This is a genomic window from Streptomyces collinus (assembly GCF_031348265.1).
GTDB lineage: Bacteria > Actinomycetota > Actinomycetes > Streptomycetales > Streptomycetaceae > Streptomyces > Streptomyces collinus.
Genome location: NZ_CP133771.1, coordinates 3,834,809 through 4,731,343, shown reverse-complemented (window position 1 = coordinate 4,731,343; position 896,535 = coordinate 3,834,809). Strand labels below are relative to the sequence as shown.

General features: G+C 71.2%; 829 protein-coding genes, 20 tRNA genes, 3 rRNA genes, 1 other RNA gene, 11 pseudogenes and 2 riboswitches (1 of these 866 running past the window's edge). Of the genes and pseudogenes, 418 read left to right on the top strand and 446 right to left on the bottom strand.

Going from position 1 to position 896,535, the window contains the following annotated elements:
• Positions 1–87: 87 nt before the first annotated feature.
• From RFN52_RS21530 to RFN52_RS21490, 9 genes are all read right to left on the bottom strand, one after another.
• Positions 88–501 carry a DUF3151 domain-containing protein gene (locus tag RFN52_RS21530; protein WP_031142408.1) on the bottom strand — a complete coding sequence of 138 codons (414 nt, stop codon included), beginning with the start codon at positions 499–501 and terminating at the stop codon, positions 88–90.
• Positions 502–695: 194 nt separating this feature from the next.
• Positions 696–2,162: an MFS transporter gene (locus tag RFN52_RS21525; protein WP_184848202.1), complete on the bottom strand. Its 1,467-nt coding sequence runs from the start codon at positions 2,160–2,162 to the stop codon at positions 696–698.
• Between the two features lie 87 nt (positions 2,163–2,249).
• Positions 2,250–3,272 (bottom strand): class II fructose-bisphosphate aldolase, encoded by a 1,023-nt coding sequence (gene fbaA / locus RFN52_RS21520; protein WP_184848201.1) that lies wholly within the window; start codon positions 3,270–3,272, stop codon positions 2,250–2,252.
• Between the two features lie 147 nt (positions 3,273–3,419).
• Positions 3,420–3,968, bottom strand: a complete 549-nt coding sequence (gene pyrE / locus RFN52_RS21515; RefSeq protein WP_184848200.1) for an orotate phosphoribosyltransferase — start codon at positions 3,966–3,968, stop codon at positions 3,420–3,422.
• Positions 3,969–4,042: 74 nt separating this feature from the next.
• Positions 4,043–4,840 carry an aldose epimerase family protein gene (locus tag RFN52_RS21510; RefSeq protein ID WP_184848199.1) on the bottom strand — a complete coding sequence of 266 codons (798 nt, stop codon included), beginning with the start codon at positions 4,838–4,840 and terminating at the stop codon, positions 4,043–4,045.
• Positions 4,841–4,928: 88 nt separating this feature from the next.
• A complete protein-coding gene (locus RFN52_RS21505; RefSeq protein ID WP_184848198.1) occupies positions 4,929–5,765 on the bottom strand; it encodes an SRPBCC domain-containing protein in 837 nt (278 codons plus the stop codon).
• 111 nt (positions 5,766–5,876) lie between these two features.
• Positions 5,877–7,532: a polyamine aminopropyltransferase gene (locus tag RFN52_RS21500; protein WP_184848197.1), complete on the bottom strand. Its 1,656-nt coding sequence runs from the start codon at positions 7,530–7,532 to the stop codon at positions 5,877–5,879.
• A 148-nt stretch (positions 7,533–7,680) separates the two neighbouring features.
• Positions 7,681–8,208: a DUF2617 family protein gene (locus tag RFN52_RS21495; protein ID WP_184848196.1), complete on the bottom strand. Its 528-nt coding sequence runs from the start codon at positions 8,206–8,208 to the stop codon at positions 7,681–7,683.
• A gap of 564 nt (positions 8,209–8,772) precedes the next feature.
• Complete coding sequence (locus RFN52_RS21490; protein WP_184848195.1) at positions 8,773–9,048, bottom strand: hypothetical protein; 276 nt, start codon at positions 9,046–9,048, stop codon at positions 8,773–8,775.
• Positions 9,049–9,175: 127 nt separating this feature from the next.
• On the opposite strand from RFN52_RS21490, the gene RFN52_RS21485 reads away from it, so the two are divergent.
• Both RFN52_RS21485 and RFN52_RS21480 read left to right on the top strand, forming a co-directional pair.
• Positions 9,176–10,363 (top strand): pyridoxal phosphate-dependent aminotransferase, encoded by a 1,188-nt coding sequence (locus tag RFN52_RS21485; protein ID WP_184848194.1) that lies wholly within the window; start codon positions 9,176–9,178, stop codon positions 10,361–10,363.
• Between the two features lie 183 nt (positions 10,364–10,546).
• Positions 10,547–11,116, top strand: a complete 570-nt coding sequence (locus RFN52_RS21480; RefSeq protein WP_184848193.1) for a hypothetical protein — start codon at positions 10,547–10,549, stop codon at positions 11,114–11,116.
• A gap of 1,032 nt (positions 11,117–12,148) precedes the next feature.
• Here the strand turns inward: RFN52_RS21480 and RFN52_RS21470 are convergent.
• From RFN52_RS21470 to RFN52_RS21455, 4 genes are read right to left on the bottom strand one after another with little or no spacing between them, the layout of a single operon-like run.
• A complete protein-coding gene (locus tag RFN52_RS21470; RefSeq protein WP_184848192.1) occupies positions 12,149–12,994 on the bottom strand; it encodes a serine hydrolase domain-containing protein in 846 nt (281 codons plus the stop codon).
• Between the two features lie 5 nt (positions 12,995–12,999).
• The gene (locus RFN52_RS21465) at positions 13,000–14,022 is read right to left on the bottom strand and encodes an HTTM domain-containing protein (RefSeq protein ID WP_184848191.1); all 1,023 of its coding nucleotides are present in this window, start codon (positions 14,020–14,022) and stop codon (positions 13,000–13,002) included.
• Entirely contained in the window at positions 14,019–14,693 is a 675-nt protein-coding gene (locus tag RFN52_RS21460; protein ID WP_184848190.1) for a DUF5819 family protein, read from the bottom strand. Before RFN52_RS21460 ends, RFN52_RS21465 begins: the two co-directional genes overlap by 4 nt.
• Before the next feature lie 2 nt (positions 14,694–14,695).
• A complete protein-coding gene (locus RFN52_RS21455; RefSeq protein WP_184848189.1) occupies positions 14,696–15,046 on the bottom strand; it encodes a hypothetical protein in 351 nt (116 codons plus the stop codon).
• A gap of 466 nt (positions 15,047–15,512) precedes the next feature.
• On the opposite strand from RFN52_RS21455, the gene RFN52_RS21450 reads away from it, so the two are divergent.
• A complete protein-coding gene (locus tag RFN52_RS21450; protein WP_184848188.1) occupies positions 15,513–16,964 on the top strand; it encodes a phytoene desaturase family protein in 1,452 nt (483 codons plus the stop codon).
• Between the two features lie 475 nt (positions 16,965–17,439).
• Here the strand turns inward: RFN52_RS21450 and RFN52_RS21445 are convergent, their stop codons facing one another.
• The 3 genes from RFN52_RS21445 to clpB all read right to left on the bottom strand — a co-directional run bounded on the left by RFN52_RS21445 (position 17,440) and on the right by clpB (position 22,022).
• Entirely contained in the window at positions 17,440–17,970 is a 531-nt protein-coding gene (locus RFN52_RS21445; RefSeq protein ID WP_184848187.1) for a YbjN domain-containing protein, read from the bottom strand.
• A 269-nt stretch (positions 17,971–18,239) separates the two neighbouring features.
• Positions 18,240–18,767 carry a hypothetical protein gene (locus RFN52_RS21440; protein WP_184848186.1) on the bottom strand — a complete coding sequence of 176 codons (528 nt, stop codon included), beginning with the start codon at positions 18,765–18,767 and terminating at the stop codon, positions 18,240–18,242.
• A gap of 657 nt (positions 18,768–19,424) precedes the next feature.
• Positions 19,425–22,022: an ATP-dependent chaperone ClpB gene (clpB, locus tag RFN52_RS21435; RefSeq protein WP_184848185.1), complete on the bottom strand. Its 2,598-nt coding sequence runs from the start codon at positions 22,020–22,022 to the stop codon at positions 19,425–19,427.
• A 103-nt stretch (positions 22,023–22,125) separates the two neighbouring features.
• Here clpB and RFN52_RS21430 point away from each other — a divergent pair, with 103 nt between their 5' ends.
• Positions 22,126–22,542, top strand: a complete 417-nt coding sequence (locus tag RFN52_RS21430) for a pyridoxamine 5'-phosphate oxidase family protein (protein WP_184848184.1) — start codon at positions 22,126–22,128, stop codon at positions 22,540–22,542.
• A 167-nt stretch (positions 22,543–22,709) separates the two neighbouring features.
• Here the strand turns inward: RFN52_RS21430 and RFN52_RS21425 are convergent, their stop codons facing one another.
• Positions 22,710–23,045, bottom strand: coding sequence for a Rieske (2Fe-2S) protein (locus RFN52_RS21425; RefSeq protein ID WP_031142435.1), 336 nt, complete (start codon positions 23,043–23,045; stop codon positions 22,710–22,712).
• A gap of 370 nt (positions 23,046–23,415) precedes the next feature.
• Here RFN52_RS21425 and RFN52_RS21420 point away from each other — a divergent pair, with 370 nt between their 5' ends.
• Positions 23,416–24,375: a helix-turn-helix domain-containing protein gene (locus tag RFN52_RS21420; protein ID WP_229856621.1), complete on the top strand. Its 960-nt coding sequence runs from the start codon at positions 23,416–23,418 to the stop codon at positions 24,373–24,375.
• 29 nt (positions 24,376–24,404) lie between these two features.
• Here RFN52_RS21420 and RFN52_RS21415 read toward each other — a convergent pair whose 3' ends face one another.
• The 7 genes from RFN52_RS21415 to RFN52_RS21385 all read right to left on the bottom strand — a co-directional run bounded on the left by RFN52_RS21415 (position 24,405) and on the right by RFN52_RS21385 (position 32,333).
• Positions 24,405–25,448, bottom strand: a complete 1,044-nt coding sequence (locus RFN52_RS21415) for a helix-turn-helix transcriptional regulator (RefSeq protein ID WP_184848182.1) — start codon at positions 25,446–25,448, stop codon at positions 24,405–24,407.
• A 200-nt stretch (positions 25,449–25,648) separates the two neighbouring features.
• Positions 25,649–26,755: a sugar ABC transporter substrate-binding protein gene (locus RFN52_RS21410; RefSeq protein WP_184848181.1), complete on the bottom strand. Its 1,107-nt coding sequence runs from the start codon at positions 26,753–26,755 to the stop codon at positions 25,649–25,651.
• 278 nt (positions 26,756–27,033) lie between these two features.
• Positions 27,034–27,483: a heat shock protein transcriptional repressor HspR gene (locus tag RFN52_RS21405; RefSeq protein WP_107456281.1), complete on the bottom strand. Its 450-nt coding sequence runs from the start codon at positions 27,481–27,483 to the stop codon at positions 27,034–27,036.
• A gap of 5 nt (positions 27,484–27,488) precedes the next feature.
• A complete protein-coding gene (gene dnaJ, locus RFN52_RS21400) occupies positions 27,489–28,676 on the bottom strand; it encodes a molecular chaperone DnaJ (RefSeq protein ID WP_184848180.1) in 1,188 nt (395 codons plus the stop codon).
• Positions 28,677–28,709: 33 nt separating this feature from the next.
• Positions 28,710–29,366, bottom strand: coding sequence for a nucleotide exchange factor GrpE (gene grpE, locus RFN52_RS21395; protein ID WP_184848179.1), 657 nt, complete (start codon positions 29,364–29,366; stop codon positions 28,710–28,712).
• On the bottom strand, positions 29,363–31,219 hold the full coding sequence (dnaK, locus tag RFN52_RS21390) for a molecular chaperone DnaK (protein WP_184848178.1): 1,857 nt from the start codon (positions 31,217–31,219) through the stop codon (positions 29,363–29,365). Before dnaK ends, grpE begins: the two co-directional genes overlap by 4 nt.
• Before the next feature lie 94 nt (positions 31,220–31,313).
• Positions 31,314–32,333 (bottom strand): MraY family glycosyltransferase, encoded by a 1,020-nt coding sequence (locus tag RFN52_RS21385; RefSeq protein ID WP_184848177.1) that lies wholly within the window; start codon positions 32,331–32,333, stop codon positions 31,314–31,316.
• Positions 32,334–32,617: 284 nt separating this feature from the next.
• On the opposite strand from RFN52_RS21385, the gene RFN52_RS21380 reads away from it, so the two are divergent.
• Positions 32,618–34,936 (top strand): (Fe-S)-binding protein, encoded by a 2,319-nt coding sequence (locus RFN52_RS21380; protein WP_184848176.1) that lies wholly within the window; start codon positions 32,618–32,620, stop codon positions 34,934–34,936.
• Between the two features lie 181 nt (positions 34,937–35,117).
• Here RFN52_RS21380 and RFN52_RS21375 read toward each other — a convergent pair whose 3' ends face one another.
• The gene (locus tag RFN52_RS21375) at positions 35,118–35,552 is read right to left on the bottom strand and encodes a hypothetical protein (RefSeq protein WP_184848175.1); all 435 of its coding nucleotides are present in this window, start codon (positions 35,550–35,552) and stop codon (positions 35,118–35,120) included.
• A gap of 106 nt (positions 35,553–35,658) precedes the next feature.
• Positions 35,659–36,324 (bottom strand): peptidase inhibitor family I36 protein, encoded by a 666-nt coding sequence (locus RFN52_RS21370; RefSeq protein ID WP_184848174.1) that lies wholly within the window; start codon positions 36,322–36,324, stop codon positions 35,659–35,661.
• A 1,120-nt stretch (positions 36,325–37,444) separates the two neighbouring features.
• Between RFN52_RS21370 and RFN52_RS21365 the strand changes: the two genes are divergently transcribed.
• The 10 genes from RFN52_RS21365 (at position 37,445) to RFN52_RS21320 (ending at position 49,381) form a co-directional block, all read left to right on the top strand.
• Positions 37,445–38,722 (top strand): nucleotide sugar dehydrogenase, encoded by a 1,278-nt coding sequence (locus RFN52_RS21365; protein ID WP_184848173.1) that lies wholly within the window; start codon positions 37,445–37,447, stop codon positions 38,720–38,722.
• 123 nt (positions 38,723–38,845) lie between these two features.
• Positions 38,846–39,010: a hypothetical protein gene (locus RFN52_RS21360; RefSeq protein ID WP_184848172.1), complete on the top strand. Its 165-nt coding sequence runs from the start codon at positions 38,846–38,848 to the stop codon at positions 39,008–39,010.
• Position 39,011: 1 nt separating this feature from the next.
• Entirely contained in the window at positions 39,012–40,304 is a 1,293-nt protein-coding gene (locus tag RFN52_RS21355) for a glycosyltransferase family 2 protein (RefSeq protein WP_184848171.1), read from the top strand.
• A 55-nt stretch (positions 40,305–40,359) separates the two neighbouring features.
• The gene (locus tag RFN52_RS21350) at positions 40,360–40,593 is read left to right on the top strand and encodes a hypothetical protein (protein WP_184848170.1); all 234 of its coding nucleotides are present in this window, start codon (positions 40,360–40,362) and stop codon (positions 40,591–40,593) included.
• 157 nt (positions 40,594–40,750) lie between these two features.
• Positions 40,751–42,280, top strand: coding sequence for an FG-GAP and VCBS repeat-containing protein (locus RFN52_RS21345; RefSeq protein ID WP_184848169.1), 1,530 nt, complete (start codon positions 40,751–40,753; stop codon positions 42,278–42,280).
• Between the two features lie 65 nt (positions 42,281–42,345).
• Positions 42,346–43,752, top strand: a complete 1,407-nt coding sequence (locus tag RFN52_RS21340; protein ID WP_184848168.1) for an FG-GAP repeat protein — start codon at positions 42,346–42,348, stop codon at positions 43,750–43,752.
• A gap of 35 nt (positions 43,753–43,787) precedes the next feature.
• Positions 43,788–45,212, top strand: coding sequence for an FG-GAP-like repeat-containing protein (locus RFN52_RS21335; RefSeq protein WP_184848167.1), 1,425 nt, complete (start codon positions 43,788–43,790; stop codon positions 45,210–45,212).
• A 32-nt stretch (positions 45,213–45,244) separates the two neighbouring features.
• Entirely contained in the window at positions 45,245–46,690 is a 1,446-nt protein-coding gene (locus tag RFN52_RS21330; RefSeq protein WP_184848166.1) for an FG-GAP-like repeat-containing protein, read from the top strand.
• 17 nt (positions 46,691–46,707) lie between these two features.
• Positions 46,708–48,060: an FG-GAP and VCBS repeat-containing protein gene (locus tag RFN52_RS21325; protein WP_184848165.1), complete on the top strand. Its 1,353-nt coding sequence runs from the start codon at positions 46,708–46,710 to the stop codon at positions 48,058–48,060.
• Positions 48,061–48,367: 307 nt separating this feature from the next.
• Positions 48,368–49,381 carry a Yip1 family protein gene (locus RFN52_RS21320; RefSeq protein WP_184848164.1) on the top strand — a complete coding sequence of 338 codons (1,014 nt, stop codon included), beginning with the start codon at positions 48,368–48,370 and terminating at the stop codon, positions 49,379–49,381.
• 65 nt (positions 49,382–49,446) lie between these two features.
• On the opposite strand, the gene RFN52_RS21315 is transcribed toward RFN52_RS21320, so the two are convergent.
• Together RFN52_RS21315 and dcd are read right to left on the bottom strand one after the other, a co-directional pair.
• Positions 49,447–49,944: a phosphoribosyltransferase gene (locus RFN52_RS21315; RefSeq protein WP_184848163.1), complete on the bottom strand. Its 498-nt coding sequence runs from the start codon at positions 49,942–49,944 to the stop codon at positions 49,447–49,449.
• Positions 49,941–50,516, bottom strand: coding sequence for a dCTP deaminase (dcd, locus tag RFN52_RS21310; RefSeq protein WP_184560702.1), 576 nt, complete (start codon positions 50,514–50,516; stop codon positions 49,941–49,943). The genes RFN52_RS21315 and dcd overlap by 4 nt, the downstream gene beginning before the upstream one ends.
• 527 nt (positions 50,517–51,043) lie before the next feature.
• Here dcd and RFN52_RS21305 point away from each other — a divergent pair.
• The 3 genes from RFN52_RS21305 (at position 51,044) to RFN52_RS21295 (ending at position 53,682) form a co-directional block, all read left to right on the top strand.
• Positions 51,044–51,117, top strand: a tRNA-Gly gene (locus RFN52_RS21305).
• A 128-nt stretch (positions 51,118–51,245) separates the two neighbouring features.
• On the top strand, positions 51,246–52,361 hold the full coding sequence (locus tag RFN52_RS21300; RefSeq protein ID WP_184848162.1) for an ArsR/SmtB family transcription factor: 1,116 nt from the start codon (positions 51,246–51,248) through the stop codon (positions 52,359–52,361).
• A gap of 52 nt (positions 52,362–52,413) precedes the next feature.
• Entirely contained in the window at positions 52,414–53,682 is a 1,269-nt protein-coding gene (locus RFN52_RS21295; RefSeq protein ID WP_184848161.1) for an MFS transporter, read from the top strand.
• A 354-nt stretch (positions 53,683–54,036) separates the two neighbouring features.
• Here RFN52_RS21295 and RFN52_RS21290 read toward each other — a convergent pair whose 3' ends face one another.
• Entirely contained in the window at positions 54,037–55,218 is a 1,182-nt protein-coding gene (locus RFN52_RS21290) for a cytochrome P450 (RefSeq protein WP_184848160.1), read from the bottom strand.
• Positions 55,219–55,316: 98 nt separating this feature from the next.
• On the opposite strand from RFN52_RS21290, the gene RFN52_RS21285 reads away from it, so the two are divergent.
• Entirely contained in the window at positions 55,317–55,934 is a 618-nt protein-coding gene (locus tag RFN52_RS21285) for a TetR/AcrR family transcriptional regulator (RefSeq protein ID WP_229857108.1), read from the top strand.
• Positions 55,935–56,015: 81 nt separating this feature from the next.
• On the opposite strand, the gene istB (RFN52_RS21280) is transcribed toward RFN52_RS21285, so the two are convergent.
• The 4 genes from istB (RFN52_RS21280) to RFN52_RS21265 all read right to left on the bottom strand — a co-directional run bounded on the left by istB (RFN52_RS21280) (position 56,016) and on the right by RFN52_RS21265 (position 59,387).
• The gene (gene istB / locus RFN52_RS21280; protein ID WP_184848159.1) at positions 56,016–56,813 is read right to left on the bottom strand and encodes an IS21-like element helper ATPase IstB; all 798 of its coding nucleotides are present in this window, start codon (positions 56,811–56,813) and stop codon (positions 56,016–56,018) included.
• 310 nt (positions 56,814–57,123) lie between these two features.
• Complete coding sequence (locus RFN52_RS21275; RefSeq protein ID WP_311241017.1) at positions 57,124–57,465, bottom strand: Mu transposase domain-containing protein; 342 nt, start codon at positions 57,463–57,465, stop codon at positions 57,124–57,126.
• 120 nt (positions 57,466–57,585) lie between these two features.
• Complete coding sequence (locus RFN52_RS21270; RefSeq protein ID WP_184848158.1) at positions 57,586–58,722, bottom strand: sensor histidine kinase; 1,137 nt, start codon at positions 58,720–58,722, stop codon at positions 57,586–57,588.
• Positions 58,719–59,387, bottom strand: coding sequence for a response regulator (locus tag RFN52_RS21265; protein WP_184853981.1), 669 nt, complete (start codon positions 59,385–59,387; stop codon positions 58,719–58,721). Before RFN52_RS21265 ends, RFN52_RS21270 begins: the two co-directional genes overlap by 4 nt.
• 340 nt (positions 59,388–59,727) lie before the next feature.
• On the opposite strand from RFN52_RS21265, the gene RFN52_RS21260 reads away from it, so the two are divergent.
• Positions 59,728–60,255 carry a hypothetical protein gene (locus tag RFN52_RS21260; protein ID WP_184848157.1) on the top strand — a complete coding sequence of 176 codons (528 nt, stop codon included), beginning with the start codon at positions 59,728–59,730 and terminating at the stop codon, positions 60,253–60,255.
• Between the two features lie 141 nt (positions 60,256–60,396).
• Entirely contained in the window at positions 60,397–61,680 is a 1,284-nt protein-coding gene (locus RFN52_RS21255) for a DUF418 domain-containing protein (RefSeq protein WP_184848156.1), read from the top strand.
• 895 nt (positions 61,681–62,575) lie between these two features.
• Here RFN52_RS21255 and RFN52_RS21250 read toward each other — a convergent pair.
• The 9 genes from RFN52_RS21250 to RFN52_RS21210 form a co-directional block, all read right to left on the bottom strand.
• On the bottom strand, positions 62,576–64,381 hold the full coding sequence (locus tag RFN52_RS21250) for an ABC transporter ATP-binding protein (protein WP_184848155.1): 1,806 nt from the start codon (positions 64,379–64,381) through the stop codon (positions 62,576–62,578).
• A gap of 155 nt (positions 64,382–64,536) precedes the next feature.
• Positions 64,537–64,719, bottom strand: a complete 183-nt coding sequence (locus tag RFN52_RS21245) for a hypothetical protein (RefSeq protein WP_184848154.1) — start codon at positions 64,717–64,719, stop codon at positions 64,537–64,539.
• Between the two features lie 102 nt (positions 64,720–64,821).
• Positions 64,822–65,967: a mannosyltransferase YkcB-related protein gene (locus tag RFN52_RS21240; protein ID WP_311241016.1), complete on the bottom strand. Its 1,146-nt coding sequence runs from the start codon at positions 65,965–65,967 to the stop codon at positions 64,822–64,824.
• On the bottom strand, positions 65,964–66,215 hold the full coding sequence (locus RFN52_RS21235) for a hypothetical protein (protein ID WP_311241015.1): 252 nt from the start codon (positions 66,213–66,215) through the stop codon (positions 65,964–65,966). The genes RFN52_RS21240 and RFN52_RS21235 overlap by 4 nt, the downstream gene beginning before the upstream one ends.
• A 21-nt stretch (positions 66,216–66,236) precedes the next feature.
• A complete protein-coding gene (locus RFN52_RS21230; RefSeq protein ID WP_311241014.1) occupies positions 66,237–66,413 on the bottom strand; it encodes a hypothetical protein in 177 nt (58 codons plus the stop codon).
• A complete protein-coding gene (locus tag RFN52_RS21225) occupies positions 66,410–66,760 on the bottom strand; it encodes a hypothetical protein (protein ID WP_311241013.1) in 351 nt (116 codons plus the stop codon). The genes RFN52_RS21230 and RFN52_RS21225 overlap by 4 nt, the downstream gene beginning before the upstream one ends.
• A 68-nt stretch (positions 66,761–66,828) precedes the next feature.
• On the bottom strand, positions 66,829–68,019 hold the full coding sequence (locus tag RFN52_RS21220; protein WP_374050173.1) for a DUF418 domain-containing protein: 1,191 nt from the start codon (positions 68,017–68,019) through the stop codon (positions 66,829–66,831).
• Between the two features lie 1,310 nt (positions 68,020–69,329).
• Entirely contained in the window at positions 69,330–69,740 is a 411-nt protein-coding gene (locus RFN52_RS21215) for a PIN domain-containing protein (protein ID WP_184848153.1), read from the bottom strand.
• Positions 69,737–69,958, bottom strand: a complete 222-nt coding sequence (locus tag RFN52_RS21210; protein WP_184848152.1) for a type II toxin-antitoxin system VapB family antitoxin — start codon at positions 69,956–69,958, stop codon at positions 69,737–69,739. Before RFN52_RS21210 ends, RFN52_RS21215 begins: the two co-directional genes overlap by 4 nt.
• An 857-nt stretch (positions 69,959–70,815) precedes the next feature.
• On the opposite strand from RFN52_RS21210, the pseudogene RFN52_RS40235 reads away from it, so the two are divergent.
• Positions 70,816–72,711: pseudogene (locus RFN52_RS40235) on the top strand (PAS domain S-box protein); the annotation flags it as partial.
• Between the two features lie 110 nt (positions 72,712–72,821).
• Here RFN52_RS40235 and RFN52_RS21200 read toward each other — a convergent pair.
• Entirely contained in the window at positions 72,822–73,325 is a 504-nt protein-coding gene (locus tag RFN52_RS21200; protein ID WP_184848151.1) for a GNAT family N-acetyltransferase, read from the bottom strand.
• 214 nt (positions 73,326–73,539) lie between these two features.
• Between RFN52_RS21200 and RFN52_RS40095 the strand changes: the two are divergent.
• A pseudogene (locus RFN52_RS40095) lies at positions 73,540–73,700 on the top strand (restriction endonuclease); the annotation flags it as partial.
• A 13-nt stretch (positions 73,701–73,713) separates the two neighbouring features.
• On the opposite strand, the gene RFN52_RS21195 reads toward RFN52_RS40095, so the two are convergent.
• Entirely contained in the window at positions 73,714–74,349 is a 636-nt protein-coding gene (locus RFN52_RS21195) for a TetR/AcrR family transcriptional regulator (protein ID WP_184848150.1), read from the bottom strand.
• 91 nt (positions 74,350–74,440) lie between these two features.
• Between RFN52_RS21195 and RFN52_RS21190 the strand changes: the two genes are divergently transcribed.
• The gene (locus RFN52_RS21190; RefSeq protein WP_184848149.1) at positions 74,441–74,887 is read left to right on the top strand and encodes an anthrone oxygenase family protein; all 447 of its coding nucleotides are present in this window, start codon (positions 74,441–74,443) and stop codon (positions 74,885–74,887) included.
• A gap of 223 nt (positions 74,888–75,110) precedes the next feature.
• A pseudogene (locus RFN52_RS21185) lies at positions 75,111–75,644 on the top strand (lipase family protein); the annotation flags it as partial.
• Between the two features lie 77 nt (positions 75,645–75,721).
• Here RFN52_RS21185 and RFN52_RS21180 read toward each other — a convergent pair.
• Positions 75,722–75,973, bottom strand: coding sequence for a VOC family protein (locus RFN52_RS21180; protein WP_311241012.1), 252 nt, complete (start codon positions 75,971–75,973; stop codon positions 75,722–75,724).
• A 225-nt stretch (positions 75,974–76,198) separates the two neighbouring features.
• Here RFN52_RS21180 and RFN52_RS21175 point away from each other — a divergent pair, with 225 nt between their 5' ends.
• On the top strand, positions 76,199–76,768 hold the full coding sequence (locus tag RFN52_RS21175; RefSeq protein WP_184848148.1) for a DinB family protein: 570 nt from the start codon (positions 76,199–76,201) through the stop codon (positions 76,766–76,768).
• Between the two features lie 16 nt (positions 76,769–76,784).
• Positions 76,785–76,920: pseudogene (locus RFN52_RS40230) on the top strand (AraC family transcriptional regulator); the annotation flags it as partial.
• A 274-nt stretch (positions 76,921–77,194) separates the two neighbouring features.
• Here RFN52_RS40230 and RFN52_RS21170 read toward each other — a convergent pair.
• From RFN52_RS21170 to RFN52_RS21140, 7 genes are all read right to left on the bottom strand, one after another.
• The gene (locus RFN52_RS21170) at positions 77,195–77,983 is read right to left on the bottom strand and encodes a calcium-binding protein (RefSeq protein ID WP_184848147.1); all 789 of its coding nucleotides are present in this window, start codon (positions 77,981–77,983) and stop codon (positions 77,195–77,197) included.
• Positions 77,984–78,050: 67 nt separating this feature from the next.
• Positions 78,051–79,304 carry a hypothetical protein gene (locus RFN52_RS21165; protein ID WP_311241011.1) on the bottom strand — a complete coding sequence of 418 codons (1,254 nt, stop codon included), beginning with the start codon at positions 79,302–79,304 and terminating at the stop codon, positions 78,051–78,053.
• A 188-nt stretch (positions 79,305–79,492) separates the two neighbouring features.
• Positions 79,493–79,867, bottom strand: a complete 375-nt coding sequence (locus RFN52_RS21160) for a roadblock/LC7 domain-containing protein (protein WP_184848146.1) — start codon at positions 79,865–79,867, stop codon at positions 79,493–79,495.
• Positions 79,868–80,207: 340 nt separating this feature from the next.
• Entirely contained in the window at positions 80,208–81,311 is a 1,104-nt protein-coding gene (locus tag RFN52_RS21155) for an SPFH domain-containing protein (protein ID WP_184848145.1), read from the bottom strand.
• 29 nt (positions 81,312–81,340) lie between these two features.
• On the bottom strand, positions 81,341–81,778 hold the full coding sequence (locus tag RFN52_RS21150; protein ID WP_184848144.1) for an NfeD family protein: 438 nt from the start codon (positions 81,776–81,778) through the stop codon (positions 81,341–81,343).
• 177 nt (positions 81,779–81,955) lie between these two features.
• A complete protein-coding gene (locus RFN52_RS21145; protein WP_184848143.1) occupies positions 81,956–83,350 on the bottom strand; it encodes a phosphatase PAP2 family protein in 1,395 nt (464 codons plus the stop codon).
• A gap of 208 nt (positions 83,351–83,558) precedes the next feature.
• Positions 83,559–84,413, bottom strand: coding sequence for a LysR family transcriptional regulator (locus tag RFN52_RS21140; protein WP_184848142.1), 855 nt, complete (start codon positions 84,411–84,413; stop codon positions 83,559–83,561).
• 113 nt (positions 84,414–84,526) lie between these two features.
• Between RFN52_RS21140 and RFN52_RS21135 the strand changes: the two genes are divergently transcribed.
• Positions 84,527–85,252 (top strand): SDR family oxidoreductase, encoded by a 726-nt coding sequence (locus RFN52_RS21135; RefSeq protein ID WP_184848141.1) that lies wholly within the window; start codon positions 84,527–84,529, stop codon positions 85,250–85,252.
• 52 nt (positions 85,253–85,304) lie between these two features.
• Here RFN52_RS21135 and RFN52_RS21130 read toward each other — a convergent pair whose 3' ends face one another.
• The gene (locus RFN52_RS21130; protein ID WP_184848140.1) at positions 85,305–86,015 is read right to left on the bottom strand and encodes a DUF4232 domain-containing protein; all 711 of its coding nucleotides are present in this window, start codon (positions 86,013–86,015) and stop codon (positions 85,305–85,307) included.
• Positions 86,016–86,537: 522 nt separating this feature from the next.
• On the opposite strand from RFN52_RS21130, the gene RFN52_RS21125 reads away from it, so the two are divergent.
• The 7 genes from RFN52_RS21125 (at position 86,538) to RFN52_RS21095 (ending at position 92,866) form a co-directional block, all read left to right on the top strand.
• Complete coding sequence (locus RFN52_RS21125) at positions 86,538–86,741, top strand: cold-shock protein (RefSeq protein WP_184848139.1); 204 nt, start codon at positions 86,538–86,540, stop codon at positions 86,739–86,741.
• A 179-nt stretch (positions 86,742–86,920) separates the two neighbouring features.
• Complete coding sequence (locus RFN52_RS21120; RefSeq protein WP_184848138.1) at positions 86,921–88,423, top strand: DEAD/DEAH box helicase; 1,503 nt, start codon at positions 86,921–86,923, stop codon at positions 88,421–88,423.
• 47 nt (positions 88,424–88,470) lie between these two features.
• Positions 88,471–88,704 (top strand): CBS domain-containing protein, encoded by a 234-nt coding sequence (locus tag RFN52_RS21115; protein ID WP_184848137.1) that lies wholly within the window; start codon positions 88,471–88,473, stop codon positions 88,702–88,704.
• A gap of 482 nt (positions 88,705–89,186) precedes the next feature.
• The gene (locus RFN52_RS21110; protein ID WP_184848136.1) at positions 89,187–89,537 is read left to right on the top strand and encodes a MerR family transcriptional regulator; all 351 of its coding nucleotides are present in this window, start codon (positions 89,187–89,189) and stop codon (positions 89,535–89,537) included.
• A gap of 239 nt (positions 89,538–89,776) precedes the next feature.
• Positions 89,777–91,840, top strand: a complete 2,064-nt coding sequence (locus tag RFN52_RS21105; protein WP_184848135.1) for a galactose-binding domain-containing protein — start codon at positions 89,777–89,779, stop codon at positions 91,838–91,840.
• Between the two features lie 19 nt (positions 91,841–91,859).
• Positions 91,860–92,456, top strand: a complete 597-nt coding sequence (locus RFN52_RS21100; protein WP_184848134.1) for a TetR/AcrR family transcriptional regulator — start codon at positions 91,860–91,862, stop codon at positions 92,454–92,456.
• A 122-nt stretch (positions 92,457–92,578) separates the two neighbouring features.
• Positions 92,579–92,866, top strand: a complete 288-nt coding sequence (locus RFN52_RS21095; RefSeq protein WP_184848133.1) for a DUF4190 domain-containing protein — start codon at positions 92,579–92,581, stop codon at positions 92,864–92,866.
• Here RFN52_RS21095 and RFN52_RS21090 read toward each other — a convergent pair.
• Positions 92,844–93,416, bottom strand: a complete 573-nt coding sequence (locus RFN52_RS21090) for a CGNR zinc finger domain-containing protein (protein WP_184848132.1) — start codon at positions 93,414–93,416, stop codon at positions 92,844–92,846. The genes RFN52_RS21095 and RFN52_RS21090 overlap by 23 nt on opposite strands.
• 38 nt (positions 93,417–93,454) lie before the next feature.
• Positions 93,455–94,480, bottom strand: coding sequence for an alpha/beta fold hydrolase (locus RFN52_RS21085; protein WP_184848131.1), 1,026 nt, complete (start codon positions 94,478–94,480; stop codon positions 93,455–93,457).
• 184 nt (positions 94,481–94,664) lie between these two features.
• Between RFN52_RS21085 and RFN52_RS21080 the strand changes: the two genes are divergently transcribed.
• Positions 94,665–95,090 (top strand): Ohr family peroxiredoxin, encoded by a 426-nt coding sequence (locus tag RFN52_RS21080; protein ID WP_184848130.1) that lies wholly within the window; start codon positions 94,665–94,667, stop codon positions 95,088–95,090.
• 20 nt (positions 95,091–95,110) lie between these two features.
• Here RFN52_RS21080 and RFN52_RS21075 read toward each other — a convergent pair whose 3' ends face one another.
• Both RFN52_RS21075 and RFN52_RS21070 read right to left on the bottom strand, forming a co-directional pair.
• Positions 95,111–95,554 (bottom strand): hypothetical protein, encoded by a 444-nt coding sequence (locus RFN52_RS21075; RefSeq protein WP_184848129.1) that lies wholly within the window; start codon positions 95,552–95,554, stop codon positions 95,111–95,113.
• 364 nt (positions 95,555–95,918) lie between these two features.
• Complete coding sequence (locus tag RFN52_RS21070) at positions 95,919–96,704, bottom strand: AraC family transcriptional regulator (RefSeq protein ID WP_184848128.1); 786 nt, start codon at positions 96,702–96,704, stop codon at positions 95,919–95,921.
• A 70-nt stretch (positions 96,705–96,774) separates the two neighbouring features.
• Between RFN52_RS21070 and RFN52_RS21065 the strand changes: the two genes are divergently transcribed.
• Positions 96,775–97,608: a phytanoyl-CoA dioxygenase family protein gene (locus tag RFN52_RS21065; protein ID WP_184848127.1), complete on the top strand. Its 834-nt coding sequence runs from the start codon at positions 96,775–96,777 to the stop codon at positions 97,606–97,608.
• Positions 97,605–97,880: a hypothetical protein gene (locus RFN52_RS21060; RefSeq protein ID WP_184848126.1), complete on the top strand. Its 276-nt coding sequence runs from the start codon at positions 97,605–97,607 to the stop codon at positions 97,878–97,880. The genes RFN52_RS21065 and RFN52_RS21060 overlap by 4 nt, the downstream gene beginning before the upstream one ends.
• Here RFN52_RS21060 and RFN52_RS21055 read toward each other — a convergent pair.
• Complete coding sequence (locus tag RFN52_RS21055; protein WP_184848125.1) at positions 97,874–98,542, bottom strand: SRPBCC family protein; 669 nt, start codon at positions 98,540–98,542, stop codon at positions 97,874–97,876. The genes RFN52_RS21060 and RFN52_RS21055 overlap by 7 nt on opposite strands.
• Before the next feature lie 52 nt (positions 98,543–98,594).
• Positions 98,595–99,629 carry a medium chain dehydrogenase/reductase family protein gene (locus tag RFN52_RS21050; RefSeq protein ID WP_184848124.1) on the bottom strand — a complete coding sequence of 345 codons (1,035 nt, stop codon included), beginning with the start codon at positions 99,627–99,629 and terminating at the stop codon, positions 98,595–98,597.
• Positions 99,630–99,735: 106 nt separating this feature from the next.
• Here RFN52_RS21050 and RFN52_RS21045 point away from each other — a divergent pair, with 106 nt between their 5' ends.
• Complete coding sequence (locus tag RFN52_RS21045) at positions 99,736–100,395, top strand: TetR/AcrR family transcriptional regulator (protein ID WP_184848123.1); 660 nt, start codon at positions 99,736–99,738, stop codon at positions 100,393–100,395.
• Between the two features lie 37 nt (positions 100,396–100,432).
• Here RFN52_RS21045 and RFN52_RS21040 read toward each other — a convergent pair whose 3' ends face one another.
• The 9 genes from RFN52_RS21040 to RFN52_RS21000 all read right to left on the bottom strand — a co-directional run bounded on the left by RFN52_RS21040 (position 100,433) and on the right by RFN52_RS21000 (position 108,491).
• A complete protein-coding gene (locus RFN52_RS21040; RefSeq protein ID WP_181361411.1) occupies positions 100,433–100,621 on the bottom strand; it encodes a hypothetical protein in 189 nt (62 codons plus the stop codon).
• Between the two features lie 110 nt (positions 100,622–100,731).
• Complete coding sequence (locus RFN52_RS21035) at positions 100,732–101,934, bottom strand: acyl-CoA dehydrogenase family protein (protein WP_184848122.1); 1,203 nt, start codon at positions 101,932–101,934, stop codon at positions 100,732–100,734.
• A 1-nt stretch (position 101,935) separates the two neighbouring features.
• Positions 101,936–102,895: a 3-hydroxyacyl-CoA dehydrogenase NAD-binding domain-containing protein gene (locus RFN52_RS21030; protein ID WP_184848121.1), complete on the bottom strand. Its 960-nt coding sequence runs from the start codon at positions 102,893–102,895 to the stop codon at positions 101,936–101,938.
• Complete coding sequence (locus RFN52_RS21025) at positions 102,892–103,638, bottom strand: acetoacetate decarboxylase (RefSeq protein ID WP_184848120.1); 747 nt, start codon at positions 103,636–103,638, stop codon at positions 102,892–102,894. Before RFN52_RS21025 ends, RFN52_RS21030 begins: the two co-directional genes overlap by 4 nt.
• A gap of 7 nt (positions 103,639–103,645) precedes the next feature.
• Positions 103,646–104,422 carry a crotonase/enoyl-CoA hydratase family protein gene (locus RFN52_RS21020; RefSeq protein WP_184848119.1) on the bottom strand — a complete coding sequence of 259 codons (777 nt, stop codon included), beginning with the start codon at positions 104,420–104,422 and terminating at the stop codon, positions 103,646–103,648.
• Positions 104,423–104,441: 19 nt separating this feature from the next.
• Positions 104,442–105,611: a CaiB/BaiF CoA transferase family protein gene (locus tag RFN52_RS21015; protein WP_184848118.1), complete on the bottom strand. Its 1,170-nt coding sequence runs from the start codon at positions 105,609–105,611 to the stop codon at positions 104,442–104,444.
• A 176-nt stretch (positions 105,612–105,787) separates the two neighbouring features.
• Positions 105,788–106,699 (bottom strand): LysR family transcriptional regulator, encoded by a 912-nt coding sequence (locus RFN52_RS21010; protein WP_184848117.1) that lies wholly within the window; start codon positions 106,697–106,699, stop codon positions 105,788–105,790.
• 51 nt (positions 106,700–106,750) lie between these two features.
• Positions 106,751–107,002 (bottom strand): AidA/PixA family protein, encoded by a 252-nt coding sequence (locus RFN52_RS21005; protein WP_311241010.1) that lies wholly within the window; start codon positions 107,000–107,002, stop codon positions 106,751–106,753.
• Between the two features lie 7 nt (positions 107,003–107,009).
• The gene (locus RFN52_RS21000) at positions 107,010–108,491 is read right to left on the bottom strand and encodes an MFS transporter (protein WP_184848116.1); all 1,482 of its coding nucleotides are present in this window, start codon (positions 108,489–108,491) and stop codon (positions 107,010–107,012) included.
• A gap of 60 nt (positions 108,492–108,551) precedes the next feature.
• On the opposite strand from RFN52_RS21000, the gene RFN52_RS20995 reads away from it, so the two are divergent.
• The 4 genes from RFN52_RS20995 to RFN52_RS20980 all read left to right on the top strand — a co-directional run bounded on the left by RFN52_RS20995 (position 108,552) and on the right by RFN52_RS20980 (position 112,746).
• A complete protein-coding gene (locus RFN52_RS20995; RefSeq protein WP_229856615.1) occupies positions 108,552–109,643 on the top strand; it encodes a helix-turn-helix transcriptional regulator in 1,092 nt (363 codons plus the stop codon).
• Positions 109,589–110,764 carry a sensor histidine kinase gene (locus RFN52_RS20990; RefSeq protein WP_184848115.1) on the top strand — a complete coding sequence of 392 codons (1,176 nt, stop codon included), beginning with the start codon at positions 109,589–109,591 and terminating at the stop codon, positions 110,762–110,764. The genes RFN52_RS20995 and RFN52_RS20990 overlap by 55 nt, the downstream gene beginning before the upstream one ends.
• Positions 110,761–111,474 carry a response regulator gene (locus RFN52_RS20985; RefSeq protein WP_184848114.1) on the top strand — a complete coding sequence of 238 codons (714 nt, stop codon included), beginning with the start codon at positions 110,761–110,763 and terminating at the stop codon, positions 111,472–111,474. The genes RFN52_RS20990 and RFN52_RS20985 overlap by 4 nt, the downstream gene beginning before the upstream one ends.
• 96 nt (positions 111,475–111,570) lie before the next feature.
• Complete coding sequence (locus RFN52_RS20980) at positions 111,571–112,746, top strand: serine hydrolase domain-containing protein (protein ID WP_184848113.1); 1,176 nt, start codon at positions 111,571–111,573, stop codon at positions 112,744–112,746.
• Positions 112,747–112,755: 9 nt separating this feature from the next.
• On the opposite strand, the gene RFN52_RS20975 is transcribed toward RFN52_RS20980, so the two are convergent.
• From RFN52_RS20975 to RFN52_RS20965, 3 genes are all read right to left on the bottom strand, one after another.
• The gene (locus tag RFN52_RS20975; protein ID WP_184848112.1) at positions 112,756–113,433 is read right to left on the bottom strand and encodes a response regulator transcription factor; all 678 of its coding nucleotides are present in this window, start codon (positions 113,431–113,433) and stop codon (positions 112,756–112,758) included.
• Complete coding sequence (locus RFN52_RS20970; RefSeq protein ID WP_184848111.1) at positions 113,430–114,665, bottom strand: sensor histidine kinase; 1,236 nt, start codon at positions 114,663–114,665, stop codon at positions 113,430–113,432. The genes RFN52_RS20975 and RFN52_RS20970 overlap by 4 nt, the downstream gene beginning before the upstream one ends.
• A 106-nt stretch (positions 114,666–114,771) precedes the next feature.
• Positions 114,772–116,979, bottom strand: coding sequence for an MMPL family transporter (locus tag RFN52_RS20965; protein ID WP_184848110.1), 2,208 nt, complete (start codon positions 116,977–116,979; stop codon positions 114,772–114,774).
• Between the two features lie 347 nt (positions 116,980–117,326).
• Between RFN52_RS20965 and RFN52_RS20960 the strand changes: the two genes are divergently transcribed.
• Together RFN52_RS20960 and RFN52_RS20955 are read left to right on the top strand one after the other, a co-directional pair.
• Entirely contained in the window at positions 117,327–117,530 is a 204-nt protein-coding gene (locus RFN52_RS20960; protein WP_003991681.1) for a cold-shock protein, read from the top strand.
• Between the two features lie 152 nt (positions 117,531–117,682).
• Complete coding sequence (locus tag RFN52_RS20955) at positions 117,683–119,131, top strand: DEAD/DEAH box helicase (RefSeq protein WP_184848109.1); 1,449 nt, start codon at positions 117,683–117,685, stop codon at positions 119,129–119,131.
• Positions 119,132–119,145: 14 nt separating this feature from the next.
• Here the strand turns inward: RFN52_RS20955 and RFN52_RS20950 are convergent.
• From RFN52_RS20950 to RFN52_RS20940, 3 genes and pseudogenes are all read right to left on the bottom strand, one after another.
• Positions 119,146–119,550: pseudogene (locus RFN52_RS20950) on the bottom strand (SMP-30/gluconolactonase/LRE family protein); the annotation flags it as partial.
• A gap of 106 nt (positions 119,551–119,656) precedes the next feature.
• Positions 119,657–121,453 carry a flavin-containing monooxygenase gene (locus tag RFN52_RS20945; RefSeq protein ID WP_184848107.1) on the bottom strand — a complete coding sequence of 599 codons (1,797 nt, stop codon included), beginning with the start codon at positions 121,451–121,453 and terminating at the stop codon, positions 119,657–119,659.
• A 47-nt stretch (positions 121,454–121,500) separates the two neighbouring features.
• On the bottom strand, positions 121,501–122,271 hold the full coding sequence (locus RFN52_RS20940; RefSeq protein WP_184848106.1) for an SDR family NAD(P)-dependent oxidoreductase: 771 nt from the start codon (positions 122,269–122,271) through the stop codon (positions 121,501–121,503).
• Between the two features lie 155 nt (positions 122,272–122,426).
• Here RFN52_RS20940 and RFN52_RS20935 point away from each other — a divergent pair, with 155 nt between their 5' ends.
• Positions 122,427–123,056 carry a TetR/AcrR family transcriptional regulator gene (locus RFN52_RS20935; RefSeq protein WP_184848105.1) on the top strand — a complete coding sequence of 210 codons (630 nt, stop codon included), beginning with the start codon at positions 122,427–122,429 and terminating at the stop codon, positions 123,054–123,056.
• 200 nt (positions 123,057–123,256) lie between these two features.
• On the opposite strand, the gene RFN52_RS20930 is transcribed toward RFN52_RS20935, so the two are convergent.
• Positions 123,257–124,252 carry a LacI family DNA-binding transcriptional regulator gene (locus RFN52_RS20930; protein ID WP_184848104.1) on the bottom strand — a complete coding sequence of 332 codons (996 nt, stop codon included), beginning with the start codon at positions 124,250–124,252 and terminating at the stop codon, positions 123,257–123,259.
• Positions 124,253–124,529: 277 nt separating this feature from the next.
• Between RFN52_RS20930 and RFN52_RS20925 the strand changes: the two genes are divergently transcribed.
• The gene (locus RFN52_RS20925; RefSeq protein ID WP_184848103.1) at positions 124,530–126,584 is read left to right on the top strand and encodes a glycoside hydrolase; all 2,055 of its coding nucleotides are present in this window, start codon (positions 124,530–124,532) and stop codon (positions 126,582–126,584) included.
• 185 nt (positions 126,585–126,769) lie between these two features.
• Here RFN52_RS20925 and RFN52_RS20920 read toward each other — a convergent pair whose 3' ends face one another.
• Positions 126,770–127,249 carry a MarR family winged helix-turn-helix transcriptional regulator gene (locus tag RFN52_RS20920; RefSeq protein ID WP_311241009.1) on the bottom strand — a complete coding sequence of 160 codons (480 nt, stop codon included), beginning with the start codon at positions 127,247–127,249 and terminating at the stop codon, positions 126,770–126,772.
• An 81-nt stretch (positions 127,250–127,330) separates the two neighbouring features.
• Here RFN52_RS20920 and pip point away from each other — a divergent pair, with 81 nt between their 5' ends.
• Complete coding sequence (gene pip / locus RFN52_RS20915; RefSeq protein ID WP_184848102.1) at positions 127,331–128,293, top strand: prolyl aminopeptidase; 963 nt, start codon at positions 127,331–127,333, stop codon at positions 128,291–128,293.
• Positions 128,294–128,573: 280 nt separating this feature from the next.
• On the opposite strand, the gene RFN52_RS20910 is transcribed toward pip, so the two are convergent.
• On the bottom strand, positions 128,574–129,917 hold the full coding sequence (locus RFN52_RS20910) for an AfsR/SARP family transcriptional regulator (RefSeq protein ID WP_184848101.1): 1,344 nt from the start codon (positions 129,915–129,917) through the stop codon (positions 128,574–128,576).
• A gap of 120 nt (positions 129,918–130,037) precedes the next feature.
• Between RFN52_RS20910 and RFN52_RS20905 the strand changes: the two genes are divergently transcribed.
• The 6 genes from RFN52_RS20905 (at position 130,038) to RFN52_RS20880 (ending at position 137,815) form a co-directional block, all read left to right on the top strand.
• Positions 130,038–130,544 carry a hypothetical protein gene (locus RFN52_RS20905; RefSeq protein WP_184848100.1) on the top strand — a complete coding sequence of 169 codons (507 nt, stop codon included), beginning with the start codon at positions 130,038–130,040 and terminating at the stop codon, positions 130,542–130,544.
• A 120-nt stretch (positions 130,545–130,664) separates the two neighbouring features.
• On the top strand, positions 130,665–131,552 hold the full coding sequence (locus tag RFN52_RS20900; RefSeq protein ID WP_184848099.1) for an amidohydrolase family protein: 888 nt from the start codon (positions 130,665–130,667) through the stop codon (positions 131,550–131,552).
• 170 nt (positions 131,553–131,722) lie between these two features.
• The gene (locus RFN52_RS20895; RefSeq protein ID WP_311241008.1) at positions 131,723–133,666 is read left to right on the top strand and encodes a glycoside hydrolase family 97 protein; all 1,944 of its coding nucleotides are present in this window, start codon (positions 131,723–131,725) and stop codon (positions 133,664–133,666) included.
• Positions 133,667–133,779: 113 nt separating this feature from the next.
• Positions 133,780–135,984 carry an MMPL family transporter gene (locus RFN52_RS20890; RefSeq protein ID WP_184848097.1) on the top strand — a complete coding sequence of 735 codons (2,205 nt, stop codon included), beginning with the start codon at positions 133,780–133,782 and terminating at the stop codon, positions 135,982–135,984.
• Between the two features lie 5 nt (positions 135,985–135,989).
• Positions 135,990–137,180 carry a sensor histidine kinase gene (locus RFN52_RS20885; protein WP_184848096.1) on the top strand — a complete coding sequence of 397 codons (1,191 nt, stop codon included), beginning with the start codon at positions 135,990–135,992 and terminating at the stop codon, positions 137,178–137,180.
• Entirely contained in the window at positions 137,177–137,815 is a 639-nt protein-coding gene (locus RFN52_RS20880) for a response regulator (protein WP_184848095.1), read from the top strand. The genes RFN52_RS20885 and RFN52_RS20880 overlap by 4 nt, the downstream gene beginning before the upstream one ends.
• Before the next feature lie 5 nt (positions 137,816–137,820).
• Here RFN52_RS20880 and RFN52_RS20875 read toward each other — a convergent pair whose 3' ends face one another.
• The 3 genes from RFN52_RS20875 to RFN52_RS20865 all read right to left on the bottom strand — a co-directional run bounded on the left by RFN52_RS20875 (position 137,821) and on the right by RFN52_RS20865 (position 142,474).
• Entirely contained in the window at positions 137,821–139,146 is a 1,326-nt protein-coding gene (locus RFN52_RS20875; RefSeq protein ID WP_374050172.1) for a vWA domain-containing protein, read from the bottom strand.
• Positions 139,147–139,796: 650 nt separating this feature from the next.
• Entirely contained in the window at positions 139,797–141,044 is a 1,248-nt protein-coding gene (locus RFN52_RS20870; RefSeq protein WP_184848093.1) for an AAA family ATPase, read from the bottom strand.
• Between the two features lie 92 nt (positions 141,045–141,136).
• Positions 141,137–142,474, bottom strand: coding sequence for a hypothetical protein (locus tag RFN52_RS20865; protein WP_184848092.1), 1,338 nt, complete (start codon positions 142,472–142,474; stop codon positions 141,137–141,139).
• A gap of 225 nt (positions 142,475–142,699) precedes the next feature.
• Between RFN52_RS20865 and RFN52_RS20860 the strand changes: the two genes are divergently transcribed.
• From RFN52_RS20860 to RFN52_RS20845, 4 genes are read left to right on the top strand one after another with little or no spacing between them, the layout of a single operon-like run.
• Positions 142,700–143,077, top strand: a complete 378-nt coding sequence (locus RFN52_RS20860; protein WP_184848091.1) for a Tat pathway signal sequence domain protein — start codon at positions 142,700–142,702, stop codon at positions 143,075–143,077.
• Entirely contained in the window at positions 143,074–143,688 is a 615-nt protein-coding gene (locus RFN52_RS20855) for a class F sortase (protein ID WP_184848090.1), read from the top strand. Before RFN52_RS20860 ends, RFN52_RS20855 begins: the two co-directional genes overlap by 4 nt.
• A complete protein-coding gene (locus RFN52_RS20850; RefSeq protein ID WP_107456362.1) occupies positions 143,685–144,176 on the top strand; it encodes an RNA polymerase sigma factor in 492 nt (163 codons plus the stop codon). The genes RFN52_RS20855 and RFN52_RS20850 overlap by 4 nt, the downstream gene beginning before the upstream one ends.
• Positions 144,160–144,654: a hypothetical protein gene (locus RFN52_RS20845; protein WP_184848089.1), complete on the top strand. Its 495-nt coding sequence runs from the start codon at positions 144,160–144,162 to the stop codon at positions 144,652–144,654. Before RFN52_RS20850 ends, RFN52_RS20845 begins: the two co-directional genes overlap by 17 nt.
• A 10-nt stretch (positions 144,655–144,664) precedes the next feature.
• Here the strand turns inward: RFN52_RS20845 and RFN52_RS20840 are convergent, their stop codons facing one another.
• Complete coding sequence (locus RFN52_RS20840; RefSeq protein ID WP_374050171.1) at positions 144,665–145,657, bottom strand: cytochrome c oxidase assembly protein; 993 nt, start codon at positions 145,655–145,657, stop codon at positions 144,665–144,667.
• A gap of 320 nt (positions 145,658–145,977) precedes the next feature.
• Between RFN52_RS20840 and RFN52_RS20835 the strand changes: the two genes are divergently transcribed.
• A complete protein-coding gene (locus RFN52_RS20835) occupies positions 145,978–146,829 on the top strand; it encodes a putative RNA methyltransferase (protein WP_184848088.1) in 852 nt (283 codons plus the stop codon).
• On the opposite strand, the gene RFN52_RS20830 is transcribed toward RFN52_RS20835, so the two are convergent.
• From RFN52_RS20830 to RFN52_RS20805, 6 genes are all read right to left on the bottom strand, one after another.
• Positions 146,823–147,494 carry a DUF4328 domain-containing protein gene (locus tag RFN52_RS20830; RefSeq protein ID WP_373308537.1) on the bottom strand — a complete coding sequence of 224 codons (672 nt, stop codon included), beginning with the start codon at positions 147,492–147,494 and terminating at the stop codon, positions 146,823–146,825. The genes RFN52_RS20835 and RFN52_RS20830 overlap by 7 nt on opposite strands.
• Before the next feature lie 7 nt (positions 147,495–147,501).
• Complete coding sequence (locus RFN52_RS20825; RefSeq protein WP_184848086.1) at positions 147,502–147,864, bottom strand: DUF952 domain-containing protein; 363 nt, start codon at positions 147,862–147,864, stop codon at positions 147,502–147,504.
• A 318-nt stretch (positions 147,865–148,182) separates the two neighbouring features.
• Entirely contained in the window at positions 148,183–148,734 is a 552-nt protein-coding gene (locus tag RFN52_RS20820) for a tellurite resistance TerB family protein (protein WP_184848085.1), read from the bottom strand.
• Between the two features lie 154 nt (positions 148,735–148,888).
• Entirely contained in the window at positions 148,889–150,811 is a 1,923-nt protein-coding gene (locus tag RFN52_RS20815) for a glycine-rich domain-containing protein (protein WP_184848084.1), read from the bottom strand.
• 73 nt (positions 150,812–150,884) lie between these two features.
• Positions 150,885–152,141, bottom strand: a complete 1,257-nt coding sequence (locus tag RFN52_RS20810; RefSeq protein WP_184848083.1) for a serine hydrolase domain-containing protein — start codon at positions 152,139–152,141, stop codon at positions 150,885–150,887.
• A gap of 195 nt (positions 152,142–152,336) precedes the next feature.
• Complete coding sequence (locus RFN52_RS20805; RefSeq protein WP_311241007.1) at positions 152,337–154,121, bottom strand: ABC transporter ATP-binding protein; 1,785 nt, start codon at positions 154,119–154,121, stop codon at positions 152,337–152,339.
• Between the two features lie 75 nt (positions 154,122–154,196).
• Here RFN52_RS20805 and RFN52_RS20800 point away from each other — a divergent pair, with 75 nt between their 5' ends.
• Together RFN52_RS20800 and RFN52_RS20795 are read left to right on the top strand one after the other, a co-directional pair.
• Positions 154,197–154,772 carry a TetR/AcrR family transcriptional regulator gene (locus RFN52_RS20800; protein ID WP_184848082.1) on the top strand — a complete coding sequence of 192 codons (576 nt, stop codon included), beginning with the start codon at positions 154,197–154,199 and terminating at the stop codon, positions 154,770–154,772.
• Positions 154,773–154,987: 215 nt separating this feature from the next.
• Entirely contained in the window at positions 154,988–155,350 is a 363-nt protein-coding gene (locus RFN52_RS20795) for a DUF1304 domain-containing protein (RefSeq protein WP_184848081.1), read from the top strand.
• Between the two features lies 1 nt (position 155,351).
• On the opposite strand, the gene RFN52_RS20790 is transcribed toward RFN52_RS20795, so the two are convergent.
• Positions 155,352–155,765, bottom strand: a complete 414-nt coding sequence (locus RFN52_RS20790) for a DUF5994 family protein (RefSeq protein ID WP_184848080.1) — start codon at positions 155,763–155,765, stop codon at positions 155,352–155,354.
• 129 nt (positions 155,766–155,894) lie between these two features.
• Positions 155,895–156,746 carry a hypothetical protein gene (locus RFN52_RS20785; protein ID WP_184848079.1) on the bottom strand — a complete coding sequence of 284 codons (852 nt, stop codon included), beginning with the start codon at positions 156,744–156,746 and terminating at the stop codon, positions 155,895–155,897.
• Between the two features lie 126 nt (positions 156,747–156,872).
• Between RFN52_RS20785 and RFN52_RS20780 the strand changes: the two genes are divergently transcribed.
• Positions 156,873–157,247, top strand: coding sequence for a DUF6479 family protein (locus RFN52_RS20780; protein ID WP_184848078.1), 375 nt, complete (start codon positions 156,873–156,875; stop codon positions 157,245–157,247).
• 56 nt (positions 157,248–157,303) lie between these two features.
• The gene (locus RFN52_RS20775) at positions 157,304–157,792 is read left to right on the top strand and encodes a hypothetical protein (RefSeq protein ID WP_184848077.1); all 489 of its coding nucleotides are present in this window, start codon (positions 157,304–157,306) and stop codon (positions 157,790–157,792) included.
• A gap of 175 nt (positions 157,793–157,967) precedes the next feature.
• Here RFN52_RS20775 and RFN52_RS20770 read toward each other — a convergent pair whose 3' ends face one another.
• The gene (locus RFN52_RS20770; protein WP_184848076.1) at positions 157,968–159,629 is read right to left on the bottom strand and encodes a glycoside hydrolase family 13 protein; all 1,662 of its coding nucleotides are present in this window, start codon (positions 159,627–159,629) and stop codon (positions 157,968–157,970) included.
• A 314-nt stretch (positions 159,630–159,943) separates the two neighbouring features.
• Between RFN52_RS20770 and RFN52_RS20765 the strand changes: the two genes are divergently transcribed.
• Positions 159,944–160,888 carry an LAETG motif-containing sortase-dependent surface protein gene (locus tag RFN52_RS20765; protein WP_184848075.1) on the top strand — a complete coding sequence of 315 codons (945 nt, stop codon included), beginning with the start codon at positions 159,944–159,946 and terminating at the stop codon, positions 160,886–160,888.
• Between the two features lie 255 nt (positions 160,889–161,143).
• On the opposite strand, the gene RFN52_RS20760 is transcribed toward RFN52_RS20765, so the two are convergent.
• On the bottom strand, positions 161,144–162,118 hold the full coding sequence (locus RFN52_RS20760; RefSeq protein ID WP_184848074.1) for a nucleoside hydrolase: 975 nt from the start codon (positions 162,116–162,118) through the stop codon (positions 161,144–161,146).
• 222 nt (positions 162,119–162,340) lie between these two features.
• Between RFN52_RS20760 and RFN52_RS20755 the strand changes: the two genes are divergently transcribed.
• The gene (locus RFN52_RS20755; RefSeq protein ID WP_184848073.1) at positions 162,341–162,886 is read left to right on the top strand and encodes a pyridoxamine 5'-phosphate oxidase family protein; all 546 of its coding nucleotides are present in this window, start codon (positions 162,341–162,343) and stop codon (positions 162,884–162,886) included.
• Between the two features lie 27 nt (positions 162,887–162,913).
• Here RFN52_RS20755 and thrS read toward each other — a convergent pair whose 3' ends face one another.
• Positions 162,914–164,134: a threonine--tRNA ligase gene (gene thrS, locus RFN52_RS20750; RefSeq protein ID WP_184848072.1), complete on the bottom strand. Its 1,221-nt coding sequence runs from the start codon at positions 164,132–164,134 to the stop codon at positions 162,914–162,916.
• 346 nt (positions 164,135–164,480) lie between these two features.
• Here thrS and RFN52_RS20745 point away from each other — a divergent pair, with 346 nt between their 5' ends.
• Positions 164,481–165,266: a hypothetical protein gene (locus RFN52_RS20745; RefSeq protein WP_184848071.1), complete on the top strand. Its 786-nt coding sequence runs from the start codon at positions 164,481–164,483 to the stop codon at positions 165,264–165,266.
• Between the two features lie 18 nt (positions 165,267–165,284).
• Here RFN52_RS20745 and RFN52_RS20740 read toward each other — a convergent pair whose 3' ends face one another.
• From RFN52_RS20740 to RFN52_RS20725, 4 genes are all read right to left on the bottom strand, one after another.
• The gene (locus RFN52_RS20740; protein ID WP_184848070.1) at positions 165,285–166,076 is read right to left on the bottom strand and encodes a GAF and ANTAR domain-containing protein; all 792 of its coding nucleotides are present in this window, start codon (positions 166,074–166,076) and stop codon (positions 165,285–165,287) included.
• A gap of 194 nt (positions 166,077–166,270) precedes the next feature.
• Positions 166,271–167,056: a TIGR03943 family putative permease subunit gene (locus tag RFN52_RS20735; RefSeq protein ID WP_184853975.1), complete on the bottom strand. Its 786-nt coding sequence runs from the start codon at positions 167,054–167,056 to the stop codon at positions 166,271–166,273.
• Positions 167,053–168,075 carry a permease gene (locus tag RFN52_RS20730; protein WP_184848069.1) on the bottom strand — a complete coding sequence of 341 codons (1,023 nt, stop codon included), beginning with the start codon at positions 168,073–168,075 and terminating at the stop codon, positions 167,053–167,055. Before RFN52_RS20730 ends, RFN52_RS20735 begins: the two co-directional genes overlap by 4 nt.
• Positions 168,076–168,145: 70 nt before the next feature.
• On the bottom strand, positions 168,146–169,489 hold the full coding sequence (locus RFN52_RS20725; RefSeq protein ID WP_184848068.1) for a helix-turn-helix domain-containing protein: 1,344 nt from the start codon (positions 169,487–169,489) through the stop codon (positions 168,146–168,148).
• A gap of 134 nt (positions 169,490–169,623) precedes the next feature.
• Between RFN52_RS20725 and RFN52_RS20720 the strand changes: the two genes are divergently transcribed.
• Entirely contained in the window at positions 169,624–169,770 is a 147-nt protein-coding gene (locus RFN52_RS20720) for a hypothetical protein (RefSeq protein ID WP_184854230.1), read from the top strand.
• A 59-nt stretch (positions 169,771–169,829) separates the two neighbouring features.
• Here RFN52_RS20720 and RFN52_RS20715 read toward each other — a convergent pair whose 3' ends face one another.
• The 4 genes from RFN52_RS20715 to RFN52_RS20700 all read right to left on the bottom strand — a co-directional run bounded on the left by RFN52_RS20715 (position 169,830) and on the right by RFN52_RS20700 (position 175,292).
• A complete protein-coding gene (locus tag RFN52_RS20715; RefSeq protein ID WP_184848067.1) occupies positions 169,830–171,230 on the bottom strand; it encodes an extracellular solute-binding protein in 1,401 nt (466 codons plus the stop codon).
• A complete protein-coding gene (locus tag RFN52_RS20710; RefSeq protein ID WP_184848066.1) occupies positions 171,230–173,767 on the bottom strand; it encodes a substrate-binding domain-containing protein in 2,538 nt (845 codons plus the stop codon). Before RFN52_RS20710 ends, RFN52_RS20715 begins: the two co-directional genes overlap by 1 nt.
• A gap of 4 nt (positions 173,768–173,771) precedes the next feature.
• Positions 173,772–174,107 carry an effector-associated constant component EACC1 gene (locus RFN52_RS20705; RefSeq protein ID WP_229856598.1) on the bottom strand — a complete coding sequence of 112 codons (336 nt, stop codon included), beginning with the start codon at positions 174,105–174,107 and terminating at the stop codon, positions 173,772–173,774.
• Between the two features lie 123 nt (positions 174,108–174,230).
• A complete protein-coding gene (locus RFN52_RS20700) occupies positions 174,231–175,292 on the bottom strand; it encodes a serine/threonine-protein kinase (protein WP_184853974.1) in 1,062 nt (353 codons plus the stop codon).
• Positions 175,293–175,728: 436 nt separating this feature from the next.
• Between RFN52_RS20700 and RFN52_RS20690 the strand changes: the two genes are divergently transcribed.
• Both RFN52_RS20690 and RFN52_RS20685 read left to right on the top strand, forming a co-directional pair.
• Entirely contained in the window at positions 175,729–176,169 is a 441-nt protein-coding gene (locus RFN52_RS20690; RefSeq protein WP_184848064.1) for a hypothetical protein, read from the top strand.
• A gap of 149 nt (positions 176,170–176,318) precedes the next feature.
• On the top strand, positions 176,319–177,287 hold the full coding sequence (locus tag RFN52_RS20685; RefSeq protein WP_374050170.1) for a hypothetical protein: 969 nt from the start codon (positions 176,319–176,321) through the stop codon (positions 177,285–177,287).
• Here the strand turns inward: RFN52_RS20685 and RFN52_RS20680 are convergent.
• Positions 177,184–178,530 (bottom strand): aminotransferase-like domain-containing protein, encoded by a 1,347-nt coding sequence (locus RFN52_RS20680; protein ID WP_184848063.1) that lies wholly within the window; start codon positions 178,528–178,530, stop codon positions 177,184–177,186. The genes RFN52_RS20685 and RFN52_RS20680 overlap by 104 nt on opposite strands.
• A 78-nt stretch (positions 178,531–178,608) precedes the next feature.
• Between RFN52_RS20680 and RFN52_RS20675 the strand changes: the two genes are divergently transcribed.
• Together RFN52_RS20675 and RFN52_RS20670 are read left to right on the top strand one after the other, a co-directional pair.
• Positions 178,609–179,418, top strand: coding sequence for an alpha/beta fold hydrolase (locus RFN52_RS20675; protein ID WP_184848062.1), 810 nt, complete (start codon positions 178,609–178,611; stop codon positions 179,416–179,418).
• Positions 179,419–179,461: 43 nt separating this feature from the next.
• The gene (locus RFN52_RS20670; RefSeq protein WP_229856597.1) at positions 179,462–180,463 is read left to right on the top strand and encodes an endonuclease/exonuclease/phosphatase family protein; all 1,002 of its coding nucleotides are present in this window, start codon (positions 179,462–179,464) and stop codon (positions 180,461–180,463) included.
• Between the two features lie 68 nt (positions 180,464–180,531).
• Here RFN52_RS20670 and RFN52_RS20665 read toward each other — a convergent pair whose 3' ends face one another.
• Positions 180,532–182,628 carry a PhoX family protein gene (locus RFN52_RS20665; protein ID WP_184848060.1) on the bottom strand — a complete coding sequence of 699 codons (2,097 nt, stop codon included), beginning with the start codon at positions 182,626–182,628 and terminating at the stop codon, positions 180,532–180,534.
• A 278-nt stretch (positions 182,629–182,906) separates the two neighbouring features.
• Here RFN52_RS20665 and RFN52_RS20660 point away from each other — a divergent pair, with 278 nt between their 5' ends.
• The 3 genes from RFN52_RS20660 (at position 182,907) to RFN52_RS20650 (ending at position 187,457) form a co-directional block, all read left to right on the top strand.
• On the top strand, positions 182,907–185,087 hold the full coding sequence (locus tag RFN52_RS20660; protein ID WP_184848059.1) for a VWA domain-containing protein: 2,181 nt from the start codon (positions 182,907–182,909) through the stop codon (positions 185,085–185,087).
• 160 nt (positions 185,088–185,247) lie between these two features.
• Positions 185,248–186,966, top strand: a complete 1,719-nt coding sequence (gene metG / locus RFN52_RS20655; protein ID WP_184848058.1) for a methionine--tRNA ligase — start codon at positions 185,248–185,250, stop codon at positions 186,964–186,966.
• A 125-nt stretch (positions 186,967–187,091) separates the two neighbouring features.
• Positions 187,092–187,457, top strand: coding sequence for a PH domain-containing protein (locus RFN52_RS20650; RefSeq protein WP_184848057.1), 366 nt, complete (start codon positions 187,092–187,094; stop codon positions 187,455–187,457).
• Here the strand turns inward: RFN52_RS20650 and RFN52_RS20645 are convergent.
• Both RFN52_RS20645 and RFN52_RS20640 read right to left on the bottom strand, forming a co-directional pair.
• Entirely contained in the window at positions 187,439–187,648 is a 210-nt protein-coding gene (locus tag RFN52_RS20645; protein ID WP_184848056.1) for a DUF397 domain-containing protein, read from the bottom strand. The genes RFN52_RS20650 and RFN52_RS20645 overlap by 19 nt on opposite strands.
• Positions 187,645–188,520 (bottom strand): helix-turn-helix domain-containing protein, encoded by an 876-nt coding sequence (locus RFN52_RS20640; protein WP_184848055.1) that lies wholly within the window; start codon positions 188,518–188,520, stop codon positions 187,645–187,647. The genes RFN52_RS20645 and RFN52_RS20640 overlap by 4 nt, the downstream gene beginning before the upstream one ends.
• 119 nt (positions 188,521–188,639) lie before the next feature.
• On the opposite strand from RFN52_RS20640, the gene RFN52_RS20635 reads away from it, so the two are divergent.
• A complete protein-coding gene (locus RFN52_RS20635) occupies positions 188,640–189,071 on the top strand; it encodes an ATP-binding protein (RefSeq protein WP_184848054.1) in 432 nt (143 codons plus the stop codon).
• A 113-nt stretch (positions 189,072–189,184) separates the two neighbouring features.
• Here the strand turns inward: RFN52_RS20635 and RFN52_RS20630 are convergent, their stop codons facing one another.
• On the bottom strand, positions 189,185–189,604 hold the full coding sequence (locus RFN52_RS20630) for a hypothetical protein (protein ID WP_184848053.1): 420 nt from the start codon (positions 189,602–189,604) through the stop codon (positions 189,185–189,187).
• Between the two features lie 154 nt (positions 189,605–189,758).
• Here RFN52_RS20630 and RFN52_RS20625 point away from each other — a divergent pair, with 154 nt between their 5' ends.
• Positions 189,759–190,649, top strand: a complete 891-nt coding sequence (locus RFN52_RS20625) for an RpnC/YadD family protein (protein WP_184848052.1) — start codon at positions 189,759–189,761, stop codon at positions 190,647–190,649.
• Positions 190,650–190,715: 66 nt separating this feature from the next.
• Here RFN52_RS20625 and RFN52_RS20620 read toward each other — a convergent pair whose 3' ends face one another.
• The 3 genes from RFN52_RS20620 to aspS all read right to left on the bottom strand — a co-directional run bounded on the left by RFN52_RS20620 (position 190,716) and on the right by aspS (position 195,040).
• Positions 190,716–192,062 (bottom strand): MFS transporter, encoded by a 1,347-nt coding sequence (locus tag RFN52_RS20620; RefSeq protein ID WP_184848051.1) that lies wholly within the window; start codon positions 192,060–192,062, stop codon positions 190,716–190,718.
• A gap of 170 nt (positions 192,063–192,232) precedes the next feature.
• Entirely contained in the window at positions 192,233–193,159 is a 927-nt protein-coding gene (locus tag RFN52_RS20615; protein ID WP_184848050.1) for an intradiol ring-cleavage dioxygenase, read from the bottom strand.
• A 117-nt stretch (positions 193,160–193,276) separates the two neighbouring features.
• Positions 193,277–195,040 carry an aspartate--tRNA ligase gene (gene aspS / locus RFN52_RS20610; RefSeq protein ID WP_184848049.1) on the bottom strand — a complete coding sequence of 588 codons (1,764 nt, stop codon included), beginning with the start codon at positions 195,038–195,040 and terminating at the stop codon, positions 193,277–193,279.
• A 155-nt stretch (positions 195,041–195,195) separates the two neighbouring features.
• Between aspS and RFN52_RS20605 the strand changes: the two genes are divergently transcribed.
• Complete coding sequence (locus tag RFN52_RS20605; RefSeq protein WP_184848048.1) at positions 195,196–197,337, top strand: ATP-binding SpoIIE family protein phosphatase; 2,142 nt, start codon at positions 195,196–195,198, stop codon at positions 197,335–197,337.
• A gap of 133 nt (positions 197,338–197,470) precedes the next feature.
• Here RFN52_RS20605 and RFN52_RS20600 read toward each other — a convergent pair whose 3' ends face one another.
• From RFN52_RS20600 to RFN52_RS20590, 3 genes are all read right to left on the bottom strand, one after another.
• Positions 197,471–198,556 (bottom strand): AI-2E family transporter, encoded by a 1,086-nt coding sequence (locus tag RFN52_RS20600; protein WP_184848047.1) that lies wholly within the window; start codon positions 198,554–198,556, stop codon positions 197,471–197,473.
• 85 nt (positions 198,557–198,641) lie between these two features.
• Positions 198,642–199,619, bottom strand: a complete 978-nt coding sequence (locus RFN52_RS20595) for a pirin family protein (protein WP_184848046.1) — start codon at positions 199,617–199,619, stop codon at positions 198,642–198,644.
• A gap of 173 nt (positions 199,620–199,792) precedes the next feature.
• A complete protein-coding gene (locus tag RFN52_RS20590) occupies positions 199,793–201,292 on the bottom strand; it encodes an MFS transporter (RefSeq protein ID WP_184848045.1) in 1,500 nt (499 codons plus the stop codon).
• Between the two features lie 150 nt (positions 201,293–201,442).
• Here RFN52_RS20590 and RFN52_RS20585 point away from each other — a divergent pair, with 150 nt between their 5' ends.
• Positions 201,443–202,180 (top strand): TetR/AcrR family transcriptional regulator, encoded by a 738-nt coding sequence (locus RFN52_RS20585; protein ID WP_184848044.1) that lies wholly within the window; start codon positions 201,443–201,445, stop codon positions 202,178–202,180.
• Positions 202,181–202,272: 92 nt separating this feature from the next.
• Here RFN52_RS20585 and RFN52_RS20580 read toward each other — a convergent pair whose 3' ends face one another.
• Positions 202,273–202,737 carry an SseB family protein gene (locus tag RFN52_RS20580; RefSeq protein WP_030846788.1) on the bottom strand — a complete coding sequence of 155 codons (465 nt, stop codon included), beginning with the start codon at positions 202,735–202,737 and terminating at the stop codon, positions 202,273–202,275.
• Positions 202,738–202,859: 122 nt separating this feature from the next.
• Here RFN52_RS20580 and RFN52_RS20575 point away from each other — a divergent pair, with 122 nt between their 5' ends.
• From RFN52_RS20575 to RFN52_RS20560, 4 genes are all read left to right on the top strand, one after another.
• The gene (locus tag RFN52_RS20575) at positions 202,860–203,678 is read left to right on the top strand and encodes an intradiol ring-cleavage dioxygenase (protein ID WP_184848043.1); all 819 of its coding nucleotides are present in this window, start codon (positions 202,860–202,862) and stop codon (positions 203,676–203,678) included.
• 134 nt (positions 203,679–203,812) lie between these two features.
• Positions 203,813–205,639 carry an acyl-CoA dehydrogenase gene (locus tag RFN52_RS20570; protein ID WP_184848042.1) on the top strand — a complete coding sequence of 609 codons (1,827 nt, stop codon included), beginning with the start codon at positions 203,813–203,815 and terminating at the stop codon, positions 205,637–205,639.
• 75 nt (positions 205,640–205,714) lie between these two features.
• Positions 205,715–207,013 carry a M18 family aminopeptidase gene (locus RFN52_RS20565; protein WP_184848041.1) on the top strand — a complete coding sequence of 433 codons (1,299 nt, stop codon included), beginning with the start codon at positions 205,715–205,717 and terminating at the stop codon, positions 207,011–207,013.
• 88 nt (positions 207,014–207,101) lie between these two features.
• On the top strand, positions 207,102–207,356 hold the full coding sequence (locus RFN52_RS20560; protein ID WP_031118113.1) for a DUF6458 family protein: 255 nt from the start codon (positions 207,102–207,104) through the stop codon (positions 207,354–207,356).
• On the opposite strand, the gene RFN52_RS20555 is transcribed toward RFN52_RS20560, so the two are convergent.
• The gene (locus RFN52_RS20555; protein ID WP_184848040.1) at positions 207,332–207,739 is read right to left on the bottom strand and encodes a cupin domain-containing protein; all 408 of its coding nucleotides are present in this window, start codon (positions 207,737–207,739) and stop codon (positions 207,332–207,334) included. The two genes, RFN52_RS20560 and RFN52_RS20555, sit on opposite strands and share 25 nt — an antisense overlap.
• Before the next feature lie 52 nt (positions 207,740–207,791).
• Between RFN52_RS20555 and RFN52_RS20550 the strand changes: the two genes are divergently transcribed.
• Both RFN52_RS20550 and RFN52_RS20545 read left to right on the top strand, forming a co-directional pair.
• Positions 207,792–208,790, top strand: coding sequence for a GlxA family transcriptional regulator (locus tag RFN52_RS20550; RefSeq protein WP_184848039.1), 999 nt, complete (start codon positions 207,792–207,794; stop codon positions 208,788–208,790).
• Complete coding sequence (locus RFN52_RS20545; protein ID WP_184848038.1) at positions 208,787–209,278, top strand: LURP-one-related/scramblase family protein; 492 nt, start codon at positions 208,787–208,789, stop codon at positions 209,276–209,278. The genes RFN52_RS20550 and RFN52_RS20545 overlap by 4 nt, the downstream gene beginning before the upstream one ends.
• Positions 209,279–209,301: 23 nt before the next feature.
• Here RFN52_RS20545 and RFN52_RS20540 read toward each other — a convergent pair whose 3' ends face one another.
• Positions 209,302–210,099, bottom strand: a complete 798-nt coding sequence (locus RFN52_RS20540; RefSeq protein WP_184560581.1) for a carbon-nitrogen family hydrolase — start codon at positions 210,097–210,099, stop codon at positions 209,302–209,304.
• A 181-nt stretch (positions 210,100–210,280) separates the two neighbouring features.
• On the opposite strand from RFN52_RS20540, the gene RFN52_RS20535 reads away from it, so the two are divergent.
• Entirely contained in the window at positions 210,281–211,105 is an 825-nt protein-coding gene (locus tag RFN52_RS20535) for a maleylpyruvate isomerase family mycothiol-dependent enzyme (protein ID WP_184848037.1), read from the top strand.
• A 191-nt stretch (positions 211,106–211,296) separates the two neighbouring features.
• On the top strand, positions 211,297–212,031 hold the full coding sequence (locus RFN52_RS20530) for an SAM-dependent methyltransferase (RefSeq protein ID WP_184848036.1): 735 nt from the start codon (positions 211,297–211,299) through the stop codon (positions 212,029–212,031).
• Between the two features lie 6 nt (positions 212,032–212,037).
• On the opposite strand, the gene RFN52_RS20525 is transcribed toward RFN52_RS20530, so the two are convergent.
• Both RFN52_RS20525 and RFN52_RS20520 read right to left on the bottom strand, forming a co-directional pair.
• On the bottom strand, positions 212,038–213,333 hold the full coding sequence (locus tag RFN52_RS20525; protein WP_184848035.1) for an MFS transporter: 1,296 nt from the start codon (positions 213,331–213,333) through the stop codon (positions 212,038–212,040).
• The gene (locus tag RFN52_RS20520; protein ID WP_184848034.1) at positions 213,330–213,980 is read right to left on the bottom strand and encodes a GntR family transcriptional regulator; all 651 of its coding nucleotides are present in this window, start codon (positions 213,978–213,980) and stop codon (positions 213,330–213,332) included. Before RFN52_RS20520 ends, RFN52_RS20525 begins: the two co-directional genes overlap by 4 nt.
• A 208-nt stretch (positions 213,981–214,188) precedes the next feature.
• On the opposite strand from RFN52_RS20520, the gene RFN52_RS20515 reads away from it, so the two are divergent.
• Positions 214,189–215,088: a D-alanyl-D-alanine carboxypeptidase family protein gene (locus tag RFN52_RS20515; protein WP_184848033.1), complete on the top strand. Its 900-nt coding sequence runs from the start codon at positions 214,189–214,191 to the stop codon at positions 215,086–215,088.
• A 118-nt stretch (positions 215,089–215,206) separates the two neighbouring features.
• Here the strand turns inward: RFN52_RS20515 and RFN52_RS20510 are convergent, their stop codons facing one another.
• The 6 genes from RFN52_RS20510 to RFN52_RS20485 form a co-directional block, all read right to left on the bottom strand.
• A complete protein-coding gene (locus tag RFN52_RS20510; protein ID WP_184848032.1) occupies positions 215,207–216,001 on the bottom strand; it encodes a twin-arginine translocation signal domain-containing protein in 795 nt (264 codons plus the stop codon).
• A 57-nt stretch (positions 216,002–216,058) separates the two neighbouring features.
• Positions 216,059–218,293, bottom strand: coding sequence for a glycoside hydrolase domain-containing protein (locus RFN52_RS20505; RefSeq protein WP_184848031.1), 2,235 nt, complete (start codon positions 218,291–218,293; stop codon positions 216,059–216,061).
• A gap of 151 nt (positions 218,294–218,444) precedes the next feature.
• The gene (locus RFN52_RS20500; protein WP_184848030.1) at positions 218,445–219,881 is read right to left on the bottom strand and encodes a dihydrolipoamide acetyltransferase family protein; all 1,437 of its coding nucleotides are present in this window, start codon (positions 219,879–219,881) and stop codon (positions 218,445–218,447) included.
• A 10-nt stretch (positions 219,882–219,891) separates the two neighbouring features.
• Positions 219,892–220,869, bottom strand: coding sequence for an alpha-ketoacid dehydrogenase subunit beta (locus RFN52_RS20495; RefSeq protein WP_062928023.1), 978 nt, complete (start codon positions 220,867–220,869; stop codon positions 219,892–219,894).
• A 1-nt stretch (position 220,870) separates the two neighbouring features.
• Entirely contained in the window at positions 220,871–222,061 is a 1,191-nt protein-coding gene (gene pdhA / locus RFN52_RS20490) for a pyruvate dehydrogenase (acetyl-transferring) E1 component subunit alpha (protein ID WP_184848029.1), read from the bottom strand.
• Between the two features lie 392 nt (positions 222,062–222,453).
• Positions 222,454–224,052 carry a protein kinase domain-containing protein gene (locus RFN52_RS20485; protein ID WP_184848028.1) on the bottom strand — a complete coding sequence of 533 codons (1,599 nt, stop codon included), beginning with the start codon at positions 224,050–224,052 and terminating at the stop codon, positions 222,454–222,456.
• A gap of 358 nt (positions 224,053–224,410) precedes the next feature.
• On the opposite strand from RFN52_RS20485, the gene RFN52_RS20480 reads away from it, so the two are divergent.
• Positions 224,411–226,054, top strand: a complete 1,644-nt coding sequence (locus tag RFN52_RS20480; RefSeq protein WP_184848027.1) for a protein kinase domain-containing protein — start codon at positions 224,411–224,413, stop codon at positions 226,052–226,054.
• A gap of 73 nt (positions 226,055–226,127) precedes the next feature.
• Here the strand turns inward: RFN52_RS20480 and RFN52_RS20475 are convergent, their stop codons facing one another.
• A complete protein-coding gene (locus tag RFN52_RS20475; RefSeq protein WP_031137512.1) occupies positions 226,128–226,667 on the bottom strand; it encodes a bacterial proteasome activator family protein in 540 nt (179 codons plus the stop codon).
• A 320-nt stretch (positions 226,668–226,987) separates the two neighbouring features.
• On the opposite strand from RFN52_RS20475, the gene RFN52_RS20470 reads away from it, so the two are divergent.
• Complete coding sequence (locus RFN52_RS20470; RefSeq protein WP_184848026.1) at positions 226,988–227,587, top strand: hypothetical protein; 600 nt, start codon at positions 226,988–226,990, stop codon at positions 227,585–227,587.
• Positions 227,588–227,619: 32 nt separating this feature from the next.
• On the opposite strand, the gene RFN52_RS20465 is transcribed toward RFN52_RS20470, so the two are convergent.
• Positions 227,620–228,609 carry an NAD(P)H-quinone oxidoreductase gene (locus RFN52_RS20465; protein WP_184848025.1) on the bottom strand — a complete coding sequence of 330 codons (990 nt, stop codon included), beginning with the start codon at positions 228,607–228,609 and terminating at the stop codon, positions 227,620–227,622.
• A gap of 169 nt (positions 228,610–228,778) precedes the next feature.
• Between RFN52_RS20465 and RFN52_RS20460 the strand changes: the two genes are divergently transcribed.
• Both RFN52_RS20460 and RFN52_RS20455 read left to right on the top strand, forming a co-directional pair.
• Positions 228,779–229,810 (top strand): ATP-binding cassette domain-containing protein, encoded by a 1,032-nt coding sequence (locus tag RFN52_RS20460; RefSeq protein ID WP_184848024.1) that lies wholly within the window; start codon positions 228,779–228,781, stop codon positions 229,808–229,810.
• Complete coding sequence (locus RFN52_RS20455) at positions 229,807–230,655, top strand: ABC transporter permease (RefSeq protein ID WP_184848023.1); 849 nt, start codon at positions 229,807–229,809, stop codon at positions 230,653–230,655. The genes RFN52_RS20460 and RFN52_RS20455 overlap by 4 nt, the downstream gene beginning before the upstream one ends.
• A 75-nt stretch (positions 230,656–230,730) precedes the next feature.
• Here RFN52_RS20455 and RFN52_RS20450 read toward each other — a convergent pair whose 3' ends face one another.
• The 6 genes from RFN52_RS20450 to pdhA (RFN52_RS20425) all read right to left on the bottom strand — a co-directional run bounded on the left by RFN52_RS20450 (position 230,731) and on the right by pdhA (RFN52_RS20425) (position 237,892).
• Entirely contained in the window at positions 230,731–231,840 is a 1,110-nt protein-coding gene (locus RFN52_RS20450) for a potassium channel family protein (RefSeq protein ID WP_184848022.1), read from the bottom strand.
• The gene (locus tag RFN52_RS20445) at positions 231,837–233,225 is read right to left on the bottom strand and encodes a molybdopterin molybdotransferase MoeA (protein WP_184848021.1); all 1,389 of its coding nucleotides are present in this window, start codon (positions 233,223–233,225) and stop codon (positions 231,837–231,839) included. Before RFN52_RS20445 ends, RFN52_RS20450 begins: the two co-directional genes overlap by 4 nt.
• Positions 233,222–234,205, bottom strand: a complete 984-nt coding sequence (locus RFN52_RS20440; protein WP_184848020.1) for an NTP transferase domain-containing protein — start codon at positions 234,203–234,205, stop codon at positions 233,222–233,224. Before RFN52_RS20440 ends, RFN52_RS20445 begins: the two co-directional genes overlap by 4 nt.
• A gap of 86 nt (positions 234,206–234,291) precedes the next feature.
• Positions 234,292–235,740 carry a dihydrolipoamide acetyltransferase family protein gene (locus RFN52_RS20435; RefSeq protein WP_184848019.1) on the bottom strand — a complete coding sequence of 483 codons (1,449 nt, stop codon included), beginning with the start codon at positions 235,738–235,740 and terminating at the stop codon, positions 234,292–234,294.
• Positions 235,740–236,744 (bottom strand): alpha-ketoacid dehydrogenase subunit beta, encoded by a 1,005-nt coding sequence (locus tag RFN52_RS20430; protein WP_184848018.1) that lies wholly within the window; start codon positions 236,742–236,744, stop codon positions 235,740–235,742. The genes RFN52_RS20435 and RFN52_RS20430 overlap by 1 nt, the downstream gene beginning before the upstream one ends.
• Positions 236,741–237,892 (bottom strand): pyruvate dehydrogenase (acetyl-transferring) E1 component subunit alpha, encoded by a 1,152-nt coding sequence (gene pdhA, locus RFN52_RS20425; RefSeq protein ID WP_184848017.1) that lies wholly within the window; start codon positions 237,890–237,892, stop codon positions 236,741–236,743. Before pdhA (RFN52_RS20425) ends, RFN52_RS20430 begins: the two co-directional genes overlap by 4 nt.
• Before the next feature lie 190 nt (positions 237,893–238,082).
• Between pdhA (RFN52_RS20425) and RFN52_RS20420 the strand changes: the two genes are divergently transcribed.
• On the top strand, positions 238,083–238,568 hold the full coding sequence (locus RFN52_RS20420) for an Lrp/AsnC family transcriptional regulator (protein ID WP_184853972.1): 486 nt from the start codon (positions 238,083–238,085) through the stop codon (positions 238,566–238,568).
• Between the two features lie 35 nt (positions 238,569–238,603).
• Here the strand turns inward: RFN52_RS20420 and RFN52_RS20415 are convergent, their stop codons facing one another.
• Both RFN52_RS20415 and RFN52_RS20410 read right to left on the bottom strand, forming a co-directional pair.
• On the bottom strand, positions 238,604–239,194 hold the full coding sequence (locus tag RFN52_RS20415) for a TetR/AcrR family transcriptional regulator (RefSeq protein WP_184848016.1): 591 nt from the start codon (positions 239,192–239,194) through the stop codon (positions 238,604–238,606).
• A complete protein-coding gene (locus tag RFN52_RS20410) occupies positions 239,191–240,714 on the bottom strand; it encodes a 3-hydroxyacyl-CoA dehydrogenase (protein ID WP_184848015.1) in 1,524 nt (507 codons plus the stop codon). Before RFN52_RS20410 ends, RFN52_RS20415 begins: the two co-directional genes overlap by 4 nt.
• Positions 240,715–240,874: 160 nt before the next feature.
• On the opposite strand from RFN52_RS20410, the gene paaN reads away from it, so the two are divergent.
• A complete protein-coding gene (gene paaN, locus RFN52_RS20405) occupies positions 240,875–242,566 on the top strand; it encodes a phenylacetic acid degradation protein PaaN (protein WP_184848014.1) in 1,692 nt (563 codons plus the stop codon).
• A gap of 45 nt (positions 242,567–242,611) precedes the next feature.
• Here the strand turns inward: paaN and RFN52_RS20400 are convergent, their stop codons facing one another.
• From RFN52_RS20400 to RFN52_RS20390, 3 genes are read right to left on the bottom strand one after another with little or no spacing between them, the layout of a single operon-like run.
• A complete protein-coding gene (locus RFN52_RS20400) occupies positions 242,612–243,379 on the bottom strand; it encodes a TrmH family RNA methyltransferase (RefSeq protein WP_184848013.1) in 768 nt (255 codons plus the stop codon).
• On the bottom strand, positions 243,376–244,587 hold the full coding sequence (locus RFN52_RS20395) for an HTTM domain-containing protein (protein WP_184848012.1): 1,212 nt from the start codon (positions 244,585–244,587) through the stop codon (positions 243,376–243,378). Before RFN52_RS20395 ends, RFN52_RS20400 begins: the two co-directional genes overlap by 4 nt.
• Positions 244,584–245,453 (bottom strand): DUF5819 family protein, encoded by an 870-nt coding sequence (locus tag RFN52_RS20390; protein ID WP_184853971.1) that lies wholly within the window; start codon positions 245,451–245,453, stop codon positions 244,584–244,586. The genes RFN52_RS20395 and RFN52_RS20390 overlap by 4 nt, the downstream gene beginning before the upstream one ends.
• 411 nt (positions 245,454–245,864) lie before the next feature.
• Between RFN52_RS20390 and RFN52_RS20385 the strand changes: the two genes are divergently transcribed.
• Positions 245,865–246,998 carry an acyl-CoA dehydrogenase family protein gene (locus RFN52_RS20385; RefSeq protein ID WP_184848011.1) on the top strand — a complete coding sequence of 378 codons (1,134 nt, stop codon included), beginning with the start codon at positions 245,865–245,867 and terminating at the stop codon, positions 246,996–246,998.
• Positions 246,999–247,132: 134 nt separating this feature from the next.
• Here the strand turns inward: RFN52_RS20385 and RFN52_RS20380 are convergent, their stop codons facing one another.
• The 4 genes from RFN52_RS20380 to RFN52_RS20365 all read right to left on the bottom strand — a co-directional run bounded on the left by RFN52_RS20380 (position 247,133) and on the right by RFN52_RS20365 (position 250,973).
• Entirely contained in the window at positions 247,133–247,462 is a 330-nt protein-coding gene (locus tag RFN52_RS20380; protein WP_184853970.1) for a rhodanese-like domain-containing protein, read from the bottom strand.
• A gap of 65 nt (positions 247,463–247,527) precedes the next feature.
• On the bottom strand, positions 247,528–248,379 hold the full coding sequence (locus tag RFN52_RS20375) for a hypothetical protein (protein WP_184848010.1): 852 nt from the start codon (positions 248,377–248,379) through the stop codon (positions 247,528–247,530).
• Positions 248,380–248,627: 248 nt separating this feature from the next.
• Positions 248,628–250,067 (bottom strand): DUF2252 domain-containing protein, encoded by a 1,440-nt coding sequence (locus RFN52_RS20370; protein WP_184848009.1) that lies wholly within the window; start codon positions 250,065–250,067, stop codon positions 248,628–248,630.
• Positions 250,068–250,202: 135 nt separating this feature from the next.
• The gene (locus RFN52_RS20365; RefSeq protein ID WP_311241006.1) at positions 250,203–250,973 is read right to left on the bottom strand and encodes a ScbR family autoregulator-binding transcription factor; all 771 of its coding nucleotides are present in this window, start codon (positions 250,971–250,973) and stop codon (positions 250,203–250,205) included.
• Positions 250,974–251,150: 177 nt separating this feature from the next.
• Here RFN52_RS20365 and RFN52_RS20360 point away from each other — a divergent pair, with 177 nt between their 5' ends.
• Together RFN52_RS20360 and RFN52_RS20355 are read left to right on the top strand one after the other, a co-directional pair.
• Entirely contained in the window at positions 251,151–252,338 is a 1,188-nt protein-coding gene (locus RFN52_RS20360; protein ID WP_311241005.1) for a ScbA/BarX family gamma-butyrolactone biosynthesis protein, read from the top strand.
• Positions 252,335–253,258: an NAD-dependent epimerase/dehydratase family protein gene (locus tag RFN52_RS20355; protein ID WP_184848008.1), complete on the top strand. Its 924-nt coding sequence runs from the start codon at positions 252,335–252,337 to the stop codon at positions 253,256–253,258. The genes RFN52_RS20360 and RFN52_RS20355 overlap by 4 nt, the downstream gene beginning before the upstream one ends.
• A 16-nt stretch (positions 253,259–253,274) precedes the next feature.
• Here the strand turns inward: RFN52_RS20355 and RFN52_RS20350 are convergent, their stop codons facing one another.
• Positions 253,275–254,630: a cytochrome P450 family protein gene (locus tag RFN52_RS20350; protein ID WP_311241004.1), complete on the bottom strand. Its 1,356-nt coding sequence runs from the start codon at positions 254,628–254,630 to the stop codon at positions 253,275–253,277.
• Between the two features lie 119 nt (positions 254,631–254,749).
• Positions 254,750–255,550 (bottom strand): ScbR family autoregulator-binding transcription factor, encoded by an 801-nt coding sequence (locus RFN52_RS20345; protein ID WP_184848007.1) that lies wholly within the window; start codon positions 255,548–255,550, stop codon positions 254,750–254,752.
• A gap of 375 nt (positions 255,551–255,925) precedes the next feature.
• On the opposite strand from RFN52_RS20345, the gene RFN52_RS20340 reads away from it, so the two are divergent.
• A complete protein-coding gene (locus RFN52_RS20340) occupies positions 255,926–257,101 on the top strand; it encodes a spore photoproduct lyase family protein (protein WP_184848006.1) in 1,176 nt (391 codons plus the stop codon).
• Positions 257,102–257,284: 183 nt separating this feature from the next.
• Here RFN52_RS20340 and RFN52_RS20335 read toward each other — a convergent pair.
• A tRNA-Leu gene (locus tag RFN52_RS20335) sits at positions 257,285–257,371 on the bottom strand.
• Positions 257,372–257,852: 481 nt separating this feature from the next.
• Between RFN52_RS20335 and RFN52_RS20330 the strand changes: the two genes are divergently transcribed.
• The 7 genes from RFN52_RS20330 to RFN52_RS20300 all read left to right on the top strand — a co-directional run bounded on the left by RFN52_RS20330 (position 257,853) and on the right by RFN52_RS20300 (position 267,310).
• A complete protein-coding gene (locus RFN52_RS20330) occupies positions 257,853–258,722 on the top strand; it encodes an FHA domain-containing protein (protein ID WP_184848005.1) in 870 nt (289 codons plus the stop codon).
• 10 nt (positions 258,723–258,732) lie between these two features.
• Positions 258,733–259,248 (top strand): FHA domain-containing protein FhaB/FipA, encoded by a 516-nt coding sequence (locus tag RFN52_RS20325; protein ID WP_184848004.1) that lies wholly within the window; start codon positions 258,733–258,735, stop codon positions 259,246–259,248.
• Between the two features lie 140 nt (positions 259,249–259,388).
• Entirely contained in the window at positions 259,389–260,945 is a 1,557-nt protein-coding gene (locus RFN52_RS20320; protein WP_184848003.1) for a Stp1/IreP family PP2C-type Ser/Thr phosphatase, read from the top strand.
• 22 nt (positions 260,946–260,967) lie between these two features.
• Positions 260,968–262,416 carry an FtsW/RodA/SpoVE family cell cycle protein gene (locus RFN52_RS20315; RefSeq protein WP_184848002.1) on the top strand — a complete coding sequence of 483 codons (1,449 nt, stop codon included), beginning with the start codon at positions 260,968–260,970 and terminating at the stop codon, positions 262,414–262,416.
• On the top strand, positions 262,413–263,891 hold the full coding sequence (locus tag RFN52_RS20310; protein WP_184848001.1) for a peptidoglycan D,D-transpeptidase FtsI family protein: 1,479 nt from the start codon (positions 262,413–262,415) through the stop codon (positions 263,889–263,891). Before RFN52_RS20315 ends, RFN52_RS20310 begins: the two co-directional genes overlap by 4 nt.
• Positions 263,892–264,060: 169 nt before the next feature.
• Complete coding sequence (pknB, locus tag RFN52_RS20305; RefSeq protein ID WP_184848000.1) at positions 264,061–266,085, top strand: Stk1 family PASTA domain-containing Ser/Thr kinase; 2,025 nt, start codon at positions 264,061–264,063, stop codon at positions 266,083–266,085.
• A gap of 193 nt (positions 266,086–266,278) precedes the next feature.
• Entirely contained in the window at positions 266,279–267,310 is a 1,032-nt protein-coding gene (locus RFN52_RS20300; RefSeq protein WP_184847999.1) for a restriction endonuclease, read from the top strand.
• A gap of 94 nt (positions 267,311–267,404) precedes the next feature.
• Here the strand turns inward: RFN52_RS20300 and RFN52_RS20295 are convergent, their stop codons facing one another.
• The 6 genes from RFN52_RS20295 to RFN52_RS20270 are packed head-to-tail and all read right to left on the bottom strand — an operon-like array spanning position 267,405 to position 271,676.
• Positions 267,405–268,154, bottom strand: a complete 750-nt coding sequence (locus RFN52_RS20295; protein WP_184847998.1) for a class E sortase — start codon at positions 268,152–268,154, stop codon at positions 267,405–267,407.
• Between the two features lie 13 nt (positions 268,155–268,167).
• On the bottom strand, positions 268,168–269,352 hold the full coding sequence (locus tag RFN52_RS20290) for a class E sortase (protein ID WP_184847997.1): 1,185 nt from the start codon (positions 269,350–269,352) through the stop codon (positions 268,168–268,170).
• Entirely contained in the window at positions 269,349–269,987 is a 639-nt protein-coding gene (locus RFN52_RS20285; protein WP_184847996.1) for an aminodeoxychorismate/anthranilate synthase component II, read from the bottom strand. Before RFN52_RS20285 ends, RFN52_RS20290 begins: the two co-directional genes overlap by 4 nt.
• A complete protein-coding gene (locus RFN52_RS20280; protein ID WP_033309918.1) occupies positions 269,984–270,181 on the bottom strand; it encodes a hypothetical protein in 198 nt (65 codons plus the stop codon). The genes RFN52_RS20285 and RFN52_RS20280 overlap by 4 nt, the downstream gene beginning before the upstream one ends.
• Positions 270,182–270,198: 17 nt before the next feature.
• Complete coding sequence (locus tag RFN52_RS20275) at positions 270,199–270,873, bottom strand: class E sortase (protein WP_184847995.1); 675 nt, start codon at positions 270,871–270,873, stop codon at positions 270,199–270,201.
• A gap of 20 nt (positions 270,874–270,893) precedes the next feature.
• On the bottom strand, positions 270,894–271,676 hold the full coding sequence (locus RFN52_RS20270) for a DUF881 domain-containing protein (protein ID WP_184847994.1): 783 nt from the start codon (positions 271,674–271,676) through the stop codon (positions 270,894–270,896).
• Positions 271,677–271,815: 139 nt separating this feature from the next.
• On the opposite strand from RFN52_RS20270, the gene crgA reads away from it, so the two are divergent.
• Positions 271,816–272,070, top strand: a complete 255-nt coding sequence (crgA, locus tag RFN52_RS20265; RefSeq protein WP_030846986.1) for a cell division protein CrgA — start codon at positions 271,816–271,818, stop codon at positions 272,068–272,070.
• Between the two features lie 254 nt (positions 272,071–272,324).
• On the opposite strand, the gene RFN52_RS20260 is transcribed toward crgA, so the two are convergent.
• Together RFN52_RS20260 and RFN52_RS20255 are read right to left on the bottom strand one after the other, a co-directional pair.
• Positions 272,325–273,215, bottom strand: coding sequence for a rhomboid family intramembrane serine protease (locus RFN52_RS20260; protein WP_184847993.1), 891 nt, complete (start codon positions 273,213–273,215; stop codon positions 272,325–272,327).
• A gap of 88 nt (positions 273,216–273,303) precedes the next feature.
• The gene (locus tag RFN52_RS20255; protein ID WP_184847992.1) at positions 273,304–273,831 is read right to left on the bottom strand and encodes a peptidylprolyl isomerase; all 528 of its coding nucleotides are present in this window, start codon (positions 273,829–273,831) and stop codon (positions 273,304–273,306) included.
• 337 nt (positions 273,832–274,168) lie between these two features.
• Between RFN52_RS20255 and RFN52_RS20250 the strand changes: the two genes are divergently transcribed.
• Complete coding sequence (locus tag RFN52_RS20250; protein WP_184847991.1) at positions 274,169–274,870, top strand: DUF5324 family protein; 702 nt, start codon at positions 274,169–274,171, stop codon at positions 274,868–274,870.
• A 158-nt stretch (positions 274,871–275,028) separates the two neighbouring features.
• On the opposite strand, the gene RFN52_RS20245 is transcribed toward RFN52_RS20250, so the two are convergent.
• Positions 275,029–275,101 (bottom strand) — tRNA-Ala (locus RFN52_RS20245).
• A 181-nt stretch (positions 275,102–275,282) separates the two neighbouring features.
• Here RFN52_RS20245 and RFN52_RS20240 point away from each other — a divergent pair.
• Entirely contained in the window at positions 275,283–275,831 is a 549-nt protein-coding gene (locus tag RFN52_RS20240) for a helix-turn-helix domain-containing protein (RefSeq protein ID WP_184847990.1), read from the top strand.
• 258 nt (positions 275,832–276,089) lie between these two features.
• Positions 276,090–277,559 carry a serine/threonine-protein kinase gene (locus tag RFN52_RS20235; RefSeq protein ID WP_184847989.1) on the top strand — a complete coding sequence of 490 codons (1,470 nt, stop codon included), beginning with the start codon at positions 276,090–276,092 and terminating at the stop codon, positions 277,557–277,559.
• A 24-nt stretch (positions 277,560–277,583) separates the two neighbouring features.
• Here RFN52_RS20235 and RFN52_RS20230 read toward each other — a convergent pair whose 3' ends face one another.
• Positions 277,584–278,885 (bottom strand): hypothetical protein, encoded by a 1,302-nt coding sequence (locus RFN52_RS20230; RefSeq protein WP_184847988.1) that lies wholly within the window; start codon positions 278,883–278,885, stop codon positions 277,584–277,586.
• A 208-nt stretch (positions 278,886–279,093) separates the two neighbouring features.
• Positions 279,094–279,222, bottom strand: coding sequence for a DLW-39 family protein (locus tag RFN52_RS20225; RefSeq protein WP_003999697.1), 129 nt, complete (start codon positions 279,220–279,222; stop codon positions 279,094–279,096).
• A 337-nt stretch (positions 279,223–279,559) separates the two neighbouring features.
• Here RFN52_RS20225 and RFN52_RS20220 point away from each other — a divergent pair, with 337 nt between their 5' ends.
• On the top strand, positions 279,560–279,928 hold the full coding sequence (locus RFN52_RS20220) for a DUF6344 domain-containing protein (protein ID WP_184847987.1): 369 nt from the start codon (positions 279,560–279,562) through the stop codon (positions 279,926–279,928).
• Between the two features lie 65 nt (positions 279,929–279,993).
• Here RFN52_RS20220 and RFN52_RS20215 read toward each other — a convergent pair whose 3' ends face one another.
• The 10 genes from RFN52_RS20215 to dnaA all read right to left on the bottom strand — a co-directional run bounded on the left by RFN52_RS20215 (position 279,994) and on the right by dnaA (position 293,510).
• Positions 279,994–280,272 carry a hypothetical protein gene (locus RFN52_RS20215; protein ID WP_184847986.1) on the bottom strand — a complete coding sequence of 93 codons (279 nt, stop codon included), beginning with the start codon at positions 280,270–280,272 and terminating at the stop codon, positions 279,994–279,996.
• A 56-nt stretch (positions 280,273–280,328) separates the two neighbouring features.
• A tRNA-Ile gene (locus tag RFN52_RS20210) sits at positions 280,329–280,405 on the bottom strand.
• A 110-nt stretch (positions 280,406–280,515) separates the two neighbouring features.
• The gene (locus RFN52_RS20205; protein WP_184847985.1) at positions 280,516–281,316 is read right to left on the bottom strand and encodes a DUF3566 domain-containing protein; all 801 of its coding nucleotides are present in this window, start codon (positions 281,314–281,316) and stop codon (positions 280,516–280,518) included.
• A gap of 19 nt (positions 281,317–281,335) precedes the next feature.
• Entirely contained in the window at positions 281,336–283,927 is a 2,592-nt protein-coding gene (gyrA, locus tag RFN52_RS20200) for a DNA gyrase subunit A (protein WP_033309909.1), read from the bottom strand.
• A 42-nt stretch (positions 283,928–283,969) separates the two neighbouring features.
• Entirely contained in the window at positions 283,970–286,030 is a 2,061-nt protein-coding gene (gene gyrB, locus RFN52_RS20195; RefSeq protein WP_184847984.1) for a DNA topoisomerase (ATP-hydrolyzing) subunit B, read from the bottom strand.
• A gap of 432 nt (positions 286,031–286,462) precedes the next feature.
• Positions 286,463–287,008, bottom strand: a complete 546-nt coding sequence (locus RFN52_RS20190) for a DciA family protein (RefSeq protein WP_184847983.1) — start codon at positions 287,006–287,008, stop codon at positions 286,463–286,465.
• A complete protein-coding gene (recF, locus tag RFN52_RS20185) occupies positions 287,005–288,126 on the bottom strand; it encodes a DNA replication/repair protein RecF (protein WP_184847982.1) in 1,122 nt (373 codons plus the stop codon). The genes RFN52_RS20190 and recF overlap by 4 nt, the downstream gene beginning before the upstream one ends.
• Before the next feature lie 54 nt (positions 288,127–288,180).
• Positions 288,181–289,056, bottom strand: a complete 876-nt coding sequence (gnd, locus tag RFN52_RS20180) for a phosphogluconate dehydrogenase (NAD(+)-dependent, decarboxylating) (protein WP_184847981.1) — start codon at positions 289,054–289,056, stop codon at positions 288,181–288,183.
• A gap of 199 nt (positions 289,057–289,255) precedes the next feature.
• The gene (dnaN, locus tag RFN52_RS20175) at positions 289,256–290,386 is read right to left on the bottom strand and encodes a DNA polymerase III subunit beta (protein ID WP_184847980.1); all 1,131 of its coding nucleotides are present in this window, start codon (positions 290,384–290,386) and stop codon (positions 289,256–289,258) included.
• Between the two features lie 1,066 nt (positions 290,387–291,452).
• Positions 291,453–293,510 (bottom strand): chromosomal replication initiator protein DnaA, encoded by a 2,058-nt coding sequence (gene dnaA, locus RFN52_RS20170; protein WP_184847979.1) that lies wholly within the window; start codon positions 293,508–293,510, stop codon positions 291,453–291,455.
• 374 nt (positions 293,511–293,884) lie between these two features.
• On the opposite strand from dnaA, the gene rpmH reads away from it, so the two are divergent.
• The 9 genes from rpmH to RFN52_RS20125 all read left to right on the top strand — a co-directional run bounded on the left by rpmH (position 293,885) and on the right by RFN52_RS20125 (position 300,949).
• Complete coding sequence (gene rpmH / locus RFN52_RS20165) at positions 293,885–294,022, top strand: 50S ribosomal protein L34 (protein ID WP_005482975.1); 138 nt, start codon at positions 293,885–293,887, stop codon at positions 294,020–294,022.
• A 21-nt stretch (positions 294,023–294,043) separates the two neighbouring features.
• Positions 294,044–294,415, top strand: coding sequence for a ribonuclease P protein component (gene rnpA / locus RFN52_RS20160; protein ID WP_078615240.1), 372 nt, complete (start codon positions 294,044–294,046; stop codon positions 294,413–294,415).
• Complete coding sequence (yidD, locus tag RFN52_RS20155; RefSeq protein WP_184847978.1) at positions 294,412–294,786, top strand: membrane protein insertion efficiency factor YidD; 375 nt, start codon at positions 294,412–294,414, stop codon at positions 294,784–294,786. The genes rnpA and yidD overlap by 4 nt, the downstream gene beginning before the upstream one ends.
• A 3-nt stretch (positions 294,787–294,789) precedes the next feature.
• Entirely contained in the window at positions 294,790–296,079 is a 1,290-nt protein-coding gene (yidC, locus tag RFN52_RS20150; RefSeq protein WP_184847977.1) for a membrane protein insertase YidC, read from the top strand.
• Positions 296,080–296,094: 15 nt separating this feature from the next.
• Positions 296,095–296,607 (top strand): Jag family protein, encoded by a 513-nt coding sequence (locus RFN52_RS20145; RefSeq protein ID WP_184847976.1) that lies wholly within the window; start codon positions 296,095–296,097, stop codon positions 296,605–296,607.
• Positions 296,608–296,732: 125 nt separating this feature from the next.
• Entirely contained in the window at positions 296,733–297,449 is a 717-nt protein-coding gene (gene rsmG, locus RFN52_RS20140; protein WP_033309899.1) for a 16S rRNA (guanine(527)-N(7))-methyltransferase RsmG, read from the top strand.
• Between the two features lie 384 nt (positions 297,450–297,833).
• The gene (locus tag RFN52_RS20135) at positions 297,834–298,910 is read left to right on the top strand and encodes a ParA family protein (RefSeq protein ID WP_104779124.1); all 1,077 of its coding nucleotides are present in this window, start codon (positions 297,834–297,836) and stop codon (positions 298,908–298,910) included.
• Entirely contained in the window at positions 298,907–300,007 is a 1,101-nt protein-coding gene (locus RFN52_RS20130; RefSeq protein ID WP_184847975.1) for a ParB/RepB/Spo0J family partition protein, read from the top strand. Before RFN52_RS20135 ends, RFN52_RS20130 begins: the two co-directional genes overlap by 4 nt.
• Before the next feature lie 324 nt (positions 300,008–300,331).
• Positions 300,332–300,949 carry a GNAT family N-acetyltransferase gene (locus RFN52_RS20125; RefSeq protein WP_033309896.1) on the top strand — a complete coding sequence of 206 codons (618 nt, stop codon included), beginning with the start codon at positions 300,332–300,334 and terminating at the stop codon, positions 300,947–300,949.
• An 89-nt stretch (positions 300,950–301,038) separates the two neighbouring features.
• On the opposite strand, the gene trxA is transcribed toward RFN52_RS20125, so the two are convergent.
• From trxA to RFN52_RS20090, 7 genes are all read right to left on the bottom strand, one after another.
• Positions 301,039–301,371: a thioredoxin gene (gene trxA / locus RFN52_RS20120; protein WP_030847066.1), complete on the bottom strand. Its 333-nt coding sequence runs from the start codon at positions 301,369–301,371 to the stop codon at positions 301,039–301,041.
• A 45-nt stretch (positions 301,372–301,416) separates the two neighbouring features.
• Positions 301,417–302,385, bottom strand: coding sequence for a thioredoxin-disulfide reductase (trxB, locus tag RFN52_RS20115; RefSeq protein WP_184847974.1), 969 nt, complete (start codon positions 302,383–302,385; stop codon positions 301,417–301,419).
• Between the two features lie 165 nt (positions 302,386–302,550).
• The gene (locus RFN52_RS20110) at positions 302,551–303,474 is read right to left on the bottom strand and encodes an anti-sigma factor family protein (protein WP_184847973.1); all 924 of its coding nucleotides are present in this window, start codon (positions 303,472–303,474) and stop codon (positions 302,551–302,553) included.
• Positions 303,471–304,196 (bottom strand): RNA polymerase sigma factor SigM, encoded by a 726-nt coding sequence (gene sigM / locus RFN52_RS20105; protein WP_184847972.1) that lies wholly within the window; start codon positions 304,194–304,196, stop codon positions 303,471–303,473. The genes RFN52_RS20110 and sigM overlap by 4 nt, the downstream gene beginning before the upstream one ends.
• Before the next feature lie 27 nt (positions 304,197–304,223).
• Positions 304,224–305,915, bottom strand: coding sequence for a protein kinase family protein (locus tag RFN52_RS20100; RefSeq protein WP_184847971.1), 1,692 nt, complete (start codon positions 305,913–305,915; stop codon positions 304,224–304,226).
• Between the two features lie 140 nt (positions 305,916–306,055).
• Entirely contained in the window at positions 306,056–308,368 is a 2,313-nt protein-coding gene (gene murJ / locus RFN52_RS20095; protein ID WP_184847970.1) for a murein biosynthesis integral membrane protein MurJ, read from the bottom strand.
• Positions 308,369–308,411: 43 nt separating this feature from the next.
• Entirely contained in the window at positions 308,412–310,817 is a 2,406-nt protein-coding gene (locus RFN52_RS20090; RefSeq protein WP_184847969.1) for a DUF6049 family protein, read from the bottom strand.
• 267 nt (positions 310,818–311,084) lie between these two features.
• On the opposite strand from RFN52_RS20090, the gene RFN52_RS20085 reads away from it, so the two are divergent.
• Entirely contained in the window at positions 311,085–312,530 is a 1,446-nt protein-coding gene (locus RFN52_RS20085; protein ID WP_184847968.1) for a CCA tRNA nucleotidyltransferase, read from the top strand.
• A 118-nt stretch (positions 312,531–312,648) separates the two neighbouring features.
• On the opposite strand, the gene RFN52_RS20080 is transcribed toward RFN52_RS20085, so the two are convergent.
• The 4 genes from RFN52_RS20080 to RFN52_RS20065 all read right to left on the bottom strand — a co-directional run bounded on the left by RFN52_RS20080 (position 312,649) and on the right by RFN52_RS20065 (position 316,447).
• The gene (locus tag RFN52_RS20080; RefSeq protein WP_184847967.1) at positions 312,649–313,161 is read right to left on the bottom strand and encodes an LppU/SCO3897 family protein; all 513 of its coding nucleotides are present in this window, start codon (positions 313,159–313,161) and stop codon (positions 312,649–312,651) included.
• Between the two features lie 123 nt (positions 313,162–313,284).
• On the bottom strand, positions 313,285–314,547 hold the full coding sequence (locus RFN52_RS20075) for an MFS transporter (RefSeq protein ID WP_184847966.1): 1,263 nt from the start codon (positions 314,545–314,547) through the stop codon (positions 313,285–313,287).
• Between the two features lie 89 nt (positions 314,548–314,636).
• Positions 314,637–315,719, bottom strand: a complete 1,083-nt coding sequence (locus RFN52_RS20070) for an inositol-3-phosphate synthase (RefSeq protein ID WP_184847965.1) — start codon at positions 315,717–315,719, stop codon at positions 314,637–314,639.
• Between the two features lie 44 nt (positions 315,720–315,763).
• Complete coding sequence (locus RFN52_RS20065) at positions 315,764–316,447, bottom strand: PadR family transcriptional regulator (protein ID WP_184847964.1); 684 nt, start codon at positions 316,445–316,447, stop codon at positions 315,764–315,766.
• A 402-nt stretch (positions 316,448–316,849) separates the two neighbouring features.
• Here RFN52_RS20065 and RFN52_RS20060 point away from each other — a divergent pair, with 402 nt between their 5' ends.
• Entirely contained in the window at positions 316,850–319,504 is a 2,655-nt protein-coding gene (locus RFN52_RS20060; RefSeq protein WP_374050169.1) for a transglycosylase domain-containing protein, read from the top strand.
• Between the two features lie 127 nt (positions 319,505–319,631).
• Positions 319,632–321,143 (top strand): glycosyltransferase family 87 protein, encoded by a 1,512-nt coding sequence (locus RFN52_RS20055; protein ID WP_184847963.1) that lies wholly within the window; start codon positions 319,632–319,634, stop codon positions 321,141–321,143.
• 99 nt (positions 321,144–321,242) lie between these two features.
• Here RFN52_RS20055 and RFN52_RS20050 read toward each other — a convergent pair whose 3' ends face one another.
• The 3 genes from RFN52_RS20050 to RFN52_RS20040 all read right to left on the bottom strand — a co-directional run bounded on the left by RFN52_RS20050 (position 321,243) and on the right by RFN52_RS20040 (position 323,950).
• Positions 321,243–322,274: an alanine racemase gene (locus RFN52_RS20050; protein ID WP_062927883.1), complete on the bottom strand. Its 1,032-nt coding sequence runs from the start codon at positions 322,272–322,274 to the stop codon at positions 321,243–321,245.
• Between the two features lie 81 nt (positions 322,275–322,355).
• On the bottom strand, positions 322,356–323,477 hold the full coding sequence (gene femX / locus RFN52_RS20045; protein ID WP_184847962.1) for a peptidoglycan bridge formation glycyltransferase FemX: 1,122 nt from the start codon (positions 323,475–323,477) through the stop codon (positions 322,356–322,358).
• Between the two features lie 167 nt (positions 323,478–323,644).
• The gene (locus RFN52_RS20040) at positions 323,645–323,950 is read right to left on the bottom strand and encodes a hypothetical protein (protein ID WP_184847961.1); all 306 of its coding nucleotides are present in this window, start codon (positions 323,948–323,950) and stop codon (positions 323,645–323,647) included.
• 264 nt (positions 323,951–324,214) lie between these two features.
• Here RFN52_RS20040 and rpsF point away from each other — a divergent pair, with 264 nt between their 5' ends.
• The 4 genes from rpsF to rplI all read left to right on the top strand — a co-directional run bounded on the left by rpsF (position 324,215) and on the right by rplI (position 325,920).
• Positions 324,215–324,505 carry a 30S ribosomal protein S6 gene (rpsF, locus tag RFN52_RS20035; RefSeq protein ID WP_030847098.1) on the top strand — a complete coding sequence of 97 codons (291 nt, stop codon included), beginning with the start codon at positions 324,215–324,217 and terminating at the stop codon, positions 324,503–324,505.
• Between the two features lie 71 nt (positions 324,506–324,576).
• Positions 324,577–325,173: a single-stranded DNA-binding protein gene (locus tag RFN52_RS20030; protein WP_184847960.1), complete on the top strand. Its 597-nt coding sequence runs from the start codon at positions 324,577–324,579 to the stop codon at positions 325,171–325,173.
• Positions 325,174–325,218: 45 nt separating this feature from the next.
• Positions 325,219–325,455: a 30S ribosomal protein S18 gene (rpsR, locus tag RFN52_RS20025; protein ID WP_003949403.1), complete on the top strand. Its 237-nt coding sequence runs from the start codon at positions 325,219–325,221 to the stop codon at positions 325,453–325,455.
• An 18-nt stretch (positions 325,456–325,473) separates the two neighbouring features.
• Positions 325,474–325,920: a 50S ribosomal protein L9 gene (rplI, locus tag RFN52_RS20020; RefSeq protein WP_033309881.1), complete on the top strand. Its 447-nt coding sequence runs from the start codon at positions 325,474–325,476 to the stop codon at positions 325,918–325,920.
• Positions 325,921–326,116: 196 nt separating this feature from the next.
• Here rplI and RFN52_RS20015 read toward each other — a convergent pair whose 3' ends face one another.
• A complete protein-coding gene (locus RFN52_RS20015; protein ID WP_184847959.1) occupies positions 326,117–327,454 on the bottom strand; it encodes an MATE family efflux transporter in 1,338 nt (445 codons plus the stop codon).
• Between the two features lie 460 nt (positions 327,455–327,914).
• Here RFN52_RS20015 and dnaB point away from each other — a divergent pair, with 460 nt between their 5' ends.
• Positions 327,915–329,396 carry a replicative DNA helicase gene (dnaB, locus tag RFN52_RS20010; protein WP_184847958.1) on the top strand — a complete coding sequence of 494 codons (1,482 nt, stop codon included), beginning with the start codon at positions 327,915–327,917 and terminating at the stop codon, positions 329,394–329,396.
• Positions 329,397–329,777: 381 nt separating this feature from the next.
• On the top strand, positions 329,778–331,163 hold the full coding sequence (locus RFN52_RS20005; RefSeq protein ID WP_184847957.1) for a serine hydrolase domain-containing protein: 1,386 nt from the start codon (positions 329,778–329,780) through the stop codon (positions 331,161–331,163).
• 58 nt (positions 331,164–331,221) lie between these two features.
• Here the strand turns inward: RFN52_RS20005 and RFN52_RS20000 are convergent, their stop codons facing one another.
• Together RFN52_RS20000 and RFN52_RS19995 are read right to left on the bottom strand one after the other, a co-directional pair.
• Entirely contained in the window at positions 331,222–331,674 is a 453-nt protein-coding gene (locus RFN52_RS20000) for a GNAT family N-acetyltransferase (RefSeq protein WP_184847956.1), read from the bottom strand.
• 66 nt (positions 331,675–331,740) lie between these two features.
• Positions 331,741–332,205 carry a MarR family winged helix-turn-helix transcriptional regulator gene (locus RFN52_RS19995; RefSeq protein ID WP_184847955.1) on the bottom strand — a complete coding sequence of 155 codons (465 nt, stop codon included), beginning with the start codon at positions 332,203–332,205 and terminating at the stop codon, positions 331,741–331,743.
• A gap of 142 nt (positions 332,206–332,347) precedes the next feature.
• Between RFN52_RS19995 and RFN52_RS19990 the strand changes: the two genes are divergently transcribed.
• Positions 332,348–333,556 (top strand): MFS transporter, encoded by a 1,209-nt coding sequence (locus RFN52_RS19990; protein ID WP_184847954.1) that lies wholly within the window; start codon positions 332,348–332,350, stop codon positions 333,554–333,556.
• Between the two features lie 68 nt (positions 333,557–333,624).
• Complete coding sequence (locus tag RFN52_RS19985; RefSeq protein ID WP_184847953.1) at positions 333,625–334,047, top strand: GlcG/HbpS family heme-binding protein; 423 nt, start codon at positions 333,625–333,627, stop codon at positions 334,045–334,047.
• 71 nt (positions 334,048–334,118) lie between these two features.
• Here the strand turns inward: RFN52_RS19985 and RFN52_RS19980 are convergent, their stop codons facing one another.
• The gene (locus RFN52_RS19980) at positions 334,119–334,982 is read right to left on the bottom strand and encodes a GNAT family N-acetyltransferase (protein ID WP_184847952.1); all 864 of its coding nucleotides are present in this window, start codon (positions 334,980–334,982) and stop codon (positions 334,119–334,121) included.
• Positions 334,983–335,549: 567 nt separating this feature from the next.
• Between RFN52_RS19980 and RFN52_RS19975 the strand changes: the two genes are divergently transcribed.
• On the top strand, positions 335,550–337,187 hold the full coding sequence (locus RFN52_RS19975) for a globin domain-containing protein (protein ID WP_374050168.1): 1,638 nt from the start codon (positions 335,550–335,552) through the stop codon (positions 337,185–337,187).
• A gap of 9 nt (positions 337,188–337,196) precedes the next feature.
• Here the strand turns inward: RFN52_RS19975 and RFN52_RS19970 are convergent, their stop codons facing one another.
• The 5 genes from RFN52_RS19970 to RFN52_RS19950 form a co-directional block, all read right to left on the bottom strand.
• Positions 337,197–337,679 carry an NUDIX domain-containing protein gene (locus tag RFN52_RS19970; protein ID WP_102913681.1) on the bottom strand — a complete coding sequence of 161 codons (483 nt, stop codon included), beginning with the start codon at positions 337,677–337,679 and terminating at the stop codon, positions 337,197–337,199.
• Between the two features lie 202 nt (positions 337,680–337,881).
• Positions 337,882–338,787: a LysR family transcriptional regulator gene (locus RFN52_RS19965; protein WP_184847950.1), complete on the bottom strand. Its 906-nt coding sequence runs from the start codon at positions 338,785–338,787 to the stop codon at positions 337,882–337,884.
• A 195-nt stretch (positions 338,788–338,982) separates the two neighbouring features.
• Entirely contained in the window at positions 338,983–340,188 is a 1,206-nt protein-coding gene (locus tag RFN52_RS19960) for a cystathionine gamma-lyase (RefSeq protein WP_184847949.1), read from the bottom strand.
• Complete coding sequence (locus RFN52_RS19955) at positions 340,185–340,676, bottom strand: low molecular weight protein-tyrosine-phosphatase (protein WP_184847948.1); 492 nt, start codon at positions 340,674–340,676, stop codon at positions 340,185–340,187. The genes RFN52_RS19960 and RFN52_RS19955 overlap by 4 nt, the downstream gene beginning before the upstream one ends.
• Positions 340,677–340,682: 6 nt before the next feature.
• The gene (locus tag RFN52_RS19950) at positions 340,683–341,060 is read right to left on the bottom strand and encodes a phage holin family protein (RefSeq protein WP_184847947.1); all 378 of its coding nucleotides are present in this window, start codon (positions 341,058–341,060) and stop codon (positions 340,683–340,685) included.
• Positions 341,061–341,120: 60 nt separating this feature from the next.
• Here RFN52_RS19950 and RFN52_RS19945 point away from each other — a divergent pair, with 60 nt between their 5' ends.
• The 4 genes from RFN52_RS19945 (at position 341,121) to RFN52_RS19930 (ending at position 343,407) form a co-directional block, all read left to right on the top strand.
• Entirely contained in the window at positions 341,121–341,438 is a 318-nt protein-coding gene (locus RFN52_RS19945; protein WP_062927868.1) for a cupin domain-containing protein, read from the top strand.
• Positions 341,439–341,602: 164 nt separating this feature from the next.
• Positions 341,603–341,815, top strand: a complete 213-nt coding sequence (locus RFN52_RS19940) for a DUF5326 family protein (RefSeq protein ID WP_020271174.1) — start codon at positions 341,603–341,605, stop codon at positions 341,813–341,815.
• A 205-nt stretch (positions 341,816–342,020) separates the two neighbouring features.
• On the top strand, positions 342,021–342,875 hold the full coding sequence (locus RFN52_RS19935; RefSeq protein ID WP_374050167.1) for an IclR family transcriptional regulator: 855 nt from the start codon (positions 342,021–342,023) through the stop codon (positions 342,873–342,875).
• A gap of 97 nt (positions 342,876–342,972) precedes the next feature.
• Positions 342,973–343,407, top strand: coding sequence for an SsgA family sporulation/cell division regulator (locus RFN52_RS19930; protein ID WP_033309865.1), 435 nt, complete (start codon positions 342,973–342,975; stop codon positions 343,405–343,407).
• A gap of 431 nt (positions 343,408–343,838) precedes the next feature.
• On the opposite strand, the gene RFN52_RS19925 is transcribed toward RFN52_RS19930, so the two are convergent.
• Complete coding sequence (locus tag RFN52_RS19925) at positions 343,839–345,638, bottom strand: YibE/F family protein (RefSeq protein ID WP_311241003.1); 1,800 nt, start codon at positions 345,636–345,638, stop codon at positions 343,839–343,841.
• A gap of 254 nt (positions 345,639–345,892) precedes the next feature.
• On the opposite strand from RFN52_RS19925, the gene thiC reads away from it, so the two are divergent.
• Complete coding sequence (thiC, locus tag RFN52_RS19920) at positions 345,893–347,677, top strand: phosphomethylpyrimidine synthase ThiC (protein WP_311241002.1); 1,785 nt, start codon at positions 345,893–345,895, stop codon at positions 347,675–347,677.
• A 131-nt stretch (positions 347,678–347,808) separates the two neighbouring features.
• Here the strand turns inward: thiC and RFN52_RS19915 are convergent, their stop codons facing one another.
• The 3 genes from RFN52_RS19915 to RFN52_RS19905 all read right to left on the bottom strand — a co-directional run bounded on the left by RFN52_RS19915 (position 347,809) and on the right by RFN52_RS19905 (position 351,341).
• Positions 347,809–348,675 (bottom strand): hypothetical protein, encoded by an 867-nt coding sequence (locus RFN52_RS19915; RefSeq protein ID WP_184847945.1) that lies wholly within the window; start codon positions 348,673–348,675, stop codon positions 347,809–347,811.
• A 183-nt stretch (positions 348,676–348,858) separates the two neighbouring features.
• The gene (locus tag RFN52_RS19910; protein ID WP_268254253.1) at positions 348,859–349,950 is read right to left on the bottom strand and encodes a metallophosphoesterase; all 1,092 of its coding nucleotides are present in this window, start codon (positions 349,948–349,950) and stop codon (positions 348,859–348,861) included.
• A gap of 278 nt (positions 349,951–350,228) precedes the next feature.
• Positions 350,229–351,341 carry a LacI family DNA-binding transcriptional regulator gene (locus RFN52_RS19905; protein WP_161364716.1) on the bottom strand — a complete coding sequence of 371 codons (1,113 nt, stop codon included), beginning with the start codon at positions 351,339–351,341 and terminating at the stop codon, positions 350,229–350,231.
• Positions 351,342–351,772: 431 nt separating this feature from the next.
• Between RFN52_RS19905 and hisC the strand changes: the two genes are divergently transcribed.
• Complete coding sequence (hisC, locus tag RFN52_RS19900; RefSeq protein ID WP_184847943.1) at positions 351,773–352,852, top strand: histidinol-phosphate transaminase; 1,080 nt, start codon at positions 351,773–351,775, stop codon at positions 352,850–352,852.
• A gap of 22 nt (positions 352,853–352,874) precedes the next feature.
• On the opposite strand, the gene RFN52_RS19895 is transcribed toward hisC, so the two are convergent.
• Positions 352,875–353,261, bottom strand: coding sequence for a cyclophilin-like fold protein (locus RFN52_RS19895; protein ID WP_184847942.1), 387 nt, complete (start codon positions 353,259–353,261; stop codon positions 352,875–352,877).
• Between the two features lie 151 nt (positions 353,262–353,412).
• On the opposite strand from RFN52_RS19895, the gene RFN52_RS19890 reads away from it, so the two are divergent.
• The 4 genes from RFN52_RS19890 to RFN52_RS19875 all read left to right on the top strand — a co-directional run bounded on the left by RFN52_RS19890 (position 353,413) and on the right by RFN52_RS19875 (position 360,617).
• Entirely contained in the window at positions 353,413–354,921 is a 1,509-nt protein-coding gene (locus RFN52_RS19890) for a cytochrome ubiquinol oxidase subunit I (RefSeq protein WP_184847941.1), read from the top strand.
• A gap of 20 nt (positions 354,922–354,941) precedes the next feature.
• Entirely contained in the window at positions 354,942–355,946 is a 1,005-nt protein-coding gene (gene cydB, locus RFN52_RS19885) for a cytochrome d ubiquinol oxidase subunit II (RefSeq protein ID WP_184847940.1), read from the top strand.
• Between the two features lie 12 nt (positions 355,947–355,958).
• Positions 355,959–359,447, top strand: coding sequence for a thiol reductant ABC exporter subunit CydD (gene cydD / locus RFN52_RS19880; protein WP_184847939.1), 3,489 nt, complete (start codon positions 355,959–355,961; stop codon positions 359,445–359,447).
• Positions 359,448–359,549: 102 nt separating this feature from the next.
• Positions 359,550–360,617, top strand: a complete 1,068-nt coding sequence (locus RFN52_RS19875; protein ID WP_184847938.1) for a M23 family metallopeptidase — start codon at positions 359,550–359,552, stop codon at positions 360,615–360,617.
• A 19-nt stretch (positions 360,618–360,636) separates the two neighbouring features.
• Here the strand turns inward: RFN52_RS19875 and RFN52_RS19870 are convergent, their stop codons facing one another.
• The 4 genes from RFN52_RS19870 to RFN52_RS19855 form a co-directional block, all read right to left on the bottom strand.
• Positions 360,637–361,506 (bottom strand): Cof-type HAD-IIB family hydrolase, encoded by an 870-nt coding sequence (locus RFN52_RS19870; RefSeq protein WP_311241001.1) that lies wholly within the window; start codon positions 361,504–361,506, stop codon positions 360,637–360,639.
• Positions 361,507–361,617: 111 nt separating this feature from the next.
• The gene (locus tag RFN52_RS19865) at positions 361,618–362,520 is read right to left on the bottom strand and encodes an LLM class flavin-dependent oxidoreductase (RefSeq protein WP_107456521.1); all 903 of its coding nucleotides are present in this window, start codon (positions 362,518–362,520) and stop codon (positions 361,618–361,620) included.
• An 83-nt stretch (positions 362,521–362,603) separates the two neighbouring features.
• On the bottom strand, positions 362,604–363,152 hold the full coding sequence (locus tag RFN52_RS19860) for an RNA 2'-phosphotransferase (protein WP_184847937.1): 549 nt from the start codon (positions 363,150–363,152) through the stop codon (positions 362,604–362,606).
• Between the two features lie 163 nt (positions 363,153–363,315).
• A complete protein-coding gene (locus tag RFN52_RS19855; protein WP_184847936.1) occupies positions 363,316–365,073 on the bottom strand; it encodes an SDR family oxidoreductase in 1,758 nt (585 codons plus the stop codon).
• Between the two features lie 179 nt (positions 365,074–365,252).
• Between RFN52_RS19855 and RFN52_RS19850 the strand changes: the two genes are divergently transcribed.
• The 6 genes from RFN52_RS19850 (at position 365,253) to RFN52_RS19825 (ending at position 369,538) form a co-directional block, all read left to right on the top strand.
• A complete protein-coding gene (locus RFN52_RS19850) occupies positions 365,253–366,221 on the top strand; it encodes an ABC transporter ATP-binding protein (RefSeq protein ID WP_184853964.1) in 969 nt (322 codons plus the stop codon).
• Positions 366,211–367,128: an ABC transporter permease gene (locus tag RFN52_RS19845; protein WP_184847935.1), complete on the top strand. Its 918-nt coding sequence runs from the start codon at positions 366,211–366,213 to the stop codon at positions 367,126–367,128. The genes RFN52_RS19850 and RFN52_RS19845 overlap by 11 nt, the downstream gene beginning before the upstream one ends.
• Positions 367,125–368,036: an ABC transporter ATP-binding protein gene (locus tag RFN52_RS19840; RefSeq protein ID WP_184847934.1), complete on the top strand. Its 912-nt coding sequence runs from the start codon at positions 367,125–367,127 to the stop codon at positions 368,034–368,036. Before RFN52_RS19845 ends, RFN52_RS19840 begins: the two co-directional genes overlap by 4 nt.
• Positions 368,037–368,045: 9 nt before the next feature.
• A complete protein-coding gene (locus tag RFN52_RS19835; protein WP_104779072.1) occupies positions 368,046–368,765 on the top strand; it encodes an ABC transporter permease in 720 nt (239 codons plus the stop codon).
• 101 nt (positions 368,766–368,866) lie between these two features.
• Positions 368,867–369,166, top strand: a complete 300-nt coding sequence (locus RFN52_RS19830; RefSeq protein ID WP_184847933.1) for an SGM_3592 family protein — start codon at positions 368,867–368,869, stop codon at positions 369,164–369,166.
• 283 nt (positions 369,167–369,449) lie between these two features.
• Positions 369,450–369,538: transfer RNA gene (locus RFN52_RS19825), tRNA-Ser, on the top strand.
• A 58-nt stretch (positions 369,539–369,596) separates the two neighbouring features.
• Here RFN52_RS19825 and RFN52_RS19820 read toward each other — a convergent pair.
• The 9 genes from RFN52_RS19820 to RFN52_RS19780 all read right to left on the bottom strand — a co-directional run bounded on the left by RFN52_RS19820 (position 369,597) and on the right by RFN52_RS19780 (position 379,413).
• Positions 369,597–370,415 carry an HAD family hydrolase gene (locus tag RFN52_RS19820; protein ID WP_184847932.1) on the bottom strand — a complete coding sequence of 273 codons (819 nt, stop codon included), beginning with the start codon at positions 370,413–370,415 and terminating at the stop codon, positions 369,597–369,599.
• The gene (gene serS / locus RFN52_RS19815; protein ID WP_033309842.1) at positions 370,412–371,689 is read right to left on the bottom strand and encodes a serine--tRNA ligase; all 1,278 of its coding nucleotides are present in this window, start codon (positions 371,687–371,689) and stop codon (positions 370,412–370,414) included. Before serS ends, RFN52_RS19820 begins: the two co-directional genes overlap by 4 nt.
• Before the next feature lie 518 nt (positions 371,690–372,207).
• Positions 372,208–373,140: a prephenate dehydratase gene (gene pheA / locus RFN52_RS19810; RefSeq protein ID WP_184847931.1), complete on the bottom strand. Its 933-nt coding sequence runs from the start codon at positions 373,138–373,140 to the stop codon at positions 372,208–372,210.
• A gap of 62 nt (positions 373,141–373,202) precedes the next feature.
• Positions 373,203–374,492: an iron uptake transporter deferrochelatase/peroxidase subunit gene (efeB, locus tag RFN52_RS19805; RefSeq protein WP_184847930.1), complete on the bottom strand. Its 1,290-nt coding sequence runs from the start codon at positions 374,490–374,492 to the stop codon at positions 373,203–373,205.
• Between the two features lie 6 nt (positions 374,493–374,498).
• On the bottom strand, positions 374,499–376,496 hold the full coding sequence (locus tag RFN52_RS19800; protein ID WP_311241000.1) for a copper resistance CopC/CopD family protein: 1,998 nt from the start codon (positions 376,494–376,496) through the stop codon (positions 374,499–374,501).
• Positions 376,497–376,509: 13 nt separating this feature from the next.
• Positions 376,510–376,989 carry a copper chaperone PCu(A)C gene (locus RFN52_RS19795; protein WP_184847928.1) on the bottom strand — a complete coding sequence of 160 codons (480 nt, stop codon included), beginning with the start codon at positions 376,987–376,989 and terminating at the stop codon, positions 376,510–376,512.
• A complete protein-coding gene (locus RFN52_RS19790) occupies positions 376,986–377,639 on the bottom strand; it encodes an SCO family protein (protein ID WP_184847927.1) in 654 nt (217 codons plus the stop codon). Before RFN52_RS19790 ends, RFN52_RS19795 begins: the two co-directional genes overlap by 4 nt.
• A 92-nt stretch (positions 377,640–377,731) precedes the next feature.
• Positions 377,732–378,475: a YcnI family copper-binding membrane protein gene (locus RFN52_RS19785; RefSeq protein ID WP_184847926.1), complete on the bottom strand. Its 744-nt coding sequence runs from the start codon at positions 378,473–378,475 to the stop codon at positions 377,732–377,734.
• A 119-nt stretch (positions 378,476–378,594) separates the two neighbouring features.
• Positions 378,595–379,413 carry a hypothetical protein gene (locus tag RFN52_RS19780; protein ID WP_184847925.1) on the bottom strand — a complete coding sequence of 273 codons (819 nt, stop codon included), beginning with the start codon at positions 379,411–379,413 and terminating at the stop codon, positions 378,595–378,597.
• A gap of 244 nt (positions 379,414–379,657) precedes the next feature.
• On the opposite strand from RFN52_RS19780, the gene RFN52_RS19775 reads away from it, so the two are divergent.
• Positions 379,658–380,122 (top strand): ATP-binding protein, encoded by a 465-nt coding sequence (locus tag RFN52_RS19775; protein WP_184847924.1) that lies wholly within the window; start codon positions 379,658–379,660, stop codon positions 380,120–380,122.
• A 185-nt stretch (positions 380,123–380,307) separates the two neighbouring features.
• Here RFN52_RS19775 and RFN52_RS19770 read toward each other — a convergent pair whose 3' ends face one another.
• Positions 380,308–383,301: a glycine--tRNA ligase gene (locus tag RFN52_RS19770; protein WP_184847923.1), complete on the bottom strand. Its 2,994-nt coding sequence runs from the start codon at positions 383,299–383,301 to the stop codon at positions 380,308–380,310.
• A gap of 179 nt (positions 383,302–383,480) precedes the next feature.
• On the opposite strand from RFN52_RS19770, the gene RFN52_RS19765 reads away from it, so the two are divergent.
• A complete protein-coding gene (locus RFN52_RS19765) occupies positions 383,481–384,350 on the top strand; it encodes a triphosphoribosyl-dephospho-CoA synthase (protein ID WP_184847922.1) in 870 nt (289 codons plus the stop codon).
• A 48-nt stretch (positions 384,351–384,398) separates the two neighbouring features.
• Here the strand turns inward: RFN52_RS19765 and RFN52_RS19760 are convergent, their stop codons facing one another.
• Together RFN52_RS19760 and RFN52_RS19755 are read right to left on the bottom strand one after the other, a co-directional pair.
• On the bottom strand, positions 384,399–385,856 hold the full coding sequence (locus RFN52_RS19760; protein WP_184847921.1) for an aminopeptidase P family protein: 1,458 nt from the start codon (positions 385,854–385,856) through the stop codon (positions 384,399–384,401).
• An 82-nt stretch (positions 385,857–385,938) separates the two neighbouring features.
• Positions 385,939–387,453 (bottom strand): PP2C family protein-serine/threonine phosphatase, encoded by a 1,515-nt coding sequence (locus tag RFN52_RS19755; RefSeq protein WP_184853963.1) that lies wholly within the window; start codon positions 387,451–387,453, stop codon positions 385,939–385,941.
• 504 nt (positions 387,454–387,957) lie between these two features.
• On the opposite strand from RFN52_RS19755, the gene RFN52_RS19750 reads away from it, so the two are divergent.
• Together RFN52_RS19750 and RFN52_RS19745 are read left to right on the top strand one after the other, a co-directional pair.
• Positions 387,958–388,623, top strand: coding sequence for a bifunctional DNA primase/polymerase (locus RFN52_RS19750; protein WP_184847920.1), 666 nt, complete (start codon positions 387,958–387,960; stop codon positions 388,621–388,623).
• Between the two features lie 55 nt (positions 388,624–388,678).
• Complete coding sequence (locus tag RFN52_RS19745) at positions 388,679–389,329, top strand: hypothetical protein (protein ID WP_184847919.1); 651 nt, start codon at positions 388,679–388,681, stop codon at positions 389,327–389,329.
• Positions 389,330–389,580: 251 nt separating this feature from the next.
• Here the strand turns inward: RFN52_RS19745 and RFN52_RS19740 are convergent, their stop codons facing one another.
• The 3 genes from RFN52_RS19740 to RFN52_RS19730 form a co-directional block, all read right to left on the bottom strand.
• A complete protein-coding gene (locus tag RFN52_RS19740) occupies positions 389,581–390,570 on the bottom strand; it encodes a DUF5926 family protein (protein ID WP_184847918.1) in 990 nt (329 codons plus the stop codon).
• A gap of 175 nt (positions 390,571–390,745) precedes the next feature.
• Complete coding sequence (locus tag RFN52_RS19735) at positions 390,746–391,384, bottom strand: ATP-binding protein (RefSeq protein WP_184847917.1); 639 nt, start codon at positions 391,382–391,384, stop codon at positions 390,746–390,748.
• 196 nt (positions 391,385–391,580) lie between these two features.
• Positions 391,581–392,408, bottom strand: coding sequence for a glycerophosphodiester phosphodiesterase (locus RFN52_RS19730; RefSeq protein WP_184847916.1), 828 nt, complete (start codon positions 392,406–392,408; stop codon positions 391,581–391,583).
• A 288-nt stretch (positions 392,409–392,696) separates the two neighbouring features.
• Between RFN52_RS19730 and RFN52_RS19725 the strand changes: the two genes are divergently transcribed.
• The 3 genes from RFN52_RS19725 to RFN52_RS19715 all read left to right on the top strand — a co-directional run bounded on the left by RFN52_RS19725 (position 392,697) and on the right by RFN52_RS19715 (position 395,924).
• Entirely contained in the window at positions 392,697–394,124 is a 1,428-nt protein-coding gene (locus RFN52_RS19725; RefSeq protein WP_184847915.1) for a S1C family serine protease, read from the top strand.
• 63 nt (positions 394,125–394,187) lie between these two features.
• A tRNA-Ser gene (locus RFN52_RS19720) sits at positions 394,188–394,274 on the top strand.
• 420 nt (positions 394,275–394,694) lie between these two features.
• Complete coding sequence (locus RFN52_RS19715; RefSeq protein ID WP_184847914.1) at positions 394,695–395,924, top strand: PP2C family protein-serine/threonine phosphatase; 1,230 nt, start codon at positions 394,695–394,697, stop codon at positions 395,922–395,924.
• Positions 395,925–396,047: 123 nt separating this feature from the next.
• On the opposite strand, the gene RFN52_RS19710 is transcribed toward RFN52_RS19715, so the two are convergent.
• The 3 genes from RFN52_RS19710 to RFN52_RS19700 all read right to left on the bottom strand — a co-directional run bounded on the left by RFN52_RS19710 (position 396,048) and on the right by RFN52_RS19700 (position 398,179).
• A complete protein-coding gene (locus RFN52_RS19710) occupies positions 396,048–396,293 on the bottom strand; it encodes a hypothetical protein (RefSeq protein WP_184847913.1) in 246 nt (81 codons plus the stop codon).
• A gap of 87 nt (positions 396,294–396,380) precedes the next feature.
• Positions 396,381–397,418, bottom strand: coding sequence for a MerR family transcriptional regulator (locus RFN52_RS19705; protein ID WP_184847912.1), 1,038 nt, complete (start codon positions 397,416–397,418; stop codon positions 396,381–396,383).
• Positions 397,412–398,179, bottom strand: coding sequence for a HEAT repeat domain-containing protein (locus tag RFN52_RS19700; RefSeq protein ID WP_311241225.1), 768 nt, complete (start codon positions 398,177–398,179; stop codon positions 397,412–397,414). Before RFN52_RS19700 ends, RFN52_RS19705 begins: the two co-directional genes overlap by 7 nt.
• A 322-nt stretch (positions 398,180–398,501) precedes the next feature.
• On the opposite strand from RFN52_RS19700, the gene RFN52_RS19695 reads away from it, so the two are divergent.
• On the top strand, positions 398,502–398,882 hold the full coding sequence (locus tag RFN52_RS19695; protein WP_184847910.1) for a hypothetical protein: 381 nt from the start codon (positions 398,502–398,504) through the stop codon (positions 398,880–398,882).
• A 3-nt stretch (positions 398,883–398,885) separates the two neighbouring features.
• On the opposite strand, the gene RFN52_RS19690 is transcribed toward RFN52_RS19695, so the two are convergent.
• The 3 genes from RFN52_RS19690 to RFN52_RS19680 all read right to left on the bottom strand — a co-directional run bounded on the left by RFN52_RS19690 (position 398,886) and on the right by RFN52_RS19680 (position 400,443).
• Entirely contained in the window at positions 398,886–399,644 is a 759-nt protein-coding gene (locus tag RFN52_RS19690) for a PIG-L deacetylase family protein (RefSeq protein WP_184847909.1), read from the bottom strand.
• Between the two features lie 9 nt (positions 399,645–399,653).
• Complete coding sequence (locus tag RFN52_RS19685; protein ID WP_184847908.1) at positions 399,654–399,887, bottom strand: ferredoxin; 234 nt, start codon at positions 399,885–399,887, stop codon at positions 399,654–399,656.
• Positions 399,888–399,975: 88 nt separating this feature from the next.
• Complete coding sequence (locus RFN52_RS19680; RefSeq protein ID WP_229856578.1) at positions 399,976–400,443, bottom strand: hypothetical protein; 468 nt, start codon at positions 400,441–400,443, stop codon at positions 399,976–399,978.
• A 401-nt stretch (positions 400,444–400,844) separates the two neighbouring features.
• Between RFN52_RS19680 and RFN52_RS19675 the strand changes: the two genes are divergently transcribed.
• Entirely contained in the window at positions 400,845–405,089 is a 4,245-nt protein-coding gene (locus RFN52_RS19675) for an nSTAND1 domain-containing NTPase (protein ID WP_184847906.1), read from the top strand.
• A 166-nt stretch (positions 405,090–405,255) separates the two neighbouring features.
• Here the strand turns inward: RFN52_RS19675 and RFN52_RS19670 are convergent, their stop codons facing one another.
• The 4 genes from RFN52_RS19670 to RFN52_RS19655 all read right to left on the bottom strand — a co-directional run bounded on the left by RFN52_RS19670 (position 405,256) and on the right by RFN52_RS19655 (position 408,116).
• Positions 405,256–405,828, bottom strand: a complete 573-nt coding sequence (locus RFN52_RS19670; protein ID WP_184847905.1) for a GNAT family N-acetyltransferase — start codon at positions 405,826–405,828, stop codon at positions 405,256–405,258.
• A gap of 385 nt (positions 405,829–406,213) precedes the next feature.
• Complete coding sequence (locus tag RFN52_RS19665) at positions 406,214–406,738, bottom strand: DinB family protein (protein WP_184847904.1); 525 nt, start codon at positions 406,736–406,738, stop codon at positions 406,214–406,216.
• Positions 406,739–406,747: 9 nt separating this feature from the next.
• Positions 406,748–407,212 (bottom strand): hypothetical protein, encoded by a 465-nt coding sequence (locus tag RFN52_RS19660; RefSeq protein ID WP_184847903.1) that lies wholly within the window; start codon positions 407,210–407,212, stop codon positions 406,748–406,750.
• A gap of 37 nt (positions 407,213–407,249) precedes the next feature.
• Positions 407,250–408,116 (bottom strand): bifunctional DNA primase/polymerase, encoded by an 867-nt coding sequence (locus RFN52_RS19655; protein WP_184847902.1) that lies wholly within the window; start codon positions 408,114–408,116, stop codon positions 407,250–407,252.
• Between the two features lie 401 nt (positions 408,117–408,517).
• On the opposite strand from RFN52_RS19655, the pseudogene RFN52_RS19650 reads away from it, so the two are divergent.
• The 6 genes and pseudogenes from RFN52_RS19650 to RFN52_RS19625 all read left to right on the top strand — a co-directional run.
• Positions 408,518–408,724, top strand: a pseudogene (locus RFN52_RS19650) (hypothetical protein); the annotation flags it as partial.
• Positions 408,725–408,882: 158 nt separating this feature from the next.
• Positions 408,883–409,797: a bifunctional MaoC family dehydratase N-terminal/OB-fold nucleic acid binding domain-containing protein gene (locus RFN52_RS19645; RefSeq protein WP_184847901.1), complete on the top strand. Its 915-nt coding sequence runs from the start codon at positions 408,883–408,885 to the stop codon at positions 409,795–409,797.
• Positions 409,794–410,177 carry a MaoC family dehydratase gene (locus RFN52_RS19640; RefSeq protein WP_184847900.1) on the top strand — a complete coding sequence of 128 codons (384 nt, stop codon included), beginning with the start codon at positions 409,794–409,796 and terminating at the stop codon, positions 410,175–410,177. Before RFN52_RS19645 ends, RFN52_RS19640 begins: the two co-directional genes overlap by 4 nt.
• A complete protein-coding gene (locus RFN52_RS19635; protein ID WP_184847899.1) occupies positions 410,174–411,346 on the top strand; it encodes a lipid-transfer protein in 1,173 nt (390 codons plus the stop codon). The genes RFN52_RS19640 and RFN52_RS19635 overlap by 4 nt, the downstream gene beginning before the upstream one ends.
• A gap of 133 nt (positions 411,347–411,479) precedes the next feature.
• Positions 411,480–412,040, top strand: coding sequence for a SigE family RNA polymerase sigma factor (locus RFN52_RS19630; RefSeq protein WP_184847898.1), 561 nt, complete (start codon positions 411,480–411,482; stop codon positions 412,038–412,040).
• Between the two features lie 148 nt (positions 412,041–412,188).
• Positions 412,189–413,850: a long-chain fatty acid--CoA ligase gene (locus RFN52_RS19625; protein ID WP_184847897.1), complete on the top strand. Its 1,662-nt coding sequence runs from the start codon at positions 412,189–412,191 to the stop codon at positions 413,848–413,850.
• Between the two features lie 85 nt (positions 413,851–413,935).
• Here RFN52_RS19625 and RFN52_RS19620 read toward each other — a convergent pair whose 3' ends face one another.
• The gene (locus RFN52_RS19620; protein WP_184847896.1) at positions 413,936–415,138 is read right to left on the bottom strand and encodes an MFS transporter; all 1,203 of its coding nucleotides are present in this window, start codon (positions 415,136–415,138) and stop codon (positions 413,936–413,938) included.
• Positions 415,139–415,269: 131 nt separating this feature from the next.
• Between RFN52_RS19620 and RFN52_RS19615 the strand changes: the two genes are divergently transcribed.
• Positions 415,270–415,848 (top strand): TetR/AcrR family transcriptional regulator, encoded by a 579-nt coding sequence (locus tag RFN52_RS19615; RefSeq protein ID WP_184847895.1) that lies wholly within the window; start codon positions 415,270–415,272, stop codon positions 415,846–415,848.
• Between the two features lie 16 nt (positions 415,849–415,864).
• Here the strand turns inward: RFN52_RS19615 and RFN52_RS19610 are convergent, their stop codons facing one another.
• Both RFN52_RS19610 and RFN52_RS19605 read right to left on the bottom strand, forming a co-directional pair.
• Positions 415,865–420,532 carry a PAS domain-containing protein gene (locus RFN52_RS19610; RefSeq protein WP_184847894.1) on the bottom strand — a complete coding sequence of 1,556 codons (4,668 nt, stop codon included), beginning with the start codon at positions 420,530–420,532 and terminating at the stop codon, positions 415,865–415,867.
• Positions 420,533–420,868: 336 nt separating this feature from the next.
• Positions 420,869–421,354: an SSI family serine proteinase inhibitor gene (locus tag RFN52_RS19605; protein ID WP_184847893.1), complete on the bottom strand. Its 486-nt coding sequence runs from the start codon at positions 421,352–421,354 to the stop codon at positions 420,869–420,871.
• A 185-nt stretch (positions 421,355–421,539) separates the two neighbouring features.
• On the opposite strand from RFN52_RS19605, the gene RFN52_RS19600 reads away from it, so the two are divergent.
• A tRNA-Ser gene (locus tag RFN52_RS19600) sits at positions 421,540–421,630 on the top strand.
• Positions 421,631–421,839: 209 nt separating this feature from the next.
• A tRNA-Arg gene (locus tag RFN52_RS19595) sits at positions 421,840–421,912 on the top strand.
• A 278-nt stretch (positions 421,913–422,190) separates the two neighbouring features.
• Here the strand turns inward: RFN52_RS19595 and RFN52_RS40090 are convergent.
• The 3 genes from RFN52_RS40090 to RFN52_RS19585 all read right to left on the bottom strand — a co-directional run bounded on the left by RFN52_RS40090 (position 422,191) and on the right by RFN52_RS19585 (position 423,539).
• Entirely contained in the window at positions 422,191–422,379 is a 189-nt protein-coding gene (locus RFN52_RS40090) for a ricin-type beta-trefoil lectin domain protein (protein ID WP_374050166.1), read from the bottom strand.
• Positions 422,295–422,906: a hypothetical protein gene (locus RFN52_RS19590; RefSeq protein ID WP_184847892.1), complete on the bottom strand. Its 612-nt coding sequence runs from the start codon at positions 422,904–422,906 to the stop codon at positions 422,295–422,297. Before RFN52_RS19590 ends, RFN52_RS40090 begins: the two co-directional genes overlap by 85 nt.
• Before the next feature lie 309 nt (positions 422,907–423,215).
• Positions 423,216–423,539 (bottom strand): tyrosine-type recombinase/integrase, encoded by a 324-nt coding sequence (locus tag RFN52_RS19585; RefSeq protein WP_311240999.1) that lies wholly within the window; start codon positions 423,537–423,539, stop codon positions 423,216–423,218.
• On the opposite strand from RFN52_RS19585, the pseudogene RFN52_RS19580 reads away from it, so the two are divergent.
• Positions 423,493–424,371: pseudogene (locus RFN52_RS19580) on the top strand (NsdA family TPR-like regulatory protein); the annotation flags it as partial. The gene RFN52_RS19585 and the pseudogene RFN52_RS19580 sit on opposite strands and share 47 nt — an antisense overlap.
• Here the strand turns inward: RFN52_RS19580 and RFN52_RS19575 are convergent.
• From RFN52_RS19575 to RFN52_RS19540, 8 genes are all read right to left on the bottom strand, one after another.
• Positions 424,349–424,882, bottom strand: a complete 534-nt coding sequence (locus RFN52_RS19575; RefSeq protein ID WP_184847891.1) for an NUDIX hydrolase — start codon at positions 424,880–424,882, stop codon at positions 424,349–424,351. The pseudogene RFN52_RS19580 and the gene RFN52_RS19575 sit on opposite strands and share 23 nt — an antisense overlap.
• Before the next feature lie 203 nt (positions 424,883–425,085).
• Complete coding sequence (locus RFN52_RS19570) at positions 425,086–428,685, bottom strand: NB-ARC domain-containing protein (RefSeq protein WP_184847890.1); 3,600 nt, start codon at positions 428,683–428,685, stop codon at positions 425,086–425,088.
• 956 nt (positions 428,686–429,641) lie between these two features.
• Positions 429,642–430,106 carry a DUF5994 family protein gene (locus tag RFN52_RS19565; RefSeq protein ID WP_184847889.1) on the bottom strand — a complete coding sequence of 155 codons (465 nt, stop codon included), beginning with the start codon at positions 430,104–430,106 and terminating at the stop codon, positions 429,642–429,644.
• A gap of 5 nt (positions 430,107–430,111) precedes the next feature.
• Positions 430,112–430,567 carry a DUF5994 family protein gene (locus RFN52_RS19560; protein WP_311240998.1) on the bottom strand — a complete coding sequence of 152 codons (456 nt, stop codon included), beginning with the start codon at positions 430,565–430,567 and terminating at the stop codon, positions 430,112–430,114.
• 39 nt (positions 430,568–430,606) lie between these two features.
• Positions 430,607–430,783, bottom strand: a complete 177-nt coding sequence (locus RFN52_RS19555; RefSeq protein ID WP_184847888.1) for a hypothetical protein — start codon at positions 430,781–430,783, stop codon at positions 430,607–430,609.
• Between the two features lie 332 nt (positions 430,784–431,115).
• Positions 431,116–431,754, bottom strand: coding sequence for a DUF5994 family protein (locus tag RFN52_RS19550; RefSeq protein WP_311240997.1), 639 nt, complete (start codon positions 431,752–431,754; stop codon positions 431,116–431,118).
• A 59-nt stretch (positions 431,755–431,813) separates the two neighbouring features.
• Positions 431,814–432,248, bottom strand: a complete 435-nt coding sequence (locus RFN52_RS19545) for a hypothetical protein (RefSeq protein WP_311240996.1) — start codon at positions 432,246–432,248, stop codon at positions 431,814–431,816.
• Positions 432,249–432,255: 7 nt separating this feature from the next.
• The gene (locus RFN52_RS19540; RefSeq protein ID WP_184853960.1) at positions 432,256–432,558 is read right to left on the bottom strand and encodes a hypothetical protein; all 303 of its coding nucleotides are present in this window, start codon (positions 432,556–432,558) and stop codon (positions 432,256–432,258) included.
• Between the two features lie 534 nt (positions 432,559–433,092).
• Here RFN52_RS19540 and RFN52_RS19535 point away from each other — a divergent pair.
• Complete coding sequence (locus tag RFN52_RS19535) at positions 433,093–433,767, top strand: hypothetical protein (RefSeq protein ID WP_184847886.1); 675 nt, start codon at positions 433,093–433,095, stop codon at positions 433,765–433,767.
• Between the two features lie 34 nt (positions 433,768–433,801).
• Here RFN52_RS19535 and RFN52_RS19530 read toward each other — a convergent pair whose 3' ends face one another.
• From RFN52_RS19530 to RFN52_RS19520, 3 genes are all read right to left on the bottom strand, one after another.
• Positions 433,802–435,517 carry a SpoIIE family protein phosphatase gene (locus RFN52_RS19530; RefSeq protein ID WP_184847885.1) on the bottom strand — a complete coding sequence of 572 codons (1,716 nt, stop codon included), beginning with the start codon at positions 435,515–435,517 and terminating at the stop codon, positions 433,802–433,804.
• Between the two features lie 787 nt (positions 435,518–436,304).
• A complete protein-coding gene (locus tag RFN52_RS19525) occupies positions 436,305–437,936 on the bottom strand; it encodes an MFS transporter (RefSeq protein ID WP_184847884.1) in 1,632 nt (543 codons plus the stop codon).
• A 94-nt stretch (positions 437,937–438,030) separates the two neighbouring features.
• The gene (locus RFN52_RS19520; RefSeq protein WP_184853959.1) at positions 438,031–439,050 is read right to left on the bottom strand and encodes an NAD(P)/FAD-dependent oxidoreductase; all 1,020 of its coding nucleotides are present in this window, start codon (positions 439,048–439,050) and stop codon (positions 438,031–438,033) included.
• A 418-nt stretch (positions 439,051–439,468) separates the two neighbouring features.
• Between RFN52_RS19520 and RFN52_RS19515 the strand changes: the two genes are divergently transcribed.
• A complete protein-coding gene (locus tag RFN52_RS19515) occupies positions 439,469–440,092 on the top strand; it encodes a TetR/AcrR family transcriptional regulator (RefSeq protein WP_184847883.1) in 624 nt (207 codons plus the stop codon).
• Positions 440,093–440,420: 328 nt separating this feature from the next.
• A complete protein-coding gene (locus tag RFN52_RS19510) occupies positions 440,421–441,656 on the top strand; it encodes a hypothetical protein (protein WP_184847882.1) in 1,236 nt (411 codons plus the stop codon).
• Positions 441,657–441,755: 99 nt separating this feature from the next.
• Here the strand turns inward: RFN52_RS19510 and RFN52_RS19505 are convergent, their stop codons facing one another.
• The gene (locus RFN52_RS19505) at positions 441,756–442,520 is read right to left on the bottom strand and encodes an alpha/beta fold hydrolase (RefSeq protein WP_184847881.1); all 765 of its coding nucleotides are present in this window, start codon (positions 442,518–442,520) and stop codon (positions 441,756–441,758) included.
• 211 nt (positions 442,521–442,731) lie between these two features.
• A complete protein-coding gene (locus RFN52_RS19500; protein WP_184847880.1) occupies positions 442,732–443,208 on the bottom strand; it encodes a MarR family winged helix-turn-helix transcriptional regulator in 477 nt (158 codons plus the stop codon).
• A 98-nt stretch (positions 443,209–443,306) separates the two neighbouring features.
• Here RFN52_RS19500 and RFN52_RS19495 point away from each other — a divergent pair, with 98 nt between their 5' ends.
• The 8 genes from RFN52_RS19495 (at position 443,307) to RFN52_RS19460 (ending at position 453,245) form a co-directional block, all read left to right on the top strand.
• Positions 443,307–443,699 (top strand): HGxxPAAW family protein, encoded by a 393-nt coding sequence (locus RFN52_RS19495; protein ID WP_184847879.1) that lies wholly within the window; start codon positions 443,307–443,309, stop codon positions 443,697–443,699.
• A gap of 141 nt (positions 443,700–443,840) precedes the next feature.
• Positions 443,841–444,713 carry a DUF2797 domain-containing protein gene (locus RFN52_RS19490; RefSeq protein ID WP_184847878.1) on the top strand — a complete coding sequence of 291 codons (873 nt, stop codon included), beginning with the start codon at positions 443,841–443,843 and terminating at the stop codon, positions 444,711–444,713.
• Positions 444,714–444,822: 109 nt separating this feature from the next.
• Entirely contained in the window at positions 444,823–445,563 is a 741-nt protein-coding gene (locus RFN52_RS19485) for a response regulator transcription factor (RefSeq protein ID WP_033309794.1), read from the top strand.
• On the top strand, positions 445,560–447,167 hold the full coding sequence (locus RFN52_RS19480) for a sensor histidine kinase (protein ID WP_184847877.1): 1,608 nt from the start codon (positions 445,560–445,562) through the stop codon (positions 447,165–447,167). Before RFN52_RS19485 ends, RFN52_RS19480 begins: the two co-directional genes overlap by 4 nt.
• A 14-nt stretch (positions 447,168–447,181) precedes the next feature.
• The gene (locus RFN52_RS19475) at positions 447,182–448,564 is read left to right on the top strand and encodes a bifunctional glycosyltransferase family 2/GtrA family protein (protein ID WP_184847876.1); all 1,383 of its coding nucleotides are present in this window, start codon (positions 447,182–447,184) and stop codon (positions 448,562–448,564) included.
• Positions 448,561–450,717, top strand: coding sequence for an ArnT family glycosyltransferase (locus RFN52_RS19470; RefSeq protein WP_184847875.1), 2,157 nt, complete (start codon positions 448,561–448,563; stop codon positions 450,715–450,717). The genes RFN52_RS19475 and RFN52_RS19470 overlap by 4 nt, the downstream gene beginning before the upstream one ends.
• A gap of 107 nt (positions 450,718–450,824) precedes the next feature.
• Positions 450,825–452,321, top strand: coding sequence for an MFS transporter (locus tag RFN52_RS19465; protein WP_184847874.1), 1,497 nt, complete (start codon positions 450,825–450,827; stop codon positions 452,319–452,321).
• Positions 452,322–452,465: 144 nt separating this feature from the next.
• On the top strand, positions 452,466–453,245 hold the full coding sequence (locus tag RFN52_RS19460; RefSeq protein ID WP_184847873.1) for a TetR/AcrR family transcriptional regulator: 780 nt from the start codon (positions 452,466–452,468) through the stop codon (positions 453,243–453,245).
• Between the two features lies 1 nt (position 453,246).
• Here RFN52_RS19460 and RFN52_RS19455 read toward each other — a convergent pair whose 3' ends face one another.
• Positions 453,247–453,717, bottom strand: coding sequence for a PPOX class F420-dependent oxidoreductase (locus RFN52_RS19455; protein WP_184847872.1), 471 nt, complete (start codon positions 453,715–453,717; stop codon positions 453,247–453,249).
• Positions 453,718–453,727: 10 nt separating this feature from the next.
• Positions 453,728–454,090, bottom strand: coding sequence for an STAS domain-containing protein (locus tag RFN52_RS19450; protein ID WP_268254252.1), 363 nt, complete (start codon positions 454,088–454,090; stop codon positions 453,728–453,730).
• A 206-nt stretch (positions 454,091–454,296) separates the two neighbouring features.
• Here RFN52_RS19450 and RFN52_RS19445 point away from each other — a divergent pair, with 206 nt between their 5' ends.
• Positions 454,297–455,019 carry a GAF and ANTAR domain-containing protein gene (locus RFN52_RS19445; protein ID WP_184847870.1) on the top strand — a complete coding sequence of 241 codons (723 nt, stop codon included), beginning with the start codon at positions 454,297–454,299 and terminating at the stop codon, positions 455,017–455,019.
• A gap of 57 nt (positions 455,020–455,076) precedes the next feature.
• On the top strand, positions 455,077–455,778 hold the full coding sequence (locus tag RFN52_RS19440; RefSeq protein WP_184847869.1) for a GAF and ANTAR domain-containing protein: 702 nt from the start codon (positions 455,077–455,079) through the stop codon (positions 455,776–455,778).
• On the opposite strand, the gene RFN52_RS19435 is transcribed toward RFN52_RS19440, so the two are convergent.
• From RFN52_RS19435 to RFN52_RS19425, 3 genes are all read right to left on the bottom strand, one after another.
• Complete coding sequence (locus RFN52_RS19435) at positions 455,761–456,582, bottom strand: YceI family protein (RefSeq protein ID WP_184847868.1); 822 nt, start codon at positions 456,580–456,582, stop codon at positions 455,761–455,763. The genes RFN52_RS19440 and RFN52_RS19435 overlap by 18 nt on opposite strands.
• 89 nt (positions 456,583–456,671) lie before the next feature.
• Positions 456,672–459,125: an MFS transporter gene (locus tag RFN52_RS19430; protein WP_459551373.1), complete on the bottom strand. Its 2,454-nt coding sequence runs from the start codon at positions 459,123–459,125 to the stop codon at positions 456,672–456,674.
• Between the two features lie 97 nt (positions 459,126–459,222).
• The gene (locus RFN52_RS19425) at positions 459,223–459,711 is read right to left on the bottom strand and encodes a MarR family winged helix-turn-helix transcriptional regulator (protein WP_184847866.1); all 489 of its coding nucleotides are present in this window, start codon (positions 459,709–459,711) and stop codon (positions 459,223–459,225) included.
• 216 nt (positions 459,712–459,927) lie between these two features.
• Here RFN52_RS19425 and RFN52_RS19420 point away from each other — a divergent pair, with 216 nt between their 5' ends.
• A complete protein-coding gene (locus RFN52_RS19420; RefSeq protein ID WP_184847865.1) occupies positions 459,928–460,125 on the top strand; it encodes a hypothetical protein in 198 nt (65 codons plus the stop codon).
• 417 nt (positions 460,126–460,542) lie between these two features.
• Here the strand turns inward: RFN52_RS19420 and RFN52_RS19415 are convergent, their stop codons facing one another.
• The 4 genes from RFN52_RS19415 to RFN52_RS19400 all read right to left on the bottom strand — a co-directional run bounded on the left by RFN52_RS19415 (position 460,543) and on the right by RFN52_RS19400 (position 463,229).
• Complete coding sequence (locus tag RFN52_RS19415) at positions 460,543–461,445, bottom strand: RNA polymerase sigma factor SigF (protein WP_107456579.1); 903 nt, start codon at positions 461,443–461,445, stop codon at positions 460,543–460,545.
• 267 nt (positions 461,446–461,712) lie between these two features.
• Positions 461,713–462,558, bottom strand: a complete 846-nt coding sequence (locus RFN52_RS19410) for an RNA polymerase sigma factor SigF (RefSeq protein WP_184853958.1) — start codon at positions 462,556–462,558, stop codon at positions 461,713–461,715.
• A 201-nt stretch (positions 462,559–462,759) separates the two neighbouring features.
• Complete coding sequence (locus tag RFN52_RS19405; protein ID WP_184847864.1) at positions 462,760–463,053, bottom strand: Dabb family protein; 294 nt, start codon at positions 463,051–463,053, stop codon at positions 462,760–462,762.
• Positions 463,053–463,229, bottom strand: a complete 177-nt coding sequence (locus tag RFN52_RS19400) for a hypothetical protein (protein WP_184847863.1) — start codon at positions 463,227–463,229, stop codon at positions 463,053–463,055. Before RFN52_RS19400 ends, RFN52_RS19405 begins: the two co-directional genes overlap by 1 nt.
• Positions 463,230–463,443: 214 nt before the next feature.
• On the opposite strand from RFN52_RS19400, the pseudogene RFN52_RS19395 reads away from it, so the two are divergent.
• Both RFN52_RS19395 and RFN52_RS19390 read left to right on the top strand, forming a co-directional pair.
• Positions 463,444–464,171 (top strand): annotated as a pseudogene (locus tag RFN52_RS19395) (site-specific integrase); the annotation flags it as partial.
• 181 nt (positions 464,172–464,352) lie between these two features.
• A complete protein-coding gene (locus tag RFN52_RS19390; protein WP_184847862.1) occupies positions 464,353–465,078 on the top strand; it encodes a hypothetical protein in 726 nt (241 codons plus the stop codon).
• A 153-nt stretch (positions 465,079–465,231) separates the two neighbouring features.
• Here RFN52_RS19390 and RFN52_RS19385 read toward each other — a convergent pair.
• The 4 genes from RFN52_RS19385 to RFN52_RS19370 form a co-directional block, all read right to left on the bottom strand.
• Positions 465,232–465,316, bottom strand: a tRNA-Ser gene (locus RFN52_RS19385).
• A 45-nt stretch (positions 465,317–465,361) separates the two neighbouring features.
• Complete coding sequence (gene tadA / locus RFN52_RS19380) at positions 465,362–465,793, bottom strand: tRNA adenosine(34) deaminase TadA (protein ID WP_107456583.1); 432 nt, start codon at positions 465,791–465,793, stop codon at positions 465,362–465,364.
• A gap of 56 nt (positions 465,794–465,849) precedes the next feature.
• On the bottom strand, positions 465,850–466,392 hold the full coding sequence (locus RFN52_RS19375) for a tRNA adenosine deaminase-associated protein (RefSeq protein ID WP_184847861.1): 543 nt from the start codon (positions 466,390–466,392) through the stop codon (positions 465,850–465,852).
• Between the two features lie 276 nt (positions 466,393–466,668).
• The gene (locus RFN52_RS19370) at positions 466,669–466,902 is read right to left on the bottom strand and encodes a hypothetical protein (RefSeq protein WP_062931519.1); all 234 of its coding nucleotides are present in this window, start codon (positions 466,900–466,902) and stop codon (positions 466,669–466,671) included.
• A 132-nt stretch (positions 466,903–467,034) separates the two neighbouring features.
• Between RFN52_RS19370 and upp the strand changes: the two genes are divergently transcribed.
• Complete coding sequence (gene upp / locus RFN52_RS19365) at positions 467,035–467,670, top strand: uracil phosphoribosyltransferase (RefSeq protein ID WP_062927788.1); 636 nt, start codon at positions 467,035–467,037, stop codon at positions 467,668–467,670.
• 14 nt (positions 467,671–467,684) lie between these two features.
• Here the strand turns inward: upp and RFN52_RS19360 are convergent, their stop codons facing one another.
• Together RFN52_RS19360 and RFN52_RS19355 are read right to left on the bottom strand one after the other, a co-directional pair.
• Positions 467,685–468,302, bottom strand: a complete 618-nt coding sequence (locus tag RFN52_RS19360) for a LytR C-terminal domain-containing protein (RefSeq protein ID WP_184853957.1) — start codon at positions 468,300–468,302, stop codon at positions 467,685–467,687.
• 121 nt (positions 468,303–468,423) lie between these two features.
• On the bottom strand, positions 468,424–468,720 hold the full coding sequence (locus RFN52_RS19355) for a type II toxin-antitoxin system VapB family antitoxin (RefSeq protein WP_003999914.1): 297 nt from the start codon (positions 468,718–468,720) through the stop codon (positions 468,424–468,426).
• 106 nt (positions 468,721–468,826) lie between these two features.
• Between RFN52_RS19355 and RFN52_RS19350 the strand changes: the two genes are divergently transcribed.
• Positions 468,827–470,428, top strand: coding sequence for a helicase HerA-like domain-containing protein (locus RFN52_RS19350; RefSeq protein WP_184847860.1), 1,602 nt, complete (start codon positions 468,827–468,829; stop codon positions 470,426–470,428).
• 338 nt (positions 470,429–470,766) lie between these two features.
• Here RFN52_RS19350 and RFN52_RS19345 read toward each other — a convergent pair whose 3' ends face one another.
• From RFN52_RS19345 to RFN52_RS19335, 3 genes are all read right to left on the bottom strand, one after another.
• The gene (locus tag RFN52_RS19345) at positions 470,767–471,099 is read right to left on the bottom strand and encodes a hypothetical protein (protein WP_311240995.1); all 333 of its coding nucleotides are present in this window, start codon (positions 471,097–471,099) and stop codon (positions 470,767–470,769) included.
• 910 nt (positions 471,100–472,009) lie between these two features.
• Entirely contained in the window at positions 472,010–472,603 is a 594-nt protein-coding gene (locus RFN52_RS19340; protein ID WP_184847859.1) for an HhH-GPD-type base excision DNA repair protein, read from the bottom strand.
• Positions 472,604–472,639: 36 nt separating this feature from the next.
• Positions 472,640–473,362: a siderophore-interacting protein gene (locus RFN52_RS19335; RefSeq protein WP_184847858.1), complete on the bottom strand. Its 723-nt coding sequence runs from the start codon at positions 473,360–473,362 to the stop codon at positions 472,640–472,642.
• Positions 473,363–473,460: 98 nt separating this feature from the next.
• Between RFN52_RS19335 and RFN52_RS19330 the strand changes: the two genes are divergently transcribed.
• The 4 genes from RFN52_RS19330 (at position 473,461) to RFN52_RS19315 (ending at position 478,606) form a co-directional block, all read left to right on the top strand.
• A complete protein-coding gene (locus RFN52_RS19330) occupies positions 473,461–475,548 on the top strand; it encodes a penicillin acylase family protein (protein ID WP_184847857.1) in 2,088 nt (695 codons plus the stop codon).
• The gene (locus RFN52_RS19325) at positions 475,541–476,149 is read left to right on the top strand and encodes a GNAT family N-acetyltransferase (RefSeq protein ID WP_184847856.1); all 609 of its coding nucleotides are present in this window, start codon (positions 475,541–475,543) and stop codon (positions 476,147–476,149) included. The genes RFN52_RS19330 and RFN52_RS19325 overlap by 8 nt, the downstream gene beginning before the upstream one ends.
• The gene (locus RFN52_RS19320; RefSeq protein WP_184847855.1) at positions 476,146–476,625 is read left to right on the top strand and encodes a cupin domain-containing protein; all 480 of its coding nucleotides are present in this window, start codon (positions 476,146–476,148) and stop codon (positions 476,623–476,625) included. Before RFN52_RS19325 ends, RFN52_RS19320 begins: the two co-directional genes overlap by 4 nt.
• A 136-nt stretch (positions 476,626–476,761) precedes the next feature.
• A complete protein-coding gene (locus RFN52_RS19315) occupies positions 476,762–478,606 on the top strand; it encodes a copper resistance CopC/CopD family protein (RefSeq protein ID WP_184853955.1) in 1,845 nt (614 codons plus the stop codon).
• Here the strand turns inward: RFN52_RS19315 and RFN52_RS19310 are convergent.
• Positions 478,506–479,546 (bottom strand): DUF72 domain-containing protein, encoded by a 1,041-nt coding sequence (locus RFN52_RS19310; protein ID WP_184847854.1) that lies wholly within the window; start codon positions 479,544–479,546, stop codon positions 478,506–478,508. The two genes, RFN52_RS19315 and RFN52_RS19310, sit on opposite strands and share 101 nt — an antisense overlap.
• Before the next feature lie 149 nt (positions 479,547–479,695).
• Here RFN52_RS19310 and RFN52_RS19305 point away from each other — a divergent pair, with 149 nt between their 5' ends.
• Genes RFN52_RS19305 through RFN52_RS19295 form a run of 3 tightly spaced genes read left to right on the top strand, consistent with a single transcriptional unit; the run spans position 479,696 to position 483,149 of the window.
• Positions 479,696–482,176, top strand: coding sequence for a SpoIIE family protein phosphatase (locus tag RFN52_RS19305; protein ID WP_184847853.1), 2,481 nt, complete (start codon positions 479,696–479,698; stop codon positions 482,174–482,176).
• A gap of 14 nt (positions 482,177–482,190) precedes the next feature.
• Positions 482,191–482,646, top strand: a complete 456-nt coding sequence (locus tag RFN52_RS19300; protein WP_184847852.1) for a DUF4383 domain-containing protein — start codon at positions 482,191–482,193, stop codon at positions 482,644–482,646.
• A 17-nt stretch (positions 482,647–482,663) separates the two neighbouring features.
• Positions 482,664–483,149 carry an MSMEG_6728 family protein gene (locus tag RFN52_RS19295; RefSeq protein WP_184847851.1) on the top strand — a complete coding sequence of 162 codons (486 nt, stop codon included), beginning with the start codon at positions 482,664–482,666 and terminating at the stop codon, positions 483,147–483,149.
• A 292-nt stretch (positions 483,150–483,441) separates the two neighbouring features.
• Here the strand turns inward: RFN52_RS19295 and RFN52_RS19290 are convergent, their stop codons facing one another.
• A complete protein-coding gene (locus tag RFN52_RS19290) occupies positions 483,442–483,663 on the bottom strand; it encodes a hypothetical protein (RefSeq protein WP_031110278.1) in 222 nt (73 codons plus the stop codon).
• Between the two features lie 123 nt (positions 483,664–483,786).
• Here RFN52_RS19290 and RFN52_RS19285 point away from each other — a divergent pair, with 123 nt between their 5' ends.
• The 4 genes from RFN52_RS19285 to RFN52_RS19270 all read left to right on the top strand — a co-directional run bounded on the left by RFN52_RS19285 (position 483,787) and on the right by RFN52_RS19270 (position 485,084).
• Entirely contained in the window at positions 483,787–484,020 is a 234-nt protein-coding gene (locus RFN52_RS19285) for a DUF8825 domain-containing protein (RefSeq protein ID WP_184847850.1), read from the top strand.
• Between the two features lie 44 nt (positions 484,021–484,064).
• Positions 484,065–484,289, top strand: a complete 225-nt coding sequence (locus RFN52_RS19280; RefSeq protein ID WP_107456597.1) for a hypothetical protein — start codon at positions 484,065–484,067, stop codon at positions 484,287–484,289.
• Between the two features lie 71 nt (positions 484,290–484,360).
• Complete coding sequence (locus RFN52_RS19275; RefSeq protein WP_184847849.1) at positions 484,361–484,639, top strand: hypothetical protein; 279 nt, start codon at positions 484,361–484,363, stop codon at positions 484,637–484,639.
• Between the two features lie 100 nt (positions 484,640–484,739).
• Positions 484,740–485,084: an amphi-Trp domain-containing protein gene (locus RFN52_RS19270; protein ID WP_184847848.1), complete on the top strand. Its 345-nt coding sequence runs from the start codon at positions 484,740–484,742 to the stop codon at positions 485,082–485,084.
• A 50-nt stretch (positions 485,085–485,134) separates the two neighbouring features.
• Here the strand turns inward: RFN52_RS19270 and RFN52_RS19265 are convergent, their stop codons facing one another.
• The 4 genes from RFN52_RS19265 to RFN52_RS19250 all read right to left on the bottom strand — a co-directional run bounded on the left by RFN52_RS19265 (position 485,135) and on the right by RFN52_RS19250 (position 488,063).
• Complete coding sequence (locus RFN52_RS19265) at positions 485,135–486,556, bottom strand: ATP-binding protein (protein ID WP_184847847.1); 1,422 nt, start codon at positions 486,554–486,556, stop codon at positions 485,135–485,137.
• A 63-nt stretch (positions 486,557–486,619) separates the two neighbouring features.
• Positions 486,620–486,910, bottom strand: coding sequence for a hypothetical protein (locus RFN52_RS19260; RefSeq protein ID WP_311240994.1), 291 nt, complete (start codon positions 486,908–486,910; stop codon positions 486,620–486,622).
• A gap of 278 nt (positions 486,911–487,188) precedes the next feature.
• Positions 487,189–487,545, bottom strand: coding sequence for a carboxymuconolactone decarboxylase (locus tag RFN52_RS19255; protein ID WP_184847846.1), 357 nt, complete (start codon positions 487,543–487,545; stop codon positions 487,189–487,191).
• 430 nt (positions 487,546–487,975) lie between these two features.
• Positions 487,976–488,063, bottom strand: a tRNA-Ser gene (locus RFN52_RS19250).
• A 73-nt stretch (positions 488,064–488,136) separates the two neighbouring features.
• On the opposite strand from RFN52_RS19250, the gene ffs reads away from it, so the two are divergent.
• The 6 genes from ffs to RFN52_RS19220 all read left to right on the top strand — a co-directional run bounded on the left by ffs (position 488,137) and on the right by RFN52_RS19220 (position 497,060).
• Positions 488,137–488,231: signal recognition particle sRNA small type (gene ffs, locus RFN52_RS19245), an RNA gene on the top strand.
• A gap of 98 nt (positions 488,232–488,329) precedes the next feature.
• On the top strand, positions 488,330–490,816 hold the full coding sequence (locus RFN52_RS19240) for a DNA polymerase III subunit gamma and tau (RefSeq protein ID WP_184847845.1): 2,487 nt from the start codon (positions 488,330–488,332) through the stop codon (positions 490,814–490,816).
• A 92-nt stretch (positions 490,817–490,908) separates the two neighbouring features.
• The gene (gene purD, locus RFN52_RS19235; protein ID WP_184847844.1) at positions 490,909–492,159 is read left to right on the top strand and encodes a phosphoribosylamine--glycine ligase; all 1,251 of its coding nucleotides are present in this window, start codon (positions 490,909–490,911) and stop codon (positions 492,157–492,159) included.
• A 416-nt stretch (positions 492,160–492,575) separates the two neighbouring features.
• On the top strand, positions 492,576–494,387 hold the full coding sequence (locus tag RFN52_RS19230) for a hypothetical protein (RefSeq protein ID WP_184847843.1): 1,812 nt from the start codon (positions 492,576–492,578) through the stop codon (positions 494,385–494,387).
• 228 nt (positions 494,388–494,615) lie between these two features.
• Entirely contained in the window at positions 494,616–496,091 is a 1,476-nt protein-coding gene (locus tag RFN52_RS19225) for a N,N-dimethylformamidase beta subunit family domain-containing protein (RefSeq protein WP_184847842.1), read from the top strand.
• A gap of 69 nt (positions 496,092–496,160) precedes the next feature.
• Entirely contained in the window at positions 496,161–497,060 is a 900-nt protein-coding gene (locus RFN52_RS19220) for a phosphoribosylaminoimidazolesuccinocarboxamide synthase (RefSeq protein WP_184847841.1), read from the top strand.
• A 45-nt stretch (positions 497,061–497,105) separates the two neighbouring features.
• Here the strand turns inward: RFN52_RS19220 and RFN52_RS19215 are convergent.
• The 8 genes from RFN52_RS19215 to RFN52_RS19180 all read right to left on the bottom strand — a co-directional run bounded on the left by RFN52_RS19215 (position 497,106) and on the right by RFN52_RS19180 (position 501,707).
• Positions 497,106–497,181 (bottom strand) — tRNA-Gly (locus RFN52_RS19215).
• A 22-nt stretch (positions 497,182–497,203) separates the two neighbouring features.
• The gene (locus RFN52_RS19210) at positions 497,204–497,824 is read right to left on the bottom strand and encodes a response regulator transcription factor (protein WP_184567772.1); all 621 of its coding nucleotides are present in this window, start codon (positions 497,822–497,824) and stop codon (positions 497,204–497,206) included.
• A complete protein-coding gene (locus tag RFN52_RS19205) occupies positions 497,821–499,104 on the bottom strand; it encodes a sensor histidine kinase (protein WP_184847840.1) in 1,284 nt (427 codons plus the stop codon). Before RFN52_RS19205 ends, RFN52_RS19210 begins: the two co-directional genes overlap by 4 nt.
• Before the next feature lie 22 nt (positions 499,105–499,126).
• Positions 499,127–499,930, bottom strand: a complete 804-nt coding sequence (locus tag RFN52_RS19200; protein WP_184847839.1) for an ABC transporter permease — start codon at positions 499,928–499,930, stop codon at positions 499,127–499,129.
• Complete coding sequence (locus RFN52_RS19195; RefSeq protein WP_184847838.1) at positions 499,927–500,898, bottom strand: ABC transporter ATP-binding protein; 972 nt, start codon at positions 500,896–500,898, stop codon at positions 499,927–499,929. The genes RFN52_RS19200 and RFN52_RS19195 overlap by 4 nt, the downstream gene beginning before the upstream one ends.
• A gap of 131 nt (positions 500,899–501,029) precedes the next feature.
• Positions 501,030–501,102 (bottom strand) — tRNA-Gly (locus RFN52_RS19190).
• An 81-nt stretch (positions 501,103–501,183) separates the two neighbouring features.
• Positions 501,184–501,255, bottom strand: a tRNA-Gly gene (locus tag RFN52_RS19185).
• A gap of 134 nt (positions 501,256–501,389) precedes the next feature.
• Complete coding sequence (locus RFN52_RS19180) at positions 501,390–501,707, bottom strand: histone-like nucleoid-structuring protein Lsr2 (protein ID WP_062931517.1); 318 nt, start codon at positions 501,705–501,707, stop codon at positions 501,390–501,392.
• 267 nt (positions 501,708–501,974) lie between these two features.
• On the opposite strand from RFN52_RS19180, the gene purS reads away from it, so the two are divergent.
• The 9 genes from purS to purM all read left to right on the top strand — a co-directional run bounded on the left by purS (position 501,975) and on the right by purM (position 510,983).
• Positions 501,975–502,238 carry a phosphoribosylformylglycinamidine synthase subunit PurS gene (gene purS / locus RFN52_RS19175; protein ID WP_033314267.1) on the top strand — a complete coding sequence of 88 codons (264 nt, stop codon included), beginning with the start codon at positions 501,975–501,977 and terminating at the stop codon, positions 502,236–502,238.
• Positions 502,235–502,915 carry a phosphoribosylformylglycinamidine synthase subunit PurQ gene (gene purQ / locus RFN52_RS19170; RefSeq protein ID WP_184847837.1) on the top strand — a complete coding sequence of 227 codons (681 nt, stop codon included), beginning with the start codon at positions 502,235–502,237 and terminating at the stop codon, positions 502,913–502,915. The genes purS and purQ overlap by 4 nt, the downstream gene beginning before the upstream one ends.
• Positions 502,912–505,170: a phosphoribosylformylglycinamidine synthase subunit PurL gene (gene purL / locus RFN52_RS19165; protein WP_184847836.1), complete on the top strand. Its 2,259-nt coding sequence runs from the start codon at positions 502,912–502,914 to the stop codon at positions 505,168–505,170. Before purQ ends, purL begins: the two co-directional genes overlap by 4 nt.
• Positions 505,171–505,304: 134 nt before the next feature.
• Entirely contained in the window at positions 505,305–505,805 is a 501-nt protein-coding gene (locus tag RFN52_RS19160) for an ArsR/SmtB family transcription factor (RefSeq protein WP_184853954.1), read from the top strand.
• 23 nt (positions 505,806–505,828) lie between these two features.
• Positions 505,829–506,659: a M23 family metallopeptidase gene (locus tag RFN52_RS19155; protein ID WP_184847835.1), complete on the top strand. Its 831-nt coding sequence runs from the start codon at positions 505,829–505,831 to the stop codon at positions 506,657–506,659.
• Between the two features lie 10 nt (positions 506,660–506,669).
• A complete protein-coding gene (locus RFN52_RS19150; protein ID WP_184847834.1) occupies positions 506,670–507,467 on the top strand; it encodes a maleylpyruvate isomerase family mycothiol-dependent enzyme in 798 nt (265 codons plus the stop codon).
• Positions 507,468–507,504: 37 nt separating this feature from the next.
• Positions 507,505–508,278, top strand: a complete 774-nt coding sequence (locus RFN52_RS19145; protein WP_184847833.1) for an META domain-containing protein — start codon at positions 507,505–507,507, stop codon at positions 508,276–508,278.
• A gap of 63 nt (positions 508,279–508,341) precedes the next feature.
• Positions 508,342–509,871 (top strand): amidophosphoribosyltransferase, encoded by a 1,530-nt coding sequence (gene purF, locus RFN52_RS19140; RefSeq protein ID WP_033314274.1) that lies wholly within the window; start codon positions 508,342–508,344, stop codon positions 509,869–509,871.
• Between the two features lie 44 nt (positions 509,872–509,915).
• Entirely contained in the window at positions 509,916–510,983 is a 1,068-nt protein-coding gene (purM, locus tag RFN52_RS19135) for a phosphoribosylformylglycinamidine cyclo-ligase (protein ID WP_184847832.1), read from the top strand.
• 83 nt (positions 510,984–511,066) lie between these two features.
• Here purM and RFN52_RS19130 read toward each other — a convergent pair whose 3' ends face one another.
• Together RFN52_RS19130 and RFN52_RS19125 are read right to left on the bottom strand one after the other, a co-directional pair.
• The gene (locus tag RFN52_RS19130; protein ID WP_030251636.1) at positions 511,067–511,312 is read right to left on the bottom strand and encodes a DUF3073 domain-containing protein; all 246 of its coding nucleotides are present in this window, start codon (positions 511,310–511,312) and stop codon (positions 511,067–511,069) included.
• A gap of 307 nt (positions 511,313–511,619) precedes the next feature.
• Positions 511,620–512,726 carry a Leu/Phe/Val dehydrogenase gene (locus RFN52_RS19125; protein ID WP_184847831.1) on the bottom strand — a complete coding sequence of 369 codons (1,107 nt, stop codon included), beginning with the start codon at positions 512,724–512,726 and terminating at the stop codon, positions 511,620–511,622.
• Between the two features lie 223 nt (positions 512,727–512,949).
• Between RFN52_RS19125 and RFN52_RS19120 the strand changes: the two genes are divergently transcribed.
• Together RFN52_RS19120 and bldC are read left to right on the top strand one after the other, a co-directional pair.
• A complete protein-coding gene (locus RFN52_RS19120; protein ID WP_184847830.1) occupies positions 512,950–513,795 on the top strand; it encodes a DUF8083 family protein in 846 nt (281 codons plus the stop codon).
• 599 nt (positions 513,796–514,394) lie between these two features.
• Positions 514,395–514,601: a developmental transcriptional regulator BldC gene (gene bldC / locus RFN52_RS19115; protein ID WP_003949541.1), complete on the top strand. Its 207-nt coding sequence runs from the start codon at positions 514,395–514,397 to the stop codon at positions 514,599–514,601.
• Positions 514,602–515,063: 462 nt separating this feature from the next.
• Here the strand turns inward: bldC and RFN52_RS19110 are convergent, their stop codons facing one another.
• The 7 genes from RFN52_RS19110 to RFN52_RS19080 form a co-directional block, all read right to left on the bottom strand.
• Positions 515,064–515,255 carry a DUF6274 family protein gene (locus RFN52_RS19110; RefSeq protein WP_184847829.1) on the bottom strand — a complete coding sequence of 64 codons (192 nt, stop codon included), beginning with the start codon at positions 515,253–515,255 and terminating at the stop codon, positions 515,064–515,066.
• 281 nt (positions 515,256–515,536) lie between these two features.
• Positions 515,537–515,611 (bottom strand) — tRNA-Asp (locus RFN52_RS19105).
• Between the two features lie 93 nt (positions 515,612–515,704).
• Positions 515,705–519,649 carry an ATP-dependent RNA helicase HrpA gene (hrpA, locus tag RFN52_RS19100; RefSeq protein ID WP_184847828.1) on the bottom strand — a complete coding sequence of 1,315 codons (3,945 nt, stop codon included), beginning with the start codon at positions 519,647–519,649 and terminating at the stop codon, positions 515,705–515,707.
• 259 nt (positions 519,650–519,908) lie between these two features.
• Positions 519,909–519,982, bottom strand: a tRNA-Phe gene (locus RFN52_RS19095).
• 24 nt (positions 519,983–520,006) lie between these two features.
• Positions 520,007–520,081 (bottom strand) — tRNA-Asp (locus tag RFN52_RS19090).
• Between the two features lie 35 nt (positions 520,082–520,116).
• Positions 520,117–520,189: transfer RNA gene (locus RFN52_RS19085), tRNA-Glu, on the bottom strand.
• A gap of 80 nt (positions 520,190–520,269) precedes the next feature.
• Positions 520,270–521,844, bottom strand: coding sequence for a metallophosphoesterase family protein (locus tag RFN52_RS19080; RefSeq protein ID WP_184847827.1), 1,575 nt, complete (start codon positions 521,842–521,844; stop codon positions 520,270–520,272).
• Positions 521,845–521,927: 83 nt separating this feature from the next.
• Between RFN52_RS19080 and RFN52_RS19075 the strand changes: the two genes are divergently transcribed.
• From RFN52_RS19075 to RFN52_RS19040, 8 genes are all read left to right on the top strand, one after another.
• Positions 521,928–522,278: a metallopeptidase family protein gene (locus RFN52_RS19075; protein ID WP_031137833.1), complete on the top strand. Its 351-nt coding sequence runs from the start codon at positions 521,928–521,930 to the stop codon at positions 522,276–522,278.
• An 87-nt stretch (positions 522,279–522,365) separates the two neighbouring features.
• Complete coding sequence (locus RFN52_RS19070; protein ID WP_184847826.1) at positions 522,366–522,896, top strand: hypothetical protein; 531 nt, start codon at positions 522,366–522,368, stop codon at positions 522,894–522,896.
• A gap of 326 nt (positions 522,897–523,222) precedes the next feature.
• Positions 523,223–525,313 carry a DEAD/DEAH box helicase gene (locus RFN52_RS19065; protein ID WP_184847825.1) on the top strand — a complete coding sequence of 697 codons (2,091 nt, stop codon included), beginning with the start codon at positions 523,223–523,225 and terminating at the stop codon, positions 525,311–525,313.
• A 216-nt stretch (positions 525,314–525,529) separates the two neighbouring features.
• Positions 525,530–525,602, top strand: a tRNA-Lys gene (locus RFN52_RS19060).
• Between the two features lie 701 nt (positions 525,603–526,303).
• Positions 526,304–526,507, top strand: a complete 204-nt coding sequence (locus tag RFN52_RS19055; protein WP_014145516.1) for a cold-shock protein — start codon at positions 526,304–526,306, stop codon at positions 526,505–526,507.
• Between the two features lie 344 nt (positions 526,508–526,851).
• The gene (locus RFN52_RS19050; protein ID WP_184847824.1) at positions 526,852–528,348 is read left to right on the top strand and encodes a DEAD/DEAH box helicase; all 1,497 of its coding nucleotides are present in this window, start codon (positions 526,852–526,854) and stop codon (positions 528,346–528,348) included.
• Between the two features lie 47 nt (positions 528,349–528,395).
• Positions 528,396–528,800: a CBS domain-containing protein gene (locus tag RFN52_RS19045; protein ID WP_184847823.1), complete on the top strand. Its 405-nt coding sequence runs from the start codon at positions 528,396–528,398 to the stop codon at positions 528,798–528,800.
• Positions 528,801–528,849: 49 nt separating this feature from the next.
• A complete protein-coding gene (locus tag RFN52_RS19040; protein ID WP_184847822.1) occupies positions 528,850–529,158 on the top strand; it encodes an SCO5918 family protein in 309 nt (102 codons plus the stop codon).
• 113 nt (positions 529,159–529,271) lie between these two features.
• Here the strand turns inward: RFN52_RS19040 and RFN52_RS19035 are convergent, their stop codons facing one another.
• Positions 529,272–529,631 (bottom strand): hypothetical protein, encoded by a 360-nt coding sequence (locus tag RFN52_RS19035; RefSeq protein ID WP_184847821.1) that lies wholly within the window; start codon positions 529,629–529,631, stop codon positions 529,272–529,274.
• Positions 529,632–530,633: 1,002 nt separating this feature from the next.
• Here RFN52_RS19035 and RFN52_RS19030 point away from each other — a divergent pair.
• Positions 530,634–530,972: a helix-turn-helix domain-containing protein gene (locus tag RFN52_RS19030; protein ID WP_184847820.1), complete on the top strand. Its 339-nt coding sequence runs from the start codon at positions 530,634–530,636 to the stop codon at positions 530,970–530,972.
• Positions 530,973–531,215: 243 nt separating this feature from the next.
• On the opposite strand, the gene RFN52_RS19025 is transcribed toward RFN52_RS19030, so the two are convergent.
• Together RFN52_RS19025 and RFN52_RS19020 are read right to left on the bottom strand one after the other, a co-directional pair.
• Positions 531,216–532,076: an RNA polymerase sigma factor SigF gene (locus RFN52_RS19025; protein WP_184847819.1), complete on the bottom strand. Its 861-nt coding sequence runs from the start codon at positions 532,074–532,076 to the stop codon at positions 531,216–531,218.
• 331 nt (positions 532,077–532,407) lie between these two features.
• The gene (locus RFN52_RS19020) at positions 532,408–532,902 is read right to left on the bottom strand and encodes a MarR family winged helix-turn-helix transcriptional regulator (protein ID WP_184847818.1); all 495 of its coding nucleotides are present in this window, start codon (positions 532,900–532,902) and stop codon (positions 532,408–532,410) included.
• 135 nt (positions 532,903–533,037) lie between these two features.
• Between RFN52_RS19020 and RFN52_RS19015 the strand changes: the two genes are divergently transcribed.
• From RFN52_RS19015 to RFN52_RS18995, 5 genes are all read left to right on the top strand, one after another.
• Positions 533,038–534,210 carry a PP2C family protein-serine/threonine phosphatase gene (locus RFN52_RS19015; RefSeq protein ID WP_311240993.1) on the top strand — a complete coding sequence of 391 codons (1,173 nt, stop codon included), beginning with the start codon at positions 533,038–533,040 and terminating at the stop codon, positions 534,208–534,210.
• A 145-nt stretch (positions 534,211–534,355) separates the two neighbouring features.
• Positions 534,356–535,267 carry an STAS domain-containing protein gene (locus tag RFN52_RS19010; protein WP_373308522.1) on the top strand — a complete coding sequence of 304 codons (912 nt, stop codon included), beginning with the start codon at positions 534,356–534,358 and terminating at the stop codon, positions 535,265–535,267.
• The gene (locus RFN52_RS19005) at positions 535,264–535,677 is read left to right on the top strand and encodes an STAS domain-containing protein (protein WP_184847816.1); all 414 of its coding nucleotides are present in this window, start codon (positions 535,264–535,266) and stop codon (positions 535,675–535,677) included. Before RFN52_RS19010 ends, RFN52_RS19005 begins: the two co-directional genes overlap by 4 nt.
• Entirely contained in the window at positions 535,677–536,120 is a 444-nt protein-coding gene (locus tag RFN52_RS19000; protein WP_184847815.1) for an anti-sigma regulatory factor, read from the top strand. The genes RFN52_RS19005 and RFN52_RS19000 overlap by 1 nt, the downstream gene beginning before the upstream one ends.
• A complete protein-coding gene (locus RFN52_RS18995) occupies positions 536,120–537,190 on the top strand; it encodes an ATP-binding SpoIIE family protein phosphatase (protein WP_184847814.1) in 1,071 nt (356 codons plus the stop codon). The genes RFN52_RS19000 and RFN52_RS18995 overlap by 1 nt, the downstream gene beginning before the upstream one ends.
• Before the next feature lie 223 nt (positions 537,191–537,413).
• On the opposite strand, the gene RFN52_RS18990 is transcribed toward RFN52_RS18995, so the two are convergent.
• The 3 genes from RFN52_RS18990 to RFN52_RS18980 form a co-directional block, all read right to left on the bottom strand.
• A complete protein-coding gene (locus tag RFN52_RS18990; protein WP_184847813.1) occupies positions 537,414–537,926 on the bottom strand; it encodes a MarR family winged helix-turn-helix transcriptional regulator in 513 nt (170 codons plus the stop codon).
• Between the two features lie 118 nt (positions 537,927–538,044).
• A complete protein-coding gene (locus RFN52_RS18985) occupies positions 538,045–538,686 on the bottom strand; it encodes a GTP cyclohydrolase II (protein ID WP_184847812.1) in 642 nt (213 codons plus the stop codon).
• Positions 538,687–538,819: 133 nt separating this feature from the next.
• Positions 538,820–539,335: a MarR family winged helix-turn-helix transcriptional regulator gene (locus RFN52_RS18980; protein WP_184847811.1), complete on the bottom strand. Its 516-nt coding sequence runs from the start codon at positions 539,333–539,335 to the stop codon at positions 538,820–538,822.
• 77 nt (positions 539,336–539,412) lie between these two features.
• Here RFN52_RS18980 and RFN52_RS18975 point away from each other — a divergent pair, with 77 nt between their 5' ends.
• The 4 genes from RFN52_RS18975 (at position 539,413) to RFN52_RS18960 (ending at position 543,273) form a co-directional block, all read left to right on the top strand.
• Positions 539,413–540,543, top strand: a complete 1,131-nt coding sequence (locus tag RFN52_RS18975) for a dihydrofolate reductase family protein (RefSeq protein WP_184847810.1) — start codon at positions 539,413–539,415, stop codon at positions 540,541–540,543.
• 65 nt (positions 540,544–540,608) lie between these two features.
• A tRNA-Met gene (locus RFN52_RS18970) sits at positions 540,609–540,682 on the top strand.
• Positions 540,683–540,970: 288 nt separating this feature from the next.
• Positions 540,971–541,127, top strand: a riboswitch (cyclic di-AMP (ydaO/yuaA leader).
• Positions 541,128–541,138: 11 nt separating this feature from the next.
• Complete coding sequence (locus RFN52_RS18965; RefSeq protein ID WP_184847809.1) at positions 541,139–542,179, top strand: M23 family metallopeptidase; 1,041 nt, start codon at positions 541,139–541,141, stop codon at positions 542,177–542,179.
• Between the two features lie 149 nt (positions 542,180–542,328).
• On the top strand, positions 542,329–543,273 hold the full coding sequence (locus tag RFN52_RS18960) for an aldo/keto reductase (protein ID WP_184847808.1): 945 nt from the start codon (positions 542,329–542,331) through the stop codon (positions 543,271–543,273).
• A gap of 25 nt (positions 543,274–543,298) precedes the next feature.
• On the opposite strand, the gene RFN52_RS18955 is transcribed toward RFN52_RS18960, so the two are convergent.
• The 4 genes from RFN52_RS18955 to RFN52_RS18940 form a co-directional block, all read right to left on the bottom strand.
• On the bottom strand, positions 543,299–544,645 hold the full coding sequence (locus tag RFN52_RS18955; protein ID WP_184847807.1) for a PrsW family intramembrane metalloprotease: 1,347 nt from the start codon (positions 544,643–544,645) through the stop codon (positions 543,299–543,301).
• 59 nt (positions 544,646–544,704) lie between these two features.
• Entirely contained in the window at positions 544,705–545,541 is an 837-nt protein-coding gene (gene trmB, locus RFN52_RS18950) for a tRNA (guanosine(46)-N7)-methyltransferase TrmB (RefSeq protein ID WP_184847806.1), read from the bottom strand.
• A 365-nt stretch (positions 545,542–545,906) separates the two neighbouring features.
• Entirely contained in the window at positions 545,907–547,109 is a 1,203-nt protein-coding gene (gene lhgD, locus RFN52_RS18945) for an L-2-hydroxyglutarate dehydrogenase (protein WP_374050165.1), read from the bottom strand.
• A gap of 75 nt (positions 547,110–547,184) precedes the next feature.
• Entirely contained in the window at positions 547,185–548,609 is a 1,425-nt protein-coding gene (locus RFN52_RS18940; RefSeq protein ID WP_184568106.1) for an NsdA family TPR-like regulatory protein, read from the bottom strand.
• A 791-nt stretch (positions 548,610–549,400) separates the two neighbouring features.
• Here RFN52_RS18940 and RFN52_RS18935 point away from each other — a divergent pair.
• The gene (locus RFN52_RS18935) at positions 549,401–551,518 is read left to right on the top strand and encodes an asparagine synthase-related protein (protein ID WP_184568105.1); all 2,118 of its coding nucleotides are present in this window, start codon (positions 549,401–549,403) and stop codon (positions 551,516–551,518) included.
• Between the two features lie 348 nt (positions 551,519–551,866).
• Positions 551,867–555,166, top strand: a complete 3,300-nt coding sequence (locus tag RFN52_RS18930; RefSeq protein WP_184847804.1) for an ATP-binding protein — start codon at positions 551,867–551,869, stop codon at positions 555,164–555,166.
• An 18-nt stretch (positions 555,167–555,184) separates the two neighbouring features.
• Here RFN52_RS18930 and RFN52_RS18925 read toward each other — a convergent pair whose 3' ends face one another.
• Together RFN52_RS18925 and RFN52_RS18920 are read right to left on the bottom strand one after the other, a co-directional pair.
• The gene (locus RFN52_RS18925; RefSeq protein ID WP_184847803.1) at positions 555,185–557,215 is read right to left on the bottom strand and encodes a sigma-70 family RNA polymerase sigma factor; all 2,031 of its coding nucleotides are present in this window, start codon (positions 557,213–557,215) and stop codon (positions 555,185–555,187) included.
• Positions 557,216–557,428: 213 nt separating this feature from the next.
• A complete protein-coding gene (locus RFN52_RS18920) occupies positions 557,429–558,193 on the bottom strand; it encodes a TetR/AcrR family transcriptional regulator (protein ID WP_184847802.1) in 765 nt (254 codons plus the stop codon).
• Between the two features lie 375 nt (positions 558,194–558,568).
• On the opposite strand from RFN52_RS18920, the gene RFN52_RS18915 reads away from it, so the two are divergent.
• The gene (locus RFN52_RS18915) at positions 558,569–559,948 is read left to right on the top strand and encodes an NAD(P)/FAD-dependent oxidoreductase (RefSeq protein ID WP_184847801.1); all 1,380 of its coding nucleotides are present in this window, start codon (positions 558,569–558,571) and stop codon (positions 559,946–559,948) included.
• 174 nt (positions 559,949–560,122) lie between these two features.
• On the top strand, positions 560,123–561,790 hold the full coding sequence (locus tag RFN52_RS18910; protein ID WP_184847800.1) for an ATP-binding SpoIIE family protein phosphatase: 1,668 nt from the start codon (positions 560,123–560,125) through the stop codon (positions 561,788–561,790).
• Between the two features lie 10 nt (positions 561,791–561,800).
• Here RFN52_RS18910 and RFN52_RS18905 read toward each other — a convergent pair whose 3' ends face one another.
• Complete coding sequence (locus RFN52_RS18905; protein WP_184853952.1) at positions 561,801–563,066, bottom strand: MFS transporter; 1,266 nt, start codon at positions 563,064–563,066, stop codon at positions 561,801–561,803.
• 122 nt (positions 563,067–563,188) lie between these two features.
• Here RFN52_RS18905 and RFN52_RS18900 point away from each other — a divergent pair, with 122 nt between their 5' ends.
• The 4 genes from RFN52_RS18900 (at position 563,189) to rrf (ending at position 569,567) form a co-directional block, all read left to right on the top strand.
• Complete coding sequence (locus RFN52_RS18900) at positions 563,189–563,737, top strand: MarR family winged helix-turn-helix transcriptional regulator (RefSeq protein WP_184847799.1); 549 nt, start codon at positions 563,189–563,191, stop codon at positions 563,735–563,737.
• Positions 563,738–564,399: 662 nt separating this feature from the next.
• Positions 564,400–565,925, top strand: a 16S ribosomal RNA gene (locus RFN52_RS18895).
• 309 nt (positions 565,926–566,234) lie between these two features.
• Positions 566,235–569,355: ribosomal RNA gene (locus RFN52_RS18890) — 23S ribosomal RNA — on the top strand.
• A gap of 95 nt (positions 569,356–569,450) precedes the next feature.
• Positions 569,451–569,567 (top strand): 5S ribosomal RNA (gene rrf, locus RFN52_RS18885).
• The 16S, 23S and 5S rRNA genes sit together here, the layout of an rRNA operon.
• A gap of 49 nt (positions 569,568–569,616) precedes the next feature.
• Here rrf and RFN52_RS18880 read toward each other — a convergent pair.
• From RFN52_RS18880 to RFN52_RS18865, 4 genes are read right to left on the bottom strand one after another with little or no spacing between them, the layout of a single operon-like run.
• The gene (locus tag RFN52_RS18880; RefSeq protein ID WP_184847798.1) at positions 569,617–570,288 is read right to left on the bottom strand and encodes a response regulator; all 672 of its coding nucleotides are present in this window, start codon (positions 570,286–570,288) and stop codon (positions 569,617–569,619) included.
• Positions 570,285–571,529, bottom strand: coding sequence for a sensor histidine kinase (locus RFN52_RS18875; RefSeq protein ID WP_184853951.1), 1,245 nt, complete (start codon positions 571,527–571,529; stop codon positions 570,285–570,287). The genes RFN52_RS18880 and RFN52_RS18875 overlap by 4 nt, the downstream gene beginning before the upstream one ends.
• 23 nt (positions 571,530–571,552) lie before the next feature.
• A complete protein-coding gene (locus tag RFN52_RS18870; RefSeq protein WP_184847797.1) occupies positions 571,553–572,332 on the bottom strand; it encodes an ABC-2 transporter permease in 780 nt (259 codons plus the stop codon).
• Complete coding sequence (locus tag RFN52_RS18865; protein WP_184847796.1) at positions 572,329–573,249, bottom strand: ABC transporter ATP-binding protein; 921 nt, start codon at positions 573,247–573,249, stop codon at positions 572,329–572,331. The genes RFN52_RS18870 and RFN52_RS18865 overlap by 4 nt, the downstream gene beginning before the upstream one ends.
• Positions 573,250–573,341: 92 nt before the next feature.
• Here RFN52_RS18865 and RFN52_RS18860 point away from each other — a divergent pair, with 92 nt between their 5' ends.
• Positions 573,342–573,884 (top strand): GNAT family N-acetyltransferase, encoded by a 543-nt coding sequence (locus tag RFN52_RS18860; protein WP_184847795.1) that lies wholly within the window; start codon positions 573,342–573,344, stop codon positions 573,882–573,884.
• A gap of 6 nt (positions 573,885–573,890) precedes the next feature.
• Here RFN52_RS18860 and RFN52_RS18855 read toward each other — a convergent pair whose 3' ends face one another.
• The 8 genes from RFN52_RS18855 to RFN52_RS18820 all read right to left on the bottom strand — a co-directional run bounded on the left by RFN52_RS18855 (position 573,891) and on the right by RFN52_RS18820 (position 583,695).
• Positions 573,891–575,438 (bottom strand): type IV secretory system conjugative DNA transfer family protein, encoded by a 1,548-nt coding sequence (locus tag RFN52_RS18855; RefSeq protein WP_184847794.1) that lies wholly within the window; start codon positions 575,436–575,438, stop codon positions 573,891–573,893.
• 17 nt (positions 575,439–575,455) lie between these two features.
• Positions 575,456–576,865, bottom strand: coding sequence for an ATP-binding protein (locus RFN52_RS18850; protein ID WP_184847793.1), 1,410 nt, complete (start codon positions 576,863–576,865; stop codon positions 575,456–575,458).
• 6 nt (positions 576,866–576,871) lie between these two features.
• On the bottom strand, positions 576,872–578,428 hold the full coding sequence (locus RFN52_RS18845; RefSeq protein WP_184847792.1) for an SCO6880 family protein: 1,557 nt from the start codon (positions 578,426–578,428) through the stop codon (positions 576,872–576,874).
• A complete protein-coding gene (locus RFN52_RS18840; RefSeq protein ID WP_184847791.1) occupies positions 578,425–579,750 on the bottom strand; it encodes a hypothetical protein in 1,326 nt (441 codons plus the stop codon). The genes RFN52_RS18845 and RFN52_RS18840 overlap by 4 nt, the downstream gene beginning before the upstream one ends.
• A complete protein-coding gene (locus RFN52_RS18835) occupies positions 579,740–580,561 on the bottom strand; it encodes a DUF8175 domain-containg protein (RefSeq protein WP_184847790.1) in 822 nt (273 codons plus the stop codon). Before RFN52_RS18835 ends, RFN52_RS18840 begins: the two co-directional genes overlap by 11 nt.
• A 209-nt stretch (positions 580,562–580,770) precedes the next feature.
• Entirely contained in the window at positions 580,771–581,079 is a 309-nt protein-coding gene (locus RFN52_RS18830) for a DUF8827 family protein (protein WP_003991275.1), read from the bottom strand.
• 478 nt (positions 581,080–581,557) lie between these two features.
• Positions 581,558–582,850, bottom strand: coding sequence for a S53 family peptidase (locus tag RFN52_RS18825; RefSeq protein ID WP_184847789.1), 1,293 nt, complete (start codon positions 582,848–582,850; stop codon positions 581,558–581,560).
• 227 nt (positions 582,851–583,077) lie between these two features.
• Positions 583,078–583,695 (bottom strand): TetR/AcrR family transcriptional regulator, encoded by a 618-nt coding sequence (locus RFN52_RS18820; protein WP_184847788.1) that lies wholly within the window; start codon positions 583,693–583,695, stop codon positions 583,078–583,080.
• 71 nt (positions 583,696–583,766) lie between these two features.
• Here RFN52_RS18820 and RFN52_RS18815 point away from each other — a divergent pair, with 71 nt between their 5' ends.
• The 4 genes from RFN52_RS18815 to RFN52_RS18800 all read left to right on the top strand — a co-directional run bounded on the left by RFN52_RS18815 (position 583,767) and on the right by RFN52_RS18800 (position 587,562).
• Positions 583,767–584,699 carry an oxidoreductase gene (locus RFN52_RS18815; RefSeq protein WP_184847787.1) on the top strand — a complete coding sequence of 311 codons (933 nt, stop codon included), beginning with the start codon at positions 583,767–583,769 and terminating at the stop codon, positions 584,697–584,699.
• A gap of 35 nt (positions 584,700–584,734) precedes the next feature.
• Positions 584,735–585,445 (top strand): trypsin-like serine peptidase, encoded by a 711-nt coding sequence (locus tag RFN52_RS18810; RefSeq protein ID WP_374050164.1) that lies wholly within the window; start codon positions 584,735–584,737, stop codon positions 585,443–585,445.
• Between the two features lie 227 nt (positions 585,446–585,672).
• Positions 585,673–586,617 carry a bifunctional lytic transglycosylase/C40 family peptidase gene (locus tag RFN52_RS18805; RefSeq protein ID WP_373308555.1) on the top strand — a complete coding sequence of 315 codons (945 nt, stop codon included), beginning with the start codon at positions 585,673–585,675 and terminating at the stop codon, positions 586,615–586,617.
• 246 nt (positions 586,618–586,863) lie between these two features.
• Positions 586,864–587,562, top strand: a complete 699-nt coding sequence (locus RFN52_RS18800) for a phosphatase PAP2 family protein (RefSeq protein ID WP_184847785.1) — start codon at positions 586,864–586,866, stop codon at positions 587,560–587,562.
• Positions 587,563–587,632: 70 nt separating this feature from the next.
• Here the strand turns inward: RFN52_RS18800 and RFN52_RS18795 are convergent, their stop codons facing one another.
• Both RFN52_RS18795 and RFN52_RS18790 read right to left on the bottom strand, forming a co-directional pair.
• Complete coding sequence (locus RFN52_RS18795; RefSeq protein ID WP_184847784.1) at positions 587,633–589,186, bottom strand: FAD-binding oxidoreductase; 1,554 nt, start codon at positions 589,184–589,186, stop codon at positions 587,633–587,635.
• Between the two features lie 93 nt (positions 589,187–589,279).
• The gene (locus RFN52_RS18790; protein WP_184854229.1) at positions 589,280–589,450 is read right to left on the bottom strand and encodes a hypothetical protein; all 171 of its coding nucleotides are present in this window, start codon (positions 589,448–589,450) and stop codon (positions 589,280–589,282) included.
• Between the two features lie 136 nt (positions 589,451–589,586).
• Between RFN52_RS18790 and RFN52_RS18785 the strand changes: the two genes are divergently transcribed.
• On the top strand, positions 589,587–590,438 hold the full coding sequence (locus RFN52_RS18785) for an SCO4651 family lipoprotein (protein ID WP_184847783.1): 852 nt from the start codon (positions 589,587–589,589) through the stop codon (positions 590,436–590,438).
• Between the two features lie 91 nt (positions 590,439–590,529).
• Complete coding sequence (locus RFN52_RS18780; RefSeq protein ID WP_167345922.1) at positions 590,530–590,697, top strand: hypothetical protein; 168 nt, start codon at positions 590,530–590,532, stop codon at positions 590,695–590,697.
• A gap of 21 nt (positions 590,698–590,718) precedes the next feature.
• Here the strand turns inward: RFN52_RS18780 and RFN52_RS18775 are convergent, their stop codons facing one another.
• Entirely contained in the window at positions 590,719–591,096 is a 378-nt protein-coding gene (locus tag RFN52_RS18775; RefSeq protein WP_229856699.1) for a metal-sensitive transcriptional regulator, read from the bottom strand.
• A gap of 204 nt (positions 591,097–591,300) precedes the next feature.
• Between RFN52_RS18775 and RFN52_RS18770 the strand changes: the two genes are divergently transcribed.
• The gene (locus tag RFN52_RS18770; protein WP_062927701.1) at positions 591,301–591,921 is read left to right on the top strand and encodes a DUF47 domain-containing protein; all 621 of its coding nucleotides are present in this window, start codon (positions 591,301–591,303) and stop codon (positions 591,919–591,921) included.
• Between the two features lie 7 nt (positions 591,922–591,928).
• Positions 591,929–592,927 (top strand): inorganic phosphate transporter, encoded by a 999-nt coding sequence (locus RFN52_RS18765; RefSeq protein WP_184847782.1) that lies wholly within the window; start codon positions 591,929–591,931, stop codon positions 592,925–592,927.
• Positions 592,928–593,152: 225 nt separating this feature from the next.
• Here the strand turns inward: RFN52_RS18765 and pstB are convergent, their stop codons facing one another.
• From pstB to RFN52_RS18705, 12 genes and pseudogenes are all read right to left on the bottom strand, one after another.
• The gene (pstB, locus tag RFN52_RS18760) at positions 593,153–593,929 is read right to left on the bottom strand and encodes a phosphate ABC transporter ATP-binding protein PstB (RefSeq protein ID WP_031105672.1); all 777 of its coding nucleotides are present in this window, start codon (positions 593,927–593,929) and stop codon (positions 593,153–593,155) included.
• Between the two features lie 66 nt (positions 593,930–593,995).
• Complete coding sequence (pstA, locus tag RFN52_RS18755) at positions 593,996–595,051, bottom strand: phosphate ABC transporter permease PstA (RefSeq protein WP_184847781.1); 1,056 nt, start codon at positions 595,049–595,051, stop codon at positions 593,996–593,998.
• Entirely contained in the window at positions 595,048–596,049 is a 1,002-nt protein-coding gene (gene pstC / locus RFN52_RS18750) for a phosphate ABC transporter permease subunit PstC (protein ID WP_184847780.1), read from the bottom strand. Before pstC ends, pstA begins: the two co-directional genes overlap by 4 nt.
• Positions 596,050–596,152: 103 nt before the next feature.
• Positions 596,153–597,274, bottom strand: a complete 1,122-nt coding sequence (pstS, locus tag RFN52_RS18745; protein ID WP_184847779.1) for a phosphate ABC transporter substrate-binding protein PstS — start codon at positions 597,272–597,274, stop codon at positions 596,153–596,155.
• A gap of 247 nt (positions 597,275–597,521) precedes the next feature.
• A complete protein-coding gene (locus tag RFN52_RS18740) occupies positions 597,522–597,956 on the bottom strand; it encodes an NUDIX hydrolase (protein ID WP_184847778.1) in 435 nt (144 codons plus the stop codon).
• 31 nt (positions 597,957–597,987) lie between these two features.
• Entirely contained in the window at positions 597,988–599,064 is a 1,077-nt protein-coding gene (locus RFN52_RS18735) for a CHAD domain-containing protein (protein ID WP_184847777.1), read from the bottom strand.
• Positions 599,045–601,411, bottom strand: a complete 2,367-nt coding sequence (locus tag RFN52_RS18730) for an RNA degradosome polyphosphate kinase (protein ID WP_184847776.1) — start codon at positions 601,409–601,411, stop codon at positions 599,045–599,047. The genes RFN52_RS18735 and RFN52_RS18730 overlap by 20 nt, the downstream gene beginning before the upstream one ends.
• A 136-nt stretch (positions 601,412–601,547) precedes the next feature.
• Entirely contained in the window at positions 601,548–602,462 is a 915-nt protein-coding gene (locus RFN52_RS18725; protein WP_184847775.1) for an ABC-2 membrane transporter-related protein, read from the bottom strand.
• Complete coding sequence (locus RFN52_RS18720; protein WP_184847774.1) at positions 602,459–603,328, bottom strand: ABC-2 membrane transporter-related protein; 870 nt, start codon at positions 603,326–603,328, stop codon at positions 602,459–602,461. The genes RFN52_RS18725 and RFN52_RS18720 overlap by 4 nt, the downstream gene beginning before the upstream one ends.
• Positions 603,325–604,209, bottom strand: a complete 885-nt coding sequence (locus tag RFN52_RS18715) for an ABC transporter ATP-binding protein (protein WP_184847773.1) — start codon at positions 604,207–604,209, stop codon at positions 603,325–603,327. The genes RFN52_RS18720 and RFN52_RS18715 overlap by 4 nt, the downstream gene beginning before the upstream one ends.
• Positions 604,206–604,598 (bottom strand): GntR family transcriptional regulator, encoded by a 393-nt coding sequence (locus RFN52_RS18710; RefSeq protein WP_184853949.1) that lies wholly within the window; start codon positions 604,596–604,598, stop codon positions 604,206–604,208. The genes RFN52_RS18715 and RFN52_RS18710 overlap by 4 nt, the downstream gene beginning before the upstream one ends.
• A 60-nt stretch (positions 604,599–604,658) precedes the next feature.
• Positions 604,659–604,850, bottom strand: a pseudogene (locus tag RFN52_RS18705) (RNA-guided endonuclease TnpB family protein); the annotation flags it as partial.
• A gap of 237 nt (positions 604,851–605,087) precedes the next feature.
• Between RFN52_RS18705 and RFN52_RS18700 the strand changes: the two are divergent.
• The 6 genes from RFN52_RS18700 to RFN52_RS18675 all read left to right on the top strand — a co-directional run bounded on the left by RFN52_RS18700 (position 605,088) and on the right by RFN52_RS18675 (position 610,535).
• Entirely contained in the window at positions 605,088–605,639 is a 552-nt protein-coding gene (locus RFN52_RS18700; protein ID WP_184847772.1) for an RNA polymerase sigma factor, read from the top strand.
• Positions 605,636–606,472 carry a zf-HC2 domain-containing protein gene (locus RFN52_RS18695; RefSeq protein WP_184847771.1) on the top strand — a complete coding sequence of 279 codons (837 nt, stop codon included), beginning with the start codon at positions 605,636–605,638 and terminating at the stop codon, positions 606,470–606,472. Before RFN52_RS18700 ends, RFN52_RS18695 begins: the two co-directional genes overlap by 4 nt.
• On the top strand, positions 606,469–607,329 hold the full coding sequence (locus RFN52_RS18690; RefSeq protein ID WP_184847770.1) for an ABC transporter ATP-binding protein: 861 nt from the start codon (positions 606,469–606,471) through the stop codon (positions 607,327–607,329). The genes RFN52_RS18695 and RFN52_RS18690 overlap by 4 nt, the downstream gene beginning before the upstream one ends.
• Positions 607,326–608,840: an ABC transporter permease gene (locus RFN52_RS18685; RefSeq protein ID WP_184847769.1), complete on the top strand. Its 1,515-nt coding sequence runs from the start codon at positions 607,326–607,328 to the stop codon at positions 608,838–608,840. The genes RFN52_RS18690 and RFN52_RS18685 overlap by 4 nt, the downstream gene beginning before the upstream one ends.
• Entirely contained in the window at positions 608,837–609,460 is a 624-nt protein-coding gene (locus RFN52_RS18680) for an ABC transporter (RefSeq protein WP_184847768.1), read from the top strand. The genes RFN52_RS18685 and RFN52_RS18680 overlap by 4 nt, the downstream gene beginning before the upstream one ends.
• 97 nt (positions 609,461–609,557) lie before the next feature.
• Positions 609,558–610,535 carry a LysR family transcriptional regulator gene (locus RFN52_RS18675; protein ID WP_184847767.1) on the top strand — a complete coding sequence of 326 codons (978 nt, stop codon included), beginning with the start codon at positions 609,558–609,560 and terminating at the stop codon, positions 610,533–610,535.
• Here RFN52_RS18675 and RFN52_RS18670 read toward each other — a convergent pair.
• Positions 610,507–611,019, bottom strand: coding sequence for a GNAT family N-acetyltransferase (locus RFN52_RS18670; RefSeq protein WP_184853948.1), 513 nt, complete (start codon positions 611,017–611,019; stop codon positions 610,507–610,509). The genes RFN52_RS18675 and RFN52_RS18670 overlap by 29 nt on opposite strands.
• 12 nt (positions 611,020–611,031) lie before the next feature.
• Positions 611,032–611,958 (bottom strand): mycothiol synthase, encoded by a 927-nt coding sequence (gene mshD / locus RFN52_RS18665; protein ID WP_184847766.1) that lies wholly within the window; start codon positions 611,956–611,958, stop codon positions 611,032–611,034.
• 145 nt (positions 611,959–612,103) lie between these two features.
• Between mshD and RFN52_RS18660 the strand changes: the two genes are divergently transcribed.
• From RFN52_RS18660 to RFN52_RS18650, 3 genes are all read left to right on the top strand, one after another.
• On the top strand, positions 612,104–613,921 hold the full coding sequence (locus tag RFN52_RS18660; protein ID WP_184847765.1) for a bifunctional metallophosphatase/5'-nucleotidase: 1,818 nt from the start codon (positions 612,104–612,106) through the stop codon (positions 613,919–613,921).
• A 58-nt stretch (positions 613,922–613,979) separates the two neighbouring features.
• Positions 613,980–615,215, top strand: coding sequence for an LmeA family phospholipid-binding protein (locus tag RFN52_RS18655; RefSeq protein ID WP_184847764.1), 1,236 nt, complete (start codon positions 613,980–613,982; stop codon positions 615,213–615,215).
• Positions 615,216–615,367: 152 nt separating this feature from the next.
• The gene (locus tag RFN52_RS18650) at positions 615,368–616,405 is read left to right on the top strand and encodes a glycoside hydrolase family 5 protein (RefSeq protein WP_184847763.1); all 1,038 of its coding nucleotides are present in this window, start codon (positions 615,368–615,370) and stop codon (positions 616,403–616,405) included.
• A 67-nt stretch (positions 616,406–616,472) separates the two neighbouring features.
• Here RFN52_RS18650 and RFN52_RS18645 read toward each other — a convergent pair whose 3' ends face one another.
• From RFN52_RS18645 to RFN52_RS18635, 3 genes are all read right to left on the bottom strand, one after another.
• Entirely contained in the window at positions 616,473–618,536 is a 2,064-nt protein-coding gene (locus tag RFN52_RS18645; protein WP_184847762.1) for a pectinesterase family protein, read from the bottom strand.
• 78 nt (positions 618,537–618,614) lie between these two features.
• Positions 618,615–619,463, bottom strand: coding sequence for a hypothetical protein (locus RFN52_RS18640; protein WP_184847761.1), 849 nt, complete (start codon positions 619,461–619,463; stop codon positions 618,615–618,617).
• 71 nt (positions 619,464–619,534) lie between these two features.
• Positions 619,535–619,786: a hypothetical protein gene (locus tag RFN52_RS18635; RefSeq protein WP_229856703.1), complete on the bottom strand. Its 252-nt coding sequence runs from the start codon at positions 619,784–619,786 to the stop codon at positions 619,535–619,537.
• A gap of 2 nt (positions 619,787–619,788) precedes the next feature.
• Here RFN52_RS18635 and RFN52_RS18630 point away from each other — a divergent pair, with 2 nt between their 5' ends.
• Genes RFN52_RS18630 through RFN52_RS18620 form a run of 3 tightly spaced genes read left to right on the top strand, consistent with a single transcriptional unit; the run spans position 619,789 to position 620,673 of the window.
• A complete protein-coding gene (locus RFN52_RS18630; RefSeq protein ID WP_311240992.1) occupies positions 619,789–619,938 on the top strand; it encodes a DUF397 domain-containing protein in 150 nt (49 codons plus the stop codon).
• 52 nt (positions 619,939–619,990) lie between these two features.
• On the top strand, positions 619,991–620,278 hold the full coding sequence (locus tag RFN52_RS18625) for a hypothetical protein (protein ID WP_184847759.1): 288 nt from the start codon (positions 619,991–619,993) through the stop codon (positions 620,276–620,278).
• On the top strand, positions 620,275–620,673 hold the full coding sequence (locus RFN52_RS18620; protein WP_184847758.1) for a PIN domain-containing protein: 399 nt from the start codon (positions 620,275–620,277) through the stop codon (positions 620,671–620,673). Before RFN52_RS18625 ends, RFN52_RS18620 begins: the two co-directional genes overlap by 4 nt.
• Positions 620,674–620,687: 14 nt before the next feature.
• Here RFN52_RS18620 and RFN52_RS18615 read toward each other — a convergent pair whose 3' ends face one another.
• The 6 genes from RFN52_RS18615 to RFN52_RS18590 all read right to left on the bottom strand — a co-directional run bounded on the left by RFN52_RS18615 (position 620,688) and on the right by RFN52_RS18590 (position 626,308).
• Positions 620,688–622,166, bottom strand: a complete 1,479-nt coding sequence (locus RFN52_RS18615; protein WP_184847757.1) for a HAMP domain-containing sensor histidine kinase — start codon at positions 622,164–622,166, stop codon at positions 620,688–620,690.
• Positions 622,163–622,900 (bottom strand): response regulator transcription factor, encoded by a 738-nt coding sequence (locus tag RFN52_RS18610; RefSeq protein ID WP_184847756.1) that lies wholly within the window; start codon positions 622,898–622,900, stop codon positions 622,163–622,165. Before RFN52_RS18610 ends, RFN52_RS18615 begins: the two co-directional genes overlap by 4 nt.
• An 87-nt stretch (positions 622,901–622,987) precedes the next feature.
• Positions 622,988–623,164 (bottom strand): hypothetical protein, encoded by a 177-nt coding sequence (locus tag RFN52_RS18605; RefSeq protein ID WP_184847755.1) that lies wholly within the window; start codon positions 623,162–623,164, stop codon positions 622,988–622,990.
• Between the two features lie 31 nt (positions 623,165–623,195).
• On the bottom strand, positions 623,196–624,218 hold the full coding sequence (locus RFN52_RS18600) for a S1C family serine protease (RefSeq protein ID WP_184847754.1): 1,023 nt from the start codon (positions 624,216–624,218) through the stop codon (positions 623,196–623,198).
• A gap of 150 nt (positions 624,219–624,368) precedes the next feature.
• Positions 624,369–625,391, bottom strand: coding sequence for a LacI family DNA-binding transcriptional regulator (locus RFN52_RS18595; RefSeq protein WP_184847753.1), 1,023 nt, complete (start codon positions 625,389–625,391; stop codon positions 624,369–624,371).
• Positions 625,392–625,519: 128 nt separating this feature from the next.
• The gene (locus RFN52_RS18590) at positions 625,520–626,308 is read right to left on the bottom strand and encodes a response regulator transcription factor (protein ID WP_184847752.1); all 789 of its coding nucleotides are present in this window, start codon (positions 626,306–626,308) and stop codon (positions 625,520–625,522) included.
• Between the two features lie 172 nt (positions 626,309–626,480).
• Here RFN52_RS18590 and RFN52_RS18585 point away from each other — a divergent pair, with 172 nt between their 5' ends.
• From RFN52_RS18585 to RFN52_RS18550, 9 genes are all read left to right on the top strand, one after another.
• Entirely contained in the window at positions 626,481–627,332 is an 852-nt protein-coding gene (locus RFN52_RS18585; RefSeq protein ID WP_184847751.1) for an alpha/beta hydrolase, read from the top strand.
• 38 nt (positions 627,333–627,370) lie between these two features.
• Positions 627,371–627,625 carry a MoaD/ThiS family protein gene (locus RFN52_RS18580; RefSeq protein ID WP_010036212.1) on the top strand — a complete coding sequence of 85 codons (255 nt, stop codon included), beginning with the start codon at positions 627,371–627,373 and terminating at the stop codon, positions 627,623–627,625.
• Positions 627,626–627,627: 2 nt separating this feature from the next.
• On the top strand, positions 627,628–628,716 hold the full coding sequence (locus tag RFN52_RS18575; protein WP_184847750.1) for a hypothetical protein: 1,089 nt from the start codon (positions 627,628–627,630) through the stop codon (positions 628,714–628,716).
• Between the two features lie 141 nt (positions 628,717–628,857).
• On the top strand, positions 628,858–629,595 hold the full coding sequence (locus RFN52_RS18570; protein ID WP_184847749.1) for an LmeA family phospholipid-binding protein: 738 nt from the start codon (positions 628,858–628,860) through the stop codon (positions 629,593–629,595).
• A 202-nt stretch (positions 629,596–629,797) separates the two neighbouring features.
• Entirely contained in the window at positions 629,798–629,878 is an 81-nt protein-coding gene (locus RFN52_RS40085; RefSeq protein WP_350310325.1) for a putative leader peptide, read from the top strand.
• Between the two features lie 137 nt (positions 629,879–630,015).
• Positions 630,016–630,861 (top strand): sulfurtransferase, encoded by an 846-nt coding sequence (locus RFN52_RS18565; protein WP_184847748.1) that lies wholly within the window; start codon positions 630,016–630,018, stop codon positions 630,859–630,861.
• 39 nt (positions 630,862–630,900) lie between these two features.
• On the top strand, positions 630,901–631,188 hold the full coding sequence (locus RFN52_RS18560) for a DUF1416 domain-containing protein (RefSeq protein WP_003991226.1): 288 nt from the start codon (positions 630,901–630,903) through the stop codon (positions 631,186–631,188).
• Between the two features lie 84 nt (positions 631,189–631,272).
• Positions 631,273–631,533: a DUF3099 domain-containing protein gene (locus tag RFN52_RS18555; RefSeq protein WP_184847747.1), complete on the top strand. Its 261-nt coding sequence runs from the start codon at positions 631,273–631,275 to the stop codon at positions 631,531–631,533.
• Positions 631,534–631,571: 38 nt separating this feature from the next.
• A complete protein-coding gene (locus RFN52_RS18550; protein WP_184847746.1) occupies positions 631,572–631,946 on the top strand; it encodes a VOC family protein in 375 nt (124 codons plus the stop codon).
• Here the strand turns inward: RFN52_RS18550 and RFN52_RS18545 are convergent.
• The gene (locus RFN52_RS18545; protein ID WP_175433350.1) at positions 631,940–632,302 is read right to left on the bottom strand and encodes a DsrE family protein; all 363 of its coding nucleotides are present in this window, start codon (positions 632,300–632,302) and stop codon (positions 631,940–631,942) included. The genes RFN52_RS18550 and RFN52_RS18545 overlap by 7 nt on opposite strands.
• Before the next feature lie 218 nt (positions 632,303–632,520).
• On the opposite strand from RFN52_RS18545, the gene RFN52_RS18540 reads away from it, so the two are divergent.
• From RFN52_RS18540 to ygfZ, 6 genes are all read left to right on the top strand, one after another.
• Positions 632,521–633,096: a heme-binding beta-barrel domain-containing protein gene (locus tag RFN52_RS18540; RefSeq protein ID WP_184847745.1), complete on the top strand. Its 576-nt coding sequence runs from the start codon at positions 632,521–632,523 to the stop codon at positions 633,094–633,096.
• Positions 633,097–633,398: 302 nt separating this feature from the next.
• On the top strand, positions 633,399–634,067 hold the full coding sequence (locus RFN52_RS18535; protein ID WP_184847744.1) for a hypothetical protein: 669 nt from the start codon (positions 633,399–633,401) through the stop codon (positions 634,065–634,067).
• A 13-nt stretch (positions 634,068–634,080) separates the two neighbouring features.
• On the top strand, positions 634,081–635,697 hold the full coding sequence (locus tag RFN52_RS18530) for an N-6 DNA methylase (RefSeq protein ID WP_184847743.1): 1,617 nt from the start codon (positions 634,081–634,083) through the stop codon (positions 635,695–635,697).
• A complete protein-coding gene (locus RFN52_RS18525) occupies positions 635,697–636,350 on the top strand; it encodes a restriction endonuclease subunit S (protein ID WP_184847742.1) in 654 nt (217 codons plus the stop codon). Before RFN52_RS18530 ends, RFN52_RS18525 begins: the two co-directional genes overlap by 1 nt.
• Positions 636,351–636,380: 30 nt before the next feature.
• Entirely contained in the window at positions 636,381–636,818 is a 438-nt protein-coding gene (locus tag RFN52_RS18520; RefSeq protein WP_184847741.1) for a Fur family transcriptional regulator, read from the top strand.
• 10 nt (positions 636,819–636,828) lie between these two features.
• Positions 636,829–637,794 carry a CAF17-like 4Fe-4S cluster assembly/insertion protein YgfZ gene (ygfZ, locus tag RFN52_RS18515; protein ID WP_184847740.1) on the top strand — a complete coding sequence of 322 codons (966 nt, stop codon included), beginning with the start codon at positions 636,829–636,831 and terminating at the stop codon, positions 637,792–637,794.
• Positions 637,795–637,813: 19 nt separating this feature from the next.
• Here ygfZ and dtd read toward each other — a convergent pair whose 3' ends face one another.
• Positions 637,814–638,239, bottom strand: a complete 426-nt coding sequence (gene dtd / locus RFN52_RS18510; RefSeq protein ID WP_184847739.1) for a D-aminoacyl-tRNA deacylase — start codon at positions 638,237–638,239, stop codon at positions 637,814–637,816.
• Positions 638,240–638,450: 211 nt separating this feature from the next.
• Here dtd and RFN52_RS18505 point away from each other — a divergent pair, with 211 nt between their 5' ends.
• The 3 genes from RFN52_RS18505 (at position 638,451) to RFN52_RS18495 (ending at position 641,592) form a co-directional block, all read left to right on the top strand.
• Positions 638,451–639,083, top strand: coding sequence for an RsiG family protein (locus tag RFN52_RS18505; RefSeq protein WP_184847738.1), 633 nt, complete (start codon positions 638,451–638,453; stop codon positions 639,081–639,083).
• Between the two features lie 80 nt (positions 639,084–639,163).
• Positions 639,164–640,426, top strand: a complete 1,263-nt coding sequence (locus RFN52_RS18500) for a GNAT family N-acetyltransferase (RefSeq protein WP_184847737.1) — start codon at positions 639,164–639,166, stop codon at positions 640,424–640,426.
• 248 nt (positions 640,427–640,674) lie between these two features.
• Entirely contained in the window at positions 640,675–641,592 is a 918-nt protein-coding gene (locus RFN52_RS18495) for a winged helix-turn-helix domain-containing protein (protein ID WP_184847736.1), read from the top strand.
• 36 nt (positions 641,593–641,628) lie between these two features.
• On the opposite strand, the gene RFN52_RS18490 is transcribed toward RFN52_RS18495, so the two are convergent.
• Positions 641,629–641,817, bottom strand: a complete 189-nt coding sequence (locus RFN52_RS18490) for a hypothetical protein (protein ID WP_031143363.1) — start codon at positions 641,815–641,817, stop codon at positions 641,629–641,631.
• 148 nt (positions 641,818–641,965) lie between these two features.
• Between RFN52_RS18490 and RFN52_RS18485 the strand changes: the two genes are divergently transcribed.
• From RFN52_RS18485 to RFN52_RS18460, 6 genes are all read left to right on the top strand, one after another.
• Positions 641,966–642,856: a winged helix-turn-helix domain-containing protein gene (locus tag RFN52_RS18485; protein WP_184847735.1), complete on the top strand. Its 891-nt coding sequence runs from the start codon at positions 641,966–641,968 to the stop codon at positions 642,854–642,856.
• A 29-nt stretch (positions 642,857–642,885) separates the two neighbouring features.
• Positions 642,886–643,641 (top strand): HAD family hydrolase, encoded by a 756-nt coding sequence (locus tag RFN52_RS18480; RefSeq protein ID WP_229856706.1) that lies wholly within the window; start codon positions 642,886–642,888, stop codon positions 643,639–643,641.
• 209 nt (positions 643,642–643,850) lie between these two features.
• Entirely contained in the window at positions 643,851–646,040 is a 2,190-nt protein-coding gene (locus RFN52_RS18475) for an aminoglycoside phosphotransferase family protein (protein WP_184847733.1), read from the top strand.
• A 26-nt stretch (positions 646,041–646,066) separates the two neighbouring features.
• Positions 646,067–646,690 carry a TetR family transcriptional regulator gene (locus RFN52_RS18470; protein WP_184847732.1) on the top strand — a complete coding sequence of 208 codons (624 nt, stop codon included), beginning with the start codon at positions 646,067–646,069 and terminating at the stop codon, positions 646,688–646,690.
• A gap of 40 nt (positions 646,691–646,730) precedes the next feature.
• On the top strand, positions 646,731–648,749 hold the full coding sequence (locus RFN52_RS18465; protein WP_184847731.1) for a HelD family protein: 2,019 nt from the start codon (positions 646,731–646,733) through the stop codon (positions 648,747–648,749).
• 31 nt (positions 648,750–648,780) lie between these two features.
• Positions 648,781–649,404 (top strand): RraA family protein, encoded by a 624-nt coding sequence (locus RFN52_RS18460; protein ID WP_184847730.1) that lies wholly within the window; start codon positions 648,781–648,783, stop codon positions 649,402–649,404.
• 47 nt (positions 649,405–649,451) lie between these two features.
• On the opposite strand, the gene RFN52_RS18455 is transcribed toward RFN52_RS18460, so the two are convergent.
• The 3 genes from RFN52_RS18455 to RFN52_RS18445 are packed head-to-tail and all read right to left on the bottom strand — an operon-like array spanning position 649,452 to position 651,736.
• On the bottom strand, positions 649,452–650,633 hold the full coding sequence (locus RFN52_RS18455; protein WP_184847729.1) for a GDSL-type esterase/lipase family protein: 1,182 nt from the start codon (positions 650,631–650,633) through the stop codon (positions 649,452–649,454).
• 5 nt (positions 650,634–650,638) lie between these two features.
• Positions 650,639–651,226, bottom strand: coding sequence for a TetR/AcrR family transcriptional regulator (locus RFN52_RS18450; protein WP_184847728.1), 588 nt, complete (start codon positions 651,224–651,226; stop codon positions 650,639–650,641).
• A gap of 48 nt (positions 651,227–651,274) precedes the next feature.
• On the bottom strand, positions 651,275–651,736 hold the full coding sequence (locus RFN52_RS18445; RefSeq protein ID WP_311240991.1) for a DUF2269 domain-containing protein: 462 nt from the start codon (positions 651,734–651,736) through the stop codon (positions 651,275–651,277).
• Positions 651,737–651,936: 200 nt separating this feature from the next.
• On the opposite strand from RFN52_RS18445, the gene RFN52_RS18440 reads away from it, so the two are divergent.
• Positions 651,937–652,590, top strand: a complete 654-nt coding sequence (locus RFN52_RS18440; RefSeq protein WP_184847726.1) for a class I SAM-dependent methyltransferase — start codon at positions 651,937–651,939, stop codon at positions 652,588–652,590.
• Between the two features lie 14 nt (positions 652,591–652,604).
• Here RFN52_RS18440 and RFN52_RS18435 read toward each other — a convergent pair whose 3' ends face one another.
• Together RFN52_RS18435 and RFN52_RS18430 are read right to left on the bottom strand one after the other, a co-directional pair.
• Positions 652,605–653,318, bottom strand: a complete 714-nt coding sequence (locus tag RFN52_RS18435; RefSeq protein ID WP_184847725.1) for a hypothetical protein — start codon at positions 653,316–653,318, stop codon at positions 652,605–652,607.
• A complete protein-coding gene (locus tag RFN52_RS18430; RefSeq protein ID WP_184847724.1) occupies positions 653,315–654,292 on the bottom strand; it encodes a LysR family transcriptional regulator in 978 nt (325 codons plus the stop codon). Before RFN52_RS18430 ends, RFN52_RS18435 begins: the two co-directional genes overlap by 4 nt.
• 176 nt (positions 654,293–654,468) lie before the next feature.
• Between RFN52_RS18430 and RFN52_RS18425 the strand changes: the two genes are divergently transcribed.
• Positions 654,469–655,026, top strand: a complete 558-nt coding sequence (locus RFN52_RS18425) for a DUF6817 domain-containing protein (RefSeq protein ID WP_374050163.1) — start codon at positions 654,469–654,471, stop codon at positions 655,024–655,026.
• Positions 655,023–655,379 carry a VOC family protein gene (locus RFN52_RS18420; protein ID WP_184847723.1) on the top strand — a complete coding sequence of 119 codons (357 nt, stop codon included), beginning with the start codon at positions 655,023–655,025 and terminating at the stop codon, positions 655,377–655,379. Before RFN52_RS18425 ends, RFN52_RS18420 begins: the two co-directional genes overlap by 4 nt.
• A 7-nt stretch (positions 655,380–655,386) precedes the next feature.
• Here RFN52_RS18420 and RFN52_RS18415 read toward each other — a convergent pair whose 3' ends face one another.
• Complete coding sequence (locus tag RFN52_RS18415; protein WP_184847722.1) at positions 655,387–655,656, bottom strand: GntR family transcriptional regulator; 270 nt, start codon at positions 655,654–655,656, stop codon at positions 655,387–655,389.
• Between the two features lie 303 nt (positions 655,657–655,959).
• Between RFN52_RS18415 and RFN52_RS40080 the strand changes: the two genes are divergently transcribed.
• The 3 genes from RFN52_RS40080 (at position 655,960) to RFN52_RS18400 (ending at position 657,473) form a co-directional block, all read left to right on the top strand.
• Positions 655,960–656,133: a hypothetical protein gene (locus RFN52_RS40080; RefSeq protein WP_374050162.1), complete on the top strand. Its 174-nt coding sequence runs from the start codon at positions 655,960–655,962 to the stop codon at positions 656,131–656,133.
• Positions 656,133–656,522 (top strand): hypothetical protein, encoded by a 390-nt coding sequence (locus RFN52_RS18405; RefSeq protein ID WP_184847720.1) that lies wholly within the window; start codon positions 656,133–656,135, stop codon positions 656,520–656,522. The genes RFN52_RS40080 and RFN52_RS18405 overlap by 1 nt, the downstream gene beginning before the upstream one ends.
• A gap of 225 nt (positions 656,523–656,747) precedes the next feature.
• On the top strand, positions 656,748–657,473 hold the full coding sequence (locus tag RFN52_RS18400) for a class I SAM-dependent methyltransferase (protein WP_184847719.1): 726 nt from the start codon (positions 656,748–656,750) through the stop codon (positions 657,471–657,473).
• 287 nt (positions 657,474–657,760) lie between these two features.
• Here the strand turns inward: RFN52_RS18400 and RFN52_RS18395 are convergent, their stop codons facing one another.
• Positions 657,761–659,641 (bottom strand): pentapeptide repeat-containing protein, encoded by a 1,881-nt coding sequence (locus RFN52_RS18395; RefSeq protein ID WP_184847718.1) that lies wholly within the window; start codon positions 659,639–659,641, stop codon positions 657,761–657,763.
• A gap of 121 nt (positions 659,642–659,762) precedes the next feature.
• Complete coding sequence (locus RFN52_RS18390; protein ID WP_184847717.1) at positions 659,763–660,239, bottom strand: hypothetical protein; 477 nt, start codon at positions 660,237–660,239, stop codon at positions 659,763–659,765.
• 256 nt (positions 660,240–660,495) lie between these two features.
• On the opposite strand from RFN52_RS18390, the gene RFN52_RS18385 reads away from it, so the two are divergent.
• From RFN52_RS18385 to RFN52_RS18375, 3 genes are all read left to right on the top strand, one after another.
• Positions 660,496–661,095, top strand: coding sequence for a helix-turn-helix domain-containing protein (locus tag RFN52_RS18385; RefSeq protein WP_184847716.1), 600 nt, complete (start codon positions 660,496–660,498; stop codon positions 661,093–661,095).
• Between the two features lie 90 nt (positions 661,096–661,185).
• Positions 661,186–661,848, top strand: coding sequence for a hypothetical protein (locus RFN52_RS18380; protein ID WP_184847715.1), 663 nt, complete (start codon positions 661,186–661,188; stop codon positions 661,846–661,848).
• A 106-nt stretch (positions 661,849–661,954) separates the two neighbouring features.
• Positions 661,955–662,287 (top strand): DUF2516 family protein, encoded by a 333-nt coding sequence (locus RFN52_RS18375; protein ID WP_078625544.1) that lies wholly within the window; start codon positions 661,955–661,957, stop codon positions 662,285–662,287.
• A gap of 57 nt (positions 662,288–662,344) precedes the next feature.
• On the opposite strand, the gene RFN52_RS18370 is transcribed toward RFN52_RS18375, so the two are convergent.
• The 4 genes from RFN52_RS18370 to RFN52_RS18355 all read right to left on the bottom strand — a co-directional run bounded on the left by RFN52_RS18370 (position 662,345) and on the right by RFN52_RS18355 (position 666,588).
• Entirely contained in the window at positions 662,345–663,691 is a 1,347-nt protein-coding gene (locus tag RFN52_RS18370; RefSeq protein ID WP_184847714.1) for a PP2C family protein-serine/threonine phosphatase, read from the bottom strand.
• Positions 663,692–664,061: 370 nt separating this feature from the next.
• The gene (locus RFN52_RS18365) at positions 664,062–665,150 is read right to left on the bottom strand and encodes a C40 family peptidase (protein WP_184847713.1); all 1,089 of its coding nucleotides are present in this window, start codon (positions 665,148–665,150) and stop codon (positions 664,062–664,064) included.
• 412 nt (positions 665,151–665,562) lie between these two features.
• The gene (locus tag RFN52_RS18360; RefSeq protein ID WP_184847712.1) at positions 665,563–666,381 is read right to left on the bottom strand and encodes a class I SAM-dependent methyltransferase; all 819 of its coding nucleotides are present in this window, start codon (positions 666,379–666,381) and stop codon (positions 665,563–665,565) included.
• Positions 666,382–666,411: 30 nt separating this feature from the next.
• Complete coding sequence (locus tag RFN52_RS18355) at positions 666,412–666,588, bottom strand: hypothetical protein (RefSeq protein ID WP_311240990.1); 177 nt, start codon at positions 666,586–666,588, stop codon at positions 666,412–666,414.
• 187 nt (positions 666,589–666,775) lie between these two features.
• On the opposite strand from RFN52_RS18355, the gene mshA reads away from it, so the two are divergent.
• On the top strand, positions 666,776–668,113 hold the full coding sequence (gene mshA / locus RFN52_RS18350; RefSeq protein WP_184847711.1) for a D-inositol-3-phosphate glycosyltransferase: 1,338 nt from the start codon (positions 666,776–666,778) through the stop codon (positions 668,111–668,113).
• The gene (locus tag RFN52_RS18345) at positions 668,106–668,615 is read left to right on the top strand and encodes a type III secretion system chaperone family protein (RefSeq protein WP_184847710.1); all 510 of its coding nucleotides are present in this window, start codon (positions 668,106–668,108) and stop codon (positions 668,613–668,615) included. Before mshA ends, RFN52_RS18345 begins: the two co-directional genes overlap by 8 nt.
• A 48-nt stretch (positions 668,616–668,663) precedes the next feature.
• Here the strand turns inward: RFN52_RS18345 and RFN52_RS18340 are convergent, their stop codons facing one another.
• Complete coding sequence (locus RFN52_RS18340) at positions 668,664–669,467, bottom strand: helix-turn-helix transcriptional regulator (RefSeq protein WP_184847709.1); 804 nt, start codon at positions 669,465–669,467, stop codon at positions 668,664–668,666.
• A 49-nt stretch (positions 669,468–669,516) separates the two neighbouring features.
• Between RFN52_RS18340 and RFN52_RS18335 the strand changes: the two genes are divergently transcribed.
• Entirely contained in the window at positions 669,517–669,963 is a 447-nt protein-coding gene (locus RFN52_RS18335) for a DUF2000 domain-containing protein (protein ID WP_184847708.1), read from the top strand.
• 69 nt (positions 669,964–670,032) lie between these two features.
• Positions 670,033–670,755 (top strand): YqeB family protein, encoded by a 723-nt coding sequence (locus RFN52_RS18330; protein WP_184847707.1) that lies wholly within the window; start codon positions 670,033–670,035, stop codon positions 670,753–670,755.
• A 40-nt stretch (positions 670,756–670,795) separates the two neighbouring features.
• Here RFN52_RS18330 and RFN52_RS18325 read toward each other — a convergent pair whose 3' ends face one another.
• Positions 670,796–671,215 carry a nuclear transport factor 2 family protein gene (locus RFN52_RS18325; protein ID WP_184847706.1) on the bottom strand — a complete coding sequence of 140 codons (420 nt, stop codon included), beginning with the start codon at positions 671,213–671,215 and terminating at the stop codon, positions 670,796–670,798.
• A gap of 115 nt (positions 671,216–671,330) precedes the next feature.
• On the opposite strand from RFN52_RS18325, the gene RFN52_RS18320 reads away from it, so the two are divergent.
• The gene (locus RFN52_RS18320; protein WP_184847705.1) at positions 671,331–671,666 is read left to right on the top strand and encodes a DUF6233 domain-containing protein; all 336 of its coding nucleotides are present in this window, start codon (positions 671,331–671,333) and stop codon (positions 671,664–671,666) included.
• A 279-nt stretch (positions 671,667–671,945) separates the two neighbouring features.
• On the opposite strand, the gene RFN52_RS18315 is transcribed toward RFN52_RS18320, so the two are convergent.
• Both RFN52_RS18315 and RFN52_RS18310 read right to left on the bottom strand, forming a co-directional pair.
• On the bottom strand, positions 671,946–672,533 hold the full coding sequence (locus tag RFN52_RS18315) for a GNAT family N-acetyltransferase (RefSeq protein WP_184847704.1): 588 nt from the start codon (positions 672,531–672,533) through the stop codon (positions 671,946–671,948).
• Positions 672,530–673,834, bottom strand: coding sequence for an MDR family MFS transporter (locus tag RFN52_RS18310; protein WP_184847703.1), 1,305 nt, complete (start codon positions 673,832–673,834; stop codon positions 672,530–672,532). Before RFN52_RS18310 ends, RFN52_RS18315 begins: the two co-directional genes overlap by 4 nt.
• 182 nt (positions 673,835–674,016) lie before the next feature.
• Between RFN52_RS18310 and RFN52_RS18305 the strand changes: the two genes are divergently transcribed.
• Positions 674,017–674,778 (top strand): phosphoglyceromutase, encoded by a 762-nt coding sequence (locus tag RFN52_RS18305; protein WP_184847702.1) that lies wholly within the window; start codon positions 674,017–674,019, stop codon positions 674,776–674,778.
• 145 nt (positions 674,779–674,923) lie between these two features.
• On the opposite strand, the gene RFN52_RS18300 is transcribed toward RFN52_RS18305, so the two are convergent.
• On the bottom strand, positions 674,924–675,358 hold the full coding sequence (locus RFN52_RS18300; protein ID WP_184847701.1) for a hypothetical protein: 435 nt from the start codon (positions 675,356–675,358) through the stop codon (positions 674,924–674,926).
• Positions 675,359–675,747: 389 nt separating this feature from the next.
• Positions 675,748–676,329 (bottom strand): CGNR zinc finger domain-containing protein, encoded by a 582-nt coding sequence (locus tag RFN52_RS18295; RefSeq protein WP_184847700.1) that lies wholly within the window; start codon positions 676,327–676,329, stop codon positions 675,748–675,750.
• Positions 676,330–676,415: 86 nt separating this feature from the next.
• Between RFN52_RS18295 and RFN52_RS18290 the strand changes: the two genes are divergently transcribed.
• Entirely contained in the window at positions 676,416–677,306 is an 891-nt protein-coding gene (locus RFN52_RS18290; RefSeq protein WP_184847699.1) for an alpha/beta fold hydrolase, read from the top strand.
• 82 nt (positions 677,307–677,388) lie between these two features.
• Here RFN52_RS18290 and RFN52_RS18285 read toward each other — a convergent pair whose 3' ends face one another.
• Positions 677,389–677,904 carry an HAD domain-containing protein gene (locus RFN52_RS18285; protein WP_184847698.1) on the bottom strand — a complete coding sequence of 172 codons (516 nt, stop codon included), beginning with the start codon at positions 677,902–677,904 and terminating at the stop codon, positions 677,389–677,391.
• A 276-nt stretch (positions 677,905–678,180) separates the two neighbouring features.
• Here RFN52_RS18285 and RFN52_RS18280 point away from each other — a divergent pair, with 276 nt between their 5' ends.
• From RFN52_RS18280 to RFN52_RS18265, 4 genes are all read left to right on the top strand, one after another.
• Positions 678,181–678,315: a hypothetical protein gene (locus RFN52_RS18280; RefSeq protein ID WP_311240989.1), complete on the top strand. Its 135-nt coding sequence runs from the start codon at positions 678,181–678,183 to the stop codon at positions 678,313–678,315.
• 132 nt (positions 678,316–678,447) lie between these two features.
• A complete protein-coding gene (locus RFN52_RS18275; protein ID WP_374050161.1) occupies positions 678,448–679,086 on the top strand; it encodes a DinB family protein in 639 nt (212 codons plus the stop codon).
• Positions 679,087–679,201: 115 nt separating this feature from the next.
• Positions 679,202–679,609, top strand: a complete 408-nt coding sequence (locus RFN52_RS18270; protein WP_184847697.1) for a YciI family protein — start codon at positions 679,202–679,204, stop codon at positions 679,607–679,609.
• An 8-nt stretch (positions 679,610–679,617) separates the two neighbouring features.
• Positions 679,618–680,763, top strand: a complete 1,146-nt coding sequence (locus RFN52_RS18265) for an RNA polymerase sigma factor (RefSeq protein WP_184853945.1) — start codon at positions 679,618–679,620, stop codon at positions 680,761–680,763.
• Between the two features lie 18 nt (positions 680,764–680,781).
• Here RFN52_RS18265 and RFN52_RS18260 read toward each other — a convergent pair whose 3' ends face one another.
• From RFN52_RS18260 to phoU, 3 genes are all read right to left on the bottom strand, one after another.
• Entirely contained in the window at positions 680,782–681,033 is a 252-nt protein-coding gene (locus tag RFN52_RS18260; RefSeq protein WP_102909218.1) for an SCO4226 family nickel-binding protein, read from the bottom strand.
• 162 nt (positions 681,034–681,195) lie between these two features.
• Positions 681,196–681,351, bottom strand: coding sequence for a hypothetical protein (locus RFN52_RS18255; protein WP_167345925.1), 156 nt, complete (start codon positions 681,349–681,351; stop codon positions 681,196–681,198).
• Positions 681,352–681,486: 135 nt separating this feature from the next.
• A complete protein-coding gene (gene phoU / locus RFN52_RS18250; RefSeq protein ID WP_184847696.1) occupies positions 681,487–682,188 on the bottom strand; it encodes a phosphate signaling complex protein PhoU in 702 nt (233 codons plus the stop codon).
• A gap of 246 nt (positions 682,189–682,434) precedes the next feature.
• On the opposite strand from phoU, the gene phoR reads away from it, so the two are divergent.
• Both phoR and phoP read left to right on the top strand, forming a co-directional pair.
• Positions 682,435–683,727 carry a two-component system sensor histidine kinase PhoR gene (gene phoR / locus RFN52_RS18245; protein WP_184847695.1) on the top strand — a complete coding sequence of 431 codons (1,293 nt, stop codon included), beginning with the start codon at positions 682,435–682,437 and terminating at the stop codon, positions 683,725–683,727.
• A gap of 5 nt (positions 683,728–683,732) precedes the next feature.
• Positions 683,733–684,404, top strand: a complete 672-nt coding sequence (phoP, locus tag RFN52_RS18240; protein ID WP_020271862.1) for a two-component system response regulator PhoP — start codon at positions 683,733–683,735, stop codon at positions 684,402–684,404.
• Positions 684,405–684,483: 79 nt separating this feature from the next.
• Here the strand turns inward: phoP and RFN52_RS18235 are convergent, their stop codons facing one another.
• Entirely contained in the window at positions 684,484–685,167 is a 684-nt protein-coding gene (locus tag RFN52_RS18235) for a copper chaperone PCu(A)C domain-containing protein (protein WP_184847694.1), read from the bottom strand.
• 581 nt (positions 685,168–685,748) lie between these two features.
• On the opposite strand from RFN52_RS18235, the gene RFN52_RS18230 reads away from it, so the two are divergent.
• From RFN52_RS18230 to RFN52_RS18205, 6 genes are all read left to right on the top strand, one after another.
• A complete protein-coding gene (locus RFN52_RS18230; RefSeq protein ID WP_003953493.1) occupies positions 685,749–686,231 on the top strand; it encodes a CarD family transcriptional regulator in 483 nt (160 codons plus the stop codon).
• A 292-nt stretch (positions 686,232–686,523) separates the two neighbouring features.
• On the top strand, positions 686,524–687,288 hold the full coding sequence (ispD, locus tag RFN52_RS18225) for a 2-C-methyl-D-erythritol 4-phosphate cytidylyltransferase (protein ID WP_184847693.1): 765 nt from the start codon (positions 686,524–686,526) through the stop codon (positions 687,286–687,288).
• Positions 687,278–687,772, top strand: coding sequence for a 2-C-methyl-D-erythritol 2,4-cyclodiphosphate synthase (gene ispF / locus RFN52_RS18220; RefSeq protein WP_184847692.1), 495 nt, complete (start codon positions 687,278–687,280; stop codon positions 687,770–687,772). Before ispD ends, ispF begins: the two co-directional genes overlap by 11 nt.
• A 98-nt stretch (positions 687,773–687,870) precedes the next feature.
• The gene (cysS, locus tag RFN52_RS18215) at positions 687,871–689,265 is read left to right on the top strand and encodes a cysteine--tRNA ligase (protein ID WP_184847691.1); all 1,395 of its coding nucleotides are present in this window, start codon (positions 687,871–687,873) and stop codon (positions 689,263–689,265) included.
• Positions 689,266–689,384: 119 nt separating this feature from the next.
• Positions 689,385–690,326, top strand: a complete 942-nt coding sequence (gene rlmB / locus RFN52_RS18210; RefSeq protein ID WP_184847690.1) for a 23S rRNA (guanosine(2251)-2'-O)-methyltransferase RlmB — start codon at positions 689,385–689,387, stop codon at positions 690,324–690,326.
• A gap of 128 nt (positions 690,327–690,454) precedes the next feature.
• Entirely contained in the window at positions 690,455–692,167 is a 1,713-nt protein-coding gene (locus RFN52_RS18205; protein WP_184847689.1) for a DoxX family protein, read from the top strand.
• A 153-nt stretch (positions 692,168–692,320) separates the two neighbouring features.
• Here the strand turns inward: RFN52_RS18205 and RFN52_RS18200 are convergent, their stop codons facing one another.
• The 4 genes from RFN52_RS18200 to RFN52_RS18185 form a co-directional block, all read right to left on the bottom strand.
• Entirely contained in the window at positions 692,321–693,049 is a 729-nt protein-coding gene (locus RFN52_RS18200; protein WP_030849188.1) for a nucleotidyltransferase family protein, read from the bottom strand.
• Positions 693,050–693,148: 99 nt separating this feature from the next.
• On the bottom strand, positions 693,149–693,598 hold the full coding sequence (locus tag RFN52_RS18195; protein ID WP_184847688.1) for a hypothetical protein: 450 nt from the start codon (positions 693,596–693,598) through the stop codon (positions 693,149–693,151).
• A gap of 218 nt (positions 693,599–693,816) precedes the next feature.
• The gene (locus RFN52_RS18190; RefSeq protein WP_031105478.1) at positions 693,817–694,905 is read right to left on the bottom strand and encodes an ABC transporter ATP-binding protein; all 1,089 of its coding nucleotides are present in this window, start codon (positions 694,903–694,905) and stop codon (positions 693,817–693,819) included.
• A 211-nt stretch (positions 694,906–695,116) separates the two neighbouring features.
• On the bottom strand, positions 695,117–696,121 hold the full coding sequence (locus tag RFN52_RS18185; protein ID WP_184847687.1) for a helix-turn-helix transcriptional regulator: 1,005 nt from the start codon (positions 696,119–696,121) through the stop codon (positions 695,117–695,119).
• Positions 696,122–696,221: 100 nt separating this feature from the next.
• Here RFN52_RS18185 and RFN52_RS18180 point away from each other — a divergent pair, with 100 nt between their 5' ends.
• On the top strand, positions 696,222–696,650 hold the full coding sequence (locus RFN52_RS18180) for a DUF3224 domain-containing protein (protein ID WP_184847686.1): 429 nt from the start codon (positions 696,222–696,224) through the stop codon (positions 696,648–696,650).
• 90 nt (positions 696,651–696,740) lie between these two features.
• Positions 696,741–696,817 (top strand) — tRNA-Thr (locus tag RFN52_RS18175).
• Between the two features lie 202 nt (positions 696,818–697,019).
• Here the strand turns inward: RFN52_RS18175 and RFN52_RS18170 are convergent.
• The 3 genes from RFN52_RS18170 to RFN52_RS18160 are packed head-to-tail and all read right to left on the bottom strand — an operon-like array spanning position 697,020 to position 700,151.
• Positions 697,020–697,916, bottom strand: a complete 897-nt coding sequence (locus tag RFN52_RS18170) for an aminoglycoside phosphotransferase family protein (protein WP_373308541.1) — start codon at positions 697,914–697,916, stop codon at positions 697,020–697,022.
• Between the two features lie 46 nt (positions 697,917–697,962).
• Entirely contained in the window at positions 697,963–698,946 is a 984-nt protein-coding gene (locus tag RFN52_RS18165) for a zinc-binding dehydrogenase (RefSeq protein ID WP_184847684.1), read from the bottom strand.
• Between the two features lie 44 nt (positions 698,947–698,990).
• Positions 698,991–700,151, bottom strand: a complete 1,161-nt coding sequence (locus RFN52_RS18160) for an FAD-dependent oxidoreductase (RefSeq protein ID WP_184847683.1) — start codon at positions 700,149–700,151, stop codon at positions 698,991–698,993.
• A 151-nt stretch (positions 700,152–700,302) separates the two neighbouring features.
• Here RFN52_RS18160 and RFN52_RS18155 point away from each other — a divergent pair, with 151 nt between their 5' ends.
• Positions 700,303–700,980, top strand: coding sequence for a pentapeptide repeat-containing protein (locus tag RFN52_RS18155; RefSeq protein WP_184847682.1), 678 nt, complete (start codon positions 700,303–700,305; stop codon positions 700,978–700,980).
• A 26-nt stretch (positions 700,981–701,006) separates the two neighbouring features.
• On the opposite strand, the gene RFN52_RS18150 is transcribed toward RFN52_RS18155, so the two are convergent.
• Both RFN52_RS18150 and RFN52_RS18145 read right to left on the bottom strand, forming a co-directional pair.
• Positions 701,007–701,663: a hypothetical protein gene (locus tag RFN52_RS18150; RefSeq protein ID WP_184847681.1), complete on the bottom strand. Its 657-nt coding sequence runs from the start codon at positions 701,661–701,663 to the stop codon at positions 701,007–701,009.
• 65 nt (positions 701,664–701,728) lie between these two features.
• Positions 701,729–702,229: a hypothetical protein gene (locus RFN52_RS18145; RefSeq protein WP_184847680.1), complete on the bottom strand. Its 501-nt coding sequence runs from the start codon at positions 702,227–702,229 to the stop codon at positions 701,729–701,731.
• A gap of 7 nt (positions 702,230–702,236) precedes the next feature.
• Between RFN52_RS18145 and RFN52_RS18140 the strand changes: the two genes are divergently transcribed.
• Positions 702,237–703,742, top strand: a complete 1,506-nt coding sequence (locus tag RFN52_RS18140) for a M1 family metallopeptidase (RefSeq protein ID WP_184847679.1) — start codon at positions 702,237–702,239, stop codon at positions 703,740–703,742.
• A gap of 4 nt (positions 703,743–703,746) precedes the next feature.
• Here the strand turns inward: RFN52_RS18140 and RFN52_RS18135 are convergent, their stop codons facing one another.
• Together RFN52_RS18135 and RFN52_RS18130 are read right to left on the bottom strand one after the other, a co-directional pair.
• Positions 703,747–704,271 carry a GNAT family N-acetyltransferase gene (locus tag RFN52_RS18135; RefSeq protein WP_184847678.1) on the bottom strand — a complete coding sequence of 175 codons (525 nt, stop codon included), beginning with the start codon at positions 704,269–704,271 and terminating at the stop codon, positions 703,747–703,749.
• Positions 704,272–704,426: 155 nt separating this feature from the next.
• Positions 704,427–705,002 (bottom strand): TerD family protein, encoded by a 576-nt coding sequence (locus tag RFN52_RS18130; protein WP_086851133.1) that lies wholly within the window; start codon positions 705,000–705,002, stop codon positions 704,427–704,429.
• Between the two features lie 160 nt (positions 705,003–705,162).
• Between RFN52_RS18130 and arfB the strand changes: the two genes are divergently transcribed.
• The gene (gene arfB / locus RFN52_RS18125) at positions 705,163–705,600 is read left to right on the top strand and encodes an alternative ribosome rescue aminoacyl-tRNA hydrolase ArfB (RefSeq protein ID WP_184847677.1); all 438 of its coding nucleotides are present in this window, start codon (positions 705,163–705,165) and stop codon (positions 705,598–705,600) included.
• A gap of 27 nt (positions 705,601–705,627) precedes the next feature.
• On the opposite strand, the gene RFN52_RS18120 is transcribed toward arfB, so the two are convergent.
• Complete coding sequence (locus RFN52_RS18120; protein WP_184847676.1) at positions 705,628–706,095, bottom strand: GNAT family N-acetyltransferase; 468 nt, start codon at positions 706,093–706,095, stop codon at positions 705,628–705,630.
• Between the two features lie 46 nt (positions 706,096–706,141).
• Positions 706,142–706,726 (bottom strand): flavin reductase family protein, encoded by a 585-nt coding sequence (locus tag RFN52_RS18115; protein WP_184847675.1) that lies wholly within the window; start codon positions 706,724–706,726, stop codon positions 706,142–706,144.
• 336 nt (positions 706,727–707,062) lie between these two features.
• On the opposite strand from RFN52_RS18115, the gene cdgB reads away from it, so the two are divergent.
• On the top strand, positions 707,063–708,721 hold the full coding sequence (gene cdgB, locus RFN52_RS18110; RefSeq protein ID WP_184847674.1) for a diguanylate cyclase CdgB: 1,659 nt from the start codon (positions 707,063–707,065) through the stop codon (positions 708,719–708,721).
• 117 nt (positions 708,722–708,838) lie between these two features.
• A complete protein-coding gene (locus tag RFN52_RS18105) occupies positions 708,839–709,783 on the top strand; it encodes a CBM35 domain-containing protein (protein ID WP_184847673.1) in 945 nt (314 codons plus the stop codon).
• An 83-nt stretch (positions 709,784–709,866) separates the two neighbouring features.
• Here RFN52_RS18105 and RFN52_RS18100 read toward each other — a convergent pair whose 3' ends face one another.
• The 4 genes from RFN52_RS18100 to RFN52_RS18085 all read right to left on the bottom strand — a co-directional run bounded on the left by RFN52_RS18100 (position 709,867) and on the right by RFN52_RS18085 (position 713,542).
• Entirely contained in the window at positions 709,867–710,247 is a 381-nt protein-coding gene (locus RFN52_RS18100; protein ID WP_184847672.1) for a hypothetical protein, read from the bottom strand.
• 92 nt (positions 710,248–710,339) lie between these two features.
• Positions 710,340–711,269, bottom strand: a complete 930-nt coding sequence (locus tag RFN52_RS18095; RefSeq protein WP_184847671.1) for a 1-phosphofructokinase family hexose kinase — start codon at positions 711,267–711,269, stop codon at positions 710,340–710,342.
• A gap of 120 nt (positions 711,270–711,389) precedes the next feature.
• Positions 711,390–712,520, bottom strand: coding sequence for an N-acetylglucosamine-6-phosphate deacetylase (nagA, locus tag RFN52_RS18090; RefSeq protein ID WP_184847670.1), 1,131 nt, complete (start codon positions 712,518–712,520; stop codon positions 711,390–711,392).
• A gap of 80 nt (positions 712,521–712,600) precedes the next feature.
• Positions 712,601–713,542: an ROK family protein gene (locus tag RFN52_RS18085; RefSeq protein ID WP_184847669.1), complete on the bottom strand. Its 942-nt coding sequence runs from the start codon at positions 713,540–713,542 to the stop codon at positions 712,601–712,603.
• 132 nt (positions 713,543–713,674) lie between these two features.
• Between RFN52_RS18085 and RFN52_RS18080 the strand changes: the two genes are divergently transcribed.
• Both RFN52_RS18080 and RFN52_RS18075 read left to right on the top strand, forming a co-directional pair.
• Positions 713,675–714,928: an extracellular solute-binding protein gene (locus RFN52_RS18080; RefSeq protein ID WP_184847668.1), complete on the top strand. Its 1,254-nt coding sequence runs from the start codon at positions 713,675–713,677 to the stop codon at positions 714,926–714,928.
• 35 nt (positions 714,929–714,963) lie between these two features.
• The gene (locus RFN52_RS18075; RefSeq protein WP_184847667.1) at positions 714,964–715,209 is read left to right on the top strand and encodes a DUF3263 domain-containing protein; all 246 of its coding nucleotides are present in this window, start codon (positions 714,964–714,966) and stop codon (positions 715,207–715,209) included.
• Positions 715,210–715,292: 83 nt separating this feature from the next.
• Here RFN52_RS18075 and otsB read toward each other — a convergent pair whose 3' ends face one another.
• From otsB to RFN52_RS18060, 3 genes are all read right to left on the bottom strand, one after another.
• The gene (gene otsB / locus RFN52_RS18070; protein WP_184847666.1) at positions 715,293–716,114 is read right to left on the bottom strand and encodes a trehalose-phosphatase; all 822 of its coding nucleotides are present in this window, start codon (positions 716,112–716,114) and stop codon (positions 715,293–715,295) included.
• A 7-nt stretch (positions 716,115–716,121) separates the two neighbouring features.
• Complete coding sequence (locus tag RFN52_RS18065; protein ID WP_184847665.1) at positions 716,122–717,510, bottom strand: alpha,alpha-trehalose-phosphate synthase (UDP-forming); 1,389 nt, start codon at positions 717,508–717,510, stop codon at positions 716,122–716,124.
• A 73-nt stretch (positions 717,511–717,583) separates the two neighbouring features.
• Positions 717,584–718,528, bottom strand: coding sequence for a glucosyl-3-phosphoglycerate synthase (locus tag RFN52_RS18060; protein ID WP_184847664.1), 945 nt, complete (start codon positions 718,526–718,528; stop codon positions 717,584–717,586).
• A 155-nt stretch (positions 718,529–718,683) separates the two neighbouring features.
• Positions 718,684–718,840: riboswitch (SAM riboswitch) on the top strand.
• 18 nt (positions 718,841–718,858) lie between these two features.
• Between RFN52_RS18060 and thrC the strand changes: the two genes are divergently transcribed.
• From thrC to RFN52_RS18030, 6 genes are all read left to right on the top strand, one after another.
• A complete protein-coding gene (gene thrC / locus RFN52_RS18055; protein WP_184847663.1) occupies positions 718,859–720,145 on the top strand; it encodes a threonine synthase in 1,287 nt (428 codons plus the stop codon).
• Positions 720,146–720,273: 128 nt separating this feature from the next.
• On the top strand, positions 720,274–720,549 hold the full coding sequence (locus RFN52_RS18050; protein ID WP_031135858.1) for a MoaD/ThiS family protein: 276 nt from the start codon (positions 720,274–720,276) through the stop codon (positions 720,547–720,549).
• A gap of 446 nt (positions 720,550–720,995) precedes the next feature.
• Positions 720,996–721,199, top strand: a complete 204-nt coding sequence (locus tag RFN52_RS18045; protein WP_010035953.1) for a cold-shock protein — start codon at positions 720,996–720,998, stop codon at positions 721,197–721,199.
• Between the two features lie 333 nt (positions 721,200–721,532).
• Positions 721,533–723,155: a chaperonin GroEL gene (groL, locus tag RFN52_RS18040; RefSeq protein ID WP_184847662.1), complete on the top strand. Its 1,623-nt coding sequence runs from the start codon at positions 721,533–721,535 to the stop codon at positions 723,153–723,155.
• Positions 723,156–723,362: 207 nt separating this feature from the next.
• Positions 723,363–724,490, top strand: coding sequence for an NADH:flavin oxidoreductase (locus RFN52_RS18035; protein WP_184847661.1), 1,128 nt, complete (start codon positions 723,363–723,365; stop codon positions 724,488–724,490).
• Between the two features lie 89 nt (positions 724,491–724,579).
• Positions 724,580–726,136: a carboxylesterase/lipase family protein gene (locus tag RFN52_RS18030; protein WP_184847660.1), complete on the top strand. Its 1,557-nt coding sequence runs from the start codon at positions 724,580–724,582 to the stop codon at positions 726,134–726,136.
• A 4-nt stretch (positions 726,137–726,140) separates the two neighbouring features.
• Here RFN52_RS18030 and RFN52_RS18025 read toward each other — a convergent pair whose 3' ends face one another.
• From RFN52_RS18025 to RFN52_RS40075, 6 genes and pseudogenes are all read right to left on the bottom strand, one after another.
• Positions 726,141–726,710, bottom strand: coding sequence for a hypothetical protein (locus RFN52_RS18025; RefSeq protein ID WP_184847659.1), 570 nt, complete (start codon positions 726,708–726,710; stop codon positions 726,141–726,143).
• A 13-nt stretch (positions 726,711–726,723) separates the two neighbouring features.
• Positions 726,724–727,026, bottom strand: a complete 303-nt coding sequence (locus tag RFN52_RS18020) for a hypothetical protein (protein WP_311240988.1) — start codon at positions 727,024–727,026, stop codon at positions 726,724–726,726.
• 11 nt (positions 727,027–727,037) lie between these two features.
• Complete coding sequence (locus RFN52_RS18015) at positions 727,038–727,217, bottom strand: hypothetical protein (protein WP_311240987.1); 180 nt, start codon at positions 727,215–727,217, stop codon at positions 727,038–727,040.
• The gene (locus RFN52_RS18010) at positions 727,214–728,068 is read right to left on the bottom strand and encodes a hypothetical protein (protein ID WP_311240986.1); all 855 of its coding nucleotides are present in this window, start codon (positions 728,066–728,068) and stop codon (positions 727,214–727,216) included. The genes RFN52_RS18015 and RFN52_RS18010 overlap by 4 nt, the downstream gene beginning before the upstream one ends.
• Before the next feature lie 210 nt (positions 728,069–728,278).
• Positions 728,279–728,470, bottom strand: coding sequence for a DUF397 domain-containing protein (locus RFN52_RS18005; RefSeq protein ID WP_184847658.1), 192 nt, complete (start codon positions 728,468–728,470; stop codon positions 728,279–728,281).
• Positions 728,454–728,558 (bottom strand): annotated as a pseudogene (locus RFN52_RS40075) (transcriptional regulator); the annotation flags it as partial. The pseudogene RFN52_RS40075 and the gene RFN52_RS18005, both read right to left, overlap by 17 nt.
• 227 nt (positions 728,559–728,785) lie before the next feature.
• On the opposite strand from RFN52_RS40075, the gene RFN52_RS18000 reads away from it, so the two are divergent.
• The gene (locus RFN52_RS18000) at positions 728,786–730,825 is read left to right on the top strand and encodes a hypothetical protein (protein WP_184847657.1); all 2,040 of its coding nucleotides are present in this window, start codon (positions 728,786–728,788) and stop codon (positions 730,823–730,825) included.
• A gap of 3 nt (positions 730,826–730,828) precedes the next feature.
• On the opposite strand, the gene murQ is transcribed toward RFN52_RS18000, so the two are convergent.
• Both murQ and RFN52_RS17990 read right to left on the bottom strand, forming a co-directional pair.
• Complete coding sequence (murQ, locus tag RFN52_RS17995) at positions 730,829–731,761, bottom strand: N-acetylmuramic acid 6-phosphate etherase (protein WP_184847656.1); 933 nt, start codon at positions 731,759–731,761, stop codon at positions 730,829–730,831.
• 45 nt (positions 731,762–731,806) lie between these two features.
• The gene (locus tag RFN52_RS17990; RefSeq protein WP_184847655.1) at positions 731,807–732,742 is read right to left on the bottom strand and encodes a MurR/RpiR family transcriptional regulator; all 936 of its coding nucleotides are present in this window, start codon (positions 732,740–732,742) and stop codon (positions 731,807–731,809) included.
• A gap of 55 nt (positions 732,743–732,797) precedes the next feature.
• On the opposite strand from RFN52_RS17990, the gene RFN52_RS17985 reads away from it, so the two are divergent.
• Together RFN52_RS17985 and RFN52_RS17980 are read left to right on the top strand one after the other, a co-directional pair.
• Positions 732,798–733,181, top strand: coding sequence for a DUF8819 family protein (locus tag RFN52_RS17985; protein ID WP_184847654.1), 384 nt, complete (start codon positions 732,798–732,800; stop codon positions 733,179–733,181).
• Between the two features lie 7 nt (positions 733,182–733,188).
• A complete protein-coding gene (locus tag RFN52_RS17980) occupies positions 733,189–733,476 on the top strand; it encodes a DUF4031 domain-containing protein (protein WP_184847653.1) in 288 nt (95 codons plus the stop codon).
• Here the strand turns inward: RFN52_RS17980 and RFN52_RS17975 are convergent.
• Positions 733,446–734,501: a GNAT family N-acetyltransferase gene (locus RFN52_RS17975; RefSeq protein WP_184853943.1), complete on the bottom strand. Its 1,056-nt coding sequence runs from the start codon at positions 734,499–734,501 to the stop codon at positions 733,446–733,448. The two genes, RFN52_RS17980 and RFN52_RS17975, sit on opposite strands and share 31 nt — an antisense overlap.
• Before the next feature lie 34 nt (positions 734,502–734,535).
• Positions 734,536–735,198 carry an HD domain-containing protein gene (locus RFN52_RS17970; protein ID WP_184847652.1) on the bottom strand — a complete coding sequence of 221 codons (663 nt, stop codon included), beginning with the start codon at positions 735,196–735,198 and terminating at the stop codon, positions 734,536–734,538.
• Positions 735,199–735,244: 46 nt separating this feature from the next.
• Between RFN52_RS17970 and RFN52_RS17965 the strand changes: the two genes are divergently transcribed.
• The 4 genes from RFN52_RS17965 (at position 735,245) to RFN52_RS17950 (ending at position 739,286) form a co-directional block, all read left to right on the top strand.
• Complete coding sequence (locus RFN52_RS17965; protein ID WP_184847651.1) at positions 735,245–735,925, top strand: maleylpyruvate isomerase family mycothiol-dependent enzyme; 681 nt, start codon at positions 735,245–735,247, stop codon at positions 735,923–735,925.
• A gap of 104 nt (positions 735,926–736,029) precedes the next feature.
• Positions 736,030–736,722, top strand: coding sequence for a copper homeostasis protein CutC (locus RFN52_RS17960; RefSeq protein WP_184847650.1), 693 nt, complete (start codon positions 736,030–736,032; stop codon positions 736,720–736,722).
• A 199-nt stretch (positions 736,723–736,921) separates the two neighbouring features.
• Entirely contained in the window at positions 736,922–738,460 is a 1,539-nt protein-coding gene (locus RFN52_RS17955; RefSeq protein ID WP_184847649.1) for an AfsR/SARP family transcriptional regulator, read from the top strand.
• An 85-nt stretch (positions 738,461–738,545) separates the two neighbouring features.
• Complete coding sequence (locus tag RFN52_RS17950) at positions 738,546–739,286, top strand: SDR family NAD(P)-dependent oxidoreductase (protein WP_184847648.1); 741 nt, start codon at positions 738,546–738,548, stop codon at positions 739,284–739,286.
• 82 nt (positions 739,287–739,368) lie between these two features.
• Here RFN52_RS17950 and RFN52_RS17945 read toward each other — a convergent pair whose 3' ends face one another.
• Positions 739,369–741,423: a HelD family protein gene (locus RFN52_RS17945; RefSeq protein ID WP_184847647.1), complete on the bottom strand. Its 2,055-nt coding sequence runs from the start codon at positions 741,421–741,423 to the stop codon at positions 739,369–739,371.
• 317 nt (positions 741,424–741,740) lie between these two features.
• Between RFN52_RS17945 and RFN52_RS17940 the strand changes: the two genes are divergently transcribed.
• A complete protein-coding gene (locus RFN52_RS17940; RefSeq protein ID WP_033312238.1) occupies positions 741,741–741,929 on the top strand; it encodes a hypothetical protein in 189 nt (62 codons plus the stop codon).
• Between the two features lie 97 nt (positions 741,930–742,026).
• Here RFN52_RS17940 and RFN52_RS17935 read toward each other — a convergent pair whose 3' ends face one another.
• On the bottom strand, positions 742,027–743,670 hold the full coding sequence (locus RFN52_RS17935; protein ID WP_184847646.1) for a DNA repair helicase XPB: 1,644 nt from the start codon (positions 743,668–743,670) through the stop codon (positions 742,027–742,029).
• A 181-nt stretch (positions 743,671–743,851) separates the two neighbouring features.
• On the opposite strand from RFN52_RS17935, the gene istB (RFN52_RS17930) reads away from it, so the two are divergent.
• Positions 743,852–745,087 carry an IS21-like element helper ATPase IstB gene (gene istB / locus RFN52_RS17930; protein ID WP_184847645.1) on the top strand — a complete coding sequence of 412 codons (1,236 nt, stop codon included), beginning with the start codon at positions 743,852–743,854 and terminating at the stop codon, positions 745,085–745,087.
• On the opposite strand, the gene RFN52_RS17925 is transcribed toward istB (RFN52_RS17930), so the two are convergent.
• The 3 genes from RFN52_RS17925 to RFN52_RS17915 form a co-directional block, all read right to left on the bottom strand.
• Positions 745,065–745,253, bottom strand: coding sequence for a hypothetical protein (locus RFN52_RS17925; RefSeq protein ID WP_184847644.1), 189 nt, complete (start codon positions 745,251–745,253; stop codon positions 745,065–745,067). The genes istB (RFN52_RS17930) and RFN52_RS17925 overlap by 23 nt on opposite strands.
• A gap of 104 nt (positions 745,254–745,357) precedes the next feature.
• The gene (locus RFN52_RS17920) at positions 745,358–745,489 is read right to left on the bottom strand and encodes a hypothetical protein (protein ID WP_311240984.1); all 132 of its coding nucleotides are present in this window, start codon (positions 745,487–745,489) and stop codon (positions 745,358–745,360) included.
• A 167-nt stretch (positions 745,490–745,656) separates the two neighbouring features.
• Positions 745,657–748,197 (bottom strand): helicase C-terminal domain-containing protein, encoded by a 2,541-nt coding sequence (locus RFN52_RS17915; RefSeq protein ID WP_184847643.1) that lies wholly within the window; start codon positions 748,195–748,197, stop codon positions 745,657–745,659.
• 153 nt (positions 748,198–748,350) lie between these two features.
• Between RFN52_RS17915 and RFN52_RS17910 the strand changes: the two genes are divergently transcribed.
• A complete protein-coding gene (locus RFN52_RS17910) occupies positions 748,351–749,340 on the top strand; it encodes a hypothetical protein (RefSeq protein WP_184847642.1) in 990 nt (329 codons plus the stop codon).
• A gap of 44 nt (positions 749,341–749,384) precedes the next feature.
• Complete coding sequence (locus tag RFN52_RS17905; RefSeq protein ID WP_373308543.1) at positions 749,385–750,026, top strand: HAD family hydrolase; 642 nt, start codon at positions 749,385–749,387, stop codon at positions 750,024–750,026.
• Here RFN52_RS17905 and RFN52_RS17900 read toward each other — a convergent pair.
• Positions 750,005–750,253, bottom strand: coding sequence for a hypothetical protein (locus tag RFN52_RS17900; RefSeq protein WP_033312232.1), 249 nt, complete (start codon positions 750,251–750,253; stop codon positions 750,005–750,007). The genes RFN52_RS17905 and RFN52_RS17900 overlap by 22 nt on opposite strands.
• 164 nt (positions 750,254–750,417) lie before the next feature.
• Here RFN52_RS17900 and RFN52_RS17895 point away from each other — a divergent pair, with 164 nt between their 5' ends.
• The gene (locus RFN52_RS17895) at positions 750,418–750,801 is read left to right on the top strand and encodes a cold-shock protein (RefSeq protein WP_033312231.1); all 384 of its coding nucleotides are present in this window, start codon (positions 750,418–750,420) and stop codon (positions 750,799–750,801) included.
• 4 nt (positions 750,802–750,805) lie between these two features.
• Here RFN52_RS17895 and RFN52_RS17890 read toward each other — a convergent pair whose 3' ends face one another.
• The 4 genes from RFN52_RS17890 to RFN52_RS17875 all read right to left on the bottom strand — a co-directional run bounded on the left by RFN52_RS17890 (position 750,806) and on the right by RFN52_RS17875 (position 754,346).
• The gene (locus tag RFN52_RS17890) at positions 750,806–751,693 is read right to left on the bottom strand and encodes a 1,4-dihydroxy-6-naphtoate synthase (RefSeq protein ID WP_184847640.1); all 888 of its coding nucleotides are present in this window, start codon (positions 751,691–751,693) and stop codon (positions 750,806–750,808) included.
• On the bottom strand, positions 751,683–752,393 hold the full coding sequence (locus tag RFN52_RS17885; RefSeq protein ID WP_184853942.1) for a futalosine hydrolase: 711 nt from the start codon (positions 752,391–752,393) through the stop codon (positions 751,683–751,685). Before RFN52_RS17885 ends, RFN52_RS17890 begins: the two co-directional genes overlap by 11 nt.
• Entirely contained in the window at positions 752,363–752,836 is a 474-nt protein-coding gene (locus RFN52_RS17880; RefSeq protein ID WP_184847639.1) for a DUF2771 domain-containing protein, read from the bottom strand. The genes RFN52_RS17885 and RFN52_RS17880 overlap by 31 nt, the downstream gene beginning before the upstream one ends.
• A gap of 76 nt (positions 752,837–752,912) precedes the next feature.
• Positions 752,913–754,346: an MFS transporter gene (locus RFN52_RS17875; protein ID WP_184847638.1), complete on the bottom strand. Its 1,434-nt coding sequence runs from the start codon at positions 754,344–754,346 to the stop codon at positions 752,913–752,915.
• A gap of 272 nt (positions 754,347–754,618) precedes the next feature.
• Here RFN52_RS17875 and RFN52_RS17870 point away from each other — a divergent pair, with 272 nt between their 5' ends.
• The 4 genes from RFN52_RS17870 (at position 754,619) to RFN52_RS17855 (ending at position 761,421) form a co-directional block, all read left to right on the top strand.
• On the top strand, positions 754,619–755,545 hold the full coding sequence (locus tag RFN52_RS17870) for a DUF3027 domain-containing protein (protein WP_184847637.1): 927 nt from the start codon (positions 754,619–754,621) through the stop codon (positions 755,543–755,545).
• Positions 755,546–756,172: 627 nt separating this feature from the next.
• The gene (locus tag RFN52_RS17865) at positions 756,173–759,307 is read left to right on the top strand and encodes a sacsin N-terminal ATP-binding-like domain-containing protein (RefSeq protein ID WP_184847636.1); all 3,135 of its coding nucleotides are present in this window, start codon (positions 756,173–756,175) and stop codon (positions 759,305–759,307) included.
• 185 nt (positions 759,308–759,492) lie between these two features.
• The gene (locus RFN52_RS17860) at positions 759,493–760,359 is read left to right on the top strand and encodes a calcium-binding protein (protein ID WP_184847635.1); all 867 of its coding nucleotides are present in this window, start codon (positions 759,493–759,495) and stop codon (positions 760,357–760,359) included.
• 207 nt (positions 760,360–760,566) lie between these two features.
• Positions 760,567–761,421: a hypothetical protein gene (locus RFN52_RS17855; protein WP_184847634.1), complete on the top strand. Its 855-nt coding sequence runs from the start codon at positions 760,567–760,569 to the stop codon at positions 761,419–761,421.
• Positions 761,422–761,540: 119 nt separating this feature from the next.
• On the opposite strand, the gene RFN52_RS17850 is transcribed toward RFN52_RS17855, so the two are convergent.
• The 3 genes from RFN52_RS17850 to RFN52_RS17840 form a co-directional block, all read right to left on the bottom strand.
• A complete protein-coding gene (locus RFN52_RS17850) occupies positions 761,541–763,934 on the bottom strand; it encodes an HAD-IC family P-type ATPase (protein WP_184847633.1) in 2,394 nt (797 codons plus the stop codon).
• Between the two features lie 133 nt (positions 763,935–764,067).
• Positions 764,068–764,913: a class I SAM-dependent methyltransferase gene (locus RFN52_RS17845; protein WP_184847632.1), complete on the bottom strand. Its 846-nt coding sequence runs from the start codon at positions 764,911–764,913 to the stop codon at positions 764,068–764,070.
• Between the two features lie 138 nt (positions 764,914–765,051).
• The gene (locus tag RFN52_RS17840) at positions 765,052–765,330 is read right to left on the bottom strand and encodes a DUF2530 domain-containing protein (RefSeq protein ID WP_184847631.1); all 279 of its coding nucleotides are present in this window, start codon (positions 765,328–765,330) and stop codon (positions 765,052–765,054) included.
• 117 nt (positions 765,331–765,447) lie between these two features.
• Here RFN52_RS17840 and RFN52_RS17835 point away from each other — a divergent pair, with 117 nt between their 5' ends.
• The gene (locus tag RFN52_RS17835) at positions 765,448–766,899 is read left to right on the top strand and encodes an NCS2 family permease (RefSeq protein ID WP_184847630.1); all 1,452 of its coding nucleotides are present in this window, start codon (positions 765,448–765,450) and stop codon (positions 766,897–766,899) included.
• Here the strand turns inward: RFN52_RS17835 and RFN52_RS17830 are convergent.
• The gene (locus RFN52_RS17830) at positions 766,869–767,102 is read right to left on the bottom strand and encodes a BrnA antitoxin family protein (protein WP_229856716.1); all 234 of its coding nucleotides are present in this window, start codon (positions 767,100–767,102) and stop codon (positions 766,869–766,871) included. The genes RFN52_RS17835 and RFN52_RS17830 overlap by 31 nt on opposite strands.
• Before the next feature lie 155 nt (positions 767,103–767,257).
• Here RFN52_RS17830 and RFN52_RS17825 point away from each other — a divergent pair, with 155 nt between their 5' ends.
• Both RFN52_RS17825 and RFN52_RS17820 read left to right on the top strand, forming a co-directional pair.
• Entirely contained in the window at positions 767,258–767,695 is a 438-nt protein-coding gene (locus tag RFN52_RS17825; RefSeq protein WP_030849396.1) for a MarR family winged helix-turn-helix transcriptional regulator, read from the top strand.
• Positions 767,696–767,722: 27 nt separating this feature from the next.
• Positions 767,723–769,099, top strand: coding sequence for an MFS transporter (locus RFN52_RS17820; protein WP_184847628.1), 1,377 nt, complete (start codon positions 767,723–767,725; stop codon positions 769,097–769,099).
• Between the two features lie 9 nt (positions 769,100–769,108).
• Here the strand turns inward: RFN52_RS17820 and RFN52_RS17815 are convergent, their stop codons facing one another.
• Both RFN52_RS17815 and RFN52_RS17810 read right to left on the bottom strand, forming a co-directional pair.
• Positions 769,109–769,696 (bottom strand): Uma2 family endonuclease, encoded by a 588-nt coding sequence (locus RFN52_RS17815; RefSeq protein WP_184847627.1) that lies wholly within the window; start codon positions 769,694–769,696, stop codon positions 769,109–769,111.
• Between the two features lie 96 nt (positions 769,697–769,792).
• Positions 769,793–770,314 carry a GNAT family N-acetyltransferase gene (locus tag RFN52_RS17810; RefSeq protein WP_184847626.1) on the bottom strand — a complete coding sequence of 174 codons (522 nt, stop codon included), beginning with the start codon at positions 770,312–770,314 and terminating at the stop codon, positions 769,793–769,795.
• 25 nt (positions 770,315–770,339) lie between these two features.
• On the opposite strand from RFN52_RS17810, the gene thpR reads away from it, so the two are divergent.
• Positions 770,340–770,912, top strand: coding sequence for an RNA 2',3'-cyclic phosphodiesterase (gene thpR / locus RFN52_RS17805; protein ID WP_184847625.1), 573 nt, complete (start codon positions 770,340–770,342; stop codon positions 770,910–770,912).
• 268 nt (positions 770,913–771,180) lie between these two features.
• On the opposite strand, the gene RFN52_RS17800 is transcribed toward thpR, so the two are convergent.
• Together RFN52_RS17800 and RFN52_RS17795 are read right to left on the bottom strand one after the other, a co-directional pair.
• Positions 771,181–772,173, bottom strand: coding sequence for an aldo/keto reductase (locus tag RFN52_RS17800; RefSeq protein ID WP_184847624.1), 993 nt, complete (start codon positions 772,171–772,173; stop codon positions 771,181–771,183).
• Positions 772,174–772,277: 104 nt separating this feature from the next.
• Entirely contained in the window at positions 772,278–772,952 is a 675-nt protein-coding gene (locus tag RFN52_RS17795) for an SGNH/GDSL hydrolase family protein (RefSeq protein ID WP_184847623.1), read from the bottom strand.
• Positions 772,953–773,085: 133 nt separating this feature from the next.
• Here RFN52_RS17795 and RFN52_RS17790 point away from each other — a divergent pair, with 133 nt between their 5' ends.
• Together RFN52_RS17790 and RFN52_RS17785 are read left to right on the top strand one after the other, a co-directional pair.
• Positions 773,086–774,060 (top strand): WD40 repeat domain-containing protein, encoded by a 975-nt coding sequence (locus tag RFN52_RS17790; protein ID WP_184847622.1) that lies wholly within the window; start codon positions 773,086–773,088, stop codon positions 774,058–774,060.
• A gap of 253 nt (positions 774,061–774,313) precedes the next feature.
• On the top strand, positions 774,314–774,472 hold the full coding sequence (locus RFN52_RS17785) for a nuclear transport factor 2 family protein (protein ID WP_184847621.1): 159 nt from the start codon (positions 774,314–774,316) through the stop codon (positions 774,470–774,472).
• 12 nt (positions 774,473–774,484) lie between these two features.
• On the opposite strand, the gene RFN52_RS17780 is transcribed toward RFN52_RS17785, so the two are convergent.
• Positions 774,485–775,246: a TetR/AcrR family transcriptional regulator gene (locus tag RFN52_RS17780; RefSeq protein WP_184847620.1), complete on the bottom strand. Its 762-nt coding sequence runs from the start codon at positions 775,244–775,246 to the stop codon at positions 774,485–774,487.
• Positions 775,247–775,354: 108 nt separating this feature from the next.
• Here RFN52_RS17780 and RFN52_RS17775 point away from each other — a divergent pair, with 108 nt between their 5' ends.
• Together RFN52_RS17775 and RFN52_RS17770 are read left to right on the top strand one after the other, a co-directional pair.
• Positions 775,355–776,314, top strand: coding sequence for an ATP-binding cassette domain-containing protein (locus RFN52_RS17775; RefSeq protein ID WP_184847619.1), 960 nt, complete (start codon positions 775,355–775,357; stop codon positions 776,312–776,314).
• Positions 776,311–777,129: an ABC transporter permease gene (locus tag RFN52_RS17770; protein ID WP_184847618.1), complete on the top strand. Its 819-nt coding sequence runs from the start codon at positions 776,311–776,313 to the stop codon at positions 777,127–777,129. Before RFN52_RS17775 ends, RFN52_RS17770 begins: the two co-directional genes overlap by 4 nt.
• A gap of 260 nt (positions 777,130–777,389) precedes the next feature.
• Here the strand turns inward: RFN52_RS17770 and RFN52_RS17765 are convergent, their stop codons facing one another.
• From RFN52_RS17765 to RFN52_RS17750, 4 genes are all read right to left on the bottom strand, one after another.
• Positions 777,390–778,244 (bottom strand): glutaminyl-peptide cyclotransferase, encoded by an 855-nt coding sequence (locus tag RFN52_RS17765; protein ID WP_229856718.1) that lies wholly within the window; start codon positions 778,242–778,244, stop codon positions 777,390–777,392.
• An 88-nt stretch (positions 778,245–778,332) separates the two neighbouring features.
• Positions 778,333–779,841 carry a tyrosine-protein kinase domain-containing protein gene (locus RFN52_RS17760; protein WP_311240983.1) on the bottom strand — a complete coding sequence of 503 codons (1,509 nt, stop codon included), beginning with the start codon at positions 779,839–779,841 and terminating at the stop codon, positions 778,333–778,335.
• A gap of 188 nt (positions 779,842–780,029) precedes the next feature.
• Positions 780,030–781,943, bottom strand: a complete 1,914-nt coding sequence (locus RFN52_RS17755; protein WP_184847616.1) for a DUF4012 domain-containing protein — start codon at positions 781,941–781,943, stop codon at positions 780,030–780,032.
• A 109-nt stretch (positions 781,944–782,052) separates the two neighbouring features.
• On the bottom strand, positions 782,053–782,712 hold the full coding sequence (locus RFN52_RS17750) for a sugar transferase (protein ID WP_184847615.1): 660 nt from the start codon (positions 782,710–782,712) through the stop codon (positions 782,053–782,055).
• 192 nt (positions 782,713–782,904) lie between these two features.
• On the opposite strand from RFN52_RS17750, the gene RFN52_RS17745 reads away from it, so the two are divergent.
• From RFN52_RS17745 to RFN52_RS17705, 9 genes are all read left to right on the top strand, one after another.
• Positions 782,905–783,903 (top strand): UDP-glucuronic acid decarboxylase family protein, encoded by a 999-nt coding sequence (locus tag RFN52_RS17745; protein ID WP_184853940.1) that lies wholly within the window; start codon positions 782,905–782,907, stop codon positions 783,901–783,903.
• The gene (locus RFN52_RS17740) at positions 783,900–784,841 is read left to right on the top strand and encodes a WecB/TagA/CpsF family glycosyltransferase (protein WP_184847614.1); all 942 of its coding nucleotides are present in this window, start codon (positions 783,900–783,902) and stop codon (positions 784,839–784,841) included. The genes RFN52_RS17745 and RFN52_RS17740 overlap by 4 nt, the downstream gene beginning before the upstream one ends.
• An 11-nt stretch (positions 784,842–784,852) precedes the next feature.
• The gene (locus tag RFN52_RS17735) at positions 784,853–786,040 is read left to right on the top strand and encodes a glycosyltransferase family 4 protein (protein ID WP_229856721.1); all 1,188 of its coding nucleotides are present in this window, start codon (positions 784,853–784,855) and stop codon (positions 786,038–786,040) included.
• A 157-nt stretch (positions 786,041–786,197) separates the two neighbouring features.
• The gene (locus tag RFN52_RS17730; RefSeq protein WP_184847613.1) at positions 786,198–786,854 is read left to right on the top strand and encodes a hypothetical protein; all 657 of its coding nucleotides are present in this window, start codon (positions 786,198–786,200) and stop codon (positions 786,852–786,854) included.
• A gap of 47 nt (positions 786,855–786,901) precedes the next feature.
• On the top strand, positions 786,902–787,774 hold the full coding sequence (locus RFN52_RS17725; protein WP_184853938.1) for a glycosyltransferase family 2 protein: 873 nt from the start codon (positions 786,902–786,904) through the stop codon (positions 787,772–787,774).
• Positions 787,775–787,934: 160 nt separating this feature from the next.
• Complete coding sequence (locus tag RFN52_RS17720) at positions 787,935–788,708, top strand: class I SAM-dependent methyltransferase (RefSeq protein WP_184847612.1); 774 nt, start codon at positions 787,935–787,937, stop codon at positions 788,706–788,708.
• Positions 788,709–788,880: 172 nt separating this feature from the next.
• Complete coding sequence (locus RFN52_RS17715; protein ID WP_184847611.1) at positions 788,881–789,522, top strand: class I SAM-dependent methyltransferase; 642 nt, start codon at positions 788,881–788,883, stop codon at positions 789,520–789,522.
• Positions 789,523–789,608: 86 nt separating this feature from the next.
• The gene (locus tag RFN52_RS17710; protein WP_184847610.1) at positions 789,609–790,337 is read left to right on the top strand and encodes a hypothetical protein; all 729 of its coding nucleotides are present in this window, start codon (positions 789,609–789,611) and stop codon (positions 790,335–790,337) included.
• 79 nt (positions 790,338–790,416) lie between these two features.
• The gene (locus RFN52_RS17705; protein WP_184847609.1) at positions 790,417–791,886 is read left to right on the top strand and encodes an oligosaccharide flippase family protein; all 1,470 of its coding nucleotides are present in this window, start codon (positions 790,417–790,419) and stop codon (positions 791,884–791,886) included.
• On the opposite strand, the gene RFN52_RS17700 is transcribed toward RFN52_RS17705, so the two are convergent.
• The 4 genes from RFN52_RS17700 to RFN52_RS17685 all read right to left on the bottom strand — a co-directional run bounded on the left by RFN52_RS17700 (position 791,887) and on the right by RFN52_RS17685 (position 796,197).
• Positions 791,887–792,663, bottom strand: coding sequence for an FkbM family methyltransferase (locus tag RFN52_RS17700; RefSeq protein WP_184847608.1), 777 nt, complete (start codon positions 792,661–792,663; stop codon positions 791,887–791,889). It abuts the gene before it with no gap.
• Positions 792,660–794,102: an O-antigen ligase family protein gene (locus RFN52_RS17695; RefSeq protein WP_184847607.1), complete on the bottom strand. Its 1,443-nt coding sequence runs from the start codon at positions 794,100–794,102 to the stop codon at positions 792,660–792,662. Before RFN52_RS17695 ends, RFN52_RS17700 begins: the two co-directional genes overlap by 4 nt.
• Before the next feature lie 329 nt (positions 794,103–794,431).
• Complete coding sequence (gene gmd, locus RFN52_RS17690; RefSeq protein WP_184847606.1) at positions 794,432–795,475, bottom strand: GDP-mannose 4,6-dehydratase; 1,044 nt, start codon at positions 795,473–795,475, stop codon at positions 794,432–794,434.
• Positions 795,476–795,543: 68 nt separating this feature from the next.
• Positions 795,544–796,197 carry an SAM-dependent methyltransferase gene (locus tag RFN52_RS17685; RefSeq protein ID WP_184847605.1) on the bottom strand — a complete coding sequence of 218 codons (654 nt, stop codon included), beginning with the start codon at positions 796,195–796,197 and terminating at the stop codon, positions 795,544–795,546.
• Here RFN52_RS17685 and RFN52_RS17680 point away from each other — a divergent pair.
• Positions 796,196–796,420, top strand: a complete 225-nt coding sequence (locus RFN52_RS17680) for a hypothetical protein (protein WP_184847604.1) — start codon at positions 796,196–796,198, stop codon at positions 796,418–796,420. The genes RFN52_RS17685 and RFN52_RS17680 overlap by 2 nt on opposite strands.
• 72 nt (positions 796,421–796,492) lie before the next feature.
• Positions 796,493–797,533 carry a GDP-L-fucose synthase family protein gene (locus RFN52_RS17675; protein ID WP_184847603.1) on the top strand — a complete coding sequence of 347 codons (1,041 nt, stop codon included), beginning with the start codon at positions 796,493–796,495 and terminating at the stop codon, positions 797,531–797,533.
• 328 nt (positions 797,534–797,861) lie between these two features.
• On the opposite strand, the gene RFN52_RS17670 is transcribed toward RFN52_RS17675, so the two are convergent.
• The gene (locus RFN52_RS17670; RefSeq protein WP_184847602.1) at positions 797,862–798,176 is read right to left on the bottom strand and encodes an LPXTG cell wall anchor domain-containing protein; all 315 of its coding nucleotides are present in this window, start codon (positions 798,174–798,176) and stop codon (positions 797,862–797,864) included.
• A gap of 491 nt (positions 798,177–798,667) precedes the next feature.
• Between RFN52_RS17670 and RFN52_RS17665 the strand changes: the two genes are divergently transcribed.
• The 3 genes from RFN52_RS17665 to RFN52_RS17655 all read left to right on the top strand — a co-directional run bounded on the left by RFN52_RS17665 (position 798,668) and on the right by RFN52_RS17655 (position 802,813).
• Positions 798,668–799,282, top strand: a complete 615-nt coding sequence (locus RFN52_RS17665; RefSeq protein ID WP_184847601.1) for an arsenate reductase/protein-tyrosine-phosphatase family protein — start codon at positions 798,668–798,670, stop codon at positions 799,280–799,282.
• 176 nt (positions 799,283–799,458) lie between these two features.
• Positions 799,459–800,976 (top strand): cellulase family glycosylhydrolase, encoded by a 1,518-nt coding sequence (locus RFN52_RS17660; RefSeq protein WP_184847600.1) that lies wholly within the window; start codon positions 799,459–799,461, stop codon positions 800,974–800,976.
• Positions 800,977–801,202: 226 nt separating this feature from the next.
• Positions 801,203–802,813: an alpha/beta hydrolase gene (locus tag RFN52_RS17655; RefSeq protein WP_184847599.1), complete on the top strand. Its 1,611-nt coding sequence runs from the start codon at positions 801,203–801,205 to the stop codon at positions 802,811–802,813.
• Between the two features lie 160 nt (positions 802,814–802,973).
• Here RFN52_RS17655 and RFN52_RS17650 read toward each other — a convergent pair whose 3' ends face one another.
• From RFN52_RS17650 to RFN52_RS17640, 3 genes are all read right to left on the bottom strand, one after another.
• Complete coding sequence (locus RFN52_RS17650) at positions 802,974–805,169, bottom strand: hypothetical protein (RefSeq protein WP_184847598.1); 2,196 nt, start codon at positions 805,167–805,169, stop codon at positions 802,974–802,976.
• The gene (locus tag RFN52_RS17645; protein WP_229856725.1) at positions 805,157–805,840 is read right to left on the bottom strand and encodes an ABC transporter ATP-binding protein; all 684 of its coding nucleotides are present in this window, start codon (positions 805,838–805,840) and stop codon (positions 805,157–805,159) included. Before RFN52_RS17645 ends, RFN52_RS17650 begins: the two co-directional genes overlap by 13 nt.
• A gap of 83 nt (positions 805,841–805,923) precedes the next feature.
• On the bottom strand, positions 805,924–806,298 hold the full coding sequence (locus tag RFN52_RS17640) for a hypothetical protein (RefSeq protein ID WP_184847597.1): 375 nt from the start codon (positions 806,296–806,298) through the stop codon (positions 805,924–805,926).
• Positions 806,299–806,510: 212 nt separating this feature from the next.
• Between RFN52_RS17640 and RFN52_RS17635 the strand changes: the two genes are divergently transcribed.
• The gene (locus RFN52_RS17635) at positions 806,511–807,179 is read left to right on the top strand and encodes a formylglycine-generating enzyme family protein (RefSeq protein ID WP_184853936.1); all 669 of its coding nucleotides are present in this window, start codon (positions 806,511–806,513) and stop codon (positions 807,177–807,179) included.
• Here the strand turns inward: RFN52_RS17635 and RFN52_RS17630 are convergent.
• Positions 807,176–807,772, bottom strand: coding sequence for a TetR/AcrR family transcriptional regulator (locus RFN52_RS17630; protein WP_311240982.1), 597 nt, complete (start codon positions 807,770–807,772; stop codon positions 807,176–807,178). The genes RFN52_RS17635 and RFN52_RS17630 overlap by 4 nt on opposite strands.
• A 141-nt stretch (positions 807,773–807,913) precedes the next feature.
• Here RFN52_RS17630 and RFN52_RS17625 point away from each other — a divergent pair, with 141 nt between their 5' ends.
• Positions 807,914–808,789: an NAD(P)-dependent oxidoreductase gene (locus RFN52_RS17625; protein WP_374050218.1), complete on the top strand. Its 876-nt coding sequence runs from the start codon at positions 807,914–807,916 to the stop codon at positions 808,787–808,789.
• Positions 808,790–808,848: 59 nt separating this feature from the next.
• On the opposite strand, the gene serC is transcribed toward RFN52_RS17625, so the two are convergent.
• Positions 808,849–809,967: a phosphoserine transaminase gene (gene serC / locus RFN52_RS17620; RefSeq protein WP_184847596.1), complete on the bottom strand. Its 1,119-nt coding sequence runs from the start codon at positions 809,965–809,967 to the stop codon at positions 808,849–808,851.
• 72 nt (positions 809,968–810,039) lie between these two features.
• Positions 810,040–811,389 (bottom strand): glycoside hydrolase family protein, encoded by a 1,350-nt coding sequence (locus RFN52_RS17615; RefSeq protein WP_184847595.1) that lies wholly within the window; start codon positions 811,387–811,389, stop codon positions 810,040–810,042.
• 207 nt (positions 811,390–811,596) lie between these two features.
• Between RFN52_RS17615 and RFN52_RS17610 the strand changes: the two genes are divergently transcribed.
• The 8 genes from RFN52_RS17610 (at position 811,597) to RFN52_RS17575 (ending at position 822,000) form a co-directional block, all read left to right on the top strand.
• On the top strand, positions 811,597–812,616 hold the full coding sequence (locus RFN52_RS17610; RefSeq protein WP_184847594.1) for a LacI family DNA-binding transcriptional regulator: 1,020 nt from the start codon (positions 811,597–811,599) through the stop codon (positions 812,614–812,616).
• Between the two features lie 115 nt (positions 812,617–812,731).
• Positions 812,732–814,075: an ABC transporter substrate-binding protein gene (locus RFN52_RS17605; protein WP_184847593.1), complete on the top strand. Its 1,344-nt coding sequence runs from the start codon at positions 812,732–812,734 to the stop codon at positions 814,073–814,075.
• Between the two features lie 104 nt (positions 814,076–814,179).
• Positions 814,180–815,172: a carbohydrate ABC transporter permease gene (locus tag RFN52_RS17600; protein ID WP_184847592.1), complete on the top strand. Its 993-nt coding sequence runs from the start codon at positions 814,180–814,182 to the stop codon at positions 815,170–815,172.
• A gap of 6 nt (positions 815,173–815,178) precedes the next feature.
• Positions 815,179–816,021, top strand: a complete 843-nt coding sequence (locus tag RFN52_RS17595; protein ID WP_184847591.1) for a carbohydrate ABC transporter permease — start codon at positions 815,179–815,181, stop codon at positions 816,019–816,021.
• Positions 816,022–816,061: 40 nt separating this feature from the next.
• A complete protein-coding gene (locus RFN52_RS17590) occupies positions 816,062–818,947 on the top strand; it encodes an FAD-binding and (Fe-S)-binding domain-containing protein (protein ID WP_184847590.1) in 2,886 nt (961 codons plus the stop codon).
• 120 nt (positions 818,948–819,067) lie between these two features.
• Positions 819,068–820,204: a lipid II:glycine glycyltransferase FemX gene (locus RFN52_RS17585; protein ID WP_184847589.1), complete on the top strand. Its 1,137-nt coding sequence runs from the start codon at positions 819,068–819,070 to the stop codon at positions 820,202–820,204.
• 161 nt (positions 820,205–820,365) lie between these two features.
• Positions 820,366–821,325 carry an EamA family transporter gene (locus tag RFN52_RS17580; RefSeq protein WP_184847588.1) on the top strand — a complete coding sequence of 320 codons (960 nt, stop codon included), beginning with the start codon at positions 820,366–820,368 and terminating at the stop codon, positions 821,323–821,325.
• A gap of 72 nt (positions 821,326–821,397) precedes the next feature.
• Positions 821,398–822,000 carry a DinB family protein gene (locus tag RFN52_RS17575; RefSeq protein ID WP_184847587.1) on the top strand — a complete coding sequence of 201 codons (603 nt, stop codon included), beginning with the start codon at positions 821,398–821,400 and terminating at the stop codon, positions 821,998–822,000.
• A gap of 45 nt (positions 822,001–822,045) precedes the next feature.
• On the opposite strand, the gene RFN52_RS17570 is transcribed toward RFN52_RS17575, so the two are convergent.
• Positions 822,046–822,843 carry a hypothetical protein gene (locus tag RFN52_RS17570; RefSeq protein WP_311240980.1) on the bottom strand — a complete coding sequence of 266 codons (798 nt, stop codon included), beginning with the start codon at positions 822,841–822,843 and terminating at the stop codon, positions 822,046–822,048.
• A gap of 430 nt (positions 822,844–823,273) precedes the next feature.
• Here RFN52_RS17570 and RFN52_RS17565 point away from each other — a divergent pair.
• The 10 genes and pseudogenes from RFN52_RS17565 to RFN52_RS17520 all read left to right on the top strand — a co-directional run bounded on the left by RFN52_RS17565 (position 823,274) and on the right by RFN52_RS17520 (position 834,029).
• Positions 823,274–824,067: pseudogene (locus RFN52_RS17565) on the top strand (TIGR03084 family metal-binding protein).
• Entirely contained in the window at positions 824,064–825,731 is a 1,668-nt protein-coding gene (locus RFN52_RS17560) for an acyclic terpene utilization AtuA family protein (protein ID WP_184847586.1), read from the top strand. The pseudogene RFN52_RS17565 and the gene RFN52_RS17560 overlap by 4 nt, the downstream one beginning before the upstream one ends.
• Positions 825,728–827,326 (top strand): acyl-CoA carboxylase subunit beta, encoded by a 1,599-nt coding sequence (locus RFN52_RS17555; RefSeq protein WP_184847585.1) that lies wholly within the window; start codon positions 825,728–825,730, stop codon positions 827,324–827,326. The genes RFN52_RS17560 and RFN52_RS17555 overlap by 4 nt, the downstream gene beginning before the upstream one ends.
• A 10-nt stretch (positions 827,327–827,336) precedes the next feature.
• Positions 827,337–829,184, top strand: a complete 1,848-nt coding sequence (locus RFN52_RS17550) for an acetyl/propionyl/methylcrotonyl-CoA carboxylase subunit alpha (protein ID WP_184847584.1) — start codon at positions 827,337–827,339, stop codon at positions 829,182–829,184.
• Positions 829,185–829,254: 70 nt separating this feature from the next.
• Positions 829,255–830,391 carry an acyl-CoA dehydrogenase family protein gene (locus RFN52_RS17545; RefSeq protein WP_184847583.1) on the top strand — a complete coding sequence of 379 codons (1,137 nt, stop codon included), beginning with the start codon at positions 829,255–829,257 and terminating at the stop codon, positions 830,389–830,391.
• Between the two features lie 39 nt (positions 830,392–830,430).
• Positions 830,431–831,999 carry a 4-coumarate--CoA ligase family protein gene (locus RFN52_RS17540; protein ID WP_184847582.1) on the top strand — a complete coding sequence of 523 codons (1,569 nt, stop codon included), beginning with the start codon at positions 830,431–830,433 and terminating at the stop codon, positions 831,997–831,999.
• Positions 831,996–832,730 (top strand): enoyl-CoA hydratase family protein, encoded by a 735-nt coding sequence (locus RFN52_RS17535; RefSeq protein WP_184847581.1) that lies wholly within the window; start codon positions 831,996–831,998, stop codon positions 832,728–832,730. The genes RFN52_RS17540 and RFN52_RS17535 overlap by 4 nt, the downstream gene beginning before the upstream one ends.
• On the top strand, positions 832,718–833,329 hold the full coding sequence (locus tag RFN52_RS17530; protein WP_062927511.1) for a TetR/AcrR family transcriptional regulator: 612 nt from the start codon (positions 832,718–832,720) through the stop codon (positions 833,327–833,329). The genes RFN52_RS17535 and RFN52_RS17530 overlap by 13 nt, the downstream gene beginning before the upstream one ends.
• A 53-nt stretch (positions 833,330–833,382) precedes the next feature.
• Entirely contained in the window at positions 833,383–833,631 is a 249-nt protein-coding gene (locus RFN52_RS17525; RefSeq protein WP_031106279.1) for a type II toxin-antitoxin system CcdA family antitoxin, read from the top strand.
• Positions 833,628–834,029 (top strand): DNA-binding protein, encoded by a 402-nt coding sequence (locus tag RFN52_RS17520; RefSeq protein ID WP_184847580.1) that lies wholly within the window; start codon positions 833,628–833,630, stop codon positions 834,027–834,029. The genes RFN52_RS17525 and RFN52_RS17520 overlap by 4 nt, the downstream gene beginning before the upstream one ends.
• Positions 834,030–834,032: 3 nt before the next feature.
• On the opposite strand, the gene pdxH is transcribed toward RFN52_RS17520, so the two are convergent.
• The gene (gene pdxH, locus RFN52_RS17515) at positions 834,033–834,701 is read right to left on the bottom strand and encodes a pyridoxamine 5'-phosphate oxidase (protein ID WP_184847579.1); all 669 of its coding nucleotides are present in this window, start codon (positions 834,699–834,701) and stop codon (positions 834,033–834,035) included.
• A 286-nt stretch (positions 834,702–834,987) separates the two neighbouring features.
• Between pdxH and RFN52_RS17510 the strand changes: the two genes are divergently transcribed.
• Entirely contained in the window at positions 834,988–836,088 is a 1,101-nt protein-coding gene (locus RFN52_RS17510; RefSeq protein WP_184847578.1) for a citrate synthase 2, read from the top strand.
• Between the two features lie 52 nt (positions 836,089–836,140).
• On the opposite strand, the gene RFN52_RS17505 is transcribed toward RFN52_RS17510, so the two are convergent.
• Complete coding sequence (locus RFN52_RS17505) at positions 836,141–836,614, bottom strand: HIT family protein (RefSeq protein WP_184853932.1); 474 nt, start codon at positions 836,612–836,614, stop codon at positions 836,141–836,143.
• 421 nt (positions 836,615–837,035) lie between these two features.
• On the opposite strand from RFN52_RS17505, the gene RFN52_RS17500 reads away from it, so the two are divergent.
• The 5 genes from RFN52_RS17500 (at position 837,036) to RFN52_RS17480 (ending at position 842,661) form a co-directional block, all read left to right on the top strand.
• Positions 837,036–838,493, top strand: coding sequence for a PAS domain-containing protein (locus tag RFN52_RS17500; RefSeq protein ID WP_184847577.1), 1,458 nt, complete (start codon positions 837,036–837,038; stop codon positions 838,491–838,493).
• 368 nt (positions 838,494–838,861) lie between these two features.
• Positions 838,862–839,740 (top strand): adhesin, encoded by an 879-nt coding sequence (locus RFN52_RS17495; RefSeq protein ID WP_184847576.1) that lies wholly within the window; start codon positions 838,862–838,864, stop codon positions 839,738–839,740.
• A 124-nt stretch (positions 839,741–839,864) separates the two neighbouring features.
• Positions 839,865–841,088 (top strand): hypothetical protein, encoded by a 1,224-nt coding sequence (locus RFN52_RS17490; RefSeq protein ID WP_184847575.1) that lies wholly within the window; start codon positions 839,865–839,867, stop codon positions 841,086–841,088.
• Between the two features lie 53 nt (positions 841,089–841,141).
• On the top strand, positions 841,142–841,555 hold the full coding sequence (locus tag RFN52_RS17485; RefSeq protein ID WP_184847574.1) for an effector-associated constant component EACC1: 414 nt from the start codon (positions 841,142–841,144) through the stop codon (positions 841,553–841,555).
• On the top strand, positions 841,552–842,661 hold the full coding sequence (locus RFN52_RS17480; protein ID WP_184847573.1) for a caspase, EACC1-associated type: 1,110 nt from the start codon (positions 841,552–841,554) through the stop codon (positions 842,659–842,661). The genes RFN52_RS17485 and RFN52_RS17480 overlap by 4 nt, the downstream gene beginning before the upstream one ends.
• Positions 842,662–842,677: 16 nt before the next feature.
• Here RFN52_RS17480 and RFN52_RS17475 read toward each other — a convergent pair whose 3' ends face one another.
• Positions 842,678–843,433: an SIS domain-containing protein gene (locus RFN52_RS17475; protein ID WP_184847572.1), complete on the bottom strand. Its 756-nt coding sequence runs from the start codon at positions 843,431–843,433 to the stop codon at positions 842,678–842,680.
• Positions 843,434–843,703: 270 nt separating this feature from the next.
• Here RFN52_RS17475 and RFN52_RS17470 point away from each other — a divergent pair, with 270 nt between their 5' ends.
• Both RFN52_RS17470 and RFN52_RS17465 read left to right on the top strand, forming a co-directional pair.
• Positions 843,704–844,396, top strand: coding sequence for an iron-dependent transcriptional repressor DtxR (locus RFN52_RS17470; RefSeq protein ID WP_020276329.1), 693 nt, complete (start codon positions 843,704–843,706; stop codon positions 844,394–844,396).
• Between the two features lie 645 nt (positions 844,397–845,041).
• A complete protein-coding gene (locus RFN52_RS17465; RefSeq protein ID WP_184847571.1) occupies positions 845,042–845,941 on the top strand; it encodes an alpha/beta fold hydrolase in 900 nt (299 codons plus the stop codon).
• Between the two features lie 48 nt (positions 845,942–845,989).
• Here the strand turns inward: RFN52_RS17465 and RFN52_RS17460 are convergent, their stop codons facing one another.
• The 3 genes from RFN52_RS17460 to RFN52_RS17450 all read right to left on the bottom strand — a co-directional run bounded on the left by RFN52_RS17460 (position 845,990) and on the right by RFN52_RS17450 (position 849,164).
• Complete coding sequence (locus RFN52_RS17460; protein WP_184847570.1) at positions 845,990–847,582, bottom strand: transporter; 1,593 nt, start codon at positions 847,580–847,582, stop codon at positions 845,990–845,992.
• Positions 847,579–848,352, bottom strand: coding sequence for an ABC transporter ATP-binding protein (locus tag RFN52_RS17455; protein ID WP_184847569.1), 774 nt, complete (start codon positions 848,350–848,352; stop codon positions 847,579–847,581). Before RFN52_RS17455 ends, RFN52_RS17460 begins: the two co-directional genes overlap by 4 nt.
• Before the next feature lie 149 nt (positions 848,353–848,501).
• Positions 848,502–849,164: a bifunctional DNA primase/polymerase gene (locus RFN52_RS17450; RefSeq protein WP_184847568.1), complete on the bottom strand. Its 663-nt coding sequence runs from the start codon at positions 849,162–849,164 to the stop codon at positions 848,502–848,504.
• A gap of 305 nt (positions 849,165–849,469) precedes the next feature.
• Between RFN52_RS17450 and RFN52_RS17445 the strand changes: the two genes are divergently transcribed.
• Both RFN52_RS17445 and RFN52_RS17440 read left to right on the top strand, forming a co-directional pair.
• Positions 849,470–850,855: an NsdA family TPR-like regulatory protein gene (locus RFN52_RS17445; RefSeq protein WP_184847567.1), complete on the top strand. Its 1,386-nt coding sequence runs from the start codon at positions 849,470–849,472 to the stop codon at positions 850,853–850,855.
• Positions 850,856–851,056: 201 nt separating this feature from the next.
• Positions 851,057–853,105, top strand: a complete 2,049-nt coding sequence (locus RFN52_RS17440) for a hypothetical protein (protein WP_229856729.1) — start codon at positions 851,057–851,059, stop codon at positions 853,103–853,105.
• A 43-nt stretch (positions 853,106–853,148) separates the two neighbouring features.
• On the opposite strand, the gene RFN52_RS17435 is transcribed toward RFN52_RS17440, so the two are convergent.
• Complete coding sequence (locus tag RFN52_RS17435; RefSeq protein ID WP_184847565.1) at positions 853,149–854,459, bottom strand: ABC transporter substrate-binding protein; 1,311 nt, start codon at positions 854,457–854,459, stop codon at positions 853,149–853,151.
• Positions 854,460–854,576: 117 nt separating this feature from the next.
• Between RFN52_RS17435 and RFN52_RS17430 the strand changes: the two genes are divergently transcribed.
• Together RFN52_RS17430 and purU are read left to right on the top strand one after the other, a co-directional pair.
• Positions 854,577–855,077 (top strand): SCO4402 family protein, encoded by a 501-nt coding sequence (locus RFN52_RS17430; RefSeq protein ID WP_033312170.1) that lies wholly within the window; start codon positions 854,577–854,579, stop codon positions 855,075–855,077.
• A 70-nt stretch (positions 855,078–855,147) separates the two neighbouring features.
• Positions 855,148–856,029, top strand: a complete 882-nt coding sequence (gene purU, locus RFN52_RS17425; protein ID WP_184847562.1) for a formyltetrahydrofolate deformylase — start codon at positions 855,148–855,150, stop codon at positions 856,027–856,029.
• Between the two features lie 95 nt (positions 856,030–856,124).
• Here the strand turns inward: purU and RFN52_RS17420 are convergent, their stop codons facing one another.
• Both RFN52_RS17420 and RFN52_RS17415 read right to left on the bottom strand, forming a co-directional pair.
• The gene (locus RFN52_RS17420; RefSeq protein WP_184847559.1) at positions 856,125–857,561 is read right to left on the bottom strand and encodes a zf-HC2 domain-containing protein; all 1,437 of its coding nucleotides are present in this window, start codon (positions 857,559–857,561) and stop codon (positions 856,125–856,127) included.
• Positions 857,558–858,139, bottom strand: coding sequence for a sigma-70 family RNA polymerase sigma factor (locus RFN52_RS17415; protein ID WP_184847557.1), 582 nt, complete (start codon positions 858,137–858,139; stop codon positions 857,558–857,560). Before RFN52_RS17415 ends, RFN52_RS17420 begins: the two co-directional genes overlap by 4 nt.
• Positions 858,140–858,523: 384 nt before the next feature.
• On the opposite strand from RFN52_RS17415, the gene RFN52_RS17410 reads away from it, so the two are divergent.
• Both RFN52_RS17410 and RFN52_RS17405 read left to right on the top strand, forming a co-directional pair.
• Positions 858,524–858,904 carry an STAS domain-containing protein gene (locus tag RFN52_RS17410; protein ID WP_184847555.1) on the top strand — a complete coding sequence of 127 codons (381 nt, stop codon included), beginning with the start codon at positions 858,524–858,526 and terminating at the stop codon, positions 858,902–858,904.
• A gap of 168 nt (positions 858,905–859,072) precedes the next feature.
• The gene (locus RFN52_RS17405) at positions 859,073–859,585 is read left to right on the top strand and encodes an EF-hand domain-containing protein (RefSeq protein ID WP_184847553.1); all 513 of its coding nucleotides are present in this window, start codon (positions 859,073–859,075) and stop codon (positions 859,583–859,585) included.
• Positions 859,586–859,841: 256 nt separating this feature from the next.
• On the opposite strand, the gene RFN52_RS17400 is transcribed toward RFN52_RS17405, so the two are convergent.
• A complete protein-coding gene (locus RFN52_RS17400; RefSeq protein WP_184847551.1) occupies positions 859,842–861,344 on the bottom strand; it encodes a class I adenylate-forming enzyme family protein in 1,503 nt (500 codons plus the stop codon).
• 89 nt (positions 861,345–861,433) lie between these two features.
• Here RFN52_RS17400 and RFN52_RS17395 point away from each other — a divergent pair, with 89 nt between their 5' ends.
• From RFN52_RS17395 to RFN52_RS17380, 4 genes are all read left to right on the top strand, one after another.
• Positions 861,434–862,630 carry an amidohydrolase family protein gene (locus RFN52_RS17395; protein WP_184847549.1) on the top strand — a complete coding sequence of 399 codons (1,197 nt, stop codon included), beginning with the start codon at positions 861,434–861,436 and terminating at the stop codon, positions 862,628–862,630.
• Positions 862,630–863,763: an acyl-CoA dehydrogenase gene (locus tag RFN52_RS17390; RefSeq protein ID WP_184847547.1), complete on the top strand. Its 1,134-nt coding sequence runs from the start codon at positions 862,630–862,632 to the stop codon at positions 863,761–863,763. Before RFN52_RS17395 ends, RFN52_RS17390 begins: the two co-directional genes overlap by 1 nt.
• A 5-nt stretch (positions 863,764–863,768) precedes the next feature.
• Positions 863,769–864,695, top strand: a complete 927-nt coding sequence (locus RFN52_RS17385) for an acyl-CoA dehydrogenase family protein (protein WP_184853930.1) — start codon at positions 863,769–863,771, stop codon at positions 864,693–864,695.
• A gap of 443 nt (positions 864,696–865,138) precedes the next feature.
• On the top strand, positions 865,139–865,615 hold the full coding sequence (locus RFN52_RS17380; RefSeq protein WP_184853929.1) for an ATP-binding protein: 477 nt from the start codon (positions 865,139–865,141) through the stop codon (positions 865,613–865,615).
• A gap of 491 nt (positions 865,616–866,106) precedes the next feature.
• Here the strand turns inward: RFN52_RS17380 and RFN52_RS17375 are convergent, their stop codons facing one another.
• The gene (locus RFN52_RS17375; RefSeq protein ID WP_184847546.1) at positions 866,107–867,033 is read right to left on the bottom strand and encodes a cyclase family protein; all 927 of its coding nucleotides are present in this window, start codon (positions 867,031–867,033) and stop codon (positions 866,107–866,109) included.
• Positions 867,034–867,137: 104 nt separating this feature from the next.
• On the opposite strand from RFN52_RS17375, the gene RFN52_RS17370 reads away from it, so the two are divergent.
• The 3 genes from RFN52_RS17370 (at position 867,138) to RFN52_RS17360 (ending at position 870,358) form a co-directional block, all read left to right on the top strand.
• A complete protein-coding gene (locus tag RFN52_RS17370; RefSeq protein WP_184847545.1) occupies positions 867,138–868,052 on the top strand; it encodes an SDR family oxidoreductase in 915 nt (304 codons plus the stop codon).
• A gap of 108 nt (positions 868,053–868,160) precedes the next feature.
• A complete protein-coding gene (locus RFN52_RS17365) occupies positions 868,161–869,309 on the top strand; it encodes an acyl-CoA dehydrogenase family protein (protein WP_184847544.1) in 1,149 nt (382 codons plus the stop codon).
• Positions 869,309–870,358, top strand: a complete 1,050-nt coding sequence (locus RFN52_RS17360; protein WP_184847543.1) for a Zn-dependent alcohol dehydrogenase — start codon at positions 869,309–869,311, stop codon at positions 870,356–870,358. The genes RFN52_RS17365 and RFN52_RS17360 overlap by 1 nt, the downstream gene beginning before the upstream one ends.
• Here RFN52_RS17360 and RFN52_RS17355 read toward each other — a convergent pair.
• Positions 870,348–871,361, bottom strand: a complete 1,014-nt coding sequence (locus RFN52_RS17355) for a GlxA family transcriptional regulator (protein WP_184847542.1) — start codon at positions 871,359–871,361, stop codon at positions 870,348–870,350. The genes RFN52_RS17360 and RFN52_RS17355 overlap by 11 nt on opposite strands.
• 71 nt (positions 871,362–871,432) lie before the next feature.
• Between RFN52_RS17355 and RFN52_RS17350 the strand changes: the two genes are divergently transcribed.
• Entirely contained in the window at positions 871,433–872,734 is a 1,302-nt protein-coding gene (locus tag RFN52_RS17350) for an MFS transporter (RefSeq protein ID WP_184847541.1), read from the top strand.
• A 93-nt stretch (positions 872,735–872,827) separates the two neighbouring features.
• Here RFN52_RS17350 and RFN52_RS17345 read toward each other — a convergent pair whose 3' ends face one another.
• A complete protein-coding gene (locus tag RFN52_RS17345) occupies positions 872,828–873,295 on the bottom strand; it encodes a hypothetical protein (RefSeq protein ID WP_184847539.1) in 468 nt (155 codons plus the stop codon).
• Positions 873,296–873,462: 167 nt separating this feature from the next.
• On the opposite strand from RFN52_RS17345, the gene RFN52_RS17340 reads away from it, so the two are divergent.
• Entirely contained in the window at positions 873,463–874,584 is a 1,122-nt protein-coding gene (locus RFN52_RS17340; protein ID WP_184847537.1) for a methyltransferase, read from the top strand.
• Positions 874,585–874,587: 3 nt separating this feature from the next.
• On the opposite strand, the gene RFN52_RS17335 is transcribed toward RFN52_RS17340, so the two are convergent.
• The 4 genes from RFN52_RS17335 to RFN52_RS17320 all read right to left on the bottom strand — a co-directional run bounded on the left by RFN52_RS17335 (position 874,588) and on the right by RFN52_RS17320 (position 879,676).
• A complete protein-coding gene (locus RFN52_RS17335; protein ID WP_311240979.1) occupies positions 874,588–875,211 on the bottom strand; it encodes a flavin reductase family protein in 624 nt (207 codons plus the stop codon).
• 115 nt (positions 875,212–875,326) lie between these two features.
• On the bottom strand, positions 875,327–876,118 hold the full coding sequence (locus RFN52_RS17330) for an enoyl-CoA hydratase/isomerase family protein (protein ID WP_184847535.1): 792 nt from the start codon (positions 876,116–876,118) through the stop codon (positions 875,327–875,329).
• On the bottom strand, positions 876,118–878,343 hold the full coding sequence (locus tag RFN52_RS17325; protein ID WP_184847533.1) for an acetate--CoA ligase family protein: 2,226 nt from the start codon (positions 878,341–878,343) through the stop codon (positions 876,118–876,120). Before RFN52_RS17325 ends, RFN52_RS17330 begins: the two co-directional genes overlap by 1 nt.
• Before the next feature lie 127 nt (positions 878,344–878,470).
• On the bottom strand, positions 878,471–879,676 hold the full coding sequence (locus RFN52_RS17320; RefSeq protein ID WP_184847531.1) for a flavin-containing monooxygenase: 1,206 nt from the start codon (positions 879,674–879,676) through the stop codon (positions 878,471–878,473).
• Positions 879,677–879,911: 235 nt separating this feature from the next.
• Here RFN52_RS17320 and RFN52_RS17315 point away from each other — a divergent pair, with 235 nt between their 5' ends.
• The 6 genes from RFN52_RS17315 to RFN52_RS17290 all read left to right on the top strand — a co-directional run bounded on the left by RFN52_RS17315 (position 879,912) and on the right by RFN52_RS17290 (position 883,226).
• On the top strand, positions 879,912–880,361 hold the full coding sequence (locus RFN52_RS17315) for a DoxX family protein (RefSeq protein WP_184847530.1): 450 nt from the start codon (positions 879,912–879,914) through the stop codon (positions 880,359–880,361).
• Complete coding sequence (locus RFN52_RS17310) at positions 880,361–880,777, top strand: Zn-ribbon domain-containing OB-fold protein (protein WP_184847528.1); 417 nt, start codon at positions 880,361–880,363, stop codon at positions 880,775–880,777. The genes RFN52_RS17315 and RFN52_RS17310 overlap by 1 nt, the downstream gene beginning before the upstream one ends.
• Positions 880,778–880,886: 109 nt before the next feature.
• Complete coding sequence (locus tag RFN52_RS17305) at positions 880,887–881,522, top strand: GNAT family N-acetyltransferase (protein ID WP_184847526.1); 636 nt, start codon at positions 880,887–880,889, stop codon at positions 881,520–881,522.
• Between the two features lie 95 nt (positions 881,523–881,617).
• Positions 881,618–881,830 carry a DUF4287 domain-containing protein gene (locus RFN52_RS17300; protein ID WP_184847524.1) on the top strand — a complete coding sequence of 71 codons (213 nt, stop codon included), beginning with the start codon at positions 881,618–881,620 and terminating at the stop codon, positions 881,828–881,830.
• 59 nt (positions 881,831–881,889) lie between these two features.
• Positions 881,890–882,792: a GNAT family N-acetyltransferase gene (locus tag RFN52_RS17295; protein ID WP_184847523.1), complete on the top strand. Its 903-nt coding sequence runs from the start codon at positions 881,890–881,892 to the stop codon at positions 882,790–882,792.
• A complete protein-coding gene (locus RFN52_RS17290; RefSeq protein ID WP_184847521.1) occupies positions 882,789–883,226 on the top strand; it encodes a DUF5958 family protein in 438 nt (145 codons plus the stop codon). Before RFN52_RS17295 ends, RFN52_RS17290 begins: the two co-directional genes overlap by 4 nt.
• Positions 883,227–883,373: 147 nt before the next feature.
• Here the strand turns inward: RFN52_RS17290 and RFN52_RS17285 are convergent, their stop codons facing one another.
• Both RFN52_RS17285 and RFN52_RS17280 read right to left on the bottom strand, forming a co-directional pair.
• A complete protein-coding gene (locus RFN52_RS17285) occupies positions 883,374–884,051 on the bottom strand; it encodes a pyridoxine/pyridoxamine 5'-phosphate oxidase (protein WP_184847519.1) in 678 nt (225 codons plus the stop codon).
• A gap of 178 nt (positions 884,052–884,229) precedes the next feature.
• Complete coding sequence (locus RFN52_RS17280) at positions 884,230–885,399, bottom strand: thiolase C-terminal domain-containing protein (RefSeq protein ID WP_184847517.1); 1,170 nt, start codon at positions 885,397–885,399, stop codon at positions 884,230–884,232.
• A gap of 104 nt (positions 885,400–885,503) precedes the next feature.
• On the opposite strand from RFN52_RS17280, the gene RFN52_RS17275 reads away from it, so the two are divergent.
• Both RFN52_RS17275 and RFN52_RS17270 read left to right on the top strand, forming a co-directional pair.
• The gene (locus tag RFN52_RS17275) at positions 885,504–886,697 is read left to right on the top strand and encodes an acyl-CoA dehydrogenase family protein (protein WP_184847515.1); all 1,194 of its coding nucleotides are present in this window, start codon (positions 885,504–885,506) and stop codon (positions 886,695–886,697) included.
• The gene (locus tag RFN52_RS17270; protein WP_184847513.1) at positions 886,694–887,197 is read left to right on the top strand and encodes a nitroreductase/quinone reductase family protein; all 504 of its coding nucleotides are present in this window, start codon (positions 886,694–886,696) and stop codon (positions 887,195–887,197) included. The genes RFN52_RS17275 and RFN52_RS17270 overlap by 4 nt, the downstream gene beginning before the upstream one ends.
• A 51-nt stretch (positions 887,198–887,248) precedes the next feature.
• On the opposite strand, the gene RFN52_RS17265 is transcribed toward RFN52_RS17270, so the two are convergent.
• The gene (locus RFN52_RS17265; protein WP_167345935.1) at positions 887,249–887,896 is read right to left on the bottom strand and encodes a TetR family transcriptional regulator; all 648 of its coding nucleotides are present in this window, start codon (positions 887,894–887,896) and stop codon (positions 887,249–887,251) included.
• Positions 887,897–888,017: 121 nt separating this feature from the next.
• Between RFN52_RS17265 and kbpA the strand changes: the two genes are divergently transcribed.
• Positions 888,018–888,740, top strand: a complete 723-nt coding sequence (gene kbpA / locus RFN52_RS17260) for an AfsK-binding protein KbpA (RefSeq protein WP_184847511.1) — start codon at positions 888,018–888,020, stop codon at positions 888,738–888,740.
• 193 nt (positions 888,741–888,933) lie between these two features.
• The gene (gene afsK, locus RFN52_RS17255; RefSeq protein ID WP_184847509.1) at positions 888,934–891,345 is read left to right on the top strand and encodes a protein serine/threonine kinase AfsK; all 2,412 of its coding nucleotides are present in this window, start codon (positions 888,934–888,936) and stop codon (positions 891,343–891,345) included.
• A 163-nt stretch (positions 891,346–891,508) separates the two neighbouring features.
• Here the strand turns inward: afsK and RFN52_RS17250 are convergent, their stop codons facing one another.
• From RFN52_RS17250 to RFN52_RS17235, 4 genes are read right to left on the bottom strand one after another with little or no spacing between them, the layout of a single operon-like run.
• A complete protein-coding gene (locus RFN52_RS17250) occupies positions 891,509–892,459 on the bottom strand; it encodes an alpha/beta fold hydrolase (protein ID WP_184853927.1) in 951 nt (316 codons plus the stop codon).
• A 49-nt stretch (positions 892,460–892,508) separates the two neighbouring features.
• Positions 892,509–893,285 carry an enoyl-CoA hydratase/isomerase family protein gene (locus RFN52_RS17245; RefSeq protein ID WP_184847507.1) on the bottom strand — a complete coding sequence of 259 codons (777 nt, stop codon included), beginning with the start codon at positions 893,283–893,285 and terminating at the stop codon, positions 892,509–892,511.
• Positions 893,282–893,695: a Zn-ribbon domain-containing OB-fold protein gene (locus tag RFN52_RS17240; protein ID WP_184847505.1), complete on the bottom strand. Its 414-nt coding sequence runs from the start codon at positions 893,693–893,695 to the stop codon at positions 893,282–893,284. Before RFN52_RS17240 ends, RFN52_RS17245 begins: the two co-directional genes overlap by 4 nt.
• A 10-nt stretch (positions 893,696–893,705) precedes the next feature.
• Entirely contained in the window at positions 893,706–894,866 is a 1,161-nt protein-coding gene (locus tag RFN52_RS17235; RefSeq protein ID WP_184847503.1) for a lipid-transfer protein, read from the bottom strand.
• A 97-nt stretch (positions 894,867–894,963) separates the two neighbouring features.
• Here RFN52_RS17235 and RFN52_RS17230 point away from each other — a divergent pair, with 97 nt between their 5' ends.
• Positions 894,964–896,535, top strand: partial view of a FadD3 family acyl-CoA ligase gene (locus tag RFN52_RS17230; protein WP_184847501.1) — the 5' portion only. It continues 36 nt past the right edge of the window; 1,572 of the gene's 1,608 nt are visible here — the first part of the coding sequence; its start codon is at positions 894,964–894,966; its stop codon lies beyond the right edge, outside the window.

The window sequence follows — 896,535 nt, the reverse complement described above, 5'->3', positions numbered from 1 at the left end:
CGGTCCCCGAGGGCATCTTGCGCAATCGTCCCCCGAAACCGCAAGGCCCGCCTTTCGGGGACGGGCCTCGCGTGCACGGACCGTGCGTCAGCCCAGGACCTGCGCCGCCGTCGGCGAGGAGTCCTTCAGGAACTGGGAGCAGCGCTCGTACTCCTCCTGCTCGCCGATCGCCTGCGCGGCGCGGGCGAGGGCGTGCAGGGCCCGCAGGAAGCCGCGGTTCGGCTCGTGCTCCCACGGCACCGGGCCGTGGCCCTTCCAGCCGCTGCGGCGCAGCGCGTCCAGACCGCGGTGGTAGCCCGTGCGCGCGTACGCGTAGGACTCCACGGCGGCGCCCCGCTCGAACGCCTCGTCGGCGAGCTGCGCCCAGGCGAGCGAGGAGGTGGGGTGCGCACCGGCGACCTCGGCGGGCGCGGCACCCGAGGCGAGCATTTCCCGCGGCCCGGGGTCGTCGGGGAGGTGGGTCGGGGGCGGGCCCCCGAGAAGGTTCTCGTGAATGGACATGCCCCAAGTCTGCGCCATCCCAGTCGGCCGCGGGCACCGGTCCCGCCGAGGAGCGGCCCGCGCACCGGCACCCCGACTCACCCCAACCGCTTCCGCACCGGCTCCCCCTCCAGCGGCGGCGCCGTCACACCGCCGTGCCGCAGGCACTCCGGCCGCATGCAGCCCGGCGACAGCCCGCACACCGGCACCCCGGCCTACCCCAACCGCTCCCGCACCGGCTCCCCCTCCAGCGGCGGCGCCGTCACACCGCCGTGCCGCAGGCACTCCGGCCGCTTGCAGTCCGGCGGCGGTCTGCGCACCACCGCGGCCGCGATCAACGCCCCCACCACCAGCGCCCCCGCGCACCAGCCCATCGCCTTGTCGAACGCCGTGTCGAAGGCGGCCGGCTCCTGGTACGCCTCCTCCCCCATGCCGGTCAGCAGCGGCAGCGCCGCCACCGCCATCAGGCCCGCCGCCCGGGCCGCCGCGTTGTTGATGCCGCTGGCCAGTCCCGCCCGCACCACGCTCACCGAGCCCAGCACCGTGGCCGTCAGCGGCGCCACCAGCGTGACCATGCCCAGCCCGAGCACCAGCAGCGCCGGCAGCACATCGGCCGCGTACGACGCCCCCGGCCCCACCCGCAGCATCAGCAGCATCCCGGCCGCGCACAGCAGCGGTCCCACCGTCAGCGGGATCCGCGGCCCGATCCGGTCGGCCAGTTCCCCGGAGCGCGCCGACAGCAGCAGCATCAGCACGGTCGTCGGCAGCAGTGCCGTACCGGCGGCGAGAGCGGAGTAGCCCACGACGACCTGGAGCTGGAGCGCGGCGAGGAAGAAGAACCCGCCGAGGGCCGCGTACACGCACAGCGTGACGAGGTTGACGGCCGTGAACTGCCGGGACGCGAAGATGTCCGGCGGCATCATCGGATCGGGCCGGCGCCGTTCGACGACCACGAACGCGACGGCCGCGGCCAGCCCCGCCACCGCCGAGACGGCCACCACCGCACCGCCCCCGCCGGCCTCGATCAGGGCGTACGTCACCAGCGCGAGCGCCAACGCCCCCAGCACGGCCCCGAGCACGTCGAACCGCCCGTGCGCCCCTTGGTCCCCCGACTCGGGAACATGCCGCAGCGCGACCGGCACGCACACCAGGGCCACCGGCACGTTCAGCAGGAACACCCACCGCCAGCCCGGCCCGTCCACCAGCCAGCCGCCGACGAACGGCCCGACCGCCGCCCCGATTCCGCCGAAGCCGGACCACAGGCCCACCGCCCGCCCCCGGTCGTCTGGGTGGAAGGACGCCTGGATCAGCGCCAGTGATCCGGGGGTCAGGAGCGCGCCGCCGATCCCCTGAAGGGCCCGGGCGGCGATCAGCACGCCCGCGTTCGGCGCGATCCCGCACAGCAGCGACGCCACCGCGAACCACACCACGCCGACGACGAACACCTTCCGCCGCCCGAAGCGGTCCCCGAGCGCCCCGCCCAGCAGGATCAGCCCGGCCAGCGTGACCATGTAGGCGTTGACGGTCCACTGCAGGGCGGACAGGTTCGCGTCGAGGTCGCGGCCGATGCGGGGCAGGGCGACATTGACGACGGTCGAGTCCAGCATCGCCATGCTGGAGCCGAGGACGGTGGTGAGCAGGACCCACTTGCCCTGCGGTGAGGCCAACCGGACATCGGGCATGCAGGGAGCATACGGAAGAGCCCGGCACCTCAGGAGGTGCCGGGCTCCACGTGAGCGAACCGGATGGGAGCCGGTGCCTACGGAGACTTACTTGATCTTCGTACCCGTGGACCGCAGGTTGCCGCAGGCCTCGACGACGCGCGCGGACATGGAGGCCTCGGCCAGCTTGCCCCAGGTGCGCGGGTCGTAGGTCTTCTTGTTGCCGACCTCGCCGTCGACCTTCAGGACGCCGTCGTAGTTGCGGAACATGTGGTCCGCGACCGGGCGCGTGAACGCGTACTGCGTGTCGGTGTCGATGTTCATCTTCACGACGCCGTTCTCCAGCGCGGTGCGGATCTCCGCCTCCGTGGAGCCGGAGCCGCCGTGGAAGACGAAGTCGAACGGGGAGCCCTTGCCGAACTTGGCGGCGACGCCCTCGTTCAGCTCCTTCAGCAGCTCGGGACGCAGGACGACGTTGCCCGGCTTGTACACGCCGTGCACGTTGCCGAAGGACGCGGCGAGCAGGTAGCGGCCCTTCTCGCCCAGGCCGAGGGCCTCGGCGGTGCGGATCGCGTCGTCGACCGTGGTGTAGAGGGAGTCGTTGATCTCGTGGGTGACGCCGTCCTCCTCGCCACCGGTCGGCGTGATCTCCACTTCGAGGATGATCTTCGCGGCGCGGGCCTGCTCCAGCAGCTCCTGCGCGATGGAGAGGTTGTCGGCGAGGGTCTCGGCGGAGCCGTCCCACATGTGCGACTGGAACAGCGGGGCCAGACCGGCGTCGACACGCTTCTTCGACAGGGCCAGCAGCGGGCGTACGTACCCGTCGAGCTTGTCCTTGGGGCAGTGGTCGGTGTGCAGCGCGATGTTCACCGGGTACTTCTCGGCGACGATGTGCGCGAACTCGGCCAGGGCGACCGCGCCGGTGACCATGTCCTTGCTGTACTGACCGCCCAGGAACTCGGCGCCACCCGTGGAGATCTGGACGATGCCGTCGCTCTCCGCCTCAGCGAAACCGCGCAGGGCCGCGTGCAGGGTCTGGGTGGAGGTCACGTTGATGGCCGGGTAGGCGAACTTTCCTGCCTTCGCCCGGTCCAGCATCTCGTTGTAGACCTCGGGAGTTGCGATGGGCATGCGTCCGCTCCTTGTATCTGCGGGTTGACGTACTGCTGTGTCTAACGGCCCTGACCTAGACCTTGGGGTGCGACGTCATCGTCGGCCCCATCTTTCCAGACTTGGCCGGAAGGTCCAGGCCACGTCCACGCCCTGGTCGGTCCCCGGTCAGTCGAGGCCCAGCTCGTCCTTGGAGAAGGCGAAGAGGTACGGCACCCCGGCGCCCTCCTGGATCTTCTCCGCGGCGCCGGTCGCCCGGTCGACGATGGTCGCGACGGCGACGACCTCGGCACCGGCCTCGCGCACGGCCTCGACGGCGGTGAGCGGGGAGCCGCCGGTGGTGGAGGTGTCCTCGACGACGAGCACCCGGCGGCCCGCGATGTCCGGGCCCTCGACGCGCCGCTGCAGCCCGTGCGCCTTGGCGGCCTTGCGCACGACGAACGCGTCCAGGCGCTTCCCGCGCGCGGCGGCCGCGTGCAGCATGGCGGCGGCGACCGGGTCGGCACCCATGGTCAGGCCGCCGACGGCGTCGAAGTCCAGCTCGGCGGTCAGGTCCAGCAGCACCTGGCCGACCAGCGGGGCGGCCTCGCCGTCGAGCGTGATGCGCCTCAGGTCGACGTAGTAGTCGGCCTCCAGACCCGACGACAGGGTCACCTTGCCGTGCACCACGGCCTTGTCCTTGATCTGCTGCAGCAGCGCGCCGCGAGTGTCCGTCATGCCGCCCAGCTTAAGGGTCCTTCTGATGGATCTCCGCGGCGTCGCGACGCCCGGCACGCACGCTCGCCGCACGGTCAGAAGGACCCTAGGCGGCGCCAGCTCCAGGTCGTGGAGGCCTCCAGCGGCTCCAGGGGCGTGACCAGGTGCGGCAGGGTGTTGAGCCCGTTGGGCGGGCCGGTCTGCGGCTCCACGCACACGGCTTCCCGCTGCTCGTCGTAGACGACGGCCCACTCCTCGCGGCTGGTCACCTTCAGCTCCAGCTGACCGGGCCAGGTGAGCGTGGCCTCGACGCCGCCGGGCATGCCGAAGCAGTCGTCCCAGGGGCCCGGCTTCGGGTCGATCCGGTTCCCGGTGGGCAGGTGGTCGTCGCCGCGCTCCTCCTGCCAGGCGGGGTCGAAGGCGAGCTGCACGTCCTCGCCGCCGAGGTTCCGGTTGAACCAGGGGTGCCAGCCGATCTGCGCCGGGAAGGACGACTCGTACGTCTCGACGGACATGCTCAGCGTCAGCGCGTCCTCGGTGAGCGCGATGATCTGGGTGACACGGCCCGGGTGGGGCCAGGGGTCGACGAGCTCGTAGGTGAGGACCGCCTCGTCCGTGCTCGTGCGGGCCGTGCGCCACGCGTGGTCGCGGACGGTGCCGTGGATGGCGTGCGGCGGGGCGTTGAGGGGCATCTGCCGCACCTCGGCGCCGTCCAGGAACCGTCCGTCCCGGATCCGGCCGCACCACGGCACCATCGGGAAGCATCCGAAGCGCTCCCCCTGCCGGAGCAGCTCCACTCCGCCGATCCGCAGCCCTCCGACCCGGCCGCCGTTGCCCGGCTGCACGGTCACCTCCGCGTCACCCGCGGTCAGCGTGATGTCTTCGTCACTCACGGGACGACCCTACTGGGGTGATCAAGAGGGCCTCACCGGTTGCGGGGTGGTTCGGCCATGTCCGCCCGGTCCGCCCGCGGGGTGCGGCTCAGCGGCGTCGGCGCAGGGCCCGGACCGCCACGATGGCCGACGCCACCGCGAGCGCCGCCGCGGGCGCCGCCCAGCGCAGCGGGGCGGTGGGCGACACGGTCTGGGGTGCGGGCACCGGCGCGTACCGCCCGCGCGGCGGGGCGTGGTCGACCTCCTCGGCGCTGCGTCCGATCATGGTCCGCCGCGCGTGCGCCGCCTCGGCGATGCCCTCCTCGCCCCCTTCGCCCTCTTCATCCTCCTCGTGCTCTTCGTCCGCGTGTCCGAAGGAGGAGGCCGGGCGGTCGGAACCGAAGGCGGAGGGGCGCGCGGGGGGAGGGGGCTCCTCGGTGAGACCGGGGTCGGCAGGGGTCCGCTCCTCGGCTCCGGCCCCAGCACGCTCGCCGTCCGTGCCGTCCGCGTCCTTCGCGTCATGGGTGGCCGCCGTGGCCAGGTGCTCCGCGAAACGGTTCAGCAGCCGGGTGACGGCGCCCTCCACCGTCTCCGCGGGAAGGTCCTTGATCCGTCCGTCGGCGGACGCCGTGCCGTCGTACGTGACGGTGCAGCCGTCCTCCGCATCCCGCAGGGCGATCCGCAGGGTGAGTGCGACCGAGCCGCTGCCGCGCGACTCCTCCGCCTCGCCCTCGACGACGTAGGTGCCGTCGTCCCGCCGGGAGACCCGTACGGCACCGCGGTAGGTGACGGAGTGGCTGCCGACCCGGATCTTCAGCCGCCCGGCGACGGGCTCGGCGCCGGCGTCCTGCTGGAGCCCGGGAACAGCCCGGGCGACCCGCGCGGGGTCGTCCAGCACCTCTCTCAGCCGCTCCGCCGGAACCGGAACGAACACCTCGTGCTCCATGTCGACGGACTCTACCCAGCACAGCCCGAAACGCACCCCCGCCTGAGGGATTCACCCCCGATCCACCCCCGCCAGGCGTATCCTCGCGCCCCGCCCGGCGGTTCGGGCCCCTCAGTACCGCGGATGCACCAGCGTCGACGCCGACAGCCCCGCGATCCGCGTACCGCGCGCCGCCCGCTCGCCCGCGGCGAGGGACGCCTCCGTCAGGACACCGGGCCGCGGCCCGTCCGGGTCGAGCCCCAGCCGCGGGTCCGTGCGGGCGGCCAGGACGAAACGCCAGTCCCGGGGCGCCCGGGAACGGTCGGCGGGGGCGCGGTCGGGTCCGGCGTCGGAAGCGGTGCGGCGGCCGCCCGTGCCGTACGGGGCGGTGCGCAGGCCGGCCGCACGCAGGGTCGCCTCGACGGTCCAGTGGACCCGGGGGCCGGACGCGACCGGGCCGGTGTGCACCACGAGCCGGCCGCCGGGGGCGAGCACGCGCCGGGCCAGGCCGTAGAACTCCTGCGAGTACAGCTTCGTGCTCGCCGTGATGCGCGGATCCGGCAGGTCCGAGACGACCACGTCGTAGGCCGCCGGGGTCGCGCCGCGCAGCCGGCCGAAGGCGTCCTCGGTCCTCACGTGGACCCGCGGGTCGCCGAACGCGTGCTCATTGAGTGCGGACAGGGCCGGGTCGGTGCGGGCCAGCCGGACCACCTCGGCGTCGAGTTCGACGACGTCGACCCGTTCGACTCCCGGGTGGCGCAGCACCTCGCGGGCGGCGAGGCCGTCCCCGCCGCCGAGGATCAGCACGCGCGCGTGCGGCCCGTTCATCGCGGGGTGGACGAGGGCCTCGTGGTAGCGCAGCTCGTCACGCTCGCTGACGCGCAGCCGGCCGTCGAGGAACAGGGCGAGGGGCCGCCCGTGCGTGCCGCCGGTGAGGACGACCTCCTGGACCCCGGTGCGGAGCGCCACGCGGACGTCCCCGCCGTAGACCGCCTGCCGCGCGGCCCGTTCGAAGTCGTCGACGAGGACGGCGGCCGTGGCGAGGATCGTGAGGACGAGGGCGTTGCCGAGCAGCAGCAGCCACCGGGCGCGCCGGGTCAGGTCCCGGCGGAACAGGCCGAGCACCAGCGCGCCGCCGACGACCGCGTTGACCGCGCCGGTGAGCAGGGCCCCGGTCAACTGGCCGAGGAACGGCAGCAGGAGGAAGGGGAAGGCGAGGCCGCCGACGAGGGCGCCGACGTAGTCGGCGGCGGACAGGTCGGCCACCGCGCCGCCCGCGTCCTGGCGGCGGATGCGCTGGATCAGCTCCATCAGCAGCGGGACCTCGGCGCCGATGAGCAGCCCGGTGGCGAGGGAGAAGGCGACCAGCAGACAGCGCGGCCCGTTGGCCCACATCCCGCCCCAGTCGCCGGTCCAGGCGAACACCGCGTACAGGGCCATCGCGCTGCACCCGCCGACGAGCGCGAGGGCGGCCTCGACGGCGCCGAAGCCGGCCGCGGCGAGCGGGCGCAGCCGCTTCGCGCCGAGGGAGCCGATGCCCATCGCGAAGACCATGACGGACAGCACGACGGACGCCTGGGTGACGGAGTCGCCCATCAAGTACGAGGCCAGTGCGACGAGTTCGAGCTCGTACACGAGTCCGCAGGCCGCGCAGACGAACACGCCCGCGAGGACCAGGAACCGTCCGGTGCCGGGCCGGACGGGCAGTCGCGCCGGGCCGATGGAGTCACCCGGGGCGCTCCGGGGCGGCGGGCAACCGGGCGGGGCGGGCGCGTGCGGCTCGATCACGCTGCGACGTTACGTCACGCCTCGACTGCGGTTCGTCACCCACACGTGTGGTGCTGGTTTACAGAGGCCGGATATCCGTACGAGATCCGGATCGCCGTATACGGATCGCCGCACGCGGTTCGACGGGCCGGGCAGCGGTCGGCCGGGATCAGCCGACGGAGACCGCCGCCGGAACGCGCACCCCCACCTTCGTGCGGGTCGCCACCAACTGCCCGTCCTGCGGGTAGGCGTGCCAGGTGCGCCACCGCACCTGCCCCTCGTGGTGCTGGGCGAGCAGGGCCGTGAAGGCGTACGGGCTGCCGGGGAAGACGCCGACGAGGCCGTGCGGATGGTCGGAGACGAGGGCCAGCAACTCCTGGGCGCGGCCCGCGAAGGAGCCGGGCGAGAGGACCTCGACCCGGGCCGCGAACTCGTACTCCCAGTCGCCCACGCGCTTGGCGACGCCGAGCGGAAGCGGGGTGCTGCTGCCCGCGATGCACGCCACCGTCTCCGAGCAGCTGCCCCGCTCTTCCTCCAGCAGGACTTGATGGGACGCGCCGAGGAGTCGCAACTGCAGTCTGGTGTCCGCGAGTTCGAGGTCGAGCACGGCCAGTGCGGGGAGTGGCTCGCGCCCCAGGGCCCACGCGAGATCGGCCGCGCGCGTGTCGGTGTAGGAGGTGTTCAGGGTCGTGAGCATGGATCGGCTCCGCAAGCACACAAGGAGAGGGAGATGGGTCCGCTGCGCCCCGGTCGCACCGGGGGATGTCGGCCCGGGTCAAACCGGTCGGCCGGTTTCAGAAGGTCCGCAGAACGTCCGAGGGGCTGCGTCGGTGACTTAGGGAATCATGAACGGTGGCTCCATCACAGCGTTTTTACCCAAGTTCGTAGGGTTTCCACCCCTCAGAGGGCTCCACAGCTCAACTGTTCAACTGCGGCGCGCGCCGGTGCCGGGGATGGCGTGCGCCGGTGCGCCGTGCCGCACGCCCAGGAGCCGGGCCGCACGGGGAGCCCGCGATTCCGGCCGCCACTCGAAATCGCCCTTTTCCGGGAGCAGTTGCGCGGGCAACGCCCGAACCCCGGTCCACGAGAAGCAAGTTGTCCGACAGGCATGGAATGCGGCCCGGATGCGCCCGAAGCCGCCCGACGGCCGTTCGAGCAGCGGTCCGTCCGGGCACCCCGGACAACACGACGCGGGGCCCGCTCAGGTGCGGACCCCGCGTTCGGTGATACGGCTCCTCGCCGTGAGGAAGGCCGACGTCAGTCAGCTGCCTCCGCCGCCGCAGCCACCGCCCCCACCCCCGCAGGACGACCCGCCGCCGCAGGAGTGCCCCCCGCTGTCTCCGCCGCCGGAGGAGCCGGAGTCTCCCCCGCCGACCCACCAGCTGCCGCTGCTGCCGCTGTCATTGCTGCTCGAACCGCCGGTGGACGCCCATGCCCCGCGACGCGTCGTCCGCCGGGTGCCGCCCCTGCGGGCCTGGGAGACGAGCGCCCCGATCAGTACGACTCCGACCACCGCCAGGATGATGCCTACGATCATGGCGTCACCCTCCTTTCGTTCCCCCGAAGCGGCCCCCCGTGGGCGCCTCGCTCTTGCGTGAGGCGGTGATGCCCGGCCCCGGATCGGGCCAACACAAAGTTGAGGAACTCCAGAGCTTCGGCGCAGGATGACCGGCATGACCTCCAGCGCGCGCCCCCTCCTGAACCGCCGGCTCGCCGAGTTCGGGACGACGATCTTCGCCGAGATGTCCGCCCTTGCCTTGAGCACCGGCGCCATCAACCTCGGGCAGGGCTTCCCCGACACCGACGGCCCCGAGGAGATCCGGGAGGCCGCCGTACGGGCCCTGCGGGACGGCCGCGGCAACCAGTACCCGCCGGGCCCCGGCGTCCCCGAGCTGCGGACCGCGGTCACCGCCCACCAGCAGCGCCGCTACGGACTGTCCTACGACCCCGACACGGAGGTCCTGGTCACCGCGGGCGCCACGGAGGCCATCGCCGCCGCCCTGCTGGCGCTGCTGGAGCCCGGGGACGAGGTGATCGCCTTCGAGCCCTACTACGACTCCTACGCGGCGTGCATCGCGATGGCGGGCGGACGCCGGGTGCCGGTCACCCTGCGGGCGCACGAGGACGAGGGCCGGTTCCGGCTCGACCTCGACGAGCTGCGCGACGCCGTCACGGACCGCACCCGGCTGCTGCTGATCAACACCCCGCACAACCCGACCGGCACGGTCCTCACGCGCGCGGAGCTGGCCGCGATCGCCGAGCTGGCCGTGGAACGCGATCTGCTGGTGGTGACGGACGAGGTGTACGAGCACCTGGTCTTCGACGACGCCGAGCACGTACCCCTGGCGACGTTCCCCGGGATGCGCGAGCGGACGGTGACCATCTCCAGCAGCGGCAAGACGTTCTCGTTCACCGGCTGGAAGGTCGGCTGGGTGACGGGGGCCCCGGAGCTGGTCACGGCCGTGCGCTCGGCGAAGCAGTACCTGACGTACGTCTCGGCGGGCCCGTTCCAGTACGCGGTGGCCGAGGCCCTCTCGCTGCCCGAGTCGTACTTCACCGGCTTCCACGCCGACATGCTGACCAAGCGGGACCTGCTGGCGGCGGGCCTGGCGGAGGCGGGCTTCCGCGTCTACCGCCCCTCGGGCACGTACTTCATCACCACCGACATCCGCCCCCTCGGCGAGAGCGACGGCTTCGCCTTCTGCCGCGGCCTGCCGGAACGCGCCGGCGTCGTCGCCATCCCCAACGCGGTCTTCTACGACCACCGCGAGGAGGGCGCCCCCTTCGTACGGTTCGCGTTCTGCAAGCGGACAGAGGTACTTCAGGAGGCCGTGAAGCGTCTGAAGGCGTAGCTCGGGTCGGTTCCGCGCCACCGTCGCGCGGGAGTCGCCGGCTGCCGTGGTGTCCCGTCCGAAGCGCATCGGCCCGCCGCATGATCGGATGACAGGTTCTTCAAAGGTTCTTCATCACCTCCGGCCTACGGTCGGGAGGCCTGCCGCGCCCGCGGTCGGCCGCGACAGGAGGCGGGAGAACCGATGAGGACGAACCGGGTGCTGATGGCCGTGGTGACGGCGTCGGTCATGGCGATCACCCTGGCCGGCTGCGGGGGCGAGGGCGACACCCCGAAGGTCCCGACTGCGGGCGGCGACAGGGCATCCGGCAGGACGACCGCGCCGAGTGGCGGCGACGACGTGGCCGCGTACGTGAACGCCCAGCGCGAGTGGGTGACATGTCTGCGGGAGAACGGGGTCGACGCCCCCGACCCGGACGCCAAGGGGGAGGTCGACTTCGGCAACAACGCGGCGCTGAAGAAGAACACGAAGTTCCTGGACGCTTCCGAGAAGTGCGCCTCGCTCAAGGCGGCCGTCCCCGAGGGCCTTGAGAACGCCAATCAGCCCACGCTCAGCCCCGAGCAGATCAAGGTCAAGCGTGACTACGCCGACTGCATGCAGAAGAACGGCGCCCCCGACTTTCCCGATCCCGGGCCCGAGGGGACCGCGCAGGGCTCCGAATGGAACCAGACGTCGGCGGGAGCCAAGCGTGCCACGCGTGTCTGCGCTCCGATCATCGGTGACCCGGCGGACCAGCCCGCGGGCAAGGGCTGACGATGGCGGAGACGGTTGTGCAGACCGATCACGAGCACGGGGCGGCTCCCGCGCCGCCGCCGCGCGGTCGGCGCGGACGGCGTACGGTCCTGGTCGCGTCGGCTCTGGTCGTCGTGGCGGCGGTCGCCGTGGTCGGTGCGCTCGGCCTCGGCGGAGGCGGGTCGCAGGAGGGCTCCTCCGCCCCGCCCCGCTCCGGCTCCACCGTCCCGGTCACCCGGACCACGCTGACCGAACGCACCACGGTGGACGGCCAGTTGGGCTACGGCACCGAGATACCGCTGCCCGTCAAGGCGACGGGCACCGTGACCTGGCTGCCCGCGGAGGGCACGACCGTGAAGCGCCGGTTGCGGGCCTGCTGCGCGTCGAGGTCGCGGACGCTGACTCCGCCAGGCGGCTGCCCACGGCCGCGCCCTCGTCCTGTCCCAAAGGCGAGTCCGGCCGAGGGCTGGTCCTGTGGACGTCCTCGCCGAGCGCTGGGAGTCGGTGTCCCGCCGCCCGGTGGGCAAGACCGTGTGGGCGGAGCTGTGTCTCGACGCTCCAACTCCCAGCCGACTTCAGTGTCTCGCTGACGTCACCCCGTCGGTTTGGTGACAGGCCATGAAGTCACACTCTGCCAGGGGCCGCACTGATGGGTGTTCTGTATGCCCTTGCACACGGTGAGGCTGCCGGTGGTCGTGAACGAGTACGACCGCCGCACCTCGACAGGGACACTGCCCGGACCGCACAGCTCTGCCTGCTTGCGTGGAACGCCCGGCACGAGGTCGGCATTGAACTTCGTCCACAGCGAGTAGCAACCCTCGGCGGAGTTCGACAGCTTCCCTTTGATCACCAGGGTCGGAGTGGGGCCTGTCCCTTCGGTCCACCGCTCACCCGAGGCGGAAGCGGTGGCGTACGGGGCCGACCAGGGGACAGGGGCCGACGCTCTGGCGCTCTCTGCGGCGACAGCCGAGGCCGCCGTGCCGAGCAGGATGGCGCTGATGCCCGTGATGGCAGCAGCTCGGATATGTGCACGCATCGTGACCCCTTCTCGATTCACTGGGAATGCGCTGTGCGCAGGTATTCCAGGGCGGTGCGGTCCGTCGCGTCGGGCGAGCCGCTCAGGCGGTGGACCACCGTCCAGCGGCCGTCAGGCACGGCGCCGGCAAAGCAAGACGCCGTGCCTGTCGCTCCGTTGTGCCAGATCAGAGGCAGAGGCCCCGAACGCTGCCATCCGAGGCCGGGTTCCCCGAGCGAACGGTCGAGTACGAGGCCGGTCAGCACACGCGCCAGTGTGCGGGGGCTCGCCCACAGGCCGCCTGCGGGCAGGATGGCTCCCGTCATGGTCCACGGTTTCACCCTGCGGCCGAACCATCCGGTCGGCAGCGAGCTGCTGTGCTGTGGCGGTCGGGCAGTCATGGCCTCTCGCGGCAGGCCGAGCGGGGACAGCACGTGCACGGCTACGAGCTCGTCGTATTCCTGCCCCGTTGCTGCGGTCAGTGCCGCCCCGAGCACCGCGTAGCCGAAGTTGGAGTACTCCTCATGCTCCCCGGCGGGACCATCGGTGAGCCGGTCGAAACCGGCGAGCAGTTGGCGCAGCCGGTCAGTGGTGAAATTCCGGTACGGGTCGAGGCGAGAGGTGCCCGGGGGCAGGCGAGGCAGACCCGAGGTGTGCTCGGCGAGGTGGCGCAGGGTGATGCCGGTTCCTGACGGGACGTCGAGCCATCGTTCAACGGGGTCGTCAACCGTGAGGACACCTTGCTCGGCCAACTGCTGCAGGATGGTTCCGGTGATGACCTTGGTGAAGGAGCCCACCTCTGCGTACTTGTCGGGGTCGTGTTTGCCGGTGACGATCGGAGCGGTGTGGGAGCTGCCGATGATGCAGGTGGGGACGCGGCGCATGGCCCTCACCTCGCGGCTTGGGGAACGGGGACAGGGGCCGGGGCGTCACTTTCCGGTGCGTCCTGGTCGGTGACCGTCGGGATGCTCCCGGGCTGCTTCTGTGTCCAGCGTTCGCGGAGGGTCCGTGCGAGCTTGCGCGCGCGGGACAGCGCGGAGGAGAGGAAGATGAGGTCGCAGGCGATCATGGTCAGGGCGAACGCGGTGAGGCCCATGAACACGCCGATGGACACATGGAACGCGATGGAGGCCGCCGCAGTCCACGGGCGCAAGCTGGGCACCAGGATCCCCATAGGGAAGTACACCAGGAACAAAGTGGTGCTGTAGGTGCCGAGAAAGACGAGTAGGTCGTTGTTGTAGACGAGGTTGGACAAACCTGGCAGCTCGAACTCGGGAACGCGCATGATGTAGAAGAGCGCGGTGCCGTCCTGCCACACGTCTCCCTGCACCTTGTACAGACCACTCACCACGTACACGAGGCACATCTGTACGGCGATCGCCACTACGCCGAGGTTGTGCAGCGGAACACCGAGCGCTCGCACGCTCCCCGGGAGTCGCCCGACGACACGGTCGGCGACTCCGCTCGAGAACGAGAAGTTCTGGTAGCAGTTCGTCAGGAGCAGAAACGGGATCACGAGTTGGGCGAGGTTGTCTCCCCCGTCCAGGAAGGCCGACTGCCGTTCGTAGAGCGACCAGAGGAGGATCCCGTGCGCCGCGAGAACCGCTCTGCCTCCCACTCCTACGGTCACAGCCAGGGCGGCGAGCACGCCGAGGTGGAAGACCGCTTCGAACCAGACTTCGGACGTGCTCCAGGCGTAGAGGCTGAAGCTTCCCTTCTCCTGGATTTGTTCGAGGAAGAGGCGGTGCGGCAGGACCGAATCGGCTCCCGGGCCGAAGAGGTAGCTCCGATCGCCGTAGTGGCTCAGGTAGTACATGAGCCCGACGAAGCCCAGCAGTGCACGGGTTCCTGAAACTCCCAGTGCGGCGACGGGTCGACTGGCAGCTGAGTCAATCGTTTTCTTGATGCTCACTGCAGTTCAACCGCCTTTTTCCACGGCAAGTCGTAAATGTCCAGCGTGCTCTGCGCTTTTGCGTTCTTTCGCTGTGACCACGGAGGAAGTTTCTTGATATACATGCGCGCCTGGACAGCGGTCGGGTCCGTGCCATCCGGGCAGACGTTGTTTATCCGGGTCAGCGCGAAACGAGACAAGGAGCGCTCGGCGTCCATGTGCTGGCTCTTCTCGTAGGGCGTCAGAGGGATGTCACGCTTATCCTTTCCGCCCTTCGCCTCTGAGCCTTCGCTATTCTCCTCTTTCTGCTTCTGGCGGAGACGCCACAACAGGTCATCCGAATCGTTGAGCTGATTGAGCCCGTTGCTCACGAGCCGTACCGTACGAGAGGGGAAGAATCGGTCTTCCTGAGTCTCCTTGATCAAGGGGCCGGTCACATCGTAGTAATCCGTGACCGCACCGTCTGCGCACTTCGCGCGCACAACTATCCCTTGGTCGTCTTTCGTCGGATCAGGAGCGAACAAACTCCAGTTCTGCGTGAAGTACGGCTCCAGATAGCCGCTGATAACTCCATGCAGCTGAATCTTGGCTGGGCTGAGTGGCGCCTGGGAGAACGCCGCGATAGAGAAGTGGGCGCCCAGGAGGGCGGCACCAGCCAGCAGTGCCGCCCTCTGGATGCGCCGATGGCGCATTGTCACCTGTCGAAAACAGTCGCCGCAGCAGAGGCGCCGTCACCCGACACCTTGGCAGGCGGGGCAAACAGGCTGAAGTTGTTGGCAACCTGCCCCGCCTGGTTCGCGAGGGATCCCGCAGCGGCCCGCGCGTGAACGGTGGCCCGAGCGGCAGCACGGCCGGCCGCCGCGGCAGCCCGGCCGGCAGCACGGGCCTGAGGCGCCTTCGGGGCGTCCTCGGTGGTGGCCTGAGCACTCAGGGCCCCGGTCGCCTGCGGCGGCGTGGAGGCCTGAGCGGAACCCTGCATCGACACGGTCAGGAACGTGCCGGCAATGGCCACGCCGATGACGGCAGCGGCATTCTTCTTCTTCATGTTTTCCCCTCTATTGTTTACTGCCTGATCGCCTGAGGGGAGAGCAGCGGTACACCCGAGATGTTGGTCAGACATCAATAGCGGCATGCTTGAAGAAGCTGGTCAGGCATCTTCGACCGCTCGCCCCCCGTGGACGAATCAGCCCTCCGACGAAGTCGGAAGATTCCTCGCGACACGCGCTCCGTATGTCAACCTGTTTTTGCAAGGTGATTCCCGGCGCCCGTCGCGATTCCTGATGATCTTATGGAGATTGACGCAGGCATCTCAAGGAGTGGTCACGTGATGATCATCACAGCGGGCCTGGAATGAGACGTTCCGGAAGTCTCCACCAGGCGGCCGCATCGGTCTGCACCTGTTGTCGCTGTGACATGCCGTCAGGTGCCCGCATAAAGTCGCCGCGGATGACTTTTGCCGTCGGGTGGTTCCAAGTTCCGTCGGCTCTGAGTGGAAAATTTTGGGAGGACGCATGGAACCCGATGCGATTGTGGTTGGAACCGGCCCGAACGGCCTTGCCGCTGCGGTCACTCTCGGGCGGGCGGGCCTCAAGGTCGCCTTGTACGAGGCCCGCACAACCATCGGAGGCGGGCTGCGGACGGAGCCACTCTTCGATGCCGAGATAGAACACGACATCTGTTCCGCCGTTCACCCTATGGCCGTTGTGTCCCCCTTTTTTCGTCAGTTCGACCTGGCGTCCCGGGGGGTGAACATGCTGTATCCATCCATCAGCTACGCTCACCCCCTGAAAAACGGACTCGCCGGCCTTGCTCACCGGGATCTGGAAGCGACCTGCGCCCATCTCGGTCCGGACGGTGAGCGCTGGCGTCGTCTCATGCAGCCGTTGGTCAACCACTCCGAGGAACTGGTCGACTTTGTCCTGTCGGGGCAACGAGGACTCCCCAGGAGCCTTGCCGTCCCAGCGCTCCTGGGTTCCCGCTTGCTTGCCCATGGCACTGCGCTGGCGCCCCACCGCTTCAGTACCGAGGTAGCCCGCTCGCTCCTCACCGGGGTGGCGGCGCACGCGGTCGGCAAACTCCCTTCCCTTGCCTCGGGCGCAGTCGCCATGCTCCTCGGACACCTCGCGCACGCCAGCGGCTGGCCGATCCCCGAGGGAGGCAGCGCTCGCATCGCCGACGCGCTCGCCGACGACATCACCGCCCACGGCGGAACCTTCCACACGGATCACCACGTGACCAGCCTCGATGAACTCCCCCGGGCGAAACTGGTGCTTCTCGACACAAGCCCCAAGACGTTCACGGAGATAGCGGGTGACCTGCTTCCGGCCGGTTACCGGCGAGGCCTGGCACGATTCCGGTACGGGCCGGCAGCGGCCAAGGTGGACTTCCTCGTCTCTGAGCCGATTCCCTGGGCCAACCCTGACGTGGGGCAAGCCGCAACCGTTCATCTGGGGGGAACCCAGGCAGAGATGTTCGAAGCCGAGACGAAGGCTGCCGCCGGCATCCGACCTGAGGAACCGTTCGTTCTGCTGGTCGACCCCGCCTCGGCCGATCCGAGCCGCGCCAAACCGGGGCGACGTCCTGTGTGGGCCTACGCGCACGTCCCCAACGGCGACGCGTGGGACCCGACCGCGATGGTCACGGCGCGCATCGAACGCTACGCGCCCGGATTCGCCGACACGGTGATCCATCGACGCGGGATCAGCGGTGCCGAGTATGAGGCGTACAACCCGAACTATGTGGGCGGGGACATCGGAGCGGGCGCAATGACGCTCCGGCAGTCCGTTATGCGCCCTGTTCCACGTTTCGATCCCTACCGCACACCGCTGACCGGTGTCTACATGTGCTCTGCGTCAACGCCGCCCGGCCCGAGTGTTCACGGTATGTCGGGTTACCTTGCCGCGCTGTCAGCCCTCCGCCGCGAGTTCGGCATCCGCACTCCGCCGCACCTCGGGCCGCGGTGAGTATCCGCCGGGGTCGTGAGCAGGTCTCCCGCTCGCCGACGTCGGCCACCTCGTCCGGCCAGGACACACCCGTCCGGGCCCGCACCCTGGCCGGTCGGTGTGCGGGATTACCCGGCGACCTCGGTCGGCTCGTCCTTGGATTTGTCGGGGTAGATCAAGCGCACGCCACCACCGATCACCAAGAAGCAGCTCAGCAACAGGGCGAAGCGCGCGAACCTCGCACCGCCCTCCCAATCCGCTGAAGGACCCAAGACCAACCAGAACGCGAGACCCATCCCCGCAATCGAAACCGCTACGCCCAGTAACCGACGCACCCCGTGCTCCCCTCTTTACGATCTTCAGTCAGCCGTTCACTCTACTCATCGGAAACATCGGCGCAGAGCAGGGTCCGTCCGACTGCGAAAAGGCAAACGGCGCGTACAGCGCGTACCTGTGCGTACGCGCCGACGCGCCGTGAGGGGCTCGGGTCGGGAGCCTACTCGTCGTCCTCGGGCTTCTCCGCCTCGTTGATCTCCTCTTCGAGACCGAGCTGCTCGATGAGCCACTTGTCGAACTCGATCGCGGCGCGCACCCAGCTGACCGTCGAGGAGACGAAGTGCTCCAGGCTGACACCCATGCCGATCAGCATCTGGGCCTCGCCGATCAGGCGGACCGTGCCGTCGTCGTGGGTGTGGCTGTAGACCTTGGGCCACAGGGTGCGGCGGTTCCAGTCGTCGATCGACTCCAGGATCTGCGGCTTGGCCCCGATCTCGTGGGGCCGGTCGTAGAACGTCCGCACGGAGAAGACCTGCTGGTCTCCCTCTCCCCGGAACATGAAGTAGGTGCGGAACTGCTCCCACGGCGCCGCGAGGTCTCCCTCGTCGTCGACGACGTACTTGAGCTCCATCTGGTCGAGGAGCTGCTTCACGAGGTCCTGATCCGGGACGACGGGGCCGGCCGGGCCGCTGCCGGGCTGCGGCTCGGGCTGGCCCCCGAAGTTCGGAATCGAGGACGGGTCGATGGTCACCGTGAATTTCCCTTCGTACGGATTCCGCCATCCTCCCCCATGCGGGGAGGGGGGTGGCAAGCCCGGACCGGCCCCGTCAGCCCACGGCTGACAGGATCCGGCCGGTCGGCGGAAACACCGGGTACCTCGCCGCAGCCCCGGCGCACCTGTCAGGCGCGCCGGACCTGGTCGGTGTCCGTGCACGGACACCAGTGGGCGAGGCACCGGTCGGACGGCGCGGCGGCCGCGCGGGCCCCGGCGGGGGCGCGGGAGCAGCGGCGGAACGTCGGTCAGCCGTGGATCAGGGTGGTGCCCGCGAGTTCCTGGGTGATGGCGCCCTTGCCGTCTCCCTCGATGTCGTAGACGACCGTGGCGTCCGACGACCACCACAGCTCACCGTCGTAGACGGTGGGCGGGGCGACGCAGGTGTTCTCCGGGGAGTCGTAGGACCACGCGTAGCGCTCATTGATGGCCGTGGTCATGTCACACGTCTTCTTGGTGATGACCTCGTCGTCCGCGGCCTTGCCGAGGCGGGCCTCGATGCGCGTGGTGATCTTGAAGCTGGTGAACCGCTTCGAGTCGTCGATCACCTGGTCGACGCCGAGCTGCCAGTAGACGACCGACTTCCCGGTCATGTTGCCGTTCGACGTGGTGTTCGCGCCGGTGTTCTCCACGTAGTAGGTCGTCTGCGGCTTCTGGCCGGGGAAGACGACGTCGAACTGGGACGAGGCCGTCCAGGCGGCGGCCGGGCCGGCGAACAGCACGCCGAGCGCGACGGCGGACGAGGTGAGACCGGCTGCGGTCAGGAGCTTGCGCATGGGCATTCCTTCTGGCTGGAGTGAGTACACGCGAGGGCCGGGCAGGGCACCGGCCGGGGGCTGGTCACCTGTGCGGAGGAGAACGCCGGCCGGGGAGCATCGGCCGGGGAACGCGGACGCGTTCTCGCCGAGTGCAAGGGGGCGTGAGCGGCCGCCGTTGCGGGCGCGGGCCGCGAGGTGCTCCCTCCCCGTCAGCGGGCAGGCGGCGGCGTGAAGGCGCGCAGGATGACGTGCATGGCTGAATCCCCCCGTGGATGGTCAACGCACCAGGACGGACTGGTCAGGTCCACTTCACTGGCAGCCCGGCCACTTTAGACACACCGGTAACACGCCGACAGAGAGCCGAGAGGACGTGGCCGATAACCGCTTCGGGAGCGGAACCGGCAACTGGAAACGGAAAGTCGTTCGAACAAGGCGGCACGTCGCGGCGGTGCCGTGAAGCGGAAGGACCGCGGCATGCGGGCGGCGCGGCGACTTGGCCGGATACCTCACGTCCGGACGACGGCGTCACGGACGAGGTCCGGGCGAACCGGCGGGAACCATGCCCGGGTACGGGCCCGGGTGCGGACACGGGCGTGGGCGCGGCATACAGCGGAGCCGCACACGGCCCGCCCCGCAGGTGCGGAGCGGGCCGCCGTCAAGCGCGTGCGCGGCCGGTCAGAGGGTCTTGCCGGTCGCCGGGCCCACCAGCAGCCCGTCCTCGAAGCGGTCCACCCGGACCGTGTCCCCGTCCTTGATCTCGCCGGACAGGATCTCCTTGGCGAGCCGGTCGCCGATGGCGGACTGGACGAGCCGCCGCAGCGGCCGGGCGCCGTACGCCGGGTCCATGCCCTCCTCCGCGAGCCACGCCAGCGCCTCGGGCGTGATGTCCAGGGTGAGGCGCCGCTCGGCGAGCCGCTTGGCCAGCCGCTCCAGCTGGAGCTTCGCGATCCGCTCCAGCTCGGGCTTGGTCAGCGCGGCGAAGACGACCAGGTCGTCCAGGCGGTTGAGGAACTCCGGCTTGAAGGAGGTCCGCACCACCTCCAGGACCTGCTCCTTCTTCTCCTCCTCGGTGGTCACCGGGTCGACCAGGTACTGGCTGCCCAGGTTCGACGTCAGGACGAGGATCGTGTTGCGGAAGTCGACCGTACGGCCCTGGCCGTCCGTCAGGCGGCCGTCGTCCAGCACCTGGAGCAGGATGTCGAAGACCTCGGGGTGGGCCTTCTCCACCTCGTCCAGCAGGACGACGGAGTAGGGCCGCCTGCGCACGGCCTCGGTGAGCTGGCCGCCCTCCTCGTAGCCGACGTATCCGGGCGGGGCGCCGACCAGCCGGGCCACGCTGTGCTTCTCGCTGTACTCCGACATGTCGATGCGGACCATCGCCCGCTCGTCGTCGAAGAGGAAGTCGGCGAGGGCCTTGGCCAGTTCGGTCTTGCCGACACCGGTCGGGCCGAGGAAGAGGAAGGAGCCGGTGGGCCGGTCGGGGTCGGAGATCCCGGCGCGGCTGCGGCGTACGGCGTCGGACACCGCGCGCACGGCCTCGGTCTGGCCGATGAGCCGCTTGCCGATCTCGTCCTCCATGCGCAGCAGCTTCTGCGTCTCGCCCTCCAGCAGCCGCCCGGCGGGGATGCCGGTCCAGGAGGCGACGACGTCGGCGATGTCGTCGGCGCCGACCTCCTCCTTGACCATGGTGTCCTTGGCAACCTCCTCCTCCGCCTCGGAGGCGGCCTCCAACTCCTTCTCCAGGGCCGGGATCTCGCCGTAGAGCAGCTTGGAGGCGGTGTCGAAGTCACCGTCGCGCTGGGCCCGTTCGGCCTGGCCGCGGATCTCGTCGAGGCGTTCCTTCAGCTCACCGACGCGGTTGAGGGACTGCTTCTCCTTCTCCCAGCGGGCGGTGAGGCCGCGCAGCTCCTCCTCCTTGTCGGCGAGGTCGCGGCGCAGCTTCTCCAGGCGCTCGCGGGAGGCCGCGTCGGTCTCCTTGCCGATCGCGAGCTCCTCCATCTTCAGCCGGTCGACGGCGCGCTGGAGTTCGTCGATCTCGACGGGCGAGGAGTCGATCTCCATGCGCAGCCGCGAGGCCGCCTCGTCGACGAGGTCGATGGCCTTGTCGGGCAGGAACCGGGAGGTGATGTACCGGTCGGAGAGCGACGCGGCGGCGACGAGCGCGCTGTCGGCGATCTGCACCTTGTGGTGGGCCTCGTAGCGGCCCTTGAGCCCGCGCAGGATCGCGATGGAGTCCTCGACGGTGGGCTCGGCGACCAGCACCTGCTGGAAGCGCCGCTCCAGGGCGGGGTCCTTCTCGATCCGCTCGCGGTATTCGTCGAGGGTCGTGGCGCCGACCATGCGCAACTCGCCGCGGGCCAGCATGGGCTTCAGCATGTTGCCTGCGTCCATGGCGGAGTCGCCGCCCGCGCCGGCTCCGACGACGGTGTGCAGTTCGTCGATGAAGGTGATGATCTGCCCGTCGGAGTCCTTGATCTCGGCGAGGACGGTCTTCAGCCGCTCCTCGAACTCGCCCCGGTACTTCGCCCCGGCGACCATCGCGCCGAGGTCGAGCGCGACGAGCCGCTTGTCCTTCAGTGACTCGGGCACGTCGCCCTTCACGATCCGCTGGGCGAGCCCCTCGACGACGGCGGTCTTGCCGACGCCCGGCTCGCCGATGAGGACGGGGTTGTTCTTCGTACGGCGGGACAGGACCTGCACGACGCGGCGGATCTCCTGGTCCCGGCCGATGACCGGGTCGAGCCTGCCCTCCCGCGCGGCGGCGGTGAAGTCGGTCCCGAACTTCTCCAGGGCCTTGTACTGCCCCTCGGGGTCGGCCGTGGTCACCCGTCGCTGCCCTCGCGTCTTCTGGAAGGCGGCCTGGAGCTTCTTGGCGTCGGCCCCCTGCTGGGACAGCACCTCGCCGGCCGCGCCGCCCTTCGCGGCGAGGGCGATCAGGAGGTGCTCGGTGGAGAGGTACTCGTCCCCCAGGTCCTTGGCGCGGGCCTGCGCGTCGGCGACGACGGCCAGCATCTCGCGGTTGGGCTGGGGCGGCGCGACGGTCGACCCGGTCACGCTCGGCAGCCCGGCGAGCACGCGCTCGGCTCCGGCGCGCACGGCGGCCTGGTCGGCGTCGACCGCGGCGAGCAGGTCGGTGATGTTCTCGTTGTCCTGTCCCTGGAGCAGCGCGAGCAGCAGATGGGCCGGGGTGAGGTCGGGGTGCCCCTCGGTCACGGCCCGGTTGCTGGCAGCGTTGATCGCATCCCGGCTCCGGTTGGTCAGCTCGGCGTCCACGTTCGCGTTCTCCTCCTTGCACTGACCCGAACGGCTTGCACAAAGTTGAGTCTAGTGCACTCAAGGACGGTTCCGGGAGGCTCGGGGGTCTAAGTTCCGGGGCATGGCGACCAAGTACTCCGTCGACCCCGGCGCTCCGGACCCGTCGTATCTCAGCTTCTGGCGGGAGCGGCACCTGTGCACCCTGACGACTCCCCGCCCGGACGGCACTCCGCATCTGGTACCCGTCGGCGTCACATACGATCCCGAGGCCCGTCTGGCTCGGGTGATCACCAATCGGGCGAGCGCGAAGGTGCGGTACGTGCGGGCGGCCGGCGACGAGGGGGCGGCCGTCGCCGTCTGCCAGCTGGAGGGCCGCCGCTGGGCGACGCTGGAGGGCCGGGCCTTCGTCCGCGACGAGCCGGACCGGGTGGCCGAGGCGGAGCGGCGCTACGCGGAGCGCTACGGCAGGACGCCGTCACCGAACCCGGCGCGCGTGGTGATCGAGATCCACCTGACGCGGGCGATGGGGCGAGGTTGAGCGGTGTGAACATCCACACCGGTGATCGACTGGATCCGGCCACCACGGGATGGGGTCGATACCCGGAAATGTCCCCGAAAACTGCAGCGGCGTCACCGTGTTCAGGTCACGGTGACGCCGCTGCGGGGGGAAGCACCTGAGCGATCTGTTACGACGGGGGAATCGCGTCAGGCACTGCGGGGGGTGGCAGAGATGGTCCTCGGGGCAGGGGAGTCGGCCTCCACCTGCTGGTGGTCCCTTTGGTCCAGGTTCACAAAGATCATTCCGTACCGTACGGCGCACCGCACCGGCTGCGGCGCCCCCCGAGGCCGCCGCAGACACCGGTAAGCCCGTACGTCCTCGTCCTCGTCGCGCGTGACGACCACCGGCTCGCCGAACACGGTCACCATCAACGAGTCGCCGCTGTGGGGGATGGCGGTGACCAGGTCGATGAAGTGCCAGCCGGAGCGGTAGGCGGTGGCCATCTCGCGTCGGAAGGAGCGGTCGTCGGGTGGAGTGGTCACGGTCAGCTCCCGGATCCGGCTGCCCCGGAGCTCGGCCAGCTGCTGTTCTCCGCTCCGTGAGTGCTGTTCACGGCGACGGACGGCCAGCTGCTGTTCGCCCGAACCTCGTCCTTCACATCGGAGAAGCCACTCAGCGCACCAAGGGCTACAACGGCGGAGAAGGCGGCGACAAGCACCGAGCGAAGCATTCTGTTACGCATAGTCGGCTTCGTCCTCACTTGAAGGTCCCCTTTTCCCCCGTCGAGTACGACGATGGCTCATTCGGGCACGTCATGGCCACACAATCGATGCATCATGTTCCTGCATGTTCAGGACCCTGGGGGGTGGAGATTTGACATCGAATCGGACTAAGGAGACACATCCCCATGCGATGACCCAGTGGTGCGACGAGGGCGGCCGTCTGTATGCCGCCGCACTGCGCGCCGGACGCATCGCACGCGAGGACGTGGCGCCCGCTCCGTGCCTGATGGAGTTCGCCCTGCTCCACCCCGACCCGGACGACCCGAGCTGGCTGCGGCCGGTGCCCCCCGCGGTCGCCCTGTCCCGGCAGCTCAACCCGCTGGAGCAGGAGATAGCCGACCGCCGGCGCCTGGCGACCGGCCTCGCCGAGACCTTCGAGCCGTTCATGGCCCTCGGCACCCAGCTGGCCGCCACGAGTGACGCCATCACTGTGCTGGAAGGCGGCGAACGAATCAACGCCGCGCTCAACATGGCCACTCTGCAATGCCAGACGGAGATGCTCACCGTCCAGCCCACCGACCGGATGTCCGAACGCAGCCTCCTGCTCGGCCTGGAGCGCGACCGGCCGCTGATCGAACGCGGTGTGCGCATCCGCACCCTGTACCAGCACACCGCCCGCTACAACCCCGAGCAGCTGGCCTACGCCGCCCAGCTCTCCAACGGCAAGGCGGAGTACCGCACCATCGACGAACTCGTCGAGCGCCTGATCATCTGCGACGAGTCCGTCGCCTTCATCCCCGCCCGCGACGATCAGCAAGTCGCCCTGGAACTGCGCCACCCCGGTCTGGTCCGCTACCTCATCAAGCTCTTCGAGTACCTGTGGGACCGGTCGGTTCCGCTCAGCACCGGCACACCGTACGAGACCGCCCGCGACGGCATCACGGAGATCCAGTACTCCATAGCGAAGCTCCTGGTCGAGGGACACGTCGACGAGGCCATCGCCCGGCGCCTCGGCATGAACGTGCGCACCTGCCGGGCCCACATAGCCAAGCTGGCGTCCGCCCTCGGCAGCGGCAGCCGTGCCCAACTGGGGTACCTCATCGCCCAGTCCGGCATCCTGAAGCAGGACGACGAAGGAGCCGCCGGTTGATCTCAGGGGCGGGACTCAGCTCGGGTATCTCATCGGGCGGTCCGGGATCCCTGATCAGGGACGCTGAGGGTCGGGGAGGCGGCCGAGGGGGGCGGGCCGTCGAGGCCGGCCTGGGCGATGCGTACGCCGAGTTGCGTACGGCTCGCCGCCCCCAGCGTCTCCGAGAGACGCGCGATGTGTGCCCGGCACGTCCGGACGCTTATGCCCAGCCGTTCCGCGATGACGGCGTCCTGGTGCCCTTCCGCCAGCAGCGCGGCGATCGACTGCTCCCGGTGGGAGATGCCCTCGATGCCGGTGTCGGGGAGCGGGGCCTTGAGGGGGATGGCGAGACGCCAGAGCCGGTCGAAGACCGTGACGAGGTACTCGACGATCGCCGGATGCCGTAGCTCAAGGGCCATCGTGCGGTCGGTGTTGGCGGGGATGAACGCCACCGTCCGGTCGAAGAGGATCAGCCGGTCGATCACCTCGTCCAGCGTGCGCGCCTCCACCGCGTCGCCCATCAGCTCCAGATAGGTCAGCAGCCCCTGCCCGTGCCGGGCGACATGCGTGTACAGGTCCCGCATCCGCACGCCCCGGCCGCGCAGCGCCAGCGCCCGGTGCAGCCCCTCGGAGAGCTCCGCCTCGCGGCGGATGCCGCCGGGCTGGACCGTGAGCACCTCGGTGGTGCACGCCTGGGTCGCCTCGTCCATCGCGGCCTGGATCCGGGCGAGTCCGTCCAGGACCCGGATCGCGGGGCCCTCAGCCGTCGGCGCGGCCGGCCTCACCTGGCGGCCCAGTCCGGCGTACCACTCGACGGCCGCGACGGCCGAACCCACCCGCCGCTGGCTCGCGCTGACCTCGTCGTGCATCCCGCGCAGCAGCCGGGTCATGACCTCCTGCGGGGAGGTCGGCAAAAGCCAGTCCATGTCGTCGGGGTCCGGGTGCAGCAGGGCGAGTTCCAGCAGGCAGGGCACCGGATCCGCGTCCCGGCGCGGCACCCGGCCGCGCCGTACGGCCCGGGAGTACACGCGGTCCCCGGTCTCGCACAGCCGGTCGGCACCATGGGGATGCTCATCCGCCCCGTGCCCGGCCATCGCCCATCCCACCCCCGGTTTCGCCGTCTTTCCGCAGCGCAACTATGCGCGGACGGGACGTGCTCCGCAACACGGCTCCCCGCGCGGCGGCCACCGGAATCCACCGGTACGCACCGGTATCTCCGGGCCTCGGAGGGTCCTGTCGCGGCAGCCCGGCAGGGGGGTGGGTGAGCCCGGCCCGGTGCGCGCCGGGGGCGCTGCTACTTCAGGCCGATGGCCCGGCACGCCGCCTTGTACTCGGCCGTGCAGATGTCCGACAGCTTGTAGATGTCGTCCGCGACCACCGTGTCCTTGATGTTCTCCTTGGTGAGCGCGACCACGGGCACGAGCTGGGCCGGGATGGCCTTGTGCGTGGGGCTGTCGACCTTGTCGCGGGTGAGGGCGGCGAACTGGATGTCGCGGCCCTGGACCTTGGCGACCGCCATCTCCGCGGCGTTCTCCGCCTCCTGCGGGTAGGACTTGTACACGCTCATGTACTGCTCGCCGCTGATGATCCGCTGCACCGCCGGCAGCTCCGCGTCCTGCCCGGTGATCGGCGGCACCTCGGTCACGCCCGCGGCCTTGAGCGCCTTGAGAATGCCGCCCGCCATGCCGTCGTTGGCGGAGTACACCGCAGCGATGTTGCCCTTGCCGATCTGCCGGATCGCGTCGGCCATGTTGGCCTCGGCGTTCTCCGGCTTCCAGTCCTTGGTGTCGAAGGACTTGGCGATCGCCACCTTGCCGTTCAGCTCGGACATGGCCCCCGCCTTGAACTGCTTGGCGTTCGGGTCCGTCGACGAGCCGTTCATCATGACGATCTTGTCGGAGAGGCTCGCCTTCTCGCCGATGGCCTCCAGCAGGGAGCGGCCCTGGACCTCGCCGACCAGCTCGTTGTCGAAGGAGATGTACGCGTCGATCGGGCCCTCGGCCAGCCGGTCGTAGGCGATGACCGGAATACCGGCCTCCTTCGCCTTCTTCACGCCGCTCGCGATGGCTTTGGAGTCCACGGCGTCCAGCAGGATCACGTCGACCCGGTCGTCGATCATCTGCTGCATCTGGCTCGCCTGCTTGTCCGCGCTCGCCTCGGCGTTGGCGTACTCGACGCGTCCCTTGTCGTTGGTGAGCGACTCGACCTTCGTCTTGATGATCGGGTAGTCGAAGTTCTCGTAGCGCGTGTTGGCCTTCTCCGGCAGCAGCAGACCGACGGTGATGTCGTTGCCCTTCGCCGGGCTCGCGTCGTCACTGCTCCCCGTCGCATTGAGCACGCCGCAGCCGGCGAGCGTGACGGAGATCGTGGCGGCTGCCACGGATATGGCGATACGACGCATGCGGGGCTCACTTCGCGTGTGTTTCGGACGTGGGCGCAGCTTTGGTGCCCATGTGACTGAAAAGCCAACGCGGACGCGCCCTCAGCGTCAAGCGGAACCACTTAACGAGATGACAACACCACGCTCCGCAGCAGTTGTGAAGACTCTGCGGAATCACCTTCAAGTGGCGCGCACCACGCGGTCATCCACGGGAGGCCCAGCGAAACCGGGGCAAGGTGCACCAAACAGACGAAAAGGGCCGGGAGTCAACTCCCGGCCCTTCCCCGTGCGTACGCGCGTCAGTCGGACTGCTGCCGCTTGGGCCGCCACACCACCAGCGCGCTGGTCTGCTGCACCTCCTGGTACGGCACCAGGTCACGGCGGTACGACGCGTGCACCGCCGCCTCGCGCTGGCGCATGGCCGCCGCCGCGCCGTCGAGCGCGTCCTGCATCTCGGCCACCCGGGCCTGGAGCGCGGCGACCTGGTTCTCCAGTTCGATGATGCGCTTGATACCGGCCAGGTTGATGCCCTCGTCCTGCGACAACTGCTGGACGGTGCGCAGCAGTTCGATGTCACGGGCCGAGTAGCGCCGCCCCCGGCCCGCGGTGCGGTCCGGAGAGACCAGGCCCAGGCGGTCGTACTGGCGCAGGGTCTGCGGGTGCAGGCCGGACAGCTGGGCCGCCACCGAGATGACGTAGACCGGGGTCTCCTCGGTCAGTTCATACGGGTTGCGTCGACGACCGTCCATCTGACTCATGCTCCCTTCGCGGCCTGGAACAGATCCGCCCGCGGGTCCTCACCCGCGGTCGCCTCGCGATACGCCTCGAGTGCGTCACGAGCCTTCCCCGCCAGGTCCTTCGGAACACTCACCTCGACGGTGACCAGGAGGTCGCCGCGGGTGCCGTCCTTGCGGACCGCGCCCTTGCCCCGGGCGCGCATGGTGCGGCCGTTGGGCGTGCCGGGGGGCAGCTTCAGCGTGACGGGCGGGCCGCCGAGCGTCGGCACCCGCACCTCGCCGCCGAGGGCCGCCTCGGTGAACGTGACCGGGACGGTGACGGTGAGGTTGTCGTCCTTGCGGCCGAACACCGGGTGGGTGTCGACGTGCACGACGACGTACAGATCGCCCGCCGGGCCGCCGCGCTCGCCCGGCGCGCCCTTGCCGCGCAGCCGGATCCGCTGGCCGTCGCTGACGCCCGCGGGGATGCGCACCTGCATGGTCCGGGAGGACTTGGCCCGGCCGCTGCCCTTGCAGACCTCGCAGGCGTGCTCCGCGATCAGGCCGCGGCCCTTGCAGTCCGGGCAGGGGTCGGTGAGGGAGAAGCCGCCGCCGCTGCCCCGGGCGACCTGCCCGGTGCCGACGCAGGTCGGGCACACGCGGGGTGTGCCGTTCTTGTCGCCGGTGCCGGAACAGGCCTTGCAGGGGGACTGCGACGACATCCGCAGCGGGACGGTCGCGCCCTCGATCGCCTCGGTGAAGCTGAGCGTGACCTCGGACTCGATGTCCTGGCCGCGCCGGGGGTGCGTACGCGTCCCCGGCCCGCCCGCGCCACCGCGGTTGAACAGGCCCCCGAAAACGTCACCGAGTCCGCCGCCGAAGCCGCCGGCTCCCTGGCCGCCGCCCTGGGCGCCGCCTCCGAAGAGGTCGCCCAGGTCGAAGTTGAAGGAGCCGCCCGCGCCGCCCGGCCCCGGGCGGAAGCCGCCGTTGCCGAAGAGGGCGCGCGCGTCGTCGTACTCCTTGCGCTTCTTGGGGTCGCCGAGGATGTCGTTGGCCTCGGAGATCTCCTTGAAGCGCTCCTCCGCCTTGGCGTTGCCCTTGTTGGCGTCCGGATGGAACTCGCGGGCGAGCTTCCGGTAGGCCTTCTTGATCTCGGCCTCGGTGGCGTCCTTGGGGACGCCGAGGACCTTGTAGTAGTCCTTCTCGATGAAGTCCTTGGTGCTCATCCTCGACGCCCCTCCTTCCCTTCGTCTGTGACGTCAGCCCTCGTCCGGGCCACCGCTCTCCTTGTCGTCGGCGTCGGCGGACTCGTCCGCCTTGACCGTCTGCGCCCCCGGCTGGGGTTCGGCCACGGCCACCCGCGCGGGGCGGATGGTGCGCTCGCCGATCCGGTACCCGGGCTGCAGGATCGCGACGCACGTCGTCTCGGTGACGTCCGGTGCGTAGCTGTGCATCAGGGCTTCGTGGATCGTCGGGTCGAAGGGCTCGCCCTCCTTGCCGAACTGCTGCAGGCCCATCTTCGCCGCGGTGCTCTCCAGCGATTCGGCGACGGACTTGAAGCCGCCGACGAGTTCGCCGTGTTCGCGCGCGCGGCCGATGTCGTCGAGCACGGGCAGGAGCTCGGTCAGGAGGTTCGCGATGGCGATCTCCTTGACCGCGATCCGGTCGCGCTCGACCCGGCGGCGGTAGTTCTGGAACTCGGCCTGGAGGCGCTGGAGGTCCGCCGTGCGCTCACCGAGCGCCGTGCGGGCCTGGTCCAGCTGGGCCACCAGGGCCGCGTCCTGGCCCGTGTCCCCGGCCGGGGCCGCCCCCTCCTCCGCGGAGGGGGAGGCGGCCTTCGGCTCGGCGTCTTCGGAGGTGGCGCCGGAAGGGACGTCGGGCTGCTGCTCGTCGAAGCCCGGGGTCTCCTCCGTCACGCGGCACCGTCCTTCCGGTCCTCGTCGACGATCTCGGCGTCGACGACGTCGTCGTCGGCGGACTTGGCACCACCGGCCGCGCCCGCGTCATCGGCGGGACCACCGGCGGCCTGGGCCGCACCCGCGTCCGCGTACATGGCCTGGCCGAGCTTCTGCGAGACGGCCGCGACCTTCTCGGTGGCGGTGCGGATCTCGGCGGAGTCCTCGCCCTTGAGCTTCTCCTTCAGCTCGGCGACGGCTTCCTCGACCTCGGTCTTGATGTCGCCCGGGACCTTGTCCTCGTTGTCCTTGAGGAACTTCTCGGTCTGGTAGACGAGCTGCTCGCCCTGGTTGCGGGACTCGGCGGCCTCGCGGCGCTTGTGGTCCTCCTCCGCGTACTGCTCGGCCTCCTGGCGCATGCGGTCGACCTCGTCCTTCGGCAGCGAGGAGCCGCCGGTGACGGTCATCTTCTGCTCCTTGCCGGTGCCGAGGTCCTTCGCCGTGACGTGCATGATGCCGTTGGCGTCGATGTCGAAGGACACCTCGATCTGCGGGACGCCGCGGGGCGCCGGCGGCAGACCGGTCAGCTCGAACATCCCGAGCTTCTTGTTGTACGCCGCGATCTCGCGCTCGCCCTGGTAGACCTGGATCTGCACGGAGGGCTGGTTGTCCTCGGCGGTGGTGAAGATCTCGGACCGCTTGGTCGGGATCGTCGTGTTCCGCTCGATGAGCTTGGTCATGATGCCGCCCTTGGTCTCGATGCCGAGGGACAGCGGGGTGACGTCGAGGAGCAGGACGTCCTTGACCTCGCCCTTGAGGACACCGGCCTGCAGGGCGGCGCCGATGGCGACGACCTCGTCCGGGTTGACGCCCTTGTTGGCGTCCTTGCCGCCGGTCAGCTCCTTGACGAGCTCGGCGACGGCGGGCATACGGGTCGAGCCGCCGACGAGGACGACGTGGTCGATCTCGCTGATGGAGATGCCGGCGTCCTTGATGACGTTGTGGAACGGCGTCTTGCAGCGCTCCAGGAGGTCCGCGGTCAGCTGCTGGAACTGGGCGCGGGTGAGCTTCTCGTCGAGGTGCAGGGGGCCCTCGGCGGAGGCGGTGATGTAGGGCAGGTTGATCGAGGTCTCGGTGGACGAGGACAGCTCGATCTTCGCCTTCTCGGCGGCCTCGCGCAGACGCTGCAGGGCCATCTTGTCCTTGCCCAGGTCCACGCCGTGGCCGGACTGGAACTGCTGGACGAGGTAGTCGACGACGCGCTGGTCCCAGTCGTCACCACCGAGGTGGTTGTCACCGTTGGTGGCCTTCACCTCGACGACGCCGTCGCCGATCTCCAGCAGCGAGACGTCGAAGGTGCCGCCACCGAGGTCGAAGACCAGGATCGTCTGGTCGTCCTTGTCGAGGCCGTACGCCAGGGCGGCCGCGGTGGGCTCGTTGACGATGCGCAGCACGTTCAGGCCGGCGATCTCACCGGCCTCCTTCGTGGCCTGGCGCTCGGAGTCGTTGAAGTACGCCGGGACGGTGATGACCGCGTCGGTCACCTTCTCGCCCAGGTAGGACTCGGCGTCCCGCTTGAGCTTCTGGAGCACGAAGGCGCTGATCTGCTGCGGGTTGAAGGGCTTCCCGTCCAGCTCGATCTTCCAGTCGGTGCCCATGTGACGCTTCACGGAGCGGATGGTCCGGTCCACGTTCGTGACCGCCTGGCGCTTGGCCACCTCTCCGACGAGCACCTCACCGTTCTTGGCGAAGGCGACGACGGACGGCGTGGTCCTGGCGCCCTCGGCGTTGGTGATGACGGTGGGCTCGCCGCCCTCCAGAACGCTGACGACGGAGTTAGTCGTGCCCAGGTCGATGCCGACCGCACGTGCCATGGTTGATTCCTCCAGCTGACTTGAGTGGAACGGACTCAAGTGTGCACGACGGCCCCCAACCGGTCAACAGAGCTGAGTCGGGCAGGCTCAACTCTTATCCGTTCCTTACACGCAATGGGCTGCTGACCTGCGGCGATACGCTCCGTCGAGGTCCGCGCACAGGGACACGCGAGAGGGCGAACACCACCACGAGTGCCCCTCCCGCCACCCACCACAGGGCACCGGAGCCGATCCGGCCGGCATGCGCGAGTACCCCGACGAGCGCCCCGGACAACGCCCCCGTTCCCAGCAGCAGACTCGCCCCCGGCGCGGTCAGCCCGAGCCGCCGCAGCCGGTGCGCGAGATGATCGGGCCCACTGCGCAACACCCCCCGACCGCCCAGCCGCCGCGCCCCCAGCACGAGCACGGCATCGGCACCCACCAGTGCGGTCAGCGCGAACAGCACCCCCGCGCTCTCCACGACCCCGGACCCGGCCCGGGCGTACACGGCCCCCACGGCGATCACGAACCCCGCGGACAGGGACCCGCAACTGCCCAGCCCCACACGCGCGGGGTGCCAGTTGTGCAGCAGGAACCCGGTCAGGGCGGCGGCCAGCACGCTCATCGCCCCGGCCACCCCGTCCATCCCCACGACGGCCGCACAGGCCGCCACCCCGAAGGCGGCGACGACCCCGGCCGTACCCGCCAGCCCGTCGGCGTGATCGAGCCCCCGCAGCCCGAACGCCACCGCCACCACCCACACGACGGCCAGCAGCCCGGTCCCCACCCCCGTCTCCCCGTACGGCACGACACACGCGGCGGCCACGCCGGTGCCGGCGGCCAGCACCCGGCGCCGCAGCCGCCACACGTCGTCGACGAGCCCGAGCAGGGCGACGGCGCCCGCGGCGGCGAGCACCCCCGGCGTCCCGTCGGCGGGCGGCGCGAGCCCCAGCCATTCCCCGGCCCCCACGACCAGCCCGGTGACGAGCACGACGGCGACGCCCCCGGACAGCGGCACGTCCCGCTGCCGCCGTCGTTCGACCAGCCGCAGCCGCAGGGCGGGGGCCCGCAGGGCGGCCGAGAGCAGGGCGGCGAGGAGGAGGGCGGTGGCGGCGGCGGTGATCCCGTAGAGCACGGATATAAGGTAGGCGAGATTATGACAATTCGGTACGAATAACACGAGGAGATGCCGTCGGGATCGCGACGGGACGGCACCGGATTCGGTCCGGATCCGGTCCGGATCCGGTCCGTTTCTGAGGCAACCCTCAGCGATTCAGATCACTGCCCACCCGGCTACAGTGCGGCGGAGGATGAGGGTAGTCTCAGACGGACTGCATAAGTTACCGCTTAGTAATTTCGGGGAACCCTGCAAAACGACAGGTCACCCGACGAAACCCCTCGCAGGCCCGAGGAGCCCCCATGCAACTCGCCGCGATCATCGTGTCGCTGGTTCTGACCGTGGTCGGCGTCGCGCTGCTCGCACGCGCGATCGGCCAGTTCGTCCGGTACTTCAAGCTGGGCCAGCCGGTCCCCGCCGGTACCCGGACCGACAACCCCTACCAGCGCAGCGTGACCCTGGTGAAGGAGTTCCTCGGCCACACGCGCATGAACCGGTGGGGCATCGTCGGTGTCGCCCACTGGTTCGTCGCCGTCGGCTTCCTGACGCTCCCTCCGACCCTCGCCCAGGCCTTCGGCCAGCTGTTCCAGGCCGACTGGGTGCTGCCGGTCATCGGTGGGTTCCTGCCGTTCGAGCTGTACATCGAGTTCATCGGCGTGATGACGATCCTGGGCATCGCGGTGCTCATCGCGATCCGCCTGCTGAACCTGCCGAGCCGCCCGGGCCGCAAGTCCCGCTTCGCCGGCTCCAAGGCCGGCCAGGCGTACTTCGTCGAGTACGTCATCCTCACCATCGGCCTGGCGATCTACGTCCTGCGGGGCCTGGAGGGCGCGCTCCACCACGTCGACCACTACGAGGCGTCGTACTTCGCGTCGTACCCGCTGGTGCTCGCGTTCAAGGGGCTGAGCGTCTCCGCGCTGCAGAACCTCGTCTACTTCGTCGCGATGATCAAGATCGGCACCTCGTTCGTCTGGATGATCGTGGTGTCGCTCAACACCAACATGGGTGTCGCCTGGCACCGCTTCCTGGCGTTCCCGAACATCTGGTTCAAGCGCGAGGCGAGCGGCGGCACCGCCCTCGGCGCGCTCCAGCCGATGACGTCGGGCGGCAAGCCGATCGACTTCACCGACCCGGGCGACGACGACGTCTTCGGTGTCTCCCAGGTCGAGCAGTACTCCTGGAAGGGCCTGCTGGACTTCTCCACCTGCACCGAGTGCGGCCGCTGCCAGTCGCAGTGCCCCGCCTGGAACACGGGCAAGCCCCTCTCCCCCAAGCTGCTGATCATGTCCCTGCGGGACCACGCGCACGCCAAGGCGCCGTACCTGCTGGCCGGCGGCGGCAAGACGATGGAGGGCGAGGAGAAGGCGTCCGAGGAGGCCCTGAAGGACGTCCCCGCCGCGGCCCTCGCCGAGGCCGAGCGCCCGCTGGTCGGCACCGCCGAGGAGAACGGCGTCATCGACCCGGACGTCCTGTGGTCCTGCACCACCTGCGGCGCCTGCGTCGAGCAGTGCCCGGTGGACATCGAGCACGTCGACCACATCGTCGACATGCGCCGCTACCAGGTGATGATCGAGTCCTCCTTCCCGTCCGAGGCGGGCACGATGCTCAAGAACCTGGAGAAGAAGGGCAACCCCTGGGGCCTGGCGAAGAAGCAGCGCCTGGAGTGGCTCAAGGAGGTCGACTTCGAGGTCCCGGTCGTCGGCAAGGACATCGAGGACCTGTCCGAGGTCGAGTACCTGTACTGGGTCGGCTGTGCCGGCGCCCTGGAGGACCGCGCCAAGAAGACCACCAAGGCCTTCGCGGAGCTGCTGCACATCGCGGGCGTCAAGTTCGCGATCATGGGCGGCGACGAGAAGTGCACCGGTGACTCCGCCCGGCGTCTCGGCAACGAGCCCCTGTTCCAGGAGCTCGGCATGGAGAACGTCATGGCGCTGAACATGGCGTTCGGCGAGGAGATGGACGACGAGGGCAAGGTCGTCGCCGAGTCGGCGAAGCCCAAGTCCGCCAAGAAGATCGTCGCCACCTGCCCGCACTGTCTCAACACGCTCGGCAACGAGTACCCGCAGCTCGGCGGCGACTACGAGGTCATCCACCACACGCAGCTGCTCCAGCACCTCGTCGACGAGGGCAAGCTGATCCCGGTCACGCCGGTCGAGGGCATCATCACGTACCACGACCCGTGCTACCTGGGCCGCCACAACAAGATCTACACGCCGCCGCGCGAGATCATCGCGAGCGTCCCCGGCATCCGCAACGAGGAGATGCACCGCCACAAGGAGCGCGGCTTCTGCTGCGGCGCCGGTGGTGCGCGGATGTGGATGGAGGAGCGGATCGGCAAGCGCATCAACAACGAGCGCGTCGACGAGGCCCTGTCGGTCAACCCCGACATCGTCTCGACGGCCTGCCCGTTCTGCCTGGTCATGCTCACGGACTCCGTCAACGGCAAGAAGAACGACGGCAAGGCGAAGGAGTCCATCCAGGTCGTGGACGTCGCCCAGCTGCTGCTGGACTCGGTGAAGACGCCGGTCCCGGCGGAGGACGCCGACGACGACGGCGACGACGAGCCGCCGGCGGGCACGTCGGACTCGGAGAACGCGCCGGAGCCGGAGCCGGTGAAGTAGGCCGTTCTCGCGGTTCGTTCGCACATGGCGACGCCCCCTGTTCCGAGTCATCGGGCAGGGGGCGTCGGCGTTCACGGGGCGAGCTTGCGGAAGCCGGCGAGCCCCACCGTCCGAAGGCGGGCGGCGGTGCGGACCGCTTCCGTACGCTCCGGGCTCAGCCGGAGGCGGGTCGGCGCTTCGCTCAGAACTTGTGATTAGTGATCATTGCGTTGCCGAAGACGTCATAGACCGAGGCATACCCCTGGTCCGAGTCCTTCCACTCGCCGAACGCCTTCACGATCGCGGTCGCAGCCGCTTGCGGGTCCTCCACCTGGGTCTTCCCGCCCTCGATGTCGGTCGAGAGGTAGGCGTTGCCCGTCTTCTCGTTCCACTCTCCGATGATGCGCTGCACCCGCCCGACCGCTTCCTTCTCCTGCGCGGTTCCATGCGCTTCGACCCAGGAGCGGAACTCCTTGGCGTTCTCCTTCGACTTCGCCTCATTCGGATCAGCGGGAAGCTTTTCCACGACGCCGATCTTGTCGGGCTCCGCGGCACTGTCGGTGCTGCAGGCGGCAGTTCCGGCGATCAAGACAGCGCCGAGCGTGAGAACGGCAGCGGTGTGGGGGGTGCGTTTCACAGAGGTCTCCGTCGCATGCTTGGGCTGGATGCGAATGTCAGAGTACCGGCACCCCTGGAAAGGGGTGCCGGCACTGGCGAGTTGACTGAATCAGAACGTGCCTGAATCAGAACTTGATGGCGTCAGCCTTGTCGTTCCAGCTGCCACCGTAGGTGTAGTCGATGTTGGTGAAATTGGAATACAGGCTGTATCCGGCTCCCAGGAACAGGTGGGGGTCAGGAAGCCCGCTCCGGAAGTCGTACAGTTCGACTCCCCGCTGCGGTCGGTTGATGAAGGCGGACGAGGCCTTGTCCCGGAACGACGGCGAGTACTGGTCGAGGTGACGAGTCCTGGCCGTGTCGTAGGTGGGCCACTGCAGGCGCCTGCCGGAATAGTTCGAGTTCTGCCAGAGGCAGACGTAGCTGCTGGGGCAGTCCTGGTACCTCTGGATGGCCGCTTCCTTCGGGGCCACCATGGTCACGTTCTGCGTCGCCGCCGGCTTGGCCGCCAGCGCCCGCTTCGCTCCGGACCGGGCCTCCGCCGTGGGCGCGTGGGCAGCCAGGAACTTGTTGGCCTCGGTGTCGCTGTCGAAGCACTGCATCGTGCCGTCCTCCGACACCTCGGCGCAGATGTCCGCGCCGTTCCAGTCGGACGCCGGGTCGACCTTCTCGCCCTTGTAGTACATGTCGACCTTGTCGGCGGGGTCCACCGAGGCGTGAACCTTTGCCTCTTCCTCGGGCGTGAGGACGTCCGACACGATCCCGGGCCCCGCGCCCGGTTCGTCGGCAGCCATGGATGGAGCGACGGTGACGCCGGTCAGTGTCACCGACCCGATAGCCGCAATGGTCAGCATGGTGCGTATGCGCACGAAGATCCCCTAGTCTTCCGGTGCACGACAGAATTGGCTTGGGGAGGACACCACAGAGCGCCCGTCCTGGACGGTGGTCGAGCCGCGGTCAATACACGTCATTGAATGCTGCCGCGGCAGCGGAATACCCGACTCTGCGCATCAAGTGGTGAGCCGAGGATTCATCACCGAAGAACGTGAATGATCACCCGGCGGCATTGCCGAATCCAGACACACTGCTTCCCCCCGCTTCTCGATTCCGATCGACGGGGCCACTTGGTCGGAATGCCCCAGTCCGCTTCTGCTCACCTTGTCGCGATAGGGAGCGAAGCGTGAGTGATCGGAATCGAACGGAATGTAGCACAGCGATGGGCGGCACAACACGGAAAAGTTTCGGCCATGAGTGAGCTCGCATCCTCGCTTGCCGGCTCGACGTTTCACCGGCCGCGCCGAGGCCATGAGCGCGCCCCCCCGCCGGCGCGGACGCCTCGCCCCGTAGACCGCCCACGTCTCAGCCGGCGGCTGCGCCGAAGCCGCGCTCCCGACCGAACGCGCCTGCCACCGCTCGGTGTTGACGGCGCCAGGCGGGGCTTCCCTGGTCTGGGCCCACCGAGACCCGGGCGGACCGCGGGTAACCCCTGGAGGTGCGGAGCGGTGGTACAGGGGGGCGCAAACAGGGGCGCACGATATTCGCGACTGCACTCGGCCCGTCACTTCGAGGGCCGCCAACCCGCTCGCCGTTTGTGAAGATCACAAACGCCTACGAGCCCCCCAGGCTGGCAGTTGAGGCGGCGTCAGCCCCTAACCAACCCTGTCCTCGCCGCACTTCACGTATCGAAACAGTAAAGAGGGTTCCGTTCAGCGAATTTTTGTTGAACCATGAAGGTCCACAAATGAGGGGGGTTTGTGAAGATCACCGGTTGCGCTTTGCGCACGGTCGGGCAAGGGGGCCCGGCAGTCCGGTGACGCGGCGGTGGTGCCGTTCCCACGCCGCTTCTCACGCAGTACCACGCCACGGCGCCTGCTTCAGGAACAGGCGGCCGTACTTCAGGGGTGAGGAATCCACATGCACATATGTGTGCTGGGGCAGGGCTATGTCGGCCTGCCTCTGGCCGTGAGGGCCGCCGAGGTCGGGCACACCGTCACCGGCTACGAGCCCGACCGGGCGCGTTGCGAGGCGCTGGCCGCAGGTTCGTCGTACGTCGAGGACATCGGCGACGACCGGCTTCAGGCGGTGCTCGGCTCGGACACGTACTACGCGACCTCCGATCCGCAGGACCTCAAGGGGTTCGACGTCGCGGTCATCACCGTGCCCACGCCGCTCACCGACCGTGCGCCGGACCTGAGTTGCGTACGGGACGCCGGCCGTGTGCTCGCCGGGTGGATCGAGCCGGGCGCCACCGTCGTCCTCGAATCGACGACCCACCCCGGCACCACCCGTGACGTGCTCATCCCGTTGCTGGAGGAGGGCTCCGGCCTCGTCGCCGGGCGGGACTTCCACGTCGGGTTCAGCCCCGAGCGCATCGATCCCGGCAACGCCGACTGGCGGCTGGAGAACACGCCGAAGATCGTCGCCGGGCTGACCGAGGGCTGCCTGGAGCGCGTGAAGGCCTTCTACGACACCGTCACCGACGTCACCGTGCCCGCCTCGGGGCTGGAAGAGGCCGAGCTGGCCAAGGTGTTCGAGAACACCTACCGGCACGTCAACATCGCGCTGGTCAACGAGCTTTCGCGGATGGCCCACACGCTCGGGGTGGACGTCTGGCACACGCTGGAGCTGGCCGCGACCAAGCCCTTCGGGTTCACGAGGTTCCTGCCCGGGCCCGGGGTCGGCGGGCACTGCCTGCCCATCGACCCGGTCTACCTCAGCCACCACGTCAAGGCTCGGCACGGGCAGACGTTCCGGCTCATCGAGCTGGCCCAGGACATCAACGAGAGCCAGCCGGACTATGTGGTGCGGCGACTGCAGGACGCCCTCAGCCGGCGGTTCCGGCGGAGCGTGCACGGGGCGCGGATCCTCGCCCTCGGCGCGACCTACAAGCCGGGCACCTCGGACGCCCGTCAGTCACCGGCCGTCGAAGTCATCGACCGGCTGCGGCAGATGGGCGCGGACGTCACCGTCGCGGATCCCTACGTGGCCGTGGCGGACGGCAGTTGCCGCGAGATCCCCTTCGGGCCGGCGACAGCGACGACAGCGACGACAGTCACTGTCGCCGACTTCGACGCCGTCGTCCTGCTCACCCCGCACGACGAGTTCGACCTCGTCCGGCTCGCCGCCGAGGCGGCCTATGTGCTGGACACGCGCGGCGTCATGGCAGCGGCCCCGCACGTCGAACGTCTCTGAGTCATACGGCGCAGCACGCCCGGCATGACCACGAGTTTCTGTCGGGCGCCCGTACGACCGCCTTTTCACAGCACCAGTCGGGTTGCTTCGCGCTGCCCGAAATCACCGGAAGGAAAGATCGACATGGGTTACGACGACGGAGCGCTCGCCCGAACCGGCGTGGGAGCCATCACCCTGCTCGGCGTCAGCGTCTCGCTCAACTGGATTCTCGCCATAGCGGTGACACTCGTCCTGGCGGGCGCCTTCACCTACCGGGGCGTCACCCGGCACCGGCGAGGACGTGCCTGACATGTCCAACCGTCCGTCCAAGCGGGGCCGCCGCGCCCCGTGGCAGACCTGGGTCTGTGTGGCCGCCGCTCTGGCGGCCACCGCCTGGACCTTCGTCTACCACTTCTACTGGAGCACCCAGCCCTGGGGAACGGCGCTGGTCTTCTACTGCGCCATCACAGCCGTCCTCATCTACTCCCTGGCCGCGGTGGTCAAGGGCCGCAGCTTCACCCACCTCCCGGCTCACGAGGGCCGGGTGCTGGCCATCGTGCCGGCGTACAACGAACCTCCCGAGGCCCTGCACAAGACCGTCTGGGCCCTCATCAACCAGGTGCGACCGCCCGACGCGATCCACGTCGTCGACGACGGCTCCAGGGTCCCGGTGGTCCCGTTCGATCACCCGCTGGTCACATGGCACCGCCAGGACAATGCCGGCAAGCGTGAAGCGCAGGCGAACGTTCTGCGCACGGTAGATCCGTCGACGTACGACCTCATCATGACCGTGGACTCGGACTCGGTCGTCCACCGCATGGGGCTGTGGCACTGCCTGAAAGCCATGTCGGACGTGCGTGTCCAGGCCTGCACCGGCCTGACCCTGGTCTCCAACTACGCCCACAATCTGCTCACCCGGGTGATCGACGTCGAGATCGTCACCTGGTGCCTGGTCACCAGGATGGCCCGCTCCCAGGTCGGCGCGGTCGCCCCCACGTCGGGCATCCTCGCCGTCTACCGCAAGGAACTCGTACTGGACAACCTGGACGACTACGTCACCTCCGGGACGGCGGGGGACGACCGGCGCCTGACGCACTACGCGCTCCAGCGTGGCCAGGTCGTCGCCGTGAACGAGGCCTGGGTCTACAGCAGCATGCCCACCGACCTCAACGAGCTGTTCACGCAGCGCGTGCGGTGGTTCAAGTCGTACTGGCGCTACGTCGGCTGGGAACTCACCAACTTCTCCGCCGCCCCCTTGTTCTTCCGCCTCTACGGTCTGGTCGTCACCGCCACGATGCCGATTCTGTACGCGTGGGTCCTGTTCGTGCTGCCGTACCACACCGAGCACAAGCTTCTGTTCCTTCAGGGCCTCGGCTACTGGCTGATCATGACCTACGCCCAGACCGGCATGTACGCAGCCCTGCGACCCGAGCTCTCGGCGCGCCAGAAGATCGTTGCCTGGCTGTTCCTCACTCCACTCGTCACCCTGCTCAACCTGCTCATCGTCCGGCCGGCCATGTACTGGGCCCTCACTCAGGCACGCACCACCCACTGGGGCACGCGCAAGGTGAGCCTGCCGGCGCCGGTCGCGGAGCACTCTTGATCTCGACCTCCGCCTGGGGGCTCCTCCAGGCACCGAAACGGCTCGACGGCGCCCGGTGACCTTCGGCCGCCGGGTCCTGGAGCACGGACTGGTCGACGTCATCGACCTGCACACCGCCCCCGTGCTGCTCGGCGACAAAATCCGGCTGTCCGAACAACCCCGGGGCGCGCCCGTCCCGCTGGATCTGCTCACCGGGCAGGACCGCAGGGCCGGCCCCGGTCGACCTGCGGTGACCGGCCGACGACCGTCGACCGACCACCACGAAGCCCTGAGCAGCACCGGAAATTAACCGAACTCACGTACAACCCTTACGCCCCACCGCGGGTCTCTTGATCGCCGACCAGCCGTGAACGCCCGGACAACTCCAGGCGAACACGGACAGTCCGGCCCTCCATCGACTTGTGGATGTCCGCCAGGCATCCCCCGCATGCAGCAGGAGACCCCGCATGCAGCAGCACGAGCGCCCCTCCGGGCGCCGGCACGCACCCGCTCACCCGTCCCGGCGCCCCCGTGTGCGGCTCGCCCTGGCGAGCGCCGCCGCGGCCGCGCTGACGGGCACGCTGCTCTCGGCCACGGCCGGCACGGCGACGGCCGCGGACGGCACGCACGCCCCGCGGGCCGACTTCAACGGCGACGGCATCGGCGACGTGGCGTTCTCCGCCTCCGGCGCGTACGTGAGCGGCAAGAAGGACGCCGGGCAGCTCGTCGTCCTGTACGGCACGAAGACCGGCGTGTCCTCCGCGCAGCGGTCCGCCATCAGCCAGAACACCACGGGCAACCCGGGCACGGCCGAGACCGGCGACGCGTTCGGCGCCGACAGCGCCTACGCCGACTTCAACGGCGACGGCTACGACGACCTCGCCGTCTCCTCCCCGCTGGAGGACGTCGGCAGCGACAAGGACGGCGGCGGCGTCGCGGTCCTGTGGGGCTCGGCGCAGGGCATCACCGGCAAGGGCGTCACCATCGCCGACGCGGCTCCCACCCAGCACGACCGCTGGGGCAGGAACCTCGCCGCCGGCGACTTCGACGGCGACGGCAAGGCGGACCTGGCCGTCGGAAACACCTCCAACACCGTCTACGTGCTCAAGGGCGGCATCAGCGCCTCCGGCACCGCGGTCAAGGGCCGGTACGGCGTCAAGGCCCCGGTCCAGGCGTCGGGCGACGGCTCCGGGCCGCTCAACATCACCGCCGGCGACGTCAACGGCGACCGCCGCACCGACCTGGTCGTCGACGGTTTCGAGACCGCCACCGGCCAGTACTGGAACACCAACTACCTTCTCATGGGCACGAGTTCGGGCCTCTCCGCGGCCAACGCCCAGCCGCTGAAGGCCGGTGTCATCACCGGCATCGGCGACGTCAACGGCGACGGTTACGGCGACATCGTCACCGGCATGTACTGGAACAAGGCCGACAACGGAGTGACCTTCCCGGAGGCCGCCGACGGCGGCAAGGTGTGGATCACCTACGGCGCCCCGGACGGCATCGGCTCCACCACCGGCATCTCCCAGAACACCGGCAACGTGCCGGGCAGTTCGGAGAAGGACGACTTCTTCGGCTACGAGCTGGACCTGGGCGACGTCGACGGCGACGGCTACCAGGACATCGTGGTCGGCGTCGCGGGCGAGGACATCGGCTCCGTCACCGACGCCGGACAGCTCGTCGTGCTGTACGGCGCGCCCTCCGGCATCAACACCTCCTCCGGCACCCAGTCGTTCGCGCAGAGCACCGCGGGCGTCCCCGGCTCGGACGAGAAGGACGACATGCTCGGCGCCGACGTGAAGCTCGACGACGTCACCGGCGACGGCCGCGCCGACCTGCTGGCCGGCTCGTACGAGAACACCGGCAACGGCGCGGTCCTCTACCTGCCGTCCGACGGCACGAAGATCACCGCCACCGGTTCGCGCACCGTCTCCCCCAGCGCCTCGGGCGTCTCGACGACGGGCTACCCGAACTTCGGCGCCAACTTCGCCGACTGAGCCACCCCGCACATCCCGGGGCCGGGCCCTCCCGGTCCGGCCCCCTCCCGACCCGGAGCAACGCCTTGCGCAAGCGCACCCTCCTGCTGGCCGCCGCCCTCACGACCGGCCTCCTCTCCGCCACCCCTGCCACCGCCGCCCCCTCCGGCCTCGCCGGGGACTTCAACGGCGACGGATACCGCGACCTCGCGGCCGGTGCCGCCTGCGCCGACGTCGGCACGGCCTCCTGCGCCGGCGCGGTCGTCGTGCTGTACGGCTCGGCGTCCGGTGTCTCGGCCGCCCGCAAGGCCGTCATCACCCAGAACAGCACCGGGGTGCCCGGCACCGCCGAGGCGGGCGACCTCTTCGGCTCCGCCCTGGCCACCGGCGACCTGGACCGGGACGGCTATTCCGACCTCGTCGTCGGCGCCTCCAACGAGAGCGTCGGCGACCGGGACGGCGTCGGCTCCGGCACCGTCCTGTGGGGCGGCAAGTCGGGCCTGGCCGGCGGCAAGGGCCTGCCGCAGCCGTCGACGCTCTCCGAGTACGGCAACTTCTCCCGGGGCATCGCCACCGGCGACTTCGACGGCGACGGCGACACCGACGTCACGCTGACCGGCCAGAGCCACACCCGCATCTACAACGGCCCCTTCACCCGCACCGCCGGCCCGCTGAACAACCTCCGCGTCGGTGAGGTCGGCACCACGTTCGAGGTGATCGCGGGCGACCTCAGCGGCGACGGCGCGGCCGAGCGCGTCTACCCCTTCAACGTGGACGGCGACACCGGCGGCCAGATCAACTACTTCCGCTGGACCGGCACGACGCACAAGATGGCCGAGCTGCCGAACGCCGACGGCTACCCCGGTTCCATCGGCGACATCAACCGCGACGGCTACGGCGACCTCGTCCTCGGCGACAACGCGGACCCGTACGACCTCAAGCCCGGCGGCCACAAGGGCGGCCAGATCACCGTCTGGTACGGCGGCCCGAACGGCCCCGACCCGGCGCAGCAGCCGACCGTCGTCCACCAGGACACCACGGGGGTGCCCGGCGCGGGCGAGGCCGAGGACGGCTTCGGCGGCGCGGTGAGCACGGGCGACATCAACGGCGACGGGTACGCCGACGTCGTGGTCGCCGCCCCGGGCGAGGACATCGGCTCGGCGACGGACGCGGGCTCGGTGACCGTGCTGTTCGGCTCCGCCTCCGGCCTGAAGACGGGCAGCGGCGTGAAGTCGTACACCCAGGACACCGCCGGGGTGCCCGGCTCCGCCGAGAAGGGCGACCGTTTCGGTTCCGCCGTCGGCCTGACCGACGTCACCAAGGACGGCAAGGCCGACCTGGTCATCGGCGTCCACGGCGAGAACAACACCGGCGGCCTGTGGACCCTGCGCGGTTCCGCCACCGGCCTGACCACGAGCGGCGCCCAGGGCATCACGACCACCGCCGTCTCCCTCAAGGGCAGCGTCGGCCTCGGCTCGGCGGTGGCCCAGTGACGCCCCGTCGACTCCCCCGTGAGGCACCCGCAGCCATGCGCACCCGCATCACCACCGCCGTCCTCGCCGCGGCCCTGACCCCGCTCGCCCTCACCCTCTCCGCCCCGGCCGCGCACGCCGTGCCGGCCGCCGCCCCCTACGACTTCAACGGCGACGGCCGTACCGACCTCGCGATCGGCGCGCCGGGCGCCACCGTCGCCGGGCAGGCGAAGGCCGGTGCCGTGTCGGTGGTCTACGGCAGCACCAGCGGACCGAAGAGCTCAACGCGGACCCTGCTGACCCAGAACACCGCCGGCATGCCCGGTGCCGCCGAGGCCGACGACGCCTTCGGCTCCGCCCTCGCCTCCGCCGACCTGAACACCGACGGCTACGCCGACCTGCTGGTCGGCACGCCCGGCGAGGACGGCAGCGACACCAACGACGGCACGGTCACCATCGTCTGGGGCTCGGCGTCCGGCCTGTCCGGCGCCCGCACGCTGTTCAGCTTCTTCAGCACCGACTACGACCGCTACGGCCGGGCCCTGGCCGCGGGCGACTTCGACGGCGACGGGGACGCGGACGTCGCGGTCGGCTCCACCGGCCCGGTCACCCTCTCCCTCGTCAACGGCCCGATCACCAAGACGGGCCCGTCCAACGGCGGTTCGGGCTCAGGCAACGACTGGTGGTCGTCCTCGAACGGCATCACCCACCTCTCCTCCGGCGACGTCACCGGCGACGGCCACCCCCGCGTGGTCCTGCACGGCCGCGCCGCGCACAACGGCGCCGCCACCACCTCCCTCGCCGACATGAAGATCAGCAACTACACCGACTGGCTGCAGAAGCTGCCCGCCGGGTTCGTCTCCGCCGTCGGCGACATCGACGGCGACGGCCACGGCGACATCGCCGTAGGAAACGACCGGGAGGCCTCGGCCGACCCAGAGGGCGCCCTCGGCGGCAAGGTCACCGTCGTCTACGGCGGACCCGACGGCCCCGACAGCGGCCGCGCCCTGCTCGTCCTCACCCAGGACACCGCCGGTGTCCCCGGCGCCGCCGAGCAGGGCGACCGCTTCGGCAGCGGCGTCTCCCTCGGCGACGTCAACGGCGACGGGTACGCCGACCTGGCCGTCGGCACCGCGGGCGAGAACGCCTCCGCCGGTGCCGTCACCGTGCTGTACGGCTCGGCGTCCGGCCTGACCACCAAGGGCGCCACCGCGTACACCCAGAACACCGCCGGGGTGCCCGGCGCCTCCGAGCAGGGCGACCGCTTCGGCGAGCGCGTCACGCTCACCGACCACACCGGCGACCGCCGCGCCGACCTGACCGTCTCCGCGCCGGGCGAGAACGCCGGCGACGGCGCGATCTGGTCCCTGCGCGCCACGGCCACCGGCCCGACGGCCTCCGGCTCGACGAGCTTCGGCCCGGGCACCACGGGCATCTCGACGGCCGGCGCCCCGGCCTACGGCACCGCGCTCAACTCCTGATCACCACCGCTTCCGACCCGACGGGGATCCCGATGCGCAAGCGCACCATCCTCTTGGCCACGGCCCTCACCACCGGCCTGCTCACGGCCCTGCCCGCGACGGCGGCCACGGCCGCACCCGGCACCGGCCCGACCGCCGACTTCAACGGTGACGGCTACGGCGACATCGCCTTCGGCGCCCCGTACGCCAGGGTCGACGGCCAGGGCATGGCCGGCTACGTCGCCGTGGTCTACGGCGGCGCCTCCGGTCTCGACCCGGCCAAGCACACCGTGGTCAGCCAGAACAGCGCCGGTGTGCCCGGCGCCGCCGAGGCCGAGGACACATTCGGCGAGGCGATCGCCCCGGCCGACCTCAACGGCGACGGCTACACCGACCTCGCGGTCGGCTCCCCCGGCGAGGATGCCGGCGACGATGTCGACGGCGGCTCCGTCACGGTCCTGTGGGGCTCGGCGAGCGGCCTGAAGAACGGCACCACGGTGAAGGACCCCGGGGTCTCCGCGCACGACAACTGGGGCAACACGCTGACCGCCGGCGACTTCGACGGCGACGGCAAGGCGGACCTGGCCGCGAGCGCCTACGCGGACCCGTACGTCATCCGCGGCGGCTTCACGACCACCGGCACGACCGGCGCCGTGCAGCGGATCGGAACACCCGAGGCGTCGTACAGCGTCGACGCCATGGCGGCGGGCGACACCAACAACGACGGCAGGTCCGACCTGGTCCTCACCTACCGCGTCCACCTCGACTCGGACGACTCGGGCAGCTGGTCCAAGGGCGCCGCCTACCTCGGCACCGCCACCGGCCTGGACACCTCCCTCCCCCGGCCGCTGAACGGCGGCACCTCCCTCGCCCTCGGCGACATCGACGGCGACGGCCACGACGAGATCGCCATCGGCAACGTCTTCTCGAAGGAGGACGACCACAGCGGTTCGCTCGGCGGCAGGGTCGTCGTGATCCGCGGCTCCGAGGGCGGCCCGGTCAACGGCGACGCACCCATGGCCGAACTCACCCAGGACTCCGCGGGCGTCCCCGGCGCCGACGAGGCCGACGACGCGTTCGGCGGCGCGGTCTCCATCGGCGACGCCGACGCCGACGGCTACGGCGACCTCGCCATCGGCGTCACCTTCGAGGACGTCGGCACCATCGAGGACACCGGCGCCACCATCCTGATGAACGGCTCGGCCTCCGGCGTCTCGCGCACCGGCGCCCGCACCTTCACCCAGGACACCGCGGGCGTCCCGGGCTCGGCCGAGGCCACGGACTACTTCGGCTCCGACATCCTGCTGGCCGACGTCAGCAAGGACGGCCACGCCGAGTTCACCGTCAGCGCCGGTTTCGAGGACGAGGGCATCGGCGCGATCACGGCCCTGCGCGGCTCCGCCACCGGCCCCGTCACCGACGGCGCCCGCACCTTCGGCCCGGGCAGCCTCGGCCAGACCCGCTCGTACGGCGCGTTCGGCGCCAACCTCATCGGCTGACCGGCCAAGGAGACACCATGCGCAGATCCACCGCGACCGCCCTGGTCGCCGCCCTGCTGGCGACCGGCGTCACCCCCGTGCTCCTCACCGGCCCCGCCTCCGCGGCACCGGCCAAGCACTACGACGACTTCAACGGCGACGGCCGCCGCGACCTCGCCTACGGCGGCTACAACGACGTCGACCGCACGGGCGGCACGATCACCGTCGTGTACGGCACCGCCAGCGGGCTCGACACCGCCCACCCGAAGTTCCTCCACCAGGACAGCGCCGGCGTCCCCGGCTCCGGCGAGGAGGACGACCAGTTCGGCGCGTCCCTCGCGAGCGCCGACCTCGACAAGGACGGCTACGCGGACCTCGTCGTCGGCAACCCCACCGAGCACGTGGGCGGCGACGACTACCGCGGCACGGTCACCGTCCTGTGGGGCTCGAAGACCGGCCTGTCCGGCGGCACCAACATCACCCCGCTCGGCGGCGCGGCCGGCCACTTCGGCCGCGACCTGGCCACCGGCGACTTCACCGGCGACGGCTCCCCCGACCTGGCCCTGATCGGCGGCGAGGAGGCGTGGCTGTACCGCGGCCCCTTCACCAAGTCCGGCACCACCGGCAAGGTCAGCAAGATCGACAAGGGGTCCGGCGGCTGGTACTCCTCCGCCCTCGGGGCCGGGAAGGTCGACGGGGACGGCAGGACGGACCTGGTGGTCATCGGCACGGAGATCACCGGCAGCGACATCCGCGAGCGCGCCTGGTACCTGAAGGGCACCTCCTCCGGCCTCGCCTCGGGCGCGTCCAAGACCCTCAGCGACCGGCAGCAGGGCCTCTACCCGAGCCCCGTGATCGGCGACTTCGACAAGAACGGCTACGGCGACATCACCCTCGGCGTCCCCGACAAGGACGACGGCAAGGGCGCGGTCACGATCTGGCGCGGCACGTCGTCGGGCCCGGGCACGTCGGTCACCGTCACCCAGGCCACCTCCGGCGTCTCCGGCAGCCCCGAGGCCGACGACAACTTCGGCTACGCGGTCTCGGCCGCCGACACCAACGGCGACGGCTACGCGGACCTCGCGGTCGGCGTCCCGCACGAGGACGTCGACGGCAAGGAGGACCAGGGCGGCGTCCACGTCTTCCGCGGCGGCTCCGGCGGCCTGAGCGGCGCGCGTTCCTCGTGGATCCCCCAGACGGTGCTCGGCCCGGCCGACTCCCACGCCGCCTTCGGCTACACCCTCCGCCTGCGCGACCTGACCGCCGACGGCAAGGCGGACCTGGCCGTCGGCGCGGCGAGCAACGCGCTGCTCATGCCCGGCACGGGCACGGTCCCGACGAAGACCGGCGCGATCGTCCTGCCGGAGCTCGGCGGCGGACTGCCCGACTGAGCCGGGGCGCGACCCGTACGGCCGAACGTCAGACCGGGGCCTGACCCGTACGGCCGAACCGTCCGGGCCGGGGCGCGGCCCGCACAGCCGAACCGGTCAGCCCCAGGGCGCGGCCCGCACCGCCGAACCGGTCAGCCCCAGGGCGCGGCCCGCACAGCCGAACCGGTCAGCCCCAGGGCGCGGCCCGCACCGCCGAACCGGTCAGCCCCAGGGCGCGGCCCGCACCGCCGAACCGCTCGGCCCGTCCGGCCCGTACGGGCCGGACCCTGACGCCCCACCGACACCCCAAGTCCCCGCCCCTTAAGGGATGTCACAGCTCGGCCGCAAAGCCGGGCCCGGAAGCCCGGGCCCGGCACGCCACCGCCGGGGACCAGGTACGTTCGAAGACGTGGCTGGATTCAGGATCGGACGCGGCCGGAACAACGGCGCTCCTCAGACGCGACCGCACAACCCCCCGAACGGGCAGCAGACGCCGCAGGGACCGCCGTACGGCTCCCCGCCGGCGCCGCAGCCCTACCCGCGGCAGCAGCCGCCGTACGGCAACGGCGGCGGCCCCGCATGGCCGCAGCCGAACGCCGCGCACGGCGGCGGCTACGGCGGCCAGGGCGAGCCGGAGTACTTCGGCGACGGCGCGTACCCGCCCGGCCCGCAGGGCCCGCCCGACCCGTACGCGGCGAACAACCCGGGCCACACCCAGGCCTTCTCGGTCGGCGAGGACCCCTACACCCCGGGTGACACCTACCGCGCCGGCTCGGCGGCCCCGGCACCCGGCCCGGTCGGCCCGCGCCTGCACTGGAAGGACCTGCTCCGGGGGATCGTCCTCGCCCCCAACCAGACCTTCCTGCAGATGCGGGACTACGCGATGTGGGGCCCGGCCCTCATCGTCACGTTCCTCTACGGCCTGCTCGCGGTCTTCGGCTTCGACGGCGCCCGCAAGGATGCGATAAACGCCACACTGTCGAACGCGGTCCCGATCGTCCTGACGACGGCCGTCGCGATGGTGCTCAGCGCCTTCGTCCTGGGTGTGGTCACCCACACCCTGGCCCGCCAGCTCGGCGGCGACGGCGCCTGGCAGCCCACGGTCGGCCTGTCGATGCTGATCATGTCCCTCACGGACGCGCCCCGCCTGGTCTTCGCGATGTTCGCGGGCGGCGACGCGATGTTCGTGCAGCTGCTCGGCTGGGCCACCTGGATCGCGGGCGGCGCCCTGCTGACCCTCATGGTCAGCCGCTCCCACGACCTGCCCTGGCCGAAGGCGCTCGGCGCGTCGGCGATCCAGCTGATCGCACTGCTGTCGATCGTGAAGCTGGGCACGGTCTGAGACTCAGCGGGTACGAGAGAGGGGCTCCCCACGGGGAGCCCCTCTTTTCTGTCTTCTCCTGCTGCTCAGGCGTCGAGCACCTGGCCGGCCCGCCGCACCACGGGCTCTTCGACGCTCCACGGGAAGTTGATCCAGTCGTCGGTCCGCTTCCACACGTACTCGCACTTCACGAGCGACTGGGACTTCTCGTAGACGACGGCGCTGCGCACCTCGGCGACGGTGTCGAGGCAGAAGTCGCGCACCAGCTTGAGCGTCTTGCCGGTGTCGGCGACGTCGTCGGTGATCAGCACCTTCTTCCGCGAGAAGTCGATCACGTTGGGGACGGGGGCGAGCATGACGGGCATCTCGAGGGTCGTCCCCACGCCGGTGTAGAACTCCACGTTCACCAGGTGGATGTTCTTGCAGTCGAGGGCGTAGGCGAGGCCGCCGGCCACGAAGACGCCGCCGCGGGCGATGCTGAGGACTATGTCGGGCTCGTAGCCGTCGTCGGCGATGGCCTGCGCGAGCTCGCGCACGGCGACGCCGAACTTCTCGTAGGTCAGGTTCTCGCGTACGTCACTCATACCTGGGTCCGGTGGAAGTTGAGGAAGGACCGGGAGGCGGTCGGCCCGCGCTGCCCCTGGTACCGGGACCCGTACCGCTCACTGCCGTACGGGAAGTCGGCGGGCGAGCTGAGCTTGAACATGCACAGCTGCCCGATCTTCATGCCCGGCCAGAGCTTGATGGGCAGAGTGGCGAGGTTGGACAGCTCCAGGGTGACGTGCCCGCTGAAGCCGGGGTCGATGAACCCGGCGGTGGAGTGCGTCACCAGTCCCAGGCGCCCCAGAGAGCTCTTGCCCTCCAGCCGGGAGGCGAGGTCGTCGGGCAGGGTGATGACCTCGTAGGTGCTGGCGAGGACGAACTCCCCGGGGTGCAGGATGAACGGCTCGTCCCCCTCCGGCTCCACGAGCCGGGTCAGGTCGGACTGCTCGATGGCGGGGTCGATGTGGGGGTACCGGTGATTCTCGAACACCCGGAAGTAGCGGTCGAGGCGCACGTCGATGCTCGACGGCTGCACCATCGAGTCGTCATAGGGATCGATCCGTACCCGCCCGGCATCGATCTCGGCCCGGATGTCCTTGTCTGAGAGAAGCACGCCCCGAGGATACGCAAGACGCGCGGAGCGACCACAACCGGACGTCTCCGCGCGCCTTGTACCTGTTGCCTTGTGCTTTTGTCCGTTACCGCTATCGCTACCGCTTCTGATAGCTGACGGGCACCACACTCCGGAGCCGCGCACATCGCGGGCACCGAAGCAGCCGCCCGGGGCCGAGCCGCTCGGCCTGCTGCATCGGGAACGAAGCGGTGGTGAACACGTGCCCATCGGCACAACGGACGACGGTGCGCTCCATCAAGTCCAAGAGTCCCTTCCCCAAGAGCCGCGTCTGGCTGCTGCTTGCCTGACGACAAAAGCCACAGTACGGGATCAAAGGGACGGCCCTTCAGGCGGCACTCCGGTCCCGCCCGGGCCCTCTTACGCCCCACCACCGTACGCCCCAACTCCGTTCCCCCGCAGCCGCATCCCATCCCTGAAACGCGCTCAGACCTCGCGGCACCGACGCCGGAGGTCTGACATGAGGTAGAGTGAGCGAGCATTCGACACCGACTCCGTCGGCGTCTTACGCGGGTGTAGTTTAATGGTAGAACATCAGCTTCCCAAGCTGAGAGCGCGAGTTCGATTCTCGTCACCCGCTCCAGAGAGAAACCCCAGGTCAGAGGCTTGGGGTTTTGTTGTTGTCTAGTCAATGTCCTTCAGGTCGGCCCCTGCCGCTTGCGGCGCGGCGCGGCTCCCGTTGTGGACGCGGTGCGGCAAGGATGACGGGTCATGACGATCGTGTTCCGGGTCCCGGCCGGCGGTGCGGAGCGGGTGGGGTTCGCCTACTCGCCGACGATGGAAGCCGTACTGAGTCTCCATGTGCTGGTGGAGCCCAAGCACCACCCCGTCCAGCACGGCTGGGTGCGTGCGATGCGCAAGCTGTCCCCGGCGCTGAAGCGGGAGATCGAGGCGTTCGCCTACGCGGTGCGCTCGTACTTCCCCGAGTTCCTCTTTCCGCAGCCGATCGGTGGACTGACGGACTTCGAAGACGAACTGGCCGGCTTGCGCGGGGCGGATCCGGAGCTGGTCCGCCTGGAGTTCGCCGTCCCCCTGCTCACGCCCTGGCCGGACGGCGGCAAGGGCAGGGATCCGCGCGTGCTGGACGAACCGGAGGTACGCGGCCTGTTGCGGGAGCGAGTCGCACGGGAAAGCGACGAAGCGATGGCCGCGATGCTCCTCGACGATCCCCGCGCGTTGCTCGAACGGTTCCTGAGCATGCTGGAGCGCTACTGGCGGGAGGCGTTCGAGGAGGAATGGGCACGGCTCGAACCCGAACTCGCCGCCGGCGTCAGCGAGGCCGGACACCAGATCGAGCAGCGCGGCTTGTACGGGATGCTCCGTGGCCTGTGGCCGGAGGTGCGCAGCGACCGGCAGGCCGAACGCTTCTGGCTGAAGCGGCCGCACGACCACGAGGTCACCATCGGCCCGGACAACACCCTCGTACTGGCCCCCAGCGCCTATGTGTGGCCGCACGTACGCGTCAACTGCGACGGGCCCTGGCCCCTCGGGCTCGTCTTCCCCCTCTCCTCGATCGTCCGGGAAGCCCGCCCGAGAATTCCCCCCACCCAACTCGTCGGCACCTTGCGGGCGCTCGCCGACGACACCCGGCTGCGCGCCCTCCGGCTGCTCGCCGAACGCCCGCGCAGCACGCAGGAGTTGGCCCCGCTCATCGGCGTCAGCGAGGCCGCCCTGTCCAAACACCTGCGGGTGCTGACGGACGCGGGCCTGCTGGAGCGCCGCCGCGAGGGCTACTACGTCCTGTACCGGCTTGCGTCCGGACAGGTAGCAGGCCTGACCCCCAGCCTGGAAAGTTTCCTGCACGGCGATGGCGAGGCCACTGATTAGCCATCTGCCTAATAAGTGGATCAGACCCCCGACCGGATCCGAAAGTGGCCGCATGTCACTGCTGAAGGACCGCAACTTCCTGCTTCTCTTCGCCGGCCAGGGCATCTCACGCTTCGGCGACGGCCTGTACACCGCCGCGACCGCCTGGCTGGCCTGGTCACTGACGAAGGACCCCACGGCCGTCGCCATGGTCAGCGTCTCCGCCTTCGCGCCCGCGTTCGTGGCCACCTTCGTCGTCGCCTCGTACGCCGACCGCCGCGACCGCCGGAAACTGATGATCGTCACCGACCTGGCCCGGGTCGCCGTGGTGGCCGTGGCTTCGGTCCTGCTCTCCCTCAACCTGCTGAACCTGCCCCTGCTCGTGGCGACCACGGCGTTGCTGGCGCTGATCGGCGCCCCGTTCGCCCCGGCCCGCAACGCCATCGTTCCCCAGATCGTGCCGGACGACCGCCTCCAGCAGGCCAACGGACTGCTGCAAGTCGCCTTCCGAGCCGCCTTCTTCGTCGGCCCGCTCATGCTGGCGCCGCTGCTGGCCTTCGGCTCGCTGCAGTCGGTGCTGGTGGTGAACGGGCTGACCTTCCTGGGCTCGGCGGTCGCCGTGGCAGCCATCCGCGTGACCCGCCCCGCCGCGACCAGCGGGCAGACCGGGCTGTGGTCCGATCTCAGCGCCGGGCTGAGGGCAGTGCGGGCCGCTCCCGATGTACTCGTCGTCATCGTGACCTTCGTGCTCGCCCTCGCCCTGACCAACGGTTTCCTGACCGTCGGGCTGGTCGCGGTCGTGGGACAGGGCGGCCAGTACGGCCTGCTGCTGGGCGTCGCCGGGGTCGCCGAAGTGGTGGGCGCCCTGCTCCTGGCCGGCGTGCGCATCCGCAGACTCGCACTGGCCGCGGTGCTGGCGTGGGCCCTGCTCGGGATCTTCCGGGCTCCGCTGGGAACGGTCACCTCCCATGCTGTGGCGGCCGTTCTCCTGACCGCCACGGGGCTGGCCTCGGCCCTCACGGACATTCCCTTGATCGCACTGGTGCAGCAGCGCATACCGAGCCAACATCTGGCGAAGGCGCTCGGCCTGTGGGAGGCCGGGGTGGCAGGAGCTCTGGCGATCTCCCCCTTCGTGGCCTCGACCGCCATCACCCTCGCCGGAGTCGAGAACGCCTTCCTGTTCTCGGGAGCCGCCGTTGTCGTCCTGGCCGTGACCGCCACGCTCGCCCTCGCTTGCGTCGGCGCACGGCAGCCCGGTCAGGAGCCCTTCGTCACGGCCGAAGGCACGGCAAGCGTCGCGGCGCCGGAAGAGACAGCGGTGATCACGGCCAAACCAGAGTGACTGCGCGGATCATCGCTGTGCGCAGGTCAGCTCAGGACGCTGTCACCGCAGCCTGACAACGAGCATGTCGGGGCCATCATCAAGATGGGGTGGTTTCGTAGGTGGGAGCGGACAACATTTGTCGGCGGTTTCCGGCAGCACTTAGCGATCACTCGGGTCGGAAGCGTCGATGAGAAGTGACAACACCGGAGGCCGCAACTGATCCATGCCGTGTGCCTGATTGAGTTGACCTAGACCCGGACTTGAAGGGCCGGATGGCGGTGGGGAGCTGGCAGTGAAAAGGCGTTGCTCAAACTCACAGACGTCGCGCTGCAAGTCGCCGAGCACACATCGTTCTTCTCGACCTTGATCTGCCTACCAGGTGACCGGAAGTTCATGGACGCCGTAGACCGACATGGCCGACCGCAGTGGCACTTCCTCGGGCGCGACAGTGAGACGTAGTGCCGGGAAGCGGCGAAGCAGTGCGGGGAGGGCGATGCGCATTTCGGCGCGGGCCAGCCGCTGCCCGAGGCACTGGTGGAGGCCGTGACCGAACGCGAGGTGTCCGGCCGTGGAGCGGGTGAGGTCAAGCGCGTCCGGGGCGGCGAAATGGTCAGCGTCCCGGTTCGCCGCGGAAAGTGCGACGGTGACTGACTCGCCAGCCTTGATCAGGCAGCCGTGGAGCTCGATGTCCTCGAGCGCGACGCGGACCACGTGATGGATGATCGTGAGGTAACGCAGCAGCTCCTCGACCACCGCAGGGGCGTCTTCCTCCTTGTCGCGGACCTCGGCTAACTGTGCGGGGTTGGCCAGCAGAGCGAAAGCGCCCAGCGCAAGCATGTTCGTCGTTGTCTCATGCCCGGCGATCAGGAGCAGGAGCGCCAGTCCGGCTCTCTCGTCCGCAGTAAGTCCCTCGTGCGCAGCGAGCCCGCTGAGCACATCTTCCTCTGGCCGGGAACGCTTGTGGCGCAGCAGGTCCCGTAGATATGCCATGAGCTCCCTGACCGCCTCTTGCCGGTGTTCCGCTGTGAGGTCGATGTTCAGGAGCGTGGCGGCGTTCCGCTGGAACCCCTGCCTGTCGGAGTAGGGCACCCCGAGCAGTTCGCCGATCACTTGTGACGGGATCGGCAGCGCGAATGCCTTGAACAAGTCGGCCGAGCCCCCGGCGAGCTCCATCGCGTTCAACTGGTCATTGACGATCGCTTCGATCTCCGGTTCGAGGAGCTTCATCCGGCGCACCGTGAAGTCACCGGTGAGCAACCGCCGATAGTGGTCGTGCTCGGGCGGGTCCATGCGGAGGAAGAATCCCGGCGGCACGGGCGTCCTTGCTGGCTGGGCAACCGGTGAGCGCATGTGGTCCGGGCGGACGCTGAATCGGGGATCTGCCAGGATCGCCCGCGCTGCGGCGAAGCCGGTCACCAACCACCCCTGACCACCGTCGACGTAGGTCATCCGATGGATTGGGCCGAGCCCCTGCCGGCGGCGCAATTCCTCGGGCGGGTCGAAGGGGTTCTGGCGGGCCGTGGGCATGACCATTGCAGGGGATGTGCTCTCCATCGGCCGCTCCTCGGTCGGTACGGACCTCCCGATAAAACAGCACTCGATGCAAAACGTCAATGAATGCAAAATTGCATCACATGCGGTAGAGTGCTGTCGTGACCAGCGACCCAGGGCTGCGCCAGCGGAAGAAGATGCGCACGAGGCAAGCGCTCATCGAAGGCGCCCTGCGATTGTTCGCCGAGAAGGGTTACGACCAGACAACCGTGGCGGAGATCGCGGCCACCGCAGACGTCGCGACACGGACCTTCTTCAGCTACTTCGACAGCAAGGACGACATCGTCTTCTTCGACGACAGGTCGCGGCTGGAGCGCGCGGTCGAGATCATCGGAGGACGGCAGCCCGGCGAACCGGTGGCCGACCTGCTGCGGCGCGTCATCGACCAGAGTGTTTTCGCGGACACGGACTCGGAGTTGGCGCGGAAGATCGGCCCGACTCGGACCCGGCTGATTGCGTCGGTCCCGGCACTTCAGGCGCGCGAATTGCACCTGCTGTTCGACATCCAGCTGCAGCTGACCGAAGCGCTCCACCTGGCTTGCCCCGAGCTGGACCTCGTCGAGGCCGCAGCGGCGGTGGGCTCGCTGGTCGGGGCGATCAAGGTCGTCGTCGCCGCATGCCAAAAGCGGGGCAACCGGCCGGAGCAGACCTACAAAGCCGTTCAAAGGGCCACCGACATCGCGATCGACGGCCTCAACTCGCTCCCCCGCCCGGATTAGCGTGTTCAGCGCAAGCGCACTCGGTCGTGGCACGGGTAGCGGTGAACGCAGTCTCTGGCCGGTTTTTGGGGCTCGGATGGGTCAGCCTGAGACTGCGCTCTGCGCCCGGGCGGCCCGGGTGCTGGCGAGCCGGTAGGAGTCGGTGCCGGTCTCGATGATGTTCCCGCCGAAGGTGAGGCGGTCGACGATGGGCGCGCAAAGCCGCGGATCGGTGAAGGTTTTCGTCCACCCTCCAAACGACTCGTTGGAGGCGATGGCGACGCTGTTCTTCTCCTCCCGCTCCGTCAGCACCTGGAACAGCAGCTCAGCACCCCTGCGGTCCAGCTCCATGTAGCCAAGTTCGTCTATGCAGAGCAGATCGACGCGTCCGTAGCGGGCGATGGTCTTGGTCAGGACCCTCTCGTCCGCCGCCTCGACCAACTCGTTGACCAACTTGGTGGCGAGTGTGTAGCGGACCCGGAAGCCGGCCATGGCGGCCTCGGTGCCGAGCGCGATCAACAGGTGGGACTTGCCAGTGCCCGAGTCGCCGATCAGGCAGAGCGGCAGTCCCTTCTTGACCCACTCGCAGGTCGCCAGGGTGTGAATGACGGCTGCGTCGACGTTCCCGTTGGCCTCGAAGTCGAAGGCCCGCAACGACTTCTCCCGCGGGAACTGCGCCGCCTTGATCCGCCGTTCGGAGCGTCGCCGGGCCCGCTCGTCACACTCGGCCATCAGCAGCTCGGCGAGGAACCCGCGATACGACATCTGGCCACGGGCGGCGGCTTCGGCCAGTTCGGGGAACTGGACCCGGATGGTGGGCAGCAGGAGCGTGCGGCATGCCTGGTCAACGGTGGCGTCGGCGGCCTGTTCGGTCAGTCCGCGATGGCGTTTGAGCGTCACGGCATCTCTCCCTGGATAGCGGGGCGGTCGGCAGGCTGCCGTACTCGCAGCGGCTGGTCGTAGGCTGCGACCGAGGGCAGCGGCCGGGTGTCGGGCGGCAGCTGGGCCAGCCGCCGTTCGGTCGGTGAGGTCACGTTCGTCCGGTCCGGCTCCGCAGGAACAACCGGAGCCGCGACCTCGTCGGCTTCGGCCGCCTTCCGCGCTCCGCCTCCAGGGCGACCGCGTCCGCGGTCAGGCCGCCGGCCCTGAGCGCGGAGGCAAGCCCCGCGACCAGGTGTTCGTGGGAGACGTGGCGGCCCATCAGCAGGACCTAGATCAGGGCCCGGGTGCCGTCCCGCTCGCCGTGGGCAGCCTTCGCCGCCTCCCACCAGGCGTCGTGGACCAGCGTGAACTTCCCCGCGGAACGGGCCTGTTCGAGCGCGGTGGCACCGGGGAACGCGCCGGGCTTGCGGACCAGGGCTTCCAGATAGTGGTCCAGATCCAGCCGGGCCTGCCCCTTGGCGATGAGCCGTTCATGGCGGACGACCTCCTGCTGGCCGTCGTAGACCACCAGCTCGGACGCGTGCAGCATCGCCCGGACCGTCCGGCCGATCAGCCGCACCGGCACCGAGTAGCGGTTGGTGCGGACGCTGATCTGGCTGAAGCGGTCCACCCGCAGGCTGAACAGCCGTCCCGTCTTCGATTCTCGTCACCCGCTCCATACGAAACCCCAGGTCAGCGGCCTGCGGTTTGTGGTGTCCGGGCACGCCGATCCGCGTCGGGGGGGTTGTGCTCAGGCGGGCCGGGTGGAGGCCCGTAGTTCGATCTCGTATCCGCCCTGTGGGGTGGGTTCGGCGGTGAGGGTGCCGTTGAGCAGTTCGGCGCGTTCTCTCAGGCCGATCAGGCCGTGCCGGGCGCTGGGCAGGGCGACGGACGGGCGGGTGGGGGCGGTGTTGGTGACCGTGAGACCGAAGTGCTGCGCGTCATGCCACAGGCGCACCTCTGCGCGGGCGCCCGGGGCGTGCTTGCGGACGTTCGTGAGGGCTTCTTGGACCGTGCGGTAGACGGTGCGTTGGGCGGTTGTGCTGATGCCGGGCGGGAGCTCCCCGGTCAGGGTGGTCTCGATGCCGCTGTTGGCGATCAGCTGCTGGAGGTCGGCGAGGGTGGGCTGGGGGGTGAGTTCGGTTTCCTTGCCGCCGGAGGCGCGCAGCAGGGCGACCATGTGGCGGAGTTCGTCGAGGGTGTTCACGCTCAGGGTGCGGATGGTGCGGGCGGCGTCGCGGGCATCGGGGTCCTTGGCGGCGACCTGCAGGGCTCCGGCCTGTACGGCGATGAGGCTGACCTGGTGGGAGACGACGTCGTGCATCTCGCGGGCCAGTTGGGCGCGTTCGCGGGCGAGGACGGACTGGGCGTACAGGGCGCGTTCGTGTTCGCGGGCCACTTGGACCTCGACGAGTTGGCGGGCCACGTCGCGTCTGGCCTGCACGAGCTGGCCGCACAGGATCGGAGCGAAGGCCATGGCCAGCGTGTAGACGAACTCGATGAGCGTCCAGGTCCGGTCGCCGGAAAACGGGTCGCCGGAAAACGTGTCGGACAGGGGCCAGGCGAGGGTGGTCGCCGCCGCGTTCAGCAGGGCGCTGCCGGCCAGCAGCGGGCGGTTACGGGTGCGCGCGGCCAGTGTGTACAGCGCGGCGATCGGCGCGACTCCCACGTCCATGAACAGCAGCATGGGCAGTGTCAGCAGGAAGACGGCGAGCGGAAAGCGCCTGCGCAGGAGCAGTCCGGCGCTGCCGAGGGCGGCGCAGGCCCACATGAGGGGTGTCGCCTCGTCGTCGAGGTTGATCCAGGCGTCGAGCGCGGCGAGCACGACGAGGCCCGCGTCGACGACCCAAGACGGCACCCGCCGCCACAGTGCCCGACCCGCACTCATCCCGCGTTGCCCCGGGCCGTGTCGGCGCCGTCGACGCCGAGCAGTCCGGCCCGCTCCGCGAGGAGAGCCGCCTGGACGCGGCCGGCGACCCGGAGCTTGGTCAGGATCGAGCTGACGTGGTCCTTGACGGTGCCCGCGCTCAGGTGGATGCGGGTGCCGATGTCGGCGTTGGACAGGCCTTCCGCGATCAGGACGAGGACGTCACGTTCGCGGTCGGTGAGCAGGTTCACGCGCGCCACGTCCGCGTCCTGGGGCGTGTCCGCCCCCGGATGGCCGCGCAGCAGGGCCCGCGAGGCTTTCGGGGACATCACCACCCCGCCCGCGGCCAGGGTGCGTACGAGTTGGGCGAGCTGTTCGGGTTCGGTGTCCTTGAGCAGGAAGCCCGCGGCTCCCGAGCGCAGCGCGGTCAGGATGTACTCGTCGGTGTCGAAGGTGGTCAGCATGGCCACCGTCGGCGGCTCGGGCAGCGTCTGGATCTCCCTCAGGACGGTCAGGCCGTCCACGTCCGGCATGCGGATGTCGAGGAGCACGACGTCCGGATGCTCGCGCCGGATCGCGTCGGCGGCCTGCGCTCCTTCCGCCGTCGCCACGACCTGGATGCCGTCGGAGGCGTTCAGGATCAGCTCGAACCCGGACCGCACCAGCGCCTCGTCGTCCACCACCACTACCCGGATCACCGGCGTTCCGCCTCACACTCGTCTGCTCTGTCCAGCTTCTCGGCGACCAGTACCCCCCCCCCATCGGGGCGTCCACGTTCCCGTACGGTGATCGCTCGCTGTCGACAGTACGTCCGGCCAGGTGCGCGACGGTGCGGCCGCTGGAGACTCCCGCCACCCGGCAGGCTGGTTCCAGCCGTTCGGGGGGAGCGCTCCGGCCCGTCGGCGGGCGGGTGGGCGACGTCCGGCGGATGGTGTCGGCGGTTCTCGTCCGGTGGGATCGGTCCGTGGGCCCGACCGGGTCCGCCGGCCACAGTCGATTTCCGAACCGTTCGAGGATCACCCAGCCATGCCCGAGTTGTACCTTCGTCAGCCTGTCCGTGCTCTGCGCCGCTGTGCGGCGCAGCCCCATGTGCTGTTCGGGGGCGTGTACGGGGCGGTACTGGCCAGCTCCATGGTGGCCGCCCTGACGGAGCAGGGTGAGACGGCTCCCGCCGACCGGTTCAGCAGCGCCCAGTGGCTCCTGATCACGGCCGCCGCATCGGCCTTGGCGCACGGTTACGCACATCTCATCGCCCTGCGCGGCGATCGGACCCATCACGGTGTGCGCGCCGCGATGCGGCTGTTGCTGTCCGAGTGGCCGTTGGTGGTGGCGACGGTGCCGACGGTGGTCCTGCTGCTCGGCGCGGGCTGGGGGTGGTGGCCCTCGGCGGGCATCGAGTACGTGGCCTTCGCCGTGAACGTGGTGCTGCTGTTCGCCTGGGGCCTGCTCGCGGCCCGCGCTGCCGGTCGCACGTGGGGCTCCGCTTTGAAGATCGGCACCGTGGACTCGCTGCTCGGGCTCATGGTCGTGGTGGCCAACGCCCTCATAAAGTAGGGCGGTTGGCCGTCCGGGCCCGCCGGCCGACCGGGGCGGCGCTGTTCCGCCGGTCGGCGGGGTGGTCCCGGCCGGTCGGCGGGGTGGTCACCGAAGCCTGCCGGGTGGTCCGCCTCCTGACGGCACCGAAGGATTCTGTGTATGACACAGATACAGTCGCCGCAGGAGAACTCGCCTCCTCGGCCCCGAACCTCGCCCGAGTCCGCCGTGCGGGCCTCGCCCGGCCCCTCGATGGGACGCCTGATCGGGTTGGATCTCGCCTGCGCGCTGGCGGTGTTCGGCATGTACATCGTGCACATTGCCCCGATGCCGTCAGCCGCGAACAACCTCGGCAGCTGGGTGTACTCCTTGGCGGAGGGGCGCTCGTCGGCCCTGTTCGCCACCCTCGCCGGGTTCTCGCTGATGCTGATCGCCGGCCGCCTTGAGCCGAAGACCGGCCTGGCGGGCCGGCAGGCGAAGGCCCGGATCGCGATCCGCGCCGTGATCCTGCTGGCGATGGGCACCGTGCTGGCGATGGAGTACGGGGACATCATCATCCTCGCCTACTACGGCGTCTACTTCCTCCTCGCGCTGCTCGTGGTGCGACTGAGCGCCAAGACGCTGGCGATCATCGCGGCGGGGATCGCGCTCGTCATGCCGCAGCTCGCGTTCGTTTTGAAGATGTGGCTGAGCGACTCCGTCCAGCAGAGCATCAACGCCTACGACCCGCTCGAGAAGCTCAGCACCGTCGGAGTACTCGATCTGCTGCTCACGGGCCTCTACCCGACGATCACGTGGATGGCGTTCGTGATCGCCGGCATGGCGCTGGCCCGCCTCGATCTGACCGCCGCCACCGTCCAGCGGCGCCTGGCGGCGCTCGGTGCAAGCCTCACCGTAGGCGCCTACGGCCTGGCCACGCTGTTGGGTGGCACGAGCGCGGTGTTGAGCTTCGGGGGAGGCGGAGGGCCGTCCAGCGGCTCCGGAGCGGGGTCCATGGGCAGCGGGTCCGGGGCAGGGTCCATGGGCAGCGGGTCCGGGGCAGGGTCCATGGGCAGCGGGTCCGGCGGGCCCGGGCAGTCGGCCTCGGACCTGCTGGGTGCCGTGTCGCACACCGGCACCACCCTCGACACCATCGGCTGCCTGGGTGTCGCGATCCTCGTGATCGTGGGCGCGACGGTGGCCGTCGACCGTCTGCCGCGACTGCGCCGCCTGGCGAAACCGGTCATCGCAGTGGGCACCATGTCCCTGACCGCCTACGTCGGCCACTTCCTCGCACAGTCCGCGTGGCCCGCTTCCGGCGCCGGCACCACGAAGTCCTGGGTACCCGTGCTCACGTACATCCTGGGGGCGATCGTGTTCGCCGCGATCTGGTCCCGCTTCTTCCGCCGCGGCCCCTTGGAGTACCTGCTCAACGCAGCCACCAAGCCCGCCAAGTACATCCGGTGAGGTCAGGCCGGGGGCCCGCTTCCTGCCCATCCCGGCCTGGTCAGCCGTCCGAGGCCCGCAAGGGGTTCACCCTTGCGGGCCTCGGCTGTGGTCCCTGGCCCACTGATCTCAGCTCCGCTTGGCGCCAACCGGTCGTCCGTGGACGACGTCTGGACAACTCGGGACATGCGTGGGCCCGGTGTCGGTGCGGCCCGGGGGCAAGGACCGGTGCGGGTCAGGACACGGCGGCCGCCGGTGTGGCTGAGAGCTCAAAGTTCAAATGGCGCCCGGCCTCGGACGCGGTGCGGTGGATGACCAGCCGTCCAGGGGAGCTCCACAAGTGAACGCCCCAGCGAACGTGAATCGGCAGTCGGGACACCCGCCGACTCCCGTCCGTGCGCGGCCGGGGGCTGCCCTGTGGGTATCAGGCCGCGAGGGCGTCGGTTCCTGACGGAGGATCTCCAGTGCTCGGCGGTGGGTGCTCCTTGGCCTCCGCTCTGCGTGCGCGCCATCACTCGGTCCTCAGGTTGATGCGCAGCAGGGCGTCGCGGCGCAGGCGTGCGTACTCCCCGAAATCCTCGTGTGCTGCGAACCGTTGGACGGTGTGCCGGGTGTCGGCGGCGCGGTCACCGCCGCCATGATCAGCGCCGTGGGAGCCCGCGGTGGGGAGGGGCGTACCGGGGCGCGGAGTGGGCTGCCGGCCGATGCCGTGCGCATCAGGTCGAGCGGGCGGCCGTCCGGCCTGCTCAGCGGGCCTGCTCGCCCTTGGCCATGAGCACGGGCATGGGGACTCCCGGGTGAGGGACGGACTGGGCGGGCAGCGAACCGCCGCAGCCGGCTGGCTGCCGGCTGCGCGGCGGGGGCAGCCGGTGGATGACGGCCGACGGCACCGGCGAGCCCACAGGTCAGGCCCGTCTCACCCACGGGGGCGTCCCGCCGAGGTCAGGAGCTGCGTCGCCGCGAGCTGCGCGTACAGCTCGTCTTCGGCCACCAGCTCCTCGTGGGTGCCGACCGCGCGGACCTTGCCCGCGTCCAGGACGACGATGCGGTCGGCGTCCGTGACGGTCGACAGGCGATGGGCCACCACCAGCACGGTGGTCTCACGTGCGGTCTCGGCGATGACGTCCCGCAGTGCCAGCTCGTTGACGGCGTCGAGCTGCGAGGTCGCCTCGTCCAGGAGCAGCAGCCGGGGCCTGCGCAGCAGCGCGCGGGCGATCGCGATGCGCTGGCGCTCGCCGCCGGACAGTTTCGTGCCGCGGTGCCCGACCGGGGTGTCCAGGCCGTGCGGGAGACGCTCGACGAGGGCGTCGAGCCTGGTCCGGGTGAGGACCTCGCGAATCTCGTCGTCGGTCGCGCCGGGCGCGGCGAAGACCAGGTTCTCCCGCAGCGTGCCGGCCAGCACCGGCGCGTCCTGCTCGACGTATCCGATGACGGACCGCAGCTCGGACAGCGGCCACTTCGTCACGTCCTTGCCGTCGACCAGGACACGGCCGCCGGTCGCTTCGTAGAACCGCTCGACGAGCGCGAAGACCGTCGACTTGCCCGCGCCCGACGGGCCGACGAACGCCGTCATCCCGCCGCCCGGCACCTCGAAGTCCACCCGCTGGTGGATGTCCGGCAACCCGGTCCCGTAGCGGAAGGACACCTCCTCGAAGCGAACCGACGCCGGACGTGGCCGCAGCGTCTTGGTCGCCGCGGGCCGCGCCGACAGGTGCCGGTCCTGCTTCTCTGTCGCCAGGCGGTCCACCTGCGCGATCCGGGCGATCGCGGCCGCGCCCTCCTGGTACTGGGACGCTGCCTCGACCAGCTTGTACACCGGCTCCATCAGGTAGAAGAGGTACAGCAGGAACGCGATGAGCGTGGACACGGGCATGTCCCCGGACGCAACCCGCGCCCCGCCGACGGCGAGTACCGCGAGGAACGCCAGCTCGACGGCGAGGTCGTCCGCCGAACCCAGCACGGCCTCCCACTTCGCGCTGCGCACGCCGTGGCGCCACGCCCTGCGTGCCGCCGCCTCGACGCGAGCGGCCTCCCGCTCCTCGGCGCCGGACGCCTTCACCGTGCGGAACGCGCCGAAGACCCGCTCCAGGCCCGTGGACATCTCCCCGACAGCCGCCTGCGCACGCTCGGCGGCCTGCCCGATCTTCGGCATCACCAGCGCGGCGGCCACACCGACGACCGCGACGACTCCGAGCGTGACGCCCAGCAGGACGGCATCGAGGAACGCCATCACCACGACCGCCGCGACCAGCGTCACCGCCCCCGTCGCCGCGGAGACCACCGCCTGGGTGCTGACGGCCCGCAACAGCGTGGTGTCGGAGGTCACCCGGGACATCAGATCGCCCGGCTGCATCCGGTCCACCTCCGTGAGGCGCAGCCGCAGCAACCGTCCGATGAGGCTGCGGCGGGCGGCGAGCACCACCGACTCCGCCGTCCGTTCCAGCACATAGGCACCGAACGCCTCGGCCACCATGCTCAGCAGGACCAGAACGGTCATGGCCAGCAGAATGGTGCCGATCGTGCCACCGGACGAGAGCCGGTCGACCAGCGTCTTCGTGGCCAGCGGCTGCAGCAGCCCTCCGGCGGCCCCTACCAGCGCCAACAGCAGACCGAGCGCGACGGCCCACCGGTGCGGACGGACGTACCCGTACAGCGCCTTGAGCGTCTCGCGGGCGCGCAAGGACTCGGCACCCGTCGCCTCTGGGGCGGATGCGGTGTTCACAGGATTCCTTTCCTACGTGGTCGGCCGTGCACCGCGTCAGCGGTTGCGGGCATCGGCCCGCCGGAGGGCCTTGGGGTGCGGAGATCAGGCGTACGACGGTCGGAGAGAGGCCGCCCGTGCAGCAACGCCTCGCGAAGAGATCTGCGATCGCCGGCTCAGTGGACCAGTGAGGCCGCCCGCGACGCGAAGAGGTGCACCCCTGCTTCGTAGAACTCAGGATGGACGACGAACAGGACACCGGCGCCCGCCATCAGCGTCAGGCAGAGAGGTTCCAGCAACCGGCCTCTGCCAGGCTCGACGGCGGTCTCGGGCTCCTTGTCACGAACGTGCTGTGTCATGCCTTCAGCCTGGACGCCCGGCCGCTCGCCGCACATCCGGCGATTGTCGGGTCCTCCCCCGCCGAGTGGCTGGAAAGACCCGCCCGGGGTAGGAGGGGCACATCAACCCTGCATGGCGGCGACCCGTGAGTCCCGCTCGTCGGTCCCCGGGGAGCCGGGGCCGCCGGCAGCCGACGGGGGCTGGCCGGTCAGGGACCGGGCGAGCGGTATCCGTACACCAGCCGGACATAGCCGGAGCTGTCGACGGAGCGTGCGCGGTCCTTCTCGGGGCGGCGGGTGACCGCGTCGGGGAAGGTCCAGGGGACACCCAGGTAGTCGTAGAAGTCCGAGCCCGTGCGCGGACGTGGCGGGGGTGGTGGGTCGCAGGTGAGTGAGCAGCACGTAGCGGAGCTGGTGAGTGGCGATCAGGTTGGCGAGCTGCGGGGCGCTGGGGAAGGGGGTCTTCCCGGTGAATCCCCCCATGACGAGCACGGGTTGGGCCTGAGCGCGCAGCAGACGTTCCGCGGGGTAGGCGGCCTGGGTCGCGAGCAGGTACTTCTCGCCCTTGCGGTGCGCGACGAGGTAGTCCAGCAGGGCGGTGTCGCGGGCGCTGGGCCGGTCGAGCTCGGCCCGGCGGAGAGCGGGCGGGTCGTGGAGGGCCCGGTGGTGGAACTCGCCGACCGGGCCGGCCGTCGGGGACGTGGAAGCGCCCGCGAAGTGCGGGTCGAGGGAGGAGACGGCCCAGCCGGCGGGTACGAGCAGTGTGGCCGCGATTCCGGCGGCCACAGAGCCTTGGACCAGGCGCCGGGAGGCGCGTGACGCGCTGGGCCACAGGCCGAACGCCGCGCACACCGCGAAGATCACGGCGAATACCAGCAGCCGAGAGGCGAACCAGGTCGGCCGGTCGAGTACGAGCGCCCAGGCCACCGTCAGCGCGATCGCCGACGGCAGCCACAGCCGTCGTCGGCCGCCCGCCTCGTACGCGGACCAAAAGAGCGCGAGCCCGCCTCCGGCCAGCGCGGCGATCGCCGGTGCGAGCACAGCCGTGTAGTAGACGTGATTGCCGTTGGAGACGCTGAACACCACGGCATGGACGGTGAGCCAACCGCCCCAGAGGAGGAAACCCGCACGCAGCAGGTCGGTCCGCGGCTCGCGGGCGCGCCAGACCAGAGCCGTGACGACGGCGAGCACGGCGAGCGGCAGGAACCAGGCGATCTGCGGGCCGACGGTGTGGTTGACGAGCATCCCCCAGCCGGTGTTTCCGGTCATACGGCCGGCGGCCGGGACGGCGCCGAACGCGGTGTGTCGTCGCTGAAGCGGCTCAGGCCGTTGTAGCCGAAGACCAGGCTGAAGGGGTTGTTGTTCGACGTGGCGTCGACATACGGGCGGTTGGCCGCGGGTGTCACCCACGCGATCAGCACCCACGAGCAGGAGACGGCCAGCGTGACCGCACCGCTCAGCAGGAGGCGCAGAGCCCTCTGCAACGGCGGGTTGGGCGCGGTGAGTTGATACACCACGGCGAAGACCGGCAGGACGAGTCAGGCCTGCAGCATCTTCGTCTGGAAGGCGAGCCCGACCCAGACGCCACACGTGATCAACGGGAGCAGCCGCCCGGTTTGCACCGCCTTTTGCAGGGCGGCGGCGGCGGCGAACGGCCCGGCCCATGCCCGTACGATCCGGTGCAGCAGCCATACGGTGAGCACGCCCTCGATCACATGGATCTTCGGGCCGCCCACGTGTGCGGCCCGAAGATCCATACGGAGAGGGCATCCGGCCAGAAGGCGCCGGGCACCTTGTCGAGGGTGATCGAACCGCTGGTGTCGAGACCGCCGAAGAAGAAGGCCCGCCAACTGGTGGCCATCGACCGTATCGCCGCGCTGTAGTACGGGTGGATCGCGGCGTGCCCCATGCCCCAGGCGTACAGCAGTGCGGCGACGCCCAGCACCGCGGCCAGCGCCGGGCGTTCCCAGCGCGCCGGAGCTTCCGGCCGGTCGGCGCGGCGGTGCGTTTCCCGGCGGAGGCCATGGGCGCCGGTGCTCCGGGCTGTGGGGATGACGGCCATGGCGAAAGTCCTTGACATCAGGGTTGAGGCGGAACACGCTCGGACTTCTGGTGGTGCACGCCCGAGGCTCAGCGGACGCGATGTGCCAGTTTCGTGGCGTTGTTGAGCAGGTACTCCAGCGGTCCGCGGCGGAAGAAGCGGGACCAGACCGCCGCGAACACGGTGGCCCCGGCGATGAAGCAGAGCAGCAGCCCGAAAGAGGCGGACTGCGGCGGGGTGACCGCTTCGCCGGGCAGGGCCAGGATCACCAGGATGTGGCCCACGTACAGGGTCAGGGACATGGTGCCGACGGCGATGACCGGCGTTGCCAGGCGACGCAGCCACGGCAGTCGGTCCATCGCCGTCGTCGCGCACAGGATCACGGTGATCGCGATCCCGATGCAGCCGACGAGGTCGAATGTGGAAGCGCTGTGCGGCTCGGCCGCCAGCAATCCCCACGCGTCGGGGCCCCACAGCCCACCGCCGACCGGCAGGTCGAAGGACTCTTCTGCCATGCCGGGATCCTTCATGGCACCGCGGTCCTTCAGGACGTCGAAGTCCATCATGCCAGGCATCCCGGCCATCATCTTCTCCGCGCCACCGGTCAACCGGAGCGCCAGCCACGAGACACCGTATCCGAACGCGATCAGCGCGGGACCGACCACGGCCAGCCGCCGCCGCACCGCACCGGAGGCCAGGTCCAGCCGGCCGAGCGCCATACCGGTGACCACAAACGTCATCCAGGTGATCGCCGGGAAGAAGCCGGTGAGCAGGAAGTCGAGCACGCCCACGCCGGAGAGTCGCGCGAGCGGGTCGTACGAGTCGATCGTGTTCACGACCGACTCGCTGAGCAGTGCCCGCAGGGCGTACGCCAGCTGCGGCGTGACGACCGCGAGCGCGACCGCGATGATCGCGAGCGTCCTGGCCCGCAGCCGCACCAGGGGCAGGGCCAGCAGGAAGAACACCGCGTAGAAATTGATGATGACGGCGCCGCCGAAGTCGGTCATCGCCAGCGCGGTGCCCACCACGAGCAGGATCACGGCCCGGATCACGATCCTGGCCTTCGCCTGCCGGCCGGCCAGTCCGGTTTTCGGCTCCAGGCGGCCGGCGATCAGCACCAGCGAGAACCCGGCGAGGGTGGCGAACAGCGCCGAGGCCCGGCCGCTCGCCAGCCAGACGACCCATTCGCCAACGCCGCTTCCGGACGTTGGGAAGGGGTTGAAGGGGCCGGTGTGCACGGCGAACATTCCGAACACGGCCAGTGCACGGGCGAGATCCACCCCGACCAGCCGCGCCGTCGACGAAGGGCGTTCCGTCGCCGTGGGGGGGCTCGGGTGCGGGTAAGGGCTGGGCAGGCGTCTTCTTGGCGTTTTCGATCTCGGTCACCGGGACAACGCTGCCGAGGCGGTGGGCGGTCGACCATCCGCCGGGCTTCGGGAGGTGCCCCGCCGGTCGGCCGACCGACCCCCTCCGACTGGCGGGGGACGGTCTCGGCCGTACATGAACGACTGCGGCCGCCGACCTGGTTGCCGGGATGCCGCGAGTCAGCAGGCTCACCACGACAAGATCATGCCTCCCATGGGGGCGAACCAAGGAGGTCCGAGCCTTTCGGTCGGTGGCTTCACTCTCCGCCCGACAGCGGCAGCCCATCTGTGAAGCGGTGCTCCGAGGGGCCGCCGAAGCCGGCTCCCGGTGGCTGCCACGGCCGACCGACAGGGACTGACGCTTCGTCCACCACGACCGGGGCTTCCCGTGCATCGCCGCCCTGACGGTCCGGGCATCTCACTGGCACGGGAATCCTGTGCACTCGCGAAAGGTCCTCCGGCTGCTTCTCCGAACCGGCCGAGTCAGCCCCAGAGCCCGCTCGCACATGTCTCCTACCCGCCGCTACTCGAAACCGTGCCCACAGCGTGCCCATAAGAGCGGACAACCACGGTGAACAGCGGTGCGGAATCAGCCCTCGAAGCTGCTTCGCAAGCGATGTGTCCCCAGGTCAGAAGCGGTGTCAGCGTTGAAGCGCCGTCGCTTCCCAAGCTGAGAGCGCGAGTTCGATTCTCGTCACCCGCTCCACGAAAACCCCCAGGTCAGCGGCCTGGGGTTGTTTGTTGCCTGGGTCCGGTGGGCGGCTGGCGCATCACAACCGCACCGGTTCTGCGGGCGATTTCCGGCGAACTGCCGGACGGTCCAGGGGAGTTACTACTGTGGCGTAGAGCCGGTGTATGGCGTCGTCGACGCTACAGATGAGGCCGGACTCGGCGTTGCCACGGTCCAGGTCTGCCTGGCTCACGGCGGGACTGGCCGACTGGACCATGTTGCCGGGGACGCGCTCGGCGGCCGTACGGATGCGTTCCAGTACGTCGGGGAGGGCGTCGTCGAGGTCCGGCTGCCGACGTATGACGCTCTGCAGAGCCTCGCCGTCCTCGGAGGGGGAGGGACGGCGAGATCCGGCCCGCCACGCCGGAGCGTTTGCGAGGGAGGCCGGCCAGCCCCGGCTCCGCATGCCCCTGCAGATCCGTCAGCGTGCCACCGAACGAAGGCGGCGTCTTCGCACTACGCCCCCGTCCAGAACGTGTCGGGTGACAAAAGCGGCTCAGGAGACGTCGTGGATGTTGTGCTCGGCCAGGTCGGACGCGTGCCGGGCGATGGCACGGTAGTCGGCATCGTCGTGGAGGACGGCCAAGCCGTGGTGGGCCGCAGTGGCAGCGATCACGAGATCAACCGCCGAGGCACTGCGATGCTCCCCGGCCTGGGCCATACGGTGTTGCACCGCGCCGATCCAGCGCCCCGCGTTCTTCGGCACCGACACGTCGGGGTAGAGATCGGTGAACATCTCCACGATCTCGTCGTACTCGCGTCCGGTCCGGGCGCTGTGAAGAAACTCGGCGCGTTGCACATAGCAGGATGCGATGGCCCCGGCGTCGATCGCGTCGTACCAGGCCGATTGAAGTCTCGCATCGCGGAGCAACCGGACCAGGCCGGACGTGTCGAGCAAGTAGATCACCGGCTGTGCTTCTCCCCCCGGTGCAGGCGCTCGGCGTCCTCGACGGCACCCCACTCACGCGCACGCTCGAAGTGACGGCTTATGCGTGCCGCACGCTCCTGTTGCTCGGCGTAGAAGTGCAGAGCGAGATTGACCGCCTCCTTCTTCGTCCTGACCTTGGCCAGAGCCATGGCGCGTTCCAGGGCGTCATCGTCGATGTCGATCTGGGTCACAGACATGTGGCACCTCCCGCACAATGTTGGTGATGTACATAGAAGAATACGTCACCAACATCGACACGGCCATGTCAGAGTGCCGGACTGCAGTCGCAGCGGACACTCCAGGTCAGCCAGGCAGACAAGCCGACCGATCGGTGCGAAGGGCCGCGCGCGCATATGACTCGATCGCCAGTGGTGTCGTGCCCAGAGCGTGCCCGTAAGAGGGGGCAACCACGGTCAACGGGGGTGTGATCAGGCCCGCACGACGGTGTCGGCACGATGAATCCGCGCAGGTCAACGAACATCCGGCCATGCAAGCCATCGCTTCCCAAGCTGAGAGCGCGAGTTCGATTCTCGTCACCCGCGCCATGAAGAAGGCCCAGGTCAGAGACCTGGGCCCTTTTGCTGTCCGCTGTGATCACTCGCCGCGTGCCAGATGCGTGTCAGAAGGGCGCCGGATCCCCACCACAAGGGTCGCCCACCTGCATCCACAGGCTGGGGACGCAGGTGTGACGCGGACCCGCGGCCAGGTCACCGCGCAGGCACTCGCAAGATCAGATCTCATGGCTCCGCCGCGGGCACTGATGATCTTCGTTCTCATCGTGGTCGCACAGCGCGCGTACGGACCGGGCGAGGCGTCGCACCTGAGCGATCCGGGTGTCTCGGTGAACGGCTCGCACGGATGTGGGAACACCGGGTCGGACGGTGCCGACCAGGGGCAGCGCACCTTTCTCGTTCCGCCAGACAGGAACAGGGTCCGGTCGCGAGCAGGCAGGTACGGCCGTCTGCGGGACAGTAAGGGGCAGCGGGGCGCGGGCTTGGCCGGAATGCGCTGGGATGGCCGACTCACCGCAACCTGCCAGTCAGTTGGGGCCGCCATGAGCGACACGATCACATCCGGGTCGACCGGCAGAGCAGAAGCTGCCAAGGACACCGGCCGCCGGCGCGGCACCACGAGCCGTGCGAGCACCCCCGGGACGGTCGAGGACCGGTTTCAGGGGCTGTTGGAGGCGGCGCCGGACGCGATGGTGATCGTGGACGACAAGGGAACCATCAAACTCGTCAACGCACAGACCGAGGCCCTCTTCGGCTACCGGCGCGACGAACTACTCGGCGGTCCGGTCGAGTTGTTGGTGCCACAGCGGTTCCAGCCCCAGCACACCCGGCACCGGGACGGCTATGCCGGCGCCCGGCAGGTGCGCCCGATGGGGGCCGGGCTCGAACTGCACGGACTGCGCAAGGACGGCAGCGAGTTCCCCGTCGAGATCAGCCTCAGCCCCCTGGAGACCGCTGACGGGCTCCTCGTCTCCGCCGCCGTCCGTGACGTCAGCGAACGCAAGGCCGCCGAGGCGCGTATCACCGAGCTCGCCGCCCTGGTCGAGTCCTCTCAGGACGCGATCCTCGCCAAGACGCTGGACGGCCGCATCACGTACTGGAACACCGCCGCCCAGCGGCTGTACGGCTACACATCCGAGGAAGCGGTCGGGCAGCACGTGTCGTTGCTGGCCACCCCGGAGCGCAAGGACGAGATCACCCAGTTGCTGGAACGGTTGCGGCAGGGCGAGAAGATCGAGCATTTCGAAACGCTGCGGGTCACCAGCACGGGTGCCATGCTCGACGTCGATGTCACGCTGTGGCCGACCCGGGACGCCGCCGGAGCGGTCGTCGGCGCCTGCGCCATCGTCCGTGACGTCAGCGACCGCAAGCGTGCCGAGGCCGAACTCACCGAGTTGTACAGGCAGCAGAAGCACATCGCCCTCACCCTGCAGCGCAGCCTCATGGGCACCCCGCCCGCCATCCCCGGCCTGGCGGCCGCCAGCCGCTACCGGCCCGCGACCCAGGGCGCCGGCGTGGGCGGCGACTGGTTCGATCTGATCCCGCTCGGCGCCGGCCGTGTCGGCATCCTCATCGGCGACGTCATGGGCCGAGGTCTGGAAGCGGCGTCCGTCATGGGCCAGTTGCGCTCCGCCGCCCATGCCCTGGCCAAGACCGGAATGCAGCCCCGACAGCTCATGCAGGCTCTGGACGCGGTCGTCGACGACCTCGATGTCCCGGACCAGTTGGTCACCTGCTGCTACCTGGTCATAGCCCCGGACGCCGGTTCCGTCACCCTGTGCTCCGCCGGCCACTTGCCCACCCTCGTCGCCACCCCCGGCGACGGCGTCGGCCGGCTTCCCGCGCCGGTGAACGCCCCTCTCGGTGTCGGCGACATCCTCTACCAGCAGTCCAGCGCAGCCATCCCACCCGGCGCCGCCCTCGTGCTGTACACCGACGGCCTGGTCGAAACCCCCGGCAGCGACATCGAGTACCAGATCGACAAGCTCACCACCGTCCTCGACGACGCCTTCAAGCTCTCCGGCGGCCTCGAGGAGGCCGCCGACCGCGTACTCGCCGCGCTGCTGCCTGATTCCGACGGCCACGACGACGAGCTCCCCGCCGCCCCGCTGGACATCGCCCGTACAGAACTGCCGGCCACTGCCTCCGCGGTGCCCGCGGGCCGTTCCTTCGTGGTCGAGACCCTCGCCGCCTGGGACTGCGCCCACCGAGCCGACGACGTCAGGCTGCTGGTCTCCGAGGTTCTCACCAACGCCGTCCAGCACGCGGAAGGCCCCGTCGCACTCCACCTGCGCCGCACCGCCACCGAACTCGCCGTCGAGGTGAGCGACCTCAGCCCTCAGCTGCCCCAGCCACGGCTGGCGGCCCAGGACGAGGAATCCGGACGCGGCCTCGTCCTGGTCGACACCCTCGCCGACAGCTGGGGAGTGCGCTCGACACCAGCGAGCTGTTCAGAAGGCCCTTCTCGCATGCACCGAGCACCCGACGACTACCCATTCGAGGCGTCTGCTCGATCACCAAGTCCCAAGAGCATTACGGCAAAAAATGCTTACGCGTCGGGATGTTCCGGCAGGGCGAGCCAGTCCGACCAGGAGATCTCGCGGCCGAGGAAGCGCGGCTGCTCGAACGGCCAGTCGGCGGCGATCCACTGCGGCACCAGCGCGTCGAGGGCTTGCTCGACCTTGCTGCCCACCAGCTCGTCCACCACCCACCAGGAGATCTCGCCGTCGGCGCCGGCCTTCTCCGGTGGGTCGATGTAGACGCAGCCGAGCAGAGCTGTCTCCGCCGCGTCGAACAGCGCGTAGTTGAAGGACTGGTGTGCGGCGATCTCCTTCTCGTGTCGCAACAGGTCGGCCTGGTCGGCCTCGTAGGTCATGGTGGCCGCGGGCCAGCCCCAGGCCGGGCCGAAAATCGTCCACAGCCGCTCGCGCGAACCCATCACAGCCGGATAGTCGAGCGGGGTGTCCGCCTCCCGGATCGGCCGCAGGTGATGACCACCGCCCGGCAGCGGTACCAGTACGGGGTGGACGAAGCCATCGGGAAGCCAGCTCATGGCGCCCGACCGTAGCAGCGCGCGGCCGTCCCCTCCCCCGAACTCCCCGTACCGCCAAGCCCTGCTCTCATGCCGGGCGGGGCCCGCGATCAACCGATCGAGACGCCCGTTCGATCGACGGACTCTGTGATGGGTATGGCGACGGCTTCTAAGCTTTCCCGCCATCCGCACGATCTGGAGGCAGTGCCCCCAGTCGTTGAGACTGTTCGAAGCAATGGGCTTCGAGACGTGGCGTACTCAGGGCTCGCGAGATGACGGTGTGGACGCCGTCGCGGTCCAGCGGGACCCGGTCGGGATCACTGTCTTCGCCATCCAGGCGAAGAGGTCGAAAAAGCAGTGCCCGTTGAGACAGTGCGGGCATTGGCGGGGGTGATGCACGATAAGGCTGCTAGTCGCGGAGTCCTGGTGACGACCTCTTGGTGTGGCAAGGCAAGCGCTGATTGGCCAGGACGATGGCGAGCCGGTCCACCAGCAGCTCCACCCTCAGTTCGGTGTACTCCGGTGGCAGCCGTCCCGACCGGGTCAGGGTCGCCACCCCGTGCAGGGACGCCCAGAACACCTCGGTGAACAGCCCCGGGTCGACGTCGTCCCCGGCGACCTCGCCGAGGCACTCCAGCAGCGCGGCGAAGGCGTCCTTGAGAGGTTCCGGGGTGTCCTCCTGTGCGTACGCCAGACCGCCGTCGAGCTGGAAGATGGCGTCGTAGACCGCCGGGTTGCGTTCGGCGAAGTCGAGGTACGCGCGGGCGAGGGCGGCGACCCGCTCGCGCGGGCCGTCCACGGCGGCGGTCGCGGCCCGCATCACTGCGGCCATCTCTGTGGCGCCCTGGAGGGCGACGGCGCCGATGATCTCGCGCTTGCCGCGGAAGTGGCTGTAGAGCACGGGCTGGCTGTATTCGATGCGTTCGGCGAGCCGGCGGGTGGTGACCGCGTCCCAGCCCTGCTGTTCGGCGAGTTCACGGGCTGTCGCCACGATGAGGCGCTCGCGCTCTGCCCGTTCCCGCTGCTTGCGTTCCTGTACCGACATGAATCGATTCTAGCAGCGCTAGACAATCGAGCGGCAGCAGAGCTAGCGTTGACTCGACATCTAGCGGCGCTAGATCCCAGGAGGGGTCATCATGCTCAACGCACTCGAGGTCGTCACCGTCGTGGTCGTCGGGGTGATGGTGGGGGTGGAGTTCTCCGTCGCCTTCGTCATGAACCGGATCCTCGACGCCCTCCCGGAGGACAGCAGCCAACTCGGCCATGCCCATGGAGGCCGGATGCTCGGCGCCCTGATGCCGGTCTGGTACATCGGCTCACTCGTCCTCGTCGGCGTCTGGGCCGTCGCCGGATGGCATCACGACGGCACCGGTCTCGTCGTCACCGCCGGAGCGCTTCTGATCCTCAGCGTCGTCATGTCGCTCCTGCTGCTCGTCCCGATCAACAACCGGAACAAGACGTGGACCCCCGAGAACCGGCCCGAGGACTGGAAGCAGCAGCTGAACCGCTGGGGGCGCCTCCACTACGTCCGCGTCGCCGTCATCATGGCCGCCTTCGCCTGTCTGGCCGCCTCCCTCACCTGAGGCCGCGCGCCGACAGCGCGCCGATGCGGGGAAAGGTGCCTGCGCCGGCTGCTCCTGCCCCTGACCGAGTGACGTCGGGCCGGCGAGGTCCGCTGCGGATGGCCGGGATCCGGGCGGGACGAAGCAGAAAGCGGAACGGGTGGCCGCCATGTTGCGCGAGCTCGATGGCCCCGAGTGGCTGGAGCGGCCCCGGGCTACGACCGTCGTGAAGCAGGCGCGCTGTTCAGCGGCCGCTGCCCTGGGCTGGGCGATCAACGGCTTCGCCCAGGCCTACCCCGACATGCGCGGCATCAGCGAGGCGAACCTCAACGACGCCGGGCGCAAGGCCCTCGCCGACACGTCGACCATGTGCGTCGGCGAAGCCATCGTCCGCTTCGGCTTCGCGCGGAGCGCGGCGTGGACGAACAGCGGCAAGTCCGTCGCCGAGATCATCGCTGAGGAACCACGCGCCCAGGCCGTCCTCGACAAGCAGCGCATCGGGACGCTCAAACCGGCCGGTCCCGTCCGTGTCGCCACCGGCGTCCAGGACGACATCGTTCCGCACGCCCAGGCCCGCCGACTGGCCGTGGACTGGTGCCGCAAGGGTGGCAACGTCACCTACGCGGCCGTCGACCTGCCCAACCTCGGCGACAGGATCCTCACCAACCACCTCACCCCCCTCATCACCGACCAGACAGCGGCGATCTCCTGGCTCACCGACCGGCTGGAGGGCAAGCCGACCACGTCCAACTGCTGGACGATGCCCTTCCAGCGCTGAGCGAGCCCTCGCGGCCCACAGGGTCGGAGTCCTCGTCGTCCAGAACCGATGGGACTCGCAGACCCAGGGGTCGCGGTTCAGGAGCCGGTGGAGTCCGACGGTGGCCGCGGGCCTCCGAAGCCGTGCTCCGAGAGGTCGAACCAGTTGCCCTCCGGATCCATGGCGCGGTACTCGGCGAAGGGGCGGTCGGTGAAACGTTCAGCCGGCTTCGGCGTACCGGCCGCCAGCAGGGCCTCGGTGGTGGCCGTCGTGTCCTCGATGTGGAATCCGAAGTGGTTGAAGCCGACCGGGGTCTCACCGTCGAGCCGTGAGATTACTTGAGAGTTCACACGTGTCGGCCGGCTTCCGTGAACTGTCGGGAGTTCCCTACGGCTTGATAGGCACTTGCGACCGCGGGGGCGTGCTGTCACCACGCCAACCGGACTGAGCCGAGAAAGCGGAGTGGTGAGTGGGATCCGCCCGGCGGGGCAGGGCGGACCGGACCCGCGGCACACGGCCGGCGACGGCGTCCGCGAGGGTCGCAGCCAGGTCTCCGTCGTCAGTAGTGTGTGGAAATGACGAGAAGCGAGCGACTCGCGGACCAGTTGGACCGGCACTGGCACAAGAACCTGCGGCCGCGGCTGCACGGTCTTGCCGATGAGGAGTACTTCTGGGAGCCGGTGCGCGGCTGCTGGAGCATCCGCCCACGTGGCACGTCGGCCGCACCGGTGTCGGCGGGTTCGGGGCAGTGGACGATGGACTCCGCGTCGCCCGACGCGGTGCCGGCACCGGCGCCGGTGACCACGATCGCCTGGCGGCTGGCGCACATCATCGTCTCGTGCATGGGCTATCGGGTCGGATGGCACTTCGGCGGCCAGGACGTCGACTCCCGGACGTTCGCCTACGCGGGGACCGCCGACGAGGCGCTGAAACAGCTCGACGAGATGTACGGGAGATGGAACGCGGGGGTCCGCGAACTCTCGGACTCAGACCTGGAGAACCCGCCCGCGGTCGGTCCGGAACGGTTTCCCATGGAGGGCATCGTCCTGCACGTCAACAGGGAGCTGATCCATCACGGCGCCGAGATCTCCCTGCTGCGCGACCTCTACCGCTGGCAGGATGGAGCCGTACCGCGCCGAATATGACGTTTCCGGTCACATGCGCCTGGCCCCGGCGCTCCGCCTGATGCACGGCGCCCCGTCCCACCCCTGGCAGCTCACCGAACTCGCGCGCGGCGGCCATGACCGGGGCCGTCTTCGCCCTGCGCTTCAAGGAGGCGGCGGGCGTACCACCGCTGGCCCCATCGCTTTCCAAGCCAAGAGCGCGCAACAGAACCCCAGGTCAGAGACCTGGGGTTTGTCCGTTGGGGGTCGCCGCCGACCGTCGATCGTTGGTCCGCGACTCAGGCGTCCCGCTCGGTGAACAGAGCTTCCACAGGGCAAACAGTGCGGCGCCGTAGGCGGTGAAGACCAGGCCGCCCGTGAGGGGGCCTGGCGGTGTCGGGCCGCCGTCGAGGGGTGTCTCCGAGCTCACCTGCTTGTGCTCGCCGTGCGAGCGCGGCAGCGTTGGGGCTACTGCACGTCCACGAAGTCGCCGGTTGCCGGGACGGCCGGGGTGGTGGTCGTACCTGCGAAGTTCCAGCGCCAGTAGCCGTCTTCGGAGGCGAGGGCCGTGGTCGTCAGGTTGCCGGTGCTGTTGGTGTACACGGTCTTGACCGTGGTGTAGGTCGTGGCACCGGCCTTGCGGAACTGGAGCTTGACCGGCTGGTTGGTGTAGCCCCGGTAGTCGAGCGTGTCCCAGTTGGCGCGGGTGAGCTTGCCGGTGATGGTCAGCGTCTTGCCCTTGGCGATCGGCTCGGGACTCGCGTTGACGGTCAGCTTGGAGTGCCGCTGGAGGCGGGTGGTGGTGTAGGCCCACCGGTCGGTGTAGCTGCCGTCGTTGGCCGACACCTGGGCCTGGACCTTCCAGGTGCCGGCGTCGGCGTTCGTGAGCCACCAGTCCGGTTCGAAGGTGAAGGTCTTCGAGCAGGTCGACGTCGTACTGCTGGAGGCGACACAGTCCGCCGGGGTGGTGTTCTCGTTGGGATCGATGAGGCCTTCGGCGCTGTAGTAGGGGTCGGAGCCGTCCGGGCCCCGCCACAGGTTGAAGTCGGCGTCCCAGATGCCCGACGGGTCGGTGGCGGTGACCGAGACCGTGATCGTCTTGTCGGCCGTGTCGACCACGATGTTCTTGCCGCCGTTGACGACGACGCTGTCGACCTGGATGTCGCCCACGTTGTCGTCCGCGTAGGCACCAGGGACGGCGAAGCCTGCCGCTGCGGCGACGGCGGTGAGGACGGCAAGGGCAGCGCGCTTGCGCATGTGTCTCCTTCACGGAGTGCTGAGGGGAACCGCCGAGCGGGGCAGGGCGGGAGTGAGTTGAGGCCGGTCAGGGTCCGGTGACGGACCTGATCGTGTACGGGTAGGTCTCCTGTTGCCAGATCACCGTGAACAGGGAGCTCGGGCGGGCGTCGACCTGGGGGACCCGGCCGTCCGACGTGAGCGTCCTCGCCGTGCCGAACGTGCCCGAGCGGCTGATCAGGCGGGCAGTGGCCTTCGTGTAGCTGTACGGGGGCGTCGACTTGGGAACGACCGTGTGGAAGACGACCATGCCGTCGCCGTCGTCGTCGAGGGCCAGGTCGGGACGGTCGCCGGGGCCGAGGGTCGTGACGCTGCCGCGGGTGCCGCCCGCGGACAGCCGGCGGCCGAGCAACTCGGTCTTGCCGCTGGTGTAGCGGGTCCACACGATCATCGAGTCGCCGTCGAGGTCCGTCGCGAGGGCGTGGTGGAGGCCCACGTTGTCCGTGGCGGCCGAGATGCGCAGCGGGGCCGACAGGGTGCCGGTGCGGCTCCAGCGCGAGGCCCAGACCTGTGCGACGGAGCCACCGCCGGAGCGGTAGCTGATGACCGCGTCGCCGTCCCGGTCGACACCGGCACGGACCATGCCGAAGCCGCCGTACGACGCGATCGGCGAGGTGAGCACCTTCGTCGGGGAGACGGTCGTCGAGGTGATCCGCTTGGCCACGACGTCCGAGCCGCGCGCCCAGGCGACGACGAACCGGCCGCTCCGGTCGACACCGATGGCCGGCTTCTCTGCCGAGCCGGAGCCGAGGGTGATGGCCGCGCCGAGCGTGCCGTCGAGCCCCAGGCGGCGGGCGACCGCGTACCAGCTCCCGTCGCGGATCTCCGTCCACGCCGCCATCGCGGTGCCGCCCGGTGTCACGGCGACGACCGGGGTGGTCGCGGGCGCCGACGTGGAGAGCTTCTGCAGCGGTCCGACGAGGCTGCCGGAGGCCGCGACCCTCCGCCCCACGACCTGGCTGTCCTGTTGCCAGACCACTGCCGAGTCTCCGGTGTCGTCGGAGGCGGTCTCCGGCCAGGACACCGCGGCGCCGTCGGGTGACAGGGTGCGGATCGCCCCCGTGGTGCCGTTCGCGAACTTCACCCTGGTCTGGACCCGTTGGTAGGAGTACGTCGTCGACAGGTCGCCGGCCGTCCAGGCCAGCAGGGCGTCGCCCTGGCGGTCGACGGAGACCTGGGGCGAGTCGGCGGCAAACCAGCCGGACGCCGACACGTTCCATGCCGACGTCCACGCCGCCTCGGCGTTGACCGCCATCGTCGCGGTGACCGCTGTCCCCGCCACCGCAGCGAGTGAAGCCCCGGCCAGGAGACGACGCTTCAACGAACGCCGATGACGTGCTGCTTGCGGTGCCACTCTGATCCCCCGGTTCACAATGAACATGGCTTGGTCACAGCCGTCACACAAACGGCCGCAACTATCCAGCGCATCTACCGGCTCAGACGTCACCGTTGCCGGGGAGCAGCCCCCGCTCAGACTTCGAGTTGGGTCTCTATTCTCCTCAGCTGGTGGCGGGCCATCGCCAGGTTGGCGCGTCCGGAGTCCAGTACCAGGTAGAGGAAGAGGCCGTTGCCTCCCTGGGACCTGAGCAGTCGGATCAGGTGGTACTGGGTGCCCAGGGTGATGAGGATGTCCTCGATCTCGTCCTGGATGCCGAGGAGTTCCATGGTGCGCAGCTTGGCGCGGACGACGTCGGTGTTGCCGGCGGCCGCCACGTTCAGGTCGAAGCTGTTGCTGCCGCCGACGGTTCCCAGCGCCATTCCACTGGTGTAGTCGACCAGCGCGGCGCCGGTCGCGCCCTCGATCGATGAGAGGGCTTCCTTCAACGCTGTTTCGGTGTTCGCCATGACGTGCTGTTCCCTTCGGGCTGGTGCCGGCCCTGCGTGTCACGGGCCTGTGCTGAGCTGTGGTGCGGCGAGGGGCGTGCGGCTTACGTGGCCGACGCCTCCCCGGTGGCGGCGCGCGGGGCGCGGTCGCCGGTGCCGTCGGCCCGTGGTGAGGGGGCCCTCACGGGCAGTGGGCCGCCGGTGGTGGGGGGTGGTTGTCTGGGCGTGTGGTCGGGCTGCTGGACGGCGGCGCGCAGCAGTTCGCCGATGCGGTTGCCGGAGCGGCGTCCGCGTGGGCACAGGGCGCACCATCGAGGCCCGCCACCCGGGCGGAGACCCCCGGCCGCAGCCGATGGCGGATTCAGTCGTCCGACGTCCGCCCCAGGTGCGGCACCTGCGGTGACTTCGCTGCCTCAGCCTCCGCCTTGGCGTCGCTCACCGCCGCGGCGGCCTGCTTTCCGGCCTCGTCGGCGGCAGCGGCGGCGTCGAGGGAAACCGTCGAGCCCGCGTCGAGCTGCGGGATCCGCGGCTGGTGCGCCGCCTCGTCGGTGTCGGCTGCTTCCTCGGGTTGCGCGGGGCGGGGAGGGCCTGCCGTCGCCTCGTCGCCGAACGCCCGGGTGACGGTCCGGACCGCCTCGGTCAGCTCCCCCGGGATGACCCAGAAGGTGTTGTTGTCGCTCCTGGCCAGGTGCGGGAGCGTCTCCAGGTACTTGTAGGCCAGGATCTTGGGGTCGGCGTTGTTGCGGTGGACGGCCTGGAAGACGAGCTCCACCGCCTTGGCCTCGCCGTCCGCCCGCAGGATCATGGCCTGTTGCGTGCCCTGCGCCTCCAGGATGTCCTTCTGCTTGGTGCCTTCCGCGGTGAGGATCTTGGCTTGCCGCTCCCCTTCGGCGTGCAGGATGGCCGCCCGCTTGTCCCGCTCCGCCCGCATCTGCTTCTCCATCGCCTCCTTGATGGTGTGCGGTGGATCGATGGCCTTGATCTCGACGCGGTTGACGCGGATGCCCCACTTGCCGGTGGCGTCGTCGAGGACGGCGCGCAGCCGGGAGTTGATCTCCTCGCGCGAGGTGAGCGTCTCCTCCAGGTCCATGCTGCCGATGACGTTGCGCAGCGTGGTCACGGTGAGCTGGTCGATCGCCTGGAGGTAGTCGGCGACCTCGTACGCCGCCGCCCGCGGGTCCGTGATCTGGTAGTAGAGGACGGTGTCGATGTTCACCACGAGGTTGTCCTCGGTGATCACCGGCCGGGGGTCGGACGAGTAGACCTGCTCGCGCACGTCGAGTTTGGTGTTGATGCGGTCGGCCACCGGCAGGACCAGGTTCAGGCCGGGCTGGAGCGTCCGGCGGTACCGGCCGAACCGCTCGACGTTGTAGCGGCGGGCCTGCGGGACGATCCGCACGGTGGAGGCCACCAGGAAGACGATGACGAGGGCCGCCACGAGAATGGGGATGACAACTGGGTCCACCGTGCCTCCATTGCTGTGTGTTCAGCCGTTCAGGGAAGGAGCTCGCGGGGGTAGACGATGGCGGTGGCCCCTTCGATCTCCATGACGTCGACCAGCGCTCCCACCGGGATCACATGGGTCTCGTCGAGGGCGCGGGCGGACCATTCCTCGCCGGAGAGTTTGATCAGACCGCGGGTCGCGGTGACTTCCTGCATGACCTCGGCCCGCTTGCCGATCAGCGCGTCGCTGCCGTCGCGGATGAGGGGCTGCTGTGCCATGTGCCGCAGCGCGACGGGACGGACGAGGACGAGGCCGGCCGCCGTCGCCGCCGCCAGGGCCAGGAGCTGGCCGAGCAGGCCGATGCCGACACCGGCGACCACGGCGGCGACCAGCGCGGCGCCCGCCAGCAGCCCGAAGACCAGGGTCAGGGTGAAGAACTCCGCGGCACCCAGCGCCGCGGCAGCGAGCAGCCACAGGAACCACGGCATCGATTCGCCCTTCTTTTGGGGCTTTCTCCACCAAGCTACCGCCCGGACACGCAGGGCAGAACAGACACGGCAGCCGTGGTTCTCGCGCGCCGGGCGGCTCGTCCTGACCGGAGGCGTCCGGTCCCGCCGGCGGGCCGTTCTCCTTCAGTGCGAGATCAGTGCGAGATCAGTGCGAGATCAGTGCGGCTCCGGGGCGCGCGTGGGCGTGGGAGCGGTGCCTTCCTGCTCTCCGGTTGTGGTGTCCTCCGGCGCGGCGTCCTCGGCCGGGGTCCGGGGGGCCGGCAGCCGCGGGACGGGCCTCGGGGTGGTGCGTACGTAGCCGTAGATCACCGAGGTCATGGCCAGGATGAGCAGGGGGCCGGACACCTCGGGGCGTCCGGCCATCTCCGTCGGCAGATAGCGGTACGACACCAGGAGCGCGGTGAAGACCGCGGTGCCGTAGGCGACCAGCAGGATGCCCGGCCGGTCCCAGCCGCGGTCGAGCGAGCGCAGGGCCGCCTCGATGGTGAGGGCGAACACCACACCGGCGATGAGGTCCACGCCGTAGTGATAGCCGAAGCCCAGGGTCGCGGCGAGGGTGACGACCAGCCAGAACGTACCGGCGAAGCGCAGCGCCCGCGGCGCCCTGCGGGTGTGGACGAAGATCGCGACAGCCCACGCGGTGTGCAGGCTGGGCATGCAGTTGCGGGGGGTGATCCCGTCGTACGTCATCGGCTGCGGGGTGCTGACCGGCAGCGGGGTGTGCGGCCACAGGTCGGCCGCCGCCCACTCCACGCCACCGGTGCCGGAGGCGCCCGGGCCGTAGGCGAAGACCGGGCCGACCACCGGGAAGATCATGTAGAAGGCCGGTCCGAGGAGGCCGATCACCAGGAAGGTGCGCACCAGGTGGTGGCTGGGGAAGCGGCGCTCGACCGTGACGTTGCGCAGCTGGTGGAAGGCGACGACGACCGCGGCCACCGCGAGCTGGCCGTAGACCAGTTGGAGGAGATGGCTGCTGTAGGGGTCGGTGGCCTCGACGATCCGGCCGGCCAGCCAGGAGGGGTTGCCCAGCGCGTGGTCGGCGGTCGCCACGTACTGGTCGAGCACCGTCGGGCGGGTCTTCGCCGTGATGAGCAGCCAGGTGTCGCCGACCTTGCGGGCGGCGACCAGCAGCAGGCCCAGTCCGACGCCCTTCAGCAGCAGGAGGCGTTCAGGGCCGGTGCGGCGGGTGACGGCGATGACCGCGGTGCCCAGCATCACCCACAACGCGCCCGTGCCGAAGACGTGGCCGTCCGACATGTCGGCGCCCACCGCCCACCGCACCGGCAGGAGGACGGCGTCGATGCCGAGCGCGGCGCCAACCGCGATGAACCGCTGCCGCCAGGTGAGCACGACCATCATCAGCCCCAGACCGCCGTACAGCGGCCCCGGCTTGGGGGCGAGGACCAGGCCCTTCACCTGGTTGGTGAGCGGCCCCGGTTCGCCGTAGCGGCGTGCGGCGATCTCCAGCGCGATGAGGAATCCGAGCGTGACGACGCCCGCCGTGCCCCACAGCAGCACGCGCCGGCGGCACCCCGCACCCCACGAACTCATGTCGCCTATTCGCGAAAACACCCGCGATGCTCTGGCTTTCAATCTTTTGGCCGATTCTTCCGAATGGCTGGGCAGATGGAGAGCGATGGAGGGACCATCGCGAGTTCGAAAATGTTATCGGAGTGCTGTGGATCGGCTGCCGCGTCGGCCGGCACCCGTGACCTGTCGCGGGATGCCGGTCCCGACCGGCCGGGGCGGCTCCGTCCCCTCACGAACTCACCCGTGTCGCGGTCCGCACCAGGTCCGCGACCGCCCGGGACCGGCTGTGGGGCGGCCAGGCGATCACCGTGGTGACCATCGGCGCGTCCGGCACCGGCACGGCGGCCAGCCCCTCACGCAGTTGGGTCCGGCAGGACTCCGGCGCGATCCAGCAGGCGCGGCCGAGTGCGATCAGCTGGAGGAGCTGGGCGTGGTCGCGGGCCCGGGGGCCGGGGCCGGCCGGGTAGGAGCCGTCGGGGCCGGGCCAGCGGGGCATCGGCAGGTCGGGGAGGCCGGTGACGTCCGCCGTACGGAGACGGGGCCGGCCGGCGAGGGGGTGCCCGGCCGGGAGGATCGCGACCTGGCCCTCCGTGCAGAGCACTTCGGTGTCGAGGCCGGCCGTGGTGTCGAACGGCAGGTGCAGCAGCGCCACGTCGGCCCGGCCGTCGCGCAGCATCGGCCCCTGCTCGCCCATGCCGCACAGGAGCAGATCGACACCGGCCGCGTCGGGTTCGGCGGCGTGGGCGTCGAGCAGTTTCGCCAGCAGCTCGCTGGACGCGCCGGCCTTCGTGACGAGCACCACCCCGGCCTGGCCGGCCGGGGCCTGCGCCGCACGGCGGGTGCGGCGTTCGGCGGCCTCGACCGCTTCGAGCGCCGCCCGGGCCTCCCTCAGGAGCACGGCTCCGGCCTCCGTCAGGGTGACCGCGCGGCTGCTGCGTTCCAGCAGGACCGCCTGCAAACGCCGTTCGAGCCGGCCGATCGCCCGCGACAGCGGGGGCTGCGCGATCCCGAGCCGCCGGGCGGCCCTGCCGAAGTGAAGCTCCTCGGCGACGGCGACGAAGTACCGCAACTCCCTTGTCTCCACGCCGTGATGGTACTGCTGCGAGCTGCTCCGAGCTGGGCCGATACCGGTACGGTATCGCCGCCCACCCGATCGGTGTTGGCCCGCCGCGGCCGGGCGCGGACAGGATCGGCGGCATGAGCGAACAGACGATCGCGCTGGTGACCGGCGCGAACAAGGGCATCGGATACGAGATCGCGGCGGGCCTGGGTGCCCTCGGCTGGAGGGTCGGGGTCGGCGCCCGGGACCGGGAGCGGCGCGAGAGCGCCGTGGCGAAACTGCGGGCGGCCGGTGCCGACGCGTTCGGCGTACCGCTCGACGTGACCGACGACGCGAGCGTGGCCGCGGCCGCCGCACTGGTCGAGGAGAGCGCCGGGCGTCTCGACGTGCTGGTCAACAACGCCGGGATCACCGGCAGTGTGCCGCAGATGCCCACCGAGGTGGACCCCGCGACGGTGCGGACGGTCGTGGAGACCAACGTGATCGGCGTCATCCGCGTCACCAACGCGATGCTGCCGCTGCTGCGCCGCTCGTCGTCGCCGCGGATCGTGAACATGTCCAGCGGCGTGGGCTCACTGACCCGGCAGACCACTCCCGGCATCGACACGGGCCCGATCGCCGCCGCCTACACGCCGTCCAAGACCTTCCTCAACGCCGTCACCGTCCAGTACGCCAAGGAGCTGCGGGACACGGGCATCCTCATCAACGCGGCGTGCCCCGGCTACTGCGCGACCGACCTCAACGACTTCCGCGGGGTCCGCACCCCGGAGCAGGGCGCGGCGGTCGCGATCCGGCTCGCGACGCTGCCCGACGGCGGTCCGAGCGGCGGCTTCTTCGACGACGGGGGCGAGGTGCCGTGGTAGCCCCGCGGGGGCCGCGGACCGGGTTCGTCTTCGGCGGTGCGATGCCGCCGGTTCAGCCGAAGGGGACGGCGTCCGTCGCGGAGGTGTGCCAGTTGGTGACGACCGGCTTGTCGACGGTGATGGTGCCGACCTTCAGGGAGACCGGGTCGGCGTCGTCGTCACCGACGGCGACGATGATGCTGTCCAGCTCCTTGCCGCCGTCGCCGTGGCTGCTCTTGGGGTTGACCCCGGCGTAGGCGGTGGTGGTGCCGCTCAGGGTGATCTGCTCGCCCACGGCCTGCTCCGCGGGGCCCGCCTCGGTGCCGTCGGATCCGAACGCCACGGTCGGCAGCGCGGCGGGCAGGACACAGGTGATTCCCGGCTTGGCTTTCGCGGAGATCAGGATGTAGCCGCCGGCCTGGGTCTCGGACCGGGTGTTCCAGGAGATGTCGTTGGCGCCGCAGCGCTGCCCGACCGGCTCCCGCTTGCCGTTGCCGGTGTCGGCGCCCGAGCCGGCCCCCTCCTCGCTTCCCCGGCCCGTCGCGCCGGAGGCCTTGCCCGCCGCGCCGGAGCCCTTGCCGGCGCCCTGGCCGCCGCCCGCGGCCGACGCGCCGGACGGGGTGGCCGCGTCGCCGGAGGCGGTGGCGGTGGCGGTGGCGGACGAAGAACCCTGCGCGGCACCGGTGTCCGCGGCCTTGTCCGAGTCCTGGCACGCGGTCATCAGCAGTGCCCCGCTCACGAGGGCGATGGAGACGAGGAAGGCCTTGCGACGGTTGCCGGACATGAGATCCCCTTGTTCATCGGCTGGTTGAGACCGTGGTCGGTTCGGTCTCGTGTTTTCTCGATCGCTAGGAGGGCGCTGTGAGCCGGGGGGATCCCGCCGTCGCCGTTCCCGCACAGCGCTGTCACCGATCGGTGACATGTGCACGTAGCCGTGGCCCGGCAGGGCTGAACGGGTGATGTGAGCTTCGTCGCGGCAGCGGCGTTCCGGCGCCCCCGCCGCCGCGCCGCGCATCGGAGGAGGTCACAGGGCTGGTGCGCCAGGGGGCGACAGGAAGAGCCGCGCCCGCGGAGGGCAATATCTGTGCCCACAAAATGAGAAATAGAAGCGGGGCCCGCCGAATATTCCCCGATCGCGGTCCGAAACAGAATTTTCGGATCGCACGGCCTCGAACGCACCGTGCTACTGTCGATCTCAGTTGCAGGTGTGGTTGCCAGAAGGTTCATTTCCTACGGGGTAATCATCACGGCGACACGGAATTCACAGACGGTGAATTCCCGAAACCGCCTCCGAAGGAGAAACAAAATGGCTACCGGAACTGTGAAGTGGTTCAACTCGGAAAAGGGCTTCGGCTTCATCGAGCAGGACGGCGGCGGCGCCGACGTCTTCGCCCACTACTCGAACATCGCCACCCAGGGCTTCCGTGAGCTGCTGGAAGGCCAGAAGGTGTCGTTCGACATCGCGCAGGGCCAGAAGGGCCCGACGGCCGAGAACATCGTGCCCGCCTGACATCGGCGCTCGCGCATATTCGCAGCTGGGGCCCGCACCTGAAGGGGTGCGGGCCCCAGTTCGCTGTTTTTCCCGACGGCCCGGCCCGGCCGCAACGACTTCGGCTCGTCTCGAGATTCTCTGCGCCGCTCCTCTGCTGCGGATTTTCCTTGCCACGTGCCCATCGAGGAAGGTCCCGCATGAAGCGTGCCCACACATCCCGTACCCGTGACCGTTTTTCAGGAGGAGACGGCGCCGGCCGCCGCTCCGGTGGCCCGAGCCGCTCCCGGAACTACGGAAGCCGCCCGGCCCCCCAGGGCGAGTTCGCCCTGCCGAAGACGGTCACACCCCCGCTGCCCGCCGTCGAGTCGTTCGCCGATCTCGCCCTGCCCGCCCGGCTGTTGGCCACCCTCGGCCAGGAAGGCGTGACCGCGCCGTTCCCGATCCAGGCGGCCACCCTGCCGAACACCCTGGCCGGTCGTGACGTCCTGGGCCGCGGCCGCACCGGCTCGGGCAAGACCCTCGCCTTCGGCCTCGCCGTACTGGCCCGGACGGCAGGGCGGCGCGCCGAGCCGCGGCAGCCGCTCGCCCTCGTCCTCGTGCCCACCCGCGAGCTGGCCCAGCAGGTCACCGACGCGCTCACTCCGTACGCCCGGTCCGTGAGCCTGCGGCTCGCCACGGTCGTCGGCGGGATGTCCATCGGCAGGCAGGCCAGCGCGCTGCGCGGAGGGGCCGAGGTGGTCGTCGCCACGCCCGGGCGGCTCAAGGACCTCATCGACCGGGGCGACTGCCGGCTGGACGGCGTGACCGTCACGGTCCTCGACGAGGCCGACCAGATGGCCGACATGGGCTTCATGCCGCAGGTCACCGCCCTGCTCGACCAGGTGCAGCCCGGGGGCCAGCGAATGCTGTTCTCCGCCACGCTGGACCGCAACGTCGACCGGCTGGTCCGCACCTACCTGCACGACCCGGTGGTCCACTCCGTCGACCCCTCCGCGGGCGCGGTCACCACGATGGAGCACCACGTGCTCCATGTGCGCGACGCGGACAAGCACCGGACCACCACCGAGATCGCGGCGCGGGACGGCCGGGTGATCATGTTCCTCGACACCAAGCACGCGGTGGACTCGCTGACGACCCACCTGCTGAAGAGCGGTGTCCGCGCCGCGGCCCTGCACGGCGGCAAGTCACAGCCCCAGCGGACCCGGACCCTGGCCCAGTTCAAGAGCGGCCACGTGACGGTCCTGGTGGCGACCAACGTCGCCGCCCGCGGCATCCACGTCGACAACCTCGACCTCGTCGTCAACGTCGATCCGCCCAGTGACCACAAGGACTACCTGCACCGCGGCGGCCGTACCGCGCGGGCCGGCGAGTCCGGCAGCGTGGTCACGCTGGTGACCCCGGGCCAGCGTCGCGGCATGAGCCGGCTGATGACGTCGGCGGGCATTACTCCCCGGATCGCCCAGGTGGGGTCCGGAGAGGCGGAGCTGAGCCGCATCACCGGTGCCCAGGCCCCTTCCGGTGTCCCGGTCGTCGTCACCGCCCCGCGCCAGGAACGCCCCCGCGGCGCCTCCGCCCCGTCCCGGGGCCGACGGGGCCGCCGCCCCACCGGCCAGGGCCGTCCCGTCGGCCAGAGCCGTCCCACCGGCGAGGCGGCACGCCCGAGGGCGCAGCGGCGGACCGGCTCCGGCTCTGCCGCGTAGCGCGCCCCGCGCCCATCCGCCCCTCCACCTCTCGGCAGGAGACACCCATGACGCCGGTTCTGACGCAGCACCCCGCCACGGCCCACGCGCCCCACATCCGTGACGACATGACGGTCGAGGTGGCGCTGTCGCTCATGGCCGGTGCCCGGGTCGATCACCTCGTCCTCTGCGACGGGGACGACCAGAGCACGGGCGTGATCACCCTCGCCCGGCTCACCGTTCTCCGGGACGCCCCCACCTACACGGACCGGGTCCGCCTCCGGGACGTCCCGGAATGCTGACAGAGAGCTGACACACGGGCGGGTGACCGCCACCGCAGACCAGTGAGGGCCCTGCCGACGCGCGTCGGCAGGGCCCTCACCGCTGTGCCGGGGGCGTGGTCGTCCCTGATCGGAGGCAGCAGGATGACTGCGTCCGACGGAATGCAAAATCTGTCTTTGCCAGAGTAGACATTTGGCCTTCACCGCGGTTAGCCTTCTTCTCGTAGACATGGCCAGAGCAGAACCGAGGAAGGACGGAGGAGCAGACGCCATCAGGATCGCCCGGTCCGGGAAGCTCTCGGTCCGGGTACCGCAAGACCCCGGATTGGATGGTGGTCCCCGGTCACGCAGCCGCGATCCCCGCACCCCTCCCGCAAGCGGGCCGGGTAGCGGAAACAGAAGGTCGGCGCAGCATGAGGGCCGACAGATGGTGTTGAATTTCCTTCGGGGCCCTGGTGCCGTACGGCGCCAGGGCCCCTCGACGCGTTGCACTACGAGGTGACATGGCAGCTGATACTCCGCTCAGCGATCGTCTGGACGACGACGACTACCCCGCCTACACGATGGGCCGGGCCGCCGAGATGCTCGGCACCACCCCTGGCTTCCTGCGTGCCATCGGGGAGGCCCGCCTGATCACTCCGCTGCGCTCGGAGGGCGGGCACCGCCGGTACTCCCGCTACCAGCTGCGGATCGCGGCGCGTGCCCGCGAGCTCGTCGACCGGGGAACCCCGATCGAGGCGGCCTGCCGCATCGTCATCCTGGAGGACCAGCTGGAGGAAGCCCAGCGCATCAACGCGGAGTACCGCCGCGCCGCGCAGAAGTCCTCCGGCGTCCCCGATCGCGGCCCGAGCTGATCGGCTGAACGCCTGATGCGGGTCCCGTCACCCGCGCCATGAGACCCCAGGTCGGCGACCTGGGGTTTGCTGCTGCCCCGGCCCCGTTCGGGGCCCACCCGGGGCGAACCGGCCCCCCGCTCACCAGGTCAACCGTCCCGGACCCTTGACTCATCAAGCGGTAGTGGCGATTCTCGTCGCACACTTTGCGAGGTCATGACAACACGACCGAGCGACCCGACGACCGAGGGACGTGGGCTGTGACCAGTTCCGGACGCCCGTACCGCCGACGCAAGAACCTCACCGTTGTGTCGCTCCTCCTGCTCGTGCTGTCGATCGCGCTCGGCCCCACGCCGAGTGCGGCGGCCGGGACCGACTGGTGGGATCCGGCCGCACGGCCCGCGCCGGACTCCCGGATCAACGTCACGGGCGAACCCTTCACCGGCACGAACGCCCGGGGCGAGGTGCGCGGCTTCGTCGACGCGCACGACCACATCTTCTCCAACGAGGCCTTCGGCGGCCGTCTGATCTGCGGAAAGCCGTTCTCCGAGCAGGGCGTGGCCGACGCGCTCAAGGACTGCCCCGAGCACTACCCCGACGGCTCGCTCGCGATCTTCGACTTCATCACCAACGGCGGCGACGGCAAGCACGACCCGAACGGCTGGCCCACCTTCAAGGACTGGCCCGCGCACGACTCGCTGACCCACCAGCAGAACTACTACGCCTGGATCGAGCGGGCCTGGCGCGGCGGCCAGCGGGTGCTCGTCAACGACCTCGTCACCAACGGCGTGATCTGCTCCGTGTACTTCTTCAAGGACCGCTCCTGCGACGAGATGACGTCCATCCGCCTCCAGGCCAAGCTGACGTACGACATGCAGGCCTTCGTCGACAAGATGCACGGCGGGCCCGGCAAGGGCTGGTTCCGGGTCGTCACCGACAGCGCGCAGGCCCGCAAGGTCATCGAGCAGGGCAAGCTGGCCGTCGTCATGGGCGTGGAGACCTCCGAGCCGTTCGGCTGCAAACAGGTCCTGGACATCGCGCAGTGCAGCAAGGCGGACATCGACAAGGGCCTGGACGAACTGCACGCGCTGGGCGTGCGCAGCATGTTCCTGTGCCACAAGTTCGACAACGCCCTGTGCGGGGTGCGGTTCGACTCGGGCACGCTCGGGACGGCCATCAACGTCGGGCAGTTCCTGTCGACCGGCACCTACTGGAAGACCGAGGCGTGCAAGGGCCCGCAAGCCGACAACCCCATCGGCAACGCGGCGGCGCCCGCGGCCGAGAAGAAGCTCCCGGCGGGCGAGGAGGTTCCGTCGTACAGCGCCGACGCCCGGTGCAACGTGCGAGGCCTCACCGACCTCGGCGAGTACGCCGTCCGCGGCATGATGAAGCGCGGCATGATGCTGGAGATCGACCACATGAGCGTCAAGGCCACCGGCCGGGTGCTCGACATCTTCGAGGCCGAGTCCTACCCGGGCGTGCTCTCCTCGCACAGCTGGATGGACATGGACTGGACCGAGCGGGTCTACGGCCTCGGCGGCTTCATCGCCCAGTACATGCACGGCTCCGAAGGCTTCGTCGCGGAGGCGGAGCGCACCGAGGCGCTGCGCGACAAGTACGGCGTGGGCTACGGCTACGGCACCGACATGAACGGCGTCGGCGGCTGGCCGGGACCGCGCGGGGCGGACGCGCCGAACAAGGTCACCTACCCGTTCAAGAGCGTCGACGGCGGTTCGGTCATCGACCGGCAGACCACCGGCGAGCGCACCTGGGACCTGAACACCGACGGCGCCGCCCACTACGGTCTCGTCCCGGACTGGATCGAGGACATCCGGCGCGTCGGCGGGCAGGACACGGTCGACGACCTGTTCCGGGGCGCCGAGTCCTACCTCGGCACCTGGGCGGCCTCCGAGAACCACGAGGCGGGGGTCGACCTGGCGGCCGGCTCCGCCGCTTCGGCCAGTTCCTCGGAGTGGAGCCTGTTCACGAGCTACAAGCCGCACCGGGCCGTCGACGGCGACCGCGGCACCCGCTGGGCCAGCGACTGGAGCGACGACCAGTGGCTGCAGGTGGATCTCGGCTCCGCCCGGACCGTGGGGCGGGTCACCGTCGACTGGGAGCGCGCGTACGCGAAGTCGTACCGGATCGAGCTCTCCGCGGACGGCACGACCTGGCGGACCGCGTGGTCCACGACCGCCGGTGACGGCGGTCTGGACACCGCGCGCTTCGCCGGCACCCCGGCCCGGTACGTCCGCGTCCACGGCCTGGAACGCGGCACCGGCTGGGGCTACTCCCTCCACGAGGTCGGCGTCCACAGCCGCTGACACCCACGAGAGGGGCTCCATGGCACGGTTGCCGTCCGCCGAGCGGCGGCGACAGCTCACCGAAGCGGCGATCCGGGCGATGGCCCGGGACGGCGTCCCCAGGACGACGACCCGGTCCATCGCCGCGGAGGCGGGCGTCTCGCTGAGCGTCTTCCACTACTGCTTCGACTCCAAGCAGCAGCTGGTCGAGTCCGTCATCACCACCATCACCGGGCACTACGTGACGGTGGTGAAGGAGGCCATCCGGCCCCGGGCCACCCTGGAGGAGACCGTCCGGGCCGGCTTCCAGGCGTACTGGGACCACGTCCGCACCCACCCCGACGAGCACATGCTCACCTACGAGCTCACCCAGTACGCGCTGCGCAGCCCCGGTTTCGAACACCTGGCACGCCGTCAGTACGAGCTGTACGCCGAGACGTACACGGAGCTCATCGACCAGTTGCGCGAGAGCATGGGGCTGCGCCTGCGTGTGCCGGTCCCCGTGCTGGCCCGTTACCTGGCGGCCATGACCGACGGCCTGACGCTCAACTACCTCGTGCTCGGCGACGACGCGGCCTGGACGGGCATCCTCGACACGGTCACCGCGCACGTCGCGGGGCTGGTGCAGGAGAACTGACGGGGAAACCCCCCGAATCGGGTGTCATGGGAACGCCGCAGAGGGGCATTCGAACAAAACAAGTCGAAAGTGAGGAGAGTGCGGCCCGTTCGGTCCGTGCCATCGACAACTGGGAGTTTTCCATGGCGAGTTACGGCGGTTCCTCTGCCGCGTCCTCCGGTTCGCGCACCAACGGCCTGGCGATAGCGAGCCTGTGCTGCGGCATCGTCGGCCTGTTCTTCCTCAACATCGTGCTCGGTCCGCTGGCCATCGTCTTCGGTGCCGTCGCCCGCCGGCAGGCGTCGGTGAAGAACGGCGCGGGGATGGCGAAGGCCGGCATCATCCTCGGCGTCGTCGACGTGGTCCTGTGGCTGGTGCTCCTGGCCATAGCCAGCAGCAACGGCGGCTTCAGCTGGTACGTGGGCGGCTAGTTTCCGTCGCGGTCCTCTTGCGGGCGCGGTACGCGGCGGCCTTGATCTTGTTGCCGCAGGAGTCCATCCCGCACCACTGGCGCCGCATGCCCCGTGAGCGGTCGATGTAGGTGCGGGTGCACTCCGGGTTGTCGCACTCCTTGAGCAGGGGCACGTCCGGGCCGCTCAGGAGCTCGACGGCGTGCCGCGCCACCAGGGAGAGGGCCTCGTCCGGCGTCGCCTGCGTCCAGCGCCCCGACGGGGTGAGCTGGGGTACGGCGGGCGGCGTGCGGGCGGCGTTGTTCACGACGGTCAGCGCCGCCCCGTCGTACTCCTCCCCGAGCCGGCGGGCGGTGACCAGCAGATAGACGGCCTCCCGCACGGCCCTCGCCCGTTCGACGTCGGCCTCCTGGCCCGGGGAGACCGCGTCGACCAGACCGGACTCCACGTACCAGGCGTTCAGCCGGTCCGGCGTCACGAACATCTCGAAGCGCACCGTACGGCGGGCCCGGAGCGTGGCGGCGAAGTCGAGTGCCGGGTTTCCGCAGACGAAGACGTGGTCGAGATTCACGTCACCATTCTGACCGGTGACCACACCCTGGGCAAGTTTCAGAGGTGACCGGCGTCGACGACGGCCTGCACGAAGGCCTCCGGGGCCTCCTGGGGCACGTTGTGTCCGATGCCGGGCAGGGTGCGGTGCTCGTAGGGGCCGGTGAACCTGTCCCGGTACGAGGTGCCGCCGCCCGGAGCAGTGAAGGGGTCCCGCTCGGCGTCGAGCGTGATGGTCGGGACCCCGATCGTGGGGCGGGCGGCGAGCAGCTTCTCCAGTCCGTCGTAGCGGCGCTCCCCGTCGGCGAGGCTCAGCCGCCAGCGGTAGTTGTGGACGACGACGGCCGCGTAGTCGGGGTTGTCGAAGGCCGCCGCGGTGCGCTCGAACGTGGCGTCGTCGAAGTCCCAGGTCGGGGAGACCGTGTCCCAGACGAGCCGGGTCAGGTCGTGGCGCAGCTTCTTGTCCTCCATGGCGAGCCGGCCCCGCTCGGTGGCGAAGTAGTACTGGTACCACCAGGCGAGTTCGGCCTTGGGCGCCAGCGGCTTGAGATTGGCCTCCCGGTCGGTGACGAGGTAGCCGCCCACCGACACCAGCGCCGTGCAGCGTTCGGGCCGGAGCGCGGCGACGATGTCGGCGGTGCGTGAGCCCCAGTCGAAGCCGGCCAGCACGGCCCGGTGGATCTTCAGGGCGTCCATCAGCGCGATCACGTCCATGGCGATCGCCGACTGCTGGGCGTTGCGGAAGGTCCGGCCGGACAGGAAGCGCGTCGTGCCGTGACCCCGCAGGTACGGGACGATCACCCGGTACCCCCGCTCGGCCAGCAGCGGAGCGACGTCGACGTAGCTGTGGATGTCGTACGGCCAGCCGTGCAGGCAGATGACCACGGACCCGTGGGCGGGGCCGAGTTCGGCGTAGCCGACGTCCAGGACACCGGCCTTGACCTGCTGGATCCGCGGAAACGTGGTGTGCGCCCCGGCGCGTGTACCGCGGTGCGCACCGGCGGCGCTCCCCGCGCCGGCCAGCCCTACGGCCGCCGCTCCCGCGCCCACTCCGAGGGCCTTGCCGAAACTACGCCTGTTGATCACTCGGGCCTCCGTGGTGTGACGTGCACCGGCTGGTGCGAGGCCTGACTGTTCCATGCCGGCCATCACCCGTCAAACAGGTGACGCACTATGAGCCAGCACGCATCAATCCCTCTATTGACGGAAGATGAAAAGCACTGTCACCATCTCGTCACCGCTTGAACAAGTGATGAATGGGAGCACAGTCATGGCATTCAGCTACACCGCCGTCGTGAAGGTCGACGGAGAAGGCCGCAACGGCGGCAGCGTGCGGTCCGAGGACGGACTTCTGCGGACCTCGCTGGCCCTACCGAAGGAGCTGGGCGGCGCCGGTGGCGCCACCAACCCCGAGCAGTTGTTCGCGGCGGGCTGGGCGGCCTGCTTCCTGGGGGCCGTGCGCCGCGCCGCCGCCGAGCGGAGGATCAGGCTGACCGGTACCGCTGTCAGCGCCGAGATCACCCTCCACCACGGTGACGACGGTGAGTTCGGCCTGGCCGCCGCGCTGAGCCTCGAACTCGGCGGCGTCGACCAGGAGACGGCCGCGGAACTGGGCGCCGCGGCCCATCGGATCTGCCCCTACTCCAAGGCCACCCGCGGCAACATTCCCGTCACCGTCTCGGCCGTCGCCGGCTGATCGCCCTCCGCGGTGCCGCGTCAGGAGTCGTACGGTCCGTCGCCGGTCGCGGTGTCGGGCCGGGCGTGGCCGGGGGCCAGGCGGCGGTAGGCGGCCCGGGCGTGGACGAGGCGGGCCAGGGCCGTGCCGATGAGGGCGGCGGTGAGGAGGCAGGCCAGCCAGGTGGTGTCGCGGTGGCCGGCCCAGGTGAGGACGCCCGCGGGCGGGATGGCGAAGCCGTTGAGGAACAGCCAGCACAGCAGCGCCGTGCCGGGGGCGGCTGTGAAGCGGGCGCACAGCCCCAGCAGGGCGGCCAGCAAGGACAGTGCGGTCAGGGCCAGTTCGGGCCGTTCCGGCCCCACCACGGTGTTGAGGAGCGCCACCAGCACCAGTGCCCCGACGCCGGCCCCCGCCCAGACCAGCGGCGTGGCCACGGGCTGGGGGACGGGCCTGGCTCCGGCGCCCAAGGGCTTCCACTCGATCATGCTGGTGCTTCCTTCCGGTCCACCTGGACGGAATTCTCCCCCGGCGTCCCCCGCCGGTCCCCGGGGTGCTCGTCAGGGTCCCACCAAGGCCCCCCTCCGTGAAACAGCCGATCCGGACAGCCGCGAGGGGCGAACCGGGGCTTTCGGCCGCAGTCGGTGGCGTCGGGCATCACGCTCAGGCATCACGCGCCATGGGTCACGCGTCACGCGTGAGGCGTCATGCGTGAGGCGTCACGCGCCGTGCGCCGTGCGTCAGAAAGAGAGGAGACCGCTCACGCGGAGCGGTCGGTATCAGGGACGCCGTCACGGGCGGCGTTGTGGACGCGGACAGGCACCACTCGCCTCGGCGACGGGCTGCTGACGCCTACGCGCCCGCGGCCTGCCGCACGGCGCGCGGGGACGCGCCGAGTTCCTTGCGGCAGGTCTTGTTGAACGCCTGGAGGTCGGGGATGCCGACCGTCGCCGCGACGGCCGGGATCGCCAGCGTCGAGGCGACGAGCAGGTGGCGGGCGCGCTCCATGCGGCGGCGCCGGACCCAGCCGACGACCGTGTGCCCGGTGTCCTCGCGGAACAGCCGGGTCAGGTGCGTGTGCGACACCCCGGCGGCCCGGGCGATCCCGGGGACGCTCAGCGGGTCGGCCAGGTGCTCCTCGATATGGGCCATGGCCGCCCGCAGCGCCGGGTGCCGGGACCCGGAGGGCGGCTCGGCGGCCTCGGCCAGACCGGTCGTGCGCCACAGTGCCGTCCACAGTTCCGCGGAGGCCCGGGCCGGGGACTGCGCGCACGCCGCGATCGTCTGGCGCAGCAGGGCGCCCAGCACCGCCGCCTCCGCACCGGCGTCCTGCATCGCCGGGAGCCGGCGCCGCTCCCCGTCGCCCGGCAGCCGGAAGTGTGCGTACAGGTGCTCGCAGCGCGGGGCGTCGTAGTGGAAGTGCACCTCCGTGCCGGGCGGTACGAGGCTGAGGTGGCCGGGGCGGATCGGGTGCCGCGCGCCGCCGAACTCCAGGGTGCCGGAGTAGCCGTAGAGGTGGAGCTGCCACAGGTGCGGGAGGCGGAAGACCTCGTGCGGGCCGGCCGAGCCGTGCACGCCCACGCCCGCATGAACCAGGTCCGGCGGCAGGTCGAGGGGCAGTTCAACGAAGGTCGGCATGGTGGAAAATTACCAGTGGTTGCCGAATACGCCCCACGACAGCATGCCTCCGCGCTCCTACGGTTGCGTCATGCCAACCACGAAACAGCTGCTGAGCTCCGCCGAGGTGGCGCGCTTCACGGCCCACGGTTTCCTGCGCCTCGACGGCGTCGTGCCCCGGGAGATGAACGAGGAGGCGCTCGGTGTCTTCGCCGCCGGAGCGCTGCCCGCCGTGCCGTACGGAACCGCGGTGCCGGTGGCCTTCCCGGAGGGTTCCTTCGCCCGACGGCTCCTCGAACTGCCCGCTGTGGCAGGCGCGCTGGAGAGCCTGGTGGGTCCGGATCCGGCCGTCGACCACCACTTCGTCCACACCCGCCCGCCCCATGAGGGCAGCGCGCAGCCGTTGCACGCCGACGCCCTCATCGATGTGCGGGCCGACGCGTTCGACGTGCAGCTCATGTACTACCCGCAGGAGGTCACCGCCGGCATGGGCGGCACGCTCGTCGTCCCGGGCAGCCATCTGCGCCGCATCAACGAGTCCGACACCGGCCGCTACCAGAACCTGCGCGGCCAGACCCGGCTGACCTGCCCGGCCGGCACCGTGCTGCTGCTGCACCACGGCATCTGGCACGGCGGGCGGCGCAACGACAGCGACACCGTCCGCCACATGTACAAGATCCGCTTCAATCCGACCGTGCCGCAGGTGCGGCTGTGGGACACGCGGGACGTGGACTCCCCCGCCGTCCGCGAGGAGTTGCGGCGCACCTTCCCCTGGTACGAGCAGGCCACCGCCCGGCTGGAGATCCACAACCGGATCCTGCTGTGGCGCTCCCTGACCGCCGACCCCGGCTTCGACATCGACCACTGGGCGACCCGCATCTCCAACCGGCCCGCCGCGCACGCCGCATCGAGGAGCACCGTATGACCACCACCCGGCAGCAGGTCCTCGTCCTCTACCTCGACACCTCCGCCCTCGACTCCAGGGTGGTGGGATGGGCCCGCTACGACGGCACGGGCTCGACCCGCCCGACGACCGGCGACAGCGACGAACCCCCGTACGAGACGGGGGTCGGCGCCCTGGAGGACGGCTGGCGTCTCTTCCAGGCGGCGCAGCTCGTGCCGCCGTATCCGGGGGCGGAGCACGCGACGTCGTTCCTCAAGCACGAGTTCTTCTTCGAGAAGCTCGTGTCTCAGTGAGGACGGCCGCCGGAGCGCGCTTCGGCGGTGGCCTTCAGGTCGCGCAGCCACGCTTCGAGGCCCTGTCCGAGGGCCTCGGTCGCGGTTCGGACGTCCGCTTCGACCTGGTCGCCGGTCCAGGTCTCCTCGGTGTGCACCCGCACCCCGCCCCGGACCTTCCGGAAGGTCCACAGGTGGACGCCCTCGTCGATGCGCAGGCCCTCGCCTGTCGCGGGCCCCTTCCACAGGATGCAGTCCTTATCGCGCAGGCGCTGGACGGTGGAGGTGATCTCCAGGGTGGTGGCGGGGGTGGTGGGGGTGGCGGGCGCCGGGGTGGTCCAGCGGAACCGCGAGCCCTTCCGCAGCGGGCCCTGGTCGAGACGCTCCATCGTGGTGACCGGCGGCTGCCAGGAGGGCCAGCGCTCGACGTCCGTCTGCAGCTTCCAGACCGTGCGCAGCGGCGCCTTGACCAGGATGTCGGACTCGTAGCGGATGAGGGCGCCGGAGTCGACGCCGCGTCCGCCGCAGCGGGAACCGCCGGTCCCGCCGTGGGCGGCTGCCTGGGCGGTGGGGGCCGTGGCGGCGAGAACACCGGCGAGGGCGAGGGCCACCGCGGCCGCGCGCAGACGGGGACGGGGCGGGGGGCGCTGGTCGCGTGCGGCCGGTGTGCCGTTGCTGGACATGGTGGTCCCTTCCGGTGGGGTGGGTCGGTCGGCTGCTTGAGGGGCGGGCCCGCTACGGGACGAGGACGACCTTCCCGGCGACCGTGCCGGACTCGGCCAGCCGCAGGGCCTCGGCGACGCGGGCGAGCGGCAGTCGGGCGGCGATCCGGGCCGTGACCTCTCCGCGCTGGAGGGCGGCGAACACCTGGGTGAGGTCGGCGCGCAGCCGGGACCGGAAGCGGTTCTTGGCGAGGGCCTTGCCGGCCCAGACGTTGTAGAAGAAGGCGCGGCGGCGGTTGGGCAGCGCGTTCCACAGCCACACCCTCAGGAGCAGCTTGAGGACGGGCCACTGCTGGGAGCCCTCGTCGTCCCGGGTGGAGGCGCTGCCGTAGGAGACGAGGGTGCCGCCGGGGGCGAGGAGGCGCCAGGAGTCGGTGATGCCGTGGCCGCCGACGTGGTCGAAGACGGCGTCGACGCCGCCGGGGGCGAGGGCGCGGATGCGGGCGGCGACGTCCCCGGCGCGGTAGTCGACGGGGACGACCCCCTGTTCCCGCAGGGCGTCGTGGTGGCGCGCGGAGGCGGTGCCGATCACCCGTGCTCCCGCGGCCAGGGCGAGCTGGACCAGGACCGAGCCGACGCCGCCGTTCGCGCCGTGCACCACGACGGTGTGCCCGGCGCGGACACGGGCCTTGCGGTGCAGCATCTGCCAGGCGGTGACGCCGTTGACGACGAGGGTCTCCGCCTCCGCCGCGCCGACCCCGTCGGGCACCGGTACGACGTCCGCCGCGTCCACGAGCACGTGGCTGGCCCAGCCGCCGACCTTCACCAGCGCGGCCACGCGGGTGCCGGTCAGGCCCGGGTCGGCGCCCTCCCCGGCCGCCAGCACCGTGCCGACGAGGTCGTAGCCGGGGACGAAGGGGAACGGCGGCTGGTCGTAGTAGCGGCCGCGCCGCATCTGCTGCTCGGCGAAGGAGACGCCCGTCGCCTCCGTCCGGATCACGACCTGGCCGGGGCCGGGGGCGGGCACGGCCCCGCGGCGGATCCGGAGCTCCTCGGGCTCCACCCGGCCCGGCAGGACGACCTCGACGAGTTCTCCGGTGCTGTTCATGACGACCTCCGCTGACGCCCGCTCTGATTACTTGCCCTTGCGTTCGTTATAGGTTCTAACTCAGACGCAGCGCGAGTGTCAATAACTTCAGTGATAACCTCTAACCATGACCCAGGCCGACAGTGGAGCGACCCCCCGCGAGCGCTACCGCGCCCAGGTGCGCGCGGAGATCAAGGAACGGGCGTGGGAGCAGATCGCGACGGCGGGCGCGTCCGCGCTGTCGCTCAACGCGATCGCCAAGCAGATGGGGATGAGCGGCCCGGCGCTGTACCGCTACTTCCGCGGACGCGACGAGCTGATCACCGAACTCGTCCGGGACGCCTACCGCAGCCTCGCCGACACCGTCGCGGCGGCGGCGAAGGACGGCGCCGGGGTGGCGGCGCTGGCGCACGCCCTGCGGGACTGGGCCCTCGCGGACCCGCAGCGGTACTTCCTCGTCTACGGCACACCCGTGCCCGGCTACCACGCGCCCGACGACATCACCGCGATCGCGTCCGAGATCATGGCGCTCCTCCTGGACGCCTGCGCCGGGGTGACCGCGGACGCCCCGGCGACCCCGTTCGGCACGCACCTCGCAGACCACCGGGACTGGGCGGACGGCCATCCGGCCCCGCCCGCGGCCCTGCACCGGGCCCTGACCTTCTGGACCCGGCTGCACGGCGTCCTGTCACTGGAACTCGCCGGCCACTTCACGGGCATGCGCTTCGACCCGGCACAGCTCTTCGCCGCGGAGGTCGACACACTGGCGGGCCCGCCGCCCGCCTAGGGCACCCGGGCTCACGGGCTCACGGGCTCACGGAGGCTCAGCGCTTCTGCGCCCGGTAGCGCTTCATCAGCGCCGTGATCCGCGTCTGGTCCGCCCGGCCGTTGAGCTCGGTCAGCAGGTCGTCGGGGCACAACTCGTAGAGGTCGCCCCACCAGCGGCGCCCCCGGTTGTCCCAGATGCGGTAGCCACCGGGCACACCCCTGGCCACGTAGCGTCTCCTGCTCACCGCCCCGACCGTACGGGGCCCGGGGCCGGGCGGCCACACAATATGCCCACGGACAGCACGAAACCCCGGGCGGGGACCCGAGGTTGGTTCGTTCCGCCGTGTGCCGGAGATCAGACGAAGGCGCTCTCACCGGTGATCGACTTGCCGACGATCAGGGTGTTCATCTCGCGGGTGCCCTCGAAGGAGTAGATCGCCTCGGCGTCGGCGAAGAAGCGGGCGATGTCGTGCTCCAGGAGGATGCCGTTGCCGCCGAAGATCTCACGGCTCCAGGCCACGACCTCCCGCATCCGGGAGGTGACGAACGCCTTGGCCAGCGAGGAGTGTTCGTCGCGGAAGATTCCGGCGTCCTGCAGACGGGCGAGCTGCACCAGCATGCCCCAGGAGGCGGTGACGTTGCCGAGGCTCTTGACCAGCAGGTCCTGCACCAGCTGGAAGCCGCCGATCGGGCGGCCGAACTGGCGGCGCTCCCGGGCGTAGTCCAGGGCCAGTTCGTAGGCGCCGATCATCACGCCGAGCGCCTGCCAGGCCACGCCCGCGCGGGTCGCGCGCAGGATCTCGGCGACGTCGCGGAAGGAGTTGATGTTCTTCAGGCGATTGGCCTCCGGCACCCGGACGCCGGTCAGGGTGATCTCGGCGTTCTCCACGATCCGGAAGGCGATCTTGCCCTCGATCTTCACGGGGTCGAAGCCGGGCGTGCCCTTCTCGACGACGAAGCCCTTGACGTGGTTGTCGTCGACGTCCCGCGCCCACACCACGACGTAGTCGGCGAAGGTGGCGTTGCCGATCCACTTCTTGGCGCCGTTCAGGACCCAGGTGTCGCCCTCGCGCTCGGCGGTGGTGCGCATGCCGCCCGCGACGTCGGAGCCGCCGAGCGGCTCGGTCATGGCGAACGCGCCGATCTTGTCCATGGCGGCCATCTCCGGGAGCCAGCGGTCGCGCTGCTCCTGGTCGCCGCCGGACTCGATGGAGTACATCGCCAGGCCGTTGTGGACGCCGAAGAAGGTGGACACCGAGGCGTCGGTGCGGGCCATCTCCATGGCCATCGTGCCGCTGAGCAGGTTGCTGACGGCGGGACGGTGCTCGCCGTAGCCCTCGTAGGGCAGACCGGCCAGGCCGCTCTCGCGGAACAGGCCGATGAGCTCCTCCGGGAACCGGTCCTTGGCCCAGTTCTCGTTGACCAGCGGCTTGACCTCGTCGCGCAGGAAGGCGCGGGCCTTGAGGAGGAGCTTGCGCTCGTCGTCCGGCAGCAGGGCCTCGTAGGTGTAGAAGTCGGCGGTCAGCTGGTCCTGAAGCGGTTCCATGGTGGTGGTCATCTCAGTTCTCCTCCTTGTCCGCGCTGTCCAGGGCTGCCAGGACAGCGAGTTGCCTGCGGTCGCGCGTCCCGGTGAGTTCCGAGTACGTGGAGGAGCCGTAGGCCTTTTCCACGGCTTCGATGAGCTGTTCCTGTGCTTCCTCTTGTTCCTTGTCCTGCGACGGGGTGCCGAGCCCTGCCCCCGTCCGCTGCATCGACCTGCCGATGTGCTCGACCAGGTGCCGGTAGCCGCCGGGGCCGCCGCCCAGGTGCGCGCCGAGGAACGGCCCAACGGTGGCCCAGCGCAGGCCCAGCGAGTTGATCACGGCCTTGTCGAGGTCCGCGGGGGTCACCACGCCCTCCTGGACGAGGTACGCGGCCTCGCGGCTGAGGGCGTTCTGCAGACGGTTGCCGACGAAGCCGGGGATCTCCTTGCGCTCGACGACCGGGGTGCGGCCGACCGAGGTGTAGAAGTCCACCGCGTCCAGCACGGCGTCCTCGCCGGTGCGTTCGCCGGGGACGACCTCGACGAGCGGCACCAGGTGCGGCGGGTTGAAGGGGTGGCCGATCAGCACCCGGGCGGCGTCCTCGTCGGACAGCTCACCGGTGAACGCGGTCGACGGGATCGCCGAGGAGGAGCTGAGCAGCAGGGCGTGGGCGGGTGCCTCACGGGCGAGGGCGGCGAACAGGTCCTTCTTGAACCCGGCCCGCTCGGGGCCGTTCTCCTGGACGACGTCGGCGTCCCGGACGGCCTCGGTGACATCGGCGGCGAGGTGCACGCGGCCGGCGAGGCCGGTGACGTCCAGGCCGCGCTCTGCCAGATGCGGGGCGTAGGCGGCCAGGGCCTCGTCCACGGCCTCGGCGAGGTCGGGGCGCGGGTCGCTCACCCGGACGGTCAGGCCGTGCGCGGCGAACAGCGTCGCCCAGGACAGTCCGATGGTCCCGGCGCCGATCACCGCGGCGGTCCGGAAGGCGCGGGTCATGACGCGGCTCCCTTCAGGTAGTCGTGGACCGGCTCGACGCCTGCCAGCGTCAGGTCGGTGAGGATGTGGCCGGCGGAGACGACCTCCAGCACCGGCAGGTCGGCCAGCGGGGCGAGCACGTGCTGGAACAGCTGGAGCCGGGCGGGGCCGGTCCAGGCACCCTTGACGGTGACGTCGGTGATGCGGGTGCGGACGAGTTCCTGCACGCGCGGCAGCCCGTCGTAGCCGGGGATCGTCTTGAGCATGAAGGTCGGCACGGTGATCTGTGCCTCGGCCTCGGCCCGGTCCAGCTCGTGGTGCTTGTAGCCCATCGTCGCGGTGGCGACCCGCAGGCCGCCGTGGTCGAGGGTGCCGACGAGCGCGCCGGAGTCGACGTACAGCGCCGGCGAGCCGATGACCTTCGGGTAGGCGGAGACCTCGCGGCCGGAGGCCGTCGCCGGGAAGTTGTCCAGGTGCATCGTGTGCAGGTACTCGCCCTGCTCGCCCTCGAAGCCGACGGGGATCGCCTGGCCGGCCTCGGTGTAGGGGCCGTAGCCGCTGACGTCGCCCATCTTCATGACCTCGAACCGGACCAGCGGCTCGTCGATCCGCAGGGGTTCGGGGACGACGGCCCGCAGGGCGTCGGGGTCGGTGCGGTAGACGACGTTGAGGTACTCGCGGTCGGTGAACCGCGGGACCGTCGGCGCGTACGCCGGACCGGCGAGGGGGGTGGTGACGTGCTGTCGTACGTCTGCGGCCTTCACGTCCGGCTCACCGCCCGGTCCACCGCGCGGGACGGCGCTCCGCGAAGGCGGTCATGCCCTCGCGGACGTCGTCCGAGGCCATCAGGGTGTTCATCTCGCCGCTCTGGAACGCGAAGGCCTCCTCGTCGGACGCGCCTTCGGCGGCGCGGACGACGCGCTTGACGGCCGCGAGGGCCAACGGGGCGTTCGACGCGACCCGTTCGGCCAGCCGGAGCGCCTCGGCGACGGCCTGCCCCTTGCCCGTGACCCGGTTGGCCAGGCCCAGTTCGCCGGCCCGGCGGCCGTCGACGGGCTCGCCGGTCAGCAGGAACTCCATCGCGAGGTGGTGCGGGATGCGCTCGGGCAGCCGGATCACTCCGCCGCCCGCGGCGATCAGGCCGCGCTTGACCTCGGGCAGGCCGAACCGGGCGTCCTCGGCGGCGACGATCAGGTCGCAGGCCAGGGCCAGTTCGAAGCCGCCGCCCATGGCGAAGCCCTCCACGGCGGCGATGAGGGGCTTGTCCGGCCGGGATTCGGTCAGGCCGCCGAAGCCGCGGCCCTCGACGTCGGGCGACTCGCCGCGCAGGGCGGCCTTGAGGTCCATGCCGGCGCTGAACGTGCCGCCCTCGCCGGTCAGGACGCCGACCCGCAGGGCGGGGTCGGCCTCCAGCTCGTCGAGTACGGCGGCCAGCGCGGTGGCGGTCGCCGCGTTCACGGCGTTGCGGGCCTCGGGACGGTCGAGGGTGATCAGCAGGGTGGAGCCGATGCGTTCGGTGCGCACGACGGGAGGTGTGGGGGTGCTCATGACTGTCCTCCTGTGGCAATCAGCGGGTGGCGGCGTCGAGTTCGGCGAGGACGTCCTCGGTGTCCTGGCCGGCGACCGGTGCGAGCCGGCGGATCGAGCCGGGGGTGGCGGAGAAGCGCAGCGGGATGCCGATGGTGCGGACCGTGCCCTCGGTCGGGTGCTCGGCGGTGTCGAGCAGGTGGCCGTCACGGACGTAGGGGTCGTCGTGGGCGCGGTCGAGCTCCAGCACCGGGGCCATCGGGATGCTGTGCTTGGCGCACACCTCCGCCCACTCCTCGGTGGTCAGCACCGGGGCGCAGGCCGCCAGCAGCCCGGCCAGGTCCTCGTGGTCGGCGCTGTCGATGGCGTCGCCGTTCACGCGCGGGTCCTCGGCGAGGTCCGGGCGTCCGGCGGCGGTGAAGAAGTCCCGGTAGTTGTGCGGGTTGTACGGCATGACACAGGCCAGGCCGTCCTTGGTGCGCACCGCCTTGTGGCCCTTCAGCATCGACAGGGCGAAGCCGGTGGGGCCGGTCTCGGGCACGTGGGTGTGGCCCGCGAGGTGCTCGACCAGGTTGAACGCGATCAGCGTGTCGGTCATGGGGATCTCGATGAGCTGGCCCTGGCCGGTGTTGTTCCGGTGCAGCAGGGCGGCCAGCACGCTGTAGGCGATGGTCAGCGAGGAGACCTTGTCGCCGATGATGGTCGGCAGGTAGACGGGCTCGCCGAGGGCCCGGTCGGCGATGTCGACGAGACCGGAGGCGGCCTGGACGGTCTCGTCGTACGCGGCGTTCCCGGCCCGGTCCGAGTCGCTGCGGAAGCCCTGGGCGTGCGCGTAGACGAGGCCGGGGTTGCGGGCGGCGATGTCGTCGTAGGACAGGCCGAGGCGGTGCAGGGCGCCGGGGCGCATGTTGGTGATCAGTACGTCCGCGGTGTCGATCAGCCGCAGTGCGCGCTCGCGGTCGGTGTCGTCCTTGAGGTTGAGGGACACGCTGCGCTTGTTGCGGTTGACGTTGAGGTTCAGCGGGGTCATGCCCGGGGTCGTGCGGTAGTGACCGGTGCGCACGGTGTCGGACGGCGACTCGATCTTGATCACGTCGGCGCCCAGGTCTCCGAGGATCTGGGCGGCGTAGGGGCCCATCACCACGGTCGAGAGATCGATCACCCGGACGCCCTGCAGCGGGCCGGCGACGGTGTCGGTGGTGTCCGTCATCGGTTTCTTCACTCCTTCGCTCACCATGTGCGTGTATCTGGAAACTAAGTTAGCGCGGAGTTTCTCCGAATGGAAACGAATGGTGTGACCGAATAACGAAAAGCGGTATGACCGCAGTGGTCATACCGCTTTTTGTGGAGGTTTTACGGTGGTTATGGGTCTGGCTGTGAATCTGGTTACGAGTGGAGCGGCTCGGCGAAGACCTCCCGGACCGCCGCCACGACTTCTCGCAGGTCACCGCCGTTCGCTCGGTCCTTGCGCCAGATCAGCCCGGTCTCCAGACGAGGATGGAAATCGGAGAAGGGGAGGACGGCGACGTTGTCGAGACGGTAATTCTGCACCGGACTCCTGGAGTCCAGCATGGAAATGGAGAACGCCAGACCACTGGAGACTATTTCGGAAATCCCCTCGAATGTGGCGCTGCCCAGTTCGATGCGCTTCTTGATGCCGAGTTCGGCGAGCTGCTGGTCGAGGCCGCGGAAGTAGGCGTTCGTCACCGCCGTCGGGGAGCCCGCGTAGGCGAGTTCCGCCAGTTCCGCGAGGGCGACGGACTCGCGCCCGGCGAACCGGTCCCGGGGCACGACCGCGCCGAGCCGCTCCGACATCACCGGCAACTGCTCCAGCGCCGGGTCGCCACCGGCCGGGAGCCGGGCCAGGGTCAGCGCCAGCCTGCCGTCGCACACGGCGTCGACGAGCCGGTCGGTGCCGCCGGGCCAGCGTTTGATCTCGAACCGGTCGCTGGCCCGCTCGGCCAGGGCGTCCATCCGTTCCCGCAGGTCGGGATGGACGCCGGTGGGCATGCCGAGCAGCAGGGTGGTGCGCTGCGGCCGGGCCGTCTCGTCCAGCCGCCATGTGATGGAGTCGACCTGTTCCAGCACCCCGCGCGCGATCGGCAGCAGCGCGTTGCCGGCCGCGGTGAGCCGTACGTGGTGGGTGTCCCGGTCGAACAGCCGGTGCCCGACCTCGTTCTCGAGATCCTTGATCCGCCGGCTCAACGGGGAGGCCGCCATGTGCAGTTTGCGGGCGGCGGTGGAGAAGTTCAGTTCTTGGGCGACGGCGAGGAAGTAGCGCAGGTGCAGAAGCTCCACGGGATCAAGCCTAGCCGCTGCGCCCCTGCCCCCTCGCTGCCGCCGGAGACGTCAGGCCTCTTCGATCGTGATGAAGGGATCCCACTGGACATAGCCCTTCAACTGCCGGTGGCGGTCGAGGATCTGGAAGGAGAAGTGGTACACGACCTTGCCGGGCCTTTTGACGGTCGTGCGCCAGTAGTGGTCCGCGTAGCGCTGCGTCTCGAATTCCGGCCTGCCTTCCGTGCCCTCCTTCGGCAGGGGGTGGACGCCCTCGACGACCTCGATCTCCGGTGTGCGGATGAGCTGGGGATCGCTGCTCACCGCGGGATCACTGGTCGACCTGCTCGGCCGCGGTCTTCGGGAGCGCGAGCATCACGAGTGCAGCCACGACGTAGAGCGCCGTGGACGCGACGAGGACGATGCCGAGCGCGTGACTGTAGTCGGCCGGTCCCGGTGTGCCGGTCGTCGTTCCGGTGACCGTGGTGAAGAAGGCTGTGCCGAGAACGGCGATACCGATGGCGCCGCCGATCTGGTTGACGGTGGAGAGCACCCCGCCCACGGCACCGGCATTGCGGCCGGGGACGCCGGCCAGGACGACGTTGACGAGCAGGGGGGCGGCGAGACCGAGCCCGAGTCCGCCGATGAAGAGGGCGAGGGCAAGGAGCCGGTATCCGGGGTCATTGCCGTCCTCGACGATCACCCACAGGACCAACTGAGAGGCCGCGATGGTGAGCGAGCCGGTGATCAGCAGAGCCTTCCCGGCCCTGGCGGCGAGAGCTACACCGACTCCTGATGTGATCATCGAGCCGAGCGCGTAGGGCAGGATCACCAGGCCGGTCTCCCACGCGGTGCGGCCGGTGCCGTTCTGCAGGTAGACCGACAGGGTGAGGAAGAACGACCCGATGCCGCCGAAGAAGAGCACGGACGCGCCCAGGCCGATCGCGAAGGCGCGGATGCGCAGCAGAGCCGGGTCGAAGACGGGTTCCTTCCCGCGTCCGGTGAGGCGGCGCTCGTAGGCGAGGAAGACCGCCAGCAGGATGGTTCCGGCGGCGAGGAGGGCGTAACTGGCCCAGGTCCAGCTCCAGTTCTCGGTCTGGATGATCGGCAGGAGGATAAGGAGGATGCCCGAGGCGGCGAGCATCGCACCCAGGAGGTCCAGCCGCGCGGTCGAGGCGGAGCGGGACTCCGGCAGCACCTTCGCGCCGATGATCAACGCAAGGACCGAGACAGGGACGTTGATCCAGAAGATGGTGCGCCATCCCAGACCGAACAGGTCGGCGTCGACGAGGAGCCCGCCCAGCAGCGGGCCGGCGACCGACGCGAGCCCTTGGACGGCCCCATAGGCGCCGAACGCCTTGGCACGCTCCGGCGGAGCGAACGTCGCCCGAATGATCCCGAACACCTGCGGGACCATGATCCCCGCGGTCAGTCCCTGCGCGGCGCGCATGCCGATGAGCATCCCTGGACCGGCGGCCAGCGCACAGAGCGCGGAGGTGACCATGAACCCGGCCATTCCGATCAGGAACAGGCGCTTGCGGCCGTACTGGTCACCGAGTCGTCCCCCGGTGATCAGGCCCGCGCCCAGGGCGAGGACGTAGGCGGCGACTGTCCACTGGATCTGAGCGTCGCCGGCCCCGAGGTCCCCGGCCACCGCCGGGGCCGCGACGGTGACGATCGTCGCGTCGAGAAGATCCATGAAGGAACCGAAGAGCACCACCAGGAGCGCTGCGTTCGCCCCCGCGCCGGAGACCAGTGCCGGGGAGGCATGAGGTGGACGCGTGTCCTCTTGAGAACTCTGTGAAGCGGTCATGCCGGGCACCATGGCAGCGATAGTTGTCACGGAGTGACCGCTTTGATGGGAGGATGCGCCATGGCCGCCACGTCCGCGCGGACGCTCAAGCTGCTGTCGATCTTCGGGATCGGCCTGACGCTGACCGCCGGGGAACTCGCCACCAGGCTCGGGACGTCGGTGCGGACCGTGCGACGCGACATCGACACGCTCAGAGAGCTCGGGTACGAGATCGAGGCCGTGCGCGGAGCGGGCGGCGGCTACCGGCTCGGCCGCGCCACCCGGTTGCCGCCGGTCGTCTTCGACGAGGACCAGGCGGTCGCCGCGGCCGTCGCGCTCCAGACGGTCCCCACGATCTTGGACGGCGTTCGCGAGAACGCGGCCCGCGCCCTCGCCACGTTGCGGCAGGCGATGCCCGCCCGCAGCCGTGCCCACGCCGAAGCCTTCACCGTCTCCGCGGCGCGCAACTACTGGGAGTTCCCCGCGGCGCCCATCGACGCCGAGATCATCCGCGTCATCGGGGGCGCGATCCGCCGGCAGCACGTGATCCGCCTGGACTACTCGGGCGGGGACGCGCCGGCGACGCTCACGCTGGAACCGCACGACCTCGTCGTGTGGGCGGCACGGTGGTACCTCGTCGCGTTCGAACCGGAGGCGGACCGATGGCGCGCGATGCGGGTCGACCGCCTCGAACCACGCATGCCCACGGGCAGGACCTTCGACCGCCGCGACGTCCCCCACGGCGATCCGGTCGCGTTCGTCATGAGCACCCACGACCGCGGCGACATCCCTGCGGACTGGCCCTGCCGCGGCTCGGCGCTCATCGCCCTGCCCGCACCCGTCGTCGCCCGGTTCGCCCCCGGCGGATCGACGGTCGAGCACCACACCGACTCCAGCTGCCGGCTCACGCTGGGCGCGTGGTCCTGGGCAGGGGTGGCAGGACTGCTCCTGACCTTCGACGCCGATGTCACGGACATCGAACCGGCAGAACTGAGGCAGACCCTGCGTTCCCTGCGCACCCGTATCGATGACGGGCTGCGAGCCGGTGAGGACAGCGGTGGCAGCGGGGCGCCTTCCTGGCTCACGGGGCATGACGCGGCCCGTTATCGTGTGCGGGCGTGGGGGGCATCGGCAGGGACGTACGGGAGTGGTGGGAGCGCGGGCGGGCGCTGACGGCGGCCAATCCGCTCCTCGTCGACATCGGTATCGCGCTGCTCGTGCAAGGTGCGGTGACCATGCCGTTCGTCGTGCCCCGGGCGGCCGGGTCGCCTCCCGCGACCTGGGGCGCGTACGGGCTGAGCACGCTCACCGTGCTGCCCCTGGTCTGGCGGCGGCGCGTCCCCGTCGCGGTGCTGTTCGCGGTGCTGGCCACCACCGCGCTGTACGGCCTGGTCATGGACGGGCCCGGGCAGCCGCTGCCGTACACCGGACTGGTGGTCGTGTACACGATTGCCGCGCTGTCGCCCGCGTGGAAGCGGGCCGTCACCGGGGCCGTGCTGGTGGTGGCCGTGCCGGTGGGCGTATGGCTCAACACCCGGTCGGCACGTGAACTTACCTTCTCGGTCTTCGTGATCGCCGCCGCCTACGTCTTCGGGCGGCTGACCGACGCCCGGCAGCGGGCCCACCGCGTCGAGGCCGAGCAGGCCGCCGCACGCGAACGGGCCCGGATCGCACGGGAGATGCACGACATCCTCTCGCACGCCGTGAGCCTGATGATCGTCCAGGCCGAGGCCGGGCCGGTGGCGGTGCGTACCGCGCCCGAGCGGGCCGAGGCCGCCTTCGACGCCATCTCCGCGACCGGGCGGGACGCCATGGCGCAACTGCGCCACATGCTGGGGGTGCTGCGGGACGGCACCGACGAGGCCGACGGCACCGAACCGCGCGAGCCGCAGCCCGGGCTCGCCACACTGCCCGGTCTTCTCGACCGGGTGCGCGGGAGCGGACTCGACGTCGTGTACCGGACCGTGGGGGACGCCGCGCCGGTGGCCGACGGGGTCGGGGTGACCGTCCACCGGGTGGTCCAGGAGGCCCTGACCAATGTCGTCAGGCATGCGGAGGCCAAGGCCGTGACGGTACAACTGGCCTATACGCGAGATGAGTTGGAGGTCACCGTGACCGATGACGGGCGAGGGGCGCGGGCCGTGTCCCGCCGGGGCGGGCACGGACTCGTCGGGATCCGCGAGCGGGCCGCGGCCCACGGGGGCAGCGCGGTCGCCGGCCCGCGAGCGGACGGGCACGGCTTCGAGGTACGGGTGCGGATTCCCCTCTCCGTCCCGGCGAAGGCGGGGACATGACGATCCGTGTCGTCGTCGCCGACGACCAGGAACTCGTGCGCAGCGGCTTCGCGATGATCCTGGACGCGCAGCCGGACATCGAGGTCGTCGCCGAGGCGGGTGACGGCCAGGGGGCCGTCGACGCGGTACGGCGGCACGCGCCCGACGTCGCGCTGCTCGACATCCGGATGCCCCGCATGGACGGCATCGAGGCCTGCCGGGCGATCAGCGCGGCGGGCGACTGCCGGACGGTGATGCTGACGACCTTCGACTCCGACGACTACGTGTACGACGCGCTGCACGCGGGTGCCAGCGGCTTCCTGCTCAAGGACGTCCGCCGCGACGACCTCGTGCACGCGGTGCGGGTCGTCACCCGGGGCGACTCGCTGCTCGCCCCCTCCGTCGCCCGGCGGCTGGTCGAGCAGTACACCCGGCCCGCCACCGCCCGGTCCCGCCGTCCCGATCCGCGGCTCGGCGTCCTGACCGCCCGGGAGCGCGAGACGCTGCTGCTGCTCGCGCGCGGTCTGTCGAACGCCGAGATCGCCGCCGAGCTGGTGGTCAGCGACCACACCGTCAAGACGCACGTCGGCAACGTGCTCGCGAAGCTGGGCCTCCGGGACCGCATCCAGGCCGTGATCTGCGCCTACGAGACCGGTCTCGTCGCCGCCGGCGATCCCCCGCCCGGGGGATCGGCCGGGGCCGGGCCCTCCCCCGCACCGGCGAGGAAGTGACGCGGCAGGACCACCGGCGGGGGCGATCCGCCGCACGGCGCGGCTGCGGAGGATGAGGACGTCGCTCGACGTCGCCTCTTTCCAACGGAGTTCGCCATGAAGACGCGTACCAGCCTGCTGACCGCCGCCGTGCTCGTCGCGGGGCTCGCCGTGGGGCCGTCCGTGCTCCCGGCCGCCGCCTCCGCCCCCGCCGCCCCGACGGCCGCGCCGACGGCGGCGCCGTCCCCGGGCCCGGCCCTCGAAGCGGCCATCGCGGGCCTCCCCCGCGCCGACGCCACGGCCGCACTCGTGCGGCTCGGGGGCAAGGAGGGCGTGTGGCGCGGCAGTTCGGGCGTGCACGATCTGGAGACCGGCCGGCCCGCCGATCCGGCCGCCCGCTTCCGCGCCGGGTCGGTGACCAAGGTCTTCACCGCCGCCGTCGCCCTGCAACTGGCCCGGGAGGGGCGGCTGGACCTCGACCGCAGCGCCCGCTCGTACCTGCCGGAGCTGATCCCGGCGTCGTACGGACGCGTCACCGTTCGGCAGCTCCTCAACCACACGCACGGCATCCCGGCCCCCGACTTCCCCGGCACCACCGTCGAGGAGGCGTACGCGAACCGTTTCCAGGTCCACGCCCCCGAGGACATGGTCCGCTCGGCGACGTCGAAGAAGCCCGAGTTCGCGCCGGGCGAGCGCCAGCACTACCTCAACATCGGCTACACCGTCACCGGCCTGCTCATCGAGCGCGTCACCCATGACTCCTACGAGCGTCAGGTCGCCCGGCGGGTGCTCGGGCCGCTGGGGCTGCGAGACACGTACTTCCCGGGGACGAACCCGCGCATCACCGGGCCGCACAACCACGGCTACCAGACCATGCGCCTCGACGACGGCACGACCGGACTCCGGGACGTGTCCGTGTGGGGCTCGACGGACGGATGGGCGGCCGGAGACGTCATCTCGACCACCGCCGACCTGGAGCGCTTCACGGGCGCCCTGTTCAAGGGCCGGGTCGTGCGCGGGCCGCTGCTGGAGGAGATGTTCACGCTGCCGGAGGTGACCGACTTCGGGACCGGGGAGCCGGCCGCCTACTCCGTCGGTCTGTCCATGAAGGTGCTGGGCGGACGCGAGGTCTGGGGCAAGACGGGCGGACGCTGGGGCTACAACGCCGCCATCGCCTCCACCCGCGACGGCTCCCGCACCCTCGTCTACGGCGTCACCTCCACCGACGCCAAGGGCCAGGGCATGAACAGGACCGCCGAGAGCATCATGGTGGCGGCCTACGGCAGGCCGTAGAGCCCCGCGTCACGCCGGTGGCGTCGCCCGTACGAGCCCGGTCTGATACGCGATGACGACCAGCTGCGCGCGGTCCCGGGCGTGCAGCTTGGTCATGGCCCGGTGGATGTGGGTGCGGACGGTCAGCGGGCTGAGCGTGAGGTCCTCGGCGATCTCCATGTTGGACCGGCCCTCCGCGGCCAGCGCCATCACCTCCCGTTCCCGGACCGTGAGGTCGGCGAGGCGCTCGGGGGGCGCGAGGCCGGTGCCGGGGGCCGGCGCCAAGAGGAAGCGGGTGATGAGGGAGCGGGTGGCGACGGGCGAGAGGAGGGCCTCGCCGGAGGCCACCGTGCGCAGACCCGTCAGAAGGGTGTCGGCGGTGACGTCCTTGCCGAGGAAGCCGCTGGCGCCGGCGCGCAGGGCCTGGGCGACGTAGTCCTCGGTCTCGAACGTGGTCAGGATCAGGACGCGGGTGGCGGACAGCTCCGGGTCGGCGCACAGCTCGGAGGTGGCGGTGAGGCCGTCGGTGCCGGGCATGCGGATGTCCATGAGGACGATGTCGGGGCGCAGCTCCCGGGTCAGCTCGACCGCCTCGGCGCCGTCGGAGGCCTCGGCGACCACCTCCATGTCCGGGCAGGAGTCGATGAGGATGCGGAACGTGGCCCGCAGCAGCGCCTGATCGTCGGCGAGCAGCACCCTGATGCTCATGCGCTGGTTCCTTCCGCGAGGTGGACGGAGGGTTGCAGGGGCAGCGCCGTGGTGACCTCGAAGCCGCCCTGGGGGCGGGGGCCCGCGCACAGTTCGCCGCCGATGGACAGGGCGCGTTCGCGCATGCCCGTCACGCCGAAGCCGCGGCCCCGGGCGGCCTCCGGTTTGCTGGGGCCGTCGTTGCTGACCGTGATCAGCAGGCGGGAGCCGGTGTAGGTGAGCAGGACGCGGGCGGCCTCGGCCGTGGCGTGCTTGGTGACGTTGGTGAGGGCCTCCTGCACGATCCGGTACGCGGTCAGGTCGACGCCGGGCGACAGCGGCTGCGGCTCCCCTTCCGTGTCGACGGTGACCTTCAGGCCCGCCGACTCGCACGCCGAGACCAGCTCGGGCAGCCGGGACAGGCCCGGGGACGGGTCCAGCGGCCCCGAACCGGCGACCTCGCCGTCCTGGCGGAGCAGGCCGAGGGCGGCCTTCAGCTCCCGCAGCGCGGAGGACGTGGTGCCGGTCAGGTCGTTGAGGATCTTCTGAGTCTGCTCGGGGCGGGTGAGGGCGAGGTGCGCGGCCGTGCCGGCCTGGGCGTTGGCCAGGGCCATGTGGTGGGCCACGACGTCGTGCAGCTCCCGGGCGATGCGCATCCGCTCCTCGGTGACGCGCAGCCGGGCCTCCTCCTCGCGGGTGCGCTCGGCGTGCTCGGCCCGGGCCTGCACGGCCTGGAGGTAGGCGCGCCGCAGCCGCGTCATGTTGCCGGCGGCCAGGGGCAGCATCAGCCAGAAGAACGGGCCGATCGTCCTCAGCAGCAGCGAGAGGTGGTCCATGGAGTCGGTGAGCACGGCCGCGACGATCACCGCCACCATGGTGCCGACGCCGTAGACGCGGGTGGTCCTGCGGTCGGTGAGGGTGGCGAGCCAGTACAGCCCCGCCATGATCGGTGCCAGCAGCAGGGGTGTGAGCAGGTAGCCCATCACGACCGCCGTGACCGTGCAGCCCGTCGTGATCACGACGACGGTGCGCGGGTTGGCGCGGTGCCTGAGCAGGGCGAGGCAGGCCACGCCCATGAGGACGACGCCGGCCTTGTCCTGGGCCGGCGGGTCGGCACCGGGCAGGGACAGGGAGGTGCCGAAGGTCGCGCAGCCCATCAGTCCCAGGACCATCGCCAGGTCGACGAGGAAGGGGTGCTGCTCGGCGAATTCCTCCAGGCGGTCCGCGTAGCGGCGCTCCAGGGGGATGCTCATGGGGCTCTCCGGTCGGTGGGGCTGGAACCATCGTGGTCGACGGCGGGCCGCAACGCCCGGGGGCCGCCCGTGTCCTTCGCCACGGGCGGCCCTGGGCGGGGGTTCCTCAGGTGCGCGCCGGCTCCAGGTCGGGTGCGGTGTCCGGGGCCTGTTCCCGCTCCGGCCGGCTGAGGGCCTCGCCCTCCACGTCGACCCGCGGCAGCGCCCGGTCCAGCCACTTCGGCAGCCACCAGGCCTTGTCGCCGAGCAGGGCGAGGACGGCCGGCACGATCGCCATCCGCACGACGAACGCGTCGAACAGGACGGCCGAGGCGAGCCCGAAGCCGATCATCTTGATCATGGAGTCGCTCTCGCCGATGAACCCGGCGAACACCGCGATCATGATGAGGGCGGCGGCCACGACCACCCGGGCGCTGTGGTGGAAGCCGGAGGTGACCGCCTGGGAGGGCGACTCGCCGTGGACGTACGCCTCCCGCATCCGCGAGACGAGGAACACCTCGTAGTCCATCGCGAGGCCGAAGACGATGCCCACCAGGAAGATCGGCATCAGGCTCATGATCGGGCCGGTCTGCTCCACGCCGAGGAGCTCCGCGCCGTGGCCCTGCTGGAAGACCACGACGACCGCACCGAGCGAGGCCAGCACCGACAGCAGGAAGCCGAGGGCCGCCTTGAGCGGGACGAACAGCGACCGGAAGACCACCAGCAGCAGCACGATCGCCAGGCCGACCACGACGACCAGGTACGGGATCAGCGCTGCCTGGACCTTCTCGGCGATGTCGATGTTCATCGCGGTGGTACCGGTGACCTCGTAGCTCGCGCCGGTGCCGGACTCGATGCCGGGGCGCTCGTCCCGGATGGTGGTCACCAGGTTCTTGGTCTTCTGGTCGGTCGGCGCGGTGGCGGGCACGGCCGAGAAGACGGCGGTGTCGCCGGCCTCGTTGAAGCGGGCCGGGGAGACGGACACGATCCCCTTCGTGCCGCCGATCTCCTGCGCGATCGTGCCGGCGGCGGCCTTCGGGTCGGCAGCGCCCTTGGCGTCCACGACGATGGTCAGCGGCCCGTTGAAGCCCGGCCCGAAGCCCTCCGCGAGCGCGTCGTAGGCCCGCCGCTCGGTCGTGGAGACCGGCTTGGCCTCGTCCCCGGGCATGCCCAGCTGGAGGTCGGCGGCGGGCAGGGCGAGGGCGCCGAGACCCACGACGCCGAGGAGCAGGACGGGTATGGGGCGGCGCAGCACGAACCGCGCCCAGCGGGTGCCGGCGTTGGCCCCGGCGTTCTCCTCGATCCGGCCGCTCTTGCGTGCCTTGCGGGTGAGCACGGCGTTCGGCCAGAACCCGAGGAGCGCCGGGACGAGGGTGAGCGCGATCAGCACGGCGACGACGACCGCGCCCGCCGCGGCCAGCCCCATCTTGGTGAGCATCGGGATGCCGACCACGGCGAGCCCGGCCAGCGCGATCACGACGGTGAGCCCGGCGAACACCACCGCGGACCCGGCCGTACCGACGGCCGTCCCGGTCGCCTCCTGCGGCGTACGGCCTTTGGCACGCTCCTCGCGGTAGCGGGAGACGACGAACAGGGCGTAGTCGATGCCGACGGCCAGGCCCAGCATCATCGCGAGGGTGCCGGTGGTCGTGGACAGGCCCAGGGCGCCGGCCAGGGCGAGGATCGTGGCCATGCTCACGCCGACGCCGATCACGGCCGTGAGCAGGGGCAGCCCGGCGGCGGCCAGCGAACCGAAGGTGATCAGGAGCACCACCGCGGCGATCGCGACGCCGATCACCTCGGCCATGCCGCCCGGCCCGCCCTCGGCGGCCAGCGCGGTACCGCCCGCCTCGACGGTCAGCCCGGAGTCCCGGGCCTGGTCGATGGTCCGCTCCAGGTGGCTGCGGCTGGCGTCGGTGAGGTCGGCCGCGCCGACCTTGTAGGTGACCGTCGCGAAGGCCGTCGTGCCGTCCTTGCTGACGGTCTTCGCCGCGAACGGGTCGACGGCGTTCGCGACCTGCGTGCCGTCGCCGAGTCCGGCCACGGCCTTCTCGACGGCCTTCTTGTTCCCGGCGGCCGTGACCTTCTCGCCGCCCGGCGCGATGAAGACGACCCGGGCCGTCGCGCTGTCGGCCGTGGCGCCGGGGAAGCGCTGCTCCATCAGGTCGAACGCCTTCTGGGACTCGATGCCGGGCATCGAGAACTCCTCGTCGACGGCCCCCGGCGCCTTGAGGGCGCCCAGCCCCACGGCGGCCAGGACGGCCGCCCAGACCAGGGCGACGTACCAGCGTCGCCGGAAGGCCAGACGGCCCAGTCGATACAGGAAAGTAGCCACGGCAGGAGGTCTCCACATCTGGTGTCGGACGTGGGCCAAGCCTGTCCGCGGGCGGGTCGTCCCGTCGTCGTGCGCCTGCCGACAATCTCCGGTACTCGAAACGCAGTACGCACGGGCGGACCGATCCACCCCGGGTACGAGATTTCCGGGCCATCCGACCCGGCCTGTGCTACGTTGGTTCGCGTTGCAGTTTTGGTTCCCAGAGACTTCGAGTGCTCTTTCGACCTTTTGTCGACGAGCACTCTTTTTTGTGTCCGAGGATTCTCGGATCTCCTTAGGGTGATCAGATCGGCGACTACGGGTCCGCAAGGTGCGGGCCCTGAGTACTGCCCTCAAGGGAGATTCATATGGCTACCGGCACCGTGAAGTGGTTCAACTCGGAAAAGGGCTTCGGCTTCATCGAGCAGGAGGGTGGCGGCCCGGACGTCTTCGCCCACTACTCGAACATCGCCACCTCTGGCTTCCGTGAGCTCCAGGAAGGCCAGAAGGTCACCTTCGACGTCACGCAGGGCCAGAAGGGCCCGCAGGCCGAGAACATCGTTCCCGCCTGACGCGTACGCGAACGCCCTGAACCGGGGCCCGCACCCTCGCGGTGCGGGCCCCGGCTCGTTTTGCTCTTCTCCGGCTCAACTCTTGCGAATCCAGCGGCCCTCCGGCGCCGCCGCGCATTCCTCGACGCGTGCCGCATCGAGGAAGGTTCCCCATGGACCGCACCGCTCGCAAGAACAACGGCTCTCCCCATTCCCGCGGCAACGGGTACCGGCCCCGCAAGTCCGGCGGCGCGGGTAGCGCCGCCCGCCCCGCGGGCGGCGGACGCGGCGGGCGCCGCCCCGCCCCCAGCCAGGAGTTCGCACCGCCCGCCACCGTCACCCCGGCGCTGCCCGCCGTCGAGGCGTTCGACGACCTCGACCTGCCCGAGCGGCTGCAGGCCGCGCTGCGCGCCGAGGGCCTGACCGCGCCGTTCCCGATCCAGGCCGCGACCCTGCCCAACTCGCTGGCCGGCCGGGACGTCCTCGGCCGCGGCCGCACCGGCTCCGGCAAGACGCTCGCCTTCGGGCTCGCCCTGCTGGCCCGCGTCGACGGGCAGCGGGCCGAGCCCCGGCAGCCCCTGGCCCTCGTCCTGGTGCCCACCCGCGAGCTGGCCCAGCAGGTCACCGACGCCCTCACCCCCTTCGCCCGCGCGCTGCGGCTGCGGCTCACCACGGTGGTCGGCGGCCTGCCGATCGGCCGGCAGGCGAACGCGCTGCGCACCGGTGCCGAGGTCGTCGTCGCCACCCCCGGCCGGCTCAAGGACCTCATAGACCGAGGCGACTGCCGTCTGGACCACGTCAGCGTCACCGTCCTCGACGAGGCCGACCAGATGACCGACATGGGCTTCATGCCGCAGGTCACCGCCCTGCTCGACCAGGTCCGGCCCGGCGGCCAGCGAATGCTCTTCTCCGCCACCCTGGACCGCAACGTCGACCGGCTGGTCCGCACCTACCTGCACGACCCGGTGGTCCACTCCGTCGACCCCTCCGCGGGCGCGGTCACCACGATGGAGCACCACCTGCTGCACGTGGAGGACGACGACAAGCACGCCACCACGACCCGGATCGCCGCCCGCGACGGACGCGTGATCATGTTCCTGGACACCAAGCACGCCGCCGACCGGCTCGCCAAGAAGCTGCTGGCCGTGGGCGTGCGCGCCATGGCCCTGCACGGCGGCAAGTCCCAGTCGCAGCGGACCAAGACCCTGGCCCGCTTCAAGGACGGCCAGGTCACGGTCCTGGTGGCCACCAACGTCGCCGCCCGCGGCATCCACGTCGACAACCTGGACCTCGTCGTCAACGTGGACCCGCCCGGCGACCACAAGGACTACCTGCACCGCGGCGGCCGTACCGCACGGGCCGGGGAGTCCGGCACCGTCGTCACGCTGGTCCTGCCCCACCAGCGGCGCGAGATGACCCGGCTGATGGCCGACGCCGGGATCACCCCGCAGGTCACCCGGGTCCGCTCGGGCGAGGACGAACTGAGCCGCATCACCGGGGCGCAGGAGCCGTCGGGCGTGCCCGTCGTCATCACCCCGCCGCCCGCCGAGAAGCCCGCGGCGCGCACGGGTTCCGCCCCGAACGGGCGGCGGAGCAGGCCGTCCCGGGGCCGCCGCCGCTGAACCGGCCCCGGGCCCTACGGGTTCGGGGCCAGCCGCAGCACCGTGCCCTCCCCGTTCGACGACAGGAGCAGGGAGCCGTCCGGGGCCGCGGCGAGGCCGGCGAAGCGAGGGGCCAGGCCGGGGACGCCATGGGCGAAGAGCGCCGGTTCGGGACGCCGCTCGACGCCCCGGGGCAGGCCGACGGCCAGGTCCTCGGCCTCGACGCGGCACTCGCCCGTGGTCAGCGACACCGACCACAGCCTGCGGTGCTCGGCGTCCACGGTGAACAGGTCGTCGCCGTGCACGGCGAGGCCCTGCGGGGCGCCCAGACCGTCCGCCCGGACCACCGGCCCCTCGTCGTCGAGGCGGAGCACCGCGCCGAGCCGGTCGTCGCTGACGTAGCAACGCCCTCCGGTGTCGAAGGCCACGTCCACGGGGTGCTGGGGCCGAACGCGACCCCGTTGGAACCCCACAGCGGATGGGGCGGGTTGAGGCGTCGGGCCGCCCGGCGCGTACGGGGCACCCCGTACCCGCTCGCACGCTCCGTCACGATCCCAGCACCTCGTCCATGCCGCCCTGGGCACGCCAGCGCCGGATCAGCTCGTAGAACGCGATCGGGCCGTCGCCGTAGGACTCGCCGCGGGGCCTCGGCATGCCCTCGGCGTTGTAGTAGCCGGGGGTGCACTCGGCCTGGAAGGCGTACAGGTCGGCCGACTTCTCGCGGATGGTGGCAACCCACGCGTCCTCCGCCGCGGCCGACGGTTCCACGCACCGGGTCCCGCGCCGGTGCGCCTCCGCGATCACCTCGGCGACATGGCCGGCCTGTTCGTCCAGGACGTGCACGTAGTTCACGGAGGCGGCGCTCTGCACCGAGCCCAGCATGAACAGGTTGGGAAAGCCCCGGCTGTAGAAGCCGTGCAGGGTCCGCGGGCCGGTCGCCCGCCAGGCGTCGAGCAGGGCGACGCCGTCCCTGCCGTACGCGGGGAGCCGCCCGGACAGCAGCCCGGAGACGCCGACCTCGAAGCCGGTGCCGAAGACGACGCAGTCGACCTCGTACTCCACCCCGCCCACCACGACGGCGCGTTCGGTGATGCGCTCCACTCCCCCGTGGTCGGCGGTGTCCACCAGGGTGACGTTCGGCCGGTTGAAGGTCTCCAGGTACTGGTCGCTGAAGGTGGGCCGCTTGCACATGTAGCGGTACCAGGGCTTGAGCTTCTCCGCCGTCTCCGGGTCCTCGACGACCGCGTCGACCCGGGCGCGCAGCTCGTTCATCTTCTGGAAGTCGGCGATCTCCTCCAGGTGTTCGCGCTCCTCGGGCGTGAGGCCGGTGAAGTGGTTGGTCGGGATGAGCTTCTGCTGGAGACGGGCGCTGCTGGTCCAGCCGTCGGCCACCAGGTCCTCGTCGGTCCGGGCGCCCGTGACGACCGCGAGGAAGTTGTCCCTGCGGCGCCGCGCCCAGCCGGGCGTGAGCGAGCCGGCCCACTCGGGGTCCGTGGGGCGCTGGCCGCGCACGTCCACGGAGGAGGGGGTGCGCTGGAAGATGTACAAGTGCTGTGCGTCCCGGCCGAGATGGGGGACGACCTGGACGGCCGTGGCGCCGGTGCCGATCAGGGCCACGCGCTGATCGGCGAGTTTCGTCAGTGCGCCGTTCGCGTCGCCGCCGGTGTAGGCGTAGTCCCAGCGGCTGGTGTGGAACATGTGCCCCTTGAAGGTCTCGATGCCTTCGATGCCGGGCAGTTTGGGCTGGCTGAGCAGGCCGGTCGCGACGACGACGTGCCGTGCCCGCATCCGGTCGCCGCGGTCGGTCGTGACGGTCCAGGCGGACTCGCCCTCGTTCCAGCGCAGTTCGGTCACCTGCGTGCGGAAGCAGACGTCGCGGTAGAGGTCGAAGTGGAGGGCGATCGCCCGGGCGTGCTGCCGGATCTCCTCACCCGGGGCGTACTTCCACTTCGGGACGTAGCCGAGCTCTTCGAGCAGGGGCAGGTCGACGTACGACTCGATGTCGCAGTGGATGCCGGGGTAGCGGTTCCAGTACCAGGTGCCGCCGAAGTCGGCGCCCTTCTCGACGACCCGTACGTCCCGCAGGCCGGCCTCGCGCAGCCGGGCGGCGGCGAGCAGTCCGCCGAAGCCGCCGCCGACGACCAGGACGTCGACGCGGTCGGTCAGGGGCTCGCGGGTGAAGCCGGGTCCGGCGTGCGGGTCGTCGTCGAAGTGGCCGAACTCGCCGGTGGTACGGCGGTACTGGCGGTTGCCGTCGGGGCGGATGCGCCGGTCGCGCTCGGCCCGGTAGCGCTCGCGCAGGGCATGCGGGTCGACGTCCGGCGGGGTGTGGGGGGTGGACATACGGGTCCTCTTCCTCTCGTGCCGCAGGTTGGGGGGGGGTGGGGCGGTCAGACGGCCGCCCAGGCGTTGTCCACGGGCAGGACGACGCCGTTGATCCCGCTCGCCGCGTCGGACGCGAGGTAGACGATGGCGGCGGCCTGCTCCTCCGGCTCGCAGATGCGGCCCATGTTGACGAAGTGCGGGCCGATGACAGCCGGTCCGTGCGCCTCGGGGTCGATGCGGACATCGGCGGTGATGCCGGTGGCGGTGCCGCCCGGGGCTATGGCGTTGGCTCGGATGCCCTGGTCGCGGTACATCACCGCGAGGGAGCGGGTCAGTCCGAGGACGCCGTGCTTGGAGACCGTGTACGCGGTGCCCGCCGCGCTGCCGCGCAGCGACGCCTCGGACGCGGTGGTGACGATGGCGCCGCCGCCCGCCGCGATCATGTGCGGCAGGACGGCCCGGGTCAGCAGGAACGGCGCGGTGAGGTTGATCCGCAGGACCCGCTCCCACTCGGCGTCGGTCACGTCCGCCGCGGCGGACATGGTGTCCATGACGCCCGCGTTGTTGACCAGGACGTCGATGCCGCCGAAGGTGCCGACGGCGGCGGCCACGACCGCGTCGACCACGGCGGGCTCGCTCAGATCCCCGGTGACGGCGAGGGCCGTTCCCCCGGCGGACTCGACGGCCTCCACCACGCTCTTGGCCCCGTCGGCGTTCAGGTCGGCGGCCACGACCCGCGCCCCCTCCCCGGCGAACCTGAGGGCTGCCGCGCGGCCGATGCCGGAGGCGGCTCCCGTGACGATGACGCTCTTGCCTGACAGACCCGTGGCACCCATGGCGCTCCTTCGCTCGTCGCTGGCGGGGCGTCAGGCACCGTACTGCTTTTTGGCTCAGTGCGACATAAAGACGCGACGTGCCATAGAGGCGCTGTACGACTTCAAGACATGGCAGGACATAAAATAAGGTGTGCAGGGCAAGTGGAGGAGGGCGCATGGCCGGACGAGCAGGTGGTGCCACGGGGCGGCCGCCGCTGACGGAGCGGCGGCGCGCCGAGACGCGGATGGAGATCGCCGAGGAGGCGGTCCGGCTCTTCGCCGCCAAGGGCGTCGCGGCCGTCACCGCAGAGGACATCGCCCTGGCCTCCGGGGTTTCCACGCGCACGCTGTGGCGGTACTTCCGATCCAAGGAGGAGTGCGTACGCCCCCTGCTGACCACCGGACTCGATCTGCTGACGGACCGGCTGCGGGACTCCTCCGGCGACCATCGCTCCGTCGCCGAGGCGATCCTGAGCCTCCAGCAGGACGACGACGCCACCCCGCGCCTGCGGGCCCTCGGCGACCTGCTCCGGCTGTGCCGGGACGAGCCGGGGCTGCGGGCGGTGTGGCTGGAAGCGCACTACGACGCGGAGGCCGCGTTCGCCGCGATGATCGCCGCCCGCTCGGGCCGCCCCGCCGGCGACCTCGCGGTCCGGGTGGAGGCGGGCGTCCTGAACACGGCGCTGCGCATCGGCGTGGAGGACTGGGCCCTGCGGCCCGACCGGTCGGCGGGGCCGTCCTTCGCGGAGACGGTGACGCGGGCGCTCCGGATGATCGGGGGAATCGAGGGCGGCGCGGGGCGGTGACCGGCCGGCTTCGGTACCGCGCCCGGTGACGAGGTCACACGCGGGGGCGACAGCACCCCCCTCCGACACCGCCGAGAACAGATCGCCACCTCACCGCCCGGGCCGCGGCCCGCCGTACTCGCCCGCCGGCGCCCGGCGACGAAGTCACACGCGGGGGCGACAGCACCCCCCTCCGACACCGCCGAGAACAGATCGCCGCCTCACCGCCCGGGCCACGGCCCCGCCGTACTCGCCCGCCGCACCAGCCGCGTCGGCACCAGCGTCGTCGTCCCGTGCTCCACGCCGTCCTGCCGCATCTTGCTGAGCACCCCCTCCACGCACAGCCGCCCCACCTCGGCGAAGTCCTGGTGGATGGTGGTGAGCGGCGGGAGGAAGGACGCGGACTCCGGGATGTCGTCGAAGCCGACGACGCTGACCTCGTCGGGGACGCGGCGGCCGCGTTCGTGCAGGGCGCGCAGCAGGCCCAACGCCATCTGGTCGTTGGCCGCGAACACCGCCGTGCACTCCGGCTCGTCGGCGAGGAGCAGGCCCGCCCGGTAGCCGGATGCGGCCGACCAGTCGCCTCGGACCAGGGGCGGCGGGGTGCGGCCCGCCGCGGTGAGGGTGGTGCGCCAGGCGTTGGCGCGGCGCTGGGCGGCGAAGGAGCCCTCGGGACCGGCCAGGTGCCAGACCGTGTCGTGGCCGAGGTCCAGCAGGTGCCGTACGGCGTCCCGGGCGCCGCCCGCCTGGTCGGTGTCGACGACGGTGTAGCGGTCGCCCGCGTCGGAATCGGCCACCACGACCTGCACGCCGGGAGGGAGGGACACCGTCGCCGCGTCGAGCAGGTGGATCTCCATGATGACGATGACGGCGTCCACGGCGAGCTCGCCCAGCCGGGAGAAGGCGCCGTTCACCTCGTCCTGGGTGGGGACGGCCACCGGCAGCAGGGTGACGGCGTACCCGTGCTCGGCGGCGGAGGTGGCGATGGCCTCCAGGGTGCGGATGTTGCCCATGGTGGACAGGGAGAAGGTGATCACGCCGAGGGTGCGGAACTCGCCCCGGCGCAGCGCCCGGGCCGCGCTGTTGGGGCGGTAGCCCAGCTCCCGCATGGCGGCCAGGACCTGCGCGCGGGTGTCCTCGGTGACGCCCGGGAAACCGTTGGAGACGCGGGAGACGGTCTGGGAGGAGACCCCGGCGAGCCGGGCGACGTCCGCCATGGACGCGCCCTGTCGGGGCCGGGCCGCACGCCTTCTCGTACGGCTCGCGCCCGCCGGTTCTCTCTCGCCGTCCACGGCGCCCACCTGCCCCTCGTTCCCCTCGCCGCGCACCCGGCGCAATTTTCGGTCCGGAACGAGTCCTTGACCCCTGAGATTCGGACAGTGTAGACATCCCGCCAGTGGATGTTTACGTAAACATTGCCTAGTCGAAATCGTACGAGAAGGCGTCCAACCGCACCAGAAGCCCGCACCGGTCGCACGAGCTGGAGTACTCGAGATGGCACACCGCACCCGTAAGAGAAGGCTCCTCGGGGCCATCGGCGTCACCGCCGTGGCGACCGGAACCCTCCTGGCCACGACGACCCTGCCCGCCGCGCACGCCGAGCCGGCCCAGGCCGCGGCCGCCGGCGTCACCGTCCGGCCCGACCCCTCCTACGCCGGGGACAAGTTCGAGGGCTGGGGCACGAGCCTGGTCTGGTTCGCCAACGCCACCGGCGACTACCCGCCCGCGGTCCGCGAGAAGCTCTACAAGCTCCTCTTCGGCGACGACGGTCTCAACCTGAACATCGCCCGCTACAACATCGGCGGCGGCAACGCCCCCGACGTCAAGGACTACCTGCGGGCCGGCGGCGCCGTCGAGGGCTGGTGGAAGGCCCCGGCGGGCACCACCCGCGAGGACGTCGACTGGTGGGACGCGGACGACCCGGCGGACTGGAACAAGAGCGCGGACAAGACGCAGCGCTGGTGGGTCGACCGCATCAAGAAGGACATCACCCACTGGGAGACCTTCAGCAACTCCCCGCCCTGGTTCATGACCGAGAGCGGCTACGTCTCCGGCAACTTCGACGCCGGCAAGGACCAGCTGAAGCCCGAGTCGGTCGAGGACTTCGCCAAGTACCTGGTGGGCGCGACCGAACGGCTGGAGAAGGCGCACGGCATCAAGGTCGACACGCTCGACCCGTTCAACGAGCCGAACACCGACTACTGGGGCACCAAGCTCGGCCCGGACGGCGAGCCGACCGGCGGACGCCAGGAGGGCGCCCACATCGGCCCCGAACTCCAGCAGAAGGTGCTCCGCGCGCTGGCCCCGGTCCTGGAGGAGTCCCGTTCGGGCGCAGAGATATCCGCGATGGACGAGACCAACCCCGGCACCTTCGCGGCGAACTGGAACTCCTACCCCCAGGAGGTCCGCGATCTCGTCGCCCAGATGAACGTCCACACCTACGGCACCGGCCAGCGCACCACCGTCCGCGACCTGGCCAAGGCCGCCGACAAGCCGCTGTGGATGAGCGAGGTCGAGGGCGACTGGGGCGACGGCCAGAGCTTCACGGACATGCGGCCCGGCCTGGGCCTCGCCCAGCGCATGGTGGACGACCTGCGGGAACTGGAGCCGAAAGCCTGGGTGTTCTGGCAGCCCGTCGAGGACTACGACAACATGAAGCCGGGCGGCGAGTCCGCCAAGGGCGGCAACTGGGGCGAGATCCAGCTCCCGTTCAGCTGCACCTCGAAGGACACCCTGAAGTCCTGCCCGATCTACACCAACACCAAGTTCGACACGGCCCGCAACTTCACGCACTACATCAAGCCCGGCGACCGGCTGATCAAGACGAACGACACCTCCAGCACCGCGGCGGTCTCCCGCAAGGGCGACGCGGCGACCGTCGTCCACGTCAACAGCGCCACCGAGGCACGCGAGGTCACCCTCGACCTGTCGAAGTTCGGCCGGGTGTCCTCCCGCGCCACGGTCACTCCCGTGGTGACCAGCGCCGACGGCAAGCTGGAGAAGCACAAGCCCGTCCGCGTGACCGGCAAGCAGGCCACCCTCACGGTGCCCGCGCAGTCGGTGACGTCGTTCCTCGTCAAGGGCGTCTCGGGCGTCGCCAAGGACGCCGCCGAGCTGCGCAAGGGCCACACCTACCGCCTGACCGGCGTCCAGAGCGGCAAGGACCTCACCATCGCCGGCAACGGCACGGGCCTGGTCATCAAGACCCCGAACACGACCGACCCCAGCGGTCAGCAGTGGCGGGTGGAGCAGATCCGCGGCGAGGACAACCGCAAGCGCTACGTCCTCACCGAGACCGGCGCGGACAAGCGCCTGGCCATCCGTGACGGCGCCCTGGTCGCCGAACCCGACGAGGGCCGCCGCGACACCGCCGCGCAGTGGATCGCGTCCACGACCGGCGACGGTTCATGGACGCTCGTGAACGCGGCGACCGGCCAGCTCCCGGACGTCGGCGGCCAGTCCACGAACGACGGCGCCTCCGTGGGCGTCTGGCAGCCGAACTCCGGGTCCAACCAGCGCTGGAGGGTCACCGAGGTGACGGGCGGCTAGCGCTTCGCGTCCCGCCCTGCCCCGTGCCTGCGCCCCCGCCCGTCATCGGATGCCGATGGCGGGCGGGGGCGCGGTCGAGGTTCCCGCGGCACCGGCGCACTGACCAGTCCGCACAAAAGGTGGGTACTCCCGGAGGCCGGACAGTTTCTGCCCCCTGTCGGCCGACCTGGCGGGCCGGCCCCCGGTCACGCGGTCCGGCGAGCCGCCGCCACCCGTTCCCGGAACGGCCGCCGTCCCACCGCCTGCGCCACCTCGGCCAGCAACTCCCCCAGCGGCATCGACAGTTCCGCGTCCAGCTCCGCCATCGCCGCGGCCGTCGCCTCCCACTCCGCCTCGATCCGCGGCAGCAGCGACCGGGCCTCGGCCGTGAGGCCGACCAGCCGGCGGCGGGCGTCCAGCGGGTCGGGGGTGTGGGTGACCAGGCCCGCGCGGGCCATCTGGGCGGCGGTCTGGCTCGCCGCCGAGTGCGTGACGCCGATGGCCTCGGCCAGGTCGCGCACGGAGAGCGGGCCTTGCGCCACGAGGGCACGGACGACGGGGGAGAAGCGGGGCCGGTACCCGGCCATGCCCTGTTCCTCGTAGACCGCGGCCACGTCACCGTCGAGCAGCTCCAGGACGTGGCGGAGCAGTGTCCCCACGGCGGCCGGATCCGGTTGATTCCTCACGCTGATAATCTAACAGCGCTGTTATATCCAGGGTGTGTCCGAGGCAAGTCGTCCGAGGCAGGTCAGGAGAGGACATCGCGCATGGCCGAGCCCTATCCCCCCGGCATCGAGCCGTACGCGCACGGCATGCTCGATGTCGGCGACGGCAACCGCGTGTACTGGGAGGTCTGCGGGAACCCCGCGGGCAAGCCCGCCCTCGTGCTGCACGGCGGGCCCGGTTCCGGGGCGGGGCCCTTCTGGCGGCGGCTGTTCGACCCGGCGGCGTACCGCATCGTGCTCCTCGACCAGCGCGGGTGCGGGCGGAGCACGCCCGACGCGGCCGACACGGGAACCCCGCTCGCCGCCAACACCACGCACCATCTCATCGCCGACATCGAGCGGTTGCGGGAGCACCTCGGCATCGGGGAGTGGCTGGTCCTCGGCGGCTCCTGGGGCGTCACCCTCGCCCTGGCCTACGCCGAGCGGCACCCGGGGTCCGTGTCCGGGCTGGTCCTCTTCAGCGTCACCAGCACCACGCGCCGCGAGGTGGAGTGGGTCACCCGGGACATGGGGCGGATCTTCCCCGAGGAGTGGGCCCGGTTCCGCGACGCCGTGCCGGAGGCCGAGCGCGAGGGGAGCCTGGTGGAGGCCTACGCCCGGATGCTCGCCGACCCCGATCCCGCCGTACGGGAGCGGGCCGCGCGGGAGTGGTGCCGGTGGGAGGACGTGCACGTCTCCACCCTGCCCGGGCACCGGCCCGACCCGCGCTACGAGGACCCGCGCTTCCGGATGCGCTTCGCCCGGCTCGTCACGCACTACTGGCGGCACACCGCCTTCCTGGAGGACGGGGCGCTGCTGCGCGACGCCGGGAAGCTGGCCGGCATCCCGGGCGTGCTGATCCACGGCCGGATGGACATCAGCGGGCCTGCGGACATCGCGTGGCACCTGGCACAGGCGTGGCCGGACGCGGAACTCGTCCTGATCGGCGGCGAGGGGCACGGGCTGTCGGGAACCTCCATGACGGCGGCCGTGGTGGCGGCGACGGACCGGTTCCGGGAGGCGTGAGGGCTCCGCGGGGCGCCGTCCGGCGGGTGGCAAGGGGCGGGCGGCGGGCGGCGCGCGGCGGGCGGCAGGCTGCCCGGGGGGCAGGCTGCCGGGGGGCAGGCGGCGCGCGGCAGGCGGCGCGCGGCAGGCGGCGCGCGGCGGGCGGCAGGCTGCCCGGGGGGCAGGCTGCCGGGGGGGCAGGCGCCGCGCGGCAGGCAGCAGACGGCAGGCGGCGCGCGGCAGGCGGCGCGCGGCCGCGCTTCCGGCCGCCAACGCGTCACCCCCCCCCCCGGCCCCGTCCTCAGCTCACACCGCAGCCCCGTCTCGTCCCGCACGTGCGCAGGCTGCACCACCTGCGGCGGCCGCTCTCGTCGAGGAACAGCCAGCCGCAGTCGGGGGCGGGACAGGTGCGGACGGTGAAGCGGCGGGGGTCGGCGAGGAGTTCGCCCGCCGTGCGGGCCACCGCGTGCAGGGGCAGGCGCAGCCCGGCGGACGGGGACGGCTGCCAGCGGCCCAGGCCGTCCTCGCCCCGGGTGAAGACCGAGAGCCCCGCGGCCTCCTCCACCACCGCGGCGACCGCCTTGAACGCCCGGCCGTCCTGCGGGTCGGTCAGGCAGGCGTACAGGTCCGTGCGGAACCGCCGGGCCTCGTCGAGGGCGGCGGTGGCCTCGTCCGGCCGGCGCAGGGCCTGTTCCCGCAGCCGGGCGGTCTGCCGGTGTTCGGTCAGGTCCAGGTGCCCGGCCCACACGGCGAACGTGGCGTAACCGGGCAGCCACTCCGACCCGGGACGCCGGTCCCCGCCCCACCCGGCGTAGGTGTTGCAGAACTCCAGCGCGGGGTGTCCGCTCGTGCTCCAGGGGAGCCACTGGTCGTCGACCCGCACCGCGTAGACGGGCCCGGGCGGCCGGTCCAGCCGGGGGTCGCCGCTCAGCATCCGCTCGTACAGGGTGCGCAGTTCGCTGCCCGGCTCGATGCCGAGGTCGGTCGCGAGAAGGGCGCGGGTACGGCCGTAGAGGCGGAGCGCTTCGGCCCGGCGGCCCGAGCGGTGCAGGGCGGTCATCTGCGTGGCGACCAGGTGCTCGCGGGCCGGATGCTCCTGGAGCAGCGGCGTCAGGTCCGCGACGACCCGCTCGGGCAGCCCCATGCCGAGCTGGGCCTCCGCCCGTCGTTCCGCCGCCGACAGCCGCAGTTCGCCCAGTCTGCCGTCGAGCCGTGAACGCAGCCGGTCGTCGGCGACATCCGCGAGCAGGGGGCCGCGCCAGAGGGCGAGGGCACGGTCGTAGTGGCCGATCCGCTCCACCGGGTCACGGGCGTCGGCCGCGTGCCCGACGAGCTCGGTGAACTCCTGCGCGTCGATCCGGTGCGGGCCCCGCTCCACCGCGTAGCCGTCGTGCCGGGTCTCGACGGACACCTCGTACGGCCGGAGTGCGGCGCGGAGCCGGCCGACGTAGGTGTGGACGGTGGCGCGGGCCGAGGCGGGCGGGGCGTCGTCCCAGAGCAGGTCGATGAGGCGGCCGGTCGAGACGGAGTGGCCGGCGTGCAGCAGCAGGACGGCCAGCAGGCACCGCTCCTGACGGCGGCTGCCGAGCAGCACGGGCCGCCCCTCGTGACGGGCGGCGAACGGACCGAGCAGCTGGAAATCCATGGCTGCCCGGCAGCGTAACCGGGCGGCGCGGCCGGGGGCCGGGAGTGGTGAGGCTTTGGTCAGAAGCAGGGGCCAGACTTCGGCGCACCGTCCTTCCGCCCCTCTTCCCCAGGGAGAATCATGCGTCGAATCGCCCTCGCGCCACTGGCACTTGTGGCCGTGCTGCTCGGCCCGCAGCCCGCGTCCGCCGCTGACGGGCCCGGCTGGGAGCCCGCGCCCTCAGCACCGTGGGACGTCGCCGCCGGTGTGCGGTGCGACTTCCCCGTCCACGGCGAGCCCGTCGTCGACGAGGTGGTGCGGCGGGTGCTGAGCACCTACCCCGACGGCTCCGCACGGCGGGTCGCCTACAAGGGCGACCTGGTCATCCGCGTCACGAACACCGGGACCGGCGCCACCCACGACGCCGACGCGAGCGGCTCGGCCGTCGTCGAGTACCGGCGCGACGGATCACAGCGCTGGGCCGTGCACGGCCCGGTGTTCGTCGGCGTCGGGGAGGGCGGTGGCACCCTGCCGCGCGGCCTGTACATCATCGACGGCGTCTACACGATGGACATCGGCGCCACCGGGTACAAGTCCGTGCACCTCGTCCACGGGAGCACGGACGACCTGTGCGCCCGCATCGGCTGAAGCGTCGCCACGTCGCCCGGAGATGGGGACGGCGGGCCGTGGCGGGCGTGACCGATCCCTCACGGATCTCTCGCGCACGGCACTGGCCCCGCCGCCCCGTCCCACCCGATCGTGGGCACCATGAACGATCACGGTGACGAGCCCGATGACATCCGCCGCTTCTGGGGGCGGCTCGGGCTCCCCGGCCTCGTCGACGTGCACACGCACTTCATGCCCGAGCGGGTCCTGGACAAGGTCTGGGAGTACTTCGACGCGCTCGGGCCGCTCACCGGCGGGCTGGAGTGGCCCATCACCTACCGGGAAGCGGAGGCCGAACGGGCCCGGATCCTCCGGGGGTTCGGGGTCCGGGCCTTCACCTCGATGCTCTATCCGCACAAGCCCGGCATGGCCCGCTGGCTGAACGGCTGGGCGGCCGACTTCGCGCGCCGCACCCCGGACTGTCTGCACACCGCGACCCTGTTCCCCGAGCCGGGAGTCGAGGCGTACGTACGGGAAGCCGTCGCGGCGGGCGCGCGGGTCTTCAAGGCGCATGTGCAGGTGGGGGCCTACGACCCGGCCGACGACCTGCTCCGTCCGGCCTGGGGCGTGCTGGCCGAGGCCGGGGTCCCCGTGGTGATCCACTGCGGTTCCGGTCCCGCGCCCGGCAAGCACACCGGCCCCGGGCCGATCGCACGGGTGCTGGCGGAGCACCCCCGGCTCCGGCTGATCGTCGCCCACATGGGGATGCCCGAGTACGAGGAGTTCCTCGGCCTCGCCGAGCGGTACGGGGAGGTGCGGCTGGACACGACGATGGCGTTCACCGACTTCGCCGAGCGGCTCGCGCCGTTCCCGCGCCGGGCCCTGCCCCGGCTGGCGGACGCCGGCGACCGCATTCTGCTCGGCTCCGACTTCCCCAACATCCCCTACCCGTACGTGGACCAGCTCCACGCGCTGGAGCGGCTGGACCTCGGGGACGCGTGGCTGAGGGCGGTGTGCCACGACAACGCGGCGGAGCTGTTCGGCCTCTGACCGCGCCCGGCCCTCCGTGTTCGCGTATCCCAGGAGCTCCGGGGTCTTGACCCGCCTTCGCGGCGGCGCGTAGAACTGCACTCGCCGCCGACGGAAAACGGTTACTACCCTATTACTACGAGGGAAGGTCCCTGACGATGAGAGCTGCGGGAGATCGGGAAGAGCCCTCCGTGAGGCCGGCGTCCCGCCGGGTGATGCTCAAGGGCGCCGCCACCGCCGGACTGACCGCCACCGGACTGACCGCCGCCGGGACCGGCACCGCACCCGCGGCGTCCGCGGCATCCACGGCCGGCGACGACCGGCCGCGGAGCGTCACCGCCCGGATGGGCGGCACCTCCGTCACCCTCTCCGTCGCGCACGGCGTCCTCCGCTGGTCCGCCCGCCGCGGCGGGCGGACGGTGGTCGCCGCCTCGGCCCTCGGCCTCCGGCTCGACGACGGCACCGTCCTCGGCCGGGACGTCCGGGTGATCCGGGAGCGGCACCGCACCCGCCGCACCACCTGGACCCCGGCGTACGGCCGCAACGCGACGGTCACCGACCACTACCAGGAGCAGCGCTGGGACCTGACGGACCGGGCCTCCGGCATCCGGTTCGGCGTGCAGGTGCGCGCCTACAGGACCGGCGTCGCCCTGCGCTACCTCCTCCTCGACCAGGGCACCGCCACCATCGCCGACGAGCTGACGACGTTCGTCTTCCCGGACGGCACGACCGTCTACAGCGCCCGCGACGAGAACGCCTACGAGCCGGTGGCGCCGGGCTCCCTACCCGTCACCGGCACCGCCACCACGGACAACGGCCCCCTGACCGACCTGCCGCTGACCGCCACGCTGCCCGGCGGTCTCATCGCCTGCGTCTGCGAGTCGTCACGGGTCATGTACCCGCGGCTGATGCTCGGTTCGGTCCCCGGCGAGCCGAACACCCTCTCCGCGTTCCTCATGGAGCACACCGCCCGCGGCACCGGCCCGGTGGAGACGGCCACGACCGTCACCACGCCCTTCGCCACCCCGTGGCGGGCGGTGGTCATCGGCGCCACCCACGCCGAACTCGTCGACAACGCCGAGCTGGTCCTCAACCTGGCCCCGCCGAACGCCCTTTCCGACACCGCCTGGATCAAGCCGGGCAAGGTCTTCCGCTGCGAACTCACCACCGCCGCCGGACTCCAGGGCGTCGACTTCGCCGTGGCCCGGGGGCTTGAGTACATCGAGTACGACGCCGGCTGGTACGGCCCGGAGTTCAGCACGCCCGACGCCACCCGGCCCATCGCCGCCATCGACCTGACGTCGGTCGTCTCGTACGCCACGAGCCAGGGCATCGGCGTCTTCCTCTACGTCAACCGGCTCGCGCTGACCGACGCCGATTCCCTGTTCGCGCTCTACAAGAGCTGGGGCGTGCGGGGCATCAAGCTCGGGTTCATCAACGACGGCACGCGGACGATGACCGACCGGATCATCGACTGGGCGAGGACCGCCGCGCGGTACGAGCTGCTGATCGACATGCACGACGACGTCCGGCCGTTCGGGTACGAGCGGACCTACCCGAACTGGATCAGCCTGGAGGGCGTGCGCGGCAACGAGCAGTTCCCGACCGCCACGCACAACGTGACGCTGCCGTTCGCCCGCAACATCGGCGGCCCGATGGACTACACGATCTGCTACGGCCAGTCCCGCGACAAGACGACCAACGCCCACCAGATGGCCATGGCCGCGGTCTACTACCAGCCGCTCAACTTCCTCTTCTGGTACGACAAACCGTCCAAGTACAACAACCCGGCGAACTGGCCCGGCCTGCCCTGGTTCAACGCCGTGCCGGTGACCTGGGACGAGAGCCGCACGCTCGCCGGTGCGATCGGCGAGTACATCGCGGTGGCCCGGCGCAACGGCTCCACCTGGTACCTGGGCGCCATGACGAACGAAGCGTCCCGCACCCTGTCCCTCCCCCTCTCCTTCCTCGGCGGCGGCACCTGGACGGCGACGGTCTACGCCGACGGCACCCCGGGCGCGAACCCGTACCAGACCCCGGTCGTGGTCGGCACCCGGACCGTCACCGCCGACGGCACCCTCGACGTGGCGATGGCCCCGGCGGGCGGCCAAGCCGTCGTCCTGAAGCCGGGCTGACCCCCCGGCCCGGGTGGGGAAACCCCCCGGGCCCGGGTCCACCGAACGGTGGACGGCAGGTTCAACCGAGTGCCTCTGTCCGGCAACTGCCCTGTTCAGCAACGCTTTTGGGCATGAATTCACTGACTGTGCGCGTGGCGCGCTGGAGTGCGCGACATCCTTGGCGGGCGATCGTCGGCTGGCTGGTGTTCGTGGTGCTGTGCCTGGGGGCCGGCAGTGCCGTCGGCACCAACAGCGCGAAGACGGCGGACTACCGGGTCGGTGAGGCAGGCCGGGCCGAGGCCCTCGCGGCCGAGGCCCAGCTGGAACGCCGGTCCGCCGAACAGGTGCTGATCTCCTCCCGCTCGGGCGGTGCCCTGGACCAGGACGCCGCCCGGGCCGCCGCGAAGGACCTGACCGACCGGATGCGGCGGCTGCCCGAAGTGGCGGGCGTGGCCGACCCGTTGCCGTCCGGCGACCGGCGGACCCTGATGGTCGAGGTGACGCTGAAGGGCGAGGAGCGCGACGCCAAGGACAAGGTCGACGCGCTGCTGGCGCAGACGGCGGCGGTGCAGAAGGGCCACCCCGGGCTGCTGCTGGAGGAGACCGGAAGTCCCTCCGTCAGCAAGGGAGTCGACCAGCAGCGCAGTGACGACCTGGCGCTGTCCGAGGCGATCACCCTTCCCCTCACCCTGCTGACGCTGCTGGTGGTGTTCGGGTCGGTGACCATGGCCGGGGTGCCGTTGCTGCTGGCGCTGTCGTCGATCGCGGCGGCGGTCGGCCTCTCGATGGTCGTCTCGCACGTGTCGCCCGACGCCGGGGTCGGTACGAACGTCATCCTGATGATCGGCCTCGCGGTCGGCGTCGACTACACGCTCTTCTACCTCAAGCGCGAGCGGGAGGAGCGGGCCCGCTCCGGCGGCCGGCTGTCCTCCGAAGCCGTGGTGGAGCTGGCCGCGGCGACCTCGGGGCGGGCGGTCGTGGTCTCCGGGTTCGCGGTGGTCGCCTCCACGGCGACGCTGTACCTGGCCTCCGACGTGATCTTCTCGTCCCTCGCGACCGGCACCATCGTGGTCGTCCTGGTGGCGGTGGCGAGTTCGCTGACGGCCCTGCCCGCGCTGCTGGTGAAGCTGGGGCGGCGGGCGGAGCGCCGGGCGTCGCGCCGGGCGGAGCGGGGGAAGCCCGTCCGCAGGGTGCGGGGCCAAGGTGGCGGCGGCCGGATGTGGAACGCGCTGCTGCGCCCCGCGGCCCGGCACCCCCTGGCCACCCTGTGCGTATCGGTCCTGGCGCTGCTGGCCCTGGTCCTCCCGCTGGCCGGGCTGAAGATCACCGAGATGAGCCGGGACACGCACTCCCGCGAGATTCCCGCGATGCGGGTGTACGACCGGCTCAACGAGGCGTTCCCCGAGCAGCGGGTGACCCACCAGGTCGTGGTGCGGGCCGACGCCTCGCGGTCGGCGGAGGTGACCGCCGCCCTGCGGCAGGTGGCCCGGCGGGCGGAGGCCGACCCGCTGTTCACCGGGGCGTCGCGCATCCGGACCTCCGCCGACGAGCGCACCAGCACCCTCGAACTGAAGGTGCCCTACCTCGGCAACTCCGAGGAGGCGTACGACTCCCTCGACCGGCTCCGGGACGACTTCCTGCCCGCCACCGCCGGCCGGATCACCGGCGCCGAGTACGGCGTGAGCGGCGACGTCGCCCGCTACGCCGACTATCCCGCCCACCAGAACGGCAAACTGCCGCTGGTGCTGGGCGCGCTGCTGCTGGTGACGTTCGCGATGACCGTGTACGCCTTCCGCTCGGTGGTCCTCGGGCTGCTCGGCGTCGCCCTGAACCTGCTGTCCGCGGCGGCGGCGCTGGGGCTGCTCGTGCTGGTCTTCCAGGGGACCTGGGCCGAGGGCCTGCTGGGCTTCGAGTCCACCGGGTCGATCGGGTCGCGGGTACCGCTGTTCCTTTTCGTGATCCTCTTCGGACTGTCGATGGACTACCAGGTGTTCGTAGTCAGCCGGATCCGGGAGGCGGCGCTCGCCGGGGTGCCCACGCGGCAGGCGGTGCTGGACGGGATCCGGTCCTCGGCGAGTGTGGTGACCAGCGCCGCGGTGGTGATGACGACGGTGTTCGCGAGCTTCGTCTTCCTGCACATCATCGAGATGAAGCAGATCGGCTTCGTCCTGGCGGCGGCCGTGCTCATCGACGCGTTCGTGGTGCGCGTCATGGTGCTGCCGGCGACGATGCTGCTGTTGGGCGAGTCGAGCTGGTGGCCCTCGCGGGCGGTGCGCCGGGCGCTCGCCGGTCCGGAGAAAAGCCCCTCCTCCCGTCCGGCGGTCGACGTACGTTGATCGGTATGACCGCTCTCGCCGGGGCCGCCTCCGACGCCTTCTGGACCACCACGCTGCGCCGCTGGAACGCGGTGTGCTGGCTGCTGTTCGCCGTGATGGCCGTCGGCCTGGCCGCCATCGACCGGCCCGGCGGGAGCAAGTACGCGGCGCTGGCCCTGCTCGGCGCGGTAGTGGTGTCCTACGCGGTCCTGTACCGCTTCCCCGCCAACCCCGTCGTGCGGCCGGAGGTGTACCTGTCGGTGCTGGTGGTGGCGCTGGGCGGGCTGGCGTATCTGCGCGGCAACTACGCGGCCCTGTTCATGGTGACCCTGCCGCACTACTGGTTGTTCGGGCGGACACCGAGGGTCTCGATGGTGTTCCTGGGGCTCGCCACGGCCGCGACCCTGGCCGGGAGCGTGCTGCGGGACGACGGCTGGACGGTGGAGTTCTTCACCGAGGTCCTCGTGTCCACGCTTCTCGTCGTCGCCGTGGGGGCACTGATCGGGCTGTGGGCGCACTCCGTGGTCGCGCAGAGCGCCGAACGGGCCCGGCTGCTCGCGGAACTGGAGGAGACCCAGGCCGAGTTGACCGAGGCGCACCAGCGCCAGGGCGCTGCGGACGAGCGGGAGCGGATGGCCCGGGACATCCACGACACCCTCGCGCAGGGCTTCGCCTCGATCATCGTGCTCGCCGAGGCCGCCCGGGCGGGGCTCGACGCCGATCCGGCCCGCAGCGCCCAGCAGTTGCGGTCGATCGAGTCCACCGCCCGGGAGAACCTCGCCGAGGCGCGCGAGCTGGTCGGCTCGGGCCGGCGACCGGACCAGACCGCGGCGGGTTCGGTGGCGGAGACCCTCCGCCGCACCCTGGACCGTTTCGCCGAGGACACCGGCCTCACCGTCGACGCCGAACTGGAGGATCTGGAGTGCGACCAGCAGACCCGGATCGCGCTGCTGCGCTGCACCCAGGAGTCCCTGGCCAACGTCCGCAAGCACGCCCGGGCCTCCACGGTCGGCGTGGTCCTGGCCCGGCAGCCGTACGGGGTGGAGCTCGAAATCACCGACGACGGGGCGGGGTTCCTGGTGGAGGAGTCGTCGGGCTTCGGTCTGGACGGCATGCGCAAGCGACTGGCGGAACTGGGCGGGAGGCTGACGGTGACGAGTTCGGTGGGGGACGGGACCCGGGTCCTGGCGCTGATACCGCCGGGGGCCGCGTCATGACGGACCGACCGCTGCGCATCGTCGTCGTCGACGACCACACCGTCATGCGCGCCGGGGTGGTGGCCCTCCTCGCCTCCGGGACCGGCATCGAGATCGTCGGCGAGGCGGGCGACGGCCGCACCGCCCTCGACCTCGTCGCACGCCACGAACCCGATGTCGCCCTGGTCGACCTGCGCATGCCCGTACTGGACGGCGTGGCCACGACCACCGAGATCGTGGCGCGTTTCCCCCGCACCCGGGTGCTGATCCTGACCACGTACGACACGGACGCGGAGATCGAGCGCGCGGTGGAGGCCGGGGCGATCGGCTACCTCCTGAAGGACACCACCCGTGAGCAGCTGGCCGACGCGATCCACGCGGCGGCCCGCGGGGAGACCGTGCTGGCGCCCCGGGTCGCCGAACGCCTGGTCGCCCGGATGCGCCAGCCCGCCCAGATCCCCCTCACGGCCCGCGAGTCGGACGTGCTGAACGCGGTCGCGGACGGCCTCACCAACGCCGAGATCGGCCGCCGTCTCGTCATCGCCGAGGCCACCGTGAAGACGCACCTGCTCCGCCTGTTCGCCAAGCTCGACGTCAACGACCGGACGAGAGCGGTGGTGGTGGCGCTGGAACGGGGGCTGCTGCACCGGCCGTAGGGCGTTCAGGAGCCGATGTCCACCACGCGGGCCCACGCCGGGGGTGTGTCCGGGACGTACTCGGGGTCGGACTCGTCGTAGGCGTGACTCCGGTACTGGCGCGGGAACAGGCCGATCACCGTGCGGCACGGGGGCCGGGTGCCGGGCCAGCGGGTCTGGCCGTCGGTGAGGGCGACGATGACGTCGGGGGCCGGGCGGGTGCTCAGGGCGCGGGTGAAGCCGGCCCGCAGGTCCGTGCCGCCGCCGCCCGTGAGGGGGATGCCCTCGGCGCGGCACAGGCGGTGGGCGAGGCCGGCGGAGGCGTCGCAGGGCACGACGGTGACCAGGTCACGGCGGCCCCCCACGGCCCGGGAGATCGCGGCCACCTCCAGGAGGGCGCTGCCCAGTTCGGCGTCGCTGACCGACCCGGAGGTGTCGATGACCACGGACACGCGGGGCGGGCGGCGGCGCAGGCTCGGCAGGACCGTGCCGGGCAGGGCGGTGGAGCGGCGGGCGGGGCGGCCGTAGGTGTAGTCCTCGCCGGCGCCGGGGGCGGACGCCGCCGAGCGGACCGCCGCGCCCAGCAGCTGCCGCCACGGCTGGGGCGGGTGGAAGGCCTCCTCGGCCCAGCGCCGCCAGCCCTGCGGGGCGCTGCCGGGGCGTCCGGCGATGCCCTGCGCGACCCGGAAGCGGACCGCGTCCCGCTCCTGCTCGCTCAGGCCGTGCGCGCCGTCCGGGCCCAGTTCCCACTCCCGGCCCAGGCCGTCGGCGCCGCTGCCGCAGTCGAGCCAGGCCAGGTCCTGCGAGCCCGGCCCCAGGGTGAACCGCCGCAGGTACTCCTCCATCAACTCGTTCTCGGGCAGGCCGAGATGACGCGGTTCGACGACCCCCTCGGGACGGGGCAGGCCGTCGCCGTAGATGTCGTCGTTGATCTCGAAGTCCGCGGCGATGTTCATCCGCAGCCGCTCCCCCGGGCCGTTCAGGCCCCGCTCGCTGGCGACCCGGTCGCTGCGGGCGTGGTGGTCGCGCAGCAGGTGCGACACCTCGTGCACCCACACACCGGCCAGTTCCTCGACGGGCGTGCGGTCCACGTACGCCGGCGACACGTAGCACCGCCAGTAGCGGTCGACCCCCATCGTCGGCACCCGCCGCGACTCGACGACGTGCAGGGCGAAGAGGGCCGTGGCGAGGTAGGGGCGGACGCGGGCGGCGTGCAGGCGGGCCGTGAAGAGCTTGTCCCGGTCGAGGGCCCCGGGGGCGGCTCCGGACGCATCGGTCGCCGTCGGCCGAGGTGCAGCCCCGGGCACACCGGTCACCGTCGGCCCGAGGGCCGCCCCAGGCACATCCGTCACCACCGACTCAGGGGCCGCCCCAGGCATACCGGTGGCCTTCGGCCCAAGGGCCGCCTCAGGCACACCCGTCGCCGTCGACCCGAGGGCCGCCCCAGGCACATCCGTCACCATCGGCTCAGGGGCCGCCCCAGGCATACCGGTGGCCTTCGGCCCAAGGGCCGCCTCAGGCACACCCGTCGCCGTCGACCCGAGGGCCGCCCCAGGCACACCCGTCACCATCGGCTCAGGGGCCGCCCCAGGCATACCGGTGACCTTCGGCCCAAGGGCCGCCTCAGGCACACCCGTCACCATCGGCCCAAGGGCCGCCCCAGGCACACCCGTCACCACCGACTCAGGGACCGCCCCAGGCATACCGGTGACCTTCGGCCCAAGGGCCGCCTCAGGCACACCCGTCGCCGTCGACCCGAGGGCCGCCCCAGGCACACCCGTCACCACCGACTCAGGGACCGCCCCAGGCATACCGGTGACCTTCGGCCCAAGGGCCGCCTCAGGCACACCCGTCGCCGTCGACCCGAGGGCCGCCCCAGGCACACCCGTCACCATCGGCCCAAGGGCCGCCCCAGGCACACCCGTCACCATCGGCCCAAGGGCCGCCCCAGGCGCGTCGGTCGCCGTCGGCCCGCCCCGGCCGCGGTCCCGGCTGTCCGCCGTCACCGGCCCGCCTTCGCCGCGGCGGCGGCCGCGACCGCGGCCGTGGTGCGGTCCGCCCGCCGGGACAGGGACACCACCCCGGCCAGGCGCTCGATGGACGCCGGGACGTCCCAGTCGTCGCGGCGCAGGGCGGCGAGCGTGGTGGCGGGGACGACCACCACGTCCGGGGGGCCGGTCTCCAGGGCCTTCACCAGGAGCGCCCAGGCCGCGTCCCAGCGCAGCCGCTCCGGGCGGTTGCGCACCGCGGCCACGACGCCGTCCAGCGCGGCCTGCCGCAGATCGCCGCGCTCCGGCAGCACCGCACCGGCCGGGTCGGCCAGCAGCCTCTCGGGGTCCGGGAGGTCCATCCGGTCCAGGCTCGCCAGCAGTTCCAGCCCGGGCCCGTCCCCGACGGTGCCCCTCACCAGCAGGGAGATGACGTCACGGGAGGAGCCGGCGGCGGTCGCGAAGGCGATCAGGTGCAGCGTCATCTCCCAGCTGCGCGGGGACGGCCACGGCCCGCCCCGGCGCGTCTCGCCGCCGGGCAGCCGGTGCGTGAGCCCGGGGCGTGCGGCGAGCAGCCCGCACACGGCCCGGCGGGCGAAGGCCACGGCCTCCGGGAGCTTTTCGGGGTCGAGCCGGGGCAGGGTCGCCCGGGGCCAGGTGCCGCCGAGGCCGCGGACGACGACATCGGTGTCGTGCGTCCACTGCAGGTGGACGAAGCGGTTGGCGAGGGGCGGGCTCAGTTCCCAGCCGTCCGCGGCCGAGGAGCGCGGGTTGGCGGCGGCCACGATCCGCACGCCCGGCGGCAGCCGCAGCGCGCCGATCCGCCGCTCCAGCACGAGCCGGAGCAGGGCGGCCTGCACGGCGGGCGGCGCGGTGGACAGTTCGTCGAGGAACAGCAGCCCGCGCCCGGCCCGCACCAGGCGCACGGCCCAGTCCGGCGGGGCCATCGGCACGCCCTGCTCGGCGGGGTCGTCGCCGACGATCGGCAGCCCCGAGAAGTCGGACGGCTCGTGCACGCTCGCGATCACCGTGGTCAGCGGCAGGTCCAGGGCCGTGGCGAGCTGGGTCAGGGCCGCGGTCTTGCCGATGCCCGGTTCGCCCCACAGCAGCACGGGCAGGTCGGCGGCGACGGCCAGGGTGAGGGCCTCCAGCTGGGTGTCGGGGCGGGGTTCGGTGGTGGTGTCGCGCAGCAGGGCCAGCAGGTCACCGGCCACGTCGAGCTGGGCGGCGGTGTCGGACGGGAACGGGGTGTCAGAGCGCATGAGTGATCACCTGTGTGCCGGTGGTGAGCCGTCTCGGTGGGATGAAGGGCAGGGCGGGGGAAGGGCGTTCGCCCCGGCCGGGTCGGGCCGGGTCACATGTGGCGTGGGTGCGGGCCGTCGTCACGGGAGCGGCGGCGGTCCCAGGGGCGCCGGCTGCCGGGCGAGGGGCCTTCGAGGCCCGCGCGGTACAGCCCGTGGGCGATGCGCCGTCGCGCGGCCGTCTCCAGCGCGTCCCGCAGCGGGCCGTCGCGCAGCACCGCCTCGGGGCCGAGCAGGCTCTCGACCGCGGCGAGCGCACCGGCGATGTCGCCGTGGTGGAGGCGTTCGCGGACGCCGGGGAGGCAGTCGGGGCGGCGGTGCGCCTCGTCGACGGCCCGCAGACAGGGCAGCGGCGGACCGCCGAAGGCGGCGAGCAGTTCCTCCCGCCGGATCTCGTCCGGGTCGTGGTCGAGGGCGGCCAGTGCGCCGTCGACCAGGCCGATCCGGTGCCGGGCGCCCCGGCACTCCACCACCCGGGGATCACCCGCCCGTTCCGGCAGGCCGGGGGGAGCGGTCCGCTCGGCGCCCAGCGCCGCTGCGACCAGCGGATGCAGCCGCCCCGCGTCGATCGCCCCGGCCCGCAGCAGTTCCAGGTCGGGCAGCACCCAGGTCGCCGCGTCGGGCAGTACGGGGAGCGAGGCGTCAGGGGCGCGTGCGTACGACATCGCCGTCCGCGCACCGCCGTCGGACACCTCCAGGACGACCCGGTGGCGGGCCCCGAGCCGCACGGAGACCTTGCCGCCGGACCGTCGTTCGGCCCGCAGCAGGATCTCCGCCTCGGCCGCCCACCGGTCGACGGCGCACCGCAGTCCGAGCTGCGGCGGCCCGGCCGGATCCGGGTACGCACCGCCCTCGCCGGACCGCGCCCGCAGCTCACCGGCCCGGCGCGCGTCCCACAGGTGGCGGTGCAGGTCGAGCCGGAAGCGCCGGCTGGGGCGCGGGTGCGGATGATGCCGGTGGGCCTCCCGCGCGCGGGAGGCGTCCCACAGGGCGAGGCTGATCCGCTGGCCGGCGTCCGCCCAGGCCGGCGGCGTCCGCACCACGAGGTGCAGTGCTCCGGGGCCGGTGGTGCCGTAGCGGGCCAGGGTGATGGTCAGGCCCGGTCGCAGCAGCCCGTCGGGGGCGATCCTCGGCATGTGCCAGCGCAGCAGGTCGGGGGCGAGGTGCCGGAGGTCGGCGCGGAGCCGGGCGGCGAACTCCCGGCCGTGGCGCCTGGCCAGGAGACGCGGCTGGAGGTCGACGTCGAAGTTCGCGGCGGCACAGGCGCCCGCCCAGTCACCGGCACGACGGCGCGCGGTCGCGGTCTCGATCATGGAGGGCGGCACGGCGAACTCGCGCACGCGCGGCCAGAAGGAAAGCGGGAAGTCCCCGTTCGCGAGGTCGGTGAGCATCAGCACTCACCTTGCGCGGACGGGTCCCCCAATCTGTTGACAGAGTGAGTCGTCGTCATCGCGACGGATGCTAGCGGCCCCGACTCCCGCGCGCGACAGGTTATTTCGGAGCCCCAGCGGCGGCTTTGCCATCTCTTTACAACCCGCCCCGGCGCCGGCTCGTCTCTCCGCACGATCTGTCACCCCGCCCGGCCGTCGGGCGGACCGACGAAGGAGTGCGATTCCATGCGCCGAACCGTCCTCAGTGCCCTGGCCCTCGCGGGCACCGCCGTACTGATGGGCACCGGTCCCGCGTTCGCGGACGGGCCCACGACCCCGAGCCCGGTCCCGGCGTCCGCCGCGCCCACCACCCACCCGGAGCAGAGCACCGAACCGACCCGGGCGGCCGAACCGACCCCGGCGCCGGCCCGTGACGAACCGACCCGGGCGCCCGCCGAGGGGCAGGTCTCCCGCGTGCCGAGCGGCGCGCCCGACACCGGTGTGGCGGCGTCCCCGGCCTCCGGGAACGACGGCACGGCTCTCGGCGCGGGCGCCGCAGCGGTGCTCGCCCTGGGCGGCGGCACCGTCTTCGTCGTACGCCGCCGCCGGGCGACCGGGGCATGAGCTCGTTCTCCAGGCGCGCGTTCATGGCCGGGGCGCCGGCGTCCCTGCTGACGGCGTGCGCGGGCCCCGCGACCACCCCGGCGCGGCCGGAGTCCACCGCCTCGCCGGTCCCGGCCAGGAGGGCGCGGCCACCGGCCCGTTCGGTCCCGGTGCGGCTGCTGATCCCGGCGATCGGCGTCGACACCCCGGTCATCCGGCTGGGCCTGGCGGCCGACGGCACGGTGCAGGTGCCGCCGGTCACGGCCCACGACCGGGCGGGCTGGTACCGGCACTCGCCGACACCCGGCCAGACCGGCCCGTCGGTGCTCCTCGGCCATGTCACGGTCGGCCCGTACGGCGACGGCGTCTTCCGGCACCTCGACCGGCTGCGCCGGGGTGAGCGGATCACGGCGCGTCTGGAGAACGGCACGGCGGCGGAGTTCGCCGTCACGGCGGTGCGGACCGTCCCCAAAACCGACTTCCCGGCGGACGACGTCTACGGGGACGTGGACCGCCCGGAGCTGCGGCTGATCACGTGCGGCGGAGCGCGGACCGGCGACGGCTACGCGGACAACGTGATCGTGTTCGCGACGCTGAGCGGTGCGAAGTCCCCCACCCCTGGAGAGCGTTGAAACGGTCCCGCGAGAAGGCAGCGTCCGAGCTGTTCGCCGCCCTCTACCCGCGCCTCGCCGGCTGGTGCCGCCGGCTCGTCGACGACGACGGGACGGCCCACGAGATCGCCTCGGAGGCGTTCACCCGGCTCTGGGCCCGCTGGACGTCCGTGGAGGAGCCGCGCGGGTTCCTCTACGTGACCGCGGCCAACCTGGTCCGGGACCACTGGCGCAAGCTGGAGCGCGAGCGCCGGGCCCTGCACCGCGTCACCTCGGAGGCCGCCGTACGCCCCCACCCCGAACAGGCGGACCCGTCGGTGCGGCTGCTCGTGCAGTCGCTGCCGGAACGGCTCCGGGTCCCGATCCTGCTCCACTACTACGCTGACATGCCGATCCGGGAGGTGTCCGCACTGACCGGGCGCAAGGAAGGAACCGTCAAGGCCGACCTGCACGCGGCCCGGGAACTGCTCCGCGTCCACCTGAGGAGAAGCCTTGACCACACGCCTTGACGACGACGGCCCGGAGCCCGGACCCGACGACCCGCTCGCCGTGATCCTGCGCCCCTCCTCCCCCGGCTACCTGGGAGCGCCCCCCGGCCAGTTCGAGACGATCCGCCGCCGGGCGACCCGCCGCCGCCTGCTGCGCACCGCGGCCGGGGCGGGCCTGGCTTGCGTCGCGGCCGTCCTCATCAGCATCCCCCTGCGCCACACGGCACCCGAACGCCCCACGACCCCCACGATCCCGATGGCCCCGCCCGCCACGCGGACGGCGCCGCCCACCCCCTCGGCGTCACCCACCCCGGTACCGTCCCCGTCCGAGTCGTCGCGCCCGTCGTCCCCGGGCACGCCCCGCCCGGCCACCGACGCCCCCCGTGCGGCGGACCCCGGCACCCCCGGGGTGACCCCGTCGGCCACCCCCACCTCGGTACGCCCTGTCCCCTCGGCGGCCCGCCCGAGCACGGACCGGCCGGCCGCCGGCAGCCGCTGACCGGCCCGCGTCAGTCGCCCCGCCCCTGCCGCCGCACCCGCTCCGCCACCTCGCCCTCCTCGGTCTCCCACCAGGGCCGGACCAGTTCGGCGGGCCCCTGCGCGGCGGCCACGGGGGCGGCGGGAGCGAGTTCACCGTCGAGACGCCGGTCCAGTACGGCCGTCTGGGCCCGTTCGGCCCGCACCCACTGCGCGAGGACCACCAGCAGGAAGGGGAGCGCGACCAGTTCGGAGATGCCCAGCATGGCGCCGCCGCCGACCTGCTGGTCGTGGTGGACGTCGGGGGACCAGGGCGGCGCGTGGTGCAGGTACCAGGCGCCCGCGATCAGGGTGCCGTGCGTCATGACCACCAGCCCGGGGAGCGCGTCGACGATCCCGTCCAGGAAGACCAGGGCCGCCCGGACCGGGTGGGTGCACCAGGCGGGCAGGGCCTGCTCGCGGGTGAGCACCGGCAGCACGAACAGGCAGCCGGCCGCCAGCAGGTGCAGGTACATCAGCTCGTGCAGCCAGCCCACGCGCAGCGCGGTGGCGAAGTACGGCGTGACATAGACGGCCAGTTCGGTGGCCAGCACCAGGACCGTGCTGACGAGGGGGAACGTCAGCACCCGGACCAGACGGCCGGTCAGCACCCGCCGCACCCGGCCCGCGCCGCCCTCCGGCAGCGCCTGCACCGCGAGCCGCAGCGGGTCGCCCAGGGCGAGGCCCAGCGGAGCGAGCAGATCCAGCGCGACGTTCTGCACGGCGGCCGGCCAGAACAGCTCATGGTCATAGACGGCCAGGCCCGACATCGTGGCCACCACGATCGTCCCGAGCCCGAGCAGCACGAAGGCGGCGAGCCGCGCCGGCGGCCAGGACCCGCCCCGCCGGCGCACCCGGACGACGCCCCAGCCGTAGAGGCCGCCCAGCACGGCGACGAGCAGGAGGGCGGGGACGTCCGGCTGCCACGACCCCAGCAGCCGTCCGACGGTCGGTTCCGGCAGGTACACAGCCGACAGTTCGCTCACGAGCGGACGATAGCCGCCGAAGTTCAGGCGGGCGGAGGCAGGGTGGGCCGGTCGCCGGCCCCGGGCTGGCGGCTCGTCGTGGCCTGCGGAGGCGCCCGGTAGCCTGGCCGTATGGCTCTGGCATGCAACGCCCTGCCCCACTGCTTCCTCTGACGCCGCGGTGAGGACGGCGACGTGAATCGCTCACGTCGCCCTCCTCGGCGTTCCCGCCCCCGCTGCCGTTCCCGGCGGCCGTCCGGCGGGCGCCGACGCCCCACCGTCCGCCGCCGCACGCGGCGCACCCCGCTGCCCGGCGGTGCGCCGCGTTCCGAGGAGCATGCATGCCGTCCGACCGACTTCTGTCCGTGCTGACCTGCCCCCAGTGCCCCGCCGGTCTCGAACACACCCGCGGCGCCCTGCGCTGCGCCAACCGGCACACCTTCGACATCGCCCGCCACGGCTACGTCAGCCTGCTGACCGGCCACCGGCGCGCCCCGAGCGCCGACTCCCCCGACATGGTCCGCTGCCGCGCCTCGTTCCTCGGCGCCGGCCACTACGACCCGCTCGCCCGCACCCTCGCGCGGCTCGCCGGAGAGCTGGCCCCGCCCGACGCCACCGTCCTGGACGCCGGGACGGGCTCCGGCCACTACCTCGCGGCCGTCCTGGACGCCCTCCCCGCGGCCCTGGGCCTGGGGCTGGACAGCTCCGTGCCCGCCCTGCGCGCGGCGGCCCGCGCGCATGCCCGTGCGGAGGCCGCCGGCTGGGACGTGTGGCAGCCGTGGCCGGTGCGCACCGGCTGCGCCGACCTCGTGCTCAACGTCTTCGCGCCCCGCAACGGGCCCGAGTTCGCCCGCGTCCTCGGCCCGGACGGCGCGCTGCTCGTCGTCACCCCCACCGCCCGGCACCTGCGTGAACTGCACGACCCGGTCGGGCTGCTGGCGGTCGACCCGAGGAAGGAGGAGCGTCTGCGCCGGGCGCTGGACGCCTGTTTCCGGCTCGATCGCACCGAGCCGCTGGAGTACGCGATGAGGCTCACGGCCGAGGACATCACCCGCCTGGTGGGCATGAGTCCGACCGCGCATCACCTCACCGCTGCGGAACTGCGCGACCGCACCGGGCGGTTGGGGACGCCGTTGCCGGTCACGGCCTCCTTCGCCGTGTCGGTGCACCGGCCGCTGCGGCCCGGTCAGTAGCCCCGGCCGGCGATGTGCTCCTGCTGCGCCGTCGTGAGCGTGTGGACCATGAGGGCGGCGGCTCCGGCCGCGGCGACGATCACCAGGTCGGCGGTGAGCAGGGGCAGGACGCCGTCGTAGGCGCGGGCGATGACCTCGTCCGTGTCGTCCGAGTAGATGATCCCCACGCCGCCGGCCAGACCGGCCAGCCACAGGCCCCACCACCAGTTCACGACGGCGGGCAGCCGCCGCTCGGGGAAGACCGAGCGGTGGATGTCCGCGACGATGCCCCGGGGTATCCACAGGTTCACGACGGGCACGATCCAGCCCACCCAGATCCAGGGGTAGCCGTAGCGCGGGTCCGCGCCCGACAGGGCCTTGGCGTTGTCCCTCATCCGGTCCAGCCAGAGCAGGAACACGATCACGCAGACGGCCGTGACGGCGCTGCCCACGGAGGCGACCAAGTGGTAGGAGTCCTCCAGGGGGTTCAGGGGCCGGTGCACGCCGTCACCCTGGTCGGGCAGGCCGGAGGCCGGCTGTCCCGCCGTGGCGAGCCGGATGTGCCAGACGGCCCGGGCCACCCAGGCGGCCCCGGCGAGGGCGAGGGCCGCGACGGCGCAGCGGGCCGCTCCCCGGACGGGGCGCAGGGCGGGGGAGGGGTCGGGCTGTGGGGACTTCTGTTCGATCACCCGGTCATCCTGCCGTACGCAGCTCCGAGGCCCGGCCCTCCCCGTCGAACAGCACCTCCAGGACGTGGTCGACGGCGTCCCGGTCGAGGGGGCCGAACACGTGCGGGAACAGGACGTCCCCGGCGACCCCGGGCGGCGGAGCGGGGGCCGCCGCCTCCCACTCCACCCTGGCGGCGAGCCGCGCCTCGTCCAGGGCGAGCACCAGCAGGGGCCGGGGCGCGTTGCGGTAGAAGGCGTCGACGACGGCCAGCGTGGTCGCCTCGTCCGGGGAGCAGTGCACGAAGCCCTCCTCGGCGAGGGAGTCGGGCGCGTAGGACCGGCCGGCGGCGCCGGCCCAGACGGTGCTCGGTACGACGTGAAAGATCATGGCCCCGTTATAGACGGCGACGGCCTCCCCGGGAGCCGCAGGGCGGCGATGGTCCGCCGGGTGGCCCCCGGCGATCCTCGACGGCACAGGTCGCGGCGACGTCGCGGCCTGTGCCGGGGTGCGACGAGCCGCGTCGAGTGTCCCGGCCGGGGCCGTTTGGCCGTCGCCGGCATCACCGGCACGGCCCGCATCGCCGCGCTCCCGCCCGGCCGACGCGGACCTGCGGCGGCACCGGCCGCCGACGCCGTGATCGGCGCGGCGGCCCGCCTGGGCGTGGACGACCCGCGCTCCCCGAGCAGCGGGGCCCGGCTCACCCCCTCAGAGCTGGAACTCGGCCGGGGACACCCCCAGCGCCGCACAGGCCTCACGCAGGACCGTCGCCTCGGCCTGGGAGAAGTGGCCGTCGGCACCGGCGATGACCATGCCCGTCTGGATCACGGCCCTGGCCTCCGTAGGCTTCTTGGCGGCCTTGGCGATCTCCTGCATCGCCTCGGTCTTGCCGTACTGGAAGTTGGCCGTCAGCTGGTCCACATGCTTGTTGAACCGCGTGCGCAGCTGCTCCGGCGGGAAGTTCTGCAGCACGTCGTTGCTGAGGATCATCGACTCGACCTGCTGGCGCTCGGCCGGATCCACCTGCCCGTCGGCCGCCGCGACCAGGGCGCACATCGCCATGCTCGCGTCCCGGTAGGCACCGCTCTTCAGCTCGTTCTTCAGCGACCCGAGCTGCGTCTTCAGCAGGCCGACCAGCTGGGCCTTGCTGCCACCGCCGGACCTCGCCCCGCCGCTGTGCCCGCCGGTCGTCGCACCCCGGCCGCCCTGATTCTGCTGGAGAGCCTTGGCCTGGTCCTTGAGCCGGTCCCACACTGCCATTGACGTCACCTCGGTACTAGTCGGCCTCATCTGGCGCACCCGCTCACGCGCGCACACCCTTCCAACGCCCGACCCACGGGCAAAGTTTCCGCAAAACGAGACGAAGACCGCCCGACCCCGTCAGCCGGGGGCGGGCGGTCTCCGTGGCCGGACGTCAGACGTCGTCGCGCGACCGGAGCTTCAGGCGCGGCGCGAAGCGGAACGCCGCGAAGCCCACCGCGGCCAGGCCCGCGGCCGCCGCGAGGAGCAGGCCGATGCCGCCCGCGCCGGTGGAGGCGAGGCTGCCGCCGTCGAGGTTCGTCGACGTGCCGCCCGTGGTCGAGGTGCCGTCGCCGCCGGTCGTGCCGGAGGTGCCGCTCGCCGACGGGCTCGGCTCGGCGGACGGGCTCGGGTCGGCCGTGGGGCTCGGGGACGGGGAGCCGGACCCGTCACCCGGGCCGGGCTCCTCCGAGCCGTCGCCCTCGACGACCTCGACCGCGAACTGGGTCATGGCGTCACCGACCGAGGCGGCCACGGTGTACGTGCCCGTGCCCTCACCGGCGGTCAGGGCCGGGGCCGTCGCCTTGCCCGAGTCGTCGGTCTTCACGCGGACCACCCGGTCCTCGCCCTCGAAGCGGGGAGCGTCCTCGGCCGTGTCCTCGACGCGGAACTCCACCTCCGTGCCGGCCGGTGCCGTCTTGCCCGACTTGACCACCCGGGCGACGAGCGCATCGGCGAAGTCCTGCCCCTGCTCGGCCTTCTGCTTGTCGCCGTCGGAGGCGCTCACGGTGTACGGGGACTCCTTGACCCGCACGGTGAAGGCCGTCGACGCGCCCAGGGTCTTCGCCCGAACGGTGAACGAGCCCTCCTTGCGGCTGCCCAGGCCGATCCACGGGGACTGCGCACGGCCCTGCGCGTCGGTCGCCACGACCGTCTGGTCGTCGTCGGGGCCGCCGGTGAGGTAGAAGAACGGCTTCAGGCCGTCCGGGTCCTCGATGGTGTACGTCACGGAAGCGTCCGCGACCGGCTTGCCGTCCTTGCCCTGGGCCAGCACGGCCAGCGGCTTGACGTCGGTGCCCGGCTGGGTCGTCACGTCGGTGCCGGTGACCTGGGCCAGCCGGTCGACGGGCAGGCCCCGCCACTGCAGGACGATCCGGCCGGGGCCGCCGGGCGCGTTGGCGCCGCCCTCGGCCACACCGGAGTTGACCGGGTCGCCGGAGGGGGCCCAGAACGGGTCGTTCTTCTCCGGTGCCTTGTTGCCGCTGCCGACGACCAGCCGGGCGTCGTCCACCCGGGCCGGTTCCGCGTAGCTGGAGCCGCCGCCACCGCTGCCGGTGGTGGGGTCGTTGCCGGTGGACGAGCCGGTCTCGGCACCCGTGCCGCCGCCACCGCCCGCGTAACCGGCACCGCCGCCGCCACCGCCGTAACGGCCCACGCCGCCGGCCCCGCCGGCACCGCCCTTGGCCTGGTCTGCGCCCGCGGCGCCGTTGCCGGTGCCCGCACCGCCCTTGGCGCCGGTGGCACCCTTGCCGCCGCGGTCCTTCTCCGAGGCGTCCTGGCCGGACTCGCCACCGGCGGCGCCCGCCTGACCGTGCGCCATGTCGCCGCCACCGCCGCCACCGCCGCCGGCGACGACCAGCGCCGAGCCGCCGCTGGTGCGGATGGCACTGCTGTTGCCGCCGCGGTCGGCGAAGTTGCTGCCGCCCTTGCCGCCGAGGGCGTCACCGGCGTTCAGCCCCGCGACGGCGATGCTCAGCGCCTCTCCGGGGGTGACCTTCAGGGTGCCGGCGACGAATCCGCCCGCACCGCCGCTCGCCATGGAGTTGCCGCCGCCGCCCTGTCCCCAGGCCCGTACGTCCAGGCCCGTCACGCCGGACGGCACCGTGAACTCCTGCGTCCCCGTCTTCGGATCGAACAGCCGGCAGCCGGAGAAACCCTCCGTCGGGGTGCACGCCGTCCCGGCGAGCGCCGCACTGCCGGCGGCCGTCGCGGCCGGAGCGCCCGTCAGGGCGGTACCGGCGGTCAGCGCCACGAAGGTCAGGGCCGCGGCCCCGCGCCGGAGTCTGGCGCGGCGCGGCACGGCGGAACCGTGATGCATCAAGAAAACTCCCCAACTCGTCACAAGCTCCCCCCCAGGGAGCCATGAAGTGCTCGATCAGAATCGAACACGGCTAGTGAGACAGCTGATCAAACCTGAGACTCTTGGTCAACCGAGAATGGTTGATTCCGGACGCGGGGGCCTCGGGGCAGAGCGCGCGGACCACGTGCGCGGCGATGGCCTCGTCGATCGGGTGCAGCTTCGGACGGCCGTTCTCGTCCAGCTCCTGGTACTTCATCAGGTTCTGGGCGAGGGCGACCTGGCGCTTGCCGTCCCGGCTGGACAGCGCGATCGTGCCGGCGCCGAACACCGCCCCGTCGTGGCCCCAGAAGCGGCCGCAGCCGCGCAGTTCGAGGGCGTAGATGCCGAGGCCGTAGTCCATGCCGGAGACGGGGACCGTGCGCGTCATCTCGTCGAGGGATGCCTTGCCGACCAGCTTCCCGCCGAGCAGGGCGCGGTAGAAGCGGTTCAGGTCGCCGGTGGTGGAGACGACCGCGCCCGCGGTGGACGCCCAGGACATGTCGTAGACGCTGAAGTCGCGGGGCGGGTCGAGCAGGCCGAACCACGACTCGTACATCCGCGGGTGCGGCCCCTTGATGTACGGGGTGCGCGGCAGGTACGTGTGGCGCAGCCCGGCCCGGTCGATGACGTGGCGGGTGAGGTAGGTGCCCGCCTTCTGGCCGGTGACCTTCTCCAACAGCAGCCCGGCGACGACGTAGTTGGTGTTGGAGTACGAGCCGGGCACCGCACCGGGGCGTCCGGTCGCGGGGGCCGCGAGGCCCATCCTGACCAGTTCCGCGGGGCGTATGGAGCGGAAGCGTTCCTCCTCCAGGCTGGCCGGGGAGTTCCGGGTGAGGGAGGGGAAGGCGCCCGCGACGTAGTCGCCGATGCCGCTGGTGTGGTTCAGGAGCATGCGGACGGTGATCTCCCGGCCGCGCTCCCCGGGTATCAGCTCCGGGAGGTAGTCGCCGACGGGCGCGTCGAGCCGGATCCGGCCGCGCTCCACCTGCTGCATCACACCCACGGCGGTGAAGGTCTTGCTGATGCTGCCCACCCGCTGGCGCATGTCCGGTGTGACGGGCCGTCCGGTGGCCACGTCGGCCACTCCCGAGGCGCCGGTCCATTTCTCGCCGCCGTCCCGGACGGACGAGAAGACGCCGTACATGCCCGCCTCGTGGACGGCGTCCAGCGAGTCGCGCAGCGCGGGCCCGTCCAGGGACACGGCGTCCCGGGGGGCGGCGGGGCCGGCCTGCGCGGGAGAGGTCAGTACGGCGGTGGTGGTCAGCAAGGTGGTGCCCAGGACGGTTCCGAGGAGCCGTGCGATGCGCAACTGCTTGTCCCTTCCCTGGTGTTCGAGTACGTCGTTGTGCGAGTACTTCGATGTTCGACCGTGCCGGTTTTCGACTCGGTCGTGTTCGAACAGGTCGGGATCATCGTCTTGGGCGGCGGACGGTCCTTACATCCTTCCGAGGGATGATCGAAAACCGGCCGCCGGTCACTGACACGCCGTCACGCCGTCACGCCGTCACGCCGCCTGCGGGTCCGGCGTGATGCGCAGCGCCTCCACCAGCTCCCGGTACAGCGCGTCCGTCGCGAGCAGCTCCGCATGGCCGCCGCGGGCACGGACCCGGCCCGCCTCCAGTACCACGATGGTGTCCGCGTCGATCACGGTCGACAGCCGGTGGGCGATGGTGACGACCGCGCCGGTCGCCGCGCGGGCGCGCACGCAGGCCTGCACGGCGGCCTCGGTCAGCCCGTCGAGCTGGGCCGTCGCCTCGTCCAGGAGCAGCACGTCCGGGGTGCGCAGCAGGGCCCGGGCCAGGGCGATGCGCTGCCGCTCACCGCCGGAGACCGCCGCGCCGGACAGGGGCGTGTCGAGCCCTTCGTCCAGGGCGTCGACCTTCTCGGCCAGCCGCACCTCGTGCAGAACGCGGCGCAGTTCCTCGTCCGCTGCGCCGGGACGGGCCAGCAGCAGGTTGTCGCGGATCGTCCCGGGCACGACCGGGGTGTCCTGCTCGACGTACGCCAGGCGCGACCGGATCTCGTCGTGGGAGTGGTCGCGATACGGGCGGCCGTCCAGGAGCAGCTCGCCGCCGGTCGGTTCCAGGAAGCGCAGGACCAGGGAGAACAGGGTGGTCTTGCCCGCGCCCGAGGGGCCGACGATCGCCGTGTGCCCGCGGCGGGGGATCGCCAGACAGACGCCGCGCACCGCCGGGTCGGCGCCGGGGCCGTAGGCCGCGCTGACGTCCCGCAGTTCCAGTACGGGAGTGTCCTCGGCGACCGCCGCCCGCGCCGGCGCGGGTGCGCGGACCTGGTCCGCGGCCGGTCCCTCCGACTCCAGGGCGTCGGTCTCCCGGATCCGCTCCGCGGCGGCGATCCCCGACTGGAGTGCCGTGATGTTCTGGCTGAGTTCGCTGATCGGGTCCATCAGGCCGAAGGCGTAGAGCAGGAACGCGATGAGGCTGGACACCTCCAGGGCGCCCTCGGATACCCGCCAGGCGCCGACGCCCAGGACGAGGATGATCGCGAGCTGGATGCCGGCGACCGCGATCGTCCAGGCCAGGGCCTCGCGGCGGACGGCGCGGACGCCGTGCTCGGCGGAGGTGCGGGCGTCGGCCACGATGCGCTCGGCCGTGCGGCCCTCGGCCCGGCCGGCCTTCACCGTCCGGATCGCGCGCAGCGCCCCCTCCAGGTTCCCGCCGAGCCGCCCGAGGTGGTCCTGGGCGCGCTGCTGCGCGGTCGCGATCCCGGGCATGAGGACGGCGAACAGGACGCCGACCACCGCCACGGCCGCCGCGGCCGTCCCCAGCAGCATCAGGTCGAGGACGCCCATGAGGATCAGGGTCCCGAAGAGCATGACCACCGCGTTGATCAGACCGACCGGGGCGCCGGTGGCGGCCTGGTGCAGCAGGACCGTGTCGGACGTGACGCGGGTGACCAGCTCGCCGGGCGGGCGCCGGGTGACGGCGGGGACCGTGGCCCGCAGGAAGCGCCGCACCATCGACTCGCGGGCCCCGAGCACCACACGCTCCCCCAGCGCGCCCAGCAGCGTCCACTGCCAGTACATGACGGCACTGCCGACGACCAGCAGGGCGAGCAAGGCCAGGATCGGCCCGCGCAGGGACCCGGATCCGCCGAGCGCGTCGAGCACGCCCTTGGTGACCATCGGCGTGGCCAGCCCCATCCCGGAGCCCACCAGGGCGAGGCCGAGCGCCAGGACCAGCGCGCCCCGGTGAGGGCGGGCGAAGGACCAGAGGACCCGCAGCCGCGGGACGGACAGCTTGGGGGACGCGCTTTCCGGAACAGTCATGACGCCGAGTGGAACACCACTGTTCCATAAAGGTCAATCGATTTTCATCCTGGAAGGCGCGCTACCGTATGCGGCATGGGTGAGGAGCGGGCCGTGGCGGCCGAGAGCGGAACCCGGGCACGCACGCGTCGCGCCATCGTCGACGCCGCCGTCGCCCTGCTGGCCGGCGACCCGACCGCGTCCCTCGGCGACGTCGCCACGGCGGCGGGTGTGGGGCGTACGACGGTCCACCGCTACTTCCCCGAGCGGTCCGACCTGCTCGCCGCGATCAGCGCGGACGTCCTGGACAAGGTCGAGGCGGCGACCGAGCGCGCCCGGCTCGACGACGGCCCGGCCGCCACGGCGCTGGAGCGGCTCTGCCAGGAGTACTTCGAACTCGGCGACGGCCTCACGCTGATGTTCGACACCCCGCAGTTGACGAACTGGTCCGACTGGGACGAGGACACCCCCGCCGACCGGCACTTCCTGCACACGGTCCGGCGCGGTCACACCGAGGGCAGCATCGACGCCGAGCTCCACGAGGAGTGGGTCCGCAACCTGGTGTGGGCCCTGCTGTACACGGCCTGGGAGCACACCCGCACCACCGGCACCCCCAAGCACTCGGCCCTGACCCTGTGCCTGCACACCCTGCGCAAGGCCATCGCGCCGTAGGCGTGCCACCGGGGTGGGAAGACCGGGCCCGGCTCCCGAGCGGCACACGCGGGGACGCGACGGCCGGACCCGGCCTTCCTCTGGCCGCAATCTGCCACCCCCGGAACCGGCCCGCCTCCGGGGCGGGCCCGAACGGGGAGGGGCGAAGGCCTGACGGCCCGGATGGGGAGCGGATCGGCGGGGGCGGGGCCGGTGGGGTCTGTGATGATGTGCGCATGTCGATGCTTGCCACCATCGCGGTACTGGCCCTCGCCGCGCTCCACGCCTACATCCTGGTGCTGGAGATGTTCCTGTGGACCTCACCGCGGGCCCGGGCCGCCTTCGGTACCAGTGCCGAGTTCGCCGCCTCGACGAAGGCCCTGGCGGCCAACCAGGGGCTCTACAACGGGTTCCTCGCGGCCGGCCTGGCGTGGGGCGCGGTGGCGTCCGACCCGGTGGGCTTCCAGGTGTCCGTGTTCTTCCTGGTGTGCGTGGCGGTCGCCGGGCTCTACGGCGCCGCGACGGCGAGCAGGAAGATCCTCTTCGTCCAGACCGTCCCGGCGCTGGCCGCCCTGGCCCTGGTGCTGCTCGCGCGCTGAGTCAGACGCCCTGCGTGACGGCCCGTTCCATGACCCGGAGGGCCTCCGCCTCGTCCGTGGCGGGCGGCACCACCAGCAGGTCCCAGCGCCCCCGGCCGGGGGCGAGCAGGCACACGGTGTGCGGGGCGGTCGGCGAGTCCGTGCGCCCCACGTGCACCGCCTGGCCCGCGACCACCATCCGTTCCGGGCACTCCGGCCAGGTGTCCCCGTTGACCAGCACGCTGCCGATCCGGCCCCACGCACCCGGCAGCCCGCCGAGCAGCCCGGGCAGTTCGGCGGCCAGGTCGTACGAGCGGGGCCACCACGCCCCGTCGATCCGGCGGGCCGTGCGGCCCTGGCGCGCCGGGTCCGCGATCCGTAGCCGGACCCCGGACGGGGCGGGGACGGACGGCGGGGGCGAAGAGGCGGACGTCATCGGGGGACTCCTGCTGCGGAGGGGCGGCGAGGCCGGTTCGGCCACCGGTTGCGACATACCCGCGGCATATCCACCGTACGCCGCGGGGCGGCACGGAGGCCGGTGCCGCCCGCACCGCCCCGCCGACGGTCACAGACCGTAGCGGCTCTTCAGATGGCGCCAGAAGTCGCGCAGCATCCACGTGTCGAACTCGGTGATCTGCGCGGCGCTGCCCGCCTTCATCAGAAAGCAGCACTGGCCGGTCGGCGACCAGTCGTAGAAGTCGTCGAGGCCGAAGGTGTGCCCCACCTCGTGCAGGTAGATGTGGATGTTCTCCTGGTTCAGCGCGCCCGTGAAGTACTCCTGGCCCATGCGCTGCCCCCAGTCGCCGCCCGCGCCGCCCTGGAAGCCCTTGGTCAGCCACAGCGACTGGTCGTAGTGGCGGGCGGCGCCGCCCGGGCACTTGGAGTAGTTGCCGTCCTGGTGGAAGAAGCGCCCGCAGTCCGGGGCGCACTGCGGGGAACCGCCGCCGTCGAGGACGCCCGCGTAGATGTCGACGGAGTTGTCGGTCCACTGCAGGGTGGAGCGGTTCTTCACGGCCCAGCCGACGATGTTGACCGGGACGTTCGTGTACGGCCAGGCGTTGTGGCCCTTGCCGTTCACCACCATCGCGGACATCCACTTGCCGAACTGCCTCTTCAGCGCCGCGTGGATCCGGTCGCGCAGGGCGGCGCTGACCGGGGCGTCGGACTCCCAGCGCACGCAGTAGTTGACGCTGCCCCGGTTGGCCATGACCTGGTCCCAGCCGTAATTCCGGAAGCCGTACAGGTTCCCGTAGGTCGATTCGACGTGGTTCCACACCTCGTTCAGGGGCTGGGCGAGGTGCGCGGGCGGATTCCAGTCGTCGGCGGCCCGCGCCTTGCCGGACGCCAGGCCGGGCGTGGCGAACGCCGCCGCCAGCACGGCGAGCACGGTGAGCAGCCGCACCAGGTGTCTGCGCATGGTGATCTCCTCGTGGGGGAGAGGGATGTCCCCCTGAGGTCGTCACCGGCGCGGCCGGGGTTGCCCCCACAGGGCCGCAGCGGCATTCCGGGCGCTTTATCCCATTCCGTCGGCGATACTTGGGGCATGAATACGGCAACGTATGCAGAACTGGCGGCCTCGTCAGATCACGCGGTCGCCGTGACCATCGCCTTCGTCGGCGGGCTGATCGTGGCCTGCGCGCTGATCTGGGCCGTGCGGGTCGGGATGCGGGTCATGGACAACGACACCCACCACCCCACCCCGGAGGAGCAGCCGCACATGCCGGACACCGGTCCGGTCCGCGAGATGCGGGAGATGCGGGAACCCGACGACGTGCCGGTCGTGACCCGCGACGGTCAGCGGCTCATGCCGCATGAGCTCCACCGTGCGAGCACCAGGACCGGCAAGGACCAGAAACCGCGCCGCTGGTCGCCCGGCTCCAGTGGATCCTTCGGCGGCGGCGGACTCGGCCGCACGTGAGGCCGTAGGGCCGAGGGCAGGCAGGACCGGCGGACCGGCGGACCCAGGGAGGCGACATGACTGCCCGCCACCGGACACGCTGGGCGACGGGAGGGGCGGCCACGGCGCTGGCCCTGTCCGCGGTGCTCGTCGGCTGCAGCGGTGACGACAGCCCCACGGACGTCGCGAGCAGGGCGGAATCCGCGGTGGGGTCGATCGCCTCGGAGGCCGGCGAGGCGGTGGAGTCCGCCTCGGCCGAGGCCGGTCAGCGGCTCGACGACATCCAGGACGGCACCGACGTCAAGGGCGACGTGACGACCGGGACGCCCGTCACCGGCTCCGACGGCCGGGTCCGCACGGACGTCACCGTCCGCAACACCGACGACTCGTCCCGGTCCTTCGCCGTCCAGGTCGACTTCCGGGACCCCGGGGGGCAGTTGGTCGACACCGTCATCGTCACGGTGGACCACGTACAGGCCGGCCAGTCCGCCACGGCCACCGCCCGCAGCACCCACGACCTGTCCGGCGAGGTCCGGACCGAGGTGGCCCGGGCGGTCCGCTACTGAGCCCCGCCGTCCGGGGCGACGCAGATGTCGACCTGGTGCAGGCCCAGGTGCCGAAACAGCCCTCCCGCTCCCCCACGCCCCAAGGGGCGCGGGGAACTGCGCGATCAACCACAACATCGCCGCACCCACGAGACACCCCGGCCCCAGACCACCCCCCGCGCGCCCCGCGGAGCACTCAGCGGCCCAGCCACACCGTCGTGTCCGGCCCGACCCGCCCGTCCTCCAGCGGCGCGCTGCTCAGCAGAACCTCACCGGCCGGCAGCTCGACCGCGGCGCCGGACAGATTGGCGACGCAGCGCCACCCCTCACTGCGGTCGAACCGGAGCACACCGTCCGGGGCGTCCGCCGCCCACGTCAGCTCCTCGCCGTCGAGGAGTTTGCGGCGCAGCCGCAGGGCCGTGCGGTACAGCTCCAGGGTCGAGCCCTCGACGCCGTCCTGTGCCTCGACGGCGTACGCGGCGAAGCCGGGCGGCTGCGGGAGCCAGGCCCCGCCGGGCCCGAAGCCGTACGACGGCCCGGACGTCGTCCACGGCAACGGCACCCGGCAGCCGTCGCGGCCCTTGCGGACGTGACCGGTCTGCTCCCAGATCGGGTCCTGGAGCACCTCGGTGGGCAGGTCGGCGACCTCGGGCAGGCCGAGTTCCTCCCCCTGGTAGACATACGCCGAGCCGGGCAGCGCCAGCATCAGCAGCGTGGCCGCCCGGGCCCGGCGCAGCCCGGCCGCCTCGTCGACGGCCGGGGCGTGGCCGCCGGACAGCAGCCAGGCGTTGGGGTCCGTGCCGGGCGGCAGCGTCAGCCGGGAGGCGTGCCGTACGACGTCGTGGTTGGACAGCACCCAGGTGGCCGACGCGCCCGCCGCCCGGGCGGTGGCCAGCGAGTCGGTGATGACCTGCCGCAGTTCCTCCGCGTCCCAGCCGGCCTCCAGGTACTCGAAGTTGAAGGCCTGGCCCAGCTCGTCCGGGCGGGCGTACAGCGCACGCCGGGCGCCGGGCACCCACGCCTCGGCGACGGCCATGCGGGGCGGGCGGTAGGCGTCGAGGATCTTGCGCCAGTCGCGGTAGATCTCGTGCACGTCGTCACGGTCGTAGAAGGGGTGGGTGCCGGGCGGCAGCGCGGTGAGCGCCGCCTCGTGGCTCAGCTCGGGCCGGCCGAGGTCGCGCAGGGGTTCACTCAGGTCCTTGACGAGGGCGTGGGCGACGTCGATGCGGAATCCGTCCACCCCGCGGTCGGACCAGAAGCGCAGGGTGGTGCGGTAGTCGGCGCGGACCTCCTGGTTCTCCCAGTTGAGGTCGGGCTGTTCGGGGGCGAAGAGGTGCAGGTACCACTGGCCGTCGGGCACCCGCTTCCAGGCGCTGCCGCCGAAGACGGACTGCCAGTCGGTGGGCGGCAGTTCGCCGTGCTCCCCGCGGCCGTCGCGGAAGACGTAGCGGTCGCGGGCCGCCGAGCCGGGACCCGCGTAGAGGGCCTCCTGGAACCAGGCGTGCCGGTGCGAGGAGTGGTTGGGCACGATGTCGACGATGACCTTCAGGCCGAGGCGGTGGGCCTCGGCGGCCAGGGCGTCGAAGTCGTCGAGGGTGCCCAGGCGCGGGTCGACGCCCCGGGGGTCGGCGACGTCGTAGCCGCCGTCGGCGAGCTCGGAGGGGTAGAAGGGGCTCAGCCAGAGGGCGTCCACGCCCAGGGCGGCGAGGTGACCGAGGCGGCGGGTGATGCCGCGCAGATCACCGAGTCCGTCGCCGTCGGCGTCGGCGAAGCTGCGGGGATAGATCTGGTAGACGACGGCCTGGCGCCACCAGTCGGGGTCCCGGGACGACAGGTCGAGGGTCGAGCGATCGGTCACGCGGTCTCCTTCATAGGCATACGGGCGACAGCTTTGAATCTGTCCAGAATGCCGGAAAAAGGAACCATCACGTTGATCGGAGTGATCCATTCCCGCTGTGATGAAAGTGTAACGGAGGCACAACTCCCTTTGCATTACCGCAGGTTGACAGTGTGCTGCGGCACCGCCACGATGGGGCCACTGAGGCACATGTGACCAATGAGCCCAGTGTTTCTCAGACCACTCACTCCCCGGTGCGGCCCCGGCAGCCGCGTGCTTCGCGCTGCCCGCATGCCGTCACCCGGGTCCGGCACACGCCAAGAAATGGGATACGCATGTCCATAGCGAGACGTGTCACCGCGCGACGCCTGCTGGGGACGGGCGCCGCGGCCCTCGTCCTCTGCGCCGCCTCCGCCACGACCGCCTTCGCCACCGGAACGCCCGGCGGCGACGGCTGGTCGTCCGGCGGCAGCTACAAGCCCGGCACGGGCGCGGGCACGGAGACCGGGACCGACCGCTGCCAGTTCTCGCTCGACGGCACGAACTTCTACGACTCGGTCAAGGTCGACGACCAGAACCTGAAGCCGACCGAGGACGGCAAGGTCCACGTCAAGGTCCGCACCGCCGGTGGCGCGGCCACCTGCACGGCCTCCCTCGCGTCCTACCTCGCGCACGGCGCGACGTTCGCGACCTCCGGCGAGCAGGTGTTCGTCGACTTCGACACGGTGACCGTCAAGCCGGGCGCCACCGACTCGCTCGACATCGCCATCCCGGACAAGGGCTGCTTCGGGCAGATCGACCTGTACCGGGGCGCGGTGAAGTTCGACGGCGAACTCGACGCGAAGGACGGCTTCGAGCACGGCGAGCTGCCCAAGGGCCCGGACCGCCCGGTCATCAAGGACAAGCTGATCGCGGCCTGGAACGGCGGCACGAAGGACTGCACGACCCCGCCGGCGGAGGAGGAGCCGCCCGCCTCCACGCCGCCCGCGAGCCCGTCCGAGCCGGCCGAGGGGACGACGCCCCCCGCGACGCCCCCGGCGTCCCCGTCCGAGCCGGCCGAGCCCTCGACGCCGCCGTCCTCCGACACGGACACGCCCACCCCGAGCGCCTCCGAGTCGACGCCCACCGCCCCCAAGCCGAACGGCGGTGGCGGCGACCTCGCCGAGACGGGCGCCGACAGCAGCACCGGCCCGATCGCCCTCGGCGCGGCCGCCCTGCTGGCCGGCGGAGCGGCCCTCGTCGTCGTGACCCGCCGCCGCGCGGCCAAGCGCGGCGCGTAGGACGCCCGAACCTGACGGAAGACGCCCGGTGTGCTGTCGTCCGGCGGCGACAGCACACCGGGCGTTCTCGCGTCCCGCGGCCGGACCACCGCGGCGTGACGATCGCGGCGCCTCGGACGATCGCGGCGCCCCGGACGATCGCGGCGCCCCGGACGATCGCGGCGCCCCGGACGATCGCGGCGCGTTACCGGGGCACGCCCCCTCGCCGACGCACCGCCGCCACCGCCACGGCCACGGCCACGGCCACCGCCGGCATCACGCCTCGACGGTCGCCAGGTACAGCTTCACGTAGCGCTCCACATCCACGTCCAGCCCCACGTCGACCAGGGGCTGTTCGCGCGTTCCCTCGTGGATCTCCGCCTCGCCGGGGCGGGGGCGGCGGTCGACGATCGTCATGCCGCGCGTGGGCCCCGGCGCGAGGGAGACGTCCACCGGGAGGCGGTGGGTCGTCAGGCCCTCCGGGTCGACGACAGCGCAGACCGCACCCGCGTCGCCCAGGCCGCCGGACGTCTCGGACGGATCGTCGGGACGGCTGTCCGGATGGGCCGGGCGGTGGGCGAGCAACTTCCCCGCCAGCCGCGCCCCGGGCTCGCCGCTCCCGCACAGCCTGCGCACATCCGCCGCGGGGACCACGACCCGCGTGAACACGTCCAGCCCGTACATCGTGATCGGCACCCCGGCCGTGAGCAGGATCGCGGCCGCCTCCGGGTCGTGCCAGACGTTGAACTCCGCGACGGGCGTGGCGTTCCCGACGGCCGCCGCGCCGCCCATGAAGACGATCCGCTCGATGTTGCCGACCACCTCCGGGTGGGTGCGCAGCAGCAGCGCGATGTTGGTGAGCGGGGCCATGGGGACGAGGGTGACCGGGCGCGGGGAGGCGATGATCTCGCGCCGCAGCAGCGTGACCGCGTCGACGTCGGCGGGCCGGCGCGACGGCTGGGGCAGGCCCAGGTCGCCCATGCCGTCGTGCCCGTGCACGTGCCGGGCCGAGCGGGGCGCCTCGATCAGCGGCCGCTCGGCGCCCCGGGCGACGGGGATGTCGGGGGCGCCCGCCTGCTCCAGCACGGTCAGGGTGTTGCGGACGACGCCGTCCACGTCCGTGTTCCCGGCCACGCAGGTGATCGCCCGCACGTCGAGCGCCGGGTGCCGTACGGCGAACAGCAGGGCGAGGGCGTCGTCGACGCCGGTGTCGCAGTCGATGATCACCGGGATGCGCCGGCCGTCCGTCACGGCGGGACTCCTTCCAGTGGTGGTGCGGGGAGCTTCCTGGCAGCGACCCTACGGCCTGCCCGGCGGCCCGCGGGCCCCGCGCGGCGTCAGGACCGCCGTACCGCCGTGACGTCGAAGTCCAGCGCCACCTTCCGGCCGGCCATCCCGCGGGCCCCGCTGACGCGGCGATGATTCCGGCCCCGGCGGACGGTCGTTAAGGGAGAGACGACGAAGGAGTCCGCCATGCCCGCACAGACACCGACGACCGAACTCGACGCCCGCTACAGCTCGGCGCTCAACGCCCGCCCGGGAGCCTCGGAGGTGACCGCCACCGCATGGGCCGAGGCCCTGCGGCGGCTGGGGGCCGCCGAGATCTTCTGGGTGTCCACGGTGCGGCCCGGCGGCCGGCTGCACGTCACGCCCTGCATCGCCGCCTGGCACGACGGGGCGCTGTACTTCTCCACCGGCCGCGGGGAGCAGAAGGCGAAGAACCTCGCCCACGACGCGCACTGTGCCCTGACCACCGGGACGAACTCCCTCACCGGCGGGTTCGACCTCGTGGTCGAGGGCACGGCCGAGGCGGTCGCCGACCGTGCGCTGCTGGAGGAGGTGATCACGGCGTTCGAGACGAAGTACGGGCCGCACATCACCTCCCCCGAGGGCACCTTCCACGGCATCGGGGACGAGTTCCGCAGTGGCGACGCGGTGGTGTTCGCGGTGGCCCCGGACACGGCGTACGGCTTCGGCCGGGACAACGGGGTCTACAGCCATACGCGCTGGACGTTCTGAACCGCCCCGGCCCGTGGTGATCCCGTCCTACGACGGGTCCCACAGTCCGGGCCCGCGGGCCGCCACCCGGTCGCCGATCCGGCGCAGCAGCCCGGCGCCGGGCAGGGCGTCCGGCCGGCGGCCGTCGCGCAGGCGCGGTGCCACGAGTCCCGCGGCGGCCTCCCGTCCGCCGATCACCGCCTGGTACGGCACCAGCCGGGCCTCGCGGATCCGGGCGGCGAGGGTGCCCTGCTCGGGGCCGGCGGTCTCGGCGCGCAGACCGAGCTCCCGGGCGCGTCCGGCCAGGGCCTGTGCCGCCCCGGCCTGCTCCTCCCCGACGGGCAGGACCGCCAGCTGCACGGGCGCCAGCCACGGCGGGAAGGCGCCGCCGTGCTCCTCGACGAGGTGCGCGACGGCGCGCTCCACGCTGCCGATGATGCTGCGGTGCACCATGACCGGGCGGTGTTTCGCCCCGTCGGGGCCGATGTAGTGCAGGTCGAAGCGTTCGGGCTGGTGGAAGTCGATCTGCACGGTGGACAGGGTGGCCTCCCGGCCCGCCGGGTCGGTGATCTGCACATCGATCTTGGGGCCGTAGAAGGCCGCCTCGCCCTCGGCCGCCTCGTACGGGATGCCGGAGCCGTCCAGGGCCTCCCTCAGCAGCGCGGTGGCGCGCCGCCACAGCTCCGGGTCGGCCACGTACTTGCCGCCCGCCCCGGGCAGCGACAGCCGGTACCGGGACGCGCGGATGCCCAGGTCCGCGTAGGCGCGGCCGATCAGCTCCAGCGCGGCACGGGTCTCCTGGACGGCCTGCTCCAGGGTGCAGAAGATGTGCGCGTCGTTGAGGGTGATGGCCCGCACCCGGGTCAGGCCACCGAGGACGCCGGAAAGCTCCGAACGGTACATGCCGCCCAACTCGGCCATCCGCAAGGGCAGTTCGCGGTAGCTGTGGGAGCGGGAGCGGTAGATCAGCGCGTGGTGGGGGCAGAGGCTGGGGCGCAGCAGCACCTGTTCGGCGCCCACGTCCATCGGCGGAAACATGTCGTCGCCGTAGTGGTCCCAGTGGCCGGAGATCTCGTACAGCTCTCGTTTGCCGAGGACCGGTGAGTACACGTGCCGGTAGCCCGCCCGGACTTCCGCGTCGCGGATGTACTCCTCCAGGGTGTGCCGCACGATCGCGCCGTCGGGCAGCCAGTACGGCAGCCCGGCTCCCATCAGCGGATCGGTGTCGAACAGGTCGAGTTCACGGCCGAGCCGGCGGTGGTCGTGCATGGTGACTCCTCGCGATCGGGGAGGGCGAGCACCACGCGACGAAGCCCCGGGGCACTCGCCCCGGGGCTTCGGACATCAGCTGTCAGCGCGCCGGGACACTCTCCGGCGTCGTCGTGGCGGACGGGTACGACTGGGCGCGCTGCATGGGCGTGACCGTAACAAGGGGGCCGCGGGCGGGGCGAGGGGTTTTCGGACGGCTGTCGCGGGTGTCCCGGCCGCTCACCCGGACGGCCCGTATCGCTGGTGGGCGGGCGGACGCGGTGGTGCCGTAAGAGCATCCACCCGATCGTGGAGAGACCGCTCCGCCCGGAGGCGCCTCCATGAGCCCCTCGCAGGAGGCACCCCGATGACCCACCCTCCGGCCGCCCGCGCCCTCCTCGCCTCCGCGCTGTCCGTGACGGCCCTGCTGGCCACGGCCGGCTGTGCCGTCGACGACGAGCCGCGGCCCCGGTGGTTCTCCGCCTCCGCGTCCGCCGACGGCGCGTCACCCGCCGTCGAGCAGCCCGCCGGTTCCGGCGCCGCCCTCACCGAGGCGCAGGCCCAGGCCGCGCTGGTCACCGAGGCCGACCTGGGCGAGCCGTGGGGGCCGACCCGGGGCGCGCGGACCTGGCGGGACGGGCTGCTCAAGGCGACCACGGAGGACGGGGACTGCATGCGGCTGCTCGACGCCCTCTACACGGAGGAGCCCTTCGGCGCCCCGAAGGGCCCGCAGGCGACGTCCGCGCTCGACGACGGCGACACCGACGCCCAGTTGCGCTACCGGGTCGCCGCCCATCCCCCGGCGGACGTGGACCGCACGCTGGACTGGATGAGGTCGCTGCCCGGCCGCTGCGGCCAGTTCACGGCCACGACGACCCGCGGCGCCGTCCAGGGCGTGGAGGTCCGCGACCTGCCGCTGCCGCCGGTGGGGGACGCCCGGCAGGCCCTGCGGGTCACGCTGGCCGGCGAGACGGAGGAGGGGGAGCTGACGTACCTCACCATGGACCTCGCCGCCGTCCGCGTGGGCGAGGAGGCGATCACCCTCACCAACGCCGGCCTCGACGAGGTGTACGCGGAGGTCACCCAGCAGGCCGTGCAGCTCGGGGCGCAGCGTCTGGCCGAGATCAGGAAGCAGGGCAGGGCCCAGATCTGACACCCCGGGCCGCGGGGGTCAGGACCGGTCGAAGCGCGTGCGGTGGGCGATGACGTCCCGTGCCACGTCCAGGGCCGTACGCCCGTGCGCGAAGGCGTCGGCCCGCAGTCGCGCGAGGGCGTCGTCCGCGCCCACGCCGAGCTGCGCCATGATCATGCCGACGGCCCGGTAGACCTCGTCGTGGTCGGCGGCCAGGCCGCTCAGCCAGTCCTCCCCGTCCGGAGTCTCGGGCTCGTCCCCGTGCGGCAGGGCCATCAGGGCCACGGTCATCACCCCGGCCACGATCCGGGCCACGTGCAGCTGGCCGTCGGTGAGCCCGCCGGGGCGGTCGCGGTACAGGTCGAGCGTGCCGACGCAGACCGTGCCGCTGCCCAGGGGCACCGCGTACACCGCCCGCACCCCGGCCTCCGTCGCCTGCTGGGCGAAGACCGGCCAGCGTCCCGCGTCCCGGCCCGAGGTGAGATCGCAGGCGAGCACCGGCGCGCCGTCCTCCAGCGCGCTCTGGCAGGGACCGTCGCCCAGGGTCGCCTGGATCTGCGCCAGGTGGGCGGCCTGTGCGCTGCTCGCGCTCAGCTGCACGGGCATGCCCTCGCTGCGCAGGGACACGCTGGCGCCGGTCACCGGCAGCAGTTCCACCGCCACCTCGCACAGCCGCCCCGGGACCTCTCCGGGCTCGGCGCCCCGCACACCGCGGGCGATCACGTCGGCGGCCCGGGCTCCGTCCGGGTCCGGGTCGCCGCCTCCGGTGCGGCCGGGACCCGGGTCGCCGTCGGGGGCACCTCCGGGATCGTCCCTCGGCCGCACGACCACCGCCTCCTTCGCACCGCGGCTTGCGCCATCACCGTTTCCGGGGCGCCCCGCCGGCAAGACGGCCGGCCATCGTGCGTCCGGTCTCGCACCCGCCCGGACCGCAGCTCCGGGCCCTCCCGGAGGTGCCCCGACTACCCGTGGCGGAAGGGCCGAAACCCCTGGGCGGGGGCTCTGCCGCGGGGGGGGGTGCGGCCTCAGCGTTTCTCGTACGGGCTGTCCGGCTGCGGCACCTGCCGGACGGAGCGGGCGTCGACGACCGGTGGCCAGGCGGCGTCCGAGCCGAGCCCGCCCTCGGGGTGCCACGTCCCGGTGACCGTCACCCATGTGTCGACCGGCGGGGCCTGCGCGCCGCGCACCTCGGCCTTGGCGGACGTGGCGTCGGCGGCGCAGCAGGAGACGAGGAGGCGGGTGACGTACCAGGTGCCGTCGCCGCCACGGGTGACGAAGCCGGTGAGCCGGACCGTCCGGCCCTTCAGGGAGCGGCCGCTGTCGTAGACCGCCCGGGAGCCGAACTCCCCGAGGGTGAGGTCGACCGGGTTCCCGGACGGCAGGGCCGGGAAGGTGCCGACGCCCCGGGCGGCACGCTGCGCCGCCTCGCGCTCCGCGCTGTAGGAGCCGAGGGCGGGCGGCGGGAACAGCAGGAGGGCCAGGGCGGGGAGCGTGAGGAACCAGGCGACCCGGGGCCCGCCGGGGCCGTGACCGTGCCCTGCGTGGCCGTCGCCGTTCCCGTGGCCGTCCGTGTCGCCGTGGTCGTCCCCGTCGCCGTGGTCGTCCCCGTCGCCGTCGCCGTGCTCCTCGCCCGCCCTGTTCGTCACCACCGCCACCGCCGCGCCCAGCAGCACCAGCGCCGCCCCGGACACCACCAGGTACGGCCGCAGCCCCGCCTGGACGTAGCGCAGGTACAGCTCGCTGAAGAGCGACACCCTGAGGATCGCCGCGCCCACGAGCGCGAGCAGCACGGCCGGTCCGTAGCGCCTCACAGCAGCCACCACCCCACCAGGACGCTGCTCGTCACGGCGACCACCCAGGTCGCCGCCGAGAACCGCACCGCGAAGGCCCTGCCGAACGTGCCCGTCTGGAGCGCGATCAGCTTCAGGTCGACCATCGGCCCGACCACCATGAACGCCAGCCGCGCGGTCGGGGAGAAGCCGCTCAGCGACGCCGCCACGAACGCGTCGGCCTCGCTGCACACGCACAGCACGACCGCCAGCAGCGCGAGCAGCAGCACCGACAGCCAGGCGGACCCGGTGAACACCTCCAGCAGCGACCGCGGCACGACGATGTCGAAGGTCGCCGCGGCCGCCGCCCCGACGACGAGGAAGCCGCCCGCGTGCAGAAAGTCGTGCTGGAGCCCGGAGACGAAGGCCCGCGGGCCGCCGCCCGGGGACTGCCCGCCGCTCCGCTTCGGCAGCCGCAGCCACTCCTCCCGCCCGAACCGCGCCCACAGCCAGCCCATCACCACGGCTGTGCCGAGCGAGGCGAGCAGCCGGCCGAGGACCATCTCCGGCTGCCCCGGGAAGGCGATCGAGGTCGCCACCAGGACGACGGGGTTGATGGCGGGCGCGGACAGCAGGAAGGCGAGCGCGGCCGCCGGTGCGACACCCCGCCGCATCAGGCTTCCCGCCACCGGCACGGACGCGCACTCGCAGCCGGGCAGCACGACCCCGGCGGCCCCGGCGACCGGCACGGCGAGCGCCGTGCGGCGGGGCAGCAGCCGCTGGAAGACCCGCTCGGGCACGAACGCCCCGATCGCCGCCGACACGAGCGTGCCCAGCAGCAGGAACGGCACGCCCTGGACGGTGATCGCGGTGAACACCGTCCACCAGGCCGCGACCGGCGGGGTGTAGAGGTCGAGCGCCAGCAGGGGCCCGAGCACCGACGCCACCGTCCCGATGGCGAGCAGCGCGGCACCGCCGAGGACGGCGTACACCAGGGCCCGCAGGCCCAGCCGTATGCCGTCGGCCGCCGTCCGTCGGCTCTCCGTCCGTTGGTTCTCCACGCGCCCGCCCCGGTCGTTCACATCCCGGGTGGGAGGCTAACCCGCACGGCTGTGCGAGGGCCCTGCTTTCTCAGAGAGGGGGCTGTGCGGGCGCGGGCCCGAGGGTGGTGGTGCCGGGGGCCGTGCGGTGCCCGAGGCCCGTCCGGTAGGCGTCCAGGGCCGCCTCCACCCGCCCGGTCCGCCGCAGCAGATCGCCCAGCAGCCGGCACAGGTCGGCCAGGTCACCGGCGGCACCGGCCCGCTCCAGCAGGCTCAGGGCCCGGACGTAGTGCTCCTCGGCCTCCTCCGTGCGGCGGGCGTCCTCGGCGATGATGCCGAGCAGCCGGTGCGCCGCGGCGGAGTGGACGGCGCCGCGCTCGGGGGACAGGTGCCCGAGGACGTCGTGCAGCAGGGCCGCCGCCTCGTCGGACCTGCCGCGCCGGTGCAGCACGTCGGCCAGCTCCACGGCGACCTGGCTGCTGTAGAGGGCGGCGCGCTTGGCCGACAGCATGCTGAGGGCCTCCCGCAGCTCGGCCTCCGCCCGCTCCAGCTGTCCGTCCTGGGCGTAGACGTAGCCGCGCATCCAGTGGCAGTTGGCGAGTTCGGTGCGGATCTGCAGGCCCCGGTACAGCTCGGCCGCCTTGGCCAGGGAGGCGTCGGCCTCGGCGAGACGGCCCTCTGCGACCAGGGTGCGGGCGACGGACCGGTGCATGCGGGCGACCAGGGCGGGGTCGCCGGACTGCGGGGCGAGGGCCAGGGCGAACTCGGCGGCCTGGGCGGCCCGGGCGTGCGCGCCCATGTCCATGTACGGGCCGATGGCGCTGGCGTAGAGCAGCAGCAGGGCGTCCGGGTCATGCAGGCCGCCGCGGTTCAGTTCGTCGAGGGCGGTCTCCAGCAGGTAGACGGCGTAGCGGAGTTCACCGGCGAGGTAGTGCGCGACGGCCCGGCCGCGCAGGGCCGGGACACGGGCGGGCAGCGGCGCGCCGGCCAGGCACTCCTCGGCCCGCTCGAAGTACTGCCGGCCCGCCACGAGCTCGCCCGTCTCCAGCGCGCACTCGCCGAGGCCGAGCAGGGCGTCGGACCGCTCCGCGGCCAGACCGTGCGTCTCCGCCTCGGCGAGCAGCTCCGCGTACTGCCCGGCCGCCGCCTCCGTCTCACCGACGGCGAGGGTCCGCTGGGCCTCGGTCAGCCGCAGCCGCAGCTCGGTCACGAGCCGCGCGGAGTGGCCGCTGGCGAGCTCGTCGAAGGCGACGCCGAGCCGGTCCGCGAGATGCCGCAGGGCGTCGTCGGAGGGGCGTACCCGGCCCGACTCCAGGGTGGAGATGTAGGCCGGTGTGTACACGGGTTCCGCCAACTGGCGCTGGGTCAGCCCGCGTTCCACACGCAACCGCTGCACCCGGCGTCCGATGGTCCCCGGATCATCACGCTCCCCCACGCCAACTCCCCTTGCCCCTCTTGCCGTTCGCCCTGAACTGCCCCTAGGTTAAACGGAGTGTTAAGCCGGATTGTCGAACTCGCTTAACACCCTGCCGCCGTAGTCGCCGCCCCAGTTGCGAGGTCGCCGTGCTGATGCGCACACGCACCGCCGAGCGGTACGCCCGAGGCTTCACCGCCGCCCTCGTCGCGGTGGCGACCCTGCTGCTCGCGGCGAACGCGGGCCCGGCGAGAGCCGAGACCCCGGAGCCGGCCCCGCGGGCGGTCGCGGACCCGCGCTGAGCGCGCCCCGACGTCGGCCGGACGCGGCGTCCGACGGGAAGTCCAGCCAGGTAGCGGGGTCAGCCGGGCAGCACCTCGCTCAACGCCTCGTCGAGGTTCTTCGCCACCTGTGCGTCCCCCGGCGGCCGGTGCCGCCCGTACAGAGCGCCCAGTTCGGTGATGAGGGTCTGCGTGACGGCGCCGTACAGCGGTGTGCGCGGGCGCTGTACGGCCTCGCTCAGGGAGGGCAGCAGGACGTCGCGGGAGTAGCTGACGCCGTCGGCGAGCCCGTCAGGGGCCTTGACCTCGGCGCTCTCGCCGGTGGGGGACGCCGAGGCGCCTCCCGAGTACGCGGAGGCGTGCCGGCACTCGGGGGTGCCGCCGGGATTCCGGTAGGCGGAGGTACGGGTCGCGGCGAACCCGGCGCGCAGGAGGCAGCGTTCACTGTCCGGGTCGGTCAGGAACGCGATCAGCTCGGCGGCCTTGGCGGCCCGCTGCTCGGACGTGTTCGAGGTGACGGCCAGGTTCTGCCCGCCGAGCACGGCCTTGCCGGGCAGCCGGGTCACACCGAGCTCCTCCTTGTACGTCTCGTACAGGGCCGGGTAGACGTACGGCCAGTGCCGCAGGAACGTGGTGCGGCCCTCCGCGAAGGCGCTGAGCGACTCGGCCTCGCGGGACCCGGAGGACTCGTCGAGCATGTACGGCGACGCCGTGCGCTCCCGCAGTTCGGTCACTCCGGCCGTCAACTGCGCCTCGTCGGCGGTGTACCGGCCGTCCTCGTCGGTGAGCGCGAAGTCCGGCACGGCCGAGGCGAAGGCCTCGATCGCGTTGACCGTACGGCCCTCGTAGGCGGCGAGCTGCGTGGTCCACCCCTCCTGGTAGTTCTCGGGCTTCGTGGGGTCGTCGTTGACGGCGTCGATCAGTTCCCGCAGGTCGGCCCAGGTCACTCCGCGGCCCAGTTCGGCCTGGGAGGCCCCGGCCTCCCGCAGGTGGTCCTTGCGGTAGTACAGCAGGCCCACATCGCTGTTGAAGGGGACCGCGTACCGCTCGCCGTCCCAGAACGACGTCCGGTCGACGGCCTCGATGATGTCGTCGGGCGACTTCACGGCCGCGCCGGTCAGCGGGCGGATCAGGCCGGCGGCGGCGAACTCCGGGATCCAGGTCACGTCCAGGTTCACCACGTCGTACTCGGCGCCGCCCGACTGGAGCGCACCGAGCAGCTGGCTGCGCTGCTGGTCGGCGGAGCCGGGGAGCTCCACCAGGCGGGCGCGGTAGCCGTGTTCGCCCTCCCGGGCGTTCCAGGCGTCGATGAGCTGCTGGCGGATGCCGTTCTTGCCGGTGACGTCCCGGCCGCTGGCCACCACGATCCGGGGCGGGTCGGCGGCGCCCTGCGGCTGCTCCGGCGCGTCCTTGCCGGTGCAGGAGGCGAGCGCGAGCAGGGACAGCAGCGACAGTGCGGCGGCCGTCAGGCGGCGGGCCATCATTCCTCCCCCGTTCCGATGCGGGCGACCTCGTCGTGCAGGGCGGGCACGAGGTCGTCACCCGCGTCGAGGCAGCGGCCCCGGCCGGCCTCGGCGATGCGCGTCGCGGGGCGGTCCTGGTCGCAGCCCGAGCTGCTCAGGGACACCATGGTCACCGGGACGCCCGCGCCGCCGGCCCGGTCGACGACCTCCTTGAGGGCCTTCCTGGTCAGGCGGCCGTCGTCCTCGCCGTCGGTGAGGTACACGATCAGCTGGGGCCGGTCGTCACCGCTGCCGCGCTCCTTCATGAACGCCAGGGCGTCCAGCAGGGCGCCGCGCGGATCGGCCTCCGCGTCCCGCACCTCTGCGGCGTCCAGGACGTCTTCGGCCTCGCGGCGGCCGTGCGTGCCGAATTTCAGCAGCTCGGTATGCGTGCGGCGGCCGGTGCCGTGCACCGCCCACACCCCGTACTCGTCCTCCCCGCCGAGCCCGGACAGGGTCTGCTTGAGGATGCCCGGGCCGCCGCTGGGGCCGTCCCACCGGCCTGCCATGGAGCCGGAACTGTCGAGGAGGTACAGCACCCGGCCGGGTCCGTGCGCGTCGCCGTAGTACACCAGGGTGTCGTCCATCGTCGTGGGGTCGGCGGCCCTGGCCGGGCGGACGGACTCGGTGAGGCCCTCGGGTACCGATGCCGCGTCGAGCAGGCCGCGCTCTCCGGTCGGGGACCTGAAGCCGTGCTCGCCGAGCACCGTCCGGCCGCCCTCCCCGGTCAGCCAGGTGTGGAAGCGGTCCACCGCGTCGTCCCGCGCGGCGGCGTCCCGGTCGCCGTCCTCCCAGCGCACCCGTACGAACGCCGGTTCCAGGCCGGGCACGTCGTCGGGGTAGGCGGCGACGCGCCGGGCGCGGGTGAGCGGGTGGCAGCCGATGCCGCTCTTCAGCAGGAACTCGGGGACCAGCGCCGCGCCGCGGTCGTCCACGGCGTCGCCGCTGCCCGGCAGCGCGCACAGCAGCCGCACGGCCGAGGGTTCGGGCCGCTCGGTCCGGGCGAGTTCTTGCTCGGCACGGCGCGGGTCGGCGTCGTCGCCGTACAGTCCCGTCGTGGCCAGCAGCGCCGCGTCGGTGAACTCCGGGTCGGGACGGTGCACTTCGGTTCTGCTGTCGGCCCGTTCGAGGTCGGCGAGCAGCCGCGACAGCGACCGCCCGGTGGGTTCGAGGCCGGCGCGCAGTACCTCCGGTACGGCCAGCACGACCGGCGAGTACGCGATCGGCTCGGCCTCCGGTTCCAGCCGGGCGAAGATCCGGTCCTGCTTGGCCGCGGCCGAGGTGACCCGGTCGACGTCGGCGCCGGTGGCGGGGATCCACACGTCCGGCTGCGGGCCGATGTCCCGCTGCGGGTTGTCGTCCTCGCGGGGCTGCTGCCAGGCGTCGGTCCGCTCGCCCAGGGCGTTCACCACGGCCGCGGAGCCCGCGCTGTAGACGGTGATGCCGCTGCGCCGGCAGCCCTCGCCGGTGGTGTTGGCGTCCGACGTGACGTAGTCGTCCGCGGCCGCCCGCACCGCCGGCTCCAGGTCCGGGTCGGCGAGGACGCGCAGTTCCAGGGCCGGTGCGCAGGGTCCGGAGTCGCCGGTCAGGGCCAGGATTCCGTAACCGCCGGCGCCGGTGGCGAGCACGGCGAGCAGAGCCGCCAGCGCGGTACGGCCGGACCGGGCGAAAATCCTCCGGGCACGGGCGAGCAGGGGCCGCAGCCACGGGAACCAGCCGCCGGGCACGGGCTCGGGCCGCTCCACCACGATCCCCGGCCCCGCCGCGAGCAGTACGTCCGCGTCCTGCTTCCAGGGGGGAGCGAGCGCCTGCGGCCGCTGCGAATCGTCGTCCTCCGCCCGGTAGTTCGCCGCCGCCATCCGCTCCTTCACCCGGGTGTACAGCTCGGAGAGCCACACCTCGCCGCCCTCGTCGAGGACGTGCGTGAGTTCGCGGGTGAACGGTGTCGCCGTGTCGGCGTCCCCGCCCAGGATGCAGCGGTTGGGCTGCACGCTCATCAGCAGCAGGATCTTGTGCTTCTTGCGCTTCGGATCGTCGAAGCGGTGCCAGATCCCCGCCGCGTTGCCGGCGTAGCAGCAGTCGAGGATCACCACCACCTGCTCGGCGTTGCTCTCGGCCAGCTCGCCGAGCACCTCGCTGAAGCGCACCGAGCCGGGCAGTCCGTTGCCCGTGAGGACCCGCGCGGTGCGCATCTGCAAGTGCAGTTCGCTGCCGGAGGTGGAGGTGACGGCGTGCCCGGCGAAGTAGAGCAGCAGCAGCCCTCTGGCCTCCTGGCAGACGCGGTGCAACTCGCGCGTGAAGTCGTCCGGTGTCGGGGAGGCCAGGCCCCGCACCTCGCCCGCGCCGAAGACCCCGCCCCGGCGCAGCGCGTCCTCAAGGCCGGTCCGGTTGTGCCGCACGGCCGGGAGCTGACCGCTCACGCCCTGGGGTTCCTCGTCCGATGCCGGGTGGTCGTATTCGGACACACAGGCCAGCAGCGCCCGGTTCACCTTGCCGCGCGGATCGAAGCGGCTCACCGGCCTACTCCCCGTCGGGGTCCAGTGAGCGGATCTGCGGCTCCGGATCGCCGCCCTGCAGCCTGCTCCGGTTGTTCGTCCAGGTCTTCACCGCGCGGGCGGTGTACTCGGTCAGGGCCGCGACCGTGACGACATCGCCGAGGATCGTCAGCACGAGTTCCAGGTCGGGCCCGAGCCGCCCCGGAGTCCCGTCCGTGCCGGACTGTTCGTCGATGCGCAGGTGCCGCCCGGAAAGGAGTGCCTCCAGCGGCTCTTCGCGCTCCAGCCACGTCTTCAGAGCTCTGACGTCATCCGCGGTCGCGTTGCCGCCCAGCCGGACGCGCACGCCTAAGACAGCCACTTGGTCCCCCTCTGTCATACCCGACATCATGACACCGGGTCAGGCTCGACGGCAGACCTGTGACGTGACCTGCGAAAGCGGTTGCACGCCCTCTTCACGCCACGCGCACACGGCGCACGCGGCTCATGCCTGAGTCTGCAACTGCTCCAGCTGGCGCTGCACATGGTCCAGCGCGCCCTCGCGCCGCCCGGGCACCCGTCCGCGCAACGCGGCGAGCGCGGCGCCCAGTTCGCGGGCGGGGGCGGTGTCGCGGACCTGGCCCCACTGGTGGTGCGCCCGGTCCACGGCGGCCTCGACGGCGGGGGCGTCCGGGGCCTGCCCGGCGTTCAGACGGGCGGTGGCGATCATCAGCCAGGTGCGGCAGCTGCGGGCGGCGTCCCCGGCGAACATCGCCAGGTCGGCCCGCACCTCGGCCCAGTGCAGGGCCTCTTCGGACGCGGGTCCGTGCGCGGCGACGGCGATCTGCTCGTGCCGGGCGGCGAGCCCGTCGGCTTCGGCGTGCCGGCCGGACTGGACGGCGGCGGTGATGGCGGCGTGCGGATCCCCGCCCGCCGGGCCCGGTGTGCTCAGCACCAGGTCCGTGCCCGCGCTCTCCGGCCCGATCCGGGCCAGCGCCTGCTGGTGCAACTGCTCGGCCGGCGGCCGGAACCCGCTGCGCAGGATCGTCGCGACGGCCTTCATGTACGCCGGCTGCGCGACCGTGCGTCTGGACGGCGGGGGCGCGATACGACCGTGCACGGCGTTGCCGCGCCCCGAGTCCAGCGGGGTGCTCTTCAGCAGTTCCCAGGTCTCGGCGTCGGCGTGCAGGTCGAGCAGGAGGGTCGTGGCGCCGGCGGGCCTGAGCCGCAGCTCCTCCCGGAACCAGTGCCAGGGGAAGGCGGTGTAGCGGGCGGTGGAGGCGGTGGTGCGGGCCAGCGCGAGGTGGGGCAGGCGCTGCCTGCGGTCCAGCTGGAGCTGGCCGGTGACGTACACGGTGAGGGGGCCGGGGGCCGCGGCGGCGGCACGCAGCCGGGTGAGGACGGCCTGCGGCTCCAGCGGGTCGGCGAGTTCGACGACGTTCGCGGTGTCGGTGCCGGACAGCACCGCGGGCGCCACGGCGGCGAGGACGGGGAGCACGGAGGCGGCGTCCACCAGGCGCCCCTTGCCCACCGGCGAGGCCGCCAGCAGCAGCACGGTTCCGGGCATCGCCCCACCCCCTGTGTCGATCACGTACGCCAGCACCGTAACCGCTGCGGCTGCAAAGGGGGGTCTCAGGACCGCAAACGTCCGCCTTCGGGGTCTTCGCCCCCCGGTCTCCGGTGGGCCGGACTCCTGCGGACGGCGAACACGGTCGATGGTGTGGTAGTCGGCCACCGCGATGGCGACGAGCAGCAGCAGCGGCGGCACCCAGGCCACGCTGCGGCCCCGCACCCGCAGCAGTTCCTGCCGCCGCACGACGTCCCGGCCCCCGGCCCGGTCGTGCCGGACGAGCGGGCCGTGCCCCCTGCGGTGGCGGCTCACGGCCCCGGCGAAGCACGGGGCCGCACCGGCCGCATCCCGTTCCGGCTGCTCCGCCGACTTGCCACCGGCTGCCCGCCGGTGTGCCCTGGTTCCAGGGGCAGGGACAGAGAGGAGAGCTGTCATGGCTCATGCGGCACCCGCCTCACGCAGGATGATCACGCAACGCCGTAGGCCCGATGTGTTCGGCCCGCGGATCCACATCGCCGTGAAGGTCGGCCTGCCCGTGGTGCTCGGACTGGTCTACGGCTTCTGGGCCGCGGCCAACCAGCGGCACGGCGGGCCCATCACCGGCTGGAACCTGCTGTTCGGCTTCGTCACGGCGCTCGTGTTCGCCGTGCTGTTCGCCGCCGTGTGCGCGCTGGCACCGCTGCTGCCCCGCGAACTGCACGCGCTGTGCTGGTTCGTCTTCTCGGGCTGCGCGGTCGGCTTCCTCTACAGCCAGACCGGCGCTTCCGTGTTCAGCTCCAGCGGCCTCGGGCTGCTGGTGGGGGCGGGCGTGCTCGCGATGGTGTTCTACCGCTACTACACGCACGAGGACGCCTCGGGCCGGCGGATCGGCTGACGGGAATCAGGACACCCGTTCGGGTGAGCCCGCCGGAGGGCCCGTGACGGCCGCTTCTCGCAGGTGGAGTGTGCCGCGGCGCGACCGCCGCGCGACCGGACGCCGTCGCAGCGCTCGCGGGCCGGGCCCGGGGCGCCTTGCCTGGAAGGGTGTCCGAGCGCGACCGGGCGCCCGTAGCCGAGAAGGCGCCCCCACGATCGCGGAACGTCCTGGCGGCCGTTCTGCTCACCCTGGCGTGCCTGCTGATGCCGTTCGGGGCGCTGGCGTCCTGGGCGGCCCACGGGCTCACCGACACCGGCCGCTGGGTCCGGACGATGGCACCGCTCGCCGCCGACCCGGACGTGCGGGGCGCGGTCGCCCAGGCCGTCGGGGACGGCGTCCTGCGGGAGGCCGGGGCGGCGGCCGGCACCGGTCCGCCGCGCGGGGAGATCGGCCCGTTCGTGCACGACGCGGCGCGCTCCTTCACCCGCACCGAGGCGTATCGCACGGCCTGGGACGCGGCGAACCGGGCCGTGCACGACGCGGTGCTGCGCGCCCTGCGCGACGACCGCGCGCACGGAGCCCCGGTCACCGTCGACGCCGCACCCGTCATCGCCCGGGTCAAACAGCAACTCTCCGACGACCACGTGCCGTTCGCCCACCGCATCCCGGTCACGCACACGCGGATCCCGGTGCTGCCGGCCGAGGACGTGGACCGACTGCGCAAGGGGTACCACGTGCTGGACACCGCCGCCTTCTGGCTGCCGCCGGCCGCCGCCGTCCTCGCGGTCGCCGGGATCGCCGTCGCCGCGTGCCGCCGCCGCGCGGTCACCGCCCTCGCCCTGGGCACGGCCCTGGGCGGCGCGCTGCTGGCCCTCGCCGTCGCGATCGGCCGCCGCCTCACCCTCGCCGACCTGCCCGATGCCCTCCACCGCCCGGCCGCGGGCGCCGTCTACGACGCCCTCACCGCCACCCTGCGCACGGTGTCCTGGCTGCTGTGCGCGGTGGGCATGGCGGTGGCGGCCGGTGCCTGGGTCACGGGCCGGTACGGTCCCCGGCTCGCCGCGCGGCGACGTGCGCGAGGGTCCGCAGCGCCCGCCGCAGATCCGGTTCCGGCGCCGACGCGAGCCCGAGCCTGACGGCGTCGGGCGTGTGCCCGGGGGCGACGGCGAAGGCGGGGCCGGGCGTGACGGCGATGCCGTGCGCCGCGGCGGCGGCCGTGAAGGTGTCCGCACGCCACGGGGCGGGCAGCTCCCACCAGGCGAAGTAGGCCCCCGGGTCGGACCGCACGGTGAAGCCCGCGAGTTCCTCGGCGAGGATCCGCTGCCGCCGTACCGCGTCCGCCCGCTTGGCCGCCACCAGCCGCGCCACCGTCCCCTCCCCGGTCCACCGCACGGCCGCCTCCAGCGCGAACCGCCCCGCGCTCCACCCGCCCGACCGCACGGCGTCGCCCACGGCGGCGACCCGGTGCGGCGGCACGACGAGGAACCCGGCGGTGAGTCCCGGGGCGACCCGCTTGGAGAGCCCGTCGACGACGTGGGTGAGGGCCGGGGCGTGCACGGCGAGCGGATCACCGGGCTCCCGGAGGAAGGACCAGATGCGGTCCTCCACGACCGGCAGGTTCAGGTCGTGGACCAGCTGCGCGAGGTGCAGCAGCCTCGGCCCGCTCGTCGTCAGGGACGTCGGGTTGTGCAGCGTCGGCTGCACGTACAGGGCGGACAGCGGCGCCGAACGGTGCGCTGCCGCGACGGCCTCCGGGAGCAGCCCGGCCGCGTCCCCGGCCAGCGGCACCAGGCTGATGCCGAGCCGCGCGGCGATCTCCTTGACCAGCGGGTACGTCAGCTGCTCCACCCCGACCCGGCCGCCCGGCCGGACCAGGGAGGCCAGGACGGCGGCGATGGCCTGCCGGGCGTTGCCGGTGAACAGCAGCCGTTCCGGGGCCGGGCGCCAGCCCGGGGTGGTGAGCAGTGTGGCCGCGGCCTCCCGGGCGGCCTCGGTACCGGTGGCGGCGGCCGGTAACAGCGCCTCGGCCAGCACGTCGGGGCGCAGCAGCGGCGCGAGGACCGGGGCGAGCAGCTCCGGCTGGCCGGGCGCGACGGGGTAGTTGAGCTCCAGGTTCACGGGCGCGGCGGCCGGACCGGGCTCGGTGAGCGCCTGCCCCGCCGGGCCGTCCGGTGCGGCCCGTACGAAGGTGCCGCGCCCGACCTCCCCGACGACCAGCCCGCGCCGCACGAGTTCGCCATAGACCCGCCCGGCCGTCGACGGGGCGATGCCCCGCCGGCGTGCGAACGCCCGCTGCGGCGGGAGCCGTTGGCCGGGCCGCAGCCGGCCGGTGGCGATGTCGTCGGCGATGCGGTCGGCGATGCGCCGGTAGTCACTCATCAGCGGTCTCCCCCTTGGATTGCACCGAGAGCAAAGATCTTATTGCACCGAGTAGTTGAGAGGCCTAGGGTCGACGTCATGGCACCCTTCCTCGCATACGAGGACAAAGGCCCCGATACGCATCGGGTCCCCCTGGTCCTCGTCCACGGCCACCCCTTCGACCGCACGATGTGGGCCCCGCAGCTCGCGAGCTTCCCGGGTACCCGCCGCGTCATCGCCCCCGACCTGCGCGGTTACGGCGCCTCCCCCACGGCCCCGGCCGTCACGGACTTCTCGGACTTCGCCCGGGACGTCGAGGCCCTGCTGGACGAGCTGGAGGTGGAGTCGTTCGTCCTCGCGGGCCTGTCGATGGGCGGGCAGATCGTCATGGACTGCTACCGCCTGTTCCCCGAGCGCGTCCGCGGCCTGGTCCTCGCGGACACCTTCCCGTCCGCGGAGACCCCCGAGGGCGTGCGCACCCGCGACGCCATGGCCGACCGACTCCTCGCCGAGGGCCTGCGCGGCTACGCCGACGAGGTCCTGGAACGGATGGTCGCCCCGTACGCGTCCGCCGAGGTCAAGGCGCACGTGCACGGCATGATGACCGCCACCGCCCCCGAGGGCGCCGCCGCGGCCCTGCGCGCCCGCGCCCGGCGCCCCGACTACGGCCCCCTGTTGCCGCGCGTCCGCGTCCCGGCCCTGGTCGTCGTGGGAGCCGACGACACCTTCACGCCCGTCTCCGACGCCCTCGCCCTGCACGCGGCCCTCCCGGACGCGGAACTGCACATCGTCGACGGCGCGGCCCACATGCCCAACCTGGAACGCCCGGACGTGTTCGATCAGGCGCTGGAGGAATTCCTGGCCCGGGTCGATGCCCGGCAACCTTCCCCCGCTCCACCCCGTCTTTGAGGGAGGATTCGGGCATCCCACCCCGCGAACGGAAGGCCGGGCCTTGGACACCGCCGCTGCCGAGTGGACCGCCAGGGACGACGGGCGGGAGCACCGCCCGCCCGGACGGCGGTTCGGCGCCTGGTGTGCCGGCCTGCTGTTCACCGGGGTGAGCGTGGTGCTCGGCTTCCGGACCGCCGACAGCGACGGCATCACCCCCGTCCCGCAGCTCCTCGCCTTCCTCCCCTGGCTGCTCGTCCCCACCGCCGTGGCCCTGCTGCTCACGCTGCTGTCCCGCTGGTGGCCCGGAACGGTGTGGGGCGTGGTCCTGCTCGGCCTGCTGGCCTGGTTCATCGAGCCGTACGGCAAGGCCGGCGACCCCGTGGGCCGCCCGGTCGCCGACCTGCGCGTGCTGACCTCCAACGTCGAGTTCGGACAGGGCACCGCCGCCCTCGTCACCACCGTCCGCCGCGAAAAACCGGACGTGGTCTTCGTCGAGGAGTGCGACTACGCGTGCGACGCCCTGCTGAAGCGGGACCTCTCGGCGGACTACCCGCACCGCCGGGCCGTGGAGGGCGGCGGCTCCGAGGGATCCGTCATCCTCAGCCGCTTCCGGCTCCGGCCCACCGGGGGCGTACCCGGCACGATGGGCATGCCCGGCGCGGTCGCCGACGTGGACGGGCACGCCGTACGGCTCCAACTCGCCCACCCCATGCCCCCGCTGCCCGGGCAGGTGGACCTCTGGCACCGGGAGCTCGCCGCCCTGCGCGAGGCAGCCACCGCCGACCCGGGCACCCCCCTCGTCCTGGCCGGTGACTTCAACGCCTCCCAGGACCACGCGGCCTTCCGCCGCATCCTCGACACGGGCCTGCGCGACGCCTCCCGGCTGGACGGAGCCGACCGTACGGCCACCTGGCCGGCCCGGACGGCACCCACGCTCGGCGTGCAGATCGACCACGTCCTGGTCTCCGAGGACTTCGGCGCGAGCCGCACCCGCATCCTGGACCTGGCCGACACCGACCACCGGGCGGTCGTCACCGACCTGACACTGCACACGACCCGGTGACGGAGAAGGGGGGCGCCCGACGGACGCCCCCTGCTCTCCTGCTCTCCTGCTCTCCTGCGGTGGATCGATCAGACGCCGATGTCGCACCCGTCGGCACGCCACACGGCCACGACCGCCGGACGGACGTACGTCCCGGGCCCGTCGGGCCAGGTGCTGGCGGGCTTCTCCACGGACGCGCCGTCGATCTCGCCCGGGTGCTGCACGGCGACCAGGACACGCCGGTCCTGGATGATCGGGCCGCAGGTCTCGGCGCCCTTCGGCACGGTCAGGAACTGCTTGAGCTCACCACGCCGCTCACCCCGGGTCGCCACCCCGAACAGGCCGTCGTGCGAGCCGAGCTGGGCGCCGTCGGTGGAGATCCACAGGTTGCCGTAGGGGTCGAAGGCCACGTTGTCCGGGCAGGAGATCTGGCTGACCGCGTCCTTCGGGAACCCTGCGAAGTAGGTCGCCGGGTCGTCCGGGTCGCCGGCGACCAGGAACAGCGACCAGGCGAAGCGGGTGCTCTCGGGCCGGTTCCAGCGCTCGGTGAGCTCCAGCACGTGCCCGTGCTTGTTGGCGTTGCGCGGGTTGGCCTCGTCCGCCTTGGCGTTGGAGCCGACCCCCCGGTTGGAGTTGTTGGTCAGCGCGACGTAGACCTTGCCGGTCACCGGGTTGGGCTCGATGTCCTCGGGCCGGTCCATCTTGGTCGCACCCACCTTGTCACCGGCGAGCCGCGTGAAGACGAACACCTCCTCGGCGCTCATCCCGTCCACGTGCGAGACGGCGCCCTTCGCGGTGGCGGTGGCCAGCGGGATCCACTCGCCGCTCCCGTCGAACTCGCCGTCCTTCGGCAGCTTGCCGGTGCCGTCGATCTCCAGGGCGGGGGAGTCTCCGGTGAGCTTGGCGACGTACAGCGTGCCCTCGTCGAGGAGGGAGAGGTTGTGCTCGCGCACGGACCGCGACGAACCGTGCCGCATCCGCTTGCTGCCGACGAACTTGTAGAAGTAGTCGAAGCGCTCGTCGTCGCCGGAGTACACGACCGGACGGCCGTCGTGGGTGAGCCGCACGGTCGCGGCCTCGTGCTTGAACCGCCCGAGAGCGGTGTGCTTGCGCGGCGTGGAGGTGGGGTCGTACGGATCGAACTCCACGACGTACCCGAACCGGTGCACCTCGTTCGGCTCCCGGGCGACGTCGAACCGCTGGTCGAACCGTTCCCACTTCCGCTCGCTGGCCCCGGTCCCGATCCCGTACCGCTTGTCGGTCGCCCGGCTGCTGTTGGCGAAGTACTGGTTGAAGTTCTCCTCGCCGTGCAGGGTCGTGCCCCAGGGGGTGACACCGCCGGAGCAGTTGTTGAGGGTGCCGAGCACCTTGGTGCCGGTCGGGTCGGCGGAGGTCTTCACGAGCTCGGACCCGGCGACGGGCCCGGTGAGCCGGAACTCGGTGGTGGCGGTGACGCGCCGGTTCAGCTGATGCCGGGAGACGGCGGTGAGCTTGCCGCTCTTGCGGTCCCCCTCCACCACGACGGCGGACAGCCCGTGCGCCGCCCAGGCTATCTCGGCCTGCTCGCGGGTCGGGTTCGCGGCGTCGTAGCCGCGGAACATCAGGATCTCGTCGGTGTACTCGTGGTTGGCGACGAGCAGCTGCCGGTTGCGCTCCCCGGGCAACGGCAGCAGGGCGAGAAAGTCGCAGTTGTACCCGAACTGCCCGGCCTGGGCCTTCGCGGTCTGCTTCTCCGGGTCGAAGGCGGGCGCACCGCGCAGGATGGGCTCGCCCCAGCGGATGACGACGTTCTGCCGGTAGCCGTCCGGCACGGTCACCGCGTCGGCGGTGTTCGGCTCGACGGGCGCGAACCGCAGCCCGCGCGCACCCTTGTGTTTGCGCCGGGCGGCCTCCGAGGCGGCAGCGGCGGAGGGGGCGCCGGCGGCCGGGGCGGCGGCGGCCCGCGGAGCCTGCGCGACACCGGCAGCACCCGCCCCCGCGGCGGCCACGGTCACCACGGCCGCGGCCCGCATCATCGACCGGCGGCCGATCGCACCGGCGATCACGTCACCGACGTACTCGTTGGAGCTGGTGTTGGGCACCTCGTGGAAGCAGGCGTCACCACACCGGAAACGACAGGTCATGGCGGACCGGCCGCCGGGGTGCGAACCGGACGGCGTTCCGATCAACGGCAGCAGCTTGCGCACTTTGCTCTCTCCTTGGATGCCCTTGGTGTCAGCGTGACCGTAGGGGCACATATGCGCGAGAGCCGGGCGCCCTGGTGAACAACGGATGAACCCCCGGCCGCCGTACGGGGGTTGTGTCGATTCAGCCCTGCGACACCTGCACCGGCCGGATGTCTCCTTGACAGGGTGGACCTGGCACAACAGACCCTGCCCAAGATCACACAGGAGGGCCGCTAACCTTACGTGTCCGTCCTGGCCAGGGATTGACGGCTTCAACTCACGCGAAGGGTTGCGCGCACATGGGCATTCTCACTCGGTTGCGGAACGCGTTCGGTCGGTCCCGCAAGTCACGGACCGCCGAGGCGGAGGGTGCGGCGCGGACGACGACCGCCGGTGAGACCAGCGGGTCCGAGGAGCAGACCGGCGGCGAAGCGCTCGCACCTGCCGACCGGACCCCGGCAGCGACCCCCGCCACGGACCCGAAGGTCCCGTCCCCCTCCCCGGAACGGAACCCCACGCCGAAGGCCGGCGTCCCCGAGCCCCGCACGTCGTCCTCCGACTCGTCCTCCGACTCGTCCTCCGACTCCGACGAACACGACCTGGTGTCGGCGGCCTTCGACAACGTGGCGGTCCCGAGGCCGACGCGCTCGGCGGAGGGGGAGCGGGCGAGTGTTGAGGGCCGGGGGGCTGCGGAGGAGTCGGCCGAGACGGCGGAGCCGGCCGTCGCGGAGGAAGCGACGGCGGCGAAGGCGGAGGCCGAGACCGAAGCCGAGACGGACGCCGAGACTCAGGCCCGGGCCCGGGCCGAGGCGGCTTCGGCGGAGGCGACTCCGGCGGAGAAGCCCGCGCCGGTGGAGGAGACGGTGGAGGCGGAGACGTCCCCCGTGGCCGCTCCGACCACGGAGGAACCGGAGCCGACGACCCCGGAGAAGCCCGAGGTCAGCCCGGCGGACGAGGCTCAGCCGGAGCCCGCGGCGACCACGGACACGAAGGCGGCGGCCGAGGCCGGCGCACAGCCTGACGCGGACAAGACGGAAGCGGACGCGAAGGCTGCGGCCAAGGCAGACGCACCGGCGGAAGCGAAGCCGGAAGCAGAGCCCCAGCCGGAGGCAGTGGAACCGGCAGCGGCAGCGGCCCCTGCCCCGGCGACGGACTCGCAGCAGGCAGCCGAGGCGACGCCCGAATCGGAGCCGAAGCCGCAGCCCGAGGCCGAGGCCCCGCTCGCGCCCGAAACGACGGCCGAGGCCGAGCCCAAGTCCGACGCAAAGCCGCAGGCGGAGCCCAAGGCGAAGCGAAAGGCCACGCCGAAGGCCGGGGCCAAGGCGGAGACGAAGCCCGAGACGGCCCCGGAGGCCGAGGCCGCGGCGGCATCCGCCGAAGAGGCGCCCGCCGTGGCGAAGCCCAAGGCTGAGGCCGAGACCAAGACCGAGGCCGAGCCGAAGGCGGAGGCCGCCAAGGGGCCCGAGGCCGAGGCCACACAGGCGACCGAGCCGAAGGCCAAGGCCGCACCCCAGGCCGAGCCCACACAGGCGGCGGCCGAGCCGAAGGCCGAGGCCGCACAGGAGCCCGAGGCTGAGCCCAAGGCCGAGCCGAAGGCGGAGCCCAAAACCACGCGGAAGGCCACGGCCAAGCCGAAGGCTGAGGCCAAGCCGAAGGCCCAGGCCGAAGCCGCACCCGAGCCCGAGCCCGAGCCCGCACCCGCGGCCGCCGACGGCGACCCGGCCCCTCAGGGGCCACCCGCACCCGGCGACGAAAGCAGCACGGGCGGTGCGGGTGGGAACAACAAGACGGCCGAAGGCGAAGCCGAGGCCGACGGCCCCGCCCTCCCCCTCACCCGCGTGAAGACCCTCGCCCCCGGCCTCACCACCGCCTACAAGGCCGCCACGACCACCCTCGACCGGAACAACCTCACCGGCACCCGCGCCAAGGTCTACCTCGTCCTCGACCGCTCCGCCTCCATGCGCCCGTACTACAAGGACGGCTCCGCCCAGGCCCTCGCCGAGCAGACCCTCGCCCTCGCGGCCCACCTCGACCCCGAGGCAACCGTCCCGGTCGTCTTCTTCTCCACCGAACTCGACGGCACCGGCGAGATCACCCTCACCGACCACGAGAACAAGATCGACGACCTGCACGCGAGCCTCGGCCGCATGGGCCGCACCAGCTACCACGCGGCGGTGGAAGCGGTCCTCGCCCAGCACGACAAGGCGGAAGCCGCCGGCACTCCCGCCCTGGTGGTCTTCCAGACCGACGGCGCCCCGGACGCGAAGACCCCCGCCACCCAGGCCCTCACCGACGCCGCCAAGAGCCACCCCGCCGTCTTCTTCTCCTTCGTCGCCTTCGGAGACCCGGAGAACAAGGCCTTCGACTACCTCCGCAAGCTCAAGACCCCGAACACGTCCCACCTCCTCGCCGGCGAAACCCCCCGCGAGCTGACGGACAAGGAGCTCTACGAGGGCGTACTGGCGAACTGGCGCCCGTAGACCCTCCGAGGCCCCGGCCCCGGCCCCCGTACGCCGCCCGCTTCCCACCCCGTAAAAGGGGAGGCGGGCGGCGTACCCGTGTCAGCTACGATTTCAAGGTTCGTAGACGACCGAGACCACGAGATCGTCACCCCGCGTAGCGACTTGGGAGCAGCCCGCGATGGCTCGACACCTCATCACCAGCGCCCTTCCGTACATCAACGGGATCAAGCACCTGGGCAACATGGTGGGGTCCATGCTCCCGGCCGACGTCTACTCCCGGTACCTCCGCCAGCGGGGCCACGAGGTCCTCTACATCTGCGCGACGGACGAGCACGGCACCCCCGCGGAGCTCGCCGCCAAGGAGCAGGGCGTACCCGTGGACGCGTTCTGCACCGAGGCGCACCACCAGCAGAAGGCGATCTACGACGGCTTCAGCCTGGCCTTCGACTACTTCGGCCGCAGCTCCTCCCCGCAGAACCACGAGATCACGCAGGAGATCGCCCGCGAGCTGAAGGCGAACGGCTTCATCGAGGAGCGCGCGATCCGCCAGGTGTACTCGAACGCCGACGGCCGCTTCCTGCCGGACCGCTACATCATCGGCACCTGCCCGCACTGCGGCTACGACAAGGCCCGCGGCGACCAGTGCGAGAACTGCACGCGCGTCCTGGACCCGACGGACCTGATCGACGCCCGCTCCGCGATCAGCGGCAGCAGCGACCTGGAGATCCGCGAGACCAAGCACCTGTTCCTGCTCCAGTCGGTGCTGGCCGGCGAGGTGGAGGCGTGGGTCGACGAGCGCGCCGACAACTGGCCCGTCCTCGCGTCCTCCATCGCCCGCAAGTGGCTGACGGAGGGCCTGCACGACCGCGCGATCACCCGTGACCTGGACTGGGGCGTCCCGGTCCCGGCCGACACCTGGCCGGACCTCGCCGCCGAGGGCAAGGTCTTCTACGTCTGGTTCGACGCCCCGATCGAGTACATCGGCGCGACGAAGGAGTGGGCGGACCAGGACCCGGAGAACCGCGACTGGCGCTCCTGGTGGTGGGAGTCCGACGCGGACGTCCGCTACACGCAGTTCATGGGCAAGGACAACGTCCCCTTCCACAGCGTGATGTTCCCGGCGACCCTGCTGGGCACCCGCGCCCCGTGGAAGAAGGTCGACGTCATCAAGGCCTTCAACTGGCTGAACTACTACGGCGGCAAGTTCTCCACGTCCCAGCGCCGGGGCGTCTTCACGCACGACGCCCTCGACATCCTGCCGGCCGACTACTGGCGCTACTTCATGATGGCGAACGCCCCGGAGTCGGACGACTCGTCCTTCACCTGGGAGCACTTCACCGCCACGGTGAACAAGGACCTGGCCGACACCCTCGGCAACTTCGTCAACCGCGTCCTGTCGTTCTCCAGGAAGCGCTTCGGCGAAGAGGTACCGGCAGGCGCCGAGCCCGGCGAGGCGGAGGCGAAGCTGGGCGAGGAGATCGCCCGTCTGCTCGCGGAGTACGAGTCCCAGATGGAGGCCATCCAGTTCCGCAAGGCGGCGGCCGCGCTGCGCGCCCTGTGGTCGGCGGGCAACTCCTACCTGGAGGAGAAGGCCCCCTGGCTGGAGATCAAGACCAACCCGGAGGGCGCCGCGCTGACCCTCCGTACGGCGATGAACCTGATCCACCTCTACGCGGTGGTCTCCGAGCCGTTCATCCCGACGTCGGCGAAGAAGATGCGCGAGGCGTTCTCCTTGTCGGACGACTCCGCGACCTGGGTCACCCCGGAAGAGGCCCGCTCCCTGGCCTCCGTCCCCTCCGGCACCCCGTTCACCATCCCGCCGGTCCTCTTCGCCAAGCTCACGGACGAGGACCTGGAGTCGTACAAGGAGCGCTTCGGCGGCGAACCGGCCGCGTAACGGGCGTAACGCGCTCGCTACAGCACGGGGCCCGGGAGAACGAGAGCCTTCTCCCGGGCCCCGCGCTTTGCGAAGATCCCCTCAGGACGGCCACGAAGGCCGCTCCGACTCGACCAGGGGGACACATGGCACTCTTCGGCAACGCACACACCGTGAACCCGCAGTCGGCCCAGCAGGACTACGCCCGGCTCCTCGGCCACGGCGAGCAGGTCCACGCCGCGTTCCTGCTGATCCGCGACACGATCCTCTTCACCGACCGCCGCCTGATCCTGATCGACAAGCAGGGCATCACCGGCAAGAAGGTCGAGTACCACTCGGTCCCGTACCGCAGCATCACTCACTTCGCGGTGGAAACGGCCGGCACCTTCGACCTCGACGCCGAACTGAAGATCTGGATCTCCGGCACCCCGGCTCCCATCGAGAAGACCTTCACCAAGGGCGTCGACATCTACGAGGTCCAGGCGATCCTGACTCAGTTCGTGGCGAGGTAGGGCAAGAAGTCCGCCCAGGCGCCGGGCGTGATGGCGAGTCGGGGGCCCTCGACGTTCTTGGAGTCGCGAACATGCACGGTGCCGGGGGTGAGGGCAAGCTCAACGCAGGAGTTGCCGTCGTTACCGCCGCTGTAGCTGCTCTTGAACCACGCCAGCTCAGAGGTGTCCTCGACAGTGCTCTTGCGGATCATGTCTCCCCCAGCAGTTGCTCGATAAGGGCCAGCGACTCCCGCGGAGAGAGCGCCTGAGCCCGGATGGTGCCATACCGCAGCTCAAGGACGCGCAGGTGTTTGAGTTCGGAGGTCGGACGCCCACTGAACGCGCCGTCGGAGCGCCCCACGGCCGTGCCGTCGGGGAACTTCAGCAACTCGATCCGGCCGTCCAGGCCTGAGTGGGTGTCACAGTCCGTCGGCATCACCTGAAGCACGACGTTGTGCAACCGCCCCACCTCCAGCAGACGTTCAAGCTGCTGACGCCACACCATTCTGCCCCCGATGGGGCGCCGCAGGACCCCCTCTTCCAGGACGAAGCTGAGCGCCGGCGCGGGTGACCGTTCGAAGACCGACTGCCGAGCCAGCCGAGCGGCCACCATGCGTTCCACGTCGTCCGGCGAGTAGGGCGGTTGCGCTGCGCCGATCACGGATCTCGCATGCTCACGGGTCTGCAGCAGCCCAGGGACGATGTGGCACTCGTAGAGGGCGATCTCGGCCGCCCTCGCCTCCAGCTTCCCCAGTTCCCGAACCTTCTTCGGATACCGGACCTTCTTCACGTCCTCCCAAGCCGCCGCGACGAGCCCACCCGCTCCCAACACCTCGTCGGCCTTGTCCAGATACTCCTGCCGGGGAATCCGCTTCCCGCCCTCGACCTTGTAGACGAGGTCCTCCCCGTATCCGACCGCCACCGCGAACTCGGCGGCCCGCATCCCCACCGCCTCACGCCGCAGCCTCAACTGCCGCCCCACCGTGGTGATGACGGCCACTCCCCACTCATCGTCCGGATCCACCTCCCACCCCGCCTCGTCCGCTTCCCCACCGAGCCGACGCACCTCGCCGTCCACCGTCATGCCGCACCCTCCTTCGTACTGCCGACAGCCCGGACAACGGCCGACAAGCCCCGGACAGTCACCCTACGTATCAGCGCTGTCACTGTTCACGGTAGGCAGGCACCGCCACGCTCAGTGATGTGAATCAGGAAAAGTCCACCCAACTTCTCTCGCCGACCGAGCAGTTCAGCATCCTGCTCTCGTCCACGCCGCGCGGCGCCCGCCTGGCCCGGCTCCTCGCCGCGGAGTGGATGCGCACCCGGGAGATGCCTCACCGCGTCACGGAGGCCGCCGAACACCTCGTCGCCGAACTCGCCGCGAACGCCGCAACGCACGGGCGGCTCCCCGGCCGCGACTTCCGCCTCGTACTCCGGACGCGAAGCGAGACCCTCCGCATCGAGGTCACGGACACCCGCGGCGACGATCTCCCCCGCCACCACCCGGCCGCCCCCGACGCCGAGTCAGGGCGCGGCCTCCTCCTCGTCGAGGCCCTCGCCGACCGCTGGGGCGTCGAGCACGGCCCCGTCCCCCGCAAGACGGTATGGGCAGAACTCGACCTGTCACGCCCCTGACCAGTGTGAATGACACACGCACCGGAGCCCGACGGCGTGGGCTCCGGTGCCGTCGCCGCTCTTTCCCAAGAAACACGAGAGGGGTGTCGGCAGCCGGCAGCCCACGACAGGGTCTACGTGTGCAGCAACGCTGCAAGACGGGAAGCGGTCCGCTCGCCCGCCCGCTGCCTGATCAAGCCCTCTTTGGCAGCGGCACGAAGCCTGACCTGCGAGTCGGACGCCCCGCCCTTCGTCACCGTTGCGGTGACCACAACAGGGTTCATACCGCCGACGCCACCAGCGGCTACGACACGGATCATCCGTTGCTCAGCACAGGGTTCAGACCCGAGGCGGACCCTTCGCCCCGCTCGTCCGAGCACACGGGCAACGCGCTCGACGGTGTCTTCGAACGGCAAGGCGACCACCAGGTCGATCTCGTGCACGTTCTTCCTCATGAGCTTGGCCACGAAGCGAGTCAAGCCGCCCCAACCCCCGGCCACGGCAGCCAGAGCGGCAAGCTCATCGGCCAGAAGCTCATCCTCACGCTCGTCCATACGCCCCCGTTCTCGTCGGTCCCCGCGTCGGTCACCTGCTCCACCGGGACGTCGACCCTCGAACACACGAGGGGAACGTTTTTCCCACTCCCGAAAGAGTGAACGCACCTCGTTCCCCGCATGCGCCCGTCTCCGCTGGATCTAGCTTGCGCACATGGTCACATCAACCCATGAGACCTCGCACCGGATCTTCCAGGACCATCCGGAGGTTCTCACCCCCGTCTTCGAGGCGTTGGGGCTGCCGCCGCCCGCCAAGGCGACCATCGAAGTCCTGTCGCCCGACGCCACGGAGCTCAAGCCACTGGAGCGCCGAGTGGATACGGTGCTCAAGGTCGAACCGTCCGAGGGAGACGGCTTTCTCATCGCCGTCGAGGCCCAGACCGCTCCAGCCCCTGACAAGGGGTTCAGCTGGTCCTATTACGTGGCACACCTGCACGCGAAGTACGGCGTGCCCGTGCTGCTCGTCGCTGTCTGCAAGAACCGGCCGACCGCGTCCTGGGCGGCCGGACCCTTCGAGTGCCGCGTCCGAACTTGGACCACGCAGAGCACCCGCCCCTTCGTCCTGGGCCCAAACAACGTTCCGGAGATCACCGACGAGTCCGTCGTGGCCCGGCAACCGGCGCTGGCCACATTCTCGGCCATCGTCCATAGCGAAAGCGCAAACGCCGCCGCCATACTGGAACTGCTGGCCCGCGGGATGCGGTCGTTCGACAAGCCAACAGCGAAGTACTGGTGCGAATGGCTGGAAGTCGGTCTGGAGAATACTCCGGTCCGGGAGACATGGAGAGAGCTGGAGAAGATGGTCGCCACTTACTTCCCGGGCAGGGGAACCCTCTTCGAGGAGACGTACCTGGAGGGCAAAGCCGAAGGCAAAGCCGAGGGCAAAGCCGAGTCCATCCTGAGCGTGCTGGACAAGCGCGGCATCCCCGTCCCCGAGGCCACCCGCGACCGCATCACCACCTGCACCGACCTCGACACCCTCACCCTCTGGTTCGACCGCTCCCTGACGGCCACCACGGCGGAGGACCTGTTCACCGACGCGTGATCGACCGGCAAAGGCAAGGGCCCGCCCCTTCACAAGGAGCGGGCCTCATGCCTGAGTCGGCCCGGGTCAGCGCGCCTCCCCCGCAACCGGCTCCCCCGTCACCGCGACCTCCCCGCCGGACCCGGTCCGTTCACCCCGGTTGGTGTTCCGTACGAACGCCACGCCCAGCACCGCCAGGACCGACGCCGCCGACAGCGTGTACAGGCCCCCGTTCGTGCTGCCCGTCGTGTCCTTCAGGTAGCCGAAGAGCGTGGGGGAGACGAACCCGCCCAGGTTTCCGAGGGAGTTGACCAGGGCCAGACCAGGGGCCGCGATCTTCAGGTCGAGGCCCGACTGGGCCATCGGCCAGAACAGGGTGGCCGCGCACTTGCCGCCGACCGCGGCCAGGGTCAGGGCGGCCAGGCCGAACCAGGGGGAGCCGAGTGTGGCGAGGAAGGTGCCGCACGCGGAGAGGACCAAGGCGATGGCCAGGTAGGGGCGACGGTCCGGGGCCCGGTCCGTGAAGTGGCTCATCGTGTACATCGCGATCACCGCGCAGATCCAGGGGATCGCCGACAGCAGGCCGATCTGGAACGGCGACAGCCCGCCGATCTCCTCCACCAGACTCGGCAGCCAGAACGTGATCGCGTAGCCGGTGAGCGCCATCGCGAAGAAGACCGCGGTCAGGACCGCCACCTGGGGGTGGAAGATCAGCTTCATGCGGGACACCGACGGCGCCCGGTCCCGCGCCTGCTTGTCCCGCGCCACGGCCTCGCTCAGCGCGTCCTTCTCCTCCGGCGTGAGCCACTTCGCGTCCTGGATGCGGGAGACCAGGAAGAACCCGGCGATGAAACCGACCAGGATGGAGAAGGCGCCCTCCAGGGCGAACATCCAGCGCCAGCCCGCGATGCCCCCCGCACCGTGCAGCTCCAGCAGCGCGCCCGTGATCGGGCCCGTCACGATGTACGCCGTCGCCGAGCCGCCCAGGAAGATCGCGCTCGCCCGGCCCCGGCTGGAGTCCGGCAGCCACTGGGTGAAGTACAGCAGCACACCGGGGAAGAAGCCGGCCTCCGCGACACCGAGCAGGAACCGCAGCCCGTAGAACATCCACACGTTGTGGATGAAGCACATCGCCACGATCACCGCACCCCAGGTGATCATGATGCGGGTCAGCCAGACCCGGGCGCCGAACCGCTCCAGCCACATGTTGCTCGGGACTTCGAACAGCGCGTAGCCGATGAAGAACAGGCCCGCGCCGAGCCCGTAGGCCGTGGCGCCGACTCCGACGTCGGCCCGCAGTTCGTCCTGGACGAAGCCCACGTTCGTCCGGTCCATCTGGTTGACCAGCAGCATCAGGACCAGGATCGGCAGCATGCGGCGCAGGAACTTGCCCACCGCACGCTGCTCGGCCTCCGGTATCGCGGCTTCTGACATCGTCGTCTCCCTTGAAGTGCACATACGTGAACAGCAATCACGTACGCGTTCTCGAAGGGACCTTATGGAGGCTCCAGTTCCGGGTCAACGGGTTGAGCAGAAGTCCATGTATGTGAACTTGAGGCGGACGGTCGGGACCTTCCCGCACACGTCCGCCTCACAGGTCCGCGTCAGCCCGCGCTCGTGCCGTCCTGCGTCGCCTCGGGATCGACGCCCATGGTGAGCGTCGCGACGACGCCCTTCGCGATGGCGCCCTTCTTGTACTTCAGCTTCAGCAGGCCGCCCTCGGTGCCGTTGCCCGGGTAGATGGTGTCCTCGTCGAGGGTGGTACGGGTCGTGGTGTTGGTGGAGTACGGCTCGACCTCGGCCGTGGCCAGCACGGACGCCTCGTCGAAGAAGAGCTGCCCGGTGTGGCAGGTCGTACCGCCCTCGTAGCCCGCGTCGGTCCAGGTGCCGTTCACATGCACCTTGGTGTGAATGTGCACGCAGCGGCCCTGATACCAGCCGGGGAAGACCGTACGGAAGACGACCTCGCCCTTCTTGTCCGTACGCCACGTGCCGCGCAGATACCGCTCGTCGTCGGTGGGCTCCTCGTGCCCCCCGCCACCACCGCCGCCTCCGGGGGGCGCGCCCGTGGGAGAACCGGTCGGCGAGCCGGAGGCCGGCGTACCACCCCCTCCGCCACCGCCCCCGCCGCTGCCCATCGCCTCGTAACCCGAGTAGACGCCCAGCGCGTTGCAGTGCCAGATGTCGACGGCGGCGTTGGCGAGGGGCTTGCAGGTGTCGGCGTCGATCACCTTCAGGCGCAGGGTGAGCGGGATACCGTCCTGGTCCTCGGTGACGTCCCGGCGGAGCTTGTCCGCGTCGATGTAGTAGGGGCCTTCGGTCGTCTCGGAGGTCAGCTTGTAGCAGGTCTCGCCGGAGGTTGCGGCCGTCTTCGCCCCGGCGGCCGGCGTCTCCTCGCCGGCGAACGCGCCCGCCGCGAACGTACCGCCGACGCCCGCCGCCACCACCGCACCGGTGCCCGCGGCGATGACCTTGCGGCGTGTCAGATCCCGTTTGTGCTTCGGCCCTTGGGTCTTCTCGTGTCCCGTCATGGGAAGGGAAGTTAGGGAGCGCGGCTGTCAGGAGCCTGAGTGTGAGCTGAGTAAGCGCCCTGGACGCGAAAGTGGCCCGGAACCGGCGACGGTTCCGGGCCACTCACGGGAGATCGCCTACTTCGGCTGCGGCTTGCGCACCGACAGGTGCAGCTCCTTCAGCCGGGCCTCCTCCAGCTCCGTCGGCGCGCCCATCATCAGGTCCTGGGCGTTGCCGTTGAGCGGGAAGGCGATGGTCTCGCGGATGTTGGGCTCGTCGGCGAGGAGCATGACGATGCGGTCGACGCCGGGGGCGATGCCGCCGTGCGGCGGGGCGCCGAAGCGGAAGGCGCGCAGCATGCCGGCGAACTTCTCCTCGACGGTCTCGCGGTCGTACCCGGCGATCTCGAAGGCCTTGAGCATGATCTCCGGCTCGTGGTTCCGGATCGCGCCGGAGGACAGCTCGACGCCGTTGCAGACGATGTCGTACTGCCAGCCGAGGATGTCCAGCGGGTCCTGGGTCTCCAGGGCCTCCAGGCCGCCCTGCGGCATGGAGAACGGGTTGTGCGAGAAGTCGATCGCGCCGGTCTCCTCGTCCTTCTCGTACATCGGGAAGTCGACGATCCAGCAGAACCGGAAGACGCCCTCCTCGAAGTGCCCGGCACGCTTGGCGGCCTCGACCCGCACCGCGCCCATGATCTTGGAGACCTCGTCGAACTCGCCCGCGCCGAAGAAGACCGCGTGGCCGGCCGCGAGCGACAGGCGCTTGGTCAGCTCGGCGACGTTCTCCTCGGTGAGGAACTTCGCGATCGGGCCGGTCAGCGAGCCGTCCTCGGCGACGCGGACCCAGGCCAGGCCCTTGGCGCCCTGCGAGACGGCGTAGTCGCCGAGCTGGTCGAAGAACTTGCGGGGCTGGCCGGAGACGTCCGGCACCGGCAGGGCGCGGACGTGCTTGCCGGCGAACGCCTTGAACTCCGAGCCCTCGAAGATGTCGGTGATGTCGACGAGTTCGAGCTGGGCGCGCAGGTCGGGCTTGTCGGAGCCGTACTTCAGCATCGCATCGCGGAACGGGATCCGCGGGAACGGCGAGGTGACGTGGCGGCCGTTGCCGAACTCCTCGAACAGCTCGGTCATGAGCTTCTCGACAGGCTGGAAGACGTCCTCCTGCTCGACGAAGCTCATCTCGATGTCGAGCTGGTAGAACTCGCCCGGCGAGCGGTCGGCACGCGCGTCCTCGTCGCGGAAGCAGGGCGCGATCTGGAAGTACCGGTCGAAGCCGGAGATCATCAGCAGCTGCTTGAACTGCTGGGGCGCCTGGGGAAGGGCGTAGAACTTGCCCGGGTTCAGGCGGGAGGGGACGACGAAGTCGCGGGCGCCCTCGGGGGAGGTCGCGGACAGGATCGGCGTCGCCATCTCGTTGAAGCCCAGCGCCGTCATCTTGTGGCGGATCGCCGAGATGACCGACGTGCGCAGCAGGATGTTGCGGTGCATGCGCTCGCGGCGCAGGTCGAGGAAGCGGTACTCCAGGCGCCGCTCCTCGTTGACACCGTCCTCGGTGTTGATCGTGAACGGCAGCGGGGCGGCCGCGCCGAGCAGTTCGACCTCGCCCACCTCGACCTCGATCTCACCGGTCGGCAGCTCGGGGTTGATGTTCTCGGTGCCCCGGGAGACGACCTTGCCGTCGACGCGGACGGTGGATTCCTTGGAGAGCTTGTCGAGGGCCTCGTAGGCGGGAGTGCCGGGACGGGCCACGAGCTGCGTGATGCCGTAGTGATCGCGCAGATCGATGAAGAGGATGCCGCCCAGGTCGCGCCGATTGTGCAGCCAGCCACTCAGCCGGACGTCGCTGCCGACGTCAGAGGAGCGGAGCTCGCCGCAGGTGTGGGACCTGTACCGATGCATCGTCGTTCATCCAGTCTTCGCTGATCGGGGTCTGTGTTTCACGTGAAACGCCTCCCCAGCGTACCGTTCGGGCGGAGATCGCCTCCCCCGGTATGACGATCACTCCCTTCCGCTTTCGGTGGCAGTGTGCGATGACCTCTTCCTAGAGTGGGGCAATGCGCACTGGCGAGCCTCTGCCCGCCGTGGGGGAGGTTCTCGCCGCCCTCGCGACCGGCCTGTGGCACTGGGACACCGCCACCGGCCTGGTCACGGTCGATGCGGAGGCGGCACGGCTGCTCGGTCTGCCCGCCGGGCAGACCAGCCTCACCCAAGCCCAGGCCCGGGCCCGTATGCATCCGGTGGACTGGAACGAGATCACCGGCGTGGTCCAGCTCGCCGTCTCCGAGGGCACCCTCGCCGAGGTGCGGGTCCGGATCATGGACGAGCAGGGCCGGGTCGTACGGGTCGTCCGCAGCCGCTCCAAGCCGTCCTTCGACCAGGTGCGCAAGGCGTACGAGCTGATCGGCACCCTCCAGGAGGTCACGGAGCCGACGCCGGGCACCCCGGCCGGGCGCAGCGCGGTCACCGGCGACTGGCGGCGCTCCCGGGAGGCGTTCCTGTTGGACGCCGGCCGGGCGCTGGCCGAGGCGCGTTCCACGCAGGAGGTGCTGCGGGTCACGGCGAACCTGTCGATGCCGGGGTTCTCCCCGGATGGACTCGCGGTGTTCAGCGTGGAGGGCGACCGGCTGACGCTCATCGGCCACCACGGCCCGCACCAGCAGGCGGGCGAGAGCCCGTTCACGCACATGGCACTGGACACGGACTACCCGGCCGCCGAGGTCGCACGGACCGGCCGGGCCGTGTACCTGTCCTCTCCCGAGCACTACCAGTCGCGCTACCCGCTGACCTGGCCGCTCGCCCAGTCCTTCGGCCGCCACTCGTGGGCGTTCCTGCCGCTGACGGTGGCCGGCCGCACCATGGGCGCGTGGATGGCGGCCTTCGCCTACCCGGTCGCGTTCACCCCCGACGAGCGGTCGGTGCTGACCACGGTGGCGCGCATGCTGGCGCAGGCCCTGGCCCGGGCGGGAGTGGCCGAGAGCGAGCGGGCCCTGACCGACGGGCTCCAGCGCACGATGCTGCCCAGGCTCGGTGCGCAGCGCATACCGGGCATGAGCGTCGCCGCCCGCTACGTTCCCACCGGCGGTGGCCTCCAGGTCGGCGGCGACTGGTACGACGTGATCCCGCTGCCGAGTGGGCGGTTCGCACTGGTCATCGGTGACGTGCAAGGCCATGACGTGCGCGCGGCGGGGCTGATGGGCCAGCTGCGGATAGCGCTACGGGCGTACGCCTCGGAGGGGCACCGGCCGGACGCGGTACTGTCCCGCGCGTCCCGCTTCCTGCACGGCATCGGCGACGAGGACCCCGCCGACCCGCGCTTCGCGACCTGCGTCTACGTCGAGGTCGACCCGGCGAACGGGGTGCTGGACATCGCCCGCGCCGGGCATCCCGACCCGGCGATCCGCATGGCCGACGGCACGGTGCTGGCACGGCCGACGGCCGGAGGCCTGCCGCTGGGCATCAAGCCGGACGCCGACTACCCCACCACCCGGCTCGCCCTCGAAGCCGGCGAGACCATGCTGCTGTGCACCGACGGCCTGATCGAGACCGGCGGCCACGACCTGGACAGCGGCTGGCGGCGGCTGCGGGCGATCCTGGAGGAGCACAAGGGCGATCTGGAGGAGTTGGCCGATGCACTGGTACAGGCCGTGCACGGCCCGTCCTCGCACCACACCACCGGTCCGCTGGCCGACCGCCGCGAGGACGACATCGCGATGCTGCTGCTGAGCCGGCAGGAAGAGGGGTGCGGTTGCGGCGGCACCATGGCCGTACGGCTCCCGGCGCGGCGCACCGTGCTGACGGTCGCGCAGGCCGAGCCCGAGCGAATCGCGGTCGCCCGGCAGCAGCTGCGCGAGCTGCTGCACGACTGGTCCTCGCCCGACCAGGTCGACTCGGCGGTGCTGCTGCTGTCCGAGATGCTGACGAACGTCCTCGTGCACACCGACTCCGACGCGCTGCTCGTGGCCGAGATCACCGGCGGGGTGGGGGAGCGGCGGCTGCGGATCGAGGTCACCGACGCCGGTGACGACCTGCCGCACAAGCGCAGACCCGGGGAGCTGGCGTCCTCGGGCCGTGGCCTGGTGCTGATCGAACTGCTCGCGCACGCCTGGGGAGTGGACCCGCGCGGCCAGGGCAAGAGCATCTGGTTCGAGCTCTACGAGTCCGTGGACGGCTCGGGCGACGGGTCCTGGTCGCCGTAACTCCTGCGACGACGGCCCGGACGACGGCTCCCGTTCCCGCGACGATCACGACTCCCGCGACGACGGCCGGGGGCGGCGACGGCCCGTCCCACAGCCGTCACGACTCCGCGACGGCTCCCTGCCCCCACGGCCGTCACGACTCCCGCGACGGCGACCCGGACGACGACGGCTCCTGGCCCCCGTACCGGATGCGCAGCTCCTCCGCCACGCCGAAGGCCGCCGCGGTCAGCGGCACGGCGAGCAGCATGCCGAGGACGCCGGCGACGGACGCCCCGGCCGTGATCGTCACCATCACCACCGCCGGATGCATCTGCACGGTCCGGCTCTGGATCATCGGCTGGAGCACATGCCCTTCCAGCACCTGCACCGCGATGACCACGCCGAGCGCCCACAGCGCGATGACGAACCCCCGGTCGGCCAGCGCGACCAGTACGGCCAGGGCGCCGGAGATGAAGGCGCCGAGGTAGGGGATGTACGCGCCGACGAAGACCAGCGCGCCCAGCCCGGGCGCGCCGGGCACGTCGAGGACGAGCAGCCCGACGGTGATGAGCACCGCGTCGATGAGGGCGATGAGGGTCGTGCCGCGCATGAACCCCTCGACGGCCCGCAGCGCCCGCCGCGCCATGGCCTCCAGGGTGTCGGCCGAACCGCGGGGCGACAAGGATCGCAGGGCCGCGGCGGCCTTGTCGGAGTCGCGCAGGAAGAAGAAGACGAGCAGCAGCGCGAGGACGGCCATGGCGATGGACTCGCCGACCACGCTGACGCCGCTGATCACGCCGGAGGCGGCCGTGCCGCCGAACTTGCCCAGCAGTTCACGGGCGTTGGACGCGAGGTCGTCCAGCGAGGTGCCGGCCGCCCCGAAGTGCTCGGAGACGCCCCGGGCGGCCTCCTTGAGCGAGGCGACGATCTCGTCGCCGGTGTCGATGAGCGCGGCGACCACGATGTACACGGCCCCGCCGACCACGGCGACGACCGCGACACAGGTCAGCCCGGCGGCGACCGACCGGGGCACGCCGGCCTTCACGAGCCGCCGGTGCAGCGGCCCGAGCAAGGCCGTGCCCAGCAACGCGAGCAGCACGGGCACCACGGCCGTCCGGAACTCCACGACCAGCCGGATCCCGACGTAGACGACCCCGGCGGCGAGCAGGAGCAGCGCGCACCAGGCGGCGAGGCGCCGGGCGGGGCCGGGGAGGAGCGGGGCCTGCTGGGAGTCCTGCACCCCTCCACCCGATCACGCGCCCGGCGGGCCGTCCCGTCAGGGAGGCCCGCCAGGGTGACGGGGCGTCAGCCGCCCCGGTGCCGCGTCAGCCCTGCGGACCGCCCGCGGTCATTCCGTGCACCGCCGGCACCGTGCCCAGGCGGCCCTTCTGGAAGTCCTCGAAGGCCTGCATCAGCTCGTCCTTGGTGTTCATGACGAACGGGCCGTAGTGGGCCATGGGCTCGCGGATCGGCTGTCCGCCGAGCAGGACGACCTCCAGGTCGGGGGTGTTGGAGTCCTGCTTCTCGTCGGCCCGGACGGTCAGCGAGGAGCCCGCGCCGAAGACGGCCGTCTGGCCCATGTGGACCGGGCGGCGGTCGGGTCCGACGCTGCCGCGGCCGGCCAGGACGTAGGCCAGCCCGTTGAAGTCCTCACGCCACGGCAGCGTGAGTTCCGCGCCCGGGGCGACGGTCGCGTGGACCATCGTGATCGGGGTGTGCGTGATGCCGGGGCCCGCGTGCCCGTCCAGTTCACCGGCGATGACCCGCAGCAGCGCGCCGCCGTCGGGGGTGGTGAGCAGCTGGACCGAGCCGCCGCGGATGTCCTGGTAGCGCGGGGCCATCATCTTGTCCCTGGCCGGGAGGTTCACCCACAGCTGGAGGCCGTGGAAGAGCCCGCCGGAGACGACGAGGTGCTCGGGTGGGGCCTCGATGTGCAGCAGGCCCGAGCCCGCGGTCATCCACTGGGTGTCCCCGTTGGTGATGGTGCCGCCACCGCCGTTGGAGTCCTGGTGATCGAAGATACCGTCGATGATGTAGGTGACGGTTTCGAAGCCGCGGTGCGGGTGCCACGGGGTCCCTTTCGGCTCCCCAGGCTGATACTCAACCTCGCCCATCTGGTCCATCATGATGAACGGGTCGAGATGGCGGTAGTTGATCCCCGCGAACGCCCGGCGCACCGGGAAGCCCTCACCCTCGAAACCGCTCGGAGCGGTCGTGACGGCGAGCACGGGACGTGCCACGGCGTCGGCAGGCGCGGTCACTCGGGGCAGCGTCAACGGGTTCTCGACGGTCACTGCAGGCATGTCGGTTCCTCCTCGTGTACGCCCAGTTTAGTTGAGCGTTGAACTTCTTGCCACCCCGAACAGAGAAAACCGGGAGGACATTCCCACCCGGGGGACGGCGCAGCTCACCACGGGAGACCGGCATGGCGAAAGGCCGTCACCCCCTGCGGGATGACGGCCCTCGTGCGTCCGCGTCAGGCGACGAGCTCGCGCTCCTCGCCCACGGCCCCCTCGGGTTCACGCTTGCGGTCCCGCATCACCAGCGCGGCCACGACCGCCGCCGCCAGGACTCCGGCCGCGCTGATCGTGAAGGTCGTCGCCATCGAGTCGGCGAAGGCCTCCCGGGCCGCCCGCACCAGCCCCGCGTCACCGCCGGCCACGGCCAGGGCCCCGCCGATGGACTCCCGGGCCTGTTCGGGGGCGCCGGCCGGCATCTCGTCCGCGTAGCCGGAGGTGAGCAGGGAGCCGAGGATCGCGATACCGAGGGCGGTGCCCGACTGCTGGATCGTGTCGTTGAGGGCCGAGCCGACGCCCGCCTTGTCCTCCGGGATGGTGCTCATCAGCGCGGCCACCGCGGCCGGCATGGCCAGACCCGCTCCCAGTCCCAGGATCCCCAGCGCCACGGCCGGGACCGTGAACCCGCTGTCGACGCCGAGCGTGGTCAGCAGCCCGAAGGAGACGGCCATCAGCAGCATCCCGCCGAGGATGACGAACCGGTTGCCGATCCGCACGGCGAGCTGCGCCCCGGCCGCGTTGCCGGCCAGCGCGGCCACTGCCAGCGGCAGGAAGGCGAGGCCCGCCTCGACCGCGGACCAGCCGAGGACGAACTGGAGGTACTGGGTCAGCACCAGCAGCAGGCCGGCGTTGCCGATCTGGACGAGTGCCAGGGAGAGCGATCCGCCGCTGAAGTTGCGGTGCTTGAAGAGGACCAGCGGGACCATCGGCGAGGGGGTCACGTTCTGCCAGGTCACGAAGCCGGCCAGGGCGACCGCCGCGACGGCCAGGACGACGAGGGAGCGGCCTTCGAACGCGCCGTGCTGCGGAATCTCGATGATCCACCACACCAGGGCCGTCATACCCACCGCGGACAGCACCGCGCCCAGCGGGTCCGGCTTCTGCCAGGGCGCCTTCGACTCCGGCATCAGCAGGACACCGGCCAGCAGCGCGAGTCCGACGATCGGGACGTTGATCAGGAAGATGGCCTGCCATGCGAAGTGGTCGATGAGCACGCCGCCGAGCACCGGACTGCCGACCAGCCCCAGCATCGACACCGAGCCCCACGCGGCCATGGCCTTGGGCCGCTCGTCCTCGTCGAAGACGGTGATCAGGATCGACAGCGTCGAGGGCATGATCAGTGCCCCGCCGACGCCCATCGTGATCCGCAGGGCGATCAGCTCGCCCGGCGTGGAGCAGAACACCGCTCCCAGCGAGGCCGCCCCGAACAGCAGCAGCCCGATCAGCATCACCCTGCGGCGCCCGAAGCGGTCTCCCAGGCTGCCCGAGGTCAGCAGCAGCCCGGCGAAGACGAGGGTGTAGGAGTCGAGGATCCACTGCATGTCCTGGGCGCTCGCGCCGAGGTCCTCGGTCAGCGCGGGCACCGCGACCGTCAGCGCCATGTTGTCGACGACCAGGACCAGCGTGCTGAGGCACAGCACGATCAGGATCCACCAGCGCCGTGGATTGCGAGCGTCCATTTCCTCTTCCCCTCCTGCGACCATCCTGCGAACACCGTTCCTTCGGTGCGAACACTGTACGCACAGAGGAACAGCGTGCGCAACCCTTGAGTTCTGTACGCTGATTGCGCACGCTGTTCGCACGCAGAGGGTCATTCAGGAGGAGCGCCCATGAGCAGGAGCAGGACGACGGACAAGAGCCCGATCCCGTCCGTCTGGACCCGTGAACAGCGCCAGACCGACCAGCCCGCGCTCAGCAGGGACGCGATCGTGCGCGAGGCGATCGCGATGCTCGACGCCGAGGGCATCGAGGCGCTCAGCATGCGCAAGCTCGGCGCCCGGCTGAACGCCGGCGCGACCTCGCTGTACCGGCATGTCGCCACGAAGGACGAGCTGATGGAACTCGCGGTGGACGAGGTCGCCGCCGAGATCCACGTCCCGCCGGCCGACAGCCCCGACTGGCGCGCGGCGGTGACCGAGGCGGCCGGGTCCTTCCGTACGACGGCGCTGCGGCACCCCTGGCTGACCCTGGTCCTCGGCCAGGCCGGGCTCGCCTACCTGGGGCCGAACTACATGAGTTTCTCGGAGCGGCTGGCGGCCCTCTTCACGGCCGCGGGGTTCCCCGAGCCGAGCCGGGCGATCGACGCCGTCTTCTCGTACGTCATCGGCATGAGCACGACCGAGGCCGCCTGGCTCACCACGGTCGCCCGCTCGGGCGAGACGGAGTCCGAGTTCGTCGCACGTCTGCTGCCCGCCGCCCAGCAGGCCTCGGCCGGCTACGACCACCTGGCGGCCGCAGGACCCGAGACCAGCGCGCAGGCCGCCGACCCCGCACAACTGCGCGACGACAAGTTCGCCTACGGCCTGGAGGTCGTCCTGGACGGCCTGGCGCTGCGCCTGCCGAAGTGACTACGGGCCGACTCTCAGCCGCCGTCTGCGCGGCAAGGGCGTCTAGCCGTCTGCGCGGCAAGGGCGTCTAGCCGTCTGCGAAGCAATGGCGTCTAGCCATACATCCGGCGCATCGCGAACTCGACCATCTGCTCCACGGCCTTCGCGTCGAAGACCATGCGGTGCTCGCCCTCCATGTCGAGGACGAAGCCGTAGCCGGTCGGCAGCAGGTCCAGCACCTCCGCTCCGGTGATCACGAAGTACTTGGACTCCTTGCCCGCGTACCGGCGCAGCTCCTTGAGCGTGCTGAACATCGGGATCACCGGCTGCTGGGTGTTGTGCAGGGCGAGGAAGCCGGGGTTGTCGCCGCGCGGGCAGTAGACCTTCGACGTCGCGAAGACCTGCTGGAAGTCCTCGGCGGCCATCTGCCCGGTGGTGAAGGCACGCACCGCGTCCGTGAGGGAGGGCGGGGACGGCTCGGGGTACAGCGGCGGCTGCTGCCCGTACCCGCCGGACATCGGCTGCTGCGGAGGGGCGTACTGCCCTTGCGGGCCCGCTGTCTGGTCGTAGCCGTACATGAGCGCAAGCGTACCGAGAGCCGGCGGGCGTCAGGGCCGGTACGGCCCTGACGGCAAACCGACAGCGAGTTGACAGCGCCCGCTCTGTGGAACGCCACGGCCGCCGCTCGTAGCGTCGTGGCATGAACGGACGCCATGACCAGAGCCCGCCCGAGCACGACGGAGGCCTCTCCCACGACCTGCCCGTCCTCGCCCGCCGCCGGATGATCCGGCTGATGGCGGGGGCGAGCCTGGTCCCGCTGGTGGGCTGCACGTCGGAGGAGAAGCCCTCGGCGTCCCCTTCCTCCACCGCGGGTTCCTCGTCCGCGGAGTGCGCGGAGATCCCCGAGGAGACGGCCGGACCCTTCCCCGGTGACGGCTCGAACGGGGTGAACGTGCTGAAGGAGAGCGGGGTCGTCCGCAGCGACATCACCCGGAGCTTCGGCGACTCGGCGGGCGGCACGGCCGAGGGCGTGCCCCTGACGATCACGCTCACGGTGGTGGACGCGGCCTCCGGCTGCGGGACGCCGAAGAAGGGCGCCGCCGTCTACATCTGGCACTGCGACCGGGACGGCGCCTACTCCCTGTACTCCGAGGGCGTCACCGAGGAGAACTACCTGCGGGGTGTCCAGGAGACGGACGACAAGGGGCGCGTCACGTTCACGACCGTCTTCCCCGGCTGCTACCCGGGCCGCTGGCCGCACGCCCACTTCGAGGTCTACGGCTCCCTGGCCGACGCCACCGCCGCCACGTCGGTCACCAGCACCTCGCAGCTCGCCTTCCCGCAGGACGTGTGCGAGGCGGTGTACGGCACGGACGGCTACAGCGGGAGCGTCCGGAACCTGAGCAGCCTCTCCCTGGAGGACGACGGCGTCTTCGGCGACGGCCACGAGCGGCAGCTGGCGGCCATGACCGGCGGCACGCGGGACGGCTACGCCGCGGCCTTGACCGTTCCGGTGTGACCTGTCACAGATGACCGGATGGGGTTGCGCCTTATTACTGGCGGGTAGCATCATCGTAGCTACTTGTTGGTACGTGAACTAGCGCGAGGATCCAGTGCCTCGCCGATCTCTCTACGGAGCCGGGAGCCGTCGCCATGGGGCACTACAAGTCGAATCTCCGCGACATCGAGTTCAACCTCTTCGAGGTACTCGGGCGCGACAAGGTGTACGGCACCGGTCCGTTCGAGGAGATGGACGTCGAGACCGCGAAGAGCATCCTGGAGGAGATGACGCGCCTCTCGGAGAACGAGCTGGCCGAGTCCTTCATCGACGCCGACCGCAATCCGCCGGTCTTCGACCCGCAGACCAACACCGCGCCGGTCCCCGCGTCCTTCAAGAAGAGCTACCAGGCCTTCATGGACTCCGAGTACTGGCGCCTGGGCCTCCCCGAGGAGATCGGCGGCACCACCTCGCCCCGCTCCCTGATCTGGGCCTACGCCGAGCTGATCCTGGGCGCCAACCCGGCCGTGTGGATGTACTCCTCGGGCCCGGCGTTCGCCGGCATCCTCTTCGAGGAGGGCAACGAGGTCCAGAAGCACATAGCCACGTTCGCCACGGAGAAGCAGTGGGGCTCCACCATGGTGCTCACCGAGCCCGACGCGGGCTCCGACGTGGGCGCCGGCCGCACCAAGGCCGTGCAGCAGGAGGACGGCTCCTGGCACATCGAGGGCGTGAAGCGCTTCATCACGTCCGGTGAGCACGACATGTCGGAGAACATCCTCCACTACGTGCTGGCCCGCCCCGAGGGCGCCGGCCCCGGCACCAAGGGCCTGTCCCTCTTCCTCGTCCCGAAGTACCTCTTCGACTTCGAGACCGGCGAGCTGGGCGAGCGCAACGGCGTCTACGCCACGAACGTCGAGCACAAGATGGGCCTCAAGGCCTCCAACACCTGCGAGATGACCTTCGGCGACCAGCACCCCGCCAAGGGCTGGCTGATCGGCGACAAGCACGACGGCATCCGCCAGATGTTCCGCATCATCGAGTTCGCCCGCATGATGGTCGGCACGAAGGCCATCTCCACGCTCTCCACGGGCTACCTGAACGCGCTGGAGTACGCCAAGGAGCGCGTCCAGGGCCCGGACCTCGCGAACTTCATGGACAAGACGGCCCCCAAGGTCACCGTCACCCACCACCCCGACGTGCGCCGCTCGCTGATGACGCAGAAGGCGTACGCGGAGGGCATGCGCGCCCTGGTGCTCTACACGGCTTCCATCCAGGACGAGATCCAGGTCAAGGAGGCCGCGGGCGAGGACATCTCCGCCCTGGAGGCCCTGAACGACCTGCTGCTGCCCATCGTCAAGGGCTACGGCTCCGAGAAGGGCTACGAGCAGCTCGCCCAGTCGCTCCAGACCTTCGGCGGCTCCGGCTTCCTCCAGGAGTACCCGATCGAGCAGTACATCCGGGACTCCAAGATCGACACCCTCTACGAGGGCACCACGGCGATCCAGGGCCAGGACTTCTTCTTCCGGAAGATCGTCCGCAACCAGGGCGCCGCGCTGAACTCCCTCGCCGAGGACATCAAGAAGTTCCTGGCGCTCGGTGAGGGCGGCGAAGAGCTGGGCGCGGCCCGCGAGCACCTCGCCAAGGCCGCGGTCGAGCTGGAGGCCATCGTCGGCCTGATGCTCACCGACCTCGCCGCCACCGAGCAGGACGTCAAGAACATCTACAAGGTGGGCCTGAACACCACCCGCCTGCTGATGGCCTCCGGTGACGTCGTCGTCGGATACCTGCTGCTCAAGGGCGCCGCGGTCGCCGCCGAGAAGCTGGAGACCGCGTCCGTAAAGGACAAGGCCTTCTACACCGGCAAGATCGCCGCCGCGAAGTTCTTCGCCGCCAACGTCCTGCCGGGCGTCACCCTGGCCCGCAAGGTCGCCGAGGGTGTCGAGCTGGACCTGATGGAGCTGGACGAGGCCGCGTTCTAGATCATCACGTCCGCTGTTCGAGGGCCTGTTCCCCTACGCCGGGAACGGGCCCTCGTCCGTCGTTAAGGTGAACCCATGACCGAACCAGCCCGCTTCGACCGCGGCCACACCGACGACCTCATGACCTTCCTGGCGGCGAGCCCCACGCCGTACCACGCCGTGGCCACAGCCGCCGAGCGACTGGAGAAGGCCGGCTTCAAGCAGGTCGCCGAGACGGACGCGTGGGACGGGACGAGCGGCGGCAAGTACGTGCTGCGCGGCGGCGCGATCGTCGCCTGGTACGTGCCGGAGGGCGCCGCACCCCACACGCCGTTCCGGATCGTCGGTGCCCACACCGACTCCCCCAACCTGCGCGTCAAGCCGCTCCCCGACACCGGGGCGCACGGCTGGCGCCAGGTGGCCGTGGAGATCTACGGCGGACCGCTGCTCAACTCCTGGCTGGACCGCGATCTCGGCATCGCGGGCCGGCTGACCCTGCGCGACGGCTCGACGCGCCTGGTGAACGTGGACCGGCCGCTGCTGCGCGTTCCGCAGCTCGCCATCCACCTCGACCGCTCGGTGACGGCCGACGGCCTCAAGCTCGACAAGCAGCGGCACATGCAGCCGGTCTGGGGCCTCGGCCGCGACGTCCGCGACGGCGATCTGATCGCCTTCCTGGAGGAGACGGCCGGCATCCCCGCGGGCGAGGTCACCGGCTGGGACCTGATGACGCACTCCGTGGAACCGCCCGCCTACCTGGGCCGCGACCGCGAGCTGCTGGCCGGCCCGCGCATGGACAACCTGCTGTCGGTGCACGCCGGCACCGCCGCCCTCGCGGCCGTCGCCTCCTCCTCGTCGCAGCCGGCCTCCATCCCGGTCCTGGCCGCCTTCGACCACGAGGAGAACGGCTCCCAGTCGGACACCGGCGCGGACGGGCCGCTGCTCGGCAACGTGCTGGAACGCTCGGTGTTCGCCCGCGGCGGCACCTACGAGGACCGGGCCCGCGCCTTCGCCGGCACCGTCTGTCTGTCCTCCGACACGGGCCACGCCGTCCACCCCAACTACGCGGAGCGGCACGACCCGACGCACCACCCGCGCGTCAACGGCGGCCCGATCCTCAAGGTCAACGTCAACAACCGCTACGCCACGGACGGTTCGGGCCGGGCGGAGTTCACGGCGGCCTGCGAGGCGGCCGACGTGCCCTTCCAGTCGTTCGTCTCCAACAACTCCATGCCCTGTGGCACCACGATCGGCCCGATCACCGCCGCGCGGCACGGCATCAAGACCGTCGACATCGGCGTGGCCATCCTGTCGATGCACAGCGTGCGCGAACTGTGCGGCGCCGACGACCCGTTCCTCCTCGCGGGCGCGCTGACCGCGTTCCTGGAGAGGTAGAACGGGCCGTCACCGCATGGGTGTTCCCTTCAGGGGTACTCGGTGTTCCGGGACCGGAACGACCGGACCGTACAGGGAGGCGACACACATGGGCCTCGGCGGATGCATCATCCTCATCGCCGTGGGAGCCATCCTCACGTTCGCGACCGACTGGGACATGCAGGGGGTCAACCTCGACCTGGTCGGCATCATTCTGATGATCGTCGGACTGATCGGCGTCACCACGTTCAGCAGCATCGCCAGGCGCCGTCGCGTGGTGGTGCCCCCCACGACCCCGGTCGTGGACGACCCGGCTGTGCACCACCACCGCCGTGACGGCTACAGCGACGGATACGGGGTGTAGGGCCGTCCCGTCGTGGCGTCCACATGGTCCGGGACCTCGTCGTGGCGGTCGCCGACCGTCACGGTGCCCGTGGGTTCGAACATGAGGATCGCCGTGGGAACGGAGGCGGACGGCTTGTGTTCGGTGCCCCGGGGCACCGTGAAGACGCTGCCCCGGGGCAGGACCACCGTGCGCTCGCCGGCCGGTTCGCGCAGGGCGATGTGGAGTTCACCGTCGAGGACGAGGAAGAACTCGTCGGTGTGGTCGTGGACGTGCCAGACGTGTTCGCCCTCCACCTTGGCGATACGCACGTCGTAGTCGTTGACGGCGGTGACGATGCGGGGGCTCCAGCAGTCGGTGAAGGAGGCCAGGGCCTGGGCGAGGGAGACGGGTTCCTGGGTCATGAGGGGATCCTGCGGGATGCCGCGGACGCCGTGCGAGTGCTAGGAATCGCACATGTCGCAAGAATCCTCGCAGCGCCCGCACCGGGTCGCCGTGATCGTCGACGAGGGCACCAATCCCTTCGAGGTCGGGGTGGCCACCGAGCTGTTCGGGCTGCCGCGGCCCGAACTGGCGCTGCCGGGGCCGTTGTACGAGGTGACGCTGTGCGCGCCCGCGCCGGAGATCCGGATGAACCACGGCTTCTTCACGCTCACCGGAGTCCGGGACCTCGACGCCGTTGCGGAGGCGGACACGCTGGTCGTGCCGGGCCGGCCCGACAACGTCGTACCGCGCGGCCCCGACGTCCTCGACGCCATCCGGCGCGCACACGCGCGTGGCGCCCGGGTCATGAGCTTCTGCACCGGCACCTTCGCCCTCGCCGAGGCCGGGCTGCTGGACGGGCGGCGGGCCGCGACCCACTGGCGCTGGGCGGACTCCTTCCGCCGGCTGCACCCGGAGGTGCTGCTGGAGCCGGACGTGCTGTTCGTCGACGAGGGCGACCTCCTCACCGCCGCCGGCAGCGCGGCCGCGCTCGACCTCGGGCTGTACATCTGGCGGCGTGACCACGGCGCGGAGATCGCCAACCACGTCTCCCGCCGGCTGGTGTTCGCCGCGCACCGCGACGGCGGGCAGCGGCAGTTCGTGGAGCGGCCGGTCCCTCAGGTGCGGGACGAGTCGCTGGCCCCGCTGCTGGCCTGGGCGCAGGAGCGGCTGGGCGAGCCGCTGACGGTGGCGGAGCTGGCCGCACACGCGCGGGTCAGCCCCGCCACGCTGCACCGCCGCTTCCGTGCCCAGCTGGGGACGACGCCGCTGGCCTGGCTGACCTCGGAGCGCGTGACGCTGGCCTGCCGGCTCATCGAGCGGGGCGAGGAGCGGCTGGACGTGGTGGCGGCCAGGAGCGGGCTCGGCAGCGCCGCCAACCTGCGGGCGCGGCTGCGGCAGGCGACCGGGCTCAGCCCGTCGGCCTACAGGCGGCGTTTCGGAAGCGGCGGCGGGGAAGCCCTGGTGTCATGAGATTCCTCGTGTACGACCGGCTCCTCGGCTTCGGTGACGACTACTGGATCGAGGACGACCACGGCAGCAAGGTCTTCCTCGTCGACGGCAAGGCCCTGCGGCTGCGGGACACCTGGGAGCTGAAGGACACCCAGGGGCGCGTCCTCGTCGACATCCACCAGAAGATGCTCGCCCTGCGCGACACCATGGTGCTCCAGCGGAGCGGGGAGCCGCTGGCGACGATCCGCCGCAAGCGGCTGTCCCTGCTGCGCAACCACTACCGGGTGTCCCTCGCCGACGGCAACGAGCTGGACGTCAGCGGCAAGATCCTCGACCGGGAGTTCGCCGTCGAGTACGACGGTGAGCTGCTGGCGGTGATCTCCCGGCGCTGGCTGACCCTGCGGGACACCTACGGCGTGGACGTCGTCCGCGAGGACGCCGATCCGGCGCTGCTGATCGCGGTGGCCGTGTGCGTGATCCACCTGGCGGAGAAGGAGCGGGAGGACTGAGCCGTCCGGGCCGCCGCCTGTTCTCAGGGCCGGCGAGGGGGCTGGAGGCCCAGCATCCGGTCCTTCAGGGCCGGGAACTGCTCCCGGGTCGCCGCGACCTTCCCCGGGTCGAACTCCACCGTGAGGACCTCCTCGCCGGCACCGGCCTGGGCCAGCACCTCGCCCCACGGGTCGACCACGATCGAGTGACCGGCCTGGGGAACTCCGGCGTGCGTCCCGGCCGTTGCGCAGGCGAGGAGGAACGACTGGTTCTCCACGGCCCGTGCCTGGGCCAGCAGCGTCCAGTGGGACCGGCGGCGCTCCGGCCAGCCCGCCGACACCACGAGCGTCTCGGCACCGGCGTCGACGAGACCGCGGTAGAGCTCGGGGAAGCGGAGGTCGTAGCAGGTGGACAGGCCCAGGGTCGTCTCGGGCAGACGCACCGTCACCAGCTCGGAGCCCGCACCCATCAGCACGGCCTCGCCCTTGTCGAAGCCGAAGCGGTGGATCTTGCGGTAGGCGGCGGCCAGATCGCCGGAAGGGGAGAAGACGAGGGAGGTGTTGTAGAGCGGCCCGTCAGGATCCCGCTCCGGAATGGAACCCGCGTGCAGCCACACGCCCGCGTCGCTCGCGGCCTTCGCCATCGCCTCGTACGTCGGTCCTTCGAGCGGCTCGGCCTCGCGCCCGAACTCCTCGTAGGCGAAGGCGCCCGTGGTCCACAGTTCCGGCAGGACGACGAGGTCGGCCCCGGCCTGCTCCCGGACCGTCGCCGCCACGCGTCGGCGGCGCGCTTCGACCGATTCGTCCTCGTTCACGGCGATCTGGATCACAGAGGCGCGCACACTACCACCGTCCTGGCATTCGAGCCGTCCACACGGGCCTACGATCGTCACACGAAAGCACTGCCGGGGTGCCTCACAGCAGCGTAACTTAGCTCGCAAGACGCCCGCCGACAGCCGCCACCTCCCACTGGCAACGCCGCCACCACCTGCCCGTGACCGAACCGCCGAGGGGTCCCGTTCCGTGAGTCTGCATCCCACCCTCCAGCCCTACGCCGACGCCTGGACCCACTCCATCGAAGCGATATCCGAGCTGCTCCAGCCGCTCGCGGAGGCCGAATGGAACCGGCGGACGCCGTGCCCCGGGTGGTCGGTGCGGGACGTGGTCTCCCATGTCATCGGTCTGGACTGCGAGATGCTCGGCGACCCGCGCCCCATCCACAGCCTGCCGCGCGACCTCTTCCACGTCACCAACGAGCACCAGCGCTACATGGAGATGCAGGTCGACGTCCGCCGCCACCACACGGCGCCGGAGATGACCTCCGAGCTGGAGTACGTGATCATCCGCCGCAACCGGCAGCTGCGCAACGAGTCGCGTGACCCGGGCACGAAGGTGCGCGGGCCGCTCGGCAGCGAGCTCACCCTGGGGGAGTCGATGCGGCGGCACGCGTTCGACGTGTGGGTGCACGAGCAGGACCTGCGCACGGCCCTCGGCCGGCCCGGCAACCTCGACTCCCCCGGCGCGCTGGTGGCCCGTGACGTGCTGCTCGGCGAACTCCCGCGCGTGGTGGCCGAGGACGCGCAGGCACCGCGCAGCTCGGCGATCGTCTTCGACGTGCACGGGCCCGTGGAGTTCCTGCGCACGATCCGCGTCGACATCCAGGGCCGCGGCACCCTGGAGACGGCCCCGGCCCTCGGCCCGGCCGCGACCCTCACCCTCGACTGGGAGACGTACGTCCGCCTGGCCTGCGGCCGCGTGACGCCGGAGGCGGTCTCCGACCGCCTGAAGACGGAGGGCGACCCGGAGCTGACAGCGGCGATCCTGAACAACTTCAAGGTGACGCAGTAGGGACGGCCAGGCCCCGCTGCGGGCCTGCGGCCGCCCCAGCTGCGGGCATGCGTGCCGCTGGGGGCGGCACCCGTCCCAAGGAGAGCGGCACCCCGCTACGCCGGGCTGCGGACCCACCCGCCTCCAGCACCAACGCCGAGCACCGAAAAACCCCGTGCCGCAGCCCCACAACCCCCGTAGCGTCCCCCGGCATGACCCCACCCCACCGCACCCGCCTCACGTTCCACGGCCCGCTGTCCGAGGCGAGGGCGGCCGACCTCGTACAGCGCCTCACCCGCCACCGCCCCACCACGGTCCTGGACATCGGCTGCGGCGCGGGCGAACTGATGCTCCGCGTCCTGGCCACCGCGCCGGAGGCGACCGGCACCGGCATCGACCTGGACGCCGACGACCTGGCCCGGGGACGCAAGGCCGCCGCTGACCGCGGACTGGCGTCCCGGGCCCGTTTCGTGGAGGAGTCCGCCACCGGAACCAGCCGGGGCCCCGCCGACCTCGTCCTGTGCGTGGGGTCGAGCCAGGCCCTCGGCGGCAGGCTCCCCGAGGCGCTCGGGGAACTGCGCCGCCTGGTCACCGACGGCGGCCGCGTCCTGCTCGGCGAGGGCTTCTGGCAGCGCACCCCCACCCCCGACGAGCTGTCCCGCATGTGGCCCGACGCCGCCCTGACGGACCACCCCGGCCTCGCGACGCTCATCGGCATGGCGATCGACGCCGGGTTCCGGCCGGAGTGGACGGAGACCGCGAGCCTCGACGAGTGGGAGCAGTTCGAGTCGGGGTACCTCGCGGACACCGAGGTGTGGCTCGCCGAGCACCCCCGTCACCCCCTGGCGGAGGAGACGCGGCAGCGCGTCGACCGGCACCGCGCCCGGTGGCTCACCTACCGCGGCATCCTCGGCCTCGCGTACCTCACCCTCGTACCGACCGCCTGACGGACGTCACACGGGCACGTGCACCGTCTCCACCCGGCTGGCCACCAGCCGCTCCCGTTCCCGCCGTGCCGCCTGCCTGCGCAGCCGCAGGATCTGGGAGACGCCGACGGCCTGGAGGACGAACACCACCGAGAAGGCCAGGGAGTAATCGTCGCCGGTGGCGTCCAGGAGCACGCCGATCGCGAACAGCGTGGTCATGGAGGCGACGAAGCCGCCCATGTTGGTGATGCCGGAGGCGGTGCCCTGCCGTTCTGGCGGGTTGGCCGGGCGGGCGAAGTCGAAGCCGATCATCGACGCGGGTCCGCAGGCCCCGAGCACCGTGCACAGGACGATCAGCAGCCACATGGGGGCGTGGGGGCCGGGGTAGGCGAGAGTCGCCGCCCACAGGGCCGCCGTCGTGCCGACCGCGCCGAGCGCGAGCGGCAGCCGCGCCCCGTGGTGCCGGGCGACGATCTGGCCGTAGACCAGGCCGACCAGCATGTTCGACAGGACGACGAGGGTGAGCAGTTCACCGGCCACCGCCCGGGACAGCCCCTGTGCCTCGACGAGGAACGGCAGGCCCCACAGCAGCAGGAACACCATCGCCGGGAACTGGGTGGTGAAGTGCACCCAGAGGCCGAGCCGCGTCCCGGGCTCGCGCCAGGAGGCGGCGATCTGCCGCCGTACGTAGGCCGCGCCCTGGTGCGGGAGGGGCTCCGGTTCGTGGCCCTCGGGGTGGTCCTTGAGGAACAGCAGCACCAGGACGAGCACCACGGCCCCGGCGGCCGCGCTGCCCGCGAACGCCGCCATCCAGCCGATGCCGTGCAGCAGCCGGGCCAGGACGAGCGTGGAGACCAGGTTGCCCGCCATGCCGACCAGTCCCGCGAACTGGGCGACCAGCGGCCCGCGGCGGGCCGGGAACCAGCGGCTGCCCAGGCGCAGCACGCTGATGAACGTCAGCGCGTCACCGCAGCCGAGCAGCGCCCGGGAGGCGAGCGCGGTGCCGTACGTGGGGGAGAAGGCGAAGCCCAGCTGTCCGGCCGTGAACAGCACCGCGCCGAGCGCCAGCACCTTCTTGGTGCCGAGCCGGTCGACCAGCAGGCCGACGGGGATCTGCATGCCCGCGTAGACCAGCAGCTGGAGGATGGAGAAGGTGGAGAGGGCGGAGGCGTTCACGTGGAAGCGGTCGGCGGCGTCGAGGCCGGCCACGCCCAGGGACGTGCGGAAGATGACCGCGACGAAGTAGACCGAGACGCCCGTGCCCCAGACGGCCAGGGCCCGGCGGCCGCCCGGCGGGTCCCCGGGTATCGCGACGGCGCTCATCGGACCTCCCCCCGGGCCAGGTGCGAGAACCAGCCGATGTGCCGGTGGACGAGGCCGACGGCCGTCTCCGCGTCGTTGGAGCGCAGCGCTTCGAGGATCTCCTCGTGCTCGGAGAGCGTCTTGGCGATGCGGTCCGGGTGGGAGTGCATGACGGCGACGCCCATCCGCAACTGGCGGTCGCGCAGCTGGTCGTAGAGACGGGAGAGGATCTCGTTGCCGCCGCTGCGGACGATCTCGGCGTGGAAGCAGCGGTCGGTGACGGCGGCCCCGGCGAGGTCCCCGGCGGCGGCCTGCTTCTTCTGCCGGGCCAGCAGCTCCTCCAGGCGCTCGATGAGCCCGGCCGGTGCGGGCACGGCCTTGCGCGCCGCGTGCTCCTCGACGAGCAGCCGCGTCTCGACGACGTCGGCGATCTCCTGCGCGGAGACGGGCAGGACGAGGGCGCCCTTCTTCGGGTAGAGCCGGATCAGCCCCTCGACCTCCAGCCGGAGCAGCGCCTCGCGGACCGGTGTGCGGGAGACGCCCACGGCTTCGGCGAGCTCGCCCTCGGTGAGGAGGGTGCCGCCCTCGTAGCTGCGCTCCAGGACGCCCTGTTTGACATGGGCGTAGACGCGGTCGGCGGCGGGCGGTTGCTTCACGGCCAAGGTCATGCCGACAGCATAGATACAACAGGTACGCATGAAGGGATACGTCCAGTATGCGGACTTGTATGTCACACATCTGTGGCAAAGCGGGGGTCCCGCCCGGCAACAGCGCAACTTCGTGTGCTAGTTACAAGTCAGACACGTGCGGCCCCTTTCCCCTCGTCCTCAACTCGGCCGCATCGTTGGGGCATTCGATGTAATCGGGGTACTTCACTTGATAACCGGCATTCAGGGCACCCGTCTCCGCAGAGCAGCGGCTGTCGCCGTGACCACCGGCGCCATGCTCGCGACCGGTGCCCTCACCGTCGCGCCGGCGCAGGCCGCCTCGGCGCCGTCCATCGCCGCCAAGGGCGGCTACGTGATGAACAACGCGACCGGCAAGTCGCTCTACACCAAGGCGGCCGACACCCGCCGCTCGACCGGCTCGACCACCAAGATCATGACGGCACTGGTGGTGCTGAAGCAGTCGAACCTCAACATGGACAGCAAGGTCACGATCCAGAAGGCGTACAGCGAGTACATCGTCGACAACAACTACGCGTCCAACGCGAAGCTGATCGTCGGCGACAAGGTCACCGTCCGCCAGCTGCTGTACGGGTTGATGCTGCCGTCCGGCTGTGACGCCGCGTACGCGCTCGCCGACAAGTTCGGTTCGGGCTCGACGCGCGCCGCGCGCGTGAAGTCGTTCATCGGCAAGATGAACACCACCGCCAAGAACCTGGGTCTGAAGAACACCCACTTCGACTCGTTCGACGGCATCGGCCACGGCGCCAACTACTCCACGCCGCGCGACCTGACCAAGCTGGCCAGCGCCGCGATGAAGAACTCCACGTTCCGCACGGTCGTCAAGACGAAGAAGTACACGGCGAAGACGACCACCAAGACCGGCGGCACGCGGACGATGAAGCCGTGGGAGAACACCAACCCGCTGCTCAGCAGCTACAGCGGCGCGATCGGCGTGAAGACCGGCTCCGGCCCGGAGGCCAAGTACTGCCTGGTCTTCGCCGCCACCCGCAACGGCAAGACGGTCATCGGCACGGTCCTCGCCTCGACCGGCCCGGACGCTCGCAAGGCGGACGCCACGAAGCTGCTCAACTACGGCTTCACCAGGTAGGACACACGCAGGGACGACCGAGGGGGCTCCGCCGCGCACCGCGGTGAAGCCCCCTTTGTCGTGCGGCTCTCACACGGCCGTCAGGCCAGGCCGCTTGTCGTGCGACTCCACACGGCCGTCAGGCCAGGCTGCGCTGACGGCGCTCCAGTGCCCGGGCCGCCTTGCGCCGGCCGCCCGACAGCACGTTCACCGCGGAGCCCGCACCGGCGCCCGGCTCCAGCTGCCAGCCGCGGATCCGCGCCGCGACCCGGACCAGCCTCTTGTCACCGGGCCGCACGTCGACGCTGAACAGCGACTCGTCGGGCGTACGGTCGTCGCCGCCCCAGCGGACCACGCCGTCGAGCTCGGCGAGGATGTCGCGGATCACGACCTCCTGCTGCGGGAAGAAGCCGCCCCGGACGCCGCGCGGGTAGAAGCCGGGCCGGATCCGCACGGCCGTGCCGGACGCCAGATTGGACTCGGGCCTCCTCCTGGCGAGAGCGGCGGGATCGTGCCAGCCCACGACGTCGCCCCGGCGCAGCGGGTCGACCTCGTAGTGGAACCTGCGCACCAGGTGGACGAGGACGGTCTCCACATCGCCCATCCGCACGGCGACGCCCTTGAGCGGGGTGCCGGGGACGGGGCGGGTGTAGACGGTGCCGCCGTCGTCGGAGACGTTCTCCATCTCCCAGCCGTTGGGGGAGCGCGAGCCCGCCAGCACGCGCCGGGTCCGGTCCTGCGCGCTGCGCAGGGCGTCCCGTACGCGGGCCGGTATGGGGTTGTTCGCGTCGGCGTACGCCTGGGACAGGACATGGGACAAAGGCAGGGCCGCGACGCCCACGGCACCGCCGACGGCGGCGACCCGGCCGAGCAGCGCACGGCGGGACAGGACGCGGCGGTGCCCGGCGCCGGACGCCGGTGATCTGCGGGGCATGCGGGGGAGGTTGAGCTTCAACGGAGTCTCTTCCTGAAGTTCTCTGCGCACACGCGCTCAGGCGTTGCGGAGGATGCTGTTGTACTTCTCGAAGATCTGGTAGACGGCCAGGCTCTGGTGCGTCTGGGACTCCACGTCGGGGTCCCAGGCCCGGTAGCGGCGCAGGAGTTCGGTGATCTCGAACTCGGCGAGGTCGAGGCGCATGGACCGCGGGGTCGTGACGCGGTCGCCGGGGGGCAGTTGGCCGCCGGGCCTGCCCCGGGTGCCCCACAGATGGATCAGGGCCGCGGTGCGCACACTGAACGCGTTGTCCTTGTTCAGCCGCTGCCACACGGTCCACAGGTCGGCGTCCTTGGCCGGGTCGCGGTGGTCACCGGTGGCGAAGCCCCAGCCGATGCAGTGGTTCCAGGCCTGGATGGCGTCGCCCGCGCTGATCTCGCCGATGCCGGTGTGCGAGTCCCGCACGGAGCCGGAGCCCGTGAGGTGGTGGTCGGCGACCTGCTGGTCGGTGGCCTGGTCGGCGAGGCCGTAGTCGCGCAGAGCCCAGTACAGGACCGTCTGGATCAGCGCCTTGCGCATCGTGTACGTCGTCGACAGCTCGGTGATCAGCCCGTCCTGCTCCTGGATCGCCGCGACCGCCTGCGCGTTGGTGTACAGCCGCGCGTCGCTGCCGATGCCGCCCCCGTCCGGGCGCCCGATCGACCGCATGTAGCGCGAGAGGTCGGCCCGCAGCGCCGGCACCTGGCGCGCGTCGAAGGCGACGTCCGGGACGGCGGGCCGCGGCGGGTCGAACGAGCCCTGCCCGGTGTCCCGCCCCGAGGCGATGTCGGCGTCGATCTCCAGCTGCCCGTCACCGGAGCCGAGGGTGCGGATGACGAACTGGTCGTAGGCCCAGTCCGCGGGCAGCGGATGCCCGGCGTTGCCCTCGAAACCCGGAGACATGCCGGCGACGAAACTCGCGGTCGAGTATCCGGCCGCGCCGACCCGCGCGCAGACGTTGCGGGAGCCGTAGACGCCGATCTCGTACGGGTGGCCGGAGTCCGCCATCGCCTCCTTGACGCCCTTGAAGTGGGGCAGGACGCTCGCGGTGATCTCGGCGTCGATCGCATCGAAGTCGACGGCGAAGAAGATCCGGGTACCCCGGCGGAAGCCGTGGTCGCGGGCGGCGTTGACCGCCGCGTACCCGGCGGTCCGCCCGGCGACGTAATCGAAGTCCGAGGCGTCGTTGTTGACGGTCTGGTAGATCGGGAAGCAGCGCAGGCCCTGCTGGGCGATGGTGGCGAGCTCGCCCGGCTGGATGGCCTTCTCCGGCAGGGAGGTGGCGCTCGGGTTGGTGAGGTAGCGGCCGACGTACGCGATCCCGGCCGCCTTGAGCGACGCGGCCCGGGCCGGGGTGACCTTCGCGATGGTGTCGCAGGCCTTGGCGGGGCGGGACTGGTCGCCGAAGGACGCGAGCAGGGAGGCGAAGGTGGCGAAGTCGCCCTCGCCCGTGGCCGGGAGCGCGACGAAGGTCTGGAAGGCCCGGACGGCGGCGGCGAGGGAGGAGTCGAAGGTGTCGGTGAGGGCCGTGGGCCGCCGGTTGACGACCATCCCGGCGGAGAACAGCTGGACGAAGACGCCCGTGTCGCCCTGTTTCACGGGGTGCGACCTGAGACCGGACTGGGTACCCGGCCCGAAGTTGCCGTTGGCGGTGCCGTCCGCCATGCCCAGCTCGTACTGCACGGCGAAGAGCAGTGCCTTGAGCGTGCTCTTGGACGCCAGCCCGTCGCAGGCGATGACGTAGAAGTCCTGCCGCTTGAGGTAGCGGCCGTTGAGCCACTGCTGGACGGTCCTGGCCTGTCCGCTGCCGGAGGCGCCGGGGACGTAGGAGTCCATCGTCAGCAGAGCCTTGAAGACCTTGGGCGTCAAGGCGCTTCCGGGGAAGGCCTGTTCGATGCCCATGTCGGTCTTGAGCCGGGCGACGGCTGCCTGCACCCGTGTGCCGTAGGTGCCGTCGAGGTCGCCGCCGTCGTAGCCCTTGCAGGCGAGGCCGGCCTGGATGATGCGGCAGAAGTCCGGCGAGGGGACGGTGTCCGCGTCCAGCTCGGGGTACTTCGCCGTCAGGGTGCTGAGCGTGGTGGGGCCGAAGCTGTCGGAGAGGGCGGTGATGCCCAGCTCGTACTGCAGGGCACGGGTCAGGGCGTACAGGGTCGGCCAGCCGGCCTCGCCGGTCTCCTGCACCGTCGTGCCGGTACGGCTGCCGTACACGGAGTTGACGAATTTCTGGGCCCTGAGAACCATCGGGTCGCGCATGAAAGTTGATCGTATGTCCGGCTAAACCGCTTACTGTGGGGTACTTGGGCGGGTCTGACGCGCTTCTTGTGCTCTGCGGCGCACGTCCGGTCAACCTCCGGAAACGCCGGCGGCCCCCCGCCCGGGTGGGCAGGGGGCCGCCGGCTTCGGCTCACGCCCAGGTGATGAGGCGCTTCGGCTGCTCCAGGATCGCCGCCACGTCGGCCAGGACCTTCGAACCCAGCTCGCCGTCGACCAGGCGGTGGTCGAACGACAGCGCCAGGGTGGTGACCTGACGGGGCTTCACCTTGCCCTTGTGGACCCACGGCTGCGGCTTGATCGCCCCGACCGCGAGGATCGCGGACTCGCCCGGGTTCAGGATCGGCGTGCCCGTGTCGACGCCGAAGACGCCGACGTTGGTGATCGTCACCGTGCCGCCTTGCATGGCCGCCGGGGACGTCTTGCCGTCCCGGGCCGTCGACACCAGCTCGCCCAGCGACTCGGCCAGCTGCGGCAGGGTCTTGGCCTGGGCGTCCTTAATGTTCGGCACAATCAGGCCGCGCGGGGTCGCGGCCGCGATGCCCAGGTTCACGTAGTGCTTGACCACGATCTCCTGGGCGGCCTCGTCCCAGGACGCGTTGACGTCCGGGTTGCGGCGGATCGCGACGAGCAGCGCCTTCGCGATCAGCAGCAGGGGGTTCACACGCAGGCCCGTGAACTCCTTGTCCGCCTTCAGCTCCTCGACCAGCTTCATCGTGCGCGTCACGTCGACCGTCACGAACTCCGTGACGTGCGGCGCCGTGAACGCCGAGCCGACCATCGCCGCCGCCGTCGCCTTGCGGACGCCCTTGACCGGGATGCGGGTCTCGCGCGCGGTGTCGTAGGACGCCGGAGCCTGGACGGCTGCCGGGGCGGGCGCGACCTGCGGCTCGGTGACCACCGGGACGGCGGCGGCGACCGCCGCGTGCACGTCCTCGCGGGTGATGATGCCGTCCGGGCCGGTCGGGACGACCGTCGTCAGGTCGACGCCCAGGTCCTTGGCCAGCTTGCGGACGGGAGGCTTGGCCAGCGGGCGTTCCGTGCCGGCCGGCGCCGCCGTGGCGGCGGCTTCGGGCGCTGCCGGGGCCACGGGCGCGTGGCCGTTCAGCTCCGTCTGGATCGCCGTCGAGGCCTGCTGGACCGGGACCTCCGGGCCCTTGCGGGGGCGGCGGCGGGTGGACGAGGTCGCCACCCCGTAGCCCACCAGCACCGGCTGGCGTCCCGAGCCCGCCGCCTTCGGCTCCTCGGCGGGCGCGGCCGCCGCGGGCCGCACGGCGGCGGGCTGCTCCGCGGCCGGTGCGGCACTGCCGCCGCCCACGTCCACCGAGATGATCGCCGTGCCCACGTCGACCGTGGTGCCCTCGGGGAAGTGCAGGTCCCGGACCACGCCGTCGTACGGGATGGGCAGCTCGACGGCCGCCTTCGCCGTCTCGACCTCGCAGACCACCTGGCCGTCGGTGACCGTGTCACCGGGCTGGACGTACCACTTGAGGATCTCGGCCTCGGTGAGTCCCTCGCCCACGTCGGGCATCTTGAACTCGCGCACGGACGCTTCCGTCATCGTCGTCACGACCCTCTCCTCAGTACGCCAGCGAGCGGTCGACGGCGTCCAGTACCCGGTCCAGGTTCGGCAGGTACTCCTCCTCCAGGCGGGCCGGCGGGTACGGGGCGTGGTAGCCGCCGACCCGGAGCACCGGGGCCTCCAGGTGGTAGAAGCAGCGTTCCGTGATCCGGGCGGCGATCTCCGCACCCGACCCGAAGAACACCGGGGCCTCGTGGACGACGACCAGACGGCGCGTCTTCTCCACCGAGGCCTGGATCGAGTCGAAGTCGAGCGGGGAGACCGAGCGCAGGTCCAGGACCTCCAGGTTCTTGCCCTCCTCGGCGGCCGCGTCCGCGACCTCCTGGCAGAGCTTCACCATCGGGCCGTAGGCGGCCAGGGTGAGGTCGGTGCCCTCGCGGACCACCTGGGCCTTGTGCAGCGGGCCCGGGATCGCCTCCGCGTTGACCTCGCCCTTGTCCCAGTAGCGGCGCTTGGGCTCGAAGAAGATCACCGGGTCGTCGCTCTGGATGGCCTGCTGCATCATCCAGTAGGCGTCCGACGCGTTCGACGGGCTGACGATCTTCAGGCCCGCCACGTGCGCGAAGAGCGCCTCGGGGGACTCGGAGTGGTGTTCCACCGCGCCGATGCCGCCGCCGTACGGGATGCGCACGACGACCGGGAGCTTGACCTTGCCCAGCGAGCGGGCGTGCATCTTCGCGAGCTGCGTGACGATCTGGTCGTACGCCGGGAAGACGAAGCCGTCGAACTGGATCTCCACCACCGGGCGGTAGCCGCGCAGGGCCAGGCCGATCGCCGTGCCGACGATGCCCGACTCGGCGAGCGGGGTGTCGATGACGCGGCTCTCGCCGAAGTCCTTCTGCAGGCCGTCCGTCACACGGAAGACGCCGCCGAGCTTGCCGACGTCCTCACCCATGATCAGGACCTTGGGGTCGGACTCCAGAGCGCGGCGCAGCGACTCGTTGATCGCCTTGGCCAGTGCCATCTTGTCGGCCATCTCAGTTACCCCCCTCGTCGGCGAACGACGCCTGGTACGCGGCGAACTGGGCGCGCTCCTCGTCGACGAGCGCGTGTCCGTCCGCGTAGGCGTTCTCGAAGATCGCGAAGTGGTCCGGGTCCGGCATGGCACGGACCGCCTCGCGCACTCGTTTGCCCAACGCCTCGGACTCGGCCTCCAGTTCCTCGAAGAATCCCTCGTCCGCGTGGTTTGAGGCCTCCAGGTACCGGCGAAGCCGCAGGATCGGGTCCTTGGCCTCCCAGGCCTGGCGCTCCTCGTCGCCCCGGTAGCGGGTCGGGTCGTCGGAGGTGGTGTGGGCGCCCATGCGGTAGGTGAACGCCTCGACGAGGGTCGGGCCCTCGCCGCTGCGGGCCCGCTCCAGGGCCCACCGGGTGACCGCGAGGACGCCGAGCACGTCGTTGCCGTCCACCCGGACGCCCGGGAAGCCGAAGCCCTGGGCGCGCTGGTAGATCGGCACGCGGGACTGCTTCTCGGTCGGCTCGGAGATGGCCCACTGGTTGTTCTGGCAGAAGAACACGACCGGGGCGTTGTAGACCGCGGAGAAGGTGAACGATTCGGCCACGTCGCCCTGGCTGGAGGCTCCGTCACCGAAGTAGGCGATCACCGCGCTGTCGGCGCCGTCCTTGGCGACGCCCATCGCGTAGCCGGTGGCGTGCAGCGTCTGGGAGCCGATGACGATCGTGTACAGCTGGAAGTTGTTGCTGTTGGGATCCCAGCCGCCGTTGTTCACACCGCGGAACATCCCGAGCAGGTTGGCCGGGTCGACGCCGCGGCACCAGGCCACGCCGTGCTCGCGGTAGGTCGGGAAGACGTAGTCGTCCTCCCGGGTGGCCCGGCCGGACCCGATCTGGGCGGCCTCCTGGCCGAGCAGCGACGCCCACAGGCCCAGCTCGCCCTGGCGCTGCAGGGAGGTGGCCTCGGCGTCGAAGCGGCGGGTGAGCACCATGTCGCGGTAGAGGCCGCGGAGCTCTTCCGGAGTGATACCGGCGACGTACTTGTCGTACTCGGCGTTCTTGACGCGCTTGCCCTCGGGCGTCAGCAGCTGCACGAGCTGGGGCTCGGTGCCGGCGTCCTTCTTGGCGGTCGTGCGGGTGCGCTTGGTGCCGGTGGTGCCGGCCTTGCTTCCGGCGCTGCGTCGCGGTGTGCGCGCGGCAGTGCTCTCCACGGTCACGTGTGCTCCTCCGTCGGTCCGGCCCCCGGGGTTGCCGGTAGGCCAGTGCGGCTCACCTGTTCTCGGCCCACGGGACACGGGGTGGGTGCCACTCGGCCGGGAACAGGCGTGACAGGTGCCCCGGCGAGCGCCCTGCAGAAAGCACGTTACCCAGTGCGCCACATTTCTGTGAAACCCCTTCTGACCTGCGATTTTGCTTGGATATCCAAGTAAATCGGGAAGGCCGTGAAGGGTCCCTGGTCACAGCCTTGCAGGAGGCCGGAGCAACCGCACGTTAACCCGGTGACCCAGGTCACGGGAAGACTCCACTTTTCGGCGCGCCCAAAACGGCAGGCGCGCGCGGGCCCCGTTCCCGGGCCCCACGCGCGCGTGGATCGTGCGTTTCTTACCTGTCAGCTGCCGCCTTCGCCGCCACCCGCGCCGCCGACGACGCCCTCCGTGGTGCCGCCGTCGACACCGCCGGTGTCGTCGGTCGGGGTGCCGGGGTCCGTCGGCTCCTCCTCCGTGGGCTCGCCGGTCGGCTCCGCGCTGGTCGGCTCGCCCGTCGGCTCGCCGGTGGGCGACTCGGGAGCGCTCTGCGACGGCGTGTAGGAGGGCGAGTACGACGGCGTCCAGTTGCCGTTGCCCGAGCCGGTACCGGTGCCGTCGTCCGTGCTCGTGTCGGTCGGCGCGCCGGTGTCGTCGTCGCTCGGGGTCTCGCTGGGCGTCTTCTTCTCGGTCGTCTGCGAGGTGGTCGGCTTCTGCTCCTTGCTCGGGTCGTCCTTGCCGCCGCCGGTGTTCTGCAGCGCCAGGGCGACACCCGCGGCGATGGCGATCACCGCGAGCACCGCGAGGATCCAGAGCTTGCCGCGGCCGCTGCCCTTGTTGCCGTGGCCCTCGAAGCCGCCGTCGTCCCCGCCGCCGTAGCCGCCGGGCAGGATCGGCGAGGGGATCTGCGTGGTGCCGGAGGCGTCCCCGGTGTGGCCCATCACGGCCGTCGCGCCGGCGAAGCCGCCGGACGGGGTGTGCCGGCCCTCGTGCATGTCGACCGGCCCGGTGTTCCAGGTGCCGGTGTGGCCGCCCTGGTCGTAGAGCATCTGGAGCGCGTACTGGACCAGCCCGCGCATCTCCTCGGCCGTCTGGAAGCGGTCGTCGGGCTCCTTGGCGAGGGAGCGCATGACCAGGCCGTCCAGCTCCGGCGGGCAGGCGTCGGACGCCTCGGACGGAGGCGTCGGGATGTCCTGGACGTGCTGGTAGACCACGGACAGCGGGGTCTCGCCGGTGAAGGGCGGGCGCAGCGAGAGGAGTTCGTAGAGCAGGCAGCCCGTCGCGTACAGGTCGGAGCGGTGGTCGACGGCCTTGCCGAGCGCCTGCTCGGGGGAGAGGTACTGCGGGGTGCCCATGACCATGCCGGTCTGCGTCATCGTCGTGGACGCGCCGTGCAGGGCCCGGGCGATGCCGAAGTCCATCACCTTCACGGCGCCGTTGTGCGTGATGATGACGTTGGCGGGCTTGATGTCGCGGTGCACGATGCCGTGCTGGTGCGAGTAGGCGAGCGCCTCCAGGACGCCCGAGACGATGATCAGCGCCTGCTCGGGGCCGGGGGCCTCCGCGTTCAGCAGCAGGTCGCGGATGGTGCGGCCCTCGACGATCTCCATGACGATGTACGGCACGGACTGGCCGCCGACGAAGTCCTCGCCGGAGTCGTACACGGCGACGATCGAGTGGTGGTTGAGACCGGCCACCGACTGGGCCTCGCGCGTGAACCGCGCCTTGGACACCGGGTCCTCGGCGAGGTCGGAGCGGAGCAGCTTGACCGCGACGGTGCGTCCGAGACGGACGTCCTCGGCTGCGAACACCTCGGCCATGCCGCCCCGGCCGAGTCTGCGGGTCAGCCGGTACCGGCCGTCCCCGACCAACCCGCCGTTACCCCAGAGCTCCGGCGCGTCCGACATGCCGCCGCCAGACGCCTCGGGGTCGGACGGGCCCTGAGCGGCCTGCTGCTGTGCCATCAGTCCTCGCCGTCGTTTCTGCCCGCGGTGCGCGCGGTGTTGTTACGGTCTCCGTCGGCCACGCTACAGCCTCCGCGCAAGCCTCCGGCCCGAGAAGGGGTGCCGGGACCGGCACCAGACGGACCGGCCATGAAACCTTCACTCCGTACTCTCGTGCAAATTCTGTGTCCCGCCCGTACGCCCCCTGTAACGCTTGCGCGACTCTTCTTTCGCGTACGGTCACGGAACGGGCACCGAGCTTGACGTGTCGGTGCCCTGGGGCAGACTTGGCCGGGAATGGCGGTTTGGATCAACGACGGTTCAACGACGGATCAGCGGCAGTCGGCGGCGTCCGCAGGGGCTACGGGGGACGGGGAACATGAGCCAGGACGGCGCACAGGGCCAGCACACGGGGCGGGCGCTCGCCAGCGGCCGCTATCAGCTGCGTGACCTCCTCGGCCAGGGCGGCATGGCCTCGGTGCACCTCGCGTACGACAGCGTGCTCGACCGGCAGGTCGCGATCAAGACACTTCACACGGATCTCGGTCGGGAACAAGCCTTCCGCGAACGGTTCCGCCGCGAGGCCCAGTCCGTGGCCAAGCTCACGCACACCAACATCGTCTCGGTCTTCGACACCGGCGAGGACACCCTCGACGGCATGACGACGCCGTACATCGTCATGGAGTACGTCGAGGGCCGCCCGCTCGGCTCGGTCCTCGACGAGGACGTGCGGCAGCAGGGCGCGATGCCCGCCGACAAGGCGCTGAAGATCACCGCGGACGTGCTGGCAGCGCTGGAGATCAGCCACGAGATGGGCCTGGTCCACCGGGACATCAAGCCGGGCAACGTGATGATGACCAAGCGCGCCGTGGTCAAGGTCATGGACTTCGGCATCGCCCGCGCCATGCAGTCCGGCGTGACGTCGATGACGCAGACCGGCATGGTCGTCGGAACCCCGCAGTACCTGTCGCCGGAACAGGCCCTCGGCCGCGGGGTGGACGCCCGCTCCGACCTGTACTCGGTCGGCATCATGCTGTTCCAGCTGGTGACCGGGCGGCTGCCGTTCGAGGCGGACTCGCCGCTGGCCATCGCGTACGCGCACGTGCAGGAGGAGCCGCCGGTTCCGTCCTCGATCAACCGCGCGCTGCCCCCGGCCGTGGACGCGCTGATCGCCCGGGCGCTGAAGAAGAATCCGAACGAGCGCTTCCCCAGCGCCGAGGCCATGCGCGACGAGTGCCTGCGGGTGGCGGCGTCCGTCCAGGCCGCGCCGCCGAGCATCGTCCCGGGCACGCAGGCCCCGAGCGGCGCGGGCGTCGGCTCGGCCGTGTTCCCGCCGGTCGACCAGGCGACCCCGGCGCCCTCGGGCCAGGTGCAGACGCCGTACCAGCCGACCCCGCCCCCGAACCCCTACGGCACGCCCGCACCGACGGGACCGTCCCCGGCGTACGGCTATCCGCAGCAGGGCGGCTACCCGACGCCGTCCCCGGCGGGCTACTCCCCGCAGCAGGCCCCCCCGACTCCGCCGCCGTACAACCTGACGCCCCAGACCGCGGTGGCCCCCTCCGGCGGCGGCAGGAACAACAAGCCGGTCATCATCGGCGCGGTGATCGTCTCCGTCCTCGCGGTCGGCGGCCTCGTCACCGCGCTGCTGCTGAACGGCGGCGGCGAGGACCCCCAGGGCGGCGGCAGCAGCGCGAGTGCGTCGGCCTCGGCGGAGAAGAAGCCCGGCTACCGCGGGCCGGACACCGCGAAGACGATCGACACCGAGGAGTGCACGGAGCCGCGGGAGTCGTACAACGACCCCGACAAGATCCGGATCCCGGACTTCCAGTTCAAGAACATCAAGTCGGTCAAGGCCTGTCTCCAGGCGGCGGGCTGGGAACTGGACGAGAAGAAGGTCGACGAGAACACCTACGGCGACGGCACGGTCATGAACCAGTTCCCGTCCGCCGACACCGATGTCGACCCGGAGGACATGCCGGAGATCGAGCTCAGCGTCTCCACGGGCAACCCGCCCTCCTGACGGGTCCGCCGACACGGAAGGGGCCCGGCAGCTTCGGCTGCCGGGCCCTGTGGTCTGTACGGCCTGCCGCCGCCTACAGGTAGGGGCCGCCGGTCCGGCCGCCCGGGTGCTGCTCGTCGAGGCCGTCCCCGACACCCGGCGGAAGCGCGCGGCGCATCTGCTCCAGCTGGGCGCGGGCCGCCATCTGCTGGGCGAACAGCGTCGTCTGGATCCCGTGGAAGAGCCCCTCCAGCCAGCCGACCAGCTGGGCCTGCGCGATGCGCAGCTCCGAGTCGCTGGGGGTCGCCTCGTCCGTGAAGGGCAGGGAGAGCCGCTCCAGCTCCTCGACCAGCTCGGGCGCCAGACCGTCCTCCAGCTCCTTCACCGAGCTGGCGTGGATGTCCTTCAGCCGGACGCGGCTGGCCTCGTCCAGGGGAGCCGCCCGCACTTCCTCCAGCAGCTGCTTGATCATGCTGCCGATCCGCATGACCTTCGCGGGCTGCTCCACCTGTTCCGTGACCGGGGTCTCGCGGGAGTCCTCGTCTGCGCTGCCGCCACCGAGCGCCATGCCGTCCTGGCCCACGACCAGGATCTGCGGGTTCTCCGGCGACCTTTCGTTCCTCGGCATCTCCATGTCGCCATTCTGTCGCACGCCTGCACCTCACCTCCGTGGTGCCCCCGCGGGAGGCTGATCCACCGTGCTTGAGGTGACGAACAGGCCGGGCTCCAGGTTGCTCCTGCGAGGGCGCCTCCTCCTCGCGGGTGAAACGGGGCGGGCGGGCCTCGGCGCCCGTTCCCCGACGGGGCGACGCAGAGGGCGACGCAGGGCTGTGATTCCGCCCGTCGGCCGAACCCGGAGTGCCGGGCGTCCTGGGCGGTGTGAGGCTGATTGCCTCGATATGACCGAACTTGCCGTTTCTGCCCTACCGGGCACGGCGGGAGGGGGTCACCCACGTGACTCCATGGCTACGCGCGCTGCGGGCGGCGGGACTGGTGCTCGCCGTGGGGGCGGGCGCGGTCGTCTCACCGTACGGATCCGTCCCGTCCTACGGATCCGTCCCGCCCCACGGGGCTGCCCCGTTCTACGAGGCTGCCCTCACGTCCGGGGAGGCCGCGGAAGCGGCGACGAGGGAGACGGCCAGGGAGGCAGGGCCCGGAACCCGGGCCGCGCCGTCGCCGGTGGCCGCCCCGTCCGCCCGGGCGGCTTCGTCGGCCCCGTCCGCCCTGGCGGCGCCGTCCGTCCTGGCGGCTCCTTCCGCCTCCGGCGAGCCCTCGCGGGCCGGGAGCCGGGCGGGAGAGGGCCGGGAGCGGCCGGGACGGCCGGAGGACGCCGGGGACGGGCCGGGCGTCGCGGACACCCCGGCCGTCCCCGAGGAGCCGCGGCAGACCGCCCCGGCACCCTCCGAGCCGGCGGAGCAGCCCGTGCGCGAGGCCGCGACCGCCGAACGCCCCGTGGGCCCGGTCCTGCGGATCCTGCCCCTGGGCAGCGGCCTGGTCCTCATCGGACTGGGGCTGGGCCTGGCGTTCGTCGCGCTGCGGCTGCGGAGGGTCTGAGGGCGCCTGACGGACCTCCGCGGCGGCCGGTGTCAGGTGCCCTGCGGGGTGATCAGCAGGACCTTGCCGACGTGGCTGCTCTCCTCCACCACCCGGTGCGCGGCGGCGGCGTCCCGCATCGGGAGCTCACGGTCGACGACCGGACGCAGGTGCCCGTCCGCGAACAGCGGCCAGACGTGTTCGCGTACGGCCGCGACGATGGCCGTCTTCTCCTCCTTGGGCCGGGCCCGCAGGGACGTCGCGCTGATCGCGGCGCGCTTGGCCAGCAGGGCACCGATGTTCAGCTCGCCCTTGACGCCGCCCTGCATGCCGATGATCGCGAGGCGGCCGTTGACGGCCAGGGCCTTGACGTTGCGCTCCAGGTACTTGGCGCCCATGTTGTCGAGGATGACATCGGCCCCGGCACCGTCCGTCGCCGTCCTGACCTCCTCGACGAAGTCCTGCTCGCGGTAGTTGACCAGGATGTCGGCGCCCAGCTCGGCGCACGCCTGGAGCTTCTCCTTCGTACCGGCCGTCACGGCCACCCGCGCACCGACGGCCTTGGCCAGCTGGATGGCCATGGTGCCGATGCCGCTGGAGCCGCCGTGCACGAGGAGCGTCTCGCCGGGCCGCAGGTGGGCGACCATGAAGACGTTCGACCAGACGGTGCAGGCCACCTCGGGCAGCGCCGCCGCCTGCGTCAGACCGACCCCCTCGGGCACGGGCAGCAGCTGCCCGGCCGGGACGGCCACCTTCTCGGCGTAGCCGCCGCCGGAGAGCAGCGCGCACACCTCGTCGCCGACGTTCCACCCGGAGACGCCGGGGCCGATCCCGGCGATCCGTCCGGAACATTCCAGGCCGGGGTAGGGGGACGCGCCGGGCGGCGGTTCGTAGAAGCCCTGCCGCTGCAGGATGTCGGCCCGGTTGACGGCGCCGGCCGCCACCTCGACCAGGACCTCGCCCTCGCCGGGCACGGGATCGGGGACCTCGTCCCATACCAGCGCCTCGGGCCCACCAGGTTCGGGAATCGTGATCGCATGCATGCAGGGGACCGTACCCGTCGGTCCCCGGACCGAGTCCGCTCCGTCCCCGGGTCCGCTGCGGCTACGCCTTTGGTCCGGTCCCGGCGAAACCCGGGTGCGGGACCGATGAGTTTGCGCGACGGTAAAGGTCTTTCCATGCGTAGCCCAAGCACGCGGAAGGACCCGAAGCATGAGCACGCAGACGTCCGGCCTGGCGATCGAGACCGCGGGCCTGGTGAAAACGTTCGGCGATACGAGGGCCGTCGACGGAGTCGACCTGGCCGTGCCCGCGGGCACGGTCTACGGCGTCCTCGGCCCGAACGGCGCCGGCAAGACCACCACCGTGAAGATGCTCGCCACACTCCTGCGGCCGGACGGCGGCGAGGCGCACGTCTTCGGCCACGACGTCGTCCGCGAGGCGGACGAGGTACGCGGCCGGGTGAGCCTCACCGGCCAGTACGCGTCGGTGGACGAAGACCTCACCGGCACCGAGAACCTGGTCCTGCTCGGCCGGCTTCTCGGGCACCACAAGAAGTCCGCCCGCGAACGCGCCGGCCGGCTCCTGGAGGCCTTCGGGCTCTCGGAGGCGGCCGCCAAGCAGGTCAAGCACTACTCGGGCGGCATGCGGCGCCGCATCGACATCGCCGCCTCCATCCTCAACACCCCCGACCTGCTCTTCCTCGACGAGCCGACGACCGGCCTGGACCCGCGCAGCCGCAACCAGGTCTGGGACATCGTGCGGGCCGTGGTCGCCCAGGGCACCACGGTGCTGCTGACCACGCAGTATCTGGACGAGGCCGACCAGCTGGCGTCCCGGATCGCCGTCATCGACCGCGGCAGGGTGATCGCCGAGGGCACCAAGGGCGAGCTGAAGTCGTCCGTCGGCGCCGGATCCGTCCATCTGCGCCTGCGAGATCCCGGGCAGCGTGATCTCGCGGCCGGCCTGCTGCGCCGGGCCCTCGACGCGCAGGTGCAGCCGGAGCCCGACCCGGTGGCCCTCACCGCCCGCCTCGCCACGGCGGCCGGCGACGACTCCGCCGCCGAGCAGGCCTCCCGCGCCCTGGGCGAGCTGGCCCGCGCCGGGATCACCGTCGACAACTTCTCGCTGGGCCAGCCCAGCCTCGACGAGGTGTTCCTCGCTCTCACCGGGCACGACACGCACGACTCCGCCGACCGCTCCACCGACCGCTCCGACGACCCGAAGGACGAGGTGGCGGCATGAGCACCGCGACGACCACCGAGAGCACAGAGCTCGCCCCGGTCAGCGCCGAGTCCCTCGCCGCGCTGCTCGTCTCCCAGGAACGGCCTCCGCGTCCCAGCGCGTGGTCGGCCTCGATGACGTTCGGCTGGCGGGCCATCCTCAAGATCAAGCACGTGCCGGAGCAGCTCTTCGACGTCACGGCGTTCCCGATCATGATGGTGCTGATGTACACGTACCTGTTCGGCGGGGCGCTGGCCGGCTCGCCGGAGGAGTACATCCAGTTCCTGCTGCCGGGCATCCTCGTGATGTCGGTCGTGATGATCACGATGTACACGGGCGTCTCCGTGAACACCGACATCGAGAAGGGCGTCTTCGACCGGTTCCGCAGCCTGCCGATCTGGCGGCCGTCGACGATGGTCGGCTATCTGCTCGGTGACGCCCTGCGGTACACGATCGCGTCGATCGTGATGCTCACCGTCGGCATGATCCTCGGCTACCGGCCGGACGGCGGGGTCGCCGGTGTGCTCGCCGGGATCGCCCTGCTGGTGGCCTTCTCGTTCGCCTTCTCCTGGATCTGGACGATGTTCGGGCTGATGCTGCGCACCGAGAAGTCGGTGATGGGCGTCAGCATGATGGTGATCTTCCCGCTCACCTTCCTGTCCAACGTGTTCGTGGACCCGAAGACGATGCCGGGCTGGCTGCAGGCGTTCGTGAACAACAGCCCCATCACCCATCTGGCGTCGGCGGTGCGCGGTCTGATGGGCGGCGACTGGCCGGCCGACGAGGTCGCCTGGTCGCTGGGCTGGGCCGGGCTGTTCGTGCTGGTCTTCGGGCCGATCACGATGCGGCTCTACAACCGGAAGTAGCCCTGGATCGCCGCGCTGGCGGCCGGCCGTCGCGCACCGTAGGGGTGCGGGGCGGCCGGCCGTTCGCTGCGCTCGTCAGGTGTTGCGGGGCATCGGGGGCATCGGCCGGATGTCGGGCGCGACCTGGGTGGCCGGGGTCTTCCGCACGATCGTGATGAGCCGGTCGGTCAGCTCCAGTCTCCCGACGGCCGGATCGTCGTAGCCGAGGACGCGGTGACCGCGTATGACGCTCACGACCAGGTCGGCGACCTCCCGCGGGGTCTTGCCCACCTCGGCCTTGACGACCGGGCGTTCGACGAGGTCCAGCCCGGTGCCCTGCTGGATGAGGTCCTCCATCACCATGCCGGCGGAGGGGCTGAGCACGGACAGACCGAGCAGCCGGCCGGCGGCGCTGGCGCTGGTGATCACCGCGTCGGCTCCGGACTGCTTGAGCAGCGGTGCGTTCTCCTCCTCGCGCACCGCCGCCACGATCTTCGCGCCGCGGTTGAGCTGCCGGGCGGTCAACGTCACCAGGACGGCCGTGTCGTCGCGCTGGGTCGCGATGATGATCTGGCGTGCCTTGTGCACCTCGGCGCGCTTGAGCACCTCGCTGCGCGTGGCGTCCCCGACGATGCCCGCGTAGCCCTCGGCGGCCGCGGCGTCGACCACCTTGGAACTGGGGTCGACCACGACGACCTGCTCCTTCTTCAGGCCCGTCGCACAGACGGTCCGGATCGCCGACCTGCCCTTCGTGCCGAAACCGATGACGACGGTGTGATCGCGCAACGTGGACCTCCAGCGGGTCAGCCGCCACTCCTCCCGGGTGCGTTCGGTGAGGGCTTCCAGGGTGGTGCCGACCAGGATGATCAGGAACAGCACGCGCAGGGGCGTGATGATGAGGATGTTGGTGAGCCGGGCAGTGTCGCTGGCCGGTGCGATGTCACCGTAACCGGTGGTGGAGAGTGTGACGGTCGCGTAGTAGAAGGCGTCGAGAAGGTCGACGCCACCGCCCGCGTTGTCGTTGTAGCCGTCGCGGTCGGCGTAGACGATCAGCGCGGTCACGACGAGCACCAGCAGTGCGATGGAGAGCCGCTTGGCGACCTGGCGGAACGGGTGCTCCACCACCTTCCTCGGGAGGGTCACCCGATGGGTCACCAAATGCTCGTCCGCCTGGCGGGCGATCGCGTCCTGGCCCGGAAGTTTCACGTGAAACACACCCCGATTCCTCCGGACGCCCAGGGCAGGTCGAGCAGTTCCGCCTCCTGCCCCGAACGTGCGCCGCCGGGTGGTACGACGGCCAGCGCGTCGGCCGCCGCGATGCCGCGCAGCATGGCGGGGCCGTTGTAGTGCAGCGGCACGGCCTCGTCGCCGCGCAGGACGACGGGGACGAGCCGGGTGTCGTGCGGGTGCCCGTGCACGGCGTCCCGGACCGGGAGCGTGTACGGCTCCGGGGCCGGGCGGGCCGCGAGGATCCGCAGCAGCGGCTCGGCGAGCGTCAGCAGGCCGGAGACGGCGGCGAGCGGATTGCCCGGCAGGCCGACGAGGTGCTGGGTCTCCGTGGTGCGGGCCAGCAGCATGGGGTGGCCGGGGCGCACTGCGACGCCGTCGACGAGGAGTTCGGCACCGATCTTGCGCAGGGTGGGGTGGACGTGGTCGACGGGGCCCGCCGCGGTGCCGCCGGTGGTGAGGATGACATCGGCGTCGCAGGTGGTGATGGCCTCGTGCAGGGCGCCTGCGTCGTCGCGGATGCGGCGGACGGCGGTGACCTCGGCGCCGAGCGCCCGCAGCCACGGCGGCAGCATGGGGCCGAGCGCGTCCCGGATCAGACCGTCGTGCGGCAGGCCCTGGGTGAGCAACTCGTCACCGAGGACGAGGACTTCGACGCGGGCCCGGGGGACGGCGGTGACGGTGTCGTATCCGGCCGCCGCCGCCAGCCCGAGGACGGCCGGGGTGACGAGGGTGCCGACGGCGAGGAGCTGGTCGCCGGTGCGGCACTCCTGGCCGCGCGGGCGGATGTCCTGGCCGGGGACGACGTCCCTGGTCGGGGACAGGCGGCCCTTGTCGTCGGTGCGGCCGTGTTCGCTGCGCAGGACGGCGGTGGTGTCCGGGGGGATGCGCGCGCCGGTGGCGATCCGCACGGCCTCGCCGTCGGTGAGGGACGCGGGTGCGGCGTGCCCGGCGAGGACACCGTCGTTGCGTACGTGCCAGGGAGCGGGGCCGCAGACCGCCCAGCCGTCCATCGCCGAGGTGTCGAAGGAGGGGAGGTCGGTGAGGGCGTCGAGCGGGGCGGCGAGGGTCAGGCCGAGGGCGGTGTCGAGGGGGACGGAGACGGGGGCCCGGCGGGCGGCCCGGGTGACGTGGCGGCCGGCGCGTTCAGCGACGACCCGGGCCTCGGGCCAGCCGGTGGCGCGGTGGCGGGTGCCGGGCCGGGCGGAGGCGTCCGGCCGGTGCGTGGCCCGGGCGCTGTCCGTCCCCCCGTGTGCTGACGGGTCGGGCAGGTGGCTGCCGTTGCTGTTCCTCACGAGGGCGAGCACCTCCTCGACGTCGAGGTCCTCGGCGTCCTCACCGGCACGGGCGCCGTGCCGGGTCATCCGGCGTCCGGGCGGGTGTCGGGGGTGGCGTCGGGGGCGACATCGCCCTGCGCGGGCTGCTGCCCGTCGCCGGAGGGCCGGTCCTCGGCGGTGCTCTCCCGCGCCCAGCGGGCGGCGAGGGCCTCGGCCTTGCGGGCGGCCTCGGCGACGGCCTCGGGGCCGCCTCCGGCCTGTGCGGCCGCGTAGCCGACGAGGAAGGTGGTCAGCGGCGCCGCGGGCCGGTCCACACCGTGGGCGGCGACGCGGGCGAGGTCGAGCAGGCCCCGGGTGTCGACAGCGAGGTCGATGCCCAGTTCGTCCTTGACGGCGGAAATCCATTCATCCAACACGTGCCCATGCTCCCTGATACGTGCCCTGGCGGTGGCGATGTCGTCCCAGGTGTCGCAGTCGAAGGACGCGACGGGGTCGGAGATGCGGGTGAGATCCAGCTCGGCGGTGAGACGCCGCAGGGGCAGACCGGCGAGGGCGCCGTGCCGGCCGGCGAGGAGCGCGAGTTCCTCACGCAGCCGCGGCGCGCGGTAGGCGGCCACGAGTGGCTGGTCACGGCCGCCCGGGTCGGTCAGCAGCACGCCGTCGCCGCCGCTCGTCCGCAGCGTGCTCAGCATGCGGTCCACGGTCGGCTCGTGGAGGAACGGCAGGTCGGCGGAGAGCACCACGACGTGTTCGGCGGTGGTGAGACGGAGCCCGGCGTCCAGTGCGGCGAGCGGTCCGCCGCCGGGCGGGTCCTCGCGGGCCCAGGTCACGGGCCGCGCGGTCGGGCGGGGCGCGGCGACCACGACGGTGGTGCGAGCGGTGGCGCAAGCCGCGAGCACCCGGTCGAGCAGGGGCCGCCCGCCCACCCGCACGCCCGGTTTGTCCGTGCCGCCCAGGCGCCGGGCGGCACCGCCGGCGAGCACGACGGCGTCGTACCGGGCGGGGCCCGCCCCGTGCGCGGGGCCGGTCGCGGCGCCTGGCTCGCCGGGGTGCTGGTACGCGGTCACACCCCGAGTATGCGTGCCCCCGCGATCACACGGAACGCGGGGGAAGCGACGCGATCACGAACACCAGCTCGGAGGAGGAACAGGAATCACAGCGTCCGCAGCAGCACCGCCGGCTGCTCCACGCAATCCGCTACGTAGCGCAGGAAACCGCCCGCCACGCCGCCGTCGCACACCCGGTGGTCGAAGGTGAGCGAGAGCTGGACGACCTGCCGCACCGCCAGCTCGCCCTCGTGCACCCACGGCTTGGGGACGATGCGGCCGACGCCGAGCATGGCGGCCTCGGGGTGGTTGATGATCGGGGTGGAGCCGTCGACGCCGAAGACGCCGTAGTTGTTCAGCGTGAACGTGCCGCCGGTGAGTTCGCCCGGGGTGAGCGTCCCCGTCCGGCCCGCCTCGGTCAGCCGGGCGAACTCGGCGGTCAGCGACTCGGCGTCGCGTGCGTGCGCGTCCCGTACGACCGGGACGACCAGGCCCCGGTCGGTCTGCGCCGCGAAGCCCAGGTGCACATGGCCGAACCGGACGATCTCCCTGGCCTCGGCGTCCACCGTGGAGTTGAGCTCGGGGAAACGGGCGAGGGCGGCGGTGCAGATCCGGGCCAGCAGGGCGAGGAGGGAGATCTTCGGCCCGCCGGCCGCGTTCATGGCCGTGCGCGCCCGCATCAGCTCCGTGGCGTCGGCGTCCACCCAGCAGGTGGCGTCCGGGATCTCGCGGCGACTGCGCGCCAGCTTGTCGGCGACGGCGCCCCGGATGCCCTTGAGCGGGGTGCGGATCTCGGCGGGGGCCGCTGCCGCCGGGGATCCCGGCACGGGGGCCGGGCTCGGTGCCTGCGGCACGGGTGGGTGCGGTTCGGCCGCCGGCGCCGCCGTGGCACCCCGGCCTGCGGCGCGCAGGGCGTACTCGACGTCCGCCCGCAGGATCAGCCCGTCCGGGCCGGAGCCGGTCAGCTCCCGCAGGTCCAGGCCGTTCTGCCGGGCCAGCCGGCGCACCAGGGGCGAGATCACGGGAACGGGTCCGTCCTCCGTGGCCAGGCCGCCCGCCTGCCCGTTCACCGTCGCCGCGGCCCCCGCGGCCTGCGCGTCCACCGGGGCAGCGGTGGCTTCGGCCCGTCCGTTCACCGCCCCGGCACCGGCCTGCCCGGCTGTCGCGGACGCGCCCGACAGGGGCCGCTCCTGCCGGACCCGGCGGCGCCGCGCGGGCGCCTCGGAGGTGCCGTACCCGACCAGGACGTTGCCCGAGCCCCCGGTGCCGGTGTCGCCGGTGCCGGCGGCGGGCTTCTCCCCCACCGCCACCGTGATCAGCGGTGCCCCGACGGGCAGTTCCGTGCCCTCCTCGCCGAAGCGGGCCGTGACCACGCCGCCGTAGGGGCACGGCACCTCGACCATCGCCTTGGCCGTCTCGACCTCGACGACCGGCTGGTCGATGGTGACGAGGTCTCCGACCTCGACAAGCCACCGTACGATTTCCGCCTCGGTGAGCCCCTCCCCGAGGTCGGGCAGCTTGAACTCCAGGCTGTGCATGCCAGAAGCGTGTGCCATCAGCTCTCGGCCTCCCACTGCAGGCGCCCCACGGCGTCCAGGATCCGGTCCACACCGGGCAGGTGGTGGCGCTCCAGCATCGGCGGCGGGTACGGGATGTCGAACCCGGCCACGCGCAGCACCGGCGCCTCCAGGTGGTGGAAGCAGCGCTCCGTGACCCGGGCCGCGATCTCCCCGCCCGGGCCCCCGAAGGAACCCGACTCGTGGACGACGACCGCACGGCCCGTCCGCCGTACCGAGGCGCACACCGTCTCGTCGTCGAACGGCACCAGGGAGCGCAGGTCGACGACTTCGAGGTCCCAGCCCTCGGCCCGGGCCGCCTCGGCCGCCTCCATGCAGACGGGTACGGACGGCCCGTACGTGATGAGCGTGACGCTCCGGCCCGGGCGCCGCACCACCGCGCGGCCTATCGGCTCAACGGGCGTCGGCTCCTCGGGGTTCCAGGAATCCTTCGACCAGTACAGCCGCTTCGGCTCCAGGACGACGACCGGGTCGTCGGAGGCGATGGCGGCACGCAGCAGCCCGTAGGCGTCGGCGACCGTGGCGGGCGTGACGACATGGAGCCCCGGAGTCGCCATGTAGTACGCCTCGGAGGAGTCGCTGTGGTGCTCGACGCCGCCGATGCCGCCGCCGTAGGGGACGCGGATGGTGATCGGCAGGGGCATCTTGCCGCGGGTGCGGTTGCGCGTGCGGGCCACGTGCGAGATGAGCTGCTCGAACGCCGGGTAGGCGAACGCGTCGAACTGCATCTCCACGACCGGCCGCAGGCCGTACATGGCCATGCCGACGGCCGTGCCGAGGATGCCCGCCTCGGCGAGCGGGGTGTCCGTGCAGCGGTCCTCGCCGAACTCCTTGGCGAGTCCGTCGGTGACGCGGAAGACGCCGCCGAGGGTGCCGACGTCCTCGCCCATGACGTGCACGGCGGGGTCGGCGGCCATGGCGTCGCGCAGCGCCCGTGTGAAGGCCTGCGCCATGGTGGCCGGCTTGACGGCGACGGTGGTCATCGGTGCGTGCCGCCTTCCGGCTCGGTGTCGGCCTCGGCCTCCAGCTCGGCCCGCAGCTGGTCCTGCTGCTCGCGCAGTTGCCGGGTGGGCTCGGCGTAGACGTGGGTGAAGAGGTCCATCGGATCCAGGGCCGGGTCCTGGTTCATGTGCTCACGCAGGGCGGCCGCCATGGTCTCGGCGTCCTGGCGGGCGGCCTCGATGCCGGCCTCGTCGAGCAGGCCGCGCCCGGTCAGCTCGCGCTCCAGCAGCCGGATCGGGTCGTGTTCGCGCCAGGTCTCGACCTCGGCGTCGCCGCGGTAGCGGGTCGCGTCGTCGGCGTTGGTGTGGGCGTCGACGCGGTAGGTGATCGCCTCGACGAGGGTGGGGCCGCCGCCCGCGCGGGCGTGGCGTACGGCGTCGGAGAGCACCTCGTGCACGGCGGCGGCGTCGTTGCCGTCGACCAGGCGGCCGGGCATGCCGTAGCCGACGGCCTTGTGGGCCAGCGACGGGGCCGCGGTCTGCTTGGCGAGCGGGACGGAGATCGCGAAGCCGTTGTTCTGCACGAAGAAGACGACCGGCGCCTGCCAGACGGCGGCGAAGTTCAGCGCCTCGTGGAAGTCGCCCTCGCTGGTGCCACCGTCGCCGACCATGGCCAGCGCGACCACGTCGTCGCCCTTGAGGCGGGCGGCGTGCGCCAGGCCCACGGCGTGCGGCAGCTGGGTGGCGAGCGGGGTGCACAGGGGCGCGACCCGGTGCTCGTAGGGGTCGTAGCCGGTGTGCCAGTCGCCGCGCAGCAGCGTGAGCGCCTCCACCGGGTCCACGCCGCGGGCGACCACGGCGAGGGTGTCGCGGTAGCTGGGGAAGAGCCAGTCCTGCTCCTTCAGCACCATCGCGGCGGCGACCTCGCAGGCCTCCTGGCCGGTGGTGGAGGGGTAGACAGCGAGACGGCCCTGCTTGGTGAGGGCGGTGGCCTGCGCGTTGTAGCGGCGGCCCTTCACCAGCTGCGCGTACAGCGTCCTCAGCAGCTCGGGGTCGGCCTTCGCGGCCGCCTCGGTGCCGAGGACGCGGTACGGCTCGGCGTCGGGCAGCAGCGGCGCGGGATCCGTCCGGGGCTGCCAGGCGGGCGGCGGGGTCGGCTTGTATGCGCCCCGCTGCTCCATGACCGTCATGACGGCACCTCCTCGTGGGAGCGGCTCGAAGAGGCGCGTCGGCTGTGACCCGCCTCACCTACCGATTGTTCGGTCGACGGCACAATTTGGCTATGGGTGGCCCCAGGCTGTGGACAAACGGTTCTCCACAACCTGAGATGGACGCAGTACGTCCATGGTAGGGAGGTCGGCGCAGGTGGCATCTGAACAAATGGCCGAGCGGCAGGACGACAGCGGCCCGCTGCCGCCGCCGCGCCCTCTGGACGCCATAGATCAGGACATCCTGCGCATGCTCCAGGCGGACGGCCGCGCCTCGATACGGTCGGTCGCCGACCGGGTCCACGTCTCGCGGGCCAACGCCTACGCCCGCATCAACCGGCTCGTCGAGGACGGCGTGATCCGCGGTTTCGGCGCCCGGGTCGACCACCAGCGGGCAGGTCAGGGCACCTCCGCCTACATCACGCTGAAGATCGTCCAGAACTCCTGGCGCACGGTGCGCGAGGAGCTCAGACAGCTGCCCGGCGCCTCCCACATCGCCCTGATGGGCGGCGACTTCGACGTACTGCTGCTGGTCCACGTCTCCGACAACCGGTCCCTGCGCGAGCTGGTGCTGACCCGGCTCCAAGCGATCCCGCAGGTGCTCAGCACGCGCACGCTGCTGGTGTTCGAGGAGGAGGACCTGGAGCCGCAGGGGTGAGGCCCGCTGCCCGGGGGTGAGGCCCGCTGCCCGCGTCAGGCGGCCTTGCGCAGGCCGGAGAAGGCCACCTGCACCACCGCGTCGGCCACCTCGCGCTCGTTCATGCCGCGGCCGTCCGGCCGGTACCACTCGACGATCGAGTTGATCATGCCGAAGACCAGCCGGGTCACCAGCCGGACCTCTATGTCGGCGCGCACGTCCCCGTCCGCGGCGGCGGCCTTGAGCAGGTCGGCGACGCGGTGGTCGAAGTCGCGGCGCCGCTCCAGGGCCCACCGCTCGGTGTCGGTGTTGCCCCGCACGCGCAGCAGCAGGGTCACATAGGGCAGTTCGGCGATGAGCACCTCGACCATGCGCCGGACGACGTGCTCCAGGCGGTCGGCGGCACGCCCCACGCGCGCGTGCTCCTCGTCGAGGATCCCGAAGAGCTCGTCCAGGGCCCGGCTCACGGCCCGGCGCAGCAGCTCCTCCTTGCCGGCCACATGGTGGTAGATCGACGACTTGGAGATGCCGGCCGCCTTGGAGAGGTGCTCCATGGAGGTGCCGTCGTACCCACGCTCGTTGAACACCTGGACGGCGACGGACAGCAGCGTGTCCGGGGTGTAGGTGTCGCGCTTGGCGGTGGTCATGAGGCTGAGCCTTCCCGCGGGTCGGGGGCGTGGGCGTGGCGGTACAGCGCCAGGGACGGCGCGTAGCGGCCCGAGGGATCGCGCCGGTGCAGGTCGTCCAGGAGCACGTAGGCCCAGGTGCGGCCGAGGCGGCGGCTCCACTCGAAGGGACCCAGGGGGTAGTTGACACCGAGGCGCATCGCGGTGTCGATGTCCTCCTCGGTGGCCACGCCCTTGGCGACCGCGTCGTGCGCCAGGTCGATGATCCGCGCGACCGTGCGGGCGACGATCATGCCGGGCATGTCGCCGATGAAGCTGACCTGCTTGCCGAGCGCCTGGAAGAGACCGATGGCCTCGGCGAGGGTCTGCGGGGAGGTGTCCTGGGAGGCGGACAGGGCGATCCGGGTGGCCCGGCGGTAGTCCAGGGCGAGGTCGAAGTAGACGAAGTCCGGGAATTCCACGGCGGTCTGCCCGTCGGCGAGGAGGAGCCGGCCGCCGCTCGGGAGCACCAGACACGCCCCCTGTTCCTCGTCGTCGCCCTCGTCGCGGACCGGGATGCCCGCCTCACGGATCAGCGCGAGCAGCTCGACGGCCGGGCCCAGGTCTCCCTCGACGACGACGTAGGCGGGCGGCTGCCGCCGCTCGGCGGTGTCCGGCTCGGGACGCTCGGCGCCGTCGCGGTGGTCGTACCAGCCGTGGCCGGTCTTGCGGCCGAGCCGGCCGGACTCGACCAGGCGGCGCTGAGCGAGGGACGGCGTGAAGCGCACGTCGTGGAAGAAGGACTGCCAGACCGACTGCGTGACGGACTCGTTGACGTCCTGGCCGATCAGGTCGGTCAGCTCGAACGCGCCCATCCGGAAGCCGCCCGACTCGCGCAGCACGGCGTCGATGGTGGCCGGGTCGGCGCACTGCGCCTCGTAGACCGCGAAGGCCTCGGCGTAGAAGGGCCGGGCGATGCGGTTGACGATGAAGCCCGGGGTGTCCGCGCAGGCGACCGGCGTCTTGCCCCAGGCCCGGGCGGTCTCGTACGCGCGCGTGGCGTGGGTGACGTCGGTGGTGAACCCGGAGACGACCTCGACCAGCGGCAGCAGCGGCGCGGGGTTGAAGAAGTGCAGGCCGACGAAGCGGCCGGGGGCGCGCAGGGCGCCGCCGATGGCGGTGACGGACAGCGACGAGGTGTTGGTGGCGAGCAGGCAGTCGTCGGAGACGATGCCCTCCAGGTCGCGGAACAGCTCCTGTTTGACGTCCAGCCGCTCCAGGACCGCCTCGACGACCAGGGCGCAGTCGGCGAGCTCGGCGAGGCTCTCGGCGGGCAGCAGCCGGGCGCGGGCGGCGTCCCGGTCGGGGCCGGTGAGCCGGTCCTTCTCGACGAGCCGGTCCAGCCGGGCGCCGATCGCCTCGGCCGCCTTCCGGGCCCGCCCGGGGACGGTGTCGTACAGCCGTACGGGATGGCCCGCGACCAGCGCGACCTGGGCGATTCCCTGGCCCATGGTGCCGGTGCCGACGACGGCCACGGGGCTGCTGAGGTCGAGTGCTGTCATGTGCGCGATCCTCCCGCACGGGGTTTTCCACAGATGCGGCGGACCCCCTTGAACCGACCGATCGTTCGGTTACTCTAGCTCTGTCCGAGTGTTCCTGCCCAGGTTTCTGCCCAGGTCATGAACTCGACGAGGAGTTCTTGAGACGAGGAGTTGGTCACCCATGACCGCCGCACTCTCGGCGCACGAGCTGATCGCCCGGCACCGGTCCACCCTCGACCAGGCGCTGGAAGCGATCCGCACGCGCGCGTACTGGTCCCCGCACCCCGAGCACCCGAAGGCCTACGGGGAGAACGGCAGCCTGGACGCGGCGGCGGGCAAGGCCGCCTTCGACGCCCTGCTCGGCTCCCGTCTCGACCTCGGCCAGCCGGGCACGGACGACTGGGTGGGCGGCGAGACGTCCCCCTACGGCGTCGACCTCGGCGTGACGTACCCGCACGCGGACCTCGACGTGCTGCTGCCCGCCATGAAGGCCGGCCAGCGCGCCTGGCGCGACGCGGGCGCGGAGCAGCGCGCGGTGGTCTGCCTGGAGATCCTCAAGCGCATCAGCGACCGGACGCACGAGTTCGCGCACGCGGTCATGCACACCTCCGGCCAGGCGTTCATGATGGCGTTCCAGGCGGGCGGCCCGCACGCCCAGGACCGCGGCATGGAAGCCGTGGCCTACGCCTACGTCGAGCAGGTGCGCACGCCCGACAACGCCGAGTGGACCAAGCCCCAGGGCAAGCGCGACCCGCTGGCCATGAACAAGCAGTTCACGCCGGTCCCGCGCGGCATCGCCCTGATGATCGGCTGCAACACCTTCCCCACGTGGAACGGCTACCCGGGCCTGTTCGCCTCCCTCGCCACCGGCAACGCCGTCCTGGTCAAGCCCCACCCGCGCGCGGTGCTGCCGCTCGCCCTCACCGTGCAGGTCGCGCGCGAGGTGCTCACCGAGGCCGGCTTCGACCCGAACCTCGTCGCCCTGGCCGCCGAACGCCCCGGCGAGGGCATCGCCAAGACGCTCGCGCTGCGCCCCGAGATCCGGATCATCGACTACACGGGCTCGACCGAGTTCGGCGACTGGCTGGAGGCCAACGCCCGCCAGGCGCAGGTCTACACGGAGAAGGCCGGCGTCAACACGGTCGTCGTCCACTCCACGTCCGACTACAAGGGCATGCTCTCCAACCTGGCGTTCTCGCTGTCCCTGTACAGCGGCCAGATGTGCACGACCCCGCAGAACCTGCTGGTCCCCCGCGAGGGCATCACCACGGACCAGGGCCCCAAGTCCTACGACGAGGTGGTCGCGGACCTCGCCAAGTCGGTGGACGGCCTGCTGGGCGACGACGCCCGGGCGAACGCGCTGCTCGGCGCGATCGTCAACCCGGACGTGAAGGCCCGGCTGGAGGCCGCGTCGGGACTGGGCGAGGTCGCCCTGGCCTCCCGCGAGATCACCAACCCCGACTTCCCGGGGGCCGTCGTCCGCACGCCGGTCATCGTCAAGCTGGACGGCGCCAAGCCGGACGACGAGGCCGCCTACATGAGCGAGTGCTTCGGGCCGGTGTCCTTCGCCGTGGCGGTCGACTCGGCGACGGACGCGGTGGAGCTGCTGCGGCGGACGGTCCGGGAGAAGGGCGCGATGACCGTCGGGGCGTACACGACCGACGCGGAGGTCGAGCGGGACGTGCAGGAAGCCTGCCTGGAGGAGGCGGCGCAGCTGTCGCTGAACCTCACGGGCGGGGTGTACGTCAACCAGACGGCCGCGTTCTCCGACTTCCACGGGTCGGGCGGCAACCCGGCGGCGAGTGCCGCGCTGTGTGACGGGGCGTTCGTCGCCAACCGGTTCCGCGTGGTCGAGGTGCGCAGGGACGCCTGAGCGCTCGGGGGTGCGGTCGCTTGCGCGGGTGCCGGTGCGTCGTGGTTACTCGCGCGGTTCCCCGCGCCCCTGAAGGGGCGCCCCGCAGCTCCAGTGGTACAGCGTCATCGCCACGCTCGTCGCCAGGTTGTAGCTGCTGACCTGGGGGCGCATCGGCAGGGACAGCAGGTGACCGGCCCGGGCGCGCAGCTCGGCCGACAGACCCGTGCGCTCGGAGCCGAACGCGAGGACGGCGTCGTCCGGGAGCTTGACGCCCCGGATGTCGTCGCCCTCCGGGTCCAGGGCGAACAGCGGGCCCGGCGGCAGCTCCTCGGCGGTCAGCCGCTCCACCGTCGTCGCGAAGTGCAGCCCCGCCCCGCCCCGCACGACCGTCGGGTGCCAGGGGTCCATCGTCCCGGTCGTCACCACACCGGTCGCCCCGAAACCGGCGGCCAGGCGGATCACCGCCCCCGCGTTGCCGAGGTTGCGCGGGTGGTCGAGGACCACGACCGGGGTCGTGCGGGGCGTGTGGGCCAGCTTCGCGAGGCTGGACTCACGGGAGGGCCGTACCGCCAGCGCGGCCACCGCCGTCGGGTGCGGGCGCGGCACGAACGACGTGTACGTCGCGTACGGCACCTCCGTCAGCAGCCCGGCCAGCGCGTCCCGGACGTCCGGGGCCAGCTCCTCGGCGAGGGCCAGTGCGGCGGCCCGGTCCGCGGTGACCGCCACCGGCACCTCGGCTCCGAAACGCAGCGCGTGCTTGAGGGCGTGGAACCCGTCGAGCAGGACGGTGTCGCCGGCGAGCCGGTGCCAGCGGGTCACGGGGTCGGTCATGCCCCGGAGCCTACGTGCTCGGCCCCGGGGTTCTCCCGGGCCCGCTGCCCGGGCAGGGACACCCGCCCGCCCCGGCGCGTGAGCCGGTCACGCGCGCGTGCCGCCCGGCCGCCCAGGCGGCGCAGGAAGCCCGTCGGCAGGAACACCGCGTCCGCCGCGATCATCGCCAGCGAGAAGAACGGCAGACCCAGGACCACGGCGATCACCGCGTGCTCGGTCATCATCACCGCCAGCAGCACGTTCTTCACCCGCCGGTTGAACAGGGTGAACGGGAAGGCGACCTGCACCAGGACCGTCCCGTAGGTCACCAGCATCACCATCGTGCCGCTGGCCGACAGCAGATCGGCGAGCGCCGGCCAGGGCGAGAAGTACTCCAGGTGGAGCGGGTAGTAGACCGCAGTGCCGTCCTGCCAGCGGGAGCCCTGGACCTTGTACCAGCCGGCCGTCGCGTAGATCAGGCACGCCTCGGCCATGATCACGAGCAGGGCGCCGTTGTGCACGACGTTGCCGATCACGTCCAGCAGGATCCGCGGCTCACCGGTCCCGGCCCGGCGTCCGACCAGCCACCACAGGGCCTGCGCCACCCACACCGTCCACAGCAGCGCCGGTATCAGCCAGTCGCCCTGCAACCGGCCGACCAGGGTGACCGCGACCAGCACGGCCCCGAGCACGCCCCACAGGGCCGGCCCGGTCCGGTCCGTGACCCGCTCACCCCGCGCGCGTGCCGCCCGCTCCCGCACAGCCCGCCGGGCGTCCAGCGACCACACCTGGGCGCACCGCGTGAAGACCAGGTAGATCGACATCAGGTGCAGCACGTTGTCGCCGCCGTCACCCATGAAGACGCTGCGGTTCTGCAGCGACAGCACGCCGACCATGAACAGCACCGACATGGTGCGGGTGCGCCAGCCCAGCATCAGCAGGCCACTGGAGAGGACCGCGAGCGCGTAGACGATCTCGAACCAGACCCGGCCGTCCGACCACATCAGCGCGGTGAAGGAGCCGTTGGACGCGATCAGCTGCTGCGCGAGATCCCAGCTCCAGGGGCCGTCGGGACCGTACAGCTCGTGGCGGTGGGGTAGCTCGCGGAGCAGGAACAGCAGCCACGTGGCACTGAAGCCGATGCGGATGACGGCCGTCTGGTACGGGCCCAGGGCGGCCTCGGTGACGCGGGCGATACCGCCCGAGACGGCCAGCGAGAAGCGGTTCACCGCACCCCTCCCGCGGCCTCGTCCTGCGGGACCTTCCACCACGGCAGCTCCCGGTAGGACGGCGTCGTGGAGACCTTCTCCCGGCTCCACCGGGGCGGCGGCACATTGCTGGTCCGGGAGCGGACCTGCACCCGCTCGATGACACCGGCACCCCCGGTCGCGGCCCGTACGGCGTCATCACGGTCGAGGCGCAGCACCATGATCCGGCGCAGATACGACTCCGAGAGCGAGCCGCGCAGGCCCACCGGGCGGTTCTCGCCGTCGTGCGTCGCGACGTAGAAGTCCCAGGCGCGGCGCAGTTCGTTCTGCTGGGTGTGGCTCGGCAGCAGGTTCTTGTCGATGGCCCGGCCGTCCTCGGCGGACAGGTCGTACCAGCCGGTGGTCGACGGGCTGCCGTCCGGCCCCCGGATCCCGGCGCGGACCTGGATCGAGATGTTCTGCTGGAGCGGGTTCGGCGCGAACAGCTTCCAGTTCTGCTCGAACTCCGGGTAGATCCAGTCGTCCACGGCCTTGCCGTGCGCCTTGGTGACCGTATTCGCCGGCGCGACGTGCAGGAACGTCATCCCCAGATGCACACACACCCCGACGGCGACGACCGCCAGCGCCAGGGCCACCGCGATCCGGTAGCGGAGGGAGAGCGCGGCGACACCGGTTCGGGGTTCGCCGAGCGGGTGGGCCCCGAGGGGCCCGGACGGCCCGACCGGACGGGCGGACTCGGCCGGCGCGCCCCGCTCCTCGTGCGGCGCGCCCCGCTCCTCGTGCGGCGCGCCCCGCTCCTCGGGCGGGACCGGCCGGTCCGGCGCGTCCGGGCCGTGCCGGGCGTCCGAGCCGTGCCGGACGTCCGAGCCCTTGTCGTACGCGTCCATTCCGCCCCGTTCCACGATCCCGGTCTCGTTCCGTCCGCCCGGCCGGCCGCGAGGGCGTCGTTCCGTCCGCCCGGCCGGCCGCGAGGGCGTCGTGCCGCCCGCGCGGCACTGCGCGGCGTCGGCACGGGCACGGTACTCAGGACGCCCACCCGGGCACAGCCCCTGGCCGCCGGTCCGGCCGTGGCCGTCGCCACACCGCGGACGCCGACCGTACGGCGAGCGCGACCGGTCGAACCCGCGGTCCCCCTGGTCCACAGGGGACCCCCGCAGGTTATCCACAGGCCGCCCCGGCCGGCCGTCCATGAGAGTGACACCCTACGGCGCCCGCCCGTACACCCATTCCCTTCTTCTAGAACCTGTTCTATCTTGACGCCCCGTCAGCTCACCGGGATCGCCGGAAGGACAGGCACCGTGGACTTCACCTTCACCGAGGAGCAGCAGGCGGCGGCCGAGGCGGCGAGGGGCGTGTTCGCCGGGGTCGCACCCGACGCCGTGCCCAGCCCGGCCCTCACCCCCGGCGCCGTCGCCGATACCTACGACCGGGCCCTGTGGGCCACACTCGCCGACGCGGACCTGCTGAGCCTGCTGCTCGACACCCGGTACGGCGGGGCCGGCCTGGACGCCATCGCCTTGTGCCTGGTCCTGCGGGAGTCGGCGCGGGTCCTGGCCAGGGTGCCCCTGCTGGAGAGCAGCGCGGCAGCGGCGGCCGTCCAGGCCTACGGCGGCGAAGAGGCGAAGGCGGACCTGCTCGCCCGGGCCGGCCGGGGCGAGATGGTGCTGACCGTCGCCGCGCACGGCCGCACCGGCCACGACCCGGCCGAGCAGGCCGTGACCGCCCGGCAGGACGGCGGCACCTGGGTGCTGGACGGTGTCCAGACGGCGGTGCCGTGGGCCCACGACGCGGACGTCACGCTCGTCCCCGCGCACACCGGGACCGGCCGGACCGTGCTGGCCCTGGTGCCGCGCGGCCACGAGGGAACCGTCCTCGCCGAGCAGTTCTCCACCAGCGGCGAGCGGCTCGGCGAGCTGCGGCTGGAATCGGCCCGGCTCGCCGCCCGGGACGTGATCGACGCCGACGGGGCGTGGGAGTGGCTGCGGGATCTGCTGGCCACCGGGACGTGCGCGCTGGCCCTCGGCCTTGGGGAGCGCGTGCTGCGGATGACCGGGGACTACACGGGCAAGCGGGAGCAGTTCGGGTTCCCCATCGCGACCTTCCAGGCCGTCGCCGTGCAGGCCGCCGACCGCTACATCGACCTGCGCGCCATGGAGGCCACACTGTGGCAGGCCGCGTGGCGGATCTCCTCCGGGGCCCCGGGCCCGCTGCCCGCCGCCGGGGACGTGGCCGTCGCGAAGATCTGGGCTGCGGAGGGCGTACGCCGGGTCGTGCAGACCGCGCAGCACCTGCACGGCGGCTTCGGCGCCGACGTCGACTACCCCCTGCACCGCTACCACGCCTGGGCCAAGTACCTGGAACTGTCACTCGGCCCGGCCTCGGCACACGAAGAGAGCCTGGGCGACCTCCTGGCGACCCACCCACTGGCCTGAGGCGAACGGGCGGGTCCCAGCGACTCAGGCGACTCAGGCGACTCAGGCGACTCAGGCGACCTAATCGGTCAGGCGGCAGGCGGTCAGTCGGCCAGCGATCGCGTCGGTCAGATGGTCGAGTCGGTCGAGTCCGTCTAGAGGACGAACCCCTGCTGACCGTCGTCCGTCACGACGGGACGGCCCACCGCCTCCCACACCTGCATGCCGCCATCGACGTTCACAGCGTCGATGCCCTGCTGGGCCAGATACATCGTGACCTGGGCGGACCGGCCTCCGGAGCGGCAGATCACATGGACCCGGCCGTCCTGCGGGGCGGCCTCGGTCAGCTCGCCGTAGCGGGCGACGAATTCGCTGATGGGGATGTGCAGCGCCCCTTCGGCGTGACCGGCCTTCCACTCGTCGTCCTCCCGGACGTCCAGCAGGAAGTCGCCGTCCTTGAGGTCCGCGACCGCGACCGTGGGCACACCAGCTCCAAAACTCATGCGTCCGACGCTACCGGAACCGGCCCGTGCCCCGGCCGGGGCACGGCTCAGACCTGGCCCTCGCCCTGGTCCTGCCCCTGGCCTTCTCCCTCGCCGAGCAGCGCGGCCAGCTCCGTCTCGCGCTCGGTGACCTGGGCGAGCAGCCCCTGCCCGATCTCGTCCAGGAGCCGGTCCGGGTCGTCCGGGGCCAGCTGGAGCATGTGGCCGATGGCGCTGTCCTCCAGTTCCCTGGCGAGCAGGCCGAGCAGCTCCTTGCGCTGGGCGAGCCATTCGAGCCGGGCGTAGAGCTCCTCGGCGCGGCTCGGGCCCCGCTTCAGCTCGGGTCCCTTGGCCCACTCCTCGGCGAGTTCACGCAGCTCGGCCTCGTCGCCCCTGGCGTAGGCGGCGTTGACCCGCGTGATGAACTCCTCGCGCCGCGCGCGTTCCTTCTCCTCCTGCGCCAGGTCCGGGTGGGCCTTGCGGGCGAGGTCGCGGTAGAGCTTGCGGGCCTCCTCGCTGGGGCGGACCCGCTGCGGGGGCCGGACCGGCTGGTCCGTGAGCATCGCGGAGGCCTCCGGGAACAGGCCGCTGCCGTCCATCCAGCCGTGCAGCAGATCCTCGACGCCGGGGATCGGGGCGAGCCGGGCCCTGGCCTCCTCCGCCCGCTGCCGGTCCGCGGGGTCGCCGCTGCGGGCGGCTCTGGCCTCCAGGATCCGGGCGTCCAGCTCCTCGAGCCGGGCGTAGATCGGGCCGAGCTTCTGTTCGTGCAGCCGGGAGAAGTTCTCGACCTCGACGCGGAAGGTCTCCACCGCGATCTCGTACTCGATCAACGCCTGCTCGGCGGCCCGCACGGCCCGCTCCAGCCGCGCCTCGGGCCGGGCGGCGTCGCCACCATCCTGCTCAGCTTCCGGGGTCGTCACCCGACCAGCCTAGGTGACGGCCCGGCCCCGCCCACGCCCCGGAGGGCAGCCCCGGCCGGACGAACCCGACGTACGGCGCCACATCCGACGCGCCCCAGCCACAGCCATCAGCCACAACCGGCGATCCACCGCCACCGCCTCAGCCCTCAGACCACAGCGCGCCTCACAGAACCGGCAACCCGCAACCCGCAGCCGCACGCACCTGCACCCCACACCTCGCACCACCCCGCACCCGAGACCCCCAGGCTCTACACCCCCACCTCCGCGGAGACCTTCCCCGCCCGCACCCCGGCCACCAGCTCCGCGTGATCTGCCTCGGTCCGGTCCGCGTAGGCCACGGCGAAGTCCGCCATCGCCTCGTCCAGCTCCTCGTTCTTCCCGCAGTACCCGGCGATGAGCCGCGGATCGGCGCTGTGCGCGTGCGCGCGGGCCAGGAGCGCACCGGTCATGCGGCCGTAGTCGTCCATCTGGTCGGCGGCCAGCGCGGCCGGGTCGACGCTGCCCTTGCGGTTGCGGAACTGGCGGACCTGGAAGGGGAGACCGTCGACCGTCGTCCAGCCCAGCAGGTTGTCGCTCACGACCTGCATCCGCTTCTGGCCCATCACGACCCGCCGCCCCTCGTGACCGGCCTCCGGCGCCTCGAAACCGGCCGTCACCAGATGCGGCACCAGTGCAGACGCCCGCGCTTCCTTCACCTGGAGCACCAGCGGCTCACCGCGGTGGTCGAGGAGCAGCACGACGTAGGACCGGGTGCCGACGCTGCCCGTGCCGACGACCCGGAAGGCCACGTCGTGCACCGCGTACCGGGCGAGGAGCGGCAGGCGGTCCTCCTGCAGGGTGCCGACGTACTCCTCCAGGGACGCCGCCACCGCCGCGGCCTCGGCGTCCGGGATCCGTCGCAGCACCGGCGGGGCGTCCACGAATCGGCGCCCGCCGTCTTCGGTGGTCTCGGTCGATTTGGCCGCGAAGCGGCCGCTGGTGTTGTGGCGGGCCTTCTCGGAGACCCGCTCCAGCGTGCCGAGCAGATCATGGGCGTCGGTGTGGGAGACGAGCTCCTCGTCAGCGATGGCGTTCCACGCGTCCAGCACCGGGAGCCGGGCCAGGAGCCGCATGGTTCTGCGGTAGGCGCCCGCCGCGTCGTACGCCGCCTTGCGGCACTGGTCCTCGTCGGCGCCCGCCACCCGGCCCGCGAGCACCAGGGAGGCCACGAGACGCTTGAGATCCCACTCCCAGGGACCGGGCACCGTTTCGTCGAAGTCGTTCAGGTCGATGACCAGGCCGCCGCGTGCGTCGCCGTACAGGCCGAAATTGGCCGCGTGGGCGTCGCCGCAGATCTGGGCCCGGATCCCGGTCATGGGCGTGCGCGCCAGGTCGTACGCCATGAGGCCCGCCGCGCCGCGCAGGAACGCGAACGGGGTGGCGGTCATGCGGCCGACCCGGAGCGGGGCCAGCTCGGGCAGCCGCCCGCGGCCTGACTCCTCCACGGCGCTCACCGCGTCGGGCCGGGACGCGTCCAGGTCGAGCGTGGCGTGCGCGCTGCGCGGGATCCGCTTGCGCAGGGCCTTGCCCTCGTCCTTGGGTGAGCCCTCGGCCGGCCATTCGGCGAAGCCACGCACCTTGGGCAGCCGGCGCGGCGCCCCGTCCCTCGCCGCGGCCCCGCTCTCGTCCTGAGCTCCAGCCCTGGTCATCCCAACCGCCTCCCCCGCACGCGCACGAACATCAACTCGTGCCGACCGTACAACCGGCGGCCGAAACGCGTCAGACCCTGTGGACAACTCCACCGCAGTGGACAACTCATGCCGGGCACGCGCGGCGGTGGCGCGCTAAGCCCCCGAAGGCACTGAAGGCACGGAAGGCCCAGAGGGCCCTGAGGGCACGGAAGGCACGGAAGGCACGGAGGGCACGGAAGTCCCTGAAGGCGCCGAAGACACCGAGGCCTCCACGGCCACGGCCGCTTCCCCCTCCCTCCACACCTGCGCCAGCAGCCGCTCGGCCCGGTCCACCGAGATGTCGAGCCGGGCCAGCACCGCGGGCACGGTGATGCTGGGCAGGAAGTGCTCGAACAGCACGACGACACGGCGCTCCAGATCCTGCCGCTGGCAGCGCAGGTGGGACAGCAGCTGCACCCCGGAGAAGCTGCCGACGAGCAGCTCCGCCGTCTCCGCCACGTCGACGTGCTGCAGCAGTTCGCCGCGCTCCTTCGCCTCGGTCAGCAACTGCGTGTTCTGGTCGATCCACATCCGGAAGGCCGGGGTGCGGTCGAGGTCCATGGCCCCCTGGTCGAGGGCGAGCCCCACACTGGCCCGCACCAGCGGTTCGGACCGCAGCCGGCGGGCCATCACCAGGCCGGAGTCGACGAGTTCCTGCAGCTTGCTGGACTGCGGCGGGAGCGCGATCGCGAGCTGCTCCTCGAACACCCCCACCGCCAGCTCCTCCTTGGAGCCGAAGTGGAAGTACAGCGCCCCCTTGGTGACGCCTGCCCGGTCCAGGATCTCGCCGATGGTCGCCGAGGTGTAGCCGCGTTCGTCGAAGACGGCCGCTGCCGCCTCCAGGATGGTCCGCCGGGTGCGGATCGCGCGCTCCTGTCGCGCCATCGGGTGCCTCCTGAGCTTGGTCGATCCCTGTGAAGTCGCTGTGTGGCGAGGGCGCGAGGGCCTGTCCCAGCGGCTTGGCTCACCCTTTGAAAAAAACCGGCTCGTCCGTATCTTAGTCAAGCGTCGATCGCGGCCAGGCAGCCGATCCTGGGGGTTCTCATGCCGCAGACAGAGCATTTGAGCGCACTCACGGAGGATCAGACCGGACGTGGGGGCCGTCCGGCAAACGGAACCGCTACGACCGTCGAGAACCCGCCACACCCCACCGTCCCCCGGCAGACGGCACCCCCGGGCACCGCCCCCGAGGAACCCGCACCCCCGGCGGCCGTCCCCAAGGAACCAGCCTCCTCAGCGACCGCCCCCGAGAAACCCGCGCCCTCGGCGACCGCCCCCGAAGACCCCGCGCCGCCCTCTCCCGTCACCGGCCGCCCCGCCCCCCACTCGCCCGTCACCACCGTCACCGCGGTCACCGCCGTCACCCCAGAGCTCGCCCACCGCACCACCGAGACGGACGTCTTCCCCGCCCGGTGGACCCGAATCTCCGACACCCGTTTCCGCTTCACCGCTCACTGGCCGGCCGCCCACCCCTTCTTCGGCCCGGTCGACGACCGGCACCAGGACCCGATGATCGTGGGCGAAACGTTGCGGCAGGCCTCGATGGTGCTGGCACACGCCGAGTTCGGCGCCCCTGCCGACACCCACTTCGTCATGTGGGACCTGACGGTCAGCGTCGACCCGGCCGCGCTGCTGCTGGCAGACGCCGCCGAACCGGTCGAGTTCGACGTCGTCTGCTCCGAGATCCGCCGCCGCGGCCGCGGACTGCGCAGCATGCGGACGACGATGGAGTTCCGCCGCGCCGGACGGTTCGTCGCCCGCGGCACCGGAAGCACCGGCTGCACCCCACCGCGCGCCTACCGCCGCCTGCGGGCGGGCCGATTGAACGCCCTGAACACACCGGTCCCCCTTCTCACGGGCATAGCGCCACGGGCCGCGGGACGGTCCCGCGCCGAGGACGTCGTCCTGGCACCCGCCGACCGCCCCGGCGTCTGGAACCTGCGCGTCGACACCGGCCACCCGGTCCTCTTCCCACGGCCCAACGACCACGTGCCCGGCATGGTCCTGTTCGAGGCGGCCCGCCAGGCCGCGACCGCCGCGTCCGGCCTGCACCCCTTCCTGCCGGTCACGCTGAAGGCCGACTTCGCCCACTACGCGGAGCTGCACAGCCCGTGCCGGATCGAGACCGAGGTCTTCGACGAGCGTCCCGGGGAGGTGACCGTACGGGTCTCGGGGCGGCAGGACGGCGCGTCCGTCTTCACCGCGAGCCTGACCTCCTCCCGGCCTGCGCGGGTACGGTCCCTGTCGTGACGGTCAAGGTTCTGATCACGGGCGCGAGCGGCTTCGTCGGCAGCCGGGTCGCCACCGCGGCACAGCGGCAACCAGACGTCCACGTACGCCTGTTGTCCCGGCACGCGCCGCACGGCCCCGAGTACGTCCACGGCGACCTCTGCGCCCCTCCCTCCCTGCGCGGGGTCTGCGCCGACACCGATGTCCTGGTGCACTGCGCCACACAGATCGGCGGCGACGCCGAGACGGTCCAGGCGGTCAACGACCACGGCACCCGTGCCCTGGTCGAGGAGGCCGTGCGCGCCGGAGTGCGCCGGATCGTGTACGTCAGTACGGCCGCCGTCCTCGGCCGGGGCCCCTTCCGCGGCGTACGCCCCGGGGAGGCGCCGATCGCGCCGGCGTCACCCACCAGCCGCACCCGGGCCGCCGCCGAACGGTACGTCCTCGACGCGGGCGGCCTGGTGCTGCGCCCGCACCTCGTGTACGGCGAGGGCGACCGCTGGGTGATCCCCGGGCTGGTGTGGCTGATGAAGGAACTGTCGGCCACCCTGACCGGCTGCGGGGCGCTCCAGTCGATGATCGACGTCGACAACCTGGGCCGTGCGGTGGTGGCCGCCGCGCTCTCCCCCGCGCCCGGCGGCGGTGTGCACCACGTCAGCCACCCCGAGCCGGTAGCGGTCACGGATTTGCTGGCCGCGGTGTCCCGGGAGCTGGGGGAGCCCGGCGGCGGTGCGGCCGTGGACGTCGCCACCGCCCTCGACCGGGCCGCCGGGTCACCGCTCGCCCTCCATCATCTCGGCATGCTCACGGTCGACCACTGGTTCGTGGACGACGCGTTCTGGAAAGGCCTCGACTGCTCGCCCGGTGAGGGTTTCGCGACCGTGTTCGGCCGCGCGGCGCCCTGGTACCGCGCGTTCCTCGACGGCCGGAAAGTCTCCTGACCGCCTCGGCCTGCGCCTAGACCTCCGCCTGCGCCTGGACCTCGGTCCCCGCCTCCGCCTGGAACTTCGGCTCCGCCCCCACATCCGCCTCCGCATCCGCATCCGTCTCCTCCGGGCGCGGGCCCGCCGGGCCCCGGCCGTGCAGCAGCACCGGCAGTTCCTCGTGGCCGGTGGAGATGATGGACCGCAGCCGCTTCGGCGGATGCGCCGGATCGGCCAGTGCCAGCCGCGGGAAGCGCGTGAACAGCGATGTCAGGGCCACGGTCGCCTCGGCCATCGCGAGGGGCCGGCCCAGGCAGTGGTGCACGCCGTGGCCGAAGGACAGGTGGTCGCGGCTGGTTGTGCGCGTGACGTCGAACCGTTCGGCGTCCGGCCCGTGCCGCTCGGGGTCGCGCCCGGCACCGGCGAAGGAGACCACGAGCGGGTCGCCCTTGGGGATGGTCAGACCCGGTTCGATCTCGATGTCCTCGACGGCGTAGCGCAGGCCCGACATGGCTCCTGGAGCCTCGAAGCGCAGCGACTCCTCCAGGGCGTCCTCCCAACTGACCTGCCCGGAGCGGACGAGGTCTAGCTGGTCGAGGTGGGCGAGCAGGCTGTGCACGGTGTTGTCGATGAGGTTGACGGTCGTCTCGAAGCCCGCGGTGAGCAGCAGGATCAGATTGTCCATCAACTCCTGTTCGCTGAGGCTCCCTTCGTCGCGCGCGGCGATGAGCGCCGTCGTCAGGTCGTCGGCCGGGTGCTCGCGCTTGTGCTGGAGGAACGCGGTCAGCGTGCCGTAGAGGTCGACGGCGTTGGCCTGGGCGTCCTCCAGGGAGATCGCCGTGTCGAAGAAGCGGCTGATGATGCGGTAGAGGGCCGCGCGGGGGCCGTCCTGGCCGGGCGGTACGCCGAAGAGCTCGCACACCACCTCGTGCGGGACGGGCGCCGCGAACGCCGCCCGCAGGTCGACGACTTCGCCCTCCGGGATCCGCTCCAGCGCGTCCAGCGCCCGGTCGACGATGTCCTGGACACGCGGCAGCAGCGCGTCGACGCGACGCTTGGTGAAGGCGGCGGCCATCGGCTTGCGCAGCCGGGTGTGGTCGGAGCCGTAGGCGGTGACCATGTTGCGCACCGAGACCCAGATGGCGAGCGGCCAGGTCCGGGAGATGTCCCCGTTGATCCAGGCCGGCCAGTGCTGGAAGGCGTCCTTGCTCGTCTCGGGTCCGGCCAGGAGCCGCTTGTTCAGCTCCAGGCCGGTGATCCACCAAGCCCGTACGCCGCCGGGGAGTTCGACTTCCACGGCCGGGCCCTGGGCACGGATGCGGGATATCTCGCCGTAGAGATCCTGGCCGGACGGGTCGACCGACAGGAAGGGGCAGGCCTGCTGTGCCATGACTCATCGCTCCTTGGTCCAGAGGCTGGGGGACCATCGTGCGATCCGGGGGCGGAAAAAACTTGGCATCCGGTTTGTTTTGGCCACAGCTTCACCCGCTGTCGGCCAAAGGCGGGTGACTACCGCAGCGCGAGCCCCGCCCTGCCCGCCTCCGCCTGCCCGTCCCGGACCACCGGCCCACGCCCCAACGGATCACTCCCCGCCGGTTGACCTTCCACCGGCTGACCCCCCACCGCCTGGCCCCCCACCGGTCCGCTCTCCGCCAGTGCGCTCCCCGCCGGTCCGCTCTCCGGTCCGCTCTCCGCCGGTCCGCTCCCCGCCGGATCCACCACCCCGGCCAGCCGAGGCGCCGCCAGGCACGGCAGCAGCAACTGCCACAGGTCGGTCAGCGAAGGCCGCGCGAGCCACTCGTGATCCTCGCGCGCCAGAACCTCGATACCGGTCGTGGCGGCGAGGACGACGGCGCTGGTGCGCTGCGGCGTCACACCGGCGGCGAGTTCCCCCCTGCGCTCCGCCTCCGCCAGCAGCCCCTGCACGCACTCCCGCCACTCCCGGCGCAGGTCCCGCACCCGACCGGCGACCCCTTCCACGTTCAGCCGCAGCCCCGCCCGCACCACGACATCGGCGCACAGCAGCCGGGCGACGTGGTGCGTGACGTCCACGAGACGCTGCAGGGCGCAGCCGTCGCCGACGTGACCACGGACCGCTGCCTCGCGCAAGGCCCGGGCGGCGGCATCCTCGACGGCCTCGGCGACGGCGGCCTTGTCGGCGAAGTGGAAGTGCAGCGCACCGGAGCTGACGCCGGCTCCCGCGCTGATCCGCGCCAGGCCGGCCCGGACGTACCCATGGGCCTCGAACTGTGCGGCCGCCGACCGGATCAGCGCGAGACGGGTCCGGACGGCCCGGTCCTGTTTGGTCACCCGTGGCTCCCCTGCAGGGCTCTGATGGCGACGCAATGAAACCAACTCGCTGGTTTTTATACAACGCGCCGACGACTCAAGAACCAGGCGGAGCGCTCGTAGACTGGAGATCAGGCCCGCCCGCCCACGGAGGCCACCGCCGCCAGGCTGAACCCGAGGCGGCCACCGAGACGATCACACCGATCGCCCCGCGATCACCACCCGACCACCCGACGCCGGCCCCCGTTGCCGCGGGCGCTTCAGCTCCCACCGGTTCCGACGGCACCACCCGTCGGAACAAGCGCACAACCCACCCAGGCCCCCTCCCGGTGCCCGGCGGCACCTCCCCCCTCGCACCTCGCACCTCGCACGCATCGCATCCGTACGGGAGCACTCATGCACCACCCGTCCGGCGCCCCGGACGACGACTCCGGCACCCTGTTCGGGCTCGACGCCCTCGCCCCCGGCCCCGCCGCTCCCGGCACGGACTCGTCCTTCCGTACCTCCGCCACAGCCCGCCGGCTGCTGCCCGTGCGGGAGATCTACGCCGAGCCCGCGGCCGCAGCGTCACCGCGCGGACGGCAGATCAGCGCCCGGTTCCCCGACGCGCAGGTGACCATGGTCGACTCCCACTGGCGCATCCCCGGGCTGCACGGCAACGAGGGCAACATCGAGCGCTGGGCGCGCATCAAGGCAGAGACGCTGGTCCTGGGGGAGAAGAAGACCCTCACCACACGCCCCAACGGCCGCTCGGCGGACTGGATCGCCCCCGGCACCTCCAACGGCTGCGCCATGGCCTGCGCCTACTGCTACGTGCCCCGGCGCAAGGGATACGCCAACCCCATCACCGTCTTCACCAACATCGACCGGATCATCGCCCACCTCGCGAGGCACATCGCACGGCAGGGACCCAAGCCCGAGCCGAACCAGTGCGACCCCGAGGCGTGGGTGTACGACATCGGCGAGAACGGCGACTGCTCGGTCGACGCCCTGATCTGCGACAACACCGCCGACCTCGTGCACGCCTTCCGGCAGTGGCCCACCGCCAAGGCGTCCTTCGCCACCAAGTTCGTCAACCCCGGCCTGCTGGCCCTCGACCCACGCGGCCGCACCCGCATCCGGTTCTCGCTGATGCCGCCGGACGACGCCCGGCTGCTCGACGTGCGCACCTCACCCGTCGCCGAGCGCATCGGCGCCGCGGCGGACTTCCTGGACGCGGGATACGAAGTGCACTTCAACCTCTCGCCCGTGGTCGTCCGCCCCGGCTGGCAGGACGCCTGGGCCGAGCTGCTCATCCACCTCGACGACGTCCTGCCCCCGCGGGTGAAACAGCAGGCCGCCGCGGAGGTGATCATGCTCACCCACAACCGGGAGCTGCACGAGGTCAACCTCGGCTGGCATCCCCGAGCCGAGGAAGCGCTGTGGCGGCCTGAGCTCCAGCAGGCCAAGCGCTCCGAGAACGGCGCCCTGAACATCCGCTACCGCAACGGGGTCAAGGCGGAGGCCGTGCACACCCTGCGCGCCCTGATCGACCACCACGCGCCCTGGCTACGCGTGCGCTACGCCTTCTGAACCCCCGGGGACAGCGCCGCCGCCGACGTCTCGCCGACGACGGCAGGCCCCGTCCGTGAGTTAGCTCACGCGTCGGGGCCGGCCGTAGGACCTGGTAGGCCTGTGTGATGTTTCACAACAGTCCCGGAAACGAGAAACGGGCCCCTGCGGTGACTTCCGTCACCTGCAGAGACCCGTGTCTCATGGTGCGCGAGGGGGGAGTTGAACCCCCACGCCCTTGCGGGCACTGGAACCTGAATCCAGCGCGTCTGCCTATTCCGCCACCCGCGCATTGGGTGTGTCCTGGGCGTCTGCCCCTTGCGGGTCGGCGCCTTCCGACACCCAGAACATTAGCACGCTGGAAGGGGTGGGTTCACATCCCTTATCCCCGCAGGCAGAGGCCTCACCGAACCTTCGATGTCCCTGCCACGTATCAAGGCGTACCGGTTCACGTATCAACCTCGTACCGGTACCGGCCGTCTCCGCAGGAGGGGGTCGGGGTCCACAGTCAGGTGCGGGACACTGGTCTTCCACCGCCTCTACGATCCTTGTCAGGCATACACGAGGCGGATACGCGCAGCAGTAGCACCGGAGGAGTTCGAAGGGGAGCTCCACAGGGAACTTCGTCATGCGTCGACACCGTCGGCGGTGCCGACAGGGGGAACCAGCCGATCGGGCGGCGCGTGGATACGATCAGTAAGCAGTACCAGCAGTACCCGGCAAGCGGCCCGCAGGGCAGTACACAGGACGGCAGCCAAGGAGGAGGTGCCCCATGGGAGTCCTGAAGAAGTTCGAGCAACGTCTCGAAGGTCTGGTCAACGGCACCTTCGCCAAGGTGTTCAAGTCCGAGGTCCAGCCCGTGGAGATCGCGGGAGCGCTCCAGCGCGAGTGCGACAACAACGCCACCATCTGGAACCGCGACCGGACGGTCGTGCCCAACGACTTCATCGTCGAGCTGAGCACTCCCGACTTCGAGCGCCTCAGCCCCTACTCCGGCCAGCTCGGCGACGAGCTGGCCGGCATGGTGCGCGACTACGCCAAGCAGCAGCGCTACACCTTCATGGGCCCGATCAAGGTCCACCTGGAGAAGGCGGACGACCTCGACACCGGCCTGTACCGGGTACGCAGCCGCACGCTCGCCTCCTCCAGCAGCCAGCAGGGCGGCCCGGGAGGCGGCGGCGCCGCACCGGCCGCTCCGCAGGGCGGACGCCCCGGTGGCTACGGCTACCCGCCGTCCGCGGCGCCCTCCGGCGCCCCGCCCATGCCCTCCGCGCCGCCACCCGGCGGCCGTCCCGGCGGCTACGGCTACCCGCCCGCCGCGAGCGGCCAGCGGTCCCCGGCCGCCCCGGCCGCCGGCGGACGCACCCGCCACTGGATCGAGATCAACGGCACCCGCCACCAGATCTCCCGCTCCACGCTGGTGATGGGCCGCAGCACCGACGCCGACGTGCGGATCGACGACCCCGGCGTCTCCCGCCGGCACTGCGAGATCCGGACCGGAACGCCCTCGACGATCCAGGATCTCGGATCCACCAACGGCATCGTGGTGGACGGGCAGCACACCACCCGCGCTACGCTCCGCGACGGCTCGCGGATCGTCGTGGGCAGCACCACCATCATTTACCGGCAAGCCGAAGGGTGAAGCGGGGGCAATGTCAGAGCTGACCCTCACGGTCATGCGGCTGGGTTTCCTGGCCGTACTGTGGCTGTTCGTGATCGTGGCCGTGCAGGTCATCCGCAGCGACCTCTTCGGTACGCGCGTCACCCAGCGCGGCTCGCGCCGCGAGGCGGGCCGCCAGCAGCAGCAGGCCGCCGCCCGCCAGGCGCCGCCGCAGCAGCGCCAGCAGCCCGCCGGCGGCCGGCGCGGCCGTAACGCACCCACCAAGCTGGTCGTGACCGAGGGCACCCTCACCGGCACCACGGTCGCGCTCCAGGGCCAGACCATCACCCTGGGCCGCGCGCACGACTCGACGATCGTGCTGGACGACGACTACGCCTCCAGCCGCCATGCCAGGATCTACCCGGACCGCGACGGCCAGTGGATCGTCGAGGACCTCGGCTCCACCAACGGCACATACCTGGACCGGTCCCGGCTGACGACTCCCACACCGATTGCACTGGGCGCGCCGATCCGCATCGGCAAGACCGTCATCGAGCTGCGGAAGTAGTGCTACATCATGGATAGGCGCGAGCGGAGCGAGCACGCAGTGGCGGGCCCCACCCCGGCCCCCCGCGCGCTCCCGACCGGAGGGTGGGCAGTGTGGCTCGACACGACCGGCTGTACCCGGAGCCGACAGGCGAGGTGCGCATGAGTCTGTCACTGCGCTTCGCGGCCGGATCGCACAAGGGCATGATCCGGGAAGGCAACGAGGACTCCGGATACGCCGGCCCCCGCCTGCTCGCCATCGCCGACGGCATGGGCGGCGCAGCGGCCGGCGAGGTCGCCTCCTCCGAGGCCATCTCCACCATCGTCGCCCTCGACGACGACGTCCCCGGCTCCGACATCCTCACCTCGCTCGGCACCGCGGTGCAGCGCGCCAACGACCAGCTGCGCTCGATGGTCGAGGACGACCCCCAGCTGGAGGGCATGGGCACCACCCTGACCGCCCTGCTCTGGACGGGCCAGCGCCTCGGCCTGGTCCACGTCGGCGACTCCCGCGCCTACCTGCTCCGCGACGGCGTCCTCACACAGATCACCCAGGACCACACCTGGGTGCAGCGCCTGGTCGACGAAGGCCGCATCACCGAGGAAGAGGCCACCACGCACCCGCAGCGCTCGCTGCTGATGCGCGCCCTCGGATCCGGCGACCACGTCGAACCGGACCTGTCCATCCGCGAGGTCCGCGCCGGCGACCGCTACCTCATCTGCTCCGACGGCCTGTCCGGCGTGGTGTCCCACCAGACCCTGGAGGACACCCTCGCCAGCTACCAGGGTCCCCAGGAGACCGTCCAGAACCTGATCGAACTGGCACTGCGCGGCGGCGGCCCGGACAACATCACCGTCATCATCGCCGACGTCCTCGATCTCGACACCGGCGACACCCTCGCGGGCCAGCTGTCCGACACCCCCGTCGTCGTCGGCGCCGTCGCCGAGAACCAGCACCAGCTGCACGACAACGGCATCATGCAGACCCCCGCCGGCCGCGCCTCCGGGCTCGGCCGCCACGGACACGGCCAGGGCGGCGGAGGCGGCGAATTCGGCCCCCCCGGCTCCGGCGACACCACCGGCTACATCCCGGCCTCCGGCTTCGACTACGGCGACGACGACTTCACCAAGCCCCGCAAGAAGGGCCGCTGGCTGAAGAGATCCTTCTACGGCGTCCTCGCCCTGGCCCTCGTCGGCGGCGGCCTCTACGGCGGATACCGCTGGACACAGACCCAGTACTACGTCGGCGCCGAGGACGAGCACGTCGCGCTGTACCGGGGCATCAGCCAGGACCTGGCCTGGGTCTCGCTCTCGAAGGTCGAGAAGGACCACCCCGAGATCGAACTCAAGTACCTGCCGCCCTACCAGCAGAAGCAGGTCGAGGCCACCATCCCCGAGGGCGGTCTGCAGAACGCCCAGGCGAAGATCCAGGAACTGTCGGTGCAGGCCTCCGCGTGCAAGAAGGAAGCGCAGCGGCGCGAAGCCGAGAGCCAGAACAACTCCAAGACCGGCGAAGGCGAGGCCGGGGGCACCACGGGAACCACTCCCGCCTCCTTCACGTCCAAGGCCACACCGACGCCGAACCCGTCCAACCCGTCGGGTTCACCGTCGGCACCGGAGAAGTCCACGCCCCCGACCACGACCGCACCCACTCCCAGCCCCGGCCCCAGCCTCTCGGAGGAAGAGCAGAAGGTCGTCTCGCTGTGCGGTAAGCAGTAGCCGTGAGAGGCCCTGTCACACGATGAGCGGTACGAATACGTCGCACTCGCCGACGCACCACACGTCCACGATCGGCGCCATCGGCGCGCCGAGCCGGCGCAACACCGAGCTCGCGCTCCTGGTGTTCGCCGTCGTCATCCCGGTGTTCGCCTACGCCAACGTCGGCCTGGCACTCCACGACTCAGTACCGCCAGGCCTGCTGAGCTACGGGCTCGGGCTCGGTCTGCTCGCGGGCGTGGGGCATCTCGTCGTCCGGAAGTTCGCGCCATACGCCGACCCCCTGATGCTGCCGCTGGCGACCCTGCTCAACGGGCTCGGCCTGGTGGTGATCTGGCGGCTGGACCAGTCGGAGAAACTGAACAACTACGCCGATGCCGCACCGCGTCAGCTGCTGTACTCAGCGATGGGTGTCGCCCTGCTGGCGGTCGTGCTGGTCTTCCTCAAGGACCACCGCGTCCTGCAGCGCTACACCTACATCTCCATGGCCGGTGCGCTGTTCCTGCTGGTCCTGCCGCTCGTGCCCGGACTCGGCGCGAACATCTACGGTGCCAAGATCTGGATCAAGATCCCCGGCCTCGGCACGCTCCAGCCCGGCGAGTTCGCGAAGATCGCCCTCGCGGTGTTCTTCGCCGGCTACCTCATGGTCAAGCGAGACGCCCTGGCCCTGGCCAGCCGCCGCTTCATGGGCCTGTACCTGCCGCGCGGCCGCGACCTCGGTCCGATCCTCGTCGTCTGGGTCATCTCGATCCTCATCCTGGTCTTCGAGACCGACCTCGGTACATCCCTGCTGTTCTTCGGGATGTTCGTCATCATGCTGTACGTCGCCACCGAGCGGACCAGCTGGATCGTCTTCGGTCTGCTGATGTCCGCGGTCGGCGCTGTCGGCGTGGCGAGCTTCGAGCCGCACATCCAGACGCGTGTGCAGGCCTGGCTCGACCCCATGCGCGAGTTCGAGCTCTCCCGCGCAGGCGTCCAGGACGGCATCGTCCACTCCGAGCAGGCCATGCAGGCCCTGTGGGCCTTCGGCTCCGGCGGCACCCTCGGCACCGGCCTCGGACAGGGCCACTCCGACCTCATCGGCTTCGCCGCCAACTCCGACTTCATCCTCGCCACCTTCGGCGAGGAGCTGGGCCTCGCAGGCGTCATGGCGATCCTGCTGCTCTACGGCCTGATCATCGAACGCGGCGTACGCACCGCGCTCGCGGCCCGCGACCCGTTCGGCAAGCTGTTGGCCATCGGCCTGTCCGGCGCCTTCGGCCTCCAGGTCTTCGTCGTGGCCGGCGGTGTCATGGGCCTCATCCCGCTGACCGGTATGACGCTGCCGTTCGTGGCCTACGGCGGTTCCTCCGTGATCGCCAACTGGGCCCTCATCGGCATCCTGCTGAGAATCAGCGACACGGCCCGCCGCCCGGCCCCCGCTCCCGCCGCCAACCCCGACGCCGAGATGACCCAGGTGGTCCGCCCGTCATGAACAAGCCCCTGCGCCGGATCGCGATCTTCTGCGGCCTGCTCGTTCTGGCACTGCTGATCCGCGACAACTGGATCCAGTACGTCCAGGCCGACGAGCTCAGGACCGACAAGAACAACCGCCGCGTCACCATCGAGCGCTACGCCTCGCCCCGCGGCAACATCATCGTCGACGGGGAGCCGATCACCGGTTCCGCCGAGTCGTCGGGCAGCGACTTCAAGTTCAAGCGCACCTACAAGGACGGCGCCATGTGGGCGCCGGTCACCGGCTACGCCTCGCAGGCCTTCGGCGCCAGCCAGATCGAGAACCTCGAGGACGGCATCCTCACCGGCAACGACGACCGGCTGTTCTTCCGCAACACGCTCGACATGCTCACGGGCAAGAAGCAGCAGGGCGGCAACGTCGTCACCACCCTGAACGCCGCCGCCCAGAAGGCCGCGTACAACGGCCTGAAGCGGCAGGGGGGCAAGGGTTCCGTCGTCGCCCTGGAGCCGTCCACGGGCAAGATCCTGGCGCTCGCCTCCTTCCCGTCCTACGACCCCTCCTCCTTCGCGGGCAACTCCACGTCGAAGGACGGCGGGGCCTGGAACAAGCTGCAGAAGAAGAACAACCCGAACGACCCGATGCTCAACCGCGCCCTGCGCGAGACCTACCCGCCCGGCTCCACCTTCAAGGTCGTCACCGCGGCCGCCGCCCTCGAGGACGGCCTCTACACCGACCCGGACGGCAAGACCGACTCGCCCGACCCGTGGATCATGAAGGGCACCACCACCAAGCTGCCCAACGAGGGCAACATCCCCTGCAAGAACGCGACACTGCGGGTGGCCCTCCAGTACTCCTGCAACACCGTCTTCGGCAAGATCGGCTCCGACCTCGGCAACGACAAAATGCTGGACATGGCCAAGAAGTTCGGCTTCGACGAGGAGCAGTTCACGCCGGTCCGCGCCAACGCCTCCGTCTTCTCCGACAACATGAACCCGTCTCAGACCGCGCTGTCCTCCATCGGCCAGTTCAACACCGCCGCGACCCCGCTGCAGATGGCCATGGTCGCCTCCGCCGTCGCCAACGACGGCAAGCTGATGAAGCCGTACATGGTCGACGAGCTCCAGTCGCCCGGCCTCGACCCGATCGAGAAGACCGACCCCGAAGAGCTGAGCCAGCCCCTGTCCGCGGAGAACGCCCAGAAGCTCCAGTCCATGATGGAGACGGTCGTCGACAAGGGCACCGGCGCGAACGCCAAGATCTCCGGCGTCACGGTGGGCGGCAAGACCGGTACCGCCCAGCACGGCGAGAACAACAGCGAGAACCCCTACGCGTGGTTCATCTCCTACGCCAAGGGCGACGACGGCAGCTCGCCGGTCGCCGTGGCGGTCGTCGTCGAGGACGACGACGCCGTCCGTGACGACATCTCCGGCGGCGGCCTCGCGGCACCGATCGCGAGGAACGTGATGGAGGCGGTCATCGACAGCAAGAAGTGACCCCGCTCACGCCTGCTTCACATCGGTGCACGTTGCGATACCGGTCCTGTATCGGCTGACGGGCTTGGCCAGGTCACACAAAGCGAGCCGGGTACGGTAGGCCCGGACGGCAGCCTCCGACCGTACAAGCATGCCGGTCGGGACCGACGGAGAGGGCTGGTAGGTAGCTATGGAAGAGCCGCGTCGCCTCGGCGGCCGGTACGAACTGGGCCAGGTGCTCGGGCGTGGTGGCATGGCGGAGGTCTACCTCGCGCATGACACCCGCCTCGGCCGCACCGTGGCGGTGAAGACGCTGCGCGCGGATCTCGCGCGTGACCCTTCCTTCCAGGCCCGGTTCCGCCGGGAGGCCCAGTCGGCCGCCTCGCTCAACCATCCCGCGATCGTCGCGGTCTACGACACGGGCGAGGACTACATCGACAACGTGTCGATCCCGTACATCGTCATGGAGTACGTGGACGGCTCGACCCTGCGTGAACTGCTGCACTCCGGCCGCAAGCTGCTGCCGGAGCGGGCCATGGAGATGACCATCGGCATCCTCCAGGCCCTGGAGTACTCCCACCGCGCCGGCATCGTCCACCGCGACATCAAGCCGGCGAACGTCATGCTGACGCGCAACGGCCAGGTCAAGGTCATGGACTTCGGCATCGCCCGCGCCATGGGCGACTCCGGCATGACGATGACGCAGACCTCCGCGGTCATCGGCACCGCCCAGTACCTCTCCCCAGAGCAGGCCAAGGGCGAACAGGTCGACGCCCGCTCCGACCTGTACTCCACCGGCTGCCTCCTCTACGAGCTGCTCACCGTCCGCCCGCCCTTCGTCGGCGACTCCCCGGTGGCCGTCGCCTACCAGCACGTCCGCGAGGAGCCGCAGTCCCCGAGCGTCTTCGACCCCGAGATCACGCCCGAGATGGACGCGATCGTACTGAAGGCGCTCGTCAAGGACCCGGACTACCGCTACCAGTCGGCCGACGAGATGCGCGCCGACATCGAAGCCTGCCTCGACGGCCAGCCGGTCGCCGCCACGGCCGCCATGGGCGCGGTCGGTTACGGCGGCTACCCCGACGACCAGCCGACGACCGCCCTGCGCGCCGACTCCGGCGCCGGCGCCACATCCATGCTGCCCCCCATGAACCCGGACGACGGCGGCTACGGCTACGACGACCGCCCCGACCGGCGCCGCGGACAGCAGCGCAAGTCCAACACCTCCACGATCCTGCTGGTGGTGGCGGGCGTCCTCGTCCTGGTCGGAGCGATCCTGATCGGCCGATACGCGTTCAGCGGCGACGGAGGCGCGAGCAACGACACCGTCGCGGCCCCCAACTTCATCGGCGAGACGAAGAAGAGCGCCGAACAGCTCGCCACCAACGCCGACCTCAAGCTGACGTTCTCCGACAAGCCGTGCGAGGCCCAGGCGAAGGGCAAGATCTGCTCCCAGGACCCCACGGCCGAGACGAAGGTCAAGAAGGGCGACACCATCTCCCTGGTGGTGTCCACGGGGGCGCCGAAGGTGACGGTGCCCAGCGTCACCGGCCTGACCCTCGACGAGGCGAAGGAAAAGCTGGAGAGCGACAAGTACAAGTTCGAGGTCGAGACGAAGACCCGCACGTCCCCCGAGGAACCGGGCACCGTCCTGGATCAGAACCCCACCACGGGTGAAGAGGCGGAGAAGGGCTCCACGATCACCCTGACCGTCGCCAAGGAAGCGGAGAAGTCCACCGTCCCGGACGTCCTCGGCCAGACCTGCGACGCGGCCAAGCAGCAGATGCAGGCCAGCAACCTGGTCGGCAACTGCACCGAGGTGGAGACCGACGACGACAACCAGGTCGGCAAGGTCATCCAGACCACGCCGCAGGCCGGCACCTCGGTCGACCCGAACTCGTCGGTCAACATCCAGATCGGCAAGAAGAAGCAGCAGCAGAAGGTCAAGGTCCCGCAGGTCGTCGGCCAGACGGTCGGCCAGGCCAAGCAGATCCTCGCGCAGGCCGGCTTCACCAACATCCAGTTCGCGGGCGGCAGCGACCAGAGCGACAACGCCCTCGTCGCCGGCCAGAACCCCGGCCCCAACCAGGAGGTCGACGACCCGGCGGCCACGACGATCACCCTCCAGACCGTCGGCGTCGGAGGCGGAAACAACGGCGGCAACGGCAACGGCGGCATCTTCGGCGGCCTCAGCGGCAGCAACGAGGACGACTGACCCCGCCCGGCACACCGTCACACCACAGAGCCCCCGGCCCCCACACAGGCCGGGGGCTCTGCCTTTCACGGTCCAGGACACCACCCGAAAAAGCGTGTGTCCGTCGATCGTGTCTTCATATGTCCCGACTCGTTCACCGGGTGGGGTGGGGCATCGGAATCCCACGCCGGCCATACGAGCCGAAGGGCAGAACGTGATCAACGAAACGGCCTTGCTGGAATCACAGACCCTGCGCGGCAGCGTGCTCGACCGCACGGACGTACTCGACAGGGTCCGGGCACTGTCACTGCTGCCTGACGGAATGCATGTGACGACCGCGATGGTGGCGTCCTACTTCTCGGTGACGGTGGAAGTCATCCGTGCTCTTGTGCACGACCACCGTGCGGAACTCGAAGCGAGCGGATACCGCGTTCTGACCGGGACGGAACTGAGTGACTTCAAGCAACTCAGTGGAATCCAGTCCCGCACCCGCTCCCTCGCGCTCTTCCCCCGACGCGCCGTCCTCAACATCGCCATGCTGCTCCGGGACAGCGACGTCGCACGTCAGGTGCGTGTGCACCTCCTCGACATGGAGTACCTGGCGCGCACACAGCCTGTGGAAAACCCTGCCCCGGCCGACACCGCCTCCCTCGACGCCCGCATCGACCAGCGCATCACCCACATCCTGGGCAGGACCGTCGTCCCCCTGTTCAACGCCCTGATCGAAACCTCGGGCGAGCACCGGCGGGAGCTCACCGCCCTCCGGACAGGCGTCCAGCGCATCGAGAAGCGGCTCCAGCAGCACCACACCCGGCTGCAGCGGCTGGAAGCCCCCCGGGAGGGCCGCCCCCTCGCCGGAGTCATGGCCGCCATGGACGCCATGAACGGGCGCGAGTTCGAAGAACACGTCGCCGAACTGCTGCGCCGCGACGGCTGCACCGACGTCGTCGTACAAGGCGGCGGAAGGGACCGGGGCATCGACATCACCGCGCTCACAGCCGACGGACGGCGCATCGTCGTCCAGTGCAAGAGGTTCGCGCCCCACCTCTCCATCACCAGCCCCGAGATCCAGAAATTCCTCGGAGCGGCCAAGGTCCTGCACGACTCCGAGGTGGCCCTGTTCGTGGCGACCTGCCCCTTCACCCGCGACGCCCTCAACATCGCAGCCGAGAGCGGCATCACCGCCGTACATCGCGGGCTGGTGGAGCAATGGAGCGCCGGAGCGGCCCTGACCGTCCTGGACTGACGGCCCGACCACGGCAAAGGCCCGAAGCCGCAAGAGAAAGTTGCGGCTTCGGGCCTCCGTCATGCTAGCGGCCGGCCCCCCACGAGGAGCGCAGTCAGCCCAGTTCCTTCGGCGGTGTCCGGTCCGCGTCCACCTTCTCCACCCGCTCCAGCTCACCCCACACCACGTACCGGTACGTGCTCGTGTACACCGGCGTGCAGGTCGTCAGCGTGATGTAGTGGCCCGGCTGCTTCCTGCCGGACTCCTTCGGGACCTGGGAGAGGACCTTGACGTTGTACTTCGAGGTCTCGGGAAGGATGCCGTAGACCTTGTAGACGTACCACTCGTCCTTCGTCTCGAAGACGATCGGGTCGCCCTTCTGGATCTTGTCGATGTTGTGGAACTTGGCGCCGTGGCCGTCCCGGTGCGCGGCGAGGGAGAAGTTACCGTCCTTGCCCGACATCGGCAGGGTCGCCTTGACGGGGTCGGTGTAGTACCCGGCGACACCGTCGTTGAGGATCTTGTCCGACGTGCCCTTCTCGACCAGGACCTCGCCGTTCCTCATCGCCGGCACGTGCAGGAAGCCGATGCCGTTCCTGGTGTCCAGCGCGCCGGGCCCGCCGCGGCCGTCAGCCCAGTCATCACGGACCTGGTCCGCCTGCTTGCCCGCCGCACGGTCGGCGACCACGTTCGTCCACCACAGCGAGTAGACGACGAACAGGCCGAGGACCAGGCCCGCGGTGATGAGGAGTTCCCCGAAGAAACTGACCGCCAGGGCGACCGGGCCGGGCCTGCGACGTGCCGCAGGCGGCCGCGACGCCGCGCCGGTGTGCTTCTCGTGATCCGTGTCGGTGGTCGCTGCCACTGGTCATCTGCCCTTAACTGACGAGCGCATCCGGCTTGCCCTTGCTGCGCGGCCGTTCCTCGACCATCTTGCCCCAGACGATCATCCGGTACTTGCTGGTGAACTCCGGCGTGCACGTGGTCAGCGTGATGTAGCGGCCGGGCTTGGTGAAACCGGACCCCGTGGGCACCGGATTCAGGACGCTCGTGTTGCTCGGCGGCGTCACCGGCAGGATCGACGCCATCTTGTAAACGAAGTACTCGTCCTGCGTCTCCACGACGATCGGATCGCCCGGAGCGAGCTTGTTGATGTACCGGAACGGTTCTCCATGGGTGTTGCGGTGACCCGCCAGCCCGAAGTTCCCCGTCTTGTCGCCGGGCATCGCCGTCTTCAGCGCACCCTCGGCGTAATGGCCGACCATGCCCCGGTCGAGCACACCCTTGCTGTTGGTGCCCTCGGCGATCGGAACCACCACGTCCAGCTTCGGGATGTGCAGGATGGCGAAGCCCTGCCCCGGCTCGAACGCCCCCGGGTTGCGCTTGCCGCTCGCCCAGTCGTCCTGCAGGCTGCTGGCCTCCTTGCCGGCCTGGGCATGCGCCCGGACGTTCGTCCACCACAACTGATAGGTGACGAACAACAGCATCAGCACACCGGTGGTGATGAACACCTCACCAATCGCCCGGCTCGCGACCACCGCCGGACCGGGCTTGCGCGCCCGCGCCTGCCGCCGCGCCTCGACCCGCGACAACGGCGCACCCGAACGGCCCCCGTCGTCGGCCTGGCCAGCCGCAGCGGTGGCCGGCGCGCCACCATGACGCCCATGACGGCGTTTGGCGGCCTTCCTGCGGGCCGCACGGCCACCCTGGGCGGATCCGTCCCGCCGCACACCTGAAGACGCCACAGAGCCCGCCACGGGGTCGCCCGGCTCCGTCGGTGGATCCGGGATCCGCAGCGCCACCGTCTCTTCGTCGACGGGCGGCAGATACGACTCCTCCGGGACGGGCTCGTACGACGCGTACTGCCCCGGATGCCGCGGCGGACCGGACTGCGGCTGCACTCCCTGTCCCGTCCCCGACCCTGGCCCCGGCGGATACGGCTCCCCCTGCGGGGACGCACCGTACCCCCCTCCGCCCGACCAGTCCTCGAACGCGCCCGACACCCCGTACGACTGCTGCCCGTACGAGGTGTCGGACTCGCGCTCGGGGCGCAGCGCGGTCACGCCGAGGCCCTGCCCACCACCGGGGCGAGCCCGGCCGACCTCTCCACCGCGCCCTGGTCGCCGCACTCCACCAGCCAGTTGGCCAGCATCCGGTGCCCGTGCTCGGTCAGCACCGACTCGGGGTGGAACTGCACACCCTCGACCGGCAGTTCACGGTGCCTCAGGCCCATCACTATGCCGTCGTGCGTACGGGCCGTGACCTCCAGCTCCGCCGGAACCGTGGCCGGCTCGGCGGCCAGCGAGTGGTAGCGCGTCGCCGTGAAGGGGGAGGGCAGGCCGGCGAAGACACCCCCGCCGCCATGCTCGACCAGCGAGGTCTTGCCGTGCAGCAGCTCCGGCGCACGGTCCACCACACCGCCGTACGCCACCTGCATCGACTGCATGCCCAGGCAGACACCGAAAACCGGAACACCCGTGTCGGCGCAGTGCCGGACCATGTCCACGCAGACACCCGCCTGCTCCGGCGTGCCGGGCCCCGGGGAGAGCAGAACCCCGTCGAAACCGTCCTGGGCACGCGCCGTCGACACCTCGTCGTTGCGCAGCACCTCACACTCGGCGCCCAGCTGATACAGGTACTGGACCAGGTTGAAGACAAAGCTGTCGTAGTTGTCGACGACGAGAATGCGCGCGCTCACTGGTTGTCCACCGTCACATCGTTGAAGGGCAGCAGCGGCTCCGCCCACGGGAAGACGTACTGGAAGAGGACGTAGACCACGGCCACGACCAGGACGAGCGAGATCACTGCCTTCACCCACGTGTTCCCCGGCAGATGCCGCCAGATCCAGCCGTACATGCCGTCCCTTCCGTCGTACCACGGCACCAGACCCACGCCGTACAGCCACCAGACTAACGGCGCAGCGCCTCTGGTTTCCCTGCCTCCACAGGCTGGGTGGAGTCCAGGTGCGCCCAGACGATCAGCCGGTGACTGTGCCCCCACTCCGGTTCGCACGTGGTCAGCGTCAGATACCGGCCCGACCGCGTGTACCCGGATGTACGTGGGACAGGGTCGATCACCTCGATGTCCGACGGCACTGTTTTGTACGGGCCTTTGTCGATCCGATACGTGAACCAGGTCGTGCCGTCGGTCAGCACCACGGCGTCGCCCCGCCTGAGCTGGGGGAAGTCCTTGAACGGGTCCCCGTAGGTACGGCGGTGGCCGGCGACCGCGAAGTTGCCCTTCTGCCCGAGCTGTGCGGTCTCGGCGTAGTGGCCCAGGCCCTTCTTCAAGGTGCCGGTGGCGGTGCCTTCGAGCACGGGCTTGTTCCACGTGAAACCAAGCCGCGGGATGTACATGATCGCGAAAGGCCTGCCCTCGGCGTAGGGCGCGGGCTTCGCAGGACTCGCGGGGCCACCGGCCGGCGGACGGGGCTTCGACCACTCCTTCCGGAGCAGGTCGATCTGGTCGTCCATGACGCCGTCGGCCTTCACGCCAGTCCAGAAGAGCACGTAGACGACGAACAGCACGATCAGGCTGCCGACGGTGATGCACAGTTCGCTGACGGTCCTGACGATCACGCGCACCGGCAGCTCCCCCGGTCCGGCTACTGCTCCACGGGCTTCGCGTAATGCAGATCCACTGTGCCCGAGTAGCCGGGCAGAGTCACCGGGCCGTTCTCCTCGACTTTCCATCCGAGCCCGTAGACATTGACGTAGACCATGTAGTTCTGGATCGCCGGCGAGGCCGCGAGCGCCTTCTGCAGCTTGCCCGGGTCCCCGACCGCCGTGATCTTGTACGGCGGCGAGTAGACCCGGCCCTGCAGGATCAGGGTGTTGCCCACGCAGCGCACCGCACTGGTGGAGATCAGCCGCTGGTCCATCACCTTGATGCCCTTGGCCCCGCCCTGCCACAGCGCGTTCACCACGGCCTGGAGGTCCTGCTGGTGGATGACCAGGTAGTCGGGCTGCGGCTCCGGATACCCGGGCAGCTTGGCCGTGGCGTCCGGCGGGGCGTCATTCAGCGTGACCGTCAGCGAGTCGCCCTTGAGCTTCTGCGTGCCTGCGCGCTTCTCCAGGGCCGAGAGCTTGTCGTCCTCCGCCTTGGTGCTGCCGTCGTCCCGCTCGGCGAGGGCCTCAATGTCCTTGCGCAGGGCCCCGTTGGTCTCATCCAGCTCGCCGTTCTCCTGGCTGCGCTCGTGGATGAGATCGGACAGCTTCAGCAAGGACGTGTCCGTGCGGATGTTGGTGCCCTTGGCGGTGTTGAAGCTGGTGAAGAAAATGAGACCCGCGAGAGCGAACACGGCCGCCGTGAGGATGCGCACGGGCCGGAAACGCCGCGTGCGCTCAGGGGTGGATCCCGTCCCGGGGGAGTCGGCAGAATTGCTCAACGTACCCTTATCTCCTTCGGCGCGGCGGAAGCACTACGCTAACGGACGCCCGGGGGAGCAATCGGAGTCCCCTTACGCTGCCCCGAGACCGACCCAGATACCTGCGCGGCCACGCAGCGCATCGACAGGAGAGACCCTCGTGCCGAAGTCACGTATCCGCAAGAAGGCCGACTACACGCCGCCGCCTGCCAAGCAGACGACCGCCATCAAGCTGAGCAACCGTGCCTGGGTCGCGCCGGTCATGCTGGCCATGTTCCTCATCGGCCTGGCCTGGATCGTCGTCTTCTACGTCACCGACGGCTCGCTGCCCATCGACTCGCTGGGCAACTGGAACATCGTGGTGGGCTTCGGCTTCATCGCAGCCGGATTCGGTGTCTCGACCCAATGGAAGTAGCGGTCACCGCACGGTGAACGCAGCTCTGCCCAGGGGTGTTCGCTGAGTTATCCACAGCAGTTTTCCACATGGGGATAATGAAGACGATCTGTGGATAACCCGCTGGGTGTTGACGCCGGTATGACGGAAGTACCGGTACTCGAAAACTTGTTCGCCCCCTGCCTGACCTGCGGAGATGCAGGTCGGTGACAGGGGGCACATGTGTTCCCGCACCGTGTGCACAAGATCCGACACCCGCTGTGGACAACGCCTGCTCAGGTGAGCTGCGCCGTCCTTAGTACGGTCATGAGCACGACCACTCCCAGGACCAGGGCGCAGGTGCCGTACTGGACCAGTGCCCGGCGTTCGCGCGGGGCGTGGACCATGGCGTATCCGACGACGACTCCGGCGACCAGGCCGCCGATGTGGGCCTGCCAGGAGATGTTGAACCCCGGGCTGAAGGTGAAGATCAGGTTGATCGCCAGCAGCGCGATGATCGGCCGCATGTCGTAGTTGAGCCGGCGCATCAGGACGGCCGTCGCACCGAAGAGGCCGAAGATCGCGCCGGAGGCGCCGAGGGTCGCCGTGTTGGGGGACGCCAGCAGGTAGGCCAGTGCGCTGCCCGCGAGTCCGGAGATGAAGTAGAGCGCGAGGTAGCGGGCGCGGCCCAGTGCCGCTTCGAGCGGGCCTCCGAGCCACCAGAGGCTGAGCATGTTGAACGCGATGTGCCAGATCTCCTGGTGGGTGAACATCGAGGTCACCATGCGGTACCACTCGCCTCCCGCCACGCCTTGTGTGGGCGTGAAGGGTGCGGGCGGCCAGGAGCCGAGGAGGACGATGTCGTTGAGGAGCGACTCGTGGACCTGGACGGCGATGAAGACGGCCAGGTTGATTCCGATGAGGATCTTGGTCAGCAGCCGGGGGTCGGCGGCGATGGAGCCGCCGGCGATCGTCCGGGGCATGGCGGCCGTGGGCTTGTGGCCTGTGCCGGAGCCGGTTCGGACGCACTCGGGGCAGTGGAAGCCGACGGAGGCGTTGACCATGCATTCGGGGCAGATGGGGCGCTCGCAGCGTGTGCAGCGGATGCCTGTCTCGCGGTCCGGGTGGCGGTAGCACATGGGGACGCTGTGGGCGTCCTGCGGGCTGCCCGCAGCCTGGTCGTCCATGGTCTCCCCTAGGTTGTGTGAGAAAAGCCCGCCCCGCTCATCCTTACGGATGGGCGGGGCGATTGGTTCCCTGCGGGAGCCTTCGCGCTCAGCGGGTCTCGATGACGACCGACTCGATGACCACGTCGTTCAGCGGGCGGTCGGTGCGCGGGTTCGTCTGGGTCGTGGCGATGGTGTCCACGATTTTCTGGCTGGCGGCGTCGGTGACCTCGCCGAAGATGGTGTGCTTGCGGTTCAGCCACGCCGTCGGGGAGACGGTGATGAAGAACTGGGAGCCGTTGGTGCCCGGGCCGGCGTTGGCCATGGCCAGCAGGTAGGGCTTGTCGAAGCGCAGGTCCGGGTGGAACTCGTCCTCGAACTGGTAGCCGGGACCGCCGGTGCCGTTGCCCAGCGGGTCACCGCCCTGGATCATGAAGCCACTGATCACCCGGTGGAAGACCGTGCCGTCGTAGAGCTTGTCCGTGGACTTCTGGCCCGTCTCGGGGTGGGTCCACTCCCGCTCGCCCTGGGCGAGCTCGACGAAGTTCTTGACCGTCTTGGGCGCGTGGTTCGGCAGGAGCCGGACTTCGATGTCGCCGTGATTGGTCTTCAGGGTGGCGTAGAGCTGCTCAGCCACGATCTGCCTTCCGTTGTCTTTCTGTGACTCCCTGATCCTCGCACGGTCGGGCCTTCGCGTCGTCCGTGCTCGGTGCGGCTGGGGGAAACCCTCGGCGGGTGTCGCGAAAATCCAGTCGAGTAGGCCCGGGGCGGGGGCGCTGGGCGGCGATCCGTGGCATTGTCGACGACAAGCTCCTGTTGCCCCTTATTCGTCCGCTATCGCACGTGATCGGCGTTGAATGCCGACTCTCGTGACCCGGATGCCCTTCCGCGCATGCCTGGTCGTGTGCCGGGAGGCATGATCCGTAAAAGGGTGGAAAGTCGAAATACCGTACGCCACCGAGGAGGAGGAACCCGTGACCCGCATCGACAGCGTGCGCGCCGCGACTGGTTCGGCGAAGGACAGCGTGCTGCACGCCGCGGAAGTGGTGGCGCCCTACGCCGACACGGCCAAGGACAGGGCCGCGCACTACGCACACGAGGCACGCGTACGGCTAGCGCCCAAGGTGACGCAGGCCGCAGGGCAGGCGCGTGTCCAGTACGGCGCCCATGTGCAGCCGTATCTGGAGCAGGCCCGCACGCATGTGCCGCCGAAGGTCGACCAGGCCGCCCAGGAAGCCGCCGAGCGCACGCGTAAGGCTGCCCGTCAGGCGGCGGAGTACTCCAGGCCGAGGATCGAGCAGGCGGTGGCTGCGGCCGTGCCTGTCACGACCGAGGCTGCGGCCCGGAGTGTGGCCGCCATGGCCGCGCTGCGCGGTCAGGTCTCGTCCAAGGAGATCCAGAAGCTGGTCCGCAAGCATGAGCGGCGGGCCAAGGCCGGTAAGGCCGTGAAGTCGCTGCTGCTTCTGGGCGCTCTTGCGGGTGGGGCTTTCGCCGCGTGGAAGTGGTGGGACAAGCAGGCCAATCCGGACTGGCTCGTGGAGCCGCCGGCCGCGACGGAGGTTCCCGAGTCGGGGCGCCTGTCGTCCGTGGACGGCACGGGTCCGTCGGTCCTGGACCCGGAGGTCGAGGCGAAGCAGGCTGAGGACGAGGCCGCTGAGCGCGACGATCGTTCCTGAGGGCGCACCGGATTCAACAGCACGGCGGGGCGGGAGACTTGTGGGTCTCCCGCCCCGCCGTGTTGTTTCACGTGAAACACTCGCCGCCGACAGGCGCCCGGCTGCGCAAAAATGCCCTCCGAGACTGCGTTTTCGCAGTTCGGAGGGCGTTTTCGGTGTGGAGCCTAGGGGAGTCGAACCCCTGACATCTGCCATGCAAAGACAGCGCTCTACCAACTGAGCTAAGGCCCCGTGAGGGGACGTCCGGCCGGAGAAACCGCGTCCCGGCGGGCGTCGGAGACCAGAGTACCGGGTCACCCCCGTGGTTCCGCAAAAAGATTGGGGGTCCCCGTCGACAACCACTCTCCGTAAGATGCTCGGCGTGGTTCGCTACCGCGAACCGCCGTACATGGGGAAGCGATGGGGAGACGCAATGGACGCCGCACAGCAGGAAGCGACCGCAAGAGCGCGGGAACTGCAGCGGAACTGGTACGGGGAGCCGCTGGGGGCGCTCTTCCGTAAGCTTATCGACGATCTTGGTCTCAACCAGGCTCGTCTCGCGGGGGTTCTGGGACTGTCCGCGCCGATGCTGTCGCAGCTGATGAGTGGTCAGCGGGCGAAGATCGGCAACCCGGCCGTGGTGCAGCGGGTGCAGCTGCTGCAGGACCTGGCGGGGCAGGTCGCGGACGGCAGTGTGAGCGCGGCCGAGGCCACCGAGCGCATGGAGGAGATCAAGAAATCACAAGGGGGGTCGGTGCTCAGCAACACCACACAGACGACGAGCAGTTCGGGGGCGCCCACGGTCAAGCGCGTGGTGCGTGAGATTCAGTCGCTGCTGCGGTCGGTGGCGGCGGCGGGCGACATCATCGATGCCGCCGACACTCTCGCCCCGACCCATCCGGAGCTGGCAGAGTTCCTCCGGGTCTACGGCGCCGGCCGCACCTCGGACGCGGTCTCGCACTACCAGTCCCACCAGAACTGATCCGGCCGCCCGGTCGCCGAAGGGGGTTCGGCAGCGGGCGGCAGGTGAGGTGACGGGGGATGCGTCACGGTACGGACGGGCACGAGGGGGCGTGTTCCGTACGGGGGACCGTTCGACGCGAGGGGGATGTATCGCTCATCGGGGGAGTGCGGGGGGCGTCGGGGGGCTCGGGGGAGCTGTTTCGTCCGTAGGGGAGTCGTAGTGCTCGCCGGGGGGAAGCAAGGGGGGAAGCCGCAGGGGGAGGAGCGACGTACAGCCATGGGTGAGGTCTTCGCCGGCCGGTACGAACTGGTCGATCCGATCGGGCGCGGAGGGGTCGGTGCCGTGTGGCGCGCCTGGGACCATCGCCGGCGTCGCTACGTGGCCGCGAAGGTTCTGCTCCAGAGCGACGCGCACTCGCTGCTGCGCTTCGTGAGGGAGCAGGCGCTGCGGATCGACCATCCTCATGTGCTCGCCCCCACCAGCTGGGCCGCCGACGACGACAAGGTCCTGTTCACCATGGACCTGGTCGCGGGCGGATCCCTGGTCCATCTCGTCGGGGATTACGGTCCCCTGCCGCCGGCCTTCGTGTGTACTCTGCTCGACCAGCTGCTGGCGGGTCTGGCCGCGGTGCACGCGGAGGATGTGGTGCACCGTGATGTGAAACCGGCCAATGTGCTGCTGGAGGCGACCGGCACGGGCCGGCCTCGGCTGCGGCTGTCCGACTTCGGCATCGCGATGCGGCTGGGTGAGCCTCGCCTGACGGAGACCAACCTCGTGGTGGGGACGCCGGGCTATCTCGCGCCCGAGCAGATGATGGGCGCCGAACCGGACTTCACCGCCGACCTGTTCGCCGTGGGGCTGGTCGCGCTGTACTTGCTGGAGGGCGCCAAGCCGGACAGCAAGGCGCTCATCCAGTATTTCGCCGAGCACGGGACGCCCGGTGCGCCCCAGGGCATTCCGGCGCCGCTGTGGCAGGTGGTGGCCACGCTGCTGCAGCCGGATCCGGAGGCGCGGTTCCGTACGGCGACGGGGGCACGCAAGGCGCTGGCGGCCGCCGCGGAGCTCCTGCCGGAGCCGGGTCCGGACGACGAACTGATCGAGATTTTCGACCAACTCGGCCCGCTGCCAAGGGGGTTCGCCGCCGAAGGGCCGCTGGAGCGGGCAAAGGGGCTGGGCCCGGGAGAGGAGCGGTCCGACTCCGCCGGGAGGGGAGCGGAGCGGTCGGGGCAGGGGGAGGGCGAGGGCGCGCTGTCGGTGTCCGGCGGGCAGTCAGCCGAGGCCTACCGGCGCCCCGCACGGGAGACACCCAGCGACCCGCGCCGTGCCGCCGATCCGTCAGGCGGCTCCGCCCAGACGCCTTCCATGTCGGACACCGGCAGCTTCCATCTGCCGCCTCCGCAGGCCACCGTGACCTCCTCCCCCGCCCTCGGGCAGCAGGCGGCGGCACCGCACCAGCAGCCGCCCGTCTCCCCCTACGACCGCACGCACCGGCTGTCGCCCGCACAGCCGCTGCCACCGGTGTACTCCGGGCCACCCCTGCCTCCCGCGGAGCACTACGGCACGGAAGCCTCGACAGCCTCGTACACCGCCCGGTCCCCGCAGTCCCCGCCGAGTGGCCAGACGCCGTCACGGCACCGGGCCCGACGGCCTTCCCGCCCCGGCCCGCCGGCCAGGGTGGCCATCCCGGTGCTGCTCCTCGCCCTGGCCTGTTACGCCGTGGGCTTCTGGGCACTGACCCAGATCTGAGGACGTTGCGGCCCCGCGCCCGCCTTACGCGGCAGTTCCGCGCCGGGCCAGCACGGTCCACACGCCGAGTCCCACCAGCAGAGCGCTCCCGGTGCCGATGCCGCCCACGGCGAGCGCCCTCATGGCGGTGTCATCGCCCGCGGCGACCCCCTCCGCGGCTGCCTCCCGGTCCTGGTCCGAGACCTCGAAGACGCCCTTCGGCTCGGACTCCCCCGCGTACTCGGGACCAGTCTGCGGCTGCCCGCTCACCCGGACGCGCAGCGTCATCGGGAACGGCCCGTCCCCGTAGGGGGCGGCGACGCCCTTCGAGAGGTGAGCGACGAGGTAGTAGGACCCGGCGAAGCGCAGCGCGCTCACCTGTGCGGTGGCGGCGTAGCGGTTGGCGTGGTCGACCGGTGGCAGGGGCGGCAGGCTTCCGGCCTTCTGGTCGCCGTCGTAGCCCACGCCGACGTCGGCGACGTCTCCGCGCGCGGGGTTGTAGAGGGTCAGGTCCAGGGCGTCCGGGGTGTAGCCGGTACTGCCGGAGTCGGTGCTGCCGAGTTCTGCGGTGACGGAGATCTGCTGCCCCCAGTCGACCGGCACCGCGTAGAAGAGTGTCTGTCCGGGGCGGATGTCGTCCTGCCAGACGCCCTGGTCGATGGGTGTGGCACCGGTGAATCCCGCGCCGCCCTTGCGGCGCTCGGTTTCTCCCTGGAGCGGCTGGGGGGTGGCGGAGTTCCATACCTCGGGCGCGCTGGTCTGCCCGGTCTTCGCCGTCCGCGGTTCCGTCGTGGCGACGAGTTCCAGATCCCAGGCGTCCGGTGAGGAGCCTTCGCCGTCGGGGTCGATACGCTCGACGGTCACGTAGTGGGCGCCGGCCTTCTGGCACAGCGCTTTGCCGGGCGAGATCTGGCGCATGCCCCACGCCGCGATGGGATGGGGGCTGCGGGCGGTTCCGAAGCTCGTGTTGTCGACGGAGCAGGTGTTGCCCTCGGCGTCCTGGACGGTCACTTTGACTCCGTCGATGACGGAGACGGTGCTGTCGGGGGAGGGGACGGCGGTGACGGAGACGTAGGCGTTCGACACGGCGTCGAGGTCGAGGCGGTAGCTGACCTTGCCGCTGCTCGGCAGGGAGCTCTTGTAGGTCCCGCCGGGCTTCAGGAGGGGGGCGTTGCCTGTGCTCCTCGCTCCCTCGACGCTCTGTGCGCCGTCGGAGAAGGCGTACGGGCTCGGCGTTGCGGAGGCCGGTCCGGCAGCAGCGGCCGCTACCGGCGCCGCGGCGGCTGTGGCGGCCGCTGTCGCTGTCGCCCCCAGGATCATGGCCAGGGCCCCCAGGCGCACGGCCACCGCCGGACGGTGGCGCCACGCCCCCGCGCGCCGTCCCCCCGCCCTACGGCACCGTCCTCTCACGCGCCACCCCTCACCGTCGCCGGACCCCAGAGCCGTGAAGCCGTGGCCCATCCTGCCGCGCCGGCCGGGTTCACGACCGGCTCTCGGCACACAAAACCCCGACCGCGAAGCGGCCGGGGTGTGCTCGGTATGGGTTTGTCGTGACTCACGAACCCGTAGGCACGGAGTCAGTCGCCTCCGTCCACAGATCCTGCTCGGCGCGATCCGCCTGGATCTGGCGGTACACGAGGAGCCCGCCGATGGCGGCCAGTGCGACCAGGAGAAGCTTCTTCACCGCGCGACCTCGTCTTTCGTTGACGTAGGGGACCTCTGGCGCCCGACTATACACACCGACCGATACCGATCGGTGACCTGAGTCGGCCCTCAACTCCCGTCCCGGGAACAGGGATAGAAGCGGAGTACACCGCTCCGATCGGAGGGTGATCACACCTCGACGGACGGTTACTTTGACCTCCCTTCGCCCCTCTCATCACCTTTTCTACGCCTTTGCACCCATCCGGGTGGTGTTCATCGGAACATCGACGCGCCACGGGCGGAGATCCACCACTTCTCGACCCCCATACACATCATGAGGAAAGTACGCAAATCGCCCGACCCGAAAGTGAGGGGCCATGGCCCGGAACAAGGTCATGAAGCTGTGGACCGCCTTCGTCACCGCCTTCATCGCGCTGTGCACGGCGCTCGGACTCGTCACCACGACCGCCGCCGCGGCCGTACCGCAGACCGAGCAGAAGAGCAACAGCAACAGCAACGGCGCGAGCATCCCGCGGCAGCGGACGGCGGCACCGGCGACGTTCCCCTGGTCCTCACCCAGGGCCCTGCCCCCCACGATGAAGCAGCGCATCCGCGCCGAGGCGCACGGCAAGACCCCCCGCTGCCGGCACCGCTCGCCCGCGGACACGACGGTCTCCCCCGCCACCGACTGCACCGACGAGGACCCCGACGCGGAAGCAGACCATCTCACGCCCCTCCAGCGCTGAACCCCCGGAACAACACCCCGGCGATCCTGCGTACAAAGCCCGGCAGCTCGGCAGAGCCGCCGGGCTTACGCATGTCCCGGCCCGTCCGCGGCCTCCTCACCGGCAGACCCGGCCTGACGTGCACGCCGGGCCCAGCGGACCCTGTACCAGACGGCACAGCCCACCAGGAGGGCCGAGAAGGCCAGGGCACCCAGCATGCCCGGGTCCCCGTCCAGGACCTTGGCCCAGGCGTCCCGCCCCAAGCAGGCCTGACCGGCGAAGAACAGCAGCCATCCCCACCTGCCCCGGCCCAGCCACCGCCGCAGCATTCCGCCGGCCGCTCGGGCGACTGCGCTCACGGCCACGCGGCGCCTCCTGAATGCCGAAAACCCCCAACCATGAATGGCTGGGGGTTTCATGCTGGTGGGGCTAACAGGATTTGAACCTGTGGCCTCATCCTTATCAGGGATGCGCTCTAACCAACTGAGCTATAGCCCCGCCGCGCTCTGCGGTGTGTCCCGCGCGCTGACTCCTGAAGATTAGCGCACGACATGGGCAGTCCCAAAATCGGTTGTCGGGGCCTCGTCAGGACAGCGGCGAGGGTGACGTCACTCGTCCTCGGCGAGGGTCAGTTCGACACCGCCCACGAAGCCCGCGGACAGGTTGTAGATGAACGCCCCGAGGGTCGCGAGGGCCGTGGCCAGGACGACGTCGATGACCGCGATGACCGACGTGAACATCAGGACGTTGGGCAGCGACAGGAAGGCCTGCAGGTCGAAGCCGTTGGACTCGTTGGAGCCCGTGGCCTCGGAGATCGTGCCGCCGACCGTCGAGAAGACACCCATCGCGTCCATGACCATCCACAACACGGCGGACGCGACGATCGTGCAGATGCCCAGGGCGATGGAGAGCAGGAAGCTGACCTTCATCACCGACCACGGGTCGGCCTTCGCCACCCGCAGCCGCGCCTTGCGTACCCGCGGCGTGGTGCTCGCCCCCGTGCGGGGACGCCGCACGGCACCCGCAGCGGCACCCGCTCCTGCCGACGCCTGCTGCGCCGGGTAGGCCTGCGGCGGGTGGTACGGACCGGCCTGCTGCTGCGCCTGCCGTTCACCGGGCAGGGGCGAGGCCGCGCCCGGCTCCTGTGCGGCCGGCTGCGGCTGCGCGCCGGAAGCGGACGGGCCCGTGCCGGCCTTGGGCTGCTTCGTTTTCGGACCTCGGGTGTCCGTCACAGTTCCCCCCTGTGATTCATGCGAGTCAGGCGAGGGCGTGTCCTTGGTCGAGGACTTGATCGCCTTCAGGTTGGTCGTGTGCGGGTCCGCCGCACGCGCGGCGGAGCCACGGCCGCCGTCGTCCGCTTCCGTACCCCTCGGGGTTCCGGCCGGTCCGGCGCCCGTGGCTCCGCTCACGCTGACTCACTCCTCGTGCCTACTCGGCCGAGGGCGCCTCACCCTCGTCCGTGCCGCTCGCGGCGCCCTCGGCGGTCTCGTCGACGACCACGTCGCCGTCGACCTCCTCCGCCTCGCGTCCCGCCTCGGCGTTGCGAGCGATGCCCACGACGGCATCGCGCTTGCCCAGATTGATCAGTTGGACGCCCATGGTGTCACGGCCGGTTTCCCTGATCTCGTTGACTCGCGTACGAATCACACCACCCGACAGCGTGATGGCGAGGATCTCGTCCGTTTCCTCGACCACCAGCGCGCCGACGAGGGATCCACGGTCCTCGACGATCTTGGCGGCCTTGATGCCGAGGCCGCCGCGACCCTGGACGCGGTACTCGTCGACGTTGGTCCGCTTCGCGTACCCGCCGTCTGTGGCAGTGAACACGAACGTACCGGGTCGAACAACATTCATCGAGAGCAGCTCGTCGCCCTCGCGGAAGCTCATGCCCTTGACACCCGAGGTGGCACGGCCCATGGGCCGCAGGGTGTCGTCCGAAGCGGTGAACCTGATCGACTGCGCCTTCTTGCTGATCAGAAGCAGATCATCGTCCGCCGAGACCAGTTCGGCTCCGATCAGTTCGTCATCCGAACCGTCCTCCATCGACCGGAGGTTGATCGCGATCACACCGCCGGAACGGGGCGAATCGTAATCCTTCAGAGGCGTCTTCTTCACAAGTCCGGCCTTGGTGGCGAGCACGAGGTAGGGAACCGCCTCGTAGTCGCGGATCGCCAGGATCTCGGCGATCGCCTCGTCCGGCTGGAAGGCGAGCAGGTTCGCGACGTGCTGACCGCGCGCGTCCCGGCCGGCGTCCGGCAGCTCGTAGCCCTTGACGCGGTAGACACGGCCCTTGTTGGTGAAGAACAGCAGCCAGTGGTGCGTGGTGGACACGAAGAAGTGGTCGACGATGTCGTCTTCCTTGAGCTTCGTGCCCCGCACGCCCTTGCCGCCGCGCTTCTGGGCGCGGTAGTCGTCGGTCTTGGTGCGCTTGATGTAGCCGCCCCGGGTGACCGTGACGACGATGTCCTCCTCGGCGATCAGGTCCTCGATGGACATGTCGCCCTCGTAGGGGACCAGCGTCGTCTTGCGGTCGTCGCCGAACTTCTCGACGATCGCGGCCAGCTCGGCGCTGACGATGCCGCGCTGGCGGACCGGGGAGGCGAGGATCTCGTTGTACTCGTTGATCTTCGCCTGGAGTTCGTCGTGCTCCTGGACGATCTTCTGGCGCTCCAGGGCGGCCAGTCGGCGCAGCTGCATCTCGAGGATGGCGTTGGCCTGGATCTCGTCGATCTCCAGCAGGCTCATCAGGCCGCCGCGGGCGATCTCCACAGTGTCGCTGCGCCGGATCAGCGCAATGACCTCGTCGATGGCGTCCAGGGCCTTCAGCAGACCGCGCAGGATGTGCGCCCGCTCCTCGGCCTTGCGCAGCCGGAAGCGCGTACGGCGGACGATGACCTCGATCTGGTGCGTCACCCAGTGCCGGATGAACGCGTCGAGCGAGAGCGTGCGCGGCACGCCGTCCACCAGCGCCAGCATGTTGGCGCCGAAGTTGGTCTGCAGGTCGGTGTGCTTGTAGAGGTTGTTCAGCACGACCTTGGCGACCGCGTCCCGCTTCAGCACGATGACCAGGCGCTGGCCGGTGCGCGAGGAGGTCTCGTCGCGGACGTCCGCGATGCCGCCGATCTTGCCGTCCTTGACGAGGTCGGCGATCTTCTGGGCGAGGTTGTCCGGGTTGACCTGGTACGGCAGCTCCGTGACCACCAGGCACTGGCGGTTCTGGATCTCCTCGACCTCGACGACCGCGCGCATCGTGATGGAGCCGCGGCCGGTGCGGTACGCCTCCTCGATGCCCCGGCGGCCGACGACGAGCGCGCCGGTCGGGAAGTCCGGGCCCTTGATGCGCTCGATGAGCGCGTCCAGCAGCTCCTCGTGGGAGGCCTCGGGGTTCTCCAGGTACCACTGGGCGCCGGCGGCGACCTCGCGCAGGTTGTGCGGCGGGATGTTGGTCGCCATGCCGACCGCGATACCGGCCGAGCCGTTGATCAGCAGGTTCGGGAAGCGGGCCGGCAGGACGGTCGGCTCCTGGGAGCGGCCGTCGTAGTTGTCCGTGAAGTCGACGGTCTCCTCGTCGATGTCCCGGACCATCTCCATCGACAGCGGCGCCATCTTGCACTCGGTGTACCGCATGGCCGCGGCCGGGTCGTTGCCCGGGGAACCGAAGTTGCCGTTGGAGTCCACGAGCGGCATGCGCATCGACCACGACTGCGCGAGACGGACCAGCGCGTCGTAGATGGAGGAGTCGCCGTGCGGGTGGTAGTTGCCCATGACGTCGCCGACGACACGGGCACACTTGTAGAAGCCGCGCTCGGGGCGGTAGCCGCCGTCGTACATGGCGTACAGCACACGGCGGTGGACGGGCTTGAGGCCGTCGCGGACGTCCGGCAGCGCACGCGAGACGATGACGGACATCGCGTAGTCGAGATACGAGCGCTGCATCTCCGTCTCGAGCCCGACGGGCTCGACGCGCATGGCCAGGGCGTCACCCTCGGGCGTCGTCACGGGAGTGTTCTCGTCGGTCATTGCTGGTGAAGATCCTTCCTGATGCGGTCAGCTGAGACCGACTCAGATGTCGAGGAAGCGGACGTCCTTGGCGTTGCGCTGGATGAACGCGCGGCGGGCCTCGACGTCCTCGCCCATGAGGACCGAGAACAGGTCGTCGGCCTGGGCGGCGTCGTCGAGGGTGACCTGGCCGAGGACGCGGTGCTCCTGGTCCATGGTCGTGATGCGCAGTTCCTCGGCGTTCATCTCACCGAGACCCTTGAAGCGCTGCACCGAGTCGTCCTTGATGCGCTTGCCCGCGTTGCGGCCCATCTCGATCAGGGCGTCGCGCTCGCGGTCGGAGTACGCGTACTCGAAGTCGTCCTTGCCCCACTTGATCTTGTAGAGCGGCGGGCGGGAGAGGTACACGTGACCGGCCTCGACCAGGGGCCGCATGAAGCGGAACAGGAAGGTCAGCAGCAGGGTGTTGATGTGCTGGCCGTCGACGTCGGCGTCGGCCATCAGGATGATCTTGTGATAGCGCAGCTTCTCGATGTCGAAGTCCTCGTGGACTCCGGTGCCGAAGGCCGAGATCAGCGCCTGGATCTCCTGGTTCTGCAGGATCTTGTCGATCCGCGCCTTCTCGACGTTCAGGATCTTGCCGCGGATCGGGAGGATGGCCTGGTACTGCGGGTTGCGGCCGGACTTGGCCGAGCCGCCGGCGGAGTCACCCTCGACGATGAAGATCTCGCACTTGGTGGGATCGTTCGACTGGCAGTCGGAGAGCTTGCCCGGCAGGGACGCGGTCTCCAGCAGGCCCTTGCGGCGGGTCAGGTCACGGGCCTTGCGGGCCGCCACGCGCGCGGTGGCCGCCTGGATGCCCTTGCGGATGATGTCCGCGGCCTCGTTCGGGTTGCGGTCCAGCCAGTCCGCGAGGTGCTCGTAGACGACCTTCTGGACGAAGGTCTTGGCCTCGGTGTTGCCCAGCTTGGTCTTCGTCTGGCCCTCGAACTGCGGCTCGCTCAGCTTGACCGAGATGATCGCCGTCAGGCCCTCGCGGATGTCGTCGCCCGTGAGGTTGTCGTCCTTCTCGCGCAGCAGCCTCTTGTCGCGCGCGTACTTGTTGATCAGCGAGGTCAGCGCGGCCCGGAAGCCCTCTTCGTGCGTACCGCCCTCGTGGGTGTGGATGATGTTCGCGAAGGAGTACACGCCCTCGGTGTAGCCGCCGTTCCACTGCATGGCGATCTCGAGGGACAGCTGCCTGTCCTTGTCCTCGGCCTCCAGGTCGATGACGGTCGGGTGGACCGCCTCGCCCTTGCGGGAGTTGAGGTACTTCACGAAGTCGACGATGCCGCCCTCGTAGTGGTACGTGACGGTCTTGACCTCGGCCTTCTCGTCCGCACCGGCCTCGTCGGCACCGGTCACGGCCTTCGCCGACTCGCGCTCGTCAGTGAGTTTGATCGTCAAACCCTTGTTGAGGAACGCCATCTCCTGGAAGCGCCGCGAGAGCGTCTCGAAGGAGTAGTCGGTGGTCTCGAAGATGTCGCCGTCGGCCCAGAAGGTGACCGAGGTGCCGGTCTCCTCCGTGGCCTCGTGCTGGGCGAGCGGGGCCGTCGGGACGCCCATCTTGTAGTCCTGCGTCCAGCGGTGGCCGTCGGTCCTCACCTCGACGGAGACCTTGCTGGACAGGGCGTTCACGACCGACACACCGACGCCGTGCAGACCACCGGAGACCGCGTAGCCGCCGCCGCCGAACTTGCCGCCCGCGTGCAGCACGGTCAGCACGACCTCGACGGCCGGCTTGCCCTCGGACGGCACGATGCCCACCGGGATGCCACGGCCGTTGTCGACGACGCGCACGCCGCCGTCGGCGAGGATCGTCACCTGGATCGTGTCCGCGTGCCCGGCCAGCGCCTCGTCGACGGAGTTGTCGACGACCTCGTACACGAGGTGGTGCAGACCGCGCTCACCGGTCGAGCCGATGTACATGCCGGGTCGCTTGCGGACCGCGTCCAGACCCTCGAGGACGGTGATGGCACTGGCGTCGTACGAGGCGGTGACCTCGCTGTTGGAGGTGATCGCCTCGCTGCTCACGCCTTCGTCGGTGGACGGGTTGTTCTCGTTGGGGTTGCCGGAATCGGCCACGAAGCGCCCTTTCTGGCACAGCACGAGCCAGGCTCGTCGGCGGGTTGCCGGAGCGGCTGCGGCATGTTGCGTTGGTAAGCCTTGATCAGCGTTGCTCAGCTTTTCCCGGACGGTCCCCAGCGAGTGGGGCGGGATTGCTTCCAGTCTACCGGTAGCACTGACACTGATGGGGGTTTGCCGGTACCTGAGTCCGCATGTGCCGCCCTCGACGGGTCTCGTCCGACTCCCGATATACGGATGGGGGCTCCAAGAGGCTCACGGAGGCACTCAGCGCTTCCGGCCGTCAACCCTTGGCTACTTCGGAGTCAGGTCGCGATTCGCAACCGTGTGCGGGCACACGCCGAGAGCACCGCCGGCCCTCCGAAAGGGCGGGCGGAAGCCCTCGATGTGAAGTCGGTCACGTGCTGTCGACGAGTGGGAGACCGGTGCCGATCAGCCGTAGGTATCGCCCGGACCGGTGCTGCCGGGGGCGCGCAGCGGCCCGTAGCGGCGCGCGGGGCCACCGGGGCCCTGCACCTTGATCAACTGCACCGTGCCGTGGCCCAGGTCCTCGTTGAGGCGCGCGACCAGCGTGGGTGCGAGCAGCCGGAGGTTCGTCGCCCAGGCCGTCGAGTCACAGCGCACGGTCAGGACCCGCTCGTCCTCGTCGTACCTCTCCGGCACACAGTGCTTGGCCACGTCCTCACCGACGATCTGCGGCCAGCGGCCCATCACACCGCCCACCGCGGCCGGCGCCTCCCAGCCCCGTTCGGTGATCAGCCGGTTGATCGCGGAACCCAGCGCCATCGGATCGCGCCCGTCGGCGCGGGCGCCGGAGCGCAGACCCCCGCGGCGCGCCTGCTTCTTCTGCTGCGCCGCGTCCCCACGCGCGCGTGCGGCGTCCTTCGCGGCGCGCAACGCCACACGCGCGAGGTCGACGCCGGAGGGCTCGGGGCTCTTGGAGGGCTCGGGGGCGTCGCCGGATGTGTTCTCAGTCATACGCGCTCCACCGCCCCCTCGGACACCGCGAACCGCGTCCCGGACAGCACATGCGGTACGTCGTCGTCGACCGCCGCCGTCACCAGGACCTGCTCGCCCGGCGCCACCAGCTCGGCGAGGCGCTCACGGCGGCGGGTGTCCAGCTCCGCGAACACGTCGTCGAGCACCAGCACCGGCTCGTTGCCCTCCGCCCGGAGCAGGTCGTACGACGCCAGGCGCAACGCCAGCGCGTAGGACCAGGACTCGCCGTGGGAGGCGTAGCCCTTGGCGGGGAGCTGGCCGAGCTTGAGCACCAGGTCGTCCCGGTGCGGGCCGATCAGGGTGACACCGCGCTCGATCTCCTGTTTGCGGGCCTCCGCGAGCGCGGCCATCAGCTGCTCGTAGAGGTCCTCGCGGGTGTGCGCCTCGCCCGGCGCGGACGGCTTGTACTCCAGCGCGATCGGGCCACCGCCGGGCGCCAGTTGCTCGTACGCCTTGTCGGCCAGCGGCTGGATCGTGGCGATCAGGTCCAGACGCTGGGCCAGCAACTCCGCGCCCGCGCGCGCGAGATGCTGGTCCCACACGTCGAGGGTGGACATGTCCATCGTGCGACCACCGTGCCGACGGGCGAGCGCGGCCGACTTCAGCAGGGTGTTGCGCTGCTTGAGGACCCGGTCGTAGTCGGAGCGGACCCCGGCCATACGCGGGGAACGCGCGGTGATCAGCTCGTCGAGGAAGCGGCGCCGCTCACCGGGGTCGCCCTTGATCAACGCGAGATCCTCGGGCGCGAACAGCACGGTCCGCACGATCCCCAGCACGTCACGCGGCCTGACCTGCGAGGACCTGTTGATCCTGGCCCGGTTGGCACGCCCCGGGTTCAGCTCCAGCTCGACCAGCTGCTGCCGCTCGCCCTGCCGGACCTGCGCCCGGATGATCGCGCGCTCGGCCCCCATGCGGACCAGGGGGGCGTCGGAGGAGACCCGGTGACTGCCGAGGGTGGCGAGATAGCCGACGGCCTCGACGAGATTGGTCTTGCCCTGCCCGTTCGGCCCGACGAAGGCCGTCACCCCGGGATCGAGCGGGACCTCGACCCGGGGGTACGAGCGGAAGTCGGCCAGCGACAGATGCGTGACGTGCATGGTCGTTTCGCCGACCTCCCCGGACGGTTGTGGACTGCCGTACAGCCCTGTGGACTACTTCTTCTCGACCGCGTGGCCGCCGAACTGGTTCCGCAGCGCCGCGATCATCTTCATCTGGGGCGAGTCCTCCTGGCGGGAGGCGAACCGCGCGAACAGCGACGCGGTGATCGCCGGCAGCGGCACCGCGTTGTCGATCGCCGCCTCCACAGTCCAGCGTCCCTCGCCGGAGTCCTGTGCATAACCCCGGAGCTCGTCCAGGTGCTCGTCCTCGTCGAGCGCGTTGACCGCGAGGTCGAGCAGCCAGGAACGGATGACCGTGCCCTCCTGCCAGGAGCGGAACACCTCCCGGACATCGGTCACGGAGTCGACCTTCTCCAAGAGCTCCCAGCCCTCGGCGTAGGCCTGCATCATCGCGTACTCGATGCCGTTGTGGACCATCTTCGCGAAGTGGCCCGCACCCACCTTGCCGGCGTGCACGGAACCCGAGTCGCCCTCCGGCTTGAGGGCGTCGAAGACCGGCTGCACCTTGGCGACCTGCTCCTTGTCGCCGCCGTACATCAGCGCGTAGCCGTTCTCCAGGCCCCAGACACCGCCGGAGACACCGCAGTCGACGAAGCCGATGCCCTTGGCCGCCAGCTCCTCGGCGTGCTTCACGTCGTCGGTCCAGCGGGAGTTGCCGCCGTCCACGACGACGTCACCGGGCTCCAGGAGTTCAGCGAGCTGATCGATCGTGGTCTGCGTGGCCTCACCGGCCGGGACCATCACCCAGATCACGCGAGGCCCGCTGAGCTTGCCCACAAGCTCTTCCAGGCTGTGGACATCGGCGAGGTCCGGGTTGCGGTCGTATCCGAGGACGGTGTGACCTGCGCGGCGGATCCGCTCGCGCATGTTGCCGCCCATCTTGCCGAGGCCGACGAGACCGAGCTCCATCAGTTGTTTTCCTTAGGTTCTGCGACGTGGCATGGCGGCACGTGCGTACCGCGCGGCACTTTCGTACCCGCGTCCGAGCCTAAACCCGGACGCTCGCGCACATCTGTGGGCATACGCGCTCAGTCGTACGCCCTCACCTGCGGCTTTGCCCTCAGCCTGTGGACAAAGCCGCCGACGGTCCCCGGCGCCTCGGACGGGCTCAGCCGCTGAGGCGCACCGGCATGATCAGGTACTTGTAGGCGTCGTCCGCCTCGGCGTCCAGCGCGGGCTTGCCACTGAGCAGAGCGGGCTTGGTGGACGTCGTGAACGACAGCTGGGCCACCGGGGAGTCGATCGCGCTCAGGCCGTCCAGCAGGAACGTGGGGTTGAAGGCGATCGAGATGTCGTCACCCTCCAGCTGCGCGTCCACCCTCTCCACAGCCTGTGCGTCGTCGCTGGAGCCCGCCTCCAGGATGAGCACGCCCTGCTCGAAGCTCAGCCGCACCGGGGTGTTGCGCTCGGCGACCAGGGCCACACGCTTGACGGCCTCGACGAAGGGGGCGGTCTCGATGACGGCGACGCTGTTGAACTCCGTCGGGAACAGCGTGCGGTACTTCGGGAGGTCGCCCTCCAGCAGGCGGGTCGTCGTACGGCGGCCGGCGCCCTCGAAACCGATCAGACCCTCGCCGGAGCCCGAGCCGGACAGCGCCAGGATCACCTGGTCGCCGCTGGTCAGGGCCTTGGCGGTGTCCAGGAGCGTCTTGGCGGGCACCAGGGCGACCGCGGAGGCCTCCGGGTTCTCCGGCTTCCACAGGAACTCGCGGACCGCGAAGCGGTAGCGGTCGGTGGACGCCAGCGTGACGGTGTCGCCCTCGATCTCGATGCGGACACCCGTGAGGACCGGCAGCGTGTCGTCACGGCCGGCCGCGATGGCGACCTGGGAGGCGGCGGAGGCGAAGACCTCGCCGGGGACCGTGCCCGTCGCGTTCGGCATCTGCGGCAGGGCCGGGTACTCCTCCACAGGCAGGGTGTGGAGTGTGAACCGGGACGAGCCGCAGACCACCGTCGCCCGTACACCGTCTGTGGAAATCTCCACCGGCCGGTTGGGGAGCGCACGGCAGATGTCCGCGAGCAGGCGGCCCGAGACCAGGACCGTGCCCTCCTCGTCGACCTCGGCGTCCACCGACACCCGCGCCGAGACCTCGTAGTCGAAGCTGGACAGGCTCAGCTGGCCTTCCTCGGCCTTCAGCAGCAGGCCGGCGAGGACAGGCGCCGGCGGACGGGCCGGGAGGCTGCGTGCCGCCCAGGCCACTGCCTCCGCGAGTACGTCGCGTTCCACCCGGATCTTCACTGTTGCCGCCTCCTGCTGTTGCCGGCGCTTCTCGCTCTGCCTGGCCCTCGTCGTCTGTCTCGGTGTCGACGGTCCCTGTGAGGGGGAGGACACCGGGGACCAGTCTGACGCACCGCACTGACAGTAGGTGCCTCTCGGGGTCAAGTCGTGACGAGGGGCAGCCGGGCACCGAAGAGCGAGTTGTGCACAGGGCCCCCTTCGAAACGGATTCCCAGCTCTCTCTAGTCGGGAGTAGTAGTAGGGGCTGTGGATACCGTGGATAACCTCGTTTGCCCAGCTCAGGGCAGGAATTTTGTCCACGGGCCCTGTGGGTGGAGGCGGTGGACAACCGGGCGCATCTGTGGAGAACAGAAAGTTCTGCACACGCCGTGCACAGGGGGAGGCGAGTTCTCCCCAGCGCCGTCCCCAGCTTTACCCACCTTTCCCACAGCCCAACCCGGCACCTTTGTGTGACGCCTTTCACTCGACCCGGTGAGGAGGCGCGTCGTGTTGCCGAACAGTGGACAGGCATGTGGAGAAGCGACTGTTTGCTGGGGACAACTCCACCCAGCCTGTGGGTGGCCGGTGGACAACTCGGTGCACAGCCTGTGGATCATCTCGTCGTCCACAGTCTGTGGAGATCCTTCGTCCACGAATCCACAAGCACCTGAGCTGGTCTGATGGTCTTTCAACAGTGGCTGCTGTGGACACGATCTGGACAACTTCCCGGTCCCCAGGATGTGGACGGCAGAAAGTGCACGAATCTGTGGAGGGAGGCCGTAACCCGGCGGCTATTCGAACAGTGGGTTGCGATCAGGTGCCCGGGGGCGAGGACCGGGGATGCGCAGCAGCGGGCTCGGAGGGACTCGGAAGGCCTCGGTGAGGGCTCGGAAAAGGGTCAGTAGGGGCTCGGAAGGGCTTGGTGGGGGGGGGGGCGGGCTCGGGAGCCATCGGGGAGGGGCGTCGCGGCGCCCGCCCGTGTCGTCGTGTCGTCCCCGGGGCCCGTGTGCACGCGTGCACGTGTGCATGAGAAAGGGCGCCCCCTGAAGCATCAGGGGGCGCCCTCAGCGGTGTACCGCCGTCGCCGTCAGCCGTTCTTGATGCGGTTGGTCAGCTCGGTGACCTGGTTGTAGATGGAGCGGCGCTCGGCCATCAGATTGCGGATCTTGCGGTCCGCGTGCATCACCGTGGTGTGGTCGCGGCCGCCGAACAGCGCGCCGATCTTCGGCAGCGACAGGTCCGTCAGCTCACGGCACAGGTACATGGCGATCTGCCGGGCGGTGACGAGGGCCCGGCCGCGCGAGGTGCCGCACAGGTCCTCGACGGTCAGCCCGAAGTAGTCCGCCGTCGCGCCCATGATGGCCGTCGAGGTGATCTCGGGCGCGGAGTCGTCGCCGCCGGGAATGAGGTCCTTGAGGACGATCTCCGTCAGGCCCAGGTCCACCGGCTGCCGGTTGAGCGACGCGAACGCCGTGACCCGGATCAGGGCGCCTTCCAGCTCGCGGATGTTGCGCGAGATCCGGGACGCGATGAACTCCAGCACCTCCGGCGGCGCGTTCAGCTGCTCCTGCACCGCCTTCTTGCGGAGGATCGCGATCCGGGTCTCCAGCTCGGGCGGCTGGACGTCCGTGATCAGGCCCCACTCGAAACGGTTCCGCAGCCGGTCCTCCAGCGTCACCAGCTGCTTCGGCGGCCGGTCGGAGGACAGCACGATCTGCTTGTTGGCGTTGTGGAGCGTGTTGAAGGTGTGGAAGAACTCCTCCTGCGTCGACTCCTTGTCCGCCAGGAACTGGATGTCGTCGACGAGCAGGATGTCCATCTCGCGGTACCGCTTGCGGAAGCTGTCGCCCTTGCCGTCGCGGATGGAGTTGATGAACTCGTTGGTGAACTCCTCCGAGCTCACGTACCGCACCCGCGTGCCCGGATAGAGGCTGCGCGCGTAGTGCCCGATCGCGTGCAGCAGGTGCGTCTTGCCGAGCCCGGACTCCCCGTAGATGAACAAGGGGTTGTACGCCTTCGCCGGTGCCTCGGCCACAGCGACCGCGGCCGCGTGGGCGAAGCGGTTGGAGGCGCCGATCACGAACGTGTCGAAGAGGTACTTCGGGTTCAGACGCGCGGTGGGCTCACCGGGGCCGGTCGCCGGCGCGGGCTGCGCGGCCAGCGGGCCGGGCGCGCCCGTCGTCGGCAGGTTCGGGCCGACCGGGCCGCCCCGGTGCACGTGCCCGGAGCCGGCGGGCGGCTCGGGCAGTTCCCGGCGCACCGGGTCGCGCTGGTCGTAGTCGGGGCGGGGCTGCTCGTAGGAGGGGCGCTCCATGGGCTGCGGGCGGTAGTCCTGCGGGGAGGAGCCGTAGGTGTCCTGCGGGGTGTACGAGTCCGGGGAGCCGTAGGAGTCCTGGGAGCCGTACGCGTCCTGTCCGGGTGACGCGTACGGGTCACGTTCGGGGAAGCCGAGGCGTTGCTGCTGCCAGCCGTACTCGTCCTGCTGCGGCGGCCGGGGCCAGGCGCCCGGCTCGGGGCGCTGGTACTCGGAGGGGTACGCGGGACGGGCCGTGGGGAGTTGATCTGCGCGCGTAGGCGGAAGCTGGTCGCCGGCCGGTCCGGGCAGCTGGTCGGCGCGGTGGCGGCCGTACCCCTCGTACCCGTCGCGGTCCTGGCGGTCCTGGCGGTCATAGGCGTCACGGTCGGGGCGGTCGTATCCGTCGCGTTCCGGCCGGTCGTACCCGTCGCGGTCCTGGCCGGCGTGGCGGTCATAGGCGTCACGCTCGGGGCGGTCGTATCCGTCGCGGTCCTGGCGTGCGGCCGGGAGTTCGGGCTCCTCGTAGCGCGGCTGGGGGCGGGGCGGGGGTGCGGGCGTGGAGGGGGGCTCGCCCGCGGAGTCGTCGACGGTGATCGCGATGCGGATCGGGCGGCCGCATTCGCGGCTCAGTGTCTCGCTGACGATCGGCGCCAGCCGGCCCTCCAGTACGCCCTTGGCGAATTCGTTCGGTACGGCGAGCAGGGCGGTGTCCGCGACCAGCGCGAGCGGCTGACAGCGCCGGATCCAGTGCTCGTCCTTCCCTTCGACTCCCTGGCCGCGGCCCTCCCCGAGGAGCTGCTCCAATACGCGTGGCCACACTGCGGCAAGATCGGCAGGTACGTCAGCCACAGGGCACGCTCTCTCACAGGTCCCACGAACGTGTGGTTCTGGGACGGCTCGGGATGTAAATCGGGTGGGGCAGGGATAAGGGAACGAATCGGAGTTCCGTCACGGTAGTCAGGGCGGCCGGTAGGGTTCAAGTTGTTGTCCCCAGCCTGTGGACAAGTGTCTCCCGACGGCTCCTGGTTTGACCGGATGGCGTAGCCGCGCGTACCGTAACCAGGTCGAGTTGTCGATGGCTGCTGCCGCCTGCCTCCGATGGGCACAGATCATTTGGGTGATCGGTCAGCGGTGCACTCGGGCGTAACTGCGAGCTACTCGTGGGCGCACGGTGACAGCCAGGACGGCACCCCGCAACTACCGATTTCTTCTGGAGCCCCCGAGTGAGCAAGCGCACCTTCCAGCCGAACAACCGTCGTCGCGCGAAGACCCACGGCTTCCGCCTGCGGATGCGTACCCGTGCCGGTCGCGCGATTCTCGCGAACCGCCGCAGCAAGGGTCGCGCCAGCCTGTCCGCCTGATCTCGATCAGGTCATGACGTCGTGCTGCCTACCGAGCATCGGCTGAGGCGGCGCGAGGACTTCGCGACCGCGGTACGCCGAGGACGCCGGGCCGGACGCCCGCTCCTCGTCGTCCACCTACGTAGCGGTTCCACGGACCCGCACGCGCCTGGGGAGAGCGCTCCCCCGACGCGTGCGGGTTTCGTCGTGAGCAAGGCAGTGGGTGGTGCGGTCGTGCGGAACAAAGTGAAGCGCAGGCTTCGCCATCTGATGCGTGAGCGAGTCGCCCAGCTGCCCCCCGGTAGCCTGGTAGTCGTACGAGCGCTGCCCGGATCGGGCGACGCCGACCATGCACAGCTGGCCCGAGACCTGGATGCCGCTCTCCAGCGGTTGCTGGGAGGGGGCGCGCGATGAAGTACCCGCTGCTGGCTCTGATCAAGCTCTACCAGTGGACGATCAGTCCGCTGCTCGGGCCGGTCTGCAAGTACTACCCGTCGTGCTCCCACTACGGCTACACGGCCATCGACCGGCATGGTGCCATCAAGGGAACGGCACTCACGGCATGGCGCATCCTGCGGTGCAATCCGTGGTCGCTGGGCGGTGTGGACCATGTCCCGCCGCGCAAGCGTCCGCGGTGGCACGAAATGCTGCGTAACGCGTGGCGTGCACGCAAGGGCGGGCCCGCCGCCGCTGGACCGGCCACCGAGGGACAGACTTCTCCCACAAGTCCGTCGAGTCCTTCGAGCCCGGCCGCAGAGACACCGTCCCATGCCCAAGGAGCATGATTAGTGGACACGATTGCCAGCCTCTTCAGCTTCATCACCACACCCGTCTCCTGGGTCATCGTCCAGTTCCACTCGGTGTACGGCGCCCTCTTCGGCCCTGACACCGGGTGGGCCTGGGGCCTGTCGATCGTGTCCCTGGTGATCCTGATCCGTATCTGCCTGATCCCGCTCTTCGTGAAGCAGATCAAGGCGACCCGGGCGATGCAGACGCTCCAGCCCGAGATGAAGAAGATCCAGGAGCGCTACAAGAACGACAAGCAGCGTCAGTCCGAAGAGATGATGAAGCTGTACAAGGAGACGGGCACCAACCCGCTCTCCTCGTGCCTTCCCATCCTGGCGCAGTCCCCGTTCTTCTTCGCCCTGTACCACGTGCTCAACAGCATCGCCTCGAACGACACCATCGGTGTGATCAACGAGCGTCTGCTGGAGAGCGCCCAGAAGGCCCACATCTTCGGTGCTCCACTCGCGGCGAAGTTCACCGACAGCGCCGAGAAGGTCGAGGCCCTCGGGTCCTCCCTCACCGACGTCCGCGTCGTGACTGCCATCATGATCGTCCTGATGTCGGCGTCGCAGTTCTTCACCCAGCGCCAGCTGATGACGAAGAACGTCGACACCACGGTGAAGACGCCGTTCATGCAGCAGCAGAAGATGCTGATGTACGTCTTCCCCGTCATGTTCGCCGTCTTCGGCATCAACTTCCCCGTCGGTGTCCTCGTCTACTGGCTGACCACCAACGTGTGGACCATGGGGCAGCAGATGTACGTCATCCGCAACAACCCGACCCCGGGTTCCAAGGCCCAGGCCGAGTACCTGGAGCGCCTGACCAAGCACGTCACGCAGCACGACAAGGTCGGCAAGCGTCGCGACCGGGCCATCGTCAAGGCCATCGTCGCCAAGGGCCGCGACCGCAACGAGTTCGAGCGGAAGTTCATCAATGGTCTGAGCAAGGCCAACCTCGCCGCCCAGGCCGACGGCACCGTGATCAAGAGCGACGCCGTGGCAGTGGCCGAGGCCGAGGACGGTACGCCGACCACCGCCACCGGTGCTCCGAAGCGCCAGCAGCCGAAGCGGCAGAGCAAGTCGCAGCGTCAGCACGGCGGAGCCGCCGGCGCCAAGGCAGCGGGTGAGAACGAGCCGAAGACGTCGCTCACGAAGTCCGACGAGCCCGAGGACGCCAAGCCCGCCGCCGCTGCCAAGAAGGGCGGCGCGAAGCCCACCGGCGGTACCCGCAGCAAGGCCCAGTCCGGACAGCGCAAGGGTCCGCAGCGGCCCAAGTCCCCGTCCAAGAAGTAAGAAGGAGTCCATCCCGTGACGGAAGGCACCACCTCCGCCGCTGCCGAGGGTGCAGACACCCTGACTCGCCTGGAGCAGGAAGGCGAGATCGCTGCGGACTACCTGGAGGGTCTGCTCGACATCGCCGACCTCGACGGCGACATCGACATGGACGTCGAGGCCGACCGCGCCTCCGTCTCGATCATCAGCGACGCGGGCGGCCGTGATCTGCAGAAGCTGGTCGGCCGTGACGGCGAGGTGCTGGAGGCGCTCCAGGAGCTCACTCGTCTGGCCGTGCACCGGGAGACCGGTGACCGCAGCCGCCTGATGCTGGACATCGCCGGCTACCGGGCGCAGAAGCGCTCGGAGCTCTCCGAGCTGGGCGCCAAGGCCGCCGCGGAGGCCAAGAGCAGCGGTGAGGCCGTCAAGCTGCAGCCGATGACGCCCTTCGAGCGCAAGGTCGTGCACGACGCGGTCAAGGCCGCGGGTCTGCGCAGCGAGTCCGAGGGCGAGGAGCCGCAGCGCTTCGTCGTCGTGCTGCCCGCCTGACCGGCCTCTACGTTCTCCGGCCCCGTCTGTTGCGCAGGCGGGGCCGAACTTTGTCAGCCTGATAGTTCTGGTGGTTCTGATGTCGGCGCCGGGTGCGCTGACGCGGTACGGAAGGACGGTCCCCCGTGACGGAGGCAGCGGAGCTTCCCCCCGCGCCCGAGCAGGCGCGTGAGGTATTCGGTGATCGCTTCGCGGATGCGGTGCGGTACGCCGAGCTGCTCGCCGAGGCGGGCGTGAAGCGCGGTCTCATCGGCCCGCGGGAGGTGCCCCGCCTATGGGAGCGGCACCTGCTGAACTGCGCGGTGCTCTCGGAGGTCGTGCCCGACGGCGTGACGGTGTGCGATGTCGGTTCCGGGGCCGGTCTTCCCGGCATCCCGCTGGCGCTGGTCCGCACCGACCTCAAGATCACGCTCCTGGAGCCGCTGCTGCGGCGCACCAACTTCCTCACCGAGGTCGTGGAGCTGCTCGGTCTCGATCATGTGACCGTCATGCGGGGCCGGGCCGAAGAGGTCATGGGGAAGATCCAACCGGTCCACGTGGTGACGGCCCGGGCTGTCGCACCGCTCGACCGGCTCGCCACCTGGGGTATCCCGCTGCTGAGGCCGTACGGGGAGATGCTCGCGCTCAAGGGTGACACTGCCGAAGAGGAGCTGAAGAGCGCGTCGACGGCGCTCAGCAAGCTGGGCGCGGTGGAGACCTCCATCCTGCATGTGGGTGAGGGCGTGGTGGATCCGATGTCCACCGTCGTGCGGGTCGAGGTCGGGGAGAGCCCCGGCGGTGTGCGCTTCGCCGCGAAGCGCGCCAAGGCGGCTCGCACGGGGCGGACGCGCCGACGGCGTTGAGTCGGTCCGGATTCGCTGGCGCCTCTTCGGTCTTCCTGAACTGATCGGGTCTTCCTCAGCGAGCCGGCTTTCCGGTACTGGTCCGACGTGAGGGCGCTGATCCGTTCTGGCGACGCTGATCCGTCCTGACGGCGAGATGTACTCCACACAAGCTGCCAAACCGATGCAAGCCGGAGTGTCGCGACAGTCCGGCCTCGGCAGCTGTGCATCGTGTTTCACGTGAAACGTCGCTCCCTGCTGCACGGCATCATCAGTCGTGGCCGCGCCGCGGCCGAACCCCGCGACCGCAAGCCTCTTGGTTCACTCGATGAGGGACCTGAGGTATCCACAGAGGTGGATTTCTCCACAGAACGACAGGCCTCACTGGTTCACGACCCCGAAGACATGGGAGGCTCTGTTCATTGCGAGCCTGAAGTCGAGGAGAGTGAATCCTTGCGGTCCGACGCCAACATCGCGGGACCGATGACCGATCCGGTCCCCGGTCCCCGTACCGAGTCGATGGGGGCGGATGTTTCACGTGAAACACCGCCTCCGATGGACGACACTCCCATCGGTCGTGCCGCCCAACTGGCGGTGGAGGCTCTGGGTCGTGCCGGCGAGGGCCTGCCACGGCCCGAGCAGACCCGAATCATCGTGGTCGCCAACCAGAAGGGTGGTGTGGGCAAGACAACGACGACCGTCAACCTTGCCGCTTCCCTGGCGCTGCACGGTGGCCGGGTCCTGGTGGTCGACCTCGACCCACAGGGCAATGCGTCCACGGCGCTGGGGATCGACCACCACGCCGAAGTCCCTTCCATCTACGACGTGTTGGTCGACAGCAGGCCGCTCTCCGAGGTGGTCCAGCCGGTTCCTGACGTCGAGGGCCTCTTCTGCGCTCCTGCCACGATCGATCTCGCCGGTGCGGAGATCGAGCTGGTGTCCCTGGTGGCACGGGAGAGCAGGCTTCAGCGTGCGATCCAGGCATACGAGCAGCCGTTGGACTACATCCTCATCGACTGCCCGCCCTCCCTCGGTCTCCTGACGGTCAATGCGCTGGTGGCGGGCCAGGAAGTTCTGATCCCCATCCAGTGCGAGTACTACGCGCTGGAAGGCCTCGGGCAGCTGCTACGCAACGTCGACCTGGTGCGGGGGCACCTCAACCCCGCCCTTCATGTGTCGACCATCCTGCTCACCATGTACGACGGCCGGACGCGGCTCGCGTCCCAGGTCGCGGAAGAGGTGCGCACCCACTTCGGTGACGAGGTGCTGCGGACGAGCATTCCCCGCTCCGTCCGCATCTCGGAGGCGCCGAGTTATGGGCAGACGGTACTGACTTACGATCCTGGATCGAGTGGTGCCCTCTCCTACCTTGAGGCGGCACGAGAGATCGCGCTGAAGGGCGTCGGCATCAGCTATGACGCGACGCACGCCCATATCGGCGTACAGCAGAACGACCCGAGCATGGTGGAGGGCATTCAGTGAGCGAGCGACGAAGGGGGCTGGGCCGTGGTCTCGGCGCACTGATCCCTGCTGCGCCGACGGAGAAGTCGGTGGCTCAGGCTGCGGCGGGGAACGCTGCTTCCTCATCCCCTGCGGCAGTTCCTGTCCTGCCGAACGATCGTGGGGTGGCCGCGGCGAAGGTAGCGACGCTGCCGACTGTTTCACGTGAAACAGAGGAGTCGGTGCAGCCGACTGCTCCCGCCGCGCCTGCGGCGCCCATCGGCGCGCACTTTGCCGAGATCCCGCTCGACTCCATCACGCCGAACCCGCGCCAGCCGCGTGAGGTATTCGACGAGGACGCGCTGCACGAGCTCATCACCTCCATCAAGGAAGTGGGGCTCCTCCAGCCGGTCGTCGTACGGCAGGTGGGTCCCGCCCGCTACGAGCTCATCATGGGTGAGCGTCGGTGGCGCGCCTGCCGTGAGGCGGGTCTGGAGGCGATCCCGGCGATCGTACGGGCAACGGAGGACGAGAAGCTCCTTCTGGACGCTCTCCTGGAGAACCTGCACCGCGCCCAGCTGAACCCCCTGGAAGAGGCAGCAGCCTATGACCAGCTGCTGAGGGACTTCAGCTGCACCCACGACCAGCTGGCCGACCGCATCGGCCGGTCCCGGCCGCAGGTCTCCAACACCCTGCGTCTGCTGAAGCTCTCGCCGGCCGTGCAGCGCCGGGTCGCCGCCGGGGTGCTCTCCGCGGGCCACGCCCGGGCACTGATCTCCGTCGAGGACTCGGAGGAGCAGGACCGGCTGGCCCACCGCATCGTGGCCGAAGGCCTCTCGGTGCGGGCCGTCGAGGAGATCGTGACCCTGATGGGGTCGCGGCCCCAGAAGGCTCAGAAGTCCAAGGGCCCGCGTGCCGGTGCCCGGGTCTCTCCCGCCCTGTCCGACCTCGCCACGCGGCTGTCCGACCGCTTCGAGACACGCGTGAAGGTCGACCTGGGGCAGAAGAAGGGCAAGATCACCGTCGAGTTCGCTTCGATGGAGGATCTTGAGCGGATCCTCGGCTCACTCGCCCCTGGCGAAGGGCCGGTCCTCCAGAAGGGTCTCCTGGAGGGCGACCCCGAGGAGAGCGAGTCCTGAGCCTCCGGCAAGGAGCATCTGCTGTGCAGGAGACAGAGCGGGCCGTGTCCGGTGTGTGCCGGAACGTGGCTCGTTCTTTCCTTTCTGGCGGTATCGATGGAATCGCATCGTCGATACGATGCGTTGGGGTACGGCGCAGCCACTTGGCAGCACCTCTGAGAGGGAGGCAGGGGCCATGCGAACCATGAGCCGCACCGGACTGGTGAGCACCGGTTTGGGGCTGGGAGCGGTCGGTGGGTTCATCGGCAGTCTCCTCAGGGAACGGAGCGCTCTGACAGCCGCCCGCGATGCGGCGGCTGGCGAAGGAAGCGAGGATCAGCCTTCATGGGCCGCCGGCTCGTACCGCTCACGCTGGACAACCTCCAGGACCTGCCCAAGCGTTGCCGCTCGTGTGTCTTCTGGGAACTCGACCCAGTCAGCGGTGAGGCCGCGGTAAAGGCGGGCACAGCGGCTTCGGAGAAGGAAGCCTGGATCTCGGCGGTTTTGTTGGACTGGGGATCCTGCGGACGGGTCGTGTATGTCGACGACGTGCCGGTGGGCTTCGTGCTCTACGCCCCGCCTGCCTATGTCCCTCGCTCCACGGCGTTTCCCACGAGTCCCGTCTCCCCTGATGCGGTACAGCTGATCACCGCGTTCATCGTGCCGGGCTACCAAGGGCAGGGGCTGGGCCGGGTGATGGTGCAGACGGTCGCCAAGGATCTGCTAAGACGCGGGTTCAAGGCGATCGAGGCCTTCGGAGATGCGCGCTGGAAGGAACCCGCCTGCGTGCTGCCCGCCGATCATCTGCTGGCGGTCGGCTTCAAGACGGTCCGCCAGCACCCCGCCCATCCCCGGCTGAGGCTGGAACTGAGGTCGACGCTCTCCTGGAAGGAAGACGTCGAGATGGCGCTGGACCGGCTCCTGGGTGCCGTGCAGAAGGAGCCGGCCCTGCGGCCGCTGTAGAGCAACCAAACGAATGGGCCAACCCTGCCGGGTTGGCCCATTCGTGTTTCACGTGAAACATGCATCGCCCGTGCGACGGTTCAGCCGATTCACTCGGCGATGAACTCCTCGAGGTCGCGAACGATCGCGGCCTTCGGCTTCGCGCCCACGATGGTCTTGGCGACCTCGCCACCCTGGTAGACGTTCAGAGTCGGGATGGACATGACGCCGTACTTGGCGGCCGTACCCGGGTTCTCGTCGATGTTCAGCTTGACGATCTCGATCTTGTCGCCGTACTCGGAGGCGATGGCCTCGAGGGACGGCGCGATCTGGCGGCAAGGACCGCACCAGGCGGCCCAGAAGTCCACCAGAACAGGCTTGTCGCTCTTCAGGACGTCCTGCTCGAAGGAGTCGTCGGTCACGTTCTTCAGGGTGCCGGCCACGGAGGGCTCCTTAACTGGTTGGTGCGTGGGGCGGGTAGAGAGAGGTCAGACAGAGGTCTTCTCGGGCTCGGGCTGCTCCTCGTCCGCCAGGGCGGCGAGGTAGCGCTCGGCGTCGAGAGCTGCGGAGCAGCCGGTCCCGGCCGCGGTGATCGCCTGACGGTAGGTGTGGTCGACCACGTCGCCGGCACCGAAGACGCCGGTCAGGTTCGTGCGCGTCGACGGCGCTTCCACCTTCAGGTAGCCCTCTTCGTCCAGCTCGAGCTGACCCTTGAAGAGCTCGGTGCGCGGGTCGTGGCCGATGGCGATGAACAGCCCGGTCACCGGCAGGTCCGAGATCTCACCGGTCTTGAGGTTGCGCAGCTTCAGACCCGAGAGCTTCGGGTCGCCCTGGATCTCGGCGACCTCGCTGTCCCACACGAAGTTGATCTTCGGGTCGGCGAAGGCGCGCTCCTGCATGGCCTTGGAGGCGCGCAGGGTGTCGCGGCGGTGGACGACGGTCACGGACTTGGCGAACCGCGAGAGGAAGGTGGCCTCCTCCATCGCGGTGTCGCCACCACCGATCACGGCGATGTCCTGGTCCTTGAAGAAGAACCCGTCACAGGTGGCGCACCACGACACGCCACGGCCGGAGAGCGCGTCCTCGTTCGGCAGACCCAGCTTGCGGTGCTGCGAGCCGGTGGTGACGATGACGGCCTTGGCCTGGTGGACGGTGCCGGCCGTGTCCGTGACGGTCTTGATCTCACCGCTCAGATCGACGGCCACGATGTCGTCCGGGACGAGCTCGGCTCCGAAGCGCTCCGCCTGGGCGCGCATGTTGTCCATGAGATCAGGGCCCATGATGCCGTCCCGGAAGCCCGGGAAGTTCTCGACGTCCGTGGTGTTCATGAGCGCGCCACCAGCGGTGACGGCACCCTCGAACACCAGCGGCTTCAGCGACGCGCGCGCGGTGTAGAGCGCCGCCGTGTAGCCGGCGGGCCCGGAGCCGATGATGATCACGTTACGGACGTCGCTCACGGCTTGTTTCCTCGTCTCTGGACTGCGTCGGTCGAGCGGTGCGAGTTCTCTATGACCTCTCACCCCACCCAACGGATCCTAAGGGGCGCGCATTCCCGCTGTGTCCGGGCACACGGAGATGCGTCGCCCTGCGGTGAGCGCGCAGGGCGAGGACGAAGCGTTGGCTCAGGCAGCCGGGTAGGTGCGCTTCAGGAGCACCTTGCCGGCGGCGGTGGGCGCCTCGTGATCCACACAGGTCGCGTCAACGATGTAGGCGGTGACCCGAGTGGCGTCGGCTGCGTCGGGAAGCAGCACGAGCATGGCCTTCTTCCCTTGATAGGTGCCGTCCTCGGTGGCCAGGGCCGCCTCGTCGCGTCCGATGCCGTCGCGGACGCAGCCGGGCACCACGACCTCCTTGAGGACCTTCGGCTGGTTGGTGCCGGGAGCCGTTGCCGCGCCGAAGGGAGTGCGGGAGCCGCCGCCCTTGGTCTTGTTCTCGGCCAGGAGACCGGTGACCTGTTCCGGCAGCTTCCCTTCGGAGAAGGTGTCCGCCGCCGTGGTCTGCCGTTCGCCTGCCGTTCCGGTGGGAGGCTTGTTGTCGCCGAGCGACGTCAGCAGGACGGATCCCAGACCCAAGGCGGCCACGGTGAAGACGGTCCCCAGGACGGCGATCCTTCGGCGGCCGTTGCGCGGGCGGCTCTTACGGCCCGGACCGGTGGTGGAGGAACGGGGACGGCCGACAGGCCGGTCGGGGGCCGTCGATGTTTCACGTGAAACATGCGCATCGCTGTCGTCCTCGGAGGTGGAACCGGGAGCGCTCACCGGCTCCGGGCTCTCTGTGGCCTCCGGTTCCGCGGCGTTCAGCAGGGCCTCGGCGGCGAGAGCGGCGTCGATGCGGCCCGCGACATCGGCGGGCATGTGAGGCGCGCCTGGCAGTGTGCCGAGCAACCCGCGGATCTCCTCCAGGGAGCTGTAGACGTCCGCACAGAGCTCGCAGTCGTCCAGGTGCCGGCGCAGGTCGGTGGTCCGGGCCGGTGGGAGGAGACCCTCGGCGAGGTCGGAGATCTCCGCGACGTCCGGGTGCCCGGCCATGTCTGTCGTCGACGTCACGCTCGTCCACCTCCGCCCTTCACTGCAGCTGAGTCGCTCGGTCCTGTGTCCGGGGGTTCCGCTCGGCGCGGTCCCGCTGCGGGTGGGACGGTCGGTCCCTGCGTCCGGTTCCGTTCTCCGCCCGGGTTCTTGCCCTCACCGCTGTCGTCCTGCCGTAGATGGGTGAGCAGCGGCAGGAGCCTGGCTCTTCCGCGCGCGCATCTGCTCTTCACTGTGCCGGTGGGCACGTCGAGGATGCGGGCCGCCTCCGCGACCGGGTAGCCCTGCATGTCCACCAGGACGAGCGCGGCACGCTGGTCGGCCGGCAGGGTCCCCAGGGCTTCGATGAGCTGCCGGTGGAGATCGTTGCGCTCGGCAGGTGCCGAGGCCGACTCGTGCGGCTCCAGCAGCTGCTCCAGGCGCTCGGTGTCGTCGACGGGGGAGGTCTTCCGCGAGGCCGCCTTGCGGGCGCGGTCCAGGCAGGCGTTCACCGTGATCCTGTGCAGCCACGTTGTGACGGCCGACTGGCCCCGGAAGGTATGGGCGGCCCGGTAGGCGGACACGAGGGCGTCCTGTACGGCATCAGCGGCCTCCTCGCGGTCGCCCAGCGTCCGCAGGGCGACGGCCCAGAGCCGGTCACGATGTCGTCGCACGATCTCGGCGAAGGTGTCGGGGTCGCCTTCGACATGCCGGGCGAGCAGATCCTGATCGCTCACTCCGTCATATCCGGTGCCGTCTGCCATCGGCCTCCTTCCTCGAGGCAGATGCCGTCAGCTGGTCACCTTGATGTCCACGACCCGCCCCCGGTAGTTGCCTTCCGCCGTCAGCGGCAGCTTGGTCAGCCACACCAGGAGGTACCGGCTCTTGAGGGACTCGCTGGGCTTGAGGGCCACGGTAGTACCCGAGCCCTGGGCGACCTTGGTGTAGCCGTCGAGCGACTGGGGCTGCGTCGCGGCGCCACTGGCGGCCCGCAGCTCCACGGAGGTGTCCCCCTTGAAGGAGACCGTCACTTTCCCGACATCCTGAACCTTGCCCAGGTCGAGAATGACGCCAACACCGGACTTCAGCCGGCCGAAGTCGGCGCTCCTATAGAAGCTGGTCTCCCAGTAGGTGCCTGGGACGTTGTCGTAGAGGCGGTCTATTTCATCCGGATTCTCGGAGCCGTCATTGCCCAGCGGGTCGAAATCCTGGGCGCCCTTGATGGCGATCGGCTTGCTGATCGGCTTCTTCGGGCTCTTGTCGTTCCCGTCGTTCGTCTGCGTCTGGCCGGGGTCCTCGGTCTTGCCGCCCTGGTCCATCAGGGCGTCCGCGAGCTGCCAGCTGCCAAGACCCAGAGCGGCGATCAGGAGTGCCGAGACGGCCCACTTCAGGGCCTTGCCCGTGCGGCTCTGGAGCGGGGGCGGCGGAGACGTGATCGGCTGGGTGACGCCGGGGTGCGGGCCCTGACGGCCGTAGGTGCCCTGCTGGTACGTCGTGCGCTGGTACTCGGGCGGGGCGGTGAACGCCGGCTCCGGCGGGCGGATGCGGGGCATCTCGCCGATCGCCTTCACCAACTCCTCAGGCGTGGTGCACGGCGACTCGTGGCGCGAGGCGGTGGCACCGTCGTTGGCGAGGGCGCGCATCGAGAGCTCGGACAGACCGCGGTGCACACCGGCCCGCACCTGGTCGGGCGCGATCAGGCCGATGTCCTTCGGCAGGCCCGACAGACCGTAGGCGTCGCTCTCGTACGGCCAGCGCTGCGTGAGCGCCGCGTACAGCAGCGCGCCGATGGCCTCGGTGTCGGTGCGCTGCGGGGTGTCGGACGCGACGCCGCGCAGGGCGGCGTTGACGGCGAGGCCGCGGATGCGCCACTGGCCGGTCGAGGCGCGCAGTACGGCGTTGGGGTTCAGCCGCAGATGGGCCAGGCCCTCACGGTGGGCCGCGGCCATGGCGGAGGAGACCTGACTGACCATCTGGTAGGCGTCATAGGGCTCCAGGGGCCCGGAGGCGAGGAGCGTGGTCAGTTCCGTGGCGTCGGGGAGCCACTCGTGGACGACGTAGACGACGTCGTTCTCCTCCACCGCGTCCAGCACCTGGACGAAGCGAGGGTCACCCAGCAGGGCGGAGGAGCGGGCGGCCGCCAGGACGGAGCGGGCTCGCGAGTGGTCGGCGGGCAGGATGTGCACGCCGACAGCACGGCGGAGCTTCTCGTCCACGGCACGCCAACTGCTGAAACCGTCCAGACGGGTGACGCACTCCTCGAGGCGGTAGCGTCTGGCCAGTTTGTGACCACTGTGCAGTTCTGGCGGCGAGGTCGATCCGGCACCGTCGGTCCGGGTGCTCTCCTGTACCTCGTCGCTGTCCGTGTCCCGCTCCCGGTTCTTGGCCACCCCGTCGGCCGTGGACTGGTCCGCCTGCGCGGTCAGCGACGTGTCGTCGCTGTTGTCTGCCACGTCGACGGCAGCCGTACTCCGTTCCGCCACCGTCGTTCCTGCCTCCCCATCCATTGCGCGCCGGCCGGCATCCAATGCGCGCCGTCCGAAGCCGAAACCAATTGTGCCCACAGTCCGCCGCTATGCACGACACACGGTGGCTGACGATGGTTGTGCGCCTACCCCCCGACTCAGCGTCCCAGGCGTCCGCGGACCATGCCGACCAGCGAGTTGAGTTCCTCGATGCGCATGCGGCGGGCGGCGACGAAGAAGATCCCGAGCAGCACGGCGCCGCCTGCGAGGACCGCGGCGAGCGAGCCTGCCGGGCCTTGGCCGAGCGAATGGCCGATGCCGTAGCAGGCCGCGCCGCTGAGCAGGGCGGCCGGGACCGACGCGATGCACAGCCGGGCGTAAGTCCGCAGGACGCGGGCGCCGTCGAGGTCCCCGCCGAGGCGCTTGCGCAGTCGGCGCCAGGCGACGCCGACGCCGATCGCGTAGGCCAGGCCGTACGAGGCGGCCATGCCGACCACGGCCCAGCGGGACGGGATGACGAAGTAGCAGATCGCCGAGGCGCCCGCGTTGACCGCGGCCACGATGACCGTGTTGTAGAAGGGAGTTCGGGTGTCCTCATAGGCGTAGAAGGCACGCAGGACCACGTACTGCACCGAGTACGGGATCAGGCCGAGCCCGAACGCCATCAGCATGAAGCCCATGTTGGTGGCCTCGCTGGTGCCGGACGAGCCGAACATCAGCGTGCACATCGGGATGCCGAGGGAGAGGAACCCGAACGCGATCGGCACGATCGCGACCGCCGTGGTGCGCAAGCCCTGGGAGATGTCGTCGCGGACGGCGCCCCCGTCGCCCTCGACCGCCGAGCGTGACAGGCGCGGCAGCAGGGCGGCCATGAGGGAGACCGTGATGATGGCCTGTGGCAGGCCCCAGATCAGCTGTGCGTTGGCGTAGGCGGCGAAACCGGTGCCGTCGACCGGCGAGGCCTTGCCCGCGGCGGTGGACAGCTGGATGACGATCATGGCGCCCGCCTGGTTGGCGAGGACGAACAGGACCGTCCACTTGGCCAGCGTGATGGCCTTGCCGAGGCCCTGGCCCTTCCAGTCGAAGCGCAGCCGCAGTCGGAAACCGGTCTCGCGCAGGTAGGGGATCATCGCCAGCGCCTGGACCACGAGGCCGAGCAGGACGCCGATGCCCAGCAGGCGCTGGCCCTCCGGTGGGATGGTCGTGGCCTTCATCCCGGAGTCGGCCGCGGTGCCGTAGACGTAGATGAACATGCCCAGCGTCACGATGATGACGATGTTGTTCAGGACCGGGGTCCACATCATCGCGCCGAACTTGCCGCGGGCGTTGAGGATCTGGCCCATCACCACATGGATGCCCATGAAGAAGATCGTGGGCAGGAAGTACTGGGCGAAGGTGACGGCGACCTGGTTCGCGGCCGGGTCGCTGGCCACCGGGTCGGACAGCACGCGGATCAGGAGCGGAGCGCCGAGGACCGAGAGAGCGGTGAGTGCGCCGAGCGCCACGATGACCAGCGTGAGCAGGCGGTTGGCGTAGGCCTCGCCACCGTCGTCGTCCTCCTTCATGGCGCGCACGAGCTGCGGCACGAAGACGGAATTGAGACCGCCGCCGACGGTGAGGATGTAGATCATCGTCGGCAGCTGGTAGGCGACCTGGAAGGTGTCGCCGAGGAGACCCACGCCGAGAGCGGACACGATCAGTGCCGAGCGGATGAAGCCGGTGAGGCGGGAGACCATCGTGCCCGCCGCCATCACGGCGCTGGACTTCATCAGGCCCGCGGCGCGGCCGCCCTTCTTCGGGGCGGACGAGGCGGCGGGCTCGGGGGCCGGCGTCTCGTCCACGAGGGGCTGTGTCGCCGCGGCCCGGCCGGGCGCCGCGTACTGGTCCTGCGCCACGTACTGGTCCTGCGCCGCGTACGGGCTCTGTGCCGTCTGCCCCGGCGCCGGGGACGGGCCGGGCACCGACGGCGTCTCGTACGACGGGTGGCCGATGCTCTGCTGCTGATCCCGGAAGAGATGCGCGAACGCGTCCGGCTCCTGGCGAGGCTCACCCGCCTGGGAGACGAGGTCGTCCACTCCCACGAACTGGGTGGTGCGGGGATCGTCGCCGTACGGGAGATGCCGCGTCGGGCCCTCCGGCTCCGGCGCGGGCGTCTGCGCCCACACCTGCGGGTCGGGCGCGTACGGCGACTGCGGCGGCTGGCCGTACAGCTGCTGCTGCGGCTGGTACGTGCCGTGAGCGGGCGGCGGCTGCGCGGCCCGGTCGTACAGTGCCTCGCCGACGGGGTCCTGGGCGGAGAGGTCCTGGGCCCGGTACGGGTCCTGGCCGTAGGCGTCCTGGAGGTACATGTCCGCGGGTGGCTGCGGCGGCACCTGGCCGTGCTCGGGCGGTGAACCCTCGGGCCCGCCCGCATCGGGGTGACCCGGGCTGCCCGCGGCACGGCCGCGGTCACCGTCGTACGGCGCGTTCATGGTTACCCCACCTCATCGTCCCGGGCCCACCGGCCACGACTTCTCAACGGTCCACTCTCTCACCCGTGCCGGACGGGTCGGCGCTTTCCGCTGCGGTGTCCGGGGCCGGGTCACTCGGCTGCTCCGGGCCGTCCGCCCGGGAGCCGGCCTCGGTCTCCTGCTCAAGACGTGCGCCGGAGGTCTCCGGGTTCTGCTGGGCGTCGGCCTGGCTCTGCGGGCCGTCGGTCTCGGCGTCCGCCTCGGCCGTGTCGTCCTCCGCGGCCTCACGGGCGGCGGCGCGCTTGCGCTGCGTGTACATCCGGAAGCCCGCGAGGACCAAGAGCAGGACGCCACCGCCGATGACCAGCATCACCGTGGGTGTGACCTCGGTGACCCTCACGTCGAAGGTGACCGGGGCTCCGTACCTCTGGCCGTCCTCCGTGTACAGCTGGGCGACGACCTCCGCCTGGCCGTTGGCGTTGGCCGACGTGGTGAACTTCACCGACTGGGCGTGGCCGCCGTTGACGGTGACGGGCTGCTCCTCGTAGGCGTCTCCGCCGATCTTGAGTCGCGTGGGGTTCTTCGACGTGAGCCGCAGCTTCAGGTGCTCGACGCCTTGGACGAGGTTGTTCTGGACGGTCACGGGGATCATGGCACTGCGGCCGGAGAGCTTGGTCTCGGACTTCTGGATCAGCTTGACGCCGTCGATGAGCCCGTTGAGGTAGGACTCGATGCCATCGCGGTATCCGACCGCCGCGACGCCCCGGCCGCGCCACGACGTGGACATCTCGCGGTTCATGGCCCGCCCGAAGGGGGTCACCACTCGGGACTGGCGGGTGAGGATGACCTTGAACTTGTCGAGCTTGCTCTGTGTCCTGGCGATCTGCTCGAAGGCCGCCCGGGGCAGCTCCTGCTTGCGCAGCGAGGAGGGGTACGCGGAGGCCGGCGGCACCTTCGTGTTGGCAGCAGGGTCCGGCTTGGCCTTGGCGGCGGCCGTGAGGTCCTGCGACTCGGACCAGTTCCCGCCCTGGAGGGCCGCCAGTGCCTCCGCCATGGCCTGCGCCTGGCTCACGGACGGCATGCGCTGCGGGGCCACGACGACGCTGCGCTGCTTGCCGGTCTGGAGGCCGAGCGTGAGGCTCTGGGCCAGGAAGCGCTGCACGGCGAGTGTGGAGGCGGAGGCCTTCGTGAGGTCGCCCTGGAACGCCGTGGACATCCGGGAGTCCGCGACGACCGCCGTGGTGCCGCCGCCGATGGGCCGGGCCGCGGAGGGCGTGTACGACAGGTTGTCCTGGAGGCTGTCGCTGCGGGTGATGACCTTGTCGGCGCCCGCGGATGTGGCGACCTTCACGATCGAGGGGTCGACGGCGCCGTCCACCGGCCAGACGAAGTCCGTGGACGGCTTCCCGTGGAGGATCGTGTCCACCGTCTCGTCGGCGGCGTCGGTGGCTTCCTTGAGGTGGTTCAGCGAGCCGGTGACGCTCGTGCCGTTATGGGCGAGAGATGCCAGGTCGGGGTCGCCGAAGGGCAGGGCGGCCACCTCTTCGCCCGTGACCGCCTGCTGAAGCTCGGCCAGCCAGTGCTTGGCGACCTCCTGGTTCTTGCCGGGGGTGGTGCTGCCGTCCGCGCTGCGGACCTGGTAGCTCCCCGTCATCGCGTCGACAGACGCCAGCAGGTCCGGGTCGACCACCCATGTGACGTCGAGGCCCTTGCCCAGCGACACCATCTGGTCGAGACGGCCGCCCGGGGCGATCTCCTCGGCGAGCTCGTCATCACGGAAGACCGGCGTCTGCTGCTCGTTCGACCCCGTCTCGGCCGCCATGTGGGCGCTGGAGATCAGCGGCCACAGGATGGTGGTCTTCGTCTTCGTGCCCGGATCCTCCGGCTGCCACGGCAGGAAGGTGCGCTGGATGCCGAGTACCTGGTCCCAGGGCTGAGCCTTGGTCTCCCCGGAGAGCGCGACGGCCAGCTGGTAGACACCGTCGCCCCCGAGCTCCAGCTTGTCGGCCGGCACGGAGATGCTGAAGGGCTCCGCGACGCCGGGGGTGAGCGCGGAGAACTTCTCGGTGTACTTGCCGCCCACCTTCTCGCCGGAGGGCCCCTGGATGTCATCGCTCTTCTTGGCGAGGGTGTCGATCGCCGAGCGGGTTTCGAGAGGGGGCCCCACCTGCAGGTCGACGTGGGCGCCGGTGACCGTCTGCTTGCCGTTGTTGGTCACCGTGCCCGACACGGTGATGGTGTCCCCCTCGGAGGGGGCGCTGGGGCTGAGTGAGTCGACCGCGACCGATACCGAGCCCGCGCTGGAGGCAGCCTGCGGGGACTCCTGCCCTGCCGCGTCCGCCGGCGTCGCGGCGGGCAACTGGAGGAGTCCGGCCAGCAGAGGCGCACCGGCGAGCAGAGCCCCGGTGCGCCGCAGCCAGCGGCGGGCAGGTGAGGCACTGGTCCCCTGGAAGTCTGCCGCCTCGGCCACGCGCTCGTCCGTCCCTCGTCGTCGTCAGTGGTCGTCGGAATGTGCGTCCACGCATGGTAACGATGCGCGCTGAGGGGAAGTGCCGCGGTCCGCTCCACAAGATCGCGGGCCGCCACCCGTGCTGTCCGGTATGCGGCGGTATGGAGAGGAGAGGTTCGTTACGGCCCTGGAGCTCGGCTTGTGAGCCTATAACGGACGTGTCCCCATGCTTGTGCATGCGGAATAGGAGGAGCCCTCGTTGGCCCGGGCCACGTACCCTCTTCTGTTGTGCCGAACGCCAACGAAGAAACGTCCAGTGCCCTGAGCCAGGTGCAGCACCGTGCCGTGAGTGAACTGCTGCGGGTCGCTCCTGTCGCCGATGACCTCGCCCGCCGCTTTCAGGAGGCCGGGTTCTCACTTGCCCTCGTCGGCGGCTCGGTACGGGACGCGCTGCTGGGCCGGCTCGGCAATGATCTCGACTTCACGACGGATGCCCGTCCCGAGGACGTCCTCAAGATCGTGCGTCCGTGGGCGGACTCCGTCTGGGAGGTCGGGATCGCGTTCGGCACGGTGGGTGCCCACAAGGGCGGCTACCAGATCGAGGTGACCACCTACCGCTCGGAGGCCTACGACCGCACTTCGCGCAAGCCTGAGGTGTCGTACGGCGACTCCATCGAGCAGGACCTCGTCCGCCGTGACTTCACGGTGAACGCCATGGCGGTGGCGCTGCCGGAGAAGGAGTTCGTCGACCCGCACGGTGGGCTCGAGGATCTCGCGGCCCGTGTGCTGCGCACGCCCGGCACCCCGGAGGAGTCGTTCTCCGACGACCCGCTGCGGATGATGAGGGCCGCGCGGTTCGCGGCTCAGCTCGACTTCGAGGTCGCCCCCGAAGTCGTCACGGCGATGACGGAGATGGCCGAGCGCATCGAGATCGTCTCGGCCGAGCGGGTTCGGGACGAGCTGAACAAGCTGATCCTCTCCCAGCGGCCGCGCAAGGGCCTGACGCTGCTCGTCGAGACGGGCCTCGCCGAACGCGTTGTGCCCGAGCTGCCGGCCCTGCGCCTGGAGCGTGACGAGCACCACCGTCACAAGGACGTCTACGACCACTCGCTGATCGTCCTGGAGCAGGCGATGGCGCTGGAGGAGGACGGCCCCGACCTCACTCTCCGCCTGGCCGCTCTCCTGCACGACATCGGCAAGCCGCGCACGCGTCGCTTCGAGACGGACGGCCGGGTCTCGTTCCACCACCACGAGGTGGTCGGGGCGAAGATGACCAAGAAGCGCATGACGGCTCTGAAGTACTCCAACGAGCTGGTGAAGGACGTCTCGCGTCTGGTCGAACTCCACCTGCGCTTCCATGGTTATGGCACGGGCGAGTGGACGGACTCGGCGGTTCGTCGTTACGTCCGTGACGCCGGCCCGCTCCTCGACCGCCTCCACAAGCTGACCCGCTCGGACTGCACCACCCGCAACAAGCGCAAGGCGGCGGCCCTGTCGCGTGCGTACGACGGGCTGGAGGAGCGGATCGCCAAGCTGGAGGAGCAGGAGGAGCTGGACTCGATCCGCCCGGACCTCGACGGCAACCAGATCATGGAGATCCTCGGTGTCGGACCCGGCCCGGTCATCGGCCGCGCCTACCAGCACATGCTGGAGCTGCGCCTGGAGAACGGGCCGATGGAGCAGGACGCTGCGGTGGCCGCACTCAAGGAGTGGTGGGCCGGGCAGGAGAGCTGAGGCCGTGAAACGGGGTCATGTTTCACGTGAAACATGACCCCGCTGGAAACAGACGGCCAGCTGGAGACAGACCGAGGGGCGGTGTTTCACGTGAAACACCGCCCCTCGGTCTGTCTGCCTACTTCTTGTAGTCCTTCAGGCAGAGCAGGAAGTCCTTGCCGTCACCGCTCTCGGTGTACGTGTACTGGAAGTCCTTGGCCTCGGCTTCGCACTTGCTGGAGGCCAGCGTCTGCGTGAGGTACGAGCCCTCGATCTTGGCCAGCACCTTGAACTGGGCCTTGGCGTTGTCGCACGCGACGACTTCGAGGTCCGGGTTGTTGTCGCTGGTGCTGCCGCGGTGCATGCAGTCGCCGACAGCGGCCGTGTTGGCGTCGTCCCGGCTGGCTATGTAGCCGCCGATGGCCACGCCCGCCACGGCGATGACGATGACGATGTTCTTGATCGTCTTGAAGCTGACCTTGCGGCCGGACGGCTGCGGGGGAACCGGAGCGTACGGACCGGCGCCCTGGGGCGGGAAGCCGGGCTGCCCGGGCTGCTGGGGGTAACCGCCCTGGGGCGGGAACGGAGCCTGGGGTGCAGCCGCGGGCTGGCCCTGCGCGAATGGATTGCCCTGGGGCGGCGGAGTAGTCACTTGGTGGTCCCCCTAGAACATGGTGTGTGACGCGAACATGTCGCGAGATAAGACCCACGTAAGGTAGCGGTCCCAACTGACAACGCAGTAGCCGAAAATGGCTCTGTGTCATTGATGTGACACTTACTGGCGGCCAAACCGGGCCATAGTCACAGCTACTGCCGCGTAGGTAACGGCGATCGTGATCACGAGGGGCACGGATCGGCCGTCCGGTGGCAGCATCAGGGCGGCCACGGCGGCCGCGCCGACGAAGGAAACGTTGAAGAGGACGTCGTAGACCGAGAAGATCCGGCCACGGAAGCCGTCCTCGACGGAGGACTGGACGATGGTGTCCGTGGCGATCTTCGCGCCCTGAGTGGTCAGCCCCAGGACGAAGGCCGCGGCCAGCAGCGGGGCTGTGGCGAAGGGCAGCCCGAGAACGGGCTCCAGCAGCGCCGCGGCCCCGGCGCACACGATGATCCAGCGGCCGGGCCCCAGCCGCCCCGCGGCCCAGGGCGTCACCACGGCCGCCGCGAAGAAGCCGGCGCCGGAGACGCCCAACGCCAGCCCGAGCAGGGCGAGTCCGTCGTCCGTGCTCGAGGTGAGGGCGTACCGGCACAACATCAGCACCATGACCAGCAGGGCGCCGTAGCAGAACCGCATCAGCGACATCGCCACGAGCGCCCAGGCAGCCTCCCGGCGCTGCGGAGCGGCCAGATGGCGTACGCCCGCCGCCAGGTCGCGGGCGGTGTCCGTGAGAGCCGTTCCGATCCGCTCGCGCGCCAGCGGCCGGTCGGGGCCGAGGAGTTCCCGCGCCATGCCCAGCGACGCCAGGGCGGCACACAGATACAGCCCCGCTCCCACGAGCACGACAGCGGCGTCCGAGTCCGCCACCACCAGGCGCACGACGAAGGCAAGGCCGCCGCCCGCGGTCGCCGCCAGTGTTCCGGCCGTCGGGGAGAGGGAGTTGGCGATGACCAGGCGGTCGGCGTCGACCACGCGCGGCAGGGCGGCGGACAGGCCCGACAGGACGAAGCGGTTGACCGCGGTGACGCACAGAGCCGAGACGTAGAAGAGCCAGTCCGGAGCCGGGCTGAGGATCAGCAGGGCGGTCGCGGAGGCCAGGAGGGCGCGCAACAGGCTGCCGAAGAGCAGGACCTGGCGGCGCCGCCAACGGTCCAGCAGGACACCGGCGAAGGGGCCGACGAGGGAGTACGGGAGCAGGAGCACCGCCATCGCGGAGGCGACCGCGGCCGCCGAGGTCTGCTTCTCCGGCGAGAAGACCACGTACGCGGCGAGCGCGACCTGGTAGACACCGTCGGCACCCTGGGAGAGCAGGCGTACGGCGAGCAGGCGCCGGAAGCCCTGGAAGCGCAGAAGGACGCGCAGGTCACGGACGACGGCCATGCGGCACAGCCTCACATACGGGGAGGGTCCCCGGGTCGTACGACCCGGGGACCCTCACAGCCCTGGCAGGAGCGACTGGTTGCGGCGCGTCAGCGCTCGACCTCACCCTTGATGAACTTCTCGACGTTCTCGCGGGCCTCGTCGTCGAAGTACTGCACGGGCGGGGACTTCATGAAGTAGCTCGACGCCGACAGGATCGGGCCGCCGATGCCGCGGTCCTTGGCGATCTTCGCGGCGCGCAGGGCGTCGATGATGACGCCGGCGGAGTTCGGGGAGTCCCAGACCTCGAGCTTGTACTCCAGGTTCAGCGGGACGTCACCGAACGCGCGGCCCTCGAGGCGGACGTAGGCCCACTTGCGGTCGTCCAGCCAGGCGACGTAGTCGGACGGGCCGATGTGGACGTTGCCCTCGCCCAGCTCGCGGTCGCGGATCTGGGAGGTGACGGCCTGCGTCTTGGAGATCTTCTTCGACTCGAGGCGGTCGCGCTCGAGCATGTTCTTGAAGTCCATGTTGCCGCCGACGTTCAGCTGCATCGTGCGGTCCAGGACGACGCCCCGGTCCTCGAACAGCTTCGCCATCACGCGGTGCGTGATGGTGGCGCCCACCTGGGACTTGATGTCGTCACCGACGATCGGGACGCCCGCCTCGGTGAACTTGTCCGCCCACTCCTTGGTGCCGGCGATGAAGACCGGAAGGGCGTTGACGAAGGCGACCTTGGCGTCGATGGCGCACTGGGCGTAGAACTTCGCCGCGTCCTCGGAGCCGACGGGCAGGTAGCAGACGAGGACGTCGACCTGCTGGTCCTTGAGGACCTGGACGACGTCGACCGGCTCCTCGGCGGCCTCCTCGATGGTCTCGCGGTAGTACTTGCCGAGGCCGTCGAGGGTGTGGCCGCGCTGGACCGTCACACCGGTGCTGGGCACGTCGCAGATCTTGATGGTGTTGTTCTCGGAGGCGCCGATGGCGTCCGCCAGGTCGAGGCCGACCTTCTTGGCGTCCACGTCGAAGGCGGCGACGAACTCGACGTCGCTGACGTGGTAGTCGCCGAACTGGACGTGCATCAGGCCCGGCACCTTGGACGCCGGGTCGGCGTCCTTGTAGTACTCGACTCCCTGTACCAGCGATGCGGCGCAGTTGCCCACACCGACGATGGCTACGCGAACCGAACCCATTCCGGTTGCTCCCTGTGTGTACGAGTGAGGCCCTGAGTGGGCTCTCACGTGGCGGTGTCGTCGGGCGAATCCGGCCTGGGGTCGCCCCCCGGCCGGGGCAGGTCGCCCGACGCTCCAGATGTGGTGTCACGCGAAGCGGGCTCCCCGGTGGCCGGACCCTTGAGGTCCCGCCCCGCCCGCTCGCTCTCGATGAGCTCGTTCAGCCAGCGCACCTCGCGCTCCACGGACTCCATCCCGTGGCGCTGGAGCTCGAGCGTGTAGTCGTCGAGGCGCTCCCGGGTGCGGGCCAGGGAAGCGCTCATCTTCTCGAGGCGTTCCTCCAGCCGGCTGCGGCGGCCCTCCAGTACGCGCATGCGGACATCGCGTGAGGTTTGCCCGAAGAAGGCGAAACGGGCTGCGAAGGTTTCGTCCTCGTACGCGTCGGGCCCGGTCTGCGACAGCAGCTGCTCGAAGTGCTCCTTACCCTCCGCCGTCAATCGGTAGACGATCTTGGCGCGGCGGCCGGTGAGGGGGGCGGCGAGGGCGTCCTCGGTGGTGTTCCCCGTTTCCTCGATCAACCAGCCGTTGGCGACCAGCGTCTTGAGGCAGGGGTAGAGCGTCCCGTAGCTGAACGCACGGAACACGCCCAGCGATGTGTTGAGCCGTTTACGCAGCTCATAGCCGTGCATCGGAGATTCGCGGAGCAGGCCGAGTACGGCGAACTCGAGGATCCCGGAACGCCGGCTCATCGTCGCCTCCTCTCGCCGCGGCACGCATGTATCAGTCCGATGTGTCGGGCCGATGTGTCGCGCTGATGTATCGGCTCGATACATCACGACGATAGAACGGCCTTCCGGATGCGACAAGAGGGGGTCGGGTGAACGGGGTCACATCACCGATTCATCGGATACGAGTTGCCCGATTTGAGGTGAACTTCGGGGCTCGGCAGGTTTTGGCGGTGCGTAGTCTGTGCGCCATGCACATCACCGGGAACCGAGTGACGCCTGAGAGCGTCGTCGTCTGCGGTGTAGTACGGGTGCATGCGGGACCGATGAATGCGGAGCCGACCGCATCCGTACTTCGGGGGGACCGGAAACCAGCCGCCGTTTCCAGGCGCGCAAGGGTGCGCCTGCCCGAGGAGTAGTCGTTCGATGAGCGAGCACCGTCGCAAACCGCCGCAGCCGCAGGGAGGCGGACGTGCCGCGGCCCGACGCGGCCAGTCCGGCTCGGCCTCCGGCCGCCGTGCGGCACCGCGAGGCGCCACCGGGTCTCCGTCCGACTCCTATGGGTCGGACTCCTACGACTCGGGGGGTGAGGAGCGTCAGTACGGCGGCCGTGCCGAGGCCCGGCGTGCGGCGCAGAGAAGTACGGGTGGCGGCCGCCGGAGAGCGGCCGAACCGACCCGAGGTGGCCGGCGTGCCGGTCCTGGCGGCCCGGACGGGCCCGGCCGAGGCAGAGGACGCGTCGCCGCCGTTCCCGACAAGAAGCGGATGATCGACTATCCGCGCGCCGGCAAGTACGGCTGGCAGCGCTGGATGCCGTCCTGGAAGCTCGTCTCCGGTCTGTGTATCGGCTTCTTCGGCAGCCTGGTGGCCGTGGCGGGCATCGGCTACGCCATGGTGGGCGTCCCCAACGAGGAGAACGCGGCGGCACTGTCGCAGAACAACGTCTACTACTGGGCCGACGGCAGCCAGATGGTCGCGGCGGGCAGCGGTCAGAACCGGCAGAACGTCACGATCGACCGGATCCCCAAGGCCATGCAGTGGGCGGTGATCTCGGCCGAGAACAAGACCTTCTACCAGGACAGGGGCGTCGACCCCATGGGTATCGCCCGGGCCGTGGCGAACATGGCGCGGGGCGGTGACACGCAGGGTGGTTCGACGATCACCCAGCAGTTCGTCAAGAACACCTACCTGAGCCAGGAACAGTCGATCTCCCGTAAGTTCAAGGAGATGTTCATCTCGATCAAGGTGGGCACCAAGCTCTCCAAGGGCGAGATCCTCCAGGGCTACCTCAACACCTCGTACTACGGCCGCGGCGCCTACGGCATCCAGGCCGCCGCGCAGACCTACTTCGGCAAGGAAGCGAAGGACCTCAAGCCGAACGAGTGTGCCTTCCTCGCCGCTCTGCTCAAGGGCCCGACCTACTACGACCCGGCGGGCAACGAAGGCATCGACACCTCGGCGACCAGGCAGGCCAACACCAAGCGTGCCAAGGCCCGTTGGAGCTGGATCCTCGAGCAGATGCACAACGACAAGAGGATCACGGACCAGCAGTATCAGGACGCGATCAAGAACTTCCCCAAGCTCCAGGGCCGCAAGGCGTCCAAGGGCATGACCGGCCAGATCGGGTACCTCGCGGACACGGCCAAGAAGTATGTCCTGAGCCACTCCAACATCTCCGAGAAGCAGTTCGACCAGGGCGGCTACCAAATCAAGACGACCTTCAAGAAGGCCAACGTCGAGGCGCTGGCGAAGGCCGTCAAGAAGGTCGAGAAGGAGAAGCTCGACCCGGAGAACCGCGAGCTGGACAAGCACGTCCAGTTCGGTGCGGCGTCGGTGAAGCCCAACGACGGCGCGATCGTCGCGCTCTACGGCGGCGCCGGGTACGAGAACGGCCACTTCAACAACAACGCGGACACGTCGGGTGTCCCCGTCGGTTCGACGTGGAAGCCGTTCGTGCTCGCGGCGGCTATGGAGCACGGCACGTACAAGAGCGACGGAGTCGGGGTCTCGCCGCTGAGCAAGTACAACGGCAACGACCATCTCAAGGTCAGGAAGAACGACGGAACCTACGTCCTGAAGAAGGACAACACGCCGTTCTTCCAGGAGAACGAGAGTGACTACCCCTGGGGCTACATCTCCTTGCGCAAGGCGATGGAGCAGTCCGTGAACACGCCGTTCGTGCAGCTCGGCATGGACGTGGGGATGAAGAACGTGGCCGACGTGGCCGAGAAGGCCGGCATCCTGGACGCCAGCTTCGCCGAGCTCAACGCGTCGTTCGCGCTCGGTACGTCGACTCCCAGTGCGATCCGTATGGCAGACGCTTACGCGACGTTCGCCGCAGCGGGCAAGCAGGCCGCCCCGTACTCGGTGACCAGCGTCAAGTTCAACGGTGAGGAAATCGAAGGCTTCAAGAAGCCGAGGGTCACGCGGGCGATGCCCGAGAACGTGGCCAACAATGTCACGAACACTCTGGAAAACGTCATCCAGAACGGTACGGGCACAAAGGCGCTCCCCCTGGGCCGTACGGCGGCCGGCAAGACCGGTACCACCGACGAGAACAAGTCGGCTTGGTTCGTCGGCTACACCCAGCAGCTGTCGACCTCGGTCGCGATGTTCCGCGAGGACCCCAAGAGCGCCAAGCTGCTCTCCATGAACGGCACGGCCGGTGAGAAGTCCATCCACGGTGGTGACGTCCCCACGCTGGTGTGGACCGAGTACATGAAGGCCGCGCTGAAGGGCAAGCCGGACCTCGGATTCCCGGAACCCGAAAAGATCGGCGAGATCCAGAACGAGGTGGGTGCCCCGTCACCGACTCCGACGCCCAGCGCGGAGCCCAGCGAGACCGTGACCGAGTCGCCGAGCCCCACGCCCACGGAGAGCACGACCCCGTCGCCGTCGCCGAGTGACACCTGCGGGTTCTTCGGTTGTGAGGACGACGGTGGCGCGCAGAACGGCGGCACAGGCAACGGAGGCACGGACGGAGGGACTTCCCCCGAGCCCACGCCAACCGATACGAACCTGGATGGCGGCAACACCAGAGGCAACGGCAACGGAGGCATCTTCGGAGGCCCCGAGGGATAGTCGCCGTCGACAGATCGCCCGGCTTGGGTGTTTCACGTGAAACGCGAGGGTGTTTCACGTGAAACAAGGGCCGCCGTCCCACTCGGGTACGGCGGCCCTCGGCGTTTTCCCAGGCACGTACGGCAGGATGTGCGGCATGCCCAGTGCAGAATCGACGCAAGCGAGCGTCCATGAGCCGGACCCGGTGCGGCCGACCAAGGAGGACGAGGTCGCCGCGGCCGGCAGTGAGCTGATCGGCGGCCCGCTTGGGCGGCGAGCCCTGCTCGGTGCGTCCTGGTGGACTCCCGTCCGGGTGATCGCGTTGGTGGCGATCGGCATGTTCGCCCTCGGACTGGTCCAGAAGGCACCCTGCTACAACGGCGCCTGGTTCTTCGGCGCCAGCTCCCAGTACACGCATGCGTGCTACTCGGACATCCCGCACCTCTACCAGGGACGCGGCTTCGCCGACGGGCTCGTGCCGTACTTCGACAGGCTCCCCGGCGACATGCAGTACCTGGAGTACCCGGTGCTCACCGGTGTCTTCATGGAGGTCGCCTCCTGGCTCACGCCCGGCAGCGGCACCATCCAGTACCAGGAGCAGTGGTACTGGATGGTCAACGCCGGAATGCTCATGGTGTGTGCGGCGGTCATCGCCGTCTGCGTGACGCGTACCCACGCCCGGCGGCCCTGGGACGGTCTGCTGGTCGCCCTGGCGCCCGCTGCCGCGCTGACGGCGACCATCAACTGGGACCTGCTCGCGGTCGCTCTGACGGCCGCGGCGATGCTCATGTGGTCACGTGGCCGCTCTCTCGCCTTCGGCGTGCTGCTGGGGCTCGCCACGGCCGCCAAGCTCTACCCGTTCCTGCTCCTCGGGCCACTGATGGTGCTGTGCTGGCGTGCGGGAAGGTGGCGTGCGTTCGGGACGGCTCTGGGCGGCGCGGCTGCTGCCTGGGTCGTCGTGAACGGGCCGGTGATGCTCTTCGCGTTCGAGGGCTGGTCGAAGTTCTACACCTTCAGCCAGGAACGGGGCGTCGACTTCGGCTCCTTCTGGCTGATCATGGCCCAGAACTCGGACGACCCGCTCAGCACCGACACGGTCAACACTCTGGCCACGCTGCTGATGCTGGCGTCCTGCGCGGCTGTCGCGGCGCTCGCACTGACCGCCCCGCGCCGCCCGCGGTTCGCCCAGCTCGCGTTCCTGATCGTCGCGGCGTTCATCCTCACCAACAAGGTCTACTCGCCGCAGTACGTCCTGTGGCTGGTGCCGCTGGCCGCCCTCGCCCGGCCGAAGTGGCGGGACTACCTGATCTGGCAGACCTGCGAGGTGGCGTACTTCCTGGGGATCTGGCTGTACCTCGCCTACACGACCAGCGGAGACGCTCACAAGGGGCTGCCCACCGACGGGTACCACTGGGCCATCGCCCTGCATCTGCTGGGGACGCTGTATCTGTGCGTGATGGTCGTGCGTGACATCTTCCTGCCGGACCGGGATCCGGTGCGCCGGGCCGGTGACGACGATCCTTCCGGCGGGGTGCTCGACGGCGCCGAGGACGTCTTCGTTCTCGGCCCAGCCGCTCGCCCCCGACGGCAGGTGACCGCCCAGTTCGACGGGCCACCGGTCGAGTGGGGAAAGCCGGGCGCCACGGGTGGTTCGCTCTGAGCGAACGGCGCCGGATGCCGTAGCCGGGACACATCGAAGGCCGTACACGAACCGTGTACGGCCTTCTTGTTGCGTTGCGCCGGTCGGTGCCGAGCCGGTTCAGCGGTCCATGAGGCGGTCGAACTGGGTGGTGGTGTGCCGCAGATGGGCCACCAGCTCGTCACCGACCTTCGGCTCGGGCGCGTCCGCCGGCACGAACAGGATCGACACCTGCATGTGCGGCGGCTCCGCGAACCAGCGCTGCTTGCCGCCCCAGACGAACGGAGAAAGGTTCCGGTTGACCGTCGCGAGGCCGGCGCGTGCGACGCCCTTGGCGCGCGGCATGACGCCGTGCAGAGCCTTGGGGGCCTCCAGACCCACTCCGTGCGACGTACCGCCCGCCACGACCACCAGGAAGCCGTCGGAGGCAGCCTTCTGCTGCCGGTAGCCGAAACGGTCGCCCTTGGCGACGCGCGTGACGTCCAGGACCGCTCCGCGGTACTCCGTGGCGTCGTGGTCCCCCAGCCAGAGCCGCGTGCCGATGCGTGCCCGGAAGCGGGTCTGCGGGAACTGCTGCTGAAGCCGGGCGAGTTCCTCGGCCTTGAGGTGGCTGACGAACATGGTGTGCAGGGGCAGCCGGGCGGCACGCAGCCGGTCCATCCAGCCGATGACCTCCTCGACGGCGTCCGAGCCGTCGGTGCGGTCCAGCGGCAGGTGGATGGCGAAGCCCTCCAGGCGGACGTTCTCGATGGCGGCGTGCAGCTGGGCCAGGTCCTGCTCGCTGATGCCGTGCCGCTTCATCGAGGACATCACCTCGATCACCACACGGGCGCCGACCAGGCCGTACACGCCGTCTATCGACGACACGGAGCGGATGACCCGGTCCGGCAGCGGCACCGGCTCCTCGCCCCGCCGGTACGGCGTCAGCACCAGCAGGTCGCCGCCGAACCAGTCCTTGATCCGGGCGGCCTCGTACGTCGTGCCGACGGCGAGGACGTCCGAGCCCAGCCGTGTGGCCTCCTCCGCCAGCCGCTCGTGCCCGAAGCCGTAGCCGTTGCCCTTGCAGACCGGCACGAGGCCCGGGAACTGCTCCTGCACGTGCTTGTGGTGCGCACGCCAGCGCGCGGTGTCGACGTAGAGCGTGAGCGCCATGGCCGGACCTGGAACCTTTCTCGCGGTGCCGTGTATCGGCGGTTGCCGTGTATCAGGGGTATAGAAGCACTGAACGGGACATCAGCGGCGCGACATGTAGATGTCGAGCGCCTTGTGCAGCAGCTTGTTCAGGGGGAAGTCCCACTCGCCGAGGTATTCGGCCGCCTGGCCGCCGGTACCCACCTTGAACTGGATCAGGCCGAAGAGGTGGTCGGTCTCGTCCAGCGAGTCGGAGATGCCGCGCAGGTCGTAGACGGTGGCGCCGAGCGCGTAGGCGTCGCGCAGCATCCGCCACTGCATCGCGTTCGAGGGCCGGACCTCTCGGCCGATGTTGTCGGAGGCGCCGTAGGAGTACCAGACGTGCCCGCCGACGATCAGCATCGTCGCGGCCGACAGGTTCACGCCGTTGTGCCGGGCGAAGTACAGCCGCATGCGGTTGGGGTCCTCGGTGTTGAGGGCCGTCCACATGCGCTGGAAGTACGACAGCGGGCGCGGCCGGAAGTGGTCGCGGATGGCCGTGATCTCGTACAGCCGCTGCCATTCCTCAAGGTCCTGGTAGCCGCCCTGGACGACCTCGACGCCGGCCTTCTCGGCCTTCTTGATGTTGCGGCGCCACAGCTGGTTGAAGTTCTTGTGGACCTCTTCCAGAGAGCGGTTCGCCAGCGGCACCTGGTACACGTAGCGGGGCTGGACGTCCCCGAAGCCGGCGCCGCCGTCCTCGCCCTGCTGCCAGCCCATGCGGCGCAGCTTGTCGGCCACCTCGAAGGCGCGCGGCTCGATGTGGTCGGCCTCGATGTCACGCAGGCGCTTGACGTCCGGGTTCTGGATGCCCTGCTTGATGGAGGGGGCTTCCCAGCGCCGGATGATCACCGGCGGGCCCATCTTCACGGAGAAGGCGCCCTGCTGCTTCAGATGCGCCAGCATCGGTTCGAGCCATTCCTGCAGATTCGGCGCGAACCAGTTGATGACCGGGCCCTCGGGCAGGTAGGCGAGGTAGCGCTTGATCTTGGGAAGCTGCCGGTAGAGGACCAGGCCGGCACCGACCATCTCGCCGGTGCGGTCGTCGAACCAGCCGAGGTTCTCGGAGCGCCACTCCGCCTTGACGTCAGCCCAGGCCGGGACCTGCATGTGGCTCGCCGACGGCAGGCTCTGGATGTAGGCCAGATGCTGCTCGCGACTGATGGTCCTCAGGGTCAGGCTCATTTCGGGGCGCTCCTCGGGCTGGTGTGTCCCCATGGGTACAGGGGCTCCGGCTCTCGCGCGAAGCCTACTGCGCCTTGGAAGCGCGCCGGTTGGGCGTACGGGACCTTCGCCCCGGCCGAGGCCGGCCGGGGCGTGATCCGGTGTTCAGATGAGGGGGTGTCCTGGCGTCAGCCGATGAGGCCGCCGTGCGCCATGCCCAGGAAGAACCCGACCCCCGATGCGCCCAGGCCCAGGATCAGGCCGAAGCGTTCCCGGGTCGTCTCCGAGATCCACTGGCCGTACGCACCCGTGAGGATGCCCACCAGGCCGGCCCAGGAGCTGAGCACATGCAGGTCTTCGTCGATGATCGCCGTGAGGAACGACAAGAGGCCCAGGACCAGGGTCACCGCGAGCAGGGTGTCCTGGAGGGGATGGGGTTTGCCGTCCGTGGCGAAGAGACCGCCGGCGGTGTTGGGTCGCAATGCCTGTGCCATAGGGCACCTCCTGCGAAAGGCGGCGCATCGTAGCGCCATACACACCCGATGTGTACAGATTGGCTGCCCCGGCGGCCGGATTTCAACCGCAAGCCGCTGTGCGGGTACTCTGTACCGTCCGCACCGGTGTCTGCCCATGTCACGGCAGGGGCTTCTCGCCAGAACCCCTGACTGTCAGTGGTGGCCGATACCGTTGCCTACGCATCACAACCCTCCTGCCACGGAACGACCGTGGCCGCTGAGTCCAAAGGAGGTGGGTTCCACATGCGTCACTACGAGGTGATGGTCATCCTCGACCCCGAGGTCGAGGAGCGCGCTGTCTCTCCGTTGATCGAGAACTTCCTCTCTGTCGTCCGTGACGGCGGCGGAAAGGTCGAGAAGGTCGACACCTGGGGCCGTCGTCGTCTCGCGTACGAGATCAAGAAGAAGCCCGAGGGCATCTACTCGGTCATCGACCTGCAGGCCGAGCCTGCGGTCGTCAAGGAGCTCGACCGCCAGATGAACCTGAACGAGTCGGTCCTCCGGACCAAGGTCCTCCGCCCCGAGACCCACTGAGCCACCCGGCTCAGCTGATCCCGGGATTCGAGTAGCAAGCAGCCAGAGCAAACCCGCCGAGAGGTTCCCCCATGGCAGGCGAGACCGTCATCACGGTCGTCGGCAATCTTGTCGATGACCCCGAGCTGCGCTTCACCCCCTCCGGTGCGGCGGTCGCGAAGTTCCGTGTCGCGTCCACCCCCCGCACCTTCGACCGTCAGACGAACGAGTGGAAGGACGGCGAGAGCCTGTTCCTGACCTGCTCGGTCTGGCGTCAGGCGGCGGAGAACGTCGCTGAGTCGCTCCAGCGAGGCATGCGCGTCATCGTGCAGGGCCGGCTGAAGCAGCGGTCCTACGAGGACCGTGAGGGTGTCAAGCGCACGGTCTACGAGCTGGACGTCGAGGAAGTCGGCGCCAGCCTGCGCAACGCCACGGCCAAGGTCACCAAGACCACCGGCCGCGGTGGCCAGGGCGGCCAGGGGGGTTACGGCGGCGGTAGCGGTGGCGCCCAGGGCGGCGGCGGCTGGGGCGGCGGCCCCGGCGGTGGCCAGCAGGGCGGCGGCGCTCCCGCTGACGACCCGTGGGCGACCGGCGCTCCCGCCGGTGGCAACCAGGGCGGTGGCGGCGGCTGGGGTGGAAACTCCGGCGGCGGCGGTGGCGGCGGCTACTCGGACGAGCCCCCCTTCTAGGGGCGGGCTCGCACTCACACTTCTTGATCACACAGGAGAAACACCATGGCTAAGCCGCCTGTGCGCAAGCCGAAGAAGAAGGTCTGCGCATTCTGCAAGGACAAGGTCACGTACGTGGACTACAAGGACACGAACATGCTGCGGAAGTTCATTTCCGACCGCGGCAAGATCCGTGCCCGCCGCGTGACCGGCAACTGCACGCAGCACCAGCGTGACGTCGCCACGGCCGTGAAGAACAGCCGTGAGATGGCGCTGCTGCCCTACACCTCCACCGCGCGATAAGGGAAGGGTGACCGACTCATGAAGATCATCCTCACCCACGAGGTCTCCGGCCTCGGTGCCGCGGGCGACGTCGTCGACGTCAAGGACGGTTACGCTCGCAACTACCTGATCCCGCGGAAGTTCGCTATCCGCTGGACCAAGGGTGGCGAGAAGGACGTCGAGCAGATCCGTCGTGCTCGCAAGATCCACGAGATCCAGACCATCGAGCAGGCCAACGCTGTGAAGGCCCAGCTCGAGGGCGTCAAGGTCCGTCTGGCCGTTCGCTCCGGCGACGCCGGTCGTCTCTTCGGTTCCGTCACCCCGGCCGACATCGCTTCCGCGATCAAGGCTTCCGGTGGCCCCGAGGTCGACAAGCGCCGCATCGAGCTCGGCTCGCCGATCAAGACGCTGGGCGCTCACGAGACGTCCGTGCGTCTGCACCCCGAGGTCGCCGCGAAGGTGAACATCGAGGTCGTCGCGGCCTGAGTGCCGCGCGTGCTGAAGCAGTAAGCGATGGGGCCGCACCCTACGGGGTGTGGCCCCATTCGTTTTGTTGGGCAGGTGCCTCCCGCTTCTTGGGCAGGTGCCTTCCGCCCCGGCGTCCGCCTGTTTCACGTGAAACACCGCGTTCTGTGGAGCACACCGTGTTCACGTGAAACAGGCAGCGTTTCACGTGAAACGGTCAGCGGGTCGCGCCCGTCACGATCCAGCGGCCCGAGCGAGTGCGAAGCCACAGGGTCAGCATTCGCACAGTCATCATCAGCGTCATCGTGGCCCAGAGAGCGGTGAGACCGCCGCCCAGTACCGGTACCAGCAGAGCGACCGGCGTGAAGACCGCCAGAGTGATCAGCATCGCCCAGGCCAGGTAAGGGCCGTCTCCGGCACCCATCAGGACCCCGTCCAGGACGAAGACGATGCCGGAGATGGGCTGGGAGAGAGCGACGATGATCAGGGCGGGCAGCGCCACATCCTGGACTGCCGGGTCGCTGGTGAACAGGGGCAAGAACGCCGGTCGGGTGATGACCACCAGAATGCCGAGAACGACCCCGACGGCGATACCCCACTCGACCATGCGGCGGCAGGCGTCCCGGGCGCCTTGGGCGTCACCGGCTCCGAGGTAGCGACCGATGATGGCCTGCCCCGCGATGGCGATGGCGTCGAGGGCGAAGGCCAGCAGGCTCCACAGGGAGAGGATGATCTGGTGGGCGGCGATGTCGGCATCACCTAGACGGGCGGCGACCGCCGTGGCGATCAGCAGGATCGCCCGCAGGGAGAGGGTGCGCACCAGCAGGGGCACACCGGCTTGGGCGGAGGCCCTGATCCCGGCGGCATCCGGGCGTAGCGAAGCGCCATGCTTGCGTGCTCCTCGCAGAACCACCACGAGATAGACCGCAGCCATGCCGCACTGGGCGATGACGGTGCCCCACGCGGAACCGGCTATCCCCAGATCGGCGCCGTAGACGAGCCCGGCGTTGAGGGCGGCGTTGGCGACGAAGCCGGCGATGGCGACGTAGAGCGGAGTCCTGGTGTCCTGCAGACCGCGCAGGACACCCGTCGCGGCGAGGACCACGAGCATGGCCGGTATGCCGAGCACGGAGATGCGCAGATAGGTGATCGCGTAGGGGGCTGCCGCGTCCGAGGCACCGAAGAGGTCCACGAGATGGGGTGCTGTCGGCAGAGCGACGGCGACGACGGCAGCGCCGAGGAGCAGTGCCAGCCAGATACCGTCCATGCCTTGGCGGATGGCGGCCTGGAGGTCTCCCGCTCCGACGCGACGGGCAACCGCGGCCGTCGTGGCGTAGGCGAGGAAGACGAAGACGCTCACGGCAGTCATCAGCAGAGCCGAGGCGACGCCGAGACCGGCGAGTTGGGCGGTGCCCAGGTGGCCCACGATGGCGGTGTCGGCGATGAGGAAGAGGGGCTCGGCGACGAGGGCGCCGAAGGCGGGCACGGCCAGCGCGACGATCTCTCGGTCGTGCTGTCTCCGGCCGGTTCGACGGCGCGCGGGGGCCTGTGTCATGTGCATCAATCTAATCGTCCACAGGTAAGAGATGCAAAGCTTTTGCGACCCTTACTTTCTGTCCTGGGGTGCGCACGGCTGTGCACTGTTCGAGGCGATCTTGGGCCTGTTGCGAAAGTTTTTCTTCTGCACAGCCGGTGGACGACAAAGGTGCAGGTCAGGGTGGTTCACCTCGTGAGGGTCGCTGCTTGTTCACAGGCCTGTCCACCGGGTCGTGCACAGGTTTCGCGGAGTTCTCCACAGCATCTGGGCCGTCGTCCACATGGCCTGTGGATAACCAGATTGGCTGACGGTGCCGACAGGCCTACGGTGGTCCGGCGCCCGCTCCGTCCGCCGGTTTTCAAAACGCCACAAAACCGGCGCGTGCCAACCGGAGTTGGGCCTCTTATTTGTCAGTGCCGTGCCGTAGAACAGAGGGGCACGGCTAGGTCTGCTTCGGCGGACGGGAGGAGGTGGCTCGGTGAGCATTTCCGAGCCCTTGGACGATCCGTGGGCCGACAGCGGTCCCAGTGATCGTCTGCCCGCCTCCCGCCGACGTGGTGACGGAGCCCGCGGCCGCGACGAACAGCACGAGCGCGGCAGGGACAACGGTGGGTGGGACGGCGGATCGGCCCCGTCGTTCGAGCGGGTACCGCCGCAGGACATCGACGCCGAGCAGTCCGTCCTCGGCGGCATGCTCCTGTCCAAGGACGCCATCGCCGACGTCGTCGAGATCCTCAAGGGCCACGACTTCTACAAGCCGGCCCACGAGACGATCTACCAGGCTGTCCTCGACGTCTATGCCAAGGGCGAGCCGGCGGACCCCATCACGATCGCGGCCGAGCTCACCAAACGCGGCGAGATCAACAAGGTCGGCGGGGCCTCGTATCTGCACACCCTCGTCCAGACGGTCCCCACGGCGGCCAACGCGGCGTACTACGCGGAGATCGTCCACGAGCGGGCCGTCCTGCGCCGACTGGTCGAGGCGGGTACCCGCATCACACAGATGGGATACGCGGCCGACGACGACGTCGACGAGATCGTCAACCGCGCCCAGGCGGAGGTCTACGCGGTCACCGAGCAGCGCACCAGCGAGGACTACCTGCCGCTCGGCGACATCATGGAGGGCGCGCTCGACGAGATCGAGGCGATCGGCTCACGCAGCGGCGAGATGACGGGCGTCCCCACGGGATTCACCGACCTCGACTCCCTGACCAACGGTCTGCACCCGGGGCAGATGATCGTCATCGCGGCCCGTCCCGCGATGGGTAAGTCGACGCTCGCTCTGGACTTCGCCCGGGCCGCGTCGATCAAGCACAACCTGCCGAGCGTCATCTTCTCCCTGGAGATGGGGCGCAACGAGATCGCGATGCGTCTGCTGTCCGCAGAGGCCCGCGTCGCCCTGCACCACATGCGGTCCGGCACCATGACGGACGACGACTGGACGCGCCTGGCGCGCCGGATGCCCGAGGTCTCGTCCGCACCGCTCTACATCGACGACTCCCCGAACCTGTCGATGATGGAGATTCGTGCGAAGTGCCGTCGGCTGAAGCAGCGCAACGACATCAAGCTCGTGATCATCGACTATCTGCAGCTGATGCAGGCCGGTGGTTCCAAGCGCTCCGAGAGCCGGCAGCAGGAAGTCTCGGACATGTCCCGGAACCTCAAGCTCCTGGCGAAGGAGCTGGAGGTTCCGGTGATCGCGCTCTCCCAGCTGAACCGTGGTCCCGAGCAGCGTACGGACAAGAAGCCGATGGTGTCCGACCTGCGTGAGTCGGGTTCCATCGAGCAGGACGCCGACATGGTGATCCTTCTGCACCGCGAGGACGCGTACGAGAAGGAGTCGCCGCGCGCGGGCGAGGCGGACATCATCGTGGGAAAGCACCGTAACGGCCCGACGGCGACGATCACGGTCGCCTTCCAGGGGCACTACTCACGGTTCGTGGACATGGCGCAGACCTGATCCGCCTCCTTCTGATGGACGAAGTGCCCAGTCGCGGTCGCTCGGCGTCGGCTCGGTTCGCCAACGGGCGCGCAGGACTCCGTCGTGGTCGGTCATGACCGCAGGGCACAGGGGCACACGCTCACCCGCAAGAGCTCTTCCAGCCCGAAACCGTCCACCGCAGGCTCGACGCCGAAGTGCGCGAGGGAGGGAACCTGCGGCTCGCGTACGGCCAGTTGCTCGAGCCGGTGTCAACACGGCCTCATCCTTCCGCAGGGGCCCGGCGGTGTCTGGTCAACGCGATGCCCTGGCCCACCGATCGCGAGACCCTGAAACCGGCCTCACAGGCTCCGGCCCCGAATGTGCTCGACGAGGGGATGCCTGGCCGGGTGGACTGGGCTCATGACGACATCTCAGGGAGAACTGCTTCCCGGAACCCGCCGCGCTCTGTTGCACCGGATCGCCGTCGCGCAGGCCGAAGGGCGGGCTCCGTCGCTCGTCGCGGCCGTCGTGCGGGACGGGACAACGGTGTGGACGGGTGCCCGGACTTCGGTGGACGGGCATGCGCCGGACGAGAACGTTCAGTACCGGATCGGCTCGATCACCAAGACCTTCACGGCCGTGCTCGTGCTGCGGCTTCGCGACGAGGGTGCCCTGGATCTCGGGGATCCGCTCGAGAAGCATCTGCCGGGCACCGGCGTGGGGGAGGCGACCGTCGCCGAACTCCTGGCGCACACAGGCGGCCTGGCGGCCGAGACGCCGGGGCCGTGGTGGGAACGGAGTCCCGGATCGCTGCGGCCCGAACTCGCCGACGTTCTGGGTGAGCGGCCCCTGCTGGCCCCGCCCGGCCGCCGGTTCCACTACTCGAACCCGGGATACGCGCTGCTCGGCGCACTCATCGAGAAGCTTCGCGGAGCCTCTTGGGAGGAGGTCCTTCGGCGTGAAGTGCTCGAACCTCTGGGCCTGCATCGCACGAGCGTGCTGCCTCAGGCGCCCCATGCGGGTGGCTGGGCCGTGCATCCCTGGGCCGATGTGATGCTTCCTGAGCCCCTCGCGGATCTGGGGCGCATGGCGCCGGCCGGTCAGCTCTGGTCGACGACAGGTGACTTGGCGCGGTTCGCGGCCTTTCTGGTCCAGGGCGACGAGCGGGTGCTGAGCGCCGCGTCCCTGAGGGAGATGAGGACACCGGCCGCACCCCATGAGGCGGCGGACGTGGCGGGCGGTTACGCCTACTGTCTGGGCATGGAGATCCGGCGTCGGAACGGCCGGTCCCTCGTCGGCCACACCGGCTCGCTGCCCGGGTTCCTCGCGTGCCTCATGATCAGCGTCGACGACGACGTGGCGGCGGTCGCCATGGCCAACTCCACTTCCGGGCCGCTGCTGTTCCCGGTCGCCGCCGACCTGGTCCGCATCGTCGCCGAGGCGGAGCCGCGCATCCCGGCACCGTGGAAGCCGCTGGCCGATCTCGACCCATCGCTGCTGGAGCTGACGGGGCAGTGGTACTGGGGGACGCACGCCTTCGCTCTGCGGCTGACGGCCGACGGACTGGTCTCACTGGGGCCGCTGTCCGGTGCCGGGCGCCGCTCACGGTTCCGGTCGAACGGCGACGGCACCTGGACGGGGCTGGAGGGTTACTACGCCAGCGAGCTCCTGAAGGCCGTACGGCGGCCGGACGGGTCCGTGAGCCATCTGGACCTGGGCTCGTTCGTGTTCACGCGTCAGCCGTACGACGAGGGGGCTCCTGTGCCGGGCGGGGTCGATCCCGGGGGATGGCGCGGTATCGGTTAGGCGGTGACATGACGGGGCGCCGTGTTTCACGTGAAACACGGCGCCCCGTCATGTCGGGTTACAGCTGGAGCTTGAAGCCTGTGTGGGAGGCCGTGAACCCGAGCCGCTCGTAGAAGCGGTGGGCGTCGGTGCGCGTCCTGTCGGAGGTCAGCTGGACCAACTGGCATCCCTGCTCCCGGGATGCGTCGATCGCCCACTCGATGAGCTGGGTTCCCAGGCCGCTGCCGCGCTCGTCCGCGTGGATGCGGACCCCTTCGATGATCGACCGGGTGGCACCGCGTCGGGAGAGCCCGGGAATGACCGTGAGCTGGAGCGTGCCGACGACCCGGCCCTGCCGTACCGCCACGATCACACGCTGGTTCGGGTCGGCGCTGAGCCGCTCCAGCGCGGCCAGGTACGGGCCGAGGTCGTCCGGTGACTCGCGCTGTGCGCCCAGCGGGTCGTCCGCGAGCATGGCGACGATCGCCGGGACGTCGTCGGAGATGGCGGCACGTATCTCAAGATCTCCCATGGACGCACCCTACGCAGAGCCGGCCGGTGGGGAGACGCCGCAGGCGGTATGTCCTGCGCGAATGTCCTAGGCGGGCACCGGGGCCTTCAGGTTCTCCACGACCCGGACCAGCGGGGCCAGTTCGGGGTTCTTCGCCGCTTCGTCGAGGGCTTCACGCAGGGCGGCGTCATTGGTCGGCCGAGCCGCTTCCAGCAGTTCGAGGCCCGCTTCGGTGACGTTCGTGTAGATGCCCCGGCGATCCGTGGGGCACAGGTAGCGCTCCAGGAGACCGCGGTCCTCCAGCCGGGTGACCAGGCGTGTGGTCGCGCTCTGGCTGAGGACGACCGCGTCGGCGACCTGCTTCATCTGCAGATGGCCGCCGTCCCCGTCGTGCTGTCGGCTGAGCACGTCCAGCAGGGAGTACTCGCGCGCACTGAGGTCGTGCCCGGCCTGCAGGGCGCGCTCGATGTGGGCCTCGATCCTCCCGTGGAGCAGGGAGAGGGCGCACCAGCTCTGGGCGAGAGCGGTGAGCGCGGGGTCCGTCGCTGTCATTGGCGTTTCCTCCGTCCCGGAGCGGCTGCCACCCAGGATAGAGCAGGTCCGCAATTGACAGCGGTTGCATATAGCCCGCGTTTGCAACTATTGTGAGCGCACGTAAAGCGCTCCTGCAATCGTCTGGGAAGGTAACCCCTCCATGCCTCTCGCGCTTCTGGCCCTCGCGATCGGGGCCTTCGGGATCGGAACGACGGAATTCGTGATCATGGGCTTGCTGCCCGAGGTCGGGGGCGACTACGGGGTCTCCATCCCCACCGCCGGCTACCTGGTGACCGGCTACGCGCTCGGCGTCATGTTCGGCGCCCCACTGATGACCGTGCTCGGCACCAAGACCTCCCGCAAGCGGATGCTGATGCTGCTCATGGGCCTGTTCATCGTCGGCAACCTGCTCTCGGCACTCGCCCCGGCCTTCTCCGTCATGCTGATCGGCCGGATCGTCGCCTCGCTGGCCCACGGCGCCTTCTTCGGCATCGGCTCGGTCGTCGCGGCCGACCTCGTCGCCCCGGACAAGAAGGCCGGAGCCATCGCGATGATGTTCACCGGTCTGACCGTCGCCAACGTGGTCGGCGTCCCGCTGGGCACGCTCGTCGGGCAGTCCGTCGGCTGGCGGGTGACCTTCGGCATCGTCGCCGCTCTCGGCGTCGTCGGCCTGGCCGGCATCGCCCGGCTCGTCCCCGACATGCCCAAGGCGGAAGGCGTGCACCTGCGCCACGAGCTGGCCGCCTTCAAGAACGTGCAGGTGCTGCTCGCGATGGCCATGACCGTCCTCGGCTTCGGCGGTGTCTTCGCGGCCATCACCTACATCGCGCCGATGATGACCCACGTCGCAGGCTTCGCCGACGGCTCCGTCACCTGGCTGCTGGTCCTCTTCGGCCTCGGCATGGTCGGCGGGAACCTCGTCGGCGGCAGGTTCGCCGACCGCGCCCTGATGCCCATGCTGTACGTCTCCCTGGGCGCCCTGGCCGTCGTCCTGGCGCTGTTCACCCTCACCGCTCACGACAAGCTGCTGTCGGCCATCACCATCGCGCTGATCGGTGCCCTGGGCTTCGCGACCGTGCCGCCGCTCCAGAAGCGGGTCCTCGACCAGGCGCACGGTGCCCCGACCCTGGCCTCCGCCGTGAACATCGGCGCCTTCAATCTCGGCAACGCGTTGTCCGCCTGGCTCGGCGGCCTCGTGATCGCGGCAGGCCTCGGCTACACCGCCCCCAACTGGGTCGGTGCCGCTCTGGCAGCCGGAGCCCTGGTCCTTGCCGTTGTCTCGGCCGCCCTGGAACGCCGTACCGGTGAGCCCGGCACCGTCGTCGCGGGCGGCGCACCGGCCGAGCAGCGGGCCGCCGTCCACCACTGAGCAGCCGGACCAACCCGACCGACCCCATGCCCCAGCACCACCAGCACGCCGTCCAGGAGAACTCCCTCATGAACACCACCACCGCTGTCGCCCCGCTCACCACCCAGGACGCCGACGCGCTCATCGCCGCGGCCCAGCGTGCCGCCGAGGCCGCAGGCGTCACCATCAGCGTCACCGTCCTGGACGCGGGCGGCCATCTGCTCGCCTTCCGGCGGGACGACCGCGCCGTGCTGATCTCCGGCGAGACCAGCACCCGCAAGGCCTTCACGGCTCTCCAGCTGAACGCGCCCACCGCCGACCTGGTCGACGCGGTGCAGCCCGGGGGCCTCTTCCACACGCTGCCGACCGCGCTCGACCGGCCGCTGCTGTTCATCGCCGGCGGCGTTCCGGTGCACCGCGACGGCCGTCTGATCGGCGCGATCGGCGTGGGCGGCGGCGCACCGGAGCAGGACCACGGTTTCGCCACGGCCGCCCTGGAGACCCTTGCCTGACCATGCCTCTGCGGCACAACGATGAGGGCTCCCCGGTTTCCGGGGAGCCCTCATGGTCGTATCGAGGCTCTTCAGCCCGCCGCGACCGTGACCGGCGCGAACCGCCGGCTCCAGTCTCCGGGCAACTCGGTGATCCCGTACGACATCACCGAGTTGAAGGCGATGGATTCCAGGCCACGCTCCTTCACCCACGCGAGGAGCTCTTCGTGCCGCACATCGATGTCCGTGCGCAGCGGACGGTCGGTGCGGGCGGCAAGAGAGGCGATGAGCGCCTGCGCCACCGACGTGTCGCGTGCGATGAGCGGCCCCACGACGTGAGTGTCCATGTTGGGCCAGGCACCCGCGTACCCGATGATCCGCCCGCCCTCCTCGGCCACGCGCAACTGGTCGGCGAAGGCGGGGAGTCGGGTGACGATATGGGTGCGGTCGGTCCCGAAAACCTGCTCGTCGAGCCGGAGGATCGCGGTGAGGTCCTCGGCGGTCGCCGGGCGCGTGGCGACTCTCGGCTCCGGCCCGCCGGGAGTGAAGTGCCCGCGGACCATCTCGGCCCGCCCGGTGACCTTGAAGCCGAGCTCCTCGTAGAGGGGGCGGCCGTACGGCGTGGCATGCAGGGTGAGGGGGGTGGCGCCCATCGCCGAGACGACGTGACGCATCAGCCGGCGTCCCACGCCCTGCCGGGCATGCCGTCCGGCGACCAGGACCATGCCGATCGCGGCGAGGGCGGGGTCCTGCGGTCCGTACTCGGTGACGACGCAGGCGCTGATCAGGCCGCCGTCAGGGTCGTCGATGCCGTAACCCTTTCCGGCCGTAAGAAGAAAACCCCACTTGTGCTCCTCCCGTGGCCACCCCCGGTCCTCGGACAAGTCGGCGCAGGCCGCTTGGTCGCGGAGCGTCAGACGTCGGATGGGCAGGGAGGCAAGAGAAGGAGTCGGCACGCAGGTCAGGCTGTCCGACGCGGGCCCCTGGCGTCCACCTCTTTCGGTGGAGACGTACGAGCTTTTGGCCAGTTGTCGCCACCCGTACACGGCGTGGGCCGGTGCTGGATGTTTCACGTGAAACGCGTAAGAACACCGCGTGTCCGATCGGTGCTGGGAACGGAGCCTCACCGCACCGTAGTTGACCGACTGGATGGTTCGCGCGGTGGCCGCATTCGTGGTGAGGGAAGGGGGGACTTGTGTGCACGGCGGTGGCCGGTAGGGTCGACTCCGGTTCGCATCCGGGACGGGACGCCCCCGTGAGGGCCGAGTGCGGGGCAATGCAGCCTAACGGGACGGAGAGATCGAAGACCCGCGTTTCCGGTTATGCGACGGAAGCGTCCAGGCGGGTGAGAAGCTCGACGAGAGTTACTGCGGCCAATGTCACACTCTCGCCTTACTTGTCCGTACGGGGCCGGAATACGGGTTGAATGTGGCCGCATTGGCCGCGACAAGGATGGGAACGCAGACCGTCCACGGGGGAAAGCAGGCACCTTCCGACTGGGAAGTGCGCAGACCGACCGAAAGATGCTCGAGGCGAGGCACACCATGGACGCTCCGACCACCACGTCGGCCGACAACGGCACTTCTGGCGGCGGGGGCGGCTGGTTCACACCCCGCAAGGACCCGACGACGGCGCCGGAAGACGACGCCAGGACGCCCGACAGGACGGCAGAAGGGCGTCGACCGGCCGCGATACGCCCGGTGGGCAGGCCGGGAACCGTCCCGGAAGGCCCGGCGGACGGCACATCCGCGGCGCCCGGCTCGACGCCCGGCAGTGTGAGCACCGGTGGGCCGGAGCAAGAGCGTGAGGCACCGGATCCGATAGCGACGCCCGCCCGTCACGCCGCGCAGCACGCGCCTTCCCCCATGGTCTCCAGCCTCGCCGGCGCCACATCGCCGGGCCCCGCACCCACTGCACTGACCCCCGCGCCCTTCGCCTCCACGCTGGCTCCGCCCCCAACTGCCGCTGCCGAGCAGCATGTCTCCGCCCAGCGGCACGCCCCGGTGTCGTCCCCGGAAGAGGCCGCCACCGCCCCGGCCGAAGAGGGCTCCCCGGACGCCCTGCTCATCCGCCGCGCCATGGCCGAGGTGGCCCCGGTCGCGGACAAGGTCACGTCGTACTTCTATGCCCTGCTCTTCGTCCGCCACCCCGACCTGCGGTCGCTGTTCCCGGCCGCGATGGACACCCAGCGGGACCGGCTGCTCAGAGCGCTGCTCACGGCCGCCGAGCACATCGACAACAAGGAAGTCCTCGTCGACTACTTGCAGAATCTCGGCCGGGGGCACCGGAAGTACGGGACGAGGGCCGAGCATTATCCGGCCGTCGGCGAGTGCCTCATCGGTGCATTGAGCAAGTACGCCGCCGGGGTGTGGAACGCGGAGATGGAGGCGGCCTGGGTCAGGGCCTACACCACGATCTCCCAGGTCATGATCGACGCGGCGGCCGCGGACGAGCTGCGCGCCCCGGCCTGGTGGTACGCCGAGATCGTCACGCACGACCTGAGAACCCCGGACGTCGCGGTCGTCACTGTCCGGCCCGACCAGCCATACCCCTTCCTCGCTGGGCAGTACACGAGCGTGGAGACGCCTTGGTGGCCCCGGATCTGGCGGCACTACTCCTTCGCCTCGGCGCCCCGATCCGACGGTCTGCTGTCATTCCACGTGAAGGCCGTTCCGGCGGGATGGGTCTCCAATGCCCTGGTGCACCGCGCCCGCCCCGGTGACATCATCCGGCTCGGCCCACCCGCCGGTTCCATGACCGTGGACCACACCACCGAGAGTGGTCTGCTCTGCCTGGGCGGCGGTACGGGCATAGCGCCCATCAAGGCCTTGGTCGAGGATGTCGCCGAGCACGGGGACCGCCGGCCGGTCGAGGTCTTCTACGGCGCCCGCACGGACCACGACCTGTACGACATCGACACCATGCTCCGCCTCCAGCAGAGCCACCCCTGGCTCTCGGTCCGGGCGATCATCGACCAGCAGGCGAACCAGCAGCTGCCGGACGCGATACGTGCCTATGGGCCGTGGAACGAGTTCGACGCCTACCTCTCGGGGCCGCCCGGGATGATCCGCAGCGGTATGAACGCCCTGAGGGACGTCGGTATCCCGTCGGATCGCATACGGCACGACTCCGTCGAGGAACTGGTCGCGGCCGGAAGCTGACCAGGTGTCTCAGCCCAGATCGGGCGCGTGCATGGCGAGTACGCCCTCGATGTTGCCGTCCAGGTAGTGGCGCAGTGACAGCGGCACGAGATGGACGGACGCGATTCCGACGCGGGTGAAGGGCACACGCACGATCTCGTACTCGCCGACCGGCTCGTCCACCTCGGGGCCATGGCGCAGGGAGGGGTCCATGGACTCCAGGCGGCAGACGAAGAAGTGCTGCACCTTCACACCGGTCGCGCCGCCGTCCTCCCCGATGTGCTCCATGGTGTCCACGAAGCAGGGCACCACATCGGTGATCTTGGCGCCGAGTTCCTCGTACACCTCGCGGTGCAGGGCGTCGATGACGGTCGAGTCGCTGGGCTCGACCCCGCCACCGGGGGTGAGCCAGTAGGGATCCACACCCGGTTTGGTGCGCTTGATCAAGATCAGGTCGGCACCGTCCAGCAGAACGGCGCGGGCGGTGCGCTTGACCACGGGTCGGACGGTCATGAGTGAAATGTGGCCCGGCTGGTTCCACGTGAAACATCGCGAAACGTCACCGGCCGAGCTCCCAGAGTGAGGCCCGGTCCCGAGCGCCCCGCTACCGACGCCGAGGTGCCCCGGGTGCCCTCACGAGGGCACCCTCGGCACTCCCCGTCAGGGCGCACTGGAAACCAACGTCACCGCAGCTCGGAGCCGGTCGAGGAGGGACTCAGCACCAGTCGGCCGAAGCCCGCTGCAACCACTCGTGGGCCCGAGCGATGTGGGGCATCGCCAGCGTCCCGGTTCGGACCACCAGAAAGTATGTCCGCAGCGGTGGCACCGTCGGCTCGTGCAGGGCGACGACCTCGCCCCGCTCCAGCGCCGGCGCACACAGATAGCGGGGCAGCACCGCCAGGCCGGCGCCGGCGGCGGCGCAGGCCAGGACCGCACGCAGGTCGGGGACGATCACGGTGCCCGGGGCGGCCGGGTGCGAGTCGAAGACGGAGGCCCAGTAGCGGGAGACGAAGGGCAGCGACTCGTGCACCTCCACCACGGGCACCTTCTCGAGGGCCGGTTCCGGTTTGCGGCCCGGTTGCCCGGTACCGATCTCCTCGGCCCAGCGCGGAGCGGCGACCAGGACGTGCTCCTCGTCGCAGAGCGCAGTCGCCGTGAGCAGGGCGCCTCGCGGCTGGGCCGTGCTGATGGCCAGATCGTGATGCCCGGCGGAAAGCCCTTCCAGGGTTTCTTCGGCCGTCCCGAAGGAAGCGCGCAAGGCGAAGCCCTGACCGTCCTCACCGGTCAGCTCCGTGAGGGCGGGCAGGGCTCGTTCGGCGGTGAACTCCGGAGGACCTGCGAGGTGCAGTGTCCGTAAGGAGGAGTCGTCGTCGAGGCCGGTCTCGGTGATCTCCACCAGGGCGTCGAGGTGGGGCGCGGCCTTGTGGGCGAGTTCGTCGCCGATGCTCGTCGGGGTCACGCCGCGGGCCTGCCGGAGGAACAGGGGGCGGCCCAGCTGCCGTTCCAGCGTGCGTATCTGCGAGGTGACGGCGGGCTGGGAAAGACCGAGCAGGGCGGCGGCGCGGGTGAAGGAGCCGGCCCGGTGCACGGTCACGAAGGTCCGCAGCAAGGCCAGATCCACCGCACACTCCCCTCTCCGGCCTCCGCTACCCGCCCACGGCCCTGCTCAACTATAAATAAGTCGATAGGTCTCTGTCGCTACCGTGATTGGACACTGACAGAGAGTCAACTAGCCTTGGTCGCGCGGTTCTTGCGCGCGGAACCGGAGGACGGTCCGAGCCACGAGGGGGGAGGCTCGGACCGTCCGTGGGGATGGTCAGTCAGCCGACGCTTCCAGCGCACGCAGCACGTCCGCCACCAGGTCCTCCGGGTCCTCGGCACCGACCGACAGGCGGATGAAGCCCTCGGGCACCGCATCCCCGCCCCAGCGCCCCCGCCGTTCGGCCGTGGACCGCACCCCGCCGAAGCTCGTCGCGTCGTCCACGAGCCGTAGCGCGTCGAGAAAGCGGTCGGCACGCGCGCGCGTGGGCAGCGTGAACGACACCACGCAGCCGAAGCTCCGCATCTGCCGCGCGGCGATCTCGTGCGAGGGATCGTCAGGGAGACCCGGGTAGCGCAGCCCCGTCACCTCGGGCCGCTCGCGCAGCGCCTCGGCGACCGCCAGGGCCGTCGCGCTCTGCCGGTCGACCCGCATCTGGAGCGTCGCGACCGAACGGTGCGCCAGCCAGGCCTCCATGGGCCCCGGAATCGCACCGACGATCTTGCGCCAGCGGCGCACGGCGGCCATCGCCTCGGCGTCCCGGCCGACGACATACCCCAGGAGGACGTCACCGTGGCCGGTGAGCTGCTTGGTGCCGCTGGCCACCGCGAAGTCGGCACCGAGCTCCAGCGGACGCTGACCGAGCGGCGTCGCGAGGGTGTTGTCCACGGCCACCAGGGCACCACGCGCGTGTGCCGCCTCGGCGAGCCGCCCGATGTCACACACGTCGAGCCCGGGGTTCGACGGCGTCTCGATCCACAGCAGACTCGCACCGTCGAGGACATCGAGCTGGGCGTCGCCGCCCGTCGGCGCGGTCCGCACCTCGATGCCGTACGCCTCCAGCTGGGCACGGACCAGCGGCAGCGCCTGGTAGCCGTCGTCGGGCAGGACGCACACATCGCCGGTGCGCAGCTGGGAGAAGAGCACCGCCGAGATCGCGGCCATGCCCGACGCGAAGACGAGCGTCTCGGCATCGTCACGGCCTGGTGCCTCCAGTTCGCCGACGGCGCGCTCCAGCAGCGTCCAGGTCGGGTTCTCGTCGCGGCCGTAGGTGTAGGGGCCGGTCGGATCGCCCGGCAGATGGAAGTGGGCGGCGAACACCGGGCCGGGCAGGGTGGGCTCGTGCTTGACCGGCTCGGGCAGCCCGGCCCGCACCGCTCGCGTGCCGTCACCGGTCCCCGCGCCTGCCCGTCCCGCGGTGCCCGTCACGTCGTCGACGGCGCCCGTCGCCCCACCCTCGTCATCCGTCGCGGAATCGCTCATGCCACCCGTCCCTCCACGTCCTTGCGCACGGCGGCGAGCAGGCCGGTGCTCGCCGCCTCCACCATCTCAAGGCACTCCTCGAAGCCGTCCGTGCCCCCGTAGTAGGGGTCCGGTACGTCGAGATCGTCGCCGGCGGCAGGATCGTAGGAGCGGAGCAGTCGTACCTTCCGGGCGTCCTGCTCCGTCTGCGCGAGGCGGCGCAGCGCCCCGAGGTGGCCGGAGTCCAGGGCGATCACCAGGTCGAGGCGGGAGAACCAGGACGGCTGGAACTGCCGGGCCGTGTGGCCGCCGGCGTAGCCGTTGTCCTCCAGGACGGCCACCGTGCGCGGGTCGGCGCCGTCGCCCTCGTGCCAGCCGCCCGTGCCGGCGCTGTCGACCTCCACCAGCTCGTCGAGACCGGCCTCCGTCACGCGAGCGCGGAAGACGATCTCGGCCATCGGGGACCGGCAGATGTTGCCCGTGCAGACGAAGCAGACGCGGTACGTCATGTCTGCTCAGTCCCCGTCGGGCAGGACGACGTGCAGCGCCCAGGAGACGACCGAGATGATCAGGCCGCCCAGAACGGCCGTCCAGAAGCCCTCCACGTGGAAGCTCAGGTCGAGCTTGTCCGCCAGCCACGAGGTGAGAAGCAGCATCAGCGCGTTGACGACCAGCGTGAACAGGCCGAGCGTCAGTATCAGAAGCGGCAGGCTGAGGAGCTTGACCAGCGGCTTGACCAGGAAGTTCACCAGGCCGAAGAGCAGCGCGACGACAATCAGGGTGCCGATCTTCTTGCCCGTGCTGTCACCGGTCAGGGTGATCTTGTCGAGCAGCCATACGGCGACGGCCAGGGCGCCCGCGTTGGCGATCGTCTTGACTACGAAATTCATCATGTGTCTGATCGTGGCAGACCTGATCGGACACGGGCACAAGAGGCAGGGGCGGACAAGGCGATGAAGGCATTCCGGCTGGATGAACTGGAGGCGGAGCGCGCCGCCAACGAGGGCGCCTACCTGCAGTTTCTGCGGGAGCAGAACATGTCGGTCGGTCTGTACGCCCTGGACGCGGGCGAGCAGGATCCACAGAAGCCGCACAATCAGGACGAGGTCTACTTCGTTGTGAGCGGCCGTGCCGCGATCACCGTCGGCCTGGAGACGACCCAGGTGGCGCGCGGCAGTGTGATCTACGTGCCGGCGGGCGTCGCGCACAAGTTCCACCACATCACCGAGGACCTGAGGGTACTGGTGGTCTTCTCTCCGCCCGAGAGGTGACGGACCGCCTCAGGGTTCCCTAGGGGATCGGTCAGGGGAGGACAAGGGGTGCGAGGCCCCCGTTCGACCCCTCCCGGACCTAGCATCGAGTGCAGGACATCAGAGATCCAGAAGGACCGACAGGGCCCGGCACTCGAACGGGTGGGAAGGTAAGGACGAGGGCGATGCGAGAGATCTTCACGGGACTGCCGTGGTGGGTGAAGTGGATCGCGGTGCCGGTCATCGCCCTGGTCGTGTTCGGAGGGCTGATCGCCAGTGTGGTCGGCTTCGTCATCGGACTGCTCTTCAAGGTGCTGGTCTTCGTTGCCCTGGTCGGTGGACTGATCTACGTCGTACGGAAGTTCACTTCGAGCTCCTCGTCGCGCAGCGACTGGTGAGACCGGAGGGAAACCGGTGGGGGTAGCGGGATACACCAGGAATCACCCGTTCCCTCGGGGGAGGGAAGTTTCCCGTCCGGACCGTCTGCGTGCGGTGGCAGACGAATAGAGTCCGGAACTCGACGCGGGGACTTCCCCGCGAGCGGCATTCACCCCACCCGTGTTCCTCCGCACGGTCTGCCCCCTCGCGCTTCGGGAGAGACCCTTGGCCCCGGCTGACACCGCACCCGTCCAGCTCCACACCGTCCCCGCGCAACCGCGCTCGGCGGCGCCGCCCGGGCCACCGCCCCCCTCCGCGTCGCCGCTTCCGCCTCCGCCGACCCTCATCGGCTCCGTGCAGCGGGCGATGCGCCTGCTGGAGACCGTCGCCGTACACGAGTACGGCGCCCCGGCCAAACAGCTGGCCCGCGAGACCGGTTTGGCGCTGCCCACGACGTACCACCTGCTGCGCACGCTCGTGCACGAGGGCTATCTGCGCCGGGACAAGGGCCTGTTCTTCCTCGGTGAGGCGGCCGAGCGGCTGAGCAGCAGCGGGGCGCGGCAGAAACGTCGCAGCACGGTCGTCGACGCGCTCGCGCACTGGCGGGACGTCCTGGGCGTGCCCGTGTACTACGCGGTGTACCGCGAGGGCGAGATCGAGGTCATGTGCGTCTCCGACACCCCGGGCAACCCGGCGGTCGAGGAGTGGGCGGACTTCCGTGAGACCGGGCACGCGCACGCCATCGGGCAGTGCCTGCTGTCCCAGCTGGACGAGGAAGCACGCCGTGACCACCTCGACCGCTACCCGGTGCAGCCCCTCACGCCGTACACGGTGCGCGACAACCACAGTCTGCTCCGGCGTCTGGAGCGGATCCGGCGGATGGAACCCGTGACCGAGCGTCAGGAGTACGCCCTGGGCGCGGTGTGCGCCGCCATCCCGCTCACCCTCGGCACCACGGCCGCGACGATGGCGATCTCCCTGCCCGCACACCAGGCCGACCGACTGCTCCCCGCAGCCCGTCAGTTGCAGACCGAGATCGGACGGATGCTCGGCTCGCTCGCGCTCTCTATCAGTATGTGAAAACTCACTCCTTGTGATCTGCTGTGTACGTTCAGCAAGATTCCACAAGTGTCAGAGGTTCGTTCCCGGCCAGTCACGGCGAATGACGGGGTTATCGATGCGCGAGTCCGTACAAGCAGAGGTCATGATGAGCTTTCTCGTGTCCGAGGAGCTCTCCTTCCGCATTCCCGTGGAGCTGCGCTATGAGTCCAGTGATCCCTATGCCGTCCGGCTGACTTTTCACTTGCCCGGTGATGCCCCGGTGACATGGGCTTTCGGCCGGGAGTTGCTGATCGACGGGGTCGGCCGGCCGTGCGGGGAGGGTGATGTGCGGGTCACGCCCGTCGAACCCGACGCGTTGGGCGAGGTGTTGATCCGGCTTCAGGTGGGCAGCGACCAGGCGTTGTTCCGGTCGTCGACGGCACCGCTCGTCGCTTTCCTGGACCGTACGGACAAGCTGGTGCCGCTGGGCCAGGAGGGCTCGCTCGCCGACTTCGACGCGCACCTCGACGAGGCCCTGGACCGCATCCTCGCCGAGCAGGGCGCTGGTTGAGGCATGGGCCGGCGGCACGGTGGAGTAACGCTTCACCGGATGCCGTCGAGCTATGCAGGAACGCTTCTTCCTGCGATCTTCGTATGACCGGGCGATCTTCACGCGGTCTGAGGCGGGAGAGACGAAGCGGTCCGAGGCGGTCGAGACGAGACGCTCGGGGCCAACGGGTCGGACGCAGGGGTGCCACGTCGAGGACTGGGCCCCGCGCATGAAGGACCAGGTTCCGAACGGAGGACCAGATTCCGCATGGAGGGCAGGGGCGCTGCGCCGAGGGCCGGGGTGTCGCCCGAGTGTCCAGGCCCCGCATCAAACGCCGGGCGTCCAAGCCCGCATCAGGCGCCGGGAGTCCAGGCGCGCGCCAGTTGCCGGGGCACCCGCTCGCGCCAGTTGCCGGGGCCCACGCCGTCGCAGGCGTCCGCAGCGCGGAGGCGTCAGCGCTTGCGGCGTCGGCCCCTCCCCCCGCGCGCCGGGACCGCGGAGGCCTCCAGGGCGGGCTCCGTGCCGGGCCGGTCGGCCGAGACCACCAGCGCCGCCAGGGCCGTGGTGACCGGCACCGAGGCGACCAGGCCGATCGAACCGACCAGCGTGCGCACGATCTCCTGCGCGACCAGCTCGCTGTTGGCGACCGTCCCCACACTGCTCTGCGCGATCGAGAACAGCAGCAGCAGTGGCAGGGCGGCACCCGCGTAGGCGAGGACGAGCGTGTTGACGACCGAGGCGATGTGGTCGCGGCCGATCCGGATGCCCGCTCGGTAGAGCCCGCGCCACCCCATCGACGGATTGGCCTCGTGCAGTTCCCAGACCGCCGAGGTCTGGGTGACCGTCACGTCGTCGAGCACGCCCAGCGAACCGATGATGATGCCGGCGAGCAGCAGACCGCTCATGTCGATCGTCGGGTAGAGACCGTGGATCAGGCCGGTGTTGTCGTCGGTGTTGCCGGTGAGCGCGGCCCAGTCGATGAACACCGAGCCGAGGATGCCGATCAGCAGCAACGAGATGAGGGTGCCCAGCACTGCCACGGATGTCCGGGCGGACAGACCATGACAGAGGTACAGGGCGATGAGCATGATGGCGCTCGCGCCCACCACCGCCACGACCAGCGGGTTCGAGCCCTGCAGGATCGCGGGCAGGATGAAGAAGTTCAGCACCATGAAGCTGATGGCCAGTGCGACCAGCGCCATGACACCCCGCAGCCGCCCGACGACCACGACGGCGACGGCGAAGATGCCGGCGAGCAGAGCCATGGGCAGCCGACGGTTGACGTCGGTGACCGAGTACTGCAGGTCCTTCGGAGCCGACGGTTCGTAGGCGACGACGACCTTCTGACCTTCGTGCAGCTGCCGGGACTGGTCGGGCTGGACGATCTCGGTGAACGTACGGCCCTTGTCGTCGCCGCTGTCGACCCGGATCGTCGCCCGCTTGCAGGTGCCCTGCTCCTGCTGCACCGCGGAGGAACCCTCAGCGGTGGAGGTGTCGCCGGTCGGCGGAACGCCCGAAGCTCCGGCCTCCTTGCAGCTCACCTCGACCACCTTGGTGACCGTGGCGTCCTGCGTCTGCCGGTCGAAGCCGACGCCGGTGCGCTCGTGAGCCGGGGCGCCGCCGGGCCACAGCACGACGAGACCGACCAGCACCGCTGCGGCGAACGGGATCAGGACCGCCGCGATGACCTTGCGCAGGTGCATGGAGACGGGCGTGGCCGGACCGTGGCTGTGCGAATGCCCGTGGCCGCCGCCCGGGGCGGGACCGTGCCCGTGCCCGTCATCCCCGCCCCGACCATTCCCGTCAGCGCCACCGTGACCGTGCCCGTCACCTCCGCCATGACCATTACCGTCACCGCGCCCGTCGCCTCCGCTACGGCCATTCCCGCCGCCGGCACCGTGCCCGTGGCCATGCCCGTCGCCGCCACCGGGGCCACCGGGGCCACCGGGGCCACCGGGGCCATGGCCGGGGCCCTGGCCGCCCGTGGGAGCACCGGGACCACCGTGACCACCGGACGAACCAGCACCCGGGCCGCCACCGAAGCCCCGTCCGTACTCACCGCCGCCCGAGGGGCCGAAACGCCCGTCGCGCCCCTCACGCCCGTATCCGGGCCCGGGACCCTGCCCCTTGGCTTGCCCCTGCCCGCCTCCGGCGGCGACATCATGGCCGTCACCACGGCCATTGCCGTTTCCGGCGCCGGACCCGCGGGGCGGCTCGGGCGGTGGGTAGGGGGGACGCTGCGTCGTGGTCACCGACCGATCATCGCAAGAACGAGGGGGGCCCTCTGTTCACCGCGCCAGAATTGCCGCTAGCGTGGAGGCACCTTTTGTACACGCGGGAGCTCGGAGCACCGGGCTGAGAGGGCGCTGACCTCCGTCCCAGCGATGTTTCACATGAAACATCGCCGGAGTCGAGTGATGTTTCACACGAAACATCGCCGGACGGAAACCGCTGCGTCGACCGCCGAACCTGTTACCGGGTAATGCCGGCGTAGGGAGTAGGTCTGATGACCAACAAGGACGCACGCACGCCTGCCTCCGTTCAGGACGAGAAGTCCGAGGAGGCCGGGAAGTCCATCGGCTGGCACAAGGCGTACATCGAGGGCACCCGCCCCGACCTGCGCGTGCCGGTCCGTCAGGTGCACCTCACCAACGGCCAGTCGGTCACGCTGTACGACACGTCGGGCCCGTACACCGATCCGCTCGTCGACACCGACGTCCGCAGGGGCCTGTCGCCGCTGCGCGAGAACTGGATCATCGCCCGCGGCGACACCGAGGAGTACGCGGGCCGCCCCGTCCGCCCCGAGGACGACGGCATCAAGCACACCTCGCCCCGTGGCGGCCTCCGCAACCTGGACGCCGTCTTCCCCGGCCGGCCGCGTCAGCCGCGCCGCGGCAGGGAGGGCCAGGCGGTTACGCAGCTTGCGTACGCCCGCCGAGGAGAGATCACGCCCGAGATGGAGTACGTCGCCATCAGGGAGAACGTGGCGCCCGAGGTCGTACGCGACGAGATCGCCGCGGGCCGGGCCGTACTGCCGGCCAACGTCAACCACCCGGAGATCGAGCCGATGATCATCGGCAAGCGGTTCCTGGTGAAGGTCAACGCCAACATCGGCAACTCGGCCGTGACGTCCTCCATCGAGGAGGAGGTCGAGAAGATGACCTGGGCGACCCGCTGGGGCGCCGACACGGTCATGGACCTGTCCACCGGCCGCAACATCCACACCACGCGCGAGTGGGTCCTGCGCAACTCCCCCGTCCCCATCGGCACCGTGCCGCTCTACCAGGCGCTGGAGAAGGTCGACGGCCGGGCCGAGGAACTGACCTGGGAGATCTACAAGGACACGGTCATCGAGCAGGCCGAGCAGGGCGTGGACTACATGACGGTCCACGCGGGCGTGCGCCTGGCGTACGTTCCGTTGACCGCGAACCGCAAGACCGGCATCGTCTCCCGCGGCGGCTCGATCATGGCCGCCTGGTGCCTCGCGCACCACAAGGAGTCGTTCCTGTACGAGAACTTCGAGGAACTCTGCGAGATCCTCACCGCGTACGACGTCACGTACTCGCTCGGGGACGGCCTCAGGCCCGGATCGATCGCTGACGCCAACGACGAGGCGCAGTTCGCGGAGCTGCGCACGCTCGGGGAACTCAACCGGATCGCGAAGCGTTTCAACGTACAGACCATGATCGAGGGCCCGGGCCACGTCCCGATGCACAAGATCAAGGAGAACATCGACCTTCAGCAGGAGATCTGCGATGAAGCTCCGTTCTATACGCTCGGCCCGCTGACCACGGACGTCGCGCCGGCGTACGACCACATCACCTCCGGCATCGGTGCCGCGATGATCGCCTGGTGGGGCACGGCGATGCTCTGCTACGTCACGCCCAAGGAACACCTGGGCCTGCCGAACCGTGACGACGTCAAGACCGGCGTCATCACCTACAAGATCGCCGCCCACGCAGCCGACCTCGCCAAGGGACACCCGGGTGCGCAGGAATGGGACGACGCGCTGTCCGACGCCCGTTTCGAGTTCCGGTGGGAGGACCAGTTCAACCTGGCCCTCGACCCGGACACGGCACGGGAGTTCCACGACGAGACCCTGCCCGCCGAGCCCGCCAAGACGGCTCACTTCTGCTCGATGTGCGGTCCCAAGTTCTGCAGCATGAAGATCTCGCAGGACATCCGCCGTGAACACGGCGGCACACGGACCGAGATCGAGGAGGGCATGGCCCTGAAGTCGAAGGAGTTCGCGGCGAGCGGGAATCGCGTATACCTGCCCATCGCGGACTGACCCGGCCCAGCACAGGCCCGGGGGCCGATGGTCCCCTGGCCTGTGGGCCCCCGCTCGGGTCCCCCCCCCGCTCAGGCCCCCGCTCAGGTCCGCCGGCTTGGGTCCGCCCGCTCGGACGGGCTCCGACGGTGTTACTCCGGCTGGTGCTCCGGCCCTCCGAAGTCCGGGCTGGTGTAGTCCGGGCTGCTGAAGCTGGGGCGCGAGCCGCGGTCGCCGTCGTCCGGGCTGGTGAACCCCGGGCGGCCGTAGCCGAGGTGCGGCATGCGGCTGACCGGCGTGGACGAGGGCGTGTGGTGCAGTGCTGCCGCCGCGCCGGGGTCGACGAGGGCCTCCCTCAGGAAGGGCACGATGCCACGTTCCAGCAGGGCCTCGTGCCAGGCCTCCTTGGCCTGGGCCACCTCGCCCTGCAGTTCGCCGTACGGTCCGCCTTCGGCCGTGGGCTTGTTCCGCAGGGCCGTGAGCAGCAGCCCCACCGCCGCGACGAGGATCGCCACCGCGGTCACGGCGCCGAACACCCAGCCCGTGGTGAGCATGGTCCGGGCGAATCCCTGCTCCGGGTCGAGCATCCGCAGGATGTAGCCGACGAGCAGGAAGATCGCCGCGGCCGTTCCGGCCAGGACGGGCGCGAGGACGGCGACGACGGCGACGGCGCCCGCGCCGGCGGTCTCGGCGACCCCGTTCATGGTGGCGGCGAGCCCCGACGCGCCCGTGCCCGGCTCGGCGGAACCGGACTCGCGCACGGCCTGCGAGCCGGCCGACGCCGGCTGTCGCAGCTCGTCGCGGACCTTGACGTAGTGCTGGTACTCGGTCGAAGCGGCCGCCGTGATGAGTGCGGTCGCGTTCAGCGCCATGGTGCGCAGTTGTTCGGGGTTGAGCCGCTGACCGACAGCGGCCAGTTCGGGACGGTGTGGTGCGGAGCGCAGCGCCTCATCGAGGATCCGCTCGTATTCCTGGCGGTCCTCGCTCAGCAGGTGCTGCGGAACGCTGTTCATGTGCATCCCCCGATGCTCCGTAGGGCTTGGGGCTCGGCATGCTGACGAGCCGTCGGGCAGAAACGGAGGGGAGCCTGCTACGGATAAGCAGATGGTAGAGCGGTGACGGTATGCGGTGACAGGGGGTTTACCGAAATTGACCCCTCACCGGCCCAGTCCTCCGAAGGGGAACGCCTGCCCGGTGAACGTTCACGTATCCAGCGGCAGTTGCTGGACCAGTAGCTTTCCGGCCATGGTCACGCCACCATCCATCGCGATGGCGAGTCCGTCGGCGTAGACGTGCGGTCCCTCGATCACGGGGTCGCGGTTGTCCTCGTCCTCCTCGGAGCCGACCTCGCCCAGCAGATACGGAATCGGGCTGTGCCCGTGAACGATGCGGGTGCCCCCGTACGTATCGAGCAGGGAGCGCACGGCGTCCGCGCCGCCCTCGTCGCGGAAGGAGAACCGCTTGGTGAACTTGCGGAACAGGTCCCAGACCTCGTCCGCGTCGTTGCGGGTGATCGTCTCGCGGACGGTGTCGTTGACCTCTTCGATGGAGCGGCCGTAGTCGAGATAGGCGGTGGTGTCGGAGTGGACGAGCAGGTGACCGTCGACCTCCTCGATGGCGTCAAGACGCGACATCCACTGCAGGTGATGGTCCTGGAGGCGGTCCATGTCGGTCTTCTGGCCGCCGTTGAGGAGCCACGCCGCCTGGAAGGTGGCGGTGCCCGCGCCGGAGTTGACGGGAGTGTCGCCGAACCGCTTGGCGCCGAGCAGCAGCAGCTCGTGGTTGCCCATGAGCGCCTTGCAGTAGCCGCCGGCCGCGGCGGCCTCGGCGGACAGCCGCATCACGAGATCGATGACGCCGATGCCGTCCGGCCCGCGGTCGGTGAAGTCGCCGAGGAACCACAGCCGGGCGGTGCCCGCGCACCAGTTCCCGGCGGCGTCGAGCAGGCCCTTCTCCTGGAGGGCCGACACCAGCTGGTCGAGGTAGCCGTGCACGTCACCCACGACGTACAGCGGGCCCTGCCCGGTGGTGGCCTGCGGGGCGGTGGCGGTCTCGGGGTCCACGGTCACCTGGACAGTGTCACCCCGGTTGATGACGGGAAGGTCGCGCTCGGTCGGCGTGTACCCCTCGGGGTAGGCCTCCTCGGGCGGCGGGGCGACGTCACCGGGGTGGACGCTGTGGACGTACGGACCGGTCTCGTGGACGTACGCGGGCACCCGGAAGTCGCGCAACGTCGCCGTCCGCTCCACCTCGGGTCCCTGACCGGCCCCCTGAGTCATCGACCCCTCCACCATCGCGCCGCGTTGCACCGCATCGGACTGCCTGGTCGTAGCGGCCCGCGGGTGTCGTGGGCCCATCATAGGAATGCGGATCGCGCCATGTGATGACCCAGGGGTGGTGAATCAGAGCAAGAGTCCAGTTCACCGCGGCTTTCGCCCCGATTGGGCCGGGCTTTGACCACCGTGGGACCGTCCTCGCTCTGCTGCTCTTCGCGAGAACGATCCCTTCTCTCCGGGGGACCGGCCCGGTTTCTCCCCAGGAGTACGACCTTCCCTTTACCCGCGAGCGGGACCTACGTCTCCTCGGGTGATCGCGGCGGGCTGACCGTCGTGCGCGGCGAGCGTCGCTGGGACGAGGTGCGCACGATCAGCTCCGTCGGTATCACCTGCTCCACCGGCCGGTCGGATTCCACTCCCTCGATGGCGTCGATGAGGAGCTGCACCACCGCCGTGCCGATGCGGCGCGGCTTCAGGGAGAGCGTGGTGATCGGCGGCTCGGTGTTGGCGTACACGGTGGACTCGCTGCAGCAGACCAGCAGCAGGTCGTCCGGGACGCGCAGGCCGTAGCGGCGGGCCGCGGCGAGCAGGTCGGTGCCGTTCGGGTCGAAGAGTCCGTACACCGCGTCGGGCCGGTCGGGCCGGGCGAGGAGCCGGTCGGCGGCCACGGCTCCCGCGCACGGATCGTGCGCCGGGTAGGCCTCGTACACCGGATCCTGGCCCACCCGCTCGCACCAGCGCAGGTAGGCGGTGGTCGACAGGTGGGTGTACGTGTCCGTCGACGTGCCGGTCAGCAAGCCGATACGGCGGGCGCCGGCGTCGGCCAGGTGGTCCAGGATGCCGAGGACGGCGGCCTCGTGGTCGTTGTCGACCCAGGCGGTGACCGGCAGCGCGCCGGCAGGGCGGCCGTCGGAGACGACCGGCAGACCCTGCCGGACGAGTTCGCTGACGACCGGGTCCTGGTCGGAGGGGTCGATGACGACGGTGCCGTCCAGGGCGACGTTCGACCACACGTCGTGGCGGGAGGTCGCGGGCAGGATGACGAGGGCGTAGCCGCGGGCGAGCGCGGCCGAGGTGGCGGCCCGGGCCATCTCCGCGAAGTACGCGAACTCCGTGAAGGTGAACGGTTCATCCCCGTACGTGGTCACGGTCAGGCCGATGAGTCCCGACTTGCCGGTACGGAGGGTCCGGGCGGCGGCCGAGGGGCGATAGCCCAGCCGGTCGGCGACCTCGCGGACATGGCGCCGGGTGGCGTCCGGGAGCCGGCCCTTGCCGTTGAGGGCGTCGGAGACGGTCGTGATGGAGACTCCGGCTGCGGCGGCCACGTCTCTGATGCCCGCCCGACCGGGCCTGCTGCCTCGCCGTGAGGTTTCCGCGCGGCTCACCTGGTGCTTCCCTGCTGCTGTCATGGCGAGCCGATAGTAGGGCTCATGCGGTGGGGTAGTGCGGACGCATATGCACGCGTTGACAGGCACGTTTCTGCATGATCATTTATTGACAATTGCTTTGGAAACCAAGGGTGTTGAGCGTTCTCATGGCAGTACGTGTCTTGTCGGCGTGTACGGGCCTGCCAAGTGGGCGATGTTGCGAAGAGGTCTCAACTCACCTTCACGAGGGATGCGCGCCACGGCGTGCACCACCGGCGCGTAGATATATGTGAGGCGCGCCCCCGGATTCGTACGCCTTGGTGCGGTGATGCCCCTGATGCCGGTGGGAAGGGGATGCCGAAGGCCCGCTGCTCGGTCGTTGCTATACGCAGCGGCGCCGAATCCTCATAAGGTGAGGAGTATTGGATGTCGGCGGCGGTCATGGGCCGCCGGTCTTCACGAGGAGGACTGCGGTGAGCGAGACGAGCCCCAAGCTGCGCGCCGAGCTGGAGGGGATCCCCACCTACAAGCCGGGCAAGCCCGCCGCGGCAGGTGGTCCGGTGGCCTACAAGCTGTCCTCCAACGAGAACCCGTATCCGCCGCTGCCGGGCGTGATGGAGAGCGTGACGGCGGCGGCCGGCAACTTCAACCGCTACCCGGACATGGCCTGCACGGGGCTGATGAACGAGCTGTCCGAGCGGTTCGGGGTGCCCCTCTCCCATCTGGCCACCGGCACCGGTTCGGTCGGCGTCGCCCAGCAGCTGATCCAGGCCACCGCAGGCCCCGGCGACGAGGTCATGTACGCCTGGCGGTCCTTCGAGGCGTACCCGATCATCACGCAGATCAGCGGCGCGACGTCGGTACAGGTGCCGCTGACGCCCGGGGATGTGCACGACCTCGACGCGATGGCCGACGCGATCACCGACCGGACGCGGCTGATCTTCGTCTGCAACCCCAACAACCCCACGGGCACGGTGGTGCGGCGGGCGGAGCTGGAGCGTTTCCTGGACCGGGTCCCGAGCGATGTGCTGGTGGTCCTCGACGAGGCCTACCGCGAGTTCATCCGCGACCCCGAGGTGCCGGACGGCTGTGAGATCTACCGCGACCGGCCCAACGTCTGCGTCCTGCGGACCTTCTCCAAGGCGTACGGCCTCGCCGGCCTGCGTGTCGGATTCGCCATCGCCCACGAACCGGTGGCCGCGGCGCTGCGCAAGACGGCGGTGCCGTTCGGCGTGAGCCAGCTCGCGCAGGAGGCGGCGATCGCCTCGATGCGGGCCGAGGACGAACTGTTCGGCCGGGTCGGCTCGCTGGTGTGCGAGCGCGCGCGCGTGGTCGACGGGCTGCGCTCGCAGGGCTGGACGGTGCCCGAGACCCAGGCCAACTTCGTGTGGCTGCGGCTGGGGGAGCGCACGGTCGCGTTCGCTCAGGCGTGTGAGCAGGCGGGTGTGGTGATCCGGCCGTTCCCGGGTGAGGGTGTGCGGGTGACGATCGGGGAGGCCGAGGCGAACGACATCTTCCTGAAGGTGTCGGAAGGGTTCCGCAAGGAGCTGTAGCCGTCGTCTCCGAGAGCCGGATTCAGGTTTCCAGCAGTTCCACGCGCACGGGTTCGCCGTCCCGCACTGTCGCGAGCAGACCGGGGTCGCCTTCGAGACGGCCGAGGACATTGCACGGGCTTGCGAGGCGGCACTCGTCGCCCTGTGAGATCGGCGTGGGTCCGTAGGGGAGAGCGAGGGCACCGCCGTCGGTCCAGAAGGCGACGGTGCCCGGCTCGACGACCTCGCGCGCGCCTGTTTCACGTGAAACCGACACTCCTGTGTCGAAGTACACCTCCTTACCCCACGTGCGCGCTGTCGAGACGAGGGGCAGCGCTTTGGCGAGGGCCTGACTCGTCGGGGTGTCATCGAGCGACGCCGTGAGATGGCCCGCGGGCCAGGAGATCCGTATCCGTAGCGGTGTCTGCATGCTGCCCGATTCAACAATATGTTGAAGTTCGGGCCAAGGGGCCGGTTGTGACCGGCGCGACAGGGGACCCCCTCCAGGGCTCGAAAGTCCGTGCTGCATAATGGCTTGTGAATGTGAACGCTTTCACAAGCGTAGTGTAAGGAGCGGCGACGTGGACCTGGCTTTGGCGCCGGAGACCCTGGCGCGATGGCAGTTCGGCATCACCACCGTCTACCACTTTCTGTTCGTCCCCCTGACGATCTCGCTGGCCGCGCTCACGGCCGGTCTGCAGACGGCGTGGGTGCGGACGGAGAAGGAGAAGTACCTCCGGGCGACGAAGTTCTGGGGCAAGCTCTTCCTGATCAACATCGCGATGGGTGTGGTCACCGGCATCGTGCAGGAGTTCCAGTTCGGCATGAACTGGTCGGACTACTCGCGCTTCGTCGGTGACGTGTTCGGTGCGCCGCTGGCCTTCGAGGCCCTGATCGCCTTCTTCTTCGAGTCGACCTTCATCGGCCTGTGGATCTTCGGCTGGGACAAGCTGCCGAAGAAGATCCACCTGGCCTGCATATGGATGGTCTCGATCGGCACGATCCTGTCGGCCTATTTCATCCTCGCGGCCAACTCCTGGATGCAGCACCCGGTCGGCTACCGGATCAACGAGGCGAAGGGCCGGGCCGAGCTCACCGACTTCTGGCTGGTGCTGACCCAGAACACCGCACTGGCCCAGGTCTTCCACACGCTCACCGCGGCCTTCCTGACCGGTGGCGCCTTCATGGTCGGCATCGCCGCCTTCCACCTGGTCCGCAAGAAGCACGTCCCCGTGATGAAGACCTCGCTGCGGCTGGGCCTGGTCACCGTCGTCATCGGCGGCCTCCTCACCGCGATCAGCGGCGACGTGCTCGGCAAGATCATGTACCAGCAGCAGCCGATGAAGATGGCCGCGGCCGAGGCGCTGTGGGACGGCGAGAAGCCGGCTCCCTTCTCGGTCTTCGCCGTCGGCGACGTCGACAAGGGCCACAACAAGGTCGCCATCGAGATACCCGGCCTGCTCTCCTTCCTCGCCAAGGACGACTTCACCTCGTACGTGCCCGGCATCAACGACGTCAACAAGGCCGAGCAGGAGAAGTACGGGCCCGGTGACTACCGGCCCAACATCCCCGTCGCCTACTGGGGCTTCCGGTGGATGATCGGCTTCGGCATGACGTCGTTCGCCATCGGTCTGGCCGGGCTGTGGCTGACCCGCAAGAAGTTCATGCTGCCGCAGCACCTGAGGGTGGGCGACGACGAGGTGCCGCATCTGGTGCTGCTGCCGAAGAAGGCGCTCGGCCCGACCCTCACCAAGTGGTACTGGCGCATCGCGATCCTCACCCTGGGCTTCCCGCTGATCGCCAGCTCCTGGGGCTGGATCTTCACCGAGATGGGCCGTCAGCCGTGGGTCGTCTACGGCCTGTTCCAGACGCGTGAGGCGGTCTCCCCCGGTGTCTCCCAGGCCGAGGTCATCACGTCGATGGTCGTCTTCACCACGCTGTACGCGATCCTCGCCGTCGTCGAGGTCAAGCTGCTGGTCAAGTACGTCAAGGCGGGCCCGCCGGAACTCACCGAGGCCGACCTCAACCCGCCCACGAAGATCGGCGGCGACCCCCGTGACGCCGACAAGCCGATGGCCTTCTCGTACTAGGCCGAGGGAGCTGCACAGTCATGGAACTGCACGACGTCTGGTTCGTCCTGATCGCCGTCCTGTGGACCGGCTACTTCTTCCTGGAGGGCTTCGACTTCGGGGTCGGCGTGCTCACGAAGCTGCTCGCCCGTAACCGGCCCGAGAAGCGGGTGCTGATCAACACCATCGGCCCCGTCTGGGACGGCAACGAGGTGTGGCTGCTCTCGGCGGGCGGCGCGACCTTCGCCGCCTTCCCCGAGTGGTACGCCACGCTCTTCTCCGGCTTCTACCTGCCCCTGCTGCTCATCCTGGTCTGTCTGATCGTCCGGGGCGTCGCCTTCGAGTACCGCGTGAAGCGGCCCGAGGAGAACTGGCAGCGCAACTGGGAGACGGCGATCTTCTGGGCCTCGCTGCTGCCCGCGTTCCTGTGGGGTGTGGCCTTCGCGAACATCGTTCGGGGCGTGAAGATCGACCAGGACTTCAACTACGCCGGCGGCGTCCTGGACCTGCTCAACCCGTACGCACTGCTCGGCGGCATGGTCACGCTGGCACTGTTCACCTTCCACGGGACGGTGTTCGTCGGCCTCAAGACGGTCGGGGACATCCGTGAGCGGGCGCGGAAGCTGGCGCTGCGCGTCGGGCTGGTGACCGCCCTGCTGGCCCTCGCCTTCCTGCTGTGGACGCAGGCCGACCGGGGTGACGGTTCGTCGCTGGTGGCGATGGTCGCGGCGGTGGCGTCGCTCCTCGTGGCCCTGGCCGCGGCCCGGGCCGGGCGTGAGGGCTGGGCGTTCGCCCTGTCGGGTCTCACCATCGTGGCTACGGTGGCGATGCTCTTCCTGACGCTCTTCCCGAACGTCATGCCGTCGACGCTGAACCCGGACTGGAGCCTGACGGTCACCAACGCCTCGTCCAGCCCGTACACACTGAAGATCATGACCTGGTGTGCCGGGATCGCCACTCCGGTCGTCCTGCTCTACCAGGGCTGGACGTACTGGGTGTTCCGCAAGCGGATCGGCACGCAGCACATCGCCGAGACCGTGCACTGAGGTGTGTTTCACGTGAAACCGATCGATCCGCGTCTGCTTCGGTACGCCCGTGCCACCCGGGTCTTCCTGGTGGCGGTCGTGGCCCTGGGGGCCGTAGGGGCGGGGCTGGTCATCGCGCAGGCGATGCTCATCGCCGAGGTGGTGGTCGGAGCGTTCCAGCACCGCATGGCGGTGTCCGAACTCGGCACTCCCCTGCTGCTGTTGGCCGCGGTCGCGGTCGGCCGGGCGCTGGTCGGATGGCTCACCGAGCTCGCCGCGCACCGGGCGAGCGCGGCCGTGAAGTCCGAGCTGCGGGGCCGGCTGCTGGAGCGTGCCGCAGACCTGGGGCCCGGCTGGCTGAGCGGGCAGCGGACCGGTTCGCTGGTCGCCCTGGCCACCCGGGGGGTGGACGCCCTCGACGACTACTTCTCCCGGTATCTGCCGCAGTTGGGTCTCGCGGTGGTCGTGCCGGTGGCGGTGCTGGCGCGGATCGTCACCGAGGACTGGGTCTCCGCGGCCATCATCGTCGGCACCCTCCCGCTCATCCCGGTCTTCATGGTGCTCATCGGCTGGGCGACCCAGTCCCGGATGGACCGTCAGTGGCAGCTGCTGTCGCGGCTGTCCGGGCACTTCCTGGACGTCGTCGCGGGGCTGCCGACGCTGAAGGTCTTCGGCCGGGCCAAGGCGCAGGCCGAGTCGATCCGGCACATCACCGGCGAGTACCGGCGGGCGACCATGCGGACGCTGCGGATCGCCTTCATCTCCTCCTTCGCCCTGGAACTGCTCGCGACGATCTCGGTGGCGCTGGTCGCCGTGACGATCGGCATGCGGCTGGTGCACGGCGAGATGGACCTGTACATCGGCCTCGTCATCCTGATCCTCGCGCCCGAGGCGTATCTGCCGTTGCGGCAGGTCGGGGCGCAGTACCACGCGGCGGCCGAGGGGCTCGCCGCCGCCGAGGAGATCTTCGAGGTCGTGGAGACGCCCGCCCCGGCGTCCGGTTCCACGGCCGTGCCGGAGGGCGCGCTGTCCTTCGAGGGCGTGACCGTCCGATACCCGGGGCGGTCGGCGGACGCCGTCTCGGACATGACCTTCAGCGTCGAGCCCGGGGAGACGGTCGCGCTGGTCGGGCCGAGCGGCGCCGGCAAGTCGACGCTGCTGAGTGTCCTGCTGGGGTTCGTGCGACCTGACGAGGGCCGGGTGCGGGCCGGGGGAGTCGATCTCGCCGGTGCCGACCTGGAGGCATGGCGTTCCCGGATCGCGTGGGTACCGCAGCGGCCGCATCTGTACGCCGGGACGATCGCCGAGAACGTACGGTTGGCCCGGCCCGACGCCGGCGACGACGCCGTACGGCAGGCGCTGCGGGACGCCGGGGCGCTGGAGTTCGTCGACGCGTTGCCCGAGGGCGTGGACACCGTGCTCGGCGAGGACGGCACCGGGCTGTCCGCCGGGCAGCGGCAGCGGCTCGCACTGGCCAGGGCGTTCCTCGCGGACCGGCCCGTGCTGCTGCTCGACGAGCCGACGGCGGCGCTGGACGGGGCCACCGAGGCCGAGGTCGTCGCGGCGGTGCGGCGCCTCGCGGGCGGCCGGACGGTGCTGCTGGTGGTGCACCGGCCGGCGCTGCTGGAGGTCGCGGACCGGGTCGTGCGGCTGGCGGAGCCCGAGAACTCCGCCGCCTTGACAGTGGCGTCCGCGGTGGCCGGGGGCGCCGTGACGCGGCCTGTCGAGGTCGAGCCCCGCACCCCGGCAGAGCCCCTCGGACAGCCGGCTTCGGGCGGCGTCCTCGCCCGCGTCCGCGCCATGTCCGGTGCCCGTCGCGGACGGCTGGGACTCGCGCTGCTGCTCGGGAGCCTCGCGCTGGGGAGTGCCGTGGGGCTCATGGCCACCTCCGGCTGGCTGATCTCGCGGGCCTCGCAGCAGCCGCCCGTGCTCTATCTGATGATGGCCGTCACCGCGACGCGGGCGTTCGGGATCGGGCGGGCCGTGTTCCGGTACGCCGAGCGGCTGGTGTCGCATGACGCCGTGCTGCGGATGCTGGCGGACACCCGGGTCGCGGTGTTCCGCAGGCTGGAGCGGCTGGCGCCGGCCGGACTGCGCCGGGTCCGCCGGGGCGATCTGCTCTCCCGGCTGGTCGCGGACGTGGACGCGCTGCAGGACTACTGGCTGCGGTGGCTGCTGCCGGCCGGGGCGGCCGTCGTCGTGTCGGCCGCGTCGGTCGGCTTCACGGCATGGCTGCTGCCCGAGGCCGGTGCCGTGCTCGCGGCCGGGCTCCTGGCGGCGGGGGTCGGCGTGCCGCTGATCACCGGCGCGGTGGCCCGGCGGGCCGAGCAGCGGCTGGCGCCCGCCCGCGGGATGCTCGCGACGCGGGTGGCCGATCTGCTCACCGGCACCGCGGAGCTGACCGTCGCAGGTGCCCTGCCCGCGCGGACCGCCCAGGCCCGCGAGGCCGACCGGGCGCTCACCCGGATCGCCTCGCGCGCCGCCACCGCCACGGCCCTCGGGGACGGTCTCACCGCGCTGGTCTCCGGACTGACCGTCACGGCCGCCGCCCTGGCCGGGGCCCAGGCGGTCGCCGCAGGACGGCTGGACGGCGTGACCATGGCCGTCGTCGTCCTGACCCCCCTCGCCGCCTTCGAGGCCGTGCTCGGGCTGCCGCTGGCCGTGCAGTACCGGCAGCGCGTGCGGCGGAGCGCGGAGCGGGTGTACGAGGTGCTGGACGCACCGGAGCCCGTGACGGAGCCGGAGCGGCCCCGCGAGGCGCCCGCCTCACCGTTCCCGGTCGTGCTCAGAGGGCTCACCGCCCGGTACGCCGGGCAGGAGCGGGACGCGCTCGCCGGGCTCGACCTGACCCTCGGCGAGGGCCGCCGGATCGCCGTGGTCGGACCCTCCGGCTCCGGCAAGACCACACTGGCGCAGGTGCTGCTGCGGTTCCTCGACGCGGAGGCCGGTTCGTACGTGCTGGCGGGCGTGGACGCCTACGCGCTGCACAGTGACGACGTACGGGGGCTCGTCGGGCTGTGTGCGCAGGACGCGCATCTCTTCGACAGCTCGCTGCGCGAGAACCTGCTGCTCGCCAGGAAGGACGCCACCGAGGACCACCTGCGCGCCGCGCTGCGCCGCGCCCGGCTGCTGGACTGGGCCGACAGTCTGCCCGACGGCCTCGACACGCTCGTGGGCGAGCACGGGGCACGTCTGTCGGGAGGCCAGCGGCAGCGTCTGGCGCTGGCCCGGGCGCTCCTGGCCGACTTCCCCGTCCTGGTGCTGGACGAGCCCGCGGAGCACCTCGATCTGCCGACCGCCGACGCGCTCACCGCTGATCTGCTGGCCGCGACCGAGGGCCGGACGACGCTGCTCATCACGCACCGGCTGGCGGGCCTCGAAGCGGTCGACGAGGTGATCGTGCTGGACCGCGGACAGGTGGTCCAGCGCGGTTCCTACGCGGAGCTGCTGGCGATGGACGGGCCGTTGCGGGAGATGGCCGGGCGGGAGGCGGCGTCGGAGTCGGTGGCGGCAGCGCGGTAGCGGGCCGGGGCCGGTGCGCACTGGGCCGTTCGGCGCAGCCGGTCCCCCAGCCGTACGACGTGAACAGGACCGGGCCCCCAGTCCTGGGTGACGATCGCTGACATGCGCTCATATCGCCGCCATCGGCTCGTGGTTCCGGTCCTGCTGTGCGCGCTGGCCGTGCTCGCGGCCCGGCCGACGGCGGCGCCCGAGGAACCCGGGAGCGAAACCGGGACCGGCACGGAGGCGGGCCCGAGCGCCGAGGTGGTGCGGCTGTACGAGGAGGCCGCGGTGGCGACACAGCAGTACGAGGCCGGCCGCGAGGAGGCCGAGAGGCAGCGGGCCGAAGCACTGCGGGCGGAGGAACTCCTGGACGCGCAGCGGCGGCACATCGCCGCCCTGCACGAGGACCTGGGCCGGATCGCCCGGGCCCAGTACCGCACCAGCGGTGGCCTGCCGGTGGCCGCGCACATGATCCTCGCCGACAGCCCCGACGGCCTGATGCGAGGTCAGCACGCCTTCTCGCAGGCGCATCTCGCCGTGAACAACGCGATCTCCAAGAACCGGCGCGCCGAGGCACGGCTGACGGCGGACGAGGCCAGGGCCGCGGACCGGTGGCAGGCGCTGGAGAAGCGCAACCTGCAACTCGCCGGGCTGAAGGCGGGCATCGAGCAGAAGCTGGAGACGGCCCGCTCGCGGCTCCAAGGGGAGGCGGACGCCGCGGTCGCGGCCGGGGCGTGCCGTGGAGCCGTCCGGCTCGACCAGCCGGAGACGGGGTTCACCGACGGCGAGTGGGTGGCCCCGGTCGAGACGTATGAACTGTCCGCGTCCTACGGCAGCGGCGGTGCACGGTGGTCCAGCCGCCACACGGGGCAGGACTTCGCGGTGCCGATCGGCACGCCGGTGCGGGCCGTGGGTGCGGGCCGGGTGGTGAAGGTGTCCTGCGGCGGAGCTTTCGGCATGGAGATCGTGCTCAAACACGCGGGCGGCTACTACACGCAGTACGCCCACCTCGCTTCCCTTGCGGTCGACCAGGGGGAGCACGTCAGCCCAGGCCAGTGGATCGGCCAGTCGGGCACCACGGGCAACTCCACCGGGCCGCACCTGCACTTCGAGGCGCGGGTCACTCCGGAGACGGGGTCGGCGGTGAACCCGGTGTCGTGGCTGGCGGAGCGCGGGGTGTCCCTCTGAGACACCCCGGTCCCGGCGGTTACGGCAGTTCCGCCAGCAACTGCTCGATCACGACCGCCACCCCGTCCTCGTTGTTCGCGACCGTCCGGCCCGAGGCGGCGGCGATCACGTCCGGGTGGGCGTTGCCCATCGCGTACGAGCGGCCCGCCCAGGTCAGCATCTCGACGTCGTTCGGCATGTCGCCGAAGGCGACGACCTGCTCGTGCGAGATGCCGCGCTCGGCGCAGCACAGGGCGAGGGTGCTGGCCTTGGACACTCCCGGGCCGCTGATCTCGAGCAGGGCGCTGGGGCTGGAGCGGGTGACATTGGCACGGTCGCCGATGGCGAGGCGGGCCAGGGTCAGGAAGGCGTCGGGGTCGATCTCGGGGTGGTAGGCGAGGATCTTCAGTACCGGCTCCGCGGCGGCCGGGTGGTCCGGGCCCAGCAGTTCCTCGGCCGGGGCGAGGCTGTCCGGTATCTCCATGTGCAGCTTCGGGTATGCCGGCTCCTGGTAGAAGCCGTACGTCTGCTCCACCGCGTACACGGTGCCCGGCGCCGCGTCGCGCAGCAGTCGTACGGCGTCCAGGGCGTTCTCCCGGGCCAGCTCCCGCACCTTCACGAACCGGTGGGTGCCCGGGCCGCCGTGCAGGTCGACCACGGCGGCGCCGTTGCCGCAGATGGCCAGGCCGTGGCCGTGCACGTGGTCGCTGACGACGTCCATCCAGCGGGCCGGGCGGCCCGTGACGAAGAAGACCTCGATGCCCGCCTGCTCGGCGGCGGCCAGCGCGGCGACCGTACGCGGGGACACCGACTTGTCGTCGCGCAGCAGGGTGCCGTCGAGGTCGGTGGCGATCAGTCGCGGCGGGAGGGTCTTGGCCGCGGTCTCGGGCTGTCGGGTCGCTGAGGTCACCCGGCCATTGTCCCGCACATGCCTGCACGGGCGTGCGGGGCTCCGCACAGGTGAGTGGATACCGCCCTGATACCGCCCCGACCAGAGGTTCCCCGGCCGGTCCGGCGACGCTCAGCGCAGCTGCGCCGGCGCCTCCATCGCGATCTGCTCGAAGACCTTCTCCTCCGCCGCGAACGGCGAGTCGGGGATCGGCCAGTGGATCACGATCTCCGTGAAACCCAGCTCCGCATGCCGTCCGGCGAAGTCCACGAACGCGTTCAGGGACTCCAGCGGGCCGTTGCGGTCCGGTGTGAAGCCGGTGAGCAGGACCCGGTCGAGGCCGGTCATGTCCCGGCCGACCTCGGCGCAGATGTCGTCGAGCCTCTCAGCCTGCCCGCGAATGGCCTGAATCGACTGTTCGGGAGTGCCGTTCTCGAAGAGTTTCGGGTCGCCGGTGGTCACCCACGCCTGGCCGAACCGGGCGGCGAGCCGCATCCCCCGCGGACCCGTCGCGGCCACCGCGAACGGCAGCCGGGGCCGCTGCACACAGCCGGGGATGTTCCGGGCCTCGTGGGCGGAGTAGAAGTCACCCTCGTAGGACACGGCGTCCTCGCTGAGCAGCCGGTCGAGCAGCGGGACGAACTCGGCGAAGCGGTCGGCGCGCTCGCGCGGTGTCCACGGCTCCTGGCCGAGCGCGGTGGCGTCGAAGCCCGAGCCGCCCGCGCCGATGCCCAGGGTGACCCGCCCTCCGGAGATGTCGTCGAGGGAGATCAGCTCCTTGGCGAGCGTCACGGGGTGCCGGAAGTTCGGGGAGGTCACCAGGGTGCCCAGCCGCAGCCGGTCGGTGACGCCCGCGGCGGCCGTGAGGGTCGGCACAGCGCCGAACCACGGGCCGTCCCGGAAGGTGCGCCAGGACAGGTGGTCGTAGGTGTAGGCGGTGTGGAAGCCGAGCTGCTCCGCGCGCGTCCAGGCCGCGCGGCCGCCTTCGTGCCAGCGGCGGTACGGGAGGATCACGGTGCTCAGGCGCAGACTCATGGGATCGAGCCTAAGGGAGCCCGGTGGGCCACCCGTGTTTCACGTGAAACCAGTCACCCTGAGTGTCTGGTCACACCACCCGGTCAGTGCGGGCCGGGAAAGCGCAGGTAGCGCGGCGGTACGACCTCGGTGAGCCACACCCCGTTGGCGCTGACGTGGAAGACGTGGCCGTCGGCGTGCATGGCGGACGCGTCCACCCCGAGCACGACCGGCTGCCCCCGGCGGGCTCCGACACGGGTCGCCGTATCCCGGTCGGACGAGAGATGGACGGCGTGCCGGTTCATCGGACGGAGGCCCTCGGCCCGGATCGCATCCAGGGTGCGGGCGACGGTGCCGTGGTAGAGGTGCGCGGGCGGGGTGGCCGATGCCAGCCCGAGGTCGACGTCCACGCTGTGGCCCTGACTGGCGCGGATCCGGGTGCCTTCGACGGCGAAGCGCCGCTTGTCGTTGGTGGCGACGACATGGTCCAGTTCGTCGCGGGTGAATAGGAAGCCGTGCGCGGTGGCTGCGGCGATCAACGTGTCGATCTCGACCCAGCCGGCCTCGTCGAGCGTGAGCCCGATGCGTTCGGGCTGGTGGCGCAGATGCTTCGACAGGTACTTCGACACCTTCACGGTGCGTCTTTCGTCCATTCCCCCAGGGTGCGGGAGAGATGCGAATCACGCGATCGAGTTTCACCTCGCAGGTTTGATCCACAGCCAAGTATGGTTATCCACAGGGGAATTGGCGATTCTGTGGACAACTTCCCTTCACCGCAGGGGCTTTGGGCCTCATTTCGCAGGGGCGGGCCTCACGTCACACCGGCGGCTTCAGTCGCGCGATGCCCCGCAGTGCTCCCGGCGCCCACCGTGACAGCCAGCGCGCACCCCGCGCCTCCGGTGTCACCGGCACCACCGCCTCGTCGCGCGTCACCGCCCGCAGGATCGCACGGGCCACCTTCTCCGGCGGGTAGTTGCGCAGTCCGTACAGACGGGCGGCGCGCTTCTGCAGCCGCTTCTCCTCCCCGGCGTCGACTCCGGCGAAGTGCGCCGTCGAGGTGATGGCCGTGTTGACGAACCCCGGACACACCGCCGTCACGCCGATCCCCTGGCCTGCCAGCTCCGCCCGCAGGCATTCACTGAGCATCAGCACGGCCGCCTTGGAGGTGCTGTAGGCGGGCAGCGCCCGGGACGGCAGATACGCCGCGGCCGACGCCACGTTGACGATGTGGCCGCCCTGCCCCCGCTCGGCCATCCGCCGGCCGAAGAGCCGGCAGCCGTGGATGACACCCCACAGGTTGACGTCCAGGACCTTCCTCCAGTCCTCCGGCGTGGTGTCGAAGAAGGAACCGGACAGTCCGATCCCGGCGTTGTTGACGAGGACGTCCACCACTCCGTACTCGGTGGTGACCTTCTCGGCGAGCTTCTCCATGGCCTGCTCGTCGGAGACGTCGACCGTCTCCGCCCAGGCTTCGGGGGCGCTCAGCAGGCGGGACTGCTCGGCGGTGCGGGCCGCCGCCTCCGCGTTCCGGTCGACGGCCACCACGCGCGCTCCGGCCTCGGCGAACGCGAGCGTCGCCGCCCGCCCGATGCCGCTGCCCGCCCCGGTGACCAGCACGAGCTGACCGCCGAACCGCTCGGCGTGCTCGCCGCTCGCCACCACCGGGGACCGGCCGCCCTCGACGGACGTCACGAACTCGTCGATCCAGGAGGCCAGCTGGTCCGGGCGGGTGCGCGGGATCCAGTGCCCCGCCTGGACCGTCCTGCGGGTCAGCTGCGGAACCCACTGCTCCAGTTCATCGTGGAGCCGCTCCGAGAGGAACCGGTCCTCCAGCGGCGTGATGACCCGCACGGGCGCGTGAGCGTGCGCGTCCGGGCGTGGCGCGCGCAGCCGGGGCCGGACGTTGTCCCGGTACAGCCAGGCCCCGCGGGCCGCGTCCGACGGCAGGGACGCGGTGGGGTAGCCGTCCCGGGGCACCTTCTCGACGCGCTCCAGCACCCGCGGCCAGCGCGTGCCGAGCGGGCCGCGCCAGGCGAGCTCGGGCAGCACGGGCGTGTGCAGCAGATACACGTACCAGGACCGGGCGCCCTGCCCGAGCAGCTGGCCGACCCGGCGCGGGGTGGGCCGCTTCACACGCCGGGCGATCCAGTGGCCGAAGTGGTCGAGGGACGGCCCGGACATCGAGGTGAACGAGGCGATGCGGCCTTTCGTGCGCTCGACGGTGGTGAACTCCCAGGCCTGCACCGAGCCCCAGTCGTGCCCCACCAGGTGCACCGGCGCGTCCGGACTCACCGCGTCCACGACGGCCAGGAAGTCGCCCGTCAGCTTCTCCAGCGTGAAACCGCCCCGCAGCGGCCGCGGCGCCGTCGACCGGCCGTGGCCGCGGACGTCGTACGCCACCACGTGGAAGCGTCCGGCGAGCCGCCCGGCGACCTCGGACCACACCTCCTTGCTGTCCGGGTAGCCGTGCACCAGGACGACCGTCGGCCGTCCCGGATCCCCCATCTCGGCCACGCACAGCTCGACTTCGCCGGTCCGCACCCAGCGCTCCCGCGCGCCCGTCAGCAACGTCATCCCGCGAATCTGGCAGTTGTTAGAGAGTTCGTCAATAGGGGCTCCCCAGGGGCTCCCCGGGTGTGGTAACTCCTGAGAACCAGCTCCCCTAGGGGCCCGTAATACTCAGGGCTGATCCCAAGACAGCTCTGCGGAGTGACGACCGCCACGCACACGGCCCCTACCTTCGAAGGGTGACTGTGATCGCGACCGAAAGCCTGAGCAAGCGGTTCCCCCGGGTGACCGCGCTTGACCGGCTCTCCGTGGACGTCGGACCCGGTGTGACCGGACTCGTCGGAGCCAACGGAGCCGGCAAGTCCACACTGATCAAGATCCTGCTGGGTCTGTCCCCCGCCACCGAGGGCCGCGCCGAAGTGCTCGGTCTCGACGTCGCCACCAAGGGCGCCGCCATCCGCGAGCGGGTCGGCTACATGCCCGAGCACGACTGCCTGCCGCCGGACGTCTCGGCCACCGAGTTCGTCGTCCACATGGCGCGCATGTCCGGCCTGCCGCCCACCGCCGCGCGCGAACGCACGGCCGACACCCTGCGCCACGTCGGGCTGTACGAGGAGCGCTACCGCCCCATCGGCGGCTACTCGACCGGCATGAAGCAGCGCGTCAAGCTCGCGCAGGCCCTCGTCCACGACCCGCAGCTGGTCTTCCTGGACGAGCCGACCAACGGCCTCGACCCGGTCGGCCGTGACGAGATGCTCGGCCTGATCCGCCGCATCCACACCGACTTCGGCATCTCGGTCCTGGTCACCTCCCACCTCCTCGGCGAACTGGAGCGCACCTGCGACCACGTCGTGGTCGTCGACGGCGGAAAGCTCCTGCGCTCCAGCTCCACCACGGACTTCACACAGACCACCACGACCCTCGCGATCGAGGTCACCGACACCGACGAGCACCCGGACGGCACCCGCGCGGTCCGCGAGGCGCTGCACGCGCGCGGAGTGACCGTCGAGGACGGCAGCGGCCTGCCGGGCGCCGGCCACGTCCTGCTGCTCACCGCGCAGGGCGAGGAGACGTACGACGTGGTCCGGGACGTGATCGCCGACCTCGGACTCGGCCTGGTGCGCATGGAGCAGCGCCGGCACCACATCTCCGAGGTCTTCACCAGCAGCGACGAGCGCGAGCAGCGGAAGGAGGCGGTCGGCCATGGCGGTTGAGCACTCCACGGGGACATCCGCCCCGGCCCCGGGCGACCAGACCCGCATCCACAACATCGGCTACCGCAGCTACGACGGCCCGCGCCTCGGCCGCGCCTACGCCCGCCGCTCCCTGTACTCGCAGTCCCTGCGCGGCTCCTACGGCCTCGGCCGCTCGGTGAAGTCCAAGGTGCTGCCGATGCTGCTCTTCGTGGTGATGTGCGTGCCCGCGGCCATCATGGTCGCCGTCGCGGTCGCCACCAAGGCCAGCGCCCTGCCCCTGGACTACACGCGCTACGCGATCGTCATGCAGGCGGTCATCAGCCTGTACGTCGCCTCGCAGGCACCCCAGTCCGTCTCGCGGGACCTGCGCTTCAAGACCGTTCCGCTGTACTTCTCGCGGCCCATCGAGACCGCCGACTACGTCCGCGCCAAGTTCGCGGCGCTGGCCTCGGCGCTGTTCGTCCTCACGGCCGCTCCCCTGCTCGTGCTCTACGTGGGCGCGCTGCTGGCCAAGCTGGACTTCGCCGACCAGACCAAGGGATTCGCACAGGGACTGGTCTCCGTGGCACTGCTCTCACTGCTCTTCGCCGGGATCGGCCTGGTCATCGCGTCCTTCACCCCGCGCCGCGGCTTCGGCATCGCGGCCGTGATCGCCGTGCTGACCATCACCTACGGCGCGGTCTCCACCCTCCAGGCCATCGCCGACGCCCAGGGCAGCGGCGACGCCGTGCCGTGGATCGGGCTGTTCTCGCCGATCACGATCGTCGACGGTGTGCAGTCCGCGTTCCTGGGCGCGACGTCCGCCTCCCCGAGCGGGGTGGGCCCGAGCACCGCCGAGGGCGTCGTCTACGTCCTCGTCGCCCTGGGCCTCATCGCGGCGAGCTACGGCCTCCTGATGCGCCGCTACAAGAAGGTGGGACTGTGACCACGCTCAACATCGACCACGTCTCCCGCTGGTTCGGCAACGTGGTCGCCGTCAACGACATCACCATGACCATCGGCCCGGGCGTCACCGGCCTGCTCGGACCCAACGGCGCCGGCAAGTCCACCCTCATCAACATGATGGGCGGCTTCCTGGCCCCTTCCACCGGCACCGTCACCCTCGACGGCCAGGCCGTGTGGCGCAACGAGCAGATCTACAAGCACATCGGCGTCGTCCCCGAGCGGGAAGCGATGTACGACTTCCTCACCGGCAAGGAGTTCGTCCTGGCCAACGCCGAGCTGAACGGCCTCGGCGCCAAGGCGGCCCAGAAGGCGCTCGCCACGGTCGAGATGGAGTACGCCCAGGACCGCAAGATCCAGACGTACTCCAAGGGCATGCGCCAGCGCGTGAAGATGGCCAGCGCCCTCGTCCACGACCCGTCGCTGCTCCTGCTGGACGAGCCGTTCAACGGCATGGACCCGCGCCAGCGCATGCAGCTGATGGACCTGCTGCGCCGCATGGGCGACGAGGGCCGCACGGTCCTGTTCTCGTCCCACATCCTCGAAGAGGTCGAGCAACTCGCCTGGCACATCGAGGTCGTCGTCGCCGGCCGGCACGCCGCCAGCGGGGACTTCCGCAAGATCCGCCGCCTGATGACCGACCGGCCGCACCGCTACCTGGTGCGCTCCAGCGACGACCGCGCCCTCGCGGCCGCGCTGATCGCCGACCCGTCGACGGCCGGCATCGAGGTCGACGTCGCCGAGGGCGCGCTGCGCATCCAGGCCGTCGACTTCGGCCGCTTCACGGCCCTTCTGCCGAAGGTCGCCAGGGACCACGGCATCCGGCTGCTCGCGGTCTCGCCGTCCGACGAGTCCCTCGAGTCCGTGTTCTCGTACCTGGTCGCGGCGTAGGAGGCCCTGATGTACGACCCCACAGTCGCCCGGCTCACCTACCGGGCCCTGCTCGGCCGGCGCCGGGCCCTCATCCTGGGCGCCCTGCCCATGCTGCTGATCGTGATCGCCGTGGCGGTGCGCGCACTGGCCGGAGCGGACGACCAGACGGCGTCCGACCTGCTGGGCGGACTCGCCCTCGCCACGATGGTGCCGATCATCGGCGTCATCGCCGGAACCGGCGCGATCGGCCCGGAGATCGACGACGGCTCGGTGGTGTACCTGCTGTCCAAGCCGATCAAGCGGCCGACCATCATCTTCACCAAGCTGATCGTCGCCATCGCGGTGACCATGGTGTTCTCCGCGGTGCCGACGCTCATCGCCGGCTTCATCCTGAACGGCAACGGCCAGCAGGTCGCCGTCGCCTACACGGTGGCCGCCCTGGTCGCCTCCATCGCCTACGCGGCCCTGTTCCTGCTGCTCGGCACGGTCTCCCGGCACGCGGTGGTGTTCGGTCTCGTCTACGCGCTGGTCTGGGAGGCCCTGTTCGGCTCCCTGGTGCCCGGTGCGCGCACGCTGAGCGTCCAGCAGTGGTCGCTGGCGGTGGCCCAGAAGGTCTCCGGCGGGGACCTGGTCTCCTCGGACGTGGGGCTGACCACGGCGACGGTACTGCTGGTGGCCGTCACGGTGCTGGCCACCTGGTTCGCCGGACAGAAGCTGCGCTCCCTGACGCTCGCCGGCGAGGAGTGACGTGCCCCGGCCTTGACGGGGGCTTCACCTCTGTCCGGGCACACTGGGCGAACGGGATGTAGGGGAAACACAACGGGAGTTGGACGGCTGGGAGGACGGGGATGGCGGGCGAGAGGGCTCAGTACGACGACGGCGGACAGTCCATCGGCGAGCAGGGGAGCGGGGCCCGGCCCGGGGCCGGGCCGGGATCCCGGGGCGAAGCCCCGGACGACCTCGACGGCGTCGTACTGGACGAGGACTTCATACGCTCCGCCGGGACCTCCGAGCCGTCCGCCCGTGCCCGGATGCTCGCCGCCAAGTGGCGGCGCGATGAACCGGAGCCGCAGCCCTGGCGCTCCGACGAGCCGCCCGCGGGCTGGTTCTTCAGCAAGTCCCGGCGGCGCAGATGGCGCAGGAAGTAGCCGGACCACCACCACGGGCCGGCCGCCGATTTAATCGGTGGCGCCCCATTCGCCCGGCGGGCAGAGTGGATGTCGTCACGGCCGGGCGAGAAGCCCGGCCCATGTTCTGGGAGAGGAGCGGGACGATGTCCATGCACGGCAGTACGTCCAGCTCCCTTCAGGGCAGCCCGCGGCGGGATCCGGAGTAGTCGCTACCCCTCCGTGGAACCCGCCCGATACGGGGAGCTGCCCGGGGCGGCCGCTTCGAGCACGCGAATCGCACCTCGCGTGAGGCCGCCCACCCGGAGGATTGGCCGAGTGGTAAGGCACCGGTTTGCTAAACCGTGGTCGGGCCCGAAAAGGCCCGCGCACGTTCGATCCGTGCATCCTCCGCAGAGCACCATCGAGTCCTGAGCATCGAGCCTCACCCCCGGCCCGGAGGGCCCGAGGCTCAGCCCAGCAACCGCTCCAGCACCACCGCGATGCCGTCCTCGTCGTGGGAGGACGTCACCTCGTCGGCCACCGCCTTCAGTTCCTCATGGGCGTCCGCCATGGCGACGCCGTAGGAGGCCCAGGCGAACATCGGTATGTCGTTGGGCATGTCGCCGAAGGCGATCGTGTCGGCCGCCTTCATCCCGAGCCGGCGGGCCGCCAGGGACAGGCCCGTCGCCTTGGACAGACCCAGAGGGAGGAGCTCGACGATGCCCGCGCCGGCCATCGTGACGGTGACGAAACCACCGGCGGTGCGCGTCGCCACCTCGCAGAGCTCGTCGTCCGTCAGCGTCGGGTGCTGGATGTACAGCTTGTTCAGCGGCGCGGTCCACAGGTCGGACGCGTCCGTGAAGGGCGTGGCGGGCAGGGTGCCCTGGACCGCGTAGCCCGGGCCCACCAGCACCTCACCGTCCAGGCCGTCGCGGCTCGCCGCCAGGTGGAGCGGGCCGACCTCCGCCTCGATCTTGGCCAGCGCCACCCCGGCGAGCTGCCGGTCCAGCGTCACCGACGTCAGCAGGCGGTGCGCGCCGGCGTCGTAGACCTGTGCGCCCTGGCCGCAGACGGCCAGCCCCTGGTAGCCGAGGTCGTCGAGGATGTGCCGGGTCCACGGGACGGCGCGGCCGGTGACGACGATGTGCGCTGCGCCCGCCGCCGTGGCGGCGGCGAGCGCGTCACGGGTGCGCTCCGACACCGTGTCGTCGGAGCGCAGCAGCGTCCCGTCGAGATCGGTGGCGACGAGCCGGTACGGGAAGGCGCCCGGGGAAGCCGTGTCGCTCACTTGGCCACCGGCTCCAGGACCTCCCGGCCGCCCAGGTACGGACGCAGCACCTCGGGCACGCGCACCGAACCGTCGGCCTGCTGGTGGTTCTCCAGGATCGCCACGATCGTGCGCGGGACGGCGCACAGCGTGCCGTTGAGCGTGGCCAGCGGGCGGACCTGCTTGCCCTCACGGACGCGGATCGACAGACGGCGGGACTGGAACTCGGTGCAGTCCGACGTCGAGGTCAGCTCGCGGTACTTGCCCTGGGTCGGGATCCACGCCTCGCAGTCGAACTTGCGGGAGGCCGAGGCACCGAGGTCGGCGCTCGCCACGTCGATCACGCGGTACGGCAGCTCCAGCGAAGTCAGCCACTGCTTCTCCCACTCCAGCAGGCGCTGGTGCTCGGCCTGCGAGTCCTCGGGAGCGACGTACGAGAACATCTCGACCTTGTCGAACTGGTGCACGCGGAAGATGCCCCGGGTGTCCTTGCCGTGCGAGCCGGCCTCGCGGCGGAAACAGGGCGAGAAGCCCGCGTAGCGCAGGGGGAGGCGGTCGGCGTCGAGGATCTCGTCCATGTGGTACGCCGCGAGCGGCACCTCGGACGTGCCGACCAGGTAGAGGTCGTCGTCGGCGAGGTGGTAGACGTCCTGCGCGGCCTGGCCGAGGAAGCCCGTGCCCGCCATGGACTGGGGACGCACCAGCGCCGGGGTCAGCATCGGGGTGAAGCCGGCCGCGGTGGCCTGCGCCATCGCCGCGTTCACCAGGGCCAGCTCCAGAAGGGCGCCCACGCCCGTCAGGAAGTAGAAGCGCGAGCCGGAGACCTTGGCCCCCCGCTCGACGTCGATCGCGCCGAGGATCTGGCCGAGCGCCAGGTGGTCCTTGGGCTCGAAACCCTCGGCGGCGAAGTCGCGGATCGTGCCGTGCGTCTCGAGCGTGACGAAGTCCTCCTCGCCGCCCACGGGCACGTCCGGGTGGACGAGGTTGCCGAGCCTCTGGAGCAGTTCCTGGGTCTCGGTCGCGGCTGCGTCGCGGTCCGCGTCGGCAGCCTTGACGTCGGCGGCGAGCTGGCCCGCCTTCTTCAGCAGCTCGGCCTTCTCGTCACCGGCCGCCTTGGGGATGAGCTTGCCGAGCGCCTTCTGCTCGGCGCGCAGCTCGTCGAAGCGGACGCCGGACGACCTGCGCCGCTCGTCGGCAGACAGGAGGGCGTCGACGAGGGCGACGTCCTCTCCACGGGCGCGCTGCGATGCGCGCACACGGTCGGGGTCCTCACGGAGCAGGCGAAGGTCAATCACGCGCCCAAGGCTACCGGTGTGGGGTGACCGCCCACTACTCACTATTCCTGGTGCGGCATACGTACCGTTATGGGTGAATTACGTGCAGTGTCAATAGAACGGACCACCGTCCCCGTTGCGAGGCATCGACAGGGCGTCGCGTTGACGTGAATTCCCTGCGGGGAGCGGGACTTGGGCCTGAGTTGTCCACAGGGGTCCACACCCCTCGCAGAGTTATCCACAGGCTGTGTGGAAGATCTGTGGACTTCGGAATTGATCACTCCGGAAGCCCCGGCCACCCCTCAGAATTCCCTTCGGAAACCCGCTTTACCCTCACTTTCGAGTGGAAATGGGTCACCCCTAAGAGTTACGCAAGGGAAAACGGTGGACGAAGGGCGACCTGCCCGCCGATGGACGCATCAGGGGCCTGTAGGGCGATTTGTCGACTGACGCATGCTTCGTTGTCGACTTGTCCCCAGGTCGAGAAGCGGACCTGTGGAAAACTTCTGTGGATAACGACAATCAGCAGGTACGACGGCCTAGAAGCGGCCGTCCTGGCACCGCGCGACCCAGTCCGCCGCCGCCGTGAACTCGTCGTCGGAGGTCCCCAGACGAGGCGGCTGCACATCCCCCGGACCCACGTCCGCGCGCGGGTAGGAGCCGAGGTAGCGCACCTGGAGGCAGATCCGCTTCAGACCCATCAGGGCGTCGGCCACCCGGCGGTCGGAGATGTGGCCCTCGGCGTCGATGCAGAAGCAGTAGTTGCCGATGCCCGCACCGGTGGGCCGGGACTGGAGCAGCATCAGGTTGATGCCGCGGGTGGCGAACTCGCCCAGCAGGTCGCGCAGGCCGCCGGGGTGGTCGTCGCGCTGCCACAGCACGATCGAGGTCTTGTCCGCGCCGGTCGGCGCCGCGGGCCGGGCGGGCCGGCCGACCAGCACGAACCGCGTCTGGGCGTTCTCCGCGTCGTGGATCCCCGTCTCCAAGGCCTCCAGGCCGTAGCGGGCCGCAGCGAACTCACCCGCGAAAGCGGCGTCGTACTGGCCCTCCTGGACCAGGCGGGCGGCGTCCGCGTTCGAGGCGGCCGACTCCCAGTGCGCGTCCGGCAGGTGCTTCTTCAGCCAGTTGCGCACCTGCGGCTGCGCGGCCGGGTGCGCGGAGACGGTCTTGATGTCCGACAGCTTCGTGCCGGGCCTGACCAGCAGCGCGAAGGTGATCGACAGCAGCACCTCGCGGTAGATCATCAGCGGTGCGCCGGCGACCAGCTCGTCCAGGGTGGTGGTGATGCCGCCCTCGACGGAGTTCTCGATCGGCACGAACGCGGCCTCGGCCTCGCCGGCGCGTACCGCGTCGAGCGCGGACTGCACGGACACGTACGGGACGAGTTCACGGGTGGCGGCCTCGGGAAGCGTGCGCAGGGCGACTTCGGTGAAGGTGCCCTCGGGACCGAGATACGCATAGCTCGCTGGCATGACCTCACCCTAATGGGCTTGCGGAAGCGCTATCCCCCACAAGCCCGTACAGCGCCCGACTCTCACCCCTCCAGCAACCTCTGCCCCACGTACTCGCCCTCCGCGGCCCCGCCCGGCACGGCGAACAGCCCGCTCGACTCGTGCCGGATGAACGTGGACAGGGCGTCGCCCCGGTCGAGCTTGCGCTGCACCGGCACGAAGCCGCGCAGCGGATCGGCCTGCCAGCAGATGAAGAGCAGGCCGGCGTCGGGCACCCCGTCGGTGTCGATGCCGTCGTGGAAGGAGAACGGCCGGCGGAGCATCGCCGCGCCGCCGTTCTGGTCGGGCCGGGTGATGCGGGCGTGGGCGTTGATCGGGACGACGAGGTTGCCCTTGGCGTCCGTCTTCTCCAGGTCCATCGCGGTCGCCTCGGTGCCCCCGGACAGCGCCGCACCGTCGGACTTGCGGCGCCCGATCACGTCCTCCTGCGCCCTGGCGGAGAGCTTCTCCCAGTCGTCGAGGAGCATGCGGATCCGGCGTACGACGGCGTAGGAGCCGTTCGCCATCCAGGCCGGTTCGCCCTTCTCGGGGACGAAGATGCGCTGGTCGAAATCGGCCTCGCCCGGCTTGGGATTGCGGGTGCCGTCGATCTGGCCCATCAGGTTGCGGGCCGTCATGGGGTGGGAGGTGGCGCCCGGTGAGCGGTTGAAGCCGTTCATCTGCCACCGCACCCTGGCGGCGCGGCCCGCGTCCTTCTGGATCGCGCGCAGGGCGTGGAAGGCGACCAAGGCGTCATTGGCGCCGATCTGCACCCAGAGATCGCCGTTGCTGCGGTTCTTGTCGAGGTGGTCCGAGGAGAACTCGGGCAGCGGGTCCAGGGCGGTGGGGCGCTGCTTCTCCAGGCCCGTCCGGGCGAAGAAGCTGTGGCCGAATCCGAAGGTGACCGTCAGGGACGAGGGCCCGGCGTCGCGGGCCACGTCGGTGTCGTCGTGGGGGCTCGGCTCACCGGCCATGAGCCGCCGGGCCGTCTCCGACCAGCGGCGGAGCAGGGCGGCGGCCTCCTTGCGTCCGGCGCCCGCCGCCAGGTCGAAGGCGAGGACGTGGCCGCGGGCCTGGAGGCCGTCGGTGATGCCGGGCTGATGTTTCCCGTGAAACATCGCCCGGTCCGTACCGAGCGAGGTGAGCGGAGCCGCGGCTTCGGAGGGAGCGGCGGCGTACCCCACGGCGGCGCCCGCAGTGCCGAGGACGAGCCCGGTGGCACCGGCGGTGCCGAGCAGCCGCCGCCGTGAGATGCCCTCGTGGGCAAGGGACGCTTCCCTCTCTCCCGGGGTGGCCTCGGGGGTACGGGCCTTCGGAAGGGACTGGTCAGGCATGGTCGTTCAGCCGATCTGCGCGTTCTTGGAGACGGTCACCTCGTCGATGTCGGAGGTCCGCACGGTCACGTCGACCTGCCAGTCGCCGGCCATGGGGATCTGCACTCCGTTCGCCGACCAGTGTCCGGTAGCGATGTGGTCGGGGACGACGGGCAGGGGCCCGATGTCCTTGGCTTTGAGGGTGAACTCGACCTTCACCTCGGGGATGTCGAAGGCCCGGCCGTTGGGCCGCTCCACGAAGACGTGCATCTCGTTGTCGCCGACGCGCGCGGGGTCGAGGTCGACCGTGACGATGCCCTTGCCGTCCTCGCCGCCGGTGTCGAACGGCATGTTCAGGGTCAGCGCTCCGGACGCGCCCGTGCCGGACGAGGCGGACGCGGACGACGAGGAGGCCGCCTTCGCCTCCTGCTCGGTGCGTCCCGGCTCGGTCTGCGTCAGCACGGTGGTGACGGCGAGCAGCACGACCGCGATGCCGGCCTCGGCCAGGACGGAGCGCCGCAGTCCGAAGCGGTTCGGGTCCGCGTCCCGCATCCGCTTCTGCCGTGCGGCGTCCCGGGCCGCCTGCTGCCGGGCGAGCTGCGCGGCACGTTCGCTGCCTGGATGCTCGTCGGTGTCGGTGTCGGTGTCGGTGTCGGTGTCGGTGTCGGTGTCCGAGTGGGCTGTGGCAGGGGCGTCTCCATCGCCGGCGTCCGTGGTGGCCACGTCACCGGCGGGCTCCGCCCCGGCGCCGACCCGCTCCTTCTCACGTACCGCCACTGCCTCCACCGGCGCCGTCTCCGCCAGCCGGCCCGTCCACCGGCGCGAGATCCACGCGACGCCGACCATGACGACGACAAGGCCGATCTTGGCCAGCAGGAGCTGGCCGTAGCGGGTGTCGGTGAAGGCCGACCAGGAGCCGAGCTGGCGCCAGGACTGGTACGTGCCGGTCGCGATCAGGGTGAGGACGCTGCCGAAGGCGATCTGGGAGAAGCGGCGGACGGCGGGCCGGTCGACGGGCGTGTCGGCGGGCGCGCGGTACAGGGCGACCAGGAGCGAGCCCAGTCCGCCGAGCCAGGCGGCGACGGCCAGCAGATGGAGCACGTCGACCGGCATGGCGATGCCCGCCTGGAGGCCGACCGAGGCGTGCTCGGACATCGCCCAGCTCGCCGCGAGCCCGGCCGCCACGACGACGCCGCCGATCGACAGCCCGAAGGTCAGGTCCCGCTTCTCCTGGGCGTCCTCCCGCTTGTCATAGGCCCCGAACAGCACCGCGATGAAGAGGGCCGCCGCGGCGAGCAGCAGCAGCCGGGACACCAGGGCCGCGCCGGTCTTGGTCTGGAGCACCTGCCCGAGCAGGGACAGGTCGAAGACGTCGGCGACCTTCCCGGAGCCGGTGAAGGAGCCGCGCAGCAGCAGCAGTGCGAGGGTCGCCGCGGTGAGCGCGACCCACCCGGAGACGACGAACCGCTGCACCGGCCGCACTCCGGAACCGCGCCGCCAGCAGGCGAGCACGAACGCGGCACCGCCGGCCATCACGATGAACCCGGCGTACGACACGTAGCGGCCGAAGCCGTACAGCCAGCCCACGACCCCGTCGTCGGCCGACTGCCCGGAGACCGATACGGACGTCTTGGAGGGGGCGCCGATGGAGAAGGTGTAGGCGCCGGCGACGGGATGGCTGTCCGCCGAGACGACCTGGTAGGCCACGGTGTAGGTGCCGTCGGGCAGTCCCGAGTGCAGCGGCACGGCGTACGTCGTGCCGCTGACGTTGGAGGGCTTGCCCGTGTCGACGCGCTTGCCCTCGGGGTCGAGCACGCGCAGCGAGTCGTCGGACATCGCGACCTGCTCGGAGAAGGTGAGCGAGATCCGGGCCGGGGCCTTGTCGACCACCGCCCCCTGGCCGGGGTCGCTGCCGGTCACCGCGGCGTGCGCTGAGGCCGTGCCGGCTGCGGCGAGGAGTGCGCAGGCCGCGGCCAGGAGCAGCAGCACCAGTGCCCGGACGCGGGGGGCGATGGTCAGCGTCACAGTGGTCCCTCCCTCAGTGTCCGGTCTCAGGGGTGTAGGTCGCCGGCTTCACCGGGATCTCGACCTTCACGGGGTCGGAGTGAGCGAAGTGCAGCTCGACGGAGACCGTCTGGCCTTCCTTCGGCTTGCGCTTGAGCTGCTCGAACATCAGGTGGTCGCCGCCGCTCTTCAGATCCAGCCGGCCGCCCGCGGGGATCTTCAGGCTCTTGACCTCCTGCATGGCTCCGTCGACGGTCTCGTGCACGGTGACCTGCCCGGCGATGTCGCTGGTGACCGAGGTCAGGTCGTCGGCGGCACCGCCCTTGTTCGTGACCGTGAGGAAGCCCGCCGCCATGTCGTCGGACACCGGCTGCGGCATGTACGCGGAGCCGACGGAGAGTTCCGCCTTCCCGGAGCCGCTGTCGCCGGAGTCGCCCGAGTCCGCGCCGCCGCAGCCCGCCAGGGCCAGTGCGCCGGCTATGACGAGGGCCGCCGGGCCCGGTCGCCGCCTCACGGGTTCTCCCCCTTGACGATCTTGGGGAGGTCCTTGGTGTAGTCGTCGACTTTGGCGTCCTCGCCGTAGAGCACATAGCCGCCGTCGGTCTTCGGGGAGAACGCGATGACCTGGGTGCCGTGCTCGGAGACGAGCTTGCCGTTCTTGTCCTTCTTGGTCGGCTCGATGGAGATGCCGAGGGTGCGGGCGCCGGCCTGGATGGTCGCGAAGTCGCCGGTGAGGCCGACGAAGCTGGGGTCGATGCCCTTGAGCCACTTGCCGAGTTCGGCCGAGGTGTCGCGCTTGGGGTCGGTGGTGACGAACACCACGCGCAGCTCGTCCTGCTCGGCCTTGGGCAGCTGCTTCTTGGCGACGGCGATGTTGCTCATCGTCAGCGGGCAGACGTCCGGGCAGTGGGTGTAGCCGAAGTAGATCAGCGTGGGCTTGCCCGCCGTCTCCTTGCGGAGGTCGTACTTCTTGCCTTGCGTGTCGGTGAGGACCAGGTCCGGCTTCTCGAACGGCTTGTCGAGGACGGTGGCGGCCTTGTCGGTACCGGCCTCCTCCGACACCACGGCGACGGGCTTGTTGCCGTCGTCGCCGCTGCCGCAGGCGGTCAGGGTCAGGGAGGCGGCGGCGAGCAGAGCAGCCGCGGCGAAGGTCTTGGTGCGCATAGAAAAATGTCCCAGATGTCGGTGACCCGGCGCGCGCCGGGGTGCTCCCGCCCGGGGGCGGGATCCGGCGCGCGCCGTCAACGGAAGCAGCCTCAGGCGGTGGTGCGCCGACGCCCGGCGAGTACGCCGTAGGCGACACCGGCCGCGCCGACCACGATGCCGACGATGCCCAGGACGCGGGCGGTGGTGTCGGTGCCGTCGGAGGAGGCGGAGTCGGAGGCGGCGGTGTGCGCGGAGGCCTTCTCGGCCGACTTGGCGTCGGAGTCCTCGTCGGCCGCCGAGCCGTGGTGCCCGTCCTCGGAGGCCGCGGACAGCTCCAGCACCGGGGCCGGGTTGTCGGGCTCCTCCTTGCCCTTCTGCGGCACCTCGATCCAGCGGACGACCTCCTTGTTGGAGTACGTCTGCAGGGCCTTGAAGACCAGCTGGTCGGTGTCCTCGGGCAGCTGGCCGACGGAGAGCGGGAACTTCTCGAAGTAGCCGGGCTCGATGCCCTTGCCGTCGGCGGTCCAGGTGACCTTGGTGACGGCCTCGGTGATCTTCTCGCCGTGCATCTCCAGCGGCTTGTCCAGCCTGGACTTGGTGACCTCGATCTTCCAGCCGGGCAGGGGCTCCGGCATGACGGAGGCCAGCGGGTGGTCGGTCGGGAAGTTGACCTCGAGCTTGGTGGTCGAGGCGTCGTCACGCTCGTTGGGGACCTTGAAGTTCACGACCGCGTAGCCGCCCTTGGCGGCCGTGCCCTCGGGCTGCACGGTGACGTGCGCGAAGGCCGGGGCGGACAGGGCGAGGACGGCGATACCGGCGGCGGCACCGGCCGCGGCGATACGGGAAGCCTTCATGGAAGGAGCACTCCGCTGTGATTCGGTCTGGATGTGGAAGGAGGGGTGCGTGCACACGCGCGTGCCGCACGACGGCGGCCCCTCCTCCGCGGGAGCGGAGTGGTGGTGGTCGCGTCGCGTCAGGCGGCGAGGGCGCATGCGGCTGCGGAAGCCGTCGTGGTCGGCGGGCCGCGCCGGATCACCGAGTGCTGGAGTGCCAGGGTGCGGGGCATCGCAGGCGCGGGCCGCGTGGCGCACGCCGGGCGCGGGCGGGCCTCCGGAGCTCCCGGGAGCCCGGCGCGCAGGGCGCGTATCAGCGCGAGAGCGGCCCGGAGGGAGCGCATGAGCGCCCCCTCGGCGACTCCCTGCGCCGACAGTTCGGTGAGCCGCAGCAGCGCCAGATCGCCGTGGCGCAGCAGCCAGCCGGCGGCGAGCGCCGCAAGCACGTGACCGAGCAGCATCGGCAGGGACGGCCACAGTGAGGCCGACTCGGACAGGGAGTCCGCGGGCAGATGCGTGTGCGCCCCCGGAGACGGCTGGACCCGGGCTTCGGTGAGGATCCTGTGGGCCTGCGCGGGGCTGATCGCCGCCGCCGTCGCGCCGCACACGAACCGCGCGGCCTGCTGGACGAGCGCTGCGTCGCCTCCGCCCGCCGGCGCCGAGGACGTGACGGCGGCCGTACCGTGCTGGCCGAGGCCGAACAGCGTGTGCAGCACCGTCTGGCCGACCGCGAGCATCCCGGTGATTCCCGCCAGTGAGCGCACGCGCCCGGCGAGCGGAGCCGCTACCGCGACCACCCCGAGGAATCCGGCGCCCAGCGTCCACAGCGGAATGCCCTCGCAGGAGGCGAGCGCGTGACCTGCCCCGGCCAGCACGACGCAGACCGCGGCGAACACCGCGGCCCGCAGGATCCGGAGCGTGTGTCCGGAGCGCGTCGCGCGCGCGTGGGGGGCAGTCATGGCGGGCTCATCATCGCACTGGGCCCGCAGGCCCCGTGCGGCAGGTCCACAAGATGCCCTACGACCGGAACGTCATGCTCTGGCCCCAGACGCTCCCAGATGCGCCGATGTCTGCCCCCACATACACCGATCAGGACCAGCGCGCATCCGCCGTATGGGCGGCGTCACGTCAACTTCACGCTTACACACAGGCGCTGAGGGCAATACGTAACGGTATGTCGAGCCGCAGCCAGGAGGCTGGAGCATGAGCATCTGGTGGTCACTCCATCTGCGGCGCGAAGCTGCGAGCGTGCCGCTCGCCCGCCGCCTGCTGATCGGCACGATGGAGACCGCGGGCGTCGACCCCGACATCTCCTACGACCTCTCCGTCGCCCTGAGCGAGGCGTGCGCGAACGCCGTGGAGCACGGCGGGGACACGGGGCGTGGCCCCGGTTCGGAGGCGTACCGGGTCACCGCGTATCTCGACGGCGAGAAGTGCCGGATCGAGGTCGCCGACGCGGGCCCGGGGTTCCCCACGGCTTCCGCCGGGCGGTCCCGTCCGCCGATCCGCCCCGCGCACTCCGACGCGGAGAACGGCAGGGGGCTGTGTCTCATCGAGGAGCTCGCCGATCACGTCCACATCGGCAACAAGCCGGGCCGGGGCGGAGCCGTGGTGAGCTTCGACAAGGTCCTGAAGTGGCGTTCCGACGCACCGCTGATGGCTGTCTGACCTTCCCGGCGGGGCGGTGTTTCACGTGAAACACCGCCTGTGACCGGCTGCTCGAAGCACCGCGTGTGACCGGTTGTTCGAAGCACGCGGGTGACCGGCTGCGAGAAGCGCCGGCTGCTACCGCCCCTGAGGATCACCGCCCGCTACCGGCCACGAGGATCATCGCCCGTGACCGGGTGAGCGTATTACAGCGCGCCCCAGTCCAGCGTCGTACGCGCCAGCCCCGCCACCTCCGTCAGCAGCGCCAGCCGCGCCGCCCGGACCGCCGGGTCGGGGTCCATCACCAGCACCTCGTCGAAGAAGGCCCCGATCGCGTCGACCAGCGGGGCGGAGACCTCGATCAGCGCTCCGAGGTCGTCCTCCCGGCCCTGCAGCGCCTGCCGTACGGCCTGTGCGCTCTCGGCGAGACGCAGTTCCGCGGGCGCGGTCAGCAGGGACGCGTCCGCCGCCTCGACACCGTCCTCGGGCAGGATGCGCACCACCCTCTGGAAGGCGGCGGCGAGCGCCTCGAACGCATCGCTGCCGATGTGCCGCTCCAGCGTGGCCAGCGTGCGATCGCCGTGGGCGGGCCGGTCGGCCCACACCAGGACGGCCTGCACGAGCCGGTGCTCGTGCCCGGCGTCGGTGAGCTGCTGCTCATAGCGCCGCGTGATGAGCTCGGCGGCCTCGGCGACCCGCTCGGCGGGCACCTCGACGCCCTGTGCGGCGTACCGTACGGCCGCCGCGCGCAGCCCTTCGCTCACCCGCACCCCGGCCACGGCGGGCAGGCTCCGCAATACGTTGAGCAGCCCGATCGCGGCCCGCCGCACCCCGTACGGGTCGGAGCTCCCGGTCGGTGCGGCGCCGATCAGGAACATGCCCGTCACCAGGTCGAACCGGTCGGCGAGGGACAGCACGGCCCCCGCGTCCCCGGCGGGCAGGGCGCCACCGGCGGACCGGGGCAGCTCCATCTCGGCCAGCGCACGGGCGACCTCCGGGGACTCGCCGGCCCGGCGGGCGTACTCCTCGGCCATGACCCCGGCCAGCCCGGAGAACTCGATCACCATCTGCGACGCCAGATCGAACTTGGCCAGCGCACCGGCCCGCCGTACGACCTCCACCGACTCCTCCGGGAGCCCGGCCCGTCCGGCCAGGTCCTGGGCGAGGGAGGCGAGCCGGACCGCGCGGTCGGCGACCGTGCCGAGGCGGTCCTCGAAGGTCAGCTTGTCCAGCCGCCGCCGGAACTCCTCCGGCGCCACCTTCAGGTCCGCCCGCCAGAAGAACGCGGCGTCCTCGTAACGGGCCCGCAGCACCGCCTCGTTACCGGCCCGCACCACGTCGTCGTCGCACAGGGCGTTGGCGAAGGTCACGAAGTGCGGCATGAGCCGCTCGCCGTCCAGCACCGGCAGATAGCGCTGGTGCTTGCGCATCACGGTGGTCAGTACGCTCGCGGGCAGTTCCAGGTAGCGCTCGTCGAACGAGCCCCGCACGGCGTACGGGAACTCCAGGATGTCGGTGATCTCGTCGATCAGCCCGGCCTGGCCCTCCACGTCGATGCGCCCGCCCACCTCGGCGGCGGCCTCCAGGGCCCCGCGCACGACCGCGCCGCGCCGGGCGTCCCGGTCGAGCAGGATGCCGTGCATGTGCAGGAAGTGGGGGTAGCCCTCGGCGGAGGTCACCCGGACCTCCGGGTAGGGGGCCTGCCGCTGCACCCGCGTCGTGTCGCCCGCGGAGAGGGAGGAGACCACCACGGGCAGGGGAGTACGGCCCAGCAGCGCGAGCAGCCAGCGCACGGGACGCGAGAACGACAGGCCGGGATCGCTCCAGCGCATGTTGCGCCCGGCCCGCAGCCCGGAGACGACCTCGGCCAGCAGGTCGCTGAGCACCTCGACGGCCGGCCGGCCCTCCTCGTGCCGGGTCAGGGCCACGTACTCGACCCCGTTGACCTCGACGATCCGCACGTCCGTCGGTTCGGCGCCCTGGCTGCGGGCGAAGCCCTGCAACGCGGCGGTGGGGGCGCCGTCCTTGAAGGCGGCGGCGACCTTGGGCCCCCGCACGGTCTTCATGGTGTCCCGCTCGCGCGGCTGCACCCCGTCGACCGTGATCACGATCCGGCGGGGCGTGGCCATCACGGTGATCGCGCCGTGCCCCAGCCGGGTCGCGGCGAGCTTCGCGGTGACCGACTCGCGCACCGCTTCCGTGGTGGCGGGGACGTCGGCGTAGGGCAGTTCCTCCACGCCGATCTCGAACAGCAGCGTCTCGGCGCCGGGCACCTTGGGGAGCATGGCCCGCTCGGCCGGAGCCGGCGCCGCCGCCCGCCCGAGCGGATGCTCCAGCGCGGCCCGCCGCCGCTCCCACAGCTTGGCCGTCTCGTGCGTCAGGCCGCGCATCAGGGAGAAGGCCTTGGCCCGCTCGGTGGTGCTGATCGCGCCGCGCGCGTCGAGCACGTTGAAGGTGTGGCTGCACTTCAGCACGTAGGTGTACGCGGGGACGGGCAGTTCCAGGTCCAGCAGGCGCCGGGCCTCGGCCGCGTACGACTCGAACAGCCGGTGGTTGGTGTCGATGTCGGCGTCGTCGAGGTAGTAGCGGCTCATCTCGTACTCGTTCTGCCCGAACACCTCGCCGTAGGTGATGCCCGGCGCGTACGCGATGTCCTTGAAGTGGGACACGCCCTGAAGGTTCATCAGGATGCGTTCGAGGCCGTACGTGATCTCCACCGACACCGGGTCCAAGGCGACGCCGCCGACCTGCTGGAAGTAGGTGAACTGGGTGATCTCCATGCCGTCCAGCCAGACCTCCCAGCCCAGACCCCAGGCGCCGAGGGCGGGCGAGGCCCAGTTGTCCTCGACGAACCGCACGTCGTGCGCGTTCAGGTCGACACCCAGGGCGCGCAGGCTGCCCAGGTAGAGCTCCTGCGGGTTGCCCGGGTCGGGCTTGAGGATCACCTGGAACTGGGTGTGGGTCTGGAGCCGGTTGGGGTTCTCGCCGTAGCGCGAGTCGTCCGGCCGCACGCTCGGCTCCACGTAGGCGACGCTCCACGGCTCGGGACCGAGCACCCGCAGCGCCGTGGCCGGGTTGGCCGTACCGGCTCCGACCTCGGTGTTCAGCGGCTGCGTGATCATGCAGCCGTTGTCGCTCCAGTACTTCTGCAGGGTGAGGATGGCGTCCTGCATGGTCAGCGCCGTCGATTCGTTCTTCATGGTGATCGCGCCCGTTCCCCGAGTCGGCCCGGCAAGGTCGGCCATGATCTCATACGTCAACTACCGCTGACCTGCTGTTTCTTGACCGACCGGTCGGACGCCCGCCGGGGCTCCTGCACAGGGGACTCACAGCCGGGCCTCATGCCCCTGACGGGTCAGGCCCCTACATTCCGGGTGCCATGACGGGAACACAGCACGGCAACGACCCCGAGGACGAGGCCCTGGCCCGGGCCGCCGTCGACGCCCTGATCGGCCAGCTGGCTTTGGCGCCCAAGCCGGGCCTGCCCGACCCGCGGGACCTGACGGCCCGGGCCACCCGCCGGGACCACAGCGCCCTGCGCTGGTCGGCCCGGGCACTGCTGCCCGGCCTCACGGCGATGGCCGCCACGGCCCGCCGCACCGGCGAACCCGGCGCCCGGCTCCGGGCGGACCTGGGCGCGATCGGCCGCTCCACGGAACACACGGTGGCGCTGACGGGCGGCGGCCATCGAGGCGCCCTGTGGACGCTCGGTCTGCTGGTGGCGGCCGCGGCACTGCGACCGGGAGCCGGACCGGCCGACACCACGGCCCTGGCCAGACAGCTGGCGTCCCACCCCGACCGCCGCGCCCCGCGCCGCCCCTCGCGCGGCTCCACGGTGTCGGCCCGCTACGGCGCGGCCGGCGCGAGGGGAGAGGCCAGGGCGGGATTCCCGCACGTCCGCCGCGCCCTGACCGCCCTCGTCGAGGCCCGCGCCCAGGGCGCCACCGAGCCCCAGGCCCGCCTGAACGCCCTGCTCACGGTGATGTCCACGCTCCAGGACACGGAACTGCTCTACACGGCGGGCCCCATGGGGCTACGCCACGTCCAGGCGGGAGCGCGCGGGGTGCTGGAAGCGGGCGGTACGGCGACGGAGCCGGGGGCAGCGGCGCTGTCAGCCCTGGACGCAGACCTTCAGGCGCGCGGCTGGGGCCCCAGGGGCAGCGCCCCTCTGCTCGCGGGCACGCTGTTCCTGGATGCCATAGGGGCGCGGGGAACTGCGCGACCGGCCCCCGTGCACCGGATGCCATAGGGGCACGGGGAACTGCGCGACCAGTCCCCGTGCACCCGCACCCGGAACTCAGCCCTTGAGCGACGCCATCCAGGCCTCGACCTCATCCGACCGGCGAGGCAGCGCCGCACTCAGATTCCGGTTCCCGTCCTCCGTCACGAGGATGTCGTCCTCGATCCGCACCCCGATACCCCGGTACTCCTCCGGCACGGTCAGGTCATCGGCCTGGAAATACAGCCCGGGCTCGACGGTGAGACACATCCCCGGCTCCAGCGTGCCGTCGACGTACGCCTCGACCCGCGCGGCAGCGCAGTCGTGCACGTCCATGCCGAGCATGTGCCCGGTCCCGTGCAGCGTCCAGCGCCGCTGCAGCCCGAGCTCCAGCACCCGCTCCACCGGCCCCTCGACGAGCCCCCACTCGACGAGCTTCTCGGCCAGCACCCGCTGGGCGGCGTCGTGGAAGTCGCGATACTTCGCGCCCGGCTTCACCGCCGCGATCCCGGCCTCCTGGGCCTCGTACACGGCGTCGTAGATCTTGCGCTGGATCTCGTCGAACCGCCCGTTGACCGGCAGCGTGCGCGTGACGTCGGCCGTGTAGTACGTGTGCGTCTCCACGCCCGCGTCGAGCAGCAGCAGCTCGCCGGAGCGCACGGCCCCGTCGTTGCGCACCCAGTGCAGCGTGCAGGCGTGCGGTCCGGCCGCGGCGATCGTGCCGTAGCCGACGTCGTTGCCCTCCACGCGCGCGCGGAGGAAGAACGTGCCCTCGATGTACCGCTCGGAGGTCGCCTCCGCCTTGTCGAGGACCTTCACCACGTCCTCGAAGCCGCGCACGGTCGAGTCGACGGCCTTCTGCAGCTCGCCGATCTCGAACTCGTCCTTGACCAGGCGCGCCTCGGAGAGGAAGACCCGCAGCTCCTCGTCCCGCTCGGCGGTGACCTTGTCGGTCAGGGCCGCCTCGATGCCGGCGTCGTAACCGCGCACGACCCGCACCGGCCCGTTGGCCTCGCGCAGGGCCCCGGCCAGCTCGCGCACGTCGGAGGCGGGGATGCCGTACAGCGTCCCGGCCTCGGTGAGGGAGTGCCGGCGGCCGACCCACAGCTCGCCCTGGCCGTCCAGCCAGAACTCGCCGTTCTCCCGGTCGGAACGCGGCAGGAGGTAGATCGTCGCCTCGTGGCCCTCGGCCGTGGGCTCCAGGACGAGGACGCCGTCCTCGGTCTGGTTACCGGTGAGGTAGGCGTACTCGACGGAGGCGCGGAAGGCGTACTCGGTGTCGTTCGAGCGGGTCTTCAGGTTGCCCGCGGGGATCACCAGACGCTCGCCCGGGAAGCGCGCTGAGAGCGCGGCCCGGCGGGCGGCGGTCTCGGCGGCCTGGGCGATGGGCTCGAGGTCGCGCAGCTCGGTGTCGGCCCAGCCGCTCTTCATGTTCTCGGCAAGCTCGTCGGACACGCCCGGGTACAGTCCGTTCTTCCGCTGCTTGATCGGCTCTTCGCTCTCGTCCGGGGTCGCCGGTGTGAGCTCCTCGGCCACGGTCATCCTCCTCGGTACGGCACTGGACCACCGTCCACTGTACGGCCGCGCGGAAGCGGCCCCGGGGCGATGACGAGGAGCGTTACTCGAACCGGACCGCCAGCAGGACCACGTCCTCCGCACCCTCCGCGGCGTCCAGCCCGTCCGGCAGCACGCTCCGCAGGACGTGGTCGGCGATCGCGCCGGGGTCACCGCGCAGGGCCCGGGGCACTGCGGCCGCGGCCGCGTGCAGCCGGGCGAAGGCGCGGTCCGTGGCCTCGCCCGTGCGGTGCAGCAGCCCGTCGGTGTAGAGCAGAACCGTCTCTCCGGGCTCGGCGAGGATCTCCACGCTGGGCGCCTCCCAGCAGGCGAGCATGCCGAGCGGGGCCGAGACGGACGTCTCCACGAACTCGGTACGGCGCTGTCCGATCAGCAGCGGCGGGCTGTGCCCGGCACCGGCCAGCGTGATCTTGCGCGCGGCCGGTTCGCAGTAGCCGAACAGGGCCGTGGCCGAGCGGGCCGGTTCGGTCAGCCGCAGCAGCAGCTCCAGGTCGGACAGGACGGCGACCGGGTCCTCCCCCTCCATCACGGCGTAGGCGCGCAGCGACGCCCGCAGCCGCCCCATCGCCGCGACCGCGCTCGGGCCCGACCCGGTGACGGATCCGACGGCGAGGCCGAGGGCCGCTTCGGGCAGCGGCAGCGCGTCGTACCAGTCGCCGCCGCCGCGCGGGCCGGTGCGGTGCCGGGCGGCGAGCTGGACGCCGGCGACCCGGGGCAGCCGGGCGGGCAGCAGCTCGTCGGACATCGTCGCCATCGATGTGCGGGTGCGTTCCAGTTCGAGGAGGCGGGCCAGGTGCTCGGCGGCGTACCGCGCGTAGAGGCCGGCGAGATGGCGCTGCCGCTCGCCCGGTTCGGCGGGCTCGTCGTAGAGCCATACGGCGACGCCGAGGCGGCCCGCGGTGTCGGTGGTGAGGGGGAGGGCGTAGCTGGCGGCGTAGCCGAGGCGGGCCGCGACCTCGCGGTGACGGGGGTCGAGCCCCTCCACGGCGAACAGGTCCGGTTCGGCGATGCCGCCCTCGCCGCCGGTCAGCCCGTCGAGGATCCGGCCGTAGGACAGGGCGCTGCGGGGCACCGTCTCGATGTGGCCGAGGTCGGCGCGTGCGAGGCCCAGGCCGGTGGTGGTGTCCGGGCCGAGTCCGTCGCCCGGTTCCAGTACGGCGAGGCCGCGCCGAGCGCCCACCAGGGCGGCGCCGGCCCGCAGCAGTTCCTGGAGTGCCTCGTCGAGCGCGGCCGTGCGGGCCAGGCGTTCGGTGAGTTCGTGCAGGGTGGTGAGGTCGGAGACCCAGCCGGCGAGGCGGTCCTGGAGCACCGCGCCGGCAGGGGTCGGGGGGTTCGCCGGAGCGGCCGGGGACGCACCCGCCGCGACGGGCGCGACAGTGTGTGCGGGCGCCGGAACCGTTGAATCGATTCCAGCCACTTTCGGAGGGTGCGGAGCGTTCATGGCGTCCGGCCTTCCAACCGGTACGTACTGCTCAAAAGCATCGCAAACCCCCATGTCATTCTGCGTCGCTAGCAGTGTCTCCACATGTACACGCACTCGTGAGGAGATGTCCAGCATTGTCCTGCCGGGATTCCTGGTGTCCATGAGGACCGAGAGAACAACTCCCCTTCCTCTTGCGGAAATGCAAAGTTGGCTTAAAACTGCCTCAGGGGACGGCTTATTGCGGTCGACTGGGCTTGCTCGACGGAGCGTCACAACGGTCGTGATGGGTACGTACTCGGTGAAGGCCAGGGGTGGTTGGGAACCACCCGGAACCTGGTGACGGAACCGGGCGTCCTATCCACCGACGACCGTGCCCCATCCTCCCGTGGCGGAGGCGGAGAGAAATACGCGCGACGGCAAACGCCATACTTCGCCACCCCTACGCCACGCCCGTGCTTTCGACAGACGCAGTATGGGCGGGACGGCCGCGGAGGCAGCCCGAAGCTCGACCCATAGGGGTTCCCCCTGCTTTCAGCAGGGGTGTGATGCGCCAACAGGTACGCACAGTGAAGTGATCGACACATGATGTGATGTGGACCACGGTGTTGCCAGGCGTGCAACGGAAAGGAACGAGCGCTCATGCGCGAGATCCTCGGAAGGCGACGCAGGCTCCTGTCCCAGGGCAGCGACGGGAGGCCTGAGCTGATCGGCGCGGCCCTGACCTACGCGACGGAATGGCAGTGGCCCGTACTCCCGGGCGTGGCGGCGGATTCGCAGGGGCACTCCCGCTGCAGCTGCCCCGACCCCGACTGCACGGTGCCCGGCGCCCACCCCTTCGACCCCGGCCTCCTCGCGGCCACCACCGACGAACGCATGGTGCGCTGGTGGTGGGGCAACCGGCCGACGGCGCCGATCGTCCTGGCCACGGGCGGCCACGCGCCCTGCGCGGTGTCGCTGCCGGCCCTGCCGGCCGCCCGGGCCCTCAAGGCGCTCGACCAGATGGGCATGCGGCTCGGCCCGGTCGTCGCTTCCTCCGCCCGCTGGGCGATCCTCGTCAAGCCGTACTCCATGGAGCAGCTCGGCGAACTGCTCTACACCAAGGACTTCGTGCCCGGCTCCCTCCGCTTCCACAGCGAGGGCGGCTACCGGGCCCTGCCCCCGTCCGAGACGGGCCAGGGCGAGATCCGCTGGGAGCGCGCGCCGCTGCCCGGCTCCGCCTCGCCGTGGGTGCCCGATGTCGAGGCCGTGGTGGACGCCGTGGTCGAGGCCCTCACTCGTACGGGTGTGAGCGCGCCCGAGTTGTAGGGCTGTCGGGCGCGCCGAGCCCGGCGCCCGCCCCGGCACGTTAAGTTCCGGAACCATGCGGCGTCATGCCCGGGGCCGCTCCCGGGATCTCCGAAAGACCAGACTGTTCGCCCTCGCGGGCGTCGTGGCGGCGTGCGCGGCCGCACTGCCACTGGCGGTGGCGTCCGCGGGGTCCGTGGGGCCCATGGGTTCCAAGGGCGCTGTGGGCTCCACGGGTTCCAAGGGCTCCGTAGGGTCCTCGGGGTTCAAGGGCACGGCGGGGCCGGTGGGTGCCGACTCCCGTGTGTCCGGTTCCGGTGCCCTGCGTCCCTCCCCGCCCGCCGACGGCAAGGCGCCAGGGGCGCCCGTACCCGGCCGTCCCGCACTCGGCCCGGGTCTGTCGCCCGCCGTGCGCTGCGGCCCCGGACTCTCCTCGCCCGACGGCATCGAGGCCCAGACCTGTGTGGTGACGCAGGGTGCCGAGACCTGGGCGCGGACCTACTACCGCAACGCGACGGGCGAGGCGCTGGACGTCGTACTGAGCCTGATGGGTCCTGGCGACCGGAGCGTGCGGATGACGTGCGCCGTGAGGGCGGAGGACGAGCCGGGGACGTGTGAGACGCCCCGGGAGCCGGCGCGCGGGAATCCGGCGGCGTACACGGCTGTCGCGGAGTTCGCCGAGCGGGGCGGGCGGGGCCCGCTGCTGCTGCGCTCGGGGAGCAACTAGCCCTAGAAAACGGGTAGTTGAGGAGCTGCTGCGTTCCGTGAACGGAAGCGGAGACGAAAAGACCCGGTTGCTGGCGACGGGGGATGCACCAGCAACCGGGCTACAGGAACGGTAACAAGAGATCGGCGGTTCGCAAATTCGAACTCGCCTTTCCGGTCACCGACTGGCTTGTCCGCGACGGGAGTTGTGGTCCTTTCGGACGCGACGACCCGGCCCGCCGGTGGACCGGCCGGCCGGGCGCCGGGGCGGGGTCAGCTGAGCGTGACCTGCCGGTTGGTGAGACCGCCGCGGGCGCGGCGCTCCTCCGCGGTGAGCGGCGCGTCCGTCGCCAGAGCGGCGGCGAGGCGCTCGGCGAACTCCGCCGCCGGCTTCTCCACATCCTCGGCCGTGACCCCGCTCGGCAGGTCCCAGACCGGCACCGTGAGCCCGTGAGCGCGGAAGGAGCCCACCAGGCGGGTGCCCTCCCCGAGGCTGGAGCGGCCCGCGGCGTGCAGCCGCGCGAGGGCGTCCAGAAGCAGCTCCTCGGCGTGCGGCATGACCCACCGCAGGTGGTTCTTCTCCGGCGTCTCGCACCAGTACGCGGCGTCCACGCCCTGGAGCTTGACGGTCGGGATGGCCGCGGCGTTGGCCCGCTCCAGGGAGGCGGTCACGTCGGGCGTGGCGTTCTCCGGGTCCGGCACCCAGAACTCGAAGCCGCTGTGCACTTCTGGCTCGAAGGCGCCCTCGGGGTCGAGCAGATCCTGCAGCCGCGGGCTGTCGGCCGGGGCGCGGCGGCCCTGGACGGGCGTGCCGGGCTGGGCTTCCAGGGCGCGCTGGAGCGTGTCGGCGAGGTCGCGGCTGATGTCGCCGGAGGAGGTGTCGTTCTGCAGGCCGATCAGGACCGAGCCGTCGTCGCGGCGCAGGGCGGGCCAGGCCATCGGCAGGACCGTGGCGAGCGTGACCGCGGGGACGCCCTCGGGCAGGCCGTCCTTGAGGGTCAGCTCGACCGTGGCCGCCGGCACCAGTTCGCGCAGGGCCACCCAGTCGCACTCGCCGGGCAGGCCCTCGAAGGGGCGGTGCACCAGCTCGGTCGCGGCGTGGGAGGCGGCCCGGCCGTGACAGGCCTTGTAGCGGCGGCCGCTGCCACAGGGGCAGGGTTCACGGGCGCCGACGACCGGAACGTCTCCATCAGCACCTGCGGTGCGGGCCCCGCCCGTGGTCTGCGGGCGCTTGGCCTTCGTCTGGGGTCGCTTCTTGGCCATCGATGGGTCTCCCGGTTACGGCTCGTCTCGTACGGTCGCGAGCCTAGCCGTTCGTGCGCCGGGTCACCGGGCCCTGTGGACAACGCCTTTCCGGCGCGGCGTACGCGCTCGGCCCCGGGCGTCGTACACGCTCAGTCCTTGCCGGCGTGCGCGTCGGTCCTTGCCGGTGTGCGCGTCAGTCCATGTCGTCGAAGGCGTCCGCGAAGTCCAGCCCGGGTATCCGGGAGACCGCGGGGGCGGCGACCCGCGTGGCGAAGTCGTCGCGGCGGTGGCCCGCGTCAGGGTCGTGGACGTCCCCGTGGACGATGACCCACACGGTGACCTCGCCGCGGATGTCGTCGCGTACGCCCCAGTCGTCGGCGAGCGCGGTGATGATGTTCAGCCCGCGGCCGCCGTGCGCCGTGACCGACGGGGTCGCGGGGGCGGGGCGGGTCGGGCCGCCGCCGTCCGTGACCTCGACGATGAGCCGGCCGGCCGGGTCCACGCGCCAGGCGGCACGGACGTCTCCGTCACCGGACAGCGCGTCGCCCAAGGGCCTGCCGTGCTTGCACGCGTTGCTCAAGAGTTCGGAAAGGATCAGTACGGCGTCGTCGATGACCGATTCCGCGACTCCACCTCCGCGCAACTGCGTACGCATCCGGTGTCTCGCTTTCCCCACGCCCGCAGGGCCATGGGGAACGGCCATGCTCGACGACGTGGGCACCTCCTGTGCCACCACCAACGCCACCCCCGAGACCTCCTTCGCCCCACGCCACGGTGTGGATGCCCCATTGGCCTGTACCGGAAACCGGCCAATCCACGTCCCATGACGCATTCACCACGACCGAATACGGATCGAACGCGCCGGAGCACTCCCTGTAATCACCTGGCTGGAAACCGTCGGTGTGGCCGAGATGGGAGGATCCCGTCCGTCGGGGCACGGGGTCAAGAGGTGTGCGTGGGTCTGGTGTGACTTGAGAGGTTCAGGCCGCGCTGCTGCCGCCGCCACCGACGCCGGTCGACGGTGTGCGTCAGCGGCCGAGCTGGTCCAGCACCGCGCGCGGGCGGTTGGTGATGATGGCGTCGACGCCCAGTCCCACGCAGTGATCCACGTCCGCGGGCTCGTTCACGGTCCACACGTGCACCTGGTGGCCGGCCGTCTTCAGGCGCTCGATGTACGTGGGGTGGTTGCGCACGATCCGGATGGAGGGGCCCGCGATCCGTACGCCCGGGGGCAGCCGTCCGTCGCGCAGCCTGGGTGAGAGGAACTGCGTCAGATAGACCGTCGGAAGGGTCGGCGAGGCGGCACGCACGCGGTGCAGCGAACGGGCCGAGAAGCTCATGACCCGCACCTGGGACTCGTCCGCGGAGGCCGGGGCGTCCAGGCCGAACCGCTTCAGCAGGACCAGCAGCCGGTCCTCGACCTGGCCCGCCCAGCGGGTGGGGTGTTTGGTCTCGATGGCCAGTTCCACGCGGCGCCCGGCATCGGCGACGAGTTCCAGCAGCCGCTCCAGGGTGAGGACGGAAGTCGCCTCGCGGTCCTCCGGGCGGTGCTCCCAGTCGGGTTCCTCGTCGCGCCCCTTCCAGGCCTCGCCCGTCTTCCAGGAGCCGAAGTCCAGGGCGGCGAGGTCGGAGAGCTCCAGAGCGGAGACCGCTCCGCGACCGTTGGACGTACGGTTGATCCGGCGGTCGTGCACGCACACCAGGTGGCCGTCGGCGGTGAGGCGCACATCGCATTCGAGGGCGTCCGCGCCGTCCTCGATCGCCTTGGTGTACGCGGCCAGGGTGTGTTCCGGGGCATCCTCGGAGGCTCCGCGGTGGGCGACGACTTGAGTCACGTGCTGTCGTGCGTGGGTCACCGCGTCATGGTGCCACCGAGTGCGGGTACGCGTCCGGTCGGACGGACTCGACGGATACGCCGGTCCGGACGGAGGCATTGGGATTGCATCCTTTTCGCCAGTAATGACCTATATAAAGAATGGCCGCGGACGCACAGGCACCGCTTATGGTGCTCTGACGGCCGGTGGGAAAAGCTGACGGCATACAAAGGGACAAGCACAGCTGCATCGCACCGGACCCGTCGACCGGTGTGAAAAAGCGTGACCGAGTGCGACCCGGACAACAGCCGTGGATCTAGGAGAGAAGCTGTGAGCACCGAGAACGAGGGCACCGCGGTACCCCCCGCCCCGTCCGCACCCCCCGTGCCGGTGGACGCTCCCGCTGCTCCGGCGCCCCAGGCACAGGCTCCCCAGGGGCCGTACGGGCAGGACGCCCAGGGGCAGGCCCCTCAGGGGCCGGGCGCATCCGGTGACGCACCTCACCCCGGCGCCTCCTCTTCCGCCCCCGACCCGTCCTGGCCCCCGCCCCCGCCGCCGACCGCTCCCTACGGCGACGGCGGTTCCGGGTCCGGCCCGGGCGGCTGGGGTTCGTCGTACCAGCAGCCGGCGCCGAAGTCCGGCCGCGGGCGCGGCGGTCTCGTCGCCGCGGTCCTGGTGGCCGCCCTGGTGGCGGGCGGCCTCGGCGGCGGGCTCGGCTACGTGCTGGCGAGGGACAACGACGAGAGCACCGGCTCGACGACGGTCTCGGCCTCCGCGAACGGCGGTGACGTCAAACGCGACCCGGGCACGACCGCGGGTGTCGCCGCCAAGGCGCTGCCGAGCACGGTCACGATCGAGGCCGAGAGCACCAGCGGCGAGGGCGGCACCGGCACGGGCTTCGTCTTCGACAAGCAGGGCCACATCGTCACCAACAATCACGTGGTGGCGGACGCGGTGGACGGCGGCAAGCTCACGGCGACCTTCCCGACCGGCAAGAAGTACGACGCCGAGGTGGTCGGTCACGCGCAGGGCTACGACGTGGCGGTCATCAAGCTCAAGGACGCTCCCTCCGACCTGAAGCCGCTCACCCTCGGCGACTCGGACAAGGTGGCCGTCGGCGACTCGACCATCGCGATCGGCGCCCCGTTCGGCCTGTCCGACACGGTGACGACGGGCATCATCAGCGCCAAGAACCGCCCCGTGGCCTCCAGCGACGGCAGCGGCAGCCAGGCGTCGTACATGAGCGCCCTGCAGACCGACGCCTCGATCAACCCGGGCAACTCCGGCGGTCCGCTGCTGGACGCGCGGGGCAACGTCATCGGCATCAACTCCGCGATCCAGTCCACCGGCAACGGCGGCTTCGGCACGGGGCAGTCGGGCTCGATCGGCCTGGGTTTCGCCATCCCGATCAACCAGGCCAAGTACGTCGCCCAGGAGCTGATCAAGAACGGTAAGCCGGTCTACGCGAAGATCGGCGCGTCCGTCTCCCTGGACGACAGCTCCGACGGCGCGCAGATCACCGACCAGGGCGCGGGCGGCGCGGCACCGGTCGAGCCGGGCGGCCCGGCCGCGAAGGCGGGCCTCAAGCCGGGCGACGTCATCATCAAGCTCGACGACCGGGTCATCGACTCCGGCCCCACCCTGATCGGCGAGATCTGGACCCACCAGCCCGGCGACAAGGTCACGATCACCTACGAGCGCGGCGGCAAGCAGCGTACGGCCGAGGTCACCCTGGGATCCCGCGTCGGCGACAACTGACCCCCACCCGCCCGCACCGACCCGTTACCCTTGTCCCCGCGCCGCCGATCACGGCCGGCGCGGGGAGGCGTGCCCGAGCGGCCGAAGGGAACGGTCTTGAAAACCGTCGTGGCAGCGATGTCACCGTGGGTTCAAATCCCACCGCCTCCGCGCAGGTCATAGATGTTGCAGGTCAGAAGGGGTGCCTCTCACTGAGGGGCACCCCTTCTGGGTGGGTCCTGTCTCACCTTGATCCGGCTCTGTCGAGTTGTGGATCACTGTGTGTGGACCGGGCGTGGACCAAGAGCACGAGAGAAGTAGCAGGTCAGGCGCCGCTCTTACAGCGGGTCGTGTCATGATCCACGGCAACTCGAAGGCGCACGTCACCTGGGCAGCGATCACCCTCACGACCAGGCGTCTTACGCGCTGCCAGCCCGCCCCACCAGCCCTCAAGAGGGCGTATCTCACGTCGGCAGCTTGATCACCTGACCCCGCGTAGGCGTCCCGGATCTGCCACTGGCGAGCCCAGACGATGGATCGCTCGTAGATTGGAAGCGCCAGCAGTCGCGCGCGGCCCCTGGAGAGCGCGTCATGACAGTGGACATCGATTTCGCCGCGTTCTTCGACGCCACACCAAGTCCGTACTTGGTATTGGACACGGACCTGGTGATTCGCTACGTCAACCAGGCATGCGTGCAGAGCACCGGCCGGACCAGGGACGAGTTGATCGGGAAGCACTTCTTCGATGCCCTGCCGGAAAACCCCACCGGTTCCCCCGACGAAGCGCAGCGCAATCTGAAGGCGTCACTGCGCCTCGTCCTGGACACCGGAAAGCCGGACACCATGGTGTTGCAGCGGTACGACATGCCCCGGCCGGGTGGCTTCGAGGAGCGATGGTGGTCCGCGATCCACACTCCGATTGCCGGGCCTGACGGCAGGGTGAAGTGGATCGTCCAATGGACCGAGGACGTCACCGCCTTCGCTGGCTCGGGCCGAGCCAGCCGACCCACCGAGGAATTCACCGAGCAGGAGCAGGGCATAGCAGCCGAGCTATACGGACGGGCCCGAGCGCTACACCGGCTGAACCAGGAACTGCGCCAGGCCCACGCCTATGAACGACAGGTCGCCGTCACGCTGCAGGAAGCCATGCTCTCCGCCCCTGACCTGGACCAGCACAGCAACATCGCCGTGCGCTACCTACCGGCGACCACAACACTGAACGTGTGCGGCGACTGGTACGACGTCGTCGACCTGCCCCCCGACCGCTACTCCGCGGCCGTCGGAGACGTCGTCGGCCACGGCCTGCATGCCGCCGCCGTCATGGGCATGCTCCGCAGTGCCCTCAGCGCAGCCATCCGCGCTATTCCCAGCCCTGCCCAAGCCCTGGAGGTCCTCGGTCTTTACGCCCGCTCCCTGGAGGGAGCAACGGCCGCAACCGCCGTCAAGGTACTCATCGACACCCGCAGCAAACTGATCGTCTACAGCTGCGCCGGACACCCACCGCCCGTTCTGCTCCACCCCGACGGGACCTGGGAGCTGCTGGATCAGGCGACCGACCCCCCGCTCGGCGCCCGCCCCCACCATGTCCCCCGCCCCCAGGCCGGCCTCGCCTACAACCTGGGGGACACCCTCGTGTTGTACACCGATGGCCTCATCGAGCGTCGTGACGAGGACATCTACGCCAGCCTGGCACGCCTGACCACAGCCCTGGCCAAGGACAGCTCCCTTTCGCCTGACCAACTGGCCGACGCGCTGTTGGCCCGCCTCGATGTCGCTGGTGGCGGCCCAGACGACATCGCCCTCGTCGTCATCCGTCTGTAATTCTGCGCGGCTTCTCGGCGCTGTCTCCGGGAGCGATCCAGAACAGGCAGAGGGCGGGATGACGAAGGCGCCACCCCTCCTACGTCGGTGGGATGGCGCCCTTGGTCGGCCGGACCGCCTGATCTACTCGGTGTCGGCATCCGCCAAGGCCCGCTCGACCTGTTGGTTCGCGCGCTGTTGGTTGCGGTGAAGCGCCTTGGCATAGAAGCGGAACATCCTTCTTTGAACCCGTGCGTCGAATTGGCGGTGCACCTCGATGACCTGGCTCTGAGCGTGGGCGCTCACTGCTGGACGCCCGAAGCCACGCTCGCCGTCGATGTCCTTGTCGCAGCCGCCCGTGACCGGCATGGTGATCAGGCCGTGCTGCACGCGCTCGCCAGGCGTGAGCGTGATGCCCTCCAGGCTTTACGCGTGCCGTGACAAGAGTGTTCGTGACACTGTCCTGGCGCCCTGCTTTCAGGAACCCTCGTCCGTTCGGTCCTCAAGGGAGTGCTCCTGGAGGACTCCGGCCAGGGCCGAGGCGACGAGGGCGACAGCGCGGTCGTCGTCGTGGGCCAGTTGGCGCAGGACCTCTCGCGCGGCGGTTCCCGCGAGCTCGACCAGCGCCTGGATGAGGCGGATCCGCGTCGCTGAGTCCGCGGTGGGCGCGGCGAGTTCGTGGACCAGCGCGGTCGTGATCCGGTCCGCCCACCCGGGGTCCTGGGACAGCGTTCCCAGAACCTCCGCCGCTTCCAGGTCGTTGCAGCCCTCGACCACCATGTCGACGAGGATGGGCACGGTCGCGGCCACGCCGTGCCTGCCCAGAGCGAGAGCAGCGTGCCTGCGCACCGTGGTGTCCTGGTCCCCGAGGGCGTCCGCAAGCACCGCGCTCGCACCCGGCGCCTCGGGCATCTCGGCGATCGTCAGCACCGCGCGCCGCCGGATGTCGACGTCCTCCGAGTGCGCGCCGGCGTGCAGCGCCGCCACGCCTTCGCCGCCCGTTCGGGCGAGCGCCCAGCGCAGGGCGCCCGCGACGTGGGGGTCGGATTCGGCCAGGACCGCCCCGGCCAGCAGCTCGGCGGAAGCCGACACGCCCTCCGACCGGGCCAGGGCGGCCTGCTGCCTGCGCGCGGCGTTGGTCGAGTTGAGGTCCCGCATGAGTTCGACGATGCGCAGGACGTCCTGCCAACCGGTGGGTGCCGACGCGTCGATCGCACGGAGTCGCCCGAGCAGCTCCTGTTCCCGCGCCAGCCGGTCCTCCGTCCACCGGATGAGATCGCTGACCAAGGCGGACGGCGTGAAGGCCGGGTCCTCCAGCGCGCGGCCGATCTGTTTGAGGGAGAGCCCGAGGGATCGCAGGCTCTCCACGTGGAAGATCCGGCGGAGGTCCTCGGTGGAGTACTCGCGGTAGCCGCCGACGGTGCGGCCCGTCGGCCGCACCAGACCGAGGGCGTCGTAGTGCCGGAGCATCCGGGGACTCACCCCGGAGTGGCCGGCCACATCGCCGATCAGCAATGTGCTGCCTCCGATCCCCTCACAGGCTCGGTCGTCTCCGCCTCGGCGGTCTCATAGGTCCTGGTGCCTGCCGACGCGGCGGCGGAAACTGCGGCCGCTCGTTCCGGACCGAGTGCGGCCACGCGCTTGGCCTCCTCGACGGCCGTGTCGAAATCGGTCTCCGGGTTCTGCCGGAGCAGTTCGGTGGCACGGGCATGCGCGGCCACCGCTGGATCGGGATGCTCCGCGGCCCTCTCCAGGGCGGGCCTGCTCACGTCGCCGAGGTCGGCGAAGGCCCGGCTCAGGCTCAGCTGCATGCCGCGGTCGCCGCGGCCCAGCTGCAGAACCAGTTCGTCGACCAGGTCCTTCTCCGCGTCCTCGTCCTCGGGCACGAGGACGACCGCGACACGCCACGCGGTTCGCGCGACCTCGTCGTCGGCGTCGCGCAGCATGTCGCGGCCGATCCAGGCCCACGTGTTCTGGTCGCCGATCTTGGAGAGCGTGTGCAGCGCCTGGCTGCGGGCCTGGTTGCGCTCGGAGTCGAGCTCTTGGCGGATCCGGGGCAGGGTGATCTCCGGCGAGAGGCGGGTCAGAGCCCAGGACAGCATGTCTCGTACGAAGAAGTCCGGCTCGACCGCGCACCGCTCGACGAGCGTCCCCAAGAACGCGGAGTCGGCGTTCGAGCCGGCCGCCAGGGCCGCCCGCAGCCGGATCGACGAGTCCTCAGCGCTCAGGGCCTTGAGTATGCGGGCGTTCTGCGGGGTCACGTCGGTCGTGTTGATCAGAACCACCTCCCGCGGCCAAGCAAAAACCTTGTCACCGTGTCAAGGTCAAGCCCCTTGAAAGGCGGCACAGTGCTTTCGGGCGGTGCCCTCCTCGCCCTGGGGTGGCGAATCCAGGGCGAGGTGCAGTTCCTGCCGAGCCGGAAACAGCCACCGCCTGCGCTGAGCGGGCCGGCGGGGCGCCTCTGCCGGGTGGGGCAACGGCAACCGGCTTCGCACCGTCTTCAGCTTTGAGACCGCACGGCTTCAGCTTTGAGGCCCCACGTCTTCAGCTTTGAGACCCCACGGCTTCAGCCTTGAGACCCCACGACGCAGGAGTGTCATGACGAACACCAAGGTGCGGACGGCCGCCCTCATCACCCCCGTCGGGCGGGAAGCCCAGGACGAGGCGAGGGCGCTGGCCGCGGACGGGCGTACGGGCAAGGCCGTGCGGCGGTTGCGCAGGGGCTCCTGGCTCAAGCGGGGCCCCGCCCGGGAGGCTGTGGAACTGCTCGCCGAGGGGCAGGCGTTGCCCACGAGCAAAGCCGAGGGGCTGGCCGCGCTGCGTCGGCTCGATGCCGAACTGGTCGCGGAGCTGACCGCTCTGCTCGACGACGGGCAGCAGATCACCGCGGTCAAGCTGCTCCGCGAGCGGACCGGTGTCGACCTGGCCGGCGGTTATCACCTCGTCCTGGAGCTGGGCGGGCGGCCGGCAGCGGACTGAGGATCACGAGCGGCCCGGCCACGGAGGCGCCGCCGGAGTCAGGTCGTGGCAGGTGTACCACTCCGTGCCGAGCAGCCGTTCCCGCTCCGGCGCGGAGAGGGCGGCGATCAGGCCGGGTGCGGCTCCCCGTGCCACTTCCGTGCGGTGGGCCAGGACCGCGGCGATCTTCCGGTCCAGCCAGGGGGTGACGTCGACGGTGACGGAGACGCGTTCGTCGGGGACCGTGCGCATCGCCTTGCCCGTGGGGGCCCAGTGTCCGCCCCACGCCCGCAGGGCCGAGTGCGGGTGGGTGGCCAGGTACAGAGCGCTCGGCTGCCAGGGTTCTCCGGCGTCCGGGAAGAGGCGTTCCAGGCCCGCGGCGTGGACCGCGAGCGTGGTCACCCGGTGGGTGTGCACGTGGTCCTCGTGGCCGGTCAGGCCGCCGTAGGCGTCATGGGTGACGACGATCTCCGGGCGGACGTCGCGGAGGTGCGCGACCAGTTCCCCCACCGCCTCGTCCAGCGGGGCGTCGCACCAGCGCGGTCTGCCCGGGGCCGAACTCGGGACGCGGGAGTCGGCGTAGCCCGGCATGCGGGGCGGGCCGGCGCCCAGGATGCGGAGCGCCTCGGCCAGTTCGGCGGCGCGCGGGGTGTCCGCCGACCAGGTCGGCGTGACGACGGCCGTGCGCGCGCCCGCGGAGGCGTGGCGGGCGAGGATGCCGCCCGCCGACAGGGCCTCGTCATCGGGGTGGGCGAAGACCGCGAGGAGGCTCGGCGCCGGCATCGGCCCTCCCTACGGCAGGTCTGGCAGGTCCGGCGGGCCCGGCGTCGGGTGCGGTGACCCGGTGATGCTGATCGCCTGGCTCGGGCACTTCTCCGCCGCCTCCAGGATCTCCGGGTCCTCGCCCGTCTGCTCGCGGCCCGGGCGGACGACCCCGAAGCCGTCGACGAACTCGAAGACGGCCGGAACCCGGTGGGCGCACTCGGCGGAGCCGTAGCAGAGATCGCGGTCGACAGAGACCTTCATGCCGCTTTGTCCCCCTCCTGACGGCATCGGGAGCCGGTGGCCGTCGGGAGACTGCCTGCCCAGCACGCCGTCGGCTGAACCGGCCCGGCTACCGCGTGCCGCCGGCGGCCGTCAGCCAGTCGGCGATCCGGCGTACGGCGGCCTCGTCGAGCCGTTCGACCAGGGTCTGGACGGTCGTGTCGTCCTCGGGGGAGAGGTCGTAGAGGCCCGCGTTGGTCAGGCCGGCCATGAGGACCTGGTGGCGGCGGCCGGTCATCCGTTCCGCCAGGGTGGCCGGTTCGCCCGGGGAGGGCTCAGGATCCGGCCGGGACACGGCGGTCTGCTGCTGCGGGGCGTCGTACCGGTGCCACGCGCCGTCCTTCGGCCCCCACAGGGCCACCGTCACCTCGTCGCCCCGGGCCCGCACGGCCCGGGTCATCTCGCCGAGGGCGTACAGCACGGGCGAGCGGTGGGGCGACTGCGCGGCCGTACGCCAGGAGTCCGCGGCCGGCCGGTAGAACATCGCGACCCAGCGCGGCGCACCCTGCGGCTGTGGGCTCTCGGGACGTGACTCCACTGCGCTCACCCCTGTACGTCGGGTACATCGCTCCGAAGCGGTACGGCAGGGCGACCATAGCTGACGGGTCGTCAGTTATCCAGGGTCCGGGAGCGCGGTCGGCCAGGGCCGGACCGGACGGTCCGCCAGGGTTGCGGGGCGGGGTCCGCTGGGGAGGATCACCACGTCGTCCGGCACCGGTCCCTCCCCTCGTGGGGACCGGTACCGAACGGTGGGGGGTGGAGTCGTCCGGCTCGGACGGCAGCTGACCGGATGAGCCCGCTGGTGCGTCCGGATCCTGCCATTTTCGGCCACCTGGGAGGAGGTTCCGGCATCCAGCGGAGGGCATTACCGCAGGTCAGCCATATAAAGTGACCTTTCCGGTCCGGACGTCCAGGCGTGGGAAGTAAGGAGCTGAGACCTTGAGTTCCGACTCGGGGGCACGCACCGCCTTCGCGGAACGCCTCGCACTGCTGTACAAGGAAGCCGGCAACCCTCCTCTCAAACGGGTGTCCGAAGCGGTCGTCCGGCTCCAGCGGGTCGACGAACGCGGGCGGCCCGTGCGGGTGTCCGCCCAGCGCATCAGCGACTGGCGGCGGGCCCGGAACGTGCCGGCCCAGTTCCCCGCTCTCGCGGCCGTGCTGTACGTGCTGATCCCCGAGGCGCGGCGCTCGCGGCCCACGCCGGTCTCCCCCGGCCTGTACGACCTCGGCCAGTGGCAGCGGCTGTGGGAAAGCGCGGTGGCCGACCCGGTCGGCGAGCGCCCCGCGGCGTCCGCGGGCGAGGAACGGTCCGCGGACGGGGCCGCGTCCGCGCCCGGCGGGGTGTGCCCGTACCGCGGGCTGGCCTCCTACCGCCGGGAGGACGCCCGGTGGTTCTTCGGACGGGAGCGGAGCACGGACGCGCTCGTCACCCAGCTCGGGGCCGCCGCGGACACGGGCGGCCTGGTCATGCTCGTGGGTGCGTCGGGGGCGGGAAAGTCCTCGCTGCTGAACGCCGGTCTGGTGCCTGCCCTGCGGGGCGGTGCGCCGGGCGGGGGCGGGAGCGACGGCGGCGACGGCAGCGGCCGGGCGCGGCACGTCGTGCAGCTCGTACCGGGGGGTGATCCGCTCACGGAGCTGTGCCGCCGCATCCCCGAGCTGGCGTCCGTCGTGTCGGCCCCGCTGGGGGGAGCCTCGCCCCGGCCGGAGGGAGCCGGATCCGGCCCGTCTCCCAGGGGAGTGCCGGGGGCCTCTCCCGGCGGAGTCGCCGCTTCCTCTCCTGGAGATGGCCCCGGACCATCCCCCGCAGAGAAACCCGCCTCTCAGGAGCCCGCCCCCCAGAAGCCCGCTCCTCCGAAACCCGCTCCTCAGGAGCCCGCGACCCGACCGGCCTCGGAGCCCGCCGCTCGGCCGGCCCCGGCACCCGAGGCCCGACCGGCCCCGGGCCCCGCCGCCGCCCGCGCCGCCGTCGCCGCCTGGGCCCGGCGCGTGGCTCCCTCCGGGGCCCGTCCGGTCGTGATCGTGGACCAGTTCGAGGAAACGTTCACGCTCTGCCCCGACGAGGCAGACCGGCGCGCCTTCATCGAGGTTCTGCACGCCGTCTGCTCGCCCGCCGGCCCCGGCGAACCGGCCCCGGCGGTCGTGGTGCTGGGCATCCGCGCCGACTTCTACTACCGCTGCCTGAGATACCCCGAGCTGGCCGACGCACTCCAGCACCGGCACATGGTGCTCGGGCCGCTGACCACCGCGGAGCTGCGCGAGGCGGTGACCGGCCCGGCCAAGGCCGTCGGCCTGGAGCTGGAACCTGGCCTCGCGGAGCTGATCGTCCGGGAGGTCAGTGCCGACGGCCTGCGCCCCGCGCACGACGCCGGCGTGCTGCCGCTCCTCTCGCACGCCCTGCTCGCCACCTGGCAGCGCAGGAAGGGGGGCCGGCTCACGCTGGCCGGCTACCGCGCGGCCGGCGGCATCCAGGGCGCGGTCGCGGCGACCGCCGAACGGGCCTGGGCCGACCTCGACCCGGCCGCGCGCACGGCCGCCCGGCTGCTCCTGCTCCGCCTGGTCCGGCTGGGTGAGGACACCCAGGCCACGCGCCGCCGCGGAACCCGGGATCAGCTGGCACAGGAGTCGGCCGACCCGTGCAAGACCGAGGAGTCCCTCGAAGCACTGGTCCGCGCCCGGCTGGTGACGCTCGACGCGGAGACCGTGGAGATCACCCACGAGGCGCTGCTGCACGCCTGGCCGCGGCTGCGCGACTGGATCGACGAGGACCGGCAGGGCAATCTGCTGCGCCAGCGCCTGGAGGAGGACGGCCGGGCCTGGGAGGAGTCGAACCGCGACACCTCGCTGCTCTACCGGGGCTCCCGGCTGGAGCAGGCCGACGGCTGGGCGAGGTCCGCCGGGGACACCTTCCTGACCCGCAGCGCGGTGGAGTTCCTGGCCGCGTCGGTCCGGCTGCGCAGGCGGATCAGCTGGATCAGCCGGGGCGCAGTGGCGGCGCTGGTCGTGCTGGCGATGGTGGCCGGCGGGTCGGCCGTCGTGGCCTGGAAGCAGCGGGACGCGGCCGTCTTCGAGCAGGTGCTCGCCCAGTCCGACCGCGTCCAGCACACCGATCCGTCGCTGTCCGCGCAGCTCGACCTCGTGGCGCACGGGCTGCGGCCCGACGACAAGGGCGCGAACAGCCGTCTGATCTCCATCGTGAACGCCCCGCTGTCCACCCCCCTCACCGGCCACACGGGCGCCGTCTACCTGACGACCTTCAGCCCGGACGGACAGCTCCTGGCCACCGCCAGCTACGACCGGACCGTACGGCTGTGGAACGTCGCCGACCCCAAGCGCCCGAAACCCCTGGGCAGGCCCCTCACCGGTCACACGAGCTGGGTGAGCAGCGCGGTCTTCAGTCCGGACGGCCGGACGCTGGCCAGCGCCTCCGACGACGGCACGATCCGGCTGTGGGACGTGACCGACCCCGAACACCCGAAGCGGCTCGGCGAGCCCCTGACCGGTCACGACGGCACGATCTACCTGATCGACTTCAGCCCGGACGGCCGCACGCTGGCCTCCGCCGGCGACGACCGCACCGTCCGGCTGTGGAACGTGGCCGACACGAGCCGGCCGCGGGCCGAGGGCGAGCCTCTGACCGGGCACACGGCAGCGGTGCGGTCGGTGGCGTTCGGCCCGGACGGCCGGACGCTGGCCGCGGGGGGCGACGACGGCACGATCCGGCTGTGGGACGTGTCCGGCCCGGGGCGCCCGGAGCCGGCCGGGGCGCCGCTGACCGGCCACACCGCCACCGTGCACTCCGTGGACTTCAGCCCCGACGGGCGCACGCTCGCCAGCGGCAGCGCGGACGGCACCGTACACCTGTGGAACATGGCCGGTCCGGGCCGCCCGGCCGCGGTCGGCGCGCCGCTCACCGGCCACACCGGGCCGGTCTGGTCCGTGGCCTTCAGCCCGGACGGGAACATGCTCGCCGCGGCCAGCGCGGACAGCACCGCGAGCCTGTGGAAGGTCGGCGATCCGGAGCACGCGTCGCAGGTCGGAGGGCCCCTCGCGGGCAGCAGCGGCGAGATGTACGCGCTCGGCTTCAGCCCCGACGGGCGCACGCTCGCCACCGGGGCGGGCGACAACAGGGTCCGCCTGTGGTCGCTGCCCACGTCGGACATGACCGGCCGGACCGGAGTGTTCCGACCCGACGGGCGGCTTCTCGCGACGGCGGCCCGGGACGGGCGGATCCGGCTGTGGGACGTGCGGACGCCCGGCAGGCCGATCCGGATAGGAGAACCGTTTCGCCCGGGCAAGGGCGACGTGCGCTCCCTGGAGTTCTCCCCGGACGGCCGCACTCTCGCGGTCGTGACGGGCGACCGGGTGGTGGAGCTGTGGAACCTCGGCGACCCCGAGCGCCCGGTCCGCCACGGCTCTCCCGCACCCCTGCGCATCCGGTACGCCGACCCGCTGGCCTTCAGCCCCGACGGGCAGATCCTGGCCACCGCCTACGACGACCGCACCATCCAGCTGTGGAACATCGGCGACCCGGCCCGGCCGCGCCCGCTCGGCACCCCCCTCACCGGCCACAAGGGCTACATCAACCACCTCGTCTTCAGCCCGGACGGCCGGACGCTCGCCAGCGGCAGCGCGGACGGCACGATCCGGCTGTGGAACGCGGCCGACCCCGGCCGGGCCACCCTGATCGGGGCACCTCTGCGCGGCCACCTCGGAGCGGTCAACGCGCTCGCCCACAGCCGCGACGGCCGCATGCTCGCCAGCGCCGGTGACGACAACTCCGTCCGCCTCTGGGACATCTCGGACCCCGCCGAGGCCTCCGAGCAGGAGCGGCTCACGGGCCACACGGAGGCGGTCGTGTCGCTGACGTTCAGCCGGGACGGCCGCACCCTGGCCAGCGGCGGCAACGACAGCACCGTCCGGCTGTGGAACGTCTCCGACCCCGCGCACGCCACCGCGATCGGCCCGTCGATGAGCCCCAACGCCAAGACCGGCACCTTCCTCGCGTTCAGCCCGAACAGCGACATGCTCGGGGTGTCGAGCGGCGCGGACACGATCCGGCTCTGGGATCTCGACGTCGACACGGCCATCGGCCGCATCTGCTCGATGACCCGGGGCGTGCTGACGCCGGACACCTGGCGGGAGTACCTGCCCCGGCTCTCCTACGATCCGCCGTGCGACGGCTGACGAGGCCGTCTCGTCCAACCGGCGGAGGTATCAAGGTAGTTCAGTGATACCAGTCACAACCGTGCCTTCCTGACGGCCAGTCGGCTCGCGGTGGGCAAGCGCTTGTTACCCTTGGCCATGGCTCGACCGCTGGTGCATCCCCCGTCGCCAGCGGTCGAGCCTTTTTTCAGCGCAGGCCGAGGCGCATCAGAACGCGGGGATGACCGGCCAGGACCGAGGTCGTGTCCGCCGCGTGGGCGAAGCCGGCGCGCTCGAAGTTCTTCCGCAGACCCGCGTACGCCATCGTCAGGTCGACCTTGGCGTCGCCGTTGTCCAAGGGGTACGCCTCGATCGCCGGTGCGCCCCGGTCGCGGGCGAACTCGACCGCGCCGGCGATGAGAGCGTGCGAGATGCCCTGCTTGCGGTGGCCGGGGCGGACCCGTACGCACCAGAGCGACCACACCGGCAGGTCGTCGACGTGCGGGATCTTGCGGTTGCGGGCGAAGGAGGTGTCCGCGCGCGGGGCGACGGCGGCCCAGCCGACCGGTTCGTCACCGTCGTAGGCGAGGACGCCCGGGGGTGGATCCGCGCGGCACAGGTCGGCGACGTACGCGCCGCGGGCCGGACCGCGCAGCTCGTTGTTGAGCCGGGAGGGGATCCGGTAGCTCAGGCACCAGCAGACGTTCGCCGTGGGCGACTTCGGCCCGAGCACGGCACGGACGTCCTCGAAGTCCGTGGCCGGGCGAACGTCGATGCTCATGCCCCCACGATGTCACGGCCCGGGCGGCCACGCCCCGGGAGCCGGGGACACTGCCTGGCTGAACGCCTCGTAGAACGGCTGGGCCATCCCGGCGTATTCGAGGCGCCCTGCGCGACTGGGTGATCGGATCGATCGCCCTCGACCGGCCGCCGCCCCCTCCGCCACCGTCACCGCCGCCGCCTCCGCCACCGTCACCGCTGCCGCCTGCGTCACCGCGCCTCCTCCGCTCCCGGTGGCCGGCGTGGACGAACCGCCCGGCGTGGCGATCGCCCGGGGGAAGACCGGCGTCACCAGGCGCCCAGCGCGCCCGTCCGTCGCGGTGCCGGCGCCGGACGCGCCGGGCGGCACGGGCCCGGCGGCGCGGCGCCCGCGGCCCGGGCACCGGCTAGACGGACGCCGCCCGCAGCAGCCGCAGCTGGCCGATCTCGCTCACGTTCTTCATCAGCTCCGCGTTCACCCAGGCCACCATGTGCTCGACGGTGTGCCCGGGATCGTTCGGCCAGGGGAACGGGGCCGTGGCGTCCAGGTCCTGGTCGGTGAGGCCGTCCAGGACCTTCAGCCACTGGGTGCGCAGGTCCCGCAGCCACTCGACCGTCGGGGCGCCCTCGCCGGGCCAGACGATGTCCGCCCGGTCGCGGGGCGGGCGGCCCTGCGCGTGGTCGAGGGTGACGCTCCACCACCATCCGATGTGCCAGGTGACCCACCCCAGGGTGGGCACGGGGACCGGGTCGGGCTCGGTGTCCGCCCAGTCCGGGACCCAGGTGCCGTCGGGGCCCCGGCGCATCGTCCAGCAGAGCCCCACGGGCTCCCAGAGGAAGTCCCCGGGCTCCAGCCGCTCCAGGTGGTACTCGAACAGCGACCAGGTGAACTCGAACTGCCAGCGCGGCAGTTCCGTACGGGAAGCACTCATCGGCCGACCCTACGGGGGCGCCGGGGCGTCCCGGGCCAGTACCGGCCAGTCGAGGTCGCGCAGCGCGGGCTCGGCGTCGCAGTCCGACGGCAGGCGGGGCGTGGACTGGAACCAGACGACGGTCAGGCGCGAGCGGCAGGCGACCGGGTCGCGGGCCGGGTCCAGGGCCGCCGAGTGGAACGTGCCGAGGCAGGCCACGGCGGGCAGCACCTCGACCGGCCCGAGACCGCCCGCGTACTGGTCGGGGTACTCGCGCCGGGGCGGGACGAGGTGCACCGGCGTCCCCGGGCGGGACCGCTCGGCGGCGTGCAGGAGGCTGCGGATGCGCAGGTCGTTCAGCGGCTTGCAGGGGTAGCCGTCGAGCAGGTCGCCGTACGTCGACGAGAACCGCAGCTCGGCGAGGTCCACCGGGCGGCCGGAGGCCAGGACGAGGCGGGCGAGCGCCAGGGCCGGCCTTTTCGCGTGGAGTTGCATCGAGGTCTTTCAGTGGTGGTCATGGGCGGGGCCGTGGTCACGGCCGGTGCCCGGTCATCCGTGCCGCCGAGGCGATCGTCGCCCGGGCCTCCCGTTCGGAGAGGCCGGTGGCCCGGGCGGCGTCGGCCAGCGGATCGACGAGCGCCGGGCCGATGCCGTCCTCGTAGGCACGGCAGGCCGCCCAGAACAGGCGGGTGTTGCGCTGGCCCTCGTGCGCGGCCAGGACGAACTGGACCAGGCCCTGGCCGTGCCCGTCGGCCGGGGCGGGCAGCGGCTGGTGGGCGCGGGGTGGCGGGAGGAGCAGCCGCAGGAGGGAGCGGGGGCAGGGGGCGGGGGCCAGGTGCGCGGTGCCCGGGGCGGCGGCGTACACACCTTGGCCCGTGCGGGAGCCGGGGCCGACGAGGTAGCCGCCCGCGCCCCGGATGTCGATGCCGGGGGCGAGCCGGCCCGCCGAGTTGGGGACGACCACCTCGGGCGGTCCGCTCAGCCACAGGTGCCGCCCGCCGGACGGCGTCACGACGACCACGGTCGGCGGGATCGTGAACAGGTGCCGCAGTGCCAGCTCGCGCAGGGCGGCCGAGGAGTCCGTGCCGGTCTTCACGTCCAGGTCGAGGCCGATCAGATGGTGCGGGGGCAGCCCGCAGGCGATGCCGTAGCCGGTCGCCCAGGGCGCGGCGGCGAACAGTTCGCGGATGCGGTCCGGGTCGCTGGAGGCGTCGTAGACCCCGTGTCCGAGGCGGCCGCACGCGCCGTGGCAGGGGGAGGGCGCGGGGTCGTCGCGATGCGGTGAGGGCAGGGCCGGGAGCTTGGAGCGGGACAGGGGGAGGACGGCCAGTCCGCGTTCGGCGGCTGACAGGGCGTGTGCGAGGGCCAGCGTCGTGGCCTGCCGGTCGGTGGTGGCCATGACTCTAGTTTCGTACGTACGTTCGAAAAAGGAAAGGGGGAGCGGGTGCGACGCGCCGGGGCCGGACGGTGGCCGGGAAAGGTGCTGGAACGCTTCGTCCCTTGCGGCACCCGGGTTCGAACGCCCCCTTTCACTCCCGTCCGGTGCGGAAGTGACACATAGGGGTTTATCGGCATGTCCTCACGCTTGCGTGCGAAGAGTGGCTTCCGATGTGGTTCGCCGGGGATTCGGTGGGCAGTTCTGGATTCGCGACGTCGAGCACCGCACCTGGGCGGTCGGCCGACTTCCCTGGTGGCAGCAGTGGTTCACGCACGAAACGGCCATGAGCCGGTGCGTCCTCGGTTCCGGAAAGCCCTGGAGGGACAAGAACATGGCAAGCATCCGTACCGCCGGCGTCCATCGCGTCCGTCACCAAGGCCGAGCAGGGCGTCCTCGGCAGCGGCGTCAGCGGCGACAACTTCGGCACCGCGGCCACCGCCCAGCAGCAGGCCGTCGGTGACGGCGCCTCGGACCACAGCAACATCGCCCAGGTCGCCGGCTCGGAGTTCACGGCCGTCAGCCAGGGCAACGCCGACACGGCCATCGGCTTCACCCCGCTGTGGTGGTGAGCTGAGCGGGCCGGCGGGGCGGCGCCGGCACGGGTGCTGGGGGGTGTACTTCGTGGGGTCACAACGTCTGAGCGGCGGTACTCCGGTACCGCCGCGCAGGCGTTTTCGCGTCTGCCGGGCCTTGACGGGGCACCAAATCTGACGGACAGTCAGAAACTGTGATCGGTGAGCCGGAGGTCCACGAGGAGTTCGAGGCGCGCCTGAAGGCCTACGAGGGCCTCCCGGCCGCCGCCACCGGGGTCGGCCGCGACCTCGTCAACGAGCCGATGATCAGGCACTGGTGCGAGGCCATGGGCGACACCAGCCCCGCGTACACGGGACCGGACGCCATCGCCCCGCCCACCATGCTCCAGGCATGGACCATGGCCGGCCTCACCCGCCGCCCGGAGCGCACCGCCGCCTACGACGAACTCCTCACGCTGCTCGACGCGTCGGGCCACCACGCGGTCGTCGCCACCGACTGCGAACAGGAGTACCTGCGCCCGCTGCGCCCGGGCGACCGGGTCACGTTCGACTCCGTGATCGAGTCGGTGTCCGGCCGCAAGACCACCAGGCTCGGCACCGGCTACTTCGTCACCACCCGCACGGACGTCCGGGCCGGCGGCGAACTCGCCGGCACCCACCGCTTCCGCATCCTCAAGTACGCCCCCGCACACCGGCCTTCGAAACCGGTGGAACGCCGCCCCCGCCCGGTCGTCAACCGCGACAACGCCGGCTTCTGGGAGGGCGTCGCCCGCCACGAACTGCTCATCCAGCGCTGCACCGCCTGCCGCACCCTGCGTTTCCCCTGGCTGCCGGGGTGCAACGCGTGCGGCTCCCCGGACTGGGACACCGTGGCGGCGAGCGGCGAGGGCACGGTCTACTCGTACGTCGTCATGCACCATCCGCCCTTCCCGGCCTTCGAACCGCCCTACGCCGTCGGCCTCGTCGAACTCGCCGAGGGTGTGCGGATCGTCAGCAACGTGGTCGGGGTGCCGTACGACGAGGTGCGGATCGGCCTGCCGGTGCGTCTGGAGTTCCGGCGGTACGACGAGGAGCTGGAGCTGCCGGTGTTCCAGGGGGTGGGCCCGTGAAGGCCGGTGACCGTCTCCCGCCCCTGGAGATCCCCGTGACCCGGACCCTGATCGTCGCCGGGGCGATCGCCTCCCGGGACTACCAGGACGTCCACCACGACCCGGAGCTCGCCCGGCGCAAGGGCTCCCCCGACATCTTCATGAACATCCTGACGACCAACGGCCTGGTCGGCCGCTACATCACCGACCACTTCGGCCCCCGTGCGGAGCTGCGCCGGGTCGCCATCCGGCTGGGCGCGCCCAACCACCCCGGCGACACGATGGTGCTCACGGGCACGGTCGATGAGGTCGACGGCGACACGGTGACCGTCCGGGTCGTCGGCGCCAACGGCATCGGCAAGCACGTCACGGGCACGGTGACGGTGAGGATCCCGGCATGAGCCCGCGAGCGCGGGACGGTCTCGGCGGGCGCGCGGCCGTCGTCGGCGTGGGGGCCACCGCCTTCACCAAGGACTCGGGCCGCAGCGAACTGCGCCTGGCCGTCGAGGCGGTGCGGGCGGCCCTGGCGGACGCCGGGCTGACCCCGGCCGACGTCGACGGGATGGTCACCTTCACCATGGACACCAGCCCCGAGATCACCGTCGCCCAGGCGGCGGGCATCGGGGAGCTGTCCTTCTTCTCCCGCGTCCACTACGGCGGCGGCGCGGCCTGCGCCACCGTCCAGCAGGCGGCCCTGGCGATCGCCGCGGGCGTGGCGGACGTGGTCGTCTGCTACCGCGCCTTCAACGAGCGCTCGGGCCGCCGCTTCGGCTCCGGGGTGCGGCACCGGGAACCCTCGGCGGAGGGCGCGGCCCTCGGCTGGTCCCTGCCGTTCGGCCTGCTCACCCCGGCCTCGTGGGTGGCGATGGCGGCCCGGCGCTACCTGCACACCTACGGGCTGACCCCGGAGGCCTTCGGGCACGTGGCGGTCGCCGGCCGGAAGTACGCGGCGACCAACCCGGCGGCCCACTTCCACGGCCGGCCCATCACCCTGGCCGACCACGCCGCCTCGCGCTGGATCGTCGAACCGCTGCGGCTGCTCGACTGCTGTCAGGAGACGGACGGCGGCCAGGCCCTCGTCGTCACCTCCGTCGAACGGGCCCGCGACCTGCCCCACCCGCCGGCCGTGATCGCCGCGGCCGCCCAGGGCGCCGGGCGGGCCCAGGAGCAGATGACGAGCTTCTACCGCGACGACCTGACCGGGCTGCCCGAGGCCGCGGTGGTCGCCCGGCAGCTGTGGCGCGCCTCGGGGCTCGCCCCGGCCGACATCGACGTGGGCATCCTCTACGACCACTTCACGCCGTTCGTGCTGACGCAGCTGGAGGAGTTCGGCTTCTGCGGCCCCGGCGAGGCGGCGGACTTCGTGGCCGGGGAGCATCTGCCCCTGAACACGCACGGCGGTCAGCTGGGCGAGGCGTACCTGCACGGCATGAACGGCATCGCGGAGGCCGTCCGGCAGATCAGGGGGACGGCGGTGAACCAGGTGCCCGGGGCGCAGCGGGTCCTGGTGACGGCGGGGACGGGCGTGCCTACGTCGGGACTCGTACTGACCGCCGCCCCCCAGGGGTGAACCCGCAGTACCCCGGTCCCACCGCTCCACCTACAGGAGGTGCAGCGGACCCTACCCCTACAACCTGAGGGGGACCCCGCTTCGGGACCTGCGGCCGATCCGCTCGGCGTGCCCTCGCTCATAGCGTTGAGCCATGACCACACTCGTCTGCACGAGCGCTTCGAAGGCGGCCGGACCAGCGGCGCAGACCCTTCCGTACCCGTCGTTCTCGTCGTACGTCAGGGCCCGCCAGCCGGTGCTGCTGCGTACCGCCCGCTCGCTCACCGGCAACCCGAGTGACGCGGAGGACCTGCTGCAGACCGCCCTCACCAAGACGTACGTCGCCTGGGAGCGCATCGAGGACCACCGCGCCCTCGACGGCTATGTGCGGCGGGCGCTGCTGAACACCCGGACCTCGCAGTGGCGCAAGCGCAAGGTCGACGAGTTCGCCTGCGACGAGCTGCCCGAGCCGGACCCGGTGCCCGGCGGTGACGACCCGGCCGAGCAGCAGGCGCTGCGCGACGCGATGTGGCGGGCGATCATGCGGCTGCCCGCCCGCCAGCGGGCGATGCTGGTCCTCAGGTACTACGAGGACCTCAGCGAGGTCCAGACGGCCGAGGTGCTCGGCGTTTCGGTGGGCACGGTGAAGTCGGCCGTCTCCCGGGCGATCGGCAAGCTCCGCGAGGACGCTGAGCTGGGACTTGTCCGTCAGTGAGGCGGTGCCCGGCCCGCTTGTGAGCTGCCCCTCCGGCATGGCGTGATCTGATCGATCACCCGGTCCTAGTGACATACCGCGTGGTATGTGCGCAGAATCAGCGCAACCTTTACCACCGCGTAGGCAAAGTCGCCCCCGGGAGGACGCCGTGCTGAGCACCATGCAGGACGTACCGCTGCTGATCTCAAGGATCCTGACCCACGGGTCGACGATCCACGGGACATCACAGGTGACCACCTGGACCGGTGAGGACGAGCCGCACCGCCGCTCCTTCGCGGAGATCGGCGCCCGCGCGGCCCAGCTGGCGCACGCACTGAAGGACGACCTGGGCGTCACCGGCGACGAGCGCGTCGCGACCCTCGCCTGGAACAACGCGGAACATGTCGAGGCCTACTTCGCGATCCCCTCCATGGGCGCGGTCCTCCACACCCTGAACCTCCGCCTCCCGCCCGAGCAGCTGGCCTGGATCGTCAACCACGCCGCCGACCGCGTGATCATCGCCAACGGTTCGCTGCTCCCCCTGCTCGCCCCGCTGCTGCCGCACCTCAAGCCGGTCGAGCACGTGGTCGTCACGGGCCCCGGAGACCGCTCCCTCCTCGACGGCGCGGACGTCCGCGTCCACGAGTACGAGGACCTGATCGCCGGCAAGCCGACCTCCTACGACTGGCCCGAGCTGGACGAACGCCAGGCCGCCGCCATGTGCTACACCTCCGGCACCACCGGCGACCCCAAGGGCGTGGTCTACAGCCACCGCTCCGTCTACCTGCACTCGATGCAGGTCAACATGGCCCAGTCGATGGGCCTGACCGACGAGGACACCTCCCTGGTCGTGGTGCCCCAGTTCCACGTGAACGCCTGGGGCTTGCCGCACGCGACCTTCATGACCGGCGTGAACATGCTGATGCCGGACCGTTTCCTCCAGCCGGCCCCGCTCGCCGCGATGATCGAGAGCGAGCGGCCGACCCACGCCGCCGCGGTCCCCACCATCTGGCAGGGCCTGCTCGCCGAGCTGACCGCGAACCCCCGTGACGTCTCCTCCCTCGGCCAGGTCACCATCGGCGGCTCGGCCTGTCCGCCGTCGCTGATGGAGGCCTTCGACAAGCTGGGCATGCGGGTCTGCCACGCCTGGGGCATGACGGAGACGTCCCCGTTGGGCACGATCGCCCGTCCGCCGGCCGGTGTGGCGGCCGGCACGGAGGAGGAGTTCGCCTACCGCCTCACCCAGGGCCGCTTCCCGGCCGGCGTCGAGGGCCGCCTGACCGGCCCCGGCGGCGAACGCCTCCCCTGGGACGGGGAGTCGGCCGGCGAGCTGGAGGTGCGCGGCCCCTGGATCGCCGGGGCCTACTACAACGGGCCCGACGGCGAATCGCTGCGCCCCGCCGACAAGTTCAGCGAGGACGGCTGGCTCAAGACGGGCGACGTCGGCACGATCTCCGCCGACGGCTACCTCACCCTCACCGACCGGGCCAAGGACGTCATCAAGTCCGGCGGCGAGTGGATCTCGTCGGTGGAGCTGGAGAACGCGCTGATGTCCCACCCGGACGTCGCCGAGGCGGCCGTGGTGGCCGTCCCCGACGACAAGTGGGGCGAGCGCCCCCTGGCCACGGTCGTCCTCAAGGAGGGCTCCACCGCCACCTTCGAGACCCTGCGCGCCTTCCTCGCCGGCGAGGGCAAGATCGCCAAGTGGCAGCTCCCCGAGCGCTGGACGATCGTCGAGGCGGTCCCGAAGACGAGCGTGGGCAAGTTCGACAAGAAGGTCCTGCGCAGGCAGTACGCGCAGGGGGAGCTGGACATCACGGCCCTCGGCTGACCGGCATGGCCTTGAGGAGCCCCTGGCTGTGGCCGGGGGCTCCTCCGTGTCCGCACGCCGGGCACGCGCGTGCCGCTGGATCGTCTCACCGGCGTACGGAGGTCAGCCCCCACCCCAGCACCAGCCACACCCCCGCGACGACGCACACCCCGCCCCACCCGAAGTGGGTGTAGGCGGTCCCCGCGAGAGCCGAAGCGGCCGCGCCGCCGGCGAAGCCGGCGACCACATAGGCGGTGTTGGCCGTGGCGGGGGTGGAGGTCGCGGTCAGGGCCAGGGTCTGGTTGGCGACGTGGGAGGCGACCAGGGCCGCGTGCACGGCGACCGCGGCGGCGAACAGCGCCCACAGCACCTGCCCGCCCAGCCAGAACAGCGGCACCGAAACGGCGGCGACCAGGTACGCGGAGCGCACGACCCGCGCCGCCCCGAACCGGTCCACGAGACCGCCCGCCAGCGGCGCCACCGCACTCGCGGTCAGCCCGAAGAGCCCGAACAGCCCGGCGGTCGCGGTGGACAGACCGTGTTCCGGCCCGGTCAGCAGCAGCGCCAGTGAGGTCCACAGCGCGCTCCACGCGCCGAACATCCCGGCCTGCCGCACGCACGCCCGCCACAGCTCCGGCGAGCCCCGCAGCACCGAAGGCAGCGCGACGAGCCCCGCGAACAGCGGGCCCTCCCGGCGCCCCCGCGACGGCAGGACCACCGCGGTCGCGAGCCCCAGGGCGAGCGTGAGCACGGCGGCGCCCGCGAACACCCACCGCCAGCCGAACGCCTGCCCGGCCAGCCCGCCCAGGACCCGGGCCGCGACGATGCCGGTGAACAGGCCCGCGATGACCGCCGCGACATGCCTGGCCCGCCGCTCGGCGGGGGCCCGCTCGGCGACCAGCGGGACGAGCAGCTGGGGGATCACGGTCGCCGCCGAGGCGACGAACATCGCGGCGGCGAGGGCGGCGGTGCCCGGGGCGGCCGCACTGGCACCCAGCGCGAGCGCGGTGACGAGCGTGAGCCCGGCGACCAGCCGGCGCCGGTTCGCACGGTCGCCGAGCGGGGCGAAGAACAGCAGCCCGACCGCGTAGCCGAGCTGGGCGACCGAGGCGATCCAGGCGATGGCCGAGGGCGCCGAGCCGAAGTCGCGGGCCATGAGCGGCAGCAGCGGCGCGGCGAGGTAGATGTTGGCGGCGGTGACCGCGCTGCACACGGCGAGCAGCGTGAGGAAGAGGCCGGGGGCGGGGGTACGGGCCTGCCGCACGGGGGCGGCAGTGCCACGGGCTGCGGTAGTGGTCGCTGACGGCATGGGAGGGGGACTCCTTGGAGTCGGCTCTAGCAACTAACTGGTTGGTTGGCTGAGGAGGGAACAGTCTGAGCCGCCCCGCCATTCCCTGTCAACCAAACGGTTGGTTACCCGGCCGCGCTACCCTCTCCCCCATGGCAGCAAGGGACCCCGAGGCCACCAAGGCCCGGATCTTCGAGGCGGCGGTCGCCGAGTTCGCCCGGCACGGCATCGCCGGCGCCCGCATCGACCGCATCGCCGGCGCGGCGAAGGCCAACAAGCAGCTCATCTACGCCTACTTCGGCAACAAGGCCGAGCTGTTCGCGATCGTCCTCGAAAAGAAGATGCTCCACCTCGCCGAGGCCGTCCCCGTCGACCCGGACGACATCGAGGGCTGGGTCGACCGCCTGATGGACTACCACGCCGCCCACCCGGAGCTGCTGCGCCTGCTCTTCTGGGAGGGCCTGGAGTACGGCAGCACCGAGCTGCCCCACGAGTCCGACCGCCAGGAGCACTACGCCCGCAAGGTCGCCGCCCTCCGGGAGGGGCAGCAGCGCGGAGCCGTCACGGACGCCATTCCGGCGGCCGACCTGCTGTTCCTGCTGACCGCCCTGGCCAACTGGACCGCCGTCGTCCCCCAGATGCGGCGCATCCTGGTCGGCGACGGCGAGTCCGAACGGGACCGCCTGCGGGCCTCGGTGAAGGAGGCCGCGCGCCGGCTGACGGCCCGGTAGGACTACGGCCCGGTGCTCAGTTGGTCCCGATCCGGCTGAGCAGCTCGACGATCCTGGTCTGCACCTCGGAGCTGGTGGACCGCTCCGCGAGGAACAGCACCGTCTCCCCGGAGGCCAGCCGCGGCAGGTCCGCCTGGTCGACGGCTGCGGTGTAGACGACGAGCGGGGTGCGGTTGAGCTGCCCGTTCGCCCGCAGCCAGTCGACGATCCCGGCGGAGCCCTCCTGCCGCCGCTGCACCTGCAGCAGGTCCATCACGACCAGGTTCGGCCGGAACTGTCCCGCCAGCGTCACCGCGTCCGCGTCACTCGCGGCCCGCGCGACCTGCATGCCGCGCCGCTCCAGCGTCGCCGTCAGCGCCAGCGCGATCTCCGCGTGCTCCTCGATCAGCAGCACCCGCGGCGGGTGCTGCTCGGTGTCGCGCGGCGCCAGCGCCTTCAGCAGCACGGCCGGATCGGCGCCGTACGCCGCGTCCCGCGAGGCCTGCCCGAGCCCGGCCGTGACGAGCACCGGCACCTCCGCGGCCACGGCGGCCTGCCGCAGCGACTGCAGTGCCGTCCGCGTGATCGGCCCGGTCAGCGGGTCGACGAACAGCGCCGCGGGGAAGGCCGCGATCTGCGCGTCGACCTCCTCGCGCGAGTTCACGATCACCGGCCGGTAGCCCCGGTCGCTCAGCGCCTGCTGGGTGCCGGCGTCCGGCGCCGGCCACACCAGCAGCCGCCGCGGGTTGTCCAGCGGCTCGGGCGGCAGCTCGTCGTCCATCGGCTGCGGCCGGGGCGGATCGGCCACCTCGACGGCCCCGCCGGGCCCGTCCAGCGGCTCCGGCCCTTCGGCGGCGTTCTCGTCCGGTGCGCCTATGGCGTACGACCGTCCGCCGCCCTCGGTCATCTGCGCCAGGCGCGACTGACCGGCGAGGGACGGCTGCGCCGGAACGGGAGCCGTGGCCGGGCCGGGGACCTGCGCGGCGACCGGCGGCGGCGTGTGCTCGGCCGTCGGATGCGGCCGCGCGGCCTGCTCCGGACGGGGTGCCTGCTGCTCCGGGCGCGGCTGCCCCTGCTCCGGCCGGGCGGCCTGGTCCGTGCGCGTCGCCGGGTCGGGCGGCGTGCCGAGCTTGCGGCGCCGTCCCGATCCGCCCGGCTGGTGCGGGGGAGGCGTCGCCGTCTGCTGCGGGTGGGCGGACAGCGGGCCGGGTACGGCCGAAGGCTGCTGGACCTGGACCGCCTGCCGGTTGAACGGCACGCCCTGGCCCAGCGTCCGCACGCTGATCGCCCGCCCCTGCGTCGAGTTCGGGTCGACGGGCGCGGCGGCCTCGGCGGGCAACGGCTGAGCCGCCCGTGGCGAGCCCTCCGGCGGAAGCGGGGTGCCCGGGGCGGGCGTGTGCTGCTGCGCGGCCCGGGGCGGCGTGCCGTTCGGGGACACGGGGTGTGCGACACCGGCCCCCGACGTGTCGTCGGCGGCGGGCCAGGGCTGGGCACCGGGCTGCCGGTCTGCCGTTGCCTGGGCGGGCGTGCCCTGGGGCGGGGTGCCCTGCCCGGGAGCGGCCTCCGCGGGGAGCGGCCCGGCGGACGGCTGCTGACCCGGTGCGGCGACGCCCTGCTGGGGCAGGGGCTGGGCCGGTGCGGGGGGCTGCACAGCCTGCCCCGGCAGGGCCGCCTGCACACTCTGCCCGAGCCCGCCCTGGGCGGGGACGGACACGCCCGGCGGCTGGACGCCGTGCGGGGCGTTCGCGTGGGGGACGTTCCCCTGCGCGGGACCCGGCACGCCCTGCGGCGGCACGGCCGTACCCGGCGCAACGGGGGAAGCGGCGAAGCCGGCCTGGACGGGAGCGCCCGGCACGGAACCGGCAGGCACCGAACCGGCGGGCACCGAACCGCCCGGCACCGAACCCGTAGGCACGGGACCTGTAGCTGTGGAACCAGCGGGCACGGGACCCGCAGGCACGGAACCCGAAGGCACCGGACCCGCCTGGTCGGCACCCGCCGGCGCCTGCGCTCCGGCCGGCTCGGCAGGCTGCGGCGCGGCGACGGCCCGTCGCCGGCGGCCGGTCGGCGCGCTGGTGGGATGCGGCTGCGGCGGAGTGTGATCGGCGGACTGGTCGTGCGGGACGGCGTCGTGCCGCCCCTCCTCGACCGCCCCGGCACCGGCGGCGGCCACACCGGGGACCACCCCGGCGCCCTGCTCCGGAACCGGCACCTGCCCCTGAGCGGGCACGACCCCCGGCGCTCCCACGGACCCGTCGGCGACCGGCTGCCCTGCTACGGCCGGAGCCTCCTGCTGGGCGGGCGCGGGGGCCGGGGCCGGAGTCTGATCGGCCTCGGCCGGCGGCAGTGCGAACACCGGACGCGGCCCCGCCGCCTCCTGGGCCGCCGCCGCCCGCTCGTTGGCCGCGGCCAGCGCACGCCGCCGGCGCCCGGTCGGCTGCTGGGCCTGCCCCTGAGCCGCGTCGGACGGACCGGCGGCCTCACCACCGGACGGCGACGCGGGCAGCGCCGGCGGCAGCGCGGCCTGCTCACCTGGCTCACTCCGGCCCCGTCGGCCGGACGGCCCGGGCACACCCTGCGGCGGCACGGTCCCGCCCAGTCCCGTGTTCGAGGCGGCGGCGCCCGCCGCATGCTCGGCGGCCGTCATCACGGCCCCCTCGGCGACACCCTCGACGGCACTGCCGACGGCACCCGCACCGGCGTCCTCCGCCGCGCGCCGCCGTCGTCCGGTGCCGCCCGACGCGCCGCCCGACGCGCCGTCCTCACCGGAGGCCTGAGCCGGAAGGGCCGCCTGCTCCCCGGCGGCCCGGCGCCTGCGCCGCCCGGTGGGCGCGGCCCCGTCGGCTCCGGGACCACCGGCCGCCTCGCCCTCACCACCAGGGACGTCTCCGTCCAGGAACGCGTCGGTGGTGGCCCGCCGTGCCCGCCGCCGCCCCCCACCGGACGTCTGCCCGGCGGGATCGACGGGAGCCGGGCCGACGAGCGCGGGGTCGACGACGGCGAGCGCGGCGGACTCGTCCACCGGCTGGACGGCGACCGCCCCGGCCCCGCCCCCGATCGGCACCTCCAGGACGTACGCGCTCCCGCTCATCCCCGGCACGTCGTGCGTCTGCAGCACACCTCCGTGGGCCCGGACGATCCCGCGCACGATCGGCTCGTGCACGGTGTCGCCACCGGCGTACGGGCCGCGCACCTCGATGCGGACGACCTCACCGCGCTGCGCCGCCGCCACCACGACGGTGTTGTCCAGGTAACCGCCCGCCGACACGGGAGTGTTGCCGGTCGCGTCGACCCCGGCCACGTCCGCGACGAGATGCGCGAGGGCGGTCGCGAGCAGCCGGGGATCGACCTCGGCCTCGATGGGCGGCGCGTGCACGGCGAACTGCACGCGCCCGGGCCCGATGAGCTCGACGGCCCCGTCGACCCCGGCGGCGACGACGGCGTCCAGCATCACCTTCGTACGGGAGATGCTCTCGCCGCCGGCGTCGAGCCGCTGGTACCCGAGGACGTTGTCGATCAGTGTCGTGATGCGCGCATAGCCCGCCGAGAGGTGATGCAGCACCTGGTTGGCCTCGGGCCACAGCTGCCCCGCGTCGTCGGCGGCCAGCGCGGCCAGCTCGCGGCGCAGCTCGTCCAGCGGGCCGCGCAGCGACCGGCCGAGGAGGGTCAGCAACTGCTCGTGCCGGGCGGCGAGCGCCTCGAAACGGTCCTTCTCCCGCTCCCCGAGGGCGGCGTACCGCTCTTCGTCGGCGGCGAGCTCCTCGGCGTGCCGCTCGGTGAGCTCCTCCACTTCGGTGACGTGCCGCTGGCGCAGCGCGGTGAGTTCGGAGGCGTGCTCCTCGGCGACCCGCTCCAGTTCCTCGGCGTGCCGCTTCTCCGCCGCCTCCTTCTCCTCGACGACGGCGTCGTAGGGCCGCCGGTCGGTGAAGGTCATCACGGCGCCGACGAGCTGGTCGCCGTCGCGCACGGGCGCGGTCGTCAGGTCGACCGGCACCTTGCCGCCGTCCTTGGCGTACAGCACCTGGCCGCGCACCCGGTGCTTGCGCCCGGAGCGCAGGGTGTCGGCGAGTGGCGACTCTTCGTACGGGAAGGGCGAGCCGTCGGCGCGTGAGTGCAGCACGAGGTCGTGCAGTTCGCGCCCGCCGAGATCACTGGCCCTGAATCCCAGTATCTGAGCGGCGGCCGGATTGACGAGCACGATCCGTCCGTCGGTGTCGGTCCCGACGACGCCCTCGGACGCGGCCCGCAGGATCATCTCGGTCTGCCGCTGCGACCGCGCGAGCTCGGCCTCGGTGTCCACGGTCCCGGTCAGGTCCCTCACGACGAGCATGAGCAGCTCGTCACCGCTGTACCCGTAACCGTCGTAGGCCTGCTGCCCGTTCTCCAGATTCGCACTGGTGACCTCGACGGGGAACTCGGTCCCGTCGGTCCGGCGCGCGATCATCCGGGTCGGCTTGGTCCGGGCGTGCGGGTCGAGGTGTTCCGGGCGCCGCATGGAGCCGGGGATGAGCTTGGAGTCGAACTGCGGCAGCAGATCGAGCAGCCCGCGCCCCACCAGAGCGGTCCCCGGAGTCTCGAAGGCCTCCAAGGCGATGGTGTTGGCGTTGACGACCGTTCCATTGGCGTTGACCAGCACCAACGCGTCGGGAAGCGCGTCCAGTATGGCTGCGAGGCGAGCAGCGCCTCGGGATGGCCTGCTGCTCACGAGACGCTTCCTCCCTGATACCGCACCTTGCCGACCGCTCGGGCCATCTTGCCAACCGTCCCGCGGCGTGTCACGCGAGGGAGTCTAAGGGTTGCGGTTGCGCTCGCGACGCCGGATGAGAGCGAGGTCGCACGAGGAAGTGACCCCGAACTGACGACCGAGTAACCGTCAAACACCCGCCCTCCTGCGACGACGGCGCGGGACCGTCGCGAGACCTTTACGAGGACGGTGTTTCTGTACCTTTTGGCCAGACTGGCGTGATGAGGGCGGGACGTGGCGCAGAAGGAGCCGCCGGGACGCCCCGCCCTGTCCGCCGAACCGGAGCCGGCGGACGGCTCAGGCCCTGGCGCCCCCGTCACCCCCCAGGCCCGGCAGCAGCGGCACGAGCCGGTCCCAGCGGGAGATCTGGCAGCCGTCACGGCGGTCGTAGGTGGCGTCGACGGGCCGCCCGGCCCAGGTGCCGGTGACGTGCGCGGTGGCCGGGCCGCCGTTCTGCATGGTGCAGAAGCCGCCTTCCGGCGCGGGCGCGAAGACCTCCTCTGTCGACCGCGTGTCCCGCTCCAGGGCGGCACAGGCGCCGCTCGGGTCGGGATGGCTGCCGCCGTGGGGGCCGCAGTACAGCTCGAACGTTCCGTCGGCCCCGCCGCCGGCGTCCCGCACGGTGACGGTCAGATGATCGCGGTCCGGACCGCCGCCGGGCTGGGCGTGGGCGGCCGGGGGCATCGCGGTCAGCGACCCGGCGGCGGCGATGGAGGCGGCGGCACCGACGAGGAGGCGCCGCAGGACAGGGCGGGCGATGGCCCGGGGAATGGCACGCAACATGCCATGACTAACGCGAAGCGGCCCCGGATGTTGCGCGCTGTCATGCAAGCGGAGGCCCGCACGGCCCTGACAAGGCCTTTGCCCTGCGCCCTTCCCGCCTAGTACCGTGGGGGTCGATTGGTGACAGCACGCTCGACTGTGTCATCATCGGCACGCACCGCTCGCGCTCGCGCGGGAGTGATGCTGGAGGCGTCGCCTAGTCCGGTCTATGGCGCCGCACTGCTAATGCGGTTTGGGCCTTAAAGCCCATCGAGGGTTCAAATCCCTCCGCCTCCGCACTCGATCACGAAGCCCCGGTCACCCGACCGGGGCTTCGCTGTCGTTGCCCTCCGGGAGAGCACCCGGAGGAGCGGCCGGAAGTGCCGTTTCCGCAGCTCACAAGGGGTGCGGCTAACGGATTTCACATGGCGGCGGCAGTCATGTAATGTTCTTCCTGTCGCCGCGAGCGAGCCGGAAGGCCCGAGAGCGGCGAAAAAACAGAACAAGCACTCGTAGCTTAACGGATAGAGCATCTGACTACGGATCAGAAGGTTGCAGGTTCGAATCCTGCCGAGTGCACAGCACGTCAGAGGCCCTGTGGAGAGATCCACAGGGCCTCTGCTCTTTGCCTTGACGGCACCAGTTGACGGCAACCGGTTCAGCGCTTGAAGGCAAGGCTGATGGTTTGGTCTCGCCCGTCCTGCCGGCCAAGTGGACGATCTGCTCCAACCTCGCTAACCCTCCCTTGGTTGCGCAGAACGCACCAAGCTGCATGATGCGGACCAGAGGTGCGACTGCCCAGAAGGTGCCGAGTCCCCTCACGCTGCGGGGTGTGGGAAGCAGCCGCAAGGCGGGAGTCAACCCGAGAGGCTCCAGTACATCTCGTTGGCGGGCTTTGTGTCTTCCTCCGTATTCCATGTCTGGATCGCCGCGCCCGGGGTCGTATAGGGGCCGCGAATTGTCAGGCATAGGGAATCGGACCAAATGCGGCCGTCGCGCTGTTCCCATTTCTGAATATCGCTTCCGTCGCATGCTTGCGTGAGCATGGTCTGTCCGCCACCGACTCCTTCCGGTGAAAGGCAGCGCGCGTCGCGGCTGACGATCTCGCTGCGGTCAGTCGTTTTTTCCAGAGCTGCTCCTTGGAGTCACGGCAATTGGCCGTAACGACTGTGTCTCCTTCGGCTTCCAGGCAGAGGCCCTTGAAGGGTGATTTTGTGGCGCGTATATGTCCCCAGGTGGTGCTCTTCTTGGGCGGCTTGGCGGAGTTGATGGAAGCGCTGCCATCAACGGTGGGGGAGGTCGGAGGTGCGACCTTCGGAGAAGGTGAGTCCTTAGCTGCATCTGACTCGCCTGGTGATGGGTTGATCGTGCTCGATTCGCTCGGGCTTGTTGGTCCACCGGCAGGGGCCGACTTCGAGGCTTTATCGGGTTCATCGAGAATGGCCGTGAAGTACGTAGCGAGCAGGCCGAGTATTGCTGCAGAGACGCCGAGGACGCTTGTCTGCGTAGTAGCGCTAGCGTGCTGTGTGCGGAGGAGGAAATAGATGGCGCCCAGTGTGACTATGGATGCCATGATGAGGATGCCTATCGTGGTCGTCCGGTCCACTCCTCGCGCCCTCCGACAATTCGACGACTTGATCATCGAATAGGACGTTGCGCGGCGGTGGTGAGGTTCCGTAGGGGGGAGCGTAGTTCTGACTACAACTGCGGGCAGTTGCAGGAGCTATGGAATGCGTACCTCCGTCGATCTTTCGGAGGCCAGAACTTGCGGATGAGTAATCGAAGGGATAGCCGTCCTGCCTGGTTCGTGGCAGGACGGCTGGACGGCAGTTCGGAGACCAACAGCTAGTTCGAGTGCGACCTCGCAGGGTTCGCATGAGTGTCAGTTGCCTGGGTCTCGAAGGGCGTTGCCAACGCGGTCGAAGGCGGACCGCTGGGAGTCGAGCCGTACGAAGGTGTAGATGTCCATGGTCACGCGGATTGAGCTGTGGCCGAGAACTTCCATGATCATGCGGGCGTCGGCGCCCTGTTCGTGGAGCAGCGAGGCGCACGTGTGGCGCAGGTCGTGAAAACGGACCCTGCGGACGCCGGCACGGACGCACAGCGCCTCGAAGGAGCGGTTCAGGTTGCGTGGCTCGATGGGCGTGCCGTTCTTCGTGTGGCGACGGGACGACCAGCACGGCGGCGAAGCACTCCGGCCCGCCATCGTTGGCCAGCTCCGGTATGTCGTCGGACTCTTGAAGGAGAGCCGACCGCCGTCCATCCAGAACGGCCTGTACGGCATCGCGGCCGAGCTGGCACGCCTGACCGGCTGGACCTACTTCGACGCCCGCCAGTACAACCAGGCCCGCGCGTACTTCACCGAGGCCCTGCAACTGGCGAAGGAGATCGACGACCGCCAGTTCATGGCTAACGTCCTCGCCTGCATGAGCTTGCAGGCGACCTACCAGGACAAGCCCGCCGACTCGTTGGCACTCGTGACCGCAGCCCAGGACCAGGCCCGGTCAGCACTCGGCAACACGCCGCGCGTTATGTCGATGTTGGCCATGCGGGAAGCATTCGCCCACGCCACCCTCGGCAACCGTGATGACACGCACCGGGCGATCGGGGAAGCGCACAGCCAATTCGAGAAGATCGGGGCGAGCGATCCGGACCCCTCATGGGTGACCTACTTCGACGAGCCGAAGCTCATCGTGGACACGGGCATTGCCCACGGCCGTCTGGGCGAAGCGGCGACCGCCGAACCTTTGATCGCAGACGCCCTGCGGCGGGAGGACCACACAAACCAGCGAGGCCGCGCGTTCCACTCGTTCTGGCTGGCCCGTACGCAACTGGACCAGGGCAAGCTTGACCAGGCGTGCCACACCGCCACCGAGGCTCTGGAGCCCGCGTCGGCGGTGGCTTCGGAGCGAGTGTCAGGGCATCTCAGGGAGTTCTACGACCAGTTGGCCCCACACAGGCAGGAGCCCGTAGCCCTTGCCTTCGAGGCACGGCTACGGGAACTCCTCCCGCCGGTCAGCGGATCGCTTCGTCCATGAGCAGGTAGAGCAGGCCGACGAGCGATCCACTACTCACGACCTCGCGGCGGTCTATCATCCCGCGCACCTCTGAGAGCGGGATCCACTCGATGCGGTCGGACTCGTTCTTCTCCGTGGGCGGACCAGCGTAGGTGGCGCCGTCGATGCGGAAGACGTGGTGCTGCGAGTCGGTGATTCCGTTGGCCGGCTCGGCGTAGATCAGGGGCTTGATGGGGCCGGGGCGCCAGCCGGTCTCTTCCAGGACTTCGCGGGCGGCAGCTTGTTCCGGCGTCTCGCCTTCCTCAACCAGGCCCATGGGCAGTTCCCAGGCCCAGGAGTCCGTGATGAAGCGGTGCCGCCACATCATCAGGACCTCTTTGCGGTCGTTGACCACGGCGGCAACGGCCAAGTGCCGGAGGCGGACGACGTGGTACTCCCACCTACGTCCGTCCGGCTGCTGGACGTCGACCAGACACAGATTCACCCAAGGGTTGGTGTAGACCTGACGCTCACCGTGAGTCTTCCACTCCATACCTGCGGCCCCTCTCGATCGGTCTCAAGGATCTCAGACCGATCGCGCGACGGGCGCGGGTGCCGCAATCTTTCGCGTCACATTGACGAGATGCGCGAAGAGGGCCCAGCCCGCCGTAGGAAGCGAACGTCAGGCGAACGGATCAGGAGCGACGGGGCGGCGCGCTTCTGCGCGATTCATGTCGGATTGTGCAGAGCGTGCAGTCAGGGTTGATCTTCCTCTGACCCTCCGTCAGCGCAGCGGAACTCGTAACCGTACGGGCCCATTTCGCCTGCAATGAAGAGAACGGGCTGGGTCGGGCTCCAAGCGATGATGTGTGGACTGGAATCTAGACGGGTCATCGCCAGTGCCACTCCGGTTGTTGGATCCCATACGCGGACTGTCTTGTCGTCACTAGTAGTCGCAAGCCAGGTGCCGCACGGACTGATAGCCACAGCAGTGACGGCACCAGAATGCCCGGTGAGCGTATGCAATTCCACCCCGGTGGTCGCGTCCCAGATGCGCGCGGTCTCGTCGTAGCTGGCAGTCGCCAGCCAGGACCCATCAGGGCTGATCGACACAGAGTAGATCGCCTTTGTATGACCGTTAAGAATTTTCCGCTCTTGTCCACTGTGGGAATCCCAGATGCGAGCTGTTTGGTCCGAGCTGGCAGTTGCAAGCCAAGTGCCGTCTGGGCTGACACTGACTTGCTGCACCAGTCGATTGTGACCAGTCAATTCGTGAATTCGCTCACCAGTGCTAGCGTCCCAAATGAGAACCTTTTCGTCCTCGCGCGCAATAACCCGCCTTCCGTGAGGGTCAATTATCACCTGTCCCAAAGAACCGGTGATTCCTGACAGAGTATGTAGTTCAGTTCCGTCGACGCAGTCCCAAATCCGCACGGTGCCATCCTCTGAGCACGTCGCGAGCCAGGTGCCGTCTGGGCTGATCGCCACAGACCAGACAGTATTCGTATGGCCGACCAAGGTTTGTAGCTCCTGGCCGGTACATGAATCCCAGATGTGCACGATACAGTCGCTGCCCACAGAAGCGAGCCACGTAGCGTCTGGGCTGACAGCTAGATACCAAACAGCATCCATCGGGCCTAGGACGTGGAGCACTTGGCCAGTCTCAGAATTCCAAATACGGACCGTTTCATCAAGACTGGCTGTGGCGAGCCATGAGCCATCTGGGCTGGCAGCAAGCGACCACAATCTGTCCGTGTGGCCGCTAACAGCTTCATTTTCCTCTAGCGCTGTCAAATCCCAAATGCGGACCGTGCTGTCGTGACTGGCTGTGGCGAGCCATGTACCGCAAGGGCCTATTGCGGCTTGCAAACATGTGTCGGTGTGTCCCCTAAGTCTGTGCAATTCCACTCCGGACGACGCATCATAGATGCGGATAGCGCCGTTATCGGAACAACTGAAGAGGCGAGTCTTGTCGGGGCTGATGATAACCGACCAAGCCGCCCCCCCGCCGTGGTCCAGGGTGTCCCTGACCTCTCCATTGACAGCGTCCCGAATGAGGATTCTCCCATCCCCTCCCGCAGTAGCGAGCCAGGTGCCGTCCGGGCTAATCGTTACTTCCAGAACCGATACGGAATGCCCTTGTAAGGCGAATCGCTCTTGCCCTGTGTCTACGTCCCAAATCCTGACCGTGGTATCACCCCCGGCTGTGGCGAGCCAGGTGCCGTCTGGGCTAATGGCCACTGAATTCACATGGTAGGTGTGTCCGGTCAGAGTATTGCGGAGCGTTCCGTCGGTGGCATCCCAGATTCGGACTGTGCGGTCGCCACTGGTTGTGGCGAGCCAGGTGCCGTCTGGGCTAATGGCCACTGAGGTCACGCTGGCCGAGTGTCCGGTCAGAGTATTGCGGAGGGTTCCGTCGGTGGCATCCCAGATTCGGGCTGTTTGGTCGCCACTGGTTGTGGCGAGCCAGGTGCCGTCTGGGCTAATGGCCACAGAGGTTACCGACTCCTCGTGGCCAGTGATAATCAACTGCTCTTCTCCGGTGGTTGCATCCCAGGTGCGCGTTGTGCCATCCGCGCTTGCTGACGCTATCCAAGTACCGTCTGAACTGATGGTCACAGAAGTAACAGGTTGGGTGTGGCCGGCCAGGGTGCGACGAAGCGCTCGATACGGCAGATCAGGAGGTGGCCACTTGTCAATTAGAACAGGTGGAGAGAGGTAAAGATTATCCACCTGAGAATTCCAGTGAGGGAGTGAGTGTAGCCGACTTCTTAGTACGGCATCCCTGGAGTGTGGGGGTTCTGTTTGAGAAAGCAAGTGTCCAGCGCGAGTCAAGTCCGCAGCAAGTACACGAGCTGTGGGTGTGTCGATAGATGCTAAATCACTGATAGGGGCGGTGGGTCCCTGTCGCTGCAAGCGGTAACTTATCCACCGCAGATCGCCGGCCAGCTCCTCAGCTTCACTTTGACGCCCTGCCGCAAGGAAGTGTGCAATTAGGTGATTCTGCAAGTAGCATCCTCTCGTCTGCCACCATTCTCGGTTCGGTATAGAGGCAGCGATTGCTTCTAGGAAGGTGGCGTTTAGCGTCGCCAATCGATCTCCGAGCTCGGCGCGCTGATATTCGCGAATGACGTCATGGAGCTCAACTCCGCCGCCATCGACGGTGGTATCAATGGAGATCAGAGAGAGGTCGCTCATTTGCTTGAGTAGGTGCCGAGTCTGGGCCTCATCCAATCCACCGGTAGCTTCCCATAATGCGACAATAAGACTCATCGGAATCTTCTCGTCTTCGGCGAATATGCCTAGCTCGGCAAATCGCTCGCTAGCTGAGGGTAACAACGTGATCGCGGCCTGAATGCTGGCTCGCACCGCCCTGTTTCGACGCTCGGGATCATTTAGGTCCAACATTTCCTCGTGGTCAGCGCCAGCGGGCCCAAAAGTTCGGAGTCGTGTATAGATTTGCTGCGCAGCTTCTCCGCAGCCAATCCCAGTCGCAGTTAGCGTTGCAACATACTGATTGACCATGCGTAAAAGCAGTGCCCAGCGGCCGGTGGCCTTTAGTAGTGCATCCAAGACGGGTCCGGGAATCGAATCGTCTAGGCCATGGCACAACACTGTCCGGGACTGTTGTGCAGACATTCGGTCTACGGTGATCAGTGCGACGTGCGAAGGGAGTGCATCTGGGTTTCGTGTCGTTACCAGACGGACGCAGCGATCCTCAGCCCCTCGCAAGAAGGGGCTGAGCTGTTCAAATTCCCAGATGTCGTCAATCACGAGCAGTGTGCGAGGGCGACGAGTCAGCAGTTGACCGAAGTGTTCACCCATTTGCGCTGGGTCTGCGTCTGGCCCGGCATTTAGTGGTTCGCCTGTTACGGCAAGCGTTACAGCAGCCACTTTGGCGGCTATGGCCGCTCGACCGCGAACATCGCGGCCCACTGTTACAAAGTAGATGTGTTCCCCGAAAGCCTTCTGTACGTCGGGGTGCGCGCAGACCTGCTTTGCAAGAGTCGTCTTCCCGAATCCACCAGCGCCCTTCAGCGCCGTCGTGAAGGCAACCGCTGAGCCGTTACCGCGGCGACATACGGCTGCGACAGCCTGCTCAAGTTCGTCTCGGTGAACGAACCAGGACTCTGGCGCAGGAGCCTTCGGTGGTAAGACTGTGGCTTCCTTTGGGCCAGTCCTTGGCATGACAAGGGAGACAACGAAGGCGGTGACGCCAACCACTCCACCAAAGACGCTTGCAATGGGGTCAGCTTGTCCCCACCCATCACTGAGTGCGACCATCAGCAGCCATGCGATGGCAGCCACACCCAAGGCGATGACGATCGCCAAGGCCCAACGCCCCCTGTTGCTCATGCAGATGATCCTGCGTCGTGCCCGGCGCGGGTGCCACCTGGTTTGACCAACTCATGGCCGGAGAGTGGGCGACAGCGTGGAGGCGCTAACCATGGTCATGGTCGCTCGGCGATGGCGCTGTATCTCGCGATCTGACGGCAATCCTGACGGCAACGACGGCACACACTCGCCTTTGACCACCAGCTTGTCCGATCGAGATCAAGGGCTCTCGACATCGCGTAAGGCGTCTTGCCCAATCCTACGGATCAGAAGGTTGCAGGTTCGAATCCTGCCGAGTGCACACAGGCAAGAGGCCCCGGAGAGATCCGGGGCCTCTCTTGCGTTTCAGGGGTGTACAGCTGCCGCCCAGGACTGGTCCGAGTGCTTCAGTCGCCGGCCACGGCTCTCGGCGATGCGGGGTGCGTCGCGCAGGGCCTCGGTCAGGCGCTCGGCAAGGTAGCGGAGATCGCCGGGTGGTTCGTCTGGGAGCAAGGCGATGGCGTGGTCAACGAGTTAAGTGCCCATGTGGAGCTGCATCAACTCCGTGGCATTGGCGAGTCGGGAGACCGGTCCGCCGTGATGGTCGGTGATCAGGTAGCTGTGCTTGCCTTCGGGCCCGGACCGGGGGAGGAGGCGGGGTTCGTCTGCTGTCATCAGGCGGCCTCAAAGTCCGTGGGCCCAGTAGGGGCCCGGAAACCGGCTGACCCGGGGTGACCGTTGCGAGTCTGCGCCGGTGCTGATGTTGCTCATGAGCGAGCAGGTACGGGCGTACCGAGCTCGTTGCCGCGCCATCCAGCGGAGTGTCGTCCTGGGCGTACGGGCTGCGGTGCGGCGGGTCGTTCGCCGCTGAGCGGCCACAGCAGGCTGGTACCGACGGGGAGTCCTAGCGTTCGCCGCAGCCCCGTGGTCTGGACGCATCCATGCAGTCGACCCCGGTCGTGGGCGGACTCCGCCTGATGTTGTGCATCTGGCTGATGTCAGAGGCTGGTGTCGATCAGGATCTGCTGGGCCTGCTTGAGGTTGCCGGATCGGACCGCTTCGGTCAGCGCGGCTCGCGCCGCCTCGGGGGGCGTGTCCGGTGGGACCACGAGCAGCGAGAAGTGGTCCTGCTCCCCTCGGGTTACGAGCGCGGTGTCGTCGCCCACGGAGAAGACGTCGATGTGCACCACACGGTCGTCGACGGTCACCCGCGTCGGTATTTCGTCCCAGGCCGCGGAGTCCAGGCCGATCCGTGTGATCGGCCCGAGGCGCTCGGTCAGTGCGCTGATCAGGCCGGGCAGTTCGGAGGCGAGACTCCTTGAACGGGGCCACCACGCGCCGTCGAGGATGCTCCGGCGTTCGTGAGTGGTGGTGAGCCGCAGAAGCGCCGTTCCGGGACGCATGGATTCGTGTGCACCGTCCGCCAGCAAACCTGCCGCAGGCGGGGAATCGGGATCGGGCATCGTGCTCACCTGCCTGTTCGGGTCCTCCTCGCGTCCACGCTACTCCTGGCGGGCCAGGCGCGGTCGCCGAGCACGGCGGTCATGATCGGTTCGGCCGCCTCCTCGGTGGTGTCGGGCGGCACGACCAGCAGGTCCCAGCGGCCTTGGCCGGGGGCGAGCAGGACGACGGTGTCCGGGGCGTGCGCTGCGACCGTCTTCTGCAGTCGTACGACCTGGTTGGCGACGAGCATCCGGCCAGGTGCCGCGGACCAGGCCGCTCCGTTCACCGTGACGCCGGCGATGTGTCCCCAGGCGCGCGGCAGTGCGGCGAGCAGCTGCGGAAGCTCCGCCAGCAGGTCGTAGGAATGTGGCCACCACACGCCGTCGAGACGACGCGGTACCGCGCTGTGGGGCGCGAGGCGCAGGCGGAGGAGAGGGCGGGTGGGCGGTGAGGGCGGTGAGGGCGGCGCTGTGGTGATCATGGCGTTTCCTTCGACGGGGTGTGGAGCGGTGGGTTCTGGTCAGACCCGGCGGGCGGCCAGGCGGTCCGACGTGGGCCGGCGCTCGGCGCCGCCGCGTGCGGGCGCCGGGCCGTCGGACGGGAAGGGCACCGTTCCGTCGTAAGCCTGAGGCGGGCCGGCGGGATCCGGCGGGGCCTTGGCCGGTGAGGGAACGGTTGCGGAAGAATCGAGCGGCATGACGGGGCTCCTCGGCCTCGGTGAAGGGGATTCCTCCCGCCGGGCCGAGACGAGAGGCCGGGGGAGGCGCGGCCGGGTGCTCGGCTGCTGTGGTGACGTGGACGGGTGGCCGTCGGGTGAGGCCGCGCTCTCCTGCGCCGCTGGGGTAGCGCGCTGTTCCGGCTGCGTGCCGGGCGCCTGCGCAAACGTGGTGCCACGACATCCGCGTCCAGGTCGGGCGGCAGAAGGCTGCCGTGATGCGGAACCTGTCCGGGCGATGAACCGCCCGGAGTCATGGTGCGCCGGGAGCGAAAGCCGGTCCGTCGCCGGTGTACGTCGTGCCCTCGGTTCCTTCAGCGTACCTGGCGGGAAGCGACAAAGGGGTCACGGACCGTAACAGTAGCGGGAGTGGAGAGGGGGCCCCGCGTGGGCCAGGGGCGTCTCGGTGCTCCGCCCTCGTCTTCCCACTGCTCCATCTGCCCCTGCTCGCGTACGGCCTCGTCGTCGGCGTGGAGGCTTCGCTCGGCCGCCAGGAGCTCGCTCGCGGTGAGGTGGAGTGCGGGGTCGGCCGCCGCGGCCATGAGCCGCGCGGCCGTGGCGGTCTCCGTCCGGGGCGGGACGACGAGCAGGTCCCAGCGTCCGACGCCGTACGAGAAGAGCCGGATCATGTTCGGGTCGAAACCGGACGCAAACCACGCGGCCCTCACCGTGTGCCCGGGCACGGGCAGGTCGCAGGGCGTCGCCGGCCAGGTGTCGCGGTGGGACGCCATGCGCGACACGCGTCCTCGCATCGCGTCGAACGCCTCGGTGAGTGAGGGCAGTTCGGCAAACAGGTCATCGGTGCGGGGCCACCAGGCGCCGCAGAGGGGGCCAGGCGGGAAGGTCGGCGGGCGCAGGGCGAGCCGGGCAGGGCGCGGTGGCGTACGTACAGGGCGGCTCGGGGCGCGGACGCCGGTCCTCGGCGGTGGGCCCGTGCCGGTGTGCGGGTTCATGGTCGCGGTTCCTGTCCTCGGGCGGCTGTCCTGCGACTGCCGGTGCTGCTGGGCCGACGTCAGCCAGGCTCGTCGGTGTGGGCGCGTCGTGCCTGGGTGTGGCTGGTGGCCAGCCAGGGCGCATGGGCAAAGGGCTCTTCGCCGACCTGCCCGGTGTCGACGGTGAGATGGAGCAGGGTGCCCTGCCCGTCGGGGCCCGCGGGGTAGCTGCGTGGCTCGTCGCAGCGGAGGTTCCGGCGCAGCAGCTGCGCCACTCGTTGGGCGATGTCGGGGCTGGCGGCGATGATGCGGACCTCCGCGAGGTCGCCGAAGGAGAGATCACCATCGGCGGTCTCGAACGCCGGCGGATCTTCGCTTGTGTCGTGGGTGCTGCGGGTGCCGGTGCCGGTGCCGGTGGCGGTGCCGGTGCCGGTGCCGGTGCCGGTGCCGGTGCCCTGGCTGCGGCTGCGGCGGAGCGGCGCGGGCATGGACGTGACCTCTCTTCTGTCGGCCATGTCGGCCTCAACGCCCCGCGGTGTTCCGCTGGTTGTGCGTCGTCCGTTCCCGGTGGCGGCGCGGCCGGAAGCGCCCCCGCCCGCCGTCGCGATGGTCGCGACGCTCGTGACCGGCGGAGGGGGTGGAGTGCGGTGCAGGCGGCGGGGTGGTGCCGGCGGCTCGGTCGGCGGCGGCTGGGGGGCCGGGAAGGAAGCGGCTGTAGGAACGCAAGGCGATCCTTTCGCTGTGTGCGGAGTTGAGCCGGTGGATCACGTACGCTCCCGCGGCGATGAGCACGAGGAGCGCGGCAATGGTGAGGGGGATGTCCATGGCGGTCACGACCTGACGGTCGGTCGAACGCGAGAAGAGCTTGGGAGAAGCGGGCCCGCCGTCCCTCGGGCGCGTGGTGGCGCATGGGTGCCGGTGGTGCCGTTCGTGCTCGTGGCGCCGGTGGTGAAGAGCTGCAGTACGGCCCTGCGTGGGTCGGGCTCCGGCCACGCTTGGGCGGCGGAGAAGGAATCGAAGGCCGGGGCCATCGTGTTGACCTGTCTCCGGAAGCTCCTGCGCTGCGCGAGGCTTCCGGCGAAGTGTCTCGCCGAGGACGAGACCAGCGCGGAAGCCGGTGTGCGACATGCCCTCGGTACCTCCACCGTACTCCCGTGCGCCCTCGACTGTCGGGAAGCGGACGAAACCGCCGTACCCGCTTCGGCGTTCTCGTCCACCGTCGGTCCCGAAGGGGGGCGCGGCCGCGGGAGTACGGTTGAAGACACCGAGGGCGTCGCGCGCCGACTCCGACACCGGTGCCGCTCTCGGCGACCGACGACGCCGGGCCGGGTCCGTCCGTGCCCGAGCAGGGCTTGCCTCATGACCGTGAACGTGCCGGCTGCGCCGACGACCACAGAACTCCTCGGGCGTCCCGTCGGTTCGCACCCGCCCGCGACGCGGAAGCCCGGCCCGAGGCCGGAACGGGGCTCCTCGCCCCGGGAAGGTCAACGCGTCCGGGCGCTGACCCGGCGTCAGATCGAGGACCATCTGCAGGAACTGGGTGATCTGTACGCGGAGACGTCCGGCGGCGGCCCCTGGGCGTGGAACCAAGCCCGCAGCGCCTTCCTGCGGCGGCTTGCGACCGACGCGCGGCGACCGGGATTCGAGCTGCTGATCGCGGAGACCACCGTGCTGACCGGTTGCGCCCACGGCTTCCCCGTACGCGGCGACGGCCCCTGGTGGGAGGGCTTCGACGGATACCTTCCGGGGCGGCTGCTTCGGCTTGCCGCCTCCGGACGCCTCTTCGTGATCTCCGGGATCCATGTTCCCTCCCGGGTGCGCCGGCAGAACCAGGACCGTGCCTGGAACCTCGCCCGGCGCCTGCAGAAACGGCTGCTCACCGACCACGGTGCCGCCGTCGCCGTCACGCTGGTGAAGCGCTCCGACCACAGGACCGTCGAGGCGCTGCGGTCCTGGGGGTGGCGGTACATGGAAGGCGACACACCTCGGACTGCCCCGCTCGGCCCGTTCCGCGTCCTGGTCCTCGACACCTGAGCCCCGGTGTCCCGCCTCACCGCGGGCACCGCCTTCAGGACGACGGCAGACGCAGGGCGAGGAGGGCCACGTCGTCGGTGCTGCCGGGCGGCATGCGGGCGGGCAGTTGGTCGCACAGCGTGTCCAGCGGTTCGTGGGCGAGAGCGAGGGCGTGGCGGCGCAGACGGGCGAGGCCGGTGTCCAGGTCGCTGCCGGGGATCTCGATCAGGCCGTCGGTGTAGAGCAGGAGAGTGGAACCCGGTGGAAGGGACTGCGCGGCGCTCGGCCGGCTGCCGCCGGTGCCCGGAGGGGCACCGAGGAGGAGTCCCTGTCCCGCTTCGAGGTACTGCGCCTGCCCGTCCCGGGTCAGCAGGAGGGGCGGTGGGTGCCCCGCGCTGGTCCACCGCAGCGTCCAGGGACCGGTGTGCGGGTCGCCTTCGAGCAGGGCGAGGACGAGGGTGGCCATGGGGACGGTGGTGATGGCGGGCATGGCGTCGTCGAGGCGGTCGACGACGGCACCGGGCGGGCCACTGTGGTCCCAGGCCAGTGAGCGCAGGATGCCGTGCAGTTGCGCCATTCCGGCCGCCGCGGTCAGGTCGTGGCCCACGACGTCGCCGATGACCAGCGCGAGTGTGCCGTCCTTCCGCTCGAACGCGTCGTACCAGTCGCCACCGACCTGGGAGCCGGCCGGGGCGGGCTGGTAGCGGGCGGCCAGCCGCAGGCGGCCGGGCTGGGGCAGTGGGGCGAGCAGGTTGCGCTGCATGGCCTCGGCGACGGCGCGCTGGCGGCCGAACCGCCGTGCGTTGTCGATGACCAGGCCGACCCGACGGCCGATGTCGCTCACCACTGTCAGGTCGTCGGCGTCGAAGGGGTGCGCCGGGTCCGTGCGCACCAGCGTCAGGGCGCCGGTGACCTGACGCCCGGAGCCCAGCGGCACCGTGACGGCGGACGCCGCGCCGACAGCCCGCAGGAAGCCGCTGTGGACGGTGGCCAGGGCAGAGGAGACCGGTGCGGCCAGGTTCGCCTCGCGCTGCAGGACGGGATCAGCGCCGTTCAGTACCTGGACCAGAGGGGAGCGGGCCTCCTCCCCGGCCTCGGGAAGGCGCTCGCGCCAGTCCTCCTGGGCGGCGTCCCGGCCCTCGGGGCCCGTCACCGCCACACGGTGGACCTGGTCGGAACCGACCCGGAGGTCCACAGCCGCCCAGTCGGCCAGGCGGGGAACCAGCAGGCGGCCCAGCCGGACGAGGGCCTCATCGGTCTCCAGAGTCTGACCGAGCACGTCGGTGATCTCCGCGACCAGCGTCAGCCGCTCGGTGAGGTCCTCCAGAGCACGCGTATAGGCCGCACGCTCCCGACGCGCGCTGCCGTCGCCGGCGGCGTCGGTCAACAGCACGGCCATGCCCATGAAGGCACCGTCGTCCCTCAGGGGAGAAGCCGACCAGGAGATCGCGATAAGGCGACCGTCCCCGCGCAGACAGATGTGACCCTCCCCGCGTGCCTCGGCCCTCTTCGCCACGGTCCGCAGCAGCGGGCACCGCTCCCGGGGGATCCGACCGCCGTGCGCATCCCGGTGCAGCAGGTCGTGTGCGTCCTCCCCGAGCATCGCCGCAGCGGAGCGGCCCAGTAGCCGCTCGGCTGCCAGGTTGGCCGCGAGGATCCGTCCGGCCGGATCCGTCACGATCAGGGCTGTGCCCAGCTGCTCGACGACCTGCTGCCAGAACCCCGGCTCGGCCGCAGACGGGCTCCCCTCGTGTCCCACACCCTCCACCATGCCGGCACCCTCCCTCAGGCAACCCTTGCCGAAGACGGCGGGCGCATCGGCGGTCCGACACACCAGTGGAGCAATATTTCCCCGACGGCACCGATCAGCTCGGCGACGTCGCATGGCCATGCCTTCCCCTGGCGCTCCTTGCTCCTGAGCGACAACCAGGGCGGGTTCGCGTTCCCGCGACGACTGGAGGTGAGCTCGACGTGGCCTGGCGGCGCGCGAGGCCACTTCCGGCACCCGGGCGAGGCTCCCTGTCTCCGACATAGGTCCCCGACGCACCGTGTCCGGCCTATTCTCCCCGAGCACGAAACGAGTGGCGACCATCCTGCTACGGCTCAGGCCCAGGCCGGAGCAATGCCTGCTCCGTGAAGTCGACTTCGGCCTCGGCCCCGAATTGCCCTCGACCGCAATGACCTCCGGGCCTCTGACCTGGACGTTTCGAATGGAGCGGTTGAGGGGAATCGGTCTCGCGCTCTCCAGCTTGGGAAGCTGCGAGCATCGGGGGCCGACTTGGGGTTGACCTGGGCGGAAGACTTCGAGACGCGTCTGCGGCGGCCGCCGCTGTCACCTCACGGCCCTCGGCCTCCGGGCCGCCCCGGAGGAGAGCCCCGGGGGCGGCCCGGAGGCCGAGGACGGTGAGGTGTTCCGGCAGAGGATCCGCGTGGCCGTGGACCGTGGATCACGCCCGCGCCCTGCGCGTCTCGCGCCGCCGAACTCCTGCCCGACGCGCCTGGCGGGCGATCCGGCGGAGGCGGTGCCCGTCGCTCCAGTGGACGCCCCGCCTTGCGATCTAGCGGGTGGACCCGGTGTGCTCCCGCACAGTCGCCGCCTCGCTCGCCGCCGTCCCGGCCCCCGGCTCGGCGCTCTTCCTCGCGAACCCGCGCCGGCCCGGCAGGACCGCGAGGACGATCAGTGTTCCGGCGGCCATGATGATCCCGCCGATGAGGCTGGTCTGGGCGACTCCGTGGGCGAAGGCCTGGTGGACGGCGTCCACGGCGGCCTGGGCCTGCTGGGGCCCGGCGGAGGGATCCTGCGCGACCCGCTCCGCGACGGCCAGGCCGGCGCCGACCGAGTCCTTGGCGGTCTCCATCGCCTCCGCCGGGAGCCGGTTGCCCACCAGGTCGGTCAGCTCGTCGCGGTAGGCCGTGCCCAGCAGCGAGCCCAGCACCGCGATGCCCAGCGCCCCGCCCAACTCCAGAGCGGTGTCGTTGACCCCGCCGCCGACGCCCAGCTCGGACTCGGGGAAGGAGCCCATGATCGTGTCGGTCGCCGGGGAGATGGCCAGTCCGAGCGCGAGGCCCAGCATCATCAGCGGCGCCAGGAAGTCCCCGTACGTCGACCCCTTGTCGATCTGGGTGAGCAGGAACATGCCCGCCGTGCCGACGGCCATGCCGGTCACGGCCATCACCCTCACCCCCAGCTTCGGGGCGAGCACCCCGGTCACCGCGGACCCGAGGAACACCGCACCGCCCAGCGGCAGCAGCCGTACACCCGTGTCCAGGGCGCCGTAGCCGAGGACGAACTGCAGGAACTGCGTCGCGTAGTAGATCACGGCGAACATGCCGAAGAAGAAGAACATCACCGCGAGCATCGAGCCGGTGAAGGGCCGCAGCGCGAACCTTCGGACGTCCAGCATCGGGTGCGGGCGCCGCAGCTCCCAGGCGACGAAGGCGACCAGACCGACACCGGCGACCACGGCGGCGGTGACGGGGCCGGCGCCCCAGCCGGCGTGCGGGCCCTCGATGGCGGCGTAGATCAGGGAGCCGACGGTGACGATCGACAGCAGACCACCGACGTAGTCGATCCGGCCCATGCCCTCCGCCTTGGACGGCGGTACCAGGGCGAGCGCGCCGAACACGGCGAGGACGGCGATCGGCACGTTGATCAGGAAGGTCGAGCCCCAGGCGTGGTCCTCGAGCAGCCAGCCGGAGACCAGCGGGCCGACGGCTACCGCCACACCGGAGGTCGCGGCCCAGGCGGTGATGGCCTTGGCCCGCTCGCTCCGGGGGAAGGTCGCGACCACCAGGGACAGCGTGGCCGGCATCACGACCGCGGCACCGACACCCATGATCGCGCGGGCCGCGATGACCAGCGAGGTCTCGTCGACCATGCTCCCCATCACCGAACCGGCGGCGAAGATCAGCAGACCCAGCACCAGCGCGCCGCGTCGGCTGTACTTGTCGCCGATCGCGCCCAGCACCAGCATCAGCGCCGCGTACGGAACGGTGTAGCTGTCGACGACCCACTGCAGATCACTGCTGCTCAGGCCTAGGTCGGTGGTCATGTCGGGGGCGGCGACGATCAGCGACGTGTTCGCCATCACCGTGATCAGCAGGCTCAGGCACAGCACGAGCAGCGCCCACCAGCGCCGCGCGTACGGCCCGGTCGTTTTCTCCACGGGGGTGTTCGCAAGGAAGGACATCAGTAGCTCCTGAGGGGGGCGGGGCGGACGAGCGGAATCACTTGATTGCCCGTGAGGGGAGCGGGCGACGGGCTGAGATCTCAGGGCTTCGAGATCATCCTGTGGCCCCTTGTGGGCTTCCCTCGGCGATCCCCTGGAGGGCTGCGTCGGTGTCCGCGGTGGCCAGCATCCTGTTGATGTCGGCGCCGGCCAGTGCGCCGGCCGCTGCGGAGGCCCCGACCTGGGCGACCAGATCGGTGGCGTTGCCGGCCACCCACACGCCCGGCACCTCGGTGGTGCCGGCCGTGCCGGAGGCGAAACCGCGGCCCATGTTCGGCAGGTCCTGCACCGGCAGGCCCAGACCTTCCAGGCCCTGGATGCGGGCCTGCATCTGCGCGGCGACCGCGAGGACGCGGCGGGCCACGACTTGGCCGTCGGCCAGGCGCACCCCGGCGAGGGCACCGTCCGTGTCGTTGACGGCCTCGGTGACCGGGGTGTCGATGACGCGGATGCCGCGGGCGGCGAAGCGGGCGCGGCTGTCCTCGTCCAGGTCGGTGCCGTGGGTGAAGTAGGTCAGGTCCTCGGTCAGCTGACGGAACAAGAACGCGTGGCCGATGGAGGCCGGGCCGGTGGCGAGGATGCCGATGGGCTCATCGCGCACCTCCCAGCCGTGGCAGTACGGGCAGTGCACCACACTGTGCCCCCAGTGCTCGGCGAGTCCGGGCACCTGTGGCAGCACATCCGTGAGGCCGGTGGCCACCAGGATGCGGCGAGCGGTGATGCTGCGGCCGTCGGCCAGGGTGACGGTGAACCGCAGGTCCCCGTCCGCCGACGGGGCGGCGGACTCGGCCGAGACCACCTCGCCGAACACGACGCGTCCGCCGTACTGGCGCACCTGCTCCCGGCCCCGTCGAAGGATCTCGGACGGCGGGGTGCCGTCCAGGGCGAGGAGGCCGTGCACGGCCTCCGCGGGCGCGTTGCGCGGGGAGCCGCTGTCGATCACGACGACCGAGCGGCGGGAGCGGGCGAGGATCAGTGCACCGTTCAGCCCCGCGGCGCCCCCGCCGATCACCACCGCGTCGACGGTCCCCTCGGCCAGTGCGTCGCTCGCGTACGGAGGAGTCGCCACAGCCATGGCCTCCTGCCTTTCCTTGTCAGTCATGGTTCGGTCAACCCTTCGAGTTCTGGGTGGTTGGTGGGGGTCAGCTGTTCAGAAAGCCGAGGATGTGGTCGGCGACCGTCTTGGGCTGTTCGAGGTGCAGGAAGTGCCCCGCGCCGAGGACAGCCCGACGTTCGTGATGTACAGATCCAGTCCGGCGACGAAACTCGCCGTCGCCAGGATCGCGAGGATCAGACCGGGCCTTGCAGGCCTGGAAGGCGTCGCAGCGCCGGGCGGGGCGGAGGAGTTCAAAAGCATGGGGTGCTCGCCATCGCGCCAGGCGTGCACGCAGCCTGTCCGGTGAGCTCAGGACCGTTGTGGACTGAACAGTCAGAAACCTAGGCAGTTCTGTACTGGGTTGTCAAATACGGTGGGTCGGCTTTACCTTCGATGTATGGCGAGACCGCGAAGCTTCGACCCCGACCACGTCCTCCACGCCGCCGAGCGGCAGTTCCGCACCTCGGGCTACAACGGCACGAGCGTCGACGACATCAGCGCCGCCACCGGCCTGGGGCGCGGCAGCCTCTACGCCGCGTTCGACGGCAAGCACGGCGTGCTGCTGCAGGCGATGGCCGGCTACTTCGCCCGGCTGGGGGAGGGTCCGCGGAAGGCGCTCGCCGGACCGGACGAGGGCGCCCTGGAACGACTGCACGCGTACTTGCTCCGCGCCGTCCACGGGGTGCCACTCGCCGCCGACGTACCCCCCGCCCCTGACCGGGCGGCAGCGGCCTGCTTCGCCGCCAAGATGGCCCTGGAGATCGGCGCCTCCGACTCCGAGGTGCAACGCCTGGCCAGCGACTGCTTCTCCGTAGTCCGCACGGCGGTGGCCGAGTGTGTGCGAGCGGCGCAGCGCAACGGCGACATCGACCCCGACGCGGATCCCGACGACCTTGCGTACCTTCTGCTGACCATCGTCCGCGGGACCGATGTGGTAGGCGCGTACGGCCACAGTCCCGCCCGCCTGACCTCGATCGCGGAGAGCGCGTTCGCCTTGCTGCCCCGCCCGCGCCACCGCTGAGCAGGGCACGGCCGGCCTCGTTGCACAGGCATCTGATGCGGACGGCCCACTTCGACGCCGTGGAGGCACGGCACACCCCTACGAACCCGCACCCGGGAACGCCGCCCCCCATCCCGGCGTCGGCCGATCCCCCGCCCGGAGGAGCGGAGCGACGACCGGTGCTTGAAGGGCGGCCCTGAGCGTCGTGTGACCGTTAACTCCGCCGCGACCCACGCCAGTTCGCATTACGATCACGTGGCCGTAGCTGAGCAGGACATCGCGAGGGGACACGGACGTGGGGAGAACACAGGGCCACGGAGGCCGCCGGCGGGGCGGGGGTGTGGCTGCGTTGGCTGTCGCCACGGTGTTGCTTCCGCTCGTCGCGGGGTGTGGCGGGGGCCGTGACGACGCCGACCCCGATGCCAAGGGCACTCAGAGGCCTGCCGGACAGCAGGGCGGGAGCAAGAGCGCAGACCAGAAGAGCGGGGACTTCCCGGACAAGGGTGTGATCGTCACCGCCTCGTGTTCCGTGCCGGCGAGCAATCCGGCACGAGTGACGGTCACGGGCTGGAATCCGACAACGTGGGAACAAACCGTCTCCCGGACCTTCACCGTCCCGGCCGAGGCTGTGGTCGCGGAGGCCGACGACGTCGCCTCCCCGCTCGTGGAGCTGTGCGCTGACAACTTCCCCGGTGTCGGCACGTCCGAGGACGGGCCACGTGCCGTCGCCGCCACCCGGCTGCGGCAACTCTTCGACGAGGACTTCTCCCGGATGGCCGTCGTCCTCATCGATCGAGAGACCGAGGCGACCGGGGTGGGCTACGTCGACACCAGCGGCAAGCTGACCAAGCTGTCCGGTGAACAGAGCGCGGACTTCGGTGACGCGCCCAGAGAGGAGAACGCCGTCTTCGCCCCGGACGGGAAGGCTGTCTGGTTCACCGAGGAGGACTCCTCGGATCGTGTGCGGATCGCCAGCCGCTCCGTCGCGGGAGACCATGCCGTGACCGAACAGGGGGGCGGTGATGCCGGTTACATGGACGGGGCCGACCTTGCGCTCGCGGGTGACCCGGTGCGCGGGCTCTTCGGCAAGGAAGTCCGGATCAGTCCCGACGGGCGTAAGGCGACGGCCTTCATCACCTGGAAGGGCTACAGCGTGGCCGACGTGCCACAGCGCAGTGCGCTGCTCAAGGCCGAGGGTGTGAAGGCAGCTCGCACCCCCTTTGACGCCGACTGCCACCCCTACGGCTGGGTCGACGACAGGACCGTGCTGTGCGGGCCCCGGCTCGGCGACACCAAGGACCCGAAGCGGAAGAACTCCTTCTGGACGCTGGACGCTTCTCGGCTCGACGGCACGGCGGATCTCCCGAAGGGTGCCATGGGTGACCCGATCATCCCGGCGACGGACCGGAAGAACACGGTGCGGGCCATTTCGCAGAACGGCAAGCAGATGATCTTCGCCTCGCTCCAGGGCACCCGGCTCGAGTTCTTCATCTCCGCCATCGCCCCCGGCGCCACCCCGAAGAAGATCACTGCAGGGGGCGCGGACAAGGCGCTGAGCGTGGGGGACGTCCTGGAGTGGCGGTAGAGGCCGTCAGCCTCTGAAGCCGGCAGACCGGCCGGGGGCGGGCGCCGGTCCGGCGCTTGTCGCTCGCGCGGGAGTGTCCGGCGCCCGCCCCCTACGCGATCAGGCCTGTGCCGTGGCCCCCCGGCCGAGGTGCCGGACGAAGAAGCGGACCGCGCTGTCGAACTCGAACCGCGGGAGTTCCTTGTGCCTGCCCGTGTTGGCGTGCAGCGTCTTCTCCTTCGACGCGAAGGCGTCGAACAGGGCCAGGCCGGAGGCGCGCGGGATGTGCTCGTCGTCCCACTGCAGCGTGAACTCCACCGGGACGGTGATCCGCTTCGCGTGTTCGGCCAGGGCGTCGGGCCAGTGGAGGCCGAAGACCGCGGCGGTGATCCGGGGGTCGGACGCGGTCAGCGGGACGCCGATCGCCGTGCCCATGTTCAGGCCGAGCCAGCCGACCGGGCCGCCGGAGCCGATCTCCGGCAGTCCCTGGAGGGCGTCGAGGGCCGCCCGGTACTCCGGTACCGCGCGTTCGGCCAGGTGGGCGTTGTAGCGGACGACGATCGGGCCGACGGGCTCGCCCTGGGTCATGGCGCGCTGCATCAGGGCGATCTCCCGCTCGTCGTGTGCCGTGCGGGGCCGGTCGCCGTGACCGGGCGCGTCGAGGACGGCGACGTGGAAGCCGCACTCGGTCACGAGGGGCCTGGCACGGCCCGCCATCGCGGGTGCCTTCTTGTGGGTGCCGCCACCGTGGCCCATCAGTACCAGGGGTGCGCGGCCGGCGCCGGAAGCGGGGGACCAGAGGACGCCGGGGACCGTGCCCACGGTGAAGTCGCGTTCGAGGACGCCGTCCGACGAGGTTTCAGTGGTGAACTGCAGAGAGTGCATGGGTGTTGCCTTTCGGGAGGCCTGGTTCTTCGAGGCGCTCCCGGCGACACCTACGTCACTCGCCCGACCGTGACGACGAGGTGGAGCACCCACAGGGATACAGCGTTCATGGGTCTCACCTCCTCGGACCGTGTCACGGTGCTTCGCAAGCTATCGCCCCGGCTGCCTGTGGCCCAACTGCTTTTCCGCGCCCGGACCGACACCGCCGTGCTCACCCCGGGCGGCAGTGCTCCTCCAGGTAGTTCGCCGCCAGCGTGCTCGCGCGGGTGAACCAGTCGTGCAGGACCGCGATCTCGTCCGGGGAGTAGTCCGCGAAGAGGTGCGTGAGGCGGGCGTAGTACGGCTCGTAGACCTCTCGGACACGGGCGACCGCGTCGGGTCTGGCCGCCACGCGGATGCGGCGGCGGTCCGTGGGGTCGGGGCGGCGGGTGATGTAGCCGGCGCGTTCCAGGCGGTTGAGGATGCCGGTGACCGCGCCGGTGGTGACGTGGACGCGGGCCGCCAGGTCACCTGCTGTGGGGAGGTTCTCGCCGGCCTCGATCACATAGGCGAAACAGGTGAGGTCGGTCACACTGAGGCCCACCTGCTGGGCGATCTCGTGCTGTCCGACCAGGTGCGTCGCGATGAGCTGGTCCATCGCCGAGAGCGCCTGCTCGGGTGTGGCGGCCGGACGCGGCTTCGCTGACATTCCCAGATCCCTTAGTTCGTGAGATGTTTGGGCTGTAAAAGTCTTAGCACATGAAGGGTTCGGCGGACAGGAGCCCTTGGGCACGAAGGGAGTGACACGTGAGTGCACATCAGTATGACCACGGGCACACGGTCGCGGGTTGGGTCGGAACCGGCATCGCCAGCGTCGGGGCCGTAGCGGCGGGGCTCGGGGTCATCACGGTCTCGGGCGTGCTGATCGCCGGAGGTCTGGCGATCGGGGTCGTGAGCCTGCTCGTCACCTGGGCCCTGCATCTCGCCGGGTGGGGGAAGGGGCCCGGTCTGCGGCCCCGGGCGGAATGGGGATGGCGGGTGCGGGACTCGGCGGCTCCGGGCGGGCACGCGGAGTGCCTGGCGTGCCGGCTGGCCGGGCGGGGGCGTGGCGTGGGTGCGGTGGTGCCGGCCATGCCTGCCCAGCGCGAGAGCGAGCCGGAGACCGTCGCCTCCGGCGGGGCCGCCGACTCCGTGCGCTGAGGCCGCTCCTCACGGGCCCGCTCCTTACCGGCGCTCCTCACGGGCGCCCCTCCCCGGCCCTCTCCCTCCCAGGCCCTCTCCCTACCCGCGCTCCCACCGGCCGTCCCGCGTTGTCAGTGGTGCCCCTTACTCTCGGCAGGGATGGCACAGGCATGGAAGTGCTCGGGACTGCGGTGGTCGGCGGACGGCCCCGTGCTGGTGTGGGACGGCGGCCGGCCCAGTGCGCTGGCCCGGGGGAAACGCGTCGCCTTCGGGGTCGCGGAGGGCGGTGTGCGCACCTGCGTGGGGGCGCGGGGGCATGCGTGCCCGGTCGGTGCGGCCGTGCCGGGGCGCAGTACGGGGGCGCGGTGCGAGGAGTGTGCGCGGCTGGACCGGGCGCACTCCGTGGCGGCGGACACCGTTGCCGACGATCCCCGGCCGTACCGCGTCTATCTGGCGTGGTTCGGACCCGGCATGGTCAAGGTGGGGATCACGGCGGAGGCGCGGGGCTCCGCACGGCTGCTGGAGCAGGGCGCCGTCTGTTTCAGCTGGCTCGGCGTCGGTCCGCTCATGGCCGCGCGGCGTACGGAGGAGCTGCTGCGGGCCGCCCTGCGGGTGCCCGACCGGATCCCGTACGCCGAGAAGCGGGCGGTCCGGGCCACGCTGCCGGAGACCGCCGCCGACCGGGCCCGTGAGGTGGCCGAGCTGTACGAGCGGGCGATCGCGCTCCCCGCGTGGCCGGATTCGCTCGTGCGGGAGCCGCTGCGGGTCGTCGATCACGTGGGGGTGTTCGGGCTCGGGGGGCTGCCCGCCGCCGTCGGGCAGGTGAGCGAGCTCGTCGCCGGGGGTGCGGTCGGCGGAGAGCTGGTCGCGGCCGCCGGGCCCGATCTGCATCTGGCCACCGGGGGCGGGGTGGTGGTGCTGGACACGCGGTTGATGACGGGGTGGGGGCTGGTGCCTGCCGCGGCGGGTGAACTGACCGTGCCGACCCGGCAGTTCAAGGAGGCGGCCGGCGTGCAGGACGGGTTGTTCTGATCCGGCCGGGAGCTTTCCCAGGCTTTGCCTGAGAACCGCCTGTGTGTTTCTCAGAGAAATCACAGGTTGCCGAAAGCGTGTTCTCAGAGCTCCCCGACATCGTGTTCACATGACCACGACCTCGCCCCAGGGGCGCACCGAACTGCTCAGGCCGGACGGGAGCCCCGTCCGCGTGCTGGTGGTCGACGACGAGATGTCGATCACCGAGCTGCTGTCCATGGCACTGCGCTATGAGGGATGGCAGATCAGGAGTGCCGGTGACGGCACGGGCGCGATCCAGGCCGCCCGCGACTTCCGGCCCGACGCCGTGGTCCTCGACATGATGCTGCCCGACATGGACGGGCTGGCCGTGCTCGGGCGGCTGCGCCGGGAGCTGCCGGACGTACCGGTGCTCTTCCTCACCGCCAAGGACGCCGTCGAGGACCGGATCGCCGGGCTGACGGCGGGCGGGGACGACTACGTCACCAAGCCGTTCAGCCTGGAGGAGGTCGTCGCACGGCTGCGCGGGCTGATACGCCGCTCCGGTGCCGCCGACCGGCGCTCGGAATCCGTGCTGGTCGTCGGCGACCTCACCCTCGACGAGGACAGCCACGAGGTGACCCGGGCCGGGGACGGCATCCACCTGACCGCGACCGAGTTCGAGCTGCTGCGGTTCCTGATGCGCAATCCGCGGCGCGTGCTCAGCAAGGCGCAGATCCTCGACCGCGTGTGGTCGTACGACTTCGGCGGCCAGGCCAATGTCGTCGAGCTCTACATCTCCTATCTGCGGCGGAAGATCGACGCCGGGCGCGAGCCGATGATTCACACGCGGCGCGGCGCCGGGTACCTGATCAAGCCCGCGGCCTCATGAGCGGCCGACGGCGGCCGCGTACGCAGCAGCGGGCGGGCAGGCGGTGGGCAGGCAAGCCGCGCACGCTGCGGACACGGCTCGTCGTCGCGTCCGTGGTGCTGATCGCGGTGGTGTGTGCGGTGATCGGGACCGTGACGACGCTCGCGCTGAAGTCCCACCTCTACGAGCAGCTGGACGGGCAGCTCGGCGCGGCCGCGTCCAGGGCCGCGCAGAGCCCGCCCAGGGAACCGGGCACGGACGGGGACGACGGGCCCGCCGGGCAGAAGAAGGAGAGCCTCACCGACTTCGTCACGCGGGGGCCCCAGCCGGGCGGCACGGTCGTCGCCGAGGTCGAGGGCGGCCGGATCACGGACTCCGCGTACGGCGTGACGGACGACAACTACCAGGTGACCCCCCGGAAGCTGAACCCCGCCCAGACCGCCGCGCTCGCCTCACTGCCGCAGTCCCCCGGAGATCCGAGCACCGTCGACATCCCGGGCCTGGGCGCGTACCGGGTCGAGTTCAAGAGCGGCGACAAGGGCAGCTACTACGTCGCCATCCCGACCGCCGACGTCGACAACACCATCAGCACCCTCATCCTGGTGGAGCTCAGCGTCACGGCTGCCGGTCTCGCCGCCGCCGGTCTCGCCGGTCACGTACTGGTCGGCGTCGCCACCCGCCCCCTGCGCCGCGTCGCCGCCACCGCCACCCGCGTCTCCGAACTGCCCCTGCACACCGGTGAGGTGAACCTCAGCGAGCGGGTCCCCGACTCCGAGACCGACCCGCACACCGAGGTCGGCCGGGTCGGCGCCGCGCTCAACCGGATGCTGGACCACGTCCACGGGGCGCTGCACGCACGGCAGCAGAGCGAGACACGTGTCCGGCAGTTCGTCGCCGACGCCAGTCACGAACTCAGAACACCCCTCGCCTCCATCCGCGGCTACGCCGAACTCACCCGACGCGGCAGGGAACAGGTCGGGCCCGACACCCGGCACGCGCTGGGCCGGATCGAGTCCGAGGCAGGCCGGATGACCCTCCTCGTGGAGGATCTGCTGCTGCTCGCCCGGCTCGACGCGGGACGGCCGCTCCAGTTCGAGCAGACCGACCTCGCCCCGCTCGTCGTGGACACCATCAGCGACGCCCGGGCGGCCGGCCAGGACCACAACTGGCGTCTCGACCTGCCCGACGAGCCCGCGCTCGTGTCGGCGGACGCGGCCCGGCTGCAACAGGTGCTGATCAACCTGCTCGGCAACGCCCGCACCCACACACCGCCCGGCACGACCGTCACCGCCCGCGTCCAGCGGCGCGGGACCTGGCTGTGCGTGGACGTCGAGGACAACGGGCAGGGCATCCCGCCCGCGCTGCTCCCGCACGTCTTCGAGCGGTTCGCGCGGGGCGATTCCGCGCGCTCCCGGGCGACCGGCTCGACCGGTCTGGGCCTCGCCATCGTGCAGGCCGTGGCGAGCGCGCACGGCGGTGCCGTGACCGTCGACAGCGTGCCCGGGCGGACCGTGTTCACGGTGCACCTGCCCGCGCTGCCGCTCCAGCCGCAGCCGGACATGAGCCGGCAGCAGCACTCACAGGCACGCCACAGCGTCACCACATCGGCGCAACAGGGCGCCTGACGAAAGTCGGTTCCATGCGAACCGACTCTTCTCCCGGCACCCTGCCGGCGCGGGAGCACCTCCCGGCCGCACCAGCCGGTACGCCTGTCCTGGACGTAGTGATCCCCGTCTACAACGAGGAGAAGGACCTCCAGCCGTGCGTCCGCAGACTGCACGAGCACCTCGACCGGACGTTCCCGTACGCGTTCCGCATCACGATCGCGGACAACGCCTCCACGGACACCACCCCGCAGGTGGCGCGGCAACTGGCGGCGCAGATCCCCGAGGTCACCACCTTCCGCCTGGAGCAGAAGGGGCGCGGCCGGGCCCTGCGGGCCGTCTGGTCCGCCTCGGACGCCCCGGTCCTCGCCTACATGGACGTGGACCTGTCCACCGACCTCAACGCCCTGCTCCCGCTGGTGGCGCCGCTGATCTCCGGCCACTCCGACCTCGCGATCGGCTCCCGGCTGACCCGCAGTTCGCGCGTGGTGCGCGGCCCCAAGCGGGAGTTCATCAGCCGGGCCTACAACCTCATCCTGCGCGGCTCGCTCCAGGCGCGGTTCTCGGACGCGCAGTGCGGCTTCAAGGCGATCCGCCGGGACGTGGCGCAGATACTGCTGCCCCTCGTCGAGGACACCGGCTGGTTCTTCGACACCGAGATGCTGGTGCTCGCCGAGCGTGCGGGGCTGCGGATCCACGAGGTGCCGGTCGACTGGGTCGACGACCCCGACTCGACCGTGCACATCGTGAAGACCGCGACCGACGACCTCAAGGGCGTGTGGCGGGTCGGCAGGGCCCTGGCCACCGGCTCGCTGTCGCTGGACCGGCTCGCCCGGCCGTTCGGCGACGACCCGCGCGACCGGGACATCGAGGACGTGCCGAAGGGACTGGCCCGCCAGCTCGTCGGGTTCTGCGTGGTCGGCGCCCTGTCCACCCTGTTCTACCTGCTGCTCTACAGCGGCTTCCGGGTGTTCACCGGCTCTCAGACCGCCAACGCCCTCGCCCTGCTGGTCTCGGCGGTCGCCAACACCGCGGCCAACCGGCGGCTCACCTTCGGGGTGCGCGGGCGGGGCGGGGCCGTACGGCACCAGGCGCAGGGCCTGGTGGTCTTCGGGATCGGACTCGCCCTGACCAGCGGCTCGCTCGCGGCACTGAACGCGGCGACCTCCGAACCCGCCCACTCCACCGAACTGGCCGTCCTCGTCGCGGCCAACCTCGCGGCCACCGTGCTGCGCTTCCTGCTCTTCCGGGCGTGGGTGTTCCCGGACCGGCGCGAGGACGACTCGGCGCGTGCCGCCTCGCCCTCGTACGACACCACCCCCTTCCGCGCCGGTGAAGTCGCGGACTCCTGGCGGGACGCCACCGTGCAGCTGCTGCCGGTACGCCCGCACGACACCGATGCGAGGGACTCGCGATGACCGTCCACTTCGACCAGCAGATCACCGGCAGAGGCGCGAGCCCCGGCACCCGGCCCCCGGCATCCGAGCCGCACGCCGGTGCCCCGGCCCGGCCCTTCCCGCAGCGGCTGTGGCGCGGCCGCCCCGAGGACCCCCGCTGGGCCCGCCCGGCCTTCCTCGCCGTGCTGCTGGCGACGGCCGTCCTCTACCTGTACAACCTGAGCGCCTCCGGCTACGCCAACTCCTTCTACTCCGCGGCCGTTCAGGCGGGCAGCCAGTCCTGGAAGGCGTTCTTCTTCGGCTCGCTGGACGCGGCGAACGCCATCACCGTCGACAAGCCCCCGGCCGCGCTGTGGCCGATGGCCCTCTCCGTGCGGCTCTTCGGTCTCAGCTCCTGGGCGATCCTCGTGCCCGAGGTCCTGATGGGCGTCGGCACGGTGGCCGTCGTGTACGCGGCCGTGCGCCGCCGGTTCAGCCCCGCGGCCGGTCTGATCGCGGGTGCCGTGCTGGCGCTCACCCCCGTCGCGGCGCTGATGTTCCGCTTCAACAACCCCGACGCGATGCTGGCGCTGCTGATGGCGGTGGCCTGCCTGCTCGTCATCCGCGCCCTGGAGGACGGCCGCACGAAGTGGCTCCTGTGGGCCGGTGCCGCGATCGGCTTCGCCTTCCTCGCGAAGACGCTCCAGGCCTTCCTGATCCTGCCGCCGCTCGCCCTCGTCTACGGCGTCTGCGCCCCCGTGCCGGTGAAGAAGCGGATCGGCCAACTCGCCGCGGGGCTCGCCGCGATCGTCGTCTCCGGCGGCTGGTGGGTCGCGATCGTCGAACTGTGGCCCGCGTCCTCCCGCCCGTACATCGGCGGCTCGCAGAACAACAGCTTCCTCGAACTGACCTTCGGCTACAACGGCCTGGGGCGCCTCAACGGCGACGAGACCGGCAGCGTCGGAGGCGGCGGGGGCGGCAACGGCGGTGGGGCCTGGGGCGAGACCGGCTGGGACCGGATGTTCGGCTCCTCCATCGGCGGCCAGATCTCCTGGCTGATCCCGGCCGCGCTGATCCTCCTCGTCGCGGGGCTGGTGGCCACGCGCCAGGCCCGCCGGACCTCGGCGACCCGCGGCGCGTTCCTGGTGTGGGGCGGCGCGCTGCTCACGACCATGCTCGTCTTCAGCTACATGCAGGGCATCTTCCACGAGTACTACACGGTCGCCCTCGCCCCCTACATCGCCCCGCTGATCGGCATGGGCGCGGCACTGCTCTGGGAGAAGCGGGACAAGGCGTGGGCGTCGCTGACCCTGGCCGCCGCGATGACGGCGACCGCGGCCTGGGGATACGTCCTGCTCAACCGTTCCTCCGACTACCTGCCCTGGCTCAAGTGGCTCGTCCTGGCCGGCGGTCTGACGGCTGCCCTCGGCCTGATCTTCGCCGGGCGGCTGGGACGCCGGCTGGCCCTGGGAGCGGCCGGGCTCGGCCTCGTCGCCGCGCTGGCCGGCCCGGCGGCGTACACCCTCACCACGGTGAACGAGGGGCACACCGGCTCGATCGTCACGGCGGGCCCGGCGGTCGCGGGCGGCCGCGGCGGACCGGGCGGTGGCGGCGGTCCCGGCGGAGGCGGCTTCCCGGGCGGCGGCCCGAACCAGCAGGGCCAGAACCAGCAGGGTCAGAACCAGAACCAGCAGAATGGCAACGGCTTCCCCGGCGGCGGCCCGAACCAGCAGGGTCAGAACCAGCAGGGCCAGAACCAGAACCAGCAGAACGGCGACGGCGGTCGTACGGGCGGCATGGGCGGAGGCGGTGGAGTCGGCGGCCTGCTCAACGGCGCCGGCGTCACCTCCGAGGCCAAGAAGCTGCTGGAGACCGACGCCGACCGGTACACGTGGGCCGCGGCGGCCATCGGTGCCCAGAACGCGGCGAGTTACCAGCTGTCCACCGGCGACCCGGTGATGGCCATCGGCGGCTTCAACGGCACGGACCCGTCCCCGACCCTGGCCCAGTTCAAGAAGTACGTGGCGGACGGAAAGATCCACTACTTCATCGCCTCGGGCGGCATGGGCGGCGGCATGGGCGGCAGCAGCGACGGCACCTCCTCCCAGATCACCTCCTGGGTCGAGGCCACCTTCAAGAAGGTCACGGTCGGTTCGGCCACGTTCTACGACCTCACCCAGAAGGCGAGCAGCTGACACGTCCCTGACCGGGCGAAGGGCGGTGGCCGAAAGCCACCGCCCTTCGCCGTCCCCGCGGAAAACGCCGTTGTACGCCGTATAGGAACTGTTCTACGGTGTACAGCATGACGACGTCCCCCCAGGAAACGGTGCCGCCGCAGACGGCCCACGGAAGCCACCCGCAACGCTGGCTGATCCTCGGTGTCATCTGCCTCGCGCAGCTCACCGTGCTGCTCGACAACACGATCCTGAACGTGGCCATCCCCTCGCTCACCCGCGAGATGGACGCGACGACCGCCGACGTCCAGTGGATGATGAACGCCTACGCACTGGTCCAGTCGGGCCTGCTGCTCACCGCGGGCAACGCCGCCGACCGCTACGGCCGCAAGCTGCTGCTGATGTCCGGCCTGGCGATCTTCGGCCTGGGCTCGCTGGCGGCCGGCCTCTCCCAGAGCCCGGGCCAGCTGATCGCGGCCCGCGCGGGCATGGGCGTCGGCGGCGCGCTGCTGATGACCACGATCCTCGCGGTCGTCGTGCAGATCTTCGACGACCAGGAGCGGGTGAAGGCCATCGCGCTGTGGTCGACGGTCAGTTCGCTCGGCTTCGCGGCCGGACCGCTGATCGGCGGCGTGATGCTGAACCACTTCTGGTGGGGCGCGATCTTCCTCATCAACATCCCGGTCGCGCTGCTCGGCCTGGTCGCGGTCGCCGCGCTGGTGCCGGAGTCGAAGCACAAGGCCGGTGACCGGCCCGACCTGCTCGGCGCGGTGCTCTCGACCATCGGCATGACGGCCGTCGTGTACGCGATCATCACCGGGCCCGAGCACGGCTGGACCTCCGCTCAGGTGCTGGTCTCGGCGCTGATCGGCGTGGTCGTGCTCGGCCTGTTCGTGCTGTGGGAGCTGCGGACCGAGCACCCGATGCTCGACATGCACTTCTTCCGCAACCAGAAGTTCGTGGGCGCGGTCGCCGGCGCGATCCTCGTGGCGTTCGGCATGACGGGGTCGCTGTTCCTGCTCACCCAGCACCTCCAGTTCGTCCTCGGCTACGAGCCGCTGGACGCCGGGCTGCGGACGGCGCCGCTGGCGCTGACCGTCGTCGCGCTCAACTTCACGGGGGTCGGGGCGAAGCTGGTGCTCAGGGCGGGCACCCCGGCGGCGATCGCGCTCGGCATGACCCTGGTCTCCGCGGGGCTGGCGGCGATCGCGCTGCTCGGTGGACACGGGTACGGGGGGATGCTGCTCGGGCTGATCGTGATGGGCGCGGGTGTGGCCCTGTCCATGCCGGCGATGGCCAACGCGATCATGGGCGCGATACCGCCGGAGAAGGCGGGTGTGGGAGCGGGGATCAACGGGACGCTCGCGGAGTTCGGCAACGGTCTGGGCGTCGCCGTTCTCGGGGCGGTGCTCAACTCCCGGTTCGCCTCGCTGGTCGCCGTGTCCGCGGCGTCGTTGCCGGCGGCGCTGGCGGCGGCCGACAGTGCCGAGGAGAAGGCGCGCATCTCCGACGCGTTCGCCTCCGGGCTGGAGACCAGTCAGCTGGTGGGGGCGGTTGCCGTGCTGGCCGGGGGACTGGTCGCGGCGGCGTTGCTTCGGCGAGCTGAGCGGGGAGAGTCCGCCTAGGAGCTCGGGGTGTGCGGTCGTCGTGTGCGTGCGGCGCCGCTGTGGTTGATCGCGCCCACGCGGCGGAGCCGCACAATGAGACAGTCCCGCGCCCCTGAGGGGCGCCTAGCATGATCGGCAGTAAGACGTCGAGGAAGGTGCGCCATGGCGAAAGCCGCCCGGCAGGATCAGTCGCGGTCCAGCGTCTGGCTGGAGGGCAAGGCGCACCGGCGGCGCGGTGGCGGGCAGCCCTCGGGGCTGGACCGGGACCGGATCATCGAGGTCACCGTGCGGCTGCTGGACGCCGAAGGACTGGCCAAGTTCTCGATGCGGCGGCTGGCCGGCGAGCTGAACGTCACCGCGATGTCCGTCTACTGGTACGTCGACACCAAGGACGACCTGCTCGAACTGGCCCTGGACGAGGTCATGGGCGGGATGCGGCTGCCCGATCCGGACGCCGGCGAGGACTGGCGGGACCAGGTGCGGGCGCTCGCCCGGGAGTACCGGACGCTGCTCGTGCGGCACCCCTGGGTGTCCGCGCTGGTCGGGGTCTTCCTCAACATCGGCCCCAACAGCCTGGCGTTCTCCCGGGTGGTCCAGCGCGTCGTCCGCAGGACCGGACTGCCCGCGAAACGCATGACGAGCACGATCTCGGCCGTCTTCCAGTTCGTCTACGGCTACGGCACCCTGGAGGGCCACCTCGCCTCCCGGGCCACGGCCGGCGGCATGAGCGTCGACGAGTACTTCCAGCAGGCCCTGAGCGCCGTGACCGCCGCCCCGCAGGCCGCCGACGTCCTGAAGGAGTCGCGGGAGATCATGGCGGCCCGCGGCGGCGACACGGTCGCCGAGATGCTGGAGCGCGACTTCGAGTTCGCGCTGGAACTGCTGATCGCGGGCATCGAGGCGATGGTCACCCGCGAGCGGGAAGCCGCCGCAGAGGGCTGACCTACTCCCCTTCGACCAGTCGCGCCGGGAACCCGCCGGTCGCCACCGGCCCCCACCGCTCCGGCGTGATCCGAATGATCGACTTGCCCTGCTTGAGCATGGCCGCGCGGTACTCGTCCCAGTCCGGGTGCTCCCCGGCGATGTTCCGGTAGTACTCGACGAGCGGTTCGACGGAGTCGGGGGAGTCGACGACCTCGGCCGTGCCGTCGATCTGCACCCAGGGGCCGTTCCAGTCGTCGCTGAGCACGAGCAGGCTCACGCGGGGGTCCCGCTTGGCGTTGCGGGTCTTGGCGCGCTCCGGGTAGGTGGAGACCACGATCCGGCCGGCGTCGTCGACGCCGCAGGTCAGCGGGGAGCCCTGGGGGCCGGCGTCGGCCCTGCGGGTCAGCAGGATCGCGTGGTGCCGGGGGCGTACGAAGTCGAGCAACTCGTCCAGGGAGACGCGGGTGTTCGTCGCGATGTTCGGTGCCATGTGCGGCAGCCTACGACGCCAGGGCTTCGGCGAGGTCGTCGTACACGGGGACGTCCCGCCGCAGGCCGGTCAGCTCCAGGATGCGGCCCGTGACCCCCTCCGGCCGGGCCACCAGACGCACCACGGCCCCGGGAGGCAGCCGGCGCCGCACGTCGTTGATGAGGCGGACGCCCTGGGAGTCCATGAAGGAGGTCGTGCTCAGGTCCAGGACGAGGACCTCCAGCCGGTCGTCCCGGGCCCCGGCCGCGGACAGGACGAGCGGCAGCAGCTCCGCCGCGTTGCAGAAGTCGATCTCGGCGGGCATCGTGATGTGGACGCGACCGGGGAGATCGCGCGGTTCTGTGGGAATCGTGAAGAAGGTCACGGCATTCACCTGGCAGACGTTCGTCCGGTTCCGGTAAGGCCGCTTCCTGACCCGTGGCGCCATTCCACCATGCGGGGGGCCGGTGGCGGAAGCGCCCCGCAGCGGCGTCGGCCGGGCGTCACTTGGAGGCAACCGAACAGTTAGAGTGCTGTCCGTCCTGTGCTCGCAGTCGGGAATGTGCTGCGGAGCTCTCCTGCGCACGGCCATGGCCGTGCATGCCGAAGAGGTTCGTGGTGGCTGCGTCCGAGTTTCCTGATTTGCCCCGTTTTCCGGCTGGCGCCGAGCTGGCCGAGGCCCTCACGGTGGCTTCTCAGCAGCTGCACGAAACCCTCACGCCGCACAGCGCCCTGCGCACGGCGGTCCGGCTGGCGGTGCATCTCATGCCGGGCGCCGAGCACGCCGGCATCTCCGTGATCGAGCGCGGCAACAAGCTCCGCGCGCTCGCCTGGACCGACGAGGTCGTGCGCTCCGCCGAGTCCCGCTACACCGGCCGCGAACAGCACGGGCTGTGGGACCAGTTGTGGAACAGCCCGGTCGCGCAGATAACGGACAGCGAGGCGGACGACGGCTGGGACGTGCTGGCGGCCCTGGGCCTGCGCTCGGCGCTGTCGCTGAGACTGCGCGCCGACCGGCGCCGGCTGACCGTCCTCACGGCCTACGCGCGCAAACCGGGCGCCTTCGACGAGGAGGCCACGCGCGTCGGCCGGCTGTTCAGCGCGCACGTCAGCATCGCCCTGGACTCGGCGACCGTACGCGAGCAGCTCACCGAGGCCATGCACACCAGGGACCTGATCGGCCAGGCGACCGGCATCCTCATGGAACGCCAGGGCATCGACGCGTCGGCGGCCTTCGAGAGCCTGGTGCGGGCCTCCCAGCGGGAGAACGTGAAACTGCGCGACCTCGCCCGCAGGATCGTCGGGGCGCACAACACCCCCTGAAGTGAGGTGGATTACGTCGGGGGCGTGTCCGGCCGGTGACGGGATACCCGTACGGTCATGAGCTCCGAAGCGTCCGACACGCTGGACCAGGCGATGGTGCGCAGCAGCGGTCTCGACACCCTGCTGCGCGATCTGACCGACCGCGCGGTGCAGGAAGTGCCCGGCGCCGAGGCGTGCAGCATCACCGTGCGCCGCGCCGGCCGGCTGCTCACCCTGGCCGGCAGCGACGGCATGCCCAGCGGCCTGGACCTGCGCCAGTACGAGAACGGCTCGGGGCCCTGCGTGGACGCGGCCGAGACCGGCGAGGAGCAGTACACCCCGGATCTCGCCGAGGAGTCCCGCTGGCCGTCGTACGCGCAGTACGCGCTCTCCACCGGCGTCCGCTGTGTGCTGGCGGTGCCGGTCGCCGTCGAGGGCGAGAGCGGCGCCGCGCTCAACTACTACGGGGTGCGGGCCGGGGCGCTGGACACGGGCCGGGACGCGGCCCGTGCCTTCGCGGCCCGGGCCGGGGACGCGATCGACGTGGCGCTGCGGATCGAACGCCGGCGCCAGTCGGCGGCCGATGTGCGCACCGCGCTGCTCTCCCGCAGCGTCATCGACCAGGCGGTAGGCATCCTGATGGCCAGGGAGCGCATCGACGCACGGATCGCGCTGGAGCGGCTGCGCCGGGTCTCGCAGGACCGGAACGTCAAGCTGCGGGACCTGTGCAGCCAGTTGGTGGCGCGGGTGTCCGCCCCGGACTCACACCGCCGGAAGTGACTCGCCCTGCACGGCCTGGATGTCCAGCTCCACCTTGAGCGTCGTGCCGATCGCGGCGATGCCCGCCTGGAGGACCTGGTTGTAGTTCATCGCGAAGTCCTCGCGGTGCAGTTCGGTCGTCGCGCGGAACGCCGCCCGGGTGCCGCCCCAGGGGTCCGGACCCGTGCCGAGGTAGGCCAGATCAAGGTCCACGGGCCGGACGACCCCGTGCATGCCCAGCTCGCCGTGGACGGTCCACCGGTCGGGCCCGGCCGCCGTCAGCCCCGTCGACCGGAAGGTGATCTCCGGGAACCGCTCGGCATCGAGGAAGTCCGGCGACTTCAGGTGCCCGTCGCGCATGCCGTTGCCCGTGTCGATGGAAGCGGCCCGGATCACCGCCTCCACACGCGACTTGGTGACGTCGTCCGGGGCGATCTCGATCGAGCCGGAGAACTCCGTGAACCGGCCGTGCACGCTGGAGATGCCCAGGTGCTGGGCCACGGCGGCCACGCTGGAGTGCACCGGGTCGACGGTCCACGGCCCGGGCGGCGGCAGCTCGGTGCCGCCCTGCCGCGCCAGCGTCACCGAGCCGACCTCGGCCCGGCCGCTCGCCGTGACGATCACGCTGGAGGCCGCGGGCGCATAGCCCACCGCCGTGACGATGACGGTGTACGCCCCTGCCTCCATCGGCGTCGCGTCCCGCACGGCGCCCTCCGCGTCGGCCTCGGCCCGCAGCACCTGCGCACCGGTCATGTCCGCCACCGTGACGACCGCGTGCGACACGGCCCATCCGTCCCGGGTGCGGATCCTCGCGGTCAGTCCCATCTCAACTGCTCCTCAGAAAGAAACCGGCCCGCGACAGGGGGCGCACCTCCGCTCAGAGCGCGCCCCCCTGCCACGGGCCGGGGTCCGTACTACTCGCCGGGGTGGGCGAGTTCGATGTCGTGGGCGTCGGTGCCGGCGCCCGTGACCGTCAGGGCGGTGGCCACCGGCGGGTAGCCCGTGGCGATGACGGTGTACTCGCCGCCGTCCAGGTCGGTGAAGGCGTACGCCCCGTCCGTCCCGGTCGTGGCCGAGCCGACGACGTTGCCCGCCTGGTCGACCAGCGTGACCCGGGCGTCGGCCAGCGGCCCGTGCGGTGCGCGGACGACACCCTGGACGCTGGCGCCCGAGTCCAGGTCGATCTCGACCCGGGTGACCCCGGTGCCGCCCACCTCGACGGGCAGGGCACGCGGCCGGTACCCGGCGGCGTTCACCGCAATGGTCACCGCCCCCGGCACCAGCTCGGCGAAGGAGAACTCGCCCTGCTCGCCCGTGGTCCCGTTGGCCAGCAGGTCGCCCCGCACATCCGTCACGATGACCATGGCGTCCTTGACCGGCTGCCCGCTCTCGGCGGCTCGCACCAGGCCGGTCAGCCCGCTGGTGCCGCTGAGCAGGATGTCGTAGGCGACCGGCTCGCCGTTCACCACGACCGTGGACGCCTGCGGCTGGAAGCCGTCGGCGGAGGCGATCAGCACGTACGAACCGGAGCCCGGGGCGTCCACGGCGTACGAGCCGTCGGCCTGCGCCACGGACCGGCCCAGCTGGCGCCCGGCCAGCGAGATCAGCGTGACGGCGGCCTGCGGCACGGGCGCGGACTCGTTGCCGCGGACGAATCCGCGGACCGGGACACCACCGGAGGCCTCCTCGGCACGCGCCGCCGTGGCGACGGCGGCGAGCCGCTGCGTCCCCTCGGGCCCGGTCCCGTCGGCGGCCCCGGTCTCGGCCACGGCCCAGCTCGGCACGGCCTTCTCCGCTTCGGCGGCCTCGACGGCGACTTCGGCCGGAGCCACGGCCGGCGTCTCCGTGTCGGCGGCCTGCGCCAGCCCGCCCTTCGTCTTCAACGGGACCTCCTTGATGAACAGCGACACCAGCAGCGCGAGCAGCGCCAGCGGGGCCGAGTAGAGGAACACGTCCGCGACACCGTGGCCGTAGGCGCTCTCCACGACGGTGCGGATCGGCGCGGGCATCGCGCTCAGGTCGGGGATGTTGCCCTCGCCCGTGCCGGCGTGGCCGAGGGCCGCGCCCTTCGGGCCGAGGTCGGCCAGGCCGTCCTTGACGTAGTCGGTGATCCGCGTGGCCAGGACCGCGCCCAGGGCGGAGACGCCCACCGCACCGCCGAGCGACCGGAAGAACGTCACCGTGGAGCTGGCCGCGCCCAGGTCGGTGGGGGCCACCTGGTTCTGCGTGCACAGCACCAGGTTCTGCATCATCATGCCGATGCCGAGACCCAGCAGCGCCATGAAGATCGCTATGTGCCAGTACTCGGTGTCGTACCGGATCGTGCCCAGCAGGCCCAGGCCCGCGGTCACCAGCACGCCGCCGCCGACCAGCCAGCCCTTCCAGCGCCCGGTCCGGGTGATGACCTGGCCGGAGACGGTGGAGGAGATGAACAGACCCGCGATCATCGGGATCGTCATGACGCCGGACATCGTCGGCGACTTGTCGCGGGCCAGCTGGAAGTACTGGCTGAAGAAGACGGTCCCCGCGAACATCGCGACACCGACGAACAGCGAGGCCAGCGAGGCCAGCGCGATGGTGCGGTTGCGGAACAGCCGCAGCGGGATGATCGGCTCGCTCGCCTTCGCCTCGACGAGGACGAACACCGCCAGCAGCGCCAGCGAACCGCCGACCATCGCGTACGTCTGCCAGGACACCCAGTCGTACTTGTCACCGGCGAAGGTGACCCAGACCAGCAGCAGGCAGACGGCCGCCGTGATGAAGAAGGCGCCGGCCCAGTCGACCTTGACCTTCCGCTTGACCACGGGCAGGTGCAGGGTCTTCTGCAGCACGATCAGGGCGATCACGGCGAAGGGCACGCCGACGTAGAAGCACCAGCGCCAGCCCAGCCAGTCGGTGTCGGTGATGACACCGCCGACCAGCGGACCGCCGACCATGGCGGTGGCGAAGGTGGCGCCGAGATAGCCGTTGTAGCGGCCGCGCTCACGCGGCGAGATCATCGCCGCCATGATGATCTGGGCCAGCGCGGACAGACCGCCCATGCCGATGCCCTGGACCGCGCGGAAGGTGATGAGCATGCCCGGGTTCTGGGACATGCCGGCCGCCGCCGAACCCAGCACGAAGATGACCAGCGCGAACTGGATCAGCAGCTTCTTGGAGAACAGGTCGGCGAGCTTGCCCCACAGCGGGGTGGACGCGGTCATCGTCAGCAGGGACGCGGTCACGACCCAGGTGTAGGCGCTCTGGCCGCCGCCGAGGTCGCTGATGATCCGGGGCAGGGCGTTGGAGACGATCGTCGACGACAGGATCGCGACGAACATGCCGAGCAGAAGGCCGGTGAGGGCCTCCATGATCTGCCGGTGCGTCATCGGAGCGCCGTCGCCGGAGGAGCCGTGGGAGCCTCCCCCGTGCTTGGCATGAGCCCGCACACCGGCTGGTGTGGTCGTTGCCATGGGCTTCCTTCTCTTACGTGCTTGCGGGTGTACGGGTGGTCTGGTCGAAAGCGGGCGGTGCGGCCCGGGGCCCGGGCCGGCAGTCGAAGCTCTCCCTCAGCCGCGCCATGAGGCTCGTGAGTCGGCCGACGTCCTCGTCGGACCAGTCGCTCAGGCGCTGGGCGAGGACCTCGGTGGTCCGCCGGGACAGCTCGTCGAGCTGTGTATGGCCCGCGGGTGTGAGGCGCAGGATGCGTGAGCGTTTGTCCGCGGGGTCGGGGGAGCGCTCGATCCAGCCCCGGTCCACGACGTGCGCGACGTGGCGGCTGGTGACCGACATGTCCACCGCCAGCAGCTCGGCGAGCTTGCTCATGCGCATGTCGCCGTGGCGTCCCAGCAGCGTCAGGACGGCCGCCGACCCGCCGGGGCACTCGGCCGGCATGATTCGGCCGAGCTCCCGCTTCACGGCGCCGAAGGCGCTGAACTGGCGGACCAGCTCTTCGTACTGCGCCTGTTCGGCCATGACACCTCCCGCTTTCGTTGCTTAGGGCAACCGTAAGAGCTGTTGGTTGCTGAAGGCAAATAAAAGAGGAGGGTGCGGAACCAAAAAGTTGGCAAAGGCAAGTATTGCGGGAGTAAACGTGCAGGTGACGTGCCCGCCGGTACGGGTCGCTCGGCCCCAATCGGAACCCCAACCCCCACTTGGGGAGCCCCGCCGTTTTCGCTAGGGTCTCGGGCCATGGCTAACAACCAGGCCCCGCAGGGCAATCACGACCCCGCCGGCAGCACCCAGATGTTCCGCGCGTTCGTCGACGAGGCCCCGCAGGGCCGACAGGCAGCGGCCTCCTCCAGCGGCGGCCCGCGCATCGGCCTCATCCTCGGCGTCATCGCCGCGGTAGCGATCGTCGCGGCCGTGGCCTGGCTGGCACTGGCGTAACGCGTACGGCTGCACGGGGCGTAGCGGCTGAGGCCGGGTGGGTCCGCAGCCCGGCGTAGCGGGGTGCCTCCCCCAAGCTCTCGGCTCCGCTCGAACAGGGGGGACCCCCATCGCCCACCCGTGCCGCCCTAGCGGCACGCATGCCCGCAGCGGGGTGCGGCAGCCACGACGCTCCCGCACCCGCCGTCGTACGCAAGGGGCCGTGTCGGGGGGTGTCCGCCCGCAGCGGTTGGCGCGTCAACGGACGGTTAGTCGGTATCCGACCTCATCGCGCCGTTCCGAGGACGGACACCCCCCGGCGCGGCCCCGACCCACCACCCGGCGAGAAGGCGAAGCGAACGCGCGCCCCCACCGCCGGAGGAGCAGGCAAAAGGCGCGGTCCCAACGACCGCGCCCCAGCCTTCCGTCAGGACTCCGTCAGTCCGAGATCAGGCCTTCCCGGAGCTGCGCCAGCGTCCGGGTCAGCAGCCGGGAGACGTGCATCTGCGAGATGCCGACCTCCTCGCCGATCTGCGACTGCGTCATGTTCGCGAAGAACCGCAGCATGATGATCCGCCGCTCACGAGGCGGCAGCTTCGCCAGCAGCGGCTTCAGGGACTCCCGGTACTCCACACCCTCCAGCGCGGTGTCCTCGTACCCCAGCCGGTCCGCCAGCGACCCCTCGCCACCGTCGTCCTCCGGGGCCGGCGAGTCCAGCGAGGACGCGGTGTACGCGTTCCCCACCGCCAGCCCGTCGACGACGTCCTCCTCGGACACCCCGAGCACGGCGGCCAGTTCGGTCACCGTCGGCGACCGGTCCAGCTTCTGCGAGAGCTCGTCACTGGCCTTGGTCAGAGCGAGCCGCAGCTCCTGCAGTCTGCGCGGCACCCGCACCGACCACGAGGTGTCGCGGAAGAACCGCTTGATCTCCCCGACCACCGTCGGCATCGCGAACGTCGGGAACTCCACGCCCCGTTCGCAGTCGAACCGGTCGATCGCCTTGATCAGCCCGATCGTGCCGACCTGGACGATGTCCTCCATCGGCTCGTTCCGGGACCGGAACCGCGCGGCGGCGTACCGCACGAGCGGGAGGTTGAGCTCGATGAGCGTGTCACGGACGTACGCACGCTCGGGGCTGTCCTCGTCGAGCGCGGCCAGCCGCAGGAACAGGGAGCGGGACAGGGTGCGGGTGTCGATGGCGCCCGCGGTCGGAAGGACCGGGACGGGCTCGGCCACGAGGGCCGGAGCCTCATCGATGGGGTCGAGTGAGTCGAGAGCATGGGGAGCTGACTCGCTCTCCGCGAGCGTGAGCACCTTCGAGCTGCCCTGTTCTGCGGACATGCCACCCCCTTTGGGTCGCGGACGGTCGCGGCGGACGCTCCCGTCTGAGGAACGCAGCCTTCACCTGAATACCGGAGCCGGAGCTCTGGCAAACGCGCTTCCCGCAGAATGTCACATGTCGGCAACACGCTGTAGTGACATGTCGACATCTGAGACGCGAATACGCCCTGCAAACAGGGGGTCTGACGGCTTTTCGGCATTCAACTGTCGGCAACCGCCCTGATGAGCGATTCGCTCCTCGCGGTGACCTCTCGCTCGCGTTTGCGGTTACGCGTCAATGCGGTTCGCAGACCGCAACCTCTGGAAGCTACGCGCGAGTAGCCGCGACACGTGCATCTGCGAGACGCCGAGCTCCGCGGAGATCTGGGACTGGGTGAGATTGCTGTAGTACCGCAGCAGCAGGATCCGCTGTTCGCGCTCGGGCAGCTGAACGAGCAGGTGCCGTACGAGATCCCGGTGCTCCACGCCGTCCAGCGCGGGGTCCTCGTAGCCGAGCCGGTCCAGCAGCCCCGGCAGCCCGTCGCCCTCCTGCGCGGCCTCCAGGGAGGTCGCGTGGTACGACCGCCCGGCCTCGATGCAGGACAGCACCTCGTCCTCGGTGATGCGCAGCCGCGCGGCGATCTCCGAGGTTGTCGGGGTGCGCCCGAAGGAGGTGGTCAGGTCCTCCGTCGCGCTGTTGACCTGCACCCACAGCTCGTGCAGCCGGCGCGGCACGTGGACCGTGCGGACGTTGTCGCGGAAGTACCGCTTGATCTCGCCGACGACCGTCGGCATCGCGAACGTCGGGAACTGCACGCCCCGGTCCGGGTCGAAGCGGTCGATGGCGTTGATGAGCCCGATGGTGCCGACCTGGACGACGTCCTCCATCGGCTCGTTGCGGGAGCGGAACCGGGCGGCCGCGTAGCGCACGAGCGGGAGATTGGCCTCGATGAGCGCCCCGCGTACGCGGTCGTGCTCCGAGGTGCCCGGCTGGAGCTCCTTGAGCTGCGCGAAGAGGACCTGGGTGAGAGCGCGGGTGTCGGCCCCGCGGCTCCGCTGGGGAGCGGGCGGGGCGGTTTCCGCGGCTTCCGGGGTTTCCGAGGTGGGTGCCTGAGGTGCGGTACTGGCCAGCACGGTCAACTCCACCTCGTCATCTTCAACTCATCGTTCAACTCTTCCATCAAAAGCGGTCATAGCATCACAAGACATGTGCACTGTGTGCAAGCACCCCATAACTACGTGTTGAGGGATGAATGGCGCATAAATGAACTCATGTCACACAGAAGCCCCCTGTCGCACTGACAGGGGGCTCGAAGCGACCGGACCGGCCGGGGATCAGAACTCGTAGTCCGCGATCACCCACGTGGCGAACTCCCGCCACAGCGCGACACCCGCCTGGTGGTCCGGGTGCTCCACGTACCGCCGCAGCGCCTCCGCGTCGTCGAAGGCGGAGTTGATGGCGAAGTCGTATGCGATGGGGCGGTCGCTGACGTTCCAGCCGAGCTCCCAGAAGCGGATCCCGGGGATCGTGCCCTCCAGCGCGCGGAAGGCCTCGACGCCCTTCACGACCCGTGTGTCGTCGCGCTCGACGCCCTCGTTGAGCCTGAAGAGCACCAGATGGCGGATCATCACTTTCCTCCCTTTGCGACCCACGTGGCGAAGTCGCCGAGCGCCCCGGCGGCGTCCGATATGCCCTGGAACCCTATGAGGACGTAGTCGGCCGCCGTTCTCGGGTCCGTGATGATCACGTACAACGCGAAGACCACAACGGCGTAGACGGCGACCTTCTTCGCGTTCACCGCCATCGCGGCCTCCCCTGTCACTGGTGTCCCATGCAGCGCACATGATCGCACGAAGGGCCGAGCACACGAAGAGGCTGATCGCACGAAGGGCCCCGTCTGTCGACGGGGCCCTTCTCAAGCGGTAGCGGAGGGATTTGAACCCTCGGTGACTTGCGCCACACTCGCTTTCGAGGTCTGTTCGTGCTGGTCAGAGGGACGTTCTAAGTCGTTCAGCCTCACGGTTGACGAGGTGCAGCGGTTGTTGCGCGCGGCGGACAGTCGGCGTAACTCCGCGCGCTGGGCCGTCGCGCTTGCCCTCGGACTACGCCAAGGCGAGGCGCTTGGCCTCAGGTGGGCGGACGTCGATCTTGACCGGGGCGTCCTGATGGTCCGGCGGAGTCGCCGCCGGCCGCGTTACGCCCACGGGTGCGGCGACACCTGCGGCAGGAAAGCCGGCTACTGCCCGCAGCGTCAGCGGACCAATCCGGAGACGGCCGACACAAAGTCTCGCGCCGGACGGCGCGCCGTGGGGCTGCCCGGGCAACTCGTGGACTTGCTGCGCACCCACCAGGCCAAGCAGCAGGCCGAACGCGCCGCGGCCGGCCCTCATTGGGCAGACGAAGGATGGCTCTTCGCTACGCCGACCAGGCGAGGCACATCACCCCGAACGGACTACGACGACTGGAAGGAATTGCTTGACGACGCGAGGGTACGAGACGGCCGCCTGCACGACGCTCGTCATTCCGCCGCCACAGTCCCCTTGATCCTTGGCGTCTCAGAGCGGGCCGTGATGGGGCTCATGGGCTGGTCGACCACACCACGGCCATGGCCGCGCGGTACCAACACATGGTGGACTCCGTCCGGAGCGACGTCGCACAACGGGTCGACGGGCTCATTTGGAAGCCGGTCGACGGTTCGAATGACGACGACAGGCAGTCTGCCAGTTCAGTCGTACTCCCCCAATGAAGCAGTGATGGCAGGCTTATCTGCCCATATGGGCACGTCCGCTTATGAGCGGGTCGCTTCGGTACTGCTGGCCTACTAGCGGTCTTCTCAGCTCAGTGCGGGTCAGTCATGCTTACTGGCACGCACCGAGCTGGGGTGCCACTGGTGCGGTGTCGAAGAATGAATCGGGGGAGAGTAAGCCGTGTCACTTGATCTTGCGATCAATCTAGCGGCCTCGCTGATAGCTTTTTTGATCGGATTGCTGGCTCGCACTGTCCTTACGTACTACCGCAACCGCCGTCCGGTCGCTCGCCTGTGCCGCATAGAGCGTCACGCGCCTGTGACTGCTGTAGTTGGCACTGCACGTGACAGAAGAACGCTCTTCGAGGCGGATGCCCTGGCAGCCATGAACATCCGCCTCAGTCTCACCCGGGATCTCAAGATCCATTCGATCGGAACTGTGAGGTCGTCTGACTTCAACATGGCTGGACATGCGGATGACAACCTAGTCGTCATCGGGGGGCCGGCGATGAACGAGGTATGGAAGACGTATGCGAGCAGATTGGATGCACCATACGCATTTCAAATCGTTGGCGACCATTACAGGATCGTGGCCCGAGATGGCAGTGCGTCCTTCGGTGAGGCGAGGGGTGCGAGTGGAGAAGTTGAGCAGGATCATGCACTAGTGATTTTTGCCTGGAACCCCTTTGAGCCCCGCAGTAGATTGATCATGATGGCAGGTTGCGCCTACCCGGCCACCATGGCTGCACCCGCTGTCCTGTCCCCGGACTTCGCCAGGCAGCTCACCCGACGTATCGACACCTCCGAACCGTTTGCACTAGTCCTCTCGGTAGAGGACGTGAACGGCTACGTACCCAGACCCAAGATCGTTGCGTGGGGACAGTTCGCCCGGCAGGCCGACGGCTGAGACGAAGCCCGTTCACACACTCGGATCGACTGAGCCTCCTGTCGCGGCCGGAGACAAGACGCCCGCCGGATGGGAGAAGCTCAATCGAGACGGGAACTGAGACGGAGACGCGCGAAGGGTCCGGCTCATCGAGCCGGACCCTTCGTCTACCTGCGGTAGCGGAGGGATTTGAACCCTCGGTGACTTGCGCCACACTCGCTTTCGAGGCGAGCTCCTTCGGCCGCTCGGACACGCTACCGAGGGAGACCTTACAGCAAGGAGCCGCATGCTTTGAAATCGGTATTCAGCGGCCCCGGAAGAACGCCGTGAGCAGCCCGGCGCACTCCTCGGCGAGCACGCCCTCGATCACCTCGGGCCGGTGGTTGAGCCGCCGGTCGCGGACCAGATCCCAGAGGGAACCGGCCGCGCCCGCCTTCTCGTCGCGGGCGCCGTAGACGAGCCGGTCGACGCGGGACTGCTGGATCGCGCCCGCGCACATCGTGCAGGGCTCCAGCGTGACCACGAGGGTGCAGCCGGCGAGCCGCCACGCGCCGAGGGCGGCCGCGGCCCGCCGCAGGGCGAGGAGCTCCGCGTGGGCCGTCGGATCGCCGCCGGCCTCGCGTTCGTTGTGCCCGGCCGCGAGCACGGTCGCGCCGTCCGGGGCCAGGACGACGGCGCCGACGGGGACGTCCCCGCCCCGGACGGCCTCGGCGGCCTCGTCCAGGGCGAGTCGCATCGCGGGCCGCCAGGGGTCACGGACCGGATCCGGCGGCCCCGCGGTGGTACGACCGGTCAGCGGACGGTCTCCAGGGTCTCCGAGGCGCCCAGGGACTCGGCGATCTCGGTGACGGCTTCCGTCGACATCAGGCGCAGTTCCTTCTCGCTCACGCCGAGGTCGTCGAGGATCAGGGCGTCGCCGACCGGGCCGTGCGGCACGGACTCGGCGGAGCCGGCGGGCCCGGCGCCGTCCTCGGCGTCATCGTCGTCCTCGTCGGATTCACCGTCCTCGGTGCCGTCGAGGTCGAGGGCGTCGAGGTCGTCCCCGTCGTCCGGATCGCGGCCCAGCAGCTCGTCGGTGAGCAGGATCTCGCCGTAGCTGCTGCGGGCAGCGGCGGCGGCGTCCGAGACGTAGATGCGAGGGTCCTCCTCGCCGTCCACGCGGACGACCCCGAACCAGGCGTCCTCCTGCTCGATGAGCACGAGCACCGTGTCCTCGTCGGGGGAGGCTTCACGGGCCAGGTCGGCCAGATCCGACAGGGTCTCCACATCGTCGAGCTCTGTGTCGCTCGCTTCCCACCCGTCTTCGGTGCGCGCGAGCAGTGCGGCGAAGTACACCGTGACTCTCCCACTGGTCTTAGGCGTGCCGGTTGGGGGTCCCCCCGGCGGAGGTTACGGGCGGGGAGTGCTCGTCCGAGCCCCACCCACTCGGAATCGTGGCAGAAACAAGGCGTTCAGGGGACGTCTTCGGCTCCCTGTGTTGAGCAGTTCCCTTCACACGCCCGTTGCCGCCACCTGCGGATCGTACGCGGCTTTGCCCCGCTCCACGCACGGTCACCCGCGACAATCGCCGCGCGGTTCGTGATCTTTGCCGGGGGATCTCCCACCCGTTTCCTACCAGCGGAAGGTGCGCATGCGCATGGCGTGCCGCAGCCGGGCCGTCTTGGCGCGGCGCGGCTGGACGCGGTCGCGCAGCTCCCGGGCCTCCGCCAGATCGCGCAGGAACCGGGCGCGACGCCGGCGGCGCTCGGCGTCGGACTCGTCGGTCCCGTTCGTCAGGTCGGGCTCCGGGCCCGTCCCCGGCCGCGTGCGCGGCGACGGATCGTCTCGGAATTTCCGGTCGGGCATCAGGTTCACCACCCCCAGTCCGTCCCTTCCGCCTTCCCCCGGACGGGCCGTTTGACGCCGGTGACCGGGTGAGGGCCGGACGGCGGGCTCGCCGTGCGGTCCGGGGTACCCCGCCCGGTTAATGTTGTGGACATGCGTCTCCACGTCGTCGACCACCCTCTGGTCGCCCACAAGCTCACCACGCTGCGCGACCAGCGCACCGACTCCGCGACCTTCCGCCGTCTCGCCGACGAGCTGGTCACCCTGCTCGCCTACGAGGCCACGCGTGACGTGCGCACCGAACAGGTCGACATCCAGACGCCGGTCGCGCGGACCACGGGCGTCAAGCTGTCCCACCCGCGCCCGCTGGTGGTGCCGATCCTGCGGGCCGGGCTCGGCATGCTGGACGGCATGGTCCGGCTGCTGCCGACCGCCGAGGTGGGCTTCCTCGGCATGATCCGCAACGAGGAGACGCTCCAGGCCTCCACGTACGCGACGCGGATGCCGGAGGACCTGTCGGGGCGTCAGGTGTACGTGCTCGACCCGATGCTCGCCACCGGCGGCACGCTGGTCGCGGCGATCCAGGAGCTGATCCGGCGCGGCGCCGACGACGTGACCGCGGTGGTGCTGCTGGCCGCCCCGGAGGGCGTCGAGATCATGGAGCGCGAGCTCGCGGGCACGCCGGTGACGGTCGTGACCGCCTCGGTCGACGAGCACCTGAACGAGCACGGCTACATCGTCCCGGGCCTCGGCGACGCGGGCGACCGCATGTACGGGGCGGCCGAGTAGGCCGGAGGGGCCTCTCAGCAGCCCTTCTTCGTCGTGGGCGCCGGCTCGGGCGTGGCGAGCTTCGTCAGTGCCCGGTCGGCGTCCGGCTTCTTCGCCAGCTCCTTGAAGCCGTCCCCGATCACGAGGTCGACGGCGGCGCCCTTGCGGGCCGCCTCGGTACGCCGTTCGGCGCCCGGGAGCTGGGTGCCGAGCACGGGCAGCGAGGTGTCGAGCGCGGCGGCGGGGCCGAGCAGCAGACCGGTGCCCTTGACCTTCTTGTCGTACTGCTCGGTCGCGTTGCCCACGTCGCCGATCTTGAAGCCGCGCTTCTTCAGCTCGTCGGCCGTCTTCTTCGCCAGACCGCCGCGGGTGGTGGCGTTGAGGACGTTGACGGTGATCGTGCGCGGCTGGGGCAGGGGCTTGGCGCTGGGCGAGGGGCTCGCCTTGGTCGTGGTGCCGCAGTCCGTCCCGTCACCGGCCGCCGAAGCCTTCTTGCCACCGCCGGTGAAAACGTCGATGAGCTGCAGCGTGCCCCAGCCGCCCACGCCGAGGACGACGACGGACGCGACGGTCAGGACGACGAGCCTGCCGCGCCGCCGGGGCCGGCGCATCCGGGGGTGCTTGTTGCCCTTGATGCGGTACTTGCCGCCCATGCCGGGGGGAGTCAGCATGCTCATGAGCGCAGCGTAGTGCGCCCGGGCGGCGATGCCTACTAGATGATCATTCGATGTCGCCCGGCGGAACCCGAAAGGGCCAACCCGCGACCGGCGGGGATCAGTCCAGTTCGAGCACGCGCGCGTGCAGCACCTGGCGCTGCTGGAGCGCCGCCCGCACCGCGCGGTGCAGCCCGTCCTCCAGGTACAGGTCGCCCTGCCACTTCACGACGTGCGCGAAGAGGTCGCCGTAGAACGTGGAGTCCTCGGCGAGCAGTGTTTCCAGATCGAGCTGACCCTTGGTCGTCACGAGCTGATCGAGGCGGACCGGGCGCGGCGCGACGTCCGCCCACTGCCGGGTGCTTTCCCGGCCGTGGTCGGGGTACGGCCGGCCGTTTCCGATGCGCTTGAAGATCACACGGAAAGCCTACCGGTCAAGACCTTCCGGGCGCAGCCATGGCGGGCGAGTGCGACGCTGAAAAAATCACCACAAGGCGGAACGAACCGGGAACAGGGGCCTGAATATGCCGGACCGCGAGACCATGCCGTCGGCCTCCGCCCCGGAGGTGTCCGCGCGCGCCGCCGCCCTTCCCCAGGAGGCCCTGCGGATCGCCTCCGGCTACGCCTTCTCCGGCCCGGCCCTCCATCTGGGCGCCCTGCTGTGGGACGGACAGTGCCTGCCGGACGCGCAGGTCCGGGTGCCGCTGGCGATGCTCAACCGCCACGGGCTGGTCGCCGGCGCCACCGGCACCGGCAAGACCAAGACGCTCCAGCTGATCGCCGAGCAGCTGTCCGCCCAGGGCGTGCCGGTCTTCCTCGCCGACATCAAGGGGGACCTGTCCGGGATCGCCGCGCCGGGCCACCCGGACACGCGGGTCGAGGGCCGGGCCGCGGACGTCCACCAGCGCTGGACGGCGACCGGGTTCCCGGCCGAGTACTACGCCCTGGGCGGCATCGGGCGCGGCATCCCCGTCCGGGCGACGGTCACCGGGTTCGGCCCGCTGCTGCTGTCCAAGGTGCTGCGGCTGAACCGGACGCAGGAGCAGTCCCTCGCGCTGGTCTTCCACTACGCCGACAGCAAGGGTCTGGAACTGATCGACCTCAAGGACCTCAGGGCGGTCGTGACCTTCCTGACCTCGGACGAGGGCAAGTCGGAGCTGAAGACCGTCGGCGGTCTGTCGGCGGCCACGGCCGGGGTGATCCTGCGGTCCCTCACCGCCTTCGAGGCGCAGGGCGCGTCCGGGTTCTTCGGGGAGCCGGAGTTCGACACGGGTGAGCTGCTGCGGACCGCGGAGGACGGGCGGGGCGTGGTCTCCGTCCTGGAGCTGAGCGCCGTACAGGAGCGGCCGCAGCTGTTCTCGACCTTTCTGATGTGGCTGCTCGCCGATCTCTTCCACGACCTGCCCGAGCTGGGCGACGTCGACAAGCCGCGCCTGGTGTTCTTCCTGGACGAGGCGCACCTGCTCTTCGACGACGCCTCCGAGGCGTTCCTGGAGTCGCTCACGCAGACCGTGCGCCTGATTCGCTCGAAAGGGGTCGGGGTCTTCTTCGTGACGCAGACCCCGAAGGACGTTCCCGCCGACGTCCTCGCCCAGCTCGGCAACCGCGTCCAGCACGCGCTGCGGGCCTTCACGCCCGACGACCAGAAGGCCCTGAACGCCACGGTGAAGACCTTCCCCAAGTCGCCCTACGACCTCGAAGAGGTGCTGACCAACCTGGGGACGGGCGAGGCGGTCGTGACGGTGCTGAGCGAGAAGGGCGCGCCGACTCCCGTCGCCGCGACCCGGCTGCGGGCGCCCGAGTCCCTGATGGGCCCGCTCGGGCAGGACGCCCTGGAGCGGGCCGTGGCCGGGTCGCCGCTGTACGAGCGGTACGCCCGCGCCGTGGACCGGGAGTCGGCGTACGAGCGGCTGGAGCGGGGTCGGGGGGCCAAGGGGCCCGACGAGATGCTGGACGCCGCCCCCGGGCGGGGTGGGCGGGCCGAGGAACAGCAGTCCATGGCGGAGCGGGTGGCCGAGAGCGGCGTCTTCAGGTCGCTGGCCCGGTCGGTGGGGACACAGATCGGCCGGGAGATCACCCGATCACTGTTCGGCACGGCACGGCGTTCGGGCCGGCGCAGGCGGTAGGCGGCCGCGCGGCGGAGGCGGTGTGCCACGGGGCGGAGTCGATGGGGGCGGCGGAGGCGTGCGCGCCTCCGCCGCGCGGGTTGCGTCAGCCGCGATCTCTTCCCTGCCCCTGCTTCTGCCCCTGTCCCTTCCCCTCCGGGGGCTGCGGCGGCTTCCGGGAGTCCGGCTGGGAGGGGGAGTGGGGGTGAGGATGGGGCTTGGGGGCGCTGCGGGCGGCTTCCGCGCGCAGGAGGGCGCGCATGACCGCGTACGGGTCCTGGAGCATGGCTGGGTTCCTCGTCGTTCCTCGTCGTTCTGGTTCCGTGCGGGACGGACGGACCGGGGCCGGGCCGGTCTGGTCAGCAGCGCAGGACCTCGGAACGCAGGGGACGGGGGTCGTACGGCGGGTCCGCCGGGACGGGCAGGGGGAGCCGTGCGGTGTGGGCGGGCCCGGGGAGCGGGGCGGGGGCCGGCGGAGCGGCGGTGCGGCGGACGCCCCGGGCCGGTGGGCGCAGGGCCGTGTCGAGGAGGTCGCACTCGACGGTGGTGCTCTCGCCGGAGACGGTCGCCGTCGGTCCCGTCATGGCCTCGGCGTGGGCGCCCGGTACGAGCAGGGCGAGCAGCAGGACGAGCACCCGCAGCCAGATGTGCCGGCGGGGGCCGCGGGGTTCCGGCTGCGGTTCGGGGGCCACGGGACGTCATTCCCCCCGCGGTCCGCGCGGCTCATCCCGCAGTCCGCGAGATCCGCTCGCTCGGCCCAAGCCGGTGAGGAGCCGGGTGGTGCCGGGACACCGGGTCCTCACGCCTCCCGCTTCCCCGCGGCGCGGGTCCGAGGGTGCGGGGCGTCGTATGTCGGAGGCGTCGTGCTCCGGGCTCCTGGGGGAGCCGTCGGGTGGCTCGCTCATGGTTCATGCTGGGTTCGCACCGCAGGCAGCTGCCACCTGAGCCGGGCCGGCCGAATGACACCGACGTGTCGGGGCCGGTGCGGGTGCCCGGGGTGCATGCTGCTGCTCGGGGGCCCTGTGGGCCAGGACTCGATGCCCTGCTTGCCGGTGGCCTGGTGACCTCGGGTCAGCGGCCCGAGGCCCGTGTCCCTTGGCCGCAGCCTGCTCGCGGGTGGCTTCGGGCGGCCAGGAGTTCGATGCCCGTATCCGGCTATGGCGGACGTTCCGGCTGCGGGCCGACGCCGCCGTCTCGCGTGCCCGCTGCTAGGCCGTGTCCGCAAAGTCCCGCCTGCCCCGCGACGCCTGGCACGCACTCTCGCCGCACCGGACGAAGCCCCAAGTACATCCAGTACGAGGGACTCCGCCCGGCGCACCGAGAGCACGCACCAGACGCCGCGGGGCCCGCCCTCCGGGCGGACGACGGGACTTTGCGGACACGACCTAGCCGGTGGCTCTGGGCGAACCTGCGGCCGGCGGCCGAGCGCTCAGCGCCGGAAGGGCGGCGTCGGTGCGGCCGCGGCTCGCCGCTTGCCCGCGCCCCCCTCGGGCGGGCCAGGCGTGCAGCCGCCCCGCATCGGCCACGCTTCACCGCCGGCGGCCACCCGCCCGGGCCGGCCGACCGGTGCTCGCGTCCTACCCGCCGCCGGAGGCGCGGCGGCTACTTTCCGCCCGCCTTGGACGCCTTGGCCGCTGCCTTCATCTCCTGCTTGTGGGCCCGGACCTTGACCAGCGATTCGGGGCCGGTGATGTCGGCGACCGAGCGGAACGAGTCCGGCTCGCCGTAGGAGCCCGCCGCCTCGCGCCAGCCCGTGGGCCGCACCCCGAGCTGCTTGCCGAGGAGGGCGAGGAAGATCTGGGCCTTCTGCTTGCCGAAGCCGGGCAGTTCCGCGAGCCGCTTCAGCAGGTCCTTGCCGGTGCCGGCGTCCTTCCAGACGGCCTCGGCGTCGCCGTCGTAGTGCTCGACGAGGTACTGGCACAGCTGCTGGATCCGCTTGGCCATGGAGCCCGGGTAGCGGTGCACCGCCGGCTTCTGGGACAGCAGCGCGGCGAAGGCCTCCGGCTCGTGCGCGGCGATCTCGTGCGCGTCCAGGTCGTCGCCGCCGAGCCGCTGGGCGATCGTCGCCGGGCCCTTGAACGCCCACTCCATCGGAACCTGCTGGTCCAGCAGCATGCCGACCAGCGCGGCGAGCGGGCTGCGGCCGAGCAGCGCGTCGGCCTCGGGATCCTGGGCGAGGTGAAGTGTGACGTCCATGCCCCGATCATCCCCCGGGGCGGGCCCGGCCGCCGCTCAGGTCGCCCGCCAGTACCCCAGCGCGTGCACCCGCTGCCTGGGCAGGCCCAGTTCCTTGCGGACGTACGCCCCGAGGGCACGGGTCGTCGCGGTGTCGCAGGCGATCCAGACGTACGGGTCGGCCGTCTCCCGGAGCAGGCCGGGCAGGTCCGCCTTCACCCGGTCGACGAGGTGCGCGCCGGAGTCCTGGCGCGGCACCTTGCGCAGCTCGTGCCGGTCCGGGTCGGTGCGGAACGGCAGGTCGTCGTCGCCGCCCTCGAACCAGACGGTGGCGGGGGCGGAGCCCAGGGCGTCCAGGAGGGAGTTGATGGCCGGGAGCGAGGCCGGGTCGCCGACGGCGAAGACGTGCGAGGGCGCGGGGCTCGGGTGCTCGAAGCCGGTGCCCTGGACGGTCGCCTCGATCGTGTCGCCCGGTTTCGCCGCCCTGGCCCAGTCGCTGGCGCACCCCTCGTGCAGGGCGAACTCCAGCTGGAAGGTGCCGGCCTCGGCGTCCGGGTCGACCAGGGTGTAGGCCCGCTGGTGCGGTTTGCCCGCGTTGTCGAACCACAGCCGTACCCACATGGTGGGGTGCACTCCGGTGGCGGCGAGCAGACCGCCGTCGGTGAAGCGCAGCCGCCGGTACTCCGGGGTGACGTCCTCGACGTCCGTCACCGTGAACTCGAAGTCCTTGCCGCGCATCAGTCTGAGGACCGCGCCCTCCCAACCCCGCCCCTGCCCCATCGCTTTTCCGCCCCTTCGCGTACGATTCCGGCCACAGCTGTGACTTAGGCAAGCCTAACCTAAAGAAATCCCGACCCGAAGGAAAGAGGAGACCCGGCGTGACCACCGAGATCTACCGTGATGCCTGGGGCATTCCGCATCTGCGCGCGGGCAGCGCGGCCGGACTCGCCCACGCCCAGGGCCTCGTCACCGCCCGCGACCGGGCCTGGCAGCTGGAGGTCGAGCGCCACCGGGCGCAGGGCACCTCGGCGTCCTTCCTCGGCGGGAGCGCCCTGGCCTGGGACCGGTTCGCGAGACGGGCGCGGCTCGACGACACCGCCCGACGCTGCTTCGCGGACCTGGAGAGACGGGACCCCGAGACGGCGCGGTGGGTGCGCGCGTACGTCGACGGGGTCAACGAAGGTCTGGCCGGCGGCACCGCCCCCGAGTTCGCCCGCACCGGTCTCACCCCCGGCCGCTGGGAGCCCTGGACCCCGCTCGGCGTCTGGCTCGCCACCCACATCCTCTTCGCCGGATTCCCGGCCAAGCTCTGGCGCGAGCAGGTCGCCGCACACCTGGGCGCGGACGCCATCGGCCTCTTCGCCGCCGACGGCCCCGGCACCTCCGGCAGCAACGGCTGGCTGGTCGGCGGCGAGCGGACCGTCACCGGGCAGGCGGTCATCGCCGGTGACCCCCACCGCTGGATCGAGGACCCGGGCGTGTACCAGCAGATCCACCTGTCCTGCCCGGAGTTCGACGTCGTGGGCCTGGCCGTCCCCGGTGTCCCCGGCATCGCCCACTTCGGGCACACCGGCACAGTCGCCTGGGCCATCACCAACGCCATGTCCGACTACCAGGACCTCTACCGCGAGCGTCTGCGGCGCACCGGCGCCGGGGTGGAGGCCCTCGACCCGGACGGCGTCTGGCGGCGGGCGGCCCGGCACACCGAGACCGTCGAGGTGGCGGGCGAGGACCCGGTCGAGGCCGAGGTGATCGAGACCGGCCGCGGCCCGGTGATCATCGGCGGGCCCGAGGGCCTGGACGGCGACCCGGCCGACCCCTCCGGCCTGCCCGTGGCGATCAGCCTGCGCTACCCGCCCCGCGTCACCGGCGACCTCGGCTTCGCCGCCCTGCTGCCGCTGCTGCGGGCCCGCCGGGTCGCCGACGTGGACCGGGCCTTCGACCGCTGGGCCGAGCCGGTCAACGTCGTCCAGGCCGCCGACACCGAGGGCGGCGTCCTGCACCGCGTCGCCGGGCGGGTGCCGCTGCGCGCGGAGGCCAACTCCCTGCGGGTGGTGCCCGCGTGGGAGCCCGGCCACGAGTGGCGGGGCTGGCAGGAGACGCCGCGCGCCGGGCTCACCGACGGCGTCGCCGTCATGGCCAACCAGCGCGGCCCGGCCGCCCCCCTCGGCGTCGAGTTCGCCCCGCCGCACCGCGCCGACCGCATCGCCGCGCTGCTCGCGGGCAAGGAGCGCTGGTCCGCCGCCGACATGCCCGCGATCCACACGGACACCCATCTGGCGTCCGCCTCCTCCCTCCTGGACCGTCTCGCCGCCCTCGACGGCCTCACCCCCGAGGCCTCGGTCCTCCGGGACCGCCTCCTCGGCTGGGACCGCCGCATGGACTCCGGCAGCGCCGACGCGGCCCTGTACGCGGCGGTGCGCGCAGCGGTCGTACGGCGGCTCGCGGCGCACCCGGCGTTCGCCGCGCTCACCACCCCACCGGTGTACCCGGAGGTGTTCCAGCCCTGGCTGGCCCTCGTCCCCCGGGTCGGCTTCGCCCTCGAACACCTGCTGCGGGCCGGGGAACTGTTCGGCGTCGACCGCCCGGCGGCCGTTCGCGCGGCGATCGAGGAAGTGGCCCTGCGCCCGCCGGCCGGTGTCTGGGGTGACACCCACCGCCTCGCCCCCTGGCGTGTGCTGGAGCCGGAGCAGCCGTACGACGAACCGGGGCTGTCCGGCGACCACGACTGCGTGCTGTGCACTTCGGGCGTGCCGGGCCTCACCGACCGCGCCGCCCGGGGCCCGGCCGCCCGGTACGTCTGGGACCTGGCCCGGCGCGAGGACAGCCGCTGGGTGGTCCCGCTCGGAGCCTCGGGCGTCCCCGGCTCGCCCCACCACCGCGACCAGCTCCCCCTGTGGCTCGCCGGAGACCTCGTCCCGGTCGTCACCGACTGGACCAAGATGAAGAAGGAACGCGATGTCTGACCCGTACTCCTCCCGCACGCCCGTCCACGAGCAGGTGGTCGACGGCTTCGGCGCCGTCCGCGTCCTGCCGCTCGACCCCGGGGCCGACGCCGCCGTGATCCACCGCTGGGTCGGCGAGGAGCGGGCCGCCTTCTGGGGCATGACCGAGCTGACCGAACAACAGGTCGCCGCCGTCTACGCCCACATGGCCGCGCTCGACACCCACCACGCCCACCTCGTCGTCCGGGACGGCGAGCCGGTCGCGCTCCTGCAGACCTACGAGCCGGAGGCCGACCGCGTCAGCGAGTGCTACGACGTCCGCCCCGGCGACATCGGAGTCCACCTGCTGCTGGCCCCCGCGGGGCCGGGCGGCGGACAACCCGGCTGGACCGCCCGGCTCGTGGCGGTCGTCGCCGCGTACGTCCTGCTCGGACTGAACCGCCGGCGGGTCGTGGTCGACCCGGACGTGCGCAACGAGAAGGCGGTCGCCCGTTTCCTCGGACTCGGCTTCGCTCCGGGCCCGGTGGTGGTCCTGCCGGAGATCGACCTGCCGGACGTGTACCTGCCGGAGAAGAAGGCCCAGCTCGCCTTCCTCGACCGGGAGCTAATGTTCCCCGGGTGACCCCCGAGGACCTCATCGCCCACTACGGCCTGGAGCCGATCCCGAGCGAGGGCGGCCTGTTCCGCCAGACCTGGGCCGGGCCCGAACGCCCCGACGGCAGGCCGGAGGGCACGGCGATCGTGGCGCTCCTGACGGCGGACGACTTCTCCGCCCTCCACCGCCTGCCGACCGACGAGATCTGGCACTTCTACCGGGGCGACCCCCTGGAGCTCCTCCTGCTCGCCCCGGACGGCACCACGCGCACGGTGGTGCTCGGACCGGACGTCCTGCGGGGCCAGCACGTCCAGTTCACGGTCCCGGCGGGCACGTGGATGGGCGGCAGGGTGGCAGCGGGCGGCTCATGGACCCTGTTCGGCTGCACGATGGCCCCGGGCTTCACCTTCGCGGGCTACGAACACGGGGACGCGGCGGAGCTGACCGCACGCTATCCGGCGGAGGCGGCCGGGATCGCGAGACTGTCCCGGCCCGCCCCTTAGCCCCCATCCCGTTGAGCGCTACACCGATCCCGTCCGTACATAACCGGAGCCGTCCAGCCCGACCCCGGAGAGCCACGTGGACCAACGGCGGAACGAGGATCGCAATGCCGGACACCCCCGGCGCTGCCAAGCCCTGGTGCTGCTGGGCACCGTGCTGGTCCTGCTCCTCGCCGGAGCAGCCCCCGCCTCCGCCCACGCCGCCCTGCGCAGCACCGACCCCGACGACGGATCCGTCGTCCAAAGGGCCCCTCGCCACGTCACCCTGACCTTCACCGAGTCCGTGGGCCTGCTCGACGACTCCTTCCGGGTGTTCGGCCCCGACCAGCGCCGGGTCCACACCGGCGAGGCCACGCACGCGGACGGCCGCTCCGACACGGCCCGGATCGGCCTGCCCGGCAAGCTCGCCGAGGGCACGTACACCGTGGCCTGGCGGGTCGTCTCCGCCGACAGCCACCCCGTCTCCGGCGCCTTCAGCTTCTCCGTGGGGAAACGGTCCGCGACCACCGGCCAGATCGACACGGGCCCGACCGAGGACCCGCTCACCCGCGGCCTCTACGACGCCGCCCGCTACCTCGCCTACCTCGCCGCCGCGCTGCTCGTCGGCACGGCGGCGTTCGCCCTGCTGTGCCGCCCCGCGCACACCTCCCCGCTGCGCCGGCCGCTCGTGGCGGCCTGGTGGACGCTGCTGGGCTCGACGGCCGTCCTGCTCCTGCTGCGCGCCCCCTACGAGGCGGGCACGGGCCCCGCCGCGGCCTTCGACGCCTCCGCCCTCGGCCGCACCCTGACCGGCCGCCCCGGCCTGGCCCTGCTCGCCCGGCTGCTCGTCCTTTTGCTGACCGCCGCCTTCCTGATCGGGCTGTCCAGGCGCCGCGACACCGTGAAACGGCCCGTCGCCCTGGCGATCGGCACGGCCCTGGCGACGGCCCTGGCCCTGACCTGGGCGGCGGCCGAGCACGCCTCCGCCGGGATCCAGGTGCCGGCGGCGATGACGTCGTCCGTGGTGCACCTGCTGGCGACCGGCGTCTGGCTGGGCGGCCTCGTGGCGCTGCTGCTGACCCTGCGCCGCTCGTCCGGCGACGACCTGGTGGAGGTCGTGCCCCGCTTCTCCCGGATCGCCTTCGCCTCGGTGACCGTCCTGGCCGTCACGGGCTTCTACCAGTCCTGGCGCGGACTCGGCTCCCTCTCCGCGCTGTCCGGCACGTCGTACGGCCGTCTGCTGCTCGCCAAACTGGCCGGGGTGGCCGTGCTGTTGCTGGTGGCCGGGTACTCGCGGCGCTGGACGGCGCGGATCGCGGCACCGGCGGTCGCGGCCCGGGCGGCCGTACCGGCGCCGGTCCCGCAGCCGGTCGGCGCGCCCGCGGGAGGCCGCGAAGCCGCCGAGGGGCCCGGGACGGGCGAACCGGGGACGTCCGAAGAGGCGGAGTCGCGCGGGGAGCCGGAGTCGCTCGATGGCCCGGCGGGGCCGGGGGCCGGATCCGTCGACCCCGGCATCCGGCGCCGCCTGCGCCGCTCCGTCCTGGTCGAAGTGGCCGTCGCCGCCGTGGTGCTGATGATCACGACCGTGCTCACGGGAACCCTTCCGAGCCGGGCCCAGGCCGAGGCGGCCCAGCAGGCCCCGGTGGGCGCGCTGCCGCCCACGACCGAGATCACCGTGCCCTTCGACACGGGCACGGATTCCGTGACCGGAAGCGGAAAGGTGCAGGTCACCCTGGACCCGGCCCGCGTCGGCGAGAACGGCGTCCAGGCCGTCGTCTACGGCTCCGACACGGGCCTGGTGGTGATCCCCGAGGTCCGCGTCACCTTCACCCTGCCCTCCCGCAAGATCGGCCCGATCGACGCCGAACTCGCCGACCGGGGCGGCTACTGGAGCACCAACTCCGTCAACCTGCCGCTCGCCGGGAACTGGACGATGAAGACGACCGTGCGGGTGTCGGACGTGGACCAGGTGTCGGTGGAACGCCGGGTGCGGGTCGAGCCCTAGGCAACCGCGCCGCCGTCGACGGTGGGGCTTCGGCCGGTGGTACGTGGTCCGCCGGTGGCGCGTCGTCCGGCGGCGGGGCGTCGCCCGTCGGCCGGGCCTCGTCGAGGAGCCGTGTCATGGTCTCGGCGGCGCTGACGGCGGCGTCGCCGCAGCAGTTGTTGAACAGGACGTGGACCTGCTCGGTCCGTTCGGCCAGCCGGAGCACCCGGGGCAGCCACTCGGCGAGTTCGTCCTCGCCGTACGCGTGGCGGAACCGGTCCTCCTTGCTGCCGGAGCCCCAGGCGGTGCTGCGGCCGTGGAAGCGGACGACGGACAGCCGGGGCGAGGTCACGGGCGTGACCGGTGGGACGGAGGAGGCGAGCCTCTGCGTCATGTCGACGGCCACCGCGGCCATGCCGAGCCGGGTGAGCAGCGCGCCCGTCGCCTCGTCCTGCCCCGGCTCCCACCAGGAGGGGTGCCGGAACTCGACGGCGAGCGGCCAGCCTTCGGTCCGCCCGGCGCATTCCCGGAGGAACGCCTCCGCCCGCTGCCCGGGCCGGAACCACGGCGGGAACTGGAACAGCACGCTCCCGAGCCGCCCGGCCTCCCGCAGCGGCTCGATCCCGGCCGCGAACCGGGCCCACACCTGATCGAGCACCGCCGGATCCCGGTGCTCCGCCCGCAGCCCGTCCGGCATCACGGCCTCCCGGGTGGGATGCCCGGTGAGCAGCGAGAACGCCTTCACGTCGAACACGAACCCGTCCGGTGTCCGCTCGGCCCACAACCGGCTGTTCCGCTCGCTCGGCAGCGCGTAGTAGGAGGCGTCGACCTCGACGACCGGGAACCGCTCGGCGTAGTGCCGTAACCGCCCCTCGGCGTCCCGCCGCCCCGGGGGATACCAGCCGCCGGCCACCAGCGCCCGGTCGGTCCAGGAACACGTGCCCACCAGGATCTGACCCATGGGGGAGCGATTACCCGGGCCGGGCGGCGGCAGGCTCTGTCTCCCGGCGGGGGCGTCACGGTGATAGCCGACGTAATCGGGGTAAACCGGGTGATATCTGTGCATGTCCGGGGTCATGGCTGATTTCCCCGAGAGTGAGATGACCGATCATGGACCAGCCCGCCACCTTCGGCCGGGCCACCCGGCCGGCCGGAGAGGAACCCGAAGCCCTCGAAGCCCTCGTCGGCGCAGCCCTCACGGCCCGTGTCACCCTCGACGAACACGGCACCGTGACCGGCTGGAACGCGGGCGCCGAACGGCTCCTCGGGTACTCGGCCGGGCAGCTGACCGGCCACCGTGCCGCGGATCTGCTGGCCGAGCCGATCCCGGTGCGGGGCGGTCTGCCCACGCTCGCCGAGCTGCCCCGCTGGAACGGCGACATCGCGCTGCGGCACCGTGACGGCCGGAAGCTGACGGTCAGGATCCTCGCCCACCACAGACCACCCGGCGCCGACGCCCCCGCCTGGCTCATCGTCTCCGCCCTGACCGACCGGCAGCCACCGGCCGGTCTCGACGACTCCCTCGTGAGCTGGAGCTTCGCCCAGTCCCCGTGCTGCGCCCAGGCGATCTACGACACCCGGCTCCGGCTGCGCCGGGCCAACGCCGACATGGAGCGCGCCACGGCGCTCACCGAGGAGGAGATGCGGGGCCTGCGCGTGTCCGAGATCGTCGACGACGGCGCCGGCCTGCGGGCGGAACGCGGCATGGCCCGGGTGCTGCGGACCGGCGAGCCGGAGTACCAGGAGAACTACCTGCGCGCCCCCGGCGAGAGCCGCGAGCACGCCTGGTCGGTCTTCATGTCGGCGCTGCGCGACCACGAGGGCACCGTCCAGGGCGTCTGCCTGTCGGCGCACGACATGACGGAGCAGTTCTGGGCGCGCAAGCGCCTCCAGCTGATCGCCGAGGCGAGCCGCCGCATCGGCAGCACGCTCGACGTGACCCGCACGGCCCAGGAACTGGCGGACGTGACCGTCCCGGCGCTGGCCGACTTCGTCAGCGTCGATCTGCTGGCCGCGCTGGACGACGCACCCGAGCCGCCCGTACCTGCGGTTCCGGCGGAGGGGCCGCTGCTGCTGCGACGGACCGCCGTGCGGTCGGTGACGCCGGACGCCCCGGAGTCGGTCGTGGCGGCCGGCGCGGTGGGCTCCTACCCGGCGGGCTCGTTGCACTTCGAGAGCCTGCGCACCGGACGCCCCGCCCTGCACGAGGTGAGCGACACGGGGTTCACCGCCTGGCTCGCCCGCGACCCGGCCCGTGCCGCCCGGGTCCGGGCGTTCGGCATCCACTCCGTGATGACCGTGCCGCTGGCCGCCCGCGGCACCACCCTCGGCGTCGCCTTCTTCGTCCGGCACCGCAACCAGGAGCCCTTCGGGCACGACGACCTGGTCCTGGCCGGAGAACTGGCCGCCCGGGCCGCGGTCAGCATCGACAACGCCCGCCGCTACACCCGCGAGCGCGCCACGGCGGTCACGCTCCAGCGCAGCCTGCTGCCGCGGAGGCTGCCCCGGCAGGCGGCCGTCGAGGTCGCCTCCCGCTACCTCCCCGCGGGCGGGCAGGCCGGTGTCGGCGGGGACTGGTTCGACGTCATCCCCCTCTCGGGCGCGCGGGTGGCGCTGGTCGTCGGAGACGTGGTCGGCCACGGGCTGGTCGCGTCGGCGACCATGGGTCGGCTGCGTACGGCGGTCCGCACGCTGGCCGACATCGATCTGCCGTGCGACGAGCTGCTGACCCACCTCGACGACCTGGTCGCCCGTCTGAGCCAGGAGGAGGAGAGCGACGGCGAGCGGGCGGCAGCGGGCTCCGCGGGGACCTCGGGCGACGTCGGGGCCACCTGCCTGTACGCCGTCTACGACCCGGTGACGCGGCACTGCTGCTTCGCCGGGGCCGGGCATCCCGTGCCGGCCGTGGTCGGCCCCCGGGGCACCGTCGACCTCGTCGGGCTCCCGGCGACGCCCCCGCTCGGCGTGGGCGGCCTGCCGTACGAGGCCACCGAGGTCGTCCTTCCCGAGGGCAGCCTGCTCGCCCTCTACACCAACGGCCTGATCGAGACCCCCGACCGGGACCTCGACACCGGCGTCGACCGGCTGCGGGCGGCCCTGGCCCGCCCGGCGGCCTCGCTGGACGCCCTGTGCGACACGGTCCTCGCCGACCTGCTGCCGCAGCGCCCGGCCGACGACGTGGCCCTGCTCATCGCCCGGACCCGCGCGCTCGACGCGCGGCAGGTCGCCACTTGGGCGGTGCCGTCCGACCCGTCCGCGGTCGCGCAGACCCGCAAGGACGTGGTGGCGCAACTGGAGCGGTGGGGGCTCTCCGACGCCGCGTTCGTCACGGAGCTGGTCGTCAGCGAGCTCGTCACCAACGCCATCCGGCACGCCCAGCCGCCGGTCCAGCTCCGCCTGATCCACGACACGACCCTGATCTGCGAGGTGTCCGACGGCGGCAGCACCGCTCCCCACCTGCGGCGGGCCCGTACCTATGACGAGGGCGGCCGAGGCCTGCTCCTCGTCGCCCATCTGACCGAGCGCTGGGGCACCCGCCAGAGCGCCACGGGCAAGACCATCTGGGCGGAACAGACCCTGTCCCCCGCGTGAAAGAGCCACCGGCCATGACCACACCCGCGTCTCACCGGGCCGCCCGCGCCCCCGTCCGGCAGGCCGCCCTGCTGCTCGGCCTCGTCTTCCTCGTGGTCGGCGTGCTGGGCTTCATCCCGGGCATCACCACCGACTACGGCTCGCTGGAGTTCGCCTCCCACGAGTCGGGCGCCGAACTGTTCGGCGTGTTCCAGGTCTCGATCCTGCACAACCTGGTGCACCTGGCGTACGGCCTCGCCGGTCTGATGCTCGCCGGCACGGCCGCGGGGGCGTACTCGTATCTGCTGGTCGGCGGCGCGGTCTACCTGGTGCTGTGGGTGTACGGCCTGTCCGTCGGCCACGACAGCGACGCCAACTTCGTCCCGCTGAACACCGCGGACGACTGGCTCCACTTCGTCCTGGGCATCGCCATGATCGGCCTGGCGCTCGCCCTCGGCCGGCGGCGCGGCGCGCGCACCGACGCACGGTAAGGAGCACCGGCGACCGCATGCAGACCTTTCTGCCCTACCCGGACTTCCGTACGACGGCCCTGTCCCTCGACCGCCGCCGGCTCGGCAAGCAGCGCGTCGAGGCCCTGCAGGTCCTGCGCGGCCTGGTGGTCCCCGGCTACGGCTGGCGCCGCCACCCGGCCGTGAAGATGTGGCACGGCTACGAGGAGGCGCTGGTCCGCTACGGCCTGGAGATCTGCCGCGTCTGGCGCGAACAGGGCCACCAGGACACGTGCGCGGCGACGCTCGTGGCCGACTTGGCGGCGGCCCGTCCCCACGCCCCGATCCGCGACCAGCCGCACCTGGCCGCCGAGGGCGAACTCCCGCCCTGGCTGGGCGACGGTCCCTTCCACGAGAGCCACCGCTCGGCGCTGGTCCGCAAGGACCCCACGACGTACGCGTCCCTCTTCCCGGGGGTCCCGGACGACTTGCCGTACGTCTGGCCGGCGTCGGACCGCGAGATCGGACCGGACCGCGAGGCCTGACCGGACCGGGCCGTAGAGGGGAGACCGCAGAGGGGAGCTAGGCGGCCCTGCGGCGCGCCGGACGCCTGGTCGCGGCGGGCTGCTCCGGCATGTCCTCGACGAGAGGGAAGCTTTCGGCCTCCCCGAAGTCGGGGGCCTGGAAGGGGTTGGTCGCCGGAGTCGGCGACGCCGCGCTGGAAAGGCTCGGCTGCCCTTCCACGGCGGAGAACAGCGAAGTCGGTTCGATGAGAGGTCTCTTTTCGGTTACTGGCCCGAGGCAGGGCCAGGCGTGCCCCGACCGGGCACGGAGGTCCTACAGCTTGGTCATCTTGGCGTAGGGGCTCAGGATCCGCATCTGCGCCGAACCGAAGTCGACGAGCGCGGCGATCCCGTCCTCGATGCCGATGACCCGGCCGAGCCCGTACATGTCGTGCGTGACCTGGTCACCCACGGCGAAGTGCTTGGGAGCGGGGGCGACCGGCGCCTTGAAGGGGCTGGTAGGCAAGTGACGCTTGGGAGCAGCAGGCTTTGTCATTGGCCTCAGTATGCGCCTACTCGGGCCCCTCGCGCTGCGGCTGTCCACGTCCGGTGCCCGAACCGAGACCTCGGAGGAGGGTCGCACTGGCTCGAAAAATCGAACACATGATTGAATTCGGCCATGCGAACGTTTCCCGACGACCTCGTCCGGGCGCAACGGGAGTGGAGTGCCACGTACCGGCAGCTCGCCGATCGGCCCGGCCGCACCGAGCTGCGCCGGCGTCTGTACCTGCTGTCGGCTCAGGCGTTCTTCCACCCCTACTGGCAGCAGCGACGGCCGAGTCCGGCGGCGTGGTGGGAGCTGCGGGAGCTGGGGCGGATGGCCGGGGACGTGAGCGAGCGGCTCCCCCGATGACGCGCCGGCCTGCGGGACCGTACGTCACGGACGATCCTGAAGGCATGTCCGGACCGATACGTGTGATCGTGCATCCGCCGTCGCCCTCGGGCGGCCGGCGCGTCCGCGTGGACGGCGAGATCCTCGGACTCGCCCACAACGTCGTCGACGTCGCGGAATTCCTCCGCCGCGCCGGACTGGAGATCGACCCGGCGGACGTGGCGGAGGTGCCGTGGATCGACTGGCGCGGAGTGGGGCCCGAGCACTGGGGTCCGGAGGCGGGTGGCTGACCGCCGACGGTTTCGCGGCGTGGCCGGCGCCCCGGGGTGCGATCGGCCCCGGGTGGCTGGACATTGGTGCCGTGGCCGTGTGGATGACGTGGGACTTCGAAGGGGTCGGGAGGGCCGCGCAGACCGTCGAGAGCGTGGACGAGGCCGCCGGGTGGCTGATCGGCTCGGCGGAGCGTTCCAGGCGCGCCTTCGCCGCCGAGTGGCAGTGGCTCAGGCTCATGGACTCGGTGCTGAGGGTGCGTGGCGCGATGCTCGACGAGGGGCGCCGGGCCGTGGAAAGCGGTACGCCGTGGACCTCGGAGGTGGAGGGTGTGAGGGTGCGGCTCTCCCTTGTGGGCCACCAGGACTGAACCCGGCTCGGCCGCGGCCGTTCCGCAGGAGGTCATCCCGGTCCGCATATCGCGCCAAAATGGTATGTATCCAGTCTTCTATGCCATACCGGAGGGCCCCATGAAGGACCTCACGTTCGAGCAGAAGCGTTCGCTGTCACGCCAGGAGGCCGCCGACCAGCTCACGGCCCTCGCGGACGCCCTGAGGGAAGGCGGGGACGCCGAGCTGGACCTCGGCCCCGGGACGCTGGGCCTCCGGATCCCCGACGACCTCCAGAGCGAGCTGGAGATCGAGATCGGCGGCGGTGAGATCGAGCTGGAGATCGAACTGAAGTGGAAGACCGCCCCTGCGCGGGCGACGCCCCCACGAACCGAGACCCGCACGGAAAAGCCCCAGCGGAAGAACACGCCCACCCCTGCGGGACGCAGCAGGAGCACACAAAGGGCCACCGCGAAAAAGGCATGAGCGTGCGGCGGATGCAACCAGAACTGCAACCACCGGGGTTCAGTTCCCGCTCATGCCCTGAGCCAAGCGCTGAGCAGTTCCTCGGGACCGTACACCGCCTGAAGGCCGGAGCAATCGACCCCGCTGCGGGAGACCGCTACGAGCGGTACCGGCTCGTCGGTGACCGCTGCCCGGTGCTTCTGCAGCGCGGCCAGGTCGTGGCTGTCGAACGCGGAGTTCTCCAGCCACTTGACCGAGCCGAGAAAGAGCAACCGCTTGGCCACCGGCTGCCGGTCGGCGCCTACCAAGTCGATTTCGACGTCGTTGCTGCGGGTCCAGTACCCGCCGATCGCCGGGGCGGCGGGCAGAAGCCCGTCGGGCAGGAGACGGGCCAGGGAGTCCCGGATCAGGGGCTCGACCGCGCGGCCCCGCCAGCTCGTCCACTGCTCCTTGATCCGGCTCAGCGTGAGATCTCCCCGCATCCGCTCGATCTCCGCCATGTGCGGGTCCAGAAACGCGAGCCAGAAGCGCAGGTAGGGGTCGGCCACCCGGTAGCGGCGTTCTTTCGACGGCCTCAGCGAGAGCGGCAGCTCGGTGGCCACGACTCTCTTCTCGGTCAGGACGTCGGTGGCCCGGGTGAGCGTGGTGTGGGCGATGCCGCCGGCGGCGCGAGCGATGTTGGTGAAGGTTCGCTCCCCGGATCCGATGGCCCGCAGGACCTCCCTGCTCATCGCCTGCGGTGGGAACTCCGCTGCCATTGAGCGTTCGGCGGAGACCAGCAGCGCCGAGATCGGGTTGTCCAGCGAGTCGCGGAGGAACTCCCAGACATCCGCTCCGGCCCGCCACTCGGCGCAGATCAGGGGGAGACCCCCCGTGATCAGAGCGGCGTCGAACGTGGCCGCTGGAGACAGGCCGAGCATCTCGCCGATGTCGGCCGGGTTCAGGGGCCCCACGATCATTTCCCCGCCCCGCTGGTGAAAGGGACGGTCGTAGCTGTTCAGCGCCTCCATCATCGACAGATCAGACCCGACCAGGAGGAGAAGCACCGGCTTGCGGCTGAGCAGCCGGTCCCATGCCCGCTGAAGCATGCCCTCGAAGGCGTCGATGCGGTCCATGAGATAGGGAACCTCGTCGAGGACGACCACGCTCGGGCTGTCGTCGGGAAGGATCTCCGCGAGCAGCCTCAACGCCGCGTTCCACTGCGTCGGGGTCTCCTCCGCGAACAGTCCCCGCTCCGGCAGGGTGGATCTTGCGACGGCGTCGAGCAGCTCCGTCAGTTCGTCCTCCGCCGTGCCGCCCGCTGCGGTGAAGAAGAGGTACGGCGTCTCAGTACGCCGGAGGAACTCCTCGACGAGGCTGGACTTGCCGACCCGCCGCCTCCCTCGAACAAGGATGCACTGCCCCGGTTTCACCGACCCGACTGCATCGTGCACCGTCTGCAAGGCGTTGCCGAGCAAGCTCAGTTCGCGGTCCCGCCCGATGAAACGACGCAAGGCAAGTCTCCCGATAGCAATAGTATCGACAGAGATAGTATCGCTATCGATACCATCTTGCCTTCATTCCGGCACGGGCTCATGACGCTCTTCGCGCCGGTGCCGCGCGGAGCCGGCACTGGAGCGGCGGCCAGCTGAGGCCGGGGCCGATGCCGTGCCGTTGGTCTCCCGGTCGGCGACGGAGACCAGGAGTGAGGCCGGCCGCGCGGACGGTGTGCCCGTGACGACGGCGGTGAGGTCGGCGCCGATCCGTGCCGTCTTGGTGGCCGAGGGCAGCAGCCGTCGGCACTCCGCGCCCAGCCCCTCCGCTGCCTCGTGGTCGACCTCCGGCGGGGTGACGGACGCCGTTCGCACGGAAGGCGCGACGGGGTCGAACGGGGCGTGCCAGCCTGGCCCGCGCCATGCACGCGCCACCTCGGCAGGCATACGGGCCGGGCCGTAGCGGTGAGGTTCCTGGATCAGGAGCCCCCGGGTCCAGTGCCCACCGGGCGCCCGGTTCGAGGCCAGGGCCGGGAGTGCCGAACACGATGAACTGTGGCTGCCCCGGCACACCCTCCGCTCGGGGCGGTTGGCGGTGGCCGGGGTGCCCGCTGTACTGCTCTGCTCTTAGCGAGCGGCAGTGTGGGGTTGTCCTAGGAGGCCGTACGGCTGTCCGCTTCCGCCTGAGCGATGGCTTCGGCTTCGCTCTCGGCCAGGGCGAGCGCGACACCGAACGCCTGGGCGATGTGGCCTGCGGCCGACATGACGCGTGCTGTACCCACGACGGGAGCGATCGCGACGAGCAGGTCTTGTAGCTGCTCGACCGTGAACTCGGCCTTGATCGCGGGGTTGATGTGGGCCAGGTAGGAGATCGCCGGTGCGTCCATGGCCACGAGTGCGGAAATGCGGGCGAGGATGAGCGTCCGCTCATCCATGTGGCAGCGCTCGATGGAATCGATCGTCATGGCGGCGATCGTGTCGAGCACCGGAGTTTCAGATGCAGTAGCCACTATTGGGACCGCCTTCTCGTGCGTAGGGGGTTGGACCGCCACCCGCTCAATGCGGGAATCCCCCCTGCGTGCCTGGCGGCTGCGACTCAAGAGTAGGCACCCTTGGGCCGTCGCGCGCGCCGAGCGGACAGTCGGAGCGAGCGTGCCGATCTGCGTTTGACGACCAGCCATGCGTCCCCTGCCTCAGTCCCGGGTCGGTGCTGCGGCGTGGTGCTCTCGTCGTGCCGCTGAGGCGCGGGAAGAGTTCCACGATCCGGGGATCGGCTCTCTGGTGGCTCGTGGGGGTGCTCGGGTGCACGATGGTCGACACGGGAGGATGCGATGTCCCGGAGTCGACGGTGGGAGCTCCCGAAAACGAACTGAGACGGACAACGTCGAAGGGCCCCACCGCGAACGGTGGGGCCCTTCGACATCGTGCCCGGTGAGGCACTGGCGGAGGATACGAGATTCGAACTCGTGAGGGGTTGCCCCCAACACGCTTTCCAAGCGTGCGCCCTAGGCCTCTAGGCGAATCCTCCGCTGGGAACATTACATGACCGAGAGGAGTGCTCGCGAACTCGTTCACCACCCCCGACATCAGGTAACCTTGGCGCAGCCCCTCACGCGGCGCTATCTGACTGAACTCCCCCAGGGCCGGAAGGCAGCAAGGGTAGGTCGGCTCTGGCGGGTGCGTGGGGGGCGCCTGCGTTGCCGGCCCAGATCCCCCGACCGGATCTTCGACGTGGATCTCCCGACCGGGTCCGGGCCGGGCCCGATGTCAGTGGGCGCCTATAACCTCGTATGCGTGTCGTCTCTCGCTCTGTACCGCCGCTACCGCCCCGAGACCTTCGCCGAGGTCATCGGGCAGGAGCATGTCACCGACCCGCTGCAGCAGGCGCTGCGGAACAACCGGGTCAACCACGCGTACCTGTTCAGCGGGCCGCGCGGCTGCGGCAAGACGACCAGCGCCCGCATCCTGGCCCGCTGCCTGAACTGCGAGCAGGGGCCCACGCCGACGCCCTGCGGTGAGTGCCAGTCCTGTCAGGACCTCGCGCGCAACGGCCCCGGCTCCATCGACGTCATCGAGATCGACGCCGCGTCCCACGGTGGCGTGGACGACGCCCGTGACCTGCGTGAGAAGGCCTTCTTCGGGCCCGCCCGCAGCCGGTACAAGATCTACATCATCGACGAGGCCCACATGGTCACGTCGGCCGGCTTCAACGCGCTGCTGAAGGTCGTCGAGGAGCCGCCGGAGCACCTCAAGTTCATCTTCGCGACCACCGAGCCCGAGAAGGTCATCGGGACGATCCGGTCCCGGACCCACCACTACCCCTTCCGGCTCGTCCCCCCCGGCACCCTCCGGGAGTACCTCGGACAGGTGTGCCAGAAGGAGACGATCCCGGTCGAGGACGGCGTGCTCCCGCTCGTCGTGCGGGCCGGCGGCGGGTCCGTGCGTGACTCGATGTCCGTCATGGACCAGCTCCTCGCGGGCGCCGCGGCGGACGGTGTGACCTACACCATGGCCACCGCCCTGCTCGGATACACCGAGGGTTCCCTCCTCGACTCCGTCGTCGAGGCCTTCGCCACCGGTGACGGAGCCGCGGCCTTCGAGGTCGTCGACCGCGTGATCGAGGGCGGGAACGACCCCCGCCGTTTCGTCGCCGACCTCCTGGAGCGGCTGCGTGACCTGGTGATCCTCGCCGCCGTCCCGGACGCGGCGGAGAAGGGGCTCATCGACGCCCCCGCCGATGTGATCGAGCGCATGCAGGCCCAGGCCGGCACCTTCGGCCCCGCGGAGCTGAGCCGCGCCGCCGACCTCGTCAACGAGGGCCTCACCGAGATGCGCGGCGCCAACTCGCCCCGTCTCCAGCTCGAACTGATCTGCGCCCGCGTCCTGCTCCCCGCCGCCTACGGCGACGAGCGCTCCGTGATGGCCCGCCTCGACCGGATCGAGCGCGGCGTGAACTACTCCGCGGGCGGCCCGTCCGGCATGCCCGCCATGGGTTACGTGCCCGGCCCGGAGGGCCATGGGGGAGCGGCTCCCGCTCCGGCCCAGGCCGGTCCGGTGCCTGCGGGTGGCGGCGGTCCGGTGGCGGCAGGCGGTGGCGGTCCGGTGCCGGCAGGCGGTGGCCCGGCGGCGGCCCGCGCGGCGGTCCGCGCGACCGGAGCACCGGCCACCAGCGGCGCGGGGCCCGCCGGCAGCGGCGCAGGGCCCGGCAGCGGCGGCGCCATGTCCGGCAGCGGTGGCGGCCCTACGGCGGCCGCGCCCGGCTCCGCCCCTCCGGCCGCGGGTCAGGGCGTGCCCCAGTCGTCGCCGGCCCAGAGCGCGCCGCCGTCGGCACCGGCCACCCCGCCTCCGGGACACGCCGACCCCGAAGCAACCGGCGCCACCGCCCCCGTCCAGGAGACCCAGCCCGCCCCGGCCCAGCCCGCTCCCGGCGCCTGGCCCACCGCCGCCTCCGCCGGCAGCGGCGGCCGTCGCCCCGGTGGCTGGCCCACGGCCGCCCCGGGCGCGCCCGCCTCGAACACCCCACCGGCGAATACCCCACCGGCGAATACCCCACCGGCGAACACCCCCGCCCCCAGCACCCCCCCGGCGGCGCAGCCTCCGGCGGCATCGGCTCCCGCCCCCGCCGCTGCCCCCGCTCCCACCGGCGGCGGCCATCTCGACCCCCGCATGCTCTGGCCGAACATCCTGGACGCGGTCAAGAACCGCCGGCGCTTCACCTGGATCCTGCTCAGTCAGAACGCCCAGGTGGCCGGCTTCGACGGCACGACCCTCCAGCTCGGCTTCGTCAACGCCGGAGCCCGGGACAACTTCCTGAGCAGTGGCAGCGAGGACGTGCTGCGGCAGGCGCTGGGCGAGCAGTTCAACGTCCAGTGGAAGATCGAGGCGATCGTCGACCCCTCGGGCGGCTCCGGGCCGCCCCCGGCGCCCGGCGGCGGCCCCTCCGGTTTCGGTGGCGGTGGCGGCTACACCAGCGGTGGCGGTGGCGGCGGCTACAACCCCGGCGGCGGTACGGCGACGGCCCAGCGCCCCGCCCCGTCCCAGCCGGCTCCCCCGGCCACCCCCGCCCAGCAGTCGGGCGGCCCCGCTCCCGCAGCCACCCCGGCCCCCGCCCCGGCCGCCTCCGTCCCCCAGCCCTCCGCCCCACTGCCGCGTCACGTCTCCGTCGAGGAGGACATCCCGGAGGACGACGACCCGGACCTCGACGAGTCGGCCCTCTCCGGCCAGGAGCTGATCGTGAGGGAGCTGGGAGCGACGGTGGTCGAGGAGTTCACGAACGAATAGCCCCCTCCTTGGAGGAACCTCCAGCTCAAGATCCCCCCTCCCCTCGGCGGCCCGCACAAAGGGAACCCGGCGCCTCCCGTTAGGCTGACCCCGTGAAGGTCCTCGTCATCGGCAGCGGCGCCCGCGAACACGCCCTGTGCCACTCCCTGTCCCACGACCCCGATGTCACCGCGCTGCACTGCGCCCCCGGCAACGCCGGCATCGCCGAGGTCGCCGAGCTGCACCAGGTCGACGCCCTGGACGGCGCCGCCGTCACCGCGCTGGCCACCCGTCTCGGCGCGGAGCTGGTGGTCGTCGGCCCGGAGGCCCCGCTGGTCGCCGGTGTCGCCGACGCCGTGCGCGAGGCGGGCATCCCCGTCTTCGGCCCGTCCGGCCGGGCCGCGCAGCTGGAAGGCTCCAAGGCCTTCGCGAAGGACGTCATGGCGGCGGCCGAGGTGCCCACGGCCCGGTCGTACGTCTGCACCACACCGGAAGAGGCCGACACGGCCCTCGACGCCTTCGGGCCCCCCTACGTCGTCAAGGACGACGGGCTCGCCGCGGGCAAGGGTGTCGTCGTCACCGACGACCTCGAAGCGGCCCGGGCCCACGCGGCGGCCTGCGAGCGCGTGGTCATCGAGGAGTACCTCGACGGCCCGGAGGTCTCCCTGTTCGCCGTCACCGACGGCGAGACGGTCGTCCCGCTCCAGCCCGCCCAGGACTTCAAGCGCGCGCTGGACGGCGACGAGGGTCCCAACACCGGCGGCATGGGCGCGTACTCCCCGCTGCCGTGGGCCGACCCGAAGCTGGTCGACGAGGTGCTGCAGACCGTGCTGCAGCCCACCGTGGACGAGATGCAGCGGCGCGGCACCCCGTTCTCCGGCCTTCTCTACGCCGGTCTCGCGATCACCTCCCGCGGTGTCCGCGTGATCGAGTTCAACGCCCGGTTCGGCGACCCCGAGACCCAGGTCGTCCTGGCCCGGCTCAAGACGCCGCTGGCCGGGCTGCTGATGGCCGCCGCCACCGGCAACCTCGCCCACCTGGAGCCGCTGCGCTGGAGCGACGACGCGGCCGTGACCGTCGTCGTCGCCTCGCACAACTACCCCGGCACCCCGCGCACCGGCGACCCCATCACCGGTCTCGACGAGGTCGCTGCCCAGGACGCCCCGCACGCGTACGTGCTGCACGCCGGGACCCGGCAGGAGGGGGACGCCGTCGTCAGCGCGGGCGGCCGCGTCCTGTCCGTGACGGCCACCGGCGAGGACCTCACCGAGGCCCGCGACCGCGCCTACACGGCCGTCGGCCGCATCCGCCTCGACGGCGCCCAGCACCGCACGGACATCGCCGCGAAGGCGGCGGGCGCGTAACCGGCCCACGCGAAGCGGGGAAACCACCCCGCCGCCGATGAACCCCGCAGGCCCCGGATCCGTCTCAGGATCCGGGGCCTGACGCATGCGAAGGGCGGGGCGGAAGTATGCGAGGAGTGGCGCCGGAAATATGTGGGGAGCGGGGCCGGAACGACGCGAGGAGCGGGGCCGGAAGTATGCGGGAGGTGGGGGCCTGATGCTCGCTTTCCGTCATCCACCTCTCCCCAAAGCCATTCCATCGAGTGACCGATGCCCTATCCGGCTGACGGGGGCCGAAGCCCCAACTAGGGTGCGGCGCAAGCGTTCCGGCACTTGGCCCACCGGCATTGCGATGTCAGTGGCGGGTGCCACAGTGGGGGAGTGAGCAAGGGCAGCATCAGGTCAACGGGGAGGGCGTGAGGTCGGTAGTGACCGGAATGGGTGTGGAAGCAGGCGCGCAGGCCGCGCGGGCACGGGCACTGGCCGTGCTGCGCATCCGCAGCCGTGCCCTGGCCGTCGCCCTGCTGCCGGCCGCCGTCGCCGTGATCCTGCTCGCGGGCGCCGCCGGCGACCGTCTGGAGGGCCCTGTCTGGGACACGGCCCGCTGGGTGCTGACGCCGTTCGCGGTCCTCGTGCTGCTCTCCGCCGCCGGGGTCGCCCTGGTCGTCGCCCGGGCCCGGCCCGCCATGAGCCCGACCGTCCCGGTCACCGAGGAGGCGGCTCCCGACCTGTACCGGATGGTGCGCGACCTCGCCGATCGTCTCGACGTCCCCGCGCCCTCGGCGATAGCGCTCACCCCGGACTGCGACAGCTGGCTGGAGGACCGCACGCACCCGGCTCACGGCCCGCCCCCGGCCGAGAAGCACCACGACATAGCGGGAGCGGGCAAGCAGGCACACCGCCGGCACCCCGTCGCGCCGGTCCTCGTCATCGGCTCCCCGTTCCTGTGGTGGATGCGGGTCGGCGAGCTGCGCGCGGTCCTCGCCCCGGTCATCGCCGGTACGGGCCCCTCGGCCCATCCGGACATAGCCGCCGCCCGGCGCTTCGTCCGGGGCCTGGACGCCGCGGTGGCTGTGGCCTCGGCGGCCCGCCGCGAGCCGGTCTCGCGGGCGGTGCTCGCCGGGGTCGGCTGGGTCGCCCGGCTGCTGCTGCGCAGTTGCCGCGTTCATGCCGCCGAGATGGAGCGGGGCGTGGCCGCCGCGGCCGCGGAGCGTGCACAGGCTGTGGATTACGGGCTGCGGATCGTCGCCCAGGAGCAGGTGGGCCTGGCGTACGCGGGCTGGGACCGGCTGCTGACCCGGGTCGCGCTGCCCGCCTGGCGGATGGGCCGCTGGCCGTCCCGGCTGGACGCCGGTGTGGTCGCGGCGCTCACGGAGCTGTCGCGGCGCGACCGCCTGGCGGAGGGTTTCGCGTCCCGGCTCGGCGAGCGGCCCGCCTGCGACCTGCTGGAGGAGCCGGGCACGGTCGACGAGGCCGCCTCCCTCCTCTTCCACGGCGGCCCGGCCGGATCGGGGCCCGACTGGTCGCCGGTGGACTGGAGCGAGTATCCGGACGAGGTCGTCGACCGCAAGTGGCGCCTCGACGCGGCCCGGCTGCACCGCGTCCTGGACACCATGGGCGTGCGCCCCGCCCCCGGCCCCGCGGCCCCCGCGACCGGCGCCCCCACCCTGTCCCGCGTCCTCGACCACCTGGCGGACCCGGGCACCGCACGGACGGCGGCTGGGACCACCCCGGCCGACAGCCCCGCAGGAGTCCCGGCCGCCTCGGGGCCGGACACCACCCCGCCCCAGGCCCCCGGCGCACCGGACCCCCTCGACGACGAGGACCTCTCCGGTACGACGGCCCCCAGCGCTACGCTCGCCGCCCGGCTCAGCGCGGAACTGGCCCGTGAGGAGGCCGCCCCCTCCCCGGCGGCCCCGTCGCCCGCCTCGCCGGCCCCTGCCTCCGACGCCGCGGCGCTCTGGGACGACCGGGCTCTGCCCCTGTTCCCCCTCCAGCCCCCGCGCACGGCCAGGGAGCTGCTCGCCGACCACCTCACCGCGATGGTCTGCTGCGCCGCGATGGACACTGCCGGCGCGACCCCCGGCCTGGACTGGCTGGACGGCCCGACCCTCCTGATCGACGGCGAGCGCACGGCCGATCTGGCACCCAAGGTCCTCACCCTCATCGAGGACGGCGACGCCACGCCCCTGCGGGTCTGGCTCTCCCAGCTCGGCATACGCCCGGAGAAGCCCGTCCGTCTCGGCTGACCACCGGAGCACTCACTTCCGGTTCTGGCCAATTCAAAACGAACAGTGACGAAGTGCGCGCGTTATGTGATGTGCTGGGACCGTTCGCGCACAGGGCAAGGGCTTGCGACATACGACAAGCACATAGGCACGAAGGCATCGCACCCACCGCAGAACACCGCACACACCACACCGGCACACAGCACACCGGCAGGCACCACCACGGGGGCAAGGGGAGGGGAAGCAACCATGGGTTCGGAGCAGATCCGCCGCTGGGAGTCGGGAGCGCTGGCGCACGCCGTGACGGATCCCTTCGGGCAGGGCCCCGTTCCGTGGCTGCGCGGCAACGTGACGTACTTCGACGACTCGGGCCAGGTCGTCCCCTGGTACGTGGACCAGGACGCCCCCCACCCGTCGAAGAAGGGCAGCCGCTCGGGCGGCCCCCGCGCGGCCGACGACGTCCACCGTCAGATCAAGGGCTTCACCTCCACCGGCGCGGTCGCGCCCGGCGAGGCCATCGACTTCCACATCACCGTCGACCCGCCCCAGCAGTTCGCCGTCGACATCTACCGCATCGGCCACTACGGCGGTGACGGCGCCGCGAAGATCACCACGAGCCCGCGCCTGTCCGGCATCGTCCAGCCCGCGCCGCTCACCGCGGACCGCACGGTCTCCTGCCACCACTGGTGGCTGTCCTGGCGGCTCCAGGTCCCGTCGTACTGGAACGTCGGCGCGTACGTCGCCGTCCTCACCACCGCCGACGGCTACCGCTCGCACGTCCCCTTCACCGTCCGCCACGACCAGCCCGCCGACCTGCTGCTCGTGCTGCCCGACGTCACCTGGCAGGCCTACAACCTCTACCCGGAGGACGGCCGCACCGGCGCCAGCCTCTACCACGCCTGGGACGAGAAGGGCCGGCTGCTCGGCGAGTCCGGGGCCGCCACGACGGTCTCCTTCGACCGCCCGTACGCGGGCGCAGGCCTGCCCCTCCACGTCGGTCACGCCTACGACTTCATCCGCTGGGCCGAGCGCTACGGCTACGACGTCGCCTACGCCGGCGCCGTAGACCTGCACGCGGGCCGCGTCGACCCGGCCCGCTACCGGGGACTGGTCTTCCCGGGCCACGACGAGTACTGGTCGGCGGACATGCGCCGCGCCGTGGAGCTGGCCCGCGACGCCGGCACCTCGCTGGTCTTCCTCTCCGCCAACTCCATGTACTGGCAGGTGGAGCTCGGCCCCTCCCCGTCCGGCGTCCCCGACCGGCTGCTGACCTGCCGCAAGCGCCGGGGCCCGGGCAAGCCGGTGCTGTGGCGGGAGATCGACCGGGCGGAGCAGCAGCTCCTGGGCATCCAGTACGGCGGGCCCGTCCCCGAGCCGCACCCGCTGATCGTGCGTAACGCCGGGCACTGGCTGTGGGAGGCGACCGGGGCGCACGAGGGCGACGAGATCGAGAACCTGGTGGCGGGCGAGGCCGACCGCTACTTCCCGCGCACCCAGCTGCCCGAGCACGAGGAGCGCATGCTGCTCGCCCACTCCCCGTATAACGACAAGGAGGGCGTCCTCCGCCACCAGGAGACGTCCCTCTACCGCGCCCCCTCCGGCGCCTGGGTCTTCGCGGCAGGAACGTTCGCCTGGTCCCCGGCCCTGGACCGCCCCGGCCACGTCGACCCGCGCATCCAGCGAGCCACCGCCAATCTCCTGGACCGCATCTGCAAACGCGACTGACCCACTGTCCGTGATCAGGCCCGGATACGGGAGAATCGAGCCACTTGGACAGAACCACGGGGAGGCACCGTGTCCGGATTCGTCGAAAAGCCCGAGCCGATCCAGGTTCCGGGCCTGGTACATCTGCACACCGGCAAGGTGCGCGAGCTGTACCGCAACGAGGCGGGCGACCTCGTGATGGTCGCCAGCGACCGCATGTCCGCCTACGACTGGGTGCTGCCGACCGAGATCCCCGACAAGGGCCGGATCCTCACCCAGCTCTCCCTGTGGTGGTTCGACCGGCTCGCCGACCTCGTCCCGAACCACGTCCTGAGCACGGAACTGCCCGCGGGCGCCCCCGCCGACTGGGCGGGTCGCACCCTGATCTGCAAGTCGCTGCAGATGGTGCCCGTGGAGTGCGTGGCCCGCGGCTACCTCACCGGCTCGGGCCTCGCCGAGTACGACGAGACCCGCACGGTCTGCGGCCTCGCCCTGCCGGAGGGCCTGACCGACGGCAGTGAACTGCCCGCCCCGATCTTCACCCCCGCCACCAAGGCCGCCGTCGGCGAGCACGACGAGAACGTCTCCTACGAGGAGGTCGCCCGCCAGGTCGGCGCGGACACCGCGGCCCGGCTGCGCCAGGCGACCCTCGCCGTCTACTCCCGGGGCCGCGACATCGCCCGCGAGCGGGGCATCATCCTCGCGGACACCAAGTTCGAGTTCGGCTTCGACGGCGACGACCTGGTCCTCGCGGACGAGGTCCTCACCGCGGACTCCTCCCGCTTCTGGCCGGCCGACCAGTGGCAGCCGGGCCGTGCGCAGCCGTCGTACGACAAGCAGTTCGTCCGGGACTGGCTGACCTCGCCGGAGTCGGGCTGGGACCGCAAGAGCGAGCAGCCCCCGCCCGCCCTGCCGCAGCAGGTCGTCGACGCCACCCGCGCCAAGTACGTCGAGGCGTACGAGCGCCTGACCGGCACGAGCTGGGCGTGAGGAAGTAGCGCACGAAGAAGCCCCCCGGCCGGAACCGGGGGGCCTTGGAGCGAACGACGAGGTTCGAACTCGCGACCTCAACCTTGGCAAGGTTGCGCTCTACCAACTGAGCTACGTTCGCATGCGCCGTGGCGCGAGAACCACTATACCCAACCTCGCTCCCGCGCGAGCCGCACGGCCGCATGCCGGTTCTCCGCACCGAGCTTCGACACCGCCGACGACAGATAGTTCCGTACGGTCCCCTGCGACAGCGCGGCCCGCTCGGCGATCTCCGCGACGGGCGCCCCGTCGGCGGCCAGTTCCAGGACCTCGGCCTCCCGCGCGGTCAGCGGCGAGTCCCCGGCGGCGATCGCGTCGGCGGCCAACTCCGGGTCGACGTACCGGTTCCCGGCGTGCACCGTACGGATGAGCTCGGCAAGCCGCTGCGCGCTCACGGTCTTGGGCACGAAGCCCCGCACCCCCGCCGCCAGCGCCCGCTTCAGGTGGCCGGGCCGCCCGTGACTGGTGACGATGAGGACCCGGCAGCCGGGCAGTTCGGCCCGCAGCGATGTGGCGACCTTCACACCGTCGGCCCCGGGCATCTGGAGGTCCAGCACGGCGACATCGGGCTTGTGTGCCCGGGCCATCGCCATCGCCTCGGGCCCGGTGGCCGCTTCGGCGACGACGACCAGGTCGTCCTCCAGCGACAGCAGCGCGGCGAGCGCCCCGCGGATGAGGTGCTCGTCATCGGCGAGCAGGAGCCGGATGGGTTCCACGGCCGTCACGAGGTGACCTCACTCACAGGGCGCGATGCGACGACGGCCGGGGCGGCGCCGGGAGGGGCGGACGGTGCCGGCAGCGGGATCTCCGCCGTCAGCCGGAACAGCCCGCGCCCCGCCGGGCCGGCCTCCAGCGTCCCCTCGATCTCCGCCAGGCGTTCCCGCAGCCCGGCGAGCCCCGAACCGGGCGGTCCGGCCCCGGGCTCCTTCCCCGCCTCGCTCACCCCGTCGTTCTCCACGGACAACACCACACGCCCCTCCAGCACCTGCAACCGCACCGCACACCGCCGTGCGTCCCCATGCCGCAGGACGTTCGTCGCGGCCTCCCGCACCACCCACCCCAGGGCGGACTGCACCGCGCCCGGCAGCCCGGCCACCGGTGCCCCGCCGACCGTGCAGTCGATGCCGGCCGCCGCCAGCACCCCTTGCGCACCGGTGAGTTCCGAGCCGAGGTCGGCTTCCCGGTAGCCGCGCACGACCTCCCGCACCTCGCGCTGCGACTCCTGCGCGAGCCGCTGCACCTCGACCATCTGTGTCACGGCCTCCGGCCGCCCCCGCTGGGCCAGCTGCACGGCCAGCTCGCTCTTGAGGGCGATCACGGCCAGGTTGCGCCCCATGACGTCGTGCAGATCCCGCCCGAACCTCAGCCGCTCCTCGGCGACGGCGAGCCGGATCCGGGTCTCTCGGGCCTCGTCGAGTTGGTAGACGGCGTTCAGCAGCCAGATCGAGAAGACCGCCGTGAAAGCGATGAACACGCCGCCGGTCAGCACGATCAGTGCCGTGAGAAGCGCCGTGAGCAGGGGGGCGCCGAGCGCGAACGCCACGGTCCAGGCGCCTGCCGCGAAGCCGCCCGCGATGGCGAACGCGCGCCGCCGGTCGCGGACGCCGAGCGCGATGATGCCGGGACCGAAGATCAGGATCACGCCGAAGACGCCACCGGCGGCGGTGTCGACGTCCTCGCCCCGGGGCCCGTGCTCGGCGATGCCGAGCGCGACGACGGCGATGGTGGCGGTGACGGAGGCCAGTGTCCACAGCAGCCCGGTGGGCTGGGGCCTGCGGCCTCGTGTCCAGTCGATCGCCCGGGAGACGGTCACGAAGCAGAGACCGGCGTGCACGGCCACCACCAGCATCACGGCACTGCCCAGCCGTGCACCGAGCGGGGCCACGGACGTGACCCCGACGGAGAAGAACTCCATCACCGCGAAGAAGTGGAACGACCACCGCGTGTACGTCTCGACCTTCTCCGGCGTGCTCTTGTGCCGCCACCACCTGCCCGGCGTGCGCATCGGCCCGTCACTCCCCCTCCGGTCAGCGCCGCGGTTCCCAGCGGAACCACCGCCGTACAGCAAACACCGCGATGAGGATCCAGGCCATCGCGGTCGCGAGAGCGCCCAGCGCCTCGTACCCGGAGAGATTCCCGGCCCAGCCGCCGCGCACCAGCGTGACGACGGGCGTCAGCGGCAGCAGCTCGCAGAAGGAGGCCACCCGGTCCGGCAGCAGCTCCAGCGGTACGAACATGCCGGAGCCGATCATCGAGACCAGCAGCAGCGGCATGGGCGTGGCCTGGGCGCTCTCGCCGGTCCGGGTGAAACTCGCGGTGGCCGCGGCGAGGGCGGAGCACATCACGAGCCCCAACAGCAGGCCGAGCACGACCAGATGGGGCGCCGACGGCGCGGTCAGGTCCAGCAGGGCGACGCAGCCCACCGTCAGCAGCAGACACTGCGCCAGACCGGTCAGGACGGCCGGCAGGGCGGAGCCGGTCAGGATCTCGGCGTCCCGCAGCTCACCGGTGCGCAGCCGCTTGAGAACCAGCTCCTCACGCCGGACGACGAACACGCCGACGAGCACCGAGTAGACGGCGAACAGCAGGGAGAAGCCGACCGCGGCGGGCAGTACCAGCGTGCCGGTGCTCAGCCCCGCCCCGGCGAGGTCCATCTCCTCCGCCGCCGACCGCACGCTGACCGGCATCACCAGCGGCACGAACAGCGCGGCGACGAGCGCGCCCCTGGTCCGCCCCAGCAGGACCAGTTCGGCGCGGGCGAGAGCGGCCATCCGGCTCAGCGGGGTCGTCGTCGCCGTGGCCGGCCGGGGCGTCGTCCGTGTGGCGCTCATGCCGCGTACTCCTTCGTCGTCATTCCCGTGGCCTGCTCCGCCGAGACGTTCTTGGCGATCCCGAGGAACGCCTCCTCCAGGGAGGCCGAGCGCACGTCCAGGCGGCGCAGCTCCACTCCGGCCTGCGCGGCCCACACCAGCAGCTCGGTGGCCGTCCGCTGCAGTTCGCGGGTGCGGAGCCGGACGATCCGGCCGTCGGTCTCGTGCCCGGCCACGCCCAGCTCGCCGAGCGGCGGGAGGTCGCCGACGAAGTAGCCGTCTGGCAGTTCGAAGGAGATCCGCGAAGGTTCCGCGGCGGTCACCTCGGCCGGTGTCCCGGTGGTGGCGATCCGGCCGTCGTGCATGATCGCGAGCCGGTCGGCGAGGTGCTCGGCCTCCTCCAGGTAGTGCGTGGTCAGCAGCACCGTCGTCCCGCCGTCGCGCAGCGCGCTCACCAACTCCCAGGTGGCCCGGCGGCCTTCGGCGTCCAGCCCGGTGGTCGGTTCGTCGAGGAAGAGCACCTCGGGATCGCCGAGCAGGGCGAGCGCCAGGTCGAGGCGGCGCCGCTGGCCGCCGGAGAGCTGCTTGACCCGGGTGCCGGCCTTCGTCTCCAGGCCGACCAGCGCCAGCACCTCCGCGGGGGGCCGTGCGCCGCTCACGCATCCCGCCCACATCCGCGCGGTCTCCGCGACGGTGAGCTCGGAGGGGAAGCCGCCTTCCTGGAGCATCACGCCGGTGCGGGGCCGTACGGCGGCCCGTTCGGTGTACGGGTCGTGCCCGAGGACCCGTACCCGTCCGCCGGCAGGTGTGGCGAGTCCCTCCAGGAGTTCGACGGTGGAGGTCTTGCCCGCGCCGTTGGTGCCGAGCAGCGCGAAGACCTCCCCGCGTCGGACGGAAAAGCTGATTCCGCGTACCGCCTCGAACCCGCCCCCGTACACACGTCGCAGGTCAGTGACCTCAATCACGTGTTCGTGTCCGTTGGTTTCCATGATTCAAGCGTCCCGGCCGTGCGGGCCCGGAAGCAGTGCGCGGTGTCATCATTCGGCATGACAAATGTCAGACGAACGCTCGGGAACACGAAGAAGACCCCGGTCCTGATGGACCGGGGTCTTCATTCCCGAGCGGACGACGAGGTTCGAACTCGCGACCTCAACCTTGGCAAGGTTGCGCTCTACCAACTGAGCTACGTCCGCATGTGCTCCCGATCAGCTTTCACTGACCGGTGCGGGCACCAGCCTACCTGATCCACGACAGTGGCCGGTACGGCGATGCAGAGCGGGTGACAGGAATCGCACACTGCGCCTTCCCCCTGGAAGGGGGATGTTCTACTACTGAACTACACCCGCATGTTTCCGTGAGCTGGGCCTTTCGGCCTCGCCCCTCGGCGTGCTCCAGACTCTAGCTGATCAGCCCCGGGGCTGCGCAAGTCGGTTGCCGCGAGGGGCGGGTGGCCGGCCGTGGGGCCGGGCTCGGCGGGCCGTCACTGCGCGGCGGTGAACGCCTCGTAGACCCTCTTGGGGATGCGCCCGCGCGCGGGGACCTCCATCTTGTTGGCCTGGGCCCAGGCGCGCACGGCCGACGGGTCGGGGGCGACCTCCGTCTGCCGGTAGGCCTTGCCCGAGCGGGACCGCTTGCGGCCGGCCTCCACGTAGGGCGCGAGCGCCTGCCGCAGTTCTCCGGCGTTGACTTCGCTCAGGTCGATCTCGTACGACTTGCCGTCCAGTCCGAAGGCGATCGTTTCCGTCGCTTCCGAGCCGTCGATGTCGTCAAAGAGAGTGACCACGACCTTCTGCGCCACGAATATCGGTCCCTTCATGCGGCACTTTGCCAATTCATTTGTACAGTGCCTGGCAATGCATTGTGAAGCCCGACTAAATCCTTCCGCGTGTCAGAAGGCAATGGGTGCCGGGTGTCGATCCGGAATCTTTCCTGAAAATTTCGTGCGTGGGCCCGTCGATGCCGGATCGTGATGGCGGTCACGTAGTTTCCTACAAGTCAACGCGCGTAGAAATTTTGTCCGGGTAGTCTGAAGGAACCTGCTCAGCACCACACACCGGGAGTGCCAGTGGCACGCGTCGTAGTCGACGTCATGCTCAAGCCGGAGATCCTCGACCCCCAGGGCCAGGCGGTGCAGCGCGCACTGCCGCGGCTGGGTTTCGACGGGATCTCGGACGTCCGCCAGGGAAAGCGTTTCGAACTGGAAGTTGACGGGCCGGTCGACGAGGCCGCCCTCGCCCGCATTCATGATCTTGCGGAGTCCTTCCTCGCGAACACCGTGATCGAGGACTTCACGATCCGCGTCGAGGAAGTCGCGGAGGCCGTGAAGTGACCGCTCGTATTGGCGTCGTCACTTTTCCCGGCAGTCTGGACGACCGTGACACCCAGCGCGCGATCCGGGTCGCGGGCGCCGAACCGGTCGCCCTGTGGCACAAGGACAAAGACCTCAAGCAGGTCGACGCCGTGGTGCTGTGCGGTGGTTTCTCCTACGGCGACTATCTGCGCGCCGGGGCCATCGCCCGTTTCTCGCCGGTGATGGAGCCCCTGCTGGAGCAGGCGAAGGCCGGTCTGCCGGTGCTCGGCATCTGCAACGGCTTCCAGATCCTCACCGAGGCCCATCTGCTGCCGGGCACGATGCTGCGCAACGACCACCTGCACTTCATCTGCCGCGACCAGAAGCTGCGCGTGGAGAACGCCGAGACCTCCTGGACCACCGACTACACGGCCGGCCAGGAGATCCACATCCCGCTGAAGAACAACGACGGGCAGTACGTCGCCGACGCGTACACGCTCGACAAGCTGGAGGCCGAGGGCCGTGTCGCCTTCCGGTACCTCGACTTCAACCCGAACGGCTCCCAGCGGGACATCGCCGGCGTCACCAACGAGGCCGGGAACGTGGTCGGTCTCATGCCGCACCCCGAGCACGCCGTCGAGCCGCTGATCGGTACGGGTCGTACCGACGGCCTCCCGTTCTTCACCTCGATCCTCAAGAAGCTGGTCAACGCATGAGCCGGACGCCTCTGGACACGGTCGAGCACGCGGCCGCGACCCCCGACGTCGAGCTGCCCTGGGCCGAACTGGGCCTGAAGAAGGACGAGTACGAGCGGGTCGTGGAGATCCTCGGCCGCCGGCCCACCGGGGCCGAGCTCGCCATGTACTCGGTGATGTGGTCGGAGCACTGCTCGTACAAGAGCAGCAAGGTGCACCTGCGCCAGTTCGGCGAGAAGGCCCCCGAGTCCGACGCGATGCTCGTGGGCATCGGCGAGAACGCCGGTGTCGTCGACGTCGGCCAGGGCTACGCGGTCACCTTCAAGGTGGAGTCGCACAACCACCCCTCCTACGTGGAGCCCTACCAGGGCGCGGCCACCGGCGTCGGCGGCATCGTCCGCGACATCATCGCCATGGGCGCCCGCCCGGTCGCGGTCGTCGACCCGCTGCGCTTCGGCGCCGCCGACCACCCCGACACCAAGCGCGTCCTGCCGGGCGTCGTCGCGGGCATCGGCGGCTACGGCAACTGCCTGGGCCTGCCCAACATCGGCGGCGAGGTCGTCTTCGACGCCTGCTACCAGGGCAACCCGCTGGTCAACGCCGGTGCCATCGGCGTCATGCGGCACGAGGACATCCACCTCGCGAAGGCCTCCGGCGCGGGCAACAAGGTCATCCTCTACGGGGCCCGGACCGGTGGCGACGGCATCGGCGGCGCCTCGATCCTGGCCTCCGAGACCTTCGACGACGCCAAGCCGAGCAAGCGCCCGGCCGTCCAGGTCGGCGACCCCTTCCAGGAGAAGCTCCTCATCGAGTGCACCCTGGAGGCCTTCGCCGAGAAGCTGGTCGTCGGCATCCAGGACCTCGGCGCGGCGGGCCTGTCCTGCGCCACCTCCGAGCTGGCCTCCAACGGCTCCGGCGGCATGCGCGTCACCCTGGACGACGTCCCGCTGCGCGACTCCACGCTCTCGCCCGAGGAGATCCTCATGAGCGAGTCGCAGGAACGCATGTGCGCGGTCGTCGAGCCGGAGAAGGTCGACCGCTTCCTGGAGATCTGCGAGAAGTGGGACGTCATCGCCACCGTCATCGGTGAGGTGACCGACGGCGACCGCCTGGAGATCTACTGGCACGGCGGCAAGATCGTCGACGTCGACCCGCGCACGGTCGCGCACGAGGGCCCGGTCTACGAGCGCCCCTACGCCCGCCCGTCCTGGCAGGACGAGCTCCAGGCCGACGACGCGAACAAGCTGCCCCGGCCGGAGACGTCCGAGGAGCTGAAGGACCAGGTCCTGAAGCTGGTCGGCTCCCCGAACCAGGCCTCCAAGTCCTGGATCACCAGCCAGTACGACCACTTCGTGCAGGGCAACACCGTCCTCGCCCAGCCCGAGGACTCCGGCATGATCCGGATCGACGAGGAGACCGGCCTCGGCGTGGCCATCGCCACGGACGGCAACGGCCGGTACGCCAAGCTCGACCCGTATCACGGCGCCCAGCTGGCCCTGGCGGAGGCGTACCGCAACGTCGCCACCACCGGCGCCAAGCCGCTCGCCGTCTCCGACTGCCTGAACTTCGGTTCGCCCGAGGACCCGGCGGTGATGTGGCAGTTCGCGGAGGCCGTGCGCGGTCTGGCGGACGGCTGCCTGCAGCTCGGCACCCCGGTGACCGGCGGCAACGTCTCGCTCTACAACCAGACGGGCGAGGCCGCCATCCACCCGACCCCGGTCGTCGCGGTCCTCGGCGTCATCGACGACGTGGCCCGCCGCACGCCGGTCGCCTTCCAGGAGGAGGGGCAGCTGCTCTACCTCCTCGGCGACACGCGTGAGGAGTTCGGCGGCTCGGCCTGGTCGCAGGTCGTGCACGACCACCTCGGCGGCCTGCCGCCCAAGGTCGACCTGGAGCGCGAGCGGCTGCTCGCCGAGATCCTGATCTCCGCGTCCCGCGACGGCATGATCGACTCCGCTCACGACCTGTCCGACGGCGGTCTGATCCAGGCGGTTGTCGAGTCGGCGCTGCTGGGGGAGAAGGGCGCCCGCCTGATCGTCCCGGACGGTCTGGACGCCTTCACCTTCCTCTTCTCCGAGTCGGCGGGCCGCGCGGTCGTGGCCGTGCCGCGCTCCGAAGAGGTCCGCTTCAACGACATGTGCGGTGCGCGGGGCCTGCCGGTCACCCGCATCGGTGTCGTCGACGGCGACACCGTGGACGTCCAGGGCGAGTTCGCGCTCACCCTGTCCGAGCTGCGCGAGACGCACGAGGGCACGATCCCGGCACTGCTGAAGTAGGCAACCGCTCCGAAGCCCCCGCCCGGTCCGCCGGGCGGGGGCTTCGCTGTGCCCGGGCGGATGCGTGCGCCCGGGCTCTTGTGTGTGATTACGTAGTTCCGTAAAATCGAAGAATGGATATGGAGGAGCGAGGAATGGGCCTGGAGCAGCGCGTCACGAACCTCGAACGCCGTCTGATGGCCCTCGAAGGCGCCCGGCTGGCCGACCCCCGCATCGACGGGGGCGACTTCTGGGCTCTGAACGGGCTGAGGGAGCAGCTGTCCGAGGCGGGGGTGGCCGACGGCGGTGTCCTCTACACCGGTTCCGTGGGCCTGCCGACGGGCGAGGAGTACTCCTGGCAGATGACCACCCTCACGGAAGACCTGCTGGAGGGCGACTGGACGACGGCCGCCGAGTCGTTCGCGGCGCTCGGCCACCCGGTCCGGATCCGCCTGCTCCGCGAGATCCTCGGCGGCCGGCGCACCGCCACCGAACTCGCCGAGCTGGACGAGGTCGGCACGACCGGCCAGATCTACCACCACCTGCGCCAGCTCACCGCCACGGGCTGGCTCCACACGACCGGCCGGGGCCGCCACGAGGTGCCACCCGGGCGGGTCGTACCGCTCCTGGTGGCACTGGCGACGGCCCGCCCGTGAAACCGACGGAACCGGGGGACGGAATGTCCGCGCGCAAGCTCGGCATGGTGACCTACCGCGCTCTGTGGCTGGTCTTCTTCGGCCTGGTGGCAGCCGACCTCTTCTTCGGACTGGTCGGCTTCCCCTGGTACTTCCTGCCGGTGGTCCTGGCCTACGCCGTCATCCTCCTGGTGAACCGGTGGGGCGGCGCCCCGGACACGGCGGACGCGGCCCGCGCACCCGTCGAGGTCGCCGCGCCCGTCACCGGCCGCTGGTCCGCGCTGAACAGCCCGGCCGACCGGACCCCGAGCCACGGCGTCCACAGCTACGGCCAGACCTTCGCCATCGACATCCTGGCCGAGCCCGAGCCGGGTGCCCGCCCGGCCTTCCGGTGGCTGTGGCCGCTCGCCCGCCACCCCCAGGACTTCCCGGCGTACGGCGCCCCCGTCCTTGCCGTCGCCGAGGCCACGGTCGTACGAGCCGAAGACCGGCAGCGCGACCACCTCAGCCGCACCTCCCTGCCGGGGCTGCTGTACCTGATGCTTCCCGAAGGAATGGTGCGAGAGGTCGCCGGCGTCCGGCGCATCCTCGGCAACCACCTCGTCCTCGACCTCGGCAACGACACCTACGCCGCCTACGCCCATCTCCGGCGCGGCTCCCTCACCGTCGGCGCGGGCGACCGGGTGCGGGCCGGGCAGGTACTCGCCCGCTGCGGCAACTCCGGCAACTCCTCCGAGCCGCACCTGCACTTTCAGCTCATGGACGGCCCGGACCCGGACGCGGCCCGGGGCGTGCCCTTCACCTGGCGGGGCATCGGCGTGCCCCGGAACGGGGAGACCTTCGAGGCGCCTCCGTCTGTCACAGCCCCCACCTAGGCTGACCCTCATGCCACCGGCCAAGAAGCGCACCCGCAGCTACGACCCCGCCAAGATCCGCACGGCGGTGCTCGCCCAGTTCGGGAACGTACGGACCGCTGCCGCCGGACTCACCCCCGAGCAGCTCGCCCTGCCCACCCGGCTGGGGGACTGGACCGTCCGGGACCTGGTGGCCCACGTCGGGATGAGCCTCGCGGCGGTGTCCCGGCTGACCGGCCTGCCGGAGCCGGCCAAGCAGGACGGCACGCTGCTCGACTGGCCCGCCGCGATCGTGGCCGACGCCCCGGACATCGCCGCCCACGCCCGCGAGCTGGCCGGGAGGCACCCCGACCCGGCCGCCCACCTCGCGGCCGTCGAGGAGCGCTTCTGCGCCGACCTCGCCGCCCACCCCGGCACCCGGCTGCTCGCCACCAGCGCCGGCGCCCTGCCCCTCGCCGACTACCTCGTCACCCGCACCGTCGAACTCGTCGTCCACACCGACGACCTCAACGCCGCCGTCCCCGGCCTGGACATCCCCTGCGACCGGCAGGCCCTGGCCGCCTGCACCCGGCTGCTGGCCGACGCGCTCGCCGCGAAGGCACCCGGCGGTTCGACGGAGGTGAGGGTGCCGCCGTACGCGGTGGTGCAGTGCGTGGAGGGGCCGCGGCACACCCGGGGCACCCCGCCGAACGTCGTCGAGACCGACCCGCTCACCTGGATCCGGCTGGCGACAGGGCGGACGCAATGGGCGCAGGCACTCCAGGACGCCAAGGTCAGCGCGAGCGGCGAGCGGGCCGACCTGTCGGTCTACCTGCCCCTGATGAAATAAGGGGAACCGATCCCCCCAGGTCGTCCGTCGAAGTGGCATGGACAGGCAGAAGCAGCGCATGACCCTGACGGCCGCCGCCATGCTCGTCCCGCTCATGGCGGCCTGTGGCAGCGAGAAGGCGGACAGCGGCAGCGGCTCGGTCGGTGCCGAGCGGCCGGTCACCGGTGTGCGGTGGAGCGTGGACAGCGTCACCGCGGACGGCAAAACCCAGAAGGCACCCACCGGCGCCCACGTGACCATCGACAAGGGCAGGGCGGAGGGCAGCTTCGGCTGCAACACATTCGGCGCCGACGCCACCGTCGACGGCGACCGCATCCGGCTCAGCAAGACCATGGCCACGGAGATGGCCTGCGAGAACCAGCCCATGGCCTTCGAGAAGACCCTCGCTCGCGCCTTCTCCGACCAGGAGCTGAAGGCGAAGGTGGACGACGACCGCCTCACCCTCACCACCGCCGGCGGCGACACCGTCCGGCTGACCAAGGCGAAGGACGCCCCGCTGGCCGGCACCAAGTGGACCGTCACGACACCGAAGGCCGACGGCCGCGCCCACCTCACCTTCGACGAGAAGAAGGGCACCGTCTCCGGCCGCCTCGGCTGCAACAAGGTGAACGCCAAGGCCACGGTCAGCGACGGCCATATCACCCTCGGCCCCCCGGCCACGACCCGAATGATGTGCGAAGACTCACTCATGGCCGACGAGAAGACCCTGCTGCGCCTTTTCGACGGGAAGCTGAAGTACGCAGTCGATCACCAAACCCTCACGCTGACCAGCGAAAACGGGACGAGTGTGCGAGCGGTCGCCGAGCGGTGATCCACCGGAAAGTCCGGTATCCCCAATTCGGACCAGTGGTCGACCTCGCCTACACTCGGTGGCGTGCCACGTGGTGACGGACGACTCAACCACGACCTGCTCCCCGGTGAGAAGGGCCCCCAGGACGCTTGTGGCGTCTTCGGTGTCTGGGCTCCGGGCGAAGAGGTCGCCAAGCTCACGTACTTCGGGCTCTACGCCCTCCAGCATCGAGGCCAGGAATCCGCGGGAATCGCGGTCAGCAACGGCTCACAGATCCTCGTCTTCAAGGACATGGGCCTGGTCTCCCAGGTATTCGACGAGACCTCCCTCGGTTCGCTCCAGGGTCACATCGCGGTCGGACACGCCCGCTACTCGACCACCGGTGCCTCCGTCTGGGAGAACGCCCAGCCGACCTTCCGCGCGACCGGACACGGATCCATCGCGCTCGGCCACAACGGCAATCTGGTCAACACTGCCCAGCTCGCCGAGATGGTCGCCGATCTGCCCAAGCAGGAAGGCGGCCGCACCCCGCGCGTCGCGGCGACCAACGACACCGACCTGCTCACCGCGCTCTTGGCGGCCCAGGTCGACGAGGACGGCAAGCCGCTGACCATCGAGGAGGCCGCCCACGCGGTCCTCCCGCAGGTCAAGGGAGCCTTCTCGCTCGTCTTCATGGACGAGCACACCCTGTACGCGGCCCGCGACCCGCAGGGCATCCGCCCGCTGGTCCTCGGCCGCCTGGAGCGCGGCTGGGTGGTCGCCTCCGAGTCCGCCGCCCTCGACATCTGCGGCGCCAGCTACGTCCGCGAGATCGAGCCGGGCGAGTTCGTCGCCATCGACGAGAACGGCCTGCGCACCTCCCGCTTCGCGGAAGCGAAGCCCAAGGGCTGTGTCTTCGAGTACGTGTACCTGGCCCGCCCGGACACCGACATCGCCGGCCGGAACGTGTACCTCTCCCGCGTGGAGATGGGCCGCAAGCTCGCCAAGGAAGCGCCCGTCGAGGCCGACCTGGTGATAGCGACCCCGGAGTCGGGCACGCCCGCGGCGATCGGCTACGCGGAAGCCTCCGGCATCCCGTTCGGCGCCGGCCTCGTCAAGAACGCCTACGTCGGCCGGACGTTCATCCAGCCCTCGCAGACCATCCGTCAGCTGGGCATCCGCCTGAAGCTGAACCCGCTGAAGGAAGTCATCAAGGGCAAGCGCCTGGTCGTCGTCGACGACTCGATCGTGCGCGGCAACACCCAGCGCGCCCTGGTCCGCATGCTCCGCGAGGCGGGCGCGGCCGAGGTCCACATCCGGATCTCCTCGCCGCCCGTTAAGTGGCCCTGCTTCTTCGGCATCGACTTCGCCACCCGCGCCGAGCTCATCGCCAACGGCATGACGATCGACGAGATCGGCACCTCCCTGGGCGCCGACTCCCTGGCCTACATCTCCATCGACGGCATGATCGAGGCGACCACCATCGCCAAGCCGAACCTGTGCCGTGCCTGCTTCGACGGCGAGTACCCGATGGAGCTCCCGGACCCCGAGCTGCTCGGCAAGCAGCTGCTGGAGACGGAGCTGGCCGCCGGCCCGGCCGCCACGGCCGCCGCCGACGCGATCCGCCGCCCGTAGACGGCCCGTAACACCTGCCGTACGACACAAAGGTTCTTATCGTCATGCCTGACACAACTGGTGCCAGCTACGCAGCCGCGGGCGTCGACATCGAAGCGGGCGACCGCGCCGTCGAACTCATGAAGGAGTGGGTGAAGAAGGCCCAGCGCCCCGAGGTCCTCGGCGGCCTCGGCGGCTTCGCCGGCCTCTTCGACGCCTCGGCCCTGAAGAACTACGAGCGCCCCCTGCTGGTCTCCGCCACGGACGGAGTCGGCACCAAGGTCGACATCGCCCGCCAGTTGGGCGTTTACGACAGCATCGGCCACGACCTGGTCGCCATGGTCATGGACGACATCGTGGTCTGCGGCGCCGAGCCGCTGTTCATGACCGACTACATCTGCGTCGGCAAGGTCCACCCCGAGCGGGTCGCCGCCATCGTCAAGGGCATCGCCGAGGGCTGTGTGCTCGCCGGCTGCGCCTTGGTCGGCGGCGAGACGGCCGAGCACCCGGGCCTGCTGGGCGAGGACGACTTCGACGTCGCCGGCGCCGGCACGGGCGTCGTGGAGGCCGACCGGCTGCTCGGCGCGGATCGCATCCGTACGGGTGACGCGGTGATCGCCATGGCGTCCTCCGGGCTTCACTCGAACGGGTACTCCCTCGTCCGCCACGTCCTGCTGAACCAGGCGGGCCTGGCGCTGGACGCGCACATCGAGGAACTCGGCCGCACCCTCGGCGAGGAGCTGCTGGAGCCGACGAAGATCTACTCGCTGGACTGCCTGGCCCTGATGCGCACCACCGAGGTGCACGCCTTCAGCCACGTCACCGGCGGCGGGCTCGCGGCCAACCTGGCGCGGGTCATCCCGGACGGCCTGCACGCGATCGTGGACCGCTCCACGTGGACGCCAGCCCCGATCTTCGACCTCGTCGGCCGGACGGGCAGCGTCGAGCGCCTGGAGCTCGAGAAGACCCTGAACATGGGCGTCGGCATGATCGCGATCGTGCCCCAGGAGTCCGTGGACGTGGCCCTGGCGACCCTCACCGACCGCGGCGTGGACGCCTGGGTGGCCGGAGAGATCACGGACCGGGGCGAGCACCCCACCGGTGCCGCCCTGATCGGTGACTACGCGAGCTGAGGCACGGAGGCCGTGACCTTGCAGGCAGCACAGAACCCGGTCGGTGACCGAAGTCACCGACCGGGTGAGTGCTCAGTGCAGGGTCAAGCGCCGCGACGATGCTGCGAGGACTGGTCGTCCTCGTCGTCGTCGTCCTCGTAGAGGTCGGCGTACCGTGCGTACAGGTCGTCGTCCTCATCGTCTTCGAACGGCTCGCCGTTAGGCGGCTGCGGATTCGAAGGCGATGCACCCAGCTCCTCGGCCAGGCGTGAGAGGTCAGTCCCACCGCTGTTGTACTTCAGCTGGCGGGCGACCTTCGTCTGCTTGGCCTTGGCCCGGCCGCGCCCCATGGCTCGACCCCCTCAACGACGGGGCTCGACGGCCCCAGAGTCTTGACACGCGTTCATGGTCCGGCACGGTCTCTCCGCGGAGAGACCGGTCCGTAGGGCTTCCACGGTACCTGAGCCCGCGCCCATACGGTACGTCGCCCGCATGACGTGCCCGCGCCCAGAACCTTCGAGGCGCCCCGTCCTCGCTGGTCAACCGCGATTTTAACCACTTATCGGCGGTCGACCCGCCGGTAGAAGTGAGAGTTCTCTCTAACTGCCCACCGGCGGGTACCGGCCAAACGTACGAGGCGCCCCGGATGGCCCGGAGTCAGCGCGCCCGGCGGGCCAGGGCCGCGTCGTGCATCCGCTGCTCGGCGATCCGGTCGGCCGCCGCGGCCGGCGGAATGCCGTCCTCCTTCGCACGTGCGAATATGGCCAGCGTGGTGTCGAAGATCTTCGACGCCTTCGCCTTGCACCGGTCGAAGTCGAAGCCGTGCAGCTCGTCGGCGACCTGGATGACCCCGCCCGCGTTCACCACGTAGTCCGGCGCGTAGAGGATCCCGCGGTCCGCGAGGTCCTTCTCCACGCCCGGGTGGGCGAGCTGGTTGTTGGCGGCGCCGCAGACCACCTTGGCGGTCAGCGCGGGCACCGTGTCGTCGTTCAGGGCACCGCCGAGGGCGCAGGGGGCGTAGATGTCGAGGCCCTCGGCGCGGATCAGGGTCGCGGTGTCGGCGACGGCCGTGACACCCGTCGGGTGTGCGGCGAGGATCCGGCCCACGGCGTCCTCGCGCACGTCCGTGATGACGACCTCGGCGCCCTCGGCCCGCAGGTGCTCCACCAGGTGGTGGCCGACCTTGCCCACGCCCGCGATGCCGACCCGCTTCCCGCGCAGCGAGGGGTCGCCCCACAGATGCTGCGCGGAAGCCCGCATGCCCTGGTAGACGCCGTAGGCGGTGAGGACGGAGGAGTCGCCGGCGCCGCCGTTCTCCGGCGAGCGGCCGGTCGTCCAGCGGCACTCGCGCGCCACGACGTCCATGTCGGCGACGTACGTGCCGACGTCGCAGGCCGTGACGTAGCGCCCGCCCAGGGAGGCGACGAACCGGCCGTAGGCGAGGAGGAGCTCCTCGGTCTTGATCTTCTCCGGGTCGCCGATGATCACGGCCTTGCCGCCGCCGTGGTCGAGACCGGCCATGGCGTTCTTGTACGACATCCCGCGGGCGAGGTTCAGCGCGTCGGCGACGGCCTCGGCCTCGTTCGCGTACGGGTAGAAGCGCGTACCGCCGAGCCCGGGGCCCAGAGCGGTGGAGTGGAGGGCGATGACGGCCTTGAGGCCGCTCGCGCGGTCCTGGCAGAGCACGACTTGCTCATGTCCGCCCTGGTCCGAGTGGAACAGGGTGTGCAGTACATCAGCAGGTGCGCCGGTTACGTCGGTCACTGTGGTGACTCCTGAGTAAGTTGCGGCGGGTGGAGACCAGCTCCCGTGTGGGTGGCGGGGACTGTTGAGCATGAGATTAGAGCCTGGTGGCCCCGCCGGCCGCACAGTGCACAGGATCACCTCCGACCGGAGTACAGCCGTGCGACGATTTGCATAGATTTCCCGCGCGATCGTGAGTGGGTTCAGCAGGTTTTCGCGGCGGTGCGCGGGGGAGGGAGCAGGCGTGCCCAAGGTGACCTCGGTGATCGTCCCCTACGCGACCTACCTGCGCGTGTACGAACCGCTGGCCGCCTTCCCCGAGCCGGAGCGCAGCCACTGGGCCCGCTACGCCCGCCGCACGGACCGCCCTTCGTACCAGGACGAACTCCGGCGCGCCCTGGCCGACTTGGCCCCCACCCCGCCGGTGGCGGTGCCGGTGCACGAGAGCGAGGACGCCTTCGTGCTGGACGTCGACGGCGTCGTCTGCGTCTGTCCCTGGCGCACCCGGCTGCGCGGCTGGCTGGCCCTGGACGAGCTCAGCGAGGAGCTGCCCCCGCCGGTCATGGACGCGGTCCTGCCGCCCGTCCTGCGGCGCCAGGCCTCCCAGGACTACGAACGCTGGCTGGCGATCAACCCGGACGCCCGGCCGTGGATCCGTACGGCCACCTGGCAGGTGCCGATCAACTGGTTCGTGCTGGTCTCCGACGAGGAGCGCGAGTACGACAAGGGCGCCTCCGTCGACAGCCCGCCCGTCCTGCGCTACCGCACGCCCATGGTCCAGGCCCGGCGGCGGGTGGCCCGGGGCCTGCGCGCCCTGAAGGAGGCCATGGACGAGGGGCCGCTGATCGACGGCCTGGTGGACGTCGGCCGCTGGCTGGAGGAGTTCCACCCGCGCTCGCTCGTGGAGCTGGACTACGGCGGCCTCGTGCACGCGGTGCCGGCCGGGGCCCTGGAGGACGATCACTCCGCGGCGGACGTGGCCGAGGGCATCGCCGCGCTGCGCAGGGGCGACGGGGCCGCCGCGGGGGAGGCGTACGCCCGGCTCGTGGAGCGGTGGCGTTCCGTACGGGATCTGCGGTCGGCCAACTGACCCCTGACCTTCATGTCCGTACAGACCGCTCGCATTCGGTCACGAACTGACGTTTGACGAACCGCCCGATTTGGGGTTTCGTCCTCGCACCGAGTTCCTGAAGCGGGCTGTGCGTCTCCTGAGGCTTCGTCAACAAGGGACGTAGGGCCCGATCCGGGCAGACCTCTCATGTAGGCCAAGCGTGACGGACTACACGTACGAGGCTCTTGCGTCCCTTGCCCCTCCTCATGCCAAAATAGGACAAGGAGTCCGGGGAGGGCTCCTTCCGTCCTATGGTCTTGCACTATGGGCGGAATCTCAGCATTGCACGCTTTGGGGGGTCTCGTGACTTCCTGATCACCCTGTGACTGATCGTCACAGCGGTGTGACTGTCCGCTATGGCATGGTCCATCGGCTTCCGTCGCTGATGAACACCTGGAGGGGCAATTCCATCGGTTTGGCCGACGCGGCTGGACAGATGGTGTAGTTGTAGTGCCGAGGACAAGCCGTTCGTCCTATAACCGACTCGACTCGCGTCCGCCATTTCGGGCAACGCGGGTCAAGGTGCAGAATTTAGAGGAAAGAACCGAGAAGGTTCGGTTCTCCCGAGGAGGCCGCTCATGACCGCTCGCACCCCTGATGCCGAGCCGCTGCTGACCCCGGCTGAGGTCGCCACCATGTTCCGTGTGGACCCGAAGACGGTCACGCGGTGGGCGAAGGCCGGCAAGCTCACGTCGATCCGCACGCTCGGCGGGCATCGGCGCTACCGCGAGGCCGAGGTCCGCGCTCTGCTCGCGGGCATCCCGCAGCAGCGCAGCGAGGCCTGAACAACTGAATAACCGGGCAAACCGGCTGGTTCCCCCAACTGGCCGCGGCGTCCGGACCACAGCTCCAAACGACGCGGGGTCCTGCCCCAACAGGCCCCACGCCCAAGCCGTTCAGGCTTTCCAGGCATACAGCAGGGTGCGTCGTCGATCGCGCTGGACTCCGCCGGGTCCAGCGCGATCTTTTTTGTGCGCCCGGGGTGGATCTGTCGCACCTGCTGTGAGCGGCCTTGTAGGAGCCTGGGGAGGGGTGTCGGATCACCTGTGTGCGGCACCCCGGACAGGGTGCAATTGCACATATTAAATTGACCCTTTGTAGGCGGGGTGTAAGTACCGCACTTTTCAAAACTCATGCGGTGACACCCGTCACATACCAAGCGGCTTGTTAGCTCCGCCGGAGGTGCTGTAGAGAAGCCACTGCCTCCAGCAGCCCGTCTCCGCACGGGTGTTGAGCCCTCTCGTGGATCATGCCGGTGCCGGGCTCTCGTCCTCCTGGGCCCGGGCCGCGCCCTGGGCCGCACGCGGCGCGGACTCCAACGCCAGCCGCAGCAGGTGATGGCAGATCGGGCAGTGCCGGGTGAGATGCCGGTACGACGACGCGGCCGACAGGTGCGCGCGCAGCAGAGCCCGCGTCTCGTGCCTCGCCGCTGCCGCCATGTGCCACCTCCAGGAGGCCGCACGGACGGCGGCCCTGGTTCTGGGGTACCGACGGATTGAAGGGCCGTCAAGACGGCGTGTGGCGGCCCGAAGGGCCGGCGAGGAGGTCAGGGCATACAAAAGAGCCCGGATCCGAAGATCGGGGCTCTTGCGAGGGCGGGCGGTCCTGACGGGATGTGCTGTATCCGATCGCGGCTCCGCCGCGGACGCGGCCTCCGCCTGCTCAGCCGGCGGCCCGTATGACAAAGAGCCCGGATCCGAAGATCCGGGCTCTTTCACTGCGGTCCTGACGGGATTTGAACCCGCGGCCTCCACCTTGACAGGGTGGCGAGCACTCCAAACTGCTCCACAGGACCAGGTTTCGCGGCGCCATTCGTGCGTTGCGCTGCGAGAAGAGACTGTACAGGAGGGTGAGCCCCGGGTCGAACTCACCTTGCGTACAGGTCCCGTCACGGTGCCGCCGCGTCGATCGCCTTCACGATCCGCTTGTCGGAGACGGGGTACGCCGTGCCCAGCGCGTGGGCGAAATAGCTGACGCGGAGCTCCTCGATCATCCAGCGGATGTCCAGGACCGACGACGGGACCGGCCGGCCCTGCGGCATCTGCTCCAGGAGCCAGGCGTACTCGTCCTGCATCTCATGGACCTTCTGCATGCGCGTGGTGTCCCGCTGGACGTTCGTCGGCATCTGCTGCAAGCGCCGGTCGGCCGCCACCAGGTAGCGCATCAGGTCCGGCATCCGCCGCAGCCCCGCCTCCGTCACGAAGCCGGGCTTCACGAGCGCGTCCAGCTGCCCCCGCACGTCCTGGAGGTTCGCCAGCAGCGCGGGGCTGCGTACGGCCTTCAGGCGGCGCTCACAGGCCTGCCAGGCGGCCAGGACCTGCTGCACCTGCCCCACCGTGCGGACGGTCGTGTCGACGATCTCGGCGCGCACCTTGTCGTACAGCTTCCGGTACGACTCCTCGTCCCACGCCGGCCCGCCGAAGTCCCCGATCAGCTTGTCCGCGGCGGCCATCGCGCAGTCGTCGAACAGACCCTGGATCGAGCCGTGCGGATTCGCGGACAGCGCCAGCTTCTGCGCGTTCGTCAGGCGATCGCTCGCGAATTTCGCCGGGTTCACCGGGATGTTGCGCAGGACCAGCCGACGCATGCCCTTCCACATCGCCTGCGCCTGCTCCGCCTCCGTGTCGAAGAGGCGCACGGAGACCGTGTCGCCGTCGTCGACCAGCGCCGGATACGCCTTGACCGGCTGACCGGCCCGGCGGGTCTCGAAGACGCGGGTGAGGGTGCCGATCGTCCAGTCGGTCAGGCCCGAACGCTCCAGGGACTCTCCGCCCGAGCGCTCGGCCGTCGCCGCGGCCGCCTGCGAGAGGGCCTTGCGGGCCTTCGGGCGCAGCGTGAGCTTCAGCGCCTCCAGGTCCTTGTCCTCGGCCAGTTTGCGGCGCCGCTCGTCGACGATCCTGAACGTGACCTTCAAGTGGTCGGGGACCTTGGACAGGTCGAAGTCGTCCGCCTCGAAGGGCACCCCGACCATGAGCCGCAGCTCGCGGGTCATCGTCGCGGTGAGGGGCTCCTGGAGGGGGACGGCCCGGTCCAGGAACGCCTTCGCGAAGTTCGGCGCGGGGACGTAGTTCCGGCGGATCGGCTTGGGCAGGGACCGGATCAGCTCCGTCACCAGCTCCTCGCGCAGACCCGGGATCTGCCAGTCGAAGCCCTCGTCCGTGACCTGGTTGAGGACCTGGAGCGGGATGTGGACGGTCACACCGTCGGCGTCCGCACCCGGCTCGAACTGGTACGTCACCCGGAACTTGAGATTCCCCTGGCGCCACGAGTCCGGGTAGTCGGCCTTGGTGACCTCGCCCGCCTTCTCGTTGATGAGCATCTCGCGCTCGAAATCGAGGAAGTCGGGCTGCTCGTGCCGCTTGTGCTTCCACCACGAGTCGAAGTGGGCGCCGGAGACGACGTGTTCGGGGATCCGCTGGTCGTAGAAGTCGTACAGCGTCTCGTCGTCCACCAGGATGTCCCGGCGCCGGGCGCGGTGCTCCAGCTCCTCGACCTCCGTGAGCAGGCGGCGGTTGTCCGAGAAGAACTTGTGGTGCGTGCGCCAGTCGCCCTCGACCAGCGCGTTCCGGATGAACAGCTCGCGGCTGATCTCCGGGTCGATCCGCCCGTAGTTGACCTTCCGCTGCGCCACGATCGGCACGCCGTACAGCGTGACCTTCTCGTACGCCATCACCGCGGCCTGGTCCTTCTCCCAGTGCGGTTCGCTGTACGTGCGCTTCACGAGGTGCGCGGCGAGCGGCTCGACCCACTCGGGTTCGATCTTCGCGTTGACGCGGGCCCACAGGCGGGACGTCTCGACGAGCTCGGCGGACATCACGAAACGCGGGGGCTTCTTGAACAGGGCCGAACCCGGGAAGACCGCGAACTTCGCGTTGCGCGCCCCCAAGTACTCGTTCTTGGCGCCTTCCTTGACGTCCTTCATGCCCACGTGCGACAGCAGGCCGGCCAGGAGCGAGACATGGACGCGGTCGGCCGGGGCGTCGTCCTCGTTGAGATGGATGCCCATCTGCTTCGCGACCGTGCGCAACTGCGTGTAGATGTCCTGCCATTCGCGGATGCGAAGGAAATTCAGGTACTCCTGCTTGCACATCCGGCGGAAGGAGGACGACCCCCGCTCCTTCTGCTGCTCACGGACGTACCGCCAGAGGTTGAGGTAGGCCAGGAAGTCGCTGGTCTCGTCCTTGAATCGGGCGTGCTGCTGGTCGGCCTGGGTCTGCTTGTCGGCGGGGCGCTCGCGCGGGTCCTGGATGGACAGCGCGGCGGCTATGACCATGACCTCGCGCACACAGCCGTTCTTGTCCGCCTCCAGGACCATCCGGGCCAGCCGGGGGTCGACGGGCAGCTGGGCCAGCTTGCGGCCGGTCTCCGTGAGCCGCTTGCGCGGGTCCTTCTGCGCCGGGTCCAGGGCGTTCAGCTCCTGGAGCAGCTGGACGCCGTCGCGGATGTTGCGGTGGTCCGGCGGGTCGATGAAGGGAAACTTCTCGATGTCCCCGAGGCCGGCCGCGGTCATCTGCAGGATGACGGAGGCGAGGTTCGTCCGGAGGATCTCCGCGTCCGTGAACTCCGGGCGGGCCGCGAAGTCGTCCTCGCTGTACAGACGGATGCAGATGCCGTCCGAGGTACGGCCGCAGCGGCCCTTGCGCTGGTTGGCGCTGGCCTGCGACACCGGTTCGATGGGCAGCCGCTGGACCTTCGTGCGATGGCTGTAGCGGGAGATCCGAGCGAAGCCCGGGTCGATGACGTACTTGATGCCCGGGACCGTCAGCGACGTCTCGGCGACGTTCGTGGCCAGAACGATCCTGCGGCCCGTATGCGGCTGGAAGACGCGGTGCTGCTCCGCGTGGGAGAGCCGGGCGTAGAGCGGCAGGATCTCCGTGAAGCGGTAGTTCTTCTTGGTGAGGGCGTCAGCCGTGTCCCTGATCTCCCGCTCGCCGGAGAGAAAGACGAGGATGTCCCCCTTGCCCTCCTTCTGGAGCTCCTCCACCGCATCGGTGATCGCGGTGATCTGGTCCCGGTCGGCGTCGTCGCCGTCCTCCTCCAGCAGCGGCCGGTAGCGGACCTCCACGGGATACGTACGGCCGCTGACCTCGATGATCGGGGCGTCACCGAAATGCCGCGAGAAGCGCTCGGGGTCGATCGTGGCCGACGTGATGACGACCTTCAGGTCCGGGCGCTTCGGCAGCAGCTGGGCGAGGTAGCCCAGCAGGAAGTCGATGTTGAGGGACCGCTCGTGGGCCTCGTCGATGATGATCGTGTCGTAGGCGCGCAGCTCGCGGTCGGTCTGGATCTCGGCCAGCAGGATGCCGTCCGTCATGAGCTTGACGAAGGTCGCGTCCTGGTTCACCTGGTCGGTGAACCGCACCTTCCAGCCGACGGCCCCGCCGAGCGGTGTGTCCAGCTCCTCGGCGACACGCTCGGCGACCGTACGGGCGGCGATCCTGCGGGGCTGGGTGTGCCCGATCATGCCGCGTACGCCGCGCCCCAGCTCCAGACAGATCTTCGGGATCTGCGTCGTCTTGCCGGAGCCCGTCTCGCCGGCGACGATCACGACCTGGTGGTCGCGGATGGCGTCGGCGATCGCGTCCTTCCTCTGGCTGACCGGCAGCTGCTCGGGGTACGAGACCTCGGGCACGAGGGCACGCCGCCCGGCCATCCGTTCCTCTGCCTTGCCGACCTCCGCCTCGATCTCGGCGAGCACGGCGTCCCGCGCCTCCGGCTTACGGATCTTGCGCGCACCTTCGAGCCTGCGCCCGAGCCGGTGCGCGTCGCGCAGGGACAGCTCGGTCAGGCGGGGGGCGAGGGCGCCGAGGGCGGGGGCAGGGTGCGTAGACATACGGGATCCAGGATCTCATCCCGCCGAATTTGATGGCTAACGCTTTTGTCGTGACGCGTACCGGCCCTGGTCAGTACCAGGACGTGCCCTCTGCCGAGGCCCGCTGAGAGCATGGCGCGCGCCATAAACGGAAACGGGGTCGAATGCCGGCACGCTTCCCGACCGTCCGAAGAGACGTGGGGTGCCCATGGGCGGAGACACTAAAGAGCCCCTCCCCGAATGCATCGGGGAGGGGCTCAAGCCCTGGTGAGGGCTGCGGTGGCTGGGGCCGGGGTCGAACCGGCGACCTTCCGCTTTTCAGGCGGACGCTCGTACCAACTGAGCTACCCAGCCACGAGGTTTCACGTGAAACCTCAGCGGTCCTGACGGGATTTGAACCCGCGGCCTCCACCTTGACAGGGTGGCGAGCACTCCAAACTGCTCCACAGGACCAAGCTTCGTACGACAGTGTCGCACAGGGTGGTGCGTGCCCCCAACGGGATTCGAACCCGTGCTACCGCCTTGAAAGGGCGGCGTCCTAGGCCGCTAGACGATGAGGGCTATCGGCCCGCCTGGGCGCTTCTCAGCGCGTCGGGGACGTGAGAAGCATATGGGATGGCGGGAGCTATCGCCAAAACGGTTTAGGGGGAGGGCGAGGAGGTGTCCTCCGAGGGGGTGCTCGGGGAGGGTGTCGCGCCGGGCTGGTTCTCCTTCGGGAGGTGGCGGCTGACCTCTGCCGTCGTGAGGCCGAGACCGCCCAGTTCGATCTCGTCCCAGGCCTGGAGGTGGCGGGTGTCCCGGTCGAAGTAGAGGATCGACGCCTCGATGGGGTCGGGGTGTTTGCCCTCGATGGCGCGCAGGCCGCTGCCGCCCGTCGAGCCCTCGATGCGGAGCCGGGTGCCGTACTTCAGGATCTCCATCTCGTCGTGGTGGAGGTGGCCGGCCAGGACGAGGGGGACCTCGCCGTCGACCCCGCGGGCGGCTGCCGGCTCGTGGGCGATGGCGACGTCCACCGGGGTGCCGGCCGCGCTCTGGTCGCGCAGGGCCGTGGCCAGGCGGGCACCGGCCAGCTCCTGGGACTGCCGGGCGCCGATCTGCCGGGAGCGGTCGGGGGTGAACTGTGGGTCGCCGATGCCCGCGAAGCGCAGGCCCTTGATCGTCTTGGCCTTGCCTTCGTCCAGGACGTGGACGTTCTTCAGGCCCTGCAGATAGCGCTGGGTGATCATCGAGTCGTGGTTGCCGCGGACCCAGACGTAGGGGGCCCCGAGGTCCTCGATGGGGTCCAGGAAGCCGTTCTCGGCGGCGGTGCCGTGGTCCATGGTGTCGCCGGAGTCGACGATCACGTCGACCTTGTACTGCTCCACGAGCGAGGCGATGATCTTCCAGCTCGCCGGGTTGAGGTGGATGTCGGAGACGTGCAGGACCCGGATCGTGGAGGGGTCGGGCGCATAGGCGGGGAGTGTCGAGGTGGCGTCGTAGAGCTTGGTCACGTTGGTGACCAGGCGGGCCAACTCCTTCTGGTAGACGTCGAATTCCGTGACGATGCTGCGGGCGTTGCCGACCAGGGAGGGGGCCGAGGTGAGCAGGCCGGAGAACTTGGGTTCCAGGACGGAGTCGGGGCGCCAGGTGGCGTACGCGGTGCCGCCCGAGGCGGCGAGGAGAGTGAGGGCCAGGCCGCCGGCGGCCATCGCGCGGCGGGGGCGGCGGTAGACCGCGAGGCCCAGGGCGGTGGCGCCGACGACGACCGCGACGCCGGAGCGCACGGCCAGGTCGAGGGTGCCGCGGCCGACGTCCTCGGTGACCTCGTCCTGGAGGCCGGAGAGGCGTTCGGGGTGGTCGACCAGGGCCTGGGAGCGCTCGGGGTCGAGTTGGTCGACGTTGACGTCCAGGCGGACGGGGGCGATGTGGCTGTTGAGTTCCAGGGCGCCCAACGGCGAGATGTTGATCTTCGTGCCGCCGGTGAAGGACGGGCGCAGGGTCATCGTGGTGTTCATGGGGCCGACCGGGACCCGGACGTTGCCCACGACCAGCAGGCCCAGCCAGGCGCCCAGGAGGACGACGGCGACGAGTCCCACCGCACGGGTCCACGGGTGCGGCTGCGCCACGAGCTCGATCGTGGTCGGGGCCTGGCGGGAGCGATAGCGGCGGGCCAGGGCGCGCGGGGCGTTGAGGATGGGTTTCAGGACACTCAGGACTGCGGCGGGGACGCGGGCCATTGATCCCGTATGCCCAAGTGCGCGGCCGGATATGCGGCGCCGGGAGGCTCTCGTACGGCGGGGGTGTGGCCGACAATGGGCCTGTGCTGGAGATGACGCGTGAGGAGTTCGAGGAGCTGGTCGCCGAGGCGCTCGACCGGATCCCGCCGGAGTTGACCCGACTGATGGACAACGTCGCGGTGTTCGTCGAGGACGAGCCGCCGGCGGACGATCCCGAGTTGCTCGGGCTGTACGAGGGGACTCCGCTGACCGACCGGGGTGAGTGGTACGCCGGTGTGCTGCCGGACCGGATCACCGTCTACCGGAATCCGACGCTGCGGATGTGCGAGTCGCGGGAGGACGTCGTCGCGGAGACGGAGATCACCGTGGTGCACGAGATCGCGCACCACTTCGGCATCGACGACGAGCGCCTTCACGCCCTGGGCTACGGCTGACCGGGCTGTGAATACGGGGCGCGTGTCCTCTTGTGGGCGGCGGGAGTTGAAGGTGTTGACTCCATCACCCTTTCCGGAGGTGGCCCCGTGCGCCCCTTGTACGTACCCGTCCGACTGGCCGCCACGGTCATGGCGGTCGCCGCTGCCGCCGGCTGCATGAGCGTCGGCGACGATGCGGGTGGGAGCGTCAAGCCGTCGCACTCCGCCGGGCAGCGGGGCGGCGAGGCGCCCGACGGCGGTCCGGCGGTGTCGGGCGGTGGGGCCGGGTTCGGCGCGGCCGGTGCCGAGGGTGACCGGAAGCGCGGCAAGGGCAAGAAGGACAAGAAGGGCAAGGGGGGCCGGGCGGGGGCGTCGGCGTCCCCCGAGGCGTCGCCGCGTGCCGACGCGAGCCCGACGGCGCCGGGGCAGGTCAAGCCGGGGAAGCCGTCACGGCCCACGGTGAAGCCGCCGGATCCGCCGACGCCCACCCGGACGGCCGAACCGGAGCCCACGCCGACGCCGCCGGAGCCGACGACCTCTCCGGAGCCGACGCCGGAGCCGTCGTCGTCGGCGCACGAGCCGCCGGGGCCGCAGCTCGCCCAGCGGGAGCCGGCGCCGGAGGCGGGGGCACCGGCGTGAGGGGGGGCGGAGGGGTCGCCGGAAGTTTTTCTCCCGGGGCGGGAACAATCCCCGCCGGGGGGTGGTTGGCGTCCTCGGGAAGCCGTCCGGTCGCCGGACGGTGGCCCGCTGCCTCCTACACAGTCCGGTTTGCCTTGAGGGGCCCGGAGTGCGTATGGTGGCAGATCGTTTGATCCCATCTTGCCCGGCGCCACTGCAGAGCGCGCCGTGTGGCGCGTACTCTCCCTTGCCGTGGTGGACCGCATTGAGGCGGTCGTATTGCGAATCGCGAATCACGGAGTTGACGGGCGCGTGCCGACTGAGACTCCGGAAGGTTTCGCATTCGCATGTCCATCGCCAGTACTGATCACGTCGTCGTGCCCGAGAACGAGGCAGCCGAGGACGCCCCCGAGGTCACCTTCGCGGACCTCGGTCTCCCCGAAGGCGTTGTGCGCAAGCTCGCGCAGAACGGCGTGACCACCCCCTTCCCGATCCAGGCCGCGACCATTCCGGACGCCCTGGCCGGCAAGGACATCCTCGGCCGTGGCCGCACCGGCTCCGGCAAGACCCTGTCGTTCGGTCTGCCGACCCTGGCGCGTCTCGCCGGCGGCCGCACCGAGAAGCACAAGCCCCGCGCGGTCATCCTCACCCCGACCCGCGAACTCGCGATGCAGGTCGCGGACGCCCTCCAGCCCTACGGCGACGTCGTCGGCCTGAAGATGAAGGTCGTCTGCGGCGGTACGTCGATGGGCAACCAGATCTACGCCCTGGAGCGCGGCGTCGACATCCTCGTCGCCACCCCGGGCCGGCTGCGCGACATCATCAACCGTGGCGCCTGCTCCCTGGAGAACGTCGAGGTCGCCGTCCTCGACGAGGCCGACCAGATGTCCGACCTGGGCTTCCTGCCCGAGGTCACCGAGCTGCTCGACCAGGTCCCGGCCGGCGGCCAGCGCATGCTGTTCTCCGCCACGATGGAGAACGAGATCTCCACCCTGGTCAAGCGTTACCTGAGCAACCCGGTCACGCACGAGGTCGACAGCGCCCAGGGCAACGTCACGACCATGTCGCACCACATCCTCATCGTGAAGCCCAAGGACAAGGCGCCGGTCACCGCCGCGATCGCCTCCCGCAAGGGCCGCACGATCATCTTCGTCCGCACCCAGCTGGGCGCCGACCGCATCGCCGAGCAGCTGTGCGACGCCGGTGTGAAGGCCGACGCGCTGCACGGCGGTATGACGCAGGGCGCGCGTACCCGCGTGCTGGAGGACTTCAAGAAGGGCTACGTCAACGCGCTCGTCGCGACCGACGTCGCCGCCCGCGGTATCCACGTCGACGGCATCGACCTGGTGCTGAACGTGGACCCGGCCGGGGACCACAAGGACTACCTGCACCGGTCCGGTCGTACCGCGCGTGCGGGCCGCTCCGGCACCGTCGTGTCGCTGTCCCTGCCGCACCAGCGGCGTCAGATCTTCCGGCTGATGGAGGACGCGGGCGTCGACGCCGGGCGTCACATCATCCAGGGGGCCGGTGCCTTCGACCCGGAGGTCGCCGAGATCACCGGTGCCCGGTCGATGACCGAGGTGCAGGCCGAGTCCGTCGGCAACGCCGCGCAGCAGGCCGAGCGTGAGGTCGCCCAGCTCACCAAGGAACTGGAGCGGGCGCAGCGGCGTGCGAACGAGCTGCGCGAGGAGGCCGACCGCCTGATCGCCCGGATCGCCCGCGAGCAGGGTGAGGACCCCGAGGCGGCGGTGGCCGAGGCCCAGGCGGCGGTGGTGGCCGCGGCGGCCGAGGTGTCCGTGCCCGAGCAGCCGGCGGCGCAGGACGTCGACCGGGCGGACCGGGACGACCGTGGTGGTCGTTCGTACGAGCGTCGTGACGACAACCGCGGTGGCGGCTTCCGCCGGGACGAGCGTCGTGATGACCGTGGCGGCCGTTCGTTCGAGCGTCGTGACGACCGTGGTGGTCGTGGCTTCGAGCGTCGTGACGACAACCGTGGCGGTGGCTTCCGCCGGGACGAGCGTCGTGATGACCGTGGTGGCCGTTCGTTCGAGCGTCGTGACGACCGTGGTGGTCGTGGCTTCGAGCGTCGTGACGACAACCGTGGCGGTGGCTTCCGCCGGGACGAGCGTCGTGATGACCGTGGCGGCCGTTCGTTCGAGCGTCGTGACGACCGTGGTGGTCGTGGCTTCGAGCGTCGTGACGACAACCGCGGTGGCGGCTTCCGCCGGGACGACCGTCCGGGCCGCTCCTTCGAGCGCCGGGACGAGCGCGGTGGGCACCGTGGGGGCGACCGCCCCTTCAACCGCGACCGTCAGGGCGACCGCCCCGGCTTCCGCTCCTCCGGTCACGACCGCCCCTCCGGCCGTCGTGACGACCACCGCGGCGGCGGTTCGTTCCAGCGCCGCGAGGACAAGCCGCGCTGGAAGCGCAACGGCTGACATCAGCGCATGAGGAGCGCCGTGCTCCGTCCCAACGGGCGGGCCACGGCGCTCCGTCGTTGCGGCGCGGGCTTCGCGGGGGCCGCGCGGACACGCCCGGACGGGCCGGTTGATGCCCCTCATCGGCCCAGTTCGTCCCTCCGGCAGGGCCGAGACCCCGATACCCGATCGGAGTCGCGGCATCGTCCGGCTATGCTCGTGGGTGCGACATCGCCTGGGCCCTTAGCTCAATTGGCAGAGCAGTGGACTTTTAATCCATTGGTTGTGGGTTCGAGTCCCACAGGGCCTACCGGTTTGCGGGGGAGGGAAACGGCCTCTGACCTGCGAAGGAGTGCCCTGACCAGCTTCGGCTGGTCAGGGCACTTCGAGGTTCCGGAGCCCGTGCGTGTGAAAGCGCGTTGGGGAGTGGTCTGTTCAGTCCCTCGGTGTGTTGCCGGTGGGCGCGGCACGATGGCCGTCACTGTGATGTCCCGGCCGGAAGTGCCGTTGGCAGGACCGCTGGTCATCGCGTGGTGCGAGAACCCATGGGCATCGGCTGTGCTTTGGCTGGAGTGATGCGGTTGTGGATGCGGAACCGCCGGGTCGTGTCGTTGGGCGCGGGACGCAGGTCGGCGGCGACCGGTTCGGCAGAAGGCGTTGGGCGCCACGACGCGCTGCCAGGCCGACGATCAGGGCGTTGCCGTCACACTGCCGTAGCAGTGTGAATCAATAGCTGTGCTCGCGAGCTGAGATTTCAGCGGAACATGCAGACAGATTCTCTGTCGCAATAAGTGGATTTGGACTCTTCCCCGCACATAGGCCGCTGCGGCGTGCTACTGTCGATCTCAGTTGCAGTTGTGGTTCCCGAAACTTCAAGTGCTCTCCGGTCGGCTTCTGTGCCGCTGGAAGCACTTTTGTATTTCCGGTCTTTTTCCGGGCGGGGTGATCATCGCGGCGACATGGTGTCCGCGCTGTGCGGATCCCGATGCACTGCCCCCAAGGAGATATGACATGGCTGCTGGTACCGTGAAGTGGTTCAATGCGGAAAAGGGCTTCGGCTTCATCGAGCAGGACGGTGGCGGCGCTGACGTGTTCGCCCACTACTCGAACATCGCCGCCCAGGGCTTCCGCGAGCTGCTGGAGGGCCAGAAGGTGACCTTCGACATCGCGCAGGGCCAGAAGGGCCCGACGGCCGAGAACATCGTTCTCGCCTGACACCGGCGCGCACTTCGTAGCTGGGGCCCGCATCCTTCGGGGTGCGGGCCCCAGCTGCTCGCATTTCCGCAGGGATTTCACCTGTGGGCGACGACCAGGAATCCGTTGGCTCAGTCCGCGGATCCTCCTTCAGGGGTGCAGACGCACCCCTTCACGAGCTACATCGCAGTGGACGCCCCGAATATCGCGTCCCGCATTGCGCCACTCATCTCAGCGCCTGTGCCGGCACGGATTTTCGTCGGCCAGATCCGCTTTCGTGTACCACCGGCCTTTTCTTGCAATTCTCCGTGCTGCTCATTGCTGCGGGAATTCCTTGATATGTGCCGCATCGAGGAAGGTTCCGCATGAACCGCACACGCACGAACGACCGCTTCGCCCGCACCCGTAACGGCAGTGCCGACTCCGGAAGGGGTGGCAGCCGATACGGCTCGTCGGCCCCGCGCCGGTCCGGCGGGCCGGGCCGCTCCGGTGACTACGGCCGCCGGCCCGCCTCGGTCCGAGGGGAGTTCGCCCTCCCCAAGACGATCACCCCCGCGCTTCCTGCCGTGGAGGGCTTCGCCGATCTCGACATGCCCCGGGAGCTGCTGGCCGCGCTCGGTTCGCAAGGCGTGACCGTGCCGTTCCCGATCCAGGCCGCGACCCTGCCGAACTCCCTCGTCGGCCGGGACGTCCTCGGCCGCGGGCGCACCGGCTCCGGCAAGACCCTCGCCTTCGGTCTGGCGCTGCTGGCCCGTACGGCCGGGCAGCGCGCCGAGGCCAGGCAGCCGCTGGGGTTGATTCTCGTACCGACGCGTGAGCTGGCGCAGCAGGTGACCGACGCGCTCGCCCCGTACGCCCGTTCCCTGAGGCTGCGGCTGGCCACGGTGGTGGGCGGGATGTCGATCGGCAGGCAGGTGAGCGCGCTGCGCGGTGGCGCCGAGGTCGTCGTCGCCACACCGGGACGTCTCAAGGACCTCATCGACCGTGGCGACTGCCGGCTCGACCAGGTCTCCATCACCGTCCTCGACGAGGCCGACCAGATGGCCGACATGGGCTTCATGCCGCAGGTCACCGCCCTGCTCGACCAGGTCCGTCCCGAGGGCCAGCGCATGCTGTTCTCCGCCACCCTCGACCGCAACGTCGACCTGCTCGTGCGCCGCTACCTCAGCGACCCCGTCGTGCACTCCGTCGACCCCTCGGCCGGCGCGGTCACGACGATGGAGCACCACGTGCTGCATGTCCACGGCGCCGACAAGCACACGGCCACCACCGAGATCGCCGCGCGCGACGGCCGGGTGATCATGTTCCTCGACACCAAGAACGCCGTCGACCGCCTCACCGAGCATCTCCTGACCAGCGGGGTACGGGCCGCCGCCCTGCACGGCGGGAAGTCACAGCCGCAACGCACCCGTACGCTGGCGCAGTTCAAAACCGGGCACGTCAACGTGCTGGTGGCGACCAATGTCGCGGCGCGCGGCATCCACGTCGACAACCTCGACCTCGTCGTCAACGTCGACCCGCCGACCGACCACAAGGACTACCTCCACCGCGGTGGCAGGACCGCCCGCGCCGGCGAGTCCGGCAGTGTCGTCACTCTGGTCACCCCGAACCAGCGCCGCGACATGACCCGCCTCATGGCAGCGGCGGGCATCGTCCCGCAGACCACCCAGGTCCGCGCCGGCGAGGAGGCCCTGCACCGCATCACCGGCGCCCAGGCCCCCTCCGGCATCCCGGTCGTCATCACGGCGCCGGCGGTCGAACGCCCCAAGAAGCGCAGCGCCACTTCACGCGGCCGGCGCGGCTCCGCTTCGGCGGCCCGTCGTGCTTCTGTACGGCAGTCCACGGCCGGGACGGCCGCATAAGCACCTTCGTGCTCAGGAAGCCGACCCAACTCCGCAGGAGGCACCCTTTGACACTGGTACACGTGCAGAGCCGCCCGGCGAGCGCCCACCCCGTGCACGGCACGGTGGCCGACGTCATGGACGCGGCCGGACCGCAGGTCTGGGAGGACATGACCGTCGAGGTCGCACTGTCCGTGATGGCCGCCGCCCGTACGGGGCATCTGGTCGTCTGCGACGAGGACGGTCTGTGCACCGGCCTGGTCACCCGGGCCAGGCTCACGGCCGTTCGTGACGGCTCCGGATACACGGACAGGATCCGCCTGCGTGACATCGCCGACGTCATCGGGCCTTTTGCCTCGCTGCTGACCACGAGGGCCGAAGCCGAGCGGGCGATGCGCTGTCGCCGGCTCGGGGCCCTGCCCGTGGTCGACGAACACGGCAGCGCTGTGGGCGTCCTCGCCCCGACCAGCTGAGCCGTTTCATGGCCGTCGGCCCCGTCTTTCCTTCCCTCTGTGAGGCATCATGCGCTGTGTCATCGCCCGCTTTCCGTTCGACCTGACCAAGAGCGGCGTGCTGGAATCGATGAAGGGCGTCAAGCCCGAACCGGTCACCGGCGAGTTTGTGATCATCGGACGACGCCACTATCCCGTCAAGCAGGTCGGCCAGGTCATCACCCGCCAGGACCGCCGCGATTTCAGCGCCGGCGAAGTCCTCCGGGCCATGTCCCGGCTCGGCTTCACCTGTCGCGCCCTCCCCGAGGTCGCACCCGCGCGCGTCGAAAGCCCGTTGCAGCGGGCTTCCGCAATGCTTGGCACCCCCCTGTCCGTCTGACCGACGGGACAGGCACGACTCCAACAGAGCAGTGATGAGGGCCCTATCGGCGCGCGCCGATAGGGCCCTCACTGCGTGCCGTGCCGCTCTCGACGCGGCGGCGGGTCAGTGGGTCAGTGGTCGGAGTAGCTGAAGTCGCCCACGGTCCAGGCGTTGACGTCCTCGATCGCGACGCGGAACATCCCGCCCGTCTCCGGGATCCCCACCGTGCCCTGCAGGATCCGGGCGACATGAAAGTGCAGATGCGTGGGCGGCCCGTCCTTCTTCGCAGGGGTGTCGAAGACAGCGGAGAACTCGCCCAGGTCGGCGGAATCCGTCAGTACCTCCGACACCCTCTGCCTCCACACGGCTTCGGGAGCCAGTCGACCGGTGATGACAGCACCACCGGTCACCACGGTCAGGGACATCCGATTGCTCTGCCCCGACTCCACAAGGGCGGCGATGTCAATGATCAGCTCGTCAGGCTTCGGCATGAGATCGGATTCTATGCACCGGCCTGTCCGGGCGGCTTGCCGGTGGCACTAGCGGGCAGGGCAGGCGCATTGGTGACGAGCTCGGACACGATCGGGACGGCGGTGTCCTCGGCTGCCCGGGCAGTGGTCGGCTGTCCCAGGTCTTCAAGGAGGGCTCGCGCGGTACGGCGAGCGTCGGCACCGGCCGCGCCCGGCCTTGCCTACCCGGTCCCTGGGCTCCGCCCGCCACCCGGCGCCGGGCCGTCGGCGGCGTCACGGGAAGCCCGGCGGGCGGCTCTGGGTCTCACCCGGGCGGCGGACCTGCGCTGCGGACCGTCCCGGGCGTTCGCAGACCGGCCCAGCGGGATACCTCATCGCCAGGCGCACTAAATCTGTTCTCGCTGGAGTAGACATTCGCTGCTCGCATGGCTACGGTTTCTTTCGTAGCCGAGATCGAGCAGGGCCCGGCAGACACGAACTGCCGGGCAGCAGTACCCGCGTGACGGTGCGGTGGTGGAGTTTCGAAGCCAGGTTGTTGTACGGCGGCGACGGAACTGACGACCGGACCGGGTGGCCCGTAGTGGTGAGGGGCCGCCATGAGCAGGACCGCAGTTGACGCGGTTGCAGTACCAGCAGTGCTGAATTGAGCGGTGCCCTCGGTGAAGGCGTCGGGCTGCGGACGCGCGTGCCGGGGAGTGGCGCTGTGTCAGGCCACCAGCAGTTCGCGGTACAAGCAGTACGCATTCCCCGTTTGTAAGTGATCAGTTGAGAGGGAAGAACGGAGGAGTCGAGCGCCATCAGGATCGCCCGGGCGGAAGACTGAGCCCGGGTACCGCAGGACATCGATAGGTAGGTGGTCTCCGGTCACGCATCCGCGATCCCCGCACCCCCGTCGTATCGGGTGGCTGTGCGGAAACAGAAGGCCGGCGCAGCACTAGGGCCGGCAGATGGTGTTGCAGTTCCTTCGGGGCCTTGGTGCCGTATGGCACCAAGGCCCCTCCACGCGTTCCACAGAGAGGTGAGATGACAGCAGACGAGTCGCTAGGCCGTCTCGACGACGACGATTACCCCGCCTACACGATGGGCCGGGCCGCCGAGCTGCTCGGCACCACTCCCGGCTTTCTCCGAGCCATCGGCGAAGCACGGCTGATCACACCACTGCGCTCCGAGGGCGGACACCGCCGCTACTCCCGCTACCAACTGCGCATCGCGGCCCGCGCGCGTGAGCACGTCGACAGGGGCACCCCGATCGAGGCCGCATGCCGGATCATCATCCTCGAAGACCAACTCGAAGAAGCCCGGCGCATCAACGCCGAATACCGCCGCGCCGGCGGATCGCCCAGCCCGTCGGCCGCGGCCTGAGGTGAGGGGGTCCGCCGGTATCGGCGGGCCGTCACAGCCGCGCACGGCCGGGCTGTGGCGCGCAGGGACGGCCCTCGTGGCCGAACGGTTCCACCGGCACGGCCTCCGGCCGAAGTCGCGGCCCCGCCACAGCGGGTCTGTTCCTTTGATCCATGGGTTGTGGGTTCGAATCCCACAGGGCCTACACAAGAGCCCCGGTCCGGATCGCTCCGGGCCGGGGCTCTCGCCGTTGCTGGGGGCGTGTCAGCTCGTGGTCAGCATTCCCGACCGCAGGCGTGCCACCGTGCGCGAGATCAGCCGGGAGACGTGCATCTGCGAGATGCCGAGCCGGGCTCCGATCTCCGCCTGGGTCAGCTCCTCCACGAAGCGCAGGTGGAGGATGAGGCGCTGGCGCTCGTCGAGTTCGGCGACGAGGGGGGCCAGGGCGTGGAAGTCCTCGACGAGTTCGAGGGCCGGGTCCTCCTCGCCGATGAACTCCGACAGTGTCGTGTCGCTCTCGTCCGGGTCGCCGGTGACGGTGGCGTCGAGGGAGGAGGACAGGTAGCCGTTGGCGGCGATCTGGGCCTCGACGACCTCCTCCTCCGACAGGTTCATCAGGGCGGCCAGTTCGGCCACCTTCGGCGCGCGGCCGAGGCGGGAGGCCAGCTCCTCGGTGGCCTTGGCGAGTTCCGTACGGGCCTCCTGAAGGCGGCGCGGCACGTGCACGGCCCAGGACGTGTCACGGAAGAACCGCTTGATCTCGCCGATGATGTACGGCACCGCGAAGCTGGTGAACTGCACCTCGCGGGAGACCTCGAAGCGGTCGATGGCCTTGATCAGCCCGATGACGCCGACCTGGACGATGTCCTCCATCGACTGCCCGCTGGTGCGGAACCGGCGGGCCGCGAAGCGCACCAGCGACATGTTCATCTCGATGAGCGTGTTGCGGGCGTACTGGTATTCGGGCGTGCCCTCCTCAAGGACGGCGAGCCGGTCGAGGAACTGGCCGGTCAGCCCGCGCGCGTCCTGCGGGGCGAGCTTCTGGGGTTCGGCGATCTGCGGCAGTTCCTCACCGGTGCAGGTGGCGGAATCCGTCGTCGTGCCGATGCGCATGGTCGCCGTCACGGGCCCTCCCTCTCAGTCCGGCCCGCTCCGATCCCCCGACAGGCCACCTTCAGCGCCGTTACCCGCGCTCGCCCCGGTCATGCCCCGCATATGCCCCGGCGAGACGTTGACCACAGTCGGCGCAGGTCGAGGCGGTGGCGGGGTACCCGGACCGGTACTGCGACGGTACGGGCAGGGAGGGTGGGCGGTGGGGTGCGCGAGAGAAGGCCATGGGGCTCACGGAGCGGACAGTTGTCGTTTGACAACTATAGGTGGAGGGCAACAGCCTAGGCGTGCCGAACGTGCGCGGGGAAGGGACCGGAAGGGCCGACTCCGTGAGACGGCGAGAAAATCAGGCAGTCCGGGTACCGGACGAGCGGGAGTCTTCGGAGTCGTCGTGTATCTGGGCCGCCGCCGCGTCGCAGAACGCCTCAAGACCCTGCAGCAGCGCGACCCGCTTCGCCGCGGGCATCTGGTCGAGCACCGCGCGCAGCGCGTCCTCCCGGCGCGTGCGCAGGTCGGCCAGGAAGGCGCGGCCCCGGCCGCTGAGGTGCAGGCGGACCTCGCGCCGGTCGGCCTGGCTCACCTCCCGCTCGACGAACCCGGCCGCCTGCAGCCGGTCGCACAGCCGGCTGGTCGAGGGCGGTGTGGAGGCGAGGGAGTCGGCGAGCGTACGCAGGTTGATGCCCTCGTGGTGTTCGAGCATGAGCAGCACCCGCAGCTGGGACGCGGAGGCCGGCGCGGTCGACGCCCGGCCCCAGAGGACCTCCAGCAACTCCGCGGCCGTGGAGGTCACACGGGCGACCTCAGTGGGCTCGGGGCGGGGTCGGAGGGAAGTCACAGTCACACTCTCGCAGGCACCGGGATGGCCGTCAGCGTACTAGGCGTGGGCTGAACCGCCCGGGACCCGTCTCCCGGCCCGTGGACAAGAACCCGTTTCGAGGACGCGTCGGCGTCCCACCGAGGATGGTGAAAGACCACCGTGACCACGATCACGAGCAGATTCGTGGCCGCCGAGCGCGCCCTGCGCACGGCGGCGCCCCATCAACTGCTGGACGCGGTCCGTCGTGTACTGACCGATCAGTACGCGGCGGACTCCGTCGAGCTTTTCCTGGCCGACTACGGACTGACGGTGCTTCAGCCGGTGTCCGTGCTGCCGCACACCCACCAGCCGGTGTCCGTGCACAACAGCCCGGCGGGCCGGGCCTTCGGGGCCCAGGAGCCGTACGTGGAGAGCCCCTCGGGCGATCGCGTACGGGCGCATCTGCCGGTCACCGTGCGGGGCGACCGGCTCGGTGTGCTGACCGTCACCCTGCCGGGCGCGGAGCACGCCGAGGGCTGCCTGGGCGAGCTGGCCGAGATCGCCGAGGTGCTCGGGCACGAGGTCTACGTGGCCGAGCGCGACACCGACCTGTATCTCCAGGCGCGCCGCCGGGACCGGCTCACGCTGGCCGCCGAGATGCAGTGGCAGCTGCTGCCGGGCCGCTCCTGCGCCCGCCCCGAGTACGAGCTGGGCGCACAGCTGGAACCGGCGTACGCGATCTTCGGCGACAACTTCGACTGGTCCGCCTCGGCCGACCGGCTCAGCCTCTACGTCACCAACGGCATGGGTGAGGGCATCGAGGCCTCCCTGCTGACGAACCTGGCGATCAACGCCCTGCGCAACGCGCGCCGGGCCGGGCTGTCCATCGACGACCAGGCGGCCCTGGCCGACCAGGCGGTGTACGCCCACTACCGGGGCCGCTGCTACCTCTCCGTGCTCATGCTCGACTTCGACCTGGCCACCGGCCGGGTCCGTGCGGTGGACGCCGGGTCGCCGCAGATGCTGCGGCTGCGCCGGGGCGCGGTGGAGCGGGTGCCGTTCGACGCCCAGTTGCCGCTCGGCATGTTCGAGGAGACCGACTACGTGATCCAGGAGTTCCGGGTCGAGCCGGGCGACCGGCTGGTCTTCGTCAGCGACGGGGTCTATGACGTCGCCTCCCCGGGCGGTGAGGCCTACGGGGACGCCGCTCTGGCCCGGGCGATCCAGTCGACCCGGCTGCTGCCGGCCGCCGAGGTGCCCCGGGCGATCCTGCGCGAACTGACGGGCCACCGCGGCAGATCCACCCCGGACGACGACGCGCTCGTGGTGTGTCTGGACTGGCGTGGCCGGTAAGGGACGGGGAAGGCGCAGGTGGGAGGCACCGGTGGGCAGTTGTTTGGTGGTGCCGAACGTCGGCACTAATGTTTGTCATACGGCAAGTAACGGCTGAGGCGCCGTCGCGCGACCTCGGTCCGGCCCGTGCAAGGGAGCGATGCAAGTGTCGGTGTCGGAAGAGAACGTGGAACAGGAGCCGGCCGCTCACCAGGTGAGCGCCTTTCTGGAACGGCGCCGGGAGCAGATCGCCCAACGCTGGGCGGACGCGGCGCTGTTCCGCACGGTCTTCACCGTCTCACGGGACGAGGCCGTGGAGGCGGGCAGGGCTGTGACCGCGGCGCTGGCGGCCGTGGCGGCCACGGGGCGGCTGGACGACCTCAGGGCGCCCGGATTCGAGGCCGTGCGCGACCAGTTGGGGCGCATGGCGGCCTCCCGCGCCCGGACGGGCATCGACTCGGACGGAGTCGCCGGCGAGGTGGCCGCGCTGCGCGAGCCGGTGACCGAGCTGCTGCGCGCCGAGTTCCCGGAGCCGTACGCCCCCGAGGCCCAGGAGGCCGTGCTGGCGCTGACGGTGCTCATGGGCACGCTGCGCCTGGTCGTGATGGAGACGACGGTCAGCGCGGGCGAGGAGCTGATCGCCCGGCAGCGCGAGCAGCTGCACGAGGTGGCCACCCCGGTGATCAAGCTGTGGGAGAGCACCGTCGCCGTACCGCTGATCGGCACGCTGGACAGTGCGCGCAGCCAGGTGGTGATGGAGAGCCTGCTGGACGCGATCGTCGCCGAGCGCGCCCGGTACGCCATCCTCGACATCACGGGCGTGCCCACCGTCGACTCCCTGGTCGCCCAGCACCTGATGAAGACCGTGGCGGCGGCGCGGCTGATGGGCGCCGAGTGCATCGTCTCCGGCATCCGGCCCGCGATCGCGCAGACCATCGTCCATCTGGGCATCGACCTCGGCACGGTGCTCACCCGCTCCAGCCTGGAGGACGCGCTCGCCTACGCGCTCAGCGAGCAGGGGGTCGAGATCGCACCGCTGCGGGCGGCCGGCGCGGCGGCGGACGCGGGCACGCGGTGACCGGGTTCGCGGGACACGGGCCCGCGGTCGGACACGGCTTCACCGTGCCGGTCCTCCAGCTGGGTGACGTTCTGCTGGTCACCCTCCAGGGGGAGCTGCATGACGGGATGGCCGAGCAGCTCCAGCAGGACATCACGGCCCGGATCTCGCACACCCGGGTGAACGGCGTCGTGATCGACATCTCCGGTGTGGAGATCGTCGACTCGTTCCTGGGCCGGGTCCTCGCCGAGATCGCCGCCGGGGCCAAGCTGCTGGCGGCCCGTACGGTCCTGGCCGGGATGCGCCCGGCGGTGGCGATCACGCTGGTCGAGCTGGGGCTCACCCTGCCCGGCCTGCGGACCGCCCTGGACGTCGAACGTGCGATGGAGATGCTGGGCGTGACCACGCGCCGGGGCGAGGGGAGTCCGTGATGCAGGCTTCCCGCCATGCCGGTCCGGCCAGCCTGCCGATCGGCTCGGACGCCGATCTGGCGTGGGTGCGGCAGCAGGTCCGGCAGGCCGCCGCCGAGCTCGGTTTCGGGCTGGTGCAGCAGACCAAGCTCGTCACCGCGGCGAGCGAGCTGGCCCGCAACACCCTCGTGCACGGCGGGGGCGGCCATGTGCGGCTCACCCCGCTGGACGCCGGGTCGTCGCACGGGCTGCGGCTGGACTTCGTCGACACCGGGCCCGGCATCCGGGATCTGGACCAGGCGCTGACCGACGGCTACACCAGCGGCGGCGGGCTCGGGCTGGGCCTGAGCGGAGCCAAGCGGCTGGTGCAGGAGTTCGAGGTGGACAGCCGGCCCGGTGAGGGGACCACCGTCACCGTCACCGCCTGGGCCACCGTCGTACCGCCCTCCCGGACGGTGCCGTGATGAGCAGGGTCTGGGACGTGCCGGTGGACGACTCCACCCGGGTGCGGGACGTGCGGGTGGCGGTGGAGGAGGCCAGCGCCTGCGCCGGCCTGCCCGCCAACCGCACCGCCACCGCCGCGCTCGTGGCGACGGAGCTGGCCACCAACCTGCTGCGGCACGCGGACGGCGGGCGCATCCTGATCAACCTCGTCGAGCGGGGGCACGACGACAGCCGCCGGGCGGCCGTGCAGCTCGTCTCGCTCGACCACGGCCCCGGCATCCCGGACGTCGCCGCGGCGATGCGCGACGGCTACACCACGACCGTCGCCGCCTCACTCGGCGCCGGACTCGGCACGTGCCGGCGCATAGCGAACGACTTCGATCTGCACAGCGCGCCGGGCCGCGGCACCGTCGTGATGGCCCGGATCGGGCACGAGCCCGCCGTCCGCAACCAGGGGCCGCCCCCGCCGGGCCCGCGCGCCGGGGGCGTCAACGTCCCCCTCGGCCGGGCCGAGCAGTCCGGGGACGCCTGGGGCCGGGTGCGCGGCGGGGACCGGCTGACCCTGCTGCTCGCCGACGGGCTGGGGCACGGTGCGAAGGCCGCCGAGGCCTCGGGCCTGGCGGTGAAGGAGCTGCGCGGCCTGGCCGAGCTGCCGCCCGCCGACATCCTGCGGAGTCTGGGCCGGGCCCTGCGCCCCACCCGGGGCGCGGCCGTCGCCGTGGCCCAACTCGATCTTCGGGAGGCGCGGTTGAGCTTCGCGGGCATCGGCAACATCGGTGCCAGGCTGCGGACCGACGGCGCGTGGAAGGCGCTGCTGTCCCACCCGGGCATCGTGGGCGCGCAGGCGCCGGCGTCCGTGCCGGTGCAGCGGGTGCCCTGGCATGCGGACAGCCTGCTGGTCCTCCACAGCGACGGCCTGCCGAGCCGCTGGACGCCGCCCGACGACGGCGTACTGCCCGGCTGCGACCCGGCGGTGGCGGCCGCGGTGGTGCTCCGCGACGCGGGGAGCGCGGCCCGGCCGACGCGGGACGACACGTGCGTGGCGGTTCTGACCGCGGGTGGCGTGAGCCGCCACGGCTCGGGAGCCTGAGGGCCCCTGTGCGCGGGGTGCGTGCCCTGCCTGCTCCACTCGGACCGGCCGCTGTGACCCCTCCGCCCGGCCCGGGCCGGCATCCTCACCCGGGCCGGCCCGTCCGTCTCACCGGGGTTGGCCGGTGGCCGTCCGTCTCACCGGTGTTGGCCGGTGGCCGGCTGTCTCACCGGGGTTGGCCGGTGCCCGTCCGTCCCAGCCCGGGCTGACCGGCGTGGCCCGTTCAGTCGCTCCGGTTCTCCGGCCCGTCGGCGTCCGGCGGCTGCGTGTTCCGGGCCGTCAGGAAGCCCCGCAACCCCCTGCTCAGCGCTGCCCGTTCGGCCGGCTGCATGGCTGCCAGCGCTGCCGTCAGGGCCTGGGCGCGGCGGGCGGCGACATCGCACAGGACGTGCTGCCCGTGTGGCGTGAGCCACAGTTGCACCTCGCGGCGGGTGTCGGGGTGCGGGGTGCGTTCCAGCAGCCCGGCCGCCCCAAGACGGTCACAGAGGCGGCTGGCCGTGGGAAGGCCGATGTCCAGGCCGTCCGCCAGGGCCGTCAGGTTCAGCCCCGGCGACGCCTGCACGGTGCGCAACGCCCGCAACTGGTGCGGGGACAGGCGCAGGGACGCCTCCTGGGCGGCGACCGACCACAGCGCCGTCAGGCTCTCCACGGCATCGACGATCTGCAAAGCGACGGCCTCCGGGCCATCGCCCGGTCTCCTCGCCCGGTGGTCGCCGGGGCCGCCGAGATCGGTCACGAAACGGTCACTTCCATAAAGCTCCGGGTACTGATGAGGTCGCCCTCTTCCAAAGGCTGTACCCGATGAACCGAGGGGCAAGCAGCCCGGTTCAGTGCCCGGCCCGACCGGAGGCGGTTCAGCCGGCGCTGAGCTCCGTCAGCGCGGCGAGCGGCAGCGTGTGCTGGGTCTGGAGGACCTTGGCGCGCAGGTAGCGGACGTTGTGTGCGGTCGTGAAGACGCCCGTGGGGATCCGGTCGCGGACGCCGACGCCCAGGGAGCGCAACTGGCCCGCCTTGTCGGGGTTGTTGGAGAGCAGGTCCAGTTCGCCGATGCCCAGGGCCCGGAGCATCTGGGCCGCGGCCGTGTAGTCGCGGGCGTCCTCCGGCAGCCCCAGCGCCGCGTTCGCCTCGTACGTGTCGAGCCCCTCGTCCTGCAGGGCGTACGCGTCGAGCTTGTTGTAGAGGCCGATCCCGCGGCCCTCCTGGCGGAGGTACAGGAGCACGCCGCCGCGCTCGGCGATGGCCTCGACCGCCTCGCGCAGCTGCGGGCCGCAGTCGCAGCGGGCGGAGCCGAACACGTCCCCGGTCAGGCACTCGGAGTGCAGCCGCACCAGCGGGACCGGGCCGGGCTCGCCGAGGACCACGGCCACGTGCTCCTGGCCGTCGGCCAGCCCGTGGAAGGTGACGAGCTCGGCGTCGGCCTCGTAGCCGTCGTGGAAGCGCAGCGGGACCCGGACGCGGGAGCGCGGGGTGGCGAGGACGGCGGGGGTGTCGGGCATGCGGGGCCTCCGGGTTCCGTTTCCTGTTCGGCTGCACAGCCGTACTGCTTCAGATTTGAAGCAGATCCACATCCGGAACCCTACTCGTGCTTTAAATTTGAAGCAATCGGAATCCGGACCGCTGTGACGCGCGTCACGAACAGGCCGGTGAAGACCTCCGCCGCCATGGCACCTCGTCCGCCGTCGGCCGCGAACCGTCTTCCTGGAGCCCCTGCGCGATCGCCGCGGAGATCTCCTCCAGCTGCCCCACCTGCTCCTCGCTGAGCCGGTCGAACAGGAAGCTCCGCACGGTGTCGACATGCCCGGGCGCCGCCCGCTCCAGCACGGCGAACCCCTCGTCCGTCAACGCGGCGATACTGCCCCGCTTGTCGTACCGGCAGGCCTCGCGCCGCAGCAGGCCGTCCTTCTCCAGCCGCGTCACCGCGTACGTCAGCCTGCTGCGCGTGATCTTCAGCCGCTCGGCGAGATCGGTCATGCGCAGCCGCCGCTCCGGGGATTCCGACAGGACGGACAGGATGGAGTAGTACAGGTGCGGCATGCCGGCGTCCTGCTGGAGCTGCCGGTCGATCGCGTCCTCCAGAAGCAGCGAGGCGGCGACGTACGCGCGCCAGGCACGTTGCTCCTCGGGGGTGAGCCAGCGAGTCGTCATGCCACCAGTGTAAGTTTGTTTCAAACTTGAACCAAGCCCTGCCCAGTCCCGCCGTCCCGACCAGCCGCGGAGCGTCGATGCCTCACCCGTACGTCCTGCTGTCCGCCGCCGTCTCCCTCGACGGCTACCTGGACGACACCGGACCCGACCGCCTGCTCCTGTCGAGTCCGGCCGACTTCGACCGGGTCGACGAGGTCCGGGCCGGTGTCGACGCCATCCTGATCGGCGCCGGCACCATCCGCGCCGACAACCCGCGGCTCCTGGTGAACTCCGAGGAACGCCGGGCCGCCCGCCGGGCCGCCGGGAAACCGGAGTACCCCCTGAAGGTCACCGTCAGCGGCTCCGGCGACCTCGACCCGGACGCCCGCTTCTGGCACACCGGCGGCGAGAAGGTCCTCTACACCACCGACCGGGGCGCCGAACGCGCCCGCGCCCTGGGCCTCGCCGCCGACGTCGTCCCGCTCGGCGCCGGCCTCGACTGGCGCCGGCTGCTCACGCACCTGCACGACGTCCGGGGCGTAGGGCGGCTCATGGTCGAGGGCGGCGGCACGATCCACACCCAGCTCCTCACCCAGGGCCTCGCCGACGAACTCCAGCTGGTCCTCGCCCCGCTCTTCGTGGGCGACCCCGGGGCACCCCGCCTCTTCGGCCCCGGCGGCTACCAGGGCGGCCGGCTCCGGCTGCTGGAGTCGCGGCGGATCGAGGACGTGGTCCTGATGCGCTACGAGCCGACCGCCCCGGGCGCCGGCGCCCTGCCCGCCGCCGCCGACCACCACTGGCTGGCCCTCGCCTGCGACCTGGCCGAGCGCTGCCCGCCGTCGGACACGGCGTTCAGTGTGGGCGCGGTCGTGGTCGCCGCCGACGGCACGGAACTGGCCCGCGGCCATTCCCGCGAGGCCGGCGACCCGGTCGTGCACGCCGAGGAGGCGGCCCTGGCGAAGCTCGACCCGGCCGACCCGCGCCTGCCCGGCGCGACGGTGTACAGCAGCCTGGAGCCCTGCGCCCGCCGCGCCTCCCGCCCCGCGCCCTGCGCCCGGCTGATCCTCGACGCGGGCGTAGGGCGGGTCGTCACGGCCTGGCGCGAGCCCGACACCTTCGTGACGGACGCCGACGGCAGCGGCCTCCTGGCGGCCGGCGGAGTGGAGGTCGTCGTCCTCCCGGAGCACGAGGAGCGGGCCAAGGCCCCGAACCGCCACCTGCCGGGCTGAGCACGGGCCGATCCGTGGGTGTGCACGAGTGGTCCCGCGGATGGCGTACACTGGAGTCACAACGACGCGGGGTGGAGCAGCTCGGTAGCTCGCTGGGCTCATAACCCAGAGGTCGCAGGTTCAAATCCTGTCCCCGCTACTGAAGGCCGAGGGCCGGAATCCGAAAGGATTCCGGCCCTCGGTGCATTTCCCCGTAGCTCATTACGCTCGGTGAGCGAACCACCCCGTTGCGCGTGGTGACTGACGCACCGTCAAAACTCGTCAGTCACTTGCGAAGCGGCCAACTCGCCCGATTTACTCCGGTCATGGCAGGTAAGTCCGCGTGAAAAAGGTTAATGATCAAGTGGAATCGCTGGAATACCCCTCGCGCCTCCATTAACGTTCGATAACGCAGCGCGGTCGTCCCAGCCGTCACAGAAGGCGGCTCCGTGCGCACGCGCCGAATCCCGAAAGGGAACCGGGGAACCACCACTTGGGGTGAATCGGGCGTATACCACCGTGCAAGCACGGCCGGTATACGCGCGTAGGAGACCTTCCTGCTCCGAACCCGTCAGCTAACCCGGTAGGCGAGAAGGAAGGAAAGGAGTACGCCCACGTGGCGTCCAACCGGCCTGCCCCCGCGGCCCCGTACGCGCCGAAGCGCGAGAACGACACCTTCGGCTTCGGCGGTCAGCGCACCGACGAGGGCCCGTTCCAGGAGTGGAACCCCACCGAGGAGTCCATCCGTCCCGTCCGTGGCCGGCATCGCGTCACCAAGCAGCGCGGCGGAGGCCTCGCCCGCAGCTCCACCGTCCTGGGCGTCGGCGTCATCGCGGCCGTGGGTGCCGGCGGCATGGCCAGTGCCCAGACCGGCAAGCCCCCGGTGTCCATCTCCGTGCCGGACCTGCCCTCGGTGGGTTCCCTCATCTCGGACGACGACACCCCCGAAGGTTCCGCCACCCCGCTCAGCAGCCTCGGCACCGCCACGGCCGCCCCCGAGCAGGGCGAGAGCGCCTCCGGCGCCGGCGCCGGCGAGGCCCTGCGCGCCCGGATCATGGCCCAGGTCGAGCACCAGCAGGACCAGATCGAGACCAAGGCCGCAGAGGACGCCGCGGCCGCCGCCGAGAAGGCAGCCGCGGAAGCGGTCGCCAAGGCGCAGGAGGAAGCCAAGGCCAAGGCCGCCGAGGCCAAGAGGAAGGCGGAGGAGGAGGCCAGGAAGAAGGCCGAGGCCGAGCGTCTCGCAGCCCTGGCCAAGCAGTTCACGCTGCCGACCTCCTCGTACACCATCACCTCCAGCTTCGGCCAGGCCGGCGCCTACTGGTCCTCCGGCTACCACACGGGCCTGGACTTCGCCGCCCCCACGGGCACGCCGATCAAGGCCGTCCACAGCGGCACCATCACCGAGGCCGGCTGGAACGGCTCGTACGGCTACAAGACCGTCCTCACCCTCGATGACGGCACCGAGATCTGGTACGCGCACCAGTCCTCCATCGGCGTCAGCGTCGGCCAGAAGGTCAGCACGGGCGAGGTCATCGGCCGTGTGGGCGCCACCGGCAACGTCACCGGGGCCCACCTTCACCTGGAGGTCCACTCCGGCGGCTCCGCGAGCGGCATCGACCCGATGGCGTGGCTGCGGGGCAAGGGACTGAACCCGTAAGCCGTTCCCACCCGTTGAAGCACCGGCGGCCCTGACGACGACCCCCCGACGTCAGGGCTGCCGGATTTTCGGCGTGCACGGCCGAGTGGGTATCGGGGTGCACGGCCGAGTGGGAATGGGCGGCTCCGGTACCGGCGTTGACGTGAAGCATGACTTCTCTGCGTAAGCTCGGCCCTTCCGACCTCCAGGTCTTCCCGCTCGCCCTCGGCGGCAACGTCTTCGGCTGGACCGCCGACGAGGACCAGTCGTTCGCCGTCCTCGACGCCTACACCGCCGCCGGCGGCAACTTCGTCGACACCGCCGACTCCTACTCGGCCTGGGTCGAGGGCAACCGGGGCGGAGAGTCCGAGACCGTGCTCGGCAAGTGGCTGAAGTCCCGCGGCAACCGGGCGGACGTCGTCGTCGCCACGAAGGTCAGCCAGCACCCCGAGTTCCGCGGCCTGTCCGCCGCCACCATCAAGGCCGCCGCCGACGCCTCCCTGCGGCGCCTCGGCACCGACTACATCGACCTGTACTACACGCACTTCGACCAGCCCGACGTGCCCGTCGAGGAGATCATCGGCGCGCTCGACACCCTCGTGAAGGCCGGGAAGGTGCGGCACATCGCCGCCTCCAACATCTCCGCCGAGCGGCTGCGGGCGTCCCTGGAGTTCTCCGACCGCGAGGGGCTCGCCCGGTACGTGGCCCTGCAGCCCCACTACAACCTGGTCTCCCGCGACACCTACGAGGGCGAGCTCCAGGATCTCGCCGAGCGGGCCGGCCTGGCCGCCGTGCCGTACTTCGCGCTCGCGTCCGGCTTCCTCACGGGCAAGTACCGGCCCGGCGCGACGGTCGACAGCGCACGGGCGGGGAGCGCGGCCAAGCACCTGGAGACCGAGCGCGGGCAGCGGGTGCTCGCCGCCCTCGACGAGATCGCCGCGGCGCACGAGGCGCCCGTCGCCACGGTGGCTCTGGCCTGGCTCGCCGCCCGGCCGACCGTGGCGGCGCCGATCGCCTCCGCGCGGACGGTGGAGCAGCTGCCCGCCCTGACCGGCGTCGGCGAGCTGACGCTCTCGGAGACCGAGGTCGCACGGCTCACCGAGGCCTCGGCCTGACTCGGTCTGATCCGGACCAGAGGTCCTAGGAGCGGTACGGGTTGTACGCGGGGTACGGCGTCGGCTGCGGGCCGTACCCGTACACCCCGTACACCGGCCAGGGCGGAGCCGTCACCGGGACCGGAGGGGCGGTGATCCGTGCCGCGTGGTCCAGCGCGGGGCGGGCCACCTCCCGGCGCCGCCACAGTTCGCCGAGCAGTTCCCCCTCCCGCACGGCGAAGTCGGGCCCGGCACGGCCCCGCCGGGCCCGGTGCCGCAGGAACGCCAGGGACGTCGCGTACGCCTCGTACCGTGCCACCTCCCGCGCCGCCGCCTTGCCCACGTGACGGCGGGCGTACTGGCGGGCGATCCGCCGGGCCCGCATCGAGCCCAGCGCGTACGGCTCGGCCGGGGTCAGCCAGCCGGCCGCGGCGTAGGCGGGCAGCTCCGCCCGTACGGTCTTCAGCTCCCGCTGCCGGGTCCAGATCACCAGCCACGTCAGCAACCCGAAGATGGGCACCATGAACGCCGCGTACACGGCGAAGAACCCGTACTCGCCGAAGGCCGAGGAGCCGTTCCACATCGCGTGCATGCCCATGGCGAGCAGCAGCCCGCCGAGCGGGAAGGCGACGCGGCGCAGGGGCCGGCGGTCCGCCGAGAGCGCGGCGATGCCGAAGCCGATGCCGGACAGGACCGTGAACAGCGGGTGCGCGAACGGCGACATGACGATGCGCACGAAGAAGGTCGCCGCCGTGACGGAGGCGATTCCGGTGCCGCCGGTGAGCTGGTCGGTGCCGAAGGCCGTGCCCAGGTAGAGGATGTTCTCAGTGAAGGCGAAGCCGGTCGCCGTCACGCCGGCTATCACGACCCCGTCGACGATGCCGGTGAAGTCCCGTCGCCGGAAGAGGAAGACCAGGAGGACGGCCGCCGCCTTGGCCGACTCCTCGACCACCGGGGCTATCACGGTCGCGCCCAGAGTGTCCGCGCTGGACGGGTCCGCCGTCGCCGTCGCTATCCATCTCGTCGCGAAGCTGTTGGCGACGATCGCTATCAGCGCCGCCGCGCAGGCGCCCCAGGCGAAGCAGAACAGCAGGTTCCGCCAGGGGCCGGGCTCCACCCGGTCCAGCCAGCGGAACGCGGCTATCAGCAGGGGCACCGGCAGGACGGCCAGCCCCAGCCCGACCAGGAACCCTTCCGTGCCGGTCTCCTCGCGGACCAGGGCGAGGATGACCAGGCCGGATATCGCGAGGAGCGTGCTCAGCGCGCCGTAGCGCACCCAGGCGCGCTGCCACCAGTGGGCGTGCCGCAGGGAGCCGGCCGTGCCCGGGCCGGCGAGGGGTGCGCCCGCGGCGGGACCGCTGGGATACGACGGATGTGGGGGGCTGGTGGCCACGGCATTGACCCTAACGACGGTTGGGCGCTGTCCGCAGGCGGAAGAGGTGCCAGGGGTGGTCAGGCGCCGGCGGGGGGCTGGTCCACGTGCTGTACGCGACGGAAGAGGAGGTCGTTCACGACATGTCCCTTGTCCAGTCCCTGGCCCTCGAAACGGGTCAGCGGCCGGAAGTCCGGACGCGGCGCGAAACCGCCGTCCGCCTGCGTGTTCTCGAAGTCGGGGTGTGCCGTGAGGACGTCGAGCATCTGCTCGGCGTACGGCTCCCAGTCGGTGGCGCAGTGGACGGTCCCGCCGGGTCTGATGCGGGTGGCGGCGAGGGTCAGGAAGTCGGGCTGGATGATCCTGCGCTTGTGGTGCCGCTTCTTGGGCCAGGGGTCGGGGAAGTAGACGCGGAGGCCGCCGAGGGAGTCGGGGGCGAGCATCTCGCGCAGGAGGATGATCGCGTCGCCGTTGCCGACGCGGATGTTGGACAGGCCGTTGCGGTCGGCGAGGTTGAGCAGGTTGCCCTGGCCGGGGGTGTGGACGTCGACCGCGAGGATGTTCGTGGCGGGGTCGGCGGCGGCCATCTGGGCGGTGGCCTCGCCCATGCCGAAGCCGATCTCCAGGACGACGGGGTTGTCGTTGCCGAACAGCTCGGGCAGGTCGAGGGTGCGGCTGCCGTCGATGTCGAGGCCCCACTTGGGCCACAGGCGTTGCAGCGCGTCCGCCTGACCTGCGGTGACCCGGCTGCGCCGGGGCTGGAAACTCCGGATCCGCCGCTCGAAGTGCGACCCGGCGGGGTCGGCCTTGGGCCCGTCGGGGAAGCGCGGCTCGCCCTTGGCCCGGGTGCGGCGGACGGAGACGCCGGGGGTGTGCGGGTGCGGGTCTTCGGGGGTGGTGTTCGCGGAGTCAGACACAGTGCCCCTGATTTTACGGCTGCGGTGCAGCGCCTTCCCGCCGGTGGTGGGTCGGGGCCGCGCCGGGGGGGGGGCCGTCCTCGGAACGGCGCGATGGGTCCACTTACCGACTGACTGGCGTCGACGCGCCGACCGCTGCGGGCGGACACCCCCGACACGTCCCCTTGCGTCGTCCGGGGCCCTCGCTGCGGGCATGCGTGCCTCCCCCAGTGCCTTAAGGGCCTGGGAAGTGCCCCCAGGGCGGCACGGGTGGGCGATGGGGGTCCCCCCTGTTCGAGCGGAGCCGAGAGCTTGGGGGAGGCACCCCGCTCCGCCGGAACGCGGACCCACCCGGCCTCAGCACCAACGCCGAGCACCCACGAACCTCACAGCGCGCTCAACGCCCTCCGTGCCACCTCCCGGCCGATCGGCAAGGACGCCGTGGCCGCAGGAGACGGTGCGTTCAGGACGTGGACCGTCCTGGCGCCCTCGCGGATCAGGAAGTCGTCGACCAGGGTTCCGTCGCGGAGAACCGCCTGTGCGCGCACGCCCGCGGCCGTCGGTACGAGGTCGTCCTCGGACACCCCGGGCAACAGCCTGCCCACCGCCTCCGTGAAGGCCCGCTTGGACAGGGAGCGCCGCAGCTCACCCGCCCCGTACCGCCAGTGCCGGCGGGCTATGTGCCAGGAGCCGGGCCAGGCCAGGGTCGAGCCCAGCTCGCGCGGGCGGACCGTGCCCCACCCGTAGCCCTCGCGGGCCAGTGCCGGCACCGCGTTGGGCCCGACATGGACGCCCCCGTCGATGCCCCGCGTGAGATGCACCCCGAGGAACGGGAACGCCGGGTCGGGCACCGGGTAGACCAGGCCGCGCACCAGCTCCGGCCGGGCCAGTTCGTAGTACTCGCCCCGGAACGGCACGATCCGCATGTCCGGGTCGTCCCCGGTGAGCCGGGCGATCTCGTCGCACTGCAGACCTGCGCAGTTCACGAGGACCCGTCCGCGTACGACGTCCCCGGCGGCCGTGAGCACGGCGACCCCCCGCTCGGGGCGCCGGTCGACGCGCACGACCCGGGTGCCGTAGCGGATCTCCGCGCCCGAGCCGTGGGCCAGCTGGCGGGCGACCGCGACGAAGTCGCAGATGCCGGTCGTACCGACGTGTATCGCGGCGAGGCCCCGCACCTCCGGCTCGTACTCCGCGATCTGGGACGCGCCCAGCTCCCGCACCGGGATCCCGTTCTCCCGGCCGCGCTGTACGAGGGCGTGCAGGCGGGGCAGCTCAGCGCGGTCGGTGGCGACGATCAGCTTGCCGGTGACGGCGTGCGGGATGCCGTACTCGGAGCAGAACTTGACCATCTCCGCCGCGCCCCGCACCGCGTAGCGCGCCTTGAGGGAGCCGGGGCGGTAGTAGATGCCGCTGTGGATGACGCCGCTGTTGCGGCCGGTCTGGTGGCGGGCCGGGCCCGGTTCCTTCTCCAGGACGGTGACACGTGTGCCCGGTGCCGCGCGGGTGATCGCGTACGCCGTCGACAGCCCGACGATTCCGCCGCCGATCACCAGCACGTCACAGTCGTATGTGATCCGCACGCGCACCACCTCCCGCCTCGATAGTGCACTGCGCCACTGACAATGCCTTCAAACGCGGTACGGGCGGCACACCTGCTCTTTCTACGCCGGAGCCATCAGCAGCGGCCGTGCACGCTCACGGAGCTCCACCACCCGGGGCTCGTCGCCGTACGGCTCCAGCCGGTGCAGGAGGTCCTTCACGTACTCGGTGGTACGGGCCGAGGAGATCCGCCCGGCGACCTCCACCGCCCGCACCCCCTGTTCGCACGCCGCGTCCAGATTGCCCGACTCCAGTTCGGCGACCGCCGAGACGACCAGGCGCAGGCCGTGCGAGCGGACGAACTCCTCCGTCGGCTTCGACAGGGCCTGCTCGGTGAAGCGGCGGACCTGCCGGGGTGCCTTGAGGTCGCGGTAGCACTCGGCCGCGTCGGCGGCGAAACGGTCGTAGGAGTAGAAGCCGAGCCAGCTCGGGTCGTTGTCGCCGGGGCGGGCGCGCTCCAGCCAGCTCTCGGCCGCCTTCAGGGCACCGCCGGCCGCCGGGGCGTCGTTCGCACGGGCGTGCGCGCGTGCCTCCACGAGGCGGAAGAAGCTCATGGTGCGGGCCGTGGCCAGGCCGCGGTTGCGTTCGAGGGCGGCCTGGGCGAGGTCCACACCCTCGTCACCGAAGCCGCGGTAGGTGGCCTGGAGGGACATGGTGGCCAGCACGTAGCCCCCGAGGGGGACGTCCGCGGCCGCCCGGGCCAGGCGCAGGGCCTGGATGTAGTAGCGCTGGGCCGCTTCCTGCTGGCCCGTGTCGAAGGCCATCCAGCCCGCGAGCCGGGTGAGTTCGGCGGAGGCGCCGAAGAGGGCCCGGCCGACCTCGTCGGTGTACGAGCCGAGCAGCAGCGGGGCGGCCTCCACCCTTAAGCACTCGGGGACCATGGACGAACGCCAGTCACCGCCGCCGTACTTGGAGTCCCAGCGCCGCGCGTCCTCGGCGGCCTCCCGCAGCTTCTGCACATCGCTGTGGCCGACTTTGAGCGGTGCGCCGGAGCCCTCGCCGGGGCCCACGTCGCGCGCGACCGAACTGTCGGCCGGGGTTATCAGCCATCGTGAGGCGGGCGTTGCGTATGCGCTCACCGCGAACGATCCGGCCAGCGACTGCCAGATGCCGCCGGAACCGGCGCGGCGGCCGGCGAGGTCGAGGCGGTACAGGTCGGTCGCGGACCGCACCGCCTGCCCGACGTCCCGCGGGAAGGCGAGGCCGACTTCGGGCGCGGGGTCCGCGTCCGCCAGGCCGATCTCGTGGAGCGGCACCGGGCGGCCGAGCTTCTGCCCTATGGCGGCGGCGATGAGGTGCGGAGCCGCACCTTGCGGCACCATGCCCTTCGACACCCAGCGCGCCACCGACGTCTTGTCATAGCGAAGTGTCAGTCCTCGCTGGGCGCCAAGGTCGTTGACGCGTCGCGCGAGGCCTGCGTTGCTGATTCCCGCGAGGGCGAGAACGGCGCCGAGTTTTTCGTTCGGCCCGCGTTGCTCCCTGGACATGCGCCACCCCTCGACACAGACGGCTGCCGCGCTGGCATAACCATGCGGCATTCGTAAACCCAGCGTAGTTCGCCGCATCCCAAGCGTTAAGGGGCATTGTTCCGGTTGGCGGGATTGTGGTCCGTACTGAAGTACGGTTCAGACACGGGCTGTTGCGACGTGCTCCCACTGTGTGGCCGTGCGCCTGTCCGTGCGCTCTTCTCCGGCCACCGCGGGAGCGGTTCCATGGTCATTGCGTGGGTCGGCCCGCTGTACTGGATCCAGTGGGCTGGGGGACACCGCCGCCTTCATCCCCGCGGGCGGCGGAACGGTCCGGGAGGCGTGCTCCGTCTCCCGGACTGCGCGACCGGGTGGCGGAGCGCGGAGCCTGTACGGAGCGTGTTCGAGGCTGCCCGCGCGATTTCGATTTGGCTGAAAAGCGACCCCGTCGGCCGTGAGGTATCAGGCCTCCTACCACGGCAGTTGAGGGCGCGCCGGGCGTGATGTGGGCGCGTTCCGGGGGCGCATTCGCGTCGCAGTCGTACCGGAGACATGTCGCCGGTACGCCTTGATTCTTGGCCGCCTCTTTGTTTTTTCGCGGTCTCGGCCGCCGTCGTCTCCGACTGCCGTTCGTGCCCGACTCGTCATGAACGTCCGGGTGTTCGGGGTCCCGGCAGGGTGCGGGCGGCTCCGCCGGGGCGCATTCGGCGGAGCGCAAGCGGCGTCGGCACCCTCTGGAACGCTTCCTTCATGGCAGCATGGTGAACCGGTTCGTACGGTGCACTGGTTGTCCACAGCCTGTGGAGGCGGCGATGCGGTGGTTGGTGGGGTGGAGCAGCACCGCCGCGGGAGCCGTCGCTGCCGGTTCGGCGGGGGCCACCGGCAGCGAGGGTGAGACGCTGCACCCGGTGGGGTCCCAACTCCTGTGGGGCGACCCCGATCCGCTGTGGGCGGTCGGCGACTGGCGCCCCGACGAGGTGCGGGTCGTCAAGGCCGACGACCGGACCAGGATCGCCGTCCTCGGCATCTGCGGCGCCACCGACGAGCAGCTGCGCGTCGCGCTGTTCGCCGCGCGCGGCGGCGCGCTCCGGCATCTGACCGCCTGGCCGGGCAGCTACACCGCGATCGTCCAGGTCGGCAGACGGATCACCGTCTGCGGCGACCTCGCGGGCGCGCGGCCGGTGTTCCACACGCCCTGGGCCGGCGGCACGGCGTACGCGACCGCCGCGCTGCCGCTGGCCGACCTCATCGAGGCCAACCTGGACTTCGGGCACCTCGCCGCGCTGCTGGCCGCCCCGGACGTACCCGCCGCGCTGCACGACTCCACGCCGTACGACGGCGTGAAGCGCATTCCGCCCGGGCATGCCCTCATCCTGCGCGCCGGGGCGCGCGAGATCGCCGGCTACGAGCCGGTCGCGTCGCTGGCCGTGGCGGCGCCTCCGGCCGATCCCGACAGCGCGGTCGACGCGGTGCGCGACGCGCTCGTGGAGGCCGTACGGACGCGGCTGTCCGCGCCGCGGCACGTCCCCGGGGCGGACATAGACCCGGGCCCGGTGCCCGGCATGGGTCCCGCCGAGCGGCGGGCCGCGCGCGGGATGCCGGTGCCGGGGATCGGCGCGGACCTGTCCGGCGGGCCGGCCTCCGGGGCCTTGGCGCTGCTGGCCGCGGGCCTGCCCGGGATGCCGGGCACGGTGCTGGGGCACGGCACGGGCGCGGGCGAGCGGCTGCTCGCCGTCACGTTCAACGACCTCGCCGTCGGCGGGCGGGAGGCCGAGCTGGAGCGGGCGGGCGCGCTGGCGGCGAACCCGCGACTGCACCACGTCGTCGTGGCGGGCGGCGAGGAGACCCTTCCGTACGCCGACCTGGACGGACCGCTGACCGACGAGCCCGGGCCGTGCCTGGTGTCCGCGGCGCGTCACCGGGCCCGGCTGGCGGCGGGCAGCGCGGATCACTTCACGGGCTACGGCGCGCGCCAGGTCCTGGACGCCCACCCCGCGCGCCTCGCCGACCTGCTGATGGACCGCCGGCGACGTCATCTCGTACGGCCGGTCGCCGCCCTGACCAAGGCCGACGGGTCGGTGCTGGTGCCCGCGCGCGTGTACGCGGCGGCGCGGCGGTTGTCCCGCACGCCGTACCGGTCGGGGGTCGAGTCCCTCGCCGAGCGTCTGCTCGACCCCCGCTCCGACGACGGCCTCGACGCGCCCGGCGGTGCGCTGGATGCCTCGCTCGCCGCGCTGACCTGGGGCAGACCCGGGCCGGCGGCGCGCTGGCTGACCGGTGAGGCGCTCGCTGAAGTATCGGTTCGCCTTCAGGCGTCGACACACCGGTCGGAGCTGGTGGGGCCGGGGCAGCGGCCGGGTGACTTCCGGGCGCGTGCGGCGCTGGCGAGGCACGCGGCGGATCTGCGGGTGCTGGAGCAGGCCGCGGAGGTCCGCTTCCAGCGGCTGCACGCGCCGTTCCTCGACAACCAGGTGGTCCGCGCGGCCCGGGCGCTGCCCGAGGCGCTGCGGGTGCGGCCGGGGGCGCGGGCGGCGATCCTGCGGACGGTGCTGGAAGGAGCCGGGGTCCGGGAGCTGCCGCCCGGCTGGGGCGCCCCGACCCAGGCGACGGAGGCGGCCGCCGAGCGTACGGGGCTGCGGGTGGCGGCGGACTCCCTGGTCGCCCTGTTCGACACTCCGCTGCTGGCGGAGGCGGGCCTGGTCGAGGCCCGTGTGGTGCGCAAGGCGCTGCGCGGCGCGGCGGCGGGTGAACCCCTGCCCCTGGACGGCCTCGCGGATCTGGTCGCCCTGGAGCTGTGGCTCCGCCGCCTGCTGTCCCGCCGCGGCACGTGCTGGACGGGGACGCCGGCTCGGCAGCGCGCGGTACCTGCGGGGATCGCGCCGCAGCGAGGGGCGTTGGGGGCAGGGGCCGGTGGGGGGCGGCGGGTGTAGGGCCTGTACTGCCCCAGCTGCGGGCATGCGTGCCGCTGAGGGCGGCACGGGTGGGCGCAGCGGCACCCCGCTCCGCCGGGTTGCGGCCCCACGCGGCCTCGGCGGCAACGCCGGTGTCCGGTTGCTCCGGGTGGTGGTCCCACTCGGCCTCGGCGGCAACGCCGGTACCCCCGCTGCTCCGGGTGGTGGTCCCACTCGACCTCGGCACCAACGCCGGCACCCCGCTCCACCGGGTCGCAGGCCCGCTCGGCCCCAGCCACAACGCCGAGCACCCCACACAGCCCCCGGGGCCACGCCCCGCACCGAAAACCCTCCGCCCCTCACCCCCACCCCGGCGACAATGACCCCGTGCGGTACAGAATCCTGGGCGTCACCACGGCAGAGGACGAGCACGGCACAGTCGTACCCCTCGGCGGCCCCCGGCTCCGCGCCCTGCTCACCGCCCTCGCCCTGCGCCCCTCCCGCGTCACCACCCCCCAGACCCTGATCGACGAGGTCTGGGCACAGGACCCTCCTCAGGACGCCCCCGCCGCGCTCCAGGCACTCGTCGGCCGGCTCCGCAAAGCCCTCGGCAGCGACGCCGTCTCCTCCCAAACCGGCGGCTACCGGCTCGCGGCCCGCGAGGACGACATCGATCTCCACGTCTTCGAACGGCTCGTCCAGCAGGGCACCGACGCCCTCGCCGGCCACGACCCCGCCCTCGCGGAACAGCACCTCGACGCCGCCCTCGCCCTCTGGCGCGGCCCCGCCCTGGCGGACCTCCCCGACCGCTCCGCCGCCACCCGCCCGGAGGCGAGGCGGCTGGAGGCGACCCGGGCCAGGGCAGAGGCCCGGATACGGCTCGGCCGCGGGCGGGACGTCGTACCGGAACTGCGGGAACTGACGGTCGTACACCCGTACGACGAGCCGATGCACGCCCTCCTCATCCGCGCCCTGCGCGACACCGGCCGGGACGCCGACGCCCTCGCCGCGTACGAGACCGCCCGCCGCGCCCTGGCCAAAGGCCTCGGCACCGACCCCGGGCCCCGACTGCGCGCCCTCCACGCCGAGCTGCTCGACTCCACGACGACGACGGCGGACCGCGAACCGCCGCCCGCTCCGCCGCGGCACGAACGCGCGCGCCCTGGGACCATCCGCCCGCGTCTGACCTCCTTCGTCGGCCGGGAACCCGAGATCGACGCCATCCGTTCCGAGATGCACAGGGCCCGACTCGTCACCCTCACCGGACCGGGCGGCTCCGGAAAGACCCGTCTCGCCGAGGAAGCCGCCGCCGGGCTCCCGCAGGCATGGCTGGCCGAGCTCGCCCCGCTCGACCGGCCGGAGGCGGTGCCGGGAGCGGTGGTCAGCGCGCTCGGTCTGCGCGAGACGATGCTGATGACCAGCGAGCTCACCGCCGTGCAGGACGACCCCGTCGCCCTGCTCGTCGAGTTCTGCGCGCCGCGCAGCCTCCTGCTGATCCTCGACAACTGCGAGCACGTCATCGGCGCCGCCGCCCACCTCGCCGAGACCCTGCTGACCCGCTGCCCGGGGCTCACGATCCTGGCCACCAGCCGTGAACCCCTGGGCGTGCCGGGCGAGTCGGTGCGCCCGGTCGAGCCCCTGCGACCGGATCACGCCCGCCGGCTGTTCGCGGAGCGCGCCGCCGCCGTCCGCCCCGACGCCGGCGCCCTGCTCCGCGACGAGCAGGCGGTGGCGGAGATCTGCCGGCGGCTGGACGGGCTGCCGCTCGCCATCGAACTGGCGGCGGCCCGGCTCCGGCTGCTCACCCCCCGGCAGATCGCCGACCGGCTCGACGACCGCTTCCGCCTCCTCACCTCCGGGAGCCGTACGGTCCTGCCCCGCCAGCAGACCCTGCGCGCCGTCGTCGACTGGTCGTGGGACCTGCTCGACGACGCCGAGCGGACGATGCTGCGCGAGGTGTCCGTGTTCGCGGGCGGCTGGGACCTCGCGGCGGCCGAGGCCGTGTGCTCCGGGCCCGCCGCCGAGCTGACCGGGGCGCTCGTCGACAAGTCCCTCGTCGTGGCGGCCGCCGGCGCGGACGGCGGCTCCTGCGGCATGCGCTACCGCATGCTGGAGACCATCCACGAGTACGCCGTCGAGCGCGCCGCGGACACCCCGCGGGTGCGCGCCACCGCCGAACTGCGGCACCGCGCGTGGGCGCGTGCGCTCGCCGAGCGGGCCGAACCGCTGCTGCGCTCCGCCGGCCAGCTGCCGTGGATCTCCCGCCTGGAGGCCGAGCTGGACAACATCCGCGCGGCCCTCGACCGGGCCCTCGCCGCCGGGGACGAGGCGGAGGCCGCCGCCCTCGCCCTGGCCATGGGCTGGTTCTGGTGGCTGCGCAACTACCGCCACGAGGGCATGGAGTGGCTCGACCGGACCTTGCGGCTGGGCGTGGCCCTGGACGTCGGGGGCGGTGTGCCGTCCGGCGGAGAGCCGGAGCCGCCCGGGCACATCGACCACTTCCTCGCCGAGCCGGACCGGGAGGCGGGGCATCCGCTGCACGCCCTGCGGATGGACGTACGTCTGCTGCATCTGTTCTTCATGACCGAAGTCGCGCCCATGGAGCCGTTCGTCGCCGAGCGGCTGCCGTACATGGAGCGGGTGTGGGCCCACTACGTGGGAGGCGGCCCGCACGCGGCCCGTATCCCGGGGCTCGTCTGCCCGATCCTCTCCTCCTTCCTGGGCGACCAGAGCGAGGTGCGGGCCGTGCTGGACGCCGCCGTCGCCAACTGCCGTGCGTACGGCGGTGACTGGGAGGTCTCCGTCGCCCTGATGTTCCGTGCGCACACGGTCGTCGACGGACCCGGTGGCCTGGAGGGAGTGGACGACGACCTGGCGGAGCTGCGGGTCCTCAGCCGCCGCGCGGGTGACCGCTGGCTGCGCGCCCAGGTGTGCAGCGCGGCCGGTGAGGCCGACATGGCCCGCAGCCGCTTCGAGGACGCGCAGGGCGAGTACGAGGAGGCCCTGCGGCTCGCCTACGAGGTGGGCGCCTACGCCGAGTCGCCGTTCCTCATCGCCCGGCTCGCCGAGATCGCCTACCGCCGGGGAGACCGGGGGGCCGCGTCGGCGTTGCTGGACGAGGCCACGGCCGCCGCCGAACGGTACGGCGTGCGGGACTCCAGGGCGTACATCCTGCTGATGCGCACCCAGATGGCGTTCGAGGAGGGCCACACCGACCGGGCACGCCTGTGGTGCGAGGAGGCCCGGGCGAACACCGGCACGGGCACTCCGCCGCCTCAGTTCATGGTGATGCTGCTCCTGCTCGACGCCGCGATCACGGCTCGGGAGTCCGGCCCGCGGTCCGCGCTGCCCAGGGCGACCGGAGCCCTGCGCGAAGCAGTGGTCAAGCGGTGCTCGGACGTGATCCGGGCCACGGTGGTGGACGGCGCGGCGGGACTGCTCGCGGACCTCGGTGACTTCGCCCGCGCGGCCCGGCTGCTCGGCACCGCCGACCACTGGCGGGCCGGCCGCCCGCGCTCCCTGCCGGAGCGCGCCCCGGTGGAGCGTGCCGAGGCCGCCGTCCGCGCCGCCCTGGGGAGTGCCCGGTGCGAGGCGGAGCGTGCTCGGGGCACGGCGCTCACCGCGGACGACGTCCTGCACGAGCTGGACGAGGCGCACAGCGCGTACGCAGCCGGCGGGGTGGTGTGAGCCGCCGTCCCCGTGGGGCTAGCCGCAGGTGAACCTGGACTCCGCCCAGTCCACCGGCATCAGGTTGTCCAGGGCGCTGCGCGGTTCCACCACCAGCCGGACCGTGCTGCGGCCGGCGAGGTTCACATGGACGGGCACGGCCGGGTCACCGCCCTCGACCAGCGGCGACCGCCACAGCCGGACACCGTCGGCGTAGACGGAGAAGTACACCTTGCCGAGCCGCAGCGTCATGTCGTCCACCCCTACGAGCGCGTCGTACGACAAGCAGGGGCGGTTGAGGTCGATGGTGACGGACGAGCGGCCGTGCACGGTGACGCCGTGCGCGTACCGCTGGGCGCCGACCGACAGGCCGGACCGCTTCCAGACCCAGCTGCTCGAACCGATCCGCATCTCGGGTTTCGTGCCGTCGCCGTTGATGTCGTACGACAGTTCGCTCCACTGGTAGACGGCCGGAGCGGGCGGGGGCGGCGGGGGAGTGGGCGTCGGTGTGGGGGCCGGAGGCGGTGTGGGCCTCGGGGACTCGGGCGGTGGAGCGGGGGTCCGGGTCGGCGTGGGGTCCGGGTCCGGTTCCGGACTCGGGCTGGTCCTTGAGCTCGGTGCCGGCGCGGGCGTCTGGGCGCGTGCGGACACGATCTCCGGCGGTCGCGGCCCCGGGCCGGGCCGTGTGGAGGACGGCGGGGGCGAGGGTGTGGGCGTGGGCTCGCCCGGGCGTGCCACCGACGACGGCGGAGGGGGTGAGGTGGTGCCCTCGGCCTCCGGCTTCGGCTTCTCGTTGCCGGCCAGTGCCATCACCACCGCCGCCACCACGCCGACGGTGACCACACCGGCCGCGACACCGGCCTTCACGGGGGCGCCGACCCCCTCGGAGGCCATCGCACCACCGCCTCCGCCGACCGAACCGCCGCCTCCAGTGGCCGCCCCACCGGCCGAGCCACTCGCCCCAGTGGCCGCCCCACTCGCCCCGGAGGCAGAGCCACCTGCCCCCGCGGCCGCACCCGCCGCACCCGCCGCACCCGCCGCCCCCGCGCCCCCGGCGATGAGCCCGGCCGCCTTCGCGTACCCGGCGGCCCCGAACCAGCCGATGACCGCGACCGGCACGACGGCCGGGATGCCGCCGGCCACTTCCTCGATCTGCAGGGCCGCCAGCCGGCACTTCGCGCACTCGTCCAGGTGCTTGCGCAGCCCCCGCTCGGCCCGGGTGCGCAGCCGGCCTCGGGCGTAGGTGCCGAGCTGGTCGGCGTAGCGGGCGCACTCCTCGTCACCGGTGAGCGTGGCGCTGACGTGGGCCTGGAGGTAGGCCTGCTTGAGGCCCTCGCGGGCCCGGCTGGCGAGCACGCGGGTGCCGTTGGCGTCCAGCCCGAACAGCGTGGCGACCTCGCTGGGCGACTCGTCCTCGATCTCGGTGTGCCACAGCACGGCCTGCCAGCGCTCCGGCAGCGACCGGAAGGCCCGCATGGCCATGGACTGCTCGGCGTGGTGCATCGCCCGTACGTCCGCGCCCAGTTCGACCGTGTCGTCGTCGGACACGTCGGGCCCGCGTGCGGACTGGGCGGCGAACACCGCGAAGTCGTCGACGAGCTGCTCGCGCCGCGCCGACCTCGTCCAGGAGGCGGCCACGCGTCGGACGGAGGTGAGCAGGTAGGCGCGCACGGCGTGCGCCGGGCCCGCACCGCCGCGCACCGCCTGGAGCATGCGGGCGAAGACCTCGGCGGTCAGGTCGTCCGCGGTGTGGGCGTCACGGCAGCAGGTCCGGGCGTACCGGCGCACGGCTTGCGCATGGCGCCGGTACAGCTCCTCGTACGCCGTGTCGTCGCCCGAGCGCATCCGGTCGATGAGGTCGGTGTCGGACGGCGGCAGTTCACGCGGTGGCGGCAGGACGCCGTCCTCGCGCCGGTCGCGCTGGGCCGGGACCGAGACCTCGACGGGGTGCCCGCCGGGCGGCACGCTCGCGCGGCCGCCCTGGCTCGGCACCTGCGGCGGGACCGCGTCGCCGGCCGAGGCGTCGCCGCTCCCACTGCCGCCCGGCTCGTCCCGACCGTCAACGCTCATCGCGGAAAGCCCCCGCCAGCCACCCAACCCGTCCAGACCACCGGGTCAGCGTGCCATATTGGCTTTTGGTCAGACCCCCGGAGTTCGGACGATCACCCATCCGTGGGGATTTGCCGCACGGCAGTACTAACCGCCACCCATCCGGGGAAGGCTTCCCCTTTCCCTCAGGCCGGGCTCTCAGTGCCCGGCCCTCAGGGCCCGGAGGGGGGCGGCTCACGCCGGTCGCGAGCGCAGCCCCTCCAGCAGGATGTCCAGCAGCCGGGCCGACGCGGCCGCCTGCTGTGCGGCGTCCGGCAGTGAGGGCGCGGCCGTGGCGATCACCAGCAGCACGTCCGACACCGACACGTCCGCCCGCAGCTCACCGGCCGCACGCGCCCGGTCCACGAGCTGGCCCACGACCTCCAGCAGCGCCGACGTCCCGGCGTCGTCCTCGCCCGCGACCGTCGGCACCGCGGCGACCGCGACCGGCTGGTCCGGCACCAGCCGCAGCTCCGTCCCGCCCGGCTGGGTCCGCTGCTGCGGCACCCGCGGGCCTGAAGCGCCGTCCTCGACCGAGACCCGCAGCACCTGCGGCGGCAGCAGCCGCCCGGCGCCGGAGGCCACCGACGTCCGCAGGAAGCGCGACAGGGCCGACCACGGCTCGTCCTCCTGCCCGAGCGCCGCACGCGCCTGGTCGGTCAGCCGGGAGGTCTCCTCCTCGGCTATCCGCCGCACCAGGACGTCCTTGCTCGGGAACCGCCGGTACACCGTGCCCACACCGACCCGCGCGCGCCGCGCCACGTCCTCCATCGGCGCGCCGTACCCCAGCTCGCCGAAGACCTCGCGCGCCGCCCGCAGCACGTGCTCCAGATTGCGCTGTGCGTCCACGCGCAGCGGCGTCGTCCGCGACACGTCGCGTCCGTTGCCCGCCGCGCTCATCGTCATGCCACCCGCCGCGACCGCGGACGCAGGCGACCAATGAGAGTCCTGAACATGCATAAGCATTCCCCCGGTAATGACGTCTCCCCCCGGAGACACTCCCCGCCATTCGATGCCGGGGTCGGGGAACGGCTCGGGTCCGCGGGCCCGCCCGTCGCGGACCCGGTGAGCACATCCCCCTACACCCCGTCGACACACGAACATAGTTGAGAGGGAGTCAATTCAGAAGGGGCACGTTCCGCACGGAGCGCCCACCGATCGGAGTACGGGTCGCATACGTCCTGAATGTGCCCCCGTGCGCCCCTCGCACCACCCCTTCTGACCTGCACTTATGCGCAGCAGGTCCGGATTCCGGCCAACTCCGCGCGCTCTCCCGCTCCGGTCACACAATTCGTCGAGGCTGTGGACAAACTCAAGCGTCGGGTGCGTCATGGGATGGTGAAGGAACGTGCGCGCATTCTCGTTGTCGGTGGTGGCTACGTCGGGATGTACACGGCCCTGCGCCTGCAGCGCAGACTGAAACGGGAACTGGACCGGGGCGAGGTGGAGATCACCGTCGTCACCCCCGACCCGTACATGACCTACCAGCCGTTCCTCCCCGAGGCCGCGGCGGGCGCCATCTCGCCCCGCCACGTCGTCGTACCGCTGCGCCGCGTCCTCGACCGGTGCCGGATCCTGATCGGCGAGGTCACCGCCGTCGACCACGCCAAACGCACCGCCACCGTCACCACCCTCGCCACCGAGGAGGAGGGCATGGGCGGACAGCGGCTCTCCTACGACCAGCTCGTCCTCGCCCCCGGCTCCGTCTCGCGCACCCTGCCGGTCCCCGGCCTCGCCGACCACGGCATCGGCTTCAAGACCGTCGAGGAGGCCATCGGCCTGCGCAACCACGTCATCGAGCAGATGGACATCGCCTCCTCCACCCGCGACCCCGCGATCCGCGACGCGGCCCTCACCTTCGTCTTCGTCGGCGGCGGCTTCGCGGGCGTGGAGGCACTCGGCGAACTGGAGGACATGGCCCGCTACGCCGCGCGCTACTACCACAACATCCAGCCCGACGACATGAAGTGGATCCTCGTCGAGGCCTCGGACCGCATCCTGCCCGAGGTCGGCGAGGAGATGGGCCGCTACACCGTCACCGAGCTGCGCCGCCGCAACATCGACGTGCGCCTGGAGACCCGCCTCGAATCCTGCGCCGACCGGGTCGCCGTCCTCAGCGACGGCGCCCGCTTCCCCACCCGTACGGTCGTCTGGACCGCCGGCGTGAAACCCCACCCGGTGCTCGCCGCCACCGACCTGCCCCGCAACGGCCGCGGACGCCTCACCTGCACGCCGGAGCTGTCGGTCGAGGGCACCACGCACGCCTGGGCCGCGGGAGATGCCGCCGCCGTCCCCGATGTCACCGCCGAGGAACCGGGCCGCGAGTGCGCCCCCAACGCCCAGCACGCCGTCCGCCAGGCCAAGGTCCTCGCCGACAACATCGTCCACTCCCTGCGCGGCGAACCCCTGGAGACGTACGAACACGCCTACGCCGGCTCGGTCGCCTCCCTGGGCCTGCACAAGGGCGTCGCCCACGTCTACGGGCGCAAGCTCAAGGGCTACCCCGCCTGGTTCATGCACCGCGCCTACCACCTCAGCCGCGTGCCCACCTTCAACCGCAAGGCGCGCGTGCTCGCCGAATGGGCCCTGTCCGGTCTGTTCAAACGGGAGATCGTCTCCCTGGGTTCACTCGAACACCCCCGGGCGGAGTTCGAACTCGCGGCCGGTGGAAAGCCTTCTCAGGACCCCCCGAACAACCCGAAGGGGTCGTCCTGACCGGACCCAGGAACTCCACCGGCCGGCCCGGCGTCTGACGGATGTCGGTCCGGTCCGCGCACTGCCAGACTGGTCCACCACCGCGGGCGTGCCACCCCACGTCCCGGTGCGGGCCCTCCGGGGCCCCGGCCGGTTCCGGTGCCGGCCGCCGACCACTACACGAGGCAAGGATTCGTGAACTTCACGCGCTGGAGCGCCCGGCTCCCCGGAACGCAGCGCCGCGCCGCAGCGCGGACCGAGCAGACGGCCTCCCCGGACCGGCGGGGGGAAGGCTCCGTACCCGCCGCCCGTGCCGAACAACTGACCGACGAGTCACCGTCCGTACCCGCCGTCGACGAACTGCGGGTGCGTGAGGTCCTCGACCGCGTCCCGTCCCTCGTCGCCCTGGTCCACGGCCCCGACCACCGCATCGCCTACGTCAACGACGCCTACACGACCGCCTTCGGCGTACGCCCCCTGGGTGAACGCGCGCGCGAGGCCCTCCCCGAGCTGGACGGCCTCGGCCTGTTCCCCCTCCTGGACCAGGTCCAGCGCAGTGGCAAGCCGCGCACGGTCAAGTCCCGCAAGGCCCCCGACGGCCGCTCCTACACCTTCACCTGCACCCCGGTCGCCCAGGGCGACGGCAAGGGCGGCAGCGACGGCCGCGGCGTCCTCGTCTTCGCCACCGACGTCACCGACCACGCCGAAGCGGCCGAACGCCTGCGTGCCAGCGAACGCCGCCAGCGCGAAACGGCGGTCACCCTGCAGCGTTCCCTGCTCCCCCAGGAGCTCGAACAGCCGGACGACCTGCGCATCGCCGCCACCTACCACCCCGGCGGCACGGAAGCCGCGGTCGGCGGCGACTGGTACGACGTCATCACCCTGGGCGGCGGCCGCACGGCCCTGGTCATCGGCGACGTCATGGGCCGGGGCGTCCGCGCCGCGGCGGTCATGGGCCAGCTCCGCACGGCGGTCCGCGCCTACGCCCGCCTCGACCTCCCCCCGCACGAGGTCCTCCAGCTCCTGGACGGCCTGGCCGCCGAGATCGACGCCAACCAGATCGCCACCTGCGCGTACGCCATCCACGACCCGAACGAGGGCAAGCTGATCTACTCCTCGGCGGGCCACCTCCCGATCCTCGTCCGCGACGAGAACGGCACGGTCCTGCGCGCCGAAGAACCCACCGGCCCCCCGCTCGGCACCGGCGGCTGGATGCACACCTCGGGCTCGATCCCCCTCGCCCCCGGCTCCACGGCCGTCCTCTACACGGACGGCCTGGTCGAGCGCCGCGACGCGGACCTGGACGAGGGCATCGCCGCCCTGGAAAGCGCCCTGGCCGGAGCCACCGGCACCCCCCAGGTCGTCTGCGACCGCCTGGTCCGCTCGGCGGGAGTGACACCCGACCACGACGACGACGTGGCCGTCCTGGTCCTCCAGCACCCCGCCCGCACGGGAGCGGACAGCGAGCTCTTCCGCAACGCCGCCCTGGAACTCCTGGGCGGCGTGGAAGCGGCCCCCCGCGCGCGTGCCTTCGCCTCCGGCGTGCTGACCAGCTGGCGCTTCCCCGCCGATCTGCACGACCTGGGCGTCCTGGCCACCAGCGAACTGGTCGCCAACTCCCTCCAGCACGGCACCCCGCCGATGAGACTGCGCCTGCGCCGCACGGACAGACGGCTGATCATCGAGGTCACCGACGGCGACGACCACCTCCCCAGACGCCGCCGCGCGGAACCGGGCGACGAATCGGGCCGGGGCATCGCCATCGTCGCCACGATCGCGTCGAACTGGGGCTGCCGCCGCACACCGGGCGGCGGCAAGGCGGTGTGGTGCGAGTTCGCCCTGCCGCGCACGCAGCCGACGTGAGCGCGCCGGGTCAGACGTCCGCGGAAACGGGCGCCCCACCCCGCGCCACGACCCGGCTCTTCCCGAGCCACGGCTGATCCTGCACATCGGTCAGCTGCCGCCCCAACCGCACGGCCAGGACGGTGATCCCCAGGGAGAACACCAGGAACGCCACGATGTACGGCGCGTGCAGTGAGGCCCCCAGCGGCCCGCCCACCGCAGGCCCGACGGCCAGCGCGAGCTGCTTCACCAGGGCGAAAGCCGAGTTGTACTGCCCCGCCATCCCCTCCGGCGCGAGATCCGCGACCAGCGGGGCCACGGTCGGCGACAGCATTGCCTCACCCAGCCCGAACAGTGCGTACGTCGAGACGAACGCGGCCGTCGCCATCTCCTGGCTCCCGTGCCCGAGCCCCGCGTACCCGGCGACGGCCCACGCCACGGCCCAGATCAGTCCGACGGCGGCGATCACCCGCGACCGCCGGCGCCGCTCCACGAACCGGAGCACGGCGAACTGCGCGACGACGATCACCAGCGTGTTGGCGGCGAGCGCGGTCCCGAGCGCGGACGTGGAGATCCCCGCGGCCTCGACCCCGTACGCACTCAGCCCCGACTCGAACTGCCCGTAGCAGGCGAAGAACAGCACAAAGCCCAGCACGCACAGCTGCACCATGGCCCGGTTACCCATCAGCTGCTTCCAGCTGCCACGGCCAGACGCCTTCGGGGCGTCCTCGATCCGCGGCGCGTGCGGCATCCGCACGGTCACCATCACCACGACCAGCAGCAGGAACATCGCCGCCTCGATCGCGAAGAGCAGAGTGAAGGAGGCGGCGCTGGTGGTGTCGACCAGATGCCCGCCGATGAGACCGCCGACGCCGAGCCCGAGGTTCTGCAGGAAGAACTGCATGGCGAAGGCACGCGACCGCGTCTCGGCCGACGAGCAGTCCACGATCATCGTCGCGAGCGCCGGCTGCATCACGGCCTGCCCCGCCCCCAACAGGGAGGCCGACACCAGCACGGCCGCCGCACTGCTGGCGATGCCCAGGCTGAGCGCGCCCAGAGCGGCGGTGACCAGGGCGGCGAGCAACACCGGCAGCGGGCCCCGCCGGACGATGGCCCGCCCGGCGAACGGCAGCACCACCAGCGCGGCCACGGCGAAGACGGCGAGTACGAGACCCGCCGTCATGGCCCCAAGCCCTCGCACCTGCGCCACATAGACGTACAGGTACGGGACCGTGAAGCCGAGCCCGAACGCGCTGAGTGCGTTACCCACGTGAATCCGGCGCATCGCTGCGCCCATCGCCCTGGTCACGTTCACCTCTCTCACAAGTTAGGAGTGAAGACTTCGAAACTAAAGTTCGAAGCTAAAGAGTACATACCCAAGGACTTCAAGGCAAAGAACGGCCGTGCGATACTGCGCACATGGGCGACACCCCCGGCCCCAGCGAGCCGACCCTCGAAGAGCAGATCGCCGCGTACCAGCGCGAGTTCCAGGACCTAGACCCCCAGGTCGAGCAGATCGTCTCGGCCCTCTCCCGCCTGAACCGCCGCATGAACGTCGCCTACGGCCGTCAGACCTCGGCCCTCGGCATCAGCAACGCGGAGTGGGAGGTCCTCAAGGCCCTCGTCCTCTCCGGAGCTCCCTACCGCCTGGGCCCCAGCGACCTCGCCAAGCGTCTCGGCCTCACTCCGGCCGCAATGACCCACCGGATCGACCGCATGGTCGCCGAATCTCTGGTGACCCGTGAGCGAGACGAGTCCAACCGCGTACGAGTCATCGTGGAGCTGACATCCGAGGGGCGAGAGAAGTGGCTGGAGGCGATGCGCCTGGCGTCGGTCTTCGAGGAGGACCTGCTCCAGGACCTGTCCCCCGACGAGCGCACGGCACTGGGCGAAGTGCTCACACGCCTGCTGCGCCGGGTCGAGCACGCGCAGCCGGACGCCGGCGGGCGTCTCACCGACCTGGACTGACACCCGGGCCGAAAAGATCTTGACAGGGTCGCTTGACAGCCCCATGCCGGATCCGTAAAGTTCTTCGGGTTGCCGCAGAGCCGTAACGGTTCTTCGACAGCACTTCCGCCGCAGCAGCGGCACCCAAACCACCAGCTCGACATCCCGATGGGGTTGTTTTCGGCGTGCCCGAATTCAATTCGAATTGGGACTCGACGATCTGATCGACTCCGAACGGCGTCGATTTGGGAATCGCCGAGAGGGCGCGCTAAGGTTAGGGACGTCGGAACGGCCCAACAGCCGCGAAGACAAACCCCGCTGACCGGGGATCAGGCCCGAAAGGATCTGATAGAGTCGGAACCGCCGGAAAGGGAAACGCGGAAGCGGGAACCTGGAAAGCACCGAGGAAATCGGATCGGAAAGATCTGATAGAGTCGGAAACGCAAGACCGAAGGGAAGCGCCCGGAGGAAAGCCCGAGAGGGTGAGTACAAAGGAAGCGACCGTTCCTTGAGAACTCAACAGCGTGCCAAAAGTCAACGCCAGATATGTTGATACCCCGTCCATCGGACAACCGATGGTCGAGGTTCCTTTGAAAAAACACAGCGAGGACGCTGTGAACGGTCGGGCCTATTCCGCCTGACTGTTCCGCTCTCGTGCGTGTCATCCCGATTACGGGAAAACATTCACGGAGAGTTTGATCCTGGCTCAGGACGAACGCTGGCGGCGTGCTTAACACATGCAAGTCGAACGATGAACCACTTCGGTGGGGATTAGTGGCGAACGGGTGAGTAACACGTGGGCAATCTGCCCTGCACTCTGGGACAAGCCCTGGAAACGGGGTCTAATACCGGATACTGATCCGTCTGGGCATCCAGATGGTTCGAAAGCTCCGGCGGTGCAGGATGAGCCCGCGGCCTATCAGCTTGTTGGTGAGGTAGTGGCTCACCAAGGCGACGACGGGTAGCCGGCCTGAGAGGGCGACCGGCCACACTGGGACTGAGACACGGCCCAGACTCCTACGGGAGGCAGCAGTGGGGAATATTGCACAATGGGCGAAAGCCTGATGCAGCGACGCCGCGTGAGGGATGACGGCCTTCGGGTTGTAAACCTCTTTCAGCAGGGAAGAAGCGAAAGTGACGGTACCTGCAGAAGAAGCGCCGGCTAACTACGTGCCAGCAGCCGCGGTAATACGTAGGGCGCGAGCGTTGTCCGGAATTATTGGGCGTAAAGAGCTCGTAGGCGGCTTGTCACGTCGGTTGTGAAAGCCCGGGGCTTAACCCCGGGTCTGCAGTCGATACGGGCAGGCTAGAGTTCGGTAGGGGAGATCGGAATTCCTGGTGTAGCGGTGAAATGCGCAGATATCAGGAGGAACACCGGTGGCGAAGGCGGATCTCTGGGCCGATACTGACGCTGAGGAGCGAAAGCGTGGGGAGCGAACAGGATTAGATACCCTGGTAGTCCACGCCGTAAACGGTGGGCACTAGGTGTGGGCAACATTCCACGTTGTCCGTGCCGCAGCTAACGCATTAAGTGCCCCGCCTGGGGAGTACGGCCGCAAGGCTAAAACTCAAAGGAATTGACGGGGGCCCGCACAAGCGGCGGAGCATGTGGCTTAATTCGACGCAACGCGAAGAACCTTACCAAGGCTTGACATACACCGGAAACGTCCAGAGATGGGCGCCCCCTTGTGGTCGGTGTACAGGTGGTGCATGGCTGTCGTCAGCTCGTGTCGTGAGATGTTGGGTTAAGTCCCGCAACGAGCGCAACCCTTGTCCCGTGTTGCCAGCAGGCCCTTGTGGTGCTGGGGACTCACGGGAGACCGCCGGGGTCAACTCGGAGGAAGGTGGGGACGACGTCAAGTCATCATGCCCCTTATGTCTTGGGCTGCACACGTGCTACAATGGCCGGTACAATGAGCTGCGATACCGCGAGGTGGAGCGAATCTCAAAAAGCCGGTCTCAGTTCGGATTGGGGTCTGCAACTCGACCCCATGAAGTCGGAGTCGCTAGTAATCGCAGATCAGCATTGCTGCGGTGAATACGTTCCCGGGCCTTGTACACACCGCCCGTCACGTCACGAAAGTCGGTAACACCCGAAGCCGGTGGCCCAACCCCTTGTGGGAGGGAGCTGTCGAAGGTGGGACTGGCGATTGGGACGAAGTCGTAACAAGGTAGCCGTACCGGAAGGTGCGGCTGGATCACCTCCTTTCTAAGGAGCACTTCTTACCGATCCCTTCGGGGTGAGGTCAGAGGCCAGTACATCAGCGAATGTCTGATGCTGGTTGCTCATGGGTGGAACGTTGACTATTCGGCCAGGACCTCGGGTCGGAGGCTGCTAGTACTGCTCGTAAGAGCGTGGAACGCATGATCTCCGGACGGGACTTGGCCGGGCACGCTGTTGGGTGTCTGAGGGAATGAACTTCCTCAGTCGCCGGCCCCAGTGAACTCGCCTGTAGAGGGCGGGGTGATGGGTGGCTGGTCGTTGTTTGAGAACTGCACAGTGGACGCGAGCATCTGTGGCCAAGTTTTTAAGGGCGCACGGTGGATGCCTTGGCACCAGGAACCGATGAAGGACGTGGGAGGCCACGATAGTCCCCGGGGAGTCGTCAACCAGGCTTTGATCCGGGGGTTTCCGAATGGGGAAACCCGGCAGTCGTCATGGGCTGTCACCCTTGTCTGAACACATAGGGCAAGTGGAGGGAACGCGGGGAAGTGAAACATCTCAGTACCCGCAGGAAGAGAAAACAACCGTGATTCCGGGAGTAGTGGCGAGCGAAACCGGATGAGGCTAAACCGTATACGTGTGAGACCCGGCAGGGGTTGCGTATGCGGGGTTGTGGGATCTCTCTTCCACGGTCTGCCGGCCGTGGGACGAGTCAGAAACCGTTGATGTAGGCGAAGGACATGCGAAAGGTCCGGCGTAGAGGGTAAGACCCCCGTAGTCGAAACATCAGCGGCTCGTTTGAGAGACACCCAAGTAGCACGGGGCCCGAGAAATCCCGTGTGAATCTGGCGGGACCACCCGCTAAGCCTAAATATTCCCTGGTGACCGATAGCGGATAGTACCGTGAGGGAATGGTGAAAAGTACCCCGGGAGGGGAGTGAAATAGTACCTGAAACCGTGTGCCTACAAGCCGTGGGAGCGTCGGATGGAAGCTTGCTTCCATCTCGTGACTGCGTGCCTTTTGAAGAATGAGCCTGCGAGTTTGCGGTGTGTTGCGAGGTTAACCCGTGTGGGGAAGCCGTAGCGAAAGCGAGTCCGAATAGGGCGTTTCAGTAGCACGCTCAAGACCCGAAGCGGAGTGATCTAGCCATGGGCAGGTTGAAGCGGAGGTAAGACTTCGTGGAGGACCGAACCCACCAGGGTTGAAAACCTGGGGGATGACCTGTGGTTAGGGGTGAAAGGCCAATCAAACTCCGTGATAGCTGGTTCTCCCCGAAATGCATTTAGGTGCAGCGTCGTGTGTTTCTTGCCGGAGGTAGAGCACTGGATAGGCGATGGGCCCTACCGGGTTACTGACCTTAGCCAAACTCCGAATGCCGGTAAGTGAGAGCGCGGCAGTGAGACTGTGGGGGATAAGCTCCATGGTCGAGAGGGAAACAGCCCAGAGCATCGACTAAGGCCCCTAAGCGTACGCTAAGTGGGAAAGGATGTGGAGTCGCAGAGACAACCAGGAGGTTGGCTTAGAAGCAGCCACCCTTGAAAGAGTGCGTAATAGCTCACTGGTCTAGTGATTCCGCGCCGACAATGTAGCGGGGCTCAAGCGTACCGCCGAAGTCGTGTCATTGCGATATGTACCCCCAACGGGGATCGTGATGGGTAGGGGAGCGTCGTGTGCCGGGTGAAGCAGCACCGGAAGGTAGTTGTGGACGGTTCACGAGTGAGAATGCAGGCATGAGTAGCGATTCACACGTGAGAAACGTGTGCGCCGATTGACTAAGGGTTCCTGGGTCAAGCTGATCTGCCCAGGGTAAGTCGGGACCTAAGGCGAGGCCGACAGGCGTAGTCGATGGATAACCGGTTGATATTCCGGTACCCGCTGTGAAGCGTCAAACATCGAGCATCGTGATGCTAAGGCCGTGAAGCCGCCCTGGAGCCTTCGGGCAAAGGGGAGTGGTGGAGCCGCTGAACCAAGCGGTTAGTAGGTGAGTGATGGGGTGACGCAGGAAGGTAGTCCATCCCGGGCGGTGGTTGTCCCGGGGTAAGGGTGTAGGCCGTGATCCAGGCAAATCCGGATCACACAAGGCTGAGACCTGATGCCGAGCCGATTGTGGTGAAGTGGATGATCCTATGCTGTCGAGAAAAGCCTCTAGCGAGTTTCATGGCGGCCCGTACCCTAAACCGACTCAGGTGGTCAGGTAGAGAATACCGAGGCGTTCGGGTGAACTATGGTTAAGGAACTCGGCAAAATGCCCCCGTAACTTCGGGAGAAGGGGGGCCACACTCGGTGATCCGATTTACTCGGTGAGCTGGGGGTGGCCGCAGAGACCAGCGAGAAGCGACTGTTTACTAAAAACACAGGTCCGTGCGAAGCCGTAAGGCGATGTATACGGACTGACGCCTGCCCGGTGCTGGAACGTTAAGGGGACCGGTTAGCTCAGATTCGTCTGGGCGAAGCTGAGAACTTAAGCGCCAGTAAACGGCGGTGGTAACTATAACCATCCTAAGGTAGCGAAATTCCTTGTCGGGTAAGTTCCGACCTGCACGAATGGCGTAACGACTTCTCGACTGTCTCAACCATAGGCCCGGTGAAATTGCACTACGAGTAAAGATGCTCGTTTCGCGCAGCAGGACGGAAAGACCCCGGGACCTTTACTACAGTTTGATATTGGTGTTCGGTTCGGCTTGTGTAGGATAGCTGGGAGACTGTGAACTCTGGACGCCAGTTCAGGGGGAGTCGTCGTTGAAATACCAGTCTGGTCGTGCTGGATGTCTAACCTGGGTCCGTGATCCGGATCAGGGACAGTGTCTGATGGGTAGTTTAACTGGGGCGGTTGCCTCCTAAAGAGTAACGGAGGCGCCCAAAGGTTCCCTCAGCCTGGTTGGCAATCAGGTGTTGAGTGTAAGTGCACAAGGGAGCTTGACTGTGAGACCGACGGGTCGAGCAGGGACGAAAGTCGGGACTAGTGATCCGGCGGTGGCTTGTGGAAGCGCCGTCGCTCAACGGATAAAAGGTACCCCGGGGATAACAGGCTGATCTTCCCCAAGAGTCCATATCGACGGGATGGTTTGGCACCTCGATGTCGGCTCGTCGCATCCTGGGGCTGGAGTCGGTCCCAAGGGTTGGGCTGTTCGCCCATTAAAGCGGTACGCGAGCTGGGTTTAGAACGTCGTGAGACAGTTCGGTCCCTATCCGCTGTGCGCGTAGGAATATTGAGAAGGGCTGTCCCTAGTACGAGAGGACCGGGACGGACGAACCTCTGGTGTGCCAGTTGTTCTGCCAAGGGCATGGCTGGTTGGCTACGTTCGGGAGGGATAACCGCTGAAAGCATCTAAGCGGGAAGCCTGCTTCGAGATGAGTATTCCCACCTCCTTGAGAGGGTAAGGCTCCCAGTAGACGACTGGGTTGATAGGCCGGATATGGAAGCACGGTAACGTGTGGAGTTGACCGGTACTAATAGGCCGAGGGCTTGTCCTCAGTTGCTCGCGTCCACTGTGTTGGTTCTGAAACCACGAACGGCCCCATGCCATGGTCACGGTATGGTGCGGCATTGTTCGACAGTTTCATAGTGTTTCGGTGGTTATAGCGTAGGGGAAACGCCCGGTTACATTCCGAACCCGGAAGCTAAGCCTTACAGCGCCGATGGTACTGCAGGGGGGACCCTGTGGGAGAGTAGGACGCCGCCGAACAATTTTTGGGAAAACCCCCGCATCTTCGGATGCGGGGGTTTTCTGCGTTTCAGGACGTCTGGACCAGCTTGGTGTCGTACGCCAGGATGACCGCCTGAATGCGGTCGCGGGAGCCGGTCTTGGCGAGAATACGGCCCACGTGGGTTTTCACCGTCGATTCGGCCAGGTGGAGACGCGTGGCTATCTCCGTGTTGGTCCAGCCCTTGCCGATGACCGTAAGGATTTCGCGTTCCCGGTCCGTCAGGGAAGCGAGACGCGGGTCGTCCTGGGACAGGGCTTCCGACGAGGGGCCGGTCGGCAGGTGGTGGACGTAGGCGTCCAGGAGGCGGCGGGTCAGGCTGGGGGCGACCACCGCGTCTCCCGTGGCCACCGCGCGGATGCCGGCGAGGAGTTCCTCGGGCTGGGCGTCCTTGACGAGGAAGCCGGAGGCGCCTGCGCGGAGCCCGGCGTAGGCGTACTCGTCCAGGTCGAAGGTGGTGACGATCAGGATGCGGGTGCGGTCGCCGGCGGCGGTGATGCGGCGGGTCGCCTCGATCCCGTCGAGGCCGGGCATGCGGATGTCCATGAGGACGACGTCGGGGTGGAGCTCGGCCGCGAGGCGGACCGCTTCGCTGCCGTTCGCCGCCTCGCCCACGACCGTCATGTCGTCCTGACTCTCCAGCAGCATGCGGGAGCCGAAGCGCTGAAGGGGCTGGTCGTCGGCGATGAGGACCGTGGTCACTGCGGGGACTCCTCCGGGAGAGACAGGCGGACACGCCAGCCCCGCTCAGGGTCGGGGCGGGGGCCGGCCTCAAGTGTGCCGCCGTACAGGGCCGTTCGCTCGCGCATTCCGGGGAGCCCGCGGCCGTCCCGGGAAGTCCTGTCGGTGCGGCTGCCGTTGCCGGTGTCGGTGATCGTGACGGAGACGGCGGACTTCTCCTCGTAGAAGAGCTCTATCTCCGCGGTGGCGTGGGGGCCGCCGTGTTTGAGGGTGTTGGTGAGGGCTTCCTGGATGACGCGGTAGACGGTGAGCTGGCGGCCCGGGGGGAGGGTGGGGTCGCCGTGGGTGGTGGTGCTGACGGGGAGGCCGGCGGAGCGTACGCCGTCGAGGAGCCGGTCGAGGTCGGTGAGGCCCGGCTGGGGGGTCAGGTCGGCCTGTTGCCGCTCTTCCTCGCGCAGGACGTCGAGGAGGCGGCGGAGTTCGGTGAGGGCCTGGCGGCTGGTGGTGGCGATGGCGTCGAGGGCCTGGGCCGCGCGATCGGGGGACTTGGCGGCCGCGTATCGGCCGCCGTCGGCGAGGCCGGTGATGACGGAGAGGTTGTGGCCGATGATGTCGTGCATCTCGCGGGCGATGCGGGCGCGTTCGGCGGCGGCGGCGAGCTGGGCCTGCTGGTCGCGTTCGGTCTCCAGGCGGCGGGCGCGGTCCTCCAGGGCCTCGGTGTAGTCGCGGCGGGTGCGGACCGTGGCACCGATGAGGGCGGCCACGGTGATGGACATCAGGTGTGAGCCGATCTGCTGGTCCCAGGTGCCCTCGCCGTGGCGGAGGGCCGACACGAGGACCGGGGCGATCACCAGGGCCGTCGCCCACCACAGGTTGCGCAGCGGACGGCGCAGGGCCAGATGGTAGACGAGGACCAGTTGGAGCAGCGCTGCCTGGAGGGCGGCGCCGGTCCAGGCGTTGACGAGGGCGAAGGGGGCCATGGCGGTCAGGACCGCACCGGGGTGGGTGCGGCGCCACAGGAGCGGGGCCGACAGGCCGAGGCTCAGGGTCAGGAGGAGCCAGCCGGGGACGCCGAGGTGATGGGCGTTGTTGCGCCAGCCGCCGCCGGCGTAGTCGATGAGGGCGGCGGTGACCCAGAAGCCGGTGAAGTGGAGGTCCCACAGCAGCGGGTGGCGTCGGTCGAAGGCGCGCACCTTGTGGGTGAGGCGCTGGGCGTACTCGGTGAGGGGCTCCGGCGCCCGGTTTTCCGTCACGGGGTCCATCGTGGGGGGTTCGGTGCCGGGCGTCATACGTCTTTGCGGCGCAGGACCGTCGCGGCCACCGTGAGGATGGTCGCCGTCCACAGAAGCATGGCCAGCAGGGAGGCGCCCGGGGAGGCGGCTCCGGGCTGGGGCTGGGCCGTGGTGAGGGCTTCCAGTGCCTTGCCGGGGAAGTAGCGGACGGCGTCGTCGACGAAGGCGTACGGGAGCATGGCCAGGATCTCCGGGAGGATCATGACCAGGCCGATGAAGGCGCCGATGGCCGTGGGGACCGAGCGGAGCAGGGCGCCGATGCCGAGGGCGAGGACGGCGAGGAGGGTGAGGCCGGCCGCGTTGCCCGCGAGAGCGCGCAGGACGCCTGGGTCGCCGAGGGAGGCGGAGAGGTCGGTGCCGTTGAGGAAGGACTGGGCCAGGGGGAACGTGAGGAGGTTCGTCGCCAGGGTGAGGGGGAGGATGACCCCGGCCAGGACGGCGGCCTTGGACCACAGGACGGGCAGGCGGCGGGGGACCGCGGTCATCGTGGCGCGGATCTGGCCCGTGGAGTACTCGCCGGCGGTGGCCAGGATGCCCAGCACGCCGAGGTTGATGGTGGCGAACTGGGTGCCGAGCAGGGCGAACATGACGGGGTCCATACCGCCTTCGCCGGAACCGTCGTAGGCGGCGCCGAGGCCCGCGCCCATCGCGGCGGTCAGGAGGCTCGTGACGGCGAGGTTGATCCAGGTGGAGCGCAGGGTCCAGAGCTTGTGCCACTCGGAGCGCAGGACGCGGGCGGGGGTCACGCGGTAGGGGAGGGTCGCCGTGGTCATGCCGCTGCTCCTTCCAGGGTCGCCGGGTACTCCAGCGCGTCGCGGGTGAGGTCCATGAAGGCCTCCTCCAAGGAGGCGGCGTTGGGGGTCAGTTCGTAGAGGGCGATGCCGTGGGCGGCTGCGGTGCGGCCGATGTGCCGGGCGTCCGTGCCGCGGATGTGGAGGGTGCCGGGGGTGTCGGTGGTGATGTCGACGCCGGGTGCGGTCAGGAGGTCTGCGAGGGCGGTGGCCTCCGGGGTGACGACCTTGGTGGTGCCCGCGCCGGAGTCGCGGACGAAGTCGGTGACCGTCGTGTCGGCGAGGAGGCGGCCGCGGCCGATGATGACGAGGTGGTCGGCGGTGAGGGCCATCTCGCTCATCAGGTGGGAGGAGACGAGGACCGTGCGGCCTTCCGCGGCGAGGGACTTGAGCAGGTTGCGGATCCACAGGACGCCCTCCGGGTCGAGGCCGTTGACCGGCTCGTCGAGGATGAGCGTGGCCGGGTCGCCGAGGAGGGCGGCGGCGATGCCGAGGCGCTGTCCCATGCCGAGGGAGAAGCCCTTGACGCGGCGGTGGGCGACGTCGGTCAGGCCGGTGAGGCCGAGGACGTGGTCGACCCGGGCGCGGGGGATGCCGTGGGTGTGGGCGAGGGCGCGCAGGTGGTGGTTCGCGGTGCGGCCGGGGTGGACCGAGCGGGCTTCCAGCAGGGCGCCGACCTCGGTGAGGGGCGCCGGGTGGGCGGCGTAGGAGCGTCCGCCCACGGTGGCGTGGCCGCGGGTGGGGGCGTCGAGGCCGAGGAGCATCCGCATGGTCGTGGACTTGCCTGCGCCGTTCGGGCCGAGGAAGCCGGTGACGGTGCCGGGGCGGACGGTGAAGGACAGGTCCGTGACGACCGTCCGGTCGCCGTAGCGCTTGGTGAGTTCGTGTGCCGTCAGCATGGTTCGATGCTCGTGCGTGCGGGGGCCGCGGGCGTCGGACCGGCGGGGTAATTGGGGTGAGGGGTGTCGTACCCGGGTACTACCGTGGCCGTATGAGCTATGTGATCCGGTCCGTCCGTGCTGATGAGTGGCCTGCGGCGAAGGAGCTGCGGCTGGCGGCGCTGCGGGACCCGGTGGCGCACCTGGCCTTCCTGGAGACCTACGAAGAGGCGGCGGCCCGGCCGGACGCCTTCTGGCAGGAGCGGACCGCGGGGGCCGCCGAGGGGGCGGACGGGGCGCAGCAGATCATCGCCGAGGGGCCGGACGGGCGGTGGGTGGCGACCCTGACCGTGCTCGTGGAGGAGCCCGGGACGACGGACTGGGCCGGGTTTCCGGTGGAGCGGAAGCAGGGGCATCTGGTCGGCGTGTTCGTACGGCCCGAGGAGCGCGGGAGCGGGCTGACCGAGGTGCTGTTCGACGCGGCCCTGGAGTGGTCGTGGGGGCGGGGTCTTGAGCGCGTGCGGCTCATCGTGCACGAGGAGAACGGGCGGGCACAGCGGTTCTACCGGCGGGTGGGGTTCCTGCCGAGCGGGGTGACGGTGTCGCTGGTGGACGCCGGGGAGCTGGAGCTGGAGTTCGTGCTTGAGCGGGAGTGACAGGCCCTAGACGGGCAGTTCGTCGTGCGGCCAGCGGGCTCGGCCCTGTTCGCGGGACCGGAGCAGGGCCAGGGTCGGCATGCCCCGGTCCGCTCCGGTGGCCAGCAGCTCCGGAAGCTGGGGAAGCGGGGCCACGGCCGCGACGTCGTCCAGGACGAGCGTCATTGGTGGGTCGAGGCGACCGGCCGATGACCGTTCGGCCATGTGCCGGCCGCGCTCGACCACGCTGGAGACGAGGGCCGTCAGGAGGGGCATCGCGCCCGGGTTCGTCCTGGGGTCCTCGATGGATTCCCCCACCACATAAAGCGTGCCCCCTTCGTGGACGAAGGAATCCAAGGCGAGGGCATCAGTTCGGTTGGGAGTGCAGGCCTCGCGGATATTGACCGTGGAGAGGGCGGCGAGGGCACGGGTCGTCAGCTGCTGGGCCATGTCACGGCGTTCGGGGTGGGCCGTGAGGGCGCCTTCGAGTTCGCCCGCGGATCCCGGGGCGGCCTTGGGGCTGGTGCGCAGGATGCGTACGGCGTCCTGGATCTGGGTGCCCTGGGACCAGCGGTGGACATGGCGGATGGTGCGGCCGTCGATCGCTGCGGCGTGCAGGTAGCTCCGCAGGAGTATCTCGGCTGTGTCGCTGAGGGCCTGGTCGAGTTTGGCGGTGGGGCGGACGGGGCTGAGGAGAGCGGTGGCCCTCGTCATTGCCGTCGCCTTGTCCTCGCAGCCGGCTGTGGGGGACCAGTGCAGCCGGGACGGGGTGTCGCAGAGGTGGGTGGGGTCGTAGAGGTGGGTGGGGCCCAGTTTGGCTCTGGCGTCCTTGGTTTCCTGCCAGAGGGTGGGGTTCGAGGTGACGACGAGGGCGGGGCCCTCCGCGTCGCGCACCGCCTGGGTCGCCGTGGTCTGGCGGGCTTCCTTCGGGGCTACGAGGACCTTTTCCCACCTGCCCGCCCGTTCTTGGGCGAACAGGGGGGCCGGGGCCGCGGTGGGGACGGTGGCGGTGGGTGGCGGAACCGGAACCGCTGCCGGCTCCGGGGCGTGCGAGCGGGGCGTCGGCACCTCGTGCTGCACCGCCGTCGACACGTGCTCCGGAGCCGGTGTTGCTGTTTGTGCCGGTGTCTGCGCAGGAGCCGGTGTCTGTGTCTCGTGCTGGGTCGGCAGCGGCGGTTCCTGTGCCGCCAGGATCCTGTCCTCCCGGCGCCTCGCGCGGACCGCCCGCCACCGGGCCAGCGTGCCCATCACGAACACGGTCAGGACGACCAGGACCATCAGCTGGCCGATGAACAGGCCCCAGAAGAGGCCGTAGCCGGAGAGCTCGCCGGGGGGTGTGTCGGGCCAGGCGCCGGGGATGTCGTGGGGCTGGGCGATGAGGCCGCGCATGGCCAGGGGCGTGCGGGCGAAGGTGACGCCGGACGGCCAGGCGCCGTGGGCGAACAGGGCGGCCAGGCCCGTGGCCGTCCACGCCAGCACGGTCATGCCGAGGAGGAACGCCAGTACGCCGACCAGCAGGCCGTCGGGGATGCCTCCCTGGCCGTCCCGCTGGGTGTGGCGGTCGTCCGGTCTCACACGTCCTCCCCTTGCGCCTACGCCACCGTCGATTCGGAGTCGCCCAGGTGGTGCTCCACGAAGGCCGCGGCCCGTTCCTCCGCCTCCAGTTCGGCGGCGTGCAGGGCGTCGTCCGTGAGGTCGGCGGAGGACTCGGTCATCGCGCGGTCGGTGAAGACGAGTGGGCGTTCGGTCTCCGTGACCAGGTGTTTGACGACCTGGACGTTGCCGTTGACGTCCCAGACGGCGATGCCGGGGGTGAGCGTCGGGATGATCTCCACCGCCCAGCGGGGCAGGCCCAGGACACGGCCCGTCGCCCTCGCCTCGTCGGCTTTCTGGGCGTAGATCGTCCTGGTCGAGGCCATCTTGAGGATCGCCGCCGCTTCCTTGGCGGCTGCCCCGTCGACGACGTCCGACAGGTGGTGGACCACCGCCACGAACGACAGGCCCAGGCGTCGGCCGAACTTCAGCAGGCGCTGGAACAGCTGGGCCACGAAGGGGCTGTTGATGATGTGCCAGGCCTCCTCGACCAGGAAGATGCGCTTCTTCCGGTCGGGGCGGATCCAGGTGTGCTCCAGCCACACGCCGACGATCGCCATGAGGATGGGCATGGCGATGGAGTTGCGGTCGATGTGGGACAGGTCGAAGACGATGAGCGGTGCGTCGAGGTCGATGCCGACCGTCGTCGGGCCGTCGAACATGCCGCGCAGGTCACCGTCGACCAGGCGGTCCAGGACCAGGGCGACGTCGAGGCCCCAGGCCCGTACGTCGTCTATGGCGACGTTCATCGCCTCGGCCGACTCGGGCTCGGGGTGGCGCAGCTGCTCGACGATGTCGGTCAGGACCGGCTGGCGGTCGACGATGGTCTCGTTGACGTAGGCGTGGGCGACCTTGAGGGCGAAGCCGGAGCGTTCGTCCAGGCCGTGGCCCATGGCGACCTCGATGATCGTCCGGAGCAGGGCCAGCTGGCCCGTCGTGGTGATCGCGGGGTCGAGCGGGTTGAGGCGGATGCCCATGTCCAGGGCCGCCGTCGGGTCCAGGCGGATGGGGGTTATGCCCAGCTCCTGCGCGATGAGGTTCCACTCGCCGACGCCGTCCTCGCCCTGGGCGTCCAGGACGACGACCTGGCGGTCGCGGAAGCGGAGCTGGCGCAGCACGTACGTCTTCTCCAGCGCCGACTTGCCGTTGCCGGACTCGCCGAGGACCAGCCAGTGGGGAGCGGGGAGCTGCTGGCCGTAGAGCTGGAAGGGGTCGTAGATGTAGCCCTTTCCGGAGTACACCTCGCGGCCGATGATGACGCCGGAGTCGCCGAGGCCGGGGGCGGCGGTCGGGAGGTAGACCGCCTGGGCCTGGCCCGTGGACGTGCGCACCGGGAGCCTGGTCGTCTCGACCTTCCCGAAGAGGAAGGAGGTGAAGGCGTCGGTGAGGACGGACAGCGGGTCCCGCATCAGGTCCTACCTCCGAATGCCGGTGGCGAAGGGAAGGGTGTTCACGAAGGCGCGGTGGTGCTCGCGGTCGCACCATTCCAGCTTGAGGTACGACTTGCCCGCGGAGGCTCTAATCGTGCGCTTGTCGCGGGCGAGTGCGTCCGGGTTGCGCGAGGAGACGGTGATGTAGCCGACGAGATTGACGCCGGCCGCGCCGCTGGCGAGGTCCTCGCCGCGCTGGTCGAGCCGGGAGTGGGCGGCGATGTCGCGCGGGTCGACCGTGCGGTTCATCTTGGCGGCGCGGGAGGCCTCGGCCTCGTCGTTGGTCTTCTCCGTCAGCATGCGCTCGATGGCGACCTCGGTGGGTTCGAGGTCCATGGTGACGGCGACCGTGCGGATCACGTCCGGGGTGTGGACGAGGAGCGGGGCGAGGAAGTTGACGCCGACGGGGGTCATCGGCCATTCCTTCACCCAGGCCGTGGCGTGGCACCAGGGGGCGCGGGTGGAGGACTCGCGGGTCTTGGCCTGGAGGTAGGTGGGCTCCATGGCGTCCAGTTCGGCCGGCCAGGCGTTGCGCTTGGTCATCGCCTGGATGTGGTCGATGGGGTGGTCCGGGTCGTACATGGAGTGGATCAGCGAGGCCAGCCGTCCCTGACCGAGCGGCTGCCGGACGCGGATGTCGGCCTCCTGGAGGCGCGAGCAGATGTCGGTGAGCTCGCGGGCCATGACGACGGCGAGTCCGGCGTCCCGGTCGACCTTGCCGCCGTGGGCGCGGGCGGCGCGGGCCATGGCGTTGGCCTCGGCGGCGAGGTCGCGCGTGTAGTGCATGCAGGCGACGAGGTAGGCGCGGTGCTGCTCGCTGCTGGTGGACACCATCGACTGGAGCTGGTCGTAGGACTCCTGGAGCCAGGGCAGGGCCTTTTCGTCGCCGCGGACGGCGACGTCCTTGGCGTGGGCGTCCGGGTCGGCCGGGAGGGTGCGGGCCAGCATCTGGATGCGGGTGACGAAGCCGTCGCCGTTGGCGACGTGCTTGAGCAGGGTGCCGAAGCGGTCGACGAGAGCTTCCTGGTCCTCGCTGTCGCGCAGGCCGACGCCGGGGCCCTCGATCTCGATGGCGGCGGTGACGGTCTTGCGGTCGGCGTGCAGGAGCACGGCGATCTCGTCGGGGCCGAAGGGGGCGGCCAGCCAGGTGATGCGGCCGATGCCCGGGGGCGGGCCGACCTCGATCTCCTTGCCGTCCAGCCGGGTGCCGGCCTCGATCGCGGTGGAGCGGTAGGTGGTGCCTTGCTTGAGGGTCCGCTTGTAGCTGCGGTTGATCTCGAACCACCTGTAGAACGTGCGGTGCTTGTACGGCACGTACACCGCGGCCAGCGCCAGCATCGGGAACCCGGCGAGCAGCACGATGCGCAGGGACAGCACCGGGACGAGGAGCCCGCACATCATGCCGAGGAACGCGCCCACGACGATCAGGGCGATCTCGCCGGTCTCGCGGTTGCGGCCGATGATCGCGTTCGGCCGGGCGCGGCCGATCAGGTATGTCCGGCGGGGCGTGACCGGATGGGACACGTGGGACTCGGTCGTCAACGCCCTTCACCTCCCGTGCGGTTGGAACTGCTGTTGCGGGTGTTGCTGGCGTGGGGAGTGTTGACGGGGCTGCTCGAACGGGGGGCGGGTGCGGCGGAGGGGACAGATCCGCCGCCGCCGTTCGAGGTGCGCGCACTGTGCGCGGCGACTCCGCCGGAGGCGGGGTTGCTGGGGCGGGGGGCGGAGGACTGGCTGCCGCCGCCGTTGTTGTCGGCGCGGGAGCTGTGGGTCTTGATGCCCTGCGCGACGAGGGTGGCCGGGGAGCTGATGACCGCGGCGGCCTTGCTCTCGGCGCCCTGCATGAGGCGGTTGTTGCGGGAGCCGGCGATCTCGTCGCCGAAGCCGGGGACGAAGCGGTAGATCATCGCGCTGGCGAAGATGGCGAGCAGGATGATGGCGAGGCCGGAGACGACGGCGGAGAAGGCGTTCGGGCCGTCGTCGGCGGAGAGTGCGCCGGCGAGGCCGAGGACGATGACGATGACCGGCTTGATGAGGATGACCGCGATCATGATGCCGGCCCAGCGGCGGACGTGGCCCCACAGGTTCTTGTCGACGAGGCCGGCGTAGACGACGGTGCCGAGGAGGGCGCCGACGTAGAGCAGGGCGGCCCTGATGACGAGCTCCAGCCAGAGGACGCCGGCGGCGAGGATGCTGACCAGGGAGACGACGATCAGCATGATCGGGCCGCCGCCGATGTCCTCGCCCTTCTTGAGGGCCTCGGAGAACGTGCCGAAGAACGCGTCGGTCTGGTCGCCGGTGGCTTTCGCGAGGACCTCGGTGATGCCGTCGGTGGCCGATACGACGGTGTAGAGGATCAGCGGGGTGAAGGCGGAGGCCAGCACCGTGAGCCACAGGAAACCGATGGCTTCGGAGAGGGCGGTGGTCAGGGGCACGCCGCGGACGGCTCGTTTGGCCACGGCCAGGAGCCAGAGCAGGAGCGTGAGGATCGTCGAGGCGGCGAAGACGACGGCGTACTGCTGGAGGAACTTGGGGTTGGTGAAGTCGACGTTGGCGGTCTCCTTCACGGCCTCGCTGAGCTTGTCGACGGTCCAGGAGGCGGCGTCGGCGCAGCCCTTGGCGAGGGAGGAGAGGGGGTCGAGGGTGGAGGTGGGGTCGAGCCGGGAGGTTCCGCTGCCGGATCCGCTGCCGGTGTCGCCTTCGCAGATGTCCCTGGCCTCGCCCCTGAGCAGGTCACAGGCGTTGTTGCTGGGTGACGGGGAGGGGGTGGGGGCGGCGAAGGCACGGGTGGCCAGCAGGACCGCGGCTGTCTGCACGGCTGCGACCGCGGCGCCGAGCTTGAGTACGTGATGCCTACCGGGCATAGGTGAACCCTCCGTACTCCTCGACGGCCTTGCTCATGTCCTCTGCGGTGGAGGCTCTTTGGTCGCGCCCGACCGGGACCGGGCCGTCCTTCTGGGTGAAGCCGGTGACCTTCCAGTCACCGTCGACCCACTTCAGCTGGTACGTCGTGGTGTACCAACTCTCGGTCACGGGGTTCTTGGAGCCCTCCCCCGACAGGCCGAAGAGGGAGGTGTACCAGAGTGCGACCGAGGCGGTGCTGTTGTTGTAGGAGGTGACCTTGGTGCCGACCGGGACGACGCGCGATACGAAGGTCTGGCCGCTCGGCGCGGCACCGTCCTTGGAGAGGCCGAGCTTCTCCAGGAAACTCTCCTTCGAGTACACCTGGTCGAACTCGGGCAGTTGAGTGGCGGCGACGTCGGGTGCGTACACGGTGTTGACGATCGTGTGCCGCTTTTCGAGGTTGTACATGTCGGCCGACCCGAGGGCGATGCCGTAGTTGGTGGCTGCGGACTGGGCGCCCTGCTCGGTGTGGGCGTAGCCGGTGGCGATGCCGCCGGTCTTCGACTTCACGGGTTGCTTGCCCGTCGGCGCCGTCGCCGAGCTCTCTGCCTTGTCGCTGCCAGAGCCACTGCTCTCGGTGTCGCCGTCCCCCCGGTTCGCGAAGGCGATCGCTGCGATCAGGAGGACCACCACGCCGACCACCGTGACCAGGCTGCGGGAGGAGCGGCGGCGGGGGTCGCCGAAGGCGTCGCCGGAGTCGGGCAGGCGGGTGCGGGTCTGGCCCGTGCCGCCGTAGCCACCGGAGGACTCGTGGTCGTCACCGAGACTCATGCCGCGTACGCCCCCTCGACGTCGTGCGGAAACACTTCGTACCGGTCGTACTTCTCATACTCCTCGTACGACGGTAGCCGTGCTGGTTCCCGCGCGGGCGCGGTGTGGTGACTCGACATCAGGAAAACGCAACCTCAGCCGGTGGGCACGACGGGCGGGTGGGATGGAGGGGGAGCCGGGCCTGCCCGGCCGGGCGGTCGGTGCCCGGGCTACACGGCCATGCCGTACACGATGGTGAACAGCGTGCCGAGTGAGCCGATGATGAAGACTCCCGTCAGACCCGCGATGATGAGGCCCTTGCCCTGCTCCGCGCTGAAGGTGTCGCGCAGGGCGGTCGCTCCGATGCGCTGCTTGGCGGCGCCCCAGATGGCGATGCCGAGGCAGAGCAGGATGGCAACCGCCATCACGACCTCGATCATCACCTTCGCCTCGTTGCCCAGGCTGCCGAAGGGGCCCCAGTCCGGAGCGATCCCGCCGATGATGGTGTTGATGTCTCCCTTGTCGGCCGCAAAGAGCATGTAAGTCACCGCCCCTGTTGGGTAGTTCCGCACCCTCTGCGGTCGTGCAGAGGTCAGGCCTCATTCTCGCCGACAATGATGCTGCCGGATGTCGACTTGGCGTCATTGATTGGCGGGTTTCGTACGAATACCTTGCCACCCTTCCGCTCCCGCCCCTAGGGGAGGTGACGGGTGGTGTGCGAAGGATCGTATGGTCACTCTGTGTATCACGGCTGGTCACGCCGGGCAATGAGGCCGGAGCGGAACCTGGTGTGTGGTTCCGTCGTTGTGTCCTCTTGCGGCCTTTCTCACCTTTGTGGGCTGTTTCTGACGGCTGGTCGGGTGAGTGGTCGCGCCGGTGTTCCCGGGGTGAAGGCTACCCGGCAAGGCGAAGGGGCCGCGGCTGGGTTGCCGCGGCCCCTTCGTCGTCGGCCGACCCCGGGCCCCCACGGCCCCGGGTGGCGTTCTCCGGTGACGGTCTGTCACCGGCTGGGAGGGGTCAGCCGGTGAAGGCGCCGAGCCCTTCCGGGGTGCCCAGACCGGTCGGACCGTCGTAGCCCGTCCGGGCGGTGCAGAAGTAGCTGGTGGTGCAGCTGCCGTTGCTGCCGCTGGTCACGTCGTTCAGGGCGGAGGTGTTCGCGTAGGGGAACTTGGCCGGGTAGGAGCCGGTGGACGGGGTGCCGGCGAGGGCGTAGACGCTCGCGATGATCGGGGCGGAGGCGCTGGTGCCGCCGTAGGTGACCCAGCCCTGGCCGTCGGCGCCGTAGGTGTCGTAGACGGAGACGCCGGTCGCCGGGTCGGCGACGGCCGAGACGTCGGCGATCATGCGCCGGGTGCAGCCGGTGTCGGTCTGCCAGGTGGGCTTGGTGTCGTAGGCGGAGCAACCGGAGCCGGTGCCCTCGGTGCTGCTGGTCCGCCAGACGCTCTCGGTCCAGCCGCGGGTGGTGGAGGAGGCGGTGAGGCTGGTGCCGCCGACGGCCGTCACGTACTTCGACGCCGCCGGGTACTCGGCGCCGTAGCCGGCGTCGCCCGCGCTGACGGTGATGGCGACGCCCGGGTGGTTGAAGTAGGCGGAGTCGTACGAGGCGTCGGAGGAGGACTCGCCGCCGCCGTAGCTGTTGGAGACGTACTTGGCGCCCAGGGCGACGGCCTCGTTGACGGCGGTGCCGAGGTTGGCCATGGATGCCGACTTCGCCTCGACGAGGGTGATGTGGCAGTTCGGGCAGATCGCGCTCGCCATGTCGAGGTCGAGGGAGATCTCGCCGGCCCAGCCGCTGTCCGCGGTGGGGAGGGCGGTGGTGGAACCGGTCTGGCTCACCTTTTTGAAGCAGCCGTCGGCGGTGGTGCAGGCGGGCAGTCCGTAGTGCGAGCGGTAGGCGGCGAGGTCGGACTCCGCGTTCGGGTCGTCGTAGGCGTCGACGATGGCGATGGTCCGGCCGGAGCCGTTGTTCGCGGCGGCGGAGGTCAGGCCGTAGGCGCTGCGGAGGTCGGTGGGGCCGTAGCCGGAGGGGGAGGTGGCTTCGGCGGTTTTCGCCGAGATGCCGTGCTGCTTCTGGAAGGCGGTGACGCCCCCCGTGACGCGCAGGGCGTTGCAGGCCATCTCGCCCTGGTGGCGTGGCAGGGCGCAGGAACGGGTCCAGGTGACCTTGGAGGTGCTCGTATCCGCGGCGGCCTGGGCCTGGGCGGCGGTGGCGAGGCCGGTGAGGAGGAGCGCGGCGGTGGCGGTGACGGCGGAGAGCGTGCGGCGCCATCTGCGGCGGGTGGAGGGGGTGTTGTGGGGTGTCGTGCGCAAGGTACAGCCTCCTGGCAGTGGTGGGCAGAGGCCTGCGGGTGGGGGAACCGCCGGTGCGTTTCCCGGCGGGGGCGGCGACCCGCGACGACGATCGCTTGTTGGGTACGTGACAACAAGACGGGTTTCGGAATTCTGACTTCCGCATTGCTGAAGGAGGCAAGGGGCTTACTGATCGCTGACGGGCCGATGGCCGGGCGATGGGGGCGGCTTGACCCTGGAGGCCGGAATCAGCGGGGCTTGAGGCCGTGCAGGAGGAGGTGGACGAACTCCTCGATGCCGTCGAGGGCCGCCTGGGGCGCGAGCATGCCGCCCGCCGCGAAGGAGGCGATGCCCTGGAGGGTGGCGCCCGTCAGCAGGGTCAGGTGCTGGGGGTCGCCCGCGACGATCTCGCCGCGTTCCTGGGCGTCGGCGATGACCCGCTCCAGGGAGCCCACCGTCCGGTCGACGGCGGCGGCCATCTGCTCGGAGGCGTCCGGCTCGTGCTTGCGGGCGTACATGAGCTCCAGCAGCTCGGCGTTGTCGATCGAGAACGCGAGGTAGGCCCGGGCGAGCACGGTGAGCCGCCGCTCCAGCGGGAGGGCGGGGTCGTCGGCGGCCGACAGGGCCTGGCCCAGCCGGTCGTAGCCGACGAGTGCCAGAGCGTCGAGCAGGGCCTGCTTGTCCTTGAAGTGGCGGCCGGGCGCGGCGTGGCTGACGCCCGCCTCCCGGGCCAGCTCGCGCAGCGACAGCGCGCCGGTCCCCTTCTCCCGCAGGGTGCGTTCCGCGCCGGCGAGCAGGGTGGAGCGCAGGTCTCCGTGGTGGTAGGGGCGGCTCTCCGCCGGGCGGCTGGCTGGCATGCGCACCATCGTATCCCGATGTTGGCGATGCCATCATTGTTGTCATTGACAGCATTGTTGGCGACGCCTACATTCGGGTCATGGCTGAGAAGACGAACATCCAGAGCGGCGGGACATGGAGCGCGGACCGCCTGCCCGACTTCGGCGGGCGGACCGTCGTCGTCACCGGCGCCAACAGCGGCATCGGCCTCACCGCGACCGACGCGCTCGCCCGGGCGGGGGCGCACGTCGTCCTTGCCGTACGGGACACCGAGCGCGGGCGGGCCGCGGCGGCGGCCGTCCACGGCAGCACCGAGGTGCGCCGGCTGGACCTGGCGGACCTGGCCTCCGTGCGGTCCTTCGCCGAGGACTGGCAGGGGCCGCTGCACCTCCTCGTCAACAACGCCGGCGTGATGATGCTCCCCAGGCAGCGCACCAAGGACGGCTTCGAGATGCAGTTCGGCACGAACCATCTCGGGCACTTCGCCCTGACGAACCTGCTGCTGCCGCACATCACCGACCGCGTCGTCACGGTCTCCTCGGGCGCCCACCGCTGGGGCGGCGCGAGGATCGACTTCGACGACCTGGACCTGGCGGCGAACTACACCCCGCAGCGCGCCTACGCCCGGTCGAAGCTCGCCAACCTGCTGTTCACCCTGGAACTCCAGCGCCGCCTCACGGAGTCGGGATCCCCGGTCCGCGCCCTGGCCGCACACCCCGGGTACGCGGCAACCAACCTCCAGAGCCACGCGGCCAGCCCGGTGCTGCGCGCCTTCATGCGCCTCGGCAACAGGTTCTTCGCGCAGGACGACCGCGCGGGCGCCCTCCCCACCCTGTACGCCGCCACCGAGGATCTTCCGGGCGCGAGCTATGTGGGCCCCGACGGCCTGGGCGAGATGCGCGGGGCCCCGACCCTGGTGGGGCGCTCCCGCGCCGCCGGTGATCCGCTGACGGCCCGGCGGCTGTGGCGGGTGTCGGAGGAACTGACGGGCACACACTTCCCGCTCGCGCAGGACGAGCAGGCAGGCGTCTGACGTTCCTCTCACCTTCGTCCGGCACAGTCGCCCCGGTGAAGCGCGTCCTGGCCGTCGTCGTCATGCTCGTCGCCCTCCTCGCCGTGTCCGTCGCCACCGCCGACGACGGGGGCGGGCCGCTCGGGGTGACCGCCACCGCGCGCGACGCCCGGGTCGGGGTGCTCGTGCCCGCCGCGGGGGGACGGCACTTCTGTACGGCGTCCGTGGTGGACGCCCCGCACCGGAATCTGATCGTCACGGCGGCGCACTGTCTGGGCGGTGACGGAGGGCTGGTCTTCGTGCCGGGCTACCGGGACGGACGGGCGCCCTACGGGGAGTGGAAGGTGCGGCGGCGGTTCCTGGCCCGCGGGTGGGCCGAGGGGCAAGACGAGGACAGCGACGTGGGATTCGCCGCGGTCGCGCCCCGGGGCGGGGAGGAGGTCCAGGACGCCGTCGGCGGGAACCGGTTCGTCACCGGCACGGCGACCGGGGCCACCGCGGTGACCGTCACCGGGTATCCCAGCGCGCGCGAGAGGGCCGTCGGCTGCACCGCCGAGCCGCACGCGTACAGCCGCACCCAGCAGCGCATCGCGTGCCCCGGGTTCAGCGGCGGGACCAGCGGCAGCCCCTGGGTGAACCGGGACGGGCAGGTCGTCGGGGTCCTCGGCGGGCACGACCAGGGCGGGACGACCCCGGGCGTCTCCTACAGCGTGGTCCTCGGCACGCAGGCGCAGCGGCTGTACGAGCAGGCGGCGGGGGATCCGTGACGGGCCGTGAACCCGTGCGCCGGGCCGGATCCGCCGTGCTCTCGCCGTGCTGCCCGTGCTGTGGCCCGTTCCTCCGTCCGCCCCGACTCTCCTCCCCGTGATCATTCCCGGGCGTGCCGGCCGCCTCTACACTGACCAACGGACTCCTGGGTGGTGAGGGGCGGTTGACGGTGCGTAAGGCATGGATCGTGGCGAGTGTCGCCATCAGCTCCGCCCTGGCCTTCGTGATGCTGCTGGTCGTCGGGGTCTACCTCGTCGCCGGGAACCTGGTCAACGGCGTGGGAGGCGGGGCGAAATCGCTGGCCAAGGGCTCGGTGCCCGCCGCGTACGCGACCCTCGTGCAGAAGTGGGGCAACCTCTGCCCCGCCATCAGCCCGGCCCTGCTCGCCGCGCAGCTCTACCAGGAGAGCGGCTTCAACCCGAGGGCCCAGAGCCACGCGGCCGCACAGGGCATAGCGCAGTTCATCCCCGGAACGTGGGCCAGCCACGGCATCGACGGCGACGGCGACGGCGACCGTGACGTGTGGGATCCGAAGGACGCGATCCCCTCCGCCGCCTCCTACGACTGCGAACTCGCGTCGTATGTGAAGAAGGTTGGCGGGAATCCGACCGAAAACATGCTGGCCGCCTACAACGCGGGGGCGTACGCGGTGATCAAGTACGGGGGCGTGCCGCCGTACAGCGAGACCCGGAACTACGTGAAGCGGATCACGACGCTCTCGGAGAGCTTCGCGGCGCCGGTCGGGCGGGTCGACCCCTCCGAGCAGGCAGCCGCCGCGATCGAGTACGCACAGAAGAAGCTCGGCACCCCCTACCTCTGGGGCGGTACCGGCACCGCTGAGCAGGGCGGACGTTTCGACTGCTCGGGACTGACCCAGGCCGCCTACGAGACCGTGGGCATCAAGCTGCCGCGCGTCGCCAACGACCAGTACAACGCCGGTCCGCACCCCTCGCGGGACGAACTGCTCCCCGGCGACCTGGTGTTCTTCTCGGACGACCTCACCAATTCCCGAGCCATCCGGCATGTCGGCATTTATGTCGGAGGCGGGTACATGATCGACGCGCCCCGGACCGGCGCCGTCATCCGGTTCGACCCGATCGACACCCCTGACTACTTCGGAGCCACCCGCGTCACCGAAGATGGCGCGAAAGCACTGCCCACGACGGTGTGAACCGTCCGTGAACCCACCCCCTGAGCTGCGAAGACGTATCTCTCTTCGATAACGTCTGCGTGATCATTCGGTGGAGTGTGGAACGTATCAACGGGGACCATGCGTTCCTGATGACGTAGCCGAGCGGACGTTCATTCGGCACGCGTCACGCACGCGTGCGGCGGAAGCGGATCTACAACCACGGGGGTGGCAGGAGCGGCGCACGCACAGGTGCGCCGGGAGAGACGACGAAGGGGCCGCAGCGCCATGGCTGGACTCGCCGATTCCGGGTCGAACCCTGACGTCGACCTGCTGTACGACATCAATGGCCTGGCCAAGGATGCGCCGGCCTGGTTCGACCGCGTCATGGAGTACGTCGGTGAGTACGGGCTGCTGCTCGCCATCGTCCTGCTCGTGGTGTGGTGCTGGTGGACCGTGCGGCGGCGGGGCGACGAGGACGCGGCCTCCACCGTGGCGGCACTGGTCTGGGCGCCGCTGGCCGCAGGGGTCGCCGTGCTGGTGAACGTGCCCATACGGGGGTTCGTGGAACGGCCCCGGCCGTTCCTGGACCACCAGGGGCTCGAAGTGCTCGTCCAGGGCAAGACCGACTACTCGTTCGTCAGCGACCACGCGACGATCGTCATGGCACTGGCGGTCGGACTGTTCGTCGCCGACCGGAAGTTCGGGCTCATCGGGCTCGTGCTGGCGTTGTTCGGCGGGTTCATCCGCGTCTACATGGGCGTGCACTACCCGACGGACGTCGTGGGCGGGTTCGCACTGGGCACGGCCGTGGCGCTGCTGCTGTCGCCGCTCGCCATGGCCCTGCTGACGCCCGTGGTGAAGGCCGTCGAGCGCTCGCCCCGGGTGGGGTGGCTGGTGCGCGGCAGAGGGCGGGCGTCCGGAGAGGACACGGTGATCCCCGAGGCACGCAGTGAGCGGGCCTCGGAGCGCGACCTCGCCGCGTAAGGCCGCAGGGGTCCTCAGGGGGCCTTTCACTATGCCCGTCCGGGTCGGACGCTCATGGTGAAAGGACCCCTTACAGCGCCTGGGGATACGTGAAGAAGCGGTCGGGGTCGTACTGCTTCTTCAGCTTCGCCAGGCGCGTTGCCGCATCCCCGTAGTACGCCTTGCGCCAGTCGGTCAGGGTCGGGTCCGTGTAGTTCTGGTACGCCGCCCCCGAGGCGTACGGGCGCATCGACCTGTGGGCGGCGGCCAGCCAGTCGCGGGCCGTCGCACCGCTCGTGCCGGCCCGCCACGCCCCGATGTACTGGGCCAGCATGCGGGAACGGCGGTGGACGAACGCCGTGGACGTGGGGGAGACGCGGTTGACCGCTCCGCCGAGGGCGGTCAGCGCGATGCTGCCCGTGCCGCCGCGCACCGACCCGATCTGCGAGAGCAGCGCGCGGATGCCGGCCGTGGACAGGGAGCGGTCGAAGAAGTCCGACGCCGCCGCGTACGTCTCGCGGCCCAGCGCGCCCTTCGGGGAACGCCCCGGGGTCGAGCCGGGCAGATGGCACTGCGCGTCCGTCGGGAACGAGGAGCAGCCCGCGTACACCTCCATCGACTCCTCGTACGAGCGGCGCTTCAGGGAGACGCTGCGGGCCGGGGCGCCGACGCGGTCGGCCAGGCGGTCGACGGCGTTCTTCAGCTCGCCGTGGGTGCCGAGGGAGAACGCCGCGACCGAGACGGTCGGGGTGCCGCCCGCGGCATTCGCCAGGTGCAGGGACGACCAGATCTCGTCGGGCTGCGACGGGCCCCACTCCTGCCAGGCCTTCACCACCGCGGCCGCCTTCGACCAGGGCCAGGACAGGTACGCCGAGACGCCCTGCGGGGCCGGGTGGGTCTTGAAGTGCAGCTCCGTGACCACGCCGAAGTTGCCGTTGCCGGCGCCGCGCAGCGCCCAGAACAGGTCCTTGTTCTCACGGGCGTCGGCGATGAGCTGCTTGCCGTCGGCGGTGATCAGGGTGGCCCGGGTGAGGCTGTCGCAGGTCAGGCCGTAGGCGCGGGAGACCACGCCGTGACCGCCGCCGAGGGTGAGGCCCGAGACACCGACCGTCGGGCACGAGCCGGCCGGGATCGTGACGCCCTTGGCGGCCAGGGCGCGGTAGACGTCGATGAGTTTGGCGCCGGCGCCGACCACCGCGGTGGTGCCGGAGGCCCGGACGCGGCTGAGTTTCGAGACGTCGATGATCAGACGGCCGTCGCCGGAGGACCAGCCGGCGTAGGAGTGGCCGCCGTTGCGGATCGCCACCCGCAGGGCGTGGGTGCGGGCGTAGGCCAGGGTCGTGCGGATGTCCTCCGGGTGGGACACGTACGCGACCGCGGCGGGCTTCAGGCCGTCGAAGCGGGTGTTGTAGAGCTGCCGGGCCGCGGGCCAGTCGGCGTCGCCCGGGCGGACCAGGGGGCCGTCGAGGTCGCGGGCCAGGGCGGACCAGTTGGCGGCGGTGGCTCTCGACGTGGTCATGGTGCGCGAGGCGTTGGAGGCCGTGGCCCCGGAGCGGTCGCCCGACTGGGTGCAGGCGGTGGTGAAGGGGGTCGCGGCCGCGGCGATCGCCGCCGTGCCGGCTGTGAGGATCGTGCGCCGTTCCATGGGGCCTCCCGGTGGTTCCGTCCTGGGAGACGGGGTGCTGGGGGTGAGGGTTCCATGGTCCGGTCCCGGGCGGAACAGCGTCCGCCACGGTTCTCAGCGCATCGCGTGCCGCTCCGCGTCCGTGCGGGCCTGGCTTCTGGCTCTTCGTGCCGGGCCGCGCCAGCCGCAGCTGCAGTGGGCCATGCAGAAGCGGCCCTTCTCCATGGTCGTCGTGCGGTGTTCCGGGAGGTTGGGGGGAGGCTCCGGCCCGTCCTGCTGCGCCACGCCGACAACGTTACCCACCCCGGGTGAGGAGTTCGTACGGCGGTCGGCACGGCCTCGCGTGACGGGGGCACATACCCGTCGTTAACCGAACAACGGGGGGCCCGTGACGGACGTACCGGCTGGGGGTAGGCAGGCGATGACTGGGCGGCAGCGCGAACGGCGGCGCGGGCGGGCGGGTGCGGCGGTCGTCGCGGCCGGGGTCCTGGCCGGGGCGGGGCTCGGGACCGCGGGGTGCTCCGGGGGCGACGCGGTCGCCGGGGACTCCCGCGGCGGGGACGCGGTCGGGGTGCTGCGACAGGCCGCCGGCCGGCTGGTGGACGCGGGGAGTTCCAAGGCCCGTACGTCGATGGAGATGGCCGCCGGCGGGACCCGGGTGACCATCCGGGGCGCCGGGGTCTACGACTACCGGAAGCGGATGGGGCAGCTGAAGGTGTTGCTGCCGCAGGATCCCGCGGGCGTCGCCGAGCGTCGGCCGATCACCGAACTGCTCGCTCCGGGTGCGCTGTTCATGAAGAACCGGGGTGCCGGTGTGCCCCCGGACAAGTGGGTGCGGGTGGACACGCGGACCCTGTCCGACGGGAACCTCGTCACCGGCGGGGCCACCGATCCGTTCACGGCGGCCGAGGTGCTGCTCGGGACGCGGACGGCGGCGTACGTAGGCAGGACGGAGGTCGCGGGCACCGAAGTGCGGCACTACCGGGGGACGGCGGATCTCGGGGACGCGGCCCGGCGTGCCTCGGACGGGAACAAGGACTCCCTGAAGGCGGCGGCCGACGGGTTCGCCACCGCCGCGGTGCCGTTCGACGCCTACCTCGACGACGAGGGACGCATCCGCAAGGTCAGGCACCGCTTCAGCTTCCTGAACGGGCAGCAGAAGAGCCCGGTGGCCGTCGCCTCGACCACGCTGCTCTACGCTTTCGGGGCTCCGGCGCGCGTACGGCTGCCCGCAGCCGACGACATCTACGCGGGCAAGATCGCCGAAGAGTGACCGGCGTGAACTAGCCCGTCCGTGCCATGCGCGGTGTGTAGGCCGCTCCCTACTCTAGGAAGCCGGTGACGGCAGAGACGAGGTGATGCACGTGGCTCCGGTCGGCGGTACGGCAGTTCAGGACCACGTGGCCCTCGCCGAGATCGAGCTGTGCGGAGAGCTGATCATCGCGGCCTCGGCCGCCCAGGAGCGGCTCAGCCTGGAAAGCATCGACGAGGTGCTGAAGGTGGCCGAGGAGCGGGACTCCTCCAGACGCTGACCCCGGGCCGCCGGACCCGGCTCACGTCCGCAGCATGCGGGCGATCGCCTGGGTCGCCTCCTTCACCTTCGCGTCGATCTCGTCGCCCCCCTTGAGGGCCGCGTCCGCCACGCAGTGCCGCAGGTGCTCCTCCAAGAGCTGGAGGGCGAAGGACTGCAGGGCCTTGGTGGAGGCGGAGACCTGCGTGAGTATGTCGATGCAGTAGACGTCCTCGTCGACCATGCGCTGCAGGCCGCGGATCTGGCCCTCGATGCGGCGCAGGCGCTTGAGGTGTTCGTCCTTCTGCTTGTGGTACCCGTGCACGCCGTGGTCGTGATCGGCCGCCAGGTCCGCCCCGGCGGGGTCGGCGGTGCCGGGGGTGACATGTGCGACATCTGTCGTGTCGGTCACGTCCGTCATCGCTTCCTCCTGGTGGACAGTGGGTGAACTGATACCCCTGGCGGGTATATGGTACCGAACTTTGCCGGGTATACGGCCCTGGTGACCGCCCCCGTGCTCGTCACTGTGCCCGATGGGCGACACTGGTGGGCGGCCCGATAGCCGTGGCCGGATGATGCGCCTAGCATCAGCCTGACCGAAACCGAAGCACCCCGAGGACCCCACGTGCGCTTTCGTCTGACCCCCAGGGAGACGAGCTTCTACGACATGTTCGCCGCCTCCGCGGACAACATCGTCACAGGCTCGAAGCTCCTGATGGAACTGCTCGGGGCGGACGCATCCGCCCGGGCCGAGATCGCAGAGCGTATGCGGGCAGCGGAACACGCAGGTGACGACGCCACGCACGCGATCTTCCACCAGCTGAACTCCTCCTTCATCACGCCCTTCGACCGCGAGGACATCTACTCCCTCGCCTCGTCGCTCGACGACATCATGGACTTCATGGAGGAGGCCGTCGACCTGGTCGTCCTCTACAACGTCGAGGAACTGCCCAAGGGCGTCGACCAGCAGATCGAGGTGCTGGCGCGTGCGGCCGAGCTGACGGCCGAGGCGATGCCGCACCTGCGGACGATGGAGAACCTCACCGAGTACTGGATCGAGGTCAACCGGCTGGAGAACCAGGCCGACCAGATCCACCGCAAGCTGCTGGCGCACCTCTTCAACGGCAAGTACGACGCCATGGACGTCCTGAAGCTCAAGCAGATCGTGGACGTGCTGGAGGAAGCGGCGGACGCGTTCGAGCACGTGGCGAACACGGTGGAGACCATCGCCGTCAAGGAGTCCTGAGCCCTTCATGGACACCTTTGCTCTGGTCGTGACCATCGCGGTCGCGCTCTTCTTCACGTACACCAACGGTTTTCACGACTCGGCGAACGCGATCGCCACGTCCGTCTCGACGCGGGCGCTGACGCCGAAGGCCGCGCTGGCCATGGCGGCGGTGATGAACCTCGCCGGTGCCTTCATGGGCTCCGGGGTCGCCAAGACCGTCAGTGAGGGGCTGATCCAGACGCCGACCGGCTCGAAGGGGATGGGCATCCTCTTCGCCGCGCTGGTGGGCGCGATCGTCTGGAACCTCATCACCTGGTACTTCGGGCTGCCGTCCTCCTCCTCGCACGCGCTGTTCGGCGGCATGGTCGGGGCGGCGCTGGCCGGCGGGACGACGGTCTACTGGAGCGGGGTGCTGGAGAAGGTCGTCATCCCGATGTTCGTGTCTCCGGTGGTCGGCATGCTGGCGGGCTACCTCGTGATGACCGCGATCCTGTGGATATTCAGGAAGGCGAACCCGCATAAGGCCAAGCGCGGGTTCCGCATAGCGCAGACCGTCTCGGCGGCCGGCATGGCGCTGGGGCACGGTCTGCAGGACGCGCAGAAGACCATGGGCATCGTGGTGATGGCGCTCGTCATCGCCGATGTCGAGGACTACGGCGATCCGATTCCGGTGTGGGTCAAGATCGCCTGTGCGGTGATGCTGTCGCTGGGGACGTACGCCGGTGGCTGGCGGATCATGCGGACGCTGGGGCGGAAGATCATCGAGCTGGATCCGCCGCAGGGGTTTGCGGCGGAGACGACGGGGGCGTCGATCATGTTCACGACGGCGTTCCTGTTCAAGGCGCCGATCTCCACGACGCATGTCATCACGTCCGCGATCATGGGCGTCGGGGCCACCAAGCGCGTGAACGCCGTGCGCTGGGGCGTCGCCAAGAACATCATCCTGGGGTGGTTCATCACGATGCCGGCTGCGGCGATTGTGGCTGCGGCGTCCTTCGGGATCGTGAATCTGGCGTTTCTGTAGGTCGTGAACCCGGCGTTTCTGTAGCTCAGCGGGTCTGTGCTGACGCCGGGTGGGTCCGCAGCCCGGCGGAGCGGGGTGCCGCTGCGCCCACCCGTGCCGCCCCTAGCGGCACGCATGCCCGCAGCTGAGACACGAAAAGGCCCGCCCCTGGGAGAGGGGCGGGCCCTTTTTCGGCCTCGCGGTGGCACCGCCATGCAGCACCGCGAGGAGTCGGCGGGGTCCGGCTCAGCCGAAGCGGCCGGAGATGTAGTCCTCCGTGGCCTGAACCGACGGGTTGGAGAAGATCCGCTCCGTGTCGTCGATCTCTATGAGCTTGCCGGGCTGGCCGACCGCCGCGAGGTTGAAGAACGCCGTGCGGTCGGAGACGCGGGCCGCCTGCTGCATGTTGTGCGTCACGATGACGATCGTGAAGCGCTCCTTGAGCTCGCCGATCAGGTCCTCGATCGCGAGCGTGGAGATCGGGTCGAGCGCCGAGCAGGGCTCGTCCATGAGCAGGACGTTCGGCTCGACCGCGATCGCCCGCGCGATGCACAGACGCTGCTGCTGGCCGCCGGAGAGGCCCGAGCCGGGCTTGTTCAGGCGGTCCTTGACCTCGTTCCAGAGGTTCGCGCCCTTGAGGGAGCGCTCGACGATGTCCGCCAGCTCGCTCTTCTTGTAGTTGCCGTTCAGGCGCAGCCCCGCCGCCACGTTGTCGAAGATCGACATCGTCGGGAACGGGTTCGGGCGCTGGAACACCATGCCGACCTCACGGCGGACCGACACCGGGTCGATGCCCGTGCCGTAGAGGTCCTCGTCGTCGAGGAGCACCTTGCCCTCGACCCGGCCGCCCGAGGTGACCTCGTGCATGCGGTTCAGCGTGCGCAGGAACGTCGACTTGCCGCAGCCGGAGGGGCCGATGAACGCCGTCACCGAGCGCGGCTCGACGGTCATCGAGATGTCCTCGATCGCCTTGTGGGAGCCGTAGTAGGCGGTGAGTCCGCTTACGTCGATTCGCTTGGCCATTACTACTTCACTTCCAAAGTCTGGGGGTCGCTGTGGCCCCGCGCGGCGGTAGCCGCAAATTGTCGCTTAGCGACCGGTCTTCGGGGCCTTCCAGCGGGCGATCCCGCGGGCCACCAGGTTCAGGATCATCACGAAGGCGATCAGCGTGAGGGACGCCGCCCATGCCCGGTCGTACGCCGTGACCTCGCCCGACCCGTACTGCTGGTAGATGTACAGCGGGAGCGACGCCTGCGCACCCTCGAAGGGGTTGGCGTTGATGAACTTGCTGCCGAACACCAGCAGCAGCACGGGCGCGGTCTCACCGGCGATACGGGCGATCGACAGCATGATGCCGGTGGTGATGCCGCCGAGCGAGGTCGGCAGGACCACCTTCAGGATGGTGCGCCACTTGGGCACGCCGAGCGCCAGAGAGGCTTCGCGCAGCTCGTTCGGGACGAGCTTGAGCATCTCCTCCGTGGAGCGGACGACGACCGGCATCATCAGGATCGCGAGGGCGAGCGAGCCGGCGAAGCCGAAGGGCTCCATCTCGAACATCAGCATGAGGCTGAGGATGAACAGGCCGGCGACGATCGACGGGATGCCGGTCATGACGTCGACGAAGAAGGTGACGGCCCGGGCGAGGTTGCCGCGCCCGTACTCCACCAGGTAGATCGCGGTGAGCACGCCGACCGGAGCGGCGATCAGCGTGGCGAGGCCGACCTGTTCCAGCGTGCCGAGAATGGCGTGGTAGATGCCGCCGCCCGTCTCCGAGTCGGCCACCACGCCCATCGAGTGGGTCAGGAAGTAGACGTCGAGGACCTTCACGCCGCGTTGGACGGTCGACCAGACCAGCGAGGCCAGCGGCACAACGGCGAGCAGGAACGCGACCCACACCAGCGAGGTGACCACACGGTCCTTCGCCTGGCGGCGGTTCTCGACCCGGGCCGCGATCACGTACGTACCGAGGACGTAGAGGATCGCGGCGATCAGGGCCCACTGGATGCTGCTGTGCAGGCCGGCGGCTGCGCTGATGCCGAGCCCGAGGGCGACGGATCCGGCGGCGATGGCCCACGGAGCCCACTTGGGCAACTGTCCGCCGCGCAGGGTGCTGGGGCGCTTCGGGGTGATGCTTGCGGTGCTCATGCGTTGGCCCCCGAGTACTCCTTGCGGCGGGCGATGATCGCGCGGGCCGCGCCGTTGACCAGCAGGGTGATGACGAACAGGACCAGGCCGGAGGCGATCAGCGCGTCACGGCCGAACTCGGTGGCCTCGCTGAACTTGCTGGCGATGTTCTGGGCGAAGGTACCGCCGCCCGGGTCGAGCAGGCTGGTGTGGATCAGGAAGTCGGGGGAGAGCACGGTGGCGACGGCCATCGTCTCGCCGAGGGCGCGGCCGAGGCCGAGCATCGAGGCGGAGATGATGCCGGAGCGGCCGAAGGGGAGGACCGCCATGCGGATCACTTCCCAGCGGGTGGCCCCGAGGGCCAGGGCGGCCTCCTCGTGCATCTGCGGGACCTGGCGGAAGACCTCGCGGCTCACGTTGGTGATGATCGGCAGGATCATGATCGCGAGCAGGATGCCCACGGTGAGCATGGAGCGTGCGGCGCCGCCCTGCCAGGAGAAGATGCCGGTCCAGCCGAGGTAGTCGTTCAGCCAGCCGAAGAGCCCGTTCATGTGCGGAACGAGGATCAGGGCTCCCCAGAGGCCGTACACGATGGACGGCACGGCGGCGAGCAGGTCGATCACATAGGCGATCGGGCCGCGCAGCCGGCGCGGGGCGTAGTGCGTCAGGAACAGCGCGATGGCGACCGAGACCGGGACCGCGATGACCATGGCGATGATCGAGGAGACGATCGTGCCGTAGGCCAGGACCGCGATGCCGAAGACCGGCGGGGTGGTACCGGTGTTCCATTCGAAGGTGGTCAGGAAGTTGCCGTCGTCCTTGCTGATGGCGAGGACTGCGCGGTAGGTGAGGAAGCCCGCGATCGCGGCCATGATCACCAGCAGCAGAATGCCCGAGCCACGGGAGAAACCGAGGAAGATCCGGTCTCCGGGCCGGGTGGCTCCACGGGCCGCGCGCTTCTGTTCGGCCGCGGGTGGCTGGATGGGGGGTGGTGCGTCAGCTATCTGTGTTGTGTCCATCGGGTTCTCCGGTCTGCGGAACCGCACGTGCTGTGCGGCTCTTGGCGGCGGTGCACCGGACGGTGCGGTCCGGTCCCGCTGGGGAGACCGGACCGCACTCAGGTCAGCTCAGGCTCTCGACGGTCGTGCGAACCTTGGCGATGATGTCGTCGGGCATGGGCGCGTAGTCGTTCTCGGCGAGGATCTTCTGGCCGTCCTCCGAGGCCGCGTAGCGCAGGAACGCCTTGACGGCGGGCAGGGTGTCGGTCTTGTTGCCCTTGTCGCAGACGATCTCGTACGTCACCAGGACCATCGGGTAGGCACCCTCGGCCTTGGTCGCGTAGTTCAGCTCCAGCGCGAGGTCCTTGCCGGTGCCGACGACCTTGGCGTCCGCGATGGCCTTGGTGGCGTTGTCGACGGTCGCCTCGACCGGCTTGCCGGCGCCGGTGTCGATGGCGACGGTCTTGATGCCGTCCTTGGCGTACGACAGCTCGAAGTAGCCGATCGCGCCGGCGGTCTGCTTGACCTGCGCGGCGACCCCGGAGGACTGCGGAGCGGACTGGCCGCCCTTGGCCTGCCAGGCCTTGCCGCCCTCGTACGGGAAGTCCTTCTTGGCGGTGGCGATCAGGTACTTGGTGAAGTTGTCCGTGGTGCCGGACTCGTCCGAGCGGTGGAAGGCCTGGATCTTGAGGTTGGGCAGCTTCGCGTCGGGGTTCAGCTTCGCGATCGCCGGGTCGTTCCAGTTGGTGATCTTGCTGTCGAAGATCTTGGCGATCGTCGCGGCGTCCAGGACGAGGTTGTCGACACCCGGGACGTTGTAGCCGACGGCGATGGGTCCGCCGACCATCGGCAGGTCGATGCCCTGGCCGCCGGAGCAGATCTTCTGGGAGGCCTTGACCTCTTCGGGCTTGAGCGCCGAGTCCGAACCGGCCCAGGGGACCTGGCCCTGCGTGAACGCGGTGACACCGGCGCCGGAACCGCCGGCCTTGTAGTTGATCTCCACCTTGCAGGCCGCGGAGAACTGCTTGACCCACGCGTCGACCGCGTTCTTCTGCGCGGAGGAGCCGTCGGCGAGGACCTGGCCAGAGGCGTCGTCACACTTGATGTTGCTCGGCGCGGCGGCGTTGGAGGAGCCTCCGTCCGGGTTGCCGGTTTCGTCGGAGCCGCACGCCGTGAGGGCCAGGGCGCCGGAGACGGCGAGAGCACCGAGAGCGAGGGCCCGCCGGTTCATGCGCTGAAGCTTCACTTGAGTTCCTTCCAGGAGCCGCCGTCCTGGTTCGGCGGCGTGCGAAGTCTGAGTGATGCGGACGCGGTCGCACTCTGCGGGCGCGGCTCGCGTCGGTAAGGCCGAAATTAGGCAGATCAGGTGAAGCCGCCGATGGCCGCAAATGAACGAGGGGTGAACCCCTGCCTAAGGCCTGGTTAGGTCACGGAATGCTCACGGGGAGAGCACGTCGGCATTCCGCTTTTGCGGACGAAAGCGGACCTTCCGGTCAGCCGGCCGTCCGGGGCAGGTGCAGAACGGCGAGCAGTTCGTCCACCAGGGGCCGGTCGTGGGCCTGGGTGAGCCGGTCCCGGGCGGCGGCGGGATCCAGCCACAAGACCCGGTCCACCTCGTCCGTCGGGGAGAACGCGCAGGCCACGGCCTCGGCAGCCCAGTAGCGGACCTTCTTGGGCCGGCCGTTGGCGCGATAGCGCTGGGTGGACAGCTCGGGGCCGGGCACGGCCCGGCAGCCCGTCTCCTCCGCCACCTCGCGCAGCGCGCCCGCGAGTGCTTCCTCGCCGCGCTTCAGTTTCCCCTTCGGCCACGACCAGTCGTCGTATTTCGGCCGGTGAATGAGGCACAGCTCCGGCTCGCCGGTGGCGCGGGAGCGGCGCCACAGGACGCAGCCCGCCGCCTGAACCGTGGTGTCCTTGGGTGTGCTCACCGGATTCACCGCCTCCTGGTGCCGGGCCCGGTCATGACGCGCCGACGGTCTCCTTCTGCCAGGCCTGCTGGAACGCGAAACGCGCCGCCTCCACCTCGTGCCGCTGGTCGGCGTGGAGCACGCCGAGGGCGTAGGCCGTGGCCGGGGCGATGCGCGGGGTGCGGGCGGCCTGGGCCGCCGACGCCGACGCCTCCGAGGCGTCGCGGTGCCGGTTCAGGGCCTGGCCGGCGGCGAGCAGCCGCAGGTCGACCACGGCGTTGCCCTGGGGGCCGCTGACGGCCTCGCGGGCGTAGCGGTGCAGGCGCAGCAGCAGGCGGACCTGGTGCCACGGGGCGTCCTGCGGGTGCGGGACGGTGTCCGGGGACAGGCCGTGGACGAGGGCCGCGGCGTTGTACGGGTGCCCCGCGACCACGAGGGGCAGCGCCGCCACGGCGTCGGCGAGACGGTCCTGGGCCGCGGTGGAGAGGGGGCGCAGGTCGGTGGCGTCGGCGGTCTTGGCGAGGGGGACCTCGCTGGCCAGCACCGCGACCCTGTCCGCGACGGCGTGGAAGCGGCTGCTGCCCAGGGCCTGCAGGGCCGTGGAGTGGGCCCGGGTGCGGGCGAGCGTCAGCTGCCGGTCGAGGAGGGCACCCGCCTTGGCCGCTCCCACCGTCAGGTTGCCGCGTTCCTGGGCGGGCGCGCCGGCCTTGGGGGACGGTGCCGCCGTCACCCGGGCACCGGTCTGGGCCGGGAACGCCGCCGAGCCCGACAGGCGGTGCAGGGCCGCCAGCAGGCGTTCCAGGCGCGCCGTGTACGCGTGCTCCATCGCCAGCGTCCCCGACACCCATGCCAGTTCGGGGCGCATCGCCTCGCACCAGTCCGAGTCGAGGAGGGGCTGGAAGGTGTGCAGGCTGGCGCTGATGCGTCGGGCCGAGCGGCGCAGGGCGCGGGCCGCCTCGGCGGACCCCTCCGAGCCGTTCGCCCCCGACCCCGTCTCCCGGTGCAGGCGCAGCGCTCGGAGGAACTCCGTGGCCTGGGCCCGCAGATAGCCCGCGAGGGCGTCACCGGTGGGGACGGGGCCGGCGTGCCTGGACCGGGGATCCGTCGGGTCAAGGTGTTGCTGTGCCACGCCGGCGCCTCCGGGCGTCTATGAGCATCTCCTGGACGTTGCGCAGGGGCTGTCCGTCCGCGTCGGTCGCATGCCGGGTCCAGTCGCCGTCCGGGCCGAGGTGCCAGGAGGCGGTGGAGTCGGACATGCCCGTCTCCAGCAGCCGGTTCAGGGCCGCCCGGTGGGCCGGGTCGGTGACCCGGACGAGGGCCTCTATCCGGCGGTCGAGGTTGCGGTGCATCATGTCGGCGCTGCCGAACCACACCTCGGGCTCGCCGCCGTTGCCGAAGGCGAACACCCGGGAGTGCTCCAGGAAACGGCCGAGGATCGAGCGGACCCGGATGTTCTCCGACAGGCCCGCCACGCCCGGGCGCACCGCGCAGATGCCGCGCACCCAGATGTCCACCGGCACGCCCGCCTGGGCGGCGCGGTAGCAGGCGTCGATGACGGCCTCGTCGACCATCGAGTTGACCTTGATGCGGACGTACGCGGGCCGCCCCGCGCGGTGGTGCTGGACTTCCTTGGTGATCCGCGAGACCAGGCCGTCGCGCAGCGACTTGGGCGCCACGAGCAGCCGGCGGTAGGTCTCCCGGCGCGAGTAGCCGGACAGGCGGTTGAAGAGGTCCGAGAGGTCCGCGCCGACCTGCGGGTCTGCCGTGAGCAGGCCGAGGTCCTCGTAGAGGCGGGCCGTCTTCGGGTGGTAGTTGCCGGTGCCGACGTGGCTGTAGCGGCGGAGCGTCTCGCCCTCCTGGCGGACCACCAGCGACAGCTTGCAGTGGGTCTTCAGGCCGACCAGGCCGTAGACCACGTGGCAGCCGGCCTCCTCCAGCTTGCGGGCCCACTTGATGTTGGCGTGCTCGTCGAAGCGGGCCTTGATCTCGACCAGGACCAGGACCTGCTTGCCGGCCTCGGCGGCCTCGATGAGCGCGTCGACTATCGGGGAGTCGCCCGACGTCCGGTACAGGGTCTGCTTGATGGCGAGGACGTCCGGGTCGCCGGCGGCCTGCTCCAGGAAGGCCTGGACGGAGGTCGAGAACGAGTCGTACGGGTGGTGCAGCAGCACGTCCCGCTCGCGCAGGGCGGCGAAGATGTCCGGCGCGGACGCCGACTCGACCTCGGCGAGGTCGCGGTGGGTGCCGGCGACGAACTTGCGGTACTTCAGCTCGGGCCGGTCCAGGGAGGCGATCCGGAACAGGCCCGTCAGGTCCAGCGGGCCCGGCAGCGGGTAGACCTCGGCCTCGCTGATCTTCAGCTCGCGCACCAGCAGGTCCAGGACCTCGCGGTCGATGGACTCCTCGACCTCCAGGCGCACCGGCGGCCCGAAGCGGCGCCGCATGAGCTCCTTCTCCAGGGCCTGGAGGAGGTTCTCGGCGTCGTCCTCCTCGACCTCCAGGTCCTCGTTGCGGGTGAGGCGGAAGGCGTGGTGCTCCAGAACCTCCATGCCCGGGAACAGTTCCTCCAGATGGGCGGCGATGACGTCCTCGATGGGGACGTAGCGGCCCGGGGAGCTCTCCAGGAAGCGGGACAGCAGCGGCGGCACCTTCACCCGGGCGAAGTGCTTGTGGCCCGTGACCGGGTTGCGCACGACGACGGCCAGGTTCAGGGACAGGCCGGAGATGTACGGGAAGGGGTGCGCCGGGTCGACCGCCAGCGGGGTCAGCACGGGGAAGATCTGGTGCCGGAACAGGGTGAACAGGCGGGCCTGCTCCTTCTCCTGCAGCTCGTTCCAGCGGACCAGGTGGATGCCCTCCTCCGCGAGCGCGGGGGCGACGTCCTCGTGGTAGCAGGCGGCGTGCCGGGCCATCAGCTCGCGGGAGCGGGCCCAGATCATCTCCAGCACCTCGCGGGGCTGGAGGCCGGAGGCGGAGCGGGTGGCCACGCCGGTGGCGATGCGGCGCTTCAGACCGGCCACCCGGACCATGAAGAACTCGTCCAGGTTGCTGGCGAAGATCGCGAGGAAGTTGGCCCGCTCCAGCAGGGGCGTGTTCGGGTCCTCGGCGAGCTCGAGCACGCGCTCGTTGAACGCGAGCCAACTGCGCTCCCGGTCGAGGAAGCGGCCCTGGGGCAGCTGGGGCCCGTCGTACGGCGACTCCTCGTACGCGTCGAGGTCGGCGTCGATGTCCGGTTCCAGATCGGAGACCGCCGCGGCCACCGTGTGAGGGCGGTGGGCTGCGATGGAGCCCACGGAGGGCTGCGCGTGCTGGACCTGTGCCTGGGTGTTCGGCTGGCTCATGGACCCATTCTTCCGCGCCGCGAGCATCACGGGCGCGTCGGACAGCGCGGGCGGGAGCGGGGGTGTCACATGAGTGCTCCCGTTTCCCTCGGGACCCTCACGGGGCGGGGAAGGCTCTGGCACGGCGGGATTCATTGGCCGAGCTTCGCAAGCCCGTCTGAATCAATGGTTACGGAGACATGACGTGCGGGACACCGGGGGGCGGCTCGCGAGGGGTCCACGAGGGCGGTCCGCGCGTCCATCCCCCCGTGGAAGGACGCGCGGACCGGGCTCAGGGGAGGCGGCGGGCCAGCAGGACGAAGGCGGCGGCCGTCGCGGTGGCGGCCACGGCCAGGAGCAGCCCGGTCTCCACGTACTGCAGGGGCCAGAAGTGGGATTCGGGGTGGAAGACCGCGCGGGTGATCGGGACGCCGTTGCGGGGGGAGTCCGACCAGGCGACCTGGAGGGCCGAGCGGGGCAGTTCGAAGCTGCCGGCCTCGGTGCGGGTGACGGACGGCCAGAGGTCCTCGCGGTGCCGTTCCAGGAGGCTGTGCAGGAGCAGGGAGGCCGCGAGGGCCACTCCCGCGGCGGGCAGGGCCCGGCGCCACACCAGTCCGGCCAGGGCCCCGAGGGCGAGACCGGCCAGGGCGTAGGCCACGGCCACCGGGCCGGTCGACACGAACACGTCCGGGTAGTACCAGTCGCCGGCCAGGTCGGGATCGCCGTCCCCACGCGCCCAGATGTTCACCAGGACCAGCCCGCCCGTGCCGGCGGTGAGCAGCGCGGCGGGAACGGCGAGCTTGGCGGCCAGCCAGCGGGCCGGGGTGACCGACTGGGTCCAGGCCAGCTCGGCGGTGCCGCTCTCCAGCTCGCGGCCGATGAGGGCGCCGCCCGCCCAGGCGGCCACCGGGAACATCACCCAGGACAGCACGGTGGCGATCGCCGCGAGGCCGCTCGCGTACGTCTCGTCGACGGTGATCGCGTCGACGGCCGCGCAGGACGGCAGCCGGTCGGTCGGGGGTGTGGCGCAGGCGCTGCTTCCCGCCCGGGCCTCGTCCCCGAGGGAGTGCAGCCAGATCAGCGCGGCCGTCGCGGTGACCAGGACCAGGACGGTCAGGGCGAGGGCCGTGCGGTGTGTCCGCGCGACCGTACGGACCAGGCCGCCCGGACGGCCCGCGGGCGCCGTCGCCGTGGTGAGGGCGGTCATACGGCCGCTCCCGTGCGACGGCGCAGCAGGGCGAACGAGACGGCGACCGCCAGGGCGGCGAGGGTCAGAACGATGCCGGTCTCCACGAGCTGGAGGGGCCAGAAGTGGGAGGCCGGGTGCCCGTGCATCAGGACGAGTGTCCCGGGGGGCATCGGCCACAGGTGCGGGCGCACTTCGTCGAGCACGTAGATCAGCGCCGTGACGGCCAGGGCCGCGGCAGCGAGGGCGGGCAGTGTCCGGCGCACCACCAGGCCGGCCAGGACGCCGAGGGCGAGGGCGGCCAGGGGGTGGGCGGTGGCGAGGATGCCGTTGGCCTCGAAGACGCTGTCGTCGTGCCACTCGCGCCAGCCCAGGACGTGCGTCACGTGGCTGTCGGACGCCCACAGCGCCCGGTGCAGCAGGGTGATGGCGAGCGTGCCCGGGACGAGCAGCAGGGCGGGGACGGCGAGCTTGGCGGCGAGCCAGCGGGCCGGGGTGACGGACTGGGTCCAGGCCAGGTCGGCGGTGCCGCTCTCCAGCTCGCGGCCGATGAGCGCGCCGCCCGCCCAGGCCCCGGTGAGCACCGGCAGGACGGCGAGGAGCCCGGCGGCGCACGCCACGACCGTCTCGTAGCGGCCGTACGCGGGCCCGGGGAGGTCACAGCCGAGGCCGGGGCTGTCCCCGCCGCAGCCCGACGCCCGGTACTCCGCCCAGGCGTTGTCCGCTCCCGGCCCGAGCCCCCACAGCAGCGCCCCGGCGGCCACCGCCACCAGTCCCAGCCAGAACAGCAGTGCCGTGCGGTGCACCCGGAGCATGGCCAGGAGCAGGCCGCGCGGCTCCGGGAAGCGCCGGGCGGCGGCGGGTGCCCCGACGGCCGCGGCGCTCATACGGCGGCCTCCCGCTCGTCGAGCAGGAGCGGCGGGGCGTCGGGGGAGCGCAGGTGGGCCAGGACGACTTCCTCCAGGGTCGGGTGCTCGCCCCGGACCCCGTCGCCGAGGGGGCCCGTGGGCCGGAGCAGGGCGGTCAGCTGGCGGCCGGTGGTGCGGGACTCGACCACGGTGTGCGGGCCGAGGGAGCCGCCCGCCCGGCCGGTGACCAGGGTGTGGGCGGCGAGCAGGTCGTCCAGCGGCCCGGCGAGACGGACGCGGCCGCCGCCGAGCAGCAGCAGGTGGTCGCAGGAGCCCTCCAGCTCCGCCACCACGTGCGAGGACATGACAACCGTGGTGCCGCGGTCGGCGGCGTCGGCCATGAGCGTGGCCATCAGCTGGTGCCGGGCGAGGGGGTCGAGGTCGGCCATCGGCTCGTCCAGGAGCAGCAGTTCGGGGCGCTTGCCGAGAGCCAGGGCGAGCGCCACGCGGGTGCGCTGGCCGCCGGAGAGGGAGCGGATCCTCGCACCCGGGTCGAGGTCGCCCTCCGCGACGATCCGCTCGGCTGCCCCGGCGTCCCAGCGGCGCGGGTTGAGGTCGCGGCCCAGGCGCAGGGTGCCGTTGACGGTGAGCTGGGGGTGCAGGGGCTTGTTCTGCGCGACGTAGGCGAGGCGTTCGCGGGACGCCGCCGGGGCCCCGCCGAGCACGGTCATCGAGCCGTCGGTGGGCCGCAGCAGCCCGGCCGCCAGGGCGAGCAGGGTGGACTTGCCGGCGCCGTTCGGACCGACGACGGCGCACACGCGGCCCGTCGGTATCCGGAAGGAGCAGCCGTCCAGGGCCGGCCTGCGGCGGCGCCCGAACCTCCTGCCCAGTGCCGCCGCCTCGATGGCGGTGTCGGTCATGCGTCCCCCTTGGAGTCTGCGAAGTGCGCGTCGAGTACGGAAGTGAAGAGGGCGGCCACGTCGTCGCGCTCCAGACCGGCCGCGCCGGCCCGGGCCGCCCAGGCGTCCAGCTCCGCGCGGAGGGGGGAGTCGGCGGGGGCGGCGCCCAGGGACCTGCGGACGAACGTGCCGAGTCCGCGGCGGGCCTCGACCAGCCCCTCGCGCTCCAGCTCCCGGTAGGCCTTGAGGACCGTGTTCGGGTTGATGGCGGTGGCCTCCACGACCTCGCGGGCCGTGGGGAGCCTGTCGCCCGGCTCCAACAGGCCCAGGCGCAGGGCCTGCTTGGTCTGCTGGACGATCTGGACGTAGGTGGCCACGCCGCTGCGCCGGTCGATGCGGTACTCGACCACTGCTTGAACCACCCTTTCACTAATTGAGTAGTGAAAGGGTGGTGGAGCGGGTCGGCAAAGTCAAGCGTGCTTTCTCGAATCCTCCCCTTCCCTCTGAAGGGAGGGGATTCCTGGCAAGACCCCCTGGAGCTGCGCTCCAGGGGGTCTTGCGCCATCGGCGCCAGCCGGGTTGAGACCAGCCCGGAGGAGCATCACGCGTGCGGAGTTCTTGTCCCTGGGGGACACGGCTCCGCATGCGATGCACGTGTAGGTCGCGGCCTGTGTCACGCCCCAGTCGACACCGAGCATCCGACCCGTTGGCGGCAGTGGGCATGCACGTTCGCACCACCATCGAACATCGGACAGCGACACGGGCGCTCCGCCCCCGAACGGGATACGGCGACGCTCCGCGTCGCAACACCCGGATGCGATCCCTCCCCGGCGGAAACGCCGGAGGATCCTCGCAAGAAACGAGTGAACCGTTCGGGCCCGGCCGTCCGATGAGGAGACGTGAGCGATACGAGAAGCGACGGGGAGCTGCTGCGGGCCATAGCCGCGGACGCCGACCGGCAGGCCTTCGAGGAGCTGTACCGGCGCTACGCGCCCTGGCTCCGGGCCCGGTTGCGGGGGCGGTGCGCCGACCTCGGGGTCGTCGACGACGTCGTGCAGGAGACGTTCCTCGCGGTGTGGCGCGGCAAGGCCCGCTACCGGGAGGAGGCCGGTGCCGCGGACGCGGCCGGGTGGCTGTGGCGCATCGGGTCGCGGCGGCTGGTGGACGCGCTGCGCGGCGACGGGGCGCGGGGGCGGCTGCGGCAGGCCCTGGCGCGGCTGCGGCACCGGGACGAGGCGTCGGCGGAGGAACGCGTGCTCGCGGGGGTGGAGCACGGGGACCTCGCCGGAGCGCTGGTCCGGCTGTCGCCGGAGCTGCGGGCGGTGCTGCAGGCGACCGTCATCGACGGGCTGACCACCCGTGAGGCGGCGGTGCTGCTCGGGATACCGCCCGGGACGGTCAAGACACGGGCGATGCGGGCCCGCAAGCAGTTGAGGGAGGCGTTGGCATGAGCTGGCACGTGCCGGAAGAGGACTTGCGGGCCTACGTCCGAGGGGAGCTGGCGGCTCCCGCGCTCTGGTCCGCCGACGCGCATCTGACCTCCTGCGCCCGCTGCCGCGGGGCACTGGCCGAGGTCAGCGACCCGGTCGCCCTCGACGCCGGGTGGGAACGGCTCGACGCCGAGCTGGACGCGCCCCGGACGGGGCTGCTGGAGAAGCTGCTCGTGCGGATCGGCGTGGCCGGGCACACCGCGCGGCTGCTGGCGGCGACGCCGGTGCTGCGGCGGTCCTGGCTGGGGGCCGTGGTCGCCGTGCTGCTCCTGAGCGTGGCGGCCGGGCACTCCGTGCGCACCGGGGAGTTCCCCACGCTGTTCCTGGCTTTGGCGCCGCTGCTGCCGCTGGCGGGGGTGGCGCTGTCGTACGGGCCCGCGCTGGACCCGACGTACGAGATGGCCGTCGTCGCGCCGATGCACGGGTTCCGGCTGCTGATGATCCGGACGGTGGCCGTGCTCGCCGTCGTGCTCGCGCTGAACGGGCTGGCGACCCTCGCCCTGCCCGCCTACGGGCTGCGGGCGCTGGCCTGGCTGCTGCCCGGGCTGGCGCTGACGGCGACCGGGCTCGCGCTGATGCCCCGGCTGGGGCCGGTGCTCGCGCCGTCCCTGGTGGGCGGGGCGTGGGCCGGGCTGCTGCTGACGGCCGACACGCTGCGGGCGGGGGCGGACGTGCCGCTCGCGCCGTTCACCGCGGCCGGGCAGGGCGTGGCGGCGGTGGTCGCCGCGCTCGCCGCCGGGCTGCTCTTCCTGCTCCGTGACCGATTCGACCTCTTCCAGGGACGTGCCGTATGACCCCGACCGTGTCCGCCTCCGGGCTGAGCCTCCGCTACGGCGGTACCCGGGCCCTCGACGACGTGTCTCTGCGGCTGACCGCCGGCGTCACCGGGCTGCTCGGGCCCAACGGCGCCGGCAAGACCACACTGCTGCGGGTGCTCGCCACGGCCCTGCCCGCCGACCGGGGCGCCTTCACCGTGCTCGGGCACGACCCGGCCACCGCCCGCGGCCGGCAGGAGGTGCGGCGCCGGCTGGGCTACCTGCCGCAGACGCCCGGCTTCCACCCGGACTTCACCGCCTTCGAGTTCGTCGACTACGTGGCGATCCTGAAGGAGATGACCGACCGGGGCGTCCGGCACCGGGAGGTGCGGCGGGTGCTCGACGAGGTCGGCCTGGCGGACGTGCGGGGCAAGCGCATCCGCAAGCTGTCCGGCGGGATGCGGCAGCGCGTCGCCCTCGGAGCCGCCCTGGTCGGGGACCCCGGATTCCTGGTCCTCGACGAGCCGACCGTGGGCCTGGACCCCGAACAGCGCATGCGCTTCCGGGAGTTGATCGCTGGAGCGGGGGAGGGGCGGACGGTGCTGCTGTCCACCCACCAGACGGAGGACGTGGCGATGCTCTGCCACCGCGTGATCGTCATGGCCGGTGGCGGGGTGCGGTTCGAGGGCACTCCGGCCGAGCTGACCGCGCAGGCCGCGGGGCGCGTGTGGAGCAGCACCGAGCGGGACCCCGGCGCGAGGGCGGGGTGGCGCACGGGCACCGGCTCCTTCCGGAACGTCGGCGATCCGCCGGCCGGGGCCGATCTCCTCGAACCCACCCTGGAGGACGGCTACCTGCTCACCCTCGACGACGCCGGAGCGGAGGTGGCGGCATGACCACGCTGGTGGAGCAGCCCCTCGCCTCCGGGACACGCGACGAGCCCGGCGGGTCCCTCAAGGCCGTACTCGCCCTGGCCCTGTTCGAGTCCCGCCGGCTGCTGACCCGGGTTCCGGTGCTCCTCGCCTTCGCCGTGTACCTCGGCTGGACCGTGTGGCGCGCCGGCAGGGCGTGGGGCGACTACCCGGCCCTCCAGGACGCCGACCGGGCCACCCAGGGCGCGCCGATGCTCGTCGGCCTCGCGGTCCTGGTGTCCGTCAACCAGGCCGCGCTGCGCTCCCGGCGGCACGGCACGGAGCGGCACTTCGCGGTGCTGCTGCTCCCGCACTGGTGCCGTACGGCCGCCCACGCCCTGTCGGTCGTGGCCGCGGCCCTGGTCACCGCCGTGTGTGTGGCCGGGCAGTTCGGCCGGGAGGCGCTGCGCCCCGGGGCGATCGGGCAGGGCTCGGTGGGCGAACTGCTCGTCGGCCCGCTGACGGTGCTGCTGTTCGGACTGGCCGGACTGCTCGTGGCGGTGCTGGTGCGGTCCGCTCTCGTGGCGCCGCTGCTGGTGGTGCTCTTCCTGTTCCTGTTCCTCTTCTTCTCGGGCCTGGACTACGGGTCGAGGTGGCTGCTGCCGGCAGTCGAGGAGCCGACCTCCAACACCCTGCCGTCGGACCTGATGGGCCGGCCGGCCGCCTGGCACGCCCTGTACCTCGCCGGACTGGCCCTGTTCCTGGGCCTGGTGGCGGTCCTGGTCGCCGGTGGCCGCAAGCCGGCCGTCCTGGCCGGTGCCGCCGGAGCGCTCGCCATGACGCTGGTCGGCGGAGTGGCCCAGTCGGGCGGCGACTCCCCCCAGCTGGTCAAGGCGCGTGAACGCGCCACCGTGCACCCCGAGCAGGTGCAGTCCTGTGTCCGCCGGGACGGCTCCACCTACTGCGCCTACCCCGAGTGGGGGCCACAGGTCGGGGACTGGGCCGCGGTGGTGGACCGGGTCCGCTCCCTGGCCGGCGGTGGCGCCCATGGGCAGGACGTCGTCGTACGGCAGCGGGTCGATGCGCGCTACGGTCTCTCCGGTGACGCCGCTCTGGACCCCCTGAAGCGCCCGCACGAGGTGACGGTGGGCACCCAGTGGGGCGGCAACCGCGTCCCCGAGTTCTCGGCCGCCGTGGCCGGTGTGCTCATCGCGGGCGACGAGGAGGCCGCCACCTCGATCTGCGACGGCCGCATCGTGCCCCTCATGTGGCTGGCCGTGGGCTGGGAGTCCGACCCGCTCGCCGCGCTGCGCCGGGTCCGCCTCAACGACACCGTCACCGGCTCCGACTCCGTGCTCCAGCCCACGAACGGGCTGTACATGACCGAGGCCCAGACCGAGGTGCTGCGCGCACTGCTCGACCTGCCCCGCGATGAGGCCGCCGCCCGGGTCAAGGACCGGTGGGACGACCTCACCGCACCGAAGATCACCGCGGCCCGGGCCGCCGGGCTGCTGGGCCTGCCCGCGCCCGAAGGGGAGGACAAGTGCCTCTCATGACCCGGCAGCTGGTGCTCCCCGTCCACCGGACGGTGCCGTGGGGCACGGTCGGCGCGGCCGGGGCGGCGGGGCTGCTGCTCGCCGCGCTGACCCGGACCGGCGAGACGGCGGAACGGCTCTCCCTGTACCTGCTGCGGGCCGCGATCCTCGCCTTCGCGGTGGGCCTGGCCTTCCTCCTGGACGACCCGGCCCGGCACACCACCGCCGCCGTGCCGACCCCGCGCCCGGTCCGGATCGCCCTGCGCGTCGCCCTGGCCGTCCCGGCAGCGGCCGCCTGGTGGACGGTGGCCCTGCTGCTCGTGCCGCCGGGCGTGCGGCCCCCGGCCGGCGACATCACGCTCGAAGCCGGGGCCGCCTGCGTCCTGGCGGTGACCGCTGCAGCGGCCGTGGTGCGCTGCAGCGAGGTCGCCCGGCCCGGACTGCCGGTCGCGAGCGGGCTGTTGGCCACGGCCGTCCTGGTGATGCTGTTCTGGCCCGGACGCTGGGCCCTTTTCGTGCCGGTGGAGGACGAACGGTGGTCCGCGGCGCACGACCGGTGGGGCGTGGTGCTGGCCGGGGCGCTGGTCCTCGGCGCGGTGTGTGCGGTGGAGCCGATGCGGCGGCGGATCATCCGGCTCTAGTACGTCGAGTGGTTGTGCCAGGGGCCGCATCAGGCTCTGAAGCCCACGCTGGACGCCCCCTCCGACAACCACTCGTTGTGCGGCTACGCTGCCCCTCGTGGACCTCAAAGCCGTACGGGCCTTCGTCGCGATCGCCGACTCCGGGCAGTTCCAGAAGGCCGCCGTGGACCTGGCCCTCACCCAGCAGGCCGTGTCCAAGCGGATCGCCGCGCTGGAGAAGAACCTCGGGGTGCGGCTGCTGGTCCGTACGCCGCGCGGGGCGGAACTCACCATCGACGGGCAGGCCCTGCTGCCGCACGCCCGGGTCCTGCTCCGGGCCGAGGAGCGGGCGACGGCCGCCGTCCGGCCCGGGGACCGGGCGCTGCGGGTGGACGTCGTGGGACGACGGGCCGCGACCGGCGGACTGGTGCAGCACTTCCACCGGGCGCACCCGGAGACCGCGCTGGACGTCGTCACGCTGTTCGACGTCGAGACGGCCGTGACGGCCCTGCGGGACGGGGCCGTCGACGCCACCTTCCGGGCCGTCACCATGCCCGGGCAGCGGCTCCCCGACGGCATCGCGGTCACGCCCGTCCTCGACGAGCCGCTGCGGCTGTGCGTCGGCCCCGGCCATCCGTTCGCCCGGGCCGACCGGGTGACCACCGCCCAGCTCGCCGGGCACCGGATCTGGATGCCCGGCAACGTGCCCGGGACCGAGTGGCACGCCTACTACGAGGAACTGGCCGCGGCCTTCGGGCCGGCCATCGACACCATCGGGCCCAACTTCGGCCTGGAGGCGCTCCTCGACACGATCGCCGGCTCCCCGACCGTGGCGACCTTCCTCAGTGAACGCACCCCGCACGTCTGGCCGGCCGCCCACGACCTGCGGCTCGTCCCGCTCGTGGACCCCGTCCCCGTCTACCCGCACTCACTGCTGTGGCGCACGGACAACCCGCATCCCGGCCTGACGGCCCTGCGCGACTACCTGGTGGCGACCCGGCCGCGACCGCCGGAGGGAGCGACCTGGCGGCCGGCCTGGGCGGAGCCGCCACCGGCCCGGGTGCCGCCTACCCGAGCTGCTTCTCCATCAGGGTGAAGGACTTGGGCGTCCCGCCGGGCTGCGGTTTGCCCGCCTTGTGTCCCACGACGCGGTAACCGGCGTCGGCGTAGTAGGCGTTGAGCTGCGTGTTGCCCGCGAGGCAGTCCAGGCGCACCCGGGTGCGTCCCGCCTCGGCCACCCGGCGCTCGGCGGCGTCCAGCAGCAGCCGGCCCGTCCCGGGCGCGGTGGTGGCCCGGTCCACCATCAGCCGGTGCACGTACCCGGCCACGGGCGGCTGCGGGCCCCAGGCGTCCTCGTCCTCCCACCACAGCTCCCAGGCGCCCGCGAGGAGCCCGTCGGCCTCGGCGAGCCAGACCTCGCCGTGCGCCATGACCCGGCGGAAGTGGTCCTCGTCCAGCTCACCCGGCCGCCACTGCCCGGTGACACCACGGGCCAGCAGCCGGCGGGCGGCGTCGTCGCGCAGGCGCACGAGGGCGGCCAGGTCGGCCTCGGCGGCGGGGCGGACGCGCAGATCACGCATCGAGAGCACGACTCAGGTCTCCGTCCGGTACATCAGGTCCACCTCGTGCGTGGTGAACCCCAGCCGCTCGTACACCGACACCGCCGCCTTGTTGTCGGCGTCGACGTACAGCATCGCCGTCGGCAGCCCCTGCCCCGCCAGATGCCGCAGCCCGATCGTGGTGAGGGACCTGCCGAGGCCGCCGCCCTGCGCGCCCGGCCCCACACCGAGGACGTACACCTCGCCCAGGCCCTCCTCGGCGTGCACCTTGGTCCAGTGGAAGCCCACGAGTTCCTCGCCGCGGAAGGCGAGGAAGAACCCCGCGGGGTCGAACCACGGCTCGGCCTTGCGGTCGTCGAGGTCGCGCTGGGTGAGGGAGCCCTGCTCGGGGTGGTGGGCGAAGGCGGCGGCGTTCACCGCGAGCCAGGCCGCGTCGTCCCGGCCGGGCTCGAAGGTCCGCACGGTGACACCCTCGGGAAGCGCCGGCTCGGGTGCGTCGAAGCCGGTCAACGGCCTCCGCATCTGGCGCAGTTCACGAAACAGCGTCAGGCCCAGGACCTGCGCGAGATGCCGGGCGGCGGAGTGCCCGCCGTGCGCCCAGACCCGCAGCCGCTTCCCCGACGCGGCCAGCAGCGCGGACCCGAGGGCCCGTCCGTGCCCGTGCCCGCGATGCCCGGGATGCACCACCAGCTCGGCGGCCGGCGGCTCCACCGGGTCCGTGTCCTCCAACTGGGCATAACCGACGAGTTCCCCGCCGGCGGTGAGCAGCAGATGGGACACGCCCTCGCGCTCGCCGCCGCGCAGCTGCAACCGGCCCTGTTCGGACACCGCCTGCTGCCCGTCGGTCCGGGCCGCCTCGTCGAGCAGTCCGAACACGGCCTCGTTCTGCTCCGCGGAGAGCGCGGCAAGGGTCTCGATCGAGCGGGGGTGGCCTGGCCGTACGGTGTCGTCGCTGGTCATGCGTACGAGGGTACGGGGCACCACCGGCAAAACGGCGGCAAAGAAGCAACCAGGTCGTAACCACGAAAGGCCTGTCGCGCTACGCGCGTTGACTCTAGGCTGCGCCGGACGACATCACTGTCCCAGCAGACCCACAGGGGGGCGTATGCCAGCCACTTCACCGGCCCATCCGGAGCGCCGGAGACGTCGTACGAACCGTTTCGCCGCTCTCGCCGCCGGTGTCGTCACCGTCGGCGCGCTGGCCGCCGCGGGGCTGCCGGGTTCGGCGACCGCCGGCGAGGACCACCGCAAGGGCGGGCACTGGCCCGGCCGCTACCAGGACGTGCAGCTGCTGTCCTTCAACGACCTGCACGGCAACCTGGAGCCGCCGGCGGGTTCGTCCGGCCGGGTCACCGAGCACCAGCACGACGGCACGACGAAGACCATCGACGCCGGTGGTGTCGAGTACCTCGCCACGCACCTGCGCGAGGCCCGCAAGGGCGAGAAGTACTCCATCACGGCCGCGGGCGGCGACATGGTCGGCGCCTCCCCGCTGATCTCCGGGCTGTTCCACGACGAGCCGACCATCGAGGCGCTGAACAAGCTCGACCTCGACGTCACCTCGGTCGGCAACCACGAGTTCGACGAGGGCGCCAAGGAGCTGGCCCGCCTGCAGAACGGCGGCTGCCACCCGAAGGACGGCTGCTACACGGACCAGAGGTTCAAGGGCGCCGACTTCCCCTACCTCGCCGCCAACGTCCTCGACGAGAAGACGAAGAAGCCGATCCTCAAGCCCTACTGGGTGTGGAAGAAGAACGGCGTCAAGGTCGGCTTCATCGGCGTGACCCTGGAGGGCACCCCGGACATCGTCTCCGCCGAGGGTGTCAAGGGCCTGTCCTTCAAGGACGAGACCGAGACGATCAACAAGTACGCCAAGGTGCTCCAGAAGCAGGGCGTGAAGTCGATCGTGGCGCTCATCCACGAGGGCGGCTTCCCGGCGTCGACGTCGTACAACTACGACTGTGACTCCCCGGGTGCGGGCGACGGCGTCTCCGGCCCGATCGTCGACATCGCCAAGAACGTCACGCCGCAGGTGGACGCGCTGGTCACCGGCCACACCCACAACGCGTACGTGTGCAGCATCGCCGACCCGGCGGGCAAGCCCCGCATGGTCACCTCGGCCGCGTCCTTCGGCCGCCTCTACACCGACACCACGCTGACCTACGACCGCAGGACCGGCGACATCGCCCGTACGGCGGTGAAGTCCGCGAACCGCGTGGTCACCCGGGACGTCCCCAAGGCGCCCGACATGACCGAGCTGATCAGCAAGTGGAACACGCTGGCCGCGCCCATCGGCAACAAGCCGATCGGCTACATCTCCGGCGACATCGGCAACACCGGCACCGAGTCCCCGCTCGGCGACCTCATCGCCGACGCCCAGCTCGCCCACGGCAAGCAGCTCGACCCGGAGACCGACCTGGCGCTGATGAACCCGGGCGGTATCCGGGCGCCCCTGACGTACGCGGCCAAGGCCGCCGAGGGCGACGGAGTCGTCACCTACGCCGAGGGCTTCACCGTCCAGCCGTTCGCGAACACCGTGAACCTCCAGGACTTCACGGGCGCGCAGCTGATCCAGGTGCTCAAGGAGCAGGTGTCCGGCCCGAACGCGGCGGCCCCGAAGGTCCTCCAGGTCTCGTCCGGCCTGACCTACACGCTGGACCTCACCAAGTCCGGTGCCGACCGGGTGGTCACGGACAGCATCAGGCTGAACGGCTCGGCCGTCGACCCGGCGGCCACCTACCGCGTCGCGACGAACAGCTTCCTCGCGGGCGGCGGCGACGGCTTCCCGACCCTCGGCCAGGGCGCGAACGACGTCGTCGGCTCCGACGACCTGACCGCGCTGGAGCAGTACCTGACGGCCAACTCCTCGGCCACGAACCCGATCGCCCCGCCGAAGGCGGACCGCATCACCATCGTGAAGTAAGTCGCATACCGGGGGTTCGAGTTGCGGGACGGGGCGGTGCGCATGGTCGGATGAGACGATGCGCACCCCCCACCGCATGGACACGCATCATCCCGACGACCGCTCCGAGCACCCCCGCAACCCCTATGAGGAACTCGGCGCACTCGACGACGGGCCTCTGGAGGCGACCCCTCTGGAGGACTTCCTCGGCGAGGACGCCGAGCAGCGGCACGTGCCGGAGCCGGAGTGGTCGCCGCCCGACCACCGCCGCGGCGGCCGACGTCGAAAGAATCGTTTCGCCGGACTGCCGCTCGCCGTGAAGGCGGTCGTCGGCCTGGTCGTCCTCGCCTCATTCGCCGCCCTCGGAGACCGCTGGGCCGTGCTGTACGCCGAGCACCGGGCCGCGGACACCCTCAAGGACCGCCTCGACCTGGCCGCCGCGCCCGAGGTGGAGATCGGCGGCTTCCCCTTCCTCACCCAGCTCGCCGACAAGCGGCTGGAGTCGGTGAAGGTGACCGTCCCGGACGTCGCCGCCGACCGGGTCTCGCTGGCGAAGGTGTCGGCCACGGCCCACGACGTGACGCTGAACGCCGACGGCCTGACCTCGGTGCGCGGCGCCGACGTTCCCCGCTTCGACGGGGATGTCATGCTGTCCTTCGAGGACCTCAACCGCGAACTCGGCGCGTCCCAGGTGACGTTCACCGGCGAGGGCCGGGACCGGGTGCGGGCGCGCGGCACCCTGCCGGTCGCCGGGCACAACCTGAAGCTGCGGGCCGAGGCCCGGATCCAGCGGCAGGGGGAGCGGGGCATCGCCACGGAGATCGGCGGCATGCGCCTGGACATCGGGAACCTGGCCACCTACCGCCCCGGCAAGCGTGCCTCGGAAGGCCTGCACCTGACGCCCCAGGCCTCCGCCGACCTGGCCCGGGAGACCCAGAAGGCCAAGGCGCTGCTCTCGGTCCCGGCCATCGTGCAGCGCATGGGCGTGCCCGCGGCGACGGTGAACGAGGCCCTGGCCGACGACGGCAAGCTCGCCGAGCTGACCGGCTCCCCGCGCTTCGCCCGGCAGGCCGAACGCCTGAACCTCATCGACCTCGCGCTGAACAACCCCGAGGTGCTCAAGCGCCTGGGTCTCGACCCCGATCTCCTCGGCGAGCTGTCGGGCCTGACCCGCCCGGTGTTGGCCGACCGGCTGGCCCTGGCGTTCGAACTGCCGAAGCCGGAGCAGGGGGACGTGAAGCTGGAGGACGTACGGGTGGAGGAGGACGGCATCCGGGTGCGGCTGTCGGGCTCGGGGCTCACGGTGGGCAGCTGATCCTCACCGCCTCCCCGGCCTCGGCCCCTCCCAGGGTGAAACTTTGTGTGCTGATGTGTTGACCTCTGTTCGAGTTTCCTTCTAGTTTCGTGCTCCACTGAGCGGTCCGTCTGTGGGCTGCTCACCTTCGCACATGCTCAGAAGGGGATGTCGTGTCTCACAAGACCCATCGCGGAACAGCGTGCGTGGGGGCGCTGCTGGCCTGCGTCACGGCATTCGGTGGAGCGCTCGCCTCCCCCGCCGCCGCCTCTCCCGCCCACCGTCCCGCCACTCCGCCGCCCGTCAGCGACTTCAAGGGCGTCAACTGGGCCGACCCGCGCGACAACTACGCCGACGACGCGGTCGTGCCCTCGGGCCTGTCCACCTCCGACAGCTACGCCACCACCTACGCCAAGTCCAAGGCGATCATCGGCGGGTTCTCCAAGCTCGGCGCCAACACCGTCCGGCTCCCGGTCAACCCGACCTCGGTGAACGGCCCGTTCTGGAAGTCGTACCGGGGCGCGATCGACGCCGCCACCGCCAAGGGCTTCAAGGTCATCCTGGGCTACTGGGAGGCCGACAACGCCAAGGACGGCAAGATCGACGACCAGGCGTCCTGGGACCGGATGTGGGCGCGGATCACCTCCGCCTACGCCGGCAACTCCAAGGTGTACTTCGAGCCGATGAACGAGCCGTTCGGCTACACGGCGCAGGAGTGGACGGACATCGCGGCGAAGTGGGTGAGCACGCACCGCTTCATACCCCGCGACCGCATCCTCATCGGCGGCTACAAGTACAGCGAGGACGTCAAGCCGGTCTGCGCCGACCCGCGCCTGAAGGGCACGCGCCTGGCCCTGCACAACTACGGCTTCTGGCACACCGACTGGACCAGCGTCGACCAGTGGAAGGCCGACTTCAAGAGCCGCATCGGCGACTGCGCCTCCCGCACGATCCTCGACGAGTTCGGCGCCTCGATGACCACCGGCCTGGACTACAACGGCCCGGTGGGCACCTCCAACGAGATCGCCTACATCCAGGCCGCGACCGACACCATCCGGGAGCTGGGCCTCGGCTCGGTCTACTGGCCCGGCCTGCGCAACGGTGACACCTACTCCCTCACCACGCTTCAGGGCCCGGGCACGAACCTCAGCCTGACGGTGAACAACCAGAGCGGCCTGGACCGGCTGCACTACGCCTGGAAGCAGCAGTAAGCATCCGGAAGGTGGTGGCCCTTCCGGGTCCGGCGCCGCTCGTCAGCCGGACCCGGAAGGGAGCCGTTCAGGACGCCGAAGGCGTCCAGCCCGCGAGCCAGTCCCCGACCTCCTGGTTCGCGGCCTGCGCGTCACTCAGGTGAGGGCGGTTGGTGCTCGCCTGGCCCGCACCGGCGCCGTAGTTGCCGTACTCGGCGAACCGGTCGTCCTTCCAGGAGAAGCCGCTCATGTCGGTCCACGGCGTGGACTTGATCGCGGAACTGAGGTTGGTGTTGCGGACGGTGGTCTGCGGATCGAGGGACGCGTCCCCGCCCGCGTGCCAGGGCCGGCCGAGGTGGAAGCTCCCGGCCGAGACGTCGCCGTTCACGGTGGAGTTGGCGATCAGGATGCCCTTGCGGTTCGCAGCGGTGCTCGGTGCGGTGACGTACCCGGCCGAGGTGCCGTTCCAGCGCTTCTTCAGCGTGATGACGGACTTGTCGACGACGGCCGTGGCCCGGCCGAAGATGAAGTCGACGTTGCCGATCACGTAGGAGTTGCTGACGTAGACCCGGCCGAGGCGGTCCTTCGACGCGGTGTCGAGCAGCAGGGTGTCCTGGTCACCGCTGACGATGATCCCGTCGAGGAACACCTTGTCGGCGGCGGTCCGCAGGGCGACGGCCTGGTGCCCGTCGAGGGACTGGTTGGCCTTCTCGTCGAAGTCGTTGGAGATGGTCAGGTTGCGCGCCTGGAAGTCGTCGGCCTCGACCGCGACGGTCGCGCTGCCGCCGGTGCCGTAGGTCCCGCCGCCGGGCTTCGGCGTGCCCGAGGCGTTGTTGTAGACGATCGTCGTGTCCTTGCGGCTGCCGCCGGTGCCCTGGATGGTGACGTGCGGCTTGTTGGAGGGCACCTTCACCAGTTCCCGGTACGTCCCCGGCTTCACCGCGATCACGACGCGCGAGGGGTTGTTCGCCGGTACGGCGTTCACGGCGGCCTGCACGGTGCGGTACTGGCCGCTGCCGTCCTGGGCGACGGTGAGGGTGGTGGCGGCCGCGGCCTTGGTGGAGGCGGCGGTCGTACCGATGGAGGCGCGGGGACCGGCACCGGCCTTGAGGATCGACGGGAGGTCGGCGGCCTTGTCCAGGCTGTACGGGTAGTACGTCTTCGGGTCGAAGGCGCTCCCGCCGCTCTCGTTGCGACCGCTGGTGCCCGAGAAGGAGTTGCCGCGCTGGACGATGGCGGCGCCGCTGTCCTTGATGACGGGGTTCTTGACGCCCTGGAAGAGGGAGTTCTCCAGGACCATCTTCGTGCCGCCGCGCGAGTAGTTGCCGTACGCCGACTTGATGGCGGTGCCCGGGGCGTCCTCCAGGAAGTTGTTGTAGAGGTGCGCGTGGGCGGCGTTGTCGGTGGACGGGTTGCGCTGCTCGGTCTCGCGGAGCCAGTTGTGGTGGATCGTGATGTCGGTCTTGACGTTCTCGGTCCAGCCGATGCCGAAGGTCTTGTTGTTGTCGCTCAGTCTGTTCCAGGAGACGGTGACGTTCGTCGAGTCCTTGCGGACGTCGATGAGCCCGTCGGCCATGTGCCGCAGATCGTTGTGGTCGATCCACACGTGATGGGCGCCGTCCATCTGGATCGCGTCGAAATCATGGTCCTTGTCGTTCCAGATCCCCTGGTACGCGTCCCGGATGGTCAGGTTCCGGATGATCACGTTGTGCACGCCCTGGCCGAGGAAGAACCCGCCGCCGACGATGTGCCCGGCGGTCCCCCGGCCCACGATGGTCTTGTCGGACTGCACCTTGATCTCTTTGCCGACCGGGTTCATGGCGATGGTCCCGGCGACGACGATGACGTACGGCTGGGTCGCGGTGGCGTACTTCTCCAGCTCGGCCTGCGTCGTCACGGTGACGACCTGACCGCCGCGCCCCCCGTACGTCCCGTTCTGCCCGAGGGAGTTGACGGAGGCGAACCCGTCGGCGGTGTCGGCCGCCCAGGCGGGGGCGGCGGCGGAGGCCTGCCGGCCACTGCCGCCCAGGAGGCCGAGGTCGGTGCCGTAGGTGAAGGTACCGGCGGCGGTCAGGGCCAGGGGGACCCCGACCGCCAGGGCGGTGCGGCTTCTGCGACGGCGGTGCTGGGCCTTGCTACGCGGCTCACTCATACGGCGATCCGTTCCGTGTGGGGGAATGACCGCTGATCAGTCGCCGCCCCACACGGAAAGGTTGCCGGTGTACGCGTCCTATCCGGTGCAGGACCCGGGGTCGAGCTTCTCCTCGATCTTGTCCTCGCGTCCGTCGGGCTGACCGCTCGGGAGAAGCTTGTCGGAGATGCCGTCGATGTAGTACCCGTGCGAGTAGATGGTCTGGTAGCCCCGGTCACGCCAGCTGTGCACGGTCCGGTCGCCGTCGCCCTTGTTCCACTCGTAGTCCTCGACGTGGAAGACCGGGTTCACGCGCACCACGCGCTGGTACGGCGTCCAGGTCACGGCGACCTGCCGGCACGGCGGAACGGTCTTCTCGCTCCGGGTCTCGAACCTGGACTCCTTCTCCCAGCCCCACTCGTAGCCGGCGCTGCCGCCCACGGTTCCGCTGAAGATGCTCTTGGCCAGGGAGAGGCTGATGCTGCCGCCGACGCTCTTCTTCGCGAACGTCTTGGTGCTGTAGCTGCTGACGAAGGTCTCCTTGTCGTCGGCGGACCCCTTGTTCCCGATCCAGCGGGACGTGCGGACGGTGTCGCCCTTGATCGACCAGGTCGAGGCCTCGGCGTATCCGCACCAGCCGCGGAACAGCTCCCACGGCCCGGCCGGCTTCCACAGCCCGAAGACGTCCCGCAGGTACTCGTCCCGGGTCTTGAACTCACCGGTGTCGACGTTCAGGGCGCCGTACACGCCCGTGAGGCTCGTCTCCTGGCCGCAGAGCCGCTCGATCATCCGGTCGGTGTCCCCGGGGTCGACACCCCGGATGTTCGTCGCCCCGGCGGGCCCGGCCGAGGCGGTCCCCGCGCCGGCCAGCAGACCGGTCACGGCGAGGGCGGTGGAGGCGGCAACTACGCCGATTTTCCTGACAGTTGACGTGCGAATGAGACGCATGTGGGGGGCTCACTCCTGCTTGTCGTTCTGTGACGGCGATGAAGATGTCAGAACAGCGGCGGGAGTTTGCGCTACTGATGGGTATGACAGGACATCGACAGGTGCGCGGGGTGTATGTCCTGCCTTATCGGGTGCCGTCGCCGCGACTGACAGCGATACTTGTCGTCGTGCAGTACGGCTCTGGCACCGGCGAGCACGGTTTCGGCGGACGCGAGCTGAGCGGCCTCGACGTCGTCGGCGAGCCGCGAGAGCAGGCTGCCGGGGTCGTCGGTGGACAGGTAACAGGCCTTGCCGTCGGTGCCGGTCCAGGGGAGCAGGCGCATACGTGGACCTCCGGGGTGCGGAGGTAGGGCCGGACGAGGGGGTCCGCGACAGCAAGCTCCCCCACGGCCCGATACTCGTGTTCGGCGCTAGCCCCTGGGTGGCCTTCCTCGCAGACGTCAAGGGTGGGAGGTCTGTCCACCCCGACCAGTGAAAACGGGCGCAGACGGCCTGCCCTGGGGTTGTGGTGGAGCTATGGTGGGGCTATGGCGGAACATACGACCATCCAAGTATCCCGGCAAACCCGCGATCATCTTGCGCAGGTCGCCAAAGAGCAGGGTGTGACTTTGGGGCAGCTCGTCGAGCAATTGGCTGCGAAGCAGCTGACCGCAGACCAGATCGCGGAACGCGTCGCTGCCGCACGAAAGGTTCTGCGTGAGCGGATGGGCTGCACATTGACCGACGAGGAGTTCGACCAAGGGCCGAACGTCCTGGCAAATGTGTACGCGATGGCCGCCGAGAAGATGCATACCCTGCGAGGCAACCCAGCGTGATCATTCTCGACACCAGTGCGGTGGTCGCACTCGCACAAGGGCGCGAAGCTCTCCACCGCCTCGTCGACAACGTCGCTCACACGCCTGGGGACTGGCTGCACATCCCTGCGCTGTGTCTGATGCAGGCGGAGTCGATGGAGAAGGGGACTGCCGGCGATGTGATCGCGCTTCCGGGAGTCATGGTCGACCCGCTCCATCAGACAGCGGCGGCAACAGTGGGTTCCATGATCCGTGAGGGCTGGGGCGGGGCTGACATCTGCCACACCCTCTACGTTGCTACACCGCACATCGAGACCGGCGGGATGTCGATCATCCTGACCGGACGAGAGGGCGACTACCCCCCTGGCATCCTGACCGTGGACATCGACTCGCCAGGCATGCTCGGATCCCTGTGAGCCCGGCCCTGACCTCAGGCTGAGGGCAGGTCCTCCGGCGGTGGCACCGCCGCCCCCGGCAGCCGTACCGTCGCCACCGTGCCGCCCCCGTCCGCCCGGGACAGCGACACCTCGCCCCCCGCCTGCTGAACCGTCCGGGCCACGATCGACAGGCCCAGGCCCGAGCCCGGCAGGGCCCGCGCACCGGGGGAGCGCCAGAAGCGGTCGAAGACGTAGGGGAGTTCGTCGGCGGGGATGCCCGGGCCGTGGTCGCGGACCGTGAGGACGCCCTCGGTCAGGCGGACCTCGATCAGGCCGCCCTCCGGGCTGAACTTCACCGCGTTGTCCAGGATGTTGACCACCGCCCGTTCCAGGGCGGAGGGTTCCGCGCGGACGAACCAGGGCTCGACGTCCGCCGTGATCGTCAGTTCCGGTCCGCGCAGCCGCGCTCGCCGCAGCGCCGACTCGACCGTGTCCTGCCAGGCCACGATCTGTGTCCGCTCCGAGTGCTGGCCGGGGTCCGGGCGGGACAGTTCCTGAAGGTCGCCGATGAGCGTGGCGAGTTCCGTCATCTGCGCCTTCACCGACGCGAGCAGTGCCTTGCGGTCCGCCTCGGGGATGGGGCGGCCCGTCTCCTCGCTGCGGGTGAGGAGTTCGATGTTGGTGCGGAGAGAGGTGAGCGGTGTGCGCAGTTCGTGGCCGGCGTCCGCGATCAGTTGCTGCTGGAGGTCACGGGAGCTGGCCAGGGCCGAGGTCATGGAGTTGAAGGAGTGGGACAGGCGGGCGATCTCGTCCTCGCTGTCGTCCTCCACGGGGATACGGACGTTCAGATCCTCCGTGCGGGCCACGTGCTCGACGGCCTCGGTCAGTTTGTCGACGGGCCGCAGCCCGGCCCGGGCAACAGCCAGGCCGGCGGCTCCTGCGCCGAGCACTCCCACGCCGGAGACCAGCAGGAGGATCAGCGCCAGTTCGTTGAGCGTGGACTGCGTTCCCTTGAGCGGCAGGGCGATGACGAGGGAGTAGTCGGCGGCGACGCCCAAGGGCAGGCGCCCGTCCTTGATGACGACCGCCGTCGTCAGGACGCGCAGCTTGTTGCCGTCGTTGTCGGTGCCGTCACGGATGTGGCCCTGGTTCGGGTCGGGGTCCTTGGCCACGGCCTTGTCGTCGCCGCTGACCTGCACCTGTGCCGTGGAACTCGGGAAGAGGCACACCTTGCCGTCGACCCGGACCAACTGCCCGTAGCTCTTGGGCCGCGATCCCATGCCCAGCTCGTCGGAAGGCGTCTGACGGCAGTCGTTCGTGAGGTCCTGGAAGTCGTCCGGACGCAGCGGCCCCACCGAGGACCTCAGGTCGTTGTCGATCTCGTCGTACAACTTCCCCTGCACGATGAACCAGCACGTCACCGACACCGCCGCCACCGCGAACGCCACCGCCGCGGCCACCAGCAGGGCCAGTCGGGAGCGGATCGGCAGGGAGCGGAAACGCCGTACGACCCGGTGCGTCCGGGAACTCACTCCGCGCCGCCCTGCCGCAGCACGTAACCGACACCCCGCACCGTGTGGACGAGGCGCGGCTCGCCGCCCCCCTCGGTCTTGCGGCGCAGGTACATCACGTACACGTCGAGGGAGTTCGACGACGGCTCGAAGTCGAAGCCCCAGACGGCCTTGAGGATCTGCTCCCGGGTGAGGACCTGGCGCGGGTGCGCCATGAACATCTCCAGGAGTGTGAACTCGGTCCGGGTCAGCTCCACCTGGCGCCCGCCCCGGGTGACCTCCCGCGTCGAGAGGTCCATGCGCAGGTCGGCGAAGGTGAGCGCGTCCTCGTCGGCCGCGGCGGTCGCGCCCACGGCCGCCGCGTAGGTGCTGCGGCGCAGCAGCGCGCGGATGCGGGCGAAGAGTTCGTCGAGTTCGAACGGCTTGACCAGGTAGTCGTCGGCGCCCGCGTCGAGGCCGGTGACCCGGTCGCCGACCGTGTCGCGGGCCGTGAGCATCAGGATCGGTGTGGTGTCGCCGGTGGCGCGGATGCGGCGCGCCGCCGTCAGACCGTCCATGCGCGGCATCTGGATGTCGAGGACGACCAGGTCGGGCCGGTAGGCCGCCGCCTTCTCCAGGGCGTCCGCGCCGTCGACGGCGACCTCGGTGCCGTACCCCTCGAACGCGAGGCTGCGCTGAAGGGCTTCGCGTACGGCCGGCTCGTCGTCGACGATCAGGATGCGCTGCGGGTCACGGTCGCCGTCTGCGGGGCTCATGGGTCGGAGGTCCTCGGGTGTGAAGGGGGACGGGGGTGCTCTGACGGTCTCAGCGTCGCACGGGGGCGGGCGGTGCCGGGAGGAGCGTCAGCCCCGTACCGCGCGGCGTCGGGCCGTCGCGGTCCGGCCGCCGCGCCGGGGTGCCTTGCCCGGCACCTCCGGTGCCCGGCCGGCGGGCGCGTGCAGGGCGTACGCCACCGCCAGGGCCAGACCCACGTCCGCGGGGTCCGCGCCCGGCTCCGTGTGCACCGTCTGCTGGATCATCGCCGTACTCCTCACTGTCAGGTGCTCGGACTCAGTCGGTCGAACCCGCCCGCAGCTTCGCCAGGTCGGCCTTGACGGTGTTGATCGGGATGGCGAAGCCCAGGCCGACGCTGCCCGCGTCGGAGGACGAGGAGGCCTGGCCGGCCGGCGAGTACATCGCGGAGTTGATCCCGATGATGTTGCCGTTCATGTCGATCAGCGCGCCGCCGGAGTTGCCCGGGTTGAGGGACGCGTCGGTCTGGAGCGCCTTGTACGTGGTCGTGTCGGACCCGGTGTCGCCGTTGAACTGGCGCCCGCCGAACTCGAACGGCCACTGGTCGCCGTCCTGCTCCTGGCCCTGCCCCCACTGCTGCTGGCCCTGGTCCTGGCCCTCCTCGGTCGGGACGGTGACGTCACGGTCGAGGGCCGAGATGATGCCGCTGGTGACGGTGCCGGACAGCCCCTCGGGGGAGCCGATCGCCACGACCTGGTCGCCGACCTGGATCCCGGCCGAGTCGCCGAGCGTGGCCGTCTTCAGGCCGGAGGCGTTCTCCAGCTTGATCAGCGCCAGGTCCTTCTTGCTGTCGGTGCCGACGACCTTCGCGGTGTACGACTTGCCGTCGCTGGTGGTCGCCTTGATCTGCGAGGCGCCGGCGACGACGTGGTTGTTGGTGACGATCTCGCCGCTGCTCGTGATGATCACGCCGGAGCCGGTGGAGGACCCGGCGTTGGAGTCGGCGCTGATCTCGACGATGCTCGGGCTGACCGCCTTCGCGACCCCGGCGACCGTGCCCTTCTGGCTGGAGGGCACCACGGTGGTGCTGGTGGAGCTGGAGGCGACGGTGTCGTTGCCGGTCAGTTCCTGGATGCCGTAGGCGGTGCCGCCGCCTATCGCCGCCGCGACGATCGCCACGGCGGCGATCAGGGCGAACGGGCCACGGCCGCGCTTCTTCGAATGCGGAGCATGTGCCGGGGCGTACGCCGGCGGGGGCGGCCACTCGGGGTTCACCGGGGCCTGCTGCTGACCCTCGTAAGGGTTCTCGTACTCGCCACTGCGGTGGAAGCTCTCGGTCATGGAACCGAGCTTGTCGCCCGACCATGAGAGCTTCCTGAGTGCTTGCTGAGAAGCCCGACAGAACCTCGTATGCCCGATATAAAGAGGCTCCCCGCCCCGTCGCCGGAGGCCATGTCCCGCCGCCGGAGGGCTACGTCCGGCCGCCGGAGGCTACGCGCAACCGCAGGAGTGCCGGGTCACCAGCCGCGACGGGAACACCTTCAGCCGCTCCCGCCGGGCCCCCGCGACCCGCAGCCCGTCGTCGAGGACGAGGTCGACGGCCGCCCGGGCCATCGCCGGACGGTCGGAGGCGACCGTCGTCAGGGGCGGGTCGGTGAGCGCCGCCTCCTTGATGTCGTCGAAGCCGGCCACCGCCAGCTCGCCCGGGACGTCGATGCGCAGCTCGCGGGCCGCCCGCAGCAGGCCGATCGCCTGGTCGTCGGTGGAGCAGAAGATCGCCGGCGGGCGCTCGGGGCCGGACAGGATCGTCAGGGCGGTCTGGTAGGCGTCGTAGCGGTTGTAGAGGGCCTCGAAGAGGCGGCCCTCGGTGGAGATCCCGGCCGCGTCCATCGCGCGGCGCCAGCCCTCGACGTGGTCGGAGACCGGGTCGCCGACAGCGGGCGTCTCGGCTATGCCGCCCATACAGGCGACGTACTCGTAGCCGTGCTCCAGCAGGTGGCGGACGGCGAGCTCGGCGCCGCCCAGGTCGTCCGTGGCGACGGCGACGTCGTCGATGGCCTCGGGGCGTTCGTGCAGCAGCACCACCCGGGCGTCCCAGGCCTCGATCTCGGCGGCGGCCAGGTCGTTGAGCGCGTGGCTGACGAGGATCAGGCCGGAGACCCGCATGCCCAGGAAGGCGCGCAGGTAGTGGACCTCGCGCTCGGCCACGTAGTCCGTGTTGCCGACGAGCACCATCTTCCCGCGCTCGGAGGCGGCCTGCTCGACCGCGTGCGCCATCTCCCCGAAGAAGGGCTGGCGGGCGTCCGGGATGATCAGGCCTATGAGGTCCGTGCGCCGGGACGCCATCGCCTGGGCCACCCGGTCGGGCCGGTACCCCAGTTCCTTGATCGCGGCGAGGACACGCTCGCGCGTGGCCGGGGCGACCGGCCGGGGTCCGTTGTTGATGACATAGCTGACCACGGCAGTGGAAGTCCCTGCCAGCCGCGCCACATCATCCCGAGTCACCTTGGCCACGCGCGGAGTCTACGCGGATATACCGGCTCCGGGCAGGGCGTAAAGGAGGTTCTGTACGATATCCCGACCGCCGTCCGGGGCGCCCCTGTGCGGGAAGTGATGCCCAGGTCGGCGCCCCGGTACGCCTCTCACGTCTTGGCGCGGGCCTCAGTGGCGCCCAGAGCGGGTGACTCGTCCACCTTGTTCGCCTTTGCCTTGTCCGCCTTGGCCTTCGCCTCCTCGGCGGCGCGCTCCATCTTCTCCGGCTTCTCCGGCGTAACAAATCGATAACCGACGTTCCGGACGGTGCCGATCAGCGACTCGTGCTCGGGGCCGAGCTTGGCGCGCAGCCGCCGTACGTGCACGTCGACCGTGCGCGTACCGCCGAAGTAGTCGTAGCCCCAGACCTCCTGAAGCAGCTGGGCGCGGGTGAAGACGCGGCCGGGGTGCTGCGCGAGGTACTTCAGGAGCTCGAACTCCTTGAAGGTGAGGTCGAGGACGCGGCCCTTGAGCTTGGCGGAGTACGTCGCCTCGTCGACCGACAGGTCGCCGTTGCGGATCTCCATCGGGGAGTCGTCGCTGACGATCTGCTGCCGTCCCATGGCCAGCCGCAGCCGCGCCTCGACCTCCGCCGGGCCGGCGGTGTCGAGCAGGACGTCGTCGATGCCCCAGTCCGCGGTCACGGCGGCGAGACCGCCCTCGGTGACGACGAGGACGAGCGGGCAGCCCGGCCCGGTGGAGCGCAGCAGCTGGCAGAGGCTGCGGACCTGCGGCAGATCACGCCGGCCGTCGACGAGGATGACGTCGGCGCCGGGGGTGTCGACGAGGGCCGGGCCCTCCGCGGGGGCCACACGCACGTTGTGCAGGAGCAGGCCGAGGGCGGGGAGCACCTCCGTCGACGGCTGGAGGGCGTTGGTCAGGAGCAGCAGAGAACTCATACGTCTGGTTCCTCCTCGGTCCCTGCGAGGACGTTTGTTGGCACAGCACCGCTCTGCGATCCCGAAGGCTCCGTACACCTGCGGTTTCCCGCGTCGTATACAACGCTTCCGAAAGCACAAAAGGACCCGGGGGCTTCGCTGCCCGAGTCCTCTGCCCAGCAGAATAGCCCACATGAGCTCTGGTCGGGCAGGTGATGTGGCGCGTTCCACCGATCGTCCGCATTCCGAGACGGAAGGGGGAAAGCCTGTGCGGATGTCGTCGCGGGCGTTTCTGCGCACGTCCGACGGTGTTGCGATCGACGCCGTGTACGAGCCGGGAGCGGCTGTGTACGACACCTCAGGGACGCCTTCCGCTCATCCCGTGTTCGTCGTCGCCCACGGGTTCACCGGCGCGGTGGACCGCCCGCACGTGCGTCGGATCGCGGCGGCGTTCGCCCGCTACGGGGGCGTGGTCACCTTCTCCTTCCGCGGGCACGGGAAGTCCGGCGGGCACTCCACGGTCGGCGACCGGGAGGTGCTCGACCTGACGGCGGCGGTGGCCTGGGCGCGGAGCCACGGGCACGCGCGGGTGGTGAGCGTGGGCTTCTCCATGGGCGGCTCGGTGGTGCTCCGGCACGCGGCGCTGCACCCGCGGCAGACCGACGCGGTGGTGTCGGTCAGCTCACCGGCCCGCTGGTACTACCGGGGCACCGCGCCGATGCGGCGGCTGCACTGGCTGGTGACCCGGCCCGAGGGGCGGGTCGTGGGCCGGTACGGATTCCGTACGCGCATCCACCGCCGGGACTGGAACCCGGTGCCCCTCTCCCCGGTGGAGGCGGTGCGGAGGATCGCCCCCACCCCCCTCCTGATCGTGCACGGCGACGCCGACGGCTACTTCCCCGTCGACCATCCGCGGATGCTGGCCGCGGCCGCCGGTGACCAGGGCGAACTGTGGCTGGAGCCGGGCATGGGGCATGCCGAGCACGCGGCGGGCGACGCGTTGCTGGCCCGGATCGGGGAGTGGGGCGCCGGCCGGGCGGGCTAGCCTGACGGGGTTGACCGCCGAATTCATTGAGGAAGCAGATGCCAAAGGTCACGGTGCGCTACTGGGCCGCCGCCAAGGCCGCGGCCGGGGTGGCCGAGGAGCCGTACGAGGCGGCCACGCTCGCCGAGGCGCTCGACGGGGTGCGTGAGCGGCACCCCGGCGAGCTGGAGCGCGTCCTGCGCCGGTGCTCGTTCCTCGTGGACGGCGACCCCGTGGGCACCCGCGGACATGAGACGGTACGGCTGGCCGACGGCGGCACGGTCGAGGTGCTCCCGCCGTTCGCAGGAGGATGACGATGAACGACCAGCCGAACCGGCCCCACCAGCCGTACGACCCCTACGGACAACAGCCGCAGGCGCCGCAGGCGTGGCCCGGGCAGGGGTACCAGGGGCATCAGGGGCATCAGGGGCATCAGGGGTACGAGGACCCGCAGGCCGCTCAGCAGTACACGCAGCAGTGGCAGGGACAGACCTGGGAGACGCAGAACCACCAGGCGGTGCCGCCCGCGCAGGCGCCGGATCCGGAGACGGCGATCCTGACCCCCCAGTCGCCGCCGCAGCGGCCCGCGGGACCGGCCGGAGCCGACGCCTCCGCTGCCGGCTACGGCCCCGCCACCGTCGGCGGGAACACCCGCGTCACCGACGCGCAGCGGGCCCGGGCGGAGGGGCGGTCCCCGGTCATCGAGCCCGGCATGCAGCCGGCCGCGCTGACGGCGCTGCTCGGGCTGCTGCTGGCCGGTGCGGCGGCGGTCGGGACGTACGCGCTGCTCGTGCCGCTGGTGGTCCTCCAGGCCGTCACCGCGGCGGGCTGGTTCCGGCTGAACGGCATGTGGCCGGCCCGGCAGGGCATCGCGCTGGGCTTCGCGGGCGCGCTGGCCGCGGACGCGGCGCTGCTGGCCTCGGGCCGCTCCCCGGCGGCCATCCTCGGCACGCTCGGGGTGTGGGTGCTGCTCGCGCTGGTCCTGCAGCTGCGGTCGCACGCCGACCCCGACGAGCGGATGTACGGCCTGATGGCGACGGTCGCGGCCTCGGCGCTGGCGATCGTGGCCGGCGGGTACCTCGCGGCCGCCGCGGACGCGGTGACGGTGGGCGCGGTGGCCGTGGCGGTCGCGGTCCCGGCCCGCGCGCTGCCGCTGCCGACCCCGGCTTCGGTGGTGGTGTCCCTCCTCGCCGCGGCGGGCGCGGGCATCGCGGCCGGGCAGGTCACGGACCTCGGCACCTCCGGTGCCCTCCTCGGTGCGGGCGCCGCCGCCTGCGCCCTGATCGGCCACCGGGTCGCGAGCTACGACTACCCGTCCCGCTTCGTCCACTTCACGGCGGGCGTGGCCCTGCCGCTGGCCGCTGCCGCCCCGGCGGTGTACGTCCTGGGAAGGGCGCTGGCGTAGCGCCTGCGCAGTGCCCCCGCCCTGTCACAGATGATCAACAATCCTCCGGTTCCTCTTCCCCGGAGGGTTACTCTCGCGCCAGGGACGGCCACCCGGTCGTCAGGGACCGCCGTCTAACCGACTGGGTGGGGGACACACCGCATGCGCGCACTGCGAATACTGCTGATCTTCGTCGTGATCCTTGGCGGGCTCTTCGTGATCGCCGACCGCGTCGCGGTCAACTTCGCCGAGGACGAGGCCGCCGACCGGCTGAAGACGACCGAGAACCTGTCGGCGACCCCCGACGTGTCGATCAAGGGCTTCCCGTTCCTCACCCAGGTCGCCGGCGGCTCCCTGGACGACATCGAGGTCGGCATCAAGGACTACGAGGCCACCGCGGGCAACGGCGGCCAGAAGATCCGCATCGACGACCTCCAGGCCGACATGAAGGGCGTCGAGTTCTCCGGCGACTACAGCTCCGCCACCGCCTCCACCGCCACCGGCACCGCGACCATCGCCTACGACGAGCTGCTGAAGACGGCGAAGTCGGAGCCCACCCAGGTCGCCCCGGGCGTCACCGCCAACGTCGTCGGCCTCTCCGACGGCGGCAACGGCAAGATCAAGGTCACCGTCGAGGCCACGGTCCTCGGCACCAAGCTCCCGGAGCCGGTCTCCGTGCTCAGCTCGGTGAAGGTGGACAACGGCACGGTCCGCGTGCACGCCGACGGCCTGCCCAAGTTCGGTGGTGTCGACATCGCCGAGGACCGCGTCCGGGCGATCACCGACTTCCAGCAGAAGATCGACGGCCTGCCCGGCGGGATCAAGCTGGACACCGTCCAGGCCGCCCCGGACGGCGTCGAGATCACGGTGAAGGGTTCCGACGTCCGGCTGGCCGGGTAGGGCGGGCGCGAGGCGCCGGACCAGCGGTGTCCGGTGGGCGAGACGATGACGTCCGCCGCTCAGATGTGACGGCCGATACATCCGGTCACGGCCCGTGCCCCGAGGTCGCCGACAGCCCTCTGATCCCACATTGCGGATTATCGCGTCTCAGTATGCGACACACCGGTGACATGCCCGCCTGACCGTCCCTACGATCGACGCTATGAAGCGACAGGCGGACCTCACGAAGCGGCGGGCAGTAGACCTGTGCCGCGTCGCCGCCATGCTCTGTCGCACCTTCTGAGCGATCGCGTCGGCAGTCGCGCCGGCGCGCGCATCCCCGCAGCCCCGCATCTCGGGCACCCGTGCGCCGCCCTGCCTCAAGGGCGCGCCCTGCAGACCTCGCACGCCCCGCCGTAACTGCCCCGGAGGAGAAGAAGCATGAGCCGCAACGACGTCCTGGTCGACGCCGACTGGCTCCAGGAGCACCTGGACGACCCGACCATCGCCATCGTCGAGGTGGACGAGGACACGTCCGCCTACGAGAAGAACCACATCCGCAACGCCATCCGGATCGACTGGACCCAGGACCTCCAGGACCCGGTCCGCCGTGACTTCGTCGACCAGGAGGGCTTCGAGAAGCTCCTGTCCGACAAGGGCATCGGCAACGACCACACCGTGGTCCTGTACGGCGGCAACAACAACTGGTTCGCCTCGTACGCCTACTGGTACTTCAAGCTGTATGGCCACGACAGCGTCAAGCTCCTCGACGGCGGCCGCAAGAAGTGGGAGCTCGACGCCCGCGAGCTGGTCCCCGGCGACGAGGTGCCCGAGCGCTCGAAGACGGACTACAAGGCCAAGGCCCAGGACACGTCCATCCGCGCCTTCCGCGACGACGTCGTGGCCGCCATCGGTTCGCAGAACCTCGTCGACGTGCGCTCGCCCGACGAGTTCTCCGGCAAGCTGCTCGCCCCGGCCCACCTGCCGCAGGAGCAGTCGCAGCGCCCGGGCCACGTCCCGTCCGCCCGCAACATCCCGTGGTCCAAGAACGCCAACGACGACGGCACCTTCAAGTCGGACGACGAGCTCAAGGAGCTCTACGCCGAGGAGCAGGTGGACCTGGCCAAGGACACCATCGCCTACTGCCGCATCGGTGAGCGCTCCGCGCTGACCTGGTTCGTCCTCCACGAGCTGCTCGGTGTCGAGAACGTCAAGAACTACGACGGCTCCTGGACCGAGTACGGCTCCCTCGTGGGCGTGCCGATCGAGCTCGGCGCCAACAAGTAACCCTCCCCGACCGACCTTTCCAGACTTCAGGAGTACGACATGTGCGGTGCGAAGGCCGGCGGCCCCGACGCCTCGACGATCAAGCCCGGTGAGACCACCATCCAGGGTCAGGTGACCAAGGACGGCGAGCCCGTGGTGGGCTACGTCCGTCTGCTGGACTCGACCGGCGAGTTCACGGCCGAGGTGCCGACCTCGGCGACCGGACAGTTCCGCTTCTACGCGGCCGAGGGCACCTGGACCGTCCGTGCCCTCGTGCCCGGCGCCACCGCCGACCGCACGGTCGTCGCCCAGCAGGGCGGCCTGGCGGAGGTCGCGATCGCCGTCTGACGACGACAGATCCTCGAAGGGCCGCACCCCCGGGTTGGACGCCTGGGTGCGGCCCTTCGGCCTGCCCGGACCTACGCTGGAGACATGTACGCACGGCGGCGTCACACGTACTTCGCGATGATGGCCCTCTGCATCGGCCTCTTCGTGCTGGCCTGGGGTGTCGTGCGGCTGTGGTCCGTTCCCGTCGCCGTCGGGATGTGCGTGGTCGCCATGGTCATCCCGCCCGTCGCGGCCATGGTCGCCAACCGGCGCGGGCCCGAGGACCGGTGGTGGGACGACCCCTCCGGGGATCCCCAGTCCGACGAGTGGTGGGACGAGCTGGACGGCAAGAAGCGGCCGCGGTGAGCGGCGTCCGCCCCGTCCGCCCGGGGTATCCGCACCCCATGAGACTGACAGCGGCGGTCCTGGACGCCCCGGACGCCCGGGAGCTTGCGCACTTCTATCTGCGGCTGCTGCCCGGCTGGGGCGTCCGGCGGGACGAGGACGGCCCCGACTGGGTCCACATCCGGCCGCCCGGCGGCGGCACGGGGCTGTCCTTCCAGACGGAACCCGACTACCGGCCGCCGGTCTGGCCGAGCGAGCCGGACCGGCCGCGGATGATGGTCCACCTCGACATCGAGGTCGACGACCTGGAGCGGGAGACCGCGCGGGCCGTCGCCGCCGGGGCGCGGCTCGCCGCCTACCAGCCCCAGGACGACGTGCGGGTGCTGCTGGACCCGGCCGGGCACCCGTTCTGCCTGTACACGGAGTCTCAGTAGACGAGCGCCTGCGTCCCGTCCGCCATCGCCTCCTGGACGAAGACCTGCGCGCCCGCGATCCGGACACCCTTGATCACGTCCTGCTCCGTGATCTCGCGGCGGGCCGCGCACTGCGTGCACAGCGTGACGCGGCCGGCCGTGAGGAGGGAATCCAGCAGGTCGGGCAGGGGTGCGGCGTGCGGCAGCTCGAACTCGGCGGCCCGGCCGGGCAGGGCGAACCAGGCGGATTCGCCGGTCAGCCACAGGGACACGTCGACGCCGCTCGCCACGGCCACCGCCGCCACCGTGAACGCCTGGGAGCACCGTTCGGGAGCGTCGGCCCCCGCCGTCACCTTGATCACCAGCTTCTTCGCCATAGCCGGAAGAGTAGTCCGGAATCGAAGTGCCGAAGGGGCCCGCGTAAGCTGGCCCCCGGCCCTGTGCACCCATTCGCACCCCCGCTCAAGGAGCACCCCGTGGAGATCTTCTTCGAAATCCTGTTGGTCCTGGTCGCCGTCGGCGTCCTGGCCTTCGCCGGACTGACCGTGAAGAAGCTGTACCAGGGCCAGCGCTGACCCACGTCTAGGAAGTTCCCATGATCGAGATCCCGTCCGACCTCCACAAGGACCTCGTCCCGCTCGCCTTCCTGCTCGGCAACTGGGCGGGCGCCGGCGTGCACGACTTCCCCGGCTCCGAGAAGTGCAACTTCGGGCAGGAGGTCTCCTTCACCCACGACGGCCGGGACTTCCTGGAGTACCGGTCCCACAGCTGGGTGCTGGACAACGACGGCAACAAGGTCCGTCCCCTGGAGTCCGAGCACGGCTTCTGGCGGATCGACGCCGCCCGCAAGGTCGAGGTGACGATGACCCGCGACGACGGCGTCATCGAGATCTGGTACGGCGAGCTGGCCGACAAGAAGCCGCAGATCGACCTCGTAACGGACGCGGTGGCCCGCACGGCCGCCTCCCAGCCGTACACCGGCGGCAAGCGCCTGTACGGCTACGTCAAGAGCGATCTGATGTGGGTCGGCGAGAAGCAGACCCCCGAGGTCGAGCTGCGCCCGTACATGTCCGCCCACCTCAAGAAGGTCGTCACCCCGGAGGAGGTCGAGCGCTGGGCCAAGGCCCTGCCCGACGACATGCCGGACGACGGGATCGCTTTCTTCAAGTAGTCCCCCGGCTCTGCAGGGCCCCGCTGAATTCTGCGGGGCCCTGTTTCACGCCTGGGGGTTAACAAATACGCAAGCATGCCAATGCGCTTGCGGTACCTGTCCGTCTGTGGCTAGGCTGCGGATGTCTTCGCGGGGAGCTGTGGATGCAGGAAACCCCGGCCGCAACATGCCTGCGGCCGGGGTCTCCGAAGCCGTGTCCCGGGCGGCATGCAGAGCAGAGGCGGACCCAGGACATACGTCCAGCAGGCTACCACAAACGCAGCCGTTGGTGCGTGCGTCTGCCATCGAGTGAGGGGGAAACGGTGGACGACCACCTGCCGGAGTGGCTGTTGAAGGCCTTTTCAAAGCCACGTATGGCTTCGTACCTGACCGCGGCGGGCGGTGACACAACGGTGGCGATGCGCCTGTACTGGTGGAACGTCGCCGTGTCGGCCACGCTGTACGGCCCACTGCACTGTCTCGAAGTCACCCTCCGTAACGCCCTGCACGACGAACTCACGCGGTTTCACCGACGACCGGACTGGTGGTCGTGCGCACCCCTGAGCCGCAACGGCCTCCGGCTCGTCGACGGGGCGCGGGAAAAGTGTGAGCGCAACGCGGTCGCTCCAGCGTCGGAGGACAGCATCGTCGCCGAACTCTCCTTCGGCTTCTGGATCTCTCTCGTCAGTGGCGCGCGGGGTTACGACCGAGGTTTCTGGGTGCCTGCCACACACAAGGCGTTCCCCCACTACAGGGGACGCCGAGCCGATCTGCATGACGCCTTGCTCTCGCTGGTCCGGTTCCGTAACCGGATCATGCACCACGAGCCGGTCTTCCACCGGCACCTCGCCGCCGACCATGCAAAGATCTACCGCGTGCTCGGCTACCTCAGCCCTGAGCTGGCCGTGGAGGCACAGGCCATGGACCGGTTCCCGGTGGTGCTCGCCGACCGGGCAGATGTCCTGCGCGGTGCCAGACCGCCGCGGTTCTGAGGAGGCAGACGCTGTGAGCGATTCCGAATTCGCCGGTGTGCTGGTCTCCCGGCCGGACATCGCGCGCCTCGCGCAGGTGAAGCGTCCGGCCGTCACCAACTGGGAGCGTCGGCACCCGGACTTCCCGTCGCCCGTGGACCCCGGCGTCGAGGCCGAGCGGTTTCGCGCCGGCGAGGTGCTGGCCTGGCTCTCCGCGCGGGCCGTTCCCGCGAACGCCCGGCGTCCGGATGAGCCGGCTGGCACGACGTACGGCGACCGGTTCCGTGCGGGGCTGACCGGAGGCACGGCCGGCGGGCTTCTCCGGGCCGTCGAGCGGCTCGCGGGACCGGAGGCGGACCGGCTGCGGGGCCCCATGTCCCTGGACCGCTATCTCCTTTGGCTGCTCTACCTCGTCCTGAACCAGATCGTGGGACCCGACGGCGGCCTGGCCAAGGCCGTGGAGGACTTCCGCGGGATGGTGCGTGACTTCGATCCACCCGAGAAGACAGTTCCGCGCCGACTGCTGGCCGAGCTCGCCGGGGTGCTCGACGGTACGAGCGCGGGTTCCGCGCAGGAGAGCCGAGCGGCGTTCGACCACGTCCTGGTGCTCTGGCGTGCCGCGCACGCGCGCGAGGGCGGTGCGTTCTTCACTCCGTCCTCGGTGAGCAGGGTCATGGCCGGGGCACTGGCCGCCGTACGGCCCGGGGCGGTGAGTGTGCACGACCCGTACAGCCGTACAGGGGAACTGCTCGTCGCCTATCTCGACGCTGTTGCCGAGCGTGGTGACAGCGCACCGCCCCAGGTCGACGGCCGGGTGCCCGAGGCTCGGGAACGGCAAGTGGCGGAGATGAACCTGCGGGTCCACCACGGTCGGGCGGTGCGGCTCGGCGAAGGACACTTCACCCCCGCGTTCGATCCTTTCGCTGACCCTCCCGGCGCCTTCGACGTCATGCTGACCAACCCGCCTTTCGGCCGGCGCCTGGAGGACATGGCACCGCCTGCGTACTGGGTCTACGGCACCGCCCGCCGGACCGAGTTCGACTGGCTGCAGTACATCGTCTCGCGGCTCTCTCCGGAGGGACGGGCCGCCGTACTGCTGCCGGCCGGGGCCTCCTTCAACGCCGGAGCTGCCGAGACGGTTCGGGCGGGGCTGGTCGAAGCGGGGGCCGTCGAGTGCGTGATCGCCCTTCCCGCCGGGCTTTTCGCGCTCACCGCCGTCAAGACGCAGGTCTGGTTCCTGCGTGCTCCCGGCACACGGCAGGCGGCGGAGCCCGAAGTCCTGTTCGTGGCAGGGGAGCACCTCGGACACCAGCTCACCCGGACCCAGCGGGCGCTGGCGGACGAAGATATCGCGCAGCTGGTGGGGGAGTACGTGTCCTGGCATACGGCGGGGGCGACCGGACGGCCCTTCTCGGGCACCCCCGGCTTGAGCCGGGCCGTGCCCGTGCGGGACATCACAGATCAGCGCCACAGCCTGTATCCCGCGCGGTACGTCCGGGCGTCCGCCCAGGCCTCGGCGGCAGCGGCAGCCGGCGCCGCCGAGATCAGGGACCGGCTTGCGAGGCTGGCGGAGGAGATCACCTCCCTGCACGCGCGGGCGGAAGCAGCCGATGCCGAAGTGGCCCGACGACTCGGGAGCTACGGACTGTGATGACGAGCGACGAACCCGCGCTGCCGACCGGCTGGTCGCGCCGTCCTCTGCGGGAGCTGTGCGGGTCCATCCAGGCCGGGCCGGCCCAGCGCGCCGAGGACAAGAGCCGTGCCAGGGTGAGCGGCGGAACCCCTCTGGTGCTCCCCCGTGACCTGCGCGGCCGGCGCATCGTCACCGAGGAGGCCGCGTCCGTCCCCGCCGTCCCTTGGGAGCGGGCGCGGTCGCTGACGAAATACGAGTTGGCCGAGGGCGACATCCTCCTCACGCGGACCGGTACCGTCGGCCGCTGCGCCCTGGTCACGGCGGAGCACACGGGCTGGCTGTTCCACCCCAACCTGGTACGGCTCAGGCTGCCCGAGGCGGGACCGGTCACGGCCGCGTACCTCGTCGCCTACCTCAGCGCGACGGCCGCGCAGGACTGGATCAGGGCCCAGGGAGTGGTGGTCGCGGTCGTCCCGTCGCTGAGCATCCGCACTCTGAGCGAGCTGCCCGTCCTCCTGCCACCGGACGCCGAGCAGGCGGCGATCGGCGCCACGCTCGCCGCCCTGGACGACAAGATCCAGGCACACACCGAGATCGCCCGCGCGACCCGCGAATACCGCAGCGAGCTCGCCGACGCCCTGATGAACGGCGTTCTCCCGGCCGAGCCGTGACCCGGCCCACTCGGGCCTAGACTGGACGCCGTGGTGAGCACCGACTGGAAGAGCGATCTGCGGCAGCGCGGCTACCGGCTGACCCCGCAGCGGCAACTCGTGCTCGAAGCCGTGGACACACTTGAGCACGCGACCCCCGACGACATCCTCGTGGAAGTGAGGAAGACGGCGTCGGGGGTCAACATTTCGACGGTGTACCGGACGCTGGAGCTCCTGGAGGAGCTCGGTCTGGTCAGTCACGCGCATCTGGGGCACGGGGCGCCGACCTACCACCTCGCGGACCGGCACCACCACATCCACCTGGTCTGCCGTGACTGCCAGAACGTGATCGAGGCGGATGTCTCCGTGGCCGCCGAGTTCACGGCCAAGCTGCGGGAGACCTTCGGCTTCGATACCGACCTGAAGCACTTCGCGATCTTCGGCCGGTGCGAGGACTGCACGCTCAAGGCTTCAAATACCGAGTCGTAGGCTTACGGATATGAAGAGCCCCCTGCTGACCCTGCCCGGCGCCGTCCCCGCCGAGGGCGTGGACGAAGGCGTCGCCGCCCACTACGGCGACCTGTTCCGTGAGCAGCGTGCCCTCGCCGACGGCACCGGATTCGTGGACCTCTCACACCGAGGGGTCGTCGCCGTCACCGGCGAGGACCGGCTCGCCTGGCTGCACCTGCTGCTCACCCAGCACGTCAGCGACCTCCCGGCGGGCCGGGCCACCGAGGCCCTGATCCTCTCCGCGAACGGCCACATCGAGCACGCGCTGTACCTCGTCGACGACGGCGGGACGGTCTGGGCCCACGTCGAGCCGGGCACCCAGGAGGCGCTGATCGCCTACCTGGAGTCGATGAAGTTCTTCTACAAGGTCGAGGTCGCCGACCGCACGGCGGACACCGCGGTCGTGCACCTCCCGGCCGGGTCCATCGCCGAGGTCCCCGACGGCGCCGTCGTACGGGAGACGCCGCACGGACGGGACCTGTTCCTGCCGCGCGCGGAGCTGGAGGCCTACGCCGCGCAGGCCGGGCCGCCCGCCGGGATCCTCGCCTACGAGGCGCTGCGCGTGGAGCAGCACAGGCCCCGGCTCGGCTTCGAGACCGACCACCGCACCATCCCGCACGAGCTGGGCTGGATCGGCTCGGCGGTGCACCTGCAGAAGGGCTGCTACCGGGGGCAGGAGACGGTCGCCCGGGTGCAGAACCTGGGCAAGCCGCCGCGCCGGCTGGTCTTCCTCCACCTCGACGGCAGCGAGGTGCACCTGCCCGTGGCCGGGACGGAGCTCCGGCTCGCGGACGACGGGCCCGACGGCCGGAAGATCGGCTTCATCACGACCTCCGCGCGCCACCACGAGCTCGGGCCGGTCGCCCTCGCCCTGGTGAAGCGCAATGTGGCGGTGGACGCCCCGCTGCTGGCCGGGGACACCGCCGCGGCCCAGGAAGTCGTCGTCGAGCCGTAGGACTTGTAGATCTTTCGGGTCAGATGTCGATCTGCACGGTGAAGGGGCCGTCGTTCGTCAGCGATACCCTCATCGCCGCCCCGAAACGGCCCGTGGCCACCGTCGCGCCCAGCGATCGCAGCCGGGCGACCACCTCGTCGACCAGCGGCTCGGCGACGTCGCCGGGGGCGGCCGCGTTCCAGGTGGGGCGGCGGCCCTTGCGGGCGTCGCCGTAGAGGGTGAACTGGCTGATCACCAGGAGCGGGGCGTCGACGTCGCTGCACGACTTCTCGTCGTGCAGCATGCGGATCGACCAGAGCTTGCGGGCCAGCTGGGCCGCCTTCTCCTTGGTGTCCTCGTGGGTGACACCGACGAGGACGCACAGCCCCTCGCCCTCGATCGCCCCCACGGTCTCGCCGTCCACGACGACGCTCGCGCCGTCCACCCTCTGCACCACAGCTCGCATACGTCCATCATGCAGGGCGGTGACATCGGTGCCGCGGGCGGTCGGCGCATGGCCCGAAAGGGTGGTTTGCGCGGACGCCAACAGCCCCTGCACGGACGTATTTTGCTGCTATACCGCCCATCTGGGGTCTATCGGGGGCACTCGTTGCCATAGCGGCCACTTGGGGTGGCACGATGCTTGCACACACCGGTCGAGGGGACGGTTGAGGCACATGAGCACATCAAGCACCGGACAGCAGCTGGCGGCTTTCCGGTCGACGTACACGGGGATCGGCGCGTCGGAGTACCACCGGCCGCCCACACAGCGCACGGACAGCCCGCGGCTGCCCTCGGACGCCTCCGAACCCGAACTGCCCGCGCTGAGCCTGCCCGACCTGCGCACGCTGCGCCGCGAGGCCCAGCGCGACGAGGCCGACCTCAGCTATCTGCGGCGGCTGCTCCAGGGGCGGATCGACATCCTGCGCGCGGAGGTCGCCCGGCGTACTCCCGCGGGCGTGGCCTCCGTGGCCGTGCCCGGCGAGGGCTCGGTGGTGGAGCGGCTGGCGGAGATCCTGCGGGACGGCCCGCCCCGGCACCGCTCCTCGGCCCGCCACCTGACCCTGGGCACCCCGCAGGGCGAGGAGTACCAGCGGCTGGCCGCGGAGATGCTCGCCGAGGTCGAGCTGTCCGACCTGGAGGCACGCACCGTCCAGGAGCTGAACACGGCGATGGGCCGGCTCGAACGCCACGAGCAGCAGGTCTCCCGCCGCCGCCGGCGGCTCCAGCACACGGCCGACGAGTGCAGCGCGGAGATCGCGCGCCGGTACCGCGAGGGGGAGGCGCAGGTCGACGACCTGCTGGTGTGAGCCGTCCCGGGGGGCCCGGGGGAGGGCCGGCGGTCGGTTATTCACGCGACACCGACCGGCCCTCCGCCTAGCGTGAGTTCATGACCTCCGCGTCCCGCGCCGACGACATCGACGTACGCCCGATCACCGCGTCCGAGTTCACCGACTGGCTGCGTGCCGTGAACACCGGCTTCCTGCGGGTGCCCACGCTCACCGAGGAGGAGATCGAGGGCCGGCGCGGGAAGTTCGTCGAGGGCCGCTACCTCGGAGCCTTCGACCACGGCAGGTGTGTGGCGACCTTCAAGTCGTTCGACCAGCAGCTCACGGCCGTGGGCGGGGCGAGCGTCCCGGCGGACGCGATCTCGGGCGTCACCGTCACCGCCACCCACCGCCGCCGCGGGCTGCTCAGCCGGATGATGGCCCGGGACCTGGCCGCCGCGAAGGAGCGCGGGGACGTCGTCGCGACGCTGATCGCCGCTGAGTACCCGATCTACGGCCGCTACGGCTTCGGGCCGGCGACCTGGATGGCGGAGTGGACGGTCGACGTGCCGCGCGCCGGCCTCGACGCCCGCCGGGCGGGCCCGGCGGACGGCGGGCGGATCGACCTGGTGGAGGGCGAGGACGTCCGCAAGCTCGGCCCCGAGCTGCACGAGCGGCTGCGCCGCGGCCGGCCCGGTGTCATCGACCGCGATGAGCTGTGGTGGAAGTGGAACACCGGCGCCGTACGGATCGACCCGTCCTGGAAGGACCCGTTCTACGCCGTGTACCGCTCGGCGTCCGGCGAGGTCGAGGGCATGGCCGCGTACGACGTGGACGACAACTGGGGTGACGCCAAGCAGCCGTTGAACACGGCGACCGTGCGGTGGCTGCTCGGCGTGACACCGGCCGCGGAACGCGCGCTGTGGGAGTACCTGTGCTCCATCGACTGGGTCGTGAAGGTGAAGAGCGGCTGGCGGGCGCCCGACGACCTGCTCCCGCACTTCCTGCCCGACCCTCGGGCGGCCCGGATCACCACGCTGGCGGACTGGCTGTGGGTCCGGATCCTGGACGTCGTGCGGGCACTGGAGGCGCGGACGTACGAAGGGCACGGGGCGCTGGTGCTGGAGATCGCCGGAGTGGACGGGCTGACCGGCGGGCGCTACCGGCTGGAGGCCTCACCCGAGGGGGCGTCCTGCACGCCGACCACCGAGAGCGCGGAACTCGAACTGGGACTGGGCGAGTTGGGAGCGCTGTGGCTCGGGGACGAGTCGGCGGTGCGGCTGGCGGCGCTGGGGCGGGTGCGCGAAGAACGAGCGGGCGCCGCCCGGAAGGCCGACGCCCTGCTGCGTACGTCCGGGCGGCCTTGGTGCCCGGACATGTTCTGAGGCGCTCCCTCCTGCCGGTGTGCTGGGACCCGCATCCGTAGCGAGCTGTTCAGTTGTGGTTGTCGTGCGGCCGAGCCGGCCGGGCGGGACTCCCGGCTCCCCTCCGGAAGGGAGTCCCTGAGCGGGTGGCCAACCCCCTGAAGGTCTGACCATGTTCCCCAAGTTGGTTACCAACTTCACTGTTCTTATCTCCGCTTGGAAGCGGCTCATAACCACCTTTCCGTGAACTGCCACAAGATGGCGGGAAGTTGTACTGTTCAGATGTGGACCCGGAACACGACTCCGTCAATGGACGGAAGAGGTCGCAGCGGCCACAGAGAACACATCACGAGGTGGCCGACGCGCTGCGCGCCCGGATCAGGTCAGGGGCGCTGCGCCCCGGTGAGCGCATGCCCACCCAGGCCCAGCTGGCCCACGAGTTCGGCGTCGAGCGCGGGGCGGTGCGGCAGGCGCTGCGCCTCCTGCAGTCCGAGCGGTTGCTCACCAACGTGTCCAAGGGCAGCCCGGCGACCGTCGCCCCCGACCCCGCGGGCGCGCTGACCGGCCCGCAGGCCCCGCCGCTGCCCACCACGGTGGCTCTCGCGTCCCGGATAGCCACGGCGTTCGCGGCGGAGCACGTCGAGATCGACGCCGTGTGCCTGACGTCCATCTCCCTCACGCTCGCGATCGGGGAGCCGTTGCGGCAGATCCACGCCGGGCGGCTGAAACCGGCCAAGGTCGACGTGCGGGTGCTGCTGCCGAGCCGGGACATCGACCTGGCCTTCCCGGTCCCGGTGGAGGGGCGCGGGGACGACTGGGTGCACGAGCGGTGGCTGGCGATGCGCAACGCCCAGGGGCAGGTCCTCCAGCACAATCTGCTGGCCCTGCGCGCCACGCACGGCATCGATGTGCAGGTCACGTTCCGGGCGCTGCCCTTCACCCCGCCGGTGAAGCTGTACCTGCTCAACGGCACGGAGGCGCTGTTCGCGTACTACACGCTGACGCGCCGGGAGGCCGAGGCCGAACACGAGCAGCCGGCGCTGTACGACGCCCAGGGCACCCAGTCCATGCTGTTCGCCTTCCGGCAGGGCGCCGGGCTGCGCGACACGACGTTCGTGGAGCAGTCGCACCTGTGGTTCAACGCACTGTGGGAGACGATCAGTTCGGAGCTGGTGCTCACGGGCTGACGTCTCCCACGGGCCGTTCCGGGGTGGCGCGGTGACTCATCGGGCGGGCCCCGTCATCAGCAGCGCGAGCACGACCGCTCCCGCGGAGCTGACGGCCGGGCTCTTGGCCTTGACGCCCACGGTGAGAAGGATCAGGCCGACGATACCGGCCGGACCGTACTTCCACTGGACGAGCTGCTCGAAGGCGACGACGAAGGCGGCGGAGAGGAGAGCGAGGGCGGGCATCGGTGTTCCCCCTTCGGAAGTCCGGAAGCAAAACTTCCGCCAACTCCGAGAAGTTGGCAACCAACTCTGATTAAGTTGTCCCCACTTGGCCCCTAGTCATAAACAACTTTCAAACAACTCCCGCCAGATGGATCAGAGTTGTAGCGTTTTGGTCGTGACCCAGGAGAGCGTGGCGGAGAACGTGGCAGTGAACGGCAGCAGAAGGTCATCGCCCCAGGAGATCGCCGACAGCCTGCGGGAACGCATCCGGGCCGGTGATCTCAAACCCGGGGACCGCCTGCCCACCCAGGCCGAACTGGCGGAGGAGTTCGGCGTTGAGCGCGGCGCGGTCCGCCAGGCCCTGCGGGTCCTCCAGGAGGACGGTCTCCTCACCAACGTCAGCAAGGGCAGCCCGCCGAAGATCGCCGCCCCGGTTCCGGCCCGGGGCGAGCCCCAGCCGACGATGGTGGGGCTGGCGCCGCGCCTGACGGAGGCGTTCTCGGCCCCGCGCGTCTGCGTCGACGTCGTCTGCCACACCGCGGAGACGCTGATGGTCGCCATCGGCGAGCCGTTGCGCCTGATCCACGAGGGCCGCATTCACCCCGAGGCCATCGACGTCCGCATCCTGGTCCCCTCCCGGGACATCGAGCTGGCCTTCCCCGTCCCGGTCGAGGCACACGGCGACGACAACCCGGTCCACCAGCGCTGGCTGGCGATGCGCAACGCCCAGGGGCAGGTCCTCCAGCACAATCTGCGGGCGCTGCGCTCGACGCACGGCATCGACGTGCACGTCACGTTCCGGGCGCTGCCGTTCACGCCGCCGGTGAAGCTGTACCTCCTCAACGAGGAGGAGGCCCTGATGGGCTACTACATGCTGACCAGGCGAGCGGAGGAGTGGGGCAGCCAGACTCTGGACATGTACGACGTCCTCGGCTCCCGGTCCCTCCTCTTCTCCTTCGTGAAGCGGGCGGGGCGGCGGGATGCGGCTTTCGTCGAGGAATCCCAGAAGTGGTTCAACGCCCTCTGGGAAACCATCACGACGGACCTGACACTCTCCTAGTGAACTCTGATGCGACGCAGACTGGTGCGGTGCCCTTCGAGACCGAGAATGATCCGAATCGACTCCCTCATCTGATCAGACGGGCCCAAGTCGTGCTGTGGGACTTCGACGGCCCCATCTGCCGCCTGTTCGCCGGGCACTCGGCGGAGCGGGTGGCGGGCGACCTGGTGTCCTGGGTTGAGGGCCGTGGCCTGCACGGCCTGCTCACCGACACCGAGCGCGAGTCCCTCGACCCGCAGGTGGTGCTGCGCGCCGTGGACCGCCGCCACCCCGGCAGCGACCTCGTCGCCGAGCTGGAGGAACGTCTCACCCAGGAGGAACTGCGGGCCGCGTCGTCGGCCTGGCCCACCGAGTACGCGGACCCGCTGATCCGCACCTGGACTGCGGTGGGCTCCCGCCTGGCGATCACGACGAACAACTCCCCGCGCGTGGTCCGCAAGTACCTCGCGAGCCGCGGCCTCCTCGACTGCTTCGCGCCCCACATCTACGGCCGGACCCAGGAGCTGCGCCTTCTGAAGCCGGATCCGCACTGCCTGAACCGTGCGCTGAGCGCGATGGGGGCGGCGCCGGAGGACGCGCTGATGATCGGCGACACGACCCCCGACCTCCGGGCGGCGGAGCGGGCCGGTGTGCCGTTCCTGGGCTACGCGCGCAATGAACACAAGGCCAAGACCCTGCGGGACGCCGGGGCCGAGACGGTCCTCGTCTCCCTTCAGCCGCTCTTGGAGCGGCTGCGCGCACAGGCGGGCCCGCCGGGCGCCGGCGGAGCTCCGGGGCGGGTGTAGCATTCCCGCACCGCGCGCACCGATTGAGTCGAACGCCCGGCCTCGTTCGTAAGGGAAGAAGCCAACCGGCCGCCATCGAACGGGCTCGCGCCGTCTCATGCAGACGGGTGGCAAACCACCCTCAACGGCTCACTCCGCATGCGCTGAGCGGGCCGCGTATCTACCGTTTGCCATACCGTTCTCCCCTTCTCGCACATCCGGAGCGGCCAGTGGGCGCATCCCCTCGTCCCCGTCCTGTTCTCGGGGAGCGCGCCTCGCACGACGCCACCTGCCGGGCCTTCGTGAAACTCGCCGCCGAACTGGGGCAGGAGACCGGCGGCCACCACAACCGGAACTACCTCCTTCCGCTGACGGAGGGCATGGCCCGGATGGTCGGCGGTGAGGCGGGCGCGTGGGTGACCGTCCGGATCCGGCGCCCGGACGCGCTGCCCGTGGTCATCCGGACCTGGCAGAACGAGGCCGACGTCCTCGAAGCCGTCCGGGGGGTCCTGCCGCACACGCCGCGATCCCTGGTCGAGCGGGACGGGTTCTCGATCCACAGCTTCGTGGACGGCGTGCCGCTCTCCAGCGTCTGCGACTACGGCAAGCCCGTCGACACCCTGTTCGTCAAGGCACTGGCCGGTCTGCTCGCCCGGATGGCCCAGGTGCGGCGCGGCGCGCTGCCCGCCCTGCCGCCGGTCTGGCCCCGCAACGACACGGACAGCCAGGGCTTCCTGCGGACCCTGGTCCACCTGGCCGACCAGCAGATCAGACGGCCCAACCGGGACGGGTTCGGCGGGTTGTTCGCGGCGCTGGGCATCCCCGAGGACGCGCTCGCCGGGCTGGCCGGGCGGGTGCCCGCCATGGCCCGGCGGCCGTACAGCCTGCTCCACGCCGACCTGCACCGCGACAACGTGATCGTCTCGCACGCGGGGGACCCGCCCCTGGTCTGCGTCGACTGGGAACTCGCGACCTACGGCGACCCGCTGCACGACCTCGCGACCCACCTCGTCCGGATGCGGTACCCGGCCCACCAGCGGGCCGAGGTGGTCGACGCCTGGGGCGAGGCCATGCAGCAGGTCCGTCCGGCCGCGGTCAACGGTCTGGCCAAGGACCTGCGGCACTATCTGGCGTTCGAGCGGGCGCAGTCAGTCTTCCCGGACGTGATGCGGGCCGCCCGGTCGCTGGAGGAATCGTTCACGCAGGCGAGCCTGGACGAGGCGACGGCCGAGGTGCGGCGGGCCCTGGAGGCGGCGGCGGAGCCGCTGCGGCTCGTCGCCGTGCCGAAGGAGGGCGAGATCCGGCGGGCCCTGTTCCGGTGGCTCGTGTCGCGGAAGAACGGGGACATCAGCGGCCGGGCGTGGGTCGCTGAGGCGTTCGAGTGGCAGCCCGACCGGCGGGTGCCCGAGCGCTCCGGCTTCCCGTCCGCGGCGGTCCGGGAGGCCCTGCTGGCGGAGGGGGCCGCGCCCGCGGGCCGGGTGTTCAAGGGCACCGCGCACCTGAACACCGTGGTGGCGGTGCCGGGCTTCGACTCCCCCGTGGTCGTACGGCGGAAGCTGCCCGACGTGTGCCGTCGGGAGCGTGGCTTCCTCAGCGAGCACGCCGTGCTGCGTGCGATCGAGGAGTCGTCCGCCCGGGTGGCCGCACCGCGGGTGCTCGCCCTGGGCGAGACCTACCAGAGCGACACCATCGCCCTGCACACGTACGTCGGGCCGCGGGACGTCGACCGGCCCCCCAACCACCCGGTCCACGGCCTGCTGCCGCACGAGGCGGACGGCCTGGTGGACCAGCTGTGCGCCCTGACGCAGGTCAGGTACGAGCAGGTCGACCCGCTCGCCGGCCAGGGCGCGTTCCACGACTGGCTGCGGGAGCAGCTGATCTCCCTGGTACGGGACCTGCCGAAGGCGTCGCAGCAGGCGGCGCGGCACCTCGGGCTGCCCGACCCGGACCGGTTGCAGCTGATCCTCTCCCGGCACGGGGTGAGCGACCGGGAGCCCGCGCTCCTGCACGGCGACCTGAACCCCTGGAACCTCGTACGCCGTGACGACGATCTGGCGCTGACCATCATCGACTGGGAGATGGCCGTCGTCGGCGACCCCCTCTACGACCTCGTCCGGCACCTGCACCTCACGCCGACCCGGCCGGAGATCAGGGAGCGGATGTTCCGCCGCTGGGAGCGCCGGCTGCCCGCCGAGTACACCCGCGACTGGCGCAAGGACTGGCGGGTGTACCGCCGGCTGGAGATCGTGCGCTCCGCCTACGTCGACCTGGACCGCATCGTGACGGGCGTGAGCCTGGACGCCCCCAACGTCCGGCGGGCGGTGGACTCCTACGCGGTGACGCTGGCCGTCGCGACGGGTTCGCTCGGCCTTCCGGTGCCCTCCACGGCCACCCCGTACCTCGCCCGCGCCCTGGCCTGACCCCACCGCTGCGTAGGCTCCCCGGTATGACCAACCCCGGCCTGCGTGAGCGCAAGAAGCAGCGGATGTACGAGACCGTGTCGGACATCGCCGTGCGGCTCTTCATGGAGAAGGGGTTCGACGCGGTGTCCGTCGCGGAGGTGGCGGCGGCTGCCGAGATCTCGAAGCCGACCCTGTTCCGGTACTTCCCGGCCAAGGAGGATCTGGTGCTGTACCGGATCGCCGATCACGAGGGGGAGGCCGCCCGGGTGGTCGCGCAGGCCGGGGGGACGGCCGTGGAGGCGCTGCGGCGGCATTTCCTGGAGGGGCTGGAGCGGGGGGACCCCGTGACCGGGCTCAGCGACCATCCCGACGTGCTCGCCTTCCACTCCCTGCTCTACGGGACGCCCTCCCTGGTGGCCCGGGCCTACACGCATCAGGAGCGGTCGGAGGCCGCGCTCGCCGAGGTGCTCGGGGGTGATCTGGACGCGCGGCTCGCGGCCGGGCAGATCATGGCCGTGCTGCGGGTGCTCGCGCTGGAGAACTGGCGGCGGATCGCGGCGGGGGAGCGGGTGGCGGACGTGCGGCCGGACGCGGTGGCGGCGGCGGAGCGGGCGTTCGGCCGGCTCGCGGCCGGGCTGCCGCCGCATCTCTCCGGTGAGACGCGGTAATTTATTTAACTCGGTCACGTTTTCGCGTACGCTCGGTGGAATGACCTCGACCGAGCCTGCCCTTCAGCACGTCCTCGACCAGGAACGCGCCCACCACGAGCGCTGCCGGACCGCCCTCGCCGCGATGGTCGAGGGCGCCGGTGAACAGGTCGTCATCGGCGAGGACGTGTCCGCGTCCGGGGCCGATGCCGAAGTCCTCGGATACCGGCTGCGCAGCCGGGCGAAGGCGCTGCGGGAACTGCCCGAGGGGCCGCTGTTCTTCGGGGCCCTGCGGGGCGGCGAGGGACAGTTGCACATCGGGCGGCTGCGGATCTCCGAGCACCCGGCCCAGCCGCCCCTCGTCGTCGACTGGCGTGCGCCCGTCTCGCGCGCCTTCTACCAGGCCTCGGCCCGGGACCCGCAGGGCGTCGCCGTGCGGCGCCGGTTCGGATGGGCGGCCGGGAGCAGGGGCGACTCCGGGGATCTCACCGGCCTGGAGGACGAACACCTGGAGCAGGGGGAGAGGCGCGACAGCGAGATCGTCGCCCGGGAGATCGAACGGCCCCGGGTCGGGCCCATGCGGGACATCGCCGCGACGATCCAGCCCGAGCAGGACGACCTCGTCCGGGGGGATCTGGCGCTGTCGGTGTGCGTGCAGGGCGCGCCGGGCACCGGCAAGACCGCCGTCGGGCTGCACCGGGCCGCGTATCTGCTCTACACGTACCCGCAGCGCATCCGGCGCGGCGGTCTGCTGATCCTCGGGCCCAACCGCACCTTCCTGTCGTACATCGCCGAGGTACTGCCCGCCCTCGGCGAGACCGGCGTGCGGCAGTCGACCCTGGGGGAGGAGATCGCGCGCGGTCCGGTCCGGGGCGTGGACGACGAGCGGGCCGCCCTCGTGAAGCACGACGCCCGGATGGCCGGGGTGCTGCGGCGGGCGCTGTACGCGAGGGTGCGCGCCGAGGGGAACGGCGCGGAGATCGTCCTGCCGGACGGGGCCTACCGGTGGCGGGTGCCGGCGGGGCGGCTCGCGCGGATCGTGGCCGGGGTACGGGAGGAGGAACCGCCGTACGAGGTCGGGCGGGAGCGGGTCCGGGCGCGGATCGTGCGCTGTCTGCGCGAGCAGGCCGAGCGGCGGGCCGGGCCGCCCCCCGACTCCTGGGTGCGGCGGGTCGAGCGGGCGCGGCCGGTGTCGGCGTACGTCGACACCGTGTGGCCGCGGGTGCGGCCCGAGGAGGTCGTGGCCGGACTGCTCGGCGACGAAGGGGCGTTGGCGGCGGCCGCCGAGGGGCTGCTCGACGCCGGTGAGCAGCGGGCCCTGCTGTGGGAACGGCCCCCCCGGTCGTGGAAGTCGGCGCGCTGGTCGGCCGCCGACCTCGTGCTGCTCGACGAGGTCGCCGGGCTGATCGCGCATCCGGAGGGGTACGGGCACGTCGTCGTCGACGAGGCGCAGGACCTGTCCCCGATGGAGTGCCGGGCCATCGCCCGCCGGGCCCGCTTCGGTTCGCTGACGGTGCTGGGCGATCTGGCGCAGGGGACGACGCCGTGGGCGGCCCGTTCCTGGCGTACGGTCCTCGCGCACCTGGGGAAACCGGACGCGGCCGAGGTCGCCCTGACCACCGGGTTCCGGGTACCGCAGGCCGTCGTCGGGCTCGCCAACCGGCTGCTGGAGCGCCTCGACGTGGAGGTGCCGGCGGCCCGTTCGCTGCGCGGGGACGGAGAGTTGCGGATGCGGGAGACGACCGTCGACGGCGTGCCCGGGGCGGTCGTGGCGGCCGTCCGGGACGCGCTGGGCCGGGAGGGCTCGGTCGGGGTCGTCGCGGCGGACGCGGACGTCCCCCGGGTGCGGGCGGCCCTGGACGCGGCCGGCATCGGGGCCGCGGGCCCGGACGAACTCGGCGCGCGGGTCGCCCTGGTGCCGGCGAGCGTGGTCAAGGGCCTGGAGTACGACCACGTCGTGGCGGTCGAGCCGGCGGCGATCGCCGAGGCGGAGGAACGGGGGCTGCACCGGCTGTACGTGGTGCTGACGCGGGCGGTGTCCCGGCTGGAGGTCGTCCGGGGGAGGGAACTGCCGTTCTAGGGAACCTTTTCGACGGCTAGGGTCCGCTGTCATGGCTGACGTCGACGCGTTCACGGACATCCCCACGACCACACTGGCCGACCTGCTGGGCCGCGGGCAGGTCATGGACATGGGGATCCGGCCGCTGTGGGGCCCGGTGCCCCGAGTGGCCGGACCCGCCTTCACCGTACGGTGCCCTCCCGGCGACAACCTGATGCTGCACGCGGCGATCCACCGGGCCGGTCCCGGCTCGGTCGTCGTCGTGGAGTCGGGCGACCTGGACTACGCCCTGGCCGGTGGCAACGTCTGCGCCGTCGCCCGGCGCCGGGGCATCACCGCGTTCGTCGCCGACGGGCTGATCCGCGACCTCGCCGAGGTCCGGGAGATGCGCTTCCCGGTCTTCGCGCGCGGCGTCATCCCCATCCCGGGCACCAAGTCGGCCGCACGGCCGCTGAACGAGCGGGTGCGCTGCGGCGGGGTGGACGTGGACGCGGGTGACGTGGTCGTCGCCGACGAGGAGGGCGTCGTGGTGGTCCCCGGGGCCCGCCGCGAGGAGGTGCTGGTCGCGGCCCGGGCCAAGCTGGCCAAGGAGGCCGAGGAGTCCCTGGACGCGTGGGAGTCGGCCCACCGCGCGCGCATCGACAAGATCCTGGCGGACCAGGGCTTCGAGGACTGACCGGCCGGCCTCAGCCGGTCGGTCGGCACGCCGCGGCGGGGTACCGCTCATCCCTCCTCGGCGAAGGGCCCTCCCTTCCTGAAGGCCAGTTCGTGGAAGCGGTCGCCGATGTGGCGGTGGGTGGCGGCGTCCGGGTGGACGTGGTCGGGCAGCGGCAGGGCGGCGGCGTCCTGCGGGCCGTAGAGGTCGAGGCCGTCGAGGTAGTGGAGGTTCGGGTCGTCGGCGGCGCGCTGTTCGACGATGCGGGACAGTTCCTCGCGGATGACGGTGAGGGTGAGTTTGCCGGTGGGCGTCTCCGCCGGGTCGCCCATGGCGGCGAAGACCAGACGGCCCTTGCCGATCTCTTCGCCGTCCGGGGCGGTGGGGCCGGGCGTGTCCTCGTGGATGGCGCAGTGGATGGGGGAGACGAGCAGCAGCGGGGTGTCCGGGTGCCCGTCGCGGATCGTGTCGAGGAAGCCGTGCACGGCGGGCCCGAACGCGCGCAGCCGCATCGCGTCCGCGTTGACGATGTTGATGCCCGTCTTGACGCTGATCAGGTCGGCCGGGGTGTCCCGCATGGCGCGCGCGGTGAACGGGTCGAGCATCGCGCTGCCCCCGAAGCCGAGGTTGACCAGTTCCACACCACCGCGCAGCGCGGTGATCGCCGGCCAGATGGCCGTGGGGCTCGCGGCGTCCGAGCCGTGGCTGATCGAGCTGCCGTGGTGCAGCCACACCCGGCGGCCCCGGTCCGGCGCGGGCACGACGGGCGCGTCCGTGCGCAGGGCGACCAGCTCGGTGGTCTCGTTGTGCGGCAGCCAGATCTCGACGTCCTTGTCCCGCGCGGGCAGACCCGTGAAGCGGACGGTGCCGACCGGGCCGGACGTGACCCCGCCCGCCCAGGTGGCCAGGTCGACGGTGAGGACGTTGCCGCCGGTCCCCGAGGCCTGGCCGGCCGGGACGCCGTCGACGAGCAGGTCGTACAGCCCGTCGGGGCGCGGCGGGAAGCCGGTGTAGTCGCGCTTGGTGCGCAGCGTGTCCAGTTCGACGGCGGTCGCGGCGGTACGGAACACCAGCCGTACGCCGGAGGGCTGGGCCTCGGCCATCGCCAGCTGCGCGTTGGTGTTCTGCGCGCGGGCCCGGGCCGGGAGCCGGTGGGGGAGCAGACCGTGCTCGGTGTGCTCCACGTCGAGGGCGCCGCGCAGCAGGTCCGCCGTGAGGGGGGTGGTGATCCAGTCGTGCTCGGAGTGCATGGGTGTCAGCCTCGGGGATCGGTAGGGGCCGCGGGCCAGTTCCGCAGCAGGGCGTCGAGGGCGTCGAGGATCCGGGCCCAGGTCTCCTCGGTGTCCGGCGCGCTGTGGCTGAAACCGCCGCCGAGCTCCAGGCTGACGTAGCCGTGGAAGACGCTGCCGAGCAGCCGGACCGCGTGGGTCTGGTCCGGTTCCGTCAGGTCGTAGCCGCGCAGCAGCGCCCGGGTCATCTGCGCGTGCCGGACACCGGCGCTCGCGGCCGCGGTCTGCGGGTCGAGCCGCAGCTGGGCCGCGGCGTAGCGGCCCGGGTGTTCCCGGGCGTAGTCGCGGTACACGTTCGCCAGGGCGGACAGGGCGTCCTTGCCCGCCCGTCCGGCCAGGGCCTCGGCGGCCCGGTCGGCGAGTTCCGCGAGGGCGAGCAGGGCGATCCTCGTCTTCAGGTCGTGGGAGTTGCGCACGTGCGAGTAGAGGCTCGCGACCTTGACGCCGAACCGCCGGGCGAGTGCCGAGACGGTGACCTGCTCGAAGCCGACCTCGTCGGCGAGCTCGGCGCCGGCCTGGGTCAGACGCTCGGGCGTCAGTCCTACGCGTGCCATGAGGGCTCTCCCTTCTGCCTGAAGAGAGTGTGCCCCTGCCTAAAGTCTTTAGGCAAATACTCGTGGCATTTCGCTTCCGCGGCGGGTCTTCCCCCAGGGCTTCAGGACGGAGATCACCGTCATGAAGACGTACGCGGACAGCGACACGACCGGCCCGAACAGCACGACACCGGCGTCCGGCAGCGGCCCGCCCGCGGCGACGGCCGTGACCGCGGAGTTCACCCCGGGGCGCAGCGCGAACACCGTGGCGGTGGTCGTGGCGAGGGTCAGCCAGAACTTCGTGTACACCCAGCGGTACCTGGCCAGGCCCCACTTCGTGCCCAGTGACAGCAGCAGGCCGCTGAGGAGCGTGAGGAACGCGAGGGGCAGCAGGAGCCAGTCGGCGAAGAGCTTCATGGCCCGGACGGAGGCCTCCACGGTCGCGGCGGATCCGTTGGCGGCGGCGGTGATCCCGAGCGCGAGCAGCCCCAGCGTGAGCCCGAGCCAGCCGGCGGAGGCGATGACGTGCACGACGAGAGCGGCCCGGCGGGCCGGGCGGCCGAGTCTTGGCGGCGGGCCCGGGCGCGGCCTGGCCGGCTTGTGTTCGGTATGCGTGTCCACGCCGGACACGCTGCCGAACCGGGGCCGCAGGGTCGTCCGACGGCGGGAGCAACCCGGCGTACTGGCGTCGGAGTACGGGTCGTGTCACCGCCGTCGCCTAGGTTCGAGGCATGACCGAGCCCTCCCACCTCACCGCGGTCCGCGAGTCCTACGACGCCGTCGCCGCCGACTACGCCCGGCGCGTCAAGGAACCGGCCGACCTGGACCCGGTGTCCCGCGCGATGCTGGCCGCGTTCGCCGACCTCGTCCGGCCCCCGCACCCCGGGCCGGTCGCCGACCTGGGCTGCGGCCCCGGCAAGGTGACGGCACATCTGGCCGCCCTCGGGGTTGAGGCGTTCGGCGTGGACGTGTCGCCGAGGATGATCGAGCTGGCCCGGGAGGCGTACCCGGAACTCCGTTTCACCGTCGGCTCGATGACCGCGCTGGACATCGCCGACGGCGAGCTCGGCGGCATCCTCGCGTACTACGCCACCCACCACACCCCGCCGCAGTGGCTGCCGACGGTGTTCTCCGAGTTCCACCGCACCCTCGCGCCCGGCGGCCGGCTGATGCTGGCCGGCCATGTCGGCGACGACGAGCGACTCCGCCCGACCCACGCCTACGGCGACCACCCGGTCTCCTACGCGTCGTACCTGCTCCCGCCGGACCGTATCGCCGAACTCCTCCACCGGGCGGGCCTGGTGGTCACGACGCGGGTGGTGCAGGAGCCGGAGGGAGGGTCGAAGAGGCAGGTGGGCACGTTCCTGGCGTACAAGCCGGAATGACGAGGGGGCGGGGCTCAGGCCGGGCGCTCGTGCACCCACACCCGGAGCGGTCCGACGGCCTCGAAGCCGTGTCGGAGGGCGGCCGTCAGGTCGTCCCCCTGCTCGTAGCCCACGACGGGCAGGGCGGGGAAGAGCCGGCCGACCGCATGCAGGACGAGGGGCCAGGCCGCGTCGGGCGGACCGAAGACGTTGGACACCCCGACCACGTGACTACTCCGGCCGGCCACCGCGCCGACGGACACCCGCCCGTCGGCGGACCGCCCGGCGAGCACGAACGTCTCCGGATCGTCGAGCAGCCCCGGCCGGAACAGGTCCGCGTTCCCGCCGCCGTCGTCCCAGGCCCGGGCCCAGTCACGCAGCGCGTCCGGATCCCTCACGGCATCCCAGACGAGATCCGGCGCCGTGACGGGAACACCCGCCGGACGATGGATCCACTCCGCCTCGAACAGCACCCGGAACCCCGCCCCGGTCAGATCGAGGTCGGCGAAACTGTCCTTCACCGAGGCCCCGGGCACGACGGTGTCGATCCGCGCCACGAGCGCCTCCGGGTCGGCGCCCGGCTCCAGCGTCACGGCGTCGGGGTAGTACACCGGCGTACGCCGGGAGGCGGCCCACGCCTCACCCCCGAACACACTCGCCACCCCGTGCGCCCGGCCCATCACCGCACACCACTCGGCGTTGTTGCGGGCGGCGGCCCGGACGAGGTGTCGCTGAGGAGGAGTCGTCATGAGGACGGATCATGGCGTGTCCGGCCGCGGTCGTCGATCGCTTTGACGGCCGTCCGGGGCGCAGGGACGCCGGAGGTCGCGGCGTCCCTCTGCCCGCAGCCACGGGCCACGGTCTCGGCGAAGTACCGGGCCAGCGGTGAGAGGGCGTCCCAACGGCGGACGGCCCAGCCGACGGAGAGCGGTGGCAAGGCGGGTACCGGGATCAGACGCAGAGGCCCGTCGCCGGGGACCGGCCGACCGGGCAGAGCGGGCACGACGGCATGGCCGAGGCCGAGTTCGGCCAGCAGCAGAGCGGTGTCCCAGTCGGCCACACCGGTGTCGGAGCGGCTCCGGATGCCCGCCTCGGCGAAGGCGGCGTCGAGCCGGGCGCCCGAGGTGGAGTTGTGGGGGAGACGGATGAGGCGCACGTCGGCGAGATCGGCCGCGTCGACGCGGGAGCGGCTCGCGAGCGGATCGTCGGCGCGGACGGCCAGCACCCAGGGCAGATCCACGACGGGACGCTGTTCGATGCCCCGGACCGGGCCGTCCATGGTGACCCAGGCGAGGTCGAGGTGTCCGTCGGCCAGGGCCTCGAAGCACCTGCGGCTGGACGTCTCCGTCTGGAACTCCAGGCTCACCTTCGGGTAGCGCTGCCGGAAGGCCGCGACGGCCTCGGCCATGAAGTGCCGGACGGTCGTCCCGCCCGTGGTGACGCGCACGGCGCCACTGTCGCCGTTGACCAGGTCGCCGACGCGGCGCAGGGCCACGTCCAAGCCGGCGATGCTGTCGGCGGCCGCATCCCACAGCACCCGCCCTGCTGCCGTCGGGACGACGCCCCGTGGCCGGCGTTCCAGGAGGCTGACGCCCGATTCCCGTTCCAGCCGCTTCACGTGCTGGCTCACCGCCGACTGGGTGCAGCCCAGTTCCCGGGCGACGGCACTGAGGCTGCCCGCCCTGCACACGCTCACGAAGACGCGCAGATCGTCCAGAGTCACGAACCCAAGTTACAGCTTGGGTAGGCGCAGTAATCCATAGGATTGACTGGGATGTTGGGCTTCGAGCATGCTCGGTGCAGGGCCCAGGCGGCAACCCGTCCGGCGCTTTCGCAGGGTCCGGACCCACAGACGAAGACACGGACGGGTGCCGACCCGAGTGCTGGAAGGACCTGCCTGTGCCCGCACCTCCCATACCCGCATCCCCTGGTGCCGTCGAACGGGCCGTCGCGCTCCTGCGCGGGCTCGGTGCGGCGGACATCGCTCACCCGGGCGGCACCCTCCTCGCCCATCTCCGGCGCGTTCAGAGGCAACTGGCCGCATGGGATGCCCGTCCGGCCCTCCAGCTCGCGGGCCTGTGCCACGCGTTCTACGGCACCGACGGCTTCCCCGAAGCCCTGCTGCCCCTGGACCGCCGTGGCGAACTCGCGGCGGCGGTCGGTGCCGAGGCCCTGGTGTACCTGTACGCCTCGTGCGATCGCGGGGCCACCTATCCGACGCTCGCGGATGCCGATGGACCCTTTCATGACCGGTTCACCGGCCTGAGTCATGTCCCGGAGCCGCAGGGGCGACGCGACTTCGCCGAGTTGTCCGCCGCCAACGAGACCGACCTCGCTCGCCTCGACCCCGCGTTCCGTGACCAGTGGGGATCCGAACTCCTCGGCCTCTTCACCCGCGTCCGTCCCCTGCTGAGCCAACCGGCCTGGTCGGACTGTCAGGAGGTGTTCGCCGGATGAAGTTGAGCGCGATAACCCTCGACTGCGCCGATCCGCTCACCCTGGCGGCGTTCTACCAGCAGGCCACCGGACTGGAACTCCACCCGAAGTCGGGTCCCGACTTCGCCGCGCTGGCCAGTGAGGGCGGACTCTCCCTCGGCTTCCAGCGGGTCGACGGCTATCGGGCTCCGAGCTGGCCCGACCAGGAGGTTCCCCAGCAACTGCACTGCTGCTTCGACGTTCCGGACCTCGACGAGGCCGAGGCACGTCTCGTGGAACTGGGTGCGGGCAGGCCGGAGCACCAGCCGAACCCCGGCAGGTGGCGGGTACTCACGGACCCGGCGGGGCATCCCTTCTGCATCGTCCGGGGGTGAGGCGGGTTCAGGTGCTCGGCTCGCCCTCCTCGGGCGCGTCGCCGGTCGGCTCCGGCAGTCCGATGACGTACGTGCCCTTCGCGGGCAGGGTGGCGACGAGTCCTCGTTTGCGGAGTTCGACTACGGCGCGACGCACGGTGCCGATGCTCACGCTGTACAGATCGGTCATGGCGCGCTCGCCCGGCAACGCGGCACCTTGAGGCAGCTTGCCGGACGCGATGTCCGCGGCGATGGCATCGGCAAGTTTCACGTACTCGTAGCGCGGAAGCTCCGTCATCCCTCCACCGTGCCGCAGCCCTACGCATACCGCAGATGTGGAACGCGTCCCACCGCAGCGGGACGCGTAAGGACGCAGAAGGGTGCAGGGGGACGCGGTTGCCGGTATGGTCGAGATGACGAGACCCCGGCGAGGTGGCTAGACCTCCCGGGGCATGGCCAACGCTGAAACAGGAGCGTCGACATGCACGACCTTATCCCCCGCGCCCTCCCATGGCTGCGCCTCTTCTTCGCCCCCGGCACCGGGAAACGGCGTCGGGGGCGTCCTCGACCGCACCTCTTGCCTCACCTGCATCTCACCCCCGTGAGCTGCCCCGCCCTCCCCGGGCCACCGCGGCTGCCCCGCCACCGCTCCCCGTACGGCATGCACGGCCCTCTCGACGGCACCGCCTCGGCCCTTGTCCGCCCCTACCTCGCCGCCGACCCCGGGATCGATCTCGACCGACACCTGATCGCCGAGCGGAAGGTGGCCGCCTGATGCAACGCCCCACCGGTCACGCGCACGGCACGTCCGCGCCCAGGCTCCTGCCCTGGCCGTCCCCCGACGGCAACCCCTGCTACCTGGTGACCGACGACAACGGCAGCTACCTTTCCCGTCTCGCCGATGACCTGGAGGCCGTCCAGCTCGCCACCGGCACCGACGTGCTCGGTCACGCCCGCAAGGTGCTGGACGACCCGGCCTCTCCGTACGCGGAGGTCCGATTCGCCGGCCTCCGTCTCGCCGAGTGCCTGACCGACGCCCTGCGCGTCGCCGAGTCCCGGGGGATGCGCGTGCCTGTACCGGACAGCGAGGAGGGCGAGTGCACCTCCGGACAGGCCACGGGGCACCGCAAGGAGCGGGCCGTGGTCGTGACCACGAAAGTCTGAATCACCCGCGAACACGAACTGCGGCCCAGCCTCTGGCCCGGCGCTTCGATGCACCGGTGGGTCAGCACGCACAGGGGCAACAGCACGGCGTAGAAAGCCGCTTCGAGCCCAGGGCTGTCCTGCCGCTGTCGGCCGATCGTGCTGTGGGTGACCGCTGGCCGGCCGCGACGCCGGCCTACGAGCGTGAGTAGGCGTTCCAGCTCACCAGCCCCTACGTTCGGCCGCATGGCTGACGAGTGTTTCGGGCATCCACGGCTCGCCGCGATCTATGACCCACTCGACCCCGATCGCAGTGACCTCGACCCGTACGTCCGGATGACGGAGGAGTTCGGGGCCCGTCGGGTGCTGGACATCGGCTGTGGCACAGGTGTGTTCGCGCTACTGCTGGCTGAACGCGAGATCGAGGTCATCGGTGTCGATCCCGCCCGAGCGTCCATCGACGTGGCCCGAGCCAAGCCGGGCAGCGAGGGGGTGCGCTGGATCTGCGGCGATGCCACGACACTCCCGACGATGCAGGTCGACCTGGCAACCATGACGGCGAACGCCGCCCAGCAGATCATCGATCCGCAGCCATGGCGCGAGACCCTGCGTGGCGCGTACGAAGCACTACGGCCTGGCGGCCGTCTGGTGTTCGAGACCCGAGATCCAGCCAGACGCGCCTGGGAGGAGTGGAATCGCGAAGCCTCATATCGCGTGACAGAGATCACCGATGTCGGCGCCGTCGAAAGCTGGGTCCAGGTGATCGAGGTGAGCGAGCCGCTGGTGACGTTCCGCTGGACTTATGTGTTCGCTGCCGATGGGCAGGTACTGACGTCTGACTCCACCTTGCGCTTCCGCGAGCGGCAGGAGGTCGAGACGGAGCTGATCGCGCAGGGCTATGAGGTGGAGGGCATACGCGACGCGCCCGACAGACCGGGCAAGGAATTCGTCTTCGTCGCGCGACGTCCCTAGGCCGACACCTGGTCTCAGCTAGGTCCGGGCATTTGGGGCCCTCTGGCCTGGAGTGCCCGGAGAACTCTGAGACGTCTGGACCTGGGACCGTCTCAGTTTGCTCCGGGTAGCTGTTCTGCCGTGGCGGCAAGGGGCATCCAGGGGTGGAGGGACTCTGTAGAGCTCAGGAGCATGTCCAGTGGTGCATGCAAGTAGGGCACATAGCCGGAACGGGTTCGCCCGAACCGTTTCCGGAACTTCCGGCTGGGATGCCCCTCGGGCCGTCTGTGCTGCCGGGGGGGGCACGGTCAGCGTTTGATGCGTCCGCGGATGGCGAGGACGCCGAGGGCAAGGAGGGTGGGTTCGAGGAGGCGGGAGGTCATCTCGATGTAGGTGCCGGCGGTGGTGAGGTTCTGTCCGCTGGAACGGAAGACGACCGAGTTGACGGCGACGCGGGTGGCTTTCTCCGCGCGGGCCCATGTCAGTCGCTGCTGCCATCCGCCGTGCAGGGCCGGGTCGGGGGTGCTGGTGCTGAGGTTGATCTTGCTGCCGTGGAGGGTGCCGGTGGTGGCGGGGTCGGGGTCATGGGTGGGCAGGCCGACGCCCATCAGGAGTAGCACGGTCAAGCTCATGGCGGCGAGGAGCCAGGTGAAGGCACGGGAGGCGCGCAGGCCGTAGCCGGACAGCAGCCAGTACCCCCACAGCAGGCGGCGTTCGCCCTTCGTGGTGCCGGTGGGGTCGTGGCGGCGCATCTCGCATTCGCCGTAGTAGAAGTCAGCGGCGCCGGGTTCGTTCTTGCCGTCCTCGAAGGTTTTGCGTAGCTGCCGGTACAGCGCGGCCACGTCTACCGCATCAGGGGAGCGGGCAGCTGCGTCGGCCGGGCGATGCCATCCAGCGTCGGGACCGAGGGTGTGGGTGCGCCAGTGGTGTTCCTCGGCGAGCGTACGCCGACGGGTGTAGCGGATGGGCCGGATGCCGCGCCAGCGCTGGCCGGTAGGCGGGCCAGCAAAGGTAGTGCGGCCTTCCAGGCGGATCTGGTCGAGGTGGAAGGCCCCGGAGAACAGGCATGTGGTCAGGTCAGTGTCGGTCAGTACCAAATGCGCGGCGTCCACGCCCTGCACCGACAGGATCCGTACCCGATCCGGCGGGCGCGGCTCCCGCGAATCCCTACTCGTCAGCGGGGTCTCGGGCACAAGGTTGGTGCGATGGGCGAAGGGGGCGGGATGAACGGTGACCGCGGTGGGGGCGGTCAGGACCGCTTGACTGAGATCCACTTCCGCGTACCGGACCCGCACAGTTGCCGTCGACTCCCATCGGGTCCGCTCACACACCAGCTTCTTCGCGGCTATCTCCAACGTCACCGGCAGTACAAACACAACCCGCGACAACTCCACCTGATTCGCACAAACTAATGGCCCCAACGCTGATGCACCCTCAAACCGCGCCCCAGCGTACAAGGCGTCGCCAGATATCAGCACCGCATCAAACCATGCGTTGCCGGAGAAATTCGCCGAGCGGAAGGAGGCATTGCCGGAGAACTTTGTCCTGTCGAACAGTGCGTCGCCGGAGAACTTCGCTTGGTCGAACAGGGCGTAGCCGAAGACCTGCATGTCACCGAACCCTGCGTTACCGGAGAACTTTACTCCGGGGAATTCGGCGTCGCCGGAGACGTGCACATCGTGGAACTGTGCGTTGCTGGAGAAGTTCGCTCTAACGAACGAGACGGTGCCGGAAAACTGCGCCATTTCGAACCAGGCGTCGCCGGAAACTTGTGTCTCCTGGAACCAGGCGTTGCCGGAGAAGTGTGTTCTCTGAAAATGGGCTTCGCCGAGGAACTGTGTTTCTTTGAACTCGGCGGTACCGGAAAAATATGTATCAGTGAACCGGGCGTCACCGGAGAACTGCGCGCCGTTGAACAGGGCGGTGCCGAGGTGGGGGTTGCTGGTGGTGGGGTCGGTGAGGGCGTGGAGGAGGATTTGCAGCAGGTCTGGGGTGAAGAAGGTGCCGCGGTGGTCTATGTCGGCGCCGGGGGTCAGACCGGTCAGGTAGGTGGTGCGGTCGGTGTCGGTGAGGTGGGCCAGGCATTTAGTGTGGCCGGGGACGTGAATGCCGAGGCAGCCGACGGGGTCGGTGGCCGGATCCGCGTCGTGCCCGCAGTAGCGCCAGGAGGGTGGTAAGGGTGTGCTCATGGTGCAGCGGCTCCGCGGGTTCGTGTCGAGCAGGCACGAACAAGCACGTGCTCTCGACCGGTTCCGGTTCCCGCAACGGCTGTGACGGGGGTGCCGTCAAAGCCTGCCACCCGTTCCGAATTCAGGCGGTCTTGGTCTCGCGCAGGATCTGCGTGACGCGGCGGACCATGGCGCCGGTCTTGTTGGCGAGGCTGGGCAGGTTGGCGGCATAGGCCGGGTGGTTTGGTGGGAGCCGTCGCGTGAACTCCTTCATGAAGTGGTCGACATCGCTTGGGAACATGCTCTCGGCGAGGAGGGATCGCCAGGCAGGTGAGGCGACCAGTGACATCATCGTGACGGCCGCTGGATAGGCCGCCGCGCAGAGCTGCGGCCCCCAGGACATGTAGAGGCTGCGGGGCTTGGCGAGTCCCTGGCTGAGGGCGTCCGGGACGAGCGTGTAGTGATGCGCCGCGAACCCGGAAAGCCGGGAACCGGCGCTCGGGCCGTACCGACTCGAACCGGACCGACCACAGACACCCAGCGGCCCGCGCTCACGGACCCCGCCCGCGCTGACGTACTCCAACTCGACGTCCTTCGCCGACACCTCACACGCATCCATCCGGGCCTCCGGAACGACGCCGAGCAGCCACGACGACCGTAGGCACAGCCGCAGTGGCGTACCCGGAGTAGACCGAGACACCCCACCAAATGCCCGGAGATGACTGAGACGTCAACACAGATGCCCGGAGATCTCCGAGACTGCCCGGACATCACAGAGACAAGGACACCTCCCAGGGTGACGTCATACCGGCCGCGTGGCGCACTTTTGCAAGCGGGTGCTTGCAATAGTTAGCGAGGTGTTGCACTGTGGAGGCATGGCATCGCTCAACGTCGGCAATCTCGGTGACTATCTGCGCGAACAGCGGCGCACTGCGCAGCTGTCGCTCCGGCAGCTCGCCGACGCCGCCGGGGTGTCCAATCCGTATCTGAGCCAGATCGAGCGCGGGCTGCGCAAGCCGAGCGCGGAGGTGCTGCAGCAGGTCGCCAAGGCCCTGCGGATCTCCGCCGAGACGCTGTACGTCCGGGCCGGCATCCTCGACGCCGAGCGGGACCGGGACGAGGTGGAGACGCGCGCCGTCATCCTCGCCGACCCGGCGCTGAACGAGCGCCAGAAGCAGGTGCTGCTGCAGATCTACGAGTCCTTCCGCAAGGAGAACGGATTCGGGAGCGGCGACGGCTCGGATGCCCCGGGTGTTCCTGACGGCTCGGGCGGTGCGGGCGTCGTCGGTGTCGTCCCCGGGGCCGCCGGTGCGGTGAGCGTGGACGGGGACGCTCCCGACGCCGGAGCCGGGATACCGACGCCCGGCCCGGCCGCGGACGCCCGGCCCGCCCGGCGCCGCAGCCGCAAGAGTGCCGACAACAGCATCAAGAAGAACGACGGCAGCGACATCGACCCGCAGCAGACGGCCGGCTGAAGCCGGACCAGGGCACCGGCCGCTCTGCCGCGGATCACACCACCCTCAGCCGAACCCTCAAGCGATACAGAATCCGGGAGGACCATCACCATGGCCATCACCGACGACCTGCGCAAGACCTTCAGCGACCCGACCCCGCTCTACTTCGCCGCAGGCACCGCCGACCTGGCCCTCCAGCAGGCCAAGAAGGTGCCGGCCCTGGTCGAGCAGCTGCGCTCCGAGGCCCCCGCGCGGATCGACGCCGTACGCAACACCGACACCAAGGCCGTCCAGGAGAAGGCTTCCGCCCGGGCCAAGGAGGCCTCCGCCCGCGTCAAGGAGACGCAGGAGACCCTGCAGACCAAGGTCACGGAGTTCATCGGCTCCATCGACGTCGACATCAAGAAGCTCGGCAGCACGATCGACTCGGACCTGAAGAAGTTCGGCGAGAGCGCCCAGGACTTCGCGCTGCGCGGCGTCGGCGTGGCCGCCGAGTACGCCGTCAAGGCCCGCGAGACCTACGAGAAGGTCGCCGAGCACGGCGAGCAGGCCGTGCGCACCTGGCGCGGCGAGGCCGCCGACAGCATCGAGGACGTCGCCGAGGGCGTCGAGGAGCTGGCCGTGGCCGTCGAGCCGAAGCCGCAGCCGGTCGAGGTCAAGGAGGAGCCGGCGAAGCCGGCGGCCGCCGCCCCGGCGAAGAAGGCCCCCGTGGCCAAGAAGGCCCCGGCGCGCAAGACCACCACCGCGAAGAAGACCACCCCGCCCGCGAAGTAGGACGGCGGAGCGGCCACACGGGCCGGGCACCCTGAGGGTGCCCGGCCCGTTGTACGGGTACGGTGACGCGTAGGACGAGCCGAGTCAGGTGGTGGACGTTGTGCTGATGCAGGGCTTCGCAGGGTTTATGTGGCTTCTGAGCATGGCCCTGATCGTTTTCAGCGGCTTCGCGTTGTTCGACGCGGCGGTGCGCCGGGAGGACGCCTACCGCGCGGCCGACAAGAAGACCAAGCCCTTCTGGCTGATCATCCTGGGGATCGCCTTCGTGGTGAACCTGCTCTTCCCGATCCTGTCGTTCCTGCCGATCATCGGCCTCATCGCGACGATCGTGTACATGGTCGACGTACGGCCCGCGATCCGGGCGCTCCCCGGCGGCGGCCGCAGCCAGCGGGGCTCCAGCAGCGACGGCCCCTACGGCCCGTGGAACGGCGGGCGGTAACAGCCCGCTCCCGGAACCGGAGCCTGGGCCTGTCCGGCCCGGGCTTTTCGGCAGAACCTACGGCACGCGGTCCAGCAGCAGGACCGCCACGTCGTCCGTCAGCTCGCCACCGTTGAGGTCGCGCACCTCGTTCACCGCCGCCCGCAGCAGCTGCTCGCCCCGCAGGCCCTCGGCGAACTGGCGGCGGATCATCTCCGTCATGCCGTCCTGGCCGAGTCGCTCCCGGCCCTGGCCGATGTGGCCCTCGATCAGACCGTCGGTGTAGAGCATCAGGCTCCACTCGGCGCCCAGCTCCACCTGCATCCGCGGCCAGCGGGCGCCGGGCAGCAGCCCGAGGGCCGGGCCGTTGTTGTCGTACGGCAGCAGGCGGGCCGGCTTGCCCGGGCGGGCCAGCAGCGGCGACGGGTGGCCCGCCAGGCACAGGCCGGCGCGGCGTCCGTCCGGCGCGATGTCCACCGTGCACAGGGTCGCGAAGATCTCGTCGTCGGCCCGCTCGTGCTCCAGCACCTGCTGGAGCGTGCCCAGCAGCTGGTCGCCGCACAGGCCCGCCAGGGTCAGCGCGCGCCAGGCGATCCGCAGCTCCACGCCGAGGGCGGCCTCGTCCGGGCCGTGGCCGCAGACGTCGCCGATCATGGCGTGCACGGTGCCGTCCGGGGTGCGCACGACGTCGTAGAAGTCGCCGCCGAGCAGCGCGCGCGAGCGGCCGGGGCGGTAGCGAGCGGCGAACCGCAGCGTGGAGCCCTCCAGCAGGGGCGTCGGCAGCAGGCCGCGCTCCAGACGCCGGTTCTCCTGTGCGCGCAGCCGGCCCTCGGCGAGCCGGCGCTCGGCCGACTCGGAACGCTTGCGCTCCACCGCGTAGCGGATCGCCCGGCTCAGCAGCCTGCCGTCCAGTTCGTCGCGGAAGAGGTAGTCCTGGGCGCCGACGCGCACCGCCTCGGCACCGCGCTCGGCGTCGCCGGACGCGGTCAGCGCCAGGACGGCGTGCCGGGGCGCGAGCTCCAGCACGTGCCGGAGCACGGCGAGCTCGTCCTCGGAGTCGCTGTGGCCGGGCGCGGGCAACGCCAGGTCCAGCAGGATGCAGTGGACGTCGTCGGTCAGCAGCCGCCCGGCCTCCGTCAGGTTGCGGGCCGTGCGGACGCGGATCGGCTTGCCCGCCTGGTCGAGCATGTCGGGCACGATCGGCGAACCGGCCGGATCGTCCTCGATCAGCAGCAGCGTCAGGTTGGTGTGAGCGGTGTTGTTCTCCACCTTGTCCGTGGTGTTCCCGGCGGTGTCCTGCGTGCGGCCCGCGGGCGAGGCGTCCTTGGTGGACTCCTCGGCCGAGCCGCCGCGCGGGGACGCGGCCTGCGCCTGACCACTCTCCACGGCCGGGATCGCTCTCTGCCGCGGTATGGGTACGGGCATCGTCTTGGGTTCCTTCCCTCCCCCCGAGGGCACGGTGGGGCGAGGGACCTCGACCCACCGACGGGGACCATAGCGGGTGTCGGCGCCGCATTGGAATGGTGTGAGCCACGCCGCTGTGCCATCGGCCAGTGTCATATGCCGCGATATGTGCAGCAGTTGGACAGCTCGGAGATGCTGCGGGAATGACGAACGTCACGTCAGCGCACGGTTTGCCCGCGGTGGGGCGTGCGGTGGGTCACGTGGGCCAGGTCACCGCGGGTGTCCGATATCCGGTGTGCCGACTTCAGGCTGCCGTGTTCCAGCCGCTGTCTTCAGGCGCTGTCTTCAGGCCGCCGCCTCCCCGCCGCCGTCTTCAGGCCGTCGTCGGCGATCAGTTGGCGCCGGTGTCCGGGTCCGGCCGGACCACCCCGAGGATGGGCATGGAACCGGCCCCCGCGATCGTCACCGTACGCCCGGGCCGCGGCGCGTGCACCATCGCCCCGTCGCCGATGTACATCGCGACATGGCTGGCGTCGCCGAAGTAGATGATGAGGTCGCCGGGACGCATGTCCTGGACGGCGATGTGCCGCAGCCGCTTCCACTGCTCCTGCGAGGTGCGGGGGATGCCGCGGCCGGCGGATATCCAGGCCTGTGACGTCAGCCCCGAGCAGTCGTAGGTCTTCGGGCCCTCGGCGCCCCATTGATACGGCTTGCCGATCTGGGCCGTGGCGTACTGCACGGCCTTCTTGCCCTGCTCGGAGGCCTTTCCGTCGATCTCGTCGAGGATGCCGGAGTCGAGCCAGGCGGTCTGTGCCTTGTTCGCCGCCTCCTTCTCCAGCTCGGCGAGGCGCTCCTGCTCCTCCTTCTGCAGCGCGGATTCGAGCTTCTCCGCCTGCGCGATCTGCTTCTCGATCTTCTTCTGCGCGGCGGCCTTGGCCTTGCGGCCCGCCTCCAGCTTCTTCCACTGTGCGGAGGCGTCCTTCGCGTACTGCTCCAAGTCCTCCTGGGTGCGGGTCAGTTCGCCGAGCAGGCCCTTCGTCGCGTGGTGGCCCTCGCGGACCCGGCCGGCGCCGTCGAGGAAGTCCTGCGGGTCGTCGCTCAGGACCAGGTGGGCCTCGGGCGGGAGCCCGCCCCCGCGGTACTGGGCGGCTGCCGCGGCGCCCGCGCGGTCCTTCAGCTTCCGGAGCTTCTCCTGGCCCTTGACGATCTTCTTGGCCAGTTCGACGACTTCGGCGGACTGTTTGTCCGCCTTCTCCTCGGCGGCGTTGTACTCGTCGGTGGCGCGGCCCGCGGCGCGGTAGAGCTTGTCGAGCTTCTGGCGGACGGCTTCGAGGTCCTTGCCGGCCGCGAGGGCCGGGCCCGTGCTCGGGGTGGGGGAGGGGGTGGGGTTCGCGAACGCCGTGCCCGGTGCGGCCAGCACCGTGACCGCGCAGACCACGGCCAGCGCCGTAGCGATCAGGCCACGCTTGCCCGTTCCCATACCTCAGCCCCCAACTGATTAACCGTCAGTAACGTGCGGTTCGCCTGGGGATGCTGCCATGTCCGTCCGGAAAGCGACAGTGGTAGTACTTCCCGCCGCCCCCTCGCCGTCATGCCCCCGGCATGCGATCTCCCCGGTGTGTGTGACGAACGACTCAAAGAGATCGTTCCATCGGGCGGTGACCTGACCGCAGCGGGGCCGACCGGGGAGAGTGACGACCCTGCCCGGAGGGCAACGGACCCCGCCCGCACCGCAACAGCCCCCGCCCGCACCGCAACAGCCCCCGCCCGGAGGGCAACAGCCCCCGCCCGGAGGGCAACGGACCCCGCCCGGAGGGCAACGGACCCCGCCCGGAGGGCAACGGACCCCGCCCGGAGGGCAACGGACCCCGCCCGCACCGCGGCAATCAGGCTCAGGCCCCCGGGGTCAACGCCCCCCACCGCACTGTCACTTCGCCCTGCCGCCACCGCACCGGCCCGTCCGTCACCGGCCAGTCCGCCGTAAGGTCGCGCACCGCCCGGATCCAGCGCTGCCGGGCGCCGTAGGAGGCGTAGGGCGCGGCGGCGGCCCAGGCGCGGTCGAAGTCGCGCAGGAAGGCGTGCACCGGTTCGCCCGGGACATTGCGGTGGATGAGTGCCTTCGGCAGCCGTTCCGCCAGGTCCGAGGGGCGCTCCAGGGAGCCCAGCCGGGTCGCGAAGGTGACCGTGCGCGGTCCCTCCGGGCCGAGCGCGACCCAGACGTGCCGGCGCCCGATCTCGTCGCAGGTACCCTCGACCAGCAGCCCGCCGCGCGACCCGGTCGCCGGGTCGGCCGGTGCGAGCCGCGCGCACAGCCGCTGCCAGACGGCCGCGACCTCGCCCTCCTCGTACTGCCGCAGCACGTTCGCCGCGCGGACGAGCAGGGGCCGCTGCGGGATCGGGATCTCGAAGCCGCCGTGCCGGAAGACGAGCCCCGGCCGCTCGTAGGGCAGCGCCGCCGCGACCCGTGCCGGTTCGATCTCGACGCCCACGACACGCGCGCGTGGCGCGACGGTGCGCAGGCGCTGGAGCAGCTCGACGGCGGTCCAGGGGGCGGCGCCGTACCCGAGGTCCACCGCCACCGGGTCGGCGGCGCGGCGCAGCTCGGCGCCGTGCGTGGCCGCGATCCAGCGGTCCATACGGCGCAGCCGATTGGGGTTGGTCGTCCCGCGCGTCACCGTGCCGAAGGGGCGGGCGGCTGCGCGGGGTGTCATGCGTACGAGGTTAAGCGGCCTCCGGTGCTGTCAGGGCGCGAGGTGCCGCCGCCGGTAGGTGGGGCGCCGGCCGGAGCGTGTCGACCGGCCCGGCCGCCGCAGGGGCTGGGCGAGGCGGGCGCTGCCGTCGATCCGGAGCTCCCGGCCGGGGCGCCGCTTCAGCTCCGCGACCTGGGGAGCCGACCGGAGTCGTCGAGCGGAGTTCACCTCCTGGTCACACCTCGTCGGCCTACGGGCACGGACATCCATACCCTCGAACGGTTGAGCGACAAGCGGTAATGATTCGGTAAAACTGCCGAATCGGGAAATGGAGCACCTGCTTCCGGTGTTGGACTCCGTCGGAGGGCAGCGTGCGCCCTGCGGAAGGCATGCCCCGAGAGAGGAGGAACGCCACGTGAGCCAGTACATCGGCAGGCTCGGCAGGCGCTCCGCGTCGTCGTCCCCGCGCCTCCGGCTGCACCGCAAGCCCCGCCGCGTCGCCATGCTCTCCGTGCACACCTCCCCGCTCCACCAGCCGGGCACCGGCGACGCCGGCGGCATGAACGTCTACATCGTGGAGCTCGCCCAGCGCCTGGCCGCGCACGGCGTCGAGGTCGAGATCTTCACGCGCGCGACCGCGGCGGCCCTCCCTCCGACCGTCGAGCTGGCCCCCGGCGTCCTCGTCCGGCACGTCGACGCCGGTCCCTACGAGGGCCTCAACAAGGAGGACCTGCCCGCCCAGCTGTGCGCCTTCACCCACGGCGTGATGCAGGCCTGGGCCCACCACCGCCCCGGCCACTACGACCTGGTCCACTCCCACTACTGGCTCTCCGGCCATGTCGGCTGGCTCGCCGCCCAGCGCTGGGGCGTCCCCTTGGTCCACGCCATGCACACCATGGCCAAGGTCAAGAACGCCAACCTGGCCGTCGGCGACACCCCCGAGCCCGCCGCCCGTGTCATCGGCGAGACACAGATCGTCGCCGCCGCCGACCGGCTCATCGCCAACACCACCGAAGAGGCCGACGAACTCGTTCGGCACTACGCGGCCGAGACCGACAAGGTCGCCGTGGTCCACCCCGGCGTGAACCTCAGCCGGTTCTCGCCCGCCGACGGCCGCGCCGCCGCCCGGGCCCGCCTCGGCCTGCCCCAGGACGCGCTGATCCCGCTCTTCGCGGGCCGCATCCAGCCCCTGAAGGCCCCGGACGTGCTGCTGCGCGCCGTCGCCGTCCTCCTCGACCGGCGGCCCGAACTGCGCTCGCGCATCCTCGTCCCCGTCGTCGGCGGCCCCTCCGGCAGCGGCCTCGCCAAGCCCGAGGGCCTGCAGAAGCTCGCCGCACGCCTGGGCATCGCCGACGTCGTACGGTTCCGCCCGCCGGTCGGCCAGGAGCAGCTGGCGGACTGGTTCCGCGCCGCCTCCGTGCTGGTCATGCCCTCCTACAGCGAGTCCTTCGGCCTGGTCGCCATAGAGGCGCAGGCGGCCGGCACCCCGGTGCTCGCGGCGTCGGTCGGCGGCCTGCCGGTCGCCGTGCGCGACGGGCACACCGGCTTCCTCGTCCAGGGGCACGACCCGGCCGAGTACGCGCGCGTGCTGTCCGACTTCGCCGACGACCCGCAGCTGGTGCCCCGGCTCGGCGGGCAGGCCGCCCGGCACGCCCAGTCCTTCGGCTGGGACACGGCGGCCGCCGCCACGGCGGACGTCTACACGGCCGCGATGCAGGCGTACCGCCGTCGCGTACGCTCGCTGCATGGGTGAAACCGATCAGGAACAGCGCGCGGCCCAGGTCGTCGAGGGAGCGCTGAAGGACGCCGACCTGGAGTGGGAGAGCCCCCGGCCCGGCACCTACGTCGCGCAGCTCCCCGGCACCCGCAAGCTCAAGACGACGCTCTCCCTGATCGTCGGCCGCCACTCCCTGTCGCTGAACGCCTTCGTCATCCGCCACCCCGACGAGAACGAACAAGGCGTCCACCGCTGGCTCCTGGAACGCAACCTCAAGCTCTACGGGGTGAGTTACGCCGTCGACCAGCACGGCGACGTCTACGTCACCGGCCGTCTCTCCCTGCCCTCCGTCACCCCCGACGAGCTCGACCGGCTGCTCGGCCAGGTCCTGGAAGCCTCCGACGGCGCCTTCAACACCCTGCTGGAGCTGGGCTTCGCCTCGGCGATCCGCAAGGAGTACGAATGGCGGGTGTCGCGGGGCGAGTCCACGCGCAACCTGGACGCCTTCGCGCACCTGACCCAGCGCCCCGAGCGCTGACCGGCCCGGCCCGTCCCGACCGCTGACCGGCCCGACCCGCTCCGAGCGCTAACCGGCCCGACCCGCCCGGTAACGCCCCGGCGGCACCCCCACCAGCCTGCGGAAGTGCCGGGTGAGGTGCGACTGGTCGTAGAACCCGGCCGCCACCGCCGTATCGCCCGGTGAGCGCCCCTCCAGGAGCAGCCGCCGGGCGCGCCCCACGCGCAGGGACGTCAGATACTGGTGCGGGGCGATGCCGTAGGCGGTGCTGAACGCCCTTACGAGGTGGGCCGGATGGGCGCCGAGCAGCCCGGCGGCCTCCCGCAGGGCGACGCCCTCGACGATCCGCTCGTCCAGCAACTCGCGCAGCCGCCGCGCGAGAACGGGATCGGCCGGCCGCGGGGAAGCGAGGTCGTCCCGCAGATGCCCGCGCAACCGCTCCCCGACGAACAACAGCCTGCTCTCGGCCTCCAGTTCCTCACCGGGGCGCCCCAGCGTGCCGTGCAACTGCCCCACGCGCCGCCGCAGCAGCGGATCGCGCAGGTCGGGCCGGTCGACGGCGGCCCCGATGAACTCGTCGCCGAGATGCGTCGCGTCGAGGTACAGCACCCGCTTGCGGAAGCCCTCCGGGGTGACGGGGGAGCCGTTGTGGGGCACGTGCGGCGGCAGCAGCGTCACGGTGTCGTGCGGGGTGCCGTGCTCGTGCCGGTCGAGGTCGTACCGCACGGCGCCGGTGTCGACGATCAGCAGCGTCCAGGCGTCGTGGACGTGCATCGGATACGCGTACTCGGTGAACCGCGCGTGGAAGACCTCGACGACACCCGGGACGGCGGGCCGCCAGGCGGAGACGATCCGGGCGGGCTGGGAGGCCATGCAAAGAACGTACAAGACCTCGACGGGGACTGCCCGGCACGCTCGGATCATGAACACGAGCACCGAACCCCCGCGCCCGGAGCCGATCCGCTTCGACACGAAGATCGCCGTGCTGCTGCGCGCCGACCTGGAAACCTGGCAGCGCCTCAACGTGACGTCGTTCCTGGTCAGCGGCCTGGGAACGCAGCTTCCCGAGGTGATCGGCGAACCGTACGAGGACGCGGACGGCGTGCCCTACCTCCCCATGTTCCGTCAGCCGGTCATGGTCTTCGAGGCCACCAAGGAAACCCTGGCCACCGCTCACACCCGGGCCCTGGCCCGCGCCCTGCCCCGCGCCGTCTTCACCGCCGACCTCTTCGCCACGGGCAACGACCGTGACAACCGCGCGGCCGTACGGGCGGTGCCGACGGCGGATCTGGACCTGGTCGGCCTAGCGGTCCACGGCCCGAGGAACGCGGTGGACAAGGTGGTCAAGGGAGCGCGGATGCATCCGTGAGACCAAAGTCGAAGCCGCGTAGACCAACGACTGATGACAGGGCGGACGGCTCCTGAAGAGACTGGCCGCATGGAGGAAGCCAGGAACGTTTCCATGGGCAAGAGCTCCCGGCCGCGGCCGGGCGAGGCGACGGAACTCGCCGAATCGGCCTGGGTCATCGTGCTCTTCTGCGTCGCCTGCGGTGCCGTGGCCGGCGCCCTGCTCCCGGTCCTCGCCCGGTGGCTGCTGACCCTGCCGTGGGCGCCGCTGGAAGGCCCGGCCGAACTGCTGACCTCGGTCCCGGAACCGGCCCTCACCCTCGGCACGATCGCGGTGGGCGTCCTCGGAGGCCTGCTGCTCGGCTTCACGGCGGTGCACGAGTCGCTGTCGGTCGGCGTCTCCGGCACCCAGGTGACCCTGGCCATCAGGGACGGCTCCCGGGCGTTCACCCGCCAGGAGATCTCCGTGCTGTTCCGGGACGGCAAGCAGCTCGTCCTGCTCGGCCCGGACGGCAGGGAACTGGCGAGGGAGCACTGCGGCCTGCCCTGGCGACGCCTCGCCGCCGCCCTCGCGGAACACGGATACGAGTGGGCGGAGGAGGACCCCTACCGCGCCGCGTTCCGCCGCTGGGTCCCCGGCACCCCCGGCCTGCCCCCGGGCGCGGACGCCCTGCTGCGGGCCCGCGCGCAGGCCCGCAAACACGAGGACGACGCCAAGGACGCGCGGGAATTGCGGGGGGAACTGCTACGGCTCGGGGTGGTCGTACGGGACGAGGAGAAGCGGCAGTACTGGCGGCTGGTGCGAGGGGACTGAGGGTCCGCGAACGCCCTGGCCCGGCGGCGGGGCGGCGCGGTCACGGGGTGCAGGCCTCGGCGATCGACAGGCTGTTCTCGTAGAGGTGGTGCCGGGTGATCCGCCCGTCCTCGACGGTGAGCCGCAGCGCGAACGGCCCCTCGAACGACTTGCCCGTCGCGCGTACGGTCCCCGAGAGGTGCCCCGTCAGCACGGCGTCGGTGCCGTCGACGAGAAAGGCGTCGACGGACGCCCGGGCGTCCTCCGGCACGGTGTACTCCATCAACTCGGCGCCCTGCGCGGCACATTCGGCGCCCGTGGACCGGGGCCGGATCCACGGCACGGCCGGATTCTCGGCGAGCACCCAGTCGACCTTCTCGGCGAAGAGAGCGGTGAGCCCCTCGGTGTCGCCGGCGAGCCGGAGCGCGAGGAACTTCTGGACGGTGAGACGGGTGGCTTCCGCGATGTCAGTGGATGTCATGGGACCAGCCTGCCGGGACGCCGGCGGAGCGTCGATGACGTCGGAGGTAATGGGTGCCGCCGCGGGTGGTGGTCCGGGGTGGGCCGGAGGCGACGGCGAACCTAGAATCGAACGCATGAACGATCCAGAGTCGCGGCTCGCGCTGCTCCGCTTCCTGGAGCGCGTGCAGGAACGCGACCTGGCACGCACCCGTCGGTGGATCGCGGACGAGGAACGCCGCCAGGCCGAACGCCGGCACGGTCTGCTGGCCCGGCCGCCCGCGCCGGACTGGCTGATCGAACGCGGTCTGTCCGGACAGGAGGCCGCGTACGTCCACGTCGGCGGCTGCTGGAACGCGGGCCGGCGCAGCAAGGGCGTCGACCGCGACCACGCCCGGCGCGCACTCGCCGAGGGCATCAAGGCCTGCCCGCAGTGCCGGCCGGACACGGAGCTCGGCTTCGTGGACGGGTAGCACGGACGCGCCCGCGTGGGGCAAGTAGGGCATTACGCCGGAGCTCCCGCCCCGTTGTCAGTGCCCGGGACTATGGTCGCTAGCGCGCGGCCGGCTTCCGGGGGTTCCAGCTCCGCAGGGAATGGTTGCTATCCCCGGCCTGTCAGGGGGCGGCCCGGAGAAGTCGTCCGGGACCCAACCGACGACCGGGCTTCGTCGATGGCCAGGAGGAGACCTGCCAGCGCCGGCCGCGCGGCACCTCGGTGCGGATGCGGGGGGGACCATGAGGTCACGCCGCCGTCATGCCGAGGAGTGGTACTCCTCCCGCGTGAGTGCCATGACCCGGACCGGCTGCCCATGGGCGGGGACGCGCGTGGTGCGGTCGTACGTCATCCCGAGCTTGGTCATGATGCGGAGCGAGGCGTGGTTGTCGACGTGGCAGATGCTGACGACGCGCTCCAGGCGGGTGTCCGCCTCTGCTTCCGACCCCGACTCCGACTCCGCCTCGCCGAAGGCGAACGCCAGGACCTCGCGTGCGGCTTCCGTGGCGTAGCCCCGGCCCCAGGACCGGCGCCGAAGCCGCCAGCCGATCTCCACGGCCGGCATGACCTCGGGCAGGAAGGCCGGAACGGCCAGCCCTACCCAGCCGACCAGCTCGCCGGTCGCGGTCTCCTCGGCGGCGAACAGGCCGTGACCCCGCTCGTCCCAGGCCGCGCGCACCCGGCCCAGCGCTGCGGCGGTGCGCTCACGGGTGCCGGTCGAGCCGTCACCGATGTACCGCATGACGTCCGGGTCCGCGTCCATCTCCGCGAGCGCGTCCAGGTCCGCCTCGCTCCACTGACGCAGCCGCAGGCGTTCGGTGCGGCGCTCGGGGTGCCGCGGGGTCACAGGGTCCCGCTCCTTCGAGTGCCCCTGCCGGGTCCGGCCGGCAGCGCCCGGAGCCCGTCCGCCGCCTCCGATCCCGCCTCCGCCTTCTCCCCGTCCTCCGTGATCCGCCGCATCAGCGCGGCGTACCCCGCCCCGGCCACCGTCCCGAGGACCGCGCAGGACCCCCACAGCCACTCCGCCCCGAACCGGTCGATGACGAACCCGGACAGCAGCGGGGCGACGAGGGCGGCCACGGACCAGGACATCGTGTACATGCCCTGGTAGCGACCGCGTCCGTGCACCGGGGACAGCCGTACGACGAGACCCGTCTGCGTGGGCGCATTGACGATCTCCGCCAGGGTCCACACGCACACGGTGAGCGCGATGACCCCCACCGACCCCGCGAACGCGGTGAGGGCGAAGCCGTACCCCGCGAGGAGGGAGGAGACGACCAGCAGCCGGCGGGGATCCCGGTGCTCGATGAAGCGGGTGACGGGGATCTGGAGGACGACGATCAGCACGCCGTTCACGGCGATCGCCATGCCGTACTCGGCCGGAGTGAAACCGGCCTCGCCCATCGCCACCGGCAGTCCCACCGACCCCTGCTGGAAGATCAGCGCGATCAGGAAGGACAGCCCGACGACGCTCATGAACCGCCCGTCGCGCAGGACGGTGCCCAGGCTCACGGAGTCCTTCGGGGCGGCGGTCCGCACCGCCGGCTCGGCGGGCTTGGACTCCGGCAGCCGCAGGAAGACGAGGATCGCGCAGGCCATCGTCATCCCCGCCTCGATCAGGAACCCGGCGCGGTAGCTGACCTCGGCGATGAACCCGGCGGCCATGGAGGACACGGCGAAGCCGAGGTTGATGGCCCAGTAATTGAGGGAGAAGGCGCGGATCCGGTCCTCGGGCCGGACGATGTCCGCCATCATCGCCTGCACGGCGGGCCGCGAGGCGTTGCTCGCCACGCCCACCAGGAAGGCGACCCCGGCGATCGCGACCGGGTCGTGCACGAACCCCAGCAGGGCCACGGACACGGCGGTCGAGGCCTGCGCGATCAGCAGCGTCGGCCGCCGGCCCAGCCGGTCCGCCATCACCCCGCCGCCCAGCGAGGAGAGCACCCCGCCGAGCCCGTGCAGGGCGGCGACCAGACCGGCGTACGTGGCGGAGTAGCCGCGGTCGAGGGTCAGGTACAGCGCCATGAAAGTGGCGACGAAGGCACCGAGCCGGTTGACCAGCGTGCTGGTCCACAGCCACCAGAACTCGCGGGGCAGACCCGAGACCGTCTCCCGGACGGCACGTCGGGCACGCAGGACGTACGGCATGGATCCCCCCGGAGGCGACGAGCGTCGGCTGTGCTGTCAGCCGCTCTTGTAAGCAGCACTGATGGCAAGCGCAAGTTACAAGCCGCTGGTTGACGGGGACCACTCAATTAACAGATCCAGTCAAACGTCCGCCTGCCGGGCAGCCACGCGAACGGGCGAAAGCGTGGATTACGCTCTTGGGCATGGCCGACGCACCGTACAAGCTGATCCTCCTCCGCCACGGCGAGAGCGAGTGGAACGCGAAGAACCTGTTCACCGGCTGGGTGGACGTCAATCTCAACGAGAAGGGCGAGAAGGAGGCAGTCCGCGGTGGCGAACTCCTGAAGGATGCCGACCTTCTCCCCGACGTGGTCCACACGTCCCTCCAGAAGCGCGCGATCCGCACGGCCCAGCTCGCGCTGGAGTCCGCGGACCGCCACTGGATCCCGGTCCACCGCTCGTGGCGCCTGAACGAGCGCCACTACGGCGCCCTGCAGGGCAAGGACAAGGCCCAGACGCTCGCCGAGTTCGGCGAGGAGCAGTTCATGCTGTGGCGCCGGTCCTACGACACCCCGCCCCCGGCGCTCGACGTCGACGCCGAGTACTCCCAGTTCTCCGACCCGCGCTACGCGACCCTCCCGCCGGAGCTGCGCCCCCGCACGGAGTGCCTGAAGGACGTCGTCGTCCGCATGCTCCCGTACTGGTTCGACGCGATCGTCCCCGACCTGCTGACCGGCCGCACGGTCCTGGTCGCGGCCCACGGCAACTCGCTCCGCGCCCTGGTCAAGCACCTGGACGGCATCTCCGACGCGGACATCGCCGGCCTCAACATCCCCACGGGCATCCCGCTCTCCTACGAGCTCGACGCCGACTTCAAGCCCCTGAACCCGGGCGGCACGTACCTGGACCCCGAGGCGGCGGCAGCGGCCATCGAGGCGGTCAAGAACCAGGGCAAGAAGAAGTAGGTTCTGTGATCATGCCCCCGACCTGCGCATACGGCGCGGGGCGGGGGCATTCTCGCGGCCTGGGCTCTCTATGGGGCCCCGCGGCCGTCACTGCACAGGCTTCCGACCCGGACACCATGATCAGCGTGCCCGGGCCGGTGTGCCTTCAGCAGATGTCGAGGCGATTGAAGTCGTACGTCGCGTGGTCCGGGAAGTTGTAGATGTTGCCGTCCGCGGGGGCGTGGTACGAGTAGGTGGGACCCCAGAAGCGGACCTGGGCTCCGCCCGTCTGGTTGTTGCGGACAGAGAGCGCGTCGATGAAGTTCGAGAGCGACCGCGTATCGCACTTGAACAGGTGGAAGATGCTGTGCTTGCCGTCGCCCTGACCAACCGCCACGCAGGCGATCCCGGATGCCCGGGAGCAGTCGATCAGCGCATCCCTCCGCTTGTCACCCGGCACATCCCGCTTGACCCACTCGCCTGAGAACAGCGGGTAGATCTCCGGTGTCCATGCGGCCGTGCCGGTCGCAACGTTCGGTGCTGCCTGTGCTGGTGCCTGCGCCGCCAGCGGAACGAGTGCCACCGCGGCGATCATCGTCACGACCATTGCCGTCGCCCGATTTCTGATGCTTCCCAATCTCATTCGGCCTCCTCCGTAGTCGCAACCGATGCAGCCGTTCCGACGGCGGAACGGCGTCACCACGGCTGCTGCCGTTACCCGACCGGAGCGCTCACTTCTCCTGCCGCTGATGCCGTAGCGGCCAAGAGCTCCCCCGCGTCAGCGCCACGGATCGTAGACCGCGCCAGGGACGCCGCGGCCCTGACGGATGTCAGGGTGTGGCACCCGGGGCCGGCCGACGTCACTGCCCGGCGAGCAGGCCCGCGACAAACCCATATCCGCAAGCACGTGTCCGGCGAGCGGGCGCACCACTACCGCATCGGCGGCTCTGCCGGGCAGCTGAGCCAGTCCCAGCCGAGGCGGCAACCGATTCAGGACGCGTCGCCCGAGCTGTGGCGTCGGTAGTAGCGGGCGACGCGGGTCCGGTTGCCGCAGCGGGTGGGGGAGCACCAGCGGCGGCGGGGGTGTGACGGCAGGAACACCATGACGCAGTCGTCGGCCTCGCACTCCTTGAGCCTGCCGATCGCCGGAGCGCTGAGCACCTCGGCCGCGGCTTCGGCCAGCAGGGCGGCGAGGCGGATGCCGAGGGGGCCGTTACGGCGGGAGACGGCCGTGACCGCGGTGCCGTCCCAGTCGAGTTCGCGTACGGGGGGTGCCGCGCGCTGGGCCTCGGTGAGTCCGCGCAGGGCGGACGCGGGAGGTTCGGCTCGGTCCAGCAGTGCCCGGACGACGGCTTCGGTGTGTGCTCGGACGGCCTGGACCGGGGCGAGGTCGGTCCAGGTCGGTGCGCTGTCACGGACCTCTCCCCGGACGCGGTCCCCCTCCAGGGCCAGCCAGTCGGACAACTGTCGCGGGGTGGCGAGCAGATCCACGTACCCGTCGGCCGCCATCGGGCGGGTGTTGACGAGGTCCAGGGCCAGGGCCTCACCGGTCAGCGGTGCACTGTCAGCCATGTCCTAATGCTACTTCGCGTGGTTGACGCGTTAGCAGCGGCGAGGCTATGACTAATGCATCTTCTTGCCAAGGAGGCATGTGATCGATGTCCGTTACGCCGCCAGGCATCGCTGTTCCGGCCCGGACCGTCCACCGGCTCGTCGAAGTCGATCAGGTGAAGGTCTTCTACCGGGAGTCCCTGCCCGAGCGTCCTGACGCCCCGGTGGTGCTGCTCCTGCACGGCTTTCCGTCCGCCTCGCACCAGTTCCGCCGCCTCATGGACACCCTTGGCCGCCACTACCGGCTCATCGCCCCCGATTACCCGGGGTTCGGGCACACCCGCGCCCCGGACGGGTTCGTCTACTCCTTCGAGCGGCTCGCAGATGTCGTGGAGCGTTTCACCGATCGCCTGGCCCTGACCCGCTTCGCGATGTACCTCTTCGACTTCGGCGCCCCCATCGGCTTCCGTCTGGCGCTCCGGCGCCCGGATCGTGTCGCGGGCCTGATCGTGCAGAACGGAAACGCGTACGCCGAGGGACTGTCGGACGGAGCCCGCGAGTTCACCGCCCTCACGCCCGACACCCCCGACGCCGAGCAAGCCGTCCTCGACCTGTTCACCCTGGACGCCACCCGGGCCCAGTACGAGCTGGGCACCGCCGACCCCGAGATGATCGCCCCCGAGGGCTGGCTGCTCGACCAGCATTTCCTCGACCTGCCCGGCCGCAAGCAGGCGCAGCGCGCGCTCGCCTACGACTACAAGAGCAACATCGCCGCCTACCCCGACTGGCAGGCATGGCTGCGCAAGCACAGGCCACCGACTCTGATCACCTGGGGCAGCCGCGACCCGTTCTTCCCCGAACCCGGTGCGCTCGCCTATCTGTCCGACCTGCCGGACGCCGAACTGCACCTGTTCGACACCGGCCACTTCGCCCTGGAGGACCACTTGCCCGAAATCGCCCCGCTGATCGCCGGGTTCCTCAACCGCAGCTGGGCCTGACCGGACCGTCGTACCGGAATGAGCACCGCAAGCCGGCCCGGCTGAGCATCTTCCGCGCGCCGCCGCGGTCCGACCCGTGCAGTCAACGGGTGCGAACCCGGAGCCAGTCGGCAAGTGCGGTGATGTCGGCGTCCACGAGGCCCCTGGCCGGGTCGACGCGATGCAGCAGTGCCGGTCCGGGATGACTCGCCTCGACCCACAGGTGATCCATCGCGCCGATCTCGTCGTCGACCCAGATGAACGGCCGGCCGCCGGCCCACTCGACGATGTGGCCGGTCTTCCAGTGCAGGCCGTGCGGGCCCTTGTCGGCGCAGGGGTCCGGCCACTCCAGGACGGGCAGCCTCGGCAGTCCGACGAGGGGAGAGACGACCTCGTTCGCCTCCTCCATCCAGGTCGTCGCCCAGACGAGCTGACAGCCCAGGGCCAGCAGGCGCGGGCCCAGCCCGGGGTCGAGCCGCTCCAGCAGGGGGTTGGCCCGATCGGGGCAGGTAGGGGAGCCGGCCGTAACACTGGGTGACTGAACGGACGGTGATCCGAACGGGATGAGCGGGCCGTCGACGTCGAGGAAGAGGAGGGGACGCTCCGCAGCGCTGGTCACGGCGGCACGATAGCCCGGTGTGGCAGACGACTTCGTCGTTTCAGCACGGCCTACTCCGCTCAGAGGCGTGCGACGTCGATCCGCGCCCGCGGTTCGACCGGCACCCGGGAATCAGCCGTGGCCGGCCCCTCGTACCGGTCGCCGTCATCCTCCACGCGGCAGGGCAGCTCGACCCACACGGGGCAGCGCCTTCCCGATGCGCAAGGACGGCGATCCCGAGCCGCTCGCGGACATCGACGACCAGATCGACGACCAATCGATGACCAGATCGACGCGATGATCGACGACGGCACCTACATCAAGCTGTACCGGAAGTACTTCCGCGATCCGATCGCCGCCGACCTGATCGTCGAACGCCCGAAGCTCGCCAAGCAGGTCATGAACACCGACCTGGCCCCCAGCAGGCGCTGACCGGCCGACCCGGCGGGGGCGTGCTCCTTCAGGGCGGCGCGCCCCCGCGGACCGGCGAGGAACCAGCACCGGAGGTCACCGGCGCCCCGATATTCGGTGGCGCCCCCACCCCGCCCGGTCCACCATGCCCGCATGGTCTCAGGCGAACACACCGGCGAACGAGCGGCATCCACCGCGTCGGCGACATCGGACACGACGCGGTGGACGAAGGCCACCGTCTACCCCGACATGTGGGTCGATCCCGACGACGACCCCCGCGAGACCGACACCCAGCCGGTCGACGAGCGCGGCATCCTCCTCGACTACCTGCGCAATTACCGCCTCACCTTCGAGATGAAGTGCGCGGGCCTGGACGCCGAGCAGATGGCCCGGCGGTCCTGCCCGCCGTCCACGATGTCGCTGCTCGGACTGGTGCGGCACCTGACGGAGGACGAGCGGCATATCCGCCGGGTGATGGCCGGCGAGGACGCGCCGAAGCTGTACCGCACGGAGGAGGACCGGGACGGCGACTTCAACGGTGCCGTCGCCGACCCGGCGGTCGTGGACGAGGCGTGGCGGCAGTGGCGTGCCGAGTCCGAGCGCACGGACCGCTGGCTGGCCGGCATCACCGACCTCTCCACCCGCAACACCGGCTTCTCCGACTACGGCCCCGAACCCGGCGGACAGGTCCAGCTCCGCGACATCCTGGTCGCGCAGATCGCGGAGTACGCACGGCACTGCGGCCACGCCGACCTCCTGCGCGAACGGGTCGACGGCCGCGTCGGGCAGTGAGCACCGGCCCAGCCCGCAAAAAAACTTCGGCGGGGATGTCGAGAAGCCGTGCCCCGCTCCGTCCCCGGGGTGAAGGCGGCCAAGATGGGTCGCACCGGCACCGAGGAGAGCCACCATGGCCAAGTACCTGCTTCTGAAGCACTACCGCGGAGCCCCGGCAGCGGTCAACGACGTGCCCATGGACCAGTGGACGCCCGAGGAGATCTCGGCGCACCTGCAGTACATGCGGGACTTCGCGGACCGGCTGGAGAAGACCGGCGAGTTCGTCGACGGTCAGGCGCTCGCCCCCGAGGGGGCATGGGTCCGGTACGACGGTGAGGGGCGCCCGCCGGTCACCGACGGCCCGTTCGCCGAGACCAAGGACCTCATCGCCGGCTGGATGATCATCGACGTCGACGGCTACGAGCGTGCCGTCGAGCTGGCCGGGGAACTGTCGGCCGCCCCCGGGGCGGGCGGCAAGCCGATCCACGAGTGGCTGGAGGTGCGCCCCTTCCTGGCCGCCCATCCCACCGTCACGGAGTGACCCCACCGATGGACGAGGCCCTCGTCAGAAGCCTCACGCCCGGCGTGCTCACGATCCTCGTCCGCCGCGGAGCCGACTTCGCGGCGGCCGAGGACGCCGTGCAGGACGCCCTGATCGAGGCGTTCCGCGTCTGGCCGGCGGCCCCTCCCCGGGACCCGAAGGGGTGGCTGGTCACCGTGGCCTGGCGGAAGTTCCTCGACCAGGCGCGGGCCGACAGCGCCCGCCGCCGGCGTGAGGACCTCACCGAGGACGAGCCGCCGCCCGGGCCCGCGCCCGGCGTGGACGACACGCTCCAGCTCTACTTCTTGTGCGCCCACCCCTCGCTGACGCCGTCGTCGGCGGTCGCGCTCACGCTGCGCGCCGTCGGCGGGCTCACCACCCGGCAGATCGCCCGGGCCTACCTCGTGCCCGAGGCGACGATGGCCCAGCGCATCAGCCGGGCCAAGCGCACCGTCTCCGGCGTGCGGTTCGACCGGCCCGGCGACGTCGCGACCGTGCTGCGCGTGCTCTACCTGGTGTTCAACGAGGGCTACTCCGGCGATGTCGACCTCGCCGCCGAGGCCATCCGGCTCACCCGGCAGCTCGCGGCCGCGATCGACCACCCCGAGGTGGCGGGGCTGCTCGCCCTGATGCTGCTCCATCACGCGCGGCGGGCGTCCCGGACCGGGCCGGACGGCAGCCTGGTGCCGCTCGCCGAGCAGGACCGCGGCCGGTGGGACACGCGGATGATCGCCGAGGGCATCGGGATCCTCCAGGCGGCCCTCGCCCGCGACCGGCTGGGCGAGTTCCAGGCGCAGGCCGCCGTCGCGGCCCTCCACGCCGACGCGCCCACCGCCGGGGAGACCGACTGGGTGCAGATCGTCGAGTGGTACGACGAACTCGTGCGCCTGACCGACAGCCCGGTCGTCCGGCTCAACCGCGCGGTGGCGATCGGCGAGGCCGACGGACCGCGCGCCGGACTCGCGGCGCTCGCGGCTCTGGACGAGGCACTGCCCCGGTACGCGGCGGTGGCCGCCTACCTCCACGAGCGCGACGGTGACCCGGAAACGGCGGCCCGCCTGTACGCCGAGGCGGCCCGCAAAGCGCCCAACCTCGCCGAACGCGACCACCTGACCCGGCAGGCGGCCCGCCTCAACGCCGGCCGGCGCCGCTGACGGACCGCGTGCGGTGGGTCACCGCACCGTCAACGGCACGGGGTGCACCTCGTCCGCCTTGTGCCCGGCACGCTCGTGAATGCGCTGGACCGCTTCGGCCGAGGGGGCCTCGGAGAGGCAGTAGACATGGCCGGACTCCGGGTCCGCCCAGGCCATCTCGAAGTGGACCTGCTCGTCCTTCTCTATCGCGAGGTCCGCGTTGTGGGCTTCACGCAGCTGTTCCTCCGTGATGCCCTTCATGCCGCTGTGGACGTCCATGAACTTGGGCATGTCTCGCGCCTCCTTCCGGCAGCGGGGCCGGCCCGCGCCGTCTTTCCTCCCTCCCATGCTCCGCCCGTACGGCCACCCGGGCGACCCCGGGGCTCCACGCCGCAGGGCCCCGGCGACACCGCCGGGGCCCTGAAGGACGTACAGAACGACTCTGCGCCGGCGTCAGCCGCACTGGCAGGGGCTGCCCGACTGGCACCCGCAGCCACAGCCCGAGCCGCAGCCGCATGCGGCGATCAGGGGCAGGCTCCTGATCTCGGCGGGCTGCTCGGTCTCGCGCTGCCGGGCGGGGTCGGGCGTCGTGCTGGGGGATTCGGCCATGGGTCCCTCCTAGAGGCTGGTGCCTGTGCCCATTGGATGCCCATGCCGCTGGGCGCATCAACGGCGCATTGAGGCGCCCGCGCGCCCGGGCCCGACCCCGAGCCCGCTCCCGGCCCCGCTCCCGGGCCCGACCCGTCAGGCGCTCTCCGCCCCCGGAACCGCCTGGATCTCCGGCTGCGCGTCCGCCTGGAGCTCGTCCGCGTGCTCGCCCGTCACCAGGTACACCACGCGCTTGGCGACCGACACCGCGTGGTCGGCGAACCGCTCGTAGTAGCGGCCGAGCAGCGTGACGTCGACGGCCGTCTCGATGCCGTGCTTCCACCGGTCGTCCATCAGGTGCTGGAAGAGCGTGCGGTGCAGCAGGTCCATCTCGTCGTCGTCCTGCTCCAGCTGGAGCGCCAGGTCGACGTCCTTGGTGATGATCACCTCGGCGGCCTTCGCCATCAGGCGCTGCGCGAGCTGGCCCATCTCCAGGATGGTGGCGTGCAGGTCGCTCGGGACCGCGCGGTCGGGGTAGCGCAGGCGGGCGAGCTTCGCCACGTGCTGGGCGAGGTCGCCCGAGCGCTCCAGGTCGGCCGACATCCGCAGCGAGGTGACGACGATCCGCAGGTCCGTCGCCACCGGCTGCTGCCGCGCCAGCAGGGCTATGGCCCGGGCCTCCAGCTCGTGCTGGAGCTCGTCGACCCGCTGGTCGGCCTCGATGACGTTCTCGGCCAGCTTCAGGTCGGAGTCGAGCATGGCGGTCGTGGCGCGCCCGATCGCCGACCCGACCAGCCGGGCCATCTCCACCAGACTGTCGCTTATCGAGTCCAGTTCCTCGTGGTACGCGTCCCGCATCAGGCTTTCCCTCTCGTGCGTCTCAGTCGGGGGTCCAAGGGCCGGGGCCCACCGGACAACCGGCGGTACGACCGTCGTATTACCAACGGTCCGAACCCCACGCTCCCACGTTCCGGCCCTTACGCGTCCGTTTCCGTCATCCCAAATGAACCAATACTGGCTCCAAGGTGAACTCTGGGCGACGAGTGTTCGAGCTCGCAGCCCGACGGCTGTGGAGGGTGCCCGAGCCATGCCTAACCTGGGTGCATGGACGTGAACGCGGCGGTCGCCGCAGTGGCAGCGATCGCCGGGGTGCTCACCGGCGTCATCGCCATGCTCGCGTTCCGCTGGAGTGAGCGCGAGCAGAAGCGCCCCACCCGTAGCTCGCTGCACACCGACGCGGTGCTCCCGCCGGGCGTGGACACGGTCCTGTCGGTCCTCCGGTCGTCCGCCGTCGTCCTCGACGAGGCGGACGCCGTGGTCAAGGCCAGCTCGGCGGCGTACGCCCTCGGCCTGGTCCGCGGCGGCAAGCTCGCCGTCGAGCCGATGCTGCAGATGGCCCGGGACACCCGGCGGGACGGCGAGATACGCCAGGTCGAACTGGACCTGCCGCGGCGCGGCACCGGACGCGGAGAGGCCCTGGCCGTCTCCGCGCGGGTCGCGCCGCTCGGCTCCCGACTGGTGCTGCTCCTCGTGGAGGACCTGACCGAGGCCCGCCGCATCGAGGCGGTCCGGCGCGACTTCGTCGCCAACGTGAGCCACGAGCTGAAGACGCCCGTCGGCGCCCTCTCGCTGCTCTCCGAGGCCGTGATGGACGCCTCCGAGGACCCCGAGGCCGTCGAGCGGTTCGCCGGGCGCATGCAGATCGAGGCCACCCGGCTCACCAGCCTGGTGCAGGAGCTGATCGACCTCTCCCGGGTGCAGAACGACGACCCGCTGGAGGACGCCGAACCGGTCCGGGTCGACGAGCTCGTCGCCGAGGCCGTCGACCGCTGCCGGCACCAGGCCGGCGCCAAACAGATCACCATGGCCGCGGGAGGCGCCGCCGACCTGCGCGTCTGGGGAAACCGCGGCCAGCTCGCCGCCGCACTCGGCAACCTCGTCGAGAACGCCGTCAACTACTCACCCGCCCGCACCCGCGTCGGCATAGCGGCCCGCAGCGTGAACGCGCCCGGCGGGGACCACATCGAGATCGCCGTCACCGACCAGGGCATCGGCATCTCCGACAAGGACAAGGAGCGCATCTTCGAGCGCTTCTACCGCGTCGACCCGGCCCGCTCCCGTGCCACCGGCGGTACTGGACTGGGACTGGCGATCGTGAAGCACGTGGCCGCCTCGCACGGCGGGGAGGTCACGGTGTGGAGCGCCGAAGGCCAGGGCTCCACCTTCACCCTGCGGCTGCCGGAGGCCGGTGCGGCCCGCGACCGCGCACATCAGCAGTCCGCCCGAGAGACACGCGCAGGAGGCGCGGGCCTCGACGTGGAGGCCGGGCGGTACACCCCTGAATCCCCCGAATCGAACGCGTACGAAACGCTTCCCGCCCCGGAGGTCCTTCCGTGACCCGTGTGCTCGTCGTCGAGGACGAGGAGTCCTTCTCCGACGCCCTGTCGTACATGCTCCGCAAGGAGGGCTTCGAGGTCGCGGTCGCGACCACCGGGCCCGACGGACTCGACGAGTTCGAGCGCAACGGCGCCGACCTCGTCCTCCTCGACCTGATGCTGCCCGGCCTGCCGGGCACCGAGGTGTGCCGCCAGCTGCGCGGCCGTTCCAACGTCCCCGTCATCATGGTGACCGCCAAGGACAGCGAGATCGACAAGGTCGTCGGGCTGGAGATAGGAGCCGACGACTACGTCACCAAGCCGTTCTCCTCGCGCGAGCTGGTCGCCCGCATCCGCGCCGTGCTGCGCCGCAGAGGCGAGCCTGAGGAGGTCACGCCGGCCGCTCTGGAGGCCGGACCGGTCCGCATGGACGTCGACCGGCACGTGGTCACCGTCGGCGGCACCAAGATCGACCTGCCGCTGAAGGAGTTCGACCTGCTGGAGATGCTGCTGCGCAACGCCGGCCGCGTGCTCACGCGCATGCAGCTGATCGACCGGGTCTGGGGCGCCGACTACGTCGGTGACACCAAGACCCTCGACGTCCACGTCAAGCGCCTGCGCGCCAAGATCGAGCCGGACCCGGGCGCCCCGCGCTACCTGGTGACGGTCCGCGGCCTCGGCTACAAGTTCGAGCCGTAGACCGGCCGCGCACGACGGCACGACGAAGGGCGGGCCCTCTCCGAGGAGAGGGCCCGCCCTTCGTTCTGCGACTGACTGCTCAGTGCCCGGCGCCCGCGCTCGCCGAGGCCGCGTCGGTCGGCGTGCCGGACGCTCCGTGACCCCCCGGCGTCTCACCGCCCGCGGGGCTCTCCGGCGCGCCCGAGCCACCCTCGGCGGGGGACCCGGACGGCGAACCGGACGGGGAGGACGAGGCGCCCGGCGCGGCCGGAACCTCCGTCGGGCCCCACTCCTTGAAGTAGTGCTCGGCGGGGACGACGAAGGCGCGCAGGCTCACGGCACCCGTCTTGCTGAAGGTGAAGGTGACCTTCTGCGCGTTGCCGTCCTGCACCGCCTCGCGGCTGCTCGGCAGCATCGCCGTGGCGTTGTTCTGGCCGCCCAGGATCAGCGAGCCGCCGGGCGGGATGCTGAGGCTGCCGCCCTTGGCGGGCTTCAGCTGGGCGGTCTTGCCGGTGCCCGGGAGGGTGATGGACTCCAGCGTCTCGGCGGTGCGGCCGGAGTTGAAGAAGGTCGCGGAGATCGCGGCCGGACCGGTCGACTCGAGGTCGGGCTGCGTGATCACGACCGCGTTCTGGATCTTGATGTCGCCGACGCTCGTGGCAGCGTTGTCCGGCTTGATCTCCAGGGTCTGGGCGTTGGAGCCGGCGCCGCACGCGGCGAGCGAGGCGATCGAGAACGCGGTGACGGCGGCGGCGAGGGCACCGCGTCGAAGGCTGCTGCTCACGGCGGCGGCAACTCCTTGACTCGAAGCGGAGCGGCCGATAAAGCCGCCCTAAGTGTCTGTCAGCGGGCCTTAGGTTACCGAGCCGCCCTCGTCCGGCCGCACCCGACCCCCCGTCACCGCCCGGTCCACCTGAGTCACACATGACTGCCGCGTCACATTGGCGTGGTGCTCGTCCGGCATTCACATTAGAGCTCCGGGCAGTGGCACGGATTTCCGTGAAGGAATGCGCGGGCACCTCGGAATTGATCACCGGTGGCCCGTCCGGGTGCCTCGTGATCAATTCCGGATTCGACCGGAACCCGGCTCGGGCCTCCGAACGGAGTAGCGGAAGTCGATCATACGGAACCGGACATATGGGGATGTTCGTCCTTCTGGAGGATGCTCCGGATGCGTGTAACGTACGCGTTTCGCTCACCCCGGAGAGCCGCTCCCACCTGCGAATACCTTCTTCCACTCCCTGTCCGAAGCACGTTCCTGTCGGAGTTGTCAAGCCCCGAGATGCGCCCTGACCTGCGAAAACGCCATTCAGAACCCGCGATTTCCGTGTTACCCTGGATAGCCACGGAAGGGGTACCTGTCACATGACGTTCAAGGTTGGCGACACCGTGGTCTATCCCCATCACGGGGCCGCGCTGATCGAGGCCATCGAAACTCGCCAGATCAAAGGCGTGGACAAGACCTACTTGGTGCTGAAGGTCGCCCAGGGCGACCTGACGGTACGTGTGCCAGCGGACAATGCGGAGTTCGTCGGCGTGCGTGATGTGGTCGGTCAGGACGGGCTGGACCGGGTCTTCGAGGTGCTGCGCGCGCCGTACGCCGAGGAGCCCACGAACTGGTCCCGTCGCTACAAGGCAAACCTGGAGAAGCTCGCCTCGGGCGATGTCATCAAGGTCGCGGAAGTGGTGCGTGACCTGTGGCGTCGTGAGCGCGAGCGTGGACTCTCCGCCGGTGAGAAGCGCATGCTCGCCAAGGCCCGCCAGATCCTGGTGAGCGAGCTGGCCCTCGCGGAGAACACCAACGAGGACAAGGCCGAAGCCCTGCTCGACGAGGTTCTCGCCTCCTGAGGCGAAGCCGGTCGTTCAGCGCTCTGCGTATCAAGCGCGCGCCTGCACATCGAAATGCCGCGGTGCCCGATGACGAATTCTCTGTCGCCGGGCGCTGCGGCATGTTCATACTCCGACGCCGATGCGCCGCCGCCCCGGGTTGTGCTATCACTCACGCCCCGGTGTATTGGCGTGCCGGGCCCGGGCAGCCGGCTCGACCAGCGTCACGGAAGGGTCCGGTCGAGCGCGTCGCGCCCGGCACTCCTCCAGGCCATACCCACGCCAGGCCAGCACACAAACCTGACAGGAACCGATGTCTGACGATTCGCGTCCCTCGCCGCCCGCCGGCCCTTCGGCGGCCCGCACGGCGGCCGTGATCCCGGCCGCCGGCCGCGGTGTGCGGCTCGGCCCGGGCGCCCCCAAGGCGCTGCGCGCGCTGAGCGGCACCCCCATGCTGATCCACGCGGTCCGCGCGATGGCCGCCTCCCGGGCCGTCTCCCTGGTCGTCGTCGTGGCCCCGCCCGAGGGCGCCGCCGAGGTCAGGTCGCTGCTCGACGCGCACGCGCTGCCCGAGCGGACGGACTTCCTCGTCGTCCCGGGCGGGCAGAGCCGCCAGGAGTCCGTGAAGCTCGGCCTCGACGCGCTGCCGCCCGGCCACGACATCGTGCTGGTCCACGACGCGGCCCGCCCGCTCGTGCCGGTGGACACGGTCGACGCGGTGATCGAGGCCGTACGCGACGGCGCACCGGCCGTGGTCCCGGCGCTGCCGCTGGCCGACACCGTCAAGCAGGTCGAGCCCGCCGGCACCCCCGGCGAGCCGGAGCCGGTCGTCGCCACGCCGGAGCGCGCCCTGCTGCGGGCGGTGCAGACCCCGCAGGGCTTCGACCGGGACACGCTGGTCCGGGCGCACGAGACGGTCACCGGCGAGGTCACCGACGACGCCGGCATGGTCGAGCAGCTCGGCCTCACGGTCGTGGCCGTCCCCGGTCACGAGGAGGCCTTCAAGGTCACCCGCCCCCTGGACCTGGTCCTCGCGGAGGCGGTCCTGGCCCGCAGGAGGCTCAACGATGGCTTCTGACCTGCCCGTTCTGCCCCAGGTCGGCATCGGCACCGACATCCACGCCTTCGAGGAGGGCCGCGAGCTGTGGTGCGCCGGCCTGAAGTGGGAGGGCGAGGGTCCGGGCCTGGCCGGCCACTCCGACGCGGACGTCGTCGCCCACGCCGCCTGCAACGCCCTCTTCTCCGCCGCCGGCCTCGGCGACCTGGGGCAGCACTTCGGCACGGGCCGCCCCGAGTGGTCGGGCGCCTCCGGCGTCACCCTCCTGACGGAGGCCGCGCGCATCGTGCGCGAGGCGGGCTTCCGGATCGGCAACATCGCCGTACAGGTGGTGGGACCCCGCCCGAAGATCGGCAAGCGCCGGGACGAGGCCCAGAAACTCCTGTCCGAGGCGGCCGGAGCCCCGGTGTCGGTGTCGGGCGCGACGACGGACGGCCTCGGCTTCCCCGGCCGGGAGGAAGGGCTGATGGCGGTGGCCACGGCGCTGGTGGTGCGCGCGGGCTGAGGCAGGCGTTCGGGGCGCACCCGTTGGCAATGTCACGAATATGTGAGCCCCGAGGGGAAGGTCCTGATGCACACCCCGGGGCCCACTACCCTGGAGTGGTGACTATTCGCCTGTACGACACCAGCGCCCGGCAGATCCGTGACTTCTCCCCGCTCCAGCCGGGTTGCGTCTCGATCTACCTGTGCGGTGCCACGGTGCAGGCCGCCCCGCACATCGGGCACATCCGTTCCGGGCTGAACTTCGACATCATGCGCCGCTGGTTCGAGTACCGCGGCTACGACGTCACGTTCGTGCGGAACGTCACCGACATCGACGACAAGATCATCGCCAAGTCGGCCGACCAGAACCGCCCTTGGTGGGCCATCGGCTACGAGAACGAGCGGGCGTTCAACGACGGCTACCGCGCCCTCGGCTGCCTGCCCCCGACCTACGAGCCCCGCGCCACCGGCCACATCACCGAGATGGTCGAGATGATGCGCGGCCTCATCGAGCGCGGGCACGCCTACGAGGCCGACGGCAGCGTCTACTTCGACGTCCGTTCCTTCCCCGCGTACCTGGCGCTGTCCAACCAGGACATCGACGACCTGCGCCAGCCCGACGAGGGCGTCTCGGGCAAGCGCGACCCGCGCGACTTCGCCATGTGGAAGGCCACCAAGCCCGGCGAGCCCGACTGGGAGACGCCCTGGGGCCGCGGCCGTCCCGGCTGGCACCTGGAGTGCTCGGCGATGGCCCACAAGTACCTCGGGACCGCCTTCGACATCCACGGCGGCGGCCTCGACCTGGTCTTCCCGCACCACGAGAACGAGATCGCGCAGGCCAAGGCCTACGGCGACGAGTTCGCCCGGTACTGGGTGCACAACGCCTGGGTCACCATGAGCGGCGAGAAGATGTCCAAGTCGCTCGGCAACTCGGTGCTGGTCAGCGAGATGGTCAAGCGCTGGCGGCCCATCGTGCTGCGCTACTACCTCGGCACCCCGCACTACCGCTCGATGATCGAGTACAGCGAGGAGGCACTGCGCGAGGCCGAGTCGGCGTTCGCGCGGATCGAGGGCTTCGTGCAGCGCGTGGTGGAGAAGGCCGGCGTCGTCGAGCCCGCCCCCGAGGTGCCGCTCGCCTTCGCCGAGGCCATGGACGACGACCTGGGCGTGCCCCAGGCGCTCGCCGTGGTGCACACCACCGTCCGGCAGGGCAACAGCGCGCTGGCCGCCGACGACAAGGAAGCCGCGGTGGCCCGGCTCGCCGAGGTCCGCGCGATGCTCGGCGTGCTCGGCCTCGACCCGCTGGATCCCCAGTGGGCCGGGGAGGGCGACCGCGGCGAGGACCTGCACGGCGTGGTCGACACGCTCGTGCGCATGGTCCTCGACCAGCGCGAGGCCGCCCGGGCCCGCAAGGACTGGCCCACCGCGGACGCCATCCGCGACCAGCTCGGCCAGTCCGGTCTGGTCATCGAGGACAGCCCGCAGGGGCCGCGATGGAGCCTCGGCCCGCGCTGAGACAAGCCCCACGGGCTGCCCGACTGTGCCGCCCGGGCCTCCGGGCGGCACACTGCACAGAGACAAGAGCCGTACACACAGACGTACGTACGCATCACTTCACGGAGACAGGTAGCTCAATGGCCGCGAACAACCGCCGCATGTCCGGCAAGAAGGGCGCGCAGGTCGGCAGTGGCGGCCAGCGGCGCCGGGGCCTGGAAGGCAAGGGCCCGACCCCGCCCGCCGAGATGCGCAAGGGGCACAAGAAGAACCGCGTCGCCAACGCCAAGGCGAAGCAGGCCGTGCGCCGGCCCACCGTGCGCGGCCGGGGCGGCAAGGGCACGTCCGAGCTGGTCGTCGGGCGCAACCCGGTCCTGGAGGCGCTGCGCGAGGGCGTCCCGGCGTCCACGCTCTACGTCCAGCAGTTCATCGACAACGACGAGCGGGTGCGCGAGGCCCTCCAGGTCGCCGCCGAGCGCGGCGGGATCAACCTCATGGAGGCCCCGCGTCCCGAGCTGGACCGGATGACCAACGGGCTCAACCACCAGGGCATGGTCCTCCAGGTCCCGCCGTACGAGTACGCCCACCCCGAGGACCTGGCGTCCGCCGCCTACGACGAGGGTGTGGACCCGCTGATCGTCGCCCTCGACGGCGTCACCGACCCGCGCAACCTCGGCGCGGTCGTCCGCTCCGTCTCCGCCTTCGGCGGTCACGGCGTGGTCGTCCCCGAGCGCCGTGCGGCCGGTATGACGGCCGGTGCCTGGAAGACGTCCGCCGGTACGGCGGCCCGCACCCCGGTCGCCCGCGCCACCAACCTCACCCGGACCCTGGAGGCGTACAAGAAGGCCGGCATCACGGTCGTCGGCCTGGCCGCCGACGGCGAGGCCGAGCTCGGCGAGCTTCCGGCGCTGGACGGCCCGGTCGTCATCGTCGTCGGCAGCGAGGGCAAGGGGCTGTCCCGGCTGGTCGGGGAGACCTGTGACGTGCGGGTGCGGATCCCGATGCCGGGCGGCGCCGAGTCGCTCAACGCCGGTGTGGCGGCGGGGATCGTGCTGTACGAGGCGGCCCGCCGACGCCACTGAACAGGCGTCCGGAACGTCACCCGTGCGGGGTAATTCCGGTGTCACCGGGGCGAAGAGGACAAGCTTGACGGGGTCCGGACAGATCCGGCGGGTCAAAGCAGTGTCCTAACGCGACGTCACTCGGTTAGATGAGTGTGGACACCAGAACACCCCGCACACCCACGGTGGACCGCTCGTCGGGACTCGACGACGCTCCCGCGCTGAGCATGGTGAAGGTGCCGAGCGACCCGGCGCAGGTCATCGTCAATCACGCGAGTTTCCGCGTGCAGTTGGGCGTCTCGACGCGTCGCGTTCAGTCCCCCCGGGTCGCACGGCACCTGACCGCCACCGAGGACACCGCCCGCATCCCCCAGGTGGGGGGCGGGGCGGACGGGGCCACCGCTCGCCGCCGGCCCGTGGTCTGGAGCGGCAGATCCGCCCCCGACGACACCGGCGCGCACCGGCTCCTGCAGGCCGCGCGGCACGAGAGCGTCCGCCACGCCGACGAGTCCGGCTCCGACACCGGGGCCACCCAGGTCATCTCCCGTGTGGGCCCGGGCTACGACGACCCCGGGTACCCGGGCGCGGGCTACGGCGGCGCCGGCTACGAGGACAACCTCGCCCAGACCGTCGAGACCCCGGTCGTCGGCCCCCAGCGCACCCACGAACCCGCCGACGGCACCCGGCTGCTGCCGCCCATGCGTACCGTCGGCAGCGCCTACGACGAACCGGCGTACGGCGAACCGGCCTACGAGGACGACGATTTCGAGGAGTCCGCCCCCGGCGCGGACGGCACCGGGCGCCGGGCCAAGCGGCACGGCGACGACCCGGCCCGGCACGCCTACTACCCGGGCCGCCGGATGAACCTCGCCGTCGTCCTGCTTCCGCTGCGCGTCTTCCTCGGCTTCATCTCCATCTACGCCGGCATGGGCAAGCTGTGCGACCCCGTCTACTTCGAAGGCGGCAAGCGTGGCTCCATGGTCAAGTGGCTCAACACGCTGCACCCGTGGGAAGTCGCCGAGCCGCTGCGCCAGTTCGCCCTGGAGCACCCGGTCGGCGCCGGACTGGTCATCGCCTTCGCCCAGGTCATCGTCGGCGTCCTGACGGTGCTGGGCTGCTGGCAGCGCGTCGCCGCCAGCCTGGGCGCCCTGCTGTCGGCCGCGCTGCTGGTCACGGTCAGCTGGAAGAGCGTCCCCGCCTACGAGACGCCCGACATCATCTACCTCGCCGCCTGGTCGCCGCTGATCATCGCCGGCGCCCCCGTGTATTCCGTCGACGGCCGTCTGGCCGACAGCGCCTGGCGCCGTCTCGGCCCCCGCGCCGACATCTGGGACCTGCGCCGCTACGTGCTGCGCCGCGGCGTCCTCGTCACCGCCATCGCCACCGGCGTCACCCTGCTCGTCGGCTCGCTGCTCGGCGGTGCCGTCCGCGACGCCGACCGGGTCGTCGTCCCGGGCCCCGGCGAGGCCCCGCGCAACGAGCTGCCCGGCTCCCCGCTCCCGGGTGAGCCCGGCAAGCGCAAGGAGAAGCGGACCCCGTCGGCCTCCACCTCGCCCACCCAGGGCGCCACGGCCGGCTCCGCGAGCCCGAGCGCGGGCACCACGACCCGGCCGGACGCCACCCGCGACACCGGCACCGTCACCGGCGGCTCGCCCAGTCAGACCCAGGGCACCGCGGGCCAGGCCCCGCCCCAGCAGTCCACCCCGGAGAACCAGGCCCCCAGCACCACGACCGGCCCCACCTCCGGAGGCACGGCGACGGGCGGCACGGCGACGGGCGGCACGGGCTCGACGGGCGGCTCGGGCAACGGCGGCTCGTCCTCCACGGGCCGCCAGGGCCTGGTAGGCGGCCTGCTGGGCTAACACCCGACCCGAGCGACAGAAGGCCCCGCACCGGGAGGTGCGGGGCCTTTCCACACGTAGGGGTCAGACGCCCCTCGGGGGCGCGGGGAACGGCGCGAGCAACCACGACGGACCCGCGGCCGAAGCACACCGCACACCGCGCACCGCAGCCGGCTAGCGCCCCGCCGCCAGTTCCTTCGCCGCCTCCGTCAGATCCTTCGCCGTGTCGATGGCCCGCCAGTACGACCCCTGGGGGATCGTGAACCCGGCCAGCCGCCGCTCACGGGCCAGATGGGGAAACGTCGTCCGCTCATGGTCACCCCGGTGCGGCAACAACCCGGCGAACTCGGGGGAGAAGACGTACACGCCGGCGTTGATCTCGAACGTCGACGGCGGCGCCTCGATGAAGTCGGTGATGCGCCCGAACCCGTCGGTCTGCACCGCCCCCCACGGCAGCCGGGGCCGCGCCAGCGCCAACGTCGCGACGGCATCGCGCTCGGCATGGAAATCGGCCATGTCCCGCAGCGAGAAGCGCGTCCAGATGTCCCCGTTGGTCGCGTACCAGGGCTGGTCGGGGTGCGGGAGATGCGCCGCGGCGTACTTGAGGCCGCCGCCGCGCCCGAGCGGCTCCGGCTCGACGACCGTCGTGACGGAGACGGGCAACTCGGCCGTCTCCAGCCACTTCTGCAGCACCTCGGCGAGATGACCGCAGGAGACCACGACGTCGGTCACACCCTCGTCGGCGAGCCAGGACAGCTGATGGCCGATGATCGGCGTCCCCGTCCCGGGGATCTCGACCATCGGCTTGGGCCGGTCGTCGGTGTACGGACGCAGCCGGGAGCCCTGGCCACCGGCCAGAACGACGGCTTGAACGGGGCGGGACGCGGCGCTCGGATCGCTCATGGACACGAACTGTACGTGGCGTCCCGCCCGGGACAGCGGCCGACGATCGATCTCACGTCAGCCGTAGTGGACTTCCCACCCGTCGGCAGGGCGATGTGCTCAGCTGTGCGCGGCGGCGACGCCGGTGGCGAAGGCGGTGTCGCACACCGGGCGCGCGTAGGACTGGGCGCGGGTCGGGCCGTAGACGCGGACGGCGGCCTGGCCGAGGGCGCGGGCGATGGACGCGCAGTGCTTCGCCAGCGACGGGCGGCCGTTGACGGCCTGTTGGAGGTGGGTGAGGGCGACGCCCGGGTCCTCCTCCTGCAGTTCGGTCAGCAGCTTGTCGCGCAGGATGTCCTGGGGGGCGCGCTTGGCCGCCCGCGGGCTGCCCACGGCGGTGTCCGCGGCGGTGAGCACCGGGTCGGTGGAGTTCCCCGACCAGTTGACTCGGGTGACCGCGAGGGTCCCGGAGAGCACCAGGACGACGGGCAGGACGAAAGCGAGGGTGCGGCCGATCCGGCGGGCGGGGCCCTGGCCGCGTCGCGTCTGTTGGTTCATGGAGTGCTTCACGCGTGTGAGGGTAGCGCCCGGTAATGGTTTGTAGACATTTAGTCACCGGTTCGGGGGATGAGAGAGTGCCACTTTCTGGGTAGGGCGTTGACGCACAGAGCTCGAAACGTCCGGTCTGCCGGGGTATTTGTCGACAACGGCAAGGGCCCCGCAGCACGCTGCGGGGCCCTCGTCGTCAACTCGGGTGATTCACCCGGGGTTGTGCGTCTGCTGGTTGATCAGTCGGACAGGCGCGCACCGGTCGACGTCGAGAAGACGTGGGTCTCGCCGGAGCGGGGCACGACGTGCAGCTGGCTGCCCTTCTCCGGGACGTCACGGCCGCTGACGCGGACGACGAGGTCCTTGGAGTCGTCGCCGACCTTGGCGGTGCCGTAGACGTACGCGTCGGCGCCGAGCTCCTCGACGACGTTCACCGTGACGGCGAGGCCCAGCTCGGCGTCCGCGCCGGCCACCTCGAAGTGCTCGGGGCGGACGCCGACGGTGACGGTCTTGTCGGTGGCGGCGGCGATCGCGTCACGCTGCACCGGCACGACCGACTTGCCGAACTTCACGCCGCCGTCGGTGATCGGCACCTCGACGAGGTTCATCGCCGGGGAGCCGATGAAGCCGGCCACGAAGAGGTTGGCGGGCTTGTCGTACATGTTGCGCGGGGTGTCGATCTGCTGGAGCAGGCCGTCCTTGAGGACCGCCACGCGGTCGCCCATCGTCATGGCCTCGACCTGGTCGTGGGTGACGTAGACGGTGGTGATGCCCAGGCGGCGCTGGAGCGAGGCGATCTGCGTACGCGTGGACACACGGAGCTTGGCGTCCAGGTTGGACAGCGGCTCGTCCATGAGGAACACCTGGGGCTCACGCACGATGGCGCGGCCCATGGCGACGCGCTGGCGCTGACCGCCGGAGAGGGCCTTCGGCTTGCGGTCCAGGTAGTCCGTGAGGTCGAGGATCTTCGCGGCCTCCTCGACCTTCTGCCGGATCTCCGCCTTGTTGACGCCGGCGATCTTGAGCGCGAAGCCCATGTTGTCGGCGACGGTCATGTGCGGGTAGAGCGCGTAGTTCTGGAACACCATGGCGATGTCCCGGTCCTTCGGCGGCAGGTGCGTGACGTCGCGGTCACCGATGCGGATGGCGCCGCCGTTGACGTCCTCCAGGCCCGCGAGCATGCGGAGCGAGGTGGACTTGCCGCAGCCGGAGGGGCCGACGAGGACGAGGAACTCGCCGTCCTCGATGTCGATCTCCAGCGCGTCGACGGCGGGCTTGGTGGAACCCGGGTAGATCCGGGTCGCCTTGTCGAACGAGACAGTGGCCATGGTGAATGAACCCCTTCTACCGGCAGGAACGTGCCGGACGATCCGAGTAGGAAGGCGGTGCCACGACGGGTGTTCCGTTGTGGTGTAGTCCACGCGTGTGAACTGGCTCAGGACGGTACCTGGCGTTCACACGTCTGTCAGTAGTTCCGGGCCTGTGAACTTCGCGGAAATTTTCGAAGAGGCACGTCACAACCGGTCGAGAAGAGTCACGTCACAACCGGTCGATAGGGGCCGACGACTCCTGGTACCGGTCCGCCAGGTACCGGTCCGCCAGCGCCGCCACCGCCCGGGCCACGGCCTGCCGGAGCCCGGGAGGGCCGAGCACCTCCGCCTCCGGGCCGAGCCGGAGCAGATCTCCCACGGCGACCGCCTCCGACTCCACGGTCAGCTCCACCTCCACCCAGCCGTCCCCGTCGGGCGGCCCCGCGCTGCCCAGGGCCCGTACGCCCGCCGCGCCGAACTGCATCGGCAGCAGCTGCCGCGCGCGGGGCGAGATCCGCAGCAGGGCGGTGTCCTGCCGCAGGGCGGCCTCCAGACGCCGCGAGGACTCGGCCCAGTAGGCGGCCAGGTCGAACCCCGCGGGCCGCTCGAAGACGTCCCCCGTCTCCTCCACGTCCAGCACGCGCGACACCCGGTAGGTCCGTACGGCCTCCTCCGCGAGGGCGACCAGGTACCAGATGCCGCCCTTCAGGACGAGCCCCAGCGGCCGCACCTCCCGGTGCACCTCGCCGCGCCAGCGCCGGTAGTGCAGCCGCAGGGTCCGCCGCTCCCACACGGCCGACGCCACGGCCTCCAGGCACGGCACCGGGTCGGCCTCCCGGAACCAGGCGGGCGCGTCCAGATGGAACCGCTCCTGGACCCGCCGCGCCTGCGCGGACAACTCGGCGGGCAGGGCCGCCTGGACCTTCAGCTGGGCGCTGGCCAGGACCGCCCCCAGCCCCAGGTCCCGTGCCGGCCCGGGCATCCCGGCGAGGAACAGCGAACCGGCCTCGGCGTCGGTCAGACCGGTCAGCCGCGTCCGGTACCCCTCGACCAGCCGGTAGCCGCCCTCGGGCCCCCGGTCGGCGCACACCGGCACACCGGCCGCCCCCAGCGCCTCGACGTCCCGGTAGACCGTCCGCACCGACACCTCCAGCTCGGCGGCGAGCTCGGGTGCGGTCATCCGCCCGCGGTTCTGGAGCAGCAGGAGCAGGGAGAGGAGCCGGTCGGCGCGCATGGGGGCCATTGTCGCGGCGTACCCCCCGTACCTGACAGGAGATGTCAGGTACGGCGTCCAGGCTGGTCTCGGACATCAGCCCGACCGAGAGGACCACTCCATGCCCGGCACCACCCGCACCGTCACCACCACCGGTCACTTCACCTTCGCCGACTGGCAGGAACGCGTGATCGCCCCCGGCGAGGACGCGAACCCCCGCCTCGCCCACGCCTCCGTCCGGAACTCCTTCTCGGGCGGTATCGAGGCGACCGGGACGAGCTGCGAGTACTCGATCGTCTACGTCACCGCGAAGACCGGCTCCTTCAGCGGCATGGAACTCCTCACCGGCCGCGTCGAGGGCCGTGAGGGGAGCTTCGCGGTGGAGGAGCGGGGGTTCTTCGGCGAGGACGGCACCGTGCACTGCACCTTCGAGGTGGTGCCGGGGTCGGGGAGCGGAGAGCTGACCGGCCTCACCGGAAAGGGCGACTTCACCGCACGGCACGGTGAGACGGCGGTGGCGTACCGCTTCGCCTACGAGCTGACGGAGTAGTCCGCCCGAACGGAACTTCGTGGCTCGGCGTAACGGGCTCTGTGTACAGTGGTGCCGCCCTCGCGCACGACAACCCGGCGCACGGCACCCGCCTCCTTAGCTCAGCTGGCCAGAGCAACGCACTTGTAATGCGTAGGTCGTCGGTTCGAATCCGACAGGGGGCTCCACTGGAACCCCAGGTCGGATCTGTTCTGACCTGGGGTTTCTGTCGCGGTCGTCAAGTGGGTGCTGCTGTCGGACGGCAACTACATCTGGGGCGGCCTGCTCAAGGGCAACGAGGTGGGCAACGTGTCCAGGCCCTGTTTCTGGCGGACCGGCACCGTGCCGCAGTACGGCGGAGGGGTACCGCGGCACATCCCGGCTCCCGCGTCACAGGCCGCGACCCCGCAGCCGCCGGGCGATCTCCAGCTGGGCGTCGTCGACGGGGCGGCCGTCCTCGATGTCCCACAGGGTGTTCTGGAGGAGGCGGGCGAGGGTCCAGGCGTGGGCTCGGGGGCGGTCCAGGGTGAGGATGTCGGTCATGGCGTCGAAGCGCCAGAGGATGTCGTCGGGGTCGTAGCGGTTGTCGAGGGCCGGCCACAGTTCGAAGCCGGGGTCGCCGGCGAGGGGCTTGGGGTCGATCGCGAGCCAGGGGGCGCGGTCGGAGGCGAGGACGTTCTCGTCGTGCAGGTCCCAGTGGAGGAGGCGGTCGCCCGGCTCGTCGACGACCTCGCGCAGCGCGGCCGCGCAGTCGGCGACCAGGCGGCGGGATTCCGGGTCGGGGATGCGGGCCAGGGCCCAGGGGGTCCGGTCGAGCATGCCGCCGGCTATGTCGCCGAGGCGGCGCATGCCGGGCGGGGCCGGGAAGGACGTGAGGTGGGCCAGGAGCCCGGCGATGGTGACCACGGCCTCGTGGGCGTCCGGCACGTGGGACAGCATGCGGGTCTCGTCGAGGCGTTCCAGCAGCATCGTGCCGGTCGGCTCGTCGTGGTCGAGGAGACGGACGGCCCCGTCGCCGTTCCAGGCGCGCAGTGCGACCGGTTCGCCCTCGCTCTCCTCGTCGAGGATCTGGAGTTTGAGGACCGCCGGGGTGCCGTCGGCGCGGGCCACGGGGAGGACCAGGGCGGAGACGCCGTGCATGGGTGGTCCGTCGGGTCTGAGGTCCCAGTGGTCGAGGAAGCGGGCCGACTGCTCCGGTAGTCCGGCGATGAAGGCGCGGCCCGCCTCTTTGTTGAACTTCACCTGTGATGCCGCCAGTTCCCGGGGAATGTCGATCACCCTCGGCACGGTAGCCGGGCGCGCCGGGCGGGGCAGGCGATTTCGCCGGGGCCGGTCATGGCTCCAGGACCACCTTTCCGGTCGTGCCCCGGGTCTCCAGCGCCCGGTGCGCCGCCGCTGCCTCGCTCAGCGGGAAGCGCTGTACGGCCGGGGTGAGCCGGCCGGATGCGGCCTCGGCGAGGGCGCGCAGTTCCAGGGTGCGGACGGGGTCGGGGCCGCCGGCCTTCCCCAGCATCACCGGGCCGAGGACCTCCTCGGAGACGCCGTCGACGAGGTAGGGACCGCCGTCCCGGATGCCCTCGCCGGACCAGCCGAAGACGATGTGCCTGCCGCCCGGGCCGAGGAGGGCGACGGCCTCGCGGGCGATGTCGCCGCCGACGCCGTCGAAGACGACGGTCGCGGTCCGGCCGCCGAGGTGGGCGCGGACCTTCGCGGGCCAGGCGGGGTCCTTGTAGTCGACGGCGAGGTCGGCGCCGCCCGCCTGCACCCTGGCGGTCTTCTCCGGCCCGCCCGCGAGGCCCACGACGGTCGCCCCGGCGTTCTTGGCGTACTGCACGAGGAGGGTGCCGAGGCCTCCGGCGGCGGCCGGGACGACGACCACGGAGTCGGGGCCGAGGTCCGCGAACTGGAGGATCCCCATCGCCGTACGGCCCGTGCCGATCATGGCGACGGCCTCGGCGAAGTCCAGGTCCCCGGGGATCTCGTGCAGACGCCCGGCCTCGGTGACGGCCAGTTCGGCGTAGCCGCCCGGGACGAAACCGAGGTGGGCGACGACCCGCTTGCCGCGCCACACCTCGGCCACGCCCTCGCCCAGGGACTCGACGACACCGGCGACCTCGCGGCCGGGGATGGTCGGCAGCGGCGTCGGCTCGGCCGCCGGGCCGCCCCGCATGCCCTCGCGCAGAGCGGCGTCCAGGAGATGGACGCCCGCCGCGCGTACGGCGATACGGACCTGCCCCGGGCCCGGCAGGGGGTCCTCGACCCGCTCGTAGCTGAGGTTCTCGGCCGGGCCGAAGGCGTGCAGGCGGATGGCGTGCATGGCGACTCCTCTGAAGGGGCGTTCGGTGCGACCAGTCTTCAACCTCAAGCTTGCTTGAGGTCAAGCTCGTGCCGGCCGAGGGCCAGGGAGACCGCCGTCAGGGCGCTGTTGAAGGACACCTCCGACAGCACACCGGGGGCCGCGACCTGGTCACCGGCGAGGTAGATCCCGTCGCCCCGGTCCACGGCCGGCCGGTCGCGCCAGCTGGTGCCGGGCGGATCGACCGCGCCCGTACGGCCGTTCGCCACCGAGTCGCGCCGCCAGGTGAGCCGTTCGCGCCAGCCCGGGAAGCCCAGGTCGAGCAGCTGCTCGGCGCGGGCTGTGCCGTCGGCCTTCGACTCGTGCGGGGCGATGGGGATCTGACCCTGGATCAACTGCTCGCCGGCCGGGGCGAGACTGCGGTCCTGGGCGGTGAACCGTTCGAGCCAGCCGGGTGCGTCCAGGTCGGAGACCGCGAAGGCGTCGCCGCGCCGGGTGCGTACGGCCAGGTCGACGAGGGCGGTACGGCCGCTCGGCCAGGTCAGGGAGTCGTCGCCGAGCAGGCGGCGGGCGGCGGGGAGGGAGGTGGCGACGATGACCGGAGTGTCGGTGGGGAGCGTGTCGACGCGGGACAGCGTCTCCATCCGGACGCCCAGGTTCCAGGCGCGGGCGGCCATCCGGTCGATGAGGCTGGCCCAGCCGCCCCGCGGGTAGTGCGCCTCGGGCGGCAGCTTGGTGGCGCGGCGCAGCCGCTCCTGCACGAACGCGGCCGACAGCGACCCGGGATCGTGGTGGAACAGGGCGACCGCCGAGTAGTGGGCGGCGGCCCGGGCCCCCTCCTCGCCCGCGATGCCCGTCGCCCAGGTCAGGAAGTCGGCGTCGACGGGTGCCTGCCGCCCCGTCCGGCGCAGCAGCTTCAGCATCGCGAAGGGCGGGGTGCGGCGCAGCACGCCCTGGTGCCGCAGCCGGAGCCGGGCCGCTTCCAGGGGCGGCAGCGGGGCGAGCGGCCCGATGAGGTCGCGCTGCCTGAGCCAGGCCCAGTGCGGGCCGCCGTTGTAGAGGGCGTGCGGGCCCTCGTTGGTGCGGTAGGGGCCCTCGGCGGTGCGGGCCCGGCCGCCGAGCGTGTGGTGGGCCTCGTGGATGGTGACCCTGGCGCCCGCCTCGGCAGCGGTGATGGCCGCGGTCAGTCCGGCGAAGCCGCCGCCGATGACGGTGATGCGGTGCATGACTGTGGATCTCCCTCGGGTCGGGGCCGCTTTCTGCACGTACGACCGATCGAGGGCGCCGGAATGTGACATCACCGGTGTCCGTGCAGGTCAGGGGCAGGCCACGAGCAGGTCAGGGGCGGTTGTCAGTGGTCGGGTGGAGCATGGGCGCATGGCGAGGAGAGCGGTGGGCGGTACGGGTGTGAAGGGCGCGCGGCGACCGGAGGTGCGGCTGCCCGTGCTGGAGCCGTACGGGGGCGGTGAGCTGGAGCCGGACGGGGACTACGACGGGCTGGACTTGAGGGAGGCCGACTTCACCGGGCAGGACGGATCGGGCGCCCGCTTCATGGACTGCGCGCTGACGGGCTGCGCGCTGGACGAGACCCGGCTGCGGCACGCCCGCGTCCTGGACTCCGTCTTCACCGGCGTCCGCGGCGTCGGCACCGACCTCGCCGAGGCGACCCTGCGCGACGTGGAGCTGACCGATGCCCGGCTCGGCGGACCGCAGCTGCACGGGGCGGTGCTGGAGCGGGTGCTGATCCGCGGCGGCAAGATCGACTATCTGAACCTGCGCACGGCCCGGCTCAGAGACGTCGTCTTCGAGGGCTGCGTCCTGGTCGAGCCGGACTTCGGCGGCGCCCGCCTGGAGCGCGTGGAGTTCGTGGACTGCGCGCTGAAGGGCGCCGACTTCCACGCGGCGACCCTCACGGACGTGGACCTGCGCGGCGCCGCTTCCCTGGAGATCAGCGGCGGGCTGGACCGCCTGTCGGGAGCGGTGATCAGCACGGCGCAGCTGCTGGACCTGGCGCCCGTGCTGGCCGCGCAGTGGGGGATCCGCGTGGAGGGCTGACGCGCCGCCGGACACCGCGGAGGGGCTCAGGTTTCGTACCAGCCCAGTGAGCCGGCCCCCTCCGCAGGGTCGTAGGACTGGTGCAGCGCTATGAGGGCGTTGACCAGGCGCGGGTCCAGATCGTGCCGCAGCATCCGGTAGTCCTCGGCCACCGCGCGGAAGACCAGGTGGGCGCTGCGGGAGGAGTCCCGCCAGATGATGCGCCGGGGCGGGCGGAAACCGTCGTCGGCCTCCGCCATCAGGACCCACAGCAGGAACAGCAGACGGACGGGCAGCCCCAGGGGCCACCACAGCGCCCACCACACGAGACGGCCCGCGTAGCCGTTGAGGACGGGCCCGGCGACGGGCTCCACGGTCCAGCGCCTGCGTCCCCAGCGGAAGGCGCGGCGCCGCCGGAAGGTGATCCGTCCGAGCGGCGCACCGTGGGGATCCAGGACGTGGTACACCGCCGGGCGCCCGCTCAGCCGTGTGCCCAGGGGCTGTTCCGTGACCACGCGGGCTACCGGTGTGCCGTCCTCGGCGCGCAGATGGAAGGCCCGGAGCGAGCGGAGCCGGTCCGGAGCCGGACTGTCGAGGTCGCGGCTGAGCCGGGCGGACGTGATCTGCCCCCCTCCGTCTTCGCCGATCAGGGCCGGTGGGTGCACCCCGTGGTTCAGGTGGTACGTCACGCGCCCCGTGGTCATGCTCCCGCTCTCCCCGTGTCAGGTACTGATCACCGGTGATGGTGTCATCGCGGTCGCCGGGCGCGTCAGGAGACCCGGGGGAAGCGGGCCTGGAGGGTCCAGATCGCCGGGTTCTCCGCGAGGTCGTCGTGCAGGTCGGTGAGGTCGGCGATCAGGTCGTGCAGGAAGTCCCGTGACTCGCGGCGCAGTTCGCTGTGGGAGACGGTGAGTGCGGGCTCCTCCGCGCGCATCCAGTCGGCCTCGATGTCCACCCAGCCGAAGCGGCGCTCGAACAGCATCCGGTCCGTCGACTCGGTGAAGTCCAGCTCCGCCCGCTGCGGCCGGGAGGCCCGTGAGCCCGCCGGGTCCTGGTCGATGCGCTCCACGATGTCGCACAGCGCCCACGCGAAGTCGAGCACCGGCACCCATCCCCAGGCTGTGGACACCTCGTGGTCCGTCTTGGTGTCCGCCAGGTAGACGTCCCCGCAGAACAGGTCGTGCCGCAGCGCCCGGACGTCCGCGCGGCGGTAGTCGGTCTGCGGCGGGTCGGGGAAGCGGTTGGAGAGGGCGTAGCCGATATCGAGCACGGAGGTGATGGTGTCACGCGCCCGTAGGATCGCGACCGTGGCCCGATCTGTACGCCTTGTCCCCACCCTGTCCCTCCCCACGCTGTCCGTCCCCATCCTGTCCGCAGCCACCCTGCCCGCCTCGGCGCTGCCCGTCTCCGCTCTGCTCGCCTCCGCTCTCGTCCTCACCGCGTGCGGCGGCGGAGTGCACGGCACCCCGGGCGGTTCCGGCGTCCGCGACCCCTACTTCCCGAAGGCCGGCAACGGCGGCTACGACGTCTCCCACTACGGACTGCGCCTCGCCTACGACCCCGGCGACCACCACCTCACCGGCACGGCCACCCTCACCGCCCGCGCGACCAAGGACCTCTCCGCCTTCAACCTCGACCTGCTCGGCATGGAGGTCGAGAAGATCACCGTCGACGGCGAGACGGCCCGCTGGAACCGCGCGGGGCAGGAGCTCACCGTCCGCCCGCGGGAGGACCTCGACCGGGACGCGACGTTCAGCGTGACGGTCCGCTACGCGGGCGCACCCGAGACCGTCACCGACCCGGACGGCTCCCAGGAGGGCTGGCTGCGCACCACGGACGGGGTGCTCGCGCTCGGCGAGCCGACGGGGTCGATGGCGTGGTTCCCCGGCAACCACCACCCCTCCGACAAGGCGGCCTACGACCTCGCGGTGACCGTGCCGAAGGGGCTGCAGGCGGTCTCCAACGGGGAGTTGCGCGGCGAGCGGACCGCGCGGGGCCGTACGACGTTCGTGTGGCACAGCGGGGAGCCGATGGCGAGCTACCTCGCCACCCTCGCGATCGGCCGCTTCGACATCAGCCGCTCCAGAGCCGGGGCCCTGCCCCTGTACACGGCCGTCGACCCGGCCGAGGCGGCGGCGAGCCGGCCCGTGCTCGGGCGGATCCCGGAGGTGCTGCGGTGGTCGGAGCGGAGGTTCGGGCCGTACCCCTTCTCCTCCACCGGCGCGATCGTCGACAGCGCGGCCTCCGTCGGCTACGCCCTGGAGACCCAGACCCGGCCGGTCTTCCCCGGCGCCCCCGACATCACCTTCCTCGTCCACGAGCTCGCCCACCAGTGGTACGGCGACTCGGTCTCGCCGGAGAGCTGGCGGGACATGTGGCTCAACGAGGGTTTCGCGACGTACGCGGAGTGGCTGTGGGAGGAGGACCACGGCGGGAAGAGCGCGCGGGAGACGTTCGACGCGCTGTACTCCGGTGAGCACTTCGACACGGCGGAGGAGGCGGAGGAGATCTGGGAGTTTCCGCCGGCCGACCCGCCGAGCGCCGATCGGATCTCCGACCCGCCGGTGTACTTCCGGGGGGCGATGGTGCTGCAGAAGGTGCGGCAGGCGGTCGGGGACGACCGGTTCTTCTCGATCCTCAGAGGGTGGGCGGCCGAGTACCGGTACGGCAACGCCGACACCGCCGACTTCACGGCCTACGCCGAGAAGCAGGCGCCCGGGGCGGACTTGGCGGGGGTCTGGGAGGACTGGCTGTACGGGGAGGGCAAGCCGGAGCGGCCCTGAGGCCTCACGGCGTGGTCAGTGCCTTGCGGAGGACGGTGCAGGGGCGCCCCATGCCCCGGTCCTCACGGTGGTCGAGGACCTCGTAGCCCAGGGCGGTCCAAAAGGCCATGGCCCTAGGGTTGTTCGCCAGGACGGCCAGGCGGGCGGCGGTGCGGCCGACCGCGCGGAAGCGGTCCTCCACGAGGGCGGCCAGGCGGCGGCCGTGGCCCTGGCCGTGCAGCCTCGCGTCGACCATCAGCAGGCCGATCCAGGGGTCCGGGTCGGCGGGGTCGGGGTGCTGGGCGAGGGTGACGGCGATGCCCGTCAGACGGCCGGAGCTGCGGGCGAGCAGGATCTCGGCGCCGGGCAGCTCCCGCTCCTCGGCCAGTGCGGCGGCGACCTGCTCGGGGCGGATGTCCTCCGGGTCGGGGAAGTCGCCGGTGAGGCGGTGGAACGCGGAGTTGGAGGCGTAGAGGGCGGTCAGCTCCGCGAGGAGGGGGCCGCTCAGCGGGGCTGTGACCAGTGGGTCGAGGATCACGTGGGAACGCATCTCGGGTGGGGAGGGTTTCGACGCGCCGTAGGGGCTTCGGCGCTCTGTCCGGTGCGGACTTGCTGTGGCTTGTCGCGCAGTCCCCGCGCCCCTGGGAAGGAGCTCCCCGGGCCGGACGACCGGCCCGGGGTCCCGCGCAAACGCTCAGGCGTCCGTCAGACGTTCACGCCGAAGTCCTGGGCGATGCCGACCAGGCCCGAGGCGTAGCCCTGGCCGACCGCGCGGAACTTCCACTCCGCGCCGTTGCGGTAGAGCTCGCCGAAGACCATGGCCGTCTCCGTGGCCGCGTCCTCCGACAGGTCGTAGCGGGCGATCTCCGCGCCGCCGGCCTGGTTGACGATGCGGATGTAGGCGTTGCGGACCTGGCCGAAGTTCTGCGAGCGGTTCTCCGCGTCGTAGATCGAGACCGGGAAGACGATCTTGTCGACGTCGGCCGGGAGGGCGGCGAGGTTGACGTTGATCGCCTCGTCGTCGCCGGCGCCCTCGCCCGTGCGGTTGTCGCCGGTGTGGACGATCGTGTTGTCCGGCGTCTGCTTGTTGTTGAAGAAGACGAAGTGGGCGTCCGAGTAGACCTTGCCCTGCGTGTTGACCGCGATCGCGGAGGCGTCGAGGTCGAAGTCCGTGCCGGTGGTGGTGCGGACGTCCCAGCCGAGGCCCACGGTGACGGCGGTCAGGCCCGGAGCCTCCTTGGTGAGCGAGACGTTGCCACCCTTGGACAGGCTTACAGCCATTGTTGGGAGTCCCTTCCCTCGTTTACGTGCGGCAAAGAAGCTGCGGCACCGAAGCTACAGCTACCCCCATGAACGTGGAGAGGGGTACGCGAGGTTCCAGCTCCTTTACTTTCTTTACCCGCGATTATTCGGGTGACGTGGACGGGACAGGAGCGGGAACATGGGGGGCATGTCTGGTCCCCACGTCATCCGCGGCTCCGTCTCCCTGCCCGAGGCCGAGCTCATGTGGCGTTTCTCGCGGTCGTCCGGACCGGGCGGGCAGCACGTCAACACCAGCGACTCCAAGGTCGAGCTGAGCTTCGACCTGGCGAAGACCGAGGCGCTGCCGGCGGTGTGGAAGCAGCGGGCCCTGGAGCGGCTGGCCGGGCGCCTGGTCGACGGGGTCGTCACCGTACGGTCCTCCGAGCACCGCTCCCAGTGGCGCAACCGCGAGGCCGCGGCCGTACGCCTCACTGCGCTCCTGGCCGAGGCCACCGCACCCCCGCCCCGGCCCCGCAAGCCCACCCGGATCCCCCGGGGCATCAACGAACGCCGGCTGCGGGAGAAGAAGCAGCGCTCGGAGACGAAGCGGGGGCGCTCCGCGCGGGACTGGGGCTAGGAGCTTCCGAGGCCACCGGCGTCGGGGTCAGGCCGGTTCGAGCACTCCCACCGTCTGGCCGCCGCTGTTCTCGCCGTCCGGGCGGAAGCCGAGGCCCAGGTAGAAGCCCTCGGGGCCGGCCGGGCCCGAGTGCCAGGTCACGTAGAACTTCTCGGTGCCGCGTCGGCGCAGTTCGGCGGCCACCGACTCGACGGCGAACCGGCCGTACCCCCTGCCCTGCTCACCGGCCGCGATGTTCAGCCGCCACAGGCCCGAACGGATCTCGCTGCCGTCCCCGTACCAGTCGATGCCGAGGCAGGCCATCAGGAAGCCGACCGGGCGGTCGCCGTCGAGGATCAGGCGGGGCCAGGCGATGCCGGGATGCACATAGGCCTCGGCGAGGGACTTCACGACCGGGGCGACCGCGTGCTCCTGGTCGGGGCGGACGCGGATGCCGAGGGCGGCGTCGAGATTCGCGGGGGTGATCTCTTCGAGGCGGGGGCCGGTCGCGGTCATGCGCGCACCCTAGGCGGGCCGTACGCGCCCGGGCCAGCGGGTTTCCTCAGCCCAACTGCCGGTACCGGCCCCGGAAGTACGTCAGCGGCCCGCCCTCCGCGCTCGGCACCCGGGCCGTCAGGACGCGGCCGATGACCAGCGTGTGGTCGCCCGCCGGCACGCGCTGCTCGGTGCGGCACTCCAGGACGGCCAGGGCGCCGCCGACCAGCGGGGCGTCGGTGTACTCGCCGCGGGTGTACGGGATGTCGGCGAACAGCAGCCGGTCGCTGACCCGGCCCTTCATCGCGAAACGGCCGGCGATGTGCCGCTGGCTCTCGGAGAGGACCGAGACCCCCCACTGCTCCTGCTCCTCCAGCAGCTCGTCCATGCGGGAGCCCTCGCGCAGGCTCACCAGCACCAGGGGCGGGTCCAGGGACACCGACATGAAGGCCGTGGCCGTCATGCCCACGTCCTCGCCGCCCGGCGCCGTGGGGTCGTCCGGGTCGAGCGGCGGCTCCTGCGCGGTCACCAGGACCACACCCGAGGCCAGCCGGGACATGGCGGCGCGGAACTCGTCGTTGCTCACCCCCTCAGCATGCCCGGAGGCGGGCGACGGAATGATCGGGGACGTGGCGGCGGGAGTGTTCGGCACGCCGGAAACGCTAATCTCCGCCCCACGCGCTGCGCATCGGACTCCCGCCCGATCACGGTCCTAGGACTCCCGACGGACCTGCCGCGGCCCGCGGAGGAGCAGGAAGGAAAAATGTGCGCAACCTGACAAAGTTTGTGTTCGGTAGCCGCACGTGAAGAACGCAGAAACTCCACTCAATTGTTCAGGTTTGCCTGTGACTTGAGTCACAAGGGGCAGGAATTGTTGACCCTGTGTACCGAGTGAGCAGCGCGCTGTGATTCAGTGGCTGGGAAGCTGCCAGGACGATACGCCGACGAGACCCTTGAATCGCTGCGAGTACTCGGGGGGAGGGCGAGCATGGAGACCGAGTCGGAGCCCTACGTCCGTCTTGCGTCCCTGCGACAACTGCACCAGGTCATGGCCGACATGAACACGGCCCGCAGCCTGGCGGACACACTGCAGACCGTCGCGGAGGGCGTCGTCGCGGCCCTCGGGTACGAGCTGGCGTGCGTGAACCTCGTACGGCCGGACGGCGACCTCGTCGTCGCCGCCTTCGCCGGGAACCCCGCCGCCGAGGCCCTCATCACCGGCCGCGTCGGCTCGCGCGAGTCCTGGGAACGCCGCCTCGGCATGGGCGAGCACTGGGGCGACCTGGTGTTCATACCGCACACCGAGGGCTGGGTCCTCGACGACGACGACGTCCCGCAGTGGTACACCGACGGCCCCGCTCCCCGCTTCGAGGACGAGTGGCACCCGGCCGACCGCCTCTTCGCCCCCATGTACGCGCCCGCTCCGAAGGGCAGCGGTACGTGCGGCGAGCTGATCGGCGTTCTGTCCGTGGACCGGCCGCGCAATGGCCGCCGCCCCGGGGCCTGGGGCCGCGAGGCGCTCCAGATGTACGCCTTCCAGGCCGCCATCGCCATCAGCAACGCCCGGCTGCGCGCCAACATGCAGCGCGCCCTGGTCCGGCTGGAGCGCGAGCAGCAGGCCCTGCGGGCGAGCGAGGAAAGCTTCAGGCAGGCCTTCGAGTACGCGCCGTCCGGCATGGCCATCGCCGAGATGGGCGGCGACCAGCACGGCCGGATCCTGCGCACCAACGACGCGCTGTGCCGGCTGCTGGGCCGCCCCGCCTCCGCGATGCGCCGCTACTCGTTCTCCGACCTGGTCCACCCCGAGGACATAGGCACCCTGCTGCGCACCTCGGCGGAGGGCGGGCGCGCCGAGCTCCGCCTCGGCCGCCGCGACGGCACGTACGTCTGGGTCAGCCTGCGCAACAGCGTGGTCGCGGACGCCGCCGACGGCCCCCGCTTCCTCCTCACCCACGTCGAGGACATCGAGGAGCGCAAGCGCCGCGAGCTCCAGCTCGCCCACCGCGCCTCGCACGACTCGCTCACCGGCCTGCCGAACTCCGCGGAGCTGCGCTCCCGCCTGTCCGCCCGGCTCTGTCAACGCGCGTCATCCCCGCACACCGCCGTGGAGTCCGTCGACGCGGCCTACGGCCACCCGGCCTTCGACGTGGTCGGGCCCGGCTTCGACTTCCGGCAGGGCGCGGAGCCGTACGACGCCTACGACCACCACGTGCACACCGTCGCCCCGGACGGGAACCACGACGACGGCACCAAGGGCCTCGCGGTGCTCTTCTGCGACCTCGACGGCTTCAAGTCGATCAACGACCGGTTCGGTCACAACGCGGGTGACGCGGTTCTCATCGAGGTCGCCCGGCGGCTGAGCAACGGCGTCCGCGACGGGGACACGGTCGCGCGGCTCGGGGGTGACGAATTCGTCATCCTGGCCGACGGGCTCGGCCGTGCCGACGCGCAGGACCTCGCGGTCCGGCTCCGCAACGAGATCATCCAGCCCATCCGTGCCGAGGGGCGGGCCGTCCGGGTGGGCGCCAGCTTCGGCATCGGATGGGCACACTGTGGAATGACGGCGGACGAAGTGTTGAAATCCGCTGACGAGCGGATGTACGTCGAGAAACGATCTCGTCCCAAACAACACAGACGCGCCGGGTGAAGCCCTGGTCAGCGAGTTGATGCGGTCTGAGTCACCCGTTTGGGTCTCTGGGAGCGGGTAGGCTCGCTTACTCACCCGTGTACCGCATGCACCGCACCTGACTGAGGAGACCAAGGGATGACGCCCGGCAACAACGGCGCGAGCACGCCCGAGGACGACGACCCGTTCGGCTATCTCTACGCCGACGGGCAGGCCAACGGGGCCCAGCCGCCGTCCGGGGGTTACGGCTACCCGAACTCGGTCAACCGGGTGCGCGCGGTCGGCACGCGCCAGTACGGCCAGCAGCCGCAGAACGCGCAGACCGCGCCGCACGGCCAGGTCCCGCAGCAGCAGGGCTCCTACAGTCAGCCGAACGCGCACTACGCGGCGCCGGAGACGCTGCCGGGCGGTGCGCAGACCGCACACCACGCCGGCTCTGGGGGCGGTGGCGGCCGGGGTGGCCGCGGCCCCAACACCAAGGGGCTGCTGATCGGAGCGATCGCGGTGGTCGCCGCGGTCGTCATCGGCATCGGCGTGGCCATGCTGGGCGGCGACAAGGACAAGGACGACGCGTCCGACAAGGTGGGCACGAGCCCGACCCAGTCCGAGGAGTCGAAGCCGAGCCCGTCGGCGAGCAAGGCCGGAGCGGCCAAGCAGGATCTCCCGAAGACCGACGCGAAGGCCCTGCGGCTCAGCCCCGGCATGACGACGGCGTCCGAGTTCAAGGGCGCGAAGGCCGAGGGCGGGGTCTATGTGACCGGCTTCAACCAGGTCGGTGCCAAGGTGACCTGGACGGTCGACGGTATCGAGAAGGCCGGCAGCTACCGGCTCAACGTGGACTACGGCGTCCCCGGCACGGACGCCGACGCGACTCTCGTGGTCAACGGCAAGGCCCAGACCCGGCCCCTGGACATGCAGAACTTCGGGAACACGCCCAAGGGTGACTGGGAGCAGGGCTGGAAGAGCACCTGGGCCCTCGTGAACCTGACCAAGGGCACCAACACCATCGAGCTCGCCTGCAACGAGGGCAACAAGTGCGATGCGGTGCTCGACCAGTTCTCCCTGGCCCCGCCCAAGGGCTGACAAGACCGGCGCTTCACCACGGCGGCCGTCCCCCGCACCGCGCGGGTGGACGGCCGCCGTCGTTCAAGCCCGACGGGCTCAGGTCACTCGACCCGGCCCCACTCCAGGCAGCGCGTCGCCGCGTACCGCTTCTTGCCGCCCCAGTTCACCTCGTGCCAGCGGTTCTCGGTGGGCGAGCTGCTGGTGCACTTGTACTTGCCGCCGTCCACCGCGCTGCACCCGGCGACCCAGCACTTCACGATCTTCCCCTTCTTAAGGGTGCCGATCTTGCGGGACGTGGCGCTGGGCTTCTCGCGGATGGTGACGTCCCTGACGTCACTCCAGCCGCCGCCCCAGTCCTGGGCGCCGGCCGGCCCGGCGACGACCGAGGTGGCTGTCGGAGCGGCCGTGGCCGCCGAGTTCATGGTGGCGACGAGACCCACGGAGGCGATGCCGGCCATGGCAAGCCTTGCGATCTTGTTCAACGGTTGTTCCCCCAACAAGAGGTCAATCTTGGTCGCTCGTGATCTTAGGCGACAGGGGGTAGCGCAACTACGCTATTTCGACCGGGTGTTCGTCACGCCGCCGACGTCTCGTTCGCCACAGTGACGAGCCCCAGCACCTCCTCGTACACCCCCCGGTCGAACTCCCCCGCCACCGGTGCCTGCACCGTCGCCGTCGACAGAGCGATGGCCCGGGCCAGGCGGGTCGGCCAGGGGAGGTGTTCCACCAAACCCGAGAGCAGGCCCGCCACCACCGCGTCGCCCGCGCCCGTCGGGTTGCCTCGGGCCGTGGTCGGTGGGGTGGCTCGCCAGCGGCCCTCTCGGGTGGCGGCGAGGAGGCCCTCGGGGCCGAGGGAGGCGACCACCGCGCCCGCGCCCCGGCGGCGGGCGTCCTGGGTGGCGCGCAGCGGCTCGTGGGAGCCGGTCAGTTCCGCCAGCTCGTCGGCGTTCGGCTTGATGATGTCGGGGCGGGCCGCGACGCCCCGGCGCAGGGGCTCGCCGCTGGTGTCCAGGAGGACCGGGAGACCGAAGGAGCGGGCCGTGCGGATCAGGCCCGCGTACGCGCCCACCGGGACACCCGGCGGCAGGCTGCCGCACAGGGCCACCACCGACGCCGTGGGCAGCAGGTCCTCGTAGGCCTCCTGGAAGGCCGACCATTCGGTGGGTGTGACCGTGGGGCCCGGTTCGTTCAGCTGCGTCGTGTCGCCGGTGTGCTCGTCGACCACGGCGACCGTGCGGCGGGTCGCCCCGGAGAGCGGGACGAGCGCGTCCATCACGCCCGGTACCGCCGCGAGCTTCTCCTGCACGACCCGGCCCGTCGCCCCGCCCGTGAACCCCGTCACCGTCACCTCGTGCCCGAGGGCCGCGAGCACCCGGGCCACGTTGACGCCCTTGCCGCCGGGGCGTTCCGTCACCTCGGAGACGCGGTGCGAGGCGTGCGGCCTGAGGGACCGTACGCGGTAGGTGATGTCGAGAGCGGTGTTCAGCGTGACCGTGAGGATCACCTGGGCCGACCTCCCCCGATGTGCTTGCCGACGTGAACGTGCAGGTAGCCCGATCATGCCAAAGAGACGGCGGTCGGCCCAGTCCTGGAGTCGGCCACCGTCTCCCGACTGGGGGATGGATCAGCCCAGTTGGGGACCGACCACCCATTCACCCCGGCGCATCACGCCCTTCACCTCGTACGCGGAGTCCAGGATCAGCAGGTCGGCGTATTTTCCGGGCTCCAGTGAGCCGATCGTGTCGGCCATGCCGAGCAGCCGGGCCGGGGTGGCGGACAGGGCCGTCACCGCGTCCTCGACGGACAGGCCGTCGACCGTGACCGCCCGCTTGAAGGCGCGGTCCAGCGTGAGGGTCGAGCCGGCGATCGTGCCGTCCTCCACCAGCCGGGCCACGCCGTCCGCGACCTCCACCTCCAGTGGGCCCAGCCAGTAGCGTCCGTCGCCGAAACCGGCCGCGTCCATCGCGTCCGTGATGAACGCGACCCGGCGGGCGCCCGCGTGGTGGAACGCCAGCTGCAGCGCGGCGGGGTGCAGGTGCGTGCCGTCGTTGATCAGCTCGACCGTGATGCGGTCGTCCTCCAGGAGCGCGGTGATCGGGCCGGGGGAGCGGTGGCCGAGCGGGGGCATCGCGTTGAAGAGGTGGGTGGCGACCGTGGCGCCCGCGTCGATGGCCTCGACCGTCTGCTCGTACGTGGCGTCCGTGTGGCCGATCGCCGCGATCACGCCGTGGTCGGCGAGGAGGCGCACGGAGTCGAGGCCGCCGGGGAGTTCGGTGGCCAGGGTGAGCATCTTCGCCCGGCCCCGGGCCGCGTCGATCAGCTTGCGGACCTCCGCGGGGTGGGGGTCGCGCAGGAGGGCCTCGGAGTGGGCTCCCTTGCGGCAGGGGGAGATGAAGGGGCCCTCGAAGTGGACGCCGGCGATCTCGCCCTGCTCGGCGAGTTCGCTCAGCAGGCCCGCGCGGTGGGTCAGGGAGTCCATGTCGCCCGTGACGGTGGAGGCGACCAGGGTGGTCGTGCCGTGCAGGCGGTGGGTGTGGATGCCCTTGAGGATGTCGTCGACCGAGCCGGAGGTGAAGGAGGCTCCGCCGCCGCCGTGGTTGTGCAGGTCGACGAAGCCGGGGATCACGTAGTGGCCGGTTGCGTCGATGACGTGGGCGTTCTCCGGGGGGACCCGGGTGATGCGGGCGCCGTCGATGGCTACCTGGCCGTTTTCGACGGTTCCGGTGGGGAGGACCACTGTCGCGCCCGTGAGCACGGCGGGGGTCCCCGATGGAGCGGAGTGCGGGTGCGTCGTGGCTGGTCGCGCAGTTCCCCGCGCCCCTTGCGGCGATGCCATCAGGGCGTTACCTCCATGCGGTCGGTCGATGCCAGAAGGTCCCAGGCCAGCAGGCCCGCCCCCAGGCAACCGGCGCTGTCCCCCAGCGCCGCCGGGACGAGTGTCGGCTGTTTCTGGAAGGTGATGCGGCGGCGGATCGCTTCCCTGAGCGGCGCGAACAGGGTTTCCCCCGCCTCCGCCAAGCCGCCGCCGATGATCAAAGTGCGGGGATCCAGCAGCGTCAGGGCCGTGACCAGGCCGTCGGCCAGGGCGTCCACGGCCTCCTGCCAGACCGCCCGGGCCTTCGGGTCGCCGGAGTCCACCGCCTTCGCGCAGTCGGCGGCGTCGGCGTCCGGGTCGCCGGAGGCGGCCGCCCAGGCCTCGCTCACGGCCGCCGCCGAGGCGAAGCGCTCCAGGCAGCCGTGCTGCCCGCACGGGCAGGGGGCCCCGCCGGGGCGTACGACGATGTGGCCGATCTCGCCCGCGAAGCCGTGCGCGCCCGCCTCGACCCGGCCGTCGACGCCGATGGCGCCCGCGATGCCGGTGCCCAGGGCCACGAACAGGAAGCGGTCCGCGCCCCGGCCCGCGCCGACCCGGCCCTCGGCGAGGCCGCCGGTGCGCACGTCGTGGCCGAGGGCGACCGGCACACCGAGCCGCTGCGCCAGCAGTTCGCGCAGCGGGACGTCGCGCCAGCCGAGGTTGGCGGCGTAGACGGCGACACCGTCCGCCTCGTCGACGATCCCGGGGACGGCCACGCCGGCGGCGGACGCGGGCGTGCCGAAGTGCTCGGCGCCGTAGGCGTGCAGCTCGGCGGCGAAGTCGAGGATGCCCGCGACGACGGCGTCCGGCCCCTGGGCGCGTCCGGTGGCCCGGCGGGCCCGGTGCAGCACCTCGCCCCCGGGCCCGGCCAGGGCGGCCTTCATTCCGGTGCCGCCCACGTCGAGGGCGATGACATGTCTCACGGAAACAGTGTGACCCGGTGACCCGCAAGAGGTCTAGTCCACTCACGTGGTGTAGACCTTATTCCGAATATCGAAAAGTTTCAGAGGCGGCGACGCCAGGGTTGGGGAAGAACAGCGGTGCAGCGGCGGCGAATGGCAGGAACGATCGCGGCGGTGTCCGCACTGGGCATGACGGCGGTGCTCGGCGGCTGCGGCATCACGGGCGGCTCGGGGGACGTGACGCTCAAGCTGGTCGCCGCCGACTACGGCGACAGCGCGGCCAACAGCTCGAAGAAGTACTGGGACAAGCTCGCCGAGGAGTACGAGGCCGACCACCCGGACGTCAGGATCGACGTCAGCGTCTACTCCTGGAACGACGTCGACCGCAAGGTCAGAGAGATGGTCGCCGCCGGTGACCCGCCGGACATGGCGCAGATCGGCGCCTACGCCGACTACGCGGCCAAGAACCAGCTCTACAAGGCCGACGACCTGCTCTCCATACCCGTGCAGGCCGACTTCGTCGGGCAGCTGGCCTCCGCGGGCCAGGTGAAGGGCGTGCAGTACGGGATGCCGTTCGCCGCCTCCACGCGCGTCCTCTTCTACAACAAGACCCTCTTCGCCAAGGCCGGCATCACCCCGCCCGAGTCCTGGGACGACCTCGCCGAGGACGCCGAGGCGCTCAAGGCCGAGGGCGTGAAGTACCCGTACGCGCTGCCGCTCGGCCCGGAGGAGGCGCAGGCCGAGACCCTTCAGTGGATGCTCAGCGGCGGTGGCGGCTACACCGACAGCGTCGACGGCTACGGCATCGACTCCCCGGAGAACATCGACACCTTCTCCTGGCTGAAGAACGACCTGGTCGGCAAGGGCCTGGTCGGGCCGGTCGCGCCGGGCGAGCTGAACCGGGCCGACGCGTTCGCCGCGTTCGCCAAGGGCCAGGTCGGCATGCTCAACGGCCACCCCTCCCTGATGAAGATCGCCGAGAGCAAGGGCGTGAAGTACGGCATGGTGCCCATGCCGGGCAAGGGGGGCCCGAGCAAGTCCACGCTCGGTGTGGCCGACTGGATGATGGCCTTCCGTGCAAACGGCCACCGCGACCAGGTGGGCGACTTCCTCGACTTCGTCTACAGCGAGAAGAACGTGCTGGCCTTCTCCCGCGAGTACGACCTGCTGCCGGTCACCTCCTCCGCGTCCGGCACCATGGCCGCCTCCGAGGAGGACCGGCATCTCAGGCCGTTCCTGGAGGAGCTGCTGACCTCCGAGCTCTACCCGGTCGGCAAGACCTCCTGGGCCGACGTCAGCGCCCAGGTCAAGCAGCAGATCGGCAAGGCCGTCGCGGCCGGCGGCAGCCCCTCGGGCGTCCTGGGCCACCTTCAGGCTGCGGCGGGCCGGGCGGAGAGTGCGGAGTAGCTCCGCTGTCGGTGGCAGGCGTTACGGTGCCGGGCATGGACGAGGACACGGGTGAGCAGGGGCTCGGGCGCAGGGAGCGGGACATCCTCGCGCTCGAACGCCGGGGTTTCCCCGGGCCCGGTGCGAAGGAACGGGCCATACGTGAGGAGCTGGGGCTCGCCCCGGTGCGCTACTACCAGCTTCTCAACGCCCTGCTGGACGACGCGCGGGCGCTGGCGCATGATCCGGTGACGGTGAATCGGCTGCGGCGTGTTCGGGAGCGGCGCCGGTCCGAGCGGTGAGTGGGGATTCCCGGCCGTCGCGGGCTGCGGGCCCGTTGTGGTTGCTCGCGCAGTTCCCCGCGCCCCTAAGGGGGACGTGTCCTTCAGCCGATCCGGTCCGCCAAGGCCCTCAGCAACTCGACGACCCCCTCCGGGCCGTCCACCACCACGTCCGCCCGCTTGCGCAGCTCGGTCACCTCGTCGCTGCCGCTGCACACCAGCAGGCCTGGGGTGCCGGTCGTGCGGAGGGTGTCGACGGCGGAGTACGCGGGCAGGTCGCCCAGGTCGTCGCCGGCGTAGAGGACGGAACCGGCGTCGGTCTCGCGGGCGAACTCGCTCAGCGCGACGCCCTTGTCCATGCCGGGCGGGCGCAGTTCGAGGACCATGCGGCCGGGCTCGACGATCAGGCCGTGCCGGGTCGCCAGCTCGGTGAGCGGCTCGCGCAGGGCGTCGAAGGCGGCCTGCGGGTCGGCGGCCCGGCGGGTGTGCACGGCCACCGCCCGGCCCTTGTCCTCGACCCAGGTCCCGCTCCCTTCGAGCAGCCCGGGCAGCTCGGCGCGTACGGCCGCGACGCCGGGGTGCGGTTCGGGCGCGGTGACCTCGCCGCTGCGGGCGTCCCACCGCTCGGCGCCGTAGTGCCCGAGGACGACGAGGTGCTCCAGACCCGGTGCGTCCGCGAAGCCGCCGTTGCGTACGGCGACCTCGGCCGGCCGACCGGTGATCACCGCGATGGCGGCGACCTTCGGGGCGAGCGCCACCAGTGCGCCCAGCGCCTCCGGGTGGGCCCGGGCCAGCTCCGGATCGGCCACGATCGGCGCGAGCGTCCCGTCGAAGTCGAGCCCGATCAGTGCCTTGCCGGGCTGCGCGAGGAGGGCGTCGAGGCCGTCCTGCCCGGCCTTCGTGGCAGGGGTGGGAAGGCTGCTCATGCGGCCCTCAGCCCCTCAGCGCGTCGAGCTGGTCGACGAACCACTGCGCCGGTGGCAGTGCCGTCGCCGCCGCTGCCAGGCGCTTGCTGCGTTCGGCGCGTTCCTCCGGGCGCATCGACAGGGCCTCGTGCAGTGCCGTCGCCGTGCCCGTGACGTCGTAGGGGTTCACCGTGATCGCGTCCTCGCCCAGCTCCTCGTGCGCCCCGGCCTCCCGCGACAGCACCAGCGCGCAGCCCGCGTCGGAGACCACCGGGACCTCCTTGGCGACGAGGTTCATGCCGTCGCGGATGGGGTTGACGAGGGCCACGTCGGCCAGCCGGTAGGCGGCCAGCGAGCGGGCGAAGTCGTCCTTGACGTGCAGCACGACCGGCGTCCAGCCCGGCGTGCCGTACTCGGCGTTGATCTCGTCGGCGACCCGCTGCACCTCGGCCGTGTAGTCCCGGTACACCGCGAGATCCTGCCGTGAGGGGTATGCGAAGGCGACGTGCACCACCCGCTCGCGCCACTCGGCGTGGGTCTCCAGCAGCCGCCGGTAGGCCAGCAGGCCGCGCACGATGTTCTTGGACAGCTCGGTGCGGTCCACCCGGACGACGGTGCGGCGGCCCTCGCCGATCTCCTGCCGCAGCGCGGCCATCCGCTCCTCGACGTCCGGCTCGTGGGACCGGGCGCGCAGGAAGTCCGCGTCGGCGCCCAGCCCGTGCACCCCGACCCGGGTGCCGCCGAGCCCGCCCGCGAACCGCTCGGCGCACGCGGTGAACGCCTCCGCCCAGCGCTCGGTGAGGAAGCCGAGCCGGTCCGCGCCGAGCATGCCGCGCAGCACCTGCCCGGCCACGTCGTCCGGCAGCATCCGGAAGTACTCGGGCGGCGCCCACGGCGTGTGCGAGAAGTGCCCGATGCGCAGGTCGGGCCGCAGCTCGCGGAGCATGCCGGGCACCAGCGTCAGGTGGTAGTCCTGCACCACCACGGCCGCACCCTGCGCCGCCTCCTCGGCCAGCGCCTCGGCGAACGCCCGGTTGTACGCCTCGTAGGACGCCCACTGCCGTCGGAACTCCGCGTCGAAGACCGGCTCCAGGGGCGTCTGGTAGAGCATGTGGTGCACGAACCACAGGACCGAGTTGGCGATGCCGTTGTACGCGTCGGCGTGCACGTCGGCCGGGATGTCCAGCATCCGCACGCCGTCCGCGCCGACCCCGCGCCGGACCGCCTCCCGGTCGCCGTCGGACAGCGCCGAGCACACCCACAGCGCGTCCGCGTCCGAGCCGATCGCGGAGAGGCCGGAGACCAGCCCGCCGCCGCCCCGTTTGGCGTCCAGCGAACCGTCCTCACCCACCGTGTAGGAGACCGGGCCCCGGTTGGAGGCCACCAGCACCCGCGCAGCACCGTACGTTGAAGCCATAAGCCTCAACCTAGCCCGGCCCGTAAACGCTCAAACGTACGGATCTTCCGTGCCCGGCCGAAAACGGCCCCGGTCAGGCCGCTTTCCGCGCCTGGTACTCGGCGATGTCCACCATCGGCGGACGCTCCTCGGTGTCCACGGAGTACGTCCGCGGCTCGAAGCCGTCCCCGCCCCGCTCGAACTGGGTCAGGGACGGCCGGATCAGATGCCCGCGGGCCAGCCGCAGCTGGGCCGTGCGGTAGATCGCCGCGGCCATCCGGCCCAGCGCCTGCCCGTCCTGGTGCCGGTGCTTGCGCACCCCGACGTCCACCTGGGCGAGGGCGTCCAGGCCCACCAGGTGCAGGGCGTCGACCAGCATCCCCAGCTCCACGCCGTAGCCGACGGGGAACGGCAGCTGCTCCAGCAGCGAGCGGCGGGCCGCGTACTCGCCGCCGAGCGGCTGCACGAAGCCGGCCAGCTGCGGCCAGTGCATGTTGAGCAGCGGGCGCGCCATCAGCTCGGTGACCCGGCCGCCCTGCCCGGCGGCACCGGACAGCGGCCGGTCGTACATGGCCTTCACCAGGTCCACGTCCGGGTCCGTGAGCAGCGGGCCCACGATCCCGGAGACGAAGTCCGACGAGAAGTCCCTGAGGTCCGCGTCGACGAAACAGACGATGTCCCCGCGGGTGACCAGCAGCGATCGCCACAGCACCTCGCCCTTGCCGGGCACGGCGGGCAGGCGCGGGAGTATCCCGTCCCGGTGCACCACCCGCGCGCCCGCGGCGGCGGCCACCTCGGACGTACGGTCGGTCGAGCCGGAGTCGACGACGACCAGCTCGTCCACGAGCGGGACCTGCCGCATCAGGTCGTGGCGGATGACGGCGACGATGTCGCCGACCGTCGCCTCCTCGTTGAGGGCGGGCAGCACGACGCTGACCGTCCGGCCCGTGCGCTGCTTGGCGGCCAGCATCCGGTGGAGCGGGCGATCGTTCGCGGACCAGGAACGGGTGCTCAGCCAGCGCTCGACTTCTTCCAGCACCGTGGCGGCTCCTCTGCGTACTCTCGGCGGGACGGGCTGTGATCCATCTCGCGGTTCGGACGACTATCTCAACTGTCCTGGTCGTCGGTTACAGTCTTGAACAAGGCGGATGACCATCGCATGTCCGGGGTCACCCGCCGCCTACAACCACATACAGCTCATCCAGAGGGGCAGAGGGAAACGGCCCGATGAAGCCCCGGCAACCCTCCAGTCGGTACTCGTAGGTCACTGTCGACCACATGCGCGAGGCTCCCGGCTCGGGAAGGTGCCAAATCCGTCTCACGGCGAGATGCGTCGTGAGGAAGATGAGGAGAAAGGGCCTCGCCTCACATGGCTGTGCAGACTGTTGCAAGCACCACTGACTCCACCGTAGACCTCGGTCCCGCCGCTGCCCTGAGCTGCCGCGAGTGCGGTCACCGCGTACCCCTCGGACCGGTCTTCGCGTGCGAGGAGTGTTTCGGCCCGCTGGAGATCGCCTACGACTTCTCGGCCTACGACACCGAGGAGCTCCGCAAGCAGATCGAAGCGGGCCCCGCGAACATCTGGCGCTACGCCCCGCTGCTGCCGGTCCCGGCCGACGTCGCGGACAAGCCGAACATCAACCCCGGCTGGACCAAGCTCGTCAAGGCCGACAACCTCGCGCGCGAGCTGGGCGTCGACGCCGGCAAGCTGTTCGTCAAGGACGACTCCGGCAACCCGACGCACTCCTTCAAGGACCGCGTCGTCGCCCAGGCCCTGGAGGCCGCCCGCGCCTTCGGCTTCACCACGCTCTCCTGCTCCTCCACCGGCAACCTCGCCGGTGCGGTGGGTGCCGCGGCGGCCCGCGCCGGCTTCCGCTCCTGCGTGTTCATCCCGCACGACCTGGAGCAGGGCAAGGTCGTCATGGCCGCGGTCTACGGCGGCGAGCTCGTCGGCATCGAGGGCAACTACGACGACGTGAACCGCTTCTGCTCCGAGCTGATCGGCGACCCGGCCGGTGAGGGCTGGGGCTTCGTCAACGTCAACCTCCGGCCGTACTACGCGGAGGGCTCCAAGACCCTCGCGTACGAGATCTGCGAGCAGCTCGGCTGGCGGCTGCCGGACCAGCTGGTCGTGCCGATCGCCTCCGGCTCGCAGCTGACGAAGATCGACAAGGGCCTTCAGGAGCTGATCAAGCTCGGGCTGGTCGAGGACAAGCCGTACAAGATCTTCGGTGCGCAGGCCGAGGGCTGCTCGCCGGTGTCGACGGCGTACAAGGCCGGGCATGACGTGGTGCGCCCGCAGAAGCCGAACACCATCGCCAAGTCGCTTGCCATCGGCAACCCGGCGGACGGGCCGTACGTGCTGGACATCGCGCGGCGGACCGGTGGTGCGGTGGAGGACGTGAACGACGAGCAGGTCGTGGACGCGATCAAGATCCTTGCCCGGACCGAGGGGATCTTTGCGGAGACCGCCGGTGGTGTGACGGTGGGCGTGACGAAGAAGCTGATCGAGAGCGGGGCCCTCGACCCCACCAAGACCATCGTCGTGCTCAACACCGGAGACGGCCTCAAGACGCTGGACGCGGTGGCCGGGACCGGGCTGACCGCGACCATCCGGCCCAACCTGGACTCGTTCCGCGAGGCCGGGCTGGTCTGATCGTTGTTCGCTGCGGGCCGGTGGGGGCTGGTCGCGCCCACGCGGCGGAGCCGCACATCAACACAGTCCCGCACCCCTAGACGCGCGGCCCCGCCGTAGCTTCAGTCGAAACCGGAGGTTTTGAAGTCATGAGCGTCACCGTTCGGATCCCCACCATCCTGCGTACCTACACCGGCGGGCAGGCCGAGGTCTCCGCCGATGGCGGGACCCTCGGCGAGGTCATCGCCGATCTGGAGAAGAACCACACCGGGATCGCCGCCCGGGTGCTGGACGACCAGGGCAAGCTGCGCCGGTTCGTCAACGTCTACGTGAACGACGACGACGTGCGGTTCGAGCAGGGGCTGGAGACGGCGACGCCGGACGGTGCGGGCGTGTCGATCATTCCCGCCGTCGCCGGTGGCTGAACCGGTCGACCGGCCCGATTGTTACCTTCGGTAACGACGATTACCGAGAGTTCATCGAATTGCCCCCTCCGTGAGAGAAGCGGAGGGGGCAATTCTGTGTGGTTGAGCGGGGTACAGTTGGGGAACGCGATACCGATCCCCTGATCGGAACCCTGAATTCCTGCCGCGAGTCCGACAAGATGTAGCCAAAGTGTGCACGTCTTTCGCGGCTTTTGTTCCTTTTGTGTAGCCCGACTTGCCCTGAATTCGGGCGAATTCTCCCCACATTCCGGACCCTGCGCGTCCAGAATTCTCGTCCGATTGACCTGTTGCAGACGGCAGTTGGACAGATACATTCAGCCGCGGTCGACGCGTTCCGGCGCACGCCCCCAACCGTGGGGGGTGAGGTCTGACCCGGATCCGCGAAGTGTGGATCTGTGCAAGGGCCAGTAATAGGGGAGTTAGGCATGGCTCAGGGCACCGTCAAGTGGTTCAACGCGGAGAAGGGGTACGGCTTCATCGCGGTCGACGGTGGTGCGGATGTTTTCGTCCACTACAGCGCGATTCAGATGGACGGCTACCGCACCCTTGAAGAGGGCCAGCGGGTCGAGTTCGAGATCTCGCAGGGCCAGAAGGGACCGCAGGCCGACATGGTTCGCGTCTCTGCCTGAACGCGCACCACGACCAACGCTCAAGCGACCGGTCTTCTCAGAAGGGCCCGTACCCCCCGGGGTGCGGGCCCTTCGGCCTGTTCGCACGCCCTGTCGGGCCGTGTTCGCGGGTGGCTGACGCCCCCGCCCGATCCCCGAGAGGCGCTTGCACTCGCAGGGGCCGAGTGCTAATCATTGCGTTAGCACTCTGAAGGTGAGAGTGACAACGTAAGGACCGGGTCGGTGAGGCCCGCAGGCCAGGTGGGGAAGGAACCACAAGGCAAGCGAGCCGTCCGTCGCGGGCGCGGGCGCGGTCCGAAGTAATCACCCCCAGTCCTGGAGGGACCACTTCACATGGCCAAGATCATCGCGTTCGACGAGGAGGCGCGGCGCGGCCTCGAGCGCGGCATGAACCAGCTCGCGGACGCCGTCAAGGTGACGCTCGGCCCCAAGGGCCGCAACGTCGTCCTCGAGAAGAAGTGGGGCGCGCCCACGATCACCAACGATGGTGTCTCCATCGCCAAGGAGATCGAGCTCGAGGACCCGTACGAGAAGATCGGCGCCGAGCTGGTCAAGGAAGTCGCCAAGAAGACGGACGACGTCGCCGGTGACGGTACGACCACCGCGACCGTTCTCGCCCAGGCCCTGGTCAAGGAGGGTCTGCGCAACGTAGCCGCCGGCGCCAACCCGATGGCCCTCAAGCGCGGTATCGAGCGTGCCGTCGAGGCCGTCTCCGCCGCCCTGCTGGAGCAGGCGAAGGACGTCGAGACCAAGGAGCAGATCGCCTCCACGGCCTCCATCTCCGCCGCCGACACCCAGATCGGCGAGCTCATCGCCGAGGCCATGGACAAGGTCGGCAAGGAAGGCGTCATCACCGTCGAGGAGTCCCAGACCTTCGGTCTGGAGCTGGAGCTCACCGAGGGTATGCGCTTCGACAAGGGCTACATCTCGGCGTACTTCGCCACCGACATGGAGCGTATGGAGGCCGTCCTCGACGACCCGTACATCCTGATCGCGAACTCCAAGATCTCGAACGTCAAGGACCTGCTCCCGCTCCTGGAGAAGGTCATGCAGTCGGGCAAGCCGCTGCTGATCATCGCCGAGGACGTCGAGGGCGAGGCCCTGTCGACCCTGGTCGTCAACAAGATCCGCGGCACCTTCAAGTCCGTCGCCGTCAAGGCCCCGGGCTTCGGCGACCGCCGCAAGGCGATGCTGCAGGACATCGGCATCCTCACCGGCGGCGAGGTGATCTCCGAGGAGGTCGGCCTCAAGCTGGAGAACGCCACGGTCGACCTGCTGGGCAAGGCCCGCAAGGTCGTCATCACCAAGGACGAGACCACCATCGTCGACGGTGCCGGCTCCGCCGACCAGGTCGCCGGCCGGGTCAACCAGATCCGGGCCGAGATCGAGAACAGCGACTCGGACTACGACCGCGAGAAGCTCCAGGAGCGCCTGGCGAAGCTCGCCGGCGGTGTCGCGGTCATCAAGGCCGGTGCCGCCACCGAGGTGGAGCTCAAGGAGCGCAAGCACCGCATCGAGGACGCCGTGCGCAACGCCAAGGCGGCCGTCGAGGAGGGCATCGTCGCCGGTGGTGGCGTGGCCCTGCTCCAGGCCTCCCAGGTCTTCGAGAAGCTGGAGCTCGACGGTGACGAGGCGACCGGCGCCAACGCCGTGAAGCTCGCGCTGGAGGCCCCGCTGAAGCAGATCGCCGTCAACGGTGGTCTCGAGGGCGGCGTCGTCGTGGAGAAGGTCCGCAACCTCCAGGTCGGCCACGGCCTGAACGCCGCGACCGGTGAGTACGTCGACATGATCGCCGAAGGCATCATCGACCCGGCGAAGGTGACCCGTTCCGCTCTGCAGAACGCCGCCTCCATCGCCGCGCTGTTCCTCACCACCGAGGCCGTCATCGCCGACAAGCCGGAGAAGAACGCCGCGCCCGCCGGCGGCGGCATGCCGGGCGGTGACATGGACTTCTGATCGACCCCAGGGTTGATCAACGTCCTTGCCGAGGGCGGCACTTCCTGTTCCGACAGGGGGTGCCGCCCTCGGGCGTGTCCGGGGTGCGTGCGGGGCGGGTGTCCGGGATCACAGCCGGGGTGGGATGGCCCGGGCGGGGCCGGATGGTTGAAGGTTACGTCCTATGCGTATGCACATACCTTCCGGTATCCGAAAGTGAGCCCCCACGTGACTGTCGCCGCCTCCGCTTCCCGCGCCGCCGAAATCCTGTCCCGGCCCGTATCGCTGGGCGGCCTTACCGTTCCCAACCGGATCGCGATGGCGCCGATGACCCGCATGTTCTCCCCGGGCGGCGTGCCCGGCGAGGACGTCGTGTCGTACTACGCGCGGCGCGCCGCCGCCGGAGTCGGCCTGATCGTCACCGAGGGCACCTACGTCGGCCACGAGTCGGCCGGGCAGAGCGACAGCGTGCCGCGGTTCCACGGCGAGGAGCAGCTCGCGGGCTGGGCGAAGGTCGCCGAGGCGGTGCACGCTGCCGGCGGCACGATCGTGCCGCAGCTGTGGCACATCGGCATGGTCCGCAACGAGGGTGAGCCCCCGTTCGCCGACGCCCCGGCCGTCGGCCCCTCCGGCCTGCGCATCGGCGCCACCGAGCCCACCGGCAAGGCCATGACGCAGGCCGACATCGACGCCGTGATCGGCGCGTTCGCCGAGGCCGCTGCCGCAGCCGAGCGCATCGGCTTCGACGGCGTCGAGCTCCACGGCGCCCACGGCTACCTGCTCGACCAGTTCCTCTGGGAGGGCACCAACCGCCGCACCGACGCCTACGGCGGCGACCGGGTCGCCCGCGCCAAGCTCTCGGAGGAGATCGTCGCGGCCGTCCGTGAGACCGTCTCCGCCGACTTCCCCGTCATCTTCCGCTACTCCCAGTGGAAGCAGGAGGCCTACCGCGCCCGTCTCGCCGAGACGCCGGAGGAGCTGGAGTCCATCCTCGCGCCGCTGGCCGCCGCCGGTGTCGACGCCTTCCACGCCTCCACCCGCCGCTACTGGGTCCCCGAGTTCGACGACTCGGACCTCAACCTGGCCGGCTGGACCAAGAAGCTCACCGGCAAGCCGACCATCACCGTCGGCTCGGTCGGCCTGGACGGCGGCGACTTCCTGAAGTCCTTCCAGGGCCACGGCGCCGAGGTCGGTGACCTCGACAACCTCCTCGACCGCTTCGAGCGCGACGAGTTCGACATGGTCGCCGTCGGCCGCGCCCTGCTCCAGGACCCCGAGTGGGCCCGGAAGGTGCTCGACGGCCGCTTCGAGGACCTGGCGCCGTACAACCCGGCGTCGCTGAAGACCCTCAGCTGACACCCGTCACCGAAGCCTCTGGATCTGCTTGCGTCAGTCAAGGACACTGACCGAGCGCCTGTTCACCGGCAATCCGCGAGGAGATCCAGATGACGACGACCGAGTCCCGCCCGTCGGCGGGCGGCCCTTCGGAAGAGCCCGCACCGGTGGTCCGCACGACCGCCGGTGCGGTGCGCGGCCGGAGGGAGGAGGGACTCGCGGTCTACCGCGGCATCCCGTTCGCCGCACCCCCGGTGGGCGAGGCCCGCTTCATGGCACCCCGCCCCGCCCACCCCTGGGACGGCATACGCGACGCCCACGCCTTCGGCCCGCCGCCCCCGCAGGATCTCGGCAACCTGGGTGGCCCGGGCCTGCTCGACGTACCCGAGGGCGACGAGTGGCTCACGGTCAACGTCTGGACGCCCGAACCCGACCCGGCGGCCCGCCGGCCGGTGATGGTGTGGATCTACGGCGGCGCCTACAAGCTCGGCCACTCCGGCAGCCCCGGCTACGACGCCCGGCACATCGCCACCGAGGGCGACGTGGTGGTCGTGTCCCTCAACTACCGCGTGGGCATGGAGGGTTTCGCGTTCATCGAGGGCGCTCCCGCCAACCGCGGACTGCTCGACCAGGTGGCCGCGCTGGAGTGGGTGCGGGACAACATCGAGTCCTTCGGCGGGGATCCCGGCCAGGTCACGGTCTTCGGGGAGTCGGCCGGTGCCGGTTCGGTCGCCTCGCTGCTCTCCATGCCGCGCACCGCCGGCCTGTTCCGGCGGGCGATCGCCCAGAGCGTGCCGGGGACCTTCTTCTCCGACGCCCTGGCCCGGGACATCGGCACCGCCCTCGCCGCCGAGCTGGGCCTGCGCCCCACCGTGGCCGACCTCTCCACGATCGCTCCGCACCGGCTGACCTCGGCGGGCGAGACACTCAGCGCCAAGATGCTCCAGCGCGTCGACCGCTGGGGCCAGGCGGCACCCACGGTCACGCCCTTCTCCCCGGTGGTCGACGGCGAGGTCCTGCCGACCACCCCGTGGCAGGCACTGGCGGCCGGTTCGGCGAAGGACGTCGACCTCCTCGTCGGCCACAACCGCGACGAGTACCGCCTGTTCATCGCCATGGCGGGCCAGCTGGGCCGGATCACCGACGAGAGGGCGGCCTCGGCCCTGCGCCTGTTCGCCCCCGGGCCCGACGGCGAACAGGCCTACCGTGCCTCCTTCCCCGACGCCTCCCCGAGCGAGCTCTACGAACGCGTCCAGACGGACTGGCTGTTCAACATGCCGTCCCTGCACCTGGCCGAGGCCCAGCGAGCGGGCGGCGGGCGCGCCCACGTCTACGAACTGACCTGGTCCGCCCCGGGCAACGGCGGCGCGCTCGGCGCCTGCCACGGTCTGGACATCCCGCTGCTGTTCGGCACGTACGGCGCTGACCTGGGGCTGCTGCTGTTCGCGGGTGCGGAGCCTTCCGCCGAGGCCCTCGCGCTGTCGTCCCGCTTCCGCGCGTCCTGGACGGCGTTCGCGAGGACGGGCGACCCGGGCTGGCCGGCCTACGACGACGAGCAGCGGCTGGTGCAGGTGCTGGACGCGGAGCCGATGGTCACGGCGTACCCGGAGGAGCGGTCGCGGCGGCTGTGGGAGGGGCACGAGTTCCTGCCCCTGCCGCTGCTGTAGGGGCCTAGAGGTTGCCCATCGGCTCGATGTCGACCCGCACGGGCGTCCCCCACACCCGCAGCACCTCGTAGTCGGTGAACTCGTGCACCAGCCGGTACGCCATGGCGGCCCGGGGCGCCTTGCGCTGGGCGTTGATGAACAGCTCCGCCTCGCGGCGGTCCCGGCGCGGGGTGCCGCACAGCTGCCACGTCTGGCCGTTCCACAGCTCCGCCAGCCAGCGCTGCTGGGGCTGGGGGCGGTCGCCGCTCACGCCGTAGCGGGACGGCGCGGGTTCGACGGGCCGGTGCTGGGGGGCGGGCCCGTTGAACTCGTTTCGGCGGGCGGTCCTGCGCCGCGTCTCGCACAGCAGGCACAGGTCGGGGGCGGCCTCGTCGACCGGGCCGTTCGGGTGCTCGGGGCAGCGGGTGGTGGGCGCGGCGTTCGAGACGCTCTCCTCCAGCAGGTCCAGCGCGCGCTTCAGATCGGCCTTGACCTCGTGCAGCTTGGCGTCCGGGGTGTCGGCGGTGAGGGCCTCCCCGTGCTCACCGAGGAGACGGAGGGCGCGGCCTAGGGCGGTCAGCTGGGCGTGGTTCATGACTCCATTGTCCTCAGTCGGCGTAATCCTTGAGCTCTTCGGTGTCCAGGGTGAACCTGAGAGGCTCCGGCAGCTCGACCGGGCTGCCCCAGGAATGAGCGGCCTTTTGCTGGTACCGGCCGTCTCGGGGCTGTGACCATTCACCGTGGCCCTTGAAGTGGCCCTTGAGCGCGACGGCGCCGTCGGTGCGGGCCCGCCCCTTTTGGTAGGCCTCGGTCCGGACGCCGGACTCCCCGTACACGCGGAGGTCAGGACGATGTTGCATGCACTGTTCCTGCAGCCAGACGAAGATCTCCCGATGGTTGCCGTCCGGCATGGCCTTGACCTCTATTTTCCGTTGATGTACTCCAGCCGCACGGTCTCCGGGGCGCGGCGCTCCAGCTCTTCGAAGTCCTCGACACTGAGCGGGTCCTTCGTGCGGGCCCGTCCGTCGATGTACTCGAGCCGTACGTGGTCCGGGGCTGCGTCGGCCAGATCCTCGAAGTCCTCGATGGGCAGAGCCGTCATGTGGATGCCTTCTCTTGTCGTCGTTGGGACATCGCGGCGCGGATCCCGGCCGCACGGTCGTGGATCGTGGGGGCGGACAGAGGTGCAGGGGGTTGCGCGGGGGCGCGTTCGCCCCGGCAGGCGCTGCAACGGCCCCCTGGCAGGGTTTCCGGACGCCCCGGGGAGCCGCAGTTCGCGCACTCCAGGACCCGTAGGGGCGGACGTGGTGCGGGTGGAGGCGGGAGTTTGCTGGTCAGGCGGTTGCGGACCAGGGCGGCGGGGTGGTGGACGGGCGTCGGCAGGCCGGCGGTGAGCGCACGCAGTACGTCGTCCTCCGAGGCGCCCCGCTCGAACCACTCCGTCACGAGGGGAGCCAGGGTTGCGCAGTCCGCCTCGGAGAGGGACAGCACGGGCGCGGTGCGGCCGAGGGCGGCGAGGAGGATGTGGGCCCGGGAGCGGGTAGGGCGCGCTGCCTGCGGCTGCGGTACGTCGCCGCGGGTGAAGGCGGTCCACCAGTCGTCATCCCGGGCGGTACGGGTGAACCACGTTCGGGTGATCCAGCGGGAGCTGCCGTCGTCGGCCGTCACGCACTCCCGGCCTCGGCGCAGATGGCCTGCCTGCTGGATGCGGTTGAGGGCGGTGCCGAGGGCGCACTGTCCGTAGGGCAGTTGCTTGGCCAGCGTCTTCACGGAGATGTCCGCGCCGTCGGGGAGTCGGTCGAGGTACGTGGCGATGGCGGCTTCGCGGGGCGGTAGGTGGGCGAAGTCGTGTTTTGTTCGGGGGAGTTGGTCGGGGGTCGTGCGTTTGCCGTAGCCGGGGTTCGCCATTGGATGCAGCGGCGGGGAGGCAGCACTAAGCTTGGACTCAGCCATGGGATCGGTCTTTCAGCCGTCGATCTCTGGTTAAGCCCCCGCAGGTGTTGGCGCACCGGGCGGGGGCTGTTGCTTTGTGCAGGGAACGTTAGAGGTACGTGACTGTCCGTGGCAAGCCGGACGCGTCGCGTCAACTCTCGGGGTGGGAGGGCGGGTTGAGGCCCTCCACCCATTCCTTGAAAAGAGGGCTCGAAGCCCGGGTCCCGAAGCTCAGGCCGTCTCGCCCTTGAGGTTCTCGACGAACGCGGACCAGGCCGTGGCCCGGAACACGAGCTTCGGGCCGTGGGGGGTCTTGGAGTCGCGGACGGGGATGACGCCAGGAAGTGCCTGGGTGACTTCCAGGCAGTTGTCGCCGGTGCCGCCGCTGTAGCTGGACTTGTACCACTCAGGCATGTTCCTCATGGTCGTAATCCTGCGCCATCGCATCGAGGAGGGCCAGAGACTTCTCAGGCGAGAGGGCTGAAGCCGTGAGGAGTTCGAAGGACGGCCGAGCAACTCACCGACGTGCTGCGGTCGTTGCCCGCGCGGGAGGCGTTGCGGGCGCGCGTGCGGCAGGTCAACCGGGAGCCGAAGTCACGGTGAAGTAATAGCCAACGGAGGATGTACAACCATTCGCCCTCCACCACCGTCGAACAGGCGTATCGCGCATACGCCGGCGTTCGCCCCACCGCACGCCACTCCGGAAATCACATCCTTTCCCCAGAGGAATCCTGTCTTATGACGTTCCGTTGGCTGTGCGGTGTCCTGCGTGTGCGTGGGAAGACCGACCTCTTTCTCGTGTTCCTGTTCGCCGCCGGATTCGCCGCACTGCCCGTTTTCGCGCTGCTCCCCTCGCTGTGGGGGTTCGCCGCCGCCTCGGCCGTGACGTACGCCGTGGACGAGGTGCTGCACACGCGCGCTCCCGCCTTCGTGCGGCGGCTGGCCGCGTTGCAGCTGACCCGCACGATGCGGTTCGCCGTGCGGACGGTGATGCTGCTCGCGCTGGCCGACCGGATGGACGCGCCGGGCGCGGTGCTGGTGGCCGCGCTGGCCGTGTTCAGCGTCCACCTCGGCCTGGTGATCCTGTACACGGCGGTGCATCACGCCATCCGGCGGCGCCGTGTGCTGCCGGTCGTGGTGCGCAACCTCGACATGAGCGGGGCGGGCATCCCGCAGTCGCCGCCCGCGCTCCTCTACCGGCGCTTCCTGCGCAAGCTGCTGCATCTCGACCTGCCGGCCCACGCCGGGCTCCTCACCGCGCTCGCGGCCGGGGCGTGGCAGCCCGCCGGCATCGGGTTCGCAGTCACCGCCGGGCTGGCGGTCGCGGCCGTGGCGGCGCTGCTCGGGCAGCTGCGCCGGGCCCGCCGGATGCCGCCGGACGACGAGGTGATCGCCGAACTCAACCGGCAACTCGCGGGGTACCGGCCGGAGGTGGCGCTGTACTTCAGTTTCGCGTCCGTGTCCCGGGACTTCATGTACCAGGTCAATATGTGGATCGAGACGCTGGAGCAGCTCGACCGGCGGCCGCTGATCATCCTGCGGGAGCGGGCCTCGTTCCGCTACCTGGGCCGTACGTCGATCCCGGTCGTGTGCGTGCCGAAGGCCGACGACGTGGCGCAGCTGGAGCTGCCCGAGCTGCGGGTCGTCCTCTACCCGGGCAACGCGGGCAAGAACGTGCACATGCTGCGCGTCGCCGAGGCCAAGCACGTGTTCATCGGGCACGGCGACAGCGACAAGCTCGCCAGCAGCAACCGGGTGAGCAAGGTGTACGACGAGATCTGGGTGGCCGGGCGGGCCGGGCGCGACCGCTACCAGCGGGTGCGGCACGCCATCAGCGACTCGGCGATCGTCGAGGTGGGCCGCCCGCAGCTGTCGTCGATCCGGCTGCACGCCGACCACGTGCCGGGGCCGGTGCCGACCGTGCTGTACGCGCCGACCTGGGAGGGCTGGAGCGACGACGACTGCCACACGTCGCTGATCCCGATGGGCGTGGCGCTGGTCGAGAGGCTGCTCGCCGAGAACGTCCGTGTCCTCTACAAGCCGCACCCCCTCACCGGCAAGCGCTCCCGGGCGGCGGCCGAGGCGGACCGGGCCGTGCGGGAGCTGCTGCGCGCCGACAACGAGCGGCGGGACGCCCGGGACGCCCAGGAGGCCGAGGCCGTGATCGCCGCCGCCCGGCCGCGGCTCGCGGAGATCCAGGCCCGGCTCGGCGAACTGTCCGGGCGGCTCACCGGCGACGACGCCCAGCAGCTGCGCGATGCGCGGGTCCCCGCCGGGGACGGGGAGGCGGAGTGGCACGAGCTGCGGGCCGAGTGGCACCGGCTCTTCTGGGAGAGCCGGGGGCCGGTCCGGCACCAGGTGATCATCAGGCAACTGCCCACGCTGTACGCGTGCTTCGACCAGGCCGACATGCTCATCAGCGATGTCTCGTCGGTCGTCGCGGACTTCGTGGCGAGCCTCAAGCCGTACGTCCTGACCAACGCGAACGACCTGCCCGACCAGGACTTCCGGGCGGCCTACACCACCGCCGGGGGTGCCTATCTCCTCGACCGGGACTGCACCCGCCTGCCGGAGATCCTCCGGTCGGTCCGCGAGCCGGCGCACGACCCGATGGCACCAGAGCGCCGCGTCCTCAAGGAGTACGTGCTGGGCCCCGACCGCCCCACGTCGATGGAGCGCTTCAACACGGCCGTCAACGCCCTGGCCGAGAAGGCGACGGCGGAACAGGCCGAGCGGCTGGCGGAGGGAGAGGAGCAGCGGGTGGTCGTGGGGGCGTGAGGGTCAGCCGGCCGCCGCCAGGGCCGCGCGCAGGTGGCCGTCGGACTCCTCCAGCAGCCTGGCCGCCGTCGGTCCGTCGACGTCGGCCAGGAGGGCGAGGATCGCGTTCTTGACCTCGCCGTCCGTGGCGGTCAGGGCCCGCTCGATGTCCTCCTCGGCGGCTCCGGTGGCCAGGGCGACGATGCGGTGGGAGCGGGCCCGGAGCTTGTCGTTCGACGCGCGGACGTCGACCATCAGGTTCCCGTAGGTCTTGCCCAGCCGGATCATCGTGATCGTCGAGAGCATGTTGAGGACGAGCTTCTGCGCCGTGCCGGACTTCAGGCGGGTGGAGCCGGTGAGCAGCTCGGGGCCCACGACGATCTCGATGCCGTGGTCGGCGGCGGCCGCGAGCGGGCTGCCGGGGTTGCAGGCGAGGCCGATGGTGAGGGAGCGGCAGGTGCGGGCGTGTTCGACCGCGCCGACGGCGTACGGGGTGCGGCCGGAGGCGGAGATGCCGACCACCGTGTCGTCGGGGGTCAGGGCGAGGGCCTTCAGGTCCGCCTCGGCCAGGTCCCGGGAGTCCTCCGCGCCCTCCACCGAGGTGACCACGGCGTCCCGGCCGCCCGCGATCAGGCCGACGACCCGGGAAGGGTCGGTGTTGAAGGTGGGCGGACACTCGGAGGCGTCCAGGACGCCCATCCGGCCCGCCGTGCCCGCGCCCGCGTAGACCAGGCGGCCGCCCCGGGCCATCCGCTCCGCGACGGCGTCGATCGCGGCGGCGATCTGCGGCAGCCGGGCCGCGACCGCCCCGGCCACGGTGGCGTCCTCGCCGTTCATCAGCCGGGCGATGTCGAGGGTGGGCAGCCGGTCGATGTCCGCGAAGTCCGGCCGGAAGGCCTCGGTGGTCAGGGACTCCAACTCGGTCCTGACATCGCGGGGGCTGGAGGTGGAGGTCATGACGGCTCTTTCCGTGTCTTTCCGGTGCTGGGCGGGGCGGCGGCCTCAGGAACGATGCCGGTGGGCCAGCGCCTCGTACGACGCCGACAGCGCCGGCGCCGCCGTCTCGTACGTCCGCTGCGCCACCCCCACGAACAGGCAGTCCACCACGAGGAGCTGACCCGTCCGGGACGACATCGCCGCCGGACGCAGCTCGCTCTCGCGTGCGGTGGACGTGGTGAGGACGTGGTCGGCGTACTGCGTGACCGGGCCGTTCGGGCGGCCGGTGATCGCCACCGTCGTCGCGCCGCGCTCGAAGGCGACCCGCAGCGGCTCGATGACGTCGCCCGTGGACCCGGAGTGCGTGACGGCGACGGCGACATCGCCCGCGCGCAGTTGCACGGCATTGGTGACGGCGAGGTGCGGGTCGCTGTGGGCATGGGCTATGAGGCCTATGCGCAGCAGCTTCTGCGTGAGGTCTTGGGCGACCAGGCCGGACGCCCCGACGCCGTACACGTCGGTGCGGCGGGCCGTGGCCAGCGCGGCGACGGCCGCGCCCAGTTGCACGGTGTCGAGGCCGGCGGCGGTGTCGGCGAGGGTCTGCTGCTCGTCGTAGGCGAGCTTGGCGACCACGTCGGCGATCGGGTCGTCCACGGCGATGTCCGTCGTGATGGCCGGGGCGCGGCCCGACTGCTGCTGCGCGGCGAGGCCGGCGAGCGCCAGGCGCAGGTCCCGGTAACCCGGATAGCCCAGCAGGCGGGCGGTGCGTACGACGGTCGCCTCGCTGGTGCCGGTGAGTTCGGCGAGGCCGGTGACCGTGAGGGCCGCGCAGCCGGCCGGGTCGCCCGCGACGGCCTCGGCGACGCGCTGCATGGAGCGCGTCATCGACGGGCCCAGCGTGCGGACCTTGGCCGCGAGGGCGGCGGGGGCGGGCGGGGCGCCGCTCGCCCCGGAGGAGCCGCTCCGCTCGCGGGCGAAAATTTCCTTCACATCACGGGTCACGATTGAAAGATATTTTCGGGGCGGCGCCGGGGTCAAGAGTGCGCACAATGGGTGCATGGAACCCATCAGCCCCCTGGAGCAGGCGCTGCACGCCGCGCGCGCCCTCGTGCTGGCCGACCTCGTCGCGGGCCGCGTCGCCGACGCGGATGTCGTGTCGCTGGTCGAGGAGTCCGTCAAGGAGCGCCGGTGGTGGGTCGAGCAGTGGCCCGAGGGCGCCCGGTACGTGGCCGGCCTGGTCGCGCAGGACGTCCAGGACGCCCTGCTGGAGCGGTACGGCCGCTGGCCGCTGTGCCCGGTGTGCGGGGCCGGTGAGCCGCACGCCCTCGATGTGGAACCGGAGTTGGGGCCCGACCCGCACTGGGTGTGCGGCGAGGCGGGCGTGAAGGTCGCCGCGGTGGGATCGCTGGGCGAGGCCATCGGCGGGCCGGCGTCCTCATGAGGCTTTCGTGACGATCTACATCGACCCGCCGGCCTGGCCCGGCCACGGCCGCATGTGGTCCCACCTCGTCAGCGACGTCTCCTACGACGAGCTCCACACCTTCGCCGCGCGCCTCGGCGTCCCCCGCCGGGCCTTCGAGCGCGACCACTACGACATCCCCGGCGAGCGGTACGCCGACGTGGTGGCCGCCGGGGCCGTGGAGGTCAGCAGCCGCGAGGTGGTGCGGCTGCTGTACGCGGCGGGGCTGCGGCGGCCCAAGGGGCGCTATCCCTCGCCGGGTTCGCGCAGCTCGTAGGCCAAGTGCCCGGGGTCCTCGGCGACCTGGGTGAAGCCGGCCCGCGCGAGCACGTTCTGCGACGGCAGGTTGCCCCGCTCGACGTTCGCGACCACGGTCCGCACCTCGTCCCGCTTCAGCGCCCAGGACGACAGCGTGCGCAGCGCCTCGGTGGCGTAGCCGTGACCGCGGGCGCCCCCGACCAGGTCGTAGCCGATCTCGACCCGTCCCGTCTCGTCCGGGACGCCGTGGAAGCCCATGGCACCGAGCGCGCGGCCGTCCTCGCGCCGGACGAGCACGTACATGCCCCACTCCGGCCGGTGGATGCCGTCCTCGTACTGCTTGTACACCAGCCCGGCGCCGACCCGCGTGCCGTCGACCGGGCCGCCCTCGATCCACTCGAAGCCGCCGTCGCCGACCGTGGACAGGTCGGCGGCCGCCGCGGGGGTGACCCCCTCCAGGGTGAGCCGCTCGGTGCCGATCACCAGGTTGTTGTTCCAGCGCCACTCGGTGACCGGGGCGCGGCCGGCCGGTTCCCCGCGCCCGGTGGCCCACAGCAGGGTCGGCCACGGGGTGGGGCCCGGCTGGACGTGCGGGAAGATCCGGGTGAGCACGAAGTCGCACAGCTCGGGCGCCGGTTCGTACGACAGGCCCAGCCCCTCGCAGATGTCGTGCGTGTGCAGCAGCACCTCGACCACGCCCATCGCGGCGAACCCGTCACGGTTCGCGCTGCGGAACGGGTACGGGTGGAAGGACCGCACGTCCCGCGGGGTGGTGCGGATCGCCGCGGCGAGCAGGGCTCCCGTGGTGCCGATCACCCGCAGCACGTCCGCGTTGCCGGTGTCCTCCTCCATCGACAGCTCGAACGGCGAGTACCCGTCCTGCTCCCGCCCCGCCAGCTGCCCCGCGTACGCGATGAGGTCCTCGGCGATGTGCACCGCCGTCCGCCGGCAGTCCCAGTCGAGCCGCCCCGCCCGTACGCCTTCCCAGTCCCGCTCGGTGACCGCCCCCAGCAGGCTCACGCACTCGGCGACGGCCTGCTCCACCTGTTCCGCTCCCGTTGACCACATGGCGGGCAGGCTACGAGGCGTCCCGGGGTGGGAGCGACAGCATTTCCAGCTCGGCCGTGAGGTTGTAGCGGGCCGTGGCCTCCCACTCGGCGGTGCCGTGCGGTGTCCTGAACAGGCGCGGCAGGTCGAGGAGTTGGCGCAGGATCGCGGCGCGGCCCTCGCGGAAGGCGTCGCTGGGGACGAAGTGGTACTCCTCGCGGACGGCCGCGGTGTAGGCGGCGTACGCCGACGGGGGCGAGGCGAGGACCGCGAGGTCGGCGTCGCACAGGACCTGGCCGTCGGGGTCGTCGTCGGCCGGGTCGTGGGTGACGGTGAGCCGGACCAGGCGGGCCACCTCGGCGGTCTTCGCGTCGGGCACGCCGGCCTCGGCGAGGGCGCGTTCGGCGAGGCGGGCCGAGCGCTCCTCGTTCTCGGAGCGGTCGGGCAGATAGACCGCGTCGTGGAACCAGGCGGCCAGCCGGACCACGTCCGGATCGTGCGCGTACCGCTCCAGTTCGTCGACGCGGTCGAGGACCGCCGCGAGGTGCCCGACCGTGTGGTAGCGGCGCTGGGGCTCCTGCCAGCGGGTGAGCAGGGCGTCGGCGTACGGCGCCGGGTCCGGGCCGCCGGCCGGGCCCCGGGCCGCTTCCAGGGTGCGGGCGAAGCGGGTGCGCAGGGAGTCGAGATCGGCCATGGGGGCATTCTCCCGCTGGGCGGGGTCGGGCACCTAGCGTGGGGGCATGACGACTCCTGCTGATGTGCCTGACGTACGGGACCCCGAGCAGCCCGGGCGGCTGCTGACGATCGAGCGTGACGCGCTGATCCCGCTGCTGCGGGGCCGGGCCGGGGAGGACTTCGCGCGGCCCGTCGCCGCGTGTCCGGGCTGGACGGTGCGGGACGTGCTGGCGCACTGCTCGGCCGCGCTGACCCGGGTGGCGGAGGGCAGGTTCGAGGAGGGCGTGTTCTCCCCCGAGTCCAACGACCGGGACATCGCGGACCGGGCCGACTGGAGCGACGCGCAGGTCGTCGACGAGCTGGAGCGCGGGATGGGCGCGGCCGGGCCCGCGATCGCCGGGGCCGGCGGCAGGCTGGACGGCCTCGCCCTGGGGGAGTGGGTGCACGCCGGGGACGTCCGCGAGGCCCTCGGCGAGTCGGGGGCGTACGGCGGGGCCGGGCTGCCGGACGCGCTCGCGCTGCTCGCCCGGATCACCCGCGAGCGGGGGCACGTGCCGCTGCACGCCGACCTCGACGACCTGGACGAGCCGCTGCGGCTGGGGGAGAGCGGCGGGGAGCGGCCCCCGGGCCGATTCATCGGGGACGGGCCGACGCTCGTACGGCTGTACACGGGGCGGCCGGTCGACGGGGTGTCGGCGTTCGAGCTGGCCGGTGTCGAGGCCAAGGAGCTGAACATCTACGGCTGAGGCAGCGCCCCGGGGGGCTTCGGATTCCGCGGGAGTGGGCAGCGTAGTCTTGATTGGACTAGACCTGTCGCCGATCGCCGACGCCCATCCGACGAAGGGGCCCCATGAGCAAGCGTGCAGTCCTGGAGGTGATCGCCCTCGGCGTCGAGGACGCGGTCGCCGCCCAGGCGGGAGGCGCGGACCGCCTTGAACTGGTCACCGACATGGCGGCCGACGGGCTCACGCCGTCGGCCGCCACCGTCGCCGGGATCCGGCGTGCGGTCGACATCCCCCTGCGGGTGATGATCCGTCTGGCGGACGGGTTCGCGGCGGGGGATGTCGAACGGCTGGTGCGGGTGGCCGGTGAGCTGCGGGAGGCCGGGGCGGAGGAGTTCGTGCTCGGGTTCCTCAACGCCGGGGGTGTGGTCGACCTGGCGGCCGTGGAGCGGGTGGTGGCCGTTCTGGACGGTTGCCCCTGGACCTTCCACCGGGCCATCGACCGGGCCGCGGACCGGGATGCCCTGCGCAAGCAGCTGGACGGGATGCCGAGGTTGGACACGTACCTGACGGCCGGGGCTTCTGGTGGGGTCGATGAGGGTCTGCCGGTGCTGCTCGCGGAGGCTGCCCGGCAGGGACAGCCGGGGTACGAGCAGCATCTCCTGGTGGGGGGCGGGCTCCGGCTCGACCATGTGCCGACGCTGCTGACGGCCGGGGTCGACGGCTTCCACATCGGCGGGGCGGCTCGGCCGGAGGGCTGGGAGGCACCGGTGTCGGCGGATGCCGTCGCACGGTGGCGGGCCGCCCTGGACGCCGTCTGATGGTGCACCCCTCCCGGTAGCACGAGGCGCCGCAGGGCCGGCAGACCGAGCAGGCTGGGGAAGTCGAGTCCACGGGAGGGGGCCGTAGCGGTGATGTCTGACAAGACCCTCACCGACGACGGCAGTTCGCCGTCCCGCGCTTCTCCAGGTCGCCTCTGTACGGGGAAGCAGGGGACGTGCCCGTGCGTTGTGCCGTTGCATGAGCCTGCGCTTCTCACTGATGGGTCCGGTACGAGCCTGGCACGACGAAGGAGAGATCGAACTGGGTCCGCGCCAGCAGCGGGCAGTGCTGGCGGCGTTGCTGCTGAACAACGGCATCCGGCTCAGCAACGACCAGTTGATCAGCATGGTCTGGGACGACCCGACGCCGAGCGCGGTGATGGCGTTGCGGACGTACGTGTACAAGATCCGCAAGATCCTTCCGGAGCTGAACCTGAAGTCCAGGGACGGGGGCTACACGGTCCGCGCGGAGATCGTCGACGATTGCCGCGGAGAGCCCTTGGAAGGCCTCCGGAGTGCCTACTTCGACGCGCAACGGGTGCGGCTCGGCGACTACCGGCTCAAGTCGCGGGAGGACTGCCTCGAACGTGAACCCGACGTGCTGGAGCTGCAGAAGCACGTCGCCGCCTTCCCGCTCAGGGAACGACCGCGCGCTCTCCTGATGCGCGCGCTCTACCAGGAGGGCAGGCAGGGCGAAGCACTGGACCATTTCCACCAGGCGCGCGCACTCCTCAACGAGGAGCTCGGCCTCGAACCAGGGCCGGAGCTGCGCGAGGTCCACGCGCGGATCCTCAAGGGCGACCTCACGCCGCCGCGCAGACCGGAGCAGCTGCTGCCGGATCTGATCGACTTCACCGGCCGTGCCGAGGAGATCGCGCAGGCTCTCCGGACGTTGCCGGGCACCGTGGGCATCACCGGTATGCGGGGCAGCGGCAAGACCGCGCTGGCCACCCGGATCGGCCACCTCGTCAGGGGCCGCTTCCCGGACGGGCAGATCTTCGTCAGGAGCGGGGACGTCGCCGACGAGCTGTTGCGCGCGATCGGCGTGGAGAACCCCGTCGGCGACAAAGCCACACTGTGGCGGGAGAAGGCGCGGGGCAAGCGTTTCCTCGTCGTGGTCGACGACGTGCAGGACGCGGCGGCCGTACGCGATCTCGCCACGCCCGGCTCGGCGATGATTCTCACGAGCGTCCGCCGGTTGAACGAGCTGCCGGGGGTGACCTGGCTGAAGACCGAGGGGCTGACCGAGCGGGAGGCACGGGATTTCTTCCGCAAGGTCCTCGGCCCGGTGCGCGCGGACGCGGAACCCGGGCAGGCCGAGGTGCTGCTGGAACGCCTCTCGCGCCTGCCCGGCCCGATCAGGGTGATGGGCGGCAAGCTCAGCTCGCGTCCGCACTGGACGATCGGGATGGTCCTGCTGCAAATGGAGCGGGAGAGCAAGCTCGACGGTGTGATCCCCTCCGACTGCGCTGCGATGTTCGCCCCGTTGATCGCGGCCGAGGAGCAACTGAGCGATCCGGAAAGGCACATGCTCATGTGCTTCGCGCGCCAGGACGTCGAGGTGATCGACAGCCACCATGCGGCGGACATGTCCGGGGCCGACCGCGGCGAGATCGAGATGGTGCTGGAGTCGCTCACGGGCGTGCACCTGATCGAGCCGCTCGTACTCGGCCGCTACCGGCTGCCGCACTTCGTGCGCCTCTACTTCAGGCTGCGCACACTGGTCCTGACCACCTGATCCATTTTCGCTGTCCGCGCGACCTGACCAGGCCGTATATCCGGAAATTATGCTCCGACGATCTGGCGCCGCCACGTTTGCAGACATGTCAACCAACGAACTGCAGGGCAAGAAGGCACTCGTCACCGGCGCCACGTCGGGTATCGGCCGCGCGATCGCGGTCAAGCTCGCGGAGGCGGGTGCCACCGTCTACGTGACGGGGCGCAGGGCCGAGCTCGGCAAGGAGACCGTCGAGCTGATCGAGCAGGCGGGCGGGACGGGCCACTTCGTCGTCGCGGACGTCGCGAACATCGACGACGTCCGCAATCTCGCCGAGGAGGTCGGCGAGGTGGACATCCTGGTGAACAACGCGGGCATCTTCCCGTTCTCGTCGACCCCTGAGCAGTCGCTCGACAGCTACGAGCAGGTGTTCGCCATCAACGTGCGTGCGTCCTACTTCCTGACGGCCGCGCTCGCGCCAGCCATGGTGGCCAAGAAGAAGGGCGCCATCGTCAACGTGTCGTCGGTCGCCGCGCAGATCGGCACCCCGGTCGGCTCGGTCTACAACGCCTCCAAGGCCGCGATGGACGCGCTGACCCGGTCGTGGGCCGTCGAGTTCGGCGCGGCGGGCGTTCGCGTCAACTCCGTGGCGCCCGGCCCGATCCGGACCGACATGGCCGTCGACACGGTCGGCGAGATGTTCGAGGCGTTCAGCCAGAGCACACCGCTCGGCCGCGCCGGCGAGCCCGAGGAGATCGCCGAAGCCGTGGTGTTCCTGGCCTCCGACAGGGCCGGCTACATCACCGGCGCGGTGCTCACCGCCGACGGCGGCCTGGTCGCGACCTGAGCGCGGGAGCGCCTGCTCGGCGCTGAGGGGCCACGCCCGCGGGCATCACCGCCAGTGATGCCCGCTGTACAGGTCCGACGCTTCAGTGAAGGGTGGCCGACGCCAACTGCGGCGGCAGCCCGGCCGCGTGCGTGACGATCAGGCCCGACACAGCTCGCGTCAGCGTCACATACAGACGTCGCAGGCCTGTGCGTTCGTCCGGTTCGCCGTCCACCACCGCCTGGGGTTCGTCCAGGACCACGTAGTCGTACTCCAGGCCCTTCGCCAGCGACGCCGGGACCAGGGTCAGGCGGGTGTCCTCGGTGGTCTCCTCGCCGGGGCCCAGGTACGGGATGCCGGCCTCCGTCAGGGCCGCGGCGAGGTCGGGCACGCGGGCGTCCGCCGCGATCAGGCCCGTCGAGCCCTCGTGGCGCAGCGACTCCCGGCAGGCGTCGACCACGTCCTTGGAGCCGGAGACCGGCCGGACCTCGAAGTGGCCCGGGTTCTCGCGGATCGACACGACCGGGGTGAGGCCCGGGGCGATGTGCGGGAGCAGCCGGGAGGCGTAGGTGATGACGTCCGTCGGGACACGGAAACCGGCCGTCAGTTCCTCCACCAGGGCGTCCTGCTTGCCGAGGTGGGTCAGCGCCTCCTGCCAGCTCCGGGTCGCCCAGGGCGTGGTGCCCTGTGCCAGGTCGCCGAGGACGGTCGCGCTGCCGGTGGAGCAGCGGCGGCCGACCGCCCGGTACTGCATGGGGGAGAGGTCCTGTGCCTCGTCGAGGACGACGTGGCCGAGGGAGTGCGTGCGCTGGATCAGATCGGTGGCCTCGTCGATCAGGACGGCGTCCGCGGGTGACCACTTGGCCGACTTCACGCTGCGCGCCGGCTTGGCCCACAGGATCGCCTTCTGCTCGTCCCCGTCGAGGATCCCGTCGGCGTGGACGGCGAGGAACTCCGCGTCCGACAGCAGCCGCAGCACCAGCTTGGCCGGGTCGACGGCCGGCCAGACCGCCTTGACCGCCGCCTTGACCGCGCTGTTGCGGGCCACCGCGTCCTGCACCCGGTCGTCCGGTGCCTCGCCCGACCGTTCCATCTGCACCAGCACGGCGTGCGCGATGCGCTGCGGCAGGGCCTCGCGGGCGGCGCCGTAGCGGATGTCCCGGTCGAGCAACTCGCGGACGAGTTCCTCCAGTTCGTACGCCGGGATCCGCCAGCGGCGGGAGCCGCGCACGACCACGACCGGCTCGGTGGGCATCGTGACGTGCGAGTACAGGGCGCTGCGCAGCACCTGCGCCAGCCGGGCGTCGCCCTTGACGACGGCGGCCGTCGCGTCGTCCGTGCCCTTGATCTCGACGTGGGCGACGAGGTCGTCGACGGTGGCCTGCTGGACGGCCAACTCACCCAGGGCGGGCAGGACTTGCTCGATGTAGTGCAGGAAGGACCGGTTCGGGCCGATGACCAGCGTGCCGGTGCGGGCGAGCCGCTCGCGGTGGGCGTAGAGGAGGTAGGCGACCCGGTGCAGGCCGACGGCGGTCTTCCCGGTGCCCGGGCCGCCCTGCACGCACACCGTGCCGGAGAGGCCGGACCGGACGATCTCGTCCTGCTCGGGCTGGATCGTCGCGACGATGTCCCGCATCGGGCCGACACGCGGCCGCTCGATCTCCTGCTGGAGCAGCTTGCTGGTCCGGGCTGCCTCCGCCGGGTCCGACAGGTGCTCGTCCTCGTACGCCGTGATGTCGCCCCGGGTGTAGCCGAAGCGGCGGCGCAGCGCGACATCCATCGGGTCCTTCTTGGACGCCCGGTAGAACGGCTGCGAGACCGGCGCGCGCCAGTCGATGACCATGGGGTCGCCGTCGTGGTCGTGCACATGCCGTCGCCCGATGTAGAAGCGCTCGCCTTCCGCGCCCTCCGCCGCTTCGGCGCCGGGGGCGTGCAGGTAGTCGAGCCGGCCGAAGAACAGCGGGGTGCCGCTGAGGTCGGCCAGTGCCTTGATGCGCTCCTCGATCTGGTGGGCCAGCGCCTCGGCGTTGACCCAGTTCGCGGTGACGTCGCTGATGTCGAGGGCCTCGACGCCCTCGCGCATGGCACGCAGGGCGGAACGGGAGGCGGAGAGGTGGGAGCGCTCACGCGCGAGCGGGTCGTCGACGGGCGTGGACAAGGGGGTGCCTCCGGAGGGACCTGCAGAAGAGTGGGCGGTGGGATGCCGGCCGGTTTCCGTCCGGTCGGCGGCACTCCGTGAGGGAGGCGGGCAAGAGCGGAGATCTTAGAGGAGCGGGGGCGCCGGCCGCGAACGGTTTTCCCACTCCCGGTTCGCCCGTCCCCCTCGTTCCCTCTCCCGCTCGTTCCCTCGTCCCCTAGGGGGCAGGGGCCTCCTCCCTGAGGGGGCCGGGTCGCCCCACGGGCGTACGCGGACCACCGCACAGTTCGGTCCAGAGACCGACGCGGGCTTTACGGACGAAAACGCACCATGGAGACATGAGCGCAGCAACCATCTCCCCCGCCCCGGCACCGGGCCGCCCGCCCGGCGCCACCGCCGTGGTCGGCAGTCACCGCCACCGCCTCGGCGATGCCCTGCGCGCCGTCAAGGTCTTCGCGGGCGCCGCCTTCGACGTGGTCGTACTCGGTCAGTACGGAGAGGAAGTCGGCGTGGTCCGCCGCAAGTGAGGACGTGTGGTCCGCCGCAAGTGAGGACGCGTGGTCTCGCCCTTGATCACGGGCGCGCCCAGATGCTCCCGCACGTCAGCGGCCCGGCCCGGCTCCGTCAGCTCTCCGCCAGCAGTTCGTCCGCGTCCATGATCCGGTAGGCGTAGCCCTGCTCCGCCAGGAAGCGCTGGCGATGGGCCGCGAAGTCCTGGTCGATGGTGTCCCGGGCGACCACCGAGTAGAAGTGCGCCTGGTGGCCGTCGGACTTGGGGCGCAGGACCCGGCCGAGGCGCTGGGCCTCCTCCTGCCGGGAGCCGAAGGTGCCCGAGACCTGGATGGCGACCGTCGCCTCCGGCAGGTCGATCGAGAAGTTCGCGACCTTGGACACCACGAGCACGCTGATCTCGCCCTCCCGGAAGGCGTCGAAGAGCTTCTCCCGCTGCGCGTTCGACGTCTCGCCCTTGATCACGGGCGCGCCCAGATGCTCCCCGAGCTCGTCGAGCTGGTCGATGTACTGCCCGATGACGAGGATCTGCTGCCCGGCGAACCGCCGCACGATCGCCTCGGTCACCTTCCGCTTCGTCGCGGTCGTCGCGCAGAAGCGGTACTTCTCCTCCGTCTCGGCCGTGGCGTACGCGAGCCGCTCGGAGTCCGTCAGATTGACCCGGACCTCGACGCAGTCGGCCGGCGCGATGTAGCCCTGCGCCTCGATCTCCTTCCACGGCGCGTCGAACCGCTTGGGACCGATCAGGGAGAACACGTCCGACTCGCGGCCGTCCTCGCGCACCAGCGTGGCGGTCAGGCCGAGCCGCCGCCGCGCCTGGAGGTCGGCGGTGAACTTGAAGACCGGCGCGGGCAGCAGGTGCACCTCGTCGTAGACGATCAGCCCCCAGTCCCGCGAGTCGAACAGCTCCAGGTGCGGGTAGACGCCCTTCCGCCGGGTCGTCAGCACCTGGTACGTGGCGATCGTGACGGGCCGGATCTCCTTCTTCGTCCCGCTGTACTCGCCGATCTCGTCCTCGGTGAGCGAGGTCCGCTTCACCAGCTCGTGCTTCCACTGCCGGGCGGACACCGTGTTCGTGACGAGGATGAGGGTGGTCGACTTCGCCTGGGCCATCGACCCGGCGCCGACCAGCGTCTTCCCGGCGCCACAGGGCAGGACGACGACGCCCGAACCGCCGTGCCAGAAGTTCTCCACGGCCTGCTTCTGGTACGGCCGGAGCGCCCAGCCGTCCTCGGCCAGCTCGATCTCGTGCGCCTCGCCGTCGACGTACCCGGCGAGGTCCTCGGCCGGCCAGCCCAGCTTCAGCAGCGTCTGCTTGATCTGTCCGCGCTCGGAGGGGTGCACGACGACCGTGTCCGGGTCGATACGGGCGCCGACCAGCGGCGTGATCCGCTTCGACCGGAGGATCTCCTCCAGCACCGGGCGGTCGGTGGTGGTGAGCACCAGCCCGTGCGCCGGGTGCTTGGACAGGGTGAGACGGCCGTAGCGGTCCATCGTCTCGGCGATGTCCACGAGCAGCGCGTGCGGCACCGGGTAGCGGCTGTACTGCACGAGCGCGTCCACGACCTGCTCGGCGTCATGCCCCGCCGCGCGGGCGTTCCACAGGCCCAGCGGGGTCACGCGGTAGGTGTGGATGTGCTCCGGCGCCCGCTCCAGTTCCGCGAACGGGGCGATGGCCCGGCGGCAGCCGTCGGCCTGCTCGTGGTCGACTTCCAGGAGCAGGGTTTTGTCGGACTGGACGATCAGCGGACCATTCACGCGAGGCACCCTTTCTGCGGCCGGAGGGCTCGGACGGCTCGACAGCGCGACGCCTCGGCCAAACGTCCAGTGTGCCTGATCGACCGCGTCGGGTGGTGTGATCTGCGCGTCCAGTCGTACTGAATGCCTATTCATTCCAACGTGTGGTGTGAATTCAGTTTTTCCATCGCGGCCCCGAAGAATGGCGCAGGTGCAGAACCCGACGACCACCACGCTCGGATACGCCCTGTTCGCCACCCGCTGGCTCCAGGCCCCGCTGTACTTCGGGCTGGTCGCCGCCCAGGGCGTCTACGTCTACAAGTTCTTCAAGGAGCTCTGGGCCTTAATCCTGACGTGCGTGAGCGGGCACGCCACCGAGACGTACGTGATGCTCGCGGTGCTCAAACTGGTCGACGTCGTCATGATCGCCAACCTGCTGATCATGGTGATCGTCGGCGGCTACGAGACGTTCGTCTCGCGCATCGGCCTCCAGGGCCACCGTGACCAGCCGGAATGGCTCTCGCACGTCAACTCCAACGTGCTGAAGGTCAAACTCGCCACGGCGATCGTGGGCATCTCCTCCGTGCACCTGCTCCAGATGTTCGTGGACGTCCACCACACCTCCCGGCACGCCCTGATGTGGGGGACGGTGATCCACATGGCGTTCATCGCCTCGGCCGCGATCCTCGCCTACATGTCGGGCCCGATGGTCGCCCACACGGACCGCGGACACGCCGACCGCGCACCGGCGGCGCCCGCGCCCGCGCAGGCCCCCGACCACGGAGGCCGGCGGCACACGGAACCGGAATCCCCGAGGCCCCCGGCCGCCACCGTCCCCCCGCAACCCGACCCCGTCGCCGAAGCCGAGGCCCGGATCCGTGCCGCCGGGTTCCCGGCGCGCAAGGTGCTGGAGGAGTTCGACCAGCAGCATCCCCGGGGCTTCGACCGGGAGGTCCTCGCGCGGCTCGGCAAGGCGGACTTCGTCGACGCCCGGCGGAACGTGGTCTTCGTCGGACCGCCCGGCACCGGCAAGACCCACCTGGCCGTCGCCCTGGGCGTGCGGGCCTGCCAGGCCGGGCACCGGGTGCTGTTCGCGACCGCCGCCGAGTGGGCCGCCCGGCTCGCGGGCGCCCGGGCCGCCGGCCGGCTCGACGCGGAGCTGGCCGCTCTCGACGATCACCCCCTCCTGATCGTCGACGAGGTCGGCTACACGCCCTGCGACGCGGCGACCGCCGGCCTGTTCTTCCAGCTCGTCGCGCACCGCTACGAGCGGGCCTCCCTGATCCTGACCAGCGACCGCCCGCTCGGCCGCTGGGACGAGGTCTTCGGCCCGTCCGCCCCGGCGCTGACCGACCGCCTCGCCCATCACGCCGAGATCGTGCGGCTGGACGGCGACAGCTACCGGACGCGGCGCGCTACTTCAGCGTGGGCAGACTGACGTTCTGGACGAGCGGGCCTTCGACGGAGACCCCCTCGGTGACCAGCGGCTCCACCGCGGTGACCGGCAGGGGCAGGGGCGGTGCGGAGGCCGCGGCGGCGGAGGGCGCGAGCACCCCCACGAGCGCGACGGCACAGACGGCGACGGCGGGCAGGTTCTCACGCATGAGGCGACCGGGCCTTTCACGGGCTGAGGGACGGGAGCGACGGGACACCGCACCGCGGGCCGGTCCGGGGCGCCCGGACCGGCCCGCGGGTGCGCGGGAGCGGATCAGACCTGCGGTGTCTCCAGGACGAGGCCGGCGACATCGATGCTCACCGCGGAGGCCGGGGTGGCGAGACCCCCGAACGTCATCAGGGCGGCGGTGGCGAGGACGGCGGCGACGCGACGGACAACACGCATACGGGACTTCCTTTCGGCGGAGCTCACAGGACACCCGGTGGCTGCCCCCGCGCACCCGGCGTGATGCGGCACGCCCGGGAAGGTCGCCCGAGTGTGGGACATCCCCGGCGTGGCGTGCATGAACGCCCGCCCGCACCCGAACGGGTGACACGGGCCGCGGGCCGCCGTCAGCCCGCGTCGTCGGCCAGCTCCGCGACCCCGGTGATCCGGTGCAGCGGATACGTACGGACCTCGTCCGCGGTGTGGTCGTACGCCGTGACGAAGCCGCCCTCGACGCGGATCGGGGCGATGACCCGCTGGCTGGCGGCGCCCTCGGCGTTGACGTAGCCGATCCACAGGGCCTCGCCGGTGAGGACGGCGGCCTGCATGGTGGCCAGGGTCTCGGCGGCACCGGTGCGGGGCAGCTCGCCGTTGGCCGCGGGGCCCGTGCCGGGCTTGCGCGGGGTGGTGGAGGCGAGGTCGCCGGCCCGGATGGCGCGCAGCGCGGCCGCCAGGAGGGTGTCGTCGGGGACCGGCGGGCCGTCCGGCACGGGCTCGGGCGCGGTGCGCGGCGGGGTGCGGTGGGCCAGGGCGCGGGTGATCAGCACATCGCCCTCGGCGGACTCGGCGGCCGGCGCGAACCCCATCGCCCGCAGACCCTCCAGGAGCCCGGCCGGGTCGGCCTGCGCGGCCAGCACGGTCGGCGCGAGCCGGCGCAGCCCGAGCCCGGCGGCCCGCTTGTCGGCGAGGATCTCGCTGAGCACCGCGTCGTCGTCGCAGCGCACGTACGCCGAGGCCGCGCCGACGCGCAGATGGCCGTGCCGGCGGGCCACGTCGTCGATCAGGTACGCCAGCGGCTGCGGCACCGGCGTGCGGGAGTGCGCGGCGAGGAAGGCGTGCAGGTCGGAGGCGGCCTGCCCGGCGTCCAGCGCCCGCCGCACCGAGCCGGGCGTGAACCGGTAGACGGTCGCCCCGCCCTTGGACTCGACGTCCGCCAGCACACCCAGCATGTCCGCGAGCGGCCGTCGCAGGGGGCCGGGCGCCACCGCCGTCAGGTCGGCCTGGAGCAGCACGTGGTCCAGCGGCTCGGGCAGCAGCGGCGCGAGCAGCCGGGCCGCGGCGGCGGAGGCCACGGCCTGTTCGGCGGGGGAGAGGGGAGCGAGCGGGGCGGGACGGTGATGGTGGTGGACGGGCAGCTTGTCCCCCGGCCCGGAGGGTTCCGCTTCCGGGCCCGGCGCGGGAGCCGCGGGCGCGCCCAGCAGGGCCCGGCCCTGAGCCGACAGCGCGCCCCGGCCCGTGACGCCCAGCTGCTCCGCCTCGGACAGCGCCCACTCGGCGAGCCGGCCGCGCAGATCGTCCTCGCGCCGGTCGCCGCGCAGGGGCCGCTCCCAGCGCAGCCGGGCCAGCACCGGCCCGGCGGCGGGCGCGGCGCCCTCCGGCAGCCCGGCCAGAAGCGCCAGCACCCGATGCCGCACCTCGGGCGCCGCAGAGCGGTCCAGACCCGGCCCGAGCGCCGACAGCGTACGGTCCTTGGCGTCCCGCCCGCCCACGAGACCGGCCGTCCGGGTCGCCGCGAGCCAGGCCGTGACCAGCCGCGACCAGCGCTCGGCGGGCGGCTGCTCCAGCCACGCGTCGTACGCCGGGGTCGCCGCGTACCGCTCGTCGGCCTCGCCGTCCGAGGCGATCAGGCCCGCCGCGTACGCCAGCTCCACCCAGAACGCGGCGGCCGGCTCGGGCACGTCGAGGGCGACCGCGGTCCGCTTCAGGTCCCGCACGCTCAGCCCACCGGCCCGCAGTACCGCGGGCCCGCCCTCGTCCCAGTCCTTCAGCAGTTCCTCGACGGTCGCGAGCGCGGTGTACGCCTGCCCGGCCGCGGCGCTGTCCACAACCTGTGGACGGTGAACGGCCGCGGTCTCGACGACCGGCGGCACGGGCTCGGGCGCCCGGTGCGCCAGGCCCCGCCGCAGGTGCAGGGCGACCTCGCGCGGCAGGACGACCGTCCCGGGAGCCGTCGGCAACAGCAGTCCGCGGTCCAGCAGCCAGCGCAGCCGCGGCGCCGGATCGGCCGTGACCTGCCCGTACGGCGGCCCCCACACCAGGCGTTCCAGCACCTCGACCGAGTCGGCCGGGGCGTCGGCGAGCAGCGCGGCCATCCGGGCCCGGTCCGTGAACAGCCCGGTCAGGGCGGTCACGGCGGAGACCGAGTCGTGCGTCGAGGCCAGCCCGGCGGCCGCGACGATCTCCTGGATCCGGCCCGGGGACATCCCGGCGGTGGCCTCCTGGACCGTCGGGCCGAGCCCCGTCGGCGAGGGGTGCTGCGGCGAGGGGGCCAGCAGCTCACGCGCCGTGCGGACCAGCCGCAGCCGGTCGTCGGCGCCCCACACCAGGGCCTGCTCGCGCAGCAGGTGCACGGCGTGCGGCAGGGCCGCCACGACGGCCGGGTCGGCGTCGTCCCCGGCCATGAGCCCGAGCAGTTCGCCGTAGGTCGCCGGGTCCGCAGCCACGGCCAGCGCCTCCGCCGTCTGCAGCGCGAACCGGTCCAGCCGCTCCAGGGCCCGCACGACCGAGGCGCGGGTGCCGGCGCGGGTCGCGAGCTGGGTGAGGTCGGTGGGGACGGGCGTGATGAGATCCGGGCGGCTGCGCAGGAGCGCGCCCAGCGCGGCGTCGCCCCGCGCGCGGAGCGCTTCCGCGAGGGAGCGGGGGGCCGGGGGCCTGTCCTCGGTGCTCATCCGGTCCACGGTAGCGGGTTGCCCACGGCGGCCGGGCCGACTGTGAGCGGCCTCGCCCCCCGAACGCGGGACGGGCTTTTGGCCGCCCCGCCGGTCCTCGCGGTACCGTCGTCCGACGGCGTCACGCAACGCACCCGCCCCGGAGGGGACTTCGTGGGGATTGAGAGCGACCAGGTCGTTTACGAGTATCTGAGCCGCGTCGGCGACGTGGCCCAGCAGCGGCAGTTGTCGTCGGCCACCCGTATGCGACTGGTCGCGGACCTGCGCAACGAGATCGACAAACGCCGTGCGAAGGCCACCGTCGACTCGCCCGCCGCCGTCCGCCGCATCCTGTCCCGGCTGGGCAGCCCCGACGACATCGTGACCGCCGCGGCGGGCGGCACGGGCGGTGAGCCGCACCGCGCCGCTCCCGCCTCCGTCCCCGTGCAGCGCGAGGCCGAACCGCAGGAGCGGGCGAAGGGCGTCATGCGGCGCGTCGTACCGCGTCCCCGCCCGGCGCGGTCCGCCGAGGAGTCGCAGCCGGCGCCCTCCGACGGCCCGGCCCCGCCGCATCTGGCCGCCGGGCACGAGCTGGGCGACAGTGCAGTCCAGCCGGACTGGTGGCGGGTGGACAGCAGCCCCTTCGGCGTGGGCGACGAGGTGCCGGGCTTCGTGGGCGGCGTGGAGCTGCCGGAACTGCTGAAGCCGCCGGCGCCGCGGAGGGCGGAGAAGGAGAAGCCGGACGCCGGGGAAGCGGAGCCGGTCGTCGAGGCGGCGGAGGTGGCCGAGAAGGAGGGACGCCGCCGTCTCCCGAGTCTTTCCGCCGGGAACTGGAGCAACCCGCTCCTCCTGATCGCCGCGGGCCTGCTCGTCGCCGGGGCCGTGCTCGGCAACTGGTTCGTCCTCCTGCTCGGCTGGCTCATCGCCTACGCGTCCCGCCGCCTGACCCAGGCCGAGACGAAGTGGGCGGTCGTGATCCTGCCGAGCCTCTCCGTGGCCGGGGGCCTGGTGTGGCTGTGGGGCCGGATGAACGGCCGCTGGGGCGACCCGATCGCCGAGGGGCACATGAACGCCGCGGTGGCGGAGACCTGGCCCTGGGTGGTCAGGGGCGCGGCGGTGGCGTCGGCCCTGTTCCTGGTGTGGCGTTCACAGCGCTCGCGCTAGGGCCGCCACAGCCGGACGCCTGTCGTTCACACCCTCTGGGCACAATGGCCCATATGGCCTTCATGACCCCGCCCGCCCTCACCGTCGGCTTCGATCTCGACATGACCCTCATCGACTCCCGGCCCGGCATCCGCGCCTGCTACCAGGCGCTGTCCGAGCGGACGGGGACGTACATCGACGCCGACCTGGCGGTCACGCGGCTCGGGCCGCCGCTGGCCGAGGAACTGGTCAACTGGTTCCCGGCCGAGGAGATCCCGGCCATGGCGGACCTGTACCGGGCGATGTACCCGGCCATCGCCATCACCGCGACCCCGGCGATGACCGGTGCCCGGGAGGCCATCGCGGCCGTACGGGAGGCCGGCGGACGCGCGATAGTCGTCACCGCCAAGTACGAGCCCAACGCCAAGCTGCACCTCGCCCACCTGCGCATCGAGCCCGACGCGGTCATCGGCGACCTGTGGGCCGAACAGAAGGCGGAGGCGCTGCGCGAGCACGAGGCGGGCGTCTACGTCGGCGACCACGTCGGGGACGTGCGCGGCGCCCGCACCGCCGGGGCGCTCTCGGTCGCGGTCGCCACCGGCCCCTGCCCCGAAGAGGAACTGCGCGCGGCGGGCGCGGACGTCGTCCTCACCGACCTGACGGAATTCCCGAGGTGGCTTTCGGACTACCGTCCCGCGCGCGCCTGACGGCGTCCCGCCGCCACGGAACGCAGCACTCCCGCGCCGGCCATCAGGAATCCGACCGCCATGAGCATGCTCAATCCGAACATGTACGTCGGAAAGGGCGACGTCCCGAGGAACAACGGGGCGACCGTGACCAGTGTGGCCAGGGCGCCGATGAAGAAGACGACGGCTCCGGCACGGACCAGGCGGTCACCGGGAGCGGCGGAATTCGTTTGGGTTTTGTCACGCACCCGACCAGGGTAGTTCCCAGCGCGAAGGAACAACCGGGTGACGTCTTGTCACCGGCTGCAAGAGCATTAGCCTGGGTACCGGCGGGTCCGTACGACCCGCCCGAGTGCTATCAAGAGCCGTTTCCAGAAGCAGTTTTCCGACGAGTACGAGGACGAGGACAGACGTGCCTACCGGCAAGGTCAAGTGGTTCAACAGCGAGAAGGGCTTCGGCTTTCTCTCCCGCGACGACGGCGGTGACGTCTTCGTCCATTCCTCCGTCCTTCCCGCCGGAGTCGACACGCTCAAGCCGGGCCAGCGCGTGGAGTTCGGCGTCGTCGCCGGACAGCGCGGCGACCAGGCACTGTCCCTGGCGATCCTGGACCCGACCCCGTCCGTCGCCGCCGCGACCCGCAAGAAGCCCGACGAGCTGGCCTCGATCGTCCAGGACCTGACGACGCTCCTGGAGAACATCACGCCCATGCTGGAGCGGGGCCGCTACCCCGAGAAGACCGCCGGCAAGAAGATCGCCGGCCTGCTGCGCGCGGTCGCCGACCAGCTGGACGTCTGAGACCTCAGGGAAAGCGCAGCGCGTCCGGGCCGAGGGGCGGTACGAGCCCTTCGGCCGCCGCGCGGGTGAGCAGCCCGCGCACGGCCGCGTAGCCGTCCTCGCCGAGGCTCGCGGTGAACTCGTTGACGTACAGCCCGATGTGCTGGTCGGCGACGGCCGGGTCCATCTCCTGGGCGTGCTCCATGACGTACGGCCGCGACACCTCGGGGTCGTCCCAGGCGGCGCGCACGGACGTGCGGATCGAGTCGGCCAGCAGTCGCAGCTTCTGCTCGCCCAGCGACCGCTTGGCGATGATCGCGCCCAGCGGGATCGGCAGCCCGGTGGTGTTCTCCCAGTGCTCGCCCATGTCGGCGAGCTTGTGCAGCCCGTAGTCCCGGTACGTGAAGCGCGCCTCGTGGATGACGAGGCCCGCGTCGACCCTGCCGTCCCGCACGGCCGGCATGATCTCGTGGAACGGCATGACGACGATCTCGCCCACCCCGTCGGCCACGGTCTCTGCGGCCCACAGCCGGAACAGCAGATACGCGGTCGACTTCTCGCTCGGCACGGCGACGGTCCGGCCGGTCAGTCCCCCAAGCTCTCGGCTTCGCTCGAGCAGGGAGGTGCCCCCAGTGTCCGCCTCCCGCGTCAGCACCAGCGGCCCGCAGCCCCGCCCCAGCGCGCCCCCGCAGGGCAGCAGGGCGTAGTCGTCGAGGACGTAGGGCAGCACCGCGTACGACACCTTCAGCACGTCGAACTCGCCGCGCTCGGCCATGCCGTTGGTGACGTCGATGTCGGCGAAGGTCACGTCGAGGGCGGGGGCACCCGGAACGCGGTCATGGGCCAGGGCGTCGAAGACGAAGGTGTCGTTCGGGCAGGGCGAGTAGGCGATCTGCAGCTGCTCAACTGTCATGCCGGTTCCAACTCTCCAGTACGGGCGTGAGCTTCCCGAACCCCTCGGTCAAGGCTGTCAGAGCCTCCGGGATGCGCCACGCGGCGCGGTCCCTCGGCCCGACGGGATTGGAGATCGCCCGGATCTCCAGCACGGGCACCCCCTGCGCGGTGGCGGCCTCGGCGACACCGAAGCCCTCCATGGCCTCGGCCAGGGCGGTGGGGTGCCGCTCCCGCAGCGCGGCGGCCCGGGCTGCCGTCCCGGTGACCGTCGACACCGTGAGCACGGCCCCGGTCCGGGCCCCGGCGGCGCCGGCGACCCGCCGTACGAGATCCACGGGCGGCTGATGCCTGACGGTCCCGAAACCGAGCTCGTTGACCGGCACGAACCCGTCCTCGGTCTCCGCCCCCAGATCGGCCGCGACGATCCCGTCGGCGACGACGAGCGACCCCACCGGCGCCTCGGGCTGGAACCCGCCCCCGATCCCGGCGGACACGACGAGACCGTAGGGCTCGCCCCGCAGGGCGGCGGCGGTGAGCGCGGAGGCGGTGGAGGCGGCCGCGAGAGCGGGCCCGACACCGGCGGCGATCACCTCGATGCCGAGGTCACCGGGGCAGGCCCTGGCCACCGCGTCCCGCTCCACGGGAACGGCCGTGGCGACCAGCACCCGGCCGAGCCAAGCGGCAGCGATCAGGCGTCCTTCTTGAGCTTGAAGTTCCAGAGGCCGGACGCGTCCTTCTCGCCCTCCTTGATGGAGACCAGCGTCGAGTTGCCCTGCGCGCCGTACTGGGCGTTGAAGAACACGCTGCCCGGGATCGTGCGGTAGGTCTTCGTGCTGGAGTCGGTCAGCGGCTGACCGTTCATCAGGATCGTCCAGCCCTTGTCGGCGATCTCCGGGTCGACACCGATGCGCACGGTCTCGTCGGGGTCGACGGAGATGCTCTTGATGCCCTTGTCCTTCAGGCACCCGGCGAGGTCGGACTGCTTCAGGGCGTCGCCCTCGCCACCGCAGGTGGCCTCGGAGTTCACCGAGTCGCTGCCCACGGTGACCGTGGCCATCGGCGTCGGCTTGTCACAGGCCGACAGGACGAGCAGTCCGGCGGATACGACGCCGGCGACGGCGACGGCGCGGCGGCGTCGCACAACGGATTGCAGCGTGTTCATGGGCGAAGGCTATCGGGCCCGCCCGTCGCACCGCCCACGCGGGGTACGGCAGCCTCGCAGATCCATCAGAAGGGCCCTACGCCACGCGCGCCCGCCCCGGGCCCCCGCGCCGGGCCGAGCCGAGCAGCCCCCGTACGGTCGTCAGCCACCCGGTGCCGACGATCGCGGCGCCCACCGCCAGCCCGGCCGTGCCGTTGAGCGGCACCACGATGCCGACCGCCCCGCCCAGCACCCAGGACATCTGCAGCAGGGTCTCGGAGCGCGCGAAGGCCGACGTCCGGACCACTTCCGGCACGTCCCGCTGGATCAGCGCGTCCAGGGAGAGCTTGGCCAGCGCCTGGGCGAACCCGGCGACGGCGGCCAGCGCGGCCACCAGGACCGCGCTGAAGAACACCGCGGCCGTGATCGCCGCGCCCGCCACATACGCCACGACCACGACGATGATGATCTCCGGGGCCCGAGAGCGCAGCCACGCCCCGACGGCCGTGCCGACAGCGTTGCCCACACCCGCCGAGACGGCCACTATCCCCAGGGACACCGCGGCGCTCTGGCCGGAGACCGGATGCTCGCGCAGCAGGAACGCCAAGAAGAAGATCAGGAACCCGGTCAGGCAGCGGATGGCGGCGTTGGCGGCCAGGGCGTGGGTGACGGCCGGCCCGACCGTGCGCAGCCCGGGGCGCTTGACCGGCTGCCGGTGCGGGCCGTGCAGGTGCTGCTCGTCCGCCGCCAGCAGGGCGCGGTCCTCGCCCTTGGCGGAGTCCACCTTCGGCGGCAGCGTGAACGACAGGATCGTCCCCGCCACGAAGAGCACGAAGGCGCCGAAAAGGGGCCAGCGCGGCCCGATCTGCTGGAGTCCGGCGCCGACGGGCGCGGCGATGCCGGTGGCGAGGAGACCACCGAGGGTGACGCGCGAGTTCGCCTTCACGAGGGAGAAGCGCGGTGGCAGCAGCCGGGGCACCACGGCGCTTCTGACCACGCCGTACGCCTTCGACGAGACGAGGACGCCGAGCGCGGCCGGGTACAGCTCCAGACCGCCGCTGACGACCGCGCCGGACAGGACGATCGCGAGGAGCGCCCGGGCCAGCATCGCGCCGGCCATCGCGGCGCGGCGGCCGTGCGGGACCCGGTCGAGGAGGGGGCCGATCACGGGCGCGAGGAGGGTGAAGGGCGCCATGGTGATGGCGAGGTACAGGGCGACGCGGCCGCGGGCCTCGTCGGTGGGCACGGAGAAGAAGACGGTGGAGGCGAGGGCGACGGTGATCATGACGTCGCCGGCGCCGTTCACCCCGTGCAGTTCGATCAGCTTGCCGAGGCCGGACTCGCCGGCGCCGTGCGCGTGGGTCGCCTTGCGGATGCCGCGGGCGGTGCCGGTCACGGGGAAGTGCAGGGCACGGCCGACCGCACGGAGGGAGCCGCCCAGACGGCCCGGTCCGTTCAGTCGGCTGCTTCCCTTGACCCCTTTCGACCCACCGGTCCCGGTGGCGCCCGGGGGTGTCTTCGCGGCTGCCACGTCGTCATAGTGCCCCGATAAGGCTGTGGGTAGTGCCATTACCGCTTGTATAGGGCCTGTGGGGTGACTGTCCGGGGCGGCGGCTCGGGGGCCGGTGGACGGCGCAACAGGACCGTCGGTGTACGCGACGTGGGGCGGAAGGGTAGCGTGCGTATCTCAGCCATCCCGCAAAATGGATGAAGGATGTCGACGCGGTCCCCCGGTCCGCTCCGTCCGCCCCCGCGCTGGGAGTGGCGCACTCGTGAGACGGCGTATGGAGAGAAGCGATACCTGTGAGCGCAGCGACAACGCGAAGCCGCACCCCTGACCGCCTGTGCGCCGAGGCCGTCGACCTCGCACGCGCCGCAGCCGAGGAGGCCGCCGCGCCGGGAATCGTCGGGGAACACGTCGGTCTGGTCTCCGAGGGGGACCGCGTGGTCACCCACTTCTTCCAGTGCCTGGAGCTCGGCTACCGGGGCTGGCGCTGGGCCGTGACGGTGGCCAGGGCGTCCCGGGCGAAGATCGTCACGGTGGACGAGGCGGCCCTGCTGCCCGGCCCGGACGCGGTGCTGGCCCCCGAGTGGGTGCCGTGGAGCGAACGGCTGCGCCCCGGCGACATGGGGCCGGGCGATCTGCTGCCCACCGACGCCGAGGATCTGCGGCTGGAGCCGGGCTACACGGGCGAGGACGAGCCTGCGCCGAACGTTCCCGTATCGCACGAGATGGCCGACCTGGTGGAGGCGGAGGACGCGGACCTCACCACCGGCCCCTCGTCCGGCTTCACGGTCGCCCCCCTGCGCGGTTCGATCCCGGCGGTCGCCGAGGAACTGGGCATGCGCCGGGCCCGCGTCCTGTCCCGCTACGGCCTGCACACCGCGGCCGACCGCTGGGAGGAGGCCTTCGGCCCCAAGACGCCCATGGCCCAGTCGGCCCCCGCCGCCTGCGTCAGCTGCGGCTTCCTCGTCCCCATCGGCGGCTCCCTCGGCCAGGCCTTCGGCGCCTGCGCCAACGAGTTCTCCCCGGCCGACGGCCGCCTGGTCTCCCTCGCCTACGGCTGCGGCGGCCACTCCGAGGCCGCCGTCATGCCCCGCCCGCCCCAGCCGCCCGCCCCGGTCATCGACGAGACCCGCGTCGACCCGTTCCCCCTGCGCCCGTCCCCCGACTCGGGCTCGGTGACACCGACGGCGGACCAGGACACGGAAGAACTCGGGCACTCGTAGCCCACCGGCGGTCGGCCCCGGCATGGGGTTTCGTACGCTGCCGGGCGCTTGGCGGTGCGCCGGGCCCGGCACGGGGTTTCGTACGCTGCCGAGTGATGGGCGGCCCGCCCGGCTCCGAGGGGCGCACGCCGCCGGGTCATCGGGGGTCACGCTCGGGCGGGCCCGCACGCCGCCGCTCCTCGGGGGGCGCTCGGGCGGGGCTGGTTGCCGCTGAGTCATCGGGCGGTCCGCGCGGGCGGCGTCCCGTACCCTGCCGGGCCCCGGCCGTCCGCTCGGCTTTGAGGCCCGCGCCCGGCCGAGCCATCGGCGGGTTGGTCCGGCATGGGGTTCCCGCACGCCCTTGAGTCGTCGGGGGTCCGCTCGGCGGCGTTCCCGTTACGCTGCCGAGCCCTTGGCCCGCCGTCCGCCCGGCTCCGGGGTCCGCGCCCGGCCGAGCCATCCGGCGGTCGGCCCGGCACAGGGCCCCGTACGCCGCCGACCCGTCGGGGGTTCGCTCAGCCGGGGGCGTGTGCCCCCGGGTCACCTGTGGACCGCCCGGGCGGGGACCGGCCGGGCCGGGCGGGCGCACGGTGGGTGCTTCCCAGGCGGTACCTTCATCCTCACGTCCACGAGGAGAAGGAACGGAACGTGAGCAGCAAGTTCGTGCGGCCCGCCGCCGAGGGGGCCGATCCGTTCGGTACCGCCCGTCTGCGGCGCGGTGTCCTCGACGCCTGGGCCACCAGCCCCGCCCGGTTCCGTGAGGACGCCAACGCCGAGGAGGACCTGGCCCTCGGCGGCTACCGGGACCGGCTCGTCGTGGAACTCGCCCAGAACGCCGCCGACGCCGCGGCCCGGGCCGGAGTGCCGGGGCGGTTGCGGCTCACCCTGCGCGACGACGTGCTCGTCGCCGCCAACACCGGCGCCCCGCTGGACGCGGCCGGGGTCGAGTCGCTGTCCACACTGCGGGCGTCCGCCAAGCGGGACCCGCGGGACACGTCCTCCGTGGGGCGGTTCGGTGTCGGCTTCGCCGCCGTGCTCTCCGTCACCGACGAGCCCGCCGTCGTCGGCCGGCACGGCGGTGTGCGGTGGTCGCTCGCCGAGGCCAGGGCACTGGCCGCCGAGACCGCCCGGCACAGTCCCGGCCTCGGGGACGAGGTCCGGCGGCGCGACGGCCACGTCCCCCTGCTGCGGCTGCCGTACGCCGCCGAGGGCACCGCCCCCGCCCCGTACGACACCGCCGTCATCCTGCCGCTGCGGGACGCGGCCGCCGCCGATCTCGCCGAGCGGCTCCTGCGGGCCGTCGACGACGCCCTGCTGCTCACCCTCCCCGGCCTCGAAGAACTCGTCGTCGAGATCAACGGGGAGAACCCGCGGGCCCTCACCCGCCGCACCGACGGCGCCTTCACCGTCGTCGACGACTCCGCCCACGGCGTCACCCACTGGCGCACCGCCGCGGCCCACGGCCCCCTCACCCCCGACCTCCTCGCCGACCGGCCCGTCGAGGAGCGGCTGCGGCCCCACTGGTCCGTCACCTGGGCCGTGCCCGTGGACAGCGACGGCAGCCCGGCCAGGCCCCGCACCAGCGCGGTCGTGCACGCCCCCACCCCGAGCGACGAACCGCTCGGCGTCCCGGCCCTGCTCATCGCCTCGTTCCCGCTGGACTCCACCCGCCGGCACGCCGCCCCCGGCCCGCTGACCGACTTCCTCGTCCAGCGCGCGGCCGACTCCTACGCCGAACTCCTGGGCGCCTGGCGGCCGGTGACCACCGGGATCATCGACCTCGTGCCCGGCCCGCTCGGCAGGGGCGAACTGGACGGCGCCCTGCGCCAGGCGATCCTGGAGCGCCTGCCGCGCACGTCCTTCCTGCCGCCCGCCGTCGAACCCGACGTGGAGGACGGCGAGGAGGTGCCCGAGACGCTGCGGCCGCGGGACGCCGAGGTCGTCGAGGGCGCGGGCGCGGACACCGTGCGGGTGCTCGCCGAGGTACTGCCCACCCTCCTGCCCGCCGGGCTGGAACGCCGCGCCGAGCTGCGGACCCTGGGCGTCGCCCGCGTCCCGCTGACCGACGCCGTCGACCGGCTGGCCGGTCTGGAGAAGGCCCCCGGCTGGTGGCGGCGGCTCTACGACAGCCTGGCCGGGATCGACCCGGACCGCCTGTCGGGGCTCCCGGTCCCGCTCGCCGACGGCCGTACGACCATCGGGCCCCGGCAGGTCCTGCTGCCCGGCGCGGAGGCCGGGCGGATCGACCCCGAGGTACTGGCCCGGCTGGGCCTGAAGGTCGCGCACCCGGACGCCGCGCACCCTCTCCTGGAGAAGCTCGGCGCCCTGCCCGCGACCCCGCGGGCCGTCCTCACCACCCCGCAGGTCCGGGCCGCCGTCGCCGCGTCCCTGGACGACGACGGCGGGGTGAACTGGGAGGAGGACTCCCTCGACGCCGACGAACTGGCCGACACCGTGCTCGCCCTGGTGCGGGACGCCGCTCTGGAGCCCGGTGACGAGCCCTGGCTCGGCGCGCTCGCCCTGCCCGACGAGGACGGCGAACCGGCCCCGGCCTGCGAACTCGTCTTCCCCGGCGGCCCGTTCGCCCAGGTCATGCGCGAGGGTGAACTCGCCTCCGTGGACGCCGAGCTGGCCGGGAAGTGGGGCGAACAGCCGCTCGCCGCCTGCGGAGTCCTGGTGAACTTCGCGGTCGTCCGCGCCACCGACGTCGTCCTCGACCCGGACGAACTGGAGCCCCGCGAGGGCGACTTCGCCGAACCGGACGACGCGGGACTGCTGGACGCCGTCGACGTGTGGTGCGAGGACATCCTCGACCGCTTCCCGGACAGCCCGGTGCCGCCGGTCGCCACCGAGATCATCGCCGTCCGGGACCTCGACCTCGTGGACGAGGACAAGTGGGCGCAGGCGCTGACGCTGCTGTCCCGGCCGCCCCTGCGGGACGCCATCGTGGAGCCCGTGCGGATCCTGCTGCCGGACGGGACGCACGAGGCCGTCCGCCCGTACACCGCGTGGTGGCTGCGCGGGAACCCCGTCCTCGACGGCCGCCGCCCGGCCGGCCTGCGGGCCTCCGGCGGCGACCCGCTGCTGCGCGGGCTCTACGAAGAGGCCGACGCGACCGGGTTCGAGGACGAACAGGTGCTGCGGGCGCTGGGGGTGCGCACCTCCGTCGCCGCGCTGCTGGACGAGCCCGGCGGTGCCGCCGAACTGCTCGACCGGCTCGCCGACCCCGAGCGGGAGGTGACGGGTGCTCAACTGCACGCCCTGTACGGGGCGCTGGCCGAGCTGGACCCGGAGCAGGTGACCCTGCCGGACGACCTGCGGGCCGTCACCGACGGCCGGGTGGAGGTCGTCGACGCGGCCGACGCCGTGGTGTGCGACTCGCCCGACCTGCTGCCGTTCACCGAGGGCGTCCCGCTGCTTCCCGTACCGCCGTCCCGCGCCGCCGAACTGGCCGAACTGTTCCAGGTGCGGCGGCTCAGCGAGTCAGTCACCGGGGAGGTCACCTCCGAGGGCACCGAGCACGACGTCCCGGAGCCGGTGCGGGTGCTGCTCGGCCGTCGGACCCCGTCCTCCTACGTGGAGCACGAGGAACTCGTCGTCGACGGCGTGGAGATCGACTGGCGCCTCACCGACGACGGCGTCCTGCACGCGGCCACCCTGGAGGGCGTCGCCGCGGGACTCGCCTGGGCGGCGGGGCAGTGGCCGCGGCGGTTCGAGGTGGCGGCACTGCTCGAAGACCCGTCCCGGACCGAGGAGTTGGCGCGGGACCGGTGGTTCGACTGAGTCCTTTTGGGTGATTCGGTGCCGACGTACGGTTGTTGGTGAAAACTTCCGCACATATTTTTCACCAGTCGTACAACCAAGCGCATCCGCCAGGTATCTGATCACGTGAGTCAACAGACTCCACGATCACTTGGGCCCCGAGAGCCGACGACGAGCGCCGGGGCCCCTCTCCACCTGGAGAACGCATGCGTATCCGAGCCACCGTGGCCGCCGTCACCGGCGCCCTGGCCCTTTCCGCCCTCGCCGTGCCGGCCGCGCAGGCGGACAACCACACGCCGGACCTGGCGTCGCTGGTCCCGTCCACCTCGAAGGCCACGCCGTTCACCGCCGCCGCTCCGGCGGACGAGTCCCTGGGCGACACCAAGATCACGGGTGTGACCGTCAACGGCGGCAAGAACATCGTGGTCGGCACGACCGTCAAGAAGTCCTTCACCGTCTCCGTGACGGCCACCGACCCGGAAGGCGTCCAGGACGCCTTCGCGATGCTGTGGCACGGCCCGGACACCGAGAGCGCCGACGGCGCGATCGTGCCGGAGACTCTGGACAACGACCAGGTCGGCAACTGCACCAACTCCAGCGCGACCACCGCCACCTGCAAGGTCACGCTGATCGCCGACCCGAACGAGAACGTCTACAGCAACATCCTCGCCGGTACCTGGAAGGTGTGGGCCGCTGCCGCCGGTAACGACGGCGACTACCAGATCCGCGAGGCCTACAAGACGGCCAAGGTCCAGCGGGCCTCCAAGCTGACGGTCAACGCCTCGCCCGAGCCGGTGAAGAAGGGCAAGACCATCACGGTCACCGGCAAGCTGTCCCGTGCCAACTGGGACGACAACAAGTACCACGGCTACACCAACCAGTCGGTCAAGCTGCAGTTCCGCAAGAAGGGCAGCGACACCTACACCACGGTCAAGACCATCAAGTCCAACTCCACGGGCGAGCTGAAGACCACCGTCACTGCCTCGGCGGACGGCTACTTCCGCTACTCCTTCGCGGGCACCACGACCACCCCGGCGGTCAACGCCGCGGGTGACTTCGTCGACGTGCAGTAATACCGTCCAAGCGACGACGACACCGCCGGTCCCGGAGCCATGCCGGGGCCGGCGGCGCCGTGTGCGGTGCGCGGATGTCACGCATGTGTCAAACGTTGTGGATGAGACGGCAAAACCCGGTCCGCGCCCTACAACCCCGCGGGGTGCTCGTGGATCTGATCGCGTGAGTCAACAGACTCCTAGATCACTTCTCCACCTGGGGAACACATGCACATCCGAGCCACCGTGGCCGCCGTCGCCGGCGCCCTGGCCCTCTCCGCCCTCGCCGTGCCGGCCGCCCAGGCCGCAGACGCCCCGTCCGGCAAGCAGGCCTTCAGCTCCGCCGCGGCCGACGCGGGCACGGCCACCACCGCGTCGACCCTCGACGTCACCTTCTCCAACGTGAAGGTCAACAGCGGCAAGAACATCGTCGTCGGCACCACCAACGTGGTGAGCGTGCCCGTCACCTACACCGTGACCCACGCCGCGGACCTCGACACCGGCTCCGACAACTTCGCCACCGGCCCGCTGATCTACCACGGCTCCTCGATAGACACCGCGGACAACCTCCTCATCAGCGACGACCCGGCCACCTGCACCGCCGCCTCGTCGACGGTCCTCAACTGCAAGGGCGTCATCAGCATCCGCCCGGCCGACGGCGACCTGTTCAACTCCGACGCCGGCACCTGGGGCGCCGGTGCCCTCGCGGTCACCAGCGACGACGCCGAGAAGATGCAGGGCGGCCTGGGCACCACCAAGGTCCAGCGCTACTCCAAGCTGACCGTCAACGCCGGTCCCGAGCCCGTCTACAAGGGCAAGACGATCACGTCCACCGGCAAGCTGTCCCGCGCCAACTGGGAGGACAACGCCTACCACGGCTACACCAACCAGCCGGTCAAGCTCCAGTTCCGCAAGGCGGGCACCAGCACGTACACCACGCTCAAGACGGTGTACTCCGACCAGTACGGCAACCTGAAGGCCACCGCCACCGCCCAGTACGACGGCTACTGGCGCTTCAGCTTCGCCGGCACGACGACCACCCCGGCGGTCAACGCCACGGGCGACTACGTCGACGTGAAGTAGAAGCGCCCCTTCAGAGGCGCGGGGCTGTATCGATGTGCGGCTCCGCCGCGTGAGCGCGAACGGCCACACACGGCTCGCGGACGAAACGCGGCAGAAATCCTCACCGTCCGAGCCGAGCGCTACGCGGGAAAGCGGCGGTCCACCCACCTCCACAGGAGTTCCAGGGCGGCCGCCGCCACCGCCGCGATGCCGACGGCGATCCACGGCATCGTCATCCCCACCAGCTTCAGCGCGAAGAAGTGCTGCAGCCACGGCACGACCAGCACCACCAGGAACGCCCCCGCCATGGAGGCGACCAGGGCGATACGCCACCAGGTGTACGGGCGGGCGATGATCGCCAGCACCCACATCGAGATGAGGAACAGCGTCAGCGTCGCCGCGCTGGTCTCCGCGTCCAGCGCCCCCGGCCCCGTGTAGTGCTCCCGGGCGAGGAGGTACGTCGCGAAGGTCGCCGCCGCCGCCACGACCCCGCCCGGGATCGCGTACCGCATGACCCGCCGGACGAAGTTCGGCTTCGCGCGCTCCTTGTTGGGCGCGAGCGCGAGGAAGAACGCCGGGATGCCGATGGTCAGCGTCGACAGCAGGGTCAGATGGCGCGGCAGGAACGGGTACTCCACCTGTGAGCAGACCACCAGGACGGCCAGCAGCACCGAGTAGACCGTCTTGACGAGGAACAGCGTCGCCACCCGCGTGATGTTGCCGATGACCCGGCGCCCCTCGGCGACCACCGACGGCAGTGTCGCGAAGCTGTTGTTCAGCAGCACGATCTGCGCCACCGCCCGGGTCGCCTCCGAGCCGGAGCCCATCGCCACGCCGATGTCGGCGTCCTTCAGGGCGAGGACGTCGTTGACCCCGTCGCCCGTCATGGCGACCGTGTGCCCGCGGGTCTGCAGCGCTCCCACCATGGTCCGCTTCTGCTGCGGGGTGACCCGTCCGAAGACCGTGCCGCCGTCGAGGGCCTCGGCCATACCGTCCTGCTCGGCGGGCAGCCGGCGCGCGTCCACGGTCGTGCCGGACAGGCCGAGCTTGGCGGCGACCGCTCCGACCGACACCGCGTTGTCGCCGGAGATGACCTTGGCCCGGACGTTCTGGTCGGCGAAGTAGCGCAGCGTGTCCGCGGCGTCCGGCCGCAGCCGCTGCTCCAGCACGACCAGCGCGGTGGGCTTCGCCCCCTGCGTCACCTCGGGGTCGTCCAGGTCCCGCGCGACCCGGGCGAGCAGCAGCACCCTCAGGCCCTGCTCGTTCAGCCGCCCGGTCTCGGCCAGGGCCGGATCGTCCTCCGCCAGCAGCACGTCGGGTGCGCCCAGCAGCCAGCGGCCGGCCTGTCCGTCGCCCTCGCTGAACGCGGCGCCGCTGTACTTGCGGGCCGAGGAGAACGGCAGCGCCTCGGTGCAGCGCCAGTCCTCGACGGCCGGGTAGGTGTCGATGATCGCCTTCAGGGAGGCGTTCGGCCGCGGGTCCGAGGCGCCCAGCGCGCCGAGTACCTTGCGTACGTACGTCTCGTCGGCGCCCTGGAGCGGCCGCAGCTCGGTGACGTCCATGCCGCCCTCGGTGAGGGTGCCGGTCTTGTCGAGGCAGACCGTGTCGACCCGGGCCAGCCCTTCGATCGCCGGCAGCTCCTGCACCAGGCATTGCTTGCGGCCCAGGCGGATCACGCCGATGGCGAAGGCGACCGAGGTGAGCAGGACGAGCCCCTCGGGGACCATCGGGACGATGCCGCCGACCGTGCGGGCGACGGAGTCGTCGAAGGCGTTCTCCTTGACGACCAGCTGGCTGATGATGAGGCCGATCGCGGTCGGGACCATCATCCACGTGACGTACTTGAGGATGGTGGAGATGCCCGACCGCAGCTCGGACTGGACGAGGGTGAAGCGCGAGGCCTCCTCGGCGAGCTGGGCGGCGTAGGCCTCGCGGCCGACCTTCGTCGCCTGGAAGGCACCGCCGCCCGCGACCACGAAGCTGCCCGACATGACGTGGTCGCCGGGGTGCTTGACGACCGGGTCGGCCTCACCGGTGAGCAGCGACTCGTCGATCTCAAGGCCGTCCGCCTCGACGCAGACACCGTCGACGACGACCTTGTCCCCGGGCCCGATCTCGATCAGGTCGTCCAGCACGATCTCGGACGTGCTGACCTGCGCGGCGGTCCCGTCGCGGCGCACGGTCGGCCTGACCTCGCCGATCAGCGCGAGCGAGTCCAGCGTCTTCTTCGCCCGCCACTCCTGGACGATCCCGATGCCGGTGTTGGCGAGGATCACGAACCCGAACAGGCTGTCCTGGATCGGGGCGACCACCAGCATGATCAGCCACAGCACGCCGATGATCGCGTTGAAGCGGGTGAAGACGTTCGCCCGGACGATGTCGACGGTGGAGCGGCTGCTGCGCACCGGCACGTCGTTGACCTGCCCGCGCTCCACCCGTTCGGCGACCTGAGCACCGGTCAGGCCGGTCTCACGGGAGGTGACCGTCGCCGGCCGTGCGGAGTCGGGCCGGGCACCCGCGTCGAGATGCGTCATGCATTCGACGGTACGTGCGGATTTGCCGCTTCACCCGCTGAATGCGGCGAAGATCCGACCTGGGAAGGACGGACTTCGTGCCGTGGTCGTACGGCAGTTGCAGGCCGTCGGACCCCGGTGCCACGCCCCGGTGTCAGCCCGCCCGGCGGGCCGTGAACAGCAGGTACTCCCACTCCAGGACGGTCCCGCCCGAGCCCGTGCTCTGGTCGCCGTCGCGGGCGAGGTCCACCAGGGCGCCGTCCAGGGCGGCGGCGCGGTCGGGCTCGCCCGCGATGTTCTTGTAGACGCTGATGGTCGGGCCGTAGCGCTCCTTGAAGTAGTCGCGGAACATCTCCGGCGTCTCGAAGCGGTCCACCCGGACCGTGCGGCGTTCGGCGCTGACGTCCGTGACCCGGTCGCCGAGGAGGGCTCGGACGTGGTCCTCGTCCCCCCACAGCGGGGGCGGCTGGGCGCCGGGCGGGGGCGGTGGCGCGTACGGCTTCATGGCGGCGAACATCCGGCCGATGAAGCCCTGGGGCGTCCAGCTGAGCAGCCCGATGGTGCCGCCCGGGCGGCAGACCCGGACGAGTTCGTCGGCGGCCTGCTGGTGGTGCGGGGCGAACATGACGCCCACGCAGGACAGCACGGTGTCGAACTCGGCGTCCCCGAAGGGCAGGGCCTCGGCGTCGGCCTCCTGCCAGGTGAGGCGGGTGCCCTGCTTCTCGGCCACCCGCCGGCCCGCCTCGAACAGCTCGGGGGTGAGGTCGGAGGCCACCACGTCCGCGCCGGTCAGGGCCGCCGGGATCGCGGCGTTTCCGGAGCCGGCGCCCACGTCCAGCACCCGCTGTCCGGAGCGCACCCCGCACGCCTCGGCCAGGATCGCTCCCAGCTCGGGGATGACCTCGGCGGCCAGGGACGGGTAGTCGCCCTGGGCCCACATCGCCCGGTGCTTGGACTTCAGGGCACGGTCGGCCTCGGCCGCGCTGTTCTGCATCGTCATCGCTGCGCTCCTCACCGGTCGGGCGGCGGTTGCGCGCCGACGGTTTCGAGCGTTTCGCCGCCTTATACGAGCGTAGGGAGGGGGCGGGGGCGTGTCTCGCCGGAGGGAGGCAGGAAGGTGCCGCGGACCCGGGGGGTCCTATTCGGCCGAGGGTGTGGCCGTCAGGTCCTCGCTCGTCTCCGCCCGCTTGATCGCGGCGTCGCGCTTGCGGACGTACCAGATGCCGATCAGTCCCAGCCCGGCGCCGGCCAGGCAGGTCCACACCCACCAGGTGTGGCCGTGGTCGTCGAACCAGCCGTAGAAGGGGAGCTGGGCGAGGAAGAGGACGAACCACAGGATTGTGCCGCCGATGATGGTGGCGACCACGGGGCCCTCCAGGGGCTCCGGCGCCTCGTGTCTGGGGGTCCACTTCGCCATGGGGACAGCTTACGAGGAGATCGGGTCTACGCGCGGAGATGGCCGATCGAGCCTTTATATGTTCATACTGAAACGGTTTATGTCTGACCACTTCTCTTCGTAGGAAACACCAAACACATGTCCTCCTCGGCTCCTGCCAAGGTCCCCGCCCCTGAAAAGCCGGGAGCCGGGCGCACGTACGGCGCACTCGACCGCTTCTTCCGGATCTCCGAACGGGGCAGCACCCTGTCCCGCGAGGTCCGGGGCGGTCTGGCCACCTTCTTCGCGATGGCCTACATCATCGTGCTGAACCCGATCATCCTCGGCAGCGCCAAGGACATGTACGGCCACCAGCTCGACAACGGGCAGCTGGTCACCGCGACGGCCCTCACCGCCGCGCTCACCACCCTCCTCATGGGCGTCATCGGCAACGTCCCGATCGCCCTGGCCGCCGGCCTCGGCGTGAACTCCGTCGTCGCCCTCCAGCTCGCCCCGCGGATGTCCTGGCCGGACGCGATGGGCATGGTGGTCCTCGCCGGGTTCGTGGTCATGCTGCTGGTGGCGACGGGGCTGCGCGAGCGGGTCATGAACGCCGTGCCCTACGGGCTGCGCAAGGCCATCTCCATCGGTATCGGCCTGTTCATCATGCTGATCGGGCTGGTCGACGCTGGTTTCGTCTCCCGGATCCCGGACGCCGCCCAGACCACCGTCCCGCTCCAGCTCGGCGGCGACGGTCACCTGAACGGCTGGCCGGTCCTCGTCTTCGTGCTCGGCGTGCTGCTGACCCTGGCGCTCATCGTGCGCAAGGTCTCCGGCGCGATCCTGATCTCGATCGTCGCCATGACGGTCCTCGCGGTCGTCATCAACGCGGTGGCGAAGGTTCCGAGCTGGGGCCTGACCACGCCGAAGTGGCCCGGCAACCCGGTCGCCAGCCCCGACTTCGGGCTGATCGGGCAGGTCAGCCTGTTCGGCGGCTTCGGCAAGGTCGGCATGCTCACCGGCGTGCTCTTCGTCTTCACCGTGCTGCTGTCGTGCTTCTTCGACGCGATGGGCACGATCATGGGCGTCTCCGACGAGGCGAAGCTGACCGACGGCGAGGGGCAGATGCCCGGCATCAACAAGGTGCTGTTCGTCGACGGCCTCGCGGTCGCCGCCGGCGGTGCCAGCTCCTCCTCCGCGACGACCGCCTTCGTCGAGTCCACGGCCGGTGTCGGCGAGGGCGCCCGGACCGGTCTGGCGAACGTCGTCACCGGCGGCCTCTTCGCCGTCGCCCTCTTCCTGACGCCGGTCGCCACGATGGTCCCCTCCCAGGCGGCCACGCCCGCGCTGGTCGCGGTCGGCTTCCTGATCCTGGCCGGGTCGGTCAAGGAGATCGACTGGGCGGACTACACGATCGCCGTTCCGGCCTTCGTGACGATGCTGATGATGCCGTTCACCTACTCGATCACCAACGGCATCGGCATGGGCTTCGTCACCTTCGTGGTGCTGCGGCTGGCGGCCGGGCGGGGCCGGGAGGTGCCGCCGGCGATGTACGCGGTGGCGGCGGTGTTCGCGTTCTACTACCTGATGCCGGCGCTGGGTCTGACCTGATCCGGATCCTCGTCGGCGGAGTCGGGTGACCCGTAGAACCTCTCCGTCTCCTCGACGGCGGCCTGGAACCGCTGGTCGAAGTCATTGCGAATGAGCGTCCGGACGACATAGTCCTGGACGCTCATTCCGCTTTTCGCGGCATGGTGCCGGAGCCGTTCGAGCAGGTGCTGGTCTATTCGCAGGCTGAGCACGCTGGTCCCCATGGGCACGAGGGTCGCGGCACCGTTCGGTGCGATGCGCGCGGTTCCGTCGCCGTATCACCCATATGAGTGATGTCGCGCTTCAGTGGCGGGCGTCACGGACCGTTCGGCGTGTTACCGCTGGTCTTTAGCGAGAGTAATGAGTTACCCTAAAGAACATGCCGGACCTCAGCCATGGCGACGATGTAGCCGCCGTGAACTCCCTCCGATCCGCAGTGATGCGGCTGTCCCGTCGGCTCAAGCACCAGCGGGTCGACGAATCGCTCAGCCCCACCGAGATGTCGGTGCTGGGCACCCTGTCCCTGTGCGGCAGGGCCACGCCGGGCGAGCTCGCCCGCAAGGAGCACGTCCAGCCGCCGTCGATGACCCGCATCGTGGCGCTGCTGGAGGCCAAGGGCCTGGTCCGGCTGGAGCCGCACCCCGAGGACCGGCGCCAGAAGGTCGTCACGCGCACCGAGCAGGCCGAGGCCATGCTCGAGGAGAGCCGCGCCAAGCGGAACGCGTTCCTGGCGACGCTGGTGGAGAACCTCGACGAGGACGAGTGGGCGAAACTGCGCGCCGCCGCCCCCGTGCTGGAGAAGCTCGCGCATCTGTAAGCAGGACGTCGCAAGGAGGCGAATTCTTTGAGTTCGGGAACCGGAGCAGCTTCCGCCCCCGCACCTGATCCCCACGACTCCCCGCCCGCCCTCGACGCACCCGCCTCCGCCCGGCCCGCCCGCAAGTCCTCGATGTTCTCCTCCCTGAAGGTGCGGAACTACCGCCTGTTCTTCATGGGTCAGGTCGTCTCGAACATCGGCACGTGGATGCAGCGCATCGCCCAGGACTGGTTGGTGCTCAGCCTCACAGGCTCCTCCGCCGCCGTCGGCATAACGACCGCGCTGCAGTTCCTGCCGATGCTGCTCTTCGGCCTCTACGGCGGTGTCCTCGTCGACCGGCTGCGCAAGCGGCCAACGCTCCTCGTGACGCAGACCTCGATGGCGCTCACCGCGATCGCCCTGGCCGTCCTCACCCTCACCGGTCAGGTCCAGGTGTGGCACGTGTACGTCGCCGCGTTCGCCGTCGGACTCGCCACCGTCGTGGACAACCCGGCCCGGCAGTCCTTCGTCTCCGAGCTGGTCGGCCCGGGGCAGCTGCAGAACGCCGTCAGCCTGAACTCGGCGAACTTCCAGTCCGCCCGGCTCGTCGGCCCCGCCGTCGCCGGTCTCCTCATCACCGGCGTCGGCACCGGCTACGCCTTCCTCTTCAACGGCCTGTCCTTCATCGCGCCGCTCACCGGACTGCTGCTGATGCGCGCCCGCGAGCTGCACGTCGTGGAGCGAGCCCCGCGCGGCAAGGGACAGCTGCGCGAAGGCGTGCGCTACGTCACCGGCCGCCCGGAGCTGATCTGGCCGATCGTCCTCGTCGGATTCGTCGGCACCTTCGCCTTCAACTTCCCCGTCTACCTGTCGGCCTTCGCGGACGACGTGTTCCACGCCGGGGCGGGCGCCTACAGCATGTTCAACACGCTGATGGCGGTCGGCTCGGTCGCGGGCGCGCTGCTCGCGGCGCGGCGGGGAACGGCCCGGCTGCGGCTGCTGATCATGGCGGCCATGGCCTTCGGCGCGCTGGAGATCCTGGCGGCGACGACCCCCACGCTGTGGATGTTCGCCCTGCTCATGGTCCCGCTGGGCCTGTTCGGCATGACCGTCAACGTCACGACGAACACCAGCATCCAGATGTCCACGGACCCGGCCATGCGCGGCCGTGTCATGGCCCTCTACATGATGGTCTTCCTCGGCGGCTCGCCGGTCGGCGCCCCGATCGTCGGCTGGATCACCGATACGTACGGCGCACGGATCGGCCTCGCGGCCGGCGGCGCGGTGGCGGTGCTCGCCGCGGCGGTGATCGGCCTGATCCTGGCCCGCGTCGGCAACCTGCGCCTGTCGGTGGGCTGGCACGGCGGGCATCCCCGGGTGCGGTTCGTGCCCCGGGAGCGGGAGCAGCTGGCCCCGGCGGCGTAGGAGGCGGCGTCAGTCCCGGGGGAACTCACCGGTCTCCAGGACGAGCCCGACCACGGTGCCGGTCAGGTCGATCTCGTCCCCGAAGTCCAGGCTCAGCTCGCCCCGGTACTCGCCGTCCTTGGGCTTGGTGTGCAGATGCCAGCGGCCCGTGTACGGATCCACGATCAGGTACACCGGCACGCCGGCGGCGGCATACGCGTCCTTCTTGGGGCCGTAGTCGTTGGCGCCGGTCTTCCTGGAGATCACCTCGGCGACGAACTCGACGTCCTGGTAGCGCCACAGGCCCTTGTCGTTCTTCGCCGAGTCCTCCGCCATCACGGTGATGTCTGAGGCGAAGCCGTTGAGATGGCCCGGGTAGTCGACACGGACATCGGATTTGACGCGCTTGCGCGGATACTTGCTGCGCAGCTGCTCGACGATGTCCAGGATGATGTCCCAGTGGGTGTCCCGCTGAGGCGCCATGAAGATGTTCCCCCCGACGATCTCGACCTTGTAGCCCTCGGGGACCGGCATCGTCTCCACCCACTCGAACATCGTGTCGAGGGTGAGTTCACCGCTGCTGTCGGCCATCTCGATCCTGTCTGCAAGGACGGTCATCGTGGCGCTCCTCCCCGGCCGTACTCGCGGATGGAGCCGGCCGCGCAGTACAACGATACGCACGGTGACCTGGATACGCCCGGGTCCGGAGGCCGCCTACACCCGCCGGGCCAGCAGCTGGCCGGGCCAGTCGTTCTCGCCGACCGTGAAGGCCTGGGTGCGGGTGAAGCCGTTGGACTCGTAGTAGCGGACGAGCTTGCCGTCGTCGCCGGCGTAGCAGTCGACGCGCAGGAGGGAGATCCCGGCGCGGCGGGTCTCCTCGGCGGCGTGCGCGAGCAGGGCGCTGCCCACGCCGTGCCCCTGGAAGCGGCGGTCGGAGGCCAGCCAGTGGATGTAGCGCTCGGGTTCGCCGGGCTGCGGGAGATGGGACAGGTAGGCGCCCGCCGAGCCGGTGAGGGTGACTGTGCCGGCCGGGACGCCGTCGACCTCGGCCATGAACACGCTGCCTTCCGTCATGTACCGGCCGACCGACTCCACCGTCTTCGGGCTCTGGGAGAGGGGCTTCGTCCCCCACTGCCCCGTGCGCCCCTGGGAGACCAGCCACTCCACACAGCCGTCGAGCATGCCGAGTATCGCGGGAATGTCGTCGGGCCCGCCGTCCCGGATGGTGATCTGCATGGCCTCATGGTGCCAGGCTGGACCCATGAGACTCTTCGCGGCCGTGCTGCCCCCTGACGAAGTGTGCCGTGAACTCGGGGGTGTCGTCGACGAGTTGCGCGCGCTGCCCGGCGCCGACGGCATGCGCTGGACCGGCCGTCCCGGCTGGCACTTCACGCTCGCGTTCTACGGTGAGGTCGACGACGGTGTCGTGCCGGAGCTGGCGGAGCGGCTGGAGCGTGCCGCGCGCCGGACCGAGCCGTTTTCACTGGGCGTGCGGGGTGGCGGGCAGTTCGGGCACGGGAGGGCGCTGTGGGCCGGGGCCGAGGGGGACCTGGCGGCCCTCCGGCTGCTGGCCGAGCGGGCCGAGGCGGCCGCGCGCAAGGCCGGGGTGCCGATGGGGGAGCACCGGCGGTACAAGGCCCATCTGACCGTGGCACGGAGCCGGGAGGCGGGGGACGTGCGGGCGTTCCTGGACACCCTCGCGGGATTCACGGGCCGGAGCTGGACCGTGCGGGAGCTCTGCCTGGTGCGGAGCAATCTGCCGACGTCGGGGGTTCCGGGGGAGCAGCCCCGGTACGAGGCGGTCGGGCGCTGGCCGCTCGGGGGAGCCGGTTAGGCTCGGTGTCGTGGACCCGAAAACCCGCAACCGGATCATGGCCGGTGTGCTCGTGCTGATGTTTCTCGTCGTCGCCTTGGCTTCCGTGCTCGGGAGGTAGGGCGGCGGGGGCTGCGGTCGGTTGCTCTTCGGCTGTGGGCCGGTGGCGGCTGCGGACGGTTGCTCTTCGGCTGCGGGCCGGTGGGGGCTGGTCGCGCAGTTGCCCGCGCCCCCTGGGGCGCAGCGGAGCCGCATGGTGCGACAGCTGCCGCGCCCCTGAAGGGGGGACCTACCAGGCGAAAGCCTCCGGGCTCGGGCCCGGGCCCGGGAAGATCTCGTCCAGGGCGGTCAGGAGTTCCTCGGACAGTTCCAGCTCGGACGCGCGGACGGCGGAGGCGAGCTGTTCGGCGGTGCGCGGGCCGACGATCGGGCCGGTCACGCCGGGGCGGGTGAGCAGCCAGGCCAGGGCGGCCTCGCCGGGCTCGATGCCGTGCTTGTCGAGCAGGTCCTCGTAGGACTGGATCTGCGCGCGGGTGCCGGCGTCGGCGAGCGCGTCGGCCGCGCGGCCGGAGGCGCGGCGGCCTCCCTCGACCTCCTTCTTGATGACGCCGCCCAGCAGACCGCCGTGCAGCGGCGACCACGGGATCACCCCGAGGCCGTACTCCTGCGCGGCCGGGACGACCTCCATCTCGGCGCGCCGCTCGGCGAGGTTGTACAGGCACTGCTCGCTGACCAGGCCGATGGTCCCGCCGCGCCGGGCGGCGATCTCGTTGGCCTGGGCGATCTTGTAGCCGGGGAAGTTCGACGAGCCGACGTAGAGGATCTTGCCCTGCTGGACCAGGACGTCGATCGCCTGCCAGATCTCCTCGAACGGAGTGTTCCGGTCGACGTGGTGGAACTGGTAGACGTCGATGTAGTCGGTCTGGAGCCGCTTGAGGCTGGCGTCCACGGCCCGCCGGATGTTGACCGCGGAAAGCTTGTCGTGGTTGGGCCAGGCCGGGCCGTCGGCGCCCATGTTGCCGTAGACCTTCGTGGCGAGGACGACCTTGTCGCGCCGTCCTTCGCCCTTCGCGAACCAGTTGCCGATGATGCTCTCGGTGCGGCCCTTGTTCTCGCCCCAGCCGTACACATTGGCGGTGTCGAAGAAGTTGATGCCCGCGTCCAGCGCCGCGTCCATGATGGCGTGGCTGTCGGCCTCGTCGGTCTGGGGGCCGAAGTTCATGGTGCCGAGGACGAGCCGGCTGACCTTGAGTCCCGTGCGTCCGAGCTGCGTGTACTTCATGGTCCCCAAGCCAACGTCTTGAAGTGCGCTCCAGGCAAGCACGAAAATCCGGGCCTCGACGTCCCGCTCTGTGCGGAGCACGTCGTCCGGGTGATCGGGGAGAGCTAGTCGTCGTAGGGGCCCGCCAGGTCCCAGCCCTGGTGCATCGCCTCCGCGAAGGCCGCCGCGATCTTGTGTTCGCCGCTCGCGTTGGGGTGGGTGCCGTCGTAGGTGTCGGTGGCGACGTCGTACGACGGCGGGGGCGAGGCCAGGAGGACGGGGGAGCCGGGCTCGTCGAGGTCGGCCGCCGTCTTGGCGAGGAGTTCGTTGAAGCGGGCGACCTCGACGGCGAACGCGGCATCCGTCTGGGCGCGCACGTTCGGGGTCACCGGCAGCCACACCATCCCCACGCGGCGGTTGGCCGCCCGCGCCTCGGACACGAAGGTCCGGACGTTGTCGGCGGTCTGCTCGGCGTTCGTGTAGAAGCCGAGGTCGATCAGGCCCAGGGAGACCAGGAGGACGTCCGCGCGGTACGAGCGCACCGCGTCACCGATCAGCGGCGCCATGTGCTGCCAGCCCTCGCCCCAGCCGGCCAGGTGCGCGCGCGGGAAGTCCGGTTCCGCGTAGGCGTACGACACCGGGGCCTCGGCGAGCTTGTCGTAGAGCGTCTCGCGCGGCCCGACGAGGGTGAAGGGGCCGCCGTAGGAACGGCACAGGTGCTGCCACAGCCGGTAGCGCCATGTGTGTTCGCCCGTGCTTCCGATCGTCATGGAGTCACCGACGGGCATGAACCTGAGCATCCGCTCATCATGAACGATCGGATCGCCCGGCGGGGTGTGAGTCGGGCCACGCGCGGTGTCCGGCCGTCCTCCTTGATCCCCCGGCCCCGGTGAACCGCCGCTGAACCGCCGGGCGGGATGGCAGGCTTGGGGCATGCGCAGACCGTTCGCCCTTCTCGCCGCGGCCCTCCTCACGGGTGCCCTCGCCGTGCCCGCCTCCGCCGCCGACGGCGACGAGAAGTTCACGATCAAGGACCCGCGCATCACCGAGTCCAGCGGCCTGGCGGCCTCGCGGCAGCACCCCGGCATCTACTGGACGCACAACGACAGCGACGACGGGGCGTATCTCTACGCCGTCGACAGCGCGACGGGCGAGACGGTCGCCACGATCACCATGTCCGGCGTGGGCAGCCCGCGCGACGTCGAGGCCATCTCCATGGGGCCGGACGGCCAGATCTACGTCGGCGACATCGGCGACAACCTCGGCGGCACCTGGCCGTACGTCTGGATCTACCGGCTGCCCGAGCCGAAGAACCTGCGCGACCAGACGATCAAGGCCACGCAGTACGTCGTGAAGTACTCCGACGGCGCGCGGGACGCCGAGTCGCTCGTCGTGCACCCGAAGACCGGCCGCGTCTACATCGTCGACAAGAACGAGAAGGGCGGGCACCTGTACGAGGGCCCGGCCCGGCTCTCCCCGTCCGGGTCGAACACGTTCCGGCCCGTCGCGGCCGTCCCCGACCTGGAGGCCACCGACGCCACACTCTCCCCGGACGGTGAACACCTCGTCGTACGCAGCTACTTCGGCGCGATCGCGTACGACTGGAACGGCGGGAAGATCAAGAAGAAGGAACGTCTCGGCGTGCCGTTCCTGGGGCAGGGGGAGTCCGTCACCTACACCGCGGACGGCAAGAAGCTGATGTACGGGGCCGAGGGGGCGGACAGCCCGGTGGAGCCGCAGGACGCCCCGGGCGGTGGCGGGTCCGACGCGCCGTCCGGGAGCGGGAGTTCGGCCACGTCCGACGGCGGGGGAGACGGGCTGAGCGGCAATCTCAAGACCGGCGCGATCGCCGCGGGTGCCGTGCTGATCGCCCTGCTCGGCCTGCGGCGGCTGATGCGCCGGGGCTAGCGACCCCGTCCCCTTCCTGTCCTCCCGGGGCCAGGTCCACCCGTTCCCCCGTCGCGCTGGCCCCGGGCCGCCCGTTCCCCCGGCTCCGGGCCGCCCGTTCCCCCCGGTCCGCCCGTCTCCCGCCCCGGGTTTTACCGCTCCCGCAGCCGTGCGGCCTGTGCGGAGCCCACCTCCCGTCGTGAGGGGCTCGGGTTCGAGGCCGAGCAGGCTCACGCATTGCGGATCCGTCGGATGCAGTCCCAGCCGGTCCGCCATGGCCCCGGTCGGCACCCCCGTCGCCTTCAGAGGCCATGACATCCCGCGGGTCTCCGGCGGCAGGTTCGGCGAGTACTGGAGGTGCACCGACGTCCTGGCCGGCCTCGCGCAGCTCGGCGCCGTCCCCGGCCCCAACGGGTCGGCCCGTTGGGCCTGATGGCCCGGGCCCCTACGCCCTGCGCTTCGCGACCAGGACCTCCAGCCCGTCCAGGATCCGCTGCAGACCGAACTCGAAGTGGTCGAAGTCCCTTCCGAAGGCGTCCTCGGAGAGCGACGCCATGACCGGGTAACGGCCCGATGCCATGGCCTTCTCCAGCATCGGCACCTGCGCCTGCCAGAACTCGGCGTCCGTCAGGCCCGTCCGGCGCTCCGCCTCCTGCTCGTACAGCTGCGAGCGCGCGGCCCCTACGACGTACCCGTCGATCATGATGATCGCGGAGACCAGTTCGGGGTCGCTCAGCCCCATCGGGCGGATCAGGGTCAGCACCTTCTCCATGCCGTCGAGGGCGCTCGGGCCGAGGATCGGGCGGGACTGGTTGACCTGGAGCAGCCAGGGGTGGCGGCGGTAGAGGGCGAGGGTCGCGCGCGCCAGTGCCTCCAGGGCCGCGCGCCAGCCGGCGCCGGGGTCGGCGGGGTTCTCGGAGGGGCGCTGCACCCGGTCCAGCATGAGGTCGAGCAGCTCGCCCTTGCCGGGGACGTACCGGTACAGCGACATGGTGCCGGTGCCGAGTTCGGCGGCGACGCGGCGCATGGAGAGCCCCTCCAGGCCCTCGGTGTCCGCGAGTCTGACGGCTGCTTCCACGATGCGGTCCAGGGTCAGTGCCGGTTTCGGGCCGCGGCTGGGGCGGCGGCCGGTGTCCCACAGCAGTTCGAGGGTGCGGGCGATGTCGCCGCTGCCGCTGGTCTCCGTACCGCCCGTGCCACTCGTCATGGAGCCCAGCTTAGGTCCCCGCGGGAAAATTGGGTACGGCGTACGCGTAATCGGGTACGCTGTACTCAGTTCGGGCCGACGGGGCGCGGGCGCAAGGGAGGGGGCGGCATGGACGGATACGCGGTGCGGGCCGAGGCGCTGGAGAAGCGGTACGGCGAGAAGCGCGCACTCGACGGCTTCGACCTGGCGGTGCGCGAGGGGACGGTGCACGGCCTGCTCGGGCCGAACGGGGCGGGCAAGACCACCGCCGTCCGCATCCTGTCCACGCTGATCCGGCTGGACGGGGGCAGGGCGACGGTCGCCGGTCTCGACGTGGCCCGGCAGTCGCGCGAGGTCCGGGCCCGGATCGGGCTCACCGGCCAGTACGCGGCGGTGGACGAGGTGCTCACCGGCCGGCAGAACCTGGAGATGTTCGGCCGCCTGTTCCACCTGGGCGGGAAGCGGGCCCGGCTGCGGGCGACCGAACTGCTGGAGCAGTTCGACCTGACCGACGCCGGCGACCGGGGCGTCGGCAAGTACAGCGGCGGCATGCGGCGCCGCCTCGACCTCGCGGCGTCCATGATCCTCGCCCCGGCCGTCCTCTTCCTCGACGAGCCGACGACCGGTCTCGACCCCCGCAGCCGGGGTGAAGTCTGGGACTCCGTGCGGGCGTTGGTGGCCGGCGGCACGACTGTGCTGCTGACCACGCAGTACCTGGAGGAGGCCGACAAGCTCGCCTCGCACATCACCGTCATCGACCAGGGGCGGGCCATCGCCGACGACACCCCGGACGGGCTGAAGAACCTGGTCGGCGGCGACCGCATCGAGGTCGTGGTCGCCGAGCGGTCCGAGATCCCGCGTGTGGTGAAGGTCGTCGCCCGGGTCGCGGACGGCGAACCCGAGGCGGACGAGACGGAGTTGCGGGTGCACGCCGCGGTCGCCGACCGGGTCACCGCCCTCACCGAAATCGCCCGGACCCTGCAGGACGAGGGCGTCCGCGTCGAGGACATCGGGCTGCGCAGGCCGAGCCTCGACGACGTGTTCCTGCGCCTGACCGGCCACCGCACCGAGAAGGAGTCCGCGGCATGAGCGCCACCGACCTGAGCACGCCCGGCATGCGGAGCGCTGCCCACTGGCTGCTCGCCGACTGCTGGAACATCGTCCGCCGCGGCCTGACCCACTACCAGCGCCAGCCGGTCAACATCGCCTGGCAGCTGGGCTTCCCGATCATGTCCGTGCTGCTCTACGGCTATGTCTTCGGCAGCGCCATGAAGGTGCCGGGCGGCGGGGACTACAACGACTTCCTGATGCCGGGCATGTTCGCGATGACCATGGCGTTCGGCTTCATCAACACCGCGACCGTCGTGGTCTACGACTCCACCAAGGGCGTCATCGACCGCTTCCGCTCGATGCCGATGGCCTCCTCTGCCGTGGTGGCCGGGCGCGGGGTCACCGACATCATCGTCGCCTGCTCCGAGTTGGCGATCATGATGCTCACCGCGCTCGCCATGGGCTGGCGGCCGGACGGCGGTTTGGGCTTCCTCGGCGCGTTCGGACTGCTGCTGTGGCTGCGCTTCTCACTGATCTGGATCGGGGTGTGGCTCGGCCTGATCGTGCCCAACCCGGAGGCGGCGGGCGGCCTCTTCGCGGTCGCCTTCCCCTTCACGATGATCTCCAGCATCTTCGTCGCACCGCAGCTCATGCCCGACTGGCTCGGCTGGGTGGCGGTCTGGAACCCGATCTCCTCCACGGCGGCGGCGACCCGCGAGCTGTTCGGCAATCCGGTCGGTGGTGACACCTGGGTCGAGCAGCACGCGCTGCTGATGGCCGGGGTGTGGCCGGTGATCCTGACGGCGGTCTTCCTGCCGCTCGCGGTCCGGCGGTTCCGGAGGCTGAGCCGGTGAGTGCCGGGGGCGGTGCGGTGCGGTGAGCGTCGCTTCCCGCCCACGGGTAAACGTTTCCCGCCCGTGGACGACTCCTGCCGCCGGTCAGTGAGACGGTCCCGCTCACCGTCCGCAGACGCGGACCTGGTGAGCGGGACGTCTCCTTGGTCGGCAGCGGGACACCGCCCCTTGTGGCTGAGGCGGCCCGCGCCCCAGCAGCCAGTACGGCCCGGGGCCCCCGGCCCCCGCCGCGCGGCCCTGCCGACCGGACGGGGACCGCATCACCTGGCGACGAAAACCACCCGGAACATCTTCGGCCACCACTTGCCGGTGAGCAGGAACTCGTCGGTGCCCGGGATGGCGGCGATGCCGTTCAGCACCTCGGCGGGCCGCCGCTTCTTCGAGGGCAGCAGCCCCGAGGCGTCGATCTGAGCGGTGACCGCGCCGGTGCCCGAGTCGACGCGCACGATCCGGTCGGAGGGCCAGACATTGGCGTACACATGGGCGCCCACGCATTCCAACTCGTTGAGCCGCGGCACCGGACGGCCTCGAAGAGTGACGCGGAGTTCACCCGTCGGGGCCAGTGTGCGCGGGTCCCGGAAGGTGAGCCGGGCGGAACCGTCACTGGTGACCAGCCGCCCGCGCCCCGGCTGGTGGCATACGCCCCAGCCCTCCGCCGGGTAGGGGAGACGACGCAGTTCGGCCAGGGTCCCGGCGTCCCGTTCGATGGCGATGCGGTCCCGGAAGGTCAACTGCCACAGCGTCCGTCCGAGGACGGTGACCCCCTCCCCGAACAGTGGCGCCGGCAGGTCGGCACGGACGGCGGGACGCCGGCCGGGCGGGCCCCGGCGGATCGACGACTCACCGGCCATGCCCGTTCCCTCGTAGAGCGTGCGCCCGGCCATCTCCAGGCCCTGCGTATAGGCCTTCGGGTCGTGGGGCAGGACGTCGAGGACCCTGACCCTCAGCTGCTCGACCGGCCCCGCGGCGGAACCTGCGCCGGCCTGCGTACGCGCCGGCGAGTCGGCCGCGCACGAGATGAGCAGTGCCGAGCCACCCAGGACCGCGGCCGTCAGGGCCGGAAGTGCGCGCATCCGCGCGCCCCGGGCCATCGGCCGGGAGCCGCGAACCGTCATGCCGGGTCTCCCGCGCCGACGGCCGCCTGGCCGACGGCGCGGCACCCGGCGGGCGGGGCCGGGGCCGGCCGTGGCGTCCTCTCCGCGGTCAGTGATGGTCGCCGCCTTCCTGGGCAGCCACCGGCGTGGTGTCCTTCACCGTCGGGGCGGACGGCGCGGGGAAGACGCCGATCGTCGCCGGCCTGCCGCGGCGGCGCAGCCGTGGCCGGAGCACGAGCCGGAGCCGCTCCCGGCGTCCCGAGGGCTTGGGACGGTACCCGTAGCCGTACTGCTCGCTGTCGCGCTTGGCGGGCACCATGTTGAGCACGCTGCCGAGCACGGTGGCGCCGACGTCTTGCAGGGCGCGCACGGCGTCGGTGACCTGGCCCCGGGAGCTCTTCGCGTACCGGGCGGCCAGCAGATAGCCGTCGACCGCCGAGGCCATCGCCGGTGTGTCCGCGACCGGGAGGACCGGGGCGGTGTCGATCACCACGTGGTCGAACCTGTCGGCGAGCGAGCGCACCACGGCACGGAACTGCTCCGAGCCCAGCATCTCCGCGGGGTTCGGCGGCAGCATCCCGCTGGCCAGCACCGAGAACGCGCCCGCCGACTGCATCACGTCCCCGGCTTTCGCCTGGCCGATCATCACGGTGGTCAGTCCGGCGTCCTGTACCAGGCCGAGCGCGGAGGCCACGCTGGGGCGCCGCAGGTCGGCGTCGACCAGGCAGACCGAGGAACCGAACTCGGCCAGCGAGGACGCCAGGTTGATCGAGATGCTCGTCTTCCCTTCGGCGGGCACCGCGCTGGTGACCGCGATGACCTTGGGCGGAGCGTCGATGTCCACGAACCGGAGGTTGGTGCGCAGCCGTCTGAAGTCCTCGGCCCGCCGGCCGAACGCGTCGTCGTCCGCCGCCACCGAGTGCCGGGAGGCACTCTGGTCGAGGACGACGCTGCCGAGTACGGCCGGACCGCCGGTGTCGGCGAGACACCGGGTGAGGTCGCTGCGGCTGCGCACCGAGGTGTCCAGCGACTCCCGCGCGACCGCCAGGCCGGTACCGAGGCCCAGGCCGGCCACGAGCCCGAGTGCGAGGTTGAGCACCAGGTTCGGGGACGTCGGCGTCCTGGGCCTGGTGGCGTGCTCGGTGATGCTCAGCCGGACGGGCGAGAGCCGGGCGCCCTCCGGTCGTTCGATCTTGGCGATGACCTCGGCGAAGCGGTGGGCCACCGCGTTGCTGATCCGGGCCGCCCGGACCGGTTTGGTGTCGGTGACGGTGATCTTGAGAAGTACCGTTTCGAGAGGCACCTCTGTGGTGATCTTCCGGGCCAGCTGGGAGGGCGTCATGTCCAGGCGCAGGTACTCGGCGACCGGTTCGGTCACGTAAGGGCTGGTGACCACTTCCGCGTAGGAGCGGACGCGCGCCTGGGCGAAGCTGTTGCCCTGATTGAGCTTGACCGTGTCGTCCCAGTCCTGGAGCGACACGAAGAGGGTCGAGGTGGCCTGGTACTGCGGTGTCGTGATGTGGGTGACGAACACGCCGACCGCTGTTCCCAGCAGGCCCAGCGCCGCGATGATGCGCCAGCGCCTGACCAGGAACCGAAGGTAGTCGGACAGATCCAAGGTATCCACCCCAGGTGTGCAAGACGGCGGCGACATTGATGTTCAGGAGCTACGTGATCGTAGCCGCGATACACGGTCAAAACGTGACATCTCCAGCCGAGTCGGCCGGAGCCGCCACCGGGGTAGGCGAGGCGTGCGTTACGGCACCGCCGGCCCGGAGCCGGATCCCGTACCGCCGGGCAGGCGGATCAGCCGGTGCACGGACCGCTCGGCAGCGCTCTGGCCCGCAGGGGGTGCACCAGAGGCTGACGCAGCACGAAGGCGGATTGGTCCGCGGGCCGCTCCAGCAAGTGGAGTACGAGGGTGCGCGCGGCGCCCGCGGGCAACTCGACGTCGAGGGTGAAGACCGGGTGGCCCCGCTCGGCGCCGTGGCTGAGCTGAGCGGAGCGTCCGTCCAGGGCGGCCCCGGTGAGGATGGCGCCGGCACTGGCGTAATAGGACACCAGGAGGCGGTTGTCACCCGGCCGGGTGTCGTAGGACGGATCGTCCAACCGCTGGACGACGTACGGCGGGAGGCCCGAGGCAGGAGCCCGGTTGGCAAGGCGCACGGTCACGGTGACCTCGCGCCGGCCGTCCACGCACCGGCCCGGTGCCCAGGTGAGCCGGCGGTCGAGGTAGTAGTCGAGCTTGGTACCCGCCGCATTGTTGACGACCAGCCCGGCCAGGGGAGCGGATCCTCCCGGCAGGGCTCCGCCGAACGACCGCGCCACGAGCTCGCGCTGCTCCGCCGTGTGCCCACTCCACACCTTGATCCGTCCTTCTCCCAACTGCCGGTGCAGTGCCGAGAAGAGTGCGGTCCGGCGTGTGGGGTCCGTCGACGCGCCGAGCAGCCGGATGGCCACCGCGCGCGCCACATCGAGGAAGTACGCCTTGCGCCGCTTGAATTCCGGGTGGAGCGCGTAGCTGGTGCGCTCGCTGAGATCCACGACGTTGTGGGCGGTGACGGCGCTCCCGTCGGGCAGCCGGGCAGGGCCGGAGGCGGCGAGGAGCCCGGAGACCGCACCGGGATCCAGGCCGAAGGCGCCGTCCACCCGCTGGCCGCTGTGCCGCTGCCACGCCGCGGCCCAGATCCGCGCCGCGTACGGGAAGTGCGGGCTCATGTTGGAGTTGACCCAGGTCCGGGTCGGGGCGGCGGAGCCGTAGAGCCCGTTGAACTCCGCTCCCAGGTCGACGTCCGCATGGGCCTCGCTCAGTTCGGTGTCGTTGCCGAAGTGCTCGAAACTCAGCCGGCCCCGCTCCGCCCTCAGCACCGCGAAGGCTCCGGGCAGCCCGCCCGTCCCACGAGCCTCGGCGGTGTTCTCGAACACCGCCAGATACCGTCGCGGTCCGTCCGCTCCGAGCATCGAGGGCATCAACCGGGCAGCAGCGGCGGCATCGTGGGCGAGCGGGGTGATGCGGTCGAGCTGCCGGGCGAGTTCGGTGCGCGCCCGGTCGGTGGCCGGCAGCCAGGTGCCGTGCGGGAGGCCGTCGACATCGGCACGCACCCTCGATGCGCTGCGCGAGGCCTGTTCGAGAAGGGGAGCCACACGGCGCAGCGCCGAGAGGTCCAGGTGCCGGCCGTCGTCCGTCCCGGTGGAATCGAGTTCCGCGACGGTGCGCGCCAGGGGAGGGAGCACGTCGCGGGTCAGCCGGTCGGAGGCCTCCGCGATACCGCGCACCGTGCGGAAGGGGCCGCCGAGAACCGGCAGATGAGCCGCCGGGAACCAGGCGGGGCCGGTCGTGAGCCGATGGGCCCGGGCGGCGTGGCCGGTGGCGTCGCGCACCGTGTCCTGCACTGTCGCGGCCGGCGCCGCAGGCGGGCCCGCAGCGGTGGCCGGGGCCGCTGCGGGCTGCGCGAGGTGCTGCCGTAGCGTCTGCAGGCTCCGCTGGGCGGCCAGCAGTTCGTTTCGGGCGAGTACTCCGGTGACCGCGATCCAGGCGGCACCGGCCAGGACCAGTCCGGCCGCGGCGTACAGCGGCATCCTGACGCGGCGGTCGCGCAGCCGGCGGACGATGACGGCGGGCAGGACCCAGTCCTTGCGCCGGCGCGGAATCCATCGGGCCCGCTCCGCGCCCAGCGGGGGTTCCTGTCCCCGGGACGCACCACGGCGAGTCTCGGACATCTGGTCTCACTCCCTGGCTGATCTCGTTGGCTGGGGCCCGTGGGCTCCCGCAACGCCCTGGGGGCGCCCGGGTGTGGAGGCGAACCCTCCGCGGCGCGCGGGAGCCGGCTCAGTAGGCGCCGTCACCGCGCAGCACGGCGGGGAGGGTCCGGCAGAGGATCGCCAGGTCCAGCTTGATCGACCAGGTGTCGACGTACTCGAGATCCAGCCGCAGGGCGTCCTCCCAGGCGAGGTCGGACCTTCCGCTCACCTGCCAGAGTCCGGTGATCCCGGGGCGGACCAGCAGGCGGCGCCGGGCCTCCCCGGTGAACGCCGAGTCCGCGACCGGGAGCGGACGGGGCCCGACCAGGGACATCTGCCCCCGCAGCACATTGACCAACTGCGGCAGCTCGTCCAGGGAGTAACGCCGCAACCAGCGCCCGGCCCTGGTCACCCGCGGGTCCTCGCGGATCTTGAAGAGGTGTCCGTCGGCCTCGTTGGACTCCTCCATGGCGACGCGCAACCGCTCCGAACCGATGTGCATCGTCCTCAACTTCAGGACGTGGAACTCCTTGCCCCGCCAGCCGGTGCGACGCTGGCGGAACAGCAGCGGGCCCGGACTGTCGAGCTTCACCGCGACGGCGGCGGCGATCAGCACCGGCGCCACGAACAGGAGCAGGACGGCGGCCCCCGCGCAGTCGATGAACCGCTTGGCGGCCCGGACTCCCCCGTGCGCCCGTCCCCAGGGAGCCGGCCGGCGAGGAGCCGTCTTCGCAGCGGATACCGGCATCGCGCATCCCTTCGTCTTCTGCGGCAGAACGGGTGAAAGGTGTCCTTGTTCGGACGCATTGTGGCCCGCAGGACATCTCAATCGGACTATTCCTGACTAAGGAATAGAAACACGACATTGATCTACGCCTCGGCAATGACACCGAGGCTCGCCCTCGCCACCGGCCTGGGCGGGGCGGCCGAGAGGACCTGCATGCGTGCGGTAGTTACGGGTGGGGCCGGGTTCCTCGGCTCCCATGTGTGTGAACGGCTACTTCAGGCGGACCACGAAGTCGTCTGCGTGGACAACTTCCTGACGTCCAGCCCCGAGAACATCGAGCACCTCACGGGTGACCGGCGCTTCCAGTTCCGCCACCGGGACATCACCGAGGGCCTGGACGAGCCGGGGCCGGTGGACGCCGTCCTTCACATGGCGTCACCGGCGTCGCCCGTGGACTATCTGAGACTGCCCCTGGAGACGCTCCGGGTGGGCTCGGCCGGCACCTGGCACGCCCTGGATCTGGCCGCCGCCAAGGGCGCCCGCTTCCTGCTGACCTCCACCTCCGAGTCGTACGGCGACCCGCTGGTCCATCCTCAGCCGGAGAGCTACTGGGGGCACGTGAACCCGGTGGGCCCGCGCTCGGTGTACGACGAGGCGAAGCGCTTCGGTGAGGCACTGACGACGGCGTACCGCAGGAGCCGCGGTGTGGACGCCAAGATCGTGCGCATCTTCAACACCTTCGGGCCGCGGATGCGCCCGGACGACGGGCGGGCGATCCCCACCTTCATCCGCCAGGCGCTGAGCGGGGAGCCGATCACGGTCACCGGCGACGGCAACCAGACCAGGTCCCTGTGTTACGTCGACGACGTGGTCGACGGCCTGCTGCGCATGCTCGCCTGCGACCACGGCGGACCCGTCAACCTGGGCAATCCCCACGAGGTCTCCATGCTGGAACTGGCCCAGTGGATCGGCAAAATCACCCGGACCCGCTCCGAGATCACGCTCATCCCGCGTCCCCAGGACGACCCCGAGCGGCGGCGTCCGGACATCACCCTGGCCCGCGAGCTGCTGAACTGGGAACCCACGACTCCCGTGGAACGCGGCCTGTGCGACACCGTCACGTACTTCCGCCGGCGTCTGTCCGCCGGGGAGCACGCCGAGAGCGTCCAGCGGCCCGCCGGAATCACGCCGAGCTCCGCCGCCGCCTCATGACCGCCCCTGCGAGCAGCCGCACGAAGCCGGTGGCCGCTCCCGTGGTCGAGTGCCTCGGCGTGCCCATCACCGCGCACACCCGCGACAGCGCGGCCCGCCATGTCGTGCACCTGGCCGGGCTGATGCGCGAGGCACGGCAGGAACCCACCGACGAACCCGGCGCCTCCGGCAGCCGGCGCGGCAGTGACGTACACCTGACCAACGCCTACACGCTCGCCCTGGCCGACCGGGACGCCGAGCTGCGCGCCATCCTCCGTTCGGCCTCCCTGAACCTGCCCGACGGGCAGCCGGTCGTATGGGCCAACCGCCTGCTCCACCCCACCGCCGCACTGCCGAGCACACGTGTGTACGGTCCCGACCTCCTCACGGACGTCTTCGCCCTGACCGAGCACACGGAAGTGAACCACTACCTTCTCGGCTCCACGCCCCAGGTGCTCGACGCACTCCACCGGGAGCTGCGGCGGCGCCATCCCGGGGCGCGGATCGTGGGTACCTGCTCCCCGCCCTTCCGGCCCCTGCACGTCCACGAACGGCGCCAGCAGCTGGAGCGGATCCGTTCCGCCGCGGCGGACATCGTCTGGGTCGGACTCGGCACGCCGAAGCAGGACCGCTGGGCCGCCGAACTGTGCGACGCCCTGCCCGTGGTGGCCGTGGCCGTGGGCGCGGCCTTCGACTTCGTCGCCGGCAACAAGCCGCAGGCACCGCACTGGATGCAGCACAACGGGCTGGAATGGCTGTTCCGGCTCGGCTGTGAACCACGCCGCCTGTGGCGCCGGTACCTGTTCGGCAACGCGCGCTTCGTCCACGGTGTGGTGCGCCAGGCGTCCCGCCCGGTGCGAACGGACAGCGGTGCGGTGGCCGGAGACCGCCTGAACACGGGCGGACTCGTCCGCCGCCGCCGGGAGGTCCCGGTCCGGATCCCTGAAGGGCGGCCATGACGATCACTCCGGTGGGACACCGAGAGACCCGGCGGCGCGTCGTCGTGGTACAGCCCTACGTCCCCGGCTATCGGACGTCGTTCTTCAATCACCTGCAGGACCGGCTGAACTCCAACGGTGTCGCCCTGGAGGTGCTGTACGGGCTCGTACCACCGCAGCAGGCTGCCCGACGCGACGCCGCTCCCTGCGATTGCGCGGTACAGGTCCCCTCGCGACGGCTCCCCGCGCCGGGCGGACGGTCCCTCCTCTGGCGTCAGGTGGCGGACCGGGCCGCTTCCGCCGACGCGGTGGTGCTGGAGCAGGCATTGCGGAACCTGGAGGCCTATCCGCTGTTGCTGCGGCAGATGACGCGGCGGCCGGCTGGGCGCTCTCCACGCGTCGCGTTCTGGGGCCACGGCCGCACCTACACCAAGAAGACGAGCCGGTTCCAGGAAGCTGCCAAGGACGCCCTCACACGGCAGGCCGCCTGGTTCTTCGCCTACACCCAGGGCGGAGCCTCACATGTGGCCTCGCGGGGATTCCCCCGGGACAGGATCACCGTCCTGCGCAACTCCGTGGACACCACGGAGCTGGCCGTCGCGCGTGAGCGTGCGGACATCCAGGGCACACCCGAACACGCCGCCGCCGCCGCGCTGCGCGAGCACCACCATCTCAGGCCGGGACGAACGGCCCTGTACGTAGGGGGACTTGATGCCCCGAAGCGGATCCCGTTCCTGCTCCAATGCGCGCGACGTCTCGCGGCCGGCCTGCCGGGCTTCAAGTTGCTGGTGGCCGGAGACGGTGTCGACCGGCCCCTGGTGGAAGCCGCGGCCCTCGCCCCGGACAGCCCGGTGCTGGCTCTCGGGCACCGCGCCGGACAGGACGTCGCGCTACTCGGAGCGGTGTCGGACGTCATGCTGATGCCGGGGCGGGTGGGACTGTGCGCGGTGGACTCGTTCGCCCTCCGGACCCCCATCGTCACCACCGACTGGCCCTGGCACGCGCCCGAGTTCGAATATCTGGAGCACGGACGAAACGCTGTGGTCAGCCGAGACGATCCGGAGGCCTATGCGAGGGCGGTGCAGCAAGTGCTGAGCGACCGCTCCCGCCTGGAATCCCTCCGTGAAGCGTGCCGCAAGGACGCTGCCGACTACACGGCGGACGGCATGGCAGAGCGCTTCTGCGACGGTTTGCTGCATATGCTCGGAACAAGGCCGTGAGCCGACTTGAGAAATTGCATCAGACCGGCGAGCCCATTCCATGAAGGGTGTCAGTTAAATGACGGTTCCTAGGACGACGGGCAGCCGGACCAATGGGCGTGCATACGATGTCCTGCCCGTTCGGCTCCGGCGCACGATCACCAAGCCCATCCGCACCATGCGGCCATGGCTCTACGGGCCATGGCCCGCCGTCCTCAACGGGCAGCGTTTCCGTCAGAACCTGTTCCGCTCCCTGGTCCGCGAACTCCAGCCTCAGGCGATCTTCGAATCCGGTACCTACTGCGGGGGATCGACGCAGTTCCTGTGGCACCTGTCCGGTGCTCCCGTGTTCACCGTCGAAAAGAATCGCGGATTCGCACGCCGCGCCGAGAGGCGTTTCCGCAGAAATCCAGACGTCCGGGTGCTCAACGAGGATTCCAGGGACGCTCTGCGGACGCTGCGCGACGACGCCCGGTTTCCCTGCTCGCGGGTCCTGTTCTACCTGGACGCCCACTGGGAAAAGGACCTCCCCCTCCGGGAGGAAGTCGACATCATCACGAAGGCGTGGACAGACTCGGTCATCGTCATCGACGACTTCAAGGTGCCCGACGACGCCGGCTACGCATTCGACACCTACGGTGACCTGCAGCTGTCGATGGACTATCTGGGGGAGACCGTCGAGCCCTACGACACGTTCTGGCCGAACTGCCCGTCCGGCATGGAGAGCGGGCGCCGCCGCGGTTGCGTGGTGCTGGCCGCCCCGGGCGTGGCACAGCAGGTGTCCCAGCTTCCCGAGGTGCGCCGCGCCGAAGCTCTCGTAGTGCCCGAGCGGTGAGCCGAGGAGCAGGAGAGAAGGCCGCCCCGGGGTGGTCGACGGCACCGATGACGCGGGTCGTGGTGCTGATGGCCTGTCACAACCGTCGCGAGAGCACAATCCGGTGCCTTCGGTCGCTGATCGGGCAGGACGGGCCCGGGGTATCCGTGCGTGTCGTGCTCACCGACGACGGCAGTACCGACGACACCGCACGCGCCGCCCGCGAGGTATGGCCCGGCATCCATGTGCTTCAGGGCAACGGCAGGCTGTTCTGGGCGAAGGCCATGGCACTCGCGGCGTCGGCCGCGGGCGAGTACGACTTCCTCCTCTGGCTCAACGACGACGTGACCTTGGACCCCGGAGCGCTGTCGGACTTGCTCCGCACCCACGGGTCGTTCTCCGGTTCGGACAAGGGCGACCTGATCGTCGTGGGCGCTCTGAGGGATCCGCACTCCGGCGAGGTGACGTACTCAGGTGTTCAACGGCGCAGTCGTCTGCGCCCCGTCCAGTTCACCACGGTCACCCCGTCGCAAAGACCGGTTCGGGCCGAGACCATGAACGGGAACCTGGTGCTGATTCCCCGTCGCGTGGTCCAACGCGTCGGGCAGATCGACGCGCGCTTCAGCCACGGGCTGGCCGACTTCGACTACGGCCTGCGCGCCGGTCGCCTCGGATGCGCCATCTGGATCGCCGCCGGAACGCTGGGTACCTGTGCGCGCAACCCCACGGCCGGGAGCTGGACCGACCCCGCACTGCCCGTCCGGCAGAGGCTGCGTCTGGCGTGCACCCCCAAGGGCCTTCCCCCGGGCAGTTGGTTGCGGTTCACGCGCCGGCACGCCGGTCCCGTGTGGCCGGTGTACTGGCTCTCGCCCTACGCGCGGCTCCTCGCCGGTGCGGCTCTCCTCCGAATGCGCGGTGGAGAGCGGGGCCTTGTGAGGTAGTTCCGGAGCGAGCCGGGGAGATCCGAGTGCCGAGGCCGGCAGCGGCGACCTCATGTCCATGCGGCGCGTGCGACGGATTCCTTGCACACAGCTGTGACGAACTGATGCGGCGTGGGTGACCACGCGTTGTGGAGGAGAAACCGTGACAAGCGGAGTTGACATGCAGCGTTCCGCGACTGCGGAGATCTGCAGCAACCGGGACGACTGGTCTTTCCACGTCACCAGCGATCCGCTGACCCGATTTCTGCGCGACCGGCGCTTGCGGACCGCTCTGAACATGCTGCGCGTGCGGGGACTTCTCCCTGCGGCAGGACAGAGCGTCCTGGTCGTGTGCGGCGGTGTGGGCGGAGAAGGTGTGTTCCTCAGCCGCTGCGGATTCACCGACGTCACCGTCAGTGATCTGTCCGAAGAGGCACTCGAAGTCTGCCGCAGCCTGGAACCCGCAATTCGGACCATGCCTCTGAACGCGGAGAACATGGCCGAGATCCCCGACGCCAGTTACGACCTGGTACTGGTCCAGGACGGTCTGCACCACTTGCCGCGGCCGGTCCTGGGTTTCACGGAGATGCTACGGGTGGCCCGGAAGGCCGTCATCGTGATCGAGCCGCACGACGGTCTGGTGGGAAGACTCATCGGCACCGAGTGGGAGCGGCAAGGAGAATTCGTCAACTACGTCTTCAGGTGGAATCGGTCGCTCGTGAACCAGGCCACCCGAAGCTATCTCCTCTGCCCGCAGGCCGTTGTGCTGCTTCGCAGGCTGTGGGACCACAACCTCGCCGTCGGCAAGGTGGCGGGCCGCTTCCCGGAGCGTTGGCGCCTGGCAGCGGCCAAGGCCGTTTACCAAGCGCTGCGTCCGGTGAACCGGCTCGGCAACATGATGGTCGCGGTGGTGGTGAAGTCGGACAGCGACACGACACGAGGGAGTGGACTGTGAACCTTGCAGTGCTCACCGGCTCGCGCCGCGACCGGGCACCGGGCGAGCGCCGGCCTCGATGAGCTGGACGAATACCGACAGGCTGCATGCGGGACGACCGGGCGGGTGATGCATGCCGTATGCCGGGTGTGGCACCTGGGCCGTCCCCCGGCAGCGTCGTAGCGTCGCTCGCGTGTCCGTTGCGAAAAGCGTTGCCAAGTCGGTCATCGGCGCCGTCAACCGCCCTGTCGCCAAGGCCCGGTTCGCGTATGCCGCCAGGTCAGGAACTCCCCTCAAGATCGAGGTGGGGAGCTTCCGGAGCCGTCGGCCCGGCTGGATCTGCACCGATGTCTGCTGGCACACGCGGTCCTATCTGGATGCCACTGGGCCGTGGCCCGTCCGCTCCGGCTCGGCGAGTCACATCTACTCCGACAACATGATCGAGCACATCCGCCTTGAGCCTGCCCGCCGCATGTTCCGTGAAGCCCGTCGCGTTCTGGCACCTGGTGGGCGCATCCGGCTGTCGACACCCGATGTCGAACACGCTGTGCGGCTGTACCTGGCACGGGACGACGAGACACGACGGGAGATGGAGGAGTGCCGGCGGAGGGGGTACCAGGCCGAGCATCCGGTTGATCTGCTGCGCATGACCTTCCAGGACTGCGGCCATCACGCCGGGTTCCTCTGGGACTTCGAGGCGGTGGAGGCGGAGCTCCGGTCAGCCGGGTTCTCCGCCGTCCGGCGTTACGCGCCCGGCCAGAGCGATGACCCTGAACTGCGGAACATGGAGTCCCGACCTCAATTCGCCCTGATCGTCGAGGCGGCTGCTGCCTGATCCCCGTCTCGCGGTGTATGGCCCGGCAACATGATGGTCGCGGTGGCGGTGAAGTCGGACAGCGACACGACACGAGGGAGTGGACTGTGAACTTCTCGCAGCGGGCCTACATCAGGGTCAGCGCCGCCTTGCCTGCCGCGATCTCCTTTCGGACGGATCTGCTGTTCCCGCGCCTCGGCATGCCTGAACTGGGGCCGTTCAACGGGCAGCTCAAGCGTCAGGAGATCATCCGCGAACTGCTGGTGGCGATCAGCTTCGATGAGATCGTCGAGACCGGTTCCTTCCGCGGCACCACGACGAAATTCCTGAGTGACATCTCCGGCCTGCCCGTCCATTCCGCCGAGATCGCAGAGAGGTTCTACCGATACGCTGCGACGAAATGCCGCGGCCTGCCGGGCATCCGCCTGTACCGCGCGGACTCACGGAAGATGCTGCACATGCTCTCGAAGCGGCCGGGAAACCCCGCGCTGTTCTTCTATCTCGATGCTCACTGGCAGGAGGACGTGCCTCGCTACCAGGAACTGGAGATCATCGAGGAGCGCTGGAGCAGAGCCGTCGTGATGATCGACGACTTCCGCGTACCGGGTGACCCGGGCTATCAGTTCACCTCGTACCACGGAACTCCGCTGGACGTGAACTACCTCCCCGGACTCCCCGGCTGGGAGGCTTTCTACCCGAGGTGCGATTCGGCGGAAGAGACCGGCGCGAAGCGGGGATGTGTCGTCCTGGCGAGCCCGGAGCTCGCACCGGCCGTGGACGCGCTCTCCAGCCTCCGCGCGGGCGAACTCACCCAGCAGAGCATCCCGAACGGCTGAACTCCCGGACATGTCAGCGGCTCACGGTGCGACCCCCTCCGTCCGGCATGAATCCGCGGAAACCGCGTCCCGGTCAGCGATGATCAGCCTGCGCTGGAACATCACCGGCTCCCTGGTGGTCGTGCTGCTCCAGCTCGGGTACACGGCCTACACCGCCCGCGCCGTGGACGCCCATGCCTACGGTGCCTACGCCGTCACGCTGACCGTGGTGCCGTTCTTCGGCTACTTCGCCAACGCCGGACTGTCGGCCTGCGTCCTCCGGTCCGCGCACCTCACGCTGCCCTTCGTGCGGGCCGCCAGGCGTCTCGGCATGGTCTCCGGCGTCGTGTGCTTCCTTCTGGTGGAAGCCGTGGCCCCGGTCTTCGGCTCCTTCTTCCACATGCCGGACCTCACCCTCATGACGCGTCTGCTGGCCTGCGTGTTCCTCGTGCAGCCGAGCGCCAACGTGACCGTCACGGCCATGCGTCGCGCGGGTGCGGCCCCGATGGCGGTGCTGACCGAGACGCTGGGCCAGACGGTGGGGGTGGCAACGGGAGCAGCTCTCCTCGTATGCGGCTGGAACCCCTTCGGGCTGGCCCTCGCGCAGCCCGTCGCGGCGGCTGTGGCCCTGGCCGTGGGCACGGCCTGGACCGCTCGCCGGACACTGCCTGACGGGCCCCGGGTCAGGGCTCGCGACCTGCTCGCCCCGTCGGGATTCATGACGAGCCACAGCCTGGGGCAGTTCGTCACCAACAACATCCCGCTGTGGGCCTCGGGCCGACTGCTCGGCGCAGGCGCCGCAGGATCGTACTCCCGGGCATTCTTCTTCACCGGAATGCTGCTGACGTTCCTGTACCAGGGGATCAACTGGGCGGTGACTCCGTTGCTCGCCGAGCGGCGCGCCGAAGGGCTCACCGGCCGGGACGTGCGGCGAACGCTGTGTGCGGCGTCGGCCGTGGCCTTCGTCGGGTTCGGTATCACGGCAGGCATCGGGCCGGTGGTCCTCCGTCTGCTGCTGGGTCCGGGCTGGGAGTCGGCCGTGGCGCTGGTGCCTGTCCTGTCGGCAGGGGCAGCCATGACCTTGCTGTGCTACTGCGGAGGGTTGATCGACCAGGTGCGGAGCGCGCCCCGGGCCCTGCTCGGCACGCTGTCGGCCACGGTCGTGGCGACCGCGGCCGGTGTTGCCGGGGCCGCGTCCGCGCGGTCCCTTCTGCTGGTCGCGGTCGCGGCCGCAGCAGGGCAACTGGTGGGTCACGTCGTGCAGTTGGCGGCCTGGCACCGCTCCGGCCTGATGCCTGCCGGCGCCGCCCTGCGCATGCACGGGGTGCACCTCGCCGTCGGGACGGCACTCGGCGGTGCTGCCGCGCTCGGCGCGGCGGACCGTTCCCCGGCAGTGGCCCTGGGACATGGACTGTTCGCCATGGTGCCGGTCGTGCTGGGGTGCGTGCTGCTGCGCCGCCGGATTCCCGCGTTCACGGTCGCTGTCGCCACAGGCCTGCTGGGGAGTCGTGGACCGCGCACGCGCCGTCTGCCGTCCTCCGCAGCCACGGATCCGTCCGACCGGTGTTGATCACGGGCGGGCAAGCGCACCGTCAGCCGTGTCGGCGTGTCGCCCTGCCCGAGCGGCTTCGCGCAGGAACACCACGTCACACTGCAGCATCTGCCCGGTCCGGTTGTCGCTGAAGCCGGGCACCAGTGCCGCCAGGGTCATCCCGTACCGGCGCTGCGCGATCCCCAGCGCCTCTTCCAGGAGCAGACCTCCCTCGTACAGCGGGACACACGAGACTTCCATCTGCAGTCCGCTGCACTGGCTGACGCGATCCCCGGCCCCTTCCAGGACGGCTCCTTCGTACCCCTGGACGTCGAGCTTCAGGAACACGCGCTCCTCGGGCCCGGCCACCTGCGGCCAGAGGGTGTCGAGGCGCCGCTGCTCGGTTTCCTGGACGTCCACGTAGCGGGACTCCGGGCAGGCCTCCGCGTGCCGGGACAACATGGGCAGCACGGAACTGCTGGCGGCTCCGTTACCGGCTACGTTGACGTCGACGGTGCGATCACTGTCCCCGAGGGCACAGGGAAACACCTTCCACAGCGGATCCGCCGCAGCCCGGCGGCGCAGCGTCCGCAGGGGCTCGTGGAGCGGCTCGAACGAGACGATCCTTCCTCGGTATCCGAACCGCCTGAGCATCGCTCCGTACTGACCACGGTTGGCCCCCACGTCGAGCACCACATCGATGCGGCTGCGGAGGATCAGCTGCACGACGTGGTAGTCGAGTGAGCACTGCGGAAATCGGTTCACATCAAGGCCGATGCGCTGTGCGGCGAGACGGGCACGACGAAGGAGAGTCATGGCCCCATTCTCGATGTTCCTCCCGCTCTTTCCAGGTATTCGTCATGTGCCGGATCTGTCTCTCTTCGGGCGGTGTCATCCTGCTGCCGGGCGACGAGCGGTTTCCTCGGCCCGGCTTCGGACCGGTCTGCCGCGTCGGCACGCAGCTGCCACAGGCACAACCCGAGCAGAACCCCTTGCTCCGGGAACGGGGAGTACGAGACGAAGAGCACGAGGTGGGAGACGACCATCAGACGCAGTGCCGGCGTGCCGTTCCCGTCGCTGCCGAGCCGCCGCCACACGAGGAGGTACGCGGCCAGCAGCGTGAACAGTCCGACCACGCCCAGGCGAAGCGCGACGTGCAGGTAGTAGTCGTGCGGGGAGACGGAGATCACCACGCCCTCGACCCACCGGTCGTAGCCGGAGCCGAACGGACTGCCCAACAGCCATTCGGCCAGGGTCTTGGGGCCGTCCATGAGTTCCTGCCAGCCGTGCATCCGCCAGGCGAAGGTGCTGTTCTCGTCCTGAGTCTCCGCGAAGGAGTCGGCGAGGACGCTGCCGACCCCGCCGAACATGCCGGTGGCGAACGTCAACGTGACCACGCACAACGACAGAAGGGCTGCCGCAGCGGAGACCAGACGTTGACCCGCTCGGGCAGGGACCAGCGCCCACCAGACGACAGCCATCACGAGGGTGGTCGCCCAGACGGTCCGGTGCTGCAACAGCACCACGAAGACGAGACAGAGCAGCGCCGGCAGGATCTTCCAGCGGCTGCCGGCCGGCCGGCCCTGCCGCCCCCGCCGGTCTCCTCCCGGGCGGTACTCCGCGGTCCTGGCGGATGCGGACGAGCTGCCACCCCATGGGCACAGCAGGAGTACCGCGCTCTGCGCGAGGACCAGAGCAGACCGGGCCGGCACCGGCCTCGGGTCGTACACCTCCCCTCCCAGGGTGCCGACGTCGACGACCGAATGCAGCCCCGTGTTCAGCCACCCGGCCAGGCTCAGTGCGGCGTATGCGGCCGCTGACACCAGCCACAGCCGCACGACGGCCCGGGCCCTGCCGGGGTGCAGGGGCGCCGTCGCGACATACAGGGCCGAGGCGAAGAACTGCCAGAAGTAGACGCGGGCGTCATTGGCGGCGGAGGCCAGGCCGAAGGTGCCGACTCCCCGCTGAAGCGACCACCCGACCAGACACATGACGGCCAGGACGAGCAGCAACTCGGCCCGCGGCGGCGCCCCCCGCCGCAGCAGCCGGGCGCCGGCCACCAGCACGGCACAGGCGGCCAGCAGATCACTCGGGAGGACGCTGAAACCGACATCGAGGAGCGGGGTCTCGCCGCCCACGGCGATCGCCCACACCTGTACGCCCAGGAGAAGACCGATGGCGGTGTTGCAGTGCTGCGTGAAGATCCACAACAGGACGGCGAAGAGCGCCAGTCCCAAGAAGAGGGTCTGAGTCATGTCCGAGGCGACGGCTGGGTGCTGCACCGTTGGTCCGTCCTGGGGAGGTGAAGAGCCGGAGGCGGAAGCACGTGGCCGCACGCCGCGGCTGTGGAGGGCGCTTCAGAGGGGCAGGTGATCCTTCGTCATCGAACGGGGCGGCGGTGGCGGGCACGCAGCCGGCCGGAGACCGTCGCGTCCGCACCCGGTGACCACCGTCCTCGCACACGGGGAGGAGAGGAGCGGCGACCAAACCCCGAAAGGGCTACGGCAGAAGTGCCACCCCCGCCCGCGGGGTTGTTCCCGCGTCAGGACGGCCACCTCCGGTGGAGCCGGGCTCTCTGCGCGCGTCACCGCCCGACCAACTCCGGCGCCGACGGAGCGGCGGGCGCGCCGACGGGGGCGGCAGGCGCCGGGGACAGGGCCGCGATCTCGGCGTCGACCATGAGCCGGGCCAATTCCGGAGCGCGCACCGTCGGGCGCCATCCCAGGATCCGCTCGGCCTTGGAGGCGTCTCCGACGAGGTCGTCCACCTCGGTCGGTCTCAGGTACCGCTCGTCGAACCGCACATGGTCGCGCCAGTCGAGGCCGACGTGGGCGAAGCACTGCTCGACGAAGTCGCGCACGCTGTGGCTGACGCCGGTGGCGACCACGTAGTCGTCCGGTTCGTCCTGTTGCAGCATCCGCCACATGGCCTCGACGTATTCCGCCGCGTATCCCCAGTCCCGTCGGGCGTCGAGGTTGCCCAGGTAGACGACGTCCTCCAGGCCGGCCTTGATGCGTGCGGCGGCCGTGGCCACCTTGCGGGTGACGAAGGTCGGGCCGCGGCGAGGGGACTCGTGGTTGAACAGGATGCCGTTGACGGCGTACATCCCGTACGCCTCCCGGTAGTTGCGCGTCGCCCAGTACGCGTACACCTTGGCGACCCCGTACGGGGAGCGGGGGTGGAAGGCGGTGCCCTCGTGCTGAGGCGGCGGGGAGGCACCGAACATCTCGGAGCTGGATGCCTGGTAGAACCGGCAGGGCAGGCCCGTCGTCCTGACGGCCTCGAGCAGCCGCGTGGTGCCCAGCCCGGTGGAGTCCCCGGTGAACTCCGGCTCGTCGAAGGACACCCGTACGTGGGACTGGGCAGCCAGATGATAGACCTCGTCGGGTCGCAGGCGCTCCAGCAGCCCCGCGATCCGGGTTCCGTCGGTCAGGTCGCCGTAGTGCAGGAAGAGGCGCGCCTCGGGGTCGTGCGGATCCCGGTAGAGGTGCTCGATGCGCTGCGTGTTGAAGGTCGAGGCGCGGCGGACGATTCCGTGCACCACGTACCCCTTCTCCAGCAGTAGTTCTGCCAGGTAGGAGCCGTCCTGGCCGGTGATGCCGGTGATGAGCGCCGTCTTGTCCGTCATGCGGACTCCTTCTGCTGGGCTGTGGGGGTGGGAAACACACCTGAGCGGGGGAGGACGGCGGGCACGGCTCACTTCCTCGCGACCAGTGATTTGGGGAGCCCCGCGAAGCGTTCGAACCAGATGCTGGAAGCGGGGAAGTAGGACCGCATCTCTGCCGCGGACAGCAGCTCGACCTCCTGGACGTCGCGGGTGGCCTGCGCACGACCCGCGCGGGGGACGTGTCCGTGCGGCCAGCGCCGGGACACGGCGACGCGAGCCCGGAACGGGAGCCACTGCAGCCCTGGGAACAGCCAGTGGGGTTCGACGGGGAAATAGCGGTAGGGGGTCTGCACCCAGTGGTGGTCCGCGTGGCTGTGCACCGTGTCGGCGAACTGCCGCCGCCGGTAGTGCCCTCCCACGTGCTCCAGGACGGAGTTCGAGTACACGAGGTCGAATCGCCGGGTGACCATGTGCGTCGGCAGCGAGAGGTCGCACGCGTCCCCGACGACCGGCGTGATGCCGGACTCGGCATGCCGGGCGGTGCGCGGGTCGAGGTTGACGGTCACCACGTGCGCCGGCCGAACGGGTGCGCCACGCCAGGCGGTCGGGGTGCCGCCGAGGTCGAGAACGTGCATCTCGGCCAGGTCGGGAAAGCATCGCAGCAGTTCGTCCCAGCGCTTGGCGCGAGCCGAATGGGCAAGGGATCCGGGCCTCGTGGGATCGGCGATCTTCGTCTTCAGCATGCTGCTTCCTCTTGGCCACATGTCGTGCGGCGATGCCCGTCTCGACGGCACGCGCCTTCTCTTCGGGCAGAACCGTCAGGACGGACAGGACGCGACCCCGGACTCGGGCGCCTCCGGCACCTCCGGCACCCCCGGCAAGAATACGGAAATCGGCGCTATCATCCGCTTCATACCGTTGTGTCGCGTTTTCAAGCGTTGTGTACCGGCGCTGCTCGGCTCATGAGTGGTCCGTTTGCCGGAGCCGCGAGAAGCGGCACCTCTTGACACACCGTCCGTGAAGGAGGGCATCGAGCCCATGAGCGCCTGTACTGATACCGGTGCCGCAGTCCCGGCCGCCTCGGCGGTCCACGCACCCGCCCCGGTGCCGGAGGGCAGGGTGCACCGCCCCCTCGACCGCTCGGCGCGTGTGTTCGTGGCCGGAGGCTCCGGGCTGGCCGGTTCGGCGGTGCGCAGGGAACTCCGCCATGAGGGGTTCACCGACGTGGTCGCGCCCGGCTCGGCGGAGCTGGACCTGAGGCAGCGGCGGGCGGTGTCCGACTGGTTCGAGGCCAGGCGCCCGGACGTGGTGGTGCTGGCCGCGGCGCGGGTGGGTGGGATCAAGGCGAACGCCACCCGGCCCGCCGAGTTCCTCTCCGACAACCTGCGCATCCAGGTGAACGTGCTGGACGCGGCTCTGGAGCACGGGGTGGAGCGGCTGCTGTTCCTGGGGTCCAGTTGCATCTACCCGAAGTTCGCCGAGCAGCCGATCCGCGAGGAGGCGCTGCTGACGGGGCCTCTGGAGCCGACCAACGACGCCTACGCCATCGCCAAGATCGCCGGCATTCTGCATGTGCAGGCGGTACGGCGGCAGTACGGGCTGCCCTGGATCTCCGCCATGCCGACCAACCTGTACGGGCCGGGCGACAACTTCCACCCCGAGCGCTCTCACGTACTGCCGTCCCTGATCCGGCGCTTCCACGAGGCGAAGAAGTCGGGTGCGCGACGGGTGGTGAACTGGGGCAGCGGCACACCCCGTCGGGAGTTCCTCCATGCGGACGATCTGGCACGGGCGTGTCTGCACCTGATCGAGCACTACGACGCGGACGGTCCGGTCAACGTCGGCACCGGCACGGACCTGACCGTCCGGGAGCTGGCGGAGCTCGTCGCGGACGTCGCAGGGTACCGGGGGAGCGTCGAGTGGGACACGGAGCAGCCGGACGGTACTCCGCGCAAGCTCCTTGACGTATCCCGGCTCACCACGCTCGGCTGGGCTCCTCGTATCGGCCTGCGGGAAGGGATCGCCCGGACGTACGCCTGGTACGTGGAGAACCTGGAGTCCGGCACGCTGCGGCGCTGACGGTCTGCGCGACGGCCGGAGCCGGGCCGGAGGCGAGTCGCCCTCCGGTGCCATGAGCGGCGCGACGCCACGGGCGCCGCTCCTCGACGCCTCCGGTCCCGCGACGGCGCACGGGTCGTCCTGGTGGGCGCGGCACGTCGACCGGCTCAGCCCACCGGGCTTCCCGTTCGACGTGCGTGAGGGGCAACTGCAGTCCGGCGTTCCCCGGGGAGCTGCCTCAGGCGGGCCGGGGGGCAGCCGACAGCGGATCCCCCGACGGATGCGTCGGGGGATCCGCTGTCCGGCGCCCGCAATGCGCAGGCCTCGCGACTGTCCGATGGGCGGGTGGTCAGTTGTGCTTCCGCCGCCGGACGGCCATCATCGTGCCGGCCCCGAGCGCCAGCAGCGCCGCGGTTCCGCCCACCATGACGAGCGAGCGGTCCTCACCGGTGTCGGCAAGGTGAGGCCTGTGCGGGCGAACGATGATCTTGGCCCCCAAGGACCGTTTCGATTCCACTCCCTTGAGACGGAAGTAGTGCTTGCCCGGATCCGTCCACTTGGGGATGGTGACGGTGCCCTTCACCGTGCCGTTCGCGTCGGCGGTGAAGCGGCCCAGCTTGACCGGCTTCGAGAACAGGAATGCGTTCACCCCCTCGGTCGGCATGAACCCGGTCCCAGTGAAGCCGAGGTCGTCTCCCGCGACGACCGTGGTGGCGGTGAGGGTCAGGGTTGGAGGACCGGGCGGATATGGCTGGGAGTGGGCAGGTTGGGCCCCGATGACGGGGACTGCGGCCAGGACAGCAGAGGCTGCCGCGGTCGCCAAGGCGGCACGACACTTCGATGACGCCGTCATCGCTTTCACGCTCCTCTAAGTGCAGTCAGGCGACGGCATGGTCCGACCCCGAGTACGGTATGTGCATAGATAACGCTGAATGAGATCTTTTAGGCACCTTTGGGAGATGTAGCGCTCTATGGCGTATATGGATCACCGGACTGGCCGTCATTTCCCCCGCTTCGAGGACCGAAGTCGCCCGATATGCGCTATGCGGTTGGCAGACCCGCGGCGACCGCCCCCGGCTCGTCCGGCGTGAACCGCGGGGACACCCGCCCGCGACGCACGTCCTGATCTGCTCTTCTTCCCCTTCTGGAGGGTGCGTGTCCCCGTTCCGCGTACTCGTGGTCTGCACCGGCAACCTCTACCGCTCCACGCTTGCCGAGTGCCTGCTCCGGCATCAGCTGATCGAGCATCGGCACGTGATCCACGTGAGCAGTGCCGGCACCCGGGCCGTCGCGGGTGTGCCCGCGGCTGCTGCTGTCACCTCATTCCTCGCCGGACGCGGCCTGCGGCCCTGCGGGGTGGGCTCCCGCCGGCTGACCGCGGACATGGTCGAGAACGCGGACCTGGTGCTGGGTGCCGCGCGGGAGCATCGTGAGGCCGCCGTGCGGCTCTCCCCGGTGCGTGCGTTGTCCCGTGCGTTCACCTTCCGGGAGTTCGCCAGGCTGGCGCGGTCCGAGGACGCCGTCGGCACGCTGGATCCGGCCGCACGGTTTGCCGCCCTCGTGCAGGGTGCGGCCGCCCGCCGTGGTGCCGTGTCGGCCCGTATGGGTGAGGTGGATGTGATGGACCCCCTTGGCGCACCCCCGCCCCAAGTGCAGCAGTGCCTGGTTCAGATCGAGGAGGCCGTGGAGCGGATCGCCGCACTCGTGCGACCCGGACGGCATCCGTCTTCGGCGGCTGCCGGCCCGGCCGAGGCCGGGACGTGGCCGTAGCGGTCCGCGGGTTTGTCGACGGTGCCACCGCACCCCGCGCAGGCCCGAGCGGCGTGACGAGTGAACGCCCACCCTCTTGACGTGCTCATGGTGCGTCCGTTTCCTGGGAAGTGCGCGGCATGGATGGGAGCGCTCCCACCCGTTCCGGGGCCGCGCCTCCCCGAGAGGAAGCAGCCATGTTCCGCACTCTGCGAAGAGCGCTGTGCGTCGCCGCGGCGCTCCTGTTGCCCCTGGCCGGTACGCAGTCGTCGGCATTCGCCGACGTCGACGCGCAGGCAGGTGCCGGCTACTGGCACACCAGTGGCCGGCAGATCCTGGACGCAGCCGGACAGCCCGTCCGTATCGCCGGCGTCAACTGGTTCGGCTTCGAGACCGCCAACCACGTCGTCCACGGACTGTGGGCCCGCGACTACAAGAGCATGATCGACCAGATGAAGTCGCTGGGCTACAACACCATCCGCATGCCCTACAGCGACGACATCCTCAAGCCCGGCACCATGCCGGACAGCATCAACACCGACGGCAAGAACACGGACCTGCGCGGGCTGACGTCCCTCCAGGTCCTGGACAGGATCGTCGCCTACGCGGGCCAGTCCGGCCTGAAGGTCGTCCTGGACCGGCACCGGCCGGACGCGGCGGGCCAGTCGGCCCTCTGGTACACGGCGTCGGTCCCCGAGTCGACGTGGATCGCCAACCTCAAGGCCCTGGCGACGCGTTACAAGGGCAACTCCACCGTGGTCGGCATCGACCTGCACAACGAGCCCCACGACCCGGCCTGCTGGGGCTGCGGCGACACCTCCCGCGACTGGCGCCTGGCCGCCCAGCGCGCGGGCAACGCGGTGCTGTCGGTCAACCCCGAGCTGCTGATCATGGTCGAGGGCGTGCAGTCGTACAACGGCACGAACGGCTGGTGGGGCGGCAACCTGATGGGCGTGGCCCAGCATCCGGTCCAGCTGGACGTCCCGAACCGGCTGGTGTACTCGGCGCACGACTACGCGACGTCGGTGGCCCAGCAGTCCTGGTTCTCCGACCCGTCCTTCCCGGCCAACATGCCCGGGATCTGGGACAAGTACTGGGGCTACATCTTCAAGCAGAACATCGCCCCGGTGTGGCTCGGCGAGTTCGGTACGACGCTCCAGCCCTCGGTGGACCAGAAGTGGCTGGCCGAGCTGGTGAAGTACCTGCGCTCGACGTCGGCGAACGGCGCCGACAGCTTCCACTGGACCTTCTGGTCCTGGAACCCCAACTCCGGTGACACGGGCGGCATCCTGAAGGACGACTGGCAGACGGTCGACACGGTGAAGGACGGATACCTCGCGTCCGTCAAGGCCCCGGGCTTCGACCCCGGTCCCGGTCCCGGCCCGGGCGGTCCCGGCGGCCCCGGGGGCGGCAACGCCACCTGCTCCGCCGCGTACACGGTCAGCAGCGACTGGGGCGGCGGCTTCAACGCCGAGGTGAAGGTGACCAACACGGGCACGCTGCCGCTGAAGTCCTGGAAGGTGACGTGGACGTGGAGCGGCTCGCAGAAGGTCACGAGCATGTGGAACGCGTCGCACACCCAGAACGGGACGACCGTCGCCGCGGTCAACGCGGCGCACAACGGGAGCGTGCCGGTGGGAGGTTCGGCGAGCTTCGGCCTGGGCGGTGCGCCCGGCGGCGGAGGTGCGACGGGGGTGAGTTGCACGGCGACGTGATCGCGGGGTGAGTGGGGCGCCCGGTGCCCGCCGGGCGTACCCACGCCGGGGCGTGTCCGGATTGCCGGAACTCCCCTTTTCTGAGGGGTGCCTGAGAGCAGGCTATGACTCGATTCGGTCAAGTCTTGGTCGAATCCGTACGTGTGCGGCGCGCTCTTCCGAAACGATGCGGCACGGCCCGTGTCACTCACGGGCCCTACCCCCCTCACCGTTGCGAGAGAACTCCATGAGAAGAAGCGCAGCCGTACTGTGCGGCGTCACGGTCGTCCTCACCGGGACGCTCGCCGCCGCCCCCGCCAACGCCGGCGCGGCACACTCCGCGGACACCGCCGCCCTGACGACCGCCGCGGCGAAGATCACATGGAAGAAGTGCGGCACGGACGACGCCCCGACGCTCCAGTGCGCGTCGTTGAAGGTGCCGCTCGACTACGCGAAGCCACGGGGGAAGCAGATCACGCTGGCGCTCTCCCGCGTGCCGCACACCGCGCCGAAGTCCCAGGGCCCGCTGCTCGTCAACCCCGGCGGCCCCGGTGGCAGCGGCCTGTCGCTGGCCCCGTTCGTCGCGTCGTCCCTCCCCAAGGAGGTCGCGGCCCAGTACGACGTGATCGGCTTCGACCCGCGCGGAGTGGGCGAGAGCCAGCCCGCCCTGGACTGCAAGCCGGGCCACTTCGACCCGGTCCGCCCCGACTCCGTACCCAGCACACCGGCCCTGGAGAAGGCCAACCTCGCGCGCGCCAAGTCCTTCGCCCAGGCCTGCGGCACGAAGTACAAGGACGTCCTGCCGTACATCGACACGGTCAGCGCCGTGAAGGACATGGACTCGATCCGCAAGGCCCTCGGCGCCCCGAAGATCAACTACTTCGGCTACTCGTACGGCACCTACCTCGGCGCGGTCTACGCCAAGCTGTTCCCCGAGCGGGTGCGGCGCCTGGTGCTGGACTCGATCGTCGACCCGACCGGCGTCTGGTACGACGACAACATCCAGCAGGACTACGCCTTCGACAAGCGTCACAAGGCGCTCATGGCGTGGATAGCCAAGTACGACTCCACGTACAAGCTCGGCACGAATCCGAAGAAGATCGAGGCCAAGTGGTACGCCATGCGGGCGGCCCTGGCCAAGAAGCCGGCCGGCGGCAAGGTGGGCGCCTCCGAGCTGGAGGACATCTTCATACCCGGCGGATACAACAACGGCTACTGGCCCACGCTCGCCCAGACGTTCGCGGCCTACGTCAACAACCACGACACCGCCGCGCTGGTCAAGGCCTACGACGACATCGCGGCGATCGACGCCTCCGGCGACAACGGCTACAGCGTCTACACCTCGGTGCAGTGCCGTGACGCCTCCTGGCCGCGCGACTGGAAGCAGTGGCGCAAGGACAACTGGGCGGTGTACGAGAAGGCCCCGTTCATGGCCTGGAACAACGCCTGGTACAACGCCCCGTGCGCGTTCTGGCCGACGAAGACGCTGAAGCCGGTGAACGTCGCCAACAGCAAGCTCCCGCCGGTGCTGCTGTTCCAGGCGACGGACGACGCGGCCACCCCCTACCAGGGCGGTGTCACCATGCACCGGCTGCTGAAGGGCTCCAGCCTGGTGGTGGAGCAGGGCGGCGGCAACCACGGCATCACGCTGAGCGGCAACGCCTGCCTCGACAAGCACCTCGCCACGTACCTGACCAACGGCAAGGTCCCGCACGGCAACGGTGTGGCCGACGCGGTGTGCAAGAAGAACCCCGACCCGAAGCCGCAGCCGGCGACGCAGCAGGCGCCGAGCGCGCTGCAGCCCGCTCTCGCGGCGGCCGGCGACAGCCTGCGGGGGATGGTGGGGTCCGGTCGGTGAGTGCGGCCGGCTGAGCATCTGCTGACGTGACGAGAGAGGCGCCCGGGGCTTCCCGGGCGCCTCTTGCGTGGGTGTGGGCCGGGGCGGCGGTCGTTTCGTGCGATGCGCGTGCCGGGGCCGGCGTCGGGCGCATCAGGCTCCATGCGGCCCGGCAGGCCGGTCAGTCGGCGCCCGGTCTCCAGCTCCTGGCCCGGGCGACCACTCCTTGGCCTCCCGCGAGGCCGACGCAGACCGCCAGCAGCGTGCTCCCCACCACCGTCACCGCGGTGAGCTCCGGAGCCCAGCGCGCCCCGCCCGTGGTCACCATCGGATATCCGAGGACGGCGGACACGACGGCGCCCGCGCAACCGGCCACGCCGATCGGCACGGACAAGTACCACAGTGCGGTGGACCGGAACACGTGTGTGTCTCCCGCCAGGACACCGACGGGAGCGAGCCGGCTTCCGAAGACCTGGAACTCCGCCAAGGCGCTGAAGGCGGCGGCGAGTGCGGCCATGAGCATGCCCCCCAGGCCGAGCAGAGTCACCCAGTTCGCGATGGTCTCGTCCAGCAGGGCGCCACCCAGCTGCGCGCCTGCAAGGACGTTGACCAGGGGCGCCGTACCCAGGTGGCGGTAGGCCGCTTCACGGACCGTGCCGGCGGCCGACGCATCGCCCGGGTCGGAGATCACTACGAGTTTGATCTCTGCGATGCCGTCGCGTGCGCCCGCCGTGGGGATGTCGCCGGTGGCGATGCGCAGGTCCGGCGTCCCGGTTTCCCAGCGTCCCAACTCGCTCAGCCGCCGGTCACCGTCGCGAAGGACGGTGGACCGAGCGGAAGGGCAGGGGAGCTGAGCAGCCTTCCAGCTGGCGCAGGGACCGGTGAGCACGGCCGGCCCCTGCCGATCCTGGAGCAGAGCGAACACAGCGCGTCCCGTGTCTTCTTGGAACGCCTTGATGTGCGAGGCCGGCTGGACGCGGCTCCTGATGATCAGGACGCTGTCTCCCAGGGCATCGAACGTCTGCCTGGCCTCGGTCGCCGCCACCGTGGTCCGGCTCACCCACAGCTGCACCTGACTGACCAGCCCCAGGCCCACCACGACGGCGACCACCAGACGCGCGATGACTCCCGGATACGCGTGCAGCCAACGGCCGGCGATGAGACCGCCCGGATACCGCTTCGCGATGGACCGCCCGGCCAGCCGTCGCCCGAGGGCCGTCATCGCCCAGGCGATCAACGTGGGCAGGGTCGCGAGCGTCAGGACTATGCCGATCGCGTACTGCACGATGCTGACGCGGTAGTCCGGAGCCAGCGGCCCGAGATCGACCGGCATGGCCAGCACGAGGCCGAGCGCGCACAGCAGCGCGTAACGCCGCTTCACCCGGCCCTTGGCCAGGGTGCGGGGGGAACGGCCGTCCCCCCTCTTCCGGTGCAGCAGCACCGAGGCGATCAGCACTCCGGCGGCCGCACCGGCCGCGCCGAAGAGGACGGCAGGCAGCCAGGCGCGAACGGCAGCCGCCGAGAGCGTGTAGTCGGTGAGCGGAACGGCGATGTCGGTGTACGCCGCCGTCAGGAGCGGCACCGTGCCGGTCAGGGCGCCTGCCCCGACCGGCCACAGTGCTTCGCCCACGCACACCAGGGCCCGGTGCCGCCACGTGCCGCCAAGCGCGTCGATCAGAGCCGTACGACGGTCACGTGCGGCAGAACCGCAGCGCAGGGCCACCACGGTCAGGACGGCGGCCGGAAGGCCCAGAAAGCCGAGCACGGCCGCCAGGAACGCATCGGCGTCAACCACGCCGAGCGAGTCCCCGAACGGTGTGGGATCGGGGTCGCCGAAGCCGGAGATCTCCATCGTCTCGTCCCACTCAGGGGATTTGGCGGCCGTCGGTCTGACGTAGACCAGGCGCTCCGAAGGAGACGTGAGACCTTCAGCGGAGATCCTCCCCGCGTCCCGTCCGTAACGGCCGGAAATCCCCTCCCGCAGCCCCGCCGCCGCAAGCGCCGGAGAGAGCACGGCCTCCCCCGGCCGTGGCCATGCGGACAGGCCGGGGGGCGGGGAGGCGCCGGGAGCCAGCGGCTCGATGAAGATGACACTGTGCTGAAGTCCGCCGACCGTGTCGCCGCTCTCCCGCCAGTGGGCGACGGCACGCTCTGCCGGGAACTTGCCGGTGAACCGGGGTGCTCGCGCCCGGGCGTGGCTCTGCTCCGCGCTGTCCGCCGCCATGGTGATGATCACCGTGCCGGCGGCGCAGCAGAGGAACGCGGTGGCCAGTGCCAGCGCGAGACTCCGCAGCCGGTGCCCCGGACCGCCCTTGGAGGCTCGTAGCCCCATGGCCATCAGCTGCCGCGTCAGGCCGCGCCCGCTCAGCCGCCCCACGTCGGAGCCCCCATGCCGATCCGCCCGTCCGTGATCCGTGCGACGCGCTCGGCGCCGACTGCCACGTCCTGGTCATGTGTGACGAGCAGCAGCCCGCAGCCCCATCGGGAGGGCAGCGAGTACAGCAGTTGACTGACGCGATCGCGGTTGTCGTCATCGAGTGCGCCGGTGGGTTCGTCGGCAAGGATCAGGGACGGCCTGTTGACCAGTGCCCGGGCGATCGCCACCCGCTGGCGCTCCCCGCCGGACAGTGATCCCGTCGTCACCGAGGTGTCGGAGATGCCGAGATCGTGAAGGAGTTCTTCGGCAGCGCTCCGTCCGCGGGAGCTTCGCACACCGCCCAGCATGGCGGCGAGCATCACGTTCTCCAGCGCCGTCAGCTCCGGGAGCAGTTCGCCGAACTGGAAGACCATGCCGATATGGCGCGACCGGTGGCGTGCCCGCGCGCCGGCCCGCAGGGACGTGACGTCCGCACCCGCCACCTCGATGGTTCCGCTGTCCGGGCTGATGAGCCCCAGGACACACGAGAGCAGCGTGCTCTTCCCGCTGCCGCTGGGCCCCATCAGCGCGACGGACTCGCCCTCCGCGACGGTGAGGTCTACGCCGCTGAGCAGCACACGGTCGGCCAGTTCGAGCCGGACGTCACGCAGATGGAGGACGGGATTGCGCACCAGGGGTCCCTTGCGAGGAAGGCAGTGGTTGAACACGAGAACGCGCCCGTCGCCACGACGGCGACGGGCGCACGGCAGTCGCTCTAGATCCGGTAGGCCCAGGAACCGCACGCGTCCGGCTTGGCGAACTGCTGCTCACAGACGCGGATCTTGTTGAGGATCGCACCCGCGCCGGTCTTCACGCAGTTGTCCGGGCCGGCGCCGTTCTTGTCCCAGAGGTGACTCGAATCGTTGTCGTAGACGCGGAAGTACTCGCCTTCCACCGCGTTCGTGTCGGCCTCCATGTCGCAGACGCGGAGACGACGGTCACCTTCGAAACCCTTGGCGTTGTCGTCACCCTGCCAGGCCTCGATGTAGGCCCACGCCGGACCGCTGCCGACGCTCAGCCCGAGGGCGAGAGTTGCGCCGGCCACCGCGACGGCGAGGCGCCCGGCCCTGCCGGTTATTCGAGTCATCATCCGTTCCGTCCCTCCCCCGGAGGATCGATTCCTCCAGGACTTCACCTGTACTGCGGCCCCGGGCCCCCGGCCCGGAGCCAAAGGATCATGACAGGCCCTCCACAGGTTGTCCATTTGATAAGTTCACAACGTCCCTACGCCACCCGTGACTTGGAGCGATCGGCGGTCACTCGGGGCACCACGACTCGCGGGGGGGCGATGTGCTGGACGACATGGTGGCCGTCCCGGCGGGGCCCGTCACGCTGTCCGACCGGCGGACCGAGCGCAGGTGGACGGTCGAGGTCGCGTCGTTCCGGATGTCGGCGGTGCCGGTCACGCAGGAGTGGTACGCCAAGGTCACCGGTGCGTATCCGAGCACGGCCCGGGGCGGCCGGCTGCCCGTCGAGGGTGTCTCCTGGTGGGACGCGATCCGGTTCTGCAACGAGCTGTCCCGGCGCGAGGGTCTGACCCCGGCGTACGAGGTGCGGTCCGACGGCGGGGCCGCCGACTGGGACACCACCGCCGACGGTTACCGGCTGCCGGCCGAGGCGGAGTGGGAGCACGCCTGCCGCGCCGGCGGCATCGGTCCCCGCTACGGCCCGCTCGACGAGATCGCCTGGTACCGCGGCAACGCGGACGACCGCATCCACCCCGTGGGCGGCAAGCAGCCCAACGCCTGGGGTCTGTACGACATGCTGGGCAACAGCTGGGACTGGTGCTGGGACCTCTACGACGCCGAGGTCTACGGCACCTACCGGGTGCTGCGCGGCGGCGGCTGGTCCGACGAGCACTGGAGCTGCCGCGCCTCGGTGCGCCGCCGGAGCCATCCGACGTTCCGGATCGACGACGTGGGGTTCCGGGTGGCGCGCTCGATGCCGGTGGCGCAGCGCCGCGCACTCTAGCGGTACGAGGCCACCAGCCGCGCCAGATGGCGCCCCGCCGCCTCCAAGGGAGCCTCGCTGCGGGCCACTTGAGAGGCCAGTTCGGCGCCTTCCAGGGTGGCGATCACCGTGTGGGACAGGTCGACGGCGTCCTCGGCGGCGAAGCCCGCCGCGACCAGGCTCTCGGCGACGACCGAACGCCAGCGGGCGAACGCCTCGGCGGCGGCCTGCCGGATGCCGGGGGCGCCGGATGCCGTGCCCACGACGGTGGAGGTGACCGGGCAGCCGTCGAGCCAGCCGGAGTCGCGCAGCCCTTGGGCGAGAGAGGCGGCGAGGGCGGGCAGCGCCTTCTCCGGTTCCGGCTCCGCGTCGAGCGTCTCGCGCAGCAACGCGGTGAACTCCTCGTCGCCGAGGCGTACGGCGGCCGCTCCGAGCTCCTGCTTTCCGCCCGGGAAGAAGTGGTAGACCGAGCCGAGCGTCGCCCCGGCCTCGCGGGAGATCTGCTTGATGCCCGTGCCCTCGTAGCCCTGGCGCTGCATCAGGCGGGAGGCCGTACGGACGATCCGTTCACGGGTGCCGGCGGTCGCGAGGTCGTGCGGGGCGTTGGTCTTCACGCCACCACTCTACCGAGCTAGAGCGATCGCTCTAGTCGCTGTGCTAGGTTCCTCTCTGGATAGAGCGTTCGTTCTAGTTGTGTTCGTTCCAGTCGTCTTCGTTCCGTCGTCCTCGGGGAGATCTCTGTGAGTCCGTCCGCTGTGAGCACGCCGCCCGTGACCGTCCTCGGCCTCGGCCCCATGGGCCGCGCGATGGCCGGCGCCTACCTGGACGCCGGCCACCGGGTCACCGTCTGGAACCGCACCGCGAGCCGCGCCGACGACCTCGTGGCCAGGGGCGCGGTGCGCGCCGCCACCGTCGAGGAGGCCCTGGCGGCGAGCGAGGTGGTCGTGCTGAGCCTCACCGACTACGCCGCGATGTACACCGTCCTGGAGCCCGCCGCCCCGGCGCTGGCGGGCCGGGTCCTGGTCAACCTCAGTTCCGACACCCCGGAACGGGCCCGTGAGGGTGCCGCCTGGGCGGCCCGGCACGGGGCACGCCACCTCACCGGCGGAGTCCAGACACCGCCGTCCGGCATCGGCTCGGCGGAGTTCGACACCTTCTACAGCGGCCCCCGGGACCTCTTCGAGCAGTACGAGGACGTCCTGAAGGTCCTCACGGGCACCGACTACCGGGGTGAGGACCCGGGCCTGGCCGCGCTGTACTACCAGCTTCAGATGGACCTGTTCTGGACCACGCTGACCGCCTGGCTGCACATGCTGGCGCTGGCCGACGCCAACGGCATCAAGCCCTCCGAGATCACGCCGTACGCGGCCGGGACGCTGGGCGGGATGGAGCAGTTCCTCGACTTCTACACGCCGCGCATCGAGGCGGGGCAGCACTCCGGTGACGTCGAGCGGATCTCGATGGCCGTGGCCAGCCTGGACCACGTCGTGCACACGGCGCGGGACTCGGGCGTGGATCCGGACCTGCCCGCCGCGGTGCTCCGGACGTTCCGGCGGGCCGCGGCCGAGAGCGGGGAAGAGGACAGCCTCACCCGCCTGTTCGAGGTGTTCGGCAGGGGCGCGGCCGCCTGAGCACGACCGAGGGGCGCCCCGCATAAGCAGGGCGCCCCTCGGTCACGTACGCGAGAAGGTCAGAGCTTCTCGATCACGTAGTCGACGCACTTGGTGAGCGCCTCGATGTCCGCCGGGTCGATCGCCGGGAACATCGCCACGCGCAGCTGGTTGCGGCCGAGCTTGCGGTAGGGCTCGGTGTCGACGATGCCGTTGGCGCGCAGCACCTTGGCGACGGCGGCCGCGTCGACCTCGTCCGTGAAGTCGATCGTGCCGATGACCTGCGAGCGCTTGGCCGGGTCGGTGACGAACGGGCTGGCGTACTTGATGTCCTCGGCCCAGCCGTACAGCGTGCGGGCGGAGGTGGCGGTGCGCCGGACCGACCAGTCCAGGCCGCCCTGGCCGTTGATCCACTCCAGCTGCTGGTTCAGCAGGAAGAGGGTGGCCAGCGCCGGGGTGTTGTACGTCTGGTTCTTGCGGGAGTTGTCGATCGCCGTCGGCAGCGAGAAGAACTCCGGGACGTGGCGGCCGGACGCGTGGATCCGCTCGGCGCGCTCGATCGCGGCCGGGGAGAAGACGCCGATCCACAGGCCGCCGTCGGAGGCGAAGGACTTCTGCGGGGCGAAGTAGTAGACGTCCGTCTCGGCGATGTCGACGGGGAGGCCGCCGGCGCCGGAGGTGGCGTCCACCAGGACCAGGGCGCCCTCGTCGGCACCGGCCACGCGCTTGATCGGCATGGCGACACCGGTCGAGGTCTCGTTGTGGGTGAACGCGTAGACGTCCACGCCCGCTCCGGCGACCGCCTCCGGGTGGGTGCCCGGGTCGGCGGCGATGACGTCCGGCTCGGCCAGCCACGGGGCGAGCTTCGCGGCCTTGGCGAACTTGGAGGAGAACTCGCCGAAGCTGAGGTGCTGCGACTTGTTCTCGATCAGGCCGTGGGTCGCGACGTCCCAGAACGCGGTGGAGCCGCCGTTGCCGAGGATCACCTCGTAGCCGTCGGGGAGCTGGAACAGCTCGCTGATGCCTTCGCGCACCTGGCCGACCAGGTTCTTGACGGGAGCCTGGCGGTGGGAGGTGCCGAGCAGGGACGTGCCGGTGGCGGCCAGGGCGTCCAGCGCCTCCACCCGCACCTTGGAGGGGCCCGCGCCGAATCGACCGTCGGCGGGCTTGATGTCAGCAGGAATCTGGATCTCAGCCACGCAGGGGAGCGTAGCCGTTTCCAGAAACCTGGGCGAAACGTCGTCCGTCGGGTGAGACGGGGTGTGGACAGGTCACTGCGGCGGCGGGCCGGGCCAGACGGCCGAGGCGTCGTCGCGGTGCGGGTCCGGCAGCCGGAGGGGGCGGACGGGGACGGGCCGGGCCCCGCCCTCGGCGGTGGCCGTCCAGGGGGCGGGGCGGCCGGAGTAGCACAGGGTGGTGAGGACGAAGACGCCGTCGGCGTAGACCTCGACGTACTCCCCGACGGTGAGGATGCGCAGCGAGGCGGCGGGTTCCGGCAGGCAGGTCTCGCCGAGGGAGGTGCCGTCGGGGCCGGTGACCCGGAGGTCCTTGCCGTCGCAGTCGACCGTGAGCGCGGGCCGGTCCGCGTCGGAGGTCTGCGTGCGCAGGACGATCTCGGTGCGGCCGGACAGGCCGACGTCGCCGACCGCGTGCAGGACGGCCTCGTACGTCTCCTCACCGAGCCAGGGCTCAAGGCCCGGCCACCACTCCAGGCGGGGCGCCGAATCCGAGGGCACGGCAAGGGACTTGGGCTGGGCGAGCATGCCGCGGCAGCGTTCGCCGGTGTCGCTGAGGCCGACGCGGCGCGGGGTGGTGTGCAGCACGACGCGGGAGCCGTCGGGGGCGGTGACGACGCGCGGGGCGTACGCGCCCGTCGGGCCGAGCGGGCCGCGGCGGGTCCACGGGCCGCGCAGGCGGGGAGCGGTCCACGCCTCGAAGCCCCGGGTGGCACCGATGGAGCCGAGCAGCAGCCAGCCGCCGTCGTCGAGGCGCTCCAGGACCGGGCACTCGAACTCGTCGACGTCGCCGGGGGAGACGAGCGGCGGGTGGACGGTCCAGTGCTCCAGGTCGTCGGAGGTCGCCCAGGCGACGCACCCGCTGACCTCGACGGGCAGGGAGGCGTCGGCGGCACAGACCACCATCACCCAGCCGTCGGACTCGTCGTCGCGCACGACGAAGGGGTCGCGCCAGCCCATGCGGTCGCCCGTGCGGTACCAGCGCCCGTCCGCCTCGACGACCGGTCCTGTGCCGTGCCGGCGCCAGCCGGTGCCGTCGGTGCGGTCGGAGTACGCCAGGCCGACCGACTGCAGGGGCCAGCCGTCCGGGGTGAGTCCGGAGACGGCGGTGTAGAGCATCGCCATGCCGGTGCCGTGCGGGAAGGCGTGCATGGTCCACACCGCCTGCTGGTCGAAGCTGCCCGGCAGGCCGTTGCCGAAGGCCGTGCCCTGCGGCTCCCAGTGGACCAGGTCGGCGGAGGTGGCCCGGCCGTAGGAGGTCTCCATGCGCAGGTGGTCGAACTCCGCCGTCCACGGGCCCTGGAGGTGCAGCGCGGTGTAGGTGCCGTCCGCGTGGCGCAGGAGGTCGAAGTCGTTCACGCAGAGGCCGGGCGGCGCGTATCGCATGGACAGGTCCTGTCTGCCGACAGCGGCACTCAAACGTGTGCGCTGTGATCTTGCTGGGGGGAGTTCCTCTGGGAGTCAGCCGAAGTAAATCTGAACGCAAACGCTTGCGCAACCAGGTGAGCGGGTTTACGGTCTCGTCACTCCCACTCCCGCCGACGTGCTCCGGACCCCCGGCCACGCGGCGTGCACCCGATCTAGGAGCGTCCCGTGACGGTCAGCATCACCGATGTCGCCGAGGCCACCGGGGTCTCGGCGTCCACCGTGTCCCGCGCCCTGCGCGGCCGTTCGGGTGTGTCGGAGCAGATGCGGGCCAGGATCGTCGCGGTCGCCGCCGACCTGGGCTACACCGCGTCGCGGTCGGCCTCCAGCCTGGCCAGCGGACGCACCTACACCATCGGCGTCGTCGTCCCGTACGTCGGCCGCTGGTTCTTCGGCACGGTGCTGGACGCCGCCGAGAAGGTCTTCAGCGCCGCCGGTTACGACGTACTGCTGTACAACCTCGGCTCACCGGAGGCGCGCAAGCGTTTCTTCACCAAGCTGCCGATCCGCAAGCGGGTCGACGCCGTGCTGTCCCTGCTGATCCCGGACCCGGAGGAGGCCGCCGCCCTGTGCTCCCTCGGCGTGCCGCTGGCGACCACGGTCGGCGGCGCCCGGCCCGGCTTCACGGTGGTCGGCATCGACGACCGGGGCGGCGCGGAGAGCGCCGTACGGCACCTGGTGAACCTCGGTCACCGGCGGATCGGCATGATCTCCGGTGCCAGCGAGCCGCTGCACTGGACCACGCCCCTCGACCGGCGGCAGGGCTACCTGGACGTGCTGGCCGACGCCGGGATCGAGCCCGACACCGCCCTGGAGGCCGACGGCGGTTACACGGTCGAGGGCGGCGAGCGGGCCATGACCGAGCTGCTGGCGCTGCGCCATCCGCCGACCGCCGTGTTCGCCCAGTCCGACGAGATGGCGATGGGCGCGCTGCGCGCCCTGCGCCGGCACCGGCTGAGGGTCCCCGAGGACGTCTCCGTGGTCGGCTTCGACGATCACGAGCTGTCCGAGGTGGTCGGGCTGACCACCGTGGCCCAGCCGGTCGCGGCCCAGGGCCGGGAGGCGGCCCGGCTGCTGCTGACGCGGCTGGACGGACCGGACGCCGGGCCGCCGCGCCCCGTCGAGATGCCCATCCGCTTCATCCTCCGCGAGACCACCGCTCCGCCGCACACCGGCCGGCAGCGGTAGCCCCGCAAACCTCCCCGGCTCCCCCTCAGCTCCCCTCCCCACCGTCCGCGCACCGGCCCCTCCGGTATCGCACCCACCGAGAACCCACCGCACACCCGCCCTCGGAGGCACCACCATGATCACCGGCCACGGAAAACACCGTCGTACGGGCCTGACGGCCCTCGCCCTGCTGCCCCTGGCCGCGCTGGCCGCCTGTGGCGGCGGGGGCGGCGGCAGCGACACCTCCGCCGAAAAGGGCAGCGGCAAGGGCACCATCAGCGTCTGGGCCCACCAGGGCCAGGCGAGCGAGGCGACCGCGCTGCAGAACGCGGTGAAGTCCTTCAACTCCTCGCAGAAGGCCGTCAAGGCCGAGTTGAAGCTCATACCGGAGAAGGACTACACGAAGACCATCACCGCCACGGACGCCTCCGAACTGCCGGACGTGCTGGAGTTCGACGGCCCGACGATGGCGAACTTCGTCTTCAACAGCAAGCTCGCCCCGGTCGACGGCCACGTCTCCGCCAAGACCCTCGGCAACGCCACCGACGCGATCAAGGCGCAGGGCGAGATCGACGGCAAGCACTACGGCCTGGGCATGTTCGACGCCGGGCTCGGCATGTACGCCAACAAGAAGCTGCTGGACGCGGCCGGCGTGAAGTACCCGACGAGCGTGGACGACGCCTGGACGGCCGAGGAGTTCGGCAAGGCCCTCAAAGCACTGAAGGGCAAGGACTCCGACGGCAAGGTCCTCGACATATCGGAGCAGTACGGCCTGGCCTCCGAATGGGGCACCTTCGGCTTCTCCCCGATCGTCTTCTCGGCCGGCGGCGGCCTGCTGAAGGACGGCAAGGCGGAGGGCGCCCTGGACAGCCCGAAGGTCGTCTCCGCGATGAAGACCTTCCAGTCCTGGAAGCCGTACGTCGACCCCAACACCGACGGCAACGCCTTCGCCAAGGGCAAGGTGGCGCTGAGCTGGGTCGGCCACTGGAACTACCCCGCCTACAGCGAGGCGCTCGGTGACGACCTCGCTGTCCTGCCGCTGCCAAACTTCGGCAACGGCCCCAAGGCCGGGCAGGGCTCGTGGGCCTGGGGCATCGGCGCCGACAGCAAGAACGGCAAGGCCGCCGGCACCTTCCTGGACTACCTGCTGAACGACACCAACGTCGGCGCGATGACGAAGGCCAACGGCGCGGTGCCCGCCACCAAGTCCGCGCTGGCCAAGAGCGAGCTGTACAAGGAGGGCGGCCCGCTCCAGCTCTTCGCCGACCAGCTGGCCAAGCCGTGCGGCGACAGCGACATCACCTCCTCCTGCGTCGCCGTCACCCGCCCGGTGACCGCCGGATACCCCACCGTCACCGCCAAGTTCAACACGGCCCTGAACTCGATCTACGGCGGCGCCGACCCCGAGGAAGCCCTGCAGAAGGCCGCCCGCGCCATCGACCGGGACTTCACCGACAACGCCGGCTACGAGATCCCGTAACCCGCAGGACGCATCGGCCCGGGCGGGCCGTTCGGTGACAAGGCCGCGCGAGGACGCGGCCCCGCACCGACCGCGCCCGCCCCGCCGGGAAGAGGACCCCTGTCGTGAAAACCGTGGAACCCGCGCACGCCGCGGCCCGAGGCCCGGCGCAGGCCGTGTCGTCCGCACCCTCCGCGAAGCCCCCGCGTCCCGCGCGCGGCAACCGTGACCGGCTGCACGGGCTGCTGATGTCCGCCCCGGCCGTCGTCGGGCTGATCGCCTTCGTCGGCATCCCGTTCGGCTACGCCGTGGTGCTCTCCTTCTACAACGTCCGCCTCGGCTCGCCGCTGGAGCCCGCCTTCTTCGGCGTGGAGCACTACCGGCGGCTGTTCACCGACCCCGACCTGTCCGGCCCGTTCCTGCGGGCGCTGCTGAACAACCTGACCTTCGCCGTCGTCGTCGTACCGCTCCAGACGGGCCTGGCGCTGGCGCTGGCGATCCTGCTCAACCGCAAGCTGAAGGCCATCGGCCTGTTCCGGTCCTTCTTCTTCATGCCGGTGGTCTTCCCGATGGCGCTGGTCGCCGTGATCTGGCGGCTGATCCTCGCCCGCAGCGAGCAGGGCATGCTCAACTCGCTGCTGGACGCGGTGAGTTTCGGCAACTGGGGTGCCTTCGACTGGCTCGGTGACGGCCTCACCGCGATGGGCTCGGTCATCGTGCTGTCGGTGTGGCAGGGCGTCGGCTTCCAGATGGTCATCCTGCTGGCCGGTCTCCAGCAGATCCCGGGCGAGCTCTACGAGGCCTCCCAGCTGGACCGGGCCTCGCGCTGGCAGCAGTTCCGGCACGTCACCCTGCCCGGCATCCGCGGCACCCTCGTGTTCGTCGCGATGCTGACCTCGGTGCTGTCCTTCCGGGTCTTCGACCAGGTGTACATCCTCATCCGCGGCGGCGGCCTGGACGAGGACGCCACCCGCACGGTGATGTACCAGGCCGTCACCACGGCCTTCGACCAGAACAACATCGGCCAGGCCTCGGCCGTCACGGTGGTGTTCTTCCTGATCGTCGTCGCCCTGACCATCGTCCAGCGCCGCGTCGTCCGGCCCGACAACGAGGACTGACCCTCCATGGCCATGACCCGTACGCCCGTACGCCGCGTCCTCGACTACACCGTCCTGAGCGTCCTGGCGTTCGTCTTCGCCCTCCCCGCGCTCTACCTCTTCCTCGGCAGCCTCAAGCCGTCCGACGAGGTCCTGAACGGCCTGTCCGGCTTCCTGCCCACCCACCTCTCGTTCGACAACTACGCGGCCGTCCTCGACAGCCTGAACTCCGACAGCACCGGCTACTTCTGGCAGTTCATGGGCGTGTCGGTGCTGCTGTCGTTCGTGGTGGTGACGGGCGGGCTGATCGTCAACTCGATGGCGGCCTACGGGCTGACGCGGCTCAAGTGGCGGGGGCAGAACGCGGTGTTCACCCTCGTCCTGCTGCTGATGCTGATCCCGTTCGAGTCGGTGGCGGTGCCGCTGTTCTACATGTTCAACGGCCAGCGCAACACCCTGTTCATCCAGGCGCTGCCGTTCGTCGCCAACGCCTTCGCGATCTACCAGTTCCACACGTTCTTCAAGAAGATCCCGACGTCCATCGAGGAGGCGGCCCGGCTGGACGGGGCGGGGCCCTGGCGCACCTTCTTCGCGATCATCGTGCCGATGTCCCGGCCGGTGTTCGCCTCGGTCGCGATCCTCACCTTCCTGATCCAGTGGGGCTCCTTCCTGTGGCCGGTGCTGATGGTGTCCGACCCGTCCGTGCGCCCGCTGCCGCTGGAGATGAGCGTCTTCCAGGGCCAGCAGCCGCCGGACTGGGGCCAGATCCTCGCCTTCGGCGTGTTGCTGGTGCTGCCCGTGCTGATCGTCTTCGCGTTCTTCCAGCGCTGGTTCGTCGAGGGTGTGGCCAGCTCCGCGGTGAAGGGCTAGCGGGCCCGTCACCGTCGGTGGCCGGATGCATCCTGGACGCATGACGGATCTCGAAGCGCAGCTGCGTGCCGTCGTCCGGGGTGAGGTCGGGTTCGACGTCACGTCCCGGGCGCTGACGACCATGGACGCGTCCAACTACCGGCGGGTCCCGGCGGGCGTGGTCGCTCCGCGTGACGCCGACGACGTCGCGGCGGTGCTCGCGGTGTGCCGGGAGCGAGGAGTGCCCGTGGTCGCCCGGGGCGGAGGAACCTCCATCGCCGGGCAGGCCACCGGCACCGGTGTCGTCCTGGACTTCACCCGGCACATGAACCGGCTGGTCGCCCTGGATCCCGAGGCGCGTACGGCCGTGGTGCAGCCGGGGCTGGTGCTGGACCGGCTCCAGGACGCCGCCGCCCCGCACGGGCTGCGGTTCGGCCCCGACCCCTCCACCCACAGCCGCTGCACGCTCGGAGGCATGATCGGCAACAACTCGTGCGGCTCGCACTCGGTGGCGTGGGGCACGACCGCGGACAGCGTGCGGGCGCTGGACGTCGTCACCGCGCGAGGCGAGCGGCTGCGGCTCGGGCCGGACTGGGCCGGGGCACCGGACGGGCTGCGGGCCCTGGCCGAGGGGGAACTGGCGCGTCTGCGCACCGGCTTCCCCGACCTGCCCCGCCGCATCTCCGGCTACGCCCTGGACGCCCTGCTGCCCGAGCGCGGCGCCGACGTGGCCCGCTCCTTCTGCGGTTCGGAGGGCACCCTCGGCGTGCTGACGGAGGCGGTCGTACGCCTCGTCGAAGCGCCCCGCGCGCGTGCGCTGGCCGTGCTGGGCTACGCCGACGAGAGCGCGGCGGCGGAGGCGGCGGCCGGACTGCTGCCGTTCGGGCCGCTGACGGTGGAGGGCATGGCGGCGGACCTGGTGCCGTCCCCGGAGGCGCTGCCGCGGGGCGGGGCCTGGCTGTTCGTGGAGACCGGCGGGGAGTCGGCCGGGGAGGCACACACGCGTGCGCAGGCGATCGTGCGGGCCGCCGACGTCGTGGACGCGCTCGTGGTCACCGACCCGGCGGGGCAGCGCGCGCTGTGGCGGATCCGGGAGGACGCGAGCGGCACGGCGACGCGCATGCCGGACGGGACCGAGGCGTGGCCGGGCTGGGAGGACTGCGCGGTGCCGCCCGCCCGGCTGGGGGTGTACCTGCGGGACTTCCGGGCGCTGATGGCGGCGCACGGGCTGCGCGGCACGCCGTACGGGCACTTCGGGGACGGCTGCATCCACGTCCGGATCGACTTCGACCTGCTCACCGAGGCGGGAGTCGCCCGTTTCCGCCGCTTCTCGGAGGAGCTCGCGGAGCTGGTGGTGGCGCACGGCGGCTCACTGTCCGGGGAGCACGGGGACGGGCAGGCGCGGGCGGAGCTGCTGCCGAAGATGTACGGGGCTGAGATGGTCGGCCTCTTCGAGCGGGTCAAGGGGGTGTGGGACCCGGACGACCTGCTCAACCCCGGGATGCTCGTCCGCCCCGCGCCGCTCGACAGCGGCCTGCGCTTCTCCGTCCTGCCCCGCGAACCGGTCGACGTGGCCTTCGGCTACCCCGCCGACGGCGGCGACTTCCCGGCGGCGGTGCGGCGCTGCGTCGGCGTCGCCAAGTGCCGTACGACGTCGGTGTCCGGCCCGGGTGTCATGTGCCCGTCCTTCCGGGCGACGGGCGCGGAGGAGCACTCAACGCGCGGGCGGGCCCGGCTGCTGCACGAGATGCTCGCCGGCGAGGTGGTGACGGACGGCTGGCGCTCGGAGGAGGTCCGGGACGCGCTGGACCTGTGCCTGTCCTGCAAGGGCTGCCGGTCGGACTGCCCGGTGGGCGTCGACATGGCCACGTACAAGGCGGAGTTCCTGCACCACCACTACGCCGGGCGGCGCCGGCCCGCCGCGCACCACGCCATGGGCCGGCTGCCCGTGTGGCTCCGGGCCGTGGCCCGCACGCACACGGCGTGGCTGGTCAACGCACTGGCAGCGGTACGGCCCGTCGCGTGGGCGGCGAAGCGGCTGGGCGGCATCGCGCCCGAGCGGGAGCTCCCGCGGGTGGCCCGGCGGACGTTCAGCCGGTGGTGGGAGCGGCGGCGGGCGCACCGCCCGGACACGCAGGGCGACTTGGTCGTCCTGTGGCCCGACACCTTCACCGAGCACCTCTCCCCGGCCGTGGGCCGGGCGGCCGTACGGGTCCTGGAGGCGGCCGGGCTGCGGGTGGCGCTGCCACCGACCGTGCACCTGGCGAGGCCGCCGGTGGGCGACGGCAGGACGGTCGCCCTCGATCCGTCGGCGCTGCTGCGGGGCCGGGGGCGGGTCTGCTGCGGGCTGACGTACGTGTCGACGGGCCAGCTGGACCGCGCCCGGGCCGTCATGCGCCGCACGCTCGACCTGATGGAAGCGGTCCTGGAGACCGACGCCCCGGTCGTCGTCCTGGAGCCCAGCTGCGCCGCCGCCCTGCGCACGGACGTCCCCGAGCTGCTGCACGACGACCCGCGCGCGGCCCGCCTCGCCGGGCGGGTGCTCACCTTCGCGGAGACGCTGGAGCGCCACGCCCCCGGCTGGAGGCCCCCGCGCGTGTCCCGCCCGGTGGCCGGGCAGACCCACTGCCACCAGCACGCGGTGCTCGGCGACGCCGCCGACCGCCGGCTGCGGGAAGCGGCCCTGCTCACCGGCGAACTGAGCGGCGGCTGCTGCGGCCTCGCGGGGAACTTCGGCTTCGAGAAGGGCCACTGGGAGGTGTCCGCCGCCTGCGCGGAGGAACAGCTCCTGCCGTCCGTCCGCGACGCCCCCGACGGCACGGTGGTCCTGGCGGACGGCTTCTCCTGCCGCACCCAGCTCCGGCAGCTGGCGGGCGTACGGGGCAGGCATCTCGCGGAGGTGCTGGCCGAGGCGCTCGACGAGGACCTCCGGCGCGACGGCACGTGAGGCGTTCGGGCCACGGGAAGGCGGACCCGAGTGTCTGAACCGGGGGAGGGCCGAAGCCGCTCCTAGGCTCGCGGAACCAGCCACTGCCCGTCGAGGGCCGCTGCTCGAAGGAGCCCGCGCATGAGCGTCCGCGTCCAGCCGATCACCCGTGACGAGCACCTCGCGTTCGTCACGGCCCGCCCCTTCGCCAGCCATACCCAGATGCCCTCGTGGGGCGCGGTCAAGCCCGACTGGCGGGCGGAGAGCCTCGGCTGGTTCGACGACGGCGGGCAGCTCGTCGGTGCGGGCCTTGTGCTGCTGCGCCCTCTGCCCGGGCCGCGACTGCCCTGGCTGCCGCGGTACCTCGCCTACCTGCCCGAGGGCCCGCTGATCGACTGGCACGAGCCCGGCCTCGACCGTCTGCTGGAGCCGATGCTCGCGCACCTGAGACGGCGGGGCGCCTTCGCGGTGCGGATGGGCCCGCCGGTCGTGGTGCGCCGCTGGAGCGCCGACGCGGTCAAGGAGGCGATCGCCGACCCGGCCGCCCGGCGGCTGCGCGACGTGAAGGCCACGTCGTACGAACCGCGCGCCGGCCAGGTCGCGGACAGCCTGCGCCGGATGGGCTGGCGGCAGTCCGAGGCGTCCGGCGAGGACGGCTTCGCCGCGGGCCAGCCCCGCTACGTCTTCCAGGTGCCGTTCGCCGGCCGGTCGCTTCAGGACATCCACAACGGCCTGAACCAGCAGTGGCGCCGCAACATCAAGAAGGCGGAGAAGGCCGGGGTGAAGGTCGTGCGCGGCGACCTGGAGGACCTGCCGGCCTTCCACGAGCTGTACTGCGAGACCGCCGAAAGGGACCGGTTCATCCCGCGCCCGCTGCCGTACTTCCAGCGCATGTGGAGCGCGCTCACCGCCGAACACCGCGACCGGATGCGGCTCTACCTCGCCTACCACGACGGCGAGGTGCTCGCCGCGGCCACGATGCTGACCGTCGGCGAGCACGTCTGGTACTCCTACGGCGCCTCCACCGCCCGCCGCCGCGAGGTCCAGCCGAGCAGCGCCGTGCAGTGGCGCATGATGACCGACGCGCACGAACTGGGCGCCGCCGTCTACGACCTGCGCGGCATCACCGACACCCTGGAGGAGTCCAGCCACCTGCTGGGCCTGCTGCGCTTCAAGGTGGGCACCGGCGGCGAGGCCGTCGAGTACCTCGGCGAATGGGACTACCCGCTCAACCAGCTGCTGTACCAGGCGCTGAACCTGTACCTCGCCCGCCGCTGACGTCTCACAGCACGAGACAGCGGCAAAAAGGGTTCACGCACCTGACGGAGTCCATTACCCTGGACTGTGCAGTGCATCGGGCTGTACGTAGCGTGCGTCCCGGTGTACGCACCGCACACGCCCAGCACCCCTGACACCGATCCCGAGCACAGGACCCGCCCGTGACCACGCCGGAGACCGCCACCTCGCCCTCGTCCGCGACCGCCGACGCCACAGCGCCGGCCACCGGCCCGGGCCGGCTCGGCTCCCTCGGACCCGTGGGCCTGGTGCTCGCGGGCGGGATCTCCGTGCAGTTCGGCGGCGCCCTGGCGGTCACGCTCATGCCCAGGGCGGGTGCCCTCGGCGTCGTGGCGCTGCGCCTGCTGGTCGCGGCCGTCGTGCTGCTCCTGGTCTGCCGCCCGCGCCTGCGCGGCCATTCGCGCACCGACTGGGGCACCGTCGTCGTCTTCGGCATCACCATGGCCGCCATGAACGGCCTCTTCTACCAGGCCGTCGCCCGCATCCCGCTGGGCCCCGCGGTCACACTGGAGGTCCTCGGCCCGCTCGCCCTCTCGGTCTTCGCCTCCCGCCGCGCGATCAACGTCGTCTGGGCGGCGCTGGCCCTCGGCGGTGTCTTCCTCCTGGGCGGGGGAGGCCTCAGCGGCCTCGACCCCACGGGAGCGGCCTTCGCCCTGGGTGCCGGCGCCATGTGGGCGGCCTACATCGTCTTCAGTGCCCGTACCGGCCGGCGCTTCCCGCAGGCGGACGGGCTGGCGCTGGCCATGGCGGTGGGGGCGGTGCTGTTCCTGCCCCTGGGCATCGCCGAGTCGGGGACGAAGCTGCTCGACCCGGTGACGCTGGGCCTGGGCGCGGCGGTGGCACTGCTGTCCTCGGTGCTGCCCTACACGCTCGAACTCCTCGCCCTGCGCCGCCTGCCCGCCTCCACCTTCGCGATCCTGATGAGCCTGGAACCGGCCATCGCCGCTACGGCCGGGTTCCTCATCCTCGACCAGGCCCTCAGCGCCGCCGAGGCCGCCGCGATCGCCCTGGTCGTCGCGGCGAGCATGGGCGCAGTGCGCACCCAGGTCGGCGGCGGGCGCAAGAAGCGGGCGGCGCTGGAGAGCACCGGCCTGGAGGGCTGAGCCGCCCCGCGAGGGGAGCGGCCGCTCGTGCGGTCCGGCCCGGCTGTCAGTGCCGGGTGCGACACTGCGCGCATGACCACACCGGACCCGAAGGCCGACCTCCTCCGCTATCTCCAGGAGGCGCGTGACGCCCTGTTGTGGAAGCTCGACGGGCTCTCCGAGTACGACATCCGCCGCCCCCTGACACCGACCGGCACCAATCTGCTCGGGCTGGTCAAGCACACCGCAGGAGTGGAGCTGGGGTACTTCGGCGACACCTTCGGCCGGCCGTTCTTCGGCGAGAAGCCACCCGCCTGGTGGTACACGCGGGACGCCGAACCCGACGCCGACATGTGGGCCACCCCGGACGAGTCGCGCGAGGACATCGCCGGGCTGTACCGCCGGGCGTGGGAGCACGCGGACGCCACGATCGCGGCGCTGCCGCTGGACGCGACCGGTCACGTCCCGTGGTGGCCCGAGGAGCGGCGCGAGACCACCCTGCACCACATCCTGGTGCGCGTGATCGCCGACACCAGCCGTCACGCCGGTCACGCCGACATTGTCCGCGAACTCATAGACGGCGCGGTCGGCCTGACGCCGGGCAAGGACAGCATGGGACCGGGGGGCCGGGACAGGTGGGAGGCCCACCGGCGCAGGCTGGAGGAGGCGGCGAGGCGAGCGGGCGCGACCGGTTGAGCCAACCGGTAGCAAGCGTGTCACCAACCTCCCGGCCGAGTACAGCTAGCGCACCAGCATCCCGCGCACCGAGATCCCGTAGTGCGCCCGCAGCCGGCGCAGCTCCCACAGTCCCACCGCGGTCACCGACAGCGGCGCCCCGAGCATGAACACCGCCCGCACCGGGACCGGCACCCCCGCGTACGCCCCGGTGAACAGGTCGATCAGCGTCATCTCCCACACCAGCGCCATGGCGAGCAGCGGCGGCATGGTCTGGTGGATGTCGGCCGTGCGGAACACGTGCAGCAGCGCCAGGCCGACGCCCCAGGCGATGAACGGCAGCACCCACACCAGGACGAGCACGACGACCACCCAAGTGATCACGGTCATCGCCGGGTTGGTGGCGAACCGGCCGTCGACGAAGCCGGTGAGCACCATCAGCGGGAACACGAACACCGCGGCGATCAGGGCCACCATCGCACCGAAGGGCTTCGCCGCCCGGCGCAGCAGATCCCGGCGGGCCGACGGGGCGGTCAGGGCCAGCAGGACGCCCACCACCACCGGGAACGTCACCGACAGCACCAGCACGCTGTGCCACGACTGGTCGAGGCGGTCGTCGGCGACGTCCCCCAGGGAGCTGCCGACCTTGTAGCTCACCGACACCCACACCACCGCGGCCAGCCCCACCAGCGTGCGGATCTTCTGCATGCGGGCGACGAAGGCGTCCTCGACGAGGTCCTGCCGGGACGGCCTGAACACCCGGCGCGCGGTGTGGACGGGGCCGATCCGCCGGCACAGCCGCGCGACCGGGCCGGGCGGCGGCGCCTGCGGCGGCCCGGGGTGAGGCATATAGGGGTGCGGCACATGGGGCGGATACCCACCCCCCCGGCGGTGCTACGGCGCCGGTGAGGGCGGATAGGGACCGGGCCGGGGCGGGTACGGCTGCGGGCCGTTCGGGTCGTACGGCGGCTGCCCGCCCGGGTTCCAGGTACTCATCCTTGTGTCTCCCCCGACGCGTGACCAATGGGACGAGCGCGCCCCGCAGTGTATTGATCCCGCCGCCGAAGAGCACACTTCCGGCCACTCGATAAATCCATGCAAGCACGCTTGATTGTTTCCTGCGCCGCTGCCATGCTCCTCAGCACGCCGCACCACCCCGCACGCCGCACCACCCCGCACGCCGCACCACCCCGCACGCCGCACCACGCCGCACGCCGCACCACCCCGCACGCCGCACCACCCCGCACACCGCCGCCGTGACCCGCACACCGCTGTGCCCCGAGGGGAGCGCCCCGTGTCCGATCCGACCTCCGTGATCGACGATCTGCGCGAGGAGAGCGAGGAACTCGACCGCCTCGTGGCCGGGTTGTCCCCGCTGCGCTGGTCGCTCGCGACCCCCGCGCCCGGCTGGACCGTGGCCCACCAGATCGCCCACCTCGCCTGGACGGACCGCTCGGCCCTGCTCGCCGTCACGGACGCCGACGGCTTCCACGCACTGGTCGAGAAGGCCCTCGCCGCGCCCGGCACTTTCGTCGACGAGGGCGCCGAAGGGGGCGCGGGAGCCCCGCCCGGCGCGCTGCTCGCCCGGTGGCGTGCCGGCCGTACGGCACTGGAGGACGCCCTGCGGGCCGCCCCGCCCGGCGCGCGTTTCCCCTGGTACGGCCCGCCCATGTCGGCCGCCTCCATGGCGACGGCCCGGCTCATGGAGACCTGGGCCCACGGGCAGGACGTGGCCGATGCCCTGGGTGTGTGCGCCCACCTACCGACCGGCTGCGGCATGTGGCCTGGCTCGGGGTGCGCACCCGGGACTTCGCCTACGGCGTGCACGGCCTCACCCCGCCCGCCGACCCCTTCCGCGTCGAACTGCGCGCCCCCTCCGGCGACCTGTGGAGGTACGGCCCCGAGGACGCCGAGCAGCGCGTCACCGGATCCGCCCTCGACTTCTGCCTCCTGGTCACCCAGCGCGCCCACCGCACCGGCCTCGCCCTGCACGCCGAGGGCCCCGACGCCGACCGCTGGCTCGGCATCGCCCAGGCCTTCGCGGGACCGCCGGGCGGCGGACGCCCGCCGAAGGAGTCCGCCTCGTGACCCTCCGCATCGGCAACGCCTCCGGCTTCTACGGCGACCGCTTCGACGCGATGCGCGAGATGCTCACCGGCGGCGAACTCGACGTCCTCACCGGTGACTACCTCGCCGAGCTGACCATGCTCATCCTCGGCCGCGACCGCCTCAAGGACCCGGCCGCCGGATACGCCCGCACCTTCCTGCGGCAGCTGGAGGACTGCCTCTCTCTCGCGCACGAGCGGGGCGTGCGGATCGTCACCAACGCGGGCGGGCTCAACCCGGCCGGACTCGCCGACGCCGTACGGCAGTTGGCCGACCGGCTGGGCATCCCCGTGCGCGTCGCCCAGGTGACGGGCGACGACCTCACCGCCGCCCACCCGGGCTCCCTCGCCGCCCACGCCTACCTCGGCGGCTTCGGCATCGCTCAGTGCCTGCGGGCGGGCGCCGACGTCGTCGTCACCGGGCGCGTGACGGACGCCGCCCTCGTCACCGGGCCGGCCGCCGCCCACTTCGGGTGGAGCGAAACGGACTACGACCGGCTCGCGGGCGCCGTCGTCGCCGGGCACGTCCTGGAGTGCGGGGCACAGGCCACCGGCGGCAACTACGCCTTCTTCCGGGACGGCGACGTCCGCCGCCCCGGCTTCCCCCTCGTCGAGATACACGAGGACGGCGGCTGCGTGATCACCAAGCACCCCGGCACCGGCGGCTTCGTCGACACCGGCACGGTCACCGCGCAGCTGCTGTACGAGACGGCCGGTGCCCGGTACGCGGGGCCGGACGTCACCGCCCGGCTGGACACCGTACGGCTGAGCCAGGACGGGCCCGACCGGGTGCGCATCGAGGGCGTGCGCGGGGAGGCACCGCCGCCCACCCTCAAGGTCGGGCTCAACCGGCTCGGCGGCTTCCGCAACGAGGTCGTCTTCGTGCTCACCGGCCTCGATGTCGAGGCCAAGGCCGCCCTGGTGCGGGACCAGATGGAACCCGCCCTCGGCAAGGTCGCCGACGTGCGCTGGGAGCTGGCCCGCACCGACCGCGCCGACGCCCCGAGCGAGGAGACCGCGAGCGCGCTGCTGCGGCTCGTCGTCCGGGACTCCGACCAGGAGGCCGTCGGACGGGCGCTGAGCGGGGCGGCCGTGGAGCTGGCGCTGGCGAGCTACCCCGGCTTCCATGTGATGGCACCACCGGGCAAGGGCTCGCCCTATGGGGTGTTCGAGGATGTGTACGTCCCCCATGGTGGCGTCGACCATGTGGCCGTCCTCCATGACGGGCGCCGGGTCCCCGTGCCGCCGGTCCAGGACACGGCCGTACTCGACGAGGTGCCGGAGCCGCCGCTCCCCGAGCCCCTCCCGCCCGGCCCGGTCACCAGGGCTCCCCTCGGCCTCGTCGCGGGCGCCCGCAGCGGGGACAAGGGCGGTAACGCCAACGTCGGGGTGTGGGCCCGCACGGACGACGCCTGGCGCTGGCTCGCGCACGAACTGACCGCCGACCGGTTCCGGGAGCTGATCCCCGAGAGCCGCGAACTGACCGTCGTACGGCACGTGCTGCCGAACCTGCGCGCCCTCAACTTCGTCGTCGAGGGAATCCTCGGCGCCGGCGTCGCCGCGCAGCACCGCTTCGACCCGCAGGCCAAGGCCCTCGGCGAATGGCTGCGCTCCCGCCACCTGGACCTGCCGGAGGTACTCCTGTGACCGTCCTGACCTCCGCCCTGGACCCCAACGACCCGGAGTACCGGGCCAACCGCGAGGCCATGCTCGCCAAGCTCGCCGAACTCGACGCCGAGCACGCCAAGGCCCTCGCGGGCGGCGGCGAGAAGTACATCGCACGGCACCGGAAGCGCGGCAAGCTCCTCGCCCGCGAGCGCATCGAGCTGCTCCTCGACCCGGACACGCCGTTCCTGGAGCTGTCGCCGCTGGCCGCCTGGGGCAGCGAGTACACCGTAGGCGCGTCCCTCGTCACCGGCATCGGTGTGGTGGAGGGCGTGGAGTGCCTGATCACCGCCAACGACCCGACCGTGCGCGGCGGAGCGAGCAATCCCTGGTCGCTGAGGAAGGCCCTGCGCGCCAACGACATCGCCCTCGCCAACCGGCTGCCCTGCATCAGCCTGGTGGAGTCGGGAGGCGCCGACCTGCCGTCGCAGAAGGAGATCTTCATCCCCGGCGGCGCCGTCTTCCGCGACCTCACCCGGCTGTCCGCCGCCGGCATCCCGACCGTCGCGGTCGTCTTCGGCAACTCCACCGCGGGCGGCGCCTACATCCCCGGCATGTCCGACCACGTGATCATGGTCAAGGAGCGGGCGAAGGTGTTCCTCGGCGGTCCGCCGCTGGTCAAGATGGCGACCGGGGAGGAGAGCGACGACGAGTCCCTGGGCGGCGCCGAGATGCACGCCCGCACCTCCGGCCTCGCCGACCACTTCGCCGTCGACGAGCAGGACGCGCTCCGGCAGGCCCGGCGCGTGGTCGCCCGCCTCAACCACCGCAAGGCGTACGGGGATCCGGGGCCCGCCGAGCCGCCCAAGTACGACGCGGCGGAGCTGCTGGGCATCGTCCCCGACGACCTCAAGAGCCCCTTCGACCCGCGCGAGGTCATCGCCCGCATCGTCGACGCCTCCGACTTCGACGAGTTCAAGCCGCTGTACGGGACGAGCCTGATCACCGGGTGGGCCACGCTCCACGGCTATCCCGTGGGTGTGCTGGCGAACGCCCGGGGCGTGCTGTTCAGCGAGGAGTCCCAGAAGGCCGCGCAGTTCATCCAGCTCGCCAACCAGCGCGACATCCCCCTGCTGTTCCTGCACAACACCACCGGCTACATGGTCGGCAGGGAGTACGAGCAGGGCGGCATCATCAAGCACGGCGCGATGATGATCAACGCGGTCAGCAACAGCCGCGTGCCCCACCTCTCGGTCCTCATGGGCGCCTCCTACGGGGCCGGGCACTACGGCATGTGCGGCCGCGCCTACGACCCGCGCTTCCTCTTCGCCTGGCCCAGCGCCAAGTCGGCCGTCATGGGCCCGCAGCAGCTCGCGGGCGTGCTGTCGATCGTCGCCTGCCAGTCCGCCGCCGCCAAGGGGCAGCCCTACGACGAGGAGGCGGACGCCGCGCTGCGCGCGATGGTCGAGCAGCAGATCGAGTCCGAGTCGCTGCCGATGTTCCTGTCCGGGCGGCTCTACGACGACGGCGTCATCGACCCGCGCGACACCCGCACCGTCCTCGGCCTGTGCCTGTCCGCGATCCACACGGCCCCCTACGAGGGCGCGCGCGGCGGCTTCGGCGTCTTCCGGATGTGAGGAACCTTCAGTGATCACTTCTGTGCTCGTCGCCAACCGGGGCGAGATCGCCTGCCGCGTCTTCCGCACCTGCCACGACCTGGGCATCCGCACCGTCGCCGTGCACTCGGACGCCGACGCGAACGCCCTCCACGCGCGCGTGGCCGACGTGAGCGTACGACTCCCGGGGGAGACGCCCGCCGACACCTACCTGCGCGGCGACCTGATCGTGAAGGCCGCCGTCGCCGCCGGAGCGGACGCCGTGCACCCCGGCTACGGCTTCCTCTCCGAGAACGCCGCCTTCGCCCGGGCCGTCCAGGACGCGGGCCTGGCCTGGATAGGACCGCCCCCGTCCGCGATCGAGGCGATGGCGTCCAAGACCCGCGCCAAGCAGCTCATGGGCATCCGGCCCCTCACCGAGGTCACCGAGGCCGACCTGCCCGTGCTGGTCAAGGCCGCGGCGGGCGGCGGCGGCCGCGGCATGCGCGTCGTACGGCACCTGGCGGACCTGGACGCCGAACTGGCCGCCGCCCGTGCCGAAGCGGCGAGTGCCTTCGGCGACGGCGAGGTCTTCGTCGAGCCGTACGTGGAGAACGGCCGCCACGTCGAGGTGCAGATCCTCGCCGACACCCACGGCACGGTCCGGCCGCTCGGCACCCGCGACTGCTCCCTCCAGCGCCGCCACCAGAAGGTGATCGAGGAGGCCCCGGCACCCGGCCTGTCCGCCGCGCTCGACGAGGAGGTCCGCGCCCTCGCCGTACGGGCCGCCCGGGCCGTCGACTACGTGGGCGCCGGAACGGTCGAGTTCCTCGTCGCCGACGGCCACGCGCACTTCCTGGAGATGAACACCCGCCTCCAGGTCGAACACCCCGTCACGGAGGCCGTCTTCGGCGTCGACCTGGTGGCGGAGCAGATCCGGATCGCCGAGGGCCACCCCCTCGAAGCCGACCCGCCGTCCGCGCGCGGCCACGCCGTGGAGGCCCGCCTGTACGCCGAGGACCCGGCCCGCGACTGGTCCCCGCAGACCGGCACCCTGCACCGCCTGTCCGTCCCCGGGCCCGTCCGCCTGGACACCGGGTACACGGACGGCGACGACATCGGCGTCCACTACGACCCCATGCTCGCCAAGGTCGTGGCCCACGCCCCGACCCGCGCGGAGGCCCTGCGCCGACTCGCCTCCGCCCTGGAACGCGCCGAGATCCACGGCCCCGTCACCAACCGCGACCTCCTGGTCCGCTCCCTGCGCCACCCCGAGGTCACCGCGGCCCGCATGGACACCGGCTTCTACGACCGCCACCTGTCCGGCCTGACCGACCCGCGCCCCGACCCGCACGCCCCCCTGGCCGCCGCCCTCGCCGACGCCCGGGCCCGCTCCCGACCCGGCTTCGGCGGCTGGCGCAACGTCCCCTCGCAACCGCAGAGCAAGCGGTACCTGATGGCGGGCGAGGAGCACGAGGCCCGTTACCGGCACACGAGGGAGGGCCTGGAGGCGGACGGGGTGCGGGTGGTGCACGCCGACGCGCGTCTCGTGATCCTCGACGTGGACGGCGTGGAGCGGAAGTACGGGATCGCCCGCTACGGCCACCAGGTCCACGTCAACACCACGGCCCTGACCGCCCTGCCCCGCTTCCCCGACCCCACCACCCAGCACGCCCCCGGCTCCCTCCTGGCCCCCATGCCGGGCACGGTCGTCCGGGTGGCGGATGGCCTCGCCGTAGGGACGGCCGTGAAGGAGGGAGAGCCCCTCCTCTGGCTGGAGGCGATGAAGATGCAGCACAAGATCACGGCCCCGGTGACGGGAACGCTGACCGACTTGTGCGCGGTACCAGGCCAACAGGTGGAGCCGGGCGTGTTGCTGGCGGTCGTGCAGCAGACCTGAAGGGGCGCGGGGCTGTATCGATGTGCGGCTACCGCCGCGCGAGCGCGCTCAGCCACGACGAAGGAGTCACATGACCGCGATCGAGACCCAAGACCACAAGGCCCTACGAGAAGCCGTCTCCGCACTCGGCAAACGCCACGGCCGAGAAACCGACCCCACCCGACTCTGGTCCGACGCGGCCAAGCTCGGCTACATCGGCGTCAACCTGCCGGAGGCATACGGCGGCGGAGGCGGCGGCATCACCGAACTCTCCCTCGTCCTCGAAGAACTCGGCACCGCGGGCTGCCCCCTGCTGATGATGATCGTCTCCCCGGCCATCTGCGGCACCGTGATAGCCCGCTTCGGCACCGACGCCCAGAAGGAAGCCTGGCTCCCGGGCCTCGCCGACGGCACCCGCCTCATGGCCTTCGGCATCACCGAACCCGACGCCGGCTCCAACAGCCACCGCATCACCACCACGGCCCGCCGCGACCAGGACACCGGCGACTGGCTCCTCACCGGCCGCAAGGTCTTCGTCTCCGGCGTGGACATCGCCGACGCGACCCTGATCGTCGGCCGTACCGAAGACGCCCGCACCGGCCGCCTCAAGCCCTGCCTCTTCATCGTCCCGCGCGACACCCCCGGCTTCACCCGCCGCCCCATCGACATGGAACTGAACGCCGCGGAGAAGCAGTTCGAACTGGTCCTGGACGACGTACGGCTGCCCGCCGACGCCCTGGTCGGCGACGAGGACGCGGGCCTGCTCCAGCTCTTCGCCGGCCTCAACCCCGAACGCATCATGACCGCCGCCTTCGCGATCGGCATGGGCCGCCACGCCCTGGCCGAGGCCATCGGGTACGCCCGCGACCGCACCGTCTGGAACACCCCCATCGGCGCCCACCAGGCCATCGCCCACCCCCTCGCCCAGGCGCACATCGAACTCGAACTGGCCCGCCTGATGATGCAGAAGGCAGCCGTCCTCTACGACGCGGGCGACGACATGGGCGCCGGAGAGGCCGCCAACATGGCGAAGTACGCCGCCGGGGAGGCCTGTGTGAAGGCCGTCGACCAGGCCGTGCACACCCTCGGCGGCAACGGCCTCACCCGCGAGTACGGCCTGGCCCGGCTGATAACGGCCGCGCGCGTGGCTCGTATTGCCCCGGTGAGCCGGGAGATGATTCTCAACTACGTCTCCCACCAGACCCTGGGCCTGCCCAAGTCGTACTGAGGACCCTGAGACGGCCCGCGCCGCGAGGAGGAACCCGCCATGTTCCGCAGCGAGTACGCAGACGTCCCGCCCGTCGACCTGCCCATCCACGACGCGGTCCTGGCCCGGGCCGCCGAGTTCGGCGACATCCCGGCGCTGATCGACGGCACGGACGGCACCACCCTCTCCTACGAGCAGGTGGACCGCTTCCACCGGCGCGTCGCCGCCGCCCTCGCCGAGGCCGGTGTCCGCAAGGGCGACGTCCTCGCCCTGCACAGCCCCAACACCATCGCCTTTCCGACCGCGTTCTACGCGGCCACGCGCGCGGGTGCCACCGTCACCACCGTGCACCCGCTCGCCACCGCCGAGGAGTTCGCCAAGCAACTGCGGGACTCGAAAGCCCGCTGGATCGTCACCGTGTCACCGCTGCTGGACGTCGCCCGCCGGGCCGCCGAACTCGCGGGCGGTGTAAGGGAGATCTTCGTGTGCGACAGCGCGAGCGGCCACCGCTCCCTGATCGACATGCTCGCCTCGGCCGCCCCCGAACCGCAGGTCGCCATCGACCCCGCCGAGGACGTCGCGGCCCTGCCGTACTCCTCCGGGACCACCGGCACCCCCAAGGGCGTGATGCTCACGCACCGGCAGATCGCCACCAACCTCGCCCAGCTCCACCCGGCGATCCCCGCCGGCCCGGGCGACCGCGTCCTGGCGGTGCTGCCCTTCTTCCACATCTACGGCCTCACCGCCCTGATGAACGCCCCCCTGCGGCAGGGCGCCACCGTCGTCGTCCTGCCCCGCTTCGACCTGGAGCAGTTCCTCGCGGCCGTCCAGAACCACCGCATCACCGCCCTGTACGTGGCCCCGCCGATCGTCCTGGCCCTCGCCAAGCACCCGGCCGTCGCCCAGTACGACCTGTCGTCCCTGCGGTACATCATCAGCGCCGCCGCACCCCTGGACGCCCGCCTCGCCGCCGCCTGCTCCCAGCGCCTCGGCCTGCCGCCCGTCGGCCAGGCCTACGGCATGACGGAACTGTCGCCCGGCACGCACGTCGTCCCCCTGGACGCCATGAGCGACGCCCCGCCCGGCACCGTCGGCAAGCTCATCGCCGGCACCGAGATGCGCATCGTCTCCCTCGACGATCCCGGCAGGGACCTCCCCGCCGGCGAATCCGGCGAGATCCTCATCCGCGGACCCCAGATCATGAAGGGCTACCTCGGCCGCCCCGACGCCACCACCGCCATGATCGACCCCGACGGCTGGCTGCACACCGGCGACGTGGGCCATGCCGACCCCGACGGCTGGCTGTTCGTCGTCGACCGCGTCAAGGAACTCATCAAGTACAAGGGCTTCCAGGTGGCCCCCGCCGAACTGGAGGCCCTGCTCCTCACCCACCCGGGCATCGCCGACGCCGCCGTCATCGGCCGGTACGACGACAACGGCAACGAGGCCCCGCACGCCTACGTCGTCCGCCAGCCGTCCGCCGCGGACCTCACCGAGGCCGAGATCATGATGTACGTCGCCGAACGCGTCGCCCCCTACAAGCGGATACGCCACGTCACCTTCATCGTCGGCGTCCCCCGCGCGGCCTCCGGCAAGATCCTCCGCCGACAGCTCAGGGAGAGCGCATGACGCTGATCGCCCGCACCCGCGCGCGTGCCGTTCAGACCCTGTCCCTCGACTCGCCCCGCAACCGCAACGCCCTGTCGGCGGCCCTGGTCGGCGAACTGGCCGACGCGCTCACCGACGCCGGCAAGGACGCCGGTGTCCGGGCGATCGTCCTCACCCACACCGGCAACACGTTCAGCGCGGGCGCCGACCTCAAGGACCCGCCCCCGCCCGAGGCGCTGGTCGCCCTGCTGCGGCAGATCATCGAACTGCCCAAGCCGGTCGTCGCCCGGGTCACCGGCCACGTCCGCGCGGGCGGCCTCGGCCTCCTGGCCGCCTGCGACATCGCCGCCGCCTCCACGGACGCCACCTTCGCCTTCACGGAGGTCCGCATCGGGGTCGCCCCCGCGGTCATCTCCCTCCCGCTCCTGCCCCGCGCCGACCCCCGCGCACTGGCCCGCTACTACCTCACCGGCGAACGCTTCGGTGCCCCGGAGGCGGTGGCAACGGGCCTGCTCACGACCTGTGACAGCGATGTCGACAAGGCCCTCGACCCCATCCTCGACGGACTGCGCAGATCCGCCCCCGACGCCCTGGCCGAGACGAAACGGCTGCTCACGGCTAGGGTGCTGGAAGCCTTCGACCGGGACGCGGACGCCCTGACCGCGCTCTCGGCCCGGCTCTTCTCCTCCCCGCAGGCCCGCGAGGGGATGACGGCCTTCCTCGAACGACGGGATCCGGCATGGGTGGTGTGAGCACGGCCGACCGTGCGGAGAGAGTCCCCAAGCAGGACCGCAGCCGGGCCACCCGGCAGCGGCTCCTCGAAGCCGCCGTGTCCTGCCTCGCCGAACACGGCTGGGCGGGCTCCACCGTCTCCGTCGTCGCCGAACGCGCCGGCGTCTCCCGCGGCGCCGCCCAGCACCACTTCCCGACCCGCGAGGACCTCTTCACGGCGGCCGTCGAATACGTCGCCGAGGAACGCTCCACGGCCCTGCGCGCCCTGTTCCCCGAGGGCGCGGCAGGCGACCGTCACGCCGTCGTCGCCGCCCTAGTCGACCTCTACACCGGGCCGCTGTTCCGCGCCGCCCTCCACCTCTGGGTCGCCGCCTCCAACGAGGAACAGCTGCGGCCCCGCGTCACCGAACTCGAATCCCGCGTCGGCCGCGAGACCCACCGCATAGCCGTCGACCTCCTCGCCGCCGACGAATCCCTCCCCGGCGTCCGCGAAACCGTCCAGGGCCTCCTCGACATGGCCCGCGGCCTGGGCCTCGCCAACCTCCTCACGGACGACGCGGCCCGCCGGGAACGGGTGGTGGCCCAGTGGGCGGGGCTGCTGGAGGAGACGCTGGGCTGAGGGGCTGGTGGCAGCACGGACGCGGAGTGTGCATACCGCGGTATGCTCGGAGCATGGCGGACACGACGCGCATCACGGTGACACTGCCGACAGACCAGGTCGCCGAACTCAGGAAGCTCACCGACAACGTCTCCGGCTATGTCGCCGAGGCGGTGGCACGCCAGCTGCGGCATCAGTTGCTTGGCGCCGACCTGATGCGTCACCAGGAGGAGCACGGGGCGTTCACCGAGGAGGAGCTGGCCGAGGCCCGCTCCAGGATCTTCGGCACTGCGGATGCCGGCGGATCGGCGAGTGCGGCGTGATGGAGCACGTCGAGACGGTTGTCCTGGACTCTCAGGGGCTCTCCGCCTGGATCGCCCAGGATCGCAAGATCCTGGCGATGCTCCAGGTTCTCCACGCCATGGGCGCCGATTTCGTCATCGGCGCCAACACCATCGTGGAAGTCAGTCATGCGCGTGTGAACATGCCCCGTCTGCAGTGGGCGCTCTCCCGCGTCAAGGTCGAGCCGGTGACCGAGGGCGCCGCGAAAGCGTCCGCGGAACTGCTGAAGGCCGCCGGGCTGCACGGCCACAAGTGCGCGATCGACGCGACCGTCGCCGAGGTGGCACTGCGGCAGCCAAGCCCAGTGGCCGTGCTGACGTCCGACGTCGACGACATGGCCCGGCTGTGCGGCGACCGAGTCCGGCTCATCGGCATCTGAACCTCACGGACTGAGCCGCTCCACCCGCCAGCTCCCGTCGGCCTGCTCCACGTACCGCAACCGGTCGTGCAGCCGGTTCTCGCGGCCCTGCCAGAACTCCACCGACTGCGGGGCCACCCGGAAACCGCCCCAGTGCGGGGGCACCGGCACCTGCTCGCCCTCCGGGTAGCGGGCGGCCAGCTCCGCGTACGCGCCGTCGATGTCCGCCCGGGTGGAGATCACCGAGGACTGGGCGCTGGCCCACGCGCCCAGCTGTGAGCCGTGCGGGCGGGTGCGGAAGTACGCCGCCGTCTCGTCGCGGCCGGTGCGCCGGGCGATCCCGCTCACGACGACCTGCCGGGCCATGGGGTGCCAGGGGAACAGCAGCGAGACGAAAGGGTTCTCCGCCAGGTCACGGGCCTTGCGGGAGTCGTAGTTCGTGTAGAAGACGAAGCCCTGCTCGTCGAAGTGCTTCAGCAGCACCGTGCGGGAACTCGTCCGCCCCTCGGCGTCGGCCGTCGAGACGATCATGGCGTTCGGCTCGAACAGCCCGCCGTCCGTCGCGGCCTGCTTGAACCAGCGCGCGAACTGCTCGACGGGCGTGGCGGCGAGCTCGGTCTCGGAGAGCCCCTCGGCCCGGTACTGCTTGCGCATCGAGGCCAGATCGAAGGGGACGTCGTCGCGGTCGGTCACCCGGTCATCTTGCCGTACGGACGGTGTCCTTCGTCACTGCCTGGCACTGAGTGCCGTGAACCCTCCCCAACGGTGGCACTCGGAGATATCGTTTCCGTGCCGTTCCGGTTGGGTGACCGTCGGCCGGACGGGGCATCACAGGGGCAGCCGGCCAGGGACCGCGAGTCGCCGTACACGACCGTGGATCCACCGGACGGCCGCCCGCTGCGCAAGCTGACTGACACATGGTTCGTACGTCCCACCCCACATCACACCATCTGTCACTTCCATCACGAGGAGCCGCCTGATGTCCGACTTCGTACCCGGGCTCGAGGGAGTCGTCGCGTTCGAGACGGAGATCGCCGAACCGGATAAGGAGGGCGGCGCACTCCGGTACCGGGGCGTCGACATCGAGGACCTCGTCGGCCACGTCTCGTTCGGCAACGTCTGGGGCCTGCTCGTCGACGGCGCCTTCAATCCCGGTCTGCCGCCCGCCGAGCCCTTCCCCATCCCCGTGCACTCCGGCGACATCCGCGTGGACGTCCAGTCCGCCCTGGCCATGCTTGCGCCCGTCTGGGGCCTCAAACCCCTCCTCGACATCGATGGCGAGCAGGCCCGCGCCGACCTGGCCCGGGCCGCCGTCATGGCCCTGTCCTACGTCGCCCAGTCCGCCCGCGGCCAGGGCCTGCCGATGGTTCCGCAGCGGGAGATCGACAAGGCCCAGTCCGTCGTCGAGCGCTTCATGATCCGCTGGCGGGGCGAGCCGGACCCCAAGCACGTGGCGGCGGTGGACGCGTACTGGACGAGCGCCGCCGAGCACGGCATGAACGCGTCCACCTTCACGGCCCGTGTGATCGCCTCGACCGGCGCCGACGTCGCGGCCGCGCTCTCCGGCGCGGTGGGCGCGATGTCCGGCCCGCTCCACGGCGGCGCCCCCTCCCGCGTCCTCGGCATGATCGAGGAGATCGAACGCACGGGCGACGCCGAGGCCTACGTGAAGAACGCGCTCGACAAGGGCGAACGTCTCATGGGCTTCGGCCACCGCGTCTACCGCGCCGAGGACCCGAGGGCGAGGGTCCTGCGCCGCACGGCCCGCGAGCTGGGGGCGCCGCGCTTCGAGGTCGCCGAGGCCCTGGAGAAGGCGGCCCTCGCGGAACTCCACGCCCGCCGCCCCGACCGCGTCCTCGCCACCAACGTCGAGTTCTGGGCGGCCATCGTCCTGGACTTCGCCGAGGTCCCGGCGCACATGTTCACGTCCATGTTCACCTGCGCCCGCACCGCCGGCTGGTCCGCCCACATCCTGGAGCAGAAGCGCACGGGCCGCCTGGTCCGCCCCTCGGCCCGCTACGTCGGCCCGGGCACCCGCGACCCCCACGACATCGAGGGCTACGGGGACATCGCCCACTGACCCACCCGCCCCACACGGCCTCACCCACCCCCGGGTGAGGCCGTCCGCATGCTCACCCCGCGAGCCGGTCCAGTTCCTCGCCGATGGCCTCCCGCAGCCGGTCGTGCCGGGGCCCGAGCGCGTACCGCTCCTCGCCCCACATCTCCCGCGGGTAGAGCCACACGGGCCGCCGCACGAGCTCCGCGGGCTCCCACTCGTACCGCGGCCACACATGCGCGTGCAGAAACCCGTCGGCGTTCCCGAGGATCTCCAGATTGACCCGCCGGAACCCCGTCTCCGCCCGCCGGCAGGCCCGCTCGACGGCTTCCCCCAGCCGGTCCATGTCGGCCAGGAACGCCAGCCGCCCGCTCCGCGGCAGCTCGGACAGCCGCTGCACCGCGGGATCATCGGCCAGCAGCACCGAGTAGCCGGGCAGGAACTGCACATCCCCGATCACCGCGAACCCGGCCTCCAGCCGCCGCATCACGGCCGGGTTCTCACCCCGCAGGGCGCTCCCGATCCGGTCGTCGCGCCACGCATCCACCACCATCGGCCCCCGGGAACGCAGGTAACACACAAACGCAGACGACCCGCGAGTCTGGTTCCTCCTGAGGAGGAGCCGGCCGGACGTACCGGCGACTCGCGGGTCGGGTGACTGCTGGAGATTGGGCCGGCTGCGCGCTTCGTTCACGCGCTGGTCCGGCACCGCACTGTGTGTGGTGACGGGCCGCTAGCCCGCAGCCACCTCACGCGTCCGGTTCTCATACATCTGCCGAACCACCTCCCTTCTCGTGTACCTGGAGCCTAAGAAACCGTTCGGCTCCGGATCAACCGCTTTTTTCCGGGGAACAGGGGTGACAGGTGCCGCGCGGGCCGTCTCCGTGGGCGTTGACGTGGGGATTGCCGCCGTACAACGATTCCTTCAATGTTGTGGGAACTCGGTGTGTGCTGGGTCACCTTCCAGTTGAATGATTGCAAGGAGCGAACCGACGTGCCGTACGTGCGGACGCAGCCTGCAGGGGGTCCAGGTGAGTGCTTCCCGGCGTAGTGGGACCACCGACGAGCTGGGGCCGGACGAGCCCGAGCGGGAGAGTTCGGATGGTTCGGATCTGCTTGCCGCTTTGCTGGACGGCATGGACGCGGCGCTGTGCGCGTTCGACGCCGACGGAGTCGTGACGCACTGGAACCGTGAGGCCGAGCGGATCCTGGGCTGGGGCGCGGACGAGGCCGTGGGGCGGCGTGGGCTGGCCGGGTGGGCCGTGCGCAGTGCGGACGCCGAGGAGGTCGAGGGGCGGCTGCTGTCGGTGATGCACGCGCCCGGGCGGCAGGTGCACGAGTTCGCCCTGCTGACGAAGGACGGCGGGCGGGTGCTCGTCCGCACGCAGTCGGCGGCGGTGCGCGGGCCCGACGGCAAGCCGGCGGGGGTGTACTGCGCGTTCAGCGAGGTGCACGCGCAGATCGATCTGGAGCGCTCGATCGCGCTGAGCGAGGCCCTGTTCGAGGACGCCAGCTGGGGTGTCGTGCTGGTGGACGTGGACCTGCGGCCGGCCGTGGTGAACGCGCACGCGGCCCGCGCGCTGGGCACGGGCCGTACGTCGGTGCTGGGGCGGCCGCTCGGGGAGCTGCTGTCGCACGGCGTGGAAGAGCTGGAGAGCGCGCTGCAGCATGTGCTGGCGGAGGGCGCGCCGCCCGCGCCCGCCGAGGTGTGGGTGAGCGTGCGCGCCAAGGAGGGCGAGCAGCGGCGGTGCTGGCGCAGCGGCTTCCTGCGGCTGGCCTCGCCGCTCGCGGAGGAGCCGGTTCCGCTGGGTGTGGGCTGGTTGTTCCAGGACGTGACGGAGGCCAAGCAGGCCGAGCAGGAGGCGTCCCTGCTGCGCTTCCGTACGCAGCAGCTGCACCGCGCATCGCGGGCCGCCGCCGAGTGCGAGGACCCGGCGGAGGCGGCGACGGTCCATCTGGACTTCGCCCTGGCCGGTTTCGCCGACCACGGACTGATCGACCGGGTCGCCGGCGGCGCGCTCACCGACGCGGAGGCCGAGGCGCCGGTCCGGCTGGTCCGGGTCGCCGCCACTCCGTCCGGAGCGCCGGGCCCGAGCAGGCTGGCCGGCCAGGCGGGGCTGCCCGTCCGTTACGCCGAGGGACATCCGGCCCTGCAGTGCGTGGAGCGCGTGGGAGCCCTGCGTGCGAGCGCGGGCGCCGCCGCGCCCGAGGCGGCCCGAGAGTGGGCCCAGGCCCGCCAGTGGCCCCCGGACGCGGTCCACGCCCTGTGCGCGGTGCTGCGCAGCCGGGGCCGGACCCTGGGCGTCGTGACGTTCCTGCGGGGCGCCGGCCGCAGTGCCTTCGAGCGGTCCGACGCGATGTACGCGGAGGACGTGGCGGTGCGGATCGCTTCGGCGCTGGACCTGGCGGGGCTGTCGGACGGGGACTGACTGCACCAAGCCCACCGGTGGGGGTGTCAAGACCGTGAAGGCACGGGGTGGGCGGATTCGTCCAGAGGGCTGCCGGCCGCCTGCCCGCCGCCGGGGATCCGGGCCGTGGCGGCCGTATCCGGTGGCGTTCCGCGCCGCACGTCCTGGGAGACCGCTCCCCGTCGCTCGGTAGGGGAGTGCCCGCTGGTGCCCGGACCGGGCCTCCTGAGCCGGGTCGCAAGTGGGAGATTGTAAGTGCTCCCGATCAAGACCGCGCGCGTTCAACGAACGTGGGCCGTCACGGTTTCGGGACCTTCGATCATGTGTAACCGGCCGCGCACGATGGGTAATTTCCGATACCTCGGATCCGGGACCACTCAGGGGGACATATGAGCGACAACGGGTACACCAGCCTGCCGGGGTGGAGAGGCGGTGACGCCAACGCCGCATATCTCGACAAGAACCTGCGGCACACGCCGGTGGAGATCCACCTCGACGACTCGGTCAGCTGGCGGCAGCTGCTCCAGCTCTTCGTCTACGCCGTCCTCGCGTCGTTCCTGGCGTTCCTGCCGCCGGTCTTCTTCGGGCTCATCCTTCTCGTCGGAGGCAGTGGCGAGGGATTCGCCGTCATGATCGTGCTGGCGTACATCGCCTCGGGCATCGCCTTCTGGGTGACCCTGCTCGGGATGCGCCTGACCGAACCGATCGCCGAATGGCGGGTCCTGGTGGCGGACCGGAGCGGATCCCTCGACTCGGCATACGTCTCCATCGCCGGTACGCTCGCGCGCCGCTCCATCCCCGTCGACCGCGCCGAACGGCTCATCGCCACCGGACTGGGCCGGGAGCAGGTGCGCAATCGCCTGGTGCTCTCGGAGGGCAAGTGCCAGGTCTACGTCTCGGTCTTCTCGTACGGTACGAGCCTCTATCTGGGATGGCAGATGTGGCGTTCGCGCCGCGGATACGCCTTGATCGGCGGATTCGTGTCGGACCTGCTCGCGTCGATCATGGGCCGCCTGAGCCCCGAGCGGATCATGATGCGCACGGAGGGCGTGAGGGCCATGCGCGAGGCGGTGCACGCGGCGTGCCGGGAGGGACTGGCCACGGCGGTGGACCAGGTCGTGGTGCCCGTCACCTATGCCTTCCCCCAGGGACTGCCGCCGGTGCAGACCGACCAGGCGAGGTCCGCGCCGACCCCGGGCATCGACTCCCCGCCCGCCTCCCCGCCCGCCTGGGGGCCGCCCGCGGGCGGGGCACCTCCTCGGCCTTGAGGGGCCCCGGCTCGCACCGCCACGTGCGGTGCGAGCCGGCGAACCGCATGCGATGTCCGGCAGGGACCGCCGGGACGACGCGACCTGGGAGCGCGGTGGACCGGGACCAAGGTGGGAGGATCAGATGGCCGAAGCCGATCCGGAGGGTGCGCCGGGCGTTCTGCTGCGCGCTGCTCCCAGTGGGGAGAGCTGGGCCTACGTCGCATTCTCGCTGAGTCCCGCCCCGTTGCCGGAGGGCCTCTACCCGGAGTTCTCCGAAGCCAGGCGCAGAGCCGACCGGATCACCGCCGAGCGGACGTGGCTCGCGGCTCTCTGGACCGATCGCACCACCGCCCGCTGGGATCTGCGGTTCATCAGTGATCCGGTGAGCGGACGGATCGAAACGGCCGTCATCGCCCAGCTGTACGGCGCCAGCCCGGCAGCCGCGGTCCGGGCCGCGCTGGACGCGCTTCCCGCGCTGGCGCGGTTCCCGGCGCACGTGACGGGGACCCGGGTCGAGGACCCGGCGGAGATCGCGCGCCTGCTCGCCCCGTTCGTTCCCCAGTGGGGCGCGATCGCCGAGATCCGCAAGCGCATCACCTGCAGGCCGCTGACCCGTGTCTGGGGAGCGGAACGGGTCGGAACCACGGTCTCCCGGTTCGACGCTCCTGACGCTTCTTGGGACCGGATCTGGACCCACCTGGCCGCGGAACCGCGGCGGACGGTGGTCAGCGTGTGCCTCGAACCGTGCTCCGCTCCGCCCGGACTCACCGAGGGGCTGACGATGAGAGCGCAGGCTTTCGGGACCCTCGCGGAGCCGGCACCGCCCGATCCCATGTACGGACTCCCCGTGCCGGGCGACCCCTTCGCCCGGGAGGCGCACGGTCTGTACGAGGCGGCCGCGCGACGTTACACCGGGCGGCTGCACCGGGCGCGCGTCTCGGTCGCAGTCGAGGGCGAGGACCCCGTGTCCGACGTCCTGACCGGTCTCATCAGCCACGCCGTGGCGCCGAGGAGCTCGGGGGCGGTCGTCGTCCGCCCGCAGGGCCCGGAGGACCACCGGGTGGCCTGCGGCAACCTGCTGGGCGTCAACCGGGACTGGCAGCGAGACGCCTACTGGCAGGAGGTTCCCGGGGCGCTGCGGACCTCGCTCGCGGGGCAACTGTGGCTGAGCGACCCGGGGACGGTGACGGTCCTCGCCGATCTCGTGGACGCCGACGAGGCGGCCACCGTCTTCCGCTTGCCCCACGAGGAGCCCGGCGGGCCCGACCTCTTCGTGCTGAAGTCGCGAGCACCACACGATCCCCACCCCGGAGCGCCTGCCGGCAGCACCGACGCCGGCTGGACCGACTTCGGCCCCGCTGTCTGACCGCCGAACCCCGGCCACACCATGATCCGACCGACGAGCAGGAGCCACCTGACATGCCCGAAGCACCCGCGCCCCAGGCGCCGGAGAAGGCGCTGACCTTCTCCTTCACGGAGTCGCCGGCTCAGGTCGACGCCCTGAACCGGGACCTGGCGGAGTGGATCAACGACACGGACCAGCTGGCCGGCAGGGCGAGCCTGCGCACCGAGCCACCCGCCCCGGGGGAACAAGGTGATGTCGCCGTCGCCGTGGACATCGTCAACGCCTCCGCGGCAGTGATCGCCGCGGCCACCAACGCGTTCTTCCTCTGGCTTCAGCAACGGCGGCCGGTCCACCGGCGGATCGAGTTCGAGGTGGTGCGGCCCGACGGCACCCGGGTGAGTGCCGCGGTCGACGACGAGGACCAACTGCCCGCCGTCATGGCCCAACTGTCCGAATTCGTCGTCGCCCCACCCGGACCGGATGAATGACCTGGCTCGCATGGCGCCCCGCCACCGCCTCCGCACTGCTCGTGGGCACCGGCCGGCACGTCCCTCCCAGCTCTCTGACCTCGATGCCCCAGGCCGTGACCACGGCCCGGACCCTCGGGGCCGCGCTCAGCGGTGCGCAGGGAGTGTTCGACGCGCGCCGGACCAAGGTGGTCCCGGAGCCCGCGGACACCCGTCAAGTGCTGGAGCCCCTGCGCCGGATGGTCCGGGAACCCGACGTCGATCTGCTGCTCTTCTTCTACTGTGGTCACGGACTGCTCGGCCGGGACGACCGTCTCTGTCTGGCGCTCACCACCTCCAGCCAGCATCGCAGCGGAGGCGATCCGAGCCCCTCCCTGCCGTTCGCCGAAGTCGCCGCGCTGATGCGGGAGTCGTCGGCGCGGCACAAGGTCGCGATTCTCGACTGCTGCTTCTCCGGCCGCGCCCTCGGCCCGGAAGGTCACGGCATCCATCTGTTCACCGCGTGCGGCCGCACCCAGAAGGCTCTCTTCCCGCCCGAGGGAACGCTGACCGGCTTCACCGGGGGACTGCTCAGGATCCTCGACGAGGGCATACCCGAGGGGCCGCCGGATCTCGGCCTGTCCACCCTCTACGACCGGCTGGCGGTGGTCCTGCCCACCACCCAGGCTCCGTCGACGGGTATTTTCCCCACCGGTTATCCCGCTCCTCACCAGCAGACCGTGGACGGGTCGGGCCACATCGCGCTCGCGGTCAACCCGGCCCACGGAACCCAGCGGACACCGGCGGGGCTGCGTGCCCGCGCAGCCTTCGCCCAGCGGCTCAAGAAGCTCACCGAGCCGTCGCCTGCCACCCCCGTGCCGGATCCGGCGATGCTGCCGCAACTGGTGCACGTCCTGGCCGACCTGGTCAGGGACGCGACCGATCTGCTGGGCCCGTTCGACGACTTCAGCATCGACGTCCGCCGCAACCACGCCGTCGTGACCGGTACCGCCGGATCCCCCGAGCGGGCCGCGGCCCTGCTGTCCGCCCTGGTCGACGCCCTGCGTGCCAAGTCGTCCGGCCACCCGGCCCTGCCGGGAGTGGAACGTGCCCTGGCTCACTGGACCCGAGAGGTCTCACGCGGCTGACCGGACGGCGGGGCCGTCAGTGCCGGTAGAAGATCCGGTCGCGGTACTGCTCCATCACCCGGGCGTTCCAGTCGTGGCCGCCGTCGACGTTCCCGGAGCGCAGCAGGGGCGGCTCGATGCCGCGGTCGGCGAGGGTGGTGGCGGCCGTCGCCATGACGGCCTGGAGGAGGGCCGAGGTGACGACCGTCGAGGCGGGGGCGAAGGGGGCGGGGATGCCGTCGTGGGTCAGTTCCGCGTCGCCGACCGCGATCTTCGAGTCGAGGACGAGGTCGCAGTGGTCCTTGAGGTACGTCCCGGAGGCGTGCCGGGACTTCGTCTCCGAGGCGTAGGCCACCGAGGTCACGCCGATGACCTTGACGCCCAGGGCACGCGCGCTCATGGCCATCTCGACGGGCAGGGCGTTGCGCCCCGAGAGGGAGATGATCAGGAGGGCGTCGCCCGCGCGGAGCGGGGAGCTGTCGAGGACGGCGCTCGCGAGGCCGTCGACGCGTTCCAGGGCGGAGCCGAGGGGTGCGGGCATGACGTCGACGCCGACGACACCCGGGACGGCGAGCAGGTTCATCAGGGCGAGGCCGCCGGCGCGGTAGACGAGGTCCTGCGCGGCGAGGGAGGAGTGTCCGGCGCCGAAGGCGAAGAGCCGGCCGCCGTCGGCGACGGTGTCGGCGAGGAGCGTCCCGGCCGCGGCGATGCTGTCGGCCTCCTCGTCGCGCAGCCGCCTCAGCAGGCCGATCGCGGCGTCGATGAACTGGCCGGCCGGCGCGCGGTCGCTCATACGGGGTCCCTTCAGGCTGGCCTCGCGGCTCGTGTCGCGCATCACGGTGCGGTCTGGACCAGTGCGGTGTCAATACGGCCGAGAGGGGCGCGCGCCGAGTGCCGGGAAGCGCCCGAAAGGGAAGTCCGTACCCTTGCGGACGGCCGGGTAATCTCCGGCTTTCCCTCCCGCGGCACGGTTGTCGGTGGTATCCGGCAGAATTGGGTGCAGGGCCAGCGCACACGCCGGTGAGCCGTCCAGCCTCCGGCAGATCTCATTCGAGGGGCACGTATGTCCGGACTGATCGACACCACGGAGATGTATCTCCGCACCATCCTCGAGCTGGAGGAAGAGGGTGTGGTCCCCATGCGCGCCCGTATCGCCGAGCGGTTGGACCAGAGCGGGCCGACCGTCAGCCAGACCGTGGCGCGCATGGAGCGTGACGGCCTGGTGTCCGTCGCGAGTGACCGGCATCTGGAGCTGACCGATGAGGGCCGCCGGCTGGCCACGCGTGTGATGCGCAAGCACCGCCTCGCGGAGTGTCTGCTCGTCGACGTGATCGGGCTGGAGTGGGAGCAGGTCCACGCCGAGGCGTGCCGCTGGGAGCACGTGATGAGCGAGGCCGTGGAGCGCCGCGTCCTGGAGCTGCTGCGGCACCCGACGGAGTCGCCGTACGGCAACCCGATCCCGGGTCTGGAGGAGCTCGGCGAGAAGGACGGCGCCGACCCCTTCCTGGACGAGGGCATGGTGTCGCTGGCCAGTCTCGCCCCGGGCGCCGAGGGCAAGACGGTCGTGGTGCGCCGGATCGGTGAGCCGATCCAGACGGACGCGCAGCTGATGTACACGCTGCGGCGGGCGGGCGTGCAGCCCGGCTCGGTGGTGAGCGTGACGGAGTCGGCGGGCGGGGTGCTGGTGGGCAGCGGCGGTGAGGCGGCCGAGCTGGAGTCGGACGTCGCGTCCCACGTGTTCGTCGCCAAGCCCTGACCTGGTCCGGCCTGATCCGGTCCGGTCGACCCGGCGTGATCCGGTCCGGGTCGCCGGCTCCTGAGCCGAGCGGCCGGCTTCGGCCAACTCCCGATGCGCAGGGAGTTCTTGTGGCGTTGGCGTGATCCGGACCGAATCCGGGATCCAGTCCGGCGAATGGCAGCGCTCGTACGCTTCCCGTGCGACGCTGTCGCGTGAGGCATATGACCTGAGGGGCTCTGGGCCGAGGCTCGACAGCGATGTCGCCCGGCCGGGGAGGGGGCGGGAGGATGTGCCGTGGAGACGTGGAGGGCCCCGGCGCCGTGTGGCGCCGGGGCCTGTCCTCCCCTGTGCTGACCCGGAGCCCCGAGCTCTCAGGGTCATTCCCCTCGGACCGGTTTCCCCGAGCGGTCCGCCTCCCGCTGAAGATCTCCCCGCGGCAGCGGAGATCAATCCCCGGGGGTGGTCACTCGAACGAGGGGTGTTGCCGGCGAGAACCCGATTCTCGAATGCGCTTTCGATAGTCTGCGGGCGGCGCACGGCACACTTGCACCGACAGGTACGGCAACCAGCACTGGCAAAAGGCACAGCGGGCAGAACACGGTTCACAGGACCGGCCGGCTCTCAGGGAGCCGCGGTCCGCGCGAAGCTTGGGGGGTGCCAGACATGGCGCGACGCATCGACGTGACCGGGACGGGCGGCGTACGCCTGGCGGCCTGGGAGTTCGGGGACCCGCCCAAGACCGATCCGGCGCAGGACGGGCAGGGGGCGCACGACGGGCACACCGCGCCGGAGGGCTCCCCGGGCGTGCTGTTACTGCACGGCCTCATGGGCCGCGCCTCACACTGGGCGTACACCGCCCGCTGGCTCTCCGCGCGCTACCGCGCGGTCGCCCTGGACCAGCGCGGCCACGGCCGCAGCGACAAACCCCCGCAGGGCTCCTTCACGCGGGACGCCTACGTCGACGACGCCGAGGCCGCTCTGGAGCAGCTCGGTCTTGCCCCGGTCGTCCTCATCGGCCACGCCATGGGCGCGCTCACCGCCTGGCAGCTCGCCGCCAGGCGCCCCGACCTGGTCCGCGGCCTGATCATCTGCGACATGCGGGCCTCCGCGCTCGGCGCCGCCTCGCAGCGCGAGTGGGGCCAGTGGTTCAAGGCCTGGCCGCTGCCGTTCGCCACGCTCGCCGACGTCCGCAAGTGGTTCGGCGAGGACGACCCCTGGGTGGAGCGGCCCAATCCGGCCCGTGGCGAGTTCTACGCCGAGGTGATGGCCGAGTCCCCGGACGGCTGGCGTCCGGTCTTCGAGCCGGAGCAGATGCTCCGCACCCGCGAGACATGGGTGTACGACGCGCACTGGGAGGAGCTGACCCAGGTCCGCTGCCCCGCCCTGGTCGTGCGCGGCTTGGACGGCGAGCTGGGCCGCGCCGAGGCCCAGGAGATGGTCCGGGTCCTGCCCCGCGGCCAGTACGCGGAGGTCGCCGACGCCGGCCACCTGGTGCACTACGACCAGCCGGAGGCCTGGCGCGCCGCGATCGAGCCCTTCCTGGACTCGCTGGGCGACAGCTGACGGCAGTCCTCGGCCGGGCGCGTCGCCCGTGGCAGCGGCGGCGGTCCGTCACCCCTTGCTGACCGCCGCCAGGATCTCCGGCAGCCGCCGGGCCGTCCGCGGAGCGGCCAGTTTCAGCCCCGCCGCCGTGAGCCCCGCCCCGTACACCGTGCCCGCCGGCAGCAGCAGCCACGTCCAGTCGTCGCCGTCGGCGCTCACGTTCAGCCAGATCGTGAGCGCGATGACGGGCGCGCACAACAGGGCGGCCGCCATCATCCCGCCGAAGATCGAGATCCAGGCGAGCCCGGTCTGCCCGGGGGCGACGTTCTTGTAGCCCTCCTGCGGGATGGAGTAGGGGAAGCGGGCGGACGTCCACGCCCCGGTCGCGAGCATCGCGCCGAGCAGCGCGAAGGACAGCCCCAGCGCCTCGGGCAGCCGCCGCCAGTCGCCGAGCATGGCCGTCGTCAGGACCGTCACGAGCGTGGCGTAGGGCAGCGTGATCAGCAGCAGGGCGTACGCCCGGGCGCGCAGTTCGACGTAGGCGTCGCGCGTCGAGGAGATCGTCATCGCGACGATCCAGAACGCCGAGGTGTCCTGTCCGAACTGGTTGTACATCTGGATGCCGAGCATCCCGGCGGCGAAGCAGGCGAAGTACACCGACCCGGTGCCCTGCCAGGCGTTGAACACCGGCACGATCAGCCCGATGGCCAGCGACGTCACCCAGGCGGCCTTGGTCTTCGGGTCGCGCCACACGTACCGCAGGCTGCGCTCCATGACCGTGCCCGTACGGCCCGGTGGCAGCAGCCGCGCGAGCCCGGTCGACGAGCGCTCTTTCGCGGCCGACTCGGCGCCCGGCAGGGTGGAGCCGTCGGGTGAGGTCATCAGCCGGGTCAGATGCCGTGACCAGAGCGCGAGCAGCGCCACCAGTGCCCCCGCGGTCAGCGTCAGTTGCGCGGCGGCCAGGCCGTAGGAGCCCTCGCTCACCGCGTGCACGGCCCCGATCGCCGACGCGGGCGGCACCCACTGCAGCACCCCGGCCGCCGGGTCGAGTTCGCCCAGCCCCGACGCCCCGATGCGCTGCGCGCCGAAGTTGACGATCTGCGCCCCGACCGCGATGACGAGCCCGCTGAGCACCGCGAGGTCCCGCCCCTTGCGGCTGGTCAGCAGCCGTACGTTCGCGGCGGCGACGGCCCGCGCGAGCGCCACGCACACCAGCAGCGCCAGCACGACGGCGACGACCCCGGCCGCGAACGCCGCCCCGCCACGGGCCACCGCCACCACGGAGCCCACCAGCAGGCACAGCGTGAACAGCGGCCCGATGCCCACCAGCGAGGCCGTGAGCAGCGCCCGCACCAGTGGCCGGGGCCGCAGCGGCAGCATCACCAGCCGGGTCGGGTCGAGGGTCTCGTCACCGCTGGGGAAGAACAGCGGCATCACCGCCCACCCGAGCCCCAGCACCGCCACCGCCAGCACGACCACCGACTCGGCGTGCGCATGGCCGCGCAGCGCGATCAGGCCGATCAGCTGGAGCGCGGCGAACAGCAGGGCGAAGACGGCCGAGGTGATGTAGGCGGCCTTCCGCCCGCCGGACTGCCGCAGCCCGTTGCGCAGCAGCGACAGCTTCAGCCGTACGAAGACGGGGGTGATCGCGTCGGTGCTCACCGGGCCCCGCCGCCCAGCCAGTCGAGATCGGACCCGGCGTCCCGGCTCTGCGCGCCGACGAGTTCGAGGAACGCCCGCTGCAGCGACGGCGCGTCCCCGCGCACCTCGGCGAGCGTGCCGGTGGCGCGGATCCGCCCGGCGGCCATGACGGCGACCCAGTCGCACAGCGACTCGACGAGCTCCATGACGTGGGAAGAGAACACGACCGTGGCGCCCGAGGCCGTGTACCGCTCCAGGACGCCCCGGATGGTCTGCGCGGAGACGGGGTCGACCCCCTCGAACGGCTCGTCCAGGAACAGCACTTCGGGATTGTGGAGGAGAGCGCTGGCGAGCCCGATCTTCTTGCGCATGCCGGTCGAGTAGTCGACGACGAGCTTGTGCTGGGCCCCGGCCAGATCGAGGACGTCGAGGAGCTGCGTGGCCCGCTTGTCGACTTCGGCACCGGGCAGCCCGCGCAACCGCCCGCTGTACGCCAGCAGTTCCCGCCCGGAGAGCCGCTCGAAGAGCCGCAGCCCCTCCGGCAGCACCCCGATCCGCGCCTTCACCTCGACGGGGTCCCGCCACACGTCGTGCCCGACCACCTCGACGGTCCCGTGATCGGGCCTGAGCAGCCCGGTCACCATCGACAAGGTGGTGGTCTTCCCGGCCCCGTTCGGTCCGACGAGCCCGATGAACTTGCCCGCGGGCAAGTCGAGATCGACCCCGGCGACAGCGACCTGCTGCCCGAACCGCTTCCACAGCCCCCGCACCCGCACCGCGCTGGATCCCACTCCGCGCCTCCCTCCGTCACCTTGCACCCTACGGTGGCCCTTGAGGGGCGCGGGACGCTGTGGGATATGCGGCTCCGCCGCGTGGGCGCGAACAACCACAACCGACGCGCGGCCGCCACACAACGGCAACCGAGCAGACGAATCAGCGCCTATCGATCCCTACCGCACGCATAGGCCAAGGGCGAGATCAACTCCTCGGCATCCGGCAGCCACCGATTGGCCGGAGTCGGCCGGCAGGCCCACTGCACAGCCCCACGGGACCCGAACCGCGTGGGCGGCGCAGCCACATACGCCCCTTCGCCCAGCACCGTCAGATCCAGCGACGACACCGCCCACCCCAGCTTCCGCACCAGATCGGGCACCTTCACCCCGGCCCCCGGCAGCACGAAGAACTCCATCCGCCGGTCCGGCGTGAGCGTCACCGGCCCGAGCGTCAGCTCCATCCGCTCCATGCGCGCGAGCGCCAGGAACCCGGCCGTCTCCGGCACGGAGATCGCGTCGAACGTCCGCCCCGTCGGCAGCAGGATCGACGCGGCTGGCTGCTTCTGCCACATCCGTCGCGCGACCGTCGCACTGCCCGTCGCCTGCGTCGCCCAGTCCGGGCGCGCCGGGTGCGACCCGGGCGCCGGACACGCCGCGTCACCGCAGGAGCAGCGCTGACTGCCGTCGGCGGCTTCCAGCCAGGTGCCGGGGAACACGTCCCAGTGGCGCTCCTCGGCGTAGCGAACAGCGGTCTCCAGCAGCGATTCCCCGCGCTGCTTCGGGATCTGGGCGGCTTCGGTGCCGGCGAGCGTCTCTTCCACGATGAACACAACTCTGGTCGTCACCAGGGGTTACGCCCACCCGTGTGCGCGGGGGAGAGCATCGCCCCTGTTGGCGGGGCGCATGGGTGCATGTGCGGGGGCGCGCAGGAGGATCCGTCGCGGAGCTGGGTAGCCACGTGTGGGGCCGGCAACAGCCGATACCCCGGCATTCCTCACATGCCTCGCATTTTCGTCTGGTCGGCGGGGCATTGATCTTCACGGCCGGATCTTCTCGCCGGGACGTGAGGGGTTCGGCCGCGGAAGACACGTCAACTCGGTGCGTGGGCAGGCACCGCAGCCTCAGGGGGTACGCCATGGCCGCAAGGCCGCTCGTCGCCCGGCAGCCGAACGAACGGCTGCAGGCGCTCATCCAGGAAGCCGGATGCTCCAACGCCGGCCTGGCCCGCCGGGTCAACATGTGCGGTGCCGAGCACGGCCTCGACCTGCGCTACGACAAGACATCGGTGGCGCGCTGGCTGCGCGGGCAGCAGCCGCGGGGCCGGGCCCCGGCGATCATCGCCGAGGCGCTGGGCCGCAAGCTCGGCCGTACGGTCACGATCGACGAGATCGGCATGGCCAACGGCAAGAACCTCGCCTCGGGCGTGGGCCTCCAGTTCTCGCCGACGGTGCTGGGGGCCATCGAGCAGGTCTGCGAGCTGTGGCGCAGTGACGTGGGGCGGCGGGACTTCCTGTCCGGCTCCTCCGTCGCCGCGTCCGCGCTGGTCGAGCCCAGCCGGGACTGGCTGATCTCCGTGCCCGACGCGCAGGTCTCGCGCTCGGCCGGGCCGCGGGTGGGGCAGTCCGACGTGCAGGCGGTCCAGGCCATGACGCAGGCGCTGGTGGATCTCGACCACCAGTACGGCAGCGGGCATGTGCGGCCGGTCGTCGTGCACTACCTCAACAGCGTGGTCTCGGGGCTGCTGGCGGGGTCGTACCGGGAGGCGGTCGGGCGGGACCTGTTCGCCGCGGTGGCCCGGCTGACGGAACTCGCCGGGTACATGGCCGTCGACACCGGCCAGCCCGGCCTGGCCCAGCGCTACTACATCCAGGCCCTGCGGCTGGCGCAGGCCGCCGGGGACCGCGGCTACGGCGGGTACGTCCTCGCGGCCTCCATGAGCCATCTCGCCGCGCAGCTCGGAAACCCGCGGGAGATCGCGCAGTTGGCACGGGCGGCGCAGGAGGGGGCGCGAGGGCGCGTGTCGCCGCGGGCGGAGTCGATGTTCCTTGCGGCGGAGGCGCGCGGGCACGCCCTCATGGGCGACGTGCGCGCCGCCCAGTCCGCGGCGGGCCGCGCGGTGAGCGCCCTGGAGGCGGCCGACCCGGCCGCCGGGGACGACCCGGTGTGGATCGCGCACTTCGACGAGGCGTATCTGGCCGACGAGTTGGCGCATTGCCACCGGGACCTCGGGCAGGCCGAGGCGGCGGCCCGCTGCGCGCAGGAGTCGCTGGCCGGGCATCCCGAGACGCGGGCGCGCCGCCGGGCCATCGGATATGTGCTCTTGGCCACGGCGCAGGTGCAGCAGCGGGAGATCGAAGAGGCGTGCAACACCGGCATGCAGGCCGTCGAACTGCTGGAGGGGCTGCGCTCCAACCGGGGCGCCGAGTATCTGGAGGACTTCCAGCAGCGGCTGGAGCCGTACCGGGACGAGGCGGTGGTAAGGGAGTTCGGGGCACGGCTCGACCTCCAGGCGGCTGCGTGAACACAGGGTCCGCGGATGCGTGAACGTGCGGGAAACGGCTGCCTGGTGCGCAGGAGGTGACCTGGGCAACGTGCCGTGACCCACTGGTGTTACCGCGCTCACAGGGCACGAGGTCGGGCCCTGTGCTGCGTGGCACGGGGCTCTGGGGACCCGGTAGCGTGACCCGACGATTCACAAGGTCCCCCATTAGTAGGAGTCCCGGTGACGCAGAGTGGACAGGGCGAGGAGCCCTCGGCGCGCCCCGCGCGCGAAGGCATCGTGCTGCCCTCCGACGGTGGCGAACCCCTGCTGCCGGGCATGACGGGCGGACCGGGTGACGCCCCGGGCCGCCGGCCCGTCCCGCCCCCCACGGGCGAGCCGCAGGCCTCGGCCCCCGCCGAGGGCCAGACCTGGGGCCAGCCATGGGGCCCCGGCCAGGAGCAGACGCCGCCCCCGCCGCCGGGCCAGACCTGGCAGTCCCCGCCCCAGCAGTGGAGCGCGCCCGAGCCGCCGGCGTGGGACGCGCAGGCCCCGGGCGCACTCCCGCCGGAGGGCGGCCGCCCCTCGAACTCCTACGCCGGCCCACCGTCCGAGTCCGGCCCGTACGGCACGGCCCAGCCGTCCGCCGGCCACACCGGCTACGACCCGTACGGCGGCGCCACCGGCGCGGGGGCCCCGCTGCCTCCGGAAGGCCCCGGCGCCATGCCGCAGGGCACCGACGCCTACGGCGCCCCTGCCGGGGGCGGGGCCCAGCCGCAGCCGGGATCCGGCGGGCAGGGGTCTCAGGGAGGCTCCGGGTACGGATATCCGCAGGGTTCTGGCCTGCCGCCTGCGACCGGAAGCTACGGCGCCTCCGCCGGGGGTGGCGCCCAGCCGCAGCCCGGGTCCGGCGGGCAGGGGTCCCAGGGGGGCTCCGGGTACGGATATCCGCAGGGTTCTGGCCTGCCATCCGCGGAGGGTGGCTATGGCGCCCCTGCCGGGGGCGGAGCCCAGCCGCAGCCCGGGGCGCACGGGGCCGGTCTGCCGTCGGCCGCTGATGCGTACGGGACCCCGGGTGGGGGAGCTCAGTCGCAGCCGGGATCCGGGGCGCACGGGGCCGGTCTGCCGCCGGTCTCCGGTGCGTACGGCGCCACCGGCGGGGGCGCCCCCCTGCCCGCGCCCGCCGATGAAGGGGCCACCCAGTACATACCGCCCGTCCCCGGGGACGCGGCGGCCGCGGCCACGCAGTACCTGCCGCCCGTCGCGCCGTCCGCCGACGAGGGGGCGACGCAGTACATACCCCCGGTGGGCCCGGGGGCGCTGCCGCCCGAGATGCCTTCCGGGGAGGACCCCGAGGCGACGCGGTTCCTCGGGACCGGGCCCCGGACCGGGGCGGGAGCCGGGCCGCTGCCGGGTGCCTCGCATCCGGCCGCCTCGCATCCGGACGCCGAGGCGACGCAGTTCATCGCGCCGGTGCCCGGCGGGGACAAGCAGCCGCCCGCCGAGTTCGACAACCTCTTCCGCAGCCAGGGCGGCGCCGAGAGCCCCGCCGGGGCCACACAGCAGATGCCCCGCGTCGAGCAGCCCCGGCCGCAGCCCCCGTACGCCGCTCCCCCCACTTCTCAGGGCCCGCCCGCCGGAGGACGCTCGCGCGGTGGCCGTACCGGCTCGCGCGTCCCCGTCATCGCCGCCGTCGGCATCGGCATCGCCGTGCTCGGCGTCGGCGCGGGCGCGCTGCTCGCCGGTGGCGGAGGCGGTGACGACGAGGGCGGCGACAACAAGACGGTGGCCGGCTCCGCACCCGCGACGGACGGCTCCGCCTCCCCGTCCGCCGACCCGGCCCGGGCCCAGGCGGTCGAACTGGACAAGCTGCTCGCCGACAGCGGCAACAGCCGCAGCACGGTGATCAACGCCGTCGCCGACGTCAAGGGCTGCGACAACCTCGCCGAGGCCGCCAAGGACCTGCGTGACGCGGCCAAGCAGCGCACCGGGCTGGTCACCCGGCTCTCCGGCATCGAGGTCGACCAGCTGCCCGGCCACGCCGCGCTGACCACCGCCCTCACCAAGGCCTGGCAGGCCTCCGCCTCGGCCGACAACCACTACGCGGCCTGGGCCGACCAGACCGCCGGCAAGAAGGGCTGCAAGAAGGGCCAGGCCCGGCCCACCGGCCAGACCCAGGCCGGCAACCGGGCCAGCGGCGTCGCCAGCACCGAGAAGGCCAAGGCGGCCGGGCTGTGGAACGGGATCGCGAAGAAGTACGGCCTGACCGAGCGGCAGCCGACGCAGCTGTGACGGGGGCGGCGCGGGCGGGACACGAACCGCCGGGCGGAGACGCTCAGTAGTTCACGTCGGCGTTCTCCAGCGTCCTCGTCGTGTCGACGAAGCCCTTGCGGGCCGAGACCAGCCGACCCTCCCGCACCACCTGGAGGGTCACGTTCGCGTTGACCAGGCGGGGGAAGCCCACGGCGGCGAGCTTGTCCTGGAACCGCCAGCGCAGCGTCGGCGTGAGGCCACCCGTGGTGACCTTCAGGCCGTCGTCCAGGGCCTCCGCCACCGTGTCGGCGCTCACCTCGCCGTCGCCGAGCGACTCGACGATCTGCCGGAACACCGTGTAGGCGATCCACGTGGTCTGCACTCCGGCGTCCGCGGGGTCGATGCGGTTGTCGCCGAAGGCCTGCTCCCGGATCACCTGCTTCATCCCGTCCCAGCGCGGATCGCTCGCCACCGGGTACCAGCCGGTGATGTACGAGCCCTCGTAGGGGCCCGACGCCCCGCCGGTGGCGTCGATCACCGTCTGGTCGACGCTGCCCAGCACGGTCGCCGTCCGCACCTCGGGGTAGTCCTCGCGGGCGCGCCGGAAGGAGTCCATGAAGGTGCCGTTGCGGTCCCCCAGGGCGGGCACCACACACCCCTGGTCCGCCCCGTCGGTGCTCGTCGTGCGCAGAGCGCGCTCGGCCTGGCCGTCGTACTCGGTGGCGTCCTCCGCCGCCCGCTGGTCGTTCGAGGCCCGGTGCCCGCCTGCCTTCAGGCCGGAGTCGAGCAGCGGGGGCAGCTGGTCGCCCGCGATGGTGTCGGGCCGGATCAGCGCGACGGGCCCGCACTCGGTGAGGGCACTGCCGAGACCGGCCAGCAGCGCGGGCTGGCCGCCGTTGACGGGGTAGGACAGGGGGCTGGTGAACTCGGCGTTGGTGGCGCCGTAGCCGCCTATGTAGGGGATCCCGGCGCCCTCCAGCGACGGGAAGAAGGAGTCCGCGTACTGGCTGTAGGATCCGACGACCGCGACCACGTTCTCCTTGGCGGCCCGCCGGGCGCACTTGGCGGCGGCCACGCTGTCGTTGTGGTCGTTGCAGGTCAGCACGTTGAGCTTGCGGCCGTTGATCCCGCCCTTGGCGTTGATCCAGCGGGCGTAGGCGTGGGCGAAGGCCGGCATGCCGGGCTTGTTGGTGGCCTTGGTGCTCTGCGGGGCCCAGGTCATGACGGTGATGGTGCCGTCCCCGGCATCCCCCGTGGTGCCGGGGACGGCACCGCATCCGGCGAGCAACGACGCGCACGCGACCGCCGTGCCCGCGGAGAGAACGCCTTTTCTGGCGTGACGGGTGAGGAGGCCGGGGAGGAATGTGCTGCGGGTGCGTCGCCTGCCGGTCATGGTCCTGCACGATTCCGCCACACGGCTAACCCGTGAGTGATCTCCGGTCAACAATTGGTGACGCACAGGTGAATTGCGGGGGCCGGTGTGAGCGATGCGGAGGGGAACGTACGATCGATGACCGTGCAAGCTTCGGAGAACTCTTCCCGTCGTGGCCGTCGCTCATCCACCATGGGCGGCATGCCTGTCAACGACATGCCGTGGTGGCGCTGGCGCAGCAACGTGCGCTCGGCCCTGCACATGCTCTCCGATCCCGGGTTCCAGCGGGACGTCTGGCTGGCCGGCGTGGACGGCTACGGCGACGTGACCGACGCGGTGTACCGGCTGGTCGAGGACACCTGGCTGGACCACTGGTCCGCCGAGAAGTACGTCGGCACGATCTTCCGCGACGCGCAGGAGGCCGCCCTCGTCGACACCGCGGTGCTGCGCGTGCTGCGGATCATGCACCAGGTCGGGCCGGACGCCCCGGTCGCCGCGTACCTGGAGCACGAGGCGTGGCCGGAGGCGGTCCGGGCGGCCCGGGAGGCGCATGTGCGGCTCGCGGCCGGTGACGGCGAGGAGCCGGACACGGCGCCGCGCAGCCTGGACGTCCTGCAGATCATGACGAGGTCGGCCTAGGCCCTGCCGCCGCGGTCCGCACAGCGGGACGATTGCCGGTGGTGTCGTCCCCTGTGGGACCCTGTCCTGCATGAACGAGCAGTCCACCAGCGCCGCGGTCCCGGCCGACCAGTACGTCCTCACCCTCTCCTGCCCGGACAGGAAGGGCATCGTGCACGCCGTGTCGAGCTATCTGTTCATGACCGGCTGCAACATCGAGGACAGCCAGCAGTTCGGCGACCACGACACGGGGCTGTTCTTCATGCGCGTCCACTTCTCGGCGGACGCGCCGGTGACCGTGGACAAGCTGCGGGCCAGCTTCGCCGCCATCGGCGACTCGTTCCAGATGGACTGGCAGATCCACCGGGGCGACCAGAAGATGCGCATCCTGCTGATGGTCAGCAAGTTCGGGCACTGCCTGAACGACCTGCTGTTCCGCGCCCGCACCGGAGCGCTGCCGGTGGAGATCGCCGGAGTGGTGTCGAACCATACGGACTTCGCCGAGCTGGTGGCGTCCTACAACATCCCCTTCCACCACATTCCGGTGACGAAGGACACGAAGGCCGAGGCCGAGGCGCAGCTGCTGGGGATCGTGCGTGACGAGGGCGTGGAGCTGGTCGTGCTCGCCCGGTACATGCAGGTGCTGTCGGACGACCTGTGCAAGGCGCTCTCGGGGCGGATCATCAACATCCACCACTCGTTCCTGCCGAGCTTCAAGGGCGCGAAGCCGTATCACCAGGCGCATGCCCGGGGTGTGAAGCTGATCGGTGCGACGGCTCACTATGTGACGGCCGATCTCGACGAGGGGCCGATCATCGAGCAGGAGGTCGAGCGGGTCGGGCACGACGTGACGCCCGAGGGGCTTGTCGCGATCGGGCGGGACGTGGAGTGCCAGGCGCTGGCGCGGGGTGTGAAGTGGCATGCCGAGCGGAGGATCCTGCTCAACGGGCGGCGGACTGTGATTTTCGCCTAGTGGGTGGGGTTGTCCCTTTTCGTGGCGAGTGCGGGTTGTCTGTGGTTTGTCGCGCAGTTCCCCGCGCCCCTGAGGGCGCGTCCCTGAGGTCGGGTCTACATCCTGCTCAGTGAAGCGGCGGCGAACAGGACGTCCCTGATCGCATCCCTGTCTCCCACCTGGCCCGCCGCCGCCTCCTGCGGGGGTACGTGGCCGGCGGCCAGGCGGCAGAACTCGACGCCGTCCAGGGCCACGTGGGCCACCTCGTGCTCGGCGGAGCCCTTCGCCGCGGGAGAGTCGAGGGGGATCAGCCACTCGCCGCCGCCCGAGCCCTCGATCTCCAGGCGGAGGCTGCGGCCCGGTTCGCCCGCCGCGACCAGATGGCGGTGGTGGGCGGGGGAGGCCAGACCGGCCCGGCGGCGGTGCGCCAGGGCCGTCGGCAGCATCCGGGCCGCCAGGTCGATCATGCGGTGCAGATGGCGGGGCGAGGGCGGGTCGTAGGGGTAGTCGACCGCGTCGGCGATGTCCTCCGCGTGCACCCAGCACTCGAAGGCGCGGTCGAGCATCGCGTCGTGCAGGGGCAGTTCGAAGTCGCCGTACGGCACCGGCATCTTCCCCGCGCCGCCGCCCGTGAAGGACACCGTGCGCACGAGGCTGTGGCTCTGCTCCCGCCAGGGCGCCCGGACGAACCGGGTGGGCGGGAAGTGCGAGGCGCGCCAGAGCGCCTCGGTGCGGGCCGCCGGGGTCGGCTTCCGGGACGGGACGTCGCCCAGCGGGTCGTCCAGGCCGAGCGCGACCGCCACCAGACCGTCGACGCTCAGCAGATGCGCGATGACCCCGGCGACGGTGGTGCGGCGGCTCGTCGCCGCGTCGGCGCGGAACCAGCGCAGCCGTACCGGCGCGTGCCACTCGGCGTCGCCGAAGTCCTGCAGCAGGGCGTCCAGACGCGCGGTCTCGGCGTCGTACGCTGCGGCCCAGTCCGGTACCGGGATGCGCGGCGGGCGCCGCTCCAGGCAGGTGTCCAGTACGCGGGTGCGCAGCCCCGGGTCCAGGTCGAGGCTCTCGGGGCGTTGCAGCAGGCCGACCGCCTCGCGCAGCCGCCGGGCCTCGTCGGCGCAGGAGCCGCAGTCGCCGAGGTGCTCCTCGACGGCCGTGGCCTCCTCGGCCGAGCAGGCGGCCAGGGCCCAGGCGCCGAGCAGGGCCTTCAGCACGGGGTGTTCGAGGACCGGCGGGGCGGGCGGCGGTGGCGTGACGCCGAGATCCGCCGGCGCGGGCAGCGGCAGCCCGCTGTCCTCGACGGAGGCACGGGGCATGGGGATCCGCGGCGGGCCCCCGGGCGCCGGAGTGTCGCCGCGCCCGGTCTCGCCGCCTCCGTCCCGGAGACCGTCTTCATCCCGGGGGTCGCCTTCGCCCTGGAGACCGTATTCCTCCCGGAGGCCGCCTTCGTCCCGGGTGTTGCCCTTCTCTTCCGGGCCGTGCTCCCCCTCGCGACCGCTTTCGCCGACGTCGCCGTCGTCGCCGTCGTGCGCCTCGAACCGCTCCGGTCCGTTCACACCGCACCCCCGTATCCGGGCGGTGCGCCCGGTGCCTCGGTGTCGTGGGCGGTGGAGAGCAGTTGCAGGCCCAGGCGCAGCCGGCGGCGGGCCTCGTCCTCGGTGATGTCGAGGTCGGCTGCGGTCTGGCGGTAGTCGCGGCGCTGGAAGTAGGCCCGCTCCAGGGCCGAGCGCAGCGGGACCGGCATGGACTGGACGATGTAGTCGGCGCGGGCGGCGACCGAGGCGCGGCGCACCTTGTGCTCCAGTTCCTCCGCGGTGCCGGCGCCTTCGCGGGCTAGGGCGGCGGTCTCGGTGGCGCGCAGCCGCTGCACCGCCAGCCGGTGGGTCAGCGTGGCGACCCAGGTGCGCAGCGGGCCCTGCTTGGGGTCGTAGGAGTCGGGATGCTCCCAGACGTGGACGAAGACCTCGCGCGTGACGCCGTCGGCGGCGCGTTCATCGCCGAGCACGCGGTGGGCGAGGCCGTGCACGAGGGAGGCGAACCGGTCGTAGAGCTCACCGAGGGCGGCGGCTTCCCCGCGGGCGAGGCGCTGCTGCATCTTGCGGTCCCAGCGAGGCGGTACGTCCTTTTTCGCCATGCGGCCCCCTCACCCCCCTGCTCGTGTCCCGCGCCCGTGCTCTGTCCAGCCTGTCCCCGGTGTTTCCTCGAATGTAGTCGGCACGTCCGGTAGCGCACGCCCCTTTGTGTCAATGTGCGCCCCCCGACCGGCCGCAGGTGGTAGGGGGGCAGGGGCTCGCACCGCATGCCTTTGGGCTCGCGCACCGCATGCCTTTGGGCTCGCGCCTACCCCGCCGCCCTCCGATCAGACCTGACTGAAGAGGATCGAACAGGATCGAAGCCGACTAAAACAAGCCTCTTCCGCGGGGGATCCGTTTTTCGGGTTGTGTTTCAGGGAACTGCCGCTGGGCAGCCGCGCTGCAAGGAAGCGTAGGGTCTGCTTCCGTTTTGGCGAGCGAGGGGCGTGGTGGTGACCTTCAATGTGACCGGCGGCGAGCAGGGCGAATGGGCCGTGCTCCAGGTGTCGGGCGAGCTGGATCTGGTGACGTCACCGGTGCTGCGTCAGCGTGTGCACGACGTGGTGGCCGAGGGACACCACTGTCTTGTCCTCGATCTGTCCGAGGTGTTCTTCTGCGACTCCAGCGGCGTCGGCGTGCTCATCGCGGCCCGCCGCCTGATCCGCTCCTGTCAGGGCCGGCTGCGCCTCGTGCTACCCGCCCGGGGCGCGGCCGACGGGTCCCACGTCAACCGGGTCCTCGGCGCGCTGGGCGTGCGCAGGCTGTTCGACGTGTACGGCGATGTGGACGCGGCCCTCGGCGACGAGGGCGAACCCCTCTCCGCGTGACGTCGCGATAACGCACGGTAGATGGAGTGTTGCCGTTCCGACACGCCGTTGTCCCGGAATTCCCCCGGTCTTGGCACAAGTGACGTTTTCCCGCGCCCGAACGGCTCCCTCCGTCGTACGCTCCGACCGAGACGCACCCCACCCGACGTAAGGCGGCCCGAAAGAGACATGGCCAGCAGCGAGTACGAGCGCAGGATCGCCGCCCGGTTCGCCACCTTCGACCAGGACGGCAACGGCTACATCGACCGCGAGGACTTCTACGGCGCGGCCAAGGCGCTGCTCACGGAGTTCGCCGTGACGGCCCGGTCCGACAAGGGGCAGGCCCTGTACGGCGGCGCCGAGGCCTTCTGGCAGGGCATGGCCGGCATCGCGGACCGCGACGGCGACCAGCGCATCACGCGCGAGGAGTTCGTCAACGGCGCGGTCAAGCGCCTGCGTGACAACCCCGACCGGTTCGCCGAGATCGCCCGCCCCTTCCTGCACGCGGCCCTGGACGTCGCCGACACCGACGGGGACGGCGCCGCGACGGTCGAGGAGGCGGGGCGCGTCCTCAAGTGCCTCGGTGTCCCCGAGGACCTCGCCGGGCCGGCCGCCGCCGCGCTCGACGCGGACGGTGACGGCAAGGTCGGCGAAGCCGAGGTCGTACCCGCCTTCGCCCGCTACTTCACCGTGCCCGAGTAGGGCCACGAGTTCGCTCCGCGGGTTTCGGCGCCCCTTTGCCGTAGGGGCTGTTCTTGGGCGGGCGGCTGCGGGTTGTCGGTGGTTGTTCGCGCAGTTCCCCGCGCCCCTGGAGGCCTGCCCGCAGCGGGTCATGTGTCCGCGCCGGGGGAGGTTGGCGCCCCTTTGCCGTAGGGGCTGTTCTTGGGCGGGCGGCTGCGGGCTGTCCGTGGTTGCTCGCGCAGTTCCCCGCGCCCCTGGGGAGGCTGCCCGCAGTGGGTCACGTGTTCGCGTAGCGTTCGCGGAGCTTGTACTTCAGTACCTTTCGCAGGGTCTCGCCCCGCGGAAGGGCGTCCACCACCTCCAGGCGCTCCGGCAGTTTGTGCACCGACAGTCCCTCGGCGCGCAGGAAGGCGGTCACGGCGGCGAGCGTCAACGCCTCGGTGCCGGGCGGCTGTTCCACCACCGCGCACACCAGTTCTCCGCGCGCCGCGTCCGGCAGGCCGATCACCGCCACGTCCCCGACCGCCGGATGCCGGTGCAGCAGGTCCTCGATCTCCTGGGCCGAGATGTTCTCGCCCTTGCGGATGATCACGTCCTTGAGCCGGCCGGTGAGGACCAGGTGACCGGTCTCCGTGAGGCGTCCGAGGTCGCCGGTGCGCAGGAACCCCTCCTCGTCGAAGGCCTCCGCCGTCTGCCCCGGGTCGAGATACCCCCGGCACACGGCCTCCCCGCGCAGCCGCACCTCCCCGTCCACGATCCGGATCTCCATCCCCTCCGGCGGCCGCCCCTCGGTCGCCGCCAGCAGCTCGGGGGTGTCGTCCGGGTCGCCCATGGTGATCATCGGTACCTCGGTCATGCCGTACCCGTGGGTGAGCTGCACGCCCATCTCGCGCACGACGGCGTGGTACAGCTCCGGCGGCTTGGGCGCACCGCCGCCCGCCAGCAGCCGCAGCGACGGCACCACCGGCTCTCCCGGCTGCTTGCGCTGCTCCGCCAGGAACATCGAGTAGAACGCCGTCGACCCGCCCGCCATGGTCACCCCGTGTGCGCGGTACGCCGTCAGCGCCTCCGGCAGCGCGAACTGCTCGAACAACACCGCCGGGAAGCCGTACAGCAGCAGCATCACTGTGTAGTCGGGTCCGCCGATGTGGGCGTACGGGAAGGCGATCGACCCCACGTCGTCCGCCGAGGGGCGCAGCGCGTGCGCCAGGCAGGAGCCGCCCGCGAGCAGCGAACGGTCCGTGTGCAGCACGCCCTTGGGGTCGGAGGTCGTGCCGGACGTCCAGTAGATCCAGCGGACGGCGGTGCCGTCACAGGGCGGGGGAGGCAGGAGGGACGGATCGCCGTCGGGCAGGTCGTCGTAGGCCTCGAAGACGCCCTTCGCGCCCAGCCGCCGGGCCATCGCGCCGTGGTCGAAGCCGCGCCGGGTACCCGGCACCGCGAAGAACTCCGCCTTGGACTCCCGCAGGGCGAAGCCGACCTCGCGGTCCCGGTAGAAGGGGATCACCGGCGTCTGCACGGCGCCGAGACGGGCCAGGGCGAAGGACAGCACGGCCGTCTCGATACGGGTGGGCAGCTGCCAGGCGACCACCGTGCCGGGGCGCACGCCCATGCCGTACAGCCCGGCCGCGACCCGCTCGGCACGCGCGCGCAGCGCCCCGAAGGTCAGCATCCGGTCGTCCTGGAGGAAGAGCGGGCGGTCGGGCGTGAGGGCCGCGCGGCGGGTGACCAGGTCCCACAGGGTGCGGGACGAACTCAGGGCGTGCGGGGTCTCGTTCACGACTGCCCCCTGCTCCTTGGCTGACGGGTCGTCAGGTGCGATGCTATCTGACGCTGCATCAGATAAGTACCGTCCGGCGGAGGGGACCCATGGCGACCGAACTGCCCCGCATCATCAGCGTCGACGACCACGTGATCGAGCCCGCCCACCTCTTCGACACCTGGCTGCCGGCCAAGTACCGCGAGAGCGGCCCGAGGCCCCTGACCGCCGGGATCGGCGAACTCGCCTACATCGGCGGCAAGTACCGGATCACCATGGACCCCGACGGCCAGCCCACCGACTGGTGGATCTACGAGGACCTGAAGTTCCCGTACAAGCGCAACATCGCCGCCGTCGGCTTCGACCGGGACGCGATGACCCTGGAGGGCATCACCCGCGAGGAGATGCGGCCCGGCTGCTGGGACCCGAAGGAACGCCTGAAGGACATGGACCTCAACCACGTCGAGGCGAGCCTCTGCTTCCCCAGCTTCCCGCGGTTCTGCGGCCAGACCTTCGCCGAGGCGCACGACAAGGAGGTCGCCCTGGCCTGCGTGCGCGCCTACAACGACTGGATGGTCGAGGAGTGGTGCGGCGACAGCGGCGGGCGGCTCATCCCGCTGTGCCTGATCCCGCTGTGGGACATCGGCCTGGCCGTCGCGGAGATCCGCCGCAACGCCGCGCGCGGGGTGCGGGCGGTGACCTTCTCGGAGATCCCCACCCACCTCGGACTGCCGTCCATCCACTCCGGCTACTGGGACCCGTTCTTCGCGGTCTGCCAGGACACCGGGACGGTCGTCAACATGCACATCGGGTCCTCGTCCCAGATGCCCGCCGCCTCCCCGGACGCCCCGCCCGCCGTCCAGGCCTCCCTCAGCTTCAACAACGCGATGGCCTCGATGATGGACTTCCTCTTCAGCGGGGTCCTGGTGAAGTTCCCGCGCCTCAAACTCGCTTACTCCGAAGGCCAGATGGGCTGGATCCCGTACGCCCTGGAGCGCGCCGACGACGTCTGGGAGGAGCACCGCGCCTGGGGCGGTGTCCGTGACACGATCCCCGAGCCGCCGTCGACGTACTACTACCGGCAGATGTTCTGCTGCTTCTTCCGCGACCGGCACGGCGTGGCCTCGATCGACGTGGTCGGCCGGGACAACGCCACCTTCGAGACCGACTACCCGCATGTCGACTCGACCTTCCCGCACACCAAGGAGGTCGCCCTCGACCATGTCAAGGGCCTCGACGACGAGACGGTGTACAAGCTGATGCGCGGCAACGCCATCCGGATGCTGGACCTGGACCTCGACCGCTGATGGACCTGTCCTGCACGCCCGAGGAGGAGGAGTTCCGGGCCCGGCTGCGGGAATGGCTCGCGCGAACGCTCCCCGCGCTCCCGCCCAGGCCGTCCCCCGACGACTGGCCGGGGCGGCGGACGTACGACCTCGGCTGGCAGCGCAGGCTGTACGAGGCCGGATACGCCGGCGTCCACTGGGACGCCACCCCGAGCGTCCGCCTGATCTTCCTGGAGGAGACGGAGAGGGCCGGAGCGCCCTATGTGGGCGCCAACTTCGTGGGCCTGCTGCACGCCGGGCCGACCATCGCCGCCGAGGGCACGGACGCCCAGCGGGCGCGCTGGCTGCCGCCGATCCTGCGCGGCGAGGAGGTCTGGTGCCAGGGCTTCAGCGAACCGGAGGCCGGATCCGACCTCGCGGCCCTGCGCACCCGCGCGTGGCGCGACGGCGACGACTACGTGGTGACCGGCTCCAAGATCTGGACCTCGCACGCCGAAGTCGCCGACTGGTGCGAACTGTTGGTCCGCACCGGCCCGGCGGCCCCGAAACACCGCGGCATCACCTGGCTCGCCCTGCCCATGGACGCGCCCGGCATCACGGTACGGCCGCTGCGCACGCTCGCCGGGCCGGCCGAGTTCGCCGAGGTGTTCCTGGACGAGGTGCGGGTGCCGGTGGTCAACCGGGTCGGGGACGAGAACGACGGCTGGCGCGTGACCATGGTGACGCTGTCCTTCGAGCGGGGCACGGCCTTCGCGGGTGAGGTCGTAGCCTGCCGCCGGGTCCTGGCCGAACTGGCCGTCGAGGCCCGCAAGAACGGCCGCTGGGACGACCCCGCCCTCAGACGCCGGCTGGGCAGGCTCAACGCGGAGTTCCGGGCGCTGTGGCGGCTCACGCAGTGGAACGTGAGCGCGGCCGAGGCCTCGGGCGGAGTACCGGGCGCGGGCGGCTCGGTCTTCAAGCTCCGCTACTCGCACGCCCGCCAGGAGCTCTACGACGCCGCCGCCGAGGTGCTGGGCCCCGACTGCCTCGACCTGGACCGGCCGTGGACCCCCGACCGGCTCTCCGCCCTGGCGTACACCATCGCGGCCGGCACCTCGCAGGTCCAGCACAGCATCATCGCCGAACGCATCCTCGGCCTGCCGAAGGGACGGTGAGCGCGGTGCGGTTCCGGCTGACGGACGACCAGCGGGCACTGCGGGACGGGGCGCGCGAGGCCCTGGCACGGCGGTTCGACGGCCGGGCGCTGCGGGCGGCGGTGGAGGAGGCCGACGGGGGCGGTGCCGACGCGGTGGGGGCGGGGCGTGCGGCCGGGCCGCCGCGGCTCGACCGGAGGCTGTGGCGGGCCCTCGGTGACCTCGGGTTCTTCGCCCTGCGGGTGCCGGAGGCGGACGGCGGGATCGGACTCGGGCTCGCGGAAGCCGTCTTGGTGTTCGAGGAGGCGGGGCGGGCGCTGCTGCCCGGGCCGCTCGTCGCCACCCACCTCGCGGCCGGTGTCGTACCGGGTGCCGCCACCGGGGAGACGGTGGTGGCGGCCGTGGACGGCGGCCTCGTGGAGTGGCTGGCGGAGGCGGACGCCGTACGCGGGGACGCCACCGGGGCCGTGCCGCTGCGCTCGCTCGACCCGCTGACGCCCCTGCACCGCGTGCCCGCCGCGCGCCCCGCCCCCGACCCCGTCGCCATCCTGCTCACCGCCGCCGAGCAACTCGGCACGGCCGGCCGCGTCTGCGAACTCGCGGCGCAACACGCCCGGGCGCGCGAACAGTTCGGACGACCCGTCGGGGCCTTCCAGGCGGTGGCGCATCTGTGCGCGGGGATCTTGGTCCGTGCGGAGACGGCCCGCGCAGCGGTGTACGCGGCCGCCGTGACCGCCGACCCGGCCGACATCGCCGCGGCCCGGATCCTCGCCGACGACGCCGCCGTGCGCGGCGCCCGCGACTGCCTCCAGGTGCACGGCGGGATGGGCTTCACCTGGGAGTCCGAGGTCCATCTGCATCTGAAACGCGCATGGGTTCGAACCCAACGTGCGGGCGGAGTCACGGAGAGTGAAGAGCTGCTCGCGGCGGCTCTGACGCCCGAGACGGCCTGACGGGCCGTCTGGCTGCGGTGTCGCCGGGACCGCTCCCGGAGATGTCGCGGATCGTGGCATACCGGAATCACGGAGCGTTGATATCGGCTTGTGTCCTCAGTGTGACTCGTTACGGCCTGGAGTCGATTGCCCGCTCCGGTACCTTGTGTCGAATGCGAGTGGCTCCGAGCGCAGTGCGACCCCGTGGCGCCGCCTGTTCGACTGCCCGCGGCGAGCGTCGCACAGTATGCCGCACGGGTACTCCTTCGCGCTGGAATATGCCCGAAGCGCTTGTTGGCGTGACTGTACGTCAACCATGCTGTCCCACAAGGGATTCACGTTGCGTGATCCTTGTCCTGGCCGTTGTTCTGGCCATGCAGAAAATGGCTACGATCGTGGCCCTCGTGAGGCGCGAGCCTAAGTGTCCGCCGGTTCGGATGGTGTGAGCGGTGCAGGTGCTTCAAGTGCAGCTGGAGATCCGGCCCGACCCCGCAGAAGTGGGGCGGGCCCGGCGGTGGGCCCGCTCCCGCCTGGCCGGGTCCGGCATACAGGCCGACGAACCCCTCGCCGAGACGCTGATCCTGCTCGTCTCCGAGCTCGTCACCAACGCCGTGGTGCACACCGGCCGCCCCGCCGTCCTGCTGCTGTCCCTGCCGCACATGGCGACGGAGGAGGCCACCGTCCGTCTGGAGGTTGCGGACCGCAGCGGCCGGGCCCCCGTCCCCCGGTGCGCCGGCGACGACGCGACCGGCGGCCGGGGCCTGGCGCTCGTCGACGGCCTCGCCGACCGCTGGGGCTGGAGCGTCGAGGCCACCGGCAAGCGCATCTGGTGCGAGGTGGACCGGTGCGCGAAGTCCCCGGACCTCGCGGCGTCGTGCGGAGGCGGCGCGGTGGCGTGCGGCGGGGCTGCTTTCGAGGGCCTGGCGTACGAGGCGGTGTAGCACCGCCGCCCGTTCCGGCCGGGCGTGGTGTACGGCGGCACATGCCTTGGGTTCGTGCGGCGGGGCCGGGGCACGGATGCACGGCGGGCCGGCGGGTTCCGTCAGGGCATGCGGCGATGCGCCCGGACGTGCTTCCGTGCGCGCCTACGGCAAAAGCCGCCTAAGGGACATTTCTTCTAACTCCTGTTGACGGGTCGTGACCGTTTGCTCACGCTGGTGGGCAGCGATTCGCCGTGAGGGGACGACGAGGGCTTCGGTGGACGGCAGCCCTCGGCGAGTGTGAGTCGTGATTCGGCGTCGGCTCCCTTCAGGGGCGGGGAGTCGGGGCGGGAGCGCCGGAGTCGGGTGGCGGCGCGCGCTGTCGTGCTCGGGGCGAGCAGCGCGGCGCCGCCATCCAGCTGCGGCGGATGGCGGCCCGGCCGGTGCGGCGGGTGGCGGCCCGGTCGCACCGGTCCGTCGGCCGTCCGGCGGGCGGGCCCCGGGCCGGCGGCCTACAGGACGGCGACGGGAGCCACCGGAGAGCCGGTCGCCCCGGTGAACGGCTCCGGGGTGGCGGTCAGCAGGAAGGCATACCGCCCGGCTTCTCCACAGGCTGTGGACAACTTTTCGAGATTCCAGTTCTGGCCCTGCGGCATGCCCATCTCCACGAGATCGAGGGCGTGCACCGGCAGCCAGAGGTCCTCCACCTCGGGCGGGAACACCTCGAAGGTCAGGGTGTCGTCGGCGACGGCCGCGACATCGTGCGCGTGGAACCACTCCGGTGTCCGGATCGACAGCCCCGGCGAGGGGTACGCGTAGCCGTGCCGGTCCCCGGCCAGGTACGCCTGGATCTGCCCGGTCCGCACGAGCACGACGTCCCCCGCCCGCACCCGCGTGCCGGCCAGCTCCTCGGCGGCGTCCAGGTCCTCGGGCGTGACCGCGTACCCGCCGTCGAGCCGGTCCGTGCCGCGGGCCCGGGCGACGTCCAGCAGCACCCCGCGCGAGACGACGTGCCGGACCGTGCCGATGCCGCTGAACCCGGCGCCGCCGTGTGCGGTGACGGTGTGGGCGGGGCGGCCGTTGTAGAGCCGGCCCGAGTGCGAGACGTGCGACAGGGCGTCCCAGTGGGTGGCCGCCTGGAGGCCCATGGTCACGGCGTCGTCGCTGCACGCGACCGTCCCCGGGCCGAAGATCTCCTGGTTGATCTGCACCATGGCGTGCAGGGGGTTGACGCGCCCGGGGATCATGCCGGTCTGCACGCCGTCCTGCTGGAGGGGCAGTGCGAGGGGGACGCGCCGGCCGGTGCGGACGGTCGCCGCGGCCCGCCTGACGACCTCGTCGGTGATCAGGTTCAGGGTGCCGATCTCGTCGTCGGATCCCCAACGGCCCCAGTTGTTCACGCGCTTGGCGATGTCGTGGAACGCGTCCGGCAGCGACATGAGTCCTCCGCGGGGCTTGTCTTCCCGTATCTGACGGGTCGTAGAATTCGGGAATCGAGAATCTAACGGTCCGTCAGAAACCGTGGGACGGGAAGGGGCCGGGCGTGGGGAACTTCTTGGCAGGCAAGGTCGTCGCCGTCACCGGAGCCGGTCGGGGCATCGGCCGCGCGGTCGCGCTCGCGGCGGCGGCCGAGGGCGCGAAGGTCGTCGTCAACGACTACGGCGTCTCGGTCGACGGCGCGTCACCGGCGAGCGAGGTCGCCCAGACCGTGGTCAAGGAGATCGAGGCCGCGGGCGGGGAGGCGGTGGCCGTCGCCGACGACATCTCCACGATGGCCGGCGGGCAGCGGGTCGTCGACGTGGCGCTGGCGTCGTACGGGCGGCTGGACGGTGTGGTCTGCGTGGCCGGGATCCTGCGCGAGCGGATGCTGTTCAACATGACCGAGGAGGAGTGGGACCCGGTCGTCGCGACCCATTTGAAGGGCACGTTCACGGTGTTCCGGGCTGCCTCGGCAGTGATGCGGAAGCAGCGGGCCGGGACGCTGATCGGGTTCACCAGCGGCAACCACCAGGGGTCGGTGTCGCAGGCCAACTACAGCGCGGCGAAGGGCGGGATCATCTCGCTGGTGCGCAGCGCCGCGCTCGGGCTGCACAAGTACGGGGTGACCGCGAACGCGGTGGCGCCGGTCGCGCGGACCCGGATGTCGGCCGGGGTACCGATGGAACTGGCCGAGATCGGGGAGCCGGAGGACGTCGCCGCGCTGGTGGTGTACCTGCTGTCCGACGCGGCCTCCCGGGAGGGGATCACCGGGCAGGTGTACACGGTGGCCGGGGCGAAGATCGCGGTGTGGGCGCAGCCGCGGGAGCTGCGTGCGGCGTATTCATCCGGCGGTTGGACCGTGGAGGGGGTCGCGGAGGTTCTGTCGGGGTCGGTGGGGGTGGATCCGATGCCGTTGCTGGAGCGCGTGCGGGAGATGGAGAGGGCGGCGCGGGAAGGGGAGCGGCCCAACGTCCTGTAGCTCGGGGGCCTTGGGCCTTTTCGGCGGGTGCGGGTGCGCTGTGGCTTGTCGCGCAGTTCCCCGCGCCCCTGGGGAATCCGCCCCTGCGGCATCGAGAGGAGCACCCTGATGGACTTCGACTTCGGGCCGGAGGACGACGCGTTCCGCAGCGAAGCTCGTGCCTGGCTCGCTGTGCATGCCGACGGCGTCTCGGACCGCCGTGCCTGGGAACGTACCCTCGGTGCCGCCGGGTGGATCGGGCTCGGTTGGGGTGAGGGCGGCTACGGGAACCGCACGGCCACCCTCACTCAGCAGGTCGTCTGGGCCGAGGAGTACGCGCGGTCGGCGGCACCCCCGCGCTCGGGGCACATCGGGGAGAACCTGCTCGCGCCCACGCTCCTCGCCCACGGCACCGACGAGCAGAAGGCGCGGTTCCTGCCGCCGATCGCCGCCGGCGAGGAACTCTGGTGCCAGGGCTACAGCGAACCCGGTGCCGGATCGGACCTGGCCGGGATCCGCACCGCGGCCGTGCGCGAGCCGGACGGCCGCACCTACCGCGTCACCGGGCAGAAGATCTGGACGTCGCTCGCGCACGAGGCGGACTGGGGTTTCGTGCTGGCCAGGACCGAACCCGGCTCGGTACGGCACCACGGGCTGACCTTCCTCCTCGTCCCCATGGACCAGCCCGGCCGGATCGAGGTCCGTCCCATCCGCCAGATGACGGGCACCAGCGACTTCAACGAGGTCTTCTTCGACGGCGCGCACGCCGGGCACGTCGTCGGCGGCGAGGGCGAGGGCTGGCGCGTCGCGATGAGCCTGCTCGGCTTCGAACGGGGTGTGTCCACGCTGGCCCAGCAGATCGGGTTCGCCGAGGAACTGGCGGGCGTGGTGCGCGCGGCCGTCGCGTCGGGCGCGGTGCACGACCCCGTCGTACGGGAACGGCTCGTAAGGCAGTGGGCCGAGTTGCGGACGATGCGCTGGAACGCCCTGCGCACGCTGGGGAGTTCCGGTGACGGGGGTGCCCCCAGCGTGGCCAAGCTGCTGTGGGCGGGCTGGCACCAGCGGCTCGGGGAGCTGGCGGTGCTGGTGCGGGGCGCGGCGGCAGGGGTCGGCCCCGCCGACTGGTCGGCCTCGGCGCCCTACGAACTGGACCCCGCACAGCACCTGTTCCTCTTCTCCCGGGCCGACACGATCTACGGCGGCTCGGACCAGATCCAGCGCACGATCATCGCCGAGCGCGTGCTCGGCCTGCCCAGGGAGCCCAAGGGGGCCGTGTGATGCGAGGCGTGATCTTCGACGGGAAGCAGGTCCGGGTCGTGACCGACCTGGAAGTGCGCGAGCCCGGGCCGGGCGAGGTGCGGGTGGCGGTCTCGGCGGCCGGGCTGTGCCACAGCGATCTGTCGGTGGTGAACGGGACCATCCCCTTCCCCGTGCCGGTGGCGCTGGGCCATGAGGGGGCCGGGGTCGTGGAGGCGGTGGGCGGGGGCGTCACCCATGTCGCGCCCGGTGACCATGTGGCGCTGTCCACCCTGGCGAACTGCGGCACGTGCGCGGAGTGCGACCGGGGCCGGCCGACCATGTGCCGGCAGGCCATCGGACGCCCGGGGCGGCCGTTCCGCCACGACGGCTCGCCGGTGCACCAGTTCGCGTCCAACTCGGCGTTCGCCGAGCGCACGGTCGTCAAGGCCGTCCAGGCGGTCCGCATCCCCGACGACATCCCGCCGGCCTCGGCGGCGCTCATCGGGTGCGGGGTGCTGACCGGGGTGGGCGCCGTACTGAACCGGGCGAGGGTGGACCACGGCGACAGCGTGCTGGTCATCGGGACGGGCGGCATCGGCCTGAACGTGCTCCAAGGGGCCCGGCTCGCGGGCGCCGGGCGGATCGTGGCCGTCGACGCCAACCCGGCGAAGGAGGAGGCGGCACGCCGGTTCGGCGCGACCGACTTCCTGACGTCCACCGAGGGCGTGCGCGAGCTGCTGCCCACGGGCGTGGACCACGCCTTCGAGTGCGTCGGCCGCGTGGAGCTGATCCGGCAGGCGATCGACGCCCTGGACCGGCACGGCCAGGCGATCCTGCTCGGGGTCCCGCCCGCCACGGCCGAGGCGTCCTTCCGGGTCTCCTCGATGTACCTCGACAAGTCCATCCTGGGCTGCCGCTACGGCTCCTCCCGACCCCAGCGGGACATCGCCCTGTACGCCGGGCTGTACCGCCAGGGGCGCCTGCTGCTCGACGAACTGGTCAGCCGGACCTACCCGGTCGAGGACTTCGAGAAGGCGGCGGCGGACGCGGAGGCGGGGCGGGTGGCGCGGGCCGTGCTCACCTTCTGAGGACGGCGGCGGCGTCGTTCTCCGCCCGGAAGGTGCGCCGGTAGGCGGTGGGTGTGACGCCGAGGGCCGCCTGGAGATGCTGGCGCATCGACTGGGCCGTGCCGAAGCCCGCCTCCCGCGCCACCTGGTCGACGGAGCGGTCGGTGGACTCCAGGAGGTGCCGGGCCCGCTCCACGCGCTGCTGGGTGAGCCACTGGCCGGGGCTGACGCCGGTCTCCTCGCGGAAGCGGCGGGTGAAGGTGCGCACCGACATGGACTCCCGGGCGGCCAGGTCGCGCAGCTGGATCGGCTCGTGGAGACGGCCCAGGGCCCAGGCGCGGGCCGAGGTCGTGGTCGCCTGCTGCGGGTCGGGCACGGGCCGGTGGATGTACTGCGCCTGACCGCCGTTGCGGTGCGGCGGTACGACCGTGCGGCGGGCCACCTCGTTCGCGACGGCCGTGCCGTGGTCGCGGCGCACCATGTGCAGGCACAGGTCGATGCCCGCGGCGACGCCGGCGGAGGTCAGGACGTCGCCGTCGTCGATGAACAGGACGTCGGGGTCGACCTCGACACGCGGGAAGAGACGCTGGAGACGGTCGGCGTCGGCCCAGTGCGTGGTGGCGGGGCGGCCGTCCAGGAGACCGGCGGCGGCGAGGACGTAGACGCCGATGCAGATCGCCGCGAGCCGGGTGCCCGGGCGGATGCGGCCGAGGGCGGCGGCCAGTTCGCCGGTGAGCACGCCCTGCTCGAAGACCGGGCCGAGTTCGTACGACGCCGGGACGATCACCGTGTCGGCGGTGGCCAGGGCCTCGGGACCGTGCTCGACCTGGATGGCGAAGTCGGCGTCGGTCCGCACCGGGCCCGGCGGGCGGATCGAGCAGGTGACGACGTCGTACAGCAGGCGTCCCCGGGCGTCCCGGGGGCGGCCGAAGATGCGGTGCGGGATGCCCAGCTCGAAGGGGAGCAGGCCGTCGAGGGCGAGGACGACGACCCGGTGCGGGCGGAACTCCGGCTCACGGCGCATGGCCCGATCCTAACGAATGCTGTCCTTCGGGCCACTCGATGGAGCGCGCCGCAGGTCGGAAGCTCTATGTCGTGACCCAGACAACCGAAGCAGCGGCCGTCCAGCAGCCGCCGAAGCCGACCCGTGTGCGGGTGCACCGCGCCTGGTTCGTCGCCGCCGTCACCTTCGTGACGATCATCGGCGCCGCCGCCTTCCGGTCCGTGCCGGGCCTGCTCATCGACCCTTTGCACGCCGAGTTCGACTGGTCACGCGGCACGATCGGCGCCGCTGTCTCGGTGAACCTCGCGCTGTACGGTCTGACGGCCCCGTTCGCGGCGGCCCTGATGGACCGCTTCGGCATCCGCCGGGTCGTCGCGGTCGCCCTGACCGTGATCGCGGCCGGTTCCTGGCTCACCGTGTGGATGACCGCGGCCTGGCAGCTGATGTTGTACTGGGGACTGCTGGTCGGACTCGGTTCCGGCTCCATGGCGCTGGCCTTCGCGGCGACCGTCACCAACCGCTGGTTCACCGAACGGCGTGGCCTGGTCAGCGGCATCCTCACCGCCGCCTCGGCCTCCGGCCAGCTGATCTTCCTGCCCCTGCTGTCCTGGATCATCGACCGGTACGACTGGCGCCCGGCCGCCGTGACGGTCGCGCTCGCCGCGCTCGCGGTCGTCCCGTTCGTCTGGCTCCTGCTGCACGACCACCCCGCGGACGTGGGCCAGAAGCCGTACGGCGCCACCGAGTTCGTGCCGAAGCCGCCGCCCGTCCCCGGTGCCGCCCGCCGGGCCGTGACCGTGCTGCTGTCCGCCGTGCGCACCGGCCCGTTCTGGCTGCTCGCCGGCACCTTCGCGATCTGCGGCGCCTCCACCAACGGACTGATCCAGACCCACTTCATCCCCGCGGCCCACGACCACCACATGCCCGTCCAGGCCGCCGCGTCCCTGCTCGCCGTCATCGGCGTCTTCGACGTCGTCGGCACGATCGCCTCCGGCTGGTTCACGGACCGCTTCGAGTCGCGCCGCCTGCTGGCGGTGTACTACGCGCTGCGGGGCGTCTCCCTGATGTTCCTCCCGCTCCTGCTGGGCCCCGCGGTCCACCCCCCGATGATCTTCTTCATCGTCTTCTACGGCCTCGACTGGGTCGCCACCGTGCCGCCCACCCTCGCCCTGTGCCGCGAGCACTACGGCGAGGACAGCGCGATCGTCTTCGGCTGGGTCCTCGCCTCCCACCAGGTCGGGGCGGCCGTCGTCGCCTTCCTGGGCGGGGTCGCGCGGGACACCTTCGGGTCGTACGACGTGGTCTGGTACGCGTCGGGGGCGCTGTGCGCGGCGGCGGCGCTGATGGCGCTGGTGATCCGGCGCAGGGCGGGGGGCGAGGTGGCGGTGGCCTGAGACGGGGCCGGTCGCCTGGCTTGAGACGGGGCCGGTCAGCTGGCTTGAGGCGGGGCCGGTCAGCTGGCTTGAGGCCGGGCCGGTCGCCGGAGTTCAGCCCGTGCCCCGCCGCCCGAGGCCCGTCCGGGCGGTGTTGCGGATCCGCTTCGTCCGGCCGCTCCCGGCGAGCACCCGGAGGGCCTCGGGGTTCGTTCCGGCCGCCGTCTTCAGCTGGAGCCAGTCGGACGACGCGAGCAGGTCGTCCCGGTGCCAGGGCAGCCGCAGCGCGACCGCCCGGAACAGGGACCACTCCTGGAGGCGCCGCATCAGGAAGGGATGGCCGGTCACCACCCGGGCCATGGCCTCGCCCCACTCCTCCCAGCCGGGTTCGCACCAGAGCCGCGCGGCACAGCGGTCGAGGTGCCGCACCACGGCGGCCCGGGCCATCACCGGGTCCGGGTCGGCGAGAACCTCGCCGACCAGCCCGCTCTCGTCCGCGTCGGCGACCTGCTCCAGCTCGACGAGGTAGGCGGCGAAGCGGGCGTGCTCGGCCGGTTCCTGGCGGCTGTCCTCGGTGTTCATGGCCCTGCCTCCCCACCCGCCGCGACGCTCCCGCTGGTCGGCCTATTCTGAATGCTGCCACCGCACTGCCTCGAAAGGTGAGTTGATGACACTCGGCATGGTCCTCGGTGACGTGGTCGTCGTGATTTCGCGCGTTCGCTCACGTTCGACCTTCCGAGGAGTCTGCCGTGTCCACGATCCACTGGGTCGAGGCTCGACCCCGTTTTGCCCGCTGGCACTCTGAGTCCGGGCTGCCCCTGCCCCGCCGGGTCGTCGTCGCCGACGACCTGATGCCGGCCGCCGTCGCCCACCGACTCGCCTGTGAGGGCACCGCGTTGCTGTGGCGCGGGGATTTCCACAACGCCCGTCAGCTGCTGCGTGCCATGGACCGCCGGGTCGGCCGCAGCGCGCCCGAAGCGCCGGGACGCCCGGCCGAGGCGTTTCGCGCACACCGCCGGTACCGCGCCCACCGTGCGCGCGTGCTCGGCAAGTTGCTCGTCCTGCTGGAGGAGGACCACACCCTGGCGCTGCGCCGCGCGCCGGATGTACGCCGGGCCTGCGACGAGGCCTACGGGCCTCCGTCCGGCGGGCCCGTCGCCGTCGCGCTCACCGAGCTGCTGGGGGTGATCGGCGCCAGGGAGTGGCGGGAGAAGGGCGTTGCCGTACCGGCGCTCGGCGCACGGATCCACCCGCACTACGGGGTGTTCGCGCCGACCAGGAGCGAGTACGTCGACCTCGTCGCACGGGCGCCCCTGCCGGGCGGCGGGACCGTGCGCACGGCGTTCGACCTGGGCACGGGCACCGGAGTGCTCGCCGCCGTGCTGGCCCGGCGCGGGGTCGGGCAGGTGGTCGCCACCGACGTCGGCGCCCGGGCACGGGAGTGCGCCCGGGCCAACGTACGGCGGCTGGGGCTCGCGGGTACGGTCCGTGTGACCGGGCCCGGGCTGTACCCCGACGGCCGTGCCGACCTCGTCGTCTGCAACCCGCCCTGGCTCCCCGCCCGGCCCGCCTCCGACCTGGACCTCGGCGTCTACGACGCGGGCGGTGCGATGCTCCAGGGCTTCCTGAGCGGGCTCGCGGACCGGCTGGAACCCGGCGGCGAGGGCTGGCTCGTCCTGTCCGACCTCGCCGAACGGCTCGGGTTGCGCGACCGGGACGCGTTGCCGGCCGCCATCGCGGCGGCGGGGCTGCGCGTCGCCGACCGGCTCGACACCCGCCCGCGCCACTCCCGCGCACGGGACACCAGCGATCCGCTCCACGCCGCGCGGGCCGCCGAGGTCACCTCGCTGTGGCGGCTGACGGCGGGGTGAGCCCTACGGGGGCGCCAGCCGGGCGAAACGCCCCCGGTGGAAGAGGAGCGGGCCCTCCGGGCCGTCGGCGTCCTCCGTGCCGAGGGCGTTCACCCGGCCCACCACGATGAGGTGGTCCCCGCCGGTGTGCACGGCGTGGATCGCGCAGTCGATCCACGCCACCGCGCCCGTCAGACGCGGCGAGCCCGACACCGGCGCCGCGTCGTACGCCACGCCCGCGAACTTGTCCGCGCCGCTCACCGCGAAGGCACGGCACAACTCGCCCTGGCCGACGCCCAGGACGTTCACGCAGAACACCCCGGCCCGGGCGATCCGCGGCCAGGTCGTCGAGGTCCGGCCGACCATGAAGGCGACCAGGGGAGGGTCGAGGGAGAGGGAGCTGAGGGACTGGCAGGCGAAGCCGGCGGGAGGTTCGCCGGCCGTGGCGGCGGGTGCCGTGACGACGGCGACGCCCGTCGCGAAGTTCCCCAGGACCCGGCGGAACTCCCCGGGGTCGAGGGGGGCGCGCTCGTTGGCGCCGACGCACCGCAGTTCGGGCCGCGGCAGCGCGTCGACGGGCTCCGGGGCGGTGGCGCGGACCGACCTGAGGTAGCGGACGGCGGCTTCCGCCATCCCTGCTTGTCCCATCACACCCAGCATTGAAACTGACGCAGCGTCAGATAGGAAGAGGTGGGAAGGGGCAGGAACAGGGTGGGAAGAGGCAGGAACAGGCACGAACAGGTAGGCAAGAGTGCGGGGCGGGTCAGTGGCCCCGGTACTCCGCGGTCCGCCGTTCCACGAAGCTCCGTATGCCCTCCCGTGCGTCCGCCGTCGTCATGTTGATCTCCTGTGCGGCGGCCTCGGCGGCGAAGGCGGCGGCGCGGTCGGTGTCTAGGGAGACGTTGACGAGCTGCTTGGTCAGGGCGAGGGCGCGGGTCGGGCCGGAGGCGAGTCGCTCGGCCCAGGCGCGGGCCGTCTTCTCCAGCTCCTCGTCCCTGACGACCCGGTTGACGAGCCCGAGGCGTTCGGCGTCCGCAGCGGTGAGCGCGTCGCCGAAGAACATCAGCTCCTTCGCGCGCTGCGGGCCGACGAGGCGCGGGAGGAGATAGGCGCCGCCGCCGTCGGGGACCAGTCCGCGGCGGACGAACACCTCGATGAAGCGGGCGGATTCGGCCGCGAGGACCAGATCGCAGGCGAACGCCAGATGTGCGCCGAGGCCGGCCGCAGTGCCGTTCACGGCCGCGATCACCGGCTTCTCGCAGTCGAGCACGGCGGCGATCAGACGCTGGGCGCCGGTGCGCAGGGTGCGGGCGACGTCGCCCGCGAGGCGTTCGCCGCCGGTGCCGCCCGCCCGGAGGTCCGCCCCGGCGCAGAAGCCGCGGCCCGTCCCCGTGATCACCACGGCCCGCACGTCCGCCTCCGCGGACGCCTCCGCGAGCAGCCCGATGATGTCCTCGCGCTGCCCGGGCGTGAGGGCGTTGAGGGTCTCGGGCCGGTTGAGGGTGACGCAGAGGACGTGGTCGCCGGTCGTGTACAGAACATCGGCCCCGGTCATCAGCGGCACACCGCCAGCGCGTCCAGCGCCACGGCGCCCTGCCCCTGCGGCAGGACCATCAGCGGGTTGATGTCCAGTTCCGCGAGCTGGTCCCCGAGTTCCAGGGCCATGCGCTGCACACGCAGGACGACCTCGACCAGCGCGTCCAGATCCGCCGCCGGCCGCCCCCGGACGCCGTCGAGCAGGGCCCGCCCGCGCAGCCCGGCGAGCATGTCCCGCGCCTGCCCCTCCCCGAAGGGCGGCACCCCGACGGCGGTGTCGCGCAGCACCTCGACGAGCACGCCGCCGAGTCCGACGGTCACGGTCGGTCCGAACAGGTCGTCGTGGGCGACACCGACGACCATCTCGACGCCCTGCTCCACCATCTGGCAGACCAGGACGCCGTCCAGGGCGACGTCCTCGTAGCGGGCGATGTCGGTCAGCTCCCGGTAGGCGTCGCGGACCTGGCTGGCCGAGGTCAGCCCGATCTTCACCAGGCCCAGTTCGGTCTTGTGGGCGATCCGGGCCCCGGAGGCCTTCATCACCACCGGGTAGCCCACGAGCCCGGCCGCGCGGACGGCCGCCGCCGCGCTGGTCACCAGCTGCTCGCGCGGTACGCGGATGCCGTACGCCCGCAGCAGCTGCTTCGCCGCGTGCTCGCTCAGCTGCCGGCCGGGCTGCATCAGGGCCTGCGCCTTGCGGTAGGACGGCGACGGGGTGCGCGGGGCCTCGTCGAAGGGGGAGCGGTAGGCGGCCGTGAAGCGGTGGTGGGCGAGGTAGGCGCGGACGGCGGTGAGGCAGTTGCCGACCGTGCGGAACGTGGCGACGCGGGAGGAGCCGAGCAGGACCTCGCGGTAGGCGGGCTCGGTGCCGACCGGCGAGCCCCACACCACGCAGACCAGCTTGTCGGTCTGCTCGGCCGCGTCCACCAGGTCCCGGACGAGCCGGTCGCTGAGCGGCGGGAACGGCCCGGTGACCGGGCAGATCAGCACGCCCACCGCGGGATCGCCGAGGATCGCGTCGATGATCTTCCGGCCGCGCTCGTCCCCCACCGGATGCCCGCCGTTGTCGACCGGGTTGGCGACGCTCAGGTACTCGGGTATCCACTGGTGCAGCTCGGCCTGCCTGGCCTCGGACAGCTCCGGCAGGCTCAGGCCCGCGGCGGTCGCCAGGTCGGCGACGTGCGCGCCCGTGCCGCCCGAGATCGAGTAGACGACGACCCCGTCCGCGCGCGGCGGCCGGGCCCGGGCCAGCAGGGCGGCCGTGTCCTGGAGTTCGTCCAGCCCGTCGACCCGGATCACGCCGTACTGGCGCAGCGCCGCGTCCACCACGGCGTCCGCGCCGGTGAGTTTGCCGGTGTGGGAGGCGGCCGTGCGGGCGCCGGTCTCGGTACGGCCCACCTTGACGGCCACGACCGGGACTCCACGCCGGGCGGCGCGGTCGGCGGCGAGCAGGAAGGAACGGCCGTCCTTCAGCCCCTCCAGGTAACAGGCGATGGCGCCGACCTCGGGCTGCTCGGCGAACCAGGCGAGGAAGTCGGCGCTGTCCAGGTCGGCCTCGTTGCCGGTGGGGGCCCAGTGGGAGAGGCGGATGCCCAGCTCCTGGAGGGCGAAGACCGGGCGGCCCTGGTGGCCGGACTGGGTGATCAGCGCGATCGCCGGCCCCTCCAGGTCGTCACGGAACCGCTCGAAGGCGTTGAGGTTGGTGTTGGGCCCCAGCAGCCGCAGCCCCGACCGCTCGACGGCGGCGGTCAGCCGTCGCTGGGCGGCCTCGCCTTCCGGCCCGGTCTCGGCGAACCCGGAGGCGAAGACGACCGCGAACCGTGTCTTGGCCTCGGCCAGTTCCTCGATCACCGGGAGGGGGTCGCCGACCAGCACCACGGCCAGATCGACCTGTTCGGGCAGGCCGGCGACGGACGGTGAGCAGGGGATGCCGAAGACGGACGGCCGGCTGGGGTGCACTGGGTGGAGCCGGGCGCCGACCCGCTCCGCCCAGTCGACGAGCTGCCGCGTGATGCCGGTGTTGGGGCGGCCCGCGGCGTCCGAGGCGCCGATCACGGCGACGGTCCGGGGGCGGAAGAAGCGGTCCAGGTCGGGTACGCCGGCGTGCAGCGGCCGTCCGCTGACGTCCAGGTCGCCCGCCTGGGCCGGCCTGCCGTGCACGGCAGGCCCGGACCGCTCGCCACAGGCGATGGCCCGAGTCCGGCGGGAGTCGGTGGTGAGGGTGCCGTGGGTCGATCCAAGCATCGTTTCCGCCCGCTCCTGTGAGACAGCCGCTAACTGACGCTCTGTCAGATTACTGAACTGATGCGACGTCAGGAACGCTGTGAGCAAGCAAAGTTGTCGAAGCCGTCGACCGGGCGACTCCCGTCTTTCAGCCCGGCAGCCGGGACGCGCTCCCCGCGCCGTTCCGTGCGACGGCCTTGGCGATCTTCACCGCGTCCAGCGCCATCTCGCGCAGGTTGCCGCTGATCGGGTTGGTGAAGCCGGTGAAGTACAGGCCGGGGGCGGTGCTCGGGGTGCGGGCGCCGTGGGTGACGGGCCTGCCGCGGTCGTCGAGCACGCCGAGGTGGCCGACCAGGCCCTCCAGGGCACGGACGTAGCCGGTGGCGGCGATCACGACGTCCGGGGAGATCCGGCTGCCGTCGGCCAGGGCGATCTTGTCGCCGTCCTCGAAACCGTCCACGGCGGCCACGATCTCCACCCGGCCCTTGCGTACCGCGTCGATCAGGCCGACGTCCTGCACCGGGATCGCCCCCTGCTTCACCCGGGTGTACAGCCCCGTGTCGGGGCGCGGCAGCCCGTGGGCCGACAGGTCGGGCAGGGCCACCCTGGCCTGCGCCCGGGAGATCCGGTCGACCAGCCCGACCGGCAGCCGGCGGACGAGGACCCCGCTGTACTGGGCGGCCCAGCCGGCGGTGGAGCGGCGCACAATGTGGGGGACCGTGCGCACGGCGAGCCGGACCCGGGAGGCGCCGCTCTCCACCAGGTCGACGGCGATCTCGGCGCCGGTGTTGCCCACCCCGACGACGAGGACGTCCCGGCCCGCGTAGGGCTTGCCGCTGCGGTACTCACCGGCGTGCAGGAACTCGCCGGTGAAGGCGGCCCGGCCCGGCCAGTCGGGCAGCCGCGGGGTGTGGTTGTAGCCGGTGGCGACGACCACCGCCGCGCCGGTCAGTTCGCGGCCGCCGGTGGCGTGCAGCAGCCAGCCCGTGCCGTCGGGGGTGCGCTCGACGCGGGACACCTCGACGCCGGTGACGATTTCGAGGCGGTGGTGCTCGGCGTACTTCTCCAGGTACCGCACCACGTCGTCCCGGGACACCCACCGCCCGAACCGGCGCGGCATCGGCAGCCCGGGCAGGGCCGAGAGCCGTCGGGTGGTGTGCAGGTGCAGCCGGTCGTAGTGGCGGCGCCACGACGCCCCGACGCGGTCGGACTTCTCCAGGACGACGGCCCGTATGCCCCGGGCGCGCAGCGCGTACGCGACGGCGAGCCCTCCGGGGCCGCCGCCGATGACGTAGACGGGGCGGTCGGGTGGGGGCTGCGCGGAGGCGTGTGTGGGGGGTGTGGAGTCGGCCATGAGCGGGAGCGTAATCACGGGACCGGTTGATGGGTCTCGGTCAAGACCGGAATTGGTTTCGGATTGATCACGGCTGTAGGGGGAGGGGGTGGGCCTCGTGGCGCAGCGGGCCCGGTTGTGACGGGGTGGTGATCGTTCCTGGCGCGGGGCGGGCGGGAGCGGCTTCGGTGATCCGCCGGAGGAAGGAGCCTTGCGGGCCTTGCGGTCCCGAAAAACTGACGTACCGTCAGATTGCATGGACACGATCTGGCTCACCGGAGCGGAATGGCTGGCCGTGCTGCGGATCGGGCTCGGGCTGTGGTGGCTGGAGAGCTGGCGGCACAAGGACCGCAAGGCCTGGTTCGAGCGGGGCACCGGCATCGCCTGGGCGGCCGGCATAGCCGCCGAGCACCGCTGGAGCGCCGTCCGTTCCGGCTTCGAGGCGGCCGTCGCGCCGCGCCCGCGCGTGATGGCGTACGTCGTCGTCTACGCGGAACTGGCCCTCGGCCTGGGTCTGATCACCGGCTTCCTCACCCCCGTCGCCCTGGCCGGCGGACTGCTCCTCAACGCCCTCTACTTCACGCTCATGATCCACGACGTCGCCGAGCAGGGGCAGAACTCGATGATGGCGCTGATGTCGGTGGTCGCGCTGTTCGGGATGTCCTGGCAGACCTGGTCGCTGGACAGCGCGCTGGGGCTCTTGTGATGGCCGGCCGCTTCGACCTGCCCGAGCCCGACGCCTTCACGCGCACGTACTGGGACGCGGCCGCCGGGGGCAGACTGCTGATCCGCCGCTGCGGGGCCTGCGGCCGGGCCCACCACTATCCGCGCGAGTTCTGCCCTCACTGCTGGAGCGAGGACGTGACGTGGGAGACGGCGAGCGGCCGCGCCACGCTCTACACCTGGTCCGTCGTCCACCGCAACGACCTGCCGCCGTTCGCCGACCGTGTGCCGTACGTCGCCGCCGTGGTCGAACTCGCCGAGGGGCCACGGATGATGACGGAGATCGTGGGGACGGCGGTCCACCCGTCCGGGCGGGCTCCGGAGCTGTCGGGCGGGGCCGAACTGGAGGTGGCGTTCCGGGAGGGGATCCCGGTGTTCCGTCCGGTGCCGACGGTCTGAAGGGCCGGCGTCCGGGGAGCCCGGCGTTCCGGAACCCGGGGCCGCAGGGGCAGCGCGTTCTTCCCGTCCCGGCATCCCGGATCGCGCCCCAGGGGCTTGAATGGGACCCATGGCCCCCATACGCGCCCACTCACCGACCGGCCCCCACCCGGATCTCCGCGGCCACGGCCTCCTCCTGCGCCCCTGGGACGCGGGGTCCGGTGCCGATGTCGACACGTGGCTGCGCGGGCTGCGGGACCCGGAGTTCCGGCGCTGGAACACCCCGCTGCGGCCGGTCACGGACCGGGCGAGTGCGCGGGAGTCGCTGCTCGCGCGGGCGCAGGCCGCCATGGAGGGGACGTCGGTGTCGTTCCGGGTCGCGGACGCGCGCAGCGACACCCCACTGGGGCACATCGGCGTCAACGAGATCAAGTACCACCTGAAGACCGCCCGGGTCGGCTACTGGGTCCTCCCCGAGGCCCGCGGCCAGGGTGTCGCCACCCGGGCCCTCCTGCTCGCCGCCCGCTGGGCCCTGACGGAACTCGGCATGCACCGGCTGGAGCTGGACCACGCGGTCGGTCACGACGCGTCGTGCCGGATCGCCGAGAGATGCGGGTTCCCGTACGAGGGGACCCTGCGCGGCGCGATCTTCCAGGAAGAGCGGCACGACGCGTTCCGGGACGCCCATCTGCACGCCCGCCTGGCCACGGATCCGGAGCCGGCGGACCCGTGGGGAGAACCGGGTGGACGGGACGCGAATATGTGACGCGCGTCACCACCGATGGGCGATCAGTCCGTCCCGCACCGCGGGTCCTACCTGTTGACCGCAGCACCACCGCAGAGCAGAAGGGACCGGCCGACATGACCGCACCTGTGAAGGGCCCCGCCAGTTACTTCCCCTCGATCGAGAAGAAGTACGGCCGGCCGGTCGCCGAGTGGCAGGAGCTCATCCGCACCTCGCCGCTGACCCGGCACATGGAGCTCGTCAACTGGCTCAAGACCGAACACGGCCTGGGGCACGGCCACGCCAACGCGCTGGTGGCGCACACGCTCGCCGGGAGCGGCGGCGCCTGAGCCGAGCGGCCAGCCGAAAATCACGAGAGCACGGGCGGCCCCGGACGGCACCATGAACCATGGACACCGACACCGGAAGCAACGCCCCTACGGACACGGGTCGTTGGCGCCTCACCCATGACCTCGACGACTTCCTGACCCGCGCGGGTGCCTTCCTCCGGTCCCGGCCGGCGCTGCACACCGTGCCGTTGACCGTCACGGAGACCCTGCGCACGCGCGGCCGGTCGGTGTACGGGGAGGGCGCACCGGAGTTCGGCGTACTGGAACGGGCCGGAGAGGTCCGGGCGGCCTTCTTCCGCACTCCGCCGCACTGGCTGAACGTCACGGCCCTCACCTCCGAGGAAGCCGACGCCCTCGCCGCGCGCCTTGCCGCCCTCGGCCGGAGCCTGCCCGGGGTGAACGCGGAGTGCGGTACCGCGGGCGCCTTCACGGAGGCCTGGCAGCGGCACACGGGCGTGACGGGGGCCCTCCGCCAGCGCCAGCGGCTCTACCGGCTCGGCACCCTGACCGCGCCCGGACCCGTGCCGCCCGGCCGCCCCCGGGTCGCCGTCGAGTCCGACCGTGAGCGCCTTGGGCGCTGGCACGACGAGTTCAGTGAAGCCGTCGGCCTGGGCACCGTCCGCGACTCCGCGGAGTGGGCGGACGCCCGTATCGACAGCGGCGGCATCACCTTCTGGGAGACCCCCGACGGCACTCCCGTCGCCATGGCCGGCACGAGCCCCCGGGTCGCCGGTCAGGTCCGGGTCACCACGGTGTACACCCCGCCCCCCTTCCGCGGGCGCGGCTACGCGGGCGCGGCGACGGCCGAGGTCAGCCGTGCCGCGCTGGCCGCCGGGGCGGACGAGGTCCTCCTCTTCACGGACCTGGCCAACCCGACCAGCAACGGCCTCTACCAGCGCATCGGGTACCGGCCGGTGGCGGACTTCGAGGTGTACGACTTCACGCAGGAGAGCGAGAGATGACCCTGAACGAGCGCGCTGTGCTGCTCAACGAGCTCGCCCAGGGCCTGTGCCCGCCGGAGGTGGGGCTCGCCTGGTTCGAGGGCCTGGGTGAGGACGAACAGAGCGAGGTGCTGCTGTTGCTCCGCGAGTTCTGCGGCCAGGCCCGGGCCACCGCTGAAGACGCCTCGGAGGCCATCCGGCGCTCCGGGCTGCGGCCGACCCACACGCCGTCGGTGCTGATCCTGGCCGGGCGCATCGACCAGCAGCTGGGAAAGGTCGCCGCCCTGCGGCCGCGGCACGAGCGGATCAAGGCATTCCGTTTGCTGGTCCACGTTCTGGGCGTGGCGGACGCGCGGCGCCGGGAGCGGTACTGTGCCGACGGGTGCGGTCACGACTGGCATCGGCTGGGCGGAGGCGCCCCTGGGCGGCCCCCCTCGGCGCCACCCGGAGGGTGAACCCGAGTCACCGTGCACCGGCCTTCGCCGCCGGCTGCCTCAGTCGCCGTGCACCGGCCTTCGCCGCCGGCTGCCTCAGTCGCCGTGCACCGGCCTTCGCCGCCGGCTGCCTCAGTCGCCGTGCACCGGCCTCCGTCGACGGCTGCCTCATGGCCACAGCAGCTCCCGCGTCCACGCCTCGCCGCCTGGCTCCCCCTCCCGCCGGTAGCGGAGCCGGACGTGCCGCCGTCGCCCGTCTCCCTGGAAGAACTCCACCTCATCGGCCCGCAGCCGGTACAGCGTCCAGGACGGCACCGGTGCCTCCGGTTCCCGTGACGCCCGCTCCCACGCCGACTCCGAGGCCCGGGCCAGGTCGTCCAGCGAGGGGAGGACCTCGCTCTGCCGCCCGGTCAGCGCCGCCGCCAGCGCGCCGGTCGAGCGGGCGTGCAGGTCGCCCTGGGCGTCCTCGGAGGGGGCCGCCGTCACCGGGCCGCGCACCCGGACCTGGCGGCCCAGCACCGGCCAGTAGAAGCCGAGCGCGGCGTACGGGCGGCCGGCGAGGTGCCGGCCCTTGCGGCTGCCGGCGTGGGACGCGAAGGACCAGCCGTCGGCGTCCGCGCCGTGCAGCATCACGATCCGTACGTCGGGCAGGCCCGAGTCGTCCGAGGTCGCCAGCGACATGGTGTGCGGTTCCGTCTGGCCGGCCGCCACCGCCGCCGCGAACCACTCGGTGAACAGGGGCAGGGGAGCGGCCGGGGCGCCGGCCGGCTCGAAGGCGGGCAGGTCGGTGACCTCCGGGTCCCAGACCCGAAGTGACCTCAGCAGGTCGTGAAGATCGGTTGCCATGCCTCGATTGTCACCGGTCCCCCGCGGGGCGGTGCGGGGAGGACGGTGGCCCCTCCGGCGGCACGCACCGGATGGCGCACGCCCGGGGAGTGCGGAGGATGACGCACTCGGGGGAGTGCGGAGGGCGGCGTCCTCCGGGGGAGTGCGCACCCCTCACCCCGCCCCCAGCACCACCGTCTCACCCCGCCCCCAGCACCACCGTCCCCGACGAGCAGAACCAGCCCCCCGTCCCCGACGCCACCGCCAGGCGCGGCAGCGTGCCGTCGCCCCGCCGCACCTGCCGCTGCCCGCACTCCCCGCGCAGCTGCCGCACCGCCTCCACCAGCAGGAACAGCCCCCGCATCCCCGGGTGCTGCGCCGACAGCCCGCCCCCGTCGGTGTTCACCGGCAGCTCACCGCCCTCGACCCGCAGCCGCCCCTTCTCCACGAACGCCCCGCCCTCGCCCTTCGCGCAGAAGCCGAGGTCCTCCAGCGTCACCAGCGTCATGTAGGTGAACGCGTCGTAGATCTCGGCCACGTCGATCTCCGACGGCCGCACCCCCGCCCGCTCGAACGCCAGCCGCCCGCTCACCGCCGCCGGCGACACCGTGAAGTCCGGCCACTCGGACATCGCCGCGTGCGATACGCACTCCCCGGAGCCCAGCACCCACACCGGTGACGTACGGCAGTCCCGCACGTACTCCTCGGCGACCAGCAGCACCGCCGCCCCGCCGTCGGAGCGCACGCAGCAGTGCAGCTTGGTGAAGGGGTCGGCGATCATGGGACCGGCCAGGACCTCGTCGACCGTGACCGGGGTGCGGTGCATCGCCTCCGGGTTGAGGGCGGCGTTGGCCCGGGCCTGCACCGCCACCTCCGCCAGCTGCTCGATCGTCGTGCCGTACTCGATCATGTGGCGCCGCGCCGCCATGGCGTACTTGGCGATCAGGGTGTGGCCGTAGGGGACTTCGAACTGCAGGGGGCCCCGTGTGCCGAACGACAGGGTCCCGGTGCGGCGGCCCGCCCGGACGTCGGCGCGGGCCGTCGAACCGTAGACCAGCAGCACCGCGCGGGCGCGCCCGGTCGCGATCGCGACCGCCGCGTGGGCCGCCATGACCTCCCAGGTGGAGCCGCCCACGGAGGTGGAGTCGACCCAGGTGGGGCGGAGCCCCAGGTACGCGGCGACCTCGACGGGCGCCAGGGTGCCGAGGCCCGCCGAGGCGAAGCCGTCGACGAGCGTGCGGTCCAGGCCCGCGTCCGCCAGGGCGCGGCGGGCCGCCTGGGCGTGCAGGGCGTACGGCGTCGCGTCGTCCACGCGGCCACAGTCCGAGAGGGCCGCGCCGACGACGGCCACTTTCCTCCGGGCCACCATGTATCTGACGGTACATCAGTTTCGGGTGGGCGCGGCAGGGCTCTGGGCTTCCCTGTTCCGCCGCCCTAATATGACGCACCGTCAGATGCGGAGAGAGGTGCCCCATGGACGCCCGCTTCACCGACGAACAGGAAGAGATCCGCCGCACCCTGCGCGACCTGCTCGACAAGCGGTGCGGTCCACAAGAGCTGCGGGCCGCCGTCGACACCCCGGCCGGACACGACCGGGCGCTGTGGACCGCCCTCGCCGGGCACCTGGGGCTGCCCGGACTGGCGCTCCCCGAGACCTGCGGCGGAGTCGGCGGCACGGTGACCGAGATGGCCCTGGCCTGCGAGGAGACGGGCCGGGCCCTCGCCCCCACCCCCCTGCTGGCCACCGCCGTCCTCGCCGCCCCGCTGCTGCTCGCCCTCGGCACCGGCGCCCAGCGCGCCGGGCTCCTGCCGCGCATCGCCTCCGGCGGACTCACCGCCGCCCTCGCCGTACCGGGGCCCGCTCTCGCCACCGCCCTCGCGCTCACCGGCCACGACCGGCGCGGGCAGTGGGCCGGCGGGGGGCGGGCCGGGGGCGTGCAGGCCCGGCGGGCGGAGGGCTGCTGGCGGGTGTACGGGCAGGTCGACCAGGTACTCGACGGGCACAGTGCCGAGCTGCTCGTGGTCGCCGCGCACACCGGGGGTTTCGCCCGGTCGCGCGTGCTGCTCTTCCTCGTGCACGGGGACGCCGCCGGCCTCACCCGGGTACGGCAGACCACCCTGGACGCCACCCGCCCGCAGGGGCGCATCCAACTGCGCGACGTGCCGGCCGAGTTGCTGGGCGACGAGGCCGCCGACGCCCTCTCCGCCCTGGCCCGGCTCGGCGGCACCGCCGCCGCCTGCCTCGCCGCCGAGGCCGTGGGGGCCGCCGGCCGGGTGCTGGAGCGGACCGTCGAGTACGTGGGGCAGCGCGAGCAGTTCGGCAGGCCGGTCGGCTCCTTCCAGGCGGTCAAGCACCGGCTGGCCGACGCCTACGTCCAGGTCCAGGCGGCCCGGTCGGCGGCGTACTACGCGGCCTGGGCCGCCGCGGCCCCGGCCCCCGGGGCGGAGACGGCCGGCTCCCTCGCCCTCGCCCAGGCGCTCGAAGCGCTGCGCCGCGCCGCCGCCGAGGGGATCCAGCTGCACGGCGGCATCGGGTTCACCTGGGAGCACGAGGCTCACCTGTACTTCAAGCGTGCCGCGGGCGACGAGCTGCTGTTCGGGCCGGTGCACCGGCTGCGGGCGCACGCGGCCGACGCGGCACACGTCTTCGAGGAGGCCGGCACATGAGGGGTGCGCGTGTGGTGCAGAAGGTGTCGTCGACCAGAGGCTTCGCGCGGGTGGCGCCGCACGTGGTGCCCGCCCTCGACCGGGCCGTCCACCGGCTCACCCGGGGAAAGGTGCTGCTCAGCGCTCAACTGCTCCCCGGTGTGGTGCTGACCTCGACCGGGGCGAGGAGCGGACTGCCCCGTCGTACGCCGCTGGCCTGCATGCCCGAGGGCGGCGGGCGCCGCTGGATCCTCGTCGGGTCCAACTTCGGGCGGCCGGGGCATCCCGCCTGGAGTCACAACCTGCTCGCGCATCCCGATGCGGAGATCAGCTGGAAGGGCCGGGACGTCCCGGTCACGGCCGTGCTGCTGGCGGGTGAGGAGCGGGCGGCGGCATGGCGGGCGCTGCTGGCGTTCTGGCCGCCGTACGCGGCGTACCAGGCGCGGGTGGAACGGGAGATCCGGGTGTTCCGGCTCGTGCCGAGGCGGGAAAGCGCGACAGGCGGCGGTCCACCTGCGTGAACCACCGCCTGCCAGACAGGACTTGGATGCGTAAGAGACCGTTGCGCCGCGCTATTTCGTCGGCTTCCGGCCGGTGACGCCCAGGTGCACCAACAGGGCGAGGTTCGGTTTCAGTTCGGCCTGCTTCACGCCCCAGGAGGAGAAACCCTTCTGGTGGGAGGCGACGGCCGCGAGCATCGCGACGAGCGAGCCGGCCACGGCCGCCGGGTTCACGTCCTTGTCGACCCTGCCCTTGGCCTGGAGCTCGGCGACGGCGTCCGCGAGGGAGTTGTTCACCGAGTTGAGGATCTTCATCCGGAGTTTGTAGAAGCGCTTGTCACCCTCGGCGGCGCCGAGATCGACGACCCGGAGGATCGCGTCGTTCTTGCGCCAGAACTCCAGGAAGCCGTCGACGAGTTCCTGTGCCGTCTGCCAGCCGGCCTTGCCGGCCCAGGAGCGGCCCTCCAGCAGCTCCGTCAACGCGGCGCCCTCGGTCGCCATTTGCTCGGCGATCTCCAGGACGGCGCCCTCGACGTCCGGGAAGTACTGGTAGAAGGTCGCGGGCGAAGTGCCCGCCTTCCGGGCCACATCGATGACTTTGACGTCCCGGTACGGGGAGGAGCTGAGCATCTCGCTGAGGCAGTCGAGCAGCTTCTGCCGGGTCGCCTGCCCACGCCTGCCGGCCACGCGGCCGTCGACGGTACGCACTTGTCCTGTCATGCCGTCAGCTTACCGAGGCGCGATCGGGGCGCGATTCGGCCGACTGCAAATGGGGTGCGGGGGAGCGCGAAGGCTGTGTGCCTGGTCTGCGGGGCGCGGCAGTCGCGGTTACGTTGGCGACATGGCCGAAAACAGGGCATCGGTGTACGGAGAGGGCGTCCCCTGCTGGGTGGACGCGCAACTTCCCGACGTCGAGGCGGGCAAGCGGTTCTACGGTGAACTTTTCGGGTGGACCTTCGAGGACTGGTTCGGCTCCTTCGCGCAGGCGCTGAAGGACGACGAACCCGTGGCCGCGCTGGTCCGCAAGGTGGACGGCCGGCTGCCGACCGTCTGGACGGTGTACTTCGCGACCCCGGACGCACCCGCCCTGGCCCGGCGCATCCGGGACGCGGGCGGGCAGATCGTCTCGGCGCCGGTACCCGCCGGGGAACTGGGCGTCACCGCGCTCGTCACCGACCCCGAGGGCGCCGTCTTCGCCCTGTGGCAGCCGGAGGAGCACCCCGGCTTCGGCAAGCGGCACGAGCCGGGCACCTTCGCCTGGGCCGAGCTGTACGCCCGCGACACCGAGGCCGCCAACACCTTCTACGGCGATCTCTTCCAGGAGGCCCTGTTCGGGGAGGACGCCGACCCCGACTTCGGCCGCGCCCCCGTCTCCGACGTGTTCCCCACGCAGATGCCGCCCCACTTCCTCGTGCACTTCGCCGTCGAGGACGTGCCGACGGCGCTGGAGGACGTGCGGCGGCTCGGCGGCCGGGTCCAGGCCCCGCCGTTCGAGACCTCGTACGGCGAGGTCGCCGTCGTCACGGACGATCAGGGGGCCTCCTTCGCGCTGCTGCGCCGCTGAGCAGGCATTGTTTGGTCATCGTTTGATCACTTATCCTGCGAGACATCCTAATTGTCACCGGGTTCGCAACCAGGGCTCCGGCCAGGAAGAATCAGGGTGCGTGCCGCCATGGCGGTGCGGTGGTGAGACGCTGCACGGGGTCGCGTGGAACATGTGGCTTTGGCGCGGCTCGTACGGGGAGGTGGCAGGCAGAGTGGTGGATCAGCTGACGCAGCACGATCCGCGGCGGATCGGGCCGTTCGAGGTGCTGGGACGGCTGGGTGCCGGCGGCATGGGGCTGGTCTATCTCGCGCGTTCGGCGTCCGGCCGGCGCGTGGCGATCAAGACCGTCCGGACGGAGCTGGCCGAGGACCAGCTGTTCCGGGTCCGCTTCACGCGTGAGGTGGAGGCGGCCCGCGCCGTCTCCGGCTTCTACACGGCCGCGGTCGTGGACGCCGACCCGCGCGCCGCCGTGCCGTGGCTGGCCACCGCCTACGTCCCCGCGCCCTCCCTTGAGGAGATAGTGAACGACTGCGGCCCGATGCCGGCCCAGGCGGTGCGCTGGCTCGCGGCGGGTGTGGCCGAGGCGCTCCAGTCCATCCACGGCGCGGGCCTGGTGCACCGGGACCTCAAGCCGTCGAACGTCCTCGTCGTCGAGGACGGACCCCGGGTGATCGACTTCGGCATCGCGTCGGGCGTCTCGAACACACGTTTGACGATGACGAACGTCGCCGTCGGCACGCCCGCCTACATGTCCCCCGAGCAGGCCAAGGACTCCCGCAGCGTCACCGGCGCCAGCGACGTCTTCTCCCTGGGCTCCATGCTGGTCTTCGCCGCCACCGGCCACCCGCCCTTCCATGGCGCCAACCCGGTCGAGACGGTCTTCATGCTGCTGCGCGAGGGCCCCGACCTCGAAGGGCTGCCGGACGAGCTGCGGCCGCTCATCGAGTCCTGTATGCAGATGGACCCGACGGCCCGCCCCAACCCGGCCGACCTCCAGGCCCAGCTGGCCCCCCACCTCTTCGGCTCCGGCTCCGACGACAGCGGCACGGCCTCCGCGTGGCTGCCCGAGCGGGCCGTGGGCCTGATCGAGTCCCGCCGCAACGGCCGCCCGGCCGGCAAGCCCGCCCCCGGCGCCGGCCGCAGCGGCGGCGGACGACCCGTCCCCGGCCCCGCGCCCATCCCGCCCCCGCCCGCGCACGACCCCGTCGTCCCGGTGCCCGCGCCCTCCCCCAAGCTCTCGGCTTCGCTCGGGCAGGGAGGTGCCCCCAGCGGCCCCGACACCGGCCCGGTCCGCCTCGCCGGCGCCCCGGTGCCCATCGGCCCGGGCCCGCGCGTCGCCGACGTGCGCGCCGCCGCCGTCATGGCGCCCCGGCCGGAGGCCGCCCTCGCCGCCTCCTGGTCCAAACCCCGCCCCGGTGTCAACGGCACGGACCCCGCCGTCGGCCCCGCCGTCACCACCCCTCCCGCCCCGGCCGCGCCGCCGGAGCAGGCCGGAGGCTGGCGGCCCTGGCGCTTCCGCATGTCCAACGACGTCTGGGGCACGCCCTCGGTCGCCGACGACCTGGTCTACGTCACCTCCTTCGAGGTGCACGCCCTGGACGTCGCCACCGGCCGCCGCCGCTTCAAGACCCGGGACGTCGCCTGGTCCATGGCGGTCGCGGACGGCCGTATCCACGCCTCCGACGGACCCACGCTGTTCGCCCTGGACGCCCGTGAGGGCGCCGACCTCTGGCGCCTCCAGACGGACGCCTGGGTCTACACGCTCCAGGCCGACCGCGGCACCGTCGTCACCGGCACCCGCGGCGGCGGCGTCCAGGGCTGGGAGGCCTCCGGCGGCCAGAAGCTGTGGGAGATCACCGGCTGCCAGTCGGACTTCGAGTCCCCGGAGGCAGGACCCGCCCTGCACGACGGCACGGTCTACGTGTGGCAGGACGCCCGGCTGCGCGCCCTGGACGCCCGCACCGGCGACGAGCGCTGGTCGTACCCGATCGGCGACGCGGCCTCCTGCGGCGGCGTCCCCATCCGGCTCACCCAGGCCACCGACGGCTACGTCTACGTCTGCGCCGGCACCCGCGTCCTCGCCCTCGACGTGGCCGCCGGGCACGTGAAGTGGCACTTCGAGGCCCCGGCCGTGTTCCTCTGCCCGCCCACCTTCGTCCCCGGCCCGGCCGTCACCGGCGGCGGCCTCTACCTCGCCGACTACCTCGGCACGGTCTACGCCCTCGACGCCACCGACGGCCGCGACCGCTGGCGCATCGCCACCGAGGCCCGCTCCTGCGTCGACCCCGTCCTGGTCGCAGCGGGACACGTCCACGTGGGCAGCGGCAAGGGCCTCTACACCCTCGACGCGGTCACCGGCACGCCCAAGTGGCGCTTCCAGGCGGGCGGCGACATCGTCGGCGCTCCCTCGGTGGCCGAGGGCCGTATCCACTTCGGCTCCACCGACCACCTGCTGTACACCCTGAAGGCCGACGACGGCCGGCTGCGCTGGAAACTCGCCACCGGCGGCGAGATCACCGGCTCCCCGGTCGTCCGGGACGGGGTGGTGTACGCGTGCAGCAAGGACCGCTGCGTGTACGCACTGGACGCGGAGAAGGGCACGGGCACGGCGCGCACCGCCTGACCCGCCCGGGACGGCCGTCGTCCCGGCGTACGGAAGGGGTGCTCCGGACGGCGGCCGTCGCTCGTCGGGGAGCGGCCCGTGCACCGCTCCCATCCACGACGCTACGCCGGGTACGGGCCGGTCGCCACGCAACGGGACGACCGGCTGCGGGGCGTCGGTCCCGTCAGTCCCGCAGTTCCGTCAGGAAGTCGATCAGCGCCTCGTTCACCTCGGCGGGCCGCTCCTGCTGCGTCCAGTGGCCGCAGCCCGGCAGCACGAGCGGCTTGCGGCGCAGGTCCGGCATCAAGTCCGGCAGCCGCTCGATCAGTTCGGGCGTCCCCGGGAAGGCCGGGACCAGGTCGCGGTCGCCGTACACGTACAGGGCGGGCGGGGTGACCACCGCGCCCTGCCAGGGGGCGGTCAGCTCCCAGTTGCGGTCCAGGTTGCGGTACCAGTTGAGCGCGCCGGTGAAGCCCGGCTCGAAGCTCTCGGTGAGCACGTCGAGGTCCTGCTCGGTGAGCCACTCGGGCAGCACCTCGGGGTCCGGCGCGTCCGTGAGCCAGCCGCGCTCCAGGTCGACCAGGGCCTGCTCGGGACGCCCGGCGTCCGGCGCGTCACCGGAAGCGGAGTACAGCAGCTTGCGCAGGGTCGTGCGGGTGTCGGCGGCGAACTCGGCGTCCGCGGCCCCCGGCTGGTTGAAGTAGTTCCAGTAGAAGCGGCCCTCGAACCGCTCCCGCATGGTCTGAAGCGGAGGCCGGCTCCCACGGAACGGCGGCGGCACGCTCAGCCCGGCCACCCCGCGCACCACGTCCGGCCGCAGCAGCGCGGTGTGCCAGGCCACCGGCGCGCCCCAGTCGTGCCCGACGACGAACGCCCGCTCCTCGCCCAGCGCGTGGACCAGCCCGACCACGTCCCCCACCAGGTGGAAGATGCTGTACGCGGCCACGTCCTCGGGGCGGTCGCTGCCGCCGTACCCGCGCTGGTCGGGCGCGACCACCCGGAAACCGGCCTCCGCCAGCGGACCGAACTGGTGCCGCCAGGAGTGCCAGGACTCCGGGAATCCGTGCAGCAGCACCACGAGCGGGCCCTCGCCCTGCTCCGCGATGTGCAGTTGTATGCCATTGACGTCGATCATCCGATGCTCAACCACGCTCCCGAGCATACGGGTGTAGGGGTAAACGACTTCACTCGCGCAACCGGTACTCCCGCGACCGCCCGGCGAACAGCCGGGCCTGCCGCTCGCCCGCCGCGTTCCCGAGTGCGATGAGATGCGGTGCCTGTGCGAACCCCTGAGCCCGCCCCGCCTGACTCGCGGCCCACAGCGCCCGCACGGTCCCCTGCACGGCCTCGGTCGGATACCCGGCGAGGACGGTGGCGCACGCGGTCGCCGCCCTCAATGCCTCGCCCTCCGGCACGAGTTCCGACACCAGGCCGATCTCGTACGCCCGCCGGGCCGAGATCCGTTCCGCCGTCCCCATCAGCGCCATCCGCGCGACCTCCCCGTAGGGCATGCGCTGTGCCATGAGGACGGACTCGTAGGCGCTCACCATGCCGTAGGTGGTGTGCGGGTCGAAGAAGGAGGCGGTGGTGTCCGCGACGACGAACTCGGCCTCGCCGAGCAGGTAGAAGGCCCCTCCGCAGGCCATGCCGTGTACGGCGGCGACGACCGGTTTCCACAGGTCGTTCGCCTTCGGCCCGATCCCGAGCAATGGATCGTCCTGCGCGTAGGGCGAGTTCGGCTGCGGCACGACGGCGTCCCGGTCGATGCCGGTGCAGAAGGCACGCTCACCGGCCCCGGTGAGGACGATCGCCCGCACGGCGTCGTCGAACCGCAACTCCTGCCAGGCGGAGGCCAGTTCGTCGGCCATGGCCAGGTCGACGGCGTTGAGCCGCCCGGGCCGGTCCAGCGTCACGACGGCGACCCCGCTGTCCCGGTCGGCCCGTAGGAGCACACCGCTCATGACCGCTCCGGGACCCACTGGGGAAGGCCGTCGTGGAAGACGGCCCGCACCCGGGCGCCGATGCGCAGGCGGTGCGGTGGCAGGGAGTCGAGGGGCTGCCCGGCCCCGGTGACCAGATTGCCCACCAGCCGGATGCGGGGCGCCTCGTCCAGCTCGACGACGACCACGTTGTACGGCGCCTGCGCGGCGTAGTCGGGCAGCAGCGGCGGATGGGCGACGACGTACGACCAGACCCGGCCCCGGCCGGACACCGGACGCCACGCGCTCGCGAAGGACTGGCAGTGCGGGCAGCAGGGCCGGGGCGGGAAGCGGAGTTCTCCGCAGTCGCCGCAGGCCTGGACGCGGAGTTCGCCCTGGGCGGCGTACTCCCAGAAGGGGGCGCCGTCGGCGTCGGGGACGGGACGCAGCATGGAGTGCTCCTCAACTCCTCAGCAGCAGGGCGGAGGTCGGGACCCCTTCGCCCGCGGTGACCAGACAGGCGGAGGCGCCCGGCACCTGCGCGGTACTGGTGCCGCGCAGCTGCCTGACCCCTTCGTTGATGAGGTTGAAGCCGTGCACGTAGGCCTCGGACAGCCCGCCCCCGCCGGTGTTCACCGGCAGCAGTCCGCCGGTCTCCAGCGCCCCGCCCTCGGTGAACGCCCCGCCCTCGCCGCGTCCGCAGAAGCCGTAGCCCTCCAGGGAGAGCAGGACCAGGGGCGTGAAGGCGTCGTAGATCTGGGCGACGTCGACGTCCTCGGGGGTCAGGTCGGAGTGCTTCCACAGGTGCCGGGCGGCGCTCCAGGCGGGGCCGGTGAGGGGGTCGTCGTTCCAGTAGTTGACCATGCCGTGGTGCTGGGCGGGGAGCGACTGGGCGGCGGAATGGACGTAGACGGGTGTGCGCCGGCAGTCGCGGGCGCGCTCGGCGGAGACCACGACACAGGCCAGGGCCCCGTCGGTCTCCAGGCAGTTGTCGAAGAGGCAGAGCGGCTCGCTGATCCAGCGGGAGGTCATGTACATCTCGCGGGTCAGGGGCCGGTCGTACATGATCGCGGCGGGGTTCTGGTTGGCACGGTTGCGGCAGGCCAGGGCGACGTTGAACAGGTGGTCGCGGGTGGCGCCGTACTCGTGCAGGTAGCGGCGGGTGAGCATCGCGATCTCGTCGGCGGGCCTCAGCAGCCCGAACGGGCGGGTCCACTGGGCCGGGGTCGGGAGCTGCACGGTGGTGTTGGTCCAGGGCCGGGGCCCGCTGCCCCGCTTGCGGGACCGCCAGGCCACCCCGACGCTCGCCTGCCCGGCCGTGATGGCGGCGGCGAGATGGGCGACGGTGGCGCACGAACCCCCGCCCCCGAAGCCGACCTTGCTGAAGAAGGTGAGGTCGCCGAAGCCGCAGGCCTTCGCCAGCTCCACCTCGTCGGTCTCCTCCATGGTGTAGGAGGCGAGGGCGTCGACCTCGCCGGGCGCGATCCCCGCGTCGTCGAGGGCGGCCAGGACGGCCCGGCAGGCGAGGGTCCGTTCGTCCTCCGGAAGCCGTTTGGCGAAGGGCGTCTGGCCAATGCCGACGATGGCGGTGGCGTCCTTGAGGGCTCCCGATCCTGCTGCCATGCTGCGCGCACCTCCGGGCCCGAACGGTCGCTGACAGGCCGTCAGATTACAGATAATCTGACGGGTAGTCAGCTCCTACGTCGTCGGGAGGCGTGCTGTGCGAGCGGATACGGCATGGGGAAGCGTTCCGGGCCTGGTCAGGACAGCGGCCGAGCGGTACGCGGACGTCGAGGCGGTCGTCGAGGGCCGCACCCGCGTCACCTACGCGGAACTGGGCGCACGCGTCGAGCGCGCCGCGGCGGCCTGCATGGCGACCGGGACCGAACCGGGCGACCGGGTCGGCATCTGGGCCCCGAACACGCTCGACTGGATCGTCGCAGCCCTGGGCGCGGTCTCCGCGGGCGCGGTGCTCGTGCCGCTGAACACCCGGTTCAAGGGCGCCGAGGCGGCGGACGTGCTGCGCCGCAGCGGCACCCGGCTGCTGTTCGTCACCGGCACGTTCCTCGGCACCTCGTACGTGGCGTCCCTGCGCCGGGCGGCGGGCGACGGCCCGGGCACCGGCCCGCTGCCCGGCCTGCCGGCCCTGAAGCACGCGGTCGTCCTCTCGGACGACGCCCCGGCCGACTTCCTGACCTGGAAGGACTTCCTGGCGAGCGGGGAGGGGACGGGGACGGCGGACGTCCGTGAAAGGTCCGCGGCCGTACAGGGGACCTGGCCCTCGGACATCATCTTCACCTCGGGCACGACGGGCCGCCCCAAGGGCGCCGTCATCACCCACGACCAGACGCTGCGGGCGTACGACATCTGGAGCGAACTCGCCGGACTCACCCGGGGCGACCGCTACCTGATCGTCAACCCCTTCTTCCATACCTTCGGCTACAAGGCCGGGGTGATCGCCTGCCTCATGCGGGGCGCGACGATGATCCCCCAGCCCGTGTTCAACGTGACCACGGTCCTCGCCAACATCGCCGCCGAGCGGATCTCCGTACTCCCCGGCCCCCCGACCCTCCTCCAGTCCCTCCTGGACCACCCCGCACGGGACGCCCACGACCTGACGGCCCTGCGCCTGGTCGTGACGGGAGCGGCCGTCGTGCCGCTGCGCCTGGTCGAGCGGCTGCGCACCGAACTCGGCGTCGGCACGGTCCTCACCGCCTACGGCCTCTCCGAAGCGAGCGGCGTCGTCACGATGTGCCGGCGCGGCGACGACCCGACGGTGATCGCCTCCACGTCGGGCCGGGCCATCCCCGGCACGGAGCTACGGGTCGTCGGCCCCGAGGGCCGGCCCCTGGCACCAGGCCTGCCGGGCGAGGTCCTGGTACGCGGCTTCCACGTCATGAGCGGCTACTACGAGGACGAGCGGGCCACCTCCGAGGTCCTGTCCGAGGACGGCTGGCTGCGCACCGGCGACATCGGCGTCCTGGACGCCGCGGGCAACCTGCACATCACCGACCGCCTCAAGGACATGTTCATCGTCGGCGGCTTCAACGCCTACCCCGCCGAGATAGAGCAGCTCCTGGGCCTCCACCCGGACGTGGCGGACGTGGCGGTGATCGGCGTGCCGGACGCCCGGCTCGGGGAGGTCGGCAGGGCCTACGTCGTACGGCGCCCCGGCGCCCTGCTGACCGCCGACGACCTGATCGCCTGGTCCCGCAGGGAGATGGCGAACTACAAGGTCCCCAGAACCGTCCGGTTCGTCGCGGAACTGCCGCGCAACGCGAGCGGGAAGGTC

What these genes read in the sequence shown, in the direction of transcription:
- RFN52_RS17700 (WP_184847608.1), bottom strand. Translation starts at nt 792,663, where the DNA reads ATGACTCTCCTTCGTCGTGCCCGTCTCGCCGCACAGCGCATCGGCCTT.
- RFN52_RS20880 (WP_184848095.1), top strand. Translation starts at nt 137,177, where the DNA reads ATGACGGACCGACCGCTGCGCATCGTCGTCGTCGACGACCACACCGTC.
- RFN52_RS20075 (WP_184847966.1), bottom strand. Translation starts at nt 314,547, where the DNA reads ATGGCCGTCGTCCGTGACCTGCGCGTCCTTCTGCGCTTCCAGGGCTTC.
- RFN52_RS21505 (WP_184848198.1), bottom strand. Translation starts at nt 5,765, where the DNA reads ATGGAGCACGAGGTGTTCGTTCCGGTTCCGGCGGAGCGGCTGAGAGAG.
- RFN52_RS18255 (WP_167345925.1), bottom strand. Translation starts at nt 681,351, where the DNA reads ATGGCCGAATCCCCCAGCACGACGCCCGACCCCGCCCGGCAGCGCGAG.
- tadA (WP_107456583.1), bottom strand. Translation starts at nt 465,793, where the DNA reads ATGCGACTCGCCCTGGACGAGGCCGCCGAGGCCGTCCGGGGCGGGGAC.
- RFN52_RS20590 (WP_184848045.1), bottom strand. Translation starts at nt 201,292, where the DNA reads ATGGACGCTCGCAATCCACGGCGCTGGTGGATCCTGATCGTGCTGTGC.
- RFN52_RS20930 (WP_184848104.1), bottom strand. Translation starts at nt 124,252, where the DNA reads ATGGCGGACGTCGCCCGGCTCGCCGGGGTCTCCTCCCAGACCGTCTCC.
- RFN52_RS18330 (WP_184847707.1), top strand. Translation starts at nt 670,033, where the DNA reads ATGGAGGAAGCCAGGAACGTTTCCATGGGCAAGAGCTCCCGGCCGCGG.
- RFN52_RS18545 (WP_175433350.1), bottom strand. Translation starts at nt 632,302, where the DNA reads ATGGCGAAGAAGCTGGTGATCAAGGTGACGGCGGGGGCCGACGCTCCC.
- RFN52_RS17955 (WP_184847649.1), top strand. Translation starts at nt 736,922, where the DNA reads ATGAGCCTGCGCTTCTCACTGATGGGTCCGGTACGAGCCTGGCACGAC.
- RFN52_RS19560 (WP_311240998.1), bottom strand. Translation starts at nt 430,567, where the DNA reads ATGATCACCACAGCGCCGCCCTCACCGCCCTCACCGCCCACCCGCCCT.
- RFN52_RS21460 (WP_184848190.1), bottom strand. Translation starts at nt 14,693, where the DNA reads ATGCGCCATCGGCGCATCCAGAGGGCGGCACTGCTGGCTGGTGCCGCC.
- RFN52_RS20565 (WP_184848041.1), top strand. Translation starts at nt 205,715, where the DNA reads ATGACCGAACCAGCCCGCTTCGACCGCGGCCACACCGACGACCTCATG.
- RFN52_RS20310 (WP_184848001.1), top strand. Translation starts at nt 262,413, where the DNA reads ATGAACAAGCCCCTGCGCCGGATCGCGATCTTCTGCGGCCTGCTCGTT.
- RFN52_RS17840 (WP_184847631.1), bottom strand. Translation starts at nt 765,330, where the DNA reads ATGGCGAAGTGGACCCCCAGACACGAGGCGCCGGAGCCCCTGGAGGGC.
- RFN52_RS20885 (WP_184848096.1), top strand. Translation starts at nt 135,990, where the DNA reads ATGACCGCTCTCGCCGGGGCCGCCTCCGACGCCTTCTGGACCACCACG.
- RFN52_RS21170 (WP_184848147.1), bottom strand. Translation starts at nt 77,983, where the DNA reads ATGCGCAAGCGCGCTGCCCTTGCCGTCCTCACCGCCGTCGCCGCAGCG.
- RFN52_RS18685 (WP_184847769.1), top strand. Translation starts at nt 607,326, where the DNA reads ATGACCACGCTGGTGGAGCAGCCCCTCGCCTCCGGGACACGCGACGAG.
- RFN52_RS18625 (WP_184847759.1), top strand. Translation starts at nt 619,991, where the DNA reads ATGGCGGAACATACGACCATCCAAGTATCCCGGCAAACCCGCGATCAT.
- fbaA (WP_184848201.1), bottom strand. Translation starts at nt 3,272, where the DNA reads ATGCCCATCGCAACTCCCGAGGTCTACAACGAGATGCTGGACCGGGCG.
- RFN52_RS18660 (WP_184847765.1), top strand. Translation starts at nt 612,104, where the DNA reads ATGCCAGCCACTTCACCGGCCCATCCGGAGCGCCGGAGACGTCGTACG.
- RFN52_RS21380 (WP_184848176.1), top strand. Translation starts at nt 32,618, where the DNA reads ATGCAACTCGCCGCGATCATCGTGTCGCTGGTTCTGACCGTGGTCGGC.
- RFN52_RS19200 (WP_184847839.1), bottom strand. Translation starts at nt 499,930, where the DNA reads ATGAGCGCCACACGGACGACGCCCCGGCCGGCCACGGCGACGACGACC.
- RFN52_RS21345 (WP_184848169.1), top strand. Translation starts at nt 40,751, where the DNA reads ATGCAGCAGCACGAGCGCCCCTCCGGGCGCCGGCACGCACCCGCTCAC.
- RFN52_RS17335 (WP_311240979.1), bottom strand. Translation starts at nt 875,211, where the DNA reads ATGGGACAAGCAGGGATGGCGGAAGCCGCCGTCCGCTACCTCAGGTCG.
- RFN52_RS21190 (WP_184848149.1), top strand. Translation starts at nt 74,441, where the DNA reads ATGCTCAACGCACTCGAGGTCGTCACCGTCGTGGTCGTCGGGGTGATG.
- RFN52_RS19160 (WP_184853954.1), top strand. Translation starts at nt 505,305, where the DNA reads ATGGGCCTGGAGCAGCGCGTCACGAACCTCGAACGCCGTCTGATGGCC.
- RFN52_RS20125 (WP_033309896.1), top strand. Translation starts at nt 300,332, where the DNA reads ATGGGCCGCCGGCTCGTACCGCTCACGCTGGACAACCTCCAGGACCTG.
- RFN52_RS21335 (WP_184848167.1), top strand. Translation starts at nt 43,788, where the DNA reads ATGCGCACCCGCATCACCACCGCCGTCCTCGCCGCGGCCCTGACCCCG.
- RFN52_RS19270 (WP_184847848.1), top strand. Translation starts at nt 484,740, where the DNA reads ATGAAGGACCTCACGTTCGAGCAGAAGCGTTCGCTGTCACGCCAGGAG.
- RFN52_RS19790 (WP_184847927.1), bottom strand. Translation starts at nt 377,639, where the DNA reads ATGCGCACCAAGACCTTCGCCGCGGCTGCTCTGCTCGCCGCCGCCTCC.
- RFN52_RS18820 (WP_184847788.1), bottom strand. Translation starts at nt 583,695, where the DNA reads ATGGTGCGCATGCCAGCCAGCCGCCCGGCGGAGAGCCGCCCCTACCAC.
- RFN52_RS20825 (WP_184848086.1), bottom strand. Translation starts at nt 147,864, where the DNA reads ATGATCTTTCACGTCGTACCGAGCACCGTCTGGGCCGGCGCCGCCGGC.
- RFN52_RS18765 (WP_184847782.1), top strand. Translation starts at nt 591,929, where the DNA reads ATGGACACCTTTGCTCTGGTCGTGACCATCGCGGTCGCGCTCTTCTTC.
- RFN52_RS18570 (WP_184847749.1), top strand. Translation starts at nt 628,858, where the DNA reads ATGCGCGCACTGCGAATACTGCTGATCTTCGTCGTGATCCTTGGCGGG.
- RFN52_RS17785 (WP_184847621.1), top strand. Translation starts at nt 774,314, where the DNA reads ATGGCCCCGGTCGGCACCCCCGTCGCCTTCAGAGGCCATGACATCCCG.
- RFN52_RS19670 (WP_184847905.1), bottom strand. Translation starts at nt 405,828, where the DNA reads ATGAGCATCGACGTTCGCCCGGCCACGGACTTCGAGGACGTCCGTGCC.
- RFN52_RS21075 (WP_184848129.1), bottom strand. Translation starts at nt 95,554, where the DNA reads ATGATCGAGTGGAAGCCCTTGGGCGCCGGAGCCAGGCCCGTCCCCCAG.
- RFN52_RS18010 (WP_311240986.1), bottom strand. Translation starts at nt 728,068, where the DNA reads ATGGCTGAGTCCAAGCTTAGTGCTGCCTCCCCGCCGCTGCATCCAATG.
- RFN52_RS17725 (WP_184853938.1), top strand. Translation starts at nt 786,902, where the DNA reads ATGACGCGGGTCGTGGTGCTGATGGCCTGTCACAACCGTCGCGAGAGC.
- RFN52_RS19685 (WP_184847908.1), bottom strand. Translation starts at nt 399,887, where the DNA reads ATGAAGGTCTCTGTCGACCGCGATCTCTGCTACGGCTCCGCCGAGTGC.
- RFN52_RS17590 (WP_184847590.1), top strand. Translation starts at nt 816,062, where the DNA reads ATGACGGATCTCGAAGCGCAGCTGCGTGCCGTCGTCCGGGGTGAGGTC.
- RFN52_RS20985 (WP_184848114.1), top strand. Translation starts at nt 110,761, where the DNA reads ATGACGATCCGTGTCGTCGTCGCCGACGACCAGGAACTCGTGCGCAGC.
- RFN52_RS19715 (WP_184847914.1), top strand. Translation starts at nt 394,695, where the DNA reads ATGACAGTGGACATCGATTTCGCCGCGTTCTTCGACGCCACACCAAGT.
- RFN52_RS20005 (WP_184847957.1), top strand. Translation starts at nt 329,778, where the DNA reads ATGACGACATCTCAGGGAGAACTGCTTCCCGGAACCCGCCGCGCTCTG.
- RFN52_RS17705 (WP_184847609.1), top strand. Translation starts at nt 790,417, where the DNA reads ATGATCAGCCTGCGCTGGAACATCACCGGCTCCCTGGTGGTCGTGCTG.
- RFN52_RS17695 (WP_184847607.1), bottom strand. Translation starts at nt 794,102, where the DNA reads ATGACTCAGACCCTCTTCTTGGGACTGGCGCTCTTCGCCGTCCTGTTG.
- RFN52_RS18380 (WP_184847715.1), top strand. Translation starts at nt 661,186, where the DNA reads ATGGCCATCACCGACGACCTGCGCAAGACCTTCAGCGACCCGACCCCG.
- RFN52_RS19905 (WP_161364716.1), bottom strand. Translation starts at nt 351,341, where the DNA reads ATGACAGCAGCAGGGAAGCACCAGGTGAGCCGCGCGGAAACCTCACGG.
- efeB (WP_184847930.1), bottom strand. Translation starts at nt 374,492, where the DNA reads ATGCCTGACCAGTCCCTTCCGAAGGCCCGTACCCCCGAGGCCACCCCG.
- RFN52_RS21360 (WP_184848172.1), top strand. Translation starts at nt 38,846, where the DNA reads ATGGGTTACGACGACGGAGCGCTCGCCCGAACCGGCGTGGGAGCCATC.
- purM (WP_184847832.1), top strand. Translation starts at nt 509,916, where the DNA reads ATGCCTGACACAACTGGTGCCAGCTACGCAGCCGCGGGCGTCGACATC.
- RFN52_RS18575 (WP_184847750.1), top strand. Translation starts at nt 627,628, where the DNA reads ATGAACGACCAGCCGAACCGGCCCCACCAGCCGTACGACCCCTACGGA.
- RFN52_RS17235 (WP_184847503.1), bottom strand. Translation starts at nt 894,866, where the DNA reads ATGGCAGCAGGATCGGGAGCCCTCAAGGACGCCACCGCCATCGTCGGC.
- RFN52_RS18925 (WP_184847803.1), bottom strand. Translation starts at nt 557,215, where the DNA reads ATGAGCGTTGACGGTCGGGACGAGCCGGGCGGCAGTGGGAGCGGCGAC.
- RFN52_RS20390 (WP_184853971.1), bottom strand. Translation starts at nt 245,453, where the DNA reads ATGGACGCGTACGACAAGGGCTCGGACGTCCGGCACGGCTCGGACGCC.
- RFN52_RS17320 (WP_184847531.1), bottom strand. Translation starts at nt 879,676, where the DNA reads ATGGCCGACTCCACACCCCCCACACACGCCTCCGCGCAGCCCCCACCC.
- mshD (WP_184847766.1), bottom strand. Translation starts at nt 611,958, where the DNA reads ATGACCAGCGACGACACCGTACGGCCAGGCCACCCCCGCTCGATCGAG.
- RFN52_RS18335 (WP_184847708.1), top strand. Translation starts at nt 669,517, where the DNA reads ATGAACACGAGCACCGAACCCCCGCGCCCGGAGCCGATCCGCTTCGAC.
- RFN52_RS19540 (WP_184853960.1), bottom strand. Translation starts at nt 432,558, where the DNA reads ATGGACATCCCCCTCACCATTGCCGCGCTCCTCGTGCTCATCGCCGCG.
- RFN52_RS18460 (WP_184847730.1), top strand. Translation starts at nt 648,781, where the DNA reads ATGGCTGACGTCGACGCGTTCACGGACATCCCCACGACCACACTGGCC.
- RFN52_RS20745 (WP_184848071.1), top strand. Translation starts at nt 164,481, where the DNA reads ATGACCCACCCTCCGGCCGCCCGCGCCCTCCTCGCCTCCGCGCTGTCC.
- RFN52_RS17270 (WP_184847513.1), top strand. Translation starts at nt 886,694, where the DNA reads ATGAGGGGTGCGCGTGTGGTGCAGAAGGTGTCGTCGACCAGAGGCTTC.
- RFN52_RS18960 (WP_184847808.1), top strand. Translation starts at nt 542,329, where the DNA reads ATGACTTCTCTGCGTAAGCTCGGCCCTTCCGACCTCCAGGTCTTCCCG.
- RFN52_RS19765 (WP_184847922.1), top strand. Translation starts at nt 383,481, where the DNA reads ATGACGGGAACACAGCACGGCAACGACCCCGAGGACGAGGCCCTGGCC.
- RFN52_RS20805 (WP_311241007.1), bottom strand. Translation starts at nt 154,121, where the DNA reads ATGACTGTTCCGGAAAGCGCGTCCCCCAAGCTGTCCGTCCCGCGGCTG.
- RFN52_RS17435 (WP_184847565.1), bottom strand. Translation starts at nt 854,459, where the DNA reads ATGACCGGCAGGCGACGCACCCGCAGCACATTCCTCCCCGGCCTCCTC.
- RFN52_RS20615 (WP_184848050.1), bottom strand. Translation starts at nt 193,159, where the DNA reads ATGACGGGACACGAGAAGACCCAAGGGCCGAAGCACAAACGGGATCTG.
- RFN52_RS18805 (WP_373308555.1), top strand. Translation starts at nt 585,673, where the DNA reads ATGCTGCTGGTCGTCGGGGTCTACCTCGTCGCCGGGAACCTGGTCAAC.
- RFN52_RS17835 (WP_184847630.1), top strand. Translation starts at nt 765,448, where the DNA reads ATGTCCTCCTCGGCTCCTGCCAAGGTCCCCGCCCCTGAAAAGCCGGGA.
- RFN52_RS17530 (WP_062927511.1), top strand. Translation starts at nt 832,718, where the DNA reads ATGGGTGGTGTGAGCACGGCCGACCGTGCGGAGAGAGTCCCCAAGCAG.
- dtd (WP_184847739.1), bottom strand. Translation starts at nt 638,239, where the DNA reads ATGCGAGCTGTGGTGCAGAGGGTGGACGGCGCGAGCGTCGTCGTGGAC.
- RFN52_RS20365 (WP_311241006.1), bottom strand. Translation starts at nt 250,973, where the DNA reads ATGGCGCGACAGGAGCGCGCGATCCGCACCCGGCGGACCATCCTGGAG.
- RFN52_RS18320 (WP_184847705.1), top strand. Translation starts at nt 671,331, where the DNA reads ATGAACGATCCAGAGTCGCGGCTCGCGCTGCTCCGCTTCCTGGAGCGC.
- RFN52_RS20420 (WP_184853972.1), top strand. Translation starts at nt 238,083, where the DNA reads ATGGCCGAGCGGCAGGACGACAGCGGCCCGCTGCCGCCGCCGCGCCCT.
- RFN52_RS18065 (WP_184847665.1), bottom strand. Translation starts at nt 717,510, where the DNA reads ATGGCTTCAACGTACGGTGCTGCGCGGGTGCTGGTGGCCTCCAACCGG.
- RFN52_RS21480 (WP_184848193.1), top strand. Translation starts at nt 10,547, where the DNA reads ATGAGGACGAACCGGGTGCTGATGGCCGTGGTGACGGCGTCGGTCATG.
- RFN52_RS19350 (WP_184847860.1), top strand. Translation starts at nt 468,827, where the DNA reads ATGCCGGACCGCGAGACCATGCCGTCGGCCTCCGCCCCGGAGGTGTCC.
- RFN52_RS19910 (WP_268254253.1), bottom strand. Translation starts at nt 349,950, where the DNA reads ATGGTGGAGGGGTCGATGACTCAGGGGGCCGGTCAGGGACCCGAGGTG.
- thrS (WP_184848072.1), bottom strand. Translation starts at nt 164,134, where the DNA reads ATGCACGACCACCGCCGGCTCGGCCGTGAACTCGACCTGTTCGACACC.
- RFN52_RS19000 (WP_184847815.1), top strand. Translation starts at nt 535,677, where the DNA reads ATGCAGGCTTCCCGCCATGCCGGTCCGGCCAGCCTGCCGATCGGCTCG.
- gnd (WP_184847981.1), bottom strand. Translation starts at nt 289,056, where the DNA reads ATGGAGCTCGGTCTCGTCGGCCTCGGCAAGATGGGCGGCAACATGCGC.
- RFN52_RS21495 (WP_184848196.1), bottom strand. Translation starts at nt 8,208, where the DNA reads ATGCTCACGACCCTGAACACCTCCTACACCGACACGCGCGCGGCCGAT.
- RFN52_RS19660 (WP_184847903.1), bottom strand. Translation starts at nt 407,212, where the DNA reads ATGCAACTCCACGCGAAAAGGCCGGCCCTGGCGCTCGCCCGCCTCGTC.
- thpR (WP_184847625.1), top strand. Translation starts at nt 770,340, where the DNA reads ATGAGACTCTTCGCGGCCGTGCTGCCCCCTGACGAAGTGTGCCGTGAA.
- RFN52_RS18565 (WP_184847748.1), top strand. Translation starts at nt 630,016, where the DNA reads ATGAGCCGCAACGACGTCCTGGTCGACGCCGACTGGCTCCAGGAGCAC.
- RFN52_RS17880 (WP_184847639.1), bottom strand. Translation starts at nt 752,836, where the DNA reads ATGAACACGCTGCAATCCGTTGTGCGACGCCGCCGCGCCGTCGCCGTC.
- RFN52_RS21450 (WP_184848188.1), top strand. Translation starts at nt 15,513, where the DNA reads ATGGAACCCGATGCGATTGTGGTTGGAACCGGCCCGAACGGCCTTGCC.
- RFN52_RS19445 (WP_184847870.1), top strand. Translation starts at nt 454,297, where the DNA reads ATGCCGAAGAGGTTCGTGGTGGCTGCGTCCGAGTTTCCTGATTTGCCC.
- RFN52_RS21065 (WP_184848127.1), top strand. Translation starts at nt 96,775, where the DNA reads ATGCCAACCACGAAACAGCTGCTGAGCTCCGCCGAGGTGGCGCGCTTC.
- RFN52_RS21440 (WP_184848186.1), bottom strand. Translation starts at nt 18,767, where the DNA reads ATGCGCAAGCTCCTGACCGCAGCCGGTCTCACCTCGTCCGCCGTCGCG.
- RFN52_RS18600 (WP_184847754.1), bottom strand. Translation starts at nt 624,218, where the DNA reads ATGACCGAGAGCTTCCACCGCAGTGGCGAGTACGAGAACCCTTACGAG.
- RFN52_RS19985 (WP_184847953.1), top strand. Translation starts at nt 333,625, where the DNA reads ATGAACACCACCACCGCTGTCGCCCCGCTCACCACCCAGGACGCCGAC.
- sigM (WP_184847972.1), bottom strand. Translation starts at nt 304,196, where the DNA reads ATGGCAGACGGCACCGGATATGACGGAGTGAGCGATCAGGATCTGCTC.
- RFN52_RS20945 (WP_184848107.1), bottom strand. Translation starts at nt 121,453, where the DNA reads ATGTCCACCCCCCACACCCCGCCGGACGTCGACCCGCATGCCCTGCGC.
- RFN52_RS17635 (WP_184853936.1), top strand. Translation starts at nt 806,511, where the DNA reads ATGGTGGCCGTCCCGGCGGGGCCCGTCACGCTGTCCGACCGGCGGACC.
- RFN52_RS19550 (WP_311240997.1), bottom strand. Translation starts at nt 431,754, where the DNA reads ATGAACCCGCACACCGGCACGGGCCCACCGCCGAGGACCGGCGTCCGC.
- RFN52_RS21290 (WP_184848160.1), bottom strand. Translation starts at nt 55,218, where the DNA reads ATGGAGAGCACATCCCCTGCAATGGTCATGCCCACGGCCCGCCAGAAC.
- RFN52_RS17755 (WP_184847616.1), bottom strand. Translation starts at nt 781,943, where the DNA reads ATGTCCGAGACTCGCCGTGGTGCGTCCCGGGGACAGGAACCCCCGCTG.
- RFN52_RS20550 (WP_184848039.1), top strand. Translation starts at nt 207,792, where the DNA reads ATGTCGCAAGAATCCTCGCAGCGCCCGCACCGGGTCGCCGTGATCGTC.
- RFN52_RS18080 (WP_184847668.1), top strand. Translation starts at nt 713,675, where the DNA reads ATGGCAGGAACGATCGCGGCGGTGTCCGCACTGGGCATGACGGCGGTG.
- RFN52_RS17850 (WP_184847633.1), bottom strand. Translation starts at nt 763,934, where the DNA reads ATGACGCATCTCGACGCGGGTGCCCGGCCCGACTCCGCACGGCCGGCG.
- RFN52_RS17250 (WP_184853927.1), bottom strand. Translation starts at nt 892,459, where the DNA reads ATGATCGACGTCAATGGCATACAACTGCACATCGCGGAGCAGGGCGAG.
- RFN52_RS17240 (WP_184847505.1), bottom strand. Translation starts at nt 893,695, where the DNA reads ATGCTGCGTCCCGTCCCCGACGCCGACGGCGCCCCCTTCTGGGAGTAC.
- RFN52_RS19285 (WP_184847850.1), top strand. Translation starts at nt 483,787, where the DNA reads ATGCGAACGTTTCCCGACGACCTCGTCCGGGCGCAACGGGAGTGGAGT.
- RFN52_RS17660 (WP_184847600.1), top strand. Translation starts at nt 799,459, where the DNA reads ATGTTCCGCACTCTGCGAAGAGCGCTGTGCGTCGCCGCGGCGCTCCTG.
- RFN52_RS20350 (WP_311241004.1), bottom strand. Translation starts at nt 254,630, where the DNA reads ATGGCACAGCAGGCCTGCCCCTTCCTGTCGGTCGACCCGTCCGGCCAG.
- RFN52_RS19040 (WP_184847822.1), top strand. Translation starts at nt 528,850, where the DNA reads ATGCGCTGTGTCATCGCCCGCTTTCCGTTCGACCTGACCAAGAGCGGC.
- rpsR (WP_003949403.1), top strand. Translation starts at nt 325,219, where the DNA reads ATGGCTAAGCCGCCTGTGCGCAAGCCGAAGAAGAAGGTCTGCGCATTC.
- pdhA (WP_184848017.1), bottom strand. Translation starts at nt 237,892, where the DNA reads ATGACGGTCATGGAGCAGCGGGGCGCATACAAGCCGACCCCGCCGCCC.
- RFN52_RS17905 (WP_373308543.1), top strand. Translation starts at nt 749,385, where the DNA reads ATGGCCCATATGGCCTTCATGACCCCGCCCGCCCTCACCGTCGGCTTC.
- istB (WP_184847645.1), top strand. Translation starts at nt 743,852, where the DNA reads ATGGCGCAGGTGCAGAACCCGACGACCACCACGCTCGGATACGCCCTG.
- RFN52_RS17940 (WP_033312238.1), top strand. Translation starts at nt 741,741, where the DNA reads ATGAGCGCAGCAACCATCTCCCCCGCCCCGGCACCGGGCCGCCCGCCC.
- RFN52_RS18190 (WP_031105478.1), bottom strand. Translation starts at nt 694,905, where the DNA reads ATGGCCACTGTCTCGTTCGACAAGGCGACCCGGATCTACCCGGGTTCC.
- RFN52_RS19630 (WP_184847898.1), top strand. Translation starts at nt 411,480, where the DNA reads ATGACCACACTCGTCTGCACGAGCGCTTCGAAGGCGGCCGGACCAGCG.
- RFN52_RS20605 (WP_184848048.1), top strand. Translation starts at nt 195,196, where the DNA reads ATGCGCACTGGCGAGCCTCTGCCCGCCGTGGGGGAGGTTCTCGCCGCC.
- RFN52_RS20220 (WP_184847987.1), top strand. Translation starts at nt 279,560, where the DNA reads ATGGCCCGGAACAAGGTCATGAAGCTGTGGACCGCCTTCGTCACCGCC.
- ispD (WP_184847693.1), top strand. Translation starts at nt 686,524, where the DNA reads ATGTCTGACGATTCGCGTCCCTCGCCGCCCGCCGGCCCTTCGGCGGCC.
- RFN52_RS19440 (WP_184847869.1), top strand. Translation starts at nt 455,077, where the DNA reads ATGAGCTCCGAAGCGTCCGACACGCTGGACCAGGCGATGGTGCGCAGC.
- RFN52_RS18295 (WP_184847700.1), bottom strand. Translation starts at nt 676,329, where the DNA reads ATGGCTGACAGTGCACCGCTGACCGGTGAGGCCCTGGCCCTGGACCTC.
- yidD (WP_184847978.1), top strand. Translation starts at nt 294,412, where the DNA reads ATGAAGTACCCGCTGCTGGCTCTGATCAAGCTCTACCAGTGGACGATC.
- RFN52_RS21415 (WP_184848182.1), bottom strand. Translation starts at nt 25,448, where the DNA reads ATGGCCGGGCACGGGGCGGATGAGCATCCCCATGGTGCCGACCGGCTG.
- RFN52_RS21035 (WP_184848122.1), bottom strand. Translation starts at nt 101,934, where the DNA reads ATGACCACCACCATGGAACCGCTTCAGGACCAGCTGACCGCCGACTTC.
- RFN52_RS19475 (WP_184847876.1), top strand. Translation starts at nt 447,182, where the DNA reads ATGCGAACCGACTCTTCTCCCGGCACCCTGCCGGCGCGGGAGCACCTC.
- RFN52_RS21130 (WP_184848140.1), bottom strand. Translation starts at nt 86,015, where the DNA reads ATGTCCGGCAACCGTCGCAAGGCCTTCCTCGTCTCCATCGCCCTCGTG.
- RFN52_RS20595 (WP_184848046.1), bottom strand. Translation starts at nt 199,619, where the DNA reads ATGCCTGCAGTGACCGTCGAGAACCCGTTGACGCTGCCCCGAGTGACC.
- RFN52_RS21240 (WP_311241016.1), bottom strand. Translation starts at nt 65,967, where the DNA reads ATGACCGGAAACACCGGCTGGGGGATGCTCGTCAACCACACCGTCGGC.
- RFN52_RS18325 (WP_184847706.1), bottom strand. Translation starts at nt 671,215, where the DNA reads ATGACATCCACTGACATCGCGGAAGCCACCCGTCTCACCGTCCAGAAG.
- RFN52_RS19855 (WP_184847936.1), bottom strand. Translation starts at nt 365,073, where the DNA reads ATGACGTTGCTGACGGGCGCGCGGGAGCGCTGGGTGCGGACCGGCGAA.
- RFN52_RS17750 (WP_184847615.1), bottom strand. Translation starts at nt 782,712, where the DNA reads ATGCCGGTATCCGCTGCGAAGACGGCTCCTCGCCGGCCGGCTCCCTGG.
- RFN52_RS21255 (WP_184848156.1), top strand. Translation starts at nt 60,397, where the DNA reads ATGACACAGATACAGTCGCCGCAGGAGAACTCGCCTCCTCGGCCCCGA.
- RFN52_RS20790 (WP_184848080.1), bottom strand. Translation starts at nt 155,765, where the DNA reads ATGACGTCCGCCTCTTCGCCCCCGCCGTCCGTCCCCGCCCCGTCCGGG.
- RFN52_RS20570 (WP_184848042.1), top strand. Translation starts at nt 203,813, where the DNA reads ATGGGGCACTACAAGTCGAATCTCCGCGACATCGAGTTCAACCTCTTC.
- RFN52_RS20190 (WP_184847983.1), bottom strand. Translation starts at nt 287,008, where the DNA reads ATGACTGAGAACACATCCGGCGACGCCCCCGAGCCCTCCAAGAGCCCC.
- RFN52_RS21070 (WP_184848128.1), bottom strand. Translation starts at nt 96,704, where the DNA reads ATGCCGACCTTCGTTGAACTGCCCCTCGACCTGCCGCCGGACCTGGTT.
- RFN52_RS20415 (WP_184848016.1), bottom strand. Translation starts at nt 239,194, where the DNA reads ATGACCACCGCCAAGCGCGACACCTACACCCCGGACACGCTGCTGTCC.
- RFN52_RS19310 (WP_184847854.1), bottom strand. Translation starts at nt 479,546, where the DNA reads ATGGGTCAGATCCTGGTGGGCACGTGTTCCTGGACCGACCGGGCGCTG.
- RFN52_RS19230 (WP_184847843.1), top strand. Translation starts at nt 492,576, where the DNA reads ATGGGTGTGGAAGCAGGCGCGCAGGCCGCGCGGGCACGGGCACTGGCC.
- RFN52_RS21420 (WP_229856621.1), top strand. Translation starts at nt 23,416, where the DNA reads ATGACCCAGTGGTGCGACGAGGGCGGCCGTCTGTATGCCGCCGCACTG.
- RFN52_RS20780 (WP_184848078.1), top strand. Translation starts at nt 156,873, where the DNA reads ATGAATACGGCAACGTATGCAGAACTGGCGGCCTCGTCAGATCACGCG.
- RFN52_RS21110 (WP_184848136.1), top strand. Translation starts at nt 89,187, where the DNA reads ATGGCAGCTGATACTCCGCTCAGCGATCGTCTGGACGACGACGACTAC.
- RFN52_RS17375 (WP_184847546.1), bottom strand. Translation starts at nt 867,033, where the DNA reads ATGTCGCTGCCGGACGCGTTCCACGACATCGCCAAGCGCGTGAACAAC.
- RFN52_RS17770 (WP_184847618.1), top strand. Translation starts at nt 776,311, where the DNA reads ATGAGCGCCACCGACCTGAGCACGCCCGGCATGCGGAGCGCTGCCCAC.
- RFN52_RS20315 (WP_184848002.1), top strand. Translation starts at nt 260,968, where the DNA reads ATGAGCGGTACGAATACGTCGCACTCGCCGACGCACCACACGTCCACG.
- RFN52_RS18260 (WP_102909218.1), bottom strand. Translation starts at nt 681,033, where the DNA reads ATGCCCAAGTTCATGGACGTCCACAGCGGCATGAAGGGCATCACGGAG.
- RFN52_RS18905 (WP_184853952.1), bottom strand. Translation starts at nt 563,066, where the DNA reads ATGGGCGCAGCGATGCGCCGGATTCACGTGGGTAACGCACTCAGCGCG.
- RFN52_RS17960 (WP_184847650.1), top strand. Translation starts at nt 736,030, where the DNA reads ATGAGCAAGCGTGCAGTCCTGGAGGTGATCGCCCTCGGCGTCGAGGAC.
- RFN52_RS20410 (WP_184848015.1), bottom strand. Translation starts at nt 240,714, where the DNA reads ATGACAGCACTCGACCTCAGCAGCCCCGTGGCCGTCGTCGGCACCGGC.
- RFN52_RS19835 (WP_104779072.1), top strand. Translation starts at nt 368,046, where the DNA reads ATGTACGACCCCACAGTCGCCCGGCTCACCTACCGGGCCCTGCTCGGC.
- RFN52_RS18130 (WP_086851133.1), bottom strand. Translation starts at nt 705,002, where the DNA reads ATGGCTGTAAGCCTGTCCAAGGGTGGCAACGTCTCGCTCACCAAGGAG.
- RFN52_RS19775 (WP_184847924.1), top strand. Translation starts at nt 379,658, where the DNA reads ATGAGCATCTGGTGGTCACTCCATCTGCGGCGCGAAGCTGCGAGCGTG.
- RFN52_RS17280 (WP_184847517.1), bottom strand. Translation starts at nt 885,399, where the DNA reads ATGGTGGCCCGGAGGAAAGTGGCCGTCGTCGGCGCGGCCCTCTCGGAC.
- RFN52_RS21080 (WP_184848130.1), top strand. Translation starts at nt 94,665, where the DNA reads ATGGCATTCAGCTACACCGCCGTCGTGAAGGTCGACGGAGAAGGCCGC.
- RFN52_RS18725 (WP_184847775.1), bottom strand. Translation starts at nt 602,462, where the DNA reads ATGACCGCCCTCACCACGGCGACGGCGCCCGCGGGCCGTCCGGGCGGC.
- RFN52_RS19695 (WP_184847910.1), top strand. Translation starts at nt 398,502, where the DNA reads ATGACGAACACCAAGGTGCGGACGGCCGCCCTCATCACCCCCGTCGGG.
- RFN52_RS20400 (WP_184848013.1), bottom strand. Translation starts at nt 243,379, where the DNA reads ATGACCGACCCCGTGACCCGCTGGCACCGGCTCGCCGGCGACACCGTC.
- RFN52_RS20510 (WP_184848032.1), bottom strand. Translation starts at nt 216,001, where the DNA reads ATGCCCCGCAGATCACCGGCGTCCGGCGCCGGGCACCGCCGCGTCCTG.
- RFN52_RS19960 (WP_184847949.1), bottom strand. Translation starts at nt 340,188, where the DNA reads ATGAGCGATTCCGCGACGGATGACGAGGGTGGGGCGACGGGCGCCGTC.
- RFN52_RS19990 (WP_184847954.1), top strand. Translation starts at nt 332,348, where the DNA reads ATGCCTCTCGCGCTTCTGGCCCTCGCGATCGGGGCCTTCGGGATCGGA.
- RFN52_RS17890 (WP_184847640.1), bottom strand. Translation starts at nt 751,693, where the DNA reads ATGACAGTTGAGCAGCTGCAGATCGCCTACTCGCCCTGCCCGAACGAC.
- RFN52_RS21325 (WP_184848165.1), top strand. Translation starts at nt 46,708, where the DNA reads ATGCGCAGATCCACCGCGACCGCCCTGGTCGCCGCCCTGCTGGCGACC.
- RFN52_RS19770 (WP_184847923.1), bottom strand. Translation starts at nt 383,301, where the DNA reads ATGAAGAACGAATCGACGGCGCTGACCATGCAGGACGCCATCCTCACC.
- RFN52_RS17575 (WP_184847587.1), top strand. Translation starts at nt 821,398, where the DNA reads ATGACCACACCGGACCCGAAGGCCGACCTCCTCCGCTATCTCCAGGAG.
- RFN52_RS20980 (WP_184848113.1), top strand. Translation starts at nt 111,571, where the DNA reads ATGAAGACGCGTACCAGCCTGCTGACCGCCGCCGTGCTCGTCGCGGGG.
- RFN52_RS19290 (WP_031110278.1), bottom strand. Translation starts at nt 483,663, where the DNA reads ATGACAAAGCCTGCTGCTCCCAAGCGTCACTTGCCTACCAGCCCCTTC.
- RFN52_RS20715 (WP_184848067.1), bottom strand. Translation starts at nt 171,230, where the DNA reads ATGGCCCGCCGCCTGACGGCCGCCGCACTGTCGCTGCTGTCCCTGCTC.
- RFN52_RS18275 (WP_374050161.1), top strand. Translation starts at nt 678,448, where the DNA reads ATGGTCTCAGGCGAACACACCGGCGAACGAGCGGCATCCACCGCGTCG.
- RFN52_RS19435 (WP_184847868.1), bottom strand. Translation starts at nt 456,582, where the DNA reads ATGGGACTGACCGCGAGGATCCGCACCCGGGACGGATGGGCCGTGTCG.
- RFN52_RS21095 (WP_184848133.1), top strand. Translation starts at nt 92,579, where the DNA reads ATGGCGAGTTACGGCGGTTCCTCTGCCGCGTCCTCCGGTTCGCGCACC.
- RFN52_RS20855 (WP_184848090.1), top strand. Translation starts at nt 143,074, where the DNA reads ATGAGCTCGTTCTCCAGGCGCGCGTTCATGGCCGGGGCGCCGGCGTCC.
- RFN52_RS18850 (WP_184847793.1), bottom strand. Translation starts at nt 576,865, where the DNA reads ATGCGGGACCCGCTGTCCGTCCTCACCGACGCCTTCACCTCCTTCCTC.
- RFN52_RS20370 (WP_184848009.1), bottom strand. Translation starts at nt 250,067, where the DNA reads ATGACCAGGGCTGGAGCTCAGGACGAGAGCGGGGCCGCGGCGAGGGAC.
- RFN52_RS17825 (WP_030849396.1), top strand. Translation starts at nt 767,258, where the DNA reads ATGCCGGACCTCAGCCATGGCGACGATGTAGCCGCCGTGAACTCCCTC.
- RFN52_RS18920 (WP_184847802.1), bottom strand. Translation starts at nt 558,193, where the DNA reads ATGCATGTTCAGGACTCTCATTGGTCGCCTGCGTCCGCGGTCGCGGCG.
- RFN52_RS19520 (WP_184853959.1), bottom strand. Translation starts at nt 439,050, where the DNA reads ATGGCTGTGGCGACTCCTCCGTACGCGAGCGACGCACTGGCCGAGGGG.
- thrC (WP_184847663.1), top strand. Translation starts at nt 718,859, where the DNA reads ATGGCTGTGCAGACTGTTGCAAGCACCACTGACTCCACCGTAGACCTC.
- RFN52_RS17525 (WP_031106279.1), top strand. Translation starts at nt 833,383, where the DNA reads ATGGCGGACACGACGCGCATCACGGTGACACTGCCGACAGACCAGGTC.
- pstA (WP_184847781.1), bottom strand. Translation starts at nt 595,051, where the DNA reads ATGAGCACCGCAAGCATCACCCCGAAGCGCCCCAGCACCCTGCGCGGC.
- RFN52_RS19755 (WP_184853963.1), bottom strand. Translation starts at nt 387,453, where the DNA reads ATGCTGGACATCTCCTCACGAGTGCGTGTACATGTGGAGACACTGCTA.
- RFN52_RS18830 (WP_003991275.1), bottom strand. Translation starts at nt 581,079, where the DNA reads ATGCTCTTTGCGGCCGACAAGGGAGACATCAACACCATCATCGGCGGG.
- RFN52_RS21135 (WP_184848141.1), top strand. Translation starts at nt 84,527, where the DNA reads ATGAGCGAACAGACGATCGCGCTGGTGACCGGCGCGAACAAGGGCATC.
- RFN52_RS20860 (WP_184848091.1), top strand. Translation starts at nt 142,700, where the DNA reads ATGCGCCGAACCGTCCTCAGTGCCCTGGCCCTCGCGGGCACCGCCGTA.
- RFN52_RS20530 (WP_184848036.1), top strand. Translation starts at nt 211,297, where the DNA reads ATGACCCCACCCCACCGCACCCGCCTCACGTTCCACGGCCCGCTGTCC.
- RFN52_RS20900 (WP_184848099.1), top strand. Translation starts at nt 130,665, where the DNA reads ATGAACGATCACGGTGACGAGCCCGATGACATCCGCCGCTTCTGGGGG.
- RFN52_RS18860 (WP_184847795.1), top strand. Translation starts at nt 573,342, where the DNA reads ATGAGCTATGTGATCCGGTCCGTCCGTGCTGATGAGTGGCCTGCGGCG.
- RFN52_RS20680 (WP_184848063.1), bottom strand. Translation starts at nt 178,530, where the DNA reads ATGAGTGACTACCGGCGCATCGCCGACCGCATCGCCGACGACATCGCC.
- RFN52_RS17470 (WP_020276329.1), top strand. Translation starts at nt 843,704, where the DNA reads ATGTCCGGACTGATCGACACCACGGAGATGTATCTCCGCACCATCCTC.
- RFN52_RS18180 (WP_184847686.1), top strand. Translation starts at nt 696,222, where the DNA reads ATGCCCGGCACCACCCGCACCGTCACCACCACCGGTCACTTCACCTTC.
- RFN52_RS21370 (WP_184848174.1), bottom strand. Translation starts at nt 36,324, where the DNA reads ATGGCTGCCGACGAACCGGGCGCGGGGCCCGGGATCGTGTCGGACGTC.
- RFN52_RS20720 (WP_184854230.1), top strand. Translation starts at nt 169,624, where the DNA reads ATGCGCACACGCACCGCCGAGCGGTACGCCCGAGGCTTCACCGCCGCC.
- RFN52_RS20800 (WP_184848082.1), top strand. Translation starts at nt 154,197, where the DNA reads ATGGGTGAGGAGCGGGCCGTGGCGGCCGAGAGCGGAACCCGGGCACGC.
- RFN52_RS17330 (WP_184847535.1), bottom strand. Translation starts at nt 876,118, where the DNA reads ATGACCGGGGCCGATGTTCTGTACACGACCGGCGACCACGTCCTCTGC.
- RFN52_RS21315 (WP_184848163.1), bottom strand. Translation starts at nt 49,944, where the DNA reads ATGAGTGACGTACGCGAGAACCTGACCTACGAGAAGTTCGGCGTCGCC.
- RFN52_RS18500 (WP_184847737.1), top strand. Translation starts at nt 639,164, where the DNA reads ATGACCTCCGCGTCCCGCGCCGACGACATCGACGTACGCCCGATCACC.
- RFN52_RS21260 (WP_184848157.1), top strand. Translation starts at nt 59,728, where the DNA reads ATGCCCGAGTTGTACCTTCGTCAGCCTGTCCGTGCTCTGCGCCGCTGT.
- pstC (WP_184847780.1), bottom strand. Translation starts at nt 596,049, where the DNA reads ATGGACACAACACAGATAGCTGACGCACCACCCCCCATCCAGCCACCC.
- RFN52_RS19300 (WP_184847852.1), top strand. Translation starts at nt 482,191, where the DNA reads ATGACCACACCCGCGTCTCACCGGGCCGCCCGCGCCCCCGTCCGGCAG.
- ispF (WP_184847692.1), top strand. Translation starts at nt 687,278, where the DNA reads ATGGCTTCTGACCTGCCCGTTCTGCCCCAGGTCGGCATCGGCACCGAC.
- RFN52_RS18940 (WP_184568106.1), bottom strand. Translation starts at nt 548,609, where the DNA reads ATGTCCAGGGAGCAACGCGGGCCGAACGAAAAACTCGGCGCCGTTCTC.
- RFN52_RS20320 (WP_184848003.1), top strand. Translation starts at nt 259,389, where the DNA reads ATGAGTCTGTCACTGCGCTTCGCGGCCGGATCGCACAAGGGCATGATC.
- RFN52_RS20975 (WP_184848112.1), bottom strand. Translation starts at nt 113,433, where the DNA reads ATGAGCATCAGGGTGCTGCTCGCCGACGATCAGGCGCTGCTGCGGGCC.
- RFN52_RS19405 (WP_184847864.1), bottom strand. Translation starts at nt 463,053, where the DNA reads ATGATCCGCCATCTGGTGCTCTTCAGGCTCAACGAGGGCGTCGAGCGC.
- RFN52_RS19500 (WP_184847880.1), bottom strand. Translation starts at nt 443,208, where the DNA reads ATGTCAGCGAAGCCGCGTCCGGCCGCCACACCCGAGCAGGCGCTCTCG.
- RFN52_RS21050 (WP_184848124.1), bottom strand. Translation starts at nt 99,629, where the DNA reads ATGAACAGCACCGGAGAACTCGTCGAGGTCGTCCTGCCGGGCCGGGTG.
- RFN52_RS17920 (WP_311240984.1), bottom strand. Translation starts at nt 745,489, where the DNA reads ATGCGTGTTGTCCGTCGCGTCGCCGCCGTCCTCGCCACCGCCGCCCTG.
- pyrE (WP_184848200.1), bottom strand. Translation starts at nt 3,968, where the DNA reads ATGACGGACACTCGCGGCGCGCTGCTGCAGCAGATCAAGGACAAGGCC.
- RFN52_RS20690 (WP_184848064.1), top strand. Translation starts at nt 175,729, where the DNA reads ATGGCTCATGCGGCACCCGCCTCACGCAGGATGATCACGCAACGCCGT.
- RFN52_RS20940 (WP_184848106.1), bottom strand. Translation starts at nt 122,271, where the DNA reads ATGGGTGCCACGGGTCTGTCAGGCAAGAGCGTCATCGTCACGGGAGCC.
- RFN52_RS17430 (WP_033312170.1), top strand. Translation starts at nt 854,577, where the DNA reads ATGACCGTGCAAGCTTCGGAGAACTCTTCCCGTCGTGGCCGTCGCTCA.
- murJ (WP_184847970.1), bottom strand. Translation starts at nt 308,368, where the DNA reads ATGAACGCGCCGTACGACGGTGACCGCGGCCGTGCCGCGGGCAGCCCG.
- RFN52_RS19740 (WP_184847918.1), bottom strand. Translation starts at nt 390,570, where the DNA reads ATGGCCAAGAAGCGACCCCAGACGAAGGCCAAGCGCCCGCAGACCACG.
- RFN52_RS18390 (WP_184847717.1), bottom strand. Translation starts at nt 660,239, where the DNA reads ATGGATGCGTGTGAGGTGTCGGCGAAGGACGTCGAGTTGGAGTACGTC.
- RFN52_RS21060 (WP_184848126.1), top strand. Translation starts at nt 97,605, where the DNA reads ATGACCACCACCCGGCAGCAGGTCCTCGTCCTCTACCTCGACACCTCC.
- purU (WP_184847562.1), top strand. Translation starts at nt 855,148, where the DNA reads ATGAACGAGCAGTCCACCAGCGCCGCGGTCCCGGCCGACCAGTACGTC.
- RFN52_RS17925 (WP_184847644.1), bottom strand. Translation starts at nt 745,253, where the DNA reads ATGCGTGAGAACCTGCCCGCCGTCGCCGTCTGTGCCGTCGCGCTCGTG.
- RFN52_RS20865 (WP_184848092.1), bottom strand. Translation starts at nt 142,474, where the DNA reads ATGCTCACCGACCTCGCGAACGGGGACTTCCCGCTTTCCTTCTGGCCG.
- RFN52_RS21150 (WP_184848144.1), bottom strand. Translation starts at nt 81,778, where the DNA reads ATGCCGTGGTTCCTGTGGCTGCTCGCTGCCGCGGCGCTGGGTGCCGCG.
- RFN52_RS18670 (WP_184853948.1), bottom strand. Translation starts at nt 611,019, where the DNA reads ATGCGTGATCTGCGCGTCCGCCCCGCCGCCGAGGCCGACCTGGCCGCC.
- RFN52_RS21245 (WP_184848154.1), bottom strand. Translation starts at nt 64,719, where the DNA reads ATGACACAGCACGTTCGTGACAAGGAGCCCGAGACCGCCGTCGAGCCT.
- RFN52_RS20060 (WP_374050169.1), top strand. Translation starts at nt 316,850, where the DNA reads ATGAGCGAGCACCGTCGCAAACCGCCGCAGCCGCAGGGAGGCGGACGT.
- RFN52_RS17855 (WP_184847634.1), top strand. Translation starts at nt 760,567, where the DNA reads ATGCACATCCGAGCCACCGTGGCCGCCGTCGCCGGCGCCCTGGCCCTC.
- RFN52_RS19305 (WP_184847853.1), top strand. Translation starts at nt 479,696, where the DNA reads ATGGACCAGCCCGCCACCTTCGGCCGGGCCACCCGGCCGGCCGGAGAG.
- RFN52_RS17950 (WP_184847648.1), top strand. Translation starts at nt 738,546, where the DNA reads ATGTCAACCAACGAACTGCAGGGCAAGAAGGCACTCGTCACCGGCGCC.
- RFN52_RS17290 (WP_184847521.1), top strand. Translation starts at nt 882,789, where the DNA reads ATGACCCTGAACGAGCGCGCTGTGCTGCTCAACGAGCTCGCCCAGGGC.
- RFN52_RS18470 (WP_184847732.1), top strand. Translation starts at nt 646,067, where the DNA reads ATGACCAACCCCGGCCTGCGTGAGCGCAAGAAGCAGCGGATGTACGAG.
- RFN52_RS21270 (WP_184848158.1), bottom strand. Translation starts at nt 58,722, where the DNA reads ATGAGTGCGGGTCGGGCACTGTGGCGGCGGGTGCCGTCTTGGGTCGTC.
- RFN52_RS17345 (WP_184847539.1), bottom strand. Translation starts at nt 873,295, where the DNA reads ATGAACACCGAGGACAGCCGCCAGGAACCGGCCGAGCACGCCCGCTTC.
- hrpA (WP_184847828.1), bottom strand. Translation starts at nt 519,649, where the DNA reads ATGTCTACGCACCCTGCCCCCGCCCTCGGCGCCCTCGCCCCCCGCCTG.
- RFN52_RS19745 (WP_184847919.1), top strand. Translation starts at nt 388,679, where the DNA reads ATGCGGCGTCATGCCCGGGGCCGCTCCCGGGATCTCCGAAAGACCAGA.
- pstB (WP_031105672.1), bottom strand. Translation starts at nt 593,929, where the DNA reads ATGGCCAAGCGAATCGACGTAAGCGGACTCACCGCCTACTACGGCTCC.
- femX (WP_184847962.1), bottom strand. Translation starts at nt 323,477, where the DNA reads ATGAGCCTGACCCTGAGGACCATCAGTCGCGAGCAGCATCTGGCCTAC.
- RFN52_RS20905 (WP_184848100.1), top strand. Translation starts at nt 130,038, where the DNA reads ATGCGTCGAATCGCCCTCGCGCCACTGGCACTTGTGGCCGTGCTGCTC.
- RFN52_RS18505 (WP_184847738.1), top strand. Translation starts at nt 638,451, where the DNA reads ATGAGCACATCAAGCACCGGACAGCAGCTGGCGGCTTTCCGGTCGACG.
- RFN52_RS20910 (WP_184848101.1), bottom strand. Translation starts at nt 129,917, where the DNA reads ATGGATTTCCAGCTGCTCGGTCCGTTCGCCGCCCGTCACGAGGGGCGG.
- RFN52_RS18785 (WP_184847783.1), top strand. Translation starts at nt 589,587, where the DNA reads ATGACTGGGCGGCAGCGCGAACGGCGGCGCGGGCGGGCGGGTGCGGCG.
- RFN52_RS19465 (WP_184847874.1), top strand. Translation starts at nt 450,825, where the DNA reads ATGACGACGTCCCCCCAGGAAACGGTGCCGCCGCAGACGGCCCACGGA.
- RFN52_RS19530 (WP_184847885.1), bottom strand. Translation starts at nt 435,517, where the DNA reads ATGGTGGAGGGTGTGGGACACGAGGGGAGCCCGTCTGCGGCCGAGCCG.
- RFN52_RS17310 (WP_184847528.1), top strand. Translation starts at nt 880,361, where the DNA reads ATGGCCGGCCGCTTCGACCTGCCCGAGCCCGACGCCTTCACGCGCACG.
- RFN52_RS19845 (WP_184847935.1), top strand. Translation starts at nt 366,211, where the DNA reads ATGGCGGTTGAGCACTCCACGGGGACATCCGCCCCGGCCCCGGGCGAC.
- RFN52_RS20465 (WP_184848025.1), bottom strand. Translation starts at nt 228,609, where the DNA reads ATGCATGCGATCACGATTCCCGAACCTGGTGGGCCCGAGGCGCTGGTA.
- RFN52_RS18455 (WP_184847729.1), bottom strand. Translation starts at nt 650,633, where the DNA reads ATGCACTCCGAGCACGACTGGATCACCACCCCCCTCACGGCGGACCTG.
- RFN52_RS19420 (WP_184847865.1), top strand. Translation starts at nt 459,928, where the DNA reads ATGGCTAACAACCAGGCCCCGCAGGGCAATCACGACCCCGCCGGCAGC.
- RFN52_RS19865 (WP_107456521.1), bottom strand. Translation starts at nt 362,520, where the DNA reads ATGAGTCTGCGCCTGAGCACCGTGATCCTCCCGTACCGCCGCTGGCAC.
- RFN52_RS19690 (WP_184847909.1), bottom strand. Translation starts at nt 399,644, where the DNA reads ATGCCGGCGCCGAGCCTCCTCGCGGTCTTCGCCCACCCCGATGACGAG.
- RFN52_RS19110 (WP_184847829.1), bottom strand. Translation starts at nt 515,255, where the DNA reads ATGGCGGCAGCGGCGAGGCACGAGACGCGGGCTCTGCTGCGCGCGCAC.
- RFN52_RS19485 (WP_033309794.1), top strand. Translation starts at nt 444,823, where the DNA reads ATGACCACGACCTCGCCCCAGGGGCGCACCGAACTGCTCAGGCCGGAC.
- RFN52_RS18995 (WP_184847814.1), top strand. Translation starts at nt 536,120, where the DNA reads ATGAGCAGGGTCTGGGACGTGCCGGTGGACGACTCCACCCGGGTGCGG.
- RFN52_RS17360 (WP_184847543.1), top strand. Translation starts at nt 869,309, where the DNA reads ATGCGAGGCGTGATCTTCGACGGGAAGCAGGTCCGGGTCGTGACCGAC.
- RFN52_RS20475 (WP_031137512.1), bottom strand. Translation starts at nt 226,667, where the DNA reads ATGGAGATGCCGAGGAACGAAAGGTCGCCGGAGAACCCGCAGATCCTG.
- RFN52_RS21055 (WP_184848125.1), bottom strand. Translation starts at nt 98,542, where the DNA reads ATGTCCAGCAACGGCACACCGGCCGCACGCGACCAGCGCCCCCCGCCC.
- groL (WP_184847662.1), top strand. Translation starts at nt 721,533, where the DNA reads ATGGCCAAGATCATCGCGTTCGACGAGGAGGCGCGGCGCGGCCTCGAG.
- RFN52_RS17810 (WP_184847626.1), bottom strand. Translation starts at nt 770,314, where the DNA reads ATGCAGATCACCATCCGGGACGGCGGGCCCGACGACATTCCCGCGATA.
- RFN52_RS21020 (WP_184848119.1), bottom strand. Translation starts at nt 104,422, where the DNA reads ATGAGCACCCCCACACCTCCCGTCGTGCGCACCGAACGCATCGGCTCC.
- RFN52_RS18605 (WP_184847755.1), bottom strand. Translation starts at nt 623,164, where the DNA reads ATGATCCAGCAGACGGTGCACACGGAGCCGGGCGCGGACCCCGCGGAC.
- RFN52_RS20640 (WP_184848055.1), bottom strand. Translation starts at nt 188,520, where the DNA reads ATGACGGTGGACGGCGAGGTGCGTCGGCTCGGTGGGGAAGCGGACGAG.
- RFN52_RS18560 (WP_003991226.1), top strand. Translation starts at nt 630,901, where the DNA reads ATGTGCGGTGCGAAGGCCGGCGGCCCCGACGCCTCGACGATCAAGCCC.
- RFN52_RS20835 (WP_184848088.1), top strand. Translation starts at nt 145,978, where the DNA reads ATGCCGTCCGACCGACTTCTGTCCGTGCTGACCTGCCCCCAGTGCCCC.
- upp (WP_062927788.1), top strand. Translation starts at nt 467,035, where the DNA reads ATGCGTCTCCACGTCGTCGACCACCCTCTGGTCGCCCACAAGCTCACC.
- RFN52_RS21125 (WP_184848139.1), top strand. Translation starts at nt 86,538, where the DNA reads ATGGCTACCGGAACTGTGAAGTGGTTCAACTCGGAAAAGGGCTTCGGC.
- RFN52_RS17510 (WP_184847578.1), top strand. Translation starts at nt 834,988, where the DNA reads ATGTCCGACTTCGTACCCGGGCTCGAGGGAGTCGTCGCGTTCGAGACG.
- RFN52_RS19280 (WP_107456597.1), top strand. Translation starts at nt 484,065, where the DNA reads ATGTCCGGACCGATACGTGTGATCGTGCATCCGCCGTCGCCCTCGGGC.
- RFN52_RS21470 (WP_184848192.1), bottom strand. Translation starts at nt 12,994, where the DNA reads ATGCGCCGCGTCCCCACCTGCATCATCGGCAGCTCCCACACCGCTCCG.
- RFN52_RS18775 (WP_229856699.1), bottom strand. Translation starts at nt 591,096, where the DNA reads ATGACGGACGTGACCGACACGACAGATGTCGCACATGTCACCCCCGGC.
- RFN52_RS19205 (WP_184847840.1), bottom strand. Translation starts at nt 499,104, where the DNA reads ATGCGCACGCCGGGCAGGTGGTGGCGGCACAAGAGCACGCCGGAGAAG.
- RFN52_RS18265 (WP_184853945.1), top strand. Translation starts at nt 679,618, where the DNA reads ATGGACGAGGCCCTCGTCAGAAGCCTCACGCCCGGCGTGCTCACGATC.
- RFN52_RS18840 (WP_184847791.1), bottom strand. Translation starts at nt 579,750, where the DNA reads ATGCCCGGTAGGCATCACGTACTCAAGCTCGGCGCCGCGGTCGCAGCC.
- RFN52_RS19525 (WP_184847884.1), bottom strand. Translation starts at nt 437,936, where the DNA reads ATGTCCTTCCTTGCGAACACCCCCGTGGAGAAAACGACCGGGCCGTAC.
- RFN52_RS21455 (WP_184848189.1), bottom strand. Translation starts at nt 15,046, where the DNA reads ATGAAGAAGAAGAATGCCGCTGCCGTCATCGGCGTGGCCATTGCCGGC.
- RFN52_RS17405 (WP_184847553.1), top strand. Translation starts at nt 859,073, where the DNA reads ATGGCCAGCAGCGAGTACGAGCGCAGGATCGCCGCCCGGTTCGCCACC.
- RFN52_RS20070 (WP_184847965.1), bottom strand. Translation starts at nt 315,719, where the DNA reads ATGGGTTCGGTTCGCGTAGCCATCGTCGGTGTGGGCAACTGCGCCGCA.
- RFN52_RS18695 (WP_184847771.1), top strand. Translation starts at nt 605,636, where the DNA reads ATGAGCTGGCACGTGCCGGAAGAGGACTTGCGGGCCTACGTCCGAGGG.
- RFN52_RS19955 (WP_184847948.1), bottom strand. Translation starts at nt 340,676, where the DNA reads ATGACGTACCGCGTCTGCTTCGTCTGCACGGGCAACATCTGCCGGTCC.
- RFN52_RS18105 (WP_184847673.1), top strand. Translation starts at nt 708,839, where the DNA reads ATGACGCCCGGCAACAACGGCGCGAGCACGCCCGAGGACGACGACCCG.
- RFN52_RS18075 (WP_184847667.1), top strand. Translation starts at nt 714,964, where the DNA reads ATGGACGAGGACACGGGTGAGCAGGGGCTCGGGCGCAGGGAGCGGGAC.
- RFN52_RS21045 (WP_184848123.1), top strand. Translation starts at nt 99,736, where the DNA reads ATGACCCAGGCCGACAGTGGAGCGACCCCCCGCGAGCGCTACCGCGCC.
- RFN52_RS18365 (WP_184847713.1), bottom strand. Translation starts at nt 665,150, where the DNA reads ATGGGAACGGGCAAGCGTGGCCTGATCGCTACGGCGCTGGCCGTGGTC.
- RFN52_RS18590 (WP_184847752.1), bottom strand. Translation starts at nt 626,308, where the DNA reads ATGAGTTCTCTGCTGCTCCTGACCAACGCCCTCCAGCCGTCGACGGAG.
- RFN52_RS18645 (WP_184847762.1), bottom strand. Translation starts at nt 618,536, where the DNA reads ATGAGTGAGCCGCGTAGCAAGGCCCAGCACCGCCGTCGCAGAAGCCGC.
- RFN52_RS19535 (WP_184847886.1), top strand. Translation starts at nt 433,093, where the DNA reads ATGACCGTGAACGTGCCGGCTGCGCCGACGACCACAGAACTCCTCGGG.
- RFN52_RS18045 (WP_010035953.1), top strand. Translation starts at nt 720,996, where the DNA reads ATGGCTCAGGGCACCGTCAAGTGGTTCAACGCGGAGAAGGGGTACGGC.
- RFN52_RS20580 (WP_030846788.1), bottom strand. Translation starts at nt 202,737, where the DNA reads ATGTACGGCTACGACCAGACAGCGGGCCCGCAAGGGCAGTACGCCCCT.
- RFN52_RS20630 (WP_184848053.1), bottom strand. Translation starts at nt 189,604, where the DNA reads ATGGACGAGCGTGAGGATGAGCTTCTGGCCGATGAGCTTGCCGCTCTG.
- RFN52_RS17540 (WP_184847582.1), top strand. Translation starts at nt 830,431, where the DNA reads ATGTTCCGCAGCGAGTACGCAGACGTCCCGCCCGTCGACCTGCCCATC.
- otsB (WP_184847666.1), bottom strand. Translation starts at nt 716,114, where the DNA reads ATGAGCAGCCTTCCCACCCCTGCCACGAAGGCCGGGCAGGACGGCCTC.
- RFN52_RS19035 (WP_184847821.1), bottom strand. Translation starts at nt 529,631, where the DNA reads ATGCCGAAGCCTGACGAGCTGATCATTGACATCGCCGCCCTTGTGGAG.
- RFN52_RS17685 (WP_184847605.1), bottom strand. Translation starts at nt 796,197, where the DNA reads ATGCTGAAGACGAAGATCGCCGATCCCACGAGGCCCGGATCCCTTGCC.
- rlmB (WP_184847690.1), top strand. Translation starts at nt 689,385, where the DNA reads ATGGCCGCGAACAACCGCCGCATGTCCGGCAAGAAGGGCGCGCAGGTC.
- RFN52_RS18160 (WP_184847683.1), bottom strand. Translation starts at nt 700,151, where the DNA reads ATGCACCGCATCACCGTCATCGGCGGCGGCTTCGCCGGACTGACCGCG.
- RFN52_RS19590 (WP_184847892.1), bottom strand. Translation starts at nt 422,906, where the DNA reads ATGGCATCCATAGTCACACTGGGCGCCATCTATTTCCTCCTCCGCACA.
- RFN52_RS18550 (WP_184847746.1), top strand. Translation starts at nt 631,572, where the DNA reads ATGAGACTGACAGCGGCGGTCCTGGACGCCCCGGACGCCCGGGAGCTT.
- RFN52_RS18870 (WP_184847797.1), bottom strand. Translation starts at nt 572,332, where the DNA reads ATGACCACGGCGACCCTCCCCTACCGCGTGACCCCCGCCCGCGTCCTG.
- RFN52_RS17680 (WP_184847604.1), top strand. Translation starts at nt 796,196, where the DNA reads ATGCTGCTTCCTCTTGGCCACATGTCGTGCGGCGATGCCCGTCTCGAC.
- RFN52_RS19505 (WP_184847881.1), bottom strand. Translation starts at nt 442,520, where the DNA reads ATGCACTCTCTGCAGTTCACCACTGAAACCTCGTCGGACGGCGTCCTC.
- RFN52_RS20775 (WP_184848077.1), top strand. Translation starts at nt 157,304, where the DNA reads ATGACTGCCCGCCACCGGACACGCTGGGCGACGGGAGGGGCGGCCACG.
- RFN52_RS18405 (WP_184847720.1), top strand. Translation starts at nt 656,133, where the DNA reads ATGCAACGCCCCACCGGTCACGCGCACGGCACGTCCGCGCCCAGGCTC.
- RFN52_RS19750 (WP_184847920.1), top strand. Translation starts at nt 387,958, where the DNA reads ATGCGCGAGATCCTCGGAAGGCGACGCAGGCTCCTGTCCCAGGGCAGC.
- RFN52_RS19875 (WP_184847938.1), top strand. Translation starts at nt 359,550, where the DNA reads ATGCGCTCATATCGCCGCCATCGGCTCGTGGTTCCGGTCCTGCTGTGC.
- RFN52_RS18975 (WP_184847810.1), top strand. Translation starts at nt 539,413, where the DNA reads ATGCCTCACCCGTACGTCCTGCTGTCCGCCGCCGTCTCCCTCGACGGC.
- RFN52_RS20815 (WP_184848084.1), bottom strand. Translation starts at nt 150,811, where the DNA reads ATGCATCACGGTTCCGCCGTGCCGCGCCGCGCCAGACTCCGGCGCGGG.
- RFN52_RS20955 (WP_184848109.1), top strand. Translation starts at nt 117,683, where the DNA reads ATGGACCGCACCGCTCGCAAGAACAACGGCTCTCCCCATTCCCGCGGC.
- RFN52_RS18610 (WP_184847756.1), bottom strand. Translation starts at nt 622,900, where the DNA reads ATGAGCCCCGCAGACGGCGACCGTGACCCGCAGCGCATCCTGATCGTC.
- RFN52_RS18900 (WP_184847799.1), top strand. Translation starts at nt 563,189, where the DNA reads ATGGGCGACACCCCCGGCCCCAGCGAGCCGACCCTCGAAGAGCAGATC.
- RFN52_RS20480 (WP_184848027.1), top strand. Translation starts at nt 224,411, where the DNA reads ATGAGCCAGGACGGCGCACAGGGCCAGCACACGGGGCGGGCGCTCGCC.
- RFN52_RS19635 (WP_184847899.1), top strand. Translation starts at nt 410,174, where the DNA reads ATGAGCCCGCGAGCGCGGGACGGTCTCGGCGGGCGCGCGGCCGTCGTC.
- RFN52_RS21320 (WP_184848164.1), top strand. Translation starts at nt 48,368, where the DNA reads ATGTCACAGCTCGGCCGCAAAGCCGGGCCCGGAAGCCCGGGCCCGGCA.
- RFN52_RS19490 (WP_184847878.1), top strand. Translation starts at nt 443,841, where the DNA reads ATGGCACAGGCATGGAAGTGCTCGGGACTGCGGTGGTCGGCGGACGGC.
- RFN52_RS17800 (WP_184847624.1), bottom strand. Translation starts at nt 772,173, where the DNA reads ATGAAGTACACGCAGCTCGGACGCACGGGACTCAAGGTCAGCCGGCTC.
- thiC (WP_311241002.1), top strand. Translation starts at nt 345,893, where the DNA reads ATGACCAACAAGGACGCACGCACGCCTGCCTCCGTTCAGGACGAGAAG.
- RFN52_RS18465 (WP_184847731.1), top strand. Translation starts at nt 646,731, where the DNA reads ATGACCTCGACCGAGCCTGCCCTTCAGCACGTCCTCGACCAGGAACGC.
- RFN52_RS20650 (WP_184848057.1), top strand. Translation starts at nt 187,092, where the DNA reads ATGGCACTCTTCGGCAACGCACACACCGTGAACCCGCAGTCGGCCCAG.
- RFN52_RS20525 (WP_184848035.1), bottom strand. Translation starts at nt 213,333, where the DNA reads ATGAGCGCCGTCGCGATACCCGGGGACCCGCCGGGCGGCCGCCGGGCC.
- RFN52_RS19370 (WP_062931519.1), bottom strand. Translation starts at nt 466,902, where the DNA reads ATGCCCGACCGGAAATTCCGAGACGATCCGTCGCCGCGCACGCGGCCG.
- RFN52_RS18375 (WP_078625544.1), top strand. Translation starts at nt 661,955, where the DNA reads ATGCAGGGCTTCGCAGGGTTTATGTGGCTTCTGAGCATGGCCCTGATC.
- RFN52_RS21330 (WP_184848166.1), top strand. Translation starts at nt 45,245, where the DNA reads ATGCGCAAGCGCACCATCCTCTTGGCCACGGCCCTCACCACCGGCCTG.
- arfB (WP_184847677.1), top strand. Translation starts at nt 705,163, where the DNA reads ATGGGGGGCATGTCTGGTCCCCACGTCATCCGCGGCTCCGTCTCCCTG.
- RFN52_RS17465 (WP_184847571.1), top strand. Translation starts at nt 845,042, where the DNA reads ATGGCGCGACGCATCGACGTGACCGGGACGGGCGGCGTACGCCTGGCG.
- RFN52_RS21430 (WP_184848184.1), top strand. Translation starts at nt 22,126, where the DNA reads ATGGCGACCAAGTACTCCGTCGACCCCGGCGCTCCGGACCCGTCGTAT.
- RFN52_RS20430 (WP_184848018.1), bottom strand. Translation starts at nt 236,744, where the DNA reads ATGACCACCGTCGCCGTCAAGCCGGCCACCATGGCGCAGGCCTTCACA.
- RFN52_RS19975 (WP_374050168.1), top strand. Translation starts at nt 335,550, where the DNA reads ATGCTCGAGGCGAGGCACACCATGGACGCTCCGACCACCACGTCGGCC.
- RFN52_RS18020 (WP_311240988.1), bottom strand. Translation starts at nt 727,026, where the DNA reads ATGCCGGACGGCAACCATCGGGAGATCTTCGTCTGGCTGCAGGAACAG.
- RFN52_RS18690 (WP_184847770.1), top strand. Translation starts at nt 606,469, where the DNA reads ATGACCCCGACCGTGTCCGCCTCCGGGCTGAGCCTCCGCTACGGCGGT.
- RFN52_RS20765 (WP_184848075.1), top strand. Translation starts at nt 159,944, where the DNA reads ATGTCCATAGCGAGACGTGTCACCGCGCGACGCCTGCTGGGGACGGGC.
- RFN52_RS17475 (WP_184847572.1), bottom strand. Translation starts at nt 843,433, where the DNA reads ATGAGCGACCGCGCGCCGGCCGGCCAGTTCATCGACGCCGCGATCGGC.
- RFN52_RS18135 (WP_184847678.1), bottom strand. Translation starts at nt 704,271, where the DNA reads ATGCGTTCCCACGTGATCCTCGACCCACTGGTCACAGCCCCGCTGAGC.
- RFN52_RS18150 (WP_184847681.1), bottom strand. Translation starts at nt 701,663, where the DNA reads ATGACCACGGGGCGCGTGACGTACCACCTGAACCACGGGGTGCACCCA.
- RFN52_RS20820 (WP_184848085.1), bottom strand. Translation starts at nt 148,734, where the DNA reads ATGGCAGTGTGGGACCGGCTCAAGGACCAGGCCAAGGCTCTCCAGCAG.
- RFN52_RS19515 (WP_184847883.1), top strand. Translation starts at nt 439,469, where the DNA reads ATGGCGAGACCGCGAAGCTTCGACCCCGACCACGTCCTCCACGCCGCC.
- RFN52_RS21015 (WP_184848118.1), bottom strand. Translation starts at nt 105,611, where the DNA reads ATGACGGACACCACCGACACCGTCGCCGGCCCGCTGCAGGGCGTCCGG.
- RFN52_RS17765 (WP_229856718.1), bottom strand. Translation starts at nt 778,244, where the DNA reads ATGACGGTTCGCGGCTCCCGGCCGATGGCCCGGGGCGCGCGGATGCGC.
- RFN52_RS17745 (WP_184853940.1), top strand. Translation starts at nt 782,905, where the DNA reads ATGCGTGCGGTAGTTACGGGTGGGGCCGGGTTCCTCGGCTCCCATGTG.
- RFN52_RS18005 (WP_184847658.1), bottom strand. Translation starts at nt 728,470, where the DNA reads ATGAGGAACATGCCTGAGTGGTACAAGTCCAGCTACAGCGGCGGCACC.
- RFN52_RS19065 (WP_184847825.1), top strand. Translation starts at nt 523,223, where the DNA reads ATGTCCATCGCCAGTACTGATCACGTCGTCGTGCCCGAGAACGAGGCA.
- gmd (WP_184847606.1), bottom strand. Translation starts at nt 795,475, where the DNA reads ATGACGGACAAGACGGCGCTCATCACCGGCATCACCGGCCAGGACGGC.
- RFN52_RS19605 (WP_184847893.1), bottom strand. Translation starts at nt 421,354, where the DNA reads ATGTTGCGTGCCATTCCCCGGGCCATCGCCCGCCCTGTCCTGCGGCGC.
- RFN52_RS21410 (WP_184848181.1), bottom strand. Translation starts at nt 26,755, where the DNA reads ATGCGTCGTATCGCCATATCCGTGGCAGCCGCCACGATCTCCGTCACG.
- RFN52_RS19295 (WP_184847851.1), top strand. Translation starts at nt 482,664, where the DNA reads ATGCAGACCTTTCTGCCCTACCCGGACTTCCGTACGACGGCCCTGTCC.
- RFN52_RS20235 (WP_184847989.1), top strand. Translation starts at nt 276,090, where the DNA reads ATGGGTGAGGTCTTCGCCGGCCGGTACGAACTGGTCGATCCGATCGGG.
- paaN (WP_184848014.1), top strand. Translation starts at nt 240,875, where the DNA reads ATGACCGCCGCACTCTCGGCGCACGAGCTGATCGCCCGGCACCGGTCC.
- RFN52_RS19130 (WP_030251636.1), bottom strand. Translation starts at nt 511,312, where the DNA reads ATGGGGCGCGGCCGGGCCAAGGCCAAGCAGACGAAGGTCGCCCGCCAG.
- dnaJ (WP_184848180.1), bottom strand. Translation starts at nt 28,676, where the DNA reads ATGAGCACCAAGGACTTCATCGAGAAGGACTACTACAAGGTCCTCGGC.
- RFN52_RS18540 (WP_184847745.1), top strand. Translation starts at nt 632,521, where the DNA reads ATGATCGAGATCCCGTCCGACCTCCACAAGGACCTCGTCCCGCTCGCC.
- RFN52_RS19615 (WP_184847895.1), top strand. Translation starts at nt 415,270, where the DNA reads ATGGCAGCAAGGGACCCCGAGGCCACCAAGGCCCGGATCTTCGAGGCG.
- RFN52_RS17245 (WP_184847507.1), bottom strand. Translation starts at nt 893,285, where the DNA reads ATGAGCGGTGTGCTCCTACGGGCCGACCGGGACAGCGGGGTCGCCGTC.
- RFN52_RS17730 (WP_184847613.1), top strand. Translation starts at nt 786,198, where the DNA reads ATGCGGCCATGGCTCTACGGGCCATGGCCCGCCGTCCTCAACGGGCAG.
- RFN52_RS19360 (WP_184853957.1), bottom strand. Translation starts at nt 468,302, where the DNA reads ATGGGCGGCAAGTACCGCATCAAGGGCAACAAGCACCCCCGGATGCGC.
- RFN52_RS20455 (WP_184848023.1), top strand. Translation starts at nt 229,807, where the DNA reads ATGAGCACCGCGACGACCACCGAGAGCACAGAGCTCGCCCCGGTCAGC.
- RFN52_RS20135 (WP_104779124.1), top strand. Translation starts at nt 297,834, where the DNA reads ATGGGAGGCTCTGTTCATTGCGAGCCTGAAGTCGAGGAGAGTGAATCC.
- RFN52_RS19970 (WP_102913681.1), bottom strand. Translation starts at nt 337,679, where the DNA reads ATGACCGTCCGACCCGTGGTCAAGCGCACCGCCCGCGCCGTTCTGCTG.
- RFN52_RS21525 (WP_184848202.1), bottom strand. Translation starts at nt 2,162, where the DNA reads ATGCCCGATGTCCGGTTGGCCTCACCGCAGGGCAAGTGGGTCCTGCTC.
- RFN52_RS19430 (WP_459551373.1), bottom strand. Translation starts at nt 459,125, where the DNA reads ATGACGCACCGGCAGATCATGGAGGCCCTCACCGGCCTTCTGCTCGGC.
- cdgB (WP_184847674.1), top strand. Translation starts at nt 707,063, where the DNA reads ATGGAGACCGAGTCGGAGCCCTACGTCCGTCTTGCGTCCCTGCGACAA.
- RFN52_RS20040 (WP_184847961.1), bottom strand. Translation starts at nt 323,950, where the DNA reads ATGGCACAGGCATTGCGACCCAACACCGCCGGCGGTCTCTTCGCCACG.
- RFN52_RS19080 (WP_184847827.1), bottom strand. Translation starts at nt 521,844, where the DNA reads ATGGCCCGCGTCCCCGCCGCAGTCCTGAGTGTCCTGAAACCCATCCTC.
- RFN52_RS17300 (WP_184847524.1), top strand. Translation starts at nt 881,618, where the DNA reads ATGACCGCACCTGTGAAGGGCCCCGCCAGTTACTTCCCCTCGATCGAG.
- bldC (WP_003949541.1), top strand. Translation starts at nt 514,395, where the DNA reads ATGACCGCTCGCACCCCTGATGCCGAGCCGCTGCTGACCCCGGCTGAG.
- RFN52_RS18490 (WP_031143363.1), bottom strand. Translation starts at nt 641,817, where the DNA reads ATGCCCGCCCTCGCTCTCCTCTCCGCCGCCTTCGTCGTCGCCTTCGAG.
- RFN52_RS19575 (WP_184847891.1), bottom strand. Translation starts at nt 424,882, where the DNA reads ATGGAGTGGAAGACTCACGGTGAGCGTCAGGTCTACACCAACCCTTGG.
- RFN52_RS18730 (WP_184847776.1), bottom strand. Translation starts at nt 601,411, where the DNA reads ATGAATCCCGCCGTGCCAGAGCCTTCCCCGCCCCGTGAGGGTCCCGAG.
- ygfZ (WP_184847740.1), top strand. Translation starts at nt 636,829, where the DNA reads ATGAAGAGCCCCCTGCTGACCCTGCCCGGCGCCGTCCCCGCCGAGGGC.
- RFN52_RS20785 (WP_184848079.1), bottom strand. Translation starts at nt 156,746, where the DNA reads ATGCGCAGACACCTGGTGCGGCTGCTCACCGTGCTCGCCGTGCTGGCG.
- RFN52_RS17655 (WP_184847599.1), top strand. Translation starts at nt 801,203, where the DNA reads ATGAGAAGAAGCGCAGCCGTACTGTGCGGCGTCACGGTCGTCCTCACC.
- RFN52_RS18440 (WP_184847726.1), top strand. Translation starts at nt 651,937, where the DNA reads ATGACCGAGCCCTCCCACCTCACCGCGGTCCGCGAGTCCTACGACGCC.
- RFN52_RS18525 (WP_184847742.1), top strand. Translation starts at nt 635,697, where the DNA reads ATGACGAGCGACGAACCCGCGCTGCCGACCGGCTGGTCGCGCCGTCCT.
- RFN52_RS19470 (WP_184847875.1), top strand. Translation starts at nt 448,561, where the DNA reads ATGACCGTCCACTTCGACCAGCAGATCACCGGCAGAGGCGCGAGCCCC.
- RFN52_RS20505 (WP_184848031.1), bottom strand. Translation starts at nt 218,293, where the DNA reads ATGCGCGACCCGATGGTTCTCAGGGCCCAGAAATTCGTCAACTCCGTG.
- RFN52_RS19995 (WP_184847955.1), bottom strand. Translation starts at nt 332,205, where the DNA reads ATGACAGCGACGGACCCCGCGCTCACCGCTCTCGCCCAGAGCTGGTGC.
- RFN52_RS19930 (WP_033309865.1), top strand. Translation starts at nt 342,973, where the DNA reads ATGCGCGAGTCCGTACAAGCAGAGGTCATGATGAGCTTTCTCGTGTCC.
- dnaK (WP_184848178.1), bottom strand. Translation starts at nt 31,219, where the DNA reads ATGGCACGTGCGGTCGGCATCGACCTGGGCACGACTAACTCCGTCGTC.
- RFN52_RS19480 (WP_184847877.1), top strand. Translation starts at nt 445,560, where the DNA reads ATGAGCGGCCGACGGCGGCCGCGTACGCAGCAGCGGGCGGGCAGGCGG.
- RFN52_RS19950 (WP_184847947.1), bottom strand. Translation starts at nt 341,060, where the DNA reads ATGATGAATTTCGTAGTCAAGACGATCGCCAACGCGGGCGCCCTGGCC.
- RFN52_RS21030 (WP_184848121.1), bottom strand. Translation starts at nt 102,895, where the DNA reads ATGACCCGCGCCTTCCGGACCGCCGCGGTGATCGGCGCCGGGACCATC.
- RFN52_RS21490 (WP_184848195.1), bottom strand. Translation starts at nt 9,048, where the DNA reads ATGATCGTAGGCATCATCCTGGCGGTGGTCGGAGTCGTACTGATCGGG.
- RFN52_RS20460 (WP_184848024.1), top strand. Translation starts at nt 228,779, where the DNA reads ATGAGCACGCAGACGTCCGGCCTGGCGATCGAGACCGCGGGCCTGGTG.
- RFN52_RS17615 (WP_184847595.1), bottom strand. Translation starts at nt 811,389, where the DNA reads ATGCGATACGCGCCGCCCGGCCTCTGCGTGAACGACTTCGACCTCCTG.
- RFN52_RS17355 (WP_184847542.1), bottom strand. Translation starts at nt 871,361, where the DNA reads ATGCGCCGTGAGCCGGAGTTCCGCCCGCACCGGGTCGTCGTCCTCGCC.
- RFN52_RS19195 (WP_184847838.1), bottom strand. Translation starts at nt 500,898, where the DNA reads ATGGAAACCAACGGACACGAACACGTGATTGAGGTCACTGACCTGCGA.
- RFN52_RS20575 (WP_184848043.1), top strand. Translation starts at nt 202,860, where the DNA reads ATGAACGGACGCCATGACCAGAGCCCGCCCGAGCACGACGGAGGCCTC.
- RFN52_RS19555 (WP_184847888.1), bottom strand. Translation starts at nt 430,783, where the DNA reads ATGCCGCTCGATTCTTCCGCAACCGTTCCCTCACCGGCCAAGGCCCCG.
- RFN52_RS19460 (WP_184847873.1), top strand. Translation starts at nt 452,466, where the DNA reads ATGGCGAAAGCCGCCCGGCAGGATCAGTCGCGGTCCAGCGTCTGGCTG.
- RFN52_RS18385 (WP_184847716.1), top strand. Translation starts at nt 660,496, where the DNA reads ATGGCATCGCTCAACGTCGGCAATCTCGGTGACTATCTGCGCGAACAG.
- RFN52_RS18420 (WP_184847723.1), top strand. Translation starts at nt 655,023, where the DNA reads ATGAAGTTGAGCGCGATAACCCTCGACTGCGCCGATCCGCTCACCCTG.
- RFN52_RS18795 (WP_184847784.1), bottom strand. Translation starts at nt 589,186, where the DNA reads ATGGAACGGCGCACGATCCTCACAGCCGGCACGGCGGCGATCGCCGCG.
- RFN52_RS20925 (WP_184848103.1), top strand. Translation starts at nt 124,530, where the DNA reads ATGGCACACCGCACCCGTAAGAGAAGGCTCCTCGGGGCCATCGGCGTC.
- murQ (WP_184847656.1), bottom strand. Translation starts at nt 731,761, where the DNA reads ATGACCTCCACCTCCAGCCCCCGCGATGTCAGGACCGAGTTGGAGTCC.
- RFN52_RS17535 (WP_184847581.1), top strand. Translation starts at nt 831,996, where the DNA reads ATGACGCTGATCGCCCGCACCCGCGCGCGTGCCGTTCAGACCCTGTCC.
- RFN52_RS21365 (WP_184848173.1), top strand. Translation starts at nt 37,445, where the DNA reads ATGCACATATGTGTGCTGGGGCAGGGCTATGTCGGCCTGCCTCTGGCC.
- RFN52_RS18415 (WP_184847722.1), bottom strand. Translation starts at nt 655,656, where the DNA reads ATGACGGAGCTTCCGCGCTACGAGTACGTGAAACTTGCCGATGCCATC.
- RFN52_RS18290 (WP_184847699.1), top strand. Translation starts at nt 676,416, where the DNA reads ATGTCCGTTACGCCGCCAGGCATCGCTGTTCCGGCCCGGACCGTCCAC.
- RFN52_RS19335 (WP_184847858.1), bottom strand. Translation starts at nt 473,362, where the DNA reads ATGGGGCAGGGGCGGGGTTGGGAGGGCGCGGTCCTCAGACTGATGCGC.
- RFN52_RS18815 (WP_184847787.1), top strand. Translation starts at nt 583,767, where the DNA reads ATGGCTGAGAAGACGAACATCCAGAGCGGCGGGACATGGAGCGCGGAC.
- RFN52_RS18340 (WP_184847709.1), bottom strand. Translation starts at nt 669,467, where the DNA reads ATGGCCTCCCAGCCCGCCCGGATCGTCTCCGCCTGGCGGCCCGCCGTC.
- RFN52_RS21175 (WP_184848148.1), top strand. Translation starts at nt 76,199, where the DNA reads ATGACGAGAAGCGAGCGACTCGCGGACCAGTTGGACCGGCACTGGCAC.
- RFN52_RS21115 (WP_184848137.1), top strand. Translation starts at nt 88,471, where the DNA reads ATGACGCCGGTTCTGACGCAGCACCCCGCCACGGCCCACGCGCCCCAC.
- RFN52_RS17740 (WP_184847614.1), top strand. Translation starts at nt 783,900, where the DNA reads ATGACCGCCCCTGCGAGCAGCCGCACGAAGCCGGTGGCCGCTCCCGTG.
- RFN52_RS19830 (WP_184847933.1), top strand. Translation starts at nt 368,867, where the DNA reads ATGGCGGGCGAGAGGGCTCAGTACGACGACGGCGGACAGTCCATCGGC.
- gyrA (WP_033309909.1), bottom strand. Translation starts at nt 283,927, where the DNA reads ATGACCGACGAGAACACTCCCGTGACGACGCCCGAGGGTGACGCCCTG.
- RFN52_RS17970 (WP_184847652.1), bottom strand. Translation starts at nt 735,198, where the DNA reads ATGGCCGATCTCGACTCCCTGCGCACCCGCTTCGCCCGCACCCTGGAA.
- RFN52_RS17265 (WP_167345935.1), bottom strand. Translation starts at nt 887,896, where the DNA reads ATGACAGGACAAGTGCGTACCGTCGACGGCCGCGTGGCCGGCAGGCGT.
- RFN52_RS20645 (WP_184848056.1), bottom strand. Translation starts at nt 187,648, where the DNA reads ATGATCCGCAAGAGCACTGTCGAGGACACCTCTGAGCTGGCGTGGTTC.
- RFN52_RS19455 (WP_184847872.1), bottom strand. Translation starts at nt 453,717, where the DNA reads ATGGCACCGAACATCGCGACGAACACCCGCGTCTCCCTGGACGAGTTG.
- RFN52_RS20495 (WP_062928023.1), bottom strand. Translation starts at nt 220,869, where the DNA reads ATGGCCGACAAGATGGCACTGGCCAAGGCGATCAACGAGTCGCTGCGC.
- RFN52_RS20960 (WP_003991681.1), top strand. Translation starts at nt 117,327, where the DNA reads ATGGCTACCGGCACCGTGAAGTGGTTCAACTCGGAAAAGGGCTTCGGC.
- RFN52_RS19565 (WP_184847889.1), bottom strand. Translation starts at nt 430,106, where the DNA reads ATGCCCGATCCCGATTCCCCGCCTGCGGCAGGTTTGCTGGCGGACGGT.
- RFN52_RS17415 (WP_184847557.1), bottom strand. Translation starts at nt 858,139, where the DNA reads ATGGCGAAAAAGGACGTACCGCCTCGCTGGGACCGCAAGATGCAGCAG.
- RFN52_RS17275 (WP_184847515.1), top strand. Translation starts at nt 885,504, where the DNA reads ATGGACGCCCGCTTCACCGACGAACAGGAAGAGATCCGCCGCACCCTG.
- RFN52_RS19655 (WP_184847902.1), bottom strand. Translation starts at nt 408,116, where the DNA reads ATGGCCACCACCGACCGGCAGGCCACGACGCTGGCCCTCGCACACGCC.
- RFN52_RS17915 (WP_184847643.1), bottom strand. Translation starts at nt 748,197, where the DNA reads ATGAGCACCGAGGACAGGCCCCCGGCCCCCCGCTCCCTCGCGGAAGCG.
- RFN52_RS17585 (WP_184847589.1), top strand. Translation starts at nt 819,068, where the DNA reads ATGAGCGTCCGCGTCCAGCCGATCACCCGTGACGAGCACCTCGCGTTC.
- RFN52_RS20970 (WP_184848111.1), bottom strand. Translation starts at nt 114,665, where the DNA reads ATGAGCATCCCCCTGGAGCGCCGCTACGCGGACCGCCTGGAGGAATTC.
- RFN52_RS19860 (WP_184847937.1), bottom strand. Translation starts at nt 363,152, where the DNA reads ATGGACGAAAGACGCACCGTGAAGGTGTCGAAGTACCTGTCGAAGCAT.
- RFN52_RS18985 (WP_184847812.1), bottom strand. Translation starts at nt 538,686, where the DNA reads ATGCCCGACACCCCCGCCGTCCTCGCCACCCCGCGCTCCCGCGTCCGG.
- RFN52_RS17495 (WP_184847576.1), top strand. Translation starts at nt 838,862, where the DNA reads ATGAGCGACAACGGGTACACCAGCCTGCCGGGGTGGAGAGGCGGTGAC.
- RFN52_RS18555 (WP_184847747.1), top strand. Translation starts at nt 631,273, where the DNA reads ATGTACGCACGGCGGCGTCACACGTACTTCGCGATGATGGCCCTCTGC.
- RFN52_RS17500 (WP_184847577.1), top strand. Translation starts at nt 837,036, where the DNA reads ATGATTGCAAGGAGCGAACCGACGTGCCGTACGTGCGGACGCAGCCTG.
- RFN52_RS19915 (WP_184847945.1), bottom strand. Translation starts at nt 348,675, where the DNA reads ATGCACATGAACAGCGTTCCGCAGCACCTGCTGAGCGAGGACCGCCAG.
- RFN52_RS20050 (WP_062927883.1), bottom strand. Translation starts at nt 322,274, where the DNA reads ATGGCGCTCACGCTCTACGTCGACACCGCGCGCTGGCGTGCGCACCAC.
- RFN52_RS20560 (WP_031118113.1), top strand. Translation starts at nt 207,102, where the DNA reads ATGGGCCTCGGCGGATGCATCATCCTCATCGCCGTGGGAGCCATCCTC.
- RFN52_RS20015 (WP_184847959.1), bottom strand. Translation starts at nt 327,454, where the DNA reads ATGACACAGGCCCCCGCGCGCCGTCGAACCGGCCGGAGACAGCACGAC.
- RFN52_RS17490 (WP_184847575.1), top strand. Translation starts at nt 839,865, where the DNA reads ATGGCCGAAGCCGATCCGGAGGGTGCGCCGGGCGTTCTGCTGCGCGCT.
- RFN52_RS17780 (WP_184847620.1), bottom strand. Translation starts at nt 775,246, where the DNA reads ATGACGAGTGGCACGGGCGGTACGGAGACCAGCGGCAGCGGCGACATC.
- RFN52_RS17395 (WP_184847549.1), top strand. Translation starts at nt 861,434, where the DNA reads ATGGCGACCGAACTGCCCCGCATCATCAGCGTCGACGACCACGTGATC.
- RFN52_RS20325 (WP_184848004.1), top strand. Translation starts at nt 258,733, where the DNA reads ATGTCAGAGCTGACCCTCACGGTCATGCGGCTGGGTTTCCTGGCCGTA.
- RFN52_RS17845 (WP_184847632.1), bottom strand. Translation starts at nt 764,913, where the DNA reads ATGACGATGCAGAACAGCGCGGCCGAGGCCGACCGTGCCCTGAAGTCC.
- RFN52_RS19735 (WP_184847917.1), bottom strand. Translation starts at nt 391,384, where the DNA reads ATGCGTCATGGGACGTGGATTGGCCGGTTTCCGGTACAGGCCAATGGG.
- RFN52_RS20625 (WP_184848052.1), top strand. Translation starts at nt 189,759, where the DNA reads ATGGTCACATCAACCCATGAGACCTCGCACCGGATCTTCCAGGACCAT.
- RFN52_RS18015 (WP_311240987.1), bottom strand. Translation starts at nt 727,217, where the DNA reads ATGACGGCTCTGCCCATCGAGGACTTCGAGGATCTGGCCGACGCAGCC.
- RFN52_RS19895 (WP_184847942.1), bottom strand. Translation starts at nt 353,261, where the DNA reads ATGCAGACACCGCTACGGATACGGATCTCCTGGCCCGCGGGCCATCTC.
- RFN52_RS17295 (WP_184847523.1), top strand. Translation starts at nt 881,890, where the DNA reads ATGGACACCGACACCGGAAGCAACGCCCCTACGGACACGGGTCGTTGG.
- recF (WP_184847982.1), bottom strand. Translation starts at nt 288,126, where the DNA reads ATGCACGTCACGCATCTGTCGCTGGCCGACTTCCGCTCGTACCCCCGG.
- RFN52_RS19945 (WP_062927868.1), top strand. Translation starts at nt 341,121, where the DNA reads ATGAAGGCATTCCGGCTGGATGAACTGGAGGCGGAGCGCGCCGCCAAC.
- RFN52_RS17315 (WP_184847530.1), top strand. Translation starts at nt 879,912, where the DNA reads ATGGACACGATCTGGCTCACCGGAGCGGAATGGCTGGCCGTGCTGCGG.
- RFN52_RS17815 (WP_184847627.1), bottom strand. Translation starts at nt 769,696, where the DNA reads ATGACCGTCCTTGCAGACAGGATCGAGATGGCCGACAGCAGCGGTGAA.
- RFN52_RS18050 (WP_031135858.1), top strand. Translation starts at nt 720,274, where the DNA reads ATGAGCGTCACCGTTCGGATCCCCACCATCCTGCGTACCTACACCGGC.
- RFN52_RS21300 (WP_184848162.1), top strand. Translation starts at nt 51,246, where the DNA reads ATGACGATCGTGTTCCGGGTCCCGGCCGGCGGTGCGGAGCGGGTGGGG.
- RFN52_RS21210 (WP_184848152.1), bottom strand. Translation starts at nt 69,958, where the DNA reads ATGTCTGTGACCCAGATCGACATCGACGATGACGCCCTGGAACGCGCC.
- RFN52_RS21530 (WP_031142408.1), bottom strand. Translation starts at nt 501, where the DNA reads ATGTCCATTCACGAGAACCTTCTCGGGGGCCCGCCCCCGACCCACCTC.
- RFN52_RS18980 (WP_184847811.1), bottom strand. Translation starts at nt 539,335, where the DNA reads ATGACGACTCGCTGGCTCACCCCCGAGGAGCAACGTGCCTGGCGCGCG.
- RFN52_RS40085 (WP_350310325.1), top strand. Translation starts at nt 629,798, where the DNA reads ATGAAGCGACAGGCGGACCTCACGAAGCGGCGGGCAGTAGACCTGTGC.
- RFN52_RS19030 (WP_184847820.1), top strand. Translation starts at nt 530,634, where the DNA reads ATGACAGCAGACGAGTCGCTAGGCCGTCTCGACGACGACGATTACCCC.
- RFN52_RS19620 (WP_184847896.1), bottom strand. Translation starts at nt 415,138, where the DNA reads ATGCCGTCAGCGACCACTACCGCAGCCCGTGGCACTGCCGCCCCCGTG.
- RFN52_RS18345 (WP_184847710.1), top strand. Translation starts at nt 668,106, where the DNA reads ATGGGTGAAACCGATCAGGAACAGCGCGCGGCCCAGGTCGTCGAGGGA.
- RFN52_RS17545 (WP_184847583.1), top strand. Translation starts at nt 829,255, where the DNA reads ATGACCGCGATCGAGACCCAAGACCACAAGGCCCTACGAGAAGCCGTC.
- RFN52_RS20585 (WP_184848044.1), top strand. Translation starts at nt 201,443, where the DNA reads ATGAGCAGGAGCAGGACGACGGACAAGAGCCCGATCCCGTCCGTCTGG.
- RFN52_RS18400 (WP_184847719.1), top strand. Translation starts at nt 656,748, where the DNA reads ATGGCTGACGAGTGTTTCGGGCATCCACGGCTCGCCGCGATCTATGAC.
- RFN52_RS18585 (WP_184847751.1), top strand. Translation starts at nt 626,481, where the DNA reads ATGAGCTCTGGTCGGGCAGGTGATGTGGCGCGTTCCACCGATCGTCCG.
- RFN52_RS20555 (WP_184848040.1), bottom strand. Translation starts at nt 207,739, where the DNA reads ATGACCCAGGAACCCGTCTCCCTCGCCCAGGCCCTGGCCTCCTTCACC.
- RFN52_RS18310 (WP_184847703.1), bottom strand. Translation starts at nt 673,834, where the DNA reads ATGCCGTACGTCCTGCGTGCCCGACGTGCCGTCCGGGAGACGGTCTCG.
- RFN52_RS21145 (WP_184848143.1), bottom strand. Translation starts at nt 83,350, where the DNA reads ATGAGTTCGTGGGGTGCGGGGTGCCGCCGGCGCGTGCTGCTGTGGGGC.
- metG (WP_184848058.1), top strand. Translation starts at nt 185,248, where the DNA reads ATGGCTCGACACCTCATCACCAGCGCCCTTCCGTACATCAACGGGATC.
- RFN52_RS19785 (WP_184847926.1), bottom strand. Translation starts at nt 378,475, where the DNA reads ATGAAGGCTTCCCGTATCGCCGCGGCCGGTGCCGCCGCCGGTATCGCC.
- RFN52_RS21100 (WP_184848134.1), top strand. Translation starts at nt 91,860, where the DNA reads ATGGCACGGTTGCCGTCCGCCGAGCGGCGGCGACAGCTCACCGAAGCG.
- RFN52_RS20995 (WP_229856615.1), top strand. Translation starts at nt 108,552, where the DNA reads ATGGCCGCCACGTCCGCGCGGACGCTCAAGCTGCTGTCGATCTTCGGG.
- RFN52_RS21000 (WP_184848116.1), bottom strand. Translation starts at nt 108,491, where the DNA reads ATGACCGCTTCACAGAGTTCTCAAGAGGACACGCGTCCACCTCATGCC.
- RFN52_RS21405 (WP_107456281.1), bottom strand. Translation starts at nt 27,483, where the DNA reads ATGGACGGTCGTCGACGCAACCCGTATGAACTGACCGAGGAGACCCCG.
- RFN52_RS17720 (WP_184847612.1), top strand. Translation starts at nt 787,935, where the DNA reads ATGCAGCGTTCCGCGACTGCGGAGATCTGCAGCAACCGGGACGACTGG.
- RFN52_RS20065 (WP_184847964.1), bottom strand. Translation starts at nt 316,447, where the DNA reads ATGAGCCGGCGTTCCGGGATCCTCGAGTTCGCCGTACTCGGCCTGCTC.
- RFN52_RS17860 (WP_184847635.1), top strand. Translation starts at nt 759,493, where the DNA reads ATGCGTATCCGAGCCACCGTGGCCGCCGTCACCGGCGCCCTGGCCCTT.
- RFN52_RS18435 (WP_184847725.1), bottom strand. Translation starts at nt 653,318, where the DNA reads ATGACGACTCCTCCTCAGCGACACCTCGTCCGGGCCGCCGCCCGCAAC.
- RFN52_RS21295 (WP_184848161.1), top strand. Translation starts at nt 52,414, where the DNA reads ATGTCACTGCTGAAGGACCGCAACTTCCTGCTTCTCTTCGCCGGCCAG.
- RFN52_RS18715 (WP_184847773.1), bottom strand. Translation starts at nt 604,209, where the DNA reads ATGACCGACACCGCCATCGAGGCGGCGGCACTGGGCAGGAGGTTCGGG.
- RFN52_RS17485 (WP_184847574.1), top strand. Translation starts at nt 841,142, where the DNA reads ATGCCCGAAGCACCCGCGCCCCAGGCGCCGGAGAAGGCGCTGACCTTC.
- RFN52_RS20700 (WP_184853974.1), bottom strand. Translation starts at nt 175,292, where the DNA reads ATGCCCGGAACCGTGCTGCTGCTGGCGGCCTCGCCGGTGGGCAAGGGG.
- RFN52_RS18305 (WP_184847702.1), top strand. Translation starts at nt 674,017, where the DNA reads ATGGCCGACGCACCGTACAAGCTGATCCTCCTCCGCCACGGCGAGAGC.
- RFN52_RS19425 (WP_184847866.1), bottom strand. Translation starts at nt 459,711, where the DNA reads ATGGCCGAACAGGCGCAGTACGAAGAGCTGGTCCGCCAGTTCAGCGCC.
- RFN52_RS20935 (WP_184848105.1), top strand. Translation starts at nt 122,427, where the DNA reads ATGGCCGGACGAGCAGGTGGTGCCACGGGGCGGCCGCCGCTGACGGAG.
- aspS (WP_184848049.1), bottom strand. Translation starts at nt 195,040, where the DNA reads ATGCATCGGTACAGGTCCCACACCTGCGGCGAGCTCCGCTCCTCTGAC.
- RFN52_RS17445 (WP_184847567.1), top strand. Translation starts at nt 849,470, where the DNA reads ATGGCCGCAAGGCCGCTCGTCGCCCGGCAGCCGAACGAACGGCTGCAG.
- RFN52_RS18025 (WP_184847659.1), bottom strand. Translation starts at nt 726,710, where the DNA reads ATGAACCACGCCCAGCTGACCGCCCTAGGCCGCGCCCTCCGTCTCCTC.
- RFN52_RS17985 (WP_184847654.1), top strand. Translation starts at nt 732,798, where the DNA reads ATGGAACCCATCAGCCCCCTGGAGCAGGCGCTGCACGCCGCGCGCGCC.
- RFN52_RS20000 (WP_184847956.1), bottom strand. Translation starts at nt 331,674, where the DNA reads ATGGGAGATCTTGAGATACGTGCCGCCATCTCCGACGACGTCCCGGCG.
- RFN52_RS17605 (WP_184847593.1), top strand. Translation starts at nt 812,732, where the DNA reads ATGATCACCGGCCACGGAAAACACCGTCGTACGGGCCTGACGGCCCTC.
- RFN52_RS18270 (WP_184847697.1), top strand. Translation starts at nt 679,202, where the DNA reads ATGGCCAAGTACCTGCTTCTGAAGCACTACCGCGGAGCCCCGGCAGCG.
- RFN52_RS18835 (WP_184847790.1), bottom strand. Translation starts at nt 580,561, where the DNA reads ATGAGTCTCGGTGACGACCACGAGTCCTCCGGTGGCTACGGCGGCACG.
- RFN52_RS21120 (WP_184848138.1), top strand. Translation starts at nt 86,921, where the DNA reads ATGAAGCGTGCCCACACATCCCGTACCCGTGACCGTTTTTCAGGAGGA.
- RFN52_RS18360 (WP_184847712.1), bottom strand. Translation starts at nt 666,381, where the DNA reads ATGACACCCCGCGCAGCCGCCCGCCCCTTCGGCACGGTGACGCGCGGG.
- RFN52_RS17480 (WP_184847573.1), top strand. Translation starts at nt 841,552, where the DNA reads ATGACCTGGCTCGCATGGCGCCCCGCCACCGCCTCCGCACTGCTCGTG.
- RFN52_RS17325 (WP_184847533.1), bottom strand. Translation starts at nt 878,343, where the DNA reads ATGCTTGGATCGACCCACGGCACCCTCACCACCGACTCCCGCCGGACT.
- RFN52_RS21225 (WP_311241013.1), bottom strand. Translation starts at nt 66,760, where the DNA reads ATGGCCGTCATCCCCACAGCCCGGAGCACCGGCGCCCATGGCCTCCGC.
- RFN52_RS19225 (WP_184847842.1), top strand. Translation starts at nt 494,616, where the DNA reads ATGGGTTCGGAGCAGATCCGCCGCTGGGAGTCGGGAGCGCTGGCGCAC.
- RFN52_RS18680 (WP_184847768.1), top strand. Translation starts at nt 608,837, where the DNA reads ATGACCCGGCAGCTGGTGCTCCCCGTCCACCGGACGGTGCCGTGGGGC.
- RFN52_RS18450 (WP_184847728.1), bottom strand. Translation starts at nt 651,226, where the DNA reads ATGGCACGCGTAGGACTGACGCCCGAGCGTCTGACCCAGGCCGGCGCC.
- RFN52_RS19585 (WP_311240999.1), bottom strand. Translation starts at nt 423,539, where the DNA reads ATGGCGGGCCGGAGTGCTTCGCCGCCGTGCTGGTCGTCCCGTCGCCAC.
- RFN52_RS18200 (WP_030849188.1), bottom strand. Translation starts at nt 693,049, where the DNA reads ATGAGCGATCCGAGCGCCGCGTCCCGCCCCGTTCAAGCCGTCGTTCTG.
- RFN52_RS19545 (WP_311240996.1), bottom strand. Translation starts at nt 432,248, where the DNA reads ATGGCCGACAGAAGAGAGGTCACGTCCATGCCCGCGCCGCTCCGCCGC.
- RFN52_RS18875 (WP_184853951.1), bottom strand. Translation starts at nt 571,529, where the DNA reads ATGGACCCCGTGACGGAAAACCGGGCGCCGGAGCCCCTCACCGAGTAC.
- RFN52_RS18865 (WP_184847796.1), bottom strand. Translation starts at nt 573,249, where the DNA reads ATGCTGACGGCACACGAACTCACCAAGCGCTACGGCGACCGGACGGTC.
- RFN52_RS18155 (WP_184847682.1), top strand. Translation starts at nt 700,303, where the DNA reads ATGGCGAGGAGAGCGGTGGGCGGTACGGGTGTGAAGGGCGCGCGGCGA.
- RFN52_RS18915 (WP_184847801.1), top strand. Translation starts at nt 558,569, where the DNA reads ATGGTGAAGGAACGTGCGCGCATTCTCGTTGTCGGTGGTGGCTACGTC.
- RFN52_RS19570 (WP_184847890.1), bottom strand. Translation starts at nt 428,685, where the DNA reads ATGAGCAACAGGGGGCGTTGGGCCTTGGCGATCGTCATCGCCTTGGGT.
- RFN52_RS17775 (WP_184847619.1), top strand. Translation starts at nt 775,355, where the DNA reads ATGGACGGATACGCGGTGCGGGCCGAGGCGCTGGAGAAGCGGTACGGC.
- rpsF (WP_030847098.1), top strand. Translation starts at nt 324,215, where the DNA reads ATGCGTCACTACGAGGTGATGGTCATCCTCGACCCCGAGGTCGAGGAG.
- RFN52_RS18280 (WP_311240989.1), top strand. Translation starts at nt 678,181, where the DNA reads ATGATCGACGACGGCACCTACATCAAGCTGTACCGGAAGTACTTCCGC.
- RFN52_RS40090 (WP_374050166.1), bottom strand. Translation starts at nt 422,379, where the DNA reads ATGCTCACGCAAGCATGCGACGGAAGCGATATTCAGAAATGGGAACAG.
- RFN52_RS20870 (WP_184848093.1), bottom strand. Translation starts at nt 141,044, where the DNA reads ATGCGCTCTGACACCCCGTTCCCGTCCGACACCGCCGCCCAGCTCGAC.
- RFN52_RS20240 (WP_184847990.1), top strand. Translation starts at nt 275,283, where the DNA reads ATGGACGCCGCACAGCAGGAAGCGACCGCAAGAGCGCGGGAACTGCAG.
- RFN52_RS17965 (WP_184847651.1), top strand. Translation starts at nt 735,245, where the DNA reads ATGACGACTCCTGCTGATGTGCCTGACGTACGGGACCCCGAGCAGCCC.
- RFN52_RS21195 (WP_184848150.1), bottom strand. Translation starts at nt 74,349, where the DNA reads ATGTCGGTACAGGAACGCAAGCAGCGGGAACGGGCAGAGCGCGAGCGC.
- RFN52_RS18720 (WP_184847774.1), bottom strand. Translation starts at nt 603,328, where the DNA reads ATGAGCGCCGCGGCCGTCGGGGCACCCGCCGCCGCCCGGCGCTTCCCG.
- cydB (WP_184847940.1), top strand. Translation starts at nt 354,942, where the DNA reads ATGGAACTGCACGACGTCTGGTTCGTCCTGATCGCCGTCCTGTGGACC.
- RFN52_RS20795 (WP_184848081.1), top strand. Translation starts at nt 154,988, where the DNA reads ATGTCGATGCTTGCCACCATCGCGGTACTGGCCCTCGCCGCGCTCCAC.
- RFN52_RS17790 (WP_184847622.1), top strand. Translation starts at nt 773,086, where the DNA reads ATGCGCAGACCGTTCGCCCTTCTCGCCGCGGCCCTCCTCACGGGTGCC.
- RFN52_RS18000 (WP_184847657.1), top strand. Translation starts at nt 728,786, where the DNA reads ATGACGTTCCGTTGGCTGTGCGGTGTCCTGCGTGTGCGTGGGAAGACC.
- RFN52_RS20485 (WP_184848028.1), bottom strand. Translation starts at nt 224,052, where the DNA reads ATGGCACAGCAGCAGGCCGCTCAGGGCCCGTCCGACCCCGAGGCGTCT.
- phoR (WP_184847695.1), top strand. Translation starts at nt 682,435, where the DNA reads ATGGACGTGAACGCGGCGGTCGCCGCAGTGGCAGCGATCGCCGGGGTG.
- RFN52_RS18635 (WP_229856703.1), bottom strand. Translation starts at nt 619,786, where the DNA reads ATGCGCCTGCTCCCCTGGACCGGCACCGACGGCAAGGCCTGTTACCTG.
- RFN52_RS18140 (WP_184847679.1), top strand. Translation starts at nt 702,237, where the DNA reads ATGGTGTCACGCGCCCGTAGGATCGCGACCGTGGCCCGATCTGTACGC.
- RFN52_RS18205 (WP_184847689.1), top strand. Translation starts at nt 690,455, where the DNA reads ATGAGTGTGGACACCAGAACACCCCGCACACCCACGGTGGACCGCTCG.
- RFN52_RS20675 (WP_184848062.1), top strand. Translation starts at nt 178,609, where the DNA reads ATGGCACCCTTCCTCGCATACGAGGACAAAGGCCCCGATACGCATCGG.
- RFN52_RS21200 (WP_184848151.1), bottom strand. Translation starts at nt 73,325, where the DNA reads ATGAGCTGGCTTCCCGATGGCTTCGTCCACCCCGTACTGGTACCGCTG.
- RFN52_RS19665 (WP_184847904.1), bottom strand. Translation starts at nt 406,738, where the DNA reads ATGAGTGCTTCCCGTACGGAACTGCCGCGCTGGCAGTTCGAGTTCACC.
- RFN52_RS20445 (WP_184848021.1), bottom strand. Translation starts at nt 233,225, where the DNA reads ATGACCCGGCACGGCGCCCGTGCCGGTGAGGACGCCGAGGACCTCGAC.
- RFN52_RS20755 (WP_184848073.1), top strand. Translation starts at nt 162,341, where the DNA reads ATGCCCGCACAGACACCGACGACCGAACTCGACGCCCGCTACAGCTCG.
- RFN52_RS17365 (WP_184847544.1), top strand. Translation starts at nt 868,161, where the DNA reads ATGGACTTCGACTTCGGGCCGGAGGACGACGCGTTCCGCAGCGAAGCT.
- RFN52_RS19145 (WP_184847833.1), top strand. Translation starts at nt 507,505, where the DNA reads ATGGACAGGCAGAAGCAGCGCATGACCCTGACGGCCGCCGCCATGCTC.
- RFN52_RS17390 (WP_184847547.1), top strand. Translation starts at nt 862,630, where the DNA reads ATGGACCTGTCCTGCACGCCCGAGGAGGAGGAGTTCCGGGCCCGGCTG.
- RFN52_RS19340 (WP_184847859.1), bottom strand. Translation starts at nt 472,603, where the DNA reads ATGGACGTCACACTTCACCTCGCCCAGGATCCCGAGGCCGACGCGCTG.
- RFN52_RS18935 (WP_184568105.1), top strand. Translation starts at nt 549,401, where the DNA reads ATGCGGTGGTTGGTGGGGTGGAGCAGCACCGCCGCGGGAGCCGTCGCT.
- RFN52_RS18580 (WP_010036212.1), top strand. Translation starts at nt 627,371, where the DNA reads ATGCCAAAGGTCACGGTGCGCTACTGGGCCGCCGCCAAGGCCGCGGCC.
- RFN52_RS17285 (WP_184847519.1), bottom strand. Translation starts at nt 884,051, where the DNA reads ATGGCAACCGATCTTCACGACCTGCTGAGGTCACTTCGGGTCTGGGAC.
- purL (WP_184847836.1), top strand. Translation starts at nt 502,912, where the DNA reads ATGAGCCGGACGCCTCTGGACACGGTCGAGCACGCGGCCGCGACCCCC.
- RFN52_RS21485 (WP_184848194.1), top strand. Translation starts at nt 9,176, where the DNA reads ATGACCGGCATGACCTCCAGCGCGCGCCCCCTCCTGAACCGCCGGCTC.
- RFN52_RS17595 (WP_184847591.1), top strand. Translation starts at nt 815,179, where the DNA reads ATGGCCATGACCCGTACGCCCGTACGCCGCGTCCTCGACTACACCGTC.
- RFN52_RS18030 (WP_184847660.1), top strand. Translation starts at nt 724,580, where the DNA reads ATGACGACGACCGAGTCCCGCCCGTCGGCGGGCGGCCCTTCGGAAGAG.
- pknB (WP_184848000.1), top strand. Translation starts at nt 264,061, where the DNA reads ATGGAAGAGCCGCGTCGCCTCGGCGGCCGGTACGAACTGGGCCAGGTG.
- RFN52_RS17795 (WP_184847623.1), bottom strand. Translation starts at nt 772,952, where the DNA reads ATGCTCAGGTTCATGCCCGTCGGTGACTCCATGACGATCGGAAGCACG.
- RFN52_RS19940 (WP_020271174.1), top strand. Translation starts at nt 341,603, where the DNA reads ATGCGAGAGATCTTCACGGGACTGCCGTGGTGGGTGAAGTGGATCGCG.
- rplI (WP_033309881.1), top strand. Translation starts at nt 325,474, where the DNA reads ATGAAGATCATCCTCACCCACGAGGTCTCCGGCCTCGGTGCCGCGGGC.
- pip (WP_184848102.1), top strand. Translation starts at nt 127,331, where the DNA reads ATGGCCGAGCCCTATCCCCCCGGCATCGAGCCGTACGCGCACGGCATG.
- RFN52_RS18370 (WP_184847714.1), bottom strand. Translation starts at nt 663,691, where the DNA reads ATGCCCGTACCCATACCGCGGCAGAGAGCGATCCCGGCCGTGGAGAGT.
- RFN52_RS17640 (WP_184847597.1), bottom strand. Translation starts at nt 806,298, where the DNA reads ATGATGACTCGAATAACCGGCAGGGCCGGGCGCCTCGCCGTCGCGGTG.
- RFN52_RS20660 (WP_184848059.1), top strand. Translation starts at nt 182,907, where the DNA reads ATGGGCATTCTCACTCGGTTGCGGAACGCGTTCGGTCGGTCCCGCAAG.
- RFN52_RS20890 (WP_184848097.1), top strand. Translation starts at nt 133,780, where the DNA reads ATGAATTCACTGACTGTGCGCGTGGCGCGCTGGAGTGCGCGACATCCT.
- RFN52_RS19400 (WP_184847863.1), bottom strand. Translation starts at nt 463,229, where the DNA reads ATGGCGGTGAACGCGAAGAAGGTCGCCGTCTACGCCGTTGTGGTCTTC.
- RFN52_RS19050 (WP_184847824.1), top strand. Translation starts at nt 526,852, where the DNA reads ATGAACCGCACACGCACGAACGACCGCTTCGCCCGCACCCGTAACGGC.
- kbpA (WP_184847511.1), top strand. Translation starts at nt 888,018, where the DNA reads ATGGCCGAAAACAGGGCATCGGTGTACGGAGAGGGCGTCCCCTGCTGG.
- RFN52_RS19780 (WP_184847925.1), bottom strand. Translation starts at nt 379,413, where the DNA reads ATGACTGCCCCCCACGCGCGCGCGACGCGCTCCGGACACACGCTCCGG.
- RFN52_RS18395 (WP_184847718.1), bottom strand. Translation starts at nt 659,641, where the DNA reads ATGAGCACACCCTTACCACCCTCCTGGCGCTACTGCGGGCACGACGCG.
- RFN52_RS18655 (WP_184847764.1), top strand. Translation starts at nt 613,980, where the DNA reads ATGCGCACCCCCCACCGCATGGACACGCATCATCCCGACGACCGCTCC.
- RFN52_RS18185 (WP_184847687.1), bottom strand. Translation starts at nt 696,121, where the DNA reads ATGCGCGCCGACCGGCTCCTCTCCCTGCTCCTGCTGCTCCAGAACCGC.
- RFN52_RS19325 (WP_184847856.1), top strand. Translation starts at nt 475,541, where the DNA reads ATGTCTGACCCGTACTCCTCCCGCACGCCCGTCCACGAGCAGGTGGTC.
- RFN52_RS20520 (WP_184848034.1), bottom strand. Translation starts at nt 213,980, where the DNA reads ATGACCTTGGCCGTGAAGCAACCGCCCGCCGCCGACCGCGTCTACGCC.
- RFN52_RS21355 (WP_184848171.1), top strand. Translation starts at nt 39,012, where the DNA reads ATGTCCAACCGTCCGTCCAAGCGGGGCCGCCGCGCCCCGTGGCAGACC.
- RFN52_RS20620 (WP_184848051.1), bottom strand. Translation starts at nt 192,062, where the DNA reads ATGTCAGAAGCCGCGATACCGGAGGCCGAGCAGCGTGCGGTGGGCAAG.
- RFN52_RS18230 (WP_003953493.1), top strand. Translation starts at nt 685,749, where the DNA reads ATGACGTTCAAGGTTGGCGACACCGTGGTCTATCCCCATCACGGGGCC.
- RFN52_RS19055 (WP_014145516.1), top strand. Translation starts at nt 526,304, where the DNA reads ATGGCTGCTGGTACCGTGAAGTGGTTCAATGCGGAAAAGGGCTTCGGC.
- RFN52_RS19150 (WP_184847834.1), top strand. Translation starts at nt 506,670, where the DNA reads ATGCCACCGGCCAAGAAGCGCACCCGCAGCTACGACCCCGCCAAGATC.
- RFN52_RS18800 (WP_184847785.1), top strand. Translation starts at nt 586,864, where the DNA reads ATGGCTGGACTCGCCGATTCCGGGTCGAACCCTGACGTCGACCTGCTG.
- RFN52_RS20330 (WP_184848005.1), top strand. Translation starts at nt 257,853, where the DNA reads ATGGGAGTCCTGAAGAAGTTCGAGCAACGTCTCGAAGGTCTGGTCAAC.
- RFN52_RS19415 (WP_107456579.1), bottom strand. Translation starts at nt 461,445, where the DNA reads ATGTCCGCAGAACAGGGCAGCTCGAAGGTGCTCACGCTCGCGGAGAGC.
- RFN52_RS17670 (WP_184847602.1), bottom strand. Translation starts at nt 798,176, where the DNA reads ATGCCGACCGAGGGGGTGAACGCATTCCTGTTCTCGAAGCCGGTCAAG.
- RFN52_RS18640 (WP_184847761.1), bottom strand. Translation starts at nt 619,463, where the DNA reads ATGCGTCTCATTCGCACGTCAACTGTCAGGAAAATCGGCGTAGTTGCC.
- RFN52_RS20030 (WP_184847960.1), top strand. Translation starts at nt 324,577, where the DNA reads ATGGCAGGCGAGACCGTCATCACGGTCGTCGGCAATCTTGTCGATGAC.
- RFN52_RS20340 (WP_184848006.1), top strand. Translation starts at nt 255,926, where the DNA reads ATGCACCACCCGTCCGGCGCCCCGGACGACGACTCCGGCACCCTGTTC.
- RFN52_RS19155 (WP_184847835.1), top strand. Translation starts at nt 505,829, where the DNA reads ATGTCCGCGCGCAAGCTCGGCATGGTGACCTACCGCGCTCTGTGGCTG.
- phoU (WP_184847696.1), bottom strand. Translation starts at nt 682,188, where the DNA reads ATGCGGGACGCGTACCACGAGGAACTGGACTCGATAAGCGACAGTCTG.
- RFN52_RS20435 (WP_184848019.1), bottom strand. Translation starts at nt 235,740, where the DNA reads ATGGCACACGCTTCTGGCATGCACAGCCTGGAGTTCAAGCTGCCCGAC.
- RFN52_RS18120 (WP_184847676.1), bottom strand. Translation starts at nt 706,095, where the DNA reads ATGACCGCGACCGGCCCCCGCCTCGAAGAGATCACCCCCGCGAATCTC.
- RFN52_RS21160 (WP_184848146.1), bottom strand. Translation starts at nt 79,867, where the DNA reads ATGGCGAACACCGAAACAGCGTTGAAGGAAGCCCTCTCATCGATCGAG.
- pheA (WP_184847931.1), bottom strand. Translation starts at nt 373,140, where the DNA reads ATGCCAGCGAGCTATGCGTATCTCGGTCCCGAGGGCACCTTCACCGAA.
- RFN52_RS17305 (WP_184847526.1), top strand. Translation starts at nt 880,887, where the DNA reads ATGGCCCCCATACGCGCCCACTCACCGACCGGCCCCCACCCGGATCTC.
- RFN52_RS20545 (WP_184848038.1), top strand. Translation starts at nt 208,787, where the DNA reads ATGAGATTCCTCGTGTACGACCGGCTCCTCGGCTTCGGTGACGACTAC.
- RFN52_RS20260 (WP_184847993.1), bottom strand. Translation starts at nt 273,215, where the DNA reads ATGGACGACCAGGCTGCGGGCAGCCCGCAGGACGCCCACAGCGTCCCC.
- RFN52_RS17830 (WP_229856716.1), bottom strand. Translation starts at nt 767,102, where the DNA reads ATGGGGACCAGCGTGCTCAGCCTGCGAATAGACCAGCACCTGCTCGAA.
- RFN52_RS17675 (WP_184847603.1), top strand. Translation starts at nt 796,493, where the DNA reads ATGAGCGCCTGTACTGATACCGGTGCCGCAGTCCCGGCCGCCTCGGCG.
- RFN52_RS20055 (WP_184847963.1), top strand. Translation starts at nt 319,632, where the DNA reads ATGTGCGGCATGCCCAGTGCAGAATCGACGCAAGCGAGCGTCCATGAG.
- RFN52_RS18165 (WP_184847684.1), bottom strand. Translation starts at nt 698,946, where the DNA reads ATGCACGCCATCCGCCTGCACGCCTTCGGCCCGGCCGAGAACCTCAGC.